Annotated in this window: 827 protein-coding genes, 5 tRNA genes, 24 pseudogenes and 1 riboswitch (1 of these 857 cut by a window edge); of the genes and pseudogenes, 505 read left to right on the plus strand and 351 right to left on the minus strand. The window is 58.8% G+C overall.

Annotated features, from left to right (window positions below; all coding sequences use genetic code 11):
* Both pta and QFW87_RS04525 read right to left on the minus strand, forming a co-directional pair.
* On the minus strand, positions 1–1,722 hold the 5' portion of the coding sequence (gene pta / locus QFW87_RS04520) for a phosphate acetyltransferase (protein WP_283189911.1). It extends 378 nt beyond the left edge of the window; only the first 1,722 of its 2,100 coding nucleotides appear in the window; its start codon is at positions 1,720–1,722; the stop codon falls past the left edge of the window.
* Positions 1,723–1,940: 218 nt separating this feature from the next.
* Positions 1,941–2,279 (minus strand): DUF3565 domain-containing protein, encoded by a 339-nt coding sequence (locus tag QFW87_RS04525; RefSeq protein ID WP_283189912.1) that lies wholly within the window; start codon positions 2,277–2,279, stop codon positions 1,941–1,943.
* Between QFW87_RS04525 and QFW87_RS04530 the strand changes: the two genes are divergently transcribed.
* Both QFW87_RS04530 and QFW87_RS04535 read left to right on the plus strand, forming a co-directional pair.
* Positions 2,248–2,733 carry a peptidylprolyl isomerase gene (locus tag QFW87_RS04530; RefSeq protein WP_007901600.1) on the plus strand — a complete coding sequence of 162 codons (486 nt, stop codon included), beginning with the start codon at positions 2,248–2,250 and terminating at the stop codon, positions 2,731–2,733. The two genes, QFW87_RS04525 and QFW87_RS04530, sit on opposite strands and share 32 nt — an antisense overlap.
* A gap of 124 nt (positions 2,734–2,857) precedes the next feature.
* Positions 2,858–3,340, plus strand: coding sequence for a glutathione peroxidase (locus QFW87_RS04535; protein ID WP_134421995.1), 483 nt, complete (start codon positions 2,858–2,860; stop codon positions 3,338–3,340).
* A 35-nt stretch (positions 3,341–3,375) separates the two neighbouring features.
* On the opposite strand, the gene QFW87_RS04540 is transcribed toward QFW87_RS04535, so the two are convergent.
* Positions 3,376–4,707 carry an IS4 family transposase gene (locus QFW87_RS04540; protein ID WP_283188801.1) on the minus strand — a complete coding sequence of 444 codons (1,332 nt, stop codon included), beginning with the start codon at positions 4,705–4,707 and terminating at the stop codon, positions 3,376–3,378.
* Between the two features lie 226 nt (positions 4,708–4,933).
* Here QFW87_RS04540 and QFW87_RS04545 point away from each other — a divergent pair, with 226 nt between their 5' ends.
* A complete protein-coding gene (locus QFW87_RS04545; protein WP_283189913.1) occupies positions 4,934–6,037 on the plus strand; it encodes an NADH:flavin oxidoreductase in 1,104 nt (367 codons plus the stop codon).
* A gap of 122 nt (positions 6,038–6,159) precedes the next feature.
* Here the strand turns inward: QFW87_RS04545 and QFW87_RS04550 are convergent, their stop codons facing one another.
* Together QFW87_RS04550 and cysZ are read right to left on the minus strand one after the other, a co-directional pair.
* On the minus strand, positions 6,160–7,359 hold the full coding sequence (locus tag QFW87_RS04550) for a glycosyltransferase family 1 protein (protein ID WP_283189914.1): 1,200 nt from the start codon (positions 7,357–7,359) through the stop codon (positions 6,160–6,162).
* A 40-nt stretch (positions 7,360–7,399) separates the two neighbouring features.
* Positions 7,400–8,152, minus strand: coding sequence for a sulfate transporter CysZ (gene cysZ, locus QFW87_RS04555; RefSeq protein WP_283189915.1), 753 nt, complete (start codon positions 8,150–8,152; stop codon positions 7,400–7,402).
* A gap of 316 nt (positions 8,153–8,468) precedes the next feature.
* Between cysZ and trxB the strand changes: the two genes are divergently transcribed.
* Positions 8,469–9,425, plus strand: a complete 957-nt coding sequence (gene trxB / locus QFW87_RS04560; protein WP_008150707.1) for a thioredoxin-disulfide reductase — start codon at positions 8,469–8,471, stop codon at positions 9,423–9,425.
* A gap of 65 nt (positions 9,426–9,490) precedes the next feature.
* Here trxB and QFW87_RS04565 read toward each other — a convergent pair whose 3' ends face one another.
* The 7 genes from QFW87_RS04565 to QFW87_RS04595 form a co-directional block, all read right to left on the minus strand.
* Positions 9,491–10,741, minus strand: coding sequence for an aspartate aminotransferase family protein (locus tag QFW87_RS04565; protein WP_283182984.1), 1,251 nt, complete (start codon positions 10,739–10,741; stop codon positions 9,491–9,493).
* A gap of 123 nt (positions 10,742–10,864) precedes the next feature.
* The gene (locus QFW87_RS04570; protein WP_283182985.1) at positions 10,865–11,203 is read right to left on the minus strand and encodes a HopJ type III effector protein; all 339 of its coding nucleotides are present in this window, start codon (positions 11,201–11,203) and stop codon (positions 10,865–10,867) included.
* Positions 11,196–11,492 (minus strand): DUF1244 domain-containing protein, encoded by a 297-nt coding sequence (locus QFW87_RS04575; RefSeq protein WP_008150700.1) that lies wholly within the window; start codon positions 11,490–11,492, stop codon positions 11,196–11,198. Before QFW87_RS04575 ends, QFW87_RS04570 begins: the two co-directional genes overlap by 8 nt.
* A 65-nt stretch (positions 11,493–11,557) precedes the next feature.
* Complete coding sequence (folX, locus tag QFW87_RS04580) at positions 11,558–11,929, minus strand: dihydroneopterin triphosphate 2'-epimerase (RefSeq protein WP_129438421.1); 372 nt, start codon at positions 11,927–11,929, stop codon at positions 11,558–11,560.
* A 2-nt stretch (positions 11,930–11,931) separates the two neighbouring features.
* Positions 11,932–12,507 (minus strand): GTP cyclohydrolase I FolE, encoded by a 576-nt coding sequence (gene folE / locus QFW87_RS04585; RefSeq protein WP_283182986.1) that lies wholly within the window; start codon positions 12,505–12,507, stop codon positions 11,932–11,934.
* A 22-nt stretch (positions 12,508–12,529) separates the two neighbouring features.
* Positions 12,530–13,240 (minus strand): dihydromonapterin reductase, encoded by a 711-nt coding sequence (folM, locus tag QFW87_RS04590; protein WP_150658822.1) that lies wholly within the window; start codon positions 13,238–13,240, stop codon positions 12,530–12,532.
* A 72-nt stretch (positions 13,241–13,312) separates the two neighbouring features.
* Entirely contained in the window at positions 13,313–13,882 is a 570-nt protein-coding gene (locus QFW87_RS04595) for an antibiotic biosynthesis monooxygenase (protein ID WP_283182987.1), read from the minus strand.
* Between the two features lie 211 nt (positions 13,883–14,093).
* On the opposite strand from QFW87_RS04595, the gene QFW87_RS04600 reads away from it, so the two are divergent.
* Positions 14,094–15,053, plus strand: coding sequence for a MerR family transcriptional regulator (locus QFW87_RS04600; RefSeq protein ID WP_283182988.1), 960 nt, complete (start codon positions 14,094–14,096; stop codon positions 15,051–15,053).
* Between the two features lies 1 nt (position 15,054).
* Here the strand turns inward: QFW87_RS04600 and QFW87_RS04605 are convergent, their stop codons facing one another.
* Both QFW87_RS04605 and QFW87_RS04610 read right to left on the minus strand, forming a co-directional pair.
* Positions 15,055–15,660: a hypothetical protein gene (locus tag QFW87_RS04605; RefSeq protein ID WP_283189916.1), complete on the minus strand. Its 606-nt coding sequence runs from the start codon at positions 15,658–15,660 to the stop codon at positions 15,055–15,057.
* A 54-nt stretch (positions 15,661–15,714) separates the two neighbouring features.
* Positions 15,715–16,191, minus strand: a complete 477-nt coding sequence (locus QFW87_RS04610; protein ID WP_283189917.1) for a PAS domain-containing protein — start codon at positions 16,189–16,191, stop codon at positions 15,715–15,717.
* Between the two features lie 154 nt (positions 16,192–16,345).
* On the opposite strand from QFW87_RS04610, the gene QFW87_RS04615 reads away from it, so the two are divergent.
* Complete coding sequence (locus tag QFW87_RS04615; RefSeq protein ID WP_123365302.1) at positions 16,346–16,801, plus strand: flavodoxin; 456 nt, start codon at positions 16,346–16,348, stop codon at positions 16,799–16,801.
* Here QFW87_RS04615 and QFW87_RS04620 read toward each other — a convergent pair.
* Positions 16,782–17,678: a LysR family transcriptional regulator gene (locus QFW87_RS04620; protein WP_283182991.1), complete on the minus strand. Its 897-nt coding sequence runs from the start codon at positions 17,676–17,678 to the stop codon at positions 16,782–16,784. The genes QFW87_RS04615 and QFW87_RS04620 overlap by 20 nt on opposite strands.
* A gap of 96 nt (positions 17,679–17,774) precedes the next feature.
* Between QFW87_RS04620 and QFW87_RS04625 the strand changes: the two genes are divergently transcribed.
* The 5 genes from QFW87_RS04625 to QFW87_RS04645 all read left to right on the plus strand — a co-directional run bounded on the left by QFW87_RS04625 (position 17,775) and on the right by QFW87_RS04645 (position 21,692).
* The gene (locus QFW87_RS04625) at positions 17,775–18,161 is read left to right on the plus strand and encodes a CidA/LrgA family protein (protein WP_095129416.1); all 387 of its coding nucleotides are present in this window, start codon (positions 17,775–17,777) and stop codon (positions 18,159–18,161) included.
* Positions 18,151–18,837 carry an LrgB family protein gene (locus tag QFW87_RS04630; protein ID WP_283189918.1) on the plus strand — a complete coding sequence of 229 codons (687 nt, stop codon included), beginning with the start codon at positions 18,151–18,153 and terminating at the stop codon, positions 18,835–18,837. The genes QFW87_RS04625 and QFW87_RS04630 overlap by 11 nt, the downstream gene beginning before the upstream one ends.
* Positions 18,838–18,984: 147 nt before the next feature.
* Positions 18,985–19,767, plus strand: a complete 783-nt coding sequence (locus QFW87_RS04635) for a class II aldolase/adducin family protein (RefSeq protein ID WP_283182993.1) — start codon at positions 18,985–18,987, stop codon at positions 19,765–19,767.
* Positions 19,767–20,669: an alpha/beta hydrolase gene (locus QFW87_RS04640; RefSeq protein WP_283189919.1), complete on the plus strand. Its 903-nt coding sequence runs from the start codon at positions 19,767–19,769 to the stop codon at positions 20,667–20,669. Before QFW87_RS04635 ends, QFW87_RS04640 begins: the two co-directional genes overlap by 1 nt.
* 111 nt (positions 20,670–20,780) lie before the next feature.
* Positions 20,781–21,692: an SDR family oxidoreductase gene (locus tag QFW87_RS04645; RefSeq protein ID WP_283189920.1), complete on the plus strand. Its 912-nt coding sequence runs from the start codon at positions 20,781–20,783 to the stop codon at positions 21,690–21,692.
* A 77-nt stretch (positions 21,693–21,769) separates the two neighbouring features.
* On the opposite strand, the gene QFW87_RS04650 is transcribed toward QFW87_RS04645, so the two are convergent.
* From QFW87_RS04650 to QFW87_RS04660, 3 genes are all read right to left on the minus strand, one after another.
* Positions 21,770–22,537 (minus strand): N-acetylmuramoyl-L-alanine amidase, encoded by a 768-nt coding sequence (locus QFW87_RS04650; protein ID WP_283189921.1) that lies wholly within the window; start codon positions 22,535–22,537, stop codon positions 21,770–21,772.
* Positions 22,538–22,765: 228 nt separating this feature from the next.
* On the minus strand, positions 22,766–23,032 hold the full coding sequence (locus tag QFW87_RS04655; protein ID WP_283189922.1) for a bacteriocin immunity protein: 267 nt from the start codon (positions 23,030–23,032) through the stop codon (positions 22,766–22,768).
* A gap of 2 nt (positions 23,033–23,034) precedes the next feature.
* Positions 23,035–25,257 (minus strand): S-type pyocin domain-containing protein, encoded by a 2,223-nt coding sequence (locus QFW87_RS04660; protein WP_283189923.1) that lies wholly within the window; start codon positions 25,255–25,257, stop codon positions 23,035–23,037.
* Positions 25,258–26,154: 897 nt separating this feature from the next.
* On the opposite strand from QFW87_RS04660, the gene QFW87_RS04665 reads away from it, so the two are divergent.
* From QFW87_RS04665 to QFW87_RS04680, 4 genes are all read left to right on the plus strand, one after another.
* A complete protein-coding gene (locus QFW87_RS04665; RefSeq protein WP_283189924.1) occupies positions 26,155–27,948 on the plus strand; it encodes a DUF1302 domain-containing protein in 1,794 nt (597 codons plus the stop codon).
* A 23-nt stretch (positions 27,949–27,971) separates the two neighbouring features.
* On the plus strand, positions 27,972–29,339 hold the full coding sequence (locus QFW87_RS04670) for a DUF1329 domain-containing protein (protein WP_283189925.1): 1,368 nt from the start codon (positions 27,972–27,974) through the stop codon (positions 29,337–29,339).
* A gap of 141 nt (positions 29,340–29,480) precedes the next feature.
* A complete protein-coding gene (locus QFW87_RS04675; protein ID WP_283189926.1) occupies positions 29,481–32,036 on the plus strand; it encodes a LuxR C-terminal-related transcriptional regulator in 2,556 nt (851 codons plus the stop codon).
* 190 nt (positions 32,037–32,226) lie between these two features.
* A complete protein-coding gene (locus QFW87_RS04680; RefSeq protein ID WP_283189927.1) occupies positions 32,227–34,626 on the plus strand; it encodes a DUF6543 domain-containing protein in 2,400 nt (799 codons plus the stop codon).
* Positions 34,627–34,679: 53 nt separating this feature from the next.
* Here the strand turns inward: QFW87_RS04680 and QFW87_RS04685 are convergent, their stop codons facing one another.
* Positions 34,680–35,504: an IclR family transcriptional regulator gene (locus QFW87_RS04685; protein WP_283189928.1), complete on the minus strand. Its 825-nt coding sequence runs from the start codon at positions 35,502–35,504 to the stop codon at positions 34,680–34,682.
* Positions 35,505–35,668: 164 nt separating this feature from the next.
* Here QFW87_RS04685 and hmgA point away from each other — a divergent pair, with 164 nt between their 5' ends.
* The 3 genes from hmgA to maiA are packed head-to-tail and all read left to right on the plus strand — an operon-like array spanning position 35,669 to position 38,929.
* On the plus strand, positions 35,669–36,973 hold the full coding sequence (gene hmgA / locus QFW87_RS04690; protein ID WP_283183002.1) for a homogentisate 1,2-dioxygenase: 1,305 nt from the start codon (positions 35,669–35,671) through the stop codon (positions 36,971–36,973).
* A gap of 3 nt (positions 36,974–36,976) precedes the next feature.
* Positions 36,977–38,281, plus strand: a complete 1,305-nt coding sequence (fahA, locus tag QFW87_RS04695; RefSeq protein WP_283189929.1) for a fumarylacetoacetase — start codon at positions 36,977–36,979, stop codon at positions 38,279–38,281.
* A 12-nt stretch (positions 38,282–38,293) separates the two neighbouring features.
* Positions 38,294–38,929, plus strand: coding sequence for a maleylacetoacetate isomerase (gene maiA, locus QFW87_RS04700; protein WP_283183004.1), 636 nt, complete (start codon positions 38,294–38,296; stop codon positions 38,927–38,929).
* Positions 38,930–38,936: 7 nt separating this feature from the next.
* Here maiA and QFW87_RS04705 read toward each other — a convergent pair whose 3' ends face one another.
* Positions 38,937–39,740, minus strand: coding sequence for a transglutaminase family protein (locus tag QFW87_RS04705; protein WP_283189930.1), 804 nt, complete (start codon positions 39,738–39,740; stop codon positions 38,937–38,939).
* Positions 39,741–39,923: 183 nt separating this feature from the next.
* Here QFW87_RS04705 and QFW87_RS04710 point away from each other — a divergent pair, with 183 nt between their 5' ends.
* The 4 genes from QFW87_RS04710 to QFW87_RS04725 all read left to right on the plus strand — a co-directional run bounded on the left by QFW87_RS04710 (position 39,924) and on the right by QFW87_RS04725 (position 44,258).
* Complete coding sequence (locus tag QFW87_RS04710) at positions 39,924–40,943, plus strand: Glu/Leu/Phe/Val dehydrogenase dimerization domain-containing protein (RefSeq protein WP_283189931.1); 1,020 nt, start codon at positions 39,924–39,926, stop codon at positions 40,941–40,943.
* Positions 40,944–41,055: 112 nt separating this feature from the next.
* On the plus strand, positions 41,056–42,153 hold the full coding sequence (pdhA, locus tag QFW87_RS04715; RefSeq protein WP_283189932.1) for a pyruvate dehydrogenase (acetyl-transferring) E1 component subunit alpha: 1,098 nt from the start codon (positions 41,056–41,058) through the stop codon (positions 42,151–42,153).
* A complete protein-coding gene (locus tag QFW87_RS04720) occupies positions 42,146–43,132 on the plus strand; it encodes an alpha-ketoacid dehydrogenase subunit beta (protein WP_283189933.1) in 987 nt (328 codons plus the stop codon). The genes pdhA and QFW87_RS04720 overlap by 8 nt, the downstream gene beginning before the upstream one ends.
* Positions 43,133–43,148: 16 nt before the next feature.
* Complete coding sequence (locus tag QFW87_RS04725) at positions 43,149–44,258, plus strand: dihydrolipoamide acetyltransferase family protein (RefSeq protein ID WP_283183009.1); 1,110 nt, start codon at positions 43,149–43,151, stop codon at positions 44,256–44,258.
* A gap of 183 nt (positions 44,259–44,441) precedes the next feature.
* Here the strand turns inward: QFW87_RS04725 and QFW87_RS04730 are convergent.
* Positions 44,442–44,681, minus strand: a pseudogene (locus QFW87_RS04730) (YebG family protein); the annotation flags it as partial.
* Between the two features lie 286 nt (positions 44,682–44,967).
* On the opposite strand from QFW87_RS04730, the gene QFW87_RS04735 reads away from it, so the two are divergent.
* Positions 44,968–45,468 (plus strand): phosphate-starvation-inducible PsiE family protein, encoded by a 501-nt coding sequence (locus QFW87_RS04735; protein ID WP_283183010.1) that lies wholly within the window; start codon positions 44,968–44,970, stop codon positions 45,466–45,468.
* Here QFW87_RS04735 and QFW87_RS04740 read toward each other — a convergent pair.
* The 3 genes from QFW87_RS04740 to QFW87_RS04750 all read right to left on the minus strand — a co-directional run bounded on the left by QFW87_RS04740 (position 45,465) and on the right by QFW87_RS04750 (position 48,877).
* Complete coding sequence (locus tag QFW87_RS04740; protein WP_129438355.1) at positions 45,465–45,782, minus strand: DUF3509 domain-containing protein; 318 nt, start codon at positions 45,780–45,782, stop codon at positions 45,465–45,467. The genes QFW87_RS04735 and QFW87_RS04740 overlap by 4 nt on opposite strands.
* 354 nt (positions 45,783–46,136) lie before the next feature.
* Positions 46,137–47,438 carry a serine/threonine transporter gene (locus QFW87_RS04745; protein ID WP_283183011.1) on the minus strand — a complete coding sequence of 434 codons (1,302 nt, stop codon included), beginning with the start codon at positions 47,436–47,438 and terminating at the stop codon, positions 46,137–46,139.
* Positions 47,439–47,500: 62 nt separating this feature from the next.
* Positions 47,501–48,877: an L-serine ammonia-lyase gene (locus QFW87_RS04750; RefSeq protein WP_283189934.1), complete on the minus strand. Its 1,377-nt coding sequence runs from the start codon at positions 48,875–48,877 to the stop codon at positions 47,501–47,503.
* Positions 48,878–49,012: 135 nt separating this feature from the next.
* Here QFW87_RS04750 and QFW87_RS04755 point away from each other — a divergent pair, with 135 nt between their 5' ends.
* A complete protein-coding gene (locus QFW87_RS04755; protein WP_008150625.1) occupies positions 49,013–49,960 on the plus strand; it encodes a LysR substrate-binding domain-containing protein in 948 nt (315 codons plus the stop codon).
* Between the two features lie 213 nt (positions 49,961–50,173).
* Entirely contained in the window at positions 50,174–50,581 is a 408-nt protein-coding gene (locus QFW87_RS04760) for an HPF/RaiA family ribosome-associated protein (protein ID WP_054049780.1), read from the plus strand.
* An 87-nt stretch (positions 50,582–50,668) separates the two neighbouring features.
* Here the strand turns inward: QFW87_RS04760 and fecA are convergent, their stop codons facing one another.
* The 3 genes from fecA to QFW87_RS04775 all read right to left on the minus strand — a co-directional run bounded on the left by fecA (position 50,669) and on the right by QFW87_RS04775 (position 54,527).
* Positions 50,669–53,002 (minus strand): TonB-dependent Fe(3+) dicitrate receptor FecA, encoded by a 2,334-nt coding sequence (gene fecA, locus QFW87_RS04765; protein ID WP_283189935.1) that lies wholly within the window; start codon positions 53,000–53,002, stop codon positions 50,669–50,671.
* Positions 53,003–53,091: 89 nt separating this feature from the next.
* Positions 53,092–54,030, minus strand: coding sequence for a FecR family protein (locus QFW87_RS04770; protein WP_283190880.1), 939 nt, complete (start codon positions 54,028–54,030; stop codon positions 53,092–53,094).
* Positions 54,031–54,038: 8 nt separating this feature from the next.
* A complete protein-coding gene (locus QFW87_RS04775; protein WP_283189936.1) occupies positions 54,039–54,527 on the minus strand; it encodes a sigma-70 family RNA polymerase sigma factor in 489 nt (162 codons plus the stop codon).
* Between the two features lie 198 nt (positions 54,528–54,725).
* On the opposite strand from QFW87_RS04775, the gene QFW87_RS04780 reads away from it, so the two are divergent.
* The 6 genes from QFW87_RS04780 to QFW87_RS04805 all read left to right on the plus strand — a co-directional run bounded on the left by QFW87_RS04780 (position 54,726) and on the right by QFW87_RS04805 (position 61,149).
* A complete protein-coding gene (locus QFW87_RS04780; RefSeq protein ID WP_283183015.1) occupies positions 54,726–55,031 on the plus strand; it encodes a DUF3649 domain-containing protein in 306 nt (101 codons plus the stop codon).
* Positions 55,028–56,608 carry a PepSY-associated TM helix domain-containing protein gene (locus tag QFW87_RS04785; RefSeq protein WP_283189937.1) on the plus strand — a complete coding sequence of 527 codons (1,581 nt, stop codon included), beginning with the start codon at positions 55,028–55,030 and terminating at the stop codon, positions 56,606–56,608. The genes QFW87_RS04780 and QFW87_RS04785 overlap by 4 nt, the downstream gene beginning before the upstream one ends.
* Positions 56,609–56,935: a DUF3325 domain-containing protein gene (locus QFW87_RS04790; protein ID WP_283183017.1), complete on the plus strand. Its 327-nt coding sequence runs from the start codon at positions 56,609–56,611 to the stop codon at positions 56,933–56,935.
* 4 nt (positions 56,936–56,939) lie between these two features.
* Entirely contained in the window at positions 56,940–57,503 is a 564-nt protein-coding gene (locus QFW87_RS04795) for an RNA polymerase sigma factor (protein ID WP_008150603.1), read from the plus strand.
* Positions 57,500–58,489, plus strand: a complete 990-nt coding sequence (locus tag QFW87_RS04800) for a FecR family protein (protein ID WP_283183018.1) — start codon at positions 57,500–57,502, stop codon at positions 58,487–58,489. Before QFW87_RS04795 ends, QFW87_RS04800 begins: the two co-directional genes overlap by 4 nt.
* Positions 58,490–58,719: 230 nt before the next feature.
* On the plus strand, positions 58,720–61,149 hold the full coding sequence (locus tag QFW87_RS04805; protein ID WP_283189938.1) for a TonB-dependent receptor: 2,430 nt from the start codon (positions 58,720–58,722) through the stop codon (positions 61,147–61,149).
* Between the two features lie 48 nt (positions 61,150–61,197).
* Here the strand turns inward: QFW87_RS04805 and QFW87_RS04810 are convergent, their stop codons facing one another.
* Complete coding sequence (locus QFW87_RS04810; protein WP_283189939.1) at positions 61,198–62,073, minus strand: AraC family transcriptional regulator; 876 nt, start codon at positions 62,071–62,073, stop codon at positions 61,198–61,200.
* Positions 62,074–62,211: 138 nt separating this feature from the next.
* On the opposite strand from QFW87_RS04810, the gene QFW87_RS04815 reads away from it, so the two are divergent.
* Complete coding sequence (locus QFW87_RS04815; protein WP_283189940.1) at positions 62,212–63,114, plus strand: DMT family transporter; 903 nt, start codon at positions 62,212–62,214, stop codon at positions 63,112–63,114.
* A 27-nt stretch (positions 63,115–63,141) separates the two neighbouring features.
* Here the strand turns inward: QFW87_RS04815 and QFW87_RS04820 are convergent, their stop codons facing one another.
* From QFW87_RS04820 to QFW87_RS04830, 3 genes are all read right to left on the minus strand, one after another.
* On the minus strand, positions 63,142–63,651 hold the full coding sequence (locus QFW87_RS04820; protein WP_283189941.1) for a DUF2165 domain-containing protein: 510 nt from the start codon (positions 63,649–63,651) through the stop codon (positions 63,142–63,144).
* Positions 63,652–63,790: 139 nt separating this feature from the next.
* Positions 63,791–64,765, minus strand: coding sequence for a D-glycerate dehydrogenase (locus tag QFW87_RS04825; protein WP_283189942.1), 975 nt, complete (start codon positions 64,763–64,765; stop codon positions 63,791–63,793).
* Between the two features lie 141 nt (positions 64,766–64,906).
* On the minus strand, positions 64,907–65,875 hold the full coding sequence (locus QFW87_RS04830) for a LysR family transcriptional regulator (RefSeq protein WP_095133002.1): 969 nt from the start codon (positions 65,873–65,875) through the stop codon (positions 64,907–64,909).
* Positions 65,876–66,056: 181 nt separating this feature from the next.
* Between QFW87_RS04830 and QFW87_RS04835 the strand changes: the two genes are divergently transcribed.
* Genes QFW87_RS04835 through QFW87_RS04850 form a run of 4 tightly spaced genes read left to right on the plus strand, consistent with a single transcriptional unit; the run spans position 66,057 to position 70,837 of the window.
* Positions 66,057–67,568, plus strand: a complete 1,512-nt coding sequence (locus tag QFW87_RS04835) for an efflux transporter outer membrane subunit (RefSeq protein ID WP_283189943.1) — start codon at positions 66,057–66,059, stop codon at positions 67,566–67,568.
* A 10-nt stretch (positions 67,569–67,578) separates the two neighbouring features.
* Positions 67,579–69,759 carry an FUSC family protein gene (locus QFW87_RS04840; RefSeq protein WP_283189944.1) on the plus strand — a complete coding sequence of 727 codons (2,181 nt, stop codon included), beginning with the start codon at positions 67,579–67,581 and terminating at the stop codon, positions 69,757–69,759.
* Positions 69,749–69,949 carry a DUF1656 domain-containing protein gene (locus QFW87_RS04845; protein ID WP_007896379.1) on the plus strand — a complete coding sequence of 67 codons (201 nt, stop codon included), beginning with the start codon at positions 69,749–69,751 and terminating at the stop codon, positions 69,947–69,949. Before QFW87_RS04840 ends, QFW87_RS04845 begins: the two co-directional genes overlap by 11 nt.
* Before the next feature lie 39 nt (positions 69,950–69,988).
* A complete protein-coding gene (locus tag QFW87_RS04850; RefSeq protein ID WP_283183027.1) occupies positions 69,989–70,837 on the plus strand; it encodes an HlyD family secretion protein in 849 nt (282 codons plus the stop codon).
* A 148-nt stretch (positions 70,838–70,985) separates the two neighbouring features.
* Here QFW87_RS04850 and QFW87_RS04855 read toward each other — a convergent pair whose 3' ends face one another.
* The 16 genes from QFW87_RS04855 to yaaA all read right to left on the minus strand — a co-directional run bounded on the left by QFW87_RS04855 (position 70,986) and on the right by yaaA (position 91,045).
* Positions 70,986–71,384: a DUF4440 domain-containing protein gene (locus tag QFW87_RS04855; protein ID WP_283189945.1), complete on the minus strand. Its 399-nt coding sequence runs from the start codon at positions 71,382–71,384 to the stop codon at positions 70,986–70,988.
* On the minus strand, positions 71,381–72,208 hold the full coding sequence (locus QFW87_RS04860) for an SDR family oxidoreductase (RefSeq protein WP_283183029.1): 828 nt from the start codon (positions 72,206–72,208) through the stop codon (positions 71,381–71,383). The genes QFW87_RS04855 and QFW87_RS04860 overlap by 4 nt, the downstream gene beginning before the upstream one ends.
* Positions 72,209–72,240: 32 nt before the next feature.
* The gene (locus QFW87_RS04865) at positions 72,241–72,705 is read right to left on the minus strand and encodes a multidrug transporter (RefSeq protein WP_283189946.1); all 465 of its coding nucleotides are present in this window, start codon (positions 72,703–72,705) and stop codon (positions 72,241–72,243) included.
* Between the two features lie 236 nt (positions 72,706–72,941).
* A complete protein-coding gene (locus QFW87_RS04870) occupies positions 72,942–74,393 on the minus strand; it encodes a mannose-1-phosphate guanylyltransferase/mannose-6-phosphate isomerase (RefSeq protein ID WP_283183031.1) in 1,452 nt (483 codons plus the stop codon).
* 106 nt (positions 74,394–74,499) lie between these two features.
* The gene (locus QFW87_RS04875; RefSeq protein ID WP_283183032.1) at positions 74,500–75,156 is read right to left on the minus strand and encodes an alginate O-acetyltransferase AlgF; all 657 of its coding nucleotides are present in this window, start codon (positions 75,154–75,156) and stop codon (positions 74,500–74,502) included.
* A 14-nt stretch (positions 75,157–75,170) separates the two neighbouring features.
* Positions 75,171–76,349 (minus strand): alginate O-acetyltransferase, encoded by a 1,179-nt coding sequence (locus QFW87_RS04880; protein ID WP_283189947.1) that lies wholly within the window; start codon positions 76,347–76,349, stop codon positions 75,171–75,173.
* Between the two features lie 11 nt (positions 76,350–76,360).
* Complete coding sequence (locus QFW87_RS04885) at positions 76,361–77,926, minus strand: MBOAT family protein (RefSeq protein ID WP_283183034.1); 1,566 nt, start codon at positions 77,924–77,926, stop codon at positions 76,361–76,363.
* Between the two features lie 295 nt (positions 77,927–78,221).
* A complete protein-coding gene (locus QFW87_RS04890) occupies positions 78,222–79,346 on the minus strand; it encodes a mannuronate-specific alginate lyase (RefSeq protein ID WP_283183035.1) in 1,125 nt (374 codons plus the stop codon).
* 7 nt (positions 79,347–79,353) lie between these two features.
* Entirely contained in the window at positions 79,354–80,802 is a 1,449-nt protein-coding gene (locus tag QFW87_RS04895) for an alginate O-acetyltransferase (RefSeq protein WP_283189948.1), read from the minus strand.
* Positions 80,803–80,812: 10 nt separating this feature from the next.
* Positions 80,813–82,402 carry a mannuronan 5-epimerase AlgG gene (gene algG, locus QFW87_RS04900; protein ID WP_283183037.1) on the minus strand — a complete coding sequence of 530 codons (1,590 nt, stop codon included), beginning with the start codon at positions 82,400–82,402 and terminating at the stop codon, positions 80,813–80,815.
* 26 nt (positions 82,403–82,428) lie between these two features.
* On the minus strand, positions 82,429–83,916 hold the full coding sequence (locus QFW87_RS04905) for an alginate export family protein (RefSeq protein ID WP_283183038.1): 1,488 nt from the start codon (positions 83,914–83,916) through the stop codon (positions 82,429–82,431).
* Positions 83,913–85,319, minus strand: coding sequence for an alginate biosynthesis TPR repeat lipoprotein AlgK (gene algK, locus QFW87_RS04910; protein ID WP_283183039.1), 1,407 nt, complete (start codon positions 85,317–85,319; stop codon positions 83,913–83,915). The genes QFW87_RS04905 and algK overlap by 4 nt, the downstream gene beginning before the upstream one ends.
* Before the next feature lie 12 nt (positions 85,320–85,331).
* A complete protein-coding gene (locus QFW87_RS04915) occupies positions 85,332–86,501 on the minus strand; it encodes an alginate biosynthesis protein Alg44 (protein WP_283189949.1) in 1,170 nt (389 codons plus the stop codon).
* 35 nt (positions 86,502–86,536) lie between these two features.
* Positions 86,537–88,021: a mannuronan synthase gene (alg8, locus tag QFW87_RS04920; protein ID WP_283184522.1), complete on the minus strand. Its 1,485-nt coding sequence runs from the start codon at positions 88,019–88,021 to the stop codon at positions 86,537–86,539.
* A 120-nt stretch (positions 88,022–88,141) separates the two neighbouring features.
* Positions 88,142–89,458: a nucleotide sugar dehydrogenase gene (locus QFW87_RS04925; protein ID WP_283183041.1), complete on the minus strand. Its 1,317-nt coding sequence runs from the start codon at positions 89,456–89,458 to the stop codon at positions 88,142–88,144.
* A gap of 807 nt (positions 89,459–90,265) precedes the next feature.
* Complete coding sequence (gene yaaA / locus QFW87_RS04930) at positions 90,266–91,045, minus strand: peroxide stress protein YaaA (protein ID WP_283183042.1); 780 nt, start codon at positions 91,043–91,045, stop codon at positions 90,266–90,268.
* Positions 91,046–91,274: 229 nt separating this feature from the next.
* Here yaaA and QFW87_RS04935 point away from each other — a divergent pair, with 229 nt between their 5' ends.
* From QFW87_RS04935 to QFW87_RS04995, 13 genes are all read left to right on the plus strand, one after another.
* Positions 91,275–92,399: a polysaccharide deacetylase family protein gene (locus QFW87_RS04935; RefSeq protein WP_283183043.1), complete on the plus strand. Its 1,125-nt coding sequence runs from the start codon at positions 91,275–91,277 to the stop codon at positions 92,397–92,399.
* A 349-nt stretch (positions 92,400–92,748) separates the two neighbouring features.
* Positions 92,749–94,143: a PhoH family protein gene (locus tag QFW87_RS04940; protein ID WP_129438280.1), complete on the plus strand. Its 1,395-nt coding sequence runs from the start codon at positions 92,749–92,751 to the stop codon at positions 94,141–94,143.
* A gap of 103 nt (positions 94,144–94,246) precedes the next feature.
* Positions 94,247–94,720, plus strand: coding sequence for a cyclic pyranopterin monophosphate synthase MoaC (moaC, locus tag QFW87_RS04945; RefSeq protein ID WP_283189950.1), 474 nt, complete (start codon positions 94,247–94,249; stop codon positions 94,718–94,720).
* Positions 94,717–94,959: a molybdopterin converting factor subunit 1 gene (gene moaD, locus QFW87_RS04950; protein WP_283183044.1), complete on the plus strand. Its 243-nt coding sequence runs from the start codon at positions 94,717–94,719 to the stop codon at positions 94,957–94,959. Before moaC ends, moaD begins: the two co-directional genes overlap by 4 nt.
* A 3-nt stretch (positions 94,960–94,962) precedes the next feature.
* Positions 94,963–95,415, plus strand: a complete 453-nt coding sequence (gene moaE / locus QFW87_RS04955; protein WP_046045949.1) for a molybdopterin synthase catalytic subunit MoaE — start codon at positions 94,963–94,965, stop codon at positions 95,413–95,415.
* Positions 95,416–95,652: 237 nt separating this feature from the next.
* Positions 95,653–96,429, plus strand: a complete 777-nt coding sequence (locus QFW87_RS04960) for an ABC transporter substrate-binding protein (RefSeq protein ID WP_283183045.1) — start codon at positions 95,653–95,655, stop codon at positions 96,427–96,429.
* A gap of 190 nt (positions 96,430–96,619) precedes the next feature.
* Positions 96,620–97,129, plus strand: coding sequence for a disulfide bond formation protein B (locus tag QFW87_RS04965; RefSeq protein ID WP_283183046.1), 510 nt, complete (start codon positions 96,620–96,622; stop codon positions 97,127–97,129).
* 816 nt (positions 97,130–97,945) lie between these two features.
* Positions 97,946–98,890: a ubiquinol oxidase subunit II gene (cyoA, locus tag QFW87_RS04970; RefSeq protein WP_283183047.1), complete on the plus strand. Its 945-nt coding sequence runs from the start codon at positions 97,946–97,948 to the stop codon at positions 98,888–98,890.
* 3 nt (positions 98,891–98,893) lie between these two features.
* On the plus strand, positions 98,894–100,924 hold the full coding sequence (cyoB, locus tag QFW87_RS04975) for a cytochrome o ubiquinol oxidase subunit I (RefSeq protein WP_283183048.1): 2,031 nt from the start codon (positions 98,894–98,896) through the stop codon (positions 100,922–100,924).
* A gap of 3 nt (positions 100,925–100,927) precedes the next feature.
* The gene (locus tag QFW87_RS04980; protein ID WP_283183049.1) at positions 100,928–101,554 is read left to right on the plus strand and encodes a cytochrome o ubiquinol oxidase subunit III; all 627 of its coding nucleotides are present in this window, start codon (positions 100,928–100,930) and stop codon (positions 101,552–101,554) included.
* A complete protein-coding gene (gene cyoD / locus QFW87_RS04985) occupies positions 101,555–101,890 on the plus strand; it encodes a cytochrome o ubiquinol oxidase subunit IV (RefSeq protein WP_008025399.1) in 336 nt (111 codons plus the stop codon).
* Between the two features lie 11 nt (positions 101,891–101,901).
* Complete coding sequence (gene cyoE, locus QFW87_RS04990) at positions 101,902–102,789, plus strand: heme o synthase (RefSeq protein ID WP_095132943.1); 888 nt, start codon at positions 101,902–101,904, stop codon at positions 102,787–102,789.
* 199 nt (positions 102,790–102,988) lie between these two features.
* Positions 102,989–103,627 (plus strand): DUF6036 family nucleotidyltransferase, encoded by a 639-nt coding sequence (locus QFW87_RS04995; protein ID WP_283189951.1) that lies wholly within the window; start codon positions 102,989–102,991, stop codon positions 103,625–103,627.
* 46 nt (positions 103,628–103,673) lie between these two features.
* On the opposite strand, the gene QFW87_RS05000 is transcribed toward QFW87_RS04995, so the two are convergent.
* The 3 genes and pseudogenes from QFW87_RS05000 to QFW87_RS05010 form a co-directional block, all read right to left on the minus strand.
* Positions 103,674–104,264 (minus strand): hypothetical protein, encoded by a 591-nt coding sequence (locus QFW87_RS05000; protein WP_283189952.1) that lies wholly within the window; start codon positions 104,262–104,264, stop codon positions 103,674–103,676.
* Positions 104,265–104,328: 64 nt separating this feature from the next.
* Positions 104,329–104,607: a DUF3077 domain-containing protein gene (locus QFW87_RS05005; protein ID WP_283183053.1), complete on the minus strand. Its 279-nt coding sequence runs from the start codon at positions 104,605–104,607 to the stop codon at positions 104,329–104,331.
* 568 nt (positions 104,608–105,175) lie between these two features.
* Positions 105,176–106,116, minus strand: a pseudogene (locus tag QFW87_RS05010) (aminotransferase class I/II-fold pyridoxal phosphate-dependent enzyme).
* On the opposite strand from QFW87_RS05010, the gene QFW87_RS05015 reads away from it, so the two are divergent.
* Together QFW87_RS05015 and QFW87_RS05020 are read left to right on the plus strand one after the other, a co-directional pair.
* Positions 106,072–106,332, plus strand: coding sequence for a DUF3077 domain-containing protein (locus QFW87_RS05015; protein ID WP_283189953.1), 261 nt, complete (start codon positions 106,072–106,074; stop codon positions 106,330–106,332). The pseudogene QFW87_RS05010 and the gene QFW87_RS05015 overlap by 45 nt on opposite strands.
* Positions 106,333–106,517: 185 nt before the next feature.
* Positions 106,518–107,012: a RidA family protein gene (locus QFW87_RS05020; protein ID WP_283183055.1), complete on the plus strand. Its 495-nt coding sequence runs from the start codon at positions 106,518–106,520 to the stop codon at positions 107,010–107,012.
* Positions 107,013–107,086: 74 nt separating this feature from the next.
* Here the strand turns inward: QFW87_RS05020 and QFW87_RS05025 are convergent, their stop codons facing one another.
* From QFW87_RS05025 to QFW87_RS05035, 3 genes are all read right to left on the minus strand, one after another.
* A complete protein-coding gene (locus QFW87_RS05025) occupies positions 107,087–107,791 on the minus strand; it encodes a hypothetical protein (protein WP_046045968.1) in 705 nt (234 codons plus the stop codon).
* Between the two features lie 189 nt (positions 107,792–107,980).
* Entirely contained in the window at positions 107,981–109,498 is a 1,518-nt protein-coding gene (locus QFW87_RS05030) for a HAMP domain-containing sensor histidine kinase (RefSeq protein WP_283189954.1), read from the minus strand.
* Positions 109,495–110,211, minus strand: a complete 717-nt coding sequence (locus QFW87_RS05035) for a response regulator transcription factor (RefSeq protein WP_046045971.1) — start codon at positions 110,209–110,211, stop codon at positions 109,495–109,497. The genes QFW87_RS05030 and QFW87_RS05035 overlap by 4 nt, the downstream gene beginning before the upstream one ends.
* Before the next feature lie 151 nt (positions 110,212–110,362).
* Here QFW87_RS05035 and msrB point away from each other — a divergent pair, with 151 nt between their 5' ends.
* Genes msrB through msrA form a run of 3 tightly spaced genes read left to right on the plus strand, consistent with a single transcriptional unit; the run spans position 110,363 to position 113,198 of the window.
* The gene (gene msrB / locus QFW87_RS05040) at positions 110,363–110,881 is read left to right on the plus strand and encodes a peptide-methionine (R)-S-oxide reductase MsrB (protein WP_283189955.1); all 519 of its coding nucleotides are present in this window, start codon (positions 110,363–110,365) and stop codon (positions 110,879–110,881) included.
* Positions 110,882–110,923: 42 nt separating this feature from the next.
* The gene (locus QFW87_RS05045; protein WP_283189956.1) at positions 110,924–112,459 is read left to right on the plus strand and encodes a redoxin family protein; all 1,536 of its coding nucleotides are present in this window, start codon (positions 110,924–110,926) and stop codon (positions 112,457–112,459) included.
* 31 nt (positions 112,460–112,490) lie between these two features.
* Positions 112,491–113,198: a peptide-methionine (S)-S-oxide reductase MsrA gene (gene msrA, locus QFW87_RS05050; RefSeq protein WP_283189957.1), complete on the plus strand. Its 708-nt coding sequence runs from the start codon at positions 112,491–112,493 to the stop codon at positions 113,196–113,198.
* Positions 113,199–113,210: 12 nt separating this feature from the next.
* Here msrA and QFW87_RS05055 read toward each other — a convergent pair whose 3' ends face one another.
* The 3 genes from QFW87_RS05055 to QFW87_RS05065 form a co-directional block, all read right to left on the minus strand.
* Entirely contained in the window at positions 113,211–113,615 is a 405-nt protein-coding gene (locus tag QFW87_RS05055; RefSeq protein WP_283189958.1) for a GNAT family N-acetyltransferase, read from the minus strand.
* Positions 113,612–114,625 carry a sensor domain-containing diguanylate cyclase gene (locus tag QFW87_RS05060; RefSeq protein ID WP_283189959.1) on the minus strand — a complete coding sequence of 338 codons (1,014 nt, stop codon included), beginning with the start codon at positions 114,623–114,625 and terminating at the stop codon, positions 113,612–113,614. Before QFW87_RS05060 ends, QFW87_RS05055 begins: the two co-directional genes overlap by 4 nt.
* 75 nt (positions 114,626–114,700) lie before the next feature.
* Entirely contained in the window at positions 114,701–115,606 is a 906-nt protein-coding gene (locus tag QFW87_RS05065) for a LysR family transcriptional regulator (RefSeq protein ID WP_283189960.1), read from the minus strand.
* A 102-nt stretch (positions 115,607–115,708) separates the two neighbouring features.
* Between QFW87_RS05065 and QFW87_RS05070 the strand changes: the two genes are divergently transcribed.
* The gene (locus tag QFW87_RS05070; protein ID WP_283189961.1) at positions 115,709–116,884 is read left to right on the plus strand and encodes an aspartate aminotransferase family protein; all 1,176 of its coding nucleotides are present in this window, start codon (positions 115,709–115,711) and stop codon (positions 116,882–116,884) included.
* An 8-nt stretch (positions 116,885–116,892) separates the two neighbouring features.
* Here QFW87_RS05070 and QFW87_RS05075 read toward each other — a convergent pair whose 3' ends face one another.
* From QFW87_RS05075 to QFW87_RS05105, 7 genes are all read right to left on the minus strand, one after another.
* A complete protein-coding gene (locus QFW87_RS05075) occupies positions 116,893–117,147 on the minus strand; it encodes a Txe/YoeB family addiction module toxin (RefSeq protein ID WP_283189962.1) in 255 nt (84 codons plus the stop codon).
* Entirely contained in the window at positions 117,144–117,398 is a 255-nt protein-coding gene (locus QFW87_RS05080; RefSeq protein ID WP_134096615.1) for a type II toxin-antitoxin system prevent-host-death family antitoxin, read from the minus strand. The genes QFW87_RS05075 and QFW87_RS05080 overlap by 4 nt, the downstream gene beginning before the upstream one ends.
* Positions 117,399–117,655: 257 nt before the next feature.
* Positions 117,656–118,093 (minus strand): VOC family protein, encoded by a 438-nt coding sequence (locus tag QFW87_RS05085; RefSeq protein ID WP_283189963.1) that lies wholly within the window; start codon positions 118,091–118,093, stop codon positions 117,656–117,658.
* Positions 118,094–118,118: 25 nt separating this feature from the next.
* Positions 118,119–118,622 (minus strand): adenylate kinase, encoded by a 504-nt coding sequence (locus QFW87_RS05090; RefSeq protein ID WP_283189964.1) that lies wholly within the window; start codon positions 118,620–118,622, stop codon positions 118,119–118,121.
* 67 nt (positions 118,623–118,689) lie between these two features.
* Positions 118,690–120,612: an alkaline phosphatase D family protein gene (locus QFW87_RS05095; RefSeq protein ID WP_283189965.1), complete on the minus strand. Its 1,923-nt coding sequence runs from the start codon at positions 120,610–120,612 to the stop codon at positions 118,690–118,692.
* A gap of 78 nt (positions 120,613–120,690) precedes the next feature.
* Entirely contained in the window at positions 120,691–120,954 is a 264-nt protein-coding gene (locus QFW87_RS05100; RefSeq protein ID WP_283183069.1) for a hypothetical protein, read from the minus strand.
* Positions 120,944–121,630, minus strand: coding sequence for a VacJ family lipoprotein (locus tag QFW87_RS05105; RefSeq protein WP_283189966.1), 687 nt, complete (start codon positions 121,628–121,630; stop codon positions 120,944–120,946). The genes QFW87_RS05100 and QFW87_RS05105 overlap by 11 nt, the downstream gene beginning before the upstream one ends.
* 18 nt (positions 121,631–121,648) lie before the next feature.
* On the opposite strand from QFW87_RS05105, the pseudogene QFW87_RS05110 reads away from it, so the two are divergent.
* Positions 121,649–122,071: pseudogene (locus tag QFW87_RS05110) on the plus strand (response regulator transcription factor); the annotation flags it as partial.
* Positions 122,068–123,450: an ATP-binding protein gene (locus tag QFW87_RS05115; protein WP_283189967.1), complete on the plus strand. Its 1,383-nt coding sequence runs from the start codon at positions 122,068–122,070 to the stop codon at positions 123,448–123,450. The pseudogene QFW87_RS05110 and the gene QFW87_RS05115, both read left to right, overlap by 4 nt.
* Before the next feature lie 160 nt (positions 123,451–123,610).
* Here QFW87_RS05115 and QFW87_RS05120 read toward each other — a convergent pair whose 3' ends face one another.
* Genes QFW87_RS05120 through QFW87_RS05135 form a run of 4 tightly spaced genes read right to left on the minus strand, consistent with a single transcriptional unit; the run spans position 123,611 to position 128,752 of the window.
* Entirely contained in the window at positions 123,611–123,832 is a 222-nt protein-coding gene (locus QFW87_RS05120) for a formate dehydrogenase subunit delta (RefSeq protein ID WP_283189968.1), read from the minus strand.
* Positions 123,829–126,726 (minus strand): formate dehydrogenase subunit alpha, encoded by a 2,898-nt coding sequence (fdhF, locus tag QFW87_RS05125; protein ID WP_283189969.1) that lies wholly within the window; start codon positions 126,724–126,726, stop codon positions 123,829–123,831. The genes QFW87_RS05120 and fdhF overlap by 4 nt, the downstream gene beginning before the upstream one ends.
* Positions 126,723–128,279 (minus strand): formate dehydrogenase beta subunit, encoded by a 1,557-nt coding sequence (locus QFW87_RS05130; protein ID WP_283189970.1) that lies wholly within the window; start codon positions 128,277–128,279, stop codon positions 126,723–126,725. Before QFW87_RS05130 ends, fdhF begins: the two co-directional genes overlap by 4 nt.
* Complete coding sequence (locus tag QFW87_RS05135) at positions 128,276–128,752, minus strand: formate dehydrogenase subunit gamma (protein WP_283183075.1); 477 nt, start codon at positions 128,750–128,752, stop codon at positions 128,276–128,278. The genes QFW87_RS05130 and QFW87_RS05135 overlap by 4 nt, the downstream gene beginning before the upstream one ends.
* A 452-nt stretch (positions 128,753–129,204) precedes the next feature.
* Between QFW87_RS05135 and QFW87_RS05140 the strand changes: the two are divergent.
* Both QFW87_RS05140 and QFW87_RS05145 read left to right on the plus strand, forming a co-directional pair.
* Positions 129,205–129,564, plus strand: a pseudogene (locus tag QFW87_RS05140) (potassium channel family protein).
* Between the two features lie 12 nt (positions 129,565–129,576).
* A pseudogene (locus tag QFW87_RS05145) lies at positions 129,577–129,651 on the plus strand (PH domain-containing protein); the annotation flags it as partial.
* Positions 129,652–130,003: 352 nt separating this feature from the next.
* On the opposite strand, the gene QFW87_RS05150 reads toward QFW87_RS05145, so the two are convergent.
* Entirely contained in the window at positions 130,004–130,315 is a 312-nt protein-coding gene (locus QFW87_RS05150; protein ID WP_283189971.1) for a DUF3077 domain-containing protein, read from the minus strand.
* Positions 130,316–131,317: 1,002 nt separating this feature from the next.
* Between QFW87_RS05150 and QFW87_RS05155 the strand changes: the two genes are divergently transcribed.
* The 4 genes from QFW87_RS05155 (at position 131,318) to QFW87_RS05170 (ending at position 135,306) form a co-directional block, all read left to right on the plus strand.
* On the plus strand, positions 131,318–132,184 hold the full coding sequence (locus tag QFW87_RS05155) for a DUF1837 domain-containing protein (protein ID WP_283189972.1): 867 nt from the start codon (positions 131,318–131,320) through the stop codon (positions 132,182–132,184).
* Entirely contained in the window at positions 132,181–134,034 is a 1,854-nt protein-coding gene (locus QFW87_RS05160; protein ID WP_283189973.1) for a DEAD/DEAH box helicase, read from the plus strand. Before QFW87_RS05155 ends, QFW87_RS05160 begins: the two co-directional genes overlap by 4 nt.
* Positions 134,035–134,082: 48 nt before the next feature.
* Positions 134,083–134,343 (plus strand): hypothetical protein, encoded by a 261-nt coding sequence (locus tag QFW87_RS05165; protein ID WP_283189974.1) that lies wholly within the window; start codon positions 134,083–134,085, stop codon positions 134,341–134,343.
* A gap of 297 nt (positions 134,344–134,640) precedes the next feature.
* A complete protein-coding gene (locus tag QFW87_RS05170) occupies positions 134,641–135,306 on the plus strand; it encodes a DCL family protein (protein ID WP_283189975.1) in 666 nt (221 codons plus the stop codon).
* 162 nt (positions 135,307–135,468) lie between these two features.
* Here the strand turns inward: QFW87_RS05170 and QFW87_RS05175 are convergent, their stop codons facing one another.
* Together QFW87_RS05175 and QFW87_RS05180 are read right to left on the minus strand one after the other, a co-directional pair.
* Positions 135,469–135,798 (minus strand): hypothetical protein, encoded by a 330-nt coding sequence (locus QFW87_RS05175; protein ID WP_283189976.1) that lies wholly within the window; start codon positions 135,796–135,798, stop codon positions 135,469–135,471.
* Positions 135,799–135,962: 164 nt separating this feature from the next.
* Positions 135,963–136,047: transfer RNA gene (locus tag QFW87_RS05180), tRNA-Leu, on the minus strand.
* A gap of 107 nt (positions 136,048–136,154) precedes the next feature.
* Between QFW87_RS05180 and queA the strand changes: the two genes are divergently transcribed.
* The 7 genes from queA (at position 136,155) to QFW87_RS05215 (ending at position 143,788) form a co-directional block, all read left to right on the plus strand.
* Entirely contained in the window at positions 136,155–137,204 is a 1,050-nt protein-coding gene (gene queA / locus QFW87_RS05185) for a tRNA preQ1(34) S-adenosylmethionine ribosyltransferase-isomerase QueA (RefSeq protein ID WP_283183082.1), read from the plus strand.
* A gap of 14 nt (positions 137,205–137,218) precedes the next feature.
* On the plus strand, positions 137,219–138,334 hold the full coding sequence (tgt, locus tag QFW87_RS05190) for a tRNA guanosine(34) transglycosylase Tgt (protein WP_283184523.1): 1,116 nt from the start codon (positions 137,219–137,221) through the stop codon (positions 138,332–138,334).
* Between the two features lie 43 nt (positions 138,335–138,377).
* Complete coding sequence (gene yajC, locus QFW87_RS05195) at positions 138,378–138,713, plus strand: preprotein translocase subunit YajC (protein ID WP_008147715.1); 336 nt, start codon at positions 138,378–138,380, stop codon at positions 138,711–138,713.
* Positions 138,714–138,776: 63 nt separating this feature from the next.
* Positions 138,777–140,645 carry a protein translocase subunit SecD gene (gene secD, locus QFW87_RS05200; protein WP_283189977.1) on the plus strand — a complete coding sequence of 623 codons (1,869 nt, stop codon included), beginning with the start codon at positions 138,777–138,779 and terminating at the stop codon, positions 140,643–140,645.
* A gap of 9 nt (positions 140,646–140,654) precedes the next feature.
* Complete coding sequence (gene secF, locus QFW87_RS05205) at positions 140,655–141,569, plus strand: protein translocase subunit SecF (RefSeq protein WP_283189978.1); 915 nt, start codon at positions 140,655–140,657, stop codon at positions 141,567–141,569.
* Between the two features lie 120 nt (positions 141,570–141,689).
* Positions 141,690–142,238, plus strand: coding sequence for a glycine zipper 2TM domain-containing protein (locus tag QFW87_RS05210; protein ID WP_283189979.1), 549 nt, complete (start codon positions 141,690–141,692; stop codon positions 142,236–142,238).
* A gap of 218 nt (positions 142,239–142,456) precedes the next feature.
* A complete protein-coding gene (locus QFW87_RS05215) occupies positions 142,457–143,788 on the plus strand; it encodes an IS4 family transposase (protein WP_283188801.1) in 1,332 nt (443 codons plus the stop codon).
* A 39-nt stretch (positions 143,789–143,827) separates the two neighbouring features.
* Here QFW87_RS05215 and suhB read toward each other — a convergent pair whose 3' ends face one another.
* Positions 143,828–144,643, minus strand: coding sequence for an inositol-phosphate phosphatase (suhB, locus tag QFW87_RS05220; RefSeq protein WP_033061458.1), 816 nt, complete (start codon positions 144,641–144,643; stop codon positions 143,828–143,830).
* A 146-nt stretch (positions 144,644–144,789) separates the two neighbouring features.
* Between suhB and trmJ the strand changes: the two genes are divergently transcribed.
* The 21 genes from trmJ to QFW87_RS05325 all read left to right on the plus strand — a co-directional run bounded on the left by trmJ (position 144,790) and on the right by QFW87_RS05325 (position 163,730).
* Positions 144,790–145,560: a tRNA (cytosine(32)/uridine(32)-2'-O)-methyltransferase TrmJ gene (trmJ, locus tag QFW87_RS05225; RefSeq protein ID WP_140683976.1), complete on the plus strand. Its 771-nt coding sequence runs from the start codon at positions 144,790–144,792 to the stop codon at positions 145,558–145,560.
* Positions 145,561–145,562: 2 nt separating this feature from the next.
* Positions 145,563–146,339, plus strand: a complete 777-nt coding sequence (gene cysE / locus QFW87_RS05230) for a serine O-acetyltransferase (RefSeq protein ID WP_283183087.1) — start codon at positions 145,563–145,565, stop codon at positions 146,337–146,339.
* Between the two features lie 169 nt (positions 146,340–146,508).
* The gene (iscR, locus tag QFW87_RS05235; protein ID WP_282481867.1) at positions 146,509–147,000 is read left to right on the plus strand and encodes a Fe-S cluster assembly transcriptional regulator IscR; all 492 of its coding nucleotides are present in this window, start codon (positions 146,509–146,511) and stop codon (positions 146,998–147,000) included.
* Positions 147,001–147,050: 50 nt separating this feature from the next.
* On the plus strand, positions 147,051–148,265 hold the full coding sequence (locus QFW87_RS05240; RefSeq protein WP_074873944.1) for an IscS subfamily cysteine desulfurase: 1,215 nt from the start codon (positions 147,051–147,053) through the stop codon (positions 148,263–148,265).
* Positions 148,266–148,349: 84 nt separating this feature from the next.
* Positions 148,350–148,736 (plus strand): Fe-S cluster assembly scaffold IscU, encoded by a 387-nt coding sequence (gene iscU, locus QFW87_RS05245; RefSeq protein WP_283189980.1) that lies wholly within the window; start codon positions 148,350–148,352, stop codon positions 148,734–148,736.
* 34 nt (positions 148,737–148,770) lie between these two features.
* Positions 148,771–149,094, plus strand: coding sequence for an iron-sulfur cluster assembly protein IscA (gene iscA / locus QFW87_RS05250; protein ID WP_007903589.1), 324 nt, complete (start codon positions 148,771–148,773; stop codon positions 149,092–149,094).
* 8 nt (positions 149,095–149,102) lie between these two features.
* Positions 149,103–149,624, plus strand: a complete 522-nt coding sequence (gene hscB / locus QFW87_RS05255; RefSeq protein WP_008070981.1) for a co-chaperone HscB — start codon at positions 149,103–149,105, stop codon at positions 149,622–149,624.
* Positions 149,625–149,675: 51 nt separating this feature from the next.
* Positions 149,676–151,538 (plus strand): Fe-S protein assembly chaperone HscA, encoded by a 1,863-nt coding sequence (hscA, locus tag QFW87_RS05260; RefSeq protein ID WP_283189981.1) that lies wholly within the window; start codon positions 149,676–149,678, stop codon positions 151,536–151,538.
* A gap of 2 nt (positions 151,539–151,540) precedes the next feature.
* On the plus strand, positions 151,541–151,882 hold the full coding sequence (gene fdx, locus QFW87_RS05265) for an ISC system 2Fe-2S type ferredoxin (RefSeq protein WP_283183090.1): 342 nt from the start codon (positions 151,541–151,543) through the stop codon (positions 151,880–151,882).
* A 14-nt stretch (positions 151,883–151,896) separates the two neighbouring features.
* Complete coding sequence (iscX, locus tag QFW87_RS05270) at positions 151,897–152,097, plus strand: Fe-S cluster assembly protein IscX (RefSeq protein ID WP_008147746.1); 201 nt, start codon at positions 151,897–151,899, stop codon at positions 152,095–152,097.
* Positions 152,098–152,189: 92 nt separating this feature from the next.
* Complete coding sequence (gene ndk / locus QFW87_RS05275; protein WP_007916882.1) at positions 152,190–152,615, plus strand: nucleoside-diphosphate kinase; 426 nt, start codon at positions 152,190–152,192, stop codon at positions 152,613–152,615.
* 28 nt (positions 152,616–152,643) lie between these two features.
* A complete protein-coding gene (gene rlmN, locus QFW87_RS05280; RefSeq protein ID WP_059403385.1) occupies positions 152,644–153,792 on the plus strand; it encodes a 23S rRNA (adenine(2503)-C(2))-methyltransferase RlmN in 1,149 nt (382 codons plus the stop codon).
* A gap of 12 nt (positions 153,793–153,804) precedes the next feature.
* Positions 153,805–154,563, plus strand: coding sequence for a type IV pilus biogenesis/stability protein PilW (gene pilW / locus QFW87_RS05285; protein ID WP_046046033.1), 759 nt, complete (start codon positions 153,805–153,807; stop codon positions 154,561–154,563).
* Positions 154,563–155,591 carry a helix-turn-helix domain-containing protein gene (locus QFW87_RS05290; protein WP_283189982.1) on the plus strand — a complete coding sequence of 343 codons (1,029 nt, stop codon included), beginning with the start codon at positions 154,563–154,565 and terminating at the stop codon, positions 155,589–155,591. Before pilW ends, QFW87_RS05290 begins: the two co-directional genes overlap by 1 nt.
* Positions 155,592–155,594: 3 nt before the next feature.
* Positions 155,595–156,704 (plus strand): flavodoxin-dependent (E)-4-hydroxy-3-methylbut-2-enyl-diphosphate synthase, encoded by a 1,110-nt coding sequence (gene ispG / locus QFW87_RS05295; protein WP_283189983.1) that lies wholly within the window; start codon positions 155,595–155,597, stop codon positions 156,702–156,704.
* Positions 156,705–156,728: 24 nt separating this feature from the next.
* Positions 156,729–158,018 (plus strand): histidine--tRNA ligase, encoded by a 1,290-nt coding sequence (gene hisS, locus QFW87_RS05300; protein WP_283183093.1) that lies wholly within the window; start codon positions 156,729–156,731, stop codon positions 158,016–158,018.
* A gap of 40 nt (positions 158,019–158,058) precedes the next feature.
* Positions 158,059–158,700 carry a tetratricopeptide repeat protein gene (locus QFW87_RS05305; RefSeq protein WP_095131572.1) on the plus strand — a complete coding sequence of 214 codons (642 nt, stop codon included), beginning with the start codon at positions 158,059–158,061 and terminating at the stop codon, positions 158,698–158,700.
* Complete coding sequence (gene bamB / locus QFW87_RS05310; RefSeq protein ID WP_283183094.1) at positions 158,693–159,844, plus strand: outer membrane protein assembly factor BamB; 1,152 nt, start codon at positions 158,693–158,695, stop codon at positions 159,842–159,844. The genes QFW87_RS05305 and bamB overlap by 8 nt, the downstream gene beginning before the upstream one ends.
* 139 nt (positions 159,845–159,983) lie before the next feature.
* Entirely contained in the window at positions 159,984–161,453 is a 1,470-nt protein-coding gene (gene der / locus QFW87_RS05315; protein WP_283183095.1) for a ribosome biogenesis GTPase Der, read from the plus strand.
* Between the two features lie 349 nt (positions 161,454–161,802).
* Positions 161,803–162,951, plus strand: coding sequence for a pyridoxal phosphate-dependent aminotransferase (locus tag QFW87_RS05320; protein WP_283189984.1), 1,149 nt, complete (start codon positions 161,803–161,805; stop codon positions 162,949–162,951).
* A complete protein-coding gene (locus QFW87_RS05325) occupies positions 162,939–163,730 on the plus strand; it encodes an amidohydrolase (RefSeq protein WP_095131624.1) in 792 nt (263 codons plus the stop codon). The genes QFW87_RS05320 and QFW87_RS05325 overlap by 13 nt, the downstream gene beginning before the upstream one ends.
* Positions 163,731–163,935: 205 nt before the next feature.
* On the opposite strand, the gene leuA is transcribed toward QFW87_RS05325, so the two are convergent.
* On the minus strand, positions 163,936–165,615 hold the full coding sequence (leuA, locus tag QFW87_RS05330; protein ID WP_008147766.1) for a 2-isopropylmalate synthase: 1,680 nt from the start codon (positions 165,613–165,615) through the stop codon (positions 163,936–163,938).
* A gap of 398 nt (positions 165,616–166,013) precedes the next feature.
* Here leuA and QFW87_RS05335 point away from each other — a divergent pair, with 398 nt between their 5' ends.
* On the plus strand, positions 166,014–166,370 hold the full coding sequence (locus QFW87_RS05335) for a hypothetical protein (RefSeq protein WP_283183098.1): 357 nt from the start codon (positions 166,014–166,016) through the stop codon (positions 166,368–166,370).
* A 136-nt stretch (positions 166,371–166,506) separates the two neighbouring features.
* Here QFW87_RS05335 and QFW87_RS05340 read toward each other — a convergent pair whose 3' ends face one another.
* Both QFW87_RS05340 and xseA read right to left on the minus strand, forming a co-directional pair.
* Entirely contained in the window at positions 166,507–167,328 is an 822-nt protein-coding gene (locus tag QFW87_RS05340) for a peptidoglycan DD-metalloendopeptidase family protein (protein ID WP_283189985.1), read from the minus strand.
* 3 nt (positions 167,329–167,331) lie between these two features.
* Positions 167,332–168,711 (minus strand): exodeoxyribonuclease VII large subunit, encoded by a 1,380-nt coding sequence (gene xseA, locus QFW87_RS05345; protein ID WP_283189986.1) that lies wholly within the window; start codon positions 168,709–168,711, stop codon positions 167,332–167,334.
* Between the two features lie 351 nt (positions 168,712–169,062).
* Here xseA and QFW87_RS05350 point away from each other — a divergent pair, with 351 nt between their 5' ends.
* The 5 genes from QFW87_RS05350 to guaA all read left to right on the plus strand — a co-directional run bounded on the left by QFW87_RS05350 (position 169,063) and on the right by guaA (position 174,774).
* Positions 169,063–169,992, plus strand: coding sequence for a transposase (locus tag QFW87_RS05350; RefSeq protein WP_283188224.1), 930 nt, complete (start codon positions 169,063–169,065; stop codon positions 169,990–169,992).
* A 147-nt stretch (positions 169,993–170,139) separates the two neighbouring features.
* A complete protein-coding gene (locus QFW87_RS05355) occupies positions 170,140–170,907 on the plus strand; it encodes a sulfite exporter TauE/SafE family protein (RefSeq protein ID WP_283189987.1) in 768 nt (255 codons plus the stop codon).
* A gap of 60 nt (positions 170,908–170,967) precedes the next feature.
* Positions 170,968–171,516, plus strand: a complete 549-nt coding sequence (locus tag QFW87_RS05360; protein ID WP_283189988.1) for a sugar ABC transporter ATPase — start codon at positions 170,968–170,970, stop codon at positions 171,514–171,516.
* 117 nt (positions 171,517–171,633) lie between these two features.
* Positions 171,634–173,103 (plus strand): IMP dehydrogenase, encoded by a 1,470-nt coding sequence (guaB, locus tag QFW87_RS05365; protein ID WP_053123503.1) that lies wholly within the window; start codon positions 171,634–171,636, stop codon positions 173,101–173,103.
* Positions 173,104–173,196: 93 nt separating this feature from the next.
* Entirely contained in the window at positions 173,197–174,774 is a 1,578-nt protein-coding gene (guaA, locus tag QFW87_RS05370; protein ID WP_054045341.1) for a glutamine-hydrolyzing GMP synthase, read from the plus strand.
* Between the two features lie 78 nt (positions 174,775–174,852).
* On the opposite strand, the gene QFW87_RS05375 is transcribed toward guaA, so the two are convergent.
* Both QFW87_RS05375 and treR read right to left on the minus strand, forming a co-directional pair.
* Positions 174,853–177,912, minus strand: a complete 3,060-nt coding sequence (locus QFW87_RS05375; protein WP_349294104.1) for a membrane-targeted effector domain-containing toxin — start codon at positions 177,910–177,912, stop codon at positions 174,853–174,855.
* A 134-nt stretch (positions 177,913–178,046) separates the two neighbouring features.
* Positions 178,047–178,751, minus strand: a complete 705-nt coding sequence (treR, locus tag QFW87_RS05385; protein WP_283189991.1) for a trehalose operon repressor — start codon at positions 178,749–178,751, stop codon at positions 178,047–178,049.
* 237 nt (positions 178,752–178,988) lie between these two features.
* On the opposite strand from treR, the gene treP reads away from it, so the two are divergent.
* The 7 genes from treP (at position 178,989) to tadA (ending at position 188,512) form a co-directional block, all read left to right on the plus strand.
* Positions 178,989–180,431: a PTS system trehalose-specific EIIBC component gene (gene treP, locus QFW87_RS05390; protein WP_283189992.1), complete on the plus strand. Its 1,443-nt coding sequence runs from the start codon at positions 178,989–178,991 to the stop codon at positions 180,429–180,431.
* A gap of 35 nt (positions 180,432–180,466) precedes the next feature.
* Positions 180,467–182,116 carry an alpha,alpha-phosphotrehalase gene (gene treC, locus QFW87_RS05395; protein ID WP_283183105.1) on the plus strand — a complete coding sequence of 550 codons (1,650 nt, stop codon included), beginning with the start codon at positions 180,467–180,469 and terminating at the stop codon, positions 182,114–182,116.
* Between the two features lie 95 nt (positions 182,117–182,211).
* Complete coding sequence (locus tag QFW87_RS05400) at positions 182,212–183,435, plus strand: carbohydrate porin (protein WP_283189993.1); 1,224 nt, start codon at positions 182,212–182,214, stop codon at positions 183,433–183,435.
* Between the two features lie 62 nt (positions 183,436–183,497).
* On the plus strand, positions 183,498–186,038 hold the full coding sequence (gene ptsP, locus QFW87_RS05405; protein ID WP_283189994.1) for a phosphoenolpyruvate--protein phosphotransferase: 2,541 nt from the start codon (positions 183,498–183,500) through the stop codon (positions 186,036–186,038).
* A gap of 2 nt (positions 186,039–186,040) precedes the next feature.
* Positions 186,041–186,340 carry a PTS transporter subunit EIIB gene (locus tag QFW87_RS05410; protein ID WP_283183108.1) on the plus strand — a complete coding sequence of 100 codons (300 nt, stop codon included), beginning with the start codon at positions 186,041–186,043 and terminating at the stop codon, positions 186,338–186,340.
* 298 nt (positions 186,341–186,638) lie between these two features.
* Positions 186,639–188,015, plus strand: coding sequence for a multicopper oxidase family protein (locus QFW87_RS05415; RefSeq protein WP_283189995.1), 1,377 nt, complete (start codon positions 186,639–186,641; stop codon positions 188,013–188,015).
* Positions 188,015–188,512, plus strand: coding sequence for a tRNA adenosine(34) deaminase TadA (gene tadA / locus QFW87_RS05420; RefSeq protein ID WP_150633813.1), 498 nt, complete (start codon positions 188,015–188,017; stop codon positions 188,510–188,512). Before QFW87_RS05415 ends, tadA begins: the two co-directional genes overlap by 1 nt.
* Before the next feature lie 132 nt (positions 188,513–188,644).
* On the opposite strand, the gene cmoB is transcribed toward tadA, so the two are convergent.
* The 6 genes from cmoB to lon all read right to left on the minus strand — a co-directional run bounded on the left by cmoB (position 188,645) and on the right by lon (position 194,825).
* On the minus strand, positions 188,645–189,601 hold the full coding sequence (gene cmoB / locus QFW87_RS05425; RefSeq protein WP_283189996.1) for a tRNA 5-methoxyuridine(34)/uridine 5-oxyacetic acid(34) synthase CmoB: 957 nt from the start codon (positions 189,599–189,601) through the stop codon (positions 188,645–188,647).
* Positions 189,598–190,377, minus strand: coding sequence for a carboxy-S-adenosyl-L-methionine synthase CmoA (cmoA, locus tag QFW87_RS05430; RefSeq protein ID WP_223432750.1), 780 nt, complete (start codon positions 190,375–190,377; stop codon positions 189,598–189,600). The genes cmoB and cmoA overlap by 4 nt, the downstream gene beginning before the upstream one ends.
* Positions 190,378–190,536: 159 nt before the next feature.
* On the minus strand, positions 190,537–191,022 hold the full coding sequence (locus QFW87_RS05435; RefSeq protein ID WP_283183112.1) for a hypothetical protein: 486 nt from the start codon (positions 191,020–191,022) through the stop codon (positions 190,537–190,539).
* Between the two features lie 151 nt (positions 191,023–191,173).
* The gene (locus QFW87_RS05440; RefSeq protein ID WP_283189997.1) at positions 191,174–191,806 is read right to left on the minus strand and encodes a lysoplasmalogenase; all 633 of its coding nucleotides are present in this window, start codon (positions 191,804–191,806) and stop codon (positions 191,174–191,176) included.
* A 2-nt stretch (positions 191,807–191,808) separates the two neighbouring features.
* Entirely contained in the window at positions 191,809–192,201 is a 393-nt protein-coding gene (locus QFW87_RS05445; protein WP_123368345.1) for a protease inhibitor I42 family protein, read from the minus strand.
* A 206-nt stretch (positions 192,202–192,407) separates the two neighbouring features.
* On the minus strand, positions 192,408–194,825 hold the full coding sequence (gene lon, locus QFW87_RS05450; protein WP_095131615.1) for an endopeptidase La: 2,418 nt from the start codon (positions 194,823–194,825) through the stop codon (positions 192,408–192,410).
* A 331-nt stretch (positions 194,826–195,156) separates the two neighbouring features.
* Here lon and QFW87_RS05455 point away from each other — a divergent pair, with 331 nt between their 5' ends.
* From QFW87_RS05455 to QFW87_RS05470, 4 genes are read left to right on the plus strand one after another with little or no spacing between them, the layout of a single operon-like run.
* Entirely contained in the window at positions 195,157–195,834 is a 678-nt protein-coding gene (locus tag QFW87_RS05455; RefSeq protein WP_283189998.1) for a methylamine utilization protein, read from the plus strand.
* The gene (locus QFW87_RS05460) at positions 195,818–198,175 is read left to right on the plus strand and encodes an EAL domain-containing protein (protein WP_283183116.1); all 2,358 of its coding nucleotides are present in this window, start codon (positions 195,818–195,820) and stop codon (positions 198,173–198,175) included. Before QFW87_RS05455 ends, QFW87_RS05460 begins: the two co-directional genes overlap by 17 nt.
* A gap of 3 nt (positions 198,176–198,178) precedes the next feature.
* A complete protein-coding gene (locus QFW87_RS05465; protein ID WP_283183117.1) occupies positions 198,179–199,042 on the plus strand; it encodes a DUF3034 family protein in 864 nt (287 codons plus the stop codon).
* On the plus strand, positions 199,042–199,461 hold the full coding sequence (locus tag QFW87_RS05470) for a group 1 truncated hemoglobin (protein ID WP_283183118.1): 420 nt from the start codon (positions 199,042–199,044) through the stop codon (positions 199,459–199,461). Before QFW87_RS05465 ends, QFW87_RS05470 begins: the two co-directional genes overlap by 1 nt.
* 154 nt (positions 199,462–199,615) lie before the next feature.
* On the opposite strand, the gene QFW87_RS05475 is transcribed toward QFW87_RS05470, so the two are convergent.
* Entirely contained in the window at positions 199,616–202,027 is a 2,412-nt protein-coding gene (locus tag QFW87_RS05475) for a glucose/quinate/shikimate family membrane-bound PQQ-dependent dehydrogenase (protein WP_283189999.1), read from the minus strand.
* 90 nt (positions 202,028–202,117) lie between these two features.
* Complete coding sequence (locus QFW87_RS05480) at positions 202,118–203,500, minus strand: carbohydrate porin (RefSeq protein WP_283190000.1); 1,383 nt, start codon at positions 203,498–203,500, stop codon at positions 202,118–202,120.
* Positions 203,501–203,783: 283 nt separating this feature from the next.
* Here QFW87_RS05480 and QFW87_RS05485 point away from each other — a divergent pair, with 283 nt between their 5' ends.
* Together QFW87_RS05485 and QFW87_RS05490 are read left to right on the plus strand one after the other, a co-directional pair.
* Positions 203,784–204,014: a VF530 family protein gene (locus tag QFW87_RS05485; protein ID WP_007944895.1), complete on the plus strand. Its 231-nt coding sequence runs from the start codon at positions 203,784–203,786 to the stop codon at positions 204,012–204,014.
* 2 nt (positions 204,015–204,016) lie between these two features.
* Complete coding sequence (locus tag QFW87_RS05490; RefSeq protein WP_283183121.1) at positions 204,017–204,673, plus strand: Pr6Pr family membrane protein; 657 nt, start codon at positions 204,017–204,019, stop codon at positions 204,671–204,673.
* Between the two features lie 15 nt (positions 204,674–204,688).
* Here the strand turns inward: QFW87_RS05490 and QFW87_RS05495 are convergent, their stop codons facing one another.
* Both QFW87_RS05495 and QFW87_RS05500 read right to left on the minus strand, forming a co-directional pair.
* Positions 204,689–205,474: a siderophore-interacting protein gene (locus tag QFW87_RS05495; RefSeq protein WP_283190001.1), complete on the minus strand. Its 786-nt coding sequence runs from the start codon at positions 205,472–205,474 to the stop codon at positions 204,689–204,691.
* Entirely contained in the window at positions 205,471–206,052 is a 582-nt protein-coding gene (locus tag QFW87_RS05500; RefSeq protein ID WP_283190002.1) for a PadR family transcriptional regulator, read from the minus strand. The genes QFW87_RS05495 and QFW87_RS05500 overlap by 4 nt, the downstream gene beginning before the upstream one ends.
* Before the next feature lie 503 nt (positions 206,053–206,555).
* Between QFW87_RS05500 and QFW87_RS05505 the strand changes: the two genes are divergently transcribed.
* The 5 genes from QFW87_RS05505 (at position 206,556) to QFW87_RS05525 (ending at position 212,355) form a co-directional block, all read left to right on the plus strand.
* A complete protein-coding gene (locus QFW87_RS05505; protein ID WP_283190003.1) occupies positions 206,556–207,041 on the plus strand; it encodes a CS1 type fimbrial major subunit in 486 nt (161 codons plus the stop codon).
* A 106-nt stretch (positions 207,042–207,147) separates the two neighbouring features.
* On the plus strand, positions 207,148–209,670 hold the full coding sequence (locus tag QFW87_RS05510; RefSeq protein WP_283190004.1) for a CS1-pili formation C-terminal domain-containing protein: 2,523 nt from the start codon (positions 207,148–207,150) through the stop codon (positions 209,668–209,670).
* A gap of 59 nt (positions 209,671–209,729) precedes the next feature.
* Positions 209,730–210,470, plus strand: coding sequence for a molecular chaperone (locus QFW87_RS05515; RefSeq protein ID WP_283183126.1), 741 nt, complete (start codon positions 209,730–209,732; stop codon positions 210,468–210,470).
* 46 nt (positions 210,471–210,516) lie between these two features.
* Positions 210,517–211,005, plus strand: a complete 489-nt coding sequence (locus tag QFW87_RS05520) for a CS1 type fimbrial major subunit (RefSeq protein ID WP_283183127.1) — start codon at positions 210,517–210,519, stop codon at positions 211,003–211,005.
* Positions 211,006–211,014: 9 nt separating this feature from the next.
* Entirely contained in the window at positions 211,015–212,355 is a 1,341-nt protein-coding gene (locus tag QFW87_RS05525; RefSeq protein ID WP_283190005.1) for a hypothetical protein, read from the plus strand.
* 100 nt (positions 212,356–212,455) lie between these two features.
* On the opposite strand, the gene QFW87_RS05530 is transcribed toward QFW87_RS05525, so the two are convergent.
* The 8 genes from QFW87_RS05530 to QFW87_RS05565 all read right to left on the minus strand — a co-directional run bounded on the left by QFW87_RS05530 (position 212,456) and on the right by QFW87_RS05565 (position 224,853).
* On the minus strand, positions 212,456–215,572 hold the full coding sequence (locus tag QFW87_RS05530; protein WP_283190006.1) for a transglycosylase domain-containing protein: 3,117 nt from the start codon (positions 215,570–215,572) through the stop codon (positions 212,456–212,458).
* A 518-nt stretch (positions 215,573–216,090) separates the two neighbouring features.
* Positions 216,091–217,806, minus strand: a complete 1,716-nt coding sequence (nagE, locus tag QFW87_RS05535; RefSeq protein ID WP_283190007.1) for an N-acetylglucosamine-specific PTS transporter subunit IIBC — start codon at positions 217,804–217,806, stop codon at positions 216,091–216,093.
* Positions 217,807–217,845: 39 nt separating this feature from the next.
* The gene (gene ptsP / locus QFW87_RS05540; RefSeq protein WP_283190008.1) at positions 217,846–220,362 is read right to left on the minus strand and encodes a phosphoenolpyruvate--protein phosphotransferase; all 2,517 of its coding nucleotides are present in this window, start codon (positions 220,360–220,362) and stop codon (positions 217,846–217,848) included.
* A 141-nt stretch (positions 220,363–220,503) separates the two neighbouring features.
* Positions 220,504–221,526: an SIS domain-containing protein gene (locus QFW87_RS05545; RefSeq protein ID WP_283183132.1), complete on the minus strand. Its 1,023-nt coding sequence runs from the start codon at positions 221,524–221,526 to the stop codon at positions 220,504–220,506.
* Positions 221,507–222,613, minus strand: coding sequence for an N-acetylglucosamine-6-phosphate deacetylase (gene nagA / locus QFW87_RS05550; RefSeq protein ID WP_283190009.1), 1,107 nt, complete (start codon positions 222,611–222,613; stop codon positions 221,507–221,509). The genes QFW87_RS05545 and nagA overlap by 20 nt, the downstream gene beginning before the upstream one ends.
* A 33-nt stretch (positions 222,614–222,646) precedes the next feature.
* The gene (locus QFW87_RS05555) at positions 222,647–223,378 is read right to left on the minus strand and encodes a GntR family transcriptional regulator (RefSeq protein ID WP_008151596.1); all 732 of its coding nucleotides are present in this window, start codon (positions 223,376–223,378) and stop codon (positions 222,647–222,649) included.
* A gap of 355 nt (positions 223,379–223,733) precedes the next feature.
* Positions 223,734–224,237 (minus strand): L,D-transpeptidase family protein, encoded by a 504-nt coding sequence (locus QFW87_RS05560; RefSeq protein ID WP_283183134.1) that lies wholly within the window; start codon positions 224,235–224,237, stop codon positions 223,734–223,736.
* A gap of 64 nt (positions 224,238–224,301) precedes the next feature.
* Positions 224,302–224,853, minus strand: coding sequence for an NUDIX hydrolase (locus QFW87_RS05565; RefSeq protein ID WP_283183135.1), 552 nt, complete (start codon positions 224,851–224,853; stop codon positions 224,302–224,304).
* 146 nt (positions 224,854–224,999) lie between these two features.
* Between QFW87_RS05565 and QFW87_RS05570 the strand changes: the two genes are divergently transcribed.
* The 5 genes from QFW87_RS05570 to purT all read left to right on the plus strand — a co-directional run bounded on the left by QFW87_RS05570 (position 225,000) and on the right by purT (position 228,358).
* Positions 225,000–225,599 carry a CoA pyrophosphatase gene (locus tag QFW87_RS05570; protein WP_283190010.1) on the plus strand — a complete coding sequence of 200 codons (600 nt, stop codon included), beginning with the start codon at positions 225,000–225,002 and terminating at the stop codon, positions 225,597–225,599.
* A 68-nt stretch (positions 225,600–225,667) separates the two neighbouring features.
* Positions 225,668–226,192, plus strand: coding sequence for a gamma carbonic anhydrase family protein (locus QFW87_RS05575; protein ID WP_007954617.1), 525 nt, complete (start codon positions 225,668–225,670; stop codon positions 226,190–226,192).
* Complete coding sequence (locus QFW87_RS05580; RefSeq protein WP_283183137.1) at positions 226,189–226,404, plus strand: DUF1289 domain-containing protein; 216 nt, start codon at positions 226,189–226,191, stop codon at positions 226,402–226,404. The genes QFW87_RS05575 and QFW87_RS05580 overlap by 4 nt, the downstream gene beginning before the upstream one ends.
* Positions 226,405–226,609: 205 nt before the next feature.
* Entirely contained in the window at positions 226,610–227,077 is a 468-nt protein-coding gene (locus QFW87_RS05585; protein WP_283183138.1) for a preQ0 transporter, read from the plus strand.
* 99 nt (positions 227,078–227,176) lie between these two features.
* Entirely contained in the window at positions 227,177–228,358 is a 1,182-nt protein-coding gene (gene purT, locus QFW87_RS05590) for a formate-dependent phosphoribosylglycinamide formyltransferase (RefSeq protein WP_283190011.1), read from the plus strand.
* A gap of 114 nt (positions 228,359–228,472) precedes the next feature.
* On the opposite strand, the gene QFW87_RS05595 is transcribed toward purT, so the two are convergent.
* From QFW87_RS05595 to ccsA, 3 genes are all read right to left on the minus strand, one after another.
* Positions 228,473–229,789, minus strand: coding sequence for an MFS transporter (locus QFW87_RS05595; protein WP_283190012.1), 1,317 nt, complete (start codon positions 229,787–229,789; stop codon positions 228,473–228,475).
* A 319-nt stretch (positions 229,790–230,108) separates the two neighbouring features.
* Positions 230,109–231,344, minus strand: coding sequence for a transporter associated domain-containing protein (locus tag QFW87_RS05600; RefSeq protein WP_283190013.1), 1,236 nt, complete (start codon positions 231,342–231,344; stop codon positions 230,109–230,111).
* Positions 231,345–231,356: 12 nt separating this feature from the next.
* Positions 231,357–232,169 (minus strand): cytochrome c biogenesis protein CcsA, encoded by an 813-nt coding sequence (ccsA, locus tag QFW87_RS05605; protein ID WP_283183142.1) that lies wholly within the window; start codon positions 232,167–232,169, stop codon positions 231,357–231,359.
* Positions 232,170–232,379: 210 nt separating this feature from the next.
* Here ccsA and ffh point away from each other — a divergent pair, with 210 nt between their 5' ends.
* The 11 genes from ffh to QFW87_RS05660 all read left to right on the plus strand — a co-directional run bounded on the left by ffh (position 232,380) and on the right by QFW87_RS05660 (position 242,825).
* Positions 232,380–233,756 (plus strand): signal recognition particle protein, encoded by a 1,377-nt coding sequence (ffh, locus tag QFW87_RS05610; RefSeq protein ID WP_074879887.1) that lies wholly within the window; start codon positions 232,380–232,382, stop codon positions 233,754–233,756.
* 249 nt (positions 233,757–234,005) lie between these two features.
* Positions 234,006–234,257, plus strand: a complete 252-nt coding sequence (rpsP, locus tag QFW87_RS05615; RefSeq protein WP_007944872.1) for a 30S ribosomal protein S16 — start codon at positions 234,006–234,008, stop codon at positions 234,255–234,257.
* Positions 234,258–234,262: 5 nt separating this feature from the next.
* A complete protein-coding gene (gene rimM, locus QFW87_RS05620; RefSeq protein WP_046053340.1) occupies positions 234,263–234,799 on the plus strand; it encodes a ribosome maturation factor RimM in 537 nt (178 codons plus the stop codon).
* A complete protein-coding gene (gene trmD / locus QFW87_RS05625) occupies positions 234,781–235,554 on the plus strand; it encodes a tRNA (guanosine(37)-N1)-methyltransferase TrmD (RefSeq protein ID WP_154503229.1) in 774 nt (257 codons plus the stop codon). Before rimM ends, trmD begins: the two co-directional genes overlap by 19 nt.
* A gap of 45 nt (positions 235,555–235,599) precedes the next feature.
* Positions 235,600–235,950 (plus strand): 50S ribosomal protein L19, encoded by a 351-nt coding sequence (gene rplS / locus QFW87_RS05630; protein WP_003175895.1) that lies wholly within the window; start codon positions 235,600–235,602, stop codon positions 235,948–235,950.
* 99 nt (positions 235,951–236,049) lie between these two features.
* On the plus strand, positions 236,050–236,946 hold the full coding sequence (gene xerD, locus QFW87_RS05635) for a site-specific tyrosine recombinase XerD (RefSeq protein WP_283183143.1): 897 nt from the start codon (positions 236,050–236,052) through the stop codon (positions 236,944–236,946).
* Positions 236,947–237,248: 302 nt separating this feature from the next.
* Positions 237,249–237,980: a bifunctional protein-disulfide isomerase/oxidoreductase DsbC gene (gene dsbC / locus QFW87_RS05640; RefSeq protein ID WP_283183144.1), complete on the plus strand. Its 732-nt coding sequence runs from the start codon at positions 237,249–237,251 to the stop codon at positions 237,978–237,980.
* Between the two features lie 134 nt (positions 237,981–238,114).
* Complete coding sequence (locus tag QFW87_RS05645) at positions 238,115–239,419, plus strand: homoserine dehydrogenase (protein WP_046053481.1); 1,305 nt, start codon at positions 238,115–238,117, stop codon at positions 239,417–239,419.
* 66 nt (positions 239,420–239,485) lie between these two features.
* Complete coding sequence (thrC, locus tag QFW87_RS05650; protein WP_129441497.1) at positions 239,486–240,895, plus strand: threonine synthase; 1,410 nt, start codon at positions 239,486–239,488, stop codon at positions 240,893–240,895.
* 121 nt (positions 240,896–241,016) lie between these two features.
* Positions 241,017–242,375 (plus strand): transporter substrate-binding domain-containing protein, encoded by a 1,359-nt coding sequence (locus tag QFW87_RS05655; RefSeq protein WP_283190014.1) that lies wholly within the window; start codon positions 241,017–241,019, stop codon positions 242,373–242,375.
* Positions 242,376–242,537: 162 nt separating this feature from the next.
* The gene (locus QFW87_RS05660) at positions 242,538–242,825 is read left to right on the plus strand and encodes a DUF3509 domain-containing protein (protein WP_283183147.1); all 288 of its coding nucleotides are present in this window, start codon (positions 242,538–242,540) and stop codon (positions 242,823–242,825) included.
* A gap of 170 nt (positions 242,826–242,995) precedes the next feature.
* Here QFW87_RS05660 and QFW87_RS05665 read toward each other — a convergent pair whose 3' ends face one another.
* Both QFW87_RS05665 and QFW87_RS05670 read right to left on the minus strand, forming a co-directional pair.
* A complete protein-coding gene (locus QFW87_RS05665; protein ID WP_283183148.1) occupies positions 242,996–243,991 on the minus strand; it encodes a TIGR02285 family protein in 996 nt (331 codons plus the stop codon).
* Entirely contained in the window at positions 243,918–245,117 is a 1,200-nt protein-coding gene (locus QFW87_RS05670; protein WP_283190015.1) for a CaiB/BaiF CoA-transferase family protein, read from the minus strand. The genes QFW87_RS05665 and QFW87_RS05670 overlap by 74 nt, the downstream gene beginning before the upstream one ends.
* Before the next feature lie 147 nt (positions 245,118–245,264).
* Between QFW87_RS05670 and QFW87_RS05675 the strand changes: the two genes are divergently transcribed.
* From QFW87_RS05675 to QFW87_RS05685, 3 genes are all read left to right on the plus strand, one after another.
* Complete coding sequence (locus QFW87_RS05675) at positions 245,265–245,807, plus strand: YaeQ family protein (protein ID WP_007897614.1); 543 nt, start codon at positions 245,265–245,267, stop codon at positions 245,805–245,807.
* 66 nt (positions 245,808–245,873) lie between these two features.
* Positions 245,874–247,583: a single-stranded-DNA-specific exonuclease RecJ gene (gene recJ / locus QFW87_RS05680; protein WP_283183150.1), complete on the plus strand. Its 1,710-nt coding sequence runs from the start codon at positions 245,874–245,876 to the stop codon at positions 247,581–247,583.
* 199 nt (positions 247,584–247,782) lie between these two features.
* Positions 247,783–248,889, plus strand: a complete 1,107-nt coding sequence (locus QFW87_RS05685) for an NADH:flavin oxidoreductase/NADH oxidase (RefSeq protein ID WP_283183151.1) — start codon at positions 247,783–247,785, stop codon at positions 248,887–248,889.
* A gap of 208 nt (positions 248,890–249,097) precedes the next feature.
* On the opposite strand, the gene QFW87_RS05690 is transcribed toward QFW87_RS05685, so the two are convergent.
* A complete protein-coding gene (locus QFW87_RS05690; protein WP_283190016.1) occupies positions 249,098–250,723 on the minus strand; it encodes a glucan biosynthesis protein D in 1,626 nt (541 codons plus the stop codon).
* A gap of 391 nt (positions 250,724–251,114) precedes the next feature.
* Here QFW87_RS05690 and QFW87_RS05695 point away from each other — a divergent pair, with 391 nt between their 5' ends.
* Entirely contained in the window at positions 251,115–251,300 is a 186-nt protein-coding gene (locus tag QFW87_RS05695) for a hypothetical protein (RefSeq protein WP_008151642.1), read from the plus strand.
* Positions 251,301–251,370: 70 nt separating this feature from the next.
* Here QFW87_RS05695 and QFW87_RS05700 read toward each other — a convergent pair whose 3' ends face one another.
* The gene (locus QFW87_RS05700) at positions 251,371–251,871 is read right to left on the minus strand and encodes a Bro-N domain-containing protein (protein ID WP_283183153.1); all 501 of its coding nucleotides are present in this window, start codon (positions 251,869–251,871) and stop codon (positions 251,371–251,373) included.
* Between the two features lie 571 nt (positions 251,872–252,442).
* On the opposite strand from QFW87_RS05700, the gene QFW87_RS05705 reads away from it, so the two are divergent.
* Positions 252,443–252,685, plus strand: a complete 243-nt coding sequence (locus QFW87_RS05705; RefSeq protein WP_283190017.1) for a hypothetical protein — start codon at positions 252,443–252,445, stop codon at positions 252,683–252,685.
* Between the two features lie 45 nt (positions 252,686–252,730).
* A complete protein-coding gene (locus QFW87_RS05710) occupies positions 252,731–253,000 on the plus strand; it encodes a hypothetical protein (RefSeq protein ID WP_283190018.1) in 270 nt (89 codons plus the stop codon).
* A 110-nt stretch (positions 253,001–253,110) separates the two neighbouring features.
* Here the strand turns inward: QFW87_RS05710 and QFW87_RS05715 are convergent, their stop codons facing one another.
* The 8 genes from QFW87_RS05715 to QFW87_RS05750 form a co-directional block, all read right to left on the minus strand.
* Complete coding sequence (locus QFW87_RS05715; protein WP_283190019.1) at positions 253,111–254,595, minus strand: amino acid permease; 1,485 nt, start codon at positions 254,593–254,595, stop codon at positions 253,111–253,113.
* 106 nt (positions 254,596–254,701) lie between these two features.
* Entirely contained in the window at positions 254,702–256,126 is a 1,425-nt protein-coding gene (locus QFW87_RS05720) for a gamma-aminobutyraldehyde dehydrogenase (RefSeq protein WP_283190020.1), read from the minus strand.
* A gap of 192 nt (positions 256,127–256,318) precedes the next feature.
* Complete coding sequence (locus QFW87_RS05725) at positions 256,319–257,161, minus strand: ABC transporter permease (RefSeq protein ID WP_283190021.1); 843 nt, start codon at positions 257,159–257,161, stop codon at positions 256,319–256,321.
* A complete protein-coding gene (locus tag QFW87_RS05730) occupies positions 257,151–258,098 on the minus strand; it encodes an ABC transporter permease (protein WP_283190022.1) in 948 nt (315 codons plus the stop codon). The genes QFW87_RS05725 and QFW87_RS05730 overlap by 11 nt, the downstream gene beginning before the upstream one ends.
* Before the next feature lies 1 nt (position 258,099).
* A complete protein-coding gene (locus QFW87_RS05735) occupies positions 258,100–259,137 on the minus strand; it encodes an ABC transporter ATP-binding protein (protein ID WP_283190023.1) in 1,038 nt (345 codons plus the stop codon).
* A gap of 119 nt (positions 259,138–259,256) precedes the next feature.
* Positions 259,257–260,408, minus strand: a complete 1,152-nt coding sequence (ydcS, locus tag QFW87_RS05740; protein WP_283190024.1) for a putative ABC transporter substrate-binding protein YdcS — start codon at positions 260,406–260,408, stop codon at positions 259,257–259,259.
* 89 nt (positions 260,409–260,497) lie between these two features.
* Complete coding sequence (locus QFW87_RS05745) at positions 260,498–261,955, minus strand: gamma-aminobutyraldehyde dehydrogenase (protein ID WP_283190881.1); 1,458 nt, start codon at positions 261,953–261,955, stop codon at positions 260,498–260,500.
* A 130-nt stretch (positions 261,956–262,085) separates the two neighbouring features.
* Complete coding sequence (locus tag QFW87_RS05750) at positions 262,086–263,000, minus strand: LysR family transcriptional regulator (protein ID WP_283190025.1); 915 nt, start codon at positions 262,998–263,000, stop codon at positions 262,086–262,088.
* A 186-nt stretch (positions 263,001–263,186) separates the two neighbouring features.
* Between QFW87_RS05750 and QFW87_RS05755 the strand changes: the two genes are divergently transcribed.
* From QFW87_RS05755 to QFW87_RS05825, 15 genes are all read left to right on the plus strand, one after another.
* Positions 263,187–263,909, plus strand: coding sequence for a tellurite resistance TerB family protein (locus tag QFW87_RS05755; protein WP_283183162.1), 723 nt, complete (start codon positions 263,187–263,189; stop codon positions 263,907–263,909).
* Between the two features lie 234 nt (positions 263,910–264,143).
* Positions 264,144–265,766, plus strand: coding sequence for a methyl-accepting chemotaxis protein (locus QFW87_RS05760; RefSeq protein WP_283183163.1), 1,623 nt, complete (start codon positions 264,144–264,146; stop codon positions 265,764–265,766).
* Entirely contained in the window at positions 265,766–266,302 is a 537-nt protein-coding gene (locus QFW87_RS05765; RefSeq protein WP_283190026.1) for a chemotaxis protein CheW, read from the plus strand. Before QFW87_RS05760 ends, QFW87_RS05765 begins: the two co-directional genes overlap by 1 nt.
* On the plus strand, positions 266,299–267,570 hold the full coding sequence (locus QFW87_RS05770) for a CheR family methyltransferase (protein ID WP_283190027.1): 1,272 nt from the start codon (positions 266,299–266,301) through the stop codon (positions 267,568–267,570). The genes QFW87_RS05765 and QFW87_RS05770 overlap by 4 nt, the downstream gene beginning before the upstream one ends.
* Complete coding sequence (locus QFW87_RS05775; RefSeq protein WP_046048170.1) at positions 267,567–268,250, plus strand: chemotaxis protein CheW; 684 nt, start codon at positions 267,567–267,569, stop codon at positions 268,248–268,250. The genes QFW87_RS05770 and QFW87_RS05775 overlap by 4 nt, the downstream gene beginning before the upstream one ends.
* Positions 268,247–270,535 (plus strand): hybrid sensor histidine kinase/response regulator, encoded by a 2,289-nt coding sequence (locus QFW87_RS05780; protein WP_283190028.1) that lies wholly within the window; start codon positions 268,247–268,249, stop codon positions 270,533–270,535. Before QFW87_RS05775 ends, QFW87_RS05780 begins: the two co-directional genes overlap by 4 nt.
* Positions 270,532–271,542 (plus strand): chemotaxis response regulator protein-glutamate methylesterase, encoded by a 1,011-nt coding sequence (locus QFW87_RS05785; protein ID WP_283183167.1) that lies wholly within the window; start codon positions 270,532–270,534, stop codon positions 271,540–271,542. Before QFW87_RS05780 ends, QFW87_RS05785 begins: the two co-directional genes overlap by 4 nt.
* A 47-nt stretch (positions 271,543–271,589) precedes the next feature.
* The gene (locus QFW87_RS05790; RefSeq protein ID WP_283183168.1) at positions 271,590–272,591 is read left to right on the plus strand and encodes a PleD family two-component system response regulator; all 1,002 of its coding nucleotides are present in this window, start codon (positions 271,590–271,592) and stop codon (positions 272,589–272,591) included.
* 295 nt (positions 272,592–272,886) lie between these two features.
* Positions 272,887–273,982, plus strand: a protein-coding gene (prfB, locus tag QFW87_RS05795) for a peptide chain release factor 2 (RefSeq protein ID WP_283190029.1) whose coding sequence is annotated in 2 segments (ribosomal slippage) — positions 272,887–272,958 and positions 272,960–273,982 — 1,095 coding nt in all. Because the reading frame shifts where the segments join, the coding sequence is not laid out codon by codon here.
* Between the two features lie 71 nt (positions 273,983–274,053).
* Positions 274,054–275,556 (plus strand): lysine--tRNA ligase, encoded by a 1,503-nt coding sequence (gene lysS, locus QFW87_RS05800; RefSeq protein WP_282482734.1) that lies wholly within the window; start codon positions 274,054–274,056, stop codon positions 275,554–275,556.
* 102 nt (positions 275,557–275,658) lie between these two features.
* The gene (locus QFW87_RS05805; protein WP_076029896.1) at positions 275,659–276,375 is read left to right on the plus strand and encodes a TetR family transcriptional regulator; all 717 of its coding nucleotides are present in this window, start codon (positions 275,659–275,661) and stop codon (positions 276,373–276,375) included.
* A 163-nt stretch (positions 276,376–276,538) separates the two neighbouring features.
* Positions 276,539–277,093 carry a hypothetical protein gene (locus tag QFW87_RS05810; RefSeq protein WP_283190030.1) on the plus strand — a complete coding sequence of 185 codons (555 nt, stop codon included), beginning with the start codon at positions 276,539–276,541 and terminating at the stop codon, positions 277,091–277,093.
* A gap of 37 nt (positions 277,094–277,130) precedes the next feature.
* Entirely contained in the window at positions 277,131–278,408 is a 1,278-nt protein-coding gene (locus tag QFW87_RS05815) for a flavohemoglobin expression-modulating QEGLA motif protein (protein ID WP_283183173.1), read from the plus strand.
* A gap of 145 nt (positions 278,409–278,553) precedes the next feature.
* Entirely contained in the window at positions 278,554–279,468 is a 915-nt protein-coding gene (locus QFW87_RS05820; RefSeq protein ID WP_283183174.1) for an alpha/beta hydrolase, read from the plus strand.
* On the plus strand, positions 279,465–279,794 hold the full coding sequence (locus QFW87_RS05825; RefSeq protein ID WP_283183175.1) for a hypothetical protein: 330 nt from the start codon (positions 279,465–279,467) through the stop codon (positions 279,792–279,794). Before QFW87_RS05820 ends, QFW87_RS05825 begins: the two co-directional genes overlap by 4 nt.
* Before the next feature lie 81 nt (positions 279,795–279,875).
* Here QFW87_RS05825 and QFW87_RS05830 read toward each other — a convergent pair whose 3' ends face one another.
* From QFW87_RS05830 to QFW87_RS05845, 4 genes are all read right to left on the minus strand, one after another.
* Positions 279,876–280,664 carry an OmpA family protein gene (locus QFW87_RS05830; RefSeq protein ID WP_283183176.1) on the minus strand — a complete coding sequence of 263 codons (789 nt, stop codon included), beginning with the start codon at positions 280,662–280,664 and terminating at the stop codon, positions 279,876–279,878.
* Between the two features lie 49 nt (positions 280,665–280,713).
* Positions 280,714–281,127 carry a DUF4398 domain-containing protein gene (locus tag QFW87_RS05835; protein WP_283183177.1) on the minus strand — a complete coding sequence of 138 codons (414 nt, stop codon included), beginning with the start codon at positions 281,125–281,127 and terminating at the stop codon, positions 280,714–280,716.
* Positions 281,128–281,401: 274 nt separating this feature from the next.
* A complete protein-coding gene (locus QFW87_RS05840; protein WP_282482759.1) occupies positions 281,402–281,746 on the minus strand; it encodes a pilin assembly protein in 345 nt (114 codons plus the stop codon).
* A 500-nt stretch (positions 281,747–282,246) separates the two neighbouring features.
* The gene (locus QFW87_RS05845; RefSeq protein ID WP_283190031.1) at positions 282,247–282,417 is read right to left on the minus strand and encodes a hypothetical protein; all 171 of its coding nucleotides are present in this window, start codon (positions 282,415–282,417) and stop codon (positions 282,247–282,249) included.
* A gap of 305 nt (positions 282,418–282,722) precedes the next feature.
* On the opposite strand from QFW87_RS05845, the gene ppc reads away from it, so the two are divergent.
* The 7 genes from ppc to QFW87_RS05880 all read left to right on the plus strand — a co-directional run bounded on the left by ppc (position 282,723) and on the right by QFW87_RS05880 (position 290,007).
* Positions 282,723–285,353, plus strand: a complete 2,631-nt coding sequence (gene ppc, locus QFW87_RS05850) for a phosphoenolpyruvate carboxylase (RefSeq protein ID WP_283190032.1) — start codon at positions 282,723–282,725, stop codon at positions 285,351–285,353.
* Positions 285,354–285,642: 289 nt separating this feature from the next.
* Positions 285,643–286,293, plus strand: coding sequence for an adenylate kinase (adk, locus tag QFW87_RS05855; RefSeq protein WP_283183180.1), 651 nt, complete (start codon positions 285,643–285,645; stop codon positions 286,291–286,293).
* A 93-nt stretch (positions 286,294–286,386) separates the two neighbouring features.
* Positions 286,387–287,061 carry a tRNA (adenosine(37)-N6)-threonylcarbamoyltransferase complex dimerization subunit type 1 TsaB gene (tsaB, locus tag QFW87_RS05860; protein WP_283183181.1) on the plus strand — a complete coding sequence of 225 codons (675 nt, stop codon included), beginning with the start codon at positions 286,387–286,389 and terminating at the stop codon, positions 287,059–287,061.
* A gap of 227 nt (positions 287,062–287,288) precedes the next feature.
* Positions 287,289–287,594, plus strand: coding sequence for a hypothetical protein (locus QFW87_RS05865; protein ID WP_283183182.1), 306 nt, complete (start codon positions 287,289–287,291; stop codon positions 287,592–287,594).
* Positions 287,594–288,454, plus strand: a complete 861-nt coding sequence (locus QFW87_RS05870) for a DUF72 domain-containing protein (protein ID WP_283183183.1) — start codon at positions 287,594–287,596, stop codon at positions 288,452–288,454. Before QFW87_RS05865 ends, QFW87_RS05870 begins: the two co-directional genes overlap by 1 nt.
* Before the next feature lie 33 nt (positions 288,455–288,487).
* Positions 288,488–289,309, plus strand: a complete 822-nt coding sequence (locus QFW87_RS05875) for an isocitrate lyase/phosphoenolpyruvate mutase family protein (protein ID WP_283183184.1) — start codon at positions 288,488–288,490, stop codon at positions 289,307–289,309.
* Positions 289,310–289,311: 2 nt separating this feature from the next.
* The gene (locus QFW87_RS05880) at positions 289,312–290,007 is read left to right on the plus strand and encodes an extensin family protein (RefSeq protein ID WP_283183185.1); all 696 of its coding nucleotides are present in this window, start codon (positions 289,312–289,314) and stop codon (positions 290,005–290,007) included.
* Positions 290,008–290,024: 17 nt separating this feature from the next.
* Here the strand turns inward: QFW87_RS05880 and QFW87_RS05885 are convergent, their stop codons facing one another.
* Positions 290,025–290,645 carry an energy transducer TonB gene (locus tag QFW87_RS05885; RefSeq protein WP_283183186.1) on the minus strand — a complete coding sequence of 207 codons (621 nt, stop codon included), beginning with the start codon at positions 290,643–290,645 and terminating at the stop codon, positions 290,025–290,027.
* A gap of 96 nt (positions 290,646–290,741) precedes the next feature.
* On the opposite strand from QFW87_RS05885, the gene QFW87_RS05890 reads away from it, so the two are divergent.
* The gene (locus QFW87_RS05890; RefSeq protein ID WP_178082710.1) at positions 290,742–291,521 is read left to right on the plus strand and encodes a class I SAM-dependent methyltransferase; all 780 of its coding nucleotides are present in this window, start codon (positions 290,742–290,744) and stop codon (positions 291,519–291,521) included.
* Between the two features lie 118 nt (positions 291,522–291,639).
* Here the strand turns inward: QFW87_RS05890 and QFW87_RS05895 are convergent, their stop codons facing one another.
* Positions 291,640–292,284: a TetR/AcrR family transcriptional regulator gene (locus tag QFW87_RS05895; protein ID WP_283183187.1), complete on the minus strand. Its 645-nt coding sequence runs from the start codon at positions 292,282–292,284 to the stop codon at positions 291,640–291,642.
* Positions 292,285–292,378: 94 nt separating this feature from the next.
* Here QFW87_RS05895 and QFW87_RS05900 point away from each other — a divergent pair, with 94 nt between their 5' ends.
* The 3 genes from QFW87_RS05900 (at position 292,379) to QFW87_RS05910 (ending at position 297,787) form a co-directional block, all read left to right on the plus strand.
* Positions 292,379–293,479 carry an efflux RND transporter periplasmic adaptor subunit gene (locus QFW87_RS05900; RefSeq protein WP_283183188.1) on the plus strand — a complete coding sequence of 367 codons (1,101 nt, stop codon included), beginning with the start codon at positions 292,379–292,381 and terminating at the stop codon, positions 293,477–293,479.
* A gap of 6 nt (positions 293,480–293,485) precedes the next feature.
* Positions 293,486–296,557: an efflux RND transporter permease subunit gene (locus QFW87_RS05905; RefSeq protein WP_283190033.1), complete on the plus strand. Its 3,072-nt coding sequence runs from the start codon at positions 293,486–293,488 to the stop codon at positions 296,555–296,557.
* A 96-nt stretch (positions 296,558–296,653) separates the two neighbouring features.
* Positions 296,654–297,787, plus strand: coding sequence for a Fic family protein (locus tag QFW87_RS05910; protein WP_283190034.1), 1,134 nt, complete (start codon positions 296,654–296,656; stop codon positions 297,785–297,787).
* A 284-nt stretch (positions 297,788–298,071) separates the two neighbouring features.
* Here QFW87_RS05910 and QFW87_RS05915 read toward each other — a convergent pair whose 3' ends face one another.
* The 3 genes from QFW87_RS05915 to plsB are packed head-to-tail and all read right to left on the minus strand — an operon-like array spanning position 298,072 to position 301,745.
* On the minus strand, positions 298,072–298,761 hold the full coding sequence (locus tag QFW87_RS05915; RefSeq protein ID WP_283190035.1) for a DUF4197 domain-containing protein: 690 nt from the start codon (positions 298,759–298,761) through the stop codon (positions 298,072–298,074).
* A 29-nt stretch (positions 298,762–298,790) separates the two neighbouring features.
* Positions 298,791–299,189, minus strand: coding sequence for a YbaY family lipoprotein (locus QFW87_RS05920; RefSeq protein ID WP_283190036.1), 399 nt, complete (start codon positions 299,187–299,189; stop codon positions 298,791–298,793).
* 51 nt (positions 299,190–299,240) lie between these two features.
* Positions 299,241–301,745 (minus strand): glycerol-3-phosphate 1-O-acyltransferase PlsB, encoded by a 2,505-nt coding sequence (gene plsB, locus QFW87_RS05925; RefSeq protein WP_283190037.1) that lies wholly within the window; start codon positions 301,743–301,745, stop codon positions 299,241–299,243.
* A gap of 222 nt (positions 301,746–301,967) precedes the next feature.
* On the opposite strand from plsB, the gene QFW87_RS05930 reads away from it, so the two are divergent.
* Complete coding sequence (locus tag QFW87_RS05930) at positions 301,968–302,177, plus strand: cold-shock protein (RefSeq protein ID WP_008146705.1); 210 nt, start codon at positions 301,968–301,970, stop codon at positions 302,175–302,177.
* 40 nt (positions 302,178–302,217) lie between these two features.
* Here the strand turns inward: QFW87_RS05930 and QFW87_RS05935 are convergent.
* From QFW87_RS05935 to QFW87_RS05955, 5 genes and pseudogenes are all read right to left on the minus strand, one after another.
* A pseudogene (locus QFW87_RS05935) lies at positions 302,218–303,179 on the minus strand (IS110 family transposase).
* A gap of 300 nt (positions 303,180–303,479) precedes the next feature.
* Positions 303,480–303,857, minus strand: coding sequence for a hypothetical protein (locus tag QFW87_RS05940; protein WP_008146702.1), 378 nt, complete (start codon positions 303,855–303,857; stop codon positions 303,480–303,482).
* Between the two features lie 83 nt (positions 303,858–303,940).
* Positions 303,941–304,750 (minus strand): putative RNA methyltransferase, encoded by an 810-nt coding sequence (locus QFW87_RS05945; protein WP_283190038.1) that lies wholly within the window; start codon positions 304,748–304,750, stop codon positions 303,941–303,943.
* Positions 304,750–305,901, minus strand: a complete 1,152-nt coding sequence (gene dapE / locus QFW87_RS05950) for a succinyl-diaminopimelate desuccinylase (RefSeq protein WP_283183196.1) — start codon at positions 305,899–305,901, stop codon at positions 304,750–304,752. The genes QFW87_RS05945 and dapE overlap by 1 nt, the downstream gene beginning before the upstream one ends.
* Positions 305,902–305,999: 98 nt before the next feature.
* Positions 306,000–308,591 carry a glycosyltransferase gene (locus tag QFW87_RS05955; RefSeq protein WP_283190039.1) on the minus strand — a complete coding sequence of 864 codons (2,592 nt, stop codon included), beginning with the start codon at positions 308,589–308,591 and terminating at the stop codon, positions 306,000–306,002.
* A gap of 283 nt (positions 308,592–308,874) precedes the next feature.
* Between QFW87_RS05955 and tcdA the strand changes: the two genes are divergently transcribed.
* Positions 308,875–309,690, plus strand: coding sequence for a tRNA cyclic N6-threonylcarbamoyladenosine(37) synthase TcdA (tcdA, locus tag QFW87_RS05960; RefSeq protein WP_283183198.1), 816 nt, complete (start codon positions 308,875–308,877; stop codon positions 309,688–309,690).
* Between the two features lie 43 nt (positions 309,691–309,733).
* Here the strand turns inward: tcdA and QFW87_RS05965 are convergent, their stop codons facing one another.
* The 4 genes from QFW87_RS05965 to QFW87_RS05980 all read right to left on the minus strand — a co-directional run bounded on the left by QFW87_RS05965 (position 309,734) and on the right by QFW87_RS05980 (position 312,891).
* Entirely contained in the window at positions 309,734–310,138 is a 405-nt protein-coding gene (locus QFW87_RS05965) for a SufE family protein (protein WP_283183199.1), read from the minus strand.
* On the minus strand, positions 310,135–311,340 hold the full coding sequence (locus QFW87_RS05970) for a cysteine desulfurase (RefSeq protein WP_046046311.1): 1,206 nt from the start codon (positions 311,338–311,340) through the stop codon (positions 310,135–310,137). Before QFW87_RS05970 ends, QFW87_RS05965 begins: the two co-directional genes overlap by 4 nt.
* 120 nt (positions 311,341–311,460) lie before the next feature.
* Positions 311,461–312,495, minus strand: coding sequence for a 2,3,4,5-tetrahydropyridine-2,6-dicarboxylate N-succinyltransferase (gene dapD, locus QFW87_RS05975; RefSeq protein ID WP_283183201.1), 1,035 nt, complete (start codon positions 312,493–312,495; stop codon positions 311,461–311,463).
* Positions 312,496–312,528: 33 nt separating this feature from the next.
* Positions 312,529–312,891, minus strand: a complete 363-nt coding sequence (locus QFW87_RS05980; protein WP_149629936.1) for an ArsC family reductase — start codon at positions 312,889–312,891, stop codon at positions 312,529–312,531.
* A 169-nt stretch (positions 312,892–313,060) separates the two neighbouring features.
* Between QFW87_RS05980 and QFW87_RS05985 the strand changes: the two are divergent.
* Positions 313,061–313,315, plus strand: a pseudogene (locus tag QFW87_RS05985) (Na+/H+ antiporter); the annotation flags it as partial.
* A gap of 38 nt (positions 313,316–313,353) precedes the next feature.
* Here QFW87_RS05985 and QFW87_RS05990 read toward each other — a convergent pair.
* The 4 genes from QFW87_RS05990 to map form a co-directional block, all read right to left on the minus strand.
* Positions 313,354–314,079: a M12 family metallopeptidase gene (locus tag QFW87_RS05990; protein WP_283183202.1), complete on the minus strand. Its 726-nt coding sequence runs from the start codon at positions 314,077–314,079 to the stop codon at positions 313,354–313,356.
* Positions 314,080–314,319: 240 nt separating this feature from the next.
* Positions 314,320–315,519, minus strand: a complete 1,200-nt coding sequence (dapC, locus tag QFW87_RS05995) for a succinyldiaminopimelate transaminase (RefSeq protein ID WP_283190040.1) — start codon at positions 315,517–315,519, stop codon at positions 314,320–314,322.
* 43 nt (positions 315,520–315,562) lie between these two features.
* Positions 315,563–318,265: a [protein-PII] uridylyltransferase gene (locus QFW87_RS06000; RefSeq protein WP_283190041.1), complete on the minus strand. Its 2,703-nt coding sequence runs from the start codon at positions 318,263–318,265 to the stop codon at positions 315,563–315,565.
* A gap of 45 nt (positions 318,266–318,310) precedes the next feature.
* Positions 318,311–319,093, minus strand: a complete 783-nt coding sequence (gene map, locus QFW87_RS06005) for a type I methionyl aminopeptidase (protein ID WP_283190042.1) — start codon at positions 319,091–319,093, stop codon at positions 318,311–318,313.
* A 373-nt stretch (positions 319,094–319,466) separates the two neighbouring features.
* Here map and rpsB point away from each other — a divergent pair, with 373 nt between their 5' ends.
* The 23 genes from rpsB (at position 319,467) to ispD (ending at position 345,775) form a co-directional block, all read left to right on the plus strand.
* Positions 319,467–320,204, plus strand: a complete 738-nt coding sequence (gene rpsB, locus QFW87_RS06010) for a 30S ribosomal protein S2 (protein ID WP_003219330.1) — start codon at positions 319,467–319,469, stop codon at positions 320,202–320,204.
* 192 nt (positions 320,205–320,396) lie between these two features.
* Positions 320,397–321,260 (plus strand): translation elongation factor Ts, encoded by an 864-nt coding sequence (tsf, locus tag QFW87_RS06015; RefSeq protein ID WP_201201057.1) that lies wholly within the window; start codon positions 320,397–320,399, stop codon positions 321,258–321,260.
* 211 nt (positions 321,261–321,471) lie between these two features.
* A complete protein-coding gene (gene pyrH, locus QFW87_RS06020; protein WP_003172271.1) occupies positions 321,472–322,215 on the plus strand; it encodes a UMP kinase in 744 nt (247 codons plus the stop codon).
* Positions 322,212–322,769 carry a ribosome recycling factor gene (gene frr / locus QFW87_RS06025; protein WP_033056300.1) on the plus strand — a complete coding sequence of 186 codons (558 nt, stop codon included), beginning with the start codon at positions 322,212–322,214 and terminating at the stop codon, positions 322,767–322,769. Before pyrH ends, frr begins: the two co-directional genes overlap by 4 nt.
* 13 nt (positions 322,770–322,782) lie before the next feature.
* Positions 322,783–323,538, plus strand: a complete 756-nt coding sequence (gene uppS / locus QFW87_RS06030; RefSeq protein ID WP_283190043.1) for a polyprenyl diphosphate synthase — start codon at positions 322,783–322,785, stop codon at positions 323,536–323,538.
* Positions 323,538–324,344 carry a phosphatidate cytidylyltransferase gene (locus QFW87_RS06035; protein ID WP_283190044.1) on the plus strand — a complete coding sequence of 269 codons (807 nt, stop codon included), beginning with the start codon at positions 323,538–323,540 and terminating at the stop codon, positions 324,342–324,344. The genes uppS and QFW87_RS06035 overlap by 1 nt, the downstream gene beginning before the upstream one ends.
* The gene (gene ispC, locus QFW87_RS06040) at positions 324,341–325,531 is read left to right on the plus strand and encodes a 1-deoxy-D-xylulose-5-phosphate reductoisomerase (protein WP_283183207.1); all 1,191 of its coding nucleotides are present in this window, start codon (positions 324,341–324,343) and stop codon (positions 325,529–325,531) included. Before QFW87_RS06035 ends, ispC begins: the two co-directional genes overlap by 4 nt.
* Before the next feature lie 53 nt (positions 325,532–325,584).
* Entirely contained in the window at positions 325,585–326,937 is a 1,353-nt protein-coding gene (rseP, locus tag QFW87_RS06045) for a sigma E protease regulator RseP (RefSeq protein WP_283183208.1), read from the plus strand.
* Between the two features lie 74 nt (positions 326,938–327,011).
* The gene (gene bamA, locus QFW87_RS06050; protein WP_283183209.1) at positions 327,012–329,402 is read left to right on the plus strand and encodes an outer membrane protein assembly factor BamA; all 2,391 of its coding nucleotides are present in this window, start codon (positions 327,012–327,014) and stop codon (positions 329,400–329,402) included.
* Positions 329,403–329,447: 45 nt separating this feature from the next.
* Positions 329,448–329,951 (plus strand): OmpH family outer membrane protein, encoded by a 504-nt coding sequence (locus QFW87_RS06055; protein WP_010462812.1) that lies wholly within the window; start codon positions 329,448–329,450, stop codon positions 329,949–329,951.
* A 2-nt stretch (positions 329,952–329,953) separates the two neighbouring features.
* Positions 329,954–331,009, plus strand: a complete 1,056-nt coding sequence (gene lpxD / locus QFW87_RS06060; protein WP_283183210.1) for a UDP-3-O-(3-hydroxymyristoyl)glucosamine N-acyltransferase — start codon at positions 329,954–329,956, stop codon at positions 331,007–331,009.
* A gap of 107 nt (positions 331,010–331,116) precedes the next feature.
* Positions 331,117–331,557 (plus strand): 3-hydroxyacyl-ACP dehydratase FabZ, encoded by a 441-nt coding sequence (gene fabZ, locus QFW87_RS06065; protein WP_008154051.1) that lies wholly within the window; start codon positions 331,117–331,119, stop codon positions 331,555–331,557.
* The gene (gene lpxA / locus QFW87_RS06070; RefSeq protein WP_282482280.1) at positions 331,554–332,330 is read left to right on the plus strand and encodes an acyl-ACP--UDP-N-acetylglucosamine O-acyltransferase; all 777 of its coding nucleotides are present in this window, start codon (positions 331,554–331,556) and stop codon (positions 332,328–332,330) included. Before fabZ ends, lpxA begins: the two co-directional genes overlap by 4 nt.
* Positions 332,331–332,332: 2 nt before the next feature.
* Positions 332,333–333,463 carry a lipid-A-disaccharide synthase gene (lpxB, locus tag QFW87_RS06075; RefSeq protein WP_283183211.1) on the plus strand — a complete coding sequence of 377 codons (1,131 nt, stop codon included), beginning with the start codon at positions 332,333–332,335 and terminating at the stop codon, positions 333,461–333,463.
* 11 nt (positions 333,464–333,474) lie between these two features.
* Positions 333,475–334,101 (plus strand): ribonuclease HII, encoded by a 627-nt coding sequence (rnhB, locus tag QFW87_RS06080; protein ID WP_283184524.1) that lies wholly within the window; start codon positions 333,475–333,477, stop codon positions 334,099–334,101.
* Between the two features lie 216 nt (positions 334,102–334,317).
* Positions 334,318–337,839 (plus strand): DNA polymerase III subunit alpha, encoded by a 3,522-nt coding sequence (dnaE, locus tag QFW87_RS06085; RefSeq protein WP_283190045.1) that lies wholly within the window; start codon positions 334,318–334,320, stop codon positions 337,837–337,839.
* A 150-nt stretch (positions 337,840–337,989) separates the two neighbouring features.
* On the plus strand, positions 337,990–338,937 hold the full coding sequence (locus tag QFW87_RS06090; protein ID WP_008154040.1) for an acetyl-CoA carboxylase carboxyltransferase subunit alpha: 948 nt from the start codon (positions 337,990–337,992) through the stop codon (positions 338,935–338,937).
* 152 nt (positions 338,938–339,089) lie between these two features.
* Complete coding sequence (gene tilS, locus QFW87_RS06095) at positions 339,090–340,418, plus strand: tRNA lysidine(34) synthetase TilS (protein ID WP_283190046.1); 1,329 nt, start codon at positions 339,090–339,092, stop codon at positions 340,416–340,418.
* Positions 340,419–340,692: 274 nt separating this feature from the next.
* Positions 340,693–342,324 (plus strand): CTP synthase, encoded by a 1,632-nt coding sequence (locus QFW87_RS06100; protein ID WP_283183214.1) that lies wholly within the window; start codon positions 340,693–340,695, stop codon positions 342,322–342,324.
* Between the two features lie 5 nt (positions 342,325–342,329).
* Complete coding sequence (kdsA, locus tag QFW87_RS06105) at positions 342,330–343,175, plus strand: 3-deoxy-8-phosphooctulonate synthase (RefSeq protein WP_046054578.1); 846 nt, start codon at positions 342,330–342,332, stop codon at positions 343,173–343,175.
* A 156-nt stretch (positions 343,176–343,331) separates the two neighbouring features.
* Positions 343,332–344,621, plus strand: coding sequence for a phosphopyruvate hydratase (gene eno, locus QFW87_RS06110; RefSeq protein ID WP_008154033.1), 1,290 nt, complete (start codon positions 343,332–343,334; stop codon positions 344,619–344,621).
* Positions 344,622–344,792: 171 nt separating this feature from the next.
* The gene (ftsB, locus tag QFW87_RS06115; protein ID WP_008028992.1) at positions 344,793–345,071 is read left to right on the plus strand and encodes a cell division protein FtsB; all 279 of its coding nucleotides are present in this window, start codon (positions 344,793–344,795) and stop codon (positions 345,069–345,071) included.
* On the plus strand, positions 345,068–345,775 hold the full coding sequence (ispD, locus tag QFW87_RS06120; protein WP_283190047.1) for a 2-C-methyl-D-erythritol 4-phosphate cytidylyltransferase: 708 nt from the start codon (positions 345,068–345,070) through the stop codon (positions 345,773–345,775). The genes ftsB and ispD overlap by 4 nt, the downstream gene beginning before the upstream one ends.
* A gap of 142 nt (positions 345,776–345,917) precedes the next feature.
* On the opposite strand, the gene QFW87_RS06125 is transcribed toward ispD, so the two are convergent.
* The gene (locus tag QFW87_RS06125) at positions 345,918–346,814 is read right to left on the minus strand and encodes a LysR substrate-binding domain-containing protein (protein ID WP_283190048.1); all 897 of its coding nucleotides are present in this window, start codon (positions 346,812–346,814) and stop codon (positions 345,918–345,920) included.
* A 107-nt stretch (positions 346,815–346,921) separates the two neighbouring features.
* Between QFW87_RS06125 and QFW87_RS06130 the strand changes: the two genes are divergently transcribed.
* The 8 genes from QFW87_RS06130 to rpoS all read left to right on the plus strand — a co-directional run bounded on the left by QFW87_RS06130 (position 346,922) and on the right by rpoS (position 354,056).
* On the plus strand, positions 346,922–348,034 hold the full coding sequence (locus QFW87_RS06130) for an S-(hydroxymethyl)glutathione dehydrogenase/class III alcohol dehydrogenase (RefSeq protein WP_283190049.1): 1,113 nt from the start codon (positions 346,922–346,924) through the stop codon (positions 348,032–348,034).
* Positions 348,035–348,042: 8 nt separating this feature from the next.
* Positions 348,043–348,888, plus strand: coding sequence for an S-formylglutathione hydrolase (gene fghA / locus QFW87_RS06135; protein ID WP_283183217.1), 846 nt, complete (start codon positions 348,043–348,045; stop codon positions 348,886–348,888).
* A gap of 43 nt (positions 348,889–348,931) precedes the next feature.
* Positions 348,932–349,405: a 2-C-methyl-D-erythritol 2,4-cyclodiphosphate synthase gene (ispF, locus tag QFW87_RS06140; protein WP_010462780.1), complete on the plus strand. Its 474-nt coding sequence runs from the start codon at positions 348,932–348,934 to the stop codon at positions 349,403–349,405.
* On the plus strand, positions 349,402–350,460 hold the full coding sequence (truD, locus tag QFW87_RS06145) for a tRNA pseudouridine(13) synthase TruD (RefSeq protein WP_283190050.1): 1,059 nt from the start codon (positions 349,402–349,404) through the stop codon (positions 350,458–350,460). The genes ispF and truD overlap by 4 nt, the downstream gene beginning before the upstream one ends.
* Entirely contained in the window at positions 350,448–351,197 is a 750-nt protein-coding gene (surE, locus tag QFW87_RS06150; protein ID WP_283183219.1) for a 5'/3'-nucleotidase SurE, read from the plus strand. Before truD ends, surE begins: the two co-directional genes overlap by 13 nt.
* A 41-nt stretch (positions 351,198–351,238) precedes the next feature.
* Complete coding sequence (locus QFW87_RS06155) at positions 351,239–351,874, plus strand: protein-L-isoaspartate(D-aspartate) O-methyltransferase (RefSeq protein WP_177327881.1); 636 nt, start codon at positions 351,239–351,241, stop codon at positions 351,872–351,874.
* A gap of 211 nt (positions 351,875–352,085) precedes the next feature.
* Positions 352,086–352,943 (plus strand): peptidoglycan DD-metalloendopeptidase family protein, encoded by an 858-nt coding sequence (locus QFW87_RS06160; RefSeq protein WP_283183220.1) that lies wholly within the window; start codon positions 352,086–352,088, stop codon positions 352,941–352,943.
* Between the two features lie 105 nt (positions 352,944–353,048).
* Entirely contained in the window at positions 353,049–354,056 is a 1,008-nt protein-coding gene (gene rpoS / locus QFW87_RS06165) for an RNA polymerase sigma factor RpoS (RefSeq protein WP_054047143.1), read from the plus strand.
* A 485-nt stretch (positions 354,057–354,541) separates the two neighbouring features.
* Here rpoS and fdxA read toward each other — a convergent pair whose 3' ends face one another.
* Together fdxA and mutS are read right to left on the minus strand one after the other, a co-directional pair.
* Positions 354,542–354,865: a ferredoxin FdxA gene (gene fdxA / locus QFW87_RS06170; RefSeq protein ID WP_283183221.1), complete on the minus strand. Its 324-nt coding sequence runs from the start codon at positions 354,863–354,865 to the stop codon at positions 354,542–354,544.
* 142 nt (positions 354,866–355,007) lie between these two features.
* Positions 355,008–357,587 (minus strand): DNA mismatch repair protein MutS, encoded by a 2,580-nt coding sequence (gene mutS / locus QFW87_RS06175; protein ID WP_283183222.1) that lies wholly within the window; start codon positions 357,585–357,587, stop codon positions 355,008–355,010.
* 211 nt (positions 357,588–357,798) lie between these two features.
* On the opposite strand from mutS, the gene QFW87_RS06180 reads away from it, so the two are divergent.
* The 24 genes from QFW87_RS06180 (at position 357,799) to recX (ending at position 374,761) form a co-directional block, all read left to right on the plus strand.
* The gene (locus QFW87_RS06180; RefSeq protein ID WP_283190882.1) at positions 357,799–358,533 is read left to right on the plus strand and encodes an XRE family transcriptional regulator; all 735 of its coding nucleotides are present in this window, start codon (positions 357,799–357,801) and stop codon (positions 358,531–358,533) included.
* A 517-nt stretch (positions 358,534–359,050) separates the two neighbouring features.
* Positions 359,051–359,632 (plus strand): DUF642 domain-containing protein, encoded by a 582-nt coding sequence (locus tag QFW87_RS06185; protein ID WP_283190051.1) that lies wholly within the window; start codon positions 359,051–359,053, stop codon positions 359,630–359,632.
* Positions 359,633–359,702: 70 nt separating this feature from the next.
* A complete protein-coding gene (locus QFW87_RS06190) occupies positions 359,703–360,053 on the plus strand; it encodes a phage holin family protein (protein ID WP_283190052.1) in 351 nt (116 codons plus the stop codon).
* 47 nt (positions 360,054–360,100) lie between these two features.
* Positions 360,101–360,619 carry a hypothetical protein gene (locus tag QFW87_RS06195; protein ID WP_283190053.1) on the plus strand — a complete coding sequence of 173 codons (519 nt, stop codon included), beginning with the start codon at positions 360,101–360,103 and terminating at the stop codon, positions 360,617–360,619.
* Between the two features lie 3 nt (positions 360,620–360,622).
* Entirely contained in the window at positions 360,623–361,234 is a 612-nt protein-coding gene (locus QFW87_RS06200) for a phage baseplate assembly protein V (protein ID WP_283190054.1), read from the plus strand.
* Positions 361,235–361,244: 10 nt separating this feature from the next.
* Positions 361,245–361,577: a phage baseplate protein gene (locus QFW87_RS06205; RefSeq protein ID WP_283190055.1), complete on the plus strand. Its 333-nt coding sequence runs from the start codon at positions 361,245–361,247 to the stop codon at positions 361,575–361,577.
* Positions 361,574–362,569: a baseplate J/gp47 family protein gene (locus QFW87_RS06210; protein ID WP_283190056.1), complete on the plus strand. Its 996-nt coding sequence runs from the start codon at positions 361,574–361,576 to the stop codon at positions 362,567–362,569. Before QFW87_RS06205 ends, QFW87_RS06210 begins: the two co-directional genes overlap by 4 nt.
* The gene (locus tag QFW87_RS06215) at positions 362,566–363,270 is read left to right on the plus strand and encodes a phage tail protein I (protein WP_283190057.1); all 705 of its coding nucleotides are present in this window, start codon (positions 362,566–362,568) and stop codon (positions 363,268–363,270) included. The genes QFW87_RS06210 and QFW87_RS06215 overlap by 4 nt, the downstream gene beginning before the upstream one ends.
* A 24-nt stretch (positions 363,271–363,294) precedes the next feature.
* Positions 363,295–363,825, plus strand: coding sequence for a hypothetical protein (locus tag QFW87_RS06220; RefSeq protein WP_283190058.1), 531 nt, complete (start codon positions 363,295–363,297; stop codon positions 363,823–363,825).
* 79 nt (positions 363,826–363,904) lie between these two features.
* Entirely contained in the window at positions 363,905–364,525 is a 621-nt protein-coding gene (locus QFW87_RS06225; RefSeq protein ID WP_283190059.1) for a hypothetical protein, read from the plus strand.
* Positions 364,526–364,535: 10 nt separating this feature from the next.
* A complete protein-coding gene (locus tag QFW87_RS06230) occupies positions 364,536–364,793 on the plus strand; it encodes a tail fiber assembly protein (RefSeq protein WP_283190060.1) in 258 nt (85 codons plus the stop codon).
* An 86-nt stretch (positions 364,794–364,879) separates the two neighbouring features.
* Positions 364,880–365,065 (plus strand): hypothetical protein, encoded by a 186-nt coding sequence (locus QFW87_RS06235; RefSeq protein WP_283190061.1) that lies wholly within the window; start codon positions 364,880–364,882, stop codon positions 365,063–365,065.
* 1 nt (position 365,066) lies between these two features.
* Positions 365,067–366,233: a phage tail protein gene (locus tag QFW87_RS06240; RefSeq protein ID WP_283190062.1), complete on the plus strand. Its 1,167-nt coding sequence runs from the start codon at positions 365,067–365,069 to the stop codon at positions 366,231–366,233.
* A complete protein-coding gene (locus QFW87_RS06245; protein ID WP_283190063.1) occupies positions 366,233–366,739 on the plus strand; it encodes a phage major tail tube protein in 507 nt (168 codons plus the stop codon). Before QFW87_RS06240 ends, QFW87_RS06245 begins: the two co-directional genes overlap by 1 nt.
* Before the next feature lie 205 nt (positions 366,740–366,944).
* Positions 366,945–367,538, plus strand: a complete 594-nt coding sequence (locus QFW87_RS06250) for a phage tail assembly protein (RefSeq protein ID WP_283190064.1) — start codon at positions 366,945–366,947, stop codon at positions 367,536–367,538.
* Between the two features lie 128 nt (positions 367,539–367,666).
* Positions 367,667–369,826, plus strand: a complete 2,160-nt coding sequence (locus tag QFW87_RS06255) for a phage tail tape measure protein (protein WP_283190065.1) — start codon at positions 367,667–367,669, stop codon at positions 369,824–369,826.
* A complete protein-coding gene (locus QFW87_RS06260) occupies positions 369,826–370,209 on the plus strand; it encodes a phage tail protein (protein ID WP_283190066.1) in 384 nt (127 codons plus the stop codon). The genes QFW87_RS06255 and QFW87_RS06260 overlap by 1 nt, the downstream gene beginning before the upstream one ends.
* On the plus strand, positions 370,202–370,414 hold the full coding sequence (locus QFW87_RS06265; protein WP_283190067.1) for a tail protein X: 213 nt from the start codon (positions 370,202–370,204) through the stop codon (positions 370,412–370,414). The genes QFW87_RS06260 and QFW87_RS06265 overlap by 8 nt, the downstream gene beginning before the upstream one ends.
* A 9-nt stretch (positions 370,415–370,423) precedes the next feature.
* Positions 370,424–371,440 (plus strand): contractile injection system protein, VgrG/Pvc8 family, encoded by a 1,017-nt coding sequence (locus QFW87_RS06270; RefSeq protein ID WP_283190068.1) that lies wholly within the window; start codon positions 370,424–370,426, stop codon positions 371,438–371,440.
* A gap of 46 nt (positions 371,441–371,486) precedes the next feature.
* Entirely contained in the window at positions 371,487–372,050 is a 564-nt protein-coding gene (locus QFW87_RS06275; RefSeq protein WP_283190069.1) for a glycoside hydrolase family 19 protein, read from the plus strand.
* Positions 372,032–372,568 carry a lysis system i-spanin subunit Rz gene (locus tag QFW87_RS06280; RefSeq protein ID WP_283190070.1) on the plus strand — a complete coding sequence of 179 codons (537 nt, stop codon included), beginning with the start codon at positions 372,032–372,034 and terminating at the stop codon, positions 372,566–372,568. The genes QFW87_RS06275 and QFW87_RS06280 overlap by 19 nt, the downstream gene beginning before the upstream one ends.
* 80 nt (positions 372,569–372,648) lie before the next feature.
* Positions 372,649–373,149 (plus strand): CinA family protein, encoded by a 501-nt coding sequence (locus QFW87_RS06285; protein ID WP_283190071.1) that lies wholly within the window; start codon positions 372,649–372,651, stop codon positions 373,147–373,149.
* 83 nt (positions 373,150–373,232) lie between these two features.
* A complete protein-coding gene (gene recA / locus QFW87_RS06290; protein ID WP_007907270.1) occupies positions 373,233–374,285 on the plus strand; it encodes a recombinase RecA in 1,053 nt (350 codons plus the stop codon).
* An 8-nt stretch (positions 374,286–374,293) separates the two neighbouring features.
* Positions 374,294–374,761: a recombination regulator RecX gene (gene recX, locus QFW87_RS06295; RefSeq protein WP_283183240.1), complete on the plus strand. Its 468-nt coding sequence runs from the start codon at positions 374,294–374,296 to the stop codon at positions 374,759–374,761.
* A gap of 41 nt (positions 374,762–374,802) precedes the next feature.
* Here the strand turns inward: recX and QFW87_RS06300 are convergent, their stop codons facing one another.
* Positions 374,803–375,921 (minus strand): TIGR00730 family Rossman fold protein, encoded by a 1,119-nt coding sequence (locus QFW87_RS06300; protein WP_283183242.1) that lies wholly within the window; start codon positions 375,919–375,921, stop codon positions 374,803–374,805.
* Positions 375,922–376,287: 366 nt separating this feature from the next.
* On the opposite strand from QFW87_RS06300, the gene QFW87_RS06305 reads away from it, so the two are divergent.
* Entirely contained in the window at positions 376,288–376,482 is a 195-nt protein-coding gene (locus tag QFW87_RS06305) for a hypothetical protein (protein WP_095128071.1), read from the plus strand.
* Here QFW87_RS06305 and QFW87_RS06310 read toward each other — a convergent pair whose 3' ends face one another.
* Positions 376,483–376,908: a PA3611 family quorum-sensing-regulated virulence factor gene (locus QFW87_RS06310; RefSeq protein ID WP_033053929.1), complete on the minus strand. Its 426-nt coding sequence runs from the start codon at positions 376,906–376,908 to the stop codon at positions 376,483–376,485.
* 189 nt (positions 376,909–377,097) lie between these two features.
* Here QFW87_RS06310 and QFW87_RS06315 point away from each other — a divergent pair, with 189 nt between their 5' ends.
* From QFW87_RS06315 to QFW87_RS06325, 3 genes are all read left to right on the plus strand, one after another.
* Complete coding sequence (locus QFW87_RS06315) at positions 377,098–377,832, plus strand: tRNA-uridine aminocarboxypropyltransferase (RefSeq protein WP_283183243.1); 735 nt, start codon at positions 377,098–377,100, stop codon at positions 377,830–377,832.
* A gap of 234 nt (positions 377,833–378,066) precedes the next feature.
* A complete protein-coding gene (gene erdR, locus QFW87_RS06320) occupies positions 378,067–378,714 on the plus strand; it encodes a response regulator transcription factor ErdR (protein WP_046046272.1) in 648 nt (215 codons plus the stop codon).
* Positions 378,715–378,793: 79 nt separating this feature from the next.
* A complete protein-coding gene (locus tag QFW87_RS06325; protein WP_008060649.1) occupies positions 378,794–379,156 on the plus strand; it encodes a diacylglycerol kinase in 363 nt (120 codons plus the stop codon).
* Here QFW87_RS06325 and QFW87_RS06330 read toward each other — a convergent pair.
* A complete protein-coding gene (locus QFW87_RS06330; RefSeq protein WP_008153977.1) occupies positions 379,153–380,079 on the minus strand; it encodes a LysR family transcriptional regulator in 927 nt (308 codons plus the stop codon). The two genes, QFW87_RS06325 and QFW87_RS06330, sit on opposite strands and share 4 nt — an antisense overlap.
* 150 nt (positions 380,080–380,229) lie before the next feature.
* Here QFW87_RS06330 and fpr point away from each other — a divergent pair, with 150 nt between their 5' ends.
* Positions 380,230–381,009, plus strand: coding sequence for a ferredoxin-NADP reductase (gene fpr, locus QFW87_RS06335; protein WP_030127957.1), 780 nt, complete (start codon positions 380,230–380,232; stop codon positions 381,007–381,009).
* A gap of 169 nt (positions 381,010–381,178) precedes the next feature.
* Here fpr and tsaA read toward each other — a convergent pair whose 3' ends face one another.
* The 4 genes from tsaA to QFW87_RS06355 form a co-directional block, all read right to left on the minus strand.
* Positions 381,179–381,880 (minus strand): tRNA (N6-threonylcarbamoyladenosine(37)-N6)-methyltransferase TrmO, encoded by a 702-nt coding sequence (gene tsaA / locus QFW87_RS06340; RefSeq protein ID WP_283190072.1) that lies wholly within the window; start codon positions 381,878–381,880, stop codon positions 381,179–381,181.
* Positions 381,881–382,039: 159 nt separating this feature from the next.
* Positions 382,040–382,810, minus strand: coding sequence for an SDR family oxidoreductase (locus tag QFW87_RS06345; RefSeq protein WP_283183245.1), 771 nt, complete (start codon positions 382,808–382,810; stop codon positions 382,040–382,042).
* A 190-nt stretch (positions 382,811–383,000) separates the two neighbouring features.
* Positions 383,001–383,471, minus strand: a complete 471-nt coding sequence (locus tag QFW87_RS06350; RefSeq protein ID WP_056739223.1) for a DUF1456 family protein — start codon at positions 383,469–383,471, stop codon at positions 383,001–383,003.
* Between the two features lie 75 nt (positions 383,472–383,546).
* Positions 383,547–384,257, minus strand: coding sequence for an rRNA pseudouridine synthase (locus QFW87_RS06355; RefSeq protein ID WP_283183246.1), 711 nt, complete (start codon positions 384,255–384,257; stop codon positions 383,547–383,549).
* Between the two features lie 378 nt (positions 384,258–384,635).
* On the opposite strand from QFW87_RS06355, the gene QFW87_RS06360 reads away from it, so the two are divergent.
* Entirely contained in the window at positions 384,636–385,565 is a 930-nt protein-coding gene (locus QFW87_RS06360; RefSeq protein WP_283188224.1) for a transposase, read from the plus strand.
* A 125-nt stretch (positions 385,566–385,690) separates the two neighbouring features.
* Here QFW87_RS06360 and QFW87_RS06365 read toward each other — a convergent pair whose 3' ends face one another.
* Together QFW87_RS06365 and rimO are read right to left on the minus strand one after the other, a co-directional pair.
* Positions 385,691–386,164, minus strand: coding sequence for a GNAT family N-acetyltransferase (locus QFW87_RS06365; RefSeq protein ID WP_008153969.1), 474 nt, complete (start codon positions 386,162–386,164; stop codon positions 385,691–385,693).
* Positions 386,165–386,276: 112 nt separating this feature from the next.
* Positions 386,277–387,614 carry a 30S ribosomal protein S12 methylthiotransferase RimO gene (gene rimO, locus QFW87_RS06370; RefSeq protein ID WP_010462684.1) on the minus strand — a complete coding sequence of 446 codons (1,338 nt, stop codon included), beginning with the start codon at positions 387,612–387,614 and terminating at the stop codon, positions 386,277–386,279.
* A gap of 442 nt (positions 387,615–388,056) precedes the next feature.
* Here rimO and QFW87_RS06375 point away from each other — a divergent pair, with 442 nt between their 5' ends.
* Positions 388,057–389,958, plus strand: coding sequence for a potassium transporter Kup (locus QFW87_RS06375; protein WP_283183247.1), 1,902 nt, complete (start codon positions 388,057–388,059; stop codon positions 389,956–389,958).
* Between the two features lie 87 nt (positions 389,959–390,045).
* On the opposite strand, the gene QFW87_RS06380 is transcribed toward QFW87_RS06375, so the two are convergent.
* A complete protein-coding gene (locus tag QFW87_RS06380) occupies positions 390,046–390,360 on the minus strand; it encodes a DUF3077 domain-containing protein (RefSeq protein ID WP_283190073.1) in 315 nt (104 codons plus the stop codon).
* Between the two features lie 524 nt (positions 390,361–390,884).
* Here QFW87_RS06380 and QFW87_RS06385 point away from each other — a divergent pair.
* A complete protein-coding gene (locus QFW87_RS06385; RefSeq protein WP_007904631.1) occupies positions 390,885–391,175 on the plus strand; it encodes a Phd-YefM in 291 nt (96 codons plus the stop codon).
* Positions 391,176–391,186: 11 nt separating this feature from the next.
* A complete protein-coding gene (locus QFW87_RS06390) occupies positions 391,187–391,474 on the plus strand; it encodes a type II toxin-antitoxin system RelE/ParE family toxin (RefSeq protein ID WP_111450975.1) in 288 nt (95 codons plus the stop codon).
* 58 nt (positions 391,475–391,532) lie between these two features.
* On the opposite strand, the gene QFW87_RS06395 is transcribed toward QFW87_RS06390, so the two are convergent.
* The 4 genes from QFW87_RS06395 to QFW87_RS06410 form a co-directional block, all read right to left on the minus strand.
* On the minus strand, positions 391,533–392,828 hold the full coding sequence (locus QFW87_RS06395; protein WP_283190074.1) for an AcvB/VirJ family lysyl-phosphatidylglycerol hydrolase: 1,296 nt from the start codon (positions 392,826–392,828) through the stop codon (positions 391,533–391,535).
* Positions 392,828–395,470 (minus strand): bifunctional lysylphosphatidylglycerol flippase/synthetase MprF, encoded by a 2,643-nt coding sequence (mprF, locus tag QFW87_RS06400; protein ID WP_283183253.1) that lies wholly within the window; start codon positions 395,468–395,470, stop codon positions 392,828–392,830. The genes QFW87_RS06395 and mprF overlap by 1 nt, the downstream gene beginning before the upstream one ends.
* 278 nt (positions 395,471–395,748) lie before the next feature.
* A tRNA-Met gene (locus QFW87_RS06405) sits at positions 395,749–395,825 on the minus strand.
* Positions 395,826–396,057: 232 nt separating this feature from the next.
* Positions 396,058–396,134 (minus strand) — tRNA-Met (locus tag QFW87_RS06410).
* 301 nt (positions 396,135–396,435) lie between these two features.
* Here QFW87_RS06410 and dinB point away from each other — a divergent pair.
* Positions 396,436–397,497 carry a DNA polymerase IV gene (gene dinB / locus QFW87_RS06415; protein WP_283190075.1) on the plus strand — a complete coding sequence of 354 codons (1,062 nt, stop codon included), beginning with the start codon at positions 396,436–396,438 and terminating at the stop codon, positions 397,495–397,497.
* A gap of 129 nt (positions 397,498–397,626) precedes the next feature.
* On the opposite strand, the gene QFW87_RS06420 is transcribed toward dinB, so the two are convergent.
* The 4 genes from QFW87_RS06420 to QFW87_RS06435 all read right to left on the minus strand — a co-directional run bounded on the left by QFW87_RS06420 (position 397,627) and on the right by QFW87_RS06435 (position 402,421).
* The gene (locus tag QFW87_RS06420) at positions 397,627–398,580 is read right to left on the minus strand and encodes a hypothetical protein (protein WP_283183254.1); all 954 of its coding nucleotides are present in this window, start codon (positions 398,578–398,580) and stop codon (positions 397,627–397,629) included.
* A 17-nt stretch (positions 398,581–398,597) separates the two neighbouring features.
* Complete coding sequence (locus QFW87_RS06425) at positions 398,598–400,313, minus strand: proline--tRNA ligase (RefSeq protein ID WP_283183255.1); 1,716 nt, start codon at positions 400,311–400,313, stop codon at positions 398,598–398,600.
* A gap of 144 nt (positions 400,314–400,457) precedes the next feature.
* Positions 400,458–402,023 carry an AmpG family muropeptide MFS transporter gene (locus QFW87_RS06430; protein WP_283183256.1) on the minus strand — a complete coding sequence of 522 codons (1,566 nt, stop codon included), beginning with the start codon at positions 402,021–402,023 and terminating at the stop codon, positions 400,458–400,460.
* 44 nt (positions 402,024–402,067) lie between these two features.
* Positions 402,068–402,421: an MGMT family protein gene (locus QFW87_RS06435; RefSeq protein ID WP_008153938.1), complete on the minus strand. Its 354-nt coding sequence runs from the start codon at positions 402,419–402,421 to the stop codon at positions 402,068–402,070.
* A gap of 164 nt (positions 402,422–402,585) precedes the next feature.
* Between QFW87_RS06435 and QFW87_RS06440 the strand changes: the two genes are divergently transcribed.
* Positions 402,586–403,593, plus strand: coding sequence for a DUF481 domain-containing protein (locus tag QFW87_RS06440; RefSeq protein WP_283190076.1), 1,008 nt, complete (start codon positions 402,586–402,588; stop codon positions 403,591–403,593).
* A gap of 109 nt (positions 403,594–403,702) precedes the next feature.
* On the opposite strand, the gene QFW87_RS06445 is transcribed toward QFW87_RS06440, so the two are convergent.
* Positions 403,703–403,912: a cold-shock protein gene (locus QFW87_RS06445; protein ID WP_002554837.1), complete on the minus strand. Its 210-nt coding sequence runs from the start codon at positions 403,910–403,912 to the stop codon at positions 403,703–403,705.
* 354 nt (positions 403,913–404,266) lie between these two features.
* Between QFW87_RS06445 and dcd the strand changes: the two genes are divergently transcribed.
* Complete coding sequence (gene dcd, locus QFW87_RS06450; RefSeq protein WP_074874089.1) at positions 404,267–404,833, plus strand: dCTP deaminase; 567 nt, start codon at positions 404,267–404,269, stop codon at positions 404,831–404,833.
* 106 nt (positions 404,834–404,939) lie between these two features.
* A complete protein-coding gene (locus QFW87_RS06455; protein WP_084321795.1) occupies positions 404,940–405,149 on the plus strand; it encodes a hypothetical protein in 210 nt (69 codons plus the stop codon).
* 129 nt (positions 405,150–405,278) lie between these two features.
* On the opposite strand, the gene QFW87_RS06460 is transcribed toward QFW87_RS06455, so the two are convergent.
* The 9 genes from QFW87_RS06460 to QFW87_RS06500 all read right to left on the minus strand — a co-directional run bounded on the left by QFW87_RS06460 (position 405,279) and on the right by QFW87_RS06500 (position 415,945).
* Entirely contained in the window at positions 405,279–406,043 is a 765-nt protein-coding gene (locus tag QFW87_RS06460) for an ATP-binding cassette domain-containing protein (protein ID WP_283190077.1), read from the minus strand.
* 13 nt (positions 406,044–406,056) lie between these two features.
* The gene (locus QFW87_RS06465; RefSeq protein WP_283190078.1) at positions 406,057–407,175 is read right to left on the minus strand and encodes a M14 family metallopeptidase; all 1,119 of its coding nucleotides are present in this window, start codon (positions 407,173–407,175) and stop codon (positions 406,057–406,059) included.
* Between the two features lie 24 nt (positions 407,176–407,199).
* A complete protein-coding gene (locus QFW87_RS06470) occupies positions 407,200–407,910 on the minus strand; it encodes an ABC transporter permease (RefSeq protein WP_283183260.1) in 711 nt (236 codons plus the stop codon).
* Positions 407,907–408,635 carry an ABC transporter permease gene (locus tag QFW87_RS06475; protein WP_283183261.1) on the minus strand — a complete coding sequence of 243 codons (729 nt, stop codon included), beginning with the start codon at positions 408,633–408,635 and terminating at the stop codon, positions 407,907–407,909. Before QFW87_RS06475 ends, QFW87_RS06470 begins: the two co-directional genes overlap by 4 nt.
* Before the next feature lie 56 nt (positions 408,636–408,691).
* On the minus strand, positions 408,692–409,474 hold the full coding sequence (locus QFW87_RS06480; RefSeq protein ID WP_283183262.1) for a transporter substrate-binding domain-containing protein: 783 nt from the start codon (positions 409,472–409,474) through the stop codon (positions 408,692–408,694).
* A gap of 325 nt (positions 409,475–409,799) precedes the next feature.
* Positions 409,800–411,488, minus strand: a complete 1,689-nt coding sequence (locus QFW87_RS06485; protein ID WP_283190079.1) for an ATP-dependent DNA ligase — start codon at positions 411,486–411,488, stop codon at positions 409,800–409,802.
* Entirely contained in the window at positions 411,485–412,519 is a 1,035-nt protein-coding gene (locus QFW87_RS06490; protein WP_283190080.1) for a ligase-associated DNA damage response exonuclease, read from the minus strand. Before QFW87_RS06490 ends, QFW87_RS06485 begins: the two co-directional genes overlap by 4 nt.
* 190 nt (positions 412,520–412,709) lie before the next feature.
* On the minus strand, positions 412,710–415,160 hold the full coding sequence (locus QFW87_RS06495) for a penicillin acylase family protein (protein ID WP_283190081.1): 2,451 nt from the start codon (positions 415,158–415,160) through the stop codon (positions 412,710–412,712).
* Positions 415,161–415,300: 140 nt separating this feature from the next.
* On the minus strand, positions 415,301–415,945 hold the full coding sequence (locus tag QFW87_RS06500; RefSeq protein ID WP_283190082.1) for a glutathione S-transferase N-terminal domain-containing protein: 645 nt from the start codon (positions 415,943–415,945) through the stop codon (positions 415,301–415,303).
* A gap of 146 nt (positions 415,946–416,091) precedes the next feature.
* Here QFW87_RS06500 and QFW87_RS06505 point away from each other — a divergent pair, with 146 nt between their 5' ends.
* Positions 416,092–416,643 carry a cysteine hydrolase family protein gene (locus QFW87_RS06505; protein WP_283190083.1) on the plus strand — a complete coding sequence of 184 codons (552 nt, stop codon included), beginning with the start codon at positions 416,092–416,094 and terminating at the stop codon, positions 416,641–416,643.
* A 147-nt stretch (positions 416,644–416,790) separates the two neighbouring features.
* On the opposite strand, the gene QFW87_RS06510 is transcribed toward QFW87_RS06505, so the two are convergent.
* Genes QFW87_RS06510 through QFW87_RS06525 form a run of 4 tightly spaced genes read right to left on the minus strand, consistent with a single transcriptional unit; the run spans position 416,791 to position 418,529 of the window.
* The gene (locus QFW87_RS06510) at positions 416,791–417,015 is read right to left on the minus strand and encodes an SEC-C metal-binding domain-containing protein (protein WP_283190084.1); all 225 of its coding nucleotides are present in this window, start codon (positions 417,013–417,015) and stop codon (positions 416,791–416,793) included.
* Positions 417,012–417,506 carry an LEA type 2 family protein gene (locus QFW87_RS06515; protein ID WP_283183267.1) on the minus strand — a complete coding sequence of 165 codons (495 nt, stop codon included), beginning with the start codon at positions 417,504–417,506 and terminating at the stop codon, positions 417,012–417,014. Before QFW87_RS06515 ends, QFW87_RS06510 begins: the two co-directional genes overlap by 4 nt.
* 44 nt (positions 417,507–417,550) lie before the next feature.
* On the minus strand, positions 417,551–418,027 hold the full coding sequence (locus tag QFW87_RS06520) for a YchJ family protein (RefSeq protein WP_283183268.1): 477 nt from the start codon (positions 418,025–418,027) through the stop codon (positions 417,551–417,553).
* A gap of 4 nt (positions 418,028–418,031) precedes the next feature.
* A complete protein-coding gene (locus QFW87_RS06525; protein ID WP_283190085.1) occupies positions 418,032–418,529 on the minus strand; it encodes a DUF6231 family protein in 498 nt (165 codons plus the stop codon).
* Between the two features lie 192 nt (positions 418,530–418,721).
* Between QFW87_RS06525 and QFW87_RS06530 the strand changes: the two genes are divergently transcribed.
* The 4 genes from QFW87_RS06530 (at position 418,722) to QFW87_RS06545 (ending at position 421,401) form a co-directional block, all read left to right on the plus strand.
* A complete protein-coding gene (locus QFW87_RS06530) occupies positions 418,722–419,417 on the plus strand; it encodes an OmpA family protein (protein WP_283183270.1) in 696 nt (231 codons plus the stop codon).
* A gap of 89 nt (positions 419,418–419,506) precedes the next feature.
* Positions 419,507–420,223, plus strand: a complete 717-nt coding sequence (locus QFW87_RS06535) for an OmpA family protein (RefSeq protein ID WP_283190086.1) — start codon at positions 419,507–419,509, stop codon at positions 420,221–420,223.
* 148 nt (positions 420,224–420,371) lie between these two features.
* The gene (locus tag QFW87_RS06540; RefSeq protein ID WP_283190087.1) at positions 420,372–420,650 is read left to right on the plus strand and encodes a DUF1145 domain-containing protein; all 279 of its coding nucleotides are present in this window, start codon (positions 420,372–420,374) and stop codon (positions 420,648–420,650) included.
* Entirely contained in the window at positions 420,643–421,401 is a 759-nt protein-coding gene (locus QFW87_RS06545) for a collagen-like protein (RefSeq protein ID WP_283190088.1), read from the plus strand. The genes QFW87_RS06540 and QFW87_RS06545 overlap by 8 nt, the downstream gene beginning before the upstream one ends.
* Positions 421,402–421,446: 45 nt before the next feature.
* Here the strand turns inward: QFW87_RS06545 and QFW87_RS06550 are convergent, their stop codons facing one another.
* Entirely contained in the window at positions 421,447–421,911 is a 465-nt protein-coding gene (locus tag QFW87_RS06550; protein ID WP_283190089.1) for a CopD family protein, read from the minus strand.
* Positions 421,912–422,010: 99 nt separating this feature from the next.
* Between QFW87_RS06550 and dinG the strand changes: the two genes are divergently transcribed.
* From dinG to pdxH, 5 genes are all read left to right on the plus strand, one after another.
* Positions 422,011–424,155 carry an ATP-dependent DNA helicase DinG gene (gene dinG, locus QFW87_RS06555; protein ID WP_283183275.1) on the plus strand — a complete coding sequence of 715 codons (2,145 nt, stop codon included), beginning with the start codon at positions 422,011–422,013 and terminating at the stop codon, positions 424,153–424,155.
* Between the two features lie 95 nt (positions 424,156–424,250).
* The gene (locus QFW87_RS06560; RefSeq protein WP_283190090.1) at positions 424,251–426,773 is read left to right on the plus strand and encodes a beta-galactosidase; all 2,523 of its coding nucleotides are present in this window, start codon (positions 424,251–424,253) and stop codon (positions 426,771–426,773) included.
* 139 nt (positions 426,774–426,912) lie between these two features.
* Positions 426,913–428,058, plus strand: coding sequence for a serine hydrolase domain-containing protein (locus tag QFW87_RS06565; protein WP_283190091.1), 1,146 nt, complete (start codon positions 426,913–426,915; stop codon positions 428,056–428,058).
* A gap of 113 nt (positions 428,059–428,171) precedes the next feature.
* Complete coding sequence (locus QFW87_RS06570) at positions 428,172–429,293, plus strand: OmpA family protein (RefSeq protein ID WP_283190092.1); 1,122 nt, start codon at positions 428,172–428,174, stop codon at positions 429,291–429,293.
* A 24-nt stretch (positions 429,294–429,317) separates the two neighbouring features.
* The gene (gene pdxH, locus QFW87_RS06575; protein WP_283190093.1) at positions 429,318–429,965 is read left to right on the plus strand and encodes a pyridoxamine 5'-phosphate oxidase; all 648 of its coding nucleotides are present in this window, start codon (positions 429,318–429,320) and stop codon (positions 429,963–429,965) included.
* Positions 429,966–429,970: 5 nt separating this feature from the next.
* Here the strand turns inward: pdxH and QFW87_RS06580 are convergent, their stop codons facing one another.
* Positions 429,971–430,207 carry a hypothetical protein gene (locus QFW87_RS06580; RefSeq protein WP_283183280.1) on the minus strand — a complete coding sequence of 79 codons (237 nt, stop codon included), beginning with the start codon at positions 430,205–430,207 and terminating at the stop codon, positions 429,971–429,973.
* 168 nt (positions 430,208–430,375) lie between these two features.
* On the opposite strand from QFW87_RS06580, the gene QFW87_RS06585 reads away from it, so the two are divergent.
* The gene (locus QFW87_RS06585; protein WP_017336812.1) at positions 430,376–430,840 is read left to right on the plus strand and encodes a glycine zipper 2TM domain-containing protein; all 465 of its coding nucleotides are present in this window, start codon (positions 430,376–430,378) and stop codon (positions 430,838–430,840) included.
* A 355-nt stretch (positions 430,841–431,195) separates the two neighbouring features.
* Here the strand turns inward: QFW87_RS06585 and QFW87_RS06590 are convergent, their stop codons facing one another.
* Together QFW87_RS06590 and nhaA are read right to left on the minus strand one after the other, a co-directional pair.
* Positions 431,196–432,386: a colicin E3/pyocin S6 family cytotoxin gene (locus QFW87_RS06590; protein WP_283190094.1), complete on the minus strand. Its 1,191-nt coding sequence runs from the start codon at positions 432,384–432,386 to the stop codon at positions 431,196–431,198.
* Between the two features lie 121 nt (positions 432,387–432,507).
* Complete coding sequence (gene nhaA, locus QFW87_RS06595; protein WP_283190095.1) at positions 432,508–433,695, minus strand: Na+/H+ antiporter NhaA; 1,188 nt, start codon at positions 433,693–433,695, stop codon at positions 432,508–432,510.
* Between the two features lie 239 nt (positions 433,696–433,934).
* Between nhaA and QFW87_RS06600 the strand changes: the two genes are divergently transcribed.
* Complete coding sequence (locus tag QFW87_RS06600) at positions 433,935–435,029, plus strand: PLP-dependent cysteine synthase family protein (RefSeq protein ID WP_283190096.1); 1,095 nt, start codon at positions 433,935–433,937, stop codon at positions 435,027–435,029.
* A 133-nt stretch (positions 435,030–435,162) separates the two neighbouring features.
* Here the strand turns inward: QFW87_RS06600 and QFW87_RS06605 are convergent, their stop codons facing one another.
* The 3 genes from QFW87_RS06605 to QFW87_RS06615 form a co-directional block, all read right to left on the minus strand.
* The gene (locus QFW87_RS06605; protein ID WP_283190097.1) at positions 435,163–436,776 is read right to left on the minus strand and encodes an NAD(P)/FAD-dependent oxidoreductase; all 1,614 of its coding nucleotides are present in this window, start codon (positions 436,774–436,776) and stop codon (positions 435,163–435,165) included.
* Between the two features lie 95 nt (positions 436,777–436,871).
* On the minus strand, positions 436,872–437,537 hold the full coding sequence (locus QFW87_RS06610) for a hypothetical protein (protein ID WP_283190098.1): 666 nt from the start codon (positions 437,535–437,537) through the stop codon (positions 436,872–436,874).
* Between the two features lie 59 nt (positions 437,538–437,596).
* Positions 437,597–438,196 (minus strand): short chain dehydrogenase, encoded by a 600-nt coding sequence (locus QFW87_RS06615; protein WP_283183287.1) that lies wholly within the window; start codon positions 438,194–438,196, stop codon positions 437,597–437,599.
* A gap of 105 nt (positions 438,197–438,301) precedes the next feature.
* Here QFW87_RS06615 and QFW87_RS06620 point away from each other — a divergent pair, with 105 nt between their 5' ends.
* Complete coding sequence (locus QFW87_RS06620) at positions 438,302–439,222, plus strand: LysR family transcriptional regulator (protein WP_283190099.1); 921 nt, start codon at positions 438,302–438,304, stop codon at positions 439,220–439,222.
* A gap of 430 nt (positions 439,223–439,652) precedes the next feature.
* On the opposite strand, the gene QFW87_RS06625 is transcribed toward QFW87_RS06620, so the two are convergent.
* From QFW87_RS06625 to QFW87_RS06645, 5 genes are all read right to left on the minus strand, one after another.
* Complete coding sequence (locus QFW87_RS06625) at positions 439,653–440,354, minus strand: ABC transporter ATP-binding protein (RefSeq protein ID WP_046046223.1); 702 nt, start codon at positions 440,352–440,354, stop codon at positions 439,653–439,655.
* On the minus strand, positions 440,355–441,122 hold the full coding sequence (gene livG / locus QFW87_RS06630) for a high-affinity branched-chain amino acid ABC transporter ATP-binding protein LivG (protein ID WP_129441792.1): 768 nt from the start codon (positions 441,120–441,122) through the stop codon (positions 440,355–440,357).
* Positions 441,119–442,375 carry a high-affinity branched-chain amino acid ABC transporter permease LivM gene (locus tag QFW87_RS06635; RefSeq protein WP_283190100.1) on the minus strand — a complete coding sequence of 419 codons (1,257 nt, stop codon included), beginning with the start codon at positions 442,373–442,375 and terminating at the stop codon, positions 441,119–441,121. Before QFW87_RS06635 ends, livG begins: the two co-directional genes overlap by 4 nt.
* Positions 442,372–443,295 (minus strand): high-affinity branched-chain amino acid ABC transporter permease LivH, encoded by a 924-nt coding sequence (gene livH, locus QFW87_RS06640; RefSeq protein WP_283190101.1) that lies wholly within the window; start codon positions 443,293–443,295, stop codon positions 442,372–442,374. Before livH ends, QFW87_RS06635 begins: the two co-directional genes overlap by 4 nt.
* 232 nt (positions 443,296–443,527) lie before the next feature.
* Positions 443,528–444,655 carry a branched-chain amino acid ABC transporter substrate-binding protein gene (locus QFW87_RS06645; RefSeq protein ID WP_283183291.1) on the minus strand — a complete coding sequence of 376 codons (1,128 nt, stop codon included), beginning with the start codon at positions 444,653–444,655 and terminating at the stop codon, positions 443,528–443,530.
* Positions 444,656–444,993: 338 nt separating this feature from the next.
* On the opposite strand from QFW87_RS06645, the gene QFW87_RS06650 reads away from it, so the two are divergent.
* On the plus strand, positions 444,994–445,299 hold the full coding sequence (locus QFW87_RS06650; protein WP_007906642.1) for a DUF2288 domain-containing protein: 306 nt from the start codon (positions 444,994–444,996) through the stop codon (positions 445,297–445,299).
* A gap of 299 nt (positions 445,300–445,598) precedes the next feature.
* Here QFW87_RS06650 and QFW87_RS06655 read toward each other — a convergent pair whose 3' ends face one another.
* Positions 445,599–447,794: a hypothetical protein gene (locus QFW87_RS06655; RefSeq protein ID WP_283190102.1), complete on the minus strand. Its 2,196-nt coding sequence runs from the start codon at positions 447,792–447,794 to the stop codon at positions 445,599–445,601.
* Positions 447,795–447,991: 197 nt separating this feature from the next.
* Between QFW87_RS06655 and QFW87_RS06660 the strand changes: the two genes are divergently transcribed.
* Complete coding sequence (locus QFW87_RS06660) at positions 447,992–448,888, plus strand: NAD(P)-dependent oxidoreductase (protein WP_283190103.1); 897 nt, start codon at positions 447,992–447,994, stop codon at positions 448,886–448,888.
* Here QFW87_RS06660 and QFW87_RS06665 read toward each other — a convergent pair.
* Entirely contained in the window at positions 448,779–451,061 is a 2,283-nt protein-coding gene (locus QFW87_RS06665; protein ID WP_283190883.1) for a bifunctional diguanylate cyclase/phosphodiesterase, read from the minus strand. The genes QFW87_RS06660 and QFW87_RS06665 overlap by 110 nt on opposite strands.
* A gap of 288 nt (positions 451,062–451,349) precedes the next feature.
* On the opposite strand from QFW87_RS06665, the gene QFW87_RS06670 reads away from it, so the two are divergent.
* Complete coding sequence (locus tag QFW87_RS06670) at positions 451,350–452,699, plus strand: MFS transporter (protein ID WP_283190104.1); 1,350 nt, start codon at positions 451,350–451,352, stop codon at positions 452,697–452,699.
* Positions 452,700–452,797: 98 nt separating this feature from the next.
* Here QFW87_RS06670 and rapA read toward each other — a convergent pair whose 3' ends face one another.
* On the minus strand, positions 452,798–455,644 hold the full coding sequence (gene rapA, locus QFW87_RS06675) for an RNA polymerase-associated protein RapA (protein ID WP_283190105.1): 2,847 nt from the start codon (positions 455,642–455,644) through the stop codon (positions 452,798–452,800).
* 218 nt (positions 455,645–455,862) lie between these two features.
* On the opposite strand from rapA, the gene QFW87_RS06680 reads away from it, so the two are divergent.
* From QFW87_RS06680 to ccoM, 3 genes are all read left to right on the plus strand, one after another.
* Positions 455,863–456,204, plus strand: a complete 342-nt coding sequence (locus QFW87_RS06680; protein WP_283183297.1) for an aspartate-semialdehyde dehydrogenase — start codon at positions 455,863–455,865, stop codon at positions 456,202–456,204.
* Between the two features lie 100 nt (positions 456,205–456,304).
* On the plus strand, positions 456,305–456,466 hold the full coding sequence (locus QFW87_RS06685) for a hypothetical protein (protein ID WP_095128014.1): 162 nt from the start codon (positions 456,305–456,307) through the stop codon (positions 456,464–456,466).
* A 144-nt stretch (positions 456,467–456,610) separates the two neighbouring features.
* The gene (gene ccoM / locus QFW87_RS06690; RefSeq protein WP_054046898.1) at positions 456,611–456,724 is read left to right on the plus strand and encodes a cytochrome c oxidase subunit CcoM; all 114 of its coding nucleotides are present in this window, start codon (positions 456,611–456,613) and stop codon (positions 456,722–456,724) included.
* Positions 456,725–456,884: 160 nt separating this feature from the next.
* Here ccoM and QFW87_RS06695 read toward each other — a convergent pair whose 3' ends face one another.
* The 3 genes from QFW87_RS06695 to QFW87_RS06705 form a co-directional block, all read right to left on the minus strand.
* Complete coding sequence (locus QFW87_RS06695) at positions 456,885–458,360, minus strand: inorganic phosphate transporter (protein WP_283183298.1); 1,476 nt, start codon at positions 458,358–458,360, stop codon at positions 456,885–456,887.
* Positions 458,361–458,735: 375 nt separating this feature from the next.
* Positions 458,736–458,936, minus strand: coding sequence for a hypothetical protein (locus tag QFW87_RS06700; RefSeq protein ID WP_007935837.1), 201 nt, complete (start codon positions 458,934–458,936; stop codon positions 458,736–458,738).
* A 46-nt stretch (positions 458,937–458,982) separates the two neighbouring features.
* Entirely contained in the window at positions 458,983–459,111 is a 129-nt protein-coding gene (locus tag QFW87_RS06705) for a hypothetical protein (protein ID WP_283183299.1), read from the minus strand.
* 504 nt (positions 459,112–459,615) lie between these two features.
* On the opposite strand from QFW87_RS06705, the gene pcaR reads away from it, so the two are divergent.
* From pcaR to pcaC, 11 genes and pseudogenes are all read left to right on the plus strand, one after another.
* Positions 459,616–460,458, plus strand: a complete 843-nt coding sequence (gene pcaR / locus QFW87_RS06710; protein WP_008147316.1) for a pca regulon transcriptional regulator PcaR — start codon at positions 459,616–459,618, stop codon at positions 460,456–460,458.
* 141 nt (positions 460,459–460,599) lie between these two features.
* Positions 460,600–461,946, plus strand: a complete 1,347-nt coding sequence (locus QFW87_RS06715) for an MFS transporter (protein ID WP_283183301.1) — start codon at positions 460,600–460,602, stop codon at positions 461,944–461,946.
* A gap of 269 nt (positions 461,947–462,215) precedes the next feature.
* Positions 462,216–463,073 (plus strand): CoA transferase subunit A, encoded by an 858-nt coding sequence (locus tag QFW87_RS06720; protein ID WP_283190106.1) that lies wholly within the window; start codon positions 462,216–462,218, stop codon positions 463,071–463,073.
* Complete coding sequence (locus QFW87_RS06725; protein ID WP_283183302.1) at positions 463,073–463,852, plus strand: CoA-transferase subunit beta; 780 nt, start codon at positions 463,073–463,075, stop codon at positions 463,850–463,852. Before QFW87_RS06720 ends, QFW87_RS06725 begins: the two co-directional genes overlap by 1 nt.
* Positions 463,849–465,054, plus strand: coding sequence for a 3-oxoadipyl-CoA thiolase (gene pcaF / locus QFW87_RS06730; RefSeq protein WP_283184527.1), 1,206 nt, complete (start codon positions 463,849–463,851; stop codon positions 465,052–465,054). Before QFW87_RS06725 ends, pcaF begins: the two co-directional genes overlap by 4 nt.
* A 37-nt stretch (positions 465,055–465,091) precedes the next feature.
* Positions 465,092–465,796 carry a protocatechuate 3,4-dioxygenase subunit beta gene (gene pcaH / locus QFW87_RS06735; protein ID WP_283190107.1) on the plus strand — a complete coding sequence of 235 codons (705 nt, stop codon included), beginning with the start codon at positions 465,092–465,094 and terminating at the stop codon, positions 465,794–465,796.
* 1 nt (position 465,797) lies between these two features.
* The gene (gene pcaG, locus QFW87_RS06740; protein WP_283190108.1) at positions 465,798–466,364 is read left to right on the plus strand and encodes a protocatechuate 3,4-dioxygenase subunit alpha; all 567 of its coding nucleotides are present in this window, start codon (positions 465,798–465,800) and stop codon (positions 466,362–466,364) included.
* Positions 466,365–466,374: 10 nt separating this feature from the next.
* Positions 466,375–466,596 (plus strand): annotated as a pseudogene (locus QFW87_RS06745) (alpha-ketoglutarate permease); the annotation flags it as partial.
* Positions 466,597–466,688: 92 nt separating this feature from the next.
* Entirely contained in the window at positions 466,689–468,053 is a 1,365-nt protein-coding gene (locus tag QFW87_RS06750; RefSeq protein WP_283190109.1) for a 3-carboxy-cis,cis-muconate cycloisomerase, read from the plus strand.
* Positions 468,054–468,064: 11 nt separating this feature from the next.
* Positions 468,065–468,871, plus strand: coding sequence for a 3-oxoadipate enol-lactonase (gene pcaD, locus QFW87_RS06755; protein ID WP_283190110.1), 807 nt, complete (start codon positions 468,065–468,067; stop codon positions 468,869–468,871).
* A gap of 10 nt (positions 468,872–468,881) precedes the next feature.
* On the plus strand, positions 468,882–469,277 hold the full coding sequence (gene pcaC / locus QFW87_RS06760; protein ID WP_283190111.1) for a 4-carboxymuconolactone decarboxylase: 396 nt from the start codon (positions 468,882–468,884) through the stop codon (positions 469,275–469,277).
* A 98-nt stretch (positions 469,278–469,375) separates the two neighbouring features.
* On the opposite strand, the gene QFW87_RS06765 is transcribed toward pcaC, so the two are convergent.
* From QFW87_RS06765 to emhA, 7 genes and pseudogenes are all read right to left on the minus strand, one after another.
* Positions 469,376–470,194 carry a methyltransferase domain-containing protein gene (locus tag QFW87_RS06765; RefSeq protein ID WP_283183307.1) on the minus strand — a complete coding sequence of 273 codons (819 nt, stop codon included), beginning with the start codon at positions 470,192–470,194 and terminating at the stop codon, positions 469,376–469,378.
* Positions 470,195–470,214: 20 nt separating this feature from the next.
* Positions 470,215–470,598 (minus strand): DUF1641 domain-containing protein, encoded by a 384-nt coding sequence (locus QFW87_RS06770; RefSeq protein ID WP_283183308.1) that lies wholly within the window; start codon positions 470,596–470,598, stop codon positions 470,215–470,217.
* Positions 470,599–470,620: 22 nt separating this feature from the next.
* Positions 470,621–471,811, minus strand: a complete 1,191-nt coding sequence (locus tag QFW87_RS06775) for an FAD/NAD(P)-binding oxidoreductase (RefSeq protein ID WP_283183309.1) — start codon at positions 471,809–471,811, stop codon at positions 470,621–470,623.
* A 208-nt stretch (positions 471,812–472,019) separates the two neighbouring features.
* Positions 472,020–473,001: pseudogene (locus tag QFW87_RS06780) on the minus strand (OprD family outer membrane porin).
* Positions 473,002–473,359: 358 nt separating this feature from the next.
* Positions 473,360–474,820: an efflux RND transporter outer membrane subunit EmhC gene (emhC, locus tag QFW87_RS06785; protein ID WP_283190112.1), complete on the minus strand. Its 1,461-nt coding sequence runs from the start codon at positions 474,818–474,820 to the stop codon at positions 473,360–473,362.
* Positions 474,820–477,981 (minus strand): efflux RND transporter permease subunit EmhB, encoded by a 3,162-nt coding sequence (gene emhB / locus QFW87_RS06790; protein ID WP_283190113.1) that lies wholly within the window; start codon positions 477,979–477,981, stop codon positions 474,820–474,822. Before emhB ends, emhC begins: the two co-directional genes overlap by 1 nt.
* A gap of 3 nt (positions 477,982–477,984) precedes the next feature.
* On the minus strand, positions 477,985–479,142 hold the full coding sequence (emhA, locus tag QFW87_RS06795; RefSeq protein WP_283183312.1) for an efflux RND transporter periplasmic adaptor subunit EmhA: 1,158 nt from the start codon (positions 479,140–479,142) through the stop codon (positions 477,985–477,987).
* 265 nt (positions 479,143–479,407) lie between these two features.
* On the opposite strand from emhA, the gene emhR reads away from it, so the two are divergent.
* On the plus strand, positions 479,408–480,040 hold the full coding sequence (emhR, locus tag QFW87_RS06800; RefSeq protein ID WP_283190114.1) for an efflux system transcriptional repressor EmhR: 633 nt from the start codon (positions 479,408–479,410) through the stop codon (positions 480,038–480,040).
* 161 nt (positions 480,041–480,201) lie between these two features.
* Positions 480,202–481,086 (plus strand): DMT family transporter, encoded by an 885-nt coding sequence (locus QFW87_RS06805; protein ID WP_283190115.1) that lies wholly within the window; start codon positions 480,202–480,204, stop codon positions 481,084–481,086.
* Positions 481,087–481,227: 141 nt separating this feature from the next.
* Here the strand turns inward: QFW87_RS06805 and QFW87_RS06810 are convergent, their stop codons facing one another.
* Genes QFW87_RS06810 through QFW87_RS06820 form a run of 3 tightly spaced genes read right to left on the minus strand, consistent with a single transcriptional unit; the run spans position 481,228 to position 483,789 of the window.
* Positions 481,228–482,277, minus strand: coding sequence for an alkene reductase (locus QFW87_RS06810; RefSeq protein WP_283183315.1), 1,050 nt, complete (start codon positions 482,275–482,277; stop codon positions 481,228–481,230).
* A 21-nt stretch (positions 482,278–482,298) separates the two neighbouring features.
* Positions 482,299–483,465, minus strand: a complete 1,167-nt coding sequence (locus QFW87_RS06815; protein WP_283190116.1) for an MFS transporter — start codon at positions 483,463–483,465, stop codon at positions 482,299–482,301.
* A gap of 3 nt (positions 483,466–483,468) precedes the next feature.
* The gene (locus QFW87_RS06820) at positions 483,469–483,789 is read right to left on the minus strand and encodes a helix-turn-helix transcriptional regulator (protein WP_129441841.1); all 321 of its coding nucleotides are present in this window, start codon (positions 483,787–483,789) and stop codon (positions 483,469–483,471) included.
* 155 nt (positions 483,790–483,944) lie between these two features.
* On the opposite strand from QFW87_RS06820, the gene QFW87_RS06825 reads away from it, so the two are divergent.
* A complete protein-coding gene (locus QFW87_RS06825; protein WP_283183317.1) occupies positions 483,945–484,523 on the plus strand; it encodes an ACP phosphodiesterase in 579 nt (192 codons plus the stop codon).
* A 126-nt stretch (positions 484,524–484,649) separates the two neighbouring features.
* Here QFW87_RS06825 and QFW87_RS06830 read toward each other — a convergent pair whose 3' ends face one another.
* Together QFW87_RS06830 and olsB are read right to left on the minus strand one after the other, a co-directional pair.
* Positions 484,650–485,441 carry a lysophospholipid acyltransferase family protein gene (locus QFW87_RS06830; protein WP_283183318.1) on the minus strand — a complete coding sequence of 264 codons (792 nt, stop codon included), beginning with the start codon at positions 485,439–485,441 and terminating at the stop codon, positions 484,650–484,652.
* Positions 485,441–486,196, minus strand: coding sequence for an L-ornithine N(alpha)-acyltransferase (gene olsB, locus QFW87_RS06835; protein WP_283183319.1), 756 nt, complete (start codon positions 486,194–486,196; stop codon positions 485,441–485,443). The genes QFW87_RS06830 and olsB overlap by 1 nt, the downstream gene beginning before the upstream one ends.
* 154 nt (positions 486,197–486,350) lie before the next feature.
* On the opposite strand from olsB, the pseudogene QFW87_RS06840 reads away from it, so the two are divergent.
* From QFW87_RS06840 to QFW87_RS06860, 5 genes and pseudogenes are all read left to right on the plus strand, one after another.
* Positions 486,351–487,213, plus strand: a pseudogene (locus tag QFW87_RS06840) (acyl-CoA dehydrogenase family protein).
* 156 nt (positions 487,214–487,369) lie between these two features.
* Positions 487,370–488,464, plus strand: a complete 1,095-nt coding sequence (locus QFW87_RS06845) for a serine hydrolase (RefSeq protein WP_283183321.1) — start codon at positions 487,370–487,372, stop codon at positions 488,462–488,464.
* Positions 488,461–488,790 (plus strand): amidase, encoded by a 330-nt coding sequence (locus QFW87_RS06850; protein WP_283183322.1) that lies wholly within the window; start codon positions 488,461–488,463, stop codon positions 488,788–488,790. The genes QFW87_RS06845 and QFW87_RS06850 overlap by 4 nt, the downstream gene beginning before the upstream one ends.
* A 224-nt stretch (positions 488,791–489,014) precedes the next feature.
* On the plus strand, positions 489,015–489,605 hold the full coding sequence (locus tag QFW87_RS06855; RefSeq protein WP_283190117.1) for a YceI family protein: 591 nt from the start codon (positions 489,015–489,017) through the stop codon (positions 489,603–489,605).
* Between the two features lies 1 nt (position 489,606).
* Positions 489,607–490,764: a phosphatidylserine/phosphatidylglycerophosphate/cardiolipin synthase family protein gene (locus QFW87_RS06860; protein ID WP_283190118.1), complete on the plus strand. Its 1,158-nt coding sequence runs from the start codon at positions 489,607–489,609 to the stop codon at positions 490,762–490,764.
* 141 nt (positions 490,765–490,905) lie between these two features.
* On the opposite strand, the gene bglX is transcribed toward QFW87_RS06860, so the two are convergent.
* A complete protein-coding gene (bglX, locus tag QFW87_RS06865) occupies positions 490,906–493,197 on the minus strand; it encodes a beta-glucosidase BglX (protein WP_283190119.1) in 2,292 nt (763 codons plus the stop codon).
* Between the two features lie 236 nt (positions 493,198–493,433).
* Here bglX and QFW87_RS06870 point away from each other — a divergent pair, with 236 nt between their 5' ends.
* From QFW87_RS06870 to QFW87_RS06890, 5 genes and pseudogenes are all read left to right on the plus strand, one after another.
* Positions 493,434–494,045, plus strand: coding sequence for a LemA family protein (locus QFW87_RS06870; protein ID WP_149417837.1), 612 nt, complete (start codon positions 493,434–493,436; stop codon positions 494,043–494,045).
* Positions 494,046–494,088: 43 nt separating this feature from the next.
* Positions 494,089–494,841 carry a TPM domain-containing protein gene (locus QFW87_RS06875; RefSeq protein WP_283190120.1) on the plus strand — a complete coding sequence of 251 codons (753 nt, stop codon included), beginning with the start codon at positions 494,089–494,091 and terminating at the stop codon, positions 494,839–494,841.
* 33 nt (positions 494,842–494,874) lie between these two features.
* Positions 494,875–495,492, plus strand: coding sequence for a TPM domain-containing protein (locus QFW87_RS06880; protein ID WP_283190121.1), 618 nt, complete (start codon positions 494,875–494,877; stop codon positions 495,490–495,492).
* Between the two features lie 253 nt (positions 495,493–495,745).
* Positions 495,746–496,960 (plus strand): SAM-dependent methyltransferase, encoded by a 1,215-nt coding sequence (locus tag QFW87_RS06885; protein WP_283190122.1) that lies wholly within the window; start codon positions 495,746–495,748, stop codon positions 496,958–496,960.
* 301 nt (positions 496,961–497,261) lie between these two features.
* Positions 497,262–498,119 (plus strand): annotated as a pseudogene (locus tag QFW87_RS06890) (transposase); the annotation flags it as partial.
* Here QFW87_RS06890 and QFW87_RS06895 read toward each other — a convergent pair.
* Complete coding sequence (locus tag QFW87_RS06895; RefSeq protein WP_349294105.1) at positions 498,057–499,106, minus strand: DMT family transporter; 1,050 nt, start codon at positions 499,104–499,106, stop codon at positions 498,057–498,059. The pseudogene QFW87_RS06890 and the gene QFW87_RS06895 sit on opposite strands and share 63 nt — an antisense overlap.
* Before the next feature lie 274 nt (positions 499,107–499,380).
* Here QFW87_RS06895 and QFW87_RS06900 point away from each other — a divergent pair, with 274 nt between their 5' ends.
* From QFW87_RS06900 to QFW87_RS06910, 3 genes are read left to right on the plus strand one after another with little or no spacing between them, the layout of a single operon-like run.
* On the plus strand, positions 499,381–499,962 hold the full coding sequence (locus tag QFW87_RS06900) for a DJ-1/PfpI family protein (protein ID WP_283190123.1): 582 nt from the start codon (positions 499,381–499,383) through the stop codon (positions 499,960–499,962).
* A gap of 14 nt (positions 499,963–499,976) precedes the next feature.
* Positions 499,977–500,282, plus strand: a complete 306-nt coding sequence (locus QFW87_RS06905) for a ribbon-helix-helix domain-containing protein (protein WP_008025707.1) — start codon at positions 499,977–499,979, stop codon at positions 500,280–500,282.
* Positions 500,283–500,339: 57 nt separating this feature from the next.
* Positions 500,340–500,684: a YegP family protein gene (locus tag QFW87_RS06910; protein WP_283190124.1), complete on the plus strand. Its 345-nt coding sequence runs from the start codon at positions 500,340–500,342 to the stop codon at positions 500,682–500,684.
* Between the two features lie 51 nt (positions 500,685–500,735).
* Here QFW87_RS06910 and QFW87_RS06915 read toward each other — a convergent pair whose 3' ends face one another.
* Positions 500,736–501,755, minus strand: coding sequence for a DUF4917 family protein (locus QFW87_RS06915; protein WP_283183332.1), 1,020 nt, complete (start codon positions 501,753–501,755; stop codon positions 500,736–500,738).
* A 156-nt stretch (positions 501,756–501,911) separates the two neighbouring features.
* Here QFW87_RS06915 and yiaY point away from each other — a divergent pair, with 156 nt between their 5' ends.
* Positions 501,912–503,060, plus strand: a complete 1,149-nt coding sequence (yiaY, locus tag QFW87_RS06920) for an L-threonine dehydrogenase (protein WP_283190125.1) — start codon at positions 501,912–501,914, stop codon at positions 503,058–503,060.
* Here the strand turns inward: yiaY and QFW87_RS06925 are convergent.
* On the minus strand, positions 503,057–504,223 hold the full coding sequence (locus tag QFW87_RS06925; RefSeq protein ID WP_283183334.1) for an MFS transporter: 1,167 nt from the start codon (positions 504,221–504,223) through the stop codon (positions 503,057–503,059). The two genes, yiaY and QFW87_RS06925, sit on opposite strands and share 4 nt — an antisense overlap.
* 21 nt (positions 504,224–504,244) lie before the next feature.
* Complete coding sequence (locus QFW87_RS06930) at positions 504,245–505,480, minus strand: aminotransferase class I/II-fold pyridoxal phosphate-dependent enzyme (protein ID WP_283183335.1); 1,236 nt, start codon at positions 505,478–505,480, stop codon at positions 504,245–504,247.
* A 239-nt stretch (positions 505,481–505,719) separates the two neighbouring features.
* On the opposite strand from QFW87_RS06930, the pseudogene QFW87_RS06935 reads away from it, so the two are divergent.
* Together QFW87_RS06935 and QFW87_RS06940 are read left to right on the plus strand one after the other, a co-directional pair.
* Positions 505,720–506,178, plus strand: a pseudogene (locus QFW87_RS06935) (LysR family transcriptional regulator); the annotation flags it as partial.
* Positions 506,178–506,492 (plus strand): annotated as a pseudogene (locus tag QFW87_RS06940) (MFS transporter); the annotation flags it as partial. The pseudogenes QFW87_RS06935 and QFW87_RS06940, both read left to right, overlap by 1 nt.
* Before the next feature lie 106 nt (positions 506,493–506,598).
* Here QFW87_RS06940 and QFW87_RS06945 read toward each other — a convergent pair.
* Positions 506,599–507,087 carry a DMT family transporter gene (locus QFW87_RS06945; RefSeq protein ID WP_283190126.1) on the minus strand — a complete coding sequence of 163 codons (489 nt, stop codon included), beginning with the start codon at positions 507,085–507,087 and terminating at the stop codon, positions 506,599–506,601.
* Between the two features lie 77 nt (positions 507,088–507,164).
* On the opposite strand from QFW87_RS06945, the gene QFW87_RS06950 reads away from it, so the two are divergent.
* Positions 507,165–508,076, plus strand: coding sequence for a LysR family transcriptional regulator (locus tag QFW87_RS06950; RefSeq protein WP_283190127.1), 912 nt, complete (start codon positions 507,165–507,167; stop codon positions 508,074–508,076).
* 25 nt (positions 508,077–508,101) lie between these two features.
* Here the strand turns inward: QFW87_RS06950 and QFW87_RS06955 are convergent, their stop codons facing one another.
* Both QFW87_RS06955 and QFW87_RS06960 read right to left on the minus strand, forming a co-directional pair.
* The gene (locus QFW87_RS06955) at positions 508,102–508,386 is read right to left on the minus strand and encodes a type II toxin-antitoxin system RelE/ParE family toxin (RefSeq protein ID WP_283190884.1); all 285 of its coding nucleotides are present in this window, start codon (positions 508,384–508,386) and stop codon (positions 508,102–508,104) included.
* Positions 508,376–508,615 carry a CopG family ribbon-helix-helix protein gene (locus tag QFW87_RS06960; protein ID WP_283183339.1) on the minus strand — a complete coding sequence of 80 codons (240 nt, stop codon included), beginning with the start codon at positions 508,613–508,615 and terminating at the stop codon, positions 508,376–508,378. The genes QFW87_RS06955 and QFW87_RS06960 overlap by 11 nt, the downstream gene beginning before the upstream one ends.
* A gap of 165 nt (positions 508,616–508,780) precedes the next feature.
* Here QFW87_RS06960 and QFW87_RS06965 point away from each other — a divergent pair, with 165 nt between their 5' ends.
* The 6 genes from QFW87_RS06965 to QFW87_RS06990 all read left to right on the plus strand — a co-directional run bounded on the left by QFW87_RS06965 (position 508,781) and on the right by QFW87_RS06990 (position 512,967).
* Positions 508,781–509,560 carry a hypothetical protein gene (locus QFW87_RS06965; protein ID WP_349294106.1) on the plus strand — a complete coding sequence of 260 codons (780 nt, stop codon included), beginning with the start codon at positions 508,781–508,783 and terminating at the stop codon, positions 509,558–509,560.
* 4 nt (positions 509,561–509,564) lie between these two features.
* Positions 509,565–509,981: a fosfomycin resistance glutathione transferase gene (gene fos, locus QFW87_RS06970; RefSeq protein ID WP_283183340.1), complete on the plus strand. Its 417-nt coding sequence runs from the start codon at positions 509,565–509,567 to the stop codon at positions 509,979–509,981.
* Between the two features lie 61 nt (positions 509,982–510,042).
* Positions 510,043–510,681 (plus strand): LysE family translocator, encoded by a 639-nt coding sequence (locus QFW87_RS06975; RefSeq protein ID WP_283183341.1) that lies wholly within the window; start codon positions 510,043–510,045, stop codon positions 510,679–510,681.
* A gap of 85 nt (positions 510,682–510,766) precedes the next feature.
* The gene (locus QFW87_RS06980) at positions 510,767–512,116 is read left to right on the plus strand and encodes a diguanylate cyclase (protein ID WP_283183342.1); all 1,350 of its coding nucleotides are present in this window, start codon (positions 510,767–510,769) and stop codon (positions 512,114–512,116) included.
* A gap of 115 nt (positions 512,117–512,231) precedes the next feature.
* Positions 512,232–512,390 (plus strand): KGG domain-containing protein, encoded by a 159-nt coding sequence (locus QFW87_RS06985; protein WP_283183343.1) that lies wholly within the window; start codon positions 512,232–512,234, stop codon positions 512,388–512,390.
* Between the two features lie 73 nt (positions 512,391–512,463).
* Positions 512,464–512,967: a DUF4142 domain-containing protein gene (locus tag QFW87_RS06990; RefSeq protein WP_283190128.1), complete on the plus strand. Its 504-nt coding sequence runs from the start codon at positions 512,464–512,466 to the stop codon at positions 512,965–512,967.
* 45 nt (positions 512,968–513,012) lie between these two features.
* Here the strand turns inward: QFW87_RS06990 and QFW87_RS06995 are convergent, their stop codons facing one another.
* The gene (locus QFW87_RS06995) at positions 513,013–513,423 is read right to left on the minus strand and encodes a low affinity iron permease family protein (protein WP_283183345.1); all 411 of its coding nucleotides are present in this window, start codon (positions 513,421–513,423) and stop codon (positions 513,013–513,015) included.
* Between the two features lie 320 nt (positions 513,424–513,743).
* Here QFW87_RS06995 and QFW87_RS07000 point away from each other — a divergent pair, with 320 nt between their 5' ends.
* Positions 513,744–514,829 (plus strand): type I restriction endonuclease, encoded by a 1,086-nt coding sequence (locus QFW87_RS07000; RefSeq protein ID WP_283190129.1) that lies wholly within the window; start codon positions 513,744–513,746, stop codon positions 514,827–514,829.
* A gap of 73 nt (positions 514,830–514,902) precedes the next feature.
* On the opposite strand, the gene QFW87_RS07005 is transcribed toward QFW87_RS07000, so the two are convergent.
* Together QFW87_RS07005 and QFW87_RS07010 are read right to left on the minus strand one after the other, a co-directional pair.
* Positions 514,903–515,442, minus strand: coding sequence for an AidA/PixA family protein (locus tag QFW87_RS07005; protein ID WP_283190130.1), 540 nt, complete (start codon positions 515,440–515,442; stop codon positions 514,903–514,905).
* 124 nt (positions 515,443–515,566) lie between these two features.
* The gene (locus QFW87_RS07010) at positions 515,567–516,070 is read right to left on the minus strand and encodes an inclusion body family protein (RefSeq protein WP_033061388.1); all 504 of its coding nucleotides are present in this window, start codon (positions 516,068–516,070) and stop codon (positions 515,567–515,569) included.
* 449 nt (positions 516,071–516,519) lie between these two features.
* Between QFW87_RS07010 and tam the strand changes: the two genes are divergently transcribed.
* Positions 516,520–517,290, plus strand: coding sequence for a trans-aconitate 2-methyltransferase (gene tam / locus QFW87_RS07015; RefSeq protein ID WP_283190131.1), 771 nt, complete (start codon positions 516,520–516,522; stop codon positions 517,288–517,290).
* 285 nt (positions 517,291–517,575) lie between these two features.
* Here tam and QFW87_RS07020 read toward each other — a convergent pair whose 3' ends face one another.
* Positions 517,576–517,917: a hypothetical protein gene (locus QFW87_RS07020; RefSeq protein WP_283190132.1), complete on the minus strand. Its 342-nt coding sequence runs from the start codon at positions 517,915–517,917 to the stop codon at positions 517,576–517,578.
* A 442-nt stretch (positions 517,918–518,359) separates the two neighbouring features.
* Between QFW87_RS07020 and QFW87_RS07025 the strand changes: the two genes are divergently transcribed.
* Genes QFW87_RS07025 through QFW87_RS07045 form a run of 5 tightly spaced genes read left to right on the plus strand, consistent with a single transcriptional unit; the run spans position 518,360 to position 523,392 of the window.
* The gene (locus QFW87_RS07025; RefSeq protein ID WP_283190133.1) at positions 518,360–519,826 is read left to right on the plus strand and encodes a cytochrome c oxidase subunit II; all 1,467 of its coding nucleotides are present in this window, start codon (positions 518,360–518,362) and stop codon (positions 519,824–519,826) included.
* A gap of 50 nt (positions 519,827–519,876) precedes the next feature.
* The gene (gene ctaD, locus QFW87_RS07030; RefSeq protein ID WP_283184529.1) at positions 519,877–521,652 is read left to right on the plus strand and encodes a cytochrome c oxidase subunit I; all 1,776 of its coding nucleotides are present in this window, start codon (positions 519,877–519,879) and stop codon (positions 521,650–521,652) included.
* Positions 521,649–522,341, plus strand: a complete 693-nt coding sequence (locus tag QFW87_RS07035; RefSeq protein ID WP_283190134.1) for a cytochrome c oxidase subunit 3 — start codon at positions 521,649–521,651, stop codon at positions 522,339–522,341. Before ctaD ends, QFW87_RS07035 begins: the two co-directional genes overlap by 4 nt.
* Before the next feature lie 6 nt (positions 522,342–522,347).
* Positions 522,348–523,061, plus strand: coding sequence for a heme-copper oxidase subunit III family protein (locus QFW87_RS07040; protein ID WP_283183348.1), 714 nt, complete (start codon positions 522,348–522,350; stop codon positions 523,059–523,061).
* Positions 523,062–523,074: 13 nt separating this feature from the next.
* Positions 523,075–523,392: a cytochrome C oxidase subunit IV family protein gene (locus QFW87_RS07045; protein WP_283190135.1), complete on the plus strand. Its 318-nt coding sequence runs from the start codon at positions 523,075–523,077 to the stop codon at positions 523,390–523,392.
* Positions 523,393–523,424: 32 nt separating this feature from the next.
* On the opposite strand, the gene QFW87_RS07050 is transcribed toward QFW87_RS07045, so the two are convergent.
* From QFW87_RS07050 to QFW87_RS07075, 6 genes and pseudogenes are all read right to left on the minus strand, one after another.
* Positions 523,425–523,985: a magnesium transporter gene (locus tag QFW87_RS07050; protein WP_283183346.1), complete on the minus strand. Its 561-nt coding sequence runs from the start codon at positions 523,983–523,985 to the stop codon at positions 523,425–523,427.
* Positions 523,986–524,277: 292 nt separating this feature from the next.
* Positions 524,278–524,351: transfer RNA gene (locus QFW87_RS07055), tRNA-Gly, on the minus strand.
* A gap of 182 nt (positions 524,352–524,533) precedes the next feature.
* Positions 524,534–525,418, minus strand: coding sequence for an alpha/beta hydrolase (locus QFW87_RS07060; protein ID WP_283183357.1), 885 nt, complete (start codon positions 525,416–525,418; stop codon positions 524,534–524,536).
* Between the two features lie 313 nt (positions 525,419–525,731).
* A complete protein-coding gene (locus QFW87_RS07065; protein ID WP_283190136.1) occupies positions 525,732–526,424 on the minus strand; it encodes a pseudouridine synthase in 693 nt (230 codons plus the stop codon).
* A gap of 56 nt (positions 526,425–526,480) precedes the next feature.
* Positions 526,481–526,675, minus strand: coding sequence for a cysteine-rich CWC family protein (locus QFW87_RS07070; protein WP_008153014.1), 195 nt, complete (start codon positions 526,673–526,675; stop codon positions 526,481–526,483).
* A 6-nt stretch (positions 526,676–526,681) separates the two neighbouring features.
* Positions 526,682–527,038 (minus strand): annotated as a pseudogene (locus QFW87_RS07075) (GGDEF domain-containing protein); the annotation flags it as partial.
* On the opposite strand from QFW87_RS07075, the gene QFW87_RS29825 reads away from it, so the two are divergent.
* Together QFW87_RS29825 and QFW87_RS07080 are read left to right on the plus strand one after the other, a co-directional pair.
* Positions 526,994–527,230: a hypothetical protein gene (locus QFW87_RS29825; protein WP_349294112.1), complete on the plus strand. Its 237-nt coding sequence runs from the start codon at positions 526,994–526,996 to the stop codon at positions 527,228–527,230. The pseudogene QFW87_RS07075 and the gene QFW87_RS29825 sit on opposite strands and share 45 nt — an antisense overlap.
* A 167-nt stretch (positions 527,231–527,397) precedes the next feature.
* Positions 527,398–527,880, plus strand: a complete 483-nt coding sequence (locus QFW87_RS07080; protein WP_283183360.1) for a hypothetical protein — start codon at positions 527,398–527,400, stop codon at positions 527,878–527,880.
* Positions 527,881–527,940: 60 nt separating this feature from the next.
* Here the strand turns inward: QFW87_RS07080 and QFW87_RS07085 are convergent, their stop codons facing one another.
* A complete protein-coding gene (locus tag QFW87_RS07085) occupies positions 527,941–529,044 on the minus strand; it encodes an enoyl-CoA hydratase/isomerase family protein (protein ID WP_283190137.1) in 1,104 nt (367 codons plus the stop codon).
* Positions 529,045–529,176: 132 nt separating this feature from the next.
* Here QFW87_RS07085 and ung point away from each other — a divergent pair, with 132 nt between their 5' ends.
* On the plus strand, positions 529,177–529,869 hold the full coding sequence (gene ung / locus QFW87_RS07090) for a uracil-DNA glycosylase (RefSeq protein WP_283190138.1): 693 nt from the start codon (positions 529,177–529,179) through the stop codon (positions 529,867–529,869).
* 90 nt (positions 529,870–529,959) lie between these two features.
* Here ung and QFW87_RS07095 read toward each other — a convergent pair whose 3' ends face one another.
* From QFW87_RS07095 to QFW87_RS07115, 5 genes are read right to left on the minus strand one after another with little or no spacing between them, the layout of a single operon-like run.
* Complete coding sequence (locus QFW87_RS07095; protein WP_283183363.1) at positions 529,960–531,000, minus strand: AbrB family transcriptional regulator; 1,041 nt, start codon at positions 530,998–531,000, stop codon at positions 529,960–529,962.
* Positions 530,993–532,507 carry a tripartite tricarboxylate transporter permease gene (locus tag QFW87_RS07100; protein ID WP_283183364.1) on the minus strand — a complete coding sequence of 505 codons (1,515 nt, stop codon included), beginning with the start codon at positions 532,505–532,507 and terminating at the stop codon, positions 530,993–530,995. Before QFW87_RS07100 ends, QFW87_RS07095 begins: the two co-directional genes overlap by 8 nt.
* 1 nt (position 532,508) lies before the next feature.
* Positions 532,509–532,967, minus strand: coding sequence for a tripartite tricarboxylate transporter TctB family protein (locus tag QFW87_RS07105; protein ID WP_283183365.1), 459 nt, complete (start codon positions 532,965–532,967; stop codon positions 532,509–532,511).
* A 58-nt stretch (positions 532,968–533,025) separates the two neighbouring features.
* Entirely contained in the window at positions 533,026–534,003 is a 978-nt protein-coding gene (locus QFW87_RS07110) for a tripartite tricarboxylate transporter substrate binding protein (RefSeq protein ID WP_283190139.1), read from the minus strand.
* A gap of 39 nt (positions 534,004–534,042) precedes the next feature.
* Entirely contained in the window at positions 534,043–535,335 is a 1,293-nt protein-coding gene (locus tag QFW87_RS07115; RefSeq protein ID WP_283190140.1) for an OprD family porin, read from the minus strand.
* A gap of 234 nt (positions 535,336–535,569) precedes the next feature.
* Here QFW87_RS07115 and QFW87_RS07120 point away from each other — a divergent pair, with 234 nt between their 5' ends.
* Both QFW87_RS07120 and QFW87_RS07125 read left to right on the plus strand, forming a co-directional pair.
* Positions 535,570–536,241 carry a response regulator gene (locus tag QFW87_RS07120; RefSeq protein ID WP_283183368.1) on the plus strand — a complete coding sequence of 224 codons (672 nt, stop codon included), beginning with the start codon at positions 535,570–535,572 and terminating at the stop codon, positions 536,239–536,241.
* Positions 536,234–537,622 carry a sensor histidine kinase gene (locus QFW87_RS07125; RefSeq protein ID WP_283190141.1) on the plus strand — a complete coding sequence of 463 codons (1,389 nt, stop codon included), beginning with the start codon at positions 536,234–536,236 and terminating at the stop codon, positions 537,620–537,622. The genes QFW87_RS07120 and QFW87_RS07125 overlap by 8 nt, the downstream gene beginning before the upstream one ends.
* Positions 537,623–537,696: 74 nt before the next feature.
* On the opposite strand, the gene QFW87_RS07130 is transcribed toward QFW87_RS07125, so the two are convergent.
* Both QFW87_RS07130 and QFW87_RS07135 read right to left on the minus strand, forming a co-directional pair.
* Complete coding sequence (locus QFW87_RS07130) at positions 537,697–538,518, minus strand: HDOD domain-containing protein (protein WP_283183370.1); 822 nt, start codon at positions 538,516–538,518, stop codon at positions 537,697–537,699.
* Between the two features lie 34 nt (positions 538,519–538,552).
* Complete coding sequence (locus QFW87_RS07135; protein ID WP_283190142.1) at positions 538,553–539,494, minus strand: folate-binding protein YgfZ; 942 nt, start codon at positions 539,492–539,494, stop codon at positions 538,553–538,555.
* A 149-nt stretch (positions 539,495–539,643) separates the two neighbouring features.
* Between QFW87_RS07135 and QFW87_RS07140 the strand changes: the two genes are divergently transcribed.
* Together QFW87_RS07140 and QFW87_RS07145 are read left to right on the plus strand one after the other, a co-directional pair.
* Entirely contained in the window at positions 539,644–539,898 is a 255-nt protein-coding gene (locus tag QFW87_RS07140) for a succinate dehydrogenase assembly factor 2 (protein WP_007944081.1), read from the plus strand.
* Complete coding sequence (locus tag QFW87_RS07145; protein WP_283190143.1) at positions 539,882–540,334, plus strand: protein YgfX; 453 nt, start codon at positions 539,882–539,884, stop codon at positions 540,332–540,334. Before QFW87_RS07140 ends, QFW87_RS07145 begins: the two co-directional genes overlap by 17 nt.
* Here QFW87_RS07145 and nadB read toward each other — a convergent pair.
* Entirely contained in the window at positions 540,303–541,919 is a 1,617-nt protein-coding gene (gene nadB / locus QFW87_RS07150; protein WP_283190144.1) for an L-aspartate oxidase, read from the minus strand. The two genes, QFW87_RS07145 and nadB, sit on opposite strands and share 32 nt — an antisense overlap.
* A gap of 559 nt (positions 541,920–542,478) precedes the next feature.
* Here nadB and rpoE point away from each other — a divergent pair.
* The 4 genes from rpoE (at position 542,479) to QFW87_RS07170 (ending at position 546,252) form a co-directional block, all read left to right on the plus strand.
* Positions 542,479–543,060, plus strand: a complete 582-nt coding sequence (gene rpoE / locus QFW87_RS07155; RefSeq protein WP_007944079.1) for an RNA polymerase sigma factor RpoE — start codon at positions 542,479–542,481, stop codon at positions 543,058–543,060.
* 30 nt (positions 543,061–543,090) lie between these two features.
* Positions 543,091–543,678 carry an RseA family anti-sigma factor gene (locus QFW87_RS07160; protein ID WP_283183374.1) on the plus strand — a complete coding sequence of 196 codons (588 nt, stop codon included), beginning with the start codon at positions 543,091–543,093 and terminating at the stop codon, positions 543,676–543,678.
* A gap of 8 nt (positions 543,679–543,686) precedes the next feature.
* Positions 543,687–544,643, plus strand: coding sequence for a MucB/RseB C-terminal domain-containing protein (locus QFW87_RS07165; RefSeq protein ID WP_283183375.1), 957 nt, complete (start codon positions 543,687–543,689; stop codon positions 544,641–544,643).
* A gap of 181 nt (positions 544,644–544,824) precedes the next feature.
* On the plus strand, positions 544,825–546,252 hold the full coding sequence (locus QFW87_RS07170; protein ID WP_283190145.1) for a DegQ family serine endoprotease: 1,428 nt from the start codon (positions 544,825–544,827) through the stop codon (positions 546,250–546,252).
* 73 nt (positions 546,253–546,325) lie between these two features.
* On the opposite strand, the gene QFW87_RS07175 is transcribed toward QFW87_RS07170, so the two are convergent.
* Positions 546,326–547,759 carry a M48 family metalloprotease gene (locus QFW87_RS07175; protein WP_283190146.1) on the minus strand — a complete coding sequence of 478 codons (1,434 nt, stop codon included), beginning with the start codon at positions 547,757–547,759 and terminating at the stop codon, positions 546,326–546,328.
* Between the two features lie 98 nt (positions 547,760–547,857).
* On the opposite strand from QFW87_RS07175, the gene QFW87_RS07180 reads away from it, so the two are divergent.
* Positions 547,858–548,097 carry a sulfurtransferase TusA family protein gene (locus tag QFW87_RS07180; RefSeq protein WP_007930235.1) on the plus strand — a complete coding sequence of 80 codons (240 nt, stop codon included), beginning with the start codon at positions 547,858–547,860 and terminating at the stop codon, positions 548,095–548,097.
* Between the two features lie 31 nt (positions 548,098–548,128).
* Entirely contained in the window at positions 548,129–549,199 is a 1,071-nt protein-coding gene (locus QFW87_RS07185; protein ID WP_283183378.1) for an AI-2E family transporter, read from the plus strand.
* 37 nt (positions 549,200–549,236) lie between these two features.
* Here QFW87_RS07185 and QFW87_RS07190 read toward each other — a convergent pair whose 3' ends face one another.
* Both QFW87_RS07190 and QFW87_RS07195 read right to left on the minus strand, forming a co-directional pair.
* Complete coding sequence (locus QFW87_RS07190; RefSeq protein ID WP_008153083.1) at positions 549,237–549,710, minus strand: peroxiredoxin; 474 nt, start codon at positions 549,708–549,710, stop codon at positions 549,237–549,239.
* A 10-nt stretch (positions 549,711–549,720) separates the two neighbouring features.
* Entirely contained in the window at positions 549,721–550,281 is a 561-nt protein-coding gene (locus QFW87_RS07195; RefSeq protein ID WP_008034925.1) for a glycine cleavage system protein R, read from the minus strand.
* A gap of 328 nt (positions 550,282–550,609) precedes the next feature.
* On the opposite strand from QFW87_RS07195, the gene dapA reads away from it, so the two are divergent.
* The 6 genes from dapA to QFW87_RS07225 all read left to right on the plus strand — a co-directional run bounded on the left by dapA (position 550,610) and on the right by QFW87_RS07225 (position 555,624).
* Positions 550,610–551,488, plus strand: a complete 879-nt coding sequence (gene dapA / locus QFW87_RS07200) for a 4-hydroxy-tetrahydrodipicolinate synthase (RefSeq protein WP_074874285.1) — start codon at positions 550,610–550,612, stop codon at positions 551,486–551,488.
* Positions 551,489–551,505: 17 nt separating this feature from the next.
* Complete coding sequence (bamC, locus tag QFW87_RS07205) at positions 551,506–552,621, plus strand: outer membrane protein assembly factor BamC (protein ID WP_283190147.1); 1,116 nt, start codon at positions 551,506–551,508, stop codon at positions 552,619–552,621.
* 4 nt (positions 552,622–552,625) lie between these two features.
* Positions 552,626–553,384 (plus strand): MBL fold metallo-hydrolase, encoded by a 759-nt coding sequence (locus QFW87_RS07210; protein ID WP_008153089.1) that lies wholly within the window; start codon positions 552,626–552,628, stop codon positions 553,382–553,384.
* Positions 553,385–553,412: 28 nt separating this feature from the next.
* Positions 553,413–554,126: a phosphoribosylaminoimidazolesuccinocarboxamide synthase gene (gene purC / locus QFW87_RS07215; RefSeq protein ID WP_008034929.1), complete on the plus strand. Its 714-nt coding sequence runs from the start codon at positions 553,413–553,415 to the stop codon at positions 554,124–554,126.
* Positions 554,127–554,209: 83 nt separating this feature from the next.
* Positions 554,210–554,299 (plus strand) — tRNA-Ser (locus QFW87_RS07220).
* A gap of 374 nt (positions 554,300–554,673) precedes the next feature.
* The gene (locus QFW87_RS07225) at positions 554,674–555,624 is read left to right on the plus strand and encodes an IS481 family transposase (protein ID WP_283188538.1); all 951 of its coding nucleotides are present in this window, start codon (positions 554,674–554,676) and stop codon (positions 555,622–555,624) included.
* A 7-nt stretch (positions 555,625–555,631) separates the two neighbouring features.
* Here QFW87_RS07225 and QFW87_RS07230 read toward each other — a convergent pair whose 3' ends face one another.
* Positions 555,632–557,050 (minus strand): MFS transporter, encoded by a 1,419-nt coding sequence (locus tag QFW87_RS07230; protein WP_283183381.1) that lies wholly within the window; start codon positions 557,048–557,050, stop codon positions 555,632–555,634.
* Positions 557,051–557,208: 158 nt separating this feature from the next.
* Between QFW87_RS07230 and QFW87_RS07235 the strand changes: the two genes are divergently transcribed.
* Positions 557,209–557,823 carry a metalloregulator ArsR/SmtB family transcription factor gene (locus QFW87_RS07235; protein ID WP_283183382.1) on the plus strand — a complete coding sequence of 205 codons (615 nt, stop codon included), beginning with the start codon at positions 557,209–557,211 and terminating at the stop codon, positions 557,821–557,823.
* A gap of 16 nt (positions 557,824–557,839) precedes the next feature.
* Here QFW87_RS07235 and QFW87_RS07240 read toward each other — a convergent pair whose 3' ends face one another.
* The 15 genes from QFW87_RS07240 to QFW87_RS07310 form a co-directional block, all read right to left on the minus strand.
* Entirely contained in the window at positions 557,840–558,577 is a 738-nt protein-coding gene (locus QFW87_RS07240; RefSeq protein WP_283183383.1) for a class I SAM-dependent methyltransferase, read from the minus strand.
* A gap of 91 nt (positions 558,578–558,668) precedes the next feature.
* Positions 558,669–560,075: an amidase gene (locus QFW87_RS07245; protein ID WP_283190148.1), complete on the minus strand. Its 1,407-nt coding sequence runs from the start codon at positions 560,073–560,075 to the stop codon at positions 558,669–558,671.
* Entirely contained in the window at positions 560,072–561,400 is a 1,329-nt protein-coding gene (locus QFW87_RS07250; RefSeq protein ID WP_283190149.1) for an aminotransferase class III-fold pyridoxal phosphate-dependent enzyme, read from the minus strand. The genes QFW87_RS07245 and QFW87_RS07250 overlap by 4 nt, the downstream gene beginning before the upstream one ends.
* Positions 561,390–562,514: an aminotransferase class III-fold pyridoxal phosphate-dependent enzyme gene (locus tag QFW87_RS07255; protein WP_283183386.1), complete on the minus strand. Its 1,125-nt coding sequence runs from the start codon at positions 562,512–562,514 to the stop codon at positions 561,390–561,392. The genes QFW87_RS07250 and QFW87_RS07255 overlap by 11 nt, the downstream gene beginning before the upstream one ends.
* 8 nt (positions 562,515–562,522) lie before the next feature.
* Entirely contained in the window at positions 562,523–563,392 is an 870-nt protein-coding gene (locus tag QFW87_RS07260) for a TauD/TfdA family dioxygenase (RefSeq protein WP_283183387.1), read from the minus strand.
* 12 nt (positions 563,393–563,404) lie between these two features.
* Positions 563,405–564,937: an AMP-binding protein gene (locus QFW87_RS07265; protein ID WP_283183388.1), complete on the minus strand. Its 1,533-nt coding sequence runs from the start codon at positions 564,935–564,937 to the stop codon at positions 563,405–563,407.
* A complete protein-coding gene (locus tag QFW87_RS07270; RefSeq protein ID WP_283183389.1) occupies positions 564,934–565,542 on the minus strand; it encodes a thermostable hemolysin in 609 nt (202 codons plus the stop codon). Before QFW87_RS07270 ends, QFW87_RS07265 begins: the two co-directional genes overlap by 4 nt.
* Positions 565,543–566,122: 580 nt before the next feature.
* The gene (locus tag QFW87_RS07275) at positions 566,123–566,992 is read right to left on the minus strand and encodes a glutathione S-transferase C-terminal domain-containing protein (RefSeq protein WP_283183390.1); all 870 of its coding nucleotides are present in this window, start codon (positions 566,990–566,992) and stop codon (positions 566,123–566,125) included.
* Position 566,993: 1 nt separating this feature from the next.
* Positions 566,994–567,641, minus strand: a complete 648-nt coding sequence (locus tag QFW87_RS07280; protein ID WP_283183391.1) for an NAD(P)H-dependent oxidoreductase — start codon at positions 567,639–567,641, stop codon at positions 566,994–566,996.
* 218 nt (positions 567,642–567,859) lie between these two features.
* A complete protein-coding gene (locus tag QFW87_RS07285) occupies positions 567,860–568,297 on the minus strand; it encodes a PaaI family thioesterase (protein ID WP_283183392.1) in 438 nt (145 codons plus the stop codon).
* 10 nt (positions 568,298–568,307) lie between these two features.
* Complete coding sequence (locus QFW87_RS07290) at positions 568,308–569,384, minus strand: acyl-CoA dehydrogenase family protein (RefSeq protein ID WP_283190150.1); 1,077 nt, start codon at positions 569,382–569,384, stop codon at positions 568,308–568,310.
* A 10-nt stretch (positions 569,385–569,394) separates the two neighbouring features.
* Positions 569,395–570,519 (minus strand): FAD-dependent monooxygenase, encoded by a 1,125-nt coding sequence (locus QFW87_RS07295; protein WP_283183394.1) that lies wholly within the window; start codon positions 570,517–570,519, stop codon positions 569,395–569,397.
* Complete coding sequence (gene asnB / locus QFW87_RS07300; protein ID WP_283190151.1) at positions 570,516–572,462, minus strand: asparagine synthase (glutamine-hydrolyzing); 1,947 nt, start codon at positions 572,460–572,462, stop codon at positions 570,516–570,518. Before asnB ends, QFW87_RS07295 begins: the two co-directional genes overlap by 4 nt.
* Positions 572,463–572,560: 98 nt before the next feature.
* Positions 572,561–573,343: an enoyl-CoA hydratase-related protein gene (locus QFW87_RS07305; protein ID WP_283190152.1), complete on the minus strand. Its 783-nt coding sequence runs from the start codon at positions 573,341–573,343 to the stop codon at positions 572,561–572,563.
* Entirely contained in the window at positions 573,343–574,542 is a 1,200-nt protein-coding gene (locus QFW87_RS07310) for a hydroxymethylglutaryl-CoA synthase (protein WP_283190153.1), read from the minus strand. The genes QFW87_RS07305 and QFW87_RS07310 overlap by 1 nt, the downstream gene beginning before the upstream one ends.
* Positions 574,543–575,359: 817 nt before the next feature.
* On the opposite strand from QFW87_RS07310, the gene QFW87_RS07315 reads away from it, so the two are divergent.
* On the plus strand, positions 575,360–576,283 hold the full coding sequence (locus tag QFW87_RS07315) for a LysR family transcriptional regulator (protein ID WP_283190154.1): 924 nt from the start codon (positions 575,360–575,362) through the stop codon (positions 576,281–576,283).
* A 33-nt stretch (positions 576,284–576,316) separates the two neighbouring features.
* Here QFW87_RS07315 and QFW87_RS07320 read toward each other — a convergent pair whose 3' ends face one another.
* The 4 genes from QFW87_RS07320 to QFW87_RS07335 all read right to left on the minus strand — a co-directional run bounded on the left by QFW87_RS07320 (position 576,317) and on the right by QFW87_RS07335 (position 582,704).
* Entirely contained in the window at positions 576,317–577,705 is a 1,389-nt protein-coding gene (locus QFW87_RS07320) for a TolC family outer membrane protein (RefSeq protein WP_283183399.1), read from the minus strand.
* An 89-nt stretch (positions 577,706–577,794) separates the two neighbouring features.
* Complete coding sequence (locus QFW87_RS07325; protein ID WP_283183400.1) at positions 577,795–580,881, minus strand: MexW/MexI family multidrug efflux RND transporter permease subunit; 3,087 nt, start codon at positions 580,879–580,881, stop codon at positions 577,795–577,797.
* A 46-nt stretch (positions 580,882–580,927) separates the two neighbouring features.
* Complete coding sequence (locus QFW87_RS07330) at positions 580,928–582,043, minus strand: efflux RND transporter periplasmic adaptor subunit (protein ID WP_283190155.1); 1,116 nt, start codon at positions 582,041–582,043, stop codon at positions 580,928–580,930.
* 1 nt (position 582,044) lies between these two features.
* Complete coding sequence (locus tag QFW87_RS07335; RefSeq protein WP_283190156.1) at positions 582,045–582,704, minus strand: DsbA family protein; 660 nt, start codon at positions 582,702–582,704, stop codon at positions 582,045–582,047.
* Between the two features lie 241 nt (positions 582,705–582,945).
* On the opposite strand from QFW87_RS07335, the pseudogene QFW87_RS07340 reads away from it, so the two are divergent.
* The 3 genes and pseudogenes from QFW87_RS07340 to QFW87_RS07350 all read left to right on the plus strand — a co-directional run.
* Positions 582,946–583,152: pseudogene (locus tag QFW87_RS07340) on the plus strand (LysR family transcriptional regulator); the annotation flags it as partial.
* Positions 583,153–583,502: 350 nt separating this feature from the next.
* Positions 583,503–583,829, plus strand: coding sequence for a hypothetical protein (locus QFW87_RS07345; RefSeq protein WP_283190157.1), 327 nt, complete (start codon positions 583,503–583,505; stop codon positions 583,827–583,829).
* A 240-nt stretch (positions 583,830–584,069) separates the two neighbouring features.
* Positions 584,070–584,261 (plus strand): DUF1508 domain-containing protein, encoded by a 192-nt coding sequence (locus QFW87_RS07350; protein WP_283183404.1) that lies wholly within the window; start codon positions 584,070–584,072, stop codon positions 584,259–584,261.
* Between the two features lie 53 nt (positions 584,262–584,314).
* On the opposite strand, the gene QFW87_RS07355 is transcribed toward QFW87_RS07350, so the two are convergent.
* On the minus strand, positions 584,315–584,521 hold the full coding sequence (locus tag QFW87_RS07355; RefSeq protein ID WP_283183405.1) for a hypothetical protein: 207 nt from the start codon (positions 584,519–584,521) through the stop codon (positions 584,315–584,317).
* Between the two features lie 233 nt (positions 584,522–584,754).
* Between QFW87_RS07355 and QFW87_RS07360 the strand changes: the two genes are divergently transcribed.
* Entirely contained in the window at positions 584,755–585,681 is a 927-nt protein-coding gene (locus QFW87_RS07360) for a LysR substrate-binding domain-containing protein (RefSeq protein WP_283183406.1), read from the plus strand.
* 54 nt (positions 585,682–585,735) lie between these two features.
* Complete coding sequence (locus QFW87_RS07365) at positions 585,736–586,101, plus strand: 5-carboxymethyl-2-hydroxymuconate Delta-isomerase (protein ID WP_283183407.1); 366 nt, start codon at positions 585,736–585,738, stop codon at positions 586,099–586,101.
* A 3-nt stretch (positions 586,102–586,104) separates the two neighbouring features.
* Here the strand turns inward: QFW87_RS07365 and QFW87_RS07370 are convergent, their stop codons facing one another.
* From QFW87_RS07370 to QFW87_RS07380, 3 genes are all read right to left on the minus strand, one after another.
* On the minus strand, positions 586,105–587,040 hold the full coding sequence (locus QFW87_RS07370; protein ID WP_283190158.1) for a LysR family transcriptional regulator: 936 nt from the start codon (positions 587,038–587,040) through the stop codon (positions 586,105–586,107).
* A 132-nt stretch (positions 587,041–587,172) separates the two neighbouring features.
* Positions 587,173–588,090 carry a DMT family transporter gene (locus tag QFW87_RS07375; RefSeq protein WP_283183409.1) on the minus strand — a complete coding sequence of 306 codons (918 nt, stop codon included), beginning with the start codon at positions 588,088–588,090 and terminating at the stop codon, positions 587,173–587,175.
* A gap of 16 nt (positions 588,091–588,106) precedes the next feature.
* Positions 588,107–589,291: a cyanate transporter gene (locus QFW87_RS07380; RefSeq protein WP_283183410.1), complete on the minus strand. Its 1,185-nt coding sequence runs from the start codon at positions 589,289–589,291 to the stop codon at positions 588,107–588,109.
* A gap of 405 nt (positions 589,292–589,696) precedes the next feature.
* Here QFW87_RS07380 and QFW87_RS07385 point away from each other — a divergent pair, with 405 nt between their 5' ends.
* The 6 genes from QFW87_RS07385 to QFW87_RS07410 all read left to right on the plus strand — a co-directional run bounded on the left by QFW87_RS07385 (position 589,697) and on the right by QFW87_RS07410 (position 596,246).
* Positions 589,697–591,079 carry a glutamine synthetase family protein gene (locus tag QFW87_RS07385; RefSeq protein WP_283183411.1) on the plus strand — a complete coding sequence of 461 codons (1,383 nt, stop codon included), beginning with the start codon at positions 589,697–589,699 and terminating at the stop codon, positions 591,077–591,079.
* A gap of 179 nt (positions 591,080–591,258) precedes the next feature.
* Positions 591,259–592,908, plus strand: coding sequence for a phosphoethanolamine--lipid A transferase (locus tag QFW87_RS07390; protein WP_283190159.1), 1,650 nt, complete (start codon positions 591,259–591,261; stop codon positions 592,906–592,908).
* A 75-nt stretch (positions 592,909–592,983) separates the two neighbouring features.
* On the plus strand, positions 592,984–593,646 hold the full coding sequence (locus QFW87_RS07395) for a class I SAM-dependent methyltransferase (RefSeq protein ID WP_283183413.1): 663 nt from the start codon (positions 592,984–592,986) through the stop codon (positions 593,644–593,646).
* 123 nt (positions 593,647–593,769) lie between these two features.
* Complete coding sequence (gene rnd, locus QFW87_RS07400; RefSeq protein WP_283183414.1) at positions 593,770–594,903, plus strand: ribonuclease D; 1,134 nt, start codon at positions 593,770–593,772, stop codon at positions 594,901–594,903.
* A complete protein-coding gene (locus QFW87_RS07405) occupies positions 594,900–595,193 on the plus strand; it encodes a YcgL domain-containing protein (protein WP_007898694.1) in 294 nt (97 codons plus the stop codon). Before rnd ends, QFW87_RS07405 begins: the two co-directional genes overlap by 4 nt.
* 120 nt (positions 595,194–595,313) lie before the next feature.
* Positions 595,314–596,246, plus strand: a complete 933-nt coding sequence (locus tag QFW87_RS07410) for a D-2-hydroxyacid dehydrogenase (protein WP_283183415.1) — start codon at positions 595,314–595,316, stop codon at positions 596,244–596,246.
* 124 nt (positions 596,247–596,370) lie between these two features.
* Here the strand turns inward: QFW87_RS07410 and QFW87_RS07415 are convergent, their stop codons facing one another.
* Positions 596,371–596,964: a nitroreductase family protein gene (locus tag QFW87_RS07415; protein ID WP_033054040.1), complete on the minus strand. Its 594-nt coding sequence runs from the start codon at positions 596,962–596,964 to the stop codon at positions 596,371–596,373.
* 165 nt (positions 596,965–597,129) lie between these two features.
* Between QFW87_RS07415 and QFW87_RS07420 the strand changes: the two genes are divergently transcribed.
* Both QFW87_RS07420 and QFW87_RS07425 read left to right on the plus strand, forming a co-directional pair.
* Positions 597,130–597,579: a YcgN family cysteine cluster protein gene (locus QFW87_RS07420; protein ID WP_007898698.1), complete on the plus strand. Its 450-nt coding sequence runs from the start codon at positions 597,130–597,132 to the stop codon at positions 597,577–597,579.
* A 36-nt stretch (positions 597,580–597,615) separates the two neighbouring features.
* Positions 597,616–598,845: a hypothetical protein gene (locus tag QFW87_RS07425; RefSeq protein WP_283190160.1), complete on the plus strand. Its 1,230-nt coding sequence runs from the start codon at positions 597,616–597,618 to the stop codon at positions 598,843–598,845.
* Between the two features lie 101 nt (positions 598,846–598,946).
* On the opposite strand, the gene QFW87_RS07430 is transcribed toward QFW87_RS07425, so the two are convergent.
* From QFW87_RS07430 to QFW87_RS07445, 4 genes are all read right to left on the minus strand, one after another.
* On the minus strand, positions 598,947–599,324 hold the full coding sequence (locus QFW87_RS07430; RefSeq protein WP_283190161.1) for a DUF2892 domain-containing protein: 378 nt from the start codon (positions 599,322–599,324) through the stop codon (positions 598,947–598,949).
* 92 nt (positions 599,325–599,416) lie between these two features.
* Positions 599,417–599,887, minus strand: a complete 471-nt coding sequence (locus QFW87_RS07435) for an RNA methyltransferase (RefSeq protein ID WP_283190162.1) — start codon at positions 599,885–599,887, stop codon at positions 599,417–599,419.
* 222 nt (positions 599,888–600,109) lie between these two features.
* Complete coding sequence (locus QFW87_RS07440; RefSeq protein ID WP_149417732.1) at positions 600,110–600,484, minus strand: YajD family HNH nuclease; 375 nt, start codon at positions 600,482–600,484, stop codon at positions 600,110–600,112.
* Between the two features lie 49 nt (positions 600,485–600,533).
* On the minus strand, positions 600,534–601,220 hold the full coding sequence (locus QFW87_RS07445) for a spermidine synthase (RefSeq protein ID WP_007898703.1): 687 nt from the start codon (positions 601,218–601,220) through the stop codon (positions 600,534–600,536).
* A 98-nt stretch (positions 601,221–601,318) separates the two neighbouring features.
* Between QFW87_RS07445 and QFW87_RS07450 the strand changes: the two genes are divergently transcribed.
* Positions 601,319–601,609: a hypothetical protein gene (locus QFW87_RS07450; protein ID WP_283183421.1), complete on the plus strand. Its 291-nt coding sequence runs from the start codon at positions 601,319–601,321 to the stop codon at positions 601,607–601,609.
* On the opposite strand, the gene QFW87_RS07455 is transcribed toward QFW87_RS07450, so the two are convergent.
* Complete coding sequence (locus QFW87_RS07455) at positions 601,606–602,079, minus strand: cyclic nucleotide-binding domain-containing protein (RefSeq protein WP_076031549.1); 474 nt, start codon at positions 602,077–602,079, stop codon at positions 601,606–601,608. The two genes, QFW87_RS07450 and QFW87_RS07455, sit on opposite strands and share 4 nt — an antisense overlap.
* 224 nt (positions 602,080–602,303) lie before the next feature.
* Positions 602,304–604,358 (minus strand): S9 family peptidase, encoded by a 2,055-nt coding sequence (locus tag QFW87_RS07460; protein ID WP_283190163.1) that lies wholly within the window; start codon positions 604,356–604,358, stop codon positions 602,304–602,306.
* A 99-nt stretch (positions 604,359–604,457) separates the two neighbouring features.
* On the opposite strand from QFW87_RS07460, the gene QFW87_RS07465 reads away from it, so the two are divergent.
* The 3 genes from QFW87_RS07465 to QFW87_RS07475 are packed head-to-tail and all read left to right on the plus strand — an operon-like array spanning position 604,458 to position 606,318.
* Positions 604,458–604,955, plus strand: coding sequence for an MFS transporter (locus QFW87_RS07465; RefSeq protein ID WP_283190164.1), 498 nt, complete (start codon positions 604,458–604,460; stop codon positions 604,953–604,955).
* A 32-nt stretch (positions 604,956–604,987) separates the two neighbouring features.
* Positions 604,988–605,764, plus strand: coding sequence for a class II glutamine amidotransferase (locus QFW87_RS07470; protein WP_046046095.1), 777 nt, complete (start codon positions 604,988–604,990; stop codon positions 605,762–605,764).
* Between the two features lie 11 nt (positions 605,765–605,775).
* A complete protein-coding gene (locus QFW87_RS07475; protein ID WP_123366761.1) occupies positions 605,776–606,318 on the plus strand; it encodes a DUF2937 family protein in 543 nt (180 codons plus the stop codon).
* Between the two features lie 47 nt (positions 606,319–606,365).
* Here QFW87_RS07475 and QFW87_RS07480 read toward each other — a convergent pair whose 3' ends face one another.
* Positions 606,366–607,280, minus strand: coding sequence for a LysR family transcriptional regulator (locus tag QFW87_RS07480; RefSeq protein ID WP_283190165.1), 915 nt, complete (start codon positions 607,278–607,280; stop codon positions 606,366–606,368).
* A gap of 148 nt (positions 607,281–607,428) precedes the next feature.
* Between QFW87_RS07480 and QFW87_RS07485 the strand changes: the two genes are divergently transcribed.
* The 4 genes from QFW87_RS07485 to QFW87_RS07500 are packed head-to-tail and all read left to right on the plus strand — an operon-like array spanning position 607,429 to position 611,152.
* Positions 607,429–608,715: an MFS transporter gene (locus tag QFW87_RS07485; protein WP_283190166.1), complete on the plus strand. Its 1,287-nt coding sequence runs from the start codon at positions 607,429–607,431 to the stop codon at positions 608,713–608,715.
* 60 nt (positions 608,716–608,775) lie between these two features.
* Complete coding sequence (locus QFW87_RS07490) at positions 608,776–609,528, plus strand: 5-oxoprolinase subunit PxpA (protein WP_134422161.1); 753 nt, start codon at positions 608,776–608,778, stop codon at positions 609,526–609,528.
* Complete coding sequence (locus tag QFW87_RS07495; protein ID WP_283183427.1) at positions 609,525–610,229, plus strand: allophanate hydrolase subunit 1; 705 nt, start codon at positions 609,525–609,527, stop codon at positions 610,227–610,229. Before QFW87_RS07490 ends, QFW87_RS07495 begins: the two co-directional genes overlap by 4 nt.
* On the plus strand, positions 610,226–611,152 hold the full coding sequence (locus QFW87_RS07500; protein WP_283183428.1) for a biotin-dependent carboxyltransferase family protein: 927 nt from the start codon (positions 610,226–610,228) through the stop codon (positions 611,150–611,152). The genes QFW87_RS07495 and QFW87_RS07500 overlap by 4 nt, the downstream gene beginning before the upstream one ends.
* Positions 611,153–611,272: 120 nt before the next feature.
* Here the strand turns inward: QFW87_RS07500 and QFW87_RS07505 are convergent, their stop codons facing one another.
* Both QFW87_RS07505 and QFW87_RS07510 read right to left on the minus strand, forming a co-directional pair.
* Positions 611,273–612,451: a VWA domain-containing protein gene (locus QFW87_RS07505; RefSeq protein ID WP_046046088.1), complete on the minus strand. Its 1,179-nt coding sequence runs from the start codon at positions 612,449–612,451 to the stop codon at positions 611,273–611,275.
* 33 nt (positions 612,452–612,484) lie between these two features.
* On the minus strand, positions 612,485–613,330 hold the full coding sequence (locus QFW87_RS07510; protein WP_008067574.1) for a MoxR family ATPase: 846 nt from the start codon (positions 613,328–613,330) through the stop codon (positions 612,485–612,487).
* Positions 613,331–613,532: 202 nt separating this feature from the next.
* Here QFW87_RS07510 and QFW87_RS07515 point away from each other — a divergent pair, with 202 nt between their 5' ends.
* Both QFW87_RS07515 and QFW87_RS07520 read left to right on the plus strand, forming a co-directional pair.
* Positions 613,533–613,763, plus strand: coding sequence for a DUF4160 domain-containing protein (locus QFW87_RS07515; protein ID WP_283190167.1), 231 nt, complete (start codon positions 613,533–613,535; stop codon positions 613,761–613,763).
* Positions 613,751–614,254 (plus strand): DUF2442 domain-containing protein, encoded by a 504-nt coding sequence (locus QFW87_RS07520; protein WP_283190168.1) that lies wholly within the window; start codon positions 613,751–613,753, stop codon positions 614,252–614,254. The genes QFW87_RS07515 and QFW87_RS07520 overlap by 13 nt, the downstream gene beginning before the upstream one ends.
* On the opposite strand, the gene QFW87_RS07525 is transcribed toward QFW87_RS07520, so the two are convergent.
* Positions 614,251–615,327, minus strand: coding sequence for a DUF748 domain-containing protein (locus QFW87_RS07525; RefSeq protein ID WP_283190169.1), 1,077 nt, complete (start codon positions 615,325–615,327; stop codon positions 614,251–614,253). The genes QFW87_RS07520 and QFW87_RS07525 overlap by 4 nt on opposite strands.
* A 126-nt stretch (positions 615,328–615,453) precedes the next feature.
* Between QFW87_RS07525 and cysK the strand changes: the two genes are divergently transcribed.
* The 3 genes from cysK (at position 615,454) to QFW87_RS07540 (ending at position 618,878) form a co-directional block, all read left to right on the plus strand.
* Positions 615,454–616,428, plus strand: coding sequence for a cysteine synthase A (gene cysK, locus QFW87_RS07530; RefSeq protein WP_283190170.1), 975 nt, complete (start codon positions 615,454–615,456; stop codon positions 616,426–616,428).
* Positions 616,429–616,637: 209 nt separating this feature from the next.
* Positions 616,638–617,576, plus strand: a complete 939-nt coding sequence (locus tag QFW87_RS07535; RefSeq protein WP_283190171.1) for an aspartyl/asparaginyl beta-hydroxylase domain-containing protein — start codon at positions 616,638–616,640, stop codon at positions 617,574–617,576.
* Between the two features lie 438 nt (positions 617,577–618,014).
* Positions 618,015–618,878 (plus strand): DMT family transporter, encoded by an 864-nt coding sequence (locus QFW87_RS07540; RefSeq protein WP_283190172.1) that lies wholly within the window; start codon positions 618,015–618,017, stop codon positions 618,876–618,878.
* Positions 618,879–618,973: 95 nt separating this feature from the next.
* Here QFW87_RS07540 and QFW87_RS07545 read toward each other — a convergent pair whose 3' ends face one another.
* Positions 618,974–619,882: a DMT family transporter gene (locus QFW87_RS07545; RefSeq protein WP_283190173.1), complete on the minus strand. Its 909-nt coding sequence runs from the start codon at positions 619,880–619,882 to the stop codon at positions 618,974–618,976.
* 129 nt (positions 619,883–620,011) lie between these two features.
* Between QFW87_RS07545 and aceK the strand changes: the two genes are divergently transcribed.
* The 3 genes from aceK to QFW87_RS07560 all read left to right on the plus strand — a co-directional run bounded on the left by aceK (position 620,012) and on the right by QFW87_RS07560 (position 627,316).
* A complete protein-coding gene (gene aceK / locus QFW87_RS07550) occupies positions 620,012–621,730 on the plus strand; it encodes a bifunctional isocitrate dehydrogenase kinase/phosphatase (RefSeq protein ID WP_283190174.1) in 1,719 nt (572 codons plus the stop codon).
* Between the two features lie 241 nt (positions 621,731–621,971).
* A complete protein-coding gene (gene hrpA / locus QFW87_RS07555; protein WP_283190175.1) occupies positions 621,972–625,883 on the plus strand; it encodes an ATP-dependent RNA helicase HrpA in 3,912 nt (1,303 codons plus the stop codon).
* Positions 625,884–626,194: 311 nt separating this feature from the next.
* Positions 626,195–627,316 carry a beta-ketoacyl-ACP synthase III gene (locus tag QFW87_RS07560; RefSeq protein ID WP_283183444.1) on the plus strand — a complete coding sequence of 374 codons (1,122 nt, stop codon included), beginning with the start codon at positions 626,195–626,197 and terminating at the stop codon, positions 627,314–627,316.
* A gap of 154 nt (positions 627,317–627,470) precedes the next feature.
* On the opposite strand, the gene QFW87_RS07565 is transcribed toward QFW87_RS07560, so the two are convergent.
* A complete protein-coding gene (locus QFW87_RS07565) occupies positions 627,471–628,784 on the minus strand; it encodes a putative porin (RefSeq protein WP_283183445.1) in 1,314 nt (437 codons plus the stop codon).
* A 282-nt stretch (positions 628,785–629,066) separates the two neighbouring features.
* Between QFW87_RS07565 and QFW87_RS07570 the strand changes: the two genes are divergently transcribed.
* A complete protein-coding gene (locus tag QFW87_RS07570) occupies positions 629,067–630,191 on the plus strand; it encodes a GNAT family N-acetyltransferase (protein WP_283190176.1) in 1,125 nt (374 codons plus the stop codon).
* A 42-nt stretch (positions 630,192–630,233) separates the two neighbouring features.
* Here the strand turns inward: QFW87_RS07570 and QFW87_RS07575 are convergent, their stop codons facing one another.
* From QFW87_RS07575 to QFW87_RS07590, 4 genes are all read right to left on the minus strand, one after another.
* The gene (locus tag QFW87_RS07575) at positions 630,234–632,066 is read right to left on the minus strand and encodes an ABC transporter ATP-binding protein (RefSeq protein ID WP_149630928.1); all 1,833 of its coding nucleotides are present in this window, start codon (positions 632,064–632,066) and stop codon (positions 630,234–630,236) included.
* An 82-nt stretch (positions 632,067–632,148) separates the two neighbouring features.
* The gene (locus QFW87_RS07580) at positions 632,149–632,706 is read right to left on the minus strand and encodes a peptidylprolyl isomerase (protein ID WP_046048081.1); all 558 of its coding nucleotides are present in this window, start codon (positions 632,704–632,706) and stop codon (positions 632,149–632,151) included.
* Positions 632,700–633,515: an alpha/beta hydrolase gene (locus QFW87_RS07585; protein ID WP_283183447.1), complete on the minus strand. Its 816-nt coding sequence runs from the start codon at positions 633,513–633,515 to the stop codon at positions 632,700–632,702. The genes QFW87_RS07580 and QFW87_RS07585 overlap by 7 nt, the downstream gene beginning before the upstream one ends.
* Before the next feature lie 14 nt (positions 633,516–633,529).
* Positions 633,530–634,453 carry a LysR family transcriptional regulator gene (locus QFW87_RS07590; RefSeq protein WP_046048083.1) on the minus strand — a complete coding sequence of 308 codons (924 nt, stop codon included), beginning with the start codon at positions 634,451–634,453 and terminating at the stop codon, positions 633,530–633,532.
* A 49-nt stretch (positions 634,454–634,502) separates the two neighbouring features.
* Between QFW87_RS07590 and QFW87_RS07595 the strand changes: the two genes are divergently transcribed.
* The 4 genes from QFW87_RS07595 (at position 634,503) to QFW87_RS07610 (ending at position 637,317) form a co-directional block, all read left to right on the plus strand.
* The gene (locus tag QFW87_RS07595; protein ID WP_056742660.1) at positions 634,503–634,832 is read left to right on the plus strand and encodes a hypothetical protein; all 330 of its coding nucleotides are present in this window, start codon (positions 634,503–634,505) and stop codon (positions 634,830–634,832) included.
* 150 nt (positions 634,833–634,982) lie between these two features.
* Positions 634,983–635,582, plus strand: coding sequence for an FMN-dependent NADH-azoreductase (locus tag QFW87_RS07600; protein ID WP_283190177.1), 600 nt, complete (start codon positions 634,983–634,985; stop codon positions 635,580–635,582).
* A 359-nt stretch (positions 635,583–635,941) separates the two neighbouring features.
* Positions 635,942–636,820 (plus strand): carboxylate/amino acid/amine transporter, encoded by an 879-nt coding sequence (locus QFW87_RS07605; protein ID WP_283190178.1) that lies wholly within the window; start codon positions 635,942–635,944, stop codon positions 636,818–636,820.
* Positions 636,817–637,317: a MepB family protein gene (locus tag QFW87_RS07610; RefSeq protein WP_283183450.1), complete on the plus strand. Its 501-nt coding sequence runs from the start codon at positions 636,817–636,819 to the stop codon at positions 637,315–637,317. The genes QFW87_RS07605 and QFW87_RS07610 overlap by 4 nt, the downstream gene beginning before the upstream one ends.
* 47 nt (positions 637,318–637,364) lie before the next feature.
* Here the strand turns inward: QFW87_RS07610 and QFW87_RS07615 are convergent, their stop codons facing one another.
* Positions 637,365–638,663 carry a mechanosensitive ion channel family protein gene (locus tag QFW87_RS07615; protein ID WP_283190179.1) on the minus strand — a complete coding sequence of 433 codons (1,299 nt, stop codon included), beginning with the start codon at positions 638,661–638,663 and terminating at the stop codon, positions 637,365–637,367.
* A 193-nt stretch (positions 638,664–638,856) separates the two neighbouring features.
* Between QFW87_RS07615 and QFW87_RS07620 the strand changes: the two genes are divergently transcribed.
* The gene (locus QFW87_RS07620; protein ID WP_283190180.1) at positions 638,857–640,203 is read left to right on the plus strand and encodes a DEAD/DEAH box helicase; all 1,347 of its coding nucleotides are present in this window, start codon (positions 638,857–638,859) and stop codon (positions 640,201–640,203) included.
* A 146-nt stretch (positions 640,204–640,349) separates the two neighbouring features.
* Here the strand turns inward: QFW87_RS07620 and QFW87_RS07625 are convergent, their stop codons facing one another.
* Positions 640,350–640,628, minus strand: a complete 279-nt coding sequence (locus QFW87_RS07625) for a hypothetical protein (RefSeq protein WP_283190181.1) — start codon at positions 640,626–640,628, stop codon at positions 640,350–640,352.
* Between the two features lie 382 nt (positions 640,629–641,010).
* Here QFW87_RS07625 and QFW87_RS07630 point away from each other — a divergent pair, with 382 nt between their 5' ends.
* The 3 genes and pseudogenes from QFW87_RS07630 to QFW87_RS07640 all read left to right on the plus strand — a co-directional run.
* A complete protein-coding gene (locus tag QFW87_RS07630; RefSeq protein ID WP_283190182.1) occupies positions 641,011–652,677 on the plus strand; it encodes a filamentous hemagglutinin N-terminal domain-containing protein in 11,667 nt (3,888 codons plus the stop codon).
* The gene (locus tag QFW87_RS07635; protein WP_283190183.1) at positions 652,674–653,144 is read left to right on the plus strand and encodes a hypothetical protein; all 471 of its coding nucleotides are present in this window, start codon (positions 652,674–652,676) and stop codon (positions 653,142–653,144) included. The genes QFW87_RS07630 and QFW87_RS07635 overlap by 4 nt, the downstream gene beginning before the upstream one ends.
* A 383-nt stretch (positions 653,145–653,527) precedes the next feature.
* Positions 653,528–653,800 (plus strand): annotated as a pseudogene (locus tag QFW87_RS07640) (transposase); the annotation flags it as partial.
* Here the strand turns inward: QFW87_RS07640 and QFW87_RS07645 are convergent.
* Complete coding sequence (locus QFW87_RS07645; RefSeq protein WP_283181230.1) at positions 653,722–655,107, minus strand: IS4 family transposase; 1,386 nt, start codon at positions 655,105–655,107, stop codon at positions 653,722–653,724. The pseudogene QFW87_RS07640 and the gene QFW87_RS07645 sit on opposite strands and share 79 nt — an antisense overlap.
* A 132-nt stretch (positions 655,108–655,239) precedes the next feature.
* Positions 655,240–655,497, minus strand: coding sequence for a hypothetical protein (locus QFW87_RS07650; protein ID WP_283190184.1), 258 nt, complete (start codon positions 655,495–655,497; stop codon positions 655,240–655,242).
* Positions 655,498–655,950: 453 nt separating this feature from the next.
* Between QFW87_RS07650 and QFW87_RS07655 the strand changes: the two genes are divergently transcribed.
* From QFW87_RS07655 to QFW87_RS07700, 10 genes are all read left to right on the plus strand, one after another.
* Complete coding sequence (locus QFW87_RS07655; protein ID WP_283181230.1) at positions 655,951–657,336, plus strand: IS4 family transposase; 1,386 nt, start codon at positions 655,951–655,953, stop codon at positions 657,334–657,336.
* A complete protein-coding gene (locus QFW87_RS07660) occupies positions 657,311–657,544 on the plus strand; it encodes a hypothetical protein (protein WP_283190185.1) in 234 nt (77 codons plus the stop codon). Before QFW87_RS07655 ends, QFW87_RS07660 begins: the two co-directional genes overlap by 26 nt.
* Positions 657,544–657,870 (plus strand): hypothetical protein, encoded by a 327-nt coding sequence (locus tag QFW87_RS07665; RefSeq protein WP_283190186.1) that lies wholly within the window; start codon positions 657,544–657,546, stop codon positions 657,868–657,870. The genes QFW87_RS07660 and QFW87_RS07665 overlap by 1 nt, the downstream gene beginning before the upstream one ends.
* 306 nt (positions 657,871–658,176) lie before the next feature.
* Positions 658,177–659,883: a ShlB/FhaC/HecB family hemolysin secretion/activation protein gene (locus tag QFW87_RS07670; protein WP_283190187.1), complete on the plus strand. Its 1,707-nt coding sequence runs from the start codon at positions 658,177–658,179 to the stop codon at positions 659,881–659,883.
* Between the two features lie 24 nt (positions 659,884–659,907).
* Entirely contained in the window at positions 659,908–672,666 is a 12,759-nt protein-coding gene (locus QFW87_RS07675) for a hemagglutinin repeat-containing protein (RefSeq protein WP_283190188.1), read from the plus strand.
* Positions 672,667–672,673: 7 nt separating this feature from the next.
* Positions 672,674–672,925, plus strand: a complete 252-nt coding sequence (locus tag QFW87_RS07680; protein WP_283190189.1) for a hypothetical protein — start codon at positions 672,674–672,676, stop codon at positions 672,923–672,925.
* A gap of 265 nt (positions 672,926–673,190) precedes the next feature.
* Positions 673,191–674,576 carry an IS4 family transposase gene (locus tag QFW87_RS07685; protein ID WP_283181230.1) on the plus strand — a complete coding sequence of 462 codons (1,386 nt, stop codon included), beginning with the start codon at positions 673,191–673,193 and terminating at the stop codon, positions 674,574–674,576.
* 314 nt (positions 674,577–674,890) lie between these two features.
* Positions 674,891–676,597 (plus strand): ShlB/FhaC/HecB family hemolysin secretion/activation protein, encoded by a 1,707-nt coding sequence (locus tag QFW87_RS07690; RefSeq protein WP_283190190.1) that lies wholly within the window; start codon positions 674,891–674,893, stop codon positions 676,595–676,597.
* Between the two features lie 25 nt (positions 676,598–676,622).
* Complete coding sequence (locus QFW87_RS07695; protein WP_283190191.1) at positions 676,623–688,748, plus strand: filamentous hemagglutinin N-terminal domain-containing protein; 12,126 nt, start codon at positions 676,623–676,625, stop codon at positions 688,746–688,748.
* A complete protein-coding gene (locus QFW87_RS07700; protein WP_283190192.1) occupies positions 688,745–689,278 on the plus strand; it encodes a hypothetical protein in 534 nt (177 codons plus the stop codon). The genes QFW87_RS07695 and QFW87_RS07700 overlap by 4 nt, the downstream gene beginning before the upstream one ends.
* 111 nt (positions 689,279–689,389) lie before the next feature.
* Here QFW87_RS07700 and QFW87_RS07705 read toward each other — a convergent pair whose 3' ends face one another.
* Positions 689,390–689,662, minus strand: coding sequence for a hypothetical protein (locus tag QFW87_RS07705; protein ID WP_283190193.1), 273 nt, complete (start codon positions 689,660–689,662; stop codon positions 689,390–689,392).
* Between the two features lie 197 nt (positions 689,663–689,859).
* Positions 689,860–690,576, minus strand: a complete 717-nt coding sequence (locus QFW87_RS07710) for a hypothetical protein (RefSeq protein ID WP_283190194.1) — start codon at positions 690,574–690,576, stop codon at positions 689,860–689,862.
* Here QFW87_RS07710 and QFW87_RS07715 point away from each other — a divergent pair.
* Positions 690,475–695,220, plus strand: coding sequence for a hemagglutinin repeat-containing protein (locus QFW87_RS07715; RefSeq protein ID WP_283190195.1), 4,746 nt, complete (start codon positions 690,475–690,477; stop codon positions 695,218–695,220). The genes QFW87_RS07710 and QFW87_RS07715 overlap by 102 nt on opposite strands.
* Positions 695,217–695,528: a hypothetical protein gene (locus QFW87_RS07720; RefSeq protein ID WP_283190196.1), complete on the plus strand. Its 312-nt coding sequence runs from the start codon at positions 695,217–695,219 to the stop codon at positions 695,526–695,528. Before QFW87_RS07715 ends, QFW87_RS07720 begins: the two co-directional genes overlap by 4 nt.
* Before the next feature lie 434 nt (positions 695,529–695,962).
* Here the strand turns inward: QFW87_RS07720 and QFW87_RS07725 are convergent, their stop codons facing one another.
* Positions 695,963–696,343, minus strand: a complete 381-nt coding sequence (locus QFW87_RS07725; RefSeq protein WP_283190197.1) for a hypothetical protein — start codon at positions 696,341–696,343, stop codon at positions 695,963–695,965.
* Between the two features lie 78 nt (positions 696,344–696,421).
* On the opposite strand from QFW87_RS07725, the gene QFW87_RS07730 reads away from it, so the two are divergent.
* From QFW87_RS07730 to QFW87_RS07740, 3 genes are all read left to right on the plus strand, one after another.
* Entirely contained in the window at positions 696,422–701,044 is a 4,623-nt protein-coding gene (locus QFW87_RS07730) for a hemagglutinin repeat-containing protein (protein WP_283190198.1), read from the plus strand.
* An 804-nt stretch (positions 701,045–701,848) separates the two neighbouring features.
* Entirely contained in the window at positions 701,849–702,196 is a 348-nt protein-coding gene (locus QFW87_RS07735) for a hypothetical protein (RefSeq protein ID WP_283190199.1), read from the plus strand.
* 373 nt (positions 702,197–702,569) lie between these two features.
* Positions 702,570–703,130, plus strand: a complete 561-nt coding sequence (locus QFW87_RS07740; protein WP_283190886.1) for a hypothetical protein — start codon at positions 702,570–702,572, stop codon at positions 703,128–703,130.
* Positions 703,131–703,191: 61 nt separating this feature from the next.
* On the opposite strand, the gene QFW87_RS07745 is transcribed toward QFW87_RS07740, so the two are convergent.
* Positions 703,192–703,464, minus strand: coding sequence for a hypothetical protein (locus QFW87_RS07745; RefSeq protein ID WP_283190200.1), 273 nt, complete (start codon positions 703,462–703,464; stop codon positions 703,192–703,194).
* A gap of 301 nt (positions 703,465–703,765) precedes the next feature.
* A complete protein-coding gene (locus tag QFW87_RS07750) occupies positions 703,766–704,497 on the minus strand; it encodes a thioredoxin family protein (protein ID WP_283190201.1) in 732 nt (243 codons plus the stop codon).
* Between the two features lie 177 nt (positions 704,498–704,674).
* Between QFW87_RS07750 and QFW87_RS07755 the strand changes: the two genes are divergently transcribed.
* The gene (locus QFW87_RS07755) at positions 704,675–705,067 is read left to right on the plus strand and encodes a transcriptional regulator (RefSeq protein ID WP_150655031.1); all 393 of its coding nucleotides are present in this window, start codon (positions 704,675–704,677) and stop codon (positions 705,065–705,067) included.
* A gap of 125 nt (positions 705,068–705,192) precedes the next feature.
* Here the strand turns inward: QFW87_RS07755 and QFW87_RS07760 are convergent, their stop codons facing one another.
* The 3 genes from QFW87_RS07760 to QFW87_RS07770 form a co-directional block, all read right to left on the minus strand.
* On the minus strand, positions 705,193–706,062 hold the full coding sequence (locus QFW87_RS07760) for a DUF6279 family lipoprotein (protein ID WP_283190202.1): 870 nt from the start codon (positions 706,060–706,062) through the stop codon (positions 705,193–705,195).
* 80 nt (positions 706,063–706,142) lie between these two features.
* Positions 706,143–706,859 carry a TorF family putative porin gene (locus QFW87_RS07765; protein WP_283190203.1) on the minus strand — a complete coding sequence of 239 codons (717 nt, stop codon included), beginning with the start codon at positions 706,857–706,859 and terminating at the stop codon, positions 706,143–706,145.
* A gap of 219 nt (positions 706,860–707,078) precedes the next feature.
* On the minus strand, positions 707,079–707,267 hold the full coding sequence (locus QFW87_RS07770; protein WP_017337097.1) for a hypothetical protein: 189 nt from the start codon (positions 707,265–707,267) through the stop codon (positions 707,079–707,081).
* A gap of 351 nt (positions 707,268–707,618) precedes the next feature.
* Here QFW87_RS07770 and QFW87_RS07775 point away from each other — a divergent pair, with 351 nt between their 5' ends.
* Positions 707,619–708,455 carry a S1-like domain-containing RNA-binding protein gene (locus QFW87_RS07775; protein WP_033056115.1) on the plus strand — a complete coding sequence of 279 codons (837 nt, stop codon included), beginning with the start codon at positions 707,619–707,621 and terminating at the stop codon, positions 708,453–708,455.
* Between the two features lie 129 nt (positions 708,456–708,584).
* A complete protein-coding gene (locus QFW87_RS07780; RefSeq protein WP_283190204.1) occupies positions 708,585–709,517 on the plus strand; it encodes a DMT family transporter in 933 nt (310 codons plus the stop codon).
* Here QFW87_RS07780 and QFW87_RS07785 read toward each other — a convergent pair.
* A pseudogene (locus tag QFW87_RS07785) lies at positions 709,462–709,723 on the minus strand (YbfB/YjiJ family MFS transporter); the annotation flags it as partial. The gene QFW87_RS07780 and the pseudogene QFW87_RS07785 sit on opposite strands and share 56 nt — an antisense overlap.
* On the opposite strand from QFW87_RS07785, the pseudogene QFW87_RS07790 reads away from it, so the two are divergent.
* Positions 709,723–709,950: pseudogene (locus QFW87_RS07790) on the plus strand (LysR substrate-binding domain-containing protein); the annotation flags it as partial. The pseudogenes QFW87_RS07785 and QFW87_RS07790 overlap by 1 nt on opposite strands.
* Positions 709,951–710,089: 139 nt before the next feature.
* Positions 710,090–710,218: a PA1414 family protein gene (locus tag QFW87_RS07795; protein ID WP_007914492.1), complete on the plus strand. Its 129-nt coding sequence runs from the start codon at positions 710,090–710,092 to the stop codon at positions 710,216–710,218.
* A gap of 428 nt (positions 710,219–710,646) precedes the next feature.
* Here the strand turns inward: QFW87_RS07795 and QFW87_RS07800 are convergent, their stop codons facing one another.
* From QFW87_RS07800 to speB, 7 genes are all read right to left on the minus strand, one after another.
* Positions 710,647–711,705: an IS110 family transposase gene (locus tag QFW87_RS07800; protein ID WP_283190887.1), complete on the minus strand. Its 1,059-nt coding sequence runs from the start codon at positions 711,703–711,705 to the stop codon at positions 710,647–710,649.
* A 158-nt stretch (positions 711,706–711,863) separates the two neighbouring features.
* Positions 711,864–712,115: an acyl carrier protein gene (locus QFW87_RS07805; RefSeq protein ID WP_283183506.1), complete on the minus strand. Its 252-nt coding sequence runs from the start codon at positions 712,113–712,115 to the stop codon at positions 711,864–711,866.
* 55 nt (positions 712,116–712,170) lie between these two features.
* Positions 712,171–712,896 (minus strand): MBL fold metallo-hydrolase, encoded by a 726-nt coding sequence (locus tag QFW87_RS07810; RefSeq protein WP_283183507.1) that lies wholly within the window; start codon positions 712,894–712,896, stop codon positions 712,171–712,173.
* A gap of 84 nt (positions 712,897–712,980) precedes the next feature.
* Complete coding sequence (locus tag QFW87_RS07815) at positions 712,981–714,360, minus strand: sodium:solute symporter (RefSeq protein WP_283190205.1); 1,380 nt, start codon at positions 714,358–714,360, stop codon at positions 712,981–712,983.
* Between the two features lie 164 nt (positions 714,361–714,524).
* The gene (locus QFW87_RS07820) at positions 714,525–716,036 is read right to left on the minus strand and encodes a cytosine permease (RefSeq protein ID WP_283190206.1); all 1,512 of its coding nucleotides are present in this window, start codon (positions 716,034–716,036) and stop codon (positions 714,525–714,527) included.
* A 55-nt stretch (positions 716,037–716,091) separates the two neighbouring features.
* Complete coding sequence (locus QFW87_RS07825; protein ID WP_283190207.1) at positions 716,092–716,514, minus strand: nuclear transport factor 2 family protein; 423 nt, start codon at positions 716,512–716,514, stop codon at positions 716,092–716,094.
* Between the two features lie 9 nt (positions 716,515–716,523).
* Entirely contained in the window at positions 716,524–717,474 is a 951-nt protein-coding gene (gene speB / locus QFW87_RS07830; RefSeq protein ID WP_283190208.1) for an agmatinase, read from the minus strand.
* A gap of 405 nt (positions 717,475–717,879) precedes the next feature.
* Here speB and QFW87_RS07835 point away from each other — a divergent pair, with 405 nt between their 5' ends.
* Positions 717,880–718,773: a LysR family transcriptional regulator gene (locus QFW87_RS07835; RefSeq protein WP_007945995.1), complete on the plus strand. Its 894-nt coding sequence runs from the start codon at positions 717,880–717,882 to the stop codon at positions 718,771–718,773.
* Between the two features lie 5 nt (positions 718,774–718,778).
* On the plus strand, positions 718,779–719,375 hold the full coding sequence (locus QFW87_RS07840) for a DTW domain-containing protein (RefSeq protein WP_283190209.1): 597 nt from the start codon (positions 718,779–718,781) through the stop codon (positions 719,373–719,375).
* A 139-nt stretch (positions 719,376–719,514) separates the two neighbouring features.
* Here the strand turns inward: QFW87_RS07840 and QFW87_RS07845 are convergent, their stop codons facing one another.
* From QFW87_RS07845 to QFW87_RS07855, 3 genes are read right to left on the minus strand one after another with little or no spacing between them, the layout of a single operon-like run.
* The gene (locus tag QFW87_RS07845; RefSeq protein WP_283190210.1) at positions 719,515–720,894 is read right to left on the minus strand and encodes an HlyD family type I secretion periplasmic adaptor subunit; all 1,380 of its coding nucleotides are present in this window, start codon (positions 720,892–720,894) and stop codon (positions 719,515–719,517) included.
* A gap of 9 nt (positions 720,895–720,903) precedes the next feature.
* Positions 720,904–723,063 (minus strand): type I secretion system permease/ATPase, encoded by a 2,160-nt coding sequence (locus QFW87_RS07850; RefSeq protein WP_283190211.1) that lies wholly within the window; start codon positions 723,061–723,063, stop codon positions 720,904–720,906.
* A gap of 18 nt (positions 723,064–723,081) precedes the next feature.
* Complete coding sequence (locus QFW87_RS07855) at positions 723,082–724,440, minus strand: TolC family outer membrane protein (protein ID WP_283190212.1); 1,359 nt, start codon at positions 724,438–724,440, stop codon at positions 723,082–723,084.
* Between the two features lie 592 nt (positions 724,441–725,032).
* On the opposite strand from QFW87_RS07855, the gene QFW87_RS07860 reads away from it, so the two are divergent.
* Positions 725,033–730,696: a retention module-containing protein gene (locus QFW87_RS07860; RefSeq protein ID WP_283190213.1), complete on the plus strand. Its 5,664-nt coding sequence runs from the start codon at positions 725,033–725,035 to the stop codon at positions 730,694–730,696.
* 242 nt (positions 730,697–730,938) lie between these two features.
* Here QFW87_RS07860 and QFW87_RS07865 read toward each other — a convergent pair whose 3' ends face one another.
* Positions 730,939–731,298: a DUF6124 family protein gene (locus QFW87_RS07865; RefSeq protein ID WP_283190214.1), complete on the minus strand. Its 360-nt coding sequence runs from the start codon at positions 731,296–731,298 to the stop codon at positions 730,939–730,941.
* 546 nt (positions 731,299–731,844) lie between these two features.
* Here QFW87_RS07865 and QFW87_RS07870 point away from each other — a divergent pair.
* Positions 731,845–732,282: a type I secretion C-terminal target domain-containing protein gene (locus tag QFW87_RS07870; protein WP_349294107.1), complete on the plus strand. Its 438-nt coding sequence runs from the start codon at positions 731,845–731,847 to the stop codon at positions 732,280–732,282.
* A gap of 182 nt (positions 732,283–732,464) precedes the next feature.
* Here QFW87_RS07870 and QFW87_RS07875 read toward each other — a convergent pair whose 3' ends face one another.
* The 4 genes and pseudogenes from QFW87_RS07875 to QFW87_RS07890 form a co-directional block, all read right to left on the minus strand.
* Complete coding sequence (locus QFW87_RS07875; RefSeq protein ID WP_283190215.1) at positions 732,465–736,208, minus strand: Ig-like domain-containing protein; 3,744 nt, start codon at positions 736,206–736,208, stop codon at positions 732,465–732,467.
* 137 nt (positions 736,209–736,345) lie between these two features.
* The gene (locus tag QFW87_RS07880; protein WP_283190216.1) at positions 736,346–738,319 is read right to left on the minus strand and encodes a hypothetical protein; all 1,974 of its coding nucleotides are present in this window, start codon (positions 738,317–738,319) and stop codon (positions 736,346–736,348) included.
* 66 nt (positions 738,320–738,385) lie between these two features.
* The gene (locus tag QFW87_RS07885; RefSeq protein WP_283190217.1) at positions 738,386–741,550 is read right to left on the minus strand and encodes a hypothetical protein; all 3,165 of its coding nucleotides are present in this window, start codon (positions 741,548–741,550) and stop codon (positions 738,386–738,388) included.
* 199 nt (positions 741,551–741,749) lie between these two features.
* Positions 741,750–742,244 (minus strand): annotated as a pseudogene (locus tag QFW87_RS07890) (EAL domain-containing protein); the annotation flags it as partial.
* Between the two features lie 28 nt (positions 742,245–742,272).
* On the opposite strand from QFW87_RS07890, the pseudogene QFW87_RS07895 reads away from it, so the two are divergent.
* Positions 742,273–743,091: pseudogene (locus QFW87_RS07895) on the plus strand (type I secretion C-terminal target domain-containing protein); the annotation flags it as partial.
* A gap of 256 nt (positions 743,092–743,347) precedes the next feature.
* Here QFW87_RS07895 and QFW87_RS07900 read toward each other — a convergent pair.
* The 5 genes from QFW87_RS07900 to QFW87_RS07920 form a co-directional block, all read right to left on the minus strand.
* Positions 743,348–746,356 (minus strand): hypothetical protein, encoded by a 3,009-nt coding sequence (locus QFW87_RS07900; RefSeq protein ID WP_283190218.1) that lies wholly within the window; start codon positions 746,354–746,356, stop codon positions 743,348–743,350.
* A gap of 140 nt (positions 746,357–746,496) precedes the next feature.
* Positions 746,497–748,437: a cyclic di-GMP receptor LapD gene (gene lapD, locus QFW87_RS07905; protein WP_283190219.1), complete on the minus strand. Its 1,941-nt coding sequence runs from the start codon at positions 748,435–748,437 to the stop codon at positions 746,497–746,499.
* Between the two features lie 22 nt (positions 748,438–748,459).
* Entirely contained in the window at positions 748,460–749,167 is a 708-nt protein-coding gene (gene lapG / locus QFW87_RS07910; RefSeq protein WP_283190220.1) for a cysteine protease LapG, read from the minus strand.
* Between the two features lie 231 nt (positions 749,168–749,398).
* A complete protein-coding gene (locus QFW87_RS07915; RefSeq protein ID WP_283190221.1) occupies positions 749,399–749,794 on the minus strand; it encodes a YbaN family protein in 396 nt (131 codons plus the stop codon).
* Positions 749,795–749,804: 10 nt separating this feature from the next.
* Positions 749,805–750,392 (minus strand): YecA family protein, encoded by a 588-nt coding sequence (locus QFW87_RS07920; RefSeq protein WP_008156162.1) that lies wholly within the window; start codon positions 750,390–750,392, stop codon positions 749,805–749,807.
* A gap of 85 nt (positions 750,393–750,477) precedes the next feature.
* Between QFW87_RS07920 and QFW87_RS29830 the strand changes: the two are divergent.
* From QFW87_RS29830 to QFW87_RS07940, 5 genes and pseudogenes are all read left to right on the plus strand, one after another.
* Positions 750,478–750,600: pseudogene (locus tag QFW87_RS29830) on the plus strand (metal ABC transporter ATP-binding protein); the annotation flags it as partial.
* A gap of 205 nt (positions 750,601–750,805) precedes the next feature.
* A complete protein-coding gene (recQ, locus tag QFW87_RS07925; protein WP_283183523.1) occupies positions 750,806–752,932 on the plus strand; it encodes a DNA helicase RecQ in 2,127 nt (708 codons plus the stop codon).
* 119 nt (positions 752,933–753,051) lie between these two features.
* Complete coding sequence (locus QFW87_RS07930) at positions 753,052–753,486, plus strand: MarR family transcriptional regulator (protein WP_283190222.1); 435 nt, start codon at positions 753,052–753,054, stop codon at positions 753,484–753,486.
* Positions 753,487–753,614: 128 nt separating this feature from the next.
* Positions 753,615–755,405, plus strand: a complete 1,791-nt coding sequence (locus QFW87_RS07935; RefSeq protein ID WP_283190223.1) for a FimV/HubP family polar landmark protein — start codon at positions 753,615–753,617, stop codon at positions 755,403–755,405.
* Between the two features lie 32 nt (positions 755,406–755,437).
* Positions 755,438–755,725 (plus strand): SelT/SelW/SelH family protein, encoded by a 288-nt coding sequence (locus tag QFW87_RS07940; RefSeq protein ID WP_283183526.1) that lies wholly within the window; start codon positions 755,438–755,440, stop codon positions 755,723–755,725.
* On the opposite strand, the gene QFW87_RS07945 is transcribed toward QFW87_RS07940, so the two are convergent.
* Both QFW87_RS07945 and QFW87_RS07950 read right to left on the minus strand, forming a co-directional pair.
* Positions 755,719–756,612 (minus strand): DMT family transporter, encoded by an 894-nt coding sequence (locus QFW87_RS07945; protein WP_283183527.1) that lies wholly within the window; start codon positions 756,610–756,612, stop codon positions 755,719–755,721. The two genes, QFW87_RS07940 and QFW87_RS07945, sit on opposite strands and share 7 nt — an antisense overlap.
* A gap of 95 nt (positions 756,613–756,707) precedes the next feature.
* Positions 756,708–757,472, minus strand: a complete 765-nt coding sequence (locus tag QFW87_RS07950; RefSeq protein WP_283190224.1) for an AraC family transcriptional regulator — start codon at positions 757,470–757,472, stop codon at positions 756,708–756,710.
* A 136-nt stretch (positions 757,473–757,608) separates the two neighbouring features.
* Here QFW87_RS07950 and QFW87_RS07955 point away from each other — a divergent pair, with 136 nt between their 5' ends.
* A complete protein-coding gene (locus QFW87_RS07955) occupies positions 757,609–758,424 on the plus strand; it encodes a UDP-2,3-diacylglucosamine diphosphatase (protein WP_283190225.1) in 816 nt (271 codons plus the stop codon).
* Between the two features lie 136 nt (positions 758,425–758,560).
* Here QFW87_RS07955 and QFW87_RS07960 read toward each other — a convergent pair whose 3' ends face one another.
* Entirely contained in the window at positions 758,561–759,151 is a 591-nt protein-coding gene (locus QFW87_RS07960) for a phosphohydrolase (RefSeq protein WP_283183530.1), read from the minus strand.
* A 27-nt stretch (positions 759,152–759,178) separates the two neighbouring features.
* On the minus strand, positions 759,179–759,490 hold the full coding sequence (locus QFW87_RS07965; RefSeq protein ID WP_283190226.1) for a DUF962 domain-containing protein: 312 nt from the start codon (positions 759,488–759,490) through the stop codon (positions 759,179–759,181).
* A gap of 160 nt (positions 759,491–759,650) precedes the next feature.
* On the opposite strand from QFW87_RS07965, the gene QFW87_RS07970 reads away from it, so the two are divergent.
* Entirely contained in the window at positions 759,651–760,712 is a 1,062-nt protein-coding gene (locus tag QFW87_RS07970) for an AraC family transcriptional regulator (RefSeq protein WP_283183532.1), read from the plus strand.
* On the opposite strand, the gene QFW87_RS07975 is transcribed toward QFW87_RS07970, so the two are convergent.
* Positions 760,669–762,123 carry a TrkH family potassium uptake protein gene (locus tag QFW87_RS07975; protein WP_283183533.1) on the minus strand — a complete coding sequence of 485 codons (1,455 nt, stop codon included), beginning with the start codon at positions 762,121–762,123 and terminating at the stop codon, positions 760,669–760,671. The two genes, QFW87_RS07970 and QFW87_RS07975, sit on opposite strands and share 44 nt — an antisense overlap.
* Positions 762,124–762,509: 386 nt before the next feature.
* On the opposite strand from QFW87_RS07975, the gene QFW87_RS07980 reads away from it, so the two are divergent.
* Positions 762,510–763,076, plus strand: coding sequence for an NAD(P)H nitroreductase (locus QFW87_RS07980; protein ID WP_283190227.1), 567 nt, complete (start codon positions 762,510–762,512; stop codon positions 763,074–763,076).
* A gap of 21 nt (positions 763,077–763,097) precedes the next feature.
* On the opposite strand, the gene QFW87_RS07985 is transcribed toward QFW87_RS07980, so the two are convergent.
* The 6 genes from QFW87_RS07985 to QFW87_RS08010 all read right to left on the minus strand — a co-directional run bounded on the left by QFW87_RS07985 (position 763,098) and on the right by QFW87_RS08010 (position 767,312).
* On the minus strand, positions 763,098–764,438 hold the full coding sequence (locus QFW87_RS07985) for a HAMP domain-containing sensor histidine kinase (RefSeq protein WP_283190228.1): 1,341 nt from the start codon (positions 764,436–764,438) through the stop codon (positions 763,098–763,100).
* Between the two features lie 67 nt (positions 764,439–764,505).
* Positions 764,506–764,955: an LTXXQ domain-containing protein gene (locus QFW87_RS07990; protein ID WP_017337134.1), complete on the minus strand. Its 450-nt coding sequence runs from the start codon at positions 764,953–764,955 to the stop codon at positions 764,506–764,508.
* 250 nt (positions 764,956–765,205) lie between these two features.
* A complete protein-coding gene (locus tag QFW87_RS07995; protein ID WP_008010984.1) occupies positions 765,206–765,883 on the minus strand; it encodes a response regulator transcription factor in 678 nt (225 codons plus the stop codon).
* Positions 765,884–765,890: 7 nt separating this feature from the next.
* Positions 765,891–766,304, minus strand: coding sequence for a translation initiation factor 2 (locus QFW87_RS08000; RefSeq protein ID WP_283190229.1), 414 nt, complete (start codon positions 766,302–766,304; stop codon positions 765,891–765,893).
* A 110-nt stretch (positions 766,305–766,414) separates the two neighbouring features.
* Complete coding sequence (locus QFW87_RS08005) at positions 766,415–766,714, minus strand: YciI family protein (protein WP_046046433.1); 300 nt, start codon at positions 766,712–766,714, stop codon at positions 766,415–766,417.
* A gap of 1 nt (position 766,715) precedes the next feature.
* Positions 766,716–767,312 carry a septation protein A gene (locus QFW87_RS08010; protein ID WP_283190230.1) on the minus strand — a complete coding sequence of 199 codons (597 nt, stop codon included), beginning with the start codon at positions 767,310–767,312 and terminating at the stop codon, positions 766,716–766,718.
* A gap of 87 nt (positions 767,313–767,399) precedes the next feature.
* On the opposite strand from QFW87_RS08010, the gene QFW87_RS08015 reads away from it, so the two are divergent.
* The 6 genes from QFW87_RS08015 (at position 767,400) to rluB (ending at position 772,419) form a co-directional block, all read left to right on the plus strand.
* Positions 767,400–768,263: a PHP domain-containing protein gene (locus QFW87_RS08015; RefSeq protein WP_283190231.1), complete on the plus strand. Its 864-nt coding sequence runs from the start codon at positions 767,400–767,402 to the stop codon at positions 768,261–768,263.
* 13 nt (positions 768,264–768,276) lie between these two features.
* Positions 768,277–768,906: an L-threonylcarbamoyladenylate synthase gene (locus QFW87_RS08020; protein ID WP_033056081.1), complete on the plus strand. Its 630-nt coding sequence runs from the start codon at positions 768,277–768,279 to the stop codon at positions 768,904–768,906.
* The gene (locus tag QFW87_RS08025) at positions 768,907–769,728 is read left to right on the plus strand and encodes a ScpA family protein (RefSeq protein ID WP_283190232.1); all 822 of its coding nucleotides are present in this window, start codon (positions 768,907–768,909) and stop codon (positions 769,726–769,728) included.
* Between the two features lie 11 nt (positions 769,729–769,739).
* The gene (gene scpB, locus QFW87_RS08030; RefSeq protein WP_283190233.1) at positions 769,740–770,726 is read left to right on the plus strand and encodes an SMC-Scp complex subunit ScpB; all 987 of its coding nucleotides are present in this window, start codon (positions 769,740–769,742) and stop codon (positions 770,724–770,726) included.
* A 60-nt stretch (positions 770,727–770,786) separates the two neighbouring features.
* Entirely contained in the window at positions 770,787–770,978 is a 192-nt protein-coding gene (locus QFW87_RS08035) for a DUF1289 domain-containing protein (RefSeq protein ID WP_283190234.1), read from the plus strand.
* 142 nt (positions 770,979–771,120) lie between these two features.
* Complete coding sequence (gene rluB, locus QFW87_RS08040; protein WP_283190235.1) at positions 771,121–772,419, plus strand: 23S rRNA pseudouridine(2605) synthase RluB; 1,299 nt, start codon at positions 771,121–771,123, stop codon at positions 772,417–772,419.
* Positions 772,420–772,567: 148 nt separating this feature from the next.
* Here the strand turns inward: rluB and QFW87_RS08045 are convergent, their stop codons facing one another.
* Both QFW87_RS08045 and QFW87_RS08050 read right to left on the minus strand, forming a co-directional pair.
* The gene (locus QFW87_RS08045; RefSeq protein ID WP_283183541.1) at positions 772,568–773,533 is read right to left on the minus strand and encodes a leucyl aminopeptidase; all 966 of its coding nucleotides are present in this window, start codon (positions 773,531–773,533) and stop codon (positions 772,568–772,570) included.
* A 69-nt stretch (positions 773,534–773,602) separates the two neighbouring features.
* Positions 773,603–773,740 carry a hypothetical protein gene (locus QFW87_RS08050; RefSeq protein ID WP_008156111.1) on the minus strand — a complete coding sequence of 46 codons (138 nt, stop codon included), beginning with the start codon at positions 773,738–773,740 and terminating at the stop codon, positions 773,603–773,605.
* A 929-nt stretch (positions 773,741–774,669) separates the two neighbouring features.
* Between QFW87_RS08050 and QFW87_RS08055 the strand changes: the two genes are divergently transcribed.
* Both QFW87_RS08055 and arfB read left to right on the plus strand, forming a co-directional pair.
* Positions 774,670–776,091 (plus strand): amino acid permease, encoded by a 1,422-nt coding sequence (locus QFW87_RS08055; protein WP_283183542.1) that lies wholly within the window; start codon positions 774,670–774,672, stop codon positions 776,089–776,091.
* A 222-nt stretch (positions 776,092–776,313) separates the two neighbouring features.
* On the plus strand, positions 776,314–776,727 hold the full coding sequence (gene arfB / locus QFW87_RS08060) for an alternative ribosome rescue aminoacyl-tRNA hydrolase ArfB (RefSeq protein ID WP_008010994.1): 414 nt from the start codon (positions 776,314–776,316) through the stop codon (positions 776,725–776,727).
* Here the strand turns inward: arfB and QFW87_RS08065 are convergent.
* The 7 genes and pseudogenes from QFW87_RS08065 to phhA form a co-directional block, all read right to left on the minus strand.
* Positions 776,724–777,938 carry an MFS transporter gene (locus QFW87_RS08065; RefSeq protein WP_283190236.1) on the minus strand — a complete coding sequence of 405 codons (1,215 nt, stop codon included), beginning with the start codon at positions 777,936–777,938 and terminating at the stop codon, positions 776,724–776,726. The two genes, arfB and QFW87_RS08065, sit on opposite strands and share 4 nt — an antisense overlap.
* A gap of 104 nt (positions 777,939–778,042) precedes the next feature.
* Complete coding sequence (locus QFW87_RS08070; RefSeq protein ID WP_046046420.1) at positions 778,043–778,240, minus strand: hypothetical protein; 198 nt, start codon at positions 778,238–778,240, stop codon at positions 778,043–778,045.
* A 74-nt stretch (positions 778,241–778,314) separates the two neighbouring features.
* Entirely contained in the window at positions 778,315–778,446 is a 132-nt protein-coding gene (locus QFW87_RS08075; protein ID WP_008156098.1) for a hypothetical protein, read from the minus strand.
* A gap of 160 nt (positions 778,447–778,606) precedes the next feature.
* Positions 778,607–778,699, minus strand: a pseudogene (locus QFW87_RS08080) (metal ABC transporter ATP-binding protein); the annotation flags it as partial.
* A gap of 24 nt (positions 778,700–778,723) precedes the next feature.
* Positions 778,724–779,920 (minus strand): amino acid aminotransferase, encoded by a 1,197-nt coding sequence (locus QFW87_RS08085; RefSeq protein WP_283190889.1) that lies wholly within the window; start codon positions 779,918–779,920, stop codon positions 778,724–778,726.
* Positions 779,917–780,273, minus strand: a complete 357-nt coding sequence (locus QFW87_RS08090) for a 4a-hydroxytetrahydrobiopterin dehydratase (protein WP_007938547.1) — start codon at positions 780,271–780,273, stop codon at positions 779,917–779,919. Before QFW87_RS08090 ends, QFW87_RS08085 begins: the two co-directional genes overlap by 4 nt.
* 103 nt (positions 780,274–780,376) lie before the next feature.
* Positions 780,377–781,162 carry a phenylalanine 4-monooxygenase gene (phhA, locus tag QFW87_RS08095; RefSeq protein ID WP_283190237.1) on the minus strand — a complete coding sequence of 262 codons (786 nt, stop codon included), beginning with the start codon at positions 781,160–781,162 and terminating at the stop codon, positions 780,377–780,379.
* Positions 781,163–781,442: 280 nt separating this feature from the next.
* Between phhA and QFW87_RS08100 the strand changes: the two genes are divergently transcribed.
* The 50 genes from QFW87_RS08100 (at position 781,443) to QFW87_RS08345 (ending at position 832,513) form a co-directional block, all read left to right on the plus strand.
* Positions 781,443–783,008 (plus strand): sigma-54-dependent transcriptional regulator, encoded by a 1,566-nt coding sequence (locus tag QFW87_RS08100; RefSeq protein WP_283190238.1) that lies wholly within the window; start codon positions 781,443–781,445, stop codon positions 783,006–783,008.
* Between the two features lie 222 nt (positions 783,009–783,230).
* A complete protein-coding gene (locus QFW87_RS08105) occupies positions 783,231–783,971 on the plus strand; it encodes a flagellar basal body rod protein FlgF (protein ID WP_283183546.1) in 741 nt (246 codons plus the stop codon).
* Positions 783,972–784,016: 45 nt separating this feature from the next.
* Positions 784,017–784,802, plus strand: a complete 786-nt coding sequence (gene flgG, locus QFW87_RS08110; RefSeq protein ID WP_283183547.1) for a flagellar basal-body rod protein FlgG — start codon at positions 784,017–784,019, stop codon at positions 784,800–784,802.
* 52 nt (positions 784,803–784,854) lie between these two features.
* Positions 784,855–785,550 (plus strand): flagellar basal body L-ring protein FlgH, encoded by a 696-nt coding sequence (gene flgH, locus QFW87_RS08115; protein WP_149418667.1) that lies wholly within the window; start codon positions 784,855–784,857, stop codon positions 785,548–785,550.
* A 27-nt stretch (positions 785,551–785,577) separates the two neighbouring features.
* A complete protein-coding gene (locus QFW87_RS08120; RefSeq protein ID WP_283184534.1) occupies positions 785,578–786,666 on the plus strand; it encodes a flagellar basal body P-ring protein FlgI in 1,089 nt (362 codons plus the stop codon).
* An 11-nt stretch (positions 786,667–786,677) separates the two neighbouring features.
* Positions 786,678–787,979 (plus strand): flagellar assembly peptidoglycan hydrolase FlgJ, encoded by a 1,302-nt coding sequence (flgJ, locus tag QFW87_RS08125; RefSeq protein ID WP_283183548.1) that lies wholly within the window; start codon positions 786,678–786,680, stop codon positions 787,977–787,979.
* A 22-nt stretch (positions 787,980–788,001) separates the two neighbouring features.
* Positions 788,002–790,011: a flagellar hook-associated protein FlgK gene (flgK, locus tag QFW87_RS08130; RefSeq protein ID WP_283190239.1), complete on the plus strand. Its 2,010-nt coding sequence runs from the start codon at positions 788,002–788,004 to the stop codon at positions 790,009–790,011.
* Positions 790,012–790,024: 13 nt separating this feature from the next.
* On the plus strand, positions 790,025–791,602 hold the full coding sequence (locus QFW87_RS08135) for a flagellar hook-associated protein 3 (protein ID WP_283190240.1): 1,578 nt from the start codon (positions 790,025–790,027) through the stop codon (positions 791,600–791,602).
* A gap of 311 nt (positions 791,603–791,913) precedes the next feature.
* On the plus strand, positions 791,914–792,843 hold the full coding sequence (locus QFW87_RS08140; protein WP_283183551.1) for a ketoacyl-ACP synthase III: 930 nt from the start codon (positions 791,914–791,916) through the stop codon (positions 792,841–792,843).
* Positions 792,844–793,098: 255 nt separating this feature from the next.
* Positions 793,099–794,544 carry a flagellin gene (locus QFW87_RS08145; protein WP_283190241.1) on the plus strand — a complete coding sequence of 482 codons (1,446 nt, stop codon included), beginning with the start codon at positions 793,099–793,101 and terminating at the stop codon, positions 794,542–794,544.
* Between the two features lie 74 nt (positions 794,545–794,618).
* Positions 794,619–794,969 (plus strand): flagellar protein FlaG, encoded by a 351-nt coding sequence (locus QFW87_RS08150; protein WP_283190242.1) that lies wholly within the window; start codon positions 794,619–794,621, stop codon positions 794,967–794,969.
* A gap of 81 nt (positions 794,970–795,050) precedes the next feature.
* Complete coding sequence (gene fliD, locus QFW87_RS08155) at positions 795,051–796,436, plus strand: flagellar filament capping protein FliD (RefSeq protein ID WP_283183554.1); 1,386 nt, start codon at positions 795,051–795,053, stop codon at positions 796,434–796,436.
* A gap of 155 nt (positions 796,437–796,591) precedes the next feature.
* Positions 796,592–796,981 carry a flagellar export chaperone FliS gene (fliS, locus tag QFW87_RS08160; protein ID WP_283183555.1) on the plus strand — a complete coding sequence of 130 codons (390 nt, stop codon included), beginning with the start codon at positions 796,592–796,594 and terminating at the stop codon, positions 796,979–796,981.
* Between the two features lie 24 nt (positions 796,982–797,005).
* Positions 797,006–797,302: a flagellar protein FliT gene (fliT, locus tag QFW87_RS08165; protein WP_283183556.1), complete on the plus strand. Its 297-nt coding sequence runs from the start codon at positions 797,006–797,008 to the stop codon at positions 797,300–797,302.
* A 174-nt stretch (positions 797,303–797,476) separates the two neighbouring features.
* On the plus strand, positions 797,477–798,952 hold the full coding sequence (locus tag QFW87_RS08170) for a sigma-54 dependent transcriptional regulator (RefSeq protein WP_283183557.1): 1,476 nt from the start codon (positions 797,477–797,479) through the stop codon (positions 798,950–798,952).
* Between the two features lie 128 nt (positions 798,953–799,080).
* A complete protein-coding gene (locus tag QFW87_RS08175; protein ID WP_283190890.1) occupies positions 799,081–800,286 on the plus strand; it encodes an ATP-binding protein in 1,206 nt (401 codons plus the stop codon).
* 5 nt (positions 800,287–800,291) lie between these two features.
* On the plus strand, positions 800,292–801,677 hold the full coding sequence (fleR, locus tag QFW87_RS08180) for a sigma-54-dependent response regulator transcription factor FleR (protein WP_283190243.1): 1,386 nt from the start codon (positions 800,292–800,294) through the stop codon (positions 801,675–801,677).
* 146 nt (positions 801,678–801,823) lie between these two features.
* The gene (gene fliE / locus QFW87_RS08185; RefSeq protein WP_283183559.1) at positions 801,824–802,153 is read left to right on the plus strand and encodes a flagellar hook-basal body complex protein FliE; all 330 of its coding nucleotides are present in this window, start codon (positions 801,824–801,826) and stop codon (positions 802,151–802,153) included.
* 14 nt (positions 802,154–802,167) lie between these two features.
* The gene (gene fliF, locus QFW87_RS08190) at positions 802,168–803,955 is read left to right on the plus strand and encodes a flagellar basal-body MS-ring/collar protein FliF (RefSeq protein WP_283190244.1); all 1,788 of its coding nucleotides are present in this window, start codon (positions 802,168–802,170) and stop codon (positions 803,953–803,955) included.
* Positions 803,948–804,967, plus strand: a complete 1,020-nt coding sequence (gene fliG, locus QFW87_RS08195) for a flagellar motor switch protein FliG (protein WP_131061619.1) — start codon at positions 803,948–803,950, stop codon at positions 804,965–804,967. The genes fliF and fliG overlap by 8 nt, the downstream gene beginning before the upstream one ends.
* 7 nt (positions 804,968–804,974) lie before the next feature.
* Positions 804,975–805,784 carry a flagellar assembly protein FliH gene (fliH, locus tag QFW87_RS08200; RefSeq protein ID WP_283183561.1) on the plus strand — a complete coding sequence of 270 codons (810 nt, stop codon included), beginning with the start codon at positions 804,975–804,977 and terminating at the stop codon, positions 805,782–805,784.
* The gene (gene fliI / locus QFW87_RS08205; RefSeq protein WP_046046383.1) at positions 805,774–807,132 is read left to right on the plus strand and encodes a flagellar protein export ATPase FliI; all 1,359 of its coding nucleotides are present in this window, start codon (positions 805,774–805,776) and stop codon (positions 807,130–807,132) included. The genes fliH and fliI overlap by 11 nt, the downstream gene beginning before the upstream one ends.
* Positions 807,133–807,138: 6 nt before the next feature.
* Positions 807,139–807,588: a flagellar export protein FliJ gene (gene fliJ, locus QFW87_RS08210; RefSeq protein WP_283190245.1), complete on the plus strand. Its 450-nt coding sequence runs from the start codon at positions 807,139–807,141 to the stop codon at positions 807,586–807,588.
* 96 nt (positions 807,589–807,684) lie between these two features.
* The gene (locus QFW87_RS08215; RefSeq protein WP_283183562.1) at positions 807,685–807,990 is read left to right on the plus strand and encodes an STAS domain-containing protein; all 306 of its coding nucleotides are present in this window, start codon (positions 807,685–807,687) and stop codon (positions 807,988–807,990) included.
* A gap of 5 nt (positions 807,991–807,995) precedes the next feature.
* Positions 807,996–809,702, plus strand: coding sequence for a fused response regulator/phosphatase (locus tag QFW87_RS08220; protein WP_283183563.1), 1,707 nt, complete (start codon positions 807,996–807,998; stop codon positions 809,700–809,702).
* 30 nt (positions 809,703–809,732) lie between these two features.
* Positions 809,733–810,101: an Hpt domain-containing protein gene (locus QFW87_RS08225; protein WP_283183564.1), complete on the plus strand. Its 369-nt coding sequence runs from the start codon at positions 809,733–809,735 to the stop codon at positions 810,099–810,101.
* Positions 810,102–810,184: 83 nt separating this feature from the next.
* Positions 810,185–811,555, plus strand: coding sequence for a flagellar hook-length control protein FliK (locus QFW87_RS08230; protein WP_283190246.1), 1,371 nt, complete (start codon positions 810,185–810,187; stop codon positions 811,553–811,555).
* Positions 811,556–811,762: 207 nt separating this feature from the next.
* Positions 811,763–812,263 carry a flagellar basal body-associated protein FliL gene (fliL, locus tag QFW87_RS08235; RefSeq protein ID WP_033055987.1) on the plus strand — a complete coding sequence of 167 codons (501 nt, stop codon included), beginning with the start codon at positions 811,763–811,765 and terminating at the stop codon, positions 812,261–812,263.
* 9 nt (positions 812,264–812,272) lie between these two features.
* Positions 812,273–813,241 (plus strand): flagellar motor switch protein FliM, encoded by a 969-nt coding sequence (gene fliM, locus QFW87_RS08240; protein ID WP_283190247.1) that lies wholly within the window; start codon positions 812,273–812,275, stop codon positions 813,239–813,241.
* A 72-nt stretch (positions 813,242–813,313) separates the two neighbouring features.
* Positions 813,314–813,772, plus strand: coding sequence for a flagellar motor switch protein FliN (gene fliN / locus QFW87_RS08245; RefSeq protein ID WP_129442187.1), 459 nt, complete (start codon positions 813,314–813,316; stop codon positions 813,770–813,772).
* Entirely contained in the window at positions 813,773–814,219 is a 447-nt protein-coding gene (fliO, locus tag QFW87_RS08250; protein ID WP_283183566.1) for a flagellar biosynthetic protein FliO, read from the plus strand.
* Complete coding sequence (fliP, locus tag QFW87_RS08255; protein WP_283183567.1) at positions 814,219–814,977, plus strand: flagellar type III secretion system pore protein FliP; 759 nt, start codon at positions 814,219–814,221, stop codon at positions 814,975–814,977. Before fliO ends, fliP begins: the two co-directional genes overlap by 1 nt.
* Complete coding sequence (gene fliQ, locus QFW87_RS08260) at positions 814,974–815,243, plus strand: flagellar biosynthesis protein FliQ (RefSeq protein ID WP_007948918.1); 270 nt, start codon at positions 814,974–814,976, stop codon at positions 815,241–815,243. The genes fliP and fliQ overlap by 4 nt, the downstream gene beginning before the upstream one ends.
* Before the next feature lie 3 nt (positions 815,244–815,246).
* Positions 815,247–816,029, plus strand: coding sequence for a flagellar biosynthetic protein FliR (gene fliR, locus QFW87_RS08265; protein ID WP_283183568.1), 783 nt, complete (start codon positions 815,247–815,249; stop codon positions 816,027–816,029).
* Between the two features lie 3 nt (positions 816,030–816,032).
* Complete coding sequence (flhB, locus tag QFW87_RS08270; protein WP_283183569.1) at positions 816,033–817,172, plus strand: flagellar biosynthesis protein FlhB; 1,140 nt, start codon at positions 816,033–816,035, stop codon at positions 817,170–817,172.
* Positions 817,173–817,349: 177 nt separating this feature from the next.
* A complete protein-coding gene (locus QFW87_RS08275; RefSeq protein WP_283190248.1) occupies positions 817,350–818,009 on the plus strand; it encodes a hypothetical protein in 660 nt (219 codons plus the stop codon).
* A 235-nt stretch (positions 818,010–818,244) separates the two neighbouring features.
* Complete coding sequence (gene flhA, locus QFW87_RS08280) at positions 818,245–820,374, plus strand: flagellar biosynthesis protein FlhA (protein WP_283183571.1); 2,130 nt, start codon at positions 818,245–818,247, stop codon at positions 820,372–820,374.
* Between the two features lie 11 nt (positions 820,375–820,385).
* On the plus strand, positions 820,386–821,714 hold the full coding sequence (gene flhF, locus QFW87_RS08285) for a flagellar biosynthesis protein FlhF (RefSeq protein ID WP_008155822.1): 1,329 nt from the start codon (positions 820,386–820,388) through the stop codon (positions 821,712–821,714).
* 116 nt (positions 821,715–821,830) lie between these two features.
* The gene (gene fleN / locus QFW87_RS08290; protein ID WP_008001746.1) at positions 821,831–822,661 is read left to right on the plus strand and encodes a flagellar synthesis regulator FleN; all 831 of its coding nucleotides are present in this window, start codon (positions 821,831–821,833) and stop codon (positions 822,659–822,661) included.
* On the plus strand, positions 822,658–823,398 hold the full coding sequence (fliA, locus tag QFW87_RS08295) for an RNA polymerase sigma factor FliA (protein ID WP_007894214.1): 741 nt from the start codon (positions 822,658–822,660) through the stop codon (positions 823,396–823,398). Before fleN ends, fliA begins: the two co-directional genes overlap by 4 nt.
* Before the next feature lie 167 nt (positions 823,399–823,565).
* The gene (locus tag QFW87_RS08300) at positions 823,566–823,937 is read left to right on the plus strand and encodes a chemotaxis response regulator CheY (RefSeq protein ID WP_003183998.1); all 372 of its coding nucleotides are present in this window, start codon (positions 823,566–823,568) and stop codon (positions 823,935–823,937) included.
* Positions 823,938–823,967: 30 nt separating this feature from the next.
* Positions 823,968–824,756 carry a protein phosphatase CheZ gene (locus tag QFW87_RS08305; RefSeq protein ID WP_046046370.1) on the plus strand — a complete coding sequence of 263 codons (789 nt, stop codon included), beginning with the start codon at positions 823,968–823,970 and terminating at the stop codon, positions 824,754–824,756.
* Positions 824,757–824,770: 14 nt separating this feature from the next.
* Positions 824,771–827,017 (plus strand): chemotaxis protein CheA, encoded by a 2,247-nt coding sequence (locus QFW87_RS08310; RefSeq protein WP_283190249.1) that lies wholly within the window; start codon positions 824,771–824,773, stop codon positions 827,015–827,017.
* A gap of 49 nt (positions 827,018–827,066) precedes the next feature.
* On the plus strand, positions 827,067–828,197 hold the full coding sequence (locus QFW87_RS08315) for a chemotaxis response regulator protein-glutamate methylesterase (RefSeq protein ID WP_283183574.1): 1,131 nt from the start codon (positions 827,067–827,069) through the stop codon (positions 828,195–828,197).
* A complete protein-coding gene (locus QFW87_RS08320; RefSeq protein ID WP_283183575.1) occupies positions 828,197–828,937 on the plus strand; it encodes a flagellar motor protein in 741 nt (246 codons plus the stop codon). The genes QFW87_RS08315 and QFW87_RS08320 overlap by 1 nt, the downstream gene beginning before the upstream one ends.
* Before the next feature lie 15 nt (positions 828,938–828,952).
* The gene (motD, locus tag QFW87_RS08325) at positions 828,953–829,843 is read left to right on the plus strand and encodes a flagellar motor protein MotD (RefSeq protein ID WP_283190250.1); all 891 of its coding nucleotides are present in this window, start codon (positions 828,953–828,955) and stop codon (positions 829,841–829,843) included.
* 43 nt (positions 829,844–829,886) lie between these two features.
* A complete protein-coding gene (locus tag QFW87_RS08330) occupies positions 829,887–830,675 on the plus strand; it encodes a ParA family protein (protein WP_283183577.1) in 789 nt (262 codons plus the stop codon).
* A gap of 1 nt (position 830,676) precedes the next feature.
* Positions 830,677–831,561 (plus strand): CheW domain-containing protein, encoded by an 885-nt coding sequence (locus tag QFW87_RS08335; protein WP_283190251.1) that lies wholly within the window; start codon positions 830,677–830,679, stop codon positions 831,559–831,561.
* Positions 831,562–831,634: 73 nt separating this feature from the next.
* Positions 831,635–832,120: a chemotaxis protein CheW gene (locus QFW87_RS08340; RefSeq protein ID WP_007946765.1), complete on the plus strand. Its 486-nt coding sequence runs from the start codon at positions 831,635–831,637 to the stop codon at positions 832,118–832,120.
* Positions 832,121–832,513, plus strand: a complete 393-nt coding sequence (locus tag QFW87_RS08345) for a DUF2802 domain-containing protein (RefSeq protein WP_283183579.1) — start codon at positions 832,121–832,123, stop codon at positions 832,511–832,513.
* A gap of 134 nt (positions 832,514–832,647) precedes the next feature.
* Here QFW87_RS08345 and QFW87_RS08350 read toward each other — a convergent pair whose 3' ends face one another.
* Complete coding sequence (locus QFW87_RS08350; RefSeq protein ID WP_283190252.1) at positions 832,648–832,977, minus strand: EscU/YscU/HrcU family type III secretion system export apparatus switch protein; 330 nt, start codon at positions 832,975–832,977, stop codon at positions 832,648–832,650.
* Complete coding sequence (locus QFW87_RS08355) at positions 832,974–834,548, minus strand: flagellar hook-length control protein FliK (protein WP_283190253.1); 1,575 nt, start codon at positions 834,546–834,548, stop codon at positions 832,974–832,976. The genes QFW87_RS08350 and QFW87_RS08355 overlap by 4 nt, the downstream gene beginning before the upstream one ends.
* Before the next feature lie 197 nt (positions 834,549–834,745).
* Between QFW87_RS08355 and ccmA the strand changes: the two genes are divergently transcribed.
* From ccmA to QFW87_RS08405, 10 genes are all read left to right on the plus strand, one after another.
* On the plus strand, positions 834,746–835,381 hold the full coding sequence (gene ccmA / locus QFW87_RS08360) for a cytochrome c biogenesis heme-transporting ATPase CcmA (RefSeq protein WP_007894233.1): 636 nt from the start codon (positions 834,746–834,748) through the stop codon (positions 835,379–835,381).
* Positions 835,378–836,046: a heme exporter protein CcmB gene (ccmB, locus tag QFW87_RS08365; RefSeq protein ID WP_008155797.1), complete on the plus strand. Its 669-nt coding sequence runs from the start codon at positions 835,378–835,380 to the stop codon at positions 836,044–836,046. Before ccmA ends, ccmB begins: the two co-directional genes overlap by 4 nt.
* A 97-nt stretch (positions 836,047–836,143) precedes the next feature.
* Positions 836,144–836,899 carry a heme ABC transporter permease gene (locus QFW87_RS08370; protein WP_283183582.1) on the plus strand — a complete coding sequence of 252 codons (756 nt, stop codon included), beginning with the start codon at positions 836,144–836,146 and terminating at the stop codon, positions 836,897–836,899.
* Complete coding sequence (ccmD, locus tag QFW87_RS08375) at positions 836,896–837,072, plus strand: heme exporter protein CcmD (RefSeq protein ID WP_007894243.1); 177 nt, start codon at positions 836,896–836,898, stop codon at positions 837,070–837,072. Before QFW87_RS08370 ends, ccmD begins: the two co-directional genes overlap by 4 nt.
* The gene (gene ccmE / locus QFW87_RS08380; RefSeq protein ID WP_283183583.1) at positions 837,069–837,524 is read left to right on the plus strand and encodes a cytochrome c maturation protein CcmE; all 456 of its coding nucleotides are present in this window, start codon (positions 837,069–837,071) and stop codon (positions 837,522–837,524) included. Before ccmD ends, ccmE begins: the two co-directional genes overlap by 4 nt.
* Before the next feature lie 3 nt (positions 837,525–837,527).
* Positions 837,528–839,516 (plus strand): heme lyase CcmF/NrfE family subunit, encoded by a 1,989-nt coding sequence (locus QFW87_RS08385; protein WP_283190254.1) that lies wholly within the window; start codon positions 837,528–837,530, stop codon positions 839,514–839,516.
* Positions 839,513–840,049 (plus strand): DsbE family thiol:disulfide interchange protein, encoded by a 537-nt coding sequence (locus tag QFW87_RS08390; protein ID WP_283190255.1) that lies wholly within the window; start codon positions 839,513–839,515, stop codon positions 840,047–840,049. The genes QFW87_RS08385 and QFW87_RS08390 overlap by 4 nt, the downstream gene beginning before the upstream one ends.
* Complete coding sequence (locus tag QFW87_RS08395; RefSeq protein WP_283190256.1) at positions 840,046–840,519, plus strand: cytochrome c-type biogenesis protein CcmH; 474 nt, start codon at positions 840,046–840,048, stop codon at positions 840,517–840,519. Before QFW87_RS08390 ends, QFW87_RS08395 begins: the two co-directional genes overlap by 4 nt.
* Positions 840,512–841,714, plus strand: a complete 1,203-nt coding sequence (ccmI, locus tag QFW87_RS08400; protein ID WP_283183587.1) for a c-type cytochrome biogenesis protein CcmI — start codon at positions 840,512–840,514, stop codon at positions 841,712–841,714. The genes QFW87_RS08395 and ccmI overlap by 8 nt, the downstream gene beginning before the upstream one ends.
* 14 nt (positions 841,715–841,728) lie before the next feature.
* Complete coding sequence (locus QFW87_RS08405; RefSeq protein ID WP_283183588.1) at positions 841,729–842,133, plus strand: hypothetical protein; 405 nt, start codon at positions 841,729–841,731, stop codon at positions 842,131–842,133.
* Between the two features lie 220 nt (positions 842,134–842,353).
* Here the strand turns inward: QFW87_RS08405 and QFW87_RS08410 are convergent, their stop codons facing one another.
* The 3 genes and pseudogenes from QFW87_RS08410 to QFW87_RS08420 all read right to left on the minus strand — a co-directional run bounded on the left by QFW87_RS08410 (position 842,354) and on the right by QFW87_RS08420 (position 844,264).
* Positions 842,354–842,821, minus strand: a complete 468-nt coding sequence (locus QFW87_RS08410; RefSeq protein WP_283190257.1) for a helix-turn-helix domain-containing protein — start codon at positions 842,819–842,821, stop codon at positions 842,354–842,356.
* 119 nt (positions 842,822–842,940) lie between these two features.
* A pseudogene (locus tag QFW87_RS08415) lies at positions 842,941–843,414 on the minus strand (LysR family transcriptional regulator); the annotation flags it as partial.
* A gap of 130 nt (positions 843,415–843,544) precedes the next feature.
* A complete protein-coding gene (locus QFW87_RS08420) occupies positions 843,545–844,264 on the minus strand; it encodes an SDR family oxidoreductase (RefSeq protein WP_283190258.1) in 720 nt (239 codons plus the stop codon).
* Positions 844,265–844,544: 280 nt separating this feature from the next.
* Here QFW87_RS08420 and QFW87_RS08425 point away from each other — a divergent pair, with 280 nt between their 5' ends.
* Complete coding sequence (locus QFW87_RS08425) at positions 844,545–844,757, plus strand: type II toxin-antitoxin system HicA family toxin (protein WP_283190259.1); 213 nt, start codon at positions 844,545–844,547, stop codon at positions 844,755–844,757.
* Positions 844,757–845,161 (plus strand): type II toxin-antitoxin system HicB family antitoxin, encoded by a 405-nt coding sequence (locus tag QFW87_RS08430; protein ID WP_283183592.1) that lies wholly within the window; start codon positions 844,757–844,759, stop codon positions 845,159–845,161. Before QFW87_RS08425 ends, QFW87_RS08430 begins: the two co-directional genes overlap by 1 nt.
* A 60-nt stretch (positions 845,162–845,221) precedes the next feature.
* On the opposite strand, the gene QFW87_RS08435 is transcribed toward QFW87_RS08430, so the two are convergent.
* From QFW87_RS08435 to gcl, 9 genes are all read right to left on the minus strand, one after another.
* On the minus strand, positions 845,222–846,427 hold the full coding sequence (locus QFW87_RS08435; protein ID WP_283190260.1) for an MFS transporter: 1,206 nt from the start codon (positions 846,425–846,427) through the stop codon (positions 845,222–845,224).
* A gap of 313 nt (positions 846,428–846,740) precedes the next feature.
* Complete coding sequence (locus tag QFW87_RS08440) at positions 846,741–847,739, minus strand: sulfate ABC transporter substrate-binding protein (protein WP_283183594.1); 999 nt, start codon at positions 847,737–847,739, stop codon at positions 846,741–846,743.
* A 114-nt stretch (positions 847,740–847,853) separates the two neighbouring features.
* Positions 847,854–848,678 (minus strand): ion transporter, encoded by an 825-nt coding sequence (locus tag QFW87_RS08445; RefSeq protein ID WP_283183595.1) that lies wholly within the window; start codon positions 848,676–848,678, stop codon positions 847,854–847,856.
* Positions 848,679–848,699: 21 nt separating this feature from the next.
* Positions 848,700–849,623: an urea transporter gene (locus QFW87_RS08450; RefSeq protein WP_283190261.1), complete on the minus strand. Its 924-nt coding sequence runs from the start codon at positions 849,621–849,623 to the stop codon at positions 848,700–848,702.
* Positions 849,624–849,773: 150 nt separating this feature from the next.
* A complete protein-coding gene (gene pyk, locus QFW87_RS08455; RefSeq protein WP_283190262.1) occupies positions 849,774–851,189 on the minus strand; it encodes a pyruvate kinase in 1,416 nt (471 codons plus the stop codon).
* Positions 851,179–852,459 carry a glycerate kinase gene (locus QFW87_RS08460; protein ID WP_283183598.1) on the minus strand — a complete coding sequence of 427 codons (1,281 nt, stop codon included), beginning with the start codon at positions 852,457–852,459 and terminating at the stop codon, positions 851,179–851,181. Before QFW87_RS08460 ends, pyk begins: the two co-directional genes overlap by 11 nt.
* A 173-nt stretch (positions 852,460–852,632) precedes the next feature.
* Positions 852,633–853,523 (minus strand): 2-hydroxy-3-oxopropionate reductase, encoded by an 891-nt coding sequence (locus tag QFW87_RS08465; RefSeq protein ID WP_129442259.1) that lies wholly within the window; start codon positions 853,521–853,523, stop codon positions 852,633–852,635.
* Positions 853,524–853,590: 67 nt separating this feature from the next.
* Positions 853,591–854,373: a hydroxypyruvate isomerase gene (gene hyi, locus QFW87_RS08470; RefSeq protein ID WP_283190263.1), complete on the minus strand. Its 783-nt coding sequence runs from the start codon at positions 854,371–854,373 to the stop codon at positions 853,591–853,593.
* Between the two features lie 143 nt (positions 854,374–854,516).
* Complete coding sequence (gene gcl / locus QFW87_RS08475) at positions 854,517–856,292, minus strand: glyoxylate carboligase (RefSeq protein ID WP_283183601.1); 1,776 nt, start codon at positions 856,290–856,292, stop codon at positions 854,517–854,519.
* Between the two features lie 266 nt (positions 856,293–856,558).
* Between gcl and QFW87_RS08480 the strand changes: the two genes are divergently transcribed.
* Both QFW87_RS08480 and QFW87_RS08485 read left to right on the plus strand, forming a co-directional pair.
* The gene (locus tag QFW87_RS08480) at positions 856,559–856,999 is read left to right on the plus strand and encodes a heme-binding protein (protein WP_095127742.1); all 441 of its coding nucleotides are present in this window, start codon (positions 856,559–856,561) and stop codon (positions 856,997–856,999) included.
* Positions 857,000–857,141: 142 nt separating this feature from the next.
* Positions 857,142–857,600, plus strand: a pseudogene (locus QFW87_RS08485) (transposase).
* A gap of 115 nt (positions 857,601–857,715) precedes the next feature.
* Here the strand turns inward: QFW87_RS08485 and QFW87_RS08490 are convergent.
* Positions 857,716–858,321, minus strand: coding sequence for a TetR/AcrR family transcriptional regulator (locus QFW87_RS08490; protein WP_283183604.1), 606 nt, complete (start codon positions 858,319–858,321; stop codon positions 857,716–857,718).
* A gap of 134 nt (positions 858,322–858,455) precedes the next feature.
* Between QFW87_RS08490 and QFW87_RS08495 the strand changes: the two genes are divergently transcribed.
* Entirely contained in the window at positions 858,456–859,370 is a 915-nt protein-coding gene (locus tag QFW87_RS08495) for a DUF808 domain-containing protein (protein ID WP_283190264.1), read from the plus strand.
* Positions 859,371–859,457: 87 nt separating this feature from the next.
* On the opposite strand, the gene QFW87_RS08500 is transcribed toward QFW87_RS08495, so the two are convergent.
* Together QFW87_RS08500 and QFW87_RS08505 are read right to left on the minus strand one after the other, a co-directional pair.
* Entirely contained in the window at positions 859,458–860,246 is a 789-nt protein-coding gene (locus QFW87_RS08500; protein WP_283183606.1) for a VacJ family lipoprotein, read from the minus strand.
* Positions 860,239–861,537, minus strand: a complete 1,299-nt coding sequence (locus tag QFW87_RS08505; protein WP_283183607.1) for a serine/threonine protein kinase — start codon at positions 861,535–861,537, stop codon at positions 860,239–860,241. The genes QFW87_RS08500 and QFW87_RS08505 overlap by 8 nt, the downstream gene beginning before the upstream one ends.
* 224 nt (positions 861,538–861,761) lie before the next feature.
* On the opposite strand from QFW87_RS08505, the gene QFW87_RS08510 reads away from it, so the two are divergent.
* Positions 861,762–862,130, plus strand: coding sequence for a hypothetical protein (locus QFW87_RS08510; RefSeq protein ID WP_046054321.1), 369 nt, complete (start codon positions 861,762–861,764; stop codon positions 862,128–862,130).
* 93 nt (positions 862,131–862,223) lie between these two features.
* On the opposite strand, the gene QFW87_RS08515 is transcribed toward QFW87_RS08510, so the two are convergent.
* A complete protein-coding gene (locus QFW87_RS08515; RefSeq protein WP_283190265.1) occupies positions 862,224–863,819 on the minus strand; it encodes a beta (1-6) glucans synthase in 1,596 nt (531 codons plus the stop codon).
* Positions 863,820–864,119: 300 nt separating this feature from the next.
* Between QFW87_RS08515 and QFW87_RS08520 the strand changes: the two genes are divergently transcribed.
* The 3 genes from QFW87_RS08520 to QFW87_RS08530 all read left to right on the plus strand — a co-directional run bounded on the left by QFW87_RS08520 (position 864,120) and on the right by QFW87_RS08530 (position 867,190).
* A complete protein-coding gene (locus tag QFW87_RS08520; protein WP_283183609.1) occupies positions 864,120–864,971 on the plus strand; it encodes a glycine betaine ABC transporter substrate-binding protein in 852 nt (283 codons plus the stop codon).
* 252 nt (positions 864,972–865,223) lie between these two features.
* A complete protein-coding gene (locus QFW87_RS08525; protein ID WP_017337238.1) occupies positions 865,224–865,535 on the plus strand; it encodes a DUF485 domain-containing protein in 312 nt (103 codons plus the stop codon).
* Positions 865,532–867,190 (plus strand): cation acetate symporter, encoded by a 1,659-nt coding sequence (locus tag QFW87_RS08530; RefSeq protein WP_283190266.1) that lies wholly within the window; start codon positions 865,532–865,534, stop codon positions 867,188–867,190. Before QFW87_RS08525 ends, QFW87_RS08530 begins: the two co-directional genes overlap by 4 nt.
* Positions 867,191–867,336: 146 nt before the next feature.
* On the opposite strand, the gene QFW87_RS08535 is transcribed toward QFW87_RS08530, so the two are convergent.
* Together QFW87_RS08535 and gltA are read right to left on the minus strand one after the other, a co-directional pair.
* Positions 867,337–868,641: an IS4 family transposase gene (locus tag QFW87_RS08535; RefSeq protein WP_283190267.1), complete on the minus strand. Its 1,305-nt coding sequence runs from the start codon at positions 868,639–868,641 to the stop codon at positions 867,337–867,339.
* 273 nt (positions 868,642–868,914) lie between these two features.
* Positions 868,915–870,204 (minus strand): citrate synthase, encoded by a 1,290-nt coding sequence (gene gltA / locus QFW87_RS08540; protein ID WP_282377548.1) that lies wholly within the window; start codon positions 870,202–870,204, stop codon positions 868,915–868,917.
* Positions 870,205–870,567: 363 nt separating this feature from the next.
* Between gltA and sdhC the strand changes: the two genes are divergently transcribed.
* The 12 genes from sdhC (at position 870,568) to QFW87_RS08600 (ending at position 884,915) form a co-directional block, all read left to right on the plus strand.
* On the plus strand, positions 870,568–870,942 hold the full coding sequence (gene sdhC, locus QFW87_RS08545; RefSeq protein ID WP_033053500.1) for a succinate dehydrogenase, cytochrome b556 subunit: 375 nt from the start codon (positions 870,568–870,570) through the stop codon (positions 870,940–870,942).
* Positions 870,936–871,304: a succinate dehydrogenase, hydrophobic membrane anchor protein gene (gene sdhD, locus QFW87_RS08550; protein WP_007945134.1), complete on the plus strand. Its 369-nt coding sequence runs from the start codon at positions 870,936–870,938 to the stop codon at positions 871,302–871,304. The genes sdhC and sdhD overlap by 7 nt, the downstream gene beginning before the upstream one ends.
* 3 nt (positions 871,305–871,307) lie before the next feature.
* Positions 871,308–873,083 carry a succinate dehydrogenase flavoprotein subunit gene (sdhA, locus tag QFW87_RS08555; RefSeq protein ID WP_208671896.1) on the plus strand — a complete coding sequence of 592 codons (1,776 nt, stop codon included), beginning with the start codon at positions 871,308–871,310 and terminating at the stop codon, positions 873,081–873,083.
* Positions 873,084–873,094: 11 nt separating this feature from the next.
* Complete coding sequence (locus QFW87_RS08560) at positions 873,095–873,799, plus strand: succinate dehydrogenase iron-sulfur subunit (RefSeq protein ID WP_140893366.1); 705 nt, start codon at positions 873,095–873,097, stop codon at positions 873,797–873,799.
* Positions 873,800–874,075: 276 nt separating this feature from the next.
* Positions 874,076–876,907 carry a 2-oxoglutarate dehydrogenase E1 component gene (locus QFW87_RS08565; RefSeq protein WP_283183612.1) on the plus strand — a complete coding sequence of 944 codons (2,832 nt, stop codon included), beginning with the start codon at positions 874,076–874,078 and terminating at the stop codon, positions 876,905–876,907.
* Between the two features lie 42 nt (positions 876,908–876,949).
* Positions 876,950–878,170, plus strand: a complete 1,221-nt coding sequence (gene odhB / locus QFW87_RS08570) for a 2-oxoglutarate dehydrogenase complex dihydrolipoyllysine-residue succinyltransferase (protein ID WP_010456848.1) — start codon at positions 876,950–876,952, stop codon at positions 878,168–878,170.
* A 110-nt stretch (positions 878,171–878,280) separates the two neighbouring features.
* Entirely contained in the window at positions 878,281–879,717 is a 1,437-nt protein-coding gene (gene lpdA / locus QFW87_RS08575; RefSeq protein ID WP_095130080.1) for a dihydrolipoyl dehydrogenase, read from the plus strand.
* Between the two features lie 199 nt (positions 879,718–879,916).
* Positions 879,917–881,083 (plus strand): ADP-forming succinate--CoA ligase subunit beta, encoded by a 1,167-nt coding sequence (gene sucC, locus QFW87_RS08580; protein ID WP_008148602.1) that lies wholly within the window; start codon positions 879,917–879,919, stop codon positions 881,081–881,083.
* Entirely contained in the window at positions 881,083–881,964 is an 882-nt protein-coding gene (gene sucD / locus QFW87_RS08585; protein ID WP_008148605.1) for a succinate--CoA ligase subunit alpha, read from the plus strand. The genes sucC and sucD overlap by 1 nt, the downstream gene beginning before the upstream one ends.
* A 340-nt stretch (positions 881,965–882,304) precedes the next feature.
* Positions 882,305–883,618, plus strand: coding sequence for a branched-chain amino acid transport system II carrier protein (gene brnQ / locus QFW87_RS08590; protein ID WP_283190268.1), 1,314 nt, complete (start codon positions 882,305–882,307; stop codon positions 883,616–883,618).
* A gap of 158 nt (positions 883,619–883,776) precedes the next feature.
* Positions 883,777–884,514 carry a DUF599 family protein gene (locus QFW87_RS08595; protein ID WP_008148609.1) on the plus strand — a complete coding sequence of 246 codons (738 nt, stop codon included), beginning with the start codon at positions 883,777–883,779 and terminating at the stop codon, positions 884,512–884,514.
* Positions 884,514–884,915 (plus strand): MAPEG family protein, encoded by a 402-nt coding sequence (locus QFW87_RS08600; RefSeq protein WP_283183614.1) that lies wholly within the window; start codon positions 884,514–884,516, stop codon positions 884,913–884,915. Before QFW87_RS08595 ends, QFW87_RS08600 begins: the two co-directional genes overlap by 1 nt.
* Before the next feature lie 77 nt (positions 884,916–884,992).
* Here QFW87_RS08600 and QFW87_RS08605 read toward each other — a convergent pair whose 3' ends face one another.
* Positions 884,993–885,226: a hypothetical protein gene (locus tag QFW87_RS08605; RefSeq protein ID WP_283183615.1), complete on the minus strand. Its 234-nt coding sequence runs from the start codon at positions 885,224–885,226 to the stop codon at positions 884,993–884,995.
* Between the two features lie 157 nt (positions 885,227–885,383).
* Here QFW87_RS08605 and QFW87_RS08610 point away from each other — a divergent pair, with 157 nt between their 5' ends.
* The 4 genes from QFW87_RS08610 to QFW87_RS08625 all read left to right on the plus strand — a co-directional run bounded on the left by QFW87_RS08610 (position 885,384) and on the right by QFW87_RS08625 (position 889,090).
* The gene (locus tag QFW87_RS08610; protein WP_283183616.1) at positions 885,384–885,860 is read left to right on the plus strand and encodes a PaaI family thioesterase; all 477 of its coding nucleotides are present in this window, start codon (positions 885,384–885,386) and stop codon (positions 885,858–885,860) included.
* Positions 885,857–886,294 (plus strand): PaaI family thioesterase, encoded by a 438-nt coding sequence (locus QFW87_RS08615; RefSeq protein WP_283183617.1) that lies wholly within the window; start codon positions 885,857–885,859, stop codon positions 886,292–886,294. Before QFW87_RS08610 ends, QFW87_RS08615 begins: the two co-directional genes overlap by 4 nt.
* Positions 886,295–886,390: 96 nt before the next feature.
* Positions 886,391–888,295 (plus strand): molecular chaperone HtpG, encoded by a 1,905-nt coding sequence (gene htpG / locus QFW87_RS08620; RefSeq protein WP_283190269.1) that lies wholly within the window; start codon positions 886,391–886,393, stop codon positions 888,293–888,295.
* Positions 888,296–888,361: 66 nt separating this feature from the next.
* Positions 888,362–889,090, plus strand: a complete 729-nt coding sequence (locus tag QFW87_RS08625; RefSeq protein ID WP_283190270.1) for a dienelactone hydrolase family protein — start codon at positions 888,362–888,364, stop codon at positions 889,088–889,090.
* A 208-nt stretch (positions 889,091–889,298) separates the two neighbouring features.
* Here QFW87_RS08625 and QFW87_RS08630 read toward each other — a convergent pair whose 3' ends face one another.
* Complete coding sequence (locus QFW87_RS08630; RefSeq protein ID WP_283190271.1) at positions 889,299–890,162, minus strand: pirin family protein; 864 nt, start codon at positions 890,160–890,162, stop codon at positions 889,299–889,301.
* Positions 890,163–890,223: 61 nt separating this feature from the next.
* Positions 890,224–890,640, minus strand: a complete 417-nt coding sequence (locus QFW87_RS08635; RefSeq protein WP_283183621.1) for an OsmC family protein — start codon at positions 890,638–890,640, stop codon at positions 890,224–890,226.
* 252 nt (positions 890,641–890,892) lie between these two features.
* Here QFW87_RS08635 and QFW87_RS08640 point away from each other — a divergent pair, with 252 nt between their 5' ends.
* From QFW87_RS08640 to QFW87_RS08650, 3 genes are all read left to right on the plus strand, one after another.
* Positions 890,893–892,518: a methyl-accepting chemotaxis protein gene (locus QFW87_RS08640; protein WP_283190272.1), complete on the plus strand. Its 1,626-nt coding sequence runs from the start codon at positions 890,893–890,895 to the stop codon at positions 892,516–892,518.
* Positions 892,519–892,687: 169 nt separating this feature from the next.
* On the plus strand, positions 892,688–894,064 hold the full coding sequence (locus QFW87_RS08645; RefSeq protein ID WP_283183623.1) for a pyridoxal-phosphate dependent enzyme: 1,377 nt from the start codon (positions 892,688–892,690) through the stop codon (positions 894,062–894,064).
* Positions 894,061–895,239: a PLP-dependent aspartate aminotransferase family protein gene (locus QFW87_RS08650; protein ID WP_283183624.1), complete on the plus strand. Its 1,179-nt coding sequence runs from the start codon at positions 894,061–894,063 to the stop codon at positions 895,237–895,239. Before QFW87_RS08645 ends, QFW87_RS08650 begins: the two co-directional genes overlap by 4 nt.
* 63 nt (positions 895,240–895,302) lie before the next feature.
* On the opposite strand, the gene QFW87_RS08655 is transcribed toward QFW87_RS08650, so the two are convergent.
* From QFW87_RS08655 to purM, 3 genes are read right to left on the minus strand one after another with little or no spacing between them, the layout of a single operon-like run.
* Positions 895,303–896,016: a DUF3108 domain-containing protein gene (locus QFW87_RS08655; protein WP_283183625.1), complete on the minus strand. Its 714-nt coding sequence runs from the start codon at positions 896,014–896,016 to the stop codon at positions 895,303–895,305.
* Positions 896,017–896,024: 8 nt separating this feature from the next.
* Entirely contained in the window at positions 896,025–896,675 is a 651-nt protein-coding gene (gene purN, locus QFW87_RS08660; RefSeq protein WP_008148637.1) for a phosphoribosylglycinamide formyltransferase, read from the minus strand.
* Between the two features lie 11 nt (positions 896,676–896,686).
* Complete coding sequence (gene purM / locus QFW87_RS08665) at positions 896,687–897,745, minus strand: phosphoribosylformylglycinamidine cyclo-ligase (RefSeq protein ID WP_283183626.1); 1,059 nt, start codon at positions 897,743–897,745, stop codon at positions 896,687–896,689.
* 382 nt (positions 897,746–898,127) lie between these two features.
* Between purM and QFW87_RS08670 the strand changes: the two genes are divergently transcribed.
* The 6 genes from QFW87_RS08670 (at position 898,128) to QFW87_RS08695 (ending at position 903,471) form a co-directional block, all read left to right on the plus strand.
* A complete protein-coding gene (locus QFW87_RS08670; RefSeq protein ID WP_283190273.1) occupies positions 898,128–899,186 on the plus strand; it encodes a DUF2066 domain-containing protein in 1,059 nt (352 codons plus the stop codon).
* Positions 899,187–899,225: 39 nt separating this feature from the next.
* Entirely contained in the window at positions 899,226–900,299 is a 1,074-nt protein-coding gene (locus QFW87_RS08675) for an AI-2E family transporter (RefSeq protein ID WP_283190274.1), read from the plus strand.
* A 230-nt stretch (positions 900,300–900,529) separates the two neighbouring features.
* The gene (gene hda, locus QFW87_RS08680) at positions 900,530–901,234 is read left to right on the plus strand and encodes a DnaA regulatory inactivator Hda (protein ID WP_008148645.1); all 705 of its coding nucleotides are present in this window, start codon (positions 900,530–900,532) and stop codon (positions 901,232–901,234) included.
* 215 nt (positions 901,235–901,449) lie between these two features.
* A complete protein-coding gene (locus tag QFW87_RS08685; protein WP_129442322.1) occupies positions 901,450–902,100 on the plus strand; it encodes an NlpC/P60 family protein in 651 nt (216 codons plus the stop codon).
* Positions 902,101–902,265: 165 nt separating this feature from the next.
* Positions 902,266–902,802, plus strand: a complete 537-nt coding sequence (locus QFW87_RS08690; protein ID WP_129442324.1) for a C40 family peptidase — start codon at positions 902,266–902,268, stop codon at positions 902,800–902,802.
* Between the two features lie 15 nt (positions 902,803–902,817).
* On the plus strand, positions 902,818–903,471 hold the full coding sequence (locus QFW87_RS08695; protein WP_283183629.1) for a class I SAM-dependent methyltransferase: 654 nt from the start codon (positions 902,818–902,820) through the stop codon (positions 903,469–903,471).
* A 4-nt stretch (positions 903,472–903,475) separates the two neighbouring features.
* Here QFW87_RS08695 and QFW87_RS08700 read toward each other — a convergent pair whose 3' ends face one another.
* On the minus strand, positions 903,476–904,789 hold the full coding sequence (locus QFW87_RS08700) for a sorbosone dehydrogenase family protein (RefSeq protein ID WP_283190275.1): 1,314 nt from the start codon (positions 904,787–904,789) through the stop codon (positions 903,476–903,478).
* Positions 904,790–904,857: 68 nt separating this feature from the next.
* Positions 904,858–905,442 carry a hypothetical protein gene (locus QFW87_RS08705; RefSeq protein WP_283183631.1) on the minus strand — a complete coding sequence of 195 codons (585 nt, stop codon included), beginning with the start codon at positions 905,440–905,442 and terminating at the stop codon, positions 904,858–904,860.
* 154 nt (positions 905,443–905,596) lie between these two features.
* Positions 905,597–905,832: riboswitch (cobalamin riboswitch) on the plus strand.
* Positions 905,833–905,912: 80 nt separating this feature from the next.
* Between QFW87_RS08705 and cobO the strand changes: the two genes are divergently transcribed.
* Genes cobO through QFW87_RS08775 form a run of 14 tightly spaced genes read left to right on the plus strand, consistent with a single transcriptional unit; the run spans position 905,913 to position 917,247 of the window.
* Positions 905,913–906,524: a cob(I)yrinic acid a,c-diamide adenosyltransferase gene (cobO, locus tag QFW87_RS08710; protein WP_283190276.1), complete on the plus strand. Its 612-nt coding sequence runs from the start codon at positions 905,913–905,915 to the stop codon at positions 906,522–906,524.
* Positions 906,521–907,921, plus strand: coding sequence for a cobyrinate a,c-diamide synthase (locus tag QFW87_RS08715; RefSeq protein WP_283190277.1), 1,401 nt, complete (start codon positions 906,521–906,523; stop codon positions 907,919–907,921). Before cobO ends, QFW87_RS08715 begins: the two co-directional genes overlap by 4 nt.
* The gene (gene bluB / locus QFW87_RS08720) at positions 907,918–908,568 is read left to right on the plus strand and encodes a 5,6-dimethylbenzimidazole synthase (protein ID WP_283190278.1); all 651 of its coding nucleotides are present in this window, start codon (positions 907,918–907,920) and stop codon (positions 908,566–908,568) included. The genes QFW87_RS08715 and bluB overlap by 4 nt, the downstream gene beginning before the upstream one ends.
* A complete protein-coding gene (gene cbiB, locus QFW87_RS08725; protein ID WP_095130118.1) occupies positions 908,565–909,473 on the plus strand; it encodes an adenosylcobinamide-phosphate synthase CbiB in 909 nt (302 codons plus the stop codon). Before bluB ends, cbiB begins: the two co-directional genes overlap by 4 nt.
* Entirely contained in the window at positions 909,466–910,458 is a 993-nt protein-coding gene (gene cobD, locus QFW87_RS08730) for a threonine-phosphate decarboxylase CobD (protein ID WP_283183635.1), read from the plus strand. The genes cbiB and cobD overlap by 8 nt, the downstream gene beginning before the upstream one ends.
* Complete coding sequence (locus QFW87_RS08735) at positions 910,455–911,906, plus strand: cobyric acid synthase (protein WP_283190279.1); 1,452 nt, start codon at positions 910,455–910,457, stop codon at positions 911,904–911,906. Before cobD ends, QFW87_RS08735 begins: the two co-directional genes overlap by 4 nt.
* Positions 911,907–911,921: 15 nt before the next feature.
* Positions 911,922–912,443: a bifunctional adenosylcobinamide kinase/adenosylcobinamide-phosphate guanylyltransferase gene (gene cobU, locus QFW87_RS08740; RefSeq protein WP_283183637.1), complete on the plus strand. Its 522-nt coding sequence runs from the start codon at positions 911,922–911,924 to the stop codon at positions 912,441–912,443.
* Positions 912,440–913,495 carry a nicotinate-nucleotide--dimethylbenzimidazole phosphoribosyltransferase gene (gene cobT / locus QFW87_RS08745; RefSeq protein ID WP_283190280.1) on the plus strand — a complete coding sequence of 352 codons (1,056 nt, stop codon included), beginning with the start codon at positions 912,440–912,442 and terminating at the stop codon, positions 913,493–913,495. Before cobU ends, cobT begins: the two co-directional genes overlap by 4 nt.
* Complete coding sequence (gene cobC, locus QFW87_RS08750) at positions 913,492–914,067, plus strand: alpha-ribazole phosphatase family protein (protein WP_283183639.1); 576 nt, start codon at positions 913,492–913,494, stop codon at positions 914,065–914,067. The genes cobT and cobC overlap by 4 nt, the downstream gene beginning before the upstream one ends.
* A 2-nt stretch (positions 914,068–914,069) precedes the next feature.
* Complete coding sequence (locus tag QFW87_RS08755) at positions 914,070–914,801, plus strand: adenosylcobinamide-GDP ribazoletransferase (protein WP_283183640.1); 732 nt, start codon at positions 914,070–914,072, stop codon at positions 914,799–914,801.
* 54 nt (positions 914,802–914,855) lie between these two features.
* Positions 914,856–915,260: a MarR family winged helix-turn-helix transcriptional regulator gene (locus tag QFW87_RS08760; RefSeq protein WP_283183641.1), complete on the plus strand. Its 405-nt coding sequence runs from the start codon at positions 914,856–914,858 to the stop codon at positions 915,258–915,260.
* Between the two features lie 52 nt (positions 915,261–915,312).
* Positions 915,313–916,521 (plus strand): MFS transporter, encoded by a 1,209-nt coding sequence (locus QFW87_RS08765; RefSeq protein WP_283190281.1) that lies wholly within the window; start codon positions 915,313–915,315, stop codon positions 916,519–916,521.
* Positions 916,518–916,640, plus strand: coding sequence for a hypothetical protein (locus QFW87_RS08770; protein ID WP_008148682.1), 123 nt, complete (start codon positions 916,518–916,520; stop codon positions 916,638–916,640). Before QFW87_RS08765 ends, QFW87_RS08770 begins: the two co-directional genes overlap by 4 nt.
* 55 nt (positions 916,641–916,695) lie before the next feature.
* Entirely contained in the window at positions 916,696–917,247 is a 552-nt protein-coding gene (locus tag QFW87_RS08775; protein WP_283183643.1) for a redoxin domain-containing protein, read from the plus strand.
* 89 nt (positions 917,248–917,336) lie between these two features.
* Here the strand turns inward: QFW87_RS08775 and QFW87_RS08780 are convergent, their stop codons facing one another.
* The 3 genes from QFW87_RS08780 to QFW87_RS08790 all read right to left on the minus strand — a co-directional run bounded on the left by QFW87_RS08780 (position 917,337) and on the right by QFW87_RS08790 (position 919,737).
* A complete protein-coding gene (locus tag QFW87_RS08780) occupies positions 917,337–918,608 on the minus strand; it encodes an outer membrane protein transport protein (protein ID WP_283190282.1) in 1,272 nt (423 codons plus the stop codon).
* 145 nt (positions 918,609–918,753) lie between these two features.
* The gene (locus QFW87_RS08785; protein WP_074874727.1) at positions 918,754–919,236 is read right to left on the minus strand and encodes a hypothetical protein; all 483 of its coding nucleotides are present in this window, start codon (positions 919,234–919,236) and stop codon (positions 918,754–918,756) included.
* A gap of 276 nt (positions 919,237–919,512) precedes the next feature.
* A complete protein-coding gene (locus tag QFW87_RS08790; protein ID WP_007898912.1) occupies positions 919,513–919,737 on the minus strand; it encodes a hypothetical protein in 225 nt (74 codons plus the stop codon).
* Positions 919,738–920,493: the final 756 nt, after the last annotated feature.

Here is a 920,493-nt window from a genome sequence, read left to right on the forward strand (position 1 = left end):
GGAGTAGCTGATCATCGCCACGCGCGGGGTGATGCCGAAGGCGGCTGCCGAGTCGGCGCTTTGCAGCGCGATCTCGGCCAGTTCGCTGGCGCTCGGGTGCGGGTTCATCACGCAGTCGCCGTAGACCAGCACTTCCTCGGGGAAGAGCATGAAGAACACCGACGACACCAGCGTGCAGCCCGGCGCGGTCTTGATCAGTTGCAAGGCCGGGCGGATGGTGTTGGCGGTGGAGTGAATGACCCCGGACACGAGGCCATCGACTTCATCCAGCGCCAGCATCATGGTGCCGATCACCACGGTGTCTTCCAGTTGCTGCTCGGCCATCGGCGCGTTGAGGCTTTTGGTTTTGCGCAGGGCGACCATCGGTTCGACGTAGCGCTCGCGAATCAAGTCCGGGTCGAGGATTTCCAGCCCCAGCGGCAGCTCGATGCCTTGGGCGCGGGCGACGGCTTCGACATCCGCAGGTTTCGCCAGCAACACGCAACGAGCGATACCGCGTGCCTGACAGATCGCTGCGGCTTGCACCGTCAGCGGCTCGCTGCCTTCGGGCAGAACGATGCGCTTGTTGGCGGCCTGGGCACGCTGAATCAATTGATAGCGGAACACCGCGGGCGACAAGCGCATTTCCCGTGGCGTACCGCAGCGCTGGTGCAGCCAGTTGGCATCGAGGTGGCTGGCGACGAAGTCGGTGATGATCTCCGCGCGCTCGCGGTCGTCGATCGGGATTTCCTTGTTCAAACCGTTCAACTGGTTGGCGGTGTCATAGGATCCAGTGCTCACCGACAACACCGGCAAGCCAGCCTGCAACGCGCCACGGCACAGGTCCATGATGCGCGGGTCGGGCAGTGTGTCGCTGGTCAGCAACAGGCCGGCCAGGGGCACGCCGTTCATGGCGGCGAGGCTGACGGCGAGGATGATGTCGTCGCGATCGCCAGGCGTCACCACCAACACGCCGGGCTTGAGCAGCTCCACGGTGTTGCGCATGGTGCGGGCGCAGATGATGATTTTGGTCATGCGCCGGGTTTCGTAATCACCGGCATTGAGAATTTGCGCGCCCATCAGATCGGCGACGTCGCGGGTGCGCGGGGCGTTCAATTCCGGCTGGAACGGGATGCAACCCAGCAAACGGAAATCGCCACTGCGCAGCAACGGCGAATGCTCTTTCAAGCGCGAGGCGAAGGCCTCCATGCTCTCCTCGGTTTTGACTTTGTTGAGGATCACACCGAGGACTTTCGGATCTTTAGGGCCGCCGAACAATTGCGCCTGCAATTCCACTCGTCCAGACAGTTCGGTCAACACTTCGTTTTCCGGCGCCGAGACCAGGATCACTTCGGCGTCGAGGCTCTTGGCCAAATGCAGATTGACCCGCGCGGCATAACTGGCGCTGCGGGTCGGGACCATGCCTTCGACGATCAGCACATCTTTGCCGACGGCCGCCTGCTGATAGAGGGTGATGATTTCTTCGAGCAGCTCATCCAGCTGACCGTCGCCGAGCATGCGCTCGACGTGTGCCAGACCGAGCGGCTGAGGCGGTTTCAAGCCGTGAGTGCGCGCCACCAGTTCGGTGGAGCGTTCAGGCCCTGTATCACCCGGATGCGGCTGGGCAATCGGCTTGAAAAAGCCGACTTTGAGGCCGGCTCGCTCAAGGGTACGTACCAGCCCGAGGCTGATGGAGGTCAGACCCACACCAAAATCGGTGGGTGCGATAAAAAAAGTTTGCATGCGAATTCTCTGGAGGTGCATGTGGGCAGCCCGTGTGGCCTTTGCCGTCAGTCAAATTCGGCGCCTGAAATCCATATCCTGCGTTGCTGTTCCTCCCCATAGCGAGCTATGACTCGTCACAGCGCCTTGGCTATGGACTTCAGGCATCCGAATTTGATCTGACGCAAAGGCCGTACGGGCCGCCAGGCGATCATCTATGTCTGACGATCTACCGAAATTCAGTCGCCAAGGTTATCGCTAACCGAGCCTTGTGCGCACCAACCGCAATCAAAGGGCTGGCCTATTTTTTCAATACGTTGCGCGGGGTCCAGGACCCAGGCGCGCGATTGCCAGGGCGGCTGGTGGCGCAGGTGCTGGGTGTGACCGCAGGAAAGCTCGGCCACCCAGTGCCCGTCCTCATCCTGATGGAAACCTGTGACCGTCGAGTCTTGCGCCGCGTTCCGTCTGTCCGGGTTGTGTTCGCTTTCGGGCGATTGCTTCGCTAAACTTGGCCATTCTTCATTCTTATGCAAAAGGTCTCGCCCCATGCTGATCGCCGCCAATAAGGCTGTCTCCATCGACTATACCCTGACCAACGACGCTGGTGAGGTCATCGACAGCTCCGCCGGCGGCGCCCCGCTGGTCTACCTGCAAGGCGCAGGTAATATCATTCCGGGCCTGGAAAAGGCTCTGGAAGGCAAAGCAGTCGGTGACGAACTGACTGTCGCCGTAGAACCTGAAGATGCCTACGGCGAATACGCTGCCGAACTGGTCAGCACGTTGAGCCGCAGCATGTTCGAAGGCGTCGACGAGCTGGAAGTGGGTATGCAGTTCCACGCATCCGCTCCAGACGGCCAGATGCAGATCGTCACCATTCGCGATCTGGACGGCGACGATGTCACCGTCGACGGCAACCACCCGTTGGCCGGTCAGCGCCTGAATTTCCAGGTCAAGATCATCGACATCCGTGACGCCAGCCAGGAAGAAATCGCACATGGTCACGTCCATGGCGAAGGTGGCCATCACCACTGATTTTCTGCGCTAAGCTTTCGAGAACTGGAGAGGCGCCCGAGGGGCGCCTTTTTAGTCCGCGGCTGTCCCAGGTGACACCGCCAAGTGGCTGTTTCGAGAAGAACACGGGAATTTGGAGTTCGTCATGAGTGCTTTTCACGACCTTAAATTGACAGCCCTGGATGGTCAGGAACTACCGCTGGCGCCTTTCAAGGGGCGTGTCGTGCTGGTGGTCAACGTTGCCTCCAAATGCGGCTTGACCCCACAGTACGCGGCGCTGGAAAACCTCTACCAGCAATACAAGGACAAAGGTTTCAGCGTGCTGGGCCTGCCGTGCAACCAATTTGCCGGGCAGGAACCGGGTACCGAGCAAGAGATCCAGGAGTTTTGCAGCCTCAACTACGGCGTGAGTTTTCCGTTGTCCAGCAAGCTGGAAGTCAATGGTCACGATCGTCATCAGCTGTACCGTCTGCTGGCGGGCGAGGGTGCTGAATTTCCCGGTGACATTACCTGGAACTTCGAAAAATTCCTGCTGGGCAAGGATGGTCGCGTGCTGGCGCGGTTCTCGCCGCGCACGGCGCCGGATGATCCGTCTGTCGTTCATGCGATCGAAAAAGCGCTGAGCTGAACCCAAAAAATCGCAGCCACTGAGCTTAATGCCAGTCAGTTAAGCTGACTGGCATTTTTCTTTCTGATCGGATATTTCGGTGATTTGAGCCTTATGGCGCGGGGATAAATGCGCTCTTCCCGTCGATGCGGCAGAACATAATGCGGGGCAGAGGCGTGCAGCTCGGCCAGATATTTGGGGATGTTCCCGGAACGGTCGGCCGAAACGCTGTTGATAAACCCTAAAATTGCCCAAGTACACGCGGTAAAGCTCATTTCGCACGGGTAAATACCTGGACAGTGGCGGCTCATTTCCACCATCTGGTAGCGCAGCAGGTTGTAGCCCAGCAACACACCCCACAGTTCCTGCTCGATCATCTCGGGCGTCTTGCTACGCAATGTATAGCTGCTGTTGAGCAGCGTCTGTTTCATCTCGCGAAACCCTAATTCGATCTCCCATCGCTGGCTGTACAGGTCGACGATTTCGTCGGACGGGAAGCGTAGCGGATCGGCCATCGACGTCAGGATCTGACAAACCTTGCCCTTGACGGTTTTGCTCAGCAATCGCGCGGTCAGGCGCTCCGGCAGCCCCGGCCATTGCGTGCGGGCCTGCGGCGAAGTGCTCAACGAGACCACAGCGTCCTGGCGCCCCAAGCGCTGAATCACTTCGTACTGCGCACCTTTGCGCAGAGGCATCAGCCAATGTCGCTCGATGCCTGCTTGCTGCCACTGATGCAGCAAACCCAAGGAGTAAAAACCGCGATCGAACAGCGTCAGCGAGTGATCGGGCGTGGTTTCGATCAGTTGCTCCGCCAGTTTCATTTCGTTGCTGCGATAGCCATCCAACGCGCTGCCGATCAGCATGTGGCTGGTCAACTCCATTTGGCAGACCATGCGCACCTGAGGAAAACCAGTGTCGCCATGCTGGTTGCTGGCGGAGTCGTAACGCGCACGGTTTTCGGGGGTATCGGGTGTTCGCCAGACGACGCCGTCGACACCCAGTAAGCGCAAACCGGCCCAAGTTGGGTGATCCACGGCCTCATGCCAACTTTTCTGAGTCAGATGGAAGACTTGTCGTACAGCTTCGCTGCCTAATCGCTGACGGGCCTGGACTACGGCGCTGGGCGCCACCAGCGGACGTTGTCCCGGCAGCATGATGTTCATGCGGCTGACCACATCCCAGGCCGACATGCGTCGAAAGAACGCCATGGAGATCACGCACCAAAGCATCATTTCCAGCGGCAAACGCCGCTTGCGCAGGGTCGCCACGCCGGCCTGTTCAAGTGCCTGCTCGACCAAAGATGGATCGAGTAAAGAATCCAGTCCCTCGATTGAGTTAGGGGTGGAGGCGATATTGTGGGTCAGTTCCAGGGCCCGAGCGAGACGCATAAAAAAATCCGATGCCAGTACAGGCATCGGATTTTGATTTCTTGCGGCCAAAGGTCAAGCAAGAGGGCTTAACTGATCGGCATTAGCCACTGAGCTGCGATTTTTTATGCCTGCCTTTTGAACCTTAATCACCGCAATCAATAGTGCTGTGCATCGCTTGCCGTCCCACATATTATCGCCGTCATAAAATCTCTGTCCCGTCGATACCGTTTTCGTGGAGCGTCCCATGCCCGTCAAAGCCCTGTTCAAACCGTTCCACCTTGGCACCCTCGAACTGCCGACCCGCGTCGTCATGGCGCCGATGACCCGTTCGTTTTCGCCGGGTGGCGTTCCCAATTCCAAGGTGATCGAGTACTACCGTCGTCGCGCCGCTGCGGGTGTGGGTCTGATCATCACCGAAGGCACCACCGTCGGCCACAAGGCTTCCAACGGCTACCCAAACGTGCCGCATTTCTACGGTGCAGCAGCGCTGGCCGGCTGGAAGAAAGTGGTCGACGCGGTTCACGCTGAAGGCGGCAAGATCGTTCCGCAGCTGTGGCATGTCGGCAGCGTGCGCCGCATCGGCACCGAGCCGGACGCCAGCGTGCCGGGTTACGGTCCGTCGGAGAAATTGAAGGACGGTCAGGTCGTGGTTCACGGCATGACCCAGCAAGATATCCAGGACGTGATCGCCGCGTTTGCCCAGGCTGCCAAAGATGCCCAGAGCATCGGCATGGACGGCGTGGAAATTCACGGTGCCCACGGCTACCTCGTGGACCAGTTCTTCTGGGACGGCAGCAACCAGCGCACTGACGAATACGGCGGCAGCCTGGCTAACCGTTCGCGTTTCGCCATTGAACTGATCCAGGCGGTGCGTGCAGCGGTCGGCGAAGGTTTCCCGATTATTTTCCGTTTCTCGCAGTGGAAGCAGCAGGATTACACCGCGCGTCTGGTGCAAACGCCGCAAGCGTTGGGCGAATTCCTCAAGCCGTTGTCCGACGCCGGCGTGGATATTTTCCACTGCTCGACGCGCCGTTTCTGGGAGCCGGAATTCGACGGTTCCGAGCTGAACCTGGCAGGCTGGGCCCGCAAACTCACTGGCAAGCCGACCATCACCGTGGGCAGCGTCGGCCTGGACGGCGAGTTCCTGCAGTTCATGGTCAACACCGACAAGATCGCGCAGCCGGCCAGTCTGGAAAAACTGCTGGAGCGTTTGAACAATGATGAGTTCGATCTGGTGGCCGTCGGTCGTGCGTTGCTGGTGGACCCGGACTGGGCGCAGAAGGTGCGTGACGGCCGTGAAGAAGACATCCTGCCGTTCAGCCGTGAGGCGTTGATGACTCTGGTTTAAGCGGCGCCTGCACTGACGCCTTCGCGAGCAAGCCCCACATTCGACCGCGTTTCTCTGAGAAAACTCGGTCACCTGTGGGAGCGAGCTTGCTCGCGATGACTCACTTGATATCACCAAAGAATTCAGGGCAATGTCGCTGCACCAGGAACCACCTGCTCCCCAACACAAGCCCCGCGCAACTGCCTCTCAAACTGCTCGATAATCGCTGCCCAGCCCTGGCGACTCGCATGCTGACGCGCATTAAGCCGCATGCAGCGCAAGGTTTCGCGCTCCTCCAACAGCCAACACGCCGCATCGCAGAACGCCTCTTCGTCCCCCGGCATCGCCAGTACGCCGTTGTAGCCATGGCGGATGTGCTGAGCCGCCGCAGCCTGATCGTAAGCCACCACACCCAAACCTGAAGCCAGTGCCTCAAGCACCACGTTGCCGAAAGTCTCGGTCAGGCTTGGAAACAGAAACACATCCCCCGAGGCATAGTGACTGGCCAAGGCTTCGCCGCGTTGAGAGCCACAGAAAATCGCCTCGGGCAGTTCTTTCTCCAGGACCACTCGTTGCGGACCGTCGCCGATCACGATCAACTTCAGGTTTTTCTGTGGATAAGTCGTACGCAGCCTTTCGAAACTGCGCTTAAGCAAGCCGAGATTTTTCTCCGGTGCCAGGCGACCTACATGGATGACGGCAATGTCACTGTCGGCCAAACCCCACTGTTCGCGCAGCGACGTCAGCCGCTTGGTCGGGTGAAACAACTGGCTGTCGACCCCACGGGACAGCAACGCCAGGCGCTCGAAATGCCGGCGTTCCAGTTCCATTCTTTGGCTCACGCTCGGCACCAGGGTCAGCGTCGAACGATTGTGAAACCAGCGCAGGTAGTGGGTCAGCAATCGCGTCAGCAGTCCAAGCCCATACTGACTGGAGTACTGCTGGAAATTAGTGTGAAAGCCGCTGACCACCGAAATCCCCAAGCGCCGTGCCGCGCGCAACGCGGACAATCCCAGCGGTCCTTCCGTGGCGATGTACAGCACGTCCGGCCGATGACGCTTCCAGCGCCGCAGCAGCTTGTGCATCGACGACTGACCCCATTGCAAGCCGGGATAACCCGGTAGCGGCCAGCCCCGACATAGCAACAACGCATCGTCGCTGCCCAGCTGCTGATCGCAACCCTGACGCGGTCGCACCAATTCCACCTGATGCCCGCGCGCGCGCAAGCCGTCGCACAAGCGGCCAAGGGTATTGGCCACTCCGTTGATTTCGGGAGGGAAGGTTTCGGTGATCAGGGTGATATGCAGAGCTGTCGTCATGACCTCAGTGTCGGCTGAGGCCATGTCGTCAGTGTGACGGTGGGATGATGAATTTGTGACCGGATCAGCGCTGGACCACCAGGTTTTCCGCGCCGCGTTCACGCACCCAGAACAAGGTCGCACCCGCCACGGCGGCCGGCATCATCAGGATGTTGACCACCGGAATCAGCAGTACCAGATAAACACTGCCGCCGAAACTCATGCTCTGCCAGCGCTTCTCGCGCAGCCAGGCGAGCATCTCGTTCCAGCCGAGTTTGTGGTTATCCGCCGGGTAGTCGATGTACTGGATCGCCATCATCCACACCCCGAACAGCAGCCACAGTGGCGCAGCGATGATGTTCACCACCGGAATGAACGAGAGGATGAACAACCCGATGGCGCGTGGCAGGAAGTAGCCGAGTTTGCGCATCTCCCGGGCCAGGGTGCGGGGGATCATTTCGATCAGTTCGCCCCAGCTGAAGGACGGGAAGTCGTCAGTGCCACGCACCACGACTTCGACTTTTTCCGCGAGGAAGCCGTTGAATGGCGCAGCGATGACGTTGGCCAGCATGGTGAAGGTGAAGAACACCATCAACACCACCAGCACCACGAACAACGGCCAGAGAACATAATTGAGAAAACTTAGCCAGTCGGGCAGGGACGGCATCAACGTATCGACCCACAGGCTGAATTGATGGCTGGCCAGGTAGATCAATCCGACGAACAGCACCAGGTTGATCACCAGCGGCAACAGCACAAACAAACGCAGGCTTGGGCTCAGGACCAGCTTGAGGCCTTCGCGCAGGTATTGCGGGCCGGACAGAACGGGGGCGGGCATAACGTGCTCCGAGCAAAGGGGAAACGCGCCGACCTTACCGGCTTTGCCTGACAGGCGAAAGCGCGGTAGCAGCATCGACATTAACTGTAACAAAGGCGCCTATGTATCCATCGTGAGGGGATAGAGACCGCCTATGAGCTGGATTGTTAAACCGTATTTCCTTAATCTTCGCCCCCTCGATACGCTGCACCCCATACTTTTTACAGGACTGTCGAGCTCAAGCCTTCCCCAAGTGCTTTCAACGGTCCTTTTTTATTCCCGCCGGCAACCCGGCGTTCCGCGCCAGATGTTTCGGGCCGGTCAACAGGAGCAGGTCATGTCTGAAGTCCGTCATTCGCGAGTGATTATTCTCGGTTCCGGCCCTGCCGGTTACAGCGCCGCGGTCTATGCCGCCCGTGCCAACCTCAAGCCACTGCTGATCACCGGCATGCAAGCCGGCGGTCAACTGACCACCACCACAGAAGTCGACAACTGGCCTGGCGACGTCCACGGTCTGACCGGCCCGGCGCTGATGGACCGCATGAAAGAGCACGCCGAGCGCTTTGAAACCGAAATCGTCTTCGATCACATCAATGCCGTGGACTTCGCTGCCAAGCCGTACACCCTGACCGGCGACAGCGCGACTTACACCTGCGACGCCCTGATCATCGCCACCGGCGCCAGCGCTCGTTACCTGGGCCTGCCGTCGGAAGAAGCGTTCATGGGCAAAGGCGTTTCGGCCTGCGCAACCTGCGACGGTTTCTTCTACCGCAACAAGCCAGTGGCCGTGGTCGGTGGCGGTAATACCGCCGTTGAAGAGGCGCTGTACCTGGCCAACATCGCCAGCAAAGTGACCTTGATCCACCGTCGCGAAACCTTCCGCGCCGAGAAAATCCTGATCGACAAGCTGAATGCCCGGGTTGCCGAAGGCAAAATCGTCTTGAAGCTGAACTCGACTCTGGACGAAGTCCTGGGCGACAACATGGGCGTGACCGGTGCCCGCCTGAAGAACAACGACGGTAGCTTCGACGAGCTGACAGTCGACGGCGTGTTCATCGCCATCGGCCACACCCCGAACACTTCGCTGTTCGAAGGTCAGTTGACGTTGAAAGACGGCTACCTGGTTGTGCAGGGCGGCCGTGACGGTAACGCCACTGCCACCAGCCTCGAAGGTATCTTTGCCGCCGGTGACGTGGCTGACCACGTTTACCGTCAGGCCATCACCTCGGCCGGCGCCGGCTGCATGGCGGCACTGGACGCCGAGCGTTACCTCGACGATCTGCAGAACGCTTGATTCTGATTTCGTAGCGATGAAAAAACCGGCCTTGGCCGGTTTTTTTGTGCGCATAAGGTTCTGCTTCAGGTCAATTTCGCGAGGTTCGCCTCAAGGATATCCAACCCTTCTTCCAGCACCGCTGCCTCAGTCGTCAACGGCGCCAGCAGCCGAATGATGTTTCGCGACTTGCCGCTGGGCATCAGCAGCAAGCCCGCGTTTCGCGCCAGCGCCAGCAGCTGCGTCAATTGCGCCGAGGCCGGTGTGCCGTCGGCATTGGTCAGCTCGATGCCGCGCATCGCACCGACGCCGGTCAAGCGGCCCAGATACGGCGACAGCTTGCTGGCGCGCCAGGCCTCGTAGCGGCTGACGATGGCTTCTTCCTGTTGCGAGCCCCAGGCGTGCAGGTTCGCATCGGTCATCTCGTCCAGGGTTGCCAGTGCCGCGGCGCAGGCAATCGGGTTGCCTGAATAGGTGCCGCCCAGTCCGCCCTTGGGCAAGGTGTCGAGCAGCGACTTGCGCCCGACCACCGCACCCAGTGGTACGCCGCCGGCGATGCTTTTAGCGAGCAGGATCAGATCGGGTTCAATGCCCAGTCGCGAGAAGGCAAAGCGCTGGCCGGTGCGACCGAAGCCGGACTGGATTTCATCAGCGATCAGCAGGATGTTTTTTTCATCACAGAAGCGACGTAGCGCCTGGGCGAACTCCACGTCCAGCGTCAGGAAGCCCGATTCGCCCTGCACCGGTTCGACGATAAAACAGGCGACGTCATCGACGTCGATCTCGACGCTGAAAAGGCGGTCCATGGCTTTCAGGGCCTCCGCGCAGGTCACGCCGTTGTCCTTGCTCGGGAAGGGCAGGTGATAAACCGGACCCGGCAGCACGCCGACTTTCTGTTTGTAGGGCGCGACTTTGCCGTTGAGGTTGAGCGTGGCGAGTGTGCGGCCGTGGAAGGCGCCGTCGAAGGCGATGACGGCCGTGCGACCGGTGGCGCCACGCACGATCTTCAGGGCGTTTTCCGCCGCTTCCGCACCGCTGTTGGTGAGCATGCCGCTGACCGGGTAGTTCACCGGAATAAACGCGGTGAGACGATCCATCAGTTCGATGTAGGGCGCATGCGGAGCGGCGTTGAACGCGTAGTGGGTCAGCCGGGTGGCTTGTTCGCGAATGGCCTGGACGATGCGCGGATGGCAATGGCCGAGGTTCAAAACACCGATGCCGCCGACGAAGTCGATGTAGCGTTTGCCATCGGTGTCCCAGACCTCGGCATTTTTGCCGTGGCTGAGTGTGACGGGATGAACGATGTTGATCGACTGGCTGATGGTTTCGCTGCTCATGGATACCTGACTCAGAAGAAGGGATGCTTCTTTTTATCTAAGCCGTGAGCAGCGGTGCCCGGCAAACGAAATAAAGTTGCCGGGTCAATCTTAAAAGTCGGGATGTGCTTGGTGGGCGTTGGGTCAGCGGCGAGTCAGCGGTTGCTGCGAAAACTTCACGCCGGCCAACCCATGAGCAATCAACGCGCGGATATTGCCGTGATCGCTGTCTTCAGGCGTGGCCACCACCGAACGATAATGCTCGCCAAACGCTAACAGCGCTTCTTCATCGCTCAGACCTTCCAGCAGCGCCAGACCCAATGTCTTGCACGAACCTTCGTTCTGCCCGGCTGCGTTTTCCACGCCGCCATTGTTGAAAGCCTGAGGCTGATAGTCGTAGCCGGCGGCGATGAAGGCCAGGGTGTCGGCAAAAACGTGTTCGCCGCTCTTGAGGCTGGTGCGCAGGGCGTTCAAATCACTCATTGGGTTTTCCTTTGGCGAACGCCGCTTGTTGTTCGGCGTTGGCTTCTTGCTGGTATTGGGCTTTCCACTCGGCGTACGGCATGCCGTAAACCACTTCGCGGGCGTCGTCGAGGCTGACCTCGATCTGGCGTTCATCGGCAGCGGCCTTGTACCACTTGGACAGGCAGTTGCGGCAGAAACCGGAGAGGTTCATCAGGTCGATGTTCTGCACATCCTTGCGGCTGTCCAGGTGTGCGACCAGCCGGCGAAAGGCGGCGGCTTCGAGTTCCAGGCGTTGTTGATCGGTCATGGCGGGCTCTGTGCAATCAAATCGTGCGCGGATGATAAAAGTCTGACGAGCAATGTGCCAGACGGTCAGCGGCTCGCGGCCAGGGTAATAGACACCGACTCGGCGAATCGCAGGGCGTGGGGCTTGTCGACTTCGACCTCGGCGTACAACACCGACTCGTTGGCCATGACCAGATCGAGAATTTCCTGAGTCAGGCGCTCGAGGAGGGCGAAGCGATTGCCTTCCACGTGGGCGATGATCGCCTTGGTGATGGTGCGGTAGTTCAGCGCGTGATCGATATCGTTGTCACGCACCGCTTCCTGAGCGGCATACAGGATGGTCAGGTTGATCAGCACATCCTGCTTGTTGAGGATTTCATCCTCGTTGATCCCGATGAAGGTCCGCAGGCACAGGTCCTTGACCCGGATGCGTGCCGTTCCTGGTTGAAGTTGTGGCATTGCTACTTGCTCCGTCCAATCAATTGCAGGAACTCCTGGCGGGTGTTGCTCGACTCGCGGAAGGCGCCGAGCATCACCGAGGTGTTCATGGTCGAATTCTGTTTCTCGACGCCGCGCATCATCATGCACATGTGCTTGGCTTCGATGACCACCGCGACGCCCGCCGCACCGGTCACTTGCTGCACCGCGTCGGCGATTTGCCGAGTGAGGTTTTCCTGGATTTGCAGGCGACGGGCGAACATGTCCACCAGTCGTGCAATCTTCGACAAGCCCAGCACCTTACCCGTTGGAATATAAGCCACATGCGCCTTGCCGATGAAGGGCAGCATGTGATGTTCGCAGAGCGAGTACAGCTCGATGTTGTCGACGATGATCATTTCATCGTTATCGGAAGCGAACAGCGCGCCGTTGACGATCTCTTCGACACTTTGCTCATAACCATGGCAGAGGTACTGCATGGCTTTTGCCGCGCGAACCGGGGTGTCTTGCAGACCCTCGCGGTCGGGGTTTTCACCGAGGCCGATGAGGATCTCGCGATAGCTTTGGGACAGGGCGTTCTGGGGCAGGGATAACGTCATGGAACATCCTCGCGGGGGCCGCTTATTTGATGTGCCGTCCGCCGTTGACGGTCAGGGTCGTGCCGGTGACATAAGGGTTGTCGAGTAAATAGCGCAAGCTCTGGTAGATCACTTCGCAGCCGGGTTCGATACCCAACGCGGACTTGGCCAGTGCCTTGGCGCGGTACGCCGCGTCGTCGTCGGGGTTGAACATTAACAGGGCTGGCGCGATACCGTTGACCTTGATTGTCGGCGCGTATTTCGCGGCGAAGGACAGGGTGAGGCTGTCGAGCCCGGCTTTGCTGGCGCAGTAGCCAATGTGCTTGCTGCTGCCCTTGCGGGTCACGTCGTCGCTGATGTGCACGATGTCGGCGGGGCTTGAGCGTTGCAGCAAGTCGGCACAATGCAGATTGATCAGGTAGGGCGCCAGCATGTGGACGTTGAACATGCGCGTGAAGGCTGCGGCGTCGGTGTCCGGGGTTTCGGCCAGCCATTCGGAGGCGTTATGGACAATCGCCCGCAAGCTGTCGGTGTGGTTTTTCAGTTCGCTGATGAACGCGAAGATTCCGGCTTCAGTGGAGAAGTCGGCAAACACCGCGGTCGCTCCCAGGTCGCGCAGGGTTTGCACGCCGGGGCGTTCACTGCGGTAGCTGAAGATCACCGGCTGGCCATCCTCGAGCAAACGCTGCGCGCAGTGCAGACCAACACGTTGGCCGGCACCGGTGATGAGGATTGGAGCTACGAAAGAGGTCATGAACGGCTCGCGTCGCGGTAAGAGCAAAACTATACCAGCGACGAGAGGCGTACACCTATTGTGGTAGCAGGCTTAGCGATTCTGCGTTGAGGGCTCGGCTGGCAGCGGCCGTTGCGGCGAGGTGTTCAGCCAACTGGCCAGCAGGCGGGTCGACAGCGGAATGAAGAAGTAGACCATCAGCGGGGTCAGGCACAAGGTGCTGATGAGCGCCCGGCTCAGTAGACCCATGTCGCTCAGCAACGGCCCGAGGACAAAGTTGAACAGCAGGGAAACCGGAAAGAATGCCAACCAGATCGCCACGGCCTGTTTCCAGCGTGGTGGGCGCTGGCCGGACGCGCCGAACCAGCCTTCGATGCCGCTGACCCGATGTTCTGTTGGATGGGCAAACAGATCGCTGCCGCGGGCCAGCCATGCGGTACGCGAAGCTGAATGCTCCCAGGCGTGCATGGTTTGCTCGTTGGCAAAGCGAAAAATAATCTGGAATTCGTTATCGCCGGGCGGCGGAGCGAGCACGCCAGAGCCGAGATAACCGGGAAAATCGGTGGCCAGTTGTTCGCCTTCGCGTAACCAGGCGATCAGGTCCTGATAGCGCCCATCGGCGACGCGGCGCGCAACCATCAGCGTGACGGGTGAGGTAGACATTGTGCATCTCCGTATAACAATCGCGTCGCTCCGGGTAGGAGTTTCGCCAGGCGCAGCGCCGGGGTGGTGGGCTGCGTCTTGGAACAAGCAAGGACTATTCCTGATTCTGCCTGGAACGTCAGTGGTATTCGTCGCCATCAACGTCTTGTAGGGTGTGGGGGCAGGGGAGGTAGAATGGGATCCAATTTATACATGGACATAGAATTATAAAATGCCTGTCCTGACTGACGTTGTCCCTGGATTGCAGCCCGGTCTTCCTCTCGAGCAGGAGGAACTGTTTCCGATACGCGAAGTGGCGCGCCTGACCGGGGTCAACCCGGTCACGCTACGTGCATGGGAACGCCGCTATGGGCTGATACAGCCCGCGCGCACCGAAAGTGGGCACAGACTGTATTCGATGACCGATATCGATCGGGTTCGCAGCATCCTTGGCTGGATCGAACGCGGCGTTGCTGTCAGTAAAGTCGGCAAGATCCTGGCCAGGATTGCACCGCTTCAGGCCCTGTCGCACATCATCCCGAATGAACTCGTACACGCTGACTACACGCAGTGGCAGCAACAAATTCAGGTGGCGATGAATGCCTTTGACGAGGTTCAACTGGAGCAGGTCTATGGACAGATCTTTTCCAGTTATCCCCTGACTGTCGTGTTTCAGGACATTCTGCTTCCACTCTGGAAGCAATTGCTGCAGCGCCATGAAGCGTTCGGTCAGGCCAGCGAGTGGCTTTTCCTGGATGGTTTTCTGCGCTCTCGAGTGTTGCAACGCCTGCTGCTGGTGCGTGTCCTGCAGCCGCGACGGGTGATTGTCTGCGCCCTGAACGATCAGTGTCGTGAACTCGAAGTGCTGGTAACGGCGCTGTTTCTGAGCAGTATCGATTCGGCTATTCAAGTGTTGGCTATCGGTCAGCCATTCGACGAATTGACTCTGGTCTGCGAGCGGATCAAGCCCCAGGCGCTGGTGCTGTTCTCCAATCACGCGCCTGCGCCCGAGTTGCCACGGCGATTGAAGCGCCTGGCCTTGAGCCTGGATTGTCAGTTGATGCTGGCGGGGGATGCGTCCGATCTGGTGCAGGAAAGCCTGGCTGGATCGTCGATTGGATGTCTGGGTAACGAAGGATTGGTCATGCGTCAGCGTTTGAAACAGTTCCTGACAGGCAACCTGGACACTTGAATCAGAGATGCATGGCCGGATGCGTCAGCCGATGCTGTTGAAGGATGTACTGGCGCATACGCTCGGTTTCGTCCTTGTCACCCTGATTCAACTGATAGGCAAAGAAGCCGTTCTTGGTTTCTTTCTCGAAGGTGCCGCGCAATGCGATGCGCTCGTAGCCAGACGGGCTGAACCACAAGGCGAAATGTTTGGGCGGTTTGGTCTTGTTGCGAACTTCCAGCAAGACCCCTTTGAACGATACTTCGTGCACCCACATCGTACCGGGCTGGCCATTGGCATTCTCCAGCGCTACCGGTTCTTCGAGTACCAGGCGCCATGGCCGGACCATCGGTCCGTCTTCATAGATGCTGGGGACGCCGAGGCGTAAATGCATTGCGTGAAATTCGTCTTCCACCAGGTGCAGCGGGAAGGTCATTTGCTGATTTTCGAAGTTGGCCTGGATGGTGACTTGCTCATGAGCGGCAAGGCGCGTGAGCAGGTCACGGATCTGTGAACCACCGTTGACGAGCAGGCTCGACGTCGCATCCCGCACATTGAGTTGCGGGTTGTGTTGCATTGTCTGGATAAAATCCAGCTCATCCTGAGTCAGGAGTGCGTCGCGTTGCATGATCCGCTCGACAGAAATAGTTACAAAGTCACTGGTGATTGTAGTTAATGACAATCAATTCTTCGTTTTGTTTTCGCCGTTCGTCGTTTTTAGTGCGGCAAGCTCGGCCTGGACCTCGGCCAATTGCGCCTCCAACTGCGCGACTCGCTGCTGCGCCTTGACCTGAAGGGTGACGTCTTTCTGCACACCGATGAAATAAGTCTGTCCGTCATCCGGGTTCTTCACCGTCGAAAGGGACAGCTCGTTCCAGAACGGCGTGCCGTCCTTGCGGTAATTCCTGAGGATTTCCCGGCAAGCCCGGCCACTGCTCAAGGCCTCGCGAATCAACGGGAGAGCTTCCTGGTCGCGGTCCCCGGACTGAAGAAAACGGCAATCCTGGTAGAGGATTTCCTCGCTGGTGTAACCCGTCAGGCGTTCGAATGCCGGGTTGACGTAAATCAGGATGTTGTCCTGCTCGCCTTCCTTTTCGGCAATCACGATGCCGTCGTTGGAAGCGTTGATCACCATTTGCAGCAGTTGGGCGTTAATCATCGGAGAGTCCTTTCCAATTTGATGGTGGGATGCATTCTAAAAGAACACTGAGAACTTTCTACTGGCCACCAGCGTTAATTGAGAGTCAATCGCAGCTTTTTTGCCACGGCTGTTAATATCCCCCGTCTTTTTACTCAGCTTCAGGATCAGATTGATGAAAGTCGCCATCCTTTCCGGCTCGGTGTACGGCACGGCTGAAGAAGTCGCCCGCCACGCCGCAAATATTTTAAAAGCTGCGGGTTTCGAAACCTGGCACAACCCGCGTGCAAGCCTCGCCGATGTTCAGGCCTTTGGTCCCGAAGCCTTCCTGGCGGTGACCTCGACCACCGGCATGGGCGAGTTGCCTGACAACCTGCAACCGCTGTATTTCGCAATTCGCGATCAGTTGCCTGCTGCCTGGCGTGGCTTGCCGGGCGCCGTGATTGGCCTGGGCGATGCGAGCTACGGCGATACGTTCTGCGGTGGCGGCGAGTTGATGCGCGAATTGTTTGGCGAACTGGGCCTACGCGAAGTCCTGCCCATGTTGCGCCTGGACGCCAGCGAAAGCGTGACGCCGGAAACCGACGCCGAGCCTTGGCTGGCGGAGTTGGTCAGCGCTCTGCGGGGCTGACCGGACGCTCGCGCAGCAAGGCGAGCCAGGCTTGCGCGGCCTTTGACAGGTACGCGCCCTGACGCCAGATGAAGGCGATGTCCCAACGCAGATAGCTCGGCGCGTTCAAGGTCAGACGCACCACGCCTGGCCGCACCAGCCCGCGAGCCACCACGCGGGGCAACAACACCACACCTTGGCCGGCGGCCACTAGCGCCGCGAGAAAATCCGCCTGGCCGCTGCGGCCGCTTTCCTTGGGCGTAAATCCCAGCTGCTTGCAGGCTTGTAGCAAACGGTCGTTGAGCACGAAGCTGCGCTGATACAGCAGGAATGGCGTGTCGGCCAATTCCTCAAGCCCAATCTCAGTCTTCGACGCCAGCGAATGATCGGCCGGCAGCAGGGCGTCCAGCGGTTCATCGCAGAAAGGCTGGAAGGCGAACTGCGGGTCCTTCGTCAACAGGCTGCCACCCAGTTCCAGCTCTCCACTCAAAACAGCCTGTTCGATGTTCAGGCTGCCGCCCTCAAGCAATTGAATGCTGATGTTGGGGTAGCGTCGCCGGTATTCAGCGAACAGTCCGGCGAACAACGCGTCACTGCCCAGTAGCGGCAAACCCAGACGCAATTCCCCGCGGGCCAGTTGGCTCAAGTCATCCAGCTCACTGAGCAGTTCGTTGCGCAACCGCAACATGCCTTCGGCCCGTTGCAGAACCACGCTGCCGGCGGCGGTCAGACGCAGCTGTGAACCCAGTCGTTCGAGCAGTGGTGTACCGAGGCTCTGCTCCAATTGGGCGACCTGCTTGCTCACCGCCGATTGACTGATGTGCAAGGTCTTGGCGGCCTGAGTAAAACCACCCTGATGCATGACCTCGACGAAGCTGCGTAGCTGTTTGAATTCCATCTGCCTGATTCCATTTTGGAATGACTGCGAGTCTAACAATTCGCTTCGGCTATGGCAGCCCGCTCCGTAAAATGAGCACCTGGGAGGACCGAAGACATGAACGCATCAACCTTAAAAAGCTTGGCTCGACTGGCGACCGAATTAGCCGTGCTACTGGCCATCTATCTGCTCGGCTGCCAGATGGCCGTGTGGTTTTCCTGGCCGATTCCCGGTGGTGTCATCGGCATGGTGCTGTTGCTGCTGGCGTTCGCTTTGGGTGTGGTCAAACCGGCGGCGCTGCAAATGGGCGCCGGCCTGTTGATGGCCGAGATGCTGTTGTTCTTCATTCCGGCGCTCATGAGCCTGCTCGATTACGGCGGTCTGCTGCGCAGCGACGGTTGGCGAATTTTGCTGGTGATCGGCGTCAGCACGCTGATGGTGATGCTGGTGACCGCATTTACCGTGGAACTGGTGGTGCGGTTGAGGAGGTCTCGTGAAGCTTGAGCTGATGCCGATGTTCTGGCTGGCCTTCACGCTGCTGGCCTATTTGTTCAGCCGTTGGATCTACCGACGCTCTGGGCACTATGTGCTGTCGCCACTGATTCTGGTCCCGGCGCTTTTGTTGGCTCTCGCCGTGCCGCTGCACACCGCGTATGCCGAATATTCGAGCAACACCCATTGGCTGATGTTGGTGCTGGGGCCGGTTACCGTCGCTTTTGCAGTACCGATCTGGCAGCAGCGGCAGATGCTGATGCGGCATTGGTCGGCGTTGTTGCTTGGGATGCTGGCGGGCAGCGTGGCGTCCATCGGCAGTTCGTTCGGGCTAGCCAAGGCGCTGGCGCTGGACAGTTCGGTGACGATGTCGCTGGTGCCACGTTCGATCACCACGCCTTTTGCCATGCCGCTGGCCCAGGACCTCGGCGGCGTACCGGAACTGACGGCGGTGTTTGTGATGTTCACCGGGGTGTTCGGGGCGATGCTCGGCGGCATTCTGCTCAAGTGGTTGCCCCTGCGCAGCGCCTTGGCTCGAGGGGCCTTGTATGGCGTCGGCGCGCACGGTGCAGGGGTCAGTCGGGCGCATGAAGTGGGGGGTGAAGAGGGCTCGGTGGCGGGGTTAGTCATGGTTCTGACGGGGTTGCTGAATCTGTTCGCCGCACCATTGTTGGCGGCAGTACTTTGACATGGATCCACGTTCGTTGGGGTACTGACTCGCTAGGCCATCAAGCTGGCTGCCAATGCAACTACACGATCCCCGGGGCGTGACTAGACTGTTGTAACGTCGGTAAACAATAGAAACCCCAAGAATAAAAATCAGAGGTTCCTTGCCGTGAACGTAGCCCCCGTCCAATCGCCACACAGTGTCAAAGATCAGGTCAGCGCCGCTGAGTGGCAGACCCGCGTCGATCTTGCCGCCTGCTATCGTCTGGTCGCCCTGCATGGCTGGGATGACCTGATTTTTACCCACATCTCGGCCAAGGTCCCCGGTACCGAAGACTTTCTGATCAACCCGTTCGGGCTGATGTTCCATGAGATTACCGCGTCGAGCCTGGTCAAGGTCGATCAGGCCGGCAACAAGCTGATGGACAGCCCCTACGAGATCAATCCGGCGGGTTACACCATCCATAGTGCGGTTCACGAGGTTCGTCACGATGTCGTCTGCGTGCTGCATACCCATACGGCGGCGGGTGTCGCGGTGTCGGCGCAGAAACAAGGCATTTTGCCGATCAGCCAACAATCATTGTTTGTCTTGTCCAGCCTGGCTTATCACGCCTACGAAGGTGTTGCGCTTAACCATGAAGAGAAGGCGCGACTGCAAGCCGACCTCGGCGAAAACAATTTCCTGATGCTGCACAACCACGGTCTGCTGACCTGCGGCGCGACCATCGCCGACACGTTCCTGATGATGTTTACCTTCCAGCGCGCCTGCGATATCCAGGTGCTGGCGCAGAACGGTGGCGCCGAGTTGATCGCCATCGAACCGCAGATTCTGGCAGGCGCCAAGGCAATGATCGCCGGCGTCACCAAAAGTGCTCAAGGGATGGGCGGCGCACTGGCCTGGCCAGCGCTGCTGCGCAAACTCGATAAACAAGACGCGGGTTATAAACTCTAATGGCACTCGCCGAGATTCCCCTGTGTGTCTGGCGCAAACGCGGCCAGACGTTCGTATTCCGTGGCCAGACCATCCGTTACTGGACGGCCGGGCAGGGTGAACCACTGTTGCTCATTCACGGCTTCCCGACCGCCAGTTGGGACTGGCACTTCCTGTGGCAGCCGCTGACCCAGCGCTATCGGGTGATTGCCTGCGACATGCTCGGCTTTGGCGACTCCGCCAAACCGGTGAATCGCGAATACAGCCTGCTGGAGCAGGCCGATCTGCAACAGGCCTTGCTGGCACACCTGGGAGTCGAGCAGCCGGTGCACCTGTTGGCCCACGATTATGGCGACAGCGTGGCCCAGGAACTGTTGGCCCGGCATTACGAAGCGCGCATCCATATCGCCAGTTGTGTGTTCCTTAATGGCGGCCTCTTTCCTGAAACCCATCGCCCGATACTGATGCAAAAACTTCTGCTCAGCCCCTTGGGCTGGATGATCGGGCGAGCCTTTTCCCGTGACGGTCTGGTGAAGAGTTTCCGGCAGATTTTCGGTCCGCAAAGTCGCCCCACAGAGAGCGAGATGGATGATTTCTGGAGCTTGATCGAGAGCAATCAAGGGCCACGGATCATGCACAAATTGATCGCCTACATCCCTGAGCGGCGTGCCCAGCGCGAGCGTTGGGTCAGCGCGATGCAGCGTGGTGAAGTGCCGTTGCGGGTGATCGATGGTGAGGTCGATCCGATCTCGGGCGCGCACATGGTCGAGCGTTATCGGGAACTGATCCCGAACCCGGACACGGTCTTGTTGCCCGGTATTGGCCACTACCCTCAGACCGAGGCGCCGGGACAGGTGCTCAAGCACTATCTGGAGTTTCGCGATCAGCTGGTTTCACCGCCGCGCAAGGCCGCCTGCTCCTGATTATCCCCCTGCCTTATCGCGTACCATTCAGCCTCACCCCAGTTCATTGTGACCCGCATCGCCGTGCCTGACACTCGGACTCATTGTCCCCTGGCCTGCTGGAGTCCCCCAATGAATGAGTCTGTGCGCTTCGAAGATAAAGTCGTGATTATCACGGGTGCAGGCGGTGGCCTGGGCCGGGCCCACGCGCTGCTGTTCGCCAAACAGGGCGCCAAAGTGCTGGTCAACGATCTCGGCGGCTCGACTCAGGGCGAAGGCGCAAACGCTTCGGCGGCCGACCGGGTGGTGGCCGAAATTCGTGAGGCCGGTGGCATCGCCGAGGCCAACCATGACTCCGTCACCGACGGCGACAAAATCGTTCAGAACGCCCTCGATACCTTCGGCCGTGTCGATGTAGTGGTCAACAACGCCGGGATCCTGCGCGACAAAACCTTCCACAAAATGGAAGACGGCGATTGGGACCTGGTTTACCGCGTCCACGTCGAAGGCGCCTACAAAGTCACCCGCGCCGCCTGGCCGTACCTGCGCGAGCAAAATTACGGCCGCATCATCTTCACCGCTTCGACCTCGGGCATTTACGGCAACTTCGGCCAGTCCAACTACGGCATGGCCAAACTCGGACTTTACGGCCTGACCCGCACCCTGGCCATCGAAGGCCGCAAGAACAACATCCTGGTCAACGCCATCGCCCCCACCGGCGGCACCCGCATGACCGAAGGCCTGATCCCGCCGCAAGTCTTCGAACAACTCAAACCGGAACTGGTCAGCCCGCTGGTGGTGTACCTCGCCAGCGAGAACTGCCAGGAAACCTCCGGGCTGTTTGAAGTCGGTGGCGGCTGGATGGGCAAGGTGCGCTGGGAACGAAGTCTCGGCGCGGGGTTTGATCCGCGGATTGGGTTCTCGCCGGAAGATGTGGCGGCGCATTGGCAGCAGATCTGCGACTTCGAAGGCGCGGCGCACCCGCAGGACAACCTTGAAGCGCTGAAGGAAATGATGGCGAATTTGCAGAAGTATTCGATTTAAAGGAAACCAGCAAGGTCACCGTTCTTGACCTGGCTGGTTCTTAATAGTCGGGCCCGACATCTGGTTTGCAGCGGTCTTCAAGGGAAATACTTGTCAACCAATGCCGCCAGATTCGCTGCCGTTTGCGCATCCATGATCCCGTCGTACGTTTCCGGGCGAAAGTGCAGTTGAAAGGCCCGAACAAGGTGTGTGAAGCCTTGTTCGGTTGACGCGCCGGAAACGTCGTACCCGTAGGTCTTGAACAGTTTGAGCAAGTCGCTTCGGGCTGGAATGCCGGTCTCGTTGTATTGCTGCAGATAGGTGTCTCGGGTGGCATCGTCGAACCAGGCACCGACGCCTTTCAAATAAAGGGCATGCCAGGGGAATTTCGGCCCTGGGTCACTCTTGCGGCCGACCGCAATATCCGAGTGCCCCAGAACAAGGGTCGGGCTGATATCCGGGTAACGTTCAAGGATGTTCAGCGCCAGCTCTTCAATGGCGGCAATTTGTTTTGGCTGATACGGCGGAAAGTTGAAAACCCCTTGGCTAAACGTTGCAAGGTTGACGATTTCAACGCCGATAGACGTGTCGTTCAGATTGCTTTGGTTGCCCCAGGTACTGACGCCCGCATGCCACGCACGTTTGGATTCGTCGACGAGATTGAACACTTCCTGCCCGGTATAACCTGCTTTCAAGTAGCTCGGATCGGTAATGTCGGGAACCAGATAGTGGGCACTGACATTCGGGCCGGTCAGTGCGTTGACCGAACTGGAGAAGTTGCCGGCTGTGTAGTGGAAAATCAGAAAGCGTACGCGGGTGTTGAAGCTTTTAGTGGCGCGGTATTTGTTGTAGTCAATGGGTCTCATGAATAGATTGCTCGCAATGAATTAGGTTAGTGTCAGCGCGCCATTGCAAATGAATGGCTGACTTGTTATTAACCTTAATCGTTGGGGCGGTTCGTATGATTACAGAACGATGTAGTCGATTTCCGAGAAGCGTGTAGGTGGTAGACAGTCTCTCACTGGTTCGCATGAATACTGGCTGCGAATGGACAGTATAAGAAGCAAGCACGAATGCTTGCTTCTTTGTTTGGATTACTGCGCTTCAGGTTTGAAGCCTGGTTTGCCGTTGGCTGCTCGCCAGGTTTTAATGGCGTTTAACGCGCCCGTTGGGCTGTCTTCAACACCATCTGCTGGGTAATATAAAATATCAGTGCCGTTTGGGTGTTCTGAAGTATCTACGATGTTGTCAACAATTGCGTCGTGCTCTTTCTCCGATGAGTAATCGCCTTCAAATAACCTGTTTATGAGGCTTAGGTATTCGGTTTCTGTGTATTCTTCGAATTTATTTTTTAATTTCATTTTTACATTTCTCCCTTTTTTGAATGGGCTTCGATGTGCTGCTTTGGTGTTAGTACACGAAGATTATCTATGTCGTAGACCGAGCCGCCTTCATTGATTGGCTTAACGTGGTGAATTTCAAATTTTTTACGTGCACCAACTTGATCCGAAAACAGAGCAGCCGGTGATAGCCCATTTCTAATATCAAGCTTGTTGACTTCGGTAAATTGATCAATCAGAAATTCGTCATTTGCCACGGCCTTCCAAAATACTCTGCGAAACGCTTTAAAACTCGAAAACTCCCGTCCTCGAAATTTATCCGCAATCTGCATCGGAATCGGCGCTCCTTCTCCCGTCGAGGCTGCACCCAACCAGTTTCCGGAAACTGGTTGTCCGGCGCCACTGGCAACACCGGGATCCTGTCGCCGATCCCTGAACATCGTGAATGTCGGAGGGATGCCGGACTCGATCGGAAAGACGGTGATGAAGCCACCAAATCCGTAGAGATCCAGCTCTGGAAACGGATCGATTCGCCCTGTGTCGGGGGTGACGGTAGCGCCTTCATAGATCGGCAGGTCAGTGTCGATCAGCGGAAATTCCGTTGAAGGATCCTGCGGTTCTACCAGCGGCGTCCAGGTGATGACGGGACCGTTGGAGACGGTGCTGCCGGAAACATAGACATTCTTGCGCGCGTCAAAGTGAGCAAGCTTTACGGGCACGCTGGCGGGTACTGTCACTCCGTCAGTGGTAACAACAACGATCTCTACCCTGTTGCCTATCGTCCTCGAGCCGAGTCTCACCGGCAGGTCGATTTCCCCTCCGACGGCTGCCAGTTCATACAGGTCGGCAGTTGAATCAGGAGCGAGTTCTGACAGCGGAACACTGACAGAGAAAAGATCACCATTACCCAGCCTGGAGGGAGCCAATAGAGCGGCGAACCCGACCAGGACCGGCGCTGCTACTGATGCGAGTGCTGCGATAGCCGCGGCTACCGCTGCTCGTAACGCGGTCCTGAGCGCCAAGGACGTCGCTGGACTAACGCCGAATGTTCCGAGTATGCCGGTAAACGTTGGGCCGAATGCCGCCATTGAACCGACATTGGCAAACGAGGGGCTTTGCCACCGAGCCTCTGTTTCCTCTCGCCATTGCGTCAGGAGGCGTGCCTGCTCGGCTTGTCGTTGGGTCTCAGCCTCTGCCGCTAGAAGAGCCTGTTGCCGCTCGCGCTCTTGCGCCTGCTTTTCCTTTTGCTGCCGTATTTTCAGATTCGCCAGTTGAGCTTGGCGTTGAGCCACGGCGGTAGCTGTATCAATGACTTTCCTGCGAGTCTCCCGACTCTGTCTTTCTGTTTGCAGTTGCTTTTGTATCTGCTCGATTCGCTGTTCCATTTCGGCTTGGAGACGAGCTTGCTCAGCTGCGAAATGCTGCGCGGCTGCTTCTGCATTAGCTTCAGCCTCGGCCAGCTCTCTTTTCAATCGAGCGATTCGTGCTTTTTCTTGAGCCTGATTTTGAGCCTGAAAATCAGCTAGCGCTTTAAGTTGTGCCTCTAGGCGTGCCGCATCAGCGATTTCTTTCAGGCGTTGCTGTTCAGCTGCGATCCGGGCGCGCTCGGCAGCTACTCGTTGTGCTTCCTGTTCTGCTGCCAATCGCGCTTGTTCCGCAGCCTGCAAGGCTGTGAGGGTTGTCACTAGATTGCCGTATCGCTGCTCAAGCGAATGGATTGTTTGGGATAACAGCCTTGCGTCATACGCTGCGTTGTAGGACTTGTTCCATGCCAGCATTCCAAGACTGTTTGCATGAAACGGTTTCTCCAGGGTCACACCTTTTTTAAGGATCTCCGGAAAGGGCCTGCCAATTGGGTCGTAGCCGTAATAACTATTGGCTATTGCTGTCTTGTTATCGAACTCGGCCCTCTTGCGTGCCGCCAGTCTGTTAATTACCTCCAGTTCTCGAGCAATTCCCTCAATAGGGGGAACTGGGTTGGTGGGTCCATTCAGTCTTGTCGCGGTAAGCTCGTTCTCAATAATTTGTGGCAGTTGTGTTAGTTGGGCTTGATATTCTTGTTCGGCTGTCGCGATGGTGTGGGTTATTTTTCTTACAACTCGGCCGGCGCCCGGAGGAAACCCGAATGCTCCGCTGTTATAGGTATTAGTAGGAGTTTGAGGTGCAGGGGTAAATCCGGGAGGGGCTACGCCTGTTGTCCAGACAGGCTCGGTCAATACAAAAGGTGGAGGTCTTTGCATATTCATATCCTTGTGAATGTGCTGGATGTCAGAGAAAGTTTGCGAACTTATAGAGAATATTTCGCAAACAACCGTTTTGTGCGGTTTCAAGTTACAGTTAAATTAGAAATCGTGGGTCTGATAAATGTGTGGGCTTTTACATTGAAATTCGACAGAGGTTTCGGATAAATAGGAGTAAGTGCAAAATTATCCACGGTGCATAAAGATGTTTCCTATGCAGGTATGGGAATCTTCTTGTAGGACTGCTTTAAACATCAAAAAGGCAGGAGACGGCGCCACAAAACCATCGCCCATAAAAAAGGCCGCTGCAAACGCAGCGGCCAAAGTAAGACGTTGGATCAAGGAGCAACAAATCAACGTCAGTGAACACGGGGCAATGAATCGAGAAATCTTCAGTTCATCTGAAATCTGTCGCTAATGGCATGGACTGGCCACCGCCATTGCTTCGTGCTTTCCGGCCGTTTTCCGTGAAAGCCCGGCAAGAATAAGGCCTTGAGCCAAAAGGAAAAACAGCGATTCATGACATGCACTGTTGCAGTATCGGCAACAGTTCCGCTCCTCATGGGGGATCTCATTCCTGTAGCAGCTGCCGAAGGCTGCGTTCGGCTGCGCAGCAGTCGTAAACCCTGCCTGCACGGTCATCCTGAAATACCGAGGTGGTTGATTAAACGACTGCTGCGCAGCCGAACGCAGCCTTCGGCAGCTGCTACAGGTTTGCGTTCACAACGCCCTATGCACCTGACTGATAACCCCCCATCCAGCCCATCCATAACCCGCGCAAATCCCCGTTCCATGTGGGCATTCATCCTTAGGAGGTACATCGCGAATACCTCCTTGGTGCGCTTATCGCTCCCAACGTGCGGCAGTAGGGTGTGGCCTTCTGTCACTCACCGGGGAAGACGCATGACAAAAACAACAATGCGCGCCATCTTCAAACCGCAGGCGCTGGCCGCCGCGGTGGCCTTGGGTTGCTGTGCCCAGGCGCAGGCTGTTTCATTCAACATTGGCGAAATCGAGGGGACGTTTGACTCTTCGCTGTCCATCGGCGCGAGCTGGGGCATGCGCGACGCCGACAAATCCCTGGTGGGCGTCGTCAATGGCGGGACCGGCCAGTCTTCGACCGGGGATGACGGGCGGCTGAACTTCAAGAAGGGCGAAACCTTCTCCAAGATCTTCAAGGGGATTCACGACCTCGAACTGAAGTACGGCGACACCGGGGTGTTCGTGCGTGGCAAGTACTGGTATGACTTCGAACTCAAGGACGAGGATCGTGAGTTCAAGCCGATCAGTGACAGCGGTCGTAAAGAAGGCGCCAAGTCCTCCGGGGCGCAGCTGCTCGACGCCTTCGTCTATCACAACTATTCCATCGCCGATCTGCCGGGCACTGTGCGCGCCGGTAAGCAGGTGGTGAGTTGGGGTGAAAGTACCTTCATCGGCAACTCGATCAACAGCATCAACCCGATCGACGTTTCAGCGTTCCGTCGTCCTGGCGCCGAAATCAAGGAAGGCCTGATTCCGGTGAACATGCTGTTCGCCTCGCAAAGCCTGACCGACCAACTCTCGGTGGAAGGTTTCTATCAACTGGAGTGGGACCAGACCGTTCTCGATAACTGCGGCACCTTCTTCGGTGTCGATGTGGCGGCAGACGGCTGCAACAAGAATTACACGGTTGCCAGCCCGGCGATCGCACCGTTGCAACCGATCGCTGCAGCGTTTGGCCAAGGCTTCGAGGTCAGTCAGGAAGGTGTGATCGTACCGCGTGGCGGTGACCGCGACGCCCGCGACTCCGGGCAGTGGGGGACGGCGCTGCGCTGGCTCGGCGACGACACCGAGTACGGTTTGTACTTCATGAACTATCACAGCCGTAGTCCGACGGTCGGGACCACCACTGCCGGCCTGACAACGCTGGCACGGATCCCGGCCATTGTCGGTGCCGCCAACAGAATCGCGCCCGGTACCGGGTCTGCACTGGCTCAGAGTGTGATGCTCGGACGCGGCCAGTATTACCTTGAGTACCCGGAAGACATTCGTCTCTACGGCGCGAGCTTTTCCACCACCTTGCCTACCGGCACGGCGTGGACTGGTGAGATCAGCTATCGCCCCAACGCTCCGGTACAAGTCAACACCAACGACCTGACTCTGGCCTTGCTCAACCCGATCGCAGGCGGCGCGGCATCGCCTATCGCCACCACGCCAGGTGCCGACAACAAAGGTTACCGCCGCAAGGAAGTGACGCAGATCCAGAGCACCCTGACGCACTTCGTCGACCAAGTGCTGGGTGCCCAGCGGCTGACCCTGGTCGGCGAGGCGGCGGTGGTGCGAGTCGGTGGTCTGGAATCGCGAACCAAACTGCGTTACGGCCGTGACTCGGTCTATGGCCAGTACGGTTTTGGCGGCGATACCGACGGTTTTGTCACCTCGACCTCCTGGGGCTACCGCGCCCGCGCGATCCTCGACTACAACAACGTCATCGCCGGGATCAACCTCAAGCCCAACCTGTCCTGGTCCCACGACGTCGCCGGCTACGGCCCCAACGGGCTGTTCAACGAAGGCGCCAAGGCGGTCAGCGTCGGCGTCGATGCCGACTACCGCAACACCTATACCGCGAGCCTCAGTTACACCGATTTCTTCGGTGGTGACTACAACGTCCTGGAAGACCGCGACTTCCTGGCGCTGAGCTTCGGCGTGAACTTCTGATCTGGCTGAGAAGGATGATTTTAATGCGCAAGATGATTCTGCAATGCGGCGCCCTGGCCTTGAGTCTGCTGGCTGCCAACGTGATAGCGGCGGTCTCGCCGGAAGAAGCGAACAAACTCGGCACCAGCCTCACGCCGTTGGGCGGCGAGAAGGCCGGCAATGCCGATGGCTCGATCCCGGCCTGGACCGGTGGCATCCCGAAAAACGCCGGCGCGGTGGACAGTAAAGGTTTCCTGGCTGACCCGTTTGCCAATGAAAAGCCGCTGTTTACCATCACCGCGGCGACGGTCGACAAATACAAGGACAAGCTCTCCGATGGCCAGATAGCGATGTTCAAGCGCTACCCCGAGACCTACAAGATCCCGGTTTATCCAACCCACCGTACCGTGGCCGTACCAGCGGACATCGATGAGTCGGCCAAGCGCAGCGCCTTGAACGTGACGCCGATCAACGACGGTAACGGTCTGGCCAATTTCACCGGCAACCGCTATTACGCCTTTCCTATTCCGAAGAACGGTGTCGAGGTGATCTGGAACCATATCACCCGTTATCACGGCGGGAACCTGCGTCGCACCATCACCCAGGCAACGCCTCAGTCCAATGGTGATTTCACCGTCATCCGATTCAAGGACGAGGTTGCGGTACCTTCGTTGCTCGGTGATTTTAAACCGGGCAGCGATGAAAACGTCCTCAGCTATTTCAAGCAGGAAGTCACCGCGCCTGCGCGCCTGGCGGGTAACGTGTTGCTGGTTCACGAGACCCTCGATCAGGTCAAGGAACCGCGCAAGGCCTGGATTTACAACGCGGGCCAGCGACGTGTGCGCCGTGCGCCTCAAGTGGCCTATGACGGCGTGGGGACCTCGTCCGACGGGCTGCGCACCACCGACAACTTCGACATGTTTTCCGGCGCACCGGATCGCTACGACTGGAAGCTGGTCGGCAAGAAAGAAATGTACATCCCTTACAACAGCTACAAGCTCGACTCGCCCAGCCTCAAGTACACCGATGTGATCAAGGCCGGGCATATCAATCAGGATCTGACCCGCTATGAGTTGCACCGGGTCTGGGAGATCGTGGCCACGGTCAAGCCGAACGAGCGGCACGTGTATGCCAAGCGTCACATGTACATCGACGAAGACAGCTGGCAGGTGGCGCTGGCCGATCACTACGACGGTCGCGGTCAGCTGTGGCGCGTCGCAGAAGGTCACGCTCAGTTCTACTACGATCACCAGGTTCCAGCCTATACGGTCGAAGCCCTGTATGACCTCATTGCCGGTCGCTACATTGCGTTGGGGATGAAGAACGAGGAAAAGCGCAGCTTCGAATTCAACATTGATGCCAAAGCAGGGGACTACACGCCAGCAGCCTTGCGGAGTACAGGGGTGAGGTAATCAGTCCTACAGGCTCCTACACAAAAAGGTGACCTCGTGGTCACCTTTTTTATAGGTGCCGATCAGTGTGTTGAATACTTCTTCAACAAGCTGCAAAGAGAGGGCTAGGGTGGCGCCACAACTATAAAAAGGCGCACCACTATGACCGCCATGACGCTGTGTCTGGACCGTCCTGGACACCTGCCCCGTCTGTCTTCCCACCACCTGTCTCGCGACCGGTTGATCGAACCGTTACTGGCATCGACGGCGCGGGTGAAATTGCTCTGTGCGCCTGCCGGTAGTGGCAAGAGTGCGCTGCTCGCCGAGTGCCTGTTGCAGGCGCCCGCGCAGTGTCAGGTCTGTTGGTTGCCGTTGGTGGGAGAGCCGATCAATGTGGTCGATTTTCGGCAGCGGTTGGCTCAGGCGCTGGGGCTGAACTCGTCGGATGAGCCCGCGTTGCTGGAGTATCTGGCGCGGTCACAGACGGCGACCTGGCTGTTTCTCGATGACTATTGCCGCGTCCCGAACCCCGAGTTGGACCTGCTGCTGGATCGCATGCTAACGGTCAGCAGCCCGATGTTGACCTGGTGGTTGGGCGCCCGCCGTCGCCCGCAATGCAACTGGCCGCGCTTGCTGCTCGATGATGAGTTGTATGAGTGCGAGCGCGCCACGCTGGCGTTCAATCAAGCTGAAGTCGCCATGCTGTTGCACCACCTGCCACCCACGGATGCATACGCCGTCGCCGGCAAGATCATCCAGCACAGTGGCGGCTGGTGCGCCGGCGTACGGATTGCGCTGCTGCAAAAATGCGACTGGTCACACAACAACACGCTACATAGCAGAACGAACACCTTGCTCGATTATCTGGAGCATGAGTTGTTCATTACGCTGACGCCGGAGCTGACGGAAGCCTGGCGCGTACTCGCCCATTTACCGCGATTCAATGCAAGGCTGTGCGATCACCTGTTTGGCGCGGGTGAAGGTGCGCAATGTTTGAGGACGTTGCAAGAACTGGGTTGTTTTATCGAGCCTTGGCAGGGCTCGGCAGACTGGCTGCAGATTTTCCCCCCACTCACTCAGTTGATGCGCGATGAGCAATGGCCGGCGGGACGTTCCTGGCATCGTCGTGCCTGCCAGTGGTTTGCGGCCGAACTCGATTGGAAAGCTGCCTTCGAACAAGCGCTGCTGGCTGAAGAGTTCGAGGTCGCCGTCAGCCTGTTGCAGCACTTCAGTTTCGAGCATTTGTTCGAGGAGCAAACGGTAGTGCTGTTGTTGCGTTTGCATGAGCAGCAAGGCGAGGAACTGACGCTGGGCAGCCCACAATTGGTCGGATTGATTACAGCTGCGCTGTTATTCGCTGGACGTTTCGAACAGGCGACTGCCTGTATCGCTCATTTGGCGCATTTCACGCCTCAACCTTCGGCCGTGCTTCAGCGTCAACTGATTGCACGTTGGCAGGCCTTGCAGGGTTGGTTGCTGCATTTACAGGGACGAATGGAGGCTTCGCACGCGCACTTTCTTGACGCGTTGAGCGCGCTCGATCCCGAATGCTGGACGGCGCGCTTGATGTGTTTGTCCGGTCTGACGCAACAGGCATTGCTAAGGGGCGAACTCGACGTGGCGCAAACCCACAACCGCGAGGCGCTGTGCCTGGCGCGGGCACGAGGTTCGCTGGTGTTCGAGGGCCTGATGGAACTCGATCATGCGCAGTTGCTGGAGCAGCGTGGCGCCCCGGCTCGCGCCGAGAGTTTGTTGTTCAACATACATCAACTGCTCTGCCAGCAGGCCGACCGGCCCGCGCCGTTGCTTGGGCGTATCGCTTTGCGACGTGGGCGACTGGCGTTAACCATGGGCCAGGATGAACACGCACGCGAGTGCTTTCAGCGCGGTCTCGAGTTGTGTCTGCGTAGTCACGACAAGCGTGTGTTATATGGATTTCTTGGTCTCGCGCAACTGGCGGCCAATCAGGGTGATTACACCCAGGCGTTTGTCCAATTGCGCGATGCTGAACGGCTGATGCAGCAGCGGCAAATTCCGGATACCGTCTATCGTGGCGTCCTGTTGCAAGTCAGCAGTCAGTTCTGGTTGCAGCAGGGGCGACCGCAACTGGCCCATGAGGCACTGACGCGGGTACTGCGTCATTATTGTGGGCCGCAGGCTCGCCAGGCTCCCCCGGCAACACTGGAGCTTATTCCGCGGATTGAGTATCTGTTGATTCTGGCCGAGGTTTATCTGCAACAGCTCAGCGACGCCGCAGCGTTGCTTCAAACTCTGATCGGCAATGCGCACGCCAACGGTATGTACGCCCTCGAAGCGGAATTGCATCTGGCGCGGGCCGAAGTGATCTGGCTTCAAGGTGAATCGCAGCTGGCCACTGCAGCTTTGCAAGAAGGGGAGCAAATGATCAGCCGTTGCCAAGGGCGGCAAGCGTGGCGCGAGTTGCAATTGCGACAACCCCAGTTGCTGCGTACATCTGCAGCGGAGGTGTCGATCACCGAACTGTCTGTTGAGGCTCACAGTTCCAGTTCCCTCAGTAAACGGGAACTTGAAGTTTTGCAGTTGATCGCACAGGGCAACTCCAATCAACAGATTGCCGATGTATTATTCATCTCGTTACATACAGTAAAAACTCACGCCCGTAGAATCAATGGAAAGTTGGGGGTTGAACGCAGAACGCAAGCTGTGGCCAAGGCTAAGTTGTTAGGTGTGTGCTCGTAAAAGTTGTCTGTGTGTGATGTTGTTTATATGTGCTTGCTTTTGTGTGTTTCTATTTCTGGTAATAAGTTGTTCGCTTCTATAATATTTTGTGCTTTTTGGTTTGTATTGCTTTGCATTGTTCTGGAGTAAGTTTTCGCTAAGTGCTTTGACGCCAAGTCAGGCATAAACGTGTTAACAAAGGACGATGAATATGAACAGTTTATTTAATGCAAAGACGTTGATTGCCAACGCAAGACCCTCGTGGCTGGACGGAATAACTCAGAATGATCGCGAGTACTATTTAAGTCAGGAGAAGCGGCTGGCTGCGAGTGAGAGTGAATTGGAAAAACAGTTGGGGCATTTCAGCTCGCTCAAGGACTATGCCCGTAGTACTGCCAATCAGCACATTAAACTGAAGTTTGACCAAGACCTGGATGCCGATGAAATTGTGTGTAATGCTCGTTATACATTCCAGGTGGGAGGGCGGAAGATCGAGCAGGAAGATACTCGCACCCTGACCGAGCAGTTCATCTACGGCCTTTACGAGGAGGGGCAAAGGGCCGAACTCGTATTCAAGGGTGACGGACTTCCCGCCGAACTGAATCAGCAATGGTTTGAAAAGATCATGACCTCCAATACCCGGGCTGACTACGGTGCCGAGTTTCGTTCTCAGTATCAGCGTCCAGAAGTCATGCAAGCCTTGAAGAACGTCATGATCGAGCGCCTGTTTCTGAGTGCGATGGCTGCTCGCTATCAGGGGCACATCAACGACAAGAACTTCGAACGAATTGTCGCCGCCGTGCTCGGCGACCAGGAACTCACCATTGATGGCGTGCGCCTCATCGACAACACGCGTGCGCTTGAGCAGTTGATTCTGATCGCAAGACGCGATGGTCAGGGCGGTTTCTTGCTGTATGCCCCAGGCTCGCCAGGTGGACAGGACTGGTACGAATGCCAGGATTTGCGACGAGTAGGCATGCGGGTTGGCGAATGGACAATAGACGGCAAAGGTCGGGACTACCTGACCTGGCAGTCCCACACTTGGGATCGAGAAGCCATTGCCACCTATCTGAAACAGGTCGAACGTCTGCCGAATACCTGGAAGGGAGTGAGCCTGGTTGTATGGTATTACAAAGGCGATGCAGTACTGAACGGCTTCATTGGAAACATTCGCGCCTGGCGAGTGGCCGAGGAAGAGTCCCGGACACCTTACCTTTATCGAGGGGCTTCCGACGCTGAACGCCAGAACTTTGCCCGCACTCGGTGCGAACTCAAGGCCTTGCAGGTCATTGCCACCCGTGAAGGCGGTTTCATTCCCTATGACAAGTTCTGCTTCGATCTGATTAAACAGCGTATCGAGCAAGTGCTGGCTGACAGGGGGGAGCAGGCAACGGTCAATCCTGATCGCATCTTTGTCTCCGTCAGTCCGCAATTGGGTATGACACTGACCGAACTGATCAGCACCGAAACGCATTTTTACGCCGATGAAAAACAAACGCCTTGGAGCTATCCGCGATTTACCCTGGAACATGATCATCCGCCGATCAGCAAACTTGATATCCGGGATATTGCCGGCTGGTCGCGTACGCTGCGCCCGGGCGAAAAGTACATCGAAATGCTGCGTTCGACGCATTTGAATAGAAGCCATCCCGAGGGTGCGCTTAAACGAATGGTTCACCTGGAAGTCCACCGCCGCCAAATGAAAGTGGGGGTGATGCAGGAACGTTTTAACGGTCGTTTGACTGCCGAGCAGTCTCGGGAACTGATGACTGTGATTGAAGCCCTGGAAAAAATTGACACGCGATCGATGAGTCCCATAGGTGAATATCCGAGTGAAGTTCGCTACAGCGCAACGTTCAAGTTTCATTTGCGAGACAAACTGGTGGTCGGCGTATACGTTTTCCGATTGGTCATTGGTGGTCGGATTGAGGAGTTCCTGTATACACCTGACGCACCTGACGGCCGACTGATTCGTCCGCATTCGGAATTTGTGTCCGCCGTCAAGAAACTTAAATTCGGCAACTATTTCTATGACCGGGTTCGTAGTAAGGATCAGCAAGTGGTGCGTACTTACATCACCGATCTGGAAGAGCTTGGCAATGAGGCCCCGGTTCTTCGACGCGACAGTCGCGTCAGAGACTTGGGCAGCAGTTATGACGATCTGATTAATCGCACGATTTCCGATATCGATGAAAAGACCGAAAGCCTTAACGAAGTCATCTTCAAGCTGGTGTTCGAGGCGGTGCAGGCTGCGGCCACCGTTGTCAGCGTGGTGATTCCGCCGGTGGGCATTGCAATGAGTGTGGTGTTGTTCACCAAAAGCACGCTGCAAGGTGCCGAAGCCTATAACGACGGGGATCGCGCCACTGCGGCAAAGCATTTTCTGGATGCACTGATCGAACTGGCGTCGCTGGGTAAAGCCGGTTACAGCTGGGGCCAGCCAACCAAGTTGCAGAAGACCTTTTTCGGATTGGCGGGCGATATGTATTCGGTTCAGAAGTTTTACAGCCAGGTGACCGGGCATCAGAGTTTGCCTTCACGGGCGCTCGAGGCCATTCAAGCTATTCTCGATGATCCACAAGCCCTCGACAGTAGAACTCGTCTGCTGTAACGGCTGAGATATTCCTCCCTTGTATTCATCGATAAGGAAATTGGCGTAAGACGTTAAATTCCATCGTGCTGCACAACATCTCGTGTCAATGAATCCGGGATCGGTTCATACCCCATCCGCCAACTAACGGCCCGCGTCGCAGCCAACAACCGCTGCGCCGCCGGGCCGTTTTCGTCGGCGTGAAACAACGACGCCGGGCCGACAATGGTCATCACCGCCGCAACATTCCCGACAGCATTGAACACCGGAGCCGACAACGCATCGACCCCCGGCATCAGCAAGCCATGTACATGATGCAGACCGCGTTCGCGGATCTGTTCGCACAACGCCGCATAGGCTTGATCTTCCGCCAGCGCATGTGAAGCGCCGCTTTGCAGTTCCTGCTCGCGCAAGTCCACGGTTTCGCGCTTCGGCAGATAGGCGCCAAACACCAGCCCTGTTGAAGAACTGAGCAACGGCAACACCGAGCCCAATTGCGTCACCACCGTCACCGCGCGTACCGCCGGTTCGATGTGCACTACGGTCGCGCCTTGATTGCCCCACACCGCTATAAAGCAGGTTTCATTCAGATCGTCACGCAATTCGGCCAGGGGCAGGGCGCCGACTTTCAGCACGTCCATACTGTTGAGTGCGGCGAGACCGACGCGCAAGGCTTCGCGCCCCAGACCGTAATGGTTGGTGGCTGCGTTCTGTTCAGCAAAACCGCTGGCAATCAACGCCTGCAAATAGCGGTGAACCTTGCTCGCCGGCATCTGTACGTGTTCGGCCAGGCGCGACAGTGAAGTCGATGGCGATAACTCGGCCAAGGCCTTGAGGATGTCGGTACCAACCTCGGCCGAGCGGACTTTCTGTTTATCGTTGCTGCGCGGCGTTTCCATGGAGGCGGTCTGATCCCGGGACGAATGGGCGTCTTTATAGCTTGACGGTCAATACCAATCAAATTACGTTAAGCGTAATCGAATTACGATAAAAATAACCCGGGCGTGCCGAGACCTCTTCAATGGAGCAACGGGCCATGCCTACTCCCTGTTCAGGAGGCTCCATGAACCTCGATTCAACGGCGCCCGAGCTGGCTTATCAGTCCGGCTTCGGCAACGAATTCAGCAGCGAAGCGCTGCCCGGCGCACTGCCCGTCGGCCAGAATTCCCCGCAAAAAGCGCCTTACGGTCTCTACACCGAACTGTTCTCCGGCACGGCATTCACCGTGCCTCGCAGCGAAGCGCGGCGCACCTGGATGTACCGCATTCAGCCGTCGGCCAATCACCCGGCGTTCGTCAAACTGGATCGGCAACTGGCCGGCGGCCCGTTGGGTGAAGTGACCCCCAACCGTCTGCGCTGGAACCCGCTGGATGTTCCGAGCGAGCCAACCGATTTCATCGACGGGCTGGTGAGCATGGCCGCCAACTCGGGCGCGGAAAAACCGGCCGGGATCAGCATCTACAGTTACCGCGCCAACCGCTCCATGGAGCGCGTGTTTTTCAACGCCGATGGCGAACTGCTGCTGGTACCGGAGCTGGGACGCTTGCGCATTGCGACCGAATTGGGCGTGCTGGAACTGGAGCCACTGGAAATCGCCGTGCTGCCGCGCGGTCTGAAATTCCGCGTCGAACTGCTCGACCCGCAAGCTCGCGGCTACATGGCCGAGAACCACGGCGCGCCGCTGCGCCTGCCGGACTTGGGGCCGATCGGCAGCAACGGCCTGGCCAACGCGAGGGACTTCCTGACCCCGGTCGCGCATTACGAAAACCTCAAGCAACCGACCACGCTGGTGCAGAAATTCCTCGGCCAGTTGTGGGGTTGTGAGCTCGACCATTCGCCGCTGAACGTGGTCGCCTGGCACGGCAATAACGTGCCGTACAAATATGACCTGCGTCGTTTCAACACCATCGGCACGGTCAGTTTCGATCACCCGGATCCGTCGATCTTCACTGTCCTGACGTCGCCGACCAGCGTCCACGGTCTGGCCAATCTCGACTTCGTGATCTTCCCTCCACGCTGGATGGTCGCCGAGAAAACCTTCCGGCCACCGTGGTTCCACCGCAATCTGATGAACGAATTCATGGGCCTGATCAAGGGCGAGTACGATGCCAAGGCCGAAGGTTTCGTGCCCGGCGGTGCGTCCTTGCACAGTTGCATGAGCGCCCACGGCCCGGACGGCGAAACCTGTACCAAGGCGATCAACGCTGAACTCGCGCCAGCGAAAATCGACAACACCATGGCCTTCATGTTCGAGACCAGCCAGGTGCTGCGCCCGAGCCGTTTCGCGCTGGATTGCCCGCAACTGCAAAACAACTACGATGCCTGCTGGGCCACGCTGCCCGCCACTTTCGACCCGACCCGGAGATAACCCATGACTCAGACTTCCATCACTCGTAGCTGGGTTGCCTCCGCCAACGGCCATGCTGATTTCCCTCTGCAGAACCTGCCGCTGGGCGTGTTCAGCCTGAAGGGTTCGGCACCGCGCAGTGGCGTGGCCATTGGCGAACATATCTTTGATCTGGAAGCTGCACTGGACGCCGGGCTGTTCGATGGCGTCGCAAAAACTGCTGTCGAAGCCACCCGTGGCGGCCAGTTGAATGCGTTCTTCGAACTGGGTCGCGAGGCTCGCGTTGCCCTGCGCGAACGCCTGCTGGAACTGTTCAAAGAAGGCAGCACCCTGCACGGCAAGATCGAAGCCCAAGGCGCAAAACTGCTGCCGCTGGCGGCGAATTGCGAGATGCACTTGCCGGCAAAAATCAACGACTACACCGATTTCTACGTCGGCATCGAGCACGCGCAAAATGTCGGCAAACTGTTCCGTCCCGACAACCCGCTGCTGCCGAACTACAAGTACGTGCCGATCGGCTACCACGGCCGCGCCTCGACCATTCGCCCGTCTGGCACTGACGTTCGCCGTCCGAAAGGCCAGACATTGCCAGCCGGCCAGACCGAGCCGACTTTTGGCCCATGCGCACGTCTGGACTATGAGCTGGAGCTGGGCATCTGGATCGGTCAGGGCAACGAGATGGGCGACTCGATCGCCATCGGTGACGCCGCTGATCACATCGCCGGTTTCTGCTTGCTCAATGACTGGTCGGCGCGCGACATTCAGGCTTGGGAATACCAGCCACTGGGGCCATTCCTGTCCAAGAGTTTCATCACCAGCATCTCGCCTTGGGTGGTGACTGCCGAAGCGCTGGAGCCGTTCCGTCGTGCTCAGCCGGCACGTCCGGAAGGCGATCCGCAGCCGCTGCCGTACCTGTTCGACAAGCGCGATCAAGCGGCGGGTGCCTTCGACATCGAACTGGAAGTGCTGCTGCTCACCGAAGGCCTGCGCGAACAAAACCTGCCGGCCCATCGCCTGACCTTCAGCAACACCAAACATATGTACTGGACCGTGGCGCAAATGGTCGCGCACCACAGCGTCAACGGCTGCCAGTTGCAGGCCGGAGACCTGTTCGGTTCGGGCACCTTGTCGGGGCCGGAAAACGGTCAGTTCGGTAGCCTGCTGGAAATCACCGAGGGCGGTAAAAAACCGATCGAACTCGCGTCCGGCGAAGTGCGTAAGTTCCTTGAGGACGGTGACGAAATCATCCTGCGGGCTCGTTGCACCCGCGACGGTTTTGCCTCCATCGGTTTCGGTGAATGCCGCGGCAAAGTGCTGCCGGCGCGCTAAGAGGATCGGGTCATGGAACTCTATACCTACTACCGTTCGACATCGTCCTATCGGGTGCGCATTGCGTTGGCGCTCAAGGGGCTGGATCACCAGGCGCTGCCGATCAATCTGATCGCACCGCAAGGTGGCGAACATCGACAGCCGCCGTATCTCGGCATCAACCCGCAAGGCCGGGTGCCGGCCTTGCGCACCGACGAAGGCGAACTGCTGATCCAGTCGCCGGCGATCATCGAATACCTGGAGGAACGTTATCCACAGGTACCGCTGCTCTCCAAGGACTTCGCTGCTCGCGCCCATGAGCGTGGTGTGGCGGCGGTGATCGGCTGCGACGTGCATCCTCTGCACAACGTCAGCGTACTCAACAAGCTGCGGCAGTTGGGGCACGATGAACCGCAAGTGGTGGAGTGGATCGGGCACTGGATCAGCCAAGGTTTGGCGACTGTGGAGCAGTTGATCGGCGATGAGGGTTACTGCTTTGGTCCGACGCCTGGGCTGGCGGATGTTTACCTGATTCCGCAGCTGTACGCGGCCGATCGCTTCAGCATTGCACTTGAGGCGTATCCGCGGATTCGTCGAGTGGCGGCGTTGGCGGCGACGCATCCGGCATTCATCGAGGCGCATCCGGCGAACCAGCCAGACACACCGTAAAACGTTATCAATGGACGATGGAGTTAGGCGGCAGGTGCCCTAATCGCTCAGTCAGGCGAATCCGCTGGATCGGGTCGTCACTGAGCAGCAGGGCATGCTCCAGGTCAAAGCGCTCGGCGTTCGGGCAATCCAGCCGTTGATAGAGGCTGGCCCGGGCCAGGTAGTCGGAGGCACTGGCGTTGCCCAGTTCCAGCACTCGTTCGGCGTCGATCAGGGCGCCGATGTAGTCATCGTTAGAAAGGTGTAACTGACGCAGGTTGCGCGACAGCCGCTGCAGCATTTGCACCGGCTCGGCGGTGAGCAAATGCTCGGCGCCAAGCTTCATGTTCGGGCCGTACTGGCGTTGCAGCAGTTCCCGGCAATCGTTGGGGTACAACCGACGTCCGCCGCATGGGTCGAGCAGGTGATCGGCGCCCGGTACCCGTAGCAGGAAATGCCCGGGGAAGTTGACGCCAACCATGGGAATTTCCAGACCTTTGGCCAGTTCCAGAGCAATCAATCCCAGACTCAGCGGCTGCCCGCGTCTGCGTTCCAGCACTTTATTGACCAGCGCGACTTGCGGACGCAATGGCGTGGAGTCGTCCTGAGCGAATCCCAGGTCATTCATACGCCGTAACAACGGCTGGGCCAACTCGCTCACCGGCAACATCGGCAAGCCATGACTGACCCGTTGTTGCAGGTCCTTGAAATCGTTCAGCACCGCCTCGGGATTTACCTCAGTGTTGTGTTCGGTGGCAATCCACAGCGCCGCCTCGAACAGCGCGGGCGGTGAACGTTGCAGGCAGTCGAAGAAGCGTTGGCGGGGGGTCATCAAAATCTCCGGGTAATGCCTCGTTTTAGCCCCGTCTCCGGCATTCGTCCAGTGCCGAACATAGGCGGTTGCAGGTTATGTCCGAAAGTCTGCATGGCGGCGTCGCTTATTCCGGTGCGCTTCTGCAATTTTCGGGCGCAAGCCTATACTGGCGACTATAAGAAGTGATTCGGGAGCCCTACGATGTTCGCTCTCATGCAAAGCACTCGCCTTGAATCGCTGCATCTGAGCGTCGATTCGGTCACCGGGTTGAAGGCGGTCATTGCCATTCATAACAGCCGTCTGGGGCCTGCCCTCGGCGGGTGTCGTTACCTTGCCTATCCGAGCGACGAGTCCGCCGTCGAGGATGCGGTGCGCCTCGCCCAAGGCATGAGTTACAAGGCGGCGTTGGCCGGCCTGGCTCAGGGTGGCGGTGTTGCGGTGATTGTTCGCCCCGTTCATGTGGAAAACCGCGCCGCGCTATTTGAAGCTTTCGGGCGTTGCATCAATCAGCTTGACGGCCGCTACATCACTGCCATCGACAGTGGTACCTCGGTGGCGGACATGGATTGCATCGCCCAACAGACCCAATACGTCACCAGCACCACCTCGGCGGGCGACCCTGCACCGCACGCAGCGATGGGCGTGTTCACCGGTATTCGTGCCACCGCCATGGCCCGGCTGGGCAGCGATAACCTCGAAGGCCTGCGAGTGGCGATTCAAGGGCTCGGCAACGTTGGCTATGCCCTCGCCGAACAACTGCACGCCGCCGGTGCCGAGCTGCTGGTCAGTGACATTGATCACGGCAAAGTGCAGTTGGCGATGGAGCAACTCGGCGCTCACCCGATCGCCAACGAAGCGCTGCTCAGCACCCCTTGCGACATTCTCGCGCCCTGCGGCCTCGGTGGCGTGCTCAACAGCCACAGCGTGACGCAATTGCGCTGCGCGGCGGTGGCCGGCTCGGCGAACAACCAATTGACCCATCTGGAAGTCGCCGATCAACTGGAGCGGCGGGGCATTCTGTATGCGCCGGATTACGTGATCAATTCCGGCGGGCTGATCTACGTTTCGCTCAAACACCGCGGCGAAGAACTCACGACCATCACCGCACACCTGTCGAAAATCAGCTCACGCCTGACCGAAGTCTTCGCCCATGCCCAGGCGGAAAAACGCTCGCCGGCCCGAGTGGCTGACGAGTTGGCGGAGAAAGTGCTGTATCGATGAGGTTGAACCGATGAAGGAGTGAGGGCCTATCCGGCAGACTTGCTCCCAAGGCCTGGCGCCACAAGCGTCAGTCTTGACTGACGCACGCTGACGCGACGTGCCAGGAGCCCCTGTGATGCCTCACAAGGTCGAGCTGCCTTACACCCGATTTTTATCCCCTGACGGCCAATTGCTCGGCGAACTTCCTGCCTGGGCCGACGATTTCAGTTTGCTGACGCGCCTTTATCGGCAGATGGTCCTGACCCGCCTTTTCGATCAGAAAGCCGTCGCCCTGCAACGCACCGGGCGCATCGGCACTTATGCGCCGACGTTGGGCCAGGAAGCCATTGGCGTCGCCGTCGGCAGCGTGATGCACGCCGAAGACGTGCTGATTCCGTATTACCGCGACACCGCCGTGCAGTTGATGCGTGGGGTGCGAATGGAAGAAATCCTCCTGTACTGGGGCGGCGACGAGCGCGGCAGCGACTTTGCCGAACCGGCGGCGGCCCAGGACTTTCCGATTTGTGTGCCGATTGCCACCCAGGCCTTGCATGCCTGCGGCGTTGCCAGTGCATTCAAAATCCGCGGCGAACATCGGGTCGCCGTCACCACCTGCGGTGACGGCGCCACCAGCAAGGGCGATTTCCTCGAAGCCCTCAACGTCGCCGGTGCCTGGCAGTTGCCGGTGGTGTTCGTGGTCAATAACAACCAATGGGCGATCTCGGTGCCACGACGGATTCAGTGCGGCGCCCCGACCCTGGCACAGAAAGCGATCGGTGCCGGGTTCCACGGTGAGCAGGTCGACGGCAATGACATGCTCGCGGTTTACGACCGAGTACACGTGGCCCTCGAAAGGGCGCGTCACGGTAAAGGCCCAGTGTTGCTGGAATGCCTGAGCTATCGCCTCGGCGATCACACCACCGCTGACGATGCCACACGCTACCGGCCGGCGGACGAGGTCAAGCAGGCCTGGCTCGAAGAGCCGGTCAAACGCCTGCAACGTTTCATGGTCGACCAGGGCGTGTGGGACGAAGGCCGCGAACAGGCGCTGATCAGCGAATGCCAAGGCTTGGTGCAGCATGCTGTGGATAACTTCGAAGCGGCGGGTACACAGGCGCCCGAATCGATCATGGATCACGTCTACGCCCAATGGCCGGAGCCCCTCGCCGGGCAGCGTGAAGAGTTGCTCGAAAGGGCGGCGCGCCGCGCGGGAGATTCGAGCCATGAGTAACGGCAAAGTCACGTTGCTGGAAGCGGTGAATCTCGCGCTGCATCGGGCGATGAGCGAAGACGAGAACGTCATCGTCCTCGGTGAGGATGTCGGAGTGAACGGCGGCGTGTTTCGCGCCACCCAAGGGCTGCGCGACAGCTTTGGCTTCAAGCGAGTCATCGACTCGCCGCTGGCCGAAACCATGCTCGGCGGACTGGTGGTCGGCATGGCCGCTCAGGGCCTGAAACCGGTGGTGGAAATCCAGTTCATGGGTTTCATCTACGCGGCCATGGAACACCTGGTGTCCCACGCCAGCCGCATGCGTAATCGCACGCGCGGGCGGATCACATGCCCGATGGTGATGCGCACGCCGATGGGCGCAGGGATTCGCGCGCCGGAACATCACAGCGAAAGCACTGAAGCATTGTTCGCGCACATTCCAGGGCTGCGGGTGGTGATTCCGTCATCGCCGGCCCGGGCCTATGGCTTGTTGCTGGCGGCCATCGATGACCCTGATCCGGTGGTGTTTCTCGAACCGACCCGGCTCTATCGCATGAACCCGCAAACGCTGGTGGATGACGGTAAACGCCTGCCGCTGGACAGCTGTTTCACCCTGCGCGAAGGCAGCGACATCACTTTGATCAGTTGGGGTGCCAGTGTGATGGAAACCCTGCAAGCCGCCACCGCATTGGCCGAGCGGGGCGTCTCGGCGGAAGTGATCGATGTCGCGAGTATCAAGCCGCTGGACCTCGACACCCTGGAAGCCTCGGTGCGCAAGACCGGTCGTTGCGTGATCGTCCACGAGGCACCGCGCTCCTGCGGCGTCGGTGCGGAAATCGCCGCGAGCCTCTACGAGCGGGTGTTGCTGGAATTGCAGGCACCGATCCAGCGAGTTACCGCGCCGGACATTCCACCGCCGCTGTATCGACTGGAATCGCTGTACATGCCGAACGTCGAGGACATTCTTCAGGCTTGCGACAACGTACTGCACTTTTCCTGAACCCAAGGAGGCTGCGATGAAATATTTCAAACTGCCGGATCTGGGCGAAGGTTTGCAGGAGGCGGAAATCGTCCGTTGGCACGTCGCAGTCGGCGATACCGTCAATGCCGATCAACTGTTGGTATCGGTAGAAACCGCCAAGGCGCTGGTGGATATCCCCGCACCCTATGACGGCGTGGTGGCGAAGCTCTACGGCGGCGAGGGCGATATCATTCACGTTGGTGAACCCTTGCTCGGCTACGAAGGTGAAGCCGATGCGGGCACCGTGGTCGGGCGACTCGAAGGTGGCGGCAGCAGTCAGGAGGACTCGTTTTTCATCGGGGCGGCCCCCTCGACCCGGGAGCACCTGGCGACTCGCGCCACGCCGGCCGTGCGGCAACTGGCTCGGCAACTCGGCGTGGAGTTGAGCGGGTTGACGGGCTCTGGCCACGAGGGGCTGATCACCCGTACGGATGTGGAAAACGCGGCTCAAACTGAACTGGATCGCTTCGGCGGCGAACGGTTGCGCGGTGTTCGGCGCAGCATGGCGCTGAACATGGCCCGGTCCCACGCCGAAGTCGTGCCGGTGACGATTTTCGGTGACGCCGACCTGCATCGCTGGGGTCAGGCCCGCGAACCGCTGATTCGTCTCGCCAAAGCGATGGCGGCAGCGTGCGCTGTGGAGCCGGTGCTCAATAGTGCCTTCGATGGCAAAAACCTGTCGCTCAAACAACACGAACGGCTCGATCTAGGCATCGCAGTGGACACCCCGGACGGCCTGTTCGTGCCAGTGCTGCGCAATGTCGGTCATCGCACTTCGGCTGATTTGAAGGAAGGCGTCATGCGATTAAGGGCCGACGTGCAGGCGCGATCGATTCCGCCCAAGGAAATGATGGGCGCAACCCTGACGTTGTCGAATTTCGGCACCTTGTTCGGTCGCTACGCCAACCCGGTGGTGGTGCCGCCGCAAGTGGCGATCCTCGCTGCTGGCGCGATCCGCGACGAACCGGTGGCGGTCGATGGCGCAGTGGTGGTGCATCCGGTCCTGCCGCTGTCCCTGACTTTCGATCATCGCGTGGTGACGGGCGGTGAGGCGGCACGATTCTTCAAGGCCCTGGTCGAGGCGCTGGAGCAACCCGAAGCTTAGGTTTTTCGAAGGCATGAAAAAGGCCCTGAGTCATTTGACTCAGGGCCTATTCAATTCGGGCGTTGCTTACTTGGCAGCCTTGGGGGCTTTAGCTGGCTTGGTAGGCTCAGCGCTCTCGACTTCAACAGGTGCAGGCGCCTCAACAGGTGCAGCCTTTTCAACGGCTTCAGCAGGCGCATTGAGCAATTCGGCCAACGCGTCCGGCTGGCTCTTGAACGCCTTGGCGAACACATCGCGGTTCTTCGCCATGTAGATCCCGGCTTCTTCCACTTGCTGTTCGGTCAGGGACGGAACGGCTTTTTGCAACACTTCGGCCAGCAACTCGGCCAGTTCGAGCATTTTGTCATGACGGTCAGCTTCGGCTTTATCCATGAACAAGCGCTCCAGATCTCGGCTGCTGCGGTATACCACTTCGACGGCCATTCACCACCTCACATGCCTTCACATTAAGTTGTCTTATTCGACTACTGTATTTATATACAGCTAAAAGGATAAGCGAATCCCTGCGCTTTGGGTAGTGGCTTTTTAATGTAGACCGAAATAGGGGTTTGTCAGCCCGAACCCACCGGGTGCGACCAAACGCCACGGAGCGCGTTTTAGAGCACCTCGCCATCATATGGCAGGCGTCTCTGGCCTTTTTTCTGCATGCAGAACAACCGTCAAGTCAAACCCGCATCATCCGCTCGAACCGAGCTAAGGAAGAATCATCGTGAAAATCAACTGGGCCGAGAACCTGCGGCAGAACGTGCACCAACTGGCCGAGTCCCTGGGCAACCTGTTCGTCGAGACCTTCCACTACCTGGCGCTGTTCGCCATCGGTGCCGTTACCGCGTGGGCGGCGGTGATGGAGTTTTTGGGGATGATCGAAGAGGGGCACATCAAGATCGATGACATCTTGCTGCTGTTCATCTACCTGGAACTGGGGGCGATGGTCGGGATTTACTTCAAGACCAATCACATGCCGGTGCGTTTCCTGATCTACGTGGCGATCACTGCATTGACGCGACTGCTGATCTCCAACGTCTCACACCACAATCCGCCGGATATCGGCATCATCTACCTGTGCGGCGGGATTCTGCTGCTGGCGTTTGCGATTCTGGTGGTGCGTTACGCCTCGTCGCAATTCCCTTCGGTGAAGATCGAACACCCGCAACGCAAGATCGGTGCGGGTTCCGGTGAGCATCCCGAAGTCGAGAAGGGCGAGATTTAAAGCCGCATGGCTGGCCGGCTGTGGCCCTTGACGCGTGGCGGCGGCAGGTTGTGATTGTCGCCGTCAGTCATGGCTTCGAGGATGGCCACGGCGCTGTGGCCCTGTTCGATAGCAATGCCGAATTGAATGCTCTGCACCAGGCGTTTGAGGCGCTGGGGGTCGTTGCGTTGTTCGGCGCTGATCATCCGTTTGGCGACTACGTGACCGCTGTTGGACAGGGTCAGCATGATGCTGCCATCCAGACCCTGAATGCTCAGGTTGATCTGATAATCCGGTGCAAAAGCATCGGTAATGAGCTGAAAGGGGTTGTCCATGATGCGTCACCGCCTGATTGAACGTGCAGTTGTTGACCCGCCGTGATCGGGATTAGTTCGCAACACCAGACCACCGGCACGTCGCTCGCTGAGGTTTTCAAAAGTCCTTTTGCCTCAGATAGGACGTAGCAAGGGCCATGCCGGGAAAACTGTCGGACAATGATCTCGGCAAAAAGGAGCGGGCGCCGCGATCCGTGTAGCAGCTGGCGAAGCCTGCGTTCGGCTGCGTAGCAGTCGTGAAATCAGGCGATGCGGTGCCTCAGTAAAACCGAGTCCTCAGGTTTGACGACTGCTGCGCAGCCGAACGCAGGCTTCGCCAGCTGCTACAGCCCGCCTTCTTTTTGCCTGCCCGTTTCAGGGCATGAATGAGTAGATGATCGCAGACAGTGCAATCAAACCGATCAACACCACGAACACGTTCGAGGCCTGACCCGAATACTGGCGCAAAGCTGGCACTCGACGGATGGCGTACATCGGCATCAGGAACAACAGGCACGCGATGATTGGCCCGCCTAGGGTTTCGATCATGCCGAGGATGCTCGGGTTGAACGTCGCCACGGCCCAGCAGCTGAGGATCATGAACAGCGCGGTCACGCGGTTCAGCCAACTGGCAGACATCACCCGGCCACGGCCGCGCAGGCTTTTCACGATCAGGCCCTGAAAGCCTTCGCTGGCGCCGATGTAATGGCCGAGGAACGACTTGGTGATCGCCACCAGCGCAATCAGCGGTGCGGCGTAAGCGATGACCGGCGTCTGGAAGTGGTTGGCCAGGTACGACAGGATCGAGATGTTCTGCGCCTTTGCCGCCGCCAAATCCGCCGGTGACAAGGCCAGCACGCAGCTAAAGCAGAAGAACATCACCGTCACTACCATCATCGCGTGGGCGATGGCGAGGATGCCGCTGCTTTTGCGTTCGGCCTGCTCGCCGTAACGCTGTTTCTGGTCGACGGCGAAAGCGGAAATGATCGGCGAATGGTTGAACGAAAACACCATCACCGGGATCGCCAGCCACAACGTCTTGAAGAACAGGGGCATCGGCATGCCTTCACTGGCGGTGGCGAAGAATGCGCCGTTCCAGTTCGGGATCAGGCTCAAACCGAGCAGCAGCAACGCCGCAACGAACGGATAAACCAGCACGCTCATGCATTTGACGATGACACCTTGACCGCAACGGACGATCGTCATCAGACCGAGGATCAGCACCAACGACAGAATCGCCCGCGGTGGCGGGGCGATGTGCAACTGATGCTCGATGAAGCTGCTCAAGGTGTTGGTCAGCGCCACGCTGTACACCAGCAGAATCGGGAAGATCGCAAAGAAATACAGCAGCGTGATCAGCTTGCCGGCGCCGATGCCGAAGTGTTCTTCCACCACTTCGGTGATGTCCCCGGAACGTCCGGACAACACGAAGCGGGTCAGGCCGCGGTGGGCGAAGAAGGTCATCGGGAAGGCTAGCACTGCCAGTACCAGCAGCGGCCAGAAGCCACCCACGCCGGCGTTGATCGGCAGGAACAGCGTGCCGGCGCCGATGGCTGTGCCATAGAGGCCGAGCATCCAGGTGGTGTCGTGTTTGCTCCAGCCCTTGGTGACTGTTGCTGTGTCGCGTTTGAGTTCTACAGCTGGGTTATCGGCAGCAGGTGTACGTACATCGGTCATCGTTAGGCCTCGTTATTGTTCTTGCTCGGGCTCACGTGTTAAGGACGGTCAGGGAATGCTCCTCAGCACTCCACCCAGCTCACCGCCAGGCCGCCCCGTGAAGTCTCTTTGTATTTGTCGTGCATGTCGGCGCCGGTATCGCGCATGGTGCGGATCACCCGGTCCAGGGAAATGAAGTGTTTGCCGTCGCCGCGCAGGGCCATTTGCGTGGCGTTGATCGCCTTCACGGCGGCGATGGCATTGCGCTCGATGCACGGCACTTGCACCAGGCCGCCGACCGGGTCGCAGGTCAGGCCGAGGTTGTGTTCCAAACCGATTTCGGCGGCGTTTTCCAGTTGCTCGGGCGTGGCGCCGAGTATGTCCGCCAGACCGGCAGCGGCCATGGCGCAGGCGGAGCCGACTTCGCCCTGGCAGCCAACTTCGGCGCCGGAGATAGACGCGTTTTTCTTGCAGAGGATTCCTACGGCCGCAGCGCCCAAAAAGAACGCGACGACGTCATCGTCCGACGCGTCCGGGTTGAATTTCATGTAGTAGTGCAGCACCGCCGGAATGATCCCCGCCGCGCCGTTGGTCGGCGCCGTGACCATGCGCCCGCCCGCTGCGTTTTCTTCGTTCACGGCGAGGGCGAACAGGTTCACCCACTCCATGGCCGACAGCGTGGAGGTGATGACATTCGGCTTGCCGATTTCCAGCAGGCTGCGGTGCAATTTCGCAGCACGACGCGGAACATTCAGACCGCCGGGCAGGATGCCTTCATGGCGAAGCCCTTGCTCGACGCATTCGCGCATCACCGACCAAATGTGCAGCAGGCCCTGACGGATTTCGGCTTCGCTGCGCCAGGCCAATTCATTGGCCATCATCAACTCGGAAACGCGCAGACCGTGCAGGTTGCAGAGCTTGAGTAATTCGGCGGCGCTGGAGAAATCGTACGGCAGCACCACATCGCTGGTGGGCGCGATGCCGGACTCGGCTTCAGCCGCTTCGATGATGAAACCGCCGCCGATCGAGTAGTACGTTTGCTCCGACAACTCGCCGGTTTCGCCGAAGGCTGTCAGAGACATCGCATTGGGGTGGTAGGGCAGGCTCTCGTCGAGCAGCAGGAGGTCGCGTTGCCAGTTGAAGGCGATGGTGGTTTTGCCTGCCAGAGACAGTTCGCCAGTTTCGCGCAGAGACTGGATTCGACTGTCGATGGACGTGGGATCAATGCTGTCCGGCCATTCGCCCATCAGGCCCATGACGCAGGCGCGGTCGGTGGCGTGGCCGACGCCGGTCGCCGACAGGGAGCCGTAAAGTCGGATTTCTACGCGCCGTACGTCGGCCAGCAATTGTTGGTCAATCAGGGCTTGGGCGAAGGTCGCAGCGGCGCGCATCGGGCCGACGGTATGGGAACTGGACGGACCGATGCCGACTTTGAAGAGATCGAAAACACTGATAGCCATGCTAAAGCCTATACAAGCAATGGAAGAGAAATCGCTGCCATTTTTGTAGGACAAGCGCAATGTCGGCGATACTGCCTACCTCGGTCCTACGTGACCAACGAAACTTCCTAAGACAGCCTTTAGCAGGACTAAACAATGAGCCGCCAATTGCACGCCCAGACTTACGTTTGGCTGCACGTGTTTTCCTGTGCCGCGCGGCACTTGTCGTTCACTCGATGTGCCGAAGAGCTGCACATCACGCCGGGTGCGGTCAGCCAGCAGATTCGGCAACTGGAAGAGCGGCTGGGTTTTCGCCTGTTTCACCGTCGTGCTCGCGGTGTGGAACTGAGCGCCGAAGGCCAGCGACTGGCCATCACGGTCAACGAGGCTTACGGCAGCATCGATGCGGAATTGCGACGACTGGACGCCGGAATGATCAGTGGGATTCTGAGGGTGCGCTCGATTCCATCGTTCCTGAGCAAATGGTTGACCCCAAGGTTGCCGCGTTTGCAGCAGCGCTTTCCGGACATTCAATTACGGCTGGTGGCCGAGGACAGCAGCGTGCCATTGCACGAAGGCGACTTCGACCTGGCCATCGACCTGAATGACGGCAGCTATCCCGGTTTGTTATCGACAACCTTGCTCGACGAACAGATATTTCCGGTCTGCGCCCCAAGCCTGCTGCGCGGCCGGCCGCCGCTGCATGGCCCGGCGGACCTGATGCATTTCCCGTTGCTGCACGACATTACCGCCTGGCGCGGCAGTTACGAGTATGCAGAGTGGGAGTTCTACCTCAACGCCATCGGCTTCGAAGGCGCGGACGTGCGGCGCGGGCACACCTTCAATCGCAATCACCTGACCATCGAAGCGGCGATTGCCGGCATGGGGGTGGCGATTGCGCGGCGAACCTTGCTGAATGACGAGCTGGAGCGAGGGACGTTGATCGTGCCGTTTGGCCTGGCGGTGCCCAATCACAAGCGTTACGTGCTGCTCTATGCGCCAGGGGCGTTGAGCCATCCGGGCGTGCGTGCGGTGCATGACTGGCTGGTGGAAGAGGCGGGGATATTTCGAAGCCTGCATCCGCTGGCGGAGCGGCAGATGTGAGCAATTGTGACAAAAGAGTCCGGCGACCCAACTCCCGACCTTAACAGCGCTTTTGCTCCTTGTCCGGCTTTTTTTGCGTATGAAAATTTATCTTTTTTTAGGGGTTGAATTGTTCTGCGAGCAGACCGATTGTGTAAGTAAGAGGTCACGGTGATGACGCCCAAGGGCCAGCCGATGTGCCTCTCGCGAGCTAGCTGAAATAAGGGATGAACTATGCAAATCCAAGTCAACAGCGATAACCATATTCAAAGCAGCATCCGACTGGAGGAGTGGGTACGTACTACCATTGAGAGCACGCTAGAACGTTATGAAGAAGACCTGACACGCGTCGAGGTTCATCTGCGGGACGAGAACGGCGACAAGCCCGGTCCCCATGACATGCGCTGTCAGCTGGAAGCGCGGCCAAAAGGCCACCAACCGATTTCTGTCACCCATAAAGCCGATACCTTGGAGCAAGCGATCGACGGTGCGGCCGAAAAACTTGAACATGCGCTTGAGCACCTGTTCGGCAAACTGCGGGGCAAACCACGTGCCGCTGTGGTGCCGTTCGAGAGAGTCGCTGCCGATGCGTTGCTGGAAGACGAGTTTCTCGAGAACGAACAGGCTGCGCAAAACGGTTGAAGCCTGATTAATTTTTATCTTCCCACTGACAAACGGGTCTGCTTATGCAGGCCCGTTTTGGTTTGGGCTGATCGTTACTGATCGTGATTAGAACGCAACAGACGTCTGCACATACACCGTCCGTGGTTCCCCCACATACTTACCCTTGTTGTTGTCATCAAACGAGCGGGTAAAGTACTGATGGTTGAAAATGTTCTTCACCCCCACCGCCACATTCAAGTCCGATAACTTCGGCCCGAAGTCATACGCTGCGCGGCTGCTGAACAACATGTACCCAGGAATCTTGCCGGTGCTGCCATCAGCGCTTTCAGTCGAGGTATTGGCGTTGTCGGCAAACTGGTCGCTCTGATAGCTGCTGTCCAGGTTCAGCTTCCAAGCGCCTTCGGTATAACCCACGCCAACCGTGCCTTTGTGTTTTGAGGAGAAGGGCACACGATTGCCCTTGTTCGGCCCATCTTCGCGGATGGTCGCGTCCACATAGGCGTAAGTGGCATAAACATCGAAACCAGCCAGTGAAGGGCTCAAATCATCGAGGGCATAATTGACGCTGGTTTCGATACCTTGATGGCGAGTCTCGCCACGGGCGATCACCGAATCGTTGGTCTGGTTGCTTTCGTACTGGTTGTCGAAGTTGATCAGGAACGCGCCGATCTCTGCCCGCAGCGCACCGTTGTCATAACGGGTGCCCAGCTCCCAGGTACGCGCCTTCTCCGGTTTCACTTCACCACTGGTCACCCGATTAGGCATCTGGCTGTATTGCACGCTGCCGAACGAGCCTTCGGTATTGGCGTAGAGGTTCCAGGTGTCGGTCACGTGATAGAGCACGTTCAACGCCGGCAGCGCCGTGTTGTAGTCGCCCTTGTACTTCACGTTCGTCAGGTTGTTGGTTTGTTGCGATTCGATCATCTCGTAGCGGATGCCCGGAGTGAAGGTCCACTTGCCGATGTCGATCCGGTCGTCGACGAAGAACGCATTGGCCTCGGTGCCGCCACGGGTGTCGCGGTCGTTGCGGCTGTCGGTGGTCGGATACTCGTTGCTGGCGATCGGCGTGCGATAGCGCAATTCGTGGCCGGCTTCGTTGATGTAGCGATAGCCGACGCCGACTTCGTGGCTGGTCGGACCGACATCGAAGCCCTGGGCAAAACGGGTTTCCAGGCCGCGCACCCAATACTCGCGAGGCGACAGCGAGAGAAACGTGCCCTGATCCAGATAGCCGCTGCGCAATGTCTTGGTGAAGAAGGTGTTGGCGGTGAATTCCCGGCGATCTTCCTGATAGCGATAACCGACGTTGAACATCGTCCGACGGCCCCAGAACTGGTCTTTCGCACGCGTCGACTGGTAAGGGTTAGCGTCGTAATCGGCGACGTTCAGGCCGCCGGGCATGTCAGCCTTGCCTTCGTAATACTGGGCCATCGCGTTGAAGCTGTTGGCCTCGTCGAGCTGGTATTTACCCTTGAGGATCAGGTCGTCGATTTCGGTATCGCTGTGTTCTCGCCAGTCGCCACCGCGCGTGCCGGAATACAACAGCGCACCGCCCAGACCGTTCTCGGCAGTACCGCCGGCCAGCAGGTTGGCAGTGGTCTTGAACCCGTCGTGGCTGGAGGAAGGGCTGGTTTCGGTCTGAAAACCACCCTTGACCGTTGGCTCATCGGGAATCGCCCGGGTCACGAAGTTGACCACGCCGCCGACGTTCTGCGGACCGTAACGTACGGCACCGCCGCCACGCACCACGTCCACCGCGTCCATGTTGCCCATGCTGATCGGTGCAAACGACAACTGCGGCTGACCATAAGGTGCGAAAGGCACCGGAATACCATCCATCAATACCGTCGAGCGCGAGGCCAGTCGCGGACTGAGCCCACGAATGCCGAAGTTCAGCGCCATGTCGTGGCTGCCCGTGCCGTTGTTGTCCGGCGCATTCACGCCGGGGATGCGGTTGAGCACGTCCTTGGCCTGAGTCGCGCCCTGGCGTTCGAACTCTTCGCGGCGGATCACGTCACGCGCGCCGGGATGCTCGAAGACGTTGATTTGCGCCGCATCGCCGAGCCAGTCGCCGACGACTTTGGAGGTGTCCAGTTCCAACGCGGTATCGCCCACCGGTTGCAGGCTGAAGGCATTGTCACCTTCGGCGCGGGCTTGCAGGCCGGTGCCTTTGAGCAAGGCGTTCAAACCTTGCTCGGGGGTGTAGTTGCCTTCCAGACCGCGACTCTGCACGCCGCTGGTAACTTGCGAGCCAAAGGAAATCAGCACACCGGCTTCACGGCCGAACTGGTTGAGGGCGTTTTCCAGCGAGGACGGTGCGATGTGATACGGCTTGGCGTCAGCGGCGTGTGCCAGCGCTACAGCGCCGAAACTCAGGCTGGCGCCCAGCAAGAGTTGGCGCAAGGTGCGGGCCAGCGGGGTGAGGCGGGTGAGTTGCATGGACGACGATCCTGAGAAGGTGGAATCAAGGTGGCTTTCCTTCTCTGTCACGCCAGATCTGAAAAACGGCTCATTTATTTAGACGATCATTACGCACGTGCCTCAACCGTCACCCAATACCGGGTAAAGCGCTTCACTTTCACCGGCAAACTGATTTCCAGCAGGTCAAGAATCCGTTCGCTGTCATCCAGTGGATACGTCCCGGAGATCAGCAAATCCGCGACCTTCGCATCGCAATTGAGTTGCCCGCGGCGATAGCGACCGAGTTCGTCGAGGAAATCGCCGAGGCGCAAGTGCGCGGCCACCAGCATGCCGTCGACCCAGGCGCCGCTGTTGGCGTCCAGCGGCACAGCGTTTGCGATGCCTTTTGCGCCAAAGCTCAACTGTCGGGCGCTTTGCAGTATCAGCGGTGAACGACCGTCGGGCGTCAACTCAACGCTGCCTTCGAACACCGCAACCTGGGTGTGATCGGAGAACTGCCGCACGTTCAAACGCGCGTCTTGAGTCTTCAACAGGCCTTGGGCGGTACGAACCTGAAACGCTTGGGCAGCGGTGAGCAGCATCTCGCCTTCGAGCAAGTGGATCAGCCGTTGTTGACCTTCAACGCGCACATCCACGGCGCTGGCGGTATTGAGCTGTAACTGATTGCCATCACCGAGCGGCACCTTGCGTCGCTGGCCGACCGGGCTGCGGTAATCGGCCAATAACGGCGGCAGTGGGTTGTGCTCGCGCATCCCCCACGTGACTGCGCAACCGGCACCGAGAATCAGCAGCAGTTTCAGCGCCTGACGACGACTGCCGGATTTCGGCGCGTTGAGGGCTGCGTGGGCCAATGGCGAAGACAAACCGCGCAAGCGCTGATTGACCCTCTGAATATGTTCCCAGGCCCGTTGATGTTCACTGTGCGCATCGTGCCATCGCTGCCAGGCGAGTTGCTGGCGTGGGGTCAACGGCCCTTGCTGCATTTCCATCAACCAATGCACCGCCTGTTCGGCGACTTGGGATGAAAAGTCCGGTGGAGAGTTTATTGAGTTGTTCATAAGGCGAAGTAGCAGCGCATCGCCGCTTTGTTCAGGTGACGTTTGACCGTGGCGATGGAAATCCCCAACTCGGTGGCGATCTGTGGATAAGTCAGGCCATCGACCTGCGCCAGCAGAAACGCGCGCTTGACCAGGCGCGGCAGGCCATCGAGCAACTGGTCCAACTCCATCAGGATTTGCAGGATGATTGCCCGTTCTTCCTCTGATGGCGCCACGACTTCCGGCATCTGCGCCAACGCATCGAGGTAGGCACGTTCCAGATCCTGACGCCGGTAATGGTTGAACAGCACACGCTTGGCGATCGTCGTCAGGAAGGCTCGCGGCTCGATGATCTGCGGTGTTTCCCGTGCAGTCAGCACCCGCATGAAGGTGTCCTGGGCCAAATCCGCGGCGCTGTCCGGGCAGCCGAGCTTGCGTCGCAACCAACCGGTGAGCCAGGTGTGATGGGCGTGATAGAGGACTTCGACGGTATGGGCTGGCTGCAACGGGACCACTCCGAGCGCATTCGGATACGCTAGAGAACAAGAATTGTTCGCATTGTAGTGGTGGGTACCCGTATCCGGCAATCGACTGTATCGGCGATCTCATCGGACTCTTTTGCATATGAGAATATTTATCATTAATATTGCGGACTTGTTGGCCCCGTGACGTTCACGAGGCTTCACCCGTTTCAAGGTCGAAACATGAAAGGCAAAATCACCGCGCTCGCCGTTTCCTACCGACTGGCCGTCACTTCCCGAGTGCTGGCCGCCGTGCTGGGGGGTTACCTCGTCGCGGCATTGGCCAGTGTCAGCCTGACGATGTGGCTGCCCATGGCTCGCGGCGAAGCGGTGGTCACCGGGATGATGACCTCGTTTCTGGTCTATCTGGTCGCCGTACTCTGGTGCTTTGCCTGTCGCAGTGCGTGGCAAGCCTGGTTCGGATTGTTCGTGCCGAGCGTGGTGTTGGCTGCGGTGTCGGGGCTGGCCTACTGGATGGGCCACTCATGAAAGAGGGCTTTCGACAGGCCATGGCCTGGCTGCACACCTGGGCCGGGTTGATCTTCGGCTGGCTGCTGTTCGCGATTTTCCTGACCGGCACGCTTGCCTATTTCAAGGATGAGATCAGCCACTGGATGCAGCCGGAAATTCCCGCCCGTGCGGTGTCCTCCGAAGCCAGTCTGACCCTGGCCCAGCACTACCTTGAGCAGCACGCCGCGGGTGCCTCGCGATGGCTCATTGATTTGCCGGATGCTCGCGAACCCGGGCTATCGGTGAGGTGGCAGCAAGCACCGGCCAAACCCGGCACGCGCGGTCAATTCACCGAAAAACGCCTCGACCCGCAAACCGGCGCAGAAGTGCAGGGCCGGGACACACGCGGTGGCGAGTTCTTTTACCGCTTCCACTTTCAGTTGCAAATGCCCTATCCGTGGGGTCGCTGGCTGTCGACCATCGCAGCGATGGTGATGTTCGTCGCGCTGATCAGCGGGATCATCACCCACAAGAAAATCTTCAAGGACTTCTTCACCTTCCGCCCGCGCAAGGGCCAGCGCTCCTGGCTCGACGGGCACAACGCGGTGGGTGTTCTGGTGTTGCCGTTTCATCTGATGATCACTTACAGCAGCCTGGTGATTTTCATGTCGATGGTGATGCCGGCGAGCATCCTTGCCTCGTACAAAGGTGATGTCGAGGCGTTTTACGATGAGGTGTTTCCGGCGTCCAATACGCCTGAAATGGCAGGCAAACCGGGCCAGTTGGCACCGTTGGCACCGCTGCTGGAACGGGCGAGCGAGCAGTGGTCGGGCGGGCGAACCGGGTGGCTGACGGTGAACAATCCGGGCGATGCGAATGCCTCGGTCATTCTTGCGCGTGACGGCGCCGACCGAGTGGTCCACGACTTTGGCAGCGCGTTGACATTCAACGGCGTGACCGGGCAGCTACTCAGCACGACGCCGAAGCAAGCACTGCCAATGGCGATTGCCGGCAGTTTCTATGGCTTGCACATGGGCCATTTCGCCGGTCCGGTGTTGCGCTGGCTGTACTTCATTTGTGGTTTGGCGGGCACCGCGATGATCGGTACCGGGCTGGTGATCTGGCTCGGCAAGCGTCAGCTCAAACATGTGAAGAGCGGTGTGATGCCGTTTGAGTTGCGACTGGTGGAAGTCCTGAACATCGCCAGCATGTCAGGGTTGATGGTCGCGGTAGCGGCGTTCTTCTGGGCCAATCGATTGTTACCGGTCGGAATGGCCGAGCGGGCGGATTGGGAAGTGAACGGCTTCTTCATCGTCTGGGGCTTGAGTGTGTTGCACGCCATGGTCCGCCGTGGTCGTGCAGTGTGGGTCGAACAGTTGGCGCTGGCGGCGTTGCTGTTCTGTGCGGTGCCGCTGCTGAACGCGCTGACTACTCCCTATCACTTGGGCGTCACCCTGATGCAGGGCGATTGGGCCATGGCCGGTTTCGATCTGACGTGCCTGGGCAGTGGTCTGTTTTTCGCGTGGGCTGCGTGGAAAATGCAGCGCGCGGGGCAGGCTGGAATCGTCGCCCGACCGCGGGCGAAATCGATAATGCTTGAGCAAGAGGCGCACTGAATGTTCTTGGCCTTGTTGCTGTGCTACGGCGGTTTCACCGCGCTCTGTTTATCGATGGATCGGCATCACGCCGAACTGTTGGGGCGCAAGCCCTCGGCTCGTCGCCGTCAAGGAATGAAACTCAGTGGCTGGCTGTTGCTGGCGTTATCGCTGTGGGCTGCGGTGTCGTCGACGGGCTGGGGACTTGGATTGGTGGAGTGGTTTGCGGTGTTGATGCTCAGCGCTTTGCTGCTGGTGTTGTTGATGCCGTATCGCCCGCGCCTGGCCTTGGCGTTGGCCGGGTTGAGCGTGCTCGCCAGCCCCGTCGCCGTGTTTGCAAAGGGCTGACCTGATGATCACCAGTCCACCGGAATCCCATGACGATGAACATCGCGGTGCGCGTGCGCATTTCCTGCAGGTGTTCCTTTCCCAGCGTTCGCAAATGGAAGCGCTGGTGAGCCGTCGTGTCGGTTGTCGGGCGACGGCCGCGGACCTGGTGCAGGACTTGTTCCTGCGTTTCTGGCGTCGGCCGCTGGTGCAGGTTGAAGAGCTCAGCACTTACCTGTTGCGCTGCGCCGGCAACATCGCCATCGACCATTTGCGCAGTGAAGGCACGCGGGTGCGGGTCAACGAGGGCTGGATGCCGGATCAACCCGACAGTCACGGCAGCGAACCGCAAGCGGCGTTGGAGGCGGGCAACGACTTGCGTCACGTCGAAGCGGCGTTGCGCGCGCTGCCTGAGCGCACGCGGCAGATTTTTTTGCTCAACCGTATTCACGGGCGCAAATACGCCGAGATCGCCAAGGCCATGGGTTTGTCCCAAAGCGCCGTTGAGAAACATATGATGCGCGCCCTCGAGGCTTGCAAGGCCAGCCTGCGGGAACCCGAACCGCGCACGCCAGGGAAAGCACTGTGAACAACACCGAACGCGTCACCCCGACGCCCGCTCAGGAGCAGGCGGCCTTCGCCTGGCTGGGTCTGTTGCATGATCAGCCCAGCAGCGGCGATCAGGCCACCTTCAGCCATTGGCTACAGGCCGATCCAGCCCATGCCGAGGCTTACGCCCAGGCGCAAGTGGTGTGGGAGTTGACCGAAACACCGGCCCGAACGTTGGCCGATGAAGACGCGTTTGCCTTGCAGGGTTACCTCAACGCGATGAATCGCTCGCGCCGTACCAGCGTTCGGCGTTGGTCCGGTGCGTTGGCGATGGCCGCGTGTCTGGTGCTGATAATCGGCGTCGGTGCTGGCTGGCAACCGTCGCGCTGGGTCGACGATCTGGGCGCGGACTATGTGTCGGCGCCGGGCGAGATTCGCACCGTCACGCTGGCGGATCAGTCGCAAGTCACGCTTGATGCTGACAGCGCGATTGCGGTGGATTTCAGTCGTGGTGAGCGGCACGTTCAGCTGCGGCGCGGCGCTGGATTTTTCCGCGTGACCCACACCGGCGATCCGTTTGTGGTGGACGCTGAAAAAGGCCAGGCGCGGGTGCTGGGGACTCAGTTCGAAGTGCGACTGCAACCGCACGGCGCGCAGGTCACGGTGTTGTCCGGGCGGGTTGGTGTGACGGCGGACGAGCACGCCGCGCAACAAATCCTCATCGCTGGCCAGCAAGTGGCCTATGGCGAGGGTTCGGCGGAAACACTCCACGCGGTCGACAGCGAAGCGCAATTGGCGTGGCGTCAAGGTTGGCTCAACTACTACAAGGCAACACTCGCCGAGGTGGTGCAAGACCTTGGGCGTTATTACCCGGGACGGATTGTGCTGCTCAACGATGAACTCGCGGCGCGGCGGGTCAGTGGCAGCTTTCCGAGCAAGGATCCGCAAGCGGTGTTGAGTTCGTTGCAAGGGGTTTTGGGGTTTGAGCAGCACAAGGTTTTGGGGCATCTGATTATTTTGCGTTGAGGCTGCTGGCCTCTTCGCGAGCAGGCTCGCTCCCACAGGGGAATGCATTCCAAAATGTGGGAGCGGGCTTGCTCCGGGCGGCGTTCCGACGAAGGCGTCAGATCAAACACTACTGAACTCCCGATAAAAATATTTTCAGAATTCTGATGAGGTAAACCCCGACGCCATCCGTGTAGTGACTGAAACTGCGAGTCATTCGCATCCCGTAGGTTCTACACAGGTCATGAGCGATGAAGTCCAGGGCAAAATCGGGTTCGGTCAAACAATGGTTGGGTACGTGTGCCTTGAGCTTTTCGGCGCTGGCATTGCTGCCGTTGAGTGTGGCGGTGGCGGCTGAGGCCGGCAGTGCCCGACAGAGTGCGCCGTTCAGCTTCGCGATGGCCGCCAAACCGCTGCCTCAGGCCTTGAGCGACTTCAGCCGGATCACCGGTATCAGCGTGGTCTACACCGATGAGGCACCTTACGGCATCAACGCTCCAGCGCTCAGCGGACAGATGAGTGCCGAGCAGGCAATGCAGCGTTTGCTCAGCGGTTCGGGGTTCACCTTCCGTCGCACCGACGGCCATACATTGGTGCTGGAGCCGTTGCCTACCGATGGCGCCTTGAACCTGGGCGCGACCACCATCACCTCGGTGGCCGATCAATCCATGAGCTATCAGCCGCCGCCCTCCAGTTCGGTGATGCGCTCATCGGCCTTGCTTCAGGAAATCCCCCAGACCGTCAACGTGATCCCGGCGCAGGTTATTCGCGATCAGGCGCCGCGCAATCTGGATGACGCGTTGGCCAACGTCAGCGGCATTACTCAAGGCAACACACTGGCCAGCACTCAGGACTCGGTGATGACTCGCGGCTTCGGCGACAACCGTAACGGCTCGATCATGCGCGACGGCATGCCGATCGTGCAGGGCCGTGGCATGAATGCGACCGTGGACCGGGTCGAAGTCCTCAAGGGCCCGGCCTCGCTTCTTTACGGCATTCAAGACCCGGGTGGCGTGGTCAACATGGTCAGCAAAAAGCCCGAGCTTGAGCAGTACAATGCGTTGACCCTGCGTGGCTCGACCTATGGCGACGGCAAAAACGGCAGCGGTGGCGGTCTCGACAGCACCGGCGCGCTCGGCGAATCCGGGTTGGCCTATCGCATGGTGTTGGACCACGAAGACGAAGACTACTGGCGCAATTTCGGCACTCACCGCGAGACATTGGTAGCACCGTCCCTGGCCTGGTTCGGTGAAAGCACCAAGCTGCTGTTCTCCTACGAACACCGCGAGTTTCTGACGCCGTTCGACCGCGGAACGATCATCGACCCGCGTGACAATCATCCGCTGGACATCTCCCGCGAGCGTCGCCTCGACGAGCCGTTCAACAACATGGAAGGCCGCTCGGACCTCTATCACTTCGAGGCCGATCACGAGCTCAACGACAATTGGAAAGCGCACTTCGGCTACAGCTGGAACCGCGAAACCTACGATGCCAGTCAGGTGCGCATCACCGCCATCGACACCAGGAAAGGCACCCTGACCCGCAGCATGGACGGCACTCAGAACGCGATCAGCACCGACCGCTTCACCACTGCCAGCCTTGAAGGCAATGTCCAGCTCGCGGGGATGAAGCATGACCTGGTGTTCGGCGTTGATGATGAGTACCGCAAGATTTACCGCGAAGACCTGATCCGTCAGAAAAGCCTGAGTACCTTTAGTTACGTCAACCCGGTCTACGGTCGCGAAGTCGCCGGCACCACGGTCAGCCCGGCCGACAGCGCGCAGACCGACGAACTGCGCAGCGATTCGTTGTTTTTGCAGGACTCGATTCACCTGACCGATCAATGGATTCTGGTGGCCGGCGGGCGCTTCCAGGAATACGACCAGTACGCCGGCAAAGGCGTACCGTTCAAGGCCAACACCGACAGCAACGGCCAGAAATGGGTGCCTCGCGCAGGCCTGGTGTATCGCTACACCGATGAACTGTCGTTCTACGGCAGCTACACCGAGTCGTTCAAACCCAACTCGACCATCGCGCCGTTGAGCGGCAGCAGCACCGTGCTGGACGGCAGCGTCGCGCCGGAAGAAGCCAAGTCCTGGGAAATCGGCGCCAAGCTCGACATGCCGGGCCGCGTCACCGGTAACGTCGCGCTGTTCGACATAAAAAAACGCAACGTGCTGGTGGCCAACTCCGAAGGTCCGGTGACGATCTACAGCGCCGCCGGTGAAGTGCGTTCCCGTGGTCTGGAAGTGGACTTGAGCGGGCAGCTGACTGATCGCTGGAGCATGATCGGCAGCTATGCCTACACCGACGCTGAAGTCACTGAAGACCCGACCTACAAAGGCAAGAAACTGCAAAACGTCGCCAAGAACAGCGGCTCGCTGTCGGCGGTTTATGACTTTGGCACTATCATCGGTGGTGACCAACTGCGGGTTGGCGCGGGTGCGCGGTATGTCGGTGAGCGAGCGGGTAACGCTGTGAACGATTTCGACCTGCCGAGCTACACCGTGGCCGATGCGTTCGCCACGTACGACACCAAAGTCGAGGGGCAGAAGGTCAAGTTCCAGCTCAACGTGAAGAACCTGTTTGACCGCACCTACTACACCTCGGCGGCGAGCCGGTTCTTTGTGTCGATGGGGGATTCGCGGCAGGTGTCCTTGTCCAGCACGTTGGAGTTCTGACCGCAGACCGCGTCATGGCGGCATCCCAGGCACCGATAATCTTCGGGCCTACCGCAAAAACGCCTGGCGATACTCTCCAGGTGTTCCCCCCAATGCCTGACGAAACCGATTGGTGAAATGACTCGCACTGGCAAACCCGCACGCCAACGCAATCACCCCCAACGGCTGCAACGTCGAGCGCAACAACTCCCGCGCCCGGCTCAGTCGCCGCGACAGCACATACTGATGCGGTGGCAACCCAAAGCTCTCGCGAAACATTCGCGCAAAGTGGTATTCGGATAACGCACACAATGCCGCCAATTGCCCGAGGCTGATGGCCTCGGCCAATTGGTTGTCGATGAACTCCACCAACTGCCGCCGCTGATGCGCCGCCAGTCCACCCTTGAGCCGCAACCCCTCACGCATTCCAACCTGGCCGAGCAGTACGTGGCTGAGCATTTCATGGGCCAGGCTGCTGGTGAGCACGCGTTCGCCGGGTTCGTCCCAGTTGAGTGTGAGCATTTGCCGAAAGCGCCGGGCTTGCGCCGGGTCGTCCAGAAAGGTGGCTTCGCGCAACTGCAGCTCGCGAGGTTCGCGGTCCAGCAGCGTGACGCAGCCGAGGGCAAATTGTTCGGGGCTGAAATACACGTGGGCCAGGCGAATGTCGCCGTTGATCACCCAGCCCGATTGATGCTCGGCCGGCAGGATGCACAGCTTGTCGGGGCCGCCCTTGGTGCCGGGTTGGTCGCGGCGAAAGGTCCCGGTGCCACCGGCGATGTAGCAGGACAGGGTGTGATGACTCGGCGCTTCGTAATCCTGGGCGTCGTGATGGTTGCTCCACAAGGCTGCAGCCATGCCGTCACCGAGCTCGGCGCTGTGCTCGAGGCGAGCATTGGGCGAGCGGTTGAGGGCTTGAAAGACTTGCAGGGTTTCCAGTGCAGGCATGATGGCTTCTCTCCGACGCCTTGCATCCTACTCCGTAGCCGTTCGGCTGCCAGCCTGTGGCCCGACAAAAGCGCAAGTTTATGCAAGTGCGAAAGGCCTTGGCGCAGGACACTGAAGGCCTATTCAGGAGTCTTTGCCATGAACCTTTCGTTGTATCTGCTGACTGTGCTGATCTGGGGCACCACCTGGATTGCCTTGAAATGGCAACTGGGCGTGGTGGCGATTCCGGTGTCGATCGTCTATCGCTTCGGCCTCGCAGCGTTGGTGCTGTTCGTGATGCTGCTGCTGAGTCGCCGCCTGCAAGTGATGAACCGTCGCGGGCATCTGATCTGTCTGGCGCAGGGATTGTGCCTGTTCTGCATCAATTTCATGTGTTTTCTGACTGCCAGCCAGTGGATCCCCAGCGGTCTGGTCGCGGTGGTGTTTTCCACCGCCACGTTGTGGAACGCACTCAATGCACGCGTGTTCTTCGGCCAGAAAGTCGCTCGCAATGTGCTGATGGGCGGTGCGCTGGGGCTGCTTGGGCTTGGCCTGTTGTTCTGGCCTGAGGTGGCGGGCCACACCGCGAGCCCGCAAACCTTGCTCGGGTTGGGCCTGGCATTGCTCGGGACACTGTGCTTTTCGGCGGGCAACATGCTGTCGAGCCTGCAACAGAAAGCCGGACTCAAACCGCTGACCACCAACGCCTGGGGCATGGCCTATGGCGCGGCCATGCTGTCGGCGTGGTGCCTGGTCAAAGGCATTCCGTTCGACATGGAATGGAGTGCGCGTTACATCGGCTCGCTGCTGTACCTGGTGATTCCGGGTTCGGTGATCGGTTTCACAGCCTACCTGACGTTGGTCGGGCGGATGGGGCCGGAACGCGCAGCCTATTGCACCGTACTGTTCCCCGTCGTAGCGCTGAACGTATCGGCGTTTGCCGAAGGCTATCAATGGACCGCGCCCGCATTGATGGGGTTGGTACTGGTGATGCTGGGCAATGTGCTGGTGTTTCGTAAGCCCAGGGCGCCGATGGTGCAAGGGAACGGCAAACTGGCGTGAAGGTTTGGTTAATCGAGCGCTGGAACTTCAGCGTTCGATGTTGAGCGTGATGTAAATCAGCAGTGGAAACATGAAGTCCACGATGTGTCGAGCCCAATCCTTGGCGTTCCAGCTTGCAGATTCATCCATGTTGAACCATTCGGTGCCGATCACTTGCAAGCAGATGTAATAAACAAAAAAACCGATCAATAGTCCGACGATCGCAAATTTCTTCGCTTCGTGAAAAACGGCTGCAGGTGTATTGATGTTTCGATAAAGATGGTAGGTGCCCAGCAAGCAAAAAGCCGTGTAAATAACTTCCAAAGTTATAATTAACCAATAAATGCGGTGATGGAGCATGGGCGAAGTGATTGCTCTGTAGCTCAGGTTCAGGTTTTCTCGGGTGGTGTCCATGCTGAGAATGTGGCCGACGTATTCGTAATTGGATGCGTAGTCGGTGAAGTTGCTGAACATCACCATCAAGCCAAAGAAGCTTATATAGGCCATTAGTATTACTTTGCTGTATCTAATCAGTTTGTCGGTTGTAAGATTGTTCAATGCAGGTGCTCTCCATAACTTAAGTTCGTAGGGTTGACTAAGTAAGGGGAGTCTATAGTGAGTGTCTTTTTTGTAGCGGTGAACTGAATTACAAGGTGTGTGTATAACGGGCAGGCGGTTAAACGTCTGCCCGTTATAGTTAGCGTTTCCAGACTTGTGGGTTCACCAGATCTTGCGGTCGCTCTCCCAGCAAGGCGCTGCGCAAGTTAGCCAAGGCACGGTTGGCCATGGCTTCGCGGGTTTCATGAGTCGCCGAGCCGATGTGCGGCAATGTCACCGCGTTTTTCAGTTGGAACAGGGGTGACTCGGCCAGCGGTTCTTTCTCGTAAACGTCCAGCCCCGCACCGCGAATCCGGTTGTTTTGCAGGGCTTCGATCAGGGCGGGTTCGTCTACCACCGGGCCGCGGGCAATGTTCACCAGAATCGCGCTCGGTTTCATCAACGCCAGTTCGCGATGGCTGATCAGGTGTCTGGTTTTTTCACTGAGCGGCACAACCAGGCAGACAAAATCGGCTTCGGCCAGCAGTTGATCAAGGCTGCGCAACTGCGCGCCGAGTTCTTGCTCCAGCTCGGTCTTGCGGCTGTTGCCGCTGTAGACGATCGGCATGTTGAAGCCCAGCCGTCCACGTCGGGCAATGGCCGCGCCAATGTTGCCCATGCCGACGATGCCAAGGGTCTTGCCGTGCACATCGCAGCCGAACAACGGCGCACCAACGGTGGCTTGCCATTGGCCAGCCTTGGTCCAGGCGTCCAGTTCGGCGACGCGGCGGGCGCTGCTCATCAGCAGGGCGAAGGCCAAGTCGGCGGTGCTTTCGGTGAGGACGTCGGGGGTGTTGGTGAGCATGATCCCGCGCTCGTTGAAGTAGGCGACATCGTAGTTGTCGTAGCCGACCGAGACGCTGGAGACGACTTCCAGTTTGGCGGCGTTTTCCAACTGTGCGCGACCGAGTTTGCGACCGACGCCGATCAGGCCATGCGCGTGGGGCAGGGCTTCGTTGAATTGGGCGTTGATGTCGCCGTTTTTCGGGTTTGGCACGATGACGTCGAAGTCTTGCTTGAGGCGTTCGACCATTTCGGGGGTGACGCGGCTGAAGGCGAGGACGGTCTTTTTCATGGGAGGCGGGCTCTCGGGCGCAAGTGAATGCCAAGCACGCTAACATTCTTCCTCGCGGTTGTGCGAGCGCCCGGATTGCCGAGTGTACGCCGTTGATCGTTCCCACGCAGAGTGGGAACGATCAATCAGTTGGGCTGGAAATCAATTCGCCACCCGAACCCCACCCATGCTCCCGCTCAACTCATACGCCACCAATTCCGCCTGATGCGCCGCCAAAATCTCCGGCAACGACCCGCGCAAATACTCGACCCACGTCTTGATCTTCGCATCCAGATACTGCCGCGACGGATAGATCGCATACAGATTCAATTCCTGCGACCGGTAGTTCGGCATCACCCGCACGAGCGTCCCGTTGCGCAAGCCTTCAATCGCTGCATACACCGGCAAAACCCCAACCCCCATGCCGCTGATGATCGCTGTCTTCATCGCATCGGCGGAGTTCACCAAAAACGGTGAGCTATTAATCGTCACCATTTCCTGGCCTTCCGGGCCGTCGAAGGTCCATTTCTCCAGCGGAATCACCGGGCTCACCAAACGCAGGCACGCGTGGTTCAGCAAATCGCTGGGCTTCTGCGCGCAGCCGTTGGCTTTCACATAGGCCGGCGAGGCGCAAACGATGCTGTAGGTGATGCCCAAACGCTGAGAGACGAAGCCCGAGTCCGGCAGCTCGCTGGCGAGCACGATGGACACGTCGTAGCCCTCGTCTAGCAGGTCCGGCACGCGGTTGGCCATGGTCAGGTCGAAGGTGACGTCGGGGTGGGTCTTGCGGTAGCGGGCGATGGCGTCGATCACGAAGTGCTGACCGATGCCGGTCATGGTGTGCACCTTGAGCTGCCCGGCCGGACGGGCATGGGCGTCGCTGGCTTCGGCTTCGGCTTCTTCGACGTAGGCCAGGATCTGCTCGCAGCGCAATAGATAGCGTTTGCCGGCTTCGGTCAGGGCGATGCGTCGGGTGGTGCGGTTGAGCAGGCGGGTTTGCAGGTGGGCTTCCAGGTTGGAGACCGCGCGCGAAACGTTGGCCGTCGTGGTGTCGAGTTGCACGGCGGCGGCGGTGAAGCTGCCGGCCTCGGCCACGTAACTGAAGGCGCGCATGTTTTGCAAAGTGTCCATGAGGTGCTCTCGGAGTCGATGGCAAATTGTGACACGAAGTTTCAGGGTCTGAGACCCCGACTAACGGATTATCGCGTTAACGGTAACAAAGATTCACAGGATTCCCAGCTTATCGCCAACAAAGCCGACCCCTAGAATTGCGCACCTCAGGAACAACTCCCCACCTCAGGAAATCGCAGCAGTGCCGCGTCGCATCAGCAGAGCGCTTCAGACGCTCAGTGTTTTGGCTTTAACCCTGGCAATCAGCGGCTGCATCGGTACCGGAGGTATTGCCCCGCAGGGCACGGCACTGGAGGCCGATTCACTGGCCACCGACGAAGCCATCCAGAACGCTGCACAGGACGCACACTGGCCGACCGCCCAATGGTGGCAGGCGTATGACGACCCGCAATTGAACCGCTGGATCGACCTCGCCCTGCAAGGCAGCCCGACCATGGCCATGGCGGCGGCGCGAGTGCGTCAGGCCAAATCCATGGCCGGGATCGCCGAGTCCGCCGAGTCGCTGCAGATCAATGGCGAATCCACCCTCAAACGCCACAACTGGCCCACCGATCAGTTCTACGGGCCGGGCGAGTTGGCCAACACGACGACGTGGGACAACAACGCCGCGCTGGGCTTCAGCTATGCCCTCGACCTTTGGGGCCGCGAAAGAAACGCCACCGAGCACGCCGTCGACATGGCTCACATGAGCGCCGCCGAAGCGCGTCTGGCTCAGCTCGAATTGCAGAACAACATGGTGCGCGCCTACATCGAGCTGTCGTTGCATTTCGCGCAACGGGACATCGTCGAGGCGACCTTGAAGCAGCAGCAGCAAATTCTCGACCTCGCGCAGAAGCGCCTGAACGGTGGCATCGGCACCCATTTCGAAGTCAGTCAGGCTGAAACGCCGCTGCCGGAAACCCACCGCCAGATCGATGCGCTGGACGAAGAAATCGCCCTGAGTCGCAACCAGATCGCGGCACTTGCGGGCAAAGGTCCGGGTGAGGGTGTGCAGTTGCAGCGACCGACACTGTCGTTGGGCGCGCCGCTAAAGTTGCCATCGTCCTTGCCCGCGCAGTTGCTCGATCAACGTCCAGATGTAGTCGCCAGACGCTGGCAAGTGGCGGCCCAGGCGCGCGGTATTGATGTCGCGCACGCTGGTTTCTACCCCAACGTCGATCTGGTCGGCAGCCTCGGCTACATGGCCACCGGCGGTGGGGCGCTGGAGTTTTTGACCGGCAAGAAGCTCAACTACAGCGTCGGCCCGGCCATCTCGTTGCCGATCTTCGACGGCGGCCGTTTGCGCTCGGAGCTGGGCGAAGCCTCGGCCGGTTACGACATCGCCGTGGCCAAGTACAACCAGACGCTGGTCAACGCGCTGAAAAACATCTCCGACCAGTTGATCCGCCGCGAATCCATGGACAAGCAGCAAACCTTCGCCGCCGACTCGGTGGCCACAGCCCAGAAGACTTACGACATCGCGATGATCGCCTACCAGCGCGGGCTCACCGACTACCTCAACGTGCTCAACGCCCAGACGTTGTTGTTCAAACAGCAGAAGGTTCAGCAGCAGGTGCAGGCCGCGCGACTGAGTGCTCATGCGCAATTGGTGACGGCGCTCGGCGGTGGGCTAGGCGCGGGTAACGACGTGCCGAAGGACAGCCAGACCCAGGCACCGAAAACCCCGGCCATTCTCCAGGCCCTCAATCACTGAGCAGGATTTCATGACTCCCTTGCCCGCACCTTTGCGCTGGCTGTATTCCCTTGAATGGCGCCGGGGTTTCTTCGACTGGGCGCGCAGCGATGGCGTGACCTGGGTCTACATTTTCAAGGTGCTGTTCGCGGCGTTTCTGACCCTGTGGCTGGCCATGCGCCTGGAGTTGCCGCAGCCGCGCACGGCGACGATCACCGTGTTCATCGTCATGCAACCGCAAAGCGGCCACGTGTTGGCCAAGAGTTTCTATCGCTTCCTTGGGACATTGGCCGGCTCGGCGGTGATGGTCGCGTTGATTGCCTTGTTTGCGCAGAACACTGAACTGTTCCTCGGTTCGCTAGCGATCTGGGTCGGCATCTGTTCGGCCGGCGCGGCGCGCTATCGCAACTTCCGCGCCTATGGTTTCGTGCTCGCCGGTTACACCGCCGCGATGGTTGGTTTGCCCGCACTGGCGCACCCGGATGGCGCGTTCATGGCCGCTGTGTGGCGGGTGCTGGAAATCTCCCTGGGGATTATTTGCTCCACGCTGGTCAGCGCCGCGATCCTGCCGCAATCAGCCAGTGCCGCGATGCGCAACGCCCTGTATCAGCGCTTCGGTGTGTTTGCGCTATTCGTCACCGATGGCTTGCGCGGTCGCAGTAAACGGGAGGCTTTCGAGGCGAGCAACGTGCGCTTCATTGCCGAGGCCGTGGGGCTGGAAGGGTTGCGCAGCGTCACCGTGTTCGAAGACCCGCACATGCGTCGGCGCAACGGTCGGCTCAGTCGACTGAACAGCGAATTCATGGGCATCACCACCCGTTTCAACGCCTTGCACCAGTTGCTCGAACGCCTGCGCAGCAGCGGCACCGATCACGTGGTTGCGGCGATCAAACCGGGTTTGCAAGACCTCGCCGAACTGCTCGACGGCTTTAGCGGCCGCGCCCTGACCAATGCTGATGCAGGGCGTCTGGTGATCGCGTTGACCGCCTATAAAGAAGGTTTGCCGGCACGCGTTCGCAGCTTGCGAGCGGTTTTTCAGGAGAGCAATCCGAGCGACGCCGAGCAGTTGGATTTTCATACCGCGTACGAATTGCTCTATCGCTTTGTCGATGACCTGCACAGTTATGCACAGACCCACGCGTCGCTGGCCGATCACAGCCATGCGCGCGAGCAATGGGATGAGCCGTTCACCCCGCAAACCAACTGGATGGCGTCGGCCGCCTCGGGGATTCGCGCGGCGTTCATTCTGGTGGTTCTGGGCAGCTATTGGGTCGCCACCGCGTGGCCGAGCGGGGCGACGATGACGCTGATCGCCGCCGCGACCGTGGGCCTTTCGGCGGCAACACCGAATCCAAAACGCATGGCGTTTCAGATGGCTTGCGGGACGCTCCTCGGGGCGCTGATCGGCTTCGTCGAGATGTTTTTCATCTTCCCGTGGATTGACGGTTTTCCGTTGCTCTGCGTGATGCTCGCGCCGGTGATCGTGCTGGGTTCGTTCCTGACTTCACGGCCGCAATACGCCGGTGTCGGTCTCGGTTTGCTGATCTTCTTCAGCACCGGTTCGGTGCCGGACAACCTCACCGTTTACAACCCTTACGCCTTCATCAACGATTACATCGCCATGGTGCTCGGCATGCTGGTGTGCGCGGCGGCCGGGGCGATCATTCTGCCGCCCAACAGCCGCTGGTTGTGGCGTCGGCTGGAGCAGGATTTACGCGGGCAAGTGGTGTACGCCATCAGCGGCAAACTCAAGGGTTTGGCGTCGAGTTTCGAAAGCAGTACGCGGGACTTGCTGCATCAGGCCTACGGTCTCGCGGCAGGGCAGCCGCAGGTGCAACGGGACTTGCTGTGCTGGATGCTCGTGGTGCTGGAAGTCGGCCACGCGATCATCGAGTTGCGCAAGGAGCAGGCGATCCTGCCGGTGCATCCGGCCTATGCCGAATCCCAACCGTGGCGTCAGGCGATCCGGGTGATGGGGCGCTCGCTGGTGCGGCTGTTTCTGCAACCGAGTCAGAGCAATCTGGAGCGCAGCCTGATCGCCGTCGATCACGCGATCAGCCGCGCGCAAGCCACCGACGAACCTTTCGCGCCGCACTTCGACACCTCGGCCTTGCGTCGCGTGAAGAGCTATTTGCACTTCATCCGCACCTCGCTGCTCGACCCGCAATCACCGCTCTCTGCTTATACAAAAGGACTTCAACATGCCGCGTGAAATCGCCTTTCACGGCGTGTACATGCCAACCATGACCCTGATGTTTTTCATCGCGGCAGCGCTGGCCTGGGCACTCGACCGGTTCCTGTCCGGGTTCGATCTGTACCGCTTCTTCTGGCACCCGGCGCTGCTGCGCCTGAGTCTGTTTACCTGTCTGTTCGGCGCCCTGGCGCTGACTGTCTACCGTTGACTCTCTATCACTGACTCTCTATCACTGAAGAAGGCCCTGATGAAAAAGCTTTTCAGCCTGCTCGCCACCCTGCTGGTGCTGGCCCTTGCGATGTGGATCGGCCGGACCCTGTGGGTGCATTACATGGACACGCCATGGACCCGCGACGGCCGGGTGCGCGCCGACATCATCAACGTCGCCGCCGACGTCACTGGGGAAGTGGTGGACGTGCCGGTGCGCGACAATCAACAGGTGAAGAAGGGTGATTTGCTGATGCGGATCGACCCCGAGCACTACCGCATTGCGGTCAAACAGGCACAGTCGCTGGTGGCCTCGCGCAAGTCGACGTGGGAAATGCGCAAGGTCAACGCCCACCGCCGCGCTGACATGGACAACCTGGTGATCTCCAGGGAAAACCGCGACGACGCCAGCAACATCGCTGACTCAGCCCTGGCCGATTACCAGCACGCACAAGCGCAACTGGAAGCCGCCGAACTGAACCTCAAACGCACCGAGGTCCGCGCAGCGGTGGACGGGTACGTGACCAACCTCAATGTGCATCGCGGCGATTACGCGCGCATCGGTGAGGCGAAAATGGCTGTGGTCGACATGAACTCGTTCTGGGTCTACGGCTTCTTCGAAGAAACCAAATTGCCCCATGTGCGGGTCGGCGATAAAGCCGACATGCAGTTGATGAGTGGGGAAGTGTTGAAGGGGCATGTGGAAAGCATTTCTCGCGGCATCTACGACCGTGATAACCCGCAGAGTCGCGAGCTGATTGCGGATGTGAACCCGACCTTTAACTGGGTGCGTTTGGCGCAGCGAGTGCCGGTGCGGATTCACATTGATGAAGTGCCGGAGGGTGTGCTGTTGGCGGCGGGGATTACGTGTACGGTGGTGGTGAACTAGCCATTTGACCGAGTCGCGGCCTTCGCGAGCAGGCTCGCTCCCACAGGGGGGGGCGTCGTTCACAAAATCTGCATTCGAACTCGGCCAATGTGGGAGCGAGCCTGCTCGCGAAGGGGGCAACTCGGTCCCGCAGCTAAAAGGCGACAGCTCAGCCCTTGCAAAACGTCTCATGCAAATGCCGCCAAACCACCTTGCCATCCGCCTGCTTCTCAAACACCACCGTCGAACGCCTGTCAGAGTGCAGACCGGTTGCATCCGTCTGCTGCTCGCGATAACTCACCACCGCGCCACCGTCATACAGGGCAACACCGCGCAACTCGCTGAGCTCGATTCTGAACCCGAGTTTCTTCCCGCCCGCCATCAAAAACAATTCGCTCAACGCGTCGAAATCCAGCACCCGGCCCAACGGCGAGACCATGGAAAACTGTGGCGAAAACCGGGTCAGCAACTGTTCAAGCGCCGGCTCGTCCTGTTCCTCGGCCAACCATTGCTCAATGGCGACGTGGGCCTGGATCACTTCGTCAAAGTATTCGGTGTAATCAGTCATGGAAGTTGCCCCTTCAATCCGAACCGCTTCATCAACCCCGCCTCCAGCAGCCCTTTAGGTAACAGCCCCGCCAGCAACGGCAACGCCCGACTGCCATTGCCCAGACGAATCAGGCGCGGTGGTTTGCTCTGCTGTACGGCCTTGAGCAAGCCGGCGGCAAATTCACTGGCCGGGGTCGGGTTGTCCTGGGAGGCTTTGGCCCGTGCGCGAATGCCGTCACGCAGCGGCCACCACGGCGATTGTTCGGTAATCAACTGCTCAGCCTCATGACCGGCATTCTTGGCAAAACTCGAGGCGATTGCGCCCGGCTGGACTTCCATGACCCGCACGCCAAACGGCGCCAGTTCCATACGCAACGCATCGGTCAAGGCATGCACTGCCGCTTTCGAGGCGCAGTAGGCGCCGGCGAATGGCGTGACCAAAACCCCGGACACGCTGCCGATGTTCACCACCAGACCTTTGGCCCGGCGCAGCACCGGGAACATCGCGCGGGTGACGCCGACGATGGCGAACACGTTGGTTTCGAATTGCCGTTGCATGGCCGGCACACCGCCGTCGAGCAACGGCCCCATGGCGCCATAACCGGCATTGTTGATCAGCACGTCGAGGCCGCCATGTTGCTGGTTGATGCGCTCGCTCAAGTGTTCGAGTGCGGCGCCGTCGTTGACGTCCAGTTGCACGGCGGTGAAACCGGCAGCGGCCAGGGCCACCACGTCTTCAGCCTTGCGGGCGCTGGCCCAGACGTCGTATCCGGCATTTTTGAACACATCAGCGAGGGCGCGTCCAATGCCGCTGGAGCAACCGGTAATTAACGCAACGGGCATGGCGCGGTCCTTGTGCAAAGAGGAAGGGAAGATCAATCGGAGAAACTACCTTGCAAACGCTCAGCGCGAAACTCTAGCGTTTGCGGGCGATAGCCCGGGCGCAGCGGCGGCAGGGGCAAACAGTCTTCCCAGTTCGCGCCGGCCTGCAGTTCGCCGGGGCCGCGATAGCGCGGTGCGGCGTATTGATTGTCGGCCAGATTGACCGTGTCGCCCGGCGCATAGGCGGCGATGCGCCAGCGCAGTTCGGTCAGCGGCACGTCGTTGCCGTTGTTCATTTTCAGATGCAACGGCCGGTCCGCCGGGCAGTGTTCGGGCGCATAAGTGATGCGCAACTCCAGGCGCGCCAGTTGCTTGACCTCGCGGTTGTCCATCCAGATCACCCACGTTGCCACCACACCCAATCCAATGGCCGCCGCGACGGAGACCGGCAACGCCTTGGTCGGGTAGCGCAGCAACAAAATCAGCCAGGTGATGACCAGCAGGACGCCGATGAACATGACGCAAACCTCGGGAGGGGAGAAGGTCATCCTACCTAAGCGTGGGTGCGGTTGGCGATGGGCTTGATTGTTGTTGATGGAAGTGATGGCCTCATCGCGAGCTTGGTCCGGGCGGCGTTCCGACGATGAGGCCCGCGGAGGCAACAAAAACGCCAGACAAAAAAAGCCCCCACCCAACCCGCTGCGGAAAGGGAAACGCAGCGAGTCGGACGGGGGCTTCTGGTGTTACAGATCAATTACCGCGCGATGGTTTTCACCGATACGCCGCGGTCGATCGGGGTAGAGCGACCGTAGATATCTTCAAACCGCTCGATATCGTCTTCGCCCAGGTAGCTGCCCGATTGCACTTCGATGATTTCGAGTGGAATCTTGCCCGGGTTGCGCAGACGGTGGACCGAGGCGATCGGAATGTAGGTCGACTGGTTTTCAGTCAGCAAGAACACGTTTTCGTCGCAGGTCACTTCAGCCGTGCCGCTGACCACGATCCAGTGTTCGGCGCGATGGTGGTGCATCTGCAGCGACAGGCACGCGCCCGGTTTGACCGAGATGCGCTTGACCTGGAAGCGGCCGCCCATGTCCACCGAGTCGTAGGAGCCCCACGGACGATAGACTTCGCAGTGGGTCTGGGTTTCGCTACGGCCCAGCTCGTTGAGGGTGTTGACCATCTGTTTCACGCCTTGGACCTTGTCCTTGTGGGCGATCATCATGGCGTCCTTGGTTTCGACGACCACGATGTTTTCCAGACCGATCACCGACACCAGTTTACCGTTGCCGTGGATCATGCAGTTTTTGCTGTCCTGAATGACCACATCGCCTTTGGTGACGTTGCCGTTGGCGTCTTTTTCATTCACTTCCCACAACGACGACCAGCAGCCGACATCGCTCCAGCCTGCGGTCAGCGGTACAACGCAGGCGCGCTGGGTTTTTTCCATCACCGAGTAGTCGATGGAATTGTCCGGGCAGCAAGCGAAGGTGGCGGAGTCGATGTCGACCGTGTCGGCATCCTGCTCGCTACGTTCCAGGGTCAGCACGCAGGTGTCGTAGATGTCCGGATCGTGTTTTTTCAGCTCTTCGAGGAAACGGCTGGCACGGAACAGGAACATGCCGCTGTTCCAGAAGTAACCGCCGGACTCGACGAACTCGGTGGCGCGTTTCACGTCCGGTTTTTCGACGAAGTGCGAGACGCGGCTGACGCCTTCGGGCAGCAGCGAATCATTGGCCGACTTGATGTAGCCGTAGCCGGTTTCCGGTTTGGTGGCCGGTACGCCGAACAGCACCATTTCGCCGTTTTCTGCAGCGACCGTGGCCAGGGCCAGGGCGCGTTGCAGGGCTTTCTGATCTTCCAGCACGTGGTCGGCTGGCAGCACCAACATCAATTCGTCGCGACCTTCGTTGACCAGCATCAGTGCGGTCAAGGCCACGGCTGGTGCGGTGTTGCGGCCGAACGGTTCCATCAGGATGCGCTGTACGTCCAGTTTACGGGCGCCCAGCTGCTCGTTGACGATGAAACGGTGTTCCTTGTTGCAGACAACGATCGGGGTGTCCATGCCTTCGAACACCAGGCGTTCCAGAGTTTGCTGGAACAATGTTTGTTCGCCGGTCAGGGCGAGGAATTGCTTAGGAAACTGTTTGCGCGAAAGCGGCCAAAGACGTGAGCCACTACCACCTGACAAGATCACCGGAATCATGTTGTTACTCCTTGAATATCGTATGGGTCAGAGCTACTGCGTTCTGTCGTTTCACTCTTGTTCTTATTCCGTGTCCGGGTAGCCCGTGGGCTACCCGGCAAAATGATTAGCGCGTCGAAACCGGGCGTTTTACCCAGACTGGCGCCAGGCTGCTGCCGGTGCCGGTGACGTACAGCACGGCGGCTTCACCGCGTTCCAGGGCAACCGGTTTCACGTCGCCGACTTTCTTGTCGCCATCGTATAGCGCCAGGCTGACTTTAACCGGGTTGATTTCACGCTCGCCACGGCCCTTGGCGGCCACGGAAGGGACCACTTCGGTCTTGCCGTCAGCGGTTTTCAGGGTCAGTGCTTTGTCGCTGAGGTTCTGTACGCGAACCAGGGATTTCTGCTTGTTCTTGAACGGCGGCTCTTCGATCAGTTGCGGTGCGCCGCTGGCGTTGTTGACCAGGGTGTAATAGTGATCACCGGCCAGTTTCACCGGCAGGGACTGGCTACCGACCTTGGCGCTGTAGTCGCCGCCCGGCATGAAGCTGAAGTCAGTGCTGGACAGCGGCGCGACTTCGGCCAGGTTGGTGGTGCCGACGGTGGCGCTGACTTCAGCGTTACCGGCGTTGTAGACACGCACGAAGCTTGAGCCTTTCGGTGCGGTCGGGCCATAGAGCGCGGCATCGCCTGCGAAGGCGGACATCGACAGAACGCTCATGCCTGCAACGAGTGCGAAGGTCTTGGCGAGACGGCGAGGAGTAGTAGTAGTGAAAGTCATGGTGTACCTCTCTTTCAGTTTTGCGCCCGGTCGGGCGTCTCGGATTTAGTGTTGTTTAGTGCAACGTTTTGTTGGTTTACGCCGGCTTCTTTGAGCTCTGCGACCCACTGCGGGTCGGCGTCACCGATTTCGTTGTTCACAGGCAGATAACGTTCAGGAAACTCCCAGATCAGTACCTGTGGCGGGCTATTCTTGAAAGCATCACTTTTCAGGTAGCTGAGCATCGGCAGAATCGGGCCGTGGCCGTCTTCGGCGTAATTGACCACGTCGCTGTTCAGCGCTTGTTTCAGCGCACCGACGAAGTTCCAGTTGGGGTTAGCGCTGTAGCTGGTGCCGATCAGGGCCACCGGCACTTCAGTGTTGGCGAACAGGGCGTCATCACCGGCCGGCTGGTCTTGCGCCGCAACGGTGTTGCGTTTCTGCAACGGCTCAGTTTTGGGCATCAGGTTTTCAAACAGCGGGTCCAGCGGCAGGAACAACCGCAGGTCGCCCTTGTGAGTCACGTTCTCCGCAGGTTCAGTGACGAAGTGTTGCGGCTCGCCGCTCAGCGGGTATTTGTCGGTAATGGATTTCGCCAGGGTTTCGGCGGCGATTTGCGCGCCTTCCGGGGTCCAGTGAGTGTCGGTGCGCAGGAACACTTGCTGACCGTTCAGCTTGGCTTTCAGCATCGGGCCGAACAGGTCGGGAGCGAGGACCTTGTTGGCCGCCACGCGAGCGTGGAAGTCCTCATAGAGGTTGGCGTGGATGCTCGAAGGTTTCACTTCACCCAGGTGTTCCGGGTACAGGCGAGTCTTGGCCGGCACGATCGCCATGACCAGTTTCACGCCTTTGGCTTTCAGTTCCTGGCGCACGCCTTCAACCAGCGCGTAGTTGCCTTGCAGGTTCAGCTCTTCGTTGACGATCGGGTTGAATTCCTCATCGCTGTACAACCACTGATCGCGGCCGAGCACGACGCCCGGACGACCTTCGTTGAACAGTTTGAAATCCAGCGCAGCCCAAAGGTTGGTGCCCAGACGCTTGATCGGAAACTCGTCGTCGTAATGCGTTTCCACGGCTTTGGTCCAGCGGCCGTTGAGCACCGTCGTTTCGGCAGAGGTACTGAAGCCGAGGAAACTGCGCGTGGACCACAGGCCCAGGACCAACAGCGTCACCATGAACAGGGCGATGTAGAGGATGCGTAATGAGCGGGTCATAGTCAGATCCCTCAGAACTGGAAGTAAAGGAACGGCGAGAAGCTTTGCGCCGAGAGTTTGAAAATCGAGGCGATGAACAGCACCAGTACCAGCGTGCGCATCACGTAACGAGACCAGTCCGCAGTCCAGTAGGCCGGTTGCACAGTCGCTTCAACGCCGACGGTGTAGCCAGGCTCGTGGATGCTGCCCGGGCTGTCGCCCGGTACGGCTTTGATCATTCCAGGCGTAGCGGCAGCCGGGCCATCGGCCTCGACGTTCACAACAGGCTTGGTCTTCTCAGGCGGCAGGTTGCTGTAGAAGTCACGAATGCCGAAGAACGCCAGGGTCATGTAAGCCACCACCAGAGTTGCCACTTGCAGGCCGGTGAGGCTGGCCGCGTTGAGTTCAGACAGTGACCATTCGCCGAAGCTGAACATCGCGCCGTACATACGACCGGCGACGTGCAGGTTTTCCGAGCGGAAGATCACCCAGCCCATGACCACGAGCAGGAAGGTCAGCGCCCAGCGGATCGGGTTGATGCTGCGCGGCGAGGTGTTCAGGCCGAGGGCCTTTTCGATCGCCAGCCACATGCCGTGCCACGCACCCCAGACGATGTAAGTGATGTTCGCGCCGTGCCACAGACCACCGAGCAGCATGGTCAGGAACAGGTTGCGATAGGTCATCAGCGTACCTTTACGGTTACCGCCCAGCGTGATGTACAGGTAGTCACGCAACCAGGTGGACAGGCTGATGTGCCAGCGACGCCAGAACTCGGTGATCGACTGGCTGATGTACGGCTGTTTGAAGTTTTCCATGAAGCGGAAACCCATCATCAAGCCCAGACCGATTGCCATGTCGCTGTAACCGGAGAAGTCGAAATACAGCTGCGCGGTGTAGGCCAGCGCGCCGAGCCAGGCATCGCCCGTGGTCGGGTTCTGCAAGGCGAAGCAATGGTCGGCCACGACCGCCAGGGTGTCGGCGATGAAAACCTTCTTGATGAAACCCTGCATGAACCGCGTGGCACCCTCGGAGAACTTGTCGAGGGTGTGGGTGCGGTTGTTGAACTGGTCGGCGAGATCGCGGAAGCGCAACACCGGACCGGCGATCAGGTGCGGGAAGATCGCCACGAAAGCGGCAAAGTCGATCAGGTTGCGGGTCGCCGGGGTATCACCACGGTAGACGTCGATGATGTAGCTGATGGACTCGAAGATGTAGAACGAGATCCCGATCGGCAACAGCACGTGGGTCAGGATGAACGGCGACAGACCGACGGAGGTCATCATCGCGTTGATGCTGTCGACACCGAAGTTGGCGTACTTGAAGTAGCCGAGAATGCACAGGTCGACGCCCACGCCCAGGAGCAACCAGCGTTGTGCCGGTTTGGTCCGAACGCCTGCGGCACCGACTTTGAGGCCGATCCAGTAGTTCCACAGGGTGACGGCTGCGAACAGCGCAAGGAAGTCCACACGCCACCAGGCATAGAACACGTAGCTGGCGATCAGCAGCAGCAGGTTGCGATAGCGTATTCCGCTTAAGTAGTACATGCCGAGAAAGATCGGCAAGAACAAAAACAGGAACACGTTGGATGAAAATACCATCCCGGTCTCTCCATGTTTAACCAACAGTCAAGGGCCAACGGCCCCCCCAAACCCCCCACCGAAATCGAGGGGTAAAACGGTGTTTCCTTGAGGGGTGTGGTTGGCCTTAAGACCAACCCCTCACCCCCCGCCCTCTCCCCGGAGGGGAGAGGGAGCCTGATCTCGATGGCTTTCAAAACTTGAGATCGACTCGATATCGCATGTCGCCGAAACTTAACCAGACGCCTCGGTCAGTCCCCTCGCCCCTCCGGGGAGAGGGTTAGGGTGAGGGGCTGTTTTTCAGCCCCTCCACAACTCACGAACCTTTTTTGCCTTTTTCACTCGCCGGGTCGTAGACCTTGGTCAAATCCCCACCGAGGCGGAAGGTCTTGAACGGCTGCATTTCGCGCTTTTTCTCAAGCACATCCGGCGAGCAGGTGTAGAGCGTGCAGAACGGTTCGAGCCAGGCAAATTTCGAGTCGACCTTGAGGTCGGTCATGTCCTGCTCTTTACCGTTCTTCTTCTCGAATTCTTCCGGGTCTTCGACACCCGCGAGCACTCGATCACCCAGGCGCTTCAATGCGCCGTTGTTTTCCTGACGCAAGTCCACACCGTTGACCTGAGCGAAACTGGCGATCATCGCCAGAGGCGGCAGGGCGTAGTTGTGATAGGAGAGGGCGCGTTGCTGGCGCTTGAGTTCGTTGGGCAGGAAACCCTGGGCGTCGATTTGATTGACGCCGACTTTGTATTCCTTTACCGACCAGTCGAACAGGTCGCGGCGGTTGGTGGCGATGGACGTTGCCATCACCGACCAGGCGGACCAGTACGAGTGGTTGTTGGTTTTTTCCAGCGGCAGGTTGTCCCAGTCGCTGACGACTTGATCAGCCATTTTGCTGAACCAGGCCTCAATCAGTTGTGCCTCTTGCTGATGGTTCGCCAACGGATGCGAGTCGGAGAATTTCAGGCGGATATAGGACGAGGCCATGCTGCCCAACGCCCATTTGCGCATGGACTTGCCGGTGTGGTTGAAGTCCTTGGACATCAACGCATCGGCCTTGGCCCAGGCAGTCAACCAACTCAGGGTGCATTCCAGCTGTTCCGGACGACCGTCACGCATGTACTGCATCACGCGCTTGCTGGTGCCGCGCTCAATCTTGGTGATGTCGGCAGTAGTGTCACGGAAGGCCTTTTCCGATGCCTCGTTCAGGGTCGAACGGGCCTTGTCGGAGCCTTCGTACTTGCTGCGAAATTGCAGCGAGCCGGTGTACGGCGTCGGCATCGCATCACAGCCTTCGCTCTTGTCGCCGGTTTTGACTTTTTCAATCGGCGCGAAGTATCCCTGCGGCGGACGCAGTGGCGCGGCTGCCTGGGTGGCCCCGGCGAACATCGCCAGAGTCAGCAGGGAGGGCGCGAGTAACTTTTTCAAAGTTCGGGTTTGCATATGAACCTCATTGCCCGGCCTGAGCGGTACGCTGCTCAGCGCCTGGGAACACGTTGCGTTTGCAGATTTTCGCTTCGACTTTCTGTGGCGCGGCACCTGCTTCAGGGCCCTGGATTTCGACGGCCAGCAGATTCTGCGAGGCCCAGTCTTCGTCCGTGCGCAACTCGAAGGCGAAACGCCCGTCGGTATCGGAGGTTTCCGGTTTTTCGATCTTGATGTCCTCGTGGCGACCGTTCATGTACCAGAGGGTGGCTTGCAGATTTTTCACCGACGGATCGGCGAAGCGAATGTCAACCTGGTGGCTGCGGTTTTGCAGATTCAGGTTCTTGCTGTTGACCATCAATTCGTTCTTGCCCGGTTTCAACGTGGTGCTGCCGGTCATCTGTGCATCCTTTCCTTCGCAACCGTTGTCCAGCAGCGCCATCATCTGGCGGTAGATGGTTTCCTGGTCGAGGCGATAGAGCGGCGAGAATTCCCAGATCAGAATCTTCGGCGGCTTGGTCTGGAACTCTTCGCTGCCCAGGTACTGCAGCATCGAACCTTCCAGGCCACCGCCGGGGAACGCCACGTTGAGGATGTCGGCGCCGATGGCCTCTTCGAGGAAACCGGCAAAGTTGTAGTTCTTGCCACTGTGGCTGGTGCCGACCAGGGTGACTTCCGGATTGCCGGAATCACTGAACAGATCGCCATCAGCTGCTTCGCCTTTCGGCTCGGTGGTGAACTGATCCATGTACTGGATCGCGTAGCTGGTGCCACAGAGTTGACCAGCCATGTTGTGTAACGTTCCGGTCTTGCCCATGCGACCCGACTTATGGCTCTCGAATTCGCGTTTCGGCACGTCGGCAAACGCCGGCATTTTCTTGATTTGCTCACCGACGATTTTCGCCGTGCGCTGGGCGCCATACGGCGTCCAGTGTTGGTCGCCTTGGAAGTAGAAATCGTGGGCTGGCAGGGTGTCAGGCAGCGACTCGTTGGTCAGCGGCGACAGGTCCGGCACGGTGTAGCCCATCTGCTCGAAACGGCCGAGCATGGTCTTGTAGTTCCTCAAGGCCTTGTCGAAATCGAACTTGGCCTTGTCTTCCGGCTTGAGCTTGTTGCGGTTCACCAGACCACGGGTCGGCTGGTAGACGATGACCAGTTCCACGCCTTTGCTCTTGAACGCATCGTGCAGTTCTTTCATGCGTTTGTAGCCGGCGGGGGTGGTGTCGAACTCGGTGCGCAAGTCTTCTTGCGTACGGAATAGCCAATCGCCCTGAGCCTGTACCAGCGTGGTGAAGTTCTGCTGGTAACGCGTGGTGTAGTTTTTCGCGTCGTGGGCTGCCGGGCACAGGTTGCAGCACGGTTCGGCGCTGAAAGCAGGTGCTTTGGCTTCATCGGCACGAGCGCCGGCGCTGGCCGCGAGAATGCCGACGGTCAGGGCCGACAGGCTGAGTAATTTGATCAAGTGTGAGTGCATAAAATTATCCTCAGTCCTGCATTTCGGTCTGGCGTTCGACAGGGTCGATCAGCACGGCTTTCTGCTGGCGCACCAGCAGGTCGAGAATTTCATCCTGGCGCTCGCCAAGAATTCCGTTGAAGCTGATGCCGCTGGATTTGGTCGGCGCGAGCATGGACACGCGATACAACTCGACGCTCAGCGGCGAGTCGATGGACAGCGGGCCGCTGCCGTTGCCGGCCAGTTCGCCACCGACGATGATCAGCGACACCTGGGCGTCGAACGGATCGAGCTTGATGTCACGGTCGGTGTCGCTCAGGTCCTTGATGTGCCCGTAGACACCGGTCAGGCCGTTGGCCATGGACAGGTTTTCGTAGAGGCGGATGTTCACGCTGTTACGAATCCGGATGCCGTGGCGCTTGTTGCTGATCACCTTGTTGCCCCACAGCAGGTTGTCGCCACTCTCGTAGAGGGTGATGCCGTCGGTGTGGTTCTTGTAGATCTCGTTGTAGGCGATCAGGTTGCTCACGCTGTTACGGTCGATCACCAGGCCCGACAACTTGTTGTCGTAGCTGCGGTTGTTGAAGATGAAGCTTTTGTTGACCTCACGGGAAATGATGATCCCGTGCTTCTTCTTGGTCCCGAACACAGTGTTGTCGGCAATGATCAGACCGTGTGAACGGTCATGCGGGTCGATGCCGTAGACGATGTTGTCTTTGTAGGTGTTGCCCTTGACCACAAAGTCGCGGGTTTCGTAGCAGTAGAAGCCGTACCACATGTCCGAGAACTCGGAGCCGACAATCCAGCCGGTCGGTTCAGGGCGCTTGAGCACCTTGGCCATGTTCGGCGTGTATTGGGAAATACTCACGCCGTAAGACTTACTGTTGGCATAACCGAAACTGGCGATCTTGCTGTTGGCGATGTAAGTCTCGGTGCCACCCCAGGACAACATGAACGGACGGAATTCCTTCGACGACTTGAACGTCGCCGGACCGTTTGCCTTCTCACTCCAACCGGTGATTTTGGTATCACGCACGAACAGCTGACCGTCGTTGACCAGGAACGAACCGGCCTCTTGGGACAGGCGCAGTTCCTGGGTCTGCTTGTCGATTTCCAGGATGCCTTTCTCACCCACCACGATCGGCAGCTTCGCCAGGAATACACCCGGCGAGGTTTCGCTGAAGTACTGCTTGGGTACTTTCTTGGCCAGATCCTTGAGGTTCATGTAGCCGTCGTCGATGAAAATCGCCTGTGGGATACCGTGCTGACGCACGACCCATTCGGCCATCTTGTTATCGCCGCCGATGAAGTCCTTCAGGGCGTTTTCCTGCATCATCCGGCGTACGCTGATTTTGCCGGGCTTGGTGCGCACGATTTTCGCGGCGATGGCTTCGGCGGTGTAGCCGGAGGTGTCCGGCAGTTTCGGCTTCGCCAGCTCCAGCGGCGCGGTCGGTGCGCTGCTGACGGTGTAGGTCTTGGCCTGTTGCAACCCTTTGGCAATGGTCGCCGGTTGGCCTTTTTGAACGGGAGCGGTTGGCTCTACCGTGGCGAAGGCTGCCGTGCTGGCCAGCAACATCGCGCCGGCCAGCAAGGTTATCGAGCCTCTCTTCGGACTGTTCATGTCAGGAACTCCCTTAGCGGTTCGCATCAGAAGCGCCAGATCACGTCGATAAACGCGCGGTGCATGTACGAGTCGACGCCTTTGCCATACGCATCGCCGGGCTTGAACACACCGCCACGCAACCGCACCAAGGCCGAAGGCTCATCGATCGACTGGCTCAAGGAGGCGGGCAGCAGGCCTTGCTTGAAGTACTTGGTGACGACCACGTCCATTTCCTGGCCGAGGTCTTTGTTGCCATCTTCCAGCGGCAGGGACGTGCTGGAGAGCACGGCGCCGGTCACGTCGTCGGTGTCGTTCTGGACGGCGTTGATGCCGTTGCTGCCGACCGGCTTGTTGCCGTCGACGCGCCAGAATTTGTGGTAGATCACACTGGCGTCGTATTCGTCGTTGAGCATCCACGAACCGAACAAGGTTGCGGACTGCATGTTGTTCGTTTCACCACGGAACGCTTCGCCGAAACGGTGAACCCGCGAGCGAGTACCGGTGTAGTTCGAACGGTTGCTTTGCAGGCCGTTCTGTTCGTAATCAGCGCTGGCACGGGCATAAGCTGCACCGACTTGCCATTGCGGATCGAGGCGCAGACGCACGCCCAGGTCAGTGGCCCAGCCATCGACGTTGCCACTGGTTTTGGCTTGTGCCGGTGCGGTGCCCTCGGCGGTCAGCGGGTTGACCGTGTCGCGGTCGCCACTCATGCCGGTGACGCTGCCCCAGTAGTTGACGGTGTTGGTGTTGCGCCAGTTGTAGGCATCGCTGTCGGCGGTGAGGCCGAGCCAGCTGATATCGCCATTCTCTTTCTTGTCCAGAGAATCGGCGGCAACGCCCGGAGTCGGGTAATCGAGCTTGCCGTCATCGTGGGTGTGGTGACCACGAATGCCGACCCAGTTGCCCGGGTTCCACTGGTACGCCGCATCGGCGTAAGCGTGCAGGCGATCCTTGTCCTTGGGCGCGAGTTCGGTGAGGTCGGTGCGGTACTCGCTGAAGCGCTCGGCAACACCGGCGTTGGCGCGCAACAGGGTGGTGTCGAAGGTCCAGTTCAGGGCTTCGATGTTGGTGTCGCGCCATTGGCCGTCGTCATTGCGCAGGCGCTGGCGACCGAGCTTGAGAATCTCGCCGGGGTAGGGCGTAAGGCCGCTGTAACCGACCCAGAACTCGCGCATCGCCAGGTAGTTTTTCTTGCTCTTGCGATCACCGTTGTCGGTGGCCTGGGTGCCGTCGCTGTCGGACTGTTGCAGGGTGTCCGTCTCGATGATGTCGGTGGACGTCACGGCCTGACCCATGGCGTAGCCGCTCCACGCGCCGCTCTCGCCGTAGATCCATGGACGCAGGTCGAGGCCGACGCCATTGACGTCGCCGCCGCTCGCCGTACCGAGGTCAGTGTCGTCTTCGGACTGGGCGGTGACTTTCACGTCAAGGCCGTAGTTCTTGCTTTCAGTCAGGGCCGCCAGGGTCGGGCACGACCACAGCAGGGCGAATGACAGGCCAATACCGGCCTTAACGAATGGATTCAACTTCATAGGGATTCCTCGCCGTCTTCTTCTTCCAGGGCATGCAGTTCCAGCGTGTTCTGGCTCAAGGCACCACGAACGGCCTGTTCTTGTTTCAACAGGCGTTGGGCCTCGGCGAGCTGGGCAGGCGGCAGTTGGGCTTCGAGTGTTTGCGCAAGCTCGGTGGCTTGCGGGGTGTTCTGGGCCTTGGCCAATTGGCTGAAGACATAAGCGTTAAGCGGGTCGGGCCGGGTGCCCTTGCCTTGGGAGAACAGTTGGGCAATGGCGAAGTCGGCGCTGTTCTGGCCGTTACGCGCAGCCTTGAGCAGGTGGTCCAGCGCTTTTTGCGAATAGACCTTGCCCAGGTAACCGCGACGGTAGATCTGGCCGAGGTAGTAATCGGCGGCCACTTCTCTGTCGACGGCTTTCTTGAAATGTTCTTCGGCGACCTTCGCGTCGGCCGGCACCATTTTGCCTTCGTAGTAGAGCTTGCCCAGCAACAGTTCGGCGCGCGGCTGGTCGGCGGCGCGGCCGTTGTCCAGGTACTTCATCATCGTGTCGACGTCACCCAGTTCGGGGAAGTCGTAGAGCAGTTGCGCCAGGCTGACCCAGGAAGCGGGGTAGCCGGGTGCGATGCCTTCGAGCAGCGACTGCGCGGTTTTCTCGTCGGTCGTGCCCAGGGATGCATCGCCCAGCACGCGAGCCACGCTGTCCACCCGCTGGGCGGAAACCGTGCCGCGAGCCTGAGCGGCTTGCATTTGCTTGATCAGCTCGGCCTGTTGCTCTGGCTGGGCTTTTTTCTGATAAACCGTGGCCAGTTCGACGTAGCAGATGTCGGTGGTGTTCAACGCGGCTTTGCAGATCGTTTCCACTTCGTCCAGATGCTGGTCGTAAGTGCCCTGGGTGCGATAGAGCAGCACTTGGGCCAGGCCCGCTTCCGGCTTGCCTTCGGCGCGCCATTGGCTGATCTGCTGTTGCGCGTTGACGTTCGGGAAACTGTGCGGGTATTGCAGGTACAACATCGCCAGCGGGATCAGGGTGTTGCCTTCGCCTGCGGCAGTGGCTTTCTTCAACAGGCCTTCAGCTTCGTGCTGTTCGGCTTCGGTTGAGCCGGGTTTGGCCACCAGCAGACGACCCAGGCGAGCCTGGGCCCGCGGCGAGACGCTGGCCGCAGCGCGATAAGTCGCCTCAGCTTTCTTGATCTGCGCCGGGTCACGGCTGTCGACCTGGATATCGGCGAGGCCAACCTGTGCTTCGCTGTAGCCCAGGTCTGCCAGTTGCTGGTAATTCTGCGCCGCCAGCGTGGTATCACCGCGCTTGAGGGCTTCGTTGGCCAGACGCTGGTCGGGCAGGCCGGCGCATCCGGCCAGGGCAATTGCCATGGCCAGAGTCAGCGGGACTGGCAGGATTCTGAGTGGGCTAGTCACGGGCATGTCCTCTTGTTTTTAACGACCGGCGGCCATGGCTTTATCGATCAGCCAGTTCAGGTTCGGACCACGAGTGCTGTTCACTTCAACCGGACGACCGGCGAATTTGCTGTCCAGCGGCTCGTCAGGCTTGATCAGCACGCGGATGTCGGACGACAGGTCGGCGCTTTTCAGGCTGGTGCTGCTGACGATCGTGCCGCTGCGGGTTTTGTCTTCGCCGGCGATCTGGAAGCTGACGGTGCTGCCTGGCAGCACGTCGCCGAACTGGCGATAGGAGAAGCGCGCTTCAACGTTGGCTTCGCTGTTACGCGGCACCAGTTGGAAGATTACGTCGCCCTTGCTGGCGTACTGGCCGTCGGCGACCATTTGCTGCGCCACGGTGCAATCGCACGGCGACGTCAGGGTGCCGGTCATTTGTTTGCCGAACAGCTCTTCAACCTTGGCCGGTTGCAGTTGGTTATCGTCCAGATGGCCCTTGAGTACGTCGAGCATGCTGGTGCTGAACGTCGCCAGCGGGGCGCCCTTGGCCGCAACGCCGTCGGTTTTCACCAGGCTCTGCACCGTGCCGTCGCGCGGCATGGTGATGTTCATGCCCGCCACGCTGACCAAACCGGCCTGGGCGTGGCTGACGAAGTACATGCCGTACACCGACTTGAAAATGAAGCCGAATGCTGTCAGACCGACGAGGAATATCGCGAAGCTGAAGGTCACGGCACGCAGACGACCGAACGGGGTCATGCCGTGGCCGTCATCCTTGACCTTGCGCGCCTTGGTGAAGTTGTCGCGTTGCAGGGTGGCCAGCACTTCACCCATGGTGACGATGTCGCCGGCCAGGTGAGAAGTGATCAGGTGGCGCAGGGTGGAAATGTCCTGAGATTCGAGGTTCTGGAACTGGCAACCGGTACGACCGGTTTCGCGGTCGTGGGAGCGCACCAGTAACTCGACGTCCATGGCCAGGCCGAGGTTATCGATAACGAACTGCAGGCGAGCCTTGTACACATCGCCGATCTTCAATGGCAGCGGACCGGCGTTGAAAGCCAGGCCGCCAGCGGAGAGGTCGATGACCCGAGCTTCGACCGGGGTCCGGTCAGGACCGAAGAAACGCAGCTTGGCCGGAATTTTTACTCGGGCGTGTTGGCGCTGGGCTTCTGATTCATGCACTACGTTGGCGTTGACGGCGGTATTCATATGGACGATTTCCTAGTTAATTCAGGCGAGTTCGGTCAGACCATCAGCAGCAGCACAGCAACAAAGATGCTGCCGGCGGAGAAGGTCATGGTCCGAGACGACCAAGTGTTGAACCAACCTTGAAAGCTGGCGAGATCACGGGTCAGGGAAGTGGGCTGGCGAGTCCAGGACTGTCGGTCGAGGCGGAAGAACACGTAGATCTTCACCAGCGCGCCAACGATCTGGTTGTAATAGAGAATCGCCGGGTAGGCCGGGCCGATCGTGTGACCGGACAACGACAGCAGCACGGTCAGGATCAGGCGGGTAATGCCGATCCACAGCAGGTAAACCAGGATGAACGCGGCGCCGTATTTGAAGGTGGCAATGAGCGCGACGGTCAGACCCAGCAGCGACGTCCACATCGACACACGCTGGTCGAACAGCACCACCGAAGTGAACAGGCCGAGACGTTTCATCCCCAGGCCCAAGGCGCGGGAGTTCTGCCGCAGGTTGTTGCCGTACCAGCGGAACATCAGTTTGCGACTGGCCTTGATGAAGCTTTTTTCCGGCGGATGTTCCACGGTGTGAATGGCGGCGTCCGGCACATAAAACGTGTCGTAGCCCAGGCGCATCAAGCTGAACCAGCTCGACTTGTCATCACCGGTGAGGAATTTGAAGCGACCCAGGCGCCAGTGTTGCAGCGAGTCGCTTTCCACGTCGGCGATGAAATCTGGGTTGGTCACCACAGTGGCGCGGAATACCGACATCCGCCCGGTCATGGTCAGCACGCGCTTGGACAGGGCCATCGAGCACATGTTGATGTGGCGCTGGGCGAAGCGCAGTTTGTGCCACTCGCTCATGATGTAGCCGCCGCGCACTTCGCAGAACTCGTTGGTGGTCAGGCCGCCGACATTGCCGAACAGCTGGAACCACGGCACGGTCTTGAGCACGACGCCTTCGGCGAGCACAGTGTCGCCATCGATCACTGCAACCACTGCGCGGTCGTCCGGCAGGTGGCGGGAGATGGCGCGGAAACCGTAGGCCAGGCCATCGCGCTTGCCGGTGCCGGGAATGCGCACGAAGTCGAGCTTTACGCGAGCCGGTGGGTTCATTTTGGCCCAAAGGCTTTTCACCAGCTTCTCATCGGACATTTCCACGATGGAGCAGACCATGGTGGTCGGCAGGCCGCAGTCGATCGCTTCGCGAATCACCGAGGCGTAGACCTGGGCGGTGGTCAGCGCGTCGATACGAAAACTGGTGACCATCAGAAACACATGGGACGGGTCTGCCGCTTTACCCAGCTTGCGCACTTTGCGCCGCAGGTGCGGGTAGACCACGTACAGAAACAGCATGCCGCGCAGAAAGTGCGTAGCACCCATCGAGTAGCGCCAGATACCGACGATACCGATCAGGAGGATGAAGTCCTTCGACTCGGCGTCGAACGTGGACGCAGGCAACGCCATGGCGATGCCCATCAAAATACTTAAGTAAAACAGCCAACCGGCGACCTGAAGTAGGCCGTGCTTTAGCCTGTGCATAATCTGCATCCGTCTCTATCTCGGGCGAGCCTGTGGGGTGGCCCGATGGGGTTAAGGCAGGCGAAAAAGCCGGGAGGGTTTGCTGGCGATGTGAGCCCCCGCAAACCCTCCCGATGCCGCTTGTTACCAGCAGATGCCTTCAGTCCGGCCACTCACGCTGGTGGCTTGGGACATGAAACCGACCAGGTCGATCACTTGCTTGCCGTGTGGAGCGTTCTGCGCCAGGGCGCGGAATTTCTCGTCACGGTTGCCGAGGATGATCACGTCGGAATTGTTGATCACGTCGTCGAAATTGGAATTGAGCAAGGACGAGACGTGAGGGATCTTCGACTCGATGTAATCCTTGTTCGCACCGTGGACACGGGCGTATTCGACGTTGGTGTCGTAGATGCTCAGGTCGTAGCCCTTGCCGATCAGCATTTCCGCCAGATCAACCAGCGGGCTTTCGCGCAGGTCGTCAGTACCGGCCTTGAAGCTCAGACCCAGCAGGGCGACTTTGCGTTTGCCGTGGCTGGTGACGATGTCGAAGGCGTTCTGCACCTGGGACTCGTTACTGCGCATCAACGAGTTGAGCAGCGGTGCTTCCACGTCCAGGGAGCCGGCGCGGTAGGTCAGGGCGCGAACGTCCTTCGGCAGGCAGGAACCGCCGAACGCGAAACCAGGGCGCATGTAGTACTGGGACAGGTTCAACGTCTTGTCCTGGCAGACCACTTCCATCACTTCGCGACCATCGACGCCGACGGCCTTGGCGATGTTGCCGATCTCGTTGGCGAAGGTCACCTTGGTGGCGTGCCACACGTTGCAGGTGTACTTGATCATCTCGGCCACTGCGATGTCCTTGCGGATGATCGGAGCGTCGAGTTCTTCGTACAGCGATTGCAGAACGTCACCCGAAGCTTTGTCGAACTCGCCGATGACGGTCATTGGCGGCAGGTCGTAGTCGGCGATCGCGGTGCTTTCACGCAGGAACTCAGGGTTCACCGCAACACCGAAGTCGACGCCGGCTTTCTTGCCGGAGCAGTCTTCGAGGATCGGGATCACTACGTTTGCCACAGTGCCTGGCAGTACGGTGCTGCGAACCACGATGGTGTGACGGGTGGTCTTGTCACGCAGGACAAAACCGATCTCGCGGCACACGGCTTCGATGTAGTTCAGTTCCAGATCGCCGTTCTTCTTGCTCGGCGTGCCGACGCAGATCATCGACAGGTCGGTGTCGCGAATCGCCTCGGCGAAGTTGGTCGTGCCGCGCAATTTGCCCGTCTCGATACCCTTCTGCAGAAGCTCGCCCAGACCCGGTTCAACGATCGGCGATTTACCGGCGTTGATCATATCGATTTTGTCTTTGGCAACATCGACGCCAACGACGTCATGGCCCCGTGCAGACAGGCAGCCGGCACATACTGCGCCGACGTAACCCAAACCAAATATGCTGATGCGCATCGCAATTACCTCTGTGTTTATCAAGCCATTACATGGCCGGAGTTAATGGTGTTCAGCGGTTATAGTGCACTCGGAAGTGCGCCTTAAAGGCGTCACAATGCCGCGTGCAGGCATATAAGTTCCGAGTGTCTAAATAAGTTCACTCAAGATGTGCGCAACTAGGCTTTTATTGTTATGGCGTGCCCTGTTATGCAGCTGATCTTCTAATCAGAAGACCTTCGTGCAAAGGTCTTGCGCGCTCAATGCCAGGCCAGAAGCCCGTAAATCAAGCGGTTGGGTGCTCAGGTGAGCACGTTTATAGGGGCGCAGCCTTGGCCTTGTAGGGGATATTTATGATGTTTATCTCCTGTCCTTCATGTGTTGCCCAAATCAGGGATCAGTAAGCAGAAGTTAATGTGACAACTTTGCTATGTGAATCTCTTCTCTGTGTAAGTTATCTCGTACAAGCTCAGAGAGAATGGTTACCGGTGGTATGAGCGACGCATTTGGACATAGTTCCTGTCCGTCCATCGCGAATTCTGAAATTTCTTGAAATATTGAAAAAGATGGCACTGCTTTCATATTGATAGCAACGCCTGTTTCGCCCTTGATACATAGGGTTATTGTCGGTTTAGATGGTTATTTGCCACTACTGATAAAAAAATTAAGTGCCACTACTGAAAAGAATCAACAAAGTCGAGTGAAGCTAAAGTTAGAAAATCGAGTGATTGATTTTTGACGTCAGTAGAGTGACGAATGGGGCGGGGAATTGTTGGACGATTGGACGTGGCGCACGACCCATTAATAAGGCGTGCGCCAACCGGGTGTTTACTCGGGGGCGTGATCGCGCAGGAACACCAGATTGTCCGGTTTAGACTGCTCGGCGCTATAGCGATAACCTTGTACGTCGAACTCTTTGAGGGCTTGCGGGTCGTTGATGCGCTCTTCAATGACGAAGCGAGTCATCATGCCGCGGGCCTTCTTCGCGTAGAAGCTGATGATCTTGTACTGGCCGTTCTTCAAATCCTTGAATTCGGTATTGATGATGCGCGCGTTCAGGGCGTTGCGTTTGACCGCCGAGAAGTACTCGTTGGAGGCCAGGTTAAGCAGCACGTCATCGCCTTGATCGGCCAGGGCTTCGTTCAGCCATTCGCTGATCCGTGTGCCCCAGAAGGCATACAAGTCCTTGCCACGGGCATTCGCCAGTTTGGTGCCCATCTCCAGTCGATACGGCTGCATCAGGTCCAGTGGGCGCAGCAGGCCGTACAGGCCGGACAACATGCGCAAGTGCTGCTGGGCGTAATCGAAATCGGCCTCGCTGAAGGTTTGAGCATTTAACCCGGTATAGACGTCGCCCTTGAATGCCAGCAGTGCCTGCTTGGCATTTTCCGGAGTGAACGCGGGCGTCCAGCTGCCGAAACGCGCGGCGTTGAGCCCGCCGATCTTGTCGGAGACGTGCATCAACTCGCTGATCTGCGCAGGGGCCAGCTCGCGCAATTGCAGGATCAGCTCCTGGGAATGGTCGAGGTATTGTGGCTGGGTGAAGCGCTGGGTCGCCGGCGGTGTTTCGTAATCGAGGGTCTTGGCGGGGGAAATCACCATCAGCATGAAGTCGTCTCCTTTAATCGTGGGGGCGATTCTAGGGGGTTGTCCGTGTTGACTCCAGCTATGAGCGTCATAGGTGATCGGTGGTGCCATGGAACAAGATCGCAGCCTCGCTCCGCTCGACAGTTCCTACTGTGCGCGTACATCTGGAGCTGTCGAGCGAAGCGAGGCTGCGATCTTTTGATCTTCCCGCGATATAGTGCCGCGCGGGTTTTGTTATGGAGACATCCCATTGCGTATCGTTTTTCTATTCTCGGCCTGGCTGTTGAGCTTTGGTGCCATGGCGGCGTCGGGCGATGTGGCGACGCTTGATCGCAGCACCTGGCCTGAACAGCTCAACAGCCCGACCCTGTTTGATGTGGCATCACGGGCCGAGATCCTCATGTTTTCTCGCGTCCTGTTGGCCAGCGAATCCCTGGATGAAGTGAGCCTTGCCCAGCGCCTGGGGTTGCGCACGGTCAATCTGGAATCGATCAACAACCTGCGCCAGCGCATGTGGCAGCGACTGCTGACCAACTACAACTACGCCCAGCAGAGCTGCGATCAGGATGCCTCCTTCTGTTTCCTGGTCGAGGACATGGACACCCTGCGCCAGCAAGCCGCCAAGTTTCAGGTCAGCGATGAGAGCTACTACATAAAGTGGGCCGAGCCGAGCCGACTGTTCCACGCCCAGTACCTGGACGAGCAATTGCGCAAGGCAGCGCTGTTTCCGCAAACCAGCAGCGAAGTCGATCGTTTTGGCGACTATGAGCGCAACGGCGATCAGATGCATGACCGGCTGTTTTTGCTGACTTTCGACAGTGCCGCCAATACCGCGCCGGATAACACCGCCTGGGCCACGGAATACCTGCGCAAGTCGAACATGAGCGGCACGTTCTTCGTCCTCGGCAAGGACATCCAGGCCCGTCTGGCCGATCGTTCGGTAGCCAGCCTGCAAGCGACGTACTCGAAGCAGTGCATTGGCGCGCAAGGCTGGGAGTTTCGCTCCCACAGCCACTGGCAGGACTGGCAGGACTCGGTGCGACGCAGCGTCGATCTGGTCAAAAGCAAACTGCCCGAGAACTACGTGCCATTGTTTCGGCCGCCCGATGGTCAGCGTCGGTCTGATGCTGAAGGATTCTTCAAATCCCAAGGCTTGCAGGTGGCGCTGTGGGATATCGATGCCCAGGACGGTGCCGGCAAGCTAAAAGCCAATCAGAGCGCGCAACGGGTGTTGAGCCTGATGCTGTTGTGGCGCCACGGGGTGATCAACTTCAACGTGAAGCAGGATGCGCTGAAAACGGCGATGCCCTGGCTCATCACGCAAACGGCGCAAAGCGGAATCGGCTGGGAAGACTGTCAGGACGCGTTTCGCTGAAAACGGCGAAAGGCCGTAAACATTGGGCGATGAGTGATTTTTGGCGAGAATTCGATGCAGGCGGACTTCCGACTTTAACGGGATGATGGCAATCCGCCTAGTGCTATTGGTCACTCTGAAAAATAAACTTCAAAAAAACGTCAAAGTACTTTTTTCTGTCACAGGTTTTGGAGTATTACGAAGACAGACCGCCGAAACCTGCAGACAGGTGGCGTCTTCCAAGACCCAGCTTGATGCAGTTCACTTGCGTCCGCTCTTTGTCGGTAGTGCGGGGTGAATTCGGTGGCCACTTCGAGGCGCAGCACTGTCACGGTATTGCGTCGACTGGCTCCCACAAAGGTGACCGAGTATGGATGATCACGGACGTAGTTCTTCCTCCAACCAGCCAATCCTTTATGTACTCGATACCAACGTATTGATTCACGATCCAAACGCCCTGCTTAACTTCGAAGAACATCACGTCGCCATCCCGATGACCGTGCTTGAGGAGCTCGACAAGCTCAAGAGCGGGCATCACAGCGTGGCTGCGGAATGCCGACAGGCGATTCGCCTGATCGACAAGACTTTGGGCGATGCCAGCCCCGAAGATGTCGAACTCGGTGTGCCGATCCAGCGCGGAAAGAGTGGGCCCAAGGGTTTGCTGTCAATTTTGATGAGCAAACGTGCCGAACCGAACATCATTCTGCCTGAGCACCTGAACGACAACATCATCATCAACCAGTTGATCGACCTGCACGCGCGCGAACCAAAGCTGCCCGTGGTGCTGGTCACCAAAGACATCAACATGCGCCTCAAGGCCCGGGCTTGCGGGATTGCGGCCGAGGACTACAGCACCGACCAACTGGTTGACGACGTGTCGCTGCTGCCCAACGGTTATCACAACATGACCGGCTCCTTCTGGGACCGTGTGAGGAATGTCGACACCCGTCAGGATCATGGCCGCACCTGGCACCAAGTGCAGTTGATCGACAACCTGCCGGCGGTGCACATCAACGAGTTCATCATCGACGAACAGGGTTTTGTCGGCTGGATCAAGGAGATCGAGGAAGACAAGCTGCTGATTCTCGACCTGCATCAGGAACCCCTGTTGCACCAGGAAGCCTGGGGCCTGAAACCGCGTGACATCTATCAAAGCCTGGCGCTGTACGCCTTGCTCGATCCGGATATCCACCTGGTCAACCTGACCGGGGCAGCAGGTTCCGGTAAAACCATCCTCGCACTGGCGGCGGCGATCGAGCAGACCATGGTCAGCAAACGTTATCGCCGGATCATCGCGACCCGTAGCGTGCAGGGCCTGGATCAGGAAATCGGTTTCCTGCCCGGCACTGAAGCGGAAAAAATGGAGCCTTGGCTGGGCGCCATCACCGACAACCTCGAAGCCTTGCACATGGATGACGAAAACACCCATGGCAGTGTCGATTACATCCTCAGCAAAGTGCCGTTGCAGTTCAAATCCCTCAACTACATTCGAGGCCGCAGCTTCCAGCAGAGTCTGATCCTGATCGATGAGTGCCAGAACCTCACGCCGCACCAGATGAAAACCATCATCACTCGTGCCGGCGCCGGTTCCAAAGTGGTGTGCCTGGGTAACCTGGCGCAGATCGACACCCCTTACCTGTCCGCGACCAGTTCCGGGCTGACGTACCTGACAGAGCGCTTCAAGGATTTCCCCAACGGTGTGCACATCACCCTGCAAGGGGTGCCACGTTCGATTCTGGCTGAATACGCCGAATCGCATTTGTAATCGCCTCAACAGAACCGGGCGGCCTGCGCAGGCCGCCCGGTTTTTTATGGCCGAAATTTGACCCACAGGTTTACAATCGGTGCTCCTGATCAGGAGTATCCCTGTGCTGACTCATCTCGATTCCCAAGGCCGCGCCAATATGGTCGACGTCACTGAAAAATCCGTGACGTTCCGTGAAGCAACGGCCCAAGCCCTCGTGCGCATGCTGCCCGAAACCCTGCAGATGATCGTCAGCGGCGGTCACCCCAAGGGTGATGTGTTCGCCGTGGCGCGTATCGCTGGCATTCAGGCCGCGAAGAAAACCAGCGATCTGATCCCTCTGTGCCATCCGCTGCTGCTCACCGGCGTCAAGGTCGAACTCAATGCCGAAGGCGACGACACCGTGCGCATCGTCGCGCGCTGCAAGTTGTCCGGGCAGACCGGCGTAGAGATGGAAGCCCTGACTGCCGCCAGCGTCGCGGCGCTGACTATCTACGACATGTGCAAAGCTGTGGATCGCGGCATGACCATCGAAAGCGTGCGCCTGCTGGAGAAACTCGGCGGCAAGAGCGGCCATTTCCAGGCGGATCAGCCATGAACCTCACCGTAAAGTTTTTTGCCCGTTACCGTGAAGCGCTCGGCGTGGACTCGGTGAAGGTTGAAGGTGATTTCGCTACGGTCGACGATGTGCGTGCGCTGCTGGCCCAGCGTGAGGGTGCCGATGTGCTGAGCGAACAGAACCTGATGTGCGCCCGCAACGAAGACCTGTGCCAGCTCGATGAGCCGGTGAGCGATGGCGATGAAGTGGCATTTTTCCCGACTGTGACCGGAGGCTGAGCCATGGCGATTCGCGTGCAATCCACGGCGTTCGATCCGGGTGCTGAAGTCAACGCCATGCACGCCGCCAATGTGGGCGTTGGGGCGGTGGTGAGTTTTGTCGGCTATGTTCGCGACTTCAATGACGGACTCGACGTCGCCGGGATGTTCCTTGAGCACTACCCGGGCATGACTGAAAAAGCCCTCGCCAAGATCGCCACAGAGGCCGAGCAGCGCTGGCCGCTGCTCAAACTTGAAGTGCTGCATCGCATCGGTGCCCTGGAACCGGGTGAGCCGATCGTCTTCGTCGGCGCCGCCAGCGCCCACCGCCAGGCCGCGTTCGATGCCTGCGCCTTTGTCATGGACTACCTGAAAACCCGCGCACCGTTCTGGAAGAAAGAAAACACCCCTGACGGGTCGCGTTGGGTTGAAGGGCGCGACAGTGATCATGCGGCGGCGGATCGCTGGAAGCAGTAAACAGCCAGTAAGTTCTTCATTGACTGTCAGTCCGCCTTGCTCGCGAAGAGGCCATCTGCATCACCCCATTTCCCACTGATTGACCTCCCGACCATCGGCGGCCACATCTTCAAGAACCCCGATTGACGGCCTATACATAAAAGTCCAGTATGGAATTATAAGTACAAAAAAGCGCTTCCCCGTTTCTGCTCATTCTTCTGTCTTGCCAAACCAACAACAACCCGCGAGAGAACGAACATGAAGAAATTCCCCCTCATCACCGGTCTGGCTCTGAGCCTGTTGGCGTGCAGCAGCCTGTCCGCCGCCGATAAAACCCTGCGCATCGGTATCGAAGCGGCTTATCCGCCGTTCGCGTCCAAAACCGATAAAGGTGAGATTGTCGGGTTCGACTACGACATCGGCAGTGCCCTGTGCGCGCAGATGAAGGTCAAGTGCGTTTGGGTCGAAGGTGAGTTCGACGGTCTGATTCCTTCCCTTAAAGTGAAGAAAATCGACATGGCGCTGTCGTCCATGACCATCAACGAAGACCGCAAGAAGTCGGTGGATTTCACCCACAAGTACTATTTCACCTCATCGCGTCTGGTGATGAAGGACGGTGCGGTCGTGGATGACCAGTACGCCAGCCTCAAGGGCAAGACTGTTGGTGTGCAGCGCGCCACCACTACCGACCGTTATGCCACTGAGGTTTTTGAACCGAAGGGTATCAACGTCAAGCGTTACGGCAACAACGAAGAGATCTACATGGATCTGGCTGCCGGTCGCCTCGATGCCATTTTTGCCGATACCATCCCGCTGAATGACTTCCTGACGATGCCGCGTGGAAAGGGTTATGCCTTTGTCGGGCCGGAGCTCAAGGATCCGAAATACGTGGGCGAGGGCGCCGGGATCGCGGTGCGCAAGGGCAACACTGAGTTGGTCTCCGAGCTGAACACGGCCATCGACGGCATTCGCGCCAGTGGCGAGTACCAGAAGATTTCAGAGAAGTACTTCAAGTCTGATATCTACGGCGATTGATCAATTGCTGGCGGGGGCTTTCTCACGAAAGCCTCTGCGCGGTTCCGATTCCTGAAAAACGCTTGAAAGTTAATCCCTTCTTAACCGGCTTGTCGTCTATTCCCCGATACCCCGATGTGCGCGCCGGACTCTCAAAGGTCAGGGCCAGCGTGTAGACTTCTGGGCAATCGATATTTAGAAGGGAAACGCAATGAGCGAGGAAACGATGCGGTTGGGCCGTGAACGGCGCTATCTGGTGTTGCTGGGCTTCATCTGCCTGGGGCTGATCGGTGGCGCGATGTACATGCAAATTGTTCTGGGCGAGGCGCCATGCCCGCTGTGCATCCTGCAACGTTATGCGTTGCTGCTGATTGCGCTCTTCGCGTTCATCGGCGCGGCCATGCGCACCCGGCGCAGCATCACGGTATTTGAAACCCTGGTGGTGATCTGCGCCATTGCAGGCGTCGGGGTGGCCGGGCATCACGTCTATACCCAGTTCTATCCGGCGGTCAGCTGCGGCATCGATGTACTGCAACCGATAGTCGACGGTTTGCCACTGGCGAAGATCTTCCCGCTGGGCTTCCAGGTCGACGGCTTCTGCTCCACGCCGTACCCGCCGATCCTCGGTCTGTCGCTTGCACAATGGGCGCTGCTAGCCTTTGTGCTGATCGTGGTGCTGGTGCCGCTGCTCACTTCGCGTAATCGCAAAGCCCTGCGCTGAAGTCATCCGCCGCATCGCTGCCACACAAAAAAAACGCCCCGGCCCTCGTTGAGGGGGTCGGGGCGTTTTGCATTTCAGGGCGCAGGTAAAATGACCTTGATGCGCGACAAGTATGGGTGCGGCACGTGTGCGACATGTTGTCACAGCGGGAGTGTCGCAAGGCATTACAGGGCGCCGAATTGGTACATGGCTACGCAACAAAATTGGCCTGTTTTAGCGTCTGGCAACTTCAGCCTCAAAAATCCGGAACAGGCAGTTTTAACAGGCCTTGGCGAATCGCCGAAGCCCTTGTCACATGGGGGTTTTGGCAGGGTCGAAGGAGGGCGCAGAGCCTTCGATACTGTCTGAACTGCCTGAGGTAGACCTACAATTTTTGGTGTTTTTGTTGAGAATGAATTTCGATACCATGGCGCACTTTTGCAAATACCGTTAATGATTGTTGCTGGAATGGATAAGAATTATTTCTGGATGAGACATGGTTTATAAAACGTTACATATCTACAATCGCCCGCACTGAATTCCCGGCACTGCTCATCCCTGAGCAGGAATAGGGCGTCGAGAGGCTCTTTGGCTTCATGCGACTCCCAGGTGTCGGTGCCTTCCAATTATCCGCACCAAATGGAATTGGTCTGTAACAAGGCCTTTGACCACGAATTCGAATAAGAACTCAACGCTAGCCCAGGATTTGTCGAACAGCGTCTGACGCGCGACGGGCAGCCACTTATTCAATCCAAGAAAAATGCCAACCCTTGGCAGGGCGAAGTGTTGGCGATCAAAACCCAACTGCATTGCGCAAGCTGCTTTAGAGGTCGTGAGATGAGTAAAAACAGGTACCCCAGACTACTAGGCTTATTGCCGCTGATCGGCACGTTGTTGCTGTCAGGCTGCAACATGACCTTGCTCGATCCCAAGGGCCAGGTCGGCCTGGACGAGCGAAACCTGATCATCACCGCAACGCTGCTGATGCTGTTGGTCGTGGTTCCGGTCATCGTCATGACCTTCCTGTTCGCCTGGAAATACCGCGCGTCCAACACCGACGCCGTCTACACGCCGAAATGGTCGCACTCCACCAAGATCGAAATCGCGGTGTGGGCTGTTCCAGTGCTGATCATCATTGCCCTGGGTTATGTCACCTACAAGTCGACCCACGCCTTGGATCCTTACAAGCCGCTGGAATCCGACGTCAAGCCGATCACCATTGAAGTAGTCGCGCTGGACTGGAAGTGGATGTTCATCTATCCAGAGCAAGGCATCGCCACCGTCAACAAGATCGTGTTCCCGGCGCACACGCCGATCAACTTCAAGGTGACTTCGGACTCCGTGATGAACTCGTTCTTCATCCCGGCCCTGGGCGGCCAGATCTACGCGATGGCCGGCATGCAGACCAAACTGCACCTGATCGCCAACCAGAACGCTGAAATGGACGGTATCTCCGCCAACTACAGCGGCGCTGGTTTCACCGGCATGAAATTCAAAGCTATCGCCACCTCTCAGGAAGATTTCGACGCCTGGGTCAGCGAAGTCAAAAAGGCACCTAAACAGCTTGAAAAAGCTGAATACGAAGCCCTTTCCAAGCCAAGCCAGAACAACCCAGTCGAGCTCTACTCCTCGGTCACGCCGAACCTGTTCCAGATCATCGTCGACAAGTACGAAGGCATGAAACCGGGCAAGCCGATGCACCACGAGAAGAAAGAGCACGAAATGGCCGCCATGGAAGGGATGGACATGAGTTCGCATTCAGCTGCCGGGGCAGAGGAGTAAACGATGTTTGGTAAATTAAGTTGGGAAGCGGTCCCGTTCCACGAACCGATCGTGATGATAACCATCGCCATGATCGCGCTCGGTGGTCTGGCGCTGTTCGCTGCAATCACCTATTTCAAGAAGTGGACCTATCTGTGGTCCGAGTGGCTGACCTCGGTCGACCACAAGAAAATCGGCGTGATGTACATCATCGTTGCCATGGTCATGCTGCTGCGCGGTTTTGCCGACGCCATCATGATGCGTACCCAGTTGGCCATGGCCACCGAGGGTTCGCCTGGCTACCTGCCGCCTGAACACTATGACCAGATCTTCACCGCTCACGGTGTGATCATGATCATCTTCATGGCGATGCCATTCTTCACAGGCTTAATGAACCTTGCAGTGCCGCTGCAGATCGGCGCGCGTGACGTGGCCTACCCGTTCCTGAACTCCCTGAGCTTCTGGCTGCTGGTGTCGGGCGTGGTGCTGATCAACCTGTCCCTGGGCGTCGGCGAATTCGCCAAGACCGGCTGGGTTGCCTATCCGCCGCTGTCGGGCCTGCAATACAGCCCGGGCGTGGGGATGGATTACTACATCTGGGCGCTACAGCTATCCGGGTTGGGTACGACGCTGACGGGGGTCAACTTCCTGGCCACCGTGCTGAAAATGCGTACCCCGGGCATGAAGCTGATGGACATGCCGATCTTCACCTGGACCTGCACCTGGGCCAACGTCCTGATCGTGGCCTCGTTCCCGATCCTGACCGCTACCCTGGCACTGCTGACGCTTGACCGTTACATGGATTTCCACATTTTCACCAATGAACTTGGTGGCAATCCGATGATGTACGTCAACCTGTTCTGGGCCTGGGGCCACCCCGAGGTTTACATCCTGATTCTGCCGGCGTTCGGGATCTTCTCCGAAGTCATCTCGACCTTCACCGGCAAGCGTCTGTTCGGCCACCACTCGATGGTCTACGCATCGGGCGCGATCTCGATCCTGGGCTTCATGGTCTGGCTGCACCACTTCTTCACCATGGGTTCGGGTGCCAGCGTCAACGCCTTCTTCGGTCTGGCGACGATGCTGATTTCGATCCCGACGGGGGTGAAGCTATTCAACTGGCTGTTCACCATTTACCAAGGGCGTCTGCGTTTCACCAGCCAGGTTCTGTGGACCCTGGGCTTCATGGTGACCTTCGCCATCGGCGGCATGACCGGCGTACTGCTGGCCATTCCGGGTGCGGACTTCGTCCTGCACAACAGCCTGTTCGTGATCGCTCACTTCCACAACGTGATCATCGGCGGCGCGGTATTCGGCTACATCGCAGGCTTCAGCTTCTACTTCCCTAAAGCGTTCGGCTTCAAGCTGCACGAAGGTTGGGGCAAGGCAGCGTTCTGGTTCTGGATCTCGGGCTTCTTCGTTGCGTTCATGCCGCTCTATGCACTGGGCTTCATGGGCATGACCCGTCGTCTGAACGCCACCACCAACCCTGAGTGGGTGCCGTACCTGTACGTCGCCATGTTCGGTGCGGTGATGATCGCGGTCGGTATCGCCTGCCAGCTGATTCAGCTGTACGTCAGCGTGCGTGATCGCAACAAGCCGGAAAACATGTGCGAACACGGTGACCCGTGGAATGCACACACCCTGGAATGGTCGACCTCGTCGCCACCTCCGTTCTACAACTTTGCCGTGCTGCCAAAAGCGGAAACCATTGATCCGTTCACCGAGGCCAAGGAAAACGGTACCGCGTACAAGGCTCCGGCCAAGTACGAACCGATCCACATGCCAAACAACACTGCGACCGGTGTGGTCATGGGTGCTCTGTTGACCGTGTTCGGTTTCGCGATGATCTGGCACATCTGGTGGTTGGCCATCGTTGGTCTGGTTGGCACCGTGGTCTACTTCGTGATCCACGCTGCACGTGATGATCAAGGCTACATGGTGCCGGTCGACGTGATCGAGCGCATCGAAGCCGAGCAGCACAAGCGTCTGGTAGCGGCCGGGAAAGTTCCAGCCACCGCCACCCGTGTTGAAACCTCGTTGGAACAGGCTTAAACCATGTCGAACTTAGTGACCACTGCTGGACACGCCCATGGCACGGACCATGGGCACGACGACCATCACCACGACTCGGGCGAGATGACCGTATTCGGTTTCTGGCTCTACCTGATGACCGACTGCATTCTGTTTGCGTCGATCTTCGCGGCGTACGCGGTACTGGTTAACAACGTAGCGGGTGGCCCGTCGGGCCACGACATCTTCGAGCTGCCATACGTACTGGGCGAAACCGCTCTGCTGCTGTTCAGTTCGATCACCTACGGCTTCGCCATGCTGGCGTTGTTCAAGGGCAAGAAGAACCAGGTCCTGGGCTGGCTGGGCATGACCTTCCTGTTCGGTGCCGGCTTCATCGGCATGGAGATCAACGAGTTCCACGTGTTGATTTCCGAAGGCTACGGCCCTAGCCGCAGCGGCTTCCTGTCCGGGTTCTTCACCCTGGTCGGCACCCACGGTCTGCACGTGACCAGCGGTCTGATCTGGATGGCGATCATGATGTATCAGGTGCAGAAAAATGGCCTGACGGCGACCAACAAGACCCGTCTGAGCTGCCTGAGCCTGTTCTGGCACTTCCTGGACGTGGTGTGGATCTGCGTATTCACCGTTGTTTATCTGATGGGGACTATGTAAATGGCTAACGCTCATTCCCACGATAGCCACGACGCCGGCCACGGCAGCGTCAAGTCCTATGCTATCGGTTTCATCCTGTCGGTGATCCTGACCGTCATTCCTTTCGGTCTGGTGATGTACCCATCGCTGCCGAAAGCCCTGACCCTGTGGATCGTACTGGCCTTCGCAGTCATCCAGGTGCTGGTGCACCTGGTGTACTTCCTCCACCTGGACCGTTCGGCCGCGCAGCGTAACAACGTGATTGCGTTTGTTTTCGCCGCGATCGTGATTGTCCTGTTGGTAGGCCTGTCGTTGTGGATCATGTTCAGTATCCACACCAACATGATGGCGCACTGAGGAAAGTCCGGATGTCCTTTAAGCACTTTATCCAAATCACCAAACCGGGGATCATTTTCGGTAACGTGCTTTCTGTGGCGGGCGGATTTTTCCTGGCCTCGAAAGGGCATGTCGATCTGGCCATTTTCCTGGCCGCCATGATCGGCACGTCGCTGGTGGTGGCTTCCGGTTGTGTGTTCAACAACTGCATCGACCGCGACATCGACCTGAAGATGGAACGCACCAAGAACCGGGCGCTGGTCCAGGGCTTGATCTCCCTGAAACTGGCCCTGGCGTTTGCGACCGTCCTGGGTGTTTTCGGCGTTGCACTGTTGTACAAAGTGGCCAACCCGTTGGCCGCGTTGTTCGCGGTGATCGGCTTTGTCATCTACGTCGGTTTCTACAGCCTGTACCTCAAGCGCAAGTCGGTTCACGGCACGCTGGTGGGCAGTCTGTCGGGCGCCATGCCGCCGGTGATTGGCTACGTCGCTGTGACGAACAGCTTCGACATGGCCGCACTGACGTTGCTGGTGATGTTCAGCCTGTGGCAGATGCCGCATTCCTACGCCATCGCGATCTTCCGCTTCAACGATTACCTGGCTGCATCGATTCCGGTGTTGCCGGTGAAGCGCGGGATTCAAGTGGCGAAGAAGCACATCCTGCTCTACATCTTGGCGTTCCTCGTGGCGACCTTGATGCTGACCTTCAGCGGCTACGCCGGCATGAGCTACCTCGCCGTCGCCGCGGCCATGGGCATGTACTGGTTGTACATGGCCTGGACCGGCTACAAGGCAGTGGATGACACGGTCTGGGCACGCAAGCTGTTCGTGTTCTCGATCTTCACCATTACCGCGTTGAGCGTGATGATGTCGCTGGACTTTAAAGTGCCGAGTGAGCTGTTGCTGACTTACGCGCCTTAAGGTTTAGAGGCTGCAAAGAAAAGCCCCGCCTTCGTGAGAAGCGCGGGGCTTTTTGTTGGTCGGGCTTACACAAGAATCTTCCCACAGGGTTTTCAGGTTGTCGGTCGGAAGTCGCCTCCCTAACCTTCTGACGCTGCCAATACAGCGGCGATATTTGTTAGGCGCCGCGCCACACCCCAACAGTGTTAGAGGTTCGAAAATGGAACTGCCGGACGCAATCACCCCCTGCGTGAATACGAGCAAGGCATTGGGGCAGGCTTTGATTTCGATGTTCAAATCCGTCGAAGCGGAACTGGTACTTGAGAGCGCAGAACCTGGGGCGGTCAAAATTATCGTGTTCGGTGGCTGCGCAGTTCACCTTTATACAAATCATCGTGTTTCCACGGACGTCGATGCCGAGATCTATGAGGCGAATGTCCCGGAAGCTCTTCACCTTCAAACCATGCTCGCGGAGATACCTGAGCAATTTGTCGATGAGCGATCCGGTCGATTGATGGAGTTGAACTATGACCTTCAATACAACACAAGCTTTGGCCCAATTCACGAGGACTACTGGGAGCGGAGCCTTCCTCTTATGGAGTTTCCGATCGAATCTCCTTTGCACGTCCACATTGCCGCACCTATCGACATTGCCATCTCTAAGCTGGGTAGAGCTACCGAACAGGACATCGGCGATATCATGGCGCTTCTCAGGGGGGGCTTCATACTGAGCACCGAGCTCCATCGACTGGCATTGCAGGCGATTGATGTATATGTTGGCAACAAAGAGCCACCAACCTCGGTTCTCACCAATATTTTGCAAGACTACTTGGAGAATACAGATGACGAAGCCTCTTAACGGCCACGTCCTCTCATCCGCCTTGGACACACTGGTCAAAAGCCCCTTAAATCAAGCGGATGACGCTGCGCTTGTGAGCGCCGCCAAAGCTGTTTGGTACTCGAATTCGAACCTTGAGAGCGAAGTCACAGCTTTTCTGAATTGCCACACTGACGAAGTGGAGGTTCGCCGTGCAGGCTATCTGCTTGAACGATTCACTCGCTTTGCGTGCGTATCCGATATCCGCGTTTCTGAAACCCTCAATGCTCTTGAGCTTTTTGCATATACGACTTCCAGTCGAGAGGTGGCGCCACAAGCAGTCGCACCGCTGCGCCGACGTCGTGATGAGCTCGCCGTCTCTTGGGGGTTGAGTGAAGGCCTTGGCCTGAAGGCTCAAACGCTCATGCCTTTCCAGACTCGGCATTACGAGGCTGAGCAGCGGGCAACCATGAGGTAGCTCATGACAAAGCGCGATCTTTTTGCGGAGTTGATGCGGGGCGTTGACGACATGTCTGCCCAACGCCAAGGCAAGCTTAATAAGCTGTGTAGCAATTTGGTGAAGAACAAGCCCGCTCTCGAAACATGTTCGCAAGATCAAGTCGAAGACCAGGGCGCAGGCTGCCTTTTTGGTCAGGCTGGTGGGGGAAATCCCCGTCATGGTTGAGCTACTGGTCTGATACTTGAAAAGCCCCGCCCTCGAGAGAGGGGCGGGGCTTTTTTGTTCAAGCGCGGTTGCTACCCGGTGCGTCGAGCACCTTCACCACGTCATCGATAATCGCCTTACTCATATCCTGCAAAAAATGCGACGCCCAGGCGTGTCGGTCGGTGTCGCGGACCATGGCGGCGTCTGATGCGAGAAGTTTGGCGACGTGGAGCAGGTCGGAGGCGTGGGAGAGGGCTTTGATCACCGGGACACCGGCATTGATGCGGAACAGCGGTTGGTCGGCGTGGTAGGAGAAAGGGGTGAGACCGATGGTTTTCAGGTCTTGGGGGTTGGTCATTGGGCACCTCCGGTGGTTGGGCGGTGGTGGGGGATGACCGGTGGAGCAGAGGTGCAGATTTTGGACGGATCAATAACGTGCATGAACAAACTCCAGAACCAAAGTAGAGCTGCCACGTTCGTTATCAGGCGAATGGGTGGCAGCTATGCGCAGGCTGATAAACCGGTATGCACGACCCGGCAGACCCGAAGGTCTCCCGCGCACAGCCGCCAGTGCATGAGTTTGCAGACATAAAAAAACGCCTGCAATCATGATTTGGGCGCTGGTACGCGCGCATATTACCGGGTTATCAGGCCCGGTCGCTGAATTGGCAGCGACAGCCTCAAGCTATCGGGCATTTTCAGAAGCCGCAATCGTAGCGATCTGGTGGCTTGTGAGCATGTCAGGCGACATCTTGTAGAAGATGACTTTGGTCTGATCCTGTCGGTCGACAGTGTGATCACCACAATCCTTGTGGGAGCGGGCTTGCCCGCGAAGAGGCCGTCACAGTCAGTATTGATGTTGCCTGATGCGCCACCTTCGCGGGCAAGCCCGCTCCCACAGAATTGATATCAGTCAGTTATTTACTTTATGTGTCTAGCAACCGGAAAAACCGTTCCCGCACCTGGCTGTTATCACTGTGCGCCACGTTGAAGCGCAGGAAGTGGCTAGCGCTCGGCGCTTTGCTGAGCAGGGTGCCGGGCGCCAGTACAAGGTCGATTTCCAGGCCTTTCCTTGCCAGCGTTTCGGCATGCAGCCCTTCGGGCAGACGCGTCCAGATAAACAACCCTTCCCCCGGCAGCGAAGACGCCGAGCAACCTGCCTCCACCAGCCAACTCGTCACCCGACTGCTCGACTCTTAAAGCCGATCCACCGTGCGCCGGGTATGTTTGGCATAGCTGCCGTCACTGAGCATCGTGCAGATAATCTGCTCCGCCAGTTCCGAAGTCATGCCACCGCAGGCCATTTTGAGCGCAACCAGCCGCGCAGCCAGTTGCGGTGACAGTACCGCGTAGCTGACGCGGCTGTTAGCCGTCAGGGTCTTGGAGAAGCCGGACACGTAACTGACATTGTCCAGCCCGCCCGCCGCCAGTCGCGGCGTCGTTCGTTGCTGCAAGTCGCAATACAAATCGTCTTCGAGGATGTGGAAACCATAGCGGTGACTCAACTCCAGCAAGCGATAAACCTGCGCCGGGGAGAACGAATGCCCGGTCGGGTTGTGCAAGGTATTGTTGGCCATGTAGAGCACGGGACGATGGGCAATCAGCAGTTGCTCGAAGGCCTCAAGGTCCATGCCGTCACTCCCGCGGGGGATTGTGATGACCTTGGCACCATGCAAGGCCAGATTGGTGTGCATGGTGAAGTAACACCGATCGTCGAGCAGCACGGTGTCGACTTGCCAACGTTCATCAAGTCGGAGAGTTCGCGGATTGGCGGCAGTTTGGCCCCGTGAGGCAGTCCGCCCTGGCTGATCGCCACCGACAATTGGTCGACGATCTGCTGGACCAGTGGCACGCCAGGCCTAACCAACTGCTATTCCGCATAAACGCCGGCGTCCCGGTGATTCAAGCCCTCTCCCACGCCTCTGATCTGCTCCACGTCGCCAAACTCCTTGCATCAGACGCCGCCATGGTTCGCTATACCGACATCCATGCCTGGGCGGCGCATTTTTTGCGGGATATGAGCAAAGCGATCATCGATGACGTGTTGAAGGTGCTCGACGCTCCGTGTAGCAACCGCGCTTGAACAAAAAAAACCCGCACTTCTTTCGAAGGCGGGGCATTCAGGTGTTCGCTCGTCAGTTCAATCGTTTTCGAATCTAAGGGACATCAATTTGATCCGAGCTGATTTTCATAGGCCAGCCCCCGAATCGAGATCTTTGGGCTAATCTGTCAAAAAAAACGGATCCAATTTTTGATCGAGGAGGATAGATGACTGAACACATGACCTGTGATGAACGATTCATCGCGCTGGCAAAAGAGCTCGGTTACGACATCTACGGTGAGAATACGGCCGGCGGGCATTACGCGCTGTTGGTGCGGCATCACGATGAGCTTTACATCAGCGGTTTGGTGCCGCGGATGAATGGTGAAATTCAGTATCCGGGCAGAGTAGGCCAGGATCTGACGCTGGCAGATGCACAGAGCGCTGCCAGCATCAGTGCGTTGCGCGGTCTGGCATTGATTGTTGATTCCATCGGTTCGCTGGACAAGATCAAGTCGCTATTGCGCGTCACGGTTTACATAAAGTCCACCGCGGATTTTGTCGATTTGAGCGAAGTGGCCAACGGCGCATCGGACGTTTTCAGTCATGTACTGGGCGATGCTGGTAAACATACACGAACCACGATCGGCGTTTATCAACTGCCGAAAGACGCAGCCATTGAAGTTGACATGATCGTGGCGATACGGCCATCAACGCTCTAACAATGAACCAGCAGGCAATAGAAAGGCCCGCGCTGAATCTCAGTGCGGGGCTTTTCAGTCATCGATGACGTGTATTACTGCGCGGCGATGCTGTAGCCATCGAACGCGGTTTGCTGCTGAAGCGCGGTGATGATGTTCTTGCGGTTAACCGCTTGTTCGGCCCCGGCATTGTCCAGGAACGTCTCGCTTTCCAGTTCCGCTTCTTCGCCTTCACCGACGAAGGTGAAACCCAGGAACTCCAGCGCTTCACGGTCAACGTTCAGTCGCGAACGCGGGGTGCGCAGCGGCAACGTCACGCTGATACCGTCTTTGCTGATGGTGAACACTTCGACATCTTTCTTGGCGCGAGCCGCCTTGCTTTTGCCACTGCTCGGGTTGCTGATGGCCTGGTGTGTCTGGTTCAGCACTTTCAGTGCGAGGCCATAGACCAATTCCTGAAATGCCGGGTCGTCCTTGAAACTGGAGAGAATCCGGCTGATCGGGAATTTGCTGCTCAAGTCTTCCAGGGCAGCAATGTCGGCAGCCTCGGCGTCCTTGAGCTGCTTGAGTTCGCCCATCAATTGGTAGGCTTTATCGTCGTCGAAGCTGTCGTGAGCCTGGCGAATCGCGGCGCGCAGCTCGCGGATCTGGTCGCTTTCCCGGGTGGACTGGAAAGCGTCCAGGACCATCTCGCTGATGGTCTTGGCCTGGGGCACGTGCTGTGAAAGATTGATGGAGTTTTCGTATTCCGCTTTGGACGACAAGGTGACTACGGATTCAGCGGTATTGGAATCGGACATTGAAATTTCACTACTTCTTTTAACTTGGGTTGAGGCGAGAAAGCTCTGGGCCTTTTCAGGCCGCCTAATCTATTGGACCGAGGCGGCGTTGTCACGGATGAACAGGCGGCTGGTCATCATTTTTGGCACAGCGACTTTTAACCGGCGGCTATCTGGGGGCGTTTTGCCTGAAGTGTCAGCAGTAGCCGACTATTTCCCCAGCGAATTCAGATTCATCGACCGAACCGCCAATTGCTCGGCCGTTTGCTGATCCACCGCCAATGAAAAGCGGAAGGTCGCGCCGCGTCCGGGAATGTCAATCAGCTGGATCTCGCGGCCATGCAATTGCAGGATCCGGTGCACGATCCGCAATCCCAGTCCACCGTCACGCCGTGCGCCGCCAATGTTGAACGGGCGCAGGAACAGACCTTCGCGCAGTTCGGCAGTGATGCCAGGGCCGGTGTCGCTGACGGTGACTTCAATAAAAGGTCCTTGAGGGCGCAGGCTGAGCTCGATTTCTCCCCCTTGCGGGGTGTGGCGCAGGGCATTGTCGAACAGGTTGGTGAGCACCCGCTCGATCAATCCAAGGTCGGCGCAGGCCGCCGAGACATTGGGTGCGAAGGTGGCCTTGAGTTCGACGTGACGCGCCTCGGCCGTCAGTTCGAACTTCTGGAAAATGTCCTGCACCAGATCGGTCAGCGAGAAACGCTCCAGCACCGGTTGCACAAAGCCATGTTCCAGGCGCACCAGCTCCAGCAGCGATTGCGCCAGACCACCCACCTTGCGGCTTTGATCCAGCGCGATGCCCAGGTAACGGCGGCGGTCGGCGGGTGACAATGTAGCGTCCTTGAGCGACAAGGTTTCCAGGTAACCGTGCAGCGAGGCCAGAGGCGTGCGCAGGTCGTGGGAGATGTTAGCCACCAGTTCGCGGCGTTCCTGATCCTGGCGGGTCAATGAACGCCATTGCTCACCGAGGCGAGCTTGCATCTGCCGGAAGGCGGCATCGAGTATGGCAATTTCATCGTGGCTGGCGGCTTGTTCCACCGGGACGGATGCCGGCGGCGTTACCGGAGTGCCATCAATGTCGAAGCGGCTGACAGTTTCGGTCAAACGGCGCAAAGGTCGGGTGATGAGGGCGAATGCCGTGAGACCGGCAATCAGGCACAGCAACGCCACCAGCCCGATGGACAACAGCGCGGTATTCAGGGCAGCACTGGTGGCGCCGCGTTCGGCGAAGCGGTCGTGCTCTTCGCTGAGCAGCACCACATAGAGATAGCCCGCCGGTTTGCCGCTGACCTGTAATGGCGCGGCGCTGAACACTTTGCGGCCATCGACGCTGCGCGGATCGTCGCCGAGAATCGGCAGGGCATCGCCCTTGAGCAGGCGCTGGATCGGCGCCAGATCGACCCGCTCCCGGCGTATCCGACCCTCGGGCGCAGCACTGCCGACAATCCGGCCCTCGGGGTCGAGCAGATAGACCTCGACACTGGGATTGACCAGCATCAGTTGGCTGAACAGGTCGCGCACGGCGTCGGGCATCAGGCCTTTGGTGTCCATCAGCACGGTGTCATGGGCGATGTGCCGGGCCAGATCCCGCGACAACCCCTGCACCACTTCCAGCTCATGCATCTTGTTGGACCGCACCTGCATCCAGGCCGACGTGCCACAGCACACCAGCAGCAACACGGCGAATACCAGAGACAGGCGCTGAGTCAGGGTCAATCTCACGGCTGCTCCTCCCTGGCCGCGAATTTGTAGCCTCGTCCCCACACCGTGAGGATGCGCACCGGTTGTGCCGGATCAGCCTCGATCTTTGCCCGCAGGCGGTTGATGTGAGTGTTGACGGTGTGCTCGTAGCCTTCATGGCTGTAGCCCCAGACTGCGTTGAGCAGGTCCATGCGCGAGAACACTTTACCGGGCTGACGGGCGAAGAAATACAACAGGTCGAACTCCCGTGGCGTGAGGTCGAGGCGGCGACCGTCAAGGGACACATCGCGAGTGATCGGGTCGATGGCGAGGCCGTCCGTGATCAGGCTGCCGGCGTCCATTTTCAGGTTACGGGCCATGGCGTCGACCCGTCGCAACAGTGCTTTGACCCGGGCCACCAGTTCGAGCATCGAAAAGGGTTTGGCCAGGTAATCGTCGGCACCGAGTTCGAGTCCGAGAATCCGGTGCACTTCGCTGGAGCGCGCACTGGTAATGATGATCGGTGTGTAGCGGGCCATGGCGCGGGCGCGGCGGCAGATTTCCAGGCCATCGACGCCGGGCAGCATCAGGTCGAGGATCAGTGCGTCCCAGCTTCCTTGCTGCAGCAGGCGCATGCCTTCATCGCCATCGGCGCAGTGCACCACCTCGAACTGCTCATCGCGTAGATGCAGGCAGATAAGGTCGGCGATATGCAGGTCGTCCTCGACCACGAGGACGCGTTTGGTCTGTTCCATCAAGCTCAATCCTTCGGCGCAATGAGCGCATTGTGCGGGTTTTCCGGGGCCTGAGTTATCACGAATTGTTTAACTTCTCGTGAGGATTTGGCGATCAACCCAAGCCTAGGCTGTGTTCCATGACAGGCATCTGGAATTTTCGGAGACGACCATGTTTTCACGGCGACAGTTTCTCGTAGCAAGCAGCGGGCTAGGCGCTGCAGCCCTGGTCATCGGTGTATTGCCAAAATTTGCCGCGCGTTCTGCACTGGTCAGTGATGCCGACGCGGCAGAGGTGTTCGAGGTGACTCACAGCGACAGCGAATGGCGCGCCATGCTCAGCGCCGAGCAGTACGAAATCCTGCGCGAAGAGGGCACCGAACGGGCCTACAGCAGCCCGCTGAACAACGAGCACCGTGAAGGTACGTTTGCCTGTGCCGGCTGCGATCTGCCGCTGTTTTCTTCCGCGACCAAGTTCGACAGCCGCACCGGTTGGCCGAGCTTCTGGGCACCGCTGGACAAGGCTGTGGCCACTCGTCAGGACCGTTCCTTCGGGGTGCTGCGCGAGGAAGTCCACTGTCGGCGTTGTGGCGGTCATCTGGGTCATGTCTTCGACGATGGGCCCAAACCCACCGGCTTGCGCTACTGCATGAACGGCCTGGCGATGACTTTTGTGCCGCAGGCGACTTGATCCGCGGGTACTCCCGTTCACTCATTTTTGCAGGTCGACGTTATGTGGCTTCTGGTCCTGTTGCTGCCGCGATTGGCCGAGCGTCTGACTCGACCACTGGTGGCGGCTGGCAGCCGGCTGTCGGAAGCCGCGGGCGCGGATGCCCGACCGCGTCCCGGCGCGTCGTTCCTGATCGGCGTCGCCTCGGGCCTGCTCTGGGCACCGTGCGCCGGGCCGATTCTGGGTCTGTTGCTGACCGGAGCCGCGTTGCAAGGGGCAAGCATCGCAACCACCTTGTTGTTGCTGGCCTACGCTGCGGGTGCCGCAACTTCCCTCGCGGTGGCGCTGCTGCTGGGTGGTAAAGTCTTCGCGGCTATGAAGCGTTCCATCGGCGCTGGCGAGTGGCTGCGTCGAGGTCTGGGCGCCGCGATGCTGGCGGGTGTGGCGGCGATTGCCCTGGGACTCGACACCGGTATTCTGGCGCGGATTTCGACGGCGTCCACCGGCGGTATCGAGCAGGCGTTGGTGGGACGACTGGCCGGCCAATCTTCGAACGTTAGTGGGGCGATGATGGCGCAGATTCGCGCCTCAGGAAGTGCAATGAAAGCGGCTGACAAAACGCCGGGCGCACTGCCGATTGAAGGCAACCTTCCACCGCTGGACGGCGCGGTGCAATGGCTCAACTCGCCACCCCTTACTGCGCAGGCCTTGAAAGGCAAAGTCGTGCTGGTGGATTTCTGGACTTACTCCTGCATCAACTGCTTGCGCTCGCTGCCTTATGTGAAGGCTTGGGCCGAGAAGTACCGCGATCAGGGATTGGTGGTGATTGGCGTCCATGCGCCTGAGTTTGCTTTCGAACGAGACGTAGGCAATGTCACCAAAGCCATGAAGGACCTGGGCATCAACTACCCGGTAGCCATCGATAATGACTTCAAGGTCTGGCGAGCTTTCAACAACCAATACTGGCCAGCCCACTATTTTGCCGACGCTCAAGGTCTCATCCGTTATCACTATTTTGGTGAAGGCGAGTACGCCGAATCGGAACGGGTGATCCAGCAACTGCTGCGCGAAGCAGGAGCAGCGAAAGTCGCGGAGGGTCTGATCAATGCCAGTGCCGAGGGTGTTCAACTGGCCCCGGACATGAACGAAGTGCAATCACCGGAAACCTATGTCGGCTACCAGCGTGCCGAGCATTTCGTGCCTGAAACCAGCCTGGTGCCGGACAAGGTGTCGGCCTATAGCGCTCCATCGCAATTAGCACTCAACGACTGGGGCCTGGACGGTCAATGGAATGTCGGCCCGGAACGGGCGACTTCAAGCGCGCCGGCCAGTCGCATCGTCTACCGCTTTCATGCCCGCGATCTGCACCTGGTGCTGGGGCCTGGCACCGACGGTAAACCGGTGCGTTTCAAAGTGTTGATTGACGGAAAAGCACCCGGCGATGCCCACGGTACCGACGTGGCGCCCGACGGCAGCGGCAGCGTGACTGAACAACGCTTGTACCAATTGGTGCGCCAAACCGGCGGCGTGAAGGATCGGACCTTCAGCATCGAGTTTCTCGATCCCGGCGTGTCGGCGTATGCGTTTACGTTCGGTTGATCGTCATTCCATTCATTCAGGAATCAGCCTCATGAAAACCTTATTCACCTGGCGCCGTACCCTGTTGGGCCTGGCCGCTGCCGGCGTCATCGGCCAATGCTTGGCGTTCTCCTTCGGTGCGGCGGAAGAAGCGGTCATCATTCCTCCACCCATCCTCGACGAAACCACCCAGGCCGACAGCGAAAGGGCGGTCTTTGCCGGCGGTTGCTTCTGGGGTGTCCAGGGTGTGTTCCAACATGTGAAAGGGGTGAAGAAAGCGGTCTCCGGTTACGCCGGCGGTGCAGCCAACACTGCTCAGTACGAGCGGGTCAGCAGTGGCGATACCGGTCATGCGGAATCCGTCGAAGTCACCTTCGACCCCCGTGAGGTCAGCTATGGCACCTTGCTGCAAATCTACTTCTCGGTGGCTCACAACCCTACCGAACTCAATCGTCAGGGACCTGACAGCGGCACTCAGTATCGCTCGGCGCTTTTCCCGGAAAACAGCGAACAACAACGTGTCGCCCAGGCCTACATCGCCCAGCTGGACGCTGCTCGTTCGTTCAACAAACCCATTGTCACCAAGCTGGAAACCTACAACGGTTTCTACCCGGCCGAGGAGGAACATCAGGATTTTCTGACCGAGCACCCGACCTATCCCTACATCGTGATCAACGATCTACCGAAGGTCGCGCAGCTGAAAAAGCTTTATCCGGATCGGTATCAGGAGAAACCGGTGTTGGTGAAGGCGGGGATGTGAATGGCGGGTTGGCTATTTACGACGCGGGCGCTCCATCGCAATGGTCGACGTTTCAAAACCCAGACTTGAAAAGAAATCCGAAGCACCTTCCCGACCTGCTCGCAGAACCCAGGTGATGTCGGTGTTCTCGCCCATGACATGCTCAACCAATGCGCGCCCGATACCTTCACGTCGATGTTGTCCACAGACAACGACCATCGACAGATAACCGTTTGATAGGCCGTCCGTGATGCCTCGGGCAAACCCGATAATCTGGGAGTCCTTCTTAGCAACGGCTGTGCGTTGGGAGTTAGTGATCAACTGCGCAAAATGTTCAGCGGAACCTGTGCGATGAGCCCATCCGTTCTGCCCTAGAAAAAGGCGTACGGACTCTACTTCCGAGGGCAGTACATCGCAGACATGCAAGGCGTTGTTCATCCGGAAATCACATTCTTGCCCGCGATCTTCGACCGATACAGCGCCTGATCGGCCCTGGCCAGCAACCCGGTCTTTTGTTCTTCTTCAAAGCGCTGAACCACGCCAAAACTCATGGTCACTTGAAAGTCCCCCACTGGCAGCAGGCTTGCCAGGTCATGGCGGATACGTTCAGCGAGGGTCCGGGCGTCGGCGAGAGGTGTATTCGGCAGGATCAGGATGAACTCGTCGCCACCCCAACGCGCGAGCAGATCGCCCTCGCGGACGCAGTGCTTCACGCTCTCGACCACCTGCACCAATGCCGCATCGCCCAGCGCGTGGCCATAGTGATCGTTGATGTTCTTGAAGTCGTCGATGTCCATCGCAATCAGCGACAGCGGTTGTCGAAAGCGCTGGGCGCGTTCGCATTCCTGGGGCAGGGCTTTTTCCAGAAGATAGCGATTGGCGATTGAGGTCAGTGTGTCGGTTTCCGCCAGTTTGCGGTTTTCTTCGAGTTGGATTTGCAGTTGCTGATTGACGCGAGACAACTCTCGGGTGCGTTCTTCAACGATCGCTTCAAGGGATTGGTTGCGTCGTTCAAGCGCTTCGAACAGGCGCTTCTTGTCGTCGATGCTGCGGTGGGCGCCGACCATCCGCGCCACCGAGCCGTCGGCATTGCGTGCCAGTACGTAGCCACGGTCTTCGATCCAGGTATAGCTGCCATCCTGCATGCGGCAGCGATACTCAGCCTGATAACCGGGGGCTCGCTGATTCAGGTAGTCATCGAAGAGCGCCATAACCTGCAGGTAATCGTCGGGATGGATCACGTTTTCCCAGGTCAACACATTGTTATCCAGGGAATGAGGCGGGTAGCCGAGCATCTCGTACCACCCGGGATTGCGGTAGACGAACCCAGTGTTGGCGTTCCAGTCCCAGATGCCGTCGCTGACCAGTTCCAGAATGGTGTGCAGCATGTCTTCGTTCAAATCCGACAGATTGAACTTCAACGACTCGATACTCGACGCCTCACCCATCTCCGCTCTCCCTGCCGCCCTGATATATAAGTGACCCGCCAGTCGAGGAGATTAGTCGATGGCGTATTCGGTCGGCTAGTGCTTGCCCCATCTCTGCAAGGCAAAGTCGACGAAACTACGCAGTTTTGGTAAACGGTAGCGATCCTGGGCATACATCAGGTTCATCGGTCGGCTCGGCGGCAGGTAATCCTGCATCAATGCCACCAGTTTTCCGTCCTTGAGATCTTGCTCCATCAACGCATCAGGCAACACCACGATGCCCATACCGGTTCGCGCCGCTTGATGCAGTCCTGCCGAACTGTTGATCAACATCGGTCCATTGACCGCTACCGCCACTTCACCCTCGGGACCGGTCAGGCGCCAATGCTTTTCCACCGACTGCCAGTCATCCCCGGCCGGATAGGCAAAGGATAGACAGTCGTGGTGTTGCAGATCATCGGGTTTCTCCGGTATGCCTTTGCGCGCCAGGTACTCCGGTGATGCACACATGGTCAGGCTGTAGTCGAGGAGTGGACGGGCGATCAGGTGGGTCTCCTCGGTATTGCCCAGGCGAAACGCCACATCGAAACCGTTTTCGAGCAGGTCCGGACGGCGATTGGTGAGGACCACATCCAATTTGACGCGTGGACACAGCAGAGCGAATTCACTCAGGGCAGGTGCCAGTTTTTCAGTGCCGAACGTCAGCGGTGCAGTGATGCGCAAGGTGCCGCTCGGTTCGTCGAGGGCCTGCTCGGCCAACCGTTCGGAATCGGCCACCAGCCCCAGCACTTCGAGGCACCGCTGGTAATAAGCGGTGCCGAACTCCGTTAACCGCTGGCGTCGCGTCGTACGGTGGAGCAGGCGCACACCCAGGCGTTGCTCCAACGCCCGCAGGTGATTGCCGACCATGGTGGTGGACATTTCGCACTGCAACGCGGCGGCGGTCATGCTGCCGGTTTCCACCACTTTGACGTAAACGGTCATTGCCTGGAACAAATCCATTATCAAGCTCGGCTTTAAAATGATTGAAGTGTTGCAGCGTTTATCTAGTTCAGGTGGCTAACCATACTGCAAAAACACCGACTATTGATGGAGCTTGATGTCATGACCGCCGCCTGCCTGATGACCACTTACCAACCTTTGGCCTTGAGTTTCAGCAAGGGCCTGGGCACGCGCCTGTGGGATCAGGCCGGTCGTGAATACCTGGACGCGGTGGCGGGCGTGGCAGTGACCAACGTCGGTCACTCCCATCCGAAAATTGTCTCGGCCATCAGCGAACAGGCCGGGCTGCTGTTGCACACGTCCAATCTTTACAGCATCGACTGGCAACAGCGGCTGGCGCAGAAACTGACGCAACTGGCGGGCATGGAGCGAGCGTTCTTCAACAACTCCGGTGCCGAAGCCAACGAGACGGCGCTGAAACTCGCTCGGTTGTATGGCTGGCAAAAAGGCATTGAACAACCGCTGGTGGTGGTCATGGAAAACGCCTTTCACGGCCGCACCCTGGGCACCTTGTCCGCCAGTGATGGCCCGGCCGTGCGCCTGGGTTTCAACGAGTTGCCGGGGGACTTTGTCAAAGTGCCATTCGGCGACCTCAAGGCGCTGGACAAGGTGCAGCAAGCCCACGGCCCGCGCATCGTGGCGATCCTGATGGAACCGATTCAGGGTGAAAGCGGTGTCCAAATGGCCCCGCCCGGTTACCTGAAAGCCATTCGCGAACTCTGTACTCGGCGCTCGTGGCTGCTAATGCTCGACGAAATCCAGACCGGCATCGGCCGCACCGGCCAGTGGTTTGCCTTTCAGCACGAAGGCATTGTTCCGGACGTCATGACCCTGGCCAAAGGCCTGGGCAATGGCATTCCCATCGGCGCCTGCCTGGCTCGGGGCAAAGCCGCCGACCTCTTCACCCCCGGCAGTCACGGCAGTACCTTCGGCGGCAATCCACTGGCCTGTCGCGTGGGTTGCACCGTGCTGGAGATCATCGAAGAACAAGGGCTGCTGGAAAACGCCAAACTTCAGGGCGAGCGTTTGCTGGCCAGATTGCGCATCGAATTGGCGGACGACCCGAATGTATTGGCGATCCGTGGACAGGGATTAATGATTGGCATCGAACTCAAGCAGCCGATTCGCGACCTGACCCTCATCGCCGCGCGGGATCACGGCTTGCTGATCAACGTGACACGGGGCAAGACCATTCGCTTGCTGCCGCCGCTGACGATTGATGAGCGGGAAGTGGAGATGATTGTCAGAGGGGTTTGCCGGGCAGTGAACGCGGCCTGAGATTTATCTCAGTAGTGGTATCTACACATCACAACGCGGATTTCACCATCCTCGACTGCATAGACCAAGCGATGCTCGGCTGTAATCCGGCGCGACCAGAAGCCGCTCAAGTTGTATTTGAGCGGTTCAGGTTTTCCGAGTCCATCGAACGGCTCGCGCTGGATTGATTTGATCAGCAGGTTGATTCGCTTGAGTCCTGCGTTATCGTTTTGTTGGAACCACAGATAGTCTTCCCAACCTTCAGGAGTGAACTCGATATTCATTCTTCGATGAGTTGCCTGGTTTTAGTTTTCCCTGCTCGCAGGTTGCCGATCGATTTGATCAAGCGTTCTGCATTAGCAGGGGAGCGAAGTAGATAGGCTGTCTCTTCGAGGGCGTTGTACTCCGCCAGAGACATCATCACCACGGGTTCGCCTTTCTGGCGAGTGACCAACAGTGGAGCGCGGTCTTCATTGACCCGATCCATGGTTTCGGCCAGATGTGCACGTGCGGTGGTGTAGTTGATGGTTTGCATGTTGTAGTCCTCGCTCGATGCAAAGAACGTACAGAAATGAGTACAGGATGACAAGGCGATACCTACGAGTGGTCGTTGCGCAGACGATGCATCCGCGCTTGTCCTGAGTATCACCGAAGATTCTTCAAGACGTTTCCGTGATCGATGTAATCCCGATCCGATTTACTCGACATCCCCCGGCACCCAAGTTTTTTGATCGTTCCCATGCTCAGCGTGGGAATGATCGAGGGTGAAATGCACACGGCCTAGGCATCGGCTCAGTGCCTTACGGACGCAAACGGCCGCTCCCCCAAACTCTCCACCAAACGAACCAGATAACCGTCCGGATCCTGCACCAGAAATTCGCGTTGGCCGACTTCCACCGCCTCCGCGCGATACCAGACATCGGCGCAGGGACGAAACAGCGGCCATTCAACGTCGGCCAGGCGCTGGAGTATCGGCTCGACGACATCGACCGTGATTTGAAAGTTGATGCCGCGACCAAACGGCGCTTGCAGTGTGCCGGTCATCCACTGGCCTTCGGCCGGGTCGTATTGCTCCAGCATGATCTGAACGCCGTTTTGATCAAGGTAGGCAAAACCGACTTCGGGACGTTCATAGGCGATTTGAAAGCCGATCAGGGAGGTCCAGAAGTGAAGGCTTTTCTTGATGTCGGTGACCATCAGTTCGGGGACTAATTTGCTCCGTGCAAACATACGTATCCTTGGTAAACAGTGTGAGTTAGTTGGCCTGTAACACGGTGTCGGCGAATGTTGTGATTTCGGTTCGATCCCTGAGTTTGAGTTTCGAACCGCTAAACCCTTCGAACAGACGCTGATGCGCGGCAAATCCACTGGAGTCTTCGCGCGTACGATAGCTGCCGGCCCAGTCGAGCAACGCAATCAACAACTCGTCATTCTTGTCCCGCTGCGCCTCTCGCTGACGAATATTGGCAACACATTCCTCATCTTCAACGCGCAGCCAGATCAGTGCTGTCGCCCGGGGCAAGAGTTCGCTGATGATCCAGCCGTAAACACCTTCGATCACCCAGCGCTCTTCACTGGCCACCACCCGTGCCATGCCCAACGCCTCGGCACGGGGGCGGGCGATGCTGTGTTCGTCGGACAACCAGTGAATCGAGTCGAGATCGACCCATGGTATGTGCAAGTGCTCGGCCAGTCGTTCGGCCAGCCAGCTTTTGCCGGAGCCGGAGTTGCCGATGATCAGGGTTCGAGTGAGGTTCATGAGCGACACCGGTCATGTAAGGGAGCCGTAATCCGATCATTCCCACGCAGAATGGAACGGTCGGCCTTCAGTCGTCATTCTCAGGAGCAACCATCCGCGTCTTCGGCGAACCGTTTGAGTTGTGCTGATAGATCTCCTGTGGCTGTCCTTTTTCATTAAAGAACACCTGCCCGATCCCTGCCGAATTCCACAGTCGTTCACCTGCTTCAGCATGTTCCGGGACATGCGGAACAATGCGCATGCGCCGGCGTTTGGTCAGCCAGTTGAGCGGCGAGCGGGGCGAGTAGAGCCAGCGGTTGAGGCGGTCGAACCACTCGAGCAGCGCGGGCGGGAACTCGTTTTTGATGCCGCTGCTGGTGATCTGCCAGATGCGCGGGGCGGCCTTGCGGTGTCGGATCAGTACTTCGTAGACGAAGGAATAATGCACATCGCCCGACAGCACCACGTAATTACCGGGTGTGCGCGAGTGTCGGAAAATGTTCAGGATCACCTGGGCCGCGCCGCGATGGGCCATCCAGTTTTCGGCGTCCACCAGTAGGGGATAACCGCACCAACTGAAAACGCGCTGCACGGTTTCGATCAGTTTGACGCCGAAGATCGGTGCTGGCGAAACGATGATGGCCGAAGGGTGATCGAGCAGTTCCTGTTGCAGTTCGCTGAGGGCTTCCCAGTCCAGCAAACCTGATGGCTGCTTGAGGTTCATTTCGCTGCGCCAGCGTCGAGTGCGGGTGTCGAGCACGACGATGGCCGGGCTGGTGGGCAGCACGTAATGCCAGTTCTGAAATCTCAGCAGTTCGTCAATCAACCCGTCCTGAATGTCACTGTCGAGGTAGCGGTCATGCCCGGTCGCGCTCAAGCCGCCGGTCTTCTTCAGCACCGCGCCGAACGCATCCGGGTTGTTGCCCCAGCCCTGGCACAGCATGTAAGCAATCAGTGCGTTGCCGATGATGCGCCTGGAGAACGGATGGCCGTAGGCCGTTTCCTCCCATTGCGCGGAAAGATTCCAGTCGTCGGTAATATCGTGGTCGTCGAAAATCATCAGGCACGGCAGGTGCGCGAGTGCTCGGGCGACGCCTCCAAGACCGGCCTTGAAGCCATCGATGCGCGTCTGCTCAAGCGCATAACGCTCGCGTCTTGCCGGTGTCAGTGCCGGTGGTTGTGGGTCGATCAATGTCCAGGGTGTTGGCGACCAGACCAGCAGGTACATGGCCATGACTTCGGCGAACGTCACCAGATGGTTGTCGGCACTGCTGCTGGTGAAAATCGGCTTACGCGCCCCACCGAAAAATCGCTCGCGCAGGGTTTTGTTGCTCTCCAGCGCCGGTAATAAATCCGCACGATGGTAGTAGCTGGCGGGGTGCTCGTAGAGTTTGGCGCTGTCGCTGACCACCGCACCTTCGAGGTGCTCTTCGAACAGCCCAAGCCGCTTGATCAAGTCATGGATGGCTCGCAGCATCGGCCCTGCGACATCGTCGGCATAAACCTGATCGCCGCTCATCATCAACAGCGCCGGGCGTTTGTGTGCGTCCGCCTCCGCCTCCAGCAATCGATCGACGCAAAGCAAACCGTCCAGGGCCGGATGGTGAGGTTTGCGGCAGGAGCCGTGCAACAGATGATCGGCCCGTTTGCGCAGGACGAAGTTTGGGCAACGGGCGTCGCCGTACAGCAAGTGCGGGGCCCAATCGGCGATGCCTGTGCCAGCGTCGTCAATCAACAGGTCGTATTCGATTAACGTATCGCAGGGCAGGGCGGCGTCCAGCGACACGTCGATCAAATGAACAAAGGCCTGGGTGCCCACCGCAATGACCGTGCACTGACTCGCGTCGAGGTGGATGGCGTCGCGATCTTGCAGACGTAACGTCAGCGACAACGCCCGCGACCCCACAAGCCACATCACCAGCCGCGTGGGCTCCAGACGCCGCAACAGCGGCCCGACCAGGACAGGGGGCAGGGATTGATGATCGTCAGGCAGCGGCAAAGACATGGACATCCGGGTTTTTGGAACAGAGAAGCGCGCGATGATAACGCAGCTGAGGTCAATGAAACGCAACTGGCTCGAATCTGACAGTCAAGGCAGCAGCTCGCTGTCCGCCTTCATTACATCCGTCTCGCCATTGGCCACAAGCCAGCGAAACAGCTCTGTCACGGACACCGTGTGGCTGCGTTCAATCCATCGCACCAGCGCCGGGCCATAGTGTTCGGTGTAGCGGCTGAGCACCAGATGGCGACAGTCCGCTGACAGGCGCAGGGTAATTTCCCGACAGTGCAAAGTGGCCGGGTCGTGCTGGATGACCCGTTGCTGCAGAATCAGGCCATTGCCTTCAGAAACCATCGGCCGGTGCTCCTGTGCATTGATGTTTGGTTGTCTGCGCCGAACCTTGTTTGCCATCGGCGACATAAGCGGCACGATGCTCGGCGACTACGTTGCGTAACGCGCTGTAGTAGTCCGGCAGTTTTTGCAGGCTGTCGGTCAGCGGTAGGGCTTCTGCGCGACCATCGACGATGCCGCCGACGGTGCTGATGGTGGACAACGTGTCCACGGTGTCGCTGTTGCTGCCAAACGGATTGACCACAAAACCGAGCACGCGGCCGGCGGCGTCGCGGCTGTTCGAGGTGCCGAGCAATGGCAACTCGACGATTGGCCCGTTGCCGATGCCCCACACGCCGAACGTCTGGCCGAAATCTGCGTCGTGACGCGGGATACCGGCCATGCCGGAGACATCGATCAAGCCCACCACACCGACAGTGGTGTTGAGCACGAAACGCCCGAGGGTATTGGCCGAGCGCATCGGGTTGCCTTGCAGCAGGTCATTGATGAACACCTTGGGCTCGCCAAAGTTCGCCACAAAGTTATGCACACCGGTCTGGAAAAAGTCCGGCGAGTAGCGATAGCCGCGAGCGACCGGCGCCAGGGCATAGTCATCGACCACCCGGTTAAACGCGAAGACCCCACGATCGAACGGCTCCGCCGGGTCGTACACCGAATAGGTGATGTCGGCGCAACTCACATCGGTGGTGGACGGCGGCTGACCAAACCCTTCGACGCCCGTGAACTGCTGGCCAGGGTGCGCGCTGTGCTGCGTCGCGTGGACGAGCGCCGTCCGGTATCGCAGGAACGGCCACGGCCACGGCCGCTGATCGACTTCGCCGACTGGCACCTGGACGTTACGCGTCGGGAGCTGCGTTCGCCGGACAACGTGATGATTCCGCTGTCGGCCGGCGAATTCGACTTGTTGCTGGTTTTCGTCGAACACCCGCAGCGCATTCTCACCCGCGAGCAATTGCTGGACCTGGCGCGCGGGCATTGTCATGAGGCGTTCGATCGCAGCATCGACGTTCAGGTCAGCCGCCTGCGGCGCAAACTCGAGTCCGACACCAAGCGGCCGGCGATGATTCGCACCGTGCGTAATGGCGGTTACCTGTTCACGCCCAGCGTGACGCGGCGATGAGCTGGTTGAAGCGGATTCGCCGGGATACGGTGGCGCGCTGGATCGCGTTGACGATCATTTTGACCATGCTCATTTCATTGGCACTCAACGGGCTGTTTATCCAACTGGCCGGCGTGTGGGCGCGTCCGCCGCTGACCGAAACCGGCCTGCTGGAAAAAGCCGCCGCCATCAGCCGCGTCATCGAGGCCGCGCCGGCGCCCCTGCGAAACTCATTGGCGCAAGCTGCCGGCGAGAATGGCTTCACCGTCAGTTGGCACCCTGATCGGCACGATCTCAATCTGCCGACCGTGGACGATCCGAAGTCCGGCATCGGCTCGACCATCTTGCAGCCGATGCTCAGAGCCCCTGACCGGCGCATCGAAGCCTATGAACCGGCCGACTGGACGGAGCACACGGCGGACGCACGTTACGCGCTGCTGATCGAGCTATCGGATTCGTCCTGGCTGATGTTCTCCGCGCCCTCACGCAGTTGGGGCCTCGACGAAACGCCACGCTACCTGATCGTGATCCTGCTGGTGCTGATCTCCACCGCACTGGTCGCACTGATCGCCACCCGGCGCCTCGCCACACCTTTGCAGCACTTTGCCGACGGTGCCCGACGCTTCGGCGTGGACTTCCGCGCACCGCCCATCGAACCGCTGGGCCCACAGGAAATTCGCCAGGCCATCCTCGCATTCAACGCCATGCAGGCCCAGTTGCAGCACTTCATCCGCGACCGCACGCAAATGCTCGCCGCCATCTCCCACGACCTGCGCGCGCCCCTGACGCGGATGCGCTTGCGGGGCGAATTCATCGAGGACAGCGAGCAACAGCAGCGGTTGTTTCGTGATGTGGATGAAATGCAGGCGATGATCAACTCGGCGTTGGAGTTCTTCCGCGATGACGCCCGGCTTGAGCCGGCGACCCAGTTTGATCTGGCGGAACTGCTGCAAACGTTGCTGGATGATTACGGGGATCAGCGTATTGAAATTGCTTTCAGTGGGCCGCTGCGGTGGGTGTATTTCGGGCGACCGTTGGGGCTTAAGCGGGTGATGACCAATCTGCTTGATAACGCGATCAAGTACGGAAGTGAGCCGGCGATGGAACTGATCCCCGGAGCTGGGGAGGTGAGGATCAAAGTACTGGATCGTGGGCCGGGTATTCCTGAGTCCAGTCTTGAACAGGTTTTTGCACCGTTCTTCAGAATGGAGGGGTCGCGGAACAAAAGCACGGGGGGTGTTGGTTTGGGGTTATCGGCGGCGCGGGCGATTGTGCTGGAACACGGAGGCGAGCTGACACTGCGTAATCGGTCGAAGGGCGGGTTGGAGGCGTTGGTAGTGTTGCCGGTGCATCCAACACCCAGACAGTTAAGCAATTTCTGCAATGACGCAATCTTGTAGCAGCTGGCGGAGCCTGCGTTCGGCTGCGCAGCAGTCGTAAATCCTGAGCTTGCGGTCTTCCTGAAACACTGCATCCCCTGATTTCACGACTGCTGCGCAGCCGAACGCAGGCTCCGCCAGCTGCTACCGACTGCGTGACGGCTTAGCGGATCATCTGAACCTAAGCCTCCCAGCCCGCCCCACTGACCGCCGCTTGCGCCAGTGGATGCAAGTCTGCCCCCTGATGCTCCGTCTGCCAGGCCAGCAACTCCTTGCGCATGCCGGGCGTCCAGTACATCTGCAGGTGATTACGCACGCCGAGCACGGCCTGTTGCTGGTCCGGTTGGCTGGCGAAGTACTGGGCGATCTGGTTGGCCATTTTGATCAGGTTGGCGGTGCTCATCGGCGCACCTCGGCTTTAGAGCCACGCGCCTGGCGGCGTTCGTCGAGCAAGCGTTGTTGGTTGTCACTAAATTCCTGATAGCGTTTTTGCCACTCGGAAGGGTGGTAGACGCGGCTGACTTCCACGGCGGTGACCTTGTACTCCGGACAGTTGGTGGCCCAGTCGGAGTTGTCGGTGGTGATGACGTTGGCCCCCGACTCAGGGAAGTGGAAAGTGGTGTACACCACGCCCGGGGCGACCCGTTCGGTGACCCGCGCACGCAGTACGGTCTGTCCGGCGCGGCTGCCGATGCCGACCCAGTCACCTTCGTTGATGCCACGGCTCTCGGCGTCGGTCGGGTGGATTTCCAGACGGTCTTCGTCGTGCCAGGCGACGTTTTCGGTACGCCGTGTCTGTGCGCCGACGTTGTACTGGCTGAGGATGCGCCCGGTGGTCAGCAGCAGCGGATAGCGATTGTTGACCTTCTCCTCGGTGGGCACGTAGCCGGTGAGCATAAAACGCCCCTTGCCGCGCACGAACTCCTCGATGTGCATGGTCGGCGTGCCGTCCGGTGCCGCGGCGTTGCACGGCCATTGCAGGCTGCCGTGGCGATCCAGTTCGGCGTAGCTGACGTTGGTGAAGGTCGGCGTCAGGCTGGCGATTTCATCCATGATTTGCGACGGGTGCGTGTAGTTCATCGGGTAACCCAGGGCGTTGGCCAGGGCCACCGTGCCTTCCCAGTCGGCCTTGCCGCCCAGAGGGTCCATGACCTTGCGCACCCGGGAGATGCGTCGCTCGGCGTTGGTGAACGTGCCGTCTTTTTCCAGGAACGAGCTGCCCGGCAGGAACACGTGGGCGAACTTGGCGGTTTCGTTGAGGAAAATGTCCTGCACCACGATGCATTCCATGGCGGACAGGGCTGCGGTGACGTGTTGGGTATTCGGGTCGCTCTGGGCGATGTCCTCGCCCTGGCAATACAGGCCCTTGAAGCTGCCGCTGAGGGCGGCTTCGAACATGTTGGGGATGCGCAGGCCCGGGTCGGGTTGCAGGGTGACGTTCCAGGCCTGTTCGAACTGCGCCCGTACCACCTCGTTGGAGATGTGTCGGTAGCCGGGCAACTCGTGGGGAAAGGAGCCCATGTCGCAGGAACCCTGAACGTTGTTCTGCCCCCGCAGCGGGTTCACGCCCACGCCTTCGCGGCCGATGTTGCCGGTGGCCATGGCGAGGTTGGCGATGCCCATGACCGCGGTGCTGCCCTGGCTGTGCTCGGTGACGCCCAGGCCGTAGTAGATCGCGGCGTTGCCGCCGGTGGCATACAGACGGGCGGCGGCGCGGATGTCGGCAGCGTCTACGCCGCAGATGGGGCCAAGGGCTTCCGGCGAGTTTTCTGCGCGGCTGACGAACTCACTCCAGTGGGCGAAATCCGCTCCCTCGCAACGGGCGTCGATAAAGGCTTGGTTCAATAGGCCTTCGGTGACGATGACGTGGGCCAGTGCGTTGAGCATGGCAACGTTGGTGCCCGGGCGCAGGGCCAGGTGCAGTTCGGCGCGGGCATGCACCGAGTCCACCAGATCAATGCGGCGTGGGTCGATGACGATTAGTCGCGCGCCTTCACGCAGGCGGCGTTTGAGCTGGGAGGCGAACACCGGGTGGGCGTCGCTGGGGTTGGCGCCCATCACCAGGATCACGTCGGCCTGCATCACCGAGTCGAAACTCTGGGTGCCGGCGGACTCGCCAAGGGTTTGTTTCAGGCCATAGCCGGTCGGCGAGTGGCAGACCCGCGCACAGGTGTCGACGTTGTTGTTGCCGAACGCGGCGCGCACCAGTTTTTGCACCAGATAGGTTTCTTCGTTGGTGCAGCGGCTGGAGGTGATGCCACCAATGGAGTCGCGGCCGTATTTCTGCTGCAGTCGGCGGAATTCGCTGGCGGCGTAGGTCACCGCTTCGTCCCAGCTGACTTCCTGCCAAGGATCGTTGATGTGCTGGCGGATCATCGGCTTGGTGATGCGATCCGGGTGGGTGGCGTAGCCCCAGGCAAAGCGCCCTTTGACGCAAGAGTGGCCGTGGTTGGCCTGGCCGTTCTTGTCCGGAACCATGCGCACCAGTTGGTCGCCTTTCATCTCGGCCCGGAACGAGCAGCCCACGCCGCAATAGGCACAGGTGGTGATCACGCTGCGTTCCGGCTGACCCAGTTCGACCACGCTTTTTTCCATCAAGGTCGCGGTGGGGCAGGCTTGCACACAGGCGCCGCAGGACACGCACTCCGAGTCGAGGAAGTTTTCGCCACCGGCGGCCGCGACCCGGGATTCGAAACCGCGCCCGGTAATGGTCAGGGCAAAAGTGCCCTGGGTTTCTTCGCAGGCACGCACGCAGCGGTTGCAGACGATGCACTTGCTCGGGTCGTAGTCGAAGTAGGGGTTGGACGTGTCCTTCACGTCGGCCAGATGGTTGTCGCCTTCATAGCCGTAACGCACTTCCCGCAGGCCGACCTGGCCGGCGACGGTTTGCAGTTCGCAGTTGCCGTTGGCCGAGCAGGTCAGGCAGTCCAGCGGGTGATCGGAGATGTACAGCTCCATGACGTTGCGGCGCAGGGTCGCGAGTTTCGGCGTTTGGGTATGCACGCTCATGCCTTCGCTGACCGGCGTGGTGCAGGACGCCGGGTAGCCGCGCATGCCGTCGATCTCCACCAGGCACATGCGGCAGGAGCCGAAGGCTTCCAGGCTGTCGGTGGCGCACAGTTTCGGAATGGTGGTGCCCAGCAGCGCAGCGGCGCGCATCACCGAAGTGCCTTCGGGCACGCTGATGCTGCGGCCGTCGATGTTCAGGGTGACCTGCACCTGGCTGTGGCGGGCCGGGGTTCCAAGGTCAAGAGCGCCTAGATCGATATCTGTGGCAGGGTCGAAGAGAGTGATCATTGGTCGGCCTCCGAAGGTTGCAGACCGAAGTCGGCGGGGAAGTGCTTGAGGGCGCTGGCTACCGGAAAAGAGACCATGCCGCCCAACGCGCACAGCGAACCGTATTGCAGGGTGTCGCACAGGTCCTTGAGGATGATCACCTGCTCATCGCGACCGTTCTGGTCAGGTGCGGCCAGCAGACGGTCGATCACCTCCACGCCCCGGGTCGAGCCGATGCGGCATGGGGTGCATTTGCCACAGGATTCCTCGGCGCAGAACTGCATGGCGAAGCGCGCCATGTGGGCCATGTCCAGGCTGTCGTCAGCCACCACCACACCGCCGTGACCGAGCATGGCGCCGATGGCGGCGAAGGCTTCGTAATCCAGCTGCGTGTCGAATTGACTTGGCGGCACCCAGGCGCCGAGGGGGCCGCCAACCTGAGCGGCCTTCAGCGGCCGGCCACTGGCGGTACCACCGCCATAGTCTTCCACCAGTTCCCGCAGGGTCAGGCCAAAGGCCCGTTCCACCAGGCCACCGTGACGAATATTGCCCGCCAACTGGAAGGGCATGGTGCCCAAGGAACGGCCCATGCCGTAATCGCGATAGAACTGCGCGCCCTTAGCCAGAATCAGCGGCACCGAGGCCAGGGTCAGCACGTTGTGCACCAGCGTCGGTAGACCAAACAGGCCCTTCAAGGCAGGAATCGGTGGCTTGGCGCGGACGATCCCGCGCTTGCCTTCGAGAGAGTCCAGCAGCGCGGTTTCCTCACCGCAGATGTAAGCGCCGGCACCGACTCGCACTTCCATATCGAAGGCCTGACCGCTACCGCCGACATTGGCGCCGAGGTAACCGGCGGTCCGGGCGATTTCCAGTGCCTCGCGCAATGTCGCCACGGCCTGTGGATATTCCGAGCGCACGTAGATGTAGCCGTAGCTGGCGCCGACGGTGATGCCGGCAATGGCCATGCCTTCGATCAGCAGGAAGGGGTCGCCTTCCATCAACATGCGGTCAGCAAAGGTGCCGGAGTCGCCTTCGTCGGCGTTGCACACAATGTACTTTTGCGCCGCCTGAGTGGCGCGCACCGTGCGCCATTTGATACCGGCCGGGAACGCCGCGCCGCCACGGCCACGCAGGCCCGAATCGAACACCGCGGTCGCGGTCTGCTCGCCGCCCAGGGCGATGGCTTGGGTCAAGCCCTCGAAGCCGCCGTGGGCCCGGTAATCGTCCAGCGACAGCGGCCGGGTAATACCGGCGCGGGCAAATAGCAGGCGTTGTTGAGTCTTCAGATATGGCAGCTCTTCCACCAGGCCCAAGGCCAGTGGATGGGTGGACGGCTCGCCTTGCAGGGCTTCGAGCACGGATGGCACATCGGCGGCGGTCAGCGGGCCGAAGCCGATCCGTCCTTGCGGGCTGTCCACTTCCAGCAGTGGTTCCAGCCAATACAGGCCGCGAGAGCTGGTGCGTTGCAGGTCCAGATTGCTTTCTGGGGACTGATTGGCAAGGGCCAAGGCCACCTCATCGGCGCCCACGGCACGGGCCAGAGAGTCAGCGGACAGATAAAGAGTCGGCATCATGCGTCCTCCCGGCAAGCGTCGAGCAAGGCATCCAGACGCTCGGCACTGAGCCGCGCATACACCTGACCATCCAACTCCAGGGCTGGCGAGCAGGCGCAGGCGCCGAGGCAATACACCGGGCGCAGGCTGATGTTGCCGTCGGCGCTGCTGCCGTGGTCGTCGAGTTGCAGGCGTTCGCGCAATTGCGCGGCGAGCTGCTCGGCGCCGCGGCTCTTGCAGGACTCGGCCCGGCACAGACGCAGGATATGCCGGGCCGGAGGCGCGGTGCGGAAGTCATGGTAGAAGCTGATCACCCCGCGAACCTCGGCCTGACTCAGGTTTAGCGCATGGGCAATCTCGGGGATGGCGGCATCGGGGATGTAACCGATGCCCTCCTGAATCTCATGAAGAATGGGCAACAGCGCGCCCGGGGAGCGTTTGTGGCGCTCCAGCAGGCTGTTGACCATAGGCAGGTGCAACATCTCATCAGGCATACAGCATTCCTCACGGTCACGGACAAACCAGAGGGTTGTCGGTCGTCCGAAAGTGTCGGCTGCGGCACTCACACCACGTCACGGTATCGTGGCAATTTCAGGCCGTTGGCCAGGGCACCCTGAGCGGGCATCTTGTTGTGCCCGGCGCGGTCTTTGCCGCACCTCTTAAAGGGCATTAAGGCAGCTTGCCATGCCGACTTTGATTCATCAGCACCAAAGCGACGTGTTCGGTTCTTTCTACGACCTTCTATTGAGTCTAGAAGAGTGCGGCCAGAGGCGTCGTCCCTGAATGGTCGGGGCGCTATGTGCAGCGCTATCGCGAATCAAGGACCGCATCAAAGATGTGATCAAGACGGGAGGGGAGTGGATCGGTTGGCCACCAGTTTCCAGCGTGCCAAGCTGATGGAGTGTTATACGCCTGCCGCTCAGGCAAACCTCAGGAAGCCCATGACATGAAGCCCACTCATGCATCGAACGTCCGTCGAGAATTCTAAGAAGCTGTCGGGTTCTACTTTCGCGTTGTCTGGCCGATCTTTTCCATACTGCTTTTTCTGATCGTGCTGATCGGCCTCATCATCAGCCAACTGGAGGGTTGGGATCCTTTTGACGGCATCTATTTCGGCTTCGTGACCGGCTTGACCATTGGTTATGGAGAACTCGTGCCGAAACTTGGCGTCTCGCGGGTTCTGGCGATTTTGCTGGGGTTCAACGGGGTGCTGATGACAGCGATATTTGCGGCGATCAGTGTTCGGGCGATTGAGGTTGCAGTACGGGCGGCGAGGCAGGAAGAGCCGGATAAGCCGACGGCGTGAAGTCATGCTTGGCTGCTACTGGAAGGGGAGCAAATCATCGACTCCTGCAAATCCATGCGCGACGGCGTGGTGTTTACCCACAAACGGGAGTGTCAGGTCCGTGGGCAATTCAGGGAGCAGATATGTTGATCTATCCCGCTGTAAACCGAAGCTCATTCACCCAGAGCCGAAAAATAAAAAGCCCCGAAAAACCTCGGGGCCAATCCTGAATGCCAGCCACCACACACACAACCCCTGTGGGAGCGAGCCTGCTCGCGATAGCGCCAGCCCAACCAACGCAAAACCCTGAAGTGACCACAATCCCTTGTAGGAGCGAGCTCGCTCGCGAAAAACGCAAGGCATCCACCTATCCCGATGAATCCCACACCCACCGCAACCAAACCCGCTCCCACAACATCACGCCTAACTCTTGAAACCAAAAGCTATCCCGGCGCGCCCACTACCCCTCCGCCTTCGCCCCCGCCCGCTTAGACGCCATCTCATTGTCCCGATCCCGATTCAGCACCTTCACCGCATCATCCACCACCGCCTTACTCATCGCCGTCAAATAATGCGCGGCCCAGGCGTGGCGGTCGGTGTCTGTGGCGTAAGCAGCATCTTCGGTCAGCTTCTTGGCGAGGAACAGAAAGTCAGAAGCCATTGATAACGCATCACCGAGAGGAACGCCGCGAGTTACGTGGAACAGGGCTTGATTCGCGCAGTAGATGGCGGGTGTGAGGCCGATGGTTTTGAGTTCGGGTTGATCGGTCATTTGCCACCTCCGATGAGGGAGAGGCGGTCGGGGAGGGTGTTACGCGATTGGGAATTGCGTAGAGGGAAAAGCCAATTTTTGTACAGATCCATAGTGCGCATTGCAAAGCTCCTTAATTTGAAGAGCTGCCACAATTCGTTACCAAGCGAATGGGTGGCAGCTGTGCGCAGGTTGGTAAACCGGGAAATCAAGGAAACCGGCACGTCCGAAGACGTCCCACGCACAGCCGCCATAACGTAGATCGCAGGCGAAAAAAAAGCGCCTGCGAACGCATGGCACTGTTGCGCAGTGATTTACCTCGGGTTACCAAGCCCGGTCGCTGAATTGGCAGCGACGGTGGGAGGGTAGCGTGTGGACACTTTCGCTGCAACCATCGAAAGCTTCGGCTATGACCCCTAACCAAATATCAATGGAGGGCAGGCCTCCGTACACATCACCACTATGCTGTATTTACGCCCTCATGTGCTTTTTCAACAGGTGGGGCCTTCCGGGATTGATCGTTTGGGTTCGAATCATTGATTCATGCTTCACCTAAGCTATTGAGGAAAGATTGTAATCTTCGTCGAGATATTGATGGTGGACGGCGCGATGGCAAAATAGTAGCTTCGGGGTCAGGTCATCCGTTTGGAACACCTTCCGGAACCTGTTTTGCACCACGTAAAGGAAGACGTTATGCCTACTATCTCGCGATTCGTTTACCTACATATCGTTCTTACCGTTTTGGCATCCGCTGCAAAAACAATCGTCAACCAGTGTTCCACTTTTTTCTCTACGCCAATAATAGACTGGGGCCTCAGCAATATGCGCCAATCTCTAGTGTTGGGGTTGTTAGGTTTACTAAGTGGTTGTGCACGGTTTCAGAAAAATGTGTTCGCTTTAAAGAACAGATCGAAAAACATTATTTTTTGTTTTTTTTTTCTCATTAAGTCAGAACGAAGCGGGCTATAGCCTTTGTAGGGGCTGCTGCATTGATGCGGGAAATTTTAAGGTGAGCATGTTTGCATGAAGCATCCCGATAAGTTCTTAGATGTGGTTTTTCACGAATCAGCCAAGTTTGGCGATGATCTTGCTCTTTGCGCCGGTTTTGAACGAGGTGATTGGAGGAATGATCAGTTCGCAGATCATATAATAGAATGGCTTCCTGAATTTGCTCTAAGTTACTCGGAAATAAACGAGATCGGCCATCACAATGCATTGCGGATTATAAAGCGAGCAGCCAAAATAGTTTACGACACGGAAAAATATGGACTTCGTGGCGAGTTTGGCGAGATTTTATTGCATATAGCAATCAGGCAGGTTTATAAAACTTTGCCGGCAATAAATAAAATTTATTATAAAAGCTCGATAAATGAAACCGTTAAAGGTTTTGATGCGGTTCATGTGGTAAAGAAAATCGATGGTTTGGAGCTGTGGATCGGTGAGACGAAATTTTATAATACAGTGTCCAAAGCAATTTATGATGTGACTAAAGAGATAATCGACCATCTTGAGACTGATTATCTTAAGTCGGAATTTATTTTGATTAGGAACAAGATCGACCCAGAGTGGCCGGAAGCAGCTGAGCTTAAAGCTTTGTTACACGAAAATACTTCTTTAGATAAGGTCTTTAAGCGCGCATGCATTCCTGTTTTGCTTACATATGATAGTAAAGTAGTGCAGGGGAGTTCGGGAGATAGCGAGTATGAAAAAAATATCAGGCTTGAGGTGCTCGATGCTTATTCTAATATGCGGAATAAGTTAAATGAGCAGTATTCGGCGAGATTTTCTACCGATCTTCCAATCACTGTGCATGTGATTCTGGTTCCGTTAAAGGAAAAAACAAAATTAATTTCAGCTTTAGATAAACGTCTGAAGGCGCTGCAGATATGATAGATCACCAAGCTATACGAAAAGAACTCAGGGCAGACGAATGGGTGAGTAATCCATTCACAATGCTCTCAGTGGTGTCTTCTGTGTGTTCTAATAATTTGGATGTTGGACGTGAGTTCGTTATTAGGGCGCTTGCAAAGCGTGAAGCACTTGAGTTCGTGTATCAAAATATAGTTGATGAATTGGCGATGCAAGTTGGTTTGTATCCATACGCCTCGGATCTAGATGGGCTTTCACTTCGAAGTGCTTTTGTTCACGCAAGTAATCGGGCTGAAAGAGAGATGGAGGATTACGTCCTTCACAGTTCCCAGAGCAAGATTTTAAGGAAGCTTATGGACGGGGAGTCCGTTATTTTAAGTGCTCCTACGTCGTTTGGAAAAAGCTTGTTGATAGACGTAGTTATCTCAGAGAAGAATTTTTCGAATGTTGTTTTGATTCTGCCAACGCTAGCTTTGGTTGAAGAAACCCGTCGCCGAATGTCAAGGTTTGTTGGTCGATATAATATTCTGACTTCCGGTGATCAAGCTGTTGGGGAGCGAAATATTTTCGTACTAACACAAGAACGCTTTTTGGCAATTGAGGCCGAAATGCCGAATGTTGACTTCTTCGCTATTGATGAGTTTTATAAGCTTTCCATCTCAGGTGAGGGCGACAGAGCAACGCTGTTGAACCAGGCCTTGTTAAAGCTTGTTAAAACGGGCGCTCAGTTTTACATGCTTGGTCCTTCAATAAAATCAATCCCGGAAATAGTTAAGGATCGTTTGAAATGTAATTTCTATATAGAAAATTTTCAAACTGTCGCTATAGAACTGCACGTGCTGAGTAAAAAGCCAAATAGAGAAGAAGCGTTCGCGACTCTATTAGATAGTTTGCATGGGCAGACACTGGTTTACTGTCAGTCGCCGGCAAGCACCCGAAAACTCATTAAAAAATATATAGAAATAAGAAATGTAAAGTTTTCGGAAGATGAGGAGTTGCTGGAGGCAGCAAGATGGACGTCAGAGCATTATCATGATGAGTGGTTGGTTTCAGTAGCTTTGCAACACGGAATTGGAATTCATCATGGTAGGCTTCCAAGGTCTTTAGGACGCTTTATGATTAGAGCATTTGAGGAGGGGAAATTGAACCTGCTTCTCTGTACCTCTACTTTGATTGAAGGTGTGAATACTGCTGCAAAGAACGTTGTTGTATATGACGGAATGTTAAATAAAAAGCCGTTAGATTTTTTTACTTTTAATAATATTCGAGGTCGTTCAGGCAGAATGTTTAAGCATTTTGTGGGAAGCGTTTACTGCTTTGATACACCGCCAGAAGAAAACCTTCCTTTTGTAGATATACCTTCTTTTAATCCAACGGATACTACTCCGGGCAGCATTCTTATAAATCTTCCTGAAGGCTCTGTCCCAATAGGTCTTATAGCAAAACTAGAACTCCTTACGAAACAGGATTTATTACCTTTGACGGTGTTGAGAAAACTGTCTGGTATAGAGCCTGAATATTTGTTGGCTACGGCAAAATATTTATATGACTTAGATGTTCGTGATTTGCAGCGTTTAGTATGGTCCAATCGGCCACGCTATGAAGATATAAAGGCTACGTCTGAAATTATATGGAGTCAGTTGGGTGGTGCGAGCACTGCTGGCAAAAGTTCTATGCGGTCTGCATCCATGATGACTATGTATGTTTGGAAATTATATTCTCTAAGGAATGTGCCTAGATTTAGGCGGGAGATGATAAAGAGTCAAATTGATTATGGTACAACACCTGATGATGCTGTAGAAAATATTCTGGCTTTCCTGAGGGGGTGGGCATCTTTTAATTATCCAAAGTATCTAATTGCACTCAATTAAATTCTAAATGTGGTTCTGAGTAAAAGAGGTTTGAAAAGCACAAATTATATGGCTTTCGCTGCCTCAATCGAACATCTATTTCAGCCAAGTTCCTTCTCTACTCTTGAGGAGTATGGGCTTCCGACTGAAATTTCTGAAAAACTTATGAATGGTCGTCTATTTTCAAAAGATGATGGTTTGGAGGTGGTTATGAATGCATTAAAAGAGAGGGAGCTAGATCGATACGCTGATGGTATATTTGAGAGGCGAGTAATAGAAGATTTTCAAGAAGGTATAGGTTCTAAGCTTGCATCAAAACAAAAAAAATAGGAAGGTGATGATGTTGTTTCGTTTTTGTGAAATATGTTGGATAGATTGGTAGGTCGCCGCTCATCCATTATTTGAGCTTTTTCTCCTGCTAATGTAGTCCTTTGTATTCTTGATTTGGCTCAATCTGTGCGTGAGCGAAATGCTATAGCGGAACCATGCTAGAGGTTTGCAATTGATTTTATATTTGTAGTTTTTCAAGGTTGTTTGTTTTAAGAGTTTTTGTACTGGGATTTAATCAGCACTCGAGTGATGATCTAGTCGGGTTCAAGTCGTTTCATTATTATTGAGGTTTGAAGGATGGGTGTTGCCAAGCCGGTGTTGCTGCCAAGCATTCAATTTAGTAAGCAGGGTGATGCAGATGCCCATTTTCAGGCGATTCTAAATCGATACGAAGATGATGAATACTTAGATGCCTCGGACGAGGAGTTAGTATACGAACTACTTCAGAGGCACCACGAAGCCGATGTTAAAGTTGGGTGTGGTGTGATTGGGATTTTTCGTGCGCGTTCGGCCGATCATCCTTCAAGCTGTTTTCACCTTCATAGAGTCGATGGGTCTAAAACAGATTTTTCATATAAAACATGTGTTAGAGGTTCTTCGCCAAGTCTCAAGTCACGTTTCTATGAAGCTTGTCAGAGGTCTATAGCAAACGTACTGTCTGTCCAAAAGAAATCTTTGTTTGATGCGGCTCGGGGTGAAATCGCCTGCCACAAAACCGGTGAGTTTACAACTTTTGGTACGTCGGATTATCGGCATATTAAACCTAGGTTCAGGGATATCGTTGAAGGGTTTATTGAGGCTAATAAGATTGTATTGTCAGAGAGTTTGCTTTCTAAGAGTGCTGATATGCAATATTCAACGATATTCATCAGCTCTGCTATGGCTGAAAGTTTTGTCGATTACCATGCCGCTGTTGCGAAGCTCGAGGTCTTCAAACGTTTTGAGATTCCAAAATTTTCATGATTGATAGTTGAATGACAAAAAGTCTTCCAGGGATGCTTGCTGTTGGTCGTCGTGTGGGGGGGCGTAAGAGTTACAGAAACCCCCGTCATCTCCTTTATATCCGCGCTCTTCGAACAAAGTTGAAGGTTTTTTAATTACCTGTTTTACATCAGGTGATGTCATTTAATGAATATCTTTTAGGTAGTTTTTGAGTAAGGTGAGCGGCTCTTCAAGCTGGTCCATTGTCTGAGCATTGCTGAAATCAACAGACAACCGATACAGCTCCCGTCCCAGCGGCGTCCCAACCCCACCCAAAGCCTCCAACGCCAAACCCACACAATGCGCCACTCGAAACTGAATCCCCTCAACATCCCCCCGACGCACCAGCAACCCAAACACCTCCCGCTCATAATCACTCATGATCGGATCATCCCTTAGAATCGGACTTTCCCCCTCCCGCTCATAAGCCAGCTTGAGGGCGAAAAGGGCAACGGTTTCCAGTGGCAATTCCATTGTGTGAATCCTTGATTCGTTAGCTGAGCGGTTTCGGGTTGTGGTGTTGAAGAGCAAGATCAAAAGATCGCAGCCTTCGGCAGCTCCTACAGGACAGCGGTGGGACGAAGTGGCTTTTCTACAGACGAAAAAAAGGCCTTGCTAAGCAAGACCTTTCTTAATTTTGGTGCCCCGAGGGAGACTCGAACTCCCACTTCTTGCGAAAACGGATTTTGAATCCGCCGCGTCTACCAATTCCGCCATCAGGGCTCAATGGCGGCGAAGTATAGAGATGAGATTACCGTCGGTCAATCAGGTACATAGAGAATTTTCACTATTTCGGCTAGACTTCCGGCCCCTGCTAGACGAACCCCATCATGCGCGTTGCTGACTTTACTTTCGAACTCCCTGATTCGCTGATTGCTCGCCACCCTTTGGCCGAGCGTCGCAACAGTCGCCTGTTGACCCTTGATGGGGTCAGCGGCGCCCTGGCACATCGTCAATTCACTGATTTGCTCGAGCATTTGCGCCCGGGCGATTTGATGGTGTTCAACAATACCCGGGTGATTCCGGCGCGGCTGTTTGGCCAGAAGGCTTCCGGCGGCAAGCTGGAAATTCTGGTGGAGCGGGTGCTCGACAGTCATCGGGTGCTGGCCCATGTGCGGTCCAGCAAGTCACCTAAGCCGGGGTCGAAGATCCTGATCGACGGTGGTGGCGAAGCCGAAATGCTGGCGCGCCATGACGCGTTGTTTGAGTTGGGGTTCGCCGAAGAGGTGTTGCCGCTGCTCGATCGCGTCGGGCACATGCCGTTGCCTCCTTATATAGACCGCCCGGATGAAGGCTCGGACCGCGAGCGTTATCAGACGGTCTACGCCGAGCGTTTGGGCGCGGTAGCGGCGCCGACGGCGGGGCTGCATTTCGATCAGCCGCTGATGGAGGCGATTGCCACCAAGGGCGTCGAGACTGCATTCGTGACCTTGCACGTCGGCGCAGGCACGTTCCAGCCGGTGCGCGTCGAGAAGATCGAAGACCACCACATGCACAGTGAATGGCTGGAAGTCGGCCAGGACGTAGTGGATGCGGTTGCCGCCTGCCGCGCTCGCGGTGGTCGCGTGGTGGCCGTGGGGACCACCAGTGTGCGCTCCCTGGAAAGTGCCGCGCGCGATGGCGTGCTCAAGCCGTTCAGTGGTGACACCGACATCTTTATCTACCCGGGCCGCCCGTTTCATGTGGTCGACGCCCTGGTCACCAACTTCCATTTGCCCGAATCCACGCTGTTGATGCTGGTTTCGGCGTTCGCCGGTTATCCCGAAGCCATGGCCGCTTATAAAGCCGCCGTTGAGCATGGTTACCGCTTTTTCAGCTACGGTGATGCGATGTTTATCACCCGTAATCCCGCACCACGTGGCCCTGAGGAAACAGAATGAGTCGCACCAGTCGCATGTCTTTTGAGCTTCTTGCCACCGACGGCAAGGCTCGTCGCGGTCGTTTGACCTTCCCGCGCGGTACCGTCGAGACCCCGGCGTTCATGCCTGTGGGCACGTATGGCACCGTCAAGGGCATGCTGCCGCGGGATATCACCGCCACCGGCGCGGAAATCATTCTGGGTAACACCTTTCACTTGTGGCTGCGTCCTGGCACCGAAGTGATCAAGAAGCACGGCGACTTGCACGATTTCATGCAGTGGAAAGGCCCGATTCTTACAGATTCCGGCGGTTTTCAGGTGTTCAGCCTGGGCGCGATGCGCAAGATCAAGGAGGAGGGCGTGACCTTCGCTTCTCCGGTCGACGGCGCCAAGGTGTTCATGGGCCCGGAAGAGTCGATGCAGGTCCAGCGTGATTTGGGCTCGGACATCGTGATGATTTTCGACGAATGCACGCCATACCCGGCTGACGAAGACGTCGCGCGTATTTCCATGGAGCTGTCGTTGCGTTGGGCCAAGCGTTCAAAAGAGGCGCATGGCGACAACACGGCGGCGCTGTTCGGTATCGTTCAGGGCGGCATGCACCAGGATCTGCGCATGCGCTCCCTGGAAGGTCTCGACAATATCGGCTTCGATGGTCTGGCCATTGGCGGTCTGTCGGTGGGCGAGCCGAAACACGAGATGATCAAGGTCCTGGATTACCTGCCAGGTCAGATGCCGGCTGACAAACCTCGTTACCTTATGGGCGTTGGCAAACCGGAGGATCTGGTTGAGGGTGTGCGCCGCGGTGTGGACATGTTCGATTGCGTGATGCCAACCCGTAATGCCCGCAACGGGCATCTGTTCATTGATACAGGCGTGCTGAAGATCCGTAACGCGTTCCATCGCCATGATGATTCGCCGCTGGATCCGACCTGCGATTGCTACACCTGCCAGAACTTCTCCCGTGCTTATCTGCACCATCTGGACAAGTGCGGCGAAATGCTGGGTAGCATGTTGAATACCATCCACAATTTGCGCCATTACCAGGTGCTTATGGCTGGTTTGCGCGAGGCTATTCAACAGGGTACATTGGCCGCCTTTGTCGATGCCTTCTACGCCAAACGCGGGCTTCCTGTTCCGCCTTTGGACTGAGTTTCCTGACCCCAAGATTCAACATTTGCAACTGGAGTGCTAAATGAGCTTTTTTATCTCTAATGCCATGGCTGATGCTGCTGCACCTGCTGCAGGCCCAATGGGTGGCGGTTTTGAGTGGATTTTCCTGGTCGGTTTCCTGGTCATCTTCTACCTGATGATCTGGCGTCCACAGGCCAAGCGCGCCAAAGAGCAGAAAAACCTGCTGAGCAGCCTGCAGAAAGGCGACGAAGTTGTGACCACCGGTGGTATCGCCGGCAAGATCACTAAAGTGGCAGACGACTTCGTTGTTCTGGAAGTTTCCGACACCATCGAAATGAAGTTCCAGAAAGGCGCCATTGCCGCCACGCTGCCAAAAGGCACGCTGAAAGCGATCTAAGTTTCAACTTCTACTCAATCGACGGGGCGCGCAAGGCGCCCCGCGTCATAAGCGGGCGGCGTGATGCTGAACAAATACCCTCTGTGGAAATACATTCTGATCCTGGCGGTGCTAGCGGTCGGTCTGATTTATTCCGCTCCCAATCTATATCCTGATGACCCGGCTATTCAGGTCAGTGGTGCAAGCACTGCGCTGCAAGTGACTCAGGCTGATCTGGATCGTGTGGGCACAGCGCTCAAGGAATCCGGGATCAACGTCAAGGCTGCCACCCTGGCAGCGAACGGCAAGGGCGGTCTGATTCGTCTGACCAAGGCTGAAGACCAGCTGCCTGCCAAAGACGTCGTGCGCAAGGCATTGGGTGATGACTACGTCGTTGCACTGAACCTCGCGCAAACCACCCCGCAATGGCTGCGCAGCTTTGGCGCGCACCCGATGAAGCTGGGTCTGGATTTGTCCGGTGGTGTGCACTTCCTGCTCGAAGTGGACATGGACAAAGCCCTCGACGCGCGCTTGAAAGTCTACGAAGGCGACGTCAAGAGCCTGTTGCGTAAAGAGAAACTGCGCTATCGCAGCCTGCCACAACTCGATGGTGCCATTCAGCTGGGTTTCAGTGATGAAGCGTCCCGCGAACAGGCCCGTGCACTGATCCGCAAGAACTTCAGCGATTTCGACATTGTTCCGGCCGACCTCAATGGTCAGGCGGTGCTGCGTCTGGCGATGACCCCGGCCAAGCTGGCGGAAATCCGCGAATACTCCATCAAGCAGAACTTGACCACGGTACGTAACCGCGTCAACGAGCTGGGTGTTGCCGAACCAATCGTTCAGCGTCAGGGCGCCAACCGCATCGTGGTTGAGCTGCCGGGCGTGCAAGACACCGCCGAAGCCAAGCGTATCCTCGGCAAGACGGCCAACCTAGAGTTCCGTCTGGCCGCTGAGCCTGGCGCATCGAAAGCCACTTCTGAAAGCTTCGAATTCCGTGAAGGCAATCGTCCGCCAGCGCAAATCGAGCGTGGCTTGATCATCACTGGTGACCAGGTCACCGATGCCAAGGCTGGCTTCGGCGAGCAAGGCACGCCGGAAGTGAACATCCGTCTGGATGGTCATGGTGGCGAGCTGATGAGTCGTGCGACTCGCAGCAACGTCGGTCGCAGCATGGCGGTGATCTTCATCGAGCAACGCCCGGTCACCACTTACGTCAAGCAAATGGTTAACGGCGTCGAGAAAGACGTGCCGGTTCAAACCTTCAAGGAAGAGAAGAAGATCATCAGCCTGGCGACCATCCAGTCGCCGCTGGGTGCTCAATTCCGTATCACTGGCCTGAACGGCCAGGGCGAGTCGTCCGAACTGGCGCTGCTGTTGCGTGCAGGTGGTCTGGCTGCACCGATGTACTTCGCTGAAGAGCGCACCATTGGCCCAAGCCTGGGTGCCGACAACATCGTCAAGGGTGTCGATGCATCGCTGTGGGGCATGCTGTTTGTCTCGCTGTTCATCATCGCCATCTACCGCTTCTTCGGCATCATTGCCACCGTCGCGCTGACCGTGAACATGGTGATGCTGCTGGCCCTGATGTCGCTGCTGGGTGCAACGCTGACGCTGCCGGGTATCGCCGGTATCGTGTTGACCATGGGTATGGCCGTCGACGCCAACGTTCTGATCTTTTCGCGGATACGTGAAGAGATTGCGGCAGGCATGACCGTACAACGGGCAATCAACGAAGGCTTCGGCCGGGCATTCACCGCGATTCTCGACGCCAACCTGACAACCTTGTTGGTCGGCGGGATTCTCTTTGCCATGGGCACCGGCCCGGTCAAAGGTTTCGCAGTGACCATGTCCCTCGGGATCTTTACCTCGATGTTCACGGCCATCATGGTGACCCGCGCGATGGTCAACCTGATCTTCGGCGGTCGTGACTTCAAGAAGTTGTGGATTTAAGGGGCTGCCATGTTACGTACAATCAACTTCATGGGCGTTCGCAACTTTGCGTTCGGCGTCACATTGTTCCTTACCGTGCTGGCTTTGTTCAGCGTCGCCACCAAGGGCATGAACTGGGGCCTGGACTTCACCGGCGGTACGCTCATCGAGCTGACCTACGAGCGTCCGGCCGATGTCACCAAAGTGCGTGAGCAACTGGCCACTTCGGGTTATCACGAGGCAATCGTGCAGAGCTTCGGTGCGACTACCGATTTGCTGGTGCGCATGCCGGGTGAAGACCCGCAGCTGGGTCATCAAGTGGCAGAAGCGCTGCTGAAAGTCGGCGGCGACAACCCGGCGACGGTCAAGCGCGTCGAGTTCGTCGGCCCGCAGGTGGGTGAAGAGCTGCGCGACCAAGGCGGCCTCGGCATGCTGATGGCGCTGGGCGGCATTCTGATCTACCTGGCTTTCCGCTTTCAGTGGAAGTTTGCGGTCGGTGCGATCGTTTCGCTGATCCACGACGTGATCGTGACCATCGGTATCCTGTCGTTCTTCCAGATCACCTTCGACCTGACGGTGCTGGCGGCGGTACTGGCGATCATTGGTTACTCGCTCAACGACACCATCGTGGTATTCGACCGGGTTCGTGAGAACTTCCGTGTGCTGCGCAAGGCGTCCTTGATCGAGAACATCAACATCTCGACCACGCAAACCTTGCTGCGGACCATGGCAACGTCGATCTCCACTTTGCTGGCGATCGCGGCCCTGTTGTTCTTTGGTGGCGACAACCTGTTCGGCTTCTCCATCGCGCTGTTTATCGGTGTGTTGGCGGGTACTTACTCGTCGATCTACATCGCCAACGTCGTGCTGATCTGGCTGAACTTGAGTACTGAGGATCTGATTCCTACAGTGGCTACCGATAAGGAAGTCGACGACCGCCCATAACGGCTATCGTTTTCTAGCTGTCGGCCGAAAAGGCGCGAGTATTGAACTCGCGCCTTTTTTTATGCTCCAAGGCTGGGAGAAGCGCGGGCTTGTCCCGCATGTGATGGTCAGGAGGTTCATGTGAACAAGTCGTTGCTGGTTGGTGCGGTATTGGGTGCTGTCGGCGTAACTGCCGGGGGTGCTGTTGCCACCTACAAGCTGGTTAAAAGCGGCCCTGAATATGCGCAAGTTCTAGCCGTTGAACCGGTCAAGACACAAATCAAGACGCCACGTGAAGTGTGCAAGGACGTTGCAGTAACCCGGCAAGCGCCGGTGAAAGATCAACACCAGATCGCCGGTACCGTATTGGGTGCCGTGGCGGGTGGTTTGCTCGGTAATCAGATAGGTGGTGGCACTGGCAAGAAGATTGCCACCGTGGCAGGTGCAGTTGGCGGTGGTTACGCGGGCAACAAGGTCCAGGAAGGTATGCAGAATCGTGATACCTACACCACGACTCAAACGCGGTGTAACACTGTGAATGACATCAGCGACAAGGTTGTAGGTTACGACGTCCGTTATTCACTGGACGGCAAGGAAGGCAAAGTGCGGATGGATCGCGATCCGGGCAATCAGATTCCGGTCGACAAGGAAGGCAAGCTGATCCTGGGGCAGAACGAGCCGGCTCAGTAAATAGCTGAAATTCAGATTCAAAAGAAGCACCCTGCGGGGTGCTTCTTTTGTGCCTGGGATTTATATGCCACCACAGGGATCTGTTGTGGTGTGGGAGATTGGATTTCAGGCATAAAAAAAGCACCCGAAGGGTTAATGCCGATCAGTTAAGCCCTCTCGCTTGACCTTTGGCCGCAAGAAATCAAAATCCGATGCCTGTACTGGCATCGGATTTTTTTATGCGTCTCGCTCGGGCCCTGGAACTGACCCACAATATCGCCTCCACCCCTAACTCAATCGAGGGACTGGATTCTTTACTCGATCCATCTTTGGTCGAGCAGGCACTTGAACAGGCCGGCGTGGCGACCCTGCGCAAGCGGCGTTTGCCGCTGGAAATGATGCTTTGGTGCGTGATCTCCATGGCGTTCTTTCGACGCATGTCGGCCTGGGATGTGGTCAGCCGCATGAACATCATGCTGCCGGGACAACGTCCGCTGGTGGCGCCCAGCGCCGTAGTCCAGGCCCGTCAGCGATTAGGCAGCGAAGCTGTACGACAAGTCTTCCATCTGACTCAGAAAAGTTGGCATGAGGCCGTGGATCACCCAACTTGGGCAGGCTTGCGTTTGCTGGGGGTCGACGGTGTCGTATGGCGAACGCCCGATACACCCGAAAATCGGGCGCGCTACGATTCCGCCAGCAACCAGCATGGCGACACCGGTTTCCCCCAGGTGCGCATGGTCTGCCAAATGGAGTTGACCAGCCACATGCTGATCGGCAGCGCGTTGGATGGCTATCGCAGCAACGAAATGAAACTGGCGGAGCAACTGATCGAAACCACGCCCGATCACTCGCTGACGCTGTTCGATCGCGGTTTTTACTCCTTGGGTTTGCTGCATCAGTGGCAGCAAGCAGGCATCGAGCGACATTGGCTGATGCCTCTGCGCAAAGGTGCGCAGTACGAAGTGATTCAGCGCTTGGGGCGCCAGGACGCTGTGGTCTCGTTGAGCACTTCGCCGCAGGCCCGCACGCAATGGCCGGGGCTGCCGGAGCGCCTGACCGCGCGATTGCTGAGCAAAACCGTCAAGGGCAAGGTTTGTCAGATCCTGACGTCGATGGCCGATCCGCTACGCTTCCCGTCCGACGAAATCGTCGACCTGTACAGCCAGCGATGGGAGATCGAATTAGGGTTTCGCGAGATGAAACAGACGCTGCTCAACAGCAGCTATACATTGCGTAGCAAGACGCCCGAGATGATCGAGCAGGAACTGTGGGGTGTGTTGCTGGGCTACAACCTGCTGCGCTACCAGATGGTGGAAATGAGCCGCCACTGTCCAGGTATTTACCCGTGCGAAATGAGCTTTACCGCGTGTACTTGGGCAATTTTAGGGTTTATCAACAGCGTTTCGGCCGACCGTTCCGGGAACATCCCCAAATATCTGGCCGAGCTGCACGCCTCTGCCCCGCATTATGTTCTGCCGCATCGACGGGAAGAGCGCATTTATCCCCGCGCCATAAGGCTCAAATCACCGAAATATCCGATCAGAAAGAAAAATGCCAGTCAGCTTAACTGACTGGCATTACCCGAAGGGTGCTTTTTTGTGGCTGCTCGCTTAGCGTTTCAGCGAGGCCGGCAGGTGCGGTTGAATGGCCGTCAGTACTGCTTTGAAGCATTTGGTGTTACCGGCAACGACGTGGCCTTTCTCAAGGAAGTCGTGACCGCCGGTGAAGTCGCTCACCAGACCGCCTGCTTCCTGGATCAGCAGGGCGCCTGCAGCCATGTCCCACTCGGACAGGCCCGACTCCCAGAATGCGTCGAAACGGCCGGCCGCTACGTAAGCCAGGTCCAGGCTCGCCGAGCCAGCACGGCGGATGCCGGCGGTCTGGCCAACCAAGGCGCGGAACATGCCCAGGTAGTTGTCGAGGTTGTCCATCTGGTCATCGCGGAACGGGAAGCCGGTACCCAGCAGGGCGCCGTCCAGGCTGGTACGACCGCTGACACGCAAGCGACGACCGTTCAGTTGGGCGCCGCGACCGCGGCTGGCGGTGAATTCTTCCTGGCGAACCGGGTCCAGAACAACGGCGTGTTCCAGGCGACCGCGGTATTTGCAGGCAATGCTGACGGCGAAGTGAGGAATGCCGCGCAGGAAGTTGGTGGTGCCGTCCAGTGGGTCGATGATCCACAGGTAGTCTTCGCCTTCGCCGCTACCCGGGTGCATGCCGGTTTCTTCGCCGAGAATGCCGTGGGTAGGATAGGCCTTGCGCAGCGCGTCGATGATTTTCTGTTCGGCGGCGCGATCCACCTCGGATACGTAATCCTTGGCGTCTTTTTCGTCGACCTTGATGGTATCCAGGCGCTCGATGGAGCGGAAGATCAATTCACTGGCGCTGCGGGCGGCGCGCAGCGCGATATTCAGCATGGGCTGCATGGATGTGTCACCTAAGGTTGTTAAAGAAAGCCGGGCATTCTATCAGAAAGTTTCTACAGGTGAAGGTCGGTGTTCGCTTTCATAGCTTAACGGTAGGTTGAGCTGTAAGATTCTGCTCCCCATTAAAGTGTTCGAGAGCGCCTCCCTTGCTGCAAAACATTCGTGTCGTCCTGGTCAATACCAGCCATCCCGGGAATATCGGCGGGGCTGCGCGTGCCATGAAGAACATGGGCCTGTCGCGGCTGGTGCTGGTCGAGCCGCGGTTGTTCCCGCATCACGAAGCCGATGCTCGTGCTTCCGGTGCCGGTGACATCCTTGAAAACGCGCAAGTTGTCGCCACTTTGGAAGATGCCTTGGTCGGCTGCAATCTGGTGCTCGGCACCAGCGCCCGTGACCGTCGCATTCCCTGGCCGTTGCTCGATCCCCGCGAATGCGGAGTGAAGGTTGTAGAGGAAGCCTCGCAAGGTGCTGAGATCGCCTTGGTCTTTGGTCGTGAAGATTCCGGTTTAACCAATGAAGAGTTGCAGCGATGTCATTATCACGTGCACATCCCATCAGACCCTGAGTTCAGTTCGCTGAACCTTGGGGCAGCGGTGCAGGTGTTGAGCTATGAAGTGCGGATGTCCTGGCTCGCGGCCCAAGGTCAGCCGAGCAAGGTCGAGAAGGATGAAGTGGCGTCCACCAAAAGTGGTGAGCTGGCGACCATGGATGAACTGGAGCGATTCTATGAGCACCTGGAGCAAACCCTGGTGGCCATCGAGTTCCTCGATCCGGAAAAACCACGGCACTTGATGGCGCGCCTGCGCCGGTTGTACGGACGCAGTTCGGTCAGCCGGGCGGAAATGAATATATTGCGTGGCATCCTCACGGAAACCCAGAAAGCGGCCCGTGGCGAGCTTCTTAAGCGGAAGGATTAAAAATGTTCGAGCGTTTGCGTGAAGATATCCAGAGTGTTTTCCATCGTGATCCGGCAGCGCGCAACGCCTTTGAAGTTCTGACGTGCTACCCGGGCATGCACGCCATCTGGATTCACCGCCTGTCGTCGGCCCTGTGGAGCATGGGCTGGAAGTGGCTGGCGCGACTGGTGTCGAACTTCGGTCGCTGGTTGACTGGGATCGAAATTCATCCGGGTGCCAAGGTCGGTCGTCGCTTCTTTATTGACCATGGCATGGGCATCGTCATCGGTGAAACCGCTGAGATCGGCAATGACGTCACCCTTTATCAGGGCGTGACCCTGGGTGGCACCAGCTGGAACAAGGGCAAGCGTCACCCGACTCTTGAAGATGGCGTGGTGGTCGGGGCGGGGGCCAAGGTGCTTGGCCCGTTCACGGTCGGCGCCGGCGCCAAGGTCGGTTCCAATGCTGTGGTCACCAAGGCGGTGCCGGCGGGTGCGACGGTGGTTGGCATTCCAGGTCGGATCATCGTCAAGTCTGACGATGAGCAAGATGCCAAGCGTAAGGCCATGGCCGAGAAGATCGGTTTCGATGCCTATGGGGTCGGCGAAGACATGCCTGATCCGGTGGCGCGCGCCATTGGTCAGCTGCTTGATCACCTGCAGGCCGTCGACGGCCGTCTGGAAGGGATGTGCGGAGCGTTGAAGGACCTGGGCAGCAACTATTGCGCCAAGGATCTGCCTGAGTTGCGCGAAGAAGACTTCGCCTGTGTCAAGGATAAGGATGAAAGCAAGGCGAGCTAACTCCGGGCTGACCCCTTCGCAAGCAATTGCTGGCTGTTCGCGGTCAGCCTTTGCTATGATGCGGCCGCTCTTTTGCGGGTAATCCTGACTAAAGTACTAGGTCTTATAGTTGACTTAAATACTCGGGAATTGCATACTCGCCCCATTCTGAACTCCGTGGTAATTGTCCATGCGACTGACTACAAAAGGCCGATACGCCGTGACTGCCATGCTTGACCTGGCGTTGCACGCGCAGCACGGGCCGGTGTCCCTGGCCGATATCTCCGAGCGCCAAGGCATATCCCTGTCCTACCTCGAACAGCTCTTCGCCAAATTGCGCCGCAGCAATCTGGTGTCCAGCGTCCGTGGTCCAGGCGGCGGCTATCAGCTGTCGCGCGACATGCAGGGTATTCAGGTCGCCCAGGTGATCGATGCGGTGAACGAATCGGTCGATGCCACCAAATGCCAGGGCCAAGGTGATTGCCATCAAGGCGACACCTGCTTGACCCACCACTTGTGGTGCGATCTGAGCCTGCAGATTCACGAATTTCTCAGCGGTATCAGCTTGGCTGACCTTGTCACTCGCCGTGAGGTACAAGAAGTAGCCCAGCGTCAGGATCAGCGCCGTTGCAACAGCAAAGCGCCACACCTGGACAAGATTGAAGCGTCCGCCGTCGAATGACAGCCAAAGAGCTAGCGGCACGCCAGCCAGCCTGATTTAGGAGATAGTCCATGAAATTGCCGATTTACCTTGATTACTCTGCGACCACCCCGGTTGATCCGCGTGTAGCGCAAAAAATGAGTGAATGCCTGCTGGTTGACGGAAACTTCGGTAACCCGGCGTCCCGTTCTCACGTGTTCGGCTGGAAAGCTGAAGAGTCCGTCGAAAACGCTCGTCGTCAGGTCGCTGACCTGGTCAACGCCGATCCGCGTGAAATCGTCTGGACCTCCGGTGCCACCGAGTCAGACAACCTGGCAATCAAGGGTGCGGCGCATTTCTATGCCACCAAAGGCAAGCACCTGATCACCACCAAGATTGAGCACAAGGCTGTCCTCGACACCATGCGCCAACTGGAGCGTGAAGGCTTCGAAGTCACTTACATCGAGCCTCGCACTGATGGTCTGGTCACCCCAGAGATGATCGAAGCTGCCCTGCGCGACGACACCATCCTGGTTTCGGTCATGCACGTGAACAACGAAATCGGCACCATCAACGACATCGCTGCCATCGGCGAACTGACCCGTTCCAAGGGCATCCTGTTCCACGTTGACGCTGCTCAGTCCACCGGCAAGGTCGATATCGACCTGTCGAAGCTGAAAGTCGACATGATGTCGTTCTCTGCCCACAAAACCTACGGCCCTAAAGGCATCGGCGCACTGTACGTGAGCCGCAAGCCGCGTGTTCGCATCGAAGCGACCATGCACGGCGGCGGTCATGAACGTGGTATGCGTTCCGGCACTCTGGCGACCCACCAGATCGTCGGCATGGGCGAAGCCTTCCGCGTAGCCAAGGAAGACATGGTTGCCGAGAACATCCGCATCAAGGCCTTGAGCGACCGTTTCTTCAAGCAGGTCGAAGGCCTGGAAGAGCTGTACATCAACGGCAGCATGACCGCTCGCGTACCGCACAACCTGAACCTGAGCTTCAACTACGTTGAAGGCGAGTCGCTGATCATGGCGCTCAAGGATCTGGCGGTTTCGTCCGGTTCGGCCTGCACCTCGGCTTCCCTTGAGCCTTCGTACGTACTGCGCGCCCTGGGCCGCAACGACGAACTGGCCCACAGCTCGATTCGCTTCACCTTCGGCCGTTTCACCACCGAAGAAGAAATCGACTACGCCGCGCAGAAAGTCTGCGAGGCCGTTACCAAGCTGCGCACTCTGTCGCCGCTGTGGGACATGTACAAAGACGGTGTCGACATTTCGAAAATCGAGTGGGCGGCACACTGATTTCAAGTCGCCGCAAACCGGCCCTGTAAGACGCAGGTTTTCAGGGCTTAAGAGCGACTCTCTGATGAGTGAGGATTAAGAATCATGGCTTACAGCGAAAAGGTCATCGACCACTACGAGAACCCGCGCAACGTCGGCAAGATGGACGCGGAAGACCCTGATGTCGGCACCGGCATGGTCGGCGCTCCGGCGTGCGGCGACGTGATGCGTCTGCAGATCAAGGTTAACGAGCAAGGCATCATCGAAGACGCCAAGTTCAAGACCTACGGTTGCGGTTCGGCCATCGCCTCCAGCTCCCTGGCGACCGAGTGGATGAAAGGCAAGACTCTGGATCAAGCAGAGACCATCAAAAACACTCAGCTGGCTGAAGAACTGGCTCTGCCGCCAGTAAAAATTCACTGCTCCGTACTTGCTGAAGACGCCATCAAAGCGGCCGTTCGCGACTACAAGCAGAAGAAAGGCTTGATCTGACTTTCAAGTTTTGGCGACGAGTAAGGAGTCACCGATGGCTATCAGCATGACAGAAGCGGCTGCTCAACACGTGCGACGCTCCCTCAACGGGCGCGGCAAAGGTGAAGGGATTCGTCTGGGTGTTCGCACCACAGGCTGTTCCGGCCTTGCCTACGTGCTGGAGTTTGTCGACGAGGTGGTTGCAGAGGATCAGGTGTTCGAAAGTCACGGCGAGAAAGTGATCATCGACCCGAAAAGCCTGGCCTACCTGGACGGCACCGAGCTCGATTTCGTCAAGGAAGGGTTGAACGAAGGCTTCAAGTTCAACAACCCCAACGTACGCGGTGAATGTGGCTGCGGCGAAAGCTTCAACATCTGAGGCTGCTCGTGGGTACTCCTTGTCATTTCGCTTTATTTGAGCTGAAACCGAGCTTCCGTCTGGATCTCGATCAGTTGGCCACGCGCTATCGTGAGTTGGCGCGCGGTGTTCATCCGGACCGCTTTGCAGACGCTTCCGAGCGCGAGCAGCGGCTGGCGCTAGAGCAATCCGCGAGCCTCAACGAGGCCTACCAGACGCTCAAAAGTCCCCCAAAGCGCGCGCGTTACTTGCTCGCCATGGGCGGTCGCGAGCTGCCGCTGGAGGTCACGGTGCATGATCCGGAGTTTCTTCTGCAGCAAATGGAACTGCGTGAAGAGCTCGAAGACCTGCAAGACAGCGCCGACCTGGCGGGTGTTGCAGTGTTCAAGCGTCGCCTGAAGACTGCGCAGGATGAACTGAACGAAAGCTTCGCAGCCTGTTGGGATGATGCAGCGCAACGTGAACAGGCCGAACGCCTGATGCGACGCATGCAGTTCCTCGACAAGCTCACCTACGAAGTGCGCCAGTTAGAAGAGCGCCTCGACGATTAACCCAGTGCCGCTCCGGTCGCACGCCTGATATACAGATAAGTCCTGATAACGATGGCCCTACTGCAGATCGCCGAACCCGGCCAAAGTCCTCAACCGCACCAGCGTCGTCTGGCTGTGGGGATCGACTTGGGCACTACCAATTCGCTGGTCGCTGCGTTGCGCAGTGGTCTTTCCGAGCCTCTGGCTGACGCTCACGGGCAGGTCATTCTGCCGTCTGCCGTGCGCTACCACGCCGATCGTGTCGAAGTCGGCGAGTCCGCCAAACTGGCCGCCGCTACCGACCCTTTGAACACCGTGCTGTCGGTCAAGCGCTTGATGGGTCGTGGTCTGTCCGACGTCAAGCAATTGGGCGATCAACTGCCGTACCGGTTTGTCGGTGGCGAGTCGCACATGCCGTTCATCGACACCATTCAGGGGCCGAAAAGCCCGGTCGAAGTCTCCGCCGATATCCTGAAAGTGTTGCGTCAGCGCGCCGAAGCGACGTTGGGTGGCGAACTTGTGGGCGCGGTGATCACCGTTCCGGCCTATTTCGACGATGCTCAGCGTCAAGCCACCAAGGATGCGGCCAAACTGGCCGGTCTGAATGTGCTGCGTCTGCTCAATGAGCCGACCGCCGCCGCTGTAGCTTACGGTCTGGATCAGCACGCTGAAGGACTGGTCGCTATTTATGACCTGGGTGGCGGTACCTTCGATATTTCGATTCTGCGCCTGACTGGCGGTGTGTTTGAAGTTTTGGCTACCGGCGGCGACAGCGCGCTGGGCGGCGATGACTTCGACCACGCAATCGCTGGCTGGATCATCGAGAGCGCCGGTCTGTCCGCCGACCTCGATCCGGGTGCGCAACGCCATCTGCTGCAAACCGCTTGTGCGGCCAAAGAAGCCCTGACCAATGCCTCGCCCGTTGAAGTGGCTTATGGCGACTGGAAAGCCGAGCTGACCCGTGAAGCCTTCAATGCGCTGATCGAGCCAATGGTTGCCCGCAGCCTGAAAGCCTGTCGCCGCGCTGTGCGTGATTCCGGCATCGAGCTGGACGAAGTGCACGCGGTGGTCATGGTCGGCGGTTCGACTCGTGTGCCTCGCGTCCGCGAAGCCGTCGCAGAAGCCTTCGGTCGCGAACCGTTGACCGAAATCGATCCAGATCAAGTGGTGGCCATCGGTGCCGCGATCCAGGCCGATACGCTGGCCGGCAACAAGCGCGATGGCGATGAACTGCTGTTGCTTGACGTGATTCCGTTGTCCCTGGGGCTGGAAACCATGGGCGGACTGATGGAGAAGGTGATTCCTCGCAACACCACCATCCCTGTCGCCCGCGCTCAGGACTTCACGACTTACAAAGATGGCCAGTCGGCCATGGCGATCCACGTATTGCAGGGTGAGCGCGAGCTGATCAGCGACTGCCGTTCCCTGGCACGCTTCGAATTGCGCGGCATTCCGGCGATGGTGGCCGGTGCGGCGAAGATTCGCGTGACCTTCCAGGTCGATGCCGACGGTCTGCTAAGCGTTTCTGCCCGCGAGCTGGGCTCGGGCATTGAGGCCAGCATCCAGGTCAAGCCGTCCTACGGTCTGACGGATGGCGAAATTGCCAAGATGCTCAAGGACTCGTTCCAGCACGCCAACGACGATATGGTCGCTCGGGTGTTGCGTGAGCAGCAGGTCGATGCCCGGCGCCTGATCGAAGCGGTGCAGGGCGCCCTCGATGTCGATGGCGAGCGCTTGCTCGACGCCGAAGAGCGCATGGTCATCGAATTGCAGATGCAGGAACTGACCGAACTGATGAAAGGTACTGATGGTTACGCCATCGAGCAGCAGACCAAACGTCTGTCGCAAGTGACCGACGCCTTTGCTGCCCGCCGCCTGGACTCGACGGTGAAAGCCGCGCTGGCGGGGCGCAACCTGAATGAGATTGAGGAATAACGATGCCGCAGGTCATTTTTCTGCCACACGAGAAGTTCTGCCCGGAAGGTATGGTTGTGGAAGCTGAGCCCGGTACATCCATCCTCGAGCTGGCTCATGAGCACCATATCGAGATGGAGAGTGCCTGCGGCGGCGTCTGCGCCTGCACCACCTGCCACTGTATCATCCGCGAAGGTTTCGACTCGCTGGAAGAGGCGGACGAGCTGGAAGAAGACTTTCTTGATCGTGCCTGGGGTCTGGAGGCGCAATCGCGTCTAGGCTGTCAGGCGGTCGTCGGGACTGAAGACCTGACCGTCGAAATTCCGAAATACTCGCTCAACCATGCGGCCGAAGCGGCGCACTGATTCAAGGAACTGAAATGAGTCTGAAATGGGTTGATGTGCTGGAAATCGCGATCCAACTGGCTGAATCCAAACCGGATGTGGACCCGCGTTACGTGAACTTCGTCGATCTGCACAAATGGGTGCTGGCATTGCCGGAGTTCAGTGATGATCCGACCCGCGGTGGCGAGAAGGTGCTTGAAGCCATTCAGGCCGCCTGGATCGAAGAAGCAGACTGAGTCTGCGCCGTATGCAGTTAGGCAATACCCAAGAACCCGCGTATAATTCGCGGGTTTAATTTTTCGCAAATTACCGTTTCTGGAGTTACATCATGGCTGTTCAACGTACTTTCTCCATCATCAAGCCTGACGCTGTTGCAAAAAACGTTATCGGCGAGATCACCACTCGTTTCGAAAAAGCTGGCCTGCGCGTTGTAGCTTCGAAACTGAAGCAACTGTCCAAAGCTGAAGCTGAAGGCTTCTACGCTGAGCACAGCGCTCGTGGTTTCTTCGGCGACCTGGTTGCTTTCATGATCTCCGGTCCGGTTGTCGTTCAGGTTCTGGAAGGCGAAAACGCTATCGCTCTGAACCGTGAGCTGATGGGCGCTACCAACCCTAAAGAAGCTGCTGCCGGCACCATCCGCGCTGACTTCGCTGATTCCATCGACGCCAACGCTGTACACGGTTCGGACTCCGAAGCCGCTGCTGCTCGCGAAATCTCGTACTTCTTCGCAGCTACTGAAGTAACCACTCGCTAAGCATTGGCTTAAGAGTGAAGGTGAATCCATGACTACATCGACTGTAAAAACCAACCTGCTGGGTCTGACTCAGCTGGAAATGGAAAAATTCTTCGACTCAATCGGGGAGAAGCGTTTCCGTGCCGGTCAGGTAATGAAATGGATTCACCACCTTGGCGTCGATGATTTCGACGCCATGACGAACGTCAGCAAGGCCTTGCGCGACAAGCTCAAGGCTATTGCCGAGGTTCGCGGTCCTGAAGTTGTCAGCGAGGACATCTCCACCGACGGCACCCGTAAGTGGGTGGTGCGCGTGGCGTCCGGTAGCTGCGTCGAGACCGTGTACATTCCCCAGGGCAAACGCGGCACTTTGTGCGTTTCGTCCCAGGCAGGCTGTGCCCTGGATTGCAGTTTCTGCTCCACCGGCAAGCAAGGATTCAACAGCAACCTCACTGCCGCCGAAGTCATCGGCCAGGTGTGGATTGCCAATAAATCGTTCGGCAGCATCCCGGCGACCGCCGACCGTGCCATCACCAACGTGGTGATGATGGGCATGGGTGAGCCGCTGCTGAACTTCGACAACGTCGTGGCTGCCATGCATCTGATGATGGATGACCTGGGCTACGGGATCTCCAAGCGCCGTGTAACCCTGTCTACATCGGGTGTGGTGCCGATGATCGATGAGCTGTCCAAGCACATCGACGTCTCCCTGGCGTTGTCCCTGCACGCACCGAACGACGCATTGCGTAACCAATTGGTACCGATCAACAAGAAGTATCCGCTTAAGATGCTGCTCGAGTCGTGCCAGCGCTACATGTCGTCCCTGGGTGAGAAGCGCGTGCTGACCATTGAGTACACCTTGCTCAAGGACATCAACGACAAGGTCGAACATGCGGTCGAAATGATCGAGTTGCTCAAGAACATCCCGTGCAAGATCAACCTGATTCCGTTCAACCCGTTCCCGCATTCCGGTTACGAGCGCCCGAGCAACAACGCGATTCGTCGTTTCCAGGATCAGCTTCACCATGCCGGCTTCAATGTCACCGTACGCACCACCCGCGGTGAAGACATCGATGCCGCGTGTGGCCAATTGGTAGGACAGGTGCTGGATCGCACCCGTCGCAGCGAACGTTATATCGCCGTGCGCGAGTTGAGCGCCGAAAACGATATCGCACAGAACGCTGCGAACAATAATTAAGAGAGGATCTCTATGTCCCTGCGCTTCGCGCTGCTTTTGCTGTTGGCCAGCCTGTGTGCTGGTTGTGTCCTGTCGGGCGATTTCAACCCGATGAAGACCAGCAAGGGCCGCGATGAGGCGCGCGTTGCCTATGTGCAGCTGGGCTTGGGGTACTTGCAGCAGGGCATGACCGAACGGGCGAAAGTACCGTTGAAGAAAGCGCTGGATCTGGATGACTCGGATCCAGACGCCAACGCTGCGCTGGGTCTGGTATTCCAGGCCGAGATGGAGCCGGAGCTGGCGGATCAGCATTTTCGCAAGGCGCTGTCTTCCCGCCCCAACGATGCGCGAATCCTGAACAACTACGGCAGTTTTCTTTTCGAAGAGAAACGCTACAAAGAGGCGTATGAGCGCTTTGAACAGGCCGCCGCCGATACCTTGTATCCTGAGCGTTCGCGGGTGTTCGAGAACCTTGGAATGACCGCTTCGAAGCTGGGGCAGCGCGATCTGGCGCAGCAGCAGCTGGAAAAAGCTCTGCGTTTGAATCGCCAACAGCCACGTGCATTGCTGGAAATGGCTGAGTTGTCCTTCGAAGACAGGCATTATGTGCCCGCGCGTGACTATTACGATCGTTTTAGCCTGCTCACCGAGCAAAATGCACGTAGTCTATTGCTCGGCGTTCGACTGGCAAAAGTGTTTGATGATCGCGACAAGGCCGCCAGTTTTGGCCTGCAACTAAAACGACTCTATCCCGGTACGCCGGAATATCAGCAATACCTGTCGGAGCAATGATGAAAGCGGCGCATCCCGAAGTTGTAGCAGCGAATCGCGTTAATCCCGGTGAGACTTTGCGCCAGGCTCGCGAAAGCAATGGCTGGTCGCTGGCCGAAGTGGCCCTCAAGCTCAACCTCACCGTAAATTCCCTGAGCAATCTGGAAGCCGGCGCTTTCGACAAGCTGCCTGGGCATACCTTTGCTCGAGGTTATATTCGCGCCTACGCGAAACTGCTCGGCATGGATCAAACCGTACTGGTCCAACAGTTCGACCAATCCACCGGCACCGACTCCCAGGGCAGCAACGTTCATAGCCTGGGACGTATCGAAGAGCCGGTTCGGGTTTCCCACACTATTTTGCGAATTGTCAGCCTGCTGTTGCTGTTCGCAGTGATTGGTGGTGGTTTTGTCTGGTGGCAGGATCAAACCTCATTGCGCAGCAAAGACCTGACTAGCCTGAGCCCGGAACACGTTGAAGTCGAAGGCGCTGACGGCACCACCCAGATCCATCCGCTGGACGAGCCGGAAGACCAGGCCGTCGCGGAAGGTCAGGCTGAAGGCACAACCGCTCTTGCGTTGCCGCAATCCGAGACTTCGAGTGAAGCACCGGCCGAAGCTGAAGCGACTGCGCCTGCTGCACCGGTTGCTACAGCGCCAACACCCGCTGCACCTGCGCATAGCACTGCTCCGGTTGTCGCGACTCCGGCCGCGACATCCCCGACTGCTCCTGTTGTATCGACCCCGCCTGCGAGCGCTTCGGTTACTCCGACCATTCCCGCTCCAGCAGCTGCTGCTCCGGTTGCCGGCCAAGGCCAGGTTCAACTGCAATTCACTGCCGATTGCTGGACGCAAGTGACCGATGGCACCGGCAAGGTGCTGTTGAGTGGTCTCAAGCGTAAAGGCGAAAACGTTTCCGTGAGCGGCAAGCCACCGTTTTCCGTGCGTCTGGGCTTCGCCCGTGGCGCGCAGGTCAGCTACAACGGGCAGGTGGTTGATGTCGCTCCGTTCACCAGTGGCGAGACTGCTCGCCTGAAGTTGGGTCAATAAGTCATGCACGGCGAATCTCCAATCAAACGTCGCGAATCCCGCAAGATCTGGGTCGGTAACGTGCCTGTTGGCGGCGATGCGCCTATCGCTGTGCAGAGCATGACCAACAGCGACACCAATGACGTCGCCGCCACCGTGGCCCAGATCAATCGTCTGGAAGCGGCTGGCGTCGATATCGTGCGAATTTCCGTTCCCGATATGGATGCCGCTGAAGCCTTCGGCAAGATCAAGAAGCTGGTCAAAGTACCTTTGGTTGCCGACATTCACTTCGACTACAAGATCGCTCTGCGCGTAGCCGAACTGGGCGTTGACTGCCTGCGCATCAATCCGGGCAACATCGGTCGCGAAGACCGCGTGCGTGCGGTAGTCGATGCCGCGCGTGATCGCGGGATTCCGATTCGCATCGGCGTGAACGCCGGTTCCCTGGAAAAAGACCTGCAAAAGAAATACGGCGAGCCGACTCCGGCTGCGCTGGTTGAATCTGCCCTGCGTCACGTCGAGCACCTCGAGCGTCTGAACTTCCAGGACTTCAAGGTCAGCGTGAAAGCCTCCGACGTGTTCATGGCCGTCGCCGCTTACCGCTTGCTGGCCAAGGAAATCGTTCAGCCGCTGCACCTGGGCATCACCGAAGCCGGTGGTTTGCGTTCAGGCACGGTGAAATCCGCCGTGGGCCTCGGTATGCTGCTCGCCGAAGGGATTGGCGATACTATTCGCATCTCGTTGGCGGCCGACCCGGTCGAGGAAGTGAAAGTCGGCTACGACATTCTCAAATCCCTGCATCTGCGTTCCCGTGGCATCAACTTCATCGCCTGCCCGAGCTGCTCGCGGCAGAACTTCGATGTGGTCAAAACCATGAACGAGCTGGAAGGGCGCCTTGAAGACCTGCTGGTGCCATTGGATGTTGCGGTCATTGGTTGCGTGGTCAACGGACCGGGCGAAGCCAAGGAAGCCCACATCGGCTTGACCGGCGGCACGCCAAACCTGATTTACATCGACGGCAAGCCGTCGCAGAAACTGTCGAATGACAATCTGGTGGATGAGCTTGAACGCTTGATCCGTCAGAAAGCGGCCGAAAAGGTCGAAGCTGACGCAGCAGTCATTGCGCGCGGCTAAGTCGAACGAATTTAAGGATTTATAGTGAGCAAGTCTCTGCAAGCCATACGTGGCATGAACGACATCCTGCCCGAGCAGACTCCCCTGTGGCGTCATTTCGAGGGCACCGTCTCGCGTTTGCTGGATAACTACGGTTACAAGCAGATCCGCATGCCGATCGTCGAGTTCACCGAGCTGTTCAAGCGCTCCATCGGTGAAGTGACCGACATCGTCGAAAAAGAGATGTACACCTTCGACGACCGCAACGGCGACTCCCTGACCCTGCGCCCTGAAGGCACGGCGGCCTGTGTGCGTGCGGTGCTTGAGCACGGCATCACCGGCGGTGGCCAGGTGCAGAAACTCTGGTACATCGGCCCGATGTTCCGCCACGAACGTCCGCAGAAAGGCCGTTATCGCCAGTTCCACCAGATCGGTTGCGAAGTCTTCAACCTAGATGGTCCGGACATCGATGCCGAGCTGATCGTGCTGACCTGGCGCCTGTGGGGCGAGCTGGGCATCCGTGATGCGGTCAAGCTCGAACTCAACAGCCTCGGCACTGCCGAGTCCCGCGGTCGTTATCGCGAAGCGCTGGTCGAATTCCTTTCGGCCCGCCTGGACAAGCTGGACGAAGACAGCCAGCGCCGTCTGAAAACCAACCCTTTGCGGGTTCTGGATACCAAGAACGCCGACACTCAAGCGGTCCTGGTCGACGCGCCGAAAATGGCCGACTACCTCGACGAAGAATCCCGCGTGCACTTCGAGGGCCTGAAGGCTCGCCTGGACGCCGCCGGCATTCCTTACGTGATCAACCCGAAGCTGGTTCGCGGGCTGGATTACTACAGCAAGACCGTTTTCGAATGGGTCACCGACCAGTTGGGCGCCCAAGGCACCGTGTGTGCCGGCGGTCGTTACGACGGTCTGGTGGAGCAGATGGGCGGCAAGCCGACCTCGGGCGTTGGTTTTGCCATGGGCATCGAGCGCCTGGTGCTGCTGCTTGAAACCCTGGAGCAGATCCCGGAAGAGATTTCCCGTCAGGTCGACGTTTACCTCTGCGCCTTCGGTGAAGCCGCCGAGCTGGCCGGTCTGACCCTGAGTGAACGTGTTCGTGATCAATTGCCCAACCTGCGCCTGCAAGTGAATGCCGGCGCCGGCAGCTTCAAAAGCCAATTCAAGAAAGCCGACAAGAGCGGTGCGTTGTACGCGCTAATCCTCGGTGACGACGAAATGGCCCAGCAAGTGGTAGGTTTCAAACCCCTGCGTGGCCAGGGCGAACAACAAAGCATTGCCTGGGATGCGCTTGCTGCACACCTGGCCACCTGCGTCGTGCAGGGTTGAAGCTGTCAAACAGCCGATTTAGCGATTAAGGAGTATTGGGGTGTCGAGTACCGAAGACGAACAGCTGTCGGATTTGAAGGACTGGTGGACACGCAACGGCAAGCCCCTGGTCACTGGCGGCCTGTTGGCGCTGGTCATCGTGTTCGGCTGGCAGGCCTTTCAAAAGTATCAGAGCAATCAGTCGCAAGGCGCCTCGATGCTCTATCAGCAACTGCTGGAAACCACGCTGACGCCAGACGGCAAACCTGATGCCGCCCGTGTTGCGGACCTGGCCGGCAAGCTCAACAGCGAGTTCGGCGGTAGCGCTTACGCGCAGTACGGCAGCCTGTTCGTGGCAAAAGTCGCGGTCGACAGCGGCAAGCTGGATGACGCAGCCAGCGAGCTGAAAGCCATTGTTGCCAAACCGGCCAACCCGGCGTTGGGCGAAATTGCTCGTCAGCGTCTGGCACAGGTGCTGGCCGCGCAGAACAAGGCCGATGAAGCCTTGAAACTGCTCGAAGGCGATGCCGATAAAGCATTCCTGGCCACTCGCGAAGAACTCAAAGGCGACCTGCTGGTGCAGTTGGGTCGTACCGACGAAGCGAACACGGCGTATCAAAAAGCCAAGGCGGCACTGTCGGATGAAGCGGCAGTGGGTGGCCTACAAATCAAGCTGGACGACCTGGCCAAAGGGGATGCGTGACGTGATTCGTTGGAAACATGCAGCATTGCTGGCTCTGGCCATATTGGCCGCGGGTTGCAGCAGCAACAGCAAAAAAGAACTGCCACCGGCCGAGTTGACCGACTTCAAAGAAGAAGTGGTTCTGCAAAAGCAGTGGAGTCGTTCGATCGGTGACGGTCAGGGCGAATCGTACAACATGCTGGTTCCGGCGATCGATGGCGATACCATCTATGCCGCCGACGTCACCGGTGTGGTGATGGCGATGGATCGCAGCAATGGCGACGTCAAATGGAAGAAAGATCTCGAACTGCCTGTTTCCGGCGCCGTCGGCGTGAGTTACGGTTTGCTCCTGATCGGTACGGTCAAGGGTGAAATCGTTGCCCTGGACGCCATCAATGGTGAAGAGAAATGGCGCGCTCGCGTGTCCAGTGAAGTCCTCGCACCGCCGGTCAACAACGGTGATGTCGTTGTCGTTCAGACTCAGGATGACCGTCTGATCGGTCTGGATGCCGCTACTGGCACCCAGCGCTGGTTGTATGACAGCACTCCAGCGGTATTGACCCTGCGCGGCACCAGCGCGCCGATCGTCACCAACCGCCTCGCGGTGGCTGGCCTGTCGACCGGTAAAGTGGTCGCTCTCGATATTTCCAACGGCGTGCCGGTGTGGGAACAACGGGTAGCAATTCCACAGGGTCGTTCGGAACTGGAGCGCGTCGTCGATATCGACGGTGGCCTGCTGCTGTCCGGCGGTACGCTGTATGTCGCCAGCTATCAGGGTCGCGTTGCGGCACTGGATCTGGAAAGCGGTCGTCAGCTCTGGCAGCGTGATGCTTCCAGCTATGCCGGTGTCGCCCAGGGTTTTGGCAGCGTCTACGTGAGCCTGTCTTCGGGCACCGTTGAAGGCGTCGACGAACGTTCCACCACAGCTTTGTGGAGCAACGATTCGCTGGCCCGTCGTCAACTGTCGGCTCCGGAAGTGTTCTCCAGCTATGTTGCTGTCGGTGATATGGAAGGTTACCTGCATCTGCTGAGCCAGGTGGACGGTCGTTTCGTCGGCCGCGAGCGCATCGACAGCGACGGCCTGCGTGCCCGTCCGCTGGTGGTGGGTGACACGATTTATCTGTATGGCAACAGTGGCAAGCTGGAAGCCCTGACCATTAAGTAAAGGTTTGACTATGCTTGGGGTTAACCCCCAGGCAGCCCCGTTTGACGGGGTTCGCAGCGCCCTCAAGCGCTGCCCCGAGCACCAGCCGCTGCCTCGCAGCGGCTTTTGTATTTTCTGAAATAACGAAGTGGAGAGCCGCATGGTTCCCGTAATCGCCCTGGTGGGCCGACCGAACGTCGGCAAGTCCACCTTGTTCAACCGCCTGACCAGGACTCGCGACGCCATCGTCGGCGACTTGTCCGGTCTGACCCGTGATCGCCAATACGGTGAGGCCAAGTGGCAAGGGCGTTCCTACATTCTGGTCGACACCGGCGGTATCTCCGGTGACGAGCACGGTATGGACGAAAAAATGGCCGAGCAGTCGCTGCTGGCCATTGAAGAAGCGGATGTCGTTCTGTTCCTGGTAGATGCCAAGGCTGGTTTTACCGCCGCCGACCAGATGATCGCCGAGCATTTGCGCAAACGTAACAAGCGTTCTTACGTGGTTGCCAACAAGGTCGACAACATCGACCCTGAAATGGCCCGCGCCGAATTCGCCCCGTTGGGCATGGGCCACGCGATTCCGATCGCCGGTGCCCACGGTCGTGGCATCACCCAGATGCTGGAAATCGCGCTGAGCACCTTCCCGAAAGACGATGACGAGCTGGAAGAAGGCGAGGAAGAGATCGTTGCCGAAGGCGAGGAAGCCAAGCGCATTCCTGGCCCGAGCGAAAAAGACGGGATCAAGATCGCGATCATCGGCCGCCCGAACGTCGGCAAGTCGACCCTGGTCAACCGTATGCTCGGTGAAGACCGGGTAATCGTTTATGACGAGCCCGGCACCACCCGCGACAGTATCTACATCCCGTTCGAGCGTAACGACGAGAAGTACACGCTGATCGACACCGCGGGTGTGCGCAAGCGCGGCAAGATCCACGAAGAAGTTGAAAAATTCTCCGTGGTCAAAACCCTGCAAGCCATCAAAGACGCCAACGTGGTGATCTTTGTGATGGACGCCCGCGAAGGCGTGGTCGATCACGATCTCAACCTGCTGGGCTTCGCCATTGAGTCGGGTCGTGCGCTGGTGATCGCGATCAACAAGTGGGACGGCATGACGCCGAGCGAGCGCGACTTCGTGAAGGTCGAGCTGCAACGTCGACTGTTCTTCGTTGACTATGCCGACATTCACTTCATCTCGGCCCTGCACGGCACGGGCGTGGGCAACCTCTACGCCTCCGTACAGAACTCGTTCAAGTCTGCGGTCACCCGCTGGCCGACCAACCGCCTGACCACGATTCTGGAAGATGCGGTCGGTGAGCACGCGCCACCGATGGTCAACAACCGCCGGATCAAGCTGCGTTACGCCCACTTGGGTGGTGCCAACCCGCCGATCATCGTGATTCACGGTAACCAGATCGAGAAGGTGCCGAAGTCTTACGTTCGTTACCTGGAAAACACTTACCGTCGTGTCTTGAAGCTGGTCGGTACGCCGATCCGCATCGAGTTCAAGGGCGGCGAGAACCCGTACGAAGGCAACAAGAACTCGCTCACCGACCGTCAGGTCAACAAGAAGCGTCGCATGATGTCGCACCACAAGAAAGCCGACAAGAAGCGTAGAGACAAGCGCTGATTGTAGACTTGCCTGGCTCCTGTCCCACAGGATCGGGTTCCAAAAAGGGCGCTTAAGGCGTAATGCCGATCAGTTAAGGAACGACACAATCCGTAGCAGCTGGCGAAGCCTGCGTTCGGCTGCGCAGCAGTCGTAAAACCTGAGTTTGCGGTCTTCCTGAAACACCGCATCGTCTGATTTCACGACTGCTGCGCAGCCGAACGCAGGCTTCGCCAGCTGCTACGGATCGCGTTTTGGCTTAACTGATTGGCATTACGCTTAAGGCGCCCTTTTTTTATGGGCGCCGTTTGGGCTATCCTCGGCTCTCCCGCGCCGCCGTTAGCGCCGGGTGTAGAGCAGGGAACCACCGATGATCACCAGTAAGCTGCCGAATGTCGGCATCACTATCTTCACTAAGATGTCTCAGCTTGCGGCGCAAACCGGGGCGCTGAACCTGTCCCAGGGTTTTCCCGATTTCGATGCGCCGCAGGCCCTGTGCGATGCAGTCGGTCGGCATATCGCCAGTGGCCACAACCAGTATTCGCCGATGACCGGCCTCCCTGCATTGCGTCAGCAGATTGCGGCGAAGATCGCCCGCAGCTACGGCGTCAATGTGGATGCCGACCATGAAGTGACAGTCACGCCCGGTGCAACCCAGGCGATCTTTTGCGCCATTCAGGCGATTATCCACAGCGGCGACGAAGTTATCGTGTTCGATCCGGCCTACGACAGTTATGAACCTTCGGTTGAGCTGGCCGGTGGTCGCTGCGTCCATGTGCAGTTGGGCCTGAATGACTTTTCCATCGACTTCCAGAAGCTGGGTGAAGCCATTACCCCACGCACGCGGATGATCATCCTCAACACCCCGCACAACCCAAGCGGCGCGCTGATCAATCGTGCCGAGCTGGATCAGCTGGCGGCTTTGATTCGCGACCGCGACATCTATGTCATCAGCGATGAGGTCTACGAACACCTGGTGTTCGATGGCGTGCCTCACGTCAGCGTGCTGAATCACCAAGAGCTGTACCAGCGTGCTTTCGTGGTCAGCTCCTTTGGCAAGACCTATCACGTCACTGGCTGGAAAACCGGCTACGTGGTCGCACCGCCGGCCCTCACAGCGGAGCTGCGCAAGGTTCACCAATACGTCAGTTTCTGCGGTGTAACGCCGCTGCAATACGCCTTGGCCGACTTCATGGCCGGACACCCGGAACACGTCGAAGAACTGCCGGCTTTCTATCAGGCCAAGCGCGATCTGTTCTGCGATTTGCTGGCGCCGTCTCGCTTCAGTTTCACCCGAGTGGCCGGCACGTATTTCCAATTGGTCGATTACTCGCAGATCCGCCCGGACCTCAATGACGTCGAGATGGCGTTGTGGATGACCCGCGAACATGGCGTGGCGAGCATCCCGATCTCGGTGTTCTACCAGACCCCACCCGAAGGCCAGCGCCTGGTGCGCCTGTGCTTCGCCAAACGCGAGGAGACCCTGCGTGAAGCAGCGGCAAAACTATGCGTGATCTGAGTGCGCTACCCAATCTGAACATCGCGCTGATCCAGACCACCCTGGCCTGGCATGATCGTCAGGCCAATCTGGAGCATTTCGAGCCGTTGCTGGAACAGGCTCGCGGCGCTGACCTGATCATTTTGCCGGAGATGTTCACCACCGGTTTTTCCATGGAATCGGAGACCCTCGCCGAGTCGGAAAATGGTCCGACCAGCAAATGGCTGCGGGTTCAGGCAGCGAAACTCGATGCGGTGATCACCGGCAGCGTGATCGTCCAGGCGGCTGACGGCAGCCATCGCAATCGCCTGTTGTGGGCGCGGCCGGACGGGGAGGTGTGGCACTACGACAAGCGCCATCTGTTCCGCATGGCCGGCGAACACAACCACTTCACCCCCGGCGAGCGTCAGGTGCAGTTCGAACTCAAGGGCTGGCGAGTGCGTCCGCTGATTTGCTACGACCTGCGCTTCCCGGTCTGGAGCCGCGATGCTCAGGACACCGATTTGCTGCTGTACACCGCCAACTGGCCGGGGGCACGGCGTCAGCACTGGAACCGTTTGCTGCCAGCACGGGCGATTGAAAACCTCTGCTATGTGGCGGCGGTGAATCGCATTGGTACTGACGGCAAAGGTTTCGCGTATACCGGCGACAGTCAGGTGCTGGACTTCCAGGGGGAGACGTTACTCAGTGCGGGCGAAGCCGATGGCGTGTTTCAAGTCGTTCTGAACGCTGCAGATCTTCAGGCTTATCGAACACGCTTTCCGGCGAACCTGGACGCCGATACCTTCGAGTTCACCTGAAATTGTCGTTGCCTGACCTGCCGTCATCGCGAGCAGGCTCGCTCCCACAGTAGATCGTGTGAACCCCCAATTTTGTGTTCATCCAAAACCCAATGTGGGAGCGAGCCTGCTCGCGATGAGGCCATGACAGGCGACACAAAAAATACAGGCAAACAAAAAGGCCCCGAGGTTCGCACCTCGGGGCCTTTCATGTTTCAGCGAAGGCTTACGCCGCTTTCGCTTCCGGCTGGCTCAACGAGCGGTTCAGTGCGCTGAACAGGGCCTTGAAGCTGGCGGTGGTGATGTTTTCATCGATACCGACGCCGTGCACCGCACGTTCACCGTTCACACGCAGCTCGATGTAGGCCGCCGCCTTGGCATTGGTGCCCGAACCGATGGCGTGTTCGTTGTAGTCCATGATTTCAACCGGAATCGGCAGACCGGCCACCAGCGCTTCCAGGGCGCCGTTGCCCTTGCCACGCCAGTGCAGGTTGGTTTCACCCTGACCTTTACCAGACACTTCCACTTCCACGGCGCTGTGACCGTTTTCTTCCTGCAGGCGATGGCTGACCAGCGCATACGGCGTGTTGGCCTGCAAGTACTCGCTGTGCAGCAGCGCATGGATCTGCTGAGCCGTCATCTCGAGGCCCAGACGGTCGGTTTCACGCTGCACAACCTGGCTGAACTCGATCTGCATGCGACGCGGCAAGCTGATGCCGTATTCCTGTTCCAGCAGGTAAGCGATACCGCCCTTGCCCGACTGGCTGTTGACGCGGATCACCGCCTCGTAGCTGCGGCCGATATCGGCCGGGTCGATCGGCAAGTACGGTACTTCCCACAGGGCGTCCGGTTTTTGCTGGGCGAAGCCCTTGCGGATGGCGTCCTGGTGGGAGCCGGAGAACGCGGTGTGAACCAGGTCGCCGACGTACGGGTGGCGTGGGTGCACCTGGATCTGGTTGCATTCTTCGACGACTTTGCGCACGCCGTCGATGTCGGAGAAATCCAGCTCAGGGTGAATGCCCTGGGTGTAGAGGTTCAACGCCACGGTCACCAGATCGACGTTACCGGTGCGTTCGCCGTTGCCGAACAGGCAGCCTTCGACACGGTCGGCGCCGGCCATCAGGCCCAACTCGGTGGCGGCCACGCCGGTGCCACGGTCGTTGTGGGTGTGCAGGCTGATGATCACGCTGTCACGACGGTTGATGTGACGGCCGAACCATTCGATCTGGTCGGCATAGATGTTCGGGGTCGCGCATTCGACGGTGGCTGGCAGGTTGAGAATCACCTTGTGCTCAGGCGTCGGGTTCCAGACCTCGATCACCGCGTCGCAGACTTCTTTGGCGAACTCGAGCTCAGTGGCGCTAAAGGTTTCTGGCGAGTATTCGAAGGTCCATTCGGTGTTTGGCTGCTGGGCGGCATATTTGACGAACAGCTTGGCCGCGTTCACGGCGATGGCCTTGACCCCTTCCTTGTCCTGGTTGAAGACAATGCGTCGGAAGGAAGGAGAGGTGGCGTTGTACAGGTGAACGATGGCTTTCTTCGCCCCGCGCAGGGATTCGAAGGTGCGCTCGATCAAATCTTCACGGCCCTGGGTCAGCACCTGAATGGTGGTGTCGTCCGGGATGTGGTTGCCTTCGATCAGGGTGCGCACGAAGTCGAAGTCGGTTTGCGAAGCCGCCGGGAACGACGCTTCGATTTCTTTCACGCCGACCGACACCAGGGTTTTCCAGAAACGCAGCTTCTTGACCGCGTCCATTGGCTCGATCAGCGACTGGTTACCGTCACGAAGGTCGGAGCTGCACCAGATCGGCGCGGCGGTAATGGTCTTCGACGGCCAGGTGCGGTCCGGGATGTCGATGGTCGGGAACGCGCGGTATTTCGAAGACGGGTCTTTGAGCATGCTCATCGGGAAATCCTTATTGTGTTGGCCGAAAAAAGGCGGCCTGCCGGTGTATCAAATGTTCTGGGGATAAAGCGTAGGACGAGGCACCGCGATTCAGCCTGGCAGTCGTGCACTGACGAGGCACAGGCTGCGGTGCTGGCGAAGCTGAATGAGGGTGTGAAAGGTTTTCATGCCTTCAACCCTAACCGCGAGGGTGAAGGATGGCAAGCGGTCGAAAAAAATTGAGAGGAATCCTCTAAAAGTCTTCTATATCGAGATTTTATTGCGGTGAAGGGTGGTGATTGTTTTTATGTTTGCGCGAGGTTTGAGCGATGCGCAATTGAAGGCTTTCGGTGATGGGGCGTCTCAGCGCGGCTATTCTTAAAGCCTCACCAAGGACTACTGGCAGGCAGGAGTCGACAATGAACGAGTCGGATTGGAAGCTTTATAGCGCACTGCGTCCGTTGGCCCATGAGCGGCTATGCATCCGGATCATGGAGGAGGTCGAGCGCACGGTGCTGGATAAAAGCATTGGACCTTATGAGCGGATAGAAGCCAGCGAAGAAAGGCTGAAGGCCGGTCAACAAGAACTGTATTGGGCTTTTGGCGTGTTCAGGCACTCACGCAATGAGGCGCCTGGTCACTTGCTGGGGTTGTGTACTCATGAGTTGATCAGCGCTGAGGAGTTGGCGGGCTTTTCGGAGGAAACTCAGGCCTGGATCAAAGAGTGCCTGGCGCACAGGGAAATCCATGGGATTGAAGACCTTGAGGCGGAATAAACGGCGTCAGTGATGCCCCCATCGCGAGCAGGCTCGCTCCCACATTGGATTTTTGGTGAATACAAAATCTGCATTCACGCCGATCAACTGTGGGAGCGAGCCTGCTCGCGATGGGGCCAGTCGCCTCACTCAATATTCAGGGCTGAAATGCACCTATAAAGATAGCCGGATCAACCCGCGCATCATTCAGGCTGACGTTCCAATGCATATGCGGCCCGGTCGCCCGCCCGGTGGCCCCCACTTTCCCGACCACCCCACCACGGGCCAATTGCTGGCCAACCTTCACGTCGATTTTCGACATGTGGCAAAACATGCTGATAAACCCCTGCCCATGGTCGACAAACACTGTGTTGCCGTTGAAGAAATAGTTGCCGATCAGGATCACCTTGCCGGCAGCCGGGGTCTTGATCGGTGTGCCAGCGCCGACGGCGAAATCCAGGCCAGAGTGGGGATTACGCTCTTCACCATTGAAGAAGCGGCGCACGCCGAACTTGCTCGACAGCGGGCCGTTCACCGGTTTGTCCAACAACAAATTGCTCGGCGTATTCGGGCTGAACGTGCGGTAGGCAGTAATCTGCTCGGCCAATTCGCGCTCAATGCGCTTGAGGTTTTCCGGATCCGGGTTGACCTGCTGCTTATTCTTCAGAGTGATGTGCTGTTCCGGGTATTTCTTGTTGCCGACCGTGAAACTCAGATTCCGCCCGCCACTGCTGACCTGCTGCGTGCCCGGTTTAACCGTCAGCGGCACACCGACAATCGCCAGCCAGTTGTTCTGTTCCTTGACCACCAGCACAGGCTTGCCTTGATAACTGGCCTTCGGCGCCTGCGCAGCGGCGCCCAGATCCACTACGGCCACGCCGCCCGGCACCGGTTTGTTCAACAGACGGGTGATGTAACTGTCGGCGTGGGCGTTGAAGGTCAGGCAGAGCAACAGCAGCGGAGCAAAAAAACGCGGCATGGATCAATCCAGTAAAGAAAGGGTGACAGGCGTCAGGTGATTGTCTTCGACCCGCACTTGCAGCTCGCCGTTGCCGAGTTTGGCTTTCAGGCGCTGACCCGTGTGGGTTTGCTCGGCGCTGCGAATCGCGTTGCCGCGTTCATCCAACAGAATGCTGTAGCCACGGGCAAGGGTTGCAAGAGGGCTGACCACATGCAGCGTCTGCATCTGGCTTTGCAGTTGCAGGCTACGGGATTTCAGACCTTCGCGCATGGCGCGGGGCAGGCGTTCGGCAAAGTTGTCGAGGCGCTGACGAAGCATCGCCAGTTGCCGACCGGGATGTTGCCCGGCGAGCCGGGTTTCCAGACGGATCAGCCGTTCGCGGCGGGTATTGAGGCTGCGTTCGAACGCGCGGCGCATGCGCATGTCCAGGTCATCAAGGCGTTGCGCTTGCTGGCGCAGACGTTCGCCGGGATGACGAAGGCGACGAGACATGCCTTCCAGGCGCAGTCGATCACGCATCAAACGGTCGCGGATGCGCATCACTAGACGACGATGCAGGCTTTCGACCCGACGGACCAGATCGCTGGAATCCGGCGCGAGCAGTTCGGCGGCGGCGGAAGGCGTCGGGGCGCGAACGTCGGCCACGAAGTCGCTGATCGACACGTCGGTTTCATGGCCGACGGCGCTGACAATTGGCGTCACGCAAGCATCCACGGCGCGGGCCACGGCTTCTTCGTTGAAGCACCAGAGGTCTTCCAGCGAACCACCGCCGCGGGCCAGAATCAGCGCGTCGAAACCGCGGGCGTCCGCCAGTTTCAGTGCGCGGACAATCTGCGCGGTGGCTTCGCGACCCTGCACGGCAGTGGGGATCAGCGTCAGCTGCACTTGCGGCGCGCGGCGGCGGAATACGCTGATGATGTCGCGGATCACCGCGCCGGTGGGCGAGCTGATGATGCCGATGCGTTGCGGATGCGCCGGCAGCGGTACTTTGCGCTCGGCACTGAACAGGCCTTCGGCCCTGAGTTTTTCCTTCAGCGCATCGAAGGCCAGACGCAGCGCACCGTCACCGGCCGGCTCCACGGTATCGAGGATCAGCTGATAGTCGCCGCGGCCCTCGAACAGCGAAACCTTGCCGCGGACCTTGACCGCCAGACCATCCTTCAACGCCTGACGCACCCGCGCCGCGTTCTGCCGGAACAGTGCGCAACGCACTTGGGCGCCGCTGTCCTTGAGGGTGAAATACACATGACCGGACGCCGGACGGGCGAGGTTGGAGATTTCGCCTTCAACCCAGATGTTGCTGAACACGTCTTCGAGCAACACCCGCGCGCGGCCGTTGAGCTGGCTGACAGTCAGGACTTCACGGTCCAGGCCGAGTCTTGCAAAGGGATCTTTAATCATGGGGCGCATGATAAAGGCATTCGGCAAACAATCTCCATGAGTCCACGCAAATCCCCTGTGGGAGCGGGTTTGCTCGCGAATGCATTCTGTCATTCACATTGCTATCGACTGATACTCCGCATTCGCGAGTAAGCCCGCTTGTGTCTTGCGCAGGAATTAGACTGAGGATGAGAGCGGTGAATGGCAAGCTGAATGCCCGGAGTGCTTAAAGCACGTGTGGGAGCCCATGCTGCCATTCACCTCTCCACTCTGGTTATTGAGCCCGAACAGTTGAACGAGCCTACCTCGAACATTTACAAGCGTGGTGCCCAGCCAGAGTGCTCTCACCTTTGAGTGTAAGAGGATTCAGCTATGTTTTCCTGCGCAGGCATCGACGTTGCCAAAGATACTCTTGAGGTTCGGATTAACCCGCAAGACGTTGGCGCAAGTTACCTCAATACCGCCAGTGACTTCCTTGCGCTGATTGATTGGTTAAAGCGCTACCAGGTCAACCGCGTATTGCTGGAAGCCACCGGCGGCTATGAGCGAGAGGCCATGAAAGCGCTTCAGGCCGCGGGCTTCGAAGTCTTGCGGATCAACCCTCGTCGCGCCAAGAACTTTGCCAAGGCGATGGGGCAGCACGCTAAAACCGACCCGATAGATGCGCGACTTCTCGCGCAGTTTGCAGAAGTCATAAAGTCGCCAAGCAACCGCATCACCAGCCCTGAACAGGACAATTTGCGTGCGCTGGTACAGCAACGTGAAAACTTTGTTCAGCAGCAAAGCGATGATATTCGGCGCCTCAAAACAGCCTCTGTAGACCGGGTAAAACCCTGTCTGCAGAGGCATATCGACTATTTATGCCAAGCAATAAAGTCGATAGAGAAGTTGATCCGTCAAAGTGCCCAAGACCTGGACAGTGATAAAATAGCCCGTTTGTGCTCGGTCAAGGGAATAGGGCTCGTGACGGCAGCCAGCTTAATGGCCTATTTGCCTGAGCTGGGCGAGGTTGGACGGCACGAGATTGCAGCGCTGGCAGGCATAGCCCCCTACAACGATGACAGCGGCAAGCATGAAGGTCCGCGCCATATTAGCGGCGGCAGGTTTGCTGCGCGTCGCGCGATGTACATGGCGTGCTGGGTGGTGATTCAGCGACAGCCTGAGTTCAAAGCGCGGTATGACGCACTGCGTCGTAAGGGCAAATGCGCAAAAGTAGCGCTCATCGCCTGTATGCGCGTGCTGCTGATACGACTGAACGCCATGATCCGAGACCGAACTGAGTGGAAACAACCCTTGGCCTAAAACGGGTCGCGGTGTTCCTGTAGGGCATCGCATGGCGTAAAGCTGTGGGAATTCAGCTGTCTATCAATATGCCTTCAAAATAAAGATCACCAAGACAGTTGCTCCCACAGGTTTAAAGTCAGCTCCGGGATTCAGGGAAGACATGGAATGAATGTACTTGAGTTGTTGAACCAATGGCCATTCGGCGCTACGGACTGGCTGGTAATCGCGTTGGGCATTGCTCTGGCCTACATCGTGTTCGGTATTGCCGGTTTCGGCACCGCGTTGGTGGCGGGGCCGATTCTGATCCTGTTCATGCCGCTGTCGAAGATCGTGCCGCTGTTGGTGCTGCTGGATTTTGTCGCGGCATTCGGCAATCTGCTGCCTTCGCGGCGGGATGTGGCGAAGCCTGAGTTGTTCCGGCTGCTGCCGTGCATGGCGGTGGGATGCACGCTGGGGGTTATTTTTCTACTGAATCTGAAATCCGATGTGTTGTTGCTGTTGATGGGGCTGTTTATCAGCGCCTATGCGGTTTATAGCCTGTGGGTCAAAACCCGTCCGACGCAATTGTCCGCCGCTTGGGCCGTGCCGATGGGCACGGTGGGCGGCATGTTCGGGGCATTGTTTGGCAGTGGCGGCTTTTTATATGCGATCTACTTGAACAGTCGCCTGCCCAAAGAGGCGGCGCGGGCGACCCAAAGTGCGCTGATCAGTTGCAGCACAGTGGTGCGTTTGAGCCTGTTCGCCATCGCAGGTGTGTATGCCGAGCTACCCTTGTTGATATTGGCGCTGTGTTTGTTGCCGGCCATGGCATTAGGCCTGTGGATCGGTCGGCGGTTGACCATGAGATTGTCTCGCGAGGCGTTCGTGCGGCTGGTGACTTGGTTGGTGCTGGCCAGTGGAATTGCCTTGATCGGGCGTTATTTGAGTACTTGACCTCTGAAGCCGGGTGCTTATGCTGCCGGGCTTCGTTAAAGCGTTGCAGCAGGCCGCACCATGAATTCGCAAAGCATTATTGTCCCGAAAATCTCCACACTGCCGGTGCACGAACCCCGGGCCCGGGCGGTCGTGCGTTGGCTGGTACGCAAGAACATCATTAAAGAAGAGCTGACCACCTGCGGCCGCACCGGCAACCGCATGGCTCATGCCATCGGCGACGGTGCCCGCGCTGTAGTGCTGCATCCTGAAGCGCTGCCGTTCGGCGAACCGATCAATGGCCTGGAGATCATCACCAAGCGCTGCATCTATACGCCGGCCAAGGGTTTTCTTGAAGAGGCGGGCTGCGCCGAGTGCCGCAAGGAAGTCGGCGAAGCGCTGTTCGACAGCCTGGAAGAGTGGATGCCGGGGCGCACCGATATCTTCACCTGTCCGGAATGCGGGCATGAAGATGACATCAACGGCTTTCTTTTCCTGCAGGAATGCGGGTTTTCCAACCTGGGTTTTATCTTCAACAATTGGGCAGAGGCCGGGTTCAAGCAGAGCTTTATCGACGAATTTGCCGATTGGCTTGATCAGCCTGTCAGTTGGGTGAAAGTCGAACTGTAGGAAGCGCCAATCCCCGTATATCAGTAATGCTAATAATAGACAGAGTTTTACATTGAACCCGAGGGGGTGTCTGACTATAATGGCGCGCTTCCATTTTCCCGCTCGGGAGCCCCCGCGATGCTGCGTATCAGCCAAGAAGCTCTGACATTCGACGACATTCTCCTAGTGCCCGGTTATTCCGAGGTGCTTCCTAACGAAGTCAGTCTCAAGACCCGCCTAACCCGTGGCATCGAGCTGAATATTCCTCTGGTTTCTGCCGCCATGGACACCGTCACTGAAGCCCGTCTGGCAATCGCCATGGCTCAGGAAGGTGGCATCGGCATCATCCACAAGAACATGACCATCGAGCAGCAAGCTGCCGAAGTGCGCAAGGTCAAGCGTTACGAAGCCGGCGTGGTCAAGGACCCGATCACCATCGAGGCTGACGCCACGGTTCGTGAACTGTTCGAACTGACCCGCCTGCACAACATTTCCGGCGTTCCCGTGCTGCACGATGGCGACCTGGTCGGTATCGTCACTTCCCGTGACGTGCGCTTCGAAAACCGTCTGGAAGCCACTGTCCGTGAAGTGATGACGCCTAAAGAGCGTCTGGTCACGGTCAAGGAAGGCGCCGACAAGAACGACGTCCGCGAGTTGTTGCACAAAAACCGCATTGAACGCGTGCTGATCGTCGACGACAAATTTGCCCTCAAAGGCATGATGACCGTCAACGACATCGAAAAAGCCAAGGCTTACCCACTGGCCAGCAAGGACGATCAAGGTCGTCTGCGTGTTGGCGCTGCAGTCGGTACCGGTAAAGACACCGGTGATCGCGTCGCTGCCCTGGTCAATGCCGGCGTTGATGTGGTGGTGGTCGACACCGCTCACGGTCATTCCAAAGGTGTGATCGACCGCGTTCGCTGGGTCAAGCAGAACTTCCCTGAAGTGCAGGTCATCGGCGGCAACATCGCCACCGGCGCTGCCGCCAAGGCTTTGGCCGAAGCAGGCGCCGATGCGGTCAAGGTCGGTATCGGCCCTGGCTCGATCTGCACCACCCGTATCGTTGCCGGTGTCGGCGTCCCGCAAATCAGTGCTATCGCCAACGTCGCCGCTGCCCTTGAAGGCACTGGCGTTCCGTTGATCGCCGACGGCGGCATCCGTTTCTCCGGTGACCTGTCCAAGGCCATCGTTGCCGGTGCTTCCTGCGTGATGATGGGCTCGATGTTCGCCGGTACTGAAGAAGCGCCAGGCGAGATCGAATTGTTCCAGGGTCGCTCGTACAAGGCTTACCGCGGCATGGGTTCGCTGGGCGCCATGTCCCAGGCTCAAGGCTCCTCCGACCGCTACTTCCAGGACTCCTCGGCAGGCGCCGAGAAGCTTGTACCGGAAGGGATCGAAGGGCGTGTTCCTTACAAGGGCACCCTGAGCGCCATCATCCATCAACTGATGGGCGGCCTGCGTTCCTCGATGGGTTACACCGGCAGTGCCGACATCGAAGAAATGCGCACCAAGCCTGAGTTCGTGCGGATCACCGGCGCTGGCATGGCCGAGTCCCACGTTCACGACGTACAGATCACCAAAGAAGCGCCAAACTACCGCGTAGGTTGAGCCTTCTAGCAAAAAGTTAAGTAACCGGGGCTGTTTTCAGCCCCGAGTTGTTTCTGATTCTCTTCACCGAACTGCATAGACGAGACTGACCACATGGCCCTCGACATTCACGCTCACCGCATCCTGATCCTCGACTTCGGTTCCCAGTACACCCAGCTGATTGCCCGCCGCGTGCGCGAAATCGGTGTGTACTGCGAACTGCATCCGTTCGACATGGACGACGAAGCGATTCGCGAATTCGCTCCAAAAGGCGTCATTCTCGCTGGTGGCCCCGAGTCCGTGCACGTAGCCGACAGCCCGCGCTGCCCGCAAGCGGTGTTTGACCTGGGCGTACCGGTCTTCGGTATCTGCTACGGCATGCAGACCATGGCTGAACAGCTGGGTGGCAAGGTCGAAGGTTCCGAGCTGCGTGAGTTCGGTTACGCCCGTGTTGACGTGGTCGGCAAGAGCCGCCTGCTCGACGGCATCGAAGACCACATCGACGCCGACGGCCTGTTCGGCCTCGACGTGTGGATGAGCCACGGTGACAAGGTCACCAAGATGCCTCAGGAATTCCACATCCTGGCCAGCACCCCGAGCTGCCCGATCGCCGGCATGTTTGACGACGCTCGTGGCTACTACGGCGTGCAGTTCCACCCGGAAGTGACCCACACCAAGCAGGGCGGTCGCATCCTCTCGCGCTTCATCCTCGACATCTGCGGCTGCGAAGCCTTGTGGACGCCTTCGAAGATTGCTGAAGACGCCATCGCCAACATTCGCGCCCAGGTCGGCACCGACAACGTACTGCTCGGCCTGTCCGGCGGTGTGGACTCCTCGGTGGTTGCCGCGCTGCTGCACAAAGCCATTGGCGACCAGCTGACCTGCGTCTTCGTCGACAACGGCCTGCTGCGTCTGCACGAAGGCGAGCAAGTGATGGCCATGTTCGCCGAGAACATGGGCGTCAAGGTGATCCGCGCCAACGCTGAAGATCAGTTCCTGAACAACCTGGCCGGCGAGTCCGACCCGGAGAAGAAGCGCAAGATCATCGGCCGTACCTTCATCGACGTCTTCGATGCCCAGTCCAACAAACTGGACAACATCAAGTACCTCGCACAAGGCACTATCTACCCGGACGTGATCGAGTCGGCTGGCGCCAAAAGCGGCAAGGCTCACGTCATCAAGTCGCACCACAACGTGGGTGGCCTGCCGGAAGAAATGAACCTCAAGCTGGTTGAACCCCTGCGCGAGCTGTTCAAGGACGAAGTCCGTCGTCTGGGCCTGGAACTCGGCCTGCCGTACGACATGGTCTACCGTCACCCGTTCCCGGGCCCGGGCCTGGGTGTGCGGATCCTCGGTGAAGTGAAGAAGGAATACGCCGACCTGCTGCGTCGCGCCGACCACATCTTCATCGAAGAACTGCGCAAGGCCGACTGGTACCACAAAGTCAGCCAGGCATTCGTGGTGTTCCAGCCGGTGAAATCGGTTGGCGTTGTCGGCGATGGCCGTCGTTACGCCTGGGTAGTTGCCCTGCGTGCCGTTGAAACCATCGACTTCATGACCGCGCGTTGGGCACACCTGCCTTACGAACTGCTGGAAACTGTTTCCGGCCGGATCATCAACGAAATCGAAGGCATCTCCCGCGTTACTTACGACGTGTCGAGCAAGCCGCCAGCGACCATTGAGTGGGAATAATCCCGCGCTAGCCTAGATGGCTTGATCGCAGGTAACCGAAAAGGCCGTGTGAACACTGTTCACTCGGCCTTTTTCGTTTTAGACGCCGGGTAGTCGGACGGGGGTCATGCCCATTCTGTGCAGCGCTGAACTCAAGGTGTCGGGGGTTTGAAAGCGTCGGCCGTTGATCTGCCAGGCATCCCGTTCGACGTAGTACCCCTCTGCATCATGCTTGATGGGTGTTCGAACGAGTTTGCCACGGGTGATGATGCCGTTACTGGTGATGACTCTGTTGGTGAGGGTTCTGCTGCGGTGAACCAGAAAGGGTTCACCGGTACTGGTGCTGAGGGCGTACATGCCCGGCCTGGGCAGGCCATCCTCCAGCCTTTGCGCCAGGATCACGCTTTTCGGCGTCGGGATTTGCAGCAACAAGTCATTTTTGGCAAAACCGGCCGCTTGCCCCGGGCGCGGCTCGTCGGCCACCCCCGGGTCGACCTTGATACCGCCGAGCTCATCCGGGCCCACGCTTTCAATACGCAGCCCGATGCTGCCTTCAAGTTCGCTGACACCCGCTACGCCGGCATAGGTATTGGCGTGGCTGTTCCCGACCAACGCCACCCAGCGATGCGCGCCTCTGGCCGTCTGGTCGGCGCCGATGACTTGGCGGGCGAAGAAATTCATCATTTTTTGCCGAAAATTGATGTTTGCTCCCTGAATGCCAGTGCTGCGGTAACTGGCGAGGCAGTCGATGGCCTGAACGCGAACATGGTTTTTTTGCGCCGTCCTGACCACCTGCTCAAAGGTGAATTGTTCGCTGGGGTCAGTCGAAAAACCTGCATCAAGGTCCTTGAGGTAGCTTTCCAGATCCTCGGACATCACTCCAGTGCGATTGAACACATCCAGGTCAGCCTGATGGAAATCGGTCAGCAGATGCTCCATGTACAGGGTTTTGACCTTTTGTTTGCGCAGCACGCTCATGTTCTCGACCAGAAACTGTTTGCTGCCCACGCTGTCGTGGCTTTCACCGATGACCAGGCTCTGTGACCGCTTGAAAAGGGTCTTGATGATGTCCTGGAGCTTTGCATTCGCGATGAACGATGGAATGGTCGGTCTGGGTGGCAGCGGCGGTTGCGAATAGAAGGTCACGGCGTCGTCGTGCAGCGTTCGGCGCAGTCTTTTGAAGGCTTCCAGCTCATCGTTCGGATTATTGGGATTGACAAAGCCGTCCTTCAAATCCCCCTTCGAGGCCATACCCTTGGCCGCCTGTTTGAGGGCTGGCTTGATGTCCTGCGGAACATCGTATTCAGTCGCCGGGGCATCGAAGTCCGGGAGTGGCGGCTCGGCCCTGGCAAACAGATCGGCAAACTTGCCCCCGCCTACCAGGCCGGGACGCGTGAGGGGCACCCATTCACCCATGTCATTCAGGCGTACCGGTATGTTGCGGTAAAAGGAGTAAGGATTGACCGGGTCAATGATTGCCCAGGTTTTCAGTTCGTTGCTGTAACGCACCAGGTAGAAACTGTCACCGATGGCAATGTAATTACCGCCTGTCTCAGGCTGATAGATACCTTGAAACTTGCCTTCGGCGTTGATTGGGGAATAGCCATCGAGAATTTCATTGGTTTCAAAAGGAGCCAATATGTCGGAATCGCTTGGGCGGGGTGCAATGGCTTCGACGGGGGGATGCACTGTTATGCCCGACTCTCCTGGATCTTCCTCGGCCGTGAGTACCTCCTCGGCTTCTTCTGTTTCCGCTGCTTCTGCGAATTCGGCCGCCCCTCGTAAAAATGGCAAGTTGAACAGCACGTCCACGCTACCGAGAATGGCACCTGTGACGGCTGCCTTGCGTTCCGCAGGGGTAGTAGCGTTGATGGCCTGGTCGATGTGAAGCCCGACATTGGCAATGCCCGCGCCAATGACAACCAGCGCTGCCGGCCAAGCAAGGGCGGCCATCGGTCCAAAGGTGTGGTTGAAGGTATTGAGATAGCCTATCCACAGTTTTTTCCTGATCTCGCCGTTGGAGTGCAGCAGGTAATTGGCGTCGCTGAGCATGCGCTCATGAGTGGACCGGTTCAGATGGGTGAACGCATCACCGGCAATTCTCTCGCCACGGTAGTGGAGCAAATGATGGTCCGCGGCTGCATATTCGCCGGGCAATACGTCATAGGTGTGGGTGAGGCCGATATTTTCGGTTTCCGTCTCCTCAAACGCATGAACGATCAAACCAATGCCGGTGAAGTTGGCCAGTTTGTGCCCCAGCGAAGTCGGCTTTTCCTGAAGGACATCCCGCTCTTCCTGTTTGAAGTGCATGAGCATGCGTTCGCGGCCTTCAGCGTCCTTGACCTCATTGACCAGCCATTCGTGCAGCTCCTCGACCTTGTTAAAGCAGTGAAATCCTCTGGGTTCGCCCGGAATGTAGAGAATGTTCAGGTCACTGTCGTCAGTGATGCTGAGGATGTCCGTCGACACGAAGTGGTCAATGCAAAACTTGCGAATCGATAAACCGCTGCCCGCTGACGCCTCGTCCAGCAGCATTTGCCCGGTGAGCGGCCTGCTTACATTACCGACGACAGCCCTGAGCACCGTGGTGAAGTGTTCTCGGGTCAAGTGACCCTTCTCGTAGTCTTCAATGGCTTTGGCAATGAACGTGCACTTGGCCAGCGCACGGAAGATGTCGCTGTGCTTTTCCCAGAACGTCGCGATGGCCGTTTTGTAACGGTCAGCGAAATTGATATCCCAGAAGGTTTTCAACACATCCCTGGCATGCAGGCGAATCTCGTTGGTTTCATCGTAGTTTCCGGCATTGCCGTCGGCACGGTAGAAACCGCTGTCAACGTCCAGCAGGTCCCCGTTGTCCTGGTCGTGGACACTGAAACGCTGCATGACCAGTTGCGGGAAGGTCATCGACTCCCTGGGTGTTTCAAACACATGCTGCCAGCCGGTAAAGGTCTTCGAGCTGCTTTGAGCGGCATTAAACCGATGCCAGTAGACCTTGTCGGGTTCGATATCCGTGATGTTGTGCTGGACGAGAATGTCCTTGGCGACCTGATACGCCATGGCGTGCAGGTCGGGGCAATCGGCAACGAGATCAGTGATCAGGGCCTGGAGGGCCAACACATCTGCAGCGTCGGGCAGGGTGATTTTTTGAGCATCGTCCATGATGTTTTCCTTGAGAGGTGGTTGGGGCGCTCACTATCTCAAGGGGCATCGGTGCCATCTGTAAGCTACTGGGTATCTGGTGATGGTCTGTTGCTGATAGAAGAAGTAGGGCATGACGAAGGTCTGAGTCAGGCTCAGCGCCGTGCAATGTCAGAAAAGTAAAACTTGTCCAGGGTGTGCCGCGACTCGGTGTATTCGAACTGCCGTCCGTCCTGCAAAAACGTCTGGTTGCTGACCACGATCACATGGCTCTGGCCGTCGAGGTCCAGGTGTTGCTGGTCGTCCTTGCTCCGGGGCACTGCTTCGATGGTGCGCTGGGCGTAGGCGATTTGCAGTTGCAAGGTCTGCTCGATGAAGGCGTAGATCGAGTGCTCGGCGATGTCTCGGGACAGGCCGGGAATCACGTCGCTGACGAAATGGTTGATGTCGAGGATCACGCGTTTGCCGTCGATCCGCCGCACTCGCTTGATCCGTGTGATCAGGCTGCCTTCTTCGGCCTTGATGTGTTCAAGCAAGGGGCCTTCGAGGGGGATTTGAGTGAACTCGACCACTTCGGTGCTGACGTCATTGCCCAGGCGCGGGTAGGTCTCCTGGAAGCTGACGATGCCGCCCAACTGGAATTCGATCGGGTTGGTCGACAGGACGAACGTGCCTTTGCCGTGGACCTTCTGAGCGAAACCGCGCTCCTGAAGTTGCTCGATGGCCTTGCGCACGGTGCCGCGACTGGCCTGGTAGCTGTCCATCAGTTCGGTTTCGGAAGGCAACCGGGCGCCGCGTTCCAGACGTTCGGTCGTGATGCTGGCAAGCAGATCGCTGTAGATCTGGTTGTATTTACTCATGGGGATGGCTCTGTACGGCGCTGTGCTCAAGGTTTCGAACCTTAAGGGCAGGGTAGGGGTTTGTCCATGCGGCGTTAGGTTTCTTTGACTTTTGAGGTAGGAAATGTCGCCGCCGGTCGGGTTCAGGATAAACAAAATCAAACTCGTCTGTACGAGTTGTTGCTTTAACTCGTACAGACGAGTACTTTTCGTTTCGGCGTGCTGCCAATAACAAAAAACTACAGCGGAAGAACAAGCATGAGCCACGACTACCCGAACATCGCCAGCGAGCTGCTGCAAAGCCTCGGTGGCAGCGACAACCTCGAGCAGGCCGCGCACTGCGTCACCCGCCTGCGCCTGGCCCTAAAGGACCCGAGCCTGGTCGACAGCGCCACGCTGAACCAGATTGATCTGGTCAAAGGTTCGTTCTTCACCGGTGGCCTGTTTCAGGTGGTTATCGGCCCTGGCGAGGTTGAAAAGGTCTACGCCGAACTGCGCCGTCAAACCGGTCTCGCGGCTTCAACCATCGCCGACGTTAAACAAAAAAGCGCCGACAAGATCAACGCGATGCAGCGCCTGGTGCGGGTGTTTTCCGACGTCTTCATGCCAATCCTCCCGGCGTTGATCATTGCCGGCCTGCTGATGGGCATCAACAACCTGATTGGCGCCAAGGGCATGTTCATCGAGGGCCAGACCCTGCTCGACGCCTATCCGAAGCTTGACGGGCTCTGGAGTCTGATCAACCTCATGGCCAATACCTCGTTTGTGTTCCTCCCGGCGCTGGTGGGCTGGTCGGCGGCCAAACGGTTTGGCGGCAGCGAAATCCTCGGCATCGTGCTCGGCCTGATGCTCGTTCACCCTGATTTGCTCAATGCCTGGAACTATGGCAAAGCGGTGGCCGGGCTGGATGGGCAGAGCCTGCCCTACTTCGACATCCTCGGGTTGTTCCAGATCGAGAAGGTTGGCTATCAAGGACAGATCTTGCCGATCCTGCTGGCGGCCTATGTGATGAGCGTCATCGAAAAATGGCTGCGGGCGCGGGTGCCGAACGCGATTCAATTGCTGGTCGTACCGATCACCACCATTGTCGTCACCGGCGTGCTGGCGCTGGCAGTGATCGGCCCGGTGACCCGGCATCTGGGGATTCTCATCACCGAAGGTGTGGTCATGCTGTTCGACCTGGCGCCGATGGTCGGCGGTGCGATTTTCGGTCTGCTCTACGCGCCGCTGGTGATCACCGGCATGCACCACATGTTCCTCGCGGTCGACTTGCAGTTGATCTCTACACAGGGCGGCACCTTTATCTGGCCGATGATCGTCATGTCCAACCTCGCTCAGGGCAGTGCGGCACTGGCGGTGTTCTACATGACCCGCAATGTGCGAGACAAAAGCATGGCATCGACCTCGGCGATTTCCGCGTACTTCGGCATCACCGAACCGGCCATGTTCGGGGTCAACCTGCGCTACAAATTTCCGTTTTACGCAGCCCTGATCGGTTCGGCCATGGGTTGCATCTTCCTGTCGCTGAACAAGGTCCAGGCCTCGGCGATCGGCGTCGGCGGCTTGCCCGGTTTTATCTCGATCATTCCGCAGTTCATTCCGATATTCGTGATCGGGATGGTCATTGCCATGGTCGTGCCGTTTGTTCTGACCTGCGGGTTGAGCATGAAGATTGTTCGGCCTGGGTATCGGGTTGCCTGACGGTCGCCACATCAATTTGTTGAAGGAATCCCGCCATGCAAGACTGGCAACGTTCGGTGATCTACCAGATCTACCCGAAGAGTTTTCACAGCCACGCCGGCAACCCCACGGGTGATTTGCTTGGCGTTGTGGCTAAACTCGATTACCTGCACTGGCTGGGTGTCGATTGCCTGTGGATCACGCCGTTCCTGCGCTCACCCCAGCGCGACAATGGCTACGACATCAGCGATTACTACGCCATCGACCCGAGCTACGGGACCATGGCCGATTGCGAGTTATTGATCGCCGAGGCCGGCAAGCGCGGGATCAAGCTGATGCTCGATATCGTGGTCAACCACACTTCCATCGAGCACACCTGGTTCCAGCAGGCCCGCAGCAGCCTCGACAACCCATACCGCGATTTCTACATCTGGCGCGACCAGCCGAACAACTGGGAATCCAAGTTCGGTGGCTCGGCATGGGAGTACGAAGCCCAGACCGGTCAGTATTTCCTGCACCTGTTCGACCACACTCAGGCCGACCTGAACTGGGACAATCCCAAGGTGCGTGCCGAAGTCTTCAAGATGATGCGTTTCTGGCGCGACAAGGGCGTAGGCGGGTTCCGTCTGGACGTGATCAACCTGATCTCCAAGCCGGCGGACTTCCCCGAGGACAACACCGACGGTCGACGCTTCTACACCGATGGCCCGAACGTGCATGAGTACTTGCAGCAAATGCACCGTGAAGTCTTCGAAGGCCATGACCTGATCAACGTCGGCGAGATGTCTTCCACCAGCCTGGAACACTGCATTCGTTACTCGCGGCCAGAGTCGAAAGAGCTGTCGATGACCTTCAATTTCCATCACCTGAAGGTCGATTACCCGAACCTGCAGAAGTGGATTCGTGCCGATTTCGATTTCCTCGAACTCAAGCGCATTCTCTCCGACTGGCAAACCGGCATGCAGGCCGGCGGTGGCTGGAATGCGTTGTTCTGGTGTAACCACGACCAGCCAAGGGTGGTCTCGCGTTTTGGTCATGACGGCGAATATCGCGTGCTCTCGGCGAAGATGCTCGGCACGGCGCTGCATTTCCTCCAGGGCACGCCGTTTGTGTATCAGGGCGAGGAGTTGGGCATGACCAATCCGGGTTTCGATCACATCGATCAGTACCGCGATGTCGAGACGCTGAACATCTTCCGGCTCAAGCGCGAGGCGGGTGCGAGCGACGCCGACAACATGGCGGCGATCATGCAGAAGTCCCGGGACAACGGCCGTACGCCGATGCACTGGAATGCCGAGCCCAACGCGGGTTTCAGCGCTGGTGAACCGTGGATCGGTGTGCCGGCCAACGCCACGCAGATCAACGTTGCCGCCCAACTCGATGACCCGGATTCGGTGCTTCATCACTACCGCCAACTGATCGCTCTGCGCCGCAGTGAAGCGTTGATGTCCGACGGCGTTTACCGGCAACTGTTGCCCGAGCACACGCAAATCTGGGCGTACGTGCGTGAGGGCAATGGCGAACGGTTACTGGTGTTGAACAACTTCTACGGCACAACCTGTGAAGTCGTATTGCCGAATGAAGTGATCAGCGAGGCGATGACGCAGCGGTTGGTGATCAGCAACTACCCGGACTGTCCGCCGCGTAATCGGCAGGTGTTTTTACGGCCCTTTGAGTCGTTCGTTCTGCACCTGACCAACCACTAAAAAACACTGTTTTAAAACAACACGCAGAACGCTGCGCGGGGGAGTTTTGCGCGCCGATTTTGCCGCTGAACACAATAAAAATAATGGGGTGGTTCTTGAAAACAACAATAAATCGCAGTCTTGCGGCCGCGAGCGTATGCCTGGTTTTGCCTCTTTCGGCCCAGGCGCTGGAGTTCGCCGGTTACTTGCGCAGCGGCGTCGGGACCTCGGTCAACAGCGGTAAACAGCAGTGTTTCCAACTGCCGGGTGCGCAGACCAAATACCGCTTGGGCAACGAGTGTGAGCAGTACGCGGAGCTGGAACTACGACAGGATTTGTACACGCTGGATGACGGTTCGGTGCTGAGCGTCGATGGCATGGCGTCGCTGTATAACCAGTACGACAAGGACCTGACGTTCAACGGTGACAATGGCTCGGTGCGCTTGCCGCAGGCGTACGTGCAATGGTCGAACATGCCCAGCCTCAACGGCGGTTCGCTGTGGGCCGGTCGGCGTTACTACAAACGGAACGATATTCACATTTCCGACTTCTACTATTGGAACCAGAGCGCCACCGGCGGCGGTATCGAGGACGTGCTGATCGGCGATCTGAAATACAGCTATGCCTTCTCGCGCAAGGACAACCTGTACCAGAAGGACTACATCAACCGTCACGACTTCAACGTCGCTGGTTTCAACACCAACCCCGGCGGTGAACTGGAGTTTGGCCTGAGTTACATCGACAAACCCGACAGCCGCGATGCTCACCGTGGCTGGGCGATCACCACCCAGCATGTGCAGAAAGGTTTTCTGGGCGGCAAGAACAAACTGGCTTTCCAGTACGGCGAAGGTCCCGGCACCGGGTTGGGTTATACCGGTAACGTAAAGCTGGACGACAGCAACAAAAGTTACCGGGTGGTGGAGTTCTTCGACTGGCAGGTGACGCCGCGATTTGGCGGGCAAGTCGAGGCGGTTTACCAGAAAGACATTCGCCCGGACGGCGCTGACCAGAACTGGATTTCCCTGGGCGTTCGCCCGGCCTATGCGATCACCGAGCAGTTCAAACTGGTGACCGAACTGGGTCACGATCAGGTCGAAGCCACGGGCGGCACGCGCAAGCTGAGCAAGTTCACCTTCGCCCCGACCTGGTCGCCCAAAGGTCCGGAATTCTGGGCGCGCCCCGAGGTGCGTCTGTATTACACCTATGCCAGCTGGAACGAGGCGGCCAAACGGGCGGCCAATGAACTGGCGCAGGGTTCGGCATTGTCCGACACCGGCGCCTTTGGCACGGCGCGACACGGTTCGAATGTCGGATTGCAGGTCGAGTACTGGTGGAAATAAGCGATGCTGTCGGAGCCTCGCGCTCCATCGGCACTTCAAAGAACAAAACAGCAGGTGACGTCATGGCCACACCCCAACAATTGCAACTGCACGCGCCCCTGTCCGGCGTATTGATGCCACTGGACTTCGTGCCCGATCCGGTGTTTTCCAGCCGCGTGATCGGCGATGGCCTGTGCATCGATCCGACTTCAACGACGTTGTGCGCGCCGCTGGCAGGGGTTGTCAGCAATGTGCAGGCCAGCGGGCATGCGATCAGCATCACCGGCGAAAATGGCGTGCAGGTGTTGATGCACATTGGCCTCGACACGGTGAACCTGGCCGGGAAGGGGTTCACGCGGTTGGTGGAGGAGGGCGAGCAGGTTGACGTTGGGCAGTCGCTGATCGAGTTCGATGCCGATTACATCGCCTTGCATGCGCGCAGTTTGTTGACTTTGATGCTGGTGGTCAGTGCCGAGCCCTTCACTTGGCTGGTACCTGAAACGGGTCTGGTGGACAGCGGCCAACCGTTGTTGGGTTTGAATACGGCCGATCAGATGACGGATGAAGTGGTGCCGGAGGAGGGCGAGGCGCTGTTCTCCAAACCGGTGACGCTGGCCAACCCGAACGGCTTGCACGCCCGCCCGGCGGCGGTGTTCGCTCAGGCCGCCAAGAGGTTTTCAGCGAGTATTTTCCTGCATAAACAGCAGGTCAGCGTGAACGCGAAATCCCTGGTGGCGATCATGACGTTGCAGACCGCTCACGGTGACGTTGTGCAAGTCAGCGCGGCCGGCCCGGATGCTGAAGCGGCGATCAAGACGCTGGCCGAGCTGCTGCTGACTGGATGCGGTGAAGCGGTGGCGGCCTCGGCGCAGGTGCAGGTGCAGGCGGATGCGATTGCGGCTTTATCGCTGACGGTGTTGCGTGGGGTTTGCGCATCGGCCGGATCGGCGTTTGGCCAAGTGGTGCAGATAGCCGAACAACACCTGGAAGTGAATGAACTCGGCGCCACACCGCAGGTTGAACGCGATCATCTGTCCCGCGGCTTGGCCGAGGCGCAGGTGGCCCTGCAACAGTTGCGTGACAACGCCATTGGCAGCGCGCAGGCAGACATCTTCAAGGCTCACCAGGAATTGCTCGAAGACCCGGGTTTGTTGGAAGTGGCTCACGTGCTGATCGACGAAGGCAAAAGTGCCGGGTTCGCCTGGCGCGCGGCCACCGAGTCGGCGGCAACCTTGTTCAAAAGCCTGGGCAATGCCTTGCTGGCGGAGCGGGCGGCGGATCTGGCCGATGTCGGCCAGCGAGTGCTCAAGCTGATCCTCGGCATACAGGATCAGGCGATGGAGCTGCCTGAGGGGGCGATCCTGATCGCCGAACAACTGACGCCGTCACAGACCGCCGGGCTCGATACCCGCAAGGTACTGGGGTTCGCCACGGTCGGTGGCGGCGCTACCAGCCACGTCGCGATTCTCGCTCGGGCGTCCGGATTACCGGCGATCTGCGGGTTGCCCGTTCAGGTGCTGGCGCTGGTCAATGGCACTCAAGTATTGCTCGACGCCGACAAGGGCGAGCTGCATCTGGCCCCGGACCTGGCAGCCATCGAGCAGCTGCAAGCCAATCGTCAGCGCCAGCAGAAGCGCCATCAACATGAGTTGGCGCACGCTGCGCTGGCGGCTTGTACCCGCGATGGTCACCACTTTGAAGTGACGGCCAACATCGCCTCGCTGGCTGAAGCGGAGCAGGCCATGGCACTGGGAGGCGAGGGCGTCGGATTGCTGCGTTCGGAGTTTCTTTATCTGGATCGCAATCATGCGCCGAGCCATGACGAACAGGCATCCACCTACAGCGCCATCGCCCGCGCCTTGGGGCCGGCGCGCAATCTGGTGGTGCGGACTTTGGATGTCGGCGGCGACAAACCGTTGGCCTACGTGCTGATGGACAGCGAAACCAACCCGTTCCTCGGCATGCGCGGAATTCGTTTGTGCCTGGAGCGCCCGCAGCTGTTACGCGACCAGTTCAAGGCGATCCTGAGCAGCGCCGGGCTGGCCCGTCTGCACATCATGTTGCCCATGGTCACGCAGCTATCGGAGTTGCGACGGGCCCGGCAGTTGCTTGAGGAAGAGGCGCTGTCATTGGGGCTCACTGACCTGCCGAAACTGGGGATCATGATCGAAGTGCCGGCAGCAGCCCTGATGGCCGATCTGTTTGCGCCCGAGGTGGATTTCTTCTCGATCGGCACCAACGACCTGACCCAATACACCCTGGCCATGGATCGCGATCATCCGCGCCTGGCCAGTCAGGCCGACAGCTTTCATCCGTCGGTGCTGCGTTTGATTGCCAGCACCGTGAAGGCTGCCCACGCCCATGGCAAATGGGTCGGCGTGTGTGGCGCCATGGCGTCCGAGACGCTGGCGGTGCCGCTGCTGCTGGGATTGGGGGTGGATGAACTGTCGGTGAGCGTGCCGTTGATTCCGGCGATCAAAGCGGCGGTTCGCGAAGTGGATCTGGTGGACTGCCAGGCCATCGCCCAGCAGGTGCTGGGGCTGGAAAGCGCCGAGCAAGTGCGCGAGGCGTTGCGGCTGTATCACGAGGCGACGGTCGATACTTCACGGGTACTGGAGAACTGAGCATGTTCGAGAAAATGCAGCGGGCGTTCTGGAAAGCGTTGACTCCGGACCTGATCGTGGATGAGCCGAAAGTGGTTGCTCAGCCTGTTTCTGGTCTGGCCCCGGAAATCGTCGCCGCACTGGGCGGAATGGATAACCTCAAGTCGCAGCAGCCGGTGGCACTGACCCGGGTTCGGGTGAAGTTGCGGGATGTTGGGCGGATGGATCGGCAGGCTTTAAATATGGCAGGTGTACCTGGAGTCATGGTGCTGGACGAAGGCGTTGTGCATTTGTTGATGGGGTTGGTGGTCGCCGGACGTTAGTTGATCAGCTTCAAGAACCACCCCTCACCCCAGCCCTCTCCCCAACGGGGAGAGGGGGAAAGGGAGCTGATCTTCATGGTTTTCAAGCCTGAGTTCGACTCGATTTCTCAGGTCGATGTAGCTCAAGAACAACTCGGTCAGTCCCCTCTACCCCCTAGGGAGAGGGTTAGGGTGAGGGGTGGCCTTTGAACTTGTCCCAGAACGCCGCGCCGCCCTTACTGTTTCTCAACCGCAGGTGTATCGTATTCGCCTTTTACAGGCCCCAGGCCTGTCGCTGATACGTGAGGTAGTTGAGTTCATGTCCTTTACCCGTCGCCAAATCCTCGGAGGCCTGGCCGGTCTTGTTGTCGTTGGTGTTGGAGCGGGGGGCGCGTCGCGGTACTGGTTGGGCAAGATGGCCGACGCCGACGCGGGCCACGACTACGAGCTGATCGCCGCACCGCTGGACGTTGAACTGGTGGCCGGGCACAAGACCGAAGCCTGGGCCTTCGGCCCGTCGGCGCCGGGCACCGAGTTGCGCGTGCGTCAGGGCGAATGGCTGCGGGTACGTTTCATCAACCACCTGCCGGTGGCGACCACCATTCACTGGCACGGCATCCGCCTCCCGCTGGAAATGGACGGGGTGCCCTACGTCTCGCAGCTTCCAGTGCTGCCAGGCGAATATTTCGACTACAAATTCCGCGTGCCCGACGCCGGCAGCTACTGGTATCACCCGCATGTGAACAGCAGCGAAGAACTCGGACGCGGGCTGGTCGGCCCGTTGATCATCGAAGAGCGCGAGCCTACCGGCTTCAAGTACGAAAAGACTTTGAGCCTCAAGAGCTGGCACGTCGATGAAGAGGGCGCTTTTGTTGCGTTCAGCATTCCTCGCGAAGCGGCCCGTGGTGGCACGGCCGGGCGCTTGTCGACCATCAATGGCGTCGCGCAAGCGGTGATCGAATTGCCCGCCGGGCAAATCACCCGGGTGCGCCTGCTCAACCTCGATAACACCCTGACTTACCGCCTCAATATTCCAGGCGTCGAAGCGCAGATCTACGCGCTGGACGGTAACCCCATCGAACCGCGCCCGTTGGGCAAGGAATACTGGCTTGGCCCGGGCATGCGTATCTGCCTGGCGATCAAGGCACCGCCGGCCGGTGAAGAGCTGTCCCTGCGCAACGGCCCGGTACGACTGGGCACGTTCCGTTCGGTGGCGAACACCGATACACCGACCGAATGGCCACCCGCGCTGCCCGCCAACCCGGTGGCCGAGCCGGACCTGGCCAATGCCGAGAAACTCAACTTCAATTTCGAATGGGTAGGCTCAGTGTCGGTGAACGTCGACAGTGGCAAGCCGCCGAGCCTGTGGCAGATCAACGGCAAGGCCTGGGACATTACCGACAAGACTTGCGCCGACCGCCCGATTGCCAAGCTCGAGAAGGGCAAGAGCTACATTTTCGAATTGAAGAACATGACTCAGTATCAACACCCGATTCATCTGCACGGCATGAGCTTCAAGGTGATTGCGTCGAACCGGCACAAGGTCATACCGTACTTCACTGACACCTACTTGCTTGGCAAGAACGAGCGCGCGCAAGTCGCGCTGGTGGCGGATAACCCAGGGATCTGGATGTTCCACTGCCATGTGATCGACCACATGGAAACCGGCCTGATGGCCGCCATCGAGGTGGCGTGATGCGTCAGATACGTCCTGCAGTAATCATCGACCGCAGCCGTGACCGTGACTTCATGCGCGAAGCCCTGGCCCTGGCCGCCCAAGGCGCAGCCCTGGGTGAAGTGCCGGTGGGCGCGGTGCTGGTTCAGGACGGTGAAATCATTGGCCGGGGTTTCAATTGCCCGATCAGCGGTAATGATCCGAGCGCCCATGCCGAGATGGTCGCGATCCGCGCTGCCGCGTTGGCGGCCAGCAACTATCGTCTGCCCGGCAGCACGCTCTACGTGACGCTTGAGCCGTGCAGCATGTGCGCCGGGCTGATCGTGCATTCGCGGATTGCGCGGGTGGTGTACGGGGCGCTGGAGCCGAAGGCCGGGATTGTGCAGAGCCAGGGGCAGTTTTTTACCCAGGGATTTTTGAATCACCGGGTGCTGTATGAGGGCGGGGTGTTGGCTGAGGAATGCGGGGCGGTGTTGAGCGAGTTCTTCAAGGCCCGACGCGCAAAGCCTTCAGACTAGATACAAAACCAATGTGGGAGCGAGCCTGCTCGCGATAGCGATCTGTCATTCAACCTCATCGTTGACTGTCAGGCCTTCATCGCGAGCAGGCTCGCTCCCACAGGTTTCTTCGGTGTTTGGGGGACTGTGACGCTACTTACGGGCGACGATCACGGCGCGCATCGGCGCCGGCAGCCCTTCAACCGTCTTGCTGTGATCTTCCGGATCAAGGAAATCGCTCAGCGACTGATACTTCATCCACTCTGTCCCGCGCTGTTCCTCGACCGTCGTCACGCTCACGTCCACACAGCGAACATCCGTGAACCCGGCCCGGCGTAGCCACAGCTCCAGCGCCGGTACTGACGGCAGGAACCACACGTTACGCATCTGCGCATAACGGTCTTCCGGCACCAATACCTGTTGCTGATCACCTTCAATCACCAGGGTCTCCAGCACCAACTCGCCGCCTTTGACCAGGCAATCCTTCAGCGCCAGCAAATGCTCGACCGGCGAGCGGCGGTGATAGAACACCCCCATGGAAAACACCGTGTCGAAGCCTTCCATGTTCGGCGGCAGGTCTTCGAACGGGAACGGCAGGTGCCAGGCATTGGGTTCGGACAGGTAACGCTGCACCGCCTGGAACTGACAGAAGAACAGCCAGTTCGGGTCGACACCAATCACGCTATCGGCCCCGGCGCCGAGCATGCGCCACATGTAGTAGCCATTGCCGCAGCCGACATCGAGGATGCGTTTACCCTTCAGATCCAGATGCGGTGCAACCCGCGACCACTTCCAGTCCGAACGCCATTCAGTATCGACGTGCACACCAAACAAATCGAACGGCCCTTTGCGCCACGGTGACAGTCCCATCAGCGCGATGCGCATTTGCGCACGGGTTTCGTCGTCGCAATCGGTGTCCAGCGTCAGGCCGTTAAGCAGATCGACTTCGCTCGGCTGAATCTTCGGTAAAGCGTCCAGCGCACTCTGCCAGCGCTCCAGATCGCCGTGACCCTTTTCCATTTTCTTGTCGAGCTGACGCTGCAGGGTGTTGGCCCAGTCGGCCAGCGGTGTGCCGGCCAGACGGCGGGCGAGGGGGGACAGATCAATCATGGCAAGGCAATCAACGAGGCAAAGTTAAGACACTGGAACCACGGCACGACTTTCGAGAACCCGGCGGCCAACAGGCGCTCACGGTGTTCTTCGAGGCTGTCGGGCTTCATGACGTTTTCGATGGCGCTGCGCTTTTGGGCGATCTCGAGTTCGCTGTAGCCGTTGGCGCGTTTGAACGCGACGTGCAGGTCAGTGAGCAGCGCATGTTCTTCAAGGTCGTTGAAGCGCAGCTTCTCCGACAGAATCAGCGCGCCACCGGGCAACAGCGATTGGTGGATACGCGAGAGCAACGCTGTGCGTTGCTCCGGGGCGATGAATTGCAAGGTGAAGTTCAGCGCCACCACCGAGGCTGGCTGGAATTCGAGGGCCAGGATGTCGCCTTCGATCACTTCCACCGGCAGCAGCTCCTGGAACATCGAGTCCTGACCATTGAGGTACTCGCGGCAGCGTTCAACCATCGCCGCCGAGTTATCCACAGCGATGACACGGCAGCCGTCAGTGCGCACATGGCGACGTAGCGCCTGCGTCACGGCGCCCAAGGACGAGCCGAGGTCGTAGAGCACGCTGTTGGGCTGGGCGAACTGCGCGGCGAGTACGCCGAGGTTTTCAACGATGGTCGGATAACCCGGCACCGAGCGCTTGATCATGTCCGGGAACACCCGCACCACGTCCTCGTTAAAGGCGAAGTCAGGCACCTGGGCCAAAGGCTGGGCGAAAAGGCGATCGGGTTCTTTGCTCACGGCGGTTCCAGCGGCATAAGTGGAAAAGGCCGGCATTTTAGCCAAATTGACGGGGGGATGCGCGGGTTGTCTGATAAACCGTGGGGGATTTGCGAAGGGGGCAGATGGGGATTTGGCTGCAGAGAGCATGTGGAAAAGACAAATGAATGACCAAGTCGAGAAGCAAGACTTGGTCATTTATTGTTTAGAGCGAGATCATCTAGGACGCATGAAAACATTGAGTTCGGCTTTGCCAGCGATGTGCAGCTCTTCGGTCCTGTTGTCTTTGCCTTTAAAGTCAAAGTTGATGAGGTAGCGCAATGCCTCGGAGTTGTTCTGGACTACTTCGACGGTAATAGTGCCGCTTTCGGGTTTGTATTGGTAAGCCGTCGTAAAGTCGGCGTTAGCTCCATTTTCATAATAAAAAAATGTCTCAAATGGAAAGTTTGAGTCTTTGGGTGAATAGGTGTCGGACTGAATGTCACTTGGGAAAACAAACATCATCCCTTTTTTGGAATCGTTAAAGCCGTTTTCATAGCTTCGACCGATATAAGCAATCAAATTGCTGTTAGTGTCTTTGTCGAACTGGATGTTTTGAGTATGAAACTTTACGCGGTTTGAAACCTTGGCTTCAATATCGCAGTTGACGCTGACAAAGGGGTCTAAAGAAAGTGTCGAATTTTTGCTTTTAAAAAGACTCATGATTTTCTTCCTTGGTTTACGCTCGTGGTTGGATAACGCCACTGGGAGAGTAAGTGGGTTAGAAAATCTGAGCTACTGTCAGATCTGACAGGTTTTTATAACTTTTCGAGATGGTTTATCGATTTTATGGTTATGAAACCTGGCTAAGTTGCTATTTGTCCTTATTAAATGCCGAGGCTGCGATACCCCATTGTCCCAACCAGTAGCTGAGGATGATTATGTATGGCGCGGCATGGAACGGCGCAACAAACCGGTTGATGCCAATCACGCTGTCCGAAAACACAAACGCCACCGCACCTGCGGCCGCCAGCAGCGCCGAGCGTTTGGGCACGTCAGTGCCGAGTCGAGCCAGCGCCCGCCAAAGCATGGCGCTGATGGCCAGACCGTAGACGATCACCGGGATGAGCAGCGGACCCAGCCCATTGGAAATCAAGATCCCCAACAACACCGCGCCGACGCTCAAAGCGATGATCAGCGGTAACGGCGCCACCCGCCGGCAATCGCTCAAATAGGCTTTCAGATACGCCAAGTGGGCGACCAAAAACGCCCCAAGACCAAACACAAACAAATCCCCCGGCCACGCCAGCAACACATCGCCGAGCAGGGAGAAAATCAATCCAAGGCTGATCCAGCGGCGGTACTCGCTGGGCGGTGCGTCGTGCAACCAACCGAGCAGCGCCAATACTGGCAGCGGCTTGACCAGCAGGCAGAGCAACGCAGCGTGCACGCTCACGCCGTAGAGAAAGGTCACCGCGCCCATCAGCGCCAGAATCAGCCAGCCCACGATCAGTTAACCGAGATCGCGCAGTCGAAGGTTTCCACTGCCGGTACTTCCGGTGCCCATGGCTGTGAGTAGGTCAGGCGCAAACGGCCCGTGCCAGCGGCGAAGGACTGGAAGCGCCAGGTCGAGAGGCCGGCGCTGCCGACGATCCCCGCGTCTTGCGGATTGCTGTAGACCTCGGGGCTGAGCGCGCGCAATACGCCACCGGCCGAATCCTGGATCGCCCAGCGATAACCCGTGGTCGGGTTGCTTGGCAGGGTCAGGATCAGGTTTTGCCCGCTGTGCAGTTTTACCGGGCATTCGCTTTGTTTTTCCACGGTCACGTTCTGTTTCGGTTGCGTGGCGCACGCGGCCAGCAAGGAGAGGGCGAGGGGGACAAACAGGCGGGTGGGGGACATAAGGTCAGTGGCTCCGGCGTTCACGACGAACGGCGAGCATAACTGAAGATGAGACAAAGTGTGACGGCGACAGGGAGTCATCGTCATCAGTGCCGACGCCTTCGTCGGAACGCCGCCCGGAGCCGGCTCGCTCCCACAATGGATTGCGATAACCCTGTGGGAGCGAGCCTGCTCGCGAAAGCAGTGGTGCAGGCGCTAGATGATTATCAGAACAATATCTTCGCCACATCCGCAAACCGCTTGGCAAAGTGCACGGTAATGCCTTCCTTCAGATAATCCGGCAATTCTTCAAAGCTACCGCGATTAGGCTCCGGCAGGATCAACTCGAAGATCTTCTGCCGCCGCGCCGCAATCACCTTTTCGCGCACTCCGCCAATCGGCAGTACATGCCCGGTCAGCGTCAGTTCGCCGGTCATGGCGATGCCTTTTTTTGGTGCCTGGTTTCGGGCGAGCGAGAGCAGGGCGCTGGCCATGGTTACGCCAGCACTTGGGCCGTCTTTCGGGGTGGCGCCTTCCGGGACGTGCAAGTGGACGAAGGCTTCGTCGAAGAACTTCGGATCACCGCCGAAAGACTTCAGGTTGGAACTGACGTAGCTGTAGGCGATTTCCGCCGACTCCTTCATTACATCGCCCAATTGCCCGGTGAGTTTGAAGCCACGATTCAGGGTGTGAATGCGCGTGGCTTCGATCGGCAAGGTCGCGCCGCCCATGCTGGTCCAGGCCAGCCCGGTGATGACGCCGGTACCGGACAGCACTTGCTCATTGCGGAAGACTGGATGGCCGAGTGAGGATTCGAGGTCTTTCGGGCCGAGCTTGATCACCGCTTTCGGCTCGTCGATCAGTTTCACAACGGCTTTGCGCACCAGTTTGCCCAGTTGTTTTTCCAACTGCCGCACGCCGGCTTCACGGGCGTATCCGTCGATCAACGCTTTGAGGGCGCTGTCGCTGATACTCAGGCTGCCTTTGGACACGCCGGCCTTTTCCAGTTGCTTGGGCCATAGGTGGCGTTTGGCGATGGCGATTTTTTCTTCGGTGATGTAACCCGACAGGCGAATCACTTCCATCCGGTCCAGCAACGGGCCGGGGATCGAGTCCAGGGTGTTGGCGGTGCAGATGAACAGCACTTTCGACAGGTCCAGACGCAAGTCCAGGTAGTGGTCGAGGAATTCGACGTTCTGTTCCGGGTCGAGGGTTTCCAGCAGTGCCGAGGCCGGGTCGCCCTGGTAGCTCTGGCCCATCTTGTCGATCTCGTCGAGCATGATCACCGGGTTCATCACTTCGACATCTTTCAACGCATGGACGAGTTTGCCCGGCTGCGCGCCGATGTAGGTGCGGCGATGGCCCTTGATCTCGGCTTCGTCGCGCATGCCTCCGAGGCTGAAGCGGTAGAACGGCCGACCGAGGGATTCGGCGATGGATTTGCCGACACTGGTTTTACCTACGCCCGGCGGGCCGACCAGCAGCACGATGGAGCCGCTGATCTCGCCTTTGTAGGCCCCGACCGCGAGGAACTCGAGGATGCGGTCCTTGATGTCGTCGAGGCCGGCATGGTGTTTGTCCAACACCTTGCGTGCGTGCTTGAGGTCAAGTTTGTCCTCGCCGTACACGCCCCACGGCACCGAGGTTGCCCAGTCGAGGTAGTTGCGGGTGACCGCATACTCCGGCGAACCGGTTTCGAGGATCGACAGCTTGTTCATTTCCTCTTCGACGCGTTTTTGCGCTTGAGCGGGCAGAACCTTGCCTTCCAGGCGCTGTTCGAACTGCTCGATGTCGGCGCTGCGGTCGTCCTTGGTCAGGCCCAGCTCTTGCTGGATGACCTTGAGTTGTTCCTTGAGGAAGAACTCGCGCTGATGCTCGCCGATCTTGCGGTTAACTTCGGCGGAAATCTCTTTTTGCAGGCGCGCGACTTCGACTTCCTTGCGCAACATCGGCAGGACTTTTTCCATGCGTTTGAGCATGGGCACGCAGTCGAGCACTTCTTGCAGCTCGCTGCCGGTGGCCGACGTGAGGGCGGCGGCGAAGTCGGTCAGCGGCGACGGATCGTTGGGACTGAAGCGGTTGAGGTAATTCTTCAGCTCTTCGCTGTACAGCGGATTGAGCGGCAGCAGTTCCTTGATCGCGTTGATCAGCGCCATGCCGTAGGCCTTGACCTCGTCGGTCGGCTCGGTGGGCTGGTGCGGGTATTCGACTTCTACCAGGTACGGCGGGCGATGGTGCTTGAGCCAGGTGCGGATGCGCACGCGAGTCAGGCCTTGGGCGACGAATTGCAGTTTGCCGTTTTCGCGACTGGCGTGATGCACCTTGACCAGCGTGCCGTAGAGCGGCAGGGCCGAGGTGTCGAAATGACGCGGATCTTCCTGGGGCGTGTCCATGTAGAACAGGGCCAGGGAGTGGTGATCGGATTTGCTCACCAGGTCCAGCGTTTCAGCCCACGGTTCTTCATTGACGATGACCGGCAGTACTTGGGCCGGGAAGAACGGGCGGTTGTGGATCGGGATGATGTAGACCTTGTCCGGCAGGTTCTGGCCTGGCAGGGCGAGGCCTTTGCCGGTGGAGTGGTGTTCGGCGTTCTCTGGGTCGGCGTATTCGCTCGGGTCTTCAGGGAATTCTTGCTGGTCGCTCATGGGGCACCTGCGCAATTGGGTATGGGTGTTAGATGGGGCAGGTGGGGGGTGGTTTCAATGGCGATGGATATTTCAGGGTGTGTTCAGGATTTTGACAGGTCATTGCCCGATAGGACGTGCGTCCCGTCTTCAGTTTTTTCATTCGTGGTCGATAACCTATACAGAAGCTAACTTGTTGCATAAGTTTTGGCCGGGCGAGCGGTCATCTGTCATGTACTATTCAGTGATGGCACTTGGCCTTAATTCAGGCATCATCCGCTTCGTGTCGGGCTTCAGTACGATCCTATCGCCAAGGCAGGCCATTTCGACTCCCTGACTTTTTTGGAAGCCCATGGCCCGTTTGATTTCTGCTTTATTCATAGCCGCAGCGCTCTGCCTCATTGGTTTGGCCAATGCCGCGACGCTGCAAATCCAGATGCACGATCAAAATGGCAAATCCCTGGCCGATGCGGTCGTCACCCTGCAAGGTCCGGTCGGTCTGCCGGTGGGCGCGTTCAAGGCCGACATGGACCAGCGCAGTCAGCAATTCGCGCCCCACGTGCTGGCGGTGCACACCGGCACGCCGATCAAATTTCCCAACAGCGACAACATCCGCCATCAGGTCTATTCGTTTTCGCCGGCCAAGCGCTTTGAACTGCGGCTGTACGAAGGCACTCCGTCCGACCCGGTGCTGTTCGACAAACCTGGCGTGGTGGTGCTCGGCTGCAACATTCACGACTGGATGCTCGGCTACGTCTATGTCACCGATGACCCGCGTTTCGGAGTGACCGACGCCCAAGGCCAATTGATCCTCGACGCGCCGGCCGGGGTTTATCACGCCACCCTCTGGCACCCGCAAGCCTCGGGGATGCAACCGGTCGACGGCGGAGAAGTAAAAATCGCTGCGGCCGGCCTCACGCAGGCCTTCACCCTGACCATCGAGGCCCAGGCCGAGCAAACCCCGACCGCGCCGGCACCGAGTGCCTTTGGCGATGCCTTTAAGCGAGCCACCCATGAAACTACGCAGTAGCTTTCAGGCGCGGGTCGCCTGTGTCCTGGTTCTGCTGTTGCTGGTGGTGGTCGGCGCGCTGTACTTCAGCGTGAAGGCGGCGACCAACTCGGCGGTGCGCGGCCAGGCCAGTGCGCAATTGGAAGTCGGCACACGGGTATTCGAACGGTTACTGGAAGTGCGGGGCCGACGGCTGGCCGACGGCGCGCAGTTGCTCGCGGCGGATTTCGGTTTTCGCGAAGCGGTGGCCAGCGGCGACGCGGCGACCATGGCCTCGGTGCTGCTCAACCATGGCAAACGCATCAATGCCAGCGACATGATTTTGCTGGGCATGGACGGCAAGGTCCTGGCCAGCACCCTCGATGACGTCGTCGAAGGTACGCCGTTCCGCTACGACCAAGCCTTGCGAGAAGCCCGACGCACGCAACAGACCATGGTGATCGTGCCGTTGCAAGGCAAGCCGCATTTGTTGGTGGAAGCCACTGTGCTGGCGCCGCTGCCGATCGCTCGGGTGGTCATGGGGTTCAGCATGGACGCAAGTTGGGCGGCTGAATTGCAGTCGCTGACCAACCTTGAAGTGTCGTTCCTCACCGTCGATCGCCAGCACGTCGGCGAGTTGGTTAGCACCCAGCCCAGTGCCATGAACGACAGCCTCATGCGATTAATGCTCGGCAGTCGGCAGGGCAGCCAGGTGCAGTTGAGTGAGCTTCACGATCAGAATTTCCTCGGCCAGTCGTTGATGCTGGCGAGTGCTCCGCAAGGTAGCGATAACCAGGTGATCGCGCTGTTGCAAAGTCCGCTGGATGCAGCGATGCAAGCTTTCGCGCCGCTGGATGAAAAGATCCTCGGCATTGCCTTGGTGGCGTTGCTCGGCTCGCTGGCCGGCGCCTTGTTACTGGCCCGTGGTGTGTCGCAACCGGTGCGCGCGCTGGCCGAGGCCGCCGAGCGGATTGGTCAGGGCGATTACCAGACGCCGGTCAGCCTCAAGCGCAGCGATGAACTGGGCCTGCTCGCCACGGCGTTCAATTCCATGCAAAGCGGCATCGCCGAGCGTGAACTGCAACTGGCCCACAACGCTTTGCACGACCCACTCACCGGCCTGCCCAATCGCACGCTGGCGATGGAACGCTTGGGCAGTGCGATCTCCGCACAACGACCGATGGCGCTGGTGTACATGGGCATCGATAACCTGCGGGCGATCAACGAAACCGCTGGCCCTGAGTCGGTCGATCAACTACTGCGCCAGACCGGCGAACGCCTGCAAGTCGCGCTGCGCCCCGGCGATACCGTGGCGCATTTGATTGCCGATGAATTCCTGTTGTTACTCGACGGTATGGACAGTGACGCAGCTGTGGCGGTGGCCGATCAGCTTCAACAATTGTTGCTCAAGCCCCAACGCATCAACGGCCATGACCTGATGCTTGAGTGTCGTCTGGGCATCGCGGCCTATCTCGTGGATGGCTTGAGCGCGAACACCTTGCTGGAGCGCGCCGCGATTGCGATGAAAGACGCGGCGCAATTGCCCGGTCGCCTGCAAATCTACGAACAGGGCCGTGACCTCGTACATCGCCGCCAGATCACCCTGATCCGTGACTTGCGCCACGCCGCAAGCAATGGCGAATTCCTGCTGCATTACCAGCCCAAACTCGACATCAGCAAAGGCCATGTACGCCAGGCAGAAGCCTTGCTGCGCTGGCAGCATCCGCAATTTGGCATGGTCTCGCCGGCAGAATTCATTCCCTTGGCCGAGCGCACCGGCAGCATTCAAACGTTGACTAATTGGGTGATCGGCGAAGGCATGCGCCAGCTCTCGGAATGGAATCGCCGGGGCCTGCGTTTGCAGCTGTCGCTGAACATTTCTGCCGATGACTTGCTCAGTGATGACCTGGCCGAGCGGGTCTCGGCGCTGTTGCGGGTTTATCGCTTGCCGGCTGAACAATTGATTTTCGAAATCACCGAAAGCGCGGTCATGCGTGAACCGGAGCGAGCCCTGAAAGTGCTGCATCAGTTGCGTGATTGCGGCATCAGTTTGTCGGTGGATGACTTCGGCACCGGTTACTCATCGCTGGCTCACCTCAAGCGTTTGCCGGTGCAAGAGTTGAAGATCGATCAGTCCTTCGTTCGCGATCTGGATGAAACCAGCGAGGACGCGGTGATCGTTCGTTCGACCATCGAAATGAGCCATAACCTGGGACTCAAAGTGGTGGCCGAGGGCGTTGAACATGCCCACAGCCTGCGTTTGCTCGAACGCTGGCAGTGCGACACGGCGCAGGGTTATCTCATCAGTCGCCCGCTGAGCGCGGCGGCGTTCGAAGCTTGGGTGGCGTTGCCCCTGAGCGCTCAAACTTCCATGGTTCATTGATTCATGACTTCACGTTTTTCCCTGTTGCTCGGCTGTCTCGTCGGCCTGACCCTGCAAACCGCCGTGGCCGATAACGGTCGTCTGATCGCCACCGGCGGCGCCAGCAGCCTCGAAGGTACGGCGGGCGGTGGCATTACGCCGTGGGCGGTGCTCGCCGGTTATGGCGAAAAGAGTGAGTGGGGCGCCACGGCGTTCGCCACCACCGTCAACCTGCCGGACTATCGGCTGGATGTGGCGGGTCTCGCGTTGGCCTATGACAACCGCGTTGAATTGTCCTTTGCCCGGCAACGCTTTGATCTCGGTTCGTTGGTGCACAAGCTGAACCTGCCGGAAGACAGCCTCGGACAGGACGTGCTTGGGGTGAAGGTTCGGCTGTTTGGCGACGTGATCTACGACGACTTGCCGCAGGTTTCGTTGGGACTGGAATACAAACATCATCGTGATTTTTTGATCCCCAGCCTGGTTGGCGCCAAGCGTGACAGCGATACCGAAGGTTATCTGGCCGCCAGTCGTTTGTTCATGGGCGCAGCGTTTGGCTACAACCTGTTGGTCAATGGTAGCTTGCGTTACAGCCGTGCGAACGAGTTGGGGTTGCTGGGGTTTGGCGGTGATCGTCGCGACTCGCGCAGCCTGTTGAAAGAAGGTTCGGTCGCGGTGCTGTTCAATCCGCGTTGGGCGGTGGGCGTTGAATATCGAGAGAAACCAGACAACCTGTCGTTCTCCGGGGAAAGCGATTGGGCGGATCTGTTTGTCGGCTATTTCCCCAACAAGCATGTCTCGGTGGTGTTGGCCTACGCCCGGCTCGGCGAAATCGCCACGCTGGATAACCAGAACGGCACGTATCTGTCGATCCAGGGGAGTTTCTGATGCGGATTTCCCCTCTGATTCTGGCGCTGCTGTTGAGTGCCTGCGTACAGCAACCGCCCAAGGACGACAGCCTCTACCGCGACCTCGGCGAGCGACCGGGGATCACTCGGATTGTTGAAGGCATGTTGCTGAACATCGCCAGGGATGAACGCATCGTCGAGCGTTTTCGCAAGATTGATATCCAGCGCCTGCGGGACAAACTGATCGAACAGTTCTGCGTCGAAGCGGGCGGCCCTTGTGTGTACACCGGCGACAGCATGGCCGAGAGTCACAAGGGTCAGAACGTCAGCCGCAGCGACTTCAATGCACTGGTCGAAGACCTTATCGCCGCGATGGATGAACAGGGCATCAGCGTCCCCGTACAAAACTGCTTGATCGCCAGACTGGCACCCATGCGCCCTGACGTGATTGAGAAATAACACCGATTCGCATGCGATCCCTGTAGATACTCTGTTCACGGTCAAGCTTTCGCGAGCAAGCTTCGCTCTTACAAGGGATTGCGTTCATGCCCGGTCAGCACAAAAAAGGCGACCCCCTCACAGGAGTCGCCTTTCCTTTAACCGCCGCTAAAACTTACTCGGACAGTTTGTACGCAATCACATAGTCACCTTGCTTGGTGCCCAGCGACCCATGACCGCCTGCAACAACAAGCACGTATTGCTTGCCGTCCTTGCCGGTGTAGGTCATCGGCGTGGTTTGCGCGCCGGCTGGCAGGCGGCCTTCCCACAACTGCTTGCCGTTTTTCACGTCATAGGCGCGCAGGTATTGGTCAAGTGTGCCGCTCAGGAAGCCCACGCCACCGGCAGTGGTGAAAGTCCCGCCCAGGCTAGGTACGCCCATGCTCAGCGGGATCGGAACCGGTGAGCTGTCGCGCACGGTGCCGTTTTTGTGTTTCCAGATGATTTTGCTGGTGGTCAGGTCGACCGCTGTCACGTAACCCCAGGCCGGTGCCTGGCACGGCAGGCCCAATGGCGAGAGCAGGGGTTCGAGGATGACGCCGTATGGCGCGCCTTTGTTTGGCTGCACGCCTTCGGTTTCGCTTTTACGCGGGCCTTGGGCGGCGATTTCGGCGGCCGGGATCATTTTCGATTTGAACGCCATGTAGTCCGGGTTCATGAAAGCGATCTGACGCACCGGGTCAACCGAGATGCCGCCCCAGTCGAACACGCCGAAGTTGCCTGGATACACGATCGAACCTTGCAACGATGGCGGGGTGAACGGGCCGTCGTAGCGCATAGATTTGAAGTCGATCCGGCAGATCAGTTGGTCGAACGGCGTCACGCCCCACATGTCGCGTTCTTTCAGCGGCGGCGGCATCAGGTTCAGATCGGATTTCGGCTGGGTTGGCGAAGTGTGATCACCTTCGACTGCGCCTTGTGGCACCGGCACTTCGTTGATCGGCACGATCGCATGGCCAGTGCTGCGGTCCAGCACGTAGATGCTGCCTTGCTTGGTGGACGCGAGTACCGCTGGCTTCACGCCGTCTGCGGTTTTCAGGTCCATCAGGGTTGGCTGGCCGCCGACGTCCATGTCCCACAGGTCATGGTGGGTGAACTGGTAGTGCCAGCGCACTTTGCCGGTGGCGATGTCCAGCGCGGTCAGGCCGGCGGCGTGCAGTTCCGATTCAGGGGTGCGAGCGCCACCGAACTGGTCCGGGGTCTGGTTGCCCATCGGCAGGTAAAGCATGCCGAGTTTTTCATCGACGGCGAACATGGACCACATGTTCGGCGAGTTGCGGGTGTAGACCTTGCCTTCGGCAATCGGCGTGGTGTCGTCCGGGTTGCCGCTGTCCCAGTTCCACATCAGTTTGCCGGTGTGCACGTCGAACGCGCGGATCACGCCGCTAGGCTCGTCGGTGGAGACGTTGTCGGTGACGTGGCCACCAATCACCACCAAGTCTTTAGTGACCGCTGGAGGTGAGGTGGAGTAGTAACCGCCCGCAGTGAAGCCGCCGATGTTGGCGCGCAGATCAACCTGGCCCTTGTCGCCAAAGTCTTCGCACATCTTGCCGGTGTCGGCGTCGAGGGCGATCAGACGGGTGTCGGCAGTCGGCAGGAAAATGCGGCGTGGGCAGACGTTGCTGACCGGCGCAGGGCTGGCAGTGCCCGTCGGGCTCTGCTCGGAAGCGTAGGCGGCGTCATCGTGATAGGTCACGCCACGGCAGGTCATGTGCGCCCAACCCTTGAAGTTCGCCGCGTTTTGCGTGGAGAGCTTCGGATCGAAACGCCAGATTTCCTTGCCAGTGTCCGGGTCCAGCGCGATCACCTGGCTGTGCGGCGTGCAGACGTAGAGCATGCCGTTGACTTTCAGCGGAGTGTTTTCAGCGGTGGTTTCGCCCGGGTCGTTAGGGCCCGGGATGTCACCGGTGCGGTAGGTCCAGGCCGGAACGAGCTTGTTCACGTTCTGCGGGGTGATCTGTGCCAGTGGCGAGTAACGATCGCCGTGAGCACTGCGGCCGTAGGAATTCCAGTCACCGTCAGGCATGGCCGGGGCGGTGTTGGTCATGCCCGGCACGCTGTCGCGGTCCAGTTGGCCTTTGATTTCACCGGGGTTGGTGAATTGGCTGGCCAGCGCAGCAACGGCGGCCAGCACCACGGCCACGCTCAGTGCACCGGTGCCCATCGGCGCAGGGCCGGTAATCAGCAGCGGACGGCGAAACCACGGCAGCAGCATGACGAGGCCCAGCGCAAACAACATCGCCAGGCGCGGCACCAGTTGCCACCAATCGAGGCCGACTTCCCACAAGGCCCAAACGGTGCTGGCGAACAGCACCAGCGCGTAAAGGCCCAGCGCAGCGCGGCGTGCCAAGATCATCAACACGCCGGTCAGCGCCAGGCCGATACCGGCCAGCAGGTAATACAGCGAGCCGCCGAGCATGCTCAGCTTGATCCCCCCGGCCAGCATGGCCAGGCCCATTAGCAGAAGCAGGATGCCGAGCAGGCTCGGCAGCAGACGGCTTCGACTCAAAGCACCATCAGTGCTCATAGTGTGGTTCTCCGTGACGTTTTAAGTAGTCCCGCGCAAGTTCACTGTAGATGACGATCCTTGGCGGGCAGGGTTCATTAAGAAACTGGGTTAGAAGGACGTTTGCACTTTGATCCCGCCAATCAGCGCGTCGTCGACCTTCTCCACGCCACCGGGGTGGCGGATGTATTGCAGGTTCGGGCGCACGGTCAGCCAGTTCGTGACGTGCACGCCGTAATAGAGTTCGGCGCTGTATTCGGTGTCCTGCGGTGGCAGGAAGGACGGGTCGTCGTAGTCGAAGATCGCGCGGGCCTGATTGGTCGCCTCAGCGTTCTTGCGATAGGCCGGGTTGACGTGGACGCGAGCCAGGGCGAAACCGATGTCGTCCTTGGCGCGTGCATCGAACAAGCCTTTGTAGACGACGCCTGCCTGGACATAGTTGTCGATGGCGTTGGTCTTCTTGTCGTGCATCGTGCCGTTGGCGAACACGCTCAGGCCGCGGGAGTTGTCGCTGGCGCGGCTGGTCAATTGCTGCTGCACACCGAGCCACACACCGTGTTTGCTCGACGCGCTGCGGTAAGCCTCGCCACTCAACGCGGCTGGCTGACCGTTGCTGTCCTTGTAGGCATCAGTGGCTTTGGCGTTGCTGTAGTAATAGCCGGCGCGGTATTCCCCCGGCAGGCCGTTGAGCTTCGGCGACCAGACCAGTTCCACCGGCAGGATCGCGCCCTGGGTGCCGCTGCCGCTGAGCTTGAAACCATTGTCGCGATCAAGGTTTGACGGGTTTTGTTCATAGACGCCGACTTGCGCGTACAGCTCCGGCGTCAGGTGATATTTGACCCTCATCGCCCATTGGCTGACCGGCCAGTTGTACCAAATTCCACCGACCCAGTTGCCGACCTGCGAACCGCAGAACGCCAGGTTCTGGAAGTCGCAGGGGAAGCTGTTGAAGTCTTCGCCTTCGCCAAAACGACCGACCTTGATGTCGAGCTTTTGATCGAAGAATTTCTGCTGATACCACATCTGCGTCAGGCGCCAGGTCTGGCCACGGCCCCAGACTTCCTGAGCCGAGGTGAACCCGCCCACGCGCGGATCGTTGATCCGGTCGTTGCTGATGTTGTTGCCGTTGCGTTCGGTGATGGTCAGCTGAAATTCGGCGTCGTCCCAGCCCAGAATCTTCTGCAAGTCTATGTGGGTGCCGAGGCCAAACTGGTCGCTGTAGCGAGCGGTGCGGTCATGGTCGTAACCGCCGTGCAGATTGCTGCCCATTTCACCGGTGTAATCGACTTTGAAGTCGTAGCCTTTTTCCGAAAGTTCGGTGCGCGTGCCGTTCCAGTCGCCGAGCACCCACGGCGACTCGCTATCGAAGGCCGGAGCAGCCTGGGTGCAAGTGGCGAGGCCCAGCGCGGTGAATCCGCCAATCAGGTTCAGGGCTTTTCGACGAGCAATAGCGGTGCAGACAGCGCTGTCTCGCGGAGTTTGAAGATAAGGCATAGGGGAAGTAATTCTGGGTCTTTTTCTGGGAAGTGAACTGAAGCGGCAGTATGTCGCGGGCAGCGGAAGCGTTTCAGCTTGACGGGCGCAAGGATAATGTCCTGTTACAAATAGAGAAAGCGCTTTTACTGACATGAATTCTTTCGTATTCGGTAACAGTGCCGGGAGGCGATCTTTGCGGGTTCACCTACATTTAACAGATAGCGCACAGAGCGCTTCCACCCGACCACACCCTCGGCTAAGGTGCGCGGCTTCCCATTCTTTCACCGCTCGAAGGCCCGGCATGACCGAACAGAACAACAACCCGCTGCACGGCGTGACGCTGGAGCAAATCCTCAACGCGCTGGTTGAACATTACGAATGGTCGGGGCTGGCCGAGCGCATCGATATCCGCTGCTTCAAGAGTGACCCGAGCATCAAGTCGAGCCTGACTTTCCTGCGCAAAACCCCGTGGGCACGGGAGAAGGTAGAACGCTTGTACGTGAAGTTGATGCGCACCAAGCGCCCGGTCTGAGCATGGTCAACCCACCGACGCCAGGTTCTGCCGCGAGGCGTCGTTTTGTCGCTGTGGCGGCGGTGCTCGGCTGGGCGGGACTGAGCATTCAGCTGTACTTGATTTTCTACTCACGCTGGACGCTGGCGGCCAGCCTGCTCGGTGGGCTGGTCAGCTTCTTCAGCTATTTCACCGTGCTGAGCAATACGCTGGTGGCGACCGTGCTGACGTGTGAGCTGACGTCCCGCGAGTCGGCGGCGCGCCGCTGGTTTTTGCAGCCGTGGGTGAGTAGCGGCATTGCCGTGAGCATCGCCGTGGTCGGCCTGGGGTACAACGTATTGTTGCGCCATTTATGGCATCCGCAAGGCTGGCAATGGCTGGCCGATGAGCTGATGCATGACGTCATGCCACTGCTGTTTCTGGCTTATTGGTGGTTTTGTGTGCCGAAAGGCACGTTACGACTGCGGCATATCGCGGCGTGGGTGATCTATCCAGTGGTGTACTTCGCGTATGCGTTGTGGCGCGGGCGTCTGCTGGCGGTTTATCCCTATCCGTTCATTGATGTCGAGAAGCTTGGTTATCCACAGGTGTTCGTGAATGCTGGCGGGTTGTTGGTGGGGTTTGTGGTGATTGCCCTGCTATTGATGGGTATCGACCGCCAGCTTGGGCGGCGCCGATAGCGCCGCCAGCACGAATCACTCCTCGTCGCTGTCACCCAGCCGCCAGTAGCCGACGGCTTTGACGGACTGCTCGTTAAGCCCGTGCTCATCCAGCAACACCCGGCGTATCTGCCGCGACACTTTGCTCTCGGTCGCCACCCAGGCGTACAGATTGCCGCTGGGCACTTGCAGCTGCGTCACGGTCTTCAGCAGGTTGTCCTTGCCGCCCTCGCGCAAGACCCAGATCACGTTGACCTGCGCGGCGCTTTCCAGTCCTTGCTGTTCGGCGCCGTTCTCTACTTCCACAATCACCAATGCCCGGCGATTGGCCGCCAGGCCTTCCAGCCGCCGAGCGATCGCGGGCAGGGCAGTTTCGTCACCGATCAGCAAGTAGCTGTCGAAGATGTCCGGCACGATCATCGAGCCCCGTGGGCCGCCGATGTGCAGGAATTGGCCGGGTTTGGCTTGTTCGGCCCAGGTCGAAGCGGGGCCGTCGCCGTGCAGCACGAAGTCGATGTCCAGTTCCAGCGTGTTCAGGTCGTAACGACGCGGTGTGTAGTCGCGCATCGCCGGCATCGGGCCGTTGTCTTTACCGGCACCGAGCACCAGGGTTTCCAGCGCCGCTTGTTCCGCCGCGTTTTGTGGAAACAGCAGTTTGACGTGGTCATCCGTGCCGAGACTGACGAAGCCCGCCAGTTCCGGTCCACCCAGCGTGATGCGGCGCATGCGCGGCGTCAGGTCGACCACCCGCAACACTTCCAGACGACGGCGTTTGATCTCGTGGCTGACACGGTGAATGGTTTGCACGATCACTTCAGTCATTCGGCTTGCTCCTGAACGGGTTGAACGACAGGGCCATCGACGATGGCTTTGGCGGTTTTGTTGAGCAGGTCGCGCACACGCAGGATTTCTTCCGGGCTCCAGCGGCCGTGATGCATCTGCAAGGCATGACGCAAGTTGTGCACCGCTTCGTGGATCTCGGCGGGGCGGTCATGGCCGCGCAATGAGCGCTTGCTGACTTCGATGCGCATCCGCACGCCGTCCAGTGCGATCGCCTGATCGCTTAACGACAGACGTCCGGCATCGGTGATGGTGTAGCGTTTTTTCCCGCCCTCGGCGTCGCCCAGGATCATCTCGCTTTCTTCAAGGAAGGTCAGGGTCGGGTAAATCACACCGGGGCTGGGGCTGTACGCGCCGTCGAACATGCTTTCGATCTGGCGGATCAGGTCATAGCCGTGGCAAGGCTGCTCGGCGATCAGCGCCAGCAGCAGCAGTTTCAGATCACCGGGGGCGAACACCCGGGGGCCGCGTCCACCGCGTTCGCGGCCGGGGCCAGGGCGTTTCTCGAAGCCGTCGCGGCCGTCGCTGTGTTCGCGGTGGGGGGAATGATGGTCTCTCATTTTCCTTCTCTCTCGTCGTATTTAGATACAACTTAAGATATATCTTAATGCGAAAGCAAGGTGTTTTTTGGGCAGCACCTTTCAAGCGACGAGTGGCAGGCAACCTGAACGTTGACTTTCAATTGGCGTGGCACGCTTACTCTTTAGTTACTGCGAGTTGAGAGTTAATTAAAGTCATTGCTCTAATAATTACTGAGTTTATATTATAAAAGTCCTCGAAAGTCCCAAGTTTGTTAGTTGAAAGCGCTGTATGTTTTTTTCCGTAAAACTGTATGTAGGGCACAGCCTACAGTTGTTGTGTTGTGATTCTTGTTTTTGTTCTTTTTTCTGGCTGGTCATGGGGGCGATTAACTACGTGATTGTCGGAAGTTGCTTGCTTATTTTCCAGAGCGAACAGTCGATCATGGTCTGGCGTTGGAAGTGCAGGTAAACATGACCGAACCTGGTAGGTGTTGTTTGAACTTTCAATGATCTAATCACTTAAAAAAAACAGGTACTGATCGATGTTCAAAAAAATCGCATTTGCTGCTCCTCTGGCCGTCCTGGCACTGGGTTCGTCCATGGCATTCGCCGCAGAACCGATTAACCAGGTCATCAACATCAAGGCGTTCGTTCCTACTTCGCTGTTCAATGTTGCGCCGCAAAACCCGGATTTCGGTCGTGACGAAACCATGTCCCAGCAGGGCAGCGGTGATCTGACTACCGTACGTGGTCTCTTCAACATGAAACACACCGACCCGAAAGGTGCCATCAACGCACTGATCGATGGTGACGCGGCGCTGTACAACGGCCGTGACAGCATTCCACTGACAGTTACGATTGGTGGCGTTGAATTGGGCAGCACCACCACTGAAGTCGTCAACGAACTGGACTCCGTACCGGGCGTGCAACGGGAAATGGTCATCAGGGCCCAAACTCCGACAGCGACCCAGACGGGTGATTACTCAACCAGTTTTGCCGTGGTATTTGAACCTGTTATCAAGCCGTAATTGAAATATCTTTTTGAATAAAGTTTTTTATTCAGCGGTCTTGCCCACTTGTCATCACTGGATGACAAGTGGGCGCCGACTTCTTATGTAATTGAGATTTCAGATCATGTTCCCGATGACTCCCATCGCGACCGCGCTCGCACTTTTTTTGTGTGCCAGTGCCGTCGCTGCCCCCACTAACAACGACAACACACCGCGTAGTCTGCTTGCGCAGGCCAAAGGGTTGCCGGCGGAATTCGAAGAGCACTTCTTCGATGTGCCATTAGCGGTTCGGGTGGAGCGTGATCAGCAGTTTCTCGGTGAGGCAATGATCGTTTTGACCAAAGATGATCGTGTCACCTTGATAGATTTTACCGACGTCGGTGACAGTCGCATCCCCGCCAGTGAGCGAGAGGTCTGGGCCAGTTACCTGAAGCAAGGCGTTGCCTTGGGTGCCTGCCAGGGCAGCTGCCCGGAACAGATGCAGGCGGTGCATTACAACCTGCAGAACTCACTGCTTTCGATGGCCACCGAAAATGCCGAGCGCGATGTCGAGACCCCGCGTTATTACGAATTACCCGACGGCGGCAGTACTGGCCTGATCGTGCGCAACCAGCTCAACCTCAATGGCGGCCAGGATCAGGACCTGGGTGGGCGCTATGGTCTTGAGGCCAGCAGCAGCCTGGGTAACTGGACCCAGCGGGTGAACCTGCAACTGGCCCGGCTCGGTGGCCCGGATGACAAGCTCTATCACGCGGTTCACGAGTTATTCAGCCAGCGGGAATTGCAGGGCAGTTTTCTGCGACTCGGCTATTTCACCCCCAGCTCCGAAGGCCTTACCCGACAACTGCGCTCGTTTGGTGCCAGCCCCGATACGGCAGCAGGCCTGATGTACGGCAGCTCCGACAGTCTGGCGATCAACAGCTCGGCACCCAGCGTTTATCCGATCTACGTCACGGCCAACCGCCAGGCGTCGGTGGAGATTTTTCGCAACGGCGTCTTGATCAACACCCAGGCTATCGGTGCTGGCCTGCAAACCCTCGATACGCGGTCATTGCCCGGCGGCATCTACGAAGTCGAGGTGCGGTTGATCGAAGACGGCCAGATCACCTCGACCACCGAGGAGCTGGTGTACAAACCCACCAACTGGCGTAACCACGATGAGCGCTGGCGCTACAGCCTGTTCGCCGGCCAGGAAAGCAAATTGCTGAGCAATTGGGATCAACAGTCCCATGGCGATTTGACGGCCGGTGCGGCAGTCAATTACCTGCTGCATCCGCGGGTGATTCTGGGGTTGTCGGCGCGTCAGCTGCAGGACAAACAGCAGTATGGTTCGTCGATCGACTGGTCCCTGGCCAACAACACCAGCCTGTATGCCAACCTCTATCAAACCAAAGACCACGGCACCGGCATGGACCTGCAAGCCCTCTACAACTACGGCTCAGGCAATCTTTTCGCCACGCACACCCGCAGTTGGCTGGACACCACCAATACGTATGAAAACTTGCCGGACGGCACACGCATACGCCAGCGCAACGTGTTCACCGGCCAGACCAGCAACAGCTCACTGGCGATCAACCATCGGCTCAGCAGCAAGAATTCATTCAATGGTCGGGTTTCCTACAGTGAGGGCAACACGGAAGGTGTCGCGCTTGATCTGGGCTGGTCGCAAAGAACCCGGTTGTTCGGCAGTGACGCCAGTTGGCGCTTCTCGGTGTTCGACCGGCCGGGCAGTTTCAGCAGTGGCGACGAACGTAATCGCGGGGTCGACCTGAGCGTCAACGTGGCGCTCGGCGGACCGGGTGAACAATGGTCGGGCAGCATCGGCACTCGTACGGCCCGGGAGGGCGGACGCGACAACAACGGCTCGCTGACCTATAGCAAAACCCTTGAAGACCACGTTCTGCAAAACGTCTCGGTCATGGCCCTCGCCGACACTTATGGCGTGGGCCTTTCCGGACTCAGCAGTTTCCGGACCGACACGTTCAATGGCGATGCCTTCGTCCAGCGGTCGTCCTACAACGGCAATTACACCGGCGGCTTGAACTTCGACAGCACCGTGGCCGTGGGCGGGCAGCACATCGTCATGAGCAGCGAGCAACACCGCGGTGGCGCCGGGATGATCATTGATGTGGAAACCGATCTCGATGAGATCGCCCTGCGAGCCGACGACTTCAGCGGCGGCAGTGCGACGTTGCGGCCCGGCCGCAACTACGTGCCGCTGACCGCCTACAAAAACAGTTCGGTCAGCTTCGACTTCGAAGGCAATCACGTGCCGTCGGCGAGCATTCAGCCGCCGCGCACCCGCTATCACCTGAACAAGGGCGGGGTGGATTACAGAAAGATCACCGTGAGCAAAACCCTGACCGTGCTCGGTCGGTTGCTCGACCCCCAGGGCAAGCCGCTCAAGGGTCACCACATCATCAATCATGCCAGTCGTGGGGTGACGGAAGTGGACGGTTTCTTCTCCATGGAAATGAACGCCGGTTCGCCGACGCTGGAAGTACGACGCGGCGAGCAGTTGCTGTGTCAATTCCGGCTTGATCCGAGCAAGGCCCGCACTGAAAACAACCTGTTGCTGATCGGCGATCTTCGGTGCACCAGCGATACGTTGGCGCAGGGGCCCGACACCCTTCATGCACCGGGTTGATGAGCGGTTCAAGGACTCAATCAAGGCTGCTCACAGGTCACCACCAAGAGGACAAGAAAATGAATTATCGATGGGCACTGCTGTTTGCTGGCTGGTTGCCGCTGATGGCCAATGCGGGGCCGGCGATCAATGTCGGGGTGGTCTACGACTACTTGGACGCTGACAAAAGTACGTACTTGAAACGGGTGTTCAACGGCGGCGATGCCACGGCCTTCGTCAAGGTCAATATCCTGGAAATCGTCTATGACGCGGATGGCACCTCGCGGGAAATTCCTCTGACGGCTCAGGCCGATATGGCTGCCCGCAACGGTCTGATGGCCAGCCCCGCACGCTTGATCGTTCCGGCCAACGGCATGCAGGGCACCCGTCTGGTGTACATGGGCAAGCGGGACCGTGAGCGTTATTTTCGAGTGCGATTTGTGCCTGTCGTACCGGAAAAGGAAGACGAGTTCGCCGTGTCCAGCGACGAGCGCGAAGCGTACAAAAAAGGTCTGTCAGCCGGGGTCAATGTGCTGGCCGGTTACGGCACGATATTTTTTGTCCGACCCGAGCAAACACGCTTCGACAGCACGATCGATGACGGCCCGGGTCAGTACCGCATCCGCAATCAAGGCAATTCGGTGGTGGTGATCGATGAGTTCAGGGACTGCTCGGCCAAGAACGAATCCGACTGCCAGCCGACCACCAAGCATCACATCCTGCCGGGCCGCACATTCCAGTTCGACAAACAGAGCGGTCGCGAATATCGCTTCACGATGATCGAAGGCAAGGCTACGAAGGTGCTGGAGCTCAAGGGCTGAAGCTCGCTGCGCAAGCGCCATTTTTGACCGTGTCAGGTGATTAATCATGTTCAAGGCAACACTCGTAACTACATCGCTGGCGCTGCTCATAGCGGTCAGTGGCGTCGTTCAGGCGACCGCCTTCCGGGAAACCTTCGAGGTGGCGGTGACCATTCCCATCGCGGAGTTTTACGTGATCCCGTCGGAACCGGGCTGGATTCATCAGCAACAACTGCTGCCCTATAGCCCGATAACAAACCGGTTGGCTCCGTTGCGCAAAAACTTCGATGTGAAAAATACCAACGGCGGTATTTCCGCCAGGCTCAGTGTCGAGCCGTATCTGAGCAATGGCCAGGCCGGTGAAGACATTCCCTTGATCGTGACGTTCAACAGTAAGCGACTGACTGTGGACGCCGAAGAGGTGATTTCCGAACTGGATGGCCGGGCCGGCCGGCGCGTAGGTCTGGAAGTGGCCGCAGTGGAAGTGCCGAATGGTTATCAGCCGGGCAGTTACTACGGCAGCGTGTACATGATTTTCGAGGCCTTGGCGCCTTAGCTGGACGTGATGGAAAACGCTCTGAAGGTGAATCGCAAGACCGCCTCAAGAACGGCCACTTTGCTGCTTTTCAGGACCCAAATGATGTATTTAAACAAGAGAATTACAAAGAACCGTGCTTCGGTACTTGCTCTCGGGGCGTTGTTGTTTCTGCACTTGCAGGCCGCCAGTGCCGATGACCTCGTCTATGAAATCGAGGCGTTATTTGAGCCGAATGTGAACAAGCCGACTGAAAACATCTTTAAAAATACCACGCCAATAAGCAGCATTTGCCGGGTTCATATTCCCGCACAATGCAAAAGCCTGAACATTTTCAGTCTTCGATTTGAAGGGTTCGCCGCAGACAGCACAGGGCCCTTTCTGGCGAACCATACAAACCCCAGAGAAGGAGCAATGTTCAAGGTTCCTTCGACGTTCAAAGACGTGGTGGTAAATCATGTCGGTACGAACAGAACGGAGGTTGTTCAAATGCGGATTGCCGGCGTCGGCTCGGCGTGGAAAATGCCTCGACCACCCGGGGTCAGCGCCTGGGCACCGGAGGCGGGAGGGGGCTGGATCGCTCAATGGCGGGAAGCCCCCAGCCCGTGCATGAGAACTGGCCATCTGGCGGCAGGCGTCAGGGACGCCAGTTTTTTCTGGCTTGTGCCGGAGGGGGCGGGTGCCTGCAGCCGGCAACCGTCGATGGATGTCAATTGGTTCACTTTGCGCTCACTTGAATTTGCCTACGAACTCAAAACGCCTAATCCATTGGGGATGTCCGACGGGCAGTACACAGGCACCACGAGTTATTCGGTGGGTCGAAGTAATGACTTCGATTTCGGTGACCTTATGAATGTCGTGAGCGGTAATACTTTCATATTCAACTTCACCCTCACTGTGAAGCATCAGCTGAAGATCGAGGTTCCACCGGGCGGCAATAAAGTCGAACTGGTGCCCCAGGGCGGCTGGCAAGCCTGGCTGAATCAAGGACGCAAACCGACGCGGTTGTTCAGGGACCAGACCTTCAGCGTTTCGTCCTCCTCGGCTTTTAAAATGACGTTGGAATGCCAGCATCAGGCTAACAACACCTGTGCCTTGAAGGATCCGGTGTCTGATCAGACGGTGGCGCTGGATATTGCCGTGAGCTTGCCCTATGGCTTGACCAGCCGTGGCGGAGATGCCGTCAAAAGCCGTCCCTTGCGTTTGGATGGCGTGGGTACTGATTTCTTCCAGCCCGTTTTTTATGTGAGTCGTGGGGAGGGAACGCTGCACTTCGAAGTCGGACGCGACGAAGTCGAGAAAATGCTGGTAACGGATGTTGCCAGTACGTATTCCGGCGATGTCACGGTTATCTGGGATTCGGAAGTTTGATAGAAAACTGTGGGAGCGAGCTCGCTCCCATAGGCGAACCCGGCACCAGCGGTGTGGCTCGCGCAACGGGCGACTCAGCTCGCCCTCTGAATGGAGGCGCTCAACGCTGCGCCGTCTCGACCGGCAGGCACATCGTGTGGCTACCCGGCTGCAGGTACGGCGTCAGAATCGGCGCCATCCCCTTGAGTACTTGCACCGGTAACGCCGAGGTGAACTTGAACGTTTCGGCCGATTTCCCGGGTACGAACGCAGTCATCGTGCCGAAGTGACGATCGCCGATGAAGAACACGAAGGTCGCGGTGCGGTTGATGGATTTCGAACTCAGAATTCGCCCGCCCGAACCGAAGGCTTCGATGCGGTTGTCCCCGGTGCCGGTCTTGCCGCCCATGCCTAATGCTTTGCCATCGGGCGTCACGAAACTGCCGGACACGCGCTTGGCCGTACCGGCATCCACCACCTGCGACAACGCTTCACGCATGGCCGTGGCCACCTCGGAAGGCATCACCCGTTTACCGACATCCGGATCATTGATCAGTTTGGTTTCATAGGGCGTGTTCGCTGCGAAGTGCAGGCTGTCGATGCGCAGTGTCGGCATGCGCACGCCGTCGTTGAGGATGGTACCGATCAGCTCCGCCAATGCTGCCGGACGGTCGCCGGAACTGCCGATGGCGGTGGCCAGCGACGGCACCAGGTGATCGAACGGATAGCCGACTTTCTGCCAGCGCTGGTGAATGTCGAGGAACGCCTCGATCTCCAGCATGGTGCGAATGCGGCTGTCACGGGCACCCTTGTGACGGCTTTTGAACAGCCAGCTATAGACTTCCTGGCGTTCGAACTGGCTGGCTTTGACGATCTGGCTGAACTTGGCGTCGGGGTTGTTCAACAGGTAACCCATCAACCACAAGTCGAGCGGGTGAACCTTGGCGATGAAGCCCTGGTCCGGCAAGTCGTAGGCGCCAGGGCCGTAGCTTTCATAGAGCCGTTGGAGGCGTTCGTCGGTCAGTTTTTCGGTGAGCTTGGCGCCTTTGAGGTGCGAGCGCACGAACATGTTGAAGCTTTCCTGACTGGCCTGTGGCAACAGGTAACGATGCACTGCGGCCATGCGAATCGGTGTCGGGCGCATGCTGTCGAGGAAGGTCTCGAGCCGCGCCTGGGTGTCCTTGTTCTTGTACTTTTTCCAGAACTTCAGCAGGAACGATGTGCCTTCGCGGTCGGCAAACGAGGCCAGGTATTCCTGACGCCGAGGGTCGCGGTCGTCCTTGAGCAATTCGGCGCTGCTATTGGCCCCGGAATACGTGGTGTAACGCACCAGGTCACGCATCAGCCGAATGAACGGCAGGTTGATCGACTCGCGCAGGGCATCGCGCAGGGTAGGGAGGCGGCCGTTGTCTTCTTTGCGAAAGTTAACGAATGTGTGCAGCCCGCCACCGGTGAAAAAAGCTTCGCCGGGGCTGGCCGAGTATTTGCGATCCAGCGCAGCGCCGAGCATGCCTGGCAAGTTGCGGTCTTTGTTCTCGATCAGGTAATCGACGGCCCAGCGACTCAGGCGGTCCTGATCAGGGACGTCGACCTTCTTCAGTTCCGGGACGGTCATCGTTGCGTACTTATCGTGCAGCTCGGCGATGATCTGCAAATAGGTGGTCAGCACACGCATCTTGGCGGTGGAGCCCAGTTCCAGCTTGCTGCCTTCATTGATATCGAACGGCTGGTCGGTGCTGTCGGTCTGCACCCGCACCCGCGAGCCGTCCGGGGTCAGTTCGAACAGCGTGAAGCTGTAGCGCACTTGGGTGGTGCTGGTGGGGGTCAGCAGGCGTTCGCCCATCAAGCCGATCTGCGCCGCAAACACAGGGTCGGCCAGATGCTTCAGGTACTCGGTGGCCTGGGTTTGCAACTCGCCTTGCAGGGTGCTGGTGGCGGAAAGATCAAGGCGATCGAGGTCGTACAGCGGACGGTTGAGCAACCCGCCCAGACGACTGCGTGCCACGCTGATGCCCTTGTTGGTTTCGATCGGCTGAATGGTTGGCTGTGTCTGCCAGTCGCGATAGGTCACTTTGCTGGTCAATGCCGCTGCCGCGAGTGGCGCATCGATCACGCCATTCAGTGCCAGCAGACGAATGTGGCTCTCGGTGAGGTCGGCCAGTTCATCGTGGCCCTTGGTCAGGTAGTGGGAAGGGCGGCGCTGGGCAATCATTAAAGACAGCATCTCACGCAGGGCCAGACCTTTTTCCGACATGCTTTTCGGATCCGTCTCCTTGCTGGCCAGCCGCTCGTTGGCCTGGTTGAAATCGGCGCCGTACCAGACGCGCAAACCTTCGGCCATGCCATGCACTTCACCGTGGCCCGGCACTGCCGACAGGGGCACGCTGTTGAGGTAATCGCGAATCACGTTCTGCCGGGCTTCGAGGGTCTGCGGTCCGGCCTGATAGGCGCGCACACTGGCAGAAATCATCTGACGGATTTTTTCCGCACCTGACACGGTCAGGCCATTGGGCGAATGCCGGTACTTCTCAAGTTGCGTTGCCAGGGTACTGCCGCCCGCCGACTGGCCCGGCAGGTGCAACAACTTGGCGACCTGGGACCACGCCGCCATGCCGAACCGAGGCCAATCCACGGCAGGGTTGGCCCGGGGCTGACGGGGATCGAGCAGAAAGCGGTTTTCGATGAACAGCAAACTGTTGACCACCACGGGGGGGATCGCCGCAAAGCTTGAATACAGTTGTTGTGGGTACTTGTACTGGTAAAGCGGTGCCGCACGGCAATCGGTGATCGACAATCCAGCCTGGATTTTTTCCGCGTAGGGCACGAAAAAGCCATTGCCGGTGTAGTCCATCAACTTTTGGGAAAACCGGGTCTGGGACGCCACAACGTAGTCACGCTTGATCAGACGCGGCAGGAATTCATCCAGGGAGCTGTAGCCCAGGCGCAGGTCGAAAGGACCGGCGCCGGGATAGTGAATGGCATCGCTGGGACCGGGTTTTAGCTCGTAGCTCAGGGTGGCGGCGAATTGGCTGAGTTCCCGGGATTGAAACTTCGACGTACGCATTTCCTTGGCCGCGGCCAGCCCCAGGACAATCAGAATTATCAGCAACAACAACCAAAACGCCCCCCAACCGTGCTTCGTACGACTGCGAGAGGGTTTTTCAGGTAAAGGCGCTTCATCCACACGTTCAGTCGGAACCACATTTTTTCTCGGATCGGTTTGCCATAAAACGCCCATAGTCGACTGATCCATTCACGCAGATTGAGAGGACTTGTCTGAAGCTTAGACGGTGGTTGGCCTTGGTGAAAAAATTGTGAATACACAAATCTTGAATTCTCATCGTCAAGCGCTCCCCTGTGTCCTTTCATACCGCATCCACAGGTTTTACGGCTGCTGCGCAACTGAACGGGGATATAAAGCTGCTGGCGAGCGAACGCTCGGCCTGATGAGTGGTGAGAAGCAAGGCGGGTATGCGCTAATGCCAATCAGTTAAGCCAAAACGCGATCCGTAGCAGCTGGCGAAGCCTGCGTTCGGCTGCGCAGCAGTCGTAAAACCTGAGTTTGCGGTCTTCCTGAAACACCGCATCGTCTGATTTCACGACTGCTGCGCAGCCGAACGCAGGCTTCGCCAGCTGCTACGGATTGTGTCGTACCTTGACTGATCGGCATTAGGGTATGCGCTGCTTTGCTTTTTGTGGGGGCGAGCTTGCTCCGGGCGGCGTTTCGACGATGACTGACTGCCAGGCACTAACAACCTAAACCTTGGCACTCACCTCACTGCGATTAACCAACGCATCCAGCGCATCATTCAAACTCGATGCCTTGTCGCCAATCAGCAGATGCCAAATCCCACCTTCCAACTGACTCACACCCTGGCAACCGAGCGCCTTCAAATCACATTCCGACAACGCCTTGCCATCCGCCAGCTGCAACCGGATCCGGGTCATGGCGATGCAATCCATTTGCAACACATTCTCGCCGCCGCCCAAAGCGTTCAGCCATTGCTGTGCTTCTGAATTCGCCACCGCAGCAGGTTTCGGCGCATCGATAACAGCAGGAGGGGAGGAAACAAGTGCGCGCCCCAACGCAGGCATTGCCAAGCGAATCTCATCGGCAATGCTGTCTGCCATCGGCCCGACCACGACCTGCAAACTCCCACCCTTGCCCGGACGCACAACCGCCATCGCCCCCAGCGCTTTCAACTCCGCATCGTTTGCCTTGTTGCGGTCCACCATGTCCAGCCGCAACCGAGTGGTGCACGCACCCACGGTGATCAAATTCTGTGCACCACCCAGCGCCTTGATGTAAGCCCCGGCCCGTTCATTCTCGGCGATGACTACTTTGTCGCCATTCAAAACATCTTCACGCCCCGGCGTCTTCAAGTTGAACCGACGAATGCAGAAATCAAACACCACGTAGTAGATCAACGCATATGCCAGGCCCACCGGTACCATCAACCAGCCGTTGGTGGATTTTCCCCAGCCGAGAATCATGTCGATCAAACCACCGGAAAACGTAAAGCCAAGATGGATATTCAGCAGGTTGGTGATCGCCATCGACAGGCCAGTCAGCAACGCATGCACTAGATAAAGCAGCGGCGCGAGGAACATGAAGGCGAATTCGATCGGCTCAGTGACACCCGTCAAAAACGACGTCAGCGCCATCGACAGAAAGATCCCGCCCATGACCTTGCGGCGTTCCGGCAGGGCGTTGCGGTACATCGCCAGGCACGCGGCCGGGAGGCCGAAGATCATCATCGGGAACATGCCGGTCATGAACTGGCCGCCCTTAGGGTCGCCGGCGAAGTAGCGCGACAGGTCGCCGGTGACGATGGCTCCGGTGGTCGGGTCAGTGAAGTTGCCGAAGACGAACCACGCCATGTTGTTGAGGATGTGGTGCAGCCCGGTGACGATCAGCAGGCGGTTGAAAACGCCAAAGACGAACGCGCCGAAGCTGCCGCTTTCCATCATCAACGTGCCGAAGCTGTTGATGCCGTGTTGGATGGGCGGCCAGATCAAGCCAAAGATGACGCCCAGGCCGACGGCGGCGAACCCGGTGACAATCGGCACGAAGCGCCGGCCGCCAAAGAACGCCAGGTACTCCGGCAGTTTGATGTCCTTGAAACGGTTGTACAGCGCGCCGGCCATCAAGCCGCTGACGATCCCGGCGAGCATGCCCATGTTGATGCTCGCGTCGAGCACCTTGAGGGTGGATATCATCACCAGGTAGCCAATGACTCCGGCGAGGCCTGCGGTGCCGTTGTTGTCCTTGGCGAAACCGACCGCGATGCCGATGGCGAAGATCATCGCCAGGTTGGCGAAGATCACCTGGCCGGCGTCGTGGATGATCGCGATGTTCAGCAGATCGGTGTCGCCCAGGCGCAGCAACAGGCCGGCGATCGGCAGGATCGCGATCGGCAGCATCAGCGCGCGACCGAGGCGTTGCAGGCCTTCGATGAAGTATTGGTACATGGCGGATCTCCCTGGGTTCTTGTTTTTGTTGTTGTGAGCTCAGCTCAGAGGCCATTGCTGGTGACAGGCGTGACGCACAGCAGCGGCGCTGCTCAACTTGAGCAGATCCTGGCTGATGCGTCGGCATTCGGCGGCGTCCAGGTGACGGACGCGGTCCTTGATTTCACCGATCTGCACCGGACTGATCGACAACTCGCTGACGCCCAGGCCAATCAGGACCGGCGTGGCCAGCGGATCGGAGGCGAGCGCGCCGCAGACACCGACCCAACGGTTATGCACCGCAGCACCGGCGCAGGTCTGGGCGATCAACCGCAGCAGCGCCGGGTGCATGGCGTCGACCCGCGAAGCGAGGCCAGCGTGGTCGCGGTCCATGGCCAGGGTGTATTGCGACAAATCGTTGGTGCCGATGGACAGGAAGTCCGCATGCTCTGCAAGCTGCTCGGCCAGCAGCGCGGCGGCGGGGACTTCGATCATCACGCCCAGCTCCGGGCGCTCATTCACACCGAGTTCAGTGCACAACGCGTCGAGGCGCTGGCGGATGTGCAGCAGCTCATCGACTTCGGTGACCATCGGCAACAGGATCCGGCAGCGCGACAGTGGGCTGACATGCAGCAAGGCGCGCAGTTGCTGATCGAGGATTTCCGGACGGACCTGAGCCAGGCGAATACCGCGCAGGCCGAGCACTGGATTGGCCTCAGCCGGCAGCGGCAGGTAGTCGAGTTGCTTGTCACCGCCGACGTCGATGGTGCGGATGATCACCGACTTGTCGCCCATGGCGTCGAGCACGGCTTGATAGGCGGCGCGCTGTTCCTCTTCGTCCGGCGCGGTGCTGCGGTCGACGAAGAGAAACTCGGTACGCAGCAAGCCGACGCCGTCGGCGCCATTGGCCAGGGCATCAGCCGCTTCAGCGCTGGAGGCCACATTGGCGGCGACTTCAATCTGCAAACCGTCGAGCGTCAGCGCCGGGGTGTGAGCCTGAGCCTGTTGCTCGGCGCGGCGCTGTTGATGATCGAGTTGCGCCTGATGCACTTCGGCCAAACGTTCGGCATTTGGCATCAGTTCAAGGCGACCGCCATCGGCATCCAGCACAACCGCTTGGCCTTGCTGCTGATCCAGCAGCGTAGAACCCAGTGCAACCATGCACGGCAAGCCTTTGCCGCGAGCGAGAATCGCCACGTGGGAAGTCGCGCCGCCCTCGGCCATGCACAACCCGGCGACACCTTGCTGACTGAGTTGCAGCAGATCGGACGGCGTCAATTCATGCGCGGCGACGATGGCGCCGGCCGGCACGTCGTAGTGCCAGGTTTCGCCGAGCAGGGCGCGCAGCACGCGTTGTTTGAGGTCGCGCAGATCGTTGGCGCGTTCGGCCAACAATGGGCTGCCGAGTTGCTGGAGAACCTCGCACTGCACGTCGATCGATTGGCTCCAGGCGTGGGTTGCGGCCATGCCCTGGTCGATGGAGGTGTTCGCTGCGTTCAGCAGCGCCGGGTCTTCTAGCAAGGCGAGGTGCGCGGCGAAGATCGCTTCTTCGTCAGTGCTTTTATGTTTCCTGGCTTGGACCAGCGTGTGATCGATTTCGCTGCGCACGACGATCAGTGCGGTGTCGAGGGCTCGCAGCTGTTGCTCGGGATCATGGTTGCCGACGTCCACCGGCAGGCTGATTGAGTTCAAGCGGAACAACGGCCCGCCAACCAAACCGGGGGCTGCACAAACACCGTGCAGCACGCCCGCTTCTGCAACTCGGGTGCGTCGGGCAAGCGGTGTCGGCGCGGCGGCGTGGCTGTCTTCGGCCAGTGCTGTGGATAACGCGATCAGCAACGCCTGCAACGCTGCTTCGGCGTCCGGGCCCTGGCAACTGACCTGAACCTCGTCCTGCTCGCCGACAGCCAAACCCATCAACCCGATCAAGCTGTCGCAGGTCGCCGATTTGCCAGCGAAGTGCAGCTGCGATTTGCTCTTGAAACCTTGCGCCGTCTGACGAATCAGCGCTGCCGGACGAGCATGCAGTCCGCCGCGATGGGCGATACGTATGTGGCCGTAAATCTCTTCCCCGGATAGCTCCGCGTCAGCCTGCGCTCCAGGTGCGTGCCGACGAATGATGTGCAGCAATGGCTCGCCAACTTTTACCGACTTCAGCGTGATCGGTCGCGCCTGAAAGTCCTGGCTGTTGGTCAGGATCATCAGGCTGACCAGGCTTTTGCACTGTTGCGCGACCTTGTCCAGGTCATAGCGCAACAACGGTTGGCCGTTGCTGACTCGCGCGCCTTCCTTGACCAGCATCGAGAAGCCTTCGCCCTGCAACTCGACCGTGTCGAGGCCCAGGTGCAGCAGCAATTCGGCACCGTTGTCGGCACGCAGGGTGATGGCGTGGCCGGTGCGCGCGACGTGTACCACGATGCCGGCGCACGGGGCATGGAGGGTGTCGTTCAGCGGGTCGATGGCGATCCCGTCGCCCATGGCGCCGCTGGCGAACACCGGGTCCGGGACTTTGGCGAGCGTGAGCACCGGGCCGCTGAGCGGGGCGCTGAGGGTCAGCTCTTTATTATTGTTGTGCATGGCTCGGTCTCATCAGTAAAAACGGTTCGGATCAACTCGCCCTGTAGCAGCTGTCGAGTGAAACGAGGCTGCGATCTTTTGATCCTGCGTTGAAAAGATCGCAGCCTCGTTTCACTCGACAGCTGCTACAGGGTTCTCCACTCAGTGCGTGCGTGTCACTTTGCTCAAGTGACGCGGCTGGTCCGGGTCCATGCCTCGGGCGACGGCCAAACCGGCGGCCATGACGTAGAAACTCTGGATTGCCAGAATCGGGTCGAGGGCCGGGTGCTCGGCGCGGGTCAGGGTGAGGTCGCGTTCGGCAATGTCATCCGGTGCGGCCAGCAATACGCGGGCACCGCGCTGGCGCATGTCGGCGGCGAGGCTCAGCAAACCGGCTTGCTCGGCGCCGCGAGGGGCGAAGATCAGCAGTGGGTAATTTTCGTCGATCAACGCCATCGGGCCGTGACGGACCTCGGCGCTGCTGAAGGCTTCAGCCTGGATCGCCGAGGTTTCCTTGAATTTCAACGCAGCTTCCTGGGCGATGGCGAAACCGGCGCCACGGCCAATCACCATCAGGCGCTGGCAATCACGCAGGGCATCGATGGCCAGGCTCCAGTCCTGTTTTGCCGCCTCGCGCAAACCTTCCGGCAGTGCGAGGCCAGCCTCCAGCAATTGCGCATCCTCTTTCCAGTGGGCGATCAGACGGGCGCTGGCGCTGAGGGTGGCGATAAAACTCTTGGTCGCGGCAACGCTTTTTTCGGTGCCTGCACACAGCGGCAGGCTGAACTCACACGCGGCTTCCAGCGGCGAACTCTCGGCGTTGACCATCGAGATGCTCAGGGCGCCGCGCTTGCGCAGCAGACGCATGCTGTTCACCAGATCGGGACTTTGCCCGGACTGCGAGAAGGCGAACGCCACTTGGCCGCTGACCTTCAACGGCGCTTGCAGCATGGTCACCACCGACATCGGCAACGACGCCACCGGGAAGCCCAATTGCTGCATGGTCAGGTAGGCGAAGTAACTGGCGGCATGATCGGAGCTACCGCGAGCGACCGTCATCGCCACTTGCGGTGGTTGACGACGCAGGCGCCCGGCGATCTCGATCATCTGCGGGTCGAGTTGCTGCAATTGGGCTTGCACGGCCTCGAATGAGGACAGCGCCTCTTCAAGCATTTTTGAAGTCAATGTCTTCTCCTTCGACCATGACGGCGGTCAGTGTGAGTGAGCGATCGAGCCGCACGCAGTCGGCCCAGCTGCCGGGTTGCAGGCGCCCGCGTTCGGTGAGGCCGAGGTAGTCGGCGGGGAATTGCGAAAGACGTTGCGAGGCCTCGGCGATTGGCAAACCGATTTTCACCAGGTTGCGCAGGGCCTGATCCATGGTCAGGGTGCTGCCGGCCAGCGTGCCGTCGGGCAAGCGCACGCCGCCCAGGCATTTGGTCACGGTGTGGCTGCCGAGCTTGTACTCACCGTCGGGCATGCCGGCGGCGGCGGTGGAATCGGTGACGCAATACAGGCACGGGATCGAGCGCAGGGCCACACGGATGGCACCGGGGTGCACGTGCAGCAAGTCCGGAATCAGTTCGGCGTATTTGGCGTGAGCCAGTGCCGCGCCGACGATGCCTGGCTCGCGGTGATGCAACGGGCTCATGGCGTTGTAGAGGTGGGTGAAACTGCTGGCGCCGGCGTTCAGCGCGGCAACGCCTTCCTCGTAGCTGCCGAGGGTGTGGCCGATTTGCATGCGCACGCCGCGAGCGCTGAGATCACGGATCAAGGCGTCGTGGCCGGCGATTTCCGGGGCGATGGTGATCACCCGGATCGGCGCCAGTGCCAGGTATTCTTCGACTTCGGCCATCAACGCGGTGTGGGCGAAATTCGGTTGGGCGCCGAGTTTGCCGGGGTTGATGTACGGGCCTTCGAGGTGCACGCCGAGGACTCGGGCGCTGCCTTTCGGGCGCTGTTCGCAATATTCGCCGACGGCTTTGAGCACGCTGGAAATTTCTGCAGGCGGCGCAGTCATGGTGGTCGCCAGCAGCGACGTGGTGCCGAAACGCACGTGGGTTTTGGTGATGGTCTCGAAGGCTGACGCACCTTCCATGATGTCTTTTCCGCCGCCACCGTGAACGTGCAGGTCGATGAAACCCGGCAGCAGGTAAGGCAGGTCGTTGTCGGCCGGATCGCACGATTCGCCTTCGATCGACACGACCTTGCCGTGTTCGTGAATCAGCCGGCCGCGAACCCAGCCGTGGGCGGTGAGGATGTTGTCTTCGGACATGATCGGTTCTCGGTTCTTTAGCGGCGAAGCGGGTTATCGACGAAGCTCTGCGACAAAGTCGTAGTAGTCGTTGCGGCAATAGGTGTCGGTGACTTCGATCGGTGTGTTGTCTTCCAGATAACCGACCCGGGTCATCAGCAGCATGGCGGTGCCGGGGGCGATGCCCACCAGGGCGGCGAATTCGTCCGAGGCGTTGATCGCTTGAATGTGCTGCAGTGCACGGACGATCGGCTTGCCGATGCCGTCGAGGTATTCGTACAGGGAGTCGCCCACGGCTTGCGGCTTGGGAATGATCGAGGCGGGCAGGGTGCTCATCTCGATCGCCATTACCGTATCGTCGGCTTTACGCAGGCGTTTGAGCCGCGCGACCTTGTCGTTCGGCGAGAGGCCCAGGCGGATCAGTTCTTCGTGGGTCGGCGGAGTGATTTCACGCTCCAGCCATTGCGAGCCGGGGACGAAGCCCTTTAACCGCAGCATTTCGCTGAAACCCGAGAGGCGCGACAGCGGTTGTTCCAGGCGTGGGGTGATGAAGGTGCCGGAACCCTGGTTGCGGCGGATCAGGCCTTGCTCGAACAGAACTTCCAGCGCTTTGCGTGCAGTGACCCGGGAGATGCCCAGCATTTCGCTGAGGTTGCGCTCCGACGGCATGGCCTGTTCGGCTTTCCACTGGCCGGCATGGATCGCCGCTTCCAGATTGCGCGCCAGTTGCAGGTACAACGGCGTGGGCTGGGTGTCGTCAGGGCGTAGGGCCTGGAGGTCATTCATGTAGGTTTGGTCCGATGCGGATATAGGATTGTTGTCGCCCGGTGGTGGGGTGAAACCTAATACCACTTGAATACCATGTCAATGAGGCCACTTTGCTCAAGGCGCAGAAAAGCTTGCCCTGCTGGATGGCTGAAAGCATGTTGGTTTTAAGTGGTATTAGAGGTGGGGGTTTTGAAAGCAAAGATCGCAGCCTGCGGCAGCTCCTACCGATGGGAGTGGTATCTACCCGGAGCTGCCGAAGGTTCGGGCCGCGTTCGGACGATCTTTTGAATTTATTTTTTCGATGGCGACCGAAGGTAGCCAATTGATCGTTTTGATCGTTCCAGAGCATGGGAACGATCATTGTGGGGGGGAATTACGGACGGATTTCGATCATCGTGCCGTCCGGCACCAGATTCCAGACTTCGCGCATGTCTATGTTGCGCATGGCGATGCAGCCGTCGGTCCAGTCCAGCGTGTGGAACAGGTCTTCGGGGTTTTCTTCGGTGTCCGGGGTGCCGTGGATCATGATCATGCCACCGGGCTCGACGCCTTCGCGCCGGGCGCGGACGGAGTCACTGATGTTCGGGTAGGAGATGTGCATCGACAGGTTGAAACGGTCACTGGTCTTGCGCCAGTCCATCCAATAAAAACCTTCAGGCGTGCGTTTGTCGCCTTCCATGAGTTTCGGGCCGACGGGTCTTTTTCCCAATGAGATGCGATAGGTCTTGAGCGGCTTGCCGTCATTGATCAATTGCAATTGGTGGGCGGATTTGAGAACCAGGATTTTTTCGATGACTTTGCCGTCCAGGGTTTCCGCAACGGAAGCCTGGGAGATAACGACAAATGACAAGCAAAACAGGGCAAGCAGCCAGCGCATTGAAACGATATCCCTAAGAGGTGTCGCGACTATTAAGTTATAGGTGATTTTAGAACCAGGAGCGTTATGTGATGGCAGGCTGAGCAAGCGGCGGGATCGACTCGGAGCGCACGGGGTAGACCTCGGTCCGCCGGTCAGCGAAGAAGCATTCTAAGGTACGGCCCACTGTGCGGAAAGCCAGCTCGGACCAAGGGATGTCGGCTTCTTCGAAAAGCTGCACTTCCAGGCTCTCTTGACCGGCGCAAAAGTCCAGGTCCACCAGTTCGGCGCGGAAGAACACATGCACCTGGCTGATGTGCGGCACGTCGATCAACGTATAGAGGGTCAGGTTGCGCACCCGCGCGCAGGCTTCTTCGGCCGTCTCGCGAATGGCTGCCTGCTCGATGGTTTCACCGTTCTCCATGAAACCGGCGGGCAGGGTCCAGTAACCGAGCCGAGGCTCGATGGCGCGTCGGCACAGCAAGACCTTGGAGCCCCAGGTCGCCACGCAACCGGCGACGATATTGGGGTTCTGGTAGTGAATCGCCTGACAGCTGTCACAGACAAAACGCAGGCGCGAATCGCCCTCTGGAATGCGCTGGGTCACCGGGTTGCCGCACTGACTGCAAAATTTCATGCTTGGGTTCCTGAATGCTGCGCCTATCTTGGCGTGCGACGGTGTCTGTCGGCAAGTTGTCGTTTAGCGACATGCAGTGGTTATGGGGTTGGGCGGTCGGTTCGATTGGTGCATGATGCAAAGTAGAGAACAAATCGAGAAGACTCATGCTGGACGAGCTACTTCACCGGGTAAGCAACCACACGCCGCTAACCCTGGAAACCGACCGACGTTTCCCCGAAGCCGCGGTATTAGTGCCCATCACCCGCAGTGACGAACCTGAACTGGTTCTGACCCTGCGCGCCAGCGGGCTCTCGACCCATGGTGGTGAAGTGGCCTTTCCCGGAGGTCGACGTGACCCTGAAGACCCTGACCTGATTTTCACTGCGCTACGTGAGGCCCAAGAAGAAATTGGCCTGCCGCCGGGGCTGGTCGAAGTGATCGGCCCGCTGAGCCCGTTGATCTCCCTGCACGGCATCAAGGTCACACCCTATGTCGGTGTGATTCCGGACTTTGTCGAGTACCGGGCCAACGACGCCGAGATTGCCGCAGTCTTCAGCGTACCGCTGGAGTTCTTCCGCAAGGATCCGCGCGAACACACCCATCGCATCGATTACGAGGGCCGCAGTTGGTACGTGCCGAGCTATCGCTATGGCGAGTACAAAATCTGGGGCCTCACGGCGATTATGATCGTCGAGTTGATCAACCTGCTCTATGACGCCCAAATCAGCCTGCATCACCCGCCCAAGACTTATATCAACACCTGAAGCCATCGCTCGTATGGCCTGAACCCTGCTTTTTCCAAGTGAGCCTGCCTGGCCTTGAGGACAATAAGATGAAATATCGCCTGGGCGACGCCCGCGTCGAAACCCATCCGCAGAGCTGGGTTGCACCCAACGCCGTGCTGGTGGGCAAGGTCAAACTGGAAGAGGGTGCCAACGTCTGGTTCAACGCTGTGCTGCGTGGCGACAACGAACTGATCCTGATCGGCAAGAACAGCAACGTCCAGGACGGCACGGTGATGCACACCGACATGGGTTACCCGCTGACGATCGGCACCGGTGTGACCATCGGCCATAACGCCATGCTTCATGGCTGCACGGTGGGCGATTACAGCTTGATCGGGATTAATGCGGTGATCCTCAACGGCGCGAAAATCGGCAAGAACTGCATCATCGGCGCCAACTCGCTGATCGGTGAGGGCAAGGAGATTCCAGACGGTTCGCTGGTCATGGGCTCGCCGGGCAAAGTGGTGCGCGAACTGACCGAACCGCAGAAAAAAATGCTGGAGGCCAGCGCTGCTCACTATGTGCATAACTCGCAACGTTATGCCCGCGATCTGGTTGAGCAGGAAGAATGAGCGCCACTGAACGGCCGGTGCTATCGCCCTGCGTGAACATTTGCGCATTGGACGATGACGATATTTGCACCGGGTGTCAGCGCACGGTGGAAGAGATCACACGCTGGAGCCGGATGGACAACGAGGAGCGGCGCAAGGTGTTGGGGTTGTGTCATGAGCGGGCCAAATCCAGCGGTCTGCTCTGGATGATCGGCAAAACTCCCAACCTGTAGCAGCTGGCGGAGCCTGCGTTCGGCTGCGAAGCAGTCGTAAATCCTAAGTCCGCGGTGTGCCTGAATGACTGCATTGCCTGATTTTGCGACTGCTTCGCAGCCGAACGCAGGCTCCGCCAGCTGCTACAGGATTCGCGTTTGGGTTTGGTGCTTGTGTATGGCTGAAGTACCCTGTGCGCCAAATTGACAGGTATCCCGCCGACCCATGTTCTTCCTGATCGCTTACATCAGCAGCGTCGTGCTGATCAACTACGCCTTTTCCACCGCCCCGCACCTGGACATCATCTGGTCGGCCTGGGGTGGTTTGGTGTTCGTTTTGCGCGACATGGTGCAAACCCGTTTCGGCCATGGCGCGATCGCGGCGATGCTGGCAGCGCTGGTGTTGTCCTACGTGACGTCCGATCCCTCCATCGCGCTGGCCAGCGCCACGGCGTTCGCGGTGTCCGAATGCATCGATTGGCTGGTGTTCAGCATCACCAAGCGTCCCTTGCACGACCGCCTGTGGATAAGTTCGGCCCTGAGCATTCCCCTCGATACCTTCATCTTCTTCGGCATGATCGATGCGTTCACTCCAGGCGTGATCCTCACCGCCATGGGCTCGAAGTTCGCCGGCGTGACGGTCGTGTGGTTGATCATGGCCTGGCGCTTGCGCAAACAGGCCGTCGTCAGCTGAAGCCAAACCCGCAGGTTCATGTAAAATGCCGCGCTTTCTCCCCATGGGAAGCGCGCCAGGCGCTGCGACCCTCGATGATCCGCTTCTTGAGGACCTGAGATGACCCGTATCGGAACTCCATTGTCGCCAACCGCGACCCGCGTATTGCTGTGTGGTTGTGGCGAGTTGGGCAAGGAAGTGGTGATCGAGCTGCAACGTCTGGGCGTCGAAGTGATTGCAGTGGATCGCTACGCCAATGCGCCGGCCATGCAAGTAGCCCATCGCAGCCATGTGATCAACATGCTCGACGGCGCCGCCCTGCGTGCGGTGATCGAAGCCGAAAAGCCGCATTTCATCGTGCCGGAAATCGAAGCCATTGCCACCGCGACCCTCGTGGAACTGGAAGCTGAAGGCTTCACCGTGATCCCCACTGCTCGCGCCGCGCAGTTGACCATGAACCGCGAAGGCATCCGTCGCCTGGCCGCTGAAGAGCTGGACCTGCCGACCTCACCGTACCACTTTGCCGACACCTTCGAGGATTACAGCAAGGCCGTTCAGGACCTGGGCTTCCCATGCGTGGTCAAGCCAGTGATGAGTTCGTCGGGTAAAGGTCAGAGCTTGCTGCGTAGCGTCGATGATGTGCAGAAAGCTTGGGATTACGCTCAAGAAGGCGGCCGTGCCGGTAAAGGCCGCGTGATCATCGAAGGCTTTATCGACTTCGACTACGAAATCACCCTGTTGACCGTGCGTCACGTTGGCGGCACTACGTTCTGCGCGCCAGTCGGTCACCGTCAGGAGAAGGGCGACTATCAGGAATCCTGGCAGCCACAAGCCATGAGCCCGATTGCCCTGGCCGAATCCGAGCGCGTTGCCAAAGCCGTCACTGAAGCCTTGGGTGGTCGTGGTCTGTTTGGTGTTGAGCTGTTCATCAAAGGCGATCAAGTCTGGTTCAGCGAAGTCTCGCCGCGTCCACATGACACCGGTCTGGTGACGTTGATTTCCCAGGACCTGTCGCAGTTTGCGCTGCACGCACGGGCGATTCTGGGCCTGCCAATTCCACTGATCCGTCAGTTCGGTCCATCGGCTTCGGCGGTGATTCTGGTGGAAGGGCAGTCGACTCAGACGGCTTTCGCCAATCTCGGTGTTGCGTTGAGCGAGCCGGATACGGCGTTGCGTCTGTTCGGCAAACCTGAGGTCAATGGTCAGCGTCGGATGGGTGTGGCGTTGGCGCGTGATGAGTCGATTGATGCTGCTCGTGCTAAAGCGACCCGCGCTTCCCAGGCTGTCGTAGTAGAGCTGTAAACCGAGGCGCGGCTATCGCTAGCAGGCTAGCTCCCACAGGGTATTTGGTTGGTCACAGATTTTGTGTGCACCCAGTTTCCATGTGGGAGTCAGCCTGCTGGCGATGCTTCTGATTCAGGCAACCTGATTCAGATCGTTATCGCGCGTCTCCTTCAGGCACAGCACGGCAATCAAGCTCAGCACCGCCGCCCCCGACACATACCCGCCGACATAACTCAAGCCACCCATCGCCACCAGTTTCTGTGCGAAGAACGGCGCCGCCGAGGCTCCGACAATGCCGCCCAGGTTGTAGGCTGCCGACGCACCGGTATAACGCACGTGAGTCGGAAACAGCTCCGGCAGCAGCGCGCCCATCGGCGCAAATGTCACGCCCATCAGAAACAGCTCGATGCACAGAAACAGGGCCACGCCCCAGGTCGAACCTTGGGTCAGCAGCGGCTCCATCAGGAAGCCGGACAGAATCGCCAGCACACCGCCGATGATCAGCACCGGTTTGCGCCCGTATCGATCACTGGCCCAGGCCGACAGCGGCGTAGCGGCGGCCATGAACAGCACGGCGAAGCACAGCAGTGCGAGGAAGGTTTCGCGGGTGTAGCCGAGCGTCGACACGCCATAGCTCAGCGAAAACACCGTCGAGATATAGAACAGCGCGTAGCACACCACCATCGCCCCGGCACCCAGCAACATCGGCGCCCAGTAGTGGCTGAACAGCTCGACCAGCGGGATTTTCACCCGCTCCTGGCGAGCCATTGCGTTGGCAAACACCGGCGTTTCGTGAAGCTTGAGGCGCACATACAGGCCGACCATCACCAGCGCGGCACTGAGCAGGAACGGAATCCGCCAGCCCCACGAGCGAAACTGTTCGTCGTTCAGGGTCATTGCCAGCGTAAGAAACAGGCCATTGGCTGCGAGGAAACCGATCGAGGGGCCGAGTTGCGGGAACATGCCGAACCAGGCGCGTTTGCCCTTCGGCGCATTCTCCGTCGCCAGCAACGCCGCGCCGCCCCATTCGCCGCCGAGTCCCAGGCCTTGGCCGAAGCGCAGCACGCAGAGCAGGATCGGCGCCCAGGCCCCGATGCTGTCGTATCCCGGGAGCACGCCGATCAGTGTGGTGCACACGCCCATCAGCAGCAGCGAGGCAACCAGCGTCGATTTGCGCCCGATGCGGTCACCGAAGTGACCGAAAAGTGCCGATCCCAGCGGTCGAGCCAGGAAGGCGATGCCGAAGGTGAGGAACGCCGACAGCATCTGGGCCGTGCCGGAAGTTTGCGGAAAGAACACCGGACCGATTACCAGCGCAGCGGCAGTGGCATAGACGTAGAAGTCGTAGAACTCAATGGCGGTGCCGATGAAACTTGCGGTCGCCACGCGGGTGGCTGAGTTCGTCGGTTGCGCAGGCGCGGTGTCGTTATAAGTCGTACTGGTCGTCATGCGGTTATCCCTGACAGTCATGTGCCCCAGTGGAGCGAATTATTATGGTCGAACACCCAGGGATGTGGGCTTAGCGCAGAGTGCGGGTAGCACTTGGGTATGGCGGGGCTTGGGTAAGCGGCTCGATTATAGAAAGGCGGCTAACGATCGAACAAGGGGCAAACCCTTTGTGGCAGCTGGCGAAGTCTGCGTTCGGCGGCGCAGCCGTCGTGAAATCTGGCGATACGATCTTTCAGGTTAATCGTGGGCTCGGGATTTACGACGGCTGCGCCGCCGAACGCAGGCTTCGCCAGCTGCTTCAGAGCGTGATCGGTGGTGGTTATTGGAGAACGGGAACTAAACTGGTATGCCAGATCAGTACGCGACTGACCCGATTGTCTTCAGTCTCCAGAATCTCCAGCCGATAACGCCCAATCTTCAGGCATACCGCACTTTCCGGAATCGTCTCCAGCGCCTCGGTCACCAACCCGTTGAGGGTTTTCGGACCGTCGCTCGGCAAGTGCCAGCCCAGGCTCTTGTTCAATTCGCGAATCGACGCCGCCCCTTCGATCACCAGTCGACCATCGGCCTGTGGGTGGATGTGCGGGTTATTCAGGCTGTGCTGGCTTTCGAACTCGCCGACGATTTCTTCGAGAATGTCTTCCAGAGTCACGACGCCGAGCACTTCGCCGTACTCGTCGACCACCATGCCCAGGCGTCGCTGTTGTTTGTGGAAATTCAACAGCTGCAGTTGCAACGGGGTGCTTTCCGGCACGAAGTAGGGGTCGTGACAGGCTGCCAGCAGTGCTTCTCGGGTCAGACTGGCGTCGGACAGCAGATGGCGGATCTGCCGGGTATTGAGCACTGCCTCGACCTGGTTGATGTCGCTGTGGAAAACCGGCAAGCGTGTGCGTTTATTGGCGCGAAGCTGCTCAATGATTTCCTCGAGGGAGTCGTCCAGATTGACCCCGTCGACGTCGCTGCGTGGCACCAGAATGTCGTTGACCGTGATGTTGTCCAGCGCATGGATGCCTGACAGCGGGTGAGGGCGGCAGGCGGCGTGTTCGTGATCGTCGAGCCGATCGTTCGGCGCCTCGTCTTCGCTCTGCTGCACCACTCTGACTTTGCGGGCGAACGGTCGCATCAGCAGCTGGCTTATGCCACTGAGCAACCAGGCGACGGGATAGATGATTTTCAGTGGCGCGCCAAGCAAGGTGTTGCCCAGGGCCAGGACTGCGTCCGGATAACGGACGGCGAGGGTACGCGGCAGGTAGTCGGCGAACACCAGAAGCACGGCGCCAGCCCCCAGGCAGGCCACCCATGGACCGCTTTCCGCCCAAGTGAAAATCGCCAGCAAGGTGCTGATGACCACGACCAGTGCGCGGCACAGGGTGTTGCAGAGGATCAGGCTATTGAGCGAAAAGCTCAGCTTTGCCACCGGCTTGTCGCTCGAGCGCGAAGCTGTCCGCTGGGCGAGCAAGTGCTGTTGCGCAGCTTCGATGGCGGTAAACAGCCCCGACCATAAAATCAGCAGGGCCACTACCGCGAGCATCGGCCCTATGGGCAAGTCGTCCATTAATGCCGCCCGTCAGATATGCAGGATGTATTCACGAACCAGCTTACTGCCGAAATAGGCCAGCATCAGCAGGCAGAAACCGGCGAGGGTCCAGCGAATGGCCTTGTGTCCGCGCCAGCCGAGGCGGTTACGGCCCCAGAGCAGCACGCTGAAGACGATCCAGGCGATGCAGGCCAGCAAGGTTTTGTGCACCAGGTGCTGGGCGAACAGGTTGTCGACGAATAGCCAGCCGGAGATCAGCGACAGCGACAGCAGGGTCCAGCCGGCCCAGAGGAAGCCGAACAGCAGGCTTTCCATGGTTTGCAGCGGCGGGAAGTTCTTGATCAGGCCGGACGGGTGCTTGTGCTTGAGTTGATGGTCTTGAACCAGCAGCAGCAACGCCTGGAATACCGCGATGGTGAACATGCCGTAGGCGAGGATCGACAGCAGGATGTGGGCGAGGATGCCCGGTTCTTCGTCGATGATCTGCACTGTGCCGGCGGGGGCCAACTGTGCGAGCAGCACGGTGGCGGCGCCGAGCGGGAACAACAATACAAGCAGGTTTTCCACCGGGATCCGCGAGCAGGCCAACAGGGTCAGGGCAATCACCGCGGCGGCAATCAGGCTGGCGGCGCTGAAAAAATCCAGGCCCAGGCCAATCGGTGTCAGCAGGTGGGTGAACAGACTGGCGCTATGAGCCAGCACGGCGAGCACGCCGAGCGTGACCAGCAGGCGTTTGTTCGCCTTGGCACCGGTGGCCAGACGAGTGCCCTGATAGAGGGTCGCAGCGGCATATAAGCAGGCGGCGGCGAGGGTAGTTAGCAAACTGGGTGACAAGGGGAGCATAAATCCTGTTAGGCAAGCCCGAAAGGCGCTGAGTTTGGCATAGAACCCCCGCAGCACGAAAGACCATGCAACCTGACGACGAGGTGTCCGCCAGACGCAGTCTTCGCTATAATCCGCGACCTGCCCACGCCGCAGGCTCGCCGAGCACATGTTTATTCCGGTCTGGGCCGCCATTATCCCGGTCTACACAGGGCCTGAAAGGATCGCGCAATGTTTGAAAACTTAACCGACCGTCTCTCGCAGACGCTGCGCCATGTCACCGGCAAGGCCAAGCTGACCGAAGACAACATCAAAGACACCCTGCGCGAAGTGCGCATGGCGTTGCTCGAAGCTGACGTCGCCTTGCCGGTCGTCAAGGACTTCGTCAATTCGGTCAAGGAACGCGCCGTCGGCACTGAGGTGTCGCGCAGCCTGACGCCGGGCCAGGCCTTCGTGAAGATCGTCCAGGCCGAACTCGAAAGCCTGATGGGCGCGGCCAACGAAGACTTGAACCTGAGCGCCGTTCCTCCGGCCGTCGTGCTGATGGCCGGTTTGCAGGGTGCGGGTAAAACCACCACCGCCGGCAAGCTCGCGCGCTTCCTCAAAGAGCGCAAGAAGAAGTCGGTCATGGTCGTGTCTGCGGACGTTTACCGTCCGGCGGCGATCAAGCAGCTGGAAATGCTCGCGGGTGAAGTCGGCGTAACCTTCTTCCCGTCCGACCTGAGCCAGAAGCCGGTCGACATCGCGCAAGCGGCTATTAAAGAAGCAAAACTGAAGTTTATCGACGTGGTCATCGTCGATACCGCCGGTCGCCTGCACATCGATGAAGAGATGATGGGCGAGATCAAGGCGCTGCATGCCGCGATCAATCCGGTCGAAACGCTGTTCGTGGTTGACGCCATGACCGGTCAGGACGCCGCCAACACGGCCAAGGCCTTTGGCGACGCGCTGCCGCTGACCGGTGTGATCCTGACCAAGGTCGACGGCGATGCCCGTGGCGGTGCCGCACTGTCGGTGCGCGCCATCACCGGCAAGCCGATCAAGTTCATCGGTATGGGCGAGAAGAGCGACGCGCTTGAGCCGTTCCACCCGGAGCGTATTGCTTCGCGCATCCTCGGTATGGGCGACGTGCTCAGTCTGATCGAGCAGGCCGAACAGACCCTCGACAAGGACAAGGCCGACAAACTGGCCAAGAAGCTGAAAAAGGGCAAGGGCTTCGACCTCGAAGACTTCCGCGATCAGCTGCAACAGATGAAAAACATGGGCGGCCTCGGCGGCCTCATGGACAAACTGCCAAACATGGGCGGTATGAACCTGGCGCAGATGGGCAACGCCCAGGGCGCGGCAGAGAAACAATTCAAGCAGATGGAAGCCATCATCAATTCCATGACCCCGGCCGAGCGCCGCGACCCTGAGATGATCAGTGGTTCGCGCAAACGCCGGATCGCCATGGGTTCCGGCACTCAGGTGCAGGACATCGGTCGCTTGATCAAGCAGCACAAGCAGATGCAGAAGATGATGAAGAAGTTCTCCGCGAAAGGCGGAATGGCCAAAATGATGCGCGGCATGGGCGGTATGTTGCCCGGCGGCGGCATGCCGAGAATGTAAATAATTTACGCAGGGGCTTGCCCTTGCACCTCCCACACGGAAGTGGGATCTCCAGCAAACCCGCACTTGGCGGGAGCTGACTGGCCGTTTTCAACGACGGCTCTATAGCAAATCTTGATGGCGGCCGATAGGCAGCCGGAAAAAGACATTTGCAAAAGTCCGGATATTCCTTAGAATATGCGGCCTTTCGGGCACCTATGCCCGCTGTGCCTTTAGATTTGCAGCACCGACTACAGGAACGATGTTCACATGCTAACAATCCGTCTTGCCCTTGGCGGCTCCAAAAAGCGCCCGTTTTACCACTTGACCGTAACCGACAGCCGCAACCCGCGCGACGGTTCGCACAAGGAACAGGTTGGTTTCTTCAACCCTGTTGCTCGTGGTCAAGAAGTCCGTCTGTCCGTGAACCAAGAGCGCGTAGCCTACTGGCTGAGCGTTGGTGCACAACCTTCTGAGCGTGTTGCTCAGTTGTTGAAGGACGCGGCTAAGGCTGCGGCCTGAGCAATATGAACGCGACGCCAGCTGTTGCTGATGATTTGATCGTTATCGGCAAAATTTATTCGGTTCATGGCGTTCGCGGCGAAGTGAAGGTGTATTCCTTTACTGATCCGACTGAAAACCTGTTGCAGTACAAAACCTGGACGCTCAAGCGCGAAGGTAATGTGAAACAGGTCGAGCTGGTCAGCGGACGTGGGAGCGACAAGTTCCTGGTCGCAAAGCTCAAGGGTCTTGATGATCGTGAAGAAGCGCGTCTTCTGGCCGGTTATGAGATCTGCGTGCCGCGCAACCTGTTCCCTGAATTGACCGACGGCGAGTACTACTGGTACCAGCTGGAAGGTCTGAAGGTCATTGATCAACTCGGGCAATTGCTCGGGAAAATCGATCATCTTCTGGAAACCGGCGCCAATGATGTAATGGTGGTCAAGCCTTGCGCTGGCAGCCTGGATGATCGCGAACGCCTGTTGCCCTATACGGAGCAATGCGTGTTGGCCGTCGACCTTGCCGCAGGCGAGATGAAGGTGGAATGGGATGCGGACTTCTAAGCGTGGCTAACTTGCGCGTAGAAGTGATCAGTTTGTTTCCCGAGATGTTCTCCGCCATCAGCGAGTACGGCATCACCAGTCGTGCGGTGAAACAGGGGCTCTTGCAGCTCACCTGTTGGAATCCGCGAGACTACACGACGGATCGACATCACACTGTGGACGATCGCCCATTTGGCGGTGGCCCGGGCATGGTGATGAAGATCAAGCCCCTGGAAGATGCGTTGGTTCAGGCCAAGGCAGCAGCCGGGGAGGCGGCGAAGGTAATTTACCTGTCCCCCCAAGGCCGTCAACTGACTCAGTCGGCGGTACGCGAGTTGGCGAATCTGGATGCATTGATCCTGATTGCCGGCCGCTATGAAGGCATTGACGAGCGTTTTATAGAGGCTCATGTCGATGAAGAGTGGTCGATTGGCGACTATGTACTGTCTGGCGGCGAGCTGCCGGCGATGGTCCTGATCGATGCGGTTACACGACTGCTGCCTGGAGCTTTAGGGCATGCGGACTCCGCCGAGGAAGATTCCTTTACGGATGGTTTGCTGGATTGCCCGCACTACACCCGACCGGAGGTGTATGCGGATCAGCGTGTTCCCGACGTGTTGCTAAGTGGCAATCACGCGCATATCCGGCGTTGGCGTTTACAGCAGTCCCTTGGTAGGACCTTTGAACGACGCGCCGATCTTCTGGAAAGCCGCTCGCTTTCTGGAGAAGAGAAGAAGCTGCTCGAGGAATACATCCGCGAGCGGGACGATAGTTAACAACGTATCGATGGTAGATCCGACGATTTACCTTAGGAGCACAGCATGACTAACAAAATCATCCTTGCACTCGAAGCAGAGCAGATGACCAAAGAGATCCCTACCTTTGCCCCGGGCGACACTATTGTCGTTCAGGTGAAAGTGAAGGAAGGCGACCGTTCGCGTCTGCAAGCGTTCGAAGGTGTTGTTATCGCCAAGCGTAACCGCGGCGTAAACAGTGCTTTCACCGTTCGTAAAATCTCCAACGGTGTTGGCGTAGAGCGTACTTTCCAGACCTACAGCCCGCAAATCGACAGCATGGCCGTTAAACGTCGCGGTGACGTACGTAAAGCCAAGCTGTACTACCTGCGTGACCTGTCCGGTAAAGCAGCTCGCATCAAGGAAAAACTGGCTTAAGTCCAGCTTCCGATGCAGAAAAAAGCAGCCTACGGGCTGCTTTTTTGTTGCCCGCGATTTATCTTCCTTGGCCGTATTGCCGGTCTTGCCTGAGCCTTTATGCCCGCCATCGATCATCCACTGATAGACCAATTCCTCGACGCTCTGTGGCTGGAGAAAGGTCTTTCCGATAACACCCGCGATGCCTATCGCAGCGACCTGGCCCTGTTCCACGGCTGGCTGCAGGAAAAAGGGTTGGAGTTGGTCAATGCCGGCCGCGAATTGATCCTCGATCACTTGGCCTGGCGTCTGGAGCAAAACTACAAACCCCGCTCGACGGCGCGATTTCTCTCCGGCGTGCGTGGCTTCTATCGCTATTTGCTGCGTGAAAAGTTGATCGCGGTCGATCCAACGTTACGCGTCGATATGCCTCAACTCGGTAGGCCATTGCCTAAATCGTTGTCGGAAGCCGACGTGGAAGCACTGCTAAAAGCACCAGACCTGAGCGAAGCCATCGGCCAGCGCGACCGCGCCATGCTCGAAGTGCTTTATGCCTGCGGCTTGCGTGTGACTGAGTTGATCAGCCTGACACTGGAGCAGGTCAATCTGCGCCAAGGCGTGTTGCGAGTGATGGGCAAGGGCAGCAAGGAGCGGCTGGTGCCGATGGGCGAGGAGGCGATTGTCTGGGTCGAGCGTTACATGCGCGATGGCCGCCAGGAGCTGCTCGGCGGGCGTCCCAGCGATGTCATGTTCCCCAGCCAGCGCGGCGAGCAGATGACTCGGCAGACCTTCTGGCATCGCATCAAGCACCAAGCCAAGGTTGCCGGGATCGGCAAGTCGCTGTCGCCGCACACCTTGCGCCATGCCTTCGCCACGCACCTGCTCAACCATGGTGCGGACTTGCGGGTGGTGCAAATGCTGCTCGGCCACAGCGATCTGTCGACCACGCAGATCTACACCCACGTCGCCCGCGCCCGCTTGCAGGACTTGCATGCCAAACATCACCCGCGCGGATAAGCGCAGGGCTTTGTAGCAGCTGGCGAAGCCTGCGTCCGGCTGCGCAGCAGTCGTGAATCAGACACTGCGGTGCTTCAGTTAAACCGACGATTCAGGGTTTACGACTGCTACGCAGCCGGACGCAGGCTTCGCCAGCTGCTACATAAAGCGTCGTACACCGGGAGTTAGGTGTCTTGTCACCCGCATTCGGTCACGCGGGCCTTATGTGGTAGGCTTTGCCGGTTTGCACGATGGGCGTTTATGACCCGGTGTTTCGGCACGGGCGTTCTGATCGTCCCATTTGTCCGCCTTCAGGAGTTCTCATGCGTCTGACCCAGATTTTCGCCGCCGCAGCCATTGCGTTGGTCAGCACCTTTGCCGTCGCCGATGACGCGGCCGACAAAGCCATTCGTAAAAGCCTGGAAAACCTCCAGCTCGAGGTGCCGGTAGAAACCATCACCGCCAGCCCGCTGCCAGGTCTGTACGAAGTCAAACTCAAGGGCAGCCGCGTGCTCTACGCCAGCGCCGATGGCCAGTACGTCGTTCAGGGCTACATGTTCCAGCTCAAGGACGGCAAACCGGTCAACCTGACCGAAAAGACCGAACGCCTGGGCGTGTCCAAACTGGTCAACGCAATTCCAGTCGCGGAAACCGTGGTCTACCCGGCGATCGGCGAAACCAAATCGCACATCACTGTGTTTACCGATACCACCTGCCCGTACTGCCACAAGCTGCACGCTGAAGTGCCTGAGCTGAACAAGCGCGGCATCGAAGTGCGTTACGTCGCGTTCCCGCGTCAGGGCCTGGGCTCACCGGGTGATGAGCAGCTGCAAGCGGTCTGGTGCTCGAAAGACAAGAAAGCCGCCATGGACAAGATGGTCGACGGCAAGGAAATCAAGGCCGCCAAGTGCGATAACCCGGTTTCCAAGCAGTTCGCCCTCGGTCAGTCGATCGGCGTGAACGGTACACCGGCCATCGTTTTGGCCGACGGCCAGGTCATTCCGGGCTACCAGCCTGCGCCACAAGTCGCCAAACTGGCGCTGGACGCGAAATAAATTCGCATCGTCACGGTCAGCCATTGACGATCATGGTTCGGCGGCAGCGTTCGCCGAGCCATTAATAGAGAACCGCGAGTATGCGGTTGTTTTCACGGCCGGCCTTGAGTCGGCCGTTTTATGGGGAGTTCACAGTGAAACCGGTCAAAGTAGGCATCTGTGGGTTAGGGACCGTCGGTGGCGGCACCTTCAACGTACTTCAGCGTAACGCCGAGGAAATTGCTCGTCGTGCCGGGCGTGGAATCGAAGTGGCACAAATTGCCATGCGCACGCCAAAGCCTCAGTTCCAGACGACCGGTATTGCGATTACCAACGATGTCTTCGAAGTGGCCACGAACCCTGAGATCGACATCGTCATAGAGCTGGTGGGCGGCTACACCGTTGCCCGCGAGCTGGTACTCAAAGCGATCGAGAACGGAAAACATGTTGTGACCGCGAACAAGGCGTTGATCGCCGTTCACGGTAATGAAATTTTCGCCAAGGCCCGGGAGAAGGGCGTGATTGTGGCGTTCGAAGCCGCCGTGGCCGGTGGCATTCCGGTGATCAAGGCGATCCGTGAAGGTCTGTCGGCCAACCGCATCAACTGGGTCGCCGGAATCATCAACGGCACCGGTAACTTCATCCTCACCGAAATGCGTGAGAAGGGCCGGACTTTCGAAGACGTACTCGCCGAGGCGCAAGCCCTGGGTTATGCCGAGGCCGATCCGACCTTCGACGTTGAAGGCATCGACGCGGCCCACAAGCTGACGATCCTGGCGTCCATCGCGTTCGGTATTCCGCTGCAGTTCGACAAGGCCTACACCGAAGGCATCACCAAGCTGACCACCGCTGACGTGAACTACGCCGAAGCGCTGGGCTATCGCATCAAGCACCTGGGCGTGGCGCGCAGCACCGCGGCCGGCATCGAACTGCGCGTGCACCCGACGCTGATCCCGGCCGACCGCCTGATCGCCAACGTCAATGGCGTGATGAACGCGGTGATGGTCAACGGTGATGCCGCCGGTTCGACCCTGTTCTACGGCGCTGGCGCTGGCATGGAGCCGACCGCTTCGTCGGTGATCGCCGACCTGGTGGACGTGGTTCGCGCCATGACCTCCGACCCGGAAAACCGCGTACCGCACCTGGCCTTTCAGCCGGATTCGCTGTCGGCCCATCCGATCCTGCCGATCGAGGCCTGCGAAAGCTCCTATTACCTGCGCATCCAGGCCAAGGATCATCCGGGCGTGTTGGCGCAGGTGGCGAGCATCCTGTCGGAGCGCGGCATCAACATCGAATCGATCATGCAGAAGGAAGTCGAAGAACACGACGGCCTGGTGCCGATGATCCTGCTGACTCACCGCGTGCTGGAACAGCACATGAACGACGCGATCGCCGCCCTGGAAGCCTTGGCGGGCGTAGTCGGTCCGGTCGTACGGATCCGCGTCGAGCACCTGAACTAAGCCGTTATCGTTCACCGGGCTCGCCTGCGAGCCCGGGTTTGCGAACACTGTCTATTGGAGCCAGTCATGCGTTATATCAGTACCCGCGGCCAGGCACCGGCCCTGAATTTCGAAGACGTCCTGCTGGCCGGTCTGGCCACGGACGGTGGTCTGTACGTCCCGGAAAACCTGCCACGTTTCACCCAGGAAGAAATCGCTTCCTGGGCCGGCCTGCCGTATCACGAGTTGGCCTTCCGGGTGATGCGCCCGTTCGTGACCGGCAGCATCCCCGATGCCGACTTCAAGAAGATTCTTGAAGAAACGTATGGCGTGTTTTCCCACAACGCCGTAGCGCCATTGCGTCAGCTAAACGGCAACGAATGGGTGCTGGAGCTGTTCCACGGCCCGACCCTCGCGTTCAAAGACTTCGCTTTGCAGCTGCTGGGTCGTCTGCTCGACTACGTGCTGGAAAAACGCGGTGAGCGCGTAGTGATTGTCGGCGCCACCTCCGGCGACACCGGTTCGGCCGCCATCGAAGGCTGCAAGCACTGCGAAAACGTCGACATCTTCATCCTGCACCCGCACAACCGTGTGTCCGAAGTGCAGCGTCGCCAGATGACCACCATCTTCGGCGAGAACATCCATAACATCGCCATCGAAGGCAACTTCGATGACTGCCAGGAAATGGTCAAGGCCAGCTTCGCCGACCAGAGCTTCCTCAAAGGCACGCGTCTGGTGGCCGTGAACTCGATCAACTGGGCGCGAATCATGGCCCAGATCGTTTACTACTTCCATGCAGCCCTGCAGTTGGGCGGCCCGGCACGTTCGGTATCGTTCTCGGTGCCGACCGGCAACTTTGGCGACATTTTCGCCGGTTACCTGGCGCGCAACATGGGCCTGCCGATCAACCAGTTGATCGTCGCCACCAACCGCAACGACATCCTGCACCGCTTCATGAGCGGCAATCAGTACGTCAAGGACACGCTGCACGCCACGCTGTCGCCGTCGATGGACATCATGGTGTCGTCGAACTTCGAACGCCTGCTGTTCGACCTGCACGGTCGCAACGGCGCAGCGATCGCCGGGCTGATGGACACCTTCAAACAAGGTGGTGGTTTCAGCGTCGAACAGGAACGCTGGACCGAAGCCCGCAAGCTGTTCGATTCGCTGGCCGTGGATGACGCTCAAACCTGCGAAACCATTGCCGAAGTTTTTGAGCAAACCGGCGAACTGCTGGATCCGCACACCGCCATCGGCGTGAAGGCGGCGCGCGAGTGCCGTCGCAGCCTGGATATCCCGATGGTGATCCTCGGTACGGCGCATCCGGTCAAATTTCCGGACGCAGTGGAAAAAGCAGGCGTAGGAAAAGCACTCGAACTACCTGCACATCTTTCTGATTTGTTTGAGCGAGATGAGCGCTGCACCGTGCTGCCAAATGACCTGAAAGCCGTGCAGGCCTTTGTCAGTCAGCATGGCAACCGCGGCAAGCCTCTGTAACCAATTAAAACTGTCACATTTTGAAGCCCGTCTCCTGACGGGCTTTCTCATTTCTGCATGTCACACTTGTTGGGTTTTCGCCCCATGAAGGACGGGCGAGTTGATCACGAAGGAAGTGGCAATGCTGTTTTTCAAAGGGTTAAAACCAGCTGCATGCTGGATGTTTTTTTTAGTCGGCACCCTGGGTTTTGCTCAATGGGGGAGCGCGTCGCAATTGGCGGCGACCGATTCCAAAGGATCGGTTGCTGGCCTAATGATCGAGCTGGATGCTCAGGAGTTGAAATGGATTGCCGAGCATTCAAAAGTCATCGTCGCATCGGTGCAATATCCGCTGTACCTGTTCAAGGATGAGCACGGTCAATGGAGCGGTTTGAACAATGATCTGCTCAACCGCATCAGTGCGATGACGGGATTGCAGTTTGTTCACGAGGAATCGTTTTCCACCGATCAGTTGCTCGGGCGACTGGAAAGTGGCGCAGCGGACATGAGCACGACGCTGGCGATGAATGACGAACGCAAGACGTTTCTGGATTTCAGTCATGCGTTCGGTGGCGCTGGCTGGGTGTTCGTCGGGCGGGCCGGGGCGCCAGAGGTGCAATCCCTGGAGCAGCTGTCGGGACAGGTTCTGGTGTTGCCGACCCGGCATGCGCTGGAGGCCACGATTCGCCGCGACTATCCGGACATCGACCTGCGCTCGGTTAAAACCTATGCGGAGGCCCGGGCGCTGGTCGAGAGCGGTGAGGCCTATGCCACCATCGAAAACGAAACCGGAGCACAACTCTATCCGTCCGGGCAGCTCAAGGTCGGGTATACGGTCGAGGGCAAATGGGAGGCGGACCACCTGGCCGTACGCAAAGGTCAGCCTCAGCTGTCGAGCATCCTCAACAAGGCGCTTGAAGCGCTTGATCCTGCTGAATTGCGCGCCATTCGCCTGAAATGGCTCAATGGGATTGCCCCCATTAAGGTGCCTGGCGCCTGGCACCGACTCGCCGAGTGGGGCTGCTGGGGAATGTTTATCGTCAGTCTGTTCGGCCTGTTGTCCCTGCTCTGGAACCGACGGCTCACGGTATTGATCCAGCAACGCATGGATGCCGAGAAAAGTCTGAGTGATCAGCTCGCCTTCCAGCATGCGTTGATGGACGCCATGCCCGATCCGATGTTTGTTCGTGATCTGGAAGGGCGTTTGATCATGTGCAACAAGAGTTATGAGGAGGGCTTGTCGACCCGTTTCGACCAGGTTCAGGGGCGACAGCTGATTGAACTGGACGTCTTGCCCAAAGAGACTGCCGAACTGCTGCATGCAGAGTTCATGGCCCAGCTCGGAACGCGCAAGACCCGCTTCAATGAGCGTCAATTGATGTTCAACAACGGCGTCAGGCATGTCTATCAGTGGACGGTGCCTTTTTACAGTGCCGACGGACAATTGCGGGGCCTGCTGGGAGGCTGGACCGATATTGGCAAGCGTAAGAAGCAGGCGTGACGCGGCTGTTTTTTCTCTGTCATCTTGGCCGTGCATGCTCTATTGACCCGCGGCGCAGTTTCACCAGCAGTCGGTATCCAGAACTTTCTTCTCGAGCCAGTGGTCATTTACTGTAGGCACGCCCCAGGCACTTTGTTTTCGGACTATTGAGTGGTGATCGAGATGGAAAGTATCAGTCTATTGCTCGGTGAAGCTCTGAGCCCGTATCAGGTAACGTTGACCCCGTCGGGGACCCATGGCGAATGCCTGGTGACACTGAAAAATGCGACCGGCGCGATCGTGGTCGAGCGGGCGTTCAATCAGGACCAGTTGACCAGCAAACGTCTGCTGACGGATGTCGTCGACGGTTTGCATCGCGACGTGCTGATCGCCGAAGGCAGGCTGGAGCCCTGCGTCATCGCGGCGTTGCGTAATGCTGCTCAGGACAAGATCCTGGCCAACCGAAATTGAATTGTTTTTTGTGGGAACCTTCCTGCGCTTAGGTCAGTCAGACCATGTAACAGCAGGATCAAGCATTGTGCTCCGGTGCTTGTAGCTTGCTGCCACTGGCCTTTAAATAGGCCACGTTTAACCCCGAGTCGTCTCCCCACTTCTCGGGGTTTCTTTTTGCCTGCGATTTGTCATTGCTCGGCCTGCTGTAAGAAAAATGCCCGGCTGGCTTCCAGGTAGTCGCTGCGACTCTCGGGGTCCAGCCAGGCGGCGTATGCCTCGCTTAAGTGATCGTGGGGCAGGGTGCGCAGCAGTTGGTTGATCTCGATGATCGCCTGCCGACCCTGGGGAGTGTCAGTACAGCCAATGTAACCGGACAGGTATTTGCCCGTGCCGCGAATCGGGTAGAACTGCAATTCATCTTCCGCGATCCCTTGCTGCTGGGCCTGGTAGCGGATTTCCGAGCGGTACCCCAACAGCATCCGCAAGCGCCCCAAGCGTTGCATTTGCAACAGGCTGCCCAAAGCGTCGTTGCCGTAGTGGAGGGTCAGTGAGTTGGCTGGCGCTTGTTTGAGCAGCGCGTCGAGATATTCGCCGTAGTTGCGCTCGGCAATAATGCCCAGTGTCTCGCGGCCACTGGCCAGCAGAGCCGCCAGGTCCACTTCGCCGTCCTTGATAAAGGGCGTCAACATCTCCCGATCAACGCGTCGCACTGCAAGGCCGTTACTCATGGCCCGAAACACCGGAATGGAAAATGCGATCCAGCCATCGCGCTCCTTGCTCCAGTTCAGCGCTGCATCGCACGTGAGGGATGGCTCGTGGAGCATTTGCAAGCCACGAGCGCGATTGACTCGCATCAGGGAGTGTTCATATTGCGGCATGCGGGCGATCAGCAGCGGTAACAGTTTATCGATGACGCCCTGGCCCTTTTTCGATCCTTCGAAAATCATCAGCGGTGGAAGATCGCGCAACAGCCAGACCAGGGTTTCCCTCGGTTGCGCCAACGTTGGCTGAGCCTGGCCGGCGAGCAACAGGAAAAACGCGTACGCGCACAATGCTCGTCCGCCGCGCGTCAGGCAGTGGTTGATGGGCCGCGCAAGCAGGCGCCTCAGCTTAGATGGCCCCGTCTTCACGCAGTTTTGCGATCTGTTCCTTGTCGTAACCAAGATCGTTGAGTACCTGCGCATTGTGTTCGCCCAACTGCGGCCCGACCCATTCCGAAGTGCCGGGTGTCTCAGAGAGTTTCGGCACGATTCCCGGCATCTTGAAATCTTTACCGTCCGGCAACTTGGCCTTCAGGAACATTTCCCTGGCCAGGTACTGCGGATCACTGAACATGTCTTCAGCACTGAAGATCCGGCTGGCCGGTACATCGGCCTGATTCAACTGCTCGATGATGGTGTCCAGCGGCAGCGAGTTAACCCAGCGATCAATCACCCCATAAATCTCGTCGCGACGGCTATCGCGTCCGTCGTTGCTCGCCAACGCAGGGTCATTGGCCAGGTCCTCGCGACCAATGATCAGCATGAAGCGTTTGAAGATCGCATCGCCATTGGCGCCGATCTGCACATGTTTGCCGTCGACACTGGTGTGGATCGAGGAGGGCGTGATGCCCGGCATGATGTTGCCGGTGCGTTCGCGGATGAAACCGAACACGTCGAACTCCGGGACCATGCTTTCCATCATGGCGAAGATCGCTTCATACAGCGCCACATCCACCACTTGGCCGAGGCCACCGTTGACCTCGCGATGACGCAACGCCATCAATGCGCCGATCACGCCCCAGAGCGCGGCAATCGAGTCACCGATGGAAATACCGGTGCGTACCGGTGGCCGGTCTTCGAACCCGGTGATGTAGCGCAAGCCACCCATGGATTCACCGACGGCGCCAAAGCCTGGCTGATCCTTCATCGGCCCGGTCTGACCGAAACCCGAGAGACGCACCATCACCAGTTTCGGGTTCAAAGCGTGCAAGACTTCCCAGCCCAGACCGAGTTTTTCCAACACGCCCGGGCGAAAATTCTCGATCAGAATGTCCGCTTCGCTGAGCAGTTTTTTCAGGATCGCCAGGCCGTCGGGGTGTTTGAGGTTCAGGGTCAGGGATTTCTTGTTGCGCGCCTGGACGAACCACCACAGCGAGGTGCCTTCATACAGCTTTCGCCATTTGCGCAACGGATCGCCACCATCGGGGGACTCGATTTTGATCACCTCGGCACCGAACTCGCCGCAAATGCGCGAGGCAAACGGCCCGGCGATCAGCGTACCCAATTCAATGACTTTCAGACCTGAGAGCGGTTTTCCGGTGAGCGGCATGCTGGATCCTGTAGGACAAAGGTTGAGCGAATACAGGGTTTTAACATAGCCGAACGTCAGACGACCAAGGTTGATCGCCTTCAATTCGTGGATTGCCTACCGCATCGGTTAGACTTGCCGCCTTTCCCCGTATCAAGAAGCCCGTTCATGGCCCAGCCGTCCACGACCTACAAGTTTGAACTGAACCTTACCGACCTCGACCGCAGCGTGTACGAGAGCGTGAAGCAGACCATCGCCCGTCACCCTTCGGAGACCGAAGAGCGTATGACCGTGCGGCTGCTGGCCTACGCCTTTTGGTACAACGAGCAGTTGTCGTTCGGTCGCGGTCTGTCAGACGTGGACGAACCTGCCCTGTGGGAAAAGAGCCTGGACGACCGTGTCCTGCACTGGATCGAAGTCGGCCAGCCAGACGCCGATCGCCTGACGTGGTGCTCGCGTCGCACCGAACGCACCAGCCTGCTGGCTTACGGCAGCCTGCGCGTCTGGGAGACCAAAGTGATCCCGGCGATCAAGAACCTGAAAAACGTGCACATCGCTGCTGTTCCGCAGGAAGTGCTGGAAACCCTGGCCAAAGACATGCCCCGGGTTATCAAGTGGGACGTGATGATCAGCGAAGGGACGATTTTCGTCACCGACGACCGTGGTCAGCATGAAGTCCAGTTGCAGTGGCTGAGCGGCGAACGCGGCTGATTACTCGCTGCTGGTCCGCTTTATCCGGTTTTGTCCTACGTATCCAAGAGAAGCACCTGTCACCCCATGCGCATCGAACCTCGCCTGTTGCCCGACACCCTGCCATTCCTCGGTGATCTGCCGCCGCTGCTGACCCGTCTTTACGCGGCGCGGGGCGTGCTGTCCGAGGCTGAACTGGACAAGAGCCTGGCGCGGTTGATTCCATTCCAGCAACTCAAAGGCATCGATGCAGCGGTGGATTTGCTGGTGACGGCGCTCGAGCAGTGTCAGCGGATTCTGATCGTCGGTGACTTCGACGCCGATGGCGCGACGGCCAGTACCGTGGGCATGCTGGGCTTGCGCTTGCTGGGCGCGGCGCACGTCGACTATTTGGTGCCGAACCGATTCGAGTACGGCTACGGCCTGACGCCGGAAATCGTTGAAGTGGCGCTGACCCGTACACCACAGTTGCTGATCACTGTGGACAACGGTATCTCCAGCGTTGAAGGCGTGGCGGCGGCGAAAAAGGCCGGCCTTCAGGTGCTGGTCACCGACCACCACTTGCCCGGTGACGAGTTGCCGTTGGCCGATGCCATCGTCAATCCCAACCAGCCAGGTTGCGAGTTTCCGAGCAAGGCGCTGGCCGGCGTCGGGGTGATTTTCTATGTGCTGATGGCCCTGCGTGCGCGTTTGCGCAGCCTCGGCTGGTACGAGAGCAAACCGCAGCCGAACATCGGCGAGTTGCTGGACTTGGTGGCCCTGGGCAGCGTCGCCGACGTGGTACCGCTGGATGCCAACAACCGGATTCTGGTGCACCAAGGCCTGGAGCGGATTCGCGCCGGGCGCGCGCGGCCGGGGATCAAGGCGATCCTCGAAGTCGCCAAGCGTGACCACACGCGCATCACCTCTACCGACCTGGGGTTCATTGTCGGCCCACGTCTGAACGCGGCGGGGCGTCTGGATGACATGAGCCTGGGCATCGAATGCCTGCTCACCGAAGACGCTGGTCTGGCGCGTGAAATGGCCGCTCAACTCGACGGCATGAACCAAGACCGCAAATCCATCGAGCAGGGCATGCAGCGTGAAGCGCTGGCTCAACTGAAGGATTTGCCGGTCGAGTCGATGCCGTTCGGCTTGTGCCTGTTCGATCCCGAGTGGCACCAGGGTGTCATCGGAATCCTCGCATCGCGTATGAAAGAACGCTATTTCCGTCCGACCATTGCCTTTGCCGATGCCGGCGATGGCTTGCTCAAGGGCTCGGGGCGTTCGGTTCAGGGTTTTCATATTCGCGACGCGTTGAGCGTGGTGGCGGCGCAGCATCCGAATCTGATCAGCAAATACGGCGGCCATGCGATGGCAGCCGGCCTGACGCTGCCGGAAGCGAATTTTCCGTTATTCGCCGAAGCCTTTGACGCGGAAGTGCGTAGGCAATTACGCGAAGAAGACCTGACCGGGCGATTGCTGTCGGACGGCACGTTGGCGGTCGAGGAATTCCACCTGGAACTGGCCCGTGCCCTGCGCCATGCCGGGCCTTGGGGGCAACATTTCCCGGAGCCGCTGTTCCACGGCGTGTTCCAGTTGGTCGAGCAGCGAGTGGTCGGCGAGCGGCACCTCAAAGTGGTGCTGAAAAGCGAATGCGGCTCGGTGAAGCTGGATGGCATTGCCTTCGGAATCGACCGCGACATCTGGCCGAATCCGACCATCAAGTGGGTGGAATTGGCCTACAAACTCGACCTCAACGAGTTCCGTGGCAACGAGACGGTGCAGTTGATGATTGCCCATATCGAACCGCGTTGAAGCGATCTTCTGGCACCCAATCCATCTGAACCCTCCCTCATCCCCCGATGTCGACTAGTCTCTAAGCACTGCTTGATTATCCTTGTGACGTCTTGTCGAATTTTTTGCCCGCGGGGGCGGGTGCTGCACCTTTTTCCTGTCACTCGTCGACTTTTCAAACAGAACCCTGGAGCCTGCCCACTGATTCGAGAGGTGCCCCATGAGTCTGCTGCTTGAACCCTATACCCTTCGCCAATTGACCCTGCTCAACCGCATTGCGGTATCGCCGATGTGCCAGTACTCCAGCATTGATGGACTGGCCAATGATTGGCACCTGGTCCACCTTGGCAGCCGCGCTGTCGGCGGGGCCGGCCTGGTATTTACCGAAGCCACGGCGGTGACCGCCGACGGACGCATCACCGCCGAGGACCTCGGCCTGTGGAACGATGAACAGATCGAACCGTTGCAACGCATCACTCGCTTCATTGCGGCACAAGGCGCTGTGGCCGGCATTCAGTTGGCTCACGCCGGGCGTAAGGCCAGCACCCATCGGCCGTGGATCGGTAAACATGGCAGCGTCAAACCCGAAGACGGTGGCTGGGTTCCGGTGGGCCCTTCGCCGATTGCTTTCGACCCGCAGCACACCCACCCCAAGCAGCTCGATGATGGTGAGATCGCTGAGGTCATTCAGGCCTTTGTCGCTTCAGCCCAGCGAGCACTGACCGCCGGTTTCAAAGTGGTGGAAATACACGCCGCTCACGGCTACCTGTTGCATCAGTTTCTTTCGCCCCTGAGCAATCAGCGGCGCGATCAATATGGTGGTTCATTCGAGAATCGCATCCGGCTGGTGCTGCAAGTCACCGAAGCGGTGCGTGCGGTGTGGCCTGAAGAGCTACCGCTGTTCGTGCGGGTCTCGGCCACCGATTGGGTGGAAGACGGCTGGAACCCGGATGAAACCGTGGAGCTGGCGCGACGCCTCCAAGCGTTGGGCGTAGACCTGATTGACGTCTCGTCGGGCGGTACTGCGGCCAACGCCGAAATTCCTACAGGTCCCGGTTATCAGACCCGCTTCGCCGAACGAGTGCGCAAAGAGTCAGGTATTGCCACCGGCACGGTAGGAATGATTACCGAGCCGGCGCAGGCCGAGCACATTCTGCGCACCTGCCAGGCGGACATCATCTTCCTGGCCCGTGAGCTGCTGCGCGACCCGTACTGGCCGCTGCATGCCGATGATGATCTGGGTGGACGCAAGGCCATCTGGCCGGCGCAGTATCAGCGGGCCACCCATCGTGAACAGCCGATTCATGAGTCGGATTTGCGCGACTGATTGATGCTGTAAAACCAAAAAGCCCCGATCGAGTTGACCGGGGCTTTTGCGTTTCTAGGCCGGGATTTTTATTGTCTGGCCTGGCGTCATCGCGAGCAGGCTCGCTCCCACATTGGATCTCCATGAGACACCAAATTTTTGTCCGACAAAGATCACCTGTGGGAGCGAGCCTGCTCGCGAAGGGGACCTCTCAAACGGTGACTTACCCTCAGGTGTACTTACGCTTATCCGGTGCAGGCGGGAAGTACTGGTACAACCAGGTTTCACTCAGCGTCCGGTCATTGGTGCGAATGAACAACCGCAGCTCCACCGGCGCCACGCTGTCATTGGTTGGGTACCAGTCAAAGGTAATGCGGTAACCCTTGATGTCATCCAGCACCAGCACGTTGAAATCCTTCACTTGCCCATTCGAGCACGTGACGACCGGCTCGATCCCTGCGCCTTCAGGCAAACGGTCCAGACCGCCGCCCGTGAAGTCCACGGCAAACCGTCGCGCCCAGACTTCCGGGTAATGCTCGCCGGGGGCCCAACCTTCGATGAAGCCGCCCATGCCCGAACGAGTGGCGTTGACCCGCGCCAACGGCGTGCTGACCGGTGGCAGTGCGCTCCAGTACAGCTTGTAGCCGTAGTTCAGGGAGTCGCCGGCGGCGACCGGTTTCTTCGGGGTCCAGAACGCGACGATGTTATCCAGGGTTTCGCCGGTTGTAGGAATTTCCAACAGATCGATAGAGCCTTCACCCCACGCGGTCGTAGGTTCTACCCACAGGCTCGGACGCTTGCTGTACCAGTCGACGGTGTCTTGATAGCTGTCGAACTCATGATCGGTCTGCACCAGGCCGAAACCTTTCGGATCGGTGTCGGCGAAGGCGTTGAATTGCAGGGTGGCCGGGTTATTCAGCGGGCGGCAGATCCACTCACCGTTGCCGCGCCACATGGCCAGGCGATCCGAGTCGTGGATCTGTGGGTGAATCGTGTCGCACATGCGTCGTTCATGGGTGCCGCAGCTGAACATGCTGGTCATCGGCGCGATGCCCAGTTGTTCGATGGCAGTGCGCGCATTGATGTGGGCATCGATGCCCATGACAACCTGGCTGGCCTGACAGTCGATGTCGAAACGGTAGGCACCGGTGGCGCTCGGTGAATCCAGCAGGGCGTAGACCACGAAGCGGGTGCTGTCCTTGTCCGGGGTCTCGAACCAGAACTTGGTGAAGTCCGGGAACTCCTCACGCTTCTTGGCATAGGTATCGATCGCCAGACCGCGTGCCGACAGACCGTACTGGCCCGAGGCATCGACCGCACGGAAATAGCTGGCGCCGAGGAAGGACAGCACGTCGTGCTGGTCCAGCTCCGGAGCCTTGAACAGCTTGAACCCGGAAAACCCCAGATCGCCCGTGAGCTGCTTGGTGTCGACCGTGGTTTTCTCATAGTTGAACAGGGAAGGGCGGAAATGCACCTCCCGCGCCTGACGAGTCTTGGGGTCGACGCTGTACATGCGCACCGGTTGCTTGAAACCCATGCCGACGTGGAAGAACTGCACATCCAGCTGACCGTTGAGGTCATTCCACAGCGAGTGGTTGCCGTCGTAGCGGATCGCATTGAAGTTTTGCGGTGTCATGGTCGCCAGGGTCGGCGGCAACACCTGCTTGGTGTCCTGATAGCGATTGCCGGCGAGCTGCTTGGCCTGGATCTTCAGCGCTTCGAAGTCGAACGCCTGAGCCTCGCCATCCGCCGCGCCGGTACCGGCCCAGGCCCGGGCAGCCAGCAAACCGGTGGCTGATAATCCGGTGTAGGCAGCGATGGCCATGGATGCTTTGAGCAAATTCCTGCGGTACATAAGTTCAACCTGTCGTGAACAATCCCGGGCCGTTCCTGGCACGTGCTGGATCAAAAATAAAGGTTCGGACATGCCTTCGGCCAAACGCAACGGACATTAAACAGATAACAAATAGCTTAAACCGTTCGGTTGTGTAGAAAAAATGATTGGTAGCACTTTGGCTTCGTGGCAATGAAACAAGAAATGTCGGTTAAGTTTTCTGACAGTACTTTCTGATTTATAGGGCATTTCTGCTTTTTTTGACTAATTACTCTAAAAATCGCTTTTCACCGCCGCGATAGTTTCTATTCTGTGTTCATGACCGACCTCTGCCCTTCAGGCCGGCGACTACAAAAAGGAGAGGGCGATGCGGTTTTTGAAGTTTTCTCGGGCTTATAGAAGGACATCGTCCATGACGAAAGTACAAGGCATCACCCAGTTGCTGGGAATCCTTCCTTGCTTGACCACAGTGCGCCGAAGGCGTCGGGTCAGTTCGGACGAGATGAAGTTGTTGGAGCGCTATCGGGAGCTGTCGGAAAGCGACCAGATTGCGATGCGGTATCTGGTGGATGCGATGAGGAGTGTTTCGCGGTTTTGAAGGTAGGAGACTGAGGCATGTTGGAAAACCAAAGGGATGGACTGCAAAGTCCGTCCCTTTGTGCATCAACTCAACGGCAACCAGTGGTGAATGGCCGTTGTGCCTGCATCAGATCAGGCATGTCCCGCCATTTGATCCAGGCCTGATGCTGCCAACGCAGCAGCGGCACCGAGATCCCGGCCCACTGCAATGAACTCAGGCTTGGAATGTTATCCACAGATGTTGCTTTCGACTCACGCAGCGTGGGTATGACTTCATTGCTCAGCCATTGGCGCAGGTTTCGGTTTTCTGGGACAAAATGGTGAATCAATAGGGCGTACATCCCTGATTCGCTGACCATCAGCGATTCGACCGTTTTGCCGTTCTTCAGCATCCAGACATATTGGCGCTGATCGGGATCAAGTTTCAGGGTAAGGCGTTGGTCCATCGGACGGCCCATCAAACGACCCAGATCCTGGACGCAGAACCAGGCTTGGTTGTCCTGCATGAAGGCGTGGAGGAAGCGGTTGTGGCGGGTGAAGATGGTTGGGGAGAAGTAAGGTAGAAGCGAGTTTTGAGCGTGTGCTGACATGAAGTGACTTCCGTTTTGAGTAGGAAAGTCGCCACCAACCCTTCGACAGGTTGGGTGGCGGACCGAGTGGCGTTCGAAGTCGGGACACTTCCAATCAAAACGGAAGCCGGAAGGCCCGCGCCACACGGCCCGCCATAAATCAGAACTGAAGACATGAAACTGCCTCAATTCTATGGGGGCGCATAAGCACCGTTTTGAAATTTCCCGGCTTCGACCCCGGGTCGCTGATTTTGCAGCGACGAGGTAAAGCCTATCGTTCAGGCGCTCGCGGCGCCAAGTCTACCTTGGCGCCGCATGCTGTAGGAATCGGTGTCTTTTCTGGAAGGTTCGATCTGTAGGAATTGCCTGTTTTTGCACGAGAGTCAGCGCCACGCGGCGTTTGACTGGAAACTCTGTTTTTCATTGCCTATGGTCAAAAAGCGCCAAGGAAATTTCGGTGCTTATGGACAGGGTTTAAAAATGGAGAATATCTTGAAAGTATCCCTCAAACAGATAAACGGTCCTTGGGGCCTGGGATGGGTGCTGGACAAGCACCAATCTACGTCGCGGCATTAACTTGGAAATAAGATAGATGACAACTGTATTTATTGCGGGCTCTATTAATATCAAGCACCTTGATCCCAAGGTTAAAGAGCGTATCAATAATATCGTTGATTCAGAGTTTGATGTCGTGGTTGGCGACGCAGGCGGAGCCGATACTTCTATTCAAGAGTATCTGTTAAGCCTGGCCCGATCTAAAACTACTGTTTATTGCAGTGGCGTGGTCCCGCGAAACAATCTTGGAGAATGGCCGGCTAGGACAGTGGAAACCTAGCACTCCAAAGGGTCGCGAGCTTTTTTTACGGCGAAGGATGTTGTCATGGCCGAGGCCGCGGATTACGGCTTGATGATATGGGATGCAAAAAGTACTGGAACATTGAGTAACGTAATTGAGCTGTTGTCTCGAAAGAAAAAGTCGCTCGTTTTCGTTAATAAAGAAAAAGCTTTTAAGGTGGTAGGGAATGTGAGTCAGCTTGAGGAGCTTGTTGCGTTTATGTCGGATTACGCTAAACAAAAGGCAGATGAAAAAATCAAGCTTTTCGATCGCATATCTTTGCTGAAGCACGATCAAGCAGAACTGTTGCTTTGATGGTTTTCTCTTCAGTCAATAGCTGTCATTAACTCCCCTTTCTCTAGGAGTGTGAGAAAGGGGATATTTCAGCGACGGCACCACTAGCGGGGCCGAGAGAGCAAAAAAACTTATCGACTAACCTTCCAAGCATCCCCCGCAGGCGCAGTCCCATGGTCATACGGCTTGGCAAGCCACATATAAACCAGCCCCAACCCAATCACGATCGCAGTACTCAACACCATCGCATAATTGATGTACCACGCCGCATCCGGTGTGCGCGGCCAGGCCATGTTGATGATCGCGCCGACGCCGTACACCAGCGCGCCGATATTCACGGCCCAGCCCCAGGCGCCGAGGGTGAATTTACCGCTTGGTTTCCAGCCCTTCATGCGCGCGTACAAAGCGGCGAGCACGATCATCTGGAACGCCAGGTAGATGCCGATGGCCGCGAAGCTGACAATGGTTGCCACCGCATCCTGCAGGAAGAAGCCCAGCACAATGATCAGCGCCGGCAGGACGCCGGACACGAACAGCGCCGCAACCGGAACCTGAGTCGTAGGGGAAATCTTCTTCAGCAGTGAGCTGCCGATGACCATTTCATCCCGAGCGTAGGAATACAGCAGACGGCTCGCCGCGGCTTGCAGGCTAATGACGCAGGAGATGAAGGAAATCATCACCACGCCCATCACCACTTTCGAACCGACCGGGCCGAAGGCGTTGTTGAGGATGGTGGTGACCGGATCCTTGTCGGTGCCGTTGATCACCGCTTGCATGTCTGGCACGGCGAGGATCAGCGCCAGGCAGGCGAACATCGCCGCGATGCCGCCGATGTAGATGGTCATGCGCATGGCCACCGGGATTTGCTTGCTTGGGTTCGGGGTTTCTTCGGCCACATCGCCGCAGGCCTCGAAGCCGTAGTACAGGAACATCCCCGCCAGCGATGCGGTGAGGAATGCCGGTAAGTACGAGCCGTCGACGCTGATATCGAAGGTATTGAACAACACCCTGATCGATTGATGACGTTCGAAGATCAGCAGGTAAACGCCGACGATCAACGCACCGACCAGTTCGCACAGGAAGCCGAACATGGCGATCCGCGCCAATACTTTGGTGCCGCTGAGGTTGACCAGGGTTGCGAACAAGGTCAGGAACAGTGCGATGACGATGTTGGTGTTGTTGCTCGGTTCAAAGCCCATCATGGCGGCCAGGTACGGGCCGGCGCCCACCGCAACGGCGGCGATGGTGACGCACAGGGCGATGGAGTAGATCCAGCCGACCATCCACGCCCAGCGCTTGCCCACCAAGCGACGAGCCCACGGGTACACACCACCGGAAATCGGGAACTGCGAGACCACTTCACCGAAGATCAGGCACACCAACAACTGGCCGCATCCGACCAGCAAGTAAGCCCAGAACATCGGTGGCCCACCCGCGGCGAGGCACAGGCCGAACAGCGTATAAACCCCTACGACCGGAGAGAGATAAGTGAAGCCCAGGGCGAAGTTTTCCCACAGGCTCATGCTGCGATTGAAGTTCGAGGTGTAGCCCAGCTTGCGCAGTTGCTCGGCGTCGCTGTCGGCAACGACTGCGGAGAGTTCGGATGATGCACTCATGGTGTGTTAACTCCGGAAAATCGGCAGATTTCGGATGTCCGAAACCGTGGCAGGGCCATGACGGCGCTGCCCGGATCGGTAATTTTTGTTTTGTGTTGCGATGCTTTTAGTGCTTGAACATCACATGCCGAACGACGGTGTAGTCCTCCAGCCCGTACATGGACATGTCCTTGCCATAACCGGACAGTTTCTGACCGCCATGAGGCATTTCGCTGACCAGCATGAAGTGCGTATTCACCCAGGTGCAGCCGTACTGCAAGCGTGCGGACAAGCGATGCGCACGACCGACGTCCGAGGTCCAGACCGATGACGCCAGGCCGTAGTTGGAATCGTTGGCCCAGCTCAGCACCTGCGCTTCATCGGTGAATTTGGTCACCGACACCACCGGTCCGAATACTTCGCGACGAACAATCTCGTCGTCCTGCTGAGCGTCGGCCAACACAGTTGGTTCGAAGAAGAAGCCATTGCCCTCAACAGCCTTGCCGCCCGTGATCAAACGGATGTGCGCTTGCGCCACGGCACGCTCGACAAACCCGGCCACGCGGTCGCGATGTTGCGCGGTGATCAACGGACCGAGCTCGGTCGACGGATCATCTTGCAAACCGTACTTGATGCTGCTGACCGCTTCGCCGAGTTTCTCGACGAACGTGTCGTAGATGCCTTCCTGCGCATAGATGCGGCAGGCGGCGGTACAGTCCTGGCCGGCGTTGTAGAAGCCGAAGGTGCGAATGCCTTCCACGGCGGCGTCGATGTCGGCGTCGTCGAAGATGATCACCGGAGCCTTGCCGCCCAGTTCCATGTGCATGCGTTTGACGCTGTCGGCGGTGCTGGAAATGATGTTCGAACCGGTGGCAATCGAACCGGTCAACGAGACCATGCGCACTTTCGGGTGTGTGACCAATGGGCTACCAACCGTAGGACCACGACCGAACACCAGGTTAAGCACGCCGGCCGGGAAAATCTCCGACGCCAGTTCCACCAGACGCAGCGCGGTCAGCGGGGTTTGTTCCGACGGCTTGAGCACCACGGTATTACCCGCTGCGAGGGCCGGGGCGATTTTCCAGGCGACCATCATCAGCGGGTAGTTCCACGGTGCGATGGACGCGATCACGCCAACCGGGTCGCGACGGATCATCGAGGTGTGGCCGTGCAGGTACTCACCGCCCGCCGAACCGCTCATGCAACGGCTGGCGCCGGCGAAGAAACGGAACACGTCGGCAATTGCCGGGATCTCGTCGTTCAGTGCAGCGCTGTAAGGCTTGCCGCAGTTGTCCGACTCCAGTTTGGCCAGCTCTTCGCCGTGGGCTTCAATGGCGTCGGCGAGTTTGAGCAGCAGCAGCGAACGTTCTTTCGGCGTGGTTTGCGACCAGCCTTCGAAGGCGCTGTCGGCGGCCCGCACGGCGGCATCGACCTGGGCTTCACTGGCTTCGTTGATTTCCACCAACACACGACCGAGGGCCGGGTTGAACACCGGTTGTGCGGGGCCTTCGCCGTCGACCAGTTGGCCATTGATCAAGAGTTTGGTTTGCATGGCTTTGTCCTCTTCGGAACTGTTGTTTTTTCTCTGTCGGAACCGGCCCAAATGTGGGAGCGGGCTTGCTCGCAAAAGCGGTGTGTCAGCCAACACTCATGTTGAATGTGATGGCCTCTTCGCGAGCAAGTCGAATCGTCGCACCGCCGCTCCCACATTGATTCGGTTTCGACAGTGGTAATGAGTTGTCAGTTATTTACCACCACTGCCCGCAACGCTTTCGCCGCCACGGGTCAGGTAATAGGCGCCGAGGATCGGCAGCATGGTCACCATCATCACCAGCATCGCGACGACGTTGGTCACCGGCACGTCCCGTGGGCGGCTGAGCTGGTTGAGCAGCCACAGCGGCAGGGTGCGTTCATGGCCGGCGGTGAAGGTGGTGACGATGATTTCGTCGAACGACAGGGCAAACGCCAACATGCCGCCGGCCAGCAATGCCGAGCCGAGGTTCGGCAGGACGATGTAGCGGAAGGTCTGCCAGCCGTCGGCGCCGAGGTCCATCGAAGCCTCGATCAAACTGTGAGAAGTGCGACGCAAGCGGGCGATGACGTTGTTGTAGACGATCACCACACAGAAGGTCGCGTGACCGACGATGATGGTAAACATCCCCGGTTCAATGCCCAGCGTCTTGAAGGTCGCCAGCAACGCGATGCCGGTGATGATCCCCGGCAGGGCAATCGGCAGGATCAGCATCAGGGAAATGCCTTGCTTGCCGAAGAAATCCCGGCGGTACAACGCCGCCGACGCAAGGGTGCCGAGGACCAATGCAATCAACGTCGCGACGGAGGCAATCTGCAGCGACAGCTTGATCGCTTCCAGCACGTCGGGACGGGAGAACGCCACGCCGATCCACTTCAGGGTGAAGCCCTTGGGCGGGAAGCTGAACGCTGCGTCTTCAGTGTTGAAGGCGTACATGAAGATGATCAGGATCGGGAAGTGCAGAAACACCAACCCGCCCCAGGCTGCGATGCGCAGGCCGAGCGAGGCTTTCTCGCCGTGCGTTTCTGGCGTTTGTTTTTTCGCATCAGAGCGCATCGAAGGCCCCCAGTCGTTTCACGATAGTCAGGTAAATGGCGATCAACACAATCGGCACCAACGTGAAGGCCGCGGCCATCGGCATGTTGCCGATTGCGCCTTGCTGGGCGTACACCATGCTGCCGACGAAGTAGCCCGGTGGCCCCACCAGTTGCGGCACGATGAAGTCGCCCAGGGTCAGCGAAAAGGTGAAGATCGAACCGGCCGCGATGCCTGGAATCGACAGCGGCAGAATCACTTGCATGAAGGTCTGACGCGGCTTGGCGCCAAGGTCAGCAGACGCTTGCAGCAAGGACGGCGGCAGACGTTCCAGCGAGGCCTGGATCGGCAAGATCATGAACGGCAGCCAGATGTAGACGAACACCATGAAACGGCCCAGGTGCGAGGTCGACAAGGTGCTGCCGCCGACGCCCGGAATGCCCAAAACGAACTGCAAAACCGGCTCAAGACTCAGGTGTTGAACGAACCACTGCGCCACGCCGCCCTTGGCCAGCAGCAACGTCCAGGCATACGCCTTGACGATGTAACTGGCCCACATCGGCATCATCACCGCGATGTAGAAAAACGCCTTGGTTTTGCCGGTGGTGTAGCGCGCCATGTAGTAGGCGATCGGGAACGCGACGATGGCGCTGGCGATCGAGACGACGACGGCCATGCTCAAGGTGCGCAGGATGATGTCGAAGTTCGACGGTTGGAACAGGGCAGCGAAGTTCGCCAGGGTCAGGTCGGGCGTGACCGCCATGGTGAAGTCATCGAAGGTGTAGAAACCTTGCCACAGCAGAACCAGCAGCGAACCGAGGTAGATCGCGCCGAACCACAGCAGCGGTGGGACCAGCAGCATCGACAGGTACAGGTTTGGCCGGCGATACAGCAGGTTGGAAAACCTGCGCAACGCCGAGCCGCCGGCCGGGGTTTGAGGGAGAGCCACGCTGTTCATCTCACACCCCGCCGACAACGGTGTCGTGCAGCGGGATCATCGCTTCCCGTGCCCAGCGCGCGCTAATGCGTTGGCCGGTCTGATGTTGCGCGCTGACGTCCAGCCACTGGACGTTGGCCTGGCTGATGTTCAGGGTCTGGCCGTTTTCCAGTTTCAGTTCATAACGCGTGGCGCTGCCCTGGTACTGAATGTCATGGAGCAAACCGCTGACTTCGATTTCATGGCTGGCCAGCGGACCTTCGGCGAAACGCACGTGTTCCGGGCGAATCGAAAACGGCTGTGGATTGCCGCTCAATTGTTTCGCCAGATCGCCGCGAATCACGTTGGAAGTGCCAACGAATTCCGCCACAAACGTTGTCGCCGGTTTCATGTAGAGGTTGCGCGGGGTATCGACCTGCTCTATGCGCCCCTTGTTGAACACCGCCACGCGATCCGACATCGACAGCGCTTCGGTCTGGTCGTGGGTGACGAAGATGAAGGTGATGCCGAGCTGGCGTTGCAGCTTCTTCAGTTCACCCTGCATTTGCTCGCGCAGCTTCAAGTCGAGCGCGCCCAACGGTTCGTCGAGCAGCAGCACGCGCGGGCGATTGACCAGGGCGCGGGCCAGGGCCACACGCTGGCGTTGACCGCCGGACAGTTGCACCGGTTTACGCTCGCCGTAGCCGCCGAGGGCGACCATGTCGAGGGCTTCTTCGGCGCGTTTCTGGCGTTCAGTTTTGCCGACGCCTTTGACTTTCAAACCGTAGGCGACGTTGTCGAGTACGTTCATGTGCGGGAACAGCGCGTAATCCTGGAACACGGTGTTCACGTCACGCTGATACGGCGGCAGCCCGGCGGCTTCTTCGCCATGAATACGGATAGAGCCTGCACTCGGTTGTTCGAAACCGGCGATCAGGCGCAGACAGGTGGTTTTGCCCGAACCGGAAGGGCCCAGCATGGAAAAGAACTCGCCGTCCTGGATATCGATGGAAACCCGGTCAACGGCCTTCACGTCGCCGAACTGACGGGAAACGTTGGTGAACTGGACTGCAAGGGTCATGGTGCGGTGCTCCGAAAAACAGAATCTTAAAAGCTTCGCGAGCAGGTCGGATCGCCGCACCGTCGCTCCCACATTGGAATGCGATTACATGTGGGAGCGAGCCTGCTCGCGAAGGGGCCTTAACGACCGCCCATGATCGCGATGTAGTCCTGGGTCCAGCGGCTGTACGGCACGAATTTGCCGCCCTCAGCCTGCGGGGTTTTCCAGAAGGCGATCTTCTCGAACTGGTCGAAGCCGTTGGTTTTGCAGCCCTCGGCACCGAGCAATTCGCTTTCCTTGCACCCCGCCGGAACCGCCGGCAGCGAACCGAACCATGCCGCCAGGTCACCCTGGACTTTCGGTTGCAGCGACCAGTCCATCCACTTGTAGGCGCAGTTCGGGTGCTTGGCTTCGGCGTGCAGCATGGTGGTGTCGGCCCAACCCGTTGCACCTTCTTTTGGAATGACCGAGGCAACCGGCTGCTTGTCCGCCACCAGGCCGTTGACCATGTAACCCCAAGTACTGGACGCCGCCACGCCTTCGTTTTTGACGTCACTCATCTGGACCGTTGCGTCATGCCAGTAGCGGTGGATCAAGGGCTGTTGCTTGCGAAGCAGGTCCAGCGCCGCTTTGTATTGTGCTTCGTTGAGCTGGTATGGGTCTTTGATGCCCAGTTCCGGCTGTTTCGATTTGAGATAAAGCGCCGCATCGGCGATGTAGATCGGGCCGTCGTAGGCCTGGACCCGACCCTTGTTGGACTTGCCGTCCGGCAGGGTTTGCTCTTCGAACACCACACTCCAGCTGTCCGGCGCTGTTTTGAAGATATTGGTGTTGTACATCAACACGTTCGGACCCCATTGGTACGGGGTGCCGTAGGTTTGCTGATTGACGACGTACCAAGGCCCGTCCTTGAGACGAGGGTCAATGTTCTTCCAGTTCGGGATCAACGCCGTGTTGATCGGCTGCACACGCTTGCCAGCGATCAGTCGCAGGGACGCATCGCCAGACGCAGTCACCAGGTCGTAACCACCCTTGGCCATCAGGCTGACCATTTCATCGGAAGTGGCGGCGGTTTTCACATTGATCTTGCAGCCGGTTTCCTTCTCGAAACCGGTCACCCAGTCGTAGGCCTTGTCGCTTTCGCCACGTTCGATGTAGCCGGGCCAGGCCACGATATCCAGCTGACCTTCGCCGGCACCGACGGCTTTCAGCGGTTCGGCGGCCTGGATACTGGCACTGGCCAACAGCGCCGTGGTGATTGCACTGAGCAGTGCGGTCTTGTGCACGAACATGGGGTTTCCCTCTTCTTTAATTATGGTCGGGGCAGTTTTGAACGTGGTGAAGCGATGCCTTTACGGCTAATTGTTAGCGTAGTGCGCTTTTACAAATGCTGGCCGTGGCGGGCCATGATGTGCCGCACCACGCTGTAGTCCTGAAGCGAGTCGCTGGATAAGTCCTTGCCATAGCCCGAACGCTTCAGGCCGCCGTGGGGCATTTCGCTGACCAGCATGAAATGGCTGTTGATCCAGGTGCAGCCGTACTGCAAGCGCGCCGCGACTTGCATCGCCTTGTCCAGGTTCTGGGTCCAGACCGAGGAGGCGAGGCCGTATTCCGAGTCGTTGGCCCAGTCCACGGCTTGTTCGAGCTGATTGAAACGGGTCACGGTGACCACCGGCCCGAACACTTCGCGCTGGACGATCTCATCGGTCTGCTTGCAACCGGCCAGCAACGTCGGCTGGTAATAGAAGCCGGCACCGGAATGCACCGCCGCGCCGGTCACTCGTTCGATGTGCGGCTGGCCGAGGGCACGCTCGACGAAACTGGCCACGCGATCACGCTGGCGGGTGCTGATCAGCGGGCCGATCTCGTTGTCGGCGTCGCGCTTGCCGGCGAAGCGCAAATTGCTGACCGCCGCGCCGAGTTCGGCCACCAAGCGATCATGAATCCCGGCCTGTGCATAAATTCGGCATGCGGCGGTGCAATCCTGGCCGGCGTTGTAATAGCCGTAAGTGCGCACGCCTTCGACCACGGCCTGAATATCCGCATCGTTGCAGACGATCACCGGCGCTTTGCCGCCGAGTTCGAGATGAGTGCGTTTCAGGGTTTTCGCCGCGGCTTGCAGGATTTTTTGCCCGGTGACGATATCGCCGGTCAGCGACACCATGCGCACTTTAGGATGACTGGCCAAGTGGCTGCCGACGCCTTCACCGCCACCGCAAATGATGTTGATCACGCCGCGTGGCAGGATCTCGGCCAGCGCTGGCGCCAGGGCCAGAATCGACAGCGGCGTGTGTTCGGACGGCTTGAACACCAGCGTGTTGCCAGCGGCCAGGGCCGGGGCGATTTTCCACGCGGCCATCATGATCGGGTAGTTCCACGGCGCAATCGAGGCGACCACGCCAATCGGATCGCGGCGAACCATGCTGGTATAGCCCGGCAGGTATTCGCCGCTGAGCTGGCCAGTCTGGCAACGCACGGCGCCAGCGAAGAAGCGGAACACGTCGACCGTGGCGCTCAAGTCATCCTGACGCGCCAGGTGCAACGGCTTGCCACAGTTCAGGGATTCGAGACGGGCGAGGAGGTCGGCTTCTTTATCAATGGCGTTGGCGATGTCCAGCAACAGGTTCGAGCGTTGTTGCGGCGTGGTCCGCGACCAACCGGCAAAGGCGCGGTGGGCGGCGAGAATCGCGGCTTCGACTTGCTCGGTGCTGGCTTCGGCGATGTGGGTCAGCACTTCCCCGGTGGCCGGGTTGAGGATCGGTTCGACAAAACCCTGGCCCGCGACCAATTCGCCATCGATCAACAACGCGGTGAACAACGGGGTCTGCGCGCCAGCCATTTTTCGGGTTCTCTTTTCTTGTGTGGCCATGCTGCTCCCTGTGACTGGGGCCCGGCCGTCTTATAGATGTAGCAAGACTAGTGCTCAGGCCCGAGGTCGACAAATTCTAAATACTGAAGGTGGCGTTCGATTAAATAGATGGCTTGCGCCCGCCGTGGGGCTGCTCGCGGGCGACGGTCAGGAACGGGTCCACCAACGCTGGGCGCGCAGTGCCGCGACGCCAGGCCAGGCCGACATCGAGGGTTTGACTAAGGTCGGCGATCGGGCGCGCTTCGATGATGTCGCCCTCCAGTGACCACGGGCGGTAGGTCATGTCGGGCTGGATCGACACGCCCAAACCCGCTGCCACCAGGCTTCGCACCGCTTCTGTCGACGCCGTTCTTAAGGTGATCCGCGGTTGTAGGGAGGCCGCCGTCCACAGGCGTTGCGCATTGCGGTCCATTTCATCGACGTTCAGCTGAATCAGCGGCTCACGGGCCACGTCGGCGAGGTTGATGCTGTCGTGTTCCAGCAGCGGATGCTGGGCTGGTAGCCATAACCGATGGGGCGAGTGGGTCAGCACTTCGGTCTGCAAGGCGTGGCGGTCCTCGAGGTTGGAGAGGATCAACACGCCGACATCGATCTCACCGCTGACCAGCAAATGCTCGATGTAAGGGCGCTCGTCCTCCATCACGCGGATCTCGACGTTGGGGTAGGCGCGCTGGAAACGGGTGAGTAGATCCGCAAGGTAGTAACCGGCCACCAGGCTGGTCACGCCGATGATCAACTGCCCGGCGACTTGATCGGTGCTCTGTTGCAGGCTGCGTTTGGCGTTGTCCACCGTCGCCAGAATCAGGTGCGCCTGACGTAGAAATTGGTGGCCCTGGTGGGTCAGCGTCATGCCCTTGGCGTGACGGTTGAACAGGCCCACGCCGATTTCCTGCTCCAGTTGCTGGATAGCCAGGGTCAAGGTGGATTGAGAAATGAACGCGGTTTGCGCGGCGGCGGAGATTGAACCGGTCTCGGCCACGGCGATGAAATGACGAATCTGACGCAAGGTCATCATGGAGAAAGTACCCGGTGGGCGGTTTTTATAGATTCACTGGAGTGTATATCTATTTTTCTGAGGTGCTGCGGACGGCTGAGCGGCACTGCGCAACATCTAGAAGCACTCTCGCCCCGGATGCTGGGCACTTTCGATCTAGGCTGATGGCCTTATTGATCCGGTTAACCCCTTTTTTGGAGGCGGAAAATGAACACGCGTGGATTGCTCGATCAGCTACTCAAGTCCGGTCAGGACATGTTGCAGAACAAGGCCGGCGGCTCACAAAACAAGAGCTCCGGCGGTGGCCTGGGCGGATTGCTCGGCGGCAGCGGCGGTTCGGGCGGCCTCGGCAGTTTGCTCTCGGGCGCAGGCGGCGGGGCGTTGGCGGCCGGTGCCATGGGTTTGCTGCTGGGCAGCAAGAAAGGGCGCAGTGTTGGCGGCAAGGTCCTGACTTATGGCGGCCTGGCTGCGTTGGGCGTGATTGCCTACAAGGCGTATGGCAACTGGCAGGCTCAGCAAGGCATCGCACCCAAAACCGAACCACAAACCCTTGATCGTTTGCCAGCAGAGCAAGTCGAGCTGCACAGCCAGGCGATTCTCAAAGCGCTAGTGGCCGCCGCCAAAGCTGATGGTCATGTCGATGAGCGTGAGCGTGCGCTGATCGAAGGCGAGTTCACCAAGCTCGATAACGATCAAGAGTTGCAGCACTGGTTGCACGCCGAACTGAACAAACCGCTGGACCCGGCCGACGTCGCCCGCGCTGCGAGCACACCGGAAATGGCCGCTGAGATGTACATCGCCAGTGTGATGCTGGTGGATGAGGAGAGCTTCATGGAGAAGTCCTATCTCGATGAACTGGCGCGGCAACTGAAGCTTGAGCCGGGGTTGAAGGCTGAGTTGGAGAAGCAGGTGCGTCAGGCTTCTATTTAAGCGTTGTCTTAAAAAATCGCAGGTTTCGCCAATGCCTACATCGACCGTAGGCACTGGCGGAGCCTGCGATTTTTTGCATCACAACAGTGCGCTCCGAAACGACTCAAGCCCCTCGCCGCACAGGTATTTCAGCGATTTTCACAGGGATGAGACGTGGTGCGCACCCGTCTTACAAATGAAACACCGCCCTCAGCTATACTCCGCAACATTTCAACTGCACCCCGAGGACTGACTGTGAAGAACTGGACGTTGCGCCAACGCATTTTGGCGAGCTTTGCGGTGATTATCGCCATCATGTTGCTGATGGTCGTCGTCTCGTATTCCCGGCTGTTGAAGATCGAGGTCAGCGAAGACAGCGTACGTGACGACGCGCTTCCCGGGGTCTATTACAGTTCGATGATTCGTGGCGCTTGGGTCGACAGCTTCCTCCACATCGAGGAGATGCTGGGTTTGAAGGAAGAGCAGGGTATCAGTGCCGAAGATGTCGCCGACCTCAAGAACTATGAAGCGCAAGTGCAGGAAGCGATCAACAACTATCGCGGCACTGTGACTACCGAAGAAGACAGAGCTGAGTTCGCGGTTTTCCAAAAAATCCATCAGGATTACGGCAAGATGCTGGCCGCGGTGTTCGACTTGCATCAGCGCAATCAGCGAGCCGACGCCATCAAGTTGTTCAACGAACAGCTGACCCCGACGTGGGCCGCGGGGCGTCTGAAACTAAATGACATTCTTGAGCACAACAAAGCCAGGGCAGATCAGGCCATGGCGGACATCCATGACGCCGTGCTCACCGCTGAAGTCATCATGGGCATTTCCCTGCTGGTGGCGGTTTTGGCCGCTGGTCTCTGCGGCCTGTTGCTGATGCGCGCGATCATGGCGCCCATGAACCGTATCGTGCAGATCCTCGAAATCATGCGCACGGGTGATTTGAGCGGCCGCTTGAACCTGGCGCGCAAGGACGAATTCGGCGCCGTGGAAACCGGCTTCAACGACATGATGGCCGAACTCACCTCGCTGGTGTCCCAGGCCCAACGCTCCTCAGTGCAGGTCACCACCTCGGTGACCGAGATCGCTGCCACCTCCAAGCAACAGCAAGCGACCGCCACTGAAACCGCCGCCACCACCACCGAAATCGGCGCGACGTCCCGTGAGATTGCCGCCACTTCTCGGGATCTGGTGCGCACGATGACCGAAGTCTCCACCGCCGCCGATCAGGCCTCGGTGCTGGCCGGTTCCGGGCAGCAAGGCCTGGCGCGGATGGAAGAGACCATGCACTCGGTGATGGGCGCGGCTGATCTGGTCAACGCCAAACTGGCGATCCTCAATGAGAAGGCCGGCAACATCAACCAGGTGGTGGTGACCATCGTCAAGGTCGCCGATCAGACCAATCTCCTGTCGCTCAACGCGGCGATTGAGGCCGAAAAGGCGGGTGAATACGGCCGCGGTTTTGCCGTGGTCGCCACCGAAGTGCGGCGTCTGGCGGACCAGACCGCCGTGGCCACGTACGACATCGAGCAGATGGTGCGCGAGATCCAGTCGGCGGTGTCGGCCGGGGTCATGGGCATGGACAAGTTCTCCGAAGAGGTGCGCCGCGGCATGTCCGAAGTGCAACAGGTCGGCGAGCAGTTGTCGCAGATCATTCATCAGGTTCAGGCGCTGGCGCCACGGGTGTTGATGGTCAACGAAGGCATGCAGGCCCAGGCCACGGGCGCCGAACAGATCAACCATGCGTTGGTGCAGTTGGGCGATGCCAGCAGCCAGACCGTCGAGTCCCTGCGTCAGGCCAGTTTCGCCATCGATGAACTGAGCCAGGTGGCCGTAGGGCTGCGCAGCGGCGTTTCGCGATTCAAAGTCTGATGAGCGAACTCACGGCCAAACGCACCGCCGTGAAGCCGGCGCTGCAATCATTGTTTCTGGTGTTCCGCATCGGCAACGAGCGCTTTGCCTTGCAGGCCGTCGAGGTGGCGGAAGTGCTGCCGCGCCTGCCGTTGAAACCGATTCCCTGCGCGCCGGACTGGGTCGCCGGGGTGTTCGCCTATCGCGGCGCGGTGGTGCCGGTGATCGACCTCAGTGCGCTGACGTTCGGCCAACCGGCCCAGGCCCGCACAAGCACACGCTTGGTGCTGGTCCATTACCGTCCGGATGAAACCGCTGAGGCGCAATTGCTTGGGCTGATTCTGGAGCAGGCCACCGATACCTTGCGCTGCAACCCGGCGGATTTTCAGCCCTATGGCCTGGACAACCGTCAGGCGCCGTACCTCGGGCCGGTGCGTGAAGATGCCCTGGGTTTGCTGCAATGGGTGCGGGTTGCCGACTTGCTCGACGATCAGGTTCGCGCGCTGCTGTTTCCGTCGCAGCCTCTGAACCTGGCACTGCTTGAGGAGCGGCCATGAGCAGCGATCAGCGGTTTTTCGATTTCCTCAAAGAGCGCATCGGTCTCGACGTGACCTCGGTGGGACCTGCGATCATCGAGCGTGCAGTGCGCCAGCGCAGCACGGCATCCAACGCGCTGACGGAGGATGAGTACTGGCACACCTTGCAGGGTTCGCGGGACGAGCAGCAGGCGCTGATCGAAGCGGTGATTGTCCCCGAGACCTGGTTTTTCCGTTACCCGGAATCCTTCGCCACGTTGGCGAAACTGGCCACCAAACGCCTGAGCGACATCAACAACATGCGCGCGCTGCGGATTCTCAGCCTGCCGTGTTCCACCGGTGAAGAACCGTATTCCATCGCCATGGCGTTGCTCGATGCCGGGTTACAGCCGCACCAGTTCAAGGTCGAAGGCATGGACGTCAGCCCGTTGTCGGTGGAAAAAGCCCGGCGCGCGTTGTACGGCAAGAATTCGTTCCGGGGTCAGGACATTGCCTTTCGCGACCGGCATTTCACCGCCGAAGGCGAGGGCTATCGCCTCAGCGGGCGAGTACTCGAACAAGTGCGTTTGCAGGTCGGCAATCTGCTGGATCCGACGTTGCTGACCAACGAGCCGCCTTATGACTTTGTGTTTTGCCGCAACCTGCTGATCTATTTCGATCAGCCGACCCAGCAGCAAGTGTTCGAAGTGCTCAAGCGTCTGACCCATGTGGATGGCGTGCTGTTTATCGGCCCGGCCGAGGGCAGTTTGCTCGGCCGTTTTGGCATGCGTTCGATCGGCATCCCGCAGTCCTTTGCGTTCAGTCGTCAAAGTGCACCAGAGCCTGCGCCCATTGCGACGTTCGTGCCGACGCCTCTGCCCGTGCGCCAACCGGTGCGCAGCGTGACACCGCCGCCCGTTCTCAGTCGGCCCTTCGCAACGGTAGCGCCGCTGCCTGTCGTGGCGAAAGTCGCCAACCCGGACACTGCCGCGCTGCTGGCGAATATCGCCGCGCTGGCCAACGAAGGCAAAAGTGCCGAGGCCCGCGCCGCGTGCGATAGCTATTTGCGCAGTCACGAGCCGGTGGCCCAGGTCTTTTACTGGCTGGGCTTGCTCAGCGATGTCGCCGGCAGAGTTCTTGAGGCTCAGGGTTTTTATCGCAAGGCGTTGTACCTCGACCCGCAACATCCCGACGCGTTAATGCACCTGGCGGCGTTGCTGCAATCCTTGGGTGACACGGCAGGAGCCAGACGATTGCAGGACCGCGCCGCCCGCAGCGAGCGCGCCGCTGACAGTGAGCGTAACCGATGAACGCCGCCGACACCTTTAGCCTCACCCATGAAGATGCCCAGGCCATCGACGACTGCTGGAACCGCATCGGTATCCACGGCGACAAGTCCTGCCCGCTACTGAGCGATCACATTCACTGCCGCAATTGCGCGGTGTATTCGGCCGCGGCTACGCGCTTGCTCGACCGCTACGCGTTGCAGCAGGAAGATCGGGGGCAAGTTTCCACGGCGGTCGAGAGCGAGGTGAAAACCCGTTCGCTGCTGATGTTCCGTCTGGGCGAAGAATGGCTGGCCCTAGCCACTCGCAGTCTGGTGGAAGTCGCACCGCTGCAAGCGATTCATTCCCTGCCGCACCAACGCTCCCGGGCCTTGCTCGGCGTGGCGAATGTGCGCGGCGCGTTGGTGGCGTGCCTGTCGCTGGTGGAATTGCTCGGGCTCGACGGCGCCAGCAGCGTGGCGTCCGGCGCGCGGGTCATGCCGCGAATGCTGATCATCGCCGCCCACGGCGGACCGGTGGTGGTACCGGTGGATGAAGTGGACGGGATTCACGCCATCGACGAACGCATCCTCGAGGCGGCGTCCCGCTCCGGCACGCAGGCCAGCGCCAAATACACCCGTGGCGTGTTGCAATTCAAAGGTCGCAGCCTGCGTTGGCTGGATGAAGAACAGTTGTTGTCCGCCGTGACCCGGAGCCTTACATGACCCCCGAGCAAATGCGCGACGCCTCTTTGCTGGAACTGTTCAGTCTGGAAGCCGAGGCCCAGACGCTGGTGCTGAGCGCAGGTCTTTTGGCGCTGGAACGCGACCCGACCCAGGCCGATCACCTTGAATCGTGCATGCGCGCGGCGCATTCGCTCAAGGGCGCGGCGCGGATTGTCGGCGTCGATGCCGGGGTCAGCGTTGCGCATGTGATGGAAGATTGCCTGGTCTGCGCCCAGGAAGGCCGCCTGTACCTGCGACCCGAGCACATCGATGCCTTGTTGCAAGGCACCGATTTGCTGATGCGTATTGCGACGCCGGACAACAACCCTGAACTGGCGGAGATCGAGGCCTATGTGGTGTTGATGGCGCGGTTGCTTGATCCGATGGCGGCGCCCGCGCCGGTCACTGCGCCTGTCGCCCCAGTGATGGCGGAACTTCAGCTCGAACCACCGACGCCCAAGGTCGAGACGCCAGTTCCGGTCGCCGAACTGCACCCCGCAGAGCCGCCGCGCAAGGCCAAACGCACCACCGAAAACGGCGAGCGGGTGCTGCGGGTCACGGCCGAACGCCTGAACAGCCTGCTTGATCTGTCGAGCAAATCCCTAGTGGAAACCCTGCGGCTCAAACCGCACCTGGCCACCATGCAACGCCTCAAGCGTATGCAGAACAACGGGCTGCGGGCACTGGAAAACCTCAACGTCCACCTCAAGGAACATGCCTTGAGTCTGGAAGCACAGGAAGCCCTCGAAGACGCTCGTCGGCTACTGGCTGAATCTCAGCAGTTGCTGATGGAAAAGAACGCCGAACTGGATGAGTTCGCCTGGCAGGCCAGTCAACGGGCGCAAGTGTTGTACGACACCGCGCTGGCCTGTCGCATGCGGCCGTTTGCCGATGTGTTGACTGGGCAAGAGCGCATGGTTCGCGACCTCGGTCGTAGCCTCGGCAAGCAGGTGCGACTGGAGATCGAGGGCGAGAAAACCCAGGTCGATCGCGACGTGCTGAAGAAGCTTGAAGCGCCGCTGACCCACCTGCTGCGCAATGCCGTGGATCACGGCATCGAATCGCCGGAGCTACGGCTATTGGCGGGCAAACCCGCTGAAGGCCTGATCCGTTTGCGCGCTTCCCATCAGGCCGGTTTGCTGGTGCTGGAGCTGAGCGATGACGGCAATGGCGTCGATCTGGAAAAGGTCCGCCGCAGCATCATCGAGCGCCAATTGTCCCCGGCCGAAACCGCCGCGCAGTTGAGTGAAGAAGAGCTGCTGACCTTCCTCTTTCTACCGGGCTTCAGCCTGCGCGACACAGTCACCGAAGTCTCCGGGCGCGGCGTCGGACTGGATGCGGTCCAGCACATGGTCCGCCAGGTGCGCGGCGCGGTCGTGCTGGAGCAGGTGGCGGGCGAGGGCAGTCGCTTCCATCTCGAAGTGCCGCTGACCCTGTCGGTGGTGCGCAGTCTGGTGGTGGAAGTCGGTGACGAGGCGTATGCCTTTCCGCTGGCCCACATCGAACGGATGTGCGATCTGGAGCCGGCGGACATCGTCCAGGTCGAAGGCCGTCAGCATTTCTGGCACGAAGGCCGGCATGTCGGGCTGGTCGCGGCCAGTCAGCTATTGCAGCGTCCGGCGAGCCAGAACAGTCAGCAAACCCTCAAAGTGGTGGTGATTCGCGAGCGCGAGGCGATTTACGGCGTGGCGGTCGAGCGTTTTATCGGCGAGCGGACGTTGGTCGTTTTGCCGCTGGACGAGCGTCTGGGCAAGGTGCAGGACATTTCCGCCGGGGCCTTGCTCGATGATGGTTCGGTGGTGCTGATCGTCGACGTCGAAGACATGCTGCGGTCGGTGGACAAACTGCTCAATACCGGGCGTCTTGAGCGCATTGCCCGTCAAGGCAGCCAGGCGGTTGAAGCGGCTCGAAAACGGATTCTGGTGGTCGACGATTCGCTGACCGTGCGCGAGCTGCAACGCAAGTTGTTACTCAATCGCGGCTACGACGTGGCGGTGGCGGTGGACGGGATGGATGGCTGGAACGCCCTGCGTTCGGAGGACTTCGATCTGCTGATCACCGACATCGATATGCCACGCATGGATGGCATCGAACTGGTGTCTTTATTGCGCCGGGACAATCGCCTGCAATCCCTTCCGGTGATGGTGGTGTCTTACAAGGATCGTGAAGAGGACCGTCGTCGTGGATTGGACGCTGGAGCCGATTATTATCTAGCCAAAGCCAGTTTTCATGACGACGCCCTGCTTGACGCGGTGGTTGAGCTCATTGGAGGAGCGCGTGCATGAAAATAGCGATTGTCAACGACATGCCCATGGCGGTGGAGGCTCTGCGCCGCGCCCTGGCATTCGATCCGGCGCACGAGGTGGTCTGGGTCGCCAGTAATGGGGCCGAGGCGGTGCAGCGATGCGCTGAAAATACGCCGGATCTGATCCTGATGGACCTGATCATGCCCGTGATGGATGGCGTGGAGGCGACCCGGCGGATAATGGCCGAGACGCCGTGCGCGATTGTCATCGTTACGGTCGACCGCGAGCAGAACGTGCATCGGGTGTTCGAGGCCATGGGCCACGGAGCGCTGGATGTGGTCGATACGCCGGCCATCGGTGCCGGCAATGCCAAAGAGGCAGCGGCCCCGTTACTGCGCAAGATCATGAACATCGGTTGGCTGATCGGTGACAGGGGCAATCGGGAGCGAGCCGCCCCGAGCCCGCTACGCAGTTCGGCTTCGCGCCAGCGCCTGATCGCCATTGGCTCATCGGCAGGTGGGCCGGCCGCGCTGGAAGTATTGCTCAAGGGGTTGCCGCGAGATTTTTCGGCCGCCATCGTGCTGGTGCAGCATGTTGACCAGGTGTTCGCCGCCGGCATGGCCGAATGGCTCAGCAGCGCCAGCGGCCTGAACGTGCGCCTGGCCCAGGAAGGCGAGCCTCCGCAGGCCGGGTCGGTGTTGCTGGCGGGCACCAACCACCATATTCGCTTGTTGAAAAACGGCACGCTGGCTTACACCGCCGAACCGGTCAACGAGATCTACCGGCCCTCGATCGATGTGTTCTTCGAGAGCGTGGCCAATTACTGGAACGGCGATGCCGTGGGTGTTTTGCTCACCGGCATGGGACGCGATGGCGCGCAGGGGCTTAAACTCATGCGCCAACAGGGCTACCTGACCATCGCTCAGGATCAGAACAGCAGCGCGGTGTACGGAATGCCGAAGGCGGCAGCGGCCATTGGTGCCGCTGTGGAGATTCGACCACTGGAAAAGATAGCGCCACGATTGCTGGAGATTTTCCCCAAATGAAGACATTTCACAGCAATCTGGCCCAAGTAGTACTCAGGTGACTGCCTATGAATGATTTACAGCTCGACGACTTCAAAACCGACGAAAACGCCGCCATGGTGTTGTTGGTGGACGATCAGGCAATGATCGGCGAGGCGGTGCGCCGCGGGTTGTCGAACGAAGCCAATATCGACTTCCACTTCTGCGCCGACCCGCACCAGGCCATCGCCCAGGCGATCCGAATCAAACCGACGGTGATCCTTCAGGATCTGGTGATGCCCGGTCTTGACGGCTTGAGCCTGGTGCGCGAGTACCGCAACCATCCGGCGACCAAGGACATCCCGATCATTGTCCTGTCGACCAAGGAAGACCCGCTGATCAAGAGCGCGGCGTTTGCGGCCGGAGCCAATGATTACCTGGTCAAGTTGCCGGACAACATCGAACTGGTGGCACGCATCCGCTATCACTCGCGTTCCTACATGACGTTGCTGCAGCGTGACGCAGCGTATCGCGCGCTGCGGGTCAGCCAGCAGCAGTTGCTCGACACCAACCTGGTGCTGCAGCGCTTGATGAACTCGGACGGCCTGACCGGGCTGTCGAACCGCCGGCATTTCGACGAATACCTGGAGCTTGAGTGGCGCCGTTCGCTGCGTGACCAGAGTCAACTGTCGCTGCTGATGATCGATGTCGACTACTTCAAATCCTACAACGACAGCTTCGGCCACCTTGAAGGCGATGAAGCCCTGCGCAAAGTGGCCACGGCGATTCGTGATGCCGGCGCGCGACCTTCGGACCTGCCGGCCCGTTATGGCGGCGAAGAGTTCGCCCTGGTGCTGCCCAATACTTCGCTGGGCGGCGCGCGACTGGTCGCGGAAAAGCTCCGCCAGACCGTTGCGGCGCTGAAGATCCCGCACATTTTCCCGGCCGAAGGTTCGAGCCTGACCATCAGCATCGGCCTTTCGACCCTAACCCCGCAACAGGGCGGCGATTGCCGCCAATTGATCTCGGCGGCGGACAAGGGGCTGTATCTGGCGAAGAACAATGGGCGTAATCAGGTTGGGATTGAGTAGTTCGCTACGAAATACAACTCCCTGTAGCAGCTGCCGAGCTGCGCGAGGCTGCGTTCGGCGGCGTAGCCGTCGCCAAATCAGGCAACGGGTTCTTTCGGGTAAACCGCGTACAGACGATTTGCGAGGACTTCGTCTTCGAACGCAGCCTCGCGCAGCTCGGCAGCTGCTACACGCGTTTCCCCCCGGCCTTCAGCAAAAACCATTCGCCCCTAAAGCCGCCAGGCGGGCTGCCGTGACAGCCTGATTACGTTATACTCGCCGGCTTTCAAAAGTTCGCCAACGAGTGCTGCCCGCCATGGAAATCAACCCGATCCTTAACAGTATCAAGGACCTGTCCGAGCGCTCCGAAACTATTCGGGGGTATCTTTGACTACGATCAAAAGCATGAGCGTCTGACTGAAGTCAATCGCGAGCTTGAAGATCCGTCTGTCTGGAACAACCCGTCGTACGCTCAGGAGCTGGGCCGCGAGCGGTCCCTGCTGGCTCAGATCGTCGAAACCCTCGACGAAATGCACACAGGCCTGGCCGACGCCAAAGACCTGCTGCTGATGTCCGCCGAAGAAGAAGACCAGGCCGCCGTCGATGACGTCGCTGCCGAAGTCGAGCGTCTGCGCGAATCCCTGGAAAAACTCGAATTCCGTCGCATGTTCAGCGGTGAGATGGACGCCAACAACGCCTACCTGGACATCCAGGCCGGCTCCGGCGGCACCGAGGCTCAGGACTGGGCCAACATCCTGCTGCGCATGTACCTGCGCTGGGCCGACAAACGCGGTTTCGACGCGACCATCATGGAACTGTCGGCCGGTGAAGTCGCCGGGATCAAGGGCGCCACCCTCCACATCAAGGGCGAATACGCCTTTGGCTGGTTGCGTACCGAAATCGGCGTGCACCGTCTGGTGCGCAAGAGCCCCTACGACTCCGGTAACCGTCGCCACACCTCGTTCTCGGCCGTGTTCGTGTCGCCGGAAATCGATGACAACATCGAAATCGACATCAACCCGTCGGACCTGCGCATCGATACCTACCGCTCCTCCGGTGCCGGTGGTCAGCACGTAAACACCACCGACTCGGCCGTACGTATTACGCACGTACCGACCAACACCGTGGTCAGCTGCCAGAACGAACGCTCCCAGCACGCGAACAAAGACACCGCGATGAAAATGTTGCGGGCGCGCTTGTACGAGCAGGAAGTGCAGAAACGCAACGCCGCCTCCCAGGCCCTGGAAGACACCAAGTCGGACATCGGCTGGGGTCACCAGATCCGCTCTTACGTGCTCGACCAGTCGCGAATCAAGGATTTGCGTACTAACGTCGAACGCAGTGACTGCGACAAGGTGCTCGACGGCGATATCGACGAATACCTGGTGGCCAGCCTGAAGCAAGGCCTGTAAACCGCCAGTCAAGACCTTAAGTCCCCTGCCACCCGCGGGGGCAACGAACCTGTGATGGAATTTTTAAAGACATGAGCGACCTAGAACTCGACCCGCAAGCCCTGCAACAGGAAGAAAACTCCCTGATCGCCCTGCGCAAGGAAAAGCTGGCTGCCGAGCGCGCCAAGGGCAATGCCTTCCCGAACGACTTCCGCCGCGACAACTACTGCGAAGACTTGCAGAAACAGTACGCGGACAAGACCAAGGAAGAGCTGGCAGAGGCTGCGATCCCGGTCAAGGTTGCCGGTCGCATCATGCTCAACCGTGGCTCGTTCATGGTGATCCAGGACATGACCGGTCGCATTCAGGTCTACGTCAACCGTAAAACCCTGTCCGAAGAAACCCTGGCCTCGGTGAAAACCTGGGACATGGGCGACATCATCGCAGCCGTTGGCACCCTGGCGCGTTCCGGCAAGGGCGACCTGTACGTCGAAATGACTGAAGTGCGCCTCCTGACCAAGTCCTTGCGTCCGCTGCCGGACAAACACCACGGCCTGACCGACACCGAACAGCGCTATCGCCAGCGTTACGTTGACCTGATCGTCAACGAAGACGTGCGCCAGACCTTCCGCGTACGTTCGCAAGTGATTGCGCACATCCGCAGTTTCCTGATGCAGCGTGACTTCCTGGAAGTGGAAACGCCGATGCTGCAAACCATTCCGGGTGGTGCGGCAGCCAAGCCGTTCGAGACTCACCACAACGCGCTGGACATGGAAATGTTCCTGCGTATCGCGCCGGAGCTGTACCTCAAGCGTCTGGTGGTCGGTGGTTTTGAAAAGGTGTTCGAGATCAACCGCAACTTCCGTAACGAAGGCGTTTCGACTCGTCACAACCCTGAATTCACCATGTTGGAGTTCTACCAGGCTTACGCCGACTACGAAGACAACATGGACCTGACCGAAGAACTGTTCCGCGAGCTGGCGCAACTGGTTCTGGGCAGCACCGACGTGCCTTATGGCGACAAAGTGTTCCACTTCGGCGAACCGTTTGTGCGTCTGTCGGTGTTCGACTCGATCCTCAAGTACAACCCTGAGTTGACCGCTGACGACCTGACCGACATCGACAAGGCCCGCGCCATCGCCAAGAAGGCCGGCGCCAAGGTGCTGGGCTTCGAAGGTCTGGGCAAATTGCAGGTGATGATTTTCGAAGAGCTGGTCGAGCATAAGCTGGAGCAGCCGCACTTCATCACCCAATACCCGTTCGAAGTGTCGCCGCTGGCTCGTCGGAACGACGACAACCCGAACGTCACCGACCGTTTCGAACTGTTCATCGGTGGCCGCGAAATCGCCAACGCCTACTCCGAGTTGAACGACGCGGAAGACCAGGCCGAGCGTTTCATGGCGCAGGTGGCTGACAAGGACGCCGGCGACGACGAGGCCATGCATTACGACGCCGACTTCGTTCGCGCGCTGGAGTACGGCATGCCGCCAACGGCCGGTGAAGGTATCGGCATCGACCGTCTGGTGATGCTGTTGACCAACTCCCCGTCGATCCGCGACGTGATCCTGTTCCCGCACATGCGGCCACAAGCGTAAGTGTTTCAATAAAAAAGCCGCCTAAAACAGGCGGCTTTTTATTGCCTGTCTGGTACAAACGTATCAATTGGTTACTTTTGAAGTAAGAGAGGAATACCTGTCGTGAACCGTGCAATTGCTCAAGAGGGTGCAGCGGACGTCGCCACTGCGGTCGCTGAAAGTGTTCAGTACCAGGGTCGCAAGGCCAGCCGACAGGGCAGTGAGCAGCGTCGACAGGACATTCTCGATGCGGCGATGCGCATTGTCGTGCGCGATGGCGTGCGGGCCGTGCGTCACCGCGCGGTGGCCGCCGAGGCCGGTGTGCCGCTGTCGGCCACCACTTACTATTTCAAGGACATCGATGACCTGCTCACCGATACCTTTGCCCAATACGTGGAACGCAGCGCGGCGTTCATGGCCAAGTTGTGGACCAGCAACGAAGGCTTGCTGCGCGAGATGGTTGCTTATGGCGATGGCAGCCCCGAGTCGCGTTCCCAGCTGGCTGACGATATCGCGCGGCTGACCGCCGATTACGTGCAGCGCCAATTGCACAACCGTCGCGAACACTTGATGGCCGAGCAGGCGTTCCGTCAGGAGGCGCTGTTGAACCCGCGTCTGGCGGAGTTGGTGCGCTCGCATCAGCAAATTCTTCTGCAAGGCACCTGCCATTTTTTCGAGGTATTGGGTTCCCGCGAGCCACAACAGGATGCCAAAGTGTTGACGGCGATTATCGGACGGATGGAATATCAGGGCCTGCTCAACGACGCCGAGCCTGTCGCCGAAGCCGAAATGCTCGGCATCCTCACGCGGTATATGCACCTGGTATTGGCGTCGGTGTAACCCTCAGGGTTGTACGCTCAACCCCTGAGGGAGCGAGCCTGCTCGCGAATACGGTCTGACATTCAACATCTCTGTTGTCTGACACTCCGCCTTCGCGAGCAGGCTCGCTCCCACAGGGGGCCGGTGTTAGCCCAGGGCAAAGTGTGTTCATAGGGAGTGTTGAATGAAAGCCTGGCGTGTCGTTGTGATCGCCTTGTCGTTCCTGCTGCTTAGCGGCTGTCTGGTGACCTTCAAGGAGCCGCTGCCCTCGAGCGAGCCCGCGCCTAAAGGGTTGCTCGGCAAATGGACCAGCACCAACGCCTGGGGCGAACCGCTGAATCTGGAACTGACACGCCTGGGCGACAATCACTATCAGGCGGTCAGCTACTTCAAGGCTAAACCCAAGGAGCGTGAAGCCTATCCCTTCACGGTGACCCGCCATGGCAGTCGCTGGTACCTGTCGGCCAAGGTGCCGGCGCAGTTCGGCGGGCACTTCACGCTCTTCGGTTTCGAACTCACCGATAAGCATGAACTGGTGGTCTACAACCTCGACCTCGAGCAGATCAACCAGGCCCTGAGGCAAAAAGTCCTCAGCGGCGAAGGCTTCCAGACCGACGACGGCGACGGCGTGTTGATCAACAACAATCTGGACCAGGTTTTCGCCTACCTCGACGATCCGGCCAATTCCGATGTGTTCGTCGAGGCCGTGCGCTATCAGCGCCTGGCCAAAGCCAAATAAACCCAGCACGTAAACGGTTTTTCTACAGGAGTTTCGGGTGGACGATTACCAGCAGTCGATACGCATTTTGTCCGATCGCATTGTGCTGGCGCAGACGCCGATTCGCGTCCTGGATGCGGTGAAGTGGGACGACAGCATCCGCAAGGGTTTCCTCAAGGCCAAGGGCAAGGAAATGCCGGCGGTGGATCGCGATTACTACCTGAACCGGCCGCTGGCGTTCGACTCCAGCAAGGTGAAGCTGGAATTCCAGAACATCGAACGCGACATCACCCGTCAGCTTGGTCAGTTCAACCCGGTCGGCCAGATCATGCGCCGCATGTGCAAGGAATACCGCATGGTGGTGCGCATGCTCGAAGCGCGCGGCACCGAGGATTTCGGGCTGATTTCACAGGAGCTTTATGGTGCCGCTTCCGACGCGTTCCACGCTGGCGATCCGACACTTTCCGACCTGGGCCTGATGCTCTCGGATTACCTGAACAATATCGATGGCCGTGGCGACCTGAAGGACGAACCGAAAATCCTCACCGCCAAGGAAGCCGTCCACCTGCTGCAAACCCGCTTGAATAAGGTATTCGGCGAGGCCGAGGAAACCATTCGCGTATTCGAGTCCGACGGGATCGTTGCCGATGCGGCGGCTGGCGCCGACTACATCAAGATCCGCACCGACGCGATGTTCAACGACCGTGACGTGCGCGCCCTGGAAGTCCACGAAGGGCTGGTGCATGTGGGGACCACGCTCAATGGTCTGAACCAGCCGATCTGCACCTTCCTCTCCAAAGGTCCGCCGTCGTCGACGGTGACTCAGGAAGGCCTGGCGATCCTGATGGAAATCATCACTTTCGCCTCGTACCCGAGTCGCCTGCGCAAACTGACCAACCGCACCCGCGCCATTCACATGGTGGAAGAGGGCGCGGACTTCCTGCAGATCTTCGAGTTCTTCCGCGAGCAAGGTTTTGAAATGGCGGAAAGCTACGGCAACGCCAGTCGGGTTTTCCGTGGCTCGGTGCCGACAGGTCTGCCATTTACCAAAGACTTGTCCTACCTCAAGGGCTTTATCATGGTTTACAACTACATTCAGTTGGCCGTGCGTAAAGGCAAGCTTGAGCAGATACCGCTGCTGTTTTGCGGCAAGACCACGCTGGAAGACATGCGGACCTTGCGCCAGTTGGTGGATGAAGGGCTGGTGGTGCCACCGAAGTATTTGCCGGATCAGATCCGTGACCTGAACGCGCTGTCGGCGTGGATGTGCTTCTCCAACTTCCTCAATCACCTGAGCCTGGACCGGATCGAAGCGGATTACTCCAATATCCTGTGAACAATGAGATCCCCTGTGGGAGCGAGCTTGCTCGCGATGGCGGAATTACATTCAACATTTGTATCGCCTGACATACCGCTATCGCGAGCAAGCTCGCTCCCACAGGTACTGTGTTCCAACCCCTATTTTTGCGAGGTTTCAACGGATGAGATTCCTCGGGATTTTTTGCCTGCTGCTGACCTTGAACGGTTGCAGCTCGCTGCTGTTTTACCCCGAGCCCGGCCAGCTGTTTACCCCGGAAAAAGCCGAACTCGAATACCGCGACGTCACCCTGACCACCGCCGACGGCCTCAAGCTGCACGGCTGGTGGTTGCCGGCCAAACAAGGTGTCGAGGTCAAGGGCACGGTGCTGCATTTGCACGGTAACGGCGGCAATCTGCCCATGCATCTCGGGGGGAGTTGGTGGTTGCCAAAAGAAGGGTATCAAGTGTTGCTGCTGGACTATCGCGGCTACGGTCTGTCCGAGGGTGAACCGACGCTGCCAGCGATCTACCAGGACATCGACGCCGCGTTCAAATGGCTCGATCAGGCGCCGGAGGTCAAGGGCAAGCCGTTGATCCTCCTGGGCCAAAGCCTTGGCGGTTCGATGGCCGTGCATTATCTGGTTCAGCACCCTGAACGCCAGAAACAACTCAAGGCCTTCGTCCTCGACGGCGTGCCCGCCAGTTACCGCAGTATCGGTCAATTTGCCCTGAGCCATTCCTGGCTGACCTGGCTGGTTCAGGTGCCGCTGTCCTGGCTGGTGCCGGACGGCGACAGCGCGATCCATTCCATGACGCAGCTCAATGGCGTGCCGAAACTGATCTACCACAGCATCGACGATCCGATCGTGCCCCTTTCCAACGGCATACGTCTGTATCAAGCTGCGCCGCCGCCGCGGGTGCTGCAACTGACCCGTGGTGGTCATGTGCAGACGTTCGCCGACCCGGTCTGGCGCAAAGTCATGCTGCGTTTTCTCGACGACCCGCAGCATTTCAACGGTCTGCGCCGCCTGGGCGAAGTCCCGAATTACCCGGCGCCGAAAAATTCTGAAGATGAACCACCAGAGAGTCCGCAATGAGTGAAGAACGTAACGCCATCCCGCTGATCATCACCGGTATCTGCACCATCCTCGGCACCGTCGGGGCCTTGTGGTTCTACGGCTACCTGCACTTCGCCAAACCCGAAGATGCGCTGCTGCTCAGCGACTTCACCCTGCTCAAGACGGTGCCGGGCGAAGACTACAAGATCTCCCTGGAACCGGCCGCGCAAGTGGCGCAATGCATCGATGGCGTGCTGGTGATGTTCGACACCGAACAGAAAGGCCTGAGCGGCGTGTTGGTCAACAACAAGAAAAAAGCCGTGCGTTGCATGGGCGAGGAAACCCCGCAGAAGCTGCAACCGTAGCGCGCCCGATCTTTTGATCTTAAAAACAAAAGCCCCGCCTGATCAGATCAGGCGGGGCTTTTGTGTTTCAGCGAGTGGAGCTTAGTTCGAGCTAACCGCCGAACGCGGGATCACCGGCTGGTTGTCGTTGGAAATGGTCACTTCCACCCGACGGTTCATCGCACGGCCCGAGACGCTGCTGTTCTCGGCCACCGGGTATTCCTTGCCGTAACCCTGCGCCACGATACGCACTGGATCAACGCCCATTTTCACCAGCGCCGTGCGCACGGAACCGGCACGACGTTCGGACAGCGACTGGTTGTGGTTTGCGGTGCCCGTGCTGTCGGTGTAGCCCTCGACGATCACTTTGCGATCAGGGTTTTCCGAGAGGAACTGCGCCAGTTTGTTGATATTCACCAGACCGCTGGACTTCAGATCAGCCCTGTCAGTGGCGAACAACACATCACCGAACGTCACCAAGGTGCCGCGATCGGTCTGCTTGGCGTTCAGGCTGTCCTGCAATTGCTTGATCTGCGCGTCGCGGGCATCCAGACGAGCCTGGGCACGCTGCGCAGAAGCATTTTTCAGGTTGGCTTCAGCGTTGCGCAGGGCGATGGTCTGCTTCGCCACTTCAACACGTTGATTGGTCAGGTAAGCCAGTTGGTCGACCTTGGCCTGGTCTTCTTTGTCCTGATAAGCCTTGTCGGCCTTGTCCAGGTAATCGCTGGCTTCTTTGGTTTCCAGCGCCGCGACTTTGCTGGCTTGCGGGTTGGTTTGCAGGCCGGTGTAGTTAGTGCGGGCCTGTTCCAGATTCGCGTTCGGCGGCGTGGAGCAGGCAGCCAGTGCAACGCTTACGGCGAGCAGGGCAGGGATCATCAATTGTTTACGCATGGTGGTTTCGTCCTTTTAGTCGAGTAAGAAGTACGTCGTGCGGCGCCGCTTATTGCACAGTGCGCTGGCTTTCCTGACGCAGTTCCTGAACCCCTTTCTGAGAGTCCTTCACAGCCTGTTCAGCTTTGATCGCTTGGGCTTTGCGTTCAGCCACGCGAGCGTCCCACTCGGCCTGTTCGGCGAGGATTTTGGCTTCGGCATACTTTTTGTCGTGCATGGCGATTTCGGCTTGTTTGAGCTTGTCCTGCGCGGACTTCATTTCCACCGCCGCAAACTCGGTGCCGCCGGCACTGACGGCGCTGTTGACCGCCGATTCCGTCACGGCGAATTGCTCGCTTGGCGGGTTGCCGGCACAACCGGCCAGAACGAAGCTGCTGCCGATTGCCAGGGCAGCCAGTTTCAGGCCACGCAGGTGGGTGAATGAGGATTTGGCAGTTCGGGTTTTCATGGTCTTCAACTCCATTGGAATAACTCCTGAAAAACTTAAAAATCCATCCTGGGCAAGGAGCCGCAACCTTCAATTTCCGGGGGTGTTTTGAAACGGCCGTCCCAGGCGTGGTTAATGGCTGTGACCCAAGGCGTTTTTCGAAAGTTCAGAGAATATGGCCAATCGCCCGAAAAAACTTTGACCGAGCGGACAAGGCTCTAAATCGGGAATTACCATCACATGCAGGAGTATTCCAGGCCCTGAACGGGCCTGGGAATAGGCATTTCTGGAGGGAAAAGAAGCGCGGTAATCAGTGTTTCTGTTTATCGTCAACGGCCGACAAATCGTGCAAATGACGACGGGACAGCGCGAGAAAACGTGGAGTCGGACCGACGTCTTCGTACAGCGGATCACCTTCTTCGTCGGTGGCCACGACGGTCGAACCCTTCACATACGGGAAGCTCTTTTCGAGTTCTTCCAGGGCGGCGCCGATCAGCTCGCCGAGCAGTTCTTCGGGCTGCCGTTTGGGGTACATATCGATAATTGCCGCCAGCCGTGCGGCGGCCTCCACATCCAGATGAATCGAGTATCCGGTGTCGGTCAGGCGACCCTTGGCGTTTTCTTCCCAGTGATGGGCAAGCTCGCGGATTTTCATAGTGACCTCAATGCGCACCTGCTCGTGGCAGGCAGTGTCAGTGTCCGGCAATCGCCGGCGGCAGCCGTTGTAAGGCTTACTCTTCAGACTAGCTTTAACGCCCAAGGTTTAAAGTCCCTTGGTCGTCTAATGGTGAGCGTTGCCTGGGGGCTTTAGTGGGGGATTGGGTGTATATCCGTTTTTGCGGTAGCGGCGGCTATTGGTTTCGCTTTTACAGCGAGTCACTTGGAAAAGCCCCAAGTAACCAAGGGCTCTTGCCCCTTTCGTTCGGTGCCTCGCTTAGGCTCGGCATACCCTCGCTCCGGTCCTGCTCCGTGGGCCCGCCGCCATCGGCCATCCATGGCCGGGGGCGGCTAACCCGGCATCCATGCCGGGTTGCCCACTACGCAGAACCTCCACTCGGCCTCTCGAGGGGGCGGTGCATCAAGATCAAAAGCTGCAGGCGAGCTAACGCTCGGCCTGTTGAGTGGTGAGAAGCAAAAGCTGTACGCCGATCTGCTTTATGTGGGAACGGGCTTGCTCGCGAAGCTGTTGATCTTGCCGTTGCCGTTGCCGTTGCCGTTGCCGTTGCCGTTGCCGTTGCGGTTGCGGTTGCCGTTGCTTTTGATTTTGATCTGTTGCCCCTTTCCCAGAGGCCGAACGCAGGTGTTGCGCAGGGGGCACCGCGGCAAGGATGCCGCGGTAGCCGCCCCCGGAGCAATGCCGGAGTGAGGGCATGCCGAGCCTAGGCGAGGCACCGAATGGCGGGGCAGAAGCGCTTTGGTTACTTTCGCGCTTTTCGAAAGTGACTCGCTGTAAAAGCGAAACCGTAATCAGCCATCACCGCAGCAACGGATATGTACCCACCAACCCCAATCCCAATCCCAGAACTTTCTCGTGCGAACAGCATTCCCATCGTCGCCCGCTTGTAAGAACCGCTTTAGAGCGGCACTCTCTAACGACAAAGCACACCCGGATTTTCGCTGGAGAACTGCTGATGACCGATATTGATGCACGCTTGCGCGAGGACGTTCACCTGTTGGGTGAGCTGCTGGGCAACACCATCCGTGAACAGTACGGGGACGGTTTTCTCGACAAGATCGAGCAGATCCGCAAGGGCGCCAAGGCCGACCGTCGCGGTTCAATGGACGCTGAACTGAGCGCCAGCCTTAACCAATTGAGCGAAGAAGAGTTGCTGCCGGTGGCGCGGGCGTTCAACCAGTTTCTCAACCTGGCCAATATCGCCGAGCAATATCAGCTGATTCACCGTCGCGAAGAGTCACAGCCTGCGCCGTTCGAAGCGCGGGTACTGCCGGAATTGCTTGCTCGCCTGCTTGCCGAAGGCCATGGCGCTGAATCCCTGGCCCGGCAACTGGGACGGCTGGAGATTGAGTTGGTCCTCACCGCGCACCCGACCGAAGTGGCGCGCCGCACGCTGATCCAGAAGTACGACGCAATTGCCGCTCAATTGGCCGCCCAGGACCATCGCGACCTGACCACTGCCGAACGCGAGCAGATCCACACGAAGTTGCAGCGCCTGATCGCCGAAGCCTGGCACACCGAAGAAATCCGTCGCACCCGCCCAACCCCCGTGGATGAAGCCAAATGGGGCTTCGCTGTGATCGAACACTCGCTGTGGCAGGCGATCCCCAACTATTTGCGCAAGGCTGATAAAGCCCTGCATGACGCCACTGGCCTGCACCTCCCACTGGAGGCCGCACCGATTCGCTTTGCCTCGTGGATGGGCGGTGACCGGGATGGCAACCCCAACGTGACCGCTGCCGTAACCCGTGAAGTCTTGCTGCTGGCGCGGTGGATGGCCGCCGATTTGTACCTGCGTGATGTCGATCACCTGGCGGCCGAGTTGTCGATGCAGCAAGCCAGCGACGATTTGAAGGCCAAGGCTGGGGACAGCGCCGAACCTTACCGTGCGGTGCTTAAACAGCTGCGTGAACGCCTGCGCGCGACGCGTAACTGGGCTCACGCCTCCTTGACGAAGACCACGCCGGCACCCGCCGATGTGTTGCAAAACAACCGCGAGCTGCTCGATCCGCTGGAGCTGTGTTACCACTCGCTGCATGAGTGCGGTATGGGCGTGATCGCTGATGGTCCGCTGCTTGATTGCCTGCGCCGGGCGGTGACGTTCGGGCTGTTCCTGGTGCGGCTCGATGTGCGTCAGGACTCGACGCGACATACCGCGGCCATGAACGAGATCACCGATTACTTGGGCTTGGGGCGCTACGAGGACTGGAGCGAGGAAGAGCGCATTGCTTTCCTGATGCGCGAACTGAACAACCGCCGGCCGTTGCTGCCGGCGTACTTCAAGCCATCGGCCGACACCGCTGAAGTGTTGGCGACCTGCCGGGAAATCGCTGCCGCACCGGGCGCATCGCTCGGTTCGTATGTGATCTCCATGGCCGGCGCTGCTTCCGACGTGCTGGCCGTGCAACTGCTGCTCAAAGAGTCTGGCGTGTTGCGGCCGATGCGTGTGGTGCCGCTGTTCGAGACCCTTGCCGACCTCGACAACGCCGGCCCGGTGATTGAAAAACTGTTGCTGCTGCCCGGTTATCGCTCGCGCCTGCAAGGGCCGCAGGAAGTGATGATTGGCTACTCCGACTCGGCCAAGGACGCCGGCACGACGGCAGCGGCCTGGGCGCAGTATCGGGCGCAGGAGCGCTTGGTCGACATCTGTCGCGAGCAACAAGTGGAACTGCTGTTGTTCCACGGTCGCGGTGGCACCGTGGGACGTGGCGGCGGCCCGGCACACGCGGCGATTCTGTCGCAGCCGCCGGGTTCGGTGGCGGGGCGTTTCCGTACCACCGAGCAGGGGGAAATGATTCGTTTCAAATTCGGCCTGCCAGATATCGCCGAGCAGAACCTCAATCTGTACTTGGCAGCAGTACTGGAAGCGACCTTGCTGCCGCCGCCTCCACCAGAGCCAGCCTGGCGCAATCTGATGGACGAATTGGCCGCCGACGGTGTCAGCGCTTATCGCGCCGTGGTGCGGGAAAACCCGCAGTTCGTTGAGTATTTCCGCCAGTCCACCCCGGAGCAGGAACTGGGACGCCTGCCGCTGGGCAGTCGCCCGGCCAAGCGCCGCGCCGGCGGGATTGAAAGCCTGCGGGCGATCCCGTGGATCTTCGGCTGGACCCAGACGCGTCTGATGTTGCCGGCGTGGCTCGGCTGGGAAGCGGCGCTGAGCAAGGCGCTGGAGCGCGGCGAAGGTGAGCTGCTGGGGCAGATGCGTGAGCAGTGGCCGTTCTTCCGCACGCGCATCGATATGCTGGAAATGGTGTTGGCCAAGGCCGATGCCGATATCGCCCGGTCCTACGATGAGCGCTTGGTCGAGCCGGATCTGCTCCCTTTGGGTGCGCATTTACGCGACCTATTGTCGCAGGCCTGCTCGGTGGTCCTTGGGTTGACTGGTCAGTCGCAGCTACTGGCACATAGCCCAGCCACGCTTGAATTCATCCGCTTGCGCAACACTTACCTCGACCCTCTTCATCTATTGCAGGCCGAGTTGTTGGCGCGGTCGCGACAACAGGAAGTGGCGCAGGGCAGCCCGGTAGAACAGGCGCTGCTGGTGTCTGTGGCGGGGATTGCCGCCGGTTTGCGTAATACCGGCTAAGGTTTTCGTCGTGGGGCAAGGCACTCGGCGCGAGCGTCGAGTTGCCTGTGGGCGAGGGCTTGGAAAGTGCTGCCAGGCGACAGTTAGTGATGGGGTTGCGACGAGGGTTACCCCGACGAAAGGCCACATCAGGCGTGGGTTTCTCCGACTTTCGGCGGCTTGTGTGCTCCGGGCCTGCTGTGTATCTTGATCAGCCTTTGACCGTTTGGGCGGTTACGACCCTTATTTTGAGATTGGCCCCACGAGGCGAATCTGACGTTATCTATATAAAAAATTGAGGAGCACATCGATGCGCGTCATTCTGCTGGGAGCTCCCGGGGCCGGTAAAGGTACTCAGGCTAAGTTCATCACCGAAAAATTCGGCATTCCGCAAATCTCCACCGGCGACATGCTGCGTGCCGCGGTCAAGGCTGGCACCGAGCTGGGCCTGATCGCCAAGAGCGTCATGGACAGCGGTGGTCTGGTTTCCGATGACCTGATCATCAATCTGGTCAAGGAACGCATCAGCCAGGCCGATTGCGCCAACGGTTTCCTGTTCGACGGTTTCCCGCGCACCATTCCTCAGGCTGAAGCCCTGGTGAAAGCCGGCGTGGAGCTGGATCACGTGGTCGAAATCGCCGTCGACGACGAAGAAATCGTTCAGCGTATCGCTGGTCGTCGCGTTCACGAGGCCAGCGGCCGCGTGTACCACACCGTCTACAACCCGCCGAAAATCGCCGGCAAGGACGACATCACCGGTGAAGAGCTGGTGCAGCGCAAGGACGACACTGAAGAAACCGTTCGTCATCGCCTGTCGGTCTACCATTCCCAGACCAAGCCTCTGGTCGAGTTCTACCAGACGCTGTCTGCTGCTACTGATGGCAAGCCGAAGTACAGCCACATTGCGGGCGTCGGCTCGGTTGAAGTGATCACCGGCAAGGTGCTTGAAGCACTGAGCTGAAAAGTCTGAATCGCTTCATCTTCTACGGCCCGCTTGCGGGCCGTAGTTGTTTATACTGGCGCACTTTTTCTGACCTCTCTTACGGAAACATCGATGAGCACCTTGCTGGCCCTGGACACCGCGACTGAAGCTTGCTCCGTTGCCTTGCTGCATGACGGCAAAGTCACGAGCCATTACGAGGTGATCCCGCGCCTGCATGCGCAGAAGCTGCTGCCGATGATTCAGCAGTTGCTGGCGGATGCCGGGACCACCCTGCAAGCGGTCGATGCAATCGCTTTCGGACGTGGTCCGGGTGCGTTTACCGGCGTGCGGATCGCCATCGGCGTGGTGCAGGGGCTGGCGTTTGCGCTGGATCGTCCGGTGTTGCCAGTATCGAATCTGGCCGTGCTGGCGCAGCGGGCCTATCGCGAAAACGGCGTGAGCCAGGTGGCTGCCGCTATCGATGCGCGGATGGATGAGGTGTATTGGGGTTGCTACCGCGAAACGGCGGGGGAGATGCGGCTGGTCGGCAATGAAGCAGTGCTGCCGCCGGAAGTGGCCGCGTTGCCGGCTGACGCCAGCGGTGAGTGGTTTGGCGCCGGCACTGGCTGGGGTTATGCCGAGCGTATCGCCGTCAGCCTGACCGGGCAGGATGCGGGCATGTTGCCTCACGCTGAGGACCTGCTGACCCTGGCGCGTTTTGCCTGGGCGCGTGGCGAGGCGATCGTGGCTGATGAGGCTCAGCCAGTGTACTTGCGCGATAAAGTCGCCACCCCAAAAGCACGTTGATTCTCTAGAGTTGGTCCCTTCGCGAGCAGGCTCGCTCCCACAGGGTTAGCGAAAGCCCTGTGGGAGCGAGCCTGCTCGCGAAGGCGGACTGCGCAACGCAGCCAATCGTCGTTTTATGCCCCCGCTTTTAAACCTTTTCCATTTTCTGTGTTCTAGTTATCACTCGGCGGTTTGCGCAGTGGGTTTTGCGCCACTAAACTGCCATCATTGATCCCGGACATGTACTCATGCGTATAGACGGCGTTCCCTCTCAGTCCTACCCCATCAAGCGCAAGCCTCGCAAAGGCCCTGTGGCGGATGACGACTACGTCGATATCGACGGCGAGCTGGAAATTCCATCCGAAGAGCAAATGGCCGCCCGCGCCGCCAAAGCCTCTGCGCAACGCTTGAGTAATCTCCCCGCCCGTCAACAAGACATGATTTATCACCGTGCCATGAGCAACAGTGTCGCGAAGGCCCTGGCCAGCTACCTGAGCACCGCCGGTTTTGTTGATTGGGATTCGGATGTGCTGGGCCTCGACTTGTACATCTGATGCAGCTGCCTTACTACCTGGGCTGTCCGTCCTGGAGTGAAAACGCCTGGCGTGACTACCTGTATCCGCAAGACGCAAAACCCGCCGAATTTCTGAATCTCTATTCCCAAGTGTTCAACGCCGTGGAAGGCAACACGACCTTCTACGCGAGCCCGGCTGCGACCACCGTGCAGCGTTGGGCCGAGACCATGCCCGAACACTTTCGCTTCACTGCCAAGTTCCCCGGTGACATCAGTCACAGCGGTGATCTGCGCGAACAATTGACCGCTGTCGAAACCTTCCTGCAATTGCTCAGTCCCCTCGGTGAGCGGGTTTCACCGCTGTGGCTGCAACTCTCCAAAAGCTTTACACCTCAACGACTGTCAGAGCTTGCCGGTTTTATCGACGCCGTGGACCGGCCTCTGGCGGTTGAAGTGCGGCATGACGAGTTCTTCGCCAAGGGCGATGCCGAGCGAATGCTCAATCGCCTGCTACTGGATCGCGGTGTCGAGCGTATTTGCCTCGATCCCCGCGCGCTGTTCAGCTGCACATCGACCGATCCTTCTGTACTTCACGCCCAATCGAAAAAGCCCAGGGTGCCGCCGCGTCCGGCCGCCTTCACGCAATGTCCGCAGGTACGCTTCATCGGCCATCCACAGCTTGAGGCCAACGACCCGTTCCTGCTGCCATGGATCGAGAAAATTGCCGTGTGGATCGAAGAGGGCCGCACGCCCTATATCTTCCTGCACACCGCCGACAACCTGCTGGCCGCCAAACTGGCGCAACGTTTTCACGCAAAACTGATGCTGCGTTTGCCTGGCTTGCCGCCGCTGCCTGAGCTATACAGAGAGCCCGCTGCCGAGCAACTTGGCCTGCTCTGAAGCGGATTCCTTGCCCTTTTCAGGAGCCTGCCAATGGATGCGCAAACCCTTCGAGCCCAAGCGTTCAAAGCACTGCACGAACGCGTGGGGGCTTTTGTCATTCCCAACCCATGGGACGCCGGCTCGGCGAAAATGCTCGCCAGCCTTGGTTTCGAAGCGCTGGCGACCACCAGTGCCGGATACGCCTTTTCCAACGCCCGCCCCGATGGCGCGCTGACGCTGGACGACACCCTGGCAAACGTTCGGGCGATTGTTGCGGCAACTGATCTGCCCGTCGCCGTCGACCTGGAAAACGGCTTCGCTGACGATCCAGCCGAATGCGCACAGAGTATTTTGCGTGCGGCAGAGGCCGGCGCGGTTGGTGGCTCGATCGAAGATGCCACGGGCCGTCAAGAAGCGCCGATCTACTGCTTCGAACATGCCGTGGCGCGCATCGAGGCTGCCGTGGCAGCCGCTCGCAGCTTGCCGTTTCCCTTTATGTTGACCGCGCGAGCGGAGAACTTTCTGCACGGCAATCCTGATCTCGCCGATACCATTCGCCGCTTGCAGGCGTTTGCCGAGGCAGGTGCCGACGTACTTTATGCGCCGGGTCTGCGCAGTGCTGAAGACGTGTTGGCGGTGGTCCGTGCTGTGGCGCCGAAACCGGTGAATGTGTTGATGTCTGGCGGACTGAAATTGACGGTCGAGCAGTTGAGCGAAATGGGCGTCAAGCGCATCAGCGTCGGTTCGGCTCTGGCGCTGGCGGCGTATGGGGAGTTTTTCCGCGCTGCCGAAGAGATCAAGACATCGGGCACGTTCGGGTTCACGTCGCGGTCCATGCCGTATGCCCAGGCCAATCAATTGTTCAAGGGCTGACGATGCGGTTTCGGTGGTGGCTGCTGTTGATGCTGTTAATTCTTGGCGCGGCAGCCGTGAGCGTCTGGCGTGGCTGGATCTCGCTGCCACCCCATTGGAATCCCTGGGCGCCGCTGGACGTGAAGGCCGCGCCCAATTTTCTGACCCGCTACAAACTGATGCGCCTGCGCGATGATCCGCAGTTGTGCGATCAAGCCCTGAGCAGCTCTGGATTGCGCGTAACCCATCAGGCCGACAGCCCCGACGCCACGTGCCCGTTGATCAACACCTTGCGTGTGCAAGGCGGCGAGGTGGCGCTGAGCAGCAGTTTCCTCGCCAGTTGCCGCCTGGCGGTGTCGTTCGCCCTGTTCGAACACCACGCCCTGCAACCCGCGGCGCAAGCGGTCTATGGTCAAGCAGTAACGCGTGTCGACCATCTCGGCAGCTTTGCCTGTCGCAACGTCTACGGCCGCGAAAATGGCAGGCGCAGCCAGCATGCCAGTGCCGATGCGCTGGATATCGCCGGTTTTCGCTTGGCCGATGGCCGATCCATCAGCGTGCTCAAGGATTGGCCGAAGGATAATCAGGACGCACGGTTTTTACGTCAGGTCCGCGATGGCGCCTGCGACATGTTCAGTGTGGTCTTGAGTCCGGATTACAACGCCGCCCATCGCAATCACTTTCATGTGGATGTCGGGCCGTGGTGGGTGTGTCGCTGAGGGCTTGTTATTGAAAGTCAGGCGGCGATGCGCAGGTTTTGCAGGACGATCGGGCGAGCCCAGCCGTTATCGAAATCGAGTTGTTTCTGTTGCTCCACCCGCTCTTCGGGCGAGAACGGCGGGAACGGTTTGTCCAGCAGGTGCAATTCGAACTCGGCGATTGGCAGGTGCAGCGGACGCGGCTGCGGTGCCGGGCCGGCTTCGGGTACAGGCTGGCCGGCGGTGAGTACGATCGGACGGACCCAGCCACTTTCGAAGTTCTGCTGCTGCTGTTGAGCGACGATTTCTTCCGGCGGGAACGGCGGGAAGGGTTTGTCGGCCAAGTCCATTTCGAACTCGGCAATCGGCAGGAACAGCGGCTCTGGCGGTTTGACCTGGGTTTCTTTCACATCGCATTCGCGTTGGGAAACGATGTGTGCGTAGAGCTCGCTGCCGACGGTCGGCTCGACCGGGCTCTCGAGATCAACCGGTGGGAAAGTCCCGCAGGCAGGCACCACATCGCTCGACTGTTCGGCCAGGGCCTGGGCAAAAAAATCCTGCCACAGGTGACTGACGCCGCTCAGTGCTTGGGAGTTTCGTAGACCAAAATCGCCATGACGCGATAGGTAGCCTATGGATGTGGTTTGAATGTCTGACATTTCTCTCGGTCGACGCTCAGCTCTGGCAAAATGCTCGATAGTTTTGTTATCGGCCGTTTTTGCCGATCATTAATTTTTTGAGCGTGTTTTCTCATGATTGAGCAACCTGCGGCCTGCCGCATCCATGTCGAGGCCCTGGCCGCGACTTTTCAGCCACAGGCCGAACAATGGGCCGAGCGCCTGGGTTTGCCGATGCAGGTGGATGACGGTGAGTTCGCTTTGCAGGTCGGCGACCAGGGTTTGCAGCTGCAGCAACTGGGCCCGGACGCGCCGGGGCCGGTGCGGGTGGACTTTGTCGAGGGCGGTGCGGCCCATCGCCGCTTGTACGGCGGCGGTAGCGGTCAGATGATCGCCAAGGCTGTCGGGGTTGCCCAAGGCGTGCGTCCGCGCGTGCTGGATGCCACGGCGGGGCTGGGCAAAGATGCGTTCGTGCTGGCGAGCCTGGGCTGCGAGATGAGCCTGATCGAGCGTCAGCCGCTGATTGGCGCGTTGCTTGAAGATGGCCTGGCACGCGGCGCGGAAGACTTTGACGTGGCGCCAATCGTGGCGCGGATGCGCTTGCTCAAGGGCAATTCGATCGAGGTGATGCGCAATTGGGAAGGCGAGCCGCCGCAGGTGATCTACCTCGACCCGATGTTTCCCCATCGTGAGAAAACGGCCCTGGTGAAGAAGGAAATGCGCCTGTTCCGGCCGCTGGTAGGCGATGACCCGGATGCGCCTGCACTGCTCGAAGCGGCGTTGGCGTTGGCCAGCCACCGGGTGGTGGTCAAGCGCCCGCGCAAGGCGCCATGCATTGAAGGACCGAAGCCGAGTCATGCGCTGGACGGTAAATCGAGCCGGTATGACATTTACCCGAAGAAAGCGCTGAAGCCTTAAGACCGCGTCGCCCCCCTTCGCGAGCAGGCTCGCTCCCACAGGGGATCTACGGTGTTGCATAGATCCAGTGTGGGAGCGAGCCTGCTCGCGAAGGGGCCGATCAGACAACCGAAACCTATCAGGCTGTCTCTGGCCGATACGCCCGCATAAACAACTCCACCACTTCCTGCACATGGCTCTCGGCCGCATCCCCGGTCAGCGGCTCGCCGCAGCCATAAAGCAGCCTGAAATTCCCCGCACCCTTGAGCAGACAGAAGAAATGCTCGGCCGCATTGCGCGGTTTGTCGATGCTCAACGCGCCGCTGTGATCAACCTTGGCCAGCAACCGCTCCATGCCCTGCAGCATGCGCTCAGGCCCGGCCTCGAAGAAGATCAGCGAGAGTTTCGGGTCCTGGCTGCCCAGCGTCATCATCAGCCGATGCAGGTTGACCGATTCGTCGCTGTTGATCAGCTGATGAAAGCCGCGCGCGATGTTTAACAGCACCGTTTCTACGGCAGTGCCGTCCGGCAATTCGAAAAACAGCGTCGGCAATTGCTCTTCGCACTTTGCCATCACGGCAGCGGAGAACAGCGTCTCCTTGTCGTTGAAATGGCTGTAGACCGTCAGCTTTGACACACCGGCCTCGGCCGCGACGGCGTCCATGCTGGTATTCGCATAACCCTTGCTCAGAAACAGAATTTTCGCCGCATCGAGGATCGCCTGGCGCTTGGCCAGATCCTTGGGACGGCCCGGACCGTTGGGTGCTGAAAGATTGTTCGACATTCTTCGCTTTTAATACTGGACTGGTGAGTTTGCTATTAATAACATACCGCTCAGTATAATTATTCCAAGCACCATTAGCGAAAGGTCCTTCACCATGTTCCGCTATGCCTTGCCCCTCGCGTTGCCAGTCAGTCTGGCGTTTTTATTGTCTGCGTGTGGCCACGAAGAGGCGCCTCAAGTCACCGTTCGCCCGGCCATGGTCGTGCAGCCAGAGCCATCGGCCCAGGCGATGGAAAGTTTCCCCGGTGAAGTCCGTGCACGGTTTGAGCCGGACCTGGCGTTTCGCATTGGCGGTAAAGTCAGTCGACGACTGGTCGAGGAAGGGCAGCGGGTCAAGGCCGACCAACCTCTGGCGGAGCTCGACCCTCAGGACGTACGCCTGCAACTGGAAGCCACCCGTGCCCAGGTCGCCGCTGCCGAGGCCAATCTGAGCCTGGTGCGCGCCGAACGTGATCGTTACAAGACCCTGATGGACCGTCAGATGGTCAGCCGTTCGCAGTACGACAATTCCGAAAACCTTTACCGATCCGGTGAAGCACGCCTCAAGCAAATCAAAGCCGAATTCAACGTTTCGACCAATCAGGCCAGTTACGCTGTGCTGCGTGCGCCTCAGGATGGGGTTGTGGCTAAGCGCGCAGTTGAAGTCGGGCAAGTGGTGGCGGCCGGGCAAACCGTATTTACCCTCGCCACCGATGGCGAACGCGAAGTGTTGATCAGCTTGCCGGAGCAGAGCTTTGGCCGCTTCAAGGTCGGTCAGCCAGTGTCAGTCGAACTCTGGACCCAACCCGACCAACGTTTCGCCGGGCGCATCCGTGAGCTGTCGCCCGCTGCCGATCCAAAATCGCGCACCTTTGCCGCCCGGATAGCCTTCACCGCCGGCAAGGTTCCCGCTGAACTCGGCCAGAGTGCCCGGGTGTTCGTTCAAACCTCCGATGTGGTGCCGCTGTCGGTGCCGCTTTCCGCGCTGACCGCGGAAAATGGCGCGACCTACGTCTGGGTTGTCACTGCCAACAACACCTTGAAGAAAACCCCGGTCCGGGTCGGTGCCTTCGGCGAGAAAACCGTACCGGTGCTCGAAGGCCTGAATGCCAGCGACTGGGTGGTGGCCGCTGGCGTCCATGTGCTGCTTGAAGGACAGCAAGTGCGCCCGGTGGATCGCTCCAACCGCGTGGTCAATCTGGCGGACAAGGAGTAATCCCCGATGGGTTTCAATCTTTCCGAATGGGCGCTGCGTAATCGCCAGATCGTACTGTTCCTGATGCTCTTGCTGGCAGTTGTTGGCGCACTGTCCTACACCAAACTCGGCCAAAGTGAAGACCCGCCGTTCACCTTCAAGGCCATGGTGATTCGTACCAACTGGCCTGGGGCCACGGCGCAGGAAGTGTCGCGTCAGGTCACCGAGCGCATTGAAAAGAAGCTGATGGAAACCGGCGAGTACGAACGCATCGTTTCGTTCTCCCGTCCGGGCGAATCACAAGTGACGTTCGTCGCCCGTGATTCCATGCATTCGGTGGACATCCCGGACCTCTGGTATCAGGTTCGCAAGAAGATCGGGGACATTCGTCAGACCCTGCCACCGGGCATCCAGGGGCCATTCTTCAATGATGAGTTCGGCACAACGTTTGGCAATATCTATGCGCTGACCGGCGAAGGTTTTGATTACGCGGTGCTCAAGGACTACGCCGACCGCGTGCAGATTCAGCTGCAACGGGTCAAGGATGTGGGCAAGGTCGATCTGCTCGGGTTACAGGACGAGAAGATCTGGATCGAACTCTCCAACGTCAAACTCGCCACCCTCGGCCTACCGTTGTCGGCGGTGCAGCAGGCCCTTGAAGAGCAAAACGCAGTGTCCACCGCCGGGTTCTTTGAAACCAGCAGTGAGCGATTGCAGCTACGCGTCTCGGGGAATTTTCAGACGGTCGAAGAGATCAAGAGCTTTCCGATCCGCGTCGGTGATCGTACGTTCCGCATCGCCGATGTGGCGGATGTACGTCGGGGTTTCAACGATCCGCCAGCGCCGAGCATGCGCTTCATGGCGGAAAACGCCATCGGTCTGGCCGTGGCCATGAAGGACGGTGGCGACATTCTGGTGCTGGGCAAGGCGTTGGAAATCGAGTTCGACCGGATCCAGAAAAATCTTCCTGCCGGTATGCAGCTGCGCAAGGTCTCCGACCAGCCCGCCGCCGTGAAAAGCAGTGTCGGTGAGTTTGTTCAGGTGCTGGTGGAAGCGCTGGCGATCGTCCTGTTGGTGAGCTTCTTCTCCCTCGGTGTGCGCACCGGCATGGTGGTCGCGCTGGCGATTCCTTTGGTGCTGGCGATGACGTTCGCCTGTATGTATTACCTGGGAATCGGTTTGCACAAGATTTCCCTCGGGGCGTTGGTACTGGCACTGGGTTTGTTGGTGGACGACGCGATCATCGCCGTGGAAATGATGGCGATCAAAATGGAGCAAGGCTTCGACCGGATCAAGGCGGCCAGTTATGCCTGGACCAGCACCGCATTCCCGATGCTCACCGGCACACTGATCACCGCCGCCGGCTTCCTGCCGATTGCCACTGCGCAGTCGGGCACGGGTGAATACACCCGTTCGATCTTCCAGGTGGTGACCATCGCGTTGTTGGCCTCGTGGGTGGCCGCTGTTGTGTTTGTGCCTTATCTGGGGGAAAAACTCCTGCCGGATCTGGCGAAGATTCATGCAGCCAAACATGGCACCGGCGACGGCCAGTCCGACCCTTATGGCACGCCGTTCTATCAGCGCGTCAGACGCCTGGTGGAGTGGTGCGTACGGCGGCGCAAGACGGTCATTGTCCTGACGGCCGTGTTGTTTATCGGTTCTGTCATCCTGTTTCGCTTTGTGCCGCAACAGTTCTTCCCAGCATCGGGTCGTCTGGAATTGATGGTCGATCTGAAACTGGCCGAAGGCGCCTCGTTGAGCAACACCCGCGATGAGGTCAAACGCCTCGAAGCACTGCTCAAGGATCACGCCGGTATCGACAACTATGTCGCTTATGTGGGCACCGGTTCGCCACGTTTTTATCTGCCGCTGGATCAACAACTTCCTGCAGCAAGCTTCGCGCAGTTTGTAGTCCTGGCCAAAACCATCGAGGAGCGCGAAGTCCTGCGCACCTGGCTGATCGAAGCCCTCAAGGAACAATTCCCGGCCCTGCGAGCGCGGGTGACACGTCTGGAGAACGGGCCGCCGGTTGGCTATCCGATGCAGTTTCGGGTCACCGGTGAGCACATTGAGGAAGTTCGCGCGCTGGCCCGTAAAGTGGCCGCCAAGGTTCGCGAGAACCCGCATGTGGTCAACGTCCATCTGGATTGGGAAGAGCCGAGCAAAGTCGTTTATCTGAACGTCGATCAGGACCGCGCACGGGCGCTTGGCGTGAGCACTGCGAACCTGTCGACGTTCCTGCGAAGCTCTCTGACTGGTTCCAGCGTCAGCCAGTACCGTGAAGACAACGAGTTGATCGAGATTCTGTTGCGCGGCACGTTGCATGAACGCACCGAACTGTCGCTTCTGCCAAGCCTGGCGGTGCCGACCGACAATGGCCGCAGCGTAGCGTTGTCGCAAATTGCGACCCTGGAATACGGCTTCGAAGAAGGCGTCATCTGGCACCGCAACCGCTTGCCGAACGTGACGGTCCGCGCCGACATCTACGGCAAGGAACAACCGGCGACGCTGGTGAAGCAGATCATGCCGACCCTCGATCCGATTCGCGCCGAACTGCCCGACGGCTACTTGCTGGAAGTCGGTGGCACGGTGGAAGACTCGGCTCGCGGGCAGAATTCGGTGAAGGCCGGTGTGCCGCTTTTCATCGTGGTGGTGCTGACGTTACTGATGCTGCAACTGCGCAGTTTCTCACGCACGATAATGGTGTTTCTGACGGCGCCTTTGGGTTTGATCGGTGTGACCTTGTTCCTGATGGTATTCCGTCAGCCGTTCGGTTTCGTCGCCATGCTCGGGACGATCGCGCTGTCCGGGATGATCATGCGTAACTCGGTGATTCTGGTGGACCAGATCGAGCAGGACATTGCTTCCGGGCTCAAGCCTTGGCAGGCGATTATTGAAGCCACGGTGCGGCGTTTCCGGCCGATTGTATTGACTGCACTCGCGGCGGTGCTGGCGATGATTCCGCTGTCGCGTAGCGTGTTCTTCGGGCCAATGGCGGTGGCGATCATGGGCGGGTTGATTGTGGCGACGGCGCTGACGTTGCTGTTTCTGCCAGCGCTGTATGCGGCGTGGTTCAGGATCAAGAAAGACCCGGTCTAACGTCCTACGTGTATTTCAGATCCCTCTGATATTGAGTCAGAGAGATCTGAGTGCTGTACTCAAGACTCAGTTTTATGAGTTTTTGAGACAGCAATAATGAAAAAGCCACCCATTTTGATGGGGAGGACCGACCCGGTATTCGACCTGTTGGGGAAGTCACCCCACAAGGAACGCCTTTCGGACTACCTTGCCCTGCTCAAGCCGCTGGACGATCAGGGGCGTTATCTGCCTTTCGATGAGTTGCGCTACCGCTGGGCGCCGGGGCTGGATTCTAATCTGTGCTGGGCGCTGGTGAAGAAAGCCCGGACTGCGCAGTACTCAAGTTTGTTGCCGCTGGGCGAGCCGCTTCAATGGGGCAATTTTGTGCTCACGCCGTTGGCGCAGAAAGCTATTTCCGCCGTCGATCGACAAGCCACAACGGCCGAGCTGGAGTACATGACCAGTCAGATTGGCGAGCATGCGCACTTCAGCTATCTGCTCAACGATTTGATCGAAGACGAAGCCATCAGCAGCAGCCAGCTCGAAGGCGCGGCGACCACCACGCGGGTGGCCAAGGACATGCTCAAACGCAATCGCCTGCCGCGCACGCCGGATGAGCGAATGGTGATCGGCAATTACAAGATGATGAATTTCGCCTGGGAAAAGCGTTATGACGCCCTGAGTGTCGAACTGATTTCAGCCATGCACCGGGTGGGTGTCGAGGGCATTGATGACACGCAATATTCGCCGGGGGAGTTCAGGGCCAACGATGATGTAGTGGTGCAGGACGGCGAGGGCAACACCGTGCATACACCGCCGCCCGCAGCAGGGCTGATGTCACGATTGCGGGTGTTGTCGACGTGGATCAACCAGCCCCATAACGATCCCGATCAAGTGGATTACCTTCATCCACTGACCAAAGGCATCGCACTGCATTTTGCTCTGGGCTATGAGCATCCGTTCCGCGATGGCAACGGCCGGGTTGCGCGGGCGCTGTTTTATTGGTTCATGTTCAAGAATGACTTCTCTGTCTTTCGCTACATTGCGATCAGCATTTTGCTGCGCAGTGCGCCGGTGAAATACGGGCGGTCGTATCTGAACACTGAGGCTGATGACCTCGATCTGACTTATTTCATCGATTTCCAGTGTTCGGTCATCCTGCGGGCTGTCAGCGGTTTCACCGAGGCATATCGGAAAAGTCTGGTGTATGCCGAGTTTTTGAGAAGCGAAAGATCGGTCGCGAGTGGGTAATGCCGATCAGTTAAGGAACGACACAATCCGTAGCAGCTGGCGAAGCCTGCGTTCGGCTGCGCAGCAGTCGTAAAACCTGAGTTTGCGGTCTTCCTGAAACACCGCATCGTCTGATTTCACGACTGCTGCGCAGCCGAACGCAGGCTTCGCCAGCTGCTACGGATCGCGTTTTGGCTTAACTGATTGGCATTAGGCGCGAGTGGGTCTTCTTTCTGAGGGCTCAAAACACAACCCCGTTCTGATCGTTCCCACGCGGAGCTGGGAACGATCAGCGGGAGAGAGTATTAGAGGGTACCAAACACCTTCTTCGCCAAACTCGTCGCTGCTGCTGCAGGATTCTGGCGAATGGCTTCTTCCTGTTTACCAATCATCTCGAACAGACCGTTCAACGCCTGCTCGGTCACGTAGCTTTCGATGTTGGCGCTCTTCGCATCCACCACACCCATCGTCGCGGCTTGCCCGGCGAACGAGTTGTACTGCTTGGCCAGGCCCACCTGGTCGGTGGCTTGCTTGACGATTGGCAGGAACTTGACGCGGATCTGTTCGCGGCTGGTTTTGCTCAGGTACTGAGTGGCCGAGTCCTTGCCGCCGCTGAGAATGCCCTTGGCATCCTCCACGCTCATCTTCTTCACCGCGTCCACCAGGATTGGCTGGGCCTGGGTCACGGCGGTTTCAGCCGCTTTGTTCATGCTGGTTTCCAGCTGGTCGACCTGGTCGCCCATGCCGAACTGCTTCATCTTGCTGGCGACTTTGCCCAGTTTGCCCGGCAGTTCGATTTTCACGTCCGGGTTGTTGCTGAAACCGCCCGGCGTGCCGAGTTGTTTCACGGCCAGCTGCGCGCCTTGGGTCAGGGCGTCCTTGAGGCCGCCGGTGGCGTCTTTTTGCGACAGGTCGCTGAGTGACAGCGCCAGGGCGCTGGCGGAGATCATCAAGCCTGCGCACAGGCCGGCGAAGCGAAGGGTAGGGCGGAACATGGCAGCTTCCTTTGTTCAAAAATTGAGAGTTAGCGAGCGGCGTCGACGCGGATTTTCAGAGGCTGCGGGTCGCTGCCATCCAGCTGCACGGCGTGATGTTCGGTGGTGATGAACATCAGTTCGCCATTCACTTCGATCCGTGCGCTGACCGAATAACGATGACCCGGTTTGACCTGCGTTGGATCGTAACTCAGATGAAACGGCAGCGGCACCTGGCCTTTGACCGGGCCTTTCTGTTCGTCAAGGACCACGGCAGGCGCATCGGCCAGAGACACGTCCTGTAGGCTGACACTCAACGTGGCGCTCGGTGGCAGGGCAATGCGTTGCAGGTAGAACACTTCGCCATCGAGGGAGGTTTTAGCGGCGGGTTGCATCGACTGACAGGCGCCCAGCAGGGTCGTCATGGCCAATAAAGAGAGTTTTTTCATCGGAGATCTCCGTATCGAAGGCGCCAGAAGAGGCCTGGCGCCCGTAGGAATTTAGTCGGATAGAGTCGGAGCCGCGACCTGATCCGCCGCATCTTCACTGCGATGCAATGCGACCTGACGGATCGACAAGCGAATCTCCGCTGGCAACACCCGCTTGGCCGCGCCTTCGGCCAGTTCGCCGAGCAGTTCGTGATAGCTCAGCTTGCCGGCCTCGTCGCGCTTGAGTACGTCCAGATCCAGCATCGTCTGGATGAAGTGGCGGAACAGGCTCTTGTCGAAGAACTCCGGGGCGTTGAGGCCATGCAGGATCGACAGGCGCTGGGCCATGACCGTGCACAGGTCTTCCAGCTCTTCGGCGCTGATGCTGTTCTGACCGCTGTTGAGCAGCAGCGAGACCGTCATGTAAAAGCGCTGCAAGGTCTGGGCGATGCTTTTCGACAGCAGGGTCAGCAGCACGAAATGCCGCGAGCTCGGCGCTGGCCGCAGGTAGACATCATTCTCAAAACGCAGCAGACCTTGCTCGACGAAGGCTTCGAGCCATTGGTCGATCACCGCATCCAGCTCGTCCAGCGACCAGCGAATGAACAGCTCCGATTGCAGGTACGGATACAGCGCGCGGGTGTAGCGCAGGATCTGTTCTCGGCTCATGCGCGAGGCGCTCTGGAAGAAGCTCGCCAGCAACGCCGGCAAGGCGAAGATGTGCAAAACGTTGTTGCGGTAGTAGGTCATCAGGACGGCGTTCTGCTCGTCCAGGTACAGAATCTTGCCCAGGGCATCGCTCTGCTCGGACAGCAGGTCCATGTCCTTCACATGCTCGATCAACGCCTGGCCGTCTCCGTCCGGCAGCGTGGTGTGCGGCGAATACGGGACCTTGCGCAACAGCGCCAGATACAGATCGAGCACCCGTGCCATCGCACGATCGTCCAGGGCCAGGCGGCTGGTGGACAGCAACGCCAGCGCCACCAGATTGACCGGGTTGATCGCCGCCGCTTCGTTCAGATGCTGTGCGACTTTCTCGCCGAGGCGGTTGGTGGTTTCGTTGAGCCAGGCCGGTTTAAACTGCGGGCCGTGTTCCTGTTTACGCCAGTCCGGCTGTTCGCTGTCGAGGAATTCCGCCAGTTTGATCGGTTCGCCAAAGTTCACCGCCACTTGGCCGAAGCGCTGCTTGAGGGCGCCGATGACTTTGAAGATGTCGAAGATCGATTCTTTCTTCTTGCTCGCGCCACGCAGTTCCCCGAGGTAGGTCCGGCCTTCCAGCACGCGCTCGTAGCCGATGTAGACCGGGATGAAGACGATCGGCATCCGCGACGAGCGCAGGAAGCTGCGCAAGGTAATCGCCAGCATGCCGGTTTTCGGTTGCAGCATGCGCCCGGTGCGCGAACGGCCACCCTCGACGAAGTACTCCACCGGGAAGCCTTTGGTGAACAGGGTGTGCAGGTATTCGTTGAACACCGAGGTGTAGAGCGGGTTGCCTTTGAAGGTGCGGCGCATGAAGAACGCACCGCCGCGCCGCAGCAGACTGCCGATCACTGGCATGTTGAGGTTGATCCCGGCAGCGATGTGCGGCGGGGTCAGGCCGTTGCGGAACAGCAAGTAGGACAGCAGCAGATAGTCGATGTGGCTGCGATGGCACGGCACGTAGATCACTTCGTGACCCTGAGCGACCTTCTGCACGCCTTCGATGTGGTTGACCTTGATCCCGTCGTAAATCTTGTTCCAGAACCAGCTCAGCACCACTTCCAGAAAGCGGATCGCGGTGTAGGTGTAGTCGGAGGCGATCTCGTTGCCATAGCGCAGGGCCTGGGCCTTGGCTTTCTCCGGGGAGATGTTCTCTCGCTCGGCTTCGTCAAGGATCGCTTGCTTGACCAGCGGCTGATTCAGCAGGCCTTTGACCAGATTGCGACGGTGGGAAATGTCCGGACCGATCACCGCCGCTTTCAGGTTGCGGAAGTGCACCCGCAGAATTCGTTGGGCCATGCGCACGGTGCGTTCGTGGCCTTTGTTGTGATCGATCAGTTCACGCAGATGAATCGGCGCCGAGAACTGCACCCGGGTTTTGCGCCCCAGCACAATGATGCTCAGCAACCGGCGCAGGCGCCCGGTGACCGCCCAGCTGTCGGCGAAGAGCAATTTCCATGGGCTCGACTCGCTGTCTGGCGACTGACCCCAGAACACGCTGACCGGAATGATCTGCGCGTCTTCGGCGGCGTTCTGGCTCAACGCGCTGACCAGACGAGTCAAGGTCGGCGGTGCACCACGCTTATCCTGACGGCCGAGCCAATCGGGCTCTGGCGTCAGGTAAAAGAACGCCGCGGGTTCCTCCAGCGTACCTGCCGAGACCGGCAACACCGGGCGGGGCAAACCTGCCTTGCTGCACTCGGTATCGACCACGGCCAGGTCGGTCAGCGAAGGGTTTTGCAGGACGTAGAACACCGGCCGGCTGCGGTCGAGGTTGAGGGTGAACGACGACTGATTGATCGTCTCCGAGCGAACCCAGAGGTAGAGCAGTCGGCGCAAGGTGCCAAACACAAGACGGCGGAACGGGGAACGGGTCATACGGCATCTGCATGAGTGAATAAAACCGAGCGTTTGCTCGGGCGGTCGTAGGGGGCTTTCTCAACCAGTTTCGGCGCGGCGCGGAAACTGGTTGAGAAAGCCCCCTAGTGTGCCGTATTCGCCGAAAATCGGCAAAAAAGCGCCTAAGTAAAGTTGAGTTGAGAGTTTTCGCGCCTGTCATATACTCGGCGGCTCAACAATAAAAAGAAGGGGTACTGTTACATGGCAACGCGCGAAACCGGCAATGTGAAGTGGTTCAACGACGCCAAGGGTTACGGCTTCATTCAGCGCGAGGACGGGGTGGACGTGTTCGTGCATTACCGCGCGATTCGCGGCGAAGGGCACCGCTCGCTGGCTGAAGGTCAGCAGGTTGAATACGGCGTGGTGACCGGCGAGAAGGGCTTGCAGGCTGAGGATGTTGTAGGCCTGTAATCCATATATTACGGATCACCCAAAACCACTGTGGGAGATTCTATGTTGCAGGGCAACCCCGCAACCTCAGGCCGGGTGGTATTCGCTCTGATTTTTCATCAGGGCAAATGCCACCCGGCAGAGTTTCCGGGCAAGGGCCACCAAGGCCTGGGTTTTCGAGAAGCCTCTTGCCAAATACGACTCGTAAAACGGTTTCCATTTAGCTGAGCGACAGGCTGCCATTGCGGCGTTGTAAGCCAACCGGCGGACTTCCGGATCCCCTTTTTTTGTCAGGTGCCGGGGGCCGTTCTTCTTCCCGGAGTCATCGACCGTAAGGTCCATCCCTAGAAACGCGATGAACGCATCACTATTGGCAAAATCACCGCGCATAAAGGTCGTCGCCAACCCGGTTGCAGTCAGTTCGCCAACCCCTTCGATGGCTTTGCAGCGGTCGATATTCTCTTCAATACCCGCCTCTTTGCTGACCTTGCGCAGCAGTTTCTGAATGGCCTGATCCGCTTGCTTGAAGGCCTTTTGCTGGGCGCTCTGTACTTTCTTCAACAAGGGTTCATTGGCCCAGCTCAGCATCAGACCGGCATGGTTCTGGATCAGCGTTGCACGTCTGTGGAGCAGGCTTTTCAGCGAGGTGTAGGCCTTGGGTGGTGGGCTCCAGATCCGCAGTCCGTCTTGTTCGTTCGTCAAATAACGCGCCAGCAGACGGGCATCGCAGGGATCGTTCTTGGCTCGTTGGCCGATGCCGCGGCGATAGTTGCTCACCCGATAAGCATCCACGACATAGACCTGGTGCCCCATCGCATGGGCCAGCTCGACGGTGTCCAGGTGGTAGATGTTGGTGGCTTCAACGGCGATAGCGCTTTGGGCGGGCAATGTTTTAAGCCAGCGTTTGAGGGCTGTTCGATCGTTCTTGATGGTGTCAGTGGTTAGCCGGTCGGAGCGATAGACAACTATTTCGGCCTTGGCGATATCGACGCCAACCACCGTCTGCGAAGTAAGGATTGTCATGACGAATCCTCGGAGCTAGGGTTTAAGAGCTTGTCGGGGTCTACCGTTGCGCTGGCTTGCCTCTATCGTCGGTTTTACCGATGAATTCCTTATCGGCGCTTTGGGTAGAAGGGGCGGGATGAGAAGTCTCCCACGGTCTGTACTGGTCAGAGTCAGAATCGAGCTTTTAGTCCCGCCCACCCCTTCAAGTCTAAACATACAAGCGAGCTTGCTCGCGATGAGGCCCTTTCAGTCAACATCAATGTTGAATGTCAGTTCGCTATCGCGAGCAAGCTCCCCCACAGGTTTTGTGTACAGCTTTTAGACAGTCTTCCAGGTGATTTCTTCTTCACCATCCGCGCTGATGCGCATCCAGCGATCCGCGGTCTCTTCACCTTCTTCCTCGACCCAGCTACCCGGTGCGCAACGCACTTCGACGTTCAGCGCGGCAAACGCTGCGCGGGCGCAGGCGATGTCGTCTTCCCACGGGGTCTGGTCGCTGTCCAGGAACAGGCTGTTCCATTTGCCCACGGCTTTCGGCAGCCAGGTGACCGACACGTTGCCGGCCTTGCACTTGTAGGTCTGGCCTTTCTGGACCCAGTCGGTGCATGGGCCCAAAGCAGTGCCGAGCCAGGCTGCGACGGCCTTGTAGTCGACGTCGGCGTCTTTCAGGTAAATCTCGATATCGGGTTGGCGCATGGATGTCCTCACTGCGGGTCTGAAAAATCCATTCGCGGATTTAGCCGGTCTACGGCAAATGCCGAAGACCAAAAAATTAAAAATTATTGAAGTACGAAGTAATCGTAGCGCATTGAAACAGTGACCTCGAACGGCTCGACCTGTTCGATGACCGCCGCCCGGCGTTCAGCACTGGCGCGCCAGCCGTGGGGCGTCATGGCCAACAGGTTCGCCCGGTCCTGACCACTTGCAAGCAGCAGTTTGAACTCCAGGGTTTCGCTGTGCTGCAGCGCCATGCCTTCCGGCACCAAAGCCAGATGCTTGTCGTCGGTGTATTCACGCACTTCGTCGTAAAGCCGCTCACGCAATTCCATCAGATGGCCGCTGGTCGGCCCGACTTTCATCAAGCCACCACCGGGGCTGAGCAGGCGTTTGGCTTCCTCCCAGTCCAGCGGGCTGAAGACGCTGGCGAGAAACTGACAGCTGCCGGAGGCCAACGGCACCCGCGCCATGCTGGCGATCAACCAGGTCAGCTGCGGGTTACGTTTGCAGGCGCGTTTGACGGCTTCCCGGGAGATATCCAGCGCGTAACCGTCGGCGCTCGGCAAAGCCTCGGCGATTTGCGCGGTGTAGTAACCCTCGCCACAACCGATGTCCAGCCAGCGCTGCGGTGCGTACTGAGCTGCCAGTTCGGCCAGACGCTTGGCCACCGGCGCGTAATGGCCGGCGTTCAAAAAATCGCGTCGGGCTTCGACCATCGCCAGGTTATCCCCAGGGTCGCGGCTGTTCTTGTGCTGCACCGGCAACAGGTTCAGGTAACCCTGACGCGCACGGTCGAAACGATGCCCGGCGGGGCAGGCCACGCCGTTGTCCACCGCGTTCAGCGGTTCGCTGCAGATCGGGCAGGCCAGCATCAGGCGAGCAACTTGATCAGGGTCTGGTAGTAGATTTCGGTCAGCACATCGAGGTCGGCAGCCAGTACACGCTCGTTGACCTGGTGAATCGTCGCGTTGACCGGGCCCAGTTCAACCACCTGCGTACCCATGGTCGCAATGAAGCGCCCGTCGGAGGTGCCGCCGCTGGTGGAGGCTTTGGTTTCGCGACCGGTAATGTCCTTGATGCTCGACGCGACAGCATCCAGCAACGCGCCCGGTTCGGTGAGGAACGGCAGGCCGGACAGCGCCCAGTCGATGTGCCAGTCCAGGCCATGTTTGTCGAGAATATCGGCGACGCGCTTTTGCAGGCCTTCCACGGTGGATTCGGTAGAGAAGCGGAAGTTGAACACCGCCACCAGGTCACCCGGAATCACGTTGGTCGCGCCAGTGCCGGAGTTCACATTGGAAATCTGGAAGCTGGTCGGCGGGAAGAAATCGTTGCCGTGGTCCCAGTGCTCGGCGGCCAGTTCGGCCAGTGCCGGGGCGGCGAGATGGATCGGGTTCTTCGCCAGGTGCGGATAGGCCACGTGACCTTGCACGCCGCGCACGGTCATCTTGGCACCGAGGGAACCGCGACGGCCGTTCTTGACTACGTCACCCACCAGGGTGGTGCTCGACGGTTCGCCGACGATGCACCAGTCCAGACGCTCCTTACGGGCGGCAAGGCGTTCGATCACCGCTTTGGTGCCGTGGTGCGCCGGGCCTTCTTCGTCGCTGGTGATCAGGAAAGCGACCTTGCCCTTGTGATCCGGGTAGTCGGTGACAAAACGCTCGGCCGCCACAGTCATGGAGGCGAGGCTGCCTTTCATGTCCGCCGCGCCACGGCCGCAGAGCATGCCGTGTTCGTCGATAACTGCGTTGAACGGGTCGATCTGCCAGGCAGTCACCGGGCCGGTCGGCACCACGTCGGTGTGGCCGGCGAAGCACAGCACCGGACCGTCGTGTTTGCCGTGGGTCGCCCAGAAGTTATCCACATCTTCGATGCGCATTGGCTCAAGCGCAAAACCGGCATCGCCCAAGCGCTGCATCATCTGCTTCTGGCAATCGGCGTCGACCGGCGTCACGGACGGACGGCGGATCAGGTCGATGGCGAGTTGAAGGGTCGGCGAAAGGTCGGCGTGGGCCGTCATGGGGAACTCCGAAAGCTGGGGGGCAAGGCGCGCAAAATGGCGGTTATCTTAAAGCAAAACGGCGGCCATTGGCCGCCGTTTAGTGCATCTGGAACGATTTAGACCGCCGGTGCCGGTTCGGCCTCGACCGAAGGTTTCGGCAGCGAAGACAAGAACGCCATGATCAGCGCCGCCAGGTACGGCAGCGACTGTACGAGCAACATCGTCACCCAGAAGCGCATGTCGTTGCTTGGCAGGCCGTTCACCAGGAAAATCCCCAGTGCCGCGCTCCACAACAGCAGCATGATGAACATTTCTTCGCGAGCTTCCGAAATCGCCACCCAGAAGCCGTGGTTATCGGCGTTTTTCGGGGTGCGGAAAAACGGAATGCTGCTGGTGAAGAAGCCGTACAGCACCGCTTTGGCGATGGTATGCGACAACGCCAGACCGGCCAGTGCCGCGCAGAATGCGTCCTTGAGGTTGACCCCGACCGCACGGCGGTACAGGAAGATGATCTTGCCAACCTTGAACACGAACAGCGCCAATGGCGGGATCGCGAAAATCAACAACGGTGGATCGACCCGCTGCGGCACGATGATCATCGCTGCCGACCACAACAGGGCGCCGACGGTGAAGAAGATGTTCATGCCATCCGCCACCCACGGCAACCAGCCCGCGAGGAAGTGGTAACGCTGGCCACGGGTCAGCTCGGTGTCCTTGCCGCGCAACAGACTGGCGGTGTGACGCTTGATGATCTGAATCGCTCCATAAGCCCAGCGGAAACGCTGCTTCTTGAAGTCGATAAAGGTATCGGGCATCAGGCCTTTGCCGTAGCTGGTGTGGTAATACGCCGCTGACAAGCCTTTTTCGAAAACACGCAGACCCAACTCGGCGTCTTCACAGATGCACCAGTCAGCCCAGCCCAGTTCCTCGAGCACCGAGCGCCGGGTCATGGTCATGGTGCCGTGCTGGATAATCGCGTCACGGTCGTTACGGGTGACCATGCCGATGTGGAAGAAACCTTTGTATTCCGCGTAGCAGAGCTTCTTGAAGGTGCTTTCGTTCTGGTCGCGGTAATCCTGCGGCGACTGCACCACGGCGATTTTTGGATCGGAGAAGTGCGGCACCATGTGCTTGAGCCAGTTCGGGTCGACGCAGTAGTCCGAGTCGATCACCGCAATCACTTCGGCATCCTTGGCGGTGTGCGGAATCAGGTAATTCAACGCGCCGCCCTTGAAACCGGCCAACGGTGCAACGTGGAAGAACTTGAAGCGCGGGCCGAGGGTTTCGCAATAATCGCGCACCGGTTCCCAGACCGCCGGGTCCTTGGTGTTGTTGTCGATGATCAGGACTTCGAAGTCCGGATAGTCGAGGTTGGCCAGGGCGTTGAGGGTCTGTTTGACCATCTCCGGCGGCTCGTTGTAGCAAGGTACGTGAATCGAGACTTTCGGTCGGTAGTCCGAATCACCCACCACCGGCAGGAATTCACGCCGGCGTTTGTGGGTCCAGACCGCTTCGGCCAGTTCATGGGCCTCGGTCAGCAGCACGATAAACACCCCGAGTGCGCCGAGGGCAAGCAAGAAGCCCACCGTCAGGCTGAACCAAGTGCTGTATTGCTGGCTGTAGTCGTAACCGATCCACACCAGCACCGAACCACAGAGGAACGCGATGAAGGTCAGGAAGGTGCGGCCACGTTGACGTAATGCCGAGCCGTCGATCATCAGCAGGGTCAGGGACAGCAGAGCCAACACCACCGAACCGATGGCCAGCACGCGCCATTGCGGGATCGCGACGACCGGGCCTTCAAAGTTGAATTTCTGCTGGCGCGCGGCGTTGAAAACACCCCAGTAAGCGCCCACGGAACCTTCGTCACTGGCCTTCCACGGTTGGTCAAAGGCTTCGATCACGAAGTAATTGAAGCCCTGGCGATTGAGCTTGTTGACCAAGGTCCGCAGATAAATCGCCTGGTCTGCCGGCGACGCGTCGGCGCCACCGCGCATACGGCCGTTGCTCGGCCAGCCGACTTCCGACAGCAGCAGCGGTTTTTTCGGGAACATCTTTTTCAGATCACGGGCGCGGTCGAGTACGAACTGCCCGGACTGCTCCATCGGAACATGTTCCCAGTACGGCAGGACGTGGGCGGCGATCAAGTCGACGTGCTTGGCCAGGCTCGGGTTTTCTTCCCAGACGTGCCATTGCTCGGAGGTCGTCACCGGTACTTTCACTGCCGCGCGGACGCGATCAAGGATCACGCTCAGTTCGGCGGCGGTAATTTCCTTACGGAAGATCGCCTCGTTACCGACCACAACGCGAACCACGCTGCGGGAGGTATTGGCCAGGTCAATGGCGCGCAGGATTTCACGCTCGTTGCGCGCAAGATCCGGGCTGATCCAGATACCCAACGTCACGCGCAAACCGAATTCTTCGGCGAGCTTGGGGATATCACCCAGGCTGCCATCGACCGAGTAAGTACGGATGTTGTCCGTCAGCTTGCTCATGATCTCCAGATCGCGACGCATTTCATCGTCGGTCGGGTATTGCTCTTTTTGCGGGTACTGCCCTTGCTGGAATGGCGAGTACGAAAAGCCGGAGATCTGTTCAGGCCAGTTGGGGGCGGTGACCGGGCGATTGATCAGCGCCCAGAAGCCGGTAAACAAGGCTGCGATGGCGAGCACCACGACCAGGTTGAGTCCAAATTTACGCGATGACATAGCTATTTCAGGTTCCGGAGGCTGTGGAACGAAGGAACGGTCTGCGGCTGGCTGCTAAAGGGGCAGAGGGCGCGCATCCTACACCGGGCGTTCACTGACCGTACAGCGGACAGGGAAATGCCGGACGTTGGGCAATCCAACTCGGTTTAAGTTCTTTCGTTGGACCTTGTAGGTTAAATCTTGGTTCTGTGTAGGCTGATTAAAGAGGTAAAGACGCCCGTTCATAGCCCAAAGATGCTCTTGGCCGCCGACGGCCCTATAATGCGCGCCGGTTTTTGGGGTAATGGTCATGAGTACAGAAGATCCGCGGTTTGCAGGCATCGCCCGTTTGTATGGCATCGACGGCCTGGAGCGATTGCGCGCGGCCCACGTGGCGATCGTCGGCGTGGGTGGCGTCGGTTCCTGGGCGGCGGAAGCCGTCGCCCGTTGTGGCGTGGGCGAGATTTCGCTGTTCGACCTGGACGACGTCTGCGTCAGCAACGCCAACCGTCAGTTACACGCGCTGGACAGCACCGTCGGCAAACCCAAGGTTGACGTGATGGCCGAGCGCCTGCGCGGGATCAACCCGGACTGCACCGTGCACGCGGTGGCGGATTTCGTCACCCGCGAGACCATGGCCGAATACATCACGCCGAACATCGACTGCGTCATTGATTGCATCGACAGCGTGAATGCCAAGGCGGCGCTGATTGCCTGGTGCAAGCGCCGCAAGATTCAGATCATCACCACCGGCGGTGCGGGCGGGCAGATTGATCCGACGCTGATTCAGGTTTGCGATTTGAATCGGACCTTCAATGATCCGTTGGCCTCGAAAGTGCGCTCGACCTTGCGCCGGGATTACAACTTCTCACGTACCGTGACCCGCCATTACAGCGTGCCGTGCGTATTTTCCACCGAACAACTGCGCTACCCGAAACCGGATGGCAGCATTTGCTTGCAGAAGAGTTTTGTCGGGGATGGCGTGAAGCTCGACTGCGCCGGAGGGTTTGGTGCGGTGATGATGGTGACGGCGACGTTTGGCATGGTCGCGGCGACCAAGGCTGTGGATAAGATTGTGGCGGGTGTAAGACGCCCCGCGGATCGGGTTAAACCTGCTTGAACCGTGATCGTTCCCACGCAGACCAGAGCGTGGGAACGATCAGTCAGGCGGCGATTTCTCGCATTCGCTGTAGCACTGCATTAAGGCCATTACTACGCGACGGAGATAACTGTCTGCTCAGTCCAAGCTGATTAAACCAATCCGGCAAATTCACCTGCTGCAACTCAACCGCTGATAACCCGTTAACCCGCGCCAGCAGCAACGCCACCAGCCCGCGAATCAACCGCGCATCGCTGCTCGCGGCGAACTGCCAGTGACCATCCTTTAAGTTACCCACCAGCCATACCTGACTTTCACAGCCATGCACGCGGTTGGCATCGACCTTTTCCACATCGCTCAACGCCGGCAGACGGTCGCCCCATTGCATCAACAGACGCGCCCGTTGTTCCCAACCGGCAGCATTCTGAAAAACCTCCAGCGCCGCAACCGCATCGGCAGGCAAGTTCATCGCAACAGCTCCAGCGCCTGATCCAGCGCTTCAAAGAACCGCTCCAGGTCTTCGGAATCGTTGTACAGCGCCAACGACACCCGAATCGCCCCGGCCAGCTCAAAACGCTTGAGCAACGGCATGGCGCAGTGATGACCGGCGCGCACCGCGATCCCCTGTTCCGTCAGCAAATGCGCCAAATCAGAGTTATGCACACCCTCGACGACAAAACTGGCCAATGCCAATTGCGGTTTGCCCAACAACCGAATGCCGTTGCGCGCTTCAAGGCCTTTAAGCAAATAGTCATGCAGCGCTGCTTCGTGGGCGCAAACCGCGTCCTGATCAAGCCCGGCCAGATAATCCAGTGTCGCCCCCAGCCCAATCACACCGGCAATTGGCGGCGTACCCGCCTCGAAACCCAGCGGCGCCGGGCGAAAGCGAGCGCTGTGGTAATCCGCGTCCAGCACCATTTCACCGCCGAATTGCCAATGGCGCAGTTGTTCAAGCGCTTCGTTGCGCCCGAACAGCACGCCCAGACCATCGGGGCCGTAGAGCTTGTGACTGGAAAACACATAGAAGTCGCAGCCCAGCGCCTGCACGTCGTGCCGACCGTGGACCACGCCTTGAGCGCCATCGACCACGGTCAGCGCGTTATGCGCCTTGGCCATCGTCAGGAGGGCGGGCAACGGCTGCCAGGCGCCGAGCACGTTGGACAGCTGACTGACCGCCAGCAAACGGGTTCGCGGACCGATCAGCTGCGCGGCGGCATCAAGGTCAATCAAACCGTCAGCGTCCAGTGGCAGGATCACCAGTTTCAGGTCGCGGCGGTGGGCCAGTTGCTGCCACGGCAGCAGGTTGGCGTGATGCTCCAGGGCGCTGATGACAACTTCATCGCCCGGATTGAAAAGATGCTCCAGGCCATAAGCCAGGAGGTTCAGCGCAGACGTTGCGCCGTGGGTAAAGATGATCTGCCCACAATCGCCGGCATTGAGCCAGTGGGCGACTTTGCTGCGGCTGGCCTCGAACGCCTGGGTGGCGTGGGCGCCGGGCAGGTGTTGCGCCCGATGCACGTTGGCCGCGCCGTTGGCGTAGTAATGCGCCAAGGCATCCAGCAGGGCTTGAGGTTTTTGCGTGGTGGCGGCGTTGTCCAGATAGGTCTGGTCTTGCCGTTGCAATGCGGCGATGGCCGGAAAATCGGCGCGCCAGGGAGAGGGAATCATCATGTTGTTCGGCCCTGGTGGGGTTGCGCCGAACCTGTGGGAGCGAGCCTGCTCGCGAAGCTTTTGGCGACTTCACGGACGCCTTCGCGAGCAGGCTCACTCCCACAGGTGATCATGCGACGCTTAGTTGTGAGCGTGCAGCGCTTCGTTCAGTTCGATCGCCGATTTGTGGGTTTTGCATTCCACGGCACCGGTCTCCGAATTACGACGGAACAGCAGGTCAGGTTGACCGGCCAGTTCACGCGCCTTCACGACTTTGACCAGTTTGTTGTTTTCGTCCAGCAGCGCCACTTTGGTACCAGCGGTCACGTACAGGCCCGACTCAACGGTGTTGCGATCGCCCAACGGGATACCGATACCGGCGTTCGCGCCGATCAGGCAGCCTTCGCCGACCTTGATCACGATGTTGCCGCCGCCCGACAGGGTGCCCATGGTCGAGCAACCGCCGCCCAGGTCCGAACCCTTGCCGACGAATACGCCAGCGGAAACGCGACCTTCGATCATGCCCGGGCCTTCGGTGCCGGCGTTGAAGTTGACGAAACCTTCGTGCATCACGGTGGTGCCTTCGCCGACGTAAGCGCCCAGACGAATACGTGCCGCGTCAGCGATGCGCACGCCGGCCGGAACCACGTAGTCGGTCATTTTCGGGAACTTATCCACCGAGAACACTTCCAGCAGTTCGCCGCGCAGACGGGCTTCCAGTTGATGTTCGGCCAGTTCGGCCAGGTCGATTGCGCCCTGGCTGGTCCATGCCACGTTCGGCAGCAGCGGGAACACACCCGCCAGGTTCAGGCCGTGTGGCTTGACCAGACGATGGGACAGCAGGTGCAGCTTGAGGTAAGCCTCAGGCGTAGACGTCAGCTGAGCGTCCTCGGCCAGAATGGTCGCGACCAGCGGCTTGTGGCTCTCGGCCAGACGGGTCAGCAAGGCAGCCTGGGCAGCGTCGACGCTTTTCAGTGCTTCGGCCAGTTGCGACGCTTGAGAGGTGCTGAACGCGATGGCCTGATTGCCTTCGGTGTAGCCCAGAACAGGCGCGATGGCAGCGACCAGTTCGGCCGACGGGTTGAGCAGTGGCTGCGCGTAAAACACTTCCAGCCATGCGCCTTGACGGTTTTGAGTACCGACACCAAAGGCCAGGCTGAACAGGGTAGTGGACATGTTGATACCTCTAACAAAATGGAACGGGCTGCCTTACTTGAGCGCTGCCGCGTAGATATCTGGCTTGAAGCCAATCAGGGTTCGGTCACCGAGATCAAGCACCGGGCGCTTGATCATCGAGGGTTGTGCGAGCATCAGTTCGATGGCTTTCGGCTGGTCGAGATCGGCTTTGCGTTCGTCGTCGAGCTTGCGAAAGGTCGTACCTGCACGGTTCAACACCACTTGCCAGCCGTGCTCATCGCACCATTGGGTCAGGTGTTCACGGTCGATTCCGGCCGCTTTGTAATCATGGAAGTTATAGCTGACAGCGTGTTCATCGAGCCAGGTGCGCGCCTTTTTCATGGTGTCGCAGGCTTTGATGCCGAAAAGGTGCAACGTTTTGCTTGAAACGGTCAAGGAATTGCCCCCTTTGCAGGTGCTGGAAATTAAAGGTGACGGATTATGCCATGACCGGACGGTTTCGCGTCGGTCGTGCTCGGGTTTGTCTTTTTATCCGGGCAATCGCTGGTTGCGTGCGACATTGGTGTGTCGGTCAGCCAACAGTCTAAGCGACTAGTATGGCGCTTCGATGATGTCGAGTGCCCTCAAGGCGCGGATCATGTCCGAGTATCAGCATCAGCTGGGAGTGTTTAATGATTCGGTGCAAGTCGGGACGCTGACGTTTCAGATGGATTTGCTTGAGTGATGCATGTGACTGGAGGCGCTACGGGCGCAGCACCTGGAACTCTATAGCCTCAGTCGTCATCACCCAGAGGGTGATGACGTATGGCGGGAAGTGTTGGTTGAACTGGCGTTGAGTCAGGTCAATTCAAGGCAGGTCAGTGAGCGTTTTACCTCCCTCTGCAGCCAAGACGCAAATTACCGAGGGTATGCGTTTTGGGCTGCCTCGATATCTTTTGCACTCAGCGTCCAGTTTTCGTCCTGTTTCCAGTCACCGATGGTGTATTCGTTGGTGACTTCATAATGCATCACTGAATGGCGATCGTAGCTGCCGTAGGTATGACCTGGTACACGTGATAGCGGCAGAACATTGGAGTCAACTACCTCGCGGTTCCAGCCAAATTTCTGTTGATACAGTGCATAAGTTTTTGGCCTGTCCCATGGAATGTCGGCATCGGGATGTTGATGTTCATGCGCAAATCCCAGTGCATGGCCGAACTCATGCAGCACTACGTATCCAAATCTGGCGTTCGTCGGGTCGATATGTAAAGTCATTGTTGAACGATCAGCGGGTGCTGTTAAAGCATCCGTCCCGAGTGCTGATGTGCCTCCACCATCGCCGCTGTAATTGATGTAGATGCGAATATCACCTTCTTCTCCCGAGACGAAATCGAACTTCAGGTTGATGTGCGGTAACCATTTGCTTGCAGCTTTTTTTACCAGTTCGATAGTTTCCTGGTCTCCGTCATATATGGCTATTTTCAATGTGCGGCCCGGCTTCCAGTATTTTGTATGACTGGCAACGCTCCTCTTGGGGCGTGTGGAGCTGTTGGGTACGACGTTGTCTGGTCGCTCATTGATGGCTGCTTCATAGGAGGCGATTGGGTTAATACTATTTGTGACAGTGCAAGGTTTGTTATTCATGCTTATAACGTCCATGTTTTATCGGTTGCGGTAAATGGCAGTTGTCCTGCCGGCTTATTTGTGTGTATTCGATTAGAATATTTTTATAATTGATTGAGCGATTGGTTTTAGTTGGAGTGGGATGGGGCGAGTATTAATGTTTAGTGCGCAGCTTGGAAGGGTTTTGTTGTTGGGGTTGTTGCTTTATGTTGGCGCCGGGTTAGCCCGCACTACATTGCATAGTGCGGGCTTAATTATCGTTTACTTGTGGCGAGTGATAAATGCGCGAATCCGCTCTGCCGCTTCCACGCACTCTGCCAGCGGTGCAACCAATGCCATGCGCACCCGTCCGGCACCCGGATTGAGCCCATCGACTTCACGGGACAGATAAGACCCCGGCACCACGGTCACATGTTCTTCGACAAACAGATCACGGCAGAACGCGGCATCATCGCCTTCAACGTTCGGCCACAGGTAGAAACCGCCGTCCGGACGCTGCACATCCATCACCGGGCTGAGGATTTCCAGCACCGCATCGTACTTCTCGCGGTACAGCGCACGGTTGGCGTGCACGTGCACTTCGTCATTCCATGCGGCAACACTGGCCAATTGGGTCTGCACCGGCATCGCGCAGCCGTGGTAGGTGCGATACAGCAGGAAGCCTTTGAGAATCTCGGCATCACCTGCCACAAAACCCGAGCGCAGGCCCGGCAGGTTGGAGCGCTTGGACAGGCTGTGGAACACCACGCAACGCTTGAAGTCCTTGCGGCCCAGTTCCACGCAGGCGCTGAGCAAGCCGGGCGGAGGGGTTTGTTCGTCGAAGTACAGTTCGCTGTAGCACTCGTCGGCGGCAATCACGAAGTCGTATTCGTCGGCCAGGGCGATCAGTTTTTTCAGCGTGCCGACCGGGATCAGCGCGCCGGTCGGGTTGCCCGGCGAGCACAGGAACAGAATCTGGCAGCGTTTCCAGATGTCTGGGGAAACGGCGTCGAAATCCGGGTTGAAGCCGTTTTCGTCCAGGCATGGCAGGTAATGCGGCTTGGCCCCGGCAAGGAACGCTGCACCTTCGTAGATCTGATAGAACGGGTTAGGGCTGACCACCAGTGCATCGTCGCCACGGTTGACCACGGTCTGGGTGAAGGCGAACAGTGCTTCACGAGTGCCGTTGACCGGCAGCACATTGCGCGCCGGGTCGAGCCAGTCGTTCGGAACGCTGAAACGACGTTCGCACCACGCAGCGATGGCTTCACGCAGGGCCGGAATGCCGAGGGTGGTCGGGTACACGGCCATCTTATCCAGATTGCTTGCCAGGGCTTCGGCGACAAAGCTTGGCGAACGGTGTTTCGGCTCGCCAATGGACAGCGCAATGGCACGCTTGTCCGGGTTTGGCGTGACGCTGCCGAGCAGGGCACGGAGCTTCTCGAACGGGTAGGGCTGCAACTGGTTCAGAGCGTTGTTCATCGGTACGGGGTCTCGTTCAAAGCGGCTGAATCCTGACGCGCAATCAGATGCTGATGCGCGACAGTTTGATATCGGGTTCGTTGCTGACGGTCAGCTGTTCGACGATTGCATCCTGCAAACGGCTGCACAGCAACGGGTCGGACAGCGGCTGATTGTTGGCATCGGTGATGAAGAACACGTCTTCCACGCGCTCGCCGAGGGTCGCAATCTTGGCGTTTTGCAGTGACAGATCAAATTCGAGGAAGATCGTGCCGATGCGTGCCAGCAGGCCCGGACGGTCCGGGGCGCTGAGCTCCAGCACGGTCACCGGACGCTGGGCGTCGTTGTGGATCGTCACTTGTGGCGCAAACGCGAAATGTTTGAGCTGGCGCGGCACCCGACGCTGAATGATGGTCGGGTAGTCGTCCGGGTTGCGCAGGGCCTCGGTCAGGCCCTCGCGAATCTGTTTGACCCGTGCCGGGTTATCACCGATCGAGTCGCCGTCGGTGTCGAGCACGATGTAGGTGTCGAGGGTGAACTGGCTGCTGGAGGTGATGACCCGGGCGTCGTGAATGTTCAGGTTGAGCTGGTCCATTGCAGCCACGGTCACGGCGAAGAAGTCGTGCTGATCCGGCGCATAGATGAAGATCTGCGTGCCGCCTTCGAACTCGCGCTGGGTGGTTTCCTTGATCAGCACCAGCGGCCCGCCGTCGGCCGGCTGCTGGAGGATCGCGTCACTGTGCCAGGCCACGTCGCCAGCGGTGTGGCGCAGGAAGTAGTCATCGCCCAATTGCGACCACAGCTGCTCGACGTCATCTGGATCGGTGCCGCCGCGCACCAGAATGTCCAGTGCTGCGCTCTGGGTCTGGCGAATCTGCTCTTCACGGTCCACCGGGTTTTCCAGGCCGCGACGCAAGGCACGCTTGGTCTCGGTGTAGAGCTGGCGCAACAGGCTGGCGCGCCAGGAATTCCACAGCGTCGGGTTGGTGGCGTTGATGTCGGCGACGGTCAGCACGTACAGATAATCGAGGTGGGTTTCGTCGCCGACGATCTGCGCGAAATCGTGGATGACCTGCGGGTCGGACAAGTCCTTACGCTGGGCGGTGGTCGACATCACCAAATGGTTCTGCACCAGCCAGACGATCAGGCGGCTGTCCCACACCGGCAACTGGTGGCGCTGGCAAAAGGCTTCGGCATCCACTGCACCGATTTCCGAGTGGTCGCCATGCCGGCCCTTGCCGATGTCGTGGTACAGGCCGGCCAGGTAGATCAGCTCGGGTTTGGGCAATTTGCCCATGAGCTTGCTGGCCAGCGGGAATTTTTCCGACACCTGGGTGTACTGCAACTTACGCAGATGTTTAATCAGGTTCAGGGTGTGAGCGTCGACCGTATAGATGTGAAACAGGTCGTGCTGCATCTGCCCGACGATGAAGCCGAATTCCGGCAAGTAGCGCCCGAGAATTCCGTAACGGTTCATCCGTCGCAGGTTGCGGTGGATGCCGATCTTGCACTTGAACAGCTCGATAAACAGGCTGGTATTGCGGATGTCGTTGCGGAAATCGTCGTCGATCAGGTGGCGGTGTTCTCGCAGCAGACGAATGGTATCGGCGCGCACGCCTTTGATTTCCGGCTGCTGGGCCATCAGTACGAAGATTTCCAGCATGGCGAACGGTGTACGGCGGAATACGTTGTCGTTGCGCGCCTCGATGTAGCCGTCGTGCAGCTGGAATCGCGAGTTGATCGGCTGCGGCGGCGCTTCGTCTTCCGGCGCGAGGATGACTTCCTCGAAGTGCTGGATGATCAGGTCGCTGAGCTGGGCAATGCTCATGACCACCCGGTAATACTGCTGCATGAAGTTTTCGATGGCTTGCTTGGCGTCATCGCCTTTGAAACCCAGCAGCCCGGCTATGGTGCGCTGGTGATCGAACAGCAAGCGGTCTTCCGAACGGCCGGCGAGCATGTGCAGGGCGTAACGAACCTTCCACAGGAATTCCTGGGAGGAGGCCAGCAGCGCGTTTTCGCTTTCGACTAGGAAACCTTCCCCAGCCAGGGCCCGCAGGTTCAGGGTGCCGTACTCGCGACGGGCCACCCACAGAATCGTCTGAATATCCCGTAGGCCGCCGGGAGAGCCTTTGACGTTGGGTTCCAGGTTGTATTCGGTGTCGTTGTATTTGTGGTGACGGGCCTTCTGCTCGGCGCGTTTGGCCAGGAAGAAGTCCTTGCTCGGCCACATGTGCGCGGTGCTGGTGACCTCCAGCATGCGCTGGCGCAAACGCTCGGGGCCGCAGATGGTACGGCTTTCCATCAGGTTGGTGACGACCGTCAGGTCGGCGCGGGCCTCCTGGACGCATTCGTCCACCGAGCGAACGCTCTGGCCCACTTCAAGGCCGATGTCCCACAACAGCGTCAGAAAACGCTCGATGGAATCTCGGAAAACTTCGTGATCGGCGCTGTCCAGCAGGATCAGCAAATCGATGTCGGAATAAGGGTGCAACTCACCGCGACCGTAGCCGCCGACCGCGACCAGCGCGATGTCGGCTTCGGAACTCAAGCTGAACTGCTCCCAGGCCTTTTGCAGGATGTTATCGACGAACCAGGCGCGATCCTCGATCAACCGGCGAATGTCGCGGCCGCTGCGAAAGCGCTCGTCGAGCACCTCGCGGGCCTGGCGAATCGCCTTCTTGAAGGCCGCAATCGGGCTTGCCTTCAGGGCCAGTTCAGCCTGGAACTGGCCACGGTCGAAGAGTTCGGGATCCACCTGCGGCATCGATTGGCTTTCCTGTCTATAAGGCTGAGGAGCTGCGCGCCCGGATCAGGCCGAAACGCCCGGGATGGTATCGTCGGCGCGCAGGGTGAAGATCTCGTAACCGGTTTCGGTTACCAGCAGGGTGTGTTCCCACTGTGCCGACAGCTTGCGGTCCTTGGTGATCGCGGTCCAGCCGTCGCCCAATACCTTGGTGTCGGCTTTGCCCTGGTTGATCATCGGCTCGATGGTGAACGTCATGCCGGCCTTCAGTTCCATGCCGGTGCCGGCGCGGCCGTAGTGCAGGATCTGCGGCTCTTCGTGGAATACCTTGCCGATGCCGTGACCGCAGAATTCGCGAACCACGGAAAAACCGTTCTTTTCAGCGTGCTTCTGAATCACTTCACCGATGTCGCCCAGGCGGCAGCCGGGTTTGACAATTTCGATGGCTTTGTACATGCATTCCTGAGTCACTTGCGACAGGCGCTCGGCCCAGACCGGCACGGTACCGACATGGAACATGCGGCTGGTGTCGCCGTGGTAGCCGTCCTTGATGACGGTGACGTCGATGTTCAGCGTATCGCCATCCTTCAAGGCCTTCTCGTTCGGAATGCCGTGGCAGACCACGTGGTTGATCGAGGTGCAGATCGACTTCGGGAAGCCCTTGTAGTTGAGCGGGGCAGGGATGGCTTTTTGCTCGTTGACGATGTAGTCGTGGCAGATGCGGTCCAGTTCTTCAGTGGTAATGCCCGGCTTGACATGTTCGGCAATCATTTCCAGCACATCGGCGGCCAGTTTGCCGGCGATGCGCATTTTTGCGATGTCCTCTGGGGTTTTGAGGGTGACGGTCATACAGGCTCTCTCTGCGCTCGATGGCGCCTTCTAAAACGGAATGGGCGTTGCGCGGTCGATCTTCGCGGCCCTGAAAAACGCGATTCTAACAGACGAGCAGCGCAAATCTGAGCCTCTGTGCATCGCTTCTCCTTATAGAATGGCGCATTCTTGGAGGATTCCAAGGGACGGAACCAAGGCAGGCGTCAGGATTTAACAATCCGGGTTCCGTTTTTTTCAGCCTTGTGATATAAAATGCGCCGCTTTCCGGGGATCCCCTGAAAAGCCTAAATCCACACACGTGTCGACACGATGACCTGGGTGCCTTCAGCTAATGCTGCTGGTTGGTCATTGGGATACGTGGAGGCCAAACCCGACTTATTAAGGAACTATCATGTCCCAAGTCAACATGCGCGATATGCTGAAGGCCGGTGTGCACTTCGGTCACCAGACCCGTTACTGGAACCCGAAAATGGGTAAGTACATTTTCGGCGCGCGTAACAAGATCCACATCATCAACCTTGAAAAAACCCTGCCAATGTTCAACGAAGCTCTGACTTTCGTAGAACGTCTGGCCCAGGGCAAAAACAAGATTCTGTTCGTCGGCACCAAGCGTTCCGCTGGCAAGATCGTTGCTGAAGAAGCAGCACGTTGCGGTTCGCCGTACGTCGATCACCGCTGGTTGGGCGGCATGCTGACCAACTTCAAAACCATTCGTGCTTCCATCAAGCGTCTGCGTGACCTTGAAGTGCAAGCCGAAGACGGTACTTTCGCCAAGCTGACCAAGAAAGAAGCGCTGATGCGCACTCGCGATCTTGAGAAGCTCGATCGTTCCCTGGGTGGTATCAAGGATATGGGCGGTCTGCCAGACGCTCTGTTCGTTATCGACGTTGATCACGAGCGCATCGCGATCACCGAAGCCAACAAGCTGGGCATCCCGGTTATCGGCGTAGTCGATACCAACAGCAGCCCGGAAGGCGTTGACTACATCATCCCAGGCAACGATGACGCAATCCGCGCTATCCAGCTGTACATGGGTTCGATGGCTGACGCTGTAATCCGCGGTCGCAACCACGTTGCTGGTGGCACCGAGCAGTTCGTTGAAGAAGCTCCGGTAGCAGCAGCTGAGTAATTGACGCCTTGGCGTTGACTCAGTAAGCAAAAAGGGGGCTTGGCCCCCTTTTTGCCACCTCGAAAACCGTTTGTCGGCAGCGCAGTTACAGTCCTTGTAACCTGCAGCAGCCAGCAAGGGTGGTTCGGGAAGAATTGATCGCCCGTTCGATCGGGTGGAATGGTTGAAAACCTATCCAAGAGGAATTTTGAAATGGCAGAGATTACTGCAGCGTTGGTCAAAGAACTGCGCGAGCGTACTGGCGAAGGCATGATGGACTGCAAAAAGGCCTTGACCAAGGCCGGCGGCGACATCGAAAAAGCCATTGATGACATGCGTGCTTCCGGCGCTATCAAGGCTGCCAAGAAAGCAGGCAACGTGGCTGCTGAAGGCGCAATCTCTCTGAAGGAAGACGGTAAATCCGCCGTTCTGCTGGAAGTGAACTCGCAGACCGACTTCCTGGCTTTGCAGGATGACTTCAAGGCATTTGTCGCTTCCAGCGTTGAAAAAGCGTTCGCTGACAAACTGACTGACGTTGCTCCTCTGATCGCCGCTCAAGAAGCCGATCGCCTGGTTCTGGTCGGCAAGGTTGGCGAAAACGTCAACATCCGTCGCCTGGCTCGCGTTGAAGGTGACGTTGTTGGTGGTTACCTGCACGGCAACAAGATCGGTGTTGTGGTTGCCCTTAAAGGCGGCAGCGTTGAGCTGGCCAAGGACATCGCCATGCACGTAGCGGCGACCAACCCTGAATTCCTGCTGCCATCGGAAGTTTCCGCTGAAGCGGTCGAGCGTGAGAAAGGCGTGTTCCTGACCCTCAACGCTGACAAGATCGCCGGCAAGCCAGAAAACATTGTTGAAAACATGGTCAAAGGCCGTATCAGCAAGTTCCTGGCTGAAGCGAGCCTGGTTGAGCAGGCGTTCGTCAAGAACCCTGAAATCAAGGTTGGCGAACTGGCCAAGAAAGCCGGTGCTGAAATCGTTTCCTTCACCTACTTCAAAGTAGGCGACGGCATCGAGAAGCCGGTCGACAACTTCGCTGAAGAAGTTGCTGCCCAGCTGGCTGCCGCCAAGCAATAAGACGGTTTTTTAACTGTCGCCCTGAAGAGGCTGCCCGCTCACGCGCGCAGCCTCTTTTCAGATGGGGCACCAATTTTAATTGGTTTCCTTTTGGAACTGGCTTACAAAGCCATGTTCCGATGGCGCTGAAGCAGCGCCAAGTTTTAGAGTGAACGCCAGCTGTAAACAGCTCGCAAAGAATTTTTAAAATACGCCGCAGGAGAGATTCGCAATGGCTCAGCAGGGCAGTGGTTATCAGGCTCGCTATAAACGCATTCTACTCAAGCTTAGCGGCGAGGCCCTGATGGGCTCGGAAGAGTTCGGGATCGATCCGAAAGTTCTGGATCGCATGGCGCTGGAAGTCGGCCAACTGGTCGGCATCGGTGTTCAGGTCGGTCTGGTGATCGGCGGCGGCAACCTGTTTCGCGGTGCAGCGCTGAGCGCGGCCGGCATGGATCGGGTCACCGGCGACCACATGGGCATGCTGGCCACTGTGATGAACGCCCTGGCCATGCGCGATGCGCTGGAACGTGCCAATATCTCGGCCATCGTGATGTCGGCCATTTCCATGGTTGGCGTAACCGATCACTATGATCGCCGCAAAGCCATGCGCCACTTGAACGCCAAGGAAGTCGTGATTTTCGCGGCCGGTACCGGCAATCCGTTCTTCACCACGGATTCGGCAGCGTGCTTGCGTGCAATCGAAATCGATGCCGATGTCGTGCTCAAGGCGACCAAGGTTGATGGCGTCTACACCGCTGATCCATTCAAAGACCCGCATGCCGAGAAGTTCGATCATCTGACTTACGATGAAGTGTTGGATCGCAAGCTGGGTGTGATGGATCTGACCGCCATTTGCCTGTGCCGCGACCACAAGATGCCGTTGCGCGTATTTAACATGAACAAGCCCGGCGCCCTGCTGAACATCGTACATGGCGGCGCTGAAGGGACCCTGATCGAGGAAGGCCAACAATGATCAACGAAATCAAGAAAGACGCTAAAGAGCGTATGCAGAAATCCGTCGAGTCGCTGATGCACAACTTCGGCCGTATTCGTACTGGACAGGCGCACCCAAGCATTCTGGAAGGCGTGATGGTGCCGTATTACGGTTCTGACACCCCGATCAAACAGGTGGCGAACATCACTGTCAAAGACGCCCGTACCCTGCAAGTCGTTGCCTTTGAGCGCAACATGCTGGGTGCCGTCGACAAAGCCATTGGTAGCGCGGGCCTGAACCTCAACCCGACCAACCTGGGTGAATTGCTGCTGATCTCCATGCCGGCCCTGACCGAAGAAACCCGCAAGGGCTTCACCAAGCAGGCTCGTGATGTCGCTGAAGATGCTCGTGTTGCGGTGCGCAACATCCGTCGTGATGCGAACAGTCAGCTCAAGGATCTGGTCAAGGAAAAAGAAATCAGCGAAGACGAAGAGCGCCGCGCCACTGGCGAGATCGATGATTTGACCAAAAAGTTCGTGGCTGAAATCGACGCGAATCTGGCGCAGAAAGAAAAAGACCTGATGGCCGTATAAGGGTCACGTTTTCATGGAAAAGACCAAGCAGACTGCGCCGTCCGCGGTGCCGCGCCATGTCGCGATCATCATGGATGGTAATAATCGCTGGGCGAAAAAGCGCTTTATGCCGGGTGTCGCCGGTCATAAAGCGGGCGTGGATGCTGTTCGTGCGGTGATCGAGGTGTGCGCCGAGGCCGGGGTCGAAGTATTGACCCTGTTCGCCTTCTCCAGCGAGAACTGGCAGCGCCCGGCCGACGAGGTCAGCGCTTTGATGGATCTGTTCTTCAAGGCATTGCGTCGCGAGGCCAAGCGCCTGAACGAAAACAACATCAGTTTGCGCATCATTGGCGACCGTTCGCGCTTTCATCCAGAGCTTCAGGCTGCCATGCGTGAGGCTGAGGCGATGACGGCGGGCTCCAATCGCTTCGTTCTGCAGATCGCTGCCAACTATGGCGGACAGTGGGATATCGCGCAGGCCGCACAGCGTCTGGCTCGGGAAGTTCAGGCCGGGCACCTGCGTCCGGAAGACATTACTCCGGAACTGTTGCAAACCTGTCTGGCTACCGGCGATTTGCCGTTGCCGGACTTGTGCATTCGTACCGGTGGCGAGCACCGCATCAGTAACTTCCTGCTGTGGCAGCTGGCTTACGCCGAGTTGTACTTCTCCGACCTGTTCTGGCCGGACTTCAAACACGATGCCATGCGTACCGCGCTGGCCGATTTTGCTTCTCGGCAGCGCCGCTTCGGTAAAACGAGCGAGCAGGTCGAGGCTGGAGCCCGGGTTTAATGCTTAAACAACGAATCATCACCGCGCTGATCCTGCTGCCGATTGCCCTGTGCGGGTTTTTCCTGCTCGAAGGCACCGGTTTTGCGCTGTTCATCGGGCTGGTCGTGACCCTTGGTGCATGGGAGTGGGCACGCCTGGCGGGCTTCACTGAGCAGCCGGTCCGCGCTGCCTATGCGGCTGTCGTCGCGTTGATGCTGTTTGTCATGCATATCCTGCCTGGGCTCGCGCCTTGGGTATTGGGCGCGTCGGTACTTTGGTGGGGCGTTGCAACCTATCTGGTGCTGACGTATCCGCGCTCCAGCGAACTTTGGTCCAGCGCTGCCTGCAAGCTGGTGATCGGCCTGCTGATCCTGCTGCCCGCCTGGCAAGGTCTGGTTCAGATCAAGCAGGAGCCTTTGGGCAACTGGCTGATCATGGCGGTGATGGTGCTGGTCTGGGGCGCTGATATCGGTGCTTACTTCTCCGGTCGGGCCTTTGGCAAGCGCAAGCTGGCGCCACAGGTCAGTCCCGGCAAAAGCTGGGAGGGCGTCTACGGCGGCCTCGCGGTGAGTCTGGTCATTACTGTCATTGTCGGTCTGGTTCGAGACTGGACGGTGGCGCAGCTGTTCAAAGGTCTGATTGGTGCAGCCATCATCGTGTTTATCTCGGTGGTAGGTGATCTCACCGAAAGCATGTTCAAGCGTCAGTCCGGGATCAAGGACAGCAGCAATCTATTGCCGGGTCACGGCGGCGTGCTGGACCGTATCGACAGCCTGACTGCAGCGATTCCAGTGTTTGCCGTGCTGCTGTGGATGGCGGCACCGTGAGCCGCCCGCAGCAGATTACCGTCCTGGGGGCGACCGGTTCGATTGGTCTGAGCACGCTTGACGTCATCGCTCGCCATCCCGAGCGCTATCAGGTTTTCGCCTTGAGCGGTTTCACCCGTCTGAGCGAGCTGTTGGCGCTGTGTGTTCGTCATACGCCGCGGTTTGCCGTGGTGCCTGAGGCGGGTGCTGCCCGAGGCTTGCAGGACGACTTGCGCGCCGCAGGTCTGTCGACTCGCGTGTTGGTGGGTGAGGAGGGCCTGTGTCAGGTTGCTTCCGATCCTGAGGTCGATGCGGTCATGGCGGCCATCGTTGGCGCTGCGGGCTTGCGACCGACCCTGGCGGCGGTCGAAGCCGGCAAGAAAATCCTCCTGGCCAACAAAGAAGCACTGGTGATGTCCGGTGCGCTGTTCATGCAGGCAGTGCGCAAGAGTGGTTCGGTGTTGCTGCCGATCGACAGCGAGCACAACGCGATTTTCCAGTGCATGCCACAGGATTTCGCTCGTGGGCTCAGTGCCGTCGGGGTGCGTCGGATTTTACTCACGGCCTCTGGCGGTCCGTTCCGACAGACACCTATGGCTGAACTGGTGCATGTTTCCCCTGAGCAAGCGTGTGCCCACCCGAACTGGTCCATGGGGCGCAAGATTTCGGTGGATTCGGCCAGCATGATGAACAAGGGGTTGGAGCTGATCGAAGCCTGCTGGCTGTTTGATGCCAAGCCGTCTCAGGTCGAAGTGCTGATTCATCCTCAAAGCGTGATTCATTCGCTGGTCGATTACATCGACGGTTCGGTATTGGCCCAGTTAGGTAACCCTGACATGCGCACGCCGATCGCTAACGCGCTGGCCTGGCCGGAGCGAATCGACTCGGGTGTTGCGCCGCTGGACCTGTTTGCAATTGCGCGGCTGGACTTCCAGGCGCCTGATGAAGAGCGATTCCCGTGTCTGCGCCTTGCGCGTCAGGCGGCTGAATCCGGCAATAGCGCGCCGGCCATGCTAAATGCGGCGAATGAAGTGGCGGTCGCGGCCTTTCTCGACGGGCGGGTTCGCTACCCGGAAATCGCGAGTATCATCGAAGAAGTATTGAATCTCGAGCCCGTGGTTGCGGTTGACGATCTCGAGGCAGTGTTCACGGCCGACGCAAAAGCGCGAGTACTGGCCGAACAATGGTTGAGTCGTCACGGGCGGTAAGTGCTGCAATACGTTGACCCATGCGGCACTGGACAGGATTGCGGAGAAAGTAGATGAGCGCGCTCTATATGATTGTCGGCACCCTGGTGGCTTTGGGTGTGCTGGTCACCTTCCACGAATTCGGCCATTTTTGGGTCGCGCGTCGCTGTGGGGTCAAAGTGCTGCGTTTCTCCGTGGGCTTCGGTATGCCGTTGCTGCGCTGGCACGACAAGAAAGGCACTGAGTTCGTCGTCGCCGCGATCCCGCTGGGCGGTTACGTGAAAATGCTCGACGAGCGCGAAGGCGAAGTGCCTGCCGATCAGCTTGATCAATCTTTCAATCGCAAATCCGTCCGCCAGCGCATCGCTATCGTATCGGCGGGTCCGATTGCCAACTTTTTACTGGCGATGATTTTTTTCTGGGTACTCGCCATGCTCGGCAGCGAGCAAGTGCGCCCGGTCATTGGTGCAGTCGAATCCGGCAGCATCGCCGCCAAGGCTGGTTTGAGCGCGGGCCAGGAAATCATTGCCATCGATGGCGAGCCAACTTCCGGCTGGGCCGCGGTGAACCTGCAGTTGGTCCGTCGTCTTGGGGAGAGCGGTTCCCTGCAGTTGCTGGTCCGTGATCAGGGTTCCACCGCGGATTCGCCCCGTGAGCTGATGCTGGATAAATGGCTCAAGGGTGCCGATGAGCCAGATCCGATTCGTTCGCTGGGTTTACGCCCTTGGCGTCCGGCGCTGCCACCGGTCCTGGCCGAACTTGACCCGAAAGGCCCGGCACAGGCTGCTGGCCTGAAGACCGGTGACCGACTGTTGGCTCTGGACGGTAAGTCGCTTGATGACTGGCAGCAGGTGGTGGACACGGTCCGTATGCACCCTGATACCAAAATCATGCTGCGCGTCGAGCGTGATGGTGCTCAAATCGACGTCCCTGTGACGCTGGCCGCTCGCGGCGAGAAGAAGGCACCCAGTGGTTATCTGGGAGCTGGGGTGAAGGCAGTTGATTGGCCGCCAGAGATGATTCGCGAAGTGAGTTATGGTCCTGTGGCAGCGATTGGGGAGGGTGCTCGACGCACCTGGACCATGAGTGTACTGACCCTCGATTCGCTCAAGAAAATGTTGTTCGGTGAGCTCTCGGTAAAAAACTTGAGTGGACCGATAACCATTGCTAAAGTGGCGGGCGCTTCTGCCCAGTCGGGTGTCGCTGATTTCCTGAATTTCCTTGCTTATCTGAGTATTAGCTTGGGAGTTCTGAATTTGTTGCCCATTCCTGTACTGGATGGGGGGCATTTGTTGTTTTATCTGATCGAGTGGGCGCGTGGTCGCCCCTTGTCGGATCGGGTGCAGGGTTGGGGGATACAGATCGGTATCAGTTTGGTGATCGGGGTGATGTTGCTTGCTCTTGTCAATGATCTGGGTCGACTGTAACGCTTCGCTGAATTGCGAATCTGCCGCATTTTGCGGCAGTTTGTTTATTGCCAGTTGGAATAAGAAAGGACTTCATGAAACGTCTGCTGCTAACTGCGGTTCTCACCGTATTGATGATCGCCGAAGTTCACGCCGAGTCCTTCACTATCTCTGATATTCGCGTCAATGGCCTCCAGCGGGTCTCCGCGGGTAGCGTCTTTGGTGCTTTGCCGTTGAACGTCGGGGAACAGGCGGATGATCGTCGCCTGGTGGAATCCACTCGTGCGTTGTTCAAAACCGGTTTCTTTCAAGATATCCAGCTGGGCCGCGATGGCAACGTCCTGGTCATCACGGTAGTCGAGCGCCCGTCGGTCGCCAGTATCGAGATCGAGGGTAACAAGGCGATCTCCACTGAAGACCTGATGAAAGGCCTCAAGCAATCCGGTCTGGCCGAAGGCGAGATCTTCCAGCGCGCCACCCTCGAAGGTGTGCGTAACGAGCTGCAGCGCCAATACGTCGCTCAGGGTCGCTACTCGGCTACCGTCGACACTGAAGTGGTGCCGCAGCCGCGTAACCGCGTTGCGTTGAAGGTCAATATCAACGAAGGCACCGTTGCTGCTATCCAGCACATCAACGTGGTGGGTAACACCGTCTTCCCTGATGAAGACCTGATCGACCTGTTTGAACTCAAGACCACCAACTGGCTGTCGTTCTTCAAGAACGATGACAAGTATGCTCGTGAAAAACTTTCCGGTGACCTGGAGCGTCTGCGCTCCTACTACCTGGACCGTGGCTATATCAACATGGATATCGCTTCGACCCAGGTGTCCATCACTCCGGACAAGAAGCACGTCTATATCACCGTCAACGTCAATGAAGGCGAGAAGTACACCGTCCGTGACGTCAAGCTGAGCGGCGACCTGAAAGTCCCTGAAGACCAGGTCAAGTCCCTGCTGCTGGTCCAGAAAGGCCAGGTGTTCTCGCGCAAGTTGATGACCACCACGTCCGAACTGATCACCCGCCGTCTGGGTAACGAGGGTTACACCTTCGCCAACGTCAATGGCGTGCCTCAGCCTCACGATGAAGACCACACCGTCGACATCACGTTCGCCGTCGATCCGGGCAAGCGTGCTTACGTGAACCGCATCAACTTCCGTGGCAACACCAAGTCCGAAGACGAAGTGCTGCGCCGTGAAATGCGTCAGATGGAAGGCGGCTGGGCTTCTACTTACTTGATCGACCAATCCAAGACTCGTCTTGAACGTCTGGGCTTCTTCAAGGAAGTCAACGTCGAAACCCCGGCTGTACCGGGCGTTGATGACCAGGTTGACGTGAACTACAGCGTTGAGGAACAAGCTTCCGGTTCGATCACTGCCAGCGTCGGTTTCGCCCAGAGTGCCGGTCTGATCCTCGGTGGTTCGATCACTCAGAACAACTTCCTCGGTACCGGTAACAAGGTCAGCGTTGGCTTGACCCGCAGTGAATACCAGAGTCGCTATAACTTCGGTTATGTCGACCCGTACTGGACTGCTGATGGCGTGAGCCTGGGTTACAACGCGTTCTATCGCACCACCGACTACGACGACCTTGACGTCGATGTAGCCAGCTATGCCGTAGACAGCCTGGGTGCAGGTGTGAGCGTCGGCTATCCGATCAGCGAGACTTCGCGTCTGACCTTCGGCCTGACTGCGCAACAAGACAAGATCAAGACCGGTCAGTACACCGTTGACGAGATCTTCGACTTCGTTAACAAGGAAGGCGACAACTACCTGAACTTCAAGGCTTCGGCCGGCTGGTCCGAATCCACACTGAACAAAGGCGTATTGGCGACCCGTGGTCATTCCCAAAGCCTGACACTGGAAACCACCACGCCAGGCAGCGACCTGTCGTTCTTCAAGCTTGATTACCGTGGCCAGTTGTTCCAGCCATTGTCTGAAAATTACACCATGCGCCTGCACACCGAACTGGGCTATGGCGATGGTTATGGTTCTACCGATGGCTTGCCGTTCTATGAAAACTACTATGCTGGTGGTTTCAACTCGGTTCGTGGCTTCAAGGACAGCACCCTCGGTCCTCGCAGTACCCCAAGTCGCGGTGCGGCTGTGACGGGTAACACCGGTACGCTCGCTGACCCGGACCAGGATCCGCTGCCGTTCGGTGGTAACGTTTTGATCCAGGGTGGTGTCGAGGTTCTGTTCCCGCTGCCATTCGTCAAGGATCAGCGTTCCCTGCGTACTTCGGTATTCTGGGATGTGGGTAACGTATTCGACTCCAATTGCGAAAAAACCACGAACGCAAATGTCGGTTCAGCCGCTCAAACAGAGTGTAACGACATCAGCCTGAGCAACGTGGCCAGCTCCGTCGGTGTAGGCGTGACCTGGGTTACCGCACTGGGTCCTCTGAGCTTCGCGTTGGCCATGCCGATCAAGAAACCGGATGACGCTGAGACTCAAGTGTTCCAATTCTCCCTCGGCCAGACGTTCTAAGCGTCTGACCCAAGATAACGACAATGGATTTTGTAGGAGTGCATCGTGCGTAAGTTGACTCAATTGGTTCTCCTGGCGACCGTACTGGTAGCAGGTCCGGCTTTTGCCGACATGAAAATCGCCGTTCTGAACTATCAGATGGCTCTGCTGGAATCCGATGCGGCCAAGAAGTACGCCGTTGATGCCGAGAAGAAGTTCGGTCCACAGCTGTCCAAGCTCAAGACTCTGGAAAGCAGTGCCAAAGGTATCCAGGATCGTCTGATGGCTGGCGGCGACAAGATGCAGCAAGGCGAGCGTGAACGCCTGGAACTCGAGTTCAAGCAAAAGGCCCGTGATTTCCAGTTCCAGTCCAAGGAACTGAACGAAGCCAAAGCCGTTGCCGACCGTGAAATGCTGAAGCAGCTCAAGCCGAAACTGGACAGCGCTGTGGAAGAAGTCATCAAGAAAGGTGCTTTTGACCTGGTCTTCGAGCGTGGCGCAGTGATTGATGTCAAACCTCAGTACGACATCACTCGCCAGGTTATCGAGCGCATGAATCAGCTGAAGTAACCATGACAGCGACTATAAAGCTCGGCCAATTGGCCGAGTTCCTCGGCGCCACACTGCGTGGCGACCCGGAGAAAGAAATTACTGGGCTAGCCACTTTGCAAGAGGCTGGCCCAGCTCAGTTGAGCTTTCTCGCAAACCCCCAATACCGTAAATACCTGGCTGACAGCCGGGCCGCAGCCCTGTTGCTGAAGGCCGCTGACGCTGAAGGTTTTGCAGGTAATGCGCTGGTGGTGCCTGACCCTTATCTGGCCTACGCGCGGATTTCCCATCTGTTCGATCCCAAGCCAAAGGCCGCTGTCGGTGTTCATCCGACAGCCGTTGTGGCAGCGGATGCAATGGTCGATCCGGCGGCGAGCATTGGCGCCTTTGCGGTGATCGAAAGCTGCGCGCGTATTGCTGCGGGCGTGACCGTTGGCGCGCACTGCTTCATCGGTGCCCGCTGCGAGATTGGCGAGGGCGGCTGGCTGGCCCCGCGAGTCACGCTGTACCACGATGTTCGCATCGGTAAACGGGTGGTGATTCAATCGGGTGCCGTGCTCGGTGGCGAAGGTTTCGGTTTTGCCAACGAGAAAGGAGTCTGGCAGAAAATCGCCCAGATCGGTGGTGTGCTGGTCGGTGATGACGTGGAGATTGGCGTGAATACCGCTATTGATCGCGGTGCGCTAGCCGATACCGTTCTGGGTAACGGGGTGAAACTCGACAACCAGATTCAGATCGCCCACAACGTCCAGGTCGGTGATCACACCGCCATGGCCGCGTGCGTGGGGATCTCCGGCAGCACCAAAATCGGCAAGCATTGCATGCTCGCCGGTGGCGTAGGGCTGGTGGGGCATATCGAAATTTGCGACAACGTTTTCATCACCGGGATGACCATGGTGACCCACTCGATTACCGAAAAGGGTTCCTATTCTTCCGGTACAGCCATGCAACCGGCAGCCGAATGGCGCAAAAGCGCGGCCCGCATCCGTCAGCTCGATGACATCGCGCGGCGTCTGCGACAGCTGGAAAAGCGTGTAGGGGAAGTGACCCCTGACGGTAATGCTTCATCAGATGGCTGATACCATTTCCATATCAAGTGTGCACAGCCGCTAGACTGCCTCCTTGATTTGCTAGAGGGGTGCGCGTCAGTCGCGCCTCCCAATCTTTACATAGGCTTCCCCCCGAAATGATGGACATCAACGAGATTCGCGAATACCTGCCTCACCGTTACCCGTTCCTGCTGGTGGACCGGGTCGTGGATCTGGATGTGGAAGGCAAGCGCATTCGCGCCTACAAGAATGTCAGCATCAACGAACCGTTCTTCAATGGTCACTTCCCTGCGCATCCAATCATGCCGGGTGTGTTGATCATCGAAGCGATGGCTCAGGCTGCCGGCATCCTTGGCTTCAAAATGCTCGACGTGAAGCCTGCCGACGGCACGCTCTACTACTTCGTCGGCTCCGACAAGCTGCGTTTTCGCCAGCCCGTCACCCCAGGCGATCAGTTGATCCTCGAAGCCCGCTTCATCAGCTGCAAGCGCCAGATATGGAAGTTCGAATGCCAGGCTTCGGTCGATGGCAAGCCAGTCTGTTCTGCTGAAATCATCTGCGCGGAACGCAAACTATGAGTTTGATTGACCCTCGCGCAATCATCGATCCGACGGCTATCCTGGCCGACGGCGTCGAGGTCGGCCCTTGGTCGATCATCGGTGCAGGTGTGGAAATCGGCGAGGGGACAGTGATCGGGCCGCATGTGATTCTCAAAGGCCCGACCCGAATCGGAAAGCACAACCGCATCTACCAGTTTTCTTCGGTAGGTGAGGACACGCCCGATCTGAAATACAAGGGTGAAGAAACCCGTCTGGTCATCGGTGACCACAACGTCATCCGTGAAGGCGTGACGATTCACCGTGGGACCGTTCAGGACCGCTCTGAAACAACCCTGGGCGATCACAATCTGATCATGGCCTATGCCCACATCGGCCACGATAGCGTCATCGGCAACCACTGTATCCTGGTCAACAACACCGCGTTGGCGGGCCATGTGCACGTTGAAGACTGGGCAATCCTGTCCGGTTTTACCTTGGTTCATCAGTACTGCCATATCGGCGCCCACAGCTTTTCCGGTATGGGCACGGCTATCGGCAAGGACGTCCCGGCGTACGTTACGGTGTTCGGCAACCCGGCCGAAGCTCGCAGCATGAACTTCGAAGGCATGCGTCGTCGCGGTTTCAGCGAAGATGCGATCCACGCGCTACGTCGTGCCTACAAGGTGGTTTACCGCCAGGGGCTGACGGTCGAACAGGCGCTCGCCGAGCTGGCTGAACCGTCGGCCCAGTTTCCGGAAGTCGCGGTGTTCCGTGATTCCATCCAGTCTTCGACCCGCGGCATCACACGTTAATCATGGCTAATCTGCGTATTGCGCTGGTAGCGGGTGAGGCTTCCGGCGACATTCTTGGCGCGGGTCTCATGCGCGCACTTAAGGCTCAGCACCCGGCAGTCGAGTTCATCGGTGTCGGCGGTCCGCTGATGCAGGCCGAAGGCCTGACTTCGTATTTCCCGATGGAACGTCTTTCGGTCATGGGCCTGGTGGAAGTGCTGGGCCGATTGCGCGAGTTGCTGGCACGTCGCAAGAAGCTGGTTGCCGACCTGATCGCCGAAAAGCCGGACGTGTTCATCGGTATCGATGCTCCGGATTTCAACCTCAATATCGAACTCAAGCTGCGTCAGGCCGGGATCAAGACCGTGCATTACGTTAGTCCGTCGGTTTGGGCGTGGCGGCAGAAACGGGTGCTGAAGATTCGCGAAGGCTGCGATCTGATGCTGACGTTGTTCCCGTTCGAAGCGAAATTCTATGAAGAGAAGGGCGTGCCGGTGCGGTTTGTCGGGCACTCACTGGCCGATGCGATCCCGCTTGAAGCCGATCGCGCCGCCGCGCGGGCTGAACTCGGCTTGCCCGACGGGCCGCTGGTTGCTCTGATGCCGGGCAGTCGTGGTGGCGAAGTTGGCCGGCTAGGTGCGTTGTTCCTCGATACGGCCCAGCGTCTGCGAGCCCTGCGCCCTGGTGTGCGGTTCGTCATGCCTTGCGCCGGCCCCGAGCGCCGCAAGCAGCTTGAAGAGCTGCTGGCGGGCCGAGATCTGCCGCTGACATTGCTCGATGGCAAATCCCATCTGGCTCTGGCGGCCTGCGACGCGGTACTGATTGCCTCCGGAACGGCGACCCTGGAAGCGTTGTTGTACAAACGGCCGATGGTGGTCGCATACCGCTTGGCACCGCTGACGTTCTGGATTCTCAAGCGCATGGTGAAAAGTCCCTACATCTCCTTGCCGAACCTGCTGGCCCAGCGCCTGTTGGTGCCCGAGTTGTTGCAGGACGATGCGACGGTTGAAGCCTTGGCCCAAACGCTGTCGCCACTGATCGAAGGCGGTGAAGAGCAGACCCGCGGCTTCGATGAAATTCACCGTACCTTACGTCTGGACGCCTCCAATCAGGCGGCGAACGCGGTACTGAACCTGATCGGCAAAACACAATGAGCAAAGCAAGCATTCAGATGGGCCTGGACTTCACCCTGGTCGCCGAAGTTGAAGATCTGGTCGCCGGCGTTGACGAAGTCGGTCGCGGCCCGCTTTGTGGTGCAGTGGTGACAGCCGCAGTGATCCTCGATCCAAACCGTCCGATTTTGGGCCTGAATGATTCGAAGAAACTCACCGAAGCACGCCGCGAAAAGCTCTACGATGAGATCTGCGAAAAAGCCCTGAGCTGGTGCATCGCTCGCGCCGAAGTTGAAGAAATCGACGAGCTGAACATCCTGCACGCCACCATGCTGGCCATGCAGCGCGCGGTCGAAGGTCTGCACATCACGCCGAAACTGGCGATGATTGATGGCAATCGTTGCCCGAAGCTATCGATGCGTGCCGAAGCGGTGGTGCAGGGCGACGGTAAGGTACCGGCCATCGCCGCAGCGTCGATTCTGGCCAAGGTCAGCCGCGACCGCGAGATGGCAGCGTTCGAATTGATTTACCCGGGGTACGGCATCGGTGGCCACAAAGGCTACCCGACGCCCGTTCATCTGGAGGCGCTGGCCCGCTTGGGGCCAACGCCGATTCACCGCCGCTCGTTCGCCCCGGTACGCCTGGCTTACGAGGCACGGGAAAGCCTGATCGAGAGTTAGTCGCAAGGCTGATGTTTTTGCCAAGGCCCGGTACAATCCGGCGATTTAAAGCGTCACGAGCGCAGGTAAGACAAGGCGAACGGCAGCGAGAAAGCGGAGTTGACGTCAGTCAATGAGCATTTCGAGTTGCCGTTCAACGCTGGATTACCAAGCGTAGTAGCTTTAAATGCCGGATTTCCGGGCCTTGTTGTCTTCACGTTTCTAGACAGGATCACTATGCCGGCTTCATTCGTTCATCTACGCCTGCACACTGAGTATTCCCTGGTCGACGGTCTGGTGCGGATCAAACCGCTGGTCAAGACCCTGGTCGGCATGAACATGCCTGCCGTAGCGGTCACCGACCAGAACAACATGTGTTCCCTGGTCAAGTTCTATAAAGCCGCCATGGGCGCCGGGATCAAACCGATCTGTGGCGCCGACCTGTGGCTGTCGAACAAGGATCCGGATAACGCACTGAGCCGGATCAGCCTGCTGGCGATGAACGCCGTGGGTTATCGCAACCTCACAGAACTGATCTCCCGCGGCTTCATCGACGGCCAGCGCAATGGCTCGGTCATCATCGAGCGTGAGTGGGTGGCCGAAGCCAGCGAAGGCTTGATCATGCTGTCGGCGGCGAAAGAAGGCGAGATCGGCCTGGCGATGCTCGGCGGCAATCCGGCCGAAGCGGAAAACCTGGCGCGCGAATGGATGGCCGTGTTCCCGGATCGCTTCTACCTGGAAATCCAGCGCACCAACCGCCCCAACGACGAAGAACAGTTGCACGGTGCCGTGGCCCTCGCTGAAAAAATCGGTGCGCCGCTGGTCGCGACCAACGACGTGCGTTTCATCAAGCAGGAAGACTTCGCCGCCCACGAAACCCGCGTTTGCATCGGTGAGGGCCGTGCCCTCGACGATCCGCGGCGTTCGAAGAATTACAGCGATCAGCAATACCTCAAAAGCGCCGAGGAAATGGCTGAGTTGTTCAGCGACATTCCCGAAGCGCTGGAAAACACCGTCGAGATTGCCAAGCGCTGCAACATCGAAGTGAAGCTGGGCACTCACTTCCTGCCCAACTTCCCGATCCCCGATGGCATGACCATCGACGAGTATTTCCGCAAGGTTTCCTTCGATGGCCTGGAAGATCGCCTGAGCGTTCTGCTGCCCAAGGACACCACCGAAGACTACGAAACCAAGCGTCAGGTCTACGTCGACCGGTTGAATTTCGAGCTGGATATCATCATCCAGATGGGTTTCCCCGGTTACTTCCTGATCGTTATGGACTTTATCCAGTGGGCCAAGAGCAACGGTGTGCCAGTAGGCCCTGGCCGTGGATCGGGTGCCGGATCGCTGGTGGCCTACGTGCAGAAGATCACCGACCTCGATCCACTGGAATATGACCTGCTGTTCGAACGTTTCCTTAACCCGGAACGGGTATCCATGCCCGACTTCGACGTCGACTTCTGCATGGACGGTCGTGACCGCGTGATCGATTACGTGGCCGAAAAATACGGCCGCAACGCGGTAAGCCAGATCATCACCTTCGGTTCCATGGCGGCAAAGGCTGTGGTCCGTGACGTGGCGCGGGTACAGGGCAAGTCTTACGGCCTGGCGGATCGTCTGTCGAAGATGATCCCGTTCGAAGTCGGCATGACCCTGGAAAAGGCCTACGAACAGGAAGAGATCCTGCGTGACTTTATCAAGGTTGATGAAGAGGCTGCGGAAATCTGGGAAATGGCCCGCAAGCTTGAAGGCGTTGTGCGTAACGTCGGTAAGCACGCCGGTGGTGTTGTTATTGCCCCGACCAAGCTGACTGACTTCTCGCCAATTTATTGCGATGAGGCCGGTGATGGTCTGGTCACCCAGTTCGACAAGGATGACGTTGAGGCGGCGGGTCTGGTGAAGTTCGACTTCCTCGGTCTGCGGACCCTGACGGTCATCGACTGGGCGCTGAAAACCATCAACCGTGATCGCGCCAAGGTGGATGAGCCGCCGCTGGATATCGCGTTCATCCCGCTGGATGACAAGCCGACTTACCAGCTGCTGCAAAAAGCCGAAACCACTGCAGTGTTCCAGCTTGAGTCGCGCGGCATGAAAGAGCTGATCAAAAAGCTCAAGCCTGACTGCCTGGAAGACTTGATCGCACTGGTGGCCCTGTTCCGTCCGGGCCCGTTGCAATCGGGCATGGTGGACGACTTTATCAACCGTAAGCACGGTCGCGCCGAACTCGCGTACCCGCACTCGGACTACCAGTACGAAGGCCTCAAACCGGTTCTGGCACCGACTTACGGCATCATCCTGTATCAGGAACAGGTGATGCAGATTGCCCAGGTCATGGCCGGTTACACCCTTGGCGGCGCGGACATGCTGCGTCGAGCCATGGGTAAGAAAAAACCCGAAGAAATGGCCAAGCAGCGCGGCGGTTTCATTGAAGGTTGCACCGCTAACAATATCGACGCGGACCTGGCCGGTAACATTTTTGACCTGGTAGAGAAATTCGCCGGTTACGGCTTCAACAAATCCCACTCCGCCGCTTATGGCCTGGTGTCATACCAGACCGCCTGGCTGAAAACGCACTACCCGGCGCCATTCATGGCCGCGGTACTGTCGGCGGATATGCACAACACCGACAAGGTCGTGACCTTGATCGAAGAAATTCGCACCATGAAGCTGCGTCTCGACGCGCCGGATGTGAATACTTCGGAGTTCAAGTTCACGGTGAATGACGAAGGCCGGATTATTTACGGCCTCGGCGCGATCAAAGGTGTGGGCGAAGGTCCGGTGGAAGCCATCACCGAGGCGCGTCAGGAAGGTCCGTTCAAGGATCTGTTCGATTTCTGCGCCCGTGTCGATCTCAAACGTATCAACAAGCGCACCCTGGACGGTTTGATCCGCAGCGGTGCGCTGGATCGTCTGGGGCCTTACTTCCATGACGAGCAGAAAGCCTATCAGGCCAATATCGACCGCAACCGAGCGGTCTTGCTGAACGCGATGGAAGGGGCGATCAAGGCGGCCGAACAAACCGCGCGTACCCACGACAGCGGTCATGTCGACCTGTTTGGCGGTCTGTTCGTCGAAGAAGACGCTGATGTCTACGCCAATCACCGCAAGGCCAAGGAACTGACCCTCAAGGAACGCCTGAAAGGGGAGAAAGACACCCTGGGCCTGTACCTGACCGGTCACCCGATCGACGAATACGAAGGTGAGATCCGCCGTTTCGCCCGTCAGCGCATCATCGACCTGAAACCGGCCCGTGATACCCAGACCGTTGCGGGCATGATCATCGCCCTGCGAGTCATGAAGAACAAAAAGGGCGACAAGATGGGTTTCATTACCCTCGACGACCGCTCCGGGCGGATCGAAGCGTCGCTGTTCGCCGAAGCATTCCATTCGGCGCAGTCGCTGTTGCAGACCGACGCGATGGTGGTGGTCGAAGGCGAAGTCAGCAACGACGATTTCTCCGGTGGCTTGCGGCTGCGGGTCAAGCGGGTGATGAGCATGGAAGATGCGCGCACCAACCTGGCCGAAAGCCTGCGCTTGAAGCTGCAGACCCAGGATTTGAAAGGCGATCAGCTACGCTGGCTCGGTGAGTTGTTCAAGCGTCACCGTGGCGCGTGCCCGATCACCATGGAATACACCAGTCCCGATGCGAAGGCCTTGCTGCAGTTCGGCGAGACCTGGCGGATCGACCCGGCGGATGCCTTGATTCAAGCCCTGCGTGACCAGTTCGGGCGAGACAACGTCTTCCTCCAATACCGTTGACGGTCAGGTGCCGCTCTTCCAAAAGGGAGCAGCTCTGATCTCGACCCAATTTTTAATCTCGACCTGAACGCGCCTCTCCCTTAAGGTAGGGTGCGAATAGACAACCGGCCGGCCCAAGCTCTCTTGGATGTCGACCCAAGACGGACGCCTATGAACCCGAATTTTCTAGATTTCGAACAGCCGATCGCCGACCTGCAAGCCAAGATCGAAGAGTTGCGCTTGGTCGGTAATGACAATTCGCTGAATATCGGCGATGAGATCTCCCGCCTGCAGGACAAAAGCAGCACGCTGACCGAAGACATCTTCGGCAAGCTGACCAGCTGGCAGATCGCGCGTCTGGCGCGTCACCCGAAACGTCCGTATACCCTGGACTACATCGAACACATCTTCACCGAGTTCGACGAACTGCACGGCGACCGTCACTTCTCCGACGACGCTGCGATCGTCGGCGGCATTGCCCGTCTGGACGACCAGCCGGTGATGATCATCGGTCACCAGAAAGGCCGTGAAGTGCGCGAGAAAGTTCGCCGCAACTTCGGCATGCCGCGTCCGGAAGGCTACCGCAAGGCGTGCCGCCTGATGGAAATGGCCGAACGTTTCAAAATGCCGATCCTGACCTTCATCGACACCCCGGGTGCTTACCCTGGTATCGACGCTGAAGAGCGCAACCAGAGCGAAGCGATTGCCTGGAACCTGCGCGTCATGGCGCGCCTGAAGACCCCAATCATCGCCACCGTGATCGGTGAAGGTGGTTCCGGTGGTGCTCTGGCGATCGGCGTTTGCGATCAACTGAACATGTTGCAGTACTCGACTTACGCGGTGATTTCGCCGGAAGGTTGCGCTTCGATTCTGTGGAAGACCGCCGAAAAAGCACCGGACGCCGCTGAAGCCATGGGCATCACTGCCGAGCGCCTCAAAGGCTTGGGTATTGTGGATAAAGTAATCAGCGAGCCTTTGGGCGGCGCGCACCGTAATCCGGCTGCCGCGGCTGCATCGATCCGTGCCGAGCTGAGCTCGCAGCTGGCGATGTTGAAGAAGTTCGATAACGAAGCGCTGTTGGCTCGCCGTTACGAGCGTCTCATGAGCTACGGTCTCTGATCTGACGTTGCTTCGGTAAACGACGCAAAACCATTGTGGGAGCGAGCCTGCTCGCGAAAGCGGTATAACAGTCAACAAATGTGTTGAATGTTAAGCAGCCTTCGCGAGCAGGCTCGCTCCCACATTGGGTCTATGTGAAGCGACAGACGTCTATGAATCCTTCGAAGATTGATCTTCCTGCCAGGCTCTTGCTGAATCTCAAGTCTTGGCGCAACGTCGCAACCTGGCGCATCGCCTTCTCCGGTGGTCTCGACTCCACCGTTCTGCTGCACCTTCTCGTACACCTCGCAAAAACCGAATCCCTTCCGGCGCTAAGCGCCATCCATGTTCATCACGGCCTTCAGGCTGTGGCTGATGCGTGGCCGGACCATTGTCAGTCGGTCTGTGATGCGCTGGGTGTGCCGCTGCAGGTTGTTCGTGTGCAGGTTCAACCCGGCGCCAGCCTTGAGCGTGCCGCCCGGGATGCGCGATATGCCTCGTTCATCGAGGCGACTCAGGCCAATGAAGTGTTGATGACCGCCCAGCACCGTGACGATCAGGCGGAAACGTTGTTGTTTCGGCTGTTGCGTGGGGCAGGGGTGAGGGGATTGTCGGGGATGCCACGCCAGCGCCCACTCGGTAAAGGGCGGCTGCTGCGGCCATTGCTCGATGTCACTCGGGCTGAGCTTGAGGCCTATGCGGCGGCGCATCGGCTGAGCTGGATCGAAGACCCATCGAACCAGGATCGGCAATTCTCGCGTAATTACCTGCGCCATCAGGTGTTCCCGGTATTGACCGAGCGCTGGCCGCAAGCGGTAACGACTATGGCCCGCAGCGCTGCGCACCTGAGCGAAGCGCAGGGATTGCTCGACGAGCTTGCGCAAATCGACCTGGCTGGCGCCAGCACTGCCAATGATTTTGATTGGCTGGGATTGCCGACCCTGGAACTGGGGGCATTGGAAACGCTGTCCGCTGCTCGTCAGCGTAATGCGTTAAGTCATTGGCTCGAACCGCTGACGCGACTGCCGGACAGTGACCATTGGTCGGGTTGGGAGAATTTACGTGATGCCACCGGCGATGCCTGTCCGATCTGGCGGCTGGCAGATGGCGAACTGCATCGGGCGGGTGGGCGCATCTGGTGGTTGTCCGGTAGCTGGTTGCGCCCGCCGCCCGCCGTCGGAAACTGGCCCGACCCCTCGCTATCGCTGGTGTTGCCGGACAACGGCGTGCTCACACTCACCGGCCAAATCCCCGATGGCCTGCTGCATATCCGCTATCGTGAGGGAGGTGAGGTAATGAATTTGCCCGGTCGCGGCCATCGCGATCTGAAGCGTTTGCTCAATGAACGTGGTGTGCCGGCGTTCGCCCGTGGCAGATTGCCGCTGCTGTACCGCGGCGAGCAATTGCTGGCGGTGGCCAACCTGCGGGGCTTGGACGGCAGTGCAAAGGACCGTTGGAATTTACATTGGCAGCCGCCGCACGAAGATCTAGGTTTGAGCTGAAAGGGGCTTTCCGGTAGACTACGCTCCCTTCTTGATACAACTTCTGTGGATTCGCCTGAATTGCAGGAGTTGCCGATTACCAAGCAGTCTTTGCTGGGCGATTCCAAAAAATGTGTAGCGAGCAACGTACCGGTGTTTCATCTTCCGGTCTGTCCCAACGCGGCGGTTTTTTTGAAAGGTGCACTGTGATTAATGCAGGTGATCGGGGGCTTCGGCCTTCCTTCGCTTTCCCCGGCGGCTCGGACCGCTTTAACGCAGACTTCTAGGGTTTTTCATGACGCGCTACATATTCGTCACGGGCGGTGTTGTTTCTTCATTGGGGAAAGGCATCGCATCGGCTTCATTGGCGGCCATCCTGGAGGCGCGGGGACTTAAGGTCACCATGCTGAAGCTGGACCCGTACATCAACGTTGACCCGGGCACCATGAGCCCGTTCCAGCACGGTGAAGTGTTCGTCACCCACGACGGCGCCGAGACCGACCTGGACCTGGGCCACTACGAGCGGTTCATCCGCACGACCATGACCCAGAACAACAACTTCACCACCGGCCGTGTCTACGAACACGTCCTGCGCAAAGAGCGCCGTGGTGATTACCTGGGCGCAACCATTCAGGTGATCCCGCACATCACCGACGAAATCAAGCGCCGTATCATCAAGGGCGCCGGCGATGCTGACGTGGCTATGGTCGAGATTGGTGGCACCGTGGGTGACATCGAGTCCCAGCCGTTCCTCGAAGCGATCCGTCAATTGCGTTTCGAAGTCGGCGCCAAGCGCGCGATGCTGATGCACCTGACACTGGTGCCGTACATCGCCACTGCCGGCGAAACCAAAACCAAGCCTACTCAGCACTCGGTCAAGGAACTGCGTTCCATCGGCCTGCAGCCTGACGTGCTGGTTTGCCGTTCCGATCACCCGATCGACATCTCCTCGCGTCGCAAGATCGCTCAGTTCACCAACGTTGAAGAACGTGCGGTGATTGCGCTGGAAGACGCCGACACCATCTACAAGATCCCGGGCATTCTGCACGCCCAGGGCCTGGATGATTTCGTTGTCGAGCGTTTCGGCCTGCAATGTGGCGGCGCCGATCTGTCCGAGTGGGAAGCCGTGGTCGACGCCAAGCTCAACCCTGAGCATGAAGTCACCATCGCCATGGTCGGCAAGTACATGGAACTGCTGGACGCCTACAAGTCGCTGATCGAAGCGATGAGTCACGCCGGCATCAGCAACCGCACCAAGGTCAACCTGCGCTACATCGACTCCGAAGACATCGAAAACCAGGGCACTGCGCTGCTGGAAGGTGTCGACGCGATTCTGGTACCTGGCGGCTTCGGTCTGCGTGGCGTGGAAGGCAAGATCACTGCCGTTCAATACGCTCGCGAAAACAAGGTTCCGTACCTGGGCATCTGCCTGGGCATGCAAGTGGCCGTGATCGAGTTCGCTCGTAACGTGCTGGGCTGGAAAGACGCCAACTCCACCGAGTTCGATCGTGCCAGCGGTCATCCGGTCGTGGGTCTGATCACCGAGTGGGAAGATGCCACCGGCGCCGTCGAAACCCGTACCGAAACGTCCGATCTGGGCGGCACCATGCGCCTTGGCGCTCAGGATTGCCTGCTGGAACCGGGTTCCCTGGTGCACGATTGCTACGCCAAGGACGTGATCGTCGAGCGTCACCGTCACCGCTACGAAGTGAACAACAACCTGCTGCCGCAAATCATGGAAGCCGGTCTGAAAATTACCGGTCGTTCCGGTGATGGCGCCCTGGTAGAAGTGGTTGAAGCCCCGGATCACCCATGGTTCGTCGCTTGCCAGTTCCACCCTGAGTTCACCTCGACACCACGCGACGGTCACCCGTTGTTCAGCGGTTTCGTTAAAGCAGCTTTGGTTCAACACCAGAAGAAGGCGTAAATCCGATGGCCCAGAAGATCATCCGCGTAGGCGATATCGAGATTGCCAACGACAAGCCAATGGTGCTTTTCGGTGGCATGAACGTGCTGGAAAGCCGCGACATGGCGATGCAGGTCTGCGAAGAATACGTAAAGGTCACCGAGAAACTCGGTATCCCTTACGTGTTCAAGGCCAGCTTCGACAAGGCCAACCGTTCCTCCGTGACCTCTTACCGTGGCCCCGGCCTGGAAGAGGGCATGCGGATTTTCCAGGACATCAAGCAAGCGTTCGGCGTGCCGATCATCACCGACGTCCACGAGCCTGATCAGGCCGCGGTCGTCGCTGAAGTCTGCGATATTATCCAGTTGCCGGCCTTCTTGTCGCGCCAGACCGACCTGGTGGTCGCGATGGCCAAGACCGGTGCGGTGATCAACATCAAGAAAGCCCAGTTTCTCGCACCTCAGGAAATGAAACACATCCTGAGCAAATGCGTGGAAGCGGGTAACGATCAGTTGATCCTCTGCGAACGCGGATCGAGCTTCGGCTACAACAACCTGGTCGTCGACATGCTCGGCTTCGGCATCATGAAGCAGTTCGAATACCCGGTGTTCTTCGATGTGACCCACGCGCTGCAAATGCCCGGCGGTCGCTCCGATTCCGCTGGTGGTCGACGCGCCCAGGTCACCGACCTGGCAAAAGCGGGTATGAGCCAGTCATTGGCCGGCCTGTTCCTTGAGGCCCACCCGGACCCGGACAACGCCAAATGCGACGGCCCTTGCGCCTTGCGTCTGGACAAACTGGAGCCATTCCTGGCCCAGCTCAAAGCTTTGGACGAACTGGTGAAGAGTTTTCCGACGGTAGAAACCGCGTAATCCTCATTTCTCCGGTAAAGTACCGCACGAATTAATGCTCAGGCCCTCGGGTCTGGGCCTTATCGTCCGCAAGTCTGCCCGCTGCACATTACTTGCCGGCGATACAAGATTTCCTTCAGCTGCGTCGTTTTCGTCAACTTTGGAGTGTTTACAACAATGGCAAAAATCGTCGACATCAAAGGTCGTGAAGTTCTCGACTCCCGTGGCAACCCCACCGTGGAAGCGGACGTGCTTCTCGATAACGGCATCATCGGCAGTGCTTGCGCGCCGTCCGGTGCTTCCACTGGCTCGCGTGAAGCGCTCGAGCTGCGTGATGGCGACAAGAGCCGTTACCTGGGCAAGGGCGTACTCAAAGCCGTCGCCAACATCAACGGTCCGATCCGCGACCTGTTGAAAGGTGCAGACCCAAGCGACCAGAAAGCGCTGGATCACGCGATGATCAAGCTCGACGGTACTGAAAACAAAGGGTCCCTGGGCGCCAACGCGATCCTCGCCGTTTCCCTGGCAGCCGCCAAGGCAGCCGCACAGGACCAGGACCTGCCGCTGTACGCGCACATCGCCAACCTGAACGGCACCCCGGGTGTTTACTCGATGCCGGTTCCGATGATGAACATCATCAACGGTGGCGAGCACGCCGATAACAACGTCGACATCCAGGAATTCATGGTTCAGCCAGTCGGCGCCAAGTCTTTCTCGGAAGGCCTGCGCATGGGCACCGAGATTTTCCATCACCTCAAAGCTGTTCTGAAGGCCCGTGGCCTGAGCACTGCTGTGGGCGACGAAGGTGGCTTCGCACCGAACCTGGCCTCCAACGAAGACGCTTTGAAAGTGATCTCCGAAGCCGTGGCCAACGCCGGTTACAAGCTGGGCACCGACGTGACCCTGGCGCTGGACTGCGCGGCCAGCGAATTCTACGAAGACGGTAAATACAACCTGTCCGGCGAAGGCCAGGTGTTCACCGCTGAAGGTTTCGCTGACTACCTGAAAGGCCTGACCGAGCGTTACCCGATCATCTCGATCGAAGACGGTCTGGACGAGTCCGACTGGGCTGGCTGGAAGATCCTTACCGACAAGATCGGCGAGAAGACTCAGCTGGTAGGCGACGACCTGTTCGTGACCAACACCAAGATCCTGAAAGAAGGCATCGATAAAAAGATCGCCAACTCGATCCTGATCAAGTTCAACCAGATCGGCACCCTGACCGAAACCCTGGAAGCCATCCAGATGGCCAAGGCTGCTGGTTACACCGCCGTGATCTCGCACCGCTCCGGCGAAACCGAAGATTCGACCATTGCCGACCTGGCTGTGGGCACCGCGGCTGGCCAGATCAAGACCGGCTCCCTGTGCCGTTCCGACCGTGTTTCCAAGTACAACCAACTGCTGCGTATCGAAGAGCAGTTGAATGGCAAAGCCAAGTACAACGGTCGCAGCGAATTCCGCGGTTAATCGTTAATTGGTAAAAAGACACCGGATTGTGTCGGAAAAATCGCTACAGCGATGGATTTGCCACTAATCTGATGCCTTATAAGCACAAGCCTGGGTCTTCCAGGCTTCGTGCTATCAGAAGCTTCAAAGTTTTGGCATGGCTGTCTTTTTTCACTGGATACCTGATATTCGATGCGCAGTCCCAATTGGTTGTTCCTCGTTTTGCTCCTGCTGCTGGCTGGCCTGCAATACCGCCTGTGGGTGGGTAATGGCAGTCTGGCGCAAGTGGCCGAACTGACTCAGCAGATCGCAGATCAACACGCTGAGAACGAGGGGCTGCTTGAGCGCAATCGGGTGATGGACGCTGAAGTCAGTGAATTGAAAAAGGGCATGGAGACCGTTGAAGAGCGGGCTCGTCATGAGTTGGGCATGGTCAAGGACGGTGAAACCCTTTACCAGTTGGCTCAATGAATCCCTCGTTACCGGCCTTCTGGGCTGTAATTCCTGCCGCGGGCGTCGGTGCCCGTATGGCCGCGGACCGTCCCAAGCAATACTTGCAACTGGGCGGGCGCACTATTCTCGAACACAGCCTCGGCTGTTTCCTTGATCATCCTTCCCTGAAAGGGTTGGTGGTCAGTCTTGCTATTGATGATCCTTACTGGCCGAACCTGGCGTGTGCTAGTGATCCGCGAATTCAGCGGGTTGAAGGCGGCTCCGAGCGCTCCGGGTCGGTGCTCAATGCGTTACTGCATTTGCATGCGCAAGGCGCTGACGATGAGGAATGGGTGCTGGTTCACGATGCTGCGCGGCCGAATCTGAGCCGTGATGATCTGGACAAGTTGCTGGGTGAACTCGCAGATGATCCTGTTGGAGGACTGCTGGCGGTTCCGGCACGCGATACCCTCAAACGGGTCGACAAGCACGGTCGCGTGGTCGATACCGTGGATCGCAGCGTGATCTGGCAAGCCTATACGCCGCAGATGTTTCGCCTTGGCGCGTTGCATCGGGCGTTGGCCGACAGTCTGGTGGCCGATGCAGTGATTACTGACGAAGCCTCGGCGATGGAGTGGGCAGGCCTGGCGCCGCGCCTGATCGAAGGCCGGTCCGACAACCTCAAAGTAACTCGCCCCGAAGACCTTGAGTGGTTGCGCCAGCGCTGGGCCAACCGCCGCTGATCCACCTTTGGATCTGTGGTGCCCCGATCGCGAGCAAGCTCGCTCCCACAGGGCTCTATGGCGTTTACAAGATTTGTGTTCGACCCCGGTCATTGTGGGAGCGAGCTTGCTCGCGATAGCGGCCGAGCAAGCAACGCATAAGTTAACTTCGATACTCCGGCCTTTCGGCCAGCCCTTCCTTCAAGTAATCCACCAATTTGCGCACCTTGGGTGACAGATGCCGTTGCTGTGGATAAAGCGCCCACACGGCAGTGTTTGGTGGTTGATGCGCCTCCAGCAATGAAATCAATTCGCCGCTTTTCAGATGCTCCAGCACGTAATAGTCCGGCAGCTGACACAAACCCACGCCCTGTAACGCGGCATCCAGCACCGCTTGCCCACTGTTGCAGCGCCAGTTTCCCTGCACTCGTTGGGAAAACTCCCGCCCGTTCTGTTCCAGTTGCCACATGTCCGAGCTGCCGATGAGGCAGTTGTGGCGGCTCAGTTCCGACAAGCTGTGTGGGCGACCATACCGTTCCAGGTAGGACGGCGACGCACACAGGTACATGCGACGCGGTGCCAGGCGTGTTGCGACCAGTCGCGAATCCTGCAGGCGACCGAGACGGATCGCCAAATCCAGCCCTTCATGCACGAGGTCGAGTTGACGATTGCTCAGTTCGATGTCGATCCGCAGTTGCGGATAGAGCCCCATGAAACGGGTCACCAGCGGGACGATGAAGCGTTCGCCATACGCCACAGCGCAGGTCATACGCAGCATGCCTTTGGGTTCACTGGTAAGGTCACCGACCGCCCGCAGTGCTTCTTCGCGGCCATCCTGTAAACGCTGACAATGCTGCAGAAATGTTTGCCCGGCTTCCGTCAGCGTGACCCGGCGGGTGCTGCGATATAGCAGTCGCGTCTGAAGGCGCTCTTCAAGGCGTACTATTTGTCGACTGATGTGGGAGGACGAAACCCCGAGGCGCTCCGCGGCAGCCGTGAATTGGCTGCACTCGGCCACGGCGACAAATTCGTCGATACCTTCCCAGCGGTTTTCGGACATCAAGGATTATCCCTGTATGGCAATAATGTTTTGCTTTTGTCCGGATTATTCACCGTCAGGCGGTGTATTACACTCCCTGTCTCGTTTTTATTCACTGGAGAATCCACATGATCAAGTCGCGCGCTGCCGTTGCCTTCGAGGCCAAGAAACCCCTCGAGATCGTTGAAGTCGATGTCGCCATGCCCAAGGCCGGTGAAGTCCTGCTGCGTGTGGTTGCCTCCGGTGTCTGCCATACCGATGCCTACACGCTGTCGGGCGCGGACCCGGAAGGTATCTTCCCGTCGATCCTCGGTCACGAAGGTGGCGCGGTGGTTGAGGCGATCGGTGAAGGCGTGACCTCCGTTGCAGTTGGCGATCATGTGATCCCGCTGTACACCCCGGAATGCCGCCAGTGCAAATTCTGTCTGTCGGGCAAAACCAACCTGTGTCAGGCGATTCGTGCGACTCAGGGTAAAGGCCTGATGCCGGATGGCACTTCGCGCTTTTCCTACAAAGGCCAACCAATTTTCCACTACATGGGGACGTCGACGTTCTCCGAGTACACCGTGCTGCCGGAAATCTCCGTCGCCAAAATTCCAAAAGAAGCGCCACTGGAAAAAGTCTGCCTGCTGGGCTGCGGTGTCACCACCGGCATCGGTGCAGTTCTTAATACCGCCAAGGTAAATCCAGGTGATACCGTCGCCATTTTCGGCCTCGGCGGCATCGGTCTGTCGGCGGTGATCGGCGCCGTCAAAGCCAAGGCTGCGCGGATCATCGCCATCGACATCAACCCGGCCAAATTCGAGATCGCCAAGCAGTTGGGCGCAACCGATTGTGTGAACCCGAAAGATTTTGATCGTCCCATCCAGGAAGTCATCGTTGACATGACCGACGGCGGCGTCGACTTTTCCTTCGAATGCATCGGCAACGTGCAATTGATGCGTGCCGCACTTGAATGCTGCCACAAGGGTTGGGGCGAGTCGGTAATCATCGGCGTCGCCGGTGCTGGCCAGGAAATCGCCACGCGTCCATTCCAGTTGGTGACCGGTCGCGTCTGGCGCGGTTCGGCGTTCGGCGGCGTGCGTGGCCGTACCGAGTTGCCAAGCTATGTCGAGATGGCTGAAACCGGCGAAATCCCGCTGGATACGTTCATCACCCACACCATGGGCCTGGAAGATATCAACAAGGCGTTCGACCTGATGCATGAAGGCAAGAGCATCCGTTCCGTCATCCATTTCTGAGGTCGGTCATGAGCCTGGAAAATATCTCCTGCCAGAAAAGCTTCGGCGGCTGGCACAAACGCTATCGGCACCGCTCCGATGTGCTCGGCTGCGACATGGTGTTTGCCGTGTACCTGCCGCCGCAAGCGGAGCAGGGCGGCAAGTTGCCGGTGCTGTACTGGTTGTCCGGCCTGACCTGCACCGACGAAAACTTCATGCAAAAGGCCGGCGCCATGCGCTTGGCCGCCGAGCTTGGGCTGATCATCGTTGCACCGGACACCAGCCCTCGCGGTCCCGATGTGCCGGGTGATCCGGATGGCGCCTGGGACTTCGGTCTCGGTGCCGGATTTTATCTGAATGCCACGCAGGAACCCTGGTCCCGGCACTATCGGATGCATGACTATGTCGTGCAGGAATTGCCCGCATTGGTCGAAGCCCATTTCCCGGCGTCGGACAAGCGCGGCATCAGTGGTCACTCCATGGGTGGCCACGGTGCGCTGGTCTGTGCGTTGCGTAATCCGGGGCGTTATCAGTCGGTGTCGGCGTTCTCGCCGATCAACAATCCGATGGACTGTCCTTGGGGGCAGAAGGCCTTTTCCCGCTACCTGGGGGAAGATCGTTCGAAATGGCGCGAGTGGGATGCCTGCGTCCTGATTGCCGAAGCGAACGAGAAGTTGCCGTTGTTGGTCGACCAAGGTGATCGCGACGATTTCCTCGCCACCCAGCTCAAGCCTGAAGCCTTGCAACAGGCCGCCAAACTGGCCGGTCATCCGCTGACGTTGCGCCTGCAACCCGGCTACGACCATAGCTATTTCTTCATCGCCAGTTTTATCGACGACCACTTGCAACATCATGGACGCGCCCTAGGCGTCTAATGCAGGTAGAATCACGCCCTGACAAAAATCGGGGCGTTTTTTTATGCGTATTGGCCACGGCTATGATGTGCACCGTTTCGCTGAAGGCGATTTCATTACTCTGGGCGGCGTGCGGATTGCACACGGCTTCGGGCTGCTCGCTCACTCCGACGGTGACGTCCTGCTGCACGCCTTGAGCGATGCCTTGCTCGGCGCCGCTGCGCTGGGTGATATCGGCAAACATTTTCCGGACACCGACCCGACATTCAAGGGCGCCGACAGCCGAGTGCTGTTGCGTCACGTCGTCGCACTGATCCATGCCAAGGGCTGGAAAGTCGGCAACGTCGATAACACCATCGTCGCTCAGGCGCCGAAAATGGCCCCGCATATCGAATCGATGCGCGCGCTGATTGCCGCGGATCTTCAAGTTGAGTTGGATCAAGTGAACGTGAAAGCTACCACCACCGAAAAGCTCGGCTTTGTCGGTCGCGAAGAAGGCATTGCCGTGCACTCCGTTGCCTTGTTGCTGCGCGCATGAACGAACTGCAATTGCTCGGCCCGCGGGCCTATGGCCAAGCCCTCGGCACCGCGGTACTGAAAGCCACGGCGGAAGATTTTCAGGTCGATGAAGTCCTCAATATCCCCCTCAGTGGCGACGGCGAACACTTGTGGATCTGGGTGGAAAAGCGCGGTCTGAATACCGAAGAAGCGGCACGGCGAATCGCCAAGGCGGCGGGCGTGCCATTGCGCACTGTCAGTTATGCGGGGCTCAAGGATCGTCAGGCGCTGACTCGCCAGTGGTTCAGCGTGCAGCTGCCGGGCAAGGCCGATCCTGATCTGTCGGCGGCGGAAAACGATACGCTGAAGATCCTCAAGACCGGCCGGCACAAACGCAAGCTTCAACGCGGTGCTCACTCGGCCAATGGCTTCACGTTGCGATTGACGCAATTCGCTGGCGACAAAGCGGCGATCGAGGAGCGTCTGCAACTGATCGCCAAGCAAGGTGTTCCCAATTATTTCGGCGCCCAGCGTTTTGGGTTTGACGGCGGTAACGTGGTCGATGCCCGTGCGTGGGCTGCTCGCAAAGCCTTGCCGGAGCAGCGCAACGTGCGTTCGCGTCTGCTCTCTACGGCGCGCAGTTTTCTGTTTAATCAGGTGTTGGCGGCGCGTGTCGCCGATGGCAGCTGGCAGCGTGCCCAGGTTGGCGATCTGCTGGCCTTCACCGACAGTCGCAGCTTTTTTCCGGCAGGTGTTGCCGAGTGCAGCGACCCGCGTCTGGCAATTCTCGATCTGCACCCGACCGGTCCGCAGTGGGGCGAAGGTGACTCGCCGGCCACTGGCGCTGTCCATGAACTGGAGCAGGCAATCGCCACTCGCGAAGCGGACTTGCGTGATTGGTTGATTAACGCCGGTATGAGCCACGAACGTCGCATCCTGCGGCTGCCCATTGATGGGTTGACGTGGCATTATCCCGAGCCTGACATTCTGCAACTGGAATTCGTCCTCCCGGCCGGATGCTTCGCCACCGTATTGGTGCGCGAGCTCGTTGATCTGGTGCCGGTGGGGCAGACGGACAGCCCATGCGTATTCTGATTTCTAACGACGATGGGGTAACCGCACCCGGTCTCGCCGCGCTTTATGCTGCGCTGGCGGATTACACCGAATGCGTGGTTATCGCCCCGGACCAAGACAAAAGCGGCGCCAGCAGCTCGCTGACGCTCGACCGTCCGTTACACCCGCAAACCCTGGCCAACGGCTTTATCAGCCTCAATGGCACACCGACCGATTGCGTGCACCTGGGCCTCAATGGCTTGCTGGAACGCGAGCCGGACATGGTGGTTTCGGGGATCAACCTGGGCGCCAACCTGGGTGATGACGTGTTGTATTCCGGCACTGTGGCGGCGGCCCTTGAGGGACGTTTCCTGGCGCGTCCTTCGTTTGCCTTTTCGTTGGTCTCACGGCAAGTGGAGAACCTTCCCACAGCAGCGTACTTTGCGCGCAAACTGGTAGAGGCTCACGCGGACCTTGAACTGCCACCGCGTACGGTACTGAACGTGAACATTCCCAATTTGCCGCTGGACCACATCCGCGGTATTCAGCTGACCCGCCTTGGACATCGAGCACGTGCTGCAGCGCCGATGAAAATGGTCGATCCGCGCGGTAAATCCGGTTACTGGATTGCGGCGGCGGGGGATGCCGAAGACGGCGGCCCGGGCACCGATTTTCATGCGGTGATGCAAGGCTATGTTTCAATCACCCCACTGCAACTGGATCGCACCTTTAATGATGCCTTCAGAAGTCTCGATGGCTGGCTGGAGGGGCTCAACTAATGGCTCGTGAACAAGACGATATTCTGCGTCGTGGCATCGGGATGACCTCACAACGGACCCGTGAGCGCCTTATTCAGCGCCTGTATGAAGAGGGAATTTGCAACGCCAAGGTGCTGGAAGTCATTCGCCGTACACCGCGTCACCTGTTCGTCGACGAGGCGCTGGCTCACCGCGCCTACGAAGACACGGCGCTACCGATCGGCAATAACCAGACCATCTCGCAGCCTTATATGGTGGCTCGCATGAGCGAGTTGCTGCTGGAGGCAGGTCCTCTCGACAAGGTGATGGAAATCGGCACCGGCTCGGGCTATCAGACGGCGGTGCTGTCGCAACTGGTCGAGCGGGTATTTTCCGTCGAGCGCATCAAGGTTCTGCAGGACCGGGCCAAGGAACGCCTGGTGGAACTGAACCTGCGCAACGTGGTGTTCCGCTGGGGCGATGGTTGGGAAGGGTGGCCGGCGCTGGCGCCTTACAACGGCATTATCGTGACTGCGGTGGCGACCGATGTACCTCAGGCGCTGCTTGATCAATTGGCGCCGGGAGGGCGGCTGGTGATCCCGGTCGGATCGGGTGAGGTTCAACAATTGATGCTGATCATCCGGGAAGAGCAGGGCTTTTCCAGGCGTGTTCTGGGGGCTGTTCGCTTCGTCCCGTTGCTCAATGGGCCACTTGCCTGAGCATTTGTTTCAGGGCGCTGAATTCTCTTCGATTGCTCCTGTCTTACAGCGGGATCGATCAGTTAAACGGGATCATCGTCAGGCAGCAAACGTGTGCGCGAAGCCATTACGCTTCATTAAAGGTAAAGCCTGCACGGCTCGTTATACTTGCGACATTTCAATGCCGGTACACGGCAATCCACATTTTCAGCCACCACAAAGGGAGCGGCGGGTGAGTCTCACAGTCATTGCGCAGCGAATGGGTAAAACGAGCTTTCAGCGCCTGGTGACTGGCCTTGTCTTGAGCACCTTGCTAGTCGGGTGCTCCAGCAATAAATCGAGCGATGTACGCGTCGTCGATCGCAACAACGCCGTCGCCCAGCGTCCGGCAGTGACCACGGGTCAATACGTCGTCCGACCTAAAGACACCTTGTTCTCCATTGCCTTTCGCTACGGCTGGGACTACAAAGCCCTCGCGGCACGCAACAACATTCCTACGCCTTATACGATCCATCCGGGTCAGACGATTCGCTTTGACGGTCGCACCGGCTCAACGCCGACACCGGTGGTCAGCTCCGCCGATTCAACGCCTTCTTCGTCGCTGAAAACCACGGTTATCCGGCGCCAGGCGAATGGCGCAACCACGAGCACAGCAGTGGTTGCACCGTCCGTCGCCAGCAAGCCGACCCCTGCTCCGATGCCTCCTGCCGGTCCGGCCCCGACCGGCTGGGGATGGCCATCTAATGGCATTCTCATTGGTAAATTCTCTTCAAACGGCAGTTTGAATAAAGGAATTGATATCGCCGGGGATTTGGGACAGCCTGTTTTAGCTGCGTCTGATGGGACGGTGGTATACGCCGGGAGTGGCTTAAGGGGCTACGGCGAATTAGTCATCATCAAACACAGCGATACCTACGTCAGTGCCTACGGACATAACCGCAGGCTGTTAGTTCGGGAGGGGCAGCAGGTCAAGGTCGGACAGACAATTGCCGAAATGGGGTCAACGGGTACAGACCGGGTGAAGCTGCATTTTGAGATTCGCCGACAAGGTAAACCTGTAGATCCGCTGCAATTCCTGCCACGTCGTTGATCGCTTTCCAGCCTGTTCCGTCGCGTAGAGGGAACAGGCTCCAGCGTTGCCAAGGATATAGGCGCCGCTTGAGCCTGAGGTCGAACTCACCAAAGGACTATAACAATGGCTCTCAGTAAAGAAGTGCCGGAGTTTGACATCGACGATGAGGTTCTCCTGATGGAGACCGGCATCGCTACGGATTCGATGTCGAATGATGAAGGGGCTGCTCCACCTTCCGTTCGTGCCAAATCCAAACACTCCGCCTCGTTAAAGCAACACAAGTACATTGACTACACGCGTGCACTCGATGCCACGCAGTTGTACCTCAATGAGATTGGCTTTTCCCCTCTGTTGTCCCCCGAAGAAGAAGTTCATTTTGCGCGCTTGTCGCAAAGTGGAGATCCGGCCGGGCGCAAACGCATGATTGAAAGTAACCTGCGGCTGGTGGTGAAAATCGCCCGGCGTTACGTCAATCGGGGTCTGTCGCTGCTGGACCTGATCGAAGAGGGCAACCTCGGGCTCATCCGGGCGGTAGAGAAGTTCGACCCCGAACGCGGCTTCCGCTTTTCAACCTACGCGACCTGGTGGATTCGTCAGACCATCGAGCGCGCGATCATGAATCAGACCCGGACCATCCGGTTGCCGATTCATGTGGTCAAAGAGCTCAACGTGTACCTGCGGGCTGCACGGGAGCTGACGCAAAAACTCGATCACGAACCCTCACCCGAAGAAATTGCCAACCTGCTGGAAAAACCAGTGGGCGAGGTCAAGCGCATGCTCGGCCTGAACGAGCGGGTTTCTTCGGTCGACGTCTCGCTGGGTCCGGATTCGGATAAAACCCTGCTGGACACCCTTACCGATGACCGCCCAACCGATCCATGTGAACTGTTGCAGGATGACGACCTGTCCCAGAGCATCGATCAATGGCTCTCGGAGCTGACCGACAAGCAACGCGAAGTGGTGATACGCCGCTTCGGCCTGCGCGGTCACGAGAGCAGCACGCTTGAAGATGTAGGCCTGGAGATTGGCCTGACTCGGGAGCGGGTCAGACAGATTCAGGTTGAAGGCCTGAAGCGTCTTCGGGAGATTCTCGAGAAGAATGGCCTGTCGAGCGAGTCGTTGTTTCAATAAGTAATTTGCTGGCTGGCATGTAAGAGGCCCCGACTGGTTCGGGGTTTTTTATTACCTGGGAAACAGGTGGGAGTTCCCGCCGTAAGCCCCTCTGGTTTGTAGTCTCTCGCTGTAAGTGTTTGCTTACTCTTTCGTAAGTGTTCGCTAATTCCATGGGTAGCAGCCGTACATATTCCTACGTGAGATATGATTAACTGATTGATTTATATGCTTATTTTTTAAGATTAATAGCTTGTGACAGTCAGTTTCAGCTAATGGAGGCGATTGCTCTTGGTAGGGAACTCTCTAGTATCTGAACTGTGTCGACGGACAGACACACCCTTCAAGGATGAGGGGGAAAGGACATCGCAGGAAGCGATTCATCAGGACGATGAAAAGGAACACAGGGAATAGGGAAAAAATGTGGGCGGGTCAAACCGCCCCTTTTTTTGCCTGCAGAAAAGCAAAAAGGCCCGCGAGGGGCCTTTTCGAGAACGCGGGGGTAATCAGCGTTCGAGGTCTTTGATCTTGCCTTTGACGCCATCCCACTCTTCGGCATTGGGCAAGGATTCTTTCTTCTCGGTGATGTTGGGCCAGATTTCCGCCAGCTCAACGTTCAGCTGAATAAACTCCTGCATGTCTTCCGGGACTTCATCTTCGGAGAAGATGGCCACGGCAGGGCATTCTGGTTCGCACAGTGCGCAGTCGATGCACTCATCCGGGTGAATCACCAGGAAGTTCGGGCCTTCGTAAAAGCAGTCCACCGGACAGACTTCTACGCAGTCGGTGTACTTGCACTTGATGCAGTTGTCGGTGACGACGAAGGTCATTTCTAATTTTCTCCTCAGGCGGCGGCAGCGGAGCCCCTTCACGTTGGGGTCGCCAGGTTTGGGAGCGATAGTCTGCTGGTCAGGCTATAAGCCAGCAGCATCCCAAACCGCGCGAGATTCTAACAGCTTGCAGGCGAGTGCGTTAGATCCGTGTCTTTAGTGTATAGAGCATTTCGAGCGCCCGACGCGGCGTCATGTCGTCCAGATCAAGTTTGGCCAGATCATCCAGCACCGGATGCGGCAGGCTGGCGAACATGTCGCTCTGCTGCGGCGCCGCCGGTTTGCCTTTGGCAGTCTTGGGAACTTCATGAGGCAGGGCGGCCGCTTCCAGCCGGCCCAAGTGTTCGCGAGCGCGCACGATCACTTCGCTCGGCACACCGGCCAACTGTGCAACCGCAAGGCCGTAGCTCTGGCTGGCAGGCCCTGGCAGCACGTGGTGCAGGAACACGATGCGTTCGTTGTGCTCGGTGGCATTAAGGTGAACGTTGGCCACCAGCGGTTGTGCCTCCGGTAGCACCGTCAGCTCGAAGTAGTGGGTGGCGAACAGCGTGTAAGCCCGCAGATGGGCCAGGCGTTCGGCCGCCGCCCACGCCAGGGACAAACCGTCAAAGGTGCTGGTGCCACGACCGACTTCGTCCATCAGCACCAGGCTGCGCTCGGTGGCGTTGTGCAATATGTTCGCGGTTTCGCTCATTTCGACCATGAAGGTCGAGCGCCCGCCGGCCAGGTCATCGCTGGAACCGATCCGGGTAAAGATCCGGTCCACCAGAGACAACTCGCAACTCGCTGCCGGTACGAAGCTGCCGATGTGTGCCAGCAGCACGATCAGAGCGGTCTGGCGCATGTAGGTGGATTTACCACCCATGTTCGGACCGGTGATCACCAGCATACGGGTGTTGTCGTCGAGGCTCAGGTCGTTGGCCACGAACGGCGTGGTCAGCACTTGCTCGACCACCGGGTGACGACCCTGGCTGATGCGCATGCACGGCTCACTGACGAAGCGCGGGCAGTTCAGATCGAGGTTCAGCGCACGTTCGGCAAGGTTGCTCAACACGTCCAGCTCGGCCAGTGCCGCGGCGGTGTCTTGCAGCGGTGGCAACTGGGCGATCAAATCTTCAAGCAGTGCTTCGTAGAGCATCTTCTCGCGCGCCAGGGCGCGGCTCTTCGCTGACAGGGCCTTGTCTTCGAACGCCTTCAGTTCCGGCGTAATGAAGCGCTCGGCGCCTTTCAACGTCTGGCGACGGATATAGTCTGCCGGCGCCGACTCAGCCTGCTTGCTTGGCAACTCGATGAAGTAGCCATGAATGCGGTTGTAACCGACTTTCAGATGCGACAGACCGGTACGGGCCTTCTCGCGTGCTTCGAGGTCGATCAGGAACTGCCCGGCGTTTTCGCTGAGCGATTGCAAATCGTCCAGTTCGGCGTCGTAACCGGTTTTCAACACGCCGCCGTCACGGATCACCGCGGGCGGGTTGTCGATAATGGCTTTTTCCAGCAGGGCCGCCAGTTCCGGGTAGGTGCTGGTGGTCTTCGCCAGTTGAATGATGTGCGGAGCTTCCAGCTCAGTCATCGCCACTTGCAACTCAGGCAATGCTCCGAGCGCATCGCGTAGGCGAGCCAGGTCACGAGGACGGGCATTGCGCAGGCCGATCCGCGCCAGGATTCGCTCGATGTCGCCGATTTCCTTGAGCTGCGGTTGCAGTTTCTCGAAGCGGTAACCGTCGAGCAGGCAGGTGATCGAGGTCTGGCGCGCCAGCAATACGGTCAGATCCCGCAGCGGACGGTTCAGCCAGCGGGTCAGCAGACGGCTGCCCATGGCGGTCTGGCAGCGATCGACCACAGATTGCAACGTGTTGTCGCGACCGCCAGCCAGGTTAGTGTCCAGTTCCAGGTTGCGACGGCTCGCGCCGTCCAGCACCACGGTGTCGTCCAGGCGTTCATGACGCAGGCTGCGCAAATGGGGCAGGGCGGTGCGCTGGGTTTCCTTGGCGTAGCTGAGCAGGCAACCCGCGGCGCCGATGGCCAAGGTCAGGTTCTCGCAGCCAAAACCTTTCAGGTCCTGGGTGGAGAATTGTTGGCAGAGACTCTTCAGTGCCGAATCACGTTCGAAATCCCACGGCGCACGGCGACGAACCCCACGACGTTTCTCCGCCGGCAGATCCTTCGGCCAGTCATCCGGGATCATCAGCTCTACCGGATTGACGCGCTCCAGTTCTGCCAGCAGGTTTTCCCAGCCTTTGATTTCCAGCACGGTGAAGTTGCCGCTGGTGATGTCCAGCACCGCCAGACCGAACAGACGCTCATCCCCCAGGACGGCAGCAATCAGGTTATCCCGACGCTCATCCAGCAACGCTTCATCACTCACCGTGCCCGGCGTGATGATCCGCACCACCTGACGATCCACCGGGCCCTTGCTGGTCGCCGGGTCGCCGACCTGCTCACAAATCACCACCGACTCGCCGAGCTTGACCAGTTTCGCCAGGTAGCCTTCCGCGGCGTGGTAAGGAATCCCACACATCGGAATCGCCTGACCCGCCGACTGCCCACGGGCGGTCAGGGTGATGTCCAGCAATTTGGCGGCCTTCTTCGCGTCTTCATAGAAGATCTCGTAGAAGTCGCCCATGCGGTAGAACATCAGCTGGTCAGGGTGCTGGTTTTTCAGGCGCCAGTACTGCTGCATCATCGGCGTGTGGGAGGACAGATCAGAGAGCGCTTTATTCATCGGATAATCAGGCAAATTCGTTGAAAGGTGTAGGGCAAAGGAGGGGCATCGGCCCGGCTTTTCCGCGATGGGCGCAAGGTTAACATGGGCGGTCCACCCGACGCAGGCATGAAAGCCCTGCGATACGTATCTTCTGTCTATGCACGACTTATGCGCTGTTTATGCAATTTGGCATTTGTCTTCCGCGAAAAGAACAAGCACTATGCGCTTTATGCAAAAACGCAATGTTTCTACTGTCTTAAGAGCGCTGCTCGATCAGCACGGGATCTCCCCCACGGAGCTTCACCGTCGCACCGGCGTGCCTCAATCCACTCTCTCGCGGATCCTCAGCGGGAAGATCGTCGATCCCTCGGATAAACACATCTCGAAGATCGCCGAGTACTTCGCCGTCAGCACCGACCAGTTGCGGGGCCGAGCGGATGTCGCGCCGGTAGCCAGCACCGGGCGCGATCAATTGCATTCGGAACTCAAGGACATAAGTCTGTGGGACGACGATACGCCCGTCGACGATGACGAGGTATCGGTCCCCTTTCTTCGCGAGGTTGAATTGGCTGCAGGATCAGGAAGGTTCGTCATCGAAGAGAGCGAGCGCTCTAGCCTGCGCTTCGGCAAGCGGAGTCTGCGCCACAACGGCGTGCAGTTCGACCAGGCCAAATGCGTGACGGTGCGCGGCAACAGTATGTTGCCGGTACTGCGCGATGGCGCCACCGTTGGTGTTAATGCCGGCAAGTGCGGGATCGGCGATATCGTGGATGGCGACCTTTATGCCATCAACCATAACGGCCAGCTGCGGGTGAAACAGCTTTATCGCCTGCCTACCGGGATACGTCTGCGCAGCTTCAATCGCGATGAACATCCGGACGAGGACTACACCTTCCAGGAAATCCAGGAAGAGCAGATTGTCATCCTCGGTCACGTCTTCTGGTGGGGCATGTACGCCCGTTAACCTCACCGCTGTCAGATAAAACCCGCCATTGAGCGGGTTTTTTTTCGCCTGCCAAAAGCCTTCAGCGCCTTTGTCTGCGGGGCTTTCATGCAGCAATGCATTTCTAACGCATAAATAAATGCATTTGTGCATTGACTGTATATGCATCCATGCATATTCTTTGTCTCAAGCCGCTCAACAAAGCAGCTCGAAACGAAGCTCTTTAGTTCCACCACAAAGGCAGCGATGAACCGGCCTCAACGGTTCAGAGGGTTGGCAACTGACCCGGGTGTGCAGCGTAAAGCACCAGAAGCAGTTATCCGGCGGGCAGGGACCGCGGTCGGAAAAACAATATGAATCGATCCGTACCGCGCCAGTAGCGCCGAAAGGTCAACGCGAAGGACCGCATTACTGAAAAGCCTGGGTGACCGGGCTTTTTGGAATGCCTGCCTACCGTCAGGTATATCAACCCCCCATTGGGGATCGACTGTGCAGCAACCGTTGCGCAATCAAGACATTCCACTTAATAGGTAAAACCATGAACGGACTCAAGAAAATCATTGCCCCGCTGATGTTGGCTTTGGCCCTTGTCGGCCCTGCTGGCAGTGCCACCGCGGCGAACCTCCTGGTCAACGGCAGCTTTGAACAACCCGGCTGCAGCGACAGCTGCGTGCTGGACACGACGGTGAAAGCCAACTTCATCACGGGCTGGACGACCTTTCTGTCGGGTGCCGAGTATTTCAACATGCGCGCTTCGATCCCTGGATCTGCGGCAGCGGAAGGCGCAGTGATCGTCGATCTGGCTAACAACGTTTACAGCAATGGTGGCGGGATTCAGCAGAACTTTGCCACCGTGATAGGGGCCAAGTACCGATTGACTTTCAGCATGGGCAATTCGATGTACGCCAACCGATCCGGCGATGGTGTCGTGCAAGTGAAAGTGGCCGGTCAGACCGCGCTCTTCAACACACCAACGGTCAAGGGTGGCGTCGTCGAGTGGAATACCGTGACTTATGACTTCACTGCTACCACGAATCAAACAACCCTGGCCTTTTCCAACGAGCAGAACCCGTACGTCAACTTCGCTTTCATCGACAACGTGATCGTTGAAAAGCTGTAGTTCTTCGTCGATCAAAACCAGGCGGCTCATTTCCGAGAGGCGCATCTCATCGATCCCCAGGAGGCGTGACATGACAAACGAGCAACAAGCGTTGCTGGAGATGCCGATCTGGCTGGTCATCGTTCTCGCCTTGGTGGGCGGGGTGTCAGGCGAAATGTGGCGAGCCGACAAGGAGGGCGCCCGTGGCTGGTCGCTGCTGCGGCGCCTGGCGCTGCGATCCGGGGCCTGCATGATCTGCGGGGTCTCGGCAATCATGCTGCTGTACGCGGCTGGCGTGTCGATCTGGGCCGCAGGTGCTTTTGGCTGCCTGACGGCGATGGCCGGTGCGGACGTGGCCATCGGGCTTTACGAGCGCTGGGCCGCCAAGCGGATCGGCGTTTGTGAAGTGCCACCGCGCGATTCTCGCCCGGATCAACAGTGAACCGGCGTCGCTGATCTTCGCGTTGCTATAGGAACAGGAGGCCATTAATGTCCGCCGTCATCGAAAAACCGTCGCAGCTGTTTTCCGCCGTTGCCGAAACGTTACGCACCACCATTCCCGGCTTGAAGGTCGGGAGTCATCAAGACTACGACGGCACCGGCGATCAGCCCTGGGTGCTGATCGCCATCGAGCGTAATGCACCGGGCAACCGTGCCAGCGATGGACGTATCGCTCATGTCCTGACGATTTCCTTGCAAGTCGTACTGCCCAGCACAGGCACAGGATTGGCGGTTTGCGATCTGGTCAGCGAACTGAAAAACCTGGTCACCGACAACCGCTGGAATCTGTCGGGCGACCAATGTGATTTGCCTATGAACATTGATGGCATCCCATCCACGTTCATCAGCGAAACACGGGAGTACACCGCCTGGACCGTTTCATTTACCCAATCCCTGTACCTCGGCCCGACGCTACTCGAGGACCCGTTGGGTATTCCGAAATTCGCCCGCACCTGGGAGGTGTCGAACATCGACGACCCGGATCAATACACCGCACTCGAGGACTGACCCATGTTTGATGCGCTTCTACGTATGCAACTGGGCCCGATCATCGAGCGTCTGGCCGAGATGGAGACCGAGCTCGAAGACCTGCACCGGCGTGCCGACAGTTTCTGTCGCATAGGTGTTTGTCAGCAGGTCGATGCGGTCAGCAACACCTGCAAGGTCAGTCATGGCGAGCTGCTTACCCCTGCCATCAGGTTTTTCAATCCGAGTGCCGGCGCACAGAGCGAGTCGCGGATCCCCTCCGTGGGCGAGCAGTGCCTGTTGCTGAACCATGGCGGCGGCGATGGCGGTGGACAATCGGTGGCGTTGTTCGGCCTTAACGGCGGTCAGTTCCCGCCCGTCTCGACACAGGCATCGTTGACGCGTCGCCTCTATCAGGACGGCACGGAAAGCGGTTACGACGACGCCAGTCATGTTCTGCACTGGAAAAACGGCCCGGTGGCGTTCATCGGCTCTCGTGAGTCCCTCGAGTTGAGCATCGGCCCGGCGAGGCTGGCGATGACGCCTGAGGTCATCGAATTGCAACTGGGCGCCGTCGGCATGCGGCTCGACGCTTCCGGTGTGCATCTGAGCGGCCCATTGGTGGATCACCAGGGTCGCGTCATCAGTACCGCATAAAGAGCCTCCCATGATCGGAATCGATAGAAACACCGGCGCAACGGTTGATGACTGGCTGCAGTTTGTGCAGCGCGCCACCCGTGCACTGACCACGCCTTTGGGCACGCGTCAGAAGCGTCCTTTGTATGGCTGCGCACTCACTGAGTTGCTGGGGCAGAACCTCGGCGACGACCTGCTGATTCTTGCCCAGAGCCGTGCGGCCCAAGCGTTTTACAACAAGCACAACGGCATCGACGATTTCGAGCCACAAGTCATTGTCGCCAGTCGCCGCGGTGCCGGGCTGCTGCTGCGTTTCGCCGGCACCTGGAAAAATCGCCACCAGACTTTTGAGGTAATGGCATGAGCATGTTGATCCCCGGCCAGAACCAGTTGGCCGAACCGGCAATCGTCACGATCGAAGCGTTCGAGGATTTGCTCGCAGAGTTCAAAACCTTCGTCGTCGAGTACGTCGGCGCCCGTTCCCCCGAGAGCGCGGCCAAGCTTTTGGTCAGCCTTGAAAACGAAAGCGAGTTGCTGACCCTGGCCCTTGAGGCCTTTTGCGTTCGGCTGCAAATCCACGAACGTAAATACAACGCCCGGATCAAGCAGATGCTGGCGTGGTGGGCCACCGGGACCAATCTCGATGCGCGCCTCGCGGACATGGGCCTTGAACGCCAGTTGCTGGACCCAGGCGATCCGTCGGCATTTCCGCCGATTGCTCCGGTGTTTGAGAGCGATGATGACGCCAGGTTGCGTTATTACCTGGCACCGCATGCGCCAGCGGCGGGTTCACGGATGCAATATCGGCGGGAGGTTTTCACGCTTGGGGAGCGGCCTGCGGTGACGGTGGAAACCGCCGCTGCGGGCGTGGTGAAGGTGACATACACCTTCGACCCGGACGGCTATGCGGCGCAGGTCAAGGATGGCAATGGTCGTCGCACCGCGCCCGGCGAGGTGATGGTTACCGTGCTTTCCCGAGAAGGCAACGGAGCACCGTCCGAGTCGCTATTGGAGGGCGTCCGCCAGCACTTTGCCCGGCCTGATGTGCGACCGGAAACCGATCTGGTGACCGTGCTGGGCGCGCACATCAAAAACTACAGGATTCGGGTCATGGCCAGTATCAATGCCGGCCCGGATTCGGGGTTGACCAAGGTTGCCGCACAACAGCAGTTGCAGGCGTATGCCGAGAGTTGTCATCGCCTGGAAGGGCGAGTAGATCCAAGCTGGATCGATTACACCTTGCACAACGCCGGCGCCGTGCAGCTTGAGATTCTCGAACCGCTGGAGCCGATTTTGACAACGGCTTTCGAAGCGCCTTATTGCACGGGCATCGAGATCGAGGTGCATACGTTATGAGTGATCAGGACCCTCGCTCGAGCCTGTTACCGTCCAACAGTTCACCTCTGGAAAAAGCCCTCGATCTGGGATTCGGCAATTTACTTGATCGCATCATGCCGCCGTTTCCAGAGTTGATGGAGCCGTCCACGACCCCCCGTGAGTTTCTTCCGTATCTCGCGGTGGATCGCGGAGTCGGCGAGTGGGATGCCGACGCCAGAGACTCTGAAAAGCGCCTGACCGTCTCGCTTTCCTGGCAAATCCAGCGTCAGGCCGGCACTGAAAAAGCATTGAGTCACGCTGTTGAATCTTTGGGTTTCACGCCTGACATCCGGGCTTGGTACCAGCAGCGACCGCGAGGCATTCCCTACACCTTTGACGTGCAGGCAATTATTGGGCGCACCTGGTCAAGCGGTGATCACAATCGCTTGATACGCCGCATCAATGCGGCCAAAAGCGAGCGCGACGAATCAACCATCACCATCGTGCACGAAACCCGGGGTGGCTTGCGGGTCGTTGCGGCGACCGATCCCGGGTTGAGCGTTCGCGAAGACAGCCAGTCAAGTGCGTTGCTTGACGTAAAGCTGCGCGGTCCGATGGTGGTGAGCAGTGCGGTGTGGACACCGCTTTCTGATTGCGAACTGTTGCTTTGCGCCGCGCTGCCCGACTTGGTGTCAAGAGCCGAGCCAACCAGCGCCGGGTTTCCCGGCGCTACCCTTTAACAACTACGATCTCAGGGCGCAGCTATGACAGATGACATTACGCGCTTGGTTCGCTTCACTTCCGCCGGGCTGGGAGAAGTGTTGCAGGCAAAGAACCAAGGCTTGAAAGGTGAAATTACCCATATCGGTGCCGGCACCGCTCGCTATGATCCGAATGGCTCGGAAACAGCCCTTCGCGATGAGCGTCAGCGGGTGGCGATTGTTGATTACGAGGACCTCGGTACCGGACAGCTCAGGATGGGGGCGCTGTTTAGTGGCCCGGATGAATACGAAATTGGTGAGTTTGGCTTCTATCTCGCCAGCGGCACGTTATTGGCGATCTATTCCATTGCTGGAAAATTGCTGACGTATAAAGCCGGTGCGGCGCGTGTGCTGCAGAAGTTCACCCTGGATGTTTCCCCATTGCCAGCGGACAGCGTGACCGTTGTTATCGGATCTGAAAATCTGAACATTCTGTTGAGCGATGAGTTTACAGCCTTGGCATGTGCCGATATCGACAACATGGCGCGCCATGTCGAGTTGCTGTTGCGGGTGATGTCGTTACAAACCAAATAAGCACGTGCGGTATTTTTTATACGGCGGGTGCCCATGTCTGGACACGACGCCAAGGGTCTAATTGCATAGGAATTTAAAAGTGAGTTTAGAAACTACTGTCGCATCGCTGGTGACGGCAGCCAATAACCTGACCACGGTCGTCAATGGAAAAATTGGCAGCATCAACAGCACCATGGCCACCGCCCTGAGCCAGTTCAATGAATGGAGGAATCTCAAGGATGTTGAAGGGGATCCAGCAGCACTCGGCACTATTCGCCGGAACTTGTTGCAAGGATTTGTCACCGGCACCGGAGGTGTGCAAACCGTTGGGGCGCAAGGAGACTTTGTTTACACTGATCTGGGAATCAGTACGAATGTTTATATGCACTTCAAAGTCCCGCTGAACATAAACGTCAACTCCGAAATGTTTTGGTTCAATATTAAGGGTTACAGTTACGGAACCGCCAAAATCATCGAGGAAACACTGGTTGGCTACTGCTACCAACCCACCCGTACACTGCAAAATGTATCGACGTTCGGCAACATGATACCTGCTGTTTATGTTGATACTAACGGGAACGTCGTTATGCGTATTCTGATCCCGAATATTTATTACACCACGGTGCGCATCGACACGATGCGAGTGGGTAATGGTCGATTGTTTAATTTGGGTGATTTGAAAACCAAACTGTCATTGGCTGAAACCGTAGCATTTAGTTAAGGAGTTAATAATGTCTGATACACCTGTCAACAACAGCACAGAGTGGCCGCTTGCGGTGCCGACCCCTGATATCGAATGGGCCGCTATTCGCACGCGCCGTGACCAGCTTCTGCGTGCCACGGATTTTACTCAATTGCCTGATTATCCCGTCACCGATGCACAGCGAATTCAGGTCGCGGCCTATCGCAAGGCACTGCGTGATATTCCTGAACAGTCAGATCATCCCCTCGAACTTGTCTGGCCCGAGTTGCCAGCCTTCGTGAAGTAACCCCATCCGCGAAAGCGGTTTTTTTTCGTCCGCAAAAAGCCCCTTTGACGGGGCTTTTGCGTTTTTGCGTCTGGAGAAGTTCGCTAATGTCTATCCGTCAGAAATACACCGTACTCGTCCCGTTCCCCATCGGCCGTGGCCACTGGTCGACCATCGGCCAAGTGCTGGACCTGCTCGATGTCGAGGCCAGCGCGCTCCTTGGCGCCGGTCGCCTGGAGCTGAACACAACATCCACCCTGGCCAAAAAGGCCACCATCAAGAAGGCTGAATAACATGGCTGAGGTTTTGAACTTCGAGCACAACGGCATTACCGTCAATGCCACTGAATCTCCCGAGGCCATGGGTGGCCTGGGTAATAACGTCATCGGCCTGGTCGGCACCGCGCCGAAAGCGGATCTGCTGATTCCGCGCAATGCGCCATTTCGCATCAACAGCTTCACCACCCAGGCGCTGCTGGATCCGACCGGTGCCGAGTCGGGCACGCTGTTCCACGCGGTGTTCCAGATTCTGAAAGTGGTCAAGGTGCCGGTCTACGTCGTCATCGTCGAAGAAGGCGCTACCCCGGCCGATACGCTGAACAATGTCATCGGTGGCGTTGAGGCACAGACCGGTCGCAAGCTGGGTCTGGCCGCGTTGAGCGGGGTCGCGGAAGACCTGACCATCATCGGCGCGCCGGGTTTCACCGGCACCAAGGCTGTGGCGAGCGAGTTCGCCTCGTTCGGCAAACGCATCAAGGCGCGGGTAGTGCTCGACGGCAAGGACGCCGCGGTCGCCGATCAAGTGACTTATAGCCAGGAACTGGGCGGCGCGGACCTCGGTTTCGACCGCTGCCTGGTGGTGCACAACATGCCGGCCGTTTACTCCAAAGCGGCGAAGAAAAACGTCTTCCTGGCGCCTTCGAGCCTGGCCATCGCCGCGCTCGCCAAGGTCAAGCAATGGGAGAGCCCGGGCAACCAGGTCACCTATGCCGAAGATGTATCGCGGACTGTTGAATACAACATTCTCGACACCTCCACCGAGGGCGATCTGCTCAACCGCTACGGCGTCAGCTATTACGCCCGGACCATCCTTGGCGGCTTCTCGCTGCTGGGTAACCGCTCCATCACCGGCAAGTTCATCAGCTACGTCGGCCTGGAAGACGCCATCAGCCGCAAGTTGGTGAAGGCGGGCCAGAAAGCCATGGCCAAGAACCTGACCAAGTCGTTCATGGATCAAGAGGTCAAGCGCATCAATGACTGGCTGCAAACCCTGGTCGCCGACGAAACCATCCCGGGCGGTAGCGTGTATCTGCACCCGGAATTGAACAGCGTCGAGAAGTACAAAAACGGCACATGGTTCATCGTCATCGACTACGGCCGCTACGCGCCGAATGAACACATGGTTTACCAACTCAACGCCCGCGATGAAATCATCGAGCAGTTCCTGGAGGATGTTCTCTAATGTTTACCAACCGTGTAAGACAGGCCATCGCGGCCACCCTGCAAGGCCTGCCGTTGTCGGCGACGGTGGAAAGTTTCACCCCGCCGAAGATCGAGTTCGGAATGGAATCGATGACGGGCGGGCGCTTTATCGGCGAGGAAATGGCCAAGAACGGTACCGTGCTTGGGGCCACTTTGGTCCTGCAAGGCGTTGGCCCGGAAATCATGCTGGCCCTGGGTGTGACGCTGGGTGACGACATTCTGCTGAACGTGCGCGAGGCGGGTCAGGATCAGGACGGCAATACCTGGTTCACCTACCACACCGTCGGCGGCAAGCTGAAGTCCCTGACCGAAACGGCGCTGAAGATGGGCGACAAGCCGGTCACCACGCTCGAGCTCTCCTGCCGCACCTACAACCGCCTCGAAAACGGCATCCCGGTGATCGACATCGACGTGCGCACCCAGAAGTTCGTGCTCAACGGTGTCGACATTCTCGGCGACGCCCGCCGCGCCGTGTTGCTGCCGTAACTCCCGCAACGCCCGCCGGTTAAACGTGATCCCTGTGGGAGCGAGCTTGCTCGCGATGAGGCCGGCACATCCAGCACTGACATTGCCTGACCCGCCGCCATCGCGAGCAAGCTCGCTCCCACAGGGGCTTTGCCAGCCCACAGATCTGCATTCATCGGCCGGCCTTGCGCAACAACTCCCCATGATCCACCAAGGAATTCATTTCATGTCCTGGACGCCTCCTGTTCACGCCTTGTTGTCGCCGATCACCGCCGACGATCAGTCGACGATCGAGCAGATTCAGCTCAAACCACTGTTCTACGCTGCGCAGAAAGAAGCCCTGGCCCGTGCCGGTGATGATGAGGACGATCAGTTTTTCGAACTGGCCAGGTTGGCCACCGGGTTGTCGGTCAAGGAACTCGACCAGCTCAAACGGCCGGACTACGTGAGCATCGCCCAGTACGTGCACGAAATGTCGACCTGTCCGGCGTCGTACTTTCTGGCGCAGGTAGTCGAAGACGAATCATCTATCGAGTCCGCGGACGACCCCGATCAGGTGCAACTGCTGCAACCGCTCAACGCAGTGGGCCGCAGCATGACCTCGCTGACCCTGGAAATGCCGGTGCTGCGCGCCACCAAGGCGATGAAAAAACTGAAAACGGCCAAAGAACGCGCCGAGTTCATCACCGCCCATTGCACCGGTCTGATGCTACCCGACCTGGACCTGCTGACCGTGCCCGACTGGACACAGCTTCAGGTACGCATCGACGATTTTTTAAACAAACCGGCGGACTACTTTCGGAACGCGACATCGAAGTAATTCTCGATGTGGTGCCGCTCATTTACTCGGTAAGTGAAGCGGAAATTCTGGAGTGGGACGCCGGCAAGGCATTGCGCCGTTACGACATCGCGATCACTCGCCTTGGCGTGAAACAGGAGTAGAACGGGATGGCAGACAGTAAGTATTCGCTGTCCGGTGCGGCGAGCATCGAGTTGCCGCAACTGGGCAGCGCGTCTGAAACGTCGGGGCTGAACCTGGCACTGACCACGGCCAGCCTCGACATTCGTCTGCTGGTGTCGGAGCAGGTAAAGCTCCGTGAAACCTTGGCGTTGCTGAACATTGCCCTGTCGTCGCAGCAGTCGCTGCTCAAGGCGAACGCTTCGGTGTCGGCGGCAGGCAGTGAGCCAAAGTCAAAGCTCAAGGCTGAGATTGACCAGCGTGCACCGCCTGATTTGCTCAAGTCTGCGATGGCGACTGAGCTGGCAATGGTTGAGCTCAACCAGGTGCTGAAACTGGACTATGTCCAGTTGCAGAAACTGTCGGAGGCCAACCAGAAAATGGCCACGGACAAGCAGGTTGCTCCGAGCGGCGCAACCGCGGTTCAACTGGCCCAGGTCGAGTTGGCGGCGGCGAAGGCGGGTATCGGGGATGGGCTCGACCCGGCTAAAAAGCAGGACGAACTGCTGAACTTCACTCGCGATAGCGCAGTGACGGCGTCGGCGTTCAATCTCGACGTCAAGACCGCCAGCGAGATGCTGATGGGCTGGCGCACCTCGATGAAGCTGGATCGGGGACAAACCCTGAGTCTGGCGGATGCGACCAACCATCTTGGTAATAGCGGCCTGAATGTCAAAGCGGCCGATATCGGCTCTGTAGTGCAGCAGAGTGGCGAAGCTGGCATCGCTTCAGGCTTGAAGCCTGAACAGGTGGCGGCTCTCGTGGCCGCGTTCTTGAACAGCGGAGCGGACAAGGCCGGTGCCGGCGTGGCTTTGAAAAGCTTCACCACGGGGTTGGCTAAGGGGGACGCGGCTTCTCCGGAGCAGCGCAGGGCCTGGACAGAACTGGACTCAAAATTTAATCCCACGATGGTCGCCGATGGCCTGCGCACGGACCCACTCGGAACGATTAACCAGGTGCTTGAAGCACTGAAGAACAAACCTGCGCAAGCACAGCAGTCGCTGACCAAGACACTGTTTGGCGATAACGCGGGGATTCTTGAGCTGCTGAAGAAGCCGGAAGATGCCCAAAAGGCTCTTTTGTTGGTATCCGAAAGAACCAAAGATGGCGCGTTGCCGAAGTTCACAGGCTCCGTAGCGCAAACCGCCGAATCGCTGGGAGAAACCTCGCAAGGGCGCTGGAATGCGCTGGATGCCAGTAAAAACCGGATGTTCGCGGCGGGCGGCAATGCTTTGGCACCGTTGACCGACGGCTTGATGGTATCGCTCGGCGCGTTGGCCGATGGCTTGAGTGGGGTCGCTGAAGCACAACCGAAAGCTACCGCAGGATTGCTCGTACTCGCTGGGGCCATTGCGTTGGCGCGTGGTGCTGAAATCAAGGTCGCGATGGCCTCGGCCATCACCGCTGCCGCGACAAAACTTCTGGCTCTGGCAGGTGCGCGACCGATTCCCGAAGCGGGGGATCTGACAGTCGATGCCAAGGAACGCGGCCGTAAGGGCAAAAAACAATCCCGAGGCGGTAGGGCCGAAAAAGGCACTGCTCCTGGAAAAGCTGCGATCAAGCCCATCCCCAAAAACGCTACCAAGCTGTCACGTATGTCGACCGGGAGTCGCTTGCTGGGTGCCGCCAGAATGGGCTCGGCTGTCACCAAACGGGTCGCGCCGCTGATGCTGCTCAGCGCTGGTTACGATGTCGTCAAAGGCCTGCAGGCGGGTGATACCAAAGCGGTCGGCGGGGCGCTGGGCTCTGCCGGTGGTGGGCTCGCCGGCACTTATACGGGCGCTGCTGCCGGCGCCATGATCGGCAGCGTAGTGCCTATTCTGGGCACCGCAGTCGGTGGCGTGATCGGTGGCTTGTTGGGTGGTATGGCGGGCAGTTGGGGAGGGGAATGGCTGGGTGAAAAACTGGCCAAACCCGCTGACAAGCTCGCCGCTCCAGACCAGGTCAGCAAAGACCTGAGCAGCTCCCAAACAACCAGTCAGCAGAACGCGATGACCGCGAACATTTACATCAACGGCCAGGATCAGGCCAGCGCCAGTCAGTTGGCAAACCTGGTGCTGCAACAGATTACTGGCCAATTCGGGCTAATGACCATGCCCAATTCACTCGCCATGCGAAGTGACGCGGCCCTGACCGACGGAGGTACGTGATGCGTCAGCAAATGGCACTCGGCAGTTTCATTTTCGGCCTGTCCAGAAACTTCGCTTACCACAGTTTGGTGCGCACGTCGGACGGCGGCTGGAAGAGCATCGACATCCTCACCAGTAAACCCAAGTCCAGTCAGGTCGGCCAAGGCCTGCAAGGGCTGACGATAACAGGCAAGTCGATGTACGCGACCGCCATGGATCGGCTCGATGAGTTGCGTGCATTGCAGGCTCTGCGCATCCCTGTGCCGTTGGTTGACGGCATCGGCCGCAACTGGGGTCTGTGGCAGATCAACAAGGTGTCGGAAACCCAGAGTGAGGTCATTGATGACGGCACTGCGATGGTGGTCGGCTGGGTGATCGAATTGACGGAGTTCGCCAATGCGTAGGGTTCGAAGTATTGCCGGTGATTCGGTGAATCTGTTGCTGTACCGCGAGCTTGAGCGTTGTGACGATGCCGCTGAGGAAGCGCTCTGGCGTCTCAATCCGGGGCTTGCCGAATGGGGGCCGGTATTGCCGGCGGGGGTGTGGGTTGTCCTGCCGGAAGTGGATTCAAAACCCGTTGCACCCACACCGGTTTCGGCCTGGGATTAAGGAGGCAACATGTCACTGGGTTTCACGCCTGCGGTGGAAATTTACGGCGCGAACGCTGCGCTGCTCAACGAACGATTGCTCAGTTGGACGCACATCGACGCGGCGGGGATCGAGTCCGATCAACTGACGCTCACGATCAGTCTGGATGGGCTTGAAGGGTTGCCCAGCCTGGGCGGAAAAATCGGTCTGCGGGTCGGTTATCTGGAGTCGGGGCTGGTGGATAAAGGTGAGTTCGTCATTACCCGGCGCACGCCGACCCTGTTTCCTCTGCGTTTGACGCTGGTGGCCATGGCGGCGCCGTTCAGTGCGGCTGATCAGACCGGATTCAAGCAGCGCCGATCGGTCAGCCATGGCCCGACGACCTTGGGTGCGCTGTTTCGCCAGTTGACGTCCAGGCACGGATTTTCCCCTCGTGTGGCCCCGGACCTGTCGCTGATAAAAATCGAGCACATCGACCAGTCCAACGAAACTGACATGGGTTTTCTGACGCGACTGGCCTACCTTCATGACGCCGTCGCCAAGCCGATCAACGAGCTGTATGTGCTGGCACGGCGCGGTCAGGCGAAATCATTATCGGGCAAAGTACTGCCGACCATAAAGCTGTCGGTGACGGCCAACAATCGCCCAGGCGATCACGCCTTTATCTCCGCCATCCTGGATGAAACCGCCCGGGCGAAATACCAGGGCTGCAAGACCCGTTGGTGGGACGCGGCGGCCGGCAGTGTGCGTGTGGAGGAGAGCGGTATTGCGCCGTTCAAGACCCTTCGCCAGCGTTTTCAGAGCGCAGACGATGCCCGGGCTGCCGGCGAAGGTGAGGTGCGCCGGATGATGCGCGAAGCACTCAAAGTGACGATCGCATGCCCTGGCAATCCGGGATTGTCCGCTGAAGGAATCGTGCTGCTGGACCCCACCTGGCCGGATTTCATGCGCGGTCGTTGGTCGATCGACAAGGTCACCGCCACCGGCGACCGAGAAAAAAGCTATCGCTGCACGATTGACGCGACCTGCCTGGACGCGAAGGCCTGACACCACTGATTTTCGGGCGGTCATCCATTAACCACAGGAGCGAGTGATGCGCGTCACCGATCAACAGTTACTCAACATTTTCCCCAACGCCCGCTCCCAAGCGGGCGTTTTCATTTCCGTCCTGAACACAGCCATGTCTCACCGCAACATCAACACCCCCAAACGCATTGCCGCCTTCCTCGCGCAAGTCGGTCACGAATCGGGGCAGTTGCAGTACGTACGTGAGTTGGGGAGCGCTCAGTACTTGAGCAAGTACGACACTGGCGCGCTGGCTGCGCGCTTGGGAAATACACCGGAGCCTGACGGTGACGGTCAGAAATACCGTGGCCGAGGCCTGATTCAGATCACTGGTCGCGACAATTACCGTCAGTGCAGTCTCGGACTCTTCGGTGATGATCGTTTACTGTTTTTGCCAGAACTACTGGAACAACCGCAATGGGCCGCCGAATCGGCCGCGTGGTTCTGGGAGCAAAATGGCTTCAATGAACTGGCCGACCGCGACCAGTTCAACAGCATCACCCGCCGCATCAACGGCGGCCTGAACGGTTTGCAGGATCGCTTGCAACTCTGGGCGCGGGCGAGGGCGGTGTTATGCCAGTCTTCGGTTTGATGCCGATGTCTTACCGCGTCATTGGCGTTGTTGTTTTTCTGGCTGTGTTGGCCGGTGGCTCGGCGGCGCTGGCCTGGCGCTTTCAGGATTGGCGTTATGGCGGGCAACTGGCGGAACAGGCCAAGCTGCACGCCGAGGCACTGAATCAGCTGACCCTGGCAACCGCGACGCAGCAACAGGCCGAGCAGCACGAGCATCTGGCGCTGGAGCAGCGGCTGTCGGCCAGCGAACAAACCCATTATCGAGCGCTTAGCGATGCCCAACGTGATCAAGGTCGCCTGCGCGATCGTCTTGCCACTGCTGATGTGCGCTTGTCAGTCCTCCTCGATGCCCATGATGCTGCCTCTGTCTGTGCAGTGCCAACCGCCTCCGGAGCCAGCCGCGTGGATCATGGAGCAGCGCGCGCCCGACTTGACCCGGCGCATGCTCAACGAATTGTCGCCATCACCGACGCCGGCGACCGCGGACTGATTGCCTTGCAGGCCTGTCAGGCTTATATCAGAGCCCTCGCTCGCTAACATTTTGATCGATCCTGCGCCTTGCAAGCGCGTTACGCTCGTGTACGGTAGTTCTCATTCCGCTTGCTCAGGAGATGACCGTGAAAGAAATCACTCAACTGGCCGCTGAACTTGGCAGGCGCTTGCAGGTTCTCAATACCCATGTCACCGCCGCCGAGTCCTGTACCGGCGGCGGGATCAGCGAGGCGATCACCCGGATTCCGGGGAGTTCGGCATGGTTCGAGGCTGGTTATGTCACCTATTCCAATCGCCAGAAAACCGAGCAATTGAATGTCCCTGTCGAGTTGTTTGCAGCGGTGGGGGCGGTCAGTCGCGAGGTGGTTGAGGCCATGGTCCGCGGCGCGCAGGAAAAAAGCCGGGCGCGTTTTGCCGTGGCGGTCAGTGGTGTGGCGGGACCGGATGGCGGTTCGCCGAGCAAGCCGGTGGGCACCGTGTGGCTGGCCTGGGGCGTTGGTGAACAGGTGTTCAGCGAGGTGCAGTACTTTCCCGGCAACCGTGACGAGGTCCGCCGACAAACGGTGAAGGCCGCGCTAGAGGGGCTGCTGCGCCATGCCGCAGGAGAAATCTCAAATCAGGGGTAGGCGATCCTGAAACGCTGTGGAATAATACTGGCTACTTATACAGGTGTTGGCCGTCAGGCCTTATTGATTACGTGAGGACTTTAATGGACGACAACAAGAAGAAAGCCTTGGCTGCGGCCCTGGGTCAGATCGAACGTCAATTCGGCAAGGGTGCCGTAATGCGTATGGGCGATCAGGACCGTCAGGCGATCCCGGCTATCTCCACTGGCTCTCTGGGTCTGGACATCGCGCTCGGCATTGGCGGTCTGCCAAAAGGCCGTATCGTTGAGATCTACGGTCCTGAATCCTCCGGTAAAACCACGCTGACACTGTCGGTCATCGCCCAGGCTCAAAAAGCCGGCGCGACCTGCGCATTCGTCGATGCTGAACACGCCCTTGACCCTGAATACGCTGGCAAACTGGGCGTCAACGTCGATGACCTGCTGGTTTCGCAGCCGGACACCGGCGAGCAAGCCCTGGAAATCACCGACATGTTGGTGCGTTCCAACGCGGTTGACGTGATCATCGTCGACTCCGTGGCGGCTCTGGTTCCAAAGGCTGAAATCGAAGGCGAAATGGGTGACATGCACGTGGGCCTGCAAGCCCGTCTGATGTCCCAGGCGCTGCGTAAAATCACCGGTAACATCAAGAACGCCAACTGCCTGGTTATCTTCATCAACCAGATACGTATGAAAATCGGTGTGATGTTCGGCAGCCCGGAAACCACCACCGGTGGTAACGCGCTGAAGTTCTACGCTTCGGTTCGTCTGGATATCCGCCGTACCGGCGCGGTGAAAGAAGGTGACGAGGTTGTCGGTAGCGAAACCCGCGTCAAGGTTGTGAAGAACAAGGTAGCTTCGCCGTTCCGTCAGGCCGAGTTCCAGATTCTTTACGGCAAAGGCATCTACCTCAACGGTGAGATGATCGACTTGGGTGTTCTGCACGGTTTCGTTGAGAAGTCCGGTGCCTGGTATGCCTATGAAGGCACCAAGATCGGTCAGGGCAAGGCTAACTCGGCCAAGTTCCTGGCAGATAATCCGGAAATCGCCGCCAAGCTCGAGAAGCAGCTGCGCGACAAGTTGCTGACTCCAGCGCCGGACGTCAAAGCATCGCCAGTCAAAGAGACTGCTGATGACCTGGCTGACGCTGATATCTGATTGATCCGATGATCGCCGTACTCGATACACTCGTCGCGGTGCGGCGAACCGCAATGGACCTGCTCGCGCGACGCGAGCACGGTCGAGTCGAGTTGACGCGTAAACTGCGTCAACGCGGCGCCCTCCCTGAAATGATCGACACGGCACTCGACCGTTTGACGGAAGAAGGCCTGCTGTCCGAATCCCGTTATCTCGAAAGCTTTGTTTCCTACCGTTCCCGTTCCGGTTATGGCCCTTTGCGTATTCGCGAAGAGTTGAGCCAGCGCGGCCTGCAACGTACCGACATCGAACTCGCTTTACGCGAGAGCGGTATCAACTGGCAGGAACAACTGGAAGACACCTGGCGGCGAAAGTTTTCCGGGCATTTACCGATAGACGCCCGGGAACGTGCCAAACAAGGCAGGTTCCTGAGTTATCGGGGATATTCCATGGAAATGATCAGCCGCTTGTTCAGCGGCCGAGGGATGGACGATTGACTGAAACGGCTCGCTACTTCGATAGCGGGCCGTTTTTTTGTCTATGTAACCTTGGACGGTTCCCGCGAGCGCTGTTGCGCCTGGGGTTGGGATTGCGCCCAGTTTTCCGGCAGGTTGATGTAGTCCACCAGTTCACGCAGGCGTCCATGATCACGGGCGTTGAAGGTGAAAGCGAGTCGCGCCAGGTGGCTGAACTGCGGTTCGTCGTGTTCCTCTCCGCTGTAAGCATGTTGATGGAAATGGTCGCTCAGGCACAGGTCGGCAAAAGCCTCTTGCATGTGTTCGAGCGCCTGGTCGCTGAGCTTGTGATTCATGCGGATCACGAATTGATGCTTGAGCCAGCGGCTGGAGTGGAAGTTGCTGTAGAACTGGTTGATCTGCTCCACAGCCTCTTCCGCGCTGTAGACCAGACTGACGAGCTTCATATCGGTCGGCAGGATGTAGCGATTTTCCTCCAGTTGATGGTGGATGAAGTCCAGCGCGCCTTGCCAGAACTTACCGCCGGGAGCGTCCAGCAATATCACGGGCACCAGCGGGCTTTTGCCAGTCTGGATCAATGTCAGCACTTCCAGCGCTTCATCCAGGGTACCGAAACCGCCAGGGCACAGGACCAGAGCATCGGCTTCCTTGACGAAGAACAGCTTGCGGGTAAAGAAGAAGTGGAAGGGCAGCAGGTTGGTGGTGCCATTCACGGTGGGATTGGCATGTTGCTCGAAGGGCAGGGTGATATTGAATCCCAGGCTGTGTGCCAGGCCAGCACCTTCGTGGGCCGCCGCCATGATGCCACCACCGGCACCGGTGATGACCATCAGGTCTGAGCGCGCCAGCGCGGCGCCAAGTTCCCGGGCCAGACCGTATAAAGGATGTTCTATCGGTGTTCGGGCCGAGCCAAAAACGGTGACCTTGCGGCGCCCCCTGAATTGCTCCAGAACACGGAAAGCGTGCTCCAGTTCACGCAGGGCTTGCAGGGTGATCTTGGCATTCCAGCGGTTGTGATCTTCCTGGGCCATGCGTAGCACGGTCAGGATCATGTCGCGGTAGATCGGGATGTTCGGGCTGTTGGGTGAAACCAGGTTGAGTTGCTCTTCGACCTTGCTGATGAGGTCGTGGCCGCTTTCTTCAAAATGACGGCTCAGGAGGTCATTCGATTGGTAAGGCATCAACTTCTCCTTCCATACAGGCTCTGTTTTTCCCTTGGATGAAGGAAACATTCGCACAACAAGACGTGCAACGGGCAGCCCCTTTCCTGCCCTGAAAAATGAACGTGAACACTATGAATCTAGACCCTCGCGGAGATTTTCGCTGACTTGATCATTGCGCCGCAAAGTCTTTCCTGGCAACCGCTTATTGGCGATTTGCAAGGTGCTTTCACCGCTCGTCTGAACGCAAGGCGAGTGTCTGACAGTCTGATTTACTGAATTACAGGCACGACACGACAACTTTGCGTCAAAGGCAAGGCGTACGGTACAAGCGGTTCAAGGATTTTATCGCTCAAGCAAGGGCGAGGTGCAGGGAGGCGGGAAGCGATGGCCAGAGTCATTCTGGAGATCGATACGCAATTGTATCGATTACTGAAGTCATCGGCCGAGACCAATCATTTGAGTCTCGAAGAGGAGTGTTGCCGACGTCTGGAGGGCGCCGACCGACGTTCCCGTTATTTGCAGGCGTTGTTGGCAGAACTGCGCGCCGAGGATGAACAGCGGCGCGCCACTTCCCGATGATTACTTCTTCTTGGTCGGAGCCGCTTTCGGGCAGTCCGATTCCTGATAACTGGCGGAGCCGACTGAGCGGTTGGTCTTCACCTCAGTGAAGTCGTAACGCATGACTGCGCCCTTGGCCATCAGTTTGCGGAACGATGGGTTGTTGCATACAGAGGCGCCAAGCTGGAAATACACGGCTTTCGGGTCGGCACGCATCTTGTTGGCGTGGCTGCTTTGTACGCTTAGATGGTTGATCAGCGTGTTGCCTTCGACGGTGTAGCCCTGATCAAGAATGTCTTCGTTGATCGCCCGTGGAGTACCAACACTGCTTTGTGTGGCGACGTTTCGCAGCTCTCTGTTGAGATTCTGCTCACTCAAGGAAGCAGCCTGAGCGCTGAAGGACGACGCCAGCAAAATGGCAGCGGTGGGAACGATAAGGCGCAGCATGAAACTCTCCTGGTTCAGTGACTGGTGGTTCGACCCGTCACATGACTGTGCGTTCAGTGGCGGCGAATTATAGGGGACGAGGCCTGGACGGTACAGGCTTGCGCCGGCTGCTCTGATAAACTGCCGCCACTTTCTGCCCTGCCGAGTGTTTTTCGTGTCGATTTTCTTCCCCTGCCGGCGTTGCCTGCGATGAACCCTGCAACCCCACGCTTTGCTGCAAACGCAGTAGCCCGCTTGCGCGATGAGCGAGAGGAAGAGGGCATCAAGCCGATTCAGGCCCGAGGCTGGAGGGCGCCGCGTTGCCGAGCCTGCCGCGTGATCGAGAGCCACTGCCTGTGCGCCTGGCGCCCGCAGGTCGAGGCCCGTTCTGGCGTGTGCCTGATCATGACCAACAAGGAAGTGTTCAAACCGAGCAACACCGGTTGGCTGATCGCCGATGTGGTGCGCGACAACCATGCGTTCATCTGGTCGCGTACGGAAGTTGATGAGCAACTGCTGGCGCTGCTGGCCGATCCGCAATGGCAGCCCTATCTGGTGTTTCCGGGTGAGTACGTCGAGCCCGAGCGTGTCACAAACAGCGTCGATGCCGATAGTTCGAAGCGTCCGCTGTTCATTCTGCTGGATGCCACGTGGACAGAAGCCCGGAAGATTTTCCGCAAAAGCCCCTACTTTGATCGGCTGCCAATCCTGAGCTTGTTGCCTGAGAAGTTGTCGCGCTACCGGTTGCGCCGATCGACCCGCAGCGAGCATTTATGCACCGCCGAAGTGGCGGCACTGTGTCTCGATCTGGCGGGTGATACCGAGGCAGCGTCGGCGCTGGACGCTTATTTCGACGTGTTCAGCCAACATTACCTTGATGCCAAACATCAGCTTGAAATGAATGTTTCAACACCGGCACACGCAGAGCTGATGCCTTTTGTGTAAATCGGCGCCCCTGTCTCGCGCTGATTGTCGCCCATACTGCAAAGAACTGTACTGGCCATGCACCTTGACCACCCCCGCTTCGCTGGGCATGCTTGGCGCCGATTAGGGCGCGGCCAAAGTTTGATACGCCGTATTCTTTACGTGGATAGCCACGTGATTGGCGTTGAACGTGCCCTGTTGGTACAGCTCCGTGGCTGTACCTCGAGTTGTTTGAAAAACAGGATCATTTGAAAAATGGCCACATACGAAATCCTGATTGCCGATGACCACCCTCTTTTTCGTAGCGCCCTGCATCAAGCGTTGACCCTGGGCCTGGGCCCGGAAGTCCGTCTGGTGGAAGTGGCGAGCATTGCCGAGCTGGAAACCCGTCTGGACGAGAAGTCCGACTGGGATCTGGTGCTGCTGGACCTGAACATGCCGGGGGCCTACGGTTTTTCAGGGCTGGTGTTGCTGCGCGGTCAGTATCCGCAAATTCCGGTGGTCATGGTGTCGGCCCAGGAAGAAGCCTCGATCATGGTCAAGTCTCGTGAATTCGGCGCCAGCGGCTTCATCCCCAAATCCAGTGATCTGAGCGTCATCCAGAAAGCTGTACGCGCGGTGCTCGATGGTGATGTGTTCTGGCCGCCCCAGGCCTTCGAGGCGGTCAGCGTTTCCGCCGAAGCCAAGGCCGCCAGCGAAGGCCTTGCGAGTCTGACGCCTCAGCAGTTTCGTGTTCTTACCATGGTCTGTGAAGGCTTGTTGAATAAGCAGATTGCCTACGAGCTGAGCGTTTCCGAAGCGACGATCAAGGCGCATGTGACGGCGATTTTTCGCAAGCTGAATGTGCGGACCCGGACCCAGGCGGCGTTGCTTCTGCAACAACTTGAGTCAATTTCGAGCTGATCAGGCGCGGTGCGTTCACGCTTTTTTGACTTTGCTTACTCTAGCTTTCCCACTTCCTTTTTGGTCAGTTGCCTACTTTATGTCACCTTTCAAAGGCCAAACCGGCCTAAAACGCATCCTCAACGCCTCCGGCTATTCACTGGACGGTCTGCGCGCAGCCTTCACCGGCGAAGCGGCCTTTCGGCAATTGGTGTTGCTCAACGTCATATTGATTCCGCTGTCGTTCTTCCTGAACGTCAGTCGCGTCGAGCAGGCGTTGCTGATTGCAGTCTGCCTGTTGGCGTTGATTGTCGAATTGCTCAATTCGGCAGTGGAAGCGGCCATCGACCGCATTTCCCTTGAGTTGCACCCATTGTCGAAAAACGCCAAGGACATGGGCAGCGCCGCTCAGCTCGTGGCGTTAACCATGATCGCGCTGGTGTGGGCGGTGATACTGCTTTAAGCGATGGTAGGCAGCACAATCTCGTCGCTGCGCTGAACCCCAGCGGTGAAAGCGCGGCACAGGTCGAGGAATTCACGCATCGCCGACGTCTGATATTTCTGTTTGTGCCAGATGAAATAGAACTGCCGCGCCAGATCCAGATCCGGTGTCTCCACCGGCACCAGGCTGCCACGGCGGAACGCGTCACGCAGTGCCAGACGCGAAATGCAGCCAATCCCCAACCCGGACTCCACCGCACGCTTGATCGCTTCGGTGTGTTCCAGTTCCAGTCGGATATTCAGCGAGCTGCGATGGTGACGCATGGCCTGGTCAAAGGTCAGTCGCGTGCCAGAACCCTGTTCGCGCAGAATCCAGGCCTCGTGGGTCAGCTCTTCCATGGTCGCCGTGCCGCGCTTGGCCAGTGGATGCTGGGGCGCGCAGAACACCACCAGTTCATCTTCGACCCAGCTCTGCACTTCGATGTCTGGATGGCTGCAGTCACCTTCGATTAGACCCAGATCAATTTCATAGTGGGCGACCTGCTGCACAATGTTGGCAGTGTTCTGCACGTGCAGCTTCACCTGGCTTTCCGGATGGCGCTGCATGAAGCTGCCGATCAGCAAGGTGGCCAGGTAATTGCCGATGGTCAGGGTCGCGCCGACCGCCAGAGAGCCGAATCCTGACTTGCCATTGAGCAAGTCTTCGATTTCTTTGGACTGGTCGAGCAGCGCCACCGCTTGCGGCAGCAGCTGTTTGCCGAGGGCGTTGAGGCTCAGCCGTTTGCCGGCGCGGTCGAACAGCTGACAGCTGGACTGACGCTCTAGCTCGGTGATCGAGGTACTCGCCGCCGATTGCGAGAGGTTGAGCAGACCCGCAGCACGGGATACGCTTTCCTGCTGGGCGACGGCGACGAATACTTGAAGTTGACGGAGAGTAAATCGCATATCTATATAACCGATAACCCTTATCTTAATAATCCAGTTAACAGATATTGTGGCTGCCATTAGAATGCGATGCAATTGCGCACAGCAGCTCATTTTTCGCAGAGCAGGCGCAGAGCATGCGCAGACAAAATTTCCAGGAGTCCCACGTACATGAGCAACATGAACCACGAGCGTGTCCTCAGTGTTCATCACTGGAACGACACTCTGTTCAGCTTCAAGTGCACCCGCGATCCGGGCCTGCGCTTCGAGAACGGTCAGTTCGTGATGATCGGCCTGCAACAGCCCAACGGCCGGCCGCTCATGCGCGCTTACTCGATTGCCAGCCCGAACTGGGAAGAGCATCTCGAGTTCTTCAGCATCAAGGTGCCTGATGGCCCGCTGACTTCCCAGCTGCAGCATCTGAAGGAAGGCGACGAGATCATCATCAGCAAAAAGCCTACCGGCACGCTGGTGCTGGATGACTTGAAGCCTGGCAAACATTTGTACCTGCTCAGCACCGGTACCGGTCTGGCGCCGTTCATGAGCGTCATCCAGGACCCGGAAACCTACGAGCGTTTCGAAAAAGTGATCCTGTGCCACGGCGTACGTTACGTCAACGAAGTCGCTTACCGCGAGTTCATCACCGAGCACTTGCCGCAGAACGAGTTCTTCGGCGAGGCCCTGAGTGACAAGTTGATCTACTACCCGACCGTGACCCGCGAGCCGTTCGAGAACGAAGGTCGCCTGACCGACCTGATGCGCAGCGGCAAGCTGTTCAGCGATATCGGTCTGCCGCCAATCAACCCGCAAGACGATCGGGCCATGCTGTGCGGCAGCCCGAGCATGCTCGACGAGACCAGCGAAGTGTTGAACAGCTTCGGCCTGAAAGTGTCGCCGCGGATGCGCGAGCCGGGTGATTACCTGATCGAGCGAGCGTTCGTCGAGAAGTAAGTACACTGCATCACTGAAAAGCCCCCATTGCCTGTGCAGGCAAATGGGGGCTTTTTTATGTCCAATGCAAACCTTGTAGGAGCTGTCGAGTGAAACGAGGCTGCGATCTTTTGATCTTGTTTTTAAAAGTAACATCAAAAGATCGCAGCCTCGTTTCACTCGACAGCTCCTACAGGTTGGAGGCGGGGATGACTTCCAGGACACGGATTACCCCGGCTTCGGGGTAATGCCAGCGTACGTCCAGGTCCCAGAACTGCGCGCCGTATTCCCGTTCGGGTGTAGGAATCTGGTACGCCGGACGTGGGTCTTGTGCCAGGCATTGCTCGATCAACTCCACCAACGGTTCTTCAAGGCGCTGAGCATGGCCGTGAGCCTGTTGCAGCGCTGAATCCGTCCACTGCACGGGAATCAACTGCGGTGCGGCGCTAGCGATGCTGTTGGAGGCGGTATCGATGATGTCGGCGTAAGGCACGTAGGGTTTGATGTCGAGAATCGGCGTGCCGTCCAGCAGGTCAATGCCGGATATCCACAGGCGATTGGCTTCAACCTTGTCCAGCTTCACCACGGATTGGCCGATGCCATTAGGCCGATACGTCGCGCGGGTGGCGAACACACCCATGGATTTGTTACCGCCGAGACGAGGAGGGCGGACTTTCAGTCGTGGCTTTTCTTCCAGGGCCTGGTGAAACAGGAACAGCAGCCACACGTGGCTGACCTGTTCCAGACCTTGCACCGCATCGCCCTGATCGAACGGCGCCACCAGTTCCAGTACGCCGCGAGCGGCCGGGGCCAGTTGTGGCTGCCGCGGGATGGCGAACTTCTCCTTGAAGCAGGAGCGCACGAAGCCGATGGGGGAAACGCTGTAGGTCATGGTCTGGGGTCGAGGCGGGGTGAGGGCGGGCATGATAACCCGAGCAGCCGCAAGACCGGTGGTGCCTGTTAGTCCGTCATCGCGGGGGTAGCCATTTCATTATTTGAAATGCATTCCCCTGTGTGAGCGTGGCTTGCCCGCGATGGCCGCGCCGCCGATCTAGAGGCTAAACCCACCATCCAGCGGAATGATATTCCCGGTCATGTAAGCCCCGGCCGTACTCGCCAGACTGATCGCCAGCGCCGCCATCTCTTCCTCCCGGCCCCAGCGTTTCATTGGAATCAACGCCGTGTCGTCGGCCAGCGCCTGCTCATCATTGCCGATGTGCTGAGTCATTTTGCTCGGAAAACGCCCCGGCGCGATGACGTTGACGTTGATGTGTTGGCTCACCAGCTCCCGCGCCAGAATCCGTGATAGTTGATGTAGGGCAGCTTTACTTGGCCCGTAGGCATACGCCTGTTCGCCGAAGGACGAAATCCCGGCCACTGAACCGATATTGATAATTCGCGCCGGATTCGCTGCCGAACCGGCCTTACGCAGCAGTGGCAAAAACTGCTGAATGCAGTTGAACACCGAGGTCACGTTGAGCTGCATGACTTTTTCCCAGCCCTTGACCGGGTAGCTCTCCAGCGGCGCACCCCACGTAGTGCCGGCGTTGTTCACCAGAATATCCAGATGAGTGATCTGCTCGCCCAGTCGCGTAGCCAGTTGAAGTACGCCTTCTTCGGTGGCCAGGTTGGCCGCCACTCCGTGGCAACGACCGAATGCGCTCAATTCATCTGCCGTTTGCTGACAGGCTTCGGCATCCCGGGCGCAGACGTACACGGTGGCGCCGGCCTCGACATAAGCCTTGGCGATCATTTTGCCGATACCACGGGAGCCGCCGGTCACCAGAGCGGTGCGGCCTTGCAGGGAAAAGTACGGGTGCATGGCGAATCCTGAGAGCTGAGGGTCAATACACCCTAGTCGTCAGCCGCCGGAAGCGGAGCCACTATTTTTGCGAGGAATGAGGGTCTATACAGCCTTTGCCACCGTCTCTGTAGGAGCACAGCTTGCTGGCGAAGGCGTTTTCAAGATCGCCTTCGCCAGCAAGCTGTGCTCTTACAGGTTCGTGGGCGATTTACTGCGGACGCACGCGCAGGGTCAGGCCCTTGAGGAAGTTGCGCAGCAACTGGTCGCCGCACGGGCGGTAGTTGGTGTGGCCGAACTTGCGGAACAGCGCGCTCAGTTCAGGCTTGGACACCGGGAACTCGGAGGCCTTGAGGATGGCGTGCATGTCGTCTTCTTTCAGTTCGAAAGCCACACGCAGTTTCTTCAGGATGATGTTGTTGGTCACCGGCACTTCGATCGGCTGCGGCGGACGGCTTTCGTCCTTGCCGCGCTTGAAGGTCACCAGGCCGTCGAGGAAATGCGCCATGACTTCATCCGGGCAGCGTACGAAGCCTTCCTCGTCTTCCTCTTTCTTGTCGAGGTACGTCACCAGGTCTTCCAGGGTCACGTCCATGCCGCCGAGCTTGATGATCTCGATGACTTTCTTGTCGCTGATGTCGAGCATGTAGCGCACGCTGCGCAGTACGTCGTTATGAATCATGGTGTGCAATCCTGATATTCAGCAGTGGGCGCCGCATAAACAGCGGCGCCAAAATGTGTGGCGGCGTGAAAAGTCTTAGAACTTCTCTTTGCCGGACAGGTAGCGCCATTGCCCCAGCGGCACTTTGCCGATGGACACGCCGCCAATGCGGATGCGGCGGATGGCGACGACCTTCAGGCCTACGGCCTGGCAGAACAGGGCGATGACGCCCGGTTGTGGGTTCTTCATCGCAAAACGCAGGCGGTTTTCGTTCTGCCAGCTGGCTTTGACCGGCGGCAGTTCCTTGCCCTTGTAGGTCAGGCCGTGGTTCAGGCGGTTGAGGCCGTGAGCCACCATGTCACCTTCAACTTCGACCACATACTCTTGCTCGATCTTGGCGGAGTCGGCAGTGAGTTTGCGCAGGATCTTCCAGTCCTGGGTGAACACCAAAAGACCGCTGGCGTTGGCCTGCAGGTCGGTGCTGGCGGTCAGGCGCAGGAAGTGGCCCTTGAGCGGACGTTTGCTGAAGCGGTGTTCTTCGCTCAAGGTCTCGGCGCTGATCGTTGCCAAGGCCGTTTCCGCATCCATGCCCACGGGCACGTTCAGCAGGATGGTCACCGGTTCCGGCGCAGTGGCCTTGGCTTCTGGATCAAGCTCGACTTTCTGGTTCTCGACCTTGAACTGCGGCTCGTCGATGACTTCACCGTCCACGGTGACCCAGCCGCCCTCGATGAACAGCTCAGCCTCCCGACGGGAACAGCCGACGAGTTCGATGAGGCGTTTGGAGAGACGAATCGGGTCAGTCATGACAGGGCCGTAACAAAAAAGGGGTGGGCATTGTACCTGCCTGGCGCCGGTTAATCGCGGGTCCATTTCACCGTTTGGCTTTTTGTGGGAGCGGGCTTGCTCGCGAAAGCGGTTTGTCAGTCAATTTGATGTTGAAGCTGATGGCCTCCTCGCGAGCAAGCCCGCTTGTGTCTTGCGCAGGAATTAGACTGAGGATGAGAGCGGTGAATGGCAAGCTGAATGCCCGGAGTGCTTAAAGCACGTGTGGGAGCCCATGCTGCCATTCACCTCTCCACTCTGGTTATTGAGCCCGAACAGTTGAACGAGCCTACCTCGAACATTTACAAGCGTGGTGCCCAGCCAGAGTGCTCTCACCTTTGAGTGTAAGAGGATTCAGCTATGTTTTCCTGCGCAGGCATCGACGTTGCCAAAGATACTCTTGAGGTTCGGATTAACCCGCAAGACGTTGGCGCAAGTTACCTCAATACCGCCAGTGACTTCCTTGCGCTGATTGATTGGTTAAAGCGCTACCAGGTCAACCGCGTATTGCTGGAAGCCACCGGCGGCTATGAGCGAGAGGCCATGAAAGCGCTTCAGGCCGCGGGCTTCGAAGTCTTGCGGATCAACCCTCGTCGCGCCAAGAACTTTGCCAAGGCGATGGGGCAGCACGCTAAAACCGACCCGATAGATGCGCGACTTCTCGCGCAGTTTGCAGAAGTCATAAAGTCGCCAAGCAACCGCATCACCAGCCCTGAACAGGACAATTTGCGTGCGCTGGTACAGCAACGTGAAAACTTTGTTCAGCAGCAAAGCGATGATATTCGGCGCCTCAAAACAGCCTCTGTAGACCGGGTAAAACCCTGTCTGCAGAGGCATATCGACTATTTATGCCAAGCAATAAAGTCGATAGAGAAGTTGATCCGTCAAAGTGCCCAAGACCTGGACAGTGATAAAATAGCCCGTTTGTGCTCGGTCAAGGGAATAGGGCTCGTGACGGCAGCCAGCTTAATGGCCTATTTGCCTGAGCTGGGCGAGGTTGGACGGCACGAGATTGCAGCGCTGGCAGGCATAGCCCCCTACAACGATGACAGCGGCAAGCATGAAGGTCCGCGCCATATTAGCGGCGGCAGGTTTGCTGCGCGTCGCGCGATGTACATGGCGTGCTGGGTGGTGATTCAGCGACAGCCTGAGTTCAAAGCGCGGTATGACGCACTGCGTCGTAAGGGCAAATGCGCAAAAGTAGCGCTCATCGCCTGTATGCGCGTGCTGCTGATACGACTGAACGCCATGATCCGAGACCGAACTGAGTGGAAACAACCCTTGGCCTAAAACGGGTCGCGGTGTTCCTGTAGGGCATCGCATGGCGTAAAGCTGTGGGAATTCAGCTGTCTATCAATATGCCTTCAAAATAAAGATCACCAAGACAGTTGCTCCCACAGTTGTTCTGTGTGGTGTCAGCCATGCCGCGAATGTTGCTGGTTTTGGCGCAAACGCATGTGCAGCAGCGGATAAGGCTGGCCCATGCCATCGACTTCCGAACGACCGATCACTTCGAAGCCCTGTTTGAAGTAGAAACCCAGGGCTTGCGGGTTCTGTTCGTTGACGTCCAGTTCATCGGCATTCAGATGTTCCATGGCGTAGCGCAGCAACTGCTTGCCCAGGCCCTGGCCGCGGTGAGCCGGGTCGATGAAGAGCATTTCGATCTTGCCCGCCGCGACCCCGGCGAACCCGGTGATGCGCTGGCGCGGGTCTTTGGTGCAGATCAGCATCACCGCATCGAGGTAGCGCGTCAGCACCAGATTCTTCAGCAGTTCGATGTAGCTGTCCGGCAGAAAGTCATGAGTGGCGCGCACCGAGGCTTCCCAGACTTGAGTGAGTTCTTCGTAGTCGCTCTGTTTCGGCGTGTGGATGACCGAATGTTGGCGCATGGCCGGCTGCCCCTTTTGCAGTTGATGATGCGAATCCTTTCCTCACAAAACGATAGACGTAAAAAAGCCCCGCATCTCGTCAAGAGAGCAGGGCTTTTCGTATTTTTTGCGTTTAGATCTGTTCAGCCCACAGGTCGTATTCGTCGGCGTCAGTCACTTTGCACCAGACTTTATCGCCTGGTTTCAGGTTGCTGCCGTTGTCGATGAACACGTTGCCGTCAATTTCCGGGGCATCGAAGAAGCAGCGGCCAACCGCGCCTTGCTCGTCGACTTCATCGACCAGCACTTCGATTTCACGACCGACGCGCATTTGCAGGCGTGCCGAGCTGATGGCTTGCTGGTGCGCCATGAAGCGATCCCAGCGGTCTTGCTTGACGTCGTCCGGCACGATGGCCGCGTCCAGCAGGTTGGCTGGTGCGCCTTCGACTGGCGAGTATTGGAAGCAGCCGACGCGATCGAGTTGCGCTTCGGTCAGCCAGTTCAGCAGGTACTGGAAGTCTTCTTCGGTTTCGCCGGGGAAGCCGACGATGAAGGTCGAGCGGATGATCAGGTCCGGGCAGATTTCGCGCCAGTTCTTGATGCGGGCCAGGGTCTTGTCTTCGAAGGCCGGGCGTTTCATCGCTTTCAGGACTTTCGGGCTGGCGTGCTGGAACGGGATGTCCAGGTACGGCAGGATTTTTCCGGCGGCCATCAGCGGAATCAGCTCGTCGACGTGCGGATACGGGTAAACATAGTGCAGACGAACCCAGACGCCGAGGGTGCTCAGGGCTTCGCAGAGTTCGGTCATGCGGGTTTTCACCGGCGCTCCGTTCCAGAAACCGGTGCGGTATTTCACGTCGACGCCGTAGGCGCTGGTGTCTTGCGAGATCACCAACAGCTCTTTGACGCCGGCCTTGACCAGGCGCTGGGCTTCGTCGAGCACGTCACCGACCGGGCGGCTGACCAGTTTGCCGCGCATCGACGGGATGATGCAGAAGCTGCAGCTGTGGTTGCAGCCTTCGGAAATCTTCAGGTAGGCGTAGTGGCGCGGGGTCAGCTTGATGCCTTGCGGCGGAACCAGGTCGATCAGCGGGTTGTGATCCTGGCGCGGTGGCACGGCGTCGTGCACGGCGTTGACCACTTGCTCGTACTGCTGCGGACCGGTCACGGCCAGCACGCTTGGGTGCACTTTACGAATGTTGCCTTCTTCGACGCCCATGCAGCCGGTCACGATGACCTTGCCGTTTTCCTTGATGGCTTCGCCGATCACTTCCAGAGACTCAGCCTTGGCCGAGTCGATGAAGCCGCAGGTGTTGACCACCACGACGTCAGCGTCCTCGTAAGTGGACACAACGTCATAGCCTTCCATGCGCAGCTGGGTAAGGATGCGCTCGGAGTCGACCAGTGCTTTGGGGCAACCCAGGGATACGAAGCCAACCTTTGGATTGGCCGGCGCAGGAGTGGTGGACATGTCTAACCTCGGTATTTGTGACGCCTCCAGCCGAAGACGGCAAGGCGACAGACGGGCGCTTGGCGTCCTGCCTCGTGAATACGCTGCTTTGACGAGTGACTGTTGTTGCCAGGCAAGGCGCCGCGCCGAGTCATAGTTCGCTATGGCGAGAAGCGGCAACGCAGCATGGCAACAACAGGCGCCGTCAAAAAACAGCAGTATTAGCGAGGCAGGACGCTTAGCCTCTGATCAAAAAGTGCGCAATTCTAGCGATGAGAGGCGCACTTGACCAGCTTTATGCAGGGAAATACGACGAGTGCTGCGCTATGCTTCGTGCCTTTACGCTTTACCGAATTTTTACAGTCAACAAAACGTCTGTAACCTCAAGTAAAACAGCGCATGCTGCACGGCAAAGCATAGTGCTTCTTATAAGAAGTCCGGGTCTGAGTAGTAGGAGTTTTGGATGGGGCAGGCAAGTAGTCAGGTAGCGGGCTCTGAGCATTCGGCGGCAAAGCCGATCGGCATGCTGGTCGCGGCGGTCGGTGTGGTTTATGGCGATATCGGCACGAGCCCGCTGTACACCCTCAAAGAAGTGTTTTCCGGTCACTATGGTGTACCGGTCGACCATGACGGCGTGTTCGGGATTCTGGCGCTGATTTTCTGGTCGCTGATCTGGGTCGTTTCAATCAAATACGTGCTGTTCGTGCTGCGTGCCGACAACCAGGGCGAAGGCGGGATCATGGCCTTGACCGCCCTGGCTCGGCGGGCTGCGGCCGGGCATCCGAAGTTGCGCGCGTTGCTGGTGGTCTGCGGGCTGATCGGCGCGGCGTTGTTCTATGGCGACAGCATGATCACGCCGGCGATTTCCGTACTCTCGGCCATTGAAGGCCTGGGGCTGGCTTTCGAGGGTATAGACCATTGGGTGGTGCCACTGTCGCTGATCGTGCTGGTGGCGCTGTTCCTGATTCAGCGCCACGGCACTGCGCGGATAGGCATTCTGTTCGGGCCGATCATGGTGACCTGGTTTGTCGTGCTGGGGGCGCTGGGTGTCTACGGCATCATGCAGCACCCGGAAGTGTTGCAAGCGATGAACCCGGTCTGGGGCGTGCGCTTCTTCATCGTGCACCCGGGCATGGGGGTGGCGATCCTCGGCGCGGTGGTGCTGGCACTGACCGGTGCCGAAGCGCTGTACGCCGACATGGGCCACTTCGGTCGCAAGCCGATCGCACGCGCCTGGTTCATCCTCGTGCTGCCGGCGCTGGTGCTGAACTACTTCGGCCAAGGCGCGTTGCTGCTCGGTGATCCGGAAGCCGCTCGCAACCCGTTCTACTTGCTGGCGCCGAGCTGGGCGCTGATTCCGTTGGTGGGGTTGTCGACCCTGGCCACAGTCATTGCTTCTCAGGCGGTGATTTCCGGTGCGTTCTCCCTGACTCGTCAGGCGATTCAGCTCGGTTACATACCGCGCATGCACATTCAGCACACCTCCAGTGCCGAACAAGGCCAGATCTACATCGGCGCGGTGAACTGGGCGCTGATGGTCGGCGTAATCCTGTTGGTGCTGGGCTTCGAGTCCTCCGGCGCGCTGGCTGCGGCTTACGGCGTGGCCGTGACGGGCACGATGCTGATGACCACCATTCTGGTGTCGGCGGTGATATTGCTGCTGTGGAAATGGCCTCCGGTCCTCGCGGTTCCGTTATTGCTCGGTTTCCTGGTGGTGGACGGTCTGTACTTCGCTGCCAACGTGCCAAAAATCATTCAGGGCGGGGCGTTCCCGGTGATTGCCGGTATCGTGCTGTTTGTGCTGATGACCACCTGGAAACGCGGCAAGCAATTGCTGGTTGATCGTCTCGACGAGGGTGGCTTGCCGCTGCCGATCTTCATCAGCAGCATCGCCGTGCAACCGCCGCATCGCGTCCAGGGCACTGCCGTGTTCCTGACCGCGCGGCCGGACGCCGTGCCCCACGCGCTGTTGCACAATCTGCTGCACAACCAGGTACTGCACGAGCAAGTGGTGCTGCTGACGGTGGTGTACGAAGACATCCCGCGGGTGCCAGCATCACGGCGTTTCGAGGTCGATGCCTACGGCGAAGGTTTCTTCCGGGTGATCCTGCACTTTGGCTTCGTCGACGAGCCGGACGTGCCGCAAGCACTGAAACTGTGTCATCTCGATGATCTGGATTTCAGCCCTATGCGTACCACTTACTTCCTCAGCCGCGAGACGGTCATCGCTTCCAAACTCGAAGGCATGGCCCGCTGGCGTGAGACGCTGTTCGCCTTCATGTTGCAGAACGCCAACGGCAATTTGCGCTTCTTCAATCTGCCGTTGAACCGGGTGATTGAGTTGGGGACGCAGGTAGAGATGTAAGCCACAACAAAAAGCCCCCGTTGCCATTGTGGTAGCGGGGGCTTTTTTGTGTCTGGTGTCTCGGTGCCTTTAATTGCGCTCAGGCAGCTATTTTTTAGATTCGGCCTTTGTCCGAGCAGCTGGAGGTGGCGGCGTCAGTACCTTCACTACATCATCAATTACGGCCTTGCTCATTGCCGTCAGGTAATGCGCGGCCCAGGCGTGTCTGTCGGTGTCGCGGGCGTAGGCAGTATCTTTAGTCAGCTCCTTGGCAAGGAACAGAAAATCAGAGGCCATGGCTAGCGCATCACCGAGGGGGACGTCTCGACTGACACGGAACAGTGCCTTGTTTGAGCAGTAGATGAAGGGGGTGAGGCCGATGGTTTTCAGTTCGTCTGGTTCTGATGGATTTGTTTTGGTCATGGTTTTATTCCTGGGTTCGAGGAGCTGCCATTTCCGTTACCACACGAAAGGGAGGCAGCTGTACGCAGGGTGGTAAACCGGGAACCAAGGAAACCGGCACGCCCGAGGGCGTCCCACGCACAGCCGCCATAACTTGAGATCGCAGACATAAAAAATGCCTGTGTTCGGGATGAAGGCGCTGTTGCGCTGGTTTCGCCGGGTTACCACACCCGATCGCTGAATGGTCAGCGACGTCCGGAGAGTATCCCGTCGAAGAAAAGCGCAACAAGGCATCAAAGTGCCCAAACGCGAGATTCGGAGTTTGCCTACAAGGTCTGCGGGCGTCATCCGATATTGCGACACCTTAAGTAAACGAAGTTAAACATGGCGAGAGGATATACAAATTGTTCGATTCATTTTTGTAGGCGTGAAACAAGCACGTTGATCAGTTCGCGTTTTTTGCAGCTTGCTGTATGTCGAATTCGACGCAATACTCTGCGTAGAACTGTGTGTTCAAATTTGCATGATTGTGTAGAGAGGTGAGTATGACGGCATTACTGGAGCGTGCTGACCAAGCGATATCGGTGACTGCAATGGTCAGGGGGTTCAGCGCAAGGCTCAAAGAGATTTCCAGCCGAGCCACCGAGCGGCTGGTCATTTTCAAGGATAATCAGCCAGCAGCGGTCATTATCAATGTCGATGCGTATCAGGAAATGCTCGACGAGCTTGAGGACCTTCGGGTTGAAGCAGCGGCTCGAGAGCGACTGATCGGTTTTGATCAGGCCAAGGCTGTCAGCCACGACGATATGCGGGCGCGGTACGCCAGGAAAGACTAAAGGAGCTGTGGATGGTTTGGGGCGTTATCTATCATCCGGAGGTCCAGAAGGATCTGGATCTGCTGGGAGCTGTGGCGGCGAACCGCATTCTTGATGTTATCGAAGAGCGGATTATCAATGGTGAGCCGGACAAGAGCGGCAAGCCCCTAAGAGCCAGTCTTGCAGGCTGTAGACGGATCCGAACAGGCGACACGCGAATTGTTTATCGAGTCGATGGCAAGGCGATTCAGGTATTGATCGTTGCCGTTGGTGCTCGACGTGACGAAGAGGTCTACGGCGCGGCAGAGCGTCGTCTCTAACCAAAAAAGCCCCCGCAACCTTAAGGCTGCGGGGGCTTTTTCGTAGGCGGGACTCAGATCACTCCTGAGCCGCCGTCTCCTTCGCTTGACGCTTCTCGATCACTTCCACCAACCGCTGGGCCAGCGCTGGGTAGTTCTCGTCGAAGTGGTGTCCACCCGGCAATTTCATCGCCTCGCCCACCGCGGTCTTGTCGGTGCAGCCGCTCTCGTCGACCTCTTCTTCTCCGTAGATGCACACCACTTTCTCCGGCGGCAGCTTGGCCATTTCCGGGCCGGTGGCGGCTTCTTTGCCGGCGTTGCCGAGCCAGCCTTCGACTTCGATTTCGAAGCTGCCGGTGCGGGCGAAGGCCAGCAGGATGATCGCATCGACCCGTTGCTGTTCCGCTGGCTCCAGGCGGTTGTAGATGGCGGGCAGGACGTCGGCGCCGAACGAGTAACCGGTCAGGATGAAGCGCTTGGTGCCCCATTTCTGCCGGTAGTGCTGCATCAACTCGGCGATGTCCAGAGCGCTTTGCTCGGGGCTTTTGTGCTGCCAGTAGTATCGCAAGGTGTCGATGCCGACCACCGGGTAGCCGAGCTTCGCCATCTCGCCCGCGACGTCGCGGTCCAGGTCACGCCAGCCGCCGTCACCGGACAGGAACAGGGTCACGGTGTCCTTGGCTTGGCCGGCGGGCACTTCGACTACCGGGATCTGCAGGCCGCCAGCGGCTTTATCGCCACCGACGAGGATCTTGCGCAGTTCGTTGTTCAGCACTTGCGGCAGGTTGATGTCGTAGTCGCTGATGCTGGTTTCGGCGTTGGGTTGGTCGCGCACGAAGCCGGCGCTGGTGTCGTCCGGGTTATCGTTCCAGGCCACCAGCCAGTGGCCGTGAGCGGCGCTTTTCGGTAGCAGGTGTGTGCAGCCGGGTTTTTCCAGGGCCAGGTCCACCGAGATGGCTTGAGCCTTGTCGTCCTTCTGCTCGGACAACCAGCGCCACGCCAGCACGGCGCCAGGGCCGATGCCGCTGACCAGGGTCGCCGGGCCTTTGAGTTCTCTGAGGGCCGATTGCAGGGCGCGACTTTGCAACAGGCAGTCTTTGGGCAGGATCACCTGAACAATCTGCGCCGAACCGGTGCGGCTCAGGGTCATCAACTGTTTGTTGCTGAGCTTCTGGTCTTCATTGACCGCCACCAGCACCTGGGCGCGTGGCGTGTTGCCGGGGATGACGCGGGTCATCGCGGCGCCATCGGCCGGCGTCAACTGTTCGAGGATCGGTTCGGGTGCCGGGCGTTTCAGGTACCAGTAACCGCCACCGAGAATCAGGGCCAGCACTACCAGTGTGGCCAGTACGTACCGCAAGGAGCGTTGAATCATTAGCGTTTCACCAATCCAGTCAAGCCGCCCGCAATCAGGGCTGCAGTGTCGGCCAGGGCAACCAGCGGATCGAGTCCGGCGGGCACGGCCATATAACGGGGTTCCCAGTCAGGCTGGAATTTGTCTTTGAAGCGGCGCAAGCCTTGAAAGTTGTAGAGCTGCTCACCACGGCGGAAAACCATCGAGCCCAGACGCTGGGTCAGTGGTGCACCACGTCGGGGTTGCAACCCCGACAACGGCACCATGCCCAGGCTGAAGCGCGCGTACCCATGATTTTTATAATGTTGAATCAGGCCGACCATCATGAACTCCATGGTCAACTTGGGTGCGTCCGGGTGCGCGCGCATCAGGTCGAGGCTGGCCAGGTCATGGCCGTAAGTCTCGAGCAGGTTGGCGAACGCTACCGGGCGCCCTTCGAAACGAATCACCGCGACGCGAAAATGCTTGAGGTAGTCATCGCTGAAGCGGCCGAGGGAGAAGCCTTTCTCGCGCACGTTCTTGCCGGTCAGCCAGGCATCGGAAATCACCTTGAGCTCATCCATCGGCGCTTGTCCGGGATCAAAGATCTCCAGCGACAGGCCATCGCGAGTGCCACGGTTCCAGGTGTAGCGCAGGTCTTTCATCTCTTTGCCTTTGGCCTCGAGATCAAAGCGAAGCAGATCGACCCGGGCTTCTTCGCCGAGTTTGATCGCGGTCAGGCCGATGTCCATGTAGTACGGCAGGTTCTCGGCGCGCACTTGATAGAACACAGGGCGGGCGTGGTGGATGTCGCAGAGGTCGCGGAACTGCCAGATCATTTCGGCCCGTTGCTGGGTCGGACCGATCGGGTCATACAAGGCCACCAGGCTGCGACCACGGCGGGCGTACATCAGAAACGCCTCGTCATTGGGGTGAAACAGCAGCGCCTTGTCACCGGTCAGGGCGAGGCCGCCATCCGGTTGTGCGGAGGCCATGAGGATCTTTATCGCGCGGCCCAGTTCATCGGGCGTTGGCAGATGGATCACCGGGCGTGCGGTGCGCAGCAGCCAGGTCAGGGACACCACCACCAGCAGCACGGCGGCGCCGAGCAGCGAGCGCAAGCCACGCGGGGCATCGGCGTCGAGGGTGAACTGCCACCAGAGCTGATGGCTGTACGGGACGTCCTGATAGGCGAACAGCAACAGCCAGATCGATGCACCGAGTACGCACAGGCTGGCCACCAGATACAGTGGCGAGAACGGCACCTCGGTCAGACGGCTCGGGCGATAGAACGAGCTGCGGAAAACCCCCAGCAGGCTCGCAGTCAGCGTCAGCAAGCAGGCTTCTTCCCAGTCGAAACCCTTGAGCAGAGAGAGCAGGGCAGCGACCAGCAACAAGATGGTGGTCAGCATCCAGGCGGCCGACAGTCGGCGGCGCAGCCCTTGAGCCAGCAGCAAGCAGAGCACGCCGATCAGGCTGGCCCCGAAGTGCGAGGCGTCGACCAGTCGATGCGGGATCAGAAAGCCGATGTGTTCCAGGCGTGTGTCGATTTCCGGGGTGACGCCGGAGAACAGCAACACCACGCCGGACAGAAATACCAGCACCGCCAGAATCGGCGCGGCCAGGCCGGACGCCACCCTTAAGGACTGACGCGATTGAAACAGGCGCTGACCTTCGTTGATCAGCAGGAATACGCAGGCCACCAGCAACGGCAGCACCACGTAGATCAGGCGATAGAGCAGCAGGGCGGCAGCGAGTGGCGCAGCGCCGAGTTTGTCGGAGAAGGCGGCCAGCAGAATCGCTTCGAACACCCCGACCCCGCCGGGAACATGGCTGAGCACACCGGCGGCCAGTGCCAGCAGGTACACCAGAAGGAACGCGCCGAAGGGCGGTGCTTCAGGCAGCAACAGATAGAGCACGGTTGCTGCTGCGGCGACGTCCAGGGCCGTGATGATCAGTTGCAGGAACGTCAGGCGACGGCCCGGTAGGCGCAAGGTGCGGCGTCCGACCTTGACCAGCAGGTTGTCCGGGTGAGGTTGCTCTGGCAGGCGGCGGCGGTAAATCCCGATGGCCAGTACGCTGAAGAGCAGCAAAACGGCCACGGCGATGGCACCCAGCAACGTCTCGGACAGACCCAGGGCGGCAGAGGCGCCAGGCAGGTTGCTGAGGGTGGCGAGAGCGGCCAGTGGGGGCAGGGCGCAGCCGAGCGAGAGGCTGGCGAACAGCGTCATGTGCGCGACTTCAGAAGCGCCCAGACCATGACGTGCATATAAACGATAGCGAACCGAGCCCCCCGAGAGCATCGAAAGGCCAATGGCATTGCCGATGGCGAATGCGGTGAACCCACCCAGAGCCAGGATTCGTGGCGCCAGTGTCACGCCTGCGTAGCGGCTGGCCGACCATTCGTAGCCCAGCAGGATAATGAAACCGACCGCGGTCGCGCCCAGCGCGCCCAATAATGCCGGTTTCGGAACGTCGAGAATCGAGTCGTGCAGAGCGTATAGATCGAGTTCGCTCAGCAGGTGGCGACAGGCAATCAGCGCGATAGCGAACAACAGCAAAGTGACTGCCAGGCCGATGGGCTGGCGGTATTTGCTGATTCGATCAAGCAAGCGCAGACGCTCGGCTTTGATCGGTTGTGTCGCTGTGACGGTGTCTTGTGAATCAGACGAGTTGGCGCGCATCAATCACCTCTTGGATTGTGCGCGACAGGATGGGGGTATCCAGCCAAGTTACCAATCCCTGTAGAAAAAAATAATCACAAATTTTGACGCCTCTCACCGGGTATCGGCGATGGTACGTCATCAGTCGTAGAGGGTTCTGTCTGAGGTTCAGCATCGTCTGGGCTCAGAGCATGGGTGATCCCGGACGGCTCGCTACACAGTGGCAGATCATTGTTGCGAAAGGACTTTTTCAACAGATACAAAAAAGGCCACTCTTTCGAGTAGCCTTTTTTGATGTTTGGTTGCGGGAGCCGGATTTGAACCGACGACCTTCGGGTTATGAGCCCGACGAGCTACCAGACTGCTCCATCCCGCGTCTGTGTGGCGGCATTCTACAGGCGAACGCCGGAGTGTCAACCGTTAATCCAGTATAGGGTCAAATAAGAGTAAATGAGTGGCGAACGGTCGTGGGGGAGACTTAAGTTTCGGAATCAGAACGATTTCTCGTTTCTGCGCCGTCAGACGTAACCCGCTCGTATCTATGCTCATATTTACAAAAGAGACGCGCACAAAAAAGGCCACTCTTTCGAGTAGCCTTTTTTGATGTTTGGTTGCGGGAGCCGGATTTGAACCGACGACCTTCGGGTTATGAGCCCGACGAGCTACCAGACTGCTCCATCCCGCGTCTGTGTGTCGGCATTCTACAGAGGATCGGCGGGCTGTCAACCTTCAATCCAGAGAAAACCTCTTCCCGTTCAATCGCTTAGCTTGAAAATAGGACTGGGTGATTGGCTGTAAGGTCAGTGTGGCAAGGCTTTCAGCTCTATCGGGTGAGGCTTTTCGATTGAGAAGATAAATTCATCTGGCACTTTTCCTACGGGTGGAAAAGAACATTCAGAGTACTGGTGCTATATACAGGTGTCAGTGAGATACTGCCGATCTGACTCGCCAATACGCCATTTCTTCACCATGAACACTGCTTTTATATGACGCAGAGAAAAATCATCCACGTCGATTGTGACTGCTTCTACGCCGCCATCGAGATGCGTGACGACCCGCGCCTGGCCGGTAAACCCTTGGCAGTGGGTGGTTCGGCGGATCGGCGTGGAGTGATCGCTACCTGCAATTATGAAGCGCGGGCTTATGGGGTGCGCTCGGCCATGTCTTCCGGGCATGCCTTGAAGCTGTGTCCGGACCTGACCATCGTCAAGCCACGCATGGAGGCCTATAGAGAAGCCTCTAAGGAAATTCACACGATCTTTCGCGATTACACCGACTTGATCGAGCCGCTTTCGCTGGATGAGGCCTATCTCGACGTGTCGGACAGTGCGCATTTCGGCGGCAGTGCCACGCGGATCGCCCAAGACATTCGCCGTCGCGTCTCTAATCAGCTGCACATCACCGTTTCGGCTGGCGTTGCGCCGAACAAGTTTCTGGCCAAGATCGCCAGCGACTGGAAGAAGCCCAATGGCTTGTTCGTCATTACGCCGGATCAGGTCGAGGATTTTGTCAGTGGTTTGCCGGTGAGCAAGTTGCACGGCGTTGGCAAAGTGACCGCGGACAAATTAGGCAGGCTTGGCATCGTCGATTGTTCACATCTGCGCGAATGGGACAAGTTGGCGCTTGTGCGCGAGTTCGGCAGCTTCGGCGAGCGACTCTGGAGTCTGGCCCGTGGGATCGATGACCGGTTGGTGCACAACGACAGTCGTCGGCAGTCGATCAGTGTCGAAAACACCTACGACGTGGACCTGCCGGATCTGGTGAGCTGCTTCGATAAATTACCCGAGTTACTGGAGACCCTGGCCGGCCGCATGGCGCGTATCGACAGCAGCTATCGACCGGGCAAGCCGTTCGTCAAAGTGAAATTCCATGACTTCACCCAGACCACTCTGGAGCAGGCTGGGGCAGGGCGGGATTTGGGGAGCTATCAGTTGTTGCTGACCCAGGCGTTCAATCGCGGCGGGAAACCGGTGCGGTTGTTGGGAATTGGGGTGCGGCTGGAGGATTTGCGGGGCGGGTTTGAGCAGATGGAGTTGTTTGAGCGGTAGTGGGCAGATCTTAATGTTGTAGTGAATGTCAGGCCGCCTTCGCGAGCAGGCTCGCTCCCACAGTTGACCGAGTTGTTCAGACGAACGCGGTCTAATGTGGGAGCGAGCCTGCTCGCGAAGCTTTTGACTTTAATTCGGTCCCGGATCCGCTACCAGTCGCCCGGCATCCTTGGTCAATGACTTGAGGAATTCGGTCTGCAGCTCGGGATCGTTGCGTGTCAGTTCGATCAGGCTTTGTTCCAGTTCGGTGGCTTCTTCTTCCAGGCCCAGTTCCGACAAACGTTTGACCCGGTGTACCCACTGGCTCACTTCGTCGTCTTCGAGGTCGTCGTAAATCAGTCCGTGAGCTTCGAGCAGCTTGCCGCGCAAGGAGCTACTGACCGCCAGGGACGAATTGGTGTGCACGTCGTCCTGAGCATCCTGGACACTGATCAGCAGCCGGCTCAAATGATTGATGTCGTGTTCGGCGAACGGGCTGTCCAGCAGGTTCACGCGCAATACGCCGTTTTTGTCGGTGCTCAGGTTGAACGTTTCCTTACCGGCCTTGACCTCAACCGGACGCTCGCTCCATGGCAGGCTTGAGTATTCGGTGCGCTTGTCGAGCTGGACCTCGTCGATTCCCGCCAGGTTCTGTTGCGCGCGACCATGAGACTGCACGTTCATGAACGGGTTGAGCCCGGCGAAACCGTAGCTCAACCAGTCTTTCGTCACGCTGTCCGGCAGGTTGCCGAGGGCGAACACGTTGACCACGTTCGCACCGACACCGGCCACTACTGCCACCGCACCCAGCGGGACCTCGTAAGCCTCCCGCCAGGGTTGGTAAGGCGTGTAGCGGTCGTAGTGGCGTGTGACTTCGAATTCGGTGACTTCGAAAGTCTTCTGCTCGTGGATCTTCACCCGACGTTGCGGCAGCTCAAGCACCTTTGGCTCGCCGACATCAATCTGCAGGCTGTGATCGAGCAATTTACGCTCGACACGTTCCTCGTGCTCGCTGCGTTGTGACATTTGATTGGCACAGCCGCTGACCAGCAGGGTGCCGCACAGGGCGGCACCGCCGAGGCCTAAGGTGTTTCGCTTGAACATGACTTCTCTATCTGGTGTCAGCGGCGGATACGGGACTGAAGGAAGGGCAGCACGTCTGCGACCGGCAGCGCTTGCGCTTCGGGCTCGGTGCGGCTCTTGTATTCAAGATTGCCTTCGGCGAGGCCGCGGTCACTGACCACGATCCGGTGAGGAATGCCGATCAGCTCCATGTCCGCGAACTTGATGCCCGGGCTGGTTTTCTTGTCGCGGTCGTCCAGCAGTACTTCGAAGCCGGCGGCAGTCAATTCTGCATACAGCTTGTCGGTGGCTTCGCGAACCTGTTCGGTTTCGTAGCGCAGCGGTACCAGAGCGATCTGGAACGGGGCCAGCGTGTCACTCCAGATGATCCCGTTGGCGTCGTTGTTCTGCTCGATGGCCGCAGCCACCACGCGGGAAACGCCGATGCCGTAGCAACCCATTTCCAGGGTGACTGGCTTGCCATTCTCGCCCAGCACTTCGCACTTCATCGCTTTGCTGTACTTGTTGCCCAGCTGGAAGATGTGCCCGACTTCGATGCCGCGCTTGATTTCCAGGGTGCCCTTGCCATCCGGGCTCGGGTCGCCGGCGACCACGTTACGCAGGTCGGCAACGGTCGGAACCGGCAGATCACGCTCCCAGTTCACGCCGAAATAGTGTTTGTCATCGATGTTTGCACCGATGCCGAAGTCGCTCATCAGCTCGACGGAACGGTCGATGATGATTGGCAGTGGCAGGTTCAGCGGGCCGAGGGATCCGGCGCCGGCGCCAATGGCGTCGCGCAGTTCGGCTTCGGATGCCATGACCAGCGGGCTGGCAACGCCAGGCTGGTTGCCGGCCTTGATTTCGTTCAGCTCGTGGTCGCCACGGATGATCAGGGCAATCAGCTTGCCTTTCTCTTCAGCGTGAACCACGAGGGTCTTGATGGTCTTTTCAATCGGCAGGTTGAAGCCTTCGACCAGTTGCGCAATGGTCTTGGCGTTCGGCGTGTCGACCAGACGCAGCTCTTCGGCAGGTGCGGCGCGGGAAGTCTCGCGTGGCACGGCTTCGGCTTTCTCGATGTTCGCCGCGTAGTCAGAACCGTTGCTGAAGGCGATATCGTCTTCGCCGGATTCGGCCAGCACGTGGAACTCGTGGGAGCCAGCACCACCGATCGAGCCGTTGTCGGCTTCAACCGGGCGGAATTTCAGGCCCAGACGGGTGAACACGTTGCAATACGCCTGGTGCATACGGTCGTAGGTGACCTGCAGCGACGGCTGGTCAGCGTGGAAGGAGTAGGCGTCCTTCATGATGAACTCGCGACCGCGCATCAAACCGAAGCGTGGACGGATTTCGTCACGGAATTTGGTCTGGATCTGGTACAGGTTGATCGGCAGCTGTTTGTAGCTGCTCAACTCGTTGCGCATCAGGTCAGTGATGACTTCTTCGTGAGTCGGGCCGGCGCAGAAATCGCGACCGTGGCGATCCTTGAAGCGCAACAATTCAGGGCCGTATTCCTCCCAGCGACCGGATTCCTGCCACAGCTCAGCCGGTTGGGTGCTCGGCATCAACACTTCGAGAGAGCCCGCGGCGTTCATTTCTTCACGAACGACGGCTTCGACCTTGCGCATCACTCGCAAGCCCATCGGCAGCCAGGTGTACAGGCCCGAGGCGAGTTTGCGGATCATGCCGGCGCGCAGCATCAGCTGATGGCTGATCACGACCGCGTCGGAAGGCGTTTCTTTCTGTGTGGCGAGCAAAAATTGACTGGTGCGCATGGTTGGCCGTTGTCGGTTGCTGATGACGAGAAATGACGGAGCATTGTACGGGCGAGATCTGCTGGCGTACAGGCGTGCGGTCGGCGGGGTGTGGCGGGAGGGCGGGAATCCCCGCGCCCTCTGCGCTGTTTCCCGCTAAAGAACCTACGATTCCTCCGCGACCTGGGTCGGAACCGGTTCTGGTGTCGGCGTTGGCGTCGGGCCTTCGCGGCGGCTCTCCTGGAACCAGTGCAACGCGATCAACAGCAGCGTCGGTACGCCCAGCAGGGCAGTGATCAGAAAGAAGTTGTGATAACCGAATTTCTCCACCATGACCCCCGAGTAGCCGCCGATCAGGCGTGGCAGCAAGAGCATGATCGAGCTGAGCAGGGCGTACTGGGTCGCGGAGAACTTCAAGTTGGTCAGGCTCGACAGGTAGGCGACGAACGCCGAGGTCGCCAGGCCCGAGCTGAAGTTGTCCAGGGAGATGGTGCCAATCAGCATGTTCAGGTTGGCGCCCATGTCGGCGAGCATCAGGAACAGCAGGTTGGTACCGGCTGATGCAATGCCGCCGATGAGCAGAATCGGCAAGATGCCGAAGCGCACAATCAGCAGGCCGCCCATGCCAGCGCCGACCAGGGTCATGATCAGGCCAAAGATCTTGCTGACGCTGGCAATCTGATCCTTGGTGAAGCCCTGGTCGATGTAGAACACGTTGGCCATCACGCCCATGACCGTATCGGACATCCGATAGGTGGCGATCAACCCAAGCAGCAGGAACGCTTGCCAGCGGTAGCGCAGAATGAAGTCGTTGATCGGCGTCAGCACCGGCGCCAGGCCACGGCGGCCAATGGCCGACAGGCACATGGCGGTGAGCGTGGTGTAAAGGATCGCGCGCAGGAACGCGCGGTCTTCGAGCAGCAGGTCGAGCACGCTCACGCCTTCGAACAGCACGCTGGCGAAATCGGTGTTGTACAACTGAGTGAACATGGCCGGCACGGAAACCAGCAGCACGATCAGCACAAACACCGATGCCAGTTGATGCACAAAGCTGTAGCGCCCGGCCTGAAGCTGCGTGCGCAGCGGCACCGGCGGTTCGCGCATGAAAAAGGAGGTCAGCAGCGCCGGAACCATCAAGGCGCCGAACAGGATGTAGGTGCCGGCCCATGCCGAATGCTTATAGTTGAAACCGGTGGAGCCGAAGCCTTCAGCGAAGAACAGGGCGCCGGCGGTGGCCAGGAGCGCGGCGATCCGATAACCGGACATGTAACTGGCGGCGAGCGCGGCCTGGCGGGTGTCGTCGGCGATTTCCAGGCGATAGGCGTCGACTGCGATATCTTGCGTCGCCGAGGCGAAAGCAACGACCACAGCAATGGCGATCAGCCAGGACAAATGCTTTTGCGGGTCGCAGAAACCCATCCCGATCAGGCCGAGGATGACCAGTGCCTGGGAAAGCACCAGCCAGGAGCGTCGGCGACCGAGCTTGCCGAGAAATGGCAGGCGCCATTGGTCGAGCAGCGGTGACCAGACCCATTTAAAGGCGTAGGCCAGGCCGATCAGGCTTGCATAGCCAATGGTTTCGCGAGCTACGCCGGCTTCGCGCAGCCAGACCGAAAGTGTCGAAAACACCAGCATGTAAGGCAGGCCGGCGGCGAAACCAAGCAGCAACAGTACAAGCGTCGAGGGGCTGGCATAGGCGGCGAGCGCGGCGCGCCAGGTTTTACGGGGCATGGGCTGGAGTCTGCCTCAAGAAATACGGAAACAAAGCGCGCACTCTAACCGCTGTGCTCTACCGGGCGCCAGCCATGGCGCTGAATATCAACACGATTGTTCAGGATACTGATGCCCTCCATGCGCAAACGCGCGCGTTGTTCATCCCCCGAAGGGCTGCCTGCAGGCAGGCTGATACGCCCGCCGGCGCCGAGCACGCGGTGCCAGGGTAATTTGCTGTCACCCGGCAGTTGGCTCAGTGTCCGTCCGACGAAGCGGGCGGCGCGACCCAGTCCCGCCAACTCGGCGAGCTGACCGTAACTCACGACTTTGCCCTCGGGGACTTGGGCCAGCGTCAGGTAGAGCGCCGTGCGTCGGATTTGCGCCGGACTATCGGTTTCAGTGGTTGAGTCGGTCACGTCCGCAGTTCCTGAAAAAAAGTTTGCCTTACCGTCTGTAGAGTAAATCCTGGATCACCCATTGAGAAATGAACTCAATAGAAATAGTCGGGTCAGTCCTTGCTAGGGTTTTATTCGTACGGATAATGCCGACTTTTTTTCGCAAACTTGAGCCTGTATTGCTTATGTTGTCCAGAACTCTGCTGTGCCTCGCTGTCGCCAGTGCTTCCACGCCCTTGCTCGCCGATACCGTCTGGTTGAAGAACGGTGACAAGCTGAGCGGCAAGATCACCGTTTTCGATGGCGGCAAGCTGTTGATCCAGACCGAATACGCCGGTGCCGTCCCTATCGACTGGAAGCAGGTTAAAACCCTGGAAAGTGATCAGCAGTTGCTGGTCAAACAGGATGCCTACACGGGCGAAAAGGCCAAGGCGCTGCATGCGGCAGAAGACGGCAAGGTCACCCTGGCCAATGGCGACGCTCCCAAGACCGTCGAACTGGCCAGTATTCAGCAGATCCTCAAGCCCAAGCCGGTGGTCGAGGATCTGGTGTGGAAAGGGAATGTCGACGTGGCGCTGGATTATCAGCGGGCGGAAAAGGACACGGATGACTATGACGTCGACTTCAAGACCAGTGCGCGTCATGGCAGATGGCGGCACACCGCAGAAGGCGAGTACAACCGCGAATTCCAGGATGACGTAGTCACCACGGACAACTGGAGAGGCGAGTACTCCCTCGACCGTTTCCTCACCGATAAATGGTTCTGGCAAGGTCGCCTGGTCTACAAGCGCGACAAGGTCGAAGACCTTGCCCGCCAGCGCACCGTCGGTACCGGTCCCGGTTATCAGTTCTGGGATGATGAGCTCGGAGCATTCTCCCTGGGCTCGCTGCTCAACCGTACCGATTACGAATACAGCGATGGCGGCAAGGACAACTTCTATTCCGTCGCCATGAAGTGGGACTACAACCGTTACCTGGTTGGCAAGAAGGTGGAGTTCTTTACCAATGGCGAAGTTGGCAAGCCGTTGTCGGGCGTGGCCGATTACGCCCTCGATGCCGAGGTCGGGCTGCGCTACAAGGTGACGGATTGGGCGTCGCTGAACCTGAAGGCAGAGAAAGACATCATTACCGGTAGCGATGAGGCTGACCTGAGCAAGACTCGGTATACGGCAGGGTTTGGCGTGACCTGGTAAGACGCAAAAAATCGCAGCCATGGGCTGCGATTTTTTTTGCCTGCAAAACAGACAGGCACAAAAAAGCCCCGCTTTTGAGGGCGGGGCTTTTTACTAAAGCAAGTACAAGTTAGATAACTTGAACTTCTTCAGCTTGCATGCCTTTCTGACCGCGGGTAGCGATGAAAGAAACCTGTTGGCCTTCTTTCAGGCTTTTGAAGCCGTCGGATTGGATAGCTTTGAAGTGAACGAACAGGTCGTCACCGGATTGTGGGGTGATGAAGCCGAAGCCTTTTTCATCGTTGAACCACTTAACGGTACCAGTTTGGCGATTAGACATGGTGTAACTCCTTGAACAAAGATAACTGCGACGCAGGAAGAACCCTGGCCGAGACTGAGTGCAAAGAGCAGGAAAAATTCTTGTAGATGGTTGGATCGAAATTCAACATATCGTGTAGAGATTCTCAGTGACACAAGCAGCACAGTGGCGCCACCTTAACCCTTTTTCAGGAACGTGCCAATGCTTCCTGCGAAGGTTTCTCTGTTTTCATGACTGACGGTCCGCCGATTTACCCGCAAGGGCTGGAAATTACGGGGGATCGGCAAGATTTGTGACCCGGACTTTGAACCCGAAGCGCGCGCCCGGTAAGATGCCGGACAGATTTTTTCCACCTCGCTATTCAGGACACCCGCCATGAGCATCAAATCGGACAAGTGGATTCGCCGCATGGCGCAAGAGCACGGTATGATCGAGCCCTTCGTAGAGCGCCAGATGCGCGGTGAAGGCGCCGACCGAGTGATTTCCTACGGCGTGTCGAGCTATGGCTACGACGTACGCTGCGCCGATGAATTCAAAGTGTTCACCAACATCAATTCGGCGACCGTTGATCCGAAGAACTTCGACGAGAAGAGCTTCGTCGACGTCAAGAGCGATGTTTGCATCATCCCGCCGAACTCCTTTGCCTTGGCACGCACCGTGGAATTCTTCCGTATTCCGCGCAATGTGCTGACGATCTGCCTGGGTAAAAGCACTTACGCGCGTTGCGGCATTATCGTCAACGTGACGCCGCTTGAGCCTGAGTGGGAAGGCCACGTGACCCTGGAATTCTCCAACACCACCACGCTGCCGGCAAAAATCTACGCTAACGAAGGTGTGGCACAGATGCTGTTTTTCGAATCCGACGAAGAGTGCGAAGTGTCCTACAAGGACCGTGGCGGCAAGTATCAGGGCCAGCGCGGCGTCACCCTGCCACGCACCTGATCCGTTCGTCTGGCAACTCGTGGGAATTCTTGAGCGGGTAGACACTCTATTGGGTGTACTGCCCGGTTCGCGCAACGCGGACGGGGCCATCGCTCAGGAGTGCCTTATGAAGATCGATCCGCGAATAAGTGCCGAACTGGCAAGGCTTGAGCCCAATCAGGTTGGCGTTTTGGCCTGGTCCTTGTTGGCACATCCACCCATCAGCATGGCAGGGGGCATCCCCGGTCAGCCTGATCCCGATACCCCCAACGAACAACCCACCGAGCCCGGTGAGCCTACCCTGCCGGATGAGCCACCTCCGGCGCCCGTTGTTTGATCGCCGCCTGCGAAAAACGAATGGCGTGGAGGAGCGAAGCTTGCTCGCGAAGGCGATGTGTCAGGCAAGGATAATGTTGGCTGACACACCGCCCTCGCGAGCAAGCTTCGCTCCTACAGGGTTTCAGGTTTACTTGAGGTTGCCGCTCAGGAACTGCTTCAACCGCTCACTCTTCGGATTCCCCAACACATCCTCTGGCGCACCTTCTTCCTCGACCAACCCCTGGTGCAGAAACAACACCTGACTCGACACCTTGCGCGCGAAGCTCATTTCGTGGGTCACCATGATCATGGTTCGGCCTTCCTCGGCCAGACCCTGGATCACCCTGAGCACCTCACCCACCAGTTCGGGATCGAGGGCCGAGGTGGGTTCGTCGAACAGCATCACTTCCGGCTCCATCGCGAGTGCCCTGGCAATCGCCACCCGTTGCTGCTGACCGCCAGACAGAAACGCCGGGTATTGATCCGCCACGCGCGAGGCCAGGCCCACCTTGTCGAGATAGCGCCGGGCACGGTCTTCGGCTTCCTCCTTGCTGCACCCCAACACCCGACGCGGGGCCATGGTGATGTTTTCCAGCACCGTCATGTGGCTCCACAGGTTGAAGTGCTGGAACACCATCGCCAGGCGGGTGCGGATCCGTTGCAGTTCATCGGCATCGGCCACGTGCATGCCGTGGCGATCCTTGATCATGCGGATGTTCTGGCCGTCCAGGCTCATGGCGCCGTCGTTGGGCTGTTCAAGAAAGTTGATGCAACGCAGGAAGGTGCTTTTGCCCGAGCCGCTGGCGCCGATCAGGCTGATGACGTCGCCGGTGTTGGCCTTGAGCGAAACGCCTTTGAGTACTTTATGTTCGCCATAGCTTTTATGCAGGCCTTCAATGGTCAGTTTGTACATGGGGCATGCATCCTCAAGGCGAAAGTAGGTAGCCGCTGCGATAGGCTTCGGTGCCCGCAATGTGGGCTATCACCATGCCGGCAGTGGCCATGCGCCGTAGCGAACGGGCGTACATCAACCCGGCAACGGTGCAATGAACGGGGGTGACGCGGTTAAAGATCGGGTCGATGATTTCAGCGATCAGTTGCCCGGCTTCGAGGTACTCCCCTGGCAGCGCGGTGAACACCAGCAGTCCGCCGACCGGTGTCGCTACCGGTTCAACACCGGCCAGCGGCGTGGCCGGGTAGGGCAGCTCGGGCAGTGGCGCCGGCTCGCCGGCAATCGCGCCGTAATGAATCAGGTAATCGATCAGCGCCTGGCAATCAAGGCTGGCCAGCGGGTGATTGACGTCACCCTGACCGCGCAATTCGACGGTGACCGAAAAGCTGCCCAGCGGAATATCAAAGTGTTCGCCGAAGCGCTCCTTCAACTGCCACCAGAGCAGGGTGAAGCATTCATCGAATGACTGCCCGCCGGAGTCGGTGGCTAGCAGACTGGCTTCGGCACCGATGTACCGCGCCAGCGGCTCGACCTGCGGCCACGCCTCGGGCGTGGTGTAAAGGTGGGCGACCGCTTCGAAATCGCAATGCAGGTCCAGCACCATGTCGGCATCGCAGGCCAGCCGTTGCAGAGCCAGGCGCTGGGATTGCAGTTGCGTGCTGGCAGTCTGTTGGGCGAGGGCATTGCGCAGGCTGCTGCGAATCAGGTCGAGGTTGTGCTGTGGATCGTCGCCGAGCAGGCCTTCGATCTCGTTGCCGACGGCTTCGCTCAGATCGACGAACCAGCGATTGAAGTTCTGCCCGCTTTCGAGGTCGTAACGACCCAGCGGCACATCCATCAGCACTTGTTCGAGGCCGACCGGGTTGGCCACCGGCACCAGCACGATTTCGCTGCGCAGACGGCCGGCGGCTTCGAGTTCCGCCAAACGTTGCTTGAGGTGCCAGGCAACCAGCATGCCGGGCATTTCGTCGGCATGCAGGGATGACTGAATGTAGATTTTGCCTTTGGCCGATGAGGGGCCGAAGTGAAAGCTGTGAATCTGTCGAGCGGTCCCCGGCAGCGGGGCCAGCAGGTCATGAATCTGGTGGCGCATGTCTCTTTATTCCTAAAGCGGGTCCTAGTGGGTCGGCCCGAGGAAGGCTAGCCATCGGCGTTCGGCGAGGCGGAACAGGCCAACCAGCGCAAAGGTAACGGTCAGGTAGATCAGCGCAGCGATGCCGAACGACTGGAAGGTCAGGAAGGTCGCCGAGTTGGCGTCCCGCGCGACTTTCAAGATGTCCGGGATGGTCGCGGTGAAGGCCACGGTGGTCGAGTGCAGCATCAAAATCACTTCGTTGCTGTAATAAGGCAACGAACGACGCAGGGCCGAAGGCATGATCACGTAGGCATACAGCTTCCAGCCTGTCAGACCGTAAGCCTTGGCCGCTTCGACTTCACCATGGGCCATGCTGCGAATTGCCCCGGCGAAAATCTCCGTGGTGTAGGCGCAGGTGTTCAGGGCGAAGGCCAGGATCGTGCAGTTCATCGCATCGCGAAAGAACGCATCCAGTACGGGTTGGGCGCGCACGGCGGCCAGACTGTAAATCCCGGTGTAGAAGATCAGCAGCTGAATATAGAGCGGCGTACCCCGGAACAGATAAGTGAAGAACTGAACCGGCCAGCGGATGTAGAAGTGCGGCGAAACCCGGGCGATGGACAGCGGGATCGACACCACGAAACCGATGAAGATCGATGCGCTGAGCAGCCACAGGGTCATGGCCAGGCCGGTGATGTTGTAGCCGTCGGTATAAAGGAAAGGTCTCCAGTATTCCTGCAAGAGTTCGATCATCGTACGGCCTCCCGGGAACCGGCGGCGTAGCGGCGTTCGAGCCAGCGCAGGACGAAGTTGGAGGCGCTGGTGATCAGCAGGTAAATCAGCGCGGCAAGCACCAGGAAGTAAAACAGTTGATAGGTGCTTTTACCGGCATCCTGCGCAGCTTTGACCAAGTCGGCAAGGCCGATAATCGAAACCAGTGCGGTGGCCTTGAGCATCACCATCCAGTTGTTACCGATGCCCGGCAGGGCGAAGCGCATCATCTGCGGGAACACCACGATACGAAAACGCTGGCCGCGTTTGAGGCCATAAGCGGTGGCGGCTTCGACCTGGCCCCGTGGGACCGCGAGGATCGCCCCGCGGAAGGTTTCGGTGAAATACGCGCCATAAATGAAGCCCAGGGTGATGACCCCGGCGCTGAACGGGTTGATCTCGATGTATTCCCATTCCATGAAATCGGTAAACGACGTCAGCCAGGTCTGCAGGCTGTAGAAGATCAACAGCATCAGCACCAGGTCCGGCACACCGCGAATCAGCGTGGTGTAGAGCTGGGCCGGTACGCGCACCAGTTTGACTTTTGACAGCTTGGCGCTGGCGCCGAGCAAGCCGAGCAAAACGGCCACCGACAGCGACAACACCGACAACTTGATGGTCATCCAGGTGCCTTCCATCAGCAACGGACCGAAGCCCTGGAGGCTGAAGGCTGAGAGCCCCAGGTTTTGTAGTAGGTTTTCGAACATAAATCAGCAACCTGATCGGGTGAAAAAAGCGCCCATCGCAAGATGGGCGCCGGGCATTATTTGCCGCTGTACAGATTCAGATCGCCAAAGTGTTTCTTCTGAATGGTGGCGTAGGTGCCATCGTCGTGTAACGCTTTGATACCTTTATTCAAAAGGTCTTTGAGGTCTTTGTTACCTTTAGAGATACCGATAGCTGTTTTGGCTGGAAGCAATTCGCTGTCCACCGGCTTGCTGACTTCGTAGCCCTCGCCTTTTGGCGACTTCAAAAAGCCCAGTTCGGCTTGCAGCATGTCCTGGATCGCAGCATCGAGGCGACCGGAAGTCAGGTCGGAATACACCTGATCCTGGTTCTGATAGGCCTGGGTTTTCACGCCAGCCTTGTCCAGAACGGCTTTAGCATAAGCTTCCTGAATGGTGCCTTGCTCGTAGCCGACGGTTTTGCCCTTCAGCGAAGCGACGTCTTCGGTCAGGCCGGAACCTTTCTTGAATACGTAGGCGGTTGGACCGGAGAACAGCTCGTTGGAGAAGTCGATGACTTTTTCGCGGGCCGGGGTGACGGTCATCGAAGAGATCACACCGTCGAATTTATTGGCCTTCAGGCCCGGAATCATGCCGTCGAAATCGCTTTCGACCCATTTGCACTTGACCTTCAGTTCGGCGCAGATCGCGTTACCCAGATCGATATCGAAGCCTACCAGGCTACCGTCAGCCGCTTTTGACTCGAACGGAGCGTAGGAAGGGTCAACGCCAAAACGCAATTCCTTGTATTCCTTGGCCAGCGCGGAACCGGCTGCCATGCACAACGCCAGTGCAGAAAGGGTCAGCAATGCTTTTTTCATTATTCAATCCCTAAAAACCAATATGAGCGCTTGTGGCGCAGAATTATTGTTACTGGAAAGCGTAAGACCTTATGAAAGTAGCAATTTCCGAACCAGAGTCCCGAACAAGTGTTTTAAAAGGTGATTCAAGAAATGGCAAGGAAGGATTTGTGCACGAAAACGGCCGCCGGAAAACAGTTGCACCAACTTGGTTCGGAATCACACAAGCCACTGTGGGAGCGAGCCTGCTCGCGAAGAGGGAGTGTCAGGCGATATCAATGCTTCTGACAGACCGCTTTCGTCGGAACGCCGCCCGGAGCAGGCTCGCTCCCACAAGGGAATTGGATCAATCCAACAAATCCTGCAGCGTTCCCAGGTTGTCCGCTTCTTCGACGGATTTATCCTGCCGCCAGCGCAACATCCTCGGAAACCGCACCGCAATCCCGCTCTTGTGTCGCCTGGACAGGGCGATGCCCTCAAATCCCAGTTCAAACACCAGGCTCGGCGTCACGCTGCTCACCGGCCCGAATTTCTCTACGGTAGTTTTGCGCACGATGCTGTCGACCTGGCGCATTTCTTCGTCTGTCAGCCCCGAATACGCCTTGGCGAACGGCACCAGTGCGCGTTCGCTCGCGTCAGGTGGCCCATCCCACACGGCGAAGGTGTAATCGCTATAGAGGCTGGCGCGGCGACCATGGCCGCGTTGCGCATAAATCAGCACCGCGTCGACGCTGAACGGGTCGACTTTCCATTTCCACCAGACGCCCATGTCCTTGGTCCGTCCGACGCCATACAACGCCTCCCGGGCCTTGAGCATCATGCCTTCGACACCGAGCCTGCGGGAGGCTTGCCGTTGTCGGGCGAGGTCGAACCAGTCTTCGCCGGTGAGCACCGGTGAGGCGAGTAACACCGGACTGTTGCACCGGGCGACGACGTGCTCCAGTTGAGTGCGACGCTTGGTTTGAGGCTGGTTGCGCCAGTCTTCGCCCTGCCATTCCAGCAGGTCGTAGGCGAGGATCACCACTGGCACTTCTTCGAGGATTTTTTTGTCCAGGGTTTTGCGGCCGATCCGCTGTTGCAGCAGAGCGAAAGGCTTTACCGCGGGTGAGGCCGGGGATTGCGGGTTGAAGGCGTCTTCGGTGGTGGGTTGTTCGGTTTTCCAGGCGACGATTTCACCGTCGATCACCGTACCCTCGGGCAAGCAGTGAACCAGACTGTCGAGTTCGGGGAAGCGCTCGGTGACCAGCTCTTCACCTCGCGACCAGATCCACAATCGCCCGTCGCGTTTGACCACCTGGGCGCGGATGCCATCCCACTTCCATTCCACTTGCCAATCGCTGGCCGGGCCGAGCAGGGTTTCGAATTGTTCAACGGGTTGTGATAGCGCGTGAGCGAGGAAAAACGGGTAGGGCTGACCGCCCCGTTGGGCATGTTCGTCAGACGATTCGGCGGCGATCAACTTCAAATAACCGGGCGCGCTCGGGCGGTTGGACAGGTCGGTGTAACCCACCAGACGCTGGGCGACGCGTTTGCTGTCGAGCCCGGCCATGGCCGCCAAGGCGCGGGTGACCAGCAACTTGGAGACCCCGACGCGGAAGCTGCCGGTGATCAGTTTGATGCAGAGCATCAGGCTCTGGCGGTCCAGTTGCGACCACAGGGTACGCAGTCGCTCGGCGAGGACTTGCGGGGTTTCACCGCGCAGCGGCAGCAATTTGTCTTCAATCCAGATCGCCAATCCATCGTTGGAGCTGTGAAGCGTTTCGGGCAGCACCAGCGAAATGGTTTCCGCCAAATCGCCGACCGCCTGATAACTCTCTTCGAACAGCCACGGCGAGAGGCCGGAGATCTCCACCGCCAACTCTCGCAGGATGCGCACCGGCACCAGTTGCCGAGGCCGCCCGCCGGACAAAAAGTAAACAGCCCATGCGGCATCTTCCGGCGCGGCCTCGGCGAAGTAGTGTTGCATCGCCGCTAGTTTGGCGTTGCTCGACGTCGTGGCATCGAGTTCGGCGTACAACTGGGCGAACGCCTTCATGGCAGCACCTCGGCGATCTCGGAGCCGACGGCTGCGCTTTCTTCCTCATCGTCGCCGTACTCGGTGCTGAAACTCATTGCATCGAGGCCCTGTTCGCGCAGATGGCGCACCAGTACTCCGACCGAACCGTGGGTCACCATCACACGCTCAGCACCGGTCTGTTCGATGGCCCAGAGCAGACCGGGCCAGTCGGCGTGGTCAGACAGTACGAAGCCACGATCCACGCCACGACGCCGCCGTGTGCCACGCAAACGCATCCAGCCGCTGGCGAAACCATCGCTGTAGTCACCGAAGCGACGCATCCAGGTGCTGCCGCCAGCCGAAGGCGGGGCCAGGACCAACGCCTTGCGCATCATGGGGTCGCTCTTTTTTACTTCGCCGGCATAGATCGTTGGCGGTAAATAAATACCACCTTCGCGATAAACCTGATTGAGCGGTTCCACGGCGCCATGCACCAGAATAGGGCCGAGACTGGCATCGATGCCGTGGAGAATTCGCTGCGCCTTACCGAAGGCATAGCAGAACAACACGCTGGTTTTGTCGGCGGCGGCATTGGCTTGCCACCACTGATTGATCTCGGCAAAGACGTGCGCCTGAGGTTGCCAGCGATAAATCGGAAGTCCGAAGGTCGATTCAGTGATGAAGGTATCGCAGCGCACGGGTTCGAACGCCGCGCAGGTGCCGTCGGGTTCGATCTTGTAGTCGCCCGAGGCGACCCAGACTTCGCCGCCGTATTCCAGACGCACCTGTGCCGAGCCAAGGACATGCCCGGCGGGGTGAAAACTCAAGGTGACGCCATGGTGGGTCAGGGGGTGACCGTAGGGCAGGGTTTGCAGGTTGATGTCCTGGCCCAATCGCGCACGTAAAATCCCTTCGCCGGGAGCGGCCGCCAGATAATGCTGATTGCCGGTGCGGGCATGGTCGCCGTGAGCGTGGGTGATGACTGAACGCTCGACCGGCCGCCACGGGTCGATGTAGAAATCCCCGGCCGGGCAGTACAAACCTTCAGGACGCGCGATAACAAGATCCATGTTGTTACCAAAATGGAGGGACTTGTTAGCTATGAGGTTTGCGCGAGGCTAGAAGTTCTGTTGATTTTTCATCGGCAACCGATATACCCATGTGGGGCTTGCTCGCGAAAGCGGTGTGTCAGTCAATATTATCGTCAACTGACACACCGCTTTCGCGAGCAAGCCCACACACATTGGGTCGATGGTGACCTTACTTGCCAGGTGTCAGCGTCAACCGCGTCTTCCCATACACCTTGTCAAAGTTCTGCGGCTGCATTGGCAAGCTCAGGTATTGCCCCTTTAGCCAAGGATCAATGCTGTCGAGGTAGTTCGGACTCGCCGGATTACCGGATTGCCCCGTACCGTTCTGCCCCATCAGCGGTTCGGCCTGGCCGAAGTCGACGATAAAGCGCATGGCTGGCGCCAGGGTGGTGTTGAAATCCTGACCCCAGGCGAATGCTGCAGTATTCAGCGTGGTGTGGTCGCCACCGGCCGCCACCGGACCGCGCACAGTCTGGCCACTGGCGTTTTTCCACTCGTAGCGGTGCAGTTTGCCCCATTGCCAGGCTTTGTGATCGCCGCCCAACTGACTGTCGCCCGCGCTGATCGCTGCCGCCAGACTGCGGGCGAGGATCGCCGGTTTATCTTCTTTCTGCGGTGTGCGAGCGTCATCCCAGAACGGACTGTCCTCACGCCCCAACAGGTGATCAGCCTGGGCCGCGTAGGACAACTTGCCGTTGGCGATAAAGGCTTTCCACGCCGGGCTGCTTTCCGGGCCCAGTTCGTCGAGGAATATTTGCTGGGTGCTTTGCTGCAGGAACAGCTCGTAAATCGCTGCATCAGCCGAGGTCGGGCTGAGTTTTCCGTCGAAGGCCATCAGGCGGGTATACGCCTCGCGAGCCTTGCCACGATCCGCCACAGGCAATGCTTCAATGGCCTGCTTGAGCGGTTGGGCCATGCCCGGCGCTTCAAACATCTTCTTCAGTTTGGAAGCGAAAGTGGTGGTCTGGTCGTATTGCATGGCGATCAGGCTGCGCGTGTCGTGTTTACCCACGCCCGCCAGTTCGGCCAAGCGTTCGCCACGTTCCGGCGCTGACCAGGAGTTGGACAGTTGCATGCCGTAGCCATGGGGAATGACTCGCTGGTTGGCTGTGCCGAGCCAGCCTTGGACCGGATCCTGGTCATAGGGATGGAGCATTGGGTCGGCGTAACCGTCCCAATCGTAACGACCTTCCCAGCCCGGAGACGGCAGCAGGCCTTCACCTTCGCGACGGTTGGGGTAGCGACCGGTGACTTGCCAGCCGATGTTGCTGGCGTCGGCAAATACCAGGTTCAGCGCAATGGCGCGGATTTCACGGCTGGCGTCCGAGGCTTTCTCGACGTTCTGCGCCCGGGACAGGTCGAAAAACGCGTCCAGTGTCTTGTCGTCGGTGAAGTTTGGCGTTTGCAAGGCCAGGCCGAACCCATTGGCCAGCGTCGTGCCTTGGGCACTGTTGAGCAGCGGGCCATGACGGGTTTCGTACACCACTTCGCGAATCGGTCGCTGGCCTTTGACGAAGTAGGTTTCGTTTCGCACGATCGCCGGCTGCCATTTGCCGCCCACCTCGTAGGAAAGTCCGTTGCCCTGGCGTTTGATTTTTTCCAGGAACAGGTCCTGGTTGTCGCCCATGACGGTGGTCATGCTCCACGCCACTTTGCCGTTGAAACCGCCAAGCACCATCGGCAAACCGGCAATCGTCACACCAGAAGCCTGGTACTTCGGCGCGCGAATTTGCACGTAACTGAACAACGACGGCACGCCCAGGGGGCCATGGCTATCGCTGGCCAGCAGGCTTTTGCCGCTGCGGCTGCGTTGCGGGCCGATCGCCCAGTTGTTCGACGAGGTGGCGCCCAGCAGATTCAGATCGGACAGTTGGCTTGTGGCTTTGCTGATCTCGGCCAGGCCCGGGATTTGCCCGTTGAGCTTGATGCCCTGAAGTTTTTCAGCTTCGGTCAGCGGCAGTTTTTCATCGGGAGCGGACGGGGTCAGCCACGGGAGTTTGTCGGTGCTGACGGTCTGGGCCAGCATCAGCGAGGCAATCTCTTCCGGCAGGTTGGCCGACTGGCTGAAGTTCAGCAGGCAGAAAATCAGCGCCGAGTCTTCCGGCTTCCAGTATTCAGGCTTGTAGCCGGTGGCCGCGAGGTCCGCCGGCAGTTTGTCGCGGTAACGGAACAGGTAGGCGTTGACGCCGCGGGCATAGACTTCGAAGAAGCGTTTGAGGCGCGGCGAAGACGCCTTGTACAGCTCGCCGGCGCTTTTCTTCAGATTGACGGCGCGCATGTAGCGGTCAGCGTCGAGGAGGTCCGAACCGGACATCTCCGACAAACGGCCCTGAGCCAACAGGCGCAGGGTGACCATTTGCGTGATGCGGTCGGTGGCGTGGACGTAACCCAGGGTGAACAGCGCGTCGTGGAAGGTGTTGCTTTCGATCAACGGCATGCCCATGGCATTGCGGCGTACCGAAACGTTCTGCGCCAGGCCTTTGAGCGGCTGCACACCGGTGGTCGGCGGGAGGGTGTCCTGGGTGTTCCAGGTCTGACAACCGGTCAGGCTCAAAACACCGGCCACTGCTGCGGCAACGCCGAACCGGGGAAGAAAATGTGTAAGGGCTGGCGAGGCCATGGCAAAGCTCCTGCGGGGGGTAGCGTCATTAAAGGCGCTACGTTAGTGAGCAGGAGGTGCCCGCGCAAGCGGCAGCGGGGTTATTTCTTCCCCTGTGGCGAGGGGGCTAGCCCCCTCGCCACAGGGGATTGCGTCGTTTTTCAGGATTTAGGCGGGTTGATTTTGGCCACCAGGGCATACGCCTTCACCGTCGCCGAACGGCTCTGGATGTGGTTGAACCAGCGCAGCACGTTGGGGAAGTCTTCCAGGTTCTGGCTCTGCCACTTGTGGGAAACGATCCACGGGTAGATCGCCATGTCGGCAATGCTGTATTCGCTACCGGCGACGAAGTCTTTATCGGCCAGCTGCTTGTCGAGTACCCCGTAGAGGCGGGCGGTTTCGTCGATGTAGCGCTTGATCGCGTAAGGAATTTTCTCCGGAGCGAACTGGCTGAAGTGATGATTCTGCCCGGCCATCGGCCCCAGGCCACCCATCTGCCAGAACAACCATTGCAGCGCTTGCTGGCGACCACGCAAGTCTTTGGGCAGGAACTTGCCGGTTTTCTCTGCCAGGTACAACAGAATCGCCCCGGACTCGAACAGTGCCAACGGTTCACCGCCATCGGCCGGTTCGGGATCGACGATGGCCGGAATTTTGTTGTTCGGGGAAATTTTCAGGAATTCGCGTTTGAACTGGTCGTTCTGGCTGATGTTGATCGGGTGCACGTTGTAGGGCAGGCCGGCTTCTTCCAGGAATATCGAGATTTTGTGGCCGTTGGGGGTGGTCCAGTAATACAGGTCGATCATGGAGTACTCCAAATCAAAAGATGTCGTTACTTGCGGACAGCAAACGCCGGCATCAGGTCGTCCTGTTTGCGTTCGATAGCTTGCCTGTAGGAACAGGTGATGCTGAAGTGCGGGAAATTCAATGACCCCGCATGAGAAAAACAGGCATGGAGCTCAAAACAAACGCGGCGCTGATCATCATCGATCAACAAAAAGGCATCCTGCATCCCAAGCTGGGTCGCCGAAATAATCTTCAGGCCGAGCAGCGAATCCTCGATTTGCTAGGGCATTGGCGTCGAACCGGGCGACTGGTCATTCATGTGCAGCACCTGTCCCGTTCACCCGACTCAGTGTTCTGGCCGCAGCAATCGGGGGTGGAATTTCAGGAACGGTTTCAGCCACAGACCGGTGAGCAGCTTATTCAAAAGCAGGTGCCGGATGCGTTTTGTGCGACGGGGCTTGAGAAAAGTTTGCGAGAGGCGGGGATCGATCAGTTGGTCATTGTGGGCGTAGCGACCAACAACTCGGTGGAATCCACGGCACGAACGGCCGGGAATCTGGGGTTTGAAACGTGGGTCGTGGAGGATGCGTGTTTTACCTTCGACAAGGCCGATTATTTTGGCAACACCCATTCAGCTGAAGAAGTGCATGCGATGTCGTTGGGCAATCTGCATGGGGAATATGCCACGGTCGTGAGCACCGTGCAGATCCTGAAATGAGGTGACTGTCAGTCCGTCTTCGCGAGCAAGCCCGCACACATTTGAACTGCGCGAGCCATAAATTGCGTGAACACAGCAGATCCAATGTGGGAGCGAGCCTGCTCGCGAAGGCGATTCAACCGGCGAAGAAGATCTTCGCCCGAAGCATCAAGCGCCGTGGCACTTCTTGAATTTCTTGCCGTTGCCGCAGGGGCAAGGGTCGTTGCGGCCGACGTCTTTCAGGGCGTTGCGCACCGGTTCCTGGTGGGCGTGGCCGCAGTTCGGACCGTGGACATGGCCGTGGTCGTGATCATGGTTGTCGTGATCATGGTGATCATGATGGTCATGATCGTGGTTGCAGTCAGGGCCATGGACATGGGGTTGCTGGGTCATCGGTTTTGCTCCGGAATTAAATCGGCGGGGATTATCACGCCATTGCGCGCCAGGTGCACGTAGTGCGCGATGAATAAACCGGTTTCCAGTTCACCTTCCAGACGATAGGGAATGGGCTGCTTGGGTTTTTTCAGCAGTTTCACCAGATCCCGCACCTTGGGCCACAGGTTGGTGCGGATCGGCACTTTAAAGTAGGCGCTGCGTTTGGGACCGACGGTGAACCAATGTTCGTGCTCGCCTTCGGTCAGCAGCATGTCGCCCAAGTGAATGCGGTACTCGATGCCCCGCACCGTCAGATCGCTGTCGTTGGGGTTGTCGACGCGAAAGTGCAGCAGGAATCGCTGCTGCATCAGTTTGGCCTGGACCACTTCGACCTTGACCAGATGCACCTGCGGTTCCGGTTTATCGTCGCCGAACCAGGACGCACAGCCGCCGAGCCCCAGAAATAGGAGCAGGGTGAGGGTTTGAAAGACGCGCCGCTGACTGAGCATGGAGTGACTCCCTTTGATGCCCAGTCTAGTCTCTTGCGATTACCTCATCTGCTGAAATAACCCGCACAACACTTCTTGAACTTCTGCCCGCTGGCGCAAGGGCACGCATCATTGCGCCCGGCCTTGAGTTGTACGGTGGGGTCGATGAAATACCAGTGGCCGGCGTTCTGCACGAACGACGAGCGCTCGCGGTGACTGTGCTCACCACTGCCGTCGTGCCAGCGCGCGATAAAGGTCACGAAGGCATGTTCCGGCTGGCCGCCCAAGACCTCGGAGCTTTCCACTTCAAGGCCCAGCCAGGTGCTTTGGGCGCTCCAGTCGCTGATGGACTGCCGATCCAGGCCTGCCTGTTGTGCGGGCAGGGTGGTCGCCACCAGATAATCGATCAGTCCCAGTACGTAGGCGCTGTAGCGCGAACGCATCAAGGCTTCGGCACAAGGCGCCGGATGACCGGCATGGTAATGGCCGCAGCAGGCATCAAGGAGGGTGCCGCTACCGCAGGGGCAAATGGATGTACTCATTGCGTTACCACCAATATTTCCCGAAGTTTTCCGGATTGGCCCAGAACCGTGAGTTGAGCCAATCGGGGACTTGTTTGTAGTCAAGCAGATCATAGGTGAACAGGGTCAACACTTGATCGTCGCGCTGGAAGCGTTCGCTGGCTTGCAGGGCCAGGGAGAAAAAGTCGGTCTCCTGCCAGCCGCTGGCCGGCAAATCCGCCAGCACCGCGATGCGACTGGCGTTGAGGTTACGGACCCCGCCAAGCAAATTCAGGCCATCGCGTTTGGGTAAATGTTCGAGGCAATCGACCACCAGCGCCAGGTCAAACCGGCGCGCCGCCAGTTCAGCAGGCAACGGTCCAGGTGCCGCATGGGCCACACAAGTGTCCGGGTGCGCCAGCTTGAAGGCCTCAAGCGCGGGAAACTCGCTGGCGCCAATCAGCAACAGGCGCGCGGGGGCGTAACGATCAAGCAAAGCGACCAACGCCTGCTGGGGCGTGCGCGAAGAAATACCTGCAATCATCGAAGATCCTCAATCAGAGCTGCCAAGACTAGCCTGCTCAAAGGACCGGGCCTAGAGTTGGTTCGTCCTAAAAGCGCCGATGTGCCGTGAACACGGGGTTAAAACTGCAATGGCCTATTGCTGGCGGAGATTAAAACTCGGGTCTTTACTACCTGAATCGGTTCTAAGCCGATCCCCTCAGGAGAAAACTAGATGAGCATAGTTCGCACAGCATTACCCTTGGTTCTGCTAACCAGTGTGTTGACTGGTTGCGCAGGTTTGCAGAAAACCGACTGGCCGACCTGTGCGGCGGTCGGTGGTGTCGTGGGTGCAGGTCTCGGCGCGACCGAGAGCTCGGCATGGGCGGGGTATGGCGCGCTGCTCGTCGGCGGTACGGCTGCGGCCTATTGCTGGGTTCACGGTGATGGCGACGAAGACGGCGATGGCGTGCCGGATAGCCGCGACAAGTGCCCTGGAACACCTAAAGGCGTGCGCGTCGATGCCGACGGTTGCCCTCCACCGGTGCCTGCACCAGTGGTCGAAGAAGCGGCCGTGGTTAGAGAAGAAGTCATTGTCATTCGCGATGTTCACTTCCAGTTCGACAAGGCCACATTGACCCCTGCCGACAAAGTGGTACTCGATAAAATCGCCACTCGCTTGAAAGGGGAAGCGCCTAACGCCCAACTGACTGTAACCGGTCACACCGACAGCGTGGGCAGCGATACCTATAACCAGAAACTGTCGGATCGTCGTGCGCACTCGGTCGTTGAATACCTGATTTCCCAAGGTGTACCACGCAGCAGCTTCGTGTCTGTCACCGGTGCCGGTGAAAGCCAGCCGGTTGCCGATAACAAAACCGCTGAAGGCCGCTCGATGAACCGTCGCACGGAAATCAAAATCAACCGCTAAACCCTCGTACTCCGCGGCTTGTGCAGTCGCGGATGCGGGTCTTTACTCCTGTGTGACCGGCATTGGCCGGTAACACAGGAGCTTTCACCATGAGTGTTCTCACACGGACCGTCTTGCCGGTTGTACTGCTTGGCAGCCTGTTGACCGGTTGCGCGACTCACAGCGATGGCACCGCCCCCCTCAATCAACGAACCTGGCCAATCTGCAGCGTTATCGGCGGCCTGGTCGGTGGCGGTCTGGGCGCTCTCCAAAGTAGCGGTTGGGCGGCCGGTGGGGCGGCGCTTGGTGTCTTGACCGGTGGCTTGATCTGTTACGCCCAGGATGGCGACGAAGACGATGATGGAGTCTTCGATCGACGCGATCGCTGCCCTGATACGCCCGCCAATACCCCCGTCGAACATCATGGTTGCCCACTGCCGCAGTACCCGGCCAGCGTGAAACCTGAACCTGTGCAATCGGAGGTCATCACCCTGAGCGACGCGGGCGACGTACTGTTTGCCTTCAACCAATCCGAACTGACCCCTGCCGCGCAGAGCAAGCTGGATTCGCTGATGCCCAAACTGCAAAGCGCCGAGGTGGTGAGCATCAAGGTGATCGGTCATACCGACAGCGTCGGCTCGGAAACCTATAACCAGGCACTCTCGGAACGTCGCGCCAGTAGCGTGGCAGCCTACCTGTTGAGCCAGGGCCTGGCGCCGAACAAGCTCACCAGCGAGGGCAAGGGCCAAAGTCAGCCGGTGGCCGATAACGAAACGGAAGAAGGACGGGCGAAAAACCGTCGGGTGGAGTTGCACATCAATCGCTGAGCCCCGTGATAGAGCCGTCGGGCGACAATTTAAGTCAGTCCGGCGGCCATTCGACGGCCTTCATGAAGAATTTTCCGTTGCCCTCTGGCTTATCCCGCGTGGAAGCCGGTACTGTGCGTGCAAAGAATAATTCTCAACGGGGGAGCGTATGAACGTGTTTTGGGGGCTGGGGAAGTTGTTGACCCTGCTGTTCTGGCTGATGGTGCTGGTCAATCAGCTCATGCCGTTTGTCAATCCTCTGCATCTGCTGGTCGATCTGGCCGGCAGCCTGCTGGCATGCCTTCATTTTCTTGAGGCGGTGTTCTGTTTCCGCAGCCTCAGAGGTCGCGCCCACCCTTGGCTTGATCGCCTGAAGATCCTTTTTTTCGGCGTTTTCCACCTGCAAACCATTCCGGCTCCGACCGCGTCTAAGGCTTCCCATGCGTAAACTCTGTCTGCTCGCTGCACTCATCAGCCCGTTGGCCTGCGCCCAGGTGGTGAGCGTCGAAACCAACTCGCTGATGCGTTTGCCCAACACCGCCAGCACCTTGCAGCTGGAACGCCTGGAAGTGGCCGACTACGGCACGTTGTTGATTCCCTCGAATGTGACGGAGGTATCCGTCGGTGAATTGCGTCTGGGTCGTGAAGCGCGGATCGCCATCGTTCCCGGCGAACAGCCGCTTGAGCTGAAGGTCATTCGTGCGCAGTTGTCGGAAGACAGCCAGATCACGGCTCGCGGCGCGCCGGGGTCGTATCTCAAGGCCGCCCGCTCCGGGCGTAACCTGAACTTGCAGATCAAGGCACTGAGTGCGCCGCAATTGTTGGTGGACGCTCGCGGCGGCGCGGGCGCACCGGGTTTCGTCGGTCTCGACGGGGCCAACGGTCAGGCACCGGGTTGTACCTGGGGCCAGGCCGGTCGTGGTGCCGATGGCAGTGATGGCAGCGACGGTCAGCCGGGCGCGCCGGGTGCACTGGTTCGTCTGGAAGTGCCGCGCGATTACCCGGCGGAACTGATCAAGGTTCAGGTGGCCGGCGGTGACGGTGGTGTGGCCGGGCCTGGCGGTAAACCGGGCGCGGGTGGCAAGGCCAAGGGCTGCTTCGTTTACAAGGCTGATGGCGGCAAGAACGGCAGACCAGGTGTTGATGGTCAGCCGGGGCCTGTGGGGGCGGCGGGTTCGGTGACTGTTCAGCGGTTGTAACCCCTGACAGTGATCGTTCCCACGCAGTGGGAACGATCAGGCGCCCTAGAGCATCGGCCGAGCCGCAGCAATCGCCACCAGCACCAACCCGACCATCAGATTAATGCCCACCAACTTGCGAATTTTCCCAAGCGTCGCAGCCCCGGTCGGCCAGTCCTGCGCCGCCACCGTCGTACGCAACTCTGGCAACAACAACGCCTGAATCCGGATAAACAGCGCCGTCATCACCACATACAACCCCATCATCACCTGCACATACCGCGGTGCCGCTTCAAAACTGCTGTACTGCAAATGAATCATGCCCACACCGCTGATTGGCAAAAGCACCACCGCGACCCAGACCCAGCGGAAAAAACCTTGAAACACTTCTACCCACAGCTTCAAACGGGCAGGGCCTTCCAAAGCCTTCATCGCTGCGGGGCGCAAGACCATCCACGCGAAAAACATGCCGCCGACCCAGACCAGGGCGGACAGGACATGCAGGGTGTAAAGGATGCCAAAAGGTGTCATTGAGGTACTCCGTTCTGCGCGGGATTAATTAGCGGGGTATGATAGCGGCCTCTCCGAACCACTGAAAATTTATCCAGCGTTTTTTGCGCCCGACAATCCATGATCAGCACCGAACTCAAAACCACGATCCAGGGCGCCTACTCGCGTTTTCTCGAAGCCAAGAGCCTCAAGCCGCGCTACGGTCAACGCCTGATGATCGCCGAAATTGCCAAGGTCCTCGGTGACATCGACACCGACGACGAAGGCCGGCGCAGTGGCGACCCCGCGATTGTCGCGGTGGAAGCCGGCACCGGTACCGGCAAAACCGTGGCCTACAGCCTGGCCGCCATCCCCACGGCCAAGGCCGCCGGCAAACGCCTGGTGATCGCCACGGCGACCGTGGCCCTGCAAGAACAGATCGTCTACAAGGATTTACCCGACCTGATGCGCAACAGCGGGCTGAACTTCAGTTTCGCCCTGGCCAAGGGGCGCGGGCGCTACATGTGCCTGTCCAAGCTCGACATGTTGCTCCAGGAAGGTCACGCGCAAACCGCCACGGCGCAGCTGTTTGAAGAAGAAGGTTTCAAGATCGAGGTCGACGAGGCCAGTCAGAAGCTGTTCACCAGCATGATCGAGAAACTCGCCGGTAATAAGTGGGACGGCGACCGCGACAGTTGGTCGACCGCACTGGAAGATGCCGACTGGGCGCGCCTGACCACCGATCACAGCCAATGCACCAACCGTCATTGCCCGAACTTCGGCCAGTGCGCCTTCTACAAGGCCCGCGAAGGCATGGGCAAGGTCGACGTGATCGTCACCAACCACGACATGGTCCTGGCCGACCTGGCGCTGGGCGGCGGTGCCGTGCTGCCGGACCCGCGCGACACCATCTACGTGTTCGACGAAGGCCACCACCTGCCGGACAAGGCCATCGGCCATTTCGCCCACTACACGCGTCTGCGTTCCACCGCCGACTGGCTGGAAACCACCGCCAAGAACCTCACCAAATTACTGGCCCAGCATCCGCTGCCGGGCGACCTGGGCAAGTTGATCGAACAAGTGCCGGAGTTGGCGCGGGAAATCAAGACCCAGCAGCAATTCATGTTCAGCGCCTGCGAGCAGGTCGCCGATTTCAAACCCGGCGAAGACGTCGAAGGTCGCGAGCGACCGCGTCATCGCTTCGTCGGTGGGGTCATTCCCGAGCACATGCGCGAAATGGGCATCGAGCTGAAGAAGGGCTTTGCCCGTCTGACTGACCTGTTCACCCGGCTCACCGAACTGCTCAAGGAAGGCATGGATGGCGAGGTCAACATCGGCATCGCCAGCAACCAGGCCGAAGAGTGGTATCCGCTGTTCGGCAGCCTGTTGTCCCGCTCTTCGGGCAACTGGGAATTGTGGGGCGCTTTCACCGCTGAAGACCCGGAAGACAATCCGCCGATGGCTCGCTGGCTGACCCTGGCCGAAAGCGGCTCGCTGTTCGACATCGAGGTCAACGCCAGCCCGATCCTCGCGGCGGAAATGCTCCGTCGCAATTTGTGGAATGTGGCCTACGGCGCTCTGGTGACCTCCGCGACCCTGACCGCGCTCGGCACCTTCGACCGCTTCCGCATGCGCGCCGGCCTGCCGAAAAAAGCCGTGACGGCGGTGGTCCCCAGCCCGTTCCATCACGCCGACGCTGGTGTGTTGCGGGTGCCGGACCTGAAGGCTGATCCGCGTGATGCGCCGGCCCACACCGCGGCGATCATCCGTGACTTGCCAGCCTTGGTGGAAGGTTCACGCGGCACTTTGGTGCTGTTCTCCTCGCGCAAACAGATGCAAGACGTGTTCGACGGTCTCGACCGCGACTGGCGCAAGCAAGTGTTCATTCAAGGCAACCTGTCGAAACAGGAAACCCTGAACAAGCACAAGGCACGGGTCGATGGGGGGGATTCCAGCGTGTTGTTCGGCCTGGCGAGTTTCGCCGAAGGGGTCGACTTGCCCGGTGCATATTGCGAGCACGTGGTGATCGCGAAGATTCCATTCTCGGTGCCCGATGATCCGGTTGAAGCGGCCCTGGCCGAGTGGATCGAGGCTCGGGGTGGCAATCCGTTCATGGAAATCTCCGTGCCGGATGCTTCGCTGAAGCTGGTCCAGGCTTGCGGTCGCTTGCTGCGCACCGAAGAAGATCGCGGCACCATCACCTTGCTCGATCGACGTCTGGTCACCCAGCGTTATGGCAAAGCGATCCTCAATGCGTTGCCACCCTTCCGTCGTGAAATTTCCTGATACACCGGTGGGCAAATTTGCCCACCGCGTTGTCTATCTCTCTGCCATCGCTTTTCCACTGGCCCATCCGGGTCGTTAGGGAGAATTTCGTTCTCATGATTCACCGTTCGCTGCGCCGTTCGTTACCTGCCGTTTTCGCTCTGATGTTCGCAGCCCCTTTGCTGGCGGCTCCTGCCGGCCAACAGACGCTGTTCAACTTTGTGCGCCCCGCCGATGTGGTCCAGGTGGCGACTCAGGACGCCAGCCTGCCGCAATCCAACGCCGAGCAAACGGCCGAAGGCGAAGTGCTGCGTCGGGTGACGTTCAACCCGGTGGCACAACCGACCTTGCGTCTGACCCCGCAAACCGGCGCCTGGGACTGGTCGCAGTCGGGCTTCATGAGTTTGCGGATTCAGAGCGCAATGAACTGGGCCGTGACCCTGTACGTGAAAATCCAGAGCAACGACGGCAAAACGCTGGTCAGCCGCGTCGACTTGCCGGCCGGCCCTGCGCAAACCTTGTTGGTGCCGCTGCAGCCCTTTACGCCTTTGAGCCTTGGCCTGAAAGCCGGCCCGCCGATGCCGATGACGTTTGAGGGGCAGCGCGTATTGCTGGCCAGCAGCGCCGGTGAGCTGGAGCGCAGCCAAGTGGTGTCGGTGACCTTGTCGATGGATCAGCCGAAAGTCGCGCAAAGCATTCTGCTGGAACGCTTTGGCGTGCAGGCCGGCGATGCGGTTACCCAAGCGGCTTTTGGCGGCCTTGTAGACGCTTATGGCCAGTCGACCCGGGCCAAATGGCCAGAGAAAGTCAGCAGCGACGAGCAACTGAAAAGCGCCGCCGCCAAGGAACAGCAGCAACTGAAAACCTGGCTGGCCGAGCGCGAGAAGTCGTCCCTGGACAAGTTCGGTGGCTGGAACAAAGGCCCGGCATTCAAGGCCAGCGGCTTTTTCCGCACTGAGAAGCGCGACGGTCGCTGGTATCTGGTGACGCCGGAAGGCCATCCGTTCTATTCGCTAGGGGTCAACACCGTCACTCCGGATGTCGATCAGACCTACGTCGCCGGCCGCGAGTGGATGTTTGAATCGCTGCCCAAACCCGACGAGCCTCTGGCCAGCCACTATGGCGAAGGCGATAACCGTGGAGGCAACGGCGTCGATCAGGGCCGTGGCTACAATGCCGGTCGCTGGTATGACTTCTATGGCGCCAACTTGCAGCGTCTGTATGGCGCATCTTGCGCTCAGGGCAGCGACACTAAGGCGGGTGTCGCTGAAGCCGCCAAGGCCGACGCCGTTGAGGCAACAGCCGAGAAGGCTGCTGAGCAACCTGTCGTTCCTTCGACGGCCGAATCCGGTGTCGCCGAAGCCGCCAAGACCGGCGCCGTTGAAGCGACCGCCGCGAAAGCAGCTGAGCAAACACCTGCCGAACCCTGCAAAACGGTGGTTGATGAACAGCGCTGGGCCAGCCACACCCTTGATCGCCTGCAAGCCTGGGGCTTCAACACCATCGGCAACTGGAGCGCCCCGGCGCTGGCCAACGCTGATCGCGTGCCGTACACCTTGCCGCTGTCGATTGTCGGCGATTACGCCAGCATCAGCACCGGCACCGACTGGTGGGGCGGTATGCCCGACCCGTTCGACCCACGATTCGCCATGGCCACCGAACGTGCCGTGGCCATCGCCGCCCGTGATCATCGCGACGATCCATGGCTGATCGGCTACTTTGCCGACAACGAATTGGCCTGGGCCGGCCCCGGCGACGACCCGAAAGCCCGTTACGCCTTGGCCTACGGCACCTTGAAAATGACCACCGACGTGCCGGCCAAACGCGCGTTCCTCAAGCAATTGCGGGATAAATACCGCAATCAGGCGGGCCTTTCCAAAGCCTGGGGCATTGATTTGCCGGCCTGGGAATTGATGGAAGACCCGGGCTTCGTGCCGCCGCTGCCAAGCGCCGAATACCCGGAAATCGAAGCCGACTTCAAATACTTCCAGAAGGTCTTCGCCGACACGTACTTCAAGACCCTCTCCGATTCGCTCAAGTGGCACGCGCCGAATCAGCTGTTGCTGGGTGGCCGGTTTGCCATCAGCACCCCGGAAGCGGTTGAGTCCTGCGCCCAGTATTGCGACGTGTTGAGCTTCAACATGTACACCCTGCAACCGCAAGACGGTTACGACTTCGCCAAGCTGCGCAGCCTGGACAAACCGGTGCTGATCACCGAGTTCAACTTCGGCTCCGCGGATCGCGGCCCGTTCTGGGGCGGCGTGACGCAATTGGCGAAGGAAGAAGATCGTGGGCCGGCGTATGCCAATTTCCTCAAACAGGCGATGAGCGAACCGTCGATCGTCGGCGTGCACTGGTTCCAATACCTTGACCAACCGGTGACCGGTCGTCTGCTGGATGGCGAGAACGGTCACTTCGGGCTGGTGGGCATTACCGATCTGCCGTTCCAGGGTTTCGTCGATAGCGTGCGCAAGAGCAATTTGCAGACCGTCGATCAGCTCGGTAAAGAGGCCGAGAAGGCCAAGGCTGAGGCGGATAAAGCCGGTCAAGCAACTGAGGGCGGCAGAAAAGGCGAGGCTGGCAAAGGCGCAGGGCAGGGCGCTGGCCATGCGGGTGGGCATTCCGGCAATGGCCACTGAGTGCTGACAGGTACGTAAGATTTTCTGAGTGTTTCACCCGGGCGGGATGGCGACCGCCCGGCCCTGCCCTGTTCCCAAAACCTTTAATGGCTGGAACAATACGGCCACTTTGTAGAGTGTTTATCCAGAGGAGTTGCGGGTGCAGATTCAGGGTTTTTACGAGCTGAAGTTCGAAGCGGTGCGTGAGGCTTTCTCGGCGCTGTTCGACGATCCTCAGGAACGCGGCGCAGCGTTGTGCATCCAGATTGGCGGTGAAACCGTGGTCGACCTGTGGGCCGGCAGCGCTGACAAGGACGGTACCGAAGCCTGGCACAGCGACACCATCGCCAATCTGTTCTCCTGCACCAAGACTTTTACCGCGGTGACCGCCCTGCAACTGGTGGCCGAAGGCAAGCTGCAACTGGATGCACCGGTTGCCCGCTACTGGCCCGAGTTCGCTGCCGCCGGCAAAGAGTCCGTGACCCTGCGTCAATTGCTTTGCCATCAGGCCGGTCTGCCGGCACTGCGTGAGCTGTTGGCCCCGGAAGCCCTTTACGACTGGCAAACCATGGTTGATGCCCTGGCCGCCGAAGAACCGTGGTGGACGCCGGGCGTCGGTCACGGTTACGCCGCGATCACCTACGGCTGGCTGGTTGGTGAGTTGCTGCGCCGTGCCGACGGTCGTGGGCCGGGTGAGTCCATCGTGGCGCGGATCGCGAAGCCTTTGGGGCTGGATTTCCACGTCGGCCTGGCGGACCAGGAGTTCCATCGCGTGGCGCACATCGCTCGTGGCAAGGGCAATGTCGGCGATGCCGCCGCCCAGCGCTTGCTGCAAGTGACCATGCGCGAGCCGACGGCCATGACCACGAGGGCGTTCACCAACCCGCCGTCGATCATGACCAGCACCAACAAACCCGAGTGGCGGCGCATGCAGCAGCCGGCCGCCAATGGCCACGGCAATGCCCGCAGCCTGGCCGGGTTCTATGCCGGTCTGCTCGATGGCAGCTTACTGGAAAGCGAAATGCTCGACGAAATGACACGCGAGCACAGCCTCGGCGAGGACAAGACTTTACTGACCCGGACCCGTTTCGGCCTGGGTTGCATGCTCGACCAACCGGACGTCCCCAACGCCACCTACGGCCTCGGCCCTCGCGCGTTCGGCCATCCGGGTGCCGGCGGTTCCACCGGTTTTGCTGACCCGGAACACGATGTGGCCTTCGGCTTTGTGACAAATACCCTAGGGCCGTACGTCTTGATGGACCCGCGCGCACAAAAGCTGGTGCGGGCACTGGCCACTTGTCTGTAAAACGCGCTCAGGGGTTCCAAGGCCGGAACCCCGAGGCCTTTATGGTTTCCAAGCGTCTGTTTATCCGGGTCAACCCGGCCTGATTTTTCATTACTTCATTTTGTGGATATCCAATGTCATCCAATAAAACTCTCGCTTTGGCCCTGTGCTTCGCTATTACCGGTTGCGCACAAACTCCACAAAATGACTCGGATGGCAGCAGCTGGTGGCCGTTCGGTTCTTCCGACAAAGTCGCCGCTAAAAACCCGGCTCCGGCCCCGGCACCCCTCAAGCCTGCCGCGACCGCCCCGGTGGCCAAGACAGAAAGCTCCAGCCCTTGGTACTGGCCGTTCGGTTCCGATGACGGCGCCGACAAGACGCCTGCCAAGCCTGAAGTGAAAGCTGAAGCCAAGCCTGAAGCCAAACCGGTCGAGGTGGCCAAGGCTGAGGCCGATGCCGGTGGCAAATGGTGGTGGCCGTTCGGCGGCAAAGAGCAAAGCACTGCCAAAGCCGTGCCGATGCCCGATCCTAAAGTCACCCAGGCCTGGCTCGACGACTACGAACCGCGCCTGCGCGAAGCGATCAAGGGCAGCAACCTGCAACTCGAGCGCCGTGAAAACGTATTGGTGGTGACCGCGCCGGTAGATGGCTCGTTCAACCCTGACCGTCCGGCCATGCTGCTGCCGGTGACCCTCGGCCCGTTCACTCGCGTCGCGAAAATCCTCGAAGTTGATCCAAAGACTGCCGTGCTGGTGCTCGGCCACAGTGATACGTCGGGCGCCGCACCGGCCAACGTGAAACTGAGCCAGGAGCGTGCCCAGGCCGTGGCAGCGATTTTCCGCCTCAGCGGTCTGCAGCGTGATCGTCTGATGCTGCGCGGTATGGGTGGCGAAGCTCCGCGTGCTGCCAACGACAGCAATGAAGGCCGAGCCTTGAACCGTCGCGTCGAACTGCTGGTAACACCGCAAAACACCATGGTCGCGTTGCTGAGCAAGTACAACATGCCAGCCCCGGCGCCAGTGAAGGTGGTCGCTGCCCAGGACGTCAAGCCAGTGGTCAAACCAGTCACCCCTGCGCCAGCCGCGAAGAAAGCGGCTGTGCCTGCTGCGAAAAAAGCCCCGGCCAAGAAAGCCGCCGCCAAGAAGACGCCTGCTAAAACCGCGACTCCGGCGAAAAAGACCGCTCCGGCCAAAGCCGCTGCCGACTCGAAAAAAGCCACCGCCGCTGCTGCCGACGGCGACGCCACAAAGAAGTGATTCGTTAACCAAAAGGAATGCGCCATGACCCAGGGCCTGGCTGATATGCGTCGCGACTACACCCGTGATGGCCTGACCGAGGCGCAAGCCCCGGCTGAGCCATTCGCGCTGTTCCATCAGTGGTTCGCCGACGCGGTGAAAACCGAGCAGGCGCCGGTGGAAGCCAACGCCATGACCCTGGCCACCGTCGATCAGAACGGTCGGCCGCATTGCCGCATTCTGCTGCTCAAGGGGCTGGACGAGCAGGGCTTCACTTTCTTCACCAACTACGACAGCGCCAAGGGCCAGCATCTGGCCGCGAATCCGTTCGCGGCCATGACTTTTTTCTGGCCGGCCCTGGAGCGCCAGGTGCGGATCGAAGGGCGGGTGGTGAAAGTCACGCCTGAAGAGTCCGACGCCTATTTTCAGGTCCGTCCACTGGGCAGCCGCCTCGGTGCCTGGGCTTCGCCTCAGAGCCGGGTGATCGCCGATCGCGCCGAACTGCAATCGCTGCTCAAGAACACCGAGCAACGTTTCAGCGACACGCAACCTCATTGCCCTGAGCATTGGGGCGGTTATCGCTTGTTACCGGAGCGCATCGAGTTCTGGCAGGGCCGTCCGAGCCGCCTGCACGATCGCCTCAACTACCGTTTGCAGGGCGCCGACTGGATTCTTGAACGTCTGGCACCCTAAGCAGTCTACCGATCGGGATAGCCTGTCGCAGCGGCTTCAAGCCACTGTGGCAGGTCTCGGCGCTTGATTTTCTGCGCTTGAGCGTTCGCCAGTTGCTGGAGCATGAAAGCCTTTTTCTGCTCGTCTTTACCCGCCAGTGCCAACGCCAGATCGCGGTCCATCCAGCGTTTGATCCGCACGTATAGCCACCAGTGGAAATACAAACCGGCAACGGTAGTGACGACAATGATGAAGTAATCCATGACAATCCTTGGGTAAGCGGCGCAGATTCCGGAATTTACCGCTGCTGTGTGGTGAGTTCGTGGAGGTGCCTGTACCGGGCCTGAATCAAACCAATTTTATCCGGGCGAGGCCGTGACAGGCGTCAAGTTGCGGAGTTTAATGAATACTTGTCCTTTGGAGTTGATGCTATGCGTAAGTCTGTTCTGCTGGTTGCTTCCTTTTCCACGATGGCGATGTTGCTCACTGGTTGCCAGTCCAGCCTGACCGGTGACTCCTACTCCCGTGACGAAGCGCGTCGCGTGCAGACCGTTCGCATGGGCACCATCGAATCCCTGCGACCGGTCAAAATCGAAGGCACCAAAACCCCGATCGGCGGCCTTGCCGGCGCGGCGGTGGGCGGTGTTGGCGGCAGCGCTATCGGTGGCGGTCGCGGCAGCATCGTTGCTGCGGTTATCGGCGCCGTTGCTGGCGGCCTGATCGGCTCGGCCACCGAAGAAGGCCTGACCCGCGCCCAAGGTGTGGAAATCACTGTTCGCGAAGACGACGGCAGCATGCGCGCCTACGTGCAACAGGTTCAGGAGAATGAAGTATTCCGTGTGGGCGAGCGAGTGCGGATTGCTACTGTTGATGGGACTAGCCGCGTTTCGCATTAAGCGGGAACGGGTAATAAAGCAAAACCCCGATCAGGTGACTGGTCGGGGTTTTGTGTTTTTTGGGAGTGTTACGAGATGAAGCGGGTGCCGGTTCGGCGATGAGTATCAGGACTCAACGCCGATGTATAAGGCCAGTTCGTGGGGCAAAGATGTTTTTAGTATCGCTTCTATTTGCCGAATTTTGGCTTGGCTCAAAGGAACTTCTCCGACAGCTCCTTCGTTGAAGTTTCTCCAGTTCATTATCTCCATTACCGCGTCCTCGTGATCTTTAGATACATCGAGCTCGAATTTCAGCGAGTCATCCTCGCTGTCATCTATCAAGAAACCACTGATGCATAGATGCATTTTTTTACTCTCACTTGTTGGTTCTTCTTTTGGATTTGGCGTCCTCAAGTCGAGCGCCTGTTTCCGGATTAAATTCACCTAAGTGTTTTCCTTGCTTGTCGTATATTTCGACCGTGCCATGCATGGAGTCCCATTCGTAGATTCGACCTTTTCGGTCCTTCCATCGCTTACGTTCTGCTCCGCCACCTTTGACGTTGGTCTTGGACTTCACTTTCACAGCATCAGGATATGCCGTAAGTCCCTTTGGGGCGGGGTGGTGAGTGAAGTCTCCGGCTCGGGTACTAACAACAATGTAAACCGGCTTAACCCCAGAATTCGCTGGAAACACAAGAATGAAATCCTTGTACTCAGGCGGGTAAACCGGATTCACGATGATGCTATCCGCCGCTTTCGTCGGCGGATAAACCCAAATATGCGGCGCTTGTGGTGCCGCTTCCAGCGCTGGAATGCCGAGGATGTCGGAACCATCCACAGCCGGTGTCCAGATCAGTTCAACACCATCCCCCAGATCCGCCACCTGCTGACTGCCGTGCAATGCGAACTGCGCGACATCGACCATTTCCCAATCGCGGTTCTTGCCGGTGTAGAAACCGTATCCCTTGAGGCTGCCGTCAGCCTGTTGCTCGACTCTCAGCCGAACGCGGGTGCGGGCCTGTTCCAGGGTGCGTAATTGTTCTTCGGTGTAGAGGGCGCTGTCGTCCAGGCCGGGTACCCAGAAAATTGCGGCCAGGCCGGCCAATACGGTAGCTCCAGTTGCGCCGAGTGCTGCGGCCGGAATGACGAGAGTCGGCGTACGGAGTGCAAGACGGCCAATACCGAGCGAAACGGTACTGCCACTGATCGTTTCAAGATTCAGCAGCCCGGCATCGTCTACCTCACGAGCGCCGAGCCAGGCGACTTCTCCGTAGTCCTTCAGACTGTCGGTGGGCACCATCCCCGAAGGATTCGAGTAATCGATGATGGCGTCCGGCAGCTTGCAGGACTTGGCAAAGACGCAGCCCGCGCGAACGGTTTCGTGCTTTTTCGCGCCAACCTCACGACTCCGTTCGAAGGCGTCTTGCCTCGCGAGCATGGCGTCGTAAGCGTTTTGTCTGGCATCCCGCGCGGCCAGTTCGGTGGCCGTCATAAAGCGGTGAGTGACGTGATGACCGTCGCCTGACGGAGGGTTCTGAACCCGGGGAATGTCCTTATTGCCAGCCACTGATCTTCCTTGCGTTCGTCCGTCGACAGCCCCCAACAAAGGGGCTGTGCGACGTTAACGAACGAGGCTGGTCGTGGCTGTAGGACGAGTCTTGAATGACTCTAGGAGTTGTCTCTGTTGATCAGGATTGCAGCGCGGCGCTCTTGTGACTCGCCGCCGCCGTGACCGCATAACCAATCAGCGCCGCCAGTATCGACCCGGTCAAAATCCCCATCCGATCCATCCCGGCGTATTCACTGGCGCCGGGCACGAAGGCCAGGGATCCGACAAACAGGCTCATGGTGAAGCCGATACCGCAGAGGATTGCCACGCCCATCACCTGGCCCCAATTGGCGCCTTGGGGCAGGGCGGCGATGCCGATTTTCACAGCCAGCCAGGTCAGGCCGAAGACGCCGAGGGTTTTGCCCAGCAGCAGGCCGACCGCGATGCCCATGGGAACGTGGTGGGTGAAGCTTTCCATGGTCACGCCGCTCAGGGACAGGCCGGCGTTGGCGAAGGCGAACAGCGGCAGGATGCCGTAGGCCACCCACGGATGCAGGGCGTGTTCGAGGGTCAGCAGCGGCGAAGGTTCGGCGTTTTTCGTGCGCAGCGGAATGCAGAAGGCCAGGGTCACACCGGCCAGAGTCGCGTGGACGCCGCTCTTGAGCACGCAAACCCAAAGGATCAGGCCGATGATCATGTACGGCCCGAGCTTGACCACCCCGAGCCGGTTCATCGCGATCAGTGCCACGATGCACGTCGCGGCCAGAGACAGCGAAAGGGTCGAGAGCGTACCCGAGTAGAAGATCGCAATGACGATGATTGCGCCGAGGTCGTCAATAATCGCCAAAGTCATCAGGAAAAGCTTCAGCGACACCGGTACCCGCTTACCCAGCAGGGCCAGTACGCCGAGGGCGAAGGCGATGTCGGTGGCCATCGGGATGGCCCAGCCACTCAGGGCTGCCGGGTCATCGCGGTTCAGAAACCAGTAGAGCAGCGCCGGAACCACCATGCCGCCAATCGCCGCCGCGCCGGGCAGGACAATTTGCGACGGTTTCGACAGTTGACCGTCAAGGACTTCGCGCTTCACTTCCAGCCCGATCAGCAGGAAGAACAGGGCCATCAGGCCGTCGTTGATCCACAGCAGCGCCGGTTTGGCGATCTGCAACGCGCCGACCTGCGCCACTACCGGCGTGTCCAGAAAGCTGCTGTAAAGCCACGACAGCGGGGAATTGTTGATGATCAAAGCCAGGGCAGCAGCGGCGATCAATAACAGACCGCTAGCAGCTTCCAACTGGAAGAAACGCGTGAAAGTGCTACGCAGAGGCAAGGTCGCTCTCCATCGATGAATTCAAAAGGTGGCACACCCTAACCTGTACCGTTAGTTGTTAAAACAAAAGTTATATTCTTTTTTGTTATATGCCGTTACAACGTGAACGACCGGCAGGGACCTGAGCCTAGCAGTTGTCCGGCGTATTGAACCTCAGCTGTACCTGTGCGTGATGTAGGTTTTTTCCTAAGCTTGTTAGCTGAGCCTTGCAACAAGGCCGAATCAACGAGAAAACCACCATGAGCGACAACCGACAGTGGGCCCGCGAAGCCATCCGGATCATCGAAGCCGACTTCCAGCGCAGCGCCGACACCCACCTGATTCCCTTGCCGCTGCCGGGTTTTCCGGGCATCGAATTGTATTTCAAGGATGAGTCCAGCCATCCCACCGGCAGCCTGAAGCACCGTTTGGCGCGCTCGCTGTTTCTGTATGCGCTGTGTAACGGCTGGCTCAAGCCCGGGGCGCCGGTGATTGAAGCGTCCAGTGGTTCGACGGCGATTTCCGAGGCGTACTTCGCCAGTTTGCTGGGCTTGCCGTTCATTGCGGTGATGCCGGCGACCACCTCCAAAGAGAAGATTGCGCAGATCGCCTTCTACGGTGGCAAAAGTCATCTGGTCGATGATCCGACGCAGATCTACGCCGAATCCGAGCGCCTGGCCCGAGAACACGATGGGCATTTCATCGACCAGTTCACCTATGCCGAGCGCGCTACCGACTGGCGGGCGAACAACAACATCGCCGAGTCGATCTTCCAGCAAATGCGCTTCGAACTGCACCCCGAGCCGAACTGGCTGATCTCCAGCCCCGGCACCGGCGGCACCACCGCGACGCTGGGCCGTTACGTACGTTACCGTCAGCATTGCACCCGCGTGCTCTGCGCCGATGCCGAGCGTTCGGTGTTCTTCGATTACTACCAGACCGGCGACGCCAGTCTGCGCCTGGATTGCGGTTCGCGGATTGAAGGCATTGGCCGGCCTCGGGTAGAAGCGTCGTTCCTGCCCAAAGTGATCGATGCGATGGTCAAGGTGCCGGACGCGTTATCTCTGGCGGCCATGCATTACCTGGCGCAGCGTTTGGGACGTCGGGTGGGCGGGTCGAGCGGGACCAACCTGATTGGCGCCTTGATGGCGGCCCAGCAGATGGCGGCGGCGGGGGAGTCGGGGTCAATCGTGGCGATTCTGTGTGATGGCGGCGAGCGCTATGCCACCACCTATTACGATCAGGCTTGGCTCAAGGCCCAGGGGTATGAGTTGAGCGGTTTGATGGATGCCGTGGCGGGGAGTGTTGAGCGCGGCGAGCCGCTGCCGGGCACCGTGCTGCGCGCCAATATCTGACACAACGCTGAACCAATGTGGGAGCGAGCCTGCTCGCGAAATGGATAGTTCAGTCAACATATCTGTTGAATGTTAATCCGCTTTCGCGAGCAGGCTCGCTCCCACAGGGTTTTGCATTTACTCCAGGTGCAGGTCAGGCCTCGAGGCCGAGGATGTCGCGGGCCACAGCTTCTGCAATCCGAATCCCATCGACACCCGCTGACAGAATCCCGCCCGCATAACCCGCGCCTTCACCCGCCGGGAACAAGCCTTTCACGTTCAGGCTCTGCATCGACTCGTCACGGGTAATCCGCAGCGGCGACGACGTACGCGTCTCGATCCCGGTCAACACGGCGTCGTGCAGCGAGTAACCGCGAATCTGCTTCTCGAACGCTGGCAAGGCTTCGCGAATGGCTTCAATGGCGAACGCCGGCAAGGCCAACGCCAAATCACCCAAGGCAACCCCCGGTTTGTAGGACGGTTCTACGCTGCCCAACTCGGTGGACGGCTTGCCGGCAATGAAGTCGCCGACCAGTTGCGCCGGCGCTTCGTAGTTGCTGCCGCCCAGCACAAAGGCGTGGGATTCCAGGCGTTCCTGCAACTCGATACCCGCCAGCGGGCCGCCCGGATAATCGACTTCCGGGGTGATCCCGACGACGATCCCGGAGTTGGCGTTGCGTTCGTTACGCGAGTACTGGCTCATGCCGTTGGTGACCACGCGGCCTGGCTCGGAGGTCGCCGCCACCACGGTGCCGCCCGGGCACATGCAGAAGCTGTAGACCGAACGTCCGTTGCTGGCGTGGTGCACCAGTTTGTAGTCGGCAGCCCCGAGTTTCGGGTGGCCGGCGTACTTGCCCAGACGCGCGCGGTCGATCAGCGATTGCGGGTGTTCGATGCGGAAACCCACCGAAAACGGCTTGGCTTCCATGAACACGCCACGGCCGTGGAGCATGCGGAAAGTGTCCCGGGCGCTGTGACCGAGGGCCAGAATCACGTGTTTCGAATGGATCTGCTCGCCGCCATCGAGCTCGACGCCGACCAGTTGGCCGTCCTCGATCAACACATCGGTCACCCGCTGCTGGAAGCGCACTTCGCCACCCAACGCGCGAATCTGCTCACGCATGTTTTCCACAACACCGGTCAGACGGAACGTACCGATGTGCGGTTTGCTGACGTAGAGGATTTCTTCCGGCGCACCGGCCTTGACGAACTCGTGCAGGACTTTGCGACCGATGAACTTCGGGTCCTTGATCTGGCTGTAGAGCTTGCCGTCGGAGAATGTCCCCGCGCCACCTTCACCGAACTGCACGTTGGATTCCGGGTTAAGCACGCTTTTACGCCACAGGCCCCAAGTGTCCTTGGTGCGCTGACGCACTTCGGTGCCGCGCTCGAGGATGATCGGCTTGAAGCCCATTTGCGCGAGCAGCAGCCCGGCGAAAATCCCGCACGGACCGAAGCCCACGACGACAGGACGTTGCTCAAGATCAGCCGGCGCCTGGCCGACCGCTTTGTAGCTGACATCCGGCGCCACGTTGACGTTACGGTCATCGGCGAACGTGTGCAGCACCGCCGCCTCATCGCGAACGTTGAGGTCGATGGTGTAGATGAAGCACAGTTCGGAGGACTTTTTGCGCGCATCGTAGCTGCGCTTGAACAAGGTGAAGTCGAGCAGGTCATCACTGGTGATGCCCAGGCGCTGCACGATGGCAGGGCGCAGGTCTTCTTCGGGATGGTCGATGGGCAGCTTGAGTTCGGTGATTCGTAACATGACAGGATCCGGTTCGCGGGGCGCACAACTGCGCCAAGGCGTTTGAAGCCCGCGATTATAAGCCTCAAAGAATGATTCCCGTGAGGCTAAAACGATCAGTCGTTACGCGATCCGCCGAAATACCCGCAGCCACGCTGAACCTGGCCGTCGACGCGCAGTTCGGCGCTCATGTGCTGGACACTGCCGGTGCTGCTGTCGACGCAACGTTGCGGTGCCACCCACAATTCGATGTGCTGGTTATTGGCTTCAGTGCTGAGGTTGAAGCGGCCATCGCCCAGTTGCTCTTCAACGTAGGGCACGGCCAATGGCGGCTGACCGGCGCGCTCGATGACCATGCCTTTGCCGCTGACTTTGACGTTCCACTCAGGCCCATGGCCGGCGGCGCGCAGAATCAGCACTTTGAAATTCGGATCGTTGCACGCGGTGCCCGAGCGCTCGACGCGGTACAGCTGCGCAAGATCGAGGCGGCTGTCGGCACCGCTGGCAACGATCCGGCCGCGTACGTCGGCAAACAGCTTGCCTTGGGCATCGGCTAGGGTTGCGGCCTCTTGCAGGACGCTGGTGCCGCCGGTGTCGTTGACCACATAACTGCGCTGCTCATTGCACGGCTGGAACAACAGTTTGCCGTCGGCCGCCGTCAACTGGCCCTGCATGCGGGTCTGGCCCACGTGGGAGGCACTTTCACGCGGGCCATCGAAAAACTGGCATGCGGCAAACAGCGGAAGCAGGGCAACAAGGACTAAGGAACGGGCAACACGCATCTTTGAGTCTCCAGACAAGTGCCGCCACGTTACTCAGCCTGACCGTTCATCACAAGGGTTTAGCCCACGTGAAAGGTCTGACCTGTTTGCAGGCCTTCCACGCTTTTGGCGTAGGCCAATGCCACATCCGCTGCCGGAACCGGTTTGTAGCCGCGGAAATACGGCGCGTAGCTGCCCATGGCTTCGACCAGTACGTTCGGGCTCACTGAGTTGACGCGCAGGCCGCGAGGCAGTTCGATGGCGGCGGCGCGGACGAAGCTGTCCAGAGCACCATTGACCAGTGCTGCCGAAGCGCCGCTGCGAATTGGGTCGTGGCTGAGCACACCAGTGGTGAAGGTGAACGAGGCGCCGTCATTGGCGAACTCGCGACCGATCAGCAGCAGATTGACCTGGCCCATCAACTTGTCTTTCAAGCCCAGGGCAAAACTGTCTTCGGTCATTTCGCTCAAGGGGGCAAAGGTCACGTTGCCAGCGGCGCAGACCAGTGCATCGAACTTGCCGGTTTTCTCGAACAGCTTGCGAATCGAAGCGCTGTCGCTGATATCCACATGGTAATCACCGCTGTTGCGGCCGATACGGATGATTTCGTGACGCTCGGACAGCTCCTTGTCGACCGCCGAACCGATGGTGCCGCCTGCGCCTATCAAAAGAATTTTCATGCTGCTGATTCTCGAGTGGGTTGAAAGAGGCTTAAGTCTAGAGTGGTTTTTTCCATTGATAAGCGCGCTAATAGGCAACCTTTGGTTTTCAAATGGAAACAATCCATGAGCGAAATGGATGATCTGGCAGCGTTTGCGGTGTTGATCGAAGCGGGGAGTTTTACCTTGGCGGCGCAGCAATTGGGGTGCAGCAAGGGGCAGTTATCCAAGCGCATCAGCCAACTGGAATCGCGGTTTTCAGTGGTGCTGCTGCAACGCACCACCCGCCGTTTGAGCCTGACCGCCGCGGGTGCGGCGCTGTTGCCGCAAGCCCAGGCGCTCGTAGTCCAGGTCGAGAGGGCACGTCAGGCATTGGCGCGGTTGAAGGATGACATGGCCGGGCCGGTGCGTATGACGGTTCCGGTATCGCTGGGGGAAACCTTCTTCGATGGCTTGTTGCTGGAGTTCTCTGGCAAATATCCCGAGGTGCAGATCGAGCTGGACCTGAGCAACAACTACCGTGATTTGTCCCGCGACGGGTTTGATCTCGCGGTTCGCTCCGAGGTGGGCAATGACGAACGCCTGGTGGCCCGACCGCTATTAGCCTGGCACGAAATGACCTGCGCCAGCCCGGCCTACCTAGAGCAATACGGCGAACCGTTAACGCCTCAAGCACTCGCTGAACACCGCTGTCTGCTCAACAGTCATTACAGCGGTCGCGAAGAGTGGCTCTATCACCAGCAACACGAGTTGCTGCGGGTACGGGTTTCGGGGCCGTTCGCCAGCAACCATTACAGCTTGCTGAAGAAAGCGGCACTGGCCGGTGCCGGCATTGCGCGGTTGCCGTCCTACCTGCTGCAAGCGGAATTGGCTGACGGCCGTTTGCTCTGGCTCCTGCGTGGCTATCAGACGCGCAGAATGCCGATGTACCTGGTTCACCCGTATCAGGGCGGTTTGCCGAAGCGCACGCAGGTGTTGGCGGATTACCTGATAGGCTGGTTCAAGCGCAGCGGTGAAGCGCTGGATCGGCTCCAGCACACCACATAGATCTCTGTGGGAGCGAGCCTGCTCGCGAAAGCGGTAGGGCAGACAACATTTCTGTTGAATGTGAAATTGCATTCGCGAGCAGGCTCGCTCCCACAGGGTGATCTTCGTGGTCAGGCTTCTTGTGGGGCGATTTGATCCAGCGCCCGATTCACCGCCAGCTCGCCCAGCATGATGCTTTGCTGGATACCGAGCAGCAAGACGTTGTAGCTTGCAGGAAGTAACACGGACACTGATTAAACACGCTCTCCAAAACACCCAATATCCCCTGTGCGAGCTTGCTCGCGATGACGGAGGGTCAGTCGGAATCAATGTTGACTGTCACACCGCTATCGCGAGCAAGCTCGCTCCCACAGGGATCTTCATCGTTGCCGAGTTTGTGTGAGGCACAAAAAAAACGGCCCGAAGGCCGTTTTTTGTTTACCGCAAAGACTCAACCACCCAAGTACGCTTCACGTACTTTCGGATCAGTCAGCAGGGCTTCCCCAGTGCCTGTCATTACCACCCGGCCGTTCTCCAGAACGTACGCACGGTCGGCAATTTTCAGCGCCTGGTTGGCGTTCTGCTCCACCAGGAACACCGTCACACCGTCCTTGCGCAGCTGTTCGATGATGTCGAAGATCTGCTGGATGATGATCGGTGCCAGGCCCAACGAAGGTTCGTCGAGCAGCAGCAGCTTGGGTTTGCTCATCAGCGCACGGCCGATGGCGAGCATTTGCTGTTCGCCGCCGGACATGGTGCCGCCGCGTTGGGCGAAGCGTTCTTTCAGGCGTGGGAAAAGTCCGAGAACCTTGTCCATCTGTTCCTGATAATCGCCCTTATCGGTGAAGAAACCGCCCATGGCGAGGTTTTCTTCCACGGTCAGACGGGCAAACACTCGACGACCTTCCGGAACCACGGCGATGCTCTTGCGCATGATCTGCGCCGAGGTCTGCCCCACGAGCTCTTCACCCATGTACTTGATGCTGCCGCTGTGGGCTTGCGGCGAACCGCAAAGCGTCATCAGCAAGGTGGATTTGCCCGCGCCGTTGGCGCCGATCAGGGTAACGATTTCGCCCTGACGGATTTCCACGTTGACGCTGTGCAAGGCCTGGATCTTGCCGTAGAAGGTGGAAACGTTTTCGAATTGCAGCATTTACGCTTCCCCCAGGTAGGCTTTGATCACTTCGGGATTGTCGCGGATCTGTTCCGGCGTGCCGTTGGCCAGAGGCGTGCCCTGGTTGATCACGACGATGTGGTCGGAAATGCTCATGACCAGTTTCATGTCGTGTTCGATCAGCAGCACGGTGACGTTGTGCTCTTCACGCAGCATGCTGATCAACGCTTTAAGATCTTCGGTTTCCTTCGGGTTCAGGCCGGCGGCCGGTTCGTCGAGCATGAGGATCCGCGGGCGGGTCATCATGCAGCGAGCGATTTCCAGACGACGTTGCTGACCGTAGGCCAGGGTACCGGCCGGACGGTTGGCGAACGCCTTCAGGTTGACCTTGTCCAGCCAGAATTCGGCGAACTCCATGGCCTCGCGCTCGCTCTTGCGGAACGCCGGGGTCTTGAACAGACCGGCCAGGAAGTTGGTGTTCAGGTGACGGTGCTGGGCGATCAAGAGGTTCTCGACCGCCGTCATGTCCTTGAACAACCGCACGTTCTGAAAGGTGCGCACTACGCCTTTGAGGGCAATCTTGTGGCCGGGCAGGCCTTGGATCGGCTCGCCGTCCAGCAGGATGCTGCCGCCACTCGGCTGGTAGAAACCGGTCAGGCAGTTGAACACGGTGGTCTTGCCGGCGCCGTTGGGGCCGATCAGTGCCACGACCTGTTTTTCCTTCACGCTCAGGGCTACGCCGTTGACCGCCAGCAAGCCGCCGAAGCGCATGCTCAGATTTTCGACTTTAAGGATCTCGCGGCTCATTTGCGCAGCTCCATGTGAGGACGTTGCATGGGCAGCAGTCCTTGAGGACGCCAGATCATCATCAGCACCATCAAGGCGCCGAACATCAACATGCGGTATTCACTGAACTCACGCATCATTTCAGGCAACAGGATCATCACCGTGGCGGCGAGTACGACGCCCAGCTGCGAGCCCATGCCACCCAGCACCACGATGGCGAGGATGGTCGCCGATTCGATGAAGGTGAAGGACTCCGGTGTCACCAGACCTTGGCGCGCGGCGAAGAAGCTACCGGCGAAACCGGCGAACGCAGCACCGAGGGTGAAGGCCGACAGCTTGATGACCGTAGGATTGAGCCCCAGCGCACGGCAGGCGATTTCGTCTTCACGCAGCGCTTCCCAGGCACGGCCCAGCGGCATGCGCAGCAAGCGGTTGATGACGAACAGGGCGAACAGCGACAACAACACCGCGATCAGGTAAAGGAAGATCACCTTGTTGATCGAGTTGTATGCCAGGCCGAAGTACTCGTGGAACGTCTGCAGTCCCTCTGCGGCCGTTTTATCGAAGGTCAGTCCGAAAAGCGTTGGCTTGGGAATGTTGCTGATGCCGTTCGGGCCACCGGTGATGTCGGTCAGGTTTCGCAGGAACAGACGGATGATCTCACCGAAGCCCAGCGTCACGATCGCCAGATAGTCACCGCGCAGACGCAGGACCGGGAAGCCGAGCAGGAAGCCGAAGGTGGCCGCCATCATCCCGGCGATTGGCAGGCAGATCCAGAAGCTCAGACCGTAGTAGTGCGACAGCAGCGCATAACTGTAGGCGCCGACGGCATAGAAGCCGACGTAACCGAGGTCGAGCAGACCAGCCAGACCGACCACGATGTTCAGGCCCAGGCCGAGCATCACGTAGATCAGCACCAGCGTGGCGATATCCACCGCACCGCGGGAACCGAAGAACGGCCAGACCAGCGCACCGATGATCAACGCGATGATGATCCAGCGCTGAGTGGTCGGCAGGGTCAGGAACGTACTGGCCTTGGCCGGCATCACTGGCAGGTTCGGCGAGGATTTCCAGGCCGAGCTGATCTGCTGGTCGAACAGCACGCGCAGGAACATCAACACCGAGCACACGGCGATGGTGATCAGGGTGGCGTCGCTGGTGCCATGGACTTCGAGGTTGATGCCGACGATGGTCAGTTTCAGACCGAGCACCGGGTAGGCAACGGCCCACACCAGCAAGGCGCTGAACAACGCCTGTTTAATATTCCTAGTCATACTTTCTCAACCTCCGGACGGCCCAACAGGCCGGTTGGCCGGAACAACAACACCAGAACCAATAAGCCGAACGCCACGACGTCCTTGTACTGGTCGCCGAAGATATCGGCACCGAAAGCTTCCGCCACCCCAAGCACGATCCCGCCAAGCATGGCTCCGGGGATGCTGCCGATACCGCCCAGTACCGCGGCGGTGAAGGCCTTGAGGCCGACCAGGAAACCGGCGTTCGGGTTGATCACCCCGTATTGCATGCTCAGCAGCACAGCCGCGATGGCTGCCAGTGCGGCACCGATGACGAAGGTCAGCGCGATGATGTTGTTGGTGTTGATACCCAAGAGGTTGGCCATCTTGATGTCTTCGGCACAGGCACGGCAGGCGCGACCCAGGCGAGAGCGGGAGATGAACAGCGTCAGGCCGAGCATGGCGACCAGAGTCACCACGAACACCACGATTTGCATGTAGGAAATCAGCACTTCATGTGCGCCACCTGGCCCGATGGAGAAGTTGCCGGGGATCAGGTTGGGGATGGATTTGTCCTTGGAGTCTTGCGCCAGCAGAACCGTGTTCTGTAGGAAGATCGACATGCCAATGGCGGAAATCAGCGGAATCAGACGGTTGCTGCCGCGCAAGGGGCGGTAGGCGATCCGTTCGATGCTGTAGCCATAGGCACTGGTCACGACGATGGTCGCGAGGAAAGCGGCGGTCATCAACAGTGGAACACTGTCGAGTCCCATCATGGCCAGCCCGGCGATGGCGATGAACGCCACGTACGAACCGATCATGTACACCTCGCCGTGGGCGAAGTTGATCATTCCAATGATGCCGTAAACCATCGTATAGCCGATGGCGATCAGGGCATACGTGCTGCCAATGGTCAGACCATTAACCAGCTGTTGGAAAAAGTGATAGATGTCAGGCATTACAGCGCTCCTAAAAACCTGATACGCATTTCACTGGTGGAGTCATTTTCCCGCTCGAGCCCCGTGGATCTGCATCCACTTCGAACGCGAGGTTTGCCAGCGAACCGCTGATGACGGTTTTGAGATTTTCAGGTGGGGAGACTGGCGGATCACGCCAGTGCGGCCCAATACATTCGTAAAATAAAGCCCACGGCACGCCGTGGGCTTTATTGGCAGTCAGTTTGGCCGCGCCTTACTGAGGTTTTGCTTCAGTTTTAGGTTTGCCGAAGTGCCACTCGTAAACCACAAATTTGAAGTCTTTCAAGTCGCCCTTGGCGTCGAAGCTCAGGTCGCCAGTCGGAGTCTTGAAGGTGCCTGCGTGGATAGCTTCAGCCACTTTGGCAGTGTCTTCGCTCTTGGCAGCCTTGATACCGTCAGCGATGACGGTCACAGCCGAGTAGGCCGGGAACACGAACGGACCGCTCGGGTCTTCTTTCTTGGCTTTGAACGCGTCAGCCAGGGCGACGTTGGCCGGATCCTGGTCGAAGGATTTCGGCAGGGTTACCAGCAGACCTTCGGAAGCGTCCTTGGCGATCTGCGAAATGGAGTCGTTACCCACGCCTTCCGGACCCATGAACTTGGCTTTCAGGCCTTTTTCCTGGGCTTGACGCAGGATCAGGCCCAGCTCCGGGTGGTAGCCGCCGTAGTAGACGAAGTCGACGTTGGCTTGCTTGAGTTTGGCGATCATCGAAGAGAAGTCTTTGTCGCCGGCGTTGATGCCTTCGAACACGGCAACCTTGACGTTTTTGCCTTCCAGGGTTTTCTTCACAGCGGTGGCGATGCCTTCACCGTATTGCTGTTTGTCGTGCAGAACAGCAACGATCTTCGGTTTTACGAAGTCGGCAATGTAGTTACCGGCGGCAGGGCCTTGGGCGCTGTCCAGACCGATGGTGCGGAACACCATTTTGTAACCACGGGAAGTGATGTCCGGGCTGGTGGCAGCCGGGGTGATCATGATCACGCCTTCGTCTTCGTAAATGTCCGAAGCCGGTTGAGTGGAGCTGGAGCACAGGTGACCGACCACGAACTTGACGCCGTCGTTGACGACTTTGTTCGCGACCGCTACCGCTTGTTTTGGATCACAGGCGTCATCGTATTCAACGGCTTCGAGTTTCTTGCCGTCTACGCCGCCTTTGGCGTTGATCTGTTCGATGGCCATTTTGGCGCCACTGAACTGCATGTCGCCGTATTGGGCTACAGGGCCGGTTTTAGGGCCGGCGATGCCGATCTTGATGGTGTCAGCTGCGAACGAATGGCTGGCAACCCCGGCCAGAACCATAGCGGCAAACAGTTTGGAAATCTGCTTAGTAGCCTTAGTCATAGTGCTCCACTCTTACTGTTGTAGTTTTTATAGTCCTGGCGCCGTAGCAGCAGAACCGGGTCAGATATCTTCGATATCCTCCGGAAAATGCCCCCGGCAACTGTACCGGTACAGTGTAGAGCGCCAATTGTTAGCCTGGGAAGCTGGCGCCAGGGGGCAAAATCAGAGGGTGTCGCTTTTTTGAAAGAAAAAGACAGAATGGCGGCGGGGGTTATAGCTGAAATATCAGCAATCCTTGGCTTTCCTGCTGTTTTCAATCAGTAACTCAATTGCATCCGGGTTTTTCTGCCAGACCACCAACGTTATGATTACGTCGATTTCTTTTCCGGACAGGACCCATGACTCAAGAACCTAGCACCCTCTATGCCAAGCTGCTTGGTGAAACCGCATCTATTACCTGGAAGGAGCTTGAGCCGTTCTTCGCTAGGGGTGCCCTATTGTGGGTCGATCCCGGTCTGGATCTGATTGCTGCAGCGGAGGCAGTCGCGACCGACGAAGGCGAGAAAGTGGCTGCCTGGCTGGCCGCCGACAAGGTCGCCAAGCTGTCTGAAACGCGGGCGCTGGATCTTTTTGAACGCGATCCGGAGCTGTGGGCAGTGGTCGTTTCGCCGTGGATTCTGATCCAGGAAAGGGCGACGAGCTGAAGTAGCGCACTCTATTGGTGCGTGACTTTGTTGGACGAAAGTGTGTAGCCGAGTAGCGTGATGGCATGTTGCCGTAGAGAAAGGCCACAGGCGGGCCAGCATCACGGTGACGTAAACGTAACGGGAACAGTTTATCGAGCAGCCTAAGGGCTACTTAATTGTTTCTGAATGTTGGGATTTGTGGTGAATTTTATGCCGCCATCGCGAGCAGGATCGCTCCCACAATGTGATCGCATTCCTCCTGAAAGAACGCGGTCACCTGTGGGAGCGAGCCTGCTCGCGATTGGGCGCGCCGCTAATTAAGCAGTCTTGCCCGTATGGTTATTCAAAGAAATAACCTTGGTCTTGCCAATCCGGTGGCGATAAATCTCGCGCAAGTACTTGATCGCCTTCTTCACGCAGTCCCGGGACAGACGAATGTCATTGATCGAGACGAACTTGTCTTTGTCGTTGATCAGTTCGCGGTACTTCTTCTCGTACATCGGTTTGATCGCGTACCAGTTGGTGTCGAGGATCTTCGCCGGGTTCTCGAATTCATTCAGCAACTCGTCGATCCGGTCTTCGTCGAAATCTTCATTAATGATGAAATCCAGAATCGAGTTATCCAGGGTTTCATCAAAGCGGTACGGGTTTTTCGCGAAGCAACGCTTGATGAAGGCCACGATCAGCGTCAGGAAGTCGTCCGACAGGCACGGGCTCTTGGCGATCAGGGTGGTCAGCGACAGGTTGGCCGAGGCGCCGATGACCAGCGCATAACGCTTGAGCGTGGTGTTCGGGAACAGGCTGTTGAGGTGGGTCTTCAACCGGTTCAGGTCCATGTAGGACAGCTTGTAGTCCTTCGGCAGCGAAACAATCGACACTACCGATGAGCAGTTCTTGAAGAAGTGCAGGTCGTGCAAGGCGGCCGCGTCATACCCCGAGTTCTTGTACTGCTCCAGCGAGGCGCGATAGCGCTTGGATTCGATCGGCAACAGGCTGATGCCTTCGATCGCCTGGGTCACTTTGTTGAAGTGCGGCAAGTCGATGGAGCGGAAGAACAAGTCGTCGATGTTCAGGCGCTGAGGTTCTTTCTCGAACACCTTGAACTTGTCGCTACTCGGCGGCGGAGTTTCCGGCACCACGGACTCGGCGTAGGCAATCGCTACAGGGCCTGCCAGGCTCATGAACAGGTCGTTGGCGTCCAGGCGAATGGTTTCGCCAATGTCGATGCCGGCGCGACGGAAATAGTTCTGGTCGTAGTCGGTGGTGACCGCTTGCGCCGTCAGAATGTTGAAGATCTGCTGTGAGATGTATTGGTTAGCGTGCTTTTCCATCGCATTGACGTCGATGTTCTGGATGTTGCCGTCATCGCTTTCTTCGGCGTAACGCATGATGTCGTTGGAGATCAGCATCATGGCGTTCCATGGGCGGATACGGCCCATGACACTGGCTTCGCTGCTGTCTTCATTGTCGAAGTTGTAGGAGAAATCCCACTCTTCCGACAGGTATTTGCACAGCAGGCGACCGGCGTTGATGTGCAGCGCCTCAGACATTTCGCTTCGGTGATCGGAAATGTTCGGCAGCACGCAGATGCCGCTGGTGAAGATCGGCTCGAAGACGAAAGCATGGCCGCTTTTGCTGTCGTGCTCGTCCATTGGCTTGGTGTCGAATGTCTTGTTCATGTACGAGTGTTGCTGGGCCAAGCCGAATTCCGAAGCCATGCCCGAACCGGTACCACCACCGGCACTGAAGATCGAGAAATACAGGCGCGACTGGTTGGCCTTGATGCCGCAGCTGTCGATCAGGTACGAGTGGATCATCTTCCAGTCAGGGCTGGAGAAACGCTGGGTGTCCTTGTTCAGGATGATCTTGGCCAGGTACTGACCGAGGATCGGCGCGTTACCGGCGCCACCGGCGTGGACTTCCGACAAGTCCATGATTTTCATTTTGCTGTAGTCGCGCAGGAACCCACTTTTTTCGCCCTTGCGCGAGAAGCGGATGCGACCGGCGATGTCTTTGTCCAAGTCGCCGAGCATGACCAGCGGTTCTACCAGGAACACCGGTTTGGTAGCCTTGTTCGGCCCCAGGCGCAGGTTGTTGCGAATCCACTGTGCCGGGCTGTAGCCCTTTTCAGCGAAGCGCTTGTCCGGTGACAGACGGTCTTCGTTATTGAATTCGTTGAGGTAGAACTTGCGGGCGTTGTACACCAGTTCGGCGACGTCCAGTGCGATGTTCGAACCGCAGCGGCCCAGGCCGATCAAGCATACCGACGGGAATTCCTGATCGCTGTGCTGTTCACTGTCGCCTTCCAGATGCGGTGGGCGCGGGAACACCATGTCGCGCAGGCCGTCGAGGTTGTCTAGGATACGGTCGGTGTTGGTTTCGGTGAAGTACAGGTATTGCTGAGTCGCCAACGGGCGCGATGGCGTCAATGGCTTCGACGGTGCGGGGCTGTTCGCCGCTGGGCTCAACGTCAGATCGGATATCGCAGCGGCCGGATTGTTTTTAGAAGTCATTGTGCGCCATGTACCTGGGCTGGTTGGTTGGGCGACAAGCTGTCGTCGAACCATCACGGATGGGATCTCGCGTCTTTTTTCAGCGCGTATTTGGCCCAAGCGTCAGGGGCTTGGCCTGCGCATCGCTCGGGGGAATCCTTTCCTAAGTCATGATGAATCGGCCAATATTCGGTGATCTTTAATCAAAAGGAGGCTAAATGATGGCAACGTTACCTTTACTTGGGTTTGCCGGGATCGGCCTGATGGGTTTGCCGATGTGCCGGCGCCTGCTGGCGGCGGGTTATCCGCTGACCGTGTGGAACCGCAATCCGGCAAAGTGCGCGCCGCTGGTCGAGGCCGGTGCACGACAGGTCACCACGCCGGCTGAGTTGTGCCAGCACGCCGACGTGGTGATGCTGTGCCTGGCGGACACATCGGTGGTTCGAGAGGTGGTGTTTGGCGCGGAAGGGATTGCGCAAGGTGCGAAAATCGGTCAATTGCTGGTGGATTTTTCCAGCCTGGAACCTACCGCGACGCGGGAAATGGCGACAGCGCTGGTCAGCCAAACCGGCATGAGCTGGCTGGATACACCAGTGTCTGGCGGAGTGGTCGGTGCCGAGGCCGGCAGCCTGGCGATCATGGTGGGCGGTGAAACGGCGGATCTTGAGCGCGTCAGGCCTGTGCTGTTGAGCCTCGGCCAGCGCGTGACCCACATGGGCGCCGTCGGAGCGGGGCAGGTGACCAAGGCCTGCAATCAGATGATCGTCGCCTGCAACGCGCTGGTCATCGCCGAAGTCGTGGCGTTGGCCGAGCGTTCCGGGGTGCAGGCCAGCCTGATCGCAGAGGCTCTGGCAGGCGGGTTTGCCGATTCAAAGCCCTTGCAGATCCTGGGTCCGCAAATGGCCGATAGTCGTTTCGAACCGGTGAAATGGCATGTGCGCACGCTGCTCAAGGACCTCGACACCGCGGTGAAGTTTTCCCGTGAGCAAGGCTCGGCCACGCCGATCAGTGGACTGGCCGCACAATTGATGCGGCTGCATGGGAGCCAGGGATTCCTGGAAAAAGATCCGTCGACGCTAGTGCAGTTGTACCGCGAGCCAGACCCAAAGGGCTGACAGTGTGCGAGTGCTTGCGCTGGTTGATTTCGTTCAGCACGGGACGCAATTCCACCAGCGGTACCGGACGACTGAGCAAGTAGCCCTGCACGAAGTCGCAGCCGTTACGCTCCAGAAACTCGTATTGCTCAAGGGTTTCGACGCCTTCGGTCACCACCTGCAAATGCAGCGTGTGGGCCATGACGATGATCGCTTGAACGATTTCCATGTCCTGGGTGGCCTTGGGAATGTCCTGAATGAACGAGCGGTCGATCTTCAGCGTATTGAGTGGTAGGCGCTTGAGGTAGGCCAGAGAGGAATAACCGGTGCCGAAGTCGTCAATCGACAGCGAAACGCCGAGGGCGCGAATCTGGCGCAGCAACACCGCCGTGTTGGCGATGTTGCCCATCAAGGCGTTCTCGGTCACTTCCAGTTCCAGCCGCTGCGGCGCCACTCCGGCGCGCCGCAGTGCGTGTTCGATTTCATCGGCCAATTCTTCGCGCGCCAGGTTCAGGGGCGAGCAGTTCACGGCGATGTGGAGTTCTTCGCAACCCTGACGCGACAACTCGCCCAGATCCTCACAGGCTTTGCGCAGGACCCAGTGGTCCAGTTCGGCGATCAGGCCGTTGGCTTCGGCGATGGCAATGAAGCGATCCGGTGCCAGCAGTCCGTGAACCGGATGTTGCCAGCGGATCAGCGCTTCAAGCTTGCTGACTTGGCCGGTTTTCAGGTCGTAGATCGGTTGGTAATAGAGCATCAGCCCGGTGTTTTCGCGCAGGGCGTGGCGCAGTTCTTCTTCGAGTTGCAGTTCCAGCGTTGCGCGGGTTTTCAGGTCTTCGCTGAAGAAATTCAGGCCATTGCGCCCGGTGTCCTTGGACTGATACAGCGCCAGGTCAGCGTTTTTCAGCAACTCTTCACAGGTCTTGCCATCTTGCGGAAACAAGCTGATGCCGATACTGGTGGTCATGACCATGCGCCGCCCGGACAGCTCGATGGGCTCCTGCATTTTCAGCATGATGCGTTGGGCCATGTGCCGCGCTTCTTCACGATCGTGCAGGCCGATGAGGATGCAGAATTCGTCACCGCCGAAACGCGCCACGACGTCTTCGTGGCTGCGCACTGAACCCTTGATGTGGCTGGCCAGGACTTTGAGCAATTCGTCGCCGGCATCATGGCCGAGGCTGTCGTTGATCCGCTTGAAATGGTCGATGTCCAGGAACAACACCGCCAGCATGCCGCCTTCGTTGGTTTTCTCGATGAGTTTCTCGGCAAAAATCTGGTTGAAGCCACGACGGTTGATCAGGTTGGTCAGGGCGTCGTAGTGCGCCACCTGTTGTAACGACATCCTCGCCTGGTCCAGTTGACTGAGCAGGGCGTTGACCCGTTGCAGGTCGCGCTCCTTGTTTTGCAGCTTCTTGTCCGCCAGCGCCGCGCTGATGCTGCTGCCGATGATCAGCAGCGTCATGATCGCCACCGTCAGACCCAGTTGCAGATGATTGTTTACGCCGGGCAGCGGCTGGAGGCTGTCGGCGGGCAGCACCAGATTGAAGGCGGCCATGCCGGTGAAGTGCATGCTGATGATGCCTGCCCCGAGCACCAGACTGGCGCTGTATTTGAGCAGTTGATGGAACAGACCGGTGCCGTCGCGCAGATGACTTGATATCAGCAGGGCTGCAAGGCTGGCACCGATGGCGATCACAATGGAGAGGGCGAATAGCGTAGGTTGGTAATAGGCCACCGCACTCGAACGCATGGCGGTCATGCCCACGTAATGCATGGTGGCGATGCCCAGGCCGATGCAGATCGAAGCCTGGAGGTATTGCCAAAAACTCAGGCGGGGATGGCTGAGAGTATGCATGGCCAACCACGAGGCGAGCAGGGCGATCAACAGAGAAAGGAGAGTGATGGGTAATTCATATTGAATGTCGATCGGAGCCTGAAACGCTAGCATGCCAATGAAGTGCATGGCCCAGATCCCGCCCGCCAGGCAACTGGCGCCGACCCAGCGCCAGAGCCGCTGCGAGGCGGGTTTTTCCATGTGACAGACCCGTTCGGCCATGTCCAATGTGGCAAAGCTGCCGACACAGGCGACCAAATACGCCAGCAGTACCAGAAAAGGGTCATGTGTGCAGTTGAGTATTACCTGGCCGTTCGCCGTCAGCTCAGTAATGAAATGCAAACCAAGCCACTCCATAGCATGCCCCATTGTCATCCTGGCTGGCGCCATGAACGCTGGCGAATGCTTTGGAGTATAGAAGGCATGTTTAGAGTGCAAACGATAGTGGCAAATTGGCCCTAACCATTTTGGAATGAGCGTTAGAGCGTCTGGAAATAAATGTTGTATCAGCTGCGACATCTTCCATGGGCGGATATCAGCTTTACAAATAATGACAGACAGCTCTGGCTGGCCTGACTAGATTGCAGGTTCCGGGCTCGGTTGCGCTGGCAGTGAAGCCCCAATAACAATAAAAGAGACGGACCCATGCAGAACTCGACCCAAGCGGCGAATGCCTGGTGCATTCTGTTCCTGCTGTTCCTGGCCAACCTGTTCAACTTCTTCGACCGCACCATTCCGGCCATCATCATCGAACCGATCCGCATGGAATGGCACCTCAGCGACTTTCAGCTGGGGATCATCGGTACCGCATTCACCCTCGTTTATGCCATTGCCGGCCTGCCTCTGGGACGGATGGCCGATACCGGTTCGCGCAGTAAATTGATGGGCTGGGGCCTGGCGGCGTGGAGCGGGCTGACAGCGGTCAACGGACTGGTGGGGAGTTTCTGGGCTTTCCTGATCGTGCGCATGGGTATCGGCATCGGTGAAGCCAGTTACGCACCGGCCGCCAACTCGCTGATCGGCGATCTGTTCCCGGCCCACCGTCGGGCACGGGCGATGGGCATTTTCATGCTCGGTCTGCCGCTGGGGTTGCTGCTGGCGTTCTTCACCATCGGCTGGATGGTCAAGGCCTTCGACAGCTGGCGCGCGCCGTTCTTTATCGCGGCAGTGCCGGGGCTGATCCTTGCGGTCTTCATGTTCTTCATCAAGGAACCGAAACGCGGCGCCGCAGAGAGTGTGCAAGTCTCGCAGGAGCGCGTCGACCGGCCAATCCGTCGGGTGCTGGCGGTGCCGACTTTCCTGTGGCTGGTGATGGCGGGGCTGTGCTTCAACTTCGCTACGTATGCCTGCAACTCGTTTCTGGTACCGATGCTGCAGCGCTATTTCCTGATGCCGTTGCAGGAAGCGGCGGTGGCGACCGGGGTGATCGTCGGCGTGACCGGGTTGTTTGGCCTGACACTGGGCGGTTGGGTGGCGGACAAGATTCACCAGCGGGTGGCCAGTGGTCGGCTGTTGTTTGCGGCATTCAGCTTGATCATCTCGACGGTGTGCACGGCTTGGGCGCTGCATTCCGGGCGGATCGAGATCGGCGTGTTTGTGGCGGTGTTCAGTGTGGGCTGGTTGTTTGCCTACAACTTCTACACCTGCGTTTACACCGCCATTCAGGACGTAGTCGAGCCGCGCTTGCGGGCTACGGCCATGGCGCTGTTCTTTGCCGGGTTATATTTGCTGGGTGGCGGTCTGGGTCCAGTAGTGGTGGGCGCCTTGTCCGACCACTTCGCGCATACGGCGATGCTCTCGGCCGGTGCTGAACAGATGACTGAGGCGTTCAAGGCTGTCGGCTTGCATGACGCGATGTACCTGATCCCGGTGGCGCTGTTTTTCACCATGGTATTTCTGTTCCTGGCTTCTCGGTGTTTTGTGCGCGATGCCAAGCGGATGAAGGAAGGGTTGGTGGCGGTGGTTGAGCCAGGGGTTTCTGTAGCGACTGCGTGATCGCCAAGGGGTCATCAGCAACACCTCAACATTCCAGCAGACAAAAAAAGGCCCGCATCGCTGCGGGCCTTCTTTGTTTTAGCGGTAGGGGAGGGAGCTTATCCCGCCACCAACACCCGAATCGCTTCCAGTCGCAGCGCAGCCTTGTCGAGCATGGCCAGGCCTTGCTCGCGTTGCTTGCGCAGGGCAACCAGTTCGCTGTCGCGCACGGTCGGGTTGACCGCTTGCAACGCGGTCAGGCGCGCCAGTTCTTCGTCGGTGTCGGCGGCCAGACGACGCTGCGCCTCAGCCACGCGCTCGGCGTGACGAGGGAAGATTTTCTCTTCACCGGCGTTGATCCGTGGCGTCAGCTGATCGCGCTGGGCCTGGATGAACTTGTTGGCGCTGGCACGCGGCACGCTTTCCAGCTGATCGTTAAGGGTTTCGAACGACACACGGGCCGACAGGTCGTTGCCATTGGCATCGAGCAGGCAGCGCAGGGCGGCCGGTGGCAGGTAACGGCCCAGTTGCAGCGAGCGCGGGGCAACCACTTCGCTGACGTAAAGCAGTTCCAGCAACACGGTGCCAGGTTTCAACGCCTTGTTCTTGATCAGCGCCACGGCGGTGTTGCCCATGGAACCGGACAAGACCAGGTCCATGCCGCCTTGCACCATCGGGTGTTCCCAGGTAATGAACTGCATGTCTTCGCGAGACAGCGCCTGGTTGCGGTCGTAAGTGATGGTCACGCCTTCGTCGTCGCCCAGAGGGAAGCTGGCGTCGAGCATTTTTTCGCTCGGTTTGAGGATCAGCGCGTTTTCCGAATGGTCTTCGCTGTCGATGCCGAAGGCGTCGAACAGGGTTTCCATGTAGATCGGCAGGGCGAACTGGTCGTCTTGCTCAAGGATGTCCTCGACCAGTGCATCACCTTCGCCAGCGCCGCCGGAGTTGAGCTCCAGCAAGCGGTCACGGCCGGTGTGCAGCTCGGCTTCCAGACGCTCGCGCTCGGCGCGGGCTTCGTCGATCAGCGCTTGCCACTCGCCGTCATCGGCGTTTTCCAGCAGCGGCAGCAGGCGCGGGCCGAACTGATGCTGCAGGGCATTGCCGGTCGGGCAGGTGTTGAGGAACGCATTCAGCGCTTCGTGGTACCACTGGAACAGGCGCTCTTGCGGGCTGGTTTCCAGGTACGGCACATGCAGTTCGATGATGTGCTTCTGGCCGATCCGGTCCAGACGGCCGATACGCTGCTCCAGCAGGTCCGGGTGCGACGGCAGATCGAACAGCACCAAGTGGTGCGAGAACTGGAAGTTACGACCTTCACTGCCGATTTCCGAGCAGATCAGCACTTGCGCGCCAAATTCTTCGTCGGCGAAGTAGGCAGCGGCGCGATCACGCTCGAGGATGTTCATGCCTTCGTGGAAGACCGTGGCCGGGATGCCGGAACGCACGCGCAGGGCGTCTTCCAGGTCCATGGCGGTTTCGGCGTGGGCGCAGATCACCAGCACTTTGGTGCGCTTGAGCATCTTCAGCTGATCGATCAGCCACTCGACGCGCGGGTCGAATTTCCACCAGCGTTCTTCTTCGTTGGCATCCGGCTGGGCCTGGAAGCTGACTTCCGGGTACAGCTCGGCGTGATCGCCCAATGGCAGTTCGAGGTATTCGTCGGGGCACGGCAGCGGGTACGGGTGCAGTTTGCGTTCCGGAAAACCCTGCACGGCGGCGCGGGTGTTACGGAACAGCACGCGGCCGGTGCCGTGGCGGTCGAGCAGTTCGCGGACCAGACGGGCGCTGGCCTCGATGTCGCCATCGTTAACCGCCGCCAGCAAGGCTTCGCCTTCGTTGCCGAGGAAACCGTGAATGGTCTCGTGCGCTTCAGGCGACAGGCGTCCCTTGTCCAGCAGCTCCTGAACGGCTTCGGCCACCGGGCGATAGTTTTCGCTCTCGGCACGGAAAGCGTGCAGGTCGTGGAAACGGTTCGGGTCGAGCAGGCGCAGACGCGCAAAGTGGCTGTCCTGACCCAGTTGTTCCGGGGTCGCAGTCAGCAGCAAAACGCCGGGAATGACTTCGGCCAGTTGCTCAACCAGCGAATACTCCGGGCTGGCCTTGTCTTCGTGCCACACCAGGTGGTGGGCTTCGTCGACCACCATCAGGTCCCAACCGGCGGCGAACAGTGCGTCCTGGGCCTTCTCGTCTTCCACCAGCCACTCGAGTGCAACCAGTGCGAGCTGGGTGTCTTCGAACGGGTTGGCGGCATCGCTTTCGATGAAGCGTTCTTCGTCGAACAGCGCGACTTGCAGGTTGAAGCGGCGGCGCATCTCGACCAGCCACTGGTGCTGCAGGTTCTCCGGAACCAGGATCAGCACGCGGTTGGCGCGGCCCGAGAGCAGTTGGCGATGGATCACCAGACCGGCTTCGATGGTTTTACCCAGACCCACTTCGTCTGCCAGCAAAACCCGCGGTGCAATGCGGTCGGCGACTTCACGGGCGATGTGCAGCTGGTGCGCGATCGGTTGAGCACGCACGCCACCGAGGCCCCAAAGCGCGGACTGCAACTGGCGGCTGGTGTGTTCCAGGGTGTTGTATCGCAGGGAGAACCAGGCCAGCGGGTCGATCTGCCCGGCGAACAAACGATCGCTGGCCAGCCGGAACTGAATGAAGTTCGACAGTTGGGTTTCCGGCAGGGTAACCACTTCGTTCTGCCCGTTGAGGCCGTGGTAAACCAGCAGGCCGTCGACGTCGTCGACTTCTTGTACGGTCAGTTTCCAGCCTTCGAAGTGAGTGATCGAGTCACCCGGCGAAAACCGCACGCGGGTGAGGGGCGCATTCCGTAGCGCGTACTGGCGAGTCTCGCCAGTGGCCGGGTAGAGCACGGTCAACAAGCGGCCGTCCTGTGCCAGAACGGTGCCTAAACCCAGCTCGGCTTCGCTGTCACTGATCCAGCGTTGCCCCGGTTGATACTGCTGCGCCATGCTGCCTGACTCCCACCTTGAAAAAGCGGGCTATCTTAACGGAATGAGGGCTTCAGGGCCAAAGGACTCTCATAAAAACTCGAAGTCTTACGTTAGTCCAACGATGCAGCGCTTGCAGGTCGGGGCACCTATTCGTGCCAAACGGGTCACAGTTTGCGACCGATGGCTCAAGTCGCCATCCCCGCAGCCGACAGCCTGCTGACAGGAGACTAATAATTATGCTGCCACCGATGCTCCCCTTGAGTGCCGTGCCAATCACCTCACAGCAGGATCCGATTCGCCAGCGGCCGGATATTCCCCCCGTGGTGCCGGTGCAGGAAAGCTCCAACGAAAGCACCATCGACCTGCAACAGCGCGATCCGGAAGAGGCGGCGTTTCAGCTGCGCGAGGAACAGCGCCGCAAGCAGGATCAGGAAAGGCGCCGCCGTGAAGCCGATGAAGATCCCGACGAGCACCTGGCGATTCCCGGTGACGAGCTCAACGCTGACAATACCGTGCCAGTGGCGCCATTGATGGAAGATCAGCCGCGGCAGGGTTTGTGGGTCGATATCCAGATTTGAGGTCACGACTGGTCAGCGCTGCCATCAGACCGCATTATTGGTACATCCTTGCCTGCAGATACGGCAACTGAATTTCATTCCAAGCGATGCACTGATCACCATGAGCCAAGACGACAAACTGATCGACCTCAACGCCGAACGCGCCAAGCGGGTTCATGACCTTAATGAAAAGCGCCTGAACGAAGTACGCCAGGCGTTCGAGCACGCCATGCCGTTGGGTAAAGCGAAGAAAAAGCCGAAGAACAAACCGAAAAAGCGTTGAAATGCCCTGCATTGGTTGATGCAGGTCAGTTATTCCCCCTCCTTTACGCCCAGTCTCGGGCGACATTGATCCCGGTCAATTCTTTCTCCTGCCTGATTGGTTAACTTAGCCCCATCGCAACAAGGCAAGTGCAGGAGGCCAGTCATGTTTTTCGACAACGTGGTGATCGCCGGAGTGCTGACAGTCGGCCTCATGGTTCTGTTTTTTGCAGGGTTTGGATATTTCATCTGGAAGGATTCGCATAAGCGCAAACCGTAGGTCTTTCTGGAAGCAATGAGCACGCAAGGCATTTTGGGCAACTTCGGTTGCCCTTTTTTTTTGCGTGCGATTTGCCTGAAGCGTGGGAACGATCTATTTTTCAGCAGTAATAAAAAAGGCGCGAACCTCACGGAACGCGCCTTTTTTGTGCGGCTATGTATCAGCTGCCCAGTGCCTTCGACGCCAGCCAGAACAGGCCGGCCGACAGGGTCACTGTGGCTGGCAGGGTCAGGACCCAAGCCAGCAGGATGGTTCTGACGGTGCCGCCCTGCAGGCCGCTTTTGTTGGCAACCATGGTGCCAGCCACGCCTGATGACAGGACGTGGGTGGTGGAAACCGGCAGGCTGAAGATGTTGGCCATGCCGATCAGGCTCGCGGTAGTGATCTGTGCCGACATGCCTTGGGAGTAAGTCATGCCCTGCTTGCCGATCTTCTCGCCGATGGTCAGAACCACGCGCTTCCAGCCCACCATGGTACCCAGGCCGAGGGCCAGGGCGACCGCCAGAATCACCCAGAACGGGGCGTATTCGGTGGTAGTGGTCAGGTCTTTACGCAGCTTGTTCAGGTCAGCCTTTTCACGGGCAGCGAGACCAGGAAGCTTGCTGACTTTCTTCGCCGTGTCGTCCAGGCAGAGCAGGTAGCGACGCACTTCGATGCGGCTTTCCGCCGGCAGCGAGTGGTAGTCGGCTACACCTTTAAGGGTGCCGAGCAGGGCGGTAATGGTCGGTTCGGTCTGTTGCGGGTTGCAACGGAATTTCTCCGGCAGATCACCTTCCACGCTTTTGCCCAGGGCCAGGAATTCACCCAGCGTATCGGCATTGCGCTTGTAGAACTGGCTCAGGTGCAGGGTCGCGTCGCGAGTCCGTTCGATCTGGTAGGTTGTGCTGCCCAGGTCGAGTACGAACTGCGCCGGCACGATACCGATCAGCACCAGCATGATCAGGCCGATACCTTTCTGGCCATCGTTGGAGCCGTGCACGAAGCTCACGGCCATAGCCGAAATGACCAGCACCAGGCGGTTCCAGAACGGCGGGTGTTTCTTGTCGTCGATCTTGCGGCGCTGTTCCGGCGTCTTGTGCATCTTCGACAGTGGACGCCACCATTTAAGACCGATCAGTATCAGAGCCGCAACCAGGAAGCCCGCCATCGGCGAGAACACCAGGGACGCACCGATATCGATCGCTTTCTGCCAGTTCACACCATCGGCCAACGGAATATCGTTGATCAACGCGTTGGCCAGACCAACACCGAGGATCGAACCGATCAGCGTGTGGGAGCTGGAAGCCGGGATACCGAAGTACCAGGTGCCCAGGTTCCAGGTGATGGCGGCGGCGAGCAGCGAGAACACCATGGCCAGCCCGTGACCGGTGTTCACATTGATCAGCAGTTCTACCGGCAGCAGGTGAACGATGGCATACGCCACGCCAACACCGCCCAGCAGCACGCCGAGAAAGTTGAACACACCGGAAAAGAACACCGCCAGATGGGGCGGCATGGCTTTGGTGTAGATAACAGTGGCCACCGCGTTTGCGGTGTCATGAAAGCCGTTGATGAACTCGAAGGCGAGGACAAAGGCCAGGGCGAGCAAGAGGCTCACAAGCACCCAAGCATCTAGTCCGCTGAATAAATCGATCATGAAGGTTTTCTGACCCGGTCGTAAGGGGGCGCGATTATGCCAGAAAAGACTGCTAATCAATGCACTTGCTGCTCATCGGTAACATTCTTCAACGAATTAATTTGTGGCAGCAGCCAAAACCCCAGGTTTTTACTGGGTTTTGCAAGTCATTGAATTTCTTTGAAAAGGCCGCAGCCACAAGGCGTCCTCTCGTAGGAGCAAGAGGTTTGAACGCTTGTGTGAAATATCTGAAAAGAGGGCCAGACATGAGCCATTTGCCTCATCCGGTGGGTGAGGTGGCCGCTGCCCGCTCGTAGCGGGCGCGAAAGGCATCATCGATACATCCCGTTTTTAACGGGTGCAGACGCAGACCCTTGAAAGGATTCAGGCCGAGGCTTATGGCTCTTCGGCTTTGAGTTCCTTTTCCATTTTCTGCAATTCTTGAGTGAAAGCCTGATCCTGAACGGTGGCGCGTTTACGCCAGGGTTTGCGTTCCGGTTCGGGCTGAGCGGCGTAGGTGGTGACTTCCCCGCCGTAAACTTCCTTGTAACGTTGTTCCTGGCGCTCAAGTTCCGCGCGCAGTTCGTCTTTCGTCACAGTGCTACCTGATTGAGTTGAGATGAATTCTGGTGAAACGCGTGCATCAAATGTATTTGACCACGCTCGCCGAATGGACAAAGCCCGCAAAGGCATCATTTTTTACGGCGTTGCGATCAATTACTTCCATGTTGCAGGCGGCCACGACACCAGAGATAAACAGCTGACGCAGCATCAGTTTCCTGTTACAGCGAACGCCTTGGCTAAGCATATGAAATGAGTGTCAGGCGCTTGCTGCGGGTAACGGCGATGGAACATCGCGCTACCGGATGGCGGAATCGGCAATTAAAAACCGGTCACCACTGAATTTCATTATAGCGGTCGATTCGAAGAACACTATCGCCAAAGAGTTAAAAGTGGGTCTTGATGTGTGATTGTTTTGTTACTCGCAACTTTATACGGCTAACTAGGTCGTTCGGCGGCACGACGTTACAGTGATGTCTTTCTGACGCCATTAAGTCGAACAAGTTAGGGCAATTACATCGACTCTTCTAGTCTGCGTCAGAGCCAGTGTAAAAACAGGTGCAAGCCCGTTCAATAATCGGCTGGTCCTGGTGGGAGTCGATTGCGATTATCGGTCAACGGTTCGATAATCGAACAGTCTTGGCTGGCCGGGGTTGTGTGAGGGACCGGCTGCCGCTTGTAATAGCCACTGAACCGTGTGGGAAAAGGACCTTATATGAACGATCAAATGCGCAATTCCTTCGCTTCAGTGGCGCCGCCGATCGTGGCCTCGCCCGCCAAGCGGATCCAGGCACTGACAGGCGACCCGGATTTCATGACCTCCCTGGCCCGAGGCCTGGCCGTGGTGCAAGCGTTCCAGGAGCGCAAACGTCACCTCACCATCGCCCAGATCAGTCACCGCACGGAAATTCCCCGCGCCGCTGTGCGACGTTGCCTGCACACGCTGATCAAACTCGGTTACGCCACCACCGACGGCCGCACGTATTCGCTGCTGCCCAAAGTACTGACGCTTGGCCATGCCTATGTGTCCTCGACGCCGCTGGCGGTTTCCGCCCAGCCCTACCTGGACCGCATGAGCGAGCAACTTCATGAAGCCTGCAACATGGCCACTCTGGAAGGCGATGACATCTTGTACATCGCTCGTTCGGCCACCACCCAGCGACTGATTTCGGTCGACCTGTCGGTGGGTGGACGTCTGCCAGCCTATTGCACCTCGATGGGTCGGATTCTTCTCGCTGCGCTGGACGATACGTCACTGCGCGAGTACCTAGACCATGCAGAGCTGCAAGCCAAGACCAGCCGAACCTTGCACACCCCCGAGGCGTTGCTCGAATGCCTGCAAGAGGTGCGACAGCAAGGCTGGTGCATCGTCGACCAGGAACTGGAACAAGGTCTGCGCTCGATTGCCGTTCCGGTGTACGACGCTTCCGGCCAAGTCGTAGCGGCGTTAAACGTCAGTACCCACGCCGGTCGAGTCAGCCGCAACGAGTTGGAACAACGTTTCCTGCCTGGCCTTCTGAGCGCGAGTCGCGACCTCAGCGCGCAACTCTTTGCGTAAGCCATTTGCCTAAGCTGTTCGATAAACGCACAGACTCGCATTTATCGAATTGACGCTCTTTCCCCAAGATCACTAATGTCGCGGCAGCGCCAGCCTTGGCTGGCTCCTATCCGACTGCGTTCTTTGCGTGGAATAAAAATAATGAACCAGCCCCAGTCTGCTGTAGGAAACTGCCTCGACGTGCAGTCCTTCATCAATGCTCAACCCATTTCGCGCTACCAATGGCGAGTGGTGATCCTGTGTTTCCTGATTGTTTTCCTCGATGGCCTCGACACGGCGGCCATGGGTTTCATCGCGCCCGCCCTGTCTCAGGATTGGGGCATCGACCGCGCCAGTCTCGGCCCGGTGATGAGCGCGGCGTTGATCGGTATGGTCTTTGGCGCACTGGGTTCTGGCCCATTGGCTGACCGCTTCGGGCGAAAAATCGTACTGGTGGGCGCGGTGTTGTTGTTTGGCGCGTTCAGCCTGGCCTCGGCTTATAGCACCAACGTCGATCAGCTGCTGGTGCTGCGTTTCCTCACTGGCCTGGGCCTTGGCGCCGGCATGCCGAACGCCACGACGCTGCTGTCCGAATACACCCCGGAGCGCAAGAAATCCCTGCTGGTGACCAGCATGTTCTGCGGCTTCAACCTTGGCATGGCGGGCGGCGGTTTCATTTCCGCCAAACTGATTCCAGCCTTTGGTTGGCACAGTCTGCTGATGATCGGCGGGATTTTGCCGCTGATCCTCGCCGTCGTATTGCTGTTCTGGCTGCCGGAATCGGCGCGCTACCTCGTCGTCCGCAATCGCGGCACTGACAAAGTGCGCAAGACCCTGGCGCCCATCGATCCAACCGTCGTCGCTCAGGCTTCCAGCTTCAGCGTGCCAGAACAGAAAACCGTGAAGGCCCGCAACGTATTCGCGGTGATCTTCTCCGGCACCTACAGCACTGGCACCTTGTTGCTGTGGCTGACCTACTTCATGGGGCTGGTGATCGTTTATCTGTTGACAAGTTGGCTGCCGACGCTGATGCGTGACAGTGGCGCGAGCATGGAGCAGTCGGCATTCATCGGCGCGTTGTTCCAGTTTGGCGGGGTATTGAGCGCGGTGGGCGTGGGCTGGGCGATGGACCGGTTCAATCCGCACAAGGTTATCGGCATTTTCTATCTATTCGCCGGGGTGTTTGCCTACGCGGTAGGGCAGAGCCTGGGCAACATCACGCTATTGGCGACGTTGGTGCTCGTGGCCGGGATGTGCGTCAACGGCGCGCAATCGGCGATGCCTTCACTGGCGGCGCGTTTTTATCCGACGCAGGGGCGAGCGACCGGGGTGTCGTGGATGCTCGGGATTGGTCGCTTTGGCGCGATCCTTGGTGCGTGGATGGGCGCAACGCTACTGGGGCTGGGCTGGAATTTCGAGCAGGTACTGACAGCGCTGGTGATTCCGGCGGCATTGGCGACCACGGCGGTGGTGATCAAGGGCATGGTCAGCCATGCGGATGCGACCTGAGGGCAGCGTCCGGAATCGTTATTGAATTGACGGGCCTCTTCGCGAGCAGGCTCGCTCCCACAGTTGATCGCGTTCCCCTGTGGGAGCGAGCCTGCTCGCGAAGCTTTTGGGGATCGGTAGGCAGACAACAATCTGTTCGATAACCGAACACTCAGTCGATTATCGGATTGTTTGACGATTTTCAGGGGCTTACTCTTCAGTCATTCCGGCGCTGCGCATCGCGCCTTTTTCTTCCACTGTCGGTTCATAACAAAACGGGAGCCTGCCCCATGGCTGAAATCCTTTCGCTGCACGACGCGGTGAAGCAATTCGTAAACGACGGCGATACGGTCGCGCTCGAAGGCTTCACTCACCTGATCCCTACGGCGGCGGGTCACGAAATCATTCGCCAGGGCAAGAAAGACCTGACCCTGGTGCGGATGACGCCTGACCTGATTTACGACCAGTTGATCGGCGCCGGTTGTGCTCGCAAGCTGATTTTCTCCTGGGGTGGTAACCCGGGCGTCGGTTCGCTGCATCGCTTGCGTGACGCCGTCGAGAAGCAGTGGCCACACGCGCTGGAAATCGAAGAACACAGCCACGCCGACCTGGCCAATGCCTACGTCGCTGGCGCTTCCGGCCTACCGTTCGCGGTGCTGCGTGCCTACGCCGGCTCCGACCTGCCGAAGGTCAACCCGCTGATCAAAACCGTCACCTGCCCATTCACCGGCGAAGTATTGGCGGCCGTGCCTTCGGTGCGACCGGACATCACCGTGATTCACGCACAGAAAGCCGACCGCAAAGGCAACGTGTTGCTCTGGGGCATTCTCGGCGTGCAGAAAGAAGCCGCACTGGCCGCCAAGCGCTGCATCGTCACCGTCGAGGAAATCGTCGACGACCTCAATGCACCGATGAACTCCTGCGTTCTGCCGACCTGGGCCTTGAGCGCGGTCTGCCACGTTCCCGGTGGTGCGCATCCGTCCTACGCTCACGGCTACAACGAGCGTGATAACCGTTTCTACCAGGCCTGGGACCCGATTGCCCGCGGCCGTGAAACCTTCACCGCGTGGATCAACGAGTACATCCACGGCTGCGCTGACTTCAGCGAGTTCCAGGCCAAACTGGCCGCTGCTTCGGAGGCCAAGTAATGACTTACACCACCAATGAAATGATGACCGTCGCCGCTGCCCGCCGTTTGAAAAACGGTTCGGTGTGCTTCGTCGGCATCGGCCTGCCGTCGAAAGCCGCCAACCTGGCGCGTCTGACTTCCTCGCCGGATGTCGTCCTGATCTACGAATCGGGTCCGATCGGTGCCAAGCCGAGCGTACTGCCGCTGTCGATCGGTGACGGTGAACTGGCGGAAACCGCCGACACCGTCGTCCCGACCGGTGAGATTTTTCGCTACTGGTTGCAGGGCGGGCGCATCGACGTCGGTTTCCTCGGTGCCGCGCAAGTCGACCGCTTCGGCAATATCAACACCACGGTCGTTGGCGATTACCACGCGCCGAAAGTCCGCCTGCCGGGTGCCGGCGGTGCGCCGGAGATCGCTGGCTCGGCCAAAAGCGTGCTGATCATCCTCAAGCAGTCGGCGCGTTCCTTTGTCGACAAACTCGACTTCATTACCTCGGTCGGCCATGGCGAGGGCGGTGATTCGCGCAAGCGTCTCGGCCTGCCGGGCGCCGGTCCGGTCGGCATCATTACTGATCTGTGCATCATGGAACCGGAAGCCAACACCCATGAATTCGTGGTCACCGCGCTGCACCCAGGCGTGACCCGTGAACAAGTGACCGCGGCTACCGGTTGGGCTGTTCGTTTTGCAGAAAATGTTGAAAACACAGCCGAGCCAACGGATGTCGAACTGAAGGCACTCAGGGATCTGGAAGCCCGCACTGCCGCGGCCCACGGCCAAGCACCCGGAGAAGCCTGATGCGTGACGTTTATATCTGCGACGCGATTCGCACCCCCATCGGCCGTTTCGGCGGTGGCCTGTCGGCGGTTCGCGCCGACGACCTGGCCGCCGTGCCGATCAAGGCGTTGATGGAGCGCAATCCTTCGGTGGACTGGAACGCGGTGGACGAGGTGTTTCTCGGTTGCGCCAACCAGGCCGGCGAAGACAACCGCAACGTGGCGCGCATGGCGTTGTTGCTGGCGGGGCTGCCGGAAACCATTCCGGGCGTGACCCTCAATCGCCTCTGCGCCTCGGGTATGGATGCCATCGGCACTGCATTTCGGGCGATCGCCAGTGGCGAGATGGAACTGGCGATTGCCGGCGGCGTCGAGTCGATGTCCCGCGCACCGTTTGTGATGGGCAAGGCCGATGCGGCGTTCTCGCGCAACATGAAGCTGGAAGACACCACCATCGGCTGGCGCTTCATCAACCCGTTGATGAAAGCCCAATACGGCGTGGATGCGATGCCGCAGACCGCCGACAACGTGGCTGACGATTACGAAGTTTCCCGCGCCGATCAGGACGCTTTCGCACTGCGCAGTCAGCAGCGGACAGCCGCCGCGCAAGCCGCAGGATTTTTCGCCGAAGAAATCGTTGAAGTGCGCATTGCCCACAAGAAGGGTGAAAGTGTCGTCAGCCAGGATGAGCATCCTCGCGCCGACACCACGCTGGAAACCCTGGCCAAACTGAAACCGGTCAATGGTCCCGACAAAACCGTCACTGCCGGCAATGCTTCCGGGGTGAACGACGGTGCGGCGGCGTTGATTCTGGCCTCGGCCGAAGCGGTGAAACAGCACGGTCTGACCGCCCGCGCCAAAGTGCTGGGCATGTCCAGTGCCGGTGTCGCACCACGGGTCATGGGCATCGGCCCGGTGCCGGCGGTGCGCAAATTGACCGAACGTCTCGGTCTGGCCGTCAGTGATTTTGACGTGATCGAACTCAACGAAGCGTTCGCCAGCCAGGGTTTGGCGGTGCTGCGGGAACTGGGGCTGGCGGACGACGCTGCCCAGGTCAACCCGAACGGTGGCGCCATTGCCTTGGGCCATCCGTTGGGCATGAGCGGCGCGCGCCTGGTAATGACCGCGCTGCATCAGCTGGAAAAGACTGGCGGCAAGAAAGGTCTGGCGACCATGTGCGTCGGCGTGGGCCAGGGTCTGGCCTTGGCGATCGAACGGGTCTGACGCGCAGCGTTGATGAATAAGAACTGAGGAATGCTTCATGACTGACAAGCCTGGTTACCGCCGCCCGCAAGAGGGCACCCAGCCGGAATACCTGCACCCGGCCTATCAATCCACCAACCGTCGCTCGCCGTCCAAGCCGTTGGTGTTTTTGCCCCATTCGCTGTCGGAAATTACCGGTCCGACCATCGGTGCCGAGCGCATTCAAGCGCAGGACAACGACCTGACCGCCCAGCACAAGGGTGAGCCATTGGGTGAGCGCATCATCATTCACGGCCGCGTGCTGGATGAAGATGGCTTACCGGTGCCGGGGATTCTGGTGGAGATCTGGCAGGCCAATGCCGCCGGTCGCTACAACCATGACCGCGACCTGCACGATGCGCCGTTGGACCCGAATTTCACCGGCACTGGCCGCACGGTGACCGACGCCGATGGCCGGTACCAGTTCCAGACCATCAAGCCCGGAGCCTATCCGTGGGGCAACCACCACAACGCGTGGCGCCCGGCGCACATCCATTTCTCGCTGTTCGGGCCGAGCATTCTGACGCGCCTGGTCACGCAGATGTATTTCCCGGGCGATCCGTTGCTGGCCTATGACCCGATCTACAACTGCGTGCCGGACACCAGCGCCAAGGAGCGTTTGATCGCCCGTTTCGACCTGGAAAAAACCATCCCTTCCTATGCCCTCGGTTATCGCTGGGACATCGTCTTGCGCGGCCGTGAAGCCACGCCGATGGAGAAATAAGATGACGCTGAACGCGACCACATCCCACACCGTCGGGCCGTATTACCACATCGGCCTGACCTGGCTGAACCGCGAAGACCTGACCGTCGAACAAACCCTGGGCGAGCGTGTGGCGATCACCGGGCAAGTCATCGATGGCAACGGCGACATCGTCAACGACGCAATGTTGGAAGTCTGGCAAGCCAACGCCGCCGGCAAGTATGACCACCCCGAAGACGATCAGGAAAAACCCCTGGACCCGAACTTCGAAGGGTTTGGCCGGGTACCGGTGGATGCCGAAGGGCGCTTTCGTTTCACCACGATCAAGCCAGGCAAGGTGGAAGGCTTGAAAGGCACGATCCAGGCGCCGCATCTGGTGGTGCTGGTGTTTGCTCGCGGGTTGGTGAAGCACTTGCTGACGCGGATCTACTTTGATGGCGAACCGGCCAACGTGGCGGACCCGCTGCTGGAATGTGTGCCGGCTGAACGCCGCGGTACGTTGCTGGCGAAGCAAGATGCGTCCGGTGTGTACCAGTGGAATGTGATCCTGCAGGGAACCGATGCCGAGACAGTGTTCTTCGATTATTGACTCCAACCGCATGCTCGCCGACCAGATCGGCCGACGGAACTCGATGCTGTGGTTCGTAGCTCTGGGGGCGTTGTTCACCGTGTCGATTCTGCTGAGCCTGAAAAGCGTCAGGAGTCCGTTCCTGGCATTTGTGCTGATTACTGTAGCGCTGGCGATCGTCAGTTTTTACACCTCCATCAGTGGCCTGGTAAAAGCCGAAATGTTCCCGCCGCAAGTGCGCGCATTGGGTGTCAGCCTGGCTTGCCGAAACAGGCGAAGTACTTGCATAACGACCTTTGATCTTTACCCGTGGGCCTGACCGGCCCACGCCTCCAGGGACTGTTTATGAACGAGCGACCGGGCAATCAATTATTCGATGCCTATTTCACTGCCCGCGACATGCGTGAGGTGTTCTGCGATGAGGGTCGGGTTCAAGCGATGCTTGATTTCGAAGCGGCACTGGCCCGGGCCGAGGCGCGAGTCGGGCTGATTCCGCAAACGGCTGTCGCGCCGATTGAAGCGGCCTGTCAGGCCGGGCATTACGACTTCGCTGCTCTCGGCGAGGCGATTGCCACGGCCGGCAATTCGGCAATTCCGTTGGTCAAGGCGCTGGGTAAACAGATCGCGGCCAACCATGCCGAAGCCGAGCGTTATGTGCATCTGGGCGCGACCAGCCAGGACGTGATGGACACCGGTCTGGTGTTGCAACTGCGTGGTGCGCTGGAGCTGATCGAAAGCGATCTGGCGCAACTGGGCGAAACGCTGGCGACCCAGGCGTTGCGCTACGTCGCCACACCGCTGGCCGGGCGCACCTGGTTGCAGCACGCGACGCCTGTCACCCTCGGCATGAAGATCGCCGGTTGGCTGGGCGCTGTCACTCGCAGTCGTCAGCGTCTGCGCGAACTCAAACCGCGGCTGCTGGTGCTGCAATTCGGCGGCGCCTCCGGAACCCTCGCGGCCCTCGGCGAGCAGGCGATGCCGATTGCCCAGGCGCTGGCTGAAGAATTGAAACTGACACTGCCGGATCAACCTTGGCACACCCAGCGAGATCGCTTGGTGGAGTTCGGCTCGGTACTGGGATTGATCGCCGGCAGCCTCGGCAAACTGGGGCGCGACATCAGCCTGTTGATGCAGACCGAAGCGGGGGAGGTGTTCGAGCCTTCTGCGCCGGGCAAGGGCGGTTCTTCGACCATGCCGCACAAACGCAATCCGGTGGGCGCGGCGGTGTTGATCAGTGCGGCGACTCGCGTTCCAGGTTTGCTCTCGACGCTGTTCAGCGCCATGCCTCAAGAACACGAGCGTAGCCTGGGTCTGTGGCATGCCGAGTGGGAAACCCTGCCGGAGATTTGCTGCCTGGTGTCCGGCAGCCTGAAGCAGGCGCGGCTGGTGGCGGACGGGCTGGAAGTGGACGCCGAGCGCATGGCCCGTAACCTCGATCTGACCCAAGGGCTGGTGCTCGCCGAAGCGGTGAGCATCGTCCTCGCCCAACGGGTCGGCCGCGATACTGCGCACCATTTGCTGGAGCAATGCTGCAAGCGCGCAGTGGCTGAACAACGTCATCTGCGAGCGGTACTGGGCGACGAGCCGCAAGTGACCGCCGAACTGTCGGATGCTGAACTCGATCATCTGCTGGACCCCGCCCATTACCTCGGTCAGGCCCATACCTGGGTCGAGCGAGCGGTGGCTGAACATTCTGCGTTGACTGCCTGAAGGAGATTGCTGTGGCTTTCGTACAACTCGCCGAGGGCGAACTGCACTACCAAATTCAAGGGCCGCAACTCGATGGCCCGGCGGATGCGCCGGTACTTGTGCTGTCCAACTCGCTGGGCACTGACCTGCACATGTGGGACGCGCAGATTGCGGCGTTCACCGAGCATTTCCGGGTGCTGCGTTTCGACACCCGTGGTCATGGCAAATCGCTGGTCACGCCGGGGCCGTACAACATTGAGCAACTGGGCCATGACGTGCTGGCGCTGCTGGATGCGTTGCACATCGAACGCGCGCATTTCTGCGGTCTGTCCATGGGCGGGCTGATTGGCCAGTGGCTGGGGATCAACGCTGGTGATCGCCTGAACAAACTGGTGGTGTGCAACACCGCGGCGAAAATCGGTGATCCGTCGGTGTGGAACCCACGCATTGAAACCGTGCTGCGTGACGGTCCGGCCGCCATGGTCGCCTTGCGCGATGCGTCGATTGCGCGCTGGTTCACCGCGGATTTTGCTGAAGCCAATCCTGCTGCCGCGAAGAAGATTACTGACATGCTCGCGGCCACCTCGCCTGAAGGGTATGCGGCGAACTGTGCCGCCGTGCGCGATGCCGATTTTCGCGATCAGCTGTCCTCGATCAAGGTGCCGCTGCTGGTCATCGCCGGCACCCAAGACGCGGTCACGCCGCCGTCCGGTGGGCACTTCATTCAGGAGCATGTGCAGGGCGCCGAGTACGCCGAGTTCTACGCCGCGCACTTGTCCAACGTCCAGGCCGGTGCTGCGTTCAGCGAACGGGTTCTGGCATTTTTGTCAGGCCATTGAGGGTTTTTTTGTGGACGAGAAACAACGTTACGACGAAGGCCTGAAAGTCCGCCGTGCAGTACTCGGCGACGCTCACGTCGACCGCAGCTTGAACGCGCTGACCGAGTTCAACTCGGAGTTTCAGGAGATGATCACCCGTCACGCCTGGGGCGACATCTGGACCCGTCCGGGGCTGCCGCGCCATACCCGCAGCCTGATCACCATGGCCATGCTGATCGGCATGAACCGCAACGAAGAACTCAAACTGCACCTGCGCGCCGCCGCCAACAACGGCGTGACCCGCGGCGAGATCAAGGAAGTGATCATGCAGAGCGCGATCTACTGCGGCATTCCGGCAGCGAATGCGACGTTCCATCTGGCGGAGTCGGTGTGGGATGAGTTGGGGGTTGAATCGCGGGAGAGATGAATACCTGTGGGAGCGAGCCTGCTCGCGAAAGCGGTAGCAGCCTTAATACACGTGTTGGCTGAGAACACGCCTTCGCGAGCAGGCTCGCTCCCACACGTTTAAACGGTGGCGACGATGAAAATTCGTTTGAACGGAAACAACGTGTGCCCGTCGCTCTCTGGCGGGTAATGCGCATGCACGCGCATCAGGTAGTGGTAGATGAACCGCGCCTGTTCATCATCCTTCAACCCCTGCATCACCGGCCGCAGCGCCGAGACTTTGACCCAGTCATAGATCGGCGACTTGCCGTCGACAACCTGTAGCTGTTCGGTCTCCCAGATATCCAGTGTCCGGGTAATCGGAGAGAGCAACCGATAGTAACTTTCCAAAGACAACAGCGGCCGCGCAGCCATGGCCTCGCGCAACTGCGGGGTACCGAGTGGTTTGCCACCGGGGCCTGCCTCTTCAAGGGTGTCGAGCATCAGTTGATACCACAGCGCATCCCGCCAGTCGGGCATGTGCGCCGCCAGGCATCCACCCGGATTGAGCTGGCCGAGCAGTCGCGGCAATAACTGTTCGTGACCACTGACGAAGTGCAGTACGGCGGCGGCGAACAGCAGGTCCGCCGGTTGTTCGGGTTGCCAGTCGAGTAGATCGCACTGTTTCCACAACGCCTTGATCGGCAGGCAACGGGCTTCGTCCAGCATTTGCCCGGAACTGTCGATGCCCTGCAACTGCGCTCGAGGCCAACGCTTGGCCAAAAGTTGCGTGGCGATGCCGGTGCCGCATCCCAGGTCGTAGATACGCTTGGGCTGTTTGAGTTCGACACGGTCGAGCAATTCATTGACCGGTCGTTGCCTGAGGCGGGAAAACTGCTGGTACGCCTTGGCGTCCCAGTCGGTGCAGGCTTTCCCTGCCGATTCAAGTTTGACGCGCATGAGGTGATCCTCTCTGGCGGTTACAGCTGCCTTCCGATGACGTTCAGTGTTTTCAGGACAACCGCCACGCCTTTGCGCGTGTCCGGCTCGTTCAGCAGTTTGAACAAGGCATAGGCTCCCGGCGGCTCGGGGGCGGCGGCGACCTCGGCCTTGGCCAGGCGCACGGCGTTACTGACAGTCCAGGTGGCCGCCGTAGCGTTTTCGAACAGCCGCGCCAGTTTTTCCACCATCGCTGCGTCCAGCAGGTCGGTCATGTCCGAGACCAGCGATAGCACATCGACAATGTTGTCCAGCCGACCGCCGTCGATCAGCGGTTGAATTTTCGCCATCAAGGCGGCGAGTCCCGGCGTCGCTGGCATGCCGGCAGCGCTGGTCGCCAGCGTTTCATCTGATAGGTTCGTCACGGTTTACTCCTCCCTGAGCAGATCAAAGCATTCCACGGGCAACCGCCCAGTACAGACCACGATTGAAGCCATTTCTCAGCAGGCCGCCGAGCTTGGTCGGCGGTGTCGGCAGGACGTCATGGGCGTAGTCGTACCACAGCGGCATACCGGCGTTGAGACCCATCTGCGCCACGGCCTGAACCCGTCCGTCGTAGACGCTGTTGGGCGCACCGAGGCGAATCTCGGCGGCGATGTTGTTGGCGATGACGGGTGCCTGGTTATGGCAGGCACCACCGGCCTTGCTCACCGGCAGATCGACGGTGTCGCCAATCACGTAGACGTGTTCCAGGCCATAGACCTGCAGGGTCTCGTGATGGGTCGGCAACCAACCTTCGTTGTTGGGCGCTTGAGACGCTCCGGACTCCAGCACGGCATCGACGGCGCGGATCGGCGGTGTCGCCATCAGGATGTCGAAGGGTTGCTCTTCGCCTTCTTCGGAGTAGGCGATTTTTCGTTCGGGGTCGACACGGCTGAGGGTGAAACCGCGTTGGAAGCGGATGTTCTTCTGCTCGAAAATTCCGGGCAGGATTTCCCCGGTGGGGCGTTGCAGAAACAGGCAGTTACGCAGCAACTGAGCCGTGGTCGGGTAGGTGTAGACGATTTCCACCTGGTCCCGCACGCCCCGACGACGCAGGAAGTCGTCGAGCATCAACGTCGTTTCTACCGGTGCAATGCCGCATTGGTGCGGCACGTTGGGTGTCTGCGGGAAAGACACCGTGATGAAGATCCGGCCTTTTTTGATCGTGCTCAGCCGTTCTGCCAACTGCCGGGCGGGCTGATATTGGTAGAAGTGGTCGCCGGCTTCTTTCAAGCCCTCAATGCGCTCCGGCGCGGGCACGCAACCGGTGGCAATGACCAGAAAGTCATAGCCATAACGCTTGCCGCTACGGGTTTTCAGGCATTGCCCGGGGAAATCGAAACGCGTGACTTCTTCGACGTAAAAGCTGATTTCCGGGCGCAACAGTGAACGTTCCGGGCGCTTGAGTTCTTCTTCAAAGAACTGATTGAACGCCACGTACATGAACGCAGGTTTGTAGTAGTGATCGGGGGAATTGGACAGTAGTGCAATCGAGACTTCGCCGCGCAGGATTTCTGGATACAGCTTGCTGGCCAGTTGATTGGCCAACATGGTTCCACCTACGCCGCCACCGACGATAACTATTCGCTTGCTCATACCTGACCTCCGTGGTCATGGCAGCTTCGCGTACAGCATCCGGAGATAACGGAAGAAAAAAGGGACTCCTACATCGCAATGGAGAATTAAACACGCTTCTTGACTGTATCTGTGAACACACAAAGCGCCAGTTTGTACCGACCGGCGGTGAGAGGCATCCGACCGTTTTCATCCTGCGGTCGCTGCCTGAGCTCCGCTATGGCAAGCGTTATAGCAAGCTGATCGGATAGCTGACGATCAACCGGTTCTCATCGAACTCGTTGTTGCTGAAGTCACGGCGAATGGTCGAGTTGCGCCATTTGACGTTGAGGTCTTTGAGCGCGCCGCTCTGCACGGTGTAACCCAATTCGCTTTCGCGGCCCCATTCCTTGCCGTCGGTGACGGTGCCGGTGTGGACGTTGTCGCCGCTGATGTAGCGGTTCATCAGGGTCAGGCCGGGAATGCCGAGGGCGACGAAGTTGTAGTCATGACGTACCTGCCAGGATTTTTCTTTGGCATTGTCATAGCTTGGCATTCCACAAACCAATCTGGGTGCGCTTCTCGTTAAAGGCGTATTCACCGCCCTGGAAGTTGAAACGGTCGGAGGTAAACGCCGGTTTGCCGATCATCGACATGTCGCTCATGCTGCTGTCGTCGCGCGGGCTGTTGGCGCGGAACTGGCCGCCGTAGAACGTCAGGCCGTTGATTTCCTTCGAGGTGATCTGACCACCACGGAACGTCTGCGGCAGGGAGCGACCGTCGTCCGAATGCAGGATCGGCAGCACCGGCATCCATTCGCCCACCTTCACTTCGGTCTGCGACAGCTTGGCCTTGAACGCCACGTTGGTGCGACCGAAGTTGTCCGCCGGGCGACCGTCGTGATCCAGCGGCAACAACTGCGTACCGCCCGTGCCTTTACCGCCGTCGAGTTTCACCGAGTACATCCCCAGCACATCCATGCCGAACCCGACGGTGCCCTGGGTGAACCCGGACTTAGCGTCGAGGATGAAGCTTTGCGTCCACTCTTCTGCCTTGCCTTGGGTTTTGGTCGGGTTGGTGAAATTGCGATTGATGTAGAAGTTGCGCAGGTTCAGGTTGACCTTGGCACCTTCGACAAAGCCTGACTCCTCGGCCATGGCGGGCAGAGCCGTACTGACCAGTGCAACGGCGATGAGGCTGGGGAACCAGTATTGAGTATTGGAAGGTGTCATGTGTTCGGGTCTCTCTAATTTTTAGGGGTGAAACGGGGCGCTGCCGCAACCTGGGGTTGCAGACGAAAATTTGAATTCGGGATAAAAACGAACGGGATCGGCCGGACAGGGCAGGGCGCGGGGGCATGGTGTCGAACCTGTTGTTATTGGTCTTGTGCGACGAATGGTGCGGGGGATGGGCGGGGTGATTCAATTGGGGAAAGCGGGTTTTGGGCGATTATCGAACGCCAAAATCAAAAGATCGCAGCCTCCGGCAGCTCACATTGGACGCGATTCCTGGAGCTGCCGGAGGCTGCGATCTTTTGATCTTGAGCAACAAAAAGCCCACCAAAAGGTGGGCTTCGTGTTCATAGCGCTATCAGAACAACTTCATCTTCGGCGCTTCTTCTTTCAACGGCTCGTTCTTCGCGGTCTGCTCGTTCCAGCCACCGCCCAGTGCCTTGTACAGATTGACGGCACTGACCAGTTGCGCCAGGCGGTCGGTGATCAGTACCTGTTCAGCACTGAACAGCTGGCGCTGGGCATCGAGGAAGGTCAGGTTGCTGTCGACACCAATGCGGTAACGACGCTCGGCCAGACGGTAGTAGTCCTGGTTCGCGGTGACGAAATCACGCTGGGCCTGCAACTGATCTGTGTAGGTCTGGCGGGCGGCCAGGCCATCGGCGACTTCCTGGAAGGCCGTCTGAATGGACTTCTCGTAGTTCGCCACGCCGATGTCTTTCTGGATTTTTGAATAGTCCAGGCTGGCGCGCAGGCTGCCGGCGTTGAAGATCGGCAGGTTGATCTGTGGCTGGAACAGCCAGGTGCCCGAACCGCCCTTGAACAGACCGGACAGGTCCGGGCTCAGGGACCCGGCGTTGGCCGTCAGGCTGATGCTCGGGAAGAACGCAGCCCGTGCCGCGCCGATGTTGGCATTGGCGGCTTTCAGGTTGTATTCGGCCTGGAGGATGTCCGGACGACGTTGCAGCAAGTCCGATGGCAGACCGGCCGGCACTTCGCTCAGCAGGTCGTCAGCCAATGGCTTGGCCGCTTGCAGATTGGCCGGGACACCAGTGCCGAGCAGCAACACCAGGCTGTTTTCATCCTGGGCGACTTGACGGGTGTACCTGGCCATTTGCGCACGGGCGTTTTCCACCGAGGTACGCGACTGGGCCAGGTCCAGTGCCGAGGCGACACCCACTTCGTTGCTGCGGGCGGTGAGCTTGTAGCTCTCCTCGAACGCACCCAGGGTGTCCTGGGTCAGTTTCAGCAGCTCCTTGTCGGCCTGCCAGGTCAGATAGGCGTTGGCCACACTGGCCACCAGGCTGATCTGGGTACTGCGTCGTGCTTCTTCAGTGGCGAAGTACTTCTGCAGCGCTTCTTCGCTCAGGCTGCGAACCCGACCGAACAGGTCGAGTTCATAGGCGCTGATGCCAACTGTGGCCGAGTAGGAACTGGTGATGTCCGCTTGGCCGGTCTGCGAGGCCCGAGCCGGGACCCGCTGACGGCTGCCGGTGCCGTTGGCCGATACGGCCGGGAACAGATCGGCACGCTGGATGCGGTATTGAGCCGCAAAGGCGTCGATGTTCAGCGCCGCGACACGCAGGTCACGGTTGTTTTCCAGGGCGACCTGGATCAGCTGTTGCAGCGCCGGGTCATGGAAAAACTGCTTCCAGCCCTGTTCGGCGGCAGCCTGGGCAGGCGCCTGGGCCGGTGAATACGCCGGACCTTGCGGGTACTGGCCCGCCACCGGTGCTTCAGGCTGCTGATAATCGGGAATCAGCGAGCAGCCGCCGAGCACGAAGGCGGCAACAGCCAGGGAGAGTAGCGACTTGCTCATTAGCCAGCCTCTTTAGAAGGTTCAATAGCGTCGTCCTGGTCAGCGATTTTGCGCTGCCCCATGGCCGACACGGTGACGAAGAACAACGGGACCCAGAAGATCGCCAGTACCGTGGCGGTGATCATACCGCCAATGACCACGGTACCGATGGCGTGTTGGCTGCCCGAGCCAGCACCGCTGGAAATGGCCAGGGGCACCACGCCGAGGACGAACGCCAGGGACGTCATGATGATCGGGCGCAACCGCATGCGGCAAGCCTCGATGGCTGCCTCCTGCAAGCTCTTGCCCTGTTCGTGCAGATCTTTGGCGAACTCGACGATCAGAATGGCGTTTTTCGCCGCCAGACCGATGGTGGTCAACAGACCCACCAGGAAGTACACGTCGTTGGACAGACCGCGCAGGCTGGTCGCCATCAGCGCACCGATAATCCCCAGCGGTACCACGAGCACCACCGCAATCGGAATTGACCAGCTTTCATACAAAGCCGCCAGACACAGGAACACCATCAGGATCGACAGCGCGAACAGCGCCGGCGCCTGAGAGCCTGCCAGTCGTTCTTCATACGACAGACCGGTCCAGGAAATACCGACACCGGCCGGCAGCTTTTTCGCCAAGGCCTCGACTTCGGCCATGGCTTCACCGCTGGAGTAACCCGGTGCCGGGGTGCCAAGAATTTCCATCGCTTCTACGCCGTTGTAACGCGACAGTTTCGGTGCACCGTAAATCCATTCACCCTTGGCGAACGCCGAGAACGGGACCATGGTGCCGGCGTTGTTGCGCACGTACCATTTCTTGACGTCTTCAGGGCTCATGCGCGAACCCGGCTGGCCTTGCACGTACACCTTTTTCACCCGACCGCGGTCGATGAAGTCGTTGACGTAGCTACTGCCCAGCGCAATCGACAGGGTGTTGTTGATGTCGGTGAGCGTCACGCCAAGGGCGCTGGCCTTCTCGTCGTCGATTTCCAGTTGGTATTGCGGTTCGTCGTTCAGACCGTTCGGACGGACTTGCGACAGCACCTTGCTCTGCGCCGCCATGCCGAGGAACTGGTTGCGCGCTTCCATCAACTTGTCGTGACCGATACCGGCGCGGTCCTGCAGGAACACGTCGAAACCGGTGGCGTTACCCAGTTCCAGTACCGCCGGTGGGGCGAAGGCAAACACCATGGCGTCCCGGAAGGTGAAGAAGTGCTTCTGGGCACGGGCCGCCAGTTTGAACACGCTGTTGTCGGCGTTACGTTCGCCCCACGGTTTGAGCATGATGAACGCCATACCCGAGCTCTGGCCACGGCCGGCGAAGTTGAAGCCGGTCACGGTAAACACCGAGGCCACCGCATCGCCTTCACCGCCATCCTTGCTCGGACGCAGCAGGAACTCACGCATTTCGTCCACGACCACTTGCGTGCGCTCGGCACTGGAGCCGGCCGGGGTTTGCACCTGGGCGAACAGTACGCCCTGGTCTTCTTCCGGGAGGAACGAGGACGGGATGCGCATGAACAGCCAGATCATGCCGACGACGATGATCACGTAGACCAGCAGGTACGGCACCTTGTTGCGCAAAATATTGCCAACGCCACGTTCGTAACTTTTCACGCTACGGTCGAAGTTGCGGTTGAACCAGCCGAAGAATCCGCGTTTCGGAACGCCGTGCTCGCCTTTCGGAATCGGCTTGAGCATGGTGGCGCAGAGTGCCGGGGTGAAGATCAGCGCGACCAGTACCGACAGGGCCATGGCCGAGACGATGGTGATCGAGAATTGCTTATAGATCACACCGGTAGAACCGCCGAAGAATGCCATCGGCAGCAGTACCGCCGACAGTACGAGCGCAATACCGACCAGAGCACCCTGGATCTGCCCCATGGATTTCTTGGTGGCCTCCTTGGGTGACAGGCCTTCTTCGCTCATGACCCGTTCGACGTTTTCCACCACGACGATGGCGTCGTCCACCAGCAAACCGATGGCCAGCACCATGCCGAACATGGTCAGGGTGTTGATGCTGAAACCGAACGCCGCGAGGATCCCGAAGGTACCCAGCAATACGACGGGCACAGTCATCGTGGTGATGACGGTGGCGCGGAAGTTTTGCAGGAACAGAAACATCACCAGGAACACCAGCACGATCGCTTCGACCAGGGTTTCAACCACGCCCTTGATCGATTCGGTGACCACCGGAGTCGTGTCGTACGGAAACACCACTTCCATCCCTTGCGGGAAGAACGGCTTGAGGGTTTCGATGGTCTTGCGCAGGGCTTTTGCAGTGTCGAGGGCGTTGGCACCGTTGGCCAGTTTCACCGCCAGACCGGAGGCCGGACTGCCGTTGAACTGGGCACTGACCGAGTAGTTTTCACCGCCCAGACCGACATCCGCAACGTCGCCGACACGCACTTGCGAACCGTCCTTGTTGACCTTGAGCAGGATCGCCTTGAACTGCTCGGCAGTCTGCAGGCGGGTCTTGCCGATGATCGTCGCATTCAGCTGTTGGCCTGCCACGGCAGGCAAACCGCCGAGTTGACCGGACGACACCTGAACGTTCTGAGCGGCGATGGCGGTTTTCACGTCCACCGGGGTCAGGTTGTAGTTGTTCAACTTGGCCGGGTCGAGCCAGATCCGCATCGCGTACTGAGCACCGAAGACCTGGAAGTCACCGACACCGGCGGTCCGCGAGACCGGGTCCTGCATGTTCGACACGATGTAGTTGGCCAAGTCGTCCTTGGTCATGCTGCCGTCGCGCGAGACCACGCCGATCACCATCAGGAAGTTCTTCACTGCCTTGGTGACGCGGATCCCCTGTTGCTGCACTTCTTGCGGCAGCAGCGGGGTGGCCAGGTTCAGTTTGTTCTGGACCTGAACCTGCGCGGTATCGGAGTTGGTGCCCTGCTCGAAGGTCGCGGTAATGGTCATGCTGCCGTCGGAGTTACTTTCCGAGGAGACATAACGCAGGTTATCGATACCGTTGAGCTGTTGCTCGATCACCTGCACCACGGTGTCCTGCACGGTTTGTGCGGACGCGCCCGGGTAGGTCACCTGGATCGCAATGGCCGGAGGCGCAATACTTGGGTATTGGTTGATCGGGAGTTTGAGGATCGATAGTGCCCCGACCAGCATGATCACCAGGGCAATTACCCAGGCAAAAATCGGACGGTCGATAAAAAATCTGGACATGATTTACTCCCCTTTGCCGCTGGAAGCCTTGTTAGCTGCCTGTGCGGGGGCCGGGTTCTTTGCGCCAACGTTAGTCGCTTCACTGGCTTTTACTTCAACGCCAGGTTTGACGTATTGCAGCCCTTCGGTGATCAGTCGATCGCCGGCCTTCAGACCGTCTTCGATCAGCCACTGGCTGCCGACAGTGCGGCTGGCCTTGAGCTGACGCAGTTCGACCTTGTTGTCTGGACCGACGACCAGCGCGGTCGGGGTGCCTTTGAGATCACGGGTCACGCCTTGTTGCGGCGCGAGGATCGCCGCGCTGTTCACACCAGCCTGCAATTGGGCGTGTACAAACATGCCTGGCAGCAGGGTGTGGTCAGGGTTGGGGAATACCGCACGCAAGGTCACGGAACCGGTGGTCTGGTCCACCGAGACTTCCGAGAACTCGAGCTTGCCTTCCTGTTTGTACTGGCTGCCGTCTTCGAGGGTCAGCTTGACCTTGGCCGCGTTGTCGCCAGATTTTTGCAAACGACCGCTTTCCAGTTCACGGCGTAATTCCAGCAGCTCTACCGAAGACTGGGTGACGTCGACGTAGATCGGGTCCAGTTGCTGAATCACCGCCATCGCGTCGACCTGGCCGCTGGTAACCAGCGCGCCTTCGGTCACGGTCGAGCGGCCGATGCGGCCGGAGAGTGGCGCGTAAACCTTGGTGTAACGCACATTGATCTGGGCGCTCTGCAGGGATGCTTCCGATTGCAACCGGTTGGCCAGGGCCGTGTCGTATTCCTGACGGCTCACAGCCTGTTCGCTGACCAGTTGCTTGTAGCGATCCGAAATCGATTTGGTCTGCTGCAAGTTCGCTTGGGCGCTTTTCAGGGTGGCTTCATAAACGGCCGGATCGATCTGATACAGCTGCTGGCCGGCCTTGACGTCGCCGCCTTCCTTGAACAGGCGCTTGAGAATGATGCCGTTAACCTGAGGGCGAACTTCGGCGATGCGGTACGCGCTGGTACGGCCCGGAAGCTCGGAGGTCAGGGTGAAAGCTTGAGGTTGCAGAGTAACGACGCCGACCTGAGGGGGTGGTGCGGCAGGTGCCGCCTCTTCCTTTTTGCATCCGCTGAGCAGCGATGCCAAGGCGAGGGCGGTGACCAGAGCGGTAACAGCTGGCTTGAATTGCATGAAAATCCTCGGGTCAGGCGCGCAAGTTGCGCACTCGAAAGGTGGAAAGGTAAAAAATGTGCGCTGAGTGGATAAGTAGCTTGCTAAGCAATATACTTACGTTCATGGTTGTTTGTAAACACCCCGACCGCGTATCCACACCGTTACAAAAGCCGTTCAAAGATCCGAATAGTAGGCCGGGGACGACGCCTAAGAGCGCTTGCCCCACTTTTGTTCAGCGAATAATCAGAAATCGCTGAAGCATCCTGATTGAGGTTGTACTGCCATGGTTCGTCGTACCAAAGAGGAAGCTCAAGAAACCCGTAGCCAGATACTCGAAGCGGCAGAAAAAGCCTTTTTTGAGCGGGGCGTGGCGCGCACGACACTGGCGGATATCGCTACCCTGGCCGGGGTCACGCGCGGGGCCATCTATTGGCATTTCAGCAACAAGGCGGATTTGGTGCAGGCCATGCTTGATACCTTGCAAGAGCCGCTGGATGAAATGGCCAAGGCCAGTGAAAGCGAAGATGAACTCGACCCTCTCGGCTGCATGCGCAAGCTGCTGATTCATTTGTTTCATCAAGTTGCCCTGGACCCGAAAACCCGACGCATCAATGAGATTCTGTTTCATAAGTGCGAATTCACCGATGAAATGTGCGACCTGCGCCAGCAGCGCCGAGAGGTCAGCCTTGATTGCAATGTGCGAATCGCTCTGGCGCTGAGTAATGCGGTCAATCGGGGGCAGTTACCGGAAAACCTCGATACGGCCCGCGCAGCCATCAGCCTGCATGCGTACATCGACGGCATCCTGTATCAGTGGCTGTTGGCGCCCGACAGCTTTGAACTGCACATCGAAGCCGAGCGTTGGGTCGATACCGGGCTGGACATGCTGCGCTTCAGCCCAAGCCTGCGCAAATGAAACAAAGTGTGTAATTGGATCCGTTTGTGTCAAGACTTGAAGCGGGGAATATCCCTGCTTCGCTCGCCTTTCTGTAATGGGGTGCTTTTATATACGTACGTTCGCCGGGTTGATAGGTAGCGAGCTACGTATTTTGTAGGGATTTTGTGTCGAGTGTGTGAATGAGTGTGAACGACCCGGGCTACAAGGGCGTCGAGCAGCCGATCAAGGGCATAGCGCTGATCTGTCTGGCGGTTTTGTTGTTCGCCAGCCACGACACGTTGTCCAAGTACCTGTCCGGTTTCTACCCGATCGTGATGGTGGTTTGGGCGCGCTACGTGGTGCACACCTTGTTGATGCTGGTGATGTTCGTGCCGCGCAGTGGTTTTTCGGCGGTGGTGCGCACCAAGCGTCCCGGACTGCAGTTATTACGCGCCCTGTGTTTGATCGGCACCAGCTTGTTTTTCACCACCGGTCTGCGTTACATCCCCTTGGCTGAGGCCACGGCCGTCACCTTTCTTGCACCGTTATTAGTGACCGCATTGTCTGTACCGTTGCTGCATGAGCGGGTAACACGCAATCAGTGGCTGGCGGTACTGGGTGGATTTGTCGGCGTGTTGATCGTCGTGCGGCCCGGCGGTGCTCTGTTCACCCCGGCGATCTTGTTGCCTCTGTGCTCGGCCTTGTGTTTTGGCTTCTATCAATTGCTCACCCGCCTGCTCAGCGGTATCGACAGCCCGACCACCAGCAACTTTCTGACCGGCATTCTCAACAGCCTGATCATGAGTGCGCTGTTGCCGTTTTTCTGGAGTACGCCGACGTTGCTGCACGGCCTGTTCATGATTGGCCTGGGTACTTGCGGCATGCTCGGCCACATGTTGCTGACCCAGGCCTTCCGCCATGCGGCACCGGCGATGCTGGCCCCCTTCAGTTACGGACAGATCCTGTTTGCCGGGATGTACGGGTATTTGATCTTTGACCATACCCCGGACAGCTTCGGCGTGATCGGGATTGCGGTGGTTTGCCTCAGCGGTCTTGCGGTGGCCTGGAGACAGCGCAAGCGCTGACAAGATCGCAGCCTTCGATAGCGCCTACATTATTCGAATGGCTTACACCCTGTGCTGCCGAAAGCAGCGATCCTTTGATCTTCCATATGCAAAAGCCCCGGCTCTTTCGAGTCGGGGCTTTTGCGTTTCAAGGGGGGACGCTTACAACACCGGGTAGTCGATGTAGCCAACCGCGCCCTTGGAATAAAACAGCTCAGGACGTGGCTCGTTCAGCGGCGCATCGGCCTTCAAACGTGCCGGCAGGTCCGGGTTGGCAATGAACGGCACGCCGAAGGCCACCGCATCGGCCTTGCCGCTGGCGAGCCAGGCGTTGGCGCTGTCTTTGGTGAAGCGTTCGTTGACGATGTACGGGCCGCCGAACGCTTCTTTCAATTGTGGACCCAGGCTGTCGCCTTCTTCTTTCTCGCGGGAGCAGATGAACGCGATGCCACGTTTGCCTAGTTCGCGAGCGACGTAAGTGAAGGTCTCGGACAGGTTGTCGTCGCCCATGTCATGGAGATCGGCACGGGGTGACAGGTGCACACCTACACGGCCCGCGCCCCAGACTTCGATCGCGGCATCGGTCACTTCCAACAACAGGCGCGCACGATTTTCCACGGAACCGCCGTAGTTGTCGGTGCGCTGGTTGGTGCTGCTTTGCAGGAACTGGTCGAGCAGGTAACCGTTGGCGCCGTGGATTTCCACACCGTCAAAACCGGCCGCCTTGGCGTTCTCGGCACCGACGCGGTAGGCGTCGACGATGTCGGCGATTTCAGCGGTTTCCAGGGCGCGTGGGGTTGGGAAGTCGGCCAGTGGGCGAACCAGGCTGACATGACCTTTTGGCTGAATGGCGCTTGGTGCGACCGGCGCTTCACCGCCCAGGTACGACCCGTGGGAAATACGGCCGACGTGCCACAGTTGCAGGAAAATCTTGCCGCCCGCGCCGTGAATAGCCTTGGTCACGTTGGCCCAGCCACGCACTTGATCGTTGGACCAGATACCCGGGGTGTCCGGGTAGCCGACGCCCATCGGCGTGACCGACGTGGCCTCGCTGAGGATCAGGCCGGCCGAGGCGCGTTGTACGTAGTACTCGGCCATCAGCGCGTTTGGTACGCGGCCTTCGTCGGCGCGGCAGCGGGTCAGCGGCGCCATGATGATGCGGTTGGCCAACTCAAGGTCGCCCAGTTTGATCGGATCGAAAATAGTCGTCATGAAATAGCTCGCTTGTAGAGATCAGTGGGTAGCAGGGGCCAGTTCGGGATTGCCGCTCTGACGGAAAGTAATCAGGGTCACCAGCAGGGCGAGTACCGCCAGTGCTGCTGCCGCGAGAGGAACGCTGGTCAAGCCGAAACCGTGGGCGATGACGCTGCCACCGACCCAGGCACCCAGTGCGTTGCCGATGTTGAAAGCGCCGATGTTCAGGGTCGACACCAGGTTCGGTGCGGCCTTGCCGTAGGTCACGACGTTCACTTGCAGGGCCGGCACGGCGGCAAAGCACGCGGTGGCCCAGAGGAACAGGGTGATTTCGGTAGGAATCAGCGCAACGCTGGTCCAAGTCAGTACGGTCGAGATCACGGCCATCGAGATAAAGACGCCGATCAACGTTGCGGCCATGCCTTTGTCAGCCAGCTTGCCGCCGATGATGTTGCCCACCGTCAGGCCCAGCCCGATGAGCATCAGGGTCCAGGTCACGCCTTTGGGCGAGACGCCAGTGACATCGCCGAGCAGCGGGGCGACGTAGGTGAACAGGGTGAAGACCGAAGCAGCGAACAACGCGGTCATGCTCAACGACAGCCAGATCCCGGCGCCTTTGAGGGCGCGCAGTTCGGCGCGCATGTCGAGTTTCTCTTCATCACGCTTGGCCGGAAGGAAGCGGATCAGGCCGATCAACGCGATCACACCCATCACGGTCACCGCCCAGAAGGTCGAACGCCAGCCGGCTTGCTGACCGAGCGCGGTGCCCAGCGGAACGCCGAGCACGTTGGCCAGGGTCAGGCCGGTGAACATCAGGGCCACGGCCGAAGCGCGTTTGTTCGCAGGCACCAGACCTGCCGCCACCACCGAGCCGATGCCGAAGAACGCACCGTGGCAGAGGGCGGTCACCACACGGGCAAACATCAGCACGTTGTAGTCGGTAGCCATTGCGCAGAGCAGGTTGCCAATGATGAAGATGCCCATCAACGCTACCAGTGCGGCCTTGCGCGGCAATCGAGAGGTCGCCAGTGCCATGAATGGCGCACCGATGGCCACGCCCAGGGCGTAACCGGTCACCAGCCAGCCGGCGCCGGGGATCGATACACCGAGGTCCGCTGCCACATCGGGCAACAAGCCCATGATGACGAACTCGGTGGTGCCGATGGCGAAGGCGCTCAAGGCCAGAATGAGTAGCGAGAGGGGCATTGTTTAATTCCTAGTCGGAGCGCTGAGCTCCTTGACGATGGCATCGAGGAACGCCTGAATCACGTCCTCGTTGCGTTTGAAAAAGTGCCATTGACCGGCTTTCTGGCTGCTGATCAGTCCCGCACGTTGCAAGTTCGCCAAATGGGCGGACACGGTCGACTGCGACAGGCCGCAGCGTTGATCGATCTGTCCGGCGCAAATGCCGTACTCGTGGTTGTGGATCTGTTCCGGGAACTGGGCTTTGGGATCTTTCAGCCAGATGAGGATGTCTCGGCGTACTGGGTGTGCCAGGGCTTTTATTATTTCGTCGAGGTCGATGGTCATGGTTTGGGCTCGTGATGAGTAAAACGCTATATCGCGATGAGGCGAACTTTAAATCGGTACTTCGCGATATACCAATATGATTTTGGTCTGGCGACCGAGTAATTCGGTATATCGAGTTATAACGATATGTGGGGCGTAGTGCTAAGCTGCGCGGCATGAACTATCTCGCACATCTGCACCTCGGTGGCCAGCGCCCCGGTCAATTGCTCGGCAGTCTGTATGGCGATTTCGTCAAAGGGCGGCTGCAAGGGCAGTTCGATCCGGAGATCGAAGCGGCCATCCAGCTGCATCGCAGCATCGATGTCTTTACCGACCGCCATCCGTTGGTGGACGTCTCGTTGTCACGGTTTTCCATCACCCGCCGGCGTTACGCCGGGATTGTGCTCGACGTGTTTTTCGACCATTGCCTGGCGCGTGACTGGACGCTGTACGCCGACCAGCCACTGGAGCAATTCACTTCGGGCGTGTACCGGGTGCTGTCCGCCGAGGCGCAATTGCCGGAACGTCTGGCGCAGATCGCGCCGCACATGGTGGCCAATGACTGGTTGGGTTCTTATCGGGAGTTCGCGGTGCTTGAGCAGGTGCTGCGGGGGATTTCGCGGCGGTTGACGCGGCCGGAGGAACTGGCCGCAGCGATGCAGGAGTTGCGGGTGTTGTATGAGCCGTTGAGTGATGACTTCCGGTTGTTCTATCCGCAGCTTCAGCAGTTTGCCCAAAACTATCCAACGACATAAACCTATTGTGGGAGCGAGCCTGCTCGCGAAAGCGGCTTAACATTCAACGAAGATGCTGAATGGCATACCGCTTTCGCGAGCAGGCTCGCTCCCACAGGGGATTTTTGTTCCTTCAGTAGATAGGTGTCAGGCCGCAATGGCGGGTCGCATTGGGACTTGCTGTGTTTCCGGAATCGCCCCAAACAACGCCTTCTGCACCGCCTGCTGCGCCTCAAACGCCAGTGCCGCACGCTCGCGGCCTTCACACGCGATCGGCTTGAGCAAATGAATCTCCACCTCCCCCCGATCATTGGCAAACAAGCGCATCAAGTGCGAGAGCAAATCATCATCGCCAATGAACGGCGCCAGTGAATCGAGCTTTCCGTCGCGCAGATAACGAATCGCCACCGGCTGCAACTTCACGTCGGAGTCGATCGCCGCAGACAGCAATCGACCGTGGAAAGTGCGCAGCGAGCGGCCATCGGTGGTGGTGCCTTCCGGGAACATCAGCAGCGGATGTTCCTGCTCCAGATGACGGGTCATCTGTTTGCGGATCAACTGGCTGTCGCCTGACCCGCGACGAATGAACAAACTGCCAGCCTTGGCCGCCAACCAGCCCGCCACCGGCCAGGTGCGCACTTCGGCCTTTGACAGGAACGACAGCGGCGTGAGCATGCCCAGCAGTGGAATGTCGGTCCAGGACACATGGTTGCTGACCCAGAGCATCGGCGCCTTCGGCAATTCACCCTGCACGGTCACGCGAAAGGGCAGGGCATTGCTCAGGCGCGCCATGAAAAATCGCGACCAGCGCTGGCGACGGACCATCGAATGAGCAATCCCCAAACGTTCGAACAACCCAAACACACTGGCCATGCTCAAACCCAGCGCCACCACCACCAACACTCGCGCAATCCGCGCGTACACCCGTAACTGACTCATCACACGGCCGCCTTGAAGTGCTTGGCATAACGCGGGCAGAGTTCGTCGCGCTTGAGCAGAATGAACACGTCGGCGACCTGGAAGTCTTCATCCCAGCACGGCTCGCCACAGATTTTCGCGCCGAGGCGCATGTAGGCCTTGAGCAACGGTGGCATTTCGGCGATGACGTTGGACGGAATAGCGAGGCTCGGCAGCGGTTTTTTCGGTTCTGCCCGCAGGTGTTCTGTGCACAGGTAGCGTTCGCGCAGGCGCTGCATGATCGCGTGGGCCTGGATGCCGCCGTCCTGCATCGGGATGCTCGCGCAACCCATCAAATAGCTGTAGCCGCCCTGGTTCAGCACTTCGGCCAGTTCGCCCCAGAGTACGGCGATGGTCCCGCCGTTGCGGTAGGCCGGGTCGACGCAAGTGCGGCCGATTTCCAGGATCGGGCCTTTCAGATGGACCAGGCCATGCAGGCTGAATTCTTCTTCGCTGTAGAACTTGCCCAGGCTGCTGGCGGCCGTGTGGTCGAGCAAACGGGTGGTCGCCACCAGACGCCCGGTGTTCAAGTCACGCACGCCGATGTGGGCGCAGTGAACATCATAGTCATCCATGTCCAGACCCAGCTCCGCGCCTTTCAGCTTGGCGTTGAATTCGCCGCTGAACACGTTGAAGCGCAGGGCCTGGGCTTCCTGCAAGGCCTCGGCGCCCACCAGGCGTTCGGCTTGCAGGCGGCGTTCATTGCCGGTGTCGCTGATGCGGGCGATCTGAGTCATTGCGAATCTCCATACGGGCCGGTCACCCGTCTTGGGTTGCAGCCGATCGACTTTCTTTATGCAGCCGTGTTGTGCAAAGTCAGGCTATGTAGCCCCGGTGTCATCGCCATGAAGCTTTGGTGATGCTTATATGACAGCCTTTGAGGAGCCTCTTATGCCCTGGCAAAACCTGCTGCGCCGCCGCGATCGTCTGCCCGCCAACCCGGACCTGGGCGAGGGGTTCGCGACCTTGTTGCACCAGTTGGGCAACGTCACGCCGTTCGAACTGGCGGTGGCCGGCGGGCGTTTCTGGTGGGCTATCAAGCGGCGTTGCGCATGCTTTGGCCGAGCGCGCCGCTGAGCCTTGGCGCCTTGTGCGCGACCGAACAGCGCAGCTTGCGGGTGGCGGATATGCAGACTCGTCTGCACGATTTGCGTCTGAGCGGGCGCAAGGATTTTGTCACCGCAGGCGATGCCGCCGATTGGCTGCTGATTGCGGCCCGCAGTGAAGCTCCCGACGAAAAACCGCGCCTGAGTCTGGCGGTGGTTTATCCCGATGAACCGGGCGTGCGTCTGGAGAAACTGCCGGCGATCCCGTTGATGCCAGACATCAGCCATGGTCGGCTGTTTCTCGATAACGCTCAGTGCGAGCTGTTGGCGGGGGATGGCTGGGATGCTTACATCAAACCGTTTCGCACCCTTGAAGACATTTACGTTCTGAGCGCCATGACCGCCTGGCTGTACGGCATCGGTCAGGACAGCGACTGGCCGCAAGCCTTGCAACTGCGTTTGCTGGCGCTGCTGGCCGGGTGTGCGGAAGTCAGCCGGCAGGCGCCGAATAATCCGTCCGGGCATGTGTTACTCGGTGGCTTGTTTGCGCAGTTCGATGGGCTCAAGGCTGAGGTGGCTCAGGCACTGGCCGATGGTCCGCAGCAATGGGCGGCGATGTGGCAGCGCGATCAGGGCGTGATGGGTTTGGCGGCGGGTGCGCGGGGGAAGCGGTTGGCAAAGGCACTCGCGGGATCTTCGCAGGGTTGACCGGCCCCTTCGCGAGCAAGCCCGCTCCCACAGGGGAATGCATTTCAAATGTGGGCGTGAGCCTGCTCGCGAAGGCGTCCTCAAGAACAATGCAAACTCAAAAACTGTCATCAAGCTCGACTAGGCTCAGCAGGTTCATCCTTCCGAGCCCCCACCATGTTCAAAGGCGTGTCCCTGACTTTCGGGCTGTTGTTCAGCCTCACGGCTCACGCCGAATACTGGCCTGCCGAGCAATGGTCGACCGCCCCGACAGTCACCGGGCCGGCGCTTCAAGCCCTGGAGACTTACGCCTTCCCACCCCGTGATGAGGCCACCCGAAAAGGCATCCGCACTGACGCCTTGCTGGTGATCCGCGACGGCCAGTTGATCTACGAACGCTACGCCGATCCGACCACCGCCGACACCCCACACCTGACCTGGTCCATCAGCAAAAGCCTGATGGCCGCGGTCCTCGGCGTGGCCTATGGCGAAGGTCTGTTCAAGCTCCAGGACCCGGTGCAGAAATTTTATCCACCGCTGGAAAAGCACCCGACGATGACCATGGCCGACCTGCTGCACTGGGCCTCGGGACTGGACTGGCAGGAAGACTATGAATACGCGCCATTGAAATCCTCGGTGGTCGCGATGCTCTACACCCGTGGTCACCCGGACATGGCCGCGTTCACCGCCGATCACGCTGAATACGCCAAACCCGGTGAGGCATTCCGTTATTCCAGTGGCGACAGCAATCTATTGTCCGCCGCGCTGAAAAACATCGTCGGCCCGACCCGCTATCCGGATTATCCATGGACTGCGCTGTTCGAGCCTTTGGGGATTCGCCACGCCGTCTGGGAAAGCGATGCCACGGGAACCTTCGTCGCTTCGTCCTATGCCTACCTAACCGCCCGGGACCTCGCGCGAGTTGGTCTGCTGATGGCACGCGACGGCCGCTGGGGCGAGCGGCAATTGCTGCCCAAGGACTGGGTCACTTTCAACCGCGAACCGTTCGCCCATTATCAAGTCAATCAAGACGACGCCGTGCCCGGCGGCCATTGGTGGCTTAACCGCGCGGTGGAAGGTGCGGCAAAACCCTGGCCCGATGCACCTGCCGACACCTTCGCCGCGCTGGGTCATTGGGGCCAGGCGATGTACGTGATTCCCAGCGAAAACCAGGTGATCGTGCGCTACGGCGATGACCGCGACGGCAGCTACCGGCACAACGAGTTGCTCAAACTCGCGCTCAAGGCATTTGCCGCGAAGGTGCAGCCATGAACCGCCGCAGCCTTGTTCGTCGCCGACCGTTCAGCACGTTGTTGTTGATCCTGCTGATCGCCTTGCTCGGCTGGATCTGGAAGGAGCGCGTGGCGTTGTGGGCATTCCCGGACATCCTCAGTGCCTACACCGCCAAGGAATATTGTTCGTGCCGTTACGTGATGAATTACCCGGCCGAGTACTGCCACGACTATGTGAAACAGTGGTTGCCGAGCAGTGGCTTTACCGATGAACCCGCCGGCAAGCGCGTCACCGTCAGCGGCATGGGCCGCAGCAATAGCGCCACCTGGGGCGGCGAGCGCCAGGGTTGCCGCCTGAATCCCTGAACACCACTGTCCTTGTAGCAGCTGGCGAAGCCTGCGTTCGGCTGCGAAGCAGTCGTGAAATCAGGCGCTGCGGTTTTACAGGGAGACCGAGGTGGCTGGATTGGCGACTGCTTCGTCCGAACGCGGCCCGAACCGAACGCAGCCTTCGGCAGCTGCTACACAAGTTTGCAATTGGCTCACGGGCGGTTAAGGTTCGTGCAGGTTTATCTGCCCCACGAGTCTCTATGTTCAACCGCTTCCTCTGCAAAACCCTCGCCTTCCTGCTGTTGGCCAGCGCCACGTTGTCGGTCCACGCCGATTGGTATCTGGATGGCGAGTCCTCGCGTTTGTCGTTCGTCAGCACAAAAAACGTCAACATTTCAGAAGTGCAACGCTTTCTGGTGCTGCACGGCAAGGTCGATCCCAAAGGCCTGGCCGAGGTGGAAGTCGAGATGGACTCGGTCAACAGTGGCATCCCGCTACGCGATGAACGCATGCGCAAGGACCTGTTTGAAATCCAGACTTTCCCCGAAGCACTGATCACCGCGCAGATTGATCTGCGGCCGATCAACGACCTCGCACCCGGCGCGCAACTTGAATTGCGCCTGCCGCTGACCGTCAACCTTCATGGCAAACAGCACGAATACAACGCCGAACTGCTGGCAACCCGTCTCGATGACCGGCGCTTCCAGGTGGTGACCCTCGAGCCGTTGGTGATCAACGCTGCGGATTTCGACTTTACCCCCGGCCTGGAAAGTTTGCGCAAGGTCGCCGGTTTGTCGGCCATCAGTTTGTCGGTGCCGGTGAGTGCGGTACTGATTTTCACGGCGCGCTGACATGGCCGGCGCGATTTTCCCCTGGCGTGAAGGCAACCGTTTTGAACTGTTAATCGACGGTCCGCAGTTTTTTCCACGGATGTTGGTGGCGATTGCCCGCGCCGAAGAGCAGGTCGAACTGGAGCTGTACCTGGTGGAGGCGGGTGCCTGTGCCGAAGCGATGGTTCAGGCGTTGGTCCAGGCTGCCGAACGTGGCGTGCGCGTGCGCTGCCTGTTCGATGATTACGGCAGCCTCGCATTCACCCTGACCTTGCGCCAGCGATTGATGGCGGCGGGCGTGGAACTGCGTTTTTACAATCGCCTGAGCTGGCGGCGCTGGTTGGGCAACTTCTACCGCGATCACCGCAAGCTGCTTCTGGTCGATCAGAACATGGCCGTGGTGGGTGGCACCGGGGTGACCGACGAATTCTGGACGCCGGGCGAAGACACCAGCGAATGGCACGAAGTGATGGTGGAAATCACCGGTCCCTTGGTCATCGACTGGCAGTTGCTGTTCGACCGCCAATGGATCGCCAACCGGCATCGGCGCGCCTGGAAAACCGCTTCGCATTTTGGCTTGCCGCGTCTGCCACGCGTGCCGTCCACGGGCGAGGGCATGGGCCGGGTCGCCTATGCCGACGCCCGCCAGCACCGGGACATCCTGCAATCGTTGACTCGCGCGTTGAACAGCGGCCAGCAGCGTATCTGGCTGGCGACGCCGTATTTCCTGCCGACCTGGAAAGTTCGCCGCTCACTGCGCCGGGCTGCCGCCCGAGGCGTCGATGTGCGGCTGCTGCTGACCGGGCCACGCACCGATCACCCGTCGGTGCGCTACGCCGGGCATCGCTACTACCCGCGATTGCTCAAGGCCGGGGTGACGATCTTCGAATACCAGCCGTGTTTCCTGCACCTGAAAATGGTCCTGGTCGATGACTGGGTGAGCATCGGCTCGTGCAATTTCGATCACTGGAATCTGCGCTTCAACCTGGAAGCCAACCTTGAGGCGCTGGACCCGGGGCTGACGCGGGCGGTGGCGGCGAGTTTCGAGAGGGACTTTGCGCAGAGCCAGGAAGTCAGTCTGGAGGCATGGCAACGCCGGCCGCTGTGGCGGCGGGTGAAGCAGAGGATTTGGGGATGGGTGGATCGGCTGGTGGTGAATCTGCTGGATCGACGGGGCTGAGCCCAATCTCCGCAACACCCTAATCTACTGTGGGAGCGAGCCTGCTCGCGATGGCGGCATAACATTCTACAAAGATGCTGAGTGTTATGGCCTCATCGCGAGCAGGCTCGCTCCCACAGTTTTATTGCGGTGTGCCAGGGGTTACAGCAGTTCAAAGCTCTGCTGCGTCACGTCCTGTGAATCCAGACCGATCTCCACGTTGAACTTGCCCGGCTCGGCAGCGAACTTGAGCTGGGTGTTGTAGAACTTCAGGTCATCCTCGGTGATGGTGAAGCGCACGACTTTCTGTTCGCCGGCCTTGAGCATGACTTTCTGGAAGTTCTTCAGTTCCTTGATCGGACGGATCATCGAGCCGGTCACGTCCTGGATGTACAACTGCACCACGGTTTCGCCGTCACGCTTGCCAGTGTTTTTCACCATGACGCTGGCGTCGAGCTTGCCGGTTTTGTTCAGTGTGGTCGACGACAGCGCCATGTCGCTCAGGCTGAAATCGGTGTAGCTCAGGCCGAAACCAAACGGGAACAGCGGCCCGGTGGTGTCATCGAAATACTGCGAGGTGTAGTTGCCCGGTTTGCCCGGCGTGAACGGCCGGCCAATGCTCAGGTGGTTGTAGTAGGTCGGAATCTGGCCTACCGAGCGCGGGAAGGTGATCGGCAATTTGCCCGACGGGTTGTAGTCGCCGAACAGTACGTCGGCGATGGCGTTGCCGCCTTCGGTGCCGCTGAACCAGGTTTCCAGAATCGCGTCAGCCTGTTCCTTCTCTTCGAGAATCGACAGCGGACGGCCGTTCATTAACACCAGCACCAGCGGTTTGCCGGTGGCTTTCAGCGCCTTGATCAAATCGCGCTGGTTGGCCGGGATGTTCAGGTCGGTGCGGCTCGACGATTCGTGGGACATGCCACGGGACTCGCCCACCGCTGCCACCACCACATCGGCATCCTTGGCGGCTTTCACGGCTTCGTCGATCAGCACTTGGGCCGAACGCGGATCGTCCACCACTTCAGGTGCGTCGAAGTTGAGGAAGTTCAGGTAATCCAGAACTTTCTTGTCGCTGGTGATGTTGGCGCCTCGAGCGTAGATCAGCGTCGATTGCGCGCCCAGTGCAGTGGTCATGCCGTCGAACAGAGTCACCGATTGCGCGGGTTTACCCGCGGCGGCCCAGCTACCCATCATGTCGATCGGTGCCTTGGCCAGCGGACCGACCAATGCGATTTTCGCGGTTTTCTTCAGCGGCAGGGTTTCGCCCTGGTTCTTCAGCAACACCATGCTGCGGCGCGCGACGTCACGGGCCTCGGTGCGGTGCATCCGGCTCTCGGCGTACGTGTCGGCCGGATCATCTTCAGCCTTGCCGATGCGCAGGTACGGGTCCTTGAACAGGCCCATATCGTACTTGGCGGCGAGCACTTCACGCACCGCGTTGTCGATGTCGCTTTGCTGGATTTCACCCGCCTTCAACAGCCCCGGCAGCTCTTTGCCATAGAGGGTGTCGTTCATGCTCATGTCGATGCCAGCCTTGATCGCCAGCTTCGCGGCTTCGCGACCGTCACGGGCGACGCCGTGTTTGATCAGCTCGAAAATCGCCCCGTGGTCGCTGACGGCCAGGCCTTTGAAACCCCATTGCTTGCGCAACAGGTCGTTCATCAGCCAAGTGTTGGCGGTGGCCGGGACGCCGTTGATCGAGTTCAGCGCGACCATCACCCCGCCAGCACCGGCGTCGATAGCCGCACGGTACGGCGGCAGGTAGTCCTGGAACATCTTGACCGGGCTCATGTCGACGACGTTGTAGTCGCGACCGCCCTCGACCGCGCCGTACAGGGCAAAGTGCTTGACGCTGGCCATGATGCTGTCGGCCGCGTTCGCGCCCGTGCCCTGGAAGGCTTCGACCATCACGCCGGCGATGCGCGACACCAGATACGTGTCTTCACCGAAGCCTTCGGAAGTCCTGCCCCAGCGCGGGTCGCGGGAGATGTCGACCATCGGCGCGAAGGTGATATCGAGGCTGTCAGCCGCGGCTTCCTTGGCGGCGATGCGCCCGGACAGGCCGATGGCGTCCATGTCCCAGCTCGAAGCCAGGGCTATCGGGATCGGGAAAATGGTGCGGTGGCCGTGGATCACGTCATAGGCGAAGAACATCGGGATCTTCAGCCGGCTGCGCATGGCCGCGTCCTGCATCGGACGGTTTTCCGGGCGGGTGATCGAGTTGAACGTGCCACCGATGTTGCCGGCAGCGATTTCCTTGCGGATCGTCTCCCGAGGCATTTCCGGGCCGATGCTGATCAGGCGCAACTGGCCGATCTTTTCATCGAGGGTCATCTGCTTCATCAGGTTGCTGATGAAAGCGTCCTTGTTTTCCAGAGGTGCGGGCGTCGTGGCGGCCAATACGGTATGACTGGCCAGGCTGACGAACAGGCCCAGCAAACACAGCTTCTTCATGAATAGTTTTCTCAAAAGCCTAAACGGCAGTGAATACGCGCCGGTCAGCCAAAATTTAGGGAGCGACTATTGTTGTTCAGGTAAATGCAGCACACTTCTGCGTGTTTTCGCGCTGGGGCATCTTTTAGCCCATTGGCGCGATGCAATCCAGTGGCGGCGGCAGATTATGCCCGAAGAGCCGGGTTCAAAGTTCGAAGGTTGTTTTTCAACGGAATGTGCAAGGGAGCATCAACCAGATGAATGTACGACACCACTATCGGTCGAGCCTGCAGGTTGCAGCCTTGATGTTGCTGACCACACTGCTGGCCGGCTGCGGCATCAACACGATCCCGACCCTCGACGAACAGGCCAAGGCCGCGTGGGGCCAGGTGCAGAACCAGTACCAGCGCCGCGCCGACCTGATCCCCAATCTGGTGGAAACCGTCAAGGGCTACGCGCAGCATGAGCAGGAAACCCTGACCGCGGTGATCGAAGCCCGGGCCAAGGCCACTTCGATCCAGGTGGACGCCAGCACGCTCGACAATCCAGAAAAGCTCAAACAGTTCCAGCAGGCCCAGGATCAGCTGACCGGTGCCTTGAGCCGTTTGATGGTGGTGTCCGAGCGTTACCCGGACCTCAAGGCCAACCAGAATTTCCTGGCGCTGCAATCGCAACTTGAAGGCACCGAGAACCGCATCGCCGTGGCGCGTCGTGACTTCATCCTCGCCGTGCAGAAATACAACACGGAACTTCGTACCTTCCCCGGTCGCCTGTGGCACACCGTGATGTACAGCGATTTGCCGATTCGCGAAACCTTCGAGGCCACCAGCCCCGATGCGCAAAAAGCGCCAGAAGTGAAATTCAAGTAAGTACCGGGATGGGTTTGAAGCGTCACCACGGATGAGGTTGCCAATGCGCGTGTTGAAAGTTGGCCTGGTGCTGTTGCTGTGGGTGTTTGCCCTGACGGCCCAGGCCGAGTTGAAGTTTCCGGAACTGACCGGACGGGTGGTCGATAACGCCCAGATGATCGAGCCGTCGGTGCGTGAGCAGCTGACGCAACAGCTCCAGGCCCATGAAAAAGCGACCGGCGAGCAACTGGTGGTGGTCACGTTGCCGGATTTGCAGGGCACCGACATTGCGGACTTCGGCTATCAGTTGGGGCGTTATTGGGGCATCGGCCAAAAGGACAAAAACACCGGCGCGCTGCTGATCGTCGCGCGTGACGATCGCAAGCTGCGGATTGAAGTCGGTTATGGCCTGGAAGACCGGCTGACCGATGCGCAGAGCTCGGTGATCATCAATCAGGTGATCACCCCGGCGTTCAAGACCGGTAACTTCAGCAAGGGCATCAGCGACGGGGTCGCGGCCATGCTCGTGGTGCTGGGCGGCAATCCGCTGGATGAGCCGTCCACGGTGTATGACTCCGGCGGCAATCAGGACAGCGACTTCGTTTCGCGGTATCCGGGGGTATTCGTGTTTCTGGTGATGCTGTTCATCCTGACGATGTTTGTCTGCCAGATGCTCGGGATCCTGCCCAGCGGCGGCGGTGGTCGAGGCGGTTCGAGCGGCGGGTTCGGTGGTGGAGGTTTTGGCGGCGGTGGAGGCGGGGGCTTCAGCGGCGGCGGGGGCAGTTTCGGGGGCGGTGGTTCGTCGGGCGGCTGGTGATCACACAACAATAGCGAGTGGGCATTCTTAAACATGGCATTACTGACTGAACACGAACAACGCAAAGTTGCCGAGGCGATTGCCCGGGTCGAGCGCGACACCGACGCCGAACTGGTGACCGTGCTCGCGGCCCGCGCCGACGACTACGCGTACATCCCGCTGCTCTGGGCCAGCCTGCTGGCGCTGGTGGTGCCGGGTGTCGTGCATTACCTGACTGGCTGGCTGACCCTGCACAGTTTGCTGCTGGTGCAATGGATCACGTTCATCGTGCTGTGCCTGGTGTTCCGGATTCCGAAAATCACCACGCACCTGATCCCGCGCTCGGTGCGTCACTGGCGCGCCTCGAACCTGGCGCGCCGGCAGTTTCTGGAGCAGAACCTGCACCACACGGTGGGCAGCACTGGCATGCTGATTTTCGTCTCCGAGGCTGAGCGCTATGTGGAGATTCTGGTGGATGAGGGGATCTCCACGCGCCTGGATAACAAGAACTGGGACGTGATAGTTGCCGCGTTTACTCAACAGGTGAAACAGGGGCAGACGTTGCAGGGATTTGTGTCCTGCGTAGAGGCGTGCGGCGAGTTGCTTAAGGTGCATGTGCCGGTGACGCATGTGAGGAATGAGTTGCCGAATCGGTTGGTGGTTCTAGGCTGAATCTCAGCAGCGACGCATCCCCCTGTAGCAGCTGGCGAAGCCTGCGTTCGGCTGCGAAGCAGTCGTAAATCCGGTATTCACGGTCTTCTTGTTGCACCGCGTGTGCTGATTTTACGACTGCTGCGCAGCCGAACGCAGGCTGCGCCAGCTGCTACAGATCGCACCGTTCGGGAAATTACCCGTGCCCTCAATCCCCATCCCCCCTAAAATACCCGCCATTCCCCGATCCGCACCGCCCGAGGCCGTTTTTCCCATGTCTGTCACCGCCACTCCCGCCAGCCTCGCGCCGGATCATCACGCCCAGTTCATCGACCTGCTGCAGTCCAGCCTTGACCAGAACGCCTTCATCAAACTGGTGCTGGCCAAGTACGTCGGCACTGAAGTGGACTTGCAGCGGCTGATCATCAAGCAGCTGACGGTCAAGGATCAGCCCTGTCTGTCCTTCGTCTACCGCTACAAGACGCGCGACATCACCAAGAATTTGCCGATTGCCGAGGGCGTAGCGACCATCGCCGCACTCTTGCCGGCATCGTTTAAAAATGCGCATTTGCTGTCGCTGACTGATGAAGCTCAGCTGGAATACAGCAAAAAGGGCAAGTCTTCGCTGTTCAAGAGCAAACCTCAGCAATTGCGTGAAGTGCCATCCGCTGAGCACAACCGCGAGAAGAACCGCTTCCTCGACCTGAGCCGGCCGTTCCTCGCCGACCTCGGCGTGACCAACAAGCAACATGAGTTGATCCCGGCGATGTCGCGCAAGTGGAAGCAGATCAACAAGTTCATCGAGGTCTTCAGCCATGCGCTGACCACCTCACCGCTGGCGCTGGACAAGCCGGTTCAGGTGGCGGATTTCGGCTCGGGCAAGGGTTACCTGACGTTCGCGATTCATGACTACCTGCGCAATACCTTGAAGGCCGAAGGCGTGGTGACCGGCGTCGAGTTGCGCGAAGAGATGGTAAATTTGTGCAACGCCGCGGCCGCAAAGCTCGAACATCCGGGGCTGGTGTTCAAGTGCGGCGATGTGCGCAGCGTGGCGCCGAGCGAGCTGGACGTGATGATCGCACTGCATGCCTGCGACATCGCCACCGACTATGCGATTCACACCGGCATTCGTTCCGGCGCCTCGATCATCATGTGCTCGCCGTGCTGCCACAAGCAGATCCGCCTGCAAATCCAGAGCCCGGCGCTGCTCAAGCCGATGCTGCAATACGGTCTGCATTTGGGCCAGCAAGCGGAAATGGTCACCGACAGTTTGCGTGCGTTGTTCCTGGAAGCCTGCGGTTACGAGACCAAGGTGTTCGAGTTCATTTCACTGGACCACACCAACAAGAACAAGATGATCCTGGCGGTCAAACGTGCCGAGCCGGTTGATCCGACTCAGCTGCTTGTGAAGACTCAGGAACTGAAGGATTTCTACCACATCAGCGAACATTGCCTCGAAACGCTGCTGCGGGCCGATGGCTACCTCTGATCCCTGTGGGAGCGAGCCTGCTCCGGGCGGCGTTCCGACGAAGGCCGTAACAGCCAACTCAGATGTTGGATGTTACGGCCCCTTCGCGAGCAAGCTCGCTTGTATGTTTAGACTTGAAGGGGTGGGCGGGACTAAAAGCTCGATTCTGACTCTGACCAGTACAGACCGTGGGAGACTTCTCATCCCGCCCCTTCTACCCAAAGCGCCGATAAGGAATTCATCGGTAAAACCGACGATAGAGGCAAGCCAGCGCAACGGTAGACCCCGACAAGCTCTTAAACCCTAGCTCCGAGGATTCGTCATGACAATCCTTACTTCGCAGACGGTGGTTGGCGTCGATATCGCCAAGGCCGAAATAGTTGTCTATCGCTCCGACCGGCTAACCACTGACACCATCAAGAACGATCGAACAGCCCTCAAACGCTGGCTTAAAACATTGCCCGCCCAAAGCGCTATCGCCGTTGAAGCCACCAACATCTACCACCTGGACACCGTCGAGCTGGCCCATGCGATGGGGCACCAGGTCTATGTCGTGGATGCTTATCGGGTGAGCAACTATCGCCGCGGCATCGGCCAACGAGCCAAGAACGATCCCTGCGATGCCCGTCTGCTGGCGCGTTATTTGACGAACGAACAAGACGGACTGCGGATCTGGAGCCCACCACCCAAGGCCTACACCTCGCTGAAAAGCCTGCTCCACAGACGTGCAACGCTGATCCAGAACCATGCCGGTCTGATGCTGAGCTGGGCCAATGAACCCTTGTTGAAGAAAGTACAGAGCGCCCAGCAAAAGGCCTTCAAGCAAGCGGATCAGGCCATTCAGAAACTGCTGCGCAAGGTCAGCAAAGAGGCGGGTATTGAAGAGAATATCGACCGCTGCAAAGCCATCGAAGGGGTTGGCGAACTGACTGCAACCGGGTTGGCGACGACCTTTATGCGCGGTGATTTTGCCAATAGTGATGCGTTCATCGCGTTTCTAGGGATGGACCTTACGGTCGATGACTCCGGGAAGAAGAACGGCCCCCGGCACCTGACAAAAAAAGGGGATCCGGAAGTCCGCCGGTTGGCTTACAACGCCGCAATGGCAGCCTGTCGCTCAGCTAAATGGAAACCGTTTTACGAGTCGTATTTGGCAAGAGGCTTCTCGAAAACCCAGGCCTTGGTGGCCCTTGCCCGGAAACTCTGCCGGGTGGCATTTGCCCTGATGAAAAATCAGAGCGAATACCACCCGGCCTGAGGTTGCGGGGTTGCCCTGCAACATAGAATCTCCCACATTTGATTTGACGGCCGTCTTGCGTCCCAACATCACGGTCACGATCACCCCGGCGGCAAACAGCCAGGTGATCGGCTCGATGTGTTCGCCGAAGAACAGCGCCGAAAAAGCGATGGTGAAGAAGATCTGCAACAGCTGGATCTGACTGACCCGGGCAATGCCGCCCATCGCCAGCCCGGCGTACCAGGCAAAGAAACCGATGAACTGCGAGAACAGCGAGACGTAACCGAAGGCCCACCAGGTCTTGGCCGAAATCTCGCCCTGATGTTGCAGCGCCAGGTACACCACCGGCCCGATCAGCAATGGCGTCGACAACACCAACGCCCAGCAGATCACCTGCCAACCGCCCATCTCTTTGGCCAATCGGCCGCCCTCGGCGTATCCCAAACCGCCCACGGCAATCGCCCCGAGCATCAGCAAATCACCGGCCTGAATGCTGCCGGCCCCGCTGATCAGCGCATAACCCAGCACCAGCGCACTGCCCAGCGCGGCGCAAGCCCAGAAGGCTTTCGATGGTTGTTCGTGGGACAACCACGCGGCGTACAGCGCCACGCACAGCGGTTGCAGGCCGTTGACCAGTGCTCCGTGAGACGCCGGCAAGGTTTGCATGGCCCAGGCCGACAACACCGGGAAGCCGAGGATCACCCCGGCAATCACCAGGGTCAGGCCTTTGACCTGTATCCACGTCGGCCACTTTTCCCGGCGCCACAGCAACAACATCGCCGCCGGAACTGCCGCCAACAGCGCACGGCCCAGGCCGTTGAGCAGAGGATGGAGTTCCTGCACGACGATCCGTGTGAAGGGCAGGGTGAGGCTGAAGATCACAACGCCGAGCAAGCCGAGGGCCATGCCGGTGTTTTCGCGCGAGGACATGATGGCAACCAGAATCTAGGGTGGCGGGAAGATCTTCATCTAGCCATAAACCGCGGGAATCGCTCTGTTACAGCTAGGCGTAGAGTTATCCGTACAGTTTGAGGACCTTTTCGCGAGCAGGCTCGCTCCCACAGGGGAACGCATTCCAATGTGGGAGCGAGCCTACTCGCGATGAACGATAACGCCGTAGTAGCTGGTTATTACCCGACCCTGCGGATAAGGACTACTTTGAATACTCCTGCAGGCCCACGTATCTCCCAGAGGAGTCCTCCCCATGGCGGCTAAAAAAATTCTGATGCTGGTCGGCGATTACGTCGAAGACTACGAAGTGATGGTGCCGTTTCAGGCGCTGCTGATGGTCGGCCACATGGTGCACGCCGTTTGCCCGGACAAAACCGCTGGTCAGACCGTACGCACGGCGATCCATGACTTCGAAGGCGACCAGACCTATAGCGAAAAACCCGGTCACCTGTTTGCCCTGAACTTCGACTTCGCCAAGGTCAAGTCCGAGGACTATGACGCCCTGCTGGTGCCGGGCGGTCGTGCGCCGGAATACCTGCGCCTGAACGAAAAAGTCCTGGAACTGGTGCGAGCGTTCGACAAGGCCGGCAAACCGATCGCCGCTGTGTGTCACGGCGCACAATTGCTGGCGGCCGCGGGGATTCTCGAAGGTCGCGAGTGCAGTGCTTACCCGGCCTGCGCCCCGGAAGTGCGCCTGGCGGGCGGTACGTTCATCGATATCCCGGTGACGGAAGGTCACGTTCAGGGCAATCTGGCCACTGCGCCAGCCTGGCCGGCGCACCCGAGCTGGCTCGCCGGTTTCCTCGGGTTGCTGGGCACCAAAATCACGCTGTAACGAGGGACCTTTCCATGTGCGAGCTCTACGTCAAAGCCGATCCGATTCTCTACGAATCGCGCTCCCGCTCGCTGCGCATCTGCGGGGTGGTCACCACCCTGCGGCTGGAGAATCAGTTCTGGGACATCCTCAGCGAAATCGCCGAGGTCGACGGCATGACCACCAACCAGTTGATCGCCAAGCTGTATGAAGAGGTGATGGACTACCGCGGCGAGGTGGTGAATTTCGCCTCGTTTTTGCGGGTCAGTTGTACGCGGTATCTGAGTCAGCGACGGGTGCAGGCGCCGGAGTTATCGGTGGTGCGTGCGGTGGTGAAGTAGGGCAGGTTGGTCTTTACTCTGAAGCGCGAAACCTCTCAATTGCCTAGGAGAAAGAGCATGTCTGGATGGTATGAAGTGAGCAAAAGCAGCAATGGTCAGTTCAAATTTGTACTGAAGGCCGCTAACGCGGAAACCATTCTGACCAGCGAGCTGTACACCACCCGCGCTGCCGCTGAAAAAGGCATCGTGTCGATTCAGAGCAACAGCCCGAAGGATGAACGCTACGAGAAGAAAACCACCAAGGATGGCCATCCTTACTTCAACCTCAAGGCTGGTAACCACGAGATCATCGGTAGCAGCGAGGCTTACACCTCCGCTGCCGCGCTGGAGAAAGGCATCGCCAGCGTAAAAACCAACGGGCCGACCACAGTGATCAAGGACAAGACCTTGCCGGTGCTCTAAACACACCGCTGATCGTTCCCACGCAGCGCGTTGGAACGATCTTTACGGTCTTCAGACCTCGACCGGCACCGTCAGCTTCGGACTACCCAACGCATGCGTCTTCGAATCAAAAAACCGCAACTCACTCCCGGTTCCTTCAAACACCTTCGCGTAGTGCCGCTTCTGGTGCTGAATGAACGCCTTGCTGCGCGGATAAATCGAGATCGCCACCACTTGCGGTTTCGCCTCGCGCAAAGCGTGGATGATGTGGCTGTCCTGCTCACCCAGGGCATGACCGAACAGGCACAACCCGTCGCCATGACCGAGTAGCTGGTCGTAGCAGAACGACAGATAGTCCGAGCTGCGAATGGTTTTGAGCTTGTCCTGCGCCGGACCTTCATTGACGAACAGCGGCACGTCGTCGAGGGTCTTGATCGTGTTGTTGATCGCGAAACTGCCGAGCAACGTGCCCTCGGTCGACATCAGTTTGCGCGCCGTACCGTCCTGATTCCGCACCAGATGCAACCCGCCATGCAGGTAAAGCAGCCGGGTTTTATCGGTCGCCGTGGCGCTCAGATCAAAGCTTGATTCTGCACCCTGAAACAGGTCGCTGATCGCATCAGGCTGGTGTTGAGTCGCCCAGTAGTTGAGCAGGTCGTAGTTGGTGGTGAACACGGTCCGGTAGCGGCCCAGTTCCTGATTGATTGTCGCCAGCGTCGAAGGCACCACCAGCCGCCACGGGATGTGCACCGCGTGCACGGTGTTGATCAGCGCTTCCTTGATCGCGTAGTAACGATTGCGCGGCGCGGCGGAGCTCACGGCCAGGGCCTTGTTGACCCGGCTGGTGGTTTTCAGTGCGCTGAGCACCTGTTCGAAGCTGCGTGTCTGCAGGGCGTCAAACACGCTCAGCTCGGACTGGCTCAGGGGTTTTTCTTCCACGGTACGGGCGTTTTCGAACAGCGAGTCGTAGCCGAAGTCGTCCCACACGGCGCGGCTGGCGCCGTTGCCCACCAGCAGGCCGCTGAACGAGGCGGTGGCGCGCAAGGCGTTCCAGTCTTCAAGTTGGGCATCAACATCCTGGAAATCGGTCATTGCGTTCAAAGTCTCAAAGCAGAAGGTCTGATGGGCGGCGACTTTATCACGCCCAAGACTTGAGCCAGATCAAGTTACTTCATGACCGATAGGTCGATCCTGTGGGTACCCGCCAGTTCGGCGCTGCCGATTCGGCCTCAGCCAGGAGACTCGCTCATGACCAGCACGTTTTTCATCCCCGCCGTGAACATCATGGGCATCGGTTGCCTCGACGAAGCCATGGACGCCATTCGCAAGTACGGTTTTCGCAAGGCGCTGATCGTCACCGACGCCGGGCTGGCCAAGGCGGGCGTAGCGAAGATGATTGCCGAGAAGCTGGCGATGCAGGACATCGATTCGGTGATTTTCGACGGTGCCAAGCCCAACCCGAGCATCGCCAACGTCGAGAGCGGTCTGGGTCTGCTGAAAGAAACCCGCTGTGACTTCGTGGTGTCCCTGGGCGGCGGTTCGCCCCATGACTGCGCCAAAGGCATCGCGTTATGCGCGACCAACGGCGGGCAGATTCGCGATTACGAAGGCGTCGATCAATCCACCCAACCGCAACTGCCGCTGATCGCCATCAACACCACGGCCGGTACGGCCAGCGAGATGACCCGTTTCTGCATCATCACCGACGAATCCCGTCACGTGAAAATGGCCATTGTCGATCGCAACGTCACGCCGCTGCTGTCGGTCAACGACCCGGCGCTGATGGTCGCCATGCCCAAGGGCCTGACGGCTGCCACCGGCATGGACGCGTTGACTCACGCTATCGAAGCCTACGTTTCCACTGCCGCCAATCCGATTACCGATGCCTGCGCACTGAAGGCGATTACGTTGATCAGCAACAACCTGCGCCTGGCCGTCCGCGACGGCAGTGACATGGCCGCGCGGGAAAACATGGCCTACGCGCAGTTCCTCGCCGGCATGGCGTTCAATAACGCCTCCCTGGGTTATGTCCACGCCATGGCTCACCAGTTGGGCGGGTTTTACGACTTGCCGCATGGTGTGTGCAACGCGGTCCTGCTGCCTCACGTACAAAGCTTTAACGCGCTGGTTTGCGCCGATCGCCTCACCGATGTCGCCCTTGCGATGGGCGCCGATGTTCACGGTTTCACCCCGGAAGCGGGCGCCCAGGCGGCCATCGTGGCGATCCGCAGCCTGTCCAAAGACGTGGAAATTCCCGCCGGTTTGCGTGAGCTCGGCGCCAAGCTCAACGACATCCCGATCCTCGCCACCAATGCCTTGAAAGACGCGTGTGGCCTGACCAATCCTCGCGTGGCGGATCAGCGCCAGATCGAGGAAATTTTCCGCAGCGCCTTTTAGGAAGTTTTGCGGCCGGGCGCGAGCATTACGCAGAGCATCGCGCCCAACGCCAGCAAGGTACACAACAGTGACAACGGCCATGCTTGCGGGCTCGCGATCAAACTGGCGATCCCGCCGATAACGGCAGCCATCAGTTGATGAATGAAACCACTCAACGCCATCGCATACGCACCGCCGACCGGCGAACCGTCATTGGCCAGGGACAGGCTGATCGGATAGGTCAAAGACTGGCCGAACACCGCAACGCAATAGGGCAACCAGAACAGCAGCGCCACTGAAGTGCCCGCCAGACTCCCCAGCAACATCACCGCGCTCCCAGCCAGCACCAGCCCCACACCCGCCGTTATCAACCCGCGTTGACCGGTGCGAAGTACAAAGCCATTGACCCCCAAAGCCCCCAGAAAATAGGCCGCGCTGATCGGCCAGCCCAACAACCCGTATTCCACGGCCGACCAGTTGAACGGCCCTTGCAGAATTAGCGGCGCTGCGGTGTTGAACGCGACAATCACCCCGTACCCAAGGCCGCCGGTGAGGGCCGGCAACAGAAAGGCTCGATGACGCAAAATGCGCCAATAGCTCGGCCAGGCGGATGACGGGGCATTCTCCTCGGCCAGCATTGGGAACCTAACCCGGGCCACGACCAGCCCCATCATCAGACTCACAGCACCCAACAGGTAGAAAATCGCTGGCCAGCCCAGCGCCACCTGGATGATCGACCCCAGGTATTGGCCGATCCCCAGCGCCACCACAAAGGAAATCGAAATCCAGGACAACGCCTTGGCCAGCAGGTCGCCGCGGAAACTGTCGCGGATCAGCACCCGGGCCATGACCGAAATGCCGCTGGCGCCAATGCCCTGAACCAGTCGAAACGCCAGGAACGATTCAAGCGTCTGGCTCAGGGGCAACGCCAGATTGCCCAACCCGTAGATGCCGAGTGCGGCGAGCAGCACCGGTTTGCGGCCGATGCGCTGGCCAAGGCTGCCCCAAAACAACATCGGCAACGCCATGCCGATCAGATACACCGCCAGCCCCCAGGAAACCTGCGAGGCGTCGGCGGACAAATCCCGGGCCATGTCCGGCAGCGCCGGCAGGTAAATGCTCATGCCCAATTGCGCGAGGAAAACCGTGCAGCAGGTGACGAGGAGGGTGGTGCTGCTCTTCATTGAATCTTCCCTGGTTTCAGTTCAACAGCCGATGTCCCGGCCTCGAGTGCGTAAAAGCTCGGTGATGAGTTCACAAAAGTGTCGGATCAGCGTCGGCTCCATGTCGGCGCGCAGGGTGATTCTGATGGCTGCCTTGCCTTGTGCGACCACCGGAAAAAAGACGGCCGAGGTGAAGAAACCGTGATTGGCCAGTTCCATGGCAATGCTGTTGGCCAGCGCTGCTTCGCCGCAGTTGACCAATCGAATCGCCATGTTGCTGTTGTGTTGATCGGTTCGGATGAGGCTGTCGAACAGCCGGATATTAACCTGAAGTTTTTCCTGTAACGCGGCAAATTCAGGCGTGCGATGAAGCTGGATGGATGCTCTGCCCGCGCCAATGGCTGCACTGTTCAGGCTTTGCGACCAATTGCTGGGGCCGCCGTAACGTGCAATGAGCCTCTTCTGCCGTTCATTGCCCAGCATCACCAGACCACCGCTGGCCCCAAACGACTTGGCCAGCGAGGCGACGATCAGGCAGTCATCCTCCAGGGCATGCAACCTGGGGCGTACGAGGCCTGCGCCGAATGTTCCGACGGCGGACAGCGCGTGGGAATCATCCAGATAGAGAAACAACCCATAGCGGTCCTTGAGATACAAAAGACTGTCCATGTCCGCGACGCCGCCCATGCTGTAGGCGCCGTCGGCGACATACGCGATGGTGCGGTGTTGCTGGCACTGCTTCTCGAGAAAATCCATGTCGTTATGAGGGCAGGTCACGACCGTGGTTTCATCGGCGCAGGCGGCTTTGAGGTGATTCATCGAGTAATGCGCCAACCGGTCGAAGACCATCACGGGAGGTCGGTTTTCCGTGAACACGCCGCTGGCCAGCAATGGCAGGATTCCGGCACTCGCTGCACTGCACGACAAGGTGCTCAGGCAACTGGCGCCGAACAACTCGGACAGTTCGGTTTCGTACTGTTCCAAAATTGCCAGCTTGCAGCGGTTCTTTGAGTTGGCGACGCGAAGGGTGCCGGTTTCCCACAGGGTATTCATGGCGCCGTCGAGAATGTCGGGATGGTGATCCAGGCCCAGGTACGACGTCGTGCAGAAATGATGAAACGCGCGCCCGTGCTGATCGAGCATCCGGTTGGCACTTTTGATTTCGACGTTAAGCCCCGAAATTTTCCCGGCTTCAGCGCTCTCCCAATCGTGATCGGCCAACGCGATGACTTTGCGGTAGTTGGTGTAGAGGTTTGCCGCCTGTGCTGTCTGGTCCATATGAAAATGACTTTCCTTGAGTGAAACGATCCATGGGTGTGTTGCAGTTCGTGTGTGTTTCCAGACTTTACAGAGCGCGGCGGAGGCTTTGAATCGGCTGTTTCCGGTACGGCTGAGTGTTACAAGAGATTTATGTGTAGGGCGATGCCTCCTGATGTTGTGGGCAATTTGCTTTGCCGAGTCGCGTAGAAACCGGGCTATCCTGCCGACTCAGTCGAACAGAAGTCATCGACCCCTCAATGCTGCAAAAAAGCCTGATCCGCCGCCTCGACCTGATCACTCTCCAGCTGTTTGTCGCCGTTCATGAGGAGGGCACGCTGACCCGTGCCGCAGCGCGTGAAGCCATCGCCGTGTCGGCGGCCAGCAAGCGGCTGATGGAGTTGGAAGAAGCGTTGGGCATCAGTCTGTTCGTGCGCCAGGCCAAGGGCATGACCCTGACGCCGGCCGGTGAAACCTTGTTGCACCATGCTCGGCAGATGCTGTTCAACGTCGAGAAAATGGGGCTCGAACTGGGCGAACACAGCCACGGTATCCGCGGTTATGTGCGGATGCTCGCCAACCTGTCGGCGATCATTCAGTTTCTGCCCGAAGACCTGCGGGACTTTTCCGAGCGTCATCCTCAGGTCAAGACCGACCTCGAAGAGCGCCCCAGCAGCGGGGTGATTCAGGGTGTGCTGGATGGCGTGGCCGACCTTGGGGCGCGGTGGGGTTCTTCTGTGCGGGGATCTTCGCTAACCACACGACCTTCCTGATTGTCGCGCTGGGCTTGCTTGGTGCCGGGATCATCGCGTCTATCTCGAGCTTCTGGACCCTGCCGCCAAAACTGCTGGCCGGTGCAGGGGCTGCGGGCGGGATCGCAGTGATCAACACCCTTGGCCAGTTCGGCGGCATCATCAGCCCGGTGATGGTGGGGCGGATCAAAGACCTGACGGGCAGCACCACGCCGGCACTGTATGTCATCGGCGTCGCGGCACTGATCGCCGTCGCGCTGCTGCTGTGGGGGTTGCCGTAGAAGCTGCGCACGCTCGACAAGTTTTAAAAGATCGCCGGGCTATCCCAGTTCGTGCAGGGACCACGCATCCCTGTAGGCGCTGGCGCAGCCTGCGATCTTTTGATCTTCAAGACGTCGCAATGATCGCCTTTGCCGGCGAAGTACCGAACTGAATCAACACCACTCCAGCCACCAACAAAATCGCCCCAACCATTCGCGGCAACTTCATCTCCCGCTCCACCAACCCAAACCATCCGAAGTGATCCAGCACCAGCGAGGCAACCACCTGTCCCGCCAGCGCCAAAGCAATAAACCCCGATGCCCCGAGTTTGGGCAGCAACATCAGCGCCAACGAAATAAAGCACACTCCAAACGCGCCGCCGGTCCACATCCACAGCGGCGCCTTGCTGATGAACGCCAGCGACGGCAACGGCAAACGCAGCGCCAACATAACCGGCAACAACACCACAATACTCACCAACAACGACGCGAGGGTTGCCCACAACGGATGGCCCAAACCGCGCCCGAGGTTGGCGTTGATCGCGCTTTGAAAAGGCACCACCGCCCCGGCTATCACGGCCAGCAGCAACAGCCCGACCCAATGCAACGTACTCATGATGATTCTCCAGCAGGTTTTGCTGGACTCTAAAGTATTCGTCGCGCAGATTTAAATTCCAAATAGCTATTCAGAACATGCATCAGATGAATGATCTTCGGCGCGTCGACCTCAATTTACTGGTGATCCTCGACGCCTTGCTCAGCGAGCAACACGTGACCCGTGCCGCCGAGCGCCTGCACCTGAGTCAGCCGGCCGTCAGTCATGCCTTGGCGCGGTTGCGTGATCTGCTCGGCGATCCTTTGCTGGTGCGGGCGGGCGCCAGCCTCGTGCCAACCTCGCGAGCCCTGGAGTTGATGGCTCCGTTGGCCGAAGCCCTTGCTCAAGTGCAATCGCTGCTGGCACCGAATACCTTCGATCCGGCCACCGCCAAGCGCACGTTTCGACTGGCGATGTCCGACTATGGCGCTGCAATCGTCCTGCCGGGGTTGATACGGACCTTGCGCCGGGAAGCGCCGGGCATCGATCTGCAAATCAGCCATGCCAGCCGCGAAGGCATGCTCGAGGGGGTGCTCAACGGCGACATCGACGTGGCGGCAGGTGTCTTTCCAGAGTTGCCGAACGAGTTGCGCAGCACCCCGCTGTTCGAAGAGCACTACGCCTGTCTGGCAGACCGCAACAGCCTGCCCGCCGATGGCGTGCTCGACCTGCCGACCTACCTCGCCCGCCCCCATGTCCTGCTGGAAATGCGTGGCAGCGGCACCCCGGAAATCGAACGGGCCCTGACAGCCCTGCGTGAACGCCGTCGCGTGGCGATCAGCCTGCCGCACTGGAGCGTCGCTCCGGAACTCATCAGCGGCACAGACCTGATCCTCACCGTCGCTTCCCGAGGGTTGCTCAACATCGATGAACAGTCGTTGATCGTGGTCCCGCCGCCGTTTCACATTCCGTCGTTTACGTTTGTGTTGGTTTGGCACAAGCGGCGGGGCGGGGATCAGGCTTTGAATTGGTTGAATGGGCGGATCGAGGAGGGGATCAGGCAGGATTGATCTTCAGGGTGGCGCACGCTGATATCTACCAATTGGTGGGGGGAAGTCGCCGAGTATGGAAGACCCTAAGCGCTTGCAAGCGACCTTGGCGAACTCGATAGGGAATCAGATACGGCCGGTCGGGCAAAACCCATTCACGAGTCCCGGGCAAGCGACCTTCTCGGCCTGTCGCGGGAAATCGAGCAAGGTGATCAACGTTGGCGAGAATGGCTTGAACGAAATCTGCCGCCGCCTTTGGGTTTTCCATCGCGATGTACGCGGCTTCGTCATCGAGATTCTTTAATGCATTACGCAGCCACTCAACCCGCATTGGCTGTCCACTTGTCGGCGATTGCATTCACTTCTTCCGGCGTTGCGAAGTCACCGGCATCGGCTTCTTTCAGCGCTTTCTGAATTTCCTCGATTTGCCAGGCTTCTCGCGCGAGATACTCACGCAGAGCATCCACCGCGAGAAATGACTTGCTGCGACCGGTGGCCTTGGCAAGGTTGGCGAGCGTATCGGCCAGTTCGTCTGGCAAGCGTAAAGACATGACGGACATGACGGTCTCGATGTAGTGGTTTGTAATACAACATACTACCGCGTCGTGCAGGGGAGGACGCTACCCCCATTCGTCTGTCGTAACAATTGGTTGAACGGTCACTCCGAGCCGGGGATAGTGCGCTGCTGAAATTGTCTGGTTTTGAAGCACACAAGGAGCAGGGGAATGACATTGAAGTCCGGGTTGATGGGATGTTCGGCGCTGCGTGGTTTGGTGATGACTAGCAACACCAGACTGCTCGGCCCAATCCTCGCCTTCAGCGTTTTAACCATGACTAGCTACGCTCAAGCGGCCTGCGAAGAACTGCCCTTCGATGGGCATTCGCTGGCTCGCTGCAAGGTATGGCCGGCTTTTAAAGACCAAGCCATTGCGACGAAATCGACATTTACGCCGGTCTCCGAAGACGTAAACGATGGCGGGATGTTCGATCTGGAACTGTCGATCGTCAATTCCACCAACGACCAGACGCTGGCCACTTACCGCAAGAACGAAGCTTACAATTCCGACGCAGTCGGTTTTGAAGGTCTTGTCATTGATACGGCGCGCTACAAGCTGGCGTCGGATGTCCGGGCCTTTGGTCTGCGTTCGGACTTTGGTCACCGATCGAGTGCTATGCCCTACTCCAAAACCGATCTTGCGTTGTACCTCAGGGAGGGTAATACCCTGCGTCCAGTGCTGGAGGGGCTGGTGGTTGCCAAGAACACGGGTGAGTGGATGGGCGACTGCACAGGTCAGGGGCAGGACATACGCAGAACCGTCGAAATCGGCAAATCGACTCACAACGGATTTGTAGACTTGATCGTCACTTCAAGCATCACCGTGCTGAAAAACTTCGAATCAGGCGAGGAGTGCCTTTCTAAAACCAGCGATCTGAAAAAAACACAGATCACGCTGAGCTACGATGGCAAACACTACGTCGTGCCTGAAGAACTCAAAGGTTACTGAAAAAATGCTCACCGGCCTCAACCACCTGACCCTCGCCGTCACCGACCTGAACCGCAGCGTGGCGTTCTATCAAGATCTGCTGCAACTTCGCGTCGAAGCCACCTGGGACACGGGCGCCTACCTTTCTCTGCCGGGACTATGGCTGTGCCTTTCCCTCGATCCATTGCGCAAGCCTGAACCCGCCGCTGACTACACCCACTATGCCTTCAGCCTCGACGCAGCGGATTTCCCTCTGCTCGTTGAGCGTCTGCGCGCCGCCCATGTACAGGAATGGCGCGACAACCGCAGTGAAGGCGCGTCCTTCTATTTCCTCGACCCGAACTGCCACAAACTTGAAGCCCATGTCGGTGACCTGACGTCACGGCTGGCAGCCTGTCGGCAGCGGCCTTATGCCGGGATGAAGTTCTTCGACGATCCGTAAGTCGGGTTCCGGGAACCTGAGATAGACTTGCGTGCATTCACCAAGGCTAACAGGACCTCCAATGACCCCATCGCTGCTAATGGCTGTTCTCGCCTCGGGCTTTATCTACGGCATCACGCCGGGGCCGGGTGTGTTGGCGGTGTTCGGCATCGGTGCGGCGCGTGGTCGGAGGGCAGGGGCGGGGTTTCTCTGCGGGCATTTGCTGGGGGATGTGGTTTGGTGCAGCACCGCGCTGATCGCGATTGTCGGTGCGCGGGAAATCGGCAGTACTGCGTTCGATGTGCTGGGCGTGCTCAGCGGGCTGTACTTGTTTTGGCTCGGTCTGCGCGCGGTTCGTGCCCGTCGCACCAGTGTCGAAGCACCACAGGGCCCGGCGCGGCAGCCGTTCTGGCACGGTATTTTGTTTGGCTTGACCAATCCGAAGGCTTACCCGGTGGCGGTAGCGACTTTTACGGCGCTGCTGTCCAGCCGTGCCGAATTGCTGCACTGGTCGATGCTGCCGTGGCTGATTGTCCTGAGCTTCGTCGGTGGCCTCATGGCCTACGCTATCCTCATTGGCATTGTCGGTGCGCGGCAGGTGCGCAGGTTGTACCAGCGCCATGAGCTGTTGATCACCCGGTTGTGTGGGGTGATGTTTATCGGATTCGCCATCAATGCCCTGGCGCATGCATTGCCGGGGCTGGTGACGAACAAGGCGTGAGGCTGATCGCAGGGAGGCGTCAGTTGTACTGATGGGGCAGGGAGGGTTCTTTATTGCTGCATTGTCCGGACACGCTCACCGCACTATGGCAACCAGAAATTCCGCGCCGTTGGCGAGTTTCATCGATCTCTTGCTGGACGCCGTCTGTGCGGTCGACAAACAAGGTCGCTTCGTTTTTGTCAGCGCGGCCTGCGAGCGTATCTTCGGTTATACCCCCGAAGAGCTGATCGGCCAGCCGATGATCGACCTGGTGCACCCCGCCGATCGTCAGCGCACCCTCGATGCCGCGCGGGAGATCATGGGCGGCGAGCCCAAGCTCAATTTTGAAAACCGCTACCTGCGCAAAGATGGCCGAGTGGCGCACATCCTCTGGTCGGCACGCTGGTCGGAGGTCGACCAATTGCGCATCGCCGTGGCACGCGACATCACTGAGCGCAAGCAGGCCGAATCCCGGCAAGCGGCGTTGTATGCGATCTCCGAAGCGGCCCACGCGGCGGAAGATTTACTGGCGCTGTTCAAGCGCATCCATTTGATCATCGGTGAATGGCTGCCGGCGCTGAATTTTTCCGTGGCGCTGTATGACGAACACTGCGCACAGCTGAATTTCCCTTATCACGTGGGCGACCTGGAGCTGCAACCCGAGCAGCCCGGAGCGATCACCGGGCGCCTCTGCGCCGAGGTGATTCGCAAAGGCCAGCCGATTCTGCTGACCCCGGATCAGGACAATCCACCGGCGGGGTTTGAGGCGCTGGTCGCGGGCCAGCATTCACCTTGCTGGCTGGGTGTGCCGTTGAACTCGCAAAACGGCACCATCGGCGCGCTGATCGTCAAAAGCGTGCCGGGTGGCGAACGCTATACAGAGCAGGACAAGGAACTGCTGCAGTACGTTTGCGCCCAGATCGCAACAGCGATCGAGCGCAAGCAATTGCATGCCCGACTGCAGCGCATGGCCCAGTACGATCCACTGACTCAACTGGCCAACCGCGAGTTACTCCGTGATCGGCTCAAAGCCTCGTTGACGCTGGCCCGGGCGGACTCCGGCCGAATGGCACTGCTGTACGTCGACCTCGACCGCTTCAAGCAAGTCAACGACACCCACGGCCATGCGGTCGGCGACATGCTGCTGCAAGCGGTCGCCAATCGGCTCAAAGGCTGCGTGCGCGAAACCGACACCGTGGCGCGCATCGGCGGTGATGAGTTTGTAGTGTTGTTGCACAGCATCCATGCCTCGGAAGACGCCGACAGCGTGGCGGGAAAAATCCGCCAGGTCCTGGCTCAACCCCTTCGCCTGGATGGCCACAGCCTCATCATCCAGACGAGCATCGGCGTTGCGCGATACCCCGACCACGGCACCGAAGAAAAGCAGTTGTTCCGCCACGCCGACGAGGCGATGTACACCGCCAAACGCCAGCATCACCTGCGCACAGGGGTCTGAGTGTCGTCACCGTTCGTCGCGGCGATTTCAACTTTTCTAAACCTTTGCGGTGATCGAAATTCTGATTCTATGCGGGCTCCTGCTCGCCGCGATCATCACCAAGAGGTAGAGAATCATGCCTAACTCAAGAAACTCGAACTCGGGAAACTCCGCCAACGATCGAACGAAGGCGTCTGAAGCCGGTCGCAAAGGTGGGAAAACTACCACCACGACTGTCGATAAAGAGCCTGCGAAGCCCGATATGGGCCGCAAAGGTGGTCAGAAGTCGAAGTAGTGGTTGAGGTGGTTTTGATTGAGAGGCGGGAGCGTAAGCTCCCGTTTGAATTTTTTACGAGGAGGGCGCGACCATGAGCCGGATTGCCACCCGATTACGCAATGCCAGTTTTGCCACGTTGCTGGGCCTGTGCGCCAGCAGTGCCTTTGCCCAGTCCCCCGCCGAATTCATTAACGATGCGTCGGCCAAAGGCATGGCCGATATCGAAGCCAGCCGCCTGGCGCACCAGAAAACCGAATCCAAAGAGGTCAAGGACTACACCATCGTCGTCATCAACGACCGCACCACCGCCAACCAGCACCTGGCGAAAATCGCCAAGCAGCTCGATTTACCGGTGGCCCCGCGCGAAGAGGTCGTCGATAAAGCCAAAGCCTTGATGCCGGAAGTGAAGGACGGCGCGAGCTTCGACCAGGCCTACGCGGCCAGTCAGGTGAAAACCACCCAGGAAGCCATCGAACAGCTTCAACAGGCAGCGCAGACCACCGACGTGCCTGAAATCAAAGCCTTCGCCGAAGAAACCCTGCCCAAATTGCAGAGCCATCTGCAAATGGCCAAGGCGCTGCAAGCCAGTCGCTAACCCACGAAGTACGCGGGTGACCTCGGGCCACCCACGATGTCCCGATCAGCATTCATTCAAATCCTGCTTACCTTTTTCCTGGACGACGGTACCGTCCAGGGAAATCGTTTCGCCCTCGCCAAGTTGCCGATACTGCTTTCTCAGCGCTTCCAACTGCTTGAGGTCCAGCGCCTCAAGCCCCAGCATCGCGTTTTGCGCATCCTTCGTCACCCGCAGCAACTCATCGACCTTCAAATGCAAAATGTCTGTGTCGCGGTTCTGGGTGTTCTGGATCAGGAACACCATCAGGAACGTGATGATGGTGGTCGACGTATTGATGATCAGCTGCCAGGTGTCGTTGAAGTGAAAAATCGGCCCACTCAGCCCCCACAGAAAAATCAGAATGATCGCCCCCATGAACGTCTTGGGGCTGCCGGCCCACAGGGCAAGTTTCTGAGCGACTTTTGCGAATTTCATAGCCGTGTTCCTTATAGGGATGCGCCTGATTTTCAGACAGCGACGGTCTGTTGGAAATTCTAATTACTTATCTGTGCCCACTGAAAAAACGGTTTTCTGAGCTTGGTACCTTTTACATTGGAATATGGTCGGCGGAGCTGCCGAAGGCTGCGATCTTGGTGATGTCAACGACAGATTGAGCGAGAGCTGGATAGAAGAAATCTAGGCGGTTCTCATTTCTTGGCTGGAATCTTTCTTTGTGCCGGTTTGTGACTAGTATCAATGGCAGTCAATTTGCCAGCATGCAATCTCACGGATCGAAACCAGGTAAGAGGCCACTCATGGAATTCTTCGAAAAGTTAGCAAGCTTAGCCGCCAAAGTTCGATTGCAGAGCGCTGCAATCCAAACGGAAGAAGCGACCAAGAACGCTTTTGTCATGCCCTTTATCAGTACGGTGCTGGGCTACGATGTCTTCGATCCGACCGAAGTGACTCCCGAATTCGTTTGCGATATCGGAACGAAAAAGGGAGAAAAAATTGATTACGCAATCATGAAGGGAGGAGAGGTTCAAATCCTCATCGAGTGCAAAAAAATAGGCGAGCCGCTGCACATCAATCATGCCTCCCAGTTGTTTCGTTATTTTCACGTCACCAGCGCCCGAATTTCTATCCTTACCAACGGTCAGGTCTACAAGTTTTTCACCGACCTGGACGCGCCAAACAAGATGGATGAGAAGCCGTTTCTTGAACTGGACCTTCTGGATATCGACGAGTATTCCGTCCCCGAATTGGTCAAGCTCACCAAGTCAGCCTTCGATGTGGATTCGATAATCAGCGCCGCAGGTGAGCTGAAGTACGTCAGCCAAATCAAAAAGGTCATTGCTTTGCAAGTCAGTAAGCCTGATGACGACTTTGTGAAGGTGTTCGCGTCGCGTGTATACGACGGGGTGATTACTCAGAAGGTCCGTGAGCAGTTCCATGAGCTAACGAGAAAGGCCGTGGTGCAGTTTCTCAACGACCAAATCAACGACAGGCTTAAGTCGGCCATGAGCGGTGCTATTCAACCAGCGTTGGCTTCTTTGCCGGTTTCTTCTGGTGGTACCGAGCAGCCGGATGTGCGGGACGAGTCTGAGGACAAGGTTCTGACAACGCTGGAAGAACTGGAGGGGTATCACATCGTCCGTGCCGTCGTTCGGTCTGTTGTCGATGCGAAGCGGATTGTTCAGCGCGACACCCAGAGCTACTTCGGCATTCTGCTCGACGACAACAACCGCAAACCTATCTGTCGTCTGCACTTCAATCGTTCGCAGAAGTACATCGGGATTTTTGACGAAGAGAAAAATGAAACCCGGCACGCAATTAACTCGATAGACGATATCTACGAATACTCGGATCACTTGAAGAAGACTGTTGGATATTACGACTAACCACGATGATCGATTGGCAGAAGAAACCGGCCACAACGGACGCCCCGGAGGCCGGTTTTTTTTGGATTTCTGTTCACTCCGCCAACGTCACGTCCACCGACCACCTGAAGTACCCCAATGCCTCGCAGCTTTTATTGATCAGCATGAATTTCAGTTCGCACGCCGCCACCCCGGCCGCCAATTGCGTGCAATGCCAGTAATGATCATCGGCCGTGTGGCTGCCCGGTTGGGTCTGGTTTTCGGGATCGGGTGCGGGGACTGTCAGGTTTGTGTGGACCACCAGTTCAGGCGGTGAAAGTACCCCGGCATCACCTACAGACATCTCGTAGAACACCACGCTGTGTTCGGCGAGCAAGCTGACGGTCCTGCCACGGATATGGAAGTTCTCGCCGTTACTGGCGACAAACGTCGCAATACTGTCATTTATTCTACTTTGCGCTGTTTTTTTGCCGCTGATGGCGAAGATGAAGCCTTCCTCAATCTCGGTCGGATTTTGCGGCTCAAGACTGGGCTGCGGATAGCGTGAAAGCAGCGATTCGGCATCGACGATCAGCAGCACATTGTTGGCTGGCGCGATACTCGCCGAGGGGGAGGCAATCGGTTCGGAAGTCATCATGGATTCCTTTCATGATGTTGATTCAAGACGGCAGCCGCATCGGTTCAAGCAAGACATCCCATCCCGGCCGAAGCGGCAACGAACTCGGTAGGCCCCTCGTCGCCAAGGGGCCTGGTCATCGTCAGTTACGGATGGTAATGAACGGATCCCACGAGCAGCAGCCTACGATCTTGCAGTCGCGATCAACGATCAGGAAATGGAAGTGGTAGGTCACGCTACCGCACGAAAGTGTTTCCGAAGACCAGTAATGGTTATCGACTTTCTGGCAGCTCGGCACCGACGGGTTGCTGGTGTTGGGAACGGCAACGCACGCTGTAGCCTTGCGGGGCGTGGGTGTGGAGATCAACTCGTTGCCGACATTGCCAACAAACTTGTAGAAAATCACTGCCGTCTCGAAGCTCTGCGACAGACTGGTTTCACGCCAGCGAATCAAGTCGCCTACCTGGGCTTTCAAGTTAAGTTCGCCACCGGCCTGGCCGCTGACCACGTTGTTCTGATTGGTCACCATGTACACATGATTGACGTCGATCAACGTCGGCGAGGCAGGGTTTTTGCTGATGTTCGGGTAGTTTTTCAGAATGGTTTCAGTGTCGATTGAAACAAGTACATCCGTGACTCGAGACATAGTAAAGCTCCTTGATCATAGTGAATGCCTGGTTACTTTTCAGGCACAACAACGCTTGCTTGCCTTGCGGCCGTTGCGAAAACACTACGGACGGAACCCACCTTCACGGGCATGAGCTGGCCTTGCTCCTTGCGTGCAAACTAACGGGTTCGGGTTCCTTCCGACGGGCCGCGATAGGACTATAGATGTGAATTTTAGGCTGTCAAAATTGCTTGGCTTCTAGTTCGACGAACGGTCGATTTGGTTATGACTTCAGAAGATTTTACGATAAAAAAAGCTCATTCAAACCCTCTTTGTACGTCTGGTTTCGTGGGTATTGGCAACGAGGGGGTTGGATTAACTGACACTCTTTCGCCAGAGGTCGGATAGGGCAGAGTACACCGGTCGAGGTATCGTAACGAACCGGTTTTCCGCCTCTTGCTACAACAACGCACCGACAGGAGAACGCAATGAGTTGGTCCGCCAAACAATACGTCGCTTTTGAAGATGAACGCACACGTCCCGCCCGTGACCTGCTGGCCGCGATCCCGGCGGCGGGCGCGAGCTCGGCAATCGACATCGGTTGCGGCCCCGGCAATTCCACCGAGTTGTTGGTTGAGCGCTTCGCCAATGCCACGGTACGTGGCTTGGACAGTTCGACCGATATGATCGAGGCCGCCCGCAAGCGCTTGCCGCAGGTGCAATTCGATACGGCTGATATTGATGCCTGGAACGAAAACGGCCCGTTCGATGTGATTTTCGCCAACGCGGTGTTGCAGTGGCTACCTGATCACGCGAAGTTGCTGCCTGCACTGGCGAGCAAACTGGCGCCCGGTGGTAGCCTGGCGATCCAGATGCCGGACAATCTCAACGAACCTTCGCATCGCTTGATGCGCGAAGTTGCAGCCGATGGTCCATGGGCTGGCAAACTGGCGGGCGCCGCCGGGCAGCGGACGGAGATGGCAGATGCCAGTGGTTATTACTCGATGCTGCGAGCCCACTGTTCCCGTGTCGATGTGTGGCGCACGACTTACCATCATCCGCTTGCTGGCGGCGCGTCTGGTGTGGTCGAGTGGTTCAAGGGCAGCGGATTGCGACCGTTTCTGGATCCGCTGGATGAGGCTGAGCGGGCGCAGTATCTCAAGCAGTATCAGGCGGCGATCGAGCTGGCCTATCCGCCGTTGGCCGATGGTTCAGTGCTGCTGCCGTTCCCGCGGTTGTTTATCGTCGCGACCCGCTGATGCATTAATAAAAAAGGGACAGATCCTAATGCCGATCAGTTAAGCCAAAACGCGATCCGTAGCAGCTGGCGAAGCCTGCGTTCGGCTGCGAAGCAGTCGTAAAACCTGAGTTTGCGGTCTTCCTGAAACACCGCATCGTCTGATTTCACGACTGCTTCGCAGCCGAACGCAGGCTTCGCCAGCTGCTACGGATTGTGTCGCTCCTTAACTGATCGGCATTAGGGACAGATCCCGCTCTTTTCGTCTGTCCCTTTCGCGTACTGATGGCCGAGAATCCCGTCGTAGCTAGGCGTCAATCAGCTGATCAATCAAAACCGCGTTGCTATAGATCAAGCTTCCATCACTCGCTCGATGCCCGACCAAATGGAACTGACCGCGCTCGTTGTGTATATAGACGCGCATTTTGCAGTCGGACAAAGGGTCGTATCCCTCTGGCAATTTCAACTCCAGTGTGTCCATGTCGACATCGACCATGGCTTCACGCTCATGGGTCTTCTGCAGGCGTTCTTCAGCGTCCTCCAGACCCTTGTGGAGGGGGCCATCGACGTAAAAACGGATTTCACCCATCGGGGTAGACTTTTGTTGTCCGTTGACTTTGCACCAGCCTTCGATCGTCAAGGCACTCATGACGAAATCTCCGTTGTGGACGGCTGGACGCTATCGCTCTTGGCCGTCATTTGTCTGACCGCTATGCATAGGCGAGGATCTTTGCGGGCGCTTTTAGCCGATCTTTGCCTTCCGTAATCAGATTTTAATTATAGCTGGCAACCGGGCCTCGCTTGCTCGACGTGTCGTTCAGGCGAGATGTGTTGCTTAATAGTTACAGTTATATATAGCGAATAGATTTCAAGCGATCAAGTTGATGATGAAGTTGGAATATCCAGGCAACAAGGCTTTTCAGGAAAAGCGTTTGTTCTGGCCATGAACTATACTTCCTGCGGACTTTGTCACGAAGATAAGTGGTATTTGTCTAGCCTGTTTTGGCGTCAGATTAGTATTGATTTGACGATGTTGTTCTGTGGCGATGCCTAGGCATACCAATGAGTAACAGGAATAGGATGAAAGCAAAATGGCAATGGCAATTATTCTTGTACTAATCGTTATTGCATCAGTGCTGTTTCATATCCTAGCGCCTTGGCATGCGACACCGGCAGCTTCCAACTGGGGGTCAATAGACACCACCCTGTTCATCACCCTGATCATCAGCGGAATATTTTTCATCGCCATCACCGTATTCATGGCGGTGGCCGTGATGCGTTATCGTCACAAGGAAGGCTCCAGGGCGCACTATCAGCCAGAAAATAAAAAACTGGAAACATGGTTGATTATCGTGACCTCGGTAGGTATTGCCGCGATGTTGGCGCCAGGCCTGGTGGTTTACAACGATTTCGTCCGGGTGCCGAAAAATGCTCATGAACTTGAAGTGGTCGCCCAGCAGTGGCAATGGGCCTTTCGTTTTCCCGGCCAGGACGGGAAGCTGGGCAAATCGGATATTAAGTTTGTTGATTCCGCCAATCCCTTCGGCCTTGACCCCAAGGATCCTGTTGGGCAAGACGATGTGCTTATAAGAAGCAATGAAGTTCACCTTCCGCTCGATCAGCCGGTGAAGGTCTTATTGCGTTCCAAAGATGTACTGCACAACTTCTATATACCGCAGATTCGCAGCAAGATGGACATGGTACCTGGGATGGTGTCGTATTTTTGGTTTACACCAACTGTAATCGGGAAGTATGAAGTCCTTTGTGCTGAGTATTGTGGCCTAGGTCATTACAATATGCGCGGTCATATGATCGTGGAGGACCAGGCCGCCTTCGTTCAATGGCTGAACAGCCAACCGACCTTTGCGCAGACATTAACGACAGCTGCCAAACCCAGTCAGGACAGCGTGCTTGAAAAAGGTCGCCTGTTAGTCGAAAAATACGGTTGCGGTGCCTGCCATAGCCAGGATGGCAGTGCCAATCTCGGCCCGGGATGGAAGGGGCTGTACGGCCGCACTGAACAGCTTGCCGATGGCACCAGTGCGCTGGTCGATGAGGCTTACCTGAAAGAGTCGATTCTCGATCCGATGGCCCGACTGGTACAAGGTTATCCGCCGGTCATGGTGGCCTATACTCTCAATGACGATGAACTGGGTGCTCTCGTCGCCCTGATCAAATCACTCGGTGTCGCGCAGCAAGAACCTTCTGCCAGCGAAAAATTGGACAGAGGTGACGACTTGGCGACGCAGGGGCAGCGGCTGGCCGAGTCGCTCGGCTGTCTGGCCTGCCACAGTGTCGATGGTAGCAAGGGTATTGGCCCCAGTTGGCAGGGCCTGTATGGCAAGACCGTAACCCTTGCCGACGGTTCGACGATAAAGGCCGATGAGGGCTATATAAAGGATTCGATTCTTAATCCCGGTGCCAAAATCGTCAAAGGCTATGCAGCCGTCATGCCGGCCTTTACCCCGAGTGATCAGGAGTTGAACGCACTGATCGCTTTTATCAAATCCAAAGCGAATGCCGACGCTGATGCGAGCAAGGCGGAGCCAGGGAAGTAGCCGTAAAGCAGCCAGGAATGCACCGAAACTTCGAACAGGAGGATGACGTGATGGCCTATGCGGAGCAAGCCGAAACAGAAGCGCTACACGAACCTAAAAGCTTCCTGACCAAATATATCTGGAGTCAGGACCACAAGGTCATCGCCATTCAATATTCCTTGACGGCTATATTCGTGGGCGTTATCGCCGTGGTGTTGTCCGGCTTGATGCGCATACAGATAGGCTTCCCCGGTAGTTTGGCGTTCATGGACGCCAGTGCTTACTATCAGGCGATGACCATGCACGGCATGATCATGGTCATTTATTTGCTGACGGCCTTGTTTCTGGGGGGCTTCGGTAATTATCTGATCCCGCTGATGGTGGGCGCCCGCGACATGGTGTTCCCCTATGTCAACATGCTGAGTTACTGGTTCTACCTGCTGGCGGTAGTGGTGTTGCTCGCCAGTTTCTTTGTACCGGGCGGTCCCACCGGTGCGGGCTGGACGCTCTATCCGCCACAGTCCATTTCTCAGGGGACACCGGGGGTCGAGTGGGGCATCGTCCTGATGCTCGTCTCACTGGCGATTTTTATTGTCGCAGCCACCATGGGCGGGTTGAACTACGTGACCACGGTGTTGCAGGCGCGCACGCACGGGATGACATTGTTTCGCATGCCGCTCTCCGTATGGGGAATCTTCATGGCCTCGATCATGGCCTTGTTGGCTTTCCCGGCGTTATTTGTCAGTGCGGTCATGATGCTGTTTGACAAGCTGTTGGGCACCAGCTTCTTTATGCCGGCGATGATCTCGCTGGGGCAGCAGCTCGATCACCAGGGTGGCAGCCCGATATTATTCCAGCACCTGTTCTGGTTCTTCGGCCACCCGGAGGTCTACATCGTTGCTCTCCCGGCGTTTGGTTTGGTCTCCGACTTGATCAGCACGCATGCGCGTAAAAATATCTTCGGCTACCGAATGATGGTGTGGGCCATTATTGCAATTGGCGTACTCAGTTTTGTGGTCTGGGCGCACCATATGTATGTCAGCGGAATGAACCCGTACTTTGGCTTTTTCTTCGCCGTCACCACCTTGATCATCGCGGTGCCGACCGCACTGAAAGTCTACAACTGGGTGCTGACCCTGTGGCGCGGCGACATTCATCTGACCGTGCCGATGCTGTTTGCCCTGGCCTTTATCGTCACTTTCCTGGTCGGCGGTCTGACCGGCTTGTTTCTGGGCAATGTGATCGTGGATATTCCGCTCTCCGACACCTATTTCGTCGTAGCCCATTTTCATATGGTCATGGGGGTTGCACCGGTACTGGTGGTGTTCGGCGGCATTTATCATTGGTTCCCGAAAGTAACCGGGCGCATGTTGAACGACACCCTGGGCAAGCTGCATTTCTGGATTACCTTCCTGGGCACCTACGCCATCTTCTTCCCCATGCACTACCTGGGTTTCCAGGGCATGCCACGCCGTTACTACGCCTATGAAAACTACGCGTTCATCCCGCAGTCGGCGCAAGATTTGAATGCTTTTATTACGGTGGTCGCATTGGCCGTCGGCGTTTCCCAGCTGCTGTTCCTGTTTAACCTGGCCTGGAGTGCGTTTAAAGGCAAACCCGCAGGCAGTAATCCCTGGGGTGCGGCCAGTCTGGAATGGCAAACGCCGAACACCCCGCCGATACACGGTAACTGGGGAGCGAAGCTGCCGGTCGTGCATCGCTGGGCCTATGACTACAGTGTGCCGGGGATAGAACAGGATTTCGTTCCGCAAACAGTCTCCGCCGAGGAGCTGGAGCAGATGCGGCAACTGAGTGCCGGAACCAAGATAGCGGACGTTAAAACATGAGCAGGTTGCTATTGAGAAACGCCGACGGCGCTGACCCCGGCGGCAGCTGGAATCGCGATCCGGAGGGTATTCAGGCCGGCGAGGGTGCCGATCGAAACCAAACCGCAAGAATAGGCCTGCGCTTATTTCTGGTCGTGGTGAGTTCGTTATTCTTTCTCTTCTTGCTCGCCTTTATCGCCCGCTCACAAATGACCGACTGGCTACCCCTGACAGAGCCCTTGGCACCGTTAGCCAATCTCTGGCAGTTATGGCTGAATTCGGCTTTTCTGGTACTCAGTTGCGTCGCACTGCAGTGGTCGCGCATGGCCGCCCGACAGGCTCGACTGGGTGCAACTGTGATTGGGTTTGCATTGGGGGGCGTATTCGCCATTGCTTTTCTGGCGGGACAGATCTGGGTCTGGCAGCAGTTTGTCGCCTGGGGCTACTTTCTCGCCAGCAATCCGGCCAACAGCTTCTTCTACCTGTTGACCGGCCTGCATGCGCTCCACCTGCTGGGCGGGCTGATAGCCTGGGGCATAATCGTTGCAAAATTCCTGCATCGCGTGCCGTTGCCGCAACTCAGCGCCAGCGTAGAGCTGTGTGCCATCTATTGGCATTACTTACTGGGTCTTTGGTTCGTGCTATTCGCTTTGCTGACCAGCACGCCGCAAACCTATGAAGCGATCGCCAGATTCTGCGGCCTGAGGTGAAAAGCCATGGCATCGCACCCACTTGCCCCAGGCGAGTCCAGTTCATCCAATCCACCAGACTCACCGCCATCACCGGGATGGCAGGGCATCGCCAGCGACTGGTCCTCGGATAAGGAGGCTTTCAAGCAGGTCTCTTGGGGCAAGGCGATGATGTGGATATTCCTGCTCAGCGATACTTTTATATTCACCTGTTTTTTAACCGGCTACATGTCGGTACGCATGACCATTACCACCGCCTGGCCGAACCCCAGTGAAGTGTTCGCATTGACGATCGGCGGTCAGGCGATCCCACTTATTTTGATCGCCATCATGACCTTTGTGCTGATCAGTAGCAGCGGCACCATGGCCATGGCAGTCAATTTCGCCTATCGCCGTGATCGTGCGAAAACCGCTGCCCTGATGCTGGCCACCGCTGCCTTGGGTGTGGCCTTCGTCGGCATGCAGGCATTCGAATGGAGCAAGCTCATCGCAGAAGGGGTGCGACCCTGGGGGAACCCTATGGGGGCGGCGCAGTTTGGTGCCAGCTTTTTCATGATTACCGGGTTCCACGGACTGCATGTGTCAATCGGCGTCATCTACCTCAGCATTGTGGCGATGAAAGTATTTCGGGGAGATTATGAGCGCTCCGGAAACTATCAGAACGTCGAGATAGCCGGGCTTTACTGGCACTTCGTGGATTTGGTGTGGGTGTTTATTTTTGCTTTCTTCTATTTATGGTAGAGGAGCACGGGTGATGGCACATGCTCAAGGTCAGCAACATCCAATCAGTTTGTACCTTAAAATCTGGGGGCTTTTATTCGTCCTCAGCACGCTGTCGTACCTTGTCGACTATTTTCACTTCCACGGCTACCTTCGGTGGTCCCTGATTATCACGTTCATGTTGTTGAAGGCAGGTTTAATTGTCTCCATCTTCATGCATATGGCCTGGGAACGGTTGGCCATGGTCTACGCCATACTCGTGCCACCGTTGTGTTTGCTGGTACTTGTCGGGCTGATGGCCACCGAGGCGGACTATGTTTTCCTCAGCCGGATCATTTCCTTCGGCCAATAAGCAGCGTCTGGATGGCCTTCAGTCTCCAGGGGCTAACCCGATATCACTCGCTTGAACTGATGCCATTTATGCTGCCAGGCGACTGTCCAGTGGGGGGCGGCCGTTCCCGTACCGGCGATCTCCAGCATTGGATGATGTTCGATAACCCCATCCAATACCGACTCCTGATCCGGCTCGACATCTACGAAGAAAATATGTTTTCCCTCTGCTACCACCTGTTTAAAACTGCGAAAGTGAGTGTTTGGCACCTGGATACCAAAAAAACCGCCTTCCCAGATGCAGAAGCCACATACAACAATGGCAAGAAAGATAAAAGGCATCCAACCTGCGGCGGATTCGGTCCAGCCCAGCCAATAGGCGCCGCCAAGAACCAGCGCCGCGAGTGGCACACCGATCACTGCACCAATTTCGCCAGAGTGGACAACATCCTGTTCCATTAACGAATTAACTTCGTGAAGGTGATGTTGTTCAACATCGGCAACGTGTTCGCTGAGCACATGAATTTGTTCGGGATTGATACCGCTGGCTTCCAGCTCGTTTTCAACGGCTTCAAGATCGTCGAGATTGTTGCTGATGTAATAGTGTCGATTCATGCCACACCTCCCATCTCGTGCTTGCCGTAGACCTCCTTTGTCTTGCAGCTGCCAGTCGAGATTTGCAGTCGGTATCAGTACCCGAGGGCACGTTGGGCGCTTCATTCAAGCCATAAAAAAGTATAGCACTGCATATCATTCAGGCATGGGGACGGGAAGCATGCGGTCTGATGCTCCCGGCAGGTTCCCCGGCCCCAAAATCCCGGGCACAAAAAAACCGGCCACAACGGACCGGTTTTTGTGTTCCTGCATCTCCCGTCAAAACCCTCCTGACGTGAGACCAAAATTCGATTGGAGCGGGTGAAGGGAATCGAACCCTCGTTATCAGCTTGGGAAGCTGGAGTAATGCCATTATACGACACCCGCTCAGAGCGGCTGACTTTGTACCAGATGTGCGCGTGGAAATGAAGTTTTTCTTTGCGCGCGATGGCTTTATCGCCGGGTGAAACACAACCATGCACCGCGTAACGGTCGTTCGCGGGCAAGCCTCGCTCCTACAGAAATGCGTTTAACGCTGCGGGGCGAAGCTTGCTCGCGATGACTCTGTTTCAGATGGCCAATGCATGCTGGTCCTGGACGTAGTGGTAACGCGGTCGGCTGACGTGTTGCGCCGGTTTCAGGAAACCTAACAGTGCGTTGCGGCTGTCTCGGCAAGCGGCTTTGTGTTCCATGTCGAGAAAGTGGCCGGTGGCCTGCAGGGTGGTGAAAGTAGCGTGTTGCACGTGGTTGGCGAACAGTTGAGCGCCGTCGGCAGCGGTGTACTCGTCCCATTCGCCGTTCATGAACAGCACCGGCACGTTGATTTTCTCCGCGGCTTTGAAAAAGCACTGGCGATCACTGTGCAGCAGATCGCTGATGTGGAAATGCATCTGCCCGTATTCATGCTCGGCCAAAGAGCTGACGTGGCGATAATTGAAACGCTTGAACAGCGTCGGCAGGTGTTTGCCGATGGTGCTGTTCACCAGGTTGCCGACCCGGTCCCCGTCCCGACTGCCGAGGTAATCGACGCCGCGCTCGAGGTAATCGAGCATGTGCGAGTTGATCTCCGGGGAGAACGAGCTGATCACGGCTTTTTCGATGCGTCGTGGCTGTTGGGCCAGGGCGACCAGGGTCGCGGCGCCACCCCAGGAAAACGACAGCACGTGTTCGGCCCCGAAGTGGTCGATCAGCTCCAGGAGGATCTGCCCTTCGATTTCCTTGGTCAGCATTTTTTCGTGCACATTGTGGGCTTTGGACCTGCCCGCGTAGGGCTGGTCGTAGCAGACCACATTGAACTGCGGATGAAGGTTTTTCACGGTTTGTGCAAACGACGCAGTCGTGGCCATCGAGCCGTTGACCAAAATAATGGTCTTCTCTGCGGCATCTGCGCGATAGAACTCCGTGTAAACCCGATACTGACCCTGTATATCCAGCACAGCGATTTCTGGCCTCATGTCATAAGACTCCTGGCAAGCGGGTATGCGTGCAAATCAGATTGCACGAGCTTTGTGACAGGTAGGCATACGCCTGGAATTTGAAAGGCCCATGTCGATCCATTGCAGTCCGGTCGACGGGTATTGTTATTGGCGGGCAGTCTGCCGGGGGAAGGCGGAACCTGAGGGTTCTCTACCGGCAAAAAGTTTCTTGGAAGCATGTTGTGACTCATCGGTCACATTTCGGCCGACGTCCTGATTCAAGCAGGGGTCACGTCATCGCGCAAGTATCTTTGGTAAATTGTTCGACAACTTCTGCTGAGCGGTCGCCTGCTTAGATCAATTGAATCTCTTCGGTGCGTAATGCGCGGTACTCGCCCGGTTTCAGGGCACTGTCGAGCACCAGCGGGCCCATGCTTTCGCGGTGCAGGCGCAGCACCTTGTTGTCGAAATGGCCGAACATCCGCTTCACCTGATGATAACGGCCCTCGACGATGCTCAGTCGTGCGGATGTTGGTCCGAGTACGGCCATCTCGGCGGGTTGGGTGGTGAGGTCTTCGAAGGCGAAGTACAGGCCTTCGGTGAATTTCAATGCGTATTCCGGGCCAATCTCTTGCTCGGTCTCGACGTAGTAGACCTTGGGCAGTTTGGTCTGCGGTTGGGTCAGGCGGCGCGACCAGCTGCCATCATTGGTGATCAGCATCAGGCCGGTGGTGTTGAAGTCCAGGCGCCCGGCGATGTGCAGGTCCTCCTTGTCCGGCTCATGGATCAGGTCGAGCACGGTCGGGTGTTGCGGATCGCGGGTGGCACTGACGCAGCCAGACGGTTTGTGCAGCATGAAGTAGCGTGCAGGCTTGCCGACTTGCAGCCGCTCATCGTCGACTTCCACGCGGCTGAATTCCAGTACGTCGGCGTGAGGGTCGCTGACAACTTTTCCGTCGATCCTGACGCGCTTTTCCACCAGCAACAGACGCACCTGCTTACGGTTGAAGCGCGGCAGGTTGCTGAGGAAACGGTCAATGCGCATGACGAGGGATCGGTAGGAAAGGGGCGCGTATCTTACGTGATCGGTTGTGCGGTTGCTTACAGCTGCGCCTCGACTTGCGCGCAGCGTGGGCACAAACAGGATTTGTCGCGCAGTTCGGGCGGCAGCGCTTCGAGTACCGCCGGGTCGATGCTGACGCCGTAGCACCAGCAGGCCCGATCGGCAGTTCGCGGGTCGGCCAGAGTGCAGTCATTGGAGGCGCCGCACGCCGGGCAGAAATCTGGCTTATTCATGTAGGGTTATTCATAACTGGAGTGAGGCATTTCCACGCAGGTGCGGTTACGGCCGGCTTGCTTGGCCCGGTACATCGCATGATCCGCTCTCGAGAGCAGCGTGTGCAAGGTGTCATCGGTCTGCAGGGTGGTCAGGCCGATGCTTACGGTCAACTGCAAGGCCTTATCGTTGTAGGCATAACGCTGTTGCTCGACATGCTGACGAATTTTCTCGGCGACCATCAGACCGGTCTCACCGTCAGTGTCCTTGAGCAGCACGATAAATTCCTCCCCGCCCCAACGGCAGACGATGTCGGAGTGCCGCAGACAGCTCTTCAGATCCCGTGCAAAGCCGATCAATACCTGATCGCCGGCAAGGTGACCTGCTACTACTATGCCGGTGGCTACGAGGTGTATTCCGCGCCTTATTACTACCCCGGCTACTCACCCTATCCCTACTATTACGGACCGCGCTATTACCACGGACCGCGCTTTTATGGCGGCTATCGCTACTACTATTGGGGCGGGCATTCGCCACGTTATTACAGAGGTGGATATCGTGGTGGTCACCACTAATCAGCGGATGAATGGATGAAAAACCTTTCATCGGCGACTTGTTTCAATCTGTTTCGCGAACGCACCAGATTTGGAAAACGATGTCTGATCTTTCGACAGTCACCGAATAATTGACTGTCGCCTGCCAGCGTCGCTGGTGTGGCTCACTCGCGGTCCAGGAGGCCGCCATGTATCTGCGAATTCTTCTGATTGCTGTATTGGGATTGTCACTTGGTGCATGCGTGCCTTATTCCGATGGAGGAGCCAGCTACTACAGTTCCGAGGTCTATACCTCGCCAGCCTATTATTCCGGTGGCGGGCCTTACTACTCAGGTGGCGGCGGTTATTACACGCAACCACGCCGGTACTACGCCCCGCCAGCGCGGTATTACCAGCCAACGCCGCGGTATTATCACCAACCGCGGGTTTATCAACCGGCACCACGTTATTACCAGTCGTCGCCACGAGCCGATTACCGGGCTCATCAGAATCGCGGCTGGGATGGCCATAAACGTGGCGGCTGGGATGGCGATAACCGTGGCGGTTGGGACGGCCGTAACCGCGGTGGAAACAACGACTATCGTGGCGGTCATGGCGGACGCGACAACCGTGGCGGAAGGGGCGACCACAACGGTCGCGGTGATCACGATGGCCGAGGCGGCCACCGTTAAACACTCATGAAAAAAGCGGCGCATGAAGCGCCGCTTTTTTATGCCCGGATTTCAGTATTCCTACAAATCGGCCAGAGGATGCCGGCCTTCCCAGGCCTTGTGGAAATGCGCGTCTACCACTGCATCCGGCAGGTTATTGATGTCTGGCCAGTGCCAATGCGGTTTTTGATCCTTGTCGATCAACCGTGCGCGCACACCTTCGCTGAACTCCGGATGACGGCAACAGTTGAGGCTCATGGTGTATTCCATCTGAAAGACTTGAGCCAGCGACATGTGCCGGGCGCGGGCGATCTGTTCCCACACCAGATGAGCGGTCAGGGGCGAGCCTTCGCTCATGGTTTTCGCAGCACGGCTGAGCAGCAAATCCGTGTTGTCGCGCAGCTGGCTGATGGCCTTCCAGGCGCAGCGTACGTCACTGACATCCAGCAGCTCATCGATCTGCTGGCGTCGCGGTAGCCACTGGGCTTCAGGCATTTGCGCGAGCGCTTCCTGCTGCAAGGCCTTGAGCAGACTGTTCAGCTGCATCGGCGTCTGTTCCTGCCAGTTCAACTGCAGCAGGCCTTCCATCAGCTCTCCCTGCTGTTCATCGAGCAGGAAACGGTCGGCCAAGTCGAGATCGATCGCATCGCGACCGTTCATATGGGCGCCGGTCAGGCCGAGAAACAATCCGAGCTTGCCGGGCAGGCGCGACAGAAACCAACTGGCCCCGACATCCGGGTACAAACCGATACTGATCTCCGGCATCGCCAACCGGCTGCTCGGCGTAACAATCCGGATGCCCGCCCCTTGCAGCAGCCCCATGCCGCCGCCGAGCACATAACCATGCCCCCAGCAGATCAGCGGTTTTGGGTAAGTGTGCAGATTGAAGTCCAGGCGATATTCCGCCGCAAAGAAATGCGCGGCCAGCGGCGGCACTTCGCCGGGATGGGCGCGACAGGCTTCCACCAGGCTGCGGACTTCTCCACCAGCGCAAAAGGCTTTGGCACCGTTGCCGCGCAACACGACGCAGACGATTTGCGGCTCTTTGGCCCAGGCGTCCAGTTGATCGCGCAAGGCGTTGATCATCGGCAAGGACAGGGCATTGAGGGACTTTTCGGCATCCAGGCTGGCGACTCCGATGCGTGCGCCGTCGGTGCCAGTGAGTTCTTCGAAGTGCAGATTCATCGTGACCTCGATCGGGAATTTGAGCGTTCAGTATGATCGCTGTACAGGAAAGTGCCGGATCTGCGTCAGATCAATTGACAAGCGTGATGGGCTTTCCTAGGGTTCGCCCCATTGTTTTTGCCGGATGTAACCATGACTGCTGACGACCGTATCAAACTCGAACCGAGCTGGAAGGAGGCACTGCGTGCCGAATTCGACCAGCCCTACATGGCAGAGTTGCGCGACTTCCTGCAAGAGGAGCGCGCGGCAGGCAAGGAAATCTACCCTCCAGGACCGATGATTTTCAACGCGCTCAATTCGACGCCGCTGGATAAAGTCAAAGTCGTCATTCTCGGCCAGGACCCGTACCACGGTCCGGGACAGGCCCATGGCTTGTGCTTTTCGGTGCAACCGGGCGTACCGGCGCCGCCGTCGCTGGTGAACATCTATAAAGAGTTGAAACGCGATCTGAACATCGACATCCCGCCCCACGGTTGCCTGCAAAGCTGGGCTGACCAGGGCGTGCTGATGATCAACACCACCATGACCGTGGAACGCGCCAACGCCAACGCCCATGCGGGCAAAGGCTGGCAACACTTTACCGATCGGATTATCGAAGTGGTCAGCGAACACCAGCCACATCTGGTGTTCCTGCTGTGGGGCGCGCATGCCCAGAGCAAGCAGAAACTGATCGATGCCACCAAGCATCTGGTGCTGACGTCGGTGCATCCGTCACCGCTGTCCGCCTATCGTGGCTTTCTCGGGTGCGGGCACTTCAGTCGAACCAATAAGTATCTGGAGCAGAATGGCGAGACACCGATCGAATGGCGATTGCCGCCAGTTTGATGCGTTGACCGAGTTGGCCCCCTTCGCGAGCAGGCTCGCTCCCACACCCTGTGGGAGCGAGCCTGCTCGCGAAGGGGGCGACCCGGTCTTTCAGACAGAATCCGGCACCCGATTCCAATACTTGAACAACGGCTCCGCCAGAAACAATACAAACAACAGCCGCATCACCTGCATCGCCGTCACCAGCGGCACCGACAATTGCAACGTCTCTGCCGTCAGGCTCATCTCCGCAATCCCGCCGGGCATCATGCCCAAGGTCAGCGAACGCAAATCCAAATGCGTCAGCGCACTCAACCCCAATGCCGCCAGCGTGGCGATCAACATAGTCAGCACCGTGCCGATCAAGGTTCGTCCCATAAAAGAAGGCGCACGCCGGAAAAACTGCCGATTGAAGTGACACCCCAACCCGCTGCCAATCAGCCATTGGCCGATCTGGCTGCCGCCGTTGGGCAAACCGATGTGCAGGTCCCAACCAATGCTCACCGCCGCACTCACCAACAACGGTCCGAACAACCACGGATTGGGTTGCCGCAGACGCTCCCATAGCCAGGCGGCGAGGGCGCCCGCCGGGAACAGAATCGCCAGCCAGCGCCAATCAACGACCGTGGCATGGGACAGCGGTGCACCATCACCCAACAAATACTTGAACGCCGCCGGCACACACAGCACCACCACCAACACCCGCAGACTTTGCCCCGCCGCAACACGACTGAGCACCGCGCCGTTACGCGCGCCGAGGTTGACCATCTCCCCGGAGCCGCCGGGCATGCTGGAAAAGAACGCGGTGGCGCGATCTTCACCGGTGCGCCGCATCAACCAGACCCCGACTACGGCCGACAGGCTGGTAACCAACGCACCGAAGAAGATCAGACCGAAGTGGCTCAGGACCTGCTCCATCACCACCGGGGTGAAGTGCAGGCCGATGCCGATGCCGACAATCCACTGGCCGCACTTGCGGCCGCCAGGGATTTCCGCCAATTGCCAGGGTGTCAGGCAGCGCACCAGGATGATCGCCAGCAACGAGCCGACCATCCACGGCAGTGGCCAGCCGATCTGGCTGGCCAGGTAACCGCCCAGCAGACCGACCAGCGGAGTTCCCCACCAGGCTTTGAAGGGTGTTCGATCAGACATCGGCGATAACGCGCCGGGCGACCGAACGTTTGCGCCAGATTCGCAGGATCGGCACCAGCAGCATCACGGCGATCAACGCCCAGACACCCATGGTGATCCCGCTGGACCAGAGGATCTCCAGTGAACCGTTGGAGATCGACAAGGCTCGGCGCAGGTTCTGTTCCATCAAGCCTCCGAGGATGAAGCCCAGCAGAACGGGGGATAACGGAAAATCCAGCTTACGCAGAATGTAGCCGAAGATGCCGATGCCGATCATCAGGAACAGGTCGAAGGTGGTGGCGTGCACCGCGAAAACGCCGATGGCGGTAATGATCGCGATCATCGGCACCAGCGCCCAGTTTGGCACGGCGAGGATGCGGGTGAAGATGCGGATCATTGGAATGTTGAGGATGACCAACATGATGTTGGCGACAAACAGCGAAGCGATCAGGCCCCAGACGATGTCCGGTTGCTGTTGAAACAGCAGAGGGCCAGGGGTGATGTTGTACAGCGACAGTGCGCCGATCATCACCGCCGTCGTGCCCGAACCCGGAACACCCAGCGTCAACATCGGGACCAGAGCGCCGCAGGCTTCAGCGCCGATGGCGGTTTCCGGAGCGGCGAGACCACGCTTGTCGCCTTGTCCGAATTTTCCGCTTGGGCCCGCGATACGTTTCTCGGTCATGTAAGCCACGGCGCTGGCCAGTGTCGCGCCGGCACCGGGCAGCACGCCCATGATGAAGCCGAGCACACCGCAACGCATGTTCACCCAGAACACCGACGCGGCCTCCTTAAAGTTGAACATCATCCGGCCGGTGGCTTGGAACGCTTCCTGGCCACGGTGGGTTTTTTCCAGCAGCAGGAGGATTTCACTGATCGAGAACAGGCCCAGCACCAGCACCACAAACTGAATGCCATCGGTGAGGTGGATGTTGTCACCGGTAAAGCGGTAGACACCACTGTTGGCATCAATGCCGACCGTCGACAGGAACAGACCGATCAGCGCCGCAATAAACGTCTTGAGCGGTCGATCACCCGCCATGCCGCCGAGGCAGACAATCGCGAACACCATCAGTACGAAATATTCCGCCGGACCGAAGGCAATCGCCCACTTCGCCAGAATCGGTGCGAACACCACCATCCCGCAGGTCGCAATGAAAGCGCCGATGAAGGAACTCCACGCCGAAAGCGATAACGCAACCCCGGCCATCCCCTGACGGGCCATCGGGTAGCCGTCGAGGGTGGTCATCACCGTGGAGGCTTCGCCCGGAATGTTCAGCAGAATCGAACTGATCCGGCCGCCGTACTCGCAACCCAGATAAACCGCGGCCAGCAGGATCAACGCCGACTCCGGTGGCAGGCCGAGAGCGAAGGCGATCGGGATCAGCAACGCCACGCCGTTGATCGGACCCAGGCCGGGGAGCAGTCCGACGACGGTGCCGATCAGCGTGCCGCTGAGTGCGGTCACCAGGTTGTAAGGGGTCAATGCGACGCCGAAGCCGTGACTCAAATAACCAAGCGTATCCATATCAGTTCTCCAGAACGTCGAGCAGGCCCAGAGGCAGTGGCACGTCCATGACTTTGTCGAACAGCAGGTACAGACCGATACTCATCAGGCTGATGATCACCACGCTCGGCAACCAGCGTCCGCCGTACAGGCGCGCCATCGGAATGCCAATCAGCATGCTGCTGAGGATGAAACCCAGTGGTTCGAACAGCCCGGCAAAGATCAGCAACAACAGTACGCAAAGGCCAATCTTGTTCAGGGTTTCGCGATCCATCGGCGGATCTTCATCGGTGTGTTTGATCGGCGAAGGGCGATACACCATATAAACCAGCCCCAGCCCCATCAGCCCCAGCATCAACAGGGGGAAGGCCCGTGGTCCGATCGGTTCGTAGGAAAAAGGCGCCTGGTAGGGCCAGGCCATCAGCACCAGGCTGAGACAGGCCAGCAACAGCACCGAAGCAAAAATGCGTTGTAAGAGCATGGGGAACTCCTGTGCTGCAGCCCTCCAAAAGGGGGCCGCAGCCGCTAGACAGAGGCGATCACTGAATCAGGCCGAACTCTTTGGCCAGCACTTTGTAGTCCGCAACCTGCTTCTTCACGTAGGTGTCCAGCTCCGGGCCGGTCATGGCGAACGGGAAGAGCTCACGTTGATCGCGCAGCTTGGCGAACTCTTCAGAAGCCAGCAGCTTGTCGAAAGCGTCTTTCCACCAGGCGTAGTCTTCGTCACTAACCTTTGGCCCGAGGTAGAAGCCGCGAACCACTGGCCAGACAATGTCGTAGCCTTGTTCTTTGGCGGTCGGAATGTCTTTCATTTCCGGCTCGTCCAGACGCTTCTCGGAGAACACGGCCAGCAGGCGCATGTCACCGCTCTGGATGTGCGGCATGGAGTCGGAGATGTCGGTGCTGCCGACCTGGATGTGACCGCCGAGCAGGGCGGTGGCGATTTCACCGCCGCCTTCGAGGGCGACGTAACGCAGGTCGCGCGGGTTGATCCCGGCAGCCTTGGCAATCAGGGCGGTCTGCATCCAGTCCTGACTGCCGACGGTGCCGCCGGAGCCGATCACCACTTTGCTCGGATCTTTCTTCAGCGCTTGAACCAGATCGTCCAGGGTCTTGTAAGGCGAATCGCTTTTCACTGCGATGGCGCCGTAGCTTGTTCCAACCGCCGCCAGCCAGCGCACGGCGTTTTCATCGAAACGACCGAACTTGCCTTGGGCCAGGTTCAGCAGCGAGCCGCTGGACCACGCTACCAGCGTGCCAGCGTCGGCCGGACGCTGAGCGACCACCGCGTTGTACGCCACCGCGCCAACACCGCCGGGCATGTAGGTCACGCGCATCGGTTTGGTCAGCAGTTTCTGATTCACCAGCGCGCTTTGCGCCAGTTTGCAGGTCAGGTCGAAACCGCCGCCGGGCGAGGCCGGGGCGATGCATTCCGGACGTTTGGGTTCAGCGAGCAGTTGGCCGGCGAACAGCAGGGCGCTGGCGGTGAGAGCAACTTTACGCAGTGATAAGTTCATTCAAGTCTCCTTGGGAGTTGTTGTTATAGGTTTACTGAATTACCAAAGGGCAACGCTATAGCTCACCAGCAGACGCACTTCATCGGCATCGCGAGCGGAGTAGTTGGAACGGTAAGTGGCATTGCGCAGGCGCACGGCGACATCCTTGAGCGCGCCGCTTTGTACGACGTATTTGATTTCGGTGTTGCGCTCCCACTCTTTGCCTTCGTCACCGTTCTTGAGCTTGATGTTGTCACCGCTCAGGTAACGGCTCATGAAACTCAGGCCGGGAACCCCAAGCTTGGCGAAGTCAAAGTCGTAACGTGCCTGCCAGGAACGTTCTTCGGCGCCGGCAAAGTCGTTGATCTGAACGAAGTTGACCAGGTACGGGTCACTGCCATCGACATAAGGGAACGCGCTGTCGCCGGACATGTGCTGATAGCCGGCGCTGAATTTATGCCCATTCAAGGCGTAGCTCACCAAGCCGTTGAGGGATTTGTTGTCGATCTTGCCGCCACGGGCCGCGCCCTGATCATCACTGACGGCAAGGCGCAGATCGGTGCCGAAAGTGCCGGGGCCGAACGGTTGCGAAGCGACAACACCGAGGAAGTGCTGGTTGTAGACTTCATCAAGTTGCGCGAAGTGGTAGCTGCCGGTGATTTTGTCGGTGAACTTGTAGTCCAGGCCGCCAAAGTCGAAATGCTTGCCGGCTGCAGTGCCGGCGAAGCGGCTGTTCTTGTTGTTGAGGGCGATGTCCTCGAAGTCGGTGCTGTCGCGGTCCTTGGCTTTCTCCAGGCGCCCGCCGGTGAAGGTCAGGTTCTTGATCTCTTTGGAGGTCAGCAGGCCGCCTTCGAAGGTCTGCGGCAGGATGCGCCCGTCGTTGGGCTTGAGGATCGGCAGTTCCGGAATCAGGCTGCCGATTTTAAGTTCCGTGGCGGAGATTTTCACTTTGCCGGTCAAGCCAAGCTTGGAGTACTCATCGGCCGCGCGGCCGTCGTCATGGGTTGGCAGCAGGCCGGTGCCGGTGCGGTCGGGACTCGAATCGAGTTTGACCCCCAGCATGCCCAGCGCATCGACACCGAACCCCACGGTGCCGTCGGTGTAACCCGATTGCAGGTTGAGCATGAACCCCTGAGCCCATTCGTCCCGCTTGGATTGCTGGGCGCTGGTACCGTCGCGAAAGTCGCGGTTGAAATACATGTTGCGGGTTTCGAAGGTTGCCGTACTGTCTTCGAAGAAGGCAGCCTGACTCAACGGCGAAAAGCCGGCGAGGGCGGCGGCACTGGCAAGGGCGGTGTGGCTGAGGCGGGAAAAGCGAGCAGGCGGGCAAGCCTGTAGCTGCATGGACAGCATCTTGAAGTACTCCGTTTATTGTTCTTATTGGCGAAAACGCTTCGAGGCGTTTTTCGTACGCTATGTGCGGTAGCGACGGGCAGTCGAAACTGTCCGTGGCTGGACTCTAACCGGCCAACCTTTCGCTAACCTTTCAGAAGACTTTCACGGTTTTCGGGCTTCACAGCGGCGGTTGCGGCTGTAAACTCCGCGCCAAAGAATGGCGTCGACCATCCCTGAATGAGGTAAAGATCCATGCGTGTTCTGCTCGTCGAAGACCATCTGCAGCTCGCCGAAAGTGTCGCCCAGGCGCTCAAGAGCACCGGGCTGACCGTGGATGTGCTGCACGACGGTGTGGCGGCGGACCTGGCGTTGAGCAGCGAGGAATACGCCATGGCGATCCTCGACGTCGGCCTGCCGCGCATGGATGGCTTCGAAGTGCTGGCGCGCCTGCGGGCGCGGGGCAAGAACCTGCCGGTGTTGATGTTGACCGCTCGCAGCGACGTCAAGGATCGGGTCCACGGCCTGAACCTCGGCGCTGACGATTACCTGGCCAAACCTTTCGAACTGACCGAACTCGAAGCCCGGGTCAAAGCCTTGCTGCGCCGCAGTGTGCTCGGTGGTGAGCGCCAGCAGCGCTGCGGTGTGCTGACCTATGACCTGGACACTCGGCGCTTCACCCTCGGTGAAGAGTTGCTGACCCTGACCTCCCGCGAGCAGGCAGTGCTCGAAGCCCTGATCGCCCGACCTGGCCGGGTGATGAGCAAGGAACAACTGGCCTCGCAAGTATTCGGACTGGACGAAGAGGCCAGCCCCGACGCCATCGAGATCTATGTCCATCGCCTGCGCAAAAAGCTAGACGGCCAACCGGTCGTCATCGTGACCTTCCGCGGTCTCGGCTACTTGCTGGAAAGCCGCGATGCATAAGCCCAGCAGCCTGCGCTGGCGGTTGCTGTGGAATCTGGCGTTGTTGCTGGTGGTGTTGATGTTGGCCAGTGGTTTGAGCGCTTACTGGAACGGTCGCGAAGCGGCCGACACCGCCTATGACCGGACCTTGCTGGCCTCTGCGAGGACCATCGCTGCGGGCGTCTCCCAGCGCGACGGCACGCTGAGCGCCGACGTGCCGTACGTGGCCCTCGACACCTTCGCCTACGACAGTGCGGGACGGATTTTTTACCTGGTCAACGACATCAATCAGAAGCTGATCTCGGGCTACGAAAATCTGCCGCCACCACCGCCGGGAACGCCTCGCACTGATGACTATCCAGCGTTGGCGCGTTTCTATAACGCCAAGTACCAAGGGCAGAACGTACGCGTGGTGAGCCTGCTCAAACCCGTGAGCGAGCCTAACATGAACGGCATGGCGGAAATCCGCGTGGCGGAAACCGATGAGGCGCGGGTCAGCATGGCCCGCAGCCTGGCAGCGGACACGTTACTGCGTCTGGGCATGCTGGCGATCGGTGCGTTGTTGTTGGTTTGGTTTGCGGTCAGCGCCGCGTTGCGTCCGCTGGAACGCTTGCGCACCGCGGTGGAAGAGCGTCAGCCGGACGATCTGCGGCCATTGCCGTTGGTGGAAGTGCAGCACGAATTATGGCCACTGGTGCGGGCGCTCAATCACTTCACCGAGCGCCTGCGCGGGCAGTTCGAGCGTCAGGCGCAGTTCATCGCCGATGCCGCCCATGAACTGCGTACTCCCCTGGCGGCGCTCAAGGCACGACTGGAACTGGGTTTGCGCTCGACCGAACCTGAAACCTGGCGCAATACGTTGGAAATCGCCGCCCAAGGCACGGATCGTCTGACCCACCTTGCCAATCAATTGCTCTCGCTGGCACGGGTCGAAAATGGTGCACGGGCCATCGCCGAGGGCGGGGCGCAGTTGCTTGACCTCAGTCAGCTGGCTCGTGAACTCGGCATGGCCATGGCGCCGCTGGCCCACGCACGCGGTGTGGCGCTGGCGCTGGAAGCGGACGAACCGGTGTGGTTGCGCGGCGAGCCAACGCTGTTGAACGAACTGTTGAGCAATCTGGTGGATAACGCTCTGGCCCATACGCCGTCGGGTGGCAACGTCATTCTTCGGGTCACGGCACCGGCGGTGTTGGAGGTCGAGGACGACGGCCCGGGCATTCCTCTTGAAGAGCGCGATCGGGTGTTCGAGCGCTTTTACCGGCGTAACCAGCAGGTGGCCGGTTCGGGGTTGGGGCTGGCGATTGTTGGCGAGATCTGCCGCGCGCACCTGGCTCAAATCAGCCTGCACGATGGAGAGCAGGCCGGGTTGAAGGTGCGGGTGAGTTTTATTGCGGGAGAGTGATGGTGTTTGTTATGGCCCCATCGTGAGCTTGCTCCGGGCGGCGTTCCGACGATGGGTGCGACACGGTCTCTCGACTAATAGAACATCGACCGCGACTCTTCCAGATCGCGGCACATCGCCTCGTTCTCCGGATCAATCCCCAGCTTTTTGAATGCCGGCACGCTGAATGCGTCGATGCGCGCGAGGGGATGGTCGGTGTCCTTGTGGCAATACAGGCTGGCCACCTGCACCAGATCGACATAGTCGACCCGCTCGGACTGTCGATTGAAGTCCAGATAAAGCCCCGGCACCTGTACCAGCATCTCCGGAAAGTCCCAGACCCTGAGCAGTTTGTCGCCGAGCAGTGGATGAATGTGATCGATCACATGGTTGAGGCTGACCGGGTCAGCCAGCAGTTCATAGTGATCTTCGGCGTAGGTCAGGATCGGCAACACACCGATCTGATGCACCAGTCCGCCAAGGGCTGCCTGGTCGGGCTTGAGTTGCGTGTATCTACGGCACAATGCATAGCTGATCCCGGCGATTTCCAGGCTTTTGCGCCAGACATCGCGCATTTTTTGTTCTACCACCTCGGAGCGGGCATGGAAAATCTGTTCCATGACCAGACCGATGGCCAGGTTGCTGCTGTAATTGATGCCCAATCGAGTGATTGCCGTGTGCAGATCAGTGACTTCCTGGGTCGCGCGCAACAGCGGGCTATTGACCACTTTGATCAGCCGCGCCGACAGCGCGGTATCGCGGCCGATCACTTTGCTCAGGGTGCTGACACTGATTTCCGGGTCTTCAGCGGCCTTGCGAATCTGCAGGGCCACTTCCGGTAACGTTGGCAGAACCAGGTCATCGTTATCGATGGCCTCAACCAAATCCTGTTGGACCTTTTCCGCCAGCTCGCTCATTTCGTTTCTCTAGGTATTGCGACAAATGCTGCTGTTAACGCTGGATTTCGCGATCGCGATCCAGTTGGTAAGGCAGGTCAAGCAGGTGCAGGGCTGGCCCTTCGAGCGCGCCCAGATGGATATCACCCCCTTCTGCTGCTTCGGCTTGCAGCACGGCCAGGAGTTCAATGTTTTGCCCGGCGTTGGCGGCCAGCACCACTTCGCCGATAGAGCTGCCGTGGGTAGGGGAGAACAATTGTGTGCCAGATTCAGGCAATTCGCTGGCACCCAGTTTCAGGCGATACAAGCGGCGCTTGAGTTTGCCCAGGTACTGCATGCGCGCGACGATTTCCTGGCCGGTGTAGCAACCTTTCTTGAAGCTCACGCCACCCACGGCTTGCAGATTGAGCATCTGCGGGATGAACAACTCGCGAGTGCTCGACATGACCTGACCGATCCCTGCGCGGATCTGGCCCAACAGCCATTGATTCAGATCGCCTTCGGCCAATACGGCGGACAGCTTGCCCTTGATAAGCTCGGCCTGGTCGGCGGCGACCCAGAGTTCGGCGCGGTCCGGCGAGACGCGAATGGCGATCAAACCGTCATTGCGCGCGACGCTGTCGGTGTCGGCCGGCAGCTCAAGACCGAGGCTGATGAGTGCCGCATCGCCATGGTCGATGCCGAAGCGGACCCAGGCGGCGCTTTCGTCGGTCAGTTTGGATTTGGAAAACACCGCGTACTTTTTCAGGTCCGCCAGTTGCGGTTCCAGCAATTCGGTGGCCATGGCCATCAGAACGCCGTCGCCTTCCAGCAGGATGCGGAAACTCGACTGCATCCGGCCTTTCTGCGTGCAGCGGGCGCCGAGGCTGGCCTGGGTGTCACTCAGGTAATTGAGGTTGCAGGTCAATTGGCCTTGCAGGAATTTGCCGGCATCCGCGCCGCGTACTGCGAGAACGCCTTCGTGAGACAGGGTGCAGAAAAAAGCAGAATCGGCCATGGGTCATCGCAGGGTAAAGAGTCTGGGGGACATCATAAGGGGGCGCTCTTGAAATGGGTAGTTCACAAAAGATCGTTGGTGCCCGACCAAAGCCGAGTGCCCGACTCTGACTGGGAATGTATACTTGCCGCCTATTTGAGGAGCGCTCCATGGTCGAAGATGTTGAACTGAATCGCCTCTACTGGCACAGCCGCCGCGGCATGCTTGAGCTTGACGTGTTGCTGGTGCCGTTCGTGAAAGAGGTCTATCCGCACCTCAATGATGTCGACCGCGATTGCTACCGCAAGCTGCTCGAATGCGAAGATCAGGACATGTTCGGCTGGTTCATGGAACGCGCCGAATCGGAAGATCCGGAGCTTCAACGCATGGTTCGCATGATCCTGGATCGTGTCCAGCCCAAGTAATGCGTTCGAATGCCGCTGGCATGCCTCACGGCAATTGCTGGCGGCGTATCTTCTGGCCCAGCTGTTCGCGATGGGCTCGCTGTTCCTTCTGTCTATACCGGTCTGGGCCAGTCTGCTCGGCGTTGTGCTGTGCGTGGTTCACGGCTGTTGGGCGTTGCCGAGGCATATTCTGCTGACGCATCCTGAGGCATTTCGCGGCTTGCGTCGCGATGCCGATGGCTGGCAGTTGTGGAATCAGGCAGCAGCTTGGCAGCCAGTGCAGTTGCGACCGGACAGCTTGGCATTGCCATTGATTGTGGTGCTGCGTTTTCGACTGCGAGACGAGCGGCGGGTCAGATCAATCTGCGTTCCCCGCGACTCGCAGGCGGCGGATCTGCACCGGCGCCTGCGGGTTCGGCTCACGTTCAGTCGACGTAGGTGGGCGGCACCAGAATAGTGTCCAGGGCAACCGGTAGCATGTTCGGATAGTCGAGGGTGTAATGCAGGCCGCGACTCTCCTTGCGTTCCATGGCTGACTGAATCATCAGCTCGGCCACTTGGGCCAGGTTACGCAGTTCGATCAAATCCCGACTGACCTTGTAGTTGCTGTAGAACTCGTCGATTTCATCCAGCAACAGACGCACGCGGTGCTGTGCCCGTTGCAAGCGCTTGTTGGTGCGCACAATACCGACGTAGTCCCACATGAATCGCCGCAGTTCGTCCCAGTTGTGCGCAATGATTACGTCCTCATCGGAGTCGGTGACCTGGCTCGCATCCCAGACGGGCAGAGCGATCGGAATCGAAACCTGCGGCAGCTGCTCAAGAATGTCCGCCGCCGCCGAGCGCGCGTAAACGAAACACTCGAGTAACGAGTTGCTGGCCATGCGGTTGGCGCCGTGCAGGCCGGTGAAGCTGGTTTCGCCAATGGCATATAGTCCCGGCACGTCGGTGCGACCCTGCTGATCGACCATCACGCCGCCGCACGTGTAGTGCGCCGCCGGAACCACCGGAATCGGTTGCTTGGTGATGTCGATGGAGAATTCGAGGCAGCGTTCGTACACCGTCGGGAAGTGAGTCTTGATGAACGCTTCCGGCTTGTGGCTGATGTCCAGATAGACACAATCGACGCCCAGGCGCTTCATTTCATGGTCGATGGCCCGGGCGACGATGTCGCGCGGGGCCAGCTCGGCGCGAGGGTCGAAGCGTTGCATGAAGCGTTCGCCGTTGGGCAGCTTCAGGTGTGCGCCTTCGCCGCGCAGGGCTTCGGTGATCAGGAAACTCTTGGCTTGCGGGTGATACAGGCAAGTGGGGTGGAACTGGTTGAATTCCAGATTCGCCACCCGGCAGCCCGAACGCCAGGCCATGGCAATGCCGTCACCGCAGGCGCCATCGGGGTTGCTGGTATAGAGATAGACCTTTGCTGCGCCGCCCGATGCGAGGATCACGAAACGAGCGCCGTAGGTGTCGACTTCACCGGTCCCGCGATTGAGGACATAGGCGCCGAGGCAGCGATCACCTTCGAGGCCCAGGCGCTTTTCGGTGATCAGGTCGACCGCGACCCTCTGCTCCAGCAGTTCGATGTTCGGTCGTTGCCTGGCCTTGTCGAGCAAGGTTCTGAAAATCGCTGCGCCCGTGGCATCGGCGGCATGAATGATGCGCCGATGGCTGTGACCGCCTTCGCGGGTCAGGTGAAACTCGAATCCACCATCTTCGGTGCCGGACTGTTCATCGCGGGTGAAGGGCACACCTTGGTCGATCAGCCATTGAATCGCCTCTTTACTGTGCTCGACGGTAAAGCGCACAGCGTCTTCGTGGCACAGGCCGCCGCCGGCATTGAGGGTGTCATCGACATGTGATTCAACGGTGTCGGTGTCATCCAGGACGGCGGCGACGCCACCCTGGGCCCAGAAAGTCGAGCCATTGGCGAGGTCGCCTTTGCTCAGTACGGCGATGCGCAAATGACCGGGCAAGGTCAGCGCAAGGCTCAAGCCGGCAGCACCGCTGCCAATTACCAGAACATCGTGTTGAAACTGTTGGCTCATTTCAGGATTCCGCTCAAAGCGACCCGGGTCGGGGTTGGCGCAAGACACCTGGGATCGGCGAGTCAAGACAGCCACACAGCCCACTAGTATATAGAGGGGGGGAGCGGCACAATAGCGAGCACACATGGCATTGTGAAACTACTGTGACGGAAAATACCTGACGCTTCGTCGGATGGTTTTTCGGCCGGTTCGGCGACAAGACGACTGTATCAACGATTTAACAGTCTTTTTCTATTCACGGTTGCACAATGTCAGTCGTGCGCAGCTATAAGTATTTGGAACTTTTGCCAAAGGCCCAAGATCAATAGACCGTTGCCTGATTCAAGGGACAGTGTCGGCTTCAACGCGGGATCTGTGATTTGATCCTTGCCGGCGAATCCGATGACAAGATTATTCGCGCAGCCGGGTTGACCCGCGCTGCGCTTTTCGTGCGTGCCAAATCAGAGCCCGCAGGAAACTTGCTTGGAGGGGGAGAACTTTTGCGAAAAGCCCGAGTCTATGTTTGCAAGTCTGGTTGTTTAGTTATGCAAGCCTCCTCCGAGCTTATCGAGGAGAGTTCATGCTAACCCAGGAAGAGGATCAGCAGCTGGTCGAACGCGTTCAGCGCGGCGACAAGCGAGCTTTCGATCTGCTAGTGCTGAAATACCAGCACAAAATTCTCGGGTTGATCGTGCGTTTCGTGCACGACACCCATGAAGCCCAGGATGTGGCGCAGGAAGCCTTTATCAAGGCGTACCGTGCACTTGGAAATTTTCGCGGGGACAGCGCGTTTTATACGTGGCTTTACCGCATCGCCATTAACACGGCGAAAAACTATCTGGTTTCACGCGGCCGTCGGCCGCCGGATAGCGATGTCAGTTCCGAGGATGCAGAGTTCTACGATGGCGATCATGGCCTCAAGGATCTCGAGTCGCCAGAACGTGCATTGCTGCGGGATGAGATCGAAGGCACCGTCCATCGAACCATTCAGCAACTGCCAGAAGATTTGCGTACGGCTTTAACTTTACGTGAATTCGATGGTCTGAGTTACGAGGACATTGCGGCCGTCATGCAATGTCCGGTGGGTACCGTGCGCTCCCGGATTTTCCGCGCTCGGGAAGCCATCGATAAAGCCCTGCAGCCGTTGTTGCAGGAAAACTGAGACAGCGGCGACAGCCAAGAGAGGAACGCCATGAGTCGTGAAGCCCTGCAGGAATCGCTGTCCGCAGTGATGGATAACGAAGCGGACGAATTGGAATTGCGTCGGGTATTGAATGCCTTTGACGATGTTGAAACCCGTGATACCTGGGCTCGTTATCAAATCGCTCGGGCAGTTATGCACAAGGATTTGCTGCTTCCACGTCTGGATATCGCTGCGGCAGTCTCTGCTGCGCTGGCTGACGAAGCCGTACCTGCAAAAACCACCCGTGGTCCGTGGCGCAGCCTGGGTCGTCTGGCGGTCGCTGCTTCGGTAACCCTCGCCGTACTGGCAGGTGTTCGTCTGTATAACCAGGACGAGATCGCTGGGGTCGAACTGGCTCAACAATCCAGTCAACCAGGTCTGGCCGTTCCTCAGGTCAAGGGTCCAGCTGTATTAGCAGGCTACAATGAGAGTTCGGAAGCCACTGGCCCTATGGCCAACGGCGTATTGCAAGGTCAGCCAGGCTGGCACGATCAGCGTCTGCCAGGCTACTTGCGCCAACATGCTCAACAGGCTGCACTGAAAGGTACTGAGAGCGCTCTGCCTTACGCTCGTGCAGCAAGTCTGGAAAACCGTTAAGGAGGATCATGCGCGCCATCCCTCTACTTACGCTTCTGCTCGGTGGCTGGTTTGTTGTTCCAGCCCATGCTGATGAAGCCCAGGACTGGTTGACCCGTCTGGGCCAAGCCGAGCAACAGCAAAGCTTTCACGGTACATTCGTCTACGAGCGTAACGGTAGTTTTTCTACCCACAACATCTGGCACCGCGTCCAGGATGGCAAGGTCCGCGAGCGGTTACTCCAGCTCGACGGCTCGGCACAGGAAGTCGTGCGTATTGATGGGCGTACTCAATGCGTTAGCGGCATTCTGATAGCAGGGCTTGGAGATTCCTCCAGCTCCGCTGCTCGTACACTCGATCCACAAAAACTAAAGAATTGGTACAACCTTGCCGTCATTGGCAAGTCGCGTGTGGCCGGGCGTGCGGCAGTAATCGTTTCACTGACACCTCGCGATCAGCACCGCTACGGTTTTGAATTGCATCTGGATAAAGAAACCGGCCTGCCTCTCAAATCATTGCTTTTGAATGAAAAAGGGCAATTGCTGGAGCGATTCCAGTTCACGCAACTGGATACCGCCGATGTTCCGTCCGACAGCGACTTGCAGCCTGGCGCCGATTGCAAAACGGTTGCCCTCGACAGCAACAAGGCTTCTGCAATCAAGACGGCGCAAGTATGGCGTTCGGACTGGTTACCACCTGGTTTCGAGCTGACCAGCAGTACCTCCCGCAAGGATCCAGAGACCAAAACCCAAGTCAACAGTCTGATGTATGACGATGGTCTGGCCCGTTTCTCGGTTTTCCTTGAGCCGTTGAATGGCGCAACAATTACTGACACTCGCACCCAGTTGGGGCCGACCGTTGCAGTTTCCCGACGCTTGACTACCCCGCAAGGCGAGATGATGGTGACCGTGGTCGGTGAGATTCCGATTGGCACCGCTGAACGGATTGCGCTATCCATGCGCAGCGACGCCACTGCAACCAAGTAGTGAGCTGAAATCGAAATGTTTGGTGAGCATTTCAACTTGCAAATATCCCCGATTTTTTCTATAGGTCAGAGCCCCTCGGCTCTGGCCTTGTTTGTTGTTCCCGGAACAAAAATACCGGCGTATCGTTCCCGGTGTTCCTTGCTCCATATCGCTTAACCATGCTCGTCGTAACGGGAGCCGTATGTCGATACCACGCTTGAAGTCTTATCTCTCTATTTTTGCCACCGTGCTGGTGCTTGGTCAGGCGGCCGCTGTTCAGGCGGCCGAGTTGCCTGACTTCACACAGTTGGTCGAGCAGGCCTCGCCCGCGGTGGTGAACATCAGTACCACGCAGAAACTGCCGGATCGCAAAGTGAACGAGCAGATGCCCGACCTTGAAGGCTTGCCGCCCATGTTGCGCGAGTTCTTCGAGCGCGGTATGCCGCCACAGCCGCGTACGCCCCGCGGTGATCGTCAGCGTGAAGCCCAATCTCTGGGTTCGGGCTTCATCATCTCGCCTGATGGCTACATCCTGACCAACAACCATGTAATCGCCGACGCCGACGAAATTCTCGTTCGTCTCGCCGACCGCAGCGAATTGAAGGCCAAGCTGATCGGCACCGATCCACGCTCCGACGTGGCGCTGTTGAAAATCGAAGGCAAGGATCTGCCGGTCCTGAAACTCGGCAAATCCCAGGATCTGAAAGCCGGCCAGTGGGTCGTGGCTATTGGCTCGCCATTCGGTTTCGACCATACCGTGACTCAAGGTATCGTCAGTGCCATCGGTCGCAGCCTGCCGAACGAAAACTATGTTCCGTTCATCCAGACCGACGTGCCGATCAACCCGGGTAACTCTGGTGGTCCGCTGTTCAATTTGGCCGGTGAAGTGGTTGGCATCAACTCGCAGATCTACACCCGTTCCGGCGGCTTCATGGGCGTGTCGTTCGCGATCCCAATCGACGTAGCCATGGACGTTTCCAATCAGCTCAAAAGCGGTGGCAAAGTCAGCCGTGGCTGGTTGGGTGTGGTGATTCAGGAAGTGAACAAGGACCTGGCCGAGTCGTTCGGTCTGGATAAGCCCGCCGGCGCGCTGGTGGCTCAGATCCAGGATGACGGCCCGGCTGCCAAGGGTGGCCTGCAAGTAGGTGATGTGATCCTGACCATGAACGGCCAACCGATCGTCATGTCCGCCGATCTGCCGCATCTGGTGGGCGCGCTGAAGGCCGGCTCGAAAGCTGATCTGGAAGTGATTCGTGAAGGCAAGCGCAAGAATGTCGAGCTGACTGTTGGTGCTATCCCGGAAGAAGGCAAAGAGCTGGATGCGCTGCCGAAATCCACCACCGAGCGCAGCAGCAACCGCCTGGGTGTTTCCGTGGTCGAGCTGACTGATGAACAGAAGAAAACCTACGACCTCAAAGGCGGTGTCGTCATCAAGGAAGTCCAGGACGGTCCTGCTTCTCTGATTGGCCTGCAGCCAGGCGATGTGATCACTCACCTGAATAATCAGGCAATCGGTTCCACCAAGGAGTTCACGGATATCGCCAAGGCACTGCCGAAGAACCGCTCGGTGTCGATGCGGGTTCTGCGTCAAGGACGCGCCAGCTTCATCACCTTCAAACTGGCTGAATAATCCGGTTGTTGGCTAAAAAAACCGCCTCGAAAGAGGCGGTTTTTTTATGTCTGCAATTTTTCTCTGACAAGCGTCAGCCCATCATGTCCTTGATCATGCGCTCCTGTTCCATCAGCTCACGTTGCCGTGCGTCGATCCGCGACGACAGCGGGAAATTAGTACCTGCCTTGCGCTTGGCGAAATCCAGTTGCTGAATGGCCTGACGGTAATCCCCGACCAGGGCGAAATACTCGGCTCGGGCCTGATGCAGGCCGATGATGTTGCCTGACAGACCACGAGTCTCGGCCACCATGTACCAGACGTCCGGATCGTCCGGACGGCTCTTGAGCAGATTCTCCAGTGCTTTTTCCGCGTCGGGCGCACGGTTCTGCTTGAGCAGCAGGTCAACACGCACCGAATTCAGCGGATAGTTGCCGGGATACTGAGTCAACATTCGGTCAACCCGGGACTGGGCGTCCGGCAGACGATTGTTGGTGATGTCCAGATCGACCTGCGCCAGGTTGTAGATGATCTCGTTCGGCGACTTGGCCAGCAGCAACTTAAGGTTTTCCCGTGCTTCATTCAGCTGGCCGCCCTTGATCTGGGCGATGGCCAGGCCATAGCGAGCGACATCGTTTTTCGGGTTTTCATCAAGCTGGGCGCGAAAACGTTTGGCGCCCAAGCCTGGAGTTTCTTCATAGATCAACTGGACCCGTGCACGAATCAGCTGATAACGCATAGAGTCTTCGATGCCGCCAGGTTTTGCCTGTTCGGCGCGGTTGCGCGTGTCAGCGATCCGCGACTCGGTCACCGGGTGAGTCAGCAGAAATTCCGGTGGCTTGGCATCAAAGCGGTACTGGCGAGCCAATCGCTCGAACATGGTCGGCATTGAGCGCGGGTCGTAACCGGCCTTTTCCAGATTGAGGATGCCGATGCGGTCAGCTTCCTGTTCGTTCTGGCGAGAGAAACGCCGCTGTTCCTGAATGGCCGCCGCCTGTGTACCCGCAATGGCCGCGATCCCGGCATCGCCGGCGCCAGCTGCGGCAATCACGATCCCGGCCAGCAGCGCGGCCATCATCGGCACCTGCATGCGCTGTTGGGCTTCGACGCCACGGGCGAAATGGCGCTGCGACAAGTGAGCCAATTCGTGAGCGAGTACCGAGGCGTATTCACCTTCGGTCTGGGCATTGAGGAACAAGCCGCCGTTGACCCCGACAATGCCGCCCGGTGCCGCGAAGGCGTTGAGTTGCGGGCTGTTGATCAGGATGAATTCCAGGCGCCGGTCATTGACCTGGCTGGTCTCTACCAGCCTGTAGACGCTGGATTCGACGTAGTCCTTGAGCTGTGGATCGTTGAGCTGCGAAACCTGACTGCGCAACAGCGCCAGCCAGGCACGGCCCAACTGATGTTCCTGTTGCGGCGAGACGATGGCAGAACTGGCGTCGCCGAGTGACGGCAGGTCGTCGGCGAAGCCCGGTGAGGCGAGCAGGCAAGCGAGCGTCAGCAGGGTAGGGCGCAAAAAAGTCATGCACAAAGCCTTAGTCGACAAAGACCTTACTGTAGCCGGACACTACGCTTCGGACCAGATATTCTAGCCGCTCGACCACCTGACCCCGGAGTGATGCAATGACCGACGCTGTAGCCCATGACGCCGAGCTCGACGCCAGCGGCCTGAACTGCCCCTTGCCGTTGCTCAAGGCCAAGATGGAACTCAATCGACTGGCCAGCGGCGCAGTGCTGAAGGTAATTGCCACCGATGCGGGCTCACAGCGCGATTTCCGCACCTTTGCCCGATTGGCCGGTCATACGCTGCTTCGTGAAGAAGATGAAGCGGGTGTTTACCGCTACTGGTTGAAAAAAGCCTGAATTCTGCTGCGTTCGTTGCTAAGGATTATTGATGTTCAAAGTGTTACGCGACTGGATTCAGCGCTACTTCTCCGATGAAGAAGCCGTGGTGCTGGCGGTCCTGCTGTTTCTGGCGTTTACCGCCGTGCTCACGCTGGGCGGCATGCTCGCACCGGTGCTGGCCGGGATGGTGCTGGCGTATCTGATGCAGGGGTTGGTCGTCACTCTCGAACGCCTGCGCATGCCGGGCGGGGTGGCGGTGGGGTTGGTCTTTGCGTTGTTCATGGGGCTATTGCTGGTGTTCATCGTGGTTGTGGTGCCGTTGCTCTGGCATCAGTTGATTACGCTGTTCAACGAGTTGCCCGGCATGCTCGCCAAATGGCAGTCGCTGTTATTGCTGCTGCCCGAGCGCTACCCGCATCTGGTATCCGATGAGCAGGTGCTGCAGGCCATCGAAGTGGCGCGGGGCGAGATTGGCAAGTTCGGTCAGTGGGCGCTGACGTTCTCGCTGTCGAGTCTGCCGTTGCTGGTGAACATCATGATCTACCTGGTGCTGGTGCCGATCCTGGTGTTTTTCTTTCTCAAGGATCGGGAGATGATCGGTCAGTGGGTGCGGGATTACTTGCCCCGTGAGCGGGCGCTGATCACCCGCGTCGCTCATGAGATGAACCGGCAGATCGCCAATTACATTCGCGGCAAAGTCATCGAGATTTTCATTTGCGGTGGCGTGACCTACATCGGTTTCGTTGTTCTGGGCCTCAACTACGCGGCGCTGCTGGCATTGCTGGTGGGCGTGTCGGTGGTGGTGCCTTACGTCGGCGCCGTGGTGGTGACCGTGCCGGTCATGCTGATTGCGCTGTTCCAGTGGGGCTGGAGCGATCAGTTCATCTATTTGATGGCGGTCTACGGGATCATCCAGACGCTGGACGGCAACGTGCTGGTGCCGCTGTTGTTCTCGGAAGCGGTCAATCTGCATCCGGTGGCGATCATCTGCGCGGTATTGTTGTTTGGCGGGCTGTGGGGCTTTTGGGGGGTGTTCTTTGCGATTCCGCTAGCAACCCTGTTCAAGGCTGTGCTGGACGCCTGGCCGCGCAAAGAGCCGGTGGTGGCACCGCTGTTGTGAAGCGTCTGTGGGAGCTGGCCCCCACAGAAGTCAACGATCAGGCCTTGTTCAGCGCCTGAGCTGCAGCCAATACCGCATCCACATGGCCCGGCACCTTCACTCCGCGCCATTCCTGACGCAGCACGCCGTCCTTGTCGATCAGGAACGTGCTGCGATCAACGCCCATATATTCCTTGCCGTAGAGCTTTTTCAGCTTGATCACGTCGAACTGCTGGCAGAGCGCTTCTTCCTTGTCGCTGATCAACTCGAAGGTGAACGCCTGCTTGGCCTTGAAGTTTTCGTGTGATTTAAGGCTGTCGCGGGACACGCCAAAGACTTCGGTATTGGCGGCTTTAAAGGCGTCAAGCTGGTCACGAAAGCCCTGACCCTGAGTGGTGCAGCCTGGCGTGCTGTCCTTCGGATAGAAGTAAATCACCACCTGCTTGCCTTTGAGGCTCGCGAGGTTGACGGTCTGCCCGCTGGTGGCGGGTGCTTCGAAGTCGGCAACCGGTTGGTCGATGGCAACGGCCATGAAAACTTCCTTACATTGGGTTTTGTGGGCGCCACGGTTCGATCAGGGCATCCAGGTTCAGCGCGTCGGCGAAATCCAGGAACTGATCGCGCAGCCAACTGATCTGCACACCGGCCGGCAAGGTCACGGTAAACGTGGCATTGAGCATGGTGCCGCCGGTTTGCGGAGCCTGATAGGTGTCGCAGGTCAGGTTTTCCAGTTCGACGTTGTGGTCCATGAAGAACTGGCACAGCTCGTTAATGATGTCAGAGCGATAAGCCGAGCTGACATAAGCGACGTATGGCAGTGCCTGAGGACGATTCTCCAGCGCCGCGCTGCGCACCACATTGACCGTAAAGGCGTGCTTCTTGGCGAGGCTCGGCAGGCTGCCTTCGAGGCGCGCCAGGGCGTCCCAGCTGCCGGAGATCTCGAGGATCAACGCGCTGCACTCGCCATGACGCGTCAGGCGAGAGGTGACCACGGCGCAGCGGTTTTCATGGCTGGCGCGGCACAGGACGTTAGTCAGCTCCATGGGGTTGGCGCCGAGGGCACTGATGACAAGGAATTGTTCGCGAACTGTGGGGGTGGACATGCAGCATTCCTAAAGCGATGAGCGGTCGATACTTCTACGGGCTTTTTTACCGGGAGCGAGCCTGCGGATGCGAATTCAAAAAACCCGAGCCGCAAGGTTGCAACGTGCTCCAGAGTGGCAAGAGCGAGGGGTGGCAACGCTGGATCGGGGCTTGTGATGCCGAAAATGGAGGCTGGAACCCGGCGTACGAGCTTATCAGTACCGATCAAAGTCTGAAGGGTAGCGAAAAGCAGCGCCAAGGGGAATGGCAGCAGCGCAGTACTTCGCTTGTACAAGCATCTTGGCGCCAGTACCATTACCGCTCTCTTTTTCCGGCAGGAGCGGTTGCATGATTGCGGGCAGTATGGTGGCACTGGTCACACCCATGGATGCACAAGGTCGTCTCGACTGGGACAGCCTGAGCAAACTGGTGGACTTCCACCTTGAAAACGGCACCCATGCCATTGTCGCGGTCGGTACTACCGGCGAGTCGGCAACCCTCGATGTAGACGAGCATATCGCCGTCATCAAAGCCGTGGTCAAGCAGGTCAATGGCCGTATTCCGGTCATTGCCGGTACCGGCGCCAACTCGACCCGCGAAGCCGTAGAACTGACCCGCAACGCCAAAGAGGCCGGAGCCGACGCCTGTCTGCTGGTCGTTCCGTACTACAACAAGCCGACTCAGGAAGGGTTGTACCTGCACTTCAAGCACATTGCTGAAGCGGTCGACATTCCACAGATCCTCTACAACGTTCCTGGCCGCACCTCCTGCGACATGCAGGCCGAGACCGTGATTCGCCTGTCCACTGTGCCGAACATCATCGGTATCAAGGAAGCCACCGGCGACATGAAGCGTGCCAAGGCAATCCTTGATGGCGTGAGCAAGGACTTCATCGTGCTGTCCGGCGATGATCCGACCGCTGTCGAGCTGATCCTGATGGGCGGCAAGGGCAACATCTCCGTCACCGCCAATGTCGCCCCGCGCGAAATGGCTGACCTGTGCGAGGCCGCGCTCAAGGGCGACGCCGAGACTGCACGGGCAATCAACGAAAAATTGATGCCGCTGCACAAGGATCTGTTCATCGAAGCCAACCCGATTCCGGTGAAGTGGGCTTTGGTCGAAATGGGCCTGATGCACGAAGGCATTCGCCTGCCGCTGACCTGGCTGAGCGCACCTTGTCATGAAACGCTTCGCACGGCCCTGCGCCAGTGCGGCGTCCTGGTTTAATTGAGGAAGTACTACGCATGAAGCGATTGGCCGGACTTTCCGCACTTGCCTTGATCATCTCCAGCACCAGTGGCTGCGGATGGGTCTGGGGCCCGGAAGGTTATTTCCGTGACCGCGGTAGCGATTACCTGGAAGCGCAACAGACTGCACCCATGCAATTGCCGTCGGATGTCAGCACCGCCAAACGTCTGGATCCGCTGTTGCCGATCCCGCGCAACGTGGCCGATGACAGCGTCAAGGGCGAGTACATCGTGCCTCGTCCGCAGCCGTTGTCGGCAGGGGCTGACGCCAGCGCCTACTCCCTGCAAAAGACCGGTGATTCGCGTTGGATCGTCGCTCAGAACCCGCCGGCCGAAGCCTGGCCAGTGGCTGTGCAGTTCTTCCAGGACAACGGTTTCCGTCTGGACGAACAGCGTCCGCAAACCGGCGAATTCACCACCACTTGGCAGCATTCCGACGAACTGTCCGCCGCGATGGCCAAGCGCCTGAGCGCAGCCGGTGTCGGCGCCGACAGCGAAACCCGCGTGCGGGTCCGCATCGAGCCAGGCGTGCAGCGCAACACCAGTGAAATCTACGTGGTCAGCGCCGAGCGTCCTGCCGGTAGCACCTCCGACGTGGCCTTCACCAACCGTTCGGTCAACACTGGCCTGGACGCGGCACTGGTCGACGACATGCTCGCGAGCATGAGCCGCACCTCGGAGAAGGGCGGTTCGGTCTCCATGCTGGCTTCGCGTGATTCCGATACACCAAGTCGTGTCAGCCTGAGCGAAGACGGCAGCGGTAACCCAGTCCTGAACGTCGGCACCGACCTTGATCGTGCCTGGTCGAGCGTCGGTCGTGCGTTGGAACAGGGCGAATGGCGCGTTGAAGACATCAACCGCAGCCTGGGTCTGTACTACATCAACCTGGCCGAAAAAGCCGAGAAGAAGGACGAGAAGCCAGGTTTCTTCAGTGGTCTGTTCGGCAGCAAGCCGGACAAGGAAGAAGTTGAAGCCCGTGCCGAGCGTTATCAGGTTCGCCTGAGCAAGGTTGGCGACAACGTCCAGGTCACCGTCGAGAAAAACATCAACACCGTGGCGCCGGCAGAAGTGGCGCGCAAGGTATTGAGCGTGATTCAGGACAATCTGGGCTGATCACATGCGTTTTGCCGTTCTCGGCAGCGGTAGCCAAGGGAACGGCACGCTGATAGCCAGCGCTGACACGTATGTGCTGGTGGATTGTGGTTTCTCCCTGCGGGAAACCGAAAAACGCCTGCTGCGCCTGGGTGTGAACCCTGCGCAGCTGAGCGCGATACTCGTGACCCACGAACATGCCGACCACGTGCATGGCGTGGGTTTACTGTCTCGGCGCTACAATCTGCCTGTCTACCTCAGTCGCGGTACCCTGCGCGGGATGCGCAAACCAATTGAACCGGCTGGCCTTCTGGCCGGCGGCGAGCAACTGCAGATCGGCGCACTGAGCATCGGCGTCATTGCCGTGGCCCATGATGCACAGGAGCCGACGCAATACGTCTTCAGTGACGGTGAGCGGCGTTTCGGCCTGTTGACCGACCTGGGCTCGTATTGCAACAAGGTGCTGGACGGCTATCGGGACCTCGATGCGTTGATGATCGAGTCCAACCATTGCCGTGACATGCTGGCTCGCGGTCACTACCCGTACTTTCTCAAGCAACGGGTAGGCGGTGAACTGGGGCATTTGAACAACCATCAGGCGGCATTCCTGGTGTCCGAGTTGGGCTGGCAAGGCCTGCAACACCTGGTCCTGGCCCATCTGAGCAGTAAGAACAACCTGCCGCAGCTGGCCCGGCAATGTTTTGTCGACACTCTCGGGTGCGACCCGGACTGGCTGCAACTGGCCGATCAAGATTCAGGGCTCGACTGGCGACACATCGCCTAGCCCACCTACTTAGCAAGCGGAGCCCATCATGGAAAAACGTGAAGAACTCTACCGCGGCAAAGCCAAATCGGTTTTCAAGACCGACGACGCTGACCGCTTGATCCTGCTGTTTCGCAACGACACTTCGGCGTTCGACGGCAAGCGCATCGAGCAGCTCGACCGCAAAGGCATGGTGAACAACAAGTTCAACGCCTTCATCATGCAGAAACTCGAAGCAGCCGGCGTGCCGACCCAATTCGACAAACTGCTGGGCGACAATGAATGCCTGGTGAAGAAGCTCGACATGATCCCGGTCGAGTGCGTCGTGCGTAACTACGCCGCCGGCAGCCTGGTCAAGCGCCTGGGCGTCGAAGAGGGCATGAAGCTCAACCCTTACACCTTCGAACTGTTCCTGAAGGACGACGCCAAGGGCGACCCGTTCATCAACGAATCCCACGTTGTGGCCTTCGGTTGGGGCACCGCCGAGCAACTGGTTCGCATGAAAGAACTGTCACTCAAGGTCAACGAAGTCCTGAGCAAACTGTTCGACGACGCTGGCCTGCTGCTGGTCGACTTCAAACTCGAATTCGGCGTGTTCTCCGACGGCTCCATCGTCCTGGGCGACGAATTCAGCCCGGACGGCTGCCGCCTGTGGGACAAGGCGACCGGCAAGAAAATGGACAAGGACCGCTTCCGTCAGGGCCTCGGTGACGTCATCGAAGCCTACGAAGAAGTTGCCAATCGTCTGGGCGTACCGCTTTAATCGACGCAAGCATCTGATAGCACGGAAAAATTTCGCTTAGGGGGTTCGCTTCCGGCAAAAGTGTTGTTATGATGCGCGCCGTTGGAGAGATGCCAGAGTGGCCGAATGGGACGGATTCGAAATCCGTTGTACCTTCACCGGTACCTAGGGTTCGAATCCCTATCTCTCCGCCATATCTATACTTAAAGGCCCCATTTTATGGGGCCTTTTTGCGTTCTGCTGTTTCTGTTCCCCCATTTGTTCCCTTGCGCGGCCTAGCTCTCTGGGTGCTACAGCTGTGGTCAGTCAGCGCGCTATCGTCGTCCTGCCGCACCGATGGCAAATAAGGAAAAACGCCGCTTTTCTCGACATGAGAAAGCGGCGTTTTACTGGGTTTTTCACCGTAGAGCTTGAAATCAAAAAGCTCCGGTCTCCGGCTTAAGTGAACAGCATTGCGGTCAACACCGTTTTTTATTGTCGCTAGCTGTGATCTCTCTGTAGGTTGTTCACTCGGGGCTTTTCCGGGAAATTGGAGGTGCGAACCAAACCAAGCATCCGGAGGCCCCGAGTGAACACTCATAAAAATGCCCGATTAACCGTTTCCGGTCGAGCCCTTCTTGTTCAACGAATCCTTGAGGAAGGCCTAAGACCTGTTGAGGTAGCTCAGTCCCAAGGAGTCAGTGTTCGCACTGCCTACAAGTGGCTTAATCGCTATCGAGTTGAAGGCAAGGAAGGACTGCAGGATCGTTCGTCCCGCCCCAAGTTTTGTCCGCACACGCTTCCAGAGAAGTGCCAGGAACAAGTGCTTGAGCTACGTCGCCAGCGAAAAACCTATCGCCAGATCAGCCAGGACTTGAAGGTGGGACACAGCACTGTAGGCAGGTTATTGAGCCGTAACGGCCTCAACCGCTTGGCATACCTAGAACCGCCACCGCCGGTGATTCGCTACGAATACTCTCAGCCCGGAGGCCTGCTTCACCTGGACATCAAGAAGCTGGGGCGCTTTAACAAACCAGGTCATCGAGTGACGCGAGACCGCCTAAAGGGCCGCTCTTACCATGTCGGTTGGGAATACGCCCATGTTGCCATCGACGATAACAGTCGAGTGGCACACAGCGGCTTGTACCCAGACCAAAGTGGACGCAGCGCCAGCCTCGCACTGATTCGGGCCCTGCGCTACTACGCAAGCCTTGGCGTTTGCTTTGAGCGGGTGATGACCGATAACGGCCCTTGCTACAAGTCCGGACGCTTCAAGCGTCTATGCCAGCGGCTAGGGCTTAAACACATCTATACCAAACCTTACACGCCGCGCACGAACGGCAAGGCAGAGCGGTTTATCCAAACCGCTCTGCGCGAATGGGCCTATGCCAGAAGTTACGAAAGCTCAGATCAACGTGCGACCTACCTGACATCGTGGCTGCACGAGTACAACTGGCATCGCCCGCATGCCAGCCTGAGTTATTTGCCACCGATTAGCCGAATAGCATCCGTGAACAACGTGGTGGGTTTACACAGCTAGAGCCGCTTCAGGCCGCTGCGAGGTCTGGCCGAATGCGCGTCGAACGGACTGCGGTCACCAACGCCAGAATCGGCGCAATGGTGAACAGCGCAAACAGCCAGCGCGCGGCGTTGGCGGTGCCTTCGGCGTTGGAAGGGTCGTTGAGCCCGGCCATGTTGGCGATCATGCCGGCCAGTGCGGCGCCCAGCGCGGTGGCGAACAGTTGTACGGTGGTGATGGAGGATGCGGCTGAGTCCTGGTCTTCGGCCGAGGCCACTTGCAGGACCCGGGTCAGCAGGTGTGGCCAGCCGATGCCGATGCCGAATCCCACCAAGGTCAGGGCAATGCAGATTGGGGCGAGCAGCGCCCAGTCTCCGCCACTGTTGAACGGTGTGGCGACGGCGAGGATGATCAGTCCGACCAGTACAAACACCGGGCCGCTGATGATTGCGCGGCGCACGCCACGCTCGCGCCAGCCGGAGCTCATCACTTCAGACAACGTCCAGCCAGCGGCCATGAGGGCCGCCAGGTAGCCGGAAATCAGCGGTGTTTGCCCGTGCAGGGTTTGCAGGAAGTACGGTACGAAGATCTCGCTGGTCATGCCGATCACCAACAGTCCCATGGTCGCGTACAGCGCACAGAGTGGGGTATTGAGCCGCAAGGCGTCCTTGGGCAGCAGTCGCGTCAGGGTGCTGGATTCATGACGAACCAGGAAAAATACCAGCAGCAGGCAGAGGCCTATGCCAAGCAGGTTCCAGGTTGGAAGCGACGAGGCGCTGCCGGCGCATACCGATAGCACTGCCGCGGCCAGCAGAAACAGTTGCAGCAAGGGCAAGCGGCCCACGGGAGGTTGGTTCATGTCACGTTTTGGCAACACGTTGCTGGTCAGCAGGATGTACGCCAACGTCACAGGGACCAACGAGCCAAAGGCGGCGCGCCAGGCATCCATTTCAGCAAAAATGCCGCCGATGGCCGGGCCGATCAGCGTGGCGATCCCCCACATACCCGAGACCAGAGCCATGGCTCGAGGCCAGAGACGCTCTTCGAACACCAACTGAATCATCGAGTAGCACAGGGCGAACATCAAACCACCGCCCAGGCCTTGAACCGAGCGACCGACCAGCATCACCGGCATACTCGGTGCCAGTGCGCAGATGAGGCTGCCGATGAGGAAAAGTAACGCGGCTATCGCATAGGAAACGCGTGGCCCTGTGCGTTGCAGGACTTTGGCCGTGAGCGCGGAGCCCAGGATGGATGCGACGACGAAAAGTGTGGTGTTCCAGGCGTACAGGTCGAGCCCGCCGATTTCCTTGACCACGGAGGGCAGGATGGTCGTGGCGATGTAAATATTGATCGCATGCAGCGCAACGCCTCCTGACAGTGCGATGGATCGCGCGGCGTTTTTTCCGGAGAGTAAATCGCTCCAGCTGCTTTCTTCCGTAGACATACAACCTCCTGCTGTGACTCGCGACCCGACGGATTGCGAGAGTCAATTGCCTGATTTCAAGGCTTGGGTTAGATTTACCAAGTAAATTCTTTAAATATTGAAGCTGCGGGGGCCGTTATTTGTCAAGAAAATACTTGGAAAAACAGGATGAAGTCTTGATGTCGCCAGCCGACCGACTGCTTTACATGCTCAAGACCCTTGGCCCGCAATTGGCGGCCGATGCCGGACGCGCGCTGGGTACCACGGGGGAAGCGGCGCGCCAGCAGTTCGTCAAGCTGGCCGCCAGCGGCCTGGTGCACGCTCAGTCCGAGGTCCGGGGCGTCGGACGCCCGTCGCAGGTCTGGCATCTGACAGCTGCTGGCCATGCGCGGTTTCCCGATACCCATTCGGAACTGGCCGTGCAGCTCTTGCAGACCGTGCGCGAGACCTTCGGCCCCGAGGCCATCGATCGTCTGATCGATGTTCGCGAGCAGCAGAGTCGTACCTTGTACCTGCAAGAACTGGCCGGTGCCGAGACCCTTCAGGAACGGGTCAAACGCCTTGCGGCCCTGCGTGCCCGTGAAGGCTATATGGCCGAGTGGAGCGAGCAACCGGACGGGGCCTTCGTGTTGATCGAGAACCATTGTCCGATCTGCGCGGCGGCGGCCGCGTGTCAGGGTTTCTGCCGTGCCGAACTGAATGTGTTCGAGCAGGTTCTGCAAGCCAGGGTTGAGCGCGTGGAGCACATTCTGATGAATGCCCGCCGTTGCGCTTATCGCATTACCCCGGTCTGAAGAACCCACCGGACGCTCATTTCTGGCACACCAGCCCCACCTGATCGCAATTGCGTTGAAAGTCGTACCAGTATGCTTCGCCAAATTCGTCCAGATGCTTTTGCGGGATCATCGGGACGACCCATTCGAAGTGACTAAAACCGGCTCGTCGGATGGCGCGCTCGTAGACCTCACGGCTGAGGCGATAAAAGTGGAAGGGCACCGGTGGCTCGATGACGAACTGCGCATCACAGGAGAAGCCGCCCTCTATGGGCTCTTCACTGAGGATGGTCAGGCCGTAGCGGGTGAAGTTGCAGATCCCCAGGCGGAAGTCCGGGTTAGAGGTGTAGGCAATCAACCGACCGCCAGGCAGCAGGCTGTCGTGGATGTTGACCAGCATCTGCACCAGGGTTTCCTCGCTGTCGGCGTAGCACAGCAGCCAGACGGCACTGACCAGATCGAAGCTGCCCAAGTGAGGCATCAGCGCCACGTCATGCACGTGGTACTGCAGGTTCGGCACGTCCAGGCTGTCCTTGATCGCAAGCTTGATCATCTCGCTTGAGATGTCGACACCCACCACTTCATCAGCCCCGCGTTCGATCATTTGTCGGGCGAAGAACCCATGGCCGCAGGCCAGGTCGAGCACTCGCTTGTTGTTCACATCGCCGAGCATGTGGAAGAAGGTGTTGACCTCCACCTCTCGCTCGCTGGCCTTGCTGATGGCCTGGTCAAACTTTTCGCCGATACCGTCGTAGATTGCCACGTAGTTGTTCATGGTGCGGATGTCCTGGGAAGTAGGGAGATACAGCAAAGTCCGGCAACCGCTGCCGAGATAACGATGGGCAACGGTTGCAGCGGGGGGAGGGTTACTGAGCGGGAATCACCGCCTGCCATTTTGGCAAGGCGGCCTCCAGGCGCTTGCCGAACTCGATCAGCCGCGCCTCCTGCCAGTGCGGGGCGACGATCTGGATACCGATCGGCAAACCGCTGGCTTCATCGACCCCGGCCCGAATGACCAGCACCGGTGACCCGGACAGGCTGAACGGGAACACGTAGCCATATTGGTGACGATCGTTCAGGGAGTGGCCATGCTCGAACGCGACCGTGGGGTGGACCGGCGTGATCAGCAGGTCATGAGTTCTGAAGAACGCCGCCAGCTGGTAGCGCATGCGATCAAGGTTGTTCCAGTCGAGCTTCACCTGGTCGATGCTGCATTCGACTTCCTCGCTCATGGCCACCAGAGTGTTGAGGGCCGGGGTGAAGGACTTCTTGCCAATGTCGCTGAACAACTGTTTCCAGCCCCTGGCCGAATCGCCGCCAGTGATGAACAGACGCCACAGCACATCGCAAGATTCTTCGAGCATCGGCGGCTGTTCGTCGCTGATGCTGGCGACTATCTTGCCGGTCAGCTCGCGTACCGTATCCAGCGTGCGGGCGACGGCGGGCGACGGTGAAACCCGTGAGGTTTCATACAGGAATGCCACCCGCAGCTGATCCAGCGGTTTATCCAGTCCTTGCCAGGGCACGTCGACGGTGTCCGGGTCATGACCGTCGGGCCCGGTGATGAGTCGGCCCATGACTTCGACGTCTGCGACATAACGACCCATCACTCCGAAGCTGGAGGTGTGGTGAAAGAGCCCGGAGCGCTCTCGTGGAAACTGTCCGGTCAACGGCACTCGGCCTTGCGTCAGTTTGAAGCCGCAGACCCCGTTGAAGTGCGCCGGAACCCGCACGCTGCCGCTGGCATCCGACGCCAGGCCCGCCGGGGAAATTCCGGCGGCAATAGCGGCGCCTTCGCCACCGCTGCTGCCGCCGGCGGAACGGTTCAGGTTGTGGGGATTGCGGGTCAGGCCATAGACGAAATTGTCGGTTTCAAAGGCCATGCACAGTTCGGGTACGTTGGTCAGCCCGATGATGATTGCTCCCGCAGCACGCAGGCGGGCAACGGCAGTGGCATCTTTCTGACTGGCGTCACCGAGAAACTCGGTGAGCCCGCGCGACAGCCGATAACCTTCGACATGCAACACGTCCTTGATGGTGATCGGCACACCGTGCAGCGGCCCCAGAGACTGACCCCGGGAAACCGCGGCGTCGGCCTCGCGGGCCTGCGCAAGGATCGCTTCGTCGGTGTACTTCTGGATCACCGCGTTGACAGCAGGGTTGCGTTCTTTCAAGGCCTGCAAGTAGTGGCGGGTGATGGCTTCGCTGGTCAGGGTTGAATGACGGATCAGCGAGGCCATTTCAACCAGGGAGAGATCGTCTACGCGAATCATTGGTCTGCGCTCCGTGGGGTCATGGCGTAAGGGAGGCGGTAGAGGTTACGGATGATCGGAGTCATCAGTTTGAGCATCCAGCGCGGCTTGCTGGCAACGGCTTCGAGCGATTCTTCCAGGGCCTTGAGGACCTGGCTGATTTCCCCGGTGCTGATGGTCAGCGGTGGATAGAAACGCAACACCGGAGCCGAGGCTTTTTCGTTCAACGAGTGCCCGGCGTGAACCCCGCGTTTGGTCAGTTCCATGCCGATCAAGCTTTCCCACACCGCGCCCTTGAGGCGCAAACCGGTCATCAGGCCAATCGCTGGCGCGTCGCTGATGATCTGCGGGTAGGCTTCGGCCAGTAGCTGCAATCCCCGGCACAGCTGTGTGCTGGCAGGCCGGGATTTTTCGATCAGTTGGCCGTCTTCAATCGCATGGATTGCGGCCAGGGCCGTTTCACAGGCATAAGGCAAGCCACCCTGGCCGCAGACTTGATCTTCAAGAGGGTCGAGTGGCAACTGTTCGATCAAGGCGCGGCTGTACATCACCGCCGCGATGGCTGCGTAGCCGCCGGTCAAGCCCTTGGAAAGCACCATGATGTCGGGCACCACATTGTCGTAATCGACGGCGAACCATTTACCGCAGCGACCGAACGCCGTCTGGATTTCATCGGCGATCATCAGGCAGCCGTGGGCGCTGCACAATTCGCGGATCCGCGTGTTGTAGCCGACCTCGGGCAGGGTCAGGTAGGCGCCGCCGAGGATCGGCTCGATGTAGACCGCCGCCACCTGATCGGTGATGGCGTGTTCCAGTGCGGCGAAGTCTCCGTAGGGAATGAAGTCGACCGTCAGGCGGTTCAGGCCATGCTGGTTGCTCTGGTACTGCTGGCCGAGGATCGCCATCGTGGTCAGGGTCTTGCCATGGTAGGCATTGCGCATGACCACGATCCGTTTGCGCGGCAACTGCCGTTTGAGCACGTAGCGCAAGGTTTGCTCGATGGCTTCGGCACCGGTCATGGTGTAGCGCACATCGCCCCACTCGCCGGGTGCCAGACGCTTGAGGGTCTCACTCAACTGGTGTTGCGAGTCGTGGGTCAGCCCTTCGGGCTGCCAGGCCATCCGGTTCAACTGACGCTGGCTGGAGTACTTGACCAGAGGGTTCTGGTGGCCGACCAGAAATATTCCATAGCTGCACGCACAATCGATGAAATGCTTGCCGCGATGGTCGGTGACGATCGCACCTTCGGCGGAGCGTTCGATTCCGGTATTAGCGATTCGATAAAGCTTGGCCGCCGAGGGCGTCCAGTGTTTGTAGCAGTCATCCACCAGGCTGTTAAGCAGCATATTGCAAGGTCCTTTTTATAAGGCGTGCGGCGTCGACGACGCGCTCCGTGCGCGCGACCAATGGGCAACGCAAGAGCAGTTCACGCCCGCTTGGCCGACGAATATGCACACCGGCGGCGTACAGCGCCCGTTGCGCCTCAATGGCTTGCTCAGTGCTGGCCAGCGGTACCTTGACGATGCCGCCGATGGCCCGTGCACTGAAGTCGGCCAGCTCTGTGGCCAGCGCCTTGCCGTTGTCGAGACTGCGCTGGTCCAGCCGCTTTTCCTGCGCATAGCGCAGGGCGGTCCGTGCCGCGATACACGATGGCGGGTTACCGGCGGTGGTGCTCCCGTGTTTGGCAGGCGAGACTTTGCCGTAGGCCTTGTAGGCCAGCGCATGGCTGCAGGTGTAGGTGCCGATGGGGATGCAGCCGCCGCCCAGGCTTTTGCCCAGAACAACGATGTCCGGGCGCGCACCGGACAGACTCTGCGACAGCAGATGCCCGACGCTACCCAGACAGGTGTCGACGTCGTTGAACAGGGTCGCTATTCGCTGGCTGTTGGCGATCCGTTCCAGACTGGCGATCAGCATCGGGTCAACCGCTTCCAGCAGTCCGTTGGCGGCCGTGCGCAACGGGCCGTAGCACAGGGCAAAACAGTCCTGCCAGATCGCCATGTCCGGCAGGTCGTGCGCCGAGTCGACATGCACCACCTTGATCCCCAGAAATCCCCCGGACTCCGGGTAATGCTCGGGGGCGCTCAGGTAGCGTCCATAAGACAACGAGCCGTACGCCACGCCACCCACGGCGATCACCGTACGCCGATGGGGGTTGATCGAGCGTGCGAGTTTCAGCGCACCTTCAAACGCCTCGTCGCCGGAGTTGCAGACATACGAGTTCTCCAGCCCTTCGGGCATGAAGTCGCTGAGTTGCTTGCACAACTCGATCAACGGCGCGGACAGCAGGACACGGTTGGACAGGCCGATTTTATCGACCTGCCGACTCACGGCTTGCACCACCTCGGGTACTTGCAGGCCGAACCCGCCACTGAGGTCAATCAGTTGATGGCCGTGGTTGTCGATGAAGCTTTCGTACTGGCCTTCGACAGCCCAGGTCTGACCTGGGTGATTCGTCATGGCGGCCATTACCGGTAGCTCAGCGCATTGAAGATGCGACGCTGGTCATCGATGATCGCTTGTCGGCCGTGCATGACCCGGCGGTTGTCGATCATCACCAGGTCCAGGTCCTGCCAGCCCACGGTGTGAGTATTGCGTTTGGTGATTTCGGTGATTTCCGCCAGCAGCTCGGAGGGAATCTCTTCGCCGTTCTCGAAATCGATCACCGGTTTCTCGTAGTTGAAGGACGGCCCGAGAATGCTGTTGGCGAAAGCGGGGAGCTCACAGAAACTGGAGATTTGGCACGCCGGGACGCTGTAGGCGTAGGCCACGCAATCGGTGCCCGGGTTGTATTCCATCCGGGTGTTGGGGTCCTGGCCGATGATCTCGCTCAGGTGCTCGAAACTGGCGTCTTCCAGCTGCTGGATTTCCGGTTTGTAGTAGCAGACGATCTTGCGCCACTTTTCGCCCGGCACGGTGCGGCGGTAGCGGATACGGCTGCTCTCGAAGCGCTGACGGGCCTCTTCGCTGAGTTCCTGGTAGACCTTCACCCCATCGCACAAGGTGGTTTGCGAACCTTTGGTGGGGGCGATTTCGCAGAAGAACCATGTCAGGTCCGGCCAGATTGGCGCGTTGCCGTTTTCGCAGTGCAGGCCTACGGCATCGGTTCCAGCGTCCACCAATTGTGCGACGCCTTTGGCGATCACGCGGCCCGGGTCCAGGCTAAGGCGCGAGCTGTGTTTTTTCACGAAGGCACCGAACTCGTCCAGAGACTGGATGCAGTTGCGGAAGATAATCACGCCGGCGCTCGAGAGCTCTTCGAAAACCGCCGCGGTGTCGGTGCTCAAGGCATACTCGCGATCGGTGATGACCCGCGCCTGATAAGTAGATTGAGTCATGTCGCTAGTCCTTTAGTGAGTACATGTCTGACGATGCAGGTCAGTGGCGTGGGCTCTACGGGCCGGGCCGTTGAGGGTATAGAGGCTTTGCAACTGCGGGGCGTCCGACGCCAGTGGCCAGATGGTCTGCGGCAGCTCGACTTCCGAGAAGCGCTGTTGCGCCCAGTCCTGGGTTTGTGGGTGGTTGAACTGCGGCCCGACGCTGAGCACGATCGCCAGTTGACCGTCTGCGGTCATGAACATCAGCGCATCGTTCACGCCGGTTTGCTCTTTGAACTCCAGCTCGATTTGCTCCGGAGACACATTGCGGCCGTTGGGCAGGCAGATGATGTTTTTCTCGCGTCCGGTGATGAACAGGAAGCCCTCGTCATCGAGCTCGCCGATATCACCTGTGCGTAGCCAGCCATCCTCGGTGAAGGAACAGGCACTCGGATCGACCCAGGAGTAACCCCGGAACATTGAGGTGCTTTTGATTTCTACCCGTTGCTGATCCGTCACCCGGACCTGGACGTGAGGCAAGGGTTTGCCAACGCTGCCCAGCTTGCTGTGGGTAGGGGTGTTGACGCTCACCACCGAACCGTTCTCGCTCAGCCCGTAACCCTGATGAACCTCAATACCCTGCGCGCTCAGGCGTTGCAGTTTTTCGCTGCTGATCGGAGCGCCACCGGCGGTGATGTACAACTCGTTGCGCAGCAACGACAGCAGCTCTGGGTCGGTGTTTTGCTCGGCCACTTCAAGGAACACGTCGAGCATCATCGGCGGTACGGTGACCGCGCTCGCCCGGGTTTTGAGCAGTTGCGCAAGGATCGCCGAGGTGGTGTAGCCAGCCTCGCCGATCAGCGGCGTGTGCTCGTCCAGGAAATATACCGTGCCGCCGGACAGTAGCGGCAGGTAGACCGCCGTGACCTGTTCGATCAACAGGCTCAGCGGCACCACCGACAGGTAGCGTTTCTGAAAGGCGGCCGGAACCACGCCGAGTAGCGATTGCAGCACGGCGCTCAGGCCGTCCAGACTTTGCTTCACTCCTTTGGGCTTGCTGGTGGTGCCGGAGGTGTGGATGACTTTGCAGATCCATTCAGCATCGGCGTTGTCGATGAAGCTTGGGCCCTCCGGCACTGGAATCGGGGTCTGAAGTGCGCTGGGTACATGGACCAGACGGCTGGCGTTGAGGTCGATTTCCCAGCGCTTTTCCAGAGTCTCCAGGCCTTTGTCATCGACCAGGAAGCCCGAACATTCGAAGGCCAGGTGTTCGGCCTGGTACTTACTGAAACCCAAAGGTAGCGGCAAGGAGGTGAAGCCGAAGAGCAGACAGGCGAAGTCGGCAATGACCCAGTCGCTGCTGTTGCGCATGACGATGCCGATGGTGCGCTTTTCGTGGGGGAACTGGCGGTTCATGTGTTGCCCAAGCTGCCGGGCATGGTCCAGCACCTGTGCGTAGGTCAGACGGCGCCCGCCCGTGCCTTGCGCCGAAGGAATGTCGACGACGCAGACGGCATCCGGTGTGCGTTGGGCCTGGGCCAGCAAGCGTTCGACAAAATGCGTCATGCTGCTTGCTCGCTCTGCACGTCGAGTCGGAATACGGTCTTGAGGACGGTCTCGTGGTAGTGACGCTCCATCTCGCCCAGCTTGATGTAACCGGTGATAGGCGTCTGGTCGTAGTAGGAGCCCCATTCGACTTCCGCTTGGGAGGTCATGCGTTGCGGGTCGGCATCGCAGATCTTGTTGACCCTGACGTTGCAGTTGCCCATCACTTTGATCAAGTGGGGGGTGCAGGTGCACAGCAGGTAGCGTGCGCCCATGCACCAGGTCACCACCGAGAGCATGTTGAACAAGGTCTGGCCGGCAACCGGATTGATCGACGCGGTACTGCCGACTTCGACGATGCAGTCGCGTTCGATCCGGGTGTTGGTGATGCTGGACAGTGTCTCCTCGCACGTTGAGTCCAGATAGCACTCGGACAACAGAGGGCCTGACTTGGCAAAACTAAAACCTGCACAAGACTGAATGGAGTCATTGTTTTGTAAAACGATTAAAAAGTACTCGGGAGATGGCTCGATGATGGCATTAAAGGATTTCATGTACCGACGTTTTACAAATTCAACGGCGGACTTCCAGAGTTGGGTATTGCGTTTGGCTACTTGAATGCGCATGCAAGTTTTCCGTTCTTTTCTGCGGAGTCGATAGAGAGATTGTTGAATCGCTTGGTTGTTCTGGTACATGTGTGCTAGTTGATCTTGTTGTTATTTACGGCAACAGGCGCTCTTTCATGCCCCCTGTAACAGCTTGGTTTTATCAACTGTTGGGCCGTGTTCCTCGGCTGTGTTCGTTCACCATTGGATGTCTGTTGTTTTTAGACTCCCACTCGTGTCCACAGCTATAGCCACACCGATGTGTGTAGGGCTCTCTGGTCGGGAACGGTGGGGGGGCGTATTTGGTATGTCAGTGAATAGCAAATCCTGCGATGACGTAATTAGACAGCGTTCTGCGTGGGTTCGATTTTTCTCATAAGTGGCTTGATTGTTTAAAGTGAATTAATTAACCAGTACCTATTCAGAATCTTCATGTGAGTCATGAAGCCGATGCCGGGTGATCTTTTGGCGGACAAAAAAATAAATAAAAACGGTGCGTTAATTGTCTCGTTCTAGTTGTATGACAGAAAGAATACAGGCGAGAGGGATGTCGGAGGAGATGAGTCCGGGTGGGGCCCGGACTCGGAGGATGCATATTCGATCAGGCGGATTGTGCCAGCCAGGCCAGTTGTGGGCCGTCGGGAACGATTCGTGTCGGGTTGATGTGGTTGTGGGAGTAGTAGTAATGCAGTTTGATGTGTTCCATGTCGATGGTGCGCCGCACGTCTTCGCGTTGGGTCAACCGGCACAGGTAGTCGTACAGTGCCGGGTAGTCTTGCAGCGGGCGCAGATTGGCCTTGAAATGCAGGCAATACACAGCCTCGAAACGAATCAGCGTGGGTAACAGGAACAGGTCGGATAACGTCAGTCGGTCGCCGAACAGGTAGCGTTGATCAGCGAGACGCGTTTCCAGTTCGTCCATGGCGTTGAAGAACACCGTAAACGCCTCGCTATAACTCTGCTGGTCGCTGGCAAACCCCATGTTGTAAACCATGCGATTGACGTGCGTGTGCAACCAGTCGTTGAGGCTCGCGATTTTGTCGCTCAGGTCGTCGGGCACCAGTTCGATGGGCGTCTTCGCCAGCGGCAGCAATCGGGTCGCCATCTGCCAGGCGAGGTCTGCGGAGTCGTTATGGACGATCCGCTCCTGGTGTTTGTCCCACAGCACGGGCACCGATTGATTACCGGCGAACCCGGGTCGGGAATGTTCATACAGCGTGGAGAGCAAGGACACTTCACCGTGCAGAGGGTCCTGGTCCACGTTGTCGAACTCCCAACCCTGGTCATGACGGCGTGCGGCAACCGACGAGACGTTCAGCACACCCTCAAGCCCCAGTACGCTCAGGACCAGATAGGCACGGTGCGAAAAAGGGCAAGCCTGCGAGATGTACAGATGGTAACGGTCGGTTTCAGCCACGAGCTCGGAGAGAAACAGCTGATCGTTGAGGGTGTTGTTCACCGCTTTGGTCATGTTACCTCCCTTGCGAACCAACCATTTTCAGGCGAGGTCGTTCGCCCAGTTCGTTGATTGCCTGGTCGATCTCGTGACGCGCTTGTTTGAGACCTTTGGCCAGGCTTTCTTCACCCATGCCCAGGCCTTCGGCGTAGACGTATTTGATCTGGGTCAGGCCAATGAAACAGAGGATCTGCGACAGCCACAGGGCCATGGTGTCCGGGCCATTGCTGTAGATGCCGCCGCTGGCGGTCAGGACGTACACCGGCTTGCTGTCGATCAGGCCGACAGGACCGGTTTCGTTGTACGTGAAGGTTACGCCGGAGATGACCAGTTGATCGATGTAGGCGTGGATCAGCGAAGGCGCACCGAAGTTGTAGCGCGGCAGGCCGATGACGATGCGGTCGGCTTCGTTGATTTCTTCGATCAGTTCGTTCGAGAGGCTCAGGGCTTGGCGCCCTTCATCGTCGCTCGGCTCGCGGCCATACAGCGCAGCCATGGTGTTGGCATTGAGGTGGGCAATCGGCGTCTTGGCGATGTCGCGAACGACGATGGAGGATTCAGGAATGACTTCTTTGAGTTGGTCCAGGAAGTAGTCCACCAGTTGCCCGGAAAAACCACCATCGCTTTTGATCGACGAACGTATCACCAGTATTTTTTGACTCATTGCTTTCTCTCTCTCAGGTAATGCAGCGGCTGTTTGAGAGCAAGTTTTGAACAATCGGAGAGACAGGAATAGCGCATAAATTCAGGTTCACCCACCCATGACATTCATGTGTTTCTCAAGGCCCCTCTTACAGAAGCTTTGTCGGCGTTTTGGGGGGGGTTGATGCGGCTCAAGCGTTGGAGGAGGGCTGGAAAGCCCCAGGAGCGGGGCTTTCGAGGTTACCACTGATGTTTTAGGCGGAACTTGCTTAATTGCGCTGAAGCGATTTTAGTACGGGTTTGATCGCTGTTTATTTTCCAAGCGGCTGCTTGAGTAAATATCAGGTTTCGGCCGTTTCTTACAACTTCGGCCTCAATAATTACTTCGCTGTGCAGGGGTGTGGCTGACATCAACATGCTATTGAAACTGTTGGTCAGCGCATATTCCTCTGGCCCTAGCAGCGGCAGTGTGGCAAGCATGCTCACCACATCCAGCATCGAGTAAATGACCCCGCCGTGGAGCGTTTGGCTGAGGTTGTCGATGGCCTCGCTGACCACCAGTCGACATTGGCAGAACCCCTCTCGTTGTTCCACCAGCCGCAAACCGCAGTAGCGCTGGTAGGCGTGTTCCAGCAACGCGCTGGAATGGGCGGCGGCGTGTTCGCTGATTTGGCGCATGTCCCTGCTCCTATAAAGATCGTCCGATGATGTCCAGCATGATTTCGTGGGTGCCGCCGCCGATGGCCAGCAGGCGCGCGTCGCGATGGATCCGCTCCACCAGGGCCGGTTCGATGCAGCCGTGGGCACCGTGCACTTGCACCGCGCCACGAGCGATTTTCTCCAGCACGGCGACCGACTGGTTCTTGGCGATGGCTACCCGGCGTGGATCGAGGTTGCCGTCGGCCATCCAGTTCACTGCCGACTCGACATAGTGTTGCGCCACCGCGAGTTCCGCGTGGTACTCGGCCAGTCGTTGGCGGATCACCGATTTGTCGAAGAGTGGTTTGCCCCCCATCTGACGCTGCTTGCACCAGTCGATACTGGCTTGCAGCGCCATGTCGGCGGAGGTTACGGCCATCACCGCAAGATTCAGGCGTTCCTGCAACAGGCTGTTTTGCAAGATGCGCCCGACCCCGGAGCCTTGAGTGAGGCGGACCACCGGGGTGTTCGTAAAGTGCAGGTCGGTCAAAGGCAGACACCGCCAACCGAGGCACCGCTGCGGGGTGTGCGTGATGCCTGGGGCATGACCTTCGGCGAGAAACAGCGCCAGACCGTCCGGAGAGTGCGCGATCAATAACAGCCAGTCCGCCCGTTCACCGTTGCAGACGAAGGCCTTGGTGCCGGTCAGCCGGTATTGCCCGTTTTCGAGTACGGCACGACAGGTCATGCCGCGCAGGTCCGAACCGGCCTGGGGTTCAGTCAACGCCAGGGAAATACTGCATTCACCGCTCAACACCGCGGGCACCACACTGCTCGCAAGCTCAGGCGCACATCGTTGCAGCGCCTTGAGGCTGACAAAGTGTGAGGCCAGGCCCATGGTGATGCCCTGGGCGCCACTGCGGGTCAACTCCTGCACCAGGATGGCCACGGCGCGTGGATCATCGGGGAGTTGGTTCTGGTTCTGACCCAGTGCCAACAGGCCGGCAAGGCCTGCCCGCCGGTACAGTGCCGGCGGGTAGGTGCCGAGGGTTTCCCACTCGGCGACATGGGGCGTGATGTGCTCCGCAACAAAGTGTGCGACCCGCTTGCGAAAGAGTTCGCTCATGGCAATTCCCTCAAAAAACCGTGGTCAGGGCCAGGTCCTGGAAGCGGTTGACGATGGGCGAGATGCGCGTCGGTGTCATGGCTCGGTCTTCTTCGAAGTAATACAGATCCGTCATGTCGCTCATCACCTTGAGCATCGACCGTGAGCGTTCCGCGGCGCGAATCTCGTAGCGTTGCAGTGCGCTGTCGAGGTTGTCGTCGCAATGACCGATCAGCGCCTGGGCCAGCATGAAGCCGTTCTCAAGACCCAGGGTCAGGCCATAGCCGAGGGTCGGCAGCATCGCGTGGATACTGTCGCCGAGCATCACCACCCGTGAACGTTGCCAGGCGCCGTCGCCGGTCAGGGCTGTCATCTTGTGGGTGAGAATCTCCGATTCCTCGGTGGCGGCGATCATCCGTACCACCTCGCTCGGCAGCTCGGCGAACAGCTTCAGCAAGCCGGCCCGATCATGCAGGGGCTGGTGATGATGCTGATACGCGGCGAACCAGTAGCGATAGTTACTGTGGGCATCCAGCGGGTATGTCACCACGCGCGCGAAGGCAGAGGTGAAGATCTGGCAGCGATCGGACTTGAGCAGGTCCGAACCGAAATCCACCATGCCGCGGCTGGCCACCAGACCGGTGTCGTAAGGCGCAAGGTTCGGGTTGATGAATTCGCGAACGGTGGAACCGACGCCGTCGGCGCCAATCACCAAGTCGAAGTCTTCCTCGCTGTTGTCGCTGAAGCTCACCCGGGTCTTTTGTCCCAGATCCTGCAAGCGGTTGCAGCCCATCTGAAAGCGCACGGCGCCGTCGCCCAGTTCCTGCAACAGCAGGCGGAATAGCTCGGTACGCCGGAACATCATTGCCGGTGCGGGGATCCCCAGCCCGCTCGGTCGCACCGGCTGGCTGTGGATCAACTGGCCTTCGCGTGAGTAGGTGTCGAGGAACTCGATCGCCTTGCCGTGCTCCAGGAACTCGCGGCTATTGAACAAAAAGCGCAGTACTTGCACGCCTTGGGGCCAGACGTAGATCCCGGTACCTGAGTCCCGAGGACCCAGGCTGCGTTCATACACCGTACAGGACAGCCCGAAGCGTTTGAGCATCAGCGCACAGGCGAGGCCATTGAGGCCTGCGCCAATGATCGCGATTTTCATGCAGCGACTCCTCGTACCCTCTGCGGGTTGACGGTGGCTTGCATCTTGTAGCGACGCTGCAACAGGCAGAGGCTGGTCAGCTCCATTAGCATCGGATCAAGCAGGCCTTGTTCCCTCGGCGTCAGGCCTGGCAGACGATCGAGCAGATGACGGACTTTTGCCGCATCGAAGAACGGCAGGTTGTCCAGCTCGCTGCCGTGCAGCACGTCCTGCACCAGTTGATACAGACGACCTTGCTGCTGCAGCGTGGCCGGTGGTGCACGGAAGTAATGCTTCTTGCGCTCATACAAGGCTTGCGGCAGGTAAGGGCGCATGGCTTCGCGGAAGATGAACTTCTCGGTCGAGCCACGGACTTTCATCCAGACCGGCATCTTGCAGGCCAACTCGACCACGTGGTGATCGAGCAGCGGTACGCGACCTTCGATGCTGTTGGCCATTTCCATGCGATCGCCCAGGGTGGTCAGCACGAAGTTTGGCAGGTACGACTTGGCCCACAGGTACATCGATTTGTGCACCGGGTCGCGACCTTCGAGCTGGTTGTGATCGAGGCGGTCGAAGAACTGGCGATACGGGTCGATCCCGCTGAAGTGATCACGGAAGTCACTGCTGTACAGGCTTTCCAGCGCCTTGAACCAGCCGGCCTGGTTGTCCAGCCAGGACACACCGTGGTTGAGCTGATTGATCATCCAGTGAATGTCATCCGGCATCTCGGAACGGGTGTAGCCCTGTTCGCTTTCCTGGATGCGCTGGCGTAGCTTGCTGATGACCTGCGGGTCCTGGCGTTCGACGTTGTACAGCAGCATGTCACGACGGAAGTGCGGGTAACCGGCGAACACTTCATCGGCGCCCTCTCCGGTGAGCACGACTTTCATGCCGGCCTTGCGCACTTCCTGGCTGAGGATGTATTTGGCTACGCCGTGGGCGTTGAAGAAGGGTGTTTCGTTGTGCCACAGCGCCTGTTCGAAATTGTCTGCCAGGTCATCCTGGGTAATTTCGATAGTGTGAAAGCGTGCGCCGTTGTGCTCGGCGGCCAGGCGGGCGAAACGGTTTTCGTCGTAGTCTTCCATGTCGGTGAACGATAGGTTGAACGCATCCAGGGGTTTGCCTGTCAGCTGCGTGGCGAGCCCGAGCATCGCCGAGGAGTCGATGCCGCCGCTCAGGTAGACACCGATTGGCACGTCGGCACGCAGGCGCAGGCGAACCGACTCTTCGACGGCCGAGCGAATCGCTTCGATCATGCCCTGCTCGTCGGTAGGGTCTGGCGCATCCTTGCGGGCGAACTCCATGTCCCAGTAACGGCCGCTCTGCATGCCGCCGTTATCCACCATCACCCAGCAACCGGGTTTGACGCTGCGCACGCCCTTGAACAGGGTATGGTCGCGCAGGTAGAACGCGCGGCTGGCGTAAGCATCTTCATCCCACTCGCAAGGCACGCCGGCCGCGAGGATGGCTTTGACTTCCGAGGCGAAATACCAAGTGCCTTCGTGTTGGGTGTAGAACAGCGGCTTGATGCCCAGACGATCACGCACCGCCAGTATCAGGCGACGTTGGCGGTCGAACAGCACGAACGCGAACTCGCCGCGCAGGCGCTTCAAGCCGGCCATGCCGTAGCGACGGTACAGGTGCAAGGCGATTTCGCTGTCGGACTCGGTCTTGAAAACGCAGCCTTCGGCTTCCAGCTCCAGGCGAATACGCTCATGGTCATAGAGTTCGCCGTTGACTACGATCACGAGGTCGCCTTCGTCGGCAACGATAGGTTGTGCGCCATTGTCCAGACCGATGATGCTCAAGCGCGTATGGCCCAGGGCCGCACGACCCGCCGGATCGTGCCAGACACTGCTTTCGTCCGGACCGCGATGGTTGATGCTCTGAAGGGCGTCGGCCATGGCCTGTTCGGACATGGCTCCTGGAGCGGTTTGATACATACCGATAAAACCACACATAAAAATTTTTCCTTGAGAAAATCAATAATGTTGGCGACGTTTCACTGCGTCAGCTCCGTGCCCGTGGACCGAGTGTTCACGCAGGTCCGGGCGATGTTTCAGAGGGCCCAATCAGGTTTGCGATTGTTGAAGAACGCATTCAGGCCGGCCTGTCCTTCGGGGGAGGTGCGCACCTTGGCGATCAGGCGAAGGTTGTCGGGCTGCTCCTCAAGCAGACCGTCGTGCTTGCCCAGTCGGCGCAGCATGGTTTTTATTTCGCGGCAGGCTTGCGGCCCGCCTTTGTGGATATGTCCAAGCCACTGATCGCGACTGCTGTGGAGTGCCGAGGTCGCGGTCTGTCGATGCACCAGGCCGAGGTGCACGGCGCTGGCGGTATCGAAAATCTCGGCCGACAGCATGTAGTGCCGGGCCTGGCGCATACCGATGGCGCGTACCACATAGGGACTGATCAATGCGGGGACCAACCCCAGGCGGGCCTCGCTGAACGAGAACCGCGCATCGCTGCTGGCGAGCACATAGTCGGCGCAGCTGATCAAGCCCAGGGCGCCGCCGAACACCGAGCCCTTGGCCAGGGCGAGCACCGGAACCGGGAACTCGTCGAGCCTCTGTAGAACGATGGCCAGGCGTTCAGCATCGTCCAGGTTCTGCGCGTGACAGAACTCCAGGCTGCGGCGCATCCAGTGCAGGTCTGCGCCGGTGCAAAAGTGCGGTCCCTCCCCATCGAGCACCAGGGCCCGAAGGTCATCCTGGCTGGCCAGCAGCTCGAGATGCTCGGCCAGTTGCAGCAACAGTGCTTCGTTCAGCGCGTTGCCTGCATGGGGCCTGTTCAGTGTCAGACAGGCGACGTCTGGATTGATCCAGCTCAGCAGAACCTCACTCATTACGCGACTCTCAAGGCTTGCTGAGTGTTTTCTTCATACAGCCGGCGATAGCCTTCGGTACCGGCGAAGCGATAGCTGGCGCTGCTGATGCGTGGCGTTTGATAGGTTTCGGCATCGCTTTGTTTGTCGCCATAGAACCAGTCGGTGTACTGCGCGTGTTTCAGCTGTGTGCGGCGCTCGAGCATGTTGGCGTGAAAGTGCTTGCGCGAATGGTTTGCGTAGCCCTTGACCACCGTGCCGGAGAAGAACTCGCCGACGCTGCCGGAGCCATAGCTGAACAGGCCGATGTTTTTGCCAGAGAGGTCTTGCGCGTTGTTTTCCAGCAGTGACAACAGTGCGATGTAGAGCGAGGCGGTGTAGCAGTTGCCGATGGCTTTACCGTAGATCTGGCTGTCAGCGTAGCTGCTTTCGCCGAGCGCGGCGGCTGCGGCTGGCTCCAGGGTTTCGAACACCGAAAAGGCTTTCTTGGCCATTTTGGTGAACGGTTGATGGAAGCACAGGTAACTCAAATCGGTGAGCGCCAGGCCACCGTCATTGCGGTAGTTCTGCCAGGAATGCTTGAGCGATTCCATGTAAATATCGATCGACAGCTTGCCGTCGACAAACGCGGTGGAGGCGAAGTTCGGACGCCAGAAATCCATGACGTCCAGGCTGTATTTACCCTCATGCGGGTGAATTTCCAGAATGCGTGGGTCTTTGGCGATGATCATTGCGATAGCCCCGGCACCTTGGGTGCATTCGCCTTCCGAGTCCTGTTTGTAGCGGGCGATGTCCGAGGCAATCAGCAGGATTTTTTCGTTTGGACGCTGGCGCACCAGTGCACAGGCCATCTGCAGGCCGGCGGTCGCGCCGTAGCATGCCTGTTTGAACTCGATGACTCGGCAATCGGCTTTGAGCCCCAGCATCCGGTGCACGAAAAGCCCGGCGGACTTGGACTGGTCGATACCACTCTCGGTTGCGAGGATGACGGTCGAAATGGACGCTCTCAGATCGTCGGTCAACAGCGGTTGGGTGGCGTTTGCGGCCATGCTGACGATGTCTTCGTCAGGCGCTGGAACCGCCATGAATTCCTGACCAATACCCACCAGGTATTTGTTGGGATCAATGTTATGCCGCACGGCAAGTTCGTGGAGCGGGAAGAAGTGCTCCGGTACATACAACCCAATGTCATCGATGCCGATCTTCATGTTTAATTCCATGATCTTTTATTCCATAGGTGAGGTGTTGGTGTTCTGCAATGCGGCGTCGCTTTAGTAAGCAATCAAATGACGACAAATTATTGCCGTAACCCTCTCAAGTTGGAAAAGTGAAATATTCAGATTGGATCCAGTACCTCCCTTCATGTTTTTCATTACGCCTATGCATGTGAATGTTTTTTAGGCAGCCCTCAGTCATCATGCGCAGTGTCGGCGCAGGCATTATTCATTAAAAAAATCGGTGATTCTGCTGCACACGGCGATGTGGCTGTTTTATGAACAACGGCAGAGGCTGGATGTGACAGAAAAGTTACAAGGGTTATGCTTAAGGTATTTGTCGATTTATCCTTCGGAAAAACAAGGTTTTTGGCTCTGACAATGGCCTTGTGGAGGAGGACGCTAAAGAAGGGAGTCAATCAAGAGTTGGAGAATCTTAAATAACAAGGCAATAGACTACGCACCCACTGGAATGACCAGTCAGTGGCAGGGAAGTTGAGAGGGGGTGCTTTTTTAATTAGCCTGTGGCGCTTGTTTGTTTTTCTAAAATAGACTCCTGGCGTGTCGCGCGATAGCGGTATTTGGAACGCGAGTACTATTGTTCACGCTGGGTAACATTGATAAAGGTAAAGAGCGGGTCTGGAAAAGTGAATTAAGTTGAGTCAAACCAATCATTGTTTTCATGTGTTCTAAAATGACACGGATCGACAGTGAGCACGCACGAGTCGAGCGCGTCGATTGAGTAGGGTGAGAGGTTTTTTTGTGGTAAAACGCCACGTCGCAGTAGCTTTGATTTTTACCTGATACGGACAAGGAGGTTCGAATGTTTTCCAAGATCAGTCTCGACCAGTGGCAGGCTTTTGTTTCTACGGTTGAGTGTGGCGGTTTCCAGCAGGCTGGCGAGCACATGTTCAAGTCGCAGTCGGCCATCAGCCATTCGGTCAATCGCATGGAAGCCCTGCTGGGTCAGGAACTGTTTCTGATCGAGGGACGCAAGGCGGTATTGACGCCTCTGGGCCAAGCCCTGCTGCCTCAGGCCAAGCACTTGCTGGGCTCGGCGCAAAAACTTGAGCGACTGGCCAATCAGTACCAGCCGGGGCTGTTTACCGAACACGCGCTGGCGGTCGACATGCTGTTTCCCGCCGATTTGCTGGAGCAGGCGCTGTTCCGGTTTTCCTCCGTCTTGCAAGGGCACCGTATCCGGTTGTACGAAACGGCGTTGTCCGGCGCACGCGAACTGCTGGAGGACGGCAAGGTCGAGCTAGGCATCGCCAGCAGTCTGCCGGCGGGCTATATGCAGGAATTCTTGCTCAACGTCTCGCTGCTGTGCGTCGTGGCGTCCGATCACGCACTGGCCCATTTCAACGGCGAGCTGAGCCTTACCGACATGAAAGACTATCGGCAAATCGTGATTCGCGATTCGGGCATGCGCATCTCGCAGAACAGCGGTTGGCTCGGCACGTCGCAGCGCTGGACCGTGAGCAACCTGAGCACCGCGCTGACCTTTGTCGAACGAGGCCTGGGCTTTGCCTGGCTGCCGGAGCACATGGTCAGCGAGAAGCTGGCGAGTGGTCAGTTGCGCACGGTGCCTCTGTGTCATCAGCGTGAACGCGAAGTGCCGATGTATATGGGCTTCCCGGAAGAGTACAAGCTCAACCCGGAAGTCCGGCTGATGAGCGACATCATTCGTGAGCTGTGCCAAGGCATCAAGAGTGACAAATCCGAGGCCCTGGCCCTGGCACTCTGAAACCGTGACCCAACTGTGGCGATCGGGCTTTCCTCAGAGTGTCTTGGCGTCTTGTTGCGCCAGGTCTGCCGGCAGGAAGTCCTTGTCGGGGTCGTAATCGGGTTTCAGGTACTGCGCCAGACTTTGCAGGTCAGCGGGGCTCAAGGTTCCGGCTGCAAGCTTCAGGCGCAGGCCGCTGAGGATGTAGCTGTAGCGAGCCAGGTTGTATTCGCGTACCGCGTTGTACAGATCACGCTGGGCGGACAGGATGTCGACGATGTTGCGGTTACCCACTTCATAGCCGACTTCCGTCGCGTGTAACGCGCCTTGGCTGGAGATGATGGTCTGGCGCAAGGCGCGCACCTGTTCGCGCTCGCTGTTGACCGAACGAAAGGCATTGCGTGAGGCCTCGACCACCTCCCGTTGCAGGCTGGTCTGGTCGTATTCGCTTTCGTCGAAACGGTGATAAGCCTCGCGAACCCGAGAGCTGGTGCGTCCACCGCTGTACAGCGGCAGCTTGAAGTTCAGCAGCACTGAGCTCTGTTTCTCATTACCGCCGCGCTGGCCGAAGGCAGGTGGGTTGTCCATCACATCGGCGTCACCCTCGGCATACCCCAATTGCAATCCCAAGGTAGGTAAGTGTTCGGCCTTTTTGCTGCGCAGGTTTTCCTGTGCCGCCTGGGTTCTCACCTGACTGGCACGCAGGCGCAGGTTTTGCGTCAGCGCCTGGTCAACCCAGGACTGGGCTTCGTTAGGCACCGGTGGCTCGACAGGGAGGGTATGCCGGATGCCGATCAAGGGTGCCTGAGGCTGGCCGGTCAGGCGATTCAGCGCCTGGTAAGCATCGTCGGTCAGGCGCTGGGCATTGATCACGCTGGCATGGGAGCGGTCGTAGCTGGCCTGCGCCGAAAGCACATCATTCTGGTCCGAGAGGCCGGCGTCGTAGCGTTGCCGGGTCTGGTTCAACTGACGCTCGAAAGCGCGCAGTTCGGCTTTGGTGGCGGCCAGGGTGTCTTCGGCCAGCAGCGTGTCGAAATAGCTCTGGGCGGTCTTGAGTACCAGCTCTTGCTGGACAGTGGAGAAGTCCAGTTGAGCCTGTTCGCTCAGGGCGTGGGCAGACTTGAGGTTGAACCAGTGCGCGGCATCGAACAGCGGCTGGTTCAAGGTCACGCGGTACAGGCTGCCGTTGCGTGTGTCGACATCATGCAGGTTGGTCCGGGTGCTGCCGTTCAGGGCTTGCAGGTCTATCTGTGGCAACAGGTCGGCCCGTGCCTGGGGCACAGCTTCGCGGCGGGCGAAGTAGTCTTCCTGAGCGGCGGCTATTTCGCTGTTGTGTTCCACGACCTGGCTGTACACCGACATCAGTGTGCTGCGTGGGGACGTTTCAACGGCGTTGGCCTGGGTGGCGAAGATCAGCAGGGTTATCAAAGACAATCTGAACATGACAGGTACTCTTTTTCGGCCAGCCTGTCCCGCAGAACCCAATGCGGGTTCTGCGGCAGGTGGCGAGATGAAAACAGTTGGGGGCGGAATCAGTTCGTCAGGGCGTTACTGACCTGGCTGAGTTCCTGATTGCGGGCCGAGTGCTGAGCGGCTCGGTGATCCTTGGCCAGGTAGGTATAAACGGTGGGCAGGATGAACAGCGTGAACAGCGTGCCCACCAGCATCCCGACCACAATCACCAGACCCAGGCTGAATCGGCTGTGGGCACCCGCACCGCTGGCCAGCAGCAGTGGGATCAGCCCCACCACCATGGCGGCGGTGGTCATCAGAATCGGCCGCAAACGGATAAGCGCCGCCTGCTCGATGGCTGTGCGCCGGTCGAGTTGCTGGCTCTGTTGCAGTTCGTTGGCGAACTCGACCATCAGGATCCCGTGCTTGCTGATCAGACCGATCAGCGTCACCAACCCGATCTGGGTATAGATATTGACGGTGGCGTAGCCCAGGTACAGCGGAATCAACGCGCCGCAGATCGACAACGGCACACTGATCAGAATCACCAACGGGTCGCGCAGGCTCTCGAATTGCGCTGCCAGTACCAGGTAGATCACCAGAATCGCGAAGGCGAAGGTGATCATCAACGCACTGCCTTCCTGAACGAACTGGCGGGCATCCGACAGCCAGTCATGGGTAAAGCCGGCAGGCAGTGTCTGGGCTTGCGCGGTCAGGAATTTCACCGCATCGCCGATGCTGACACCGGGCGCCGGAACGGCTTGCAGGGTGGCCGAGTTCAGCTGGTTGAACTGGGTCAGCTTGTTCGCTTCCACCGCCATCTCGAAACTGACCAGTGTCGACAGCGGAATGTGCGCGCCGTTGGCCGCCTCGACGTATTGGCCCACCAGCAGTTCGCCGGACATGCGCTGGTTGCGCGGCACCTGCGGGATCACATCGTAGGCCCGACCATTGAGGGCGAAGCGGTTGATGTAGTTTTCGCCCACCAGCACCGCCAGTGAATCACCGATCGCCTGCATGCTGATGCCCAGATCGTTGGCCTTGGTGCGGTCGATCTTGATGTTGACCAGCGGGCTGTTGAAGTCCAGATCGCTGTCGACCACAGCGAACAGTCCGCTAGCGCGCGCCGCTTGCTTGATGCGTTCCAGTTCTTCGAACACCACACGGTGATCCTGGGAGCTCTGAATCACCATCTGCACCGGCAGGCCACCGGTGGAACCCGGTAATGAGGGCAGTTGGAAGGCAAAGATGCTCATGCCTTCGATCTCGTTCGCTTCCTGCTGCACCTGGGCCTGAATGGTGTCGGCGCTGCGGGTGCGTTTGTCCCATTCGCTGAGGTTGGCGCCGCCGAATGCGCTACGTGGTCCGTCGTTGCCGACCACGACCCAGGTCATGTCGGTTTCCGGGTAGGTGCCCAGCAAGGTGTCGAGTTTGCGCGAGTAGGTTTCGGTGTAGTCGATGTTGGCGTATTGCGGGGCCTTGGCCACCGCCAGCACTTGTGCCTGGTCTTCGCCGGGGGCGAGTTCACGCTGGGCGTTGAGGTAGAGAAATGGCAGGCTGGCGAACACCAGCACGGCAATCACAGCGGTGATCCACGAATGGTGCAACGAGAAGTCCAGCACCCGGCCGTACTTGTCGCCCAGCCAGTGGAAGAATCGTTCCGCGCCACGGGCCATCACGCCTTCGTTGGACTTGCTGGTGAGCAGCAACGAGCTCATCAGCGGCGACAGTGTCAAGGCAACGATCCCGGAGACGATCACCGCCCCCGCGAGGGTAAAGGCGAACTCTTTGAACAGTGCGCCCGTGAGGCCGCCCATCAGGCCGATGGGTGCGTAAACCGCCGCGAGGGTGATGGTCATGGCGATCACCGGACCACTGATTTCCCGTGCTCCCACCATCGCCGCATGCAGCGGTGACTTGCCTGACTCGATATGTCGGTGGACGTTCTCCACCACCACAATGGCGTCGTCCACCACCAGCCCGATCGCCAGCACCATCGACAACAGGGTCAGCAGGTTAATGCTGAAGCCGAACAGGCTCATCATCGCCGCGGCGCCGACCAGCGACAGCGGAATCGTCACCAGTGGAATCAGTACCGTGCGCATCGAACCGAGGAACAGGAAAATCACCACGGCAACGATGACCACTGCTTCCAGCAAGGTGCGCATCACTTCGTCGATGGACGCCTTGATAAAGCGCGCGACCTCGAAAACGATGTTCATGGTCATGCCCGGCGGCAGAGTTTTCTGCACTTGAGGCATCATGTCCTCGACCCCTTTGACTATGGTCAGCGGGTTGCCGCTCGGCGTCGGGTGCAGGCCGATGAAGACGCTTTTCTCACCGTCCATGATGCCGCTGGTTTCATAGGCGGTGGCGCCCAGCTCGGCAGTGCCGATGTCACTCAGACGGATCAGCGTGTCGCCCTTGCTCTTGATCACCAGCTGTCGAAACTGCTCGACGCTGGTCAGATCGGTGTTGATGTTGATGTTGGCCGAAACGTATGCGCCCTTGGTCTGGCCGGGGGCTGCCTGGAAGTTGTTCTTGCGGATCGCCTCGGCCACGTCGCTGGCGGAAATATTACGCGCCGCCATGCGCACCGGGTCCAGCCACAGGCGCATCGCCAGGGTTTGACCGCCAAGCACTTCGGCATTGGCGACGCCGTCGATGGAGGAATACAACGGCTGGATCACCCGCGACAGGTAATCGGTAATGGCCGGCAGGCCGATATCCTTGCTGGAGAAACCGATGTAGATCACCGCTGTGCCTTCGCCGGAGGATTTGGCGATCACCGAGTCATAGGCGCCTTCGGGCAGGCGGTACTTCACCTGATTGACCGCCGCCATGATTTCCGTCAGCGCCTTGTTGGAGTCGGCGTTGAGTTTCAGGCGGATGCTGATCAGGCTCTTGCCCTGAGTCGAACTGGACGTCAGGTAATCGACCCCGTCGACCGAGGCCACCGCCTGGGAAATCGGTTGGGTGACGAACCCCTGCATCAGCGAGGAGCGGGCGCCGGGATAGTTGGTGGTGACGGTGATGGTTGCGCTTTCCAGTGCCGGATACTGGCGTATCGGCAGATTGAGCAGCGCCAGAACGCCGAGCATCACGATCAGCGCGCTGACCACCAGCGTCAGCACGGGGCGACGAATAAACAGGTCGGTGAATTTCATACCGGAACAGAGCCTTCTTCTGTTGCTCGTTGGCGAAGGGAACGCTTCATTGCTTTTGCGCCATATCCAGGAGCGGGCCATTGTTCTGGGCCATGGCATCCTCGGTGATGCGCACCGGCATGCCATTGCTCAGCTTGATCTGGCCGGAAATCACCACGCGCTCACCGGGTTTGATCGCATCAAGTACGACGATGCGATCGCGATGACGGGGGCCGACCTTGACGAACACCTGCTCGACCTTCAGTTGGCCGCCATTGTCGCGCACCACAAACACCGAGTTGCCGTAGGCGGTGTAGTTGATCGCGGTTTCCGGCACGGTCAGGGCGGTGGTCGGGTTGGGCAGTGAAATCGTGACGTCGGCGAACATCCCCGGTTTGAGCAATAGGTCAGGATTGTCCAGCGTGGCCTGGACCTGCATGGAGCGGGCGCCTGGATCGATCTGCTGTTCGAGGGTGCTGACAGTGGCCTTGAACAACCGGTCCGGGTAGGCGTCGACGCGCAAATGGACCTCTTGGCCAGGCTGCAACTGGGCCGCGGTCTGTTCCGGCATCGGGAAGTTGACGAACAGGCGCGAGAGGTCGGTCAGGGTCACTACCGGATCACCGGGGTTGAGGTACTGGCCCAGGTTGGCCCGGCGAATACCCAGGACCCCGGCGAACGGTGCGCGGATGGTCTTCTGATTGATCACTGCCTGGACGCCGGCGATATCCCCGCGCACCTGGTCATAATTGGCCTGAGCCTGATCCAGTTGCGATTGCGTGGAGGCCAGCAGCAAGACTTTGCGGGTGCGCTCCAGGGCCAGCCGGGCGTTCTTGGCCTGGGCCTGTAGCTTGCTCATGTCACCCTGCTCGGGTTCATCATTGAGCTTGATCAGCACCTGGCCGGCGCTGACGCTTTTGCCGGAGGTGAAGTTCAGTTGCACGATCCGCCCGCCGACTTCCGGCGAGACCTGGACCTGATTCACCGCTTCGAGGGTGCCCACTCCGGAAAGCTCCACCGGGATAGGGCCGGAGATCACGCTGGCCACGGCCACCGGAGTCAGCGCGGCCACTGATGCGGCAGGCTTGTCGGCTTTGCCGCTGGCCAACAGCGGGGTGAAGGCGGCAATCCCGATAGCCGCTGCCAGCGCAGTTCCGCCGCTGAGCCAATAAGTCATTTTCATCTCAGTTGTCCTCGACAATCGGCAGGTTGTCGGCAGTGGCTTGCTGGATTTGTGTGAAGTTGCCGCGCAGCATGTCCAGCGACAGAGCCCCCGGTATCACCCACAGTCCTTCGACCACGAGGCTCGGCACCGAGCTGATGTTCAGGGCCAGGCCTCGGGCGAGGTCGTTTTCCAGGTCACTCAGCGCGTGCTGTTCCAGGTACTGGGCGAAGTGTTCCGCGGTGAAGCCTTGCTCCTCGGCCACTTCGAGGATGGTCTGCAGGCTGCCGATGTTGCGGCTCTCCACCAGATGGGCGTGCTGCAGGCGGTCAAACATCAGTTCGTGGGCCTTGGGCCCGGCCAGGGACTGGGCGGTCTGACAGGCTTTGGCGGCCAGCAGGCCCGAGGGGTATTCAAAATCCTGTTGGCGCATGCCTTCGATATTGATGCGCTTGACCTCTTCGGCTTTTGCGCACTGTTCCCAGTGCTGGAGGATCACTTCCTTGGCCTTGGGCATCGAACCGAAACGCTGGATCATCTGCGCGTTGTTCGATTGCAGGACGAAACTGCGATGCTGGATATCCAGATCGAACTCTTCGCTCAACGCTTTCAAACGAGGGCCCAGTACAAAGCACCAGCCACACACAACATCATGAAAATATTCAACTTTTAGAGGCGACATGGGGGATTTCCTGAAATCAATGAGATGGCAGGACTATCCCTTGGCGGGTGATGAACAAAAAAGCGACTTTTTTGAGGTATATCCACCCATGGTGTTCATCATCGGGCGGATAGCTGTCGTAGTAGACAGGCAGTCGCGAGGCACTCCGCTTACCGGGAAGGGCCAATGGCGCTGGCGTTTAAGGGCGGCGTTCCCCACAGCTTCATAAACTGTCGTCAGTCTTGGGGACCGGGAGCCGCTGATGAATCGCAATGAGCTGCGTAAGGCCGACATCAATCTGATGGTGGTGTTCGAGACGTTGATGCTCGAACGCAACGTGACGCGAGTGGCGGAGAAGCTGTTTCTCGGGCAACCGACCATCAGCTCGGCACTCAACCGTTTGCGTGCGATGTTCGATGATCCGCTGTTTATCCGGGTCGGCCGCCGCATGGAGCCGACGACGCGGGCCTGAATTCCATAACGCCGTTGAGCCACTTTATAACTCAACTCGCCTTTTTCGACCTGATCGACGACCGACAATTTAATAGTCAGCGTGTAATCCCGCTGACTGCGTTTTTCGCCCGTATCCATTGCACCTTCCTGATAAGAAGTCAGAAGGTGTAAACCTTATTCGGGACGAGACAATTACCTAGAAAAAGCCCAGTAGCTGAAAAGTTACGGGGCTTTTTCGTTTCTGGGGTTTTAGTTTTTCATCTTGATAAGCTGTCAGCGCAGCGCAGACTGATTCAGAAAGTAAGATGCATCCAGGTCATTAGCTATCATGAGAACAGAGCAAATCACCGGATGACGGAGGAGTGCATGAACAGGTGGCGACGGCTTTGGGTGTTTGTGAAGCTGGTGGCAGCATTTTCGGCCTGCCTGACCGTTGCTGTTGAGGCTTTTCGCTACATGTTGGAAAGCCCCGACGCAGCGCAGCTACATCCTTTGAGCATTGTGGTTGTCGGGCTTATCTTCGGCTTCATCACCTATGGAATCCTTTCACTGATTGATAGGGTTGTACGGGGGGTTTTACCCCGTCCTGACCCAGTCGCCACCACGGCAGCACCACTTGAGGAAGATCCAGCGCTAATGCCGGAACAGCCTCTGGCCTTGTCAGCTGACGATTCAACTCAGCAGAAAAGTTAGTCAGCTGACGTCGGAACAGGTAACGCTACAGCGTAAGAAAATTAAGCCAGTTTCTAGGAAAACCTACTCAACCAAGTCACTCTATTTACCACCCCCCGTATCCATTGGCCGCCCCGCGAATCAAGGGTATTTCTCCGAAATATCCCCTGACATTGAAACCCGTTGCCTCAAAAAATCCTCATCTACTCTGGTTTCGCAGGTCACTGATCTGCCGTCATCAGCAATCGCAAGGAGCGAGCAATGTATTTTGAGATTTACAGGCAAACCCGTGGCATCGCACAGACTGGCAAAGGTCAATGGCGGTGGCGTTTGAGGGCGGGAAACCATGAAACGATTGCCAGCGGGGAGGCTTACGTCAACAAGGCTGATTGTGTGCATGCCATCAGCTTGATCAAAGGGACCCACGATCAGACGCCGGTCAAGGAAATCTAGGCTTCAGGCGGTGAAGCTGCTCGGTCAGAGCAGCTTCGTTTCAACGGGCGGTCTTACGGTTGTGAGTGGCCCAGTTTTCGTTTGATCAGGTCGTAGACATCCTTGTGGGTGGAGTTGTGCAGGGATTTATCCTTGCAGGCCGATGCCAGGAACGTTTTAACCTCTTCCTTTGCGTGAGGGTAAAGTCCGGCGACGTAGTCGGCTTCATGGTCCTGGGTGCAGTTGAAGTGTTTGTCGTCTTTCGCTTTATCTCTAGCCATTGGTAGGCTCCCTTGAGTTCAAATGGTTTTCGATGGCCAGGGCCGTTTTGCCCCAAACGTTGCTGAGCTTAGAGGCGCAAGCGAGTCCCGCCATACGAGCAACGAAATCAGGAACGGGATGTAGGATTGGTCAGGTGTCTGCATTTGCGTTAAACGTAATGTGCTTGAGTCGCATAGACGCCGATTGCGACACCTGCCTAAACGGTCAGCAGATTTGGGAGCGGGGTCAGTGGATGAATCGTAACGAACTACGCAAGGCCGACATCAACCTAATGGTGGTGTTTGAAACGCTGATGCTCGAACGCAACGTAACCCGGGTGGCGGAGAAATTGTTTCTCGGCCAGCCGACCATCAGTTCGGCGCTCAATCGCTTGCGCACGATGTTCAATGACCCGCTGTTCATACGTGTCGGGCATCGTATGGAGCCAACGGCGCGGGCCGAGGAGATTATTCTGCACCTGTCTCCGGCGCTGGATTCGTTGTCGGTGGCGTTGAGCCTGACCCATGATTTCGACCCCGCCAGCAGCACCATGACCTTTCGTATCGGGCTGTCGGACGATGTCGAGTTTGGCCTGCTGCCGCCGTTGCTGCGAGCCTTGCGCCATGAAGCACCGAAGGTGGTGTTCGTGGTGCAGCATGTCGATTACTGGCGGATCCCGGATTTGCTGGCGTCCGGCGATATCACCGTTGGTATCAGCCAGACTCGCGGGCTGCCGGCCAACGCCAAGCGCAAGTTGTTGCGGCACATCCTGCCCTGCATTTTGCGCGCGGACGCATCGGACACAATGCTGACGCTCGATGAGTATTGCGCGCGACCGCACGTGCTGGTTTCCCACACCGCCAATGTCAGTGGTTACGCCGATGAGTGGCTGGCGGAGATTGGTCGTACGCGCCAAGTCGTCCTTTCCGTGCCGCAATACAGCTCGCTACCGGCCTTGCTAGCCGGGACCGATCTGATCGCCAGTCTGCCGGACTACGCCGCCGAAGCGATGGCCGCGTCCGGCCAGTTGTTCAAGGAACCATTCCCGTTCAAGACGCCGACCCTGGATCTGTCCATGGTCTGGCTCAGTCATGTCGATACCGACCCCGCCGAGCGCTGGTTGAGGTCGAGGCTGGAGGCGTTCATGAGTGAACGCGCGGTGTTAGCACTGCCCGAGTGAGGGCAGTGCTGTGTTATATGTACGACCTTTCTGCCCACATTCAGGAGCTCTGTCATGCCTCACCTGCACATGGAATACACCGCCAACCTGCCCGAGCTCAACGCCGACGTGGCGTTGATCCGGCTCAACAATGCGTTGGTGGCTTCCGGTCAGTTTGCTGCTGAATACGACATCAAGAGCCGAGCGGTGAAGGTTGAGACGTTCAAGGTCGGCACGGTGTTAGCTGAGCGAGCCTTTGTGCATGTGAAACTGGCACTGTTGAGCGGTCGCTCACCGCAGATCAAGAAGCAGTTGTCCGAAAGTTTGCTGGCTGTGGTGCAGGAGCTGTATGAATGGCCGACGGACATTGAAGTCCAACTGGCCGTGGAAATCCTCGACATCGATCGAGAGTCCTACACCAAGATCGCCATCAGCCACTGAGTTTCAGGCCATTTCCTGCTCGGTGCAGGCCTTGACCACTTGCTCGCGCAGCCAGGTGTTGGCGCTGTCCTGATCGACATTCTGGCTCCACTGCATGTCGAGGCTGAAACCCGGCAAGCCGTTGGGCGCTTCGCAATGATTGAAGATCGCCTCGTTGGCCAGCAATTGCTGGATACGCCGAGGCAGAGTCAGGATGAAGTCGGTGCCGGTGATCATCTTCAGTGCCGCGCTGTAGCTGTTGGAGCGCGCGACGATCTGCCGTTTTTGCGCCTGCTGCGCCAGCCAGCCGTCGACCATGTTGGTGGTGGACGTCCAGGGTGTCGGGAACACGTGCCGGCGTTCGACGAAGGCTTGCAGGCTTAAACGCGGCTCCGGTGGTGTGGCACGTTTATCGAAGACACAGACCAGGTCGTCCTCCAGCAACATCCGGGATTTGAAATCGCCATGACTGCGATGAAAGTTCGGGCCGAAGCAAATCACCAGGTCGAGGCTGCCGTCGCGTAGCTCCTCGGCCGGGATGTCGGTTTCGAACTTGTGCATGTTGACCATCACTGGCAGGTCGGCGAAATCGAAGCTTTTCAACAGGCGCGGCAGGATCAACTGCTCGAAGTATTCCGGTGCACAGATATTGAAGGTGACTGGTTGCAGGGTAGGGTCGAATGCTGGCGCACCAGCGTGACACAGGTTGATGCTTTCGAGGATCTTCAGCACGTGGGCGTACATGGTGCTGGCTTTGTAGGTGGGGCGCATACCGGCGCGGGTATTGATGAACAGTTCGTCTTCGAAACTGGTGCGCAGCTTTTTCAGGCAGTAACTCACGGTGGACTGGCTGACGCAGAGCGCCTCGGATACACCGCTGACGCTGCTTTGCTCATACACGGCGATAAATACCATGAGGTCCTGCATATCGAGCTTTCTAAGCAAGTTACTGTTCAACATCCGTTTCGTCTCGCTGTGCTCCTTGCGCTGACTGTGCGCAAACTTGTGCGAGTGATCCTAACGGAACGATGGTGCCAGGAGAATGCCCTGTAGGAGTTTTCATGGAAAGTTGTGGGGCAGTTCCAGAGGCCTTCAGCCCTGAATGGCTGCAGGCACCGCGCGGCGACTGGACATCAGCAGTGCCCACATACCGACTCCCACCAGCAGCGCGCCGATGATTTCCAGCGGCAGTGGCGACTGACGTAACCAGAACCAGTGAAACAATGTGAGAAACAGCGTGCTCAGGTAAATGTAGGAAATGACCGAGGAAGGGGCGATGAGGCCGATGGCCCGATGCAGCAGCCAGAAGGTCGCCAGCGTGGCGAACACCGCCAGGTAAATCAGCCACCAGAAATCGCTCACGGTCAGCAATGACGCCGATCGCCAGCCGCCGCTGAACCCACAGAATGCCAGCAGAAACAGTGCGCCGAACAGCATGTTCCAGAAAGTCATCCCCACCGGGTCGCGCCCCTTGAGGCTGCTGGCCTTGAGCCGTTGACTCAGGGGCGAGTAGAGCGCCATCGCCAGGCAACCGACGCCATACACCGACACTGCATATAGCGAAGGCAGCTCATCAGGGCCTGCGCCTTTCAAAACCAGCAACACGGCCCCGGCAGCGGCAATCAGCATCGGCAGCACCCGCTGTTTCAGGTTGCTGTCAGGCATCAATACGGCTTCGAACAGCAATGTCAGTAGTGGCACCAAGGTGAACATCGTTCCGGTATTGATGGCCGAGGTGTAGCGCAGTGCCTCGAACAGCGAGCCGAAATACACCGCCAGCAGCAAGCCGAGCGCGGCATGGCCGAACAGTCCGCAGGCGGTCATGGCGGTATCGCCCTTGAACAGCAACAGCGGCAAAAACACCAGGGCGCAGAACAGCAGGCGTAAACCGGTCAGCAGGATCGGGTCGATGGCCTGGCTGACCTGTGCTGCCGCAGAAAACGATGCAGCGATCAACAGTGCCCAGAGCAGCATGCCGACGTGAGCGGTGGCGAAACCGGTGTGTTTCATGATGTGGGTTCCTGGGTCAGCGAATGTGTTGGGCGTAATGCCGCGGATCGAAGCGCAAGACCATCAGGATCATCAATGCCATAACGCCGGTCAGTGACCACCAGGCCCATTCGAAGCTGCCGAGCTGATCGCGGATCAATCCGGCAATTAGTGGCGAAAGACCGGCGATCAGGTAGCCGATGCCTTGCACGAACGCGGTCAGGCCGCCGGCACGCTGGGGATTGTCCAGATGATCCAGGGACACGATCAGGCTCATCGGGAACAGTCCGCCGATGCCGAGCCCCAACAGGCAGGGCCACAACAGACTCAGGTATTGCGGGCTGAGAATAAGCCCGCAGAAACCGGCCATGATCAGCGCCAGCAACACCACCAGCACCACGCGCCGGTCACGGCTGCGGTTGGCGATGGCGGGTGTCAGCAGGCCGGACAACACTTCCATGGCGGTCAAGAAACCCAGCAGCAACCCGGCGTTTTGTTCGCTCCAACCCTTTTCCACGTAGTACGGCGCCAGCCAGGCCAGCACACAGGTGTAGGACGCCGTGCCCAGGCCGAAGAAAATGGCGAGCAGCCAGGCGCGGGAATTGCCGAAGAAGGACCCATTGCGTTGCGCTTGAGCAGGCTGCGCCGGCATCCGTTCACGTTGCATGCACCAAACCAGCAGCGCTACCAGCGCCAGTGCCGCCCAGATCGCCAGGCCCACGCGCCAGCTGCCGGTGCGGATCATCACCAGCGGCGCAAACGACGCTGCAATTGCTGCTCCGCCCATGATCGACGTGACGTAGAGCCCCATGCACACGGAAACGTTGTCGCTGAAGCGGGATTTGATCAGCGCTGGCATCAACGCCTGGATCAGCGCGATACCGATACCCGCCAGCACGGCGCTGAGGATCAGTTCGGCCGCCGATTCGAGGAATAACCGCGACACCGTGGCCACGCCGATGATCAGCAGCGAGAGCACCACGGTGCGTTGTTCGCCGATTCGTTGGCTGACGCCCAGACCAAAGAACATCGCCAGCCCCATTGCCATTACTGGCAGCATGGTCAACAGCGAGGCTAGGCTGAAACTCAGTGCAATGTCGCCGCGAATCGCCGACAGCAAAGGACCGACGGCGGCCATGGAAGGCCGCAGGTTCAGGGCAACAAGAATGATGCTGAACATTAGCCAAAGGGCGGGGCGAGAGGTTGCGCGAACGTTTTCCATCTATCGGACCTTGAATGACAAGGAGCCGATTAGGCGCGCGAGGTCTGCAGGCCGCAAATCAGAAAGTCCGGAGCAGTATTTAGAAATTAAATACAGCGGTGTGAAGCTGAAAGGCGCGAACAATGTTTAGCGAGTCCGCAACCAAAGTTCTTCAAATCCCGATTTAACGACTTAACCTCCCGTGTGACGCTGCTGGTCATCTGTTCTCTGTGGTTTTTTCTATGGACGGTTGTCCCGTCGCACTTCCCTCCGAATTAGCCTTTTGGGCGCTGTGGCACTGCCGTCACGCGCGCCCACCGGATTCCAGCATTTCCCGTTGATTGTTCTTACAGGTCCCGCGCTATGCGCCGGGATCAAAGCGGCGACGCCTGTGCGTTTGCCTGACGCGGAAATAAGAGAATTCCCATGAGTGTTGCCACGACATCTTTCGCCTCCAAGCAAGAAGCCCTGACTTTTCTGGAACAGAACCCGGATATCGAGATGTTCGAGTTGTTCATCCTCGATAACAACGGCGTACCGCGGGGCAAGTTGCTGCACCGCGATGAACTGCTGGCGGTGTACGAAAGCGGGCGGCCATTGCCGAGCACCATTCTTGGCCTGACCATCAACGGCGATGACGTCGAAAACTCCGGCCTGGTCTGGGACGTTGGCGATATCGACTGCCGGGCGTACCCGATCAGCGGCAGTTTGACGCGCATGCCGTGGCGGCTGATTCCTACGGCGGCGGTGCAGGTCAGCATGCACCCGAAGGAGGGCATGCCCGCGACGATTGCCGATCCACGGCATCTGCTGGCGAAAGTCATCGAGGGCTTGCAGGCCGACGGTTATTACCCGGTGATGGCGGCGGAGCTGGAGTTCTACCTGCTGGATCAGCAGCGCGACAGCAACGGTCGGCCGCAACCGGCGCGGGATGTCGATGGCGGGCGGCCGCGAGGGACTCAGGTCTACGGATTGCGTGAACTGGAACAGATCGAGCCGTTTCTGGCCGATCTTTATAGCGCCTGCAAACTCCAGGGCATTCCGGCGCGCACGGCGATCTCCGAATACGCGCCGGGGCAAGTGGAAATTACCCTCGAACACCGCACCGACGCCTTGCAGGCGATGGACGAAGCGGTGCGCTACAAACGACTGGTCAAGGGCGTGGCGCACAAGCACGGGATGACGGCGTGCTTCATGGCCAAACCGTTCGATGACCTGGCGGGCACTGGCATGCACATGCACGTCAGCCTGGCGGACAAGGAGGGCAACAACCTGTTCGCCAGCGAAGCCCCGGAAGGTACGCCGTTGCTCAAACAGGCCGTCGGCGGGATGCTCAGTACGTTGCTCGATTCATTGCTGCTGTTTTGTCCGAACGCCAACTCTTACCGTCGCTTCCAGACCAACAGCTATGCGCCGCTGGCACCCACCTGGGGGGTGGACAACCGCACCGTGAGCTTGCGCGTACCCGGCGGGCCGGCGTTTTCCCGGCATATCGAACACCGCATCTGTGGCGCCGACGCCAACCCGTATCTGGCGGCTGCGGCGATTCTGGCCGGGATCCATCGCGGAATTCGTGAACAACTCGATCCTGGCGCGCCGGTGGAGGGCAATGGCTATGCTCAGGCCACGGAGCTGTTGCCGACTGACTGGCTGACCACGTTGCGGGCGCTGGAAGGTTCAAGCTGGGCTCGGGAGGCGTTCGGCGGTGAGTTCCTCGGCGTGTACCTGGCGGTAAAACGTGCCGAATATCGACAGTTCATGGGCGAGGTCGGCGAACAGGACTGGCGTTGGTATTTGAATCAAGCCTGAACAGAGCCTGAACCATTCTCAAATAAGTTAAAAGTTTTGGCCTAGTGCCACGAGCCAACTAATCGTTGGCTTCTTTTTCACAAAAAATTGATGGTTCGCTGCCTAAAGTTAGTGCTGTCTCGGTAAATGAAATTTTCACATTTGCCGAAGGCACTTCTTTTCAGGAACAGCCGATCATCATGTTGAAGATTAAAGCCGTGCGCCCCGAGTGGGTGACACTGATTGCCAGCACCTTTCTATTAACGGGCTTCAATCTCGTTCTCTGGCAACACCTGTTTGAAATCACGGCATCTGACGGTCAGGGCATCGTCATGCGCGTGGCTTTCGGCTTGATGATTCTGGCTGCCTTCAACATCGTGCTGACCCTGCTGGCGTTCCGGCCTGTACTCAAACCGGTCTTGACCCTGATCTTTATGATCAGCGCCGGGGTGGCGTATTTCATGAGCCAATATGGTGTTTTGATTGACACCGGGATGTTGCGTAATTTTGCGCAAACCAATGCGACGGAAGTGCGTGACTTACTCTCGATTAAGTTGCTTGTTTATATTGTTTTGCTCGGTATTTTGCCGTCCTGTTTGTTGTGGAGGACGCCGGTTAGTTACCGTCGCTGGCACCGTGAACTACTCAGTAAAGTTCTCGTGTGTGTCGCATCAGTTGCTGTGATCGGTGGGGTCGCACTGGTTAACTATCAAGGCTTGTCTTCATTGTTTCGCAATCACCATGAGTTGCGCCTGATGGTGGTGCCGAGCAACTACATTGGCGCCTCGGCCGGCTATCTGCGTGAGCAGGTCGCGTCTGCGCGGCAACCCTTTGTCACGCTGGGTGAAGATGCCCAGCGAAATCCCGCCTGGCAAACCCATGGCCGCAAATCCCTGACCGTGCTGGTGGTGGGCGAAAGTGCCCGGGCCGAGAACTTCGGCATCCTGGGGTATGACCGTGACACCACACCCAAACTGGATAAAGAGGCTGGCCTGATCGCGTTCACCGACGTGCATTCCTGCGGGACGGAAACAGCGGTGTCGGTGCCGTGCATGTTCTCCGACATGGGCCGCAAGGATTACAACGCCAGCAAGGCAAAGAACCAGGAAGGCCTGCTGGACGTACTCAAACGCGCGGGTCTCGAGGTGATCTGGCGCGATAACCAATCGGGTTGCAAAGGCACTTGCGATCGGGTCACCCTCGACGACGTCAGTAACCTGAAAGACCCGGTGCTGTGCGCCAATAGCGAATGCCGCGATGAAATCCTGCTGCAGGGTTTGCAGCACTTCATCGATACCCTGGATAAAGACACGGTACTGGTGCTGCACCAGATGGGCAGTCACGGTCCGGAATACTTCAAGCGCTACCCGAAAGAATACGAGCGCTTCACCCCGGTTTGTGAAAGTAACGCGCTGAACAATTGCAGTCGCGAAAGTATCGTCAATGGCTACGACAACACCCTGGTGTATACCGATCACGTGCTGTCCACCCTGATCGATTTGTTGCGTAACAATCAGGACAAAGTCGACACCGCGATGCTCTATCTGTCGGACCACGGCGAATCCCTGGGCGAGTACAACTTGTTCCTGCATGGCACGCCTTACATGTTGGCGCCGGAACAACAAAAGCATGTCGCGATGCTGGCCTGGTTTTCCGACAGCTATCAAAAGTCGTTCTCGGTGGACACCCATTGCCTGCAACTGAGTCGCGAAAAACCCTTGAGCCAGGACAACCTGTTCCATTCGATGCTCGGTTTGCTGGAGGTCAAGAGCAAGGTCTACAACCAGGACCTGGATATGTTTGCCGGATGTCGCGGTGCGGTCATCGACGGCGTGTTGGCCAAAGAGTGAGTGCTTCAACCTTTTTTTCACGCACCGGTCGCTAACCTGCGGCCGGTTAGAGCTTCCCCCCGAGAACCATTGCACATGTCCGCTCAGCCCCCATCCGCCATCGAGCTTGAGATCGCCCGGCGCTACGATCAGGAGCACGCCCGCGTCTGTCTTCAGCCGCGACCGCGTGGCCTGGCCGGGCGGTTGACGTTCTGGCGTGACGAGCAACTGGTGCGCAACGCGCTCAAGGTTGCCGGCGAGCCGGGCCTGGTTCTCGATTTGGCTTGTGGTGTCGGGCGCTTCTGGCCGGTACTGGCCGAGCATGCCAACCGGGTGATCCTCGCGGCCGACCCGTCGCAGGACATACTCGATCATGCCCGCACCCATCATCCGCAGAACCTGCTGAAACGGGTCAAGACCTTTCAGAGTTCAGCGTTCACCATCGGCTTGTCGGCGAATGCGGTTGACTGCATTTTTTGCATGCAGCTGTTTCAACACCTCACCAGCCCCGACCATCGCCTGGCCATGCTTAAGGAGTTCCATCGGGTCAGTCGCGATACGGTGATTGTGGCGGTACGGGTCGATGCTCATTTCAAAGGCCGGCGCACGGATGCACAGGGCGTTCCGGCCCGACCGTTGGCCAGCAAGGCCGACGTGGAAGCCGAGTTCCAGCGCGCAGGTTTGCGCTTGCTCAGTCATCAGGACTTCCTGCCCGGCTGTGCGCGGATGCGCGTCTACGTACTGCGTAAGGCCGGCTAGTCTCCGCTTGTCAGACATTTCTTGCTGTTTGGCAGGCATTTTCGCTAAAGCTCTTGTTCAGTGGATGCGCGGAAATTGCCGGGGGCGATATATACTGCGCGCCATTCTTCAAGGGAGAGCCGTGTGGCCATCGATATTCACTGGATTCGCGACAACGATAGCCTCGGTCAGTTTTGCGCCGAGTGGCAGCAGCTGCCATTCGTTGCCCTCGACACCGAATTCATGCGGGTCGACACCTTTTATCCGATTGCAGGCCTGCTGCAGATCGGCGATGGCGTACGCGCTTACCTGATTGATCCACTGAGCATCGATAACTGGCAGCCGCTGGCCGCGTTGCTGGAAAATCCGGCGGTGGTCAAAGTCGTCCATGCGTGCAGCGAAGACCTCGAAGTCCTGCTGCGCCTGACCGGCAGCCTGCCGGCGCCGTTGTTCGATACTCAGTTGGCCGCCGCTTACCTGAACCTCGGTTTTTCCATGGGCTATTCGCGGCTGGTGCAGGAAGTGCTCGGCATCGACCTGCCCAAGGGCGAGACCCGTTCCGACTGGCTGCAACGTCCGCTTTCCGACACCCAAATCAGCTACGCCGCCGAAGATGCCTTGCACCTGGCGGAAGTTTTCGTACAGCTTCGTCCGAAACTGTCTGACGACAAGTACGCCTGGGTCCTGGAAGACGGCGCCGAGCTGGTGGCCAACCTGCGTCGCGAAGTTGATCCGTATGAGGTCTATCGCGAAGCCAAGCTGGCCTGGAAGCTCTCCCGCGCCCAACTCGCCGTGTTGCGTGAACTGTGCGCCTGGCGCGAGCGCGAAGCCCGTGCCCGTGATCTGCCGCGCAACCGCATCGTGCGTGAGCATTCCCTGTGGCCGCTGGCGCGGACTCAGCCGGACAACCTCGGCGCGTTGGCGAAAATCGAAGACATGCACCCGCGTACCGTGCGTCAGGACGGCGAATTTCTGCTTGATCTGATCAAGCGCTCTGGCAGTGTGTCGCCTGATCAATGGCCGCCTGCGGTGCCGGAGCCTTTGCCGGTGGACGCCGCCGCCCTGGTCAAACAGCTGCGTGCGATCGGCCAGGTCGAAGCCGAGCGCCTGAACATTGCGCCGGAGCTGATGCTGCGCAAGAAAACCCTGGAATCGCTGCTCAAGAGCGGCTATCCCAACGGTCCTTACCAATTGCCTGATTCGCTGCGTGGCTGGCGCCGCGAATTGATGGGCCAGGCGCTGCTCGACAGCCTGGCCACCGCCGGAGAACAGCCTTGAAACGTATTTGCTCCATTTATCGAAGCCTGAAAAAAAACGAGATGTACCTCTATGTGCTCAAAAGCGATGCACTGGAGCGCGTCCCGGAAAGTCTGATGGCCGCCTTCGGCAAACCGCATCACGCCTTCGACCTGGTGCTGACCCCCGAGCGCAAACTGTCGCGCGAGGACATCACCGTGGTGCTGGAAAACCTTGAGAAGCAGGGTTACCACTTGCAAATGCCGCCGGCCGAAGACGAATACATCGAACACTTGCCGGAGGAATTGCTGCGCCGCAACGACCCGATGTGACCGGCAGACAGGCTCTGTTCAGAGCCTGTATGAAACACTGGAATGATTTTGGCGATGGCCAGGGCGATGGAGCGATACTCCGTCGGCGGCCGTCTGCTCTGTTTTTGAAAGGTTTGAACCATGCGCGTTCTGATTGCTGAACACGACCACCCGGTATACGCCCAGCTGTTGCGTCAAGCAGCGCCCGACCTGGAAGTGCTGACCAGCGGCGACTCCGCCGAACTGGCCAGCCAGGCCGCTGATTGTCCGATCTGGCTCGGTCAGCCGGACCTGCTGGCGACCTTGCTGCGTCAGGGCCACGAGCCACAATGGCTGCAATCGACCTGGGCGGGCATTACGCCGCTGCTGGCCGACGGCTTGCCTCGGCACTATCGCCTGACTCGGGCGGTGGGCATTTTCGGTCAGGTCATGGCCGAATACGTGCTGACCTACATGCTCGGCCACGAGCGCGAAGTGCTGCCGCGGCTGGTCAGCCAGGTCGAGCGCAAGTGGGACAGTCGCCAGGGCCAAAGCCTGGCCGGCCGCAAAGTGTTGATCGTTGGCACCGGTGACATCGGGCAGACCGTGGCGCAGTTCCTCGTGCCGTTTGGCGTCAAGTTGTACGGCATCGCCAGCGAAGCCCGCGAGCAGGCGCCGTTTGTCGAAGTCGGGGCGCTGGCTGATTTGCCGCGTCTGGTGGGTGAAGTGGATTACGTGATCAATCTGCTGCCCAATACGCCGAACACCCACGACCTGTACGACGCGGCGCTGTTCAAGCAGTTCAAGCCGACCGGGTTGTTCATCAACGTCGGGCGCGGCGTGGCAGTGGTTGATGCGGACTTGGTGGAAGCTTTGAAAGAGGGGCATCTGGCCGGTGCGGTGATCGACGTCTGCCGTCAGGAGCCGCTGCCGCAACGTCATCCGTTCTGGACCGCTTGGGGCTTGCTGCTGACTGGCCACAGCTCGGCACCGACCTCGCCACCGATGATGGTGAATCTGTTCGTCGAGAACCTGCGGGCGTATCAGGCAGGTGAGGCGTTGCGCGGGGAAGTGGATTTCAATCGCGGGTATTGAATCCACCCCCGATCAAATTGTGGGAGCGAGCCTGCTCGCGAAAGCGGTCTCACACTCAACATTGGCGTTGAATGTGACGGCCCCTTCGCGAGCAGGCTCGCTCCCACATTTTTTGCAGTGTGGCTTAGAGAGTGAAGTCGCCTTCAGCCGCCAACTCGCTCAGCGGACGACGCGGGCTTGGCTCTTCACGCGCTTGCAGGTAGTCCGCCAGCGTCGCCTTGTCGCCCAGTTTGCCCACCGCCACCGCCGCGTGCAGCGCATAACCCTCAGGAATGTTCAGCTCCTTGCGGGTCAGGTCCTGGTCGAAACCGGCCATGCCGTGGGTGTGCCAGCCGCTGATGCTCGCTTGCAACGCCAGATGGCCCCAAGCGGAACCGGTGTCGAAGGTGTGCCACAAGGCCGGGGTTTCTTCAGTGGCGCCAGGCACCGCGAAGGTGGTTTTCGAGATCACGATCACCAATGCCGAGGCGTGTTGCGCCCAGCTGCGGTTGAATTCGTTCAACAGCCCCAGATAGCGCTCCCAGTTCGGCGTGTCGCGACGCGCATACAGAAACCGCCAAGGCTGCGAGTTGTAGGCCGATGGCGCCCAACGTGCAGCTTCGAAGAAGCTCAGCAGGGTTTCTTCGGAGATCGCTTCGCCGGTGAAGGCGCGGGGCGACCAGCGGTCGGTGAACTGAGGGTGGATGGCATAGTCGGCAACGCGTGGATTAGCACTCATCAGGAGATTCCTTGCTACGTTTGAAGGTGAGGGGCGACGCAAAACCCTACTGGGCGGCGCAATAACTGACAAGCTCGTTCTACCGGCAGTCGCCAACGCTTGGCCCACAAGGGCCTTGGCACTAGACTGGCGGCCTTTTCACCACCTGATGTTGATGCTTGAGCCATGGCCGCCAAAGTCGAACCGTTCTGGATACGCAAAACCCTCGATCAACTCGATCAAGAGGAATGGGAATCGCTGTGCGACGGCTGTGGCCTGTGCTGCCTGCAAAAGCTCGAAGATGAAGACGACAACAGCGTCTATTACACGCGTATCGCCTGCAAACTGCTGGACCTGAAAACCTGTCAGTGCACCGATTACCCGAACCGCCGCGATTTCGTCCCCGACTGCATCCAGCTCACACCGGGCAAGGCTGACGAATTCAAATGGTTGCCACCGACCTGCGGCTATCGACTGGTCAGCGAAGGCAAGGACCTGCCGCTCTGGCACCATCTGGTGTGCGGTGATCGCGATGCGGTGCACCACGAGCGAATTTCCCAGTCCGGGCGCATGCTCGCCGAAGGCAGCGTGGCCGAAGACGATTGGGAAGACCATCTGATTTTCCGGGCGGGTTAAACGCCAAGCGTATTAACGTTTCACGAAGGAGTGTGTATGGCTGTGGGATTGCGGCTGGCGTTGACCCTTGGACTATTAGTCCTGGGTTCGCCCGCGTGGGCGGCGAAGAAGGTTGATCTGGATTACCACGTGCGCCTGTTGCCGCAAAGCGATCAAGCCGAAGTGCGGTTGACCCTGGCTCAGGGTTCGGCGGTACGCAGTCTGGATTTCGACCTGGGCGATGGCAGCCACTACAGCGATTTCAAAGCCGACGGCCAATGGCAGCTCACGCCGGGCAAGCAGGCCCGTGGTGTGTGGCGTCCGGCCGCCGACAAGGCCAGCCTGACTTACCGCGTACGCATCAGCCACGGCCGCAAGAGCGGCAGCTTCGATACACGCATGACGCCAACTTGGGCGCTGATGCGCGGCGACGATCTGGTACCGGCGGCCAAACTCGATCAGCAGGACGGCATTGAGTTGGTTTCACGCCTTGAATTCGAATTGCCCACCGGCTGGAAAAGCGTTGAAACCGCCTGGCCGCGAATCGGCAAGAACAAATTCCGGGTCGATAACGTTTCTCGCTTGTTCGACCGGCCCACCGGCTGGATGCTCGCCGGCCACCTCGGCAGCCGTCGCACGCGGCTTGGGGAAACCGAGGTCACCGTCGCCTCACCTCAGGGCCAGGGCATGCGCCGCATGGATGTGCTGACGCTGCTGACTTTTGTCTGGCCGCAAGTGCAGGCGGTGTATCCCCGTCATCCCGTCAAACTGCTGATTGTCGGCGCCAACGACCCGATGTGGCGTGGCAGTCTCGGCGCTCGCGAATCGATCTATCTGAACACGCGTCTGCCGCTGGTCAGCGAAAGCGGCAGCAGTGCGCTGGTGCGGGAGTTGGCGCAGGTGTTCGGACGGATCAACGACCAGCAGCGCAGTGACTGGATCAGCGAAGGATTTGCCGAGTATTACGCCATCGAACTGGTGCGCCGCGCCGGCGGCATGAGTGATGAGCGGTATGAGAGTTTGCAGAAGAAGCTGGCCAAGGACAGCCAGAACGTCACGACCTTGCGCGCTGAGCAGGTCAGCCCGGCGCAGGTGTCGAAAGCGGTCGTGTTATTGCAGGAACTGGACCGCGAAATCCGCCTGAAGACCCGCAACAAGCGTTCGCTGGATGATGTGTTGCGCGGGGCGATGCATCTGGAGAGCGTGGATACCAAGGAATTTGTTCAGCTTGCGGAAAGCATCATTGGTGAATCTTCCCAAGTCCTCGATACCGAATTACTGCAGTAGCACCGCCTTCGCGAGCAGGCTCGCTCCCACAGGTGACCGCATTCCAATGTGGGAGCGAGCCTGCTCGCGAAGGGGCCCTAAGCCTCAATGAAAATCCCGGATCAAACCCCGGTTTTAGGCGACTGCAACGAATCATTACCGGTCACGGTAGCGGTATTGGTCGCCGCTTCGGCATTCGCCTTCAACCGGTTCAACTCTTCACCCGCCCGCTGAATCTTCGCCCTTACGTTGTTCATGTCCTGACGGCTTTTCTCCAGCAGGCTTTTCGCCGAACTGTGCCCGGTAATACCACGCGCCAGGGCTACACCGCCGATCGCCACTTGAATCAAGCCGAACAGACCACCGCGACGCAGGCCCTTGCCGACCATCACCACGCCGCCGGCCAGGGAACCGATACGTTCCCAACCCTGCACGTTCTGCTCAGTGTGAGTCTGGAACGGGGTGGATTCGATGCGTTCTACGCGTTTGAGTTCGCTCATGATCTGTCTCCAGTCGGGAATAGCTGCTTCAGGAATAGATACTTAAGCTGACTGCCGAGGCGGGCGGCTTGTTCCATCGAATGTACGCTGAATCAGCGAAATTTCGCCCCGGAGCGGGTGTTGAGCCCCTTGGACATGCGGTCATAGAGCACGACGTTGACGGTGGCTGCCAGGTTCATGCAACCGGTGGTCGGGATGTAGACCACGTCTTCGCACCAGTCGCGAATCTCTTTATCCAGCGAGCCGTCTTCCGGGCCGAAGATGTACAGCGCGCGGTCCGGGTGCGTGTATTCCGGCAGCGAACGGGCGCCGTCCACCAGTTCCACAGCGACCGGAACGCAGCCCAGCGGCAGGATTTTTTTCAGGTCGTCGATGCCGATCAGCGGAATGTCGTAGTGGACGCGCTTGGTGTCGGTGACGAAGTCGGCGGCGCGTTCATAACGTTTGCCGGTGTAGAACACGGACGCCACGCCATAACAGCCAGCGGCGCGCATCACCGAACCGACGTTCTCCGGTGATTTGGGGTTAAACAAACCAATGCAGCTGTACCGTTTGTCTGCCACGAGCGGGTGCCTTCGGGGAAAAAACGGCGATTATACGGGGATTGGGGGAGGGGTGTTCGGTTTGAGATTGGTGGTGTCTGGTCGGCCGCCTTCGTCGGAACGCCGCCCGGAGCCGGCTCGCTCCCACAGTGGATCCTGAGTGTTCACAAATGTTGTGTTCACAGAAAATCCCCTGTGGGAGCGAGCCTGCTCGCGAAGGGGCCGGTCGAGGCGCTGCAGATATTATTCGTCTTTCTTCATCAAACCCGCCAACGCCGCAAACGGGTTATGCGTCGCCTTGGCGATTTTCGGCGAGCTCAGTGAGCCTTCATCAAAGTACTGCTGGTCGGTGTACCGCGAGTGTTCATTGTCGTGGCAATACAGGCACAACAATTCCCAGTTCGAGCCGTCCTGAGGGTTGTTGTCGTGGTTGTGGTCGCGGTGGTGCACGGTCAGTTCGCTCAGGCGCTTGCCGGAAAACTCACGGGCGCAGCGGCCACACACGTGCGGGTACATTTTCAGGGCCTTGTCGCGGTAACCCATTTCCTTGTCGCGCTGGTTGTCAGCGAGGATGCGGTCCAGTTTCGACGTGTTGGTCGCAGGTGTTGACGAACTCATGGGTTCACCTTTGTAAAAAGACTAATGACGGTAACAAACGCAGTTTAGCTCAGCCCTTGAGCTTCTCGGCAATCCAGATGGTGTGGCGGGTGCCTTTGTTGCCGTGGGCGAAGACCTGGACTTCCTCGGCCTTGAAGCCGGCCTTCTTCAGTTTGTCGGAAAACTGTCGGTCAGCGCTCGCGGACCAGACGGCCAGCACGCCTTTAGGCCGCAGGGCCTTGGCGCAGGCACTCAGGCCACCAGCGGAGTAGAGCCAGCTGTTGGCCTTCTGGGTCAGGCCTTCGGGGCCGTTGTCGACGTCGAGCATGATCGCGTCAAAACCTTGCGGCTCGGCCTGCAGGACTTTGGCCACGTCTTCCATGCGAATGACGGTGCGCGGGTCAAGCAGCGGGTTCCCGGCTTTCTCGCCGAGCGGTCCACGGTTCCACTCCACCACGCCCGGCACCAGTTCGGCGACCACCACTTCAGCGGTCTTGCCCAGATGCTTGAGGGCCGAGGCGAGGGTGAAGCCCATGCCCAGGCCGCCGATCAGCACGCGCGAATTCGGCCGGCCAGCCACTTTACGGCACGGGATCTCCGCCAGAGCGTCTTCCGAGCCGTGCATGCGGGTGTTCATCAGTTGCCCGCCGTCGCCGCCCTGGATCTTGATGACGAAATCCTCGCCGTATTCGAACAGGCACAAGGCACCGCCATTTTCAGGAATTGGAGTGGTGTCGAGCAGAACGAAACGTTTCATGGGACTCACTTGAAGAGAAATTGGCATAAGAGGGGGAAGGCAAACACGCGCAGTTGGGAGTAGCCTGCAAAAAGACAACAAGGCCAACGGAGCCATTGATGAAGCGCACCATTCTAACGGTCATTACCTTGGCCGCGCTCTCGATAACTGCAGTGCAGGCCCAGCAGTTGCAAACCATTCCGACCAGCCCTGCGCCGCTGCCCGGCTCGCCCGGCACCGCGACACCGACACCGTACCCGCAAATCACCCCGACCAGCGCACCCAAGGTTGGCCCCGGCAGTGGCGGTCCGCCGTTGGTGCCTATTGAAATGCCTAGCCCGCCCACCAAGGACCAGCCACTGCCGGGGCTGGAGCAAAACCCGTCGAAAGCCAAATCACCCGGCGGTTAAACCTGCTGCGAGAGCAGTTGCCCATCGGCCATGCGCAAGCGTTTGGAGAGGGAGACGGCGAGGGCGCGGATGATTTTGGCGGCGATTTTCGGCGCATCGTTGAGCATCTTTTCCAACGAGTCCTTGCCCAGATTGAGCAACTGACAATTGCTCGCGGCCACGCAACTGGCCGAGCGGCGTTCGCCGTCGAGTACGGCCATTTCGCCGAACGCCCGGCCGCTGCGTAACGTTGCCATGGTCACCAGGTGCCCGTCGCTGTTGGTTTTCTGCACCGCCACCTGGCCGGTGTGGATGATGCACATGAAGCTGCCGGCATCACCCTCATGGAAAATCTCTTCGCCCTGAGCAATGGTGCTAATGCTGAAGTAGCCCGAGGCCGTGGCGAAGTCCGCCGGCAGCAGTTGATCGAACAGGCCACAGTCCATCAGCCAGTCGCGAATTTCGTTGTTGAGTAAGGTCGGTTCTGACATGTCGTCACGGTCTTTTTCTTGTGTCTGGTTCCGGTTTTCTGGACGTCCCCAATCCCCTGTGGGAGCGAGCCTGCTCCGGGCGGCGTTCCGACGAAGAGGCCAGCACATTCAACATCAATGTCGACTGATCGACCGCTTTCGCGAGCAGGCTCGCTCCCACAGTGGAGTTGTGTCGTCTCGGGCCCGGTGTCTGGTCTTAAGACCGACACGCCGGGCCAAGTTCCTCAGGCGATGCCCAAAACCTTGAAAACAAATGCGTATTCGAGTGCTACGTCACGTAATCCCTGATAACGACCGCTCATCCCGCCGTGCCCGGCACCCAATTCGGTCTTGAGTAACAGAGGATTGGTGTCGGTTTTGGTCGCGCGTAATTTCGCCACCCACTTGGCCGCTTCCCAGTACTGCACGCGGCTGTCGTTGTAGCCGGCAATCACCAGGGTCGCCGGATAAGCTTGTGCGGTGACGTTTTCGTACGGGGCGTAGGCCTTGATCCGCTCATAGACGTCCGGTTCTTCAGGGTTGCCCCACTCGTCATATTCGGTGACGGTCAACGGCAGATCCGGGTCGAGCATGGTGTTCAGCACGTCGACGAACGGCACTTCGGCAATCGCAGCAGCAAACAACTCCGGCCGCTGATTGAGCACCGCGCCGATCAGCAGACCACCGGCGCTGCCACCGCTGATCGCCAGTTGCTGTGAAGCAGTGAAACCATTGGCGATCAGGTGTTCGGCGCAGGCGATGAAGTCGCTGAAGGTGTTGTGTTTGTGTTCCTGCTTGCCAGCGCGATACCAGGCTTCGCCCAGTTCACCGCCGCCACGCACGTGAGCGATGGCGAACGCCACGCCACGATCCAGCAGACTCAAACGAGCGTGGGAGAACCACGGGTCGAGGCTTTCACCGTAGGCGCCATAACCGTACAGATAAAGCGGCGTCGGCTTGCCGAGTGCTTCGCGTTTGACGACGAGGCTGATCGGCACTTTCGTACCGTCCGGTGCGGTCGCCCACAGGCGCTGACTGACATAGGCATCGGCGTCGAACGGACCGAGCACCGGGGTTTCCTTGAGGACTTTCTGCTCGCCGCTGCCCAATACCAGTTGGCGGATTTGCGCCGGACGGTTCAGCGCTTCGTAGCGCAGACGGATCTTGTCGCTGACGAACTCCAGACTGTTCTGCACGTGCAGGCTGTAGGCCGCATCCGGTAATTGCACGCGGTAGCTCGGCAGGTCTTGCGGATGAACTTCGATGATCGGCAAGCCACCTTCACGCAGGCTCAGGGTCATGGCCCCGGCGTTCAGGCTCATGCCTTCGATCATCACCGTGTCGCTGTGGGGGATCAGGTTCTGCCAGTCGGCCTCGGTCGGTGCCATGCCGGTGTCTACGGCGTGGTAAAGAGCAAAGTTGATGCCGTCGCGGTTGGTGCGAATGAACCAGGTCCATTGACCGTCGAGCGCGCCGTGGTCGACGTCGTACTCATGGTCTTCAACCCTCGGTGCGATGCAGGTAAAAGCCTGCTGCGGCTGGAACGCGTCGAGAACCCAGACTTCGCTGGTGGTCTTGCTGCCGAGGGACAGCAGCAATTGCTGCTCGGAACTGGAGCGGTAGCAATGCATGAAGAATCGACCGTCCGGCTCATGGAACACTTCTTCGGCCGCCGTACCGTCCAGCCGATAGCGGAACAGTTTGTGCGGGCGATGGGTGTCGTCGAGCTCGCCGAAGAACAGCGTCAGGCTGTCATTGGCCCAGGTCATGCTGCCGTCGCAATCCTGGAATTCCAGTTCGCTGACACGGCTGCTGGATAATTCCTTCACGAACAGCGTGAAAATCTCATCGCCCGTGGCGTCGATGCTATAAGCCAGACGCTGGTGGTCCGGGCTGATACTGAACGCGCCCAGGGAAAAGAAGCCGCCTTTGGCCAGTGCATTCGGGTCCAGCAGCAGCTGTTCCTGGCTTTCGTCAAGCTGCAGGCTGTCATCGGCAGGGCGCGGGCAGCGGTAGTGACGGGCATATTCATCACCGGCCGTGGTGCGGGTGTAATACAGGTACGGACCCCAAGGGGAGGGCAAGGACAGGTCGGTTTCGAGAATCCGGGCCTTGATCTCTTCGAACAGGGTTTCACGCAACCCGGCCTGATCGGCGGTTTGCGCCTCTTGGTAGCGGTTTTCCGCTTTCAGGTAGTCGAGCACCGCGTCGGTGTCGCGCTCCTGCAGCCAGGCATACGGGTCGTCGCCTTCGGCCTTGCGGGCAATGGGAGCGTCGGAAACGTTGACGGATAGGGGCATGAAGGACTCTCGAGCGTTTACGAAATAGGGTTCGCAGACGGCGGGCAAGCCTGACGTGCGAAAAGTCGTTACTATAAGCGCCTCTTTGCCTGCCTTGCCATGGACACCATGACCGAGAACGACTATCTGATCGCTTGGGGCCTCTACGCCTTTGCCGCTTTGGGCTGCCTGTTGGTGTGGATGCGTATCACCCGCTGGATGTGGCGCTGGCTGCGTGAGCCGTTACGGCTATTGGTTGCCGTGTTGCTGTTCAGCCCGACCATCATTGATCCGGTGAAGGAAAAGGTCGCTCCGGCCATCGCCATTACTGCCCTGGATCTATTGTTCAAGGTCGGCAACAACGCCTGGCGCGCGGTGTCCGACCTGTTCATGTACGGCATGATCGCCTTCGGCATTTACCTGGTGTTCGTGGCGATCCGGTTCCCTATTGAACGGGCGTCCAACGCTCGCAAGGAACAGGCTGCCGCTGCCAAGGCTGCGACCCGGGCCGATGAAGCAGAAGAAGATCAACCATTCGGCGGGGCGGGCGATGATCGTTACGGTCGTCCACCGGTGCCGAGCAACCCTCAGCGATTGCGGGTCGAACCGCGTCTGTAACCTTGCCCCTGCCTTTCATCGAGAATCCGAGCATGTGTGAGTTATTGGGCATGAGCGCCAATGTGCCGACCGATATCGTGTTCAGCTTCACCGGGCTGATGCAGCGCGGCGGCCGCACCGGTCCGCACCGTGACGGCTGGGGCATCGCCTTTTACGAGGGCCGTGGCCTGCGCCTGTTTCAGGACCCGGCGGCGAGCTGTGAGTCCGAAGTCGCGAACCTGGTGCAGCGCTATCCGATCAAGAGCGAAGTGGTGATCGGGCACATCCGCCAGGCCAATGTCGGCAAGGTCTGCCTGTCCAATACCCATCCGTTTGTGCGTGAGCTGTGGGGGCGCAACTGGTGTTTCGCCCACAACGGCCAGCTCGCGGAGTTTCAACCGATCAAGAGTTTTTACCGCCCCGTCGGCGATACCGACAGCGAAGCGGCGTTCTGCGATTTGCTCAACCGCGTGCGCGCAGCGTTCCCGGAACCGGTAGAGGTCGAAGAGCTGCTGCCAGACCTGGTGGCCGCTTGCGCCGAATACCGCAGCAAAGGCGTATTCAACTGCCTGCTCAGCGATGGCGATTGGTTGTTCTGCTATTGCTCGACCAAACTGGCGCAAATCACTCGTCGTGCACCCTTTGGCCCGGCGCGCTTGAAGGACGTCGATGTGATCGTCGATTTCCAGGCCGAAACTACGCCTAACGACGTGGTCACGGTGATCGCCACCGAACCCTTGACCGAAAACGAAACCTGGACCCGCTACGAACCGGGCCAATGGAGCCTCTGGCGACGCGGCGAATGCGTCAGCCAAGGCAAGACCGAATAAGGATTGCCCTCATGTTGCTCAGTTATCTACGGCTGGTGTTGTTCGCGGCGGGCCTGTTGATCGGTGTCCAGGTGCCGGGGTTCATCAGCGATTATGCCAAGCGGGTCGAAGCGCATCTGATTGAGGCACAGACCGGTTTGAGCGGTTTTCAGGGCACTGCCAATCAGTTCTTCAAGGGTGACATGCAGGCGCTGGTGGCCCATTACCGCGCCAGCGAAGACCCGATTTTTCGCAGCGATGCCGACAGCCTGAGCACCTTGCTGACCCGTCAACTGGCCCTCGATAAACAGTTCCAGGCCATGCAAGGCCCGTGGTACATCCGCTTCCTGCAGGTTGCACTGGCGGCTGATCCGGATATTCGCAAGGAAACCTGGAATGGCTACAGCTACCAGATCCTGCTGACGCCGGAAGCGATGATCTGGGGCATGAGCGGGGCGTTGCTGTTGTCGTTCGGCATTGAATGCCTGTTCCGTCTGATCGACTGGGTGGTGCTGGGTGGCAAACGCCTGCGCCAGAGCCGGCCGATCGAAGATCGGGATGTGCGCGGGCTGTAATGAGCGCCACCGACCTGTAGCAGCAGGCTTCGCCAGCTGCTACAAGGTTAGCGCGCGAGGACGATGTAGTTCTCACCCACCTTCTTCGCATACCCATCCAGCACCTGCTGACACAACTGAACAATCTCCTCGACCCACTCCACGCCAACCCGCCACGACACCACCACCTGCAAATTCGGTGGCCGTTGATCGATGGCCAGCAAGGTCAATTCCCCCCGCGCCAGTTCCTCGGCGACCAGCACTGGCGGCAGCGCGCCAATACCGAAACCGTCCCGCAGCAACCGAGTGATCGCCGATACCGAGTTCACGCAGTTCAACCGCGGCGTCATGACGCCGTTGGCCTGCATCAAACTCAAGATGTCCTGATGCGGGTGTGAGTTTTTCGAGTAAGTAATGATGCGCTCGCGCGCCAGATCGGCGATGCCGGAATACTCACGGTTGTAGATCGAATTGCTCGCCACAATCCAGCCCATCGGGTGACTGGCCAGCTCAAGGCTGCGCACGCTTTCCTGACGCAACAGGTCGGTTTGCAAGATCAGATCGAGAAAGCCTTTTTGCAGCTGATCGCAGAGGTTGAGCGCGGTATCCGCCACCAACTCGATTTCCACCAGCGGATAGTGATCCATCATTTGTGCCACCAACGGGCTCAGCCAGGTATGGATGACCGTGTCCATCACGCCAATGCGAACCCGTCCGACCTTGCTCGAGCGGGTTTCGATCGACTGTTTGAGGGCTTGCATGGTGTCCATCATTTGCTCGGCGTACTCGAGCACTTTCAAGCCCTCGGGCGTCAGACTCACGCCACGTGAATCGCGCAGGAACAGCTTCACCCCGAGCTCGCCTTCGAGCACGGCAATGCGGCTGGAAATCGACGCCTGGGTGGTGAAGAGCTTGTCTGCCGTCAGGCGAAAACTCTTGAGTCGGGCGACCCAGACAAAGGTCTCAAGAAACTTCAGGTTCATAGGGACAAGTTTTTCTTATGTCTAGAGCGGGGTTTTATTAGTTGGACGCAGCAGGGCCGGCAGCCCAAAAATCAGGCCATCCGGTTCCCACGATAGGCGTCGTCGGGGCTCAGAACAATACCAATAAAAATTAGCGCGGAGATTTGCCATGAGTGCGCCCGACACGCTCGACATCCCAAAAGCCACGGTTCGCCCGGGACCTTTCGACTGGTACCGCAACATCAATCAACAGGAACGCCGCACCTTCTGGAGCTGCAAGATCGGCTATGGCCTGGACGGTATGGACACCCAGATGCTCAGCTTCGTGGTGCCAACCCTGATTGCGATGTGGGGCATCACCACCGGCGAGGCCGGGCTGATTCACACCAGCACCCTGATCGCCTCGGCCATCGGCGGTTGGGTGGCGGGGATTCTGTCCGACCGCATCGGTCGCGTACGCACCTTGCAACTGACGGTGTTGTGGTTCGCCTTCTTCACCTTCCTCTGCGGTTTCGCCCAAAACTACGAACAACTGCTGATCAGCCGCACGCTGATGGGCTTCGGTTTCGGCGGCGAATGGACCGCCGGCGCGGTGTTGATGGGTGAAGTGATTCGCGCCAAGGACCGCGGCAAGGCTGTTGGCATGGTGCAATCCGGCTGGGCATTGGGTTGGGGACTGACGGCGATCTTGTACGCGCTGCTGTTTTCGGTGCTGCCACCGGAAGACGCCTGGCGCGCACTGTTCATCCTTGGCATCGTGCCGGCGATCTTTGTGATCTTCGTCCGTCGACTGGTCAAGGACCCGGAAATCTATCGCGAAGCCAAGGCTAAGCAAGAGCCCAGTAATCCGGCAAAGTTTTACGAGATATTCGCTCCCTGCATCCTTTCCACCACGATTCGCGCGTCGGTGCTGACCACCGGTGCCCTGGGCGGTTACTACGCGATCACCTCCTGGTTGCCGACCTTTCTGAAGAACGAACGCGGTTTGAGCGTACTCGGTACGGGCGGTTATCTGGCGATGGTGATCGTCGGTTCCTACGTCGGCTATGTCATCAGCGCGTATTTGACTGACATCCTCGGGCGTAAAAAGAACTTCATTCTGTTCGCGGTCGGCTCGTTCACCATTGTTCTGCTCTACACCCAATTGCCGGTGAGCAATGGCGTGATGCTCTGGCTGGGCTTTCCTCTGGGCTTCTTCGCCTCGGGGATCTTCAGCGGCATGGGCGCGTTTTTGACCGAGCTGTTTCCAACGCGGATTCGCGGTTCTGGTCAGGGCTTTTGCTACAACATCGGCCGGGCGTTGGCGGCGTTGTTCCCCCTGTTGATCGGCTTGATGAGCCAGAAGGTGCCATTGAGCGTGGGAATCGGTGCTTTTGCGGCGGTGTCCTACGGGGTGGTGATTCTTGCGGCACTGAGCTTGCCGGAAACCCGTGGCAAGCAACTTGAAGCCGAGTAGCTGATAATCTGCGGGCAAATGCCTACAGCTAAAAGAATCAAACCTACAGGAGTGTTCACCGTGAACCGCCTGCTATTGAACTGCGACATCGGCGAGAGTTTCGGCAACTGGACCATGGGTCTGGACGCCGAGGTCATGCCCTTCATCGATTGCGCCAACATCGCCTGCGGCTTCCACGCCGGCGACCCGAGCATCATGCGCAAGACCGTCAGCCTGGCCTTGAGCAACGGCGTGCAGATCGGCGCCCATCCGGCGTATCAGGATCTGGTCGGTTTCGGCCGCCGTTCCATGGCCTACACCGCCCAGGAACTTCAGGACATTGTGCATTACCAGATCGGCGCCCTCGACGGCATTTGCCGGGCTCAGGGCGGGCGGGTGAGTTACGTCAAGCCGCACGGCGCGATGTACAACGACATGATGGCCAACCCGGCGCAATTGCGCGCGGTGCTTCAGGCTGTGGCGTCCTATGATCGTGAGTTACCGCTGATGTTGATGGCCACTCGCGACAACAGCGCAGCCCAGCAGTTGGGCGATGAATACGGCGTGACCCTGTGGTTCGAAGCCTTCGCCGATCGCGCTTACGACAGCGCGGGAATGCTGGTCTCGCGGCAACTGCCAGGCGCAGTGCATCACGATCCCGAAACAATTATTGAGCAGGCGCTGACCATTGCCCGCGGGGGCAACCTTACGGCCAGCGATGGCAGTGCCTTGCATTTGCAGGCCAATACCCTCTGCGTACACGGCGACAATGCCAGTTCGGTAGCCGCCGTGCGGCGTATTCGCGAAGCACTTGATCAGCAGAGTGCGCCATGAAAATCCGGGTCGAAGTGGTGGCGCTGGATTGCCTGATGGTGCGCCTGTTCGATGAGATAGCCGAAGCGAACATGCCGTGGATGCTCGCCGCCAGTGAAAGTCTGCGTGCTGCGTTCGCCGGGCATCTGATCGATCTGGTGCCGTCCTATACGACGTTGATGGTGCATTACGATCTGACCGCGTTGAGTCCGGCTCAGGCTCGGGAACTGATCGCTGAGGCCCTGATCGATCTGTCGCCCAACACCGGCCCCCGCGGCAAATGTCATGTGTTGCCGGTCTGGTATGACTTGAGCGTTGGCCCGGAGTTGAGCCTGTTGTCCCAGCGCAGCGGATTGGCCGTGGATGAAGTGATCCGCCGCCACAGCGAGCGCGAATATCAGGTGTTCGCCTTGGGTTTCGCGCCGGGTTTCGCCTTCATGGGGTTGGTGGAAGAAGCGCTGGCGGCGCCGCGTCTGAACACTCCGCGTAAAAAGGTGGCCGCCGGCAGTGTCGGCATCGCCGAACGGCAAACGGCCGCTTACCCGGTGGTGTCCCCCGGTGGCTGGAATCTGATCGGCCGCACCCCGGCCAAATTGTTCGACCGCGAACGCGACGGCTACAGCCTGATGCAACCGGGCGATACAGTGCGCTTCGAAGCCGTCAGTCATGCCGAATTCATCAATTTGGGCGGTGATGACACGCCGTTGGAGGCGCAGGCATGAGTCGTCTATCAATAGAAGCGAGTACACCGCTGTGTTTGTTGCAGGATGCTGGCCGTTTCGGCGTGCGGCATCTGGGCGTGACCCAGGGCGGGGCGGCGGATTGGCGATCGATGTCGTGGGCTAATTGGTTGCTGGGCAACGGCCTGGATGCACCGGTGATTGAAATCACCCTCGGCGGGTTCACCGTCGTTGCCGAAGAGGATTGCGTGCTGGCGTTGGCCGGGGCGGATCTGGGGGCGCAGGTGGATGGCGAGGCGTTGGCGCCGTGGCGCAGTTTCAGGCTGAACAAAGGTCAGCAATTGCAATTCACTCAGCCGCTGCTTGGCGCTCGGGCATATTTGGCAGCCCCGGGCGGATTTGATGCGCCAAAGGTGTTGGGCAGCAGCGCAACGGTTGTCCGTGAGGAACTCGGCGGGCTGGATGGCATGGGCCGGGCGTTGACCAAAGATGCGCAGTTGAGCTACTCGGGGAGCTCACTGCTACTGTTGCGGGAATTGGCGCGCGAACAGGTACCGGATTTCAAACTCAACGCGCCGCTAGACCTGGTGCTCGGTGCCCAGATCGGCGAGTTCAGTGGGCAGAGTTCGTTTGACGCGTTCAACAGCATCTGGACCCTCGACAGCCGTGCCGACCGGATGGGCATACGCTTGCTGGGAACGGCGTTGCAGTATCAGGGTAAACCGATGATTTCCGAAGGCATCCCGCTGGGTGCGGTTCAGGTGCCGCCGGACGGGCAGCCGATTGTGTTGCTCAATGATCGGCAGACCATTGGGGGTTATCCGCGATTGGGGGCGTTGACGCCGTTGGCGCTGGCGCGACTGGCGCAGTGTTTGCCGGGGGCGCAGGTGCGGTTGCGGCCGGTGGTGCAGGAAGTCGCGCATCGGGAGCAGGTCGAGTATTTACGCCGTTTTTTTAACTGCTAAAAGCATCCCGAGCAGGCTCGCTCCCACATTGGATTTTGGTCGTACACAAATAATGTGTTCGCTGGATATCAACTGTGGGAGCGAGCCTGCTCGCGATAGCGGTCGAACAGACGACGAAGATTACTTGGAAAGAAACCGCATCCCTTCTTCCAAACCCCGCAACGTCAGCGGGTACATCTGGTCGTTAATCAAGTCCCGCACGATGTTGGTCGAAGACGTATAGCCCCAGGTATCTTTCGGATACGGGTTGATCCAGATGACCTTTTTGTACTTCTCCATGAACCGCTGCATCCACACATAACCCGCTTCTTCGTTCCAGTGCTCGACGCTGCCGCCGGCCTGGGTGATTTCGTACGGCGCCATGGCGGCGTCACCGATGAAGATCACTTTGTAGTCGGCGCCGTATTTGTGCAGCAGATCCTGGGTCGACGTGCGCTCGGACGTGCGGCGCATGTTGTTCTTCCACACCGATTCATAAATGAAGTTGTGGAAGTAGAAATACTCCAAGTGTTTGAACTCGGTCTTGCAGGCCGAAAACAGCTCTTCGCAGATCTTCACGTGGGCGTCCATCGAGCCGCCGATGTCGAACAGCAGCAACAACTTGACGGTGTTGCGCCGCTCCGGACGCATCTGGATGTTCAGTAGCCCGGCATCGCGTGCGGTGTGGTCGATGGTGCCATCGATGTCCAGCTCTTCCGCCGCACCCTGGCGCGCGAATTTGCGCAACCGTCGTAGGGCGACCTTGATGTTGCGCGTGCCCAGCTCCACCGAATCGTCGAGGTTCTTGTACTCGCGCTGATCCCAGACCTTGACCGCTTTGCCCTGGCGCTTGCCGGCATCGCCGACGCGAATGCCTTCCGGGTTGAAGCCGCCGGAGCCAAACGGACTGGTACCGCCCGTGCCGATCCACTTGTTACCGCCGGCATGACGTTCTTTCTGTTCTTCGAGGCGTTTCTTGAACTCTTCGATCAACTTGTCCAGGCCGCCGAGGGACTGGATCGCCGCCCGTTCTTCGTCGGTCAACGAACGCTCGAATTCCTTGCGCAGCCAGTCTTCCGGAATTAATGCCTGAAGGTGGTCGTCGAGTTTTTCCAGGCCATTGAAGTAAGCACCGAAGGCCCGGTCGAACTTGTCGAAATGCTTTTCGTCCTTCACCAGAATCGCTCGCGACAAGTAATAGAACTCGTCCATGTCGGCGAAGGTCACGCGCTGTTTAAGCGCGTTGATCAGGTCCAGCAGCTCCCGTACCGAGACCGGCACTTTGGCTGCGCGCATTTCATTGAACAGGTTAAGCAGCATGGCTATCGCCCTCTATCTTGTTAAACAGAGGGATCAGCGAGTGCCGCGACGGCTCATGAACGCCAGACGCTCAAGCAATTGCACGTCCTGTTCGTTCTTCACCAAGGCGCCGGCCAGCGGTGGAATGGCCTTGGTCGGATCGCGCTCGCGCAGCACCGCTTCGCCGATGTTGTCGGCCATCAGCAGCTTCAGCCAGTCCACCAGTTCGGAGGTCGATGGCTTCTTCTTCAGGCCCGGCACCTTGCGCACGTCGAAGAACACGTCCAGCGCTTCGCTGACCAGGTCCTTCTTGATGTTCGGGTAGTGCACGTCGACGATCCTCTGCATCGTGATGCGATCAGGGAAGGCGATGTAGTGGAAGAAGCAGCGGCGCAGGAAGGCGTCCGGCAGTTCTTTCTCGTTGTTGGAAGTAATGATGATGATCGGGCGTTTCTTGGCCTTGATGGTCTCGTCGATCTCGTAAACGTAGAACTCCATCTTGTCGAGTTCTTGCAGCAAGTCGTTCGGGAACTCGATGTCGGCCTTGTCGATTTCGTCGATCAGCAGGATCACCCGCTCTTCGGATTCGAAGGCTTCCCAGAGCTTGCCCTTTTTCAGGTAGTTGCGTACGTCGTGGACTTTTTCCGTGCCCAGCTGCGAGTCGCGCAGACGGCTGACCGCGTCGTACTCGTACAGGCCTTGATGCGCCTTGGTGGTGGACTTGATGTGCCAGGTGATCAATTTGGCGCCGAAGGACTCGGCCAGTTGCTCGGCGAGCATGGTCTTGCCGGTGCCCGGTTCGCCCTTGACCAGCAGCGGACGCTCCAGGGTGATGGCGGCGTTGACCGCCAGCTTCAGGTCATCGGTGGCGACGTAAGCCTGGGTGCCTTCGAACTTCATCTGCTAATCCTCGAACGGTAACGCCGACCTGAACGAAGCAGGGCGGGGTGCAATAATTGTAGTACCCGACTATAACGCGGTGCCCGGTCGACTGTGAACGCAGACGGCTTATTCAGTCTCTGAATGGGGCGTCACATCTTGACTCAGTCTCGGCCGCTAGCCAGTATTGAGATATCGCCATTTTGGCGATAGCTTGCTGGGCATGTCTACTAAATACCGATTTCGCGATACGTACCGCATTCAGTTGCGCGAGAAGGATCATCCGCCGCCCCATGTCCACCTGACCGGTGGTGGGCTGGACGTCATGCTCAGCCTTGAAACCGTCGAAGTGATGGTGGGCAAGGCGCCGCCGTTGATTATCAAGGAAGCGCTGGAGTGGGTCAGGGCCCATCAGGTGAAATTGCTGGAGGATTGGAAACGATGTTACCCATGAAACGACCACGGCTGTCGTCCGTGCAGGCGCTGCCGGATCACCGCCTTATGCTGACCTTTATCGACGGTCAGCAACTGAACCTCGATTTGAGTCGGGACCTGCGCGCCTATCCAGGGTTGCAGCCATTGCTGGAGGCTGGCGCTTTCGACGGTGCAACCCTGGGCGACGATGGCTGGAGTGTCGAGTGGCCCGAACTGGACATCCAGATCGGCGCAGACACCCTGTATCTGGATGCTCTCGCACAAAATGCAGTGGACGAAAACACCCGGATCTTCATCGACTGGCGCGCTCGCACCGGGCTGCCGCTCAATCAGGCGGCCGAAGCGTTGGGGGTCAGTGCCCGCAGCATTACGCGTTACAGCAGTGGTCGTGAAGCCGTACCGCGATCGCTGGCACTGGCCTGTCTGGGCTGGGACTTCTTGCAGCAGCAATCGAGCCCGGCGCGGGCGGCCGAAGAAACCGGTCGCTATACCGTCACACGCAAGCCTTAACCGGCGTCCGGCTTGGGCCGTTCGTATTGGGCATTGAACGCCTGGATGAAGCCGTTGCGTAAAATCTGCAAAAAAGCCTCGAATGCGCTGATATTTCGGCGATGCACATTGCCGCTCAGTTCCACGCGAGTCGCAAACTGGTTCTTGCCCTGGTTTTTCAGCACCGTTTCGGAGCCGCCGACAATGGCCTCCCAAATGGAGCGGAAAATCCCTTTGTCCTTGTTCTTGACGTCCTGCTGCCAATTGAACACGTCGACGTCCTTTAGCAGCGGTTTGATGTAACCCGTTAATTGAGCTTTTTTAGCCTGGGCTTCAATGACCACATCACCGTGACCTGCATTGAAGTCGAACTTGCCATAGGCCGAGGCGAAGTCGTTCATGCGTTTGAGTTGGATGTCCCTGGCTCGCAGGCGGAATTCGAAGTCTTCGAAATTGCTCAAAGGGTCGAAGGTTGCGGTGGTTTCCAGTGGCGCGTGCCCTAACAGCAGCGCCTTGCCTTCGAAGCGAGCGTCGCGTTTGCCTTTGGTGTCGACCACGTTGGTCAGGTTGTAAAAGCTGGCGTTGACCTGAGTGGCGTTCATGTTCACGGGGGGCTTGGAGTTGAAGTTGCGGAAACTGATTTTGCCATCGCTGATCCGCACTTCGTTCAGAGTGATGGGGGCCAGTTTGCTCAACTGCGCACGCCAGTCGGTGCCCTGACCGGTCTGGGAGTTTTTCTTGTTGGCGCCGCCGTCGACGAAGTTCACCTCGGGGTTGAAGAACTGTACCTCGGCCACGACGGCGTGGTCGGACCAGAGCGAGTGCCAACTGACGGAAAGGTCGATCAGCGGCGCGTTGACGAAAGGCACCGGGACTTTTCCGTCGACCTTGACGATTTTCAGTCCGTTGATTTTGTAGGCGCCGCGCCACAGGGCCAGGTCCACATCAGTGATCTGGCCACGGTAGTCACCCATGTCCGCCAGCTTGTCATTCAGGTAGTCGCGCACCAAGTAGGGCAGGGCGATGTGCAGGGCTATCAGCAGCACAACAAGGCCGGCGAGGGTCCACAGCGGCCAACTGTATCTCCGTTTCATGATGGCAAATCTCTGGCGATGTAAAACCATTGACTGCGCCGGTTGCAGGACGTTCGACTGACTGGACGACCACGGGCAACAGGCATACCTTGAATGGCTTATTCAACGCTGTACAAGGACCCAGCCATGAGCCGTATTTACGCTGACAACGCCCATTCCATCGGCAATACACCGCTGGTGCAGATCAACCGTATCGCCCCGCGCGGCGTGACCATCCTGGCCAAGATCGAAGGGCGTAACCCCGGTTACTCGGTCAAGTGCCGGATCGGTGCAAGCATGATCTGGGACGCCGAAAGCACCGGCAAACTCAAGCCTGGCATGACCATCGTCGAACCGACCTCAGGCAATACCGGTATCGGCCTGGCATTCGTTGCTGCGGCTCGCGGTTACAAGCTGATGCTGACCATGCCGGCGTCCATGAGTATCGAGCGACGCAAAGTGCTCAAGGCTCTGGGGGCCGAACTGGTACTGACCGAACCAGCCAAGGGCATGAAAGGAGCGATCGAAAAGGCTGCGGAAATTGTCGCCAGTGACCCGGCTGCCTACTTCATGCCGTCGCAGTTTGAAAACCCGGCCAATCCGGCCATCCACGAAAAAACGACCGGTCCGGAAATCTGGAACGACACCGACGGTGCAGTCGACGTATTGGTGGCAGGCGTCGGAACAGGTGGAACCATTACCGGGGTTTCGCGGTATATCAAGAATACCCAAGGTAAACCGATTATCTCGGTGGCGGTGGAGCCAGCGGTGTCTCCGGTCATCACCCAGGCAATGGCCGGTGAAGAAATCAAGCCGAGCCCTCACAAGATCCAGGGTATTGGTGCCGGTTTTGTGCCGAAGAATCTTGATCTGTCGATGGTCGATCGGGTTGAGTTGGTCAGCGATGAAGAATCCAAGGCCATGGCCCTGCGCCTGATGCAGGAAGAAGGGATTTTAAGCGGCATTTCCTGCGGCGCCGCCATGGCGGTGGCCGTCCGCCTGGCGGAAACCCCGGAAATGCAGGGCAAGACCATCGTGGTGATCCTGCCGGACTCCGGTGAACGCTACCTGTCGAGCATGCTGTTCAGTGATCTGTTTACCGAGCAGGAGAATCAGCAATAGGCGTTGCGATTTTTGATCCAGTGGGAGGGGGTGATTCAGGTCAGCCCCCGTTCAGGAACCTTATGTTAAGAAGTGCTTTATTGCGCACGCCTTAACACTGAATGTTGAGTTATGCGGGTTTTTCCCGAGGCCGGTAGTGTTTATCATGGCCGGCTGCCACGTCGGGTAAATGGCGTGGTGCAGAGTTGTCTACTATCAAGGAGTTGTTGATGACCGTTTCCCTTGCCGCAAAGGCGTCGCTTTTGCTGTTGTTCTTCGGTAGCACTCTCTATGTGCATTTGCGCGGCAAGGCGCGTTTGCCGGTCTTGCGTCAGTTCGTCAACCACTCGGCTTTGTTCGCGCCCTATAACGCCTTGATGTACCTGTTCTCCAGCGTGCCATCCAAACCCTATCCTGACCGCAGCAAGTTCCCGGAACTGGATGTGCTCAAGGACAACTGGGAAGGCATCCGCGACGAAGCGATGCATTTGTTCGACGAGGGTTACATCCGTGCCGCCGAAAGGAACAACGACGCCGGGTTCGGTTCGTTCTTCAAGAAAGGCTGGAAGCGCTTTTACCTCAAGTGGTACGACAAACCACTGCCATCGGCCGAAGCCCTGTGCCCGAAAACCGTGGCACTGCTCAGCAGCATTCCCAACGTCAAAGGCGCCATGTTCGCGTTGCTGCCAGGCCGCAGCCACCTCAACCCGCACCGTGATCCGTTCGGCGGTTCTCTGCGTTATCACCTGGGGCTGTCGACGCCGAACTCCGACGATTGCCGGATCTTCGTCGACGGTCAGGTCTACGCCTGGCGTGATGGCGAAGACGTGATGTTCGACGAAACCTACGTGCATTGGGTCAAGAATGAAACCGACAAGACTCGGGTCATCCTCTTTTGCGACATCGAACGACCGCTGAGCAACCGCCTAATGACCCGCACCAACCGCTGGATCAGTGGCTTTTTGGGTCGCGCCACTGCACCGCAGAATCTTGAAGATGAACGTGTTGGCGGGATTAACCAGGTTTACGCATGGAGCAAGAACTCCAGCGACAAGTTCAGTGGTGTGATCAAACAATGGAAGCGTCGCAATCCCAAGGCCTACCGTGTGCTGCGACCGGTGTTGGCGGTGGTGGTGCTGACGTTGTTGGGGTATTGGTTGTTTGGGTGATTCCGAACACAGAAAAATATCAAGTGAAACACCCTCTTTTGTAGCAGGTCGCGTTGCAGCGAGCTGTTTTTACTGGCCATTGCAATCCATGTCAGTCGCTGGTTATAGTCGGCGCTCGGTGTTTTCCAACCCACCTTTCTACCCTTCAAAAAAGATCAGCCCATGCCAGCTTCCCTCATCAACGCGGTAGTCGATTCAGCGGTCAACGCTGGCGTCGTGCCGTGCGGGAATCAGCAGCCTGCGCAGATCAGTCATTACCCTCCACCTGTCAGTAGCTCGCCGGTGTGCGCAGTCGTATCACCGCCAGGCGTTGGCTTTTCGGGCTGATCAGCTTTTTTCTGCTGTTCCCACGCCCGTCTGAAAAAGCCCCCGCTTGAAAAAACTACTGAATTTCAGCTTCGGCTGAGTTGGCTTTTTGCCTGACTACAGGTGGTATTCATGTTTGTCCTTTCGAAAAACACCGCTCTCGCGGCGGCGTCCACGAGCCTGTTCGTTTTGCTGTGGAGCAGCGGGGCGATCTTCTCCAAATGGGGCCTGGCCCACGCGTCACCCTTTGCCTTTCTGCTGTTTCGCTTCGCTATCGCAATCTGCGGATTGGTGCTGCTGGTGCCGTTGCTCAAGCTGAAACTGCCCAAGGGCGGCAAGCCGATGGTGTATGCGATGGCCACAGGCGTGGTGTTGTTGGGGGCTTATCAGATTTTCTATCTGCTGGCCCTGGACCTGAAAGTCACCCCGGGAGTGATGGCGACGATCATGGGCGTGCAGCCCATTCTCACGGTGGTGATCATGGAGCGTCAGCGATCAGCCAGCAGAATGTTTGGTCTGACGCTGGGTTTGGCCGGGTTGATCATGGTGGTCTATCAGGGCATTGGTCTGGCCGGTATGTCATTGGCCGGTATGCTCTTCGGATTGCTGGCACTGGCGAGCATGACGTTCGGCTCGATCATGCAGAAGCGCATCACCGACAATCCACTCGGCACGCTGCCAGTGCAGTACCTGGCCGGGCTGTTGCTCTGCGGAGTCTTCGTGCCGTTCCAACCCTTTCATTTCGAACACAGCACCGGTTTTATCGTACCGGTGTTGTGGATGGGATTGGTGGTGTCGGTGCTGGCGACCTTGCTGCTGTATCGCTTGATCGCCCGGGGCAACCTGGTCAATGTCACCAGTCTGTTTTACCTGGTGCCGGCGGTGACGGCGGTGATGGACTACCTGATTTTCGGCAACCGGCTGGCGGCGTTGAGCATGCTTGGCATGTTGCTGATCATCATCGGTCTGGTGTTCGTATTCCGTAAAAACGCTTGAAACAAAACAAGGCCTGGGGCACGAGTTCCAGGCCTTTTTTATTTGGCTCGCGCATGCTCGGCCCGCACCGAATTCACATCGGCCGTACCACAAAACTACCTGGTAACCACCTCTTTAACCTTCACCACCGCCGTCTTCAACACCAACCACAACGCCGCCGCAATCAACACCCCGCCATAGATGTGCGCCATCGACAACGGCTCATCCAGCAACAACGCCCCCCACAACACCCCGAACGGCGGAATCAGAAAGGTCGTGGTCATCGACTTCACCGGCCCGACCGAGCTGAGCAAACGGAAGTAAATAATGTACGCAAGCGCTGTACACACCAGCCCCAATCCCAGCAGCGACAACCAGACACTCCAGCCACCCCAGCTCTCCGGTGGCTGGCTGATCACGCTGTAACCGAACAGCGGCAACAGAAACAACGTCGCCCCGAGCATGCTGCCCACCGCCGATAGACGACTGTCGAGACCACCGGCCTGATCAAGCCAGCGGCGCGCGAGGAACCCGGCGAAACCGTAGCAGGTCGTGGCGAGCAGGCAGGCGAGGGCGCCCATCAGCAGTTCCATGTCGAACGCCACCGGACCGGCTCGGGTCAGGATGCCCACGCCCAACAGCCCGAGGAACACGCCGCCAAGTTTGGCGGCGGTGAGCCTTTCATGGAAGAACAGACCGCCGATCAGCACGCCCATCAGTGGCGTGGTGGCGTTGAAAATCGCCGAATAACCGGCCGGCAGTACTTGTGCGGCCACCGAATACAGGGTCGCCGGAATCCCGGAGTTGATCACCCCGAGCAGCATCACGGTTTTGAGTTTGCCTTTGAAATCCCAGCTGATGCGCATCAGCCCGAGGATCACCAACAGACCGACCGCGGCAATCGATACGCGGAAAAAAGCAGTGGGGATTGTGCCAATCACCGGGGCGATGATGCGCATGAACAGAAAGCTCGCGCCCCAAATGGCGGCAAGCGATAACAAACGCAGAGTATCGACGGGGTTCACAGCGCGTTCCTTCCTTGATTAGCGCGCAAGTGTCGCGCCAGTCAGGACGCAAGGCAATGGTTGCGTTGCGTAACAAAGGGCCACTAAGCTCAGGCCCCACGATAAGAATCAGCCGCCGAGGTTTTACCTATGCCGCAGCAATGGCCAGCCGCCGACATCGCCCGAATGATCCTCGACGGCTTTGACGATTACCGCGAGCATTTCCGCCAGATCACCGACGGCGCCCGGGCTCGCTTCGAGCAGGCCAAGTGGCAGGAGACGCAATCGGCGTCGGCCGCGCGGATCAATCTCTACGAAGAAAAAGTCAGCGAAACGGTGGAACGGTTGCACATCGCGTTCGACGCCGACACGCTGGATGTCAGCTGCTGGCCGCTGGTCAAAAGCGCTTACATCACGCTGATCGACCTGCGCTTCGACGATGAACTGTCCGAAACCTGGTACAACTCGATTTTCTGCGGGCTGTTCAGCCACGACCTGATCAGCGACGGCTGCATGTTCATCCACACCACCCGACCCAGTCTGCGCCGGGCCCGCGCCGCACAAACCCGCACGTACAAGCCCCAGGGCCAGTTGTCCGGGATGCTGGCGAGCATTTTTGCCGACTACCGCTTCAGCGAGGATTACGCCAACCTGGCGGGCGACCTGAGTCGTCTCGAAGGGCAATTGCGCGAGAACCTGCCGGACTGGGTCTGCAAGGACCCGGAATTGAGCGTCGAGCTGTTTTCCTCGGTGCTTTACCGCAACAAAGGCGCGTACCTGGTCGGGCGCATCTACACCCAGGACGAACAATGGCCGCTGGTGATTCCGCTGCTGCACCGCGAAGGTCGCGGGATTCAGATCGATGCGCTGATCACCGATGAAGCGGACGTGTCGATCATCTTCTCGTTCACACGTTCGTATTTCATGGTCGACGTCCCGGTGCCGGCGGAGTTCATCGGTTTCCTCAAGCGCATTTTGCCGGGCAAGCACATCGCCGAGCTGTACACCTCGATCGGTTTCTACAAGCACGGCAAGTCCGAGTTCTACCGGGCGCTGATCAATCACCTGGCCAACACCGACGACCAGTTCATCATGGCCCCGGGCGTGCGTGGCATGGTGATGAGCGTGTTTACCCTGCCGGGTTTCAACACCGTATTCAAAATCATCAAAGACCGCTTCTCTCCGTCAAAGAACGTCGATCGCGCCACGGTGATCGAGAAGTACCGTTTGGTGAAAAGCGTCGACCGGGTCGGGCGCCTGGCCGACACCCAGGAGTTTGCCGACTTCCGTTTCCCGTTGAGCAAGTTCGACCCGGCCTGTCTGGAAGAATTGCTCGAAGTGGCAGCGTCCACCGTGTCGGTAGAGGGCGACACCGTGCTGATCCGCCACTGCTGGACCGAACGGCGGATGACGCCGTTGAACCTGTATCTGGAGAACGCCAACGACGCTCAGGTCCGCGAGGCGCTGGAAGATTACGGGCTGGCGATCAAGCAACTGGCGGCGGCGAACATCTTTCCCGGCGACATGCTGCTGAAGAACTTTGGCGTCACGCGTCACGGGCGGGTGGTGTTTTATGACTATGACGAGATCTGCTTCCTGACTGAAGCCAACTTCCGGCACATCCCGCAACCGCGTACGCCGGAAGACGAGATGGCGTCGGAACCGTGGTATTCGATCGGACCGCTGGATGTGTTTCCTGAAGAGTTTCCACCGTTTTTGTTTGCTGATTCGGGGCAAAGGAAGTTGTTTGATCAGTTGCATGGTGAGTTGTACAACGCCGATTACTGGAGGAGCTTGCAGGAGGCGATTCGGGCGGGGAAGGTGATTGATGTGTTTCCGTACCGCCGTAAAGGCCTCGACAACGAGTAACCGTATTCGCACGATCTATGTAGCTGCTGTCGAGCCCCGGCGAGGCTGCGTTCGGCTGCGAAGCAGTCGTCAACCCAATCACCTCGGTTTACCTGAAACACCGCGCTGGCTGATTTTACGACTGCTTCACAGCCGAACGCAGCCTCGCTGGGGCTCGACAGCTGCTACAAGGGATCTCGTTCGCCCTTTAAATCTGCGACAATCCGCCCCCTGCGCCACTAGACGACTTATTGCGTACCTGATGACTGACGAATCGCCTTCCATCGACAAACTGCTGAAAAACCTCGATCACGCCATGCTTGCCGACCGCCACCGGCTGCGGCGGCAGTTGCTTGAGCTGCGCAAAAAACCTGACGAAGCCAAACTGGCCCAGTGGGTAACGCGCATGCAGGCGTCCTGTGATCAGGTGTTGGCGCGGCGAGCCAGCCTGCCGGTGATTCGTTATGACGACAACCTGCCGATCGCCGCCAAGCGCGACGAAATCAAAGAAGCGTTGCTCAAGCATCAGGTGCTGATCATTGCCGGTGAAACCGGTTCGGGTAAAACCACCCAGTTGCCGAAGATTTGTCTGGAAATCGGTCGCGGTCAGCATGGCCTGATCGGCCACACCCAGCCCCGTCGAATCGCCGCCCGCAGCGTGGCGAGCCGGGTCGCCGAAGAACTGGCGACGCCGTTGGGCGCGGTGGTCGGCTATCAGGTGCGGTTCGAAGATCAGAGCGATTCCAACACCCTGATCAAGCTGATGACCGACGGCATCCTGCTGGCGGAAACCCAGAACGACCGTTACCTCGAACGCTACGACACGATCATCGTCGACGAAGCCCACGAACGCAGCCTGAACATCGACTTCCTGCTCGGTTACCTGAAAACCCTGCTGCCGCGTCGTCCGGACCTGAAAGTCATCATCACCTCGGCGACCATCGACCTGGAGCGTTTCTCCAAGCATTTCGATGATGCGCCAATTGTCGAAGTCTCCGGCCGCACCTTCCCCGTGGAAACCTGGTATCGCCCGCTGACCCTGGAGCAGGACGAAGAGGGCAACCGCGTCGAGGATGACTTGACGGTGGATCAGGCGATTCTTGCCACCCTCGACGAAATCGCCGCGTTCGAACGCAGCGAGCGCAAGAGCCCCGGCGATGTGTTGGTGTTCCTGCCCGGCGAGCGTGAGATTCGCGACGCGGCGGACATGCTGCGCAAGGCCCAGCTCAAGCACACCGAGATTCTGCCGCTCTACGCGCGGCTGTCGCCGGCCGAACAGCAGCGGATTTTCCAGTCGCACCCAGGCCGTCGCGTGGTCCTGGCGACCAACGTCGCGGAAACCTCGCTGACCGTGCCGGGCATTCGTTACGTGATCGATAGCGGCACCGCGCGCATCAGCCGTTACAGCTACCGCGCCAAGGTCCAGCGCCTGCCCATCGAAGCCATTTCCCAGGCCAGCGCCAACCAACGTAAAGGTCGATGCGGACGGGTCGAACCGGGCATTTGCATCCGCCTCTACGGCGAAGAAGATTTCATCGGTCGCCCGGAATTTACCGACCCGGAAATCCTGCGCACGAACCTCGCCGCCGTAATCCTGCAGATGCTGCACCTGCGTCTCGGCGAGATCACCGATTTCCCGTTTATCGAGCCGCCGGATGGCAAAGCCATCAGCGACGGTTTCAACCTGCTGCAAGAACTCTCGGCGGTCGACCGCAACAGCCAGCTGACCCCGCTTGGCCGCCAATTGGCGCGGTTGCCGGTGGACCCGCGCATGGGCCGCATGTTGCTGGAAGCGGCGAAACTCGGCAGCTTGCAGGAAGTGCTGATTGTCGCCAGCGCCATGTCGATTCAGGACCCGCGCGAGCGTCCGCCAGAACGTCAGCAAGCGGCGGATCAGGCGCATGCTCAGTGGAAGGATGTGGACTCGGACTTCGCCGGGCTGGTCAATCTGTGGCGTGGTTTCGAAGAACAGCGCCAGGCGTTGACCGCCAGCCCGCTGCGTAATTGGTGCCGCAAGAACTTCCTGAATTACCTGCGTCTGCGCGAATGGCGCGACTCCCATCGGCAGTTGAGCCTGATCTGCCGCGACATGCAGTTGAGCCTCAATAAAGAGCCGGCGGATTACCCGAAACTGCACAAAGCCGTGCTCTCGGGGCTGCTCAGCCAGATCGGTCAGAAAACCGAAGACGGTGACTACCTCGGCGCCCGTCAGCGGCGTTTCTGGATTCACCCGTCATCGGGCCTCGGCAAGAAGCGTCCGCAATGGCTGATGGCCGCCGAACTGGTGGAAACCACCAAGCTCTACGCGCGCATGGTCGCCAAGATCGACGCCGACTGGATCGAACCCTTGGCCGGGCACCTGATCAAGAAAAACCACTTCGAACCCCATTGGGAGAAGAAGCGCGGTCAGGTGGTGGCCTTCGAGCAAATCACCTTGTTCGGGCTGATCGTGGTCGGTCGCCGACCGGTGCATTACGGGCCGATCGACCCGGTGGTGTCTCGTGAGTTGTTCATTCGTGAAGGTCTGGTACGCGGCGAGATTCAGTCCAAGGCCAAGTGCCTGACGGCCAATGCGCAACTGCTGGAACAGCTCGACGAACTGGAAGCCAAGGCCCGCCGTCGCGACATTCTCGCCGACGAAGAAACCCTGTTCGCCTTCTACGATGCGCGACTGCCGGCGGAGATCCACCAGACCGCGACCTTCGACAGCTGGTATCGGGTCAACAGCCAGAAAGACCCGCAGCTGTTGATCATGCGCGAAGAAGACGTGTTGGCCCGCGAGGCGAGTGAAGTCACCGCTTTGCATTACCCGGACACCTTGCACATCGGTGATCTGGAATTGGCGCTCAGTTACCACTTCGAACCGAACCATCCACGCGACGGCGTAACCCTGCGAGTGCCGGCGCCGTTGTTGCCGATGCTGCCGCCGGAACGTCTGGAATGGCTGGTGCCGGGCGTGATCGAGTCCAAGTGCATCGCGCTGGTGCGCAACCTGCCCAAAGCGTTGCGCAAGAATTTCGTACCGGTGCCGGACTTCGTCAAAGCCGCATTGCAGCGCATGACTTTCGCCGAGGGCTCGCTGCCTCAGGCGTTGGGTCGTGAACTGTTGCGCATGACCGGTGCGCGGGTCAGCGATGAAGCCTGGGCCGAAGCGTCGCAGCAGGTCGACAGTCATTTGCGGATGAACCTGGAAATCGTCGACGGCCAAGGCAAGTTCCTGGGCGAAGGGCGTGATCTGGCGGAACTGACCGCACGCTTTGCCGAAGCCAGTCAGGCTGCGTTGGCCGTGCCGCAAACCGCGAAAAACCAGCAACCGGTGGAGCCGAAAGTGTTTGCCGCCGTCGCCGAGAAAACCCAGCAGAAGATCGCCGGGCTATCGATGACGGTGTATCCGGCGCTGGTGGAAGAGAGCGGCACGGTCAAGGAAGGACGTTTCTCGACACCGGCCGAGGCAGAGTTTCAACATCGCCGCGCCTTGCAGCGTTTGCTGATGCAGCAACTGGCCGAACCGGCGAAGTTCCTGCGCAGCAAGTTGCCGGGACTGACCGAATTGGGCCTGATGTACCGCGACATGGGGCGCATCGACAGTCTGGTCGAAGACATCCTGTTGGCCAGCCTCGACAGCTGCATTCTCGAGGGCGAAGACCCGCTGCCACGCGATGGCGCCGGGTTGGCCTCACTGGCCGAACGCAAGCGCGGCGGCTGGACCGAGCACGCCGAGCGCCTGGCCAAGCTGGCGCTGGAAATCCTCAAGCTCTGGCACGGCCTGCAAAAACGCTTCAAGGGCAAGATCGACCTGGCGCAAGCCGTGGCGTTGAACGACATCAAGCAGCAGCTCAGTCATCTGGTGTATCCGGGCTTCGTCCGTGAAACCCCGATGCAGTGGCTCAAGGAGCTGCCGCGTTATCTGAAAGCGGTCGAGCAGCGCTTCGAGAAAATCGGCGCTCAGGTGCAGAGGGACCGGGTCTGGAGTGGCGAGTTATCTGGCCTGTGGACGCAATATCAAACGCGCGCCAACAAACATGCCCAAGAAGGCAAACGCGATCCGCAACTGGAGCTCTATCGCTGGTGGCTGGAGGAATACCGGGTTTCCCTGTTCGCCCAACAATTGGGGACCAAGGTGCCGATCTCCGACAAGCGCCTGAACAAGCAATGGACCCAAGTCGAACCGTAACCCCCTGTGGGAGCGGGCTTGCTCGCGAAGGGGCCGTCAGCTTCAACATCAATGTTGACTGATACACCGCTTTCGCGAGCAAGCCCGCTCCTACATTAGGTACGCGTTGCTCTCGCAAAAGGCGCCAAACCCCAATGTTTATGGCAAACTTCGCGCCTATAAACGCCGGCCCCGCGGTTTTGAGCTTTCACAGGTCTGGGCGGATCGGAATAAAGCGATGCCAGGTTTGCTCCCCCTGACGGGAGCAGATCCTTTGTGTGTTGGTACGTCGGTGCCAACACTTTCTGCCTGAACAGATTAGAGAAACGACCATGCATAACGTCGTCATCAGCGGCACCGGCCTGTACACCCCGGCCAACAGCATCTCCAACGAAGAGCTGGTGCAGTCTTTCAACGCTTACGTCGCGCAATTCAACGCCGACAATGCCGACGCCATCGCGCGCGGCGAAATCGAAGCGTTGACCGAGTCCAGCGCGGCGTTTATTGAAAAAGCCTCTGGCATCAAAAGCCGCTTTGTCATGGACAAGGAAGGCATTCTCGACCCGCAACGCATGGCGCCACGCCTGCCGGAACGCTCGAATGACGAGTGGTCGGTGCTTTGCCAAATGGCCATCGGTGCCGCCGAGCAAGCCTTGCAGCGCGCCGGCAAGACCGCCGCGGACATCGACGGCGTGATCGTCGCCTGCTCCAACCTGCAACGGGCCTATCCGGCCATCGCCATCGAAGTCCAGGAAGCCTTGGGTATCCAGGGTTTCGGTTACGACATGAACGTCGCCTGCTCTTCGGCGACCTTCGGCATTCAGGCGGCGGCCAACAGCGTGCAACTGGGCCAGGCCCGGGCGATCCTGATGGTCAACCCGGAAGTCTGCACCGGGCACCTGAACTTCCGCGACCGTGACAGCCACTTCATCTTCGGCGACGCCGCGACTGCGGTGATCATCGAACGTGCTGACCTGGCGACGTCCAAGTACCAGTTCGATATCGTCAGTACCAAGCTGCTGACCAAGTTCTCCAACAACATCCGCAACAACTTCGGCTTCCTCAATCGCGCGGCGGAAGAGGGCATCGGTGCCAAGGACAAACTGTTCGTGCAGGAAGGCCGCAAGGTGTTCCGCGATGTCTGCCCGATGGTCGCCGAGCTGATCGCTACGCACCTGGAAGAGAACACGCTCAACATCAGCGACGTGAAACGCTTCTGGCTGCATCAGGCCAACCTCAGCATGAACCACCTGATCGTCAAGAAGCTGCTGGGCCGCGAAGCCACCGAAGAAGAAGCCCCGGTGATTCTCGACACCTACGCCAACACCAGCTCCGCCGGTTCCGTGATCGCGTTTCACAAGAACCAGGACGGTCTGGCCGCCGGTTCGCTGGCTGTGCTCAGCTCGTTCGGCGCCGGTTACTCGATTGGTAGCGTGATTCTGCGCAAGCGCTGAGTTCGTCAAAAAAAGATCGTCCGAGTTCGGACGATTTTTTTTGCGCAGACAAAAAAACTCGCGTTGCTGTATCGGACGGATGATGGGGACCGATACAGCAACGCGAGTTTGGTAAAGCAGCTCTGGCTTCCTTGCCCGAGCCGTGTAGCGTGGATCAGAACTTGGCTTCTGCGTCCAGTTGCAGGGTGTTGATTTTCGAATCCCGCAGGGTGGCGTTGGTGTAGTCGGAGTCAGCCATTAAGTACGTCGCGCCGAGGGAGAAGTTCTTGTCGATCTCGTAGCTCACTTTCAGCTTGCTGCCACGCGAACCGGTGAAACCGTTGGCGAAGTCGGAGTCGGTGAAGGCGCCGACCACCGCGTTACGCTGTACGTCGCGGTAGTTGTAGTCCACTCCGAAGCCGTAGAACTTGGTCTTGACGCCAGCCAGCCAGCCCATGTCCTGATCGTTGCTGGCATCGTCGTTGGTGACGATTTGACCGTAAAGCGACAGCGGCATTGGCAGGCCGCCGATGTCGAGCTGACCAAAGCCTTCGTACAGTTTGAACTGTTCGTTCGCAGTGTTGCCGTTGACGGCCAGTCGGCATGTTGCCGCGGCACACGTATTGTTGATGTCGTTGTCGTTGTCGTAAGCGTAGAGACTGCCGCCCAGAGTCATTTTCAAGTAGTCGGTGATCGCGAAACGCGCGCCCAACTGGCCGGCATACAGACGCAGGTCATGACGGAACTGCTTGCCTTCGCCGTCGACGTTGTCCTTGAGCGTGTAGTGACCGGCGCTACCGAACATCTCGACAGGGCCCAGCGCGTGCTTGTAGGTTGCTGCCAGACCTTCAGGGCTGATGTCGCTATCCCAGATGATGTCGCCGGTGCTCACCCACGGTTGCGGCATCTTGCCGCCGATCAAGTGCAGGTCCTTGATGGCCGTCGGGTGGTAATCCACGTAGCCCTGGTCCAGCCAGATATCCTTCTTGGTGAAGTTGTTGTCCAGGCTCTGGTTGGTGGAGCGCGAATCGTTGTCGCTGCCCGTGGCGATCCGGATGCCGGTGTCGACTTGCGGGTTGATTTCGGTGTAGGCACCCAGGCGGACACGAATGCGTTGACGGTCCTGGTCGCCAGTGTTGGAAACACCATCGTTCTTGACTGTTTCCTGACGGAAACGAACATCGCCTTTGAACTGGGTCTTGGCAGCCCACGCCAGTTTCTGGTCGAAGGTGCTCAGTTCATTGGTTTTCTTCGCGGTCGCCGCGATCTGCTCGTTGGTCTCTCGCTGAGCCTGACGGGCGATTTGCTGGTCTTTCTGATCGCTGGCCAGCTCGGCTTGCAGTTCGGTGTACTGCGCAGGAGAAATCGAGCCGTTTGCCTTGAGCATGTCGAGCAGTTTGGCGTCGACTGCGGCGCTGGCCGGAACACTCATGGCCAGCAGCAACCCACCACACAAGGCCGCCGCAGTTTTCGTGGAAGCAAGACGCATATCAATCTCCGAAGATGTAATGGGATGACTGAGCCATCCAGGACACAACCGACCGTTGACGGACGGAAAACAGTGGCCGGCTATAGAATCCGGCGCTCTAAAAACAGGCGCCAGTATCGCGATGGTTTATGACAGTGCAGTGGCAAGATGATGGCGTCTCGATGACGATACAAATATGGCGTACACCCTGGCCCAGAGCCCTGTCGGCGGATTGCTCGTGTGGATTTTTTGGCGATGGGCGATACTCGCCGGGCTTTCACGCAAAGAAGTAGGGAAGAACTGATGCCGCTGCAACGTCTGGAAAGTCTGTCCGAAATCGCGTCGCAGACGTGGGACGCCCTGGTGCCCGAGAATCAGCTCTTTCTGCGCCACGCCTTTCTCAGCGCACTGGAAGACAGCGGCAGCGTCGGCCCTCATTCCGGCTGGCAACCCGAGCATTTGCTGCACATCGAAGGCGATCGCCTGATCGCCGCGTTACCCAGTTACCGCAAATGGCATTCCTACGGCGAGTACGTGTTCGATCACGCCTGGGCCGATGCCTGTGAGCGTGCCGGTATCGATTACTACCCCAAGCTGCTGACGGCTGTGCCGTTCAGTCCGGTCAGCGGTCCGCGTTTGCTGGCGGCCACGCTCGAGGACGGTTTCGAACTGTTGAAAAGCCTGCCGGGCTACCTTGAAATCGAACAACTCTCCAGTGCCCACATCAACTTCACCGACCCGTTCACTGACGCAGCATTGGCCGAGCAGCCGGGCTGGTTGCAGCGAATCGGCTGTCAGTACCACTGGCAGAATCGCGGCTATCGGGATTTTCAGGACTTCCTCGACGTCCTCAGTTCGCGCAAGCGCAAGCAGATGCGCAAGGAACGCGAACAAGTGGCGGGGCAGGGCATTGATTTCGAATGGCTTGAAGGTAGGCAACTCGATCAGGCGCAGTGGGATTTTGTCTATGCCTGCTACGCCAATACCTACGCAGTGCGTCGGCAAGCGCCGTACCTGACGCGGGAGTTTTTCAGTTTGCTGGCCGAGCGCATGCCAGAGTCGATTCGTGTGGTGTTGGCCAAGCAGGGCTCACGGCCGGTGGCCATGGCCTTCAGTCTGGTGGGCGGCGACAGTTTTTACGGTCGTTACTGGGGCTGTCTGGCGGAGTTTGATCGTTTGCACTTCGAGACCTGTTTCTATCAGGGCATGGACTACGCGATTACCAATGGCTTCCAGCGTTTCGATGCCGGTGCCCAGGGCGAGCACAAGTTGATTCGCGGGTTTGAACCTGTGATCACTCATTCATGGCACTACTTGCGTCATCCCGGCCTGAAAGCTGCCGTCAAAGACTTCCTGCAGCAAGAGCGCGTTGGCGTGCTGGCGTATGCCGAGGAAGCGAGGACAGCCTTGCCTTACCGGCAAGACTGATGGGGTGCAGACCAGAGCGGGGAAACGATCAGGCAGGAAGATTCAATCGATCCCGACAAACCCACCTGTCTGGTGCTGCCACAACCGCGCATACAACCCGCCATGGGCCAGCAGTTCGGCGTGGCTGCCGGTTTCGGCGATCTTGCCTTTTTCCAGCACCACCAGCCGGTCCATGCGGGCAATGGTCGAGAGCCGGTGGGCGATGGCTATCACGGTTTTGCCCTGCATCAGGGTTTCGAGGCTTTCCTGGATCGCCGCTTCGACCTCCGAATCCAGCGCCGAGGTGGCCTCGTCCATGATCAGGATCGGCGCGTCCTTGAGCAGCACGCGAGCAATCGCAATCCGCTGACGCTGGCCGCCGGAGAGTTTCACCCCGCGTTCACCGACGTGGGCATCGAAACCGGTGCGGCCTTCGGAGTCCGACAACAACGGGATGAACTCATCGGCGCGGGCCTTGTGTACCGCTTCCCAAAGTTCGGCGTCGGTGGCGTCGGGTTTGCCGTACAACAAATTGTCGCGGATCGAGCGATGCAGCAGGGACGTGTCCTGGGTGATCATGCCAATGCGCTCGCGCAGGCTTTCCTGGCCGACTTCGGCAATGTTCTGGCCGTCGATGAGGATGCGTCCGCCCTCCACGTCATAGAGGCGCAGCAGCAGGTTGACCAGGGTTGACTTGCCGGCACCGGACGGACCGATCAGGCCGATTTTTTCACCGGGCTTGATGGTCAGGTTGAGGTCGCCGATGATCCCGCTCTTCTTGCCGTAGTGGAAATCCACGTGCTCGAAACGCACTTCGCCACGGGTGACCGCCAGCGGTTTGGCCTGCTCTCGATCGGTGACGCTGACCGGTTGAGAAATGGTCTGCAAACCGTCCTGAACCATGCCGATATTTTCGAAAATGCCGGTGACCACCCACATGATCCAGCCGGACATGTTGACGATGCGGATCACCAGGCCGGTCGCCAGGGCAATCGCGCCTACGGTGATCAGCGACTGCGTCCACAGCCACAGGGCCAGGCCGGTGGTGCCGACGATCAGCAAGCCGTTCATGCTGGTGATGACCACGTCCATGCTGGTGACCACCCGGCCGGCCAGTTGGGCTTTTTCGGTTTGTTCCTTGATCGCTTCGCGAGCGTATTGCTGCTCGAAGTTGGTGTGGGCGAACAGCTTCAGGGTGGTGATGTTGGTGTAGCCGTCGACGATCCGCCCCATGAGTTTGGAGCGCGCGTCGGAGGACACCACCGAGCGTTCCTTGACCCGTGGCACGAAGTAGTAAAGGGCACTGATGAAGGCGACGATCCAGGTCAGCAGCGGGATCATCAGGCGCCAGTCGGCTTCGGCAAACAGCACCAGCGAGCTGATCGCGTAGATCAGCACGTGCCACAGCGCGTCCACCGCTTGCACAGCCGAATCGCGCAGCGAGTTGCCGGTCTGCATGATGCGTTGGGCGATGCGCCCGGCGAAGTCGTTCTGGAAAAAATTCAGGCTCTGTTTGAGCACATAACTGTGGTTCTGCCAGCGGATCAGGCTGGTCATGCTGGGGCTCAGGGTCTGGTGCACCAGCAGGTCATGCAGGCCAACAAAAATCGGCCGAAAAACCAGGGCGACCACCGCCATCCAGGCCAGCTCGATGCCGTGTTCCTTGAAGAAATCGACGTTAGGTGTGCCTTGGGTCAGGTCGATGATGCGACTCAGGTAACTGAACAGCGCCACTTCGATCAGCGCACCGATCAGACCGACGAACAGCAGGACAGCAAAACTCGGCCAGACCTGCTTCAAGTAATAGGTATAAAAAGGGAGAACCCGATCCGGCGGAGCGGCCGTCGGGGCATCGCGGAAAATGTCGATCAGTTTCTCGAAACGGCGATAAAGCATCAGTTCTCCGCCCGCGCACGGGCTCTCCTTTGAACAGTGTGAGCGGCGCACTCCGGCAGCCGCTCAAGACTTCCTGTGTAGCTTAGTCGATGACTTTGGCCGACTTGATGAACACAGGGTCGGCTGGCACATCTTTCATGCCGCCACGGGTGGTGGTTTGCGAGTTGACGATGACGTCCACCACGTCCATGCCTTTCACGACTTTACCGAAGACCGCATAGCCGTCACCGCTGTCGAGGAAGTCGTTGTCTTTGACGTTGACGAAGAACTGGCTAGTGGCCGAATCAGGATTAGAGGTGCGGGCCATGGACAGCGTGCCACGGACGTTATGCAGACCGTTTTTGGACTCGTTCTTGATCGGTGCCTTGGTTTCTTTTTGCTGCATTTGTTGAGTGAAACCACCACCCTGGACCATGAAGCCCGGAATCACACGGTGAAAAATCGTGTTGTTGTAGAAGCCGCTGTTGACGTAATCAAGGAAGTTCTTGGTACTGATCGGCGCCTTGACCGGGTCCAGTTCGATCTCGATCTGGCCGTTAGTGGTTTCCAGCAGCACGTGCGGCGCCTTGGCGGGCGTTGCGGCCATCAGGTTGGCGGCAAACAGAACGGAGCCAGCGACGAGGGCGATTTTTTTCAGCATGGGTCAGTGATCCTGAGTGAGGTGGTGTCGACTGCGGTGAGAAACTCGAGCAGCGTTTGGTTGAACATTTCGGGTTGATCCAGCGGGGTGGCGTGGCGCGAATCGGCGATCACCACCAGCCGCGCATCGGGCAGCAGTTTTACATAGGTTTCTTTCAGCGAGACCGGTGTGTAGTCACGGTCGGCGCTGACGATGAGGGTTGGACAGGAGACCCGCGAAAGTCGTTCCTGAACCCCCCAGCCAACGATCGCATCGAAGCTGGCGAGATAAGCATGTTTGTCGTTTTTTGCCCAGCGCTCGGCCATTTTTTGTCGCAGGTCAGCCTGTTCGCGTTTGGGAAACAGCTTGCCGCCCAGGGCCGTGCCGATGGCGCCCAGACTGAGGACGCGCATCAGGCTCCAGCGCTTGAACCACTGCCAGTAATCGTCGCGGCTGCGTAGTTTGACCTCGGGCGCGCTGTTGACGATGCACAGGCTTTTGAGCAATTGCGGCTGGTCCACGGCCAGTTGAAAACCGATCATGCCGCCCATGGACAGGCCCACGTAATGAGTGGGGCCGAGGTTCAGGTGTTCAATCAGGGCGATCAGGTCGGCGCTGAACCCGGCGATGCTGTAGCGCTCGCGGGGTTTGTCGGAGCGACCGTGGCCGCGTACATCCGGGACGATCACCCGGTAGCGGGCCGACAGCGCCGGGATCTGCTGTTCCCAGTCCAGGGTGCTGGAACCCAGCCCGTGGACCAGCAGCAACGGCGTGCCGTGGCCATATTCCTCATAGTGCAGGTTGCAACCTTCGTGTTCAAAATAGGCCATGCGTACACTCCGTGTCAGGCTTGTTCAGGGGCGGCGAAAGGTGCATCCAGCGGCGCAGTGTCGAAAGTGCGCAGCAGTTCGATGAGAATCTGCGTGGCCGGACCCAAGGGTTTGTCCTTGTTCGAGTACAGATAGAAGCTCGGGTTGCGGCTGCCACCCTGGTCCAACGGTAGCAGCTTGAGCAGACCTTCCTTGAGTTCCCGTTCGATCATGTGCCGAGGCAACCAGGCGAAACCCAGACCGCTGCTGACAAAAGTTGCCGCGGTGGCCAGGCTGCCGACGGTCCAGCGCTGTTCCGCGCCGAGCCAGCCGACGTCCCGTGGCTGCTGGCGACCGGAGTCGCGGATGACCACTTGCATCTGGGATTCCAGATCCTGGAAGTTCAGTTCGCGGTTCAGACGATGCAGTGGGTGTTCGGGGTGAGCGACAGCCACAAACTCTACGTCGCTCAATTCCGCACCCAGGTAACCGGGAATGCTCAGGCCGGTGATGGCCAGGTCGGCCACGCCTTCGAGCAAGACTTCCTCTACGCCGGATAAAACCTCCTCACGCAGACGCACCCGACAGCCACGACTTTGTGGCATGAACGCGGTCAAGGCGCGGACGAGGCGGGCGCTCGGGTAGGCGGCGTCGACCACCAGCCGCACTTCTGCTTCCCAGCCTTGTTCCATGTGATGGGCCAGGTCCTCCAGCTGACTGGCCTGTTTCACCAATTGCCGCGAACGGCGCAGCAGCACGCCACCGGCTTCGGTCAGCACCGCTTTGCGGCCGTCGATGCGCAACAGCGGCACGCCGAGCTGGTCCTGCATGCGCGCCACGGTGTAGCTCACCGATGATTGCGAGCGGTGCAGCGCTTCGGCGGCCTGGGCGAAACCGCCGTGGTCGACCACGGCCTGTAACGTTCGCCATTGATCAAGGGTCACGCGGGGCGCTTTCATGAATAGCTCCTCTTGTCCTAAGCTGGCAGTCCTTATTGGAGACTGCTGAATGAAAAAGCTTTGTTGTGTGGTATCGGGTTGTGTGCTGCTGGCGATGCTGCCGCTGACGGCGTTTGCCTATCCGATCGACGTTGAAAAACAGCTGAACGGCTTGAGCATCGACTACAACGCGTATGACACGGATAGCGACATCGCCTCCATTCAGGTGAACAACTACGGCACCACCGATGCGGCATGTAAGGTGGTTTTCAACAATGGCCCGGAAGCGCCACGCACCCGCAATATCGAAGTGGCCGCTGGTAAACACAAAAATGCCACCGCCAAGTTCAACCGGAGCATCATCAAGATGCGTATCAAACTGACCTGCACCCCCAAATGACCCCAAACGGAGCACGCCCGCCAGGCATGCTCCGCTTATAAACGAATTTATTGATGGTTTATAGCAGTTATTTGCGCTTTTTCATCGATTTAACTCTGTTTAACCTTCACTCCATCGACCTACAGCATTCTCAGATGGAGGCTACATCCCATGTCCCGCGTTCTGATCATCGAAAGCAGCGCTCGTCAGCAAGACTCGGTTTCGCGTCAACTGACCCAGACCTTCATCAGCCAGTGGCAAACCGCCCACCCGATCGACCAAATCACCGTTCGAGACCTGGCCGTCAACCCGGTGCCGCATCTGGACATCAACCTGCTGGGCGGCTGGATGAAACCTGCCGAGCAGCGCAACGACATCGAACAGGTTTCCCTGGAACGCTCCAACCAGTTGACCGACGAACTACTGGTCGCCGATGTACTGGTCATGGCCGCACCGATGTACAACTTCGCCATCCCGAGCACCCTCAAAGCCTGGCTCGACCATGTGCTGCGTGCCGGTGTTACCTTCAAGTACACCGACACCGGCCCGCAAGGCTTGCTCAGCGGCAAGCGTGCCTACGTGCTGACTGCGCGCGGCGGGATCTACGCCGGCAGCACCGCGGATCACCAGGAACCGTACCTGCGTCAGGTCATGGGCTTCATCGGGATCCACGACGTGACCTTTATTCACGCCGAAGGCATGAACCTGGGCGGTGATTTCCAGGAGAAAGGCCTGAGCCAGGCCAACGCCAAGCTTTCCCTCGTCGCCTGAGGCTTTAATCGCCAGATAATCCCTTGATGTTCAAGTGGCCTGGCGCAACCCCTTCATGGCTTTACGCGCATCAAACCTCCCTTTGCACTTGTTGCTCCTGAGTGCTGTAGCCCGATTGAACGCTTTAGCGAGATCGGGCTTTTTTTTGCCCGCGATTTGATGGACGGGCATAAAACCTTGTGGGAGCGGGCTTGCTCGCGAATGCGGTGCGTCATTCAAGATTGATAACGACTGGCATGCCCTCTTCGCGAGCAAGTCGGATCGCCGCACCGCCGCTCCCACAGGGTTTTGTGTTGGCTGCCTGTTCGCGATAACGGGCAAAAACCGCTATCGTCGCCGCCATTCGAAACGAGGCGAGCATGGGCTATCTACTTTTTGTCACGCTGATTCAGGCGTTTTCCTTCAGCTTGATCGGCGAATACCTGGCCGGTCATGTCGACAGTTACTTTGCGGTGCTGGTGCGAGTGGTGCTGGCGGGGCTGGTGTTCATTCCGTTGACCCGCTGGCGTTCGGTTGAACCGGCGTTCATGCGTGGCATGCTGCTGATCGGCGCGTTGCAGTTCGGCGTGACCTACGTCTGCCTGTACCTGAGCTTTCGAGTTTTGACGGTGCCAGAGGTGTTGCTGTTCACCATCCTCACGCCGCTGCACGTGACCTTGATCGAAGACGCGCTGAACCGGCGCTTCAATCCGTGGGCTTTGATCGCGGCACTGGTGGCGGTGATGGGCGCAGCGGTGATTCGCTACGACCGGATCAACCCCGATTTCTTCATGGGCTTCCTGCTATTGCAACTGGCCAACTTCACCTACGCCGCCGGGCAAGTGCTCTATAAGCATCTGGTGGCCCGCCATCCGAGTGATTTGCCGCATTACCGGCGCTTCGGTTACTTCTATCTCGGCGCATTGGCGGTGGCGTTGCCAGCGTTTCTGCTGTTCGGCAAACAGAACTTCCTGCCCCAAGCGCCTCTGCAATGGGGCGTGCTGGTGTTCCTCGGCCTGGTCTCGACTGCGCTCGGGTTGTACTGGTGGAACAAGGGCGCGTGCCTGGTGAATGGCGGGACGCTCGCGGTGATGAACAACCTGCATGTGCCGGTGGGGTTGTTGATCAATTTGCTGATCTGGAATCAGCATGAAGAACTGGGGCGGTTGTTCCTGGGTGGGGCGGTGATTCTGATGGCGGTGTGGATCAGTCGGTTGGGCGTCAGGCGAGAAATGCTGCCGTTGCGGGAACGGCCATGACGGACCTGATCGCCGCCATCGAGCAGATCTACAAGCCTGCAGGTATGACGTTAACGGATGAAGCTCGGCGCGAGGAGGAGAGTGCCGAATACGGCGCCTGCCGCTTCGGCCTCGATGGCCAGGTGATTGTCTTCCGAGTGGCGAAAACCACGCCGACCAAGATTGGCCAATTCGTCACGCTCTGGAAGCGGCCAACGCCTGCCAGCGAAATTGCACCGCTCGACACCGGCGATGGCGTCGCCTTTGTGGTGGTGAGTGTTGCTGATGAAACCCATCGCGGGCAGTTTGTGTTTGACCAGAAGATACTGGCCGCCAAGGGTGTCATGTCGATTGATGGCGAAGGTGGCAAGCGGGCGATTCGTGTCTATCCGCCATGGTCCAGACCCGTCGCCAAACAAGCGATGAAGACGCAGCAATGGCAGCTCAAATACTTCCTTGCGCTTGACCAAAGCGGTCATGCCGATCCCGTTCAGGTGCGCCGACTCTTCAAAAAATAGACACTAAACCCCTGTGTGCGAGCTTGCTCCCACAGGATACTGCGGTGTTACATGACGTGTTTTTCAGTCTCGGGAATATGGCTTGCGCCCAACATTGCCGGTAACAACCCCGCCCGCAAATCCCCGCCACTGGGCTGCTGATAAAGGCTCAAGCCAAACTCCGGCAGCACCGCCAGCAGGTAATCGAAAATGTCCCCCTGAATCCGCTCGTAATCCGCCCACGCCGTGGTGCCGGTGAAGCAGTAGATTTCCAGCGGAATACCCTGCGCGGTGGTCTGCATCTGGCGGACCATGCAGGTCATGTTCGGCTGGATTTCCGGGTGACTCTTCAAATACGCCAGTGCATACGCGCGGAAGGTCCCGATATTGGTCATCCGCCGACGGTTGGCCGACATCGCCGCCACATTACCCTGGGCTTCGTTCCAGGCCTTGAGTTCAGCCTGCTTGCGACTGATGTAGTCGGTCAGCAGATGCACCTGGGACAGCTTCTGCTCTTCGTCATCGCGGATGAATCGCACGCCACTGGCGTCGATGAACAGGCTGCGCTTGATCCGTCGTCCACCGGATTGCTGCATGCCGCGCCAGTTCTTGAAAGACTCGGACATCAAGCGCCAGGTCGGAATCGAAACAATCGTTTTATCAAAATTCTGCACCTTGACCGTGTGCAGCGTGATGTCGACCACATCACCGTCGGCGCCGACTTGCGGCATCTCGATCCAGTCGCCGACTCGCAGCATGTCGTTGCTGGTCAGCTGCACGCTGGCGACGAACGACAGCAGGGTGTCCTTGTAGACCAACAGAATTACCGCCGACATGGCGCCCAGACCCGACAGCAGCAATAGCGGCGAACGGTCGATCAGCGTGGCGACGATGATGATCGCGCCAAATACGTACAAGACCATTTTCGCCAGTTGAATGTAGCCTTTGATCGAGCGGGTACGGGCATGTTCGGTGCGCGCGTAGATGTCGAGCAGGGCGTTGAGCACGGCGCTGATGGCCAGCACCAGAAATAGAATGGTGAACGCCAGCGCCACATTGCCAAGGAAAATCAGGCTGGTCTTGCTCAGCTCCGGCACAAGGTGCAAGCCGAACTGGATCACCAGCGACGGCGTCATCTGTGCCAGGCGATGAAAGACCTTGTTGTGGCGTAAATCGTTGACCCAGTGCAGCGCTGGCTGGCGGCCAAGCATTTTGGTCGCATGCAGGATCAGATAGCGCGCCACTCGTCCGAGGACCAGCGCAACCACCAGTAATACCACCAATGCCAGGCTGGAATGCAGGAGCGGGTGCTGATCGAGCGCACCCCAAAGGTCTTGGACGTTGAGCCAGAGCTGTTTGATATCCATGGGTAAAAACGGTTCTTCTGTAGGACGCGACGGGGCGATTAGAGCATTTAAGACGCTTTGGGTGACGTTTGAGGACAAACGACGCAAAAAAAAAACCACTGTTTAGCGCCGTTTGTATAAAGAAACTCGGCCTGAGCGCTCGAAACCGTTACCCTATGCAGCTGTTTTTTTGTATTTCTTCGAGGTAGCACCCGTGTTTTCCCAATTCGCCCTGCACGAACGCCTGCTCAAAGCCGTGGCCGAGCTTAAATTTGTCGAGCCAACGCCTGTGCAAGCAGCGGCTATTCCGCTGGCGCTCCAAGGGCGTGACCTGCGGGTGACAGCGCAAACCGGTAGCGGCAAAACCGCTGCATTCGTTTTGCCGATCCTCAACCGTCTGATCGGCCCGGCTAAAGTCCGCGTCAGCATCAAGACCCTGATCCTGCTGCCGACCCGCGAGCTGGCTCAGCAGACCATCAAGGAAGTCGAGCGCTTTGCGCAGTTCACGTTCATCAAGTCCGGCCTGATCACCGGCGGTGAAGACTTCAAGGTCCAGGCTGCCATGCTGCGCAAGGTGCCGGACATCCTGATCGGTACGCCGGGCCGGATGATCGAGCAACTGAACGCCGGCAACCTCGACCTCAAAGAAGTCGAAGTACTGGTCCTCGACGAAGCCGACCGCATGCTCGACATGGGCTTTGCCGAAGACGTCCAGCGTCTGGTGCAAGAGTGCACCAACCGCCAGCAGACCATGCTGTTCTCCGCCACCACTGGTGGTTCGGGCCTGCGCGAGATGGTCGCCAAGGTGTTGAACAACCCTGAGCACCTGCAGCTGAACAACGTCAGCGATCTGAACGCGACCACCCGTCAGCAGATCATCACCGCTGACCACAACCAGCACAAAGAACAGATCGTGAACTGGCTGCTGGCCAACGAGACCTACCAGAAGGCCATCGTGTTCACCAACACCCGGGCCATGGCTGACCGTATCTACGGCCGTCTAGTGGCGCAGGAATACAAAGCGTTCGTCCTGCACGGTGACAAAGACCAGAAGGATCGCAAGCTGGCCATCGACCGTCTGAAGCAGGGCGGCGTGAAAATCCTCGTCGCCACCGACGTTGCCGCTCGCGGCCTCGACGTGGAAGGCCTGGACCTGGTGATCAACTTCGACATGCCACGCAGCGGCGACGAGTACGTTCACCGCATCGGTCGTACCGGTCGCGCCGGCAACGATGGCCTGGCCATCTCGCTGATCTGCCACGGCGACTGGAACCTGATGTCGAGCGTCGAGCGCTACCTCAAGCAGAGCTTCGAGCGCCGTACCATCAAGGAAGTCAAAGGCACCTACGGCGGACCGAAAAAGGTCAAGGCTTCGGGCAAAGCCGTTGGCGTGAAGAAGAAAAAAGTCGACGCCAAAGGCGACAAGAAGAAAACCGGCGCCAAGGCACCGACCAAACGCAAAATCGCCAACCGCCCGAAGACCGACGCCCTGTCGCTGGTCAGCAAGGACGGCATGGCGCCGCTCAAGCGCCGCAAGCCGGAAGCGCCGGCTGCTGAATAAGGCGCGGTAGCGATCCAATAAAAACCCGGACAGTGTCCGGGTTTTTTTACGTCAAAAGATCTTAGGCTGGGCGGACTCCTACAAGGATACGTTGGGTGTTCGCAAATGCCGAGCTGCCGAAGGCTGCGATCCTTTGATCTTGCCCTTTAGCTCTCGGCCTTTTTCTCTGCTGATTGCAGCTCCTTGAGGCGCTGATCAATCAACTGGCACTTGTCCGGCAAATCCTTGCTGGCCGTCTCCAGGTCCATCTTCTGCAACTCATCATTGATCTCCTTGGCCTTGGCCGGGTTCTGCTCAGTGATCTTGGCGACCTCCTTGGCCAGCTGTTCGCGCTTGGCGGTGGCTTCCTCGGGGGGGCAGGCCCAAACGGGGAGGGCACAGGCGAGGGTGGCGGCGAGGGTGAGTTTCAGCAGGGTGGTTTTCATGGGTGAGCCTCATTGATCAATGTCCACGACGTTATTGAGTTGAGGGTTCCTCGATCCAGAAAGTTCAGGCAATGGAGCCAAACCAGCGTTCTAGAGCGTTCGCAAAAAACATTCTGGACGTCTTATTGACGTCAGAATGATGGCAACTTAACATTGCGCCATCATATTGATATTACTTCGCCGTTTCGAGGGACCGAACAGGCCATCCGCACGCTGATGCAATGGTCGTTTACGCCACGCTTTGGACCTTCTGACCCAAGCGCGCATTTATCCCCTTATGACGTAATCGCTCTGCAAACGCCCCCAGCGTCTGCCGTGTCGGGACGGCTGTGTCTGTGAATTGCTCATTCCATTCTTGCCGATCGAAACGAGACCTTTTGACATGGACGTTCGCCACTACGCCTTCCTCGCTGGCCAGCCCTCTGCTGCGGTCAAAAACCGTGAGCACTTCTGGGGTATACCCAAGCGCGGTTTGGCGTTCCTGCTGGCTAACGTCATGTTCTGGCAGCCGATGTGGGCGCAGGCCGACGGGATTGTGGTGGCCACGCCGGGCACTAGTCTCGGTCAGGCGGGCAACGGGGTGCCGATTGTCCAAATCGCCACGCCGAATGGCACCGGGCTGTCGCATAACCAGTTTCACGATTACAACGTCGGCACCCAGGGTGTGATCCTCAACAACGTCGCCGCGCAGACCGGTGCGACACAACTGGGCGGCATCATCGTCGGCAACCCCAACCTCACCAACCGGGTCGCAGCGCAGACCATCCTCAACGAAGTGATCGGCGGCAGCCCGAGCCAGTTGCGCGGTTACACCGAAGTGGCGGGGCAGTCGGCCCGCGTGATCGTCGCCAACCCTTACGGCATCAGCTGCAATGGGTGCGGGTTCATCAACACGCCGCGCGTGACCCTGACCACCGGCAATCCGGTGCTGGACAACGGTCGACTGGATCGCTTTCAGGTGGATCAGGGCAGCGTGTCCATCGACGGTGCCGGGCTGAACGCCAACAATGTCGACCGCTTCGAAATCATCACCCGCAGCGCGAAGATCAACGCTGAGATTCAGGCGAAAAACCTGACCATCGTCGCCGGTCGCAACGACGTCAATGCCGACAGCCTCAATGCCACCGCCCGCGCCGATGATGGCAGTGCCAAGCCGCAACTGGCTATCGACTCCTCGGCGTTGGGCGGCATGTACGCCGGTGCGATCAAACTGGTCGGCACCGAGGCCGGCGTCGGGGTGAAACTCGATGGCAACCTGGCGGCCAGCGGTGGGGATATTCAGCTGGATGCCAACGGGCATCTCAGTCTGGCGCAGACGTCAGCCACGGGCGCAGTCAACGTCAAAGCGGCCAGCCTCGATGCTCGCGGCCCGGTCTACGCTGGCACCGCCGTCAACGTGCAAACCCAAGGCAACCTGACCAACCAGCAAACTCTCGTCGCTCGGGACAACATCACCCTGAGCGCCGGCGGTGTACTGACCAACAACGGCATCATCGAGGCCGGAGTCAACGCCGACTCCAGCCGCAATGCCACGGGCGATGTGAGTCTGAGCGCACAGAATCTCAACAACACCGGCAAGAGCGTGGTGGCCAGCCGTAACCTGACGGTCAATACGAGCCAAACCCTGAGCAACCAGAACGGCACGCTGAGCGCTGCGCAAACCGCCAACATCACCGCCGGGACGCTGGACAACCAGAACAATGGGCGAGTGTTGAGCAGCGGTGTACTGAACGTCATGGCCAATCAGGTCTTCAACACCAATGGGGTCATCAACAGCACGGGCAATTTGACGGGCACGATCGGTCAGTTGAACAACAGCAATGGCGAGATTTCCAGTGCCGGCATCACCCGGCTCAACGCGATCGCACTGAACAACCGCAGTGGCCAGGTCCTGGGCGATCTGGGTTTGAACATCGACCTCAGCGGCGTCTTGGATAACCGCGACGGTGTATTGGGTTCGGGCAAGAACGTTGATCTCAAAGCCGCCAGCCTCGACAACCGCGACGCCGGCGTGGTGGTCAGCGACGGAAGCCTTACCGCGCGCATCAGCGGTGTTCTGGATAACCAGAACGCCGGTGAAATCAGCGCCAAGGGCGCTATCGATGTGCGCACCGGCAGCCTCGACAATCGGGGTGGCAAAGTCAGCGGCAAAGACACGCTGACTGTCAGCAGCAATTCTGCCGATAACCGCGGCGGGGTGATCCAGGCCGACAAACAGCTGAAATTGCAAATCGGCCAACTGGATAACCGTGACAAAGGCTTGATCAGCGGCAAGGCCGGTATCGCCTATGACGGTACTCGCCTGGACAACCGTGACGGTTTGCTCAGTGCCATCGGCGCGGTCACCCTCGACGCCGATGAAGTGCAAAACGCGGCCGGGCGGATCTCCAGCCAAAGTGACCTCACCGCCACCATTGGTCTTCTGCAACAACAAGGCGGGGCATTGGTTGCCCAAGGCAATCTGAGCCTGACCGGCACGACCCTCGATAACAGCGATGGCGGCCTGATCGGTACCACTAAAGCGCTGACGCTTAAAGTCGACGACATCGACAACCGCGCAGGCGAGCTCTCCAGCAGCCTGTTGCTGAAGGTCGAAGGTCAGCGCCTGAACAACAGCGACGGCGGGAAAGTGCTGGCCGCTACCGATCTGGAAATGGTCGTTGCCAAACTGATCAACCAGAATAAAGGTCTGATCGTCGCCAAAGGCGCGACGACGCTGACCGGCACCATGCTGGATAATACCGGCGGCACCTTCGACAGCCTCAAGGGGTTGGTGATCACCCTCGACAATGCCTTGCTCAATGGCCAGGGGCTGATCAGCAGCGAAGGGACTTTGAGCGTCAATGCGGCCAGCCTCGACAACAGCGCCGGCAGCCTGAGCAGTGCCGGTGCGTTGTCCGTGACCAGTCGTGGCGCCTTGGTCAATCAGGGTGGCTCGATCAGCACCGACAACACTTTGACCCTTGATAGCGCCAGCCTGGATAACAGCCAGAAAGGCCTGATATCCGGCAAAGACACCACCCGCGTCGTCACTGGCAACGTAGATAACAGTCAGGGCGGGCGTCTCATCAGCGGCGCCACCCTGGAGCTCACTGCCAAGCACATTAATAACGCCTCCGGACGCATTGCCAGCCAGCAAGCGTTAACCGCCTCGGTCACCGGGCTCGACCAACAGGGCGGTGAACTGTTCAGCCAAACCAGCCTGAGCCTGGACCTGAACAACGGCCAACTGAACAACCAGAGCGGTCTGATCAACGCGCCGTTGCTGATGTTGAAAAACCTCAAGGACGTCAACAACCAGAAGGGTGAAATCTCCAGCGCTCAAGCCTTCACACTGGCGGCTCAGAACCTGGACAACAGCAATGGCAAATTGCTGAGCAATCAGGGGCTGACCCTGCGCATCGCACAAGCCCTGAACAACCTCAAAGGCGTGATTTCCGCCGCCTCCCTCGATAGCCACAGCGACAGCCTCAACAACAGCGAAGGCTTGATCAGCAGCCACGATCGACTGGAACTCACCACTGACAACACACTGGATAACCAGCAAGGTGCAATCATCGCTGACGGTGAACTGCTGCTCACTGCCGACACCCTGGACAACCTTGGCGGCGATATTGCCGGCAAGTCCGACGCCACCGTTAAGGTCAAAACCCTCGATAACCAGAAAGGAAAACTGATCACCACCGGTGTGCTCAAGTTGACCGCCGCCACTCTCGACAACCGCCAAAAAGGTCTGCTCGGTTCGACCAAAGCCATGACCCTGACGGTAGATGACCTTGATAACCGCGGTGGTGAAATCAGCACCAACGCCGACTTGTCGATCACCGGCAAAAAGCTCGACAACAGCGATGGCGGCCAGGTTTTCACCGGTCAGGCGCTGACCCTCACCGTGGACCAGTTGCTCAACCGCAACAAAGGTCTGCTCAGCGCCACTACTGCGCTGAACCTGCAAGGGCGTTTGCTGGATAACAGCGGCGGCAATTTTCTCAGCGTGCAAAACATGCACTTGAACCTGACCGGCGCGTTCGACAACAGCCTGGGCCAGGTCAGCAGCGAAGGTGCGTTGACCGTCAAAATCACGCAACTGACCAATACCGAGGGCAGTCTTTCCAGCGCCGCCGGTCTGAAGCTTACCAGCGACGGCACCGTCAGCAACCAGGGCGGTGCAGTGGTCACCGATGGTGCGCTCACACTCACCAGTGCCAGCCTCGACAACCGCCAGCAAGGCAGCATCAGCGGCAAAGGCGCGGTGACGGTCACCACCGGCGCGTTCGATAACAGCCATGGCGGCAGACTCAACAGCGCCAGCACCTTGAATCTCATTGCGGGTCAGGTCACCAACCAGGACGACGGCCGCATCGGCAGCGAGGGCGCCTTGACCGCTTCGGTCACCGGGCTGGATCAGCAGGGCGGCAAACTGTTCAGCAACAACAGCCTCACATTGGACCTGAACAACGGCCAGTTGAATAACCAAAACGGGCTGATCAATGCCCCCGGTGCCTTGCTGCTCAAACAACTCAAAGGCGTCAACAACCAAGGTGGTGAAATCTCCAGCGCCGAAGCCTTCACGCTGACCGCGCAAAGCCTGGACAACAGCAACGGCAAATTGCTGAGCAATCAGGGCCTGACCCTGCGCATCGCCAACGCGCTGGACAACGTCAAAGGCCTGATCGGCGCTGCGTCCCTCGACGCGCGCGCCGCCAGCCTGAACAACAGCGGCGGTAGCCTGACCAGCCGCGGTGACCTCGGACTGACCGTCGACGGTTTGTTGCGCAACGATGCCAAGGGCCTGATCAACGCGGCTCAGCTACTCAAAATCGGTAGCGCCGAATTCAATAACCAGAGCGGCACGGTGCTTGGCGCCAGCGCCGTCATTCTCAACGCCATGGCGCTGAACAACCGTGATAGCGGGTTGATCAACAGCAAGGGCAATCTGACCCTGACTGCCACTAACCTGGACTCCAGCAACGATGGCGAAGTCTCGGCCAAGGGCGATATCGACCTGACCCTGACGTCCCTGACCCAGGACGGTGGCCGCCTGCTCGGCGACAAAGCTGTCACCGTGGAGCTGGCCAACGGCGACCTGGACAATCGCAACGGCCTGCTCACGGCCAAGGGGCCTCTGACCCTCAAGCACCTGCGCGATCTCAAAAACCAGAACGGCGAAATCTCCAGCAACCTCGGTTTCGATGTGATTGCCCGCGCGTTGAATAACAGTGCCGGCAAACTGATCAGCAATCAGCTACTGACCGTCAATGGCACCAGTCTGGTCAACCAGAAGGGACTGATCTCCGGCTGGCAAGGTCTGACCGTCAATGGCGATAGCCTCGATAACCGCGACAGCGGCACACTCTCGAGTCGCAACGGTGATGTTGCCGTGGACCTCAAGGACGCCTTGCTCAACAGCAATGCCGGGGCATTGGTCAGCCAGGGCAGCTTGAGCGTCAAATCAAAGAGTTTGGATAACAGTAACAAAGGCATCCTCAGCAGCGCGGCAGGACAGACCCTTACCCTGGGCGAGTCCCTCAACAACAACCAGGGCGGCCTGATCGACAGCGGCGCCGCACTGGACATCACCGCCGGCGCATTGACCAACGCGGGCGGCACGATCAACGCGCAAGAGGCGATCAATGCCACGGCCACCGGCCTGGACAACACTGCCGGGAGCATCGCCGGCAATGGCGCAGTGACGCTGGATCTGCTCGGTGCATTGACCAATACCAGCGGCAAACTGGCCGGCGCCGGCCCGGTGCTGATCAAGCGCGTTACCGACCTCGCCAACCAGAACGGCCAACTCGCCAGCCAAAGCACGCTGACTCTCCTGACCGGTTCACTGGACAACAGCAACAACGGCACCATCGCCGCCAAAGACGCCTTGCAGATCACCGCCAGCGGCGCGGTACGCAACAACGCCAACGGTTTGATCTACAGCCAGAGCGCCGGCCTGAACGTGCAAGCCGCCAGCCTGGCCAATGGCAAAGGCGCGATCCAGAGCCAGAACGGCCTGACTCTCGACGTCAGCGGCGACCTCGATAACCAGAGCGGCAAAGTCATTGCCGAGAACGGCGTGGTGACGGTCAAAGCCGCCAGCATCGACAACCGCGGCGGCGTGCTGTCGAGTATCAAAGGCGCCCTTGAAGCGCGAACCGTTGGCGTGTTGCGTAACGGCTACGACCTCAACAACAACCGTCAGGGCGGGATCATTCAAGGCCAGGGCCTGACGCTGTCGGCACTGGCCGGCCTGGACAACAACGGCGGACGGATCTCGGCGCAAGCCACTGACGTGAGCATCACCACCGCCGCGTTCGACAACCGCAATGGCGTGCTCTACGCCAAGGGCGTGATCGGCGTGACCGGCACCAGTCTGGACAACGGTAACGGTCAGATTGCCGGTAACCGTATCGACCTCAGCCTCAGCGGCGCTCTGAACAACCGCGCCGGTATCGTCGAAAGCGACACCACGCTGACCGTCAAAGCGGCTAGCGTCGATAACCAGACTGGTCGGCTTCGCTCCCTGGGCAATACCGGCAAGACCAGCTTCCAGATTGGCGGATTGCTGGATAACCGTAATGGCGTGCTCGAGACCGCCAATACCGACCTGACCTTGGCCGTTGGCAGCTTTCTGAATGCCGGTGGCCAACTCAATCACGTCGGTCTTGGCCGGTTTGATATCTCCACCGCCAACGTCATTGGTGCCGGAGGCGGCATCACCACCGCCGGCACTCTGGATCTAAATGCCGATACCTGGACCAACTCCAGCGTCATCCAGGCCGGGCGTTTGAACGTTAACGTCGGTAATTTCAGTCAGACTGCTAGTGGCAAGTTGCTGGCCTCTGACTACTTGCAAGCTCGTGGTGGTAATTGGACCAATGATGGCCTGATCGCCAGCGATGGCGTGTTGGATATGCAGTTGGGCGGCAGTTACAGCGGCAACGGGCGGATGTCGAGCATTGGCGGTCTTTCCCTGACCGCGGCACAACTGAGCCTGAACGCAGCCTCAAGCATCGCGGGTGGTGGTGATTCCACGGTCAAGATTGGCGGACAACTGACCAACGCCGGGCGGCTGACTTCCAATGCCGACCTGACCATCGAAGCCGGTAGCCTGAACAACACCGGAACGCTGGGGGCCGCTCAAAACCTCGACCTCAAAACCCCGTCGCTGCTCAATGATCGCGGGCTGATCTTCAGCGGTGCCGACATGACGCTGAGCGTCGGTAACTTCACCAACCAGAACGGTGATCTGTACGGACTGGGCAACGTGGTGATTGGTGGTTATGGCGGTGGTGCTGTGCGGGCCGCTGGTGTCCACAACATTTCCGGCGCAATGGAGAGCGGTGGAGCATTCACGATTAACGCTGATGTGTTCCAGAACCGTACTGATGGCGCCGTCGCGTCTGGCGGTCGCAAGCTGGTGTCGGGGTTTATCGCCAATATATGTAATGACTGCAAAGGGGACTATTACACCTTCACGCTGGCTGCCCGTGAGGTCTACGAAAGTGTCGACAACGACACCAGTGCCTCGGCGCTACTTACAGCCGGCAAGGATTTCGTTTTCCAGGGCGGCAGCTTCCTCAATAGCAAAAGCACTGTGAGCGCCGGCGGCAATATCACTATCAACGCTGACAGTCTTCAGAACATTGGTTCGAAAAGCGGGACTATTGAGCGCACGCGCCTGTACAAGGTCTACGATATGAGCGCGGGCGGTACCGGGCAGTTTTTCTCCGATGTCCTGACGCCCTACAACCAGCGCAACAACCCTGATTTCCCTTATGTGTATTACCTTGATCTGGAAGACAATATCCACAAGGCCATACCCAAATCGGCTCGCGGCAGAGAGCCGGGGCGAGACGGTGAAATGTATGAAGCGGTCTCCCTCAAAGACGCCGATACGGGTGCAACCGTCGATACACGCAGCGTCTATAACATCGTACTGCCCGGCCTGAAATACGGATTCGAAAACACGACGCTATCCCAATACGACCCGAACAACCTGCTTGAGCCGCCGAGCCAGCTGTCCCAGTACACACTGCTCAGCGACGTTGAAATCGCCAAAGACAGTGGCGGTACCGCAGGTGTAGGCAGTACTCGTAATGCCGTTATCCAGGCCGGTGGCAATGTAGCGATCACGGCTACCCAGGATCTGCAGAACAGCGTCATCCACCAGGACTACAGTGCCGGCGGCGGCACCAACAAAGTCGCGGATACCAAGGCGAGTGGCACCGGCACCACCGTCATCAGGCTCAATAGCCAACTTCCGCCCGACCTTGCCCAGCAGCAAGTTAACCCCCTGACATTGCCGGGCTTTAGTCTTCCCACCGGGCAGAACGGCCTGTTTCGTCTGAGTACTCAGGACACGAGTGATCAGGCGCCGGTTGCAGGCTCACTGCATCCGCCGGGTTGGACGGTGGGCGGTGAAAACGTCATCACCCAGGGACACGTGGTCGCCGCTAACAGCGGTGGTCCGCGCAGCTTGCAGGTCAACACCCCGACGGCCGTCTCCAGCAGTGACCGCGCCGTACTCCCTGCCAGGCGCACACCGACCGTGGCAACGGACGTCGCCAGCACACTCGACGTGACCGTCAAACTCGATGGCTCTAATGCCGACGCGCATACGAAAGCCATCCAGTCCGCGATCGGCATTCGTCCCCTGACGCGCGTCACCGGCCTGCCGGATGTGAAAGCGCCGGCCAACGGCCACAAATACCTGATCGAAACCAATCCGGTACTCACCAACCTCAAGCAGTTCATGAGTTCGGATTACCTGTTGGGCAACCTCGGCTACGACCCGGACACCAGCGCCAAACGCCTGGGTGACGGCCTCTACGAACAGCGCCTGATCCAGCAAGCAGTTGTCGCTCGCACCGGCCAACGCTACATCGACGGCCAGACCACCGACGAAGGCCTGTTCAGGTACCTGATGAACAACGCCATCGCCAGCAAGGACGCACTGAATTTGTCCATGGGCGTGAGCCTGACCTCGCAGCAAGTCGCGGCGCTGACCCACGACATCGTCTGGCTCGAAGAGCACGAAGTGAATGGCGAAAAAGTCCTGGTGCCGGTGCTCTATCTGGCACAGGCCGAAGGCCGTCTCGGCCCGACCGGTGCGCTGATCGCCGGTAAAGACGTGACGCTGATCGCCGGTCAGAACCTCGATAACGTCGGCACGCTGCGCGCCACCAATAACCTGTCGGCGACGGCGGGCAAGGACTTGGTCAACAGCGGTCTGATTCAGGCGGGTAATCGTCTGGATGTGCTGGCGGGTAATGACGTCATCAACAAATCGGGCGGCATTCTTGCTGGTCGTGATGTGAGCGTGAACGCGATCATGGGTGACGTGCTCAACGAGCGCACCATCACTTCGCAAGACAGCAATACGCGCTTTGGTACGCAACATCACGACTTCGCTGACAGCGTCGCGCGCATTGAAGCCGCCAATGACCTCAACGTCTCGGCGGGGCGGGACATCAACAATATTGGTGGCGTGCTGCAAAGCGGCCGTGACATGGACCTGAATGCCGAACGGGACCTCAACGTGTCCTCGGCACAGGTCATCAACAGTGTATTCCGCGACAAAAGACACAACAGCAGCGACATCACCCAATTGGGGGCCACCGTCAGCGCCGGCCGTGACCTGTCGGCCCAGGCTGGGCGTGATATCAGCGTGATCGCCAGCCAGATCGATGCCAAACGCGACATCGCGATGTCGGCAACCGATAACCTGATCATCAGTTCTGCGGCGGACGAAGAGCACTCCCTGTCCAAGAGCAAAAAGCTCACCCGGCAGGAAGATCATGTCAGCCAGGTCATGTCGGGTATTACGGCGGGCGGCGACGTGGCATTGGGTGCCGGTCAGAATCTCGCCGTGGTCTCCAGCCGCATTACCGCAGGCGACGAAGCGTATCTGGTAGCGGGCGACAGACTCGACATCCTTGCGGCGCAGGACACTGACTACTCGCTATACGACAAAAAGAAAAAAGGTTCCTTCGGCTCGAAGAAAACCAAGCGCGATGAAGTCACCGATGTGAAAAACATCGGCAGCGAAATCACCACTGGGGGCAATCTGACCTTGGTCAGCGGTGGGGACCAGCGGTATCAGGTGGCCAAGCTTGAGAGTGGCAAGGACATTACGCTGGACAGTGGTGGGGCGATTGTTTTTGAAGGGGTAAAAGACCTGCATGACGAGAGCCATACCAAAAGTGATGGTGATGCCTTCTGGACCTCATCGAAAGGCAAGGGCAATACCGACGAGACACTGCGCCAGACCCAGATGATTGCCAAAGGCAACATCACGATCAAGGCCGTCGAAGGTCTGCAAATCGACATTAAAGAGGTGAATCAGCAAAGCGTCAGTCAAACCATCGATGCGATGGTCAAGGCCGATCCGCAACTGGCCTGGTTGAAGCAAGCCGAAGCGCGGGGCGATGTGGACTGGAGGCAGGTCAAGGAAATCCATGAGTCGTTTAAGTACGAGAACTCGGGGTTAGGCCCGGCTTCGCAGATTATCATCGCGATTGCGTTGGCTGCCGTCATGGGGCCGATGATGGCCGGCATGAACACGATGTTGCAGGCGGTCGCGGTGAGTGCGGCGACAAAGGCCACTGTCAGCACCATCGACAACCGGGGCAACCTTGGGAAGGTAATCAAGGACGTTACTTCGAAAGACAGTATCAAAGGCTATGTGACAGCCGCTGCGACAGCCGGCGTGATGCAAGGGCTCAATTACAATCCGGGCGCACTGGGGCTGGATGCCAAGAGCATGCAGATTGTGGCGATCAAGGTCACCGCCGATGCTCTGATCAAAACGGCTGTCTACGGCGGAAGCCTGAAGGACAATCTGGCCAGTTCGGCTGTCAGCGTGGCCGCAAGTATTGGTGGCGCTGTGGGGGCTGGGGAGATTGGCGATCTGAACCTGCCAGAGGGCGGTTTGGCAAAAATCCTCTTGCATGCGGGCTTGGGTGGTTTGCTGGCTGAAGCGATGGGCGGTGATTTCCGCACTGGAGCGTTGGCGGGTGGCGCTAACGAAATACTGGTCGGATTGCTGGGTGACAAACTTCTACCCTCAAACCTCGTTCCGGGGTCTGCGGAATACAACCAGGCCCAGGCCAACATTCTCGCGCTATCGCAAATTGTCGGTGTGCTAGGCGCAGCGGCTTCTGGCGGGGATGTCGGGGTTGGCGCTGCAGTGGCGGCGAATGCTACGCAGTACAACTACCTGACTCACCAGGCGTTTGACGAGGTTGATAGTTGCCTGTCGGGCAGAACTTGCTCCACTCAGGAGCAGAAAGACGCGGCGATAGCGAAGGCGGAGGAGACCAGCGAATGGCTGGACTCGCAGATGCGTAGCATCTGTGAAAAAGCCCCACAGAGTGACGGCTGCCGAGTGGCGGTCAACACAGCGATAAAATATGTTGCCATGCAGGATGCCTGGAATGTAATGCATAAGGATGTGGTGCGCTCTTCGCAAAATGCGTTCAACTATCTCTACAACACGGAAGGTGCGTCCGGGCGTCTGGTAACCTATTTGAATACCATCGACAACCGAACCAACTTCTTCGGGGCCAGCAATGTTTATGAACAACAAATGGGTATTGGTGCCAGTTGGTTTGGTGGTGCGGAGATGGTTTCCAGAGCACCTGTGACTGGGTTGGGGGCCGACGGTAACGCGTCTTATCTGTCCTTTGCCGCCGGCTGGTTCTTAGCTCCGGTTTTTGACTGGCGTAAAGCTGCTGGGGATGCGCTGATCACTGGCGGCTTTAATAACTTCAAGGATCTATACAACAAGGCTGTCACTGACCCTGTCGCTTGGGATATCAAGCAATTGAAGGATGAACAGACTATCCTGCAGCCCATTCATCAACAGTACTTGGGGGATCGGAGCAGCTTTCAGTGGATTTCCAACGTCATGACTGATGTTTCGGTTTGGCCAAATTCTTTTATTGATCAAAAACAAGGTGTTGTCGGCGGAGTGAATATTTTGGATTATCGATCTAGAGTGGAGTTTGGTTGTAAATTGCTGGGATATTCCAAGAGTCAGGGCTGCACACCATGAGTGAAATAAATTACCCGCGTCGCAAAGTATTTACGGCCTTCTTCCTCTGCCCCTTGGTGCTGGGATTTTTCGCTGGTATTTTCAAGTTCGTTGCACTGCTCGCCCATTTGGCGAGCACTCCACGGCTGTTGGGCGAGGTAAGGGGCGCGGAACTACTATTGATGCCAGTGGTGGCTCCGCTCATCGCGCAGGTGGCATTTTTTCTGCCGTTTCTGGGGTTTGCACTGATGGTTGCGTGGCTGAAAGTCAACAGGACTCCGCGCGCCTGTGTGGTTCTTTCCTTGGCGGGGGGCTGCCTTGCCATGTTGTGGGCATTGTTGTTTGTTACGGCTGTAGTGCGCGGAGTCAAGAACGCCCAATTCTCGGATTATATTTTTGAAATGCTCATGATCTTCGTCGCTTCAACCGCTACTTGCTGGTTGGCGGCACGCTTTTTCTTGCCTGAGACGAGCCACACCAAATGTTGAAGCTGTTAGAGCGGAAAGGAACTCTCATTAGCCAATGTCGAATCAAAATTAAAAGCCTACTTACGCTGCAGTTTTAACTGTTCATGTAAGTCTGGCAGGATTTTTTGGGCAGGGGGCGGCCAAACAGGTAAGAGCTTTCACTTTTGTTATTCAACGTGATAAACGGGGATAGACCAGGTTTTTCTGTGTTGCACTTTAACGATCTGAAATAGTGTGAAATAGATAGGGAGATTGTTTTTCGTGGGATTGACTAAGCTTTTGGCATCATTAATTGTGAACGGATTCACCGTATGCCACGCAGAGCACGTCTCTTGATGCTAGGTGTTCCCTTGCATCTGATTCAACGAGGAAACATTAGATAAGTTTGCTTTTTTTCAGAGGATGATTACCTTTTTTATTTAAAGCTGCTTGCTGAGCAGGCCAACAAAAGTGCGTGTGAAATTCACGCGTGGTGTCTTATGACTAATCATGTCCATTTGTTGATTAGCCCTTATGAGTACAGCAGTACCAGCTCGCTTATGCAAGGAATAGCAAGGAAAAAGGGGACAAGGAAAAAGGGGACGGATTTGAATGGCACTTACTTAACATGTTTTGCGTGCCCATTTTTCCTGACATCTGCCCTTGCTGACCGACGCGGTTTGGTCAGTAAGGGGTAGGCTTGAGGTCTTCGTTTTATGGCTCGCGGCTCGATACGACCAGGCCGATTCCCGACGCGCCTCTGAGCAATCAACATCAATAAATTCGACAGGCCATCCTCGTCTTCGGGGCTGCCATATTGTCGCAAAGCCAGCCATAGCTGAAGGCTGTGTTTGAAGCTCAGTTCGCGAGGCAAGCAATCCGCTAACAGAGCCGATTGCGCCATGAGCATTCGGATCAGATTGTGTGCCAACAGATAGACCCATAACTCCTTGACTGCCATGCCTGGGGTTTTGCAGCTTAACTTTCCAAGTCCTAGCGTAGCTTTGAGATTGCGCAGATCCAACTCGACATGCCATCGACCCTTGTACAGCGATTTGAGAGCTGTTTTGGGTGTCTGCTTCGGGCAATGCAACGTGGTGACCAAAGTCTTTCCACCCGCCTTCAGCTCTCGCACTGTCAGTCTTTCAGGCGCCTGTTCGTAATGCGTTTGACTCATCCACGGCGGTCTTCTTGCAGGCTTTTTCAATTCGATCAGGTGATCTTCCGAACCCAGACTTTGCCCTAGGCGAAAGTCCGTGCTGCGCCGTCGAGCACCGTATTGTTCGAACACGCCATCGACACCTCTTCGTTGCAACTCACACAGCAAGAAGTAGGTAGCGTAGTAAGCGTCGCCCAATAAAATGTCGCCTGTTTTCAGCGTGTCGAGCATTGATCTGAGCAGCGTTTGCTCATCGCCGCCTTTGCCTCGGAAGCGCCCAAGGGCGGCATCCAAGACGGCGCCGCTGGAAAGGCAAACGATGCCAACCACGCGACACAGGGGAAAACCAAGACCGACTTTCTGGCCGCGTGACTGCGGATAGGCACCCTGATTGGCCGCAGTGTCGGGCATGCTGACCGTCGTGCCGTCCACCAACCGTACAGGCCGTCCCATCCAGCGCCACGACGAGGGTGCGTTATCACTTATCGAAGCACCGGTGTGCCTGACCAGCGTAGAAACCATTTCCACAGGTAGGCGTTTTCTGGCTTTGCAGTAGGCGCCCGTGCGAGTGCTACTGGGCTTCATGCCGCCACATGACCGTTTAATCGACAAGTCGTTGACGGCGTTCTGGCAGGAACGGTCGGCACTCATTGCTTGAGCCAGAAACATGGACAGCGTTTCAGTCGGCGGAAACAGACGCTCCCGATATTCCGGCAGTGCAGACTCGACGCGCTGTAAGAGCTCGGGAGACGTGAGGAGATTGAAAAACGCATAGGCATCACAGTCCGAAGCGTGTCGATGAAAACGTTGCTGTTGATGCTGGAGAATTTCACGTCTACGATTCATTTGGGGCTGTGTCCTTGGTTCGTCGGGGTGTGTTCGCAACTATCACCGTAGACCAAGACCAGCCCTTCTTCATTTTTTGCTTTCAGCTCAAGTGGTTAGCAGCTAAGTAAGTGCCATTCGGGACGGATTTATTTATTTGGCTTGTCCAGAAAATAAATCTGTCCCCTTTTCTATAATGGCACCGCCTTGGGTATTTACCTGAAGGGGGTTACTGGTAAGGCTGGTGATTTTTACAACGAGGCTACAAGTGAGAAATAGAAATATCATTGCGAAGTTAATAATGTTTTCTGGGTTGGTCTGTATGGTGTTTTCGGTGTTCTGTTTGATGTCGCTAGTGGTTTCGGCAGTGGTAGTGGCGTTGATTTCGCTAGTATATACGATGGAGTTCAACAGTGTGTTCATATGGCTGGGACTGCCGTTGACTGTATTTATGAGCTTACGATGGTTTTATAAAAACACTGCTTATGTGAAATTACTTCTTGATAGTTGATATGGGCGAATAAAGCGGGGGGCGGACTCTGAGGGATGTACGGGAATGGATTTGTTTGGCTTGGCCAGTCCTGAATATAGATTAGAAGGTGTAAGCCTTATTCAGGGCGGGACAGTGTTTTCGTAAAGGGGGCGTCCAATTTTCGTGGGCCGACAGCCTCAGTACCGATACCCACTGCATGGAAAAAGGGGACGGATTTATTTATTTGGCTTGTCCAAAAAATAAATCTGTCCCGAATGGCACTTACTTAGCTGCTAACCACTTGAGCTGAAAGCAAAAAATGAAGAAGGGCTGGTCTTGGTCTACGGTGATAGTTGCGAACACACCCCGACGAACCAAGGACACAGCCCCAAATGAATCGTAGACGTGAAATTCTCCAGCATCAACAGCAACGTTTTCATCGACACGCTTCGGACTGTGATGCCTATGCGTTTTTCAATCTCCTCACGTCTCCCGAGCTCTTACAGCGCGTCGAGTCTGCACTGCCGGAATATCGGGAGCGTCTGTTTCCGCCGACTGAAACGCTGTCCATGTTTCTGGCTCAAGCAATGAGTGCCGACCGTTCCTGCCAGAACGCCGTCAACGACTTGTCGATTAAACGGTCATGTGGCGGCATGAAGCCCAGTAGCACTCGCACGGGCGCCTACTGCAAAGCCAGAAAACGCCTACCTGTGGAAATGGTTTCTACGCTGGTCAGGCACACCGGTGCTTCGATAAGTGATAACGCACCCTCGTCGTGGCGCTGGATGGGACGGCCTGTACGGTTGGTGGACGGCACGACGGTCAGCATGCCCGACACTGCGGCCAATCAGGGTGCCTATCCGCAGTCACGCGGCCAGAAAGTCGGTCTTGGTTTTCCCCTGTGTCGCGTGGTTGGCATCGTTTGCCTTTCCAGCGGCGCCGTCTTGGATGCCGCCCTTGGGCGCTTCCGAGGCAAAGGCGGCGATGAGCAAACGCTGCTCAGATCAATGCTCGACACGCTGAAAACAGGCGACATTTTATTGGGCGACGCTTACTACGCTACCTACTTCTTGCTGTGTGAGTTGCAACGAAGAGGTGTCGATGGCGTGTTCGAACAATACGGTGCTCGACGGCGCAGCACGGACTTTCGCCTAGGGCAAAGTCTGGGTTCGGAAGATCACCTGATCGAATTGAAAAAGCCTGCAAGAAGACCGCCGTGGATGAGTCAAACGCATTACGAACAGGCGCCTGAAAGACTGACAGTGCGAGAGCTGAAGGCGGGTGGAAAGACTTTGGTCACCACGTTGCATTGCCCGAAGCAGACACCCAAAACAGCTCTCAAATCGCTGTACAAGGGTCGATGGCATGTCGAGTTGGATCTGCGCAATCTCAAAGCTACGCTAGGACTTGGAAAGTTAAGCTGCAAAACCCCAGGCATGGCAGTCAAGGAGTTATGGGTCTATCTGTTGGCACACAATCTGATCCGAATGCTCATGGCGCAATCGGCTCTGTTAGCGGATTGCTTGCCTCGCGAACTGAGCTTCAAACACAGCCTTCAGCTATGGCTGGCTTTGCGACAATATGGCAGCCCCGAAGACGAGGATGGCCTGTCGAATTTATTGATGTTGATTGCTCAGAGGCGCGTCGGGAATCGGCCTGGTCGTATCGAGCCGCGAGCCATAAAACGAAGACCTCAAGCCTACCCCTTACTGACCAAACCGCGTCGGTCAGCAAGGGCAGATGTCAGGAAAAATGGGCACGCAAAACATGTTAAGTAAGTGCCATTCAAATCTGTCCCCTTTTCTCCACAATGAGCTGACGCAAATTCTCCCGCTACTCGAAGCGCATCGTGCCGAACTGCTCGGTGTCGTGGTCGAGGAGACCTACAAGTGGTATTGGCTGGTCGATGGCCTCAAGGCGGCCGGCTCTTTCAATGGGGGCCGGCCGGTTACCATCGACTTCAAGAACGCCCCGGGAGGTGTTTGATGGCGCAGGAACAGGATTTGTTGCAAGAGATCGGGCAACTGTTGGTTGATGCAGGCCCCGAAAGTGCCAATGTAATTGTCGTAAGAGCCGAGTTGTATCCAGAAGGTGACGCTTGTAAGTACGAATTCGACTATGTCGATAGTAGCGACAAGACTGATTGGTTCAGGCCGCCCGCTCGTGCGATAGGCGATTTAACAGAGCTTTTGGTTAAGTTAAGAAATGGACCACTTTTAAGTGGAGAGATTGTTTGGACGAAACGTGAAATAAATTTCGATGTTCTGCGTAATAAGCTGAAGATCAATTACGGATATGACGAGATTGTTTGAAAAGCGGGGACAGACCCTGAGGGATCCCCACAAATCTACTCCAACGTCTGCGCCTGTTGATGGGGGATAAACGGGGCAGACCACATTTATCCTGAGAAAGAGGCAGTGCTTTTTCGATTCAACGTGTTCTGTCCCCGATTTTCGTCCCCGATTTTCGCGCTGTCCCTCGCGTTGCAAGCGCCTGGTTTAGCCAGCACCCGTCGTCAATTACTTATTTTCGAATGGATCCATTCATTGACGCCAGAATAGTGGCCCTCTAATATCGCGCCACTATTTTGCTATCAGTCTCCATTCGAGGGATCGAACATGTACCCACCCGCCCTCGTGGCGAGGTTGTGCCTGGCTTTGCTGTGCCTTTCTCCGCTAAATCTTGCTCACGCCGCCCCCACTCCCGGTGAAACCGACCTCATCCGCGAACGCCAGGATCGCCTGCTCGAAGAGCAGCGTAGGCGTCTCGAAGAACTCAAGGAGTTGCCGGGCAAGGAAGCCAAGCCAACGCAACCGACGGCCCCGGCCGACGCGCGTTGTTTCCCCATCAAGGACATCGAACTCAAAGGCGCTGACAGTCTCTCGGACAGCGATAAAAATCGCCTGCTCAAGCCGTACATCGGCCAATGCCTGGGCGTCACTCAGCTCAACGAACTGCTGAAAGTCATCACCGACCACTACATCGAAAAAGGCCTGGTCACCAGCCGTGCCTATTTGCCGCAGCAGGATTTATCCGGTGGGCATTTGAAGGTGTTGGTGGTCGAGGGACGGCTTGAAGGTTTGAAGGGTGCAGAGGACAGCAAGCTGTCGGACCGTGAACTGGGCATGACTTTTCCCGGCAAGACTGGCGACCTGGTCAATTTGCGTGAGATCGAGCAACTGGTCGATCAACTGAACCGCTTGCCGTCGAACCAGGCGCAGATGGAGTTGACGCCGGGCAAGAACGTCGGGGGCAGCGAAGTGTTGGTCAAGAACACGCCGCAAAAGCCTTGGCGCGCCGGGTTGTCCCGCAGCAACGACGGCCAGCGCAGCACCGGCGAGCAGCAGTGGGGCACGACGTTTGATTGGGACAGCCCGCTGGGTTTGGCGGATCAGTTGATGTTGCGCGGCGGTCACGATGCGATGACCGATCACCAGCACACCTCCAATAACGCGATGCTCAATTACAACCTGCCCTGGGGCTGGTGGAACTTCAATTACACCTACAGCCAGAGTGAATACCGCTCGCAGGCTCAAGCCAATGGCTTCAATTTCAAGCAGACCGGCGATAGCGAAAACCATCAGTTGCGTGCCGAGCGGGTGATCCATCGCGATGCTGTGAGCAAGACATCCCTCAGCACCGGTCTCTCTTACCTGCGCACCAACAACTTCATCGAAGACAGCAAGCTCAAACTGAGCAGCAACCGCATCAGCGAAGCGCAGTTCGGCATCAACCACGGTCGGCGAGTCGGCAGCGCGTTCGTCAACCTCGACCTCGGCATGCAGCAAGGCATCGGTGCGTTCGATGCGCAGGGCAACGGTCACCCGGGCTCCGGCGAACCGGATGCTCGCTACCGAAAATACACCGCCACCGCGAGCTACCTGCAACCGTTCAAGGTGTGGGGCGAGTCGTTCAGTTTCAGCAGCCTGATGACCGGCCAGCGCAGTGAAGACGTGCTGTTCAGCCCGCAGCGCACCAGCCTCGGCGGGCAATCGTCGATCCGCGGTTACAAGGATCAATCCTTGTCCGGCGACAGCGGCGGTTACTGGCGCAACGACCTGCGCTGGAGCCGTCCAGTGACGCTGGAATGGCTCCGCCCTGCGTTCGCCGAATACGGCTCCAGCCTCGGTTACGACCAAGGCGTGATTCGTGGCGATCGCTACAACGGCGATCAGCACGGGCGCATGTCCAGCAACTCGGTGGAGTTGTTTGCTCGCGGTCAGCACCTGGCCGCCAGCGTGACTTTTGCCCATTCCCTCGAACGTCCGGACACCCTGACCGAGCGCGAAGCGCCGATCTATTTCCGCATGGATTTCTTTCTCTAATTTCGCCCCATCGAGACCTTCAACATGGACGTTCGTCACTACGCTTTCCTCGCGCGCCAGCCTTCTGCTGCCGTGAAAACCAGCGAGCACTTCTGGGGCATGCCCAAGCGTGGATTGGCGTTCCTGTTGGCCAACGTGATGTTCTGGCAACCGATGTGGGCTCAGGCCGAGGGGATCGTGGTGGCCACGCCGGGCACCAGCCTTGGGCAGGCGGGCAACGGGGTGCCGATCGTCAATATCGCCACGCCGAATGGCACCGGGCTGTCGCATAACCAGTTCCACGATTACAACGTCGGCACCCAGGGCGTCATCCTCAACAACGTCGCCACGCAGACCGGTGCGACACAACTGGGTGGCATCATTGTAGGCAACCCCAACCTCACCAACCGGGTCGCGGCGCAGACCATCCTCAACGAAGTGGTCGGCGGCAGCCCGAGCCAGTTGCGCGGTTACACCGAAGTGGCGGGGCAGTCGGCGCGGGTCATCGTCGCCAACCCCTACGGCATCAGCTGTAACGGCTGCGGCTTCATCAACACCCCGCGCGTGACGTTGACCACCGGCAAACCGGTGCTGGACAACGGTCGACTGGATCGCTTTCAGGTGGATCAGGGCAGCGTGTCCATCGACGGCACCGGGCTGAACGCCAACAACGTCGACAGCTTCGAAATCATCACCCGCAGCGCGAAGATCAATGCCGAGATTCAGGCGAAGAACCTGACGATTGTCGCCGGTCGCAACGACGTTAATGCGCAGAGTCTCACTGCTACCGCTCGCGCCGATGACGGCAGCGGCAAACCGGGGCTGGCTATCGACTCCTCCGCCTTGGGCGGGATGTACGCCGGGGCGATCAAACTGGTCGGCACCGAAGCTGGGGTCGGGGTGAAACTCGACGGCAAACTGATCGCCAGTGGTGGCGATATTCAGCTCGATGCCAACGGCCACTTGAGCCTGGTCGATACCTCGGCGACTAACGGCGCAGTCAATGTCAAAGCCGCCAGTCTCGATGCACACGGTCCGCTCTACGCGGGCACGGCGCTAAACGTACAAACCCAAGGCAACCTGAGCAACCAGCAAACCCTCGCCGCCCGCGACAGTATCGTGCTGAGCGCCGGCGGTCAGTTGACCAACAGCGGCGTCATCGAGGCCGGGGTCAACGCCGACGGTAGCCGCAACGCCAACGGCGATGTAAGCCTCAGCGCGCAGAATCTCAACAACACCGGCAAAAGCCTGGTCGCCAGCCGCACTCTCACCATCAATACCGCACAGACCTTGAGCAACCAGGGCGGCACGCTGAGCGGGCAAAGCACCCACATCACCGCTGCAACCCTGGACAATCAAAACAACGGGCGAGTGCTGAGCAACAGCACGTTGAGCCTCAATGCCAATCAGGTACTGAACTCGAAAGGCGTGATCAACAGCACCGGCAAACTCACTGGCAACGTCGGCCGATTGAGCAACAGCAGCGGCGAGCTGAGCAGCCTGGCTGATGTTGTCCTGAATGTAACCTCGCTGGATAACGTCGCCGGCCTTGTGACAGCCGGTCGCCTGCTGGACATCACCGCCAGTGGTGGCATTAACAACGTCAGCGGCACCCTGGGGGCGAAACAAGCTCTGACAGTCCGCACACAAAACCTCGACAACAGCCAACAAGGAAAGCTGAGCAGCGAAGGCCAGCTAACCACCCGAGTCAGCGGTCTCCTGAACAACCAGAGCAAAGGGTTGATACAGGCCAACGGCGCGATGGATGTGCAGGCGATGGACCTGGACAACCGCAGTGGCAAGATTTCCAGCCTGAACACACTAACGCTCAGCAGCAATAACACCGACAACCGCAACGGCGTGATTCGTGCCGATCAGGCGGTGAAGCTGTTGATCACTGACTTGGACAACCGTGACAAAGGCCGGCTCGAAAGCAAGGCTGCACTGAGCCTGGACGGCAATAAACTGGACAACCGCAACGGTGGCCTGCTGACCGCCACCGGTCTGCTGACCCTCAAGGCCAAAGACGTCGCCAACAATGGCGGCCGAATTTCCGGCAAGGGTGATATCGAAGCCAATATCGATACCTTGAGCCAGCAGGCTGGCGAACTGGTTGCCGAGGGCAATCTGAAGTTGACCGGCAAGACGCTGGATAACCGTAAAGAAGGCCTGGTCGCGTCGCTCAAATCGCTGACGGTCAACGTCGATCAGATCGACAACCGTGGCGGTACACTGTCCAGCCAGGCCGACCTGCACATCAACGGTGCGAGCCTGAACAACAGCGACAGCGGCAAAGTGTTGTCCGACACGACCTTGGCGCTGAAGGTCGATCAGATCATCAACCAGACCGCCGGGCTGATTTTCAGCAAAGGCGCGAACACGCTCAGTGGCGTCGGCCTCGACAACTCGGGCGGCAAGATCGTCAGCCAGAACAACCTCGCGTTGACCTTCGACGACATCAAGAACAACCAGCAGGGGCTGATCAGCAGCGAAGGCAAACTGGTGCTCAGCGGCGGCAGTCTGGACAACCGTCTGGGCAAACTCTCGAGCCTCGAAGCCATGACGCTCAACTTAGCGGCAGCCCTGCAAAACCAGGGTGGTTTGATCGCTTCGCAAAAAGGTCTGACGCTGACTAGCGCCAGTCTCGATAACAGCGTTAAAGGCATCATCAGCGCCAAGGCGGCATCGACCGTCACTACGGGTGAATTCAACAACAGCAAGGGCGGCAGTCTGGCGAATGACGGCACGCTCGACCTGACCGCCAAACACCTGGATAACTCGGCCGGGCAGATTGGCAGTCAGCAACGGCTAAACGTCTCGGTCACGAGCCTGGATCAAGATGGCGGCGAGCTGTTCAGCAACAGCGACCTGACCCTCGACCTGAACAACGGCCTGCTGAACAACCAGCGTGGCAATATCCATACGCCGGGTCTGTTGCTGTTGAAAAACCTCAAGGAGGTGAACAACAGCGGCGGCGAAATCTCCGGTGCCAAGGCCTACAGCCTCACTGCGCAAAGCCTGAACAACGATGGCGGCAAGCTGTTGAGCAACGAGAAACTCACTCTCGTTATCGACCGTGCACTGAGCAACGTCAAAGGACTGATTGCCTCCGCCGGCCTCGACAGTCGCAGTGCCAGCCTGAACAACGCCAGTGGTGAAATCCGTGGCCGCGGCGAAGTGGAACTGATGGTTACCGACGCCTTCGATAACCAGGCCGGTGTGGTCATTGCCGATGACGGGCTGACCGTAAAAGCCGCCAGCCTCGATAACCGCCAGGAGGGTTTGGTAGGGGCCACAAAAGCGCTGAAACTGACCGTCGATGACATCGATAACCGTAACGGCGAACTGTCGAGCAAGGCTGATGTGACACTGATCGGCCAACAACTCGACAACAGCGACGCCGGTTACATCCTGGCCGGGGGCAACCTTGCACTGACCGTAGACAAGGTCATCAACCGCAACAAAGGGCTACTGTCCGGCGACGCCGGGTTGACGCTGACGGGGCAGACGCTGGAAAACAGCGGTCGGCTGACCACGCTGAACAACCTCACGGTGAACCTCACTTCGGATCTGGACAACAATCAGGGCAGCCTCGTCAGCGAGGGTAAATTGGCGATCAATGCCCAGAGCCTGAGCAACAACGGCGGCACGATTTCCAGCGCCAAGGCGCTCACGGTCGATAGCAAAGGCGCGGTCAGCAACCAGGGCGGCAAAGTGCTGACCGACACCACACTGACCCTCACCAGCACCAGCCTGGATAACCAGCAAAAAGGTGCGATCAGCAGCAAAGGTGGAATGAGCATCACCACCGGCGCGCTCAATAACAGCCAGGCCAGTATTTACGCGGGCGACCGCCTGGAACTGGGCGCCGGCCAGGTCACCAACACCGGCGGCAGCATCGGCGCGGCCACCTCGCTGGTTGCCAGCGTCAGTGGCCTGGATCAGCAAGGCGGCAAGCTCTTCAGCAAGGGCGCCTTGAGCCTGGACGTGAACGGCGGCGCGCTGAACAACCAGGATGGCTTCATCAGTGCACCTGGCCAGTTGCTGCTGAAAAACCTCGCAGGCGTGAATAACCGCAACGGCGAAATCTCCAGCGAGGAAGCCTTCGACCTAGTCGCCAGGCAACTGGATAACAGCGATGGTCAGGTGCTCAGCAACCAAAAACTCACGCTGCGTATTGAGCAGGCGCTGACCTCGGTCAAAGGCAAAATTGCCGCCGCCGCATTGCAAGTTCGCGCCGCCAGTCTGGATAACAGCGCCGGCACAATGCTCAGCGATGGCGATCTGCAAGTGACCGTCGACGGTCTGCTGACCAACCAGAACAAAGGTCTGATCAAAGCGGCCGGACAACTCACCCTCAACAGCAACGGTCTGAATAACCAGGGCGGTACGTTGCTGGGCGGCACTGGCCTGAGCATCGATCTGGGTGCAACACCTGCCGACCTGAATAACCAGAACGGCCTGATCAACACCAAGGGCGTGTTGAGCATTGCGCACCTGCGTGACCTGAATAACCAGAAAGGCGAAATCTCCAGCGTTCACAGCTTCAGCCTGACCGGCAAAACGCTGGATAACCGCGGTGGCAACCTGATCAGCAATGATCAGTTGACCCTCAACGCCACCCGCCTGAATAACCAGGGCGGCCTGGTTTCCGGCTGGAACAAACTCGCCGTTGCCGGCGGTAGCCTCGATAACAGCCAGGAAGGCACGCTCTCCAGCCTGCTCGGCAATCTGAACATCGACCTCAGCGGTGCGTTGATCAACAACGCCAAGGGCGGCCTGGCGGGCTTAGGCGACGTGACCATCACTGCCGCCAGTCTCGACAACAGCAACGGCATCGTCACCAGTGGCGGCAAGCAGAAGCTGACAATGCAAGGTGCAATCAACAACGCATCGGGTGGCCTGATCGAAAGCAGCGGCACACTGGATATCAGCGTGACCTCCTTGAACAACGCGTCGGGGAAAGTCACCGCGAACAAAGCGCTGACCTTCACCGGTACGAGCCTGGATAACAGCAACGGCAGTCTGGTCGGTGAAGACAGCGTCACCCTCGATCTGCTCGGTACGCTGACCAACACCAAAGGCGCGCTAGGCAGTACGGGGCCGCTGGTGATCAAGCGTTCCAGCAGCATCGATAACCAGGGCGGCCAGCTACTCAGCCAAGGTTTGTTGAGCCTGTTGACCGGTAGCCTGAATAACAGCCAGGAGGGCACCGTGGCTGCCAACGGGCAGCTCGACCTCATCGCCACCGGCAGTGTTCGTAACGACGTCGGCGGCCTGATCTCCAGTCGCGATGCAGGCCTCAACGTCAAAGCCGCGTCCCTCAACAATGCCGGCGGCGCGCTACAAAGCCAGGGCGCATTGACCCTGGACGTGAAGGGCGGCGCCATCGACAACCAGGGCGGCAAGGTCATCGCCCAGAACGGTGAGCTGAACATCACTGCCGCCAGCCTCGACAGCCGCGCCGGTGTGCTGTCGAGCCTCAAAGGTTTGCTGCAGACCCGCCTGACGGGCGTATTGCGCAACGGCCAGGGCGGCAAGATCGAAGGCAATCGCCTCGACCTTCAGGCCTTGGGCGGAATCTACAGCGACGGCGGACGCATCGCCGCCAACACTGGCGACATTCTGCTTAATGCTGGCAACGCCGCGATCGATAACAGCAACGGCGGGATCTACGCCAAAGGCCAGGTCAAGGTTATTGGCGGCGCGCTGAACAACAACGCCGGCAAGATCAGCGGCGATGGTATCGACGTCGTTCTCGATAGCAATCTCACCAACCGCGGCGGCCTGATTGAAAGCGCCGGCACCCTCGCAGTGCGTGCCACCAGCGTTGATAACCAGACGGGCAAACTGCGTGCGCTGGGTATCAGCGGGAAAACCAGCTTCCAGATCGGCAGCCTGTTCGATAACCGCAATGGCCTGGTGGAAACGGCGAACACTGACCTGACTCTCGCGACGCCGAGCTTCTTAAATGCGGGCGGTACCGTGACTCATGTGGGCGTGGGTGAGTTCGACATTTCGACAGCCAACGTCATGAATGCTGGCGGCACAATGGTGACCCGTGGCGGGCTGACGTTGAATGCCGATAGTTGGACTAACAGCAGTGTGATTCAGGCGGGGCGATTGACGGTTAACGTCAACAATTTTGTGCAAACCGTAAGCGGTCAATTGCTGGCGTCGAACCACCTCGAAGGTCGAGGCGTGAACTGGACCAACGATGGGTTGATTGCCAGTGATGGCAGCCTGGATTTGCAGTTGACCGGGGGGTATAAGGGCGATGGTCGGGTAAGCAGCCTGGGTAATCTTGGCCTGGCCGCAGGGCAATTAGATTTGAGCACGGCGTCGACAATCGCCAGCGGTGGCGATGCCCGGATCGATGTTAGCGGGCCGTTGAACAACCACGGTCGCTTGACCTCAAGCGCAAATATGCAAGTCCAGGCGGGCGGTATCAGTAATTTTGGCACGCTGGGCAGTGGGCAGAACCTGACGATAAAAACGCCGACCTTGCTCAATGAGCGCGGGTTGATTTTTAGCGGGAAAGATATGAGTTTGTTGGTGAATGATTTCACCAATCAGAACGGCTCCCTGTTCAGTCTCGCCAACCTCAACATTTCAGGAATCAATGGTGGTCAAGCCAATAGTGTAAGAAATCTGGCATCGACGATAACGATCGACGGCGATTTAACATTGGCGGCAAATGTCTTTCTTAATAAAACTGAGGGTGTGCTGGGAAAAGAGAAACTGGTCTCGGGAGATATAACCTACGCGTGCCAGGGTGGAGAATGTAAGTGGGTTAACTACTATATTGAAGAGCACTATGAGTCCGAGTCGACCACTACTGGGGAAAGCTCCGTCATCTCTGTCGCAGGCAATATAAATGCGACGGTAGGTGAGTTTACTAACTTTGCCTCGGTGATTTCTGCGGGAAAAAATATCAAACTTGACGTGGGGTCGTTTGATAACACGGCATTGGACTCGGGAAGTTATACGAAGACTCTCATCTATAACGCCCGGTCACGTGATTGGATGGGGCTGGTTGATGAAGACAGGGGTCCAATCACGGCCTACGCTCGCAGAAACTCCAAATATATTCATCAGTACTCAGATTATCTTTGCGGCGGCCAGGATTGGCAGGGCTGCGGTCCGGCCCCTATACCGCGAAGCAGTCAGACTACCACGACCTTGAATCCAGACTTTGGGATCGGCGCCGAGGTTGCCGTGCCTGCAAGAATATTCGGCTACGACTTCAAGGGTGGCGATACAGTCTTCACCAGCAAGGGCGGGGCACCGTCAATTGTTCAGGCTGGGCAGGCGTTGGAAGTTAACGCCAAAACAACCCTTAAAAATGGCAGCCTTCAGGCCTATACGGCGTTTACAGGCGTAGCGAAGAATTCTCCGGATACAGGTGTAAACCGGGGAGCTACGATTCCGGTTATTCGAATCAATGCTCAGCTGCCACCGGACTTGGCTCAGCAACAGGTCAACCCGCTGACACTACCTGGCTTCACCCTGCCGACTGGCGATAACGGCCTGTTCCGTCTCAGCCGCAAAGGCGGCACCGAGCAAACGATCGTACCCGGACAGAGCTGGACTATTGGTTCCGTTCCGGCCGGTACCACGCAGCGTTCGGACGGCATGCCTGTCAGGCAGGCCACCGAATTCCAGTTCGACCAGAACGACCCGGTCTCGGTCAAAAATCGCGAGCTGGCCCTGGCCAGTCGCCCGTCGGTGAATCTCAACGACAAGACCGCTCTGATCAACGTCAATGCCGCCGCCGGTGACGGTCCGGTCGGTGTGCTGTTGCCCAATCGCGGGAACGCTTCCTTCAACGTGCCACGAGTGCAGGGGCTGCCCGACACCAGCGTGCGCTCCAACCCGCACAAGTACCTGATCGAAACCAACCCGGTACTGACCAACCTCAAGCAGTTCATGAGTTCGGACTACCTGTTGGCGAACCTCGGCTACAACCCGGACACCAGCGCCAAACGACTGGGCGATGGTTTGTTTGAGCAACGCCTGGTCCAGCAATCGATCGTCGCACGCACCGGCCAGCGCTTCCTCGACGGTCAGACCTCTGACGAAGCGATGTTCAAATACCTGATGAACAACGCCATCGCCAGCAAGGACCAACTGAACTTGTCCATGGGCGTAACCCTGACCGCACAGCAAGTCGCGGCGCTGACCCACGACATCGTCTGGCTCGAAGAGCATGTGGTGAACGGTGAAAAAGTCTTGGTGCCGGTGCTTTACCTGGCCCAGGCGAACAATCGTCTGGCACCCAATGGCGCATTGATCCAGGGCGGCGACGTCAAGCTGATCGCCGGCCAGGACCTGAACAACGCCGGCACCCTGCGCGCCACCAACAACCTTTCGGCCGAGGCCGGCAACGACCTCACCAACACCGGCTTGATCGCGGCGGGTGATCGCCTGACGCTGAAGGCGGGCAATAACATCGTCAACAAATCGGGCGGGATCATCTCCGGTCGCGACGTCAGTCTGACGGCAACCAATGGTGATGTGATCAACCAGCGTGACGTGACCGGTGTTGATGTCCGTCGGGGTGGAAGCCTGCAGCATCGCGATTATCTCGATAACGCGGCGCGGATCGAGGCGGCCAACGATCTGAGTATCAATGCGGGTCGTGACATCAACAACATTGGTGGTGTGTTGCAGAGTGGGCGTGACCTCGAACTTGATGCAGGTCGAGACGTCAACATCACCTCAGTCCAGGATCGCAGCACCAATGCGCGTGGCAGCCATTTCCTCAACCAGACCATTACCCAGCATGCTGCTGAGGTGACCTCTGGCCGGGATCTGTCGATCAGCGCTGATCGTGACGTCGCCATTGTTGCAAGTCGCCTGGACGCCAAGCGTGATATCGGTGTCGATGCAGGCAATGACATCGTCATCACCTCGGCAGCCAACGAGAGTGATTACGTCTCGCGCAGCAAGAGGCAAACGCGGGAAACCCATAGCACTACTCAACAGGCCTCCGTACTGAATGCCGGTCGCGACATTGCGCTTAATGCGGGCAACGATCTGGGCATCATCGCCAGCCGGATCAAGGCCCAGGAAGACATCAGCCTCGATGCAGTGCAGGACATCACCGTCGCCTCGGCAATAGACGAGAGTTCTTCCTACTACTACAAGAAGAAAAAAGGCTCGTTTGGTCGCGGCAGTACCACCCAAAAAGAGAGCTATGACAGCACTAACGTCGCTTCGGTGATCGAGGCCGGCCAGGACCTGACCGTCAACACCAGCAAAACAGCCAGCGGTGGGATCACCCTCGATGGCGGTCGTGATGTCACCGTTATCGGCAGTCAGTTGAAAGCCGGCAATGATCTGATGGTCGGTGCGACTCGTGATGTGGCGGTGCTTTCGGGCATTGAGGAGCATGGTTCCTACAGCAAGAAAACCAAATCCGGCCTCTTCGGCATGTCCAAGAGTGGCAAGAGCGAGTTGAAGACCACCGCCAGTCAGGTGGCCAGTGAGCTGGAAGCGGGCAACGATGTGGTCGTCGCGGCGGGTAATGACTTCCGTCTACGTGCCAGCGAAACTTCGGCCGGCAATGATGTTGAACTGCGGGCGGGCCTGGTCAACAAGGACGGTGACATCAACCTGGTTTCGGCCAATGACACGGCTTATAGCCGCAGCGAGCAATACAAGAAAAAAACCGGTCTCTCCACTTCAGGTGGGTTCCTGTCCATTTCCTCAGCCAAGGAGTCCGGTCGTCAGGCGCAAAGCAGTACCAGCGTGGGCAGCCAAGTGGTGGCTGATCGTGATGCGACCTTGCAGGCCGAGCGTGACATCAACGTATTGGGCAGCGGTATCAACGCCGGGCGTAACGTCAGTCTGAACGCCGGACGCGACGTGAATGTGGCCGCCGCGCAGAACGAGAATGCCGAGCAGGATTGGTCAAAATCCAAGCAGGCAGGTATCGGCGTTTCCAGTGACGCCAACGGCGTGAGCCTGTTCGTTGGTGCCGATAAGCTCAAGGAAAAAAATCGTCTAGAACAGCAGACCGCTACCGCCAGCCAGATCAGTGCCGGGCAAGACCTGACGATCAAGGCCGTGCGCGATATCAACCAGATCGGTTCCGACCTGAAAGCCGACAACGACATCAACCTGAACGCTGGCCGTGATATCAGGATCGACGCCGCGCGGGAAACCCTGTTGACCGAGCAGCAGCGCGAAGCCGAGCGCAATGGTCTGGGTGTCACCCTCAACCACAACTACGGCAAGACGAAGGATGCTGCGAATGGGGCCGGAAAAGGCGAAAACGGCATTAGCCAAGGCTCCAGTGTCCTGAAGGGGGTTGATGCCATTGGCCAGTTCCTGGCGGGGCCGACGGGCGACGTCAAGTTAGGTAACAGCAAGCAAAGCAACAGCCAGCAGGTTGTCGAGCAGACCAACAGATCCTCGACCCTCAATGCCGGTCACGACCTCAACCTGAACGCCAACAATGACGTAGTGGTCAAGGGCAGCCGGCTGGATGCCGGGCGTGACATCAACGTCAAAGGTCGAGATGTGACCTTCGATGTCGCCAAGGGCGGCGTCAGTCAGGAAACCCAAAACACCGAAAGTTGGGGCGGCATTCACGGCGGAACCAGTGGCGGCATCAAGATTGGTGTCGGTGGCAGCTATGGCACTGCCAGTGGCGACAGCGCTCAAGGATCGGCAACGGTCACGCAACTGGGCGCGGGCCGCGATATCAACCTCAAGGCCAGCAACGACCTGAACCTGATCGGTACCCAGGTCAGGGCAGAGCGTGATATCGATCTGAACGCCGGTAACGAACTGAACATTCGCTCGGCGCATAACGACAGCAGCAGTGAAAACAACCGACACAATGGCGGCGGTGAAGCCGGTCTTACCTTCGGCTCCGAGGGGGTGGGCGTTTATGTCAGCGTCAGCCTCGGCAAGGGCAATCTGGAGCGTGAGGGCGAACGTCAACAAGAGGCGTACCTCTACGCCGGTAACCGCTTGGGCTTCACCAGTGGCCAAGACACCAACATCGCAGGTGCCACCCTGCGCGGCGATGAAGTGGTCGGTCGTGTTGGCGGCGACCTCAATGTTTCCTCGGTAGCCGATACCGGCGAGGTCAAGGGCAAGGAGTTCGACATCAGCGCCACCGGCTCCTTCGTCGGTGTCAGTGGCTCGGTCGGCTACGGCCAGACCACCGGCAAGACCAACTGGGTTGAAGAACAAACCAGCATCACCGGCAAAAGCAAAGTCGATATCCGCACCGAAAACCACACCCAGATCGACGGTGCGGTGATTGCTGCCGACAACGGCAACCTGAAGCTGGACACCGGCACATTGGGCTTCAGCGATATCACCGGGAAGGATAAAGAGCACGGTTACTACTTGAACGTCGGCGGCACCTACAACTCCGGCGGTAATGGCGGCACCGTGCAAGACGGCAGCCAGGTAGGGAAAGGCAAGGAAGGCCAGGCAGGTGGGAGCGTTGAAGGCTGGAACTACGAGAAGGATCGCGAGCAGATCGTGCGGGCCACCGTCGGCGCCGGCGAGATCGTCGTGCGCAACGATGCGCAGACCGGCGCTGACTCCACGGTTGGGCTGAACCGTGATGTGAGCAAGGCGTATGAGATCACCAAGGATGAAGAAGAACGCACCGATCTTTATGCCAGCGATTCTTCCATTAACGCGGTACTCCACCCTGTTGTAACCGTGCAGCAATGGACCGAAGCATTCCTCGACTATGACAAGACCGCACTGGCCAACTTCGACAGAGCGGCCTCGGCGCTGAACGTCGTGGTCAATCGCGTGGATAACATTCTGGGCCGTCCCTTGGATACCCGCGCTCAAGATGCGGCAGGCAAGGAGTTGGCCGAAAGCACTCTGGAAGCGCTTCTCCTGTCAGGCAAGAGCCGTAAAGACGCCTTGACGATGATGGGCGATCCCGCGTTCATCGATGGCGTTCTTGCCAATTTGGCCAGGATGAATGGGATCGAACCTCAGGTTGTCAAGGACATTGAGGAAATTGTTGCATCGGATAAATTCGTTCCTAATCCAAACGCATTGATCTTGAAGGAACAGGAAGTCAACCCGACCGGGATTGAAGAGCTTCAAGGTGTCCTCCATCAATTGTCCGCGTTCCAGGCTTATATCAAGAATCATCCGGGAAGCGCAGAGACAATTGGGTATGTCATGGCCGCTGCTCAAGGGCCAAAAGGTGTCGCTCAATTTATTGTCATGCAGGCGCTTGCAGGGACAGAGGCTGGTCAAACGATTTCAGCAAATATCGACAAGGCAATAGCTGAAACTGGCAAAAAAGTGGCTGAGGTTATTGAGGGGACGAAACTAAATCCCGACTTTGCCAGCGATAGCTATGTGATTGGCGGCGGTGAGCTGCTTACCAGTATCTTGACGGGGGCGTTGCCCGGGAAGGTGCCGGGGAAAGGTGATTCTCATATCACCGTGGGGGGCCAAAAGCTGCCATCGGCTTTACCAGATAATTTGACTGGTTATGCAAACCCGAAAGACATCCGGTTCACGCAAGATAGTGTTTCGAACACTTTCAAAGATGGTCAGACTCTCCAGTCAACAATTGACGGGCTGAAGTCAGGAAAAATTTCTCCAGATGACTTGCCTCCTATTCGAGTTTTTGAGAAGGACGGAGCGGTTTACAGCTTAGATAATCGGCGATTGCTTGCTGCGTCTGAGGCTGGCGTTCCAATCAAAGTTGTCCCAGCTACGCCAGCAGAGGTTGCTAGGGAAGGATGGAAAATGACTACGCCCAATAATGGTTCTATTATCTGTGTTCGAGGTGTTTGTAAGTGAGGGTCGTATGAGTTCTGAGCGAGTTAGGGATATACAGACAAAAGAAGATCTTGCAGATTTTATTGGAGAGTTCAGGGAGGGATTGATACTTAATCCTGACGACTGGGAAAATCCAGACCTAGAGAGGTTTTTAGCTGCAATGGAGGCCTGGATTAGGTCAATAGATATGTATGCAAAGAACTCTGGTGATAGTGATGTTACTAGCCCTAGCTGGAGCACTTTTGCAAAGATATTGTGTGCGGCGAAAGTCTATGAGTAGTCGTTTTACATAGAGTTCACTCAACACCGGCCCCGTGCCGGTGTTGCTTTATCCGCTTACTGAAAACCTCCCTTTTCTCGCCGCTCGCTTTGGTCGTGGCTGAAAGATCAAGACGGTAAAGGGGACAAAAAAAAGGGGACGGATTTGAATGGCACTTACTTAGCTGCTAACCACTTGAGCTGAAAGCAAAAAATGAAGAAGGGCTGGTCTTGGTCTACGGTGATAGTTGCGAACACACCCCGACGAACCAAGGACACAGCCCCAAATGAATCGTAGACGTGAAATTCTCCAGCATCAACAGCAACGTTTTCATCGACACGCTTCGGACTGTGATGCCTATGCGTTTTTCAATCTCCTCACGTCTCCCGAGCTCTTACAGCGCGTCGAGTCTGCACTGCCGGAATATCGGGAGCGTCTGTTTCCGCCGACTGAAACGCTGTCCATGTTTCTGGCTCAAGCAATGAGTGCCGACCGTTCCTGCCAGAACGCCGTCAACGACTTGTCGATTAAACGGTCATGTGGCGGCATGAAGCCCAGTAGCACTCGCACGGGCGCCTACTGCAAAGCCAGAAAACGCCTACCTGTGGAAATGGTTTCTACGCTGGTCAGGCACACCGGTGCTTCGATAAGTGATAACGCACCCTCGTCGTGGCGCTGGATGGGACGGCCTGTACGGTTGGTGGACGGCACGACGGTCAGCATGCCCGACACTGCGGCCAATCAGGGTGCCTATCCGCAGTCACGCGGCCAGAAAGTCGGTCTTGGTTTTCCCCTGTGTCGCGTGGTTGGCATCGTTTGCCTTTCCAGCGGCGCCGTCTTGGATGCCGCCCTTGGGCGCTTCCGAGGCAAAGGCGGCGATGAGCAAACGCTGCTCAGATCAATGCTCGACACGCTGAAAACAGGCGACATTTTATTGGGCGACGCTTACTACGCTACCTACTTCTTGCTGTGTGAGTTGCAACGAAGAGGTGTCGATGGCGTGTTCGAACAATACGGTGCTCGACGGCGCAGCACGGACTTTCGCCTAGGGCAAAGTCTGGGTTCGGAAGATCACCTGATCGAATTGAAAAAGCCTGCAAGAAGACCGCCGTGGATGAGTCAAACGCATTACGAACAGGCGCCTGAAAGACTGACAGTGCGAGAGCTGAAGGCGGGTGGAAAGACTTTGGTCACCACGTTGCATTGCCCGAAGCAGACACCCAAAACAGCTCTCAAATCGCTGTACAAGGGTCGATGGCATGTCGAGTTGGATCTGCGCAATCTCAAAGCTACGCTAGGACTTGGAAAGTTAAGCTGCAAAACCCCAGGCATGGCAGTCAAGGAGTTATGGGTCTATCTGTTGGCACACAATCTGATCCGAATGCTCATGGCGCAATCGGCTCTGTTAGCGGATTGCTTGCCTCGCGAACTGAGCTTCAAACACAGCCTTCAGCTATGGCTGGCTTTGCGACAATATGGCAGCCCCGAAGACGAGGATGGCCTGTCGAATTTATTGATGTTGATTGCTCAGAGGCGCGTCGGGAATCGGCCTGGTCGTATCGAGCCGCGAGCCATAAAACGAAGACCTCAAGCCTACCCCTTACTGACCAAACCGCGTCGGTCAGCAAGGGCAGATGTCAGGAAAAATGGGCACGCAAAACATGTTAAGTAAGTGCCATTCGGGACGGATTTATTTATTTGGCTGTCGATGAAGAGGTCAGAAATTAAATCCCCTTTTTTACCTTTTTTACCTTTTTTATGCTCGTGATCAGCCCCGTAGGACGGTGCCCGAAAACGTCCTACCTCTTCCAGACGCTTTCGACATCACTTCAAGACATTTCCCGCTGTTGCGCCGGAACCGTCCGGTTTAGGTGTTTCCGCTCGTTAATTACGCTCTCTGGATCCAACCATTCATTGACGCCAGAATAGTGGCCCTCTAATATCGCGCCACTATTTTGCTATCAGACTCCATTCGAAGGAACGAACATGTACCCACCCGCCCTCGTGGCGAGGTTGTGCCTGGCTTTGCTGTGCCTTTCTCCGCTAAATCTTGCTCACGCCACCCCCACCCCCGGTGAAACCGATCTGATCCGCGAACGTCAGGATCGCTTGCTCGAAGAGCAACGTCGGCGTCTCGAAGAGCTCAAGGAATTACCCGGCAAGGAAGTCAAACCTGCAGCACCGGCGACGCCCGCTGATACCCGTTGTTTTCCGATCAAAGACATCGAACTCAAAGGCGCTGACAGTCTCGCCGAGAGCGAAAAAAGTCGTCTGCTCAAGCCGTACATCGGCCAATGCCTGGGCGTCACTCAGCTCAACGAATTGCTGAAAGTCATCACCGACCACTACATCGAAAAAGGCCTGGTCACCAGCCGTGCCTATTTGCCGCAGCAGGATTTATCCGGTGGGCATTTGAAGGTGTTGGTGGTCGAGGGACGGCTTGAAGGTTTGAAGGGTGCAGAGGACAGCAAGCTGTCGGACCGTGAACTGGGCATGGCTTTTCCCGGCAAGACTGGCGACCTGGTCAATCTGCGCGAGATCGAGCAACTGGTCGATCAACTGAACCGCTTGCCGTCGAACCAGGCGCAGATGGAGTTGACGCCGGGCAAGAACGTCGGGGGCAGCGAAGTGTTGGTCAAGAACACGCCGCAAAAGCCCTGGCGTGCCGGGTTGTCCCGCAGCAACGATGGCCAGCGCAGCACCGGCGAGCAGCAGTGGGGCACGACGTTTGATTGGGACAGCCCGCTGGGGCTGGCGGATCAGTTGAATCTGCGCGGCGGTCACGATGCGATGACCGATCACCAGCACACCTCCAATAACGCGATGCTCAATTACAACCTGCCGTGGGGCTGGTGGAACTTCAACTACACCTACAGCCAGAGTGAGTACCGCTCGCAGGCTCAAGCCAATGGCTTCAATTTCAAGCAGACCGGCGATAGCGAAAACCATCAGTTGCGTGCCGAGCGGGTGATCCATCGCGATGCTGTGAGCAAGACATCCCTCAGCACCGGTCTCTCTTACCTGCGCACCAACAACTTCATCGAAGACAGCAAGCTCAAGCTGAGCAGCAACCGTATCAGCGAAGCGCAGTTCGGCATCAACCACGGTCGGCGAGTCGGCAGCGCGTTCGTCAACATTGACCTCGGCATGCAGCAAGGCATTGGCGCGTTCGATGCGCAGGGCAACGGTCACCCTGGCCCCGGCGAACCTAATGCGCGCTACCGCAAATACACCGCCACCGCGAGCTACCTGCAACCGTTCAAGGTGTGGGGCGAGTCGTTCAGTTTCAGCAGCCTGATGACTGGCCAGCGCAGCGAAGACGTGCTGTTCAGCCCGCAGCGCACCAGCCTCGGCGGGCAGTCGTCGATTCGTGGTTACAAGGACCAATCCTTGTCCGGCGACAGTGGTGGTTACTGGCGCAACGACCTGCGCTGGAGCCGTCCGGTGACGCTGGAATGGCTGCGCCCGGCGTTCGCCGAATACGGCTCCAGCCTCGGTTACGACCAAGGCGTGATTCGTGGCGATCGCTACAACGGCGATCAGCACGGGCGCATGTCCAGCAACTCGGTGGAGTTGTTTGCTCGCGGTCAGCACCTGGCCGCCAGCGTGACTTTTGCCCATTCCCTCGAACGCCCGGACACCCTGACCGAGCGCGAAGCGCCGATCTACTTCCGTGTGGATTTCTTCCTCTAAATTCTGCTTTAAACGAGATTCGATCATGGACGTTCGCCAACTGGCCTTTTTGGCCGGTCAACCCGTTGCTGCCGTAAAAAACCGTGAACACTTCTGGGGTCTGCCCAAGCGCGGGTTGGCGTTCCTGTTAGCCAACGTCATGTTCTGGCAACCGATATGGGCCCAGGCCGAAGGCATCGTCGTCAGCACGCCGGGCACCACGCTGGATCACGCCGGCAATGGTGTGCAGATCATCAACATTGCCACCCCTAATGGCAGCGGTCTATCGCATAACCAGTTCCACGATTACAACGTCAGCGCCCAGGGGTTGATCCTCAACAACGGTTCGACCCAGACGACGGCGACGCAATTGGGCGGCCTCATCATTGGCAACCCGCACCTGAAAAAAAGCGGTGCGGCGCAGACGATACTCAACGAAGTCATCGGCGGCAGCCCGAGCCAGTTACGCGGTTACACAGAAGTGGCGGGGCAGTCAGCCCGCGTGATCGTCGCCAACCCTTACGGCATCAGCTGCAATGGGTGCGGTTTCATCAACACCCCGCGCGTGACCCTGACCACCGGCAAACCGGTGCTGGACAACGGTCGACTGGATCGCTTTCAGGTGGATCAGGGCAGCGTTTCCATCGACGGCACCGTGCTGAACGCCAACAACGTCGACAGCTTCGAAATCATCACCCGCAGCGCGAAGATCAATGCCGAGATTCAGGCGAAGAACCTGACCATCGTCGCCGGTCGAAACGACGTCAATGCCGACAGCCTCAATGCCACCGCCCGCGCCGATGACGGCAGTGCCAAACCGCAATTGGCCATCGACTCGTCGGCGCTGGGCGGGATGTACGCCGGGGCGATCAAACTGGTCGGTACCGAGTCGGGTGTCGGGGTGAAACTCGACGGCAAACTGATCGCCAGTGGTGGCGATATCCAGCTCGATGCCAACGGCCACTTGAGCCTGGTCGACACCTCGGCGACTAACGGCGCGGTCAATGTCAAAGCCGCCAGTCTCGATGCACGCGGTCCGGTCTACGCGGGCACGGCGCTAAACGTACAAACCCAAGGCAACCTGAGCAACCAGCAAACCCTCGCCGCCCGCGACAGCATCGTGCTGAGCGCCGGCGGTCAGTTGACCAACAGCGGTGTCATCGAGGCCGGGGTCAACGCCGATGGCAGCCGCAACGCCAACGGCGATGTGAGCCTCAGCGCGCAGAATCTCAACAACACCGGCAAAAGCCTGGTCTCCAGCCGCAACCTCACCATCAACACCGCACAGACCTTGAGCAACCAGGGCGGCACGCTCAGCGGACAAACCGCCAACATCACCGCCGGGACGCTGGATAACCAAAACAATGGACGGGTGTTGAGCACGGGCGCGCTGAACATCGCGGCCAATCAGGTGCTCAACGCCAACGGCGTGATCAACAGCACGGGCAATTTGACCGGCACTATCGGTCAGCTGAACAACAGCAACGGCGAGATTTCCAGTACCAGCATCACCCGGCTCAACGCGACCACACTGAACAACCGCAACGGCCAGGTCCTGGGTGACCTTGGCTTGAATATCGACCTCAGCGGCTCGCTGGATAACCGCGATGGTCTGCTGGGCACGGGCAAGGCGCTGGACCTTAAAGCCGCCAGCCTCGACAACCGTGACGAAGGCGTGGTGGTCAGCGGCGGTAGCCTCACCGCGCGCATCGGCGGTTTGCTGGATAACCGGAACAAGGGCGAGATCACCGCCAAAGGCGCAATCGATGTACGCACCGGCAGCCTCGATAATCGCGGGGGTAAAGTCACCGGCAAAGACACGCTGACCGTCAGCAGCGACTCGGCCGATAATCGCGGCGGAGTGACCCAGGCCGACAAGCGTCTGAAGCTGCAGATTGGCCAACTGGATAACCGCGACAAGGGCTTGATCAGCGGCAAGGCCGGCATCGCCTATGACGGTACTCGCCTGGACAATAGCGGGGGCCTGCTGAGTGCTGTGGGTCCGGTCACCCTCAAAGCCGATGAAGTGCAAAACACGGCGGGGCGGATCTCCAGCCAGAGCGACCTCACCGCCATCATCGGTCTGTTGCAACAACAAGGGGGCGCACTGGTCGCTCAGGGCAACCTGAGCCTGACCGGCGCAACCTTCGATAACCGCCAGGACGGTCTGGTCGCTGCGACAAAAGCGCTGAAAATCGATGTTCAGCAGATTGACAATCGCGCCGGCAAACTGTCCAGCACCTTGGGGCTGACCCTCAACGCGGAGCACCTCAACAACAGCGACGGTGGGCGATTGCTGGCTGGCGGCGATCTGGCGCTGAAAGTCGGCCACCTGATCAACCAGACCACCGGCCTGATCCAGGGCCGCAGCACCAGCCGCATTACCGGTACTCATCTGGACAACACCGACGGGGTGATTGACAGCCGCGAGACGCTGAACATCACGCTCGATGAGGCACTCGACAATACTCGGGGACTGATCCGCAGCGACCGCTCCCTGACGCTCCAGGCCGGTCAGATCGACAACAGTGCCGCGAAGTTGAGCAGCGCCGATGACGTCTCTATCACCAGCAAGGGTGTGCTGTTGAACCAGGGCGGCACGGTCACCTCGGACAAAGCCCTGACACTGGCCACGGGCAGCCTCGATAACAGCCAGAAGGGGCTGTTGTCCGGCAAGGCCGCCACCCGCGTCACCACCACCCGTTTAGATAACCATCAGGGTGGACGGCTGATCAGTGGGGACACCCTGGAACTCACTGCCACCGAGGTGCGCAACAGCGAAGGCGCAACCATCAGCAGCGAGGGCAACCTTACCGCCAGCGTCACCGGCCTCAGTCAGCAAGGCGGGGAGCTGTTCAGCAAGGCCGGCCTGAGCCTGGACCTGAACCACGGGCAGTTGAACAATCAGGGCGGGTACGTCCATGCCACGGGCCCGTTGGTGCTCAACAACCTCAAGGACGTCAACAACCAGAAGGGCGAAATCTCCAGCGCCCAGGCCTTCACACTGGCTGCGCAAAGCCTCGATAACACTGGCGCCAAACTGATCAGCGAGCAACGTCTGAGTCTGCGTGTCGCACAGTTGTTGAATGATGCCAAAGGACTGATTTCTGCCAGCATCCTCGACAGTCACGGAGAACGACTGAGCAACACCGACGGGTTGATCAGCAGCCGCGGCGCCCTTGATCTGAACGTGGTCAACGGCTTTGATAACCAGCGCGGAACTGTCGCGGCTGATGGTGAATTACTGCTGGCGGCCGGCAGTCTCGATAACCGAGCAGGGCACATCACCGGTAAGCTGGATGTGCGCGCGACGGTCAACACACTGGACAATCAAAACGGTCAGATGATCGCCACCGGCGCCCTGGATCTCACCGGTTCGACCCTCGATAACCGTCAGGACGGACTGGTAGGCGCGACAAAAGCGCTGACACTCAAAATCGACGCCATCGATAACCGAGGTGGCGAACTCTCCAGCCAGACCGGCACCCTCACCGTTGACGGTTCGCACCTGAACAACAGCGACGCAGGTCTGATCGAGGCGAGCGATCTGCGCTTGAATGTTGGTGAGATCCTGAACACCAGCGGTGGCTTGTTGAATAGCCGCTCGGGCCTGGCGCTCACTGGCCAGCATCTGGACAACCGCAACGGCCAGCTCAAGAGTCAACAGCACCTGAGCCTCGATCTGTCGGGCGACCTGCGCAATCAGCAGGGCAAGATCAACAGCCAGCGCGAGCTCAACCTCAAGGCGGATGCCATCGATAACAGCGGTGGCGCGCTCACCAGTGCCGAAGCCCTTGATCTCAGCGCCAAGGGTGCCCTCACCAACGTTGGCGGCAAGGTGGTGACCGATGCGGCTCTCGTGCTGCGTAGCGCCAGCCTCGACAACCGTGAGCACGGGGTGATCAGCGCCAAAGGCGTGGCGCAGGTTCATACCGGCGAGTTCGATAACAGCCAGAACGGCAGCCTCGACAGCGGCGATACCCTGGACTTGCGCACGGCGCAGTTGACCAATCATCAAGGTCGAATCGCCAGCGAAAAGGCCCTGACTGCGAGTGTCAGCGGGCTTGATCAGCAAGACGGCAAGCTGTTCAGCAACCAGTCCCTGAGCCTGGACCTGAATCACGGGCAACTGAACAACCAGGGCGGTTTCATCCACGCGCCGGGTCAACTGCTGCTCACTCACCTCGACGGCGTCGATAACCGCAACGGAGAAATTTCCAGCGACGAAACCTTTCAGGTAGTCGCCAATCGACTGAACAACGACGGCGGCAAACTGCTCGGCAACCAGGCGTTGACGCTGCACATCAGCGACACCCTGACGTCGATCAAAGGCCAGATCGCGGCCGCTGCCCTGAAGGTCAGCGCTGCCAGCCTGGACAACACCGCGGGCAACCTCACCAGCCGCGGCGATCTTGAGCTCGCGGTGCAAGGGGCCCTGGTCAACCAGAACCAAGGACTTATCCAGGCCATCGACGGGCTGAACATCCGCAGTGCGGACCTGAACAATCGTGGCGGCAGCCTGTTGGGCGGCACCGCCGTTACCCTGTCGGCGATGGCGTTGGACAACAGCGCCGTTGGCCTGATCAACAGCAAGGGCACGTTGAATCTCAACGCGACCTCGTTGGACTCGAGCGCCTCGGGTGAAGTCTCGGCCAACGGCGACATGACCCTGAACCTGAATGCACTCACCCAGGTTGGTGGACGTTTGCTGGGTGATAGCGCCCTGACGTTGAACCTGGCCGGTGGCGATCTGGACAACCGCCAGGGCCGGTTGACGGCCAAAGGCCCGCTGACCATCAACCAGTTGCGCGATCTGAAAAACCAGAACGGCGAACTGTCCAGCCGGCAGGGGTTCACGTTGCTCGCACGCAACGTGGACAACAGCGGCGGCAAGCTACTCAGCGACGCCCGACTCGGCCTCACAGTTGCCCAGTTGATCAACCAGAACGGTCTGATTTCAGGCCTGCAAGGCCTGGGGGTCGAAGCGACCAGCCTGGATAACCGCAACCACGGTACGCTCTCGAGCAAGTACGGCGACCTGAACGTCGACCTCAAAGGCAACGCGCTCAACAGCAATGCCGGGGCGCTGGTCAGCAATGGCACCCTCAAGCTCACCGCCGCCAGCCTGGACAACAGCAACGGCGGGGTGGTCTCCAGCCTCGGCAGTCAGCAACTGAACATCGCCGGTGACCTGAACAACGCCGACGGCGGGCAGATCGACAGCGATGGCACCCTCAACGTGCACGCTGCCAACCTTAACAATCACGCCGGCAAAATCAGCGCACTGCAAGACCTGGATATCACCGCGGGCAGCCTGGACAACAGCGCTGGCACGCTCTCGGGCAAGGGCGCCATCAACCTCGATTTGCTGGGCAACCTGAGCAACGTTCAGGGGGTTCTTAACAGCAACGGGGCGCTGCTGCTCAAGCACGCGGCGCAGATCGACAACCGTGGCGGCAAGCTGATGAGCCAGCGCCTGCTGACCCTGACCGCGGACAGCCTGGACAACCGCGATCACGGCACCGTCGCCGCCAATGAGCAAACGACGCTGACGCTCGCGGGCGCGGCTCGCAACAGCAATGGCGGTCTGATCTACAGCCGTGACGCTGGCCTGAGCCTCAAGGCCGCCAGCCTCGATAACGCAAAGGGCGCGATCCAAAGCCAGAAAGCCTTGAACCTGGAGATTCTCGGCGACGTCGACAATCAGAGCGGCAAGATCATCGTCCAGGACGAAGACCTGATGCTCAGCGCCGCCAACCTAGACAACCGCGGTGGCGCGCTGTCGAGCATCAAGGGTGCGCTGGAGGCCAAGGTCTCCGGCGTGCTGCGCAACGGTTATGACCTGAACAACAACCGTCAGGGCGGGATGATCGAAGCCCAGCGCCTGACGCTGCGAGCCTTGGCCGGACTGGACAACAACGGCGGCCGCATCGCTGCGCGCACTGCCGATGCCTCCGTCCACACCGCTGACTTGAACAACCGCAACGGCGCACTTTTGTCCGGCGGCCAGATACGCATCAACGCTAACGGGCTGGATAACACGGCCGGTCAGATAGGCGGCCAACTGATTGATTTGAGCCTCAACGCCGCCCTCGACAATCAGCAAGGCATCATCGAAAGCGACAGCAATCTCGCGGTTCGCGCCAGCAGTCTCGATAACCGCAATGGCCAAGTGCGCGCCACCGGCGGCGCGGGCAAAACCGCGTTCCAGATCGGCGGCCTGTTCGACAACCGCAGTGGCCGACTCGAGGTGGTCAACACCGACCTGAGCCTGGCCGTTGGTGGCTTTCAGAACGTCGGCGGTAGCGTGTTGCACTCCGGCACCGGTGAGTTCGACATGACCACCGCCAACATCCTCGGTGCCGGCGGCACCCTCGTCACCCGCGGCGGCATGACACTGAACGCGGACTCATGGTCCAACAGTAGCGTCATCCAGGCCGGGCGCTTGAAGGTCAACGTCAACAACTTCTACCAGAGCGCCAGCGGTCAGTTGCTGACCTCCGAGCGTCTTGAAGGTAGCGGCGGTAACTGGACCAACGATGGCCTGATTGCCAGTGACGGCAGCTTGAACCTGCAACTGACCGGGGTTTACGGAGGCAACGGGCGCCTTAGCAGCCAGGGCGATCTCACCCTGGGTGCGGCGCAATTGAACCTGCCAAGTGCAGCCAGCCTGGCGGGCGGCGGCGATACGCGCATCAACGTCGGCGGGCAACTGAACAACTTCGGCCGTCTGAGCTCCCGCGGCGCGCTGATGATCGACGCGGGCAGTATCAGCAACCGCGGGACCCTCGCCAGCGGCCAGGGCATGACTCTGACAACCGGGAACTTGCTCAACGCCGGGATCAGTGCCACCGAACACAGCCTGATCTCCAGCGGCGGTGACATGCAGTTGTTGGCCAACACCTTCAACAACCGCTACGCCGAGGTCTACAGCATGGGCCGCTTGTTGATTGCGGCGAATGCCGGGCAAGCCCAGTCGAGCCTGCTGGAGAACCGTTCGGGTTCGATTGAAAGCGTCGGCGACCTGACCATTCGGGCCATGACGGTCAAGAACGTGCGGGACATCCTGACCGTTTCAGGTCATGAGAAGTACTTTGCCGAAATTCATGAAATCCCTTGCGCGCCGTTTGGCAAATGCCACGTCAAGAGCAGCGGCGGGCGACGCAATGCGGTCTGGCAGGTCACTGAACGTGATCGACTGATCGTAAGTGAAAGCAGTGATGCATCGAGCATCATGAGCGGCGGTCGACTGAACATCGGTGCCCAACAGTTGAGTAACCAGAGCAGTTCCATTGCCGCCTCGGGTGACCTGGCGATCAATGCTGCGAGCATCGAAAACCTGGGGGTCGAGGCCAAGGACCTGGAAACGATCTCCATCAAGTACAACCACGTTTACGAGTTCAAGGGTGCGAAAAAGGCCGTCGCCAAATTCAACGCCAATAACAAAGGAAAAGTTTCGGCCACCTTTGAGGCGGACATGGCCGCCTTCAACAAACTGATGACAGGCGGCACGATCTCGGTCAAGAGCCATGACCTGCCGGGCAGCGGCCTGACCTACGACGCAATCATCCAGTCCGGTGCTGCCGTCCAGCTCACCGCCTCGCAAAACATCAACAACAGCGTGGTGCGCGGCTACTACGCGTACGTCGGTGGCGGCAAGAAAACCGGCGACATCAGCGTCGGCAGCCAGTATTCGACCCCTATCTACATCAACTCCCAGCTACCGCCAGATTTGGCGCAGCAACAGGTCAACCCGTTGACGTTGCCAGGCTTCACCTTGCCTGCCGGGCAAAACGGCATGTTCCGGCTCAGTGGCCAGGGTGCGAGCGCTACCGCGCCGACCCAGGCCAACGTTGCGCCGCAAAGCTGGACCATGGGCAGCGCCAGCCTGAGCCTGGCGCAGCACACGCAACAACTGCCGGTCGGCCAGGGGCGCGTCATTCAAATAGGTGACGTGGCCGCGGTGGCCGCCAGCGAACGTCAGCTGGACGCCATTGCCCGGCAGAGTGCCGGCGTCGATGTCAGCTTGCCGAGCTTTATCACGACGATCCCGGCGGACGGCGCCAGCGCCAACCTGCCATTGGTTAACAGTTCCAGCCGTGGCTCACAGAACCAGACTATTGCCCGGGTTCAGGGGCTGCCGTCGGCAATCCCTCCGTCCAATCCGCACAAGTACCTGATCGAAACCAACCCGGTGCTTACCGACCTCAAGCAATTCATGAGCTCGGATTACCTGCTGTCCAACCTCGGCTACGATCCGGACAAGAGCGCCAAACGACTGGGCGATGGCCTCTATGAACAACGCTTGGTCCAGCAAGCGGTGGTGGCCCGTACCGGCCAGCGATTCATCAATGGCCAGACCTCCGACGAAGCCTTGTTCAAATACCTGATGAACAACGCCATCGTCAGCAAGCAGCAGCTGGACCTGGCGGTGGGTGTCACCCTGACTTCGCAACAAGTGGTCGCGCTGACCCACGATATCGTCTGGCTCGAAGAGCATGAGGTCAACGGCGAAAAAGTACTGGTGCCGGTGCTTTACCTGGCCAGTGCCAACCAACGCCTGGCCTCCAACGGCGCCCTGATCGCCGGCAAGGACGTGTCCCTGATTGCCGGCAAAGACCTGATCAATGCCGGCACCTTGCGCGCCAGTAACAATCTGTCGGCCTCGGCGGGCAACGACCTGGTCAACAGCGGTCTGATCGAGGCCGGCAATCGTCTTGACCTGTTGGCCGGCAACAACCTGGTGAACAAGGCCGGCGGGATCATCGCCGGTCGCGACGTCAACCTGACCACCCTGCGTGGCGACCTGATCAACGAACGCACCGTCACCTCGCACCAGAGCGCCAGCGGCGATCTGAAGGACCGTCACGACTTCCTCGACAGCGCCGCGCGCATCGAAGCCGCCAACGACCTGACCCTCAACGCCGGGCGCGACCTCAACAACAGCGGTGGCGTACTGCAAGCCAAACGCGACACCACCATCAACGCAGGCCGCGATGCCAACCTCGTCGCAGTGGAAGAGCAAAACAGCGAAACCCGCAGCCGCTTCCTGCGCGAAACCATCACCCAACACGGCAGCGAAATCACCACCGGCCGCGACCTCAGCGTCAGGGCCAGTCGTGACCTGACCGCCATCGCCAGCCAGATTGAAGCCAAGCGCAACCTCAGCATGGACGCCGGGCAAAACCTCACCCTGGCGTCTGCGGCGGATGAGAGTCACTCGTTCTCCAAGAGCAAGAAAGTCACCAGTCAGCAAGATCATGTAAGCCAGGTCGGTACCGACCTAAAAGCCGGTGGCGACGTTGTCCTCAGCGCTGGTAAAGACCTGACCCTGATCTCCAGCCGCATCCACGCCGGCGACGAAGCCTACCTGGTCGCCGGCGAAAACCTCGAACTGCTCGCCGCACAAGACAGCGACTACTCGCTGTACGACATGAAGAAAAAAGGCGGTTGGGGCAGTAAGAAAACCCAGCGCGATGAAGTGACCGATGTGAAAAACATCGGCAGTGAAATTACCACCGGGGGCAACCTGACCTTGGTCAGTGGTGGGGATCAACGGTATCAGGTGGCGAAGCTGGAGAGTGGCAAGGACATCACGCTGGACAGTGGGGGGAATATTACGTTTGAAGGCGTGAAGGACCTTCACCAGGAAAGCCATGAGAAGAGCAGCAGCGACCTCGCCTGGAACAGCGCCAAGGGTAAAGGCAACACAGACGAAACCCTGCGTCAGAGCCAACTGATTGCTCAGGGAAATCTCGTTATCAAAGCAGTCGATGGCTTGAAGGTCGACCTCAAGCACATTGACCAGAAAAGCATCAGTCAAACCATTGATGCGATGGTAAAGGTCGATCCACAACTGGCCTGGCTCAAGGAAGCAGAAAAGCGCGGCGACGTAGATTGGCAGTTGGTGAAGGAAACTCACGAGTCCTTCAAATACGACCAATCCAGCCTCGGCCAAGGGGCGATGCTGGCGATCATTATCATCGTCACCGTGCTGACGGCGGGGGCGGCGAGTGCCGCGGTGGCTTCCGCCAGTACCGCCATGGGCGCTACCGCCGGTGGGACCATGGCAGCCGCTTCTGCAGCCACCGCAGCAACGGCGACGAGTGCTGCCACCGCAGCCACTGCGGCGGGACTGGGTAATGTGATCGCGGCGGGCATGTTGACCTCAATGGCTGGCACTGCGGCAGTCAGCACGATCAACAACAAGGGCAATTTGGGTGCTGCATTTAAAGAAACATTTAGCAGTGACAGCATGAAACAAGCGCTTATTGCAGGGGCAAGCGCTGGCTTTATCAACTATGCAAGCGGGAACTGGTTTGGGGCGCAAACTGATGCGTTCACCAATAAGGTAACCGGCCCGAGCATCGCTCCTCATCTAAGTGACCCAGCAGCGTTGGCGCGCTTCGGAACCATCCAGCTCGCTGGCGGAGCCGTACGCGGAGCGTTGTCCGAAGCGCTTGGGCAGGGGGGGTTCAACGATGCGATTAAGGGCAGTCTTTTCAATATACTTCAAGCCGTTGCGTTTACCGGTGCTGGAGACGTTGGGGCAAAGTTAAATCTTGAGGAAAGCGGTTTCGGGAAAACTGCTTTGCACGCTGTTATTGGCGGGCTTGTTTCAGAGGCTATGGGTGCGGACTTTAAAACCGGGGCCATTGCCGCTGGGGCAAACGAAGCACTTATTTCGATGCTTGATAAAAGTGACCTGTTGAGTGGGAAGGACCCTATTGAACATGATCGACTGGTCAACGCAGCTTCTAAGCTAGTTGGTCTTGTGGCGGCGGCTACCGCCGGTGGTAATGTTTCAGTAGGTTCTGAGATAGCCGGGAGTGCGCAGTCATACAACCGTAAGCTCCATGTTCTTGAGAAAGAGCGGTTGTCCAAAGAAGCCGCAAACCTGGACTCAACTGTTGGTAAAAGCAAAACGGGTATTAGCTGGAGCATTTTGCTTGAGTTCGCGTCCGGCGGGCAAATAGATGAAGAAGACAACGCTCAGCTGCAAGCGATTTTAAGTAGCTACGGTAAAAATAATCCTGAGGGCATTCGTGTCGCGTCTGATTTGAAGCTGGCCGGTGAGGTCGTTAAGCAGCTACAAAGTGAAAAAGTTCTCCTGACTTTTGCGGATGGAGCGCCAATCGTAGCGAATGGGGAAAAGGTATACGCGTTTACTTCAACGAGTAACCAATACAAAGACTCGCAGCTGTTTAATTCCACCAGTAATACAACTCTAATAAATTCTCCAGATGGCTTGGGAGTCGTGCCCGACAAGTGGATTGATCAATATGGAGAGTCAGTCGCTACCAAACGGTTGCGTGAAATAGGAGCCATCAATAGCGACGCTGAACTCAGTGCCGATCAATGGAGAATGTTCCGTGAATACGCGACGGGTGGGTTGAACTCGAACATTGACCTCGAGTTGCTCGTTGAGATGCTACCTCCCGGCAAGGCCACCAAAGGCACTCTTCTTGCGGTTCTGAAGGAGTTGGCCACTCGTGATGCGTTGGCGAAGGCTGAGAAGACAGTATTAGAGAAGCGTCTCATCGAGTTGAACGCTACACGCGATGCGGAAGGGTTTGGGCCGTCTGCACAGCGTGACTTTGTTCCAGGAATGGAGCATCGTGCGGAGAACATCAACGCAGGGCAGGTGACAGACCGTGATGGCCTTCCGCGTGTCGATGATGAGAAAAAGGCGAATGATCTGCTCTTGACGGAGCAAGCGGGTGGGGTAGAACTTCCCTATTGGGGAACACAACGCGCGGCCTGGAAGGAAGGAACAATAGTGACCGATAAGGTTTTAGAACAGCCGCGTACCATGACTATGGTTATAGATCAGAGACAATACGACGCTATGCGTAACAGCGAAAAAGTAGGATCAAATCCGGCATCTTCTCTAGGAGGCTGGGCAACAGACTCTCCGGTAAACTCGATAGATGACGTTAGAAATAAACTGGCTATTTCTAGCGAATTTAAAGATGGTAACTTGTATAAGGTTGAATTTACTATAAAGCCAGGTGTTGGGGTTCGTGAGGGTGCCGCTGGTGACATGTGGGATGCCAATCAAAAAATAAGGCTGCAGGGTGGAGCAAATCAAGTCAATTTTATGGATAAAACTCCTCGTACAAACCCTGAGTTCTATAATGTTGATATTGGCAGTCTGAGGTTGTTGAAATGAATAGTCTTATTGCATGTGTAAGGAGTGAGGTGACGCATGCTGATGGAACAGTCTTTGAGGAGTTCTATGATTGGCAGGGTGGCAGAACTGATTTTGAAGTTGAAATGGAACACCTCAGATATGTGAAGGTTAGTCCAGTCGTGAAGGTGGTGAGATTTATAGTTTCTGAAGGGGGGGCGGCAGTCCAGGTTTCTGTTGCTGGTACCCCTTGTATACTGCCTGATAGAACTGGTGTTTTGGTGGTTTTTGATAAGGATCCTTCAACATTTAGCTGCCCCGAAGCTCCCTGGTTTTTTGATTTCCCTAATAACGCTGCGATCTATAATGTTGACGGCTCATTACGTTTTCAACTGCACAATCCTCAGGGTGAAGGCAGTTATATAGGGGCCGTCCACTCTGGTGCGATGCCCAATCATCCTGACACGCTAGGTGTCTTGGTTGGTACGGTAGGGCATGACCCAGAATGGCTTTATTTGGTTGATTGTAATAGCCCGAAATTAATATGTACGGGGAAGTGGATTCGCTATTAGTTGTCGAAAAAATGGCAGATTTGTTCGACGGAAAAGGCGACGGATTCATTTATTACTGGTTGTAAGAGGGGCAACTTGAAACGGGCGACCTATAAGTCGCCCGTTTTTCATTCACTCCGCAACCTGCGCCCGCAGTCGCCGACCAATTACATCCATCAAATCACAACCATCACGCAACGGAATGACCAGCAGTTTGGAAAAGTCCGACAGCACCACCGTGTCGCAACCAATCTCGGCGCGATAGGCAATATTTTCCAACACCTGCGTGACCGTGCGAATGCGGTAATCCGCCATGGCTTGAAGGACGTCGAGTGGGGCTTGGGTGTCGATGAGCAGTGACGCCGGGATCAGGTCGATTCCGGTGAGGGGCATGTATCTATCCATAGTTGAAGCCTCGTTTAGTTTGCTGAGACTGCCAACAGATCGTCGCCAAACGAAATGGGGTGGCAGCTGTACGCAGGTTGGCGAACCGGAAACGAGTAACCGGCAGACCCGAAGGTCTCCCGCGCACAACTGCCATAAAAAACAGTTTTGCGGATGCGGAGGCGCCTGCAAATAAGCACAGCTCTCGCACACGTTAGTCAGGTCGCCAAACCCGGTCGCCATATGGACGACGGGCGGACTATAAGCTTCATCGTTCTAGCGGTGCAAGGTGCCTGATTCCGAGGTTGGTGTAGGACCTTTACAATCAACCGCGTACAAGGTCTGTCGATAAATTCCGACCGCACAAGTACCTGATCGAAACCAACCCGGTGCTTACCGACCTCAAGCAATTCATGAGCTCGGATTACCTGCTGTCCAACCTCGGCTACGATCCGGACAAGAGCGCCAAACGACTGGGCGATGGCCTCTATGAACAACGCTTGGTCCAGCAAGCGGTGGTGGCCCGTACCGGCCAGCGATTCATCAATGGCCAGACCTCCGACGAAGGCTTGTTCAAATACCTGATGAACAACGCCATCGTCAGCAAGCAGCAGCTGGACCTGGCGGTGGGTGTCACCCTGACTTCGCAACAAGTGGCCGCGCTGACCCACGATATCGTCTGGCTCGAAGAGCATGAGGTCAACGGCGAAAAAGTACTGGTGCCGGTGCTTTACCTGGCCAATGCCAACCAACGCCTGGCCTCCAACGGCGCCCTGATCGCCGGCAAGGACGTGTCCCTGATTGCCGGCAAAGACCTGATCAATGCTGGCACCTTGCGCGCCAGCAACAATCTGTCGGCCTCGGCGGGCAACGACCTGGTCAACAGCGGTCTGATCGAGGCCGGCAATCGTCTTGACCTGCTGGCCGGCAACCACCTGGTGAACAAGTCCGGCGGGATCATCGCCGGTCGCGACGTCAGCCTGACCACCCTGCGTGGCGACCTGATCAACGAGCGCACCGTCACCTCGCACCAGAGCGCCAGCGGCGATCTGAAGGACCGTCACGACTTCCTCGACAGCGCCGCGCGCATCGAAGCCGCCAACGACCTGACCCTCAACGCCGGGCGCGACCTCAACAACACCGGTGGCGTACTGCAAGCCAAACGCGACACCACCATCAACGCAGGCCGCGATGCCAACCTCGTCGCAGCGGAAGAGCAAAACAGCGAAACCCGCAGCCGCTTCCTGCGCGAAACCATCACCCAACACGGCAGCGAAATCACCACCGGCCAAGACCTCAGCATCAGGGCCGGTCGCGACCTGACCGCCATCGCCAGCCAGATTGAAGCCAAGCGCAACCTCAGCATGGACGCCGGGCAAAACCTCACCCTGGCGTCTGCGGCGGATGAGAGTCACTCGTTCTCCAAGAGCAAGAAAGTCACCAGTCAGCAAGACCATGTAAGCCAGGTGTCCACCAACGTCACGGCGGGCGGCAATGTGGCGTTGAGTGCGGGTAAGGATCTGGATTTGATTGCCAGTCGGGTGAGTGCGGGGGATGAGGCCTATCTGTTTGCTGGCGATGATGTGAATCTGGAGACAGCGGACAACGTCGACTACTCCTACTACTCGAAAACCAAGAAGGGCTCGTTCGGCAAGAAAAAATCGACGATGACCGAAACCGACAGCGTCATGTCTGTCAGTTCGAGTGTCGAGGCGGGGAACAAACTGGTCATCTCTGCCGGGCAGGATTTCAACGCCACCGGCGCCAAGCTGAACAGCGATGGGACATTGCTCGCTAGCGCTGGCCGCGATATCAATCTTGATGCCGCCGAAGACTATGTAAGTCAGGCCAACGCATCATCTAAAAAGGGCTGGTCCTCCAGCAAGTCCAGCAGTTCGGAAGTCACGCAGACCCGTTTGAACAGCACCGAGCTGGTCGCCAAAAACATCGAGCTGAAAGCCGACAACGACATCTCGCTGACGGCCGCGGCTTTGCGTGCTGAAGAGGCGGTGAAACTCACCGCTGGCAACGATGTACTGATTGGCGCTGGTGAGGAAACGCAAACAACCACTCAGACGAAAAGCTCCAGCAAGGCCGGTGTGACGGTCACGGGTTGGCTGTCTTCCAGCCAAAAATCGCAACAAGGGCAAACGACCTCAACCCAAAGCATCGGCAGTGATATCAATGGCGGCAGCATTCAAATCAAGAGTGGCCGCGACACTGTTGTTGAGGGCAGTACTCTGGTGGCCGACAAGAACATCGGCCTCGATGCCGGTCGCAATCTGGAGATCACTAGCGCTGAAAATACCGAGACTTCGAGCTCCAAATCCGGCAGTAAAAAAGTCGGTGAAATAGGCTCCTGGTGGCAGGGCGCGACAGGGATCGTCAAGCAGAAAGAAGCCGATCAATACACCTCTATCCGCCAGTCGGGCAGCCAGATCGCGTCGCTGGGGGGCAACATCAGCCTCACGGCGGGCGACCATTACACCCAAACCGCCAGCCAGGTAGTCGCGCCTCAGGGTGATATCGGCATTACCGCCAAACATGTCGATATCGAGGCCGGTTTCGACACCATGGAATCCACCAAAACCGCCAGCACCAGCCGTACGGCCATTGGTGGAACGGTGAGCATTCCGCTGCTTGACGCGTTGCGTGGCATCCAGCAGATGGGCGAAGCGGCGCAGAAAACCAGTGATGACCGGATGGTCGCGTTGGCTGCCGTGAACGCCGCCATGAGTGCCGATCAGGCGATGGATGCAGGCAAGTCGATGGTGGAAGACCCTAGAACCGGGGTGAAGGTCAGCGTCAATCTGAGCAACAGTCAGAGCAACATGACCAGCACTCAGAGTGGTCGTAACGTCGTGGGCAGTGGCGTGGTGGCTGGAGGCAACATCAACATCGTCTCCACGGGCGCCGGTGCTGACAGCGATATCAATGTAGTCGGGAGCCGGGTTGAAGGTGGCGGGGACGTCTCTCTCAAGGCAGACGGCGCGATCAACTTGCTCTCTGCGCAAAACACCGCGCATCAGGAAAGCAACAACAGCAACAATGGCTGGAGCGCCGGCATTGGTTTCGGCTTCGGTGAAAGCAACGGCATCACCTTTGAACTCGCTGCCAACAAGGGACGTGGTAGCGCCGATGGCGATGATGTCACCCAAACCAACACGTCGATAAAGTCCGGCCATACGCTGAACCTGCAAAGTGGCGGCGACACCAACATCAAGGGCGCAGTCGCCAGTGGTGAAACGGTCAAAGTCAAAGTGGGTGGCGACCTCAATATCGAGAGTTTGCAGGACACCAGCACCTACACCTCCAAACAACAGAGTGCCAACGTCGGGGTGAGCCTGTGCATTCCGCCATTCTGTTATGGCACGAGCAGCGTCAGCGGCGGCATCGCCCAGCAACACATGCAGAGCGACTACGCCAGCGTCAGCGAGCAATCGGGCATCAAGGCCGGTGATGGTGGCTTCCAGGTTGAAGTGACCGGCAATACCGATCTTGTCGGAGCGGTGATTGCCAGTACCGACAAAGCGGTCGCTGATGGCAAAAACACCCTGAGCACCGGGACGCTGACCAGCTCCGACGTCAAAAACAAGGCCGAATACGACGCCAGCAGCATCAACCTCAGCGGCGGTTACGGCGGTGATATAGGTCGTGATGCCAACGGTAATGCCAGCGCCACGGCCAACCGTGGCGGGCCAGTCGTTGCCAGTAAGGATGGCGTGAGTGTTACAACTCCGATCGTGCTGTTCGCCAGCGGCAACTCCAGCAGCACCACCTACAGCGGAATCAGTGGCGCAGCGGTCACCATCACCAATACCGTCAAACAGCAGGAGTTGACAGGGCAGACGGCAGAACAGGCCGTTGCGTCAATCAATACCGATGTTTCCAGCGAGCGCGATGGCAGTAACAAACTCAAACCGATTTTTGACGCGCAAGAAATCGGCGTGGACTTCGAGATTGTCGGCAAGTTTGTGCAGAACGTTTCGCAATTTATTGAAAATAAAGCGCGGGAAATTGATTCCAAGAAAAAACAGGCTGATCTGGAGCTGGCGGCTTCGCACAATCCGGCGCTATCCGACGCAGATCAAGCAACCCACCGAGAGAACTATCTGCAACTCAATCAGCAGATCAAGGACATTGCTCAGAACTGGGGGCCTGGCGGCACTTACCGTCAAATCGCGACAGCCCTGGTCGCCGGTATCAGCGGTGGAGTGACCGGTAGTAGTGCTCAGTTTGCGCAAAACATGGTAGTCAATTATGTCCAACAACAGGGCTCCGCTTACATCGGTCAATTGGTGCTAAAGGGTTTGAAAGAAGGCAGCCCTGAACACGCGGCCTTGCATGCGATCCTTGGTTGTGCTGGCGCGGCTGCTAGTAATCAGAGTTGCTCGGCCGGTGCCTTGGGAGGAGCTGCTGCCAGCGTACTGGCGGGGCTGTTCGCCGACGCCGATCCGAATGAAACCGCAGCGGAGCGAGAGGCCAAACGCAATATCATTACTAGCCTAGTGACCGGCATTGCGGCCATGAGTGACCCGAGCGGTGCGGCAACCGCAAACAACGCAGCCACAGCGAACGTTGATAACAATTGGTTGGCGACACAACAAAAGGTCCAAAGAGATAAGGAACTCGACGCTGCTCCTGACCTTATTGAGAAAATCAAGGTTTGGCAGAAATGGGGGAGCATTGACAGCACTCAGGATGTGGCGACTGGTTTTGGTCTGATAATCGGCCTTCAGGAGGGCGGCTGGAAAGATATCAGCGGGCTCGCAGAGTTCATGGCGAGTCCATTGGAAAGCCTTGACGGGTTGCGCCAAATTGTCACTGATAAAAATTTACGAGCGAAAATCGGTGATGCCGCGGCTGATAGTCTGCTAGCGTCGATTGGTAGGATGGAGTATGCATTAGAGAATGGTGGAACCGATCAAGCCCTCCAGCTTGGACGAGATTTAGGTTTGCTGTTGCAAACCGTAGGCGGCCTGGCAGCAGACATTGGTGGCTTGGCGAAAGCCGCCTCCGCTCTAGGGAAGGTCGGAGTAGAGATCTCGAGCAAAGTCCTAGGTCAATTTGTTGGCAAGGATGGCGCGAAAATAAGTGAGACCATTGCACAGCTAGAGGTGTCTAGTTCCAATAATATAAAGACAGTTGTAACGACGGCTGATTTGCCTAGTAATTCAATTGCGAATGTACGTGCTATCAGTGCCGAACAGGCAAATGCCCCATTTGTCGCACGTGGCTGGAGTCCACCGTATGATACTGGTTCACAGGTGAGAACCTTTACAACGACTGCTGATGTTCAGTTTGCGCGTGTTTCCACTGTAGATAATCCCCAAGGAGCATTTTTGGTTAGGGCCGATGAAATTGCAGGTATGACCCCTCTGCAGATCCAGCAACATCTGGCTTTGCCAAAAATCCCGACTCAGATCGCGGATGTTACTGTTCCTGCCGGTACTAATATGCAAGTTGGTCGTGTTGCTGCTCAGCCAGCGTTCGGAGCAGATGCAAAAGGCGGGGTTCAGTACCAGTTATTGGATCAAATATCAAGCAATAGTTTTGGCGTGCCGAGGGCATTAAAATGAGTAAGCATATTGATAAAAAACTGGCTTCAAAAATAATTTCTGCGTCAGAGTCGCTAAAAGTAGTCCTGATTGATCGTCTTGGTCAGGAGGGTCTGTATGGGCCTTCTGAGTGTGCGAGGAATATTTATTTAATTGATGATGGGGATAATGTTATTTGGCAGGTACGCTCTGGTTTTGACTCTGATGGAGGTGCATTCACTAATATCACTTTTACTGACGGTCGGCTTCAAGGTTATAGGTGGGATGGCGGCATGTACGATATTGATTTAAATACTGGGAAGGCGGAGCCAGGTTTACTTTTAAGGTGATTGTATGGAAGGTGGAAGAAGATAAGAGTACTGGGCAATGGTTTTCTTTCGTTGCCTCTTAAAGAGATCGTTGTCTGCCCTGTTTACCTATTGTTATGAGTTTCTATATGAGTTAGTTGTTGCGCATTTGCGAAAGTTATATCTGTTCTGCACCGGCCTTGTACCGGTGATGTTTTATCCAACTCTCGCTGTCGGCGAATATTGGGCTTCTTCGCATCCTGCCCGTCGCCGGCATCAAACATACTAATGGGTGTCCCCTTTTCGACGCCTCCAGAGAAACTCGCAGCAGCGCGCAAGGCACCACCTCCGGCGCCGCCAACAACGGTCCGCAGAACTGGACCATGGGCAAGGCCAATATCTCGGCTGGGAACAATCCACCGAGTAGCATCCCCCAGCCTGCCGCCAGCGCCTTCACGGTCAACCGTGTCCAGGGATTACCGGCCAACAGCACTCAGTCCAAGCCCCAGAAATACCTGATCGAAACCAATCCGGTACTCACCAACCTCAAGCAGTTCATGAGTTCGGATTACCTGCTGGCCAACCTGGGCTACAACCCCGACCAAAGTGCCAAGCGCCTGGGCGATGGCCTTTATGAACAACGCCTGATCCAGCAAGCGGTAGTGGCTCGTACCGGCCAGCGCTTCATCGATGGCCAGACCAGCGACGAAGGCCTGTTCAAATACCTGATGAACAACGCCATCGCCAGCAAGACGGAACTCAACCTGTCGCTGGGCGTCAGCCTGACCTCCGAACAGGTCGCGGCGCTGACCCACGACATTGTCTGGATGGAAAACGCCGAAGTGAACGGCGAGCAAGTGCTGGTGCCGGTGCTGTACCTGGCCAACGCCAACAACCGCCTGGCTGCCAACGGCGCCCTGATCCAGGGCAGCGACGTGACCCTGATCGCCGGCAAGGACCTGAACAACGCCGGTACCTTGCGCGCCTCCAACAACCTGTCGGCCACCGCCACCAACGACCTGGTCAACAGCGGCCTGGTAGAAGCCGGCAATCGCCTCGACCTGCAGGCCGGCAACAACATCGTCAACAAGGCCGGCGGCATCATCGCCGGCCGTGACGTCACGCTGACCGCCACCCGGGGCGATGTGATCAACGAACGCACCGTCACCACTCACGAAAGCGGCAGCGGCTATCGCAACGAGCGCACCGACTTCGTCGACAACGCCGCCCGCATCGAAGCCGGCAACTCGCTCACCCTCAAGGCCGGACGCGATATCAACAACGTTGGCGGCGTGCTGAAAAGCGGGGCGGATACCACGATCACTGCCGGCCGTGACGTCAACCTCACATCAGCCGAACAGATCGTCAGTGGTGAGCGGGGACTGCATCGGGATCAGAGCATTACCCAATATGGCTCAGACATTGATGTAGGGCAGGACCTGAAGGTCAATGCCGGTCGAGACCTCACCGTCATTGCCAGCCAGATCGATGCCAAACGCGATGTGAGCATGAGCGCTGTCGGCGACTTGACCCTGGCTTCGGCGGCGGATGAACAGCACTCATATAGCAAGAGCAAGAAGGTTACCAGTCAGGAGGATCATGTCAGTCAGGTGTCTACGACGGTCAATGCGGGGGGCAACATTACCCTCAGTGCGGGCAAGGATCTGGACCTGATTGCCAGCCGAGTGAGTGCGGGGGATGAGGCCTATCTGTTTGCGGCCAATAACCTGACGCTCCAGAGCGCAGAAGACAGTGATTACAGCTTTTACAGCAAAACCAAGAAAAGCTCCTCGGGCAAGAAGAGTCGACTCGATGAGGTGGCCAGCACCACCAACATCGCAAGCGCCGTGACCTCCGGCGGCAACAGTACGCTGCTGGCCGGCAATGACATGCTGATAAAAGGCAGCGAGATCGCGGCCGATAAAGGTGGTGTGCAACTGGTGGCTGGCAATGACGTGCAGATCGTTGCGGTCACTGATTCGAACAGTGCCCGCCATGAGAGCAGCTCAAGCAAAAGTAGTTGGGGGGGCTTGAAGTCGAGCAAGGTCAAGGATCAGCTTTCTGAGACACAAACCACTGCTGTCGGTAGCGTGATCTCGGGTAACACCGTGGATGTGGTGGCCAATCGCGACGTCACAATCACCGGCTCATCCCTGGTCAGTACCCAGGATCTGGCTGTACAGGCCGGCCGTGACCTGACCATCAACGCAGCGGAAAACATCTTCACCCGCGACGAATTCCATAAGGAAAAAAATCGTGATCTGAGCGGCGTACTGACGGCCAATAACCTTGGCGTCGATGACATCACTGGCAACCAGCACCTGTCGGTCAGCAGTCAGAATCACACCGGCACTTCGTCCCAAACCACCTTGACCGGTAGCACCATTGGCTCCAGTGAGGGTAGCGTCAGCCTCACCAGCGGTCGTGAACTGAACGTGATCGCCAGCGACCTGATCAGCACCAAGAACATGAGTCTGATCGGTTCCAAGGTGACCATCGCTGCCGGCATGGAAAGCGCGAGCCAGAGCAGTACCGACAAGAGCAGCAGTTTGGCTGTAGGTCGGGTAGTTGGCGGCGTGATCGTGGACACGGTCAATACGATTCGAAGCTCAGTAGAAGCGGCTAATAACGCCGACGATCCGCGACTCAAAGCGGTGAAGCTGGCTCAGGCGGCAATGGCGTTCAACGATCTGGGAGGTATGGGCGGCGACGCGGAAGGCGCTGGTTCGGATTATGGAAAAAAACAGGGCTCTGCCAGCAACGACTCCATGATCAAGATTGGTACGGAACTGGCGAACACTCATAGCAAAAGCACAAGTGAGTACACCAGCCAAACCGCCAAGCAAAGTACGCTCAATGCAGGCAAAAACTTGTTGATCATCGCCGATGGCGGTGCGCCGGGAGCGGCGGGTGATATTCACGTCATTGGCAGCAGCTTGAAAGCCGCCGACACCGTATTAATTGCAAAAAACAACATCACCCTGGAAAGCGCGCAAAACACTGCCAACTGGGCCAATAACAACAGCAACAACAAAACCGCCATAGGTGCCAGCTTCAACCTCGGCGAGCAGAATGGGTTCACCCTCGACCTGGGAGCGTCCATCGCCAAGAGCATGGGGACCGGTAGCTCCGTTACCCAAGTCAACACGACCCTGGATACCGGTTCTCTATCCCTTCACAGTGGGCAGGACACCACCCTGGCTGGCGCGCAGGTACGGGCCGACAGCATCAACGCGTTGATTGACGGCAACCTCACCATCACCTCGCGCCAGGACACCGAGACCCAGAAGAGCAAACAGGGCAGTGCCGGTTTCGGTGGCAGCATCTGTATTCCGCCGTTCTGCTACGGCTCAACCGTGGCCGTGTCTGGAAGCCTGGCCGCTGGCAACATGAACAGTGAGTACAAGGCTGTAACAGACCAGAGCGGTTTGTTCGCCGGCAAGGGCGGTTACGACATCACCGTCGGTAAAAACACCACCTTGCAAGGTGCGGTGATTGCCAGTGAGGCGTCTGCCGACAAGAACCTGCTCAGCACTGATCGTCTGATCGTCAGTGACATCAAAAATACCAGCGACATCAGCGCCCAGTCGGCAGGCTTTTCGGCTTCCTACGGCAGCAATGCCGGCTCAAGTGTGGGCGGTAGCGTTCCGCTGTCACTGAACGATTCGGACCACAGCAGCACCCGCAGTGCTGTCAGCGAAGGCAGCATCATCGTGCGCAACGCCGAGGGTGCGAATGATCTGGTTGGGCTGAATCGCGATACCGCAAACGCCAACCAGACGCTGGACAAGCCTGATGAAAAAGCGATGCAGGAGCGGATTGATCTAATCCAGAGCACCGTTGCGCTTTCAAAAAACATCATCAACAAAGTAGCCAACGCTCAGCAGCAAGCAGCCAGTGACAAAATCAAATCCGCGACGACTGAGGAGGAGCGCCAGGCTGCAATCAATGAGTTCGACAGTTGGCGAGCAGGCGGCGACAAACGCTTTATGGCGGATATCGCCGCTGGCGTGATAGCCGCCGGTTTGGGGAGTGTGAGCGGTGCGACGGCGATAGGCGTTGTCGCCAATACCACAGCGGCGGATACCTTCAGAACGATAGGCAACTACGCCGATCAACAACTGGCGGACGCAATACGTAACAAGGACACGACCCTGCAAGCGGCGTGGGCTGAAGGTGGCTCTGCACGTGTCTTGTTGCACAGCCTGGCCGGTGCCGTACAAGGCTTAACGAGTGGCTCGGTAGTAAACGGTGCCCTTAGCGCAGGCGCGTCGGCAGCAATCATGCCGGCGTTGGATGAGGTGCTGAAAGGTTACGATATCGGCGTGGCAAGCCGGGATGCATTCGGGACTTTGATCGCCGCAGGCTTGGGGGCGGCGGTCGGCGGCGGCGGTTCGGTTGCGCAGATGAGCGGTGCCGCTATTGCTGCCAATGTTGAGCAGTTCAACCGTCAGATGCACCCGGCAGAAATTCCGCTGATTAAGGCTCAAGCACAAGCATTGGCCAAAGACGCAGGGATTACCGAAGCCGAGGCGGAAACGCGCTTGGCCAGGGCATTGGTGTACTACACCGATGCGGGCTGGCGTACGGTCATTGACGCCAAGGCGACGGCCCCTGCTGACATGACCCTCAAGTATTTGGGTATTGCATTAGCCCCATTGGCGGATAGCTACGATGTCACTGCGACGGTCAACGAAGATGTCCCTGTGTTCAGTGACAAAAAGACCTACACGCCAAACGAAACGGCTCGTCTGCTTCAAAATTACAGTGTTAACCACCCTGAGGCGTATGCGGATAATCGGCTGTACGGCGATTATCTGAATCCGAACTCCAATTACTTCCCAACAGTTGAAGACTTTCATAACCTGGATTTTTATGAAAAAAATCTGAATTTCCGTGACGGTTTTGGCGACTTCATTGCCGGTTCAATCACGGGTCTACCGAAAGGGTATTGGAATGCTGCGACTGGTGCCGCCACCAATTTCTGGGCGCTGGGCAATAGCCTTTTCAAACACCCCGTAGATACGACGAGTCAGATCGCAAACGGTCTATTGTTCTCGATGGCGAGCCCCGATAGGCTGTTGAGCAGCTACCGTGAAAACAAGAATGACGTAGAGATATTGACCTATCTGTATCAGCTGCAAGGCGACACGGCTGCTAGCGCGGCGGTTCGAGCCAAATATGATGCGGAAATGGCAATTAATCTGGTGCCAGCGGGGCGGGTTGGGAAGCTGGGTGAGGTTGTAGGATGGGAAAGACAGTTCCTTGAGGGTGCAAAAGGTGGAAGCTCGGTCGCGAATGATTTCTTTGCAGGTACGAAATACACAGATAAAGTCTTAGGTCAGATCAAGACTGGCGATCTTCATGGATTCCCGGAAAGTGTCACAACGTTCCAAGGGGCCGGACAGGTGACGAAGATCACAGGGGGAGATGGTGTTGTAAGAGATATGCTGAAAATTCCAGGTGAGTATCGTGGGAAACAAGGCGTTTTCGAGTTCATAAAGGAGTCGGATGGGTCAATCAATCATCGACTATTCAAGCCGACCCCGGCGGAGTGACTTATGAGTGTTATATGGTCGGAACAAATTGATCCTATTCTAAGTCGCGGGATATCCCTAGAATATTTGGGGGTGCGGAACTGGGCCCTGCGTCGCGATGACGCTTTACGTGCTATTTATGAACTTGAGGCTCTCGGAATCTCGATTCTTGGAGGGGATGTATATCAATTAGTTGGCGAGATAGCTGAGCAGACGTACGACAGTTGGTACTGCGACCAAGCTCCAGATGAGTCGGATTCTGTTTTTTTAAAGCGAAGTTCAGATAAGGCAGCGAATTACATTTGCAGCTACTTAATGCAATGGGGGCTTTTCGCGCTAGTGCCTAAAGTTTAATGGTGCAAAGGGTGAAACTGCAGTTGCACCTGGCAATTTAGTATTAACGACGAACTCCTCTAAAGTTGGGAAGTATGCGGGGAGAACTGACATAAGCTATCGTCTGGCTTCCGAAATAAATGTGACATTCCCTGAAGGGTGGTCTCCGCCATACAAACCTGGTACGAGAGTTACCGAATTTACAAATACCGTAGATGATGTCTACGTCCGGGTTCATGGTGAAAGCAACATGGCTCGCTCCTGGATGATGAAGTCCGAAGCTATTGAGGGGTTGACCCCTGCGCAGATTAAATCGAAATATGCGCTTCCTGATCTGCCCACGTTTGTATCCGAGGTCAATGTGCCAGCCGGTACTAGAATTAGGACAGGTACTGTGAATCCAGTTTTTGAAGGCGTAGGAAATGCGACGCAATATGAGCTGCTACAACGACTACCTGCATCGGCATTTACAAATACTAGGAGGCTTGGACAATGAATGCTATCGAGTTTAGTGTTAAAGGTGAAAGGCTTTTTGTTGGGGGTGAGTCCGTCGGTCTGCCGTACATAGTTGGTGATGTTGTGGCGTGTGGTAGTTTGCTTTTGGTTAGAGTTGAGCCGCCAATCGGTGTTATTTTCAATAGGAATATCTTTGCGGTTACAAGGAAAGGTGAAATTGTTTGGCAAATTGCAGAAAGTCCCCATGGGACCGAAGCGGAGAAACCATACGTCGGAATTTTTCGTGCTAAGGATGGGGGCGTGGTTGTATCCAATTGGAATGGAGTTGATTACTTAGTGGATCTGGAGTGTGGCAGTATTGCTGCAAAGGCTTTTAATAAGTGAGAAAACGGAAGCAGCGACAAATCATGTTTTTTCTGAAAGTGCGAGGGTAAATGGGGGGTAAAGGGGACGGTAAAGGGGGCGGACTTATTAGTTTTGCAGCGGTGCGATGGCCAAAATATAAATCTGAGGATCATGCAAATGGTTTTCCTTTTTTATTATTATGATCAGGTGTTGCTTCGCGAAATGTGGGGGGCGGAAAATACTATTAAGAGAAGTTGGTTTGATGGAGGTGGCTGTATAGCGTAAGGGGGCGGTGTGTAGTGTGGTGTAGTAAAAATTATCGCGTTCCTCTTTGTTTATTTAAATATTTATGATGCGCTGGATTAAAAAAGTTTTTTCATTGGTCAAAACATACGCTTATAAGGATGTATCTTTGAAGAGAACCATATTGCTAACACTGACCCTGATTCTCACATTACCAGGCTGCCATTCCAGCATCAGAGACTCGTCCCCAAGTCTGCTGAAAGACGGCATCCAGCTGCGCCAGAACACGGTAGTTGTCGATGCGCAGCACGCCAAGGTCATCATGAAAGCGTCGGGCTACACATTTCCAGTAGAATTTTCGGTCCGCCGTGCGACAGATCCTGACCAACGATTTGAGGTACTTGGAACTGTGGTGGATTCCGGCCAGGGCAAGGTGTTCGGCTGGATCGCTAAACTCAACGAAGTGGCCAACAGCGCCACGGTTAAACGCTTCCCGCAGTTGGAAGTACAGGCCGATGCCGATAAGCCGTTCGAGGTGTCGGGATATTCGAATGGCAGGAGCGCTGGGGGTACCTATAGTTGCGGTCCGCTGAAAAGCACCTTTACGCCAGAACGAAGCAAGGTCTATCTGGTGGAGTTCCAGTTTGTGGGTGAGCGCTGTGAGCAGCATGTTTACGATGTCACCCAGCCTCAGCAGCGTATTCCCGTGACGAGCGTACCAGCGGTGTGAAAGGGATTTATCTATTGCTCACAATATGAAACGGGCGACCCAAAAGGTCGCCCGTTTTCATTCACTCCACAACCTGCGCCCGCAATCGCCGACCAATCACATCCATCAAATCACAGCCATCACGCAATGGTATGGCCAGCAATTTGGAGAAGTCAGAAAGCACAACCGTGTCACAACCTATTTCGGCACGAAAGGCGATGTTCTCCAGCACCTGAGTGACCGTGCGAATGCGGTAATCCGCCATGGCTTGCAGGACGTCTAGCGGGGCTTGGGTGTCGATGAGCAGGGAGGCCGGGATCAAGTCGATTCCGGTGAGGGGCATGTATCGATTCATTTGAAGGTCTCTGTTTGATTGGCTAATGCCGTCACTCAGTCGTCGCCAAACGAGAGGGTGGCAGCTGTACGCAGGTTGGCGAACCGGTACAGAGAAACCGGCAGACCCGAAGATCTCCCGCGCACAGCCGCCATAAATAGCGGCTTTGCGGGTGCGTCGGCGCCTGCAATTAAGCTGATAGCCTTCGCATTCTCTGTATCAGGTCGCCAAACCTGAATCGCCATGTGGGCGACGGACGGACTATAAGCTTCATCGTTCCGACGGTGCAAGGCGCCTGATTTCCGAGATTGGTGTAGGAACTTTAGCTGTGGCAGCAACCGGCCGAGACCTTGTCATCATACTGATCATGAAGCCTCACCCACTCCATGATTTCCTCTTCATTGCGGCCCTTGGGCGTCAGGTCCAAGTAGTTGTAAGCCCCAACCAACATGTCCAAACCTCGGGCATAAGTGGAATAGGTGTGGAAAATCTCTCCAGCTTCATTGCGATAAAACACGCTAAGGCCGGGGAGTTCTTCTTCGGCACCGTCGGATTTTTCGTAGTTGTAGGTGGCTTTACCGGCGGTGACGTCTTCTGCTCGGGCCGAGACGCCGAAGTCGTAATTGAAGTCGCAGCCTTCTGACGACACCCAATCGAATTTCCAGCCCATGCGTCGTTTGAAGGCCTGGAATTCGGCGAACGGTGCGTGGGAAACTGCCACCACGGCGACGTCATGATGGGCCAGGTGTTGGTTGGCGCCGTCAATGTGATCGGAGAGGAACGAGCAGCCGGAACAGCCTTCGTCCCAACCTTTGCCAAACATGAAGTGGTAGATGACCAACTGGCTGCGGCCGCCGAACAGGTCCGCCAGTTTCAGTTCGCCGTTCGGGCCCTGAAAGTGGTAGTCCTTGTCGATTTTCACCCAGGGCAGGGCGCGGCGTTCGGCGCTGAGTTTGTCTCGTTCTTTGGTGAAGGCTTTTTCGTGGGCCAGGTGTTGCTTGCGGGCGGCGAGCCATTCTTCTCGGGAGACGACGGGATGATTCTGAATGTTCATTGGGATTCTCCTGCGGGGTGCTGGGAGGTGACTTACACAACCTAGTCGTTTGACCTACGCCCAATTCGACATACCGCTGGTCGATGCTGTTCAAAACCTCGGCTGAACGGCTACGAACCGCGCCGGTCACAATCTATGAAGGCCATCTCACTCTCTGGCTTTGGAGGTTGAATCAGGATGACGACTTATAACTGGGATTTGATTGAACGCTTGTTGCACGAGGTGCAGAACAGCGCCGGCCACAGCTTTACGCCACGGCCCTACGCCGAGCAGTACGCGGCGGAGAAAGCGGCGAACGGCGAGGAGATTGAGAACCTGGATCATCTGAAAACAGTGGCCGGTGAGTATGAAAAGTTACTGTTGGCGCGCGGCTATATTGAGCCTCGGCCTGAGGATCAAGGTGGGAACGGTTCGAATTACATTTTGACGCCACGGGGCTCGAGTTTATTGAGCTTGATCGACAGCAGCATTCCGGGGAATGACCATCCGCGGCAGGTGTTGGATGAGCAGGAAGATGCGCTAGATGAGGTGAGGTTTGATGAGATCGCGTCGAGGGCACAGATTGCCTGACGATCACCCCATAACCCATTGTGGGAGCGAGCCTGCTCGCGATTGCGGTACATCAGTAACATCATTGTTTACTGATACACCGTAATCGCGAGCAGGCTCGCTCCCACATTGGATTTGTGTTGCGCTTAGCTCTGTTGCGCTGCCTTCAGGCACTTCAAATCATTGAAATCCTTCCTCACACCCTCGATCTTCTTCAACAACCGCTGGCGCTGTTCCGGTGTGCTTTCGGCCATCAAATCTACAAACAGTCCCCGTGCCTGGGCTTCGGTGCTGGCGTAGGCCTGGCGATAAGCGGGCGTCCACAAGCTCTCGCGATTCACCAGAAGCGTCTCGATGCGCTGTGGGAATTCTGGACTCTGGCGCTGCGCAACCGTCGCACTGAATTGCTTCTGCCAATGGGCACGGTTGGCGATCCATTGCGTATTCTGGTCACCCAAGGTGTTGGACCACGCGACAACGCGTAGCTGCTGGGTGGCGCTGAGCGGGCCGAGCCAGTCATTCAGGCGTTTTTCCATACGCTGGCTGCGCGCCTTGATCTGTTGGTCGAGAGACGGTTTGAGGTATCGCTCCTGGCGCTTGTTCTGGTCCTTGGCGAAGGCGTCGTTCATCTCTGCGACTTGCTTGTCATCCAGCCCCTGTAACAGCTCAATGGCCGACGGGGTGATTTCCCGGGCGGTCTGGGCGATGGCCTGTTTGGCTTCCTTGACGCGGGTTTGCAGCGCAGCGTCGGTGACCTGGTTGGTCTCGACCATGACCTGCAAGCGGTCCAGCCAGTCGAGGTAGCCCGGCAATTGAGTGGTGCAGTGCCAGCTCAGGTGTTCCTTGAGGCGCTCGTTGAACCAGCCTTTCTGCTCGCCGTTCATGTCCAGGTAGTCGCTGAGCGTCCACGGAATGATCACGTCGAGGTTGCGATAGGCCAGGCCCACGCGGCTGCACGCACCGAGGGCGAGACTGAGGGTGATAACGACGGCGAGACACTTCAACCAGCGCGACATGGGCGAATCCTTTGCGAAGGCCTGGCTTTTTTAATGGGCTTTTCTATGTGAACGCAGGATGAGCCTCGCAGTTCAGCCGATCAATAAAAGGCGCGTTCGGCCTTGAGGGTGATTAGCCCGTCGCATTGGCTGTTGCGCCCGGAATAGGCGGAGCAACTGTTGCCGCTCAAGCTGGAGTCACTGTAGATCAGGTCCAGATCGACGCCCATGAACGGGCGGGAAAGTTGCACTGACCAGTCGGTGAAACTGCCTACATACCCACCGTCTACGGACACCGGCGTGTTGAGCTGGTGGGTGGTGTATTTCATGCTGATCCCGATGCCGAAGGGCTGATTGCCACCGAGGTCGGCGAATACGGTGCTGTTCTGTTTGTCCGGGTCATTGCTGAAGGCTGCGCCGAAACGGCTGCCCAAAAAGGTCAGGCCACCGAAAAGCTCCTGGCTGTCGAGGGTGTCCACTTTCGGATAGCTGTAACGGATCATGCCGACTTCGTACCCGAGGGTATTATCGAAAGGCTGTTTAAAGCCCATGTAGGAGTCGACTTCAAGGTTGGCCCCAGGCGTTAAACCCATGCTCGGTGCCCATTGGCCCACGTAAAAACCGCTTTCGTGACTCAGGTCGAGACCACCGTGGAACGAGCCGGTGCTGGAAGGTTTGACCAGCCCCTGGGCCATGCTGCGGCTGGGGGTAGTGCCGAGTTTGAGATCGAAGTCGCCCAGTTCACGCTGAAAGATTTGCGCATTGGCGACCGAACACGACAGCAGGGTGCCGAGCAATAAATAGGAGGGTTTGAGCATGCGTCACTCCATGACAGCGAGGTGCAGGCACTAAAAACCTACTGAAACGCTTGATCTAGACGTGTGCAAGCATACCGGCGAATGCTCGGCATCGAGGGCCGTTCGTCGATTTTTGAAATATTGGTTTGTTTGCGGGGGTGTTGCGAGGAGGGTTCCAGTCCAAGCGCTTCGAAGCTCAAAGCGCTTAGGGACCAGGTGACGCGGCGGATCTTGGGGACGTTACTTCTTGCCCAGAGTGATCTGCTTGGACGGGCCGAACGTCTGGCCGCTGACGCCTTTGGCAATTTGTTGGATCTCTCCGCCGGACTTGAGGAACGCAGCAATCTGGTTGTTGATCGATTCGCTGGTTTCAACGGCTGGAGCTGGCTTTGCTTTGCTGTTGGATGCTTTTACACGCATGGCGGCCATTAACCTATAGAAAATTAACTTGGCCAGGCATCGTACAGGAAATACTTGACAATTGCTTGGTAAATATCCCCCCGAAATGCACAGAGCAGATGAAGAATTAATCACAAGTTATTATTCTGAATAGGCCTCTAAGCTGCTGTTTTAACTAAGAACAATCGTGAAAAATTACAGTTTTCCGCCTGGCGGACAGGTGCGAAAATCTCCAGAACGGCCTGACGAGCGGCCTGGTGCGTGCGGTAAAGCCCAGGAAAATTAAGCCCTTCAGAGGATTTTCTTGCGCCACCGGGCTGGCCAGCGAACGCAGCCCGCAAAACCGGGTAGAATGCCGCCCACGCAATGAGGGTATTGGAAATGGCTTTAGTCGGGCGCTACAACAGTTTGCAAGTGGTTAAACACACTAACTTCGGTTTATATCTGGACGGTGGCGCGGATGGCGAAATCCTCCTGCCTAATCGTTATATTCCCAAAGATATTCCCAGCGAAGATGAAGACTGGCTCAACGTTTTTATTTATCTGGACAGCGATGACAAACTCATCGCAACTACCGAAAAGCCGAAAGTTCAAGTCGGTGAATTCGCCAGTTTAAAAGTCGTTGAAGTCAACAGCATCGGTGTTTTCCTGGATTGGGGCTTGCCGAAGGATCTGTTGCTGCCGTACTCCGAAGAAAAGCGTCAGATGACCGCCGGCGAGTATGTGGTGGTGCACGTCTACCTCGACAAGCACACCCGCCGCATCACCGCGACGGCGCGTCTGGACCGCTACCTCGACAAGACCCCGGCCAACTACACCCCTGGCCAGGAAGTTGATTTGCTGGTTGCCGAAGCCACCGATATGGGCTTCAAGGCGATCATCAACAACAAGCACTGGGGTCTGATTCACAAGAACGAAATCTTCAAGTTCATGCGCGCTGGCAAAGAAGAGAAGGGCTTTATCAAAGAAGTCCGTGCCGACGGCAAGATCAGCCTGAGCCTGCAACCGGTCGGCGAAGAAGCCGCCACCAGCCTGAACTCGAAGATTCTCGCCAAGTTGCGCGACAACAATGGCAGCCTGCCGGTCAGCGACAAGAGCGACCCGACGGTGATCAGCAGTATGTTTGGCGTGAGCAAGGGCAACTTCAAAAAGGCCATTGGTGCGTTGTACAAGAACGGCCAGATCGTTATTCACGCCGATCGCATTGAACTGAGCTGAGCTCGCGCCCGCCCTCATGTAATGCGATTGCATAGGGTCGGACTGTGATGAAAAAGTCCCGGCCCTGTGTCGGGGCTTTGCTTTTTACTGTCGAGTGACTGCCATGTTTTGTGTTGTCGAGGTGTTCCTGTGAGCGCCACCCGGCGCAGCGCCGATGGGTTTGCCCTGCAAGTGATGATTGGGTTGTGCCTGATCTGGGGTATTCAGCAGGTGATGATCAAGTGGGCGGCGCCAGACATCGCGCCGGTCATGCAGGCCGCCGGGCGCTCGGGTATTTCCGCGTTACTCGTAGGATTGTTGATCTGCTGGAAGGGCGGCTGGGATCAAGTGGGCAATACCTGGCGCGGAGGACTGCTGGCTGGCGCGCTTTTTGGCCTGGAGTTCTTCTTCATTTCCGAAGGCTTGCAACTGACCACGGCCGCGCACATGTCGGTGTTCCTTTACACCGCGCCGATCTTCACCGCATTGGGCGTTCATTGGCTTTTGCCGAGTGAGCGTTTAAGGCCGGTCCAGTGGCTGGGAATTTTCCTCGCCTTCGTCGGGATCGCCATCGCCTTTGCCGGCGGGGTGTCGTGGGACAACCTCGATCACCGCATGTTGATGGGCGATGCGCTGGGCGTGCTGGCTGGCGCGTCATGGGGTGCAACCACGGTGGTGGTGCGCGCTTCGCGCCTGTCGGAAGCGCCGGTGACGCTGACGCTGTTCTATCAATTGATCGTCGGTTTCGTAGGCCTGTTGCTGATCGCGATCCTCAGCGGCCAGGTCACCCACGTCAGCCTGACTACCGTGGCGGTGGCCAGTGTGTTGTTCCAGGGATTGGTGGTGTCTTTCTTCAGTTACCTGACCTGGTTCTGGCTGTTGCGCCGTTATCTGGCGGCGAACCTGGCGGTGTTTTCGTTCATGACGCCGCTGTTCGGCGTCACGTTCGGCGTGGTGCTGCTGGGCGAAGAGCTAAGCTTCAACTTCATTGTCGGCGCGGTGCTGGTGTTGTTGGGCATTACATTTGTCAGCGCTGAGCAGTGGGTGCGCCGTCGCTTGCGCAAAGCCCTTGGGCAGAGCTGACCGGACTTAGCAGTAAACCGCCAGCCACCAGCAAACCACAGCCAGCGAGCACCAGCGCTGGCTGCAAACCATCGCTGAAGTGGCTGCTTAACGCCGGCAGCAACGGCCCGCTGAGCTGACCCACCGCAAAGCACGCCGTCAGCAGCCCGGCGTTGCGCTGGGTGGGCGTGGGGCGCCAGCTCCCGGGAACGTTGCATCACCAGCTGCCTGCGTGATCGCCGGCTCGGGCGTGGCGCTGATGTCAGAGTCGATGCTTGTTAGTCTGCCGGGCCGCGAAAGCGTGGCGGTGCATCCGTGGGCCGAGCCATTTGCCAGTGCCAACATGTGGCTGATGTGGCGAAAAGGCATGGTCGGGGCGAACTTGAACGCCTGGCTTGAGCAGCAAAAATGGGTCTATCCGTCGGCGCCGAGTCAGGCTCGGGCGATGGCTTGAACTATCGGTCAGGTATTTTGATCAATTCAGTAACAGATCATTGCGACTTTGGGCGAGCATTACGTAGGACTTCGGACTATTATCAGTGCGAAGTGGCTACAGAATTTTGGCTACTCGGCACTACCCTGAAGGGGGCACCATGAAAGAGAAAATCCAAAACTGGCTGCACGACCTGGGTGTTGCACTCGGTTTGATCGAACCGCCTCTGCAACCTGTGCCTATTCGCACTGACGACGAACAACGCCGACGCCAACAGCGCCGCCGGTAAGCGTAACGCAGCCGTTGTAGCAGCTGCCGAGCACCGCGAGGCTGCGTTCGGCTCGGGCCGCGTTCGGACGAAGCAGTCGTAGGTTCGGTGCGCGCGGTAATACTGACGGAATGCAATTGTATGTTCTGCGACTGCTTCGCAGTCGAACGCAGCCTCGCAGGCTCGGCAGCTGCTATGTATGGACTCGCCCCCACTGTCTACCCGCTTTTGAAAAACCGCCGCCCCGTTGCATCTATGTATTAGGCCTATTCGAGGAAGCCGTCTTCGGCTTCTGGCCAAAATTGGAAGAGCTCGTGGTATGCCGATTACAGTCAGGCCTCGAAGGCCAGTAGCAGCTAAGGCATCAATCCACGCCGGTCTTACCTGGGGTCAATTTTTTTTCAGCAAAGGGCCGGACAGTTAGTACCTCGGTGGCAGAACTCTGTCGCTCAGTGGCTCATCGTCGCTTGCCGGCCATCACCAGCCTGGCGACGATAAGTCTGGTCATTCTGTAGAAGCACCCAGACGATTCGCAGGTTGCGGTTGGCTAACCTGACCGCAGCCTCCTTACGGCCCAGTCGGCTCATCCAGCGCAACAAGCGGCGGTCATCGGGTTGCTGGGAATCAGGTCGTAGTTGTTGCAGTACCGCATGGGCTCCCTGGATCATCAGGCTGCGTAAATAAACATCGCCTCGCTTGGTCATGTCCCCCAGCCGGACCGTCTGCCCGCTGCTGTGCTGGTCAGGCACCATGCCAAAGTACGCGGCAAACTTGCGGGCATTGGGAAATCGCTCAGGCTTGGTTTCCTTGGCCACCAGTGCCGTGGCAGTGACTGGGCCGATGCCGCGCACAGTCATCAGTCGCTTCGCCGTCATGTCGGCGTTGGCGGCCACTTCGAGGCGCCCCGTCAGCACGCTGATGCGTTCGCCCAAATGGCGCCACTCGGCCAACAGTTCGTCGATCAGTTCACGCAGCAGACCCGGCACCGGCTGGGTGGCATCTTCCAGTACCCGCGGAATTTTCTGGCTGATCGCAACATCGCCCTGCGCCAAGGCCACGCCATGCTCGAGCAGCAGGCCGCGCATCTGATTACTCACGGCGGTGCGGCGACGCACGTAACCTTGACGAGCGCGATGCAGTGCCTGCATGGCCAGCGCCGCAACGCTTTTGACCGGCACTGCGCAGATCTTTTCATCGCGACCAGCCCGCAGGATCGCCAGCGCATCGTTGCGATCATTTTTAGGCCCGCTGCGATGTGTGGCCACCAAGCCGGCTGGAAGAATCCGCGCCAGATTGCCTTGGTCTTGCAGCTGCCGGGCCCAGGCTTGAGCACCCGGGCCGGTCTCCATCAGAACCACGACATGAGGCGGCAACTGGCGTAGAAACTCATAAAACGCCTCGCGCGACTTGATCCGTTGCTCGTAGTGCACCTGGCCGAGGACGTCTTCACCGGCGACCTGAAAGACCTGCTTGGCCAGATCGACCGCCACGGTTGTGCAGGCCGACAAATCGGAAGAAGACAGGAATTGATCAATCGAAGTATGCTTTTTCATGGACTCGCCCTCGCTGTCGTTGGCTGTTTAGACTGCCACCGTGGCGCATTGACGCCTCGGCTTGGGCGAGTCCATCCAATTACAGGGGCGCGCTAGCTCAAGAGGTGGCAAACTCAATGCCGCCCAATCTCCATCAAAAACCGGCTCAAGTCATTCGCCGTTCTGGCGGTCTTGAGCATCTGATCTTCCTCCGCCGTAAACGCCGTCAAACCCAGCTCATCTTCCAGATGGAAGATCAGCTCTTCGATATCTTCTTTATCCAATCCCAATTGCGCCAGGCTCGCGTTGTCGTCGAAGTCATCCTGACTCTCCAGCAGGCGGCGGATGAAACGATGCACGGCAGCACGAACGGCAGCTCTTTTCATGGTTGTTCTTCGAGGGCGTTATTGTTGTTGTCCCTGGGGCTGAGTACAGCAGGCTTCAGGCGTGCAAGCGCTGCCACTCGTCAATCATCGTGCGCAAATGTTCCCCGGAAAAACTCCCGAAATGCCCGCCGTGCACCGTGCGGATCGGCAACTCGCGCAAACGCTGCAGGCTGCGGGCGTAGTCGTCGAGGTTGGAGTGGTAGGCGTCTTCGATCAGTGGCCCGTCGTAGATGATGTCGCCGCTGAACAGGGTTTCGGTCGCTGCTTCGTAAAGGCTGATGCCGCCCGGTGAATGCCCCGGCGTATGCAGCACTTGCAGCGTGCGGTTGCCCAGATCCAGCACGTCGCCTTCTTCGATCAGGCCGGTGGCTGGCGCGGCTTTGACCCGGTATTCGGCGTAGCACAGTGGGCAGTCGGGGTGAGCCTCGAACATGTCGTCGCCGACAAAGGCTTTGCTCAAATCGTTGTCGCCGTCGGGTGCGGCGAGGATGTCCGCTTCAGCCGGATGCACCAGCCGCTCAGGGAATTCGTGGTGTCCGGCGATGTGGTCGAAATGGCAATGACTGGCCACGGCGACCAGCGGCCGCTCGGTGATCCACGGCAGTTGCTCGCGCAGGCTGACCAACCCGGAGCCGCTGTCGAGCAGCAAGTCTTTGTCGCGTCCCTGGATGTGCCAGAGGTTGCAGCGATAGAAGGGGCGGATGTAAGGCTCGTGAATCAGGCGAATGCTGTCGCTGAGTTGTTTGACTTCAAACCACTGATCGCGAGAAACAATCTTCATCAAGGTTTTCTCCAGACGAAAAAAAACGGATGTGGCAACCGACGCCACACCCGTCGAAGAAAGCATCAAGTCGTTATGTTCAGCTTAGGCGGCGCTGGCCACCGCTGCAGGGCGAGGGGACAGCAAGCTGACCACCACGAAACTCACCAGACCCACGCCGAGGCTGTAGTAGATCGGGGTGTTGGCGTCCATTCCGTCCTTGATCATGAACACCAGCGCGGTGGCAAAGCCCAGGCCCATGCTGGCGATAGCGCCGGCGGTGGTTGCGCGTTTCCAGAAGATTGCACCGATCAGCGGGATCAGCATGCCACCCACCAACAGGTTGTACGCCAGGGTCAGCGCGCTGATCACGTCGTTGACTACCAGCGCGATGCCGAGTACCGCGATGCCGGTCAACAGAGTGAACAGGCGGTTGATACCCAGAGTCGACTGTTTGCCGCCGCGCAGTTTCGGCAGCAGGTCTTCGGTCAGCGTGGTGGACGCGGCGAGCAGGCCGGCGCTGGCAGTGGACATCATGGCGGCCAGTGCAGCAGCGATCACCAGGCCACGGATACCGTCTGGCAGGGACAGTTTGACGATGGCGGCGAAGGCATTGTTGACGTTGTCCAGGTCTGGGATCAGTACATGAGCGGCCATGCCGATCAGGGCACAGGCCAGACCGTAGAAGATGCAATAGATGCCCGCGAAAGTACCGGCAACCTGAGCCACTTTGGCGCTCTTGACGGTGAACACACGCTGCCAGATGTCCTGGCCAATCAGGATCCCGAAGAAGTAGATCATGAAGTAGGTGATGATGGTGTCCCAGCCGATGGTGGTGAAGCTGAAGGCGGCTTCCGGCAGTTTCAACACCAACTCATCCCAACCGCCGACGCGGTACAGGCAGATCGGCAACAGGATGAACATCAGGCCGACGGTCTTGATCACGAACTGGACGATGTCGGTCAGGGTCAGGGACCACATGCCGCCGATGGCCGAGTAGATCACCACCACGCCACCGCCGAGCAGTACCGAGATCCAGAACGGCAGGCCGAACAGCACTTGCAGCACGGTGCCGATTGCCAGGATCGAGGTCACGCCGATCATCAGCGCGTACGCCAGCATGATCGCCGCGCTCGCCGAGCGGGCCATCGGGTTGTAGCGTTTTTCCAGCACTTGGGTAACGGTGTAGATTTTCAGCTTCAGCAGCGGTTTGGCGAGGAACAGATTCAGCGCCACGATCCCGCAACCCAGTGCGGCGCAGAGCCAGAAACCGGAGATGCCATGGACGTAGCCCAGACGCACAGTACCGACGGTAGAAGCACCGCCCAGAACGGTAGCGGCCATGGTGCCCATGTACAGGGTAGGGCCGAGGTTACGACCGGCGACCAAGTAGTCTTCGTTGGTCTTGGCCTTGCGCATGCCGAAGTAGCCGAGTACCAGCATCGCGGCGGCGTAAATGAGAACGACGAATAAATCCAATGCCATGATGGCGTGTCTCCGATTGTCTTTTTTATGGTGAAACAAAGATGGTTCTGTGGGGCTGCTCACTGTGGGAGCGAGCCTGCTCGCGAAAGCGGTCTATCAGTCACATTGATGTTGAATGTGCCGCCGTCTTCGCGAGCAGGCTCGCTCCCACAGGGGAAGCGGTTTCAAGCCGGCTGACGTATTTCAGATTTCTTGATGGTGCTGGCACCCTTGCTGCGTGGATCGTTTGGACCGAACACCGCGGCCGATTCCGGGAACAGGCTCAACAGCGCCAGGTACACCAGCGACGCCAGGCCAAGGGTGACCGGCAAGCTGATGTCGATGCCGCCGGCCAGTTCACCGAGCGGACCCACGAACTGCCCAGGCAGGTTCACAAAGCACAAGCCCACCGCAGCGCTCGGGATCCAGGCACCCAGCCCACGCCAGTTCCAGCCATGCGTGAACCAGTAACGACCCCCTTTCTCGCCGCGGGTGAACACTTGCAGGTCATCCGGACAGTAGAAGCCGCGACGCACCAGCAGGCCGATGATCATGATCACCATCCACGGGGTGGTGCAGGTGATGATCAGCACGGCGAAGGTCGACACGCTCTGCACCAGGTTCGCGGCAAAGCGCCCGATGAAGATGAAGGCAATCGACATCACGCCGATCAGCAGCGTTGCCTTGACCCGCGACAGCACACGAGGGAACACGCTGGACATGTCCAGCCCGGTGCCATAGAGCGAGGTGGTGCCGGTGGACATGCCGCCGATCACTGCGATCAGGCACACCGGCAGGAAGAACCAGCTCGGCGAGACGGCCAGCAGCCCACCCACGTAGTTGTTGGCTGCGATGTAGTCCGGCGCCTTGATCGCTACGATGGTGGCAGTGGCGAGGCCGAACAGGAACGGGATGAAGGTTGCGATCTGCGAGATCACCACGGCGGCCATGATGCGGCGCTTGGAGGTGTCACGCGGGATGTAACGCGACCAGTCACCGAGGAACGCGCCGAAGGAAATCGGGTTACTCATCGCCACCAGCGCCGCGCCGATGAAGGCGGCCCAGAAACCGGGTTGGCCCATGCTGACGGTGCCGGCGTAGTTCACATCGAACGGACCGACGAAGGCGAAGATGCCCAGCAGGAACAGCAGGCTGGCGCTCCATACCGCGATCTTGTTGACCCACAGCAGGAAGCGGAAACCGTAGATGCAAACGGTGAGCACCAGGATCGCGAACAGACCGTAGGCCAGCCCCAGGGTCAGGTCGGTTTCCGGAAGACCGATCAGGCGTTTGGCACCACCGATCAGCGCATCACCCGAACTCCACACCGAGAGCGAGAAGAAGGCGATGGCGGTCAACAGCGACAAAAACGATCCGACGATCCGCCCGTGCACGCCAAAGTGCGCACCGGAAGACACAGCGTTGTTGGTGCCATTGATCGGGCCGAACAGGCCCATCGGCGCGAGGATCAGCGCACCGAGTAACACGCCCAGCACGATCGCCCAGACACCGGCCTGGAACGACAGGCCGAACAGCACCGGGAAACTGCCGAGCACGGCGGTAGCAAAGGTGTTGGCGCCGCCGAAGATCAAGCGAAACAGGTCGCTGGGTCGGGCGTCGCGCTCATGATCCGGGATCTGTTCGACCCCGTGGGTTTCAATCTGCGTAAGGCTTTGGTCTTTGTTGTTGTTATTCATGATCTGCTCCGATCATAAAGGCGCGCTCATCGTGCGTGAGCGTCACCTGTTTTGGCTAAGGGGGTGGCAGCCCTTCCGGCATTGCGGACAAATGTTCGTGGCAGGCCAGCCATAGGCCTTGTTGTTCTTGGCCAGACGCTTGTTTCTTGAAAACAATCGTCTCGCGCTCCTGGCTGAAGTGTTGCTCCCCTTGCATGCGCAGCTCGGTGGCCACGTCATGGATGAAAATCGCCACGTCACCTTGCAGGCTGACAAAGGCGTTGCTTGAAGCACACGAAAGCACCTCGAAGCCATCCTCCGAGCGCCAAGTGTCCCACAACGCCTGATAGGCATCGCGCGACAGCAGGGGCTGTTCGAGGGTGTAGAACACGAAGCTCGCGTCGGCGCTGAACGCGCCGAAGTAGGCCTCGCGATCGTTACGGGCAAAGGCTGACACCAGATCGGCAGCGGCCTTGAGTACCTGATCACGTTCGTTCATGACCGATCCTCAGCGGTGGACCACGCCAGGCAGTACGCAGAGCATTTCGTACAGCAGGTTGGCGGCCAGCAGCGAGGTGTTGCCGGTGGTGTCGTAAGCGGGCGAGACTTCTACCAGATCGCAGCCGACCAGGTCGAGGCCTTGGCAGCCGCGAACAATTTCAATCGCCTGAATGGTCGTCAGACCACCGATTTCCGGGGTGCCGGTACCTGGCGCCCAGGCTGGATCGATGCCGTCGATGTCGAAACTCAGGTACACCGGACCGCCGCCGACTTTCTCGCGAACTTCGGCCATCAGCGGTGCCAGGGATTTGTGCCAGCACTCTTCAGCCTGAACCACACGGAAGCCCTGGTTGCGGCTCCAGTTGAAGTCGTCAGCGGTGTAGCCCTGAGCGCGCAGACCGATTTGCACCACGCGGTCCGGATCCAGAAGGCCTTCTTCGACAGCGCGACGGAAGGTGGTGCCGTGGGCGATTTTCTCGCCGAACATGTGGTCGTTCACATCGGCGTGAGCGTCGATGTGCACCAGGCCGACCTTGCCGTGCTTCTTATGAATCGCACGCAGGATTGGCAGAGTAATGGTGTGGTCGCCGCCGAGGGTCAGGGGGATCACATTGTGTTCGAGGATTTTGTGGTAGGACTCTTCGATGATCCGTACCGCGTCCAGCAGGTTGAACGTGTTGATCGCCACGTCACCGATGTCGGCAACCGACAGCGAGTCAAACGGTGCAGCGCCGGTAGCCATGTTGTACGGGCGGATCATCACCGATTCAGCGCGGATTTCGCGAGGTCCGAAACGGGTACCGGGACGCAGGGAAGTGCCGATGTCCAGCGGGACGCCAACGAAGGCAGCATCCAGACCGGCAGCGGTTGGCAAATGGGGAAGTCGCATCATGGTGGCGATGCCGCCGAAGCGCGGCATTTCATTGCCGCCCAGTGGTTGGTGAAGAATCTTGTCCACGGGTAAGGCCTCATCGTCGTTGTTTTATTTATGTCGGTTGCGCAGGTCGGAGAGACGCAGGCACCGCTGTGGGGCGATTCTGCGAAATGTAGTGGCCGGGAAGAATCGCTACGGGCAAATACTTAGTTCAGATTTTTCTAAACTAATGGCTGGAGGGGGATTAGACTTTGCGGCATTGAGATTTGTGCTCGGCTCAAGAACGACCCCTCACCCTAACCCTCTCCCCAGGGGGTAGAGGGGACTGACCGAGGTGTTCTCGGGAATTACATCGACCTGAAATATAGAGTCGAACTCAGGATTTGAAAGCCATGGAGATCGGCTCCCTTTCCCCCTCTCCCCTTGGGGAGAGGGCTGGGGTGAGGGGTGGATTCAACAGGCAACACATTTCTAAAGCCCGGAGCCCCCATGGCCAACGCATTACCCGACCTGAAACTGTTGCGCATCTTCGTCAGCGTGGTTCGCCATCAGGGGTTTGCCAACGCCCAGCAAGAGCTCAACCTCTCGACCTCGGCCATCAGCACTTACATGAGCCAGCTCGAAGCCGCCCTCGGTCTGGTCCTGTGCCATCGCGGCCGCGGTGGTTTCAGCCTGACCAGCAAAGGCGAGCTGTTTCACCAGGAAACCCTGCGTCTGCTCGGCGAACTCGAAGGCTTCGAACAATACGCTGCGGCGCTCAAGGGCGAACTGCGGGGCACCTTGAACCTCGGCGTCATCGACTCCACCGTCAGCGACAAGGCCTTGCCCTTCGCCGAAGCCATTGGCGCCTACAGCCAGGAACACCCGGCCGTGCATTTGCATTTGTCGGTCATGAGCCCTTACGAGCTGCAACTCGGCGTGCAGGACAACCGCCTCGACCTGGCCATCGGCGCGTTCTCCACGCGCATGAGCGGTCTGGTGTACATGCCGCTGTACCGCGAACAACACTGGTTGTATTGCAGCAGCCGTCATCCGCTGTTCACCGAACGGCGCATTCCCGAGCAAGTCATCACTCAGCAACGCATGGTTGGCCGCGGCTACTGGAGCCAGGCGGAACTGGCACGTCACGGTTTCAAGCACAGCGCGGCGACGGTGGAAAGTATGGAAGCGCAGCTGATTCTGGTGCTGTCCGGCGCCTACATCGGTTACCTGCCGGAGCACTACGCCCAGGCGTGGGCGGACAAGGGCGATTTGCGGGTGCTGCTGCCGGCGACCTTCGGGTATCAGGCGCCGTTCTCGATGATCGTGCGCCGTGGCCGCAGCCGCGAGCCGCTGATCCAGACCTTCCGCGATTTGCTCAAAGCGCAACTGAATCAGGCTTGAAAACAATGTCCAGAATCCAATGTCCGCGCTGCCTGCGCCCGCAAACTCACTGTTTGTGTCCGCTGATTCCGAGCCTCGACAGCCGCACCCGAGTGCTGTTGTTGCAGCATTCCAGCGAAGTGAACCATGCACTGAACACCGCACGGTTGGCGGCGTTGGGGTTGAAGAATGCCGAGTTGATAGTGGGCGAGGTGTTCGAGGATTTACCGGCATTGTTGAATCAACCGGGCTATCAGGCTCGGCTGCTGTTTCCTGCTGACGATGCGCAGCCGTTGCAGGCTTACACGGCAACTGATCAACCATTGTTGCTGGTCGTCCCGGACGGCACCTGGCGCAAGGCGCGCAAGATGCTGCACCTCAACCCGTTGCTGGCGGCGCTGCCGAGGGTGACGTTGGCGCAGGGCGGGGTGTCGAGATATCGATTGCGCAAAGCACCGGGGCCGGGCGCGTTGTCGACGGTGGAGGCGATTGTTCAGGCGTTGCAGACCCTCGAAGCACCGACCACTTTCGAACCGTTGCTGCGGCCGTTCGAAGCGTTGATCGAGGGGCAGATTGCGGCGATGGGGGATGTGGTTTTTCAGCGTAATCATGGGCCGAAATAGTCGTTGTGATTGAGGGCCTCTTCGCGAGCAGGCTCGCTCCCACAGTTGACGGAGTTCTTCCTGAAGAAATGCGATCCACTGTGGGAGCGAGCCTGCTCGCGAAAGCGGTGGAACAATCACCAATAAACCTAACCAGAAACTATCTTTCGCGCATCGCTTCGGTCCGGGCTTTAAGCACCGGTTTGAGCAAGTAATCCAGCACGCTTTTCTCCCCGGTGATGATGTCCACCGTCGCCACCATCCCCGGAATGATCAGCAACGGTTTCACATCCCCGCCCAAGTGATTCTTATCTGTTCTCACCTGAATCAGGTAGAAGCTGTTGCCCTTGTCATCCGTAATCGTGTCCGCCCCAATCAACTCCAGCTTCGCACTCAGCCCGCCATAAATCGTGTAATCGTAAGCACTGAACTTGACCATCGCTTTCTGCCCCGGATGCAGGAACGCCACGTCCTGCGGCCGCACTTTGGCTTCGATCAGCAAGTTGTCTTCAATGGGCACGATTTCCACCATGTCGCTGCCCGGCTGGACCACGCCGCCGATGGTGTTGACCTTCAGCACTTTGATAATCCCGTGAACCGGCGACACCACTGTGGTGCGGGTGACGCGGTCATCGATAGCAATGCTCGATGCCGTGATTTTCGACAGGTCGGTGCGTTTTTCATTCAGCTCTTTCGCCGCGTCGGAGCGGAAGGATTGTTCGGACTCATCAATCTTGCTTTTGATCTCATTGATCGCCGATTCCGCACGGGGAATTGCCAGGGTCGTGGCGTTCAATGAACCGCGAATCTCCACCGCACTGCGTTTGAGTCGCAATATTTCCACCGGCGAAACCGCCCCGCTGCCTACCAGCGGCGCGGACATGTTCATTTCTTGTTGCAGCAATGCCAGGCTTGAACTGTATTGGCCCTGCTTGGAGCGGAACTCTGCCAGCTCCTGAGTTTTTTGCCGAAGTTGCTCACTCAAGGTGCGCTGTTCGCTGGCCAGTCGACGTTGTCGTTGCTCGTGCAGCGAGCGCTCGTCTTCGGCCACTTGCGGCGCCTTGGCGATCACTTCCGGGGAGAGCTTGAACGGCCGGCCTTCCGCTTCGGCCGACAGCCGTTCGACCTGCGCGGTCAGCGCATAACGATCCGCCTCGCTTTCGCCCTTGTTCGACAGGAATCGAGTGTCATCGAGGCGCAGCAAGGTGTCGCCCTTGTTCACCATTTGCCCTTCGCGCACGAAGATCTCAGTGACGATGCCGCCCTCCAAGTTCTGGATCACTTGAACCTTGCTCGACGGAATCGCCTTGCCTTCGCCCATGGTCACTTCCTGCAGCACCGCGAACTTGGCCCAGACCACCGCCGTGATAATCAGCGCAGCCGCCAGCCACACGGTGATCCGCGACCAGCGTGGCGAATCCTGCAACGAGGCGCCGGCGGTTTCCGGCATGAATTCGCTTTCGGCGCTTTTGCTGAAACTGCCAAAGTAGCCGCGCGGCTTCGAATCAGAGCGCGACGCGTCGGATGATGAACGGGCCATGGCTAGCTCCTAGACAGCCGCAGAGCCGACACGGCCCTTGCGCAGTGCATCGATGACCACTTCTTTCGGACCGTCGGCGACGATCCGCCCGTTGTCCAGCACCACCAGCCGATCCACCAGGCTGAGCATCGAGGTGCGGTGGGTTACCAGCAGCAGGGTTTTGCCCTGGACCCAGCGGTGGAGTTTTTGCCGCAGAACGTCTTCGCTGCTGTTGTCCATGGCACTGGTGGGTTCGTCGAGCAACATGATCGGCGGATCCAGCAACAAGGCGCGAGCCAGCAACACCGCCTGACGTTGACCGCCGGACAGCAGTTGTCCGCGTTCACCCACCGGCCGGTCGAAGCCTTGCGGATGTTGACGCGCCAGCTCGGTGACGCCGGTCAGTTCGGCGACTTCGAGCATCCGTGAATCGCTGATGTAGCGTGCGCCGAGGGTCAGGTTGTCGCGCAGGCTGCCGGCCAACAGCGGCAGGTCATGGGCGACGTAACCGATTTGCTGGCGCAGGTCGGCGACATCCAGTTGCCGCAGGTCCAGACCGTCGAGCAGCAGCTGGCCTTCTTCCGGTGCGTAGAAACCCATCACCAGCCGCGCCAGCGTACTTTTGCCCGAGCCGCTGCGACCGATGATGCCGATCCGCTCGCCGGGTTTTACGCTGAAGCTGATGTTGGCCAGGGCCGGAGCGTTCTGGCCGTTGTAGTGGAACGTCACACTGCTGACGTCTATCGCGCCTTGCAGTTGCGTGCGTTCAAGCGGCCGTTGTTTGGCGTCGCGTTCCTGCGGCAAGGACATCAGCGCATCGGTACTTTTCATGGTCAGTTGCGCTTGCTGATAGCGCGTGATCAAACCGGCAATCTGCCCCAGCGGCGCGAGCACCCGGCTGCCGAGCATGTAGGTCGCCACCAGCGCGCCGACGCTGAGGTTGCCGGCGATGATGCTGTAGACCCCGGCGACGATGGTCGCCATGCCGCAGAATTGCTGGATGAACAGCGTGCCGTTGGTGGCCAGTGCCGAGAGGTTGCGCGCATGGCTGTCGAGGCGGGTGAGGGCGCCGTGGGTGCTTTCCCATGTGTGCTGGCGTTCGCTTTCGGCGCTGCAGGCCTTGAGGGTTTCGAGGCCGCCGAGGGTTTCGATCAGCAGCGCCTGGCGTTCGGCGCCCAGGGTCAGGCTTTTCTGTACGGTGTCGCGCAGGCGCACCTGGATCACCATCGCGAAAATAATCGTGATCGGAAACGCCAGTAACGGAATCACCACCAGCCAGCCGCCGAGCAGGCCGATCACCACCAGCATCAGCACGGCAAAGGGCAGGTCGATCAGGCTTGTCAGCGTTACGGCGGTGAGGAATTCCCGCAGGCCCTGGAAGTCATGGATGCTTTGGGCGAAACCACCAATGGTCGCCGGCCGCGCTTTCATCGCCATGCCGGTAATGCGTTCGAACAACGTGGCCGAAAGGATCACGTCAGTTTTCTGCCCGGCGGTGTCCAGCAGGTGCGCGCGGACCACCCGCAACACCAGTTCGAAACCGGTGCCGATCAGCAAGCCGATGGACAGCACCCACAACGTCGACGTGGCCTGGTTCGGCACCACCCGGTCGTAGGTCTGCATCACGAACAGCGGCACCATCAACCCCAGCAGGTTGATCAGAAAACTCGCCAGAATCGCGTCGCTGTACAGCCACTTCGACAGCTTCAAAGTGTCTCGAAACCACGCCTCCACCCGCGGCACCAGCGGCGAGCGCAAGTCTTCGAGTTCATGCCGCGGCCGCGCGAACAAGGCTTGGCCGCTGTAATTTTCGGCCAGTTCGTCCGTGCTGACCCATTGTTCACCGCCGTCGGCTTCGCTCGGCAGAATCAGCAACTGACCGTCATCGCCGAAGCGTCGCAGAATGGCGGTGCGGCCGTTGTTGAGGATCAGCATCACAGGCAGGTTGAGGGCGGAAATGTCCGCCAGTTCACGGCGCAGCAATCGCGCCTGCAAACTGGCCCGGGCCGCTGCGCGAGGTAGCAGGTCCAGGCTCAAGCGTTGTTTGTTCAGGGGAAGCCCGGCACTCAGGCTGGCGCGACTGACCGTCGCGCCATGGAGTTTGCAGAGGATCAACAGACCGTCCAGAAGCGGGTCATCGAAACTCAAGCGCGGATCGACACTGATGTTGCCGGTTTCCATGCTGGTCACATTGATCTCTCCATAGGCCTACTTCAGTTCAGGCAAACGGGCTTCGTTTTTTACTTCCGAGGAGGCGATCGCATCGGCGGGCAACACCACCCGTTGTTTGCTCAGCAACTGACCCATGTTCGCCAGCACGCGGTACATCGAGTACTCCTCGGTGTAGCGCACTTCGGTGTAGCGGCGGTTGGCGTTGTAGAGCTCATTTTCACTGTCCAGCAGGTCGAGCAGGGTGCGTTGACCGAGGCCGAACTGGTCCTGATACGCCACGCGTACGCGCCCGCTGGTGTCCGCGTATTCGCGGGCGGTCGGGGTTTGTTTCTTGGCGTTGACCATGGCGTTCCAGGCCAGGTGAATGTTCTCGTTGAGTTGGCGCAGGGCATTGTTGCGGATGTCCATCGCCTGGTTGATCTGGTGCGCATTGGAGGCCAGGCGAGCTTTGTCGCTGCCACCACGGAACAGGTTGTAGTTCATCACTACGCCGACTCGCCACTCGTTGTCGTGGCCTTCATCGCCCTGCACGTTATTGTTCGCACCCACGGCGGCTTCGGCGTCGAAGCGAGGGTAGAACGGCGACTTGGCAACTTCGTACTGGCTCTCGGCCGATTGCACATCGGCCTGGGCGGATTTCAGGTACGGGTTGTTTTCCACCATGCTTTGCTGGGCTTCCTGCAGGGTGGCGGGCAGTTCGCCGCGGGTCGAGGGCGGGGCTTCGAGTTCATCGGGCAGGCGCCCCACGACGGCGTAGAAGTTCGACTCGGCATCCGCCAGATCGACTTCAGCGGTATCGAGGTTGTTTTGTGCCAGTGCCCGGCGAGCGACGGACTGGTCGGAGTCGGCGGTGCTGCCGATACCACGCTGGGTGCGCAGACCGATCTGATCGTTGACCCGCATGTGAGCTTGCAGATTGTTCGTGGCCAAGGTCACCAGTTCGCGGCGCTTGAGCACTTCGAGGTAGACCTCGATGGTGCGCAGGGCCAGATCCTGAGCGGTGCCCTGAGCGTAATAGGCCCGGGAATTGACCACGCCTTTGGTGCGCTGGACTTCGTTGGAGGTGTTGAAACCATCGAAGAGCATTTGCCGCAGACGCAATTCCGATTGGGTGTAGGTCAGGATTTCGGTGTGGTGATTACCGAATGCCCGGGTGCTGGTGTTATCGCTGTACCCGCGCCCGTAGGCGGCATTCAGATCCACCGATGGATAAAAGCCCCCCTTGGCGACTTTCACTTGTTCATCGGCCGAGAGGCGGCTGTCTACACGCGACGCCAGCTCCGGGTGGGTTGCGATGGTGCTCTGAATCGCCTCCGTCAATGACATGGCTTGAGCCTGAGAAGTGCAGGCCATGGCCAGCAAAATTGCGCTGCAGAGGGGGGTTAATACGCGCATGGGTGCCTCTCCCTGATTCCTAATGGTGCTTATTAGTCGCCAAATATTTGACGGAATTTATAGTGAAAACCGTTTCATGCTTGTAACAACAGAGCTAAGAACATTCTGGAGAGAACCATAGAAGAATTTTTCATAAGGCTTATGCAAAATAAAACTTATGCGCTCCGCAAAATCCAGCACATTGTTCACTGCGAAAGCCCCTGATTTATGAGCCTTAGAGCGCTCGGCGGGGCTTGAGGAAAGTTTCAAACCACAATCGACATAGGGCGGGGAAGTGCTGGAGGGGAGGGAAGCGGACGGTTTTAAGGTGACGGTTTTTTGTCACCTTTGTGGATCAAAACCGTTACGCATCGCTCAAAGGGCGACTTGTTGCGCAAGTGGATCCCGATGCCATTGATTGCAGAGGGTTTTTATCCCGCAGCAGACACGTCGCCCGCGAGCGGCACGCTTGGCGAGAACGGCGCCAGGGCAGCGGCTTACTTCAGGTAACCGCTGCCAGCAGGCGATTCCGTCAGGCAACCCGTTGGATGCCAGGAGCACGTTCTTCGCAAAAACAGGATGCCGACAGCGGTTGGCAGCGGAGGAAGTGCACATGGCTACGCTCATCGGTATTGTCAGTAAGGTCATTGGTCAGGTGTTCGCGGTTGCGAGCGATGGCACCCGACGCGCGCTGGTCGAGGGGGACCGGTTATTCGCCGGCGATCAACTGGTCACCGGGGCCGAAGGCGCGGTAGCGGTTCATCTGCAGAATGGCCAGGAACTGACACTTGGGCGTGGCAGCAGTATGGAGATGACGCCCCAGTTACTCGTGCATCAGGCGCCCCATGTGGACACTGCTGAAGCGGTGACGCCGACTCAGGCGCAACTGACCGATGTCGAGCAACTGCAAAAAGCGATCGCTGCCGGCGACGACCCGACCCAGACCGCTGAAGCCACGGCGGCCGGACCGGGATCGACCGGCGCACCCGGTGCACTGGGCGGCGGCCACACGTTTGTCATGCTTGAAGAGGTGGGCGGGCGGGTCGATCCGACCATTGGTTTTCCTACCGCAGGTTTCAACGGCATTCCTGAGTTTCCCCTGGAGCGGCTGGCCGGAAACCCGGACAACGGCGACAACGGTGCAAGCGGTTCAGGTGGTTCAGGTGGTTCAGGCGGTTCGGGAGGTTCAGGCGATCTTCCGGTGGCGCCGGTTGTTCCTGGGGCACCGGTTGTTCCTGTAACACCGGTTGTTCCTGAGGTGCCGAACAATCCGGTCACCCTCACCGGCCTGTCGGTGGCTGGAGGTGAACTGACCGTCAATGAGGCCAACCTGGCCGACGGTTCGGCCCCCAACCCTGGGGCGCTGACCAAGACCGGCACGTTTAGCGTGTCTGCGCCTGACGGGCTGACCAGCCTGAGCATCGGTGGCGTCAGCGTGATCAGCGGGGGCGTTGCCGCGGGCTTCCCACTGTCGATCACCACCCCGTTGGGCAACACCCTGACCGTCACCGGGTACAACCCGGCCACGGGGGTTGTGAGTTACAGCTACACCCTCAACGACAATGAAACCCATCCGGCCGGCAACGGCGCCAACAGCATCACCGAGAATTTCGACGTCGTCGCCACCGATACGGACGGCAGTTCGGCGACCGGGCAAATCAACGTCAACATCGTCGATGACCTGCCGACTGCTCATGCCGACGAGGCTTCGGTCGCCGAAGGCGGTATCGTCAGCGGCAACGTGCTGTGGAACGACGTCGGCGGTGCCGATGGTCTTGCCGCAGGAGGGGCGGTAATCGGCGTGCGTGCCGGCTCAGACACCTCGACCTCGGCTGTTGGCGGCCTGAATACTCAGATCAATGGCACCTACGGTTACCTGACGCTGGACGCCAACGGCAACGCCGTCTACCACAGCAACCCGAACGCCGTGAGCGGTCCCGGTGCGACCGACACGTTCACCTACACCGTGCGCGATGCCGACGGTGACCAAAGCACCACGACCATCACCATCGATGTGCACAACAGCTGCATCACAGCGGTCAGCGACAGTGACGTGACCGTCTACGAAAAAGCCCTGGATCTAAACAAAGACGGCCAGGATCTGGCGCCCGGCACGGTCACCGGCAGCCTGCCGAGCAACACCGGCGAAACCGCCAGTGGCACCCTGGTCGGTTCGGTCAGCGGCGCGGTCGGTGCGATCACCTACACCCTGGTCGGCAACGCTACCGGCACCTACGGGCAAATCCTGCTCAATCCCAACGGCACTTACACCTACACCCTGACCTCGCCGGCCAGCACCACGCCGCATGCCAACGACGGGCCGAACACCCTGAGCGAAAGCTTCACCTACAAAGCCACCGACGCTCTGGGCAACAGCACCACCAGCACCATCGTGGTCAAAATCGTCGATGATCAGCCGATCGCCCACGCCGACTCGACCGCGGTCGCAGAGGGCGGCGTTGTCAGCGGCAACGTGCTGTGGAACGACGTCGGCGGCGCCGATGGCCTCGCCGCAGGAGGGGCGGTAATCGGCGTGCGCGCCGGTTCAGACACCTCGACCTCGGCTGTTGGCGGCCTGAACAGTCAGATTAATGGTACCTACGGTTACCTGACGCTGGACGCCAACGGCAACGCCGCCTACCACAGCAACCCGAACGCTGTGAGCGGCCCCGGCGCGACCGACACGTTCACCTACACCGTGCGCGATGCCGACGGTGACCAAAGCACCACGACCATCACCATCGATGTGCACAACAGCTGCATCACAGCGGTCAGCGACAGTGACGTGACCGTCTACGAAAAAGCCCTGGATCTAAACAAAGACGGCCAGGATCTGGCGCCCGGCACGGTCACCGGCAGCCTGCCGAGCAACACCGGCGAAACCGCCAGTGGCACCCTGGTCGGCTCCGTCAGCGGCGCGGTCGGCGCGATCACCTACACCCTGGTCAGCAGCGCCACCGGCACCTACGGGCAAATCCTGCTCAATCCCAACGGCACTTACACCTACACCCTGACCTCGCCGGCCAGCACCACGCCGCATGCCAACGACGGGCCGAACACCCTGAGCGAAAGCTTCACCTACAAAGCCACCGACGCTCTGGGCAACAGCACCACCAGCACCATCGTGGTCAAAATCGTCGATGATCAGCCGATCGCCCACGCCGACTCGACCGCGGTCGCAGAGGGCGGCGTTGTCAGCGGCAACGTGCTGTGGAACGACGTCGGCGGCGCCGATGGCCTCGCCGCAGGAGGGGCGGTAATCGGCGTGCGCGCCGGTTCAGACACCTCGACCTCGGCTGTTGGCGGCCTGAACAGTCAGATTAATGGTACCTACGGTTACCTGACGCTGGACGCCAACGGCAACGCCGCCTACCACAGCAACCCGAACGCTGTGAGCGGCCCCGGCGCGACCGACACGTTCACCTACACCGTGCGCGATGCCGACGGTGACCAAAGCACCACGACCATCACCATCGATGTGCACAACAGCTGCATCACAGCGGTCAGCGACAGTGACGTGACCGTCTACGAAAAAGCCCTGGATCTAAACAAAGACGGCCAGGATCTGGCGCCCGGCACGGTCACCGGCAGCCTGCCGAGCAACACCGGCGAAACCGCCAGTGGCACCCTGGTCGGCTCCGTCAGCGGCGCGGTCGGCGCGATCACCTACACCCTGGTCAGCAGCGCCACTGGCACCTACGGCCAAATCCTCCTCAACCCCAACGGCACCTACACCTACACCCTGACCTCGCCGGCTAGCACCACGCCGCACGCCAACGACGGCGCCAACACCTTGAGTGAAAGCTTCACCTACAAAGCCACCGATGCCCTGGGCAACAGCACCACCAGCACCATCGTGGTCAAAATCGTTGATGATCAGCCGATCGCCCACGCCGACTCGACCGCAGTCGCCGAAGGCGGCGTTGTCAGCGGCAACGTGCTGTGGAACGACGTCGGCGGCGCCGATGGCCTCGCCGCAGGAGCGGTGCTCGGCGTGCGTGCCGGTTCAGACACCTCGACCTCGGCCGTTGGCGGCCTCAACAGCCAGATCAATGGCACCTACGGTTACCTGACGCTGGACGCCAACGGCAACGCCGTCTACCACAGCAACCCGAACGCCGTAAGCGGCCCTGGCGCGACCGACGTGTTCACCTACACCCTGCGCGATGCCGACGGTGACCAAAGCACCACCACCATCACCATCGACGTGCTCAACAGCTGCATCAGCGCGGTCAGCGACAGCGACGTGACCGTCTACGAAAAAGCCCTGGATCTCAACAAGGACGGTCAGGATCTGGCGGCGGGCACCGTCACCGGCAGCCAGCCAGACCGCACGGTTGAAACCGCCAGTGGCACCCTGGTCGGCTCCGTCACCGGTGCCAGCGGTGCGATCACTTACACCCTGGTCGGCAGCGCCACCGGCACCTACGGGCAAATCCTCCTCAATCCCGATGGCTCCTACACTTACACGCTGACCTCGGCGCCAAGCACCACGCCGCACGCCGACGATGGCGAGAATACCCTCAGCGAAAGTTTCACTTACAAAGCCACCGACGCCCTGGGCCATTCCACCACCAGCACCATCGTGGTCAAAATCGTCGATGACCTGCCGACTGCCAACCCCGATGCAGCCTCGGTAGCGGAGGGCGGTATCGTCAGTGGCAACGTGCTGGCGAACGACTTCGGCGACGCCGATGGGGGTGGGGTGGTCGGCGTGCGCGCCGGTTCAGACACCTCGACCTCGGTCATCGGCGGCCTGAACAGCCACATCAATGGCACCTACGGTTACCTGACGCTGGATGCAGCGGGCAACGCGGTCTATCACAGCAACCCGGACGCCGTGAACGGTCCCGGTGCGACCGACGTGTTCACCTACACTTTGCGCGATGGCGATGGTGACGAAAGAACCACCACTATTACTATCGATGTCAGCGACAGCTGCATCAAAGCGCTCAGCGCGTCGCCGACCACCTTAAACACCGGTTGGATTGCCAAAGGTGCGGACTTCACCGGCAGCGGAGCGATCAATTTCTACGGCACCAACAACGAGGCGAACCAGGCATTGGCAAATGTGCGGAACGCCTTTGCCGGCAACGTCGCGACCATGACCGCATTGCTGGTGGTCAGCGGCTATCTGGGCGCTGTCGCCAATGCCAATGATGAGGACCGCATCACCGTCAACCTCAAACAGGGTGAAACCCTTAACCTGGATCACAACCTCGCGGGCGGTCACATCGCAATGGAGTACTCCGTCAACGGTGGGGCCTTCATTGCCATCGCCGACGGCCAGACCATCACTGCCGCAGCGGACGGCACGTACCAGATTCACATCACCAACATCGACATCGATGGTCCGGGCAGCAGCGGGAAGGGGGCGGAAGACTATCAACTGACCATGACCCTCAACTACGCCGGTGCCCACGACATCACGCCAGATGCCCACGGCACCTACGCTGCCAACGACAGCCATGGCGGCAGCGACAGCGGTGCCGCGACCATCACCTATCAGGACGGCCACATCCTCACCGGCACGGCGGGCGATGATGTACTGGTGGCGGGCGCCGGCAACAACGAGTTGCACGGCGGCGCCGGCAATGACTTGCTGTACAGCGGTGCGGGCAACGACCTGCTCGACGGTGGCTCCGGCGTCGACACCGCGAGCTATGCCCACGCTACGGCCGGCGTCACCGTCGATCTGAACCTGCTCACCCCGCAGAACACGGTGGGCGCCGGCACCGACACCCTGACAGCGATCGAAAACCTCACCGGTTCCAACTTCAACGACTCGCTCACCGGCGACAACCACAGCAACATCATCAACGGCGGCCTGGGTAACGACATGCTCAACGGCGGGGGCGGCGATGACTTCCTGATCGGCGGCCTGGGCAACAACACCCTCACCGGCGGCAGCGGTGCCGACACCTTCCAGTGGCTCAAAGGCAACAGCGGCCACGACGTGGTCACCGACTTCACACCGGGCATCGACAAACTCGACCTGTCGCAACTGCTGCAAGGGGAAAACAGCACCGCGGCGTCGCTGGATGACTACCTGCAATTCAAAGTCACCGGCAGCGGCGATTCACTGGTCACCAGTATCGACGTCAGCGCCATGGCTGGCGCCGCGCCGAACCAGACCATTGATTTGGCGGGTGTGAATCTGGCCAGCCATTACGGCGTAACGCCGGGGGCGGGTGGGGTGATTGCGGGGGGGCACGATACGGCGACGATTATCAACGGGATGCTTAATGACCATTCGTTGAAGGTTGATACGGTGTGATCGGCTTTTGATTCGAGCCTGAAACGACAAAACCCGCTGCCCGATCAAACGGGGCGGCGGGTTTTTTCTGTCTGAAAAGATGTGTTGTCGGTGAGTCAGCCTTTGCGAGCAAGCCCGCTCCCACAGTTGATCCTCAGCGATCACAGATTTTGTGTTCGACAACGATCCAATGTGTGCGGGCTTGATCGCGAAGGGGCCAGAATGGACACCGAATCAATCAGTAAGTGTTCCTCAGGCCTTGGTCAGCCCGGCAACTCCAGATTATCCAGCACCCGATTCACCGCCAGTTCCCCGAGCATGATCAACTGCGCAATCCCCAACACCGTCCGGCGCTGCGGCCCCGGCAACTGGCCGGCGAAGTCCTGGGCGATGGTCTTTGCCGAAGCGAGAGTTTCGCAGGCATCGGTCAACAGTTCCTCGTGTTTTGTGTCCGCGGTCACGGCATACATCCCGCGGGTTTTACGTGGGGGTGGCGTGGAGCCGGGCGGGCAGAGGTAGTGGTCGAGCGCGCGGTCAGCGGCTTCGTGGAGTTTTTTCGAATCGAGGGATTCGTAGGGGGAGGTGGGGGCGGTTTCGGGCGGGTTGGGTGTGGGTTTGATCATGGTGAAGCTCCTACAAAGTGGAGCCACTAAAACCTGTCGCTAAACAGATAAAGGTGGCGGCTGGACGCAGGTTAGCGAACCGGGTGTAGGCGCCCGGCAGACCCGAAGGTCTCCCACGCACAGCCGCCATGACACCAATCGCAATCAGGAGATCTGCGATGGAGTTTGGAGCGCTGATGCGCCTACATAGAATCAGGTCGCTAAACCCGATCGCTGATTCGTCAGCGACCGGACCACAATAGAACCCACCCCCACGGCGCACAAGCCGGCGGATTCTGGCGTATCTGTAGGCAATGGCGCAAGGATGTGTAGCCTGGAAGGCGTGTCTGGAAGTGTTTTTAAACGCCATAGCTTAAAAGCAATAGATCACAGCCCCCGGCAACTCCAGCAGGATCAAATGCAATCCGCTGTATGAACTGTCGCAGGCTGCGATTTTTTTAAACGCTCAATATTAAATAGATCCGTCCCCTTATCCTTTCCAACTTCAACGATTCCCTGACGGGCGATAACCACAGCAACATCATCAACGGCGGCCTGGGCAACGACATGCTCAACGGCGGGGGCGGCGATGACTTCCTGATCGGCGGCCTGGGCAACAACACCCTCACCGGCGGCAGCGGTGCCGACACCTTCCAATGGCTCAAAGGCAACAGCGGCCACGACGTGGTCACCGACTTCACGCCGGGCATCGACAAACTCGACCTGTCGCAACTGCTGCAAGGGGAAAACAGCACCGCAGCGTCGCTGGATGATTACCTGCACTTCAAAGTCACCGGCAGCGGCGATTCACTGGTCACCAGCATCGACGTCAGCGCCATGGCTGGCGCTGGGCCGAATCAGACCATTGATTTGGCGGGTGTGAACCTGGCCAGCCATTACGGCGTAACGCCGGGGGCGGGTGGGGTGATTGCGGGGGGGCACGATACGGCGACGATTATCAACGGGATGCTTAATGATCATTCGTTGAAGGTGGATACCGTCTGACCTGAAATCCTGAAGCTGCCGGACGGCATTTGCTCTCATGAAAAACCAGAGCGAATACCAGCCAAATTTAAGACTGCTGGGTTCTCCTGCAACATAGAATCTCCCACATCTGCGTCGTACGCCGATGTGGGAGCGTGGTTTGCCCGCGAAGGACGATGACGCGGTGCCTCTGGCTAAATCACTTACCGGATACCGACTCCGAGTGAGTAGCCGGTCCTTACATAGATGTTTATATTGGAACCGCGGGCGAGGTAATGGCACCTTTTTTGGGGGCCCCGGAAGTCACTATGGTCGGTGGTTGACCAGTAATGATGATCGCCCATTGGCCAACGGCCACCATAAGCCGCATGAATCTCCTCCAGCTCTCCAAAGCTTGGGATTCTCACCCCATGGGCGTTCGCTGCTGCGTTAATACCCGCCCATGTTCCACTACCCAGTCCTATGCACTGAATGACATTGGTCACTGTCACGGTATAACTTTTGGATTGATTGAATGAGTCCATCGCCGTGATGGTCGCCGACCCTCTGCCACGGGCAACCACCAGGCCGGATGCATCGACAACGGCCACGCCTGTGTTGCTGGAAACATAGCGGTACCCCGGTTGTCCGCCACTTGCCTGGTACCGCACCGAGATACCCGCGGTCAACGCGGGATGTGTTGTCGGGTAGTCCCGAAGAACGTAGGCCTTGCCACTGAGCGTTACGGGGTTGGTGTTGAACACCTGGGGCACCAGTACTTTAAACGCTGCTGCTGGCGATTCTCGCTCTGGCCCTCCGGTTACACGCGTTACCAGGTAGGTGACCGTAACGTCATAACCTCGATTGTTGATTGCCAGCGCCCGGTCAACGTTGACTGTCCTGGAGCCCAATGAGTCAATTCTCACGGGCAGCGTTGTGCCGCTGCCGCCCTCGCCCGTCCACTTCACTCTGACCATGTCGCCAATTGCCATGCCTTGATACTGAGGGATGGTCACAGGAACGCCGCTGGCAGGGACTCTGTCCGGGTCAAGAATGCCACCGACGACGCCGGTAACAGTGGGCGGCCCCAGCCTGAGCTCGACTACGACGTTAAAGGTATAGGGCGGTGATTCACGCTTTTCCCCCCCCTCGGCACGCGTTACATGGTAGACCACCAAAACGCTGCGCCCGGCATTGGCGATCGCGACATTTTTGGGCACGCTGAAGCTCATTTCACCCAGCTTTTGCAGCACTTGTGGATCTGTAATGTGTGAGCCACTTCCGGGAGCACCACGCCAGCTGACGAAGACTGTGTCTCCAACGGCCATGCCACCATAACGAGGCACCTTCACCACAGCGCCACTGGCGGGCAGTATGAAAGGGTCAAAGGCGTTGCCCACCACACCGTCGACGCTGGGCGGGATCAGGACCAACTCTCCCACTTGCAGCAACGTCAACACCAGTCGCGGAAACTCCTGTGCCAGGTCAGGGTTATCGCCGCCATCGAAGGCGACCTTGGCGATCAGCGTGAGAGTTGATTTGTCGGTCATTTGCAGGAGCCATTGGCGGGTCAGGAAGGTACTCAAGCCTTGTTCAGCTTCCTGCTGCGTAATGGTTTTGCCGTCATACAACGTAATGGTTTCAAGGCTGCCGTTGCTGGTGCCTTCGGCGTGCAACCAGACTTTCTGGCCCTCGGCGCTGTGAGGCCATTTGGCCAGGGTGGTGGTCGCATCTCCAATGAAGGCGGCCAGTTCCAGTACCTGGTCGTCGGGCGCCTGCGTGACTTTCGGGGTCGGCAGATCACTGAGAGAAAACTTCTGAACGTGAAGATTCAGCGGATCGGAAGCTTTCGATTGGACATAGCGTTTGACGTTATAGGTGACCACCACGTCTCGATCCAGGTTGAAGGGGACCAAATGGGTAGGCATCTCAACTTCTTTAGGTTCAATCGTACGAACTTGTCTTTCAGGGCTCGTAAATGACCCTTGGCCCGGGGTCCCGGTCCAGGTGGCGCTGAGTCGGTCACTCGTCTCCATGGTGGCATAGCGCGGAATTTTCACTGTGAGGTGGGTCAACGCCTTGATCGGATTCAATGTGTTGCCGTCAGCCTCTTTCACCTCAGGCGCCGGCAATTCTCCAATCAACGTACCGACGATCAGCAGCAGCAGTTCCGAGGTCTCGTATTCGCCGGTGGCCGCGCGCTTGAGGGTGTAACGGACCTCGACCTGTTGGTTCATGTTTGGCTTGATGAATTGCGCATCGATCCTGAAGGTCAATGGCTTGCCGACCAGACCGGTGGTGATTGGCAGTCGGTCGGTGGTAGTGCCGACAGGAGAGATACCCCTCCAATAGTAGGTCAACTCATCTCCCTTGGCAGTTCCCAGGTAGGGGATACGCAAGGTGGCGTTGCGCGGTACCAGTGCTGGATCGAGAACGCCGTCCTGCGTTTCGTCCACTAGCGGGGCGGGCAACGTGGCCAATATTGTCCCGACCTTCACCGACAAATAATCGGATTCGTCGATCCTGCGGGCTTGCGCCAGGTCATTGGATACACGGTAAAAAAGGTCGAGCGTGCCGCCATCGAGTGGCGTGATGTGCGCATTCTCGACGAGCAGTGTGATGTGCTTGAGTCTGGTTTCGCCCGCAGTGACGGTATGGGGCACTTCATGCAGGTAGGGATTGCCATTGGCCCGTGTGCCTGACCAGACGAGGCTGATAAGGTCGCCGTCGGTCATTTCCAGATAACGGATATGCACGGTCGCACGGCTTACGCTTGGCTCCAGTGTTTCCCCGATGACTTCGCTGATGGTCGGCGCCGGCAAATTCGAGATCTTGCCTCTGACTGTGGCAAAGGCGTGTTTGGAAGACAATGGTGGGGCACCGTTGGCTTTGATCAGCACGTATGACGCATCCGCCGAGCCCATCGCAATGGCTTTGACAATCTCGTAGGGCACCTTGACCTGGACACGGTCTGGCCCTTTGACAATGGTTACCGATTCTTTATGGTTGACCGGCTCGCTGGAAGAAGGACGCGTACCGACCCAGGACACCTCAAGCGTGTCGTCGGTTTCGAAGTACTCGGGCGTGATGTCTATTTGCAGTGTGACCGGGCCCCTGTTCAATTGGTCCAGATCGATAACACCGTTCAACGCTTCTACGATAAGAGGAGCCAGCAGTCGCCAGGCACCGGCGTCGACATTCACTGGGGTGATTGCGGACCACTTTTCGCAGAAGTTGAACACTTCATCATAAACTTCGTAGCGCACCGGCAAGGCATTGCTGTCACCGCCGGCCAGGACCGTCGCCTGATCAATAGTGATGGTGATTGCCTCCGTGCCTGCAGCCTGTTGCTCAGTGATCCGCAGAGCGGGGGCGAATACAGTCCCCCACTTCAGTCGTACCGTATCTCTCGCGGTAATCTCCGGGTAAGTCGGTACGGTGATTGGAATACCGTTTTTCGCCCATTCGGCATCCACGCCGTTTTTGATCACATCGTCGGGTAGCTGCGGGGCTTTCAGTTCTGAATGCCAGGCTTCAAAGGGTCGTTTATCCGGTCCGCCCGGGCGGTTGAGCTTGACCAGAACTCGCAGTGGCGCAGACTTGTCATCAGGGGTCGTCGAGCCATTGCGGGTTATCTGGTAATACACTTCCTCAACCCAGCCCGAAACAATGTCGGTAGTCGGTATGTAGAACAGCAGGCGATTATCGACCTCTTCAGGCAAAACCTCTTTTTCATAGATCTTGAGATCGCCCCAGTAGATGTCGTGTCGGTCTCCTGCCTGCATGCCGCTATAAGGATCGATGTTGCAAAGCATTCCGGCAGGATGACCGGTGAGCACCGCAATGTTGACTCCACCATCACCGTCCGCGAGCTCTCGGATCATGCCGGCGATCATCAAGGGATACGTGGCGAGCACAGAATCAGTGTCATCAAATCGAGAGAATAGGCCTGGATTGGAAAGGTCCATGGGAGCTCCTGAGGGTCATTACCTGGCGATGAGTCGTGGTTGCCCCTCAATCATGGAAACTTTATGGCTGAAGGGGGAAATGAAGCGCCGGGAGCCAGTCGAAGGTGTTCGCCTGGCCCCGGCGGGCAGAGTTAGTGCTAAGCGTCTCGTGCCGGATCAAAATCCTGCGCCGGGAGATGACCGCCCCAGGTCACGCAGCGGTTGTTCTCTTTGCGTGCGACAAAGCCCCCATACACGGTTGCTGAAGGAGAGGGTCGGCTCTGAACCGTATAGATTTCAACAACCCCGCTGCTCAATGCGCTTTGCAACGTTGGGGGAATCACGCCGCCGTCGTAGGTCGCTCTGCCCCAAGCAACGACAGCGCCTTTGGTTTGGCCTTGATCGACCAGTGCGGCAAACGCACCGTTGGAGCAATACACTTTACGAATGGTGCTGGCCATCAGGACCTGGCGGGTCACGTCAGGAAGTGTGCCTCCCGTTGCAGCCAATCCCCAGGCGATGACATCTTTGGTGCGACCATCGGCATCGCGACTGATCAACACGAAGCTACCGTCATTGCGTACCAGTTCGATGTCGCCGCCATCTTTTGTTTCAACCCTGGACGACACTCGTGTCGATACACTGGGGGCGGAGAAAGCCCTGAATGCCTCGGCGCCAGAGGGTTCGGCAATAGGGCTGGCTTCAAACAGTGATTCGATACGGCTTTGGGTGTCGCCTTCTTCAAAAAGTGCCTGTGCGTTCATGGAGGGTTCATCGACGCTTTCTTTACTGGCCTTTACGCCCATGGCTCCCATGGCTCCCATAGCACCCATGGCCATGCGTCGGGTCGGGATCGGCCCCCCGCCGTAACCTGCATATCCCCAGGCTGCTGCCTGGCCATTGGCATTGATAAAACACATGGCCCAGGGGCTGGCAGCACACAATGTAAGGTTGCCCTTGGCGGCAAGGCTTGCTGCTGCTTCAGACATCGTGCCGCCGTAACTCGCATTCCCCCAGGTCACGGCTTTTTTCCTGCCCAGGGTGATTGCACAGAAGGCATGCTCATTGGCAATGACGGTTTGAGCGCCGTTATCGTCATAGATTTTTTCCAGCGCAGCGGCCGGAATGACACCACTTGTTCCCCAGCCGATCAAGCCGCCTTCTGCCGTGATTGCGCAAAACGCTGTAGATGAGGCAACGATTCGTTCCACCTTCATCAAGTCGAGTTCTGCCTGCACATCGGCCGGGATAACGCCGCCTGTGGCGACCGGTCCCCAGGCGTATACCTTGCCGGCCTTGGTTAGCACAACGAATGAGCTGGTGGTGGAATAGATGGCGGTTGGCGCGTCAAAAAACAGCTTGGTCTGAATGGCCAATGGGACCTCGCCCCCTGTCGCCGCTGTACCAATAGCGCCAATGGTGTGCTCGCCCGGTTTGGGGTTTCGATAGATAAACGCCAGTGACGTCTCGTTGGCGTAAACCGCTTTGACATCCCTGATAATTGGCGTGTTGGCGGGCCTGTCCGGACCCCAGACAAACAGCTGGTTACCGCTGCCTACCGGCACCAATGCACCAAAGCTGCTATGGGTAGAAGACATGGTGGTGGCGGGGTTGTTCAACAGAAAGCTCGCTATCTCCGGGGGCACTACGCCACCGAAGGTACTGCCTCCCATGACGGAAACGTTCTGTGTGACCCGGTTCTTCAACGCCATGGCGCCCGCCGAGGTGGTGATAATCCCATCCTTGGGGGTATTGGCGTGAAAGGCGTACTGGCCGCGTTGCTTCAGGTAACTGTTCTCGCTCTCTTCGTCCGAGATGTTCTGGAACCCACCAGTGATGATGATGACTGGCTCGGAGAAAGTCTCCTCGCCAGTTTCACCAGACAAGGCGTTGGGTGTCACCGAGAATGTCAGCTCCATGCCATCGTGTTCGGGTAGCAGCGTTAAATCGAGCGTAGTGGCAATTACGTCGCCAGATTTCCCCCCGTTGTACCAGCAGTACGTTGAGCCACTTTCGGGATTTTCGTCCGAATTCTGGTAGAGGTAGCTGCCGGTAATCGTTCCGCCAACGAGTGGCTGACCCATGATGGTGACGTTGCTGACAGTCGGTGCGGCTTTCACGTTGATGCTCATTGCATTTCTCCAGGGATAGGTTTCCCCACGTGCAGGAAACACAGTTCAAAAACCATTGGTTGTTGTTCAATCGGCGTAAGAAATCTGACCATCGAGCGGTTGAAGATCGGGAGCGCCTGATCCCCAGGCGTACACCGTGTTTTGCGGAGTCAGGAGCACCCAATGAGGGCCCGCGTGGTAAACCCCAGCAGCTTCATGGCCCTCGACCGCCCCTGAGTTAATGCCCCAGGACACCACCGTGAAATCCTCCAGCAACGCGCTGAAAGATCCATAAGACGCCGACAACGTGAGTACCGGCCCAAGCCCCCGCGGAATCGTTGCTCCCTCGCCCGGTTCTCCCCAAGCGACCAGTGAACCGTCCTTTTTCAATGCGCAGAAGGCGGTAGTGGTACCGGTAACATGCTGTACATTTTGCAAGGTGCCTGGCGCAGCGCCGCCGAATCGGGAGTTGCCCCAGGCAATCGCCGATCCATCTACTTTCAAGGCGGTAAACGCTGCGCTGGTCGCGCTGATATGCGTCACGTTCAGGAGCTGCTTTGCAATCGCTGCGGGAATCTCTCCGCCGTGCGCCTTGGAACCCCAGGCCACAACCCTGCGATCAGTCTTGAGGGCTGCGAACGCGCGATTGTTGGCACTCAGGCGTACGGCACCATTGGCCGCGGTTATGTTCAGGCCTTGGGGCCAGGTCTCTCCCCAGCTGAAGACACGACCGTCACTCAGTAATGCGCTGAAATCGGTGGTCGTGCCGACAACCTGTTTCACCTGTCTGAGTTGTGAGCTGATCGCGGTGGGAATGACACCACCGAATTCTTTACGGCCCCAGGCCACGAGGCTGCCATCGACGCGCAGGGCGACAAATGCACCGCCACCGCTGGCGGCAATTTTCTTCACGCTTCGGAGTTGAGCGCTGATGATCGGCGGAATCGTCCCCCCAAACTCGGCAGCACCCCACGCATTGACGGTGCCATCTCGTTTGATCGCGGCATAAGCGAGCCCGCCGGCCATGACGTAGCTCACATCAGCGAGATCGACTGGGGGGAGCATCTCGGCGTTATCACTCCAGCCAAAAACACTGCCGTCATCCTTGGTAATGCACCCGCTGTGACGGTCTGCCAGATTAAACAAGCCCGTAATGTTACCTGCGCGCAGAATGTGTTTCTCGATGAGAGTGCCCTGGTCTTGCAGGGTGACGATCAAGGGGCGTTCAGGCTCGATGTCGATAAAGTACTGACCTGCAATGCCGGAACTGTCGCCTTCATAGGTCCACAACACGTCGCCGTTGCGAGTGGGGGTACCCTTCAAGAGTGTCGGGTTCGAATAGTAGTAAGGACCACTGGACGAGCGGCTACCAACGATTTGCAGTACAGGTCGAGCTTTGCTGATTTTCAGGGTCAGCGTGTTCGAATAGCGAACTTTCTCCGAGGGTCGGTTGACTTCGTACCAGACTTCGACAGTGCCGCGGCGATTGGGCAAGAGGTGGTCGATGACGAATTGGCTGCCAAGCGTGAATGCCACAGGCTGACCCGCGGTGTGTGAGGTCAGGGTGATCGAATCACTGATACTGCCGCTGGTTGATCCCAACCAGGTGAATTTCACCACGTCTTCAGCTTCTGTACCGGTGTAGGGAATCGTCAGCCGAAATCCAGTGAGGACATCTTCGGGGTTGAGTGTGCCGCCTTGTTCCTTCTCGACTTCAGGTACTACAAGCTCCAGCAATGGAGCCCCGATGATGAGAGGTTCCAGGTGAATGGATTCACGTTTGGTGGGTTTTTCGTCATCACCAATCGAATGGATCAGGTAGTACAGATCAAGTTTTCCGTCCTTGATCGCGACAATATGCTGACCGCTCACAGTGATGGGAATCGGCCGTCGATTGAGCACATCGTTGTTGCTAATCGGATACCGCTCCAGCACCGGATCGTAACTGCCGTTGTCGTGTTGGGTGCCCACCCACCTGAGCTCGATTTCCTGCCCGGCAACCATCGAATCATCGAATGTAATGCTGACGGTGGTGTTCGCGAGTGTAGGGTCAAGTGCACCTTGGCGCGCATCGTTGGCGATGGGCGCTGCCAGGCGATTGGCTTCACCGATGATGTCAATGAATCGCCCTTTTGATTTCAGGTCTTGCGTCCCATCCTGCTTTTCAAGGTGATAGGAAAAAACAGCCTGGGTCTGGGCGAGTAAACGTACGGCAGCATTTGGCAGCTCCACCTCTACGTCGGTATCAGGCTGTTTGTCGATGGTTTTGGAGACATTGATATCCACCGCCGGGCCTTCCAGTGGGTTGCCCTTGAGGTTGACAACAATGATGTCGTCTTTTTCAATGCTGGTTTTTTTCGCGTCGATCTGGACAATGACCTTTTCGCCGCCCAGCGTATCGAGATCAAGTACTTGGCCATCCGCTTGTATGACCATGGGTGCATCGAGTCGTGAATTACCTGTATCGACCTCGAGCCACTGCGGGGCGCTCCAGTCTTCGGAATGGTTGTTCACGATATCCCTGACATAAAAGGCGACTGCCAAGCCTTCTTCGCCAGAGTCGCCCACCAAAAGAATGGTTTCTTCGTCAACGGTAATGACGATGGGGTTGTTTGCCGGATCCTTGATTTGCAGTTCTGTCACCGGGGCCGATTCGACAATCCTCCAGCCCCAGCTCAGCCTGCATATATCGCCCACCGCCATATTGGGGTAAACCTCTTTTTTTGCGCTGCCCGGCTTGGTCATGATGGTGATGGGTACACCGTTTTTGGCGGTTTCTTTGTCCACCACTCCGCCAATGATTTTCGGGTCAATGAACATGTACAGTTCAGAATGTCCTGGCGTACTGCCATTTTCATCCTTGCCGCCAGGTCTCTCGAGTTTTGCGTAAACGCGGATTGGCGTTTCTGGCGCGTCGGACCCTCCGCTAAATCGCGTAATGCTGTAGTTCAGCGTATAAGCGCCTGTGGTAAGGCGCCAGGGCTCAACGAACAAGGTCACGCGCTGTTTGACTTCATTGGCATCAATAACGTCATGAGCGACTTCAATGCCATCGAGCAGTAGCACGACCTTGTCACCCACCTCCATTGGGTCCCATGGCTGGATTTGGCACTTCAATCCATCATCCGGATTTACGCCTTGAGCGGCGGCGATGTTAATCCCCCATTCCTCCGATGGAAGTGCGGGCTCGGTGCGGTCCGGGATGTCTAGTTCAGGCAATGATCTGACATTGGTCGGGAATTGGGAGGCCATCGATGCAACTCCGGTCAAGGAATAAGTGACGGAGTTATTAGGTCTCTAAGTCGCGTTGGTGGCTACTGTCACATTTGACAGTTAGATGATGGTTTCCGACGAGCGGTCGGGTTTGTCTCTCAGGCTCCCGGCAAGGAGAAATTAGCTACTGTCAGAACTAACAGGTAGCAGCAGGTTGAAGACTTACGGTCTAACCGCATCACATCGGCTCCGGCGGCCCAATCAACCGTCCCATCACCCCAAACAACCCCAACTCCCTGATCACCTCCAGCTCCCCTTTGGTCTCGACCATCTCCGTAATCAACGGCAAATCAATGCTGTTGGTCGCCCGAAAAATAGCCTCGATGAACAGCTTTTTATCACTCTGCTCATCAATGTGACGGATGTACGCACCGTCGATTTTCAAGTAAGCCAGCCCCAGTTGAGTCAGGTTGCCGATCTGGCCGAAGCTGCCGCCGAAATGCTGCAGGCCGATGCGGTAACCGGTGTTGAACAGGCTGTGGCTCAGGCGTTGCAGTTCTTCCTGAGGCGGCAGTTGGCGCTCGTCGATCTCTAGAATCAGCAACGGCGCGAGTTCGGGCAGCGATTCGAGCATGTCGAGGATGTGTTGCAGTTGCGCTGGATCGCGCAGGGTGCTGCCGGACAGGCTTAACGCCAGGGGCCAACGATTGACGATGAGGTAGTCGAGGGTGGCTGATAAGTAGATGCGTCCCCTTTTCCGGCACGCCGGCGCCCACGACATCGCGCCAGATGTCCACGGCACCTACACCGCCCGCGCCGCCGTGACCATCACCTATCAGGACGGCCACACCCTCACCGGCACGGCGGGCGACGATGTACTGGTGGCGGGCGCCGATAATAACGTGATCAATGCCGGCGACGGCAACGACGTACTCACCGCCGGTTCCGGCAACAACGAAATGCACGGCGGCGCCGGCAATGACTTGCTGTACAGCGGTGCGGGCAACGACCTGCTCGACGGCGGCACCGGCGTCGACACCGCGATTTATGCCCACGCCAGCGCCGGGGTCACGGTCAATCTAGGCGTGCTCGGGGCGCAGAACACCGTAGGCGCAGGGACCGACACCCTGACAGCAATCGAAAACCTGACCGGCTCAAACTTCAACGACGCCCTCACCGGCGACATCCACAGCAACATCATCAACGGCGGCAGCGGTGCCGACACCTTCCAGTGGCTCAAAGGCAACAGCGGCCACGACGTGGTCACCGACTTCACGCCGGGCATCGACAAACTCGACCTGTCGCAACTGCTGCAAGGGGAAAACAGCACGGCGGCGTCGCTGGATGACTACCTGCACTTCAAAGTCACCGGCAGCGGCGATTCACTGGTCACCAGCATCGACGTCAGCGCCATGGCCGGTGCCGCGCCGAACCAGACCATCGATCTGGCCGGCGTCAACCTGGCCAGTCACTACGGCGTCACGCCGGGGGCGGGAGGGGTGATTGCCGGTGGCCACGATACGGCGACCATCATCAACGGCATGCTCAATGATCATTCTCTGAAGGTGGATACCGTGTGACTTGAAACGACAAAACCCGCCATTCCTGTGAAAAGGGATGGCGGTTTTTTTGGTGTTTATGGGTTCGTCGTTCAGTTCGAAATCCATCCCTCACCCTCACCCTCTCCCAGAGGGAGAGGGGACTGACCGTGCGTGGCTCAAGTTATGAAACAACTCAAAAGCCTGAGTTTCACGCGATTTTTCAGGTCGATGTAACTCGACCAAACAACTTGGGCCGGTAAATAAACACGTCCCCTTTCCGTGCGACCAACGCCCCTCAGTAAGGTCTGAGGCACCATGGATGATACAAATAAATACCGTGATCCCGACCACAATTAAGCCCTCCATTGCGCCAGGAGAAGGCGTAGTTGTAGCCGGCGGGACAGGCGGCCGGGTAGCACATGCCCCATGCATCACCTGGTCTCAGCGGCCAGTTATTTTCCGGGCCATAAACCTGCTGCATCGCCGAGAAAGCGTGTAACACGGATTGCGAACCAGGAATGCTGTTCATCCAGTTGACTGATGCCGCCACATCCAGGCCGTAGTGAAGTGTTACCAGGGAATAAACATTGGCCACGCTTACATAGAACTCGAGGGAGGTGAATTGATCCTGTACGTAGATCCATGCCACGCCGTTACGAAGACCGGTGACGTTGCCGTTCGCGTCGACTGTAGCCACGCCCGTATTGCTGGACGAAAAGCGGCGCGTGCCCACGCCGTATTGCGCTGTGCGGGTTTCCGTATTGCCAGGGAAAGGACGCCCTGTGGTCGGCCAGCCGGTATACACCCTGTAGCCGTGCAGGTTCATCTGATGCGTAGGGATGTGCAGAGGACGGCGAAGGATATAAGAGCGGGTAGGGGACGAATAGTTGTTGCCATAAAGAGCTCGAAGCTGGATCGTGTTCGAGCGGTCATAGGCCTCAGCGGTCACATCCTGGACAAAGTCGCCACTGGCGTCGGTGCGCACCGTCTCTACCACCACGTCGTTCACCAGAATCTGGATCTGCTCGTTATCGCTTCCATGGCCGTACACGGTGATGGTGGTTGCTACCGTCTCGCTGCTTTCCGTCACCTCACGCTCCTGCGGGTCTAGCAACGAGGTAATCACAGGCTGTAGTTCAACCAGCGACTCGACCAGATACGTCTGCTTCGGAAACGGCAGAGGCGCTTGCTCCGGACCCAGCCTCACCGAGAAATCAATATGTAGGTCAGTTTCATCTTTCAGTTCGATGAACCAGGCGAGAAGTAACTCCGTTCTCGAACCTTGTTCCGCTCCCGTAAGCTCGCCGTCAAGTGCTTGATAGCTGACTGTCGTGCCGCTTTTATCGGTCCCTTGAAGTATCAGAAACTTGGCTTGTCCCTGAGTCTGTCCCGGCCATGGATCGACTTCCAACAGGTTGGCGGCTGTCAGCTTGTTCACCTCCAGGACTCCTGATACCCCGCTGATACGCGGCGTCGGGAGCCGTGAGTCTCCAGGGGCAATCGGCGCGATCTCAAAACTCGCACCCGGCGATGAGGCGATTTTTTTGCCGTCGCGCCTCAGGTTCCAGCGCAATTGAACCGTCGTGCCGTGGTTGGCGACAAGAAACCTGCTGTCGAGCACCCAGTTGGCGCGGTTGTTCTGGTTTAGCGTGGTCAGCGCAAAAGAAGGGGGGCTGGCCGGAGCCTTCATCTGCACCAGTCTGGCCTGGTCTCCCGCGATCCTCGCGGGGTACTCGACTCGAATGGTCCGATCTTCGGCCAAGGGATCAATCGGTCCTGTGACGCCTACAAGCGTCGGGGGGGCGAGCACGATGGCTTTCTCATCGCCAATCTTCAATCGCAGCAGGTCGGAAACGACCCTGACCTCACCTGGGTTGGTGATTGCGCATTGCACCGTCAGCGGGGCGCTGGGATGAGGCGCGATGTATTTGGCCAGCACCTCGAACACGATCGGTAATGTCGGGTCGGTGACGAGCTGCCGGAAAATGATCAGGATCGGAATACCGGCGTCGTCGGTGGTTTGCCAGAGAAGTTCGACGACAGCGCCTGGTTTCAAGGGCCAGTACTCGGCAAATTTCGCCGTTGCCCTGACGGTATCCACCGGCAACGTGTCGTTTTCCAAGGGCGAGACAGTCGGCAAGCCCAATTTGAAGGCTCCGCCGGTGATGGTGATATCGGCAGGTTTCGAGCGCTGTGTCTTGCCCGCTCTGGTCAACGTGTAAGAGGCGCGCAAGCTCCCCCTGATCACGTTTTGCACCCGGTGGTTTTCAACCGGAAAATCCAGCGACCTGCCGGCGACCGTCAGTGTTTGGGTATAGGTGTGGCTGACCGGGTCGCCACCTTCGGTGAAGCCCTCCAGTAAAAGCTCGATTACATCTCTCGCTGCGAATACGCCCGTAACCAGTATCGGCATCGTGCCGCCCAGGAGCCAATCGTGATGCACCACGTTGTCGGGATCGGCCAGTTCAAAGATCGGTGCGGCCAGCAACACCATGCCGGGTTTGAACGTGAGGATGAGTGCATCCGACCAGCCGCTGGAATTTTCCACCACGTCGAACACTTCCCAGCGCACCACCAAGCTGTTGGTGGGTGCCAGAGTTGCGAGCATTTCCGGTGTCAGCTCAAAGAGAATGTCACCTAACGCAGTGACCGTGAACTCAAGGAGCAGAGATCCAAAGGCAAGCACCACCACGTCACCGATGGATTGATTGAAATATTCCGGCACGGTCACGAACATGCCGTCATCAATCACTGTTTGATCGATGAAGCTTTCGGAGGCAGTGGGCAACTTGAGGCCCTGGTTGAACGGCTTGCCGCCGTCGGTATCCGCTTCGCCCGGCGCCGGGTATTTGTAGAACATCGGAACAGGCGGCGATTGTTCGGTGCCGTTACCGCTCACGCGCAGAACCTCGAACCAGAAGGCCTTATTCTCTGGCTGCAGAGGCAGAAACCTGGCTTCCATATCTTTGGCCGAAATATAGAAGGGAATGTTTTTCGCGTTACCTTCAGCATCGAAATGCGCGTCGGTGACTGAAAATTCAGCAACGGGAGCGTTTTTTGTTTCGATGTAAACCTTGATGTTGTCGCCGATGGCCATATTCAGATAGGCCAGAATGTAAACCAGCAATCCGTCACGATCGCCGTGCACCATGTTGATGTTGATCCCCAAGGCACCGTCGCTTTGCAGTTTGAAACCAACCGGGTAGGGCGGGACGACGGCCAGCACACCGATGCCGCGATCGGGCGGGAATACAACGACTTGTCCATTGGCTGCGGGGTCAGCGTTCGTCATTGGGCTGTTCATGAATGTGTACCTTCCATAAGAGGCGCCCGGCTTCCCGAATGGGCGGCACCGATACGGTCAGATTAGATAACGCGCTCCAGCCTCTGCCTACTGTCATATATGACAGGTAAACCCACGTTTAAGACGAACGGTCATACCCCTCACATCGGCTCCGGCGGCCCAATCAAACGTCCCATCACCCCAAACAACCCTAACTCCCGGATCACCTCCAACTCCCCCTTGGTCTCCACCATCTCCGCAATCAACGGCAAATCAATGCTGTTGGTCGCCCGAAAAATCGCCTCGATGAACAGCTTTTTATCACGCTGCTCATCAATGTGACGGATGTACGCACCGTCGATTTTCAAGTAAGCCAGCCCCAGTTGAGTCAGGTTGCCGATCTGGCCGAAGCTGCCGCCGAAATGCTGCAGGCCGATGCGGTAACCGGTGTTGAGCAGGCTGTGGCTCAGGCGTTGCAGTTCTTCCTGAGGCGGCAGTTGGCGCTCGTCGATTTCCAGAATCAGCAACGGCGCGAGTTCGGGCAGCGATTCGAGCATGTCGAGGATGTGTTGCAGCTGCGCTGGATCGCGCAGGGTGCTGCCGGACAGGCTTAACGCCAGAGGCCAACGATTGACGATGAGGTAGTCGAGGGTGGCTTCGAGCATGGCCAGGTCGAACCGCGCCGACCAGCCGAGACGCTCGATCCACGGAAGGAAGTGCCCGGCGGCAATGGCTTCGCCCTGCGGGTCGAGCAGGCGTGCGAGAACTTTGTGATGCAGCACCTGGCTGGTGTCAGCGCATTGCACCACCGGTTGGAAATACAGCTGCATCTTGCCTTGGTTCAGGGCGTCGTCGATCCAGGTTTGCCAGTCGTTTTGGGACGGGTTCGGCGCGGTGATGGAATCGGCCAAGTGAACCCACGGGCGCTCGGGATGTTGCCGGGCTTCGGTCAACGCCTGATCCAGTCGCAGCAGCACGTCACTGGCCGGCTCACCGGGGTGGTAAGGGGCGATCCCCAAATGCGCCACCGGCATGGAGTCGCTGGCGCCGGTCAGGCGCAGGTTTTCCAGGGTGGCGCTGATTTCGCAGGCCAGGCGTGCGGCATCGGTGCTGTCCAGGCCTGGCGTCAGCAGGCTGAATTCACCGCCGCGATTGCGCGCTGCAAGCCAGGTGCGACGTTCCGGTGGCTGGGTCAGGCGTTTGAGCAATTCACCGACGGCGCTGATCAGCGCATCGGTGCGCTGGCCGCCCAAGCGTTGGTTGAGACCGACCAGATCGTTGATTCGCAGCATCAGCAAATGGCCGTCGCTGCTCTGCTCGGAGACCAGCAACTCGTCGGCCAACTCTTCATCCAGCAAGCGTCGATTGGCCAGGCCTGTAAGGCTGTCCTGATAGGACTCGGCCCGCAGTTTTTCACTGCGTGCGACCTCTTCGGCGAACAGCGCCTTGAGCTTCTCGACCATCTGGTTCATGGCCAATACCACGCGTTTCAACTCCGGTGTGCGCGGCAGTTTCGGCAGGCTGAGGAACTCGCGTTTGCTGATGGCTTCGGCCTGTTTGACCATGGTGTCGAGTGGACGAAATTGCCGGCGCAGCAACCAGCCACCAAACACGGCACTGAGCAGGCCGCACACCAGCAACCAGATCAGGCTGCCGAGGGTGCTGTCCCAGAGTTTGGCCAGGGCGAACTGCGGATTGCTCAACACTTCGACCCGTGCCGCCTGGACCCAGCCGCGCATGATCAGCGCTTCGCCACCGGGTGGGTGCAGGTTGACCAGGTTCACAAACCAGGCGGGAACGCCCTCGATTTGCCTCGGCGCACTGCGCTCCACCAGCACCTGCGCATCCTCGATGTTGATGATTCGAATACTGCTGAAGTAACCGCTGTCGAAAATCGAGCTGACCATTAATTCGATCATGGTCGGGTCATCGATTTGTACCGTCAACGACAAACCCAACGCGGTGGCGGCGTCCTGGGCGTGGGAGCGCAACTGGCCGAGCATCTGGTCGCGAGAGCTTTCCAGGCTGACAAAAAAACTGCCGCTGAACGCCACCAGCAAAAACAGGCAAATGGCGAGAAACAACTGTTTACGCAGTGACATAAATCGCTCCTTGCTCAGGTGGCTAGCCGTCGCCCACGGCGAACCCTTCGGCCTGCATCTTTTTTAGTACGTCCTGCCAGCGCGACAGTTTTTTCGAGTCGCTGCTGCGTTTGCCGCCATTGGCTCCCGGCAAGTACAGACCTTCGGCATTGAAGGCGTACACCGGCAGCAGGTCTTTGCGTTGGGAGGCGGGGCGGACCTCGCCGATCAAGTTGTCCAGCACCAGCGGATCGGCCGTGGGGCTGTTGTAGAACGTCAGCACCATGTGCGCCTGGTTCCGGGTCAGGGCTTTCACGTAGGTGATGCGTAGTTTTTCGCTGGGAATTCCCAGGTAGCGCAGGCTGAAATATTTTGCCAGTGCGTAGTCCTCGCAATCAGCGGAGCCCTTGATCAGGGATTCGACGGGCGTGGCCCAGTAATCGGTCTGGTGCCAGATGCGGGTGTCGTCCAGAAAGCTTAATTGCTGATTGAAGAAGCGATTGACCGCGTTCAGTTGCTCGCGCTCGGGGGCGTTGACTTCGCTTTGCAGCATCTGACTCCAGGCCTCGATCCTTCCCCGTCCCGGGCCGAGGGTGCCGTAGCGTTGTTCGGCGGTTTGCAGAATCAGCGTAAAACTCCAGTTGGCCCAGACACTGCCCAGCCCGGCCAACAGAAAAGTGATCAGCAACAGCCATCCGCCGAGCCGAAGTCGGAGCGTTGACCATCCTGGACTACGCGGACTGCGGGACATGTCTGGCCGCTCGGGTGCAGATGCCTGAAGTCTAGGCGGTGTTTTCAGCCAGGCAGGACAGATCGTCGGTTGGTACGCGGACTTGTAGCCGCTGGCGAAGCCTGCGTTCGGCTGCGAAGCAGTCGTAAACCCTGTACATGCGGTTTGCCTGATAGACCACAGCGGATGGACTAGCGACGGCTTCGCCGCCGAACGCAGCCTTCGGCAGCTGCTACAGAGATTGTGGCGTTTTCAGGGTTTGTGCAGGGTTTTCTGCTTGAGAATGTAGATCGTCACCAGAACGGCGCTGGTGAGCATGGCACCCCGCGCCCACGGGAGGGGCACCAGGTAGCAGGAAAGCAGGATGCTCGCCCACATCAGGCCGATGGCGTAGACCTTGCCTTTGAGCGGGATGCCGTTGCCGCTCAGGTAATCGCGAACCCACGGCCCAAGCCGCGGATGTTCAACCAGCCAATGATAGAAACGCGGCGAACTGCGGGCGAAGCAGGCGGCCGCCAGCAGCAGGAAGGGCGTGGTGGGCAATACCGGCAGGAAAATCCCGATCACCCCAAGCGCTACGCTCAGCCAGCCGATGGCCAGCAGCACGTAACGCAACATCAGGGAGCGGTTGCCTATGGGGTTGTCCATAGGCAAAACCTTAGTGGTGACGAGGCTTGAGGATCGCCGGTTTTTCGTCTGGCGCCTGGCACAGCAGGTACAGCGCGGTCAGGGCTTCCGGGATCTGCACGATCATGTCGTCCATCAGGTTGGCGTCTTTGGCGATGTCTTCGAACTCAGGCTGTTCGTCGAACAGACCCGAACCGACCATGATCGGCAGCAGCATTTCGCTGACTTCGTCTTCGGCGGTTTCGAACCAGGCTGCTTCGCGTAGGAACACGCCTTCCATGAAACCGATGCACCAGCCGCGCAGGTCGGAATCGTCCGGCTCTTCGCCCAGGTCCAGGTCGCAGGGCAGCTCGAACTCTTCATCGGACGCCAGCTGGCGAGCGATGTGAGCCTTGAGGGCCAACAGGGTGGACTCAATCGCTTCACGCTCGGTGTCGTCGGCGTAATGCGGCTCTTCGGCGAAGAGGGCGTCGATCCATTCACGGTCGGGAACGGTTTCGGAACAGATCGACAGCGCAGTGAGGTAGCCGTGGGCGGCCACGTAGTCCAGCGCCTCGTCATGCAGTTCGTCGGCGTCGAGGAAGACTTGCAGGCGGGTTAGTTGCTCAGCGAAGGACATTAAAGGGCTACCTTGGGAATTAAACAGATGCGGGAATTCTAGGCCTTCTTGAGCGCTTGGGCCAGCCGCGCGGCATTTTTGCCCCATCGCGGCCCTGCGAAACACCGCAACCCCTGTGGGAGCGAGCCTGCTCGCGAAGGCAGTGTGCCAGCCAGCATTAATGTCGACTGACACTCCGCTTTCGCGAGCAGGCTCGCTCCCACAGGTTCTGCAGTGCATTGACCTTCGTGTGTCTTCTCAGCGGCGCCCTTTGCCGGACAGGGGTCGGGTATACTCCCGCGTTTTGTGACGCCCTGCCGGCGTCGCGGCTGAAATGTAAAGCGTCATGCAATGCGCACTTACGATTTGTCGGTGCAGCCTTCGTGGTTCTGAACCAGCCTTGCAGGGATGTTTTTGTGATTTTTGGAGTTTCTATGCTCGAACAGGCTCAACGCGTCCTCAAGGACATCTTCGGCTACGACAGTTTCCGTGGCCGTCAGGGTGCAATCATTGAGCGCGTGGCCAGTGGCGGCGACGCTCTGGTGCTGATGCCTACCGGTGGCGGCAAGTCCTTGTGCTTCCAGGTGCCGGCGCTGTTGCGCGAAGGCCTGGCGGTGGTGGTGTCGCCGCTGATCGCCCTGATGGACGACCAGGTCGCCACCCTCGAAGAGCTGGGCGTCGCTGCGGCGGCATTGAACTCCACGCTCAGCGCCGAGCAGCAGCGCGACCTGGCGGCACGGATCAAGCGCGGTGAAGTGAAAATGCTTTATCTCGCGCCTGAGCGTCTGGTTCAGCCACGGATGCTGGCGTTCCTGCAAAGCCTTGAAATTTCCCTGTTCGCCATCGACGAAGCCCACTGCGTGTCCCAATGGGGCCACGACTTCCGCCGCGAATACCTGCAACTGGGCCAGTTGGCGGAATTGTTCCCCAACGTCCCGCGTATCGCCCTGACCGCGACCGCCGACAAGCGTACCCGGGAAGAAATCGTAGACCGCCTTCATCTTCAGGATGCCGAGCGTTTCCTGTCGAGTTTCGACCGCCCCAATATCTTTTATCGCATCGTGCCCAAAGAGCAGCCGCGCAAGCAGTTGCTGGCGTTCCTCGCCGAGCGGCGCAGCGATGCCGGCATCGTCTATTGCCTGTCGCGCAAGAAAGTCGACGAAGTGGCGGTGTTCCTCAGCGAGCAAGGCTTCCCGGCGCTGCCGTACCACGCCGGTCTGCCCAACGATACCCGGGCTCACCACCAGAAGCGCTTCCTTAATGAGGAAGGCCTGATCATGGTCGCCACCGTGGCGTTCGGCATGGGCATCGACAAGCCCAACGTGCGCTTTGTCGCTCACCTCGACTTGCCAAAATCCCTTGAAGCTTACTACCAGGAAACCGGTCGCGGCGGCCGAGACGGTCTGCCGGCAGACGCCTGGATGGCCTACGGCCTGCAAGACGTGGTGATGCTCAAGCAGATGTTGCAGAACTCCGAGGGCGACGAGCGCCACAAGCGCCTGGAGCAGCACAAGCTCGACGCCATGCTCTCGCTCTGCGAAGAAACCCGCTGCCGTCGCCAGACGCTGCTGGCCTATTTCGACGAAGACATGCCCGAGCCGTGCGGCCATTGCGATAACTGCGTCGATGGCGTGCAGACCTGGGACGCCACCGAGCCGGCCCGTCAGGCGCTTTCGGCGATCTACCGCACCGGCCAGCGCTATGGCGTCGGGCATTTGGTCGATGTGTTACTGGGCAAGGACAACGAAAAGGTCCGCAGCTTCGGCCATCAACATCTGTCGGTATTTGGTGTAGGCAAGGCGATGGGAGAGAGCGAATGGCGCTCCTTGTTCCGTCAGCTGGTTGCCCGCGGTCTGGCGGACATCGACCTGGAAGGCTACGGCGGCCTGCGCCTGAGCGACACCTGTCGACCGCTGCTCAAGGGCGAAGTAACCCTGGAGCTGCGTCGCGACCTCAAGCCGCAAACCACGGCCAAAAGCAGCAAGAGCCAGGCGAGCCAACTGGTTCGCGGCGAAGAGCGCGAACAGTGGGAAGCCTTGCGCGCCCTGCGTCGCAAACTCGCCGAAGAGCATGGTGTACCGCCGTACGTCATATTCCCCGACTCGACACTGTTGGAAATGCTCCGCAGCCAGCCGACCTCGCTGTCGGAAATGGCCACGGTCAGCGGCGTTGGCGCGCGCAAGCTGGAGCGTTACGGCGAGGCCTTCCTCGAAGTCCTCGGCGGGCAAGTCGAGGCGCCGAAAGTGGTGGCCGACTTGCGCCACGAACTGATCACCCTGGCCCGAGCCGGCATGACACCGTTGCAGATCGCCGGTCAGCTGCAATGCTCGGAAAAGAACGTCTACACCCTGCTCGCCGAAGCGATTGGCAAGCAGCAGTTGTCGCTGGAACAAGCGCTGGATCTGCCCGAAGAGTTGATGGGTGAAATCCAGGATGCGTTCCTCGACGGCGAGGGCGAATTGCCGCCCGTGTCGGAGATTACTGCACTGTTTGCCGGGAGAGTGCCGGAAGGCGTTTTGTACTGTGTTCGGGCGGCGCTGCAATCCGAATTCGAGATTTAGGTGATTTGCCACATAGATGTAACGATTCAGTACAGAGCAAGCCTTGCCTCTGGCCAAGGGTCATGCTTAGCTGACTAATAATTAGTTTTTCTTTATTTCAGTCTGATCATGAGTGTTTTATGCCGTTAACCGACCAACACCGCTTTGGCATGCAACTGGCCCAGATGTCGCGCGGCTGGCGTGCCGAACTGGACCGCCGTCTGGCTGGCCTGGGTCTTTCCCAGGCGCGCTGGCTGGTGCTGCTGCACCTCGCGCGATTCGAAGATGCGCCCACCCAACGTGAGCTGGCGCAAAGTGTCGGCGTCGAAGGGCCGACCCTGGCCCGATTGCTCGACAGCCTCGAAAGCCAGGGATTGGTGCAACGTCAATCGGTGCTGGAAGACCGCCGGGCGAAGAAAATCGTCCTCTGTGCCTCGGCCCTTCCCTTGATCGAACAAATTGAAACCATTGCCACCCAACTGCGCCACGAGTTGTTCGACGGCGTCGATGAGGCGGATTTGAAGATCTGCATGCGTGTCCACGGGCACATTCTGGCCAACCTGGAAAAGTCTTGAGGCATAAACGTACCCTGGACTTTTGAGATACCCCGTTGGGCAGACTATAAAGAACTACTTGGCAGTATCGTGTTCGTACCGGATGTGCGAACGCGTACAAGATGGTTCTGGTTATCTAAGGGATGCTCATGCTCGAGAGTTGGCACATGGTTTTGCGGTGTTGCGCCAGGCTGCTTCTGGTCGGTGGTGCTGTCACTTACTCGGCATTGGCGCCCGCGTTGGGCCTGGGTGATATCACCCTGCATTCGGCGTTGAATCAGCCGTTGCGTGCCGACATTGCGCTGGAAGATGCCGCAGGACTGGAGGAGGGCGAGCTCTCGGTCAGCCTGGCGACAGCGGACGAGTTCAGCCGCGCTGGCATCGATCGGGTGTTCTTTCTCAATAATCTGAAATTCACGCCGATCCTGCGTGGCAACCGCAGCCTGATCCGGGTGAGCTCCAGCAAACCGGTCAATGAACCTTTCCTGAATTTCCTGGTGCAGCTCAATCAACCCAACGGGCGCGTGCTGCGCGAGTACACGGTGCTGATCGATCCGCCGGGTTCACCGGGGATCGTTCCCGTCACTGACGAACCGGTGACCGACGTTCAGTCCTCCGGATTCCCGACGGTTGAGCCGGCCGTTGCGAAGCCACCTGCGGCGAAGGGCAAAAAGCCCCCTGTTCCTCGCGTCGATCAACCTGCCGCCGCGCCTGTGAGTGATCCGGTTGCCGAGCAACTGGCCGCCAGCGTGCTGCAAAACCAGCAGCTGCAAGCAACTATCGATGAATTGACGGCGAAGCTTCAGGCCCAGGAGGAGCAGGTCGCCGGTCAGAAAAAGCAGGTGACGGAACTGCAAACCCAATTGGCGGAAATCAAAACAGCGGCGGTGGAGCCGGTTGCACCTGTCGTTGCGGCTCCAGCACCGGCCGTTGTTGAAGAGCCTGAGTCTGCTAACTGGCTGCAGATGCTCGGGTTGCTGGCGGTGGTGGCTCTGGTGTTGCTGGGGGTGTTCGTTCGGCGCCAACGACAACAGGTTCAGGCATTGCCCGAAGCTTTACCGGTTTTACCGTTACGGCATGAACCGGTGCTCAATCGCACTGCAGAACCGGTTGCCCAATCGTCAGAGTTGCAACCGGCAACTGAATCGGGTGAAGAGTCGCCTGCAGGCGATGTGCTTGAAGGGGTTGATATCTATCTGGCCTATGGCCGTTTTTCCGAAGCGGCCGGTTTGTTGCGAGAGGCGCTGATCAAGGAGCCGCAACGCACGGATCTAGCCGTTCAGCTGTTGGAAGTCTTGGGTAAACAGGGTGACGTACCCGCCTATGAAGCACAGGAAAACAACCTGCGTGACACCGGATACGACCTGCAAGAACTTCAGAATATTCGCGCCCGACACCCGAAATTGCGCAGTGCGGTAGCGTTGATTGTCGCAGCGCCAATCACTCTCTCCAAGGCTGCGATACCCGAAGCAGCGCCCAACGATGAGTTTCAGTTGAACCTGGATGACCTGTCGATGGATTCGAGTTGGGACCTGATCAGCCCTTTTGAACACTCGCCGTCCGCCGCGAAGCCATCGAGCGAATCCGCGCCGGTCGAGCCGCCGTTTATCTCGAACCTGCACGTCTTGCCCGAGGTGTTTGAAATGCCCGACGAGTCGACGCCGGTCGAGCCCGAACTTGAATGGGTCGCCGAGCCTGACTCGCAGTCTCTGGATGACGCCTTTCTCAACGAGTTCAGCGATCCCGGCCAGTCGCTGGAGTTGGAACCGTTGAACCTGGAACCAGCCGAGCCGAGCAGCGCCGGCAAACTGGAACAAGCCCAGACCTGCATCGATGACGGCGATCTGGACAGTGCCATCGAACTGCTCAACGAGTTGCTCAAGGAAGGTAACGAGCCGCTTAAGCAAACAGCGCGGAACATGCTTGCCGGGCTATCATAGCGGCGACCTCTGGCTCAGGAGTTTCGCCGATCATGACTTCACGCAAACCGGAAATAATCATCACTTATTGCACGCAATGCCAGTGGCTGTTGCGTGCTGCCTGGCTGGCCCAGGAACTGCTCAGCACCTTTGGTGACGACCTTGGCAAAGTGTCGCTGGTGCCTGGCACCGGTGGGGTGTTCCACATTTTCTGTGACGATGTGCAGATCTGGGAGCGCAAGGGTGATGGCGGTTTCCCGGAGGCCAAAGTGCTGAAGCAGCGGGTCCGTGATCAAATTGATCCGGACCGCGACCTGGGGCACAACGACCGCACTCAGTGAGAGGCGGCTTCTGCCGCAACGGTCTTCTTGCTTGAGCCGCCCGAGAGTCGGTTGGAGACCACTATCGCCACGATGATCAACGCGCCACCGATCAGCATGCGCAGTGTCGGATCTTCATCAAACAGAAGCCAGGCCACGGTGATGCCGTAAACCGGCTCCAGAGCGAAAACCACTGCCGCGGTCCGCGCTTTGATCACTGCCAGGCTGGCGACAAACAGACTGTGAGCGACGCCGGTGCAGAACACCCCGAGCAAGCCGATCCACAGCCAGTCGATGGCGCTCACTTCGCTCAACTGCGGTGCCGCCACCGGCAGCAGGCACAACGCGACCACCACGTTCTGACACAGCGCAGCCTGCACCGCCGGGATTCGCCCGGAGCTGGCGCGGTTGGTCAGCGATAGCAGAGAGAACAGCAAACCTGAGCCCACCGCCCACAGCAGACCAATGGTGGCGCCGCTGGCCAGGTCGAAATCAGGGGTGACCAGCACCAGCCCGACACTGACCAGCACTACCAGCAGGATTTCGTTGGCGCGAATTCGTTCGCGGAAGATCAACCCTTCAAGGATCACGGTAAACGCCGGGAAGCTGGCGAAACCCAGGGTCGCGATTGCCACGCCTGCGACCTTCACTGCAATGAAAAAACTCACCCAGTGTCCGGCCAGCAGCAAACCGCTGAGCAACAGTCGGCGCCAGTCCACAGCCTCGAGTTTCTGCCAGCGAGTAGTGCTGGCGAACCGCGCAAAAACGGCTAACGCCAGCACGGCAAACGCGGCACGCCCGAAGACGATGACAGCGGGGGAGGCGGCAGCAAGTTTGCCGAAGACGCCGGTGAGGCCGAACATCAATGCGCCAATATGCAAAGCGCCAAGGGCGGTACGGGGAGTCATTGCAATCCTTAACAACAAGCGAACAAAGATGTAGGAGCAGCCTTCGGCAGCTCCTGCATTGAACCGTGAAAACCCCAGTTGTGTCTGTCGGCAAACTATTGCCTTTTGTCGCCAGCCTCGCGCCGCAACTCGCCGGGCGATGCACCAAACTCCCGCAACACCGCCGCCGCAAAGGCACTCTGCGAACTGTAACCGACCCGACTGGCAATCTCTCCGATCGGCAACGCCGAATCCCGCAACAAGCCCACGGCCATGTGCAAGCGTCGACTGCGGATGTAATCCATCGGCGTCTGCCCGCATTCAGCAACGAACCGTGCATGCAGCCGAGCGCTGGACAGACCGGCGATACGCGCCAGATCGGCGACTTGAAGTGGATAGGCTGCGTACTGATCGATGTGCGCATTCAGCGCCGCATAAGGCAGGCGCCGACCGCCGACGATCTCGAGTTTGGCGTTGTTGAGGCTGGCCAGCAGCAACACCGCGCCTTGTTGCGCGATCAGTGGATCGCTGACCTGACTGCCCGCCAACCAACTGACCAATTGGCTTTGCCCGGCATCCAGCGACAGGCGACCGGCGTTGTCGAGTAAACGACGACTGGCTTCGGCGTGATCACCCAGGGACTGAGAAACCCATTGGTCGCTGGGCACATCCAGTACCAGGCAACGGCTGCCATTGGCGCTACCGCAAGCGTGATGGAAACCGGACGGCACTACCACGAAACTCTGCTGGATCACCCGACTGCCACGCCCGTCGACCTCGAAATCCAGCGAGCCTGACAGCCCGAACACCAGTTGCGCGTGGTCGTGGCTATGGACGATCAGGTCATGAGTGTATTGGCGTAGCGTGAGGATCGGTCTCATCGCAGGTCTCCAGGGCTTGGCTGCCAGTCTACACCGAGGGTAATCGTGGGACGCTGTCACAGGACTGACTCGCCACTGTCATGGGCAATTAACCCGACCGGCGCAAAGTTGCAAAAACTTTTGCAGAGGGTTGCCCATGACCAGCGCCGAGCTCGCCAAACCCAGTCGTAAGCAACGTGTGCGAACCTTGTGGATTTCCGACGTGCATCTGGGCACCCGGGATTGCCAGGCCGAACACCTGTCGCAGTTTCTCAAGGGCTACCACGCAGACAAGATCTATCTGGTCGGCGACATCATCGATGGCTGGAAGCTGCGCGGCGGCATGTACTGGCCTCAGGCGCACACCAATGTGATCCGCCGCCTGCTGACCATGAGCAAGCGCGGCACCGAGGTGATCTACGTCACCGGCAACCACGACGAATTCCTGCGCCGCTATTCGAAGCTGATTCTGGGCAATATCCAACTGGTGGATGAAGCCGTGCACGTGACCGCCGATGGTCGCCATCTGCTGGTCATTCATGGCGACCAGTTTGACGTGATCACGAGGTATCACCGTTGGCTGGCCTTTCTCGGCGACTCGGCCTATGAATTCACCCTGACCCTCAACCGCTGGCTCAACCATTGGCGCGCACGCTATGGCTACGGTTACTGGTCGCTGTCGGCCTACCTCAAGCACAAGGTCAAAACCGCGGTCAGCTTCATCAGCGATTTTGAAGAAGCCATCGCTCACGAATGCGTCAAACGCGAGTTGCACGGCGTGGTGTGCGGGCACATTCACCATGCCGAGATTCGCAAGGTCGGCGGGGTGGATTACCTCAATTGTGGGGATTGGGTGGAGTCGTGCACCGCGCTGATCGAGCATTGGGACGGATCAATCGAGTTGTATCGATTGGCGGATGCCCAGGCGCGGGAGGCGGAGTTGAAGGCCATTAAGGTCGCGGAGCCGGCTTAAGAACAAGGTGTATGGACGGGCCTCTTCGCGAGCAGGCTCGCTCCCACATTTTTGATCGTATTTTCCTGAAAGAACTCGGTCACCTGTGGGAGCGAGCCTGCTCGCGAATGGACTGCGCAGCAGTCCCCAGCAGTTTTCAGGCTGGCGAATGTTCTTCCATCGCCGCCTTGTAAATTGAATACTTCGGCTGAGCAAACAACCGTTCCATCATCGGTTCAAAGAAGCTCAGCGGCAGCGTGTCATACGCCGGATCAAACGCTGCAGCGTCATATTTGGCGCAAAACTCAATGGTCGCCTGATACTGCGGATGCCCGCTGAATTGCTCGCGCAAATGCCGGTCCATCCCTAGATGATGGAAGAAGTAATACCCCTGGAAAATTCCGTGTTTCTCGACCATCCACAGGTTCTCGGCGCTGACGAACGGCTTGAGGATTGCCGCAGCGATGTCCGGGTGGTTGTAGGAACCCAAGGTGTCGCCGATGTCGTGAAGCAGCGCGCAGACCACGTATTCTTCATCGCGGCCATCACGCCAGGCACGGCTGGCGGTTTGCAGGGAATGGGTCAGACGATCCACCGGGAAGCCGCCAAAATCACCCTCCAGTAATTTCAGATGCGCCACAATCCGTGTCGGCAATTGCCTCGCATAGGCACTGAAGTCTGCGGCGATGATCGCCCAGTCTTCCTGCGTGCCGTCCTGCATGTGGGTGAAACGGGCATGGGCATTCATCGGCTGTCCTCCTGTGGTTCATTGCGCCTAGAACGGCACGCGACCCAGAATCATGTCTCGGTACATGACGAAATCGCCGAGCAGGCTGTAAAACGGGTGTTGAAAGGTCGCGGGACGGTTCTTCTCGAAGAAGAAATGCCCGGCCCAGGCGAAGCTGTAACCCGCCAGCGGTAAAGCCCACAACAGCAGCCAGGCGCCTATGCCGATGGTCAGGGCCAGAATGAAAACAACCAGCGTCGTGCCGATAAAGTGCAATCGTCGGCAGGTGCTGTTGCTGTGTTCGCTGAGGTAATACGGGTAGAACTCAGCGAAGCTGTTGAAACGTTTGATGTTTTCCACGACTGCGATCTCTGTGGTTATTGTTCTGACTGCAAGTTGTTCTGCGGGTAGCTTATTTGAGTCTAGAGTGATCATTGGCATCAGCCAGTGACTATAGGCGCCACTTTAGTATCCTTCGGAAATTGGCCGTAGCATGCGGCTCATCATGTAAGTGGACGACATGAGCGAACGAACGACTTCTGCAAGCTGGGCGATGGGGATTGTCAAAGCACTGGAGATGGACGGCCTGGATTGCCGGGTTCTGTTCAAGCAGCTGGGGCTCGACTACGCGGCACTGGATGATCCAGACGCGCGCTTCCCGCAAGATTCCATGACACGACTGTGGCAGCGCGCGGTTGAGCTGTCCGGCAACCCGGCGATTGGCCTGAACATGGGCAAGGTGGTGCGACCGGCCTCCTTCCATGTGGCGGGCTACGCCTTGATGTCCAGCCAGACCCTGGCTGAAGGCTTTCAACGGCTGGTGCGCTATCAGCGGATCATTGCGGAAAGTGCCGATCTGAGTTTCCGATTGTTGGAAGAAGGCTACGCGCTGATTCTGACGGTCCACGGCGACCATCTGCCACCGACCCGGCAGAGTGCCGAAGCGTCACTGGCCTGTGCCCTGGCGCTGTGCGGCTGGTTGACCGGGCGCACCTTGCAACCGCGCAAGGTGCTGGTGCAGGGCGATGAACCCGCCGATCTCGAACCCTATAAAAAAGCCTTCCATGCGCCTTTGGTGTTCAACGCGCCTTATGACGCCTTGATCTTCGAGCGCGCCGACATGGAAGCACCGCTGCCTACCGCCAACGAGGCGATGGCGCTGCTGCATGACCGGTTTGCCGGTGAGTACCTGGCACGGTTTTCCGAGAGTCGCGTGACCCACAAGGCGCGGCAGGTGCTATGCCGTTTGCTGCCCCAGGGCGAACCCAAGCGCGATACCGTGGCGCAGACGTTGCACCTGTCGCAACGCACCTTGCAGCGACGCTTGCAGGAAGAGGGCACGAGTTTTCAGACGTTGCTGGACGACACGCGACGTGAACTGGCTGAGCAATACCTGGCGCAACCGACCATGACCCTGCTGGAAATTGCCTACCTGCTGGGGTTCGCCGATCCGAGCAACTTCTTCCGCGCTTTCCGCCGCTGGTTCGACGCCACCCCCGGCGAGTACCGGACGCGGCTGATGGGCGCGCCTGCGCCTGTCAGTGACGCCAGAACGCCGGAATACACAGAACAAACACCGTAATGATCTCGAGTCGGCCCAGTAGCATGCCGAACGAGAGAATCCACTTGGCGGCGTCCGGCAGGGTGGCAAAGTTGCCCGCCGGGCCAATCGTCTCGCCCAGTCCCGGACCGACGCCGGAGACCGTGGCGGCCGCGCCGGTGAGGGCGGTCATCCAGTCCACGCCGAGCAGCGACAACAGCAGCGCGATCACGCAGATGGTGATGGCGAAGAAGAAGGAAAAGGTCAGAATCGAACGCACGATCTCTTCGTCGAGGCGGTGACCGTTGTACTTCTGCTTGATCACCGCGCGCGGGTGAATCAACTGGTTAAGGTTGGCCTTGAGCAGGATGTACGCGACCTGGAAGCGGAAAATCTTGATCCCGCCAGCCGTCGAGCCCGAGCAGCCGCCGACAAAACCCAGGTAAAAGAACAGCATCAGCGAGAAATTGCCCCACAGGCTGTAGTCCCCGAGCGCGAAACCGGTGGTCGTCACCACCGAGGTCACGTTCAACGCCACATGCCGCAGGGCTTCCAGCCAATGCAGCTGGGTGGTCCACCAATACCAGGTGCCGAGCACCAGCCAGGTCACCAGCAACATGCCGAGCAAGCCTTGAACCTGCTGATCCTTGATCAGTGCCCGACGGTTACCGCGTAACGTTGCGACATACAGGGTGAACGGCAGGGCACCAAGAATCATGATGACGATCGCGACCCAATGCACTGCAGGCTCCGGCCACTTGGCCAGAGACTGATCGGACGTTGAGAAACCGCCGGTGGAAATCGCCGACATCGCGTGGTTGATCGCATCGAACGGGCTCATCCCGGCCCACCAGAACGCGAGGCTGCCGAAAATGGTGATGCCGACGTAGGCCGCAACGATCAAACGCGCCACCATGTGCGAACGGGGCATGACTTTTTCGGAACGGTCCGACGACTCGGTCTGAAACAGCCGCATGCCACCGATGCGCAGCAGTGGCAGAATCGCTACCGCCATGCCGATAAAGCCGATGCCGCCGAGCCAGTGCAGCAACGAGCGCCACATCAGGATGCCGGGGGACATGGTGTCCAGGCCGCTGAGCACCGTCGCCCCGGTGGCGGTGATGCCGGACATGCTTTCAAAGAACGAGTCGGTGTAGCTGATGCGCTGGGTCAGCAGGAATGGCAGCGCAGCGAAGATGCACACCACCACCCAACTACTGACGGTCAGCAGGTACATGTCTCGCGGACGCAGGTGAATGTGTTCGGGACGACCGGGGATGACCAGGGCCAAACCCGCGACGAAGGTAATCATGCTCGCCCAGAGGAACGATGGCAGGTCGCTGGTGCGGTCGAAAATCACCAGGGTGGCCATGGGCACGACCATGGCGATGGCCAGCGTGATCAGGAAGATGCCGATGATGAAACCAATAATCCGTAAGGTCGGCAACGCCATGAAGTCCGCTCGGGCTGGAATAGGGAAGGGCGCCATTCTACCTGCGGGGCAGGGCATGTAAACCGGCGCCGCCTGCGCAGTTGCAGGGCCTGCCATCAATTATTGCCTGTGCCGCGCCGGGTCTGCTGTTGTGCAGGGCAAGGCGCGAGGAGCGTAGTTTGGTCATTCCAAATAAGCTCCGAGCAACGCAGCCCTGCACAACAGCAGGCCCGGCCCTTCGGGTTGTGCCTGAAAGCGGGCCAGGCTGCGTTGCAGTCCTTGACAAGGGAACGACCATTACCGGCGGACTGCGCCTTGCCTGGCCCGCTTTCAGGCGACAACGCGGCGCAGGCAATAATTGATGGCAGGCCCTAGAATAGCCAAACATTTTTTTCAGGAGGTGGCCGATGCAGGCTCTCGACGCTTTGCTCAACCGTGTTTCCGTTCCACGACTGCTCGAACCGGCACCGACCGCAGAACAACGCGAAGTGATGTTTGGCGCTGCGATGCGAGCGCCAGACCATGGCCACTTGCAGCCTTGGCGCTTCCTGACAGTCGAAGGCGCGGCGCGCGAGCAAATGGGCGAGTTGCTGGCCGAAGCGGCGAAGCTGCAGGACAGTGAGGTGTCCGAGGCGGCGCTGGACAAGGCGCGTAACGGTCCACTGCGCGCGCCGCTGGTGGTTGTGGTGATCGCGCGGTTGCAGGATCACGTCAAGTATCCGAAGTCCGAACAACTGCTGGCGGCGGGTTGTGCGGCTCACGGGATTTTGCTGGCGGCTTATGCGCAAGGGATTGGTGCGGTGTGGCGCACGGGTGAACTGGCGTATTCGGCGCATGTGGCCAAGGGGCTGGGGCTGGCTGAAGGGGAAGAGGTGATTGCGTTTCTTTATCTCGGCACGCCGCAGAAGGAACCGCGTGTTGCCGAAAAGGTTGATCTGGCCGAGTTCGTCAGCGCCTGGCCCGGAAAAGCCTGACACCACCGCTCCCACAGGGGGTCAGGGTTGGATGATGATTCCCGGCACCAACGGCAATTCCAGGCTGGCGATAAACCCGCCATCCGGATGATTGGCCAGCACCAGACTCCCGCCATGCCGTTCCGCCGCACGCCGCGCAATCGCCAATCCCAAACCATGCCCGGCCGCCGTCTGCCCCGGCGCCCGGTAGAACGGTTCACCCAACTGGCTCAAATGCGCAGCCTCTACGCCCGGTCCATGGTCACGCACACTGACCACAATCCGCTCACCCTGACGCACCGCCTGCATTTCAATCGATTGCCCCACCGGGTTGAACCGCTGAGCATTGCGCAGCAGGTTGTCGACGGCGCGCTCGATCATCGTTGGCCAGCCTTTGAGGTTCAGCTGCGGCTCGGCCTCAAGGCGCACGTTCTGTTCGGGCGAACCCAATTGAGCATCCTTTTGCAGTGTGTTGAGCAGCGCATTGAGATCAACCTCTTCGGCGCTGGCGTTGTCGGCATCGACCCGCGCCAGTACCAGGATCTCGCTGATCAGCGCTTCCAGTCGGTCGCACTCCCGAGTGAGGCGCGGCCAGAGTTTTTCCCGTTCTTCAGGGTTGGCCCGCTCGGCCAGTGCCAGCGCAATGCGCAGCCGGGCAAGCGGTGAACGCAGCTCATGGGATACATCCCGCAGCAACTGCCGCTGACTGCCGATCAAACTTTGCAGACGCGCGCCCATGCGGTTGAAGTCGTTGGCCAGCACGCCGAACTCATCGCGGCGGTTGGCCAGTTTCACCAGGCTGTTCTGCTGGTAAGTGGTTTGCCCCAGATCATGCACCGCGCCGCGCAAGCGGTTGAGTGGGCGAGTAATGGACAACGTCACCAACAGACTGAACAAGGTCAGCACCACCAGCGCGATACCCAGCGCACTCAATGGCCAGAGCAGGCTTTCGCGATGCCATGAGTCCAGTTCCGGGTGCGGAATTCGATAGATCAGCAGGTAGGTGTCGCCGGTTTTTTCGCTGGTGTATTCCGCGGTCAGACGACGCCATGGCAGGCGGCGATCATCGTTGTTCTGCCGCGCTTCGAAGGCAGCCGCCCTGCGTGGGAAGGTGCCGCGCACTACCGGATCACCGCTCTCGTTGAGCACTTGAACGTCGATGTGATACTGGCGCTTGCGCTGTTCCAGAATGTCCTGGGCCGCGTCTTCACCCTGTGATTCGTAGGTTTGCGTCCACTGTTCGGCCAAGGTGTTGAGGCCGGGATGGCGACTGAGAATCCACGCGTCCTGGTTGAGCATGTGCCCCAGCAGAATGGAGAGCCCTGCAACCAGAGCGATGGCCAACCAGAAGCTGGCCAGAATACGCCAGAACAATGAGCGCACAGAAAATCCTCAAGCAAAGAAAGCCCAACGGCGATTAACCGTTGGGCTGTTGTATGACGCTAAAACATTATTGCGCCTTTTGCGGCTGTTGCGCTTTCCAGGCCTTGAACTCGGCCCATTCGGCGCGACGCTCAGCCTGTTTTTTCTGGATCTCGTCGAATTGCTTCTGTTGATCCGGTTTCAGCAAGGCACGCACGTCAGCTTCTGCTTTCTTGTGGTTGGCCGCCATTTCATCTTTCATGGCCTTCTGGTCGGCTGGCGAGAGTTTTTCCAGGTACTTGTCGACCACTTGCTTACGCTCATGCATCTGCTCGCCCATGATTTTGCGGATCTGCTCGCGCTGTTCGCGGCTCAGGTCCAGCTGGCTGTACGGGCCTTTGCCGTGCATGCCGTGCATCTGACCGCCATGGCGTGAGCCGTCCATCGGGCCACCCATCGGGCCGGCACCTTCAGGCATGGCCATGGCAACGGTCGGCAGGGCGGCAGCGAACATCAGAGCGATAAGAGTCTTGCGCATGGTGAATCTCCTTGTCTCGTTCCCGGTACGTTCCGGATGAGTACAGATTACGGAGATCAAGGTCAGCGGCGGTCAGCGGAGCGTAAAGCTTGGGTAAAGACGATTTCAGATTGGCCTGACAAATCCAACACTTTCGCCGATTTATCTAACGAAACATAACTTGTGTAGCAGCTGCCGAGCCCGCGAGGCTGCGTTCGGCTGCGCAGCCTCGCTGGGGCTCGACAGCTGCTACAAGAGGGCGCGTTGGGCTTCAGAGGCTGTAGTAATAACCACGGCTGCGCAGGGCCACGATGCGTGGGCGACCGTCGGGGTGCGGGCCGATCTTCTTGCGCAAGTTGCTGACGTGCATGTCCAGGCTGCGGTCGTACAGCGTCAGCTTGCGGCCGAGGGCGATTTGCGCCAGTTCCTGTTTGTCCAGCGGCTCGCCAGGTTGCTTGAGCAAGGCTTCGAGCAAACGGCTTTCGGAAACGGTGAGGGTGAATTCCTGTTCATCGATGCTGACCACGCCACGTACCGGGCTGAAACACAGGTCGCCCAGTTCGAGCTGACTGGAGACTGCTGTCGGATGACTGCGGCGCAACACGGCGCGCAAGCGGGCTGTCAGTTCCCGTGGATCGCACGGTTTGGCCAGGTAGTCGTCGGCGCCGAGCTCCAGGCCGAGGATGCGGTCCAGCGGCTCGCCGCGGGCCGAGAGCATCAGCACCGGCAAGTCCGGGTGATCGCTGCGCAATTGCTTGAGCAGTTCCAGGCCGCTGCCGTCGGGCAGCATTACGTCCAGTACCACGGCTGCCGGCGACGTTTCGGCCAGTGCGCGACGGGCGCTCTGACCATCGTGGCAGGCGCGGACCTGGAAGCCTTCCTGGCTCAACCAACTGCTCAGGAGCTCACACAGCTCCTGGTCATCATCAATTAATAACAGCTCGCTCATGACTCACTCAATTTAGCCATTGCCTACGTTTTCTGGTGGCACCACTGGCGAAGATACCGCAGAGCAGCGCCAATAGCGCTACTCCGGCACCGATGACGAACCACTGTTGCTGATCGGTCAACAGACGCGGCAGCGGGCTGCTGGCCTGGGCTTCCTTGAGTTGCAGCTTGAGGCGCTGATTCTCTTGGCGCAACCGGCTCAGCTGGGCGCTTTCGCGTTCGGCATCGGTATTTTGCAGTTGTTTGCTCAGTTCTTCTCGTTGCTGTTCGCTTACCTTCAAGCGCTGTTGCAACTCGGTGATCTGGCTGCCGGCGCTCAGCGACAGCGGCGTCGAGCTGCCGCCCTCGGCGCTTTCTTCACCATGAGCAGGGGCCACAATCGACAACGTCACCAACATCAGACACAACGGACCTTTGCGCATCGCCACTCCTGATTCCAATACGAGTATTGGGCAGGTTGTCGGCCGGTAGACGAGAATAATGAGCGTTGAGCGCGCGATGAACCGATAAGGTTCATCGCGCTGGAGGGATATTACGGCAGGACTTGCTTGAACGGCTTGACCGAAACGTTGGCGTAGACGCCTGCGGCGACATACGGATCGGCGTCGGCCCAAGCCTGGGCGGCGCTCAGGGAATCGAATTCGGCGACGATCAGGCTGCCGGTGAAACCCGCAGCGCCCGGATCATTGCTGTCGACCGCCGGGTGTGGGCCGGCCAACACGATGCGACCTTCACCTTTGAGCACTTGCAGGCGCTCAAGGTGTGCAGGCCGTGCGGCCAGGCGGGCTTCCAGGGAGTTGGCGACGTCTGTGGCAATGATTGCGTAAAGCATGTCAGTCCTCGGTTTTTGGGGTTGTGGTATCGGCGTCGTGCAGGTGGCGGGACAAATAAATGCCCTGGGCGACCAGGAACAGCAGCGTCATGCCCAGGCTGCCGAAGACTTTGAAGTCAACCCAGTATTCCTGAAAGGTGAACGCGACGAACAGGTTGGCGGCACCGCAAAACAGGAAAAACCCGATCCAGGCGATGTTCAGGCGGGTCCAGACCGGCTCCGGCAGGGTCAGCGCGTGGCCCATGATGCGTTTGATCAGCAGTTGCTCACCGACGAAGTGGCTGCCAATGAACGCCAGGGCGAACAGCCAGTTCACCACCGGGGCTTTCCATTTCAGGAAGGTTTCGCTGTGGAACGCCAGGGTCAGGCTGCCGAAGACAAGGCAGGCGATGAGGGTCAGCCACTGGCTCTTCTCGAGCTTGCGCTGCTTGATGAACAGCGTGCCGTAAACCACCAGGGAGCTGATGATCAGCATGGCGGTGGCACTGTAAATACCGCCTACAGTTACCTCGTGGCCGGCAATGTCGACGACCCGGGGATCGAGTTTGAAGACGATGAAGAACAGCAGAAGCGGGATGAAATCGATGAATTGTTTCACAGTGGCAGCCAGAAGCAGGATGTGGCGGCATAATAACAAACATATGGGCGCGCGATAGCGCCAGCTGATTTGAGGTAAAAAAGTCCTGTGAATGTTGAATTGCACTGCCATAGCACGGCCTCCGATGGCGCTCTCGCGCCTGCAGTACTGGTTGCGCGTGCGTTCGAGAAAGGCGTGCGAGTCCTGGCCTTAACCGATCATGACACCCTTGAAGGCCTCGAAGAGGCTCGCAGTGCGGCGACCGCGCTGGGGATGCAATTGGTCAATGGCGTCGAATTGTCCTGCACCTGGGGCGGCGCGACCATTCACGTTTTGGGCTACGGATTTGATGTCAATGCCGCGCCGTTGGTCGAGGCCATCGCAAAATTGCACGATGGCCGCTGGTTACGGTCCGAAGAAATTAGCCGCAAGTTGGCGCTTAAAGGCATGCCGGGCGCGCTCGAAGGGGCTCGGGCCATCCAGCAGGAACTGGGCGACAGCGGCAATGCGCCGGCCCGCCCGCATTTCGCCGACTGGATGGTGCGTGAAGGTTTCGTCAAGGATCGCGCCGAAGCGTTTCGCAAATGGTTGGGCGCCGGCAAGCTGGGGGACGTCAAGCAACACTGGCCGACCCTGGAAGACACGGTCGAAACCCTGCGCGCTGCCAAGGCCTGGGTCAGCCTGGCGCATCCGTGGCACTACGATTTCACTCGCAGCAAACGTCGCCGGCTGATTGCCGACTATATTCAAGCAGGGGGCCACGCGATCGAAGTGGTCAATGGCCATCAGCCCGCCGAGCAAGTGGGCAGCCTGGCGATTCTCGCCCGTGAATTCGGTCTGCTGGTCAGCGCCGGCAGTGATTTTCATGGCCCTGGAGGCTGGTCCGAGATCGGTGAATACCGCCCGCTTCCGGAGGATTTGCCACCACTGTGGTGTCGATTCAAACATGACCCAATTATTGCCGCCGTCTGAACAGGTAGAGAATGTGAGTCAATTTTTCCAGATTCATCCGGAAAACCCGCAAGCGCGCCTGATCAAACAGGCTGTCGAGATCATCCGCAGCGGCGGGGTGGTGATTTATCCCACAGACTCGTCCTACGCCATTGGTTGCCAGATCGGCGACAAGAATGCCGTGGAGCGCGTGCGCCGGTTGAGACAGCTGGACGAAAAACACAACTTCGCGCTGATTTGCAGCGACCTGTCGCAACTGGGGCTGTTTGCCAAGATCGATACCGGCACCTTCCGCCTGCTTAAAGCTCACCTGCCTGGGCCTTACACCTTCATTCTGAACGCCACCCGTGAAGTCCCGAGGCTGTTGTTGCACCCGAAAAAACGCACCATCGGCCTGCGCGTACCGAGCCATCCGATTGCCCTGGCGCTGCTGGAAGAACTCGGCGAACCGCTGATGAGCGTGACGCTGATCATGCCCGGCGACACCGACCCGATGACCGATCCTTATGAAATGCGCCAGTTGCTCGAGCATCAGGTCGACCTGATCATCGACGGCGGTTTCGGCGGGATCAAGGCGTCCACCGTGATCAACCTCGCCGACGGCGAGCCGGAAGTGATCCGCGTTGGTTGCGGCGACCCGACGCCGTTCATGGCCGAGGCGTAGATGTCTGCAGTAGAACCCGTTGTCGACAGTCAGGCCGGAGCCCAGCAAGAGCTGCCCTTCGCGATGGTCTATGGCCAGGCGGTCATGGAAATGCCGCTGGACCTGTACATTCCACCGGATGCGCTTGAGGTTTTTCTTGAAGCCTTCGAAGGCCCCCTCGACTTGCTGCTGTACCTGATCCGCAAACAGAACATCAACATCCTCGACATCCCGGTGGCGGAAATCACCCGGCAGTACATGGGCTATGTCGAGTTGATGCAATCGGTGCGCCTGGAACTGGCCGCCGAGTACCTGGTCATGGCCGCGATGCTGGCCGAGATCAAATCGCGGATGCTGTTGCCGCGTGCCGAAACGATCGAGGCCGAAGAAGACGACCCCCGCGCTGAACTGATCCGCCGCTTGCAAGAGTACGAACGCTTCAAGGCTGCAGCCGAAGGCATCGATGGCCTGAGCCGTGTGGGTCGTGACGTGGTAGTCCCCAAGCTCGACGCCCCGGAAGCCCGGGTACGCAAGCTGTTGCCAGACGTGCGTCTTTCAGAGCTGCTGTTGTCCATGGCCGAGGTCCTGCGCCGTGGCGACATGTTCGAAAGTCACCAGGTCAGCCGCGAGGCGCTGTCCACCCGCGAACGCATGAGCGATGTGCTGGAGCGCCTCAAGGGCGGCGGTTTCGTGCCCTTTGCCGAGCTGTTCACCGCTGAAGAAGGACGTCTGGGGGTGGTGGTAACCTTTATGGCGATTCTCGAACTGGTCAAGGAATCCTTGGTCGAGCTGGTGCAGAATGAGCCGTTCGCAGCGATCCACGTGCGGGCCCGAGCCGAATAACGAGTTGAATCATGAACCTGACTGAACCCCGCGAGCTGGCGCCACTGCTTGAAGCTTTTCTGTTGGCCTCGGGAAAACCGCAATCGCTTGAACGCCTGTTCGAACTCTTCGAAGAGGGCGAGCGCCCGGAGCCGCCAGTCTTCAAGAAAGCCCTGACGATTCTCGCCAAGTCCTGCGACGGCCGCGCCTTTGAGCTGAAGGAAGTGGCCTCCGGGTATCGTCTGCAGATCCGCGAAAAGTTCTCGCCGTGGGTAGGACGTTTGTGGGAAGAGCGGCCGCAGCGCTATTCCCGCGCCATGCTCGAAACCATTGCGCTGATCGCCTATCGCCAGCCGATCACACGGGGCGAGATCGAAGACGTGCGGGGCGTGGCGGTCAACAGTCACATCGTCAGAACCTTGCTGGAGCGCGAGTGGATCCGTATCGTCGGTTACCGCGACGTGCCGGGTAAGCCGGCGATGTTTGCGACCACCAAGGCGTTTCTCGATCACTTCAACCTGAAAAACCTCGACGATTTGCCGCCGCTGGCTGAATTGCGCGAGCTTGAGCCTGATCCGGTGCTCGACTTTGACGACGCGCCGGTGCCTGCCGGACTGCAGGAGTTGGCCGACGCCAGCGCCGAGCCGGAAGAGCCGAAGGAAGAAACCAGTTTCCACACGTTGTTGCTGGAACTGGACACCATGGAGGAGGGGCTCAAGACCGATTTCGACGATTTGTTGCGTGATGGCGAGGTGACCGATACCAAAGAGGTTCTAGAGACACCGGAGCCTGAAATCGAAGTTGAACTTCACGTCGAGCCCGAAGCCACAGTTGAAGAAGAGCAGGAAGAAGAGCTGGAAGACGATGTACTTGGCGTTGCCGAAGCCCGCGAGAAACTTCTGGCCGCCGTTGCCGCCCTTGAACAACGCAAGCCCGAACCTGAACTGAGCGACGAAGAAGCCGAAGCCCGTGCCCTTGCCGAAGCGATCGAGGCAGAACGCCGCGAATTCGACGATTGATCCAAACCTGTGAGCAAGCCCGCTCCCTCAGTGGTTTTGTGGTGTTGCCTGGAATTATCGATGAGCTCAACCAAAGACCCCTGCATCAGCGTCTGCAAGTTCACCGACGACATCTGCATCGGTTGTGGTCGCAGCAAGCGCGAGATCAAGGCGTGGAAGAAACTCGACAAGGTCGACAAGCTCACGGTGTTCGCCGAAGCGTCGCTGCGGTTGATCAAACTCGGCGCCACCGGTCGGCGGAAATCCAGGTAAGTCTCCATTGATCAGCTAGTCTCTGATGCGCGAACGCTCCCATGAGCGTATGATTCGCGACCCTTCGGCGATCCCTTCGCCCAAGTACCAGCTTTCAACTCTTCAGGCCAGGCCTGAACAGACCACACCGGGAGGTGCCCAGATGAGTATCAAAGACCAGAAAGACGACCAGGAAATCGGCCCAGCAGGCGAGAAACTGCAGAAAGTCCTCGCCCGTATCGGCGTCGGCTCGCGCCGTGACGTAGAAGCCTGGATCAGCCACGGCCGCATCAAGGTCAATGGCAAAGACGCCACCCTCGGGCAGCGCGTCGACATGCACGACGCCATCACTATTGATGGCAAGGTGATCAAGCGCGAAGAAGCCGCCGAGTCGGTACGCCGCGTGATCATGTACAACAAGCCGGACGGCGAAATCTGCACCCGCCTTGATCCGGAAGGCCGTCCGACCGTTTTCGACAAGATGCCGCGCCCGAAAGAAGGTCGCTGGATCAACATCGGTCGTCTGGACATCAACACCACCGGCCTGCTGATGTTCACCACCGACGGTGAGCTGGCCAACCGCCTGATGCACCCTTCCTACGAAATGGACCGTGAATACGCGGTACGTGTGCGTGGCGAAGTCGATGACGAGATGATCGAGCGTTTGAAAGCAGGCGTCGTCCTCGAAGACGGCCCGGCCAAGTTCACCGACATCAAGCAGGCGCCAGGCGGCGAAGGTTTCAACCACTGGTACCACTGCGTGGTGATGGAAGGTCGCAACCGCGAAGTTCGTCGTCTGTGGGAATCCCAGGGCCTGGTGGTCAGCCGTCTGAAGCGTGTGCGTTTCGGTCCGGTGTTCCTCAACTCCGACCTGCCGATGGGCCGCTGGCGCGAAATGAGCCAGTACGAAGTCGACATTCTGAGTGCTGAAGTGGGCCTGACGCCTGTGGCCATGCCGCAGATGAACGCCAAGAGCAAAGACAAGCTCGACCGCATGCAGCGTAAATCGTCGCGTCCAATGGGCAAGACCGAGCGCGTGCGTTCGTTGCGTCCAGCCATCGGTAACCAGACCGCTGCTACACCGCGTGACTCCCGTGAACCGCAAATCGAAGGCGAGCGCCCCGCCCGCAAGCCAGCAGCACCTCGTGCTGACGGCGAGCGCGGTCCGCGCACGCCACGTCCGGCCAACGGTCGCACCGAGCGCGGTGAAGGCCGTGGAGCGCCAAGCGGTGGTCGTAGCGATCGCGGCGCTCCAGCCGGTCGTGGCGAGTCTCGTGGTGAGTCGGGTCGCGGTACGCCGGTGGCAGACCGTCCTTCCGACACCAAGCGCCCGGCCAAGGCACCGGCGAAGAAGCGTCCAGGCATCGTTCTGGTCGACAAGGACGCACCATCGGGCAAACGCCGTGGTGCGCCAGCCGGTTCGGGCCAACGTCCAGGCTTCGGTCGTCGCAAACCTGAGTAATCGGTAAGCGCCACATGAAAAACGCCAACCCTCGGGTTGGCGTTTTTTTTGGTCTGGCAAAATTGGTTGATCGTTCCCACGCTCTGGTCTGCACCCCAAAAGTTGGACACAACTGATGGGGTGCAGACCAGAGCGTGGGAACGATCAGTCAGAACACAAACCGCCCATCAAACACCGGCTCATCATCCAGCGCCAACACGCCGCTGGAGAAGATCAGGTCCAGATGATGGCTACCCTTCGCGCCCCCCCCCAATCCCAGATGCAACCCGCAATGGCGCTCCTCAAACCCTGCATTGCGCGCATACAACGCCTTAACGCCTTCATTGGTGCCAATCCCCAACTCCTCAATCCGCCGATTGGATGGATTGGCCTCCAGGTACTTGTTGAAGTCATGTTCCAGCCCCGGCACATCGGTGGCGATTTTGCTGATGGTCGAGTTCTCGATCCACAACTCTAGCGGCGACTCGAGCACCCCGTATTTGCGGGCAAATGGAATGGTGCTGAGAAAAGTCCCCATGAACTTGACCCGGCCGTTAATGGCCTCGCTGTGGGTGGCAATTTCACCGGGCGCCAGATCGAAGTTGCCGACACCGTTGATGTCGGTCCACTTCTTGATACTGCTCAACGGTGTTTCGAACCACGAGCCGTGATCATCTTTGAAACTTAACGTGGTGGCATGGGACATGCGCTGGATCAAATGGCTGTTCAACCCGGCAATGCGCTGCGGGGTGACGCTGAACGTGTCGTAGAAGTAATCGCCGTAATCCTTGAACAGCAGCGACTTCTTCCAGTTATCGGCCATGACGCCTTGCAGCGCGCGGACAAATTCCGGGCCGTCGGGGCGTGGGTTGGGCAGGGTGGAAGAGTCGTAGAAGAAAATGTACAGATCGCTGTCGGTAATCGCCTGGGCCAGCAATTCCGTAGGTTCCAGGTCCAGTCGCATCGCGCTGAAGCTGAACCGTGGGCTGTTGCCGACCTGTTCGGCGATGGCGCCCGTCAGTGCCTGGTAATCAGCCGTGTGGCCGAGCAAGACCTTCGCCGGGTTGATGCCGGCAAGGGCAGGGTGATGTTCGAGGTAGTAAAGGAAATGCGAAATGGCGCGTTGCTTATCCATGTAGTCCTCCCTGACAAACCGAGAAAAAGTGGCAGGCACAACCGGCCGGATCGTGCCTGCCGGGATGTCTTACAGAGGCCACATCGCCGTGCCGAACGGAACAACCGCATCGGCTTGCATCATTTCAACGGCGGCGTCATGGGTCGGTGCTTCAAACCAATCGTCCAGTTGCAGTTCAGTTTCCAAGTCTTTTTCAAGTGCTTGCATTGTGAATCTCCTAGATGACTTTTTCGGTAAGTGCTGCGGCGCGTTTTCAGTCATTGAATAACCCGCCAACTTGCTGATTGATGCGTCTCGCAAGTCGCTGAAAACCTAGTTCAGAGGTTTTTAAATTGCAACAAAATAATCAAATAAGATTTGTTTGAACTTTTTATTCTGTTTTTAATTAAGCAATTTGTTAATAAAAAACAAAAAACTAACTCGACCTTTCCCTAAGGAAACGTCCTACCGTCAATTTGCAGTCAGTCTACAGTCAGATCTGATTCGGAAAATTTACGTTACGGCATGTAAAGAAATACTGACGAAATCAAGCCTCAAAGCCCTTGGTTTGACGCTTGCGGAAGGGATGTAAGGAAAACCTTCCGCCTAATAGCCAATCAACCCTTCCGCAAGGCTCTGGCCCGCTTGTTTCAGGCGCGGTTGAAGGGTGAGATGCGCCCCATGCCTGTCGTGCAGGTGCATAACAAGAAGGAGGCGCAATGTACGCCGTGATTCATCTCCATTTCTCCCCGTGGGGCGGTTTTTCCGCCGTTCCCGTCGATGACCCGCAAAGGTCTGACTCTATTTTTGCAGCCGCCCGAGACCCTCGAGGCGGACACAGGCAATCCCGGCAAATGACACGCTGATCCAGCGGTGTCTGGCAGCAGGGGGTTACAGGTGTACAATGCGCCGCGTTTTAACTGTGACCTCCTGCGCATCTGCGCAAACCTCAAGGCTATCCGCCTTGTTCACTCCGCCTCGCCACAAGCGTGTCGGGTTCGATTTCGTCACAGATAAAAACAAACAGGTGACGCATGACCGTTGTAAAAACGCTGAACTCCTTTTGCCTTCGCTGGGGTTTGATCGGCGCTGCTTGAAATCGCAACCGAGCAGCAACGTCTAACGAACATCATCAAACCTTGCGTGAGACCCTTTTCATGAGTGGACAAAACTCGCATTCAGGCGAGCTGAAACGCGGCCTGAAAAATCGCCACATTCAACTGATCGCCCTCGGTGGCGCGATCGGTACCGGGCTGTTCCTCGGCTCGGCCGGTGTACTGAAATCCGCCGGCCCGTCGATGATCCTCGGCTACGCCATCTGCGGCTTCATTGCTTTCATGATCATGCGCCAGCTAGGCGAAATGATCGTCGAAGAGCCAGTTGCCGGCTCCTTCAGCCACTTCGCCCATAAATACTGGGGCGGTTTCGCGGGCTTCCTGTCGGGCTGGAACTGCTGGATTCTGTACATTCTGGTGGGCATGTCGGAGCTGACCGCGGTCGGCAAATACATCCACTACTGGGCGCCACACATCCCGACCTGGGTCTCGGCAGCCGGCTTCTTTGTCTTGATCAACTTGATCAACCTGGCCAACGTCAAAGTCTTTGGTGAGGCCGAGTTCTGGTTCGCGATCATCAAGGTCGTGGCCATCGTCGGCATGATTGCGCTGGGTAGCTACCTGCTGGTCAGCGGCGACGGCGGCCCGCAAGCGTCGGTGACCAATCTGTGGGCCCACGGCGGCTTCTTCCCGAATGGTGTCAGCGGCCTGGTGATGGCCATGGCGATCATCATGTTCTCCTTCGGCGGCCTGGAAATGCTCGGTTTCACCGCAGCTGAAGCCGACAAGCCGAAAACCGTGATCCCGAAAGCCATCAACCAGGTGATCTACCGGATCCTGATTTTCTACATCGGTGCGTTGGTTATCCTGCTTTCGCTGACGCCATGGGACAGCCTGTTGGCGAACCTGAACGCGTCGGGTGATTCCTACAGCGGCAGCCCGTTCGTTCAAGTGTTCTCGATGCTTGGCAGTGACACCGCTGCGCACATCCTCAACTTCGTCGTCCTGACCGCGGCATTGTCGGTGTACAACAGCGGCACCTACTGCAACAGCCGCATGCTGCTGGGCATGGCCGAGCAGGGCGATGCGCCGAAAGCCTTGTCGAAGATCGACAAGCGCGGCGTGCCAGTGCGTTCGATCCTTGCTTCGGCGGCGGTGACATTGATTGCCGTATTGCTGAACTACCTGATCCCGCAAAACGCGCTGGAGTTGTTGATGTCGCTGGTGGTTGCCACCCTGGTGATCAACTGGGCGATGATCAGCTTCTCGCACTTCAAGTTCCGCCAGCACATGAACAAGACCAAACAGACGCCGCTGTTCAAGGCCTTTTGGTACCCGTACGGGAACTACATCTGCCTGGCGTTCGTGGTGTTCATTCTGGGCGTGATGCTGCTGATTCCGGGGATTCAGATCTCGGTGTATGCGATTCCAGTGTGGGTCGCGTTCATGTGGATTTGCTACGGCATCAAGAACAAACGTCGTGACCGGCATGCGTTGCAGGCTGCGGGTTCCGCTGCCAAGTAAGTGCAAAGCGCAGAAACAACAAACCCGGCCATGTGCCGGGTTTGTCATTTCAGGATTCATACAAACCCCTTGTAGGAGTGAGCCTGCTCGCGATAGCGGTGTGTCAGGCAACTAAGATGTTGACTGACACACCGCTATCGCGAGCAGGCTCCACTCCCACAGGGACCGCATTCTTTCAGTTCATTCGCGGTATCCTGCGCGTTCTGAATACGGACGCTTTCCATGCTGGTGATATCCAACAACGTGCATCTGCCGGATGCCGAGATCGAGTTGACCGCCATTCGTGCCCAGGGCGCCGGTGGGCAGAATGTCAATAAAGTCTCCAGCGCGGTGCACCTGCGTTTCGACATTCCTGCCTCGTCCTTGCCCGAGTTCTACAAGGAACGGCTGCTGGCGCTGCGTGACAGTCGCATCACCAGCGAAGGGGTGTTGATCATCAAGGCCCAGCAATACCGCACGCAAGAAGCCAATCGCGCGGATGCGCTGGAACGGCTGACCGAGCTGATCCTCAGTGCCACCAAGGTCGAAAAGAAACGTCGTCCGACCAAACCGACCCTCGGTTCGAAGAAGCGTCGGCTCGAATCCAAGACCAAGCGTGGCAGTATCAAGGCCGGGCGCGGCAAGGTCGATTTTTAGCGGGCTTGGCGCTCTTCCCGGTACTTTTCATTGAGATGCTTCGGCGCCTGCCGGTACAAGTAAACACTCAATGCCAGACCGCTCAACGCGGCGAGTGCAGCGAACAGGAAGATCGAGGCAAAACCAAAGCCTGCCGCAATCGCGCCGGCCAGCGGCCCGGTAATCCCCAGCGACAAATCGATGAACAACGAATAAGCCCCGACTGCTGCGCCACGACTTGAGGCCGGCACCAGGTTGACCGCTTCCACGCCCAGCGCGGGGAACACCAGCGAGAAACCGAACCCGCTTAGCGCCGCACCGGCCAATGCCCAATGAGCGTCCGGCGCCAGCCATAGCAGCAACAGCCCCAGTGTTTCCACAGACAGGCAGGCAATCGCCACGCGAAAGCCGCCGAGGCGGTTGATCAGGTTGCCGAACAGCAGCCGCGCACCGATGAAACTGGCGCCGAACAAACTCAAGCACAGCACCGCGTTGTCCCAATGCTGCGTGGCGTAATACAACGTGATGAAAGTCGCGATAGTGCCGAAACCGATGGAACCCAGCGCCAGGCCGCAACCATGCGGCAGCACCCGACCGAGCACATGCATGAACGGCAAACGTTCACCGACCACAATCGGCGCGGCGGTTTTCGGCCAGGCCAGCACCAGGCCGAGGACGGCCAGCAACACGATGCTTACGCCCATGCTCCACAAACCCAATTGACTGACCAGCAGCACGCCCAGCGGTGCGCCGATGGCGATGGCGCCATAACTGGCGATGCCGTTCCAGGAAATGACTTTGGCAGTATTCGCCGCGCCAACCCGGCCGATGCCCCAGCCGATCGAACCGGAGCCCACCAGGCTTTCTGCGCTGCCGAGCACTAGACGGCCGATCAACAGGCTGATCAGGCTCAAGGTCGGCAGGCTTTGGGTCCAGGCCGAAATCAGCATGAACACGCCGCTCAACCCGCAGCCGGCGAGGCCGTACATCACGGCGAGTTTGCTGCCCTTGTTGTCGATGATTTTCCCGGCATACGGACGACTGAGCAGGGTGGCCAGGTATTGCACGCTGATCACCAGCCCGGCGATGACCGCGCCGAAGCCCAGATCGCTGTGGACGTAGCCCGGCAACACGGCCAGGGGAATGCCGATATTCAGGTAGCCGATGAAGGTGAACAGGACGATGGAAACGACTTGCAGCGTGACCGCCAGGGGGCGCTGGTTTTCAGACATGGGTAAAGATCCACGGGGAAGCAGGATAGATAGGCTGCTTATGATAGCGGCGCAAGCGGCTGCGGGTCGTGAAAAAGTAAAACTATTTGCCGGGCGGGGATGAATCAGGGTTTGGCGGGAGCGACCAGGTGCGTGGTGACCAGGGCGGCCAAGGCGTTTTCTTCGCTGCCGAAACGGGCGAGCAGCGCGGCGCGTTTCTCGGGGGACAGGCGATTCCAGATATCGATCATCTTCTCGGTGGTGCCGATCAAGACGCTGGCCTGCAGCTCTTCATCAAAAGGAGGAGTGAAGTCGTCGGTCATGGTGAGCTCAAGGGTTCAGGCGGTGTGGAAAGCGCATGTTAGCGCTTTCCACACGGTCTGGCATTGCAGGTGAATCAGTCTTCGCTGTCGGCCTTGCGGCGTTCAGTGGCTTCTTTCGGCTCGGGCTGTTGGGCACCGGCTTGTTGCGTGGGCGTCTGCTCAGTTTCGTGCAGGCTTGGGAAGGGGAGATTAGGGATCTCGTGCATATCGCGCTCCTCGCAAAGTCTGTTGATAGATCTGGTAGATCCGCGCTTTTAAAAAGCTTGGGGAGGATACAGCAGAAGAAATGACAAATAGACTTTTATATCCAATTGTTGCGACGGATGGGGTTGTCTAGACAGGTCTGGAAGAGAGAGCGACACAAAACAAATGTGGGAGCGAGCCTGCTCGCGAATGCGGTGGATCAGTCAATGTTGATGTCGACTGACACTCCGCATTCGCGAGCAGGCTCGCTCCCACAGGGGGCTGTACAGGGTTTGATGGTTACTTGCAAACCTTGGCGATTGCTTCGGCCAGCAGGTCCAGGCGCGTTGCATCAATCCCGGCCACGTTGGCCCGGCCTGAGTTGACCATGTAAACGCTGTGATGATCACGCAGTTGTTTGACCTGTTCCGGCGACAAACCGGTGTAGGAAAACATCCCGCGCTGCACGCCGATGTGCGCAAAGCGCTCGCGCAAACCATGAGGTTCAAGCGCTTCAACCAAACCGCTGCGCAGTTGGGCGATACGCAAACGCATGGCTTCCACTTCGTCGGCCCAGAGGCTTTTCAGCTCTGGATCACTGAGGATGGTCGCCACCACAGCCGCGCCGTGATCCGGCGGTGTCGACCACAGGTTGCGGGCGATGTTGGCCAGTTGGCTGCGGATGTCCACCAGCTTGTCAGTGGTTTTCGCGCAGACGATCAGCGCGCCGGTGCGGTCGCGGTACAGGCCGAAGTTCTTCGAGCAGGAACTGGTGATCAGCACTTCCGGTAACGCGGCAGCGAACAACCGCGTCGACCAGGCATCCTGTTCCAGGCCATCGCCGAAGCCCTGGTAGGCGAAGTCGATCAGCGGCACCAAATCGCGACTGCGCACCACGTCCAGCACCCGGCGCCAATCGTCATGGGACAGATCGAACCCGGTCGGGTTGTGGCAGCAGGCGTGCAGCAGCACCACATCGCCCTTCGGCGCTTCCTTGAGTGCCGCGAGCATCGCTTCGACGTCGAGGCGGTTATCGCTGCCAACATACGGGTAATGACTGACCTTGACTCCGGCTGCCGCGAAGATGGTTTCGTGGATCGGCCAGGTCGGGTTGCTCAGCCACACGCCCCGGCCGGGAAGGCATTGGGCGATGAAGTCGGCACTCAAGCGCAGCGCGCCGGTGCCGCCCGGCGTTTGCGTCGCGCCGGCCCGATGTTCAGCGATCAGCGGGGAATCGGCACCCAGCACCAATTCAACGATGGCCTTGCCGAACGCCGGTTCACCGTGACCACCGATGTAGGTCTTGGTGGTCTGCCGATCCAGCAGGCGCTGCTCGGCGAGCTTCACTGACTGGGGGATCGGTGTCAGGCCCTGGGCATCTTTATAGACGCCCACGCCGAGGTCGAACTTGCGCGGGTTGGGGTCCTGCGCATAGGCCTCCATCAGGCCGAGAATCGGGTCGCCGGGTACTCGACCTATGGCGTCGAAATGCATTATTTGCGGCCCTCGGCGTCCTTGGCCACTTCGTCAGTGCGCGCGGCCATGATGAAGTCGTTGCGATGCAGGCCCTTGATGGAGTGGCTCCACCAGGTCACGGTGACTTTGCCCCACTCGGTCAGCAGGCCTGGGTGGTGACCTTCAGCCTCGGAGATTTCACCGACGGCGTTGGTGAACGCCAGTGCGTGCTTGAAGTTCTTGAACAGGAAAACTTTTTCCAGCTGCATCACGCTGTCGCGTACTTCAATGTTCCAGTCAGGGATCTGCTTGATCAGTATCGGCAGTTCTTCGTCGCTGACCTGAGGGGCATCGGCGCGGCAGGCTTCGCAATGGGCTTGGTTTAATGTGGACATGATGGGTTCCTGAAATCGAATTATTGGAATTCGGCCGTCAATTCACCACGCTAAACCAAAGCGTTGGTTCCTGACAGGCTCACTTGATTCTAAAAGCTGCGGATCACGCAGCCTTTGGCGGAAATTTTGGTGCGCGCAAGCCCAGCTGCATGCCTTGCTTGACCATGCCCATGATGTCTTCGTGGGCGAGGTCGAACAGGCGTTTGAGGTTCGGCAGGACAAAGTACAGCGGTTGCAGGATGTCGATGCGATACGGCGTGCGCATGCATTCCAGCGGATCGAAGGCCTGATGCTCAGGTTCGTCCGACAGGCAGTAAACGGTTTCTTTCGGCGAGGAGAGAATGCCGCCGCCGTAGATGCGCATACCTTCTGAAGTGTCGACCAGACCGAACTCGATGGTCATCCAGTACAAACGCGCCAGGTACACGCGTTCTTCCTTGGTAGCCTGTAGGCCGAGTTTGCCGTAGGTGTGGGTGAATTCGGCGAACCAAGGGTTGGTCAGCAGCGGGCAGTGGCCAAAGATCTCGTGGAAAATGTCCGGCTCTTGCAGGTAATCCAGCTCTTCGCGGGTACGAATAAACGTCGCTACCGGGAACTGCTTGTTGGCGAGCAATTCGAAAAAGGTCTGGAAGGGGATCAGTGCGGGTACCCGGGCGACCTGCCACCCGGTGGTTTCACCGAGGACCTTGTTGATCTCACCGAGTTGCGGAATGCGGTCGTGGGGCAGACCGAGTTTTTCGATACCGTTCAGGTATTCCTGGCACGCGCGACCCTCGATCACTTTCAGTTGGCGAGTAATCAGCGTGTTCCACACCGCGTGTTCTTCGGCGGGGTAGTCGATAAAACCTTGCGCATCGGGCTCGCGAGCCACGTATTGCGTCTGCTTCATGCTGCTCTCCTGCTAGGGGATTTCGTTCTTGTTATGTCCTGCTATGGACCTAGAAATACCTCAAGAAATGCAGTGTTGCAGCACGCGAGTCGCGTGGTGCGTAGGAAAATTCGTCGGTTTTCGTAAAGTTTTCGTTACGGATCAGCCGCTATGGCGCAGAGATTGGGATTTGCGGGTTTGAAATGGCTTGCAGGTGTCACATAATCTTGACGACTAAGTTGGCGCCTGCGCAGAAAATTTCTGGCTCAGGCCCTCGATCACTCCTGTTTCGGGCCTTTATATGCGTATCAAAGTCCACTGCCAGAACCGCATCGGCATCCTGCGCGACATTCTCAACCTGCTGGTGGAATACGGGATCAACGTCGCACGCGGCGAGGTCGGCGGTGAGCATGGCAATGCCATCTACCTGCATTGCCCGAACCTGATCAACATTCAGTTCCAGGCTTTGCGTCCGAAATTTGAATCGATTGCCGGGGTTTTTGGCGTCAAGCGCGTAGGTCTGATGCCCAGCGAGCGTCGGCACATGGAACTCAATGCCTTGCTCGGCGCCCTGGAGTTTCCGGTGCTGTCGATCGACATGGGCGGCTCGATCGTCGCGGCCAACCGCGCAGCGGCGCAGTTGCTCGGGGTGCGCGTGGATGAGGTGCCTGGGATTCCACTGTCGCGTTACGCCGAAGATTTCGACTTGCCGGAACTGGTGCGCGCCAACAAGTCGCGGATCAACGGCTTGCGGGTGAAGGTCAAGGGTGACGTGTTTCTCGCCGACATCGCGCCATTGCAATCGGAGCATGACGACAGCGAAGCCATGGCCGGCGCGGTACTCACGCTGCACCGCGCCGACCGGGTCGGTGAGCGCATCTACAACGTGCGCAAACAGGAATTGCGCGGGTTCGACAGCATTTTCCAAAGCTCGAAGGTGATGGCCGCCGTGGTGCGCGAGGCCCGGCGCATGGCACCGCTGGATGCGCCGCTATTGATAGAAGGTGAAACCGGTACCGGTAAAGAGTTGCTGGCGCGAGCCTGCCACCTGGCGAGTCCGCGGGGGCAGTCACCGTTGATGGCGCTCAACTGCGCCGGTCTGCCGGAGTCGATGGCCGAGACCGAGTTGTTCGGCTACGGTCCCGGCGCTTTCGCAGGGGCGAGGGCAGAAGGCAAGCTCGGGCTGCTGGAGCTGACAGCGGGCGGTACGCTGTTTCTCGATGGCGTCGGGGAAATGAGCCCACGTTTGCAGGTGAAATTGCTGCGTTTCCTGCAGGACGGTTGCTTCCGTCGTGTGGGCAGCGATGAAGAGGTTTATCTGGATGTGCGGGTGATCTGCGCGACGCAGGTCGACCTGTCCGAGTTGTGCGCGCGGGGTGAATTTCGCCAGGATTTGTATCACCGCTTGAACGTGCTGTCGTTGCACATTCCGCCACTGCGTGAATGCCTGGATGGTTTGACACAACTGGTGGAGCACTTCCTCGATCAGGCCAGTCGGCAGATCGGTTGCCCGCTGCCGAAACTGGCGCCAGCGGCGATGGAGCGGCTCAGTCATTACCACTGGCCGGGCAATGTTCGGCAATTGGAGAACGTGTTATTCCAGGCGGTTTCCTTGTGCGAGGGCGGGACGGTCAAGGCCGAACATGTTCGCCTGCCGGACTACGGCGTGCGTCAGCCACTTGGCGATTTCTCGCTCGAGGGCGGGCTGGACGAGATTGTCGGGCGCTTCGAGAAAGCGGTGCTGGAGCGTTTGTATTCCGAGCATCCGAGCAGTCGGCAACTGGGCAAGCGGTTGGGGGTTTCGCATACGACTATTGCCAATAAATTGCGAGAGTATGAGGTCGGTAAAGAACCCGGCAGCGCCTAAGTCCTGTAGGTCGGTGTTGAGCCGAAGAGATCGGCACTTGCCGCGAAGCGGCATAACACCGCCGGTTTTTCGTCTTCGACACAATCCTCCAATCCCTCCTGAATCCCTCAAGTCCTTTGTTTGCCGGGCCCTGCGCCGCCAGAAAAAAGTTGGTCTGCAAATTGCTTATGGCTCAGCAGTACAGCGGTGGGCGGCAAACGTCCGGCATGCAGAGGAAAGAGTGTGGACAAGTACCTTTATGTGGCAATGACCGGCGCCAGCCAGAATGCACTGGCGCAGAAGGCTCATGCGAACAACCTGGCGAACATCTCCACCAACGGTTTCCAGAAAGACCTGGAGCAGGCTCGTTCGATGCCGGTGTTCGGCGACAGCTTTCCGGCGCGTGCGTTTGCCCTGTCCGAACGACCGGCCACCGACTTCTCCCCGGGCGCATTGGTGGAAACCGGTCGTGACCTCGATGTCGCGGTGCAAGGCAATGGCTGGATCGCCGTGCAGAACCCTGACGGCGGCGAAAGCTACGTGCGCACCGGCAGCCTGAACGTCGACGCCCTGGGCGTGCTGCGGGCCGGCAATGGTATGCCGGTGATGGGCAATGGCGGGCCGATTGCCGTGCCGCCCGAGCAGCAAATCGAAGTGGGAGAGGACGGCACTATCAGCATTCGTGCGATGGGCGAAGGTCCTCGCGTGATGGCCGAAGTCGACCGCATCAAACTGGTCAACCCTGACTTCAAGAACATGACCAAAGGCCTGGACGGTTCGATCCACACCAAGGACGGCAAGCCGGCGCAAGCCGATGCCAAGGTCAAGCTGGTGTCCGGTTTCCTCGAGTCGAGCAACGTCAACGCCGTGGAAGAAATGACCTCGGTGCTGGCCCTGGCCAAGCAGTTCGAACTGCACATCAAGATGATGAACACCGCCAAAGAAGACGACCAGGCCATGGCTCGGGTCTTGCAGATCAGCTAATTATCAGAACGTCGCGCCGTAAAACAGGCGCACGAGGAGAATCGAATGCTTCCGGCTCTATGGGTTGCCAAAACAGGTCTGTCCGCCCAGGACACCAACCTGACGACCATTTCCAACAACCTGGCCAACGTGTCGACCACGGGTTTCAAACGTGACCGCGCCGAGTTCCAGGACTTGCTCTACCAGATCAAGCGCCAGCCAGGCGCCCAGTCGACCCAGGACAGTGAACTGCCGTCGGGTCTGCAATTGGGTACCGGTGTGCGCATTGTCGGCACCCAGAAAAACTTCACCGCCGGCAGCCTGCAAACCACCGAGCAGCCGTTGGACATGGCCATCGACGGTCGCGGTTTCTTCCAGATTCTGCAGCCGGACGGCACCACGTCCTACACCCGTGACGGTACGTTCCACCTGGATTCCAATGGTCAGATCGTCAACGCCAGCGGCTTCGCCCTGGAACCGACCATTGTCATCCCCAACGATGCCCAGACCTTCACGGTCGGTCGCGACGGCACCGTGTCCATCACCGTTGCCGGCAACCCGGCATCCCAGGTGATCGGCAACCTGCAAACCGCCGACTTCATCAACCCGGCCGGTCTTCAGGCCGTGGGCAACAACCTGTTCCTGGAAACCGCTGCCAGCGGCGCGCCGCAAGTCGGCACCCCGGGCCTGGCCGGTTTCGGCACCACGCTGCAGAACACCCTGGAAACGTCGAACGTCAGCACCGTTGAGGAGATGGTCAACATGATCACCACTCAGCGCGCTTACGAGATGAACTCCAAGGTGATCTCCACCGCCGACCAGATGCTCTCGTTCGTAACGCAGAATCTGTAATCAAGTCTATGAGGCGGCCATCAGGTCGCCTGCAACACCGTGAGGTAGGGTCATGAATCGCTTTGTATCTGTTCTGGCACTGAGTGGGGCCGTCGTGCTCGCGGGCTGCGTTGCCCCGCCGCCCAAGCCCAATGACCCTTACTACGCCCCGGTGTTGCCGCGCACACCGTTGCCGGCTGCCGCCAATAACGGCTCGATCTATCAGGCCGGTTTTGAACAGAACCTGTACAGCGACCGCAAGGCATTCCGGGTGGGCGACATCATCACCATCACCCTGAACGAACGCACCCAGGCCAGTAAGAACGCTAACTCGCAAACCGCCAAGAACAGCAAGACCGACATCGGCCTGAGCTCGTTTTTCGGTGGCGGCCTGAGCACCAGTGACCCAGTGGGCAGCGGTAGCCTGAGTCTGGATGTCGGTTACGAAGGTGACCGCGCAACCAAGGGCGACAGCAAGTCCGGCCAGAGCAACAGCCTGACCGGTTCGATCACCGTGACCGTCGCTGATGTGTTGCCCAACGGCATCATCGCCGTGCGTGGCGAGAAGTGGCTGACCCTCAACACCGGTGATGAGCTGGTGCGGATTGCCGGGCTCGTTCGCGCCGATGACATCGCCACCGACAACACCGTTTCGTCGACCCGCGTCGCCGATGCGCGGATCACCTATTCGGGCACCGGTGCGTTTGCCGATGCGAGTCAGCCAGGCTGGTTCGACCGTTTCTTCCTCAGCCCGCTGTTCCCTTTCTAGGTGGCTACGTTGAACTTCAAACACCTGATGGTGGCCGCCCTGTTGCTGTCCGCAGCGTTCAACGCTCAAGCCGAGCGGCTGAAGGATATCGCCAGTATTTCCGGCGTGCGTTCCAACCAATTGATCGGCTACGGCCTGGTGGTCGGACTTAACGGTACCGGCGACCAGACGACGCAAACCCCGTTCACCCTACAGACCTTCAACAACATGCTCTCGCAGTTCGGCATCAAGGTGCCGGCGGGTTCGGGCAACGTGCAGTTGAAGAACGTCGCGGCAGTGTCGATCAGTGCTGATTTGCCAGCGTTCGCCAAGCCGGGTCAGCAGGTCGACATTACCGTAGCGTCCATCGGTAACTCCAAGAGCCTGCGCGGTGGCACCTTGCTGCTGACGCCGCTCAAGGGTATCGACGGCAACGTCTACGCGATCGCTCAGGGCAATCTGGTGGTCGGCGGTTTCGATGCCGAAGGTCGCGATGGTTCGAAGATCACCGTCAACGTTCCGTCGGCCGGTCGTATCCCGGGCGGTGCATCGGTTGAGCGTTCGGTGCCGAGCGGTTTCAACCAGGGCAACAGCCTGACGCTGAACCTCAACCGTTCGGACTTCACCACGGCCAAGCGCATCGTCGACAAGATCAACAATATGCTCGGCCCTGGCGTTGCCCAGGCCATCGACGGCGGTTCGATTCGCGTCAGTGCGCCACTCGATCCGAGTCAGCGCGTCGACTATTTGTCGATCATCGAGAACCTTGAAGTCGACCCGGGTCAGGCGGTGGCGAAAGTCATCATCAATTCGCGGACCGGCACCATCGTGATCGGCCAGAACGTCAAGGTTTCCCCGGCCGCCGTGACCCACGGCAGCTTGACCGTGACCATCACCGAAGACCCGATCGTCAGCCAGCCCGGCCCTCTGTCCAATGGGCAGACGGCGGTCGTGCCGCGCTCGCGGGTCAACGCCCAGCAGGAAGCCAAGCCGATGTTCAAGTTCGGCCCGGGCACCACCCTCGACGAAATCGTGCGTGCGGTGAACCAGGTCGGCGCGGCACCGGGTGACTTGATGGCCATCCTCGAAGCACTGAAACAGGCCGGCGCGTTGCAAGCCGACCTGATCGTGATCTGAGGACGGCGACCATGGATATGCGCAAGGGCGGATTGGGGGTCAGCAGCAACGATTCGGGTTCCTATTCGGACCTCAATCGCTTGAACCAGCTCAAGGTCGGCGACAAGGACAGTGACGCGAACATGCGCAAGGTTGCGCAGGAATTCGAGTCGCTGTTCCTCGGTGAAATGCTCAAGTCCATGCGCTCGGCCACCGACGCGCTGGGCCAGGACAATCCGCTCAACACGCCGGCAGCCAAGCAATACCAGGAAATGTACGACCAGCAGTTGGCCGTTTCCATGTCCCGTGAGGGCGGTGGTATTGGTCTGGCTGACGTGCTGATGCGTCAGATGTCGAAGAACAAACCGCTTGCCCCGGGCGAGGCCGCTGCTGCGTCAGCCGCCAAGCAAGCGGCCGCGAAAGCCGCCGTGGAAACCCCGATTGGCGCCGGTACGGTCGCCACCAACGGGCCGCTGTCGCGCCTCAATGGCGAGCGTCCGTTGTGGGCTTCGCGCTCGGTGAAGTCGTCGGCCAGTGCGGGCGAGGGCACTCATCGCAATGATATGGCGCTGATCAATCAGCGACGCCTGGCGCTGCCGCCGAAACTGGCCGACCGCTTGCTCGCAGGGCTGGTGCCGTCGGCATCGACCACTGCCGCGACCGTCACGACGGCGCAGAACAACATCCAAATGCCGCAGAGCACCAAGACCGGTTCCGGCCCCCTGTACAACGGCGATTGGCTGGCTTCGCAAGCGGATGCGACATCCAGCGGGCGTCTGCAGGTTTATGGTCGTGCCATGGCGCAAATACCGCTGGCACCGGCGAAGAAAGCGTTCAGTTCCGCCGACGAATTCGTCAACACCATGCTGCCAATGGCCAAAGAGGCCGCCGAACGCATTGGTGTCGATCCGCGTTACCTGGTGGCACAGGCCGCCCTGGAAACCGGTTGGGGCAAATCGGTCATGCGCGCCCAGGATGGCAGCAGCAGTCACAACCTGTTCGGCATCAAGGCCAGCAGCAGTTGGAAAGGCGAATCGGCGCGCGCGATCACCAGCGAATTCAGGAATGGTGAGATGGTCAAGGAGACGGCGCAGTTCCGTTCCTATGACTCTTACAAGGACAGCTTCCATGACCTTGTGACGCTGCTGCAAACCAACAATCGCTATCAAGATGTTGTGAAGTCGGCCGATAACCCAGAACAGTTTGTGCGCGAGTTGCAGAAGGCCGGTTACGCAACCGACCCGGACTACGCAAGCAAGATTTCGCAGATAGCCAAGCAGATGACGAGTTACCAGAACTACGCTGCGGCGGGCGCTACCACCACGCCTTTATAGGCATTGCTATAAGGTCTGAACCATGAGTTTGCTCAACATCGGGATGTCGGGGCTGTCAGCCAGCCAATCGTCGTTGATGACTACGGGTAACAACATCGCCAACGTCGATACCGCGGGTTACTCGCGCCAGCAGACCGTGCAGGGCACCAAAGCCTCGCAGCAATTCGGCAATGTCTACATCGGTACCGGCACGACCCTGGCTGATGTACGTCGGGTGTACAACAGCTACCTTGACGCACAACTGCAGACCACCACTTCGCTCAACAGCGATGCGCAAGCGTATCTGGGGCAAGCCACGCAAGTGGACAAGCTGTTGTCGGACAGTGGCACCGGTATAACCAAAACGCTGCAATCGTTCTTCTCGTCGTTGCAAACGCTGTCCGCCAACTCCAATGACAGCACTGCACGTCAAGCGTTGTTGACCAATGCTCAGGGGTTGAGCAGTCGCTTCAATGCCATCTCCCAGCAACTGAATCAGCAAGGCACGTACATCAACGATCAGCTGGGCTCGATGGCTGAGCAGGTCAATAAGCTGGCGGCGACTGTTGCGGCCTACAACAAGAAAATCAGCGAGGTCAGTAGTTCGGGTGGCATGCCCAACGACCTGCTGGACCAGCGCAACGAGACTGTTCGCCAGCTCTCCGAGCTGGTGGGCACGCAGGTCACCGAAACCAACGGCAGACTGGATATTTATCTGGGCAGCGGTCAGCCGCTGGTCATCGGTGATACGGCCAATACGTTGCGCGTGGCGGCTGACAAGAATGACCCTACCCGGTCCTCGATCATCATGGATCGCGGCAGTTCGACGATTGATATCACTTCCCGGGTCAGCGGCGGCGAGATGGGCGGCCTGTTGCGTTACCGCGACGACGTGCTGACGCCAGCCGTCAACGGCCTGGGTCGCATCGCCATGGTGGTGGCCGATCAGGTCAACAAACAGTTGGGGCAGGGGCTGGATCAGAACGGTAATTTCGGCTCGGCGTTGTTTAACGACATCAATAGTCTAAAGGCCATCAGCCAGCGCAGTATCGCCAATGGCAGTAACGCCCCGGCGTCCGGCAACCTCAACGTCAGCATCAAAGACACCAGCAAGCTGGCGGCCAGCGATTACCAGGTGACCTTCACCAGCGCCACGGGCTACAGCGTGCGTCGTCTGTCGGACAATACCGACATGGGCAGTTTCACGCTGGGCGCTACCCCTGCACCGGTCATCGACGGCTTCAGCCTGAGCCTCAACGCTGGCCCGGTGAATGCCGGCGACACCTTCAAGATTACCCCGACGCGCAGTTCTGCCGCGGACATGACGACCGTCATGACCGACAGTAAAACCTTGGCCACGGCCGCTCCGCTGACGTCCACCAAGGCCTCGGGCAATGACGGCACCGGTGCTGTCAGTCAGCCGGTTCTGAGCACAGTCCTGGACATCTACGATCCGGCCCAGCGCCTGGAAGTACAGACGGCGGTCAAGGCATCGATGCCGGTTCGCCTGCTCATGACCAGCACCACCGCCTACCAAGTGTTCGACGCCAAGGGCACCAGCATCGGCACTGGCAGCATCGTGCCTGGCCAGAACAACAATCTGAATATTTCCGTGCCTTACACAGACGTCGGGGGCGTTGCCAAAACGTTCAGCGTGGCGATGACCGTCAGTGGCAGCCCTGCCAAGGACGACAGTTTCAATATTTCGATGACGGCTGCCAGCAGCACTGACAATCGCAACGCCCAGGCGTTGCTCGGCCTGCAAACCAAGGCCACGGTCGGCGCGAATGCCACCAGTCCTGGCGTGAGTTTTACCGATGCTTATGGTGGTCTGGTTTCGTCGGTCGGCTCCATGACCAAGCAGGGTCAACTGGATGCCACTGCCACCGGAACCATCCTGACCCAGGCCCGGGATTCTCGCGACTCGCTGTCGGGTGTCGACCTCGATGAAGAGACTGGCAACCTGATCAAATACCAGCAGTACTACTCGGCTTCTTCGCAGATCATCAAGACTGCGCAGGAAATTTTCAGCACTCTGATCAACGCCCTTTAAGGAGCCGTAAAACATGCGTATTTCTACTGCACAGTACTATGCGACGACGGCTGCCAACTATCAGCGCAACTTCAACAACGCGATCAAGACGGCCGAGCAGGCCAGCAGCGGCGTGAAGCTTGAGACCGCGGCGGATGATCCGGTCGGTGCGGCCCGCCTGCTGCAACTTGATCAGCAAAAGGCAATGCTGGGTCAGTACACAACCAACATCAGCGCGTTGAACACTGCTCAGGCCCAGGAAGAAAGCGTGCTGGACAGCATCAACAACGTGCTGCAAAAAGTCAGCGAGTTGGCGGTACGTGCCGGTGGCGGTTCGTTGAACGACGACGACCGTAAATCCATTGCGGCAGAACTCGGTCAGGCTGAAGATCAACTGCTGAGCCTGATGAACAGCAAGGATGCCAACGGCAAGTACATTTTTTCCGGCGCAAGCAACAATACTCAGCCTTTTGCACGCAACAGCGACGGTACCTACAGCTATCAGGGTGACCAGACGCAGCTGCAATTGAAGATCGGTGACTCGATGTCGCTGGGTCTTAACGATACCGGTTGGGATGTTTTCCAGCAGGCGATCAATGCCGCCCGAAGTTCGACCACCATGACCGCGCCGGCCGTCAATGACGGGCGTGTGGCCTTGTCGCCGGGCCTGGTGAGTTCCGGCCCGGCTTTCGATGCAAGTTTCCGCAGCGGTCAGCCTTATACCTTGGCGTTCACCAGCAGCACCCAGTTTTCGATCACGGATGCCTTGGGTAATGACGTGACCGCCGAGGCTAGTCAGGGCGGGGTGTTTGACCCAAATGCCAAGGGCGGCTCCGACGTCAACTTCCGTGGTGTGACCTTTAAACTGGATATCACTTTCCAGGCCGGTGACAACGCCACCAACGCCGACGCGGTGATCGCCGGACACAGTTTCCAGTTGACGGCCAAGCCGGACAGCTTCGTCAGCAACCGTGCGCCGAGCAACGGATCGACAGCTTTGGCGAGCCAGACTTCGGTGACCAATGCTGCGGATTATCAGAGCTTTTTCCCTGAAGGCGGGGCGGTTCTGAAATTCACCAGCCCGACGACCTTTGACCTGTACGCCCGTCCGTTGACCAGCAGTAGCACACCGGTAACCTCCGGGGCTGTGGCGGCGGGTGTGGCGACGGCGGCCGGTGTCAGCTTTACCCTCAGTGGCGGCGCACCCGCCACGGGTGATCAGTTCGACATCGCGGTCAATACTCACCAGACCCAGAACGTGCTGGATACCATCAGTCAGCTGCGTCAGGCGCTTAACTCGCCGACCCAGGGCAATCCGACCGCGCAGCGCTTTCTGGAAGACACCGTGGCTTCGGCCCTTGCCAACCTGGGCAACGCCAAGAATCAGGTCGACCTGGCCCGTGGCGCTATCGGTGCCCGGGGTAACGTAATGGATATGCAGGCCGAACAAAACCAGAGCACTAGCCTGATCAACGATTCAACGCAGAACGGAATCAAGAACACCGATCCAGCGGAAGTGCTGACTCGCCTGACCTTGCAGCAAACCATGCTGCAGGCGGCCCAATTGGCGTTCTCGAAGATTTCCCAGTTGGGCCTGTTCAACAAGCTTTGAGTCGGTCTTGACCGCTCGCGGCCAGTCCCTGTCATAGAGGGCTGGCTTTTTTTTTGCATTTTTTTAGTGAGGCAGGTTGGGGCGGAGCAGGGCTTGTGCCACAAAATCAAATAAAGCACTGATCTCTGAGTGACCCGCCAGTCAAAACGCGCATCTTCACTGTATCCTGTCTGCGGGCGGTGAAGGTGGTGGGTCTGTTCAAGGTGATCCTTGAGTCCCGACGTTGCCTCCTCTGGGGGCTGAGCCCTGACTGTAGACGCCCTCGATTCAGCGAGCGGCGATATTCAGCTGTTTATTATTGGGAAGCCATAATGATTGGCATAAAAAATATAGCGAGTTATGTGCCGGCAGCCGGGGTTGACAACTACGCCCAGGGTGCAAAGTTCGACAAGGACGAAACCTTTATCCTTGGCAAGATCGGCTCGGCGTTTTTGCCGCGCAAGGGTGCCGATCAGGAAACTTCGGATCTGTGCGTCGAAGCAGTCAATGCACTATTCGCCGCCAGCCCTGAACTCAAGCGTGAATCCATCGATTGCTTGATCGTTGTCACCCAGAACGGTGACGAGGAAGGCCTGCCGCATACCGCTGCGATCGTTCAGGACAAACTGGGTCTGCCAACCCATGTCGCCGCTTTTGATATCTCCCTGGGCTGTTCCGGTTACGTTTACGGCATCTATGCCCTCAAGGGGTTCATGGAAGCGACGGGGCTGAAAAATGGCCTGCTGGTGACGGCTGATCCGTACTCGAAGATTGTCGACCCGGAAGACCGCAACACCACCATGCTGTTCGGCGATGCTGCCACCGCGACCTGGATGGGCGAAAACGCTGTCTGGCAGCTCGGCAAGTCGAAGTTCGGCACTGACGGTTCCGGTGCGCCGCACCTCAAGGTCACCGATGGCGTGTTCTTTATGAACGGCCGCCAGGTCTTTAACTTCGCTTTGCTGAAAGTTCCGGCCCATTTGCACGAGCTGCTGGATGAGTCCAACTTGCAGGCGCACGATATCGACGCTTTCTGCATTCACCAGGGTAGCGCGGCGATTGTCGATGCCGTTGCGCGGCGCTTCGAAGAGGGCGAGCCGGAGAAGTTCATCAAGGACATGCTGGAAACCGGCAACACCGTGTCGTCGAGCATTCCGCTGCTATTGCAGAACCATGTGTTCGATTCGAAATGGACGCGTGTGGCCATCAGTGGTTTCGGTGTGGGCCTGTCGTGGGGCTCGGCGATTCTTTATCGCGGCTGATCGTAGCGCCTTGCCAATGGCATGAAAAAAACGCCCGGTAACGAAAGTTGCCGGGCGTTTTGCGTTTTTCTGACGCCAGATTTTCTGGCTCCAAAGCCTTGAAAATAAAGGACTGGCAAGCTGCCACTAAAAATTTCAAAAAAACCGCTCAAGCAAAGCCTCTTCACGACGATAACTATTACGTAGGTTCTCTAGGCCACACCCGACGGATGTCAGGGCCGGAAGCCGCAGTATCCATCCAACGAGGATTTCGTCATGGCTTTAACAGTAAACACCAACATTGCATCGCTGAACGTTCAAAAGAACCTGACCCGTTCGTCCGACGCTCTGCAAACTTCGATGCAACGCCTGTCTTCCGGCCTGCGTATCAACAGCGCTAAAGACGATGCGGCCGGCCTGCAAATTTCCAACCGTCTGACCAGCCAGATCAACGGCCTGCAGACTGCCATCAAGAACGCCGGTGACGGTATCTCCATCGCGCAAACTGCTGAAGGCGCGATGCAAGAATCCACCAACATCCTGCAGAAAATGCGTACCCTGGCTCTGGCTTCCGCGAACGGCTCGCCAAGCGCTGAAGACCGTAAGTCGAACAACGCTGAATACGCTGCTCTGACTTCCGAGCTGACCCGTATCGCTACCACCACTACTTTCGGTGGTCGTAACCTGCTGGACGGTTCTTTCGGTACTACCGCTTTCCAGGTTGGCGCCAACGCAAACCAGACCATCAACATGACTCTGGGCGACGTATCGGCTAACAACATCGGTTCCCAGCAGCTGAAGTCGGTGGCCATCGCGCCAAGCGCAACTGGCGTTGCCGGCGGTGCTCTGGCTGTCACCGGTGGTGGCCAGACCGCTAGCGTAACTGTTGCTGCCGGTCAGTCTGCCAAGGCTACCGCTGCTCAGCTGAACGGCGCTATCGGTGGCCTGTCGGCTACTGCCAGCACTGAAGCTCAGTTCACTGTTAACACTGCTGCAATCCTGGCCGCTACTCCAGCCAGCGCCAACTTCTCCATCAAAGTAGGCAGCGGTGCCGCAGTCAACATGGTTGGTGTTACCGACACCGCTGGTCTGGCTGACCAACTGAAGTCCAACGCTGCCAAGCTGGGCATCAGCGTTAACTACAACGCCACCACCAACAACCTGCAAATCAAATCCGACACCGGTGAAAACATCACTCTGGACACTGGTGACGCTGGCGCAATCGCTGGTATCACCGTTGCTGCCAAAAACGGTGCCGGTGCCTACGGTGCTGGTGTTGCTGCCGCTGCTGGTCCAATCCAGGTGACTGGTGCGGTATCGCTGAACTCCACCAACAGCTACTCGCTGAGCGGTGCTGGTGCAACGGGTCTGTTCGTGGCTGCCGGTACTACCGTCAGCTCGGCCAAGACCACCGTTAACAACACTGACGTGACCACCGCTACCAACGCGCAAAACGCTGTTGACGTGATCACTCAGGCAATCGCCAACATCGACTCCCAGCGTGCTGACCTCGGTGCGGTGCAAAACCGTTTCGACAGCACCGTGGCCAACCTGCGCAGCATCTCGGACAACTCCACTGCTGCTCGTGGCGTGATCCAGGACGTCGACTTCGCGTCGGAAACTGCTCAGCTGACCAAGCAACAAACCCTGCAACAGGCTTCCACCGCGATTCTGTCCCAGGCTAACCAGCTGCCATCCGCTGTACTGAAGCTGCTTCAGTAATTCCAGCGCTTGGTGACTGACGGAAGGGCGCGTTTACGTGCCCTTTCGTCTTTTCCGTGATGAGGAGATTTAGCATGGACATGAGCGTCAAGTTGAACCTGTCCTATCCGGCCGTTGCTCCCCAGAGTGTCGCGCCGATTGTTACCGCTAAACAGGATCAACCCAAGGTTGAAGCCGTTGCGTCTGTGGGCTCCGAGCCCAAGCGTGATGACCTGGAAAAAGCTGTGACCGATATTCAGGAATTCGTCCAGGCTGCCCAGCGCAAGCTGGATTTTTCCATTGATGATTCCTCCGGCCGGGTCGTGGTCAAGGTCATTGCCACTGAAACCGGTGACGTGATTCGTCAGATCCCTTCGGAAACCGCATTGAAACTGGCGCAAAGCCTGTCGGACGCCAGTAGTTTGTTGTTTGACGACAAAGTCTGAACTGGCATGAATTTTGTTGCTGTCGCTGTTTAAGACGCGCTTAGTCAAGAAAACGGCAGCCACTGGATAAGGAGAGAGATGATGGCGGGTACAACGGTTAGCGGTATTGGTTCGAACATCGATACCCAGTCGATCGTGAAGTCTTTGGTGGACGCGGAAAGAGCGCCCAAGCAAACGCAGATCAACAATCAGACGCTGAAAGCAACCACCTCGCTGTCGTCCATCGGTAAAATTCAGGCGGCGCTGGAAGCCTTCCGCAGTGCGTTGGAGAACATGAAAACTGCCTCCAGTTTCAGCGGATTGAGCGGGTCGTCGTCCGATGAGAAGGTGGCCACCGTTACCACCGGCACTGGCGCGGCGGCCGGCAGTTTCTCGCTGCTGGTTACCAAGCTGGCAACTGCGTCGAAGATTTCCACCCAGGTTTATGCCGGCGGTGCATCTACGGTGGTCAACGCCGGTTCGGTGCCGACCACGCTGAGCATCAAGCAGGGCAGCGATACCTTCGATGTCAGCATTCCCGCCGGCGCGACGTTGCAGCAAGTCCGCGACTCGATCAACTCGCAGTACGCCAACAAGGGCTTGAGTGCCAACATCCTGACCGACGCCAGTGGCTCTCGTATGGTACTGACCTCGACCACAACCGGTGTTGGTACGGATCTGACACTGTCGGGTAACTCAGGCCTGCAAACAGGTGTCACCGTCCTTGCTCCTCCGCAGAACGCCGCGTACGTTTTGGATGGTGTGTCGATGATCTCCAAGTCCAATACCATCGCCGATGCCGTGAGCGGGATCACGGTCAAGCTGACTGGTGTGTCGCCGACGCCGTCCGGTGGTGGTGCAGCGACGCCAGCAACCATCACGGTGTCTGCGAGCACAGCGACGTTGAAGTCAGCGGTCAAGGGGTTCGTTGATACCTACAACGCCTTGATCAAGGCATCCAATGCAGAGACTCAGGTCACCACCAATGCCAATGGTTCGGTGACGTCAGGCGCCCTCACTGGCGATGCCTCCCTGCGTTCATTGATGTCGGCGGTGCGTACCGAGCTGAACGCGATGGGCGGGACGGGTCAGTTGAAATCGCTCGCTCAGTTCGGCGTTAAAACCGATCAAAAGACTGGGATGCTCTCCGTCGACGATAAGTTGTTCGACGCCGCGGCCCTTACCAACGCCTCCGACATCAACGGTATCTTTACTGGCGACACCGGTTTGCTGGCGCGCATGAAGTCCGCCACTGATAGCTTTGCCTTGAGCAAGACTGGCGTGTTCGCTGCTCGTTCAGCAACCCTGACCAATAGTCTTAACGATTTGAAGAAGCAGCAGGATTCCCTCGACGCACGCATGACCAGCCTGCAAGCGAGCCTGTCCGCCAAGTACACCGCCATGGACTCACTGGTGGCCAAGCTGCGGGCGCAGAGCAGCAGCATCATGACCACGCTCAATGCGCTGAACAATCCGAAGTCGGACTGATCCGCATCAGGCATAAAAAAACCCAGGCAGTCTGTAATGACAGTGCCTGGGTTTTTTCATTGGTGGTGGGTCTGGGTTAAAGTTATGTATCGCTCAGTCGACATAATGATTAGAGCAATCCCTTTTTCAGTTGTTGTCTGTCACGAGGTAGAAACATGAACCCCATGAGAGCCCTTCGCCAATACCAGAAGGTCAATTCCCACGCCCAGATCTCTGAAGCCAATCCACATCGCCTGGTGCAGTTGCTGATGGAAGGCGGGCTGGATCGCATGGCGCAAGCCAAGGGTGCAATGGAGCGTGGCGACATCGCTCTCAAGGGGTTGATGCTGGGCAAGGCGGTCGACATCGTTATCGGCTTGCGTGACGGTCTGAACCCGGAAAAGACCGAAGACCCGGCGTCGCTGCAGCAACTTGACAACTTGTATGCCTACATGATGACGCGCCTGATGGAGGCCAACCGCGATAACGATGCGGCGATCATCGATGAGGTTTCGGGTTTGCTCGAAACCCTGAAAAGCGGTTGGGATGGTATTGCCAATCAATAGGCCCACGAGCCTGAGGATGACGTCATGAGTCAAGCATTGCAGCGGATTGAGGAAACACGCGAAGCCTTGGTTGACGCCTTGGCCGCGCGTAATTGGGATGCGATCGGCGAATTGGATGTGGCCTGTCGCGAATGCGTCGATGAGGTGCTGAGCGAGGCGCCGATCGATGAAGAAGCGTTGCGGACCAATCTGGAGGGGTTGCTAGAGGTGTACAAGGATTTGTTGACGGCCACGATGGGAGAGCGCCAAGCGATCGTCGACGAGATGTCGCAGATCACCCAAGCGCAGAAGGCGGCAAAGGTTTACCATCTGTTTGGTTGATTAACCGTCAGTTAATACAAACATAGTGCGCCATAAATTTGACTGTGCGCGGTTTTTTGACTTAACTAGTGGCTGGTTGAACATTTCAGGCGTCTACAGACATCAACGTGTCTGCAAGCGTCTAGCTTGCCCCCTCATTTCGGGCATTGAGTTGACTAGGGAAGTTGCTATTGCATGTGGCGTGAAACCAAAATTCTGCTGATTGATGACGATAGCGTCCGCCGCCGCGACTTGGCGGTGATTTTAAATTTTCTTGGCGAAGAAAATTTACCCTGCGGTAGCCATGACTGGCAGCAGGCTGTCGGCTCATTGTCATCAAGTCGTGAAGTGATCTGTGTCCTCATCGGGACGGTCAATGCACCTGGCGCACTTACGGGCTTGTTAAAGACACTCTCAACCTGGGATGAGTTCCTTCCGGTTTTGTTAATGGGCGATAATTCTTCCGTTGACTTGCCAGAAGACCAGCGTCGCCGAGTGCTTTCGACCCTCGAAATGCCACCCAGCTACAGCAAATTGCTCGACTCCCTGCACCGTGCCCAGGTCTATCGCGAGATGTACGACCAGGCCCGCGAGCGCGGTCGCCATCGCGAACCCAATCTTTTCCGTAGTCTTGTCGGCACCAGCCGGGCGATTCAACACGTCCGTCAGATGATGCAGCAAGTCGCCGACACCGACGCCAGCGTACTGATCCTCGGCGAATCCGGGACTGGCAAGGAAGTGGTTGCGCGCAACCTGCACTATCACTCCAAGCGTCGTGACGCGCCGTTCGTACCGGTCAACTGCGGGGCGATCCCGGCCGAGTTGCTGGAAAGCGAACTGTTTGGCCACGAGAAGGGCGCCTTCACCGGGGCAATCACCAGCCGCGCCGGGCGTTTCGAACTGGCCAATGGCGGCACGCTGTTCCTCGATGAAATCGGCGACATGCCGCTGCCGATGCAGGTCAAGCTGCTGCGCGTTTTGCAGGAACGCACCTTCGAGCGCGTGGGCAGCAACAAGACCCAAAGCGTCGATGTGCGGATCATCGCGGCGACCCACAAGAATCTCGAAAGCATGATCGAGATCGGTACCTTCCGCGAAGACTTGTACTACCGCCTGAACGTGTTCCCGATCGAGATGGCGCCACTGCGCGAGCGTGTCGAAGACATTCCGCTGCTGATGAACGAGTTGATCTCGCGCATGGAGCACGAGAAGCGTGGGTCGATCCGTTTCAATTCCGCGGCGATCATGTCGCTGTGCCGTCACGGCTGGCCGGGCAACGTTCGCGAGCTGGCCAACCTGGTGGAGCGCATGGCGATCATGCATCCTTATGGGGTGATCGGCGTGGTCGAGCTGCCGAAGAAATTCCGTTACGTCGACGATGAGGACGAGCAACTGGTCGACAGCTTGCGCAGCGATCTTGAAGAGCGCGTGGCCATCAACGGTCATACTCCGGACTTCTCTGCCGGCGCCATGCTGCCGCCGGAAGGCCTGGACCTGAAGGACTACCTCGGTGGTCTGGAACAAGGGCTGATTCAGCAGGCGCTGGATGATGCCAATGGCATCGTGGCGCGCGCGGCAGAGCGGCTGCGTATTCGTCGCACCACACTGGTGGAAAAGATGCGCAAGTACGGTATGAGTCGTCGTGACGGTGATGAACAGGCAGATGATTGACGCCTGTTTTTCAAGTCCTTCATTTGTAGGCGGTTTTTTTTAGGCACGGGTATTGCTACATCCCTCGCAACGTTCCGTTTAACTGACGGTCAGCCAAGCGAGAGAGCACGATGCCCCAAGCCGCCCAGATGTCTCCTGTCCCTGACGCTTCGGGACAACCGTCGTCCGTAGAGCAGGCGAGCCGGCTTGGTCTTGAGCAGGCGTTTGCACTGTTCAACCAGATGTCGAGCCAATTGACCGATTCCTACAGCATGCTCGAAGCCCGGGTCACCGAGCTCAAGGGTGAGCTGGCGGTGGTCAGTGCTCAGCGCATGCAGGAGCTGGCGGAAAAAGAACGCCTGGCCAACCGGCTGCAAAACCTCCTCGATCTGTTGCCCGGCGGCGTCATCGTCATCGACGCCCAAGGCATCGTGCGCGAAGCCAACCCCGCTGCTTGTGAGCTGCTCGGTCTGCCCCTCGAAGGCGAGCTGTGGCGTCATGTCATTGCCCGCTGTTTTGCGCCTCGTGAAGACGACGGTCACGAAATCTCGCTCAAGGACGGTCGGCGTTTGTCGATCTCCACTCGCTCGCTGGATGCCGAGCCCGGTCAGTTGGTGTTGCTTAATGACCTGACTGAAACCCGTCACCTGCAAGATCAGCTGGCCCGCCACGAACGACTCTCGTCCCTCGGTCGAATGGTCGCCTCGCTGGCTCATCAGATTCGTACACCGTTATCCGCCGCCTTGCTCTACGCCAGTCATTTGACTGAGCAAGCGTTGCCGGTCGAGACCCAGCAACGTTTTGCCGGGCGCCTGAAAGAGCGTCTGCATGAGTTGGAACATCAGGTTCGCGACATGCTGGTGTTTGCGCGCGGCGAGCTGCCGCTGACCGATCGCGTCACACCCAAAGTGCTGATGCAGTCACTGCAGGCGGCAGCACTGACCCATGTGCAGGACCTGCCGATTCGCTGGCAGTGCGACAGTCATTCCGGCGAGTTGCTGTGCAATCGTGACACGCTGGTCGGGGCGATCCTGAACCTGATCGAGAACGCCATCCAGGCCAGCGCCGGTGACGTCCGCTTGAAGGTCCACCTCTATACCCGTGACAACAACCTGCGCGTATCTGTCAGTGACAGCGGCAGTGGCATCGACACGAAAGTGCTGGCACGACTCGGCGAGCCGTTTTTTACCACTAAGACCACCGGGACCGGCCTTGGCCTGACCGTGGTCAAGGCAGTGGCGCGTGCCCATCAGGGAGAATTGCAACTGCGCTCGCGGCTGGGGCGCGGCACTTGCGCGCAGGTCATCCTGCCGCTTTTTTCCGGTGAAAAGCCCCACGCTCAGGGAGCGGAGTGAAGGACATGGCAATCAAGGTTTTACTGGTCGAGGATGACCGCGCGCTACGCGAAGCACTGGCGGATACGCTGCTGCTCGCGGGGCACGACTACACGGCAGTAGGCTCGGCAGAAGAAGCGCTGGCGGCGGTCGGTAATGAGGCGTTCAATCTGGTGCTGAGTGACGTCAACATGCCGGGCATGGACGGTCATCAACTGCTCGGATTGCTGCGCACTCGTCAGCCGCAACTGCCGGTGTTGCTGATGACGGCTCACGGCGCCGTAGAGCGGGCAGTCGATGCGATGCGTCAGGGCGCAGCGGATTACCTGGTCAAACCGTTCGAGCCCAAGGCATTGCTCGATCTGGTGGCGCGTCATGCGCTGGGCAGCCTCGGTGCGACCGAGGGCGAGGGACCTGTAGCGTTCGAACCGGCCAGTGCGCAATTGCTGGAACTGGCTGCACGGGTAGCGCGCAGTGATTCCACGGTATTGATCTCCGGTGAGTCCGGGACCGGTAAGGAAGTGCTGGCGCGGTACATCCATCAGCACTCCCATCGTGCCAGTCAGCCGTTCATTGCGATCAACTGCGCAGCCATCCCCGACAACATGCTCGAAGCCACGTTGTTTGGTCATGAAAAGGGCTCGTTCACCGGCGCCATCGCGGCGCAGGCCGGCAAGTTCGAACAGGCTGATGGCGGCACGATCCTGCTCGACGAAATTTCGGAAATGCCCCTCGGGCTCCAGGCCAAGTTGCTGCGAGTTTTGCAGGAGCGCGAAGTCGAGCGAGTCGGCTCACGCAAGCCGATCACGCTGGATATTCGAGTCGTGGCAACCACCAACCGTGACCTGGCGGGTGAGGTGGCGGCGGGACGTTTTCGCGAAGACCTTTACTATCGCCTGTCGGTGTTTCCGCTGGCCTGGCGTCCGTTGCGCGAACGTACCGCCGACATCCTGCCGTTGGCTGAGCGTCTTCTGGCCAAGTACGTCAATAAAATGAAGCATGCCGCGGCAAAGCTGTCGCCCGAGGCTCAGGCGTGTCTGATCGGTTATCCATGGCCGGGTAATGTGCGTGAGCTGGATAACGCGATTCAGCGAGCGTTGATCCTGCAGCAGGGCGGATTGATACAGCCTGAGGATTTCTGTCTTGCCGGGCCTGTGGCGTGTGCGCCGTTGCCGGCATTGCCGCCAACGACTGTGCGCGCAGTAGAAGTCGACGCCGAATCGGCGGGCGCCCTCGGCGATGACCTGCGGCGCCGTGAATTCCAGATGATCATTGATACCTTGCGCTCCGAGCGTGGTCGTCGCAAAGAAGCCGCCGAGCGACTGGGCATCAGTCCGCGCACTCTGCGTTACAAGCTGGCGCAGATGCGTGACGCCGGAATGGACGTGGAAGCTTATTTGTTCGCCACCTGATTCGTTAGCAATGCAAAGCCCTGGATGGCTTTTGTTTAGAGCGACCACGGAGCTGGCACCCTTGTTGCTAACACCTCACTGCCCGCCGAGTGAGTGTCAAAAAAATCGCGGGTCGCCAAAGACGTAGCTCGTCAAAGAGAGAGACCATGAGCCAAGGTATTGAATTCAATCGATTGATGCTGGACATGCGCTCCATGCAAATGGATGCCATGTCTGCGTCGAAATCGACTGCCGCTGTTCCTGCAATGGGTGGCAGCAGCTTTTCCGACATGCTCGGTCAGGCCGTCAATAAAGTGAACGACACCCAACAGGCGTCCAGTCAGTTGGCCAGTGCCTTCGAGATCGGCAAGAGCGGCGTCGACCTGACGGACGTGATGATTTCCTCGCAGAAGGCCAGCGTGTCTTTTCAGGCGTTGACCCAAGTGCGCAACAAACTGGTTCAGGCATATCAAGACATCATGCAGATGCCGGTTTAAGGACGAATTGAGTCATGGCAGAAGCAGTCGCCGATAATGTTCCGGCCAAGGCCACTCCAATAGACGGCAAACCGCCGCTGTTCGGGTTGTCCTTCCTGGAAAACCTCTCCGAGATGACCATGTTGCGTCAGGTAGGCCTGTTGGTCGGCCTGGCTGCGAGCGTGGCGATTGGCTTTGCCGTGGTGTTGTGGTCCCAGCAGCCGGACTACCGGCCTCTGTACGGCAGCCTTGCCGGTATGGACGCCAAACAGGTCATGGATACCCTGGCCGCAGCCGACATTCCCTATACCGTTGAACCGAACTCCGGTGCTTTGCTGGTCAAGGCCGATGATCTGTCCCGTGCGCGAATCAAACTCGCGGGCGCTGGTGTCACTCCCACCGATGGCAACATCGGTTTTGAAATTCTCGACAAGGACCAGGGCCTGGGCACCAGCCAGTTCATGGAAGCGACCCGTTATCGTCGCGGTCTCGAAGGCGAACTGGCTCGCACCATTTCCAGCCTGAACAACGTCAAGGGTGCCCGCGTGCACCTGGCGATTCCGAAAAGCTCGGTGTTCGTGCGTGATGAACGCAAGCCAAGCGCTTCGGTACTGGTTGAGCTGTATTCCGGCCGTTCGCTGGAGCCGGGTCAGGTGGTGGCGATCATCAATCTGGTCGCGACCAGCGTTCCCGAGCTCAGCAAATCCCAGATCACCGTGGTCGACCAGAAGGGCAACCTGCTGTCGGATCAGGCGGAAAATTCCGAACTGACCATGGCCGGCAAGCAATTCGATTACAGCCGTCGCATGGAAAGCATGCTGACTCAGCGCGTGCACAACATTCTGCAACCGGTGCTGGGCAACGATCGCTATAAAGCCGAAGTCTCGGCCGATGTGGATTTCAGTGCCGTCGAGTCGACCTCCGAGCAGTTCAACCCGGACCAACCTGCGTTGCGCAGCGAGCAGTCGGTCAACGAACAACGTACCGCCAGCAATGGTCCGCAAGGTGTGCCGGGTGCTTTGAGCAACCAGCCACCAGCGCCAGCCTCTGCGCCGCAAACCACCGGTGGCGCTACCGCGTCGGCCGGCATGGTGCAGCCAGGCCAGCCACTGCTGGATGCCAATGGTCAGCAAATCATGGACCCGGCCACCGGCCAGCCTATGCTTGCACCGTACCCGGCGGACAAGCGTCAACAATCCACCAAGAACTTCGAGCTTGACCGCTCCATCAGCCACACCAAACAACAGCAGGGTCGCTTGAATCGCCTCTCGGTGTCGGTGGTGGTGGATGACCAGGTCAAGATCAACGCGGCCAACGGTGAAACCGCCCGTGCGCCGTGGACCGCCGATGAATTGGCGCGCTTCACTCGCCTGGTACAGGACGCCGTCGGCTTCGACGCCAGCCGTGGCGACAGCGTCAGCGTGATCAACATGCCGTTCTCCGCCGAGCGCGGTGAAGTGATTGCTGAAATTCCGTTCTACTCCCAGCCGTGGTTCTGGGACATCGTCAAGCAAGTGCTGGGTGTCTTGTTCATCCTGGTGCTGGTGTTCGGTGTGCTGCGTCCGGTGCTCAACAACATCACCGGTGGCGGCAAAGACAAACAGTTTGCAGGCTTGGGTAGCGACGTCGAGCTGGGTGGCATGGGCGGCCTGGACGGCGAACTGGCCAACGACCGTGTCAGTCTCGGTGGCCCGACCAGCATTCTGCTGCCGAGCCCGAGCGAAGGCTATGACGCACAGTTGAACGCAATCAAGAGTCTGGTGGCAGAAGATCCGGGTCGCGTGGCCCAGGTCGTGAAAGAGTGGATTAACGCAGATGAGTGATAACCGAGCCGTTGCCGCCAAACTGACCAAGGTCGACAAAGCCGCGATTCTGCTGCTGTCCCTGGGTTCTACCGACGCCGCCCAAGTGCTGCGCCACATGGGGCCTAAAGAGGTCCAGCGTGTGGGTGTGGCCATGGCCCAGATGGGTAACGTGCACCGCGAGCAGGTCGAGCAGGTGATGAGCGAGTTCGTCGACATCGTCGGCGACCAGACCAGCCTTGGCGTCGGCTCCGACGACTACGTGCGCAAAATGCTCACGCAGGCCCTGGGCGAAGACAAGGCCAACGGCCTGATCGACCGCATCCTGCTGGGCGGCAACACCAGTGGCCTCGACAGCCTGAAGTGGATGGAGCCGCGCGCCGTCGCCGACGTGATCCGTTACGAGCACCCGCAGATCCAGGCGATCGTGGTGGCGTATCTCGATCCGGACCAGGCCGGCGAAGTGCTCGGCAACTTCGACCACAAGGTGCGTCTGGACATCATTCTGCGGGTCTCCTCGCTGAACACTGTGCAGCCGGCGGCCCTGAAAGAACTCAACCAGATTCTCGAGAAGCAGTTCTCCGGCAACTCGAATGCCGCGCGCACCACCCTGGGTGGCATCAAGCGTGCGGCAGATATCATGAACTTCCTCGACAGCTCGATCGAAGGTCAGCTGATGGACTCGATTCGCGAAGTCGACGAAGACCTGTCTGGTCAGATCGAAGACCTCATGTTCGTGTTCAACAACTTGTCCGATGTCGACGATCGCGGGATTCAGGCGCTGCTGCGCGAAGTGTCCTCCGACGTGTTGGTGCTGGCCCTCAAGGGTTCGGACGAAGGCGTCAAAGAGAAGATCTTCAAGAACATGTCCAAACGGGCGGCCGAACTGTTGCGCGACGACCTCGAGGCCAAAGGCCCGGTGCGCGTCAGCGACGTGGAAACCGCGCAGAAAGAAATCCTCACCATTGCCCGCCGTATGGCCGAAGCTGGAGAAATCGTTCTCGGCGGGAAGGGCGGCGAAGAGATGATCTAAGGTCACTATGTCGTCCAAACATGATGAGTCCAACACCGACCTGATCCGTGGCAAGGACGTCGGTGGTTTCGATGTCTGGTCGCTGCCCAGTTTCGATCCGTTCGTGCCGGAACCCGAGCCGGAACCTGAGCCCGAGCCGCCGGAAATGGAAGAGGTGCCACTGGATGAAGTCCAGCCACTGACCCTCGAAGAACTCGAAAGCATTCGCCAGGAGGCCTACAACGAAGGCTTCGCCACGGGCGAAAAAGAAGGTTTCCATAGCACCACGCTCAAGGTCCGTCAGGAAGCGGAGGTGGCCCTGGCCGCCAAGATTGCCGCTCTGGAGCAATTGATGGGGCATTTGTTCGAGCCTATCGCCGAGCAGGACACCTTGATCGAAAAGTCCCTGGTCGACCTGGTGCAGCACATCACCAAACAGGTGATTCAGCGCGAACTGGCCATCGACTCGACGCAGATCGAACACGTCATGCGTGAAGCCCTCAAGCTCTTGCCGCTGGGCGTGGGCAATGTGCGGCTGTACATCAATCCGCAAGACTTCGAGCAGGTCAAAGCCCTGCGCGAACGCCATGAAGAAACCTGGCGCATCGTCGAGGACGAGGCGTTGTTGCCCGGCGGTTGCCGGGTCGAGACTGAACACAGTCGCATCGATGCCACGGTCGAAACCCGCGTTGCGCGGGTCATGGACAAGCTCTTCGATCAGTTGCACGAACAGGCCTTGCACCCGGCCGAACCGGATCTGAGCCTGGAGCTGCCGATCAGCGACAAGCCAGCGGTCGCGCCGGTCGAACCCGAACTGGACGATCCCGATGCGCCTTGATCGCACTAGCTTCGCCAAGCGCCTCGGCAGCTATGCCGAGGCCACGGAGCTGGAAGGCGCGCCGATCCTTGAAGGCCGCTTGCTGCGCATGGTCGGCCTGACCCTCGAGGCCGAGGGCTTGCGCGCCGCCATGGGCAGCCGCTGCATGGTCATCAATGACGACAGTTATCACCCGGTGCAGGTCGAAGCCGAAGTCATGGGCTTCTCCGGCAGCAAGGTGTTTCTGATGCCGGTCGGCAGCGTTGCCGGCATCGCTCCCGGTGCCCGTGTGGTTCCTCTGGCTGATACCGGCCGTCTGCCGATGGGCATGAGCATGCTCGGGCGGGTGCTCGATGGCGCCGGTCGCGCGCTGGACGGCAAGGGTGGGATGAAGGCCGAAGACTGGGTGCCGATGGACGGCCCGACCATCAACCCGCTCAAGCGCGAACCGATCAGCGAGCCGCTGGACGTGGGCATTCGCAGCATCAACGGTTTGTTGACGGTCGGTCGCGGTCAGCGTCTTGGCCTGTTCGCCGGTACGGGTGTGGGCAAGAGTGTGCTGCTGGGCATGATGACCCGCTTCACCGAGGCCGACATCATCGTCGTCGGGCTGATCGGTGAGCGGGGTCGTGAAGTTAAAGAATTCATCGAGCATATCCTCGGTGAAGAAGGCCTCAAGCGTTCGGTCGTGGTGGCGTCCCCGGCGGACGATGCGCCGCTGATGCGTCTGCGCGCTGCGATGTACTGCACGCGAATCGCCGAGTATTTCCGCGACAAGGGCAAGAACGTCCTGTTACTCATGGACTCCCTGACCCGTTTCGCCCAAGCCCAGCGGGAAATCGCCCTGGCCATCGGCGAGCCGCCGGCGACCAAGGGTTATCCGCCATCGGTGTTCGCCAAACTACCGAAACTGGTGGAGCGGGCCGGTAACGCGGAGAAGGGCGGCGGTTCGATCACCGCGTTCTACACCGTTTTGTCCGAAGGCGATGACCAACAGGACCCGATTGCCGACGCCGCGCGAGGCGTGCTCGACGGGCACATCGTGCTGTCCCGGCGCCTGGCCGAGGAAGGTCATTACCCGGCCATCGATATCGAAGCGTCCATCAGCCGGGTCATGCCGTCGGTGGTTACGCCGGAACACATGATGCGCGCCCAGTATTTCAAGCAACTGTGGTCGCGGTATCAGCAGAGTCGTGACTTGATCAGCGTCGGCGCCTATGTGGCCGGTGGTGATCGGGAAACCGACCTGGCGATCTCCCTGCAACCGCAGCTGGTGAAATACCTGCGCCAGGGCCTCAACGACAGCATCAGCCTGGGCGAAAGCGAAGCCTACCTCGGCACGATTTTCGCTCCCGCGGCCGGCGGCTAACCGGCCATGGCCCAGAGCCGAGCATCGCGCCTGGCCCCCGTGGTCGAAATGGCCGAAAAGGCCGAGAAAACAGCGGTCCTTCGTCTGGGGCACTTTCAGGGGCAAGTCCGTCTGGCCGAAAGCAAGCTCGCCGACCTCGAAGCCTTTCGTCTCGATTACCAGGAACAATGGATCGTGCGCGGCAGCAGTGGCGTGTCGGGCCAATGGCTGCTGGGTTATCAAGGCTTCCTTGCGCAGCTGGGTACCGCCATCGACCAGCAGCGACAAAGCCTGGTATGGCATCAAAACAACCTGAACAAGGCGCGGGAATCCTGGCAGCAGGCGTTTGCCCGGGTCGAAGGCTTGCGCAAACTGGTGGCGCGCTACATGGATGAGGCTCGGCGGCTGGAAGATCGGCGCGAGCAAAAGTTGCTGGATGAGTTGTCCCAGCGGTTGCCGCGTCAGGATCCGTATTGATCAGGCAGGGTTCAACCGTTTTCCCGCCTTGCTCCAGCCCCAGCCAAGTGCTAAACCTTGTACACGTACGTTCACCAATGACAAGGAAGCCGTTCAATGTCAGTCGTTACAGAAGTATCCCAAGATGGTCAAAAGCTGACGATATCGATCAGGGGACGATTCGATTTCGCCAAGCATCAGGAGTTTCGCGAGTCCTACGAGAATCGTGAGCCGAAACCCGAATCCTTCGAAGTGAACCTGAAAGACGCTACCTACCTCGACAGTTCAGCGCTCGGCATGCTGTTGCTATTGCGTGATCACGCTGGCGGCGAGAATGCCGAGATCACGTTGACCAACGCTAACGCAGATGTGCGCAAGATCCTCGCCATCTCCAACTTCGAACAAATCTTCGACGTGGCGTGACCGCCATGCAACCCTTGTTCGAACCGCTGACGATCCTGATCGCCGAAGACAGCGCGGCCGATCGCATGCTGCTGTCGACCATCGTTCGTCGCCAGGGGCATGAGGTGCTGACGGCCGCCAACGGTGCCGAAGCCGTTGACGCGTTTCGCCAGCAACGACCGCAACTGGTGCTCATGGACGCAATGATGCCGGTGATGGACGGTTTCGAGGCGGCGCGGCAGATCAAGGTATTGGCAGGGGAAACCCTGGTGCCGATCATCTTCCTCACCTCGCTGACCGAAAGCGAAGCGCTGGCCCGCTGTCTGGAGGCCGGGGGCGACGACTTTCTGGCAAAACCCTACAACCAGGTGATCCTCGCCGCCAAGATCAAGGCGATGGACCGCTTGCGGCGGTTGCAGGCCACGGTGTTGCAGCAGCGCGACCAGATCGCCAGGCACCACGACTACCTGCTCAACGAGCAGCGGGTGGCCAAAGCCGTGTTCGACAAGGTGGCCCACTCCGGCTGCCTGAGTGCACCGAATATTCGCTACCTGCAATCGCCCTATGCGTTGTTCAACGGCGATCTGCTGCTGGCCGCGTTTACCCCGGCCGGCGACATGCACGTGCTGCTCGGCGATTTTACCGGTCATGGTTTGCCGGCCGCGGTCGGTGCCATGCCCTTGGCCGAAGTTTTCTATGGCATGACCGCCAAGGGTTACGGCCTGTCCGAAACCCTGCGCGAGATGAATGCCAAGCTCAAGCGCATCCTGCCGGTGGACATGTTCTGTTGTGCAACGCTGCTGTGCCTGAGTTTTCAGCGACGCTCGGTGGAGGTCTGGAATGGCGGGATGCCGGACGGTTATCTGCACAGCATCGTCAGCGGAGAGCGAACGCCGCTGACGGCTCGGCATTTGCCGCTCGGCGTGCTGAGCCCGCAATCCTTTGATGACCGCACCGAGGTGTTTCCGATGGCGGTCGGGGATCGGGTCTTCCTGTTGTCCGACGGGGTGATCGATACCTGCGATGCCAACGAACAGTTGTTTGGTGTGGAGCGATTGCAGCAGGTGTTTGCGGCCAATCGTCAGCCTGATGAGTTGTTCGAAGAGATCGAGCAGGCGTTGCGGGACTTTCGCGGCGAGGCCCGCGATGACGTGAGCATGGTCGAGGTCAGTCTGCTGGAGGCCGCACAGCTGAGCCCGCCGGCGCTGGTGTATTCCGACAGTGGTCAGTCCTGCCCGCTGGACTGGTCAGTGAGTTTCGAATTTCGCGCCGCCACGCTCAAACGCTTCAATCCGCTGCCGTATCTTCTGCAATTGCTGCTTGAGGTCCACGGTCTGCGGGCTCAGAGCGGAGCGCTCTACAGTGTGCTGGCCGAACTGTATTCCAATGCCCTGGAGCATGGAGTGCTGGGGCTGGATTCGGCGCTCAAGCGCGATGCCTCGGGTTTTACCCGCTATTATCAACAACGCAATACACGCTTGGACGAGTTGCAGGACGGCTTCGTGCGGGTGCATTTGCAGGTGACACCCAAGGGCGAGGGCGGGTGCCTGACTGTTCGGGTTGAAGACAGCGGCAAGGGTTTCGATGTTGCGCGGGTGATGGAGCGGCCCGTCGATGGTGTCCGTCTGTCGGGACGTGGCGTCAGTCTGATCCGTCAGCTGGGCCACAATGCGAGTTGGTCCGACGATGGTCGAAGTGCCCGCGTGGAATTTTTCTGGGAGGCTCTGGCATAATCCACGCATTCTTGATCAAGGAGTGAGCAAGTGGCTGACACACACCTGGACCGCGACGTGCTGAACGCGTTGCAAGAGGTCATGGAGGATGAGTATCCGACGTTGCTGGATACCTTTCTCGCCGATTCCGAAGAGCGCTTGCGCGTCTTGCGAGAAGCTGAAGATGCCGCGCAACTCATGAATGCAGCCCATAGTTTCAAGGGCAGCAGCAGCAACATGGGCGCCATTCGCCTGGCTGAGTTGTGCCATGAGCTGGAGCAACGCGCCAAGCAAAAAAGCCTCGCTGGCATCGAAAAGCTGATCGGGGAAATTGACAGCGAATTCGCCATCGTGCGACCGCTCTATGAAGCGGAGCGTCAGCGTTCCCTCTCTGCCAATGAGACCGTCCGGCGCTTTTAGCGCCTGTCGCTCAAACCTGGCGCGACCTTTGCAATAATCTCCGTCAACTGTACCTACGATCCCAGTGCAGCGGAGACCGTTCCATGCCCGTTACCCCCAATATACTTCTCCAGGCCGCCGCGCAGGCCAAGACTCAAGCCGCTTCCGCCAATACACCGGCGCCGGCCGCTGAGCCTGGGGACAAGGCGTCCAGCTTCGCTCAGGTCTACGCCAATCAAGCCCGGAACAAACCCTCTGCAATGGGTGATGAATCGGCCAAGCCGATACGCGATAAAACGCCGGACAGCCCCGGCAAAAAGGACGTCAGCAACGACAAGTCTGCCGCCCCGGAACCTGCGGTTGCCGATAGCGGCAAATCCTTGCCCGCCGATAAACCGGCGCAGGCTGACGACAAGGCTGCCAGCGATGATGCGTCGGAGGCTGCCGAAACGCCGGTAGTCGACACCGCGCCGGTTGATCCAACCCTCGATCCTTCGTTACTGCCACCGTTGCAGGCAGTGGTGGCAACCCCCGTTCCGCAAGCCCCTCCAGTGGTCGCCACCGTGGCGCCGCAGGTCGAAGCGCCAGTTGCTGCGGCAGTGACGGCGGCGCCAGTTGCTGCTGCAACGGCGGATAGCGATTTCGATCCCGAAGCGGATCCTCTCGATGCATTGCCGGCCGTGCGTATGGCCATGGAGCAGGGCGGCCATATTTCGGCTGCGAGTCAGGCCCAGCCCAAAGCGGCACCGACCTCGGCAGAGGCCCAGGCAGACGGCGAGTCAACCTCGGCGCAGACCTTTGCCGCAGGCATGGCGAGCATGCTCAATGTGCAAGCCGACAAGGACAGCACCGGCCAGGGCGGCGACAAGGCCTTCAGTGGTCTTGTCGATGACGGTCTCAAGGACCTGAAGTCCGCGAGTAGCGATACCCGGGTCGACGATTTCGCCAACCGTCTGGCGGCACTGACCCAGGCGGCCACGCCAAAAACCGCCAACGCATTGCCGGTGAATCAACCGATCGCCATGCATCAGAGCGGCTGGACCGAAGAAGTAGTGAACCGGGTCATGTACCTGTCCAGTGCCAATCTCAAGGCCGCCGACATCCAGTTGCAACCGGCTGAACTGGGGCGGCTGGACATTCGGGTGAACATGGTTCCGGACCAGCAGACCCAAGTGACGTTCATGAGCGCCCATCCAAGCGTTCGCGAAGCGCTGGACGGGCAGATGCATCGCTTGCGTGACATGTTTGCGCAGCAGGGCATGGGCCAGGTTGACGTCAATGTGTCCGACCAGTCCCGCGGCTGGCAGGGCCAAGGGCAGGAACAGGCTCAGCAGGGCCAAAGCCAGGGGGGGCGCACCAACGCCAGCGGTGGTCGTCTCGATTCCATGGACGAAGAGCTTGCGCCAACAGCTGCCGAAGTAGCGGCCAGCACCACCAGCGTCATTGGCTCCAGCGCCGTCGATTATTACGCCTGATAATTCGCGGCGCCCCCTAAAAGATCGCAGCCTTCGGCAGCTCCTACAGGATGTACACATTCCAATGGAGCTGCCGAAGGCTGCGATCTTTTGATTTTCGGCCACGGTCGACTGTCCTTCCAGTTTTCCCTCAGACATTTCTGGCATAACACTTGCTCTTGCCTTGGCGTGCGACTGTGAAAACCCGAATAGTGACGGATTATTGGCATGGCGAAGAGCGAAGCAGCAGTAAAAGACCCCGCAACCAAAGGCAAACTCAAGCTGATCATTGTGATCGTGGTGGCCCTGCTGCTGGCGATCGGTTTGTCCGTGGGAGCGACCTGGTTCTTCATGCACAGCGCCCAGAGCAAGCCTGCCGCTGCGGCTGAAACCGCCCCGGTCGGCAAGCAGCCAGCGATTTTCGAGCCCATGGCTCCAGCCTTCGTGGCCAACTACAACCAGAACGGCCGTCAGCGCTACATGCAGGTGAGCATCACCATGCAGGGTCGCAATCAGGCCGATCTGGAAGCGCTCAAAGTCCACATGCCTGTCATCCGCAATAACCTGGTCATGCTGTTCTCCGGGCAAGACTTCGCCACCCTGGCGTCGCCGGTCGGCCAGGAAATGTTGCGTCAGAAAGCCACGGCCAGCGTCCAGGAAGTGGCGCAGAAAGAACTCGGCAAAGTGGTCATCGAACAGTTGCTTTTCACTAATTTCGTACTGCAGTAGGAACACGACATGGCCGTGCAGGACCTGCTGTCCCAGGATGAGATCGATGCGCTGTTGCATGGTGTCGACGATGGTCTGGTACAGACCGATACCGCTGCTGAACCCGGCAGTGTCAAAAGCTACGACCTGACCAGCCAGGATCGCATCGTCCGTGGACGCATGCCGACCCTGGAAATGATCAACGAGCGTTTCGCCCGTTACACCCGCATCAGCATGTTCAACATGCTGCGCCGCTCGGCGGACGTTGCCGTCGGTGGCGTGCAGGTGATGAAGTTCGGCGAATACGTGCACTCGCTTTACGTGCCGACCAGCCTCAACTTGGTCAAGATCAAACCGTTGCGCGGCACCGCACTGTTCATCCTCGACGCCAAACTGGTGTTCAAACTGGTGGACAACTTCTTCGGCGGCGACGGCCGTCACGCGAAGATCGAAGGGCGTGAATTCACCCCTACTGAACTGCGTGTGGTGCGCATGGTGCTGGAACAGGCCTTCGTCGATTTGAAGGAAGCCTGGCAGGCGATCATGGAAGTGAACTTCGAGTACATCAACTCGGAAGTGAACCCGGCCATGGCCAATATCGTCGGCCCGAGCGAAGCGATTGTGGTGTCGACCTTCCACATCGAACTCGATGGCGGTGGCGGCGACCTGCACGTGACCATGCCGTACTCGATGATCGAACCTGTACGCGAAATGCTCGATGCCGGCTTCCAGTCGGACCTCGACGATCAGGACGAGCGCTGGGTCAACGCCTTGCGCCAGGACGTGCTGGACGTTGACGTACCGATCGGTGCCACGGTTGCCCGTCGTCAGTTGCGCCTGCGGGACATTCTGCACATGCAGCCGGGGGACATTATCCCGATCGAGATGCCGGAAGAGATGATCATGCGCGCCAACGGCGTGCCTGCGTTCAAGGTCAAGATGGGGTCGCACAAAGGCAACCTCGCGTTGCAAGTGATCGAGCCGATCGAGCGCCGCTGACCGGCGCTCCAAACCCCCTGTGCTTTTAACTGACGGCTCCTGATTGAATGGATGCCCGCCGAGGACAAATTGATGGCTAACGATATGAACACCCAGGACGACCAGGCGCTGGCCGATGAATGGGCTGCTGCCCTGGAAGAAACCGGCGACGCCGGGCAGGACGACATCGACGCCTTGCTGGCCGCCGACGCCGCCAGTTCGCCGTCCAACCGTCTGCCGATGGAAGAGTTCGGCAGCGTGCCTAAAAACAACGAACCGGTCACCCTGGACGGTCCGAACCTGGACGTGATTCTCGATATCCCGGTGTCGATTTCCATGGAAGTTGGCAGCACCGACATCAATATCCGCAACCTGCTGCAGCTTAACCAGGGGTCGGTGATCGAGCTCGATCGTCTGGCCGGTGAACCGCTGGACGTGTTGGTCAACGGCACGCTCATCGCCCACGGTGAAGTGGTGGTGGTCAACGAGAAGTTCGGCATCCGCCTGACCGACGTGATCAGCCCAAGCGAACGCATCAAGAAGCTGCGCTGAGTGAAAAAGGTTCTGGGGTTAGCGCTTGCCTTGCCGTTCAGCGTTATGGCTGCCGAGCCGGTGGCGACGGCTGCCAGCGCCGCTGCACCCGCGGTCAGCAGCGGTGTAGCCGGGCAATTGACACAGTTGGTGTTCGGTTTGCTGCTGGTGCTGGGGTTGATCTTCTTCCTCGCCTGGTTGCTGCGTCGGGTGCAACAGGCCGGGCCGGCCGGCAAGGGGCAGGTGATCGAGCTGATCGGTTCCCGCGCGCTCGGCCCGCGTGACCGTCTGATGCTGGTGCAGGTCGGCAACGAGCAGATTCTGCTTGGCTTGAGCCCCGGCACCATCACCGCGTTGCATGTGCTCAAGGAGCCGGTGCAAGTGCCCAGCGGGACTGAAAAAGCGACCCCCGAGTTTGCCCAGCGCCTGATGGAGCTGATGGGCAAGGATCAGAAGGATAAGAAGTAATGGGTGCGTTACGCATCGTCTTAACGCTGGCCCTGATGCTGGCCGCGCCGCTGGCGTTCGCCGCCGATCCGTTGTCGATCCCGGCGATCACCCTGGGTACCAATGCCGAAGGCGCTCAGGAATATTCGGTCAGCCTGCAAATTCTGCTGATCATGACGGCGCTGAGTTTTATCCCGGCGTTCGTCATGCTGATGACCAGTTTCACCCGGATCATCATCGTCTTCTCGATCCTGCGTCAGGCCCTGGGCCTGCAGCAGACACCGTCTAACCAAATCCTCACGGGCATGGCGCTGTTCCTGACGCTGTTCATCATGGCGCCGGTATTCGACCGGGTTAATCAGGATGCCTTGCAGCCGTATCTGGCGGAGAAACTCACCGCTCAAGACGCCGTGGCCAAGGCGCAGGTGCCGATCAAGGATTTCATGCTCGCCCAGACTCGCAGCAGCGATCTGGAGTTGTTCATGCGCTTGTCCAAACGCACTGATATCGCGTCGCCGGATCAGGCGCCGCTGACCATCCTGGTTCCGGCGTTCGTCACCTCCGAGCTGAAAACCGCGTTCCAGATTGGCTTCATGATCTTCATTCCGTTCCTGATCATCGACCTAGTCGTGGCCAGTGTCCTGATGGCTATGGGTATGATGATGCTCTCGCCGCTGATCATTTCCCTGCCATTCAAGATCATGCTGTTCGTGCTGGTGGATGGCTGGGCGTTGATCATCGGTACGCTGGCGAGCAGCTTCGGCGGTGTATCGCCATGACGCCAGAAGTTGCGGTAGACATCTTCCGGGAAGCGCTGTGGCTGACCACCATGATGGTTGCCGTGCTGGTGATTCCGAGTTTGCTCGTGGGCCTGTTGGTGGCGATGTTCCAGGCCGCTACGCAGATCAACGAACAGACCCTGAGCTTTCTGCCGCGTCTGCTGGTGATGCTGGTGACGTTGATCGTCGCCGGTCCGTGGCTGGTGCAGACCTTCATGGAATACATCCTGCAGTTGTACGGCAGTATTCCTCAGGTCATCGGCTAAACCATGTCGCTGCTCCAGCTGACCGATACCCAGATCAGTACCTGGGTGGCGACGTTCATGCTGCCGCTGTTTCGTATCGGTGCCTTGCTGATGGTCATGCCGGTTTTCGGCACGACCCTGGTGCCCACGCGGGTGCGCCTTTATTTCGCCTTGGCGATTACGTTGGTCATCGCTCCCGGCCTGCCGCCGATGCCGCCGGTCAATGCGCTGGACTTGAGCGGGCTGCTGCTGATTGCCGAGCAGATCCTCGTCGGTGCAGTGTTGGGTTTCTCCTTGCAGCTGTTCTTCCAGGCCTTTGTGGTCGCGGGTCAGATCGTCTCCATTCAGATGGGCATGGGCTTTGCTTCGATGATCGACCCTACCAACGGCGTCTCGGTGGCGGTGATCGGGCAGTTCTTCACCATGCTGGTGACGCTGTTGTTCCTGTCGATGAATGGCCATCTGGTGGTATTCGAAGTCCTCACTGAAAGCTTCACTACGCTGCCGGTCGGTAGCGGGTTGATGGTCAATCATTTCTGGGAGCTGGCCGGCAAGCTCGGCTGGGTCCTCGGTGCCGCGCTGTTGCTGGTGTTGCCAGCGATCACTGCGTTGCTGGTGGTCAACATCGCCTTTGGCGTGATGACCCGGGCTGCGCCACAGCTGAACATCTTTTCCATCGGCTTCCCGCTGACGCTGGTACTCGGGCTGTTCATCGTCTGGGTCGGGCTGGCGGACATTATCAATCAGTATCAACCGCTGGCTTCCGAGGCCTTGCAGTTGTTACGCGAACTGGCACGGGCGCGCTGAGTCATGGCTGAGAGCGAAAGCGGTCAGGACAAAACAGAAGACCCCACGGACAAAAAGAAAAAGGACGCCCGTGAGAAGGGAGAGATTGCGCGCTCCAAAGAGCTGAATACCCTGGCGATCATGCTCGCCGGCGCTGGTGGCCTGCTGATTTTCGGTGGTGCGCTGGCGCAGGACCTGATGGAACTGATGCGCCTGAACTTCTCGCTGTCGCGGGAGGTGCTGTTGGATCAGCGCTCCATGGGCATCTATCTGCTGCACTCGGGGCAGATTGCCTTGCTGGCGATTCAGCCAGTGATGATCACTTTATTGCTCGCTGCTCTGATCGGGCCGATTTCGCTGGGTGGCTGGTTGTTCTCCGCCGGCACCATGGCGCCCAAGTTCAGTCGCATGAACCCCGGCGCCGGCCTCAAGCGCATGTTCTCGTCCAAGGCCATAGCGGAACTGCTTAAGGCCCTCGCAAAATTTTTCATCGTGTTGTTCGTGGCCCTGGCGGTGTTGTCCTCGGACATTGATGACCTGCTGCGCATCGCCCATGAGCCCTTGGACATGGCGATCATTCACAGCCTGCAAGTGGTCGGCTGGAGCACCCTGTGGATGGCCTGCGGGCTGATCATCATCGCCGCCGTGGACGTGCCGATACAGCTCTGGGAAAGCATCAAGAAACTGAAGATGACCAAGCAGGAAGTGCGCGACGAGCACAAGGACCAGGAAGGACGGCCGGAGGTCAAACAACGGATTCGCCAGCTGCAGCGCGAAATGTCCCAGCGCCGGATGATGGCGGCGATCCCCGACGCCGATGTGGTGATCACCAACCCGACCCACTACGCCGTAGCGCTCAAGTACGATCCGGACAAGGGTGGGGCGCCGATGCTGATCGCCAAGGGCAGCGACTTCCTGGCCTTGAAGATCCGTGAAATCGCTGTGGCCAACGAAGTGCTGCTGCTTGAGTCGCCGGCACTGGCACGTTCGATCTACTACTCCACCGAGCTTGACCAGGAAATTCCCGGCGGGCTCTACCTTGCCGTCGCCCAGGTGCTCGCTTACGTCTACCAGATCCGCCAGCATCGCGCCGGCAAGGGTAAGCGCCCGGATCCGCTCAAGGACGACCTGCCGATTCCGCCCGACCTGCGGCGCGATTCCTGAGAGCCGCCGTCCGTCTGAAAACGCTATGTACCTGTTAGTTCTGACAGTAGACACACTTCCTCTTAAGCGTTGTCATGGCCTTGGGAACTCTCCGGTTCGATGTCCTTGCCATGGTCGTTCAATGAGTGGATTGATCACTATGGATGGGCGTTCATTTAGGCATTTGAGGTTACGGTCATGGCAGAGCGTGAATACAGAAAGCTTCAAGGGATGGCGTTGGAATTTGTTTCGGGAGTCCTGGAGGAGGATCCGCTCGAGCGCACGATCAGTTACTCGGCTACGTTCGAAATGACGCTGGACTTTACGCATTTTGTGCAGATGGCCAATGCATATATTCCGGGTTATCTGAACAGCCCTATCAATGCGATTCGCCCCGAACTGGACGGGTTCGGCTACCACTATGCTTACAATTACTTCTTCGATGCTGCTGGCAATATTGGTGATAACCGCGCGTTGTTCGATGTCTTCACGTCCCCCCGTTATTACATGGATCAGTGGTCAAGTGGAGGGCTGGAGGAGTGTTATCACAAACCGCAATTCAGTGTGGTCGATGGCCGTTTGCAAGTTGTTGCGCGCAAGGACTTTCGTTGGGAGGACAAGCGTGAGATCAACGTCGAAGACCTGCCGGTCATTCCCTTTCAATGGGCGCTTAACCTCATGCTGGGGCACGACCTTTCTGGTCAGAAGGCACCTTTAACCATCGTGGTGCTCGGTTACGCTGAGGAGGATTTTGTAGAGGTGGAAGGTCTTCAAATGCATAGTGGTACGCGGTACATGGTCGGCAAGGCGCTTCATCTCGGTCCGATCCACAAAGAGCAGATTCTGACGGCGCGTTAATCCCTTTTGTAGCAGCTGTCGAGCCTGCGAGGCTGCGTCCGGCGGCGCAGCAGCCGTGAAACCTTACGAGGAGTTCGTCGAGCGCGATCCCGCCTCGAACGCTCGACAGCTGCTACAAAAGCTCAATAAATCCCTCTATTCCCCGCCTCCGCAAAAGTTGGAAGGCTTCTTGCAGTACCCGTCCCGCGCCCGCTTTCGGCGTCAAAAAGTTTGCTTCAAGGAACGGGGAATACCGGTGGATCGCTCTCAGTTACTCAACAGTGCTCGCACAAACGTTGCCGACTTAAGTCGGGGCAATCTGGGTGTGCCGTTGCTGCTGCTGGTCATGCTGGCGATGATGATGTTGCCGATCCCGCCGTTCCTGCTGGACGTGTTCTTCACCTTCAACATTGCCTTGTCGATCGTGGTGTTGCTGGTCTGCGTTTATGCCTTGCGACCGCTGGATTTCGCGGTGTTTCCGACCATTCTACTGGTGGCGACGCTACTGCGGCTGGCGTTGAACGTGGCCTCCACGCGGGTGGTGATGCTCCACGGTCAGGACGGTCACGCCTCCGCCGGTAAGGTGATCCAGGCCTTCGGCGAGGTGGTGATCGGCGGTAACTACGTGGTCGGTATCGTCGTCTTCGCGATTTTGATGATCATCAACTTCGTCGTGGTGACCAAGGGTGCCGGGCGGATTTCCGAGGTGAGTGCGCGTTTCACCCTCGATGCGATGCCCGGTAAACAAATGGCGATCGACGCCGACCTCAACGCTGGTCTGATCGATCAGGCTCAGGCCAAGGCCCGTCGTTCGGAAGTCGCCCAAGAGGCGGAGTTCTACGGTTCCATGGACGGTGCCAGCAAGTTCGTTCGCGGTGACGCCATTGCCGGCCTGCTGATTCTGTTCATCAACCTGATCGGCGGCATGGCGGTCGGTATCTTCCAGCACGGCATGACCTTCGGCGATGCCGGTCGGGTGTACGCCTTGTTGACCATCGGTGACGGTTTGGTGGCGCAATTGCCATCACTGCTGTTGTCGACTGCCGCAGCGATCATGGTGACTCGTGCGTCCGGCTCGGAAGACATGGGCAAACAGATCAATCGCCAGATGTTCGCCTCGCCGAAAGCGTTGGCAGTGGCGGCGGGTATTATGGCGGTCATGGGCCTGGTGCCCGGCATGCCACACTTCTCCTTTCTCAGCATGGCGGCCCTGGCGGCCGGCGGCGCGTACCTGTTCTGGAAGAAGCAGAACGTGGTCAAGGTTCAAGCTTTGCAGGAGGTCAAGCGTCAACAGGAACTGCTGCCATCGCCGGCTCGCGCTCAGGAAACCAAGGAGCTTGGCTGGGATGACGTCACTCCGATCGACATGATCGGCCTGGAAGTCGGCTACCGGCTGATTCCGCTGGTGGACCGCAATCAGGGTGGTCAGTTGCTGGCGCGGATCAAGGGTGTGCGCAAGAAGCTGTCCCAGGATCTGGGCTTCCTGATGCCGACCGTGCATATCCGTGACAACCTCGACCTGGCGCCGAGCGCCTACCGCCTGACCCTGATGGGGGTGATCCTGGCTGAAGCGGAGATTTACCCGGACCGCGAACTGGCGATCAACCCGGGGCAGGTCTACGGTACGCTCAGCGGCATTACCGCCAAAGATCCGGCTTTCGGTCTGGAGGCGGTCTGGATCGAAGTCAGCCAGCGTGCCCAGGCGCAATCCCTCGGTTACACCGTGGTCGATGCCAGTACGGTAGTGGCAACCCACTTGAACCAGATTCTGTACAAACACTCGAGCGAGTTGATCGGTCACGAAGAAGTGCAGCAGCTCATGCAATTGTTGGCCAAAAGCTCGCCAAAACTGGCCGAAGAGCTGGTGCCGGGTGTGGTGTCTCTGTCGCAGCTGCTCAAAGTATTGCAGGCGTTGCTGGCCGAACAGGTGCCAGTACGGGACATTCGCAGCATTGCCGAAGCCATCGCAAACAATGCCAGCAAGAGTCAAGATACTGCCGCGCTGGTGGCCGCGGTTCGCGTTGGCGTATCCCGCGCAATCGTCCAAAGCATTGTAGGCACTGACTCCGAGCTGCCAGTGATCACCCTGGAGCCAAGGTTGGAACAAATATTGCTCAATAGTCTTCAGAAGGCAGGACAAGGCTCGGAAGAGGGTGTTCTGCTGGAGCCAAGCATGGCTGAGAAACTGCAACGCTCGTTGATCGATGCGGCGCAGCGTCAGGAAATGCAAGGTCAACCGGTGATTCTGTTGGTAGCCGGTCCGGTTCGCGCGATGCTGTCGCGATTCGGCCGATTGGCAGTCCCGGGTTTGCATGTGTTGGCTTACCAGGAAATTCCTGACAACAAGCAAGTGACCATCGTTGCGACAGTAGGGCCCAACGGCTGAGGTAGTGGTTTATGCAAGTTAAGCGTTTTTTCGCCGCCGATATGCGTCAGGCCATGAAACTGGTTCGTGATGAGCTGGGCGCTGATGCCGCCATCATTGGCAACCGCCGGATCGCCGGTGGTGTCGAGCTGACGGCTGCCCTGGATTACAAGTTGTCGGCGCTGGCCCCGCGCGTTCCGAACATGGAACTCGAAGACGAGCTGCGCAAGACCCAATCGCGGATCGTCACCGCCCAGGCCGAACTGAGCCTGCGCAGCGATGGCGAGAGCGATAAGTCCACCAATCGCCAATTGTTCGCCGGCCTGCCACTGACCGCCGCCGAGCCGCTGATCGAGCCAACCTACACCGAACCCCGTCGTCCTGCACCGGCTGCGGCACCTGCCTCCGGTGGCGTCGACCCACGGGCGTTCGACTCGATGCGTTTCGAACTCAACAGCCTGCGCGAACTGATGGAAGTGCAACTCGGCTCCCTGGCCTGGAATCAGCTGCAAGGCAGCCGTCCGGCCCAGGCCAATCTTTGGCGTCGCCTGCAACGCATCGGTCTGTCCGGCCCGTTGTCGCGTGATTTGCTGGCGCTGATTACCGATATTGAAGAACCTCGTCAGGCCTGGCGCATGTTGCTGGCACACCTGGCGCGGATGATCGCCACACCGGAAGTCGAGCCTTTGGAAGAGGGCGGCGTGATTGCCATGGTCGGCCCCGCCGGCATGGGCAAGACCACCACCCTGGCCAAACTCGCGGCCCGTTACGTGCTCAAGTACGGCGCGCAGAACATCGCGCTGGTCAGCATGGACAGCTACCGTATTGGTGCTCAGGAACAACTCAAGACGTTGGGCCGGATCCTCAATGTGTCGGTGACGCATGTCGATCCGGGCCAATCGCTGGTGCAGGCGCTGGAGCCCTTGCTGCGCAAACGCGTGGTGCTGATCGATACCGCGGGCCTTCAGGCCAGCGATCCGGCACTGCGCATGCAGCTCGAAAGCCTGGCTGGTCGTGGCATCAAATCAAAAAATTATCTGGTGTTGGCAACCACCAGCCAGAAACAGGTTCTAACGGCCGCTTATCACAGTTACAAGCGTTGTGGGCTCGCTGGCTGCATCCTGACTAAACTGGATGAAACGGCAAGTCTGGGCGAGGTGTTGAGCCTGGCCATCAGTCATGAATTGCCGGTGGCCTACCTGACCGATGGCCCGCGGATTCCGGATGATTTGCATCTACCGCGTCGTCATCAGTTGGTCAGTCGCGCCGTCAGCGTGCAAATGCAAGAAGAACCCAGCGAAGAAGCCATGGCTGACATGTTCGCTGATATTTACCACAGCCCGACCAAGCAGGTCGGCTGAGGTATTAATGAACAGTTTTTGTACCTACATCGATGGTCTGCCATGCATTGTTCAGTTAGTGAACGCGCAGCCAGTAATGTGGCCTCCGTCTAAGTAAGACAAGGTAAAGAAAATTCATGGGCAGCATGCATCCCGTACAGGTGATCGCGGTGACCGGCGGCAAAGGTGGCGTCGGGAAGACTAACGTGTCAGTGAACTTGTCCCTGGCTCTAGCTGAGCTCGGCCGGCGCGTCATGCTGTTGGACGCCGATCTGGGGCTGGCGAACGTCGACGTCCTGCTGGGACTGACACCCAAACGTACTTTGGCCGACGTGATCGAAGGCCGCTGCGAGCTGCGCGACGTACTGTTGCAAGGCCCTGGCGGCATTCGCATCGTCCCGGCCGCGTCCGGCACACAGAGCATGGTTCATTTGAGCCCGGCCCAACACGCCGGCCTGATCCAGGCGTTCAGCGATATCGGCGACAACCTCGACGTGCTGGTGATCGACACCGCTGCGGGCATTGGAGACTCGGTCGTCAGTTTCGTTCGCGCAGCGCAAGAAGTCTTGCTGGTGGTCTGCGACGAACCGACCTCGATCACAGATGCCTACGCACTGATCAAACTGCTGAACCGCGATTACGGCATGAACCGCTTCCGGGTCCTGGCTAACATGGCCCAGAGCCCGCAGGAAGGTCGCAACCTGTTCGCCAAGTTGACCAAGGTCACGGATCGCTTCCTTGACGTCGCCTTACAATACGTCGGCGCGGTGCCTTACGACGAAAGTGTGCGCAAGGCTGTGCAGAAGCAGCGCGCCGTTTACGAAGCCTTCCCGCGGTCCAAGTGCTCACTGGCGTTCAAGGCCATTGCACAGAAGGTCGATACCTGGCCGCTGCCTGCCAACCCGCGTGGGCACCTGGAGTTTTTCGTCGAGCGCCTCGTGCAACAAACGGCAGGACCCGTGCTATGACAGCCAGTGGCTACAACCTCTACAAGAAGTCGGCACGTGACGCGCAGTACGAGCTGATCGAGCGTTACGCGCCACTGGTTAAACGCATTGCCTACCACTTGCTGGCGCGTCTGCCAGCCAGTGTTCAGGTGGAAGATCTGATCCAGGCCGGGATGATCGGCCTGCTTGAAGTGTCGACCAAATACGACGCCAGCAAAGGCGCGAGTTTCGAGACGTACGCGGGCATTCGAATCCGTGGCGCGATGCTCGATGAAGTACGCAAGGGGGACTGGGCGCCACGTTCGGTCCACCGCAATACCCGGATGGTCAGCGACGCCATTCGCTCGATTGAAGCTAAAACCGGCCGTGACGCTAAAGATCACGAGGTTGCGGCCGAACTCCAATTGAGTCTCGACGATTATTACGGGATTTTGAACGACACCCTGGGCAGCCGCTTATTCAGTTTCGACGATCTGTTGCAGGACGGCGAACACGAAGGGCTGCACGAGGATGGCGCCAGTGCTCATCTGGAGCCGTCGCGCGATCTGGAAGATGAACGCTTCCAGGCAGCGCTGGCGGACGCGATTGCCAATTTGCCGGAGCGTGAGCGACTGGTGTTGGCGCTGTACTACGACGAAGAGTTGAATCTCAAGGAAATCGGTGAGGTCCTGGGGGTCAGCGAATCTCGGGTCAGCCAGTTACACAGCCAGTGCGCGGCCCGTTTGCGGGGGCGTTTGGGGGAGTGGCGAGCGCGCTGAAGGCAGTGTGGGGACACTGCGAACGCGGCTGGTGGGGTGTTGAACCGTACCGGTCCCGATCTGTTGTGCTCCAGACAGTCACTGAGTGCTTTGCCGGATTGATTGAAATGGCGCGTCCAGGTGCTGGGCGCGTTTAAGACTGCTTGGAGGTCGAATTGGACAAGAACATGAAAATCCTCATCGTTGATGACTTCTCAACGATGCGGCGGATCATTAAAAACCTGTTGCGTGACCTTGGGTTCACCAACACGGTCGAGGCCGACGATGGCACTACTGCCATTCCGGTTCTCAACAGCGGCAGCATCGACTTTCTGGTAACAGACTGGAACATGCCTGGCATGACCGGTATCGATCTGCTGCGCCACGTGCGTGCCGATGAAAAGCTCAAGCACCTGCCGGTGCTGATGGTGACCGCTGAAGCCAAGCGCGAGCAGATCATCGAGGCAGCCCAGGCCGGTGTTAACGGCTATGTGGTCAAGCCTTTCACGGCCCAGGCGTTAAAAGAAAAAATCGAGAAGATTTTCGAACGCATCGGTTGATGTGCGAAGCCACTGCGCCACGGGGGAGCTATGGAGCATAACGAGTCTTCACAGGGCGATTTTGAATCGACTCTGAAAAAACACGCGGTCGAACTGGTCGAAAGCCTTGAAAAAGGCAGGTTCGGCGACGCTGTGCAACTGATCCATGAGCTCAATCAGACCCGTGACCGTGGGCTGTATCAGGAAGTGGGCAAGCTCACTCGCGAGCTGCATAGCGCGATCGTCAATTTCCAGATTGACCCGCACATGCCGCAAGCCGAGGAAGTCTCGCAGATCACGGATGCCACCGAGCGTCTGGGTTATGTGGTCAAGCTGACCGAGGCTGCTGCCAACCGCACCATGGACCTGGTGGAAAACGCCACGCCGCTGGTCAACGGCCTGAGCAACGAAGCCCAGGCCTTGAGCACCGACTGGGGACGGTTCATGCGTCGCGAAGTCGGGGCTGAAGAGTTCCGCGAGCTGGCCCGGCGAGTCGACGGTTTCCTGACACGCAGCAGCGAAGACAATCGCGTTGTGTCGAGCAACCTCAACGACATTCTGCTCGCTCAGGATTACCAGGACCTCACCGGTCAGGTGATCAAGCGCGTGACCCAATTGGTCACCGAAGTTGAAAGCAACCTGCTCAAGCTCGTGCTTATGGCCAGTCAGGTGGACCGCTTTGCGGGCATCGAACATGACCGTGAAGCGATGCTGGCAGAAAAAGATCCGCAAAAACATCTCTCTCAGGGTGAAGGTCCGCAGATTCATGCCGATAAAAGAGAAGACGTTGTGTCCGGTCAGGACGATGTAGACGATTTGCTTTCCAGCCTTGGATTCTAGGAGCACCCCTACACATGAGCTTCGGCGCCGATGAAGAGATCCTTCAGGATTTCCTGGTTGAGGCCGGCGAGATTCTAGAGCAACTGTCCGAACAGCTGGTCGAGCTTGAAAGCCGACCTGATGATGCGGACTTGCTCAATGCAATTTTTCGCGGTTTTCACACTGTAAAAGGAGGCGCCGGCTTCCTCCAGCTCAACGAGCTGGTGGAGTGCTGTCACATCGCCGAGAACGTGTTCGACATCCTGCGCAAGGGTGAACGTCGCGTCGACTCGGAACTGATGGACGTGGTTCTCGAAGCGCTGGATGCGGTGAACGGCATGTTTACCGAAGTCCGCGAGCGCAGCCCGATCACGGCTGCCACGCCTGAACTGCTGGCAGCTCTGGCCCGTCTGGCCGAGCCGCAAACCGCCGATGAAACGGCACCGGTCGCCGAGGTGGTGGAAGAACCTGCCGCCGAGAGCGAATCGGGTGACATCACCGATAACGAATTCGAACAACTGCTGGACTCGCTGAACGCCGTCAAGGCTCAGGCAGAAGCCCCGGCGGCTGTGCCAGCGCCGAGCAGCAATGCAGCGGGCAGCGACGAAATTACCGATGCCGAGTTCGAGTCGTTGCTCGATCAACTGCACGGTAAAGGCCAGTTCGCCGTCGATGCGGTGGCCCCGGCGCCAGCCGCACCGGCTGCCCCGAAAGCGGCAGGCGACAGCTCCGATATCACCGACGACGAGTTCGAAGCACTGCTCGATCAGCTGCACGGCAAGGGTAACTTTGCCGTTGATGCGCTGGAATCGGCCATTGCTGCGGTGCCGGCCCCGGCTGCGCCCACCGCTAAAGCGGCTGGGGGCGATCTGATCTCCGATCACGAGTTCGAATCGCTGCTCGACGAATTGCACGGCAAAGGCAAGTTCACTGAAGTCGGTACCGCGTCGGGCGCCAGCGCTTCGGTTGCGGCGCCCATTGCCAAGGCTGTTGCACCGAAACCCGTTGCCAAAGCGCCCGAGCCTAAAGCCGAAGCGCCGAAGCCTGCCGCTGCTGCCCCGGCTCCGGCTCGTGCTCCGTCCGCGCCGCCACCGGAAAAACCGGCCAGCGAAGCAGAGACCACTGTGCGGGTCGATACCGCGCGTCTCGACGAAATCATGAACATGGTCGGCGAGTTGGTACTGGTGCGTAACCGTTTGGTCCGTCTGGGCCTCAACAGCGGCGACGAAGCCATGTCCAAGGCCGTGTCGAACCTCGACGTGGTCACGGCCGACCTGCAAACCGCGGTCATGAAGACCCGGATGCAACCGATCAAGAAGGTCTTCGGGCGCTTCCCGCGTCTGGTTCGCGACCTGGCTCGCCAGCTCAAGAAAGAGATCAACCTGGAACTGGTCGGCGAAGAAACCGATCTCGACAAGAACCTCGTCGAGGCCCTGGCCGACCCGCTGGTCCACTTGGTGCGCAACTCGGTCGACCACGGTATTGAAGAGCCGGCCGAGCGTGAAGCGATGGGCAAGCCTCGCAGCGGCAAGGTGATCCTGTCCGCTGAACAGGAAGGCGACCACATCCTGCTGTCGATTTCCGATGACGGCAAGGGCATGGACGCCGATGTTCTGCGCGGCATTGCCGTGAAGAAAGGCTTGATGGACAAGGATGCAGCGGATCGCCTCAGCGAAACCGATTGCTTCAACCTGATCTTCGCGCCGGGTTTCTCGACCAAGACCGAAATTTCCGATGTCTCCGGACGCGGCGTGGGCATGGACGTGGTGAAAACCAAAATCGCCCAGCTCAACGGCACCATCAATATCTATTCGACCAAGGGCAAGGGCTCGAAGATCGTCATCAAGGTCCCGTTGACCCTGGCGATCATGCCGACGCTGATGGTCATGCTGGGCAACCAGGCGTTTGCGTTCCCGCTGGTGAACGTCAACGAGATCTTCCACCTCGACCTGTCGCGCACCAACGTGGTGGACGGCCAGGAAGTGGTGATCGTGCGGGACAAGGCGCTGCCATTGTTCTACCTCAAACGCTGGCTGGTCAGCTCCGCCGCTCATGAAGAGCAGCGCGAAGGCCATGTGGTGATCCTTTCGGTGGGCACTCAGCGGATCGGCTTCGTCGTCGATCAACTGGTGGGCCAGGAAGAAGTGGTCATCAAGCCATTGGGCAAAATGCTCCAGGGAACCCCGGGCATGTCCGGCGCCACCATCACCGGTGACGGCCGCATTGCGCTGATTCTCGATGTTCCGAGCATGCTCAAGCGTTACGCCGCACGGCGTATTTGATTCTGGTGGAGCGGGGCGACTGAGCCTCGCTCCGTCTAACGGAGTGTTTATGGCAGTTAAAGTCCTGGTGGTGGACGATTCGGGGTTTTTCCGCCGCCGCGTCTCGGAAATTCTTTCAGCGGATCCGAATATCCAGGTCGTCGGCACGGCGACCAACGGAAAAGAGGCGATTGATCAGGCGCTGGCCCTCAAGCCAGACGTAATCACCATGGATTACGAGATGCCGATGATGGATGGCATCACGGCAGTGCGGCACATCATGCAGCGCTGCCCGACCCCGGTGTTGATGTTCTCCTCGCTGACCCACGAAGGCGCTCGGGTAACCCTCGACGCGCTGGACGCTGGCGCGGTGGATTTCCTGCCGAAAAATTTCGAAGACATCTCCCGTAACCCGGAGAAGGTCAAGCAACTGCTGTGCGAGAAGATTCTCAGCATCTCGCGCAGTAACCGTCGCGCCAACACCTACAGCGCTCCGGCACCTGTCGCCGCACCCGCCCCGACGCCTGCACCTGCCAGCGTCAGCAGCTACGGCAGCAGTGCGCCTGCGCGTCCGGCACCGGCTCCGATTCCGGCGCGTACGTACGCGCCAGCCTCGTCGTCGCCAACGCCGAAACGCAAAGCCTACAAACTGGTCGCCATCGGTACGTCCACTGGCGGCCCGGTTGCCCTGCAGCGGGTTCTGACCCAATTGCCGGCCAATTTCCCCGCACCGATCGTATTGATCCAGCACATGCCAGCTGCCTTTACCAAGGCCTTTGCCGAGCGTCTGGACAAGCTCTGCCGCATCAGCGTCAAGGAAGCCGAGGATGGCGACATCCTGCGTCCGGGCCTGGCGCTGCTGGCGCCGGGTGGCAAGCAAATGATGATCGACGGCCGTGGCGCGGTGAAGATCCTCCCGGGCGACGAACGTCTGAACTACAAGCCGTGCGTGGACATCACCTTTGGTTCCGCGGCCAAGTCTTACGGTGACAAAGTTTTGGCGGTCGTATTGACCGGCATGGGCGCCGATGGTCGCGAAGGCGCGCGTCTGCTCAAGCAGGGCGGCAGCTCGATCTGGGCTCAGGATGAAGCCAGCTGCGTGATCTACGGCATGCCGATGGCCATCGTCAAAGCCGAACTCGCCGACGCGGTGTACGGGCTGGACGATATCGGCAAGCATCTGGTCGAGGCTTGTATTTGATGGATGTTTTAAGCCTCATCGGGATCATCATGGCGTTCGTCGCCATCATTGGCGGCAACTACCTTGAAGGCGGCCACCTCGGCGCCTTGGCCAACGGCCCGGCGGCGTTGATCGTTATCGGCGGAACCGTCGGTGCGGCGCTGCTGCAGTCACCGATGAGCGCCTTCAAGCGCTCCATGCAGATACTGGCCTGGATCCTGTTCCCTCCACGCATCGACCTCGCCGGTGGCGTCGATCGCGTCGTCAACTGGAGCCTGACCGCACGCAAGGAAGGCCTGCTGGGTCTGGAAGGGGTGGCCGACGCCGAACCTGACAACTACTCGCGCAAAGGTCTGCAACTGCTGGTGGACGGCGCCGAGCCGGAAGCGATTCGCAGCATCCTGGAAGTGGATTTCTACACTCAGGAAAGCCGCGACATCGAAGCCGCCAAGGTCTTCGAAAGCATGGGTGGCTACGCGCCGACCATCGGCATCATCGGTGCGGTGATGGGCCTGATCCACGTGATGGGCAACCTGGCCGATCCATCGCAACTGGGTAGCGGCATTGCCGTGGCCTTCGTCGCGACCATCTACGGCGTGGCCAGTGCCAACCTGGTGCTGCTGCCGATTGCCGCCAAACTCAAGTCCGTCGCTTTGCGGCAGTCGCGTTATCGCGAAATGTTGTTGGAAGGCATTCTGTCGATCGCCGAAGGTGAAAACCCTCGCTCTATTGAGTTGAAGCTTCAGGGCTTCATGGATTGATGGGGGTAATGGACTATGGCTCGTCGTCGGCAACCTGAAGAACATGTAAACCATGAGCGTTGGCTGGTTTCATACGCCGACTTCATTACGTTGCTGTTCGCTTTCTTCGTGGTGATGTACTCGATCTCTTCGATCAACGAAGGCAAGTACAAGGTCATTTCCGAAGCGTTGATCGGGGTGTTTACCGATTCCGACCGCGCCCTCAAGCCGATCCCGATCGGCGACGAGCGACCGAAGACCGTGACCCCGGCCAAGCCGCTGGTTAAAGACGCCGAGCAGGTCGACGCCGGTATCGCGGGTGCCAGCGATCCGCTCAAAAGCATCGCCGACGACATCAGCGCCGCGTTTGGCGACTTGATCAGCTCCAACCAGATGACCATTCGCGGCAACGAGCTGTGGGTCGAGATCGAACTCAATTCCAGCCTGTTGTTCGGCAGCGGCGACGCCATGCCCAGCGACATCGCGTTCAACATCATCGACAAGGTTGCCGCGATTCTGAAACCGTTCGACAACCCGATTCACGTCGAAGGTTTCACTGACGATCAACCGATCCGCACCGCGCAATACCCGACCAACTGGGAGCTGTCCTCGGCCCGCTCGGCAAGCATCGTGCGCATGCTGGCAATGCAGGGTGTAAACCCCGGTCGCCTGGCGTCGGTGGGTTACGGCGAGTTCCAGCCAGTGGCCAACAACGCGACTGCCGAGGGCCGGGCGCGTAACCGTCGGGTGGTGCTGGTGGTGTCACGAAATCTTGATGTACGCCGCAGCCTCACGGGTACCGGAACCACCAATGCGAAACCGGATGCTGCGTTGAAGCGTGCTGGCACACAAACTGCACCGACCCCGGTCAAGTCGCCGGGACGAGAGAGTGCCGTCAATTCTCCGTCACCCGCATTAATACGTTGAGCTATTTCTCGGTCGACCATTTCGACCGGGAGGAACAATCCGAATGAGAGTCTGGGCAGTCGCCAATCAAAAGGGTGGTGTCGGTAAAACCACTTCCTCTATCGCTTTAGCCGGTTTACTGGCCGAGGCGGGCAAGCGCGTGGTCGTGGTCGATCTCGACCCCCATGGCTCCATGACCAGCTACTTCGGTTACGACCCCGACAGCCTGGAACACAGCAGCTACGACCTGTTCCTGCATAAGGGCAGTGTGCCGCAAGGCCTGCCCGGTCAGTTGCTGTTGCCCACCAGCCACGAGAGTATTTCCCTGTTGCCGTCGAGCACCGCACTCGCGACTCTGGAACGGCAGTCGCCGGGTCAGAGTGGCCTGGGCCTGGTGATTGCCAAGAGCCTGGCGCAACTTTGGCAGGACTTCGATTACGCCGTGATCGACAGCCCGCCGTTGCTCGGCTTGCTGATGGTCAATGCCTTGGCGGCGAGCCAGCAATTGGTGATTCCGGTGCAGACCGAACACTTGGCGGTCAAAGGTCTGGAGCGCATGGTCAACACCCTGGCGATGATCAACCGTTCGCGTAAACAGGCGCTGCCGTTCAGCATCGTGCCGACCCTGTTTGACCGCCGCACGCAGGCGTCCCTCGGCACGCTGCGGGTATTGCGCGACAAGTACCCGGAAGAAATCTGGCAGGGCTACATTCCAGTCGATACGCGCTTGCGTGACGCCAGCCGTGCCGGCGTGACGCCTTCACAGTTCGACGGCAAGAGCCGTGGGGTGCTGGCTTATCGCGCGTTGCTCAAGCATCTGCTGGCAGCACAACTTGTTCCGCAGGTGGCGTGAGATGAACCGCCCGGTAAAAACCACCTCGCGCCCGCAACTGGCTCTCCAGTCTTATCTGGACAGCTTGCTGATGGAGGCGACTGAAGAGTTGCCGCCGGAAATCGAAGCGCTGGTTGAAATCGTTGAGGTTGTTGAAGCGGTCGAAGTTGAAGCTGCGCTGGACGAGTTCCAGGCAGCGGTGCTCGAAGAGCAGGCTCGCGATGCGCAGAAACCCGCCGTGGTTGCCGCGCCGGTAGCAGCGCCCGTGGCGAAAGCACCGGTAGCCGTGATCGAAGCACCAGCGCCGGTTCTCGCACCGATCTCGACCATCGCCCCGCTGCTGCAAGCCTTGGTGCCACCGGTGGTCGACGTCCACCTGCCACCGAGCAACACGCCACCACCAGTGGAAATCGATGGTCGCCCGTCCTGGGCCGCCGAGCCATTCGAATGCCTGTTGTTCGATGTCGCCGGGCTGACCCTGGCCGTGCCGCTGGTGTGTCTGGGCTCGATTTATTCTTTGGCCGGTCACGAGCTGACACCGCTGTTCGGTCAACCGGAGTGGTTCCTCGGGATCCTGCCGAGCCAGGCCGGCAACCTGAAAGTATTGGACACCGCGCGTTGGGTCATGCCCGACCGTTACCGCGACGATTTCCGCCAGGGCCTGCAATACGTTATTTCGGTTCAGGGCTACGAATGGGGGCTGGCGGTGCATCAGGTCAGCCGCTCGTTGCGCCTGGACCCGAACGAAATCAAATGGAGAAGTCATCGAGGTCAGCGGCCATGGCTCGCCGGCACGGTGATTGAGCACATGTGTGCGCTGCTGGACGTTTCCGCCCTGGCCGAGTTGATCGCCAGCGGTGGGGCAAAGCACATGAGCGGCACCACGCCGACTCACAAACCAACATAACAAACACGCGACGGCAGTCACTGCCGCTGCACAGAACACACACCGCTAGGGCGGTTTTTCGAGGGGTCAGGGTATGAATGATAAGGCGACGGCTGCAAAGGGTTCCGAAGATCCGATCCTGCAATGGGTAACCTTCAAGCTGGACAATGAAACCTACGGCATCAACGTGATGCGCGTTCAGGAAGTCTTGCGTTACACCGAAATCGCCCCGGTCCCGGGTGCTCCGAGCTACGTGCTGGGCATCATCAACCTGCGCGGTAACGTGGTCACCGTGATCGACACCCGTCAGCGCTTCGGCCTGATGAATGCCGAGATCAGCGACAACACCCGTATCGTCATCATCGAAGCCGACAAGCAAGTCGTTGGGATCATGGTCGACAGCGTGGCCGAAGTGGTTTACCTGCGTCAGTCGGAAATCGAGACCGCACCGAACGTCGGTAACGAAGAATCCGCCAAGTTCATTCAAGGCGTATGCAACAAGAACAACGAACTGCTGATCCTGGTCGAGCTGGACAAGATGATGAGCGAAGAAGAATGGTCGGACCTGGAGAACATCTGATTGATTCTTGAGGTGGCGGTCATTGTCCTGTTCCTCTTTTGGGCAGGCACGCTGGCGATGTTTCTGGCGTACATACGAGGCCAACGACTGATCGCCGCGCAACAGGCTCAGGGCGATGCGCTGCGCGATCAGCGCATCAAGGATCTGGGCAAGCGTGTCGACGACTACCAGAGCGGCATCGTGCGCATGGGTGAAGACCTGCACGAACTGCGCGCGGTGATTGGCCCGTTGCCAGACAAACTGGCTCAGCTGGAACAGCGCGATCCGTCGAGCCTGTCGTTTGCCCAGGCGGCAAAACTGGTCGGTATGGGCGCGAGCGTCGATGAACTGACTCAGTCCTGCGGGTTGACCCAGGCTGAGGCGGAGTTGATGAGTAAGTTGCACAAGAACTGATTGTTGCGATTCAGCCGAGATCGCTATTCGCGAGCAAGCCCGCTCCCACAGTGGATCGGTGGTGGACACAGAATGTGTAAACGCCGCCAATCCACTGTGGGAGCGGGCTTGCTCGCGAAGGCGTCCTCGAAACCTCAGTAATCATCCCCGCGATCAGTAATATCTTTCTCGACCATCGCCGCATTCGGATCATGCCCCGCCGGAAACTTACCCTTCAAATTCCACGCAAACGCAATAATCTCGGCAATCGTGCGATACAACTCCTCCGGAATACTCTCCCCCAATTCCATCCGCGCCAGCAGTTTCACCAGCTCGGCGTTTTCGTAGATGGGCACTTCATAATCGCGGGCAATCTTCAGAATGGCTTCGGCCAGTGCTTCGTCACCTTTGGCCGTGAGGGTAGGGGCGTGGCTGCCGTCGTATTTGAGGGCGATGGCTTGGCGCGGGGTGTTGGGGTTTCTCATGCGGTTTCGTCGACCCAGCGTTGTTCGAGACGGGTTTGAGGGCCTTGTGGCGGTGTGCCGAGATGGCAAGCGAGATCGCCGACATTCAGGCCGGACGCCAGCAGCCGCTGACGCAGTTCGGTCAGGTGACTTTCGATCAGGCTGGCGGTGTACGGGCGTTCGGCCCACAGCTGGCTGGACAGGCTGCCTTTGATCAGTTGTGCCTGAATCTGCAGCGGGCCTAATGGCTCCATGTCGAACGCCAGGTCCACTCGCCACAGTTGTTGTTTGGGTTCGCGCTCGTCGCGGCGTTCGTTTTGCTGTTCTTTCTCGGGCGCTTCTTCGCGCTGGAACTTGACCTGCAACGGCACGATGTCCTGCAGATTGCGCATCGGGATTTCCAGTTGCCAGGTACTCATCAACCGTCCGTCGTCAGTGACGCCGGTCTGTTCCAGGCTCGACAGTTGATGGCTTTGCAGGCGCGAAACCGCCGCTGCTGCCAAACGCAGCAAGTGCTCGAGATCGCCTTCGCCGTCCATGCTCTGTAACAGGCGCTCGGGCAGCGGGAAGCTGGTTGGCTGCGGTTTGGCGCTGACCTGGCCGAGCATGCCGAGGGCGCTGCGCACGTAGTTCGGCATGGCCTGGGCCAGTGTGTTGGCGGCAATGATCGCGTTGAGATTGGTGTTGGCCGGCAGGCCTGGCGTCAGTTGTGCGATCAGCTTGAGCAGATCGCCTTTCATGTCCGGGGCCAGCGTCGAGTTATGACCGCTGAGCAGTTTGGCTTCAAGGAACAGCCCGCTATTGGCCAGTGCCTGGGCCAGCCCCTTTGGCGTGCTGAGTTGTTGAACATCGGGCAGGCCGGCGAGCAACTTGTCGACGGCGGCACGCAGATCACTGGACGTCTGGTTCGAGGACGGCAGGTTTTGCAGGAGTTTGAGCAGGCCATCCAGCGAGCCTTGGCGGCTCTGTTGGTTGACCAGTTGTTGGGTCACCGCCAATTGCTCCTGGCGGCTGCTCAATGGCACGAACTTCAATGTCTGGGTGTCCTGCACCAGCGCACTCAGCAAAGTGCCGATGCGCAGCGGCGTCGGGCTGTCGATGCTCAGGGTGCTGCCGCTCAACGCGGTGTTGAGCAAGCTCACCATCGAGCGAAACACCGTCGGCTGGCCTGGCACCTGCGGCAACACCTGAGAGGTCAGTACTTTGCCTTGAAGCAGGGTGCCGACGGGCAGTTGCGCCGTGTCGATACGGGTGAGGGTGGCAACGCTGGAGGCGATGGCCTGTTGCACGGTGACGGCCAGATTACCCGCCGATGGCTGGGTGATCGCCAGGCTGGTGCCCTGAGGCAGTGGTTGCGTGCTGGTAGCCTGGACCGTGGTCTGACGGCCGCTGTCGAGGGTGACCTTGAGCAACAGTTGAAAGGTCTGATCCGCCTGCTTGAGGGACAGCACTTCGGCCTTGGCGGTCTGACCTGCAGTGATCAGGCCCTCCATCGGCGTCAGTAACTTCAGCAGGTCGCCACTCACCACCAGAGGCCGCGAAGTCGCGGGGGTGGTCTGCGGTAGCGGGAGGATGTTCATTTCGCCTGTCATACGCGGTCACAACCTGAGGAAATTGCCCTCTTTAGAGTAGGGCATGGCATGTATAATGCCGCCCCGTTGTATCCGGGGCGCTGAAAACATTTCAAATACTTGATCCAGCTCCTTAGAACGGGCCGCCAATGCATTTATCCTGCATATCTTTAACGGCCGCTCCACTGCCGACTTGAACCCAAAAGGCCCGTGATCTCTTGACCAGTCCAGTCCTGCAAACCGTTGCCCTCGCCTGTGAGCGAGACCTTCGGCTGCTCTTCGAAAATCTCGAATTGAGACTGGCCAGTGGCGAAATGTTGCAAATCAGCGGCCCCAACGGCAGTGGCAAAACCAGCCTTTTACGTCTGCTTTGCGGTCTGATGCAGCCGACTGCCGGTCAGGTGTTGCTCAACGGCCAGCCATTGAACGAGCAACGCTTTGAGCTGGCGCGCAACCTGCTGTGGATCGGTCATGCCGCCGGGATCAAGGATTTGCTGACGCCGGAAGAAAACCTGAGCTGGCTTTGCGCCTTGCATCAACCGGCCTCCCATGAGGCGATCTGGCAGGCGCTGACGGCTGTCGGACTGCGCGGTTTCGAGGATGTTCCTTGCCATACGCTGTCTGCCGGGCAGCAACGCCGGGTCGCGTTGGCGCGGTTGTACCTGGAAAGCCCGCCGCTATGGATCCTCGATGAACCATTCACCGCGCTCGACAAACAAGGCGTGGCGCAACTCGAAGAACACCTGGCCGCACACTGCGAACGCGGCGGCATGGTGGTCTTGACCACTCACCACACGTTGACCCGGATGCCGGCCGGCTATCGCGACATTGATCTGGGGAACTGGGCCGTATGAGTGTTTTCGGCCTGTTGGTCGCCCGTGAAGCCCGATTGTTGTTCCGCCGTCCGGCGGAGTTGGCCAATCCGCTCGTATTCTTCGCGATCGTGGTTTCCCTGTTCCCGTTGGCGGTCGGACCCGAGTCTCAATTGTTGCAAACCTTGTCTCCGGGACTGGTCTGGGTCGCGGCCCTTTTATCGGTTTTGCTCTCGCTGGACGGGCTTTTCCGCAGTGATTTCGAAGACGGATCGCTTGAACAGTGGGTCCTTTCGTCGCACCCCCTGCCTCTTCTGGTTTTGGCCAAGGTACTGGCACACTGGTCCTTCTCTGGCCTGGCACTGGTTTTGCTCGCTCCATTACTGGCGTTGATGCTCGGTTTGCCAACCGCCTGTCTGCCGGTGTTGCTGCTTTCGTTGTTGCTGGGTACACCGGTGCTGAGCCTGCTCGGTGCGGTGGGCGCAGCCCTGACGGTGGGATTGAAGCGCGGTGGCCTGTTGCTGGCGCTGCTGATTCTACCGTTGTACATCCCGGTATTGATTCTTGGCAGTGGCGCCTTGCAGGCGGCATTGCAGGGAATGCCGGCGACCGGTTATCTCCTGTGGCTTGGTAGCCTGACCGCCCTGGCGATAACTCTGACACCTTTTGCAATAGCTGCTGGCCTGAAGATCAGCGTCGGCGAATAATAATGAGGTCTGATCAATTTTTGATCGCTTTCTTTTAAATGAAAGGCAGACCCTTCGCTGCTCGTGATGGCGAGCAGCAACCGTGATGGAAACAGTAATGAACTGGACTTGGTTTCATAAGCTCGGCTCGCCCAAATGGTTTTACGGCATCAGTGGCAAACTGCTGCCGTGGCTGAGTGTCGCGGCGTTGCTGCTGATCAGCGTTGGTGTAGTGTGGGGCCTGGCCTTCGCGCCGCCGGACTACCAGCAAGGCAACAGCTTTCGCATCATTTATATCCACGTTCCGGCCGCCATGCTGGCCCAGTCCATCTACGTGATGCTGGCTGTGTGCGGCATCGTCGGGCTGGTGTGGAAGATGAAGCTGGCCGACGTCGCCCTGCAATGCGCGGCGCCCATTGGCGCCTGGATGACCGCCGTGGCGCTGGTCACCGGCGCGATCTGGGGCAAACCGACCTGGGGTTCGTGGTGGGTCTGGGATGCACGACTTACGTCCATGCTTATTCTGCTGTTTCTGTACTTCGGTCTTATTGCGCTGGGCAACGCGATCAGCAATCGTGACAGTGCCGCCAAGGCCTGCGCGGTATTGGCGATTGTTGGCGTGATCAACATCCCGATCATTAAATACTCGGTGGAGTGGTGGAATACCCTGCACCAGGGCGCGACCTTCACCCTCACCGAAAAACCGGCAATGCCCGCCGAGATGTGGTTGCCACTGCTGCTGACGGTGGTGGGTTTCTACTGTTTCTTCGGCGCTGTGTTGCTGCTGCGCATGCGTCTTGAAGTGCTCAAGCGCGAAGCCCGCGCCAGTTGGGTCAAGGCCGAAGTGCAGAACAGTCTGGAGGCCGCTCGATGAGTTTCGCTTCATTCGGCGACTTTCTCGCCATGGGCCATCACGGCCTGTATGTCTGGTCAGCCTATGGCATTAGCCTGGCGGTGCTGGCCCTCAACGTGGCGGCGCCGATCCTGGCCCGCAAGCGGTATCTGCAACAAGAGGCGCGTCGTCTGCGCCGGGAGAACGGCAAGTGAATCCGCTGCGCAAAAAGCGTCTTATCATCATTCTCGCGATCCTGGTCGGTGTCGGCGCTGCCGTCGGCCTGGCCCTGAGCGCCCTGCAGCAAAACATCAATCTGTTTTACACCCCGACCCAGATCGCCAATGGCGAAGCCCCGCAAGACACGCGCATCCGCGCTGGCGGCATGGTCGAGAAAGGTTCGCTGCAACGTTCCGGCGATTCGCTGGACGTTAAATTCATCGTCACCGACTTCAGTAAATCCGTGACCATCAGCTACCGCGGCATCCTTCCGGACCTGTTCCGCGAAGGGCAGGGCATCGTTGCCCTGGGCAAACTCAACGCCGACGGCGTGGTGGTGGCCGATGAAGTGCTGGCCAAGCACGACGAGAAGTACATGCCGCCAGAAGTGACCAAGGCTTTGAAAGACAGTGGTCAATCTGCTCCAACGCCCGCGAAGGAGGGTTGATCGATGACGTCCGGACTCTATATTCCTGAACTCGGCCACCTGGCCATGATTCTGGCGCTGTGTTTCGCGCTGGTTCAGGCCGTGGTGCCGTTGTTCGGTGCCTGGCGCGGTGACCGTTTGTGGATGAGCCTCGCTCAACCAGCGGCTTGGGGGCAATTCGCGTTTCTGCTGTTCGCCTTCGGTTGCCTGACTTACGCCTTCATGGCCGACGATTTCTCCGTCGCCTACGTTGCCAGCAACTCCAACAGCGCGTTGCCGTGGTACTACAAGTTCAGCGCGGTGTGGGGCGCTCACGAAGGGTCATTGCTGCTGTGGGCGTTGATCCTCGGCGGCTGGACCTTCGCGGTGTCGGTGTTCTCCCGGCAGTTGCCGCAAGTGATGCTGGCTCGCGTGCTGGCGGTGATGGGCATGATCAGCACTGGTTTCCTGTTGTTCTTGATCCTCACGTCCAACCCGTTTGCACGGATCCTGCCGCAGATTCCTGCGGACGGTCGTGATCTCAACCCACTGCTGCAAGACATCGGCCTGATCGTTCATCCGCCGATGCTGTACATGGGCTATGTCGGTTTCTCCGTGGCCTTCGCTTTCGCTATCGCTGCACTGCTGGGCGGTCGTCTTGATGCGGCGTGGGCTCGCTGGTCCCGTCCGTGGACCATCGTCGCCTGGGCCTTCCTCGGTATTGGTATCACCCTTGGTTCATGGTGGGCGTACTACGAACTCGGCTGGGGCGGCTGGTGGTTCTGGGACCCGGTGGAAAACGCCTCCTTCATGCCATGGCTGGTGGGTACGGCGTTGATTCACTCGTTGGCGGTCACGGAAAAACGTGGCGTGTTCAAGAGTTGGACCGTGTTGCTGGCCATCGCCGCGTTCTCGTTGAGCTTGCTGGGGACCTTCCTTGTGCGTTCCGGTGTGCTGACCTCGGTTCACGCCTTTGCGTCCGACCCTGAACGGGGTGTGTTCATTCTGATCTTCCTGCTGTTTGTGGTCGGTGGCTCGCTGACGCTGTTTGCCCTGCGCGCTCCCGTGGTGAAGAGCCACGTGGGCTTCAACCTCTGGTCCCGGGAAACCCTGCTGCTGGGTAACAACCTGGTGCTGGTGGTGGCGGCGTCGATGATTCTGCTGGGCACGTTGTATCCGCTGATTCTCGATGCGATGACCGGCGCCAAGCTGTCGGTCGGCCCGCCGTACTTCAACGCACTGTTCATTCCGTTGATGGCCTTGCTGATGATGGTGATGGCGGTCGGCATGCTGGTGCGCTGGAAAGACACCCCGGTCAAATGGCTGTTGAGCATGCTGACCCCGGTGTTGCTCGGCAGCGCCGCGCTGGCCGTGGTCGCCGGTGTCGCTTATGGCGATTTCAATTGGGCAGTGATTGCGACGTTCATGCTCGCCGCCTGGGTGTTGCTGGCCGGTGTGCGTGACATCTTCGACAAGACTCGCCACAAAGGCCTGATCAAAGGCCTGCCGACTCTGACCCGCAGTTATTGGGGCATGCAGGTCGCTCACCTCGGCATTGCCGTGTGTGCCCTCGGCGTCGTGCTGTCGAGTCAGAACAGTGCCGAGCGCGACCTGCGCCTGGCGCCGGGCGAGTCCATGGACCTGGGCGGTTACCAGTTCGTGTTCGAAGGCGCCAAGCATTTCGAAGGCCCGAACTTCACGTCCGACAAGGGCACCGTTCGGGTGATCCGCAACGGCAAGGAAATCAGCGTGCTGCACCCGGAAAAACGCCTCTACACCGTGCAGAACTCGGTGATGACCGAAGCCGGGATCGACGCCGGTTTCACCCGCGACCTCTACGTCGCACTCGGCGAACCGTTGGGCGATGGCGCCTGGGCCGTTCGCGTCCACGTTAAACCGTTCGTACGCTGGATCTGGTTCGGTGGTCTGCTCACCGGTTTGGGCGGGTTGCTGGCGGCATTCGATCGCCGTTACCGGGTCAAGGTGAAAAGCCGCGTGCGTGACGCACTGGGCATGACGGGAGCCACGGCATGAGACGTTGGTTGATGCTGTTGCCACTGGTGATTTTTCTGGTGGTGGCTGTTTTCCTTTATCGCGGTCTGTTCTTGAACCCGGCCGAGTTACCCTCGGCGATGATCGACAAGCCATTCCCGGAGTTTTCCCTGCCGGCCGTGCAGGGTGACAAGACCCTGACCAGGGCCGACATTCTGGGTAAACCAGCGCTGGTTAACGTCTGGGGCACCTGGTGCATCTCTTGCCGGGTCGAGCACCCGGTGCTGAACAAACTGGCGAAGCAGGGTGTGGTGATCTACGGCATCAACTACAAGGACGTCAACGCGGATGCGTTGAAGTGGCTGGACGAGTTCCACAATCCGTACCAGCTGGATATCCGTGACGACGCAGGCACATTGGGTCTGAATCTCGGTGTTTACGGTGCGCCGGAAACCTTCTTCATTGATGCCAAGGGCATCATCCGCGACAAATTCGTTGGCGTGATCGACGAACAGGTCTGGCGCGAAAAACTGGCGGCCAAGTATCAGGCGCTGGTCGATGAGGCCAAGCCATGAAGCGCTGGATAGCCGCCGCGGTATTGGGTTTGAGCATGGTCGGTGTGGCGCACGCGGCCATCGACACCTACGAATTCGCCAAAGAAGGTGATCGCGAGCGTTTTCGCGAGCTGACCAAAGAGCTGCGTTGCCCCAAGTGTCAGAATCAGGACATTGCCGATTCCAATGCACCGATCGCCGCCGACCTGCGCAAAGAGATTTTTCGCATGCTCGGCGAGGGCAAGGACAATCAGCAGATCATCGACTTTATGGTCGACCGCTACGGTGATTTCGTTCGCTACAAACCTGCTCTGAACGCCAAGACTGCTGTGCTCTGGTTCGGCCCAGCCGGCCTGCTGCTGGGCGGTTTTGTGATCATCGCCGTGATCGTCCGCCGTCGTCGCGTGCAACGCGCTGACCCCAAGGATGAGCTCTCTGCCGAGGAGCGTGAGCGCCTCGACCACCTGTTGGATAAAACCAAGAATGATTGATTTCTGGCTCGCTGCAGGTCTGCTACTTCTGGTTGCCCTGAGTTTTCTGCTGATTCCCGTTCTGCGTGGTCGTCGCGCCCAGCTTGAGGAAGATCGTACGGCCCTGAACGTCGCGCTGTATCAGGAGCGCGTGGCTGAGTTGCAGACTCAGCAGGAAGAGGGCGTTCTCGATGCCGCGCAAATGGACACCGGTCGCGCCGAAGCCGCCCGTGAGTTGCTCGCCGACACCGAAGGCGTCGAGGCGCCACGCGTGTCCCGCCTGGGCAAACCGTGGCCCTTGCTGGCGGCGATTCTGGTGCCGGTGCTGGGTCTTGGCCTTTATCTGCATTTTGGGGCAAGCGACAAGGTCGAACTGACCCGCGAATTCTCCCAGGCGCCGCAGTCGATGGAAGAGATGACCCGTCGTCTGGAGCGTGCGGTCGCGGCTCAGCCGGATTCGGCTGAAGGCCTGTATTTCCTCGGTCGCACGTACATGGCTCAGGATCGCCCTGGCGATGCGGCGAAGATCTTCGAGCGCACGGTGAATCTGGCTGGTCGTCAGCCGGAGCTGTTGGGTCAATGGGCGCAGGCCCAGTACTTCGCCGACGGCAAAAAGTGGTCGGACAAGGTTCAGGCGCTGACCGACGAAGCACTCAAAGCCGATCCGAAAGAAGTCACCAGCCTTGGCTTGCTCGGTATTGCTGCCTTTGAAAGTCAGCGTTATCAGGACGCCATCGACTACTGGAATCGCCTGCTGGTGCAACTGCCACCGGAGGACAGTTCCCGCGCCGCGCTGCAAGGCGGCATCACTCGGGCCACCGAGAAACTCGAAGCCAGCGGCGGCAAGGTTGCCCAGGCGCCCGCCGCCAAGGTTGCGGCACTGCTCAAGGTGCGCGTGGATCTGGCACCAGAGCTGAAAGCCAAAGTCCAGCCGGGCGACAGCGTATTCATCTTCGCCCGCGCCACCGCAGGGCCTCCTGCGCCATTGGCCGCCAAGCGCCTGACCGTGGCCGACTTGCCGGCGACCGTCGAGCTGGGCGATGCCGACGCAATGATGCCGCAGTTGAAACTGTCGAACTTCCCTGAAGTCCAACTGGTTGCGCGCATCTCCCGCGCCGGCAAACCGACTGCCGGCGAATGGATCGGCCGCAGCCAGCCTCTGGCCAGCAGCACAACGACGCAGCAAACACTGACCATCGACAGCCCGGACAAATGACAGGAAACGCCACTATGACCGCCATCGCACGTATCACCCTGCTCAGTATGGTTTTGGGGTTAAGCGCTTGTGTGGTCCAACCGCAGCAGCCTGAACGGCTGCCACCGATCCCGCCGTCGCAGCCGCGTCCGACGCCGTCCCCGACACCGACACCGGGCAAGCCGAGCATCCCGGCCAAGCCCGCCAAACCGCTGCCACGCACCTCCGCCAGCTTCGCGCCGCCACCGGGTGGCAACAGCCATTGGGACGCCAAACTCGGCGTGTACGTTCTCGATGATCAGACCAACACTTTCTACCGCCAGCGCACGTACTATCGCTGGAACAACGGCTGGAGCCGGTCGATCAGCCCCAACGGGCCATGGGAAGAGACAGACATCCAAGGCGTGCCAGGCGGGTTGGGACGGCAATTCGGGCAGTAAACAGAAACGGCGATCTAAGGATCGCCGTTTTGCTTTCTGGAGTCTGAAAAGATCGCAGGCTTCGCCAGCTCCTACAGGATCGTGTACGACAATGACCGGCGGGTGTACTCGATAAAGGTAGGAGCTGGCGAAGCCTGCGATCTTTTGATCTTGATTGTGTAGCTCAGGGGCGCGGGGTACAGAACACATGCGTCATATACAGCGGTAAAAGAGGATTGCCTCACTCGTATCCTGTCCTTAACGCTTGTGCCTGCTCGGCGAGAAGCGTCATTGCTTGCTCGCTGGCAGTGTCGCGCCGGTTTTTATAGTCCATCAAATCGGCAACGCGCACACGTCGGTGCTTGCCGGTTTTGTGGTAGGACAACTCGCCGGATTCCAGCAGTTTGATCAGGTGCGGGCGTGAGACGTTAAGCAGGTCGGCGGCTTCCTGGGTGGTCAACTCAGCGTGAACCGGGACCACTTTGACGGCGTTGCCCGCTGCTAGCTCAGCCAGAATGTCGACCAGCAACCTGAGGGCTGAGGTGGGCAATTCGACAGTGTGAGCTTCATTCTGCTCGTCGAAAATCTGGATGTGCTGAGTTTCAAATTGAGTCGCAAGATAGGCCGCCAAGGCGCGCTGCCCCTCGATGGCAGCTTGTACTTCGCGCTCCATAGGCAAGGTAATCGGCGGGTGGATGACAGGCGACATGGCGGTTTCCAATATTCTGAGTAATCGAAGTTGGCAGGCTATTCGAATTAATCGAAAATCGCAATAAACGAAATAATCGAAATATCAGACCTCTTTTATCAGCAACCCCTGCACATACTCGCGATCTTGCGGGCGGTGAGGCCGGAGTCGCTCTGGGCGCCCATCCGTAGGGCGATGTCGACGCCTTCTTCCACCAGGTTGACGTTGCGATCGCCCAGCATCAAATCGATGTTCAGGTCCGGGTTCTGATCAAGGAAAGGCCCGAGGTGCGGAACGATAGGCAGCCGGCCGAAGGTCACGGCGGCACAGATCCGTAGGTTACCGCTCAGGCCGCTGGCGGCAACGCGAGCGGCGTTGTCGGCCTCGTCCGCTTCTTCGATGGCACGCTTGGACCGTTCGAAAAAGGCCAGACCAGCTTCGGTGGGTGTCAGGACTCGGGTCGAGCGCAACAGCAGGCTGACCGCGAGACGCGCCTCCAATTGCGCGATGGCTTTCGAGACGGCGGGCTGGCCGATATTCAAGCGCCGGGCGGCGGAAAACGAGCCGGTTTCCACCACATAGACGAAGGTTTCCATTGCGGCGAGGCGGTCCATCCTCAGTCTAATTCCTGCGCAAGACACAAGCGGGCTTGCTCGCGAAAGCGGTGTATCAGTCGACATCAATGGTGAATGTCAGTCCGTCTTCGCGAGCAAGCCAGCTCCCACATTTGATTGGTGTTGTTTATCAGAAAGCTGCTTTGCCCACGGACGCGCCACCGTCTACAAACAAGGTTTGCCCGGTGATAAATCCGCTCTGCTCGGACAACAAAAACGCAATCGCCGCAGCGATCTCTTGCGGCTGCCCCAACCGCCCCATCGGCACGCCGGCGAGATAACGCGCTTCACCTTCGCTGCCCGGCGGATTGTTGGCGCGAAACAGTTCGGTTTCGGTCGGTCCCGGGGCCACGGCGTTTACTGTCACGCCGGTTTGCGCCAGTTCCAGCGCCCAGGATCGAGTGAAGCTGATCAGCGCCGCTTTAGCCGCCGCGTAGGCGGTGCGCTGCGTGATACCCAGCACAGTCAGGCTGGAAATATTCACCACCCGACCCCAGGCCTTGGCGCGCATGTTCGGCAGTAGCGCCTGAGTAGCCTGCAACGCCGAATGCAGGTTGACCCGCATTACGTCGTCGAAGGTATCGAGGTCGATTTCGCCCAGCACCTGCGGGCGCACCAGACCGACGTTATTCACCAGCCCGTCGAACTCATAAGTCCTGGCCAGATCCGCCAGCACTTCCTGAGTCAGTGCCCTGTCGCTCAGATCCAGCGGAAACAGAATGCCGGGAAAGCTCAGGTCGGGCGATCGGGCGATTCCGACCACCCGATGACCCGCGCGGTCCAGGTGCTCCGCGACCGCGCGGCCGATGCCTTTGCTGGCGCCGGTGATGAGAAAGGTACGTCGGGTCATTACACACTCCTTGAAAGAACATGCCGCGGGTCAGGCGGCATTTGTTCGGTTCAGCCGCGAATCGCATCCAGCATCGCGTCAGGCTCAGGACGCTGAGTGTAATCCGTGTTGACCTCGGGGTAACGGATCAGGCTGAGCGAAAGTATTCATTCCTGGGAAGAATGCCGCGGCCCACAATCACACTTTGTAAAACAACCGAGCGTCGCGTTCCGGATTTTTGTGCTTGAGTAAAGATAACTCTAGGGTTATTTTTGTTTGGGCCTGAGCAAGGAGGCGAGTGGTGCAGAGCAGGCTATTGATCAAGGAGTTGGAGGAGGCCGGCTGGATACTGGATCGGATTGCCGGCAGTCATCACCTCTTCAAACACCGATACAACCCGTACACGATACCCGTCCCTCATCCGAAAAAGGATTTGCCGATAGGGACGGTCAAATGCATCAGGAGGCGAGCCGGGTTGTATTGCCCGGGAGCCAGTTATGCAGGAGATCCATAATGCAATATCCAATCTGTATCGAGTGGGGCGACGAGAACACCGCCATCGGTATTCAGATCCCCGATATTCCAGGCGCCGTAACGGCCGGGGATACGTTTGAAGACGCCTATAACGCGGCGGTCGAGATTGCTCACATCATGCTTCAGGAGATTGCGGCTGACGGGGAGTCGATTCCCATGCCTACGTCTGCTGCCGTTCACCGTGGCAATCCCGACTTTGCCGACATGGGCTGGGGAATGCTTGAGCTGGACATCGCGCCGTACATGGGCAAAACCGAGAAGGTCAATGTGACGCTGCCCGGCTATGTGATTCAGCGCATTGATCGATATGTGCGCGAGCACAATGTCAAAAGCCGCTCTTCCTTTCTGGCAGATGCGGCGATGGAGAAGTTGGTTCGACACTGAGTGATATCAAACCCATTGCCTTCGCGGGCGCCTAACCCTTGCCCGCGAAGCTATTGGTGTCTATGCCGTCGCCAGCGAACGCTTCGGCGAAACATTCAAGAACCGCAACAACGCCAACAGCGGAAACGCGCTACCCACAATCACGATCCACAACCAGCCGCCATGTTCATACACCCCACTGGCCACCGAAGAACCAAATGCGCCATCGATGAAGATGCTGGTCATGTACAGCGCATTCAGGCGGCTGCGGCTTTTGGCGTCGAGGGCGTAGACAGCGCGTTGGCCGAGGACCATGTTCATCTGCACGCAGAAGTCGAGCACCACGCCGGTGACCGCGAGGCCGATGACGCTGTAGACCGGGTGGATGAAGGCGGGCAGGAAGCTCAGGCTGGCGAACAGCAGGGCCAGCAGTGAAGCAATGCGAGTGTGGCCGGCATCGTCCAGTCGACCGGCAATGGGAGCGGCGATGGCGCCGATGGCTCCGACCAGGGCGAAGATCGCGATCTGGGTTTGCGACAAGCCATGATTGCGCGCCAGTTCCAGCGGCACGGCAGTCCAGAACAGGCTGAAGGTGGCGAACATGCACCCCTGGTAAAACGCGCGCTGACGCAACACTGGTTGTTGACGCAACAGGGTCCACAGAGACCCCAGCAACTGACCATAAGAAGCGCTGTGATCAGGCTGACGCTTGGGAATCGTCAGCGCCAACACCATGCTGATCGCCGCCATCAACACCGCTGCAATCACAAACATCGCACGCCAGCCAAAATGCTCAGCCACCACACTGGACACCGGTCGCGCCAACAGAATCCCCAGCAGCAAACCGCCCATGATGCCGCCGACCACACGGCCACGCGATTCCTCTGGCGCCAGATGCGCGGCCAGTGGAATCAGGATCTGCACCGACACCGAGCTGAATCCCACCAGCAGCGAGATCAGCAAAAACACGTTTGGCTGATCGGTAAACGCGGCGCCCAACAGACTGGCAATCGCCACCACGGTCGTGATGATCATCGAGCGGCGGTTTTCCAGCAGATCACCCAGCGGCACCAGGAAGAACAAACCTAACGCGTAACCTATCTGGGTCAGTGAAACGATCAGGCTGGCCATGGTGCTGGTCAGGCCGATGTCGGGTGCGATCAGGCCGATGATCGGTTGGGCGTAGTAGATGTTGGCAACGATAGCGCCGCAGCAGAAGGCGAATAGCAGCACCATGCCTCGGGTCATTGTCGCGGTGCCTTGGGGCGCTTGGGTCGCTGGGGTCATAACGGGTTTCGCTGAGCAAAAGAGAATGCGCGCAGGCTAAAGGGCTATCGGAATGGGCAGAAGGGACGCTGACGGCTCAGTCGATTTCGGCGGGCAAGGACGGCGTGACACCGCCGATGTAACTGATTGGCGCAAACCCTGTGGGAGCGAGCCTGCTCGCGATAGCGGCGTGTCAGGCAACAAATTTATCGAATGGGTAAATGTCATCGCGAGCAGGCTCACTCCCACAGGGGATCTTCAGCGAACAAGAGTTTTGTGTTCGACCACAAAAAAGGCGACCTTCTCAGGTCGCCTTTTTCATTGGACTCAGGAATTACTGACCGCTGTAGATCTGATCAAAGATCCCGCCATCATTGAAGTGGGTCTTCTGCACAGTTCGCCAGTCACCAAAGGTCTTTTCTACCGACAGGAAATCCACTTTCGGGAAACGATCGGTGTACTTGGCCAGCACCGCCGGATCACGCGGACGCAGGTAGTTCGCCGCAGCAATCTCCTGACCTTCCGGCGACCACAGGTACTTCAGGTATTCCTCGGCCGCAGCGCGGGTGCCTTTCTTGTCGACGGTTTTATCGACCACCGACACTGGCGGCTCCGCTTCGGCGGAAACACTTGGGTAGATCACTTCAAACTGATCACGACCAAATTCACGGGCAATCATTTCCGCTTCGTTTTCGAAGGTCACCAGCACATCACCAATCTGGTTGGTCATGAAGGTCGTAGTGGCCGCACGGCCACCGGTGTCGAGGACCGGCGCTTGTTTGAACAGCTTGCCGACGAAGTCTTTGGCTTTGCTTTCGTCGCCACCGTTTTTCAGCACATAACCCCAGGCCGAGAGGTAGGTGTAGCGGCCGTTACCCGACGTTTTCGGGTTTGGCACGATCACCTGCACGCCGTCCTTGAGCAGGTCGGGCCAGTCTTTCAGGGCTTTCGGGTTGCCTTTGCGGACGATGAACACGGTGGCCGAGGTGAACGGCGCGCTGTTGTTCGGCAGGCGTGTGACCCAGTTGTCCGGGACCAGTTTGCCGTTGTCCGCCAGGGCGTTGATGTCGGTGGCCATGTTCATGGTGATGACGTCAGCCGGCAGTCCATCGATCACCGAACGCGCCTGTTTGCTGGAGCCGCCGAAGGACATTTGCAGGGTGATGTTTTCGTTGTGCTCGGCTTGCCAGTGTTTCTGGAAGGCAGTGTTGTAGTCCTTGTAGAAATCGCGCATCACGTCGTAGGAAACGTTGAGCAGGGTCGGTGCGGCCTGAGCCATGCTGGTCAGTGCCAGGCCAGCGGCCAGAAATGAGGCGCCAAAGAGTTTTTTCACTGCGCAGTCCTTGTTTTAAAAAGAGTGTTCATAAAGTTTTTATTTAAAAGCGGCAATTTGCCAGCGACTATAACGGGGCTCGCATAGTCCTTTAAAGATTAAAAAGCTCTTTGCTTATTCCAGTTTCTTAAACAGCTGATTACCGCACCGTGAGCAGAATGCTGCGCCATGTTCGTGGTTGTTTTTCTTGCACACCGGGCAGTCATGTTGCAGTTGTTCACCGCGCATCGCGTTAGCCAGTTCGGCGGTAAAAATCCCCGTTGGCACGGCGATGATCGAGTAACCGGTGATCATCACCAATGACGAAATCACCTGACCCAGCGGTGTCTTCGGCACGATGTCGCCGAAGCCCACGGTGGTCAGCGTGACGATAGCCCAATAGATGCCTTTGGGAATGCTGGTGAAGCCGTGCTCCGGGCCTTCGATCACGTACATCAGCGTACCGAACACCGTCACCAAGGTGCAGACGCTGAGCAGAAACACCACGATCTTCTGCTTGCTGCCGCGCAATGCGGACATCAGATAGTTGGCTTGCTTGAGGTACGGGCTGAGCTTGAGCACACGGAAAATCCGCAGCATCCGAATGATCCGGATAATCAGCAGGTACTGCGCATCGGCGTAATACAGCGCAAGAATGCCGGGCACGATCGCCAGCAAATCCACCAGCCCATAAAAGCTGAACGCATAGCGCAGCGGCTTGGGCGAGCAGTACAAACGAAGGCCATATTCGATGGCGAAGATGACCGTGAAGCCCCACTCGATGTACGCCAGCACATTGGCGTAGTTCTGGTGAATGGAGTCGATGCTGTCGAGCATCACGATCACAATGCTGGCGAGGATGATCAACAGCAGAATGCCGTCGAAGCGCTGACCGGCCTTGGTGTCGCTCTGGAAAACCATGACGTAAAGCTCTTCACGCCAGTTTTTGCTGCTGTCCATGGATACCGCCTGAACCAATGATCAGCGAAGCCTAGGTTGATTCTCCTCCAGAGCGCAAGGCGGACGGGTGACAGTGGTCTTGCCGAGCATTTGAACAACCGTGCGGATCAGCCAGCAGGACAGGATGAAAGGCGCGGTCAGCGTGGGCAGACCGATGGCGGCAAACACCGGCGTCAGTAACAGCGCTGATGCAATACCAATGAGCGGTAGCCACGGCAGCCAAGGCTTCTGGCGCTGCGAGCTGAAGGCGAGGGCGGCGAGTACGGCGTTATAGCCACCGAGGCCGCTCAATGCGCTGTAGAAGTCTTGGTGCAGCAGGCTCCAGCCCATGCCCGCGACAGACGCGAACAACGCCCAGCAGAATGCGCGGCGATCAGCGATCAGCAAACCCATGGCAATCATCGCACCGGCCAGCGGATGACCGAGGAACATCACCTGGCCCAGGCCTTTGAGTGGTGCGACGAGCATGTTCAGTGTGTTGATTTCGATCAAATGCGCCTTGGTCAACGGCGTGGCGAAGCACAGCAGCAACCAGCCCAGTCCCACGAAGGGCGCGGTGTAGGCGGGCAGGTATTGGCTGACCCGGGAGCGTTTGAGCCACTGTTGAGTGACCATCGCGCTCAGGCCTCCCGCTGCAATGATCAGCGGCGGCAACATCGCCGACCACGGGAAATAGAGGCTCAGCAGCAAGCCGAGTAAGACACCGTTGTAACTGAACAGCCCGGCCTGTCGATCGGCCTTGGCATAGCCGCGTCGTTGCGCGGTGAGCAGCCCGGCGACACCGCCCAGCAGTGCACCGCCGAGCAGGGCGGGCGCGGTGAAAAGAATGGCCAACAGGCACAGCAGACCGCACAGCGGATGGCGCTGGAGAAAGATCTGGCTGAAGCCGTTGAGCAGGGCAGTGGCCCAGTCGGGGCAGTGGGTGTTGAAGTGGTTGGCAGGCATGATGGAATCTGTGGTGTTTCAGTTAAACCGTGTCGCCTGCTTCGCGAGCAGGCTCGCTCCCACACTGAATCTGTGTTCAGTCGCCAGATTTGTGAACAACACAAATCGACTGTGGGAGCGAGCCTGCTCGCGAAGGGGCCGGTATGGGCGCTAAATCAGCGTCTCAATGCGCAGAGAGTTAGTCGACCCCGGCTGCCCAAACGGCACACCCGCCGTGATCAATAAGGTGTCGCCACGCTTGGCCATGCCCTGCGCCTGGGCAATTTCCAGCGCCGTTGAGCACACTTCATCCACCTGCCGCAGCCGATCATTGACCACCGAATGCACGCCCCACGCCACCGTCAACCGGCGAGCGGTTTGCAGGTTCGGCGTCAGGTTGAGGATCGGCACCGTCGGCCGTTCCCGCGCCGCACGCAAACTCGACGTGCCGGACTCGCTGTAATTCACCAGCACCGCCACCGGCAGCACATTGCTGATACGGCGAATCGCGCAGCTGATCGCATCAGAAACAGTCGCCTCAGCCTTCGGCCGGCTCACGTCGAGTTGCGCCTGATAGTCCGGGCCGTTTTCCACCTGACGAATGATCTTGCTCATCATCTGCACGGCTTCCAGCGGGTACTCACCGGACGCGGTTTCCGCCGACAACATCACCGCATCCGCACCTTCAGCCACGGCATTGGCAACATCGGTCACCTCGGCACGGGTCGGGGCAGGGGAGAAGCGCATCGACTCCAGCATCTGCGTCGCCACCACCACCGGTTTGCCGAGCTGACGGCAGATGCTGATGATGTTTTTCTGAATCTGCGGCACGCTTTCGGCCGGCACTTCCACGCCCAGGTCACCGCGAGCGACCATGATCGCGTCGCTCAATTCGGCGATCTCGCGCAGTTGCGTCACGGCCGAAGGCTTCTCGATCTTGGCCATCAAAAACGCTTTGTCGCCGATCAGTTCGCGGGCCTCGCGGATGTCTTCCGGACGCTGCACAAACGACAGCGCGACCCAGTCCACGCCCAGCTCCAGACCGAAGCTCAAATCGCGACGGTCCTTGGCGGTCAGCGGGCTCAGTTCCAACACCGCTTGCGGCACGTTCACACCTTTGCGGTCCGACAGCTCGCCGCCATTGAGCACGGTGGTGTCGATGGCGTCGGAGTACTTTGTCACCACGCGAAGACGCAACTTGCCGTCGTCCAGCAGCAGGTCCATGCCCGGCTCCAGCGCCGCGATGATTTCCGGGTGAGGCAAGGTGACCCGGCGTTCATCGCCCGGCGTCGGGTCCAGGTCCAGGCGCAGTGCCTGACCGCGATGCAGTTGCACCTTGCCCTCGGCGAACTTGCCGACCCGAAGTTTCGGGCCTTGCAGGTCCATCAGAATGCCCAGCGGATAATTCAGCTGACGCTCGACTTCACGAATCCACTGATAGCGCTGAGCGTGGTCGGCGTGATCGCCATGGCTGAAGTTCAGGCGAAAGATGTTGACCCCGGCCTGCACCAGCTCACGGATGTCGTCGATCCCGTTAGTGGCAGGACCGAGGGTGGCGAGGATTTTAACCTTCTTGTCAGGCGTCATTTTTAGGGCTCTCGAGAATCAGGATGGCACGGAAGTCGTTGACGTTGGTGCGGGTCGGCTCAGTGACGATCAGAGCGTCCAGTGCCTCGAAATAGCCGTAGCCATTGTTGTTGTCCAACTCGTCGCTGGCGCTCAGACCGAGTGCGACAGCGCGGGCGTAGCTGTCCGGGGTCATGATTGCGCCGGCGTTGTCTTCGGAGCCGTCGATGCCATCGGTGTCGCCGGCCAGCGCGTAGACGCCGGGCAGGCCTTTGAGGCTGTCGGTCAGGCTCAGCAGGAATTCGGCGTTGCGTCCGCCACGGCCATTGCCGCGTACGGTGACCGTGGTTTCACCGCCCGAGAGGATCACGCAGGGCGCCGCCAATGGCTGACCGTGCAGCACGACCTGACGGGCGATACCGGCGTGAACCTTGGCCACTTCGCGGGATTCGCCTTCCAGGTCGCCGAGGATCAGCGGGCTGAAACCGGCCTGACGCGCTTTCACCGCCGCGGCTTCAAGCGACTGTTGTGGACGAGCGATCAGCTGGAAGTGACTGCGCGCCAGGCTCGGGTCGCCGGGTTTGACCGTCTCTGATTCCGGGCTCTGCAGCCAGTTGCGCACCGAGGCCGGGACTTCGATGTTGTAGCGCTTGAGGATCGCCAGGGCTTCGGCGGAGGTGCTTGGGTCGGCCACGGTGGGACCGGAAGCGATGACCGTGGCGAGGTCGCCCGGTACATCGGAAATCGCATAGGTATAAACAGTGGCAGGCCAGCAGGCTTTGCCGAGGCGGCCGCCCTTGATCGCCGAGAGGTGCTTGCGTACGCAATTCATCTCGCCGATGGTGGCACCGGATTTGAGCAGGGCTTTGTTGATCGACTGCTTGTCGGCCAGGGTGATGCCGGCCGCGGGCAAAGCCAGCAGGGCAGAGCCACCGCCCGAGAGCAGGAAGATTACGCGGTCGTCTTCAGTCAGATTGCTGACCAGTTCCAACACGCGTTTGGCGACCGCCAGACCGGCAGCATCAGGTACCGGGTGAGCGGCTTCAACCACTTCGATTTTTTCACACGGGGCGCCGTGACCGTAACGCGTCACCACCAGACCCGAGACGTCACCCTGCCAGCAACGCTCGACCACTTGAGCCATGGCGGCCGCGGCTTTGCCAGCGCCGATGACGATCACCCGACCGCTGCGGTCTTTGGGCAGATGGGCTTCGAGAACTTGCTGCGGATGGGCCGCGTCGATGGCTGTGGCAAACAGCTCGCGCAGGAATTGTTGCGGATTGACCGACATGGCGGGTTCCCGGATTTCTTGTTATTGGAGATGTCGGGCCTTGCATCGCCCCCGTAGGAGCGAGGCTTGCCCGCGAACCGGACACCACGGTGTTTCTGCTGCACCGAGGCGATCCCTTCGCGGGCAAGCCTCGCTCCTACAGAGGGACAGGTCGGCCCTCTGTAGCGCGGATGTTACTTATCGCGAATCGAGAAATTCGCCATGTGTTCCAGGCCCTTGATCAGCGCCGAGTGGTCCCAGTTGCTGCCACCGATCGCTGCGCAGGTGCTGAACACTTGCTGGGTGTTGGCGGTGTTCGGCAGGTTGATGCCCAGTTCGCGTGCGCCGGCCAGGGCCAGGTTCAGGTCCTTCTGGTGCAGGCTGATGCGGAAGCCTGGGTCGAAGGTGCCTTTGATCATGCGCTCGCCGTGCACTTCGAGGATCTTCGAGGATGCGAAACCGCCCATCAGCGCTTCACGGACCTTGGCTGGATCGGCACCGTTTTTCGAAGCAAACAGCAGGGCTTCGGCCACGGCCTGGATGTTCAGCGCCACGATGATCTGGTTAGCCACTTTGGCGGTTTGACCGTCGCCGTTGCCGCCCACCAGGGTGATGTTCTTGCCCATCGCCTGGAACAGCGGCAGAACGCGTTCGAAGGCATCGGCATCGCCGCCGACCATGATGCTCAGGGTCGCGGCCTTGGCGCCGACTTCACCACCGGACACTGGCGCGTCGAGGTACTGAGCGCCTTTTTCGTTGATTTTGGCAGCGAAGGCTTTGGTGGCAGTCGGCGAGATCGAGCTCATGTCGATCACGACTTTGCCTTTGCCAACACCGGCCGCAACACCGTCGGCGCGGAACAGCACGTCATCGACCTGCGGGGTATCCGGCACCATGACGATGATGAATTCGGCTTCTTGCGCGACTTCTTTCGGGTTCGCCAGGGCGACGGCGCCACCGGCAATCAGGTCAGCAGGTGCAGGGTCGTGGTGCGCCGACAGGAACAGGCTGTGACCGGCTTTCTGCAGGTTCAACGCCATTGGGTGGCCCATGATGCCGGTGCCGATAAATCCGATTTTAGCCATGAGAAAATCCTCTTGTTTTTGTGTTGCTCAAGCAAATAGGGGAGTGCTGCTTTGGGTGGGATCTGTGTCAGATCGCGTTATGGGTTTTCAACCAGCCCAGACCCGCTTCAGTGGTGGTCAGCGGCTTGTATTCACAGCCGACCCAGCCCTGATAACCAATGCGGTCCAGGTGTTCGAACAGGAAGCGGTAGTTGATCTCACCGGTGCCTGGTTCGTTGCGCCCTGGGTTGTCCGCCAATTGCACGTGGTTGATTTCGCCCAGGTGTGATTGCAGGGTGCGGGCCAGGTCGCCCTCCATGATTTGCATGTGGTAGATGTCGTATTGCAGGAACAGGTTGGCGCTGCCGACCTGTTCGCGAATCGACAGGGCTTGCGCGGTGTTGTTCAGGTAGAAACCCGGGATGTCGCGGGTGTTGATCGCTTCCATCACCAGTTTGATGCCCGCCGCTTGCAGCTTGTCGGCGGCGTACTTGAGGTTGGCGACGAAGGTTTTTTCCACGGTGGCATCGTCGATGCCTTGTGGACGAATACCGGCCAGGCAGTTGACCTGGGTGTTGCCCAACACTTTCGCGTAGGCAATCGCCAGGTCGACACCGGCGCGGAACTCTCCAACCCGATCCGGCAGGCACGCGATACCGCGCTCACCCTTGGCCCAGTCACCGGCCGGCAAGTTGAACAACACCTGGGTCAGGCCGTTGGCATCGAGCTTGGCTTTGATCTCGGCGGAGCTGAAGTCGTAAGGGAACAGGTATTCGACACCACTGAAGCCGGCCTTGGCGGCAGCTTCAAAACGGGCAAGAAAATCCTGCTCGGTGAACAGCATGGACAGGTTGGCTGCGAAACGCGGCATGGTGGTCTCCTGTAAAAATAGGTGCCTGTAGCAGCTGCCGAGGGACGAGGCTGCGTTGGGCTGCGAAGCGGCCCCCGACGGCGGTCCTGCGGACACGCAACGCAGCCTCGTACCTCGGCAGCTGCTACAGGTATCAGGTCGTCTTAATCGAGCAACGAAATCGCGGTTGGCGCATCGTTGCCGACCAGCGCCAGGTCTTCGAATTCGTTGACGGCGTTGATCTCGGTGCCCATGGAAATGTTGGTCACACGCTCCAGAATAATCTCGACGATCACCGGCACCTTGAACTCTTCGATCAGCTCCTGAGCCCTGCGCAGGGCAGGCTGGATCTGACCCGGTTCGAACACACGCAGCGCCTTGCAGCCGAGACCTTCGGCAACCGCGACGTGGTCGACACCGTAACCGTTGAGTTCCGGAGCGTTCAGGTTGTCGAAGGACAGCTGCACGCAGTAGTCCATGTCGAAACCGCGCTGAGCCTGACGGATCAGCCCCAGGTACGAGTTGTTCACCACCACGTGGATGTACGGCAGCTTGAACTGCGCGCCCACCGCCAACTCTTCGATCATGAACTGGAAGTCATAGTCGCCCGACAGCGCCACAACTTTACGGGTCGGATCAGCCTTGACCACGCCCAGCGCTGCCGGAATGGTCCAGCCCAGAGGACCTGCCTGACCGCAGTTGATCCAGTGACGCGGTTTGTAGACGTGCAGGAACTGCGCGCCGGCAATCTGCGACAGACCGATGGTGCTTACATAGCAAGTGTCTTTGCCGAACACTTGGTTCATCTCTTCGTACACGCGCTGCGGCTTGACCGGCACGTTGTCGAAGTGGGTCTTGCGGTGCAGGCTGGCCTTGCGCTGCTGGCAGTCTTGCAGCCAGGCGCTGCGGTTTTTCAGCTTGCCGGCGGCTTGCCATTCGCGAGCGACTTCGATGAACACGGTCAGCGCGGCAGCGGCGTCGGACACGATGCCCAGGTCCGGGGTGAACACGCGGCCGATCTGGGTCGGTTCAATGTCAACGTGGATGAACTTGCGGCCTTCGGTGTAGACGTCGATCGAACCGGTGTGACGGTTGGCCCAACGGTTACCGACGCCCAGCACCACGTCCGACTTCAGCATTGTCGCGTTGCCGTAGCGGTGCGAGGTTTGCAGGCCAACCATGCCGACCATCAACGGGTGATCGTCCGGAATCGTGCCCCAGCCCATCAGGGTCGGGATCACCGGGATACCGGTCAGCTCGGCAAACTCCACCAGCAATTCGCTGGCGTCGGCATTGATGATGCCGCCACCGGCCACCAGCAACGGACGCTCGGCCTGATCGAGCATGGCCAGGGCCTTCTCGATTTGCACGCGGTTAGCGGTTGGCTTGGCCAGCGGCAGTGGTTCATAGGCGTCGATGTCGAATTCGATTTCAGCCATCTGCACGTCGAACGGCAGATCGATCAGCACCGGGCCTGGACGGCCGGAGCGCATTTCGTAGAAGGCTTTCTGGAACGCGTAAGGCACCTGACCCGGTTCCATGACGGTGGTTGCCCACTTGGTCACTGGCTTGACGATCGAGGTGATGTCGACAGCCTGGAAGTCTTCCTTGTGCATACGGGCGCGGGGGGCCTGGCCGGTAATGCAAAGAATCGGGATCGAGTCGGCCGAGGCGCTGTAGAGCCCGGTGACCATGTCGGTACCGGCAGGTCCCGAAGTGCCGATGCACACGCCGATGTTGCCGGCCTTGGTGCGGGTGTAGCCCTCGGCCATGTGCGAGGCGCCTTCAACGTGGCGAGCGAGGACGTGATCGATGCCACCGACCTTCTGCAAGGCGGAGTACAGCGGGTTGATCGCGGCGCCCGGGATGCCAAAAGCGGTATCAACTCCTTCACGGCGCATCACCAGAACGGCGGCTTCGATTGCTCTCATTTTGCTCATTGTTTTGTGCCTCTTACGTTTTGTAATTGTATACAAGTGGCTTTGCGCAGAGTGTATTCACGGCGGACGGCGCAGGTCAATCCATTTTCTCAAGCGGCCGTTTCATTCGTCGGAAGCCCGATCTACTGTGGCGTTTCGTCGCATGTGGCGCTTTTCGAGAATTATTGTATACAAAAAAATAACTCATTGTGTTCTATTTGTTGCATCGGACTTCTGAACAAAACGCAGTCCAGCAGCTTTCCCTATAACAAAATGAGGACGGCACCATGAGCGCTTTAACCTTGAAAGTCGCAGTTAACCTGGCCAATCAGGCTATCTCCGCCGGGCGTGCAATCTCGGCGGCTCCATTGACCATCGCAGTACTGGATGCGGGTGGACACTTGGTCACCCTGCAGCGTGAAGACGGGGCCAGCCTGCTGCGCCCGCAGATCGCCATCGGCAAAGCCTGGGGCGCCATCGCCCTGGGCAAAGGTTCACGCCTGCTGGCGCTGGACGCACAGCAACGACCGGCGTTTATCGCCGCTTTGAACAGTCTGGGGCAAGGCAGCGTTGTGCCGGCACCGGGCGGTGTATTGATTCGGGATCAGGACGGGAATGTGCTCGGGGCTGTTGGTATCAGCGGTGATCTTTCTGATGTTGATGAGCAATGTGCGATCAACGCGATTGAGGCGTTGGGGTTGCAGGCGGATGCCGGGGTGACTGCTTGATTATTGGGTGATTGATCTACCGCTATCGCCAGCCTGCTGGCGATGGTGCTCTGCCAGACACATCCTGCCAAAAGTCTGCCCCCGCCTTTTAGTCATCACAAGACTAGGCTTTTTTTGATTTCATCATGAAAAGGGCAATGGAATGCCGGATTTACCAGCTTCAAACCGTCTGCGCATCGGCCGCTATGCCGAGCAAAACCGCATCTATCTCTTAACGACAAACACACTCGAGCGAGAACCTGTTTTCAAGGACTTCACCTTGGGCAGATTAGTCGTCTCGCAATTTCGCGCTGCGCAGGACCAAGGTTGTGCAAACTCACTGGCCTGGGTCGTCATGCCGGATCATTTTCATTGGCTGATCGAATTGCAGCGGGGGTCGCTGTGCGGACTGATGCAAAAGACCAAGTCTTTGAGTACCAAGGCAGTGAATCTGTCTGCCGGCCGTAGGGCCAGTCTTTGGCAGCGAAGTTTTCATGATCGAGCGCTGCGTCGTTAAGAGGACTTGGTAAAGGTTGCCCGGTATGTTGTGGCTAACCCGTTGCGGGCCGGGTTGGTCGAGCGGCTTGGCGACTATCCGCTGTGGGATGCGATCTGGGTTTGATCCAAAAACCGAGTCCTCCCCATCGCCAGCAGGCTGGCTCCCACAGGTGGATTATCTGAGTGTCAGAGATCCATTGTGGGAGCCAGCCTGCTGGCGATGGGCGCGCCACGGTGTATCAGTCCGGCTCACACCCCTTGAGCACCAACCGGATAATCGTCTGCGCCGCCGCTTCATAATCAGCCTCATCGAGCTTGGCCTTTCCGGTCACTGCGGAAATCTGCCAGTCGAAGTCGGCATAGGTCTGGGTCGCGGCCCAGATGCTGAACATCAGGTGGTTGGGGTCGATCGGGGCAATCTGGCCGCGATCGATCCAGGTCTGGATGCAGTCGATGTTGTGCTTGGCCTGGCCGTTGAGTCGTTCAACCAGATCCGCGCTCAGGTGCGGGGCGCCGTGCATGATTTCGCTGGCGAACACCTTGGAGGCGAAGGGCAGGTCGCGGGAGATGCGGATTTTCGAGCGGATGTAGCCGCTCAGCACTTCACTGGGCACGCCGTCGGCGTTGAACGGTGTCGAGGCCTTCAGAATCGGTTCGATGATGCTTTCCAGGACCTCGCGGTAGAGGTTTTCCTTGGATTTGAAGTAGTAGTAGACGTTGGGCTTGGGCAATCCCGCCTTGGCTGCGATGTCACTGGTTTTGGTCGCAGCGAAGCCCTTGTCGGCAAACTCTTCACTGGCGGCACGCAGGATCAGTTCTTTGTTGCGCTCGCGGATGGTGCTCATAAACCAGGGGGTTCCTTGCCTGTTCTGGCGGTTGCGCATGGTAGCACCGGCCTCGCGCGGCGCTCAAGAATGCCCCGTGCGGTCCCCGGCCGCGCTATGCTGCGCGGCATTCAATCAAGAAGGAAACCTGATTCATGGCAGGAAGCAGTTTGCTGTTGCTGATCGACGACATCGCCGCGGTACTCGACGATGTGGCGTTGATGACCAAAATGGCCGCCAAGAAGACTGCTGGCGTGCTCGGCGACGATTTGGCGCTCAATGCCCAACAGGTTTCCGGTGTGCGTGCTGAGCGGGAAATCCCGGTGGTATGGGCGGTGGCCAAGGGCTCGTTTCTCAACAAGCTGATCCTGGTGCCCTCGGCGTTGGCCATCAGCGCGTTCATTCCCTGGCTGGTCACGCCGTTGTTGATGATCGGTGGCGCGTACCTGTGTTTCGAAGGTTTCGAAAAACTGGCCCATAAATTCTTGCACAGCAAGGCTGAAGACCAGGCCGAACATGCCGAACTGGTCGAGGCCGTGGCTGATCCGGCGGTCGATCTGGTGGCGTTCGAGCAGGACAAGATCAAAGGCGCCATCCGCACCGACTTCATTCTCTCTGCAGAAATCATCGCCATCACTCTGGGTACCGTGGCTGATGCTTCGCTGACCCAACAAGTCATCGTGCTTTCGGGCATTGCCATCGTCATGACCATTGGCGTGTATGGCCTGGTGGCCGGCATTGTCAAACTCGACGACCTCGGCTTGTGGCTGACTCAGAAGCCTGGACAGATGGCCAAAAGCATTGGCGGCGGGATCCTGCGTGCGGCGCCGTACATGATGAAAAGCCTGTCGGTGATCGGCACGGCGGCGATGTTCCTGGTGGGTGGCGGAATACTCACCCACGGCGTGCCGGTGGTTCATCACTGGATTGAGAGTGTCAGCGCAGGGGCGGGCGGTGCTGGGTTTATCGTGCCGACGTTGCTGAATGCGGTGGCGGGGATTGTGGCGGGGGCGGTGGTGTTGGCGGGTGTGATGGTTGCCAGCAAGCTCTGGAAAGCAGTGAAAGGCTGAAGACAACCACAGAGGATTTGTGGAAAGTCTAGAAATGAAAAAGGCCATTCGATTCGCATCGAACGGCCTTTTTTGTTGCCGATGGATTTACTCGGCGATCTGCAACTTGCGCGACTCGGTGTACACGTAGCGCACTTTCTCGTACTCGAACGGCGAGTTCAGCTGGCCATAGCGGAAGCTATTCTGGTGACGCTTGTCGACGCCGCGCAGTAGCCAGACCTCAGGATGGTTGGAGCTGACTTCGGAGACGTTCAGGAAGTTGATTGCCGATTCCGCGCTGAAGTCCGCCACCAGGCCACCGGTGTCGCGGATGTTCGAAGGGCCGAGGATCGGCAACACGAAGTAGGCGCCGCTGGGTACACCGTAGAAACCCAGCGTCTGGCCGAAGTCTTCGCTCTGGCGCGGCAGACCCATGGCAGTGGCCGGGTCCCACAGGCCGGCGATGCCGACGGTGGTGTTGAGGAGCAGGCGCGCGGTGGTTTCCATCGAGCGCTGCCCCTTGAACTGCAGCAAGCTGTTCAACAGGTTCGGCACATCACCGAGGTTGTTGAAGAAGTTGCTGACGCCAGTGCGCAGGAAACTCGGTGTGATGTAGCGATAGCCGTCAACCACTGGCAGGAACACCCATTGGTCGAAGCGGTAGTTGAAGTGGTAGACGCGGCGGTTCCACTCTTCCAGCGGGTCGTAGACGTTCAGCGCGTTAAGCGTCGAGCGTTCGAATTCGCGCTGATCCAGCCCCGGGTTGATTTTGAGTTTGCTCAGCGGCTCCTTGAAGCCGTCACTGTCGATGACAACCGGTGCGTTGGCTTTGCTGTTGTCGGCATTGGCGACGCCTGCACAGAGTAACGCTGCGATAAGCAGGAGGTGTTTAGCCACGGAAGAACTCCAGCATGGCGTCGCTGTTGACGCGGTAATTAAGGTTGCCGCAATGGCCGCCCAGTGGATAAACGGTCAAACGATCGCCAAAGGTCTTGCGCAGGAAACCGAGGTCGCCAGGGCCGAGGATCACGTCGTCGGCGTTGTGCATGACGGCGATTTTCGGGCTGTCATGCAGGTAATCCTTGAGCGCATACAAACTGACCTGGTCGATCAGTTGCAGCAGGCTGCCGCCGTCGGTGCGGGCGCGCCACATCGGGATGACCTGTTCGGTGAGGTAGCAGTCGAAGTCGCACTGCAGCGCGCGTTTGAGGAACGGCGTGAGGGTGGTGCCTTCGGTGATCGGGTATTTCGGTGGCGTGATCAGGCCGCGCCGGTTGATCAGGTCCGAGGTGAAAGCAATGTCGGCGGCCGAGAAGCGGAACGAGGTGCCGATCAGCATGGCCATCTGTTCGTTGCTCAGGTGCTGCTTGGACTGCTGAAAGTCGTAGAGCAGCGCATCGTTGAGGTCGATGTAGCCTTTCTGCTGGAAGTAACGGGTCAGTTTGTCCAGCACCAGCTCGTAGAAAGTGGTGGTGTTGTTGATGCCCTTGACCTCTGTCTGGACGAGCTTGTCCAGGTTGGTGATCGACGTGTAGAGGTTGACCGGCGGGTTGAGCAGCAAGACTTTCTTGAAGTTGAAGCTGCGGCGGGTTTCGTCCAGGTGCGCGACGAATGCCGCGTCCAGTGCGCCCAGGCTGTAGCCGGTCAGGTAGTAATCAGTGACAGGGACTTTCGGGTTTTGTGCCCGCACAGCCTGCATTACCCGGTACATGTCTTCGGCGTCTTCCTTGGTGATGCCGGGTGTGGCGAAGCGTGAGGCGGCGCTCATGAAGTCGAAGCTGGTGGGCGACGACAGTTGCACCACATGGTAGCCGGCCTTGTAGTAGAGCTTTTTCAGGTACTCGTTGAGGCTGCTGTCATAGCGCGCGCCGGTGCCGGAGATCAGGAAGATCAACGGTGCGGCTTTGTCCTGGGTGGCGATGCGATAGGTGAGTTTTTTCACCGGCCAGAAGTTATCCGGCAGGTCGAACTCACGCTCCGGGCGCAACCTGACGCTGCGGTCGGCCTGATTGATGTCGTCATCCAGCGGCAACTCCGGGCGCAAGTGCGGCGGTGTCGTGGCAATGGTCGCCTCGAACGGGTTGGTCAAGGGATAGCCATAACTGGCGGCGTCGATGTCGACCGCCAGTGCGGACGCACTCAAAATAAGGCCGCCAAACAGGGCGGCGAAGCGCAAGGAACGGAGCATGACTAGATCTCTTAGAGAAAGGTGCCGAATGAAGTTCGCAGGCTATGACCACGGGGTTTGCGCCAAAGTGCCATGGATCGGCACCAATCAGGACTAATTTCGGAGTAATAGTAGCTGGACGATACACTTTGCAGCTATTTCGTGACCAATTATCTCTTACATGCGTTTGCTTACCGCTGGCGGGGGATTAAGCTGGCCGCCGTTTTCGTTTATTGGAGTGCTTCATGTCCCGCCGTCTGCCTGTGATTCTGCTGCTCGTTCTCCTGCCGTTATGGCTGGCCGCCAGTTATGGCGCGCGTTATGGCTTTATGGAGGATGCTCAATGGGTCGGCATCTGCGTGGACGAAGCGAGTCGCTGGGAATGCCAGGTTCGTTCGAGCCTGGGCCTGATGATTCACTTCAATGTCTTGGGCTTCGCGGCATTGGCGGCAGCCGTTATCGGTTTTGTGCTACCGGGCCGGGCAGGGTGGTGGTTGGCCGTGCTCGCGCTGGTGTTCGGGTTTCCGGCGCTGGCGTTGTACAACACGACATTGGCTGTTTTTGCGGTGGTGATTGCCGGGTTGCGGTTGGTTCGGGAAAACCGCGTCGCCTGACACAGAAAGATCGCAGCCTGCGGCAGCTCCACACAGGAATACGCGTTTCCCTGTAGCTGCCGCAGGCTGCGATCTTTTGATCTTGCTTGATGATTATCCTTTGCGAACCCGCAAACTGCGCCACAACGCTGCAACCATCAACACACTCACCAGCGCCCAACCCCAGGCCTGCTGATTCTGCAAACCTTCACGATACAGCTGCGGCGCAATGCCAGCACCGATGATGAAGGTCAGCAGGGCAATCTCCCGACGCGGCACGCTCACCGGGCGGCACAGATAGACCAGCGCCGGCAGGATGAATGCGACACTCGGGAAGCTGCGATAACGCGGATCGAACACCAGCTCCAGCATCGTCACCGCAGCGGCAAACCCGGCCACAGCGAGCAACCAGCCCGCCCGACGTTCCAGCGCATTGAACGCCCGTCCGCGCCAATCAGTGCGAGCGCTCAGCGTCAGTGCCGCATGCGCCAGCACCAACACATTCAAAGCCGTCAGCAAAGCGACCCACAACCATTCACTGGTAAACCGCGTAGTGACACGGGCCAAGTCGCCCCAGGCGCCAATCGAGCAAGCGGCCAGCGCACCCAGCAGCGGTAGAACCAGCGCTGCGCGAGTGCTGCGTACACGGCCGCCGAGGATCAACGTGCCAAGGAAGATCAAACCACCCACCACCAGCCACTGGGTCCAGTAAGGCACGTTCGACACCGGACCGGCGAGCACACCTTTGTCCTGGCGATCGGCATCGAACAGCCCCCAGTAACCACCGACCGCACCTTCGCTGGCGCGTTTCCACGGCTGGTCGAAGGCTTCGATCAGGTTGTAATGCCAGCCTTGCTGCTCCGCCATGATGACAAAAGCACGAATGAACTTGGCTTCATTGACCCGGCTCGGCAGGGCGGTTTCACGCTGACGGCCTTCGCTGGGCCAGCCGGTTTCGCCAATCATCACGTCCTTGGGTGCGAACTTGTTGCCGAACACCTGACGTACTTCGGCCACATGCTGCAGGGCGGCGTCGATATTCGACGGGTCATCTTCCCAGTACGGCAACAAATGGATGGTCAGGAAGTCCACCGCCGGGGCGATTTCCGGGTGCTTGAGCCAGAACTCCCAGACGTCGGCGTAAGTGACAGGTTGTTTGACCTGGCTTTTGACTTTATCAATGAGCTTGGCCAACTGCGCGCCGGTGATTTCCTTGCGCAACAGGGTTTCGTTGCCGACGATCACTGAGGTCACCACGTCCGCGTTGGCGTTGGCCGAGGCGATCAGCAGGTCGACCTCCTTGGCGGTGTCCACCGGGTTGCTGTTGACCCAGGCGCCGATCATCAGCTTCAGCCCGTGCTTGCGCGCCAGGGCGGGCAAGGCTTCGAGGCCGGTCATGGAATAGGTGCGGATGCATTCGAAGCTTTTGGCCAGCAGCGCGAGGTCGGCGTCCATGCGCTCGGGGCGCAGTTTGAACGGCTGATCGAACGGCGATTGGTCCTTGTCGAACGGGGTGTAGGAGGCGCATTGCAGCTTGTGCGTCGCGCTGGCCACGTCCGGCAGCACCACCGGTTTACCGAGGCCGTACCAGAAGCCACCGAGGGCAAAAAGCCCCAACAGGCAGGCGAATAGATAAGCAAAAAAAGGAAAGCGTGATGTCGCGGGCATGGTCAGGCCGTCTGGGAGCAAAGCCGCGCATGTTACCTTCATTTGCCGCGTGCTTGGTGGCCTGCATACTTTTGACATGCAAAGTTTGGGCGGATTGGCCGGCGGACTTCCGGTGGTCTAGATTAATGGCGTTCTGATGTCGTTTCTCGATGCCTTGAGGTCGCTGGCAGAGAAGGACGCCATTGTCGTGAGGTTGATTATCGACGCATCAGTGCTCTCATAGATAAATCGCGCTGATGTTCGGATGAGTTTGCGGTGGGCGTGATGGGGGCGCTGTGCACCATAACAATACGTTGACGCGACTCGGCATCCGTCGAGCGCAGCACTTTCGGGGAAGTAACGATGAAGATGCGACGACTCTTGGGCGCAGGTGCCGCTTTGGTGCTGGCGATCAGTTCTACTGTAGTCAGCGCCGAAGGCAAGGCAGTGACTATCGGTTATGTCGACGGCTGGTCGGACAGTGTCGCCACGACCAACGTGGCCGCTGAAGTGATCAGGCAGAAACTCGGTTATGACGTGAAACTGCAAGCAGTCGCCACCGGGATCATGTGGCAGGGCGTGGCCACTGGCAAACTCGATGCCATGATGTCTGCATGGCTGCCTGTGACTCATGGTGAATACTGGACCAAGAACAAGGATCAAGTCGTCGATTACGGTCCGAACTTCAAGGACGCGAGAATCGGCCTGATCGTGCCGGAGTACGTCAAAGCTAAAAGTATTGCCGATCTGAAAACCGACGACAGCTTCAAAAGTCGTATCGTCGGCATCGACGCCGGTTCGGGCGTAATGCTCAAGTCCGAGCAGGCAATCAAGGACTACGATCTGACCGGCTATCAACTCAAGGCCAGTTCCGGCGCCGGCATGATTGCCGAGCTGACCCGTGCCGAGAAGAAAAACGAATCCATTGCTGTCACCGGTTGGGTGCCGCACTGGATGTTCGCCAAGTGGAAACTGCGCTTCCTGGACGACCCGAAAGGCGTTTATGGCGCGGCTGAAACCGTAAACAACATCGGCAGCAAAGAACTGGCAACCAAGGCTCCGGAAGTTGCCAAGTTCCTGAAGAACTTCCAGTGGGCGTCGAAAGACGAAATCGGCGAAGTCATGTTGGCCATTCAGGACGGTGCCAAACCTGAAGCCGCCGCGAAGGAGTGGGTGGCCAAACACCCGGAACGCGTTGCAGACTGGACCAAATGATTTGAACTGACGCGTCTAGTCAGCACTTTACAGGGCCGCTTGGTATCGCTTCCAAGCGGCCTTTTGCATTTCCGTAGGAGCACGGCTTGCCAGCGATGGCGCCCTCAAAATTGCCATCGCCGGCAAGCCGTGCTCCTACAGGGGGAACAAAACTGTCATGTCGTTCTAATACTAAGGTCGTCTGGAACCAGTTCCGCAGCCGCATAGAGTGGATAACGTTCCAACTTCATCTGTGCTGCGAGGATAAAAACAATGAACGACAGCATTTACCTCTCGATTCAAAACAGCCCGCGCTTCAAGGAGCTGGTTAGTAAGCGAGAAAGGTTCGCCTGGATTCTTTCGGCGATCATGCTTGGGCTTTACTCCGGTTTCATCCTTTTGATTGCTTACGGGCCGCATATTCTGGGGGCAAAAATTAGCCCCGAGTCTTCGATTACCTGGGGGATACCGATTGGTGTCGGGTTGATTCTCTCGGCCTTTATCCTGACTGCAATCTACGTACGACGCGCCAATGGCGAATTCGACGACCTGAACAATGCGATTCTCAAGGAGGCTCAGCAATGATCCGGCGTCTAATGGCTCTATTGAGCATCGCAGCTTTCGCGCCTGGTGCCTGGGCCGCTGAAGCCCTGACTGGTGAAGTCAACAAACAACCGCTTAACGTCTCTGCGATTTTGATGTTCGTAGCGTTCGTCGGTTTGACCCTGTGCATCACCTACTGGGCTTCCAAGCGCAACAATTCGGCAGCCGACTACTATGCGGCGGGTGGCAAGATCACCGGCTTCCAGAACGGTCTGGCGATTGCCGGTGACTACATGTCGGCGGCGTCCTTCCTGGGTATTTCCGCCCTGGTGTTCACTTCCGGCTACGACGGCCTGATCTACTCGATCGGGTTCCTGGTGGGCTGGCCGATCATTCTGTTCCTGATCGCCGAGCGCCTGCGTAACCTGGGTAAATACACCTTTGCCGACGTGGCGTCCTATCGCCTTGGGCAAACCCAGATCCGCACGTTGTCCGCTTGCGGCTCGCTGGTGGTGGTGGCGTTCTACCTGATCGCGCAAATGGTCGGTGCCGGCAAGCTGATTCAACTGCTGTTCGGTCTCGACTATCACATTGCAGTGATCCTGGTCGGTGTCCTGATGTGCATGTACGTGTTGTTCGGCGGCATGCTGGCGACCACTTGGGTGCAGATCATCAAGGCAGTGTTGCTGCTGTCCGGTGCCTCGTTCATGGCGCTGATGGTGATGAAGCACGTCAACTTCGACTTCAATGCGCTGTTTTCCGAGGCGATCAAGGTTCACCCTAAAGGTGAGGCGATCATGAGCCCCGGCGGTCTGGTGAAAGACCCGATCTCCGCGTTCTCCCTTGGCCTGGCACTGATGTTCGGTACCGCTGGCCTGCCGCACATTCTGATGCGCTTCTTCACCGTGAGTGACGCGAAAGAAGCTCGCAAGAGCGTGCTGTATGCAACCGGCTTCATTGGCTACTTCTACATCCTGACGTTCATCATCGGCTTCGGCGCGATCCTGCTGGTCAGCACCAACCCTGCCTTTAAAGATGCTGCTGGCGCGCTGTTGGGCGGCAACAACATGGCGGCGGTGCACCTGGCTAACGCGGTCGGTGGCAGTATCTTCCTGGGCTTCATCTCGGCAGTCGCGTTCGCAACCATTCTGGCTGTAGTGGCTGGTTTGACGCTGGCCGGCGCTACGGCGGTGTCTCACGACCTTTACGCCAGCGTGATCAAGAAGGGCAAGGCCAACGACAAGGACGAGATCCGCGTCTCGAAAATCACCACCATCTTTCTGGGCGTGCTGGCGATCGGTCTGGGCATTCTGTTCGAAAGCCAGAACATCGCGTTCATGGTGGGCCTGGCGTTCTCCATCGCGGCGAGCTGTAACTTCCCGGTGCTGCTGCTTTCCATGTACTGGAAGAATCTGACCACGCGTGGTGCGATGATCGGCGGCTGGTTGGGTCTGATCAGTGCCGTTGGTTTGATGGTGCTTGGGCCAACCATCTGGGTGCAGATCCTGCATAACGAGAAGGCTATCTTCCCGTATGAGTACCCGGCGCTGTTCTCCATGGCCATTGCGTTTATCGGGATCTGGTTCTTCTCGATTACAGACAAGTCGACCGCGGCTGACAATGAGCGGGCGCTGTTCTTCCCTCAGTTTGTTCGTTCGCAGACGGGCTTGGGGGCGAGTGGGGCGGTTTCTCACTAAGGTTTCAGGTTTGCTTATATAAGCTGCGTTAAACAGAAATGCCCCGGTCGAGAGATCGGGGCTTTTTTTGTTGGGCGGTTTGATTGTGTACATATCCGTTGCTGCGGTAACGGCTGATTATGGTTTCGCTTTTACAGCCAGCCCTTTCAAGGTCTTTTGACTTTCGCGGCTTTGAGCACCCGATCCGTCGACACGTGGGCATTCACTGCCTTACCCTCCAGCCATTCTTTGGACTTGAGCACCTTCGGACTTCGTTTGCTTTTGGCGACCGCTTTGGGCTGGACGTTTCGGCCTAGCGTCAGCAGGTACTGAGCCAGCCCTCCTGCGGGGATGGGGAGGGATAAGTGCTCTGGCGGCAAGGCTATTTGCATACCCTCATAACCGCTGCGAACCTGTACCGTCAGGTGAAAGATCGACGCTTCCCAGCCCTCGGGTTGGGTCTGGCAATGAGCCTGTTCGACACTGCGTTTAAGCACGGACAAAACGTTGTAAGCCAACACGGCGGACGCGAACCCCAGCAGGGCGGCTTTGGGGTTGCCCAAGGTTTCGATTTCACTGTCCAGCACCGATTCCAGACGCTGGAACATCCCTTCAATACTCCAGCGACGTCGGTACAAATCGGCGATCTGCTCTGCGCTGATGGTGTCGGGCAAGTTGCTCCAGAAGGACAGCGTGGTGTCGCCGGATTCGGTGGGGTTTTGCAGGTTCAGTTCGACACGCCGCCACTGGCGTCCGCCTTTTACTTCGATGGTTTGCTCGCGCACGCTGGCGGTTGCGACCGGGACAGGCTCCTGCCAGTCGCTTTCTTTAAGCAGGCGTGGATGCTTGCTTTGTTCGCGAATGATGAATGAAGCGCCGGCATCTTCGCAGGCCTCCATGACCGGGAGCGTGCAGTAGAGCCGATCAGCCATCCATAGCTGGCCCGCCGTGGCCTTTTCCAGCAACGGCAGCACGCTGACGCGCTCGCTGGCATAGGCATCTTCACAGGGCTGAAGGTCGACGACTTGGTCGAGATCAGGGTCGTAAACCACGACCGAAAAACCAGGGCGGGCAGCACCTCGTTGGCGGCGCAAAGCGCCCAGACGTTTTTCGCTGGAAGGCAGATGGTTGCCGTCGACGACGCGTAATTGCCAGCCAGGCAAAATGGCCGAGCAACCCAATTCTTGAATCGTCGGAGCCAGGCGCTGCGCGCTACCAGTTACCAACGCGCGCAACAGCGCAGGTTCGGTTCGGCTGACCTTGTCATAAAGCGCCGCCAGGCTGACGGGAAGATCCTCCATCTGCCGCGCGGCGGCGTGTAGGGAGGGCCGCAAACCCAGAGAAACAAGGGACATCAGCTCAATAATGGTCGAAAACAAAAGCTCGCGCGGGTACTGGCGCTGACGATGTTCTTCGAACACCTGATCAACCCACTCTGCCGCAACGGCCTGCTCCAAAACCAATTTGGCCATGACACTGGCCGGTGCTTTTTTCTCGAACCGCGCTAAACCTCTGCCCACATCGTCTCGCCGTCCTGACTGGAGTTTTGAGGATTTTATCAAAGACCTTGAAAGGGCTGGCTGTAAAAGCGAAACCATAATCAGCCGTTACCGCAGCAACGGATATGTACACGACCAAAGACCCAGTCGGCCTTCAGGCCGCTGAACCAGCACAAACAGAAACGGCCTCTATCTACATAGAGGCCGTTCCCGGTGCAACTTTAAGACGTTATCGCAAGACAGGTCTTATTTGCGGTCTTCCAGCTTGGTGATGTCACGCGACTCGTAGCCGGTGTACAACTGGCGCGGACGGCCAATCTTGTACGGGCTGGAGAGCATTTCTTTCCAGTGGGAGATCCAGCCGACAGTCCGCGCCAAAGCGAAGATCACGGTGAACATGCTGGTTGGAATGCCGATCGCCTTGAGGATGATCCCCGAGTAGAAGTCGACGTTCGGGTACAGCGAGCGTTCAATGAAGTACGGGTCGGTCAGGGCGATCTCTTCCAGGCGCATGGCCAGTTCGAGTTGCGGATCGTTGGTGATGCCCAGTTCCTTCAGCACTTCGTCGCAGGTCTGCTTCATGACTGTTGCGCGTGGGTCGCGGTTTTTGTAAACCCGGTGACCGAAGCCCATCAGTTTGAACGGGTCGTTCTTGTCCTTGGCCTTGGCGATGTACTTGTCGATGTTCGACACATCGCCTATTTCATCGAGCATGGTCAGAACAGCTTCGTTCGCGCCGCCGTGGGCAGGGCCCCACAGTGCAGCGATGCCGGCGGCGATACAGGCGAACGGGTTGGCGCCCGAAGAGCCAGCCAGGCGTACGGTGGAAGTCGATGCGTTCTGCTCGTGGTCGGCATGGAGGATGAAGATCTTGTCCATGGCCTTGGCGAGTACCGGGCTGATCGGTTTGATCTCGCACGGAGTGTTGAACATCATGTGCAGGAAGTTTTCCGCGTACGTCAGGTCGTTGCGCGGGTACATCATGGGTTGGCCCATGGAGTACTTGTAAACCATCGCTGCCAGGGTTGGCATCTTGGCAACCAGGCGAATCGCGGAGATTTCGCGATGCTGCGGGTTATTGATGTCCAGGGAGTCGTGGTAGAAGGCCGAGAGGGCGCCGACTACACCGCACATGACGGCCATCGGGTGGGCGTCGCGACGGAAACCGTTGAAGAAAGTTTTCAGCTGCTCGTGAACCATGGTGTGGTTCTTCACGGTGCTGACGAACTGGGCTTTCTGTTCTGCGGTCGGCAGTTCGCCGTTGAGCAGCAGATAGCAGGTTTCCAGGTAGTCCGATTTTTCAGCCAGCTGTTCGATCGGGTAGCCGCGGTGCAGCAGGATCCCGTTGTCACCGTCGATATAGGTGATCTTCGACTCGCAGGCAGCGGTCGACATGAAACCCGGGTCAAAGGTGAAACGGCCCGTGGCCGTCAGGCCCCGAACATCAATTACATCGGGACCAACGGTGCCGGTTAAAATGGGCAGCTCGACGGGGGCTGCGCCCTCGATGATCAACTGCGCTTTTTTGTCAGCCATGTGGCCTCCTATTTATGCTTGAAATCATCAGACAGACCCCCCACGCAGGGCCCGCACCACTATAGTGAGATAAATTCGAATGTCAATTTGCCTAAAGTCTTGCTCCAGAAGGCTTTAACCGGACTTTTTCCTCGAAATTGACTGCCATTTACGCCTTTTATACGACTTGTGCAATGAGCTATTAGGGGAAGGCGATTGCGTTGTCATTAGTAGCCTAACTGTCTATACTCGGCCTCCGACCGCCAGGGGCTTTTGGGCCTGCTTTACTGGGGGTCGCACTCCCTGGGTGGTGGGTACCTGACCAGTGCACTCCCCAACAACTTTGCCCTGATTGTTAGGGGCTCTTCAGTGTGAAAAAAAGCCGTGAATAGCCAACGACCTGTAAACCTAGACCTAAGGACCATCAAACTCCCAGTCACTGCTTACACGTCCATTCTTCACCGAATCTCCGGAATCATCCTCTTTGTCAGCCTGGCCATCATGCTTTATGCATTGGACAAGTCGCTCGACTCGGAAGAAGGCTTCGGTCAGGTGAAAGCGTGTCTGACCAGTCCGCTAGCCAAGCTAGTGACATGGGGCATCCTGTCCGCCTTGCTGTATCACTTGGTTGCCGGTGTGCGCCATTTGATGATGGACATGGGCATCGGCGAGTCGCTTGAAGGCGGCAAACTGGGCTCGAAAATCGTTATCGCCGTTTCCGTGGTGGTAATCGTTCTGGCAGGAGTTTGGATATGGTAACTAACGTCACGAACCTGTCGCGTTCGGGCCTCTATGACTGGATGGCACAACGTGTTTCTGCGGTCGTTCTCGCGGCTTATTTCATCTTCCTGATCGGATACGTCGTTGCCAACCCTGGCATCGGCTACGCCCAATGGCATGAACTGTTCGCAAGCAACTGGATGCGTATTTTCAGTCTCCTGGCCCTCGTTGCCCTCGGCGCTCACGCCTGGGTCGGCATGTGGACCATCGCGACCGACTACCTGACGCCAATGGCGTTCGGCAAGTCCGCGACTGCAATACGTTTCCTCTTCCAGGCGGTATGCGGCGTCGCGATGTTCGCTTACTTCGTCTGGGGTGTGCAGATTCTTTGGGGTATCTGATTCATGTCTACTACAGTTAATACGCTTTCGTTCGACGCCATCATTATTGGCGGCGGCGGTGCTGGTATGCGCGCTGCTCTGCAGCTGGCACAGGGTGGTCACAAGACTGCCGTAGTTACCAAGGTTTTCCCGACTCGCTCGCACACTGTTTCCGCCCAGGGTGGTATCACCTGCGCCATCGCTTCGGCAGATCCGAACGATGACTGGCGCTGGCACATGTACGATACCGTCAAGGGTTCCGACTATATCGGTGACCAGGACGCTATCGAATACATGTGTTCCGTAGGCCCGGAAGCGGTCTTCGAACTCGAGCACATGGGCTTGCCGTTCTCCCGTACTGAACAAGGTCGCATCTATCAGCGTCCGTTCGGCGGACAGTCGAAAGACTTCGGTAAAGGCGGCCAGGCTGCACGTACTTGCGCCGCTGCCGACCGTACCGGTCATGCACTGCTGCACACCCTGTACCAGGCCAACCTGAAGGCCGGCACCGTGTTCCTCAACGAATACTACGGTGTCGACCTGGTGAAGAACGAAGATGGTGCCTTTGTCGGCATGATCGTCATCTGCATCGAAACCGGCGAAACCTCCTACGTCCGCGCTAACGCCACTGTACTGGCGACTGGCGGTGCAGGTCGTATCTACTCGTCCACCACCAATGCCCTGATCAACACCGGTGACGGCGTCGGCATGGCTCTGCGTGCTGGCGTGCCGGTACAAGACATTGAAATGTGGCAGTTCCACCCAACCGGCATCGCCGGCGCCGGTGTACTGGTTACTGAAGGCTGCCGCGGTGAAGGCGGTTACCTGATCAACAAGCACGGCGAGCGTTTCATGGAGCGTTATGCTCCGAACGCCAAAGACCTTGCTGGTCGTGACGTTGTTGCTCGCTCGATGGTTAAAGAAATCATCGCCGGCAACGGTTGCGGTCCGGATGGCGACCACGTAATGCTGAAACTCGATCACCTCGGTGAAGAAGTTCTGCACAGTCGTCTGCCAGGCATCATGGAACTGTCCAAGACCTTCGCCCACGTCGATCCAGCCGTAGCGCCGATTCCGGTCGTTCCAACCTGCCACTATATGATGGGCGGCGTGCCGACCAACATTCATGGTCAGGCAATCACTCAGGATGAAAACGGCGTTGACCAGATCATCCCGGGCCTGTTCGCAGTAGGCGAAGTGGCCTGCGTATCGGTTCACGGTGCCAACCGTCTGGGCGGCAACTCGCTGCTCGACTTGGTGGTATTCGGTCGTGCTGCCGGCCTGTTCCTGGAACAGACCCTGAAAGAAGGCGTCGACTACACCCGCGCTCGCCAGTCCGACATCGACGCTGCCCTGGCACGTCTCGATGGCCTGAACTCGCGTACCGAAGGCGAAGACGTCGCCACCCTGCGTAAAGAGCTGCAAAGCTGCATGCAGAACTACTTCGGTGTGTTCCGTACCGGCGAATACATGCAGAAGGGTATTGCTCAGCTGGCTGATCTGCGTGGCCGTATCGCCAACGTCAAGATCAACGACAAGAGCCAGGCGTTCAACACCGCTCGTATCGAAGCTCTTGAATTGCAGAACCTGCTGGAAGTGGCCGAAGCTACCGCCATCGCCGCAGAGATCCGCAAAGAGTCCCGCGGCGCTCACGCCCGTGAAGACTACGAAGATCGCGACGACGAAAACTGGCTGTGCCACACCCTGTACTTCCCGGGTGACAAGCGCGTTACCAAGCGTGCTGTGAACTTCTCGCCGAAGACCGTTCCGACTTTTGAACCTAAGATTCGGACTTATTAAGGGTGGCCGCCATGTTGCAAGTCAGTGTTTATCGCTACAACCCTGATCAGGACGCTGCGCCGTTCATGCAGGAATTTACGGTCGATACCGGTGGTAAAGACCTGATGGTGCTGGACGTCCTGGCCCTGATCAAAGAGCAGGACGAAGGTTTCTCCTATCGTCGCTCTTGCCGTGAAGGTGTTTGCGGTTCCGACGGCATGAACATCAACGGCAAAAACGCTCTGGCGTGCGTCACGCCGCTGTCTGCTGTTGTAAAAGGTAACAAGCTGATCGTTCGTCCTCTGCCAGGTTTGCCGGTTATCCGTGACCTGGTCGTCGATATGAGCATCTTCTACAAGCAATACGAGAAGGTTAAGCCATACCTGCAGAACGACACGCCGGCTCCGGCCATCGAACGTCTGCAGACCCCTGAAGAGCGTGAAAAGCTCGACGGTCTGTACGAGTGCATCCTGTGCGCTTGCTGCTCGACCTCTTGCCCGTCCTTCTGGTGGAACCCGGACAAGTTCCTGGGTCCAGCTGCTCTGCTGCAAGCGTATCGCTTCCTGGCAGACAGCCGCGACACCAAGACTGCCGAGCGTCTGGCTTCACTGGATGACCCGTTCAGCGTATTCCGCTGCCGCGGGATCATGAACTGCGTCAACGTCTGCCCGAAAGGCCTGAACCCGACTAAGGCCATCGGTCACGTACGTAACATGCTGCTGCAAAGCGGCGTGTGATTCAGCTGCCGTAACCCGGCTGTTGTAAATGTAGTACCGCTGTACCCGTAGATGCTACGGCGCAGGCTTCAACCGGCGCCGTAGTCTTAACCTGAGCAGCAGCTTATAAGGCTGCGGCTCTTATTTTGAAGAAATGAGACAAGCAGGGGCATCCGGGCTGGTACCCGGACTATCAGCGTGATCCTAAGTGGCTTGTTTTAGTCGCTGCATTTGGACTTCTGCAAGTGTGCTCGGTGTCGACGCCGGTGGTGTTCCCCTAACCGAGGGTGACCAAGCATGCAAGAAAGCGTGATGCAGCGCATGTGGAACAGCGCCTACCTATCCGGTAGTAACGCTGCCTATGTGGAAGAGCTCTACGAGCTCTACCTGCACGACCCTAACGCTGTGCCAGAAGAGTGGCGCACCTACTTCCAGAAGTTGCCTGCTGACGGCAACACTGCCACCGATGTTTCGCACTCCACAATTCGCGATCATTTCGTCTTGCTGGCAAAGAACCAGCGCCGCGCCCAACCGGTTTCCGCCGGCAGCGTGAGCAGTGAGCACGAGAAGAAGCAAGTTGAAGTGCTGCGATTGATCCAGGCCTACCGTATGCGTGGCCACCAGGCAGCCCAGCTTGACCCGCTGGGGCTGTGGCAGCGTCCTGCACCTGCAGACCTGTCGATCAATCACTACGGCTTGACCAATGCCGATCTTGATACGACCTTCCGTGCCGGCGACCTGTTCATCGGCAAAGAGGAGGCGAGCCTACGCGAAATTCACGAAGCGTTGCAGCAGACATATTGCCGCACCATCGGCGCTGAATTTACGCATATCACCGATTCCGAGCAGCGCCAGTGGTTCCAGCAGCGTCTGGAAAGCGTGCGCGGCCGTCCAACGTACTCCGCCGACATCAAGAGCCACCTGCTCGAGCGCGTCACCGCCGGCGAAGGTCTGGAAAAATACCTGGGTACCAAATACCCGGGTACCAAGCGTTTCGGTCTGGAAGGCGGCGAGAGCCTGATTCCGATGCTCGACGAGCTGATCCAGCGTTCCGGTTCCTACGGCACCAAGGAAATCGTTATCGGCATGGCCCACCGTGGCCGTCTCAACGTGCTGGTCAACACCTTCGGCAAGAACCCGCGCGAGCTGTTCGACGAGTTTGAAGGCAAGAAGAAGGTCGAGCTGGGTTCCGGTGACGTTAAGTATCACCAGGGCTTCTCGTCCAACGTGATGACCACTGGCGGTGAAGTTCACCTGGCCATGGCGTTCAACCCGTCCCACCTGGAAATCGTTTCCCCGGTGGTCGAGGGTTCGGTTCGCGCCCGTCAGGATCGTCGTAACGACCCTACCGGCGAGAAGGTTCTGCCGATCTCCATCCACGGTGACGCGGCATTTGCCGGTCAGGGCGTGGTCATGGAAACCTTCCAGATGTCGCAGACCCGCGGTTTCAAGACCGGCGGTACCGTGCACATCGTGATCAACAACCAGGTCGGTTTCACCATCAGCAACCCGCTGGACTCGCGTTCCACCGAGTACGCGACCGACGTTGCGAAAATGATCCAGGCGCCGATCCTCCATGTGAATGGTGATGATCCGGAAGCCGTGTTGTTCGTGACCCAGCTGGCCATCGACTACCGCATGCAGTTCAAGCGTGACGTGGTGATCGACCTGGTCTGCTACCGTCGTCGTGGCCACAACGAGGCCGACGAGCCAAGCGGCACCCAGCCAATCATGTATCAGCAGATCACCAAACAGCGCACCACCCGTGAGCTGTATGCCGATCGTCTGACTCAGGGCGGTGTGCTCGACGCAGAGCGTGTTCAGGCGAAAGTCGACGAATACCGCAATGCGCTGGACAACGGTCTGCATGTTGTAAAAAGCCTGGTCAAAGAGCCGAACAAAGAGTTGTTCGTGGACTGGCGTCCGTATCTGGGCCACGCCTGGACCGCGCGTCACGACACTCGCTTCGATCTGAAAACCTTGCAGGAACTGTCCGCCAAGCTGCTGGAAATTCCAGAAGGCTTCGTGGTTCAGCGCCAGGTCTCGAAAATCTACGAAGACCGTCAGAAAATGCAAGCCGGCGGCCTGCCGATCAACTGGGGTTACGCCGAAACCATGGCGTACGCGACCCTGGCGTTCGAAGGTCACCCGATCCGCATGACGGGTCAGGACATCGGTCGTGGTACGTTCTCGCACCGTCACGCTGTCTTGCACAACCAGAAAGACGCGGGTACCTACGTCCCGCTGCAAAACCTGTACAAGGGCCAGCCACGTTTCGACCTGTACGATTCGTTCCTGTCCGAAGAAGCCGTGTTGGCGTTCGAATACGGTTACTCGACCACCACGCCTGAGGCGCTGGTGATCTGGGAAGCCCAGTTCGGTGACTTCGCCAACGGTGCCCAAGTGGTTATCGACCAGTTCATCACTAGTGGCGAGCACAAGTGGGGCCGTCTCTGCGGTCTGACCATGCTGCTGCCGCACGGTTATGAAGGTCAGGGTCCGGAGCACTCTTCGGCTCGTCTGGAGCGTTACCTGCAACTGTGCGCCGAGCACAACATTCAGGTAGCCGTGCCGACTACGCCGGCTCAGATCTACCACTTGCTGCGTCGCCAGGTGATTCGCCCGCTGCGCAAGCCGTTGATCGTCCTGACGCCGAAGTCGCTGCTGCGTCACAAACTGGCCATCTCGACCCTGGAAGATCTGGCCGAAGGTTCGTTCCAGACCGTTATCCCGGAAATCGATACCCTGGACCCGAAAAAGGTCGAGCGCATTGTTCTGTGTAGCGGCAAGGTCTACTACGACCTGCTGGAAAAACGCCGTGCCGAAGGTCGTGATGACATCGCCATCGTGCGTATCGAGCAGCTGTACCCATTCCCTGAGGACGACTTGAACGAAGTCCTGGCTCCGTACACCAACCTCAAACATATCGTTTGGTGTCAGGAAGAGCCGATGAACCAGGGTGCCTGGTACTGCAGCCAACACCACATGCGCCGCATCGTTGGCAATCACAACAAAGCACTCTTTCTCGAGTACGCCGGTCGTGATGCTTCCGCTGCACCTGCTTGTGGTTATGCATCGATGCACGCTGAGCAGCAGGAAAAACTGCTGCAAGACGCCTTTACTGTTTAACGCCTTCGCGCACCTGAAACCGAATTTAAGGACCCACAGATAATGGCTATCGAAATCAAAGCCCCCACTTTCCCGGAATCGGTTGCCGATGGCACCGTTGCCACCTGGCACAAAAAGCCGGGCGACGCCGTCAAGCGCGATGACCTGATCGTCGACATCGAAACTGACAAAGTCGTGTTGGAAGTGTTGGCCACCGCTGATGGCGTGCTGGGCGCTATCGTCAAGAACGAAGGCGACACCGTTCTGTCCGACGAAGTCCTGGGCTCCATCGAAGCGGGCGGCGCTGCTGCCGCTCCAGCTGCTGCCGCTGCTCCGGCCGCTGCACAAGCTGCTGCTCCTGCCGCTGAAGGCGAAGATGATCCTGTTGCTGCACCGGCTGCTCGCAAGCTGGCTGAAGAAAACGGTATCAACATCGCTTCCGTTGCCGGCACTGGCAAAGGCGGTCGTGTGACCAAGGAAGACGTTGTTGCCGCTGTAGCTGCCAAGAAAGCCGCTCCGGCTGCCGCGCCTGCCAAGGCTGCTGCTCCTGCCGCTGCTGCTCCAGTGTTCGCTGCCGGCGATCGCATCGAGAAGCGCGTACCGATGACCCGCGTGCGGGCCACCGTCGCCAAGCGTCTGGTTGAAGCTCAATCGAACATGGCGATGCTGACCACTTTCAACGAAGTCGACATGACCGAAGTCATGGCCCTGCGTTCGAAGTACAAGGACCTGTTCGAGAAGTCCCACAACGGCGTGCGCCTGGGCTTCATGTCGTTCTTCGTCAAGGCTGCTACCGAAGCGCTGAAACGCTTCCCGGCTGTCAACGCGTCAATCGACGGTGCTGACATCGTTTACCACGGCTACGCTGACGTCGGTGTTGCTGTTTCCAGCGACCGCGGTCTGGTTGTACCGGTTCTGCGTAACGCCGAACTGATGAGCCTGGCGGAAATCGAAGGCGGCATCGCCACCTTCGGCAAGAAGGCTCGTGACGGCAAACTGTCGATGGACGAGATGACCGGCGGTACGTTCACCATCACTAACGGTGGTACCTTCGGTTCGATGATGTCGACCCCGATCGTCAACCCGCCGCAAGCGGCTATTCTGGGCATGCACAACATTCTGCAGCGTCCTATGGCGATCAACGGTCAGGTTGTTATCCGTCCGATGATGTACCTCGCTCTGTCCTACGATCACCGTCTGATCGATGGCAAAGAAGCTGTGACCTTCCTGGTTACCATCAAGAACTTGCTGGAAGACCCGGCTCGTTTGCTGCTGGATATCTGATTTCGTTGCACGGGCCGTCCAGTGATGGACGGCCCTTCTGTAATGACCAGCTTCGTCCCACGACGGTCCTCAAAAGGGCCCGTCCGGTTTGATTCGAGAAGGAATGACACATGACTCAGAAATTCGACGTGGTAGTGATTGGCGCGGGCCCTGGCGGCTACGTGGCTGCCATTAAAGCAGCGCAACTGGGCCTCTCCACTGCCTGCATCGAGAAATACACCGACAAGGAAGGCAAACTGGCCCTCGGCGGTACTTGCCTGAACGTCGGCTGCATTCCATCCAAGGCGCTGCTGGACAGCTCCTGGAAATACAAGGAAGCCAAAGAAGGCTTCGCGATCCACGGTATCAATCACGCTGGCGTGACCATGGACGTGGCGGCAATGGTTGGCCGTAAAGCCAACATCGTCAAAGGCCTGACCTCTGGCGTTGCCACCCTGTTCAAGGCGAACGGCGTCACTTCCCTGCAAGGCCACGGCAAACTGCTGGCCGGCAAGAAAGTTGAACTGACCAAGCCAGACGGCACCGTCGAAATCATCGAAGCCGAGAACGTGATTCTGGCTTCGGGCTCGCGTCCGATCGACATTCCACCAGCTCCGGTTGATCAGAACGTGATCGTCGATTCGACTGGCGCACTGGAATTCCAATCGGTTCCAAAACGTCTGGGCGTTATCGGCGCTGGCGTAATCGGTCTGGAACTGGGTTCGGTCTGGTCCCGTCTGGGTTCCGAAGTGGTTGTTCTGGAAGCGCTGGAGAAGTTCCTGCCAGCGGCTGACGACGCCGTTTCCAAAGAAGCCTACAAGACCCTGACCAAACAAGGTCTGGACATCAAGCTGGGCGCTCGCGTCACCGGTTCCAAAGTGAACGGCAACGAAGTTGTCGTGAACTACACCGATGCCAATGGCGAACAGAACATCACGTTCGACAAGCTGATCGTTGCCGTTGGTCGCCGTCCGGTGACCACCGAGCTGCTGGCAGCTGACAGCGGTGTGAACATCGACGAACGTGGCTTCGTTTTCGTTGACGACCAGTGCGCCACCAGCGTTCCGGGCGTTTACGCGATAGGCGACGTGGTTCGCGGCATGATGCTGGCGCACAAGGCGTCCGAAGAAGGCATCATGGTGGTTGAGCGCATCAAGGGCCACAAAGCCCAGATCAACTATGACCTGATCCCGTCTGTTATTTATACTCACCCGGAAATCGCGTGGGTTGGCAAAACCGAGCAGGTCTTGAAGGCTGAAGGTGTTGAAGTTAACGTTGGCACCTTCCCGTTCGCAGCCAGTGGCCGTGCCATGGCAGCCAACGACACCGGCGGTTTTGTGAAAGTCATTGCTGATGCCAAGACTGACCGCGTATTGGGCGTCCACGTGATTGGCCCGAGCGCTGCAGAACTGGTTCAGCAGGGCGCGATCGGTATGGAGTTCGGCACCAGTGCCGAAGACCTGGGCATGATGGTTTTCTCCCATCCGACCCTGTCCGAAGCCTTGCATGAAGCTGCTCTGGCGGTGAATGGCGGCGCCATTCACATCGCCAACCGCAAGAAGCGTTAAGACAAGACAATAAGAAACCACGGCGGAAGGCCCGTCGTGAGCCTTGCGTGCAAGACTCACCGCGGAATGTCCGCCGGACGCAGCCTTGCGTAGTTCACCGGTTATCCGGAACACCTACGCAAGCAGCAGTCACAGGTGGTGCGGCACTTGAACAAGTGCAGCACCGAATGCGCAGTACCTAACGAAGACGGTAATAAGCATGAATCTTCACGAGTATCAGGGTAAGCAGCTGTTCGCCGAATACGGCCTGCCAGTATCCCAGGGTTTCGCCGTAGACACCCCGGAAGCAGCAGCAGAAGCGTGCGACAAAATCGGCGGGACCGAATGGGTTGTCAAAGCCCAGGTTCACGCAGGTGGTCGCGGTAAAGCGGGCGGCGTCAAGCTGGTTCGTAGCAAAGAAGACGCCAAAGCATTTGCTCAACAGTGGTTGGGCAAGCGTCTGGTGACTTACCAGACTGATGCCAATGGTCAGCCAGTCACCAAGATCCTGGTTGAGTCGTGCACTGATATCGCTAAAGAGCTGTACCTGGGCGCTGTCGTTGACCGTTCGAGCCGTCGCATCGTGTTCATGGCTTCCACCGAAGGTGGCGTGGACATCGAGAAAATCGCTCACGACACCCCTGAGAAAATCCTCAAGGCCACTATCGATCCACTGGTTGGCGCTCAGCCATTCCAGGGTCGCGAGCTGGCATTCCAGCTCGGTCTGGAAGGCAAGCAAGTTGCTCAGTTCGCCAAGATCTTCGTAGGCCTGGCCAAGCTGTTCAAGGATCACGACCTGGCCCTGCTGGAAGTGAACCCGCTGGTGATCAAGGCTGACGGCGATCTGCATTGCCTCGACGCCAAGATCAACATCGACGCCAACGCCATGTACCGTCAGCCTAAGCTGAAGACTTTCCACGATCCGTCGCAAGACGATCCGCGCGAAGCGCACGCTGCCAAGTTCGAACTGAACTACGTAGCACTGGAAGGCAACATCGGTTGCATGGTCAACGGTGCTGGCCTGGCCATGGGTACCATGGACATCGTCAACCTGCATGGCGGCAAACCAGCCAACTTCCTCGACGTGGGCGGCGGTGCTACCAAAGAACGCGTTACCGAAGCGTTCAAGATCATCCTGTCCGACACTAACGTCGCTGCAGTATTGGTCAACATCTTCGGCGGCATCGTTCGTTGCGACATGATTGCCGAAGGCATCATCGGCGCTGTGAAAGAAGTCGGCGTGAAAATCCCGGTTGTTGTTCGCCTTGAAGGCAACAACGCTGAGCTGGGCGCTAAAGTACTGGCAGAAAGCGGTTTGAACATCATCGCTGCTACCAGCCTGACCGACGCTGCTCAACAAGTTGTCAAAGCTGCGGAGGGCAAATAATGAGCGTCCTGATCAATAAAGACACCAAAGTTATCTGCCAGGGTATTACCGGTTCGCAAGGTAGTTTCCACACCCAGCAAGCCATCGAATACGGCACCAAGATGGTGGGTGGCGTAACACCTGGTAAAGGCGGCACCGAGCACCTGGGTCTGCCAGTGTTCAACACCGTGAAAGATGCTGTAGCTGCCACTGGCGCCACCGCCAGCGTGATCTACGTTCCAGCTCCTTTCTGCAAGGACTCCATCCTGGAAGCAGCATTCGGCGGCATCAAGCTGATCGTTTGCATCACTGAAGGCATTCCTACCCTGGATATGCTGGATGCCAAGGTCAAGTGCGACGAGCTGGGCGTAGTCCTGATCGGTCCTAACTGCCCAGGCGTGATCACTCCAGGCGAATGCAAGATCGGCATCATGCCAGGTCACATTCACTTGCCAGGCAAGGTCGGTATCGTTTCCCGGTCCGGCACCCTGACCTACGAAGCTGTCAAGCAGACTACTGACGCCGGTTTCGGTCAGTCGACTTGCGTCGGCATCGGCGGTGACCCGATCCCAGGCTCGAACTTCATCGACATCCTGAAGCTGTTCCAGGAAGACCCGAAGACCGAAGCGATCGTGATGATCGGTGAGATCGGCGGTTCGGCTGAAGAAGAAGCGGCTGCCTACATCAAGGCACACGTGACCAAGCCGGTTGTTTCCTACATCGCTGGTGTGACTGCCCCTGCGGGTAAGCGCATGGGCCATGCTGGCGCAATCATCTCTGGCGGCAAAGGCACTGCAGACGAGAAGTTTGCTGCCCTGGAAGACGCAGGTGTTAAAACCGTGCGTTCGCTGGCAGACATCGGCAAGGCTTTGTCCGAGCTGACCGGTTGGGCGATCAAGTAAGCTTCGCGCTTATCTGACGCTTCACCAAACAAAGGCCACCCTCGGGTGGCCTTTGTCGTTTCTGGTGATCGTTCCCACGCTCCCGTGTGGGAACGATCTGTGCGGAGGTAGGAAATTTAGATATGTAAACGCGACACGGAAATGTCGCGCATCGGACATATCGCACCCTAACAGTGCGTTTGTCGGGCAAATTCGTTAGGCTAGCAGCCATTTTTGCGTCCGCGGCCCACAAGGTTGCTACGCGCTAAACGGGTCAGTCCTATACGGACCGACAGCATTTCCCTCACCCCTCAGGGAAATCCCTCTCTAAATTCCGATTCAGTAGTGTGGTATTTCCTTAATGAAAGTGTTGAAAGGCCAGGACATCCTGGCACTTGGTTTTATGACGTTTGCCCTGTTTGTCGGGGCTGGCAACATCATCTTCCCGCCTATTGTCGGTCTGCAGTCCGGTCCAAATGTCTGGATGGCGGCGCTGGGCTTTCTGATCACTGCGGTCGGTCTGCCGGTGATCACCGTCGTCGCCCTGGCCAAGGTCGGTGGCGCCATGGATGCCTTGAGCAGCCCGATCGGGAAAGTCGCCGGTGGCCTGCTGGCTGCTGCGTGCTACCTCGCTGTCGGCCCGCTGTTCGCGACACCGCGCACCGCCAGCGTGTCATTCGAAGTCGGCTTGGCGCCGCTGACCGGCGAGAGCCCGCTGGCGCTGTTCCTCTACAGCTCGGTGTACTTCCTGCTGGTGTTTTTCATCTCGCTCTATCCGGGCCGGCTGCTGGATACCGTAGGACGTTTCCTCGCACCGCTGAAGATCATCGCCCTGGCCGCGCTCGGCATCGCCGCGTTTGCATTGCCGGCCGGTGATGTCGGCGTGGCCACCCCGGAATACGTGGCGGCACCGTTCTCCCAAGGCTTCATCAATGGTTACCTGACCATGGATACTCTGGGCGCACTGGTATTTGGCATTGTCATTGTCAACGCAATCCGCTCCCGTGGCGTGGAGTCGCCGGTGTTGATTACTCGTTACGCGATCATCGCCGGGCTGATTGCCGGCGTGGGTCTGGCGCTGGTTTACGTCAGCCTGTTCCGTCTCGGTTCGGGCAGCCATGAAGTGGCCGCGGGTGCCACCAACGGCGCGGCGGTGTTGCACGCTTACGTGCAACACACCTTCGGCTCTCTGGGCAGCGGTTTTCTGGCGGTGCTGATCTCCCTGGCCTGTCTGGTGACGGCGGTGGGTCTGACCTGCGCCTGCGCCGAATACTTCAGCCGTGTGCTGCCGCTGTCCTACAAGACATTGGTCATCATCCTGGCCGCGTTCTCCCTGCTGGTGTCCAACCTGGGCCTCACCAAGCTGATTGCGTTCTCAATCCCGGTGCTGACCGCGATCTACCCGCCGTGCATTGCCCTGGTCGCCCTGAGCTTCTGCAAGGACTTCTGGCATGAGCAGGGCCGCATCGTCGGTCCGGTGATGCTGGTGTCGTTCATCTTCGGTTTGATCGACGCCCTCAAGGGCGCGGGTCTAGCGGACTGGATGCCGACTCAGTTGTCCCACCTGCCGCTGAGCGAGCAAGGCCTGGCCTGGCTGGTGCCGTCGGTCATGACCCTGGTCGTCGCGGTGGTTTGCGATCGCCTGCTGGGCAAGCGCGAAGAAGCACTGGCTTAAGCCGCTTCATGGCCCGCCACAAGCGGGTCGTGAACACACATGGAAATGCCCCGTATCAATCGATACGGGGCATTTTTTTTGGAGTCGGTGCAGTGTCTTTTTCCTTGAGCTAACGTCGAAGCACTACTTGCTTTGCCAAACACATCACAAGGACCTGCATGTCGTTCATCCACGCCAACATGATCCACATCCTCGCTGCACTCTGGTTCGCCATCTGCTGGGGCGGCTACACCCGTTATGCGACGTGGAAGGGCCGCGACACCGCGTGCCTGGCCAGCGTGCTGCACCTTTATCGCGAAGACTGGATGCGCCGCATGCTGTTGCGCGACAACCGCATCGCTGACGCCAGCGTGATCGGTAACCTGGAGCGCAACGCCTCGTTCTTCGCCTCCAGCACACTGATTATCCTGGCCGGCATTCTCACGGTGCTCGGAGCCTCCGAACGGGCGGTGTCGTTGTTGGCGGATATCCCGATGGTGCAACAGGCGTCCCAGGGAATGTCGGAGATCAAGTTACTGTGCCTGGCGCTGGTATTTGTCTATGCGTTCTTTACGTTCAGTTGGTGCATGCGCCAGTACAACTTTGCGGCAATTCTGGTTGGCTCAGCGCCCATGGTCGGTGAGCGTCACGTTTCCGAACAAGAGCGCAAAGCCTTTGCTGCCCGGGCGGCCCGCGTCATTTCCATGGCCGCCAACCAGTTCAACTTCGGACTGCGCTCTTACTACTTCGGCATGACCATGCTGGCCTGGTTCGTCAGCCCGTGGTTGTTCATGTTGATGAGTGCCGGCGTGGTGCTGGTGTTGTATCGCCGGGAGTTTCATTCCGACGTTCTGGACGTGATGGTCTATACACCTACAGAGGCACCATTGCCCGAGGCGATTAAAGAGGCTGTTTGATGAGTATTCCGTTCTGGTGTGTGTTTATCAGTGCCTTGCTGATTTTTGTGGCAAAGATTCCCGTGGCCAAGGCGATGAATGACCAGGGTGGTTACGACAACCACTTGCCGCGTCAGCAACAGGCGCAACTGACAGGCTTCGGTGCTCGTGCGTTGGCGGCTCATCAAAACTGTTTTGAGGCGTTCATTCTGTTCGCGGTGGGGGTGTTGATGGCTCACACCACGCAGACAGCGGGGTGGCTGATCGACTTGCTGGCAATCATCTTCGTGATTACGCGAATCATTTATTTGCTGTGCTATTGGGTTGATCTGGCCTGGCAGCGCAGCCTGGTATGGTTCGTCGGACTAGTGTGTTCGTTGCTGTTGATGATTAGTCCGACTTTTAAAACTATTTTGCTGTAACGCCTGCAGTGCAAAAAAACAGCAGGCAAAAGAAAACCCGCACTTGGCGGGTTTTCTTTCTCACGCTAAAAACTGTTTTAGTTTTTAGGTGCTTCTTTTGCTGCCGCTGCATCCGATTCAGCCTGAGCTTTGGCGGCTTCGGCGTTTTCTTTCGCAGCGTCGTTCACTTTATCCTGAGCTTTGCTCATGTCTTGCTGAGCTTGCTCAGCATGTTTGGCAGCATCTTGAGCTTTGTCCTCGGATTTTTTATCGCAGGCTGCGAGACCGAGGGAAGCGGTCAACATCAAGGCAACAGCTAAAGTCTTACGCATGGGGTGTTTCTCCTTATGGAAAATATCTACTGACCTTAAGAGCACAGCCCATAGCGTTAAGTTCCTCAAATCATACAGATATATAAGTTTATTCCGACGGGAACTTTTACTGAAACGCCTAGTGCGTTGCCTGAACACTAAGAAGAGTTTTATCAAAATGGCCGAAAACCCCGTTTTTGAGCGCGCTACACGATTTTTATCGGCGCTGCGACATTGTCAGGTACTTGGGCTGCGGGTTCACAGCGCCAGCGCTGATGGGCTAACGGTCATCCTGCCGTATAGTCCTCAAATTGTTGGCAACCCGCAAACCGGCGTGATTCACGGCGGGGCGCTGACCTCGCTGATGGACACGGCCTGCGGCATGTCCACCCTCTGCGTGCTGCCCGAATTCGAAGTTTGTCCGACCCTCGACCTGCGCATCGACTACATGCACGCCGCCGAGCCGCATAAAGATGTCTACGGTTTTGCCCAGTGCTACCGGGTGACCACGGATGTGATCTTTGCTCGCGGTTTCGCCTACCAGGACGACCCCGAGCAGCCCATCGCCCATGTGGTGGGTACCTTCATGCGCATGGGCAAAGCCATCAAGGGCACCAAAGGCTTTGGCGGCGTCATCGCCGGAGGTGCGAAATGACCGATTCCTTCAAGGAACAACTTCAGCAGGCACATGAGCAGGGCGACTACGCCTCACTGCTGCACCTGATTCCCTACGCCAAATTGATCGGCATCGAATGTTCGCGGGTGGGGGATGATCTGCTGTTTCGCTTGCCGGCCAACAAGGACAACATTGGTAACCCCTTATTGCCGGCGATTCATGGTGGCGTGATCGCCGGGTTCATGGAGTTGTCCGCAGCGCTGCACCTGCTGATTTTCACCGGTTCGCCGGGTGTGCCGAAGATCATCGATTTCTCCCTCGACTATCTGCGCGCCGGGCAGTTTCGCGACACCTGGGCCAGATGCCAGGTTTGCCGGCAGGGTCGCCGGGTCGCCAACGTTGCGATTACGGCCTGGCAAAGCACTGAAGCCGAACCGATTGCCACAGCCCGCGCCCATTTCAAAATTGAATAGCCCTTGAAATCCTGAACTCAGCCCCCAACTTTGATGACAACCCGCCGCCGACCCTTCAGGTCGCGGCCACTGCCATCTGATTGGAGTTTGATGACCATGAGTGTGGAAACTCAAAAGGAAACCCTGGGCTTCCAGACCGAGGTGAAGCAGCTGCTGCACCTCATGATCCATTCGCTGTATTCCAACAAGGAAATTTTCCTTCGCGAATTGATCTCGAACGCCTCTGACGCTGTCGACAAGTTACGTTTCGAAGCCCTGTCCAAGCCTGAGTTGCTGGAAGGTGGCGCCGAACTGAAAATCCGTGTGAGCTTCGACAAGGACGCTAAAACCGTCACCCTCGAAGACAACGGTATCGGCATGAGCCGTGAAGATGCGATCACCCACCTGGGTACCATCGCCAAATCCGGCACTGCCGATTTCATGAAACATCTCTCCGGCGATCAGAAAAAAGACTCGCACCTGATCGGTCAATTCGGTGTGGGTTTCTACTCTGCATTCATCGTCGCCGATAAAGTCGACGTGTTCAGCCGTCGTGCCGGTGCTGCTGCCACCGAAGGCGTGCACTGGTCGTCCAAGGGTGAAGGCGATTTTGAAGTTGCCACCGTTGATAAAGCCGAGCGCGGCACTCGCATCGTCCTGCACCTGAAGTCCGGTGAAGACGAATTCGCCGATGGCTGGCGTCTGCGCAACATCATCAAGAAGTACTCCGACCACATCGCTCTGCCGATCGAGTTGCCGAAAGAAGTGGCAGCCGTTGAAGGCGAAGAGCAACCGGCCGTTGAATGGGAAACCGTCAACCGCGCCAGCGCCCTGTGGACTCGCCCTCGCACTGAAGTGAAAGACGAGGAATACCAGGAGTTCTACAAACACGTCGCTCATGACTTCGAAAACCCGCTGAGCTGGAGCCACAACAAGGTCGAAGGCAAGCTCGAATACAGCTCGCTGCTCTACGTGCCGGCTCGTGCTCCATTCGATCTGTACCAGCGTGAAGCGCCGAAAGGCTTGAAACTGTACGTGCAGCGCGTGTTCGTGATGGATCAGGCAGAGTCGTTCCTGCCGCTGTACCTGCGCTTCATCAAAGGCGTGGTCGATTCCAATGACCTGTCGCTGAACGTGTCGCGGGAAATCCTGCAGAAAGACCCGATCATCGATTCCATGAAGTCGGCGCTGACCAAGCGCGTTCTCGACATGCTGGAAAAGCTGGCGAAGAACGAGCCTGAGCAATACAAGAGCTTCTGGAAAAACTTTGGCCAGGTCATGAAAGAAGGCCCGGCAGAAGACTTCTCCAATAAAGAGAAAATCGCTGGCCTGCTGCGTTTCGCATCGACCAGCGGTGATGAAGGCGAGCAAGTGGTGGGTCTGGCCGAATACCTGGCTCGCGCCAAGGAAGGTCAGGACAAGATCTACTACCTGACCGGCGAAACCTACGCGCAAGTCAAGAACAGCCCGCACCTGGAAGTCTTCCGCAAGAAAGGCATCGAAGTGCTGCTGTTGACCGACCGCATCGACGAGTGGCTGATGAGCTACCTCAGCGACTTCGACGGCAAGAGCTTTGTCGACGTGGCGCGGGGTGACCTGGACCTGGGCAACCTGGATTCGGAAGAAGACAAGAAAGCTGCGGAAGAAGTCGCCAAGTCCAAAGAAGGTCTGGTTGAGCGACTGAAAACTGCGCTGGGCGATTCCGTCGCTGAAGTGCGGGTTTCCCATCGTCTGACCGACTCCCCGGCGATTCTGGCCATCGGCGAGCAGGACCTGGGCATGCAGATGCGTCAGATCCTGGAAGCCAGCGGTCAGAAGGTTCCGGAATCGAAGCCGATCTTCGAATTCAACCCGGCTCACCCGCTGATCGAGAAGCTCGACAACGAGCAGAGCGACGAACGCTTCGGCGACCTGTCGCACATTCTCTTCGATCAGGCGGCGCTGGCCGCCGGCGACAGCTTGAAAGACCCGGCCGCGTACGTGCGCCGCCTCAACAAGCTGCTGGTTGAACTGTCGGTTTAACTGCGTTGTACAAAAACCCGCTTCGGCGGGTTTTTTTATTCTGGTGTCTTTTACTGGGAGTTAGTCATGAGCCAGATCACTGTTCGTTCCGTCACTTATCAGATTGATGGCCAGTCGTATGAAAGCCGTCTGGCGTTCGATGCCGACCACAAAGGCCCACGCCCCGGCCTGTTGATGGCGCCGAATTGGATGGGCGTCAGCGCCGGTGCCGAGGAAATTGCCAAGTCTGTGGCGTCCAAGGGTTATGTGGTGCTGATCGCGGACCTCTACGGCCAGTCGGTCCGTCCGCAGAACGGCGACGAGGCGGGTGCAGCCATGATGCCGCTCCAGCATGACCGGCCGTTGTTGCGCAAACGCATGCAAGCAGCGTTCGATCAGTTGCAAATCCAGGACGAAGCGGCGGTCGATACCTCGAAGCTGGCGACGTTTGGTTTCTGCTTCGGCGGTTGCTGCGCCCTGGACCTGGCTCGCACCGGCGCGCCGGTGAAAGCAGCGGTGTCTTTCCACGGAACTCTGGATTCGCCGAATCCGGCGGATGCCAGGAACATCAAAGGTTCGGTGTTGGTGCTGCACGGTGCATCCGACCCACTGGTGCCGAAAGAGCAGTTGCCGGCGTTTGAAGATGAAATGAGCGCGGCGGGCGTGGATTGGCAACTGCTGAGCTACGGCGGCGCGGTGCACTCCTTCACCGATCCGCATGCCAATGTGCCGGGCATGATGATGTATGACGCGAAGACGGCGGGGCGTGCGTTTGCGTCGATGCACAACTTGCTGGATGAAGTGTTTAAAGGCTAAAAGCGAAAAGCTTCCCTCACCCTAACCCTCTCCCGGAGGGAGAGGGGACTGACCTATGGGGATGTTTGAAATATTGCGACCTGAAAGATTGAGTCGAACTCAGTTTGAAAAAGCCCCCGATCTGCTCCCCTTTCCCCCTCTCCCCATTGGGGCGGTCCGACGTTTCGGGAGGGCTGGGGTGAGGGGTCGATTTTCAGCCTGACGCTACCTACCGAGGCAACTCAATCCTGTCACTTTCCCCCGGCACCGTCGGCCAATCCCCGGCCGCCCAACGTCGCCGCGCTTCATCGATCAACGCCGGATCGCTCGCCACGAAGTTCCAGTTGATCCGGCGCGGCCCATCCAGCGGCGCACCACCAAACAGCACGGCATGACAGTCGCTTTCAGCGAACAGCGTCATCTCTTCCCCAACCGGCAACACCACCAGCGAATGCGGATCTATCAGCTCGCCATCCAGTTGCACCTCGCCGTCCAGCACATACAACGCCCGCTCTTCATGCTCGGTTGGAATCAGCAAGGTGGTCGCCGTTTGCAGGTTCAATTCGGCATATAGCGTTGGAGAAAGCACCGGGACCGGTGATTCCAGGCAAAAGCCTGACCCGGCAATCATCCGGATCTTCACCCCCAGGTTATCGCTGACCGGCAGCGTGGCCGCCGGATGGTGACTGTAGTGTCCGGGACCGTGCTCTTTATCTTTTGGTGAGGCCAGCCAAATCTGTAAACCGTGCATGGTGAAGCCGCTGTCTTTCAACGCCTCGGGCGTGCGCTCGACGTGGGCAATCGCGCTGCCCGCCGTCATCCAGCTGACATCACCGGCCTCCACCACTTGGTCAGAACCGAGGCTGTCCTTGTGCTGGATTTTTCCTTCGAACAAGTACGTGAGGGTCGACAGACCAATGTGCGGATGCTGACGGATGTTCATGCCTTTTCCCGCCCCATAACGGGTTTCGAGCATATGGTCGAAAAACACGAAAGGCCCGACGCTGCGGCATTTGGCTGACGGCAGTGGGCGAAGAATTGGCTGGCCTTCGACATCTTCGGCGCGGGGACGGATCACGAGCGGAGTGTTCATGCTGCATTCCAGGCTGAGCGGGTAATGCGTGGAGCATAACCCGCTTGCGCAGCCCTTGCCGCTATTGGCTGAAGGCACCTTCAGACAGGTGCGTTTCGATGCTGACGTCGGTGGTGGTCATCAACTTGTGGACCGGGCAACGGTCGGCCACGCGGTGCAGCTCATCGCGCTGAGCGTCGGTGAGCACACCTTTGAGTGTCAGTTTGACGTGGAGGGCATATTTACCTTTCTGCTCTTCACTGTTGTCACGTTTGACTTCGACCGTGATACCGGTCAAAGGGATGTCTTTCTTCTTCGCGTACATCTTCAGGGTCAGGGCCTTGCAGGCACCCAGGGCCGCGTCGAAGTAATCGTGTGGCTCGGGCGCCGAGCCTTCGCCGCCGGCGAGTGTCGGTACGTCGGCAAAGAGTTCATGGTCATCAATCTGTACGCTGTGACGAAAACCTTCGGTGGAGACGGTGTTGACGGTGACAGTCATGGGAAACCTCGTAGGCAACAGGAAAAGTCATTCGGTCAAAAAAGACCTTGAAGTTATAGAGCACTCCTCCTGTTACGCGTTCCACTTTCTTGCGTGCCCATTCCCGAGCGCTGAATCGTTACCGCCCGTCGATCGAAGTAGTTGGGCGTTTTGATATCACGTTTTCGTCTTACGCAAAATTTTCCCGGGCCGATACCTTCTAAAGCAACCCGCTGCAGGGTTGATGCAGCGCTTATGGAAGGAACCAGAGCAATGAGTATCAGAAGTCTCAATATTGCGCCGCGCGCGGGCCTGGGTTTTGGCCTGCTGGCGTTGATGGTGTTTGGATTGGGGGCGTTCGCCCTGCTGCAAATGTCGAAAATGCGCGCGCAGTCCGATCAGGTCGATGACAACTGGCTGCCCAGCGTGATGGCGGTCGGGGAGATGAATCAGGACATGCTGCGGCTGCGGGCATTGACCATGCGCCTGCTGATCAATCGGGACCCGCAGGCGCTGGCGCAAAACGTCAGCAAACTCGACGAGCTCAAAGGCGTCCTGGGTGAGCCTCAGCAGTGGTATGACGCGCTGATCGTGCTGCCCGAAGAGCGTGTGCTGTTCGACCGCTTCAAAGTCTCGGAGCAACACTACCTGCAGTTTCAGACGCAGGTGATGACGCTGTCTGCTCAGGGACGGGTGGAAGAGGCGGCCGCCATCCTCAATGGCGAGATGAGTCCGTTGGCCGATGAAATCGCCGCCACCCTCAAGGCATTGGTCGAACTGAACAAACACAACGCTAACCTGGCGACGGAGGCGGGGCGCCAGGTGTTCAGCCATTCGCGGGTCTGGGTCGGGGTGATGATCGGCCTGACGGCGCTGATGACCATCGGCCTGGCGCTGCTGCTGACCCGCAGCATCGTCGTGCCGCTTTCCCAATCGTTGAAGGTGGCTGAAGGGGTGGCTGGCGGCGATCTCACCGGTGATATCAGCATCACCGGCAAGGACGAGCCGGCGCGGCTGTTGCACGCGCTCAAAAGCATGCAGGGGAGTTTGCGCGAAACCCTGCGGCGTATCTCCGACTCATCCAGCCAATTGGCCTCGGCCTCGGAAGAACTCAGTTGTGTGACTGAAGAGGCCACCCGGGGCCTGCATCAGCAGAGCCTGGAAATCGACCAGGCCGCCACGGCGGTGAATCAGATGACCGCTGCGGTGGAGGAGGTGGCGAGCAATGCGGTGGCCACGTCCGAAGCGTCTCGGGAATCCGACCGGATCGCCCAGCACGGTCGCGAGCAGGTGCATCAGACCGTGTTGTCCATCGAATCCCTGGCCGACGATGTCACGGCCAATGCGACCCAGGTCGAGGACTTGGCGCTGAAAGTCTATGGCATCAGCAAAGTCCTGGATGTGATTCGCTCGATTGCCGAGCAGACGAACTTGCTGGCCCTGAACGCGGCCATCGAAGCGGCGCGGGCCGGGAGTGCCGGGCGCGGCTTTGCGGTGGTGGCCGATGAAGTGCGGGCGCTGGCGCACCGGACGCAGCAATCGACCCAGGAAATCGAGCAGATGATTACTGGCATCCAGCAAGGCACCGACGCTGCGGTCAGCTCGATGCAGCAGAGCAACACGCGCGCGCGTTCGACCCTGGAAGTGGCGAAAGCCGCCGGCACGGCGCTGGAGGAAATCGCCACGGCGTTTACCCTGATCAATGAGCGCAACCTGGTGATCGCCAGCGCCTCAGAGGAACAAGCGGCTGTCGCGCGCGAGGTGGATCGCAACCTGATGAACATTCGCGATCTGGCGTTGCAGACGTCGGCCGGGGCGAATCAAACCAGTGCCGCGAGCCAGGAGCTGTCTCGGTTGGCGGTCGATCTGAATACGATGGTGGCGCGGTTTTCGGTCTGAACGCCGAGCGGATTTGTCGTTCCTGCGACGCTACCGGCTGGCTGTGCAAGGTTGCGGGTGGCGCCATCCCGGCCTATGGTCCAAGCGATGCTTTGCCTGCGACTGGCGCGCGATGACTCGCCGCCGGTTGCTGTCCATCCAGTGCTGATTTGCGTAGCGAGGTGACGACATGCCCACCGACTCCCGACCCGCCGTACTCGAACTGATCGGCAATACGCCGCTGGTGCGCGTCAGCCGTTTCGATACCGGCCCGTGCACGCTGTTCCTCAAACTCGAATCGCAGAACCCCGGCGGTTCGATCAAAGATCGCATCGGCCTGGCGATGATCGACGCCGCCGAGCGCGATGGCCGCTTGCGTCCCGGCGGCACCATCGTTGAGGCGACCGCCGGCAACACCGGCCTTGGCCTGGCCCTGGTCGGCCGTGCCAAGGGTTACCGAGTGGTGTTGGTGGTGCCGGACAAGATGTCCACCGAGAAGGTTTTGCACCTCAAGGCGATGGGCGCCGAGGTGCACATTACCCGCTCCGACGTCGGCAAGGGCCATCCCGATTACTACCAGGACGTTGCGGCGCGGCTGGCGCTGGAAATTCCCGACGCTTTCTTCGCCGATCAATTCAACAACCCGGCCAACCCGCTGGCCCACGAATGCAGCACCGCGCCGGAGATCTGGGCGCAGACTCAGCATGATCTGGACGCCATCGTCGTCGGCGTTGGCTCGGCCGGTACGCTGACCGGGCTGACCCGTTTCTTTCGCCGCGTGCAGCCGGAGCTGGTCATGGTGCTGGCCGATCCGGTCGGCTCGGTGATGGCCGAATACAGCCGCAGCGGCACCATGAGCACGCCCGGCTCCTGGGCGGTGGAGGGCATCGGCGAGGACTTCATTCCGTCGATTGCCGACCTGTCCAGCGTGCGCCACGCGTATTCGATCAGCGATGAGGAAAGCTTCGATCATGCCCGCCAACTGCTGCGCGCCGAAGGCATTCTCGGCGGTTCCTCGACGGGCACACTGCTGGCGGCGGCGCTGCGTTACTGCCGCGAGCAAACCGAGCCGAAGCGGGTCGTCAGCTTCGTCTGCGACACCGGCACACGCTACCTGTCAAAGGTCTATAACGACCAGTGGATGAACGATCAGGGCCTGCTGCAGTACAAACATTACGGCGATCTGCGCGACCTGATCTCACGGCGCTTTGAGGATGGCCGGGTGATCAGCGTGGGCCCGGACGATACGCTGCTCACCGCGTTCCAGCGCATGCGCCTGGCTGATGTGTCGCAACTGCCGGTGCTGGAGGGCGGGCAGCGGCTGGTCGGTGTGATCGACGAGTCCGACATTCTGCTTGGCATGCAAGAAGATGCTTCGCACTTTCGCGCGAGCGTGGCCAGCGCGATGACCGATCAGCTGCAAACCCTGCCTCCAAGCGCCAGTCTGGCGGAACTACGGGCGGAGCTCGACCGTGGGCTGGTGGCGATCATCGCCGACGCTTCGGGCTTCTACGGCTTGATTACTCGAGTCGACATGCTCATTCACCTACGGAGATCGCTTACATGAGTCAACACGATGAAAACGCTGTGCCACGCGCCTTCGCCACCCGTGTGATCCATGCCGGGCAAACGCCCGACCCTTCCACCGGCGCGCTGATGCCGCCGATTTATGCCAACTCCACCTATTTGCAACAGAGCCCCGGAGTGCACAAAGGCTTCGACTACGGGCGCTCGCACAACCCGACGCGCTTTGCGCTGGAGCGTTGCGTTGCGGACCTCGAAGGCGGCACCCAGGCCTTCGCGTTCGCCTCCGGGCTGGCGACGATTTCCACCGTGCTCGAATTGCTCGATGCTGATTCGCACATCGTCTCTGGCAATGACCTGTACGGCGGTACTTTCCGCCTGTTCGATAAAGTGCGCCGGCGCAGCGCCGGGCATCGCTTCAGCTTCGTCGACCTGACTGATGTGTCGGCCTTCGAAGCGGCGCTGCAGGACGACACGCGGATGGTCATGGTCGAGACGCCGAGCAATCCTTTGCTGCGCCTCACTGACCTCGTTGCCATCGCCCGCATCTGCCGCCAGCGAGGCATCATTTGTGTGGCCGACAACACCTTTGCCAGCCCATGGATACAGCGCCCGCTGGAGCTGGGCTTCGACATCGTGCTGCACTCGACCACCAAATACCTGAACGGCCACTCCGATGTGATCGGCGGCATCGCGGTGGTCGGACAAAACGCAGACCTGGCGGAGCGCCTGGGCTTCCTGCAGAACGCGGTGGGCGCGATCGCCGGGCCGTTCGACGCTTTCCTCACCTTGCGCGGCGTTAAGACCCTGGCGCTGCGCATGGAACGCCACTGCAACAACGCGCTGGACCTGGCGCAATGGCTGGAGCGTCAACCGCAGGTGGCGCGCGTCTATTATCCGGGGCTGCCGTCGCACCCGCAGCATGAACTGGCGCAGCGGCAGATGCGCGGTTTCGGCGGGATGATATCCCTCGACCTGAACACCGACCTGGCCGGTGCCACGCGTTTCCTCGAGAGTGTACGGATCTTTGCCTTGGCCGAGAGCCTGGGCGGTGTGGAAAGCCTGATCGAGCACCCGGCGATCATGACCCACGCCAGCATCCCCGCGGATACTCGTGCGCAACTCGGCATCGGTGATGCGTTGGTGCGGTTGTCCGTGGGGGTCGAGGATGTCGAAGACCTGCGCGCCGACCTGGCACAGGCGCTGGCGCGGATCTGAATTTCAGCAGGCAAAAAAAATCCGGAACCCTTATCGGATTCCGGATTTTTGTGTCGGGCCGGATCAGTTGCCTTTGACAGCCTTGCCGTTGACCGTACCGTCGAGGAGCATGATGTTGTACTCCTTGCCGTCGGTTTCAACCTGTTGCAGACGAACCAGCAGGTAATCCCAGTCTTTGGCGAACCACAGGACGGTGATGCGCTTGCTTTGTGTCGGGTCGCGCACGCGCTCGACCTTGATTGCTTCGATCTGGCCAGCTTTGGTGTCGACCTTTTCCGAACCCAGCACGCGGAAATCATAGGTATCGACTTCACCATCGTCGACGACTTGATAGCTCATGCTTTTCTTGCCAGCGGCCACGTCGTGCTGCAGGGCGAGCTGATAAGTGGATTTGTCGACCATGCCGCGGTTGAGCGGGATCTTGACCGGGTCACCGCGATCGGTGCCGGTGACCATTTTGTTGGTCCAGTCAAAATCCAGGTCAGCCTTCTTGGCTTTGCCCAGGCCGCCACGTTCGAAGTGGTAGGACTGCGGCAGCAGGGTATCCTTGTCCAGGGTCAGGGTGCTTTCTTCGGTCAGGCTGGCGATCATCATCGAGGCCTTGAAGCTGAGCTTCCAGGCGCCGTTGGCTTGCTTGGTCAGGCTGCGTTCAGCGGTGCCGCTCATGGGCAACTGCTTCCAGTCAGCGGTGTAGCTGGCGGAGAAAGGTTGAAGTTCTGCAGCCTGCGCAAATGGCAGTGCGAGCAGAGCGCAAGCGAAGAGCAGGGCGCGACGCATAAAATCTCCTAGGTTCGAATCAAGTGGCCGCTGGCCGCGAGTAACTTTCCATCCAGTAAAGCACCTTGCTCGCCGAGTGATAAACGACCTTCGGCAAACCAGCGTACAGCCAACGGGTAGATCAGGTGTTCCTGGGTATGAACTCGCTGCGCCAGACTCTGCGGCGAATCGTGCAACTCTACCGGTATTACTGCCTGTACGACCAGTGGTCCGCCATCGAGTTCCTCGGTGACGAAGTGCACGGAGCAGCCGTGTTCGGTATCGCCGGCTTCCAGCGCGCGCTGATGCGTGTGTAACCCTTTGTATTTGGGTAGCAGCGAGGGATGGATGTTGAGCAGGCGACCCGCGTAGTGGCGCACGAAGTCAGCGCTGAGAATGCGCATGAAGCCGGCCAGTACCACGAGTTTGGGGTTGAACGCGTCGATCTGTTCGATCAGCGCGGCATCGAAGGCCTCGCGGCCTTCGAAAGCCTTGTGATCCAAGGTGCGGGTGTCGATACCCGCGTCCCTGGCGCGTTGCAGGCCGTAGGCGTCGGCGCGGTTGGAAATCACCGCAGCGATGCGGGCCGGGCTGTCGCCGGTCCGCGTGCTGTCGATCAAGGCCTGCAAGTTACTGCCGGTGCCGGACAACAGCACCACCACATCACAGGTCTGGGACATCCGCTCTTGCATCAGTGTGCCTTGAGGTTCTTCAGTTCAACCGAGGCCGCGCCTTCGGCAGCGGTGGAGATCTGACCGATGACCCAAGGCTGCTCGCCGGCTTCACGCAGGACGTTCAGCGCGGTTTCTACGTGCTCTTGAGCGACGCAGATGACCATGCCGACGCCGCAGTTCAACACGCGGTGCATTTCGTTTTCGTCGACGTTGCCTTTCTCTTGCAGCCAGTCGAACACGGCAGGTCGGGTCCAGCTCGCGACGTCAACCACGGCTTGTGCGCCTTTTGGCAGAACGCGCGGGATGTTGTCCAGCAGGCCACCACCGGTGATGTGGGCCATGGCTTTGACCGCGCCGGTTTCCTTGATCAGCTTGAGCAGCGGCTTCACGTAGATACGGGTCGGGGCCATCAACAGGTCGGTCAGCGGTTGGCCGTCGAGCTGGATGTTTTCGATGTCGGCACCTGACACTTCGATGATCTTGCGGATCAGCGAGTAGCCGTTGGAGTGCGGGCCGGAAGACGGCAGGGCGAGCAGGGCATCGCCGGCAGCGACTTTGGAACCGTCGATGATTTCGGATTTTTCCACGACGCCGACGCAGAAGCCGGCCAGGTCGTAGTCTTCGCCTTCGTACATGCCAGGCATTTCAGCGGTTTCGCCGCCAACCAGGGAGCAGCCGGACAATTCACAGCCAGCGCCAATGCCGGTCACGACTTGTGTCGCGGTTTCGACGTTGAGTTTGCCGGTAGCGTAGTAGTCGAGGAAGAACAGCGGCTCGGCGCCGCAGACCACCAGGTCGTTCACGCACATGGCAACCAGGTCGATGCCGATGCTGTCGTGCTTGTTCAGGTTCAGTGCCAGGCGCAGCTTGGTGCCGACGCCGTCAGTGCCGGAAACCAGTACTGGCTGCTTGTAGCCGGCCGGGATTTCGCAGAGGGCGCCGAAACCGCCCAGGCCGCCCATGACTTCCGGGCGCGCAGTGCGCTTGGCGACGCTCTTGATGCGTTCGACCAATGCTTCACCGGCGTCGATGTCTACACCGGCGTCCTTGTAGCTCAGGGAGGGTTGCTTGCTCATGATCCAGGCCTTTAGGGGGGATTCAGGGGTAACGACCGAGTCCAGTGGGACCACCGAAACTGACGAAGGCGATTGCCATCCGCGAATTTCAGGGTGCCCGGCTGTTGCCGGTCTGCGAAGGCGCGCGATTTTATCAGGCTTGAGGGGCAGCGGCCATCCTCAGGCCGACGGCAGGGGCATATCAGCTTAAAAAAACCTTCATTGCCCGTGTTGGCCGCCTCCTTCATGGCTGTATAAGGTATCGCTATTAACCGTCTATCGTTAGGACAGTGCAAAAACTTGCCGGGGTCGGGTGAATGTTTTGCTTGGGGGCGTGGTCACAGCCTTGCTCAATCCGGTTCACGCGGCCTGTTCCAGCCGCTCTTGTCGTCAGGAATCCTCCATGCGCTTTTTTTCTAGATTTTTGTTTGCGGGCTGTTTGTCATTGGTCAGCCTGGCGAGTCATGCCGAAACCGTCAAAAGCCTGTATCAGGTGCGTCAGCCTGTCAGTGGTCAAACCCCGGAAGTGCGCGATCAAGCGACTCAGCAAGCGCTGGATACGTTGGTGTTGCGTCTGACCGGCGATCCCAAGGCTGCGCAAAGCCCGGGGTTGGCGGCACTGCGCAAGGACCCGCAGCAAATCATCAGTCAGTACGGCTTTGACGCTGGCCCGCCGGAAGTGCTGAAGATCGATTTCGACCCGGCCACCACCGAGCAAGCGTTACGCCGTGCCGGGCTGTCGTTGTGGGGGGCGAACCGGCCTTCGATCCTCGGCTGGTGGTTGAACGATTCCACCGAGGGTTCGAGTCTGGTCGGCGATGGGCAGGCCAGTGCTGCACCGCTGCGTCGAGCAGCGCAACACCGTGGTTTGCCGCTGCGCCTGCCGCTGGCGGATCTGAGTGAGCAGATTGTCGCCACGGCACCGAATCTGGAAGGTACGGACGCGACGCCACTGCGCGGCGCATCGGAGCGTTACAACGCTGACGCCTTGCTCGCGGTGCATGCCCGTGAAGAGGGCGGACAGTGGCAGGCCAAGTGGCAGTTGTGGCTGGGCGACAAGAAGGAGGCGGGCAGTGTTCAGGGCGCGGATCAGGCTGCTGTGGCTGATGCGGTGATGCTGGCAGTCAGTCAACGGCTGGCGCCTCGTTTTGTGGTCAAGCCAGGTGCTTCGGGTGAACAATTGCTCGAAGTGCAGGGCGTGAACCTGGAGCGTTACGCGGCACTTGGGCGCTTGCTGGAGCCGTTTGGTGCGCGTCTGCAAAGTGTCGACGGCGACCGGATTCTCTACCGGGTCAATGGCAGCGCCGAGCAATTGAGGGCGCAATTGTCGTTGGCGAAGTTGCAGGAAGTTCCAGCCGGTGAAGCGCCGGCGCCAGTAGCACCGGCTCAGCCGGCCGAGGGTTCGGCACCGGTAGTAGCGCCGACTCCGGCACCTGTGCCGCAGTTGCGATTCCGTTGGTAACGGTTTTCTTTCTTTATATAGATGCATATGGAGTGGTACATGGCCGATACGCGGCGTTGGTTCTGGTTGGGTGGGGTGGTTCTGCTCTGCGTGTTTGTCTGGTTGTTGCATCCGATTCTGACCCCGTTCCTGGTCGCGTTGCTGCTGGCCTATCTGTTCGATCCGCTGGTGGATCGGCTGGAGAAGGCCGGCCTGTCTCGGACCTGGGGCGTGGTGGCGGTGTTTGCGCTGTTCACCCTGATCTTCACGACCTTGCTGCTGGTGTTGATACCGATGCTCGCCAAGCAGCTGTTTCGTTTGTACGAACTGACGCCGCAGATGCTCGATTGGTTGCAGCACACCGCACTGCCGTGGGCGCAATCGAAATTTGGACTGTCGGATAATTTCTGGAAGTTCGACAAGCTCAAGGCTGCGATCAGTGAGCACATGGGCCAAACCACTGACATTGTCGGTGTTGTGCTGAGTCAGGCAACGGCCTCCGGCCTCGCATTGATTGGCTTGCTGGCGAATCTGGTGCTGATCCCGGTGGTGGTCTTCTATTTGCTGCGGGACTGGGACCTGATGATGGCCAAGATCCGCAGCCTGCTGCCCCGTGATCGCGAAGAGCGTGTCGTGACCCTGGCAGGTGAATGCCATGAAGTGCTGGGTGCATTCGTGCGCGGGCAGTTGCTGGTCATGGTGGCATTGGGCGTGATCTACGCGGCCGGCCTGATGTTGGTAGGGCTGGAGCTAGGGCTGTTGATCGGGTTGATTGCCGGTCTGGCGGCGATCGTGCCGTACATGGGGTTTGTCATCGGGATCGGCGCGGCCTTGATTGCCGGTCTGTTCCAGTTCGGCGGCGATCTGTATCCCATGTTCGGTATCGTCGCGGTGTTCATGGTGGGGCAGGCGCTGGAAGGCATGGTGCTGACGCCATTGTTGGTGGGGGACAAGATCGGTCTACACCCGGTGGCGGTGATCTTCGCGATTCTGGCAGGGGGCGAACTGTTCGGATTTACCGGTGTGCTGCTGGCATTGCCAGTGGCGGCGGTGATCATGGTGCTGGTTCGCCATATGCATGATTTGTATAAAGATTCGGGTATGTACAGCGGGGTTGATGAGCCCGAGATTTAACAGGGCCTGATCAAGCATCGCGGGCAGCCTGGTTCCATGCCAGGTTGACCCGAATCCCTCGCGCGGCTGTCACATGCGCCGCCAAAGAAACTGTCATAAAACCAGGGCGTTAACGCAAACCTTTGATTTTGCTTGTGGTCTGTCGCATTGTGCGACCCGCCTCACGGGTATAAACTTCGCAAACTTTACACAGAGGCCACTAACGGTTCCTTTGGAACTGTTCAGTCAGCATGAAACCGATTCAGCTGCCCCTAGGTGTGCGTCTGCGTGATGACGCTACCTTTATCAATTACTATCCAGGCGCCAATGCCGCTGCACTCGGCTATGTCGAGCGGCTATGCGAAGCCGACGCCGGCTGGACCGAAAGCCTGATTTATCTCTGGGGCAAGGACGGGGTAGGGCGTACGCATTTGTTGCAGGCGGCCTGCCTGCGCTTTGAACAGCTGGGGGAGCCGGCGGTGTATTTGCCGTTGGCCGAACTGCTTGATCGCGGCATCGCCATCCTCGACAACCTCGAACAGTACGAACTGGTCTGCCTGGATGATTTGCAGGCGGTGGCCGGTCGGGCGGATTGGGAAGAGGCGCTGTTCCATCTGTTCAATCGTCTGCGTGACAGCGGTCGACGCCTGTTGATCGCCGCTTCGACATCCCCGCGTGAGCTGCCGGTGAAGCTGGCGGACCTCAAATCCCGTCTGACGTTGGCGCTGATCTTTCAGATGCGTCCGCTCTCCGACGAAGACAAATTGCGTGCCTTGCAACTGCGGGCATCTCGTCGTGGATTGCACCTGACCGATGAAGTCGGGCATTTTATTTTGACCCGCGGTACGCGCAGCATGAGTGCACTTTTCGAGCTGCTTGAGCGTCTCGATCAGGCCTCCCTTCAAGCTCAGCGCAAGCTGACAATTCCGTTCCTGAAAGAAACGTTAGGCTGGTAAAACCAAGGGCCTGCAGCGGGTTTAGGCATATTTCAGGCGTCAAGAATTTCGCTTTCCTACAGGGTTGCAGGCTGCGCGACTGTCTAAAACGGGCTTCAGCGCTTAGATGTAAACGCGAAACCAAGAAGTCACATAAAGTTCGATTGAATTTGCAAATGAGGATGATAGTAGGCATAGTCTCGGCTTCTTTAGAACTATCAGTCACGGTCGTGCCCATGCTAAATCGCTTTGCACCCCTCGTGCCCCTCGCACTCGTCACCCTGTTGTTCGGTTGCGCTGCTCACTCCCCAGTGTCCCAGCAAGAGCAACAACAGCAGGTTAAGAATTCTGCTACCGCCCAATCTTCCGCTCTTTATCAGCAAGCTCTTTTCCAGGAAGAGGCGGCCACCGAAAAAGAACTGGCAGACTTCGCCGGCGGCAAGTCGTACCAGCTTCCCGTTCTTGCTGACAGCATCCTCGAACGCGGCATGTCCCTGATAGGTACCCGTTACCGTTTCGGCGGCACCTCCGAAGCTGGCTTTGATTGCAGCGGCTTCATCGGTTACCTGTTTCGTGAAGAAGCCGGCCTGAACCTGCCACGCTCCACTCGCGAAATGATCAACGTCGACGCTCCGCTGGTTTCTCGCAGCAAACTGGAGCCGGGCGACTTGCTGTTTTTCGCCACCAATGGCCGTCGCGGCCGCGTCAGTCACGCCGGGATCTACCTGGGTGACAACCAGTTCATCCATTCCAGCAGCCGTAAAAGCGGTGGTGTCCGGATCGATAGCCTGGGCGACAGCTACTGGAGCAAAACCTTCATCGAAGCCAAGCGCGCACTGGCGATGGCACCGACTGCGGCCCCGACGATCGTCACGGCTCGCAAGTAAACGGACTTTTTGTAAGGTGAACTTAAAGTCTTACTTGAAGTTTGCCACGTAGCAGCTAGAATCCTGATCTATTATTGATGGCAAACCGCCTGCGTCCTGCGCAGGCGGTTTTCTTTTCTGCGCCCCCTGCAGAAAAAGCCGCAGCCAGATCAGGATGCTCTGCATATGTCGACGTCGGCCCGCCTCGCAATCATGTTCTTCGCAGCGCTGCTCAGCGCCTGCGCCAGCCGTACACCGCCTCCTGCGCCGGTGGTTCGCGCTCCCATTATTTTCAGTTCCTCCCAAGCATTCTCCCCTGAGGCAGAAGACGTATTGTTCCGCGCGCTCGGCCTGGTGGGCACGCCGTATCGTTGGGGTGGCAACACGCCGGATTCGGGTTTCGATTGCAGCGGGCTGATCGGTTATGTCTATCGTGACGTCGCCGGCATTTCTCTGCCGCGTACCACGCGCGAGATGATCAGCATGCAGGCGGCCAGCGTGGGCAAGGAAGGCCTGCAAACCGGTGACCTGATCTTCTTCGCCACCAATGGCGGTTCTCAGGTCAGTCACGCCGGGATCTACGTCGGCGAAGGTCGCTTCGTCCATGCGCCGGCCACCGGCGGCACGGTGAAGCTCGACAGCTTGTCCAAAGCTTACTGGCAGAAAGCCTATCTGAGTGCCAAGCGCGTCTTGCAACCTGAGCACTTGGCACGCAACCCATAAATTGCAGAGGTTGTCATGACCGCTCGCACCCTCAATCTCGACGATTCTCTGTATCAATACCTGCTCGACGTTTCATTGCGCGAAACGCCGTTGCTCAAGCGTTTGCGTGACGAAACCCAGGCGCTGCCCATGGCTCGCTGGCAGGTGGCGCCGGAGCAGGGGCAATTCCTCGCGCTATTGGTGAAACTCACCGGTGCCAAGCGTCTGCTGGAAATCGGCACCTTCACCGGTTACAGCGCGTTGTGCATGGCGGCTGCATTGCCGGATGACGGTTCGCTGATCTGCTGTGACATACCCGGCGACTACAACGCCATCGCGCGCTGTTACTGGCAGGAGGCGGGTCTTGCCGAGCGGATCGATCTGCGTCTGGCGCCCGCGCTGGAAACCCTGGCTCAGCTGGATCAGCAAGTGCCATTCGACCTGATCTTCATCGATGCCGACAAAGCCAACTACCCACGCTATCTGGAGCACGCATTACGTCTGCTGCGCATCGGCGGTCTGGCGGTGTTTGATAACACGCTGTGGAGTGGCCGGGTGCTTGAGGACAATCCCGAGAGCGAAGACACCCGAGCCATCCAGGCGCTCAATCGCGCCTTGAAGGATGACCCGCGTGTGGATCTGTCGCTGTTGCCATTGGGCGATGGATTGACACTGTGCCGCAAGCGTTAGGCGTTTACTTGGCCGCCGACACGCGCCACACCTTGTTGCCCACGTCATCCGCCACCAACAAATCACCCTGCTGGTCAATCACCACACCCACCGGCCGGCCCATGGCTTTTTCCTCGTCATTGAGGAAACCAGTAAGCACATCCACCGGCTGTCCAGTCGGCTTCCCTGCGCTGAACGGTACAAAAATCACTTTATAGCCACTGTGCGGTTTACGGTTCCATGAGCCATGCTGGCCGATGAACGCCCCTTCCTTGAACTGCGCCGGCAGTCTGTTGCCTTCAGCAAACGTCAGGCCCAGCGATGCGGTATGCGGGCCGACCGCGTAGTCCGGCGCAATGGCCTTGGCCACCAGGTCGGGGTTTTGCGGCTCGACGCGGATGTCGACGTGCTGACCGTAATAACTGTAAGGCCAGCCGTAGAACCCGCCGTCCTTCACTGAAGTGATGTAGTCGGGCACCAGATCACTGCCGATTTCATCGCGCTCGTTAACCGCCGTCCACAGTGCGCCGCTTCGAGGTTCCCAGGCCAGGCCGTTTGGATTACGAATCCCCGAGGCGAAGATTCGATGATTGCCGGTGGCGCGATCCACTTCCCAGATCGCCGCGCGACCTTCTTCCTTGTCCATGCCGTTTTCGGCCACGTTGCTGTTGGAACCCACCGTGACGTACAGCTTGCTGCCGTCCTTGCTGGCGATGACGTTTTTGGTCCAGTGATGATTCAGCGTACCGCCCGGCAGGTCGATCACCTTCATCGGCTGTGACTTGATCGCCGTCTCGCCGTTTTCATAGTGGAAGCGCAGCAAGCGGTCTGTGTCAGCGACGTACAGGTCATTGCCGACCAGGGTCATGCCGAAGGGCGAGTTGAGGTTTTCCAGGAACACCGTGCGGGTTTCGGCGACCCCGTCGTGATCCTTGTCCCGCAGCAGCGTGATGCGGTTCGGGCTCGGTACGCCGGCGCCGGCACGGCCCATGACTTTGCCCATGACCCAGCCACGAATACCTTTGCCGTCATCGGGTTTGGGTGGTGCGTTGGTTTCGGCGACCAGCACGTCGCCGTTGGGCAACACGTAGAGCCAGCGCGGGTGGTCGAGACCATCAGCAAAAGCCGCCACCTGAGTCCCCGTCGCGGCGATAGGTTTCGCGCCGTCCGGCCAGCCAATCGCCGGGGCGATGTTCACTGTCGGGATCAGGGTTTTGTTGGGTTCTGGTAGCTTGGGTGACGGGCCGGTGCCGTCGGAGACTTGCAGCCTGGAGGTTTCACCACAGGCGGCAAGCCCTCCGGCGAGCACGATGACGAGAGCGAGCTGAGGCTTGCGCATGCTGATCTTCCCTATGAATGCATTGACCTAATCAATAGAGAAGCGCAGGTGCGCGATGGTTCAACCGGTCAGCCGCGGGCTTCCTTGAACAGCACGGCGATGCCGGGGTGATAGTTGCCGGCTTCGTTGCGCAACTTGCGATACGCGTAGGGGAAATACCAGGCCACCGCGCAGGTGTGTTCCTTTTGCAGGTCGTCGACCATGTCCTGGAGTTCTTCCGGAGTAGCGCTTTGTTGGGCCTTTTGCGGCGCAACGAACAGGCAGCCGAGTTTCAGGTCGCTGGCGTAGCTGATGCGCTTGGCGTCGCTGGTGATGTCCTGCAATGCTTGAGTCAGGTTCAGGCTGTTGACGCGTGGCCAGCGCTGGGTCGCCTGAAGGTAAGCGCGTTCTTCGCTGGTCGCGATAAACAGGTCGGCGCGGCCATTGCGTTCGCCTTCTTCGGTCTGTTTACGGGTCGGTGTTTGTTGCAGCGTAACCATTTCTGCCATCCAGGCCGCGGCGGAAAGCAGGCCCAGGTTGGCCTTTTCGTCGAACCAGTAAGGCGTGTCGTTATCGCCGCGCACGGCGTTGTAGCGGTCGATACAGTCAAACCAGCGTTCCAGCACCGGGCGCAGGAATTCCAGCTTCGGATTGCTGATGATCATGCCTTGCATGCGGCTCACCCTTGTTATTGTGTTGTGAGGTTATGGCTCTTTGATATCACTGCTGAGAGTGTGGCACAAGATTGGCGTCAGATAATTGATCGGCGGCAGTTATTCGCTCGCAGGCCGCCCGTCTTCAATTGACGCTCCATCCCCAACCCTCTAACCTTCGCGGCTTGTTTCAGGTGCTCTGTGACCTTGGTCGACAGAGTGAAACAGGGAAGCCGGTGAGTGACGATCTTCAAATGACGAAGAGCCATGATCCCGGCGCTGCCCCCGCAACGGTAAATGAGTGAAGACTGCGCCTTGAGCCACTGTGTCGACTGTCGACATGGGAAGGCGCGCAGTCAGGCAAAACGCCGCTCATGAGCCCGGAGACCGGCCTGATCCATCCAGCGGCATCACGGTGGGCGATGCCAGGCTTTTTGCCGTCTATTCTTGTGCCTGCCCGCCGTTATCCAGCCTCAACGGAGAGCTCCCCCATGACTGATACCCCCGATCGTGACGAACGTCATCTGGCGCGCATGCTGCGAAAAAAAGCCGTGATCGACGAACGCATCGCCAATTCCCCGAATGAATGCGGCCTGCTGCTGGTGCTGACCGGCAACGGCAAAGGCAAAAGCAGTTCGGCCTTCGGCATGCTCGCCCGGTCCATGGGCCACGGCATGCAGTGTGGCGTGGTGCAGTTCATTAAAGGACGCAGCAGCACCGGCGAAGAACTGTTCTTCCGGCGCTTCCCGGAACAGGTGCGTTTTCATGTGATGGGCGAGGGCTTCACCTGGGAAACCCAGGATCGCCAGCGTGACATCGCCGCCGCTGAAGCCGCGTGGGCGGTGTCCCGCGAATTGCTGTGTGATCCGTCGATCGGCCTGGTGGTGCTGGATGAATTGAACATCGCGCTCAAGCACGGTTATCTGGATCTCGATCAAGTGCTCAGCGACTTGCAGGCCCGTCCGCCGATGCAGCACGTGGTGGTGACCGGTCGCGGCGCCAAGCCGGAGATGGTCGAACTGGCCGACACCGTCACCGAAATGGGCGTGATCAAGCACGCATTCCAGGCCGGGATCAAAGCGCAAAAAGGCGTCGAATTGTGAGTCAGCCACGTCATTGCCCGGCGGTATTGATTGCCGCGCCGGCCTCCGGTCAGGGCAAGACCACCGTGACCGCCGCGCTGGCCCGTTTGCATCGCAATCAGGGGCGCAAGGTGCGCGTGTTCAAATGCGGCCCGGATTTTCTCGACCCTATGATTCTCGAGCGCGCCAGCGGTGCACCGGTGTATCAACTGGACATGTGGATGGTCGGCGAGCAGGAAAGTCGTCGACTGTTGTGGGAAGCCGCCGGCGAAGCCGATCTGATCCTCATCGAAGGCGTCATGGGCCTGTTCGACGGTACGCCGTCCAGCGCAGATCTGGCGCGGCACTTCGGTGTGCCGGTGCTCGGTGTAATCGACGGCACGGCCATGGCCCAGACCTTTGGCGCACTGGCGTTGGGGCTGGCGCGTTATCAGCCGGACTTGCCGTTTGCCGGTGTGCTGGCCAACCGCGTCGGCACCCTGCGTCACGCGCAATTACTGGAAGGCAGCCTCACTGAAGGTTTGCGCTGGTACGGCGCGTTGTCCCGGGAAACCGGGATCGAATTGCCGAGTCGCCATTTGGGTCTGGTTCAGGCCAGTGAGTTGAACGATCTCGATCTGCGCCTCGATGCGGCGGCCGATGCACTGGCCAGCAGTTGCGAAGTCGCGCTGCCACCAGCGGTGGAATTCGCCGCCCCTGATGTCATCGCTGCCGAGCCGTTGCTGGCCGGTGTGCGGATTGCTGTGGCCCGTGACGAAGCGTTTGCCTTCACCTACGGTGCCAGCCTGGATTTGCTCCGCGCCATGGGCGCCGAGTTGTCGTTTTTCTCGCCGATCCGTGACACGCAATTACCGGAGGCAGATAGCCTCTATCTGCCGGGTGGTTATCCCGAATTGCACCATGTAGCGCTGTCACAGAACACCACGATGCTGGCCGCAATCCGCGCTCACCATGCGGCGGGGAAACCGTTGTTGGCCGAGTGCGGCGGCATGCTGTATCTGCTCGATTCTCTGACGGATGTCGAAGGTACCCGTGCTGAACTGGTCGGCTTGCTGGCCGGTGATGCGGTGATGCAAAAGCGTCTGGCCGCGTTGGCGTTGCAGGCAGTTGAGTTGCCAGAAGGTTCGTTGCGCGGGCACACCTATCACCATTCGCTAACCAGCACCGAACTTGAGCCAATCGCTCGTGGCCTGAGCCCGAACGGTGGGCGAGGCGCAGAGGCGGTTTATCGTGAGGGGCGGATGACGGCTTCTTATGTGCACTTTTATTTCCCATCCAATCCGACTGCTGTAGCCGCATTGTTTGCGCCTGACCTTGAGGCCGCCATCGCGAGCAGGCTCACTCCCACAGGGGACCGCGTTTCTTCAGACAGCACACCTTCCAATGTGGGAGCGAGCCTGCTCGCGAAGAGGCCATGACTGACAACGCCTTCTCCGAAGCTGAGCGCGCGGCGGTCTACCGAGCCATCGGCGAACGCCGCGACATGCGTCATTTCAGCGGTGGCACCGTCGAGCCGGAGTTACTGCGGCGCCTGCTCGAAGCTGCGCATCAGGCACCGAGTGTCGGTCTGATGCAGCCCTGGAGGTTCATTCGCATCAGCGATCGAGCCCTGCGCGGCAAGATCCAGTTATTGGTGGAAGAAGAACGCATCCGCACCGCCGAAGCCCTCGGCGAGCGCACCGACGAATTCATGAAGCTGAAAGTCGAAGGCATCAACGACTGCGCCGAAGTGCTGGTCGCTGCGCTGATGGACGATCGCGAGCGCCACATCTTCGGCCGACGCACCTTGCCGGAAATGGATTTGGCCTCGTTGTCCTGCGCGATCCAGAACCTCTGGCTGGCCTCCCGCGCTGAAGGATTGGGCATGGGCTGGGTGTCGCTGTTCGAGCCGCAAGCCCTGGCGGACCTGCTGGGTTTGCCGGCCGGAGCCAAGCCGTTGGCCGTTCTTTGCCTGGGGCCGGTCAAGGAATTCTATCCGGCGCCGATGCTGGTACTTGAAGGCTGGGCGCAGGCGCGTCCGCTCAGTGAGTTGCTGTACGAAAATTATTGGGGAGTAAGTCAATGAGTGTGGCGTTGTTGAGTGTCGCCGCGGTTGCGCTGGATGCGCTGCTGGGTGAACCCAAACGCTGGCATCCGCTGGTGGCGTTCGGCCGTTTTGCCGATCGCATCGAGCAACGTTTCAATGGTGAGGGTCGCGGCTGGCGCAGCCATGGCGTCACTGCCTGGGTGATCGCGGTGTTGCCGCTGACCCTGCTGGCCACGGCGTTTTCCTGGGCGCCCTATGTCGGTTGGATCGTCGAAATTCTCGTGCTCTATTGCGCCCTCGGTATGCGCAGCCTCGGTGAACACGTCGAACCGGTGGCCAAGGCTCTACGCAGCGATGATTTGGACGAGGCGCGCAAACGGGTCAGCTATCTGGTCAGCCGCCAGACCAGCGAACTGGATAAAACCGAAGTCGCCCGCGCCGCCACCGAATCCGTGTTGGAGAACGGTAGCGACGCAGTATTTGCCGCGTTGTTCTGGTTTGCCGTGGCCGGCGCGCCTGGCGTGGTGCTCTACCGTTTGAGCAACACGCTGGATGCGATGTGGGGTTATCGCAATGAACGCTTCGAGCGTTTCGGCTGGGCCGCGGCAAAGATCGACGACGTCCTCAACTATATTCCAGCACGCCTGGTGGCGCTGACCTACGCGCTGCTGGGCAAAACCCGACTGGCGCTGAAATGCTGGCGTACTCAAGGCCCGACCTGGGACAGCCCGAATGCCGGTCCGGTGATGGCGGCCGGAGCCGGTGCGCTCGGTGTCGAGTTGGGCGGGGCGGCGATTTATCACGGTGAACTGCATCAGCGTCCGCCGCTAGGCGAAGGCGTGCCGGCGGATGCCGACTCCATCGACCGCGGCTGGCAATTGGTCCAGCGCGGGGTATGGTTATGGTTGCTGATACTCTGCGTGGGGGCTGAATTTTATGCTTGAGCACGGTGGTCGGTTACGCAAGGCGGCGCTCGATTACGGCATCGCCGAAGCCGATTGGCTCGACCTGTCCAGCGGCCTCGCGCCCTGGCCGTTTCCGGTCCCGGAGATTCCGTTGCGGGCCTGGGCGCGTTTGCCGGAAACCGATGACGGTCTGGAGCAGGCGGCCTGTGATTATTACGGCGCCGCTCAGGTGCTGCCGGTGGCCGGTTCGCAAATGGCGATCCAGCTGCTGCCGCGTTTGCGCCGGGTCGGCAAGGTCGGCGTGCTCTCGCCGTGTTACGCCGAACACGCCGAAGCGTGGCGCCGTAATGGCTACATCGTGCGTGAAGTGCTGGAGCAGGAAGTCGACTTCTTTCTCGACAGCCTCGACGTGCTGGTGGTGGTCAACCCGAACAATCCTACCGGCCTGAGCCTGACACCGAGTCGGCTGCTCGACTGGCATTCGCGGCTGGCCCAACGTGGTGGCTGGCTGGTGGTAGACGAGGCGTTCATGGACAACACACCGCAGCTGAGCCTCGCACCTTTTTCCAATCAGGTCGGGTTGATCGTGCTTCGTTCCTTCGGCAAATTTTTCGGCCTGGCCGGTGTGCGCCTGGGTTTTGTGCTGGCCGAGCGCAAGTTGCTCAAGTTGCTGGCTGAGCAAGTGGGACCGTGGGCGGTCAGCGGGCCGACACGGGTGCTGGGGCAGGCCTGTCTGCTGGATACCGAAGGGCATGCCCGGCAACGGGTTCGCGCTGATGAAGCCAGTGAACGTCTGGCGCTGCTGCTTGAACACCACGGTTTCAAACCCCAGGGTGGCTGCGCCTTGTTTCAATGGCTGATCACCGACAGCGCCGAAGTCCTGCATGAGTTCATGGCCCGGCGCGGCATTCTGTTGCGGTTGTTCACGCACAACAGCAGCCTGCGTTTCGGTTTGCCCGCCGATGAAGCCGACTGGACACGTCTCGCGCAAGCGTTCGAAGCCTACGCTAGGGAAACCCAATGACTACGTTGATGGTGCAGGGCACCACTTCCGACGCCGGTAAAAGTACGCTGGTGACGGCGTTGTGCCGCTGGGTCACGCGTCAGGGTGTGAGCGTCGTGCCGTTCAAGCCACAGAACATGGCGCTCAACAGTGCCGTGACCGCCGACGGTGGCGAGATCGGTCGTGCGCAAGCGGTGCAGGCTCAGGCCGCCAACCTTGAGCCGCACACCGACATGAACCCGGTGCTGCTCAAGCCCAACAGCGATACCGGCGCTCAAGTGATCATCCATGGCCGCGCGGTCACGACGATGAACGCCGTCGCGTATCACGACTACAAAGCCATCGCCATGCAAGCAGTGCTGGCCTCTCATGAACGGCTGAGCGCCGCGTATCCAGTGGTCATGGTCGAAGGCGCGGGCTCGCCGGCCGAGATCAATCTGCGTGCCGGTGACATCGCCAACATGGGCTTTGCCGAGGCCGTGGATTGTCCGGTGCTGCTGATCGCCGATATCAATCGCGGCGGGGTTTTTGCGCATCTGGTGGGCACGCTGGAGCTGCTGTCGCCCAGCGAGCAGGCGCGGGTCAAAGGCTTCATCATCAACCGGTTTCGCGGTGATATCGCTTTGCTGCAACCGGGTCTTGACTGGCTGGAAGCGCGCACCGGCAAACCGGTGATCGGCGTTCTGCCTTACGTGATGGACCTGCACCTGGAGGCCGAGGACGGCATTGACCAGCGTCAGACCGACAAGGCCGACCAGGTGCTGAAAGTGCTGGTGCCGGTGCTGCCGCGCATCAGCAATCACACCGATTTCGATCCGCTGCGCCTGCATCCGCAGGTGGATCTGCAATTCATCGGCCCCGGCCAGGCGATTCCACCGGCCGACCTGATGATTCTCCCCGGTTCGAAAAGCGTGCGCAGCGACCTCGCGTATCTGCGGGCCAATGGCTGGGACACTGCGATCAGTCGTCATCTGCGTTATGGCGGCAAAGTGCTGGGCATTTGCGGTGGTTTGCAAATGCTCGGCGAGCAGGTCCACGATCCGCTGGGCCTCGAAGGTGCACCGGGTTCCAGCGCTGGTTTGGGCTTATTGACGTTCGAAACCCAGCTCGAAGAAGAGAAGCAATTGCGCAATGTGCGCGGGCGTCTGGCGCTCGAAGACGCGCCGGTCAGCGGCTATGAAATTCACGCCGGCGTGACCACCGGTCCGGCGTTGGAAAACGCCGCGGTGCAGTTGGACGACGGTCGCTGCGACGGTGCGCAAAGTGTGGACGGGCAGATATTCGGCACCTATCTGCATGGGCTGTTTGAATCGCCCGCGGCGTGCAGTGCGCTGTTGCGCTGGGCAGGTTTGCAGGCGGTGCAGGACGTGGATTATCACGCGTTGCGTGAGCGCGATATCGAACGGCTGGCGGATCTGGTGGAGAAGCATCTTGATACCGGGTTGTTGCGTGAGCTCTGTGGGTTTTAAAGAAGGGTTATCAGCATGCTGCAACTGATCCTCGGCGGCGCCCGCTCCGGCAAAAGTCGCCTGGCCGAAAAACTCGCCTCCGACAGCGCTCTGGCAGTGACTTACATCGCCACCAGTCAACCGCTCGACGGTGAAATGAACGAGCGGGTCGCCCATCACCGCGCCCGTCGTCCGGCCGAATGGGCATTGATCGAAGAGCCTGTGGAACTCGCCCGCGTCCTGCGCGAAACCGCCAGCACCGATCGGTGCCTGCTGGTGGATTGCCTGACGTTGTGGATGACCAATCTGCTGATGCTCGACGACACCGAGCGTCTGTCGGCCGAACGTGATGCGTTGCTGGACTGCCTGGCGTCGCTGCCGGGTGAAATCATTTTTGTCAGCAACGAGACCGGAATGGGTGTCGTGCCGCTGGGCGAATTGACCCGCCGCTATGTCGATGAAGCCGGTTGGCTGCATCAAGCGTTGGCCGAGCGCTGTGAGCGAGTTGTCCTGACCGTCGCCGGCCTGCCCCTGACTTTGAAAGGAACTGCGTTATGACTCAATCCTGGTGGCTGAACCCATGCAAACCGATCGATGCTCAAGCGGTCGAGCAGGCGCAGGCCCGTCAACAGCAACTGACCAAACCGGCCGGCTCCCTCGGTCGGCTTGAGTCGGTGGCCGTGCAATTGGCCGGGTTGCAGGGGCAGGTCAAGCCGAGACTCGATCAGCTGTGGATCGCGATTTTTGCCGGTGACCACGGCGTGGTCGCGGAAGGGGTGTCGGCATTTCCTCAGGAAGTCACCGGGCAGATGCTGCACAACTTCGTCAGCGGTGGCGCGGCGATCAGCGTGTTGGCGCGGCAACTCGGGGCATCCCTGGAAGTTGTCGACCTCGGCACGGTGACGCCGTCGTTGAATTTACCAGGCGTGCGTCACGTGAACATCGGCCCGGGCACGGCGAATTTCGTCGAAGGGGCGGCCATGACGCCGGCTCAAGGCGAACTCGCTTTGCAGGCCGGCCGCGACAGCGTGCAGCGCGCCATCGCGGCGGGTGCGCAGTTGTTTATCGGTGGCGAGATGGGCATCGGTAACACCACTGCGGCCAGCGCGTTGGCCTGTGCCTTGCTCGATTGCCCGGTGGTGCATCTGACCGGGCCGGGCACGGGTTTGAACGCGGCGGGTGTCAGCCATAAAGCTCAGGTCATCGAGCGCGCTTTGGCGTTGCACAGTGCTCAACGTGGCGATGCGCTACAAACCCTGTACAACCTCGGCGGTTTTGAAATCGCTGCGCTGGTCGGCGCGTATCTGGCGTGTGCTCAGGAAGGCGTCGCGGTGCTGGTGGACGGTTTTATTTGCAGTGTCGCGGCGTTGGTGTCGGTGCGCTTGAACCCTGAATGCCGTCAGTGGATGTTGTTCGGTCATCGCGGCGCCGAGCCGGGTCATCGTCATGTACTGGAAACCCTGAACGCCGAACCGCTGCTGGACCTCGGCCTGCGTCTGGGTGAGGGCAGTGGCGCCGCATTGGCCGTGCCGTTGCTGCGTCTGGCGTGCGACCTTCACGGGCAGATGGCGACTTTCGCCGAGGCCGCCGTGGCGGACCGTCCGGCATGACTTTGCGTCTGGACCTGTTGCGCCACGGCGAAACCGAACTCGGCGGCGGCTTGCGCGGCAGCCTTGACGATGCACTGACCGAAAAGGGCTGGGCGCAGATGCGCGCGGCGGTGGTCGAGCAGGGGCCTTGGGATCATTTGGTCAGCTCGCCACTGCAGCGGTGTGCGCGGTTCGCCGAAGAACTCGGTGCACAGCTTGGTTTGCCGGTGCAGTTGGATAAAGACCTCCAGGAGCTGCACTTCGGCGCATGGGAAGGACGGAGCGCCTCCGCTCTGATGGACACCGATGCCGAGGCGTTGGGATTGTTTTGGGCCGACCCTTATTCGTTTACGCCGCCTCAGGGTGAGGCGGTGGTGGATTTTTCGACGCGGGTGTTGGCCGCTGTTGGGCGCTTGCAGGCTACCTACGCAGGCGAGCGGGTGTTGCTGATCAGTCACGGCGGGGTCATGCGCTTGTTGCTGGCTCAGGCGCGGGGATTGCCTCGTGAGCAGTTGCTCAACGTCGAAGTCGGGCATGGCGCGTTGTTTTCGCTGACGGTCGAATCCGGCGTGTTGTTAAAGGAAGCGATCTGACCATGTTGCCGTTCTGGATCGCCCTGCAATTTTTGAGCAGTCTGCCGATTCGTCTGCCGGGCATGCCGGCGCCACAGGAGTTGGGGCGGTCGTTGCTGTTTTATCCGCTGGTCGGCCTGCTGTTCGGCGGGATTTTGTGGGCGTTCAACTGGCTGCTGCTCGGTACGCCGTTATTGCTTCACGCAGCGCTGTTGCTGACGGTTTGGGTATTGCTCAGCGGCGCGTTGCACCTGGACGGCCTGGCCGACAGCGCCGATGCGTGGCTCGGTGGGTTCGGCGATCGAGAGCGCACGTTGACGATCATGAAGGACCCGCGCAGCGGGCCGATTGCGGTCGTGACGCTGGTACTGGTGTTGCTGCTCAAATTCGCCGCGTTGCTGGCATTGATCGAGCAGCAACACGCCGTTGTCCTGATCATTGTTCCGTTGATCGGGCGCAGCGCGATGCTGGGCTTGTTCCTGACCACGCCTTATGTGCGCGCCGGTGGCTTGGGGCAAGCGCTGGCCGATCATCTGCCGCGTTTGGCGGGCAAGCAGGTGTTGGCGGTGAGTGCGTTGGCGTGTGTTTTGATTGCCGGTCTCAGCGGCGTGTTGGCAGTCGTGCTGGCGGCGCTGGTGTTTGTCTGGCTGCGGCAAGTGATGCTGCGCCGATTGGGCGGCACCACGGGCGATACGGCGGGGGCGTTGCTGGAAATCCTTGAGGTCGCGGTGCTGGTGGGATTGGCTATCTGCTGAACTTCCCACATCATGTAACTTGATTTAACACAACCGCGGGTATATACACGCACCATGCTCGATTCCCAATGTTTATGCATCAACCTGCGTCGCGCCGCCCGTGGCGTCAGCAGACACTACGACGGCGCGCTCGATGGCTTCGGGATCAACGTTGCCCAGTATTCTCTGCTGTGTAATCTGCAGCGTCTGGATAAGCCGAGTATTTCCACGTTGGCCGAGGCCATGGGATTGGATCGCAGCACCTTGGGGCGCAATCTGCGGGTGCTGGAAGGCGAAGGCCTGCTGATGCTGGTCGAGGGCGAAGACATGCGCAATCGCATCGTCATGCTCACCGAGGCGGGTATTGAACGCCTAAAAGCGGCCTTGCCCGCCTGGGAAGCGGCGCAACAGCGGTTGATTGACCGTCTGGGTGCCGAGAAACGCGAAACCTTGCTGCGACTGCTGGACGAACTGGCGTGATGCCGGTTTTTCCGATCTTAAGCGGGTATATACCCGCTACCGGAGAATAAGAATGACCTCGATGTGGCGTACGTGCGGTTGGGTTTTGTTGGGGAGTGCGCTGATTCTCGCGTTGTCCTTGGGCGTCAGACACGGCTTCGGGCTGTTTCTGGCGCCGATGAGTGCCGAGTTCGGCTGGGGGCGTGAGACGTTTGCCTTCGCTATCGCCTTGCAGAACCTGATCTGGGGCCTGGCGCAGCCATTCACCGGCGCGCTGGCCGACCGCTTTGGCGCCGCGAAAGTGGTGCTGGTCGGCGGTGTCCTGTATGCGTTGGGCCTGGTGTTCATGGGCCTGTCGGATTCGGCCGTGACCTTGTCCCTGAGTGCCGGCCTGTTGATCGGCATCGGTCTGTCGGGCACTTCGTTCTCGGTGATCCTCGGCGTGGTCGGCCGCGCAGTGCCGCCAGAGAAACGCAGCATGGGCATGGGCATCGCCAGCGCTGCCGGCTCTTTCGGTCAATTCGCCATGTTGCCCGGTACGCTGGGGTTGATCGGCTGGCTCGGCTGGTCAGCGGCATTGCTGGTGTTGGGCCTGTTGGTGGCGCTGATCGTGCCGCTGGTGAGCATGCTCAAGGACAAGCCGCTACCGGTGTTCGGTCATGAACAAACACTGTCCGAAGCCCTGCACGAGGCCTGTTCACATTCGGGATTCTGGCTGCTGGCGTTCGGCTTTTTTGTTTGCGGTTTTCAAGTGGTATTCATCGGCGTGCACTTGCCGGCTTATCTGGTGGATCAGCATCTTCCGGCGAGCGTCGGTACGACGGTGCTGGCGTTGATCGGGCTGTTCAATATTTTCGGTACTTACACGGCGGGCTGGCTCGGCGGGCGGATGTCCAAGCCGCGTTTGCTCACCGGCCTGTATCTGCTGCGGGCAGTGGTGATCGGGTTGTTCCTGTTGGCGCCGGTCACGACGACCACCGCTTACCTGTTTGGTATGGCGATGGGCTTTCTTTGGCTGTCGACCGTGCCCTTGACCAACGGTACCGTCGCGACCTTGTTCGGCGTGCGAAATCTGTCCATGCTCGGTGGGATTGTTTTCCTGTTTCACCAGCTCGGATCGTTCCTCGGCGGCTGGTTGGGCGGGGTGGTGTACGACCGAACCGGGAGCTATGACTTGATCTGGCAGGTAGCGATACTCTTGAGCCTGTTGGCCGCCGCCCTGAACTGGCCGGTGCGTGAGCAGCCGGTGGCGCGCCTGCAAACACAGATGAGTGCGCTATGAACAGCCTCTGGCCGCGTATCGCTGTCGTCGCTGTCTGCGCCTTGCTGCTCGCCTTGTCGTGGTGGGGCTGGCATCAGGGCGGGCTGGCGTTGATGCAACTGGGCATGGGTGCTTGCTAGCAGGATGCGAGGGCGAGTAACTTCGTTTTTAACGACTTCTCAAGGATGCACCGACATGCTGATGCGCTGGCTCGCAGTTCCCGCATTACTGGTAGCGTTTAGTGGATGGGTTCAAGCGGCAGAGTGCCCGGACCTTTTGCAAGGCTCGTTGCCCAAGCTGCGCGCCAAGGAATCCATCGACCTGTGCCAACGCTTCGCTGGCAAACCGCTGGTGGTGGTCAATACCGCGAGCTTCTGTGGTTTCGCCCCGCAGTTCAAAAGCCTTGAGGCGCTGAATCAGCGTTACAAGGAACAGGGGCTGGAGGTGATCGGCGTTCCGTCCAACGACTTCAAGCAAGAGTCCAAGGATGGCGAAGAGACTGCCAAGGTCTGCTACGTGAACTACGGCGTGACGTTCACCATGACTGAACCGCAGAAAGTCCGCGGTAATGACGCGACTCACTTGTTCAAGATCATCGCCAAGCAGAGTACCGCGCCGAAGTGGAACTTTTACAAATATGTGGTCGATCGCAAAGGCAAGGTGATCGCCAATTTCTCCAGCCTGACCACGCCTGACGATCCCGAGTTCATCGCTGCGGTGGAGAAAGCCCTGGCCTCGCAACCCTGATCCACACCCGTTAAAAAGCCCCGCCTCTGTACAAGAGAGCGGGGCTTTTTCAATTCACGCGGCGAGTGGTTCAAGCTCGCCGTGAATCATCAGAAGCGGTAGGTCGCGCCAACACCGAAACCGTTCGCATAGTTTTCATACTCGGCGCTGTAATTCTGGCGGCCGTTGCTGTTGTTGACCTTGACCGACTCTTCGCGCAGGTACGAGTACGCTACGTCGATGGTCAGGTCGTCGGTCGGGCTCCAGCCAGCGCCCAAGCTGAAAATCTTGCGATCGCCCGTCGGGATGCGTGGAGAGCGGTTTTCGTTGTTGGTCGGCGACTGGTCAACCGACAGGCCGGTACGCAGCACCCACTGCTTGTTCAGCTGATAGGACGCACCGATGGCGTGAGCCCAGGTGTCGTGCCAGTTCTGCTCTTCGGTGATGGTGCCAAAGCCGCGTGCGGCCAGGGCGGCAGGAACGCCTTCGTTCTCGACGGAGATCTCTTTCAGTCGGCTCCAGCGAGTCCAGGTGCTGCCTGCGTAGAGGGTCCACTGGTCGTTCAACTGGTGAGTGACCGAGAAGTCCACCGACTCAGGCGTGGTGATGTCCAGCGAAGCGTCGAACTTCTGGTTCGGGTTCTGGCCCAGCGCCGCGAGCACGCCGTAGTTGACCTTGGTGTCACCTTCGAGCTTGTACTTCACTTTCGAGTGATAGGTCAGGCCGAGGCGAGTGCTTTCGAGGGCTTGAACCATGATGCCGATGTTGTAACCCAGCGCGGTGTCGTCACCCTTGATCTTGACGGTACCGTCTGCTGCGCGAGGGTTCAGCGACAGGTTCGATTCCAGTGTACCGTCGATGCGGTTGATGGTCGGACCGAAACCGATCGACACCTTGTCGTTGAAGGCGTAGCTGACGGTTGGCTGGAGAGTCACGATTTTGACTTCGCTCTTGCTGCCGAAGTATTTGCCGGCGAAGCCGTTCTCGTAGTCGGTCACCAGGCCGAATGGAGCGTAGACGCCGAAACCGACTGCCCACTGGTCATCGATTGGCTTTACGTAGTAGCCCATGGGGACGCCCATGAAAGGGACCATGTCACCTTTGTTGGTACCACCATTCGGACTGGAGTTCGCATCACTGATATCAGTGTGCGCGTCGATAAATGCAACACCACCCGTCACTTGTTCGCGCTTGAGGCGAGACATGCCGGCAGGGTTACCAAAAACAGTGGATGCGTCGTCGGCAGCTGAAGATCGCCCGGCAAAACCTGTCCCCATCCCGCTGATGCTTTGTTCGTTGAGGGCGAAGCCACTTGCGAAGATCTGGGTGGATGCCAAGGCAACGGCGAGGCTAAGGGTGGTTTTGAGCATTACTTTTTTCATTATTAGAACTCCTGGTGATCACCGGGGCGAAAATTACCAACATTTTCGTTCCAGCGCCATAGGCTGTAATGCTTGATTTAGAGCGGTTTTGTAGGACAATCCGACCAAAATCGCAGCAGTTACGCGATCTTGTGGAAACAGCAGATCAACAGGCGACCTGATTCAGCGGTGAAACACAGGTTTGCCAGGCGCAGGTGAAGTCTCTCAGGCGTCCTTGAGGCTGGAAGGTCTGGCGCCAGATACGGGCCATTCCCAGTAGGTCGTCTGCTTCGGGGAGGGGGGTGTTCTGTTCTTCTACCAGCAGCCAGGCGATGGCTGTGGCGTAACGCAGGTTGACGGTCAATTCGAGGTGCGGACCACTCAGGAAAGCATGCTGGCTGGCCAGGCCGCGAACCAGGCTTGCGCGTTCCGGGTCAAGTGCCAGGTAGTGGTCCCAAAGTGCCTGGTGGCGGGGTTCGGCGATTCGGTACAGGCCGTGTCCACGGCGGTCATGCAGGGCAGTACCCAGGGCTGACTGGCTGGCGGCGACGCCCAGCAGCAGGGATTCGGCAGTTGCGCTATGGCGCCCGAGGTAAATCAATGTCGGGCGGATCACATAACGGCACAGTTCGCTGGCAGCGATACCCATAAAGCCCTCGAAACGTGAAATGGTCGGCGATACCTGAAGGGGCCTTGGCAGCGGGTGAATCGACTCAGGCTCGCCGGAAGCGGCTCAAGCCGCTTGAGTTGAAGTGTAGTGTCATATTCGCTCCGTAAAGGCCTGTTTTTAAAATATTTCCGGCTGCGAGTTATAACCGTTATATCGCTTAGTGCTTAGGCGGTGGCAGCGAAAAGAGAAATATCAGGCAATAAAAAGCCCCGCTTTTTGAGCGAGGCTTTTGAGGTTTTCAGTCTTTCTGGCGTATCAGGCAACCAGTGCCTGACGGGTACGCTCGATCACGGCCTGCAGCGGCTCGGCGCTGGAGTATTGATCGGGGTACAGGCGTTCGCTGTGACGAGCGATGCCGTGTTCGTTGACCAGAGTGAAGCTGAAGCAGCCTTTGCGAGCAGCCATGATCAGGCAGTTCATTGGTGCAAAAGCGTTGGTTAGGGTGCGAATGGCATCCTGGGTGTGGATTTGAGTAGACATAGTCATTGGGTGTTCCTACAAGCGACACGGATAAGAACCGTGCAAAATTAAAACGTTCCAGTGACGACGACCACCATTGGTCGAACGAAGAACCCGACTGGAACAAAGCAGCCAGTTTGAAGCGCTTATAAATTGGCGCGCTTGGGCTGGCAGGTAGGTACTTAGGAGGGCAGGCAACACATCAAGGGCAAAGGTTCTGGGCCCGGGGTGAAGATCCTGATCAATTTGCAGGTTGGTTCGGTCAGAGTAAGTGAGCTTCGCAACACCCTTTGCTTTCGATTCAAAGGCTGTGTTGACGCAAGGTTTACCTGGAAACCATCGAGGTGGTCGATCCCGCTTTGTCGGTGGACGCTTCCTTTGGGAAGGCTGACCGTGGGGATTTGTTCGACCAGAATTGACTTTCAGCTTGGTACTAACGCCGCGGATACTAACGGATTGAATCGCTGAAGGGAAGTGTGTTAACAAAAAAGTTCTTGGGAGGCCCCTCATTCAAGTCCGGATTGGCGCTCGGAAAAAGCCATGACCCGCAGACTTGCCCTGTAATAGCACAAATTCCGACCATTGCTAGTCACGGCTCATCGGGCCAGGACCAGCCAGGATCATGGGTTTACCAAGGTTTATCCCAGGTGCAGGCGAAATATGCGCCGAAAAAGCGCATCGATATAACTGCCTCGAAGGTACTTGTGCACATAAGTCACGGAGGGTGTCACGCTGCTGTCATCTTCCCTTCAAACGCAGTGGGTGCCTGTAACCAAA

The sequence above is a fragment of the Pseudomonas sp. PMCC200344 genome (assembly GCF_030053095.1).
Lineage (GTDB): Bacteria > Pseudomonadota > Gammaproteobacteria > Pseudomonadales > Pseudomonadaceae > Aquipseudomonas > Aquipseudomonas svalbardensis.

Coding starts and splice junctions, on each gene's coding strand:
- cysK (WP_283190170.1), top strand. CDS start 615,454: ATGAGCCGTATTTACGCTGACAACGCCCATTCCATCGGCAATACACCG.
- tsaA (WP_283190072.1), bottom strand. CDS start 381,880: ATGACCTACAGCGTTTCCCCCATCGGCTTCGTGCGCTCCTGCTTCAAG.
- QFW87_RS04620 (WP_283182991.1), bottom strand. CDS start 17,678: ATGGAATTCAAACAGCTACGCAGCTTCGTCGAGGTCATGCATCAGGGT.
- QFW87_RS08025 (WP_283190232.1), top strand. CDS start 768,907: ATGTCTGCAGTAGAACCCGTTGTCGACAGTCAGGCCGGAGCCCAGCAA.
- QFW87_RS08005 (WP_046046433.1), bottom strand. CDS start 766,714: ATGCTTTACGCAATCATTGCCACAGACGTCGCCAACTCCCTGGAAGCC.
- QFW87_RS06305 (WP_095128071.1), top strand. CDS start 376,288: ATGGCCAGAGTCATTCTGGAGATCGATACGCAATTGTATCGATTACTG.
- QFW87_RS06605 (WP_283190097.1), bottom strand. CDS start 436,776: ATGTTACGAATCACCGAACTCAAGCTGCCCATCGACCATCCCGAAGAA.
- nadB (WP_283190144.1), bottom strand. CDS start 541,919: ATGAGCCAACAGTTTCAACACGATGTTCTGGTAATTGGCAGCGGTGCT.
- cobU (WP_283183637.1), top strand. CDS start 911,922: ATGCTGCAACTGATCCTCGGCGGCGCCCGCTCCGGCAAAAGTCGCCTG.
- QFW87_RS05560 (WP_283183134.1), bottom strand. CDS start 224,237: ATGCGCTGGCTGCTTGCCCTGTTTTGCTTGTCATTTGTCGTTATCTCC.
- tam (WP_283190131.1), top strand. CDS start 516,520: ATGAGTTGGTCCGCCAAACAATACGTCGCTTTTGAAGATGAACGCACA.
- QFW87_RS05415 (WP_283189995.1), top strand. CDS start 186,639: ATGTCCTTTACCCGTCGCCAAATCCTCGGAGGCCTGGCCGGTCTTGTT.
- QFW87_RS07770 (WP_017337097.1), bottom strand. CDS start 707,267: ATGGCCGCCATGCGTGTAAAAGCATCCAACAGCAAAGCAAAGCCAGCT.
- QFW87_RS04845 (WP_007896379.1), top strand. CDS start 69,749: ATGCCGCGTGAAATCGCCTTTCACGGCGTGTACATGCCAACCATGACC.
- QFW87_RS05240 (WP_074873944.1), top strand. CDS start 147,051: ATGAAATTGCCGATTTACCTTGATTACTCTGCGACCACCCCGGTTGAT.
- QFW87_RS04605 (WP_283189916.1), bottom strand. CDS start 15,660: ATGCAACGCGACGCACTCCTGACTCAGGATGAGCTGGATTTTATCCAG.
- QFW87_RS06520 (WP_283183268.1), bottom strand. CDS start 418,027: ATGAGTACATCCATTTGCCCCTGCGGTAGCGGCACCCTCCTTGATGCC.
- QFW87_RS08465 (WP_129442259.1), bottom strand. CDS start 853,523: ATGGCTAAAATCGGATTTATCGGCACCGGCATCATGGGCCACCCAATG.
- QFW87_RS06460 (WP_283190077.1), bottom strand. CDS start 406,043: ATGTACAAACTGACCATTGAAGGCCTGCATAAAAGCTATGGCGAACAT.
- motD (WP_283190250.1), top strand. CDS start 828,953: ATGGCTCGTCGTCGGCAACCTGAAGAACATGTAAACCATGAGCGTTGG.
- QFW87_RS07025 (WP_283190133.1), top strand. CDS start 518,360: ATGGCAATGGCAATTATTCTTGTACTAATCGTTATTGCATCAGTGCTG.
- fliM (WP_283190247.1), top strand. CDS start 812,273: ATGGCCGTGCAGGACCTGCTGTCCCAGGATGAGATCGATGCGCTGTTG.
- QFW87_RS07240 (WP_283183383.1), bottom strand. CDS start 558,577: ATGAACAACTACGTGGCAATCTACGACGGTATCGGCGAAAAGTTTGAC.
- QFW87_RS05690 (WP_283190016.1), bottom strand. CDS start 250,723: ATGTACCGCAGGAATTTGCTCAAAGCATCCATGGCCATCGCTGCCTAC.
- QFW87_RS08610 (WP_283183616.1), top strand. CDS start 885,384: ATGGCCGAAAACCCCGTTTTTGAGCGCGCTACACGATTTTTATCGGCG.
- cysZ (WP_283189915.1), bottom strand. CDS start 8,152: ATGCCCGCCCCCGTTCTGTCCGGCCCGCAATACCTGCGCGAAGGCCTC.
- tcdA (WP_283183198.1), top strand. CDS start 308,875: ATGGTCATGAGTACAGAAGATCCGCGGTTTGCAGGCATCGCCCGTTTG.
- ccmI (WP_283183587.1), top strand. CDS start 840,512: ATGATTGATTTCTGGCTCGCTGCAGGTCTGCTACTTCTGGTTGCCCTG.
- QFW87_RS05115 (WP_283189967.1), top strand. CDS start 122,068: ATGAGCTGGTTGAAGCGGATTCGCCGGGATACGGTGGCGCGCTGGATC.
- QFW87_RS07825 (WP_283190207.1), bottom strand. CDS start 716,514: ATGAACGAACGTGATCAGGTACTCAAGGCCGCTGCCGATCTGGTGTCA.
- QFW87_RS05525 (WP_283190005.1), top strand. CDS start 211,015: ATGGAAAACGCTCTGAAGGTGAATCGCAAGACCGCCTCAAGAACGGCC.
- QFW87_RS07345 (WP_283190157.1), top strand. CDS start 583,503: ATGAACAGGTGGCGACGGCTTTGGGTGTTTGTGAAGCTGGTGGCAGCA.
- fdxA (WP_283183221.1), bottom strand. CDS start 354,865: ATGACCTTCGTCGTCACCGACAACTGCATCAAGTGCAAGTACACCGAC.
- QFW87_RS08145 (WP_283190241.1), top strand. CDS start 793,099: ATGGCTTTAACAGTAAACACCAACATTGCATCGCTGAACGTTCAAAAG.
- QFW87_RS07915 (WP_283190221.1), bottom strand. CDS start 749,794: ATGGACAACCCCATAGGCAACCGCTCCCTGATGTTGCGTTACGTGCTG.
- QFW87_RS07875 (WP_283190215.1), bottom strand. CDS start 736,208: ATGGACCTTTCCAATCCAGGCCTATTCTCTCGATTTGATGACACTGAT.
- QFW87_RS05875 (WP_283183184.1), top strand. CDS start 288,488: ATGGATGCGCAAACCCTTCGAGCCCAAGCGTTCAAAGCACTGCACGAA.
- QFW87_RS06445 (WP_002554837.1), bottom strand. CDS start 403,912: ATGTCTAATCGCCAAACTGGTACCGTTAAGTGGTTCAACGATGAAAAA.
- QFW87_RS08675 (WP_283190274.1), top strand. CDS start 899,226: ATGGCCGATACGCGGCGTTGGTTCTGGTTGGGTGGGGTGGTTCTGCTC.
- QFW87_RS06660 (WP_283190103.1), top strand. CDS start 447,992: ATGATGGCAACGTTACCTTTACTTGGGTTTGCCGGGATCGGCCTGATG.
- QFW87_RS06155 (WP_177327881.1), top strand. CDS start 351,239: ATGACCTCACAACGGACCCGTGAGCGCCTTATTCAGCGCCTGTATGAA.
- QFW87_RS05765 (WP_283190026.1), top strand. CDS start 265,766: ATGAGCGAACTCACGGCCAAACGCACCGCCGTGAAGCCGGCGCTGCAA.
- pyk (WP_283190262.1), bottom strand. CDS start 851,189: ATGACGCCTGACAAGAAGGTTAAAATCCTCGCCACCCTCGGTCCTGCC.
- dsbC (WP_283183144.1), top strand. CDS start 237,249: ATGCGTCTGACCCAGATTTTCGCCGCCGCAGCCATTGCGTTGGTCAGC.
- QFW87_RS05215 (WP_283188801.1), top strand. CDS start 142,457: ATGCGTCTCGCTCGGGCCCTGGAACTGACCCACAATATCGCCTCCACC.
- QFW87_RS06600 (WP_283190096.1), top strand. CDS start 433,935: ATGAGCGACAACCGACAGTGGGCCCGCGAAGCCATCCGGATCATCGAA.
- QFW87_RS05350 (WP_283188224.1), top strand. CDS start 169,063: ATGTTTTCCTGCGCAGGCATCGACGTTGCCAAAGATACTCTTGAGGTT.
- QFW87_RS05705 (WP_283190017.1), top strand. CDS start 252,443: ATGACAACTGTATTTATTGCGGGCTCTATTAATATCAAGCACCTTGAT.
- QFW87_RS07250 (WP_283190149.1), bottom strand. CDS start 561,400: ATGCTGCTTAACAGCCTGGTGGATGACTGCTACAAACACTGGACGCCC.
- QFW87_RS05555 (WP_008151596.1), bottom strand. CDS start 223,378: ATGAATGACCTCCAGGCCCTACGCCCTGACGACACCCAGCCCACGCCG.
- QFW87_RS06355 (WP_283183246.1), bottom strand. CDS start 384,257: ATGACTGACCCGATTCGTCTCTCCAAACGCCTCATCGAACTCGTCGGC.
- QFW87_RS05865 (WP_283183182.1), top strand. CDS start 287,289: ATGCGTATAGACGGCGTTCCCTCTCAGTCCTACCCCATCAAGCGCAAG.
- QFW87_RS08490 (WP_283183604.1), bottom strand. CDS start 858,321: ATGAGCACCATCCGCGAGCGCAACAAAGAACTGATCCTGCGTGCCGCC.
- phhA (WP_283190237.1), bottom strand. CDS start 781,162: ATGAAGCAGACGCAATACGTGGCTCGCGAGCCCGATGCGCAAGGTTTT.
- ffh (WP_074879887.1), top strand. CDS start 232,380: ATGTTTGAAAACTTAACCGACCGTCTCTCGCAGACGCTGCGCCATGTC.
- QFW87_RS07355 (WP_283183405.1), bottom strand. CDS start 584,521: ATGGCTAGAGATAAAGCGAAAGACGACAAACACTTCAACTGCACCCAG.
- QFW87_RS07860 (WP_283190213.1), top strand. CDS start 725,033: ATGGCTACGCTCATCGGTATTGTCAGTAAGGTCATTGGTCAGGTGTTC.
- QFW87_RS05695 (WP_008151642.1), top strand. CDS start 251,115: ATGACGAAAGTACAAGGCATCACCCAGTTGCTGGGAATCCTTCCTTGC.
- QFW87_RS08055 (WP_283183542.1), top strand. CDS start 774,670: ATGAGTGGACAAAACTCGCATTCAGGCGAGCTGAAACGCGGCCTGAAA.
- recA (WP_007907270.1), top strand. CDS start 373,233: ATGGACGACAACAAGAAGAAAGCCTTGGCTGCGGCCCTGGGTCAGATC.
- QFW87_RS06270 (WP_283190068.1), top strand. CDS start 370,424: ATGTCACTGGGTTTCACGCCTGCGGTGGAAATTTACGGCGCGAACGCT.
- QFW87_RS07040 (WP_283183348.1), top strand. CDS start 522,348: ATGGCATCGCACCCACTTGCCCCAGGCGAGTCCAGTTCATCCAATCCA.
- emhC (WP_283190112.1), bottom strand. CDS start 474,820: ATGAGCAAGTCGCTACTCTCCCTGGCTGTTGCCGCCTTCGTGCTCGGC.
- QFW87_RS05080 (WP_134096615.1), bottom strand. CDS start 117,398: ATGCAAACCATCAACTACACCACCGCACGTGCACATCTGGCCGAAACC.
- sucD (WP_008148605.1), top strand. CDS start 881,083: ATGAGCGTCCTGATCAATAAAGACACCAAAGTTATCTGCCAGGGTATT.
- QFW87_RS04575 (WP_008150700.1), bottom strand. CDS start 11,492: ATGACCGATCAACAACGCCTGGAACTCGAAGCCGCCGCCTTTCGCCGG.
- kdsA (WP_046054578.1), top strand. CDS start 342,330: ATGGCCCAGAAGATCATCCGCGTAGGCGATATCGAGATTGCCAACGAC.
- QFW87_RS08530 (WP_283190266.1), top strand. CDS start 865,532: ATGATCCGGCGTCTAATGGCTCTATTGAGCATCGCAGCTTTCGCGCCT.
- QFW87_RS08655 (WP_283183625.1), bottom strand. CDS start 896,016: ATGCGTCGCGCCCTGCTCTTCGCTTGCGCTCTGCTCGCACTGCCATTT.
- QFW87_RS06870 (WP_149417837.1), top strand. CDS start 493,434: ATGAATGTACGACACCACTATCGGTCGAGCCTGCAGGTTGCAGCCTTG.
- QFW87_RS08535 (WP_283190267.1), bottom strand. CDS start 868,641: ATGGCCAAATTGGTTTTGGAGCAGGCCGTTGCGGCAGAGTGGGTTGAT.
- cyoA (WP_283183047.1), top strand. CDS start 97,946: ATGAGTAAAAACAGGTACCCCAGACTACTAGGCTTATTGCCGCTGATC.
- tadA (WP_150633813.1), top strand. CDS start 188,015: ATGCGTCAGATACGTCCTGCAGTAATCATCGACCGCAGCCGTGACCGT.
- QFW87_RS08505 (WP_283183607.1), bottom strand. CDS start 861,537: ATGCTCCGTTCCTTGCGCTTCGCCGCCCTGTTTGGCGGCCTTATTTTG.
- QFW87_RS04530 (WP_007901600.1), top strand. CDS start 2,248: ATGCTGATCGCCGCCAATAAGGCTGTCTCCATCGACTATACCCTGACC.
- QFW87_RS05335 (WP_283183098.1), top strand. CDS start 166,014: ATGAACGAGTCGGATTGGAAGCTTTATAGCGCACTGCGTCCGTTGGCC.
- mprF (WP_283183253.1), bottom strand. CDS start 395,470: ATGCGCGCCAACTCGTCTGATTCACAAGACACCGTCACAGCGACACAA.
- QFW87_RS07990 (WP_017337134.1), bottom strand. CDS start 764,955: ATGCGCAAGACTCTTATCGCTCTGATGTTCGCTGCCGCCCTGCCGACC.
- emhB (WP_283190113.1), bottom strand. CDS start 477,981: ATGTCCAGATTTTTTATCGACCGTCCGATTTTTGCCTGGGTAATTGCC.
- QFW87_RS08630 (WP_283190271.1), bottom strand. CDS start 890,162: ATGAACACTCCGCTCGTGATCCGTCCCCGCGCCGAAGATGTCGAAGGC.
- QFW87_RS08760 (WP_283183641.1), top strand. CDS start 914,856: ATGCTCGATTCCCAATGTTTATGCATCAACCTGCGTCGCGCCGCCCGT.
- QFW87_RS07375 (WP_283183409.1), bottom strand. CDS start 588,090: ATGAAACACACCGGTTTCGCCACCGCTCACGTCGGCATGCTGCTCTGG.
- QFW87_RS07295 (WP_283183394.1), bottom strand. CDS start 570,519: ATGAAAATCGCGATCATTGGCGCAGGCCTCAATGGCCTCGCCTGTGCG.
- QFW87_RS06385 (WP_007904631.1), top strand. CDS start 390,885: ATGACGGCATTACTGGAGCGTGCTGACCAAGCGATATCGGTGACTGCA.
- QFW87_RS05135 (WP_283183075.1), bottom strand. CDS start 128,752: ATGCCTGATGAGATGTTGCACCTGCCTATGGTCAACAGCCTGCTGGAG.
- QFW87_RS05565 (WP_283183135.1), bottom strand. CDS start 224,853: ATGAAATTTTGCAGTCAGTGCGGCAACCCGGTGACCCAGCGCATTCCA.
- nagE (WP_283190007.1), bottom strand. CDS start 217,806: ATGTACCAATACTTCATCGAAGGCCTGCAACGCCTCGGTCGCGCGCTG.
- QFW87_RS07290 (WP_283190150.1), bottom strand. CDS start 569,384: ATGAGCGAACTCTTTCGCAAGCGGGTCGCACACTTTGTTGCGGAGCAC.
- QFW87_RS04660 (WP_283189923.1), bottom strand. CDS start 25,257: ATGAATATGCAAAGACCTCCACCTTTTGTATTGACCGAGCCTGTCTGG.
- QFW87_RS07885 (WP_283190217.1), bottom strand. CDS start 741,550: ATGGCCTCCCAATTCCCGACCAATGTCAGATCATTGCCTGAACTAGAC.
- QFW87_RS06465 (WP_283190078.1), bottom strand. CDS start 407,175: ATGCGCCACCAGATTCATGACCTGCTGGCCCCGCTGCCGGGGACCGCT.
- QFW87_RS05435 (WP_283183112.1), bottom strand. CDS start 191,022: ATGAGTCTTTTTAAAAGCAAAAATTCGACACTTTCTTTAGACCCCTTT.
- lapG (WP_283190220.1), bottom strand. CDS start 749,167: ATGTCCCGCAGTCCGCGTAGTCCAGGATGGTCAACGCTCCGACTTCGG.
- rapA (WP_283190105.1), bottom strand. CDS start 455,644: ATGGCGCAGCAGTATCAACCGGGGCAACGCTGGATCAGTGACAGCGAA.
- treP (WP_283189992.1), top strand. CDS start 178,989: ATGAGCCACGACTACCCGAACATCGCCAGCGAGCTGCTGCAAAGCCTC.
- QFW87_RS08230 (WP_283190246.1), top strand. CDS start 810,185: ATGCCCGTTACCCCCAATATACTTCTCCAGGCCGCCGCGCAGGCCAAG.
- cmoA (WP_223432750.1), bottom strand. CDS start 190,377: ATGCCGGCCTTTTCCACTTATGCCGCTGGAACCGCCGTGAGCAAAGAA.
- cyoD (WP_008025399.1), top strand. CDS start 101,555: ATGGCTAACGCTCATTCCCACGATAGCCACGACGCCGGCCACGGCAGC.
- fliL (WP_033055987.1), top strand. CDS start 811,763: ATGGCGAAGAGCGAAGCAGCAGTAAAAGACCCCGCAACCAAAGGCAAA.
- QFW87_RS05075 (WP_283189962.1), bottom strand. CDS start 117,147: ATGAATATCGAGTTCACTCCTGAAGGTTGGGAAGACTATCTGTGGTTC.
- QFW87_RS07390 (WP_283190159.1), top strand. CDS start 591,259: ATGTTGAAGATTAAAGCCGTGCGCCCCGAGTGGGTGACACTGATTGCC.
- QFW87_RS06195 (WP_283190053.1), top strand. CDS start 360,101: ATGTCCGCCGTCATCGAAAAACCGTCGCAGCTGTTTTCCGCCGTTGCC.
- QFW87_RS04745 (WP_283183011.1), bottom strand. CDS start 47,438: ATGACCGATGTACGTACACCTGCTGCCGATAACCCAGCTGTAGAACTC.
- QFW87_RS04855 (WP_283189945.1), bottom strand. CDS start 71,384: ATGACTGATTACACCGAATACTTTGACGAAGTGATCCAGGCCCACGTC.
- folX (WP_129438421.1), bottom strand. CDS start 11,929: ATGCCACAACTTCAACCAGGAACGGCACGCATCCGGGTCAAGGACCTG.
- QFW87_RS05885 (WP_283183186.1), bottom strand. CDS start 290,645: ATGTCAGACATTCAAACCACATCCATAGGCTACCTATCGCGTCATGGC.
- QFW87_RS06725 (WP_283183302.1), top strand. CDS start 463,073: ATGACTTACACCACCAATGAAATGATGACCGTCGCCGCTGCCCGCCGT.
- cobO (WP_283190276.1), top strand. CDS start 905,913: ATGACTGATACCCCCGATCGTGACGAACGTCATCTGGCGCGCATGCTG.
- truD (WP_283190050.1), top strand. CDS start 349,402: ATGAACGAACTGCAATTGCTCGGCCCGCGGGCCTATGGCCAAGCCCTC.
- msrA (WP_283189957.1), top strand. CDS start 112,491: ATGAAAACCTTATTCACCTGGCGCCGTACCCTGTTGGGCCTGGCCGCT.
- QFW87_RS08310 (WP_283190249.1), top strand. CDS start 824,771: ATGAGCTTCGGCGCCGATGAAGAGATCCTTCAGGATTTCCTGGTTGAG.
- QFW87_RS04780 (WP_283183015.1), top strand. CDS start 54,726: ATGAAAGGCAAAATCACCGCGCTCGCCGTTTCCTACCGACTGGCCGTC.
- QFW87_RS07630 (WP_283190182.1), top strand. CDS start 641,011: ATGGACGTTCGCCACTACGCCTTCCTCGCTGGCCAGCCCTCTGCTGCG.
- QFW87_RS04810 (WP_283189939.1), bottom strand. CDS start 62,073: ATGCCTGCACTGGAAACCCTGCAAGTCTTTCAAGCCCTCAACCGCTCG.
- QFW87_RS07135 (WP_283190142.1), bottom strand. CDS start 539,494: ATGGCCGATTCTGCTTTTTTCTGCACCCTGTCTCACGAAGGCGTTCTC.
- QFW87_RS04915 (WP_283189949.1), bottom strand. CDS start 86,501: ATGAATACCGCCGTCAACGCCAACGTAGTGCATGAATCAGAAGCCCAG.
- yajC (WP_008147715.1), top strand. CDS start 138,378: ATGAGCTTTTTTATCTCTAATGCCATGGCTGATGCTGCTGCACCTGCT.
- QFW87_RS04640 (WP_283189919.1), top strand. CDS start 19,767: ATGGCACTCGCCGAGATTCCCCTGTGTGTCTGGCGCAAACGCGGCCAG.
- iscA (WP_007903589.1), top strand. CDS start 148,771: ATGGCTATCAGCATGACAGAAGCGGCTGCTCAACACGTGCGACGCTCC.
- rpoE (WP_007944079.1), top strand. CDS start 542,479: ATGCTAACCCAGGAAGAGGATCAGCAGCTGGTCGAACGCGTTCAGCGC.
- QFW87_RS04850 (WP_283183027.1), top strand. CDS start 69,989: ATGAAAAAGCTTTTCAGCCTGCTCGCCACCCTGCTGGTGCTGGCCCTT.
- QFW87_RS08480 (WP_095127742.1), top strand. CDS start 856,559: ATGAGCGCTTTAACCTTGAAAGTCGCAGTTAACCTGGCCAATCAGGCT.
- QFW87_RS05745 (WP_283190881.1), bottom strand. CDS start 261,955: ATGGCTGGCGCGCAGACCCCGTTGTTCACCGCGTTGTTGATCGATGGC.
- QFW87_RS07525 (WP_283190169.1), bottom strand. CDS start 615,327: ATGAAACGGAGATACAGTTGGCCGCTGTGGACCCTCGCCGGCCTTGTT.
- QFW87_RS05710 (WP_283190018.1), top strand. CDS start 252,731: ATGGCCGAGGCCGCGGATTACGGCTTGATGATATGGGATGCAAAAAGT.
- maiA (WP_283183004.1), top strand. CDS start 38,294: ATGGAACTCTATACCTACTACCGTTCGACATCGTCCTATCGGGTGCGC.
- QFW87_RS07425 (WP_283190160.1), top strand. CDS start 597,616: ATGGCTGTGGGATTGCGGCTGGCGTTGACCCTTGGACTATTAGTCCTG.
- lpdA (WP_095130080.1), top strand. CDS start 878,281: ATGACTCAGAAATTCGACGTGGTAGTGATTGGCGCGGGCCCTGGCGGC.
- QFW87_RS04645 (WP_283189920.1), top strand. CDS start 20,781: ATGAATGAGTCTGTGCGCTTCGAAGATAAAGTCGTGATTATCACGGGT.
- odhB (WP_010456848.1), top strand. CDS start 876,950: ATGGCTATCGAAATCAAAGCCCCCACTTTCCCGGAATCGGTTGCCGAT.
- QFW87_RS06975 (WP_283183341.1), top strand. CDS start 510,043: ATGACCCCATCGCTGCTAATGGCTGTTCTCGCCTCGGGCTTTATCTAC.
- QFW87_RS08405 (WP_283183588.1), top strand. CDS start 841,729: ATGACCGCCATCGCACGTATCACCCTGCTCAGTATGGTTTTGGGGTTA.
- guaB (WP_053123503.1), top strand. CDS start 171,634: ATGCTGCGTATCAGCCAAGAAGCTCTGACATTCGACGACATTCTCCTA.
- treC (WP_283183105.1), top strand. CDS start 180,467: ATGCAAGACTGGCAACGTTCGGTGATCTACCAGATCTACCCGAAGAGT.
- tgt (WP_283184523.1), top strand. CDS start 137,219: ATGTCTTTTGAGCTTCTTGCCACCGACGGCAAGGCTCGTCGCGGTCGT.
- QFW87_RS07020 (WP_283190132.1), bottom strand. CDS start 517,917: ATGAGTGCCTTGACGATCGAAGGCTGGTGCAAAGTCAACGGACAACAA.
- QFW87_RS04885 (WP_283183034.1), bottom strand. CDS start 77,926: ATGGTATTTTCATCCAACGTGTTCCTGTTTTTGTTCTTGCCGATCTTT.
- QFW87_RS05500 (WP_283190002.1), bottom strand. CDS start 206,052: ATGAGAGACCATCATTCCCCCCACCGCGAACACAGCGACGGCCGCGAC.
- plsB (WP_283190037.1), bottom strand. CDS start 301,745: ATGACCCGTTCCCCGTTCCGCCGTCTTGTGTTTGGCACCTTGCGCCGA.
- QFW87_RS08775 (WP_283183643.1), top strand. CDS start 916,696: ATGCTGATGCGCTGGCTCGCAGTTCCCGCATTACTGGTAGCGTTTAGT.
- brnQ (WP_283190268.1), top strand. CDS start 882,305: ATGAAAGTGTTGAAAGGCCAGGACATCCTGGCACTTGGTTTTATGACG.
- QFW87_RS07495 (WP_283183427.1), top strand. CDS start 609,525: ATGAAAATCCGGGTCGAAGTGGTGGCGCTGGATTGCCTGATGGTGCGC.
- aceK (WP_283190174.1), top strand. CDS start 620,012: ATGCCGCAGCAATGGCCAGCCGCCGACATCGCCCGAATGATCCTCGAC.
- QFW87_RS08765 (WP_283190281.1), top strand. CDS start 915,313: ATGACCTCGATGTGGCGTACGTGCGGTTGGGTTTTGTTGGGGAGTGCG.
- QFW87_RS08635 (WP_283183621.1), bottom strand. CDS start 890,640: ATGACTGTCACCGTCAACACCGTCTCCACCGAAGGTTTTCGTCACAGC.
- QFW87_RS05165 (WP_283189974.1), top strand. CDS start 134,083: ATGGCTTTCGCTGCCTCAATCGAACATCTATTTCAGCCAAGTTCCTTC.
- QFW87_RS06365 (WP_008153969.1), bottom strand. CDS start 386,164: ATGCGCCAACATTCGGTCATCCACACGCCGAAACAGAGCGACTACGAA.
- QFW87_RS04925 (WP_283183041.1), bottom strand. CDS start 89,458: ATGCGCATCAGCATATTTGGTTTGGGTTACGTCGGCGCAGTATGTGCC.
- lpxA (WP_282482280.1), top strand. CDS start 331,554: ATGAGTTTGATTGACCCTCGCGCAATCATCGATCCGACGGCTATCCTG.
- purM (WP_283183626.1), bottom strand. CDS start 897,745: ATGAGCAAGCAACCCTCCCTGAGCTACAAGGACGCCGGTGTAGACATC.
- QFW87_RS08645 (WP_283183623.1), top strand. CDS start 892,688: ATGCCCACCGACTCCCGACCCGCCGTACTCGAACTGATCGGCAATACG.
- QFW87_RS04540 (WP_283188801.1), bottom strand. CDS start 4,707: ATGCGTCTCGCTCGGGCCCTGGAACTGACCCACAATATCGCCTCCACC.
- pcaR (WP_008147316.1), top strand. CDS start 459,616: ATGAACGATCAAATGCGCAATTCCTTCGCTTCAGTGGCGCCGCCGATC.
- fecA (WP_283189935.1), bottom strand. CDS start 53,002: ATGCAACTCACCCGCCTCACCCCGCTGGCCCGCACCTTGCGCCAACTC.
- QFW87_RS07450 (WP_283183421.1), top strand. CDS start 601,319: ATGAAGCGCACCATTCTAACGGTCATTACCTTGGCCGCGCTCTCGATA.
- QFW87_RS05290 (WP_283189982.1), top strand. CDS start 154,563: ATGAAAGCGGCGCATCCCGAAGTTGTAGCAGCGAATCGCGTTAATCCC.
- QFW87_RS05035 (WP_046045971.1), bottom strand. CDS start 110,211: ATGGAACAGACCAAACGCGTCCTCGTGGTCGAGGACGACCTGCATATC.
- QFW87_RS06485 (WP_283190079.1), bottom strand. CDS start 411,488: ATGAAGGCGTTCGCCCAGTTGTACGCCGAACTCGATGCCACGACGTCG.
- QFW87_RS05150 (WP_283189971.1), bottom strand. CDS start 130,315: ATGACCGATCAACCCGAACTCAAAACCATCGGCCTCACACCCGCCATC.
- QFW87_RS04535 (WP_134421995.1), top strand. CDS start 2,858: ATGAGTGCTTTTCACGACCTTAAATTGACAGCCCTGGATGGTCAGGAA.
- QFW87_RS08450 (WP_283190261.1), bottom strand. CDS start 849,623: ATGCCTGCCAACCACTTCAACACCCACTGCCCCGACTGGGCCACTGCC.
- QFW87_RS07190 (WP_008153083.1), bottom strand. CDS start 549,710: ATGGCCGTTGCCATCGACCAACCGGTTGCCGACTTCGAAGCACCCGCC.
- QFW87_RS07460 (WP_283190163.1), bottom strand. CDS start 604,358: ATGCCCCTATCCGTCAACGTTTCCGACGCTCCCATTGCCCGCAAGGCC.
- QFW87_RS07050 (WP_283183346.1), bottom strand. CDS start 523,985: ATGAATCGACACTATTACATCAGCAACAATCTCGACGATCTTGAAGCC.
- QFW87_RS06850 (WP_283183322.1), top strand. CDS start 488,461: ATGAACCGCCGCAGCCTTGTTCGTCGCCGACCGTTCAGCACGTTGTTG.
- QFW87_RS07000 (WP_283190129.1), top strand. CDS start 513,744: ATGGAATTCTTCGAAAAGTTAGCAAGCTTAGCCGCCAAAGTTCGATTG.
- QFW87_RS05575 (WP_007954617.1), top strand. CDS start 225,668: ATGAAATATCGCCTGGGCGACGCCCGCGTCGAAACCCATCCGCAGAGC.
- QFW87_RS07690 (WP_283190190.1), top strand. CDS start 674,891: ATGTACCCACCCGCCCTCGTGGCGAGGTTGTGCCTGGCTTTGCTGTGC.
- QFW87_RS05670 (WP_283190015.1), bottom strand. CDS start 245,117: ATGCCGCTCACCGGAAAACCGCTCTCAGGTCTGAAAGTCATTGAATTG.
- QFW87_RS07080 (WP_283183360.1), top strand. CDS start 527,398: ATGTATCTGCGAATTCTTCTGATTGCTGTATTGGGATTGTCACTTGGT.
- QFW87_RS07085 (WP_283190137.1), bottom strand. CDS start 529,044: ATGAATCTGCACTTCGAAGAACTCACTGGCACCGACGGCGCACGCATC.
- QFW87_RS08650 (WP_283183624.1), top strand. CDS start 894,061: ATGAGTCAACACGATGAAAACGCTGTGCCACGCGCCTTCGCCACCCGT.
- xerD (WP_283183143.1), top strand. CDS start 236,050: ATGCCCGCCATCGATCATCCACTGATAGACCAATTCCTCGACGCTCTG.
- QFW87_RS07245 (WP_283190148.1), bottom strand. CDS start 560,075: ATGATTCGCGTAGACGATCTCTCCCTGGTTGAAATGGCCTCGCTGATC.
- QFW87_RS07065 (WP_283190136.1), bottom strand. CDS start 526,424: ATGCGCATTGACCGTTTCCTCAGCAACCTGCCGCGCTTCAACCGTAAG.
- rpsB (WP_003219330.1), top strand. CDS start 319,467: ATGTCCCAAGTCAACATGCGCGATATGCTGAAGGCCGGTGTGCACTTC.
- QFW87_RS07470 (WP_046046095.1), top strand. CDS start 604,988: ATGTGTGAGTTATTGGGCATGAGCGCCAATGTGCCGACCGATATCGTG.
- QFW87_RS07655 (WP_283181230.1), top strand. CDS start 655,951: ATGAATCGTAGACGTGAAATTCTCCAGCATCAACAGCAACGTTTTCAT.
- hmgA (WP_283183002.1), top strand. CDS start 35,669: ATGAACCTCGATTCAACGGCGCCCGAGCTGGCTTATCAGTCCGGCTTC.
- QFW87_RS04760 (WP_054049780.1), top strand. CDS start 50,174: ATGCAAATCCAAGTCAACAGCGATAACCATATTCAAAGCAGCATCCGA.
- ccsA (WP_283183142.1), bottom strand. CDS start 232,169: ATGCTCCCCTTGTCACCCAGTTTGCTAACTACCCTCGCCGCCGCCTGC.
- QFW87_RS04865 (WP_283189946.1), bottom strand. CDS start 72,705: ATGTTCATCGGCGTCCTGCTGGTCATCACCTGGCTGATTTTGTTGCTG.
- QFW87_RS06805 (WP_283190115.1), top strand. CDS start 480,202: ATGAGTGTGAACGACCCGGGCTACAAGGGCGTCGAGCAGCCGATCAAG.
- eno (WP_008154033.1), top strand. CDS start 343,332: ATGGCAAAAATCGTCGACATCAAAGGTCGTGAAGTTCTCGACTCCCGT.
- QFW87_RS08435 (WP_283190260.1), bottom strand. CDS start 846,427: ATGACCCCAGCGACCCAAGCGCCCCAAGGCACCGCGACAATGACCCGA.
- secD (WP_283189977.1), top strand. CDS start 138,777: ATGCTGAACAAATACCCTCTGTGGAAATACATTCTGATCCTGGCGGTG.
- QFW87_RS04670 (WP_283189925.1), top strand. CDS start 27,972: ATGCGCAAGATGATTCTGCAATGCGGCGCCCTGGCCTTGAGTCTGCTG.
- nagA (WP_283190009.1), bottom strand. CDS start 222,613: ATGTCCGAAGACAACATCCTCACCGCCCACGGCTGGGTTCGCGGCCGG.
- QFW87_RS07810 (WP_283183507.1), bottom strand. CDS start 712,896: ATGAAGATTGTTTCTCGCGATCAGTGGTTTGAAGTCAAACAACTCAGC.
- QFW87_RS07115 (WP_283190140.1), bottom strand. CDS start 535,335: ATGCTGTCCATGCAGCTACAGGCTTGCCCGCCTGCTCGCTTTTCCCGC.
- QFW87_RS07765 (WP_283190203.1), bottom strand. CDS start 706,859: ATGCTCAAACCCTCCTATTTATTGCTCGGCACCCTGCTGTCGTGTTCG.
- ccmB (WP_008155797.1), top strand. CDS start 835,378: ATGAGTGTTTTCGGCCTGTTGGTCGCCCGTGAAGCCCGATTGTTGTTC.
- QFW87_RS05870 (WP_283183183.1), top strand. CDS start 287,594: ATGCAGCTGCCTTACTACCTGGGCTGTCCGTCCTGGAGTGAAAACGCC.
- QFW87_RS07675 (WP_283190188.1), top strand. CDS start 659,908: ATGGACGTTCGTCACTACGCTTTCCTCGCGCGCCAGCCTTCTGCTGCC.
- QFW87_RS07265 (WP_283183388.1), bottom strand. CDS start 564,937: ATGACGCATTTTGTCGAACGCTTGCTGGCCCAGGCCCAACGCACACCG.
- ptsP (WP_283189994.1), top strand. CDS start 183,498: ATGGCCACACCCCAACAATTGCAACTGCACGCGCCCCTGTCCGGCGTA.
- rimO (WP_010462684.1), bottom strand. CDS start 387,614: ATGTCCACCACTCCTGCGCCGGCCAATCCAAAGGTTGGCTTCGTATCC.
- QFW87_RS06470 (WP_283183260.1), bottom strand. CDS start 407,910: ATGATCGAACTCTTGCAGGAATACTGGAGACCTTTCCTTTATACCGAC.
- QFW87_RS05475 (WP_283189999.1), bottom strand. CDS start 202,027: ATGAGCACTGATGGTGCTTTGAGTCGAAGCCGTCTGCTGCCGAGCCTG.
- QFW87_RS07275 (WP_283183390.1), bottom strand. CDS start 566,992: ATGACCAAAGCGGTGAACAACACCCTCAACGATCAGCTGTTTCTCTCC.
- rseP (WP_283183208.1), top strand. CDS start 325,585: ATGAGCGCGCTCTATATGATTGTCGGCACCCTGGTGGCTTTGGGTGTG.
- QFW87_RS05465 (WP_283183117.1), top strand. CDS start 198,179: ATGACTTCACGTTTTTCCCTGTTGCTCGGCTGTCTCGTCGGCCTGACC.
- QFW87_RS05905 (WP_283190033.1), top strand. CDS start 293,486: ATGGGTTTCAATCTTTCCGAATGGGCGCTGCGTAATCGCCAGATCGTA.
- treR (WP_283189991.1), bottom strand. CDS start 178,751: ATGAGTAAATACAACCAGATCTACAGCGATCTGCTTGCCAGCATCACG.
- QFW87_RS08640 (WP_283190272.1), top strand. CDS start 890,893: ATGAGTATCAGAAGTCTCAATATTGCGCCGCGCGCGGGCCTGGGTTTT.
- bglX (WP_283190119.1), bottom strand. CDS start 493,197: ATGAAGAAGCTGTGTTTGCTGGGCCTGTTCGTCAGCCTGGCCAGTCAT.
- QFW87_RS05900 (WP_283183188.1), top strand. CDS start 292,379: ATGTTCCGCTATGCCTTGCCCCTCGCGTTGCCAGTCAGTCTGGCGTTT.
- rplS (WP_003175895.1), top strand. CDS start 235,600: ATGACTAACAAAATCATCCTTGCACTCGAAGCAGAGCAGATGACCAAA.
- QFW87_RS07335 (WP_283190156.1), bottom strand. CDS start 582,704: ATGTCGCCTCTAAAAGTTGAATATTTTCATGATGTTGTGTGTGGCTGG.
- QFW87_RS05915 (WP_283190035.1), bottom strand. CDS start 298,761: ATGTTCCGCCCTACCCTTCGCTTCGCCGGCCTGTGCGCAGGCTTGATG.
- QFW87_RS08705 (WP_283183631.1), bottom strand. CDS start 905,442: ATGCAAGGCATGATCATCAGCAATCCGAAGCTGGAATTCCTGCGCCCG.
- flgJ (WP_283183548.1), top strand. CDS start 786,678: ATGGATATGCGCAAGGGCGGATTGGGGGTCAGCAGCAACGATTCGGGT.
- QFW87_RS07230 (WP_283183381.1), bottom strand. CDS start 557,050: ATGTCTACGGAAGAAAGCAGCTGGAGCGATTTACTCTCCGGAAAAAAC.
- QFW87_RS07370 (WP_283190158.1), bottom strand. CDS start 587,040: ATGTTGAACAGTAACTTGCTTAGAAAGCTCGATATGCAGGACCTCATG.
- lysS (WP_282482734.1), top strand. CDS start 274,054: ATGAGCGACCTAGAACTCGACCCGCAAGCCCTGCAACAGGAAGAAAAC.
- algK (WP_283183039.1), bottom strand. CDS start 85,319: ATGCCCGTGACTAGCCCACTCAGAATCCTGCCAGTCCCGCTGACTCTG.
- QFW87_RS06345 (WP_283183245.1), bottom strand. CDS start 382,810: ATGCACCCGTACTTTTCCCTGCAAGGCCGCACCGCTCTGGTGACCGGC.
- QFW87_RS07140 (WP_007944081.1), top strand. CDS start 539,644: ATGGTCGAAGATGTTGAACTGAATCGCCTCTACTGGCACAGCCGCCGC.
- QFW87_RS07685 (WP_283181230.1), top strand. CDS start 673,191: ATGAATCGTAGACGTGAAATTCTCCAGCATCAACAGCAACGTTTTCAT.
- QFW87_RS07540 (WP_283190172.1), top strand. CDS start 618,015: ATGTTTGTCCTTTCGAAAAACACCGCTCTCGCGGCGGCGTCCACGAGC.
- QFW87_RS08000 (WP_283190229.1), bottom strand. CDS start 766,304: ATGCGCAAAGGTCCGTTGTGTCTGATGTTGGTGACGTTGTCGATTGTG.
- QFW87_RS06705 (WP_283183299.1), bottom strand. CDS start 459,111: ATGCTGCGTCAGCTGTTTATCTCTGGTGTCGTGGCCGCCTGCAACATG.
- QFW87_RS06530 (WP_283183270.1), top strand. CDS start 418,722: ATGAGCATAGTTCGCACAGCATTACCCTTGGTTCTGCTAACCAGTGTG.
- flgH (WP_149418667.1), top strand. CDS start 784,855: ATGAATCGCTTTGTATCTGTTCTGGCACTGAGTGGGGCCGTCGTGCTC.
- QFW87_RS05485 (WP_007944895.1), top strand. CDS start 203,784: ATGACCGAACAGAACAACAACCCGCTGCACGGCGTGACGCTGGAGCAA.
- QFW87_RS06655 (WP_283190102.1), bottom strand. CDS start 447,794: ATGACTTCTAAAAACAATCCGGCCGCTGCGATATCCGATCTGACGTTG.
- QFW87_RS04960 (WP_283183045.1), top strand. CDS start 95,653: ATGAAGAAATTCCCCCTCATCACCGGTCTGGCTCTGAGCCTGTTGGCG.
- QFW87_RS05160 (WP_283189973.1), top strand. CDS start 132,181: ATGATAGATCACCAAGCTATACGAAAAGAACTCAGGGCAGACGAATGG.
- QFW87_RS06330 (WP_008153977.1), bottom strand. CDS start 380,079: ATGCGATTTACTCTCCGTCAACTTCAAGTATTCGTCGCCGTCGCCCAG.
- QFW87_RS08565 (WP_283183612.1), top strand. CDS start 874,076: ATGCAAGAAAGCGTGATGCAGCGCATGTGGAACAGCGCCTACCTATCC.
- QFW87_RS08560 (WP_140893366.1), top strand. CDS start 873,095: ATGTTGCAAGTCAGTGTTTATCGCTACAACCCTGATCAGGACGCTGCG.
- QFW87_RS08050 (WP_008156111.1), bottom strand. CDS start 773,740: ATGCAAGCACTTGAAAAAGACTTGGAAACTGAACTGCAACTGGACGAT.
- QFW87_RS06260 (WP_283190066.1), top strand. CDS start 369,826: ATGCGTCAGCAAATGGCACTCGGCAGTTTCATTTTCGGCCTGTCCAGA.
- fahA (WP_283189929.1), top strand. CDS start 36,977: ATGACTCAGACTTCCATCACTCGTAGCTGGGTTGCCTCCGCCAACGGC.
- QFW87_RS08065 (WP_283190236.1), bottom strand. CDS start 777,938: ATGTCTGAAAACCAGCGCCCCCTGGCGGTCACGCTGCAAGTCGTTTCC.
- fliP (WP_283183567.1), top strand. CDS start 814,219: ATGGGTGCGTTACGCATCGTCTTAACGCTGGCCCTGATGCTGGCCGCG.
- trxB (WP_008150707.1), top strand. CDS start 8,469: ATGTCTGAAGTCCGTCATTCGCGAGTGATTATTCTCGGTTCCGGCCCT.
- QFW87_RS05020 (WP_283183055.1), top strand. CDS start 106,518: ATGACTGAACACATGACCTGTGATGAACGATTCATCGCGCTGGCAAAA.
- QFW87_RS05120 (WP_283189968.1), bottom strand. CDS start 123,832: ATGAGCACCGCCAACCTGATCAAAATGGCCAACCAGATCGCCCAGTAC.
- QFW87_RS06280 (WP_283190070.1), top strand. CDS start 372,032: ATGCCAGTCTTCGGTTTGATGCCGATGTCTTACCGCGTCATTGGCGTT.
- QFW87_RS07010 (WP_033061388.1), bottom strand. CDS start 516,070: ATGTCTCGAGTCACGGATGTACTTGTTTCAATCGACACTGAAACCATT.
- QFW87_RS04980 (WP_283183049.1), top strand. CDS start 100,928: ATGTCGAACTTAGTGACCACTGCTGGACACGCCCATGGCACGGACCAT.
- fliQ (WP_007948918.1), top strand. CDS start 814,974: ATGACGCCAGAAGTTGCGGTAGACATCTTCCGGGAAGCGCTGTGGCTG.
- QFW87_RS06500 (WP_283190082.1), bottom strand. CDS start 415,945: ATGATCGACCTGTATTACTGGACCACCCCCAACGGCCACAAAATCTCG.
- QFW87_RS07515 (WP_283190167.1), top strand. CDS start 613,533: ATGTCTACTAAATACCGATTTCGCGATACGTACCGCATTCAGTTGCGC.
- QFW87_RS07695 (WP_283190191.1), top strand. CDS start 676,623: ATGGACGTTCGCCAACTGGCCTTTTTGGCCGGTCAACCCGTTGCTGCC.
- QFW87_RS08790 (WP_007898912.1), bottom strand. CDS start 919,737: ATGTCTACTCAAATCCACACCCAGGATGCCATTCGCACCCTAACCAAC.
- QFW87_RS06360 (WP_283188224.1), top strand. CDS start 384,636: ATGTTTTCCTGCGCAGGCATCGACGTTGCCAAAGATACTCTTGAGGTT.
- QFW87_RS06230 (WP_283190060.1), top strand. CDS start 364,536: ATGTCTGATACACCTGTCAACAACAGCACAGAGTGGCCGCTTGCGGTG.
- QFW87_RS07395 (WP_283183413.1), top strand. CDS start 592,984: ATGTCCGCTCAGCCCCCATCCGCCATCGAGCTTGAGATCGCCCGGCGC.
- QFW87_RS05100 (WP_283183069.1), bottom strand. CDS start 120,954: ATGGTTTCTGAAGGCAATGGCCTGATTCTGCAGCAACGGGTCATCCAG.
- QFW87_RS04610 (WP_283189917.1), bottom strand. CDS start 16,191: ATGATTAACGCCCAACTGCTGCAAATGGTGATCAACGCTTCCAACGAC.
- QFW87_RS05530 (WP_283190006.1), bottom strand. CDS start 215,572: ATGGGCGTTTTATGGCAAACCGATCCGAGAAAAAATGTGGTTCCGACT.
- QFW87_RS06775 (WP_283183309.1), bottom strand. CDS start 471,811: ATGAGCAAGCGAATAGTTATCGTCGGTGGCGGCGTAGGTGGAACCATG.
- QFW87_RS05375 (WP_349294104.1), bottom strand. CDS start 177,912: ATGGACGATGCTCAAAAAATCACCCTGCCCGACGCTGCAGATGTGTTG.
- iscU (WP_283189980.1), top strand. CDS start 148,350: ATGGCTTACAGCGAAAAGGTCATCGACCACTACGAGAACCCGCGCAAC.
- QFW87_RS07805 (WP_283183506.1), bottom strand. CDS start 712,115: ATGAAAAGAGCTGCCGTTCGTGCTGCCGTGCATCGTTTCATCCGCCGC.
- QFW87_RS08100 (WP_283190238.1), top strand. CDS start 781,443: ATGCGTATCAAAGTCCACTGCCAGAACCGCATCGGCATCCTGCGCGAC.
- moaD (WP_283183044.1), top strand. CDS start 94,717: ATGAACCTCACCGTAAAGTTTTTTGCCCGTTACCGTGAAGCGCTCGGC.
- fliS (WP_283183555.1), top strand. CDS start 796,592: ATGAACCCCATGAGAGCCCTTCGCCAATACCAGAAGGTCAATTCCCAC.
- ung (WP_283190138.1), top strand. CDS start 529,177: ATGACTGCTGACGACCGTATCAAACTCGAACCGAGCTGGAAGGAGGCA.
- QFW87_RS04940 (WP_129438280.1), top strand. CDS start 92,749: ATGGATGATCACGGACGTAGTTCTTCCTCCAACCAGCCAATCCTTTAT.
- QFW87_RS04710 (WP_283189931.1), top strand. CDS start 39,924: ATGTTCGCTCTCATGCAAAGCACTCGCCTTGAATCGCTGCATCTGAGC.
- QFW87_RS06430 (WP_283183256.1), bottom strand. CDS start 402,023: ATGCCCCGTAAAACCTGGCGCGCCGCGCTCGCCGCCTATGCCAGCCCC.
- ccmD (WP_007894243.1), top strand. CDS start 836,896: ATGAGTTTCGCTTCATTCGGCGACTTTCTCGCCATGGGCCATCACGGC.
- bamA (WP_283183209.1), top strand. CDS start 327,012: ATGAAACGTCTGCTGCTAACTGCGGTTCTCACCGTATTGATGATCGCC.
- QFW87_RS07270 (WP_283183389.1), bottom strand. CDS start 565,542: ATGCGCATTCAAGTAGCCAAACGCAATACCCAACTCTGGAAGTCCGCC.
- QFW87_RS07610 (WP_283183450.1), top strand. CDS start 636,817: ATGACGGACCTGATCGCCGCCATCGAGCAGATCTACAAGCCTGCAGGT.
- QFW87_RS04725 (WP_283183009.1), top strand. CDS start 43,149: ATGAAATATTTCAAACTGCCGGATCTGGGCGAAGGTTTGCAGGAGGCG.
- fleR (WP_283190243.1), top strand. CDS start 800,292: ATGGCAATCAAGGTTTTACTGGTCGAGGATGACCGCGCGCTACGCGAA.
- QFW87_RS06240 (WP_283190062.1), top strand. CDS start 365,067: ATGGCTGAGGTTTTGAACTTCGAGCACAACGGCATTACCGTCAATGCC.
- QFW87_RS07235 (WP_283183382.1), top strand. CDS start 557,209: ATGTCGCCAGCCGACCGACTGCTTTACATGCTCAAGACCCTTGGCCCG.
- pcaG (WP_283190108.1), top strand. CDS start 465,798: ATGACGCTGAACGCGACCACATCCCACACCGTCGGGCCGTATTACCAC.
- QFW87_RS07350 (WP_283183404.1), top strand. CDS start 584,070: ATGTATTTTGAGATTTACAGGCAAACCCGTGGCATCGCACAGACTGGC.
- QFW87_RS05655 (WP_283190014.1), top strand. CDS start 241,017: ATGCTGTTTTTCAAAGGGTTAAAACCAGCTGCATGCTGGATGTTTTTT.
- xseA (WP_283189986.1), bottom strand. CDS start 168,711: ATGATTAAAGATCCCTTTGCAAGACTCGGCCTGGACCGTGAAGTCCTG.
- QFW87_RS07880 (WP_283190216.1), bottom strand. CDS start 738,319: ATGAGCATCAACGTGAAAGCCGCACCGACTGTCAGCAACGTCACCATC.
- recJ (WP_283183150.1), top strand. CDS start 245,874: ATGCGCATCGAACCTCGCCTGTTGCCCGACACCCTGCCATTCCTCGGT.
- QFW87_RS04965 (WP_283183046.1), top strand. CDS start 96,620: ATGAGCGAGGAAACGATGCGGTTGGGCCGTGAACGGCGCTATCTGGTG.
- QFW87_RS07795 (WP_007914492.1), top strand. CDS start 710,090: ATGAAAGAGAAAATCCAAAACTGGCTGCACGACCTGGGTGTTGCACTC.
- QFW87_RS04755 (WP_008150625.1), top strand. CDS start 49,013: ATGAGCCGCCAATTGCACGCCCAGACTTACGTTTGGCTGCACGTGTTT.
- QFW87_RS05835 (WP_283183177.1), bottom strand. CDS start 281,127: ATGGAGTTGAAGACCATGAAAACCCGAACTGCCAAATCCTCATTCACC.
- QFW87_RS06130 (WP_283190049.1), top strand. CDS start 346,922: ATGATCAAGTCGCGCGCTGCCGTTGCCTTCGAGGCCAAGAAACCCCTC.
- asnB (WP_283190151.1), bottom strand. CDS start 572,462: ATGTGTGGTTTTATCGGTATGTATCAAACCGCTCCAGGAGCCATGTCC.
- QFW87_RS06300 (WP_283183242.1), bottom strand. CDS start 375,921: ATGCCTTACCAATCGAATGACCTCCTGAGCCGTCATTTTGAAGAAAGC.
- QFW87_RS07980 (WP_283190227.1), top strand. CDS start 762,510: ATGCAGGCTCTCGACGCTTTGCTCAACCGTGTTTCCGTTCCACGACTG.
- QFW87_RS04830 (WP_095133002.1), bottom strand. CDS start 65,875: ATGGACACTTTGCAAAACATGCGCGCCTTCAGTTACGTGGCCGAGGCC.
- QFW87_RS05825 (WP_283183175.1), top strand. CDS start 279,465: ATGAGTGAAGAACGTAACGCCATCCCGCTGATCATCACCGGTATCTGC.
- iscR (WP_282481867.1), top strand. CDS start 146,509: ATGCGACTGACTACAAAAGGCCGATACGCCGTGACTGCCATGCTTGAC.
- QFW87_RS07960 (WP_283183530.1), bottom strand. CDS start 759,151: ATGAATGCCCATGCCCGTTTCACCCACATGCAGGACGGCACGCAGGAA.
- QFW87_RS07595 (WP_056742660.1), top strand. CDS start 634,503: ATGAAAAAGCTTTGTTGTGTGGTATCGGGTTGTGTGCTGCTGGCGATG.
- QFW87_RS07045 (WP_283190135.1), top strand. CDS start 523,075: ATGGCACATGCTCAAGGTCAGCAACATCCAATCAGTTTGTACCTTAAA.
- QFW87_RS07605 (WP_283190178.1), top strand. CDS start 635,942: ATGGGCTATCTACTTTTTGTCACGCTGATTCAGGCGTTTTCCTTCAGC.
- QFW87_RS07320 (WP_283183399.1), bottom strand. CDS start 577,705: ATGTTCAGATTGTCTTTGATAACCCTGCTGATCTTCGCCACCCAGGCC.
- QFW87_RS06480 (WP_283183262.1), bottom strand. CDS start 409,474: ATGAAAAAAGCATTGCTGACCCTTTCTGCACTGGCGTTGTGCATGGCA.
- QFW87_RS06750 (WP_283190109.1), top strand. CDS start 466,689: ATGAACGAGCGACCGGGCAATCAATTATTCGATGCCTATTTCACTGCC.
- QFW87_RS05730 (WP_283190022.1), bottom strand. CDS start 258,098: ATGAACAGCGTGGCTCTCCCTCAAACCCCGGCCGGCGGCTCGGCGTTG.
- QFW87_RS05595 (WP_283190012.1), bottom strand. CDS start 229,789: ATGACGACCAGTACGACTTATAACGACACCGCGCCTGCGCAACCGACG.
- QFW87_RS08035 (WP_283190234.1), top strand. CDS start 770,787: ATGAGCTCAACCAAAGACCCCTGCATCAGCGTCTGCAAGTTCACCGAC.
- QFW87_RS05840 (WP_282482759.1), bottom strand. CDS start 281,746: ATGAAAATCCGCGAGCTTGCCCATCACTGGGAAGAAAACGCCAAGGGT.
- QFW87_RS07995 (WP_008010984.1), bottom strand. CDS start 765,883: ATGAGCGAGCTGTTATTAATTGATGATGACCAGGAGCTGTGTGAGCTC.
- QFW87_RS06550 (WP_283190089.1), bottom strand. CDS start 421,911: ATGACACCTTTTGGCATCCTTTACACCCTGCATGTCCTGTCCGCCCTG.
- QFW87_RS05895 (WP_283183187.1), bottom strand. CDS start 292,284: ATGTCGAACAATCTTTCAGCACCCAACGGTCCGGGCCGTCCCAAGGAT.
- QFW87_RS08615 (WP_283183617.1), top strand. CDS start 885,857: ATGACCGATTCCTTCAAGGAACAACTTCAGCAGGCACATGAGCAGGGC.
- QFW87_RS07440 (WP_149417732.1), bottom strand. CDS start 600,484: ATGAGTTCGTCAACACCTGCGACCAACACGTCGAAACTGGACCGCATC.
- ccoM (WP_054046898.1), top strand. CDS start 456,611: ATGTTTTTCGACAACGTGGTGATCGCCGGAGTGCTGACAGTCGGCCTC.
- dnaE (WP_283190045.1), top strand. CDS start 334,318: ATGCCGGCTTCATTCGTTCATCTACGCCTGCACACTGAGTATTCCCTG.
- dapD (WP_283183201.1), bottom strand. CDS start 312,495: ATGTCCACTACCCTGTTCAGCCTGGCCTTTGGTGTCGGTACTCAAAAC.
- QFW87_RS07585 (WP_283183447.1), bottom strand. CDS start 633,515: ATGGCCTATTTTGAACACGAAGGTTGCAACCTGCACTATGAGGAATAT.
- QFW87_RS07720 (WP_283190196.1), top strand. CDS start 695,217: ATGAGTAAGCATATTGATAAAAAACTGGCTTCAAAAATAATTTCTGCG.
- QFW87_RS07840 (WP_283190209.1), top strand. CDS start 718,779: ATGTCCAGAATCCAATGTCCGCGCTGCCTGCGCCCGCAAACTCACTGT.
- QFW87_RS06610 (WP_283190098.1), bottom strand. CDS start 437,537: ATGCGTGTTGCCCGTTCCTTAGTCCTTGTTGCCCTGCTTCCGCTGTTT.
- QFW87_RS06765 (WP_283183307.1), bottom strand. CDS start 470,194: ATGCGCGTCAAACTTGAATCGGCAGGGAAAGCCTGCACCGACTGGGAC.
- QFW87_RS08410 (WP_283190257.1), bottom strand. CDS start 842,821: ATGTCGCCTGTCATCCACCCGCCGATTACCTTGCCTATGGAGCGCGAA.
- QFW87_RS07635 (WP_283190183.1), top strand. CDS start 652,674: ATGAGTGAAATAAATTACCCGCGTCGCAAAGTATTTACGGCCTTCTTC.
- QFW87_RS06885 (WP_283190122.1), top strand. CDS start 495,746: ATGTCTGTCACCGCCACTCCCGCCAGCCTCGCGCCGGATCATCACGCC.
- QFW87_RS08350 (WP_283190252.1), bottom strand. CDS start 832,977: ATGAGAAACCCCAACACCCCGCGCCAAGCCATCGCCCTCAAATACGAC.
- frr (WP_033056300.1), top strand. CDS start 322,212: ATGATCAACGAAATCAAGAAAGACGCTAAAGAGCGTATGCAGAAATCC.
- QFW87_RS06455 (WP_084321795.1), top strand. CDS start 404,940: ATGAAGATCGATCCGCGAATAAGTGCCGAACTGGCAAGGCTTGAGCCC.
- QFW87_RS05070 (WP_283189961.1), top strand. CDS start 115,709: ATGACCGCCGCCTGCCTGATGACCACTTACCAACCTTTGGCCTTGAGT.
- QFW87_RS06855 (WP_283190117.1), top strand. CDS start 489,015: ATGTTCAACCGCTTCCTCTGCAAAACCCTCGCCTTCCTGCTGTTGGCC.
- QFW87_RS05945 (WP_283190038.1), bottom strand. CDS start 304,750: ATGCTGGCCTGCCCGATCTGCAGCGAACCGCTGAACGCGGTGGACAAC.
- QFW87_RS08785 (WP_074874727.1), bottom strand. CDS start 919,236: ATGGGTATCGCTGCCAGCGAACTGTGCCGTTATGTGATCCGCCCGACA.
- QFW87_RS05490 (WP_283183121.1), top strand. CDS start 204,017: ATGGTCAACCCACCGACGCCAGGTTCTGCCGCGAGGCGTCGTTTTGTC.
- QFW87_RS04860 (WP_283183029.1), bottom strand. CDS start 72,208: ATGCCCGTTGCGTTAATTACCGGTTGCTCCAGCGGCATTGGACGCGCC.
- QFW87_RS08320 (WP_283183575.1), top strand. CDS start 828,197: ATGGATGTTTTAAGCCTCATCGGGATCATCATGGCGTTCGTCGCCATC.
- der (WP_283183095.1), top strand. CDS start 159,984: ATGGTTCCCGTAATCGCCCTGGTGGGCCGACCGAACGTCGGCAAGTCC.
- QFW87_RS06820 (WP_129441841.1), bottom strand. CDS start 483,789: ATGACCATCGACCTCGACGAAATAATAAAAGCCCTGGCACACCCAGTA.
- QFW87_RS07820 (WP_283190206.1), bottom strand. CDS start 716,036: ATGAATAACAACAACAAAGACCAAAGCCTTACGCAGATTGAAACCCAC.
- QFW87_RS08495 (WP_283190264.1), top strand. CDS start 858,456: ATGGCAGGAAGCAGTTTGCTGTTGCTGATCGACGACATCGCCGCGGTA.
- QFW87_RS04875 (WP_283183032.1), bottom strand. CDS start 75,156: ATGACTTTCACTACTACTACTCCTCGCCGTCTCGCCAAGACCTTCGCA.
- livH (WP_283190101.1), bottom strand. CDS start 443,295: ATGCCTGACATCTATCACTTTTTCCAACAGCTGGTTAATGGTCTGACC.
- cobC (WP_283183639.1), top strand. CDS start 913,492: ATGACTTTGCGTCTGGACCTGTTGCGCCACGGCGAAACCGAACTCGGC.
- QFW87_RS07325 (WP_283183400.1), bottom strand. CDS start 580,881: ATGAAATTCACCGACCTGTTTATTCGTCGCCCCGTGCTGACGCTGGTG.
- QFW87_RS04870 (WP_283183031.1), bottom strand. CDS start 74,393: ATGATTCCGGTGATCTTGTCAGGTGGTAGTGGCTCACGTCTTTGGCCG.
- QFW87_RS07175 (WP_283190146.1), bottom strand. CDS start 547,759: ATGACTTTTTTGCGCCCTACCCTGCTGACGCTCGCTTGCCTGCTCGCC.
- QFW87_RS05130 (WP_283189970.1), bottom strand. CDS start 128,279: ATGATGCCGACTCTTTATCTGTCCGCTGACTCTCTGGCCCGTGCCGTG.
- QFW87_RS05095 (WP_283189965.1), bottom strand. CDS start 120,612: ATGTCCATGTCTTTGCCGCTGCCTGACGATCATCAATCCCTGCCCCCT.
- QFW87_RS06205 (WP_283190055.1), top strand. CDS start 361,245: ATGATCGGAATCGATAGAAACACCGGCGCAACGGTTGATGACTGGCTG.
- QFW87_RS07520 (WP_283190168.1), top strand. CDS start 613,751: ATGTTACCCATGAAACGACCACGGCTGTCGTCCGTGCAGGCGCTGCCG.
- QFW87_RS08515 (WP_283190265.1), bottom strand. CDS start 863,819: ATGAAGGTAACATGCGCGGCTTTGCTCCCAGACGGCCTGACCATGCCC.
- QFW87_RS06275 (WP_283190069.1), top strand. CDS start 371,487: ATGCGCGTCACCGATCAACAGTTACTCAACATTTTCCCCAACGCCCGC.
- QFW87_RS07195 (WP_008034925.1), bottom strand. CDS start 550,281: ATGTCCACCCCCACAGTTCGCGAACAATTCCTTGTCATCAGTGCCCTC.
- QFW87_RS07415 (WP_033054040.1), bottom strand. CDS start 596,964: ATGAGTGCTAATCCACGCGTTGCCGACTATGCCATCCACCCTCAGTTC.
- QFW87_RS07575 (WP_149630928.1), bottom strand. CDS start 632,066: ATGCTTTATCGCCGTTTCGAGAAACTGATCGACATTTTCCGCGATGCC.
- QFW87_RS04720 (WP_283189933.1), top strand. CDS start 42,146: ATGAGTAACGGCAAAGTCACGTTGCTGGAAGCGGTGAATCTCGCGCTG.
- fdx (WP_283183090.1), top strand. CDS start 151,541: ATGCCGCAGGTCATTTTTCTGCCACACGAGAAGTTCTGCCCGGAAGGT.
- ydcS (WP_283190024.1), bottom strand. CDS start 260,408: ATGTTCGTGCACAAGACCGCACTGCTCAGTGCAATCACCACGGCGCTG.
- QFW87_RS04785 (WP_283189937.1), top strand. CDS start 55,028: ATGAAAGAGGGCTTTCGACAGGCCATGGCCTGGCTGCACACCTGGGCC.
- QFW87_RS08605 (WP_283183615.1), bottom strand. CDS start 885,226: ATGCGTAAGACTTTAGCTGTTGCCTTGATGTTGACCGCTTCCCTCGGT.
- ispF (WP_010462780.1), top strand. CDS start 348,932: ATGCGTATTGGCCACGGCTATGATGTGCACCGTTTCGCTGAAGGCGAT.
- QFW87_RS07210 (WP_008153089.1), top strand. CDS start 552,626: ATGCGTTTTGCCGTTCTCGGCAGCGGTAGCCAAGGGAACGGCACGCTG.
- QFW87_RS07670 (WP_283190187.1), top strand. CDS start 658,177: ATGTACCCACCCGCCCTCGTGGCGAGGTTGTGCCTGGCTTTGCTGTGC.
- QFW87_RS04525 (WP_283189912.1), bottom strand. CDS start 2,279: ATGGAGACAGCCTTATTGGCGGCGATCAGCATGGGGCGAGACCTTTTG.
- QFW87_RS07940 (WP_283183526.1), top strand. CDS start 755,438: ATGACTTCACGCAAACCGGAAATAATCATCACTTATTGCACGCAATGC.
- QFW87_RS05660 (WP_283183147.1), top strand. CDS start 242,538: ATGGAAAGTATCAGTCTATTGCTCGGTGAAGCTCTGAGCCCGTATCAG.
- QFW87_RS06910 (WP_283190124.1), top strand. CDS start 500,340: ATGTCTGGATGGTATGAAGTGAGCAAAAGCAGCAATGGTCAGTTCAAA.
- QFW87_RS08510 (WP_046054321.1), top strand. CDS start 861,762: ATGTCCCGCCGTCTGCCTGTGATTCTGCTGCTCGTTCTCCTGCCGTTA.
- QFW87_RS08695 (WP_283183629.1), top strand. CDS start 902,818: ATGACCGCTCGCACCCTCAATCTCGACGATTCTCTGTATCAATACCTG.
- QFW87_RS07180 (WP_007930235.1), top strand. CDS start 547,858: ATGACCGACGCTGTAGCCCATGACGCCGAGCTCGACGCCAGCGGCCTG.
- QFW87_RS06475 (WP_283183261.1), bottom strand. CDS start 408,635: ATGTTCGAAAACCTACTACAAAACCTGGGGCTCTCAGCCTTCAGCCTC.
- QFW87_RS04650 (WP_283189921.1), bottom strand. CDS start 22,537: ATGAGACCCATTGACTACAACAAATACCGCGCCACTAAAAGCTTCAAC.
- QFW87_RS05480 (WP_283190000.1), bottom strand. CDS start 203,500: ATGCCTTATCTTCAAACTCCGCGAGACAGCGCTGTCTGCACCGCTATT.
- QFW87_RS07975 (WP_283183533.1), bottom strand. CDS start 762,123: ATGGCGTTGCCGACCTTACGGATTATTGGTTTCATCATCGGCATCTTC.
- flgK (WP_283190239.1), top strand. CDS start 788,002: ATGAGTTTGCTCAACATCGGGATGTCGGGGCTGTCAGCCAGCCAATCG.
- QFW87_RS06845 (WP_283183321.1), top strand. CDS start 487,370: ATGTTCAAAGGCGTGTCCCTGACTTTCGGGCTGTTGTTCAGCCTCACG.
- rlmN (WP_059403385.1), top strand. CDS start 152,644: ATGACTACATCGACTGTAAAAACCAACCTGCTGGGTCTGACTCAGCTG.
- QFW87_RS07755 (WP_150655031.1), top strand. CDS start 704,675: ATGACGACTTATAACTGGGATTTGATTGAACGCTTGTTGCACGAGGTG.
- QFW87_RS08395 (WP_283190256.1), top strand. CDS start 840,046: ATGAAGCGCTGGATAGCCGCCGCGGTATTGGGTTTGAGCATGGTCGGT.
- QFW87_RS05665 (WP_283183148.1), bottom strand. CDS start 243,991: ATGCGCAGGTACTCAACGATCTTGGTTACGACAAGGAACAGATCGCAA.
- dcd (WP_074874089.1), top strand. CDS start 404,267: ATGAGCATCAAATCGGACAAGTGGATTCGCCGCATGGCGCAAGAGCAC.
- QFW87_RS06000 (WP_283190041.1), bottom strand. CDS start 318,265: ATGCCGCAGGTGGATCCCGAACTCTTCGACCGTGGCCAGTTCCAGGCT.
- purC (WP_008034929.1), top strand. CDS start 553,413: ATGGAAAAACGTGAAGAACTCTACCGCGGCAAAGCCAAATCGGTTTTC.
- QFW87_RS05520 (WP_283183127.1), top strand. CDS start 210,517: ATGTTCAAGGCAACACTCGTAACTACATCGCTGGCGCTGCTCATAGCG.
- QFW87_RS05445 (WP_123368345.1), bottom strand. CDS start 192,201: ATGTCCCCCACCCGCCTGTTTGTCCCCCTCGCCCTCTCCTTGCTGGCC.
- QFW87_RS06315 (WP_283183243.1), top strand. CDS start 377,098: ATGAACCCTGCAACCCCACGCTTTGCTGCAAACGCAGTAGCCCGCTTG.
- folE (WP_283182986.1), bottom strand. CDS start 12,507: ATGACGTTATCCCTGCCCCAGAACGCCCTGTCCCAAAGCTATCGCGAG.
- lpxB (WP_283183211.1), top strand. CDS start 332,333: ATGGCTAATCTGCGTATTGCGCTGGTAGCGGGTGAGGCTTCCGGCGAC.
- QFW87_RS04825 (WP_283189942.1), bottom strand. CDS start 64,765: ATGAAAAAGACCGTCCTCGCCTTCAGCCGCGTCACCCCCGAAATGGTC.
- tsf (WP_201201057.1), top strand. CDS start 320,397: ATGGCAGAGATTACTGCAGCGTTGGTCAAAGAACTGCGCGAGCGTACT.
- ispG (WP_283189983.1), top strand. CDS start 155,595: ATGCACGGCGAATCTCCAATCAAACGTCGCGAATCCCGCAAGATCTGG.
- QFW87_RS07480 (WP_283190165.1), bottom strand. CDS start 607,280: ATGAACCTGAAGTTTCTTGAGACCTTTGTCTGGGTCGCCCGACTCAAG.
- QFW87_RS07930 (WP_283190222.1), top strand. CDS start 753,052: ATGCCGTTAACCGACCAACACCGCTTTGGCATGCAACTGGCCCAGATG.
- QFW87_RS05510 (WP_283190004.1), top strand. CDS start 207,148: ATGTTCCCGATGACTCCCATCGCGACCGCGCTCGCACTTTTTTTGTGT.
- QFW87_RS07625 (WP_283190181.1), bottom strand. CDS start 640,628: ATGAAAACCACCCTGCTGAAACTCACCCTCGCCGCCACCCTCGCCTGT.
- QFW87_RS05880 (WP_283183185.1), top strand. CDS start 289,312: ATGCGGTTTCGGTGGTGGCTGCTGTTGATGCTGTTAATTCTTGGCGCG.
- QFW87_RS04880 (WP_283189947.1), bottom strand. CDS start 76,349: ATGACCCGCTCATTACGCATCCTCTACATCGCCCTGTTCATGGTGACG.
- gcl (WP_283183601.1), bottom strand. CDS start 856,292: ATGAGCAAAATGAGAGCAATCGAAGCCGCCGTTCTGGTGATGCGCCGT.
- tsaB (WP_283183181.1), top strand. CDS start 286,387: ATGAGCACCTTGCTGGCCCTGGACACCGCGACTGAAGCTTGCTCCGTT.
- QFW87_RS06235 (WP_283190061.1), top strand. CDS start 364,880: ATGTCTATCCGTCAGAAATACACCGTACTCGTCCCGTTCCCCATCGGC.
- QFW87_RS06625 (WP_046046223.1), bottom strand. CDS start 440,354: ATGCTGCAATTCGAAAACGTTTCCACCTTCTACGGCAAGATCCAGGCC.
- rluB (WP_283190235.1), top strand. CDS start 771,121: ATGAGTATCAAAGACCAGAAAGACGACCAGGAAATCGGCCCAGCAGGC.
- QFW87_RS07380 (WP_283183410.1), bottom strand. CDS start 589,291: ATGGAAAACGTTCGCGCAACCTCTCGCCCCGCCCTTTGGCTAATGTTC.
- rpoS (WP_054047143.1), top strand. CDS start 353,049: ATGGCTCTCAGTAAAGAAGTGCCGGAGTTTGACATCGACGATGAGGTT.
- QFW87_RS05170 (WP_283189975.1), top strand. CDS start 134,641: ATGGGTGTTGCCAAGCCGGTGTTGCTGCCAAGCATTCAATTTAGTAAG.
- QFW87_RS06425 (WP_283183255.1), bottom strand. CDS start 400,313: ATGCGCACCAGTCAATTTTTGCTCGCCACACAGAAAGAAACGCCTTCC.
- QFW87_RS06420 (WP_283183254.1), bottom strand. CDS start 398,580: ATGTTCAAGCGAAACACCTTAGGCCTCGGCGGTGCCGCCCTGTGCGGC.
- fliA (WP_007894214.1), top strand. CDS start 822,658: ATGACAGCCAGTGGCTACAACCTCTACAAGAAGTCGGCACGTGACGCG.
- QFW87_RS06210 (WP_283190056.1), top strand. CDS start 361,574: ATGAGCATGTTGATCCCCGGCCAGAACCAGTTGGCCGAACCGGCAATC.
- QFW87_RS05355 (WP_283189987.1), top strand. CDS start 170,140: ATGAATGTACTTGAGTTGTTGAACCAATGGCCATTCGGCGCTACGGAC.
- QFW87_RS06685 (WP_095128014.1), top strand. CDS start 456,305: ATGAGCCAAGACGACAAACTGATCGACCTCAACGCCGAACGCGCCAAG.
- QFW87_RS07160 (WP_283183374.1), top strand. CDS start 543,091: ATGAGTCGTGAAGCCCTGCAGGAATCGCTGTCCGCAGTGATGGATAAC.
- secF (WP_283189978.1), top strand. CDS start 140,655: ATGTTACGTACAATCAACTTCATGGGCGTTCGCAACTTTGCGTTCGGC.
- QFW87_RS07110 (WP_283190139.1), bottom strand. CDS start 534,003: ATGAACTTATCACTGCGTAAAGTTGCTCTCACCGCCAGCGCCCTGCTG.
- QFW87_RS07775 (WP_033056115.1), top strand. CDS start 707,619: ATGGCTTTAGTCGGGCGCTACAACAGTTTGCAAGTGGTTAAACACACT.
- QFW87_RS06670 (WP_283190104.1), top strand. CDS start 451,350: ATGCAGAACTCGACCCAAGCGGCGAATGCCTGGTGCATTCTGTTCCTG.
- QFW87_RS07310 (WP_283190153.1), bottom strand. CDS start 574,542: ATGGAATTAAACATGAAGATCGGCATCGATGACATTGGGTTGTATGTA.
- QFW87_RS06560 (WP_283190090.1), top strand. CDS start 424,251: ATGATTCACCGTTCGCTGCGCCGTTCGTTACCTGCCGTTTTCGCTCTG.
- iscX (WP_008147746.1), top strand. CDS start 151,897: ATGAGTCTGAAATGGGTTGATGTGCTGGAAATCGCGATCCAACTGGCT.
- QFW87_RS07285 (WP_283183392.1), bottom strand. CDS start 568,297: ATGCGCCAAATCAGCGAACACGCCGCCGCCCATTCCAGCGCGTTGCTG.
- algG (WP_283183037.1), bottom strand. CDS start 82,402: ATGAACAGTCCGAAGAGAGGCTCGATAACCTTGCTGGCCGGCGCGATG.
- QFW87_RS07365 (WP_283183407.1), top strand. CDS start 585,736: ATGCCTCACCTGCACATGGAATACACCGCCAACCTGCCCGAGCTCAAC.
- QFW87_RS04840 (WP_283189944.1), top strand. CDS start 67,579: ATGACTCCCTTGCCCGCACCTTTGCGCTGGCTGTATTCCCTTGAATGG.
- emhA (WP_283183312.1), bottom strand. CDS start 479,142: ATGCAATTCAAGCCAGCTGTTACCGCTCTGGTCACCGCCCTCGCCTTG.
- QFW87_RS05725 (WP_283190021.1), bottom strand. CDS start 257,161: ATGCGCTCTGATGCGAAAAAACAAACGCCAGAAACGCACGGCGAGAAA.
- QFW87_RS06680 (WP_283183297.1), top strand. CDS start 455,863: ATGCTGCCACCGATGCTCCCCTTGAGTGCCGTGCCAATCACCTCACAG.
- QFW87_RS05025 (WP_046045968.1), bottom strand. CDS start 107,791: ATGTCCGATTCCAATACCGCTGAATCCGTAGTCACCTTGTCGTCCAAA.
- QFW87_RS06255 (WP_283190065.1), top strand. CDS start 367,667: ATGGCAGACAGTAAGTATTCGCTGTCCGGTGCGGCGAGCATCGAGTTG.
- msrB (WP_283189955.1), top strand. CDS start 110,363: ATGTTTTCACGGCGACAGTTTCTCGTAGCAAGCAGCGGGCTAGGCGCT.
- QFW87_RS07660 (WP_283190185.1), top strand. CDS start 657,311: ATGGGCACGCAAAACATGTTAAGTAAGTGCCATTCAAATCTGTCCCCT.
- QFW87_RS05585 (WP_283183138.1), top strand. CDS start 226,610: ATGTTCTTCCTGATCGCTTACATCAGCAGCGTCGTGCTGATCAACTAC.
- QFW87_RS07500 (WP_283183428.1), top strand. CDS start 610,226: ATGAGTCGTCTATCAATAGAAGCGAGTACACCGCTGTGTTTGTTGCAG.
- bluB (WP_283190278.1), top strand. CDS start 907,918: ATGACTGACAACGCCTTCTCCGAAGCTGAGCGCGCGGCGGTCTACCGA.
- suhB (WP_033061458.1), bottom strand. CDS start 144,643: ATGCAGCCCATGCTGAATATCGCGCTGCGCGCCGCCCGCAGCGCCAGT.
- sdhA (WP_208671896.1), top strand. CDS start 871,308: ATGTCTACTACAGTTAATACGCTTTCGTTCGACGCCATCATTATTGGC.
- fliJ (WP_283190245.1), top strand. CDS start 807,139: ATGGCCCAGAGCCGAGCATCGCGCCTGGCCCCCGTGGTCGAAATGGCC.
- QFW87_RS08685 (WP_129442322.1), top strand. CDS start 901,450: ATGCTAAATCGCTTTGCACCCCTCGTGCCCCTCGCACTCGTCACCCTG.
- QFW87_RS06960 (WP_283183339.1), bottom strand. CDS start 508,615: ATGTCCGTCATGTCTTTACGCTTGCCAGACGAACTGGCCGATACGCTC.
- QFW87_RS07870 (WP_349294107.1), top strand. CDS start 731,845: ATGCTCAACGGCGGGGGCGGCGATGACTTCCTGATCGGCGGCCTGGGC.
- hda (WP_008148645.1), top strand. CDS start 900,530: ATGAAACCGATTCAGCTGCCCCTAGGTGTGCGTCTGCGTGATGACGCT.
- QFW87_RS07385 (WP_283183411.1), top strand. CDS start 589,697: ATGAGTGTTGCCACGACATCTTTCGCCTCCAAGCAAGAAGCCCTGACT.
- QFW87_RS07590 (WP_046048083.1), bottom strand. CDS start 634,453: ATGAAAGCGCCCCGCGTGACCCTTGATCAATGGCGAACGTTACAGGCC.
- QFW87_RS04665 (WP_283189924.1), top strand. CDS start 26,155: ATGACAAAAACAACAATGCGCGCCATCTTCAAACCGCAGGCGCTGGCC.
- QFW87_RS05005 (WP_283183053.1), bottom strand. CDS start 104,607: ATGACCAACCCCCAAGACCTGAAAACCATCGGTCTCACCCCTTTCTCC.
- QFW87_RS06180 (WP_283190882.1), top strand. CDS start 357,799: ATGCAAAAACGCAATGTTTCTACTGTCTTAAGAGCGCTGCTCGATCAG.
- QFW87_RS07420 (WP_007898698.1), top strand. CDS start 597,130: ATGGCCGCCAAAGTCGAACCGTTCTGGATACGCAAAACCCTCGATCAA.
- QFW87_RS06245 (WP_283190063.1), top strand. CDS start 366,233: ATGTTTACCAACCGTGTAAGACAGGCCATCGCGGCCACCCTGCAAGGC.
- pcaH (WP_283190107.1), top strand. CDS start 465,092: ATGACTGACAAGCCTGGTTACCGCCGCCCGCAAGAGGGCACCCAGCCG.
- QFW87_RS07535 (WP_283190171.1), top strand. CDS start 616,638: ATGACCGTTTCCCTTGCCGCAAAGGCGTCGCTTTTGCTGTTGTTCTTC.
- QFW87_RS07445 (WP_007898703.1), bottom strand. CDS start 601,220: ATGAAACGTTTCGTTCTGCTCGACACCACTCCAATTCCTGAAAATGGC.
- QFW87_RS05325 (WP_095131624.1), top strand. CDS start 162,939: ATGCGTGATCTGAGTGCGCTACCCAATCTGAACATCGCGCTGATCCAG.
- QFW87_RS04685 (WP_283189928.1), bottom strand. CDS start 35,504: ATGGAAACGCCGCGCAGCAACGATAAACAGAAAGTCCGCTCGGCCGAG.
- QFW87_RS05965 (WP_283183199.1), bottom strand. CDS start 310,138: ATGAACTTGCCTGCCGATGCGGTTGCGGCGCTGGAGGTTTTTCAGAAT.
- flgG (WP_283183547.1), top strand. CDS start 784,017: ATGCTTCCGGCTCTATGGGTTGCCAAAACAGGTCTGTCCGCCCAGGAC.
- yiaY (WP_283190125.1), top strand. CDS start 501,912: ATGACCAGCACGTTTTTCATCCCCGCCGTGAACATCATGGGCATCGGT.
- QFW87_RS06375 (WP_283183247.1), top strand. CDS start 388,057: ATGGGGCAGGCAAGTAGTCAGGTAGCGGGCTCTGAGCATTCGGCGGCA.
- QFW87_RS05515 (WP_283183126.1), top strand. CDS start 209,730: ATGAATTATCGATGGGCACTGCTGTTTGCTGGCTGGTTGCCGCTGATG.
- QFW87_RS06615 (WP_283183287.1), bottom strand. CDS start 438,196: ATGAAAATTCTTTTGATAGGCGCAGGCGGCACCATCGGTTCGGCGGTC.
- folM (WP_150658822.1), bottom strand. CDS start 13,240: ATGACCTCTTTCGTAGCTCCAATCCTCATCACCGGTGCCGGCCAACGT.
- QFW87_RS06090 (WP_008154040.1), top strand. CDS start 337,990: ATGAACCCGAATTTTCTAGATTTCGAACAGCCGATCGCCGACCTGCAA.
- QFW87_RS08525 (WP_017337238.1), top strand. CDS start 865,224: ATGAACGACAGCATTTACCTCTCGATTCAAAACAGCCCGCGCTTCAAG.
- QFW87_RS07260 (WP_283183387.1), bottom strand. CDS start 563,392: ATGACTCAATCTACTTATCAGGCGCGGGTCATCACCGATCGCGAGTAT.
- QFW87_RS04805 (WP_283189938.1), top strand. CDS start 58,720: ATGAAGTCCAGGGCAAAATCGGGTTCGGTCAAACAATGGTTGGGTACG.
- QFW87_RS08070 (WP_046046420.1), bottom strand. CDS start 778,240: ATGACCGACGACTTCACTCCTCCTTTTGATGAAGAGCTGCAGGCCAGC.
- QFW87_RS06215 (WP_283190057.1), top strand. CDS start 362,566: ATGAGTGATCAGGACCCTCGCTCGAGCCTGTTACCGTCCAACAGTTCA.
- thrC (WP_129441497.1), top strand. CDS start 239,486: ATGCGTTATATCAGTACCCGCGGCCAGGCACCGGCCCTGAATTTCGAA.
- pyrH (WP_003172271.1), top strand. CDS start 321,472: ATGGCTCAGCAGGGCAGTGGTTATCAGGCTCGCTATAAACGCATTCTA.
- hrpA (WP_283190175.1), top strand. CDS start 621,972: ATGACTGACGAATCGCCTTCCATCGACAAACTGCTGAAAAACCTCGAT.
- QFW87_RS06860 (WP_283190118.1), top strand. CDS start 489,607: ATGGCCGGCGCGATTTTCCCCTGGCGTGAAGGCAACCGTTTTGAACTG.
- cysE (WP_283183087.1), top strand. CDS start 145,563: ATGTTCGAGCGTTTGCGTGAAGATATCCAGAGTGTTTTCCATCGTGAT.
- QFW87_RS06200 (WP_283190054.1), top strand. CDS start 360,623: ATGTTTGATGCGCTTCTACGTATGCAACTGGGCCCGATCATCGAGCGT.
- QFW87_RS04595 (WP_283182987.1), bottom strand. CDS start 13,882: ATGTCTACCTCACCCGTCACGCTGATGGTTGCGCGCCGCGTCGCCGAT.
- QFW87_RS04740 (WP_129438355.1), bottom strand. CDS start 45,782: ATGGACAACCCCTTTCAGCTCATTACCGATGCTTTTGCACCGGATTAT.
- QFW87_RS06580 (WP_283183280.1), bottom strand. CDS start 430,207: ATGGATTACTTCATCATTGTCGTCACTACCGTTGCCGGTTTGTATTTC.
- QFW87_RS06720 (WP_283190106.1), top strand. CDS start 462,216: ATGGCTGAAATCCTTTCGCTGCACGACGCGGTGAAGCAATTCGTAAAC.
- QFW87_RS07560 (WP_283183444.1), top strand. CDS start 626,195: ATGCATAACGTCGTCATCAGCGGCACCGGCCTGTACACCCCGGCCAAC.
- QFW87_RS07665 (WP_283190186.1), top strand. CDS start 657,544: ATGGCGCAGGAACAGGATTTGTTGCAAGAGATCGGGCAACTGTTGGTT.
- cbiB (WP_095130118.1), top strand. CDS start 908,565: ATGAGTGTGGCGTTGTTGAGTGTCGCCGCGGTTGCGCTGGATGCGCTG.
- fpr (WP_030127957.1), top strand. CDS start 380,230: ATGAGCAACATGAACCACGAGCGTGTCCTCAGTGTTCATCACTGGAAC.
- QFW87_RS07750 (WP_283190201.1), bottom strand. CDS start 704,497: ATGAACATTCAGAATCATCCCGTCGTCTCCCGAGAAGAATGGCTCGCC.
- gltA (WP_282377548.1), bottom strand. CDS start 870,204: ATGGCTGACAAAAAAGCGCAGTTGATCATCGAGGGCGCAGCCCCCGTC.
- QFW87_RS08420 (WP_283190258.1), bottom strand. CDS start 844,264: ATGACCCGACGTACCTTTCTCATCACCGGCGCCAGCAAAGGCATCGGC.
- QFW87_RS08700 (WP_283190275.1), bottom strand. CDS start 904,789: ATGCGCAAGCCTCAGCTCGCTCTCGTCATCGTGCTCGCCGGAGGGCTT.
- yaaA (WP_283183042.1), bottom strand. CDS start 91,045: ATGCTGATGGTGATTTCCCCCGCCAAGACCCTCGATTACGAAACACCG.
- QFW87_RS07760 (WP_283190202.1), bottom strand. CDS start 706,062: ATGTCGCGCTGGTTGAAGTGTCTCGCCGTCGTTATCACCCTCAGTCTC.
- QFW87_RS08520 (WP_283183609.1), top strand. CDS start 864,120: ATGAAGATGCGACGACTCTTGGGCGCAGGTGCCGCTTTGGTGCTGGCG.
- ftsB (WP_008028992.1), top strand. CDS start 344,793: ATGCGCAGTCCCAATTGGTTGTTCCTCGTTTTGCTCCTGCTGCTGGCT.
- QFW87_RS05770 (WP_283190027.1), top strand. CDS start 266,299: ATGAGCAGCGATCAGCGGTTTTTCGATTTCCTCAAAGAGCGCATCGGT.
- purN (WP_008148637.1), bottom strand. CDS start 896,675: ATGTCCCAGACCTGTGATGTGGTGGTGCTGTTGTCCGGCACCGGCAGT.
- QFW87_RS07510 (WP_008067574.1), bottom strand. CDS start 613,330: ATGAAGTTCGAAGGCACCCAGGCTTACGTCGCCACCGATGACCTGAAG.
- QFW87_RS05810 (WP_283190030.1), top strand. CDS start 276,539: ATGAAAGCCTGGCGTGTCGTTGTGATCGCCTTGTCGTTCCTGCTGCTT.
- QFW87_RS07865 (WP_283190214.1), bottom strand. CDS start 731,298: ATGATCAAACCCACACCCAACCCGCCCGAAACCGCCCCCACCTCCCCC.
- ctaD (WP_283184529.1), top strand. CDS start 519,877: ATGGCCTATGCGGAGCAAGCCGAAACAGAAGCGCTACACGAACCTAAA.
- QFW87_RS08315 (WP_283183574.1), top strand. CDS start 827,067: ATGGCAGTTAAAGTCCTGGTGGTGGACGATTCGGGGTTTTTCCGCCGC.
- livG (WP_129441792.1), bottom strand. CDS start 441,122: ATGAGCCGCGAGATCCTTAAAGTCGAAAATCTGAGCATGCGCTTCGGC.
- QFW87_RS08335 (WP_283190251.1), top strand. CDS start 830,677: ATGAACCGCCCGGTAAAAACCACCTCGCGCCCGCAACTGGCTCTCCAG.
- fliH (WP_283183561.1), top strand. CDS start 804,975: ATGTCGTCCAAACATGATGAGTCCAACACCGACCTGATCCGTGGCAAG.
- QFW87_RS08170 (WP_283183557.1), top strand. CDS start 797,477: ATGTGGCGTGAAACCAAAATTCTGCTGATTGATGACGATAGCGTCCGC.
- QFW87_RS07845 (WP_283190210.1), bottom strand. CDS start 720,894: ATGGCCCGTTCATCATCCGACGCGTCGCGCTCTGATTCGAAGCCGCGC.
- QFW87_RS06100 (WP_283183214.1), top strand. CDS start 340,693: ATGACGCGCTACATATTCGTCACGGGCGGTGTTGTTTCTTCATTGGGG.
- QFW87_RS08135 (WP_283190240.1), top strand. CDS start 790,025: ATGCGTATTTCTACTGCACAGTACTATGCGACGACGGCTGCCAACTAT.
- QFW87_RS06395 (WP_283190074.1), bottom strand. CDS start 392,828: ATGATTCAACGCTCCTTGCGGTACGTACTGGCCACACTGGTAGTGCTG.
- QFW87_RS06810 (WP_283183315.1), bottom strand. CDS start 482,277: ATGACGACTATTTTCGATCCGATCAAACTGGGCGACCTTGAGTTGGCC.
- QFW87_RS07430 (WP_283190161.1), bottom strand. CDS start 599,324: ATGAGCGAACTCAAACGCGTAGAACGCATCGAATCCACCCCGTTCCAG.
- QFW87_RS05820 (WP_283183174.1), top strand. CDS start 278,554: ATGAGATTCCTCGGGATTTTTTGCCTGCTGCTGACCTTGAACGGTTGC.
- mutS (WP_283183222.1), bottom strand. CDS start 357,587: ATGAATAAAGCGCTCTCTGATCTGTCCTCCCACACGCCGATGATGCAG.
- QFW87_RS06695 (WP_283183298.1), bottom strand. CDS start 458,360: ATGATCGATTTATTCAGCGGACTAGATGCTTGGGTGCTTGTGAGCCTC.
- QFW87_RS07360 (WP_283183406.1), top strand. CDS start 584,755: ATGAATCGTAACGAACTACGCAAGGCCGACATCAACCTAATGGTGGTG.
- QFW87_RS05720 (WP_283190020.1), bottom strand. CDS start 256,126: ATGCAAACCAAACTCTTGATCAATGGCCAACTGGTCGACGGCGAAGGC.
- QFW87_RS08045 (WP_283183541.1), bottom strand. CDS start 773,533: ATGGATAAGCAACGCGCCATTTCGCATTTCCTTTACTACCTCGAACAT.
- QFW87_RS05970 (WP_046046311.1), bottom strand. CDS start 311,340: ATGATGATTCCCTCTCCCTGGCGCGCCGATTTTCCGGCCATCGCCGCA.
- QFW87_RS07680 (WP_283190189.1), top strand. CDS start 672,674: ATGAGTTCTGAGCGAGTTAGGGATATACAGACAAAAGAAGATCTTGCA.
- guaA (WP_054045341.1), top strand. CDS start 173,197: ATGGCCCTCGACATTCACGCTCACCGCATCCTGATCCTCGACTTCGGT.
- QFW87_RS05460 (WP_283183116.1), top strand. CDS start 195,818: ATGAAACTACGCAGTAGCTTTCAGGCGCGGGTCGCCTGTGTCCTGGTT.
- QFW87_RS05175 (WP_283189976.1), bottom strand. CDS start 135,798: ATGGAATTGCCACTGGAAACCGTTGCCCTTTTCGCCCTCAAGCTGGCT.
- QFW87_RS07170 (WP_283190145.1), top strand. CDS start 544,825: ATGTCGATACCACGCTTGAAGTCTTATCTCTCTATTTTTGCCACCGTG.
- QFW87_RS07900 (WP_283190218.1), bottom strand. CDS start 746,356: ATGAACAGCCCAATGACGAACGCTGACCCCGCAGCCAATGGACAAGTC.
- QFW87_RS06380 (WP_283190073.1), bottom strand. CDS start 390,360: ATGACCAAAACAAATCCATCAGAACCAGACGAACTGAAAACCATCGGC.
- QFW87_RS06635 (WP_283190100.1), bottom strand. CDS start 442,375: ATGACTAGGAATATTAAACAGGCGTTGTTCAGCGCCTTGCTGGTGTGG.
- QFW87_RS06585 (WP_017336812.1), top strand. CDS start 430,376: ATGCGTAAGTCTGTTCTGCTGGTTGCTTCCTTTTCCACGATGGCGATG.
- bamC (WP_283190147.1), top strand. CDS start 551,506: ATGAAGCGATTGGCCGGACTTTCCGCACTTGCCTTGATCATCTCCAGC.
- QFW87_RS06930 (WP_283183335.1), bottom strand. CDS start 505,480: ATGGACCAGACAGCACAGGCGGCAAACCTCTACACCAACTACCGCAAA.
- QFW87_RS07455 (WP_076031549.1), bottom strand. CDS start 602,079: ATGTCAGAACCGACCTTACTCAACAACGAAATTCGCGACTGGCTGATG.
- flhF (WP_008155822.1), top strand. CDS start 820,386: ATGCAAGTTAAGCGTTTTTTCGCCGCCGATATGCGTCAGGCCATGAAA.
- QFW87_RS08430 (WP_283183592.1), top strand. CDS start 844,757: ATGCAATATCCAATCTGTATCGAGTGGGGCGACGAGAACACCGCCATC.
- QFW87_RS05320 (WP_283189984.1), top strand. CDS start 161,803: ATGATCACCAGTAAGCTGCCGAATGTCGGCATCACTATCTTCACTAAG.
- ispD (WP_283190047.1), top strand. CDS start 345,068: ATGAATCCCTCGTTACCGGCCTTCTGGGCTGTAATTCCTGCCGCGGGC.
- QFW87_RS06125 (WP_283190048.1), bottom strand. CDS start 346,814: ATGTCCGAAAACCGCTGGGAAGGTATCGACGAATTTGTCGCCGTGGCC.
- queA (WP_283183082.1), top strand. CDS start 136,155: ATGCGCGTTGCTGACTTTACTTTCGAACTCCCTGATTCGCTGATTGCT.
- QFW87_RS05675 (WP_007897614.1), top strand. CDS start 245,265: ATGGCCCAGCCGTCCACGACCTACAAGTTTGAACTGAACCTTACCGAC.
- QFW87_RS08670 (WP_283190273.1), top strand. CDS start 898,128: ATGCGCTTTTTTTCTAGATTTTTGTTTGCGGGCTGTTTGTCATTGGTC.
- QFW87_RS04625 (WP_095129416.1), top strand. CDS start 17,775: ATGAACGCATCAACCTTAAAAAGCTTGGCTCGACTGGCGACCGAATTA.
- QFW87_RS07835 (WP_007945995.1), top strand. CDS start 717,880: ATGGCCAACGCATTACCCGACCTGAAACTGTTGCGCATCTTCGTCAGC.
- QFW87_RS05085 (WP_283189963.1), bottom strand. CDS start 118,093: ATGTTTGCACGGAGCAAATTAGTCCCCGAACTGATGGTCACCGACATC.
- QFW87_RS04795 (WP_008150603.1), top strand. CDS start 56,940: ATGATCACCAGTCCACCGGAATCCCATGACGATGAACATCGCGGTGCG.
- QFW87_RS08330 (WP_283183577.1), top strand. CDS start 829,887: ATGAGAGTCTGGGCAGTCGCCAATCAAAAGGGTGGTGTCGGTAAAACC.
- fos (WP_283183340.1), top strand. CDS start 509,565: ATGCTCACCGGCCTCAACCACCTGACCCTCGCCGTCACCGACCTGAAC.
- QFW87_RS07970 (WP_283183532.1), top strand. CDS start 759,651: ATGAGCGAACGAACGACTTCTGCAAGCTGGGCGATGGGGATTGTCAAA.
- QFW87_RS04570 (WP_283182985.1), bottom strand. CDS start 11,203: ATGAGTGATTTGAACGCCCTGCGCACCAGCCTCAAGAGCGGCGAACAC.
- rpsP (WP_007944872.1), top strand. CDS start 234,006: ATGCTAACAATCCGTCTTGCCCTTGGCGGCTCCAAAAAGCGCCCGTTT.
- ndk (WP_007916882.1), top strand. CDS start 152,190: ATGGCTGTTCAACGTACTTTCTCCATCATCAAGCCTGACGCTGTTGCA.
- QFW87_RS08595 (WP_008148609.1), top strand. CDS start 883,777: ATGTCGTTCATCCACGCCAACATGATCCACATCCTCGCTGCACTCTGG.
- cobD (WP_283183635.1), top strand. CDS start 909,466: ATGCTTGAGCACGGTGGTCGGTTACGCAAGGCGGCGCTCGATTACGGC.
- QFW87_RS06905 (WP_008025707.1), top strand. CDS start 499,977: ATGTGCGAGCTCTACGTCAAAGCCGATCCGATTCTCTACGAATCGCGC.
- QFW87_RS04895 (WP_283189948.1), bottom strand. CDS start 80,802: ATGCACTCACACTTGATCAAATTACTCAGCCTGTCGGCCCTGACCGTC.
- QFW87_RS07580 (WP_046048081.1), bottom strand. CDS start 632,706: ATGCTGAAAAAAATCGCCCTCGTCGCTGGCTCCGTTCTGTTTGCCGCC.
- QFW87_RS08460 (WP_283183598.1), bottom strand. CDS start 852,459: ATGTCGGTCAATCCGCAACAATTCCTGCGCGAGCTGTTTGCCACAGCC.
- QFW87_RS05580 (WP_283183137.1), top strand. CDS start 226,189: ATGAGCGCCACTGAACGGCCGGTGCTATCGCCCTGCGTGAACATTTGC.
- olsB (WP_283183319.1), bottom strand. CDS start 486,196: ATGACTCAGATCGCCCGCATCAGCGACACCGGCAATGAACGCCGCCTG.
- QFW87_RS07095 (WP_283183363.1), bottom strand. CDS start 531,000: ATGTCTGATCGAACACCCTTCAAAGCCTGGTGGGGAACTCCGCTGGTC.
- QFW87_RS05700 (WP_283183153.1), bottom strand. CDS start 251,871: ATGTCAGCACACGCTCAAAACTCGCTTCTACCTTACTTCTCCCCAACC.
- QFW87_RS06650 (WP_007906642.1), top strand. CDS start 444,994: ATGACTCAAGAACCTAGCACCCTCTATGCCAAGCTGCTTGGTGAAACC.
- QFW87_RS05455 (WP_283189998.1), top strand. CDS start 195,157: ATGGCCCGTTTGATTTCTGCTTTATTCATAGCCGCAGCGCTCTGCCTC.
- QFW87_RS05045 (WP_283189956.1), top strand. CDS start 110,924: ATGTGGCTTCTGGTCCTGTTGCTGCCGCGATTGGCCGAGCGTCTGACT.
- QFW87_RS07105 (WP_283183365.1), bottom strand. CDS start 532,967: ATGCTCTTACAACGCATTTTTGCTTCGGTGCTGTTGCTGGCCTGTCTC.
- QFW87_RS07945 (WP_283183527.1), bottom strand. CDS start 756,612: ATGACTCCCCGTACCGCCCTTGGCGCTTTGCATATTGGCGCATTGATG.
- QFW87_RS05000 (WP_283189952.1), bottom strand. CDS start 104,264: ATGACGGGGATTTCCCCCACCAGCCTGACCAAAAAGGCAGCCTGCGCC.
- lapD (WP_283190219.1), bottom strand. CDS start 748,437: ATGTCACTGCGTAAACAGTTGTTTCTCGCCATTTGCCTGTTTTTGCTG.
- QFW87_RS06995 (WP_283183345.1), bottom strand. CDS start 513,423: ATGAAATTCGCAAAAGTCGCTCAGAAACTTGCCCTGTGGGCCGGCAGC.
- QFW87_RS08120 (WP_283184534.1), top strand. CDS start 785,578: ATGGTGGCCGCCCTGTTGCTGTCCGCAGCGTTCAACGCTCAAGCCGAG.
- QFW87_RS08340 (WP_007946765.1), top strand. CDS start 831,635: ATGAATGATAAGGCGACGGCTGCAAAGGGTTCCGAAGATCCGATCCTG.
- ppc (WP_283190032.1), top strand. CDS start 282,723: ATGACCGATATTGATGCACGCTTGCGCGAGGACGTTCACCTGTTGGGT.
- fliR (WP_283183568.1), top strand. CDS start 815,247: ATGTCGCTGCTCCAGCTGACCGATACCCAGATCAGTACCTGGGTGGCG.
- QFW87_RS07410 (WP_283183415.1), top strand. CDS start 595,314: ATGCGCGTTCTGATTGCTGAACACGACCACCCGGTATACGCCCAGCTG.
- QFW87_RS07935 (WP_283190223.1), top strand. CDS start 753,615: ATGCTCGAGAGTTGGCACATGGTTTTGCGGTGTTGCGCCAGGCTGCTT.
- QFW87_RS08215 (WP_283183562.1), top strand. CDS start 807,685: ATGTCAGTCGTTACAGAAGTATCCCAAGATGGTCAAAAGCTGACGATA.
- QFW87_RS07950 (WP_283190224.1), bottom strand. CDS start 757,472: ATGAGACCGATCCTCACGCTACGCCAATACACTCATGACCTGATCGTC.
- QFW87_RS06825 (WP_283183317.1), top strand. CDS start 483,945: ATGAACTATCTCGCACATCTGCACCTCGGTGGCCAGCGCCCCGGTCAA.
- QFW87_RS07645 (WP_283181230.1), bottom strand. CDS start 655,107: ATGAATCGTAGACGTGAAATTCTCCAGCATCAACAGCAACGTTTTCAT.
- QFW87_RS04890 (WP_283183035.1), bottom strand. CDS start 79,346: ATGCAAACCCGAACTTTGAAAAAGTTACTCGCGCCCTCCCTGCTGACT.
- QFW87_RS07185 (WP_283183378.1), top strand. CDS start 548,129: ATGTTCAAAGTGTTACGCGACTGGATTCAGCGCTACTTCTCCGATGAA.
- pilW (WP_046046033.1), top strand. CDS start 153,805: ATGTCCCTGCGCTTCGCGCTGCTTTTGCTGTTGGCCAGCCTGTGTGCT.
- sucC (WP_008148602.1), top strand. CDS start 879,917: ATGAATCTTCACGAGTATCAGGGTAAGCAGCTGTTCGCCGAATACGGC.
- QFW87_RS04600 (WP_283182988.1), top strand. CDS start 14,094: ATGCCTGTCCTGACTGACGTTGTCCCTGGATTGCAGCCCGGTCTTCCT.
- fabZ (WP_008154051.1), top strand. CDS start 331,117: ATGATGGACATCAACGAGATTCGCGAATACCTGCCTCACCGTTACCCG.
- QFW87_RS05685 (WP_283183151.1), top strand. CDS start 247,783: ATGAGTCTGCTGCTTGAACCCTATACCCTTCGCCAATTGACCCTGCTC.
- QFW87_RS08275 (WP_283190248.1), top strand. CDS start 817,350: ATGGCAGAGCGTGAATACAGAAAGCTTCAAGGGATGGCGTTGGAATTT.
- QFW87_RS06925 (WP_283183334.1), bottom strand. CDS start 504,223: ATGAAGAGCAGCACCACCCTCCTCGTCACCTGCTGCACGGTTTTCCTC.
- QFW87_RS06325 (WP_008060649.1), top strand. CDS start 378,794: ATGTCACCTTTCAAAGGCCAAACCGGCCTAAAACGCATCCTCAACGCC.
- QFW87_RS05410 (WP_283183108.1), top strand. CDS start 186,041: ATGTTCGAGAAAATGCAGCGGGCGTTCTGGAAAGCGTTGACTCCGGAC.
- QFW87_RS06035 (WP_283190044.1), top strand. CDS start 323,538: ATGCTTAAACAACGAATCATCACCGCGCTGATCCTGCTGCCGATTGCC.
- QFW87_RS04995 (WP_283189951.1), top strand. CDS start 102,989: ATGGAACTGCCGGACGCAATCACCCCCTGCGTGAATACGAGCAAGGCA.
- hyi (WP_283190263.1), bottom strand. CDS start 854,373: ATGCCGCGTTTCGCAGCCAACCTGTCCATGCTGTTCACCGAGCAGGAT.
- QFW87_RS05570 (WP_283190010.1), top strand. CDS start 225,000: ATGCTGGACGAGCTACTTCACCGGGTAAGCAACCACACGCCGCTAACC.
- QFW87_RS08300 (WP_003183998.1), top strand. CDS start 823,566: ATGAAAATCCTCATCGTTGATGACTTCTCAACGATGCGGCGGATCATT.
- QFW87_RS07035 (WP_283190134.1), top strand. CDS start 521,649: ATGAGCAGGTTGCTATTGAGAAACGCCGACGGCGCTGACCCCGGCGGC.
- QFW87_RS04790 (WP_283183017.1), top strand. CDS start 56,609: ATGTTCTTGGCCTTGTTGCTGTGCTACGGCGGTTTCACCGCGCTCTGT.
- leuA (WP_008147766.1), bottom strand. CDS start 165,615: ATGAGCATGCTCAAAGACCCGTCTTCGAAATACCGCGCGTTCCCGACC.
- QFW87_RS05470 (WP_283183118.1), top strand. CDS start 199,042: ATGCGGATTTCCCCTCTGATTCTGGCGCTGCTGTTGAGTGCCTGCGTA.
- QFW87_RS08735 (WP_283190279.1), top strand. CDS start 910,455: ATGACTACGTTGATGGTGCAGGGCACCACTTCCGACGCCGGTAAAAGT.
- sdhD (WP_007945134.1), top strand. CDS start 870,936: ATGGTAACTAACGTCACGAACCTGTCGCGTTCGGGCCTCTATGACTGG.
- QFW87_RS06525 (WP_283190085.1), bottom strand. CDS start 418,529: ATGATTGCAGGTATTTCTTCGCGCACGCCCCAGCAGGCGTTGGTCGCT.
- QFW87_RS05955 (WP_283190039.1), bottom strand. CDS start 308,591: ATGTCATCGCGTAAATTTGGACTCAACCTGGTCGTGGTGCTCGCCATC.
- map (WP_283190042.1), bottom strand. CDS start 319,093: ATGACCGTCACCCTCAAAACCCCAGAGGACATCGCAAAAATGCGCATC.
- QFW87_RS05055 (WP_283189958.1), bottom strand. CDS start 113,615: ATGAACAACGCCTTGCATGTCTGCGATGTACTGCCCTCGGAAGTAGAG.
- QFW87_RS07280 (WP_283183391.1), bottom strand. CDS start 567,641: ATGAGTCAAAAAATACTGGTGATACGTTCGTCGATCAAAAGCGATGGT.
- fliG (WP_131061619.1), top strand. CDS start 803,948: ATGAGTGATAACCGAGCCGTTGCCGCCAAACTGACCAAGGTCGACAAA.
- QFW87_RS07330 (WP_283190155.1), bottom strand. CDS start 582,043: ATGAAAATGACTTATTGGCTCAGCGGCGGAACTGCGCTGGCAGCGGCT.
- QFW87_RS07920 (WP_008156162.1), bottom strand. CDS start 750,392: ATGTCCTTCGCTGAGCAACTAACCCGCCTGCAAGTCTTCCTCGACGCC.
- QFW87_RS07070 (WP_008153014.1), bottom strand. CDS start 526,675: ATGAATAAGCCAGATTTCTGCCCGGCGTGCGGCGCCTCCAATGACTGC.
- QFW87_RS05910 (WP_283190034.1), top strand. CDS start 296,654: ATGAAAAAGCCACCCATTTTGATGGGGAGGACCGACCCGGTATTCGAC.
- fliI (WP_046046383.1), top strand. CDS start 805,774: ATGCGCCTTGATCGCACTAGCTTCGCCAAGCGCCTCGGCAGCTATGCC.
- purT (WP_283190011.1), top strand. CDS start 227,177: ATGACCCGTATCGGAACTCCATTGTCGCCAACCGCGACCCGCGTATTG.
- adk (WP_283183180.1), top strand. CDS start 285,643: ATGCGCGTCATTCTGCTGGGAGCTCCCGGGGCCGGTAAAGGTACTCAG.
- QFW87_RS06875 (WP_283190120.1), top strand. CDS start 494,089: ATGCGCGTGTTGAAAGTTGGCCTGGTGCTGTTGCTGTGGGTGTTTGCC.
- QFW87_RS06490 (WP_283190080.1), bottom strand. CDS start 412,519: ATGGATCTTGTTATCGCGCGTCCTGAAGGTTTGTACTGCCCGGCCGGG.
- QFW87_RS06350 (WP_056739223.1), bottom strand. CDS start 383,471: ATGATTCATAACGACGTACTGCGCAGCGTGCGCTACATGCTCGACATC.
- QFW87_RS08305 (WP_046046370.1), top strand. CDS start 823,968: ATGGAGCATAACGAGTCTTCACAGGGCGATTTTGAATCGACTCTGAAA.
- erdR (WP_046046272.1), top strand. CDS start 378,067: ATGGCCACATACGAAATCCTGATTGCCGATGACCACCCTCTTTTTCGT.
- QFW87_RS07315 (WP_283190154.1), top strand. CDS start 575,360: ATGTTTTCCAAGATCAGTCTCGACCAGTGGCAGGCTTTTGTTTCTACG.
- QFW87_RS05780 (WP_283190028.1), top strand. CDS start 268,247: ATGACCCCCGAGCAAATGCGCGACGCCTCTTTGCTGGAACTGTTCAGT.
- QFW87_RS06645 (WP_283183291.1), bottom strand. CDS start 444,655: ATGACTAAGGCTACTAAGCAGATTTCCAAACTGTTTGCCGCTATGGTT.
- cmoB (WP_283189996.1), bottom strand. CDS start 189,601: ATGATTGATCTGTCCCCCCTCGCCCGCCGTCTGGCCGGCACACCGCTG.
- QFW87_RS07615 (WP_283190179.1), bottom strand. CDS start 638,663: ATGGATATCAAACAGCTCTGGCTCAACGTCCAAGACCTTTGGGGTGCG.
- QFW87_RS07475 (WP_123366761.1), top strand. CDS start 605,776: ATGTTGCTCAGTTATCTACGGCTGGTGTTGTTCGCGGCGGGCCTGTTG.
- QFW87_RS07100 (WP_283183364.1), bottom strand. CDS start 532,507: ATGGATACGCTTGGTTATTTGAGTCACGGCTTCGGCGTCGCATTGACC.
- QFW87_RS06545 (WP_283190088.1), top strand. CDS start 420,643: ATGCGTAAACTCTGTCTGCTCGCTGCACTCATCAGCCCGTTGGCCTGC.
- QFW87_RS05990 (WP_283183202.1), bottom strand. CDS start 314,079: ATGAATAACAAACCTTGCACTGTCACAAATAGTATTAACCCAATCGCC.
- fdhF (WP_283189969.1), bottom strand. CDS start 126,726: ATGATCACTCTCTTCGACCCTGCCACAGATATCGATCTAGGCGCTCTT.
- QFW87_RS05930 (WP_008146705.1), top strand. CDS start 301,968: ATGGCAACGCGCGAAACCGGCAATGTGAAGTGGTTCAACGACGCCAAG.
- QFW87_RS05735 (WP_283190023.1), bottom strand. CDS start 259,137: ATGACCCTTGCAGTCCAGTTCACCAACGTTTCCCGTCAGTTCGGCGAC.
- tilS (WP_283190046.1), top strand. CDS start 339,090: ATGAATCCTTCGAAGATTGATCTTCCTGCCAGGCTCTTGCTGAATCTC.
- fghA (WP_283183217.1), top strand. CDS start 348,043: ATGAGCCTGGAAAATATCTCCTGCCAGAAAAGCTTCGGCGGCTGGCAC.
- moaE (WP_046045949.1), top strand. CDS start 94,963: ATGGCGATTCGCGTGCAATCCACGGCGTTCGATCCGGGTGCTGAAGTC.
- QFW87_RS06190 (WP_283190052.1), top strand. CDS start 359,703: ATGACAAACGAGCAACAAGCGTTGCTGGAGATGCCGATCTGGCTGGTC.
- QFW87_RS05920 (WP_283190036.1), bottom strand. CDS start 299,189: ATGAAAAAACTCTCTTTATTGGCCATGACGACCCTGCTGGGCGCCTGT.
- QFW87_RS06950 (WP_283190127.1), top strand. CDS start 507,165: ATGCATCAGATGAATGATCTTCGGCGCGTCGACCTCAATTTACTGGTG.
- lon (WP_095131615.1), bottom strand. CDS start 194,825: ATGAGCGACCAGCAAGAATTCCCTGAAGACCCGAGCGAATACGCCGAC.
- dapC (WP_283190040.1), bottom strand. CDS start 315,519: ATGAACAACGCTCTGAACCAGTTGCAGCCCTACCCGTTCGAGAAGCTC.
- QFW87_RS05600 (WP_283190013.1), bottom strand. CDS start 231,344: ATGGACGACTTGCCCATAGGGCCGATGCTCGCGGTAGTGGCCCTGCTG.
- QFW87_RS04705 (WP_283189930.1), bottom strand. CDS start 39,740: ATGACCCCCCGCCAACGCTTCTTCGACTGCCTGCAACGTTCACCGCCC.
- QFW87_RS06880 (WP_283190121.1), top strand. CDS start 494,875: ATGGCATTACTGACTGAACACGAACAACGCAAAGTTGCCGAGGCGATT.
- dinB (WP_283190075.1), top strand. CDS start 396,436: ATGACGCAGAGAAAAATCATCCACGTCGATTGTGACTGCTTCTACGCC.
- QFW87_RS05750 (WP_283190025.1), bottom strand. CDS start 263,000: ATGATGACCTTGCGTCAGATTCGTCATTTCATCGCCGTGGCCGAGACC.
- QFW87_RS06900 (WP_283190123.1), top strand. CDS start 499,381: ATGGCGGCTAAAAAAATTCTGATGCTGGTCGGCGATTACGTCGAAGAC.
- hscA (WP_283189981.1), top strand. CDS start 149,676: ATGGCCCTACTGCAGATCGCCGAACCCGGCCAAAGTCCTCAACCGCAC.
- QFW87_RS06895 (WP_349294105.1), bottom strand. CDS start 499,106: ATGTCCTCGCGCGAAAACACCGGCATGGCCCTCGGCTTGCTCGGCGTT.
- QFW87_RS04680 (WP_283189927.1), top strand. CDS start 32,227: ATGAACAGTTTATTTAATGCAAAGACGTTGATTGCCAACGCAAGACCC.
- QFW87_RS07570 (WP_283190176.1), top strand. CDS start 629,067: ATGCCGCTGCAACGTCTGGAAAGTCTGTCCGAAATCGCGTCGCAGACG.
- QFW87_RS07255 (WP_283183386.1), bottom strand. CDS start 562,514: ATGACGAATCACCCAGGTCAGACCTGGGCTGTCGAAGGCCAGTACGAA.
- QFW87_RS06495 (WP_283190081.1), bottom strand. CDS start 415,160: ATGGCCTCGCCAGCCCTTACACATTTTCTTCCCCGGTTCGGCGTTGCC.
- QFW87_RS08220 (WP_283183563.1), top strand. CDS start 807,996: ATGCAACCCTTGTTCGAACCGCTGACGATCCTGATCGCCGAAGACAGC.
- QFW87_RS04675 (WP_283189926.1), top strand. CDS start 29,481: ATGACCGCCATGACGCTGTGTCTGGACCGTCCTGGACACCTGCCCCGT.
- QFW87_RS08625 (WP_283190270.1), top strand. CDS start 888,362: ATGAGCCAGATCACTGTTCGTTCCGTCACTTATCAGATTGATGGCCAG.
- QFW87_RS05755 (WP_283183162.1), top strand. CDS start 263,187: ATGAACACGCGTGGATTGCTCGATCAGCTACTCAAGTCCGGTCAGGAC.
- QFW87_RS04750 (WP_283189934.1), bottom strand. CDS start 48,877: ATGGCTATCAGTGTTTTCGATCTCTTCAAAGTCGGCATCGGTCCGTCC.
- dapE (WP_283183196.1), bottom strand. CDS start 305,901: ATGACGGCCCACGCCGACCTTTCGCCGACCCTTCAACTCGCCATCGAC.
- QFW87_RS07815 (WP_283190205.1), bottom strand. CDS start 714,360: ATGGCATTGGATTTATTCGTCGTTCTCATTTACGCCGCCGCGATGCTG.
- QFW87_RS07125 (WP_283190141.1), top strand. CDS start 536,234: ATGCATAAGCCCAGCAGCCTGCGCTGGCGGTTGCTGTGGAATCTGGCG.
- recQ (WP_283183523.1), top strand. CDS start 750,806: ATGCTCGAACAGGCTCAACGCGTCCTCAAGGACATCTTCGGCTACGAC.
- fliT (WP_283183556.1), top strand. CDS start 797,006: ATGAGTCAAGCATTGCAGCGGATTGAGGAAACACGCGAAGCCTTGGTT.
- QFW87_RS07955 (WP_283190225.1), top strand. CDS start 757,609: ATGACCAGCGCCGAGCTCGCCAAACCCAGTCGTAAGCAACGTGTGCGA.
- QFW87_RS08780 (WP_283190282.1), bottom strand. CDS start 918,608: ATGAAAAAAGTAATGCTCAAAACCACCCTTAGCCTCGCCGTTGCCTTG.
- QFW87_RS07485 (WP_283190166.1), top strand. CDS start 607,429: ATGAGTGCGCCCGACACGCTCGACATCCCAAAAGCCACGGTTCGCCCG.
- pdxH (WP_283190093.1), top strand. CDS start 429,318: ATGACCCAGGGCCTGGCTGATATGCGTCGCGACTACACCCGTGATGGC.
- QFW87_RS06250 (WP_283190064.1), top strand. CDS start 366,945: ATGTCCTGGACGCCTCCTGTTCACGCCTTGTTGTCGCCGATCACCGCC.
- QFW87_RS07165 (WP_283183375.1), top strand. CDS start 543,687: ATGCGCGCCATCCCTCTACTTACGCTTCTGCTCGGTGGCTGGTTTGTT.
- cyoB (WP_283183048.1), top strand. CDS start 98,894: ATGTTTGGTAAATTAAGTTGGGAAGCGGTCCCGTTCCACGAACCGATC.
- QFW87_RS08445 (WP_283183595.1), bottom strand. CDS start 848,678: ATGGACAGCAGCAAAAACTGGCGTGAAGAGCTTTACGTCATGGTTTTC.
- QFW87_RS04905 (WP_283183038.1), bottom strand. CDS start 83,916: ATGAAGTTGAATCCATTCGTTAAGGCCGGTATTGGCCTGTCATTCGCC.
- QFW87_RS07735 (WP_283190199.1), top strand. CDS start 701,849: ATGAATGCTATCGAGTTTAGTGTTAAAGGTGAAAGGCTTTTTGTTGGG.
- QFW87_RS06440 (WP_283190076.1), top strand. CDS start 402,586: ATGTTGTCCAGAACTCTGCTGTGCCTCGCTGTCGCCAGTGCTTCCACG.
- QFW87_RS08090 (WP_007938547.1), bottom strand. CDS start 780,273: ATGTCCACATTAAACCAAGCCCATTGCGAAGCCTGCCGCGCCGATGCC.
- QFW87_RS06955 (WP_283190884.1), bottom strand. CDS start 508,386: ATGCGGGTTGAGTGGCTGCGTAATGCATTAAAGAATCTCGATGACGAA.
- fliE (WP_283183559.1), top strand. CDS start 801,824: ATGAGCCAAGGTATTGAATTCAATCGATTGATGCTGGACATGCGCTCC.
- QFW87_RS08140 (WP_283183551.1), top strand. CDS start 791,914: ATGATTGGCATAAAAAATATAGCGAGTTATGTGCCGGCAGCCGGGGTT.
- QFW87_RS05940 (WP_008146702.1), bottom strand. CDS start 303,857: ATGCGCCAACCCGATATCGAGATTTACCTGAAAGACGCCGACGTCGAC.
- QFW87_RS07060 (WP_283183357.1), bottom strand. CDS start 525,418: ATGAGGCCAGAAATCGCTGTGCTGGATATACAGGGTCAGTATCGGGTT.
- QFW87_RS06665 (WP_283190883.1), bottom strand. CDS start 451,061: ATGGAGTGGCTTGGTTTGCATTTCATTACTGAGCTGACGGCGAACGGC.
- QFW87_RS05785 (WP_283183167.1), top strand. CDS start 270,532: ATGAAAATAGCGATTGTCAACGACATGCCCATGGCGGTGGAGGCTCTG.
- QFW87_RS06965 (WP_349294106.1), top strand. CDS start 508,781: ATGACATTGAAGTCCGGGTTGATGGGATGTTCGGCGCTGCGTGGTTTG.
- QFW87_RS08770 (WP_008148682.1), top strand. CDS start 916,518: ATGAACAGCCTCTGGCCGCGTATCGCTGTCGTCGCTGTCTGCGCCTTG.
- QFW87_RS05340 (WP_283189985.1), bottom strand. CDS start 167,328: ATGCCGCGTTTTTTTGCTCCGCTGCTGTTGCTCTGCCTGACCTTCAAC.
- scpB (WP_283190233.1), top strand. CDS start 769,740: ATGAACCTGACTGAACCCCGCGAGCTGGCGCCACTGCTTGAAGCTTTT.
- QFW87_RS07305 (WP_283190152.1), bottom strand. CDS start 573,343: ATGAGTGAGGTTCTGCTGAGCTGGATCAATCCAGACGTCGCCTGTCTG.
- QFW87_RS07130 (WP_283183370.1), bottom strand. CDS start 538,518: ATGAGCGAGCTGGCGGAAAAGGTCCAACAGGATTTGGTTGAGGCCATC.
- QFW87_RS08600 (WP_283183614.1), top strand. CDS start 884,514: ATGAGTATTCCGTTCTGGTGTGTGTTTATCAGTGCCTTGCTGATTTTT.
- QFW87_RS08370 (WP_283183582.1), top strand. CDS start 836,144: ATGAACTGGACTTGGTTTCATAAGCTCGGCTCGCCCAAATGGTTTTAC.
- QFW87_RS07745 (WP_283190200.1), bottom strand. CDS start 703,464: ATGAATCGATACATGCCCCTCACCGGAATCGACTTGATCCCGGCCTCC.
- QFW87_RS08075 (WP_008156098.1), bottom strand. CDS start 778,446: ATGCACGAGATCCCTAATCTCCCCTTCCCAAGCCTGCACGAAACTGAG.
- QFW87_RS06510 (WP_283190084.1), bottom strand. CDS start 417,015: ATGACCCAGCAACCCCATGTCCATGGCCCTGACTGCAACCACGATCAT.
- fliF (WP_283190244.1), top strand. CDS start 802,168: ATGGCAGAAGCAGTCGCCGATAATGTTCCGGCCAAGGCCACTCCAATA.
- QFW87_RS06220 (WP_283190058.1), top strand. CDS start 363,295: ATGACAGATGACATTACGCGCTTGGTTCGCTTCACTTCCGCCGGGCTG.
- QFW87_RS05505 (WP_283190003.1), top strand. CDS start 206,556: ATGTTCAAAAAAATCGCATTTGCTGCTCCTCTGGCCGTCCTGGCACTG.
- recX (WP_283183240.1), top strand. CDS start 374,294: ATGATCGCCGTACTCGATACACTCGTCGCGGTGCGGCGAACCGCAATG.
- QFW87_RS06990 (WP_283190128.1), top strand. CDS start 512,464: ATGAGCCGGATTGCCACCCGATTACGCAATGCCAGTTTTGCCACGTTG.
- QFW87_RS06980 (WP_283183342.1), top strand. CDS start 510,767: ATGGCAACCAGAAATTCCGCGCCGTTGGCGAGTTTCATCGATCTCTTG.
- QFW87_RS06540 (WP_283190087.1), top strand. CDS start 420,372: ATGAACGTGTTTTGGGGGCTGGGGAAGTTGTTGACCCTGCTGTTCTGG.
- ptsP (WP_283190008.1), bottom strand. CDS start 220,362: ATGCACAACAATAATAAAGAGCTGACCCTCAGCGCCCCGCTCAGCGGC.
- QFW87_RS05060 (WP_283189959.1), bottom strand. CDS start 114,625: ATGGGTGAGGCGTCGAGTATCGAGTCGTTGAAGTTCAATCTGTCGGAT.
- cyoE (WP_095132943.1), top strand. CDS start 101,902: ATGTCCTTTAAGCACTTTATCCAAATCACCAAACCGGGGATCATTTTC.
- QFW87_RS04565 (WP_283182984.1), bottom strand. CDS start 10,741: ATGAGCAGCGAAACCATCAGCCAGTCGATCAACATCGTTCATCCCGTC.
- QFW87_RS06945 (WP_283190126.1), bottom strand. CDS start 507,087: ATGAGTACGTTGCATTGGGTCGGGCTGTTGCTGCTGGCCGTGATAGCC.
- rimM (WP_046053340.1), top strand. CDS start 234,263: ATGAACGCGACGCCAGCTGTTGCTGATGATTTGATCGTTATCGGCAAA.
- QFW87_RS06715 (WP_283183301.1), top strand. CDS start 460,600: ATGAACCAGCCCCAGTCTGCTGTAGGAAACTGCCTCGACGTGCAGTCC.
- QFW87_RS05360 (WP_283189988.1), top strand. CDS start 170,968: ATGAATTCGCAAAGCATTATTGTCCCGAAAATCTCCACACTGCCGGTG.
- QFW87_RS07855 (WP_283190212.1), bottom strand. CDS start 724,440: ATGCGCGTATTAACCCCCCTCTGCAGCGCAATTTTGCTGGCCATGGCC.
- trmD (WP_154503229.1), top strand. CDS start 234,781: ATGGGATGCGGACTTCTAAGCGTGGCTAACTTGCGCGTAGAAGTGATC.
- QFW87_RS06515 (WP_283183267.1), bottom strand. CDS start 417,506: ATGCTCAGTCAGCGGCGCGTCTTTCAAACCCTCACCCTGCTCCTATTT.
- QFW87_RS04815 (WP_283189940.1), top strand. CDS start 62,212: ATGAACCTTTCGTTGTATCTGCTGACTGTGCTGATCTGGGGCACCACC.
- QFW87_RS06390 (WP_111450975.1), top strand. CDS start 391,187: ATGGTTTGGGGCGTTATCTATCATCCGGAGGTCCAGAAGGATCTGGAT.
- QFW87_RS07120 (WP_283183368.1), top strand. CDS start 535,570: ATGCGTGTTCTGCTCGTCGAAGACCATCTGCAGCTCGCCGAAAGTGTC.
- QFW87_RS06505 (WP_283190083.1), top strand. CDS start 416,092: ATGGAGCTCAAAACAAACGCGGCGCTGATCATCATCGATCAACAAAAA.
- QFW87_RS05775 (WP_046048170.1), top strand. CDS start 267,567: ATGAACGCCGCCGACACCTTTAGCCTCACCCATGAAGATGCCCAGGCC.
- bamB (WP_283183094.1), top strand. CDS start 158,693: ATGCGTGACGTGATTCGTTGGAAACATGCAGCATTGCTGGCTCTGGCC.
- QFW87_RS07600 (WP_283190177.1), top strand. CDS start 634,983: ATGTCCCGCGTTCTGATCATCGAAAGCAGCGCTCGTCAGCAAGACTCG.
- QFW87_RS08355 (WP_283190253.1), bottom strand. CDS start 834,548: ATGACAGGCGAAATGAACATCCTCCCGCTACCGCAGACCACCCCCGCG.
- lpxD (WP_283183210.1), top strand. CDS start 329,954: ATGACAGCGACTATAAAGCTCGGCCAATTGGCCGAGTTCCTCGGCGCC.
- QFW87_RS05090 (WP_283189964.1), bottom strand. CDS start 118,622: ATGAACCTCACTCGAACCCTGATCATCGGCAACTCCGGCTCCGGCAAA.
- fliN (WP_129442187.1), top strand. CDS start 813,314: ATGGCTAACGATATGAACACCCAGGACGACCAGGCGCTGGCCGATGAA.
- QFW87_RS07705 (WP_283190193.1), bottom strand. CDS start 689,662: ATGGATAGATACATGCCCCTCACCGGAATCGACCTGATCCCGGCGTCA.
- QFW87_RS04545 (WP_283189913.1), top strand. CDS start 4,934: ATGCCCGTCAAAGCCCTGTTCAAACCGTTCCACCTTGGCACCCTCGAA.
- QFW87_RS07505 (WP_046046088.1), bottom strand. CDS start 612,451: ATGCTGCTTAACCTGTTCAATGAAATGCGCGCAGCCAAAGTGCCGGTC.
- fliD (WP_283183554.1), top strand. CDS start 795,051: ATGGCGGGTACAACGGTTAGCGGTATTGGTTCGAACATCGATACCCAG.
- fleN (WP_008001746.1), top strand. CDS start 821,831: ATGGGCAGCATGCATCCCGTACAGGTGATCGCGGTGACCGGCGGCAAA.
- QFW87_RS04655 (WP_283189922.1), bottom strand. CDS start 23,032: ATGAAATTAAAAAATAAATTCGAAGAATACACAGAAACCGAATACCTA.
- QFW87_RS08390 (WP_283190255.1), top strand. CDS start 839,513: ATGAGACGTTGGTTGATGCTGTTGCCACTGGTGATTTTTCTGGTGGTG.
- QFW87_RS04550 (WP_283189914.1), bottom strand. CDS start 7,359: ATGGCCTCAGCCGACACTGAGGTCATGACGACAGCTCTGCATATCACC.
- QFW87_RS07700 (WP_283190192.1), top strand. CDS start 688,745: ATGAATAGTCTTATTGCATGTGTAAGGAGTGAGGTGACGCATGCTGAT.
- QFW87_RS06620 (WP_283190099.1), top strand. CDS start 438,302: ATGAGCGAAATGGATGATCTGGCAGCGTTTGCGGTGTTGATCGAAGCG.
- arfB (WP_008010994.1), top strand. CDS start 776,314: ATGCTGGTGATATCCAACAACGTGCATCTGCCGGATGCCGAGATCGAG.
- QFW87_RS05830 (WP_283183176.1), bottom strand. CDS start 280,664: ATGCGTAAACAATTGATGATCCCTGCCCTGCTCGCCGTAAGCGTTGCA.
- QFW87_RS06570 (WP_283190092.1), top strand. CDS start 428,172: ATGTCATCCAATAAAACTCTCGCTTTGGCCCTGTGCTTCGCTATTACC.
- QFW87_RS06830 (WP_283183318.1), bottom strand. CDS start 485,441: ATGAGTCAGTTACGGGTGTACGCGCGGATTGCGCGAGTGTTGGTGGTG.
- QFW87_RS07465 (WP_283190164.1), top strand. CDS start 604,458: ATGGACACCATGACCGAGAACGACTATCTGATCGCTTGGGGCCTCTAC.
- QFW87_RS08150 (WP_283190242.1), top strand. CDS start 794,619: ATGGACATGAGCGTCAAGTTGAACCTGTCCTATCCGGCCGTTGCTCCC.
- QFW87_RS07565 (WP_283183445.1), bottom strand. CDS start 628,784: ATGCGTCTTGCTTCCACGAAAACTGCGGCGGCCTTGTGTGGTGGGTTG.
- htpG (WP_283190269.1), top strand. CDS start 886,391: ATGAGTGTGGAAACTCAAAAGGAAACCCTGGGCTTCCAGACCGAGGTG.
- QFW87_RS07005 (WP_283190130.1), bottom strand. CDS start 515,442: ATGACTTCCGAACCGATTGCCTCCCCCTCGGCGAGTATCGCGCCAGCC.
- QFW87_RS04615 (WP_123365302.1), top strand. CDS start 16,346: ATGAAAGTCGCCATCCTTTCCGGCTCGGTGTACGGCACGGCTGAAGAA.
- QFW87_RS06185 (WP_283190051.1), top strand. CDS start 359,051: ATGAACGGACTCAAGAAAATCATTGCCCCGCTGATGTTGGCTTTGGCC.
- QFW87_RS05790 (WP_283183168.1), top strand. CDS start 271,590: ATGAATGATTTACAGCTCGACGACTTCAAAACCGACGAAAACGCCGCC.
- surE (WP_283183219.1), top strand. CDS start 350,448: ATGCGTATTCTGATTTCTAACGACGATGGGGTAACCGCACCCGGTCTC.
- QFW87_RS06310 (WP_033053929.1), bottom strand. CDS start 376,908: ATGCTGCGCCTTATCGTTCCCACCGCTGCCATTTTGCTGGCGTCGTCC.
- QFW87_RS08755 (WP_283183640.1), top strand. CDS start 914,070: ATGTTGCCGTTCTGGATCGCCCTGCAATTTTTGAGCAGTCTGCCGATT.
- QFW87_RS06265 (WP_283190067.1), top strand. CDS start 370,202: ATGCGTAGGGTTCGAAGTATTGCCGGTGATTCGGTGAATCTGTTGCTG.
- QFW87_RS05155 (WP_283189972.1), top strand. CDS start 131,318: ATGAAGCATCCCGATAAGTTCTTAGATGTGGTTTTTCACGAATCAGCC.
- QFW87_RS08175 (WP_283190890.1), top strand. CDS start 799,081: ATGTCTCCTGTCCCTGACGCTTCGGGACAACCGTCGTCCGTAGAGCAG.
- QFW87_RS08385 (WP_283190254.1), top strand. CDS start 837,528: ATGACGTCCGGACTCTATATTCCTGAACTCGGCCACCTGGCCATGATT.
- QFW87_RS05495 (WP_283190001.1), bottom strand. CDS start 205,474: ATGACTGAAGTGATCGTGCAAACCATTCACCGTGTCAGCCACGAGATC.
- QFW87_RS05065 (WP_283189960.1), bottom strand. CDS start 115,606: ATGGATTTGTTCCAGGCAATGACCGTTTACGTCAAAGTGGTGGAAACC.
- QFW87_RS05715 (WP_283190019.1), bottom strand. CDS start 254,595: ATGAGTGCATCATCCGAACTCTCCGCAGTCGTTGCCGACAGCGACGCC.
- QFW87_RS06815 (WP_283190116.1), bottom strand. CDS start 483,465: ATGCCCCTCTCGCTACTCATTCTGGCCTTGAGCGCCTTCGCCATCGGC.
- QFW87_RS06985 (WP_283183343.1), top strand. CDS start 512,232: ATGCCTAACTCAAGAAACTCGAACTCGGGAAACTCCGCCAACGATCGA.
- cobT (WP_283190280.1), top strand. CDS start 912,440: ATGACTCAATCCTGGTGGCTGAACCCATGCAAACCGATCGATGCTCAA.
- QFW87_RS08690 (WP_129442324.1), top strand. CDS start 902,266: ATGTCGACGTCGGCCCGCCTCGCAATCATGTTCTTCGCAGCGCTGCTC.
- uppS (WP_283190043.1), top strand. CDS start 322,783: ATGGAAAAGACCAAGCAGACTGCGCCGTCCGCGGTGCCGCGCCATGTC.
- dapA (WP_074874285.1), top strand. CDS start 550,610: ATGATTGCGGGCAGTATGGTGGCACTGGTCACACCCATGGATGCACAA.
- dinG (WP_283183275.1), top strand. CDS start 422,011: ATGATCAGCACCGAACTCAAAACCACGATCCAGGGCGCCTACTCGCGT.
- emhR (WP_283190114.1), top strand. CDS start 479,408: ATGGTTCGTCGTACCAAAGAGGAAGCTCAAGAAACCCGTAGCCAGATA.
- flhB (WP_283183569.1), top strand. CDS start 816,033: ATGGCTGAGAGCGAAAGCGGTCAGGACAAAACAGAAGACCCCACGGAC.
- QFW87_RS06535 (WP_283190086.1), top strand. CDS start 419,507: ATGAGTGTTCTCACACGGACCGTCTTGCCGGTTGTACTGCTTGGCAGC.
- QFW87_RS06915 (WP_283183332.1), bottom strand. CDS start 501,755: ATGACCGATTTCCAGGATGTTGATGCCCAACTTGAAGACTGGAACGCC.